This window comes from Bradyrhizobium paxllaeri (genome assembly GCF_001693515.2).
GTDB classification, from domain to species: domain Bacteria; phylum Pseudomonadota; class Alphaproteobacteria; order Rhizobiales; family Xanthobacteraceae; genus Bradyrhizobium; species Bradyrhizobium paxllaeri.
The window spans coordinates 2325123-3240090 of sequence record NZ_CP042968.1 but is presented as its reverse complement, the minus strand read 5'-3'; the positions used below and the strand labels follow the sequence as shown (position 1 = coordinate 3240090).

Below are 914968 nucleotides of genomic sequence, written 5' to 3'. Positions count from 1 at the left end.
CGTCGCCGGCCCGCGGTGTTCTTCGCGGTCATGCTTGCCGTCACCGCTGCGTTCTACGTGCCCGGGCTGGTTCACTACGGACATAGCAGCTGGTTCGAGTTCGGACCGTTCTCGGTGCAGCATGGGCGCATCATGCTCTATGCGAGCTACTTCTTTTTCGGCGCCGGCATCGGCGTTGCGCAAATGGATCGCGGGCTGCTCGCTGCAGACGGCCGGATGGCGAAGGTCAGCTGGGACTGGATGGTGCTGGCGATCGTTCCGTATTGCTTGCTGTGGGTTCTGATCTTCATCAAGCGCGAAATACTGGGCAACCCGTCGCCGTTGCCGGACTGGTATGAAGCGCTCTATGCCATCTGCTTCACCGTTTTCAGCGTGGCGATCATGTTTCTGATCCTGGCCTTTTTCCAGCGATTCAGGCAATCAGGCTCGGCCAAGCTGCTCGATCCGATGCAGGCGGACGCCTACGGCATGTTCCTGGTGCACTACCCGATCGCGCTGTGGCTGCAGTACTGGCTGTTCGACTACGACCTGCCGGCGATCGTGAAGGCGACGGTCGGATTCGTGCTGACGGTCGCGTTCAGCTGGGCACTAACGCGCGCGTTGCGGCAGATTCCGGGGGCGACGAAGGTGCTGTAGCCCTGTAGCCCGCATGAGCGCAGCGATATGCGGGACGACGCTGGCCCCGCATGTCGCTGCGCTCATGCGGGCTACGAAGTTGCGGCGTCGCTACGCGGCCTTACCGCTCATAAAGGCCGGCAGCCAGTGCTCGAACGCCGACTTCAGCGCACTCACCGCAACCTGCCCCTCGCCTGCAACCGCTATCGCATCGCCGCCGGTGGTGCCGATCCTCGCACAGGGCACCCCTGCACCCTTCATCTTCGCCAGCACCAGGCCGGCGTCTGCTGCCGGCACCGTCACGATGTAGCGCGCCTGATCTTCGCCGAACCAGTAGGCGTGCGGCACAGTCGAGGCTGGCGCGGCCAAGAGCTGCGCGCCGATGCCACTGGCAATCGCCATCTCGGCCAGCGCAATCAACAGCCCGCCGTCGGAGACGTCATGCACTGCCGTGGCGGTGCCGGCGTGGATCATGCCGCGGACCACGTCGCCGTTGCGCTTTTCGGCCGCGAGATCGACCGGCGGCGGCGCGCCCTCCTCGCGGCCGCAGACGTCGCGCAGATACACGGACTGCCCGAGCCAGCCTTGCGTGTCGCCGATCAGCAGGATCGCTTCGCCCGCGGCCTTGAACGCCAGCGAGGCGGACTTGGTGAAATCGTCGAGCAGCCCGACGCCACCAATGGACGGCGTCGGCAGGATGCCGCGGCCGTTGGTCTCGTTGTAGAGCGAGACGTTGCCGGAGACGACCGGGAAGTCGAGCGCGCTGCAGGCTGCGGAAATCCCCTTCAGACAGCCGACGAACTGGCCCATGATCTCGGGCCTTTCAGGGTTGCCGAAGTTGAGATTGTCGGTGATCGCGAGCGGCCGGCCGCCGACCGCGGTAATGTTGCGCCAGGCTTCCGCCACCGCCTGCTTGCCGCCCTCGAACGGATCGGCCTCGCAATAACGCGGCGTGACGTCGACGGTGAGCGCGAGCCCCTTCGGCCCGTCCTCGACCCGCACCACGGCGGCATCGCCGCCGGGACGCTGCACGGTATTGCCCAGAATGACGTGGTCGTATTGCTCCCACACCCAGCGTTTCGAGCACAGCTCGGGCGTGGCGATCAGCTTCTCCAGCGCCGGCATAATTCCGATCGGCGTCTTGACCTCACGCGCCTGCACCACCGGCAGCGCCGTGGACGGGACATGCGGCCGGTCATAGACCGGCGCCTCGTCGCCGAGTTCCTTGATCGGCAGGTCGGCCATGACGTCGCCGCCATGCTTGACCACGAAGCGCTTGGTCGGCGTGGTGTAGCCGACGACGGCAAAGTCCAATCCCCACTTCGTGAAGATCGCCTCGGCCTCTTTCTCCTTCTCGGGTTTGAGCACCATGAGCATGCGCTCCTGGCTTTCCGAGAGCATCATCTCGTAGGCGCTCATGCCGGTTTCACGCGTCGGCACCGCGTTGAGATCGAGCTCGACGCCGAGGTCGCCCTTGGCGCCCATCTCGACCGCCGAGCAGGTCAGGCCCGCCGCGCCCATGTCCTGGATCGCGATCACGCAGCCCTTTTCCATGATCTCGAGGCAGGCCTCGAGCAGAAGCTTCTCGGCGAAGGGATCGCCGACCTGCACGGTCGGGCGCTTCTCCTCGGAATTGTCGTCGAACTCGGCCGACGCCATCGAGGCGCCGTGGATGCCGTCGCGCCCGGTCTTGGAGCCGAGATAGACGATCGGCATGTTCACGCCGGAGGCCGCCGCATAGAAAATCTTGTCGGTCTCGGCGAGGCCTACCGCCATCGCGTTGACCAGGATGTTGCCGTCATAGCGGGTGTGGAAACGCACCTGCCCGCCGACCGTCGGCACGCCGAAGGAGTTGCCGTAACCGCCGACGCCGGCGACCACGCCCGACACCAGATGCCGCGTCTTCGGGTGTTCCGGCGCGCCAAAGCTCAGCGCATTGAGGCAGGCGATCGGCCGCGCGCCCATGGTGAAGACGTCGCGCAGGATGCCGCCGACCCCCGTGGTCGCACCCTGATAGGGCTCGATGTAGCTCGGGTGGTTGTGGCTCTCCATCTTGAAGACGACCGCCTGGCCGTCGCCGATGTCGATGACGCCTGCGTTCTCGCCCGGGCCCTGGATCACCCATGGGGCCTTGGTCGGCAGGCCGCGCAGATGGATGCGGGAGGACTTGTACGAGCAGTGCTCGTTCCACATCGCCGAGAAGATCCCGAGCTCCGTGAACGTCGGCACCCGCCCGATCAGCTTGAGGATGCGCTCATACTCGTCGGGCTTCAAACCATGGCTGGCGACAAGTTCGGGGGTGATCTGGGGCTCGTTCATGGGTCTCTTATTAGGAAGATCAAGGGGGTGCGAAAAGGCCTTTTAGGGGGCATTTTTGCCCTGTCCAGAGCTTTGCGCAGGGTACCCTGCAGGATCGGCGTTTGCACTGCGGGGATGGATCGGATTTAAGGACCCAAACCGACAATTGAAGGCCAGATTTCGTGAACCAGCTCGCCAACACCGCATTCGACGTCCGCCCCGATCTCCATGTCGAAACCGAGGGCGAATTCAAGGGCTGGCGGACCTGGAAACGCGACCATTTCGAGACCCATGCCGGCCCGTTCTACCATCGGATGGACGAGAACGGCCGCATCACCTGTGCGTTCCGGGTCGCGAAAAAACACCTCAATGGCGGCGGCAACGTCCATGGCGGCTGCTTCATGACCTTTGCCGACTACTGCCTGTTCGCGCTCGCCGGCGCCGTACTGCAGAGCCCCGGGGTTACGGTGTCGTTTTCCTCAGAGTTCCTCGACGCCGCCCGCGAGGGCGAGCTGGTCGAATGTACCGGCGAGGTCACGCGCGCCGGCGGCTCGCTGATCTTCGTGCGGGGCATGCTGACGTCGGGCGAGCGGTCGCTGCTGACCTTTTCCGGCACGATCAAGCGGGTGAAATGGAAGAAGCCGACAGACGCCGTTGCCACCTGAAGCGTCACAGCCCCGTCGCGGCTGGCGCGACTATGCGTTGCTGCTCGCGCTGGCGTGCTGCTGGAGCTCGACCTATCCGCTGACCAAGATCGGCCTCGGCTCGATCCCGCCGATCACCTTCATCTCGGCGCGCTCCCTGATCGCGGCGGCCTTTCTGTTCGCGGTTCTGCGCGTGCGCGGCGTGCGGATGCCCGTGGACGCCAAGGCCTGGAAGCTGTTCGCGCAGCAACAGACCATCAATTCGACGCTGCCGTTTCTGCTGATCACCTGGGCGCAGCAATACGTGCCGGCATCGAATACCGTCGTGCTGGCCTCGACGACGCCGATCTTCGCGTTTCTCATCACCTGGGGCATCACGCGGCATGAGCCGGCGACGCTGCTGAAGCTGATCGGCGCCATTCTGGGGCTGGCCGGCACGGCCATGATCATCGGCCTCGACGCGCTCGCCACGCTCGATGCCAATATCCTGGCCGAAATCGTCATCCTGATCGCCACCATCTCGTTTGCATGCGCCACGATCTTCGGCTTGCGGCTGACCGACTACGACCCCATGGTCGTGGCCGCGGGCTCGCTCCTGTTCGGCGGCACGGTGCTGTTGCCGTTCGCGCTCATCATCGACCATCCCTGGACCTTGCGGCCGACGACCGAGGCGCTGGTCGCGACAACAGCGATGGGGATCGTTTCCAGCGCCTTCGGGCTGATGCTGTTCTACATGTGCCTGACGCGGCTCGGCACGCTGACCACCAACGCGCAGGGCTATTTGCGGATTCCGATCGGCGTCGGCCTGTCGGTGCTGCTGCTCGGCGAATCCGTGCCAGCCAATCTCGCGCTCGGCCTCGTGCTCGTGATGGCCGGCGTCGCCGCGATGACCATTCCACGCGGCCATTATCGCAAATGGATCGATCGCCTCCGCGGGAAGAAGGACGGATGAAGCCCGTCGGCGGGATCAGGCCGACAATTGCTTTTCGGCGATCGAAAGCCACTCCGCCTGCGCATCGCGCAGATATTTCGGCGCGCGCCGCATCGAGAGCAGCAATTCGTTGAACACGATCCTGGCCTCGGCGGTACGCCCCGCCATGCTCAGCAGCATGCCGTAGCGCACCTTGGCCTCGGCGCCCGGGAAATAGGCTGATAGCGCATGGTATTCGTCGAGCGCCTCGTCGATGCGTCCGACCTCGGCCAGCGCGCGGGCATAGAGCAGATGCCCCTCGGCCGATTCAAAATCGGGCCAGTGCTGTTTCAGATCATCCAGTGTCGCGAGCACATCCGCCGGACGGTTGAGGCCGAATTGCGCCTGCGCCTTGCCCAGCGCGTAGACCGGCTCTTTGCCCATCGGCAGCGTGAGGACGTGATCGTAGTGCCGCTCGGCTTCGTCGAACCGCCCGACCTTCAGACATTCGGCTGCAAGCACCTCGCGGTTCGCAATGGTGTCGCTGCCGGCGAGCCGGTCGCACAGCTCGCGATAGCGCTTCTCCGGATCGAGCCTGTCGGCCATCCGCTTGCGCGCCTGTTGCGCGCCGGGGCTGCCGAACCATTCCGGGATCAGTTCGACGACGATATAGGCGAGCGCGCCGACCAGCGGGATCATCAGGATGATGAAAGCCCAGGGCTGCAGGCGCCCGGTCTTCGATGCGTGCCAGATCAGGGTGATGTCGAGCAGCAAAACAACGATGGCAACGGGCATGTGGGGGCATTTCCAGTCAAACCGGGGACGGTTCTTAGTGGCCTTGATAGCGCGGCAAGTTCAATCGAACAATCTTCAGTTGTGAGTGGACACGAACATATCGTTTTGATTCCACACGTGTGGCCCTGCAGCCACTTTGAACGGAACAGCAACGATCTGTGATCGGCAGGAACGCGGTGCTGGCGGACCTCGTTTGCCCCCAACGCAGCAAAAAAGGAGCAATCATGAAACTCGCGACATTGGGATTTGCGACCGCGCTGGCATTCACGAGCACTGTCGCACTCGCGCAGTCCGGCAGCGGCTCCGCGAGCGGAAGTTCGGGCACGGGTGGCACGGCGACCAGCGGCACCGCGACCGGGCCGTCCACCAGCGGAACGACCACCGGCAGCACGACGGGTACTAACCCGAGCGCCGGTATGAGCAACGACGCCGGAAGTGCGGCTGCTGGGCGGAACAGCGGGCTGAACCCGTCGGGGAACACGCTCATTAACCCCTCGCCCAGCGGTTCGACAATCGCGCCGACAGGCCCCGGCTCGCCGACCGGTAGATAACAGGCAGACAACAAAAAGCCCCGCTTCAAGCGGGGCTTTTCATTTCAACTGTTGTCGAGTGCTACTTCTTCTCGGCCAGCAGCTTCCTGTATTTGTCGACGTCACGCGTCACCAACTGCCCGAGCACGTTGCTCGCATGCTCATTGGCATCGGGGGCGACGGTGGAGAGATCGTGAAAACGCTTCTTCACCGCCTCGCTCTCGACGGCGGCCTTCGCCGCGGCATTCAATTTCGCGATCACCGCAGGCGGCGTGCCCTTCGGCGCGAACAGGCCGTTCCAGCCCTGCGCTTCGAAATCGGGAAGTCCGGCTTCCGCTGACGTCGGCAGATCGGGCAAGGTCGCAAGCCGCACCGTCGATCCGACCACGAGGCCTCTGACGAGTTTGTCGTCGATCGCCTGCGACACCGAGGCTGCGGAATCGCAGACGCCGTCGATCTGGCCGCCGATTGCGTCCGTCAGCGCCGGTGCCGCACCGCGATAGCCGACAAGCTGGACCTCGATGCCGGCGGCCTGCGCAAAGCTCTTGCAAATCAGGAAATTCGAGGAGCCGACGCCGGCATGGCCGAGATTGACCTTGCCGGGATTCTTCTTCGCATAAACGATGAAATCCTGCAGGTTCTTCGCCGGGAAATCCTTGCGTATGGCGATGATGCCGAAGGTTTTCGCCACGACCGCGATCGGCACGAATGATTCCGGCGTGAACGGCAGTTTCGGATAGATCGTGTAGGTCGCGGCGCTGGTGCCGGCATTGCCGATCGCGATGGTGTAGCCATCGGCGTCCGCCCGTGCGGCGCGCGCCAGCGCGGTCGAGCCGCCGGCGCCTGCGACGTTCTCGATCACGATCGGCTGCCCGAGCGACTTGCTCATCTCCTCGGCCACCACGCGCGCGATCACGTCGGAGGTGCCGCCGGCCGCAAATGGCACGATCATGCTGACGGGACGTTTCGGATAGTCCTGCGCATGGGCCGGCACGGCGAATAGCAGCGCCGCAACGACGGCTGACAGGCGCACCGCGAACAACCTCACGCGGCTTTTTCCAGATGCGCGGCCAGCCCTGCGAACAGGCCGCGGCCGTCGGTGCAGCCCATGATGTCTTCGACGTGGTTTTCAGGATGCGGCATCATGCCGAGCACATTGCCGCGCTCGTTGACGATGCCGGCGATCGATTCCGCCGCACCGTTGATGTTGGACTCCTCGTCGACGATGCCTTCAGGGGAGCAGTAGCGATAGAGCACCCGCCCCTCGCCCTCGAGCCGCTTCACCGTCTCCTCGTCGGCCTCGTAATTGCCCTCGCCATGGGCGACCGGCACGCGGATGACCTGGCCGGCATTGTAGCCGCGCGTGAACGGCGAGTCTGACCGTTCGACCCGCAGGTGAACGTCCTTGCAGATGAACTTCAGCCGCGCATTGCGCATGAGCACGCCCGGCAACAGCCCCGCTTCGCAGAGGATCTGAAAACCGTTGCAGACGCCGAGCACCAGCCCGCCATCGGCCGCATGTTTACGAACGGCGTCCATGACAGGCGCCCGCGCCGCAATGGCGCCGCAGCGCAGGTAATCGCCATAGGAGAATCCGCCGGGCACCACCACGAGATCGGTGCCCTTGGGCAGCTCGGTCTCCGCATGCCAGACCATCGCGGCTTCGTTACCCGAAGCGAGCTTGAGGGCGCGCGCCATGTCGCGCTCGCGGTTGATTCCGGGAAAGACGAGAACGGCTGATTTCATGAATGCGCGCCTAGAGCAGTTCGACCCGATAATTCTCGATCACGGTGTTCGCCAACAGCTTGTCCGCGGCATCCTTCAATACCGCCTCGGCCTTGGCCTTGTCGGCGCCCGCCAATTCGATGTCGAACACCTTGCCCTGACGGACGCTGGCGACGCCATCGACGCCGAGCGATTTCAGCGCGCCCTCGATGGCCTTGCCCTGCGGATCAAGAATGCCGGATTTCAACGTAACGGTAACGCGTGCCTTCACGAGACTTGCCCCAATCAGCTCTTCACCAGCACCGGACCTGAACCGGCCGGACGCTCGTTCTCCATCAGAATGCCCAGGCGCTTCGCCACTTCGGTATAGGCCTCAAGCAGGCCTCCGAGGTCGCGGCGGAAACGGTCCTTGTCGAGCTTCTCGTTCGACTTGATATCCCACAGCCGGCATGAGTCGGGCGAGATTTCGTCGGCGACGATGATCCGCATCATCTCGTTCTCGAACAGGCGGCCGCATTCCATCTTGAAATCGACCAGACGGATGCCGATGCCGAGGAAGAGACCGGTGAGGAAGTCGTTGACGCGGATGGCCAGCGCCATGATGTCGTCGATTTCCTGCGGCGTCGCCCAGCCGAACGCAGTGATATGCTCTTCCGACACCATGGGGTCGTTGAGCTGGTCGTTCTTGTAATAGAACTCGATGATCGAGCGCGGCAGCTGGGTGCCCTCCTCGATGCCAAGGCGCTGCGACAGCGAGCCGGCCGCGACGTTCCGCACCACCACTTCCAGCGGCACGATCTCGACCTCGCGAATCAACTGCTCGCGCATGTTGAGGCGGCGGATGAAATGGGTCGGCACCCCGATGTCGTTGAGGTGCTGGAACAGGTACTCCGAAATCCGGTTGTTGAGGACGCCCTTGCCCTCGATCACCTGGTGTTTCTTGGCATTGAACGCGGTCGCGTCGTCCTTGAAGTGCTGGATCAGGGTTCCCGGCTCCGGGCCTTCATACAGGACCTTGGCCTTGCCCTCATAGATGCGGCGTCGACGGCTCATTGGGATGTACCGTGTTTTGTTGAAATCCATGAAATTGGGTGCTCCGGATGACAAGGGTTTGCGACCACGACGGAGCTGCCGTGAAGGCCAGATCCCGAACAATAACGACCGGAAACAGAACAAGAACCTCGCCTGATGGCAACCTATCCGATTGGCCCATCCAGTACAATCGACCCGGCCCGATTGGGCCCAACTTATCCCGATTGCCCTGCGGCCTAACGGCCCGTTGTTTTACCGATTCGCCCCCTCTATCTAGGTAGGCGATCGGGCCGCGACAACGCGGCCCCGTTTACCTTTTGGCCGGGATTGGAACCGAAGAAATGACCACTTTCGACAAGCGCGAGGAAGGTTTTGAGAAGAAATTCGCCCTCGACTCGGAGCAGAAGTTCAAGGCTGAGGCACGCCGCAACAAGCTGCTCGGTCTTTGGGCAGCGGAGAAGCTCGGACTGACCGGCGACGCCGCCACCGACTATTCCAAGGAAGTGGTCGCCGCCGATTTCGAGGAAGCCGGCGACACGGACGTCCAGAACAAGGTCGCGAAGGATTTTGCCGCCAAGGGCGTCGCCATTTCCGCCGCCGAGGTCCGCGTCAAGATGGATGAGCTGATGGCGGCAGCGGTCGCCCAGGTGAAGGCGGGAAGCTGACGCGCAGCGTCATTCCGGACGACGCGCAGCGGCGATCCGGAATCTCGAGATTCCGGGTCTGGTCCTTCGGACCATCCCGGAATGACGGTGCCATGACGTCTAGCGATATTCCTTCCGAACAATCTCCAGCAACCGGCGCGCCGCCGCGCTCAAGAAACCGCCGCGGCGCGTCACCGTCACCACATCATGGCTCGCCTTGAGATCGCCGACGCCGATGGTCGCGATCGTCTTGTGTCGCAGCTCTTCGGCGGCGTTGCTCTCGGACAGTAGCGCCACACCGAGCCCCGCTTCCACCAACCGTTTCTGCGCGGTCAGGCTGTCGACCGGCGTCCACTCGATTTCGCCCAGGCCATGGGTCTGAAACAGCGCAAAGACATGCGCCGCCGTAATCTCGCGCCTGCCCGGCACGATCGGAAATGCGATCCAGCGCTCGCCGCGCAGATCGGCGAGTTTTGCGACGCGGCGGCCGGCGCGCGGATGGTCCAGCGCGCATACGACCTGCAGCCGCTCGGCAAACAGCACTTCGCAATCGAGATCGCGCGAGCGGTCGCGGTCATAACGCAGGCCAATGGTCGCCTCCCCACGGCGGATCATGTCGCTGACTTCCGCGCTGGTCGCCGTGCGCAGGCTCAATTCGACCTCGGGATGCTCAGCGGCGAAGCGTTTTAGAATTGCCGACAGCCGTCCACCGGCGAGCGTGCCGACCACGGCAAGCGCGACCGGTCCTGAATTCGGCTGCGCCAGCGCGCGAACGGCATTCTCTGCATCCTGGGCGGCGGCAACCGCGCGCTCGGCATAGGGCACCAGCACCCTCCCCGCATCGCTCAGCATGGTTCGCCCTGCGATCCGCTCGAACAGCGGCACGCCGAGTTCCTGTTCCAGTAGCGCAAGACGCCGCGAGATCGCCGGCTGCGAGCGGTGGAGCGCCTTGGCCGCGCTCGAAATGCCGCCGCGGCGATGAATTGTCAGGAAGGTCAGGAGCGCATCGCTGTCCATGCCAGGCCCATGCAAAAAGCTGATGATACCAAGAGAAATAACAAATTTGGCTGATGGGCGACAGCCCGTTAGTTTCGCGGCCGTCAAAAGCGGTAACAAGCGGAGCTAATGATGCGAAGTCAGATGGAAAAAGCCGAAGCGTTTCGCGCGCTGCATGCGCGGCCCGGCGCGTTCATCATTCCCAATCCCTGGGATGCCGGCACCGCAAAACTGCTCGCCGCGATGGGTTTTGAGGCGTTGGCGACCACGAGCCTCGGTCTTGCCAACACGCTCGGCAGCAGGACCGTCAGCCTGGACGCCATCATCGAGAATTGCCGGGCGATTGCGGAAGCGACCGACCTCCCGGTCAGCGCTGACCTCGAAAATTGCGGCGCCGACGATCCGAACACCGCGGCAAAGGCGATGGCGCGCGCAGCCGAAGCCGGCGCCGTCGGCGGCTCGATCGAGGATTCGACCCGCGATCCGCGCAAGCCGATCTACGACTTTGCGCTCGCGGTCGAGCGGGTGCAGGCGGCAGTCGAGGCGGCGCGCAAACTGCCCTTCCCCTTCACGCTGACCGCACGCGCCGAAAATTTCCTGCACGACCGCAAGGATCTCGACGACACCATCAAGCGGCTGCAGGCGTTCGAGGCCGCCGGCGCGGATGTTTTGTACTCGCCCGGCCTGTACGACCTCGAGACGATCCGCACCGTGGTGTCGTCGGTCGGCAAGCCGTTCAACCTGGTGATGGGATTCGCCGATCCGACCCTGACCGTGCCGCAACTCTCTGACGCCGGCGTCAAGCGCATCAGCGTCGGCGGCGCGATGGAAAGGTACGCGCTGGCGGCGTTCTTAAAATGCGCCCGCGAGATGAAGGAGCGTGGTGCGTTTACATTTGTACGGGAGATGGCGCCGATCGGGGAAGTACGGGCGGCGTTCGGGTGATGCTTTCCGCCGGTCATTCCGGGGCGATGCGAAGCATCGAACCCGGAATCTCGAGATTCCGGATCGCCGCTTCGCGTCGTCCGGAATGACGTTACCGTCGCGACGCGACGCTAACGTCACTCCTCTTTAAACCCGTACTCCGGCACGTTGCCGCTGGCGCCGTAATATTTGTACGGCAGGAATTTGCCGGACATCGTGATCTTGACCCGGTCGCCCTTCGGATTGGCGACGCGGTCGATCGCCATGTCGAAATCGATCGCCGACATGATGCCATCGCCGAATTCCTCCTCGATCAGCGCCTTCCAGGCCGGGCCGTTGACCATCACCATTTCATAGAAGCGATAGATCAAGGGATCGGTCGGCGGCATCGGCGTGCCGGTGCCGCGCATCGGCACTTCGTTGAGCATCGCGATTTCGGATTTCGACAGCCCGAACAGCTCGCCCGCATTGGCGGCCTGCGGCTTTGTCAGTTTCATCTGGCCCATGATGGCGCCGACGATCAGCACTTCCGAATAGCCGCCGATCTTTTCGCAGATGTGTTTCCAGCTCCAGCCCTTCTCGCGCTTGATGTCGAGCAGCTTTTCGGTGAGGTCTTCGCGCTTCATGCTCTGTCTCCTTCTAACTCGTCATGTCCGGCCTTGTGCCGGGCATCCACGTCTTGTTGGCGGGGCCTAGGAAGACGTGGATGGCCGGGACACCGGCCATGACGCCTGCTCCGAAACTTCCTGACCCGAAGCAACCACCAGCTCCGGCTTCCCGATCCGCACCACCGGCACGTTGCGCGGGTCATGATCGGTGACGGTTGTCGCAAAGGTCTTGCTGCGGCTGACCAGGAAATCGACGATGTGGTTGCGCAGCGCATAGTACAGCGGATGGCGGTGCAGATCGATGCGGCCGCGATCCTTCGGCAGCGGGTTCTCGACGATCTCGGCCAGCACGGCGCCCGGACCGTTGGTCATCAGAAAAATCTTGTCGGCGAGATAGATTGCTTCATCCACGTCATGGGTGATCATGAACGCGGTCTGTCCTGTCTCGAGGCAAATGCGTCGCACTTCGTCCTGCAGCGTGCCGCGCGTCAGTGCGTCCAGCGCCGAGAACGGCTCGTCCATCAGCATGATCTTTGGCGTGATCGAGAGCGGCGCGCAATACCGACGCGCTGTTTCATGCCGCCGGACAATTCCGACGGGCGTTTGTGCTCGGAGCCGGTCAGGCCGACCAGGTCGATGAATTTTTGCGCATGGGCCTTCACCTTGGCACGGTCCCAGTTGCGCCATTTCGAGGTCACGGCATAGGCGACGTTGCCAAGCACCGTCCGCCACGGCAGCAGCGCATGGCTCTGGAAGATCACGGCGCGGTCGAGGCTGGTGCCCTCGATCGCCTGACCGTCGACGATGACCGCGCCTTCGCTCGGCTCGTCGAGCCCGGCCAGGATGTTCAGCACCGTGGTCTTGCCGCAGCCGGAATGGCCGATCACGCAGCCGAATTCGCCGCGGTTCATCGAGAGCCAGAGATCTTCGAAGATCGTGGTCTCGCCGCCGCCTGCCGCCGGGTAACGCCGCGCGATGCCTTCGATGGAAATGAACTTGTCGGTCATCACAGCTATTCCGGGAAGGTGACCATGCGCGTGAACCGCGCCAGGATCTGGTCGAGCAGCATGCCGACGATGCCGATCATGAGGATGGCGATGATGACGTTGGTGATCGAGAGGTTGTTCCACTCGTTCCAGACGAAGTAGCCGATGCCGGTGCCGCCGACGAGCATCTCGGCCGCGACGATCACGAGCCAGGCGATGCCGATCGAGATCCGCATGCCCGTGAGGATCGTCGGCGCCGCGGCCGGCAGGATCACCGTGAACGCGCGCCTGACCGTGCCGACTTCCAGCGTGCGCGCGACGTTGATCCATTCCTTGCGCACGGAGGCCACGCCGAACGCCGTGTTGAGCAGCATCGGCCATACCGAGCAGATGAAGATGACGAAGATCGCCGAGATCGAGGAATCCTTGATGGTGTAGAGCGCGAGCGGCATCCAGGCCAGCGGCGAGATCGGTTTCAGCACCTGGATGAAGGGATCGAGCGCCTTGCTCATCAGGGGCGACATGCCGATCAAAAAGCCGAGCGGAATGGCGACGACCACTGCCAGCAGATAGCCGAGGCCGACGCGGGCGATGGAATAGCCGAGCTGGATGCCGAGCCCCTTGTCGTTCGGTCCGTTGTCGTAGAACGGCTGCCTGAGGTGCTCCCACAATTTGGCGCCGACATCGAGCGGTCCCGGCATCGCCGATTTGCCTTGCGTTGCCGTCAGCCCCATCAGCTTGGCGTATTCCGGCGACATGTTGGTGGCGGCCGCCGTCGGGCGCGTGGCGAGATGCCAGATGCCGAGGAACGCGGCCAGCAGCACGATCGAGACCACGGCCGCGCGGAAGCGAAGGGAAAAGGTCATCTCCCTCTCCCCGCTTGCGGGGAGAAGGAGAAACAAGCGAAGCACGGCATCACGACGCCTTCCTGATCTTGAAGCTGGCGAGATAGTCCTCCGGCTTCGCAGGATCGAAAGTCTTGCCCATCACCGAAAAACTCTTGGTCGTCGCCGTGGGCGGTGTCAGCCCCGCTTCCTTCATCAGCCTTGTGGCGTCGGTAGCGAGATAGACCTGCGCGGCGATGCCGGCATAGTCGATGTCGCCTTTGACCTGACCCCAGCGCTTCATCTGGGTCATGATCCACACCGCAAACGACTGCCAGGGGAACGGATCGAAATCGACGCGGTTCGGCTGCGTGACGATGTTGCCGAGACCGTCGGCGAAGGTGCCGGTCAGGATCTGCTCCAGTACGATCGGCGGCTGGTTCAGATAATTGGCCGGCGCGATCGCGTTCGCGATCTCCTTGCGGTTCTCCGCCTTGTGCGCATACGCGGTCGCCTGGATGATCGACTTGAGCAAGGCGCCATAGGTATTCGGCATCGTCGTGACGAATTCCTTCGAGGCCGCGAAGGCGCAGCACGGGTGCCCTTCCCAGATGTCCTTGGTCAGGATGTGGATGAAGCCTGCACCGTCGAACACGGCGCGCTGGTTCATCGGATCGGGCCCGAGGAAGCCGTCGATATTGTCGGCACGCAGATTGGCGACCATTTCCGGCGGCGGCACCGCGCGGATCTGCACGTCGGTATCGGGATCGAGGCCGTGCTCGGCGAGATAATAGCGCAAGAGGTAATTGTGCATCGAATAGTCGAAGGGCACGGCGAACTTGAAACCCTTCCAGTCCTTCGGATTGCGCTTGTCCTTGTGCTTGATCGACAGCGTGATCGCCTGGCCGTTGATGTTCTCGACCGCCGGCATGGTGAAGGGGATCGGATTGGAGCCGGCGCCCATGGTGATGGCGAGCGGCATCGGCGACAGCATGTGGGCTGCGTCGTATTCCTTGTTCAGCGTCTTGTCGCGAATGACAGCCCAGCCGGCGGTCTTGATGACTTCGACGTTGAGGCCGTTCTTGGCATAGAACCCCATTGGAGCTGCCATGATGATCGGCGTCGCGCAGGTGATCGGGATGAAGCCGACCTTGAGGTCCTTCTTCTCCAGCGGCCCGCCTTGCGCGAACGCTTCGGTCGCGGTCTTGAGCGGGAAGAATTGCGACAGCGCGGCCGCGGCGGTTGCCGCGCCCACCGATTTCAGGAATGCGCGCCGCGCGACGTCCTGCGGAAACATCGCCCGCATCACGGCAGAGGCGACGACACCCTCGTAGCGCTTCTGTTCGCTCTCGATGGCGGACTGGGCCTGCAGTTGCGCGGCCTGATGCTCGGCTTCGCTGACATGCCGGCCGCAAGAGCAGCCCCCGGCATGAAGATGGCGGTTCGGATCGAATGGGTTGTCGAAGGTAGACATCAGCCCTCCTGCGCGACGTTTGCCCCCTAATTAAGCAAGGCATATGCCAGCCCCGTTTTGCGGCGATGGCGCTGACAACACAGGGATTCCGCTGAGATTGGCGATTACGAAAATTCGTGATATACGAGATATCGTAGTTAGATTACGAGATTTCGGAGTACTGGATGGATCTCGCCGTCGGTTCAACCGCAGCGCCGCAGGATGTCGAACTCCGCGCCGCCGCGTTCGAGTTCGCGATCGAGCCGACGCTGCTGCTCGATCCCCATACCGACCAGATCCTCGACGCCAATCCGGCCGCCTGCACCCTGCTCGGCTACGATCGCGCCCTGCTGCGGCAAACCAAGGTCAGCGCGCTACACACAGGCCAATTGCCGGCGCTGATCGTTTTCACCCAGGCTGTGCTCGACAAAGGCGCGTACTGGACCAACGCACTGACACCACGCCACGCCACGGGGCAAAGCCTGCGCCTGGAATACGCCGGCTCGATCGTGCCGGGAGACGACCGCACGCTGGTGCTGCTCACCATGAGCGACCTCGATGCGCGCCGCCGCCGCTATGTCGATGCGGCGGCCGAGGATCATATGCGCGGCGGCATCGCGACCTGGCAGCGGGTCGAGCGCGTGTTCCAGGACATCGAACGGGAAAACCAGTTGATCCTGCGCGCCGCCGGCGAAGGCATCTACGGCGTCAACGCCGAAGGCAAGACCACCTTCGTCAATCCGGCCGCCGAGCGCATGCTGGGCTGGGGTGCGGAAGAACTGGTCGGCAAGGAAATCCACCCGATCGTGCATCACACCCATCACGACGGGCGGCACTATCCCGATCATGACTGCCCGATCTACGCGGCATTTCGCGACGGCGCCGTGCACCAGGTCGAGGGTGAGGTGTTCTGGCGCAAGGACGGCACGCCGGTCTGGGTTGAATACACCTCGACGCCGATCCGCGACCGCGGCGTGGTGGTCGGCGCCGTCATCGTGTTCCGCGATGTCAGCCAGCGGCGCGAGGCCGACGAGAAGCTGCATGCGGCGCTCGCCGAGGTCGACCGCCTGCGCGAGCGGCTGGAGCTCGAAAACGCCTATCTGCAGGAAGAAATCCGCATCGAGACCAATCCGCGCGGCATCATCGGCCAGAGCGAGGCGATCCAGAAGACGCTGCGACAGGTCAAGCTGGTGGCGCCGACGTCAGCGGCCGTGATGATCACGGGCGAATCCGGCACCGGCAAGGAATTGATCGCGCGCGCGATCCACGAGGCGTCTAGCCGCCGCGACCGGCCGCTGATCCGGGTCAATTGCGCGGCGATTCCGCGCGAACTCTTTGAAAGCGAGTTCTTCGGGCACGTCCGCGGCGCCTTCACCGGCGCGATGCGCGACCGTATCGGCCGGTTCGAACTCGCCGATGGCGGCACGCTGTTCCTCGACGAGATCGGCGAAATTCCGCTGGAGTTGCAGGGCAAGCTGTTGCGGGTGCTGCAGGAGGGCAATTTCGAACGCGTCGGCGAAGAGCGCACCCGCGCGGTCGACGTGCGTCTGATCGCCGCCACCAACCGCGACCTCAAACAGGAGGTGCAGCGCGGCCGGTTTCGCGAGGATCTCTATTTCCGGCTCAATGTCTTTCCGGTGGAATCGGTGCCGCTGCGCGAGCGCCGCGAAGACATCCCGCTTTTGGCGCAGCACTTCTTGACGCGCGAGAGCGCGGCGCTGAAATCCGACCTGCGTCTGTCGGAAGGCGATGCCCGCAGGCTCGCCCGCTATGACTGGCCGGGCAATGTCCGCGAACTCCAGAACGTCATCGAGCGCGCCGCGATCCTCGCGCAGAACGGCCGCTTGCGCATCGACCTGCCCGATGCATCCGGCGTTCCGCCCTCGCCCGGCACGGCTCGCGTGAAAGCAGATAGCCGCCCCGCAGTCATGACATCAGCGGAAATGCGCGCGCACGAACGCGCCAACATTCTCGCTGCGCTTCAGGCGTGCTCCGGCAAAGTGTTCGGCCCCGGCGGTGCCGCCGAATTGCTCGACATCAAGCCGACAACGCTGGCCTCACGCATCAAGGCGTTGGGGATTGCGAACGCACGCGGGATCGGCGGCTTGTGATCCACAGCGGACATTCAGGTTCCAACCTGTTTCATATCTGCCGCACCGCAGACCTATCGTTTGAACGTGTCCAACCTGCCGCACTGTAGACGCATTCGGATATTCATGTCCCGGCGCGCCTGAGGAAGCGCGGCTGGGACCGCCTTGTTTCTCCAACAAAGAGGACACAGTACTGTGAAGAAAATTGTGATTATCGCGGGTGCGACGCTTGCCCTGGTAACTGCCGCTGGCGCTGCCGATATCCCGCGCGCACAGCCCGTCTATCAGACGGCCCAGGTCGGCAAGATGCCGATTGGCAAGACCCCCATCGGGAAGACTCCGGTCGGCAAGACGCCCGTGGCGCCGCGGCCCTATACGCGGTACTGAGTCAGACCTCGTAGATTCTGACCTTCGTCGACAGCTGAAGGGCGAACTGTGGCAAATGGGCCGAAGAGATTAGCACAACGCTTGCTTGCGGGATTCGCACCCGCTGTCCTGCTCGCGTGCGCAATCCATCCAGCTTCCGCACGCGAGATTGACACTCGGGGCGGCCTGGAGCGTTTCATTTCCCACATACAGGAAGGTTACAAGCGCGTCGCCAACGCGAACGCGCTTGTTTCCAGCGATGAATCGAAACCGGCGTCACAGCCGACCCGCAAGCCGGGATCGGCAAAGGGCCCGTACTATGTGGACTTCAGAGCCAGAACGGCGGCGAGCTGGGGACACGCTTTCGTCTGGTACGGGAAGACAAGCGAGCGAGCCGTTGAAGTCGCGGGCCTTACCCCTGCGGGAGACAACGTACCTTATGTACTTGGTCATCTGATGTGGGTGCCGTCCGAGACCGGGGCAAGTTATGGCGATCTCGATCCGCAGTACTTGACCGCCAGTTACCGCGTCTACCTGAATGAGCCGGACGCAAAGAGGGTTTTCGCCTACATCAAGAAATTGCAGGCGAGTTCACCGGTCTGGAACGCCGAAACCACCAATTGCACGGCGTTTATCGGCAGCATCGCAGAATTCATGGGATTGAAAGCTCCTCACCGCTGGCAGCGTCCCGAGAACTATGTCAACAGCCTGAAGGCGATGAATGACGGGCGCCAGATGATCCGCCTGTCATCGGAGCAATAGCTCCGCGTAATTCCGCTTACTGTCGCGCAACGCCCTCTTCGCGCAACTTTGCTCGCCTTCTCCACACCTGCAGGTCAGTCATGACTTTTATGGCGGCCGCAAGGACCAGCGCGCAAAGCACCGCCTTCGAAATCGTCTCCATCGTCCCCTCGATCAATATGCCATGCACCACGCTGCCTGCGACGATAACGATCGCGAGCAGTGTATGGGCGATGCGCCACGTTCGCGGTCGCACTCCCAATCGCCGGCGGAGTGCCGCAAAAAGCGCGACGGCGAAGATTGCCCACATGGCGACCACACCCCAGGGGGAGAACGGCGTCGGCGATGCGAACAGAAGGGCGTCAATCATGTCGGGCGGACTGGTGATCCAAAGGCCGCCGACGTGGATCACCACCGCCACGACGAGCGCGCCTCCAGTCCAGAGATGTGTACGCCGGCCACGATAAGCCGACAGTCCCGGCAGGTATCCGGCGATCAGCAAAGGCTGAACGAGCATTAGCCCCAGCGCGACAATCCCTGCGAAGCAGGCCAGTATGTAGATCGGATCGCGCCACGCGAGCAGCGGGCTCATCGCGGCAGCAGCGATCGGCACGCCAACGGCTCCTGCAAGGGCGACCCAGATCAGGATCACCCGGGCCAATCTCCATCCCTTCGTTGGCAACTCGGTCAGACCGGCTGAAGGACGAAGTGCGCCTCCAGGCTGGTATCCTTGGCGCTCCGCATCACGGGACGTAGAAAGACGGTTTTGAATTCGCCGCTGTCATAGGCGAGGTGACCATGCGGTTGGCCGAAGATGGGAACGATCTGCGGCATCTCGAGACGAAACGCCCCGTTCTTGTCGGTGAGCGTGGCGCCATGACTCTGCGGCTCGTGCTCCCGCCCTTCGGTGGTGTGCGCCCAGATCTGGATGCGCTGCCCGGCAAGCGGAGCTCCGTCGCCTGCGCGGCGCACGGTGCCACTCATCCAGAAGCCACCCTTGCCGATTCGATCCACTGTCGGCGCGCCCGCGCGGTAGTTGTTGGACCCGCCCGGCATCGAAGGGGTCGGCGCGAGGCCTTGCGCGCGCGCTGGCGACAGGAGCCCGGAAACCCCGGTTGCGAGGATCGAGCCGCCTGCGGCGAGGAGGTTGCGGCGGTTGAGTACAACAGTAGTCATGCGACAACTCCTCCTGGCGACCGTGCAGTTGCTGCGGCGAGGATACAACAACAAGCGCGACACGCCCAGTTGAGGGAGGCGACGGCACTGTAGGCTCGCAATAACAGTGTTGTGAACGGTGTGCAGCGGCTCTCCACCAGCCTCGTTCACAAGGCATACTCGGGAGCGTCCGCGCGGCGTTGATCACACGGAGTGATAAAATGATACTCAATCCGGATCATGTTACGATCGCAGTGGCCGACGCCGGCCCGGCGATCGAGTTCTTCGCGCTCCTTGGCTTCAGAAAGGCTCATGTCGCAACGATCGATGGTGGCGTTCCCGCCCGGTACATGGGCATACCGCGCATGAAGGCGCAGCACATTACCCTCGCACTCGAAGGAGCCTATCATTTCGAGATCCAGCTGCTTCAGTTCGACCCGCCCCCCGGGACCGATCCGGGTGCACACCCGACGAACCTGCGAAAACGGGGCTTCAATCACCTCGCGTTCCGCGTCGACGACATTGAGGCGGCCACGGCGTACCTCGTGGCCAACGGCGTAACCGTGCTGAGCGACGAGATGGACTACATCAGCCGAAAGCTGCGGCTCTTCGAGGGGCCCGAGGGCATCACCGTCGAGTTGGTACAGCGCGACGACTGAGACTAGTAGCGGCGGTTACCGACGGAGAACGACGAGGCGCCGGGCAGCGAATTGATCTCGCTGTCGATCCGACCCGTCTGCTGGACGACGCCGACCCCGAGCGACAGGCTGAGATTTGACGTCGGCTGGAATTCGACGCCGGCATACGCGCTCGAGACGGGCAGCGTGCCGGACTTGGAGTCGAACGGCGCGAACGCGCTGCTGCCGATGCCGGCATTGTATTTCAGCGTGTCGAAACCGGCAAAGAAAGTGACAGGCAGGCCGCCGCCGTTCTTCAGGCTGTAGCCGAACTGCACGCCTTCGCTGTAGATCGAACCGAAACCGCCAAACGCACTTTGGCTCAGGCCGCTGAAGCCCATGCTGTTGCGCTGGCTGCCGACAAAAAAGCCGTTCGAAAAATTGTAGCGCGCGTAAGAAGAGCCGTTTCCGACGTCGCGGAAATCGAAGCTCGGAAAGCTGCCGTAAGCGTTCGGGCTCTCGCCCGCATCGCCGCTGAATCCCATCGGCCAGCCCGGGATCCAGTAATTCACCGGCGAGGCTTGGGCGTTAGCCGTGCGCCCGCCGAGGCACAGCATCGCCACGACCAAAGCGAAACCTAATCTGCGTGAGAACATCGACATCCGCGCGACCACCAACTGTGTCACGATTATACGCAGCGGAGATCGGGAACGCCAGAGCGACGCGATGGCGCGGTTCCATCAGTTCGCGCCATCGCTTCAAGAATCGCAGGCCGCCTTGTTGCGGTCCAATTCCCTGGGAGTCGGACTGCAAAATTGAGCGCGTCGTTACGCCGCCTTGGTCGTGAGCTTCGCCTCCATCGGCAGCCCCTCCTCGATCGGCAACGCAGGATCGCGCGACCATTCGTTCCAGGAGCCGAAATACATCCGCACATCCTTCACGCCGGCGTTCTTCAATGCGAGGAACGTGTTCGAGGCACGCGCGCCCTTGAAGCAGTAGAGATAGACCGGCGTACTCTCTGTGATGCCAACGGTGGCGCATTCCGCCAGGATTTCGTTCTTGGACTTGAAGCGCGGCCCCTCCGCGGTCGGCTTCATCATCCGATACCATTCCAGCCACACCGCGCCGGGGATGCGGCCCTTGCGCGGGCAGAAATCCTTGCCGTACGGCGACGAGCTTTCGCCGATCCACTCGTCGATGTCGCGGACGTCGAGCAGCGCGATGCCGGGCTTGCCGACGGCCGCCAGCATGGTCTTGGCGTCGATCAGGATGTCACCCGCCTCCGGCACGACCGTGAACGATGCCTTCACCGGCGACGGCACGTCCGTGGTCACCGGCAAGCCCGCCGCCGCCCAGGCGTCGTAACCGCCATGCAGCACCTTGACCTTGGGATAGCCGAGCATGGTGAGGAGATAGTAGCCGCGGCACGATTGGCCGAAGCCGGAATTCATCGACTGCTCGTAGATGACGGCGGTTTCCTTGCCGGACAAACCAGCGGCGCCGAACGCGTCGGCGAATTTGGTCTTCAGCTCGTGGATGCCTTCCGGCGTCGAGGTCGCCAGATACGTGAAGATCTCGTGGACATTGACGGCGCCGGGGAGATGCCCCGCGCCGTAGGCTTCGGGATTGCGGGTGTCGATGACGACACACGGCTCCTGCTTGAGGAATTCCGCGAGTTCGCCGGCAGTAATCAGAACGTCCGTCATGGCAGGCCTCTCCTGTTTGTGTGGCTGGTTGGGGTCGATCGAAAATCAGTGCTCGTCACCAGCCAGCATCTTGCGGAGCTGCTTGGTGGCGGGGGTGACGATCGCGACGAAATAGGCTTCGCGCAGCCTGCGCTGGGCGCGGTGGCTCTTGAGGTAGCCGCGCGCGCCGCAATGAAGCATCGCCGCATGCGCGGCCGCGACGCTGGCGTCGCCAAGCCGCAAGCGAAGCGCCACGACGCGGCGCCAGTAGCTGTCGTCGGCATTGTAGGGATCACTCGCCAGCGCCATGGCCTCCTTTTCGAACTCGGCATGCAGTTCGCGAAACTGTGTAGGCTGTTGCGGCAGATAGCGGTTGATATGCCTCAATGGCGCCTCGACCTCGTCCATGATCTCGATGCAATCCTTGATCAGGCCGAGCGCCATGCCGGTCTGCAGCAGAATGAAGCCGGCGCGGATCTTTTTTACGAAGGGCCCCGCAGACTCGGCGAGGATCAGTTCATCCGGCACGAACACGTCGCGGAACTGCACGCCATAGGTGCCGGTGCCGTCCATCGCGAGAAAAGGTTTGCATGGCTGCAGCGTGATCGCGGGATCGGAACAGTCGGCGAGAAACATCACGATGCCCGGCCCGCCTTTTGCGGTGCCGCCGCCCTCTTCACGCTCGAAGATGGTGCCGAAGAAATGATCGGGGCCGAGGTTCGACACCCAGGGCAGCGCGCCGCGCACGACATAGCCGCCCTCGACCTTGCGCCCCTTCAGTTTCAGCCGTTCGATGCCGAAAAAACTCTTCATCGGGTTGGAGAGCCCGGTGCCGCCGAGCACCCGTCCGCTCGAAAAACCGTCGCCGAAGCGCCGTGCAAGCTTCAGATTGGTGGAGTTCGCGGCATACCAGACCAGCGTGTTCTGGCACCAGGCCATGAACGCCGTGGCGCCGCAGATCTCCCCGATCGCGGCGATCGACTGGATGGCGCACCGCAGGTCGGCCGGTCCCTCCTGTGGGACATGGCTGCCCCACGCGCCGATCTCACCGAAACGGCGCAGCAGCGCGTCCGGATAGGCGGTGCCGGCATCGATCGCCGGCGCAAGCGGCGCCAGCTCACGGCGAGCGAGGCTCGCGACCTCGTCGACAATCGTGGGAGCGGGTTGATCTGCAACTTCGATCCGCGACAAAGCTAGTGATTCCATGATCTCCCGCTCCCCTCTTGCACGCGTCGCGTTACGTTAGATGCCGACCTCGAGATTGACGGGCCGCGTAAAGGTGTTGGCGACCGGCGACCACTTCTTGACGTGGGTGACCAGTGCGTCGATCTCGGCTTTCGAAATGCCCTCGCATTCCATGTCGACCTTGACGCGCACGTCCGTGAAGCCGACCGGCTTCTCGCTGACGTCGCCGGTACCCCAGACGGCGGTGATGTTGAGGTCGCCCTCGAGTTCGAGCTCGAGCTTGTTGACGATCCAGCCGCGGTGCACGGCGTTGGCGTGCAGGCCGACGGCGAGGCAGGAGCCGAGTGCGGCGAGCGAGGCTTCAGAGGGATTGGGCGCGGTGTCGTCGCCCAGAAGCCCCGGCGGCTCGTCGACGATATAGGGCGCGAGATTGCGGATGTAGTTGGCGTGGCGAAACTTGCCCTCCGCCACCGTCTTGCACTTCAAGGTCTTGATGACCTTCGGGTTGGCCTTGCCGTTGGCGATGAGCTGCTCGAGCCCGCCTTTATCGATCGGGGCCAGGCAGCCCGTGAGCACCGTTTTTTGAGCAACCGCAGTCATCTTTTTTCTCTCCCTTGGGTAGGATACCGAACGTTCTGTTTCCTGCATTAAGCGTGCCAGATGGAGCCGGAAACAAAAGACGAAGCGTTGGAGGGCCTTAGCGTTAGCTGCCTGCGGATTGATCAGCACCGCCCTGCACAAGGCCGATGCAATCGCTGCCTCGCCGCGATTATTTTGAGCGCATGGGAGATGCGACTTGATGATTTCGGCGCGCTCCGATTAACTGGCGCGCATGGGCAAATCAGTTTCCAAGCGGAAGGCTGTCGCGGCATCAGCCGCAGGGGATGAAGAATCCGCGCGCGGCCGCCTGCTCAGCGCCGCGACGCACCTGTTCTGCAAGAACGGCATCAACGCTACCGGCATCGATGCCATCATCGACGAGGCCGGCACCGCCAAGACCACGCTCTACAAGCTGTTCGGATCGAAGACCAACCTCGTCAACGCCGTGCTGGAGAGCGAAGGCAAGGCGTGGCGCGAATGGTTCATCGGCGCGATGGAGGATGGCGGCGGTGACGCACAGGCGAAGCTGAAGCGGATCTTTCCGGCGCTGAAGCGCTGGTTCGCCGAGGAACGCTTCTATGGCTGTCCCTTCATCAACGCGGTCGCCGAGCACGACAAACACCAAAAACAGTTCCGCAACATCGCGCTGCGCCACAAGAAGGTGGTGCTGGCGCATATTGAAAAACTCGCCGGTGAAATGGGCGCGGCCGAGCCGCAGGTGCTCGCGCATCAACTCGCGTTGCTGATCGACGGCGCCATCGTCGCCGCCATGGTCTCACGCGATCCCTCCGTCGCCGATACCGCAGGCCTCGCCGCGGGCAATCTGTTCGGGCCTTCCAGGATGAAGAAGCCGAAACGGGCCGGCAGTTCCGCCGAACTGGTCGCCGTCTGACGGCCGCTAGAGCGACGCGAAAACCGCGGGACCGAACACCAGAAACAGGCCGCCGGATGCGATCAGGGCGACGCCAGCGGCACGGCTCAGCCATTGGCTGCGCGGCAGCAGTTTCTCGATGGCGACATAGATCGCGACAGCGGCGACCCAGGCGAGGTTCATGACGCCGGCGACGAAAAGCAGCGCCATCAGAAACCAGCAGCAGCCGACGCAATAACCGCCGTGCCGAAAGCCCATGCGCAGCGCGCCCATCGCGCCCCGTTGCCAGTATCGCGCGAGGAACAATATCGGGCTCTGGCAGTAGCGCAGGCAGGCGCGCTTGATCGGCGTCAACTGATAGAGTCCGGCGGCAAGCAGGATGATCCCGGCGAGAAAATGGCTGGTGCTCGCCATCATGCCGGACAGCAACCCGGCCTGGTCGAGCCCCCATTGCACGGCAACTGCAACGAGGCTGAACCCTGCCCAGATCACGAGATAGCCGGCGAGGAACAACCAGCTTGAGATGACGGGGCTGTCCGTCGTTGCCTGCCTGCGCTTGATCGCCGTGAACAGCAGGATCGTCGGCGCAGCGCTCGGCACCATCATGGCAACCATCATCACCCACCACATCGCGAACATGAGCCCGGCCTGCGCCAGCGACCACGGCTCAGGGTCCATCGGCATGTCGGCCATGCTCATGTCGATGCCGGCGCCGGCCAACAGATAGCCCCAGGAGAACGCAACCACGGTGGCTATTCCGATCGCCACGATCAGGCGATCGTGCCGCAGGGTCTGCTCGAGCGTCCAGGTCCCCGTCATGAATCCGCTCCCGATGCCGGAACGGCAGAGTTGGATTCGGGTGCCGCGCTAGCTAGGCCGCGACGCCGTCCGGCGTCTGGATCACGTTGGCGAGCGAACTATGCGTGCCCTTGGTGTCGAACTTGATGGCGCCGGTCGAGCGGATGTTGGCCGAGGCGACCTCGGCAGCGCGGTGCTCGAATCCCTCCGGCATCACGACCTGGATGCGGTGAGGCTCTCCGGTCACCGGATTCTTGATCGGCTCGACCTCGGTCTCCAGCACACCCTTCGCCACGACGCGCGCAACGCGACCATTCTTGTCGAACGAGAACTCGAAGGGCACGAACAGTGGATCGTGAATCTTGGTGACGATCAGGCTGAGGATCTGGAACAGCGTGCCCTCGGCGGAGAACTTGCCCGACATGATGTTGAACAGCGCTTCGCGCTGCTCGGGCGTGGCGCGCTCGTCGACGATCGGCTGCAGCTGGCCATTGCCTTCATGCAGTGCGCCGGGAAAATCAACGGTGGCTGCGAAGACGAGGCCGTCGAGCTTGGTCCTCTCGAAATGTCCCTTGGTGATCCGCATGCCGACCATGCCCTTGCAATAGCCTTGGGTCGGCAGGGCATTGAAATCGCACGGACAGCCGAATGCGCAGGTGCAGTTCTTGATCCATTCGCCTTCGAGACGCCAGTCGGATGTAGCCATGGCAGACCTCCGCGTTGCGTTGTCGATTGGAAGGGCGAGCTTACTCCGTTTGTGCCGGCGGGGACAGCGATCGTAGCTACGGCTTCATTGCGGATCGCGCAGCATGGCTTCGAGCCGTCCGAGTTCCGTCGCCAGATCGCGCTCGACGTCGGCGACGTGCATCTCGATCACGCGATAGTCGCGCGCCTCCAGCCACGCCTTCCGCATGGCGCGGTCGGCGACGATCGCCTCCGACTCGTTCGGGTTGACCAGTTCGATCGCGAGCCGATGCACGAAGGAAACGAAATCGGGAATGTGGCGACCGACCGGCGTCTGGCGCTTGAACTGGCCAGCGAAACGACGGTCGCGCGTCAGCGCCTGCCACAGGATCCGTTCGGCATCGGTCGGGTTCCGGCGAAGCAGCCGGGCGAGCCCGCGCACAGTCGAGCTGTCACCGGGCGCCGCCGGCCCCTGCCCGTGCTCGGCCAGAAGCGCCCGCAGCCGTGTCGCCTGTTCGCCATCGAGCACGCCGCCCTTGGCCGGCCCCTTGCGCCCTTCGGCGATCGCCATCACCACACCGTGCAGCGTGTGCATGTCCTGCTTGGTCGGGTCCATGCGCGTAAAAATGTTGCGGAGGTTCACCAGCATGGTGTCCCGCTTCTCGCGCGGGCGGAGGAATTCGACCTTGTCGAGTTCCCGGACCAGATTGTCGAAGAAGGCCTGCATCTGGTGCTGCGAGGCCGGCTCGGAACGCTCCGGCATCGCGAACGGCAGCGCGCCGCCGGTCGAATGCTTGAACCACTCATAGCCGATCAGGAGCACCGCCTGCGCCAAATTGAGCGAGGCAAAGCCCGGATTGACCGGAAAGGTGATGATCCGGTTGGCGAGCGCCACCTCCTCGTTCTGCAGGCCATAGCGCTCGCGGCCAAAGAGAATGCCGGCCCCGCCGCCGGTTCCGATATGCGCCACGATCTCGCGGGCCGCCTCGGTCGGTTCGACCACCGGCTTGGCCTGGTCATGGGCGCGGGCGGTGGTGGCGAACAGGAGCGAGAGATCGGCGACCGCCTGCTCCACTGTGTCGAACAGCTCGGCCTGTTCCAGAATCTGGTCGGCGCCGGCCGCCGCCCGCTGCGCCGCGATGTTCGGCCAGCCGTCGCGCGGATTGACGATTCTGAGTCGCGACAGCGCGAAATTGCCCATCGCGCGCGCGGCCATGCCGATATTCTCGCCGAGCTGCGGCTCGACGAGGATCACAATTGGTCCGGCTAAATCCAAACCAGCCTTGGTTTTATCGGTGCCGGACATTTCTCGACTTCACCTTCTCATTCAACCTCCGAAGTTGATTCAACCTCTGAAGGTTTTGAATCACCGCGACAGATTCGTTTCGGATGGCGGCCCAATTCGCGAGCCCGTTGCGCGGCTTACTAACCTCTCTGCGCGCTCGCTCAAAGTCTCAAGGAGGCATGATCCCCGCGCGGCCGCTTGCGCGCATTAGACTTTCGGCTAGGCTAACAATCACAAACAAAGCGAAGCTGCAAACAATCCCGAGCGCCGGTTCAACGGCGAAGGGCATCAGGGGAGACGTCGATGCGCGGCAGGTGGTCGTTGGCGATTGTCGGCGTGGTCCTGATCCTGGCGGGCGGCCTGCTCGCCCATTTCACCCAGACTGCCGGCGGTATCCGGATCGAGGATGTCCGCTTCAAGGGCGCCAAGGGCAACACCATGAGTGGGTTGCTCTACATCCCGCCGAACGCCACGCCGCAGATCCCCGCTCCCGGCATCCTCGCCGTCCACGGCTATATCAATTCGCGCGAGACCCAGGATGGCTTTGCCATCGAGTTCGCCCGCCGTGGCTACGTTGTGCTCGCGCTCGACCAGACCGGCCACGGCTACAGCGACCCGCCCGCTTTCGCGAACGGCTTCGGCGGCCCCGATGGGCTCGCTTATCTGCGCAGCCTCGAAATCGTCGATAAGAACAATATCGGGCTCGAGGGCCACTCGATGGGCGGCTGGACCGTGCTGGCGGCGGCGACCGCGATGCCTGATGGCTACAAATCGATGGTGCTGGAGGGCTCCTCGACCGGCAAGCCGTTCGCCGCCGAGGGCACGACCACCTGGCCACGCAACGTGGCGCTGGTGTTCGCAAAGTATGAGGAATTTTCCACCCTGATGTGGGGCGTCGATCTTGCCCGCGACGTCACCCAGAGCCCGAAACTGTGGGCCCTGTTCGGCACCCAGGGGCCGGTCGAGCCGGGCAAGGTCTATGGCGACATCGCGCAAGGCACCGCCCGCGTACTGCATACCCCCGCCATCACCCATCCGGCCGAGCACATTTCGCACGAGGCCATCGGCTACAGCCTCGACTGGTTCGCGAAGACCCTGCAGGGCGGCACACACCGCCCGGTGGACGACCAGATCTGGTTCCGCAAGGAGATCGGAACGCTGATCGCACTGCTCGGCTTCGTGGCGCTCCTGATCGGCGCCTTCGATGGGCTATTGGAGGCGCCGATGTATTCCCGCCTGCGGCTGCCGGAGATTGCCGATGGCACAATGCCGGAACATGTCGCCGCGAGCGGCCGGCGCTGGACCGCCGCCTTCATCCTTTCAGCCTTCATTCCGGCGCTGACCTATTACCCGGCGTTTGCGCTGGGCGGGACGTTCGTAAAACCCTCCGCTTTGCTGCCGCAGGGCATCACCAATCAGATCCTGGTCTGGGCCGTCATCAACGGCCTGATCACGCTCGCCCTGATGCGGTTCGCGCCCAAGCGCGCCAGCCGGTCGGGCACTGTCCTGCCGTCGCTCGTGATCGCCATCGCCACGGTGGCGATCGGCTACGCGGCGCTGTGGCTTGCCGACCTCGCGTTCAAGATCGACTTCCGGTTCTGGATCGTCGCGGTGAAGCTGATGAGCGCGAAGCAGTTTTTGATCTTCCTGATCTATCTGGTCCCATTCACGGCGTTTTTCGTCATTGCGCTGCATGTCCTGCATCGCAATTTCTCGACCATGGCAGCTCCCCGCGGGGCGCTGTACCTGACCAATATCTTCGCAATGACTCTGGGCTTCATCGTCCTCGTCGGGCTGCAATACAGCCTCCTGTGGCTCGGCGGAAAGCTGTTCAACCCGCTGCCCGACCCCGGCTTCGTGCCGCTCTCGACCATCGTTGCCATCCAGTTCGTCCCGCTCCTGGCGATCTGCGCCGTGATCGCGACCTTCACCTGGCGGCGGACCGGCTCCAGCCTGCCCGGCGCCCTGATCTGCGGCATATTCGTGACCTGGTACGTGGTGGCGGGGACGGCGACCCAGGCGGCAATTTAAAGCGTTTTCAAGCGAAGCCTGCCCCGGACTTTGATCCGGGGTGGGACCCGGTTGGCGTCAAGAAAACGCGTCAAAACAAGAAGTCCTAAAGGATGGGCTGAAACTGCATAACAGCTTGGCTTCCGCCGGCCGGTTTGCGGTGCTATAGGCCCCCTATAATCACCCATCCCGCCCGAAACACGCGGTTTTCCGAGAAAAGGCCCCTTCCGTCATGGCAAAAATCAAGGTGTCCAACCCCGTCGTCGAACTCGATGGCGACGAGATGACCCGGATCATCTGGCAGTACATCAAGGACAAGCTGATCACCCCGTTCCTGGATGTCGAGCTGTTGTATTTTGACCTCGGAATGGAGTACCGCGACCAGACCAACGACCAGGTCACCATCGATGCCGCCAACGCCATCAAGAAGGTCGGCGTCGGCGTCAAATGCGCCACCATCACCCCGGACGAGGCCCGGGTGAAGGAATTCAACCTGAAGGAAATGTGGAAGTCGCCGAACGGCACCATCCGCAACATCCTCGGCGGCGTCATCTTCCGCGAGCCGATCATCTGCAAGAACGTGCCGCGCCTGGTTCCCGGCTGGACCAAGCCGATCATCATCGGCCGCCATGCCTATGGCGACCAGTACCGTGCCACCGACATCAAGTTCCCCGGCAAGGGCACGCTGACCCTGAAGTTCGTCGGCGAGGACGGCACCGTCATCGAGAAGGAAGTGTTCAAGACCCCGGGCTCCGGCGTCGCGATGCAGATGTACAACCTCGATGACTCCATCATCGACTTCGCCCGCGCCTCGTTCAATTACGGCCTGATGCGGAATTACCCGGTCTATCTTTCGACCAAGAACACCATCCTCAAGGTCTATGACGGCCGCTTCAAGGACATCTTCCAGGACATCTACGACCGCGAGTTCAAGAAGGAATTCGAGGCCAAGCGCCTCACCTACGAACACCGCCTGATCGACGACATGGTCGCCTCGGCGCTGAAGTGGTCGGGCGGCTATGTCTGGGCCTGCAAGAACTACGACGGCGACGTGCAGTCGGACACGGTCGCGCAGGGCTACGGCTCGCTCGGCCTGATGACCTCGGTGCTGCTGACGCCCGACGGCAAGACCGTGGAAGCCGAAGCCGCCCACGGCACGGTGACCCGTCACTACCGCGAGCACCAGAAGGGCAAGGAGACCTCGACCAACTCGATCGCGTCGATCTTCGCCTGGACCCGTGGCCTCGCCCACCGCGCCAAGCTCGACAACAACCCGCAGCTGGCAAAATTCGCCGACACGCTGGAAAAGGTCTGCGTCGCGACCGTCGAGGAAGGCTACATGACCAAGGACCTCGCGCTCCTGGTCGGCGCCGACCAGCGCTGGCTGTCGACGACCGGCTTCCTCGACAAGGTCGCCGCCAACCTCGAGAAGGCGATGGCGGCCTAAGCCGCCCTTCGCAACTCCCTCCCCATCATTTGCGAGGGGCAGTGCGACGAAGCAATCCATGTCTCCGCCCGGAGCACCATGGATTGCTCGGAGCCTGTCGTCGGGCGCGGATTCGCGCGGCCCGTTGGCTCGCAATGATCAAGAACCAACAACGGAGCATTATAACCGTGTCGTTTTCCAAGAGCGCCGTGCTGAGCGCCATCATGCTGACCGGGTCGCTTGTTACCGCGACCGCCCAGAAAGCGCTTCCCGAGGCCATCGCAGCGCCGGGCGAAACCGCTATTCTCACGCTGCATGCCGAAGGCGCGCAGGTCTACGAATGCAAGAGCGGCGGCGACGGCACACTCACCTGGGCGTTTCGCGAGCCGATCGCGACGCTTTTCCAGGATGGCAAGACGGTCGGCCGGCACTATGCCGGGCCGAACTGGGAACTCAGCGACGGCAGCGTGGTGGTCGCCCAGGTCGCCGGCACGGCCCCGGGCATGGTCGCGAACGACATTCCCTTGCTGAAGCTCACAGTGACTTCCCGGCGCGGCAACGGTGTTCTCAGTCCGGCGACGACGGTGCAGCGGATCAACACGGCGGGGGGAAGGCTCACCGGCGCCTGCTACAAGGCGGGCACCTATGAAAGCGTCCCCTACTCGGCCGATTACGTGTTCCTGCGCAAGGGCTGAACGCCTCTCCTCATGGCCGGGCAATGACCTATCAGCGTCATTGCGAGTCAACGGGTCGCGCGAATGCGCGCCCGATGACAGGCTCCGCGAAGCAATCCATTTCGCCGCAAGCGGCAGCATGGATTGCTTTGCGCTATCGCTAACCCATCGCCACCTTGCCGTCTCCGTGCTCGCGTCCGTCGAGCCAAAGCGTGCCGAGCGCGAACGCCAGCCAGCCAAAATTGTAGAGGAAACCAATGATCAGAACGACCCAGCCGGGAATCGGTCCGACCGCAGCGCGATCGACGAATTCCGCCAGGGTCGACGCAGGCGTCGGGTGGATCGCGATCTTGCCGTAATAGGCAATCACCTGAACGGCGAGAATCCAGACGTAGTTGCGACGCAGCCGCCGCCCGGCCGCGCGGATAAACGAAATGTGGTGGCGGGGCGCGGTATAGTCGCGCCCGAGCGTCACCTGCCAGCTATCGTCGCGGGCTTCGCCGGTGAATATCGGCGCGTAGAAATTCATCTCCATCCACCGGGCGCGGGCGCGCCAGACATTGAAGTAGCGATAGCGTCGCGCCTCCATGCCGAGAAACACGGCAATGAGCAGGCCGACGAGCAGGAGCGGCAGCGGCGAAGCCTCCGGGCTCGAAAAGGTCGTCGACAGCGCGATGCCCATGGTGACGATCGCCCAGTTGGTCGTGTTGTCGAGCCGCGTTCTCCAGATCGTCGAACGGTAGACCTCGCCCCGGTAAAGATGAGCGATGGCGCCCATTTCAGCAGAATCGAAGATGTGCTGGCGGTGTGTTTCGCTGGAAGCCGTGACAGACATGGCGGGACTCCGGTTGTCGAACCGGGGATCACCGGCATTGACCGCGAGAATCCACGTCATCAACGCCGATCAACCCATCCGGAATTGTGACGGCGCAACTATGCGCGCCCTGAGGCCGAATTGCCAGCAACAGATGGGGTCGCGCAACTCAAGCGTTGTTGAGGAAGCGGCCTGGTCAGGTCGCGCAGCGCAGTGAAATAGCGCGATGTGTCAACAGCGGTCCTTCCGCATGGCAGTTCACGACTTGAAACGTCCTCTTCGGCCGTCTGAAGGAGGGCGATATCGCACATGGTCGATCAGGGCGCGCAGCTTGGGCGAAAGATTTCGACGATCCGCGAAATAGAGGAAGAAGCCGCTGAAGGGCGGGCAGTACGCCTCCAGAAGCGGCACCAACTCCCCTCGCCCAATGTACGGCCTGAACGTCTCTTCCATGCCGAATGTCAGGCCGCCTCCGGCACACGCAGTCCTTACCATGACCCACATGTCATTCGTCGTGATCCTGGGATTTACCGCGACGTCAAATTCGCGGCCGTCTTCCTCAAACTCCCAGCGATAGGGAGCCGTCTCTGGAGCCGGACGCCAGCCAATGCAGCAGTGCTGCGAAAGCTCGGTCGGATGCGATGGCGTACCGAAACGCTCCAGATAAGACGGTGCGGCCACGACCATCTGGCGCTGATCGCCCGAGACTGGCACGGCAATCATGTCCTGCGCGATCACTTCGCCGAGGCGAACGCCGGCGTCGTACCCCTCGGCTACGATATCGAACTCCTCGTCGGTCACGGTGATATCGATCTGCACACCAGGATGAGCGTGCATAAAACTCGCAAGCAGCGGTCCGCAGATGAACCGCTCGGCGATCGAGGAAACGGCGAGCCGCAGCTGCCCGGTCGGCTTGGCATCCCGATCTTGTGCGGTATCGAGCGCGAGTTCGACTTCTGCAATGGCTGGTGCGACGCGCTGGTGCAGTTTCACGCCGGCCTCGGTGAGCCTGACGCTGCGCGTCGTCCGCTGGACGAGCGCCACGCCCATCCGATCTTCCATTCGGCGAATGGCCTGGCTCACCGCGGGCCGGGTTACGCCCAGTCGTTCAGCAGCGCCGCGAAAGCTCTTCGCTTCTGCGACTGCCAGGAAAACCGAAACAAGGTTCAGATCTACCGCCATTGGTTAGCCAAACTTACCAAGCCGGTCACGATTGGACAAATTGTTTCACATATGGCGCGATCGTATGTGTGCCCGACAGAAAGTTGGAGGCACCGACAATGACGTCTCTTGACCACTACCGTCTGCTCGGCCGGTCCGGCCTGCGGATATCTCCCATCGCGCTGGGCACGATGACCTTTGGTCAGGATTGGGGCTGGGGCGCCGATGCAGGCGAAGCGCGTCGGATCTTCGATCTCTACGTCGATCGCGGCGGCAACTTCGTCGATACGGCCGTGAACTACACCGACGGCGCCGCCGAGCGCCTCCTCGGCGAGTTCATCGCGGACAAGCGCGATCGTATCGTGCTCGCGACCAAATTCACCATGGCGCGCGAGCCGGGCAACCCGAACTCAGGCGGCAACCACCGGCTCAATATGCTGCGTTCGGTGGAGCAGAGCCTGCGGCAGCTCAACACCGACTGCATCGAGCTGTTCTATCTGCACGGTTGGGATATGACCACGCAATCCAACGAAGTAATGCGGGGGCTCGATGATCTCGTGCGTTCGGGCAAGATCCAATATGCCGGCATCTGCAATACGCCGGCCTGGCGTATCTCCCAGATGCAGACAATCGCCGATCTCCGCGGCTGGTCCCCGTTCGTGGCGCTGCAGATCGAGTACAGCCTGGTCGAGCGCACCGTTGAGCACGAGCTCATTCCGATGGCCGCCGCGCTCGGCATGGGCGTGCTGCCCTGGTCGCCGCTCGGCGGCGGCATATTGACCGGCAAGTACGCCCGGTCCGATGTCGCGGAGTCGCGCGACGCAAGCATCTCATCGACACGCAAGGGTGTCATTGCGTCGTCCGGCCATCTCAATGAGCGGTCGATCGGAATTGCGGATGTCGTGCGCGCCGTAGCCGAAGAGATCGGCGCGACCCCGTCCCAGGTGGCGATCGCCTGGACGCTCATGAATCCTGCAGTCACGTCGCCCATCATCGGTGCCCGCACATTTTCCCAAGCCGCCGACAATCTCGGCGCCCTCGGCGTCGCGCTTTCGCCTGAACATGTCGATCGGCTCAATCAGGCGAGCGCGCCCGATCCGATCTTTCCCGCGCGCTTCGTCGGCCGCCCCATGGTTCAGCAGCTCATCTTCGGCGGCGCATCCGTCGCCCTGCGGGATTGAACGTAAGCCAACTCAATGCATCGGCGACAGGCGTGCCGGCAATGCACGCATCACCTCTGCTGAAGAAGGAAGTAGATCAGAAAGGAGAAATTCATGAGAGCCATGACCAATCGCGCACTCGCATGGTGCATGTGCGCCGCAATGTTTACCGTTTCCAGCCTGACCACGGCTGCTACCTGCGGTCAGTCGAGCGCGTCCGAAGATAACAACAAGCAAATAATCACCGAAGCCTTTCATCGCTGGGCGGCGGGCGGAACGTCCTTCTTCAACGACGTGCTCGCCGAAAATGTCGCCTGGACGATCAAGGGATCGAGCCCAGGTGCCGGTGTGTTCCAGGGCCGCGAGACCTTCCTTGAGGCCATCCGTCCCTTCGCGACGAGATTATCCACGCCGGTCCGCCCGACAGCATTCCAGGTCTTTGCCGATGGCGACCATGTGGTCGCTCGCTGGGAAGGAAGCGGCGTCGCCCGCGACGGCAGGGATTACACAAACAGCTACGCCTGGATCTTCCGCATGCAAGGCGGAAAGGCAGCGGAGGTGACGGCCTTTCTCGATCTCGCCCCATACGAGGATGTCCTGCGCCGCGTTCCCGCGCCTCAATAGCACCCGCCCATCATTGGAGCATGACGAGATGAAGCGTCGACCCCTCACCGTACGTGCCCTGATGCTGGTATCGCTCCATGTCACCGGACTGTCGATTGCTTTCGCTTCAAGCGAAGTCTCAACAGGCAGCAAGACCGAAGAACGGTCCATGGGGAATGAAATGGCGCAACACGCCTACGTTGGCATGTGGGTGACCGATGACGGCCGCATTCGCCATGAGCTTCTTCCGAACGGTCGTTACGACGAAGCCCGCGGCAGCCGCGAGAGCGCCTATCAAGGCCGCTATGAGATCAAGGGCAACCACATCGACTATTGGGACGACACCGGATTTACCGCTGACGGCAGGTTCGTCGACGAGGATACGCTCCATCACGGCGGAATGATCTTCCGTCGCCGGTAAAGTCGGCTCCTGCCGGCACGATCTCGCTTCAAGCGCCGGCGATTGCCTGCTCGATCGCGGACAGCGCCGCATTGGCCTTGGCGCCATCAGGACCGCCCGCCTGCGCCATGTCGGGCCGGCCGCCGCCGCCCTTGCCGCCGAGCGCTTCGGAGCCCTTGCGCACCAGCTCAACCGCGTTGAAGCGCGTGGTGAGATCGGCGGTGACGCCGACGACGATGCCGGCCTTGCCGTCCTCGGTGACGCCGACGATCGCAACGACGCCGGAGCCGATCTGCTTCTTGCCGTCATCGACCAGACTCTTGAGATCCTTGGTCTCGACGCCCTCGACCGCGCGGGCCAGGAGCTTGACGCCGCCGGCTTCGCGCACGCCGCCGGCTGCGCCGCCGCCATTGGTCGCGCCGCCGCCCATCGCTAGCTTCTTGCGCGCATCCGACAGGTCACGCTCGAGCTTCTTGCGCTCTTCCATCAGTGCTGCGATGCGGGCCGGCATTTCGTCTACTGACGTACGCAGCTCGGACGCCGCATTCTTGGCGAGCGCCATCGTATCATTGGCATGCTTGCGCGCGTGACGCCCGGTCAGCGCCTCGATGCGGCGCACGCCGGAGGCCACCGCGCTTTCGCTGGTGACCGAGATCAGGCCGATGTCGCCGGTGCGGCGCACATGGGTGCCGCCGCACAGTTCGACCGACCAGCCGAGCGCATTCTGGCCCTGCTCGCGCGGGCCCTTGCCCATCGAGACCACGCGGACCTCGTCGCCGTATTTCTCGCCGAACAGCGCGCGCGCACCGGCCTCGCGGGCGTCATCCACCGCCATGATGCGGGTGGTGACCTCGTCGTTTTCGAGCACGACCTCGTTGGCGATGTCCTCGACGCGGGCGAGCTCTTCCGCCGTGATCGGCTTCGGATGCACGAAGTCGAAGCGCAGCCGGTCCGGCGCCACCAGCGAGCCGCGCTGGGCGATGTGATCGCCGAGCACCTGGCGCAGCGCCTCGTGCAAAAGATGCGTCGCCGAGTGATGGGCGCGGATCGACGAGCGCCGGCCGTGGTCCACTTCGAGCTGCAGCGGCGTGCCGACCTTCAGCGTGCCCTGCTCTACCGTGCCGATGTGCACGAACAGATCGCCGGCCTTCTTCTGCGTGTCCGTGACGCGGAACTTGACGCCCTCGCTTGTCAACAGGCCGATGTCGCCGACCTGACCGCCGGACTCCGCATAAAACGGCGTCTGGTTCAGCACGATTGCGCCGGTCTCGCCCGTCTTCAGGCCGTCGATCTCCTTGCCATCCTTCACCAGCGCCGTCACCACGCCCTCGGCACTCTCGGTGTCGTAGCCGAGGAATTCGGTCGCGCCGAGCTTTTCGCGCAACGGGAACCAGACCGATTCATCCGCGGCTTCGCCCGAGCCGGCCCACGACGCGCGTGCCTTGACGCGCTGCCGCTCCATCGCGTCCGAAAACGCCGCCTGATCCACGCTGATGCCGCGCGACTTCAGTGCGTCCTGCGTCAGGTCGAGCGGGAAGCCATAGGTGTCGTACAGCGTGAACGCGGTGTCGCCGTCGAACATGTCGCCCTTCTTCAGGCCACTGCTCTTCTCGTCGAGGATCGACAGGCCACGCTCCAGCGTCTTGCGGAAGCGGGTCTCTTCCAGCCGCAGCGTCTCCTCGATCAGCCGCTCGGCGCGCACCAGATCCGGGTAGGCCTGGCCCATCTCGCGGACCAGCGCCCAGACCAGGCGATGCATCAGCGGCTCCTTCGCGCCGAGCAACTGCGCATGACGCATCGCGCGCCGCATGATCCGGCGCAGCACATAGCCGCGGCCCTCGTTCGACGGCAGCACGCCGTCGGCAATCAGGAACGACGACGCCCGCAGATGGTCGGCAATGACGCGGAACGACGCGATGTTGTCCTTCCCGGGACCGTGCCCAAGCGCCGAGCCCGTCGCGTCGATCAGGTTGCGGAACAGGTCTGTCTCGAACACGCTTTCGACGCCCTGCAGGATGCAGGCCATGCGCTCCAGCCCCATGCCGGTGTCGATCGAGGGACGCGGCAGCGGCACCCGCTCCTCCTTCGTCACCTGGTCGAACTGCATGAACACCAGATTCCAGAATTCGAGGAAGCGGTCGCCGTCCTCCTCCGGGCTGCCGGGAGGTCCGCCCCAGATATGTTCGCCGCGATCGATGAAGATCTCGGAGCACGGACCGCACGGACCGGTATCGCCCGCCGCCCAGAAATTGTCCGAGGTCGCGATGCGGATGATGCGGTCGTCCGAGAAGCCGGCGATCTTCTTCCAGTAGCCCGCTGCCTCATCGTCGTCGTGGTAGATGGTGACGAGCAGCTTGTCCTTCTTCAGCCCGAAATCCTTGGTGACCAGGTTCCAGGCGAGCTCGATCGCACGCTCCTTGAAGTAGTCGCCGAAGGAGAAGTTGCCGAGCATCTCGAAGAAGGTGAGATGGCGCGCGGTATAGCCGACATTGTCGAGGTCGTTGTGCTTGCCGCCGGCGCGCACGCATTTCTGCGCGGTGGTGGCGCGCTGATAGGAACGCTTCTCGATCCCCGTGAAGACGTTCTTGAACTGCACCATGCCGGCCGCCGTGAACATCAGCGTCGGATCGTTGCGCGGCACCAGCGGCGACGAGGCCACGATCTCGTGGCCGTTCTCCTTGAAGAAGTTCAGAAAGGTCGACCTGATGTCGTTGACGCTGCTCATGTTCATCCAATCGGGCAAAGGGCCGGATCAGGCGGCAACCAGCCTTTTAACCTTCCGGCGGAACGCTTTTAGACAAGGCGGCCTGCGGTGTCCAGAAACTGTGCAGGCGGATCATAGGCTTGCCGCAGCACACAAGATGGACACGCACATCCCGTTGATAATGCTGCGGCTGCGTTGACAGGCTTGGCAGGCCTGTGTTTTCCTCTTATCTGTAAGGCGTCACGTCGGGAGAGATCGGCTTCAGCGCCGGCGCCGAAGGAGCAACCGCCCCGGAAACTCTCAGGCAAACGGACCGCGTGACGAAATAACATCTGGAAAGTGACGCCGGGCGGCATGCCCAGGGCGTCCGCCGACGGGATAATACTCTCAGGCACAGCGACAGATGGGGCTTTCTTGGGGTTTTCGGAGGCTGGTCTCCGGAACCCATGAGGGCCTAACGAATGCTGGCACGCGACGAATCTCCCCTCAAACGCACCCCGTTGCACGCGCTCCATGTGGCGCGCGGCGGCAAGATGGTTCCGTTCGCGGGCTATGAGATGCCGGTGCAATTCCCGGCCGGCGTGCTGAAGGAGCACCTTCACACGCGAAGTGCCGCCGGCCTGTTCGACGTCTCCCATATGGGCCAGCTCGCGCTGCGGGCGAAATCCGGCAAGGTCGAGGACGCGGCGCTGGCGCTGGAGCGGCTGGTGCCGCAGGACATCGTGGCGGTGCCGCCGGGACGGCAGCGCTACGCCCAGTTCACCAACGAAGACGGCGGCCTTCTCGACGATCTGATGGTGGCCAATTTCGGCGACCACCTGTTTCTGGTGGTCAATGCCGCCTGCAAGGCCGAGGACGAGGCGCACTTACGCGCCCATCTCTCCGAAGCTTGCGTCATCGATTCGCTGGCCGATCGCGCGCTGATCGCGCTGCAGGGGCCGAAGGCGGAAACGGCGCTGGCGAAACTTGGCACCGACGTCACCGCCATGCGGTTCATGGATGCCGGCCCGCGCCAGGTCGCCGGCCTCGACTGCTTCGTCTCCCGCTCCGGCTATACCGGCGAGGACGGTTTTGAGATTTCAGTGCCGGCCGCGCAGGCCGAGACGCTGGTGGCGGCGCTGCTGGAAAACGCCGACGTGCTGCCGATCGGACTCGGCGCCCGCGACAGCCTGCGGCTGGAAGCCGGGCTTTGTCTTTATGGCCACGACATCGACACCACGACGACGCCGGTCGAAGGCGCGCTGGAATGGTCGGTGCAGAAGAGCCGCCGCAACGGCGGCGCCCGCGCCGGCGGATTTCCGGGCGCGGACAAGATTCTCGCCCAGTTCGAAACCGGCGCACCGCGCCGCCGCGTCGGCTTGCTCGCGCAAGGCCGCGCGCCGGTGCGCGAGGGCGCGCTACTGTTCGCCGATAGTGCCGCGGGCGAGCCGATCGGCAAGGTTACCTCCGGCGGCTTCGGGCCGAGCCTGAATGCGCCGGTTGCGATGGGCTATCTGCCGACATCGCTCGCGGCAAACGGCACCCAGGTTTTTGCGGAAGTGCGCGGCCAGCGGCTGCCGCTGCAGGTCGCTGCCATGCCCTTCGTTCCCAACACTTACAAACGCTAGAGGAAGTTTCATGACCACGCTGTTCACCTCCGACCACGAATGGCTCCGCATCGAGGGCGATGTCGCCACCATCGGGGTCACCGACTACGCGCAGTCGCAGCTCGGCGACGTCGTGTTCGTCGAACTTCCGAAGGTCGGCCGCGCCCTGAAGAAGGCCGAAGCCGCCGCGGTGGTCGAATCCGTGAAAGCCGCCTCCGATGTCTACGCGCCGATCTCCGGCGAGGTGATCGAAGTCAACGAGGCGCTCGCCGCCGAGCCCGCACTGGTGAATTCCGACGCCGGCGGCAAGGCCTGGTTCTTCAAACTGAAGATCGCGGACAAAAGTGAACTCGGCGGCCTGATGGATGAAGCCGCCTACAAGGCCCATACGGCGTGAGGAAGATGAACCGCTCCGCCACCACACACTCACTGTCATCGCCCGGCTCGACCGGGCGACCCAGTACGCCGCGGCTTTTCGGCCTAATCGCTGATTTCCCGGCGTACTGGATCGTCCGCCTGCGCGGACGATGACACCGAATTTGCAGATTCCAGCGAGGCACCCATGAACGCGCCGCTCAAGACATCAGCCGCAGCCGCCACCGATTTCGTGCGCCGGCATATCGGCCCCTCGCCCCGCGACATCCAGTCCATGCTGGACAGCGTCGGCGCGAGCAGCCTTGCCGAGTTGATGAGTCAGACGTTGCCCGGCTCCATCAGGCAGAAGTCGCCGCTGGATCTGGGCCCGGCATTGAGCGAAACCGAGGCGCTGTCGCATATGCGCGAGCTGGCCGCGCAGAACGAGGTGTTCACCTCGCTGATCGGCCAAGGCTATTCCGGCACCATCCTGCCGGCGGTGATCCAGCGCAACATTCTGGAGAACCCGGCCTGGTACACGGCCTACACGCCGTATCAGCCCGAGATCAGCCAGGGCCGGCTGGAGGCGCTGTTCAACTTCCAGACCATGATCTGTGATCTCACCGGGCTCGACGTCGCCAACGCCTCGCTGCTCGACGAGGGCACCGCCGCGGCAGAAGCTATGGCGCTCGCCGAGCGCGCATCACAGGTCAAGACCAAGTCGTTCTTCGTCGATTCGGAAGTGCACCCGCAGACGCTCGCGGTGCTGCGCACCCGCGCCGCGCCGTTGGGCTGGACTCTCGTCGTCGGCGATCCCCTCGCCGATCTCGACAAGGCCGACGTGTTCGGCGGCCTGCTGCAGTACCCGGGTACATCAGGCGCGGTGCGCAACCTGCAGCCGGCGATCGCGGCGCTGCGCGCCAAGGGCGCGATCGCGGTCGTCGCCGCCGATCTCCTGGCGCTGACGCTGATCGCCTCGCCGGGCGAACTCGGCGCCGATATCGCCATCGGCTCGGCGCAGCGGTTCGGCGTGCCGATGGGTTACGGCGGCCCGCACGCGGCCTATATGGCGGTGCGCGACGCGCTGAAGCGCTCGCTGCCCGGCCGCATCGTCGGTCTGTCCGTGGATTCGCGCGGCGCGCCGGCCTATCGGCTCGCGCTGCAGACCCGCGAGCAGCACATCCGCCGCGAGAAAGCCACCTCCAACATCTGCACCGCGCAGGTGCTGCTGGCGGTGATCGCCTCGATGTACGCGGTCTATCACGGCCCCGAAGGGCTGACGCATATCGCGCGCACCGTGCACCGGCGCGCGGTGGTGCTGGCAGCGGGCCTGCGCAAGCTCGGCTTTGCATTGAAGAGCGAGGCGTTCTTCGACACCGTGACGGTGGATGTCGGGGCCAAGCAGGGCGAGATCGTCCTCCGGGCGCATGCCGAGAAAATCAATCTGCGCCTGGGCGACGGCACGCTCGGCATCGCGCTGGATGAGGCCACGACGCCTGATACCGTCGAGGCGGTGTGGCGCGCCTTCGGCGGCAAGCTGTCCTATGCCGAATTCGAGATGACCGCGCGCGAGGCATTGCCCGCCGCCCTGAAACGCGACAGTGCGTTTCTTACCCATCCCGTGTTCCACACGCACCGTTCCGAGACCGAGCTGCTCCGCTACATGCGCAAGCTCAGCGATCGCGACCTCGCGCTCGACCGCGCCATGATCCCGCTCGGCTCCTGCACGATGAAGTTGAACGCGACCACGGAAATGATCCCGCTGACGTGGCCGGAGTTCGGCTCGCTGCATCCGTTCGCGCCATCCGAGCAGGCCAAGGGTTATCACGTGCTGTTCAGGCGGCTCGAAAAAGCGCTGTGCGACATCACCGGTTATGACGCGATCTCGCTGCAGCCGAATTCGGGCGCGCAGGGCGAATATGCCGGGCTCTTGGCAATCCGCGCCTATCACGCGGCGCGCGGCGAGCCGCACCGCAAGGTGTGCCTGATCCCCTCCTCCGCGCACGGCACCAATCCGGCATCCGCCCATATGGTCGGCATGGAGGTGGTGGTGACCGCCTGCGACGCACGCGGCGACGTCGACGTCGACGACCTCCGCGCCAAGGCGGAGAAGCATTCGAAGAATCTCGCCGCCGTGATGATCACCTATCCCTCGACGCACGGCGTGTTCGAGGAGCACATCACCGAGATCTGCGACATCGTCCACAGCCATGGCGGCCAGGTCTATCTCGACGGCGCCAACATGAACGCGCAGGTCGGCCTGTCGCGACCCGGCGATTACGGCGCTGATGTCAGCCATCTCAATCTGCACAAGACGTTCTGCATCCCGCATGGCGGCGGCGGCCCGGGCATGGGCCCGATCGGCGTCAAGGCGCATCTGGCACCCTACCTGCCCGGCCATCCTGCCACGGATGGCACCGCGCCGGCCTCCGTCGGTCCGGTGTCGGCGGCGCCGTTCGGCTCGGCGTCGATCCTGACCATCTCCTACATCTACATTTTGATGATGTCAGGCGAAGGCCTCACGCGCGCCACCGAGATCGCGATCCTCAACGCCAACTACATCGCTGATAGACTCGATCCGCACTTCCCGGTGCTTTACAGGAACGCCAAGGGCCGCGTCGCGCATGAATGCATCGTCGATCCCCGCGCGTTGAAGACGACCAGCGGCGTCACCGTCGACGATATCGCAAAGCGGCTGATCGATTACGGCTTCCACGCGCCGACCATGAGCTTCCCGGTGGCGGGCACGCTGATGATCGAGCCGACCGAATCGGAATCGAAGGCCGAAATCGATCGCTTCTGCGATGCCATGATCGCGATTCGAAGCGAGATCACGGAGATCGAAATCGGCCGCTGGAAGGTTGAAGCCTCGCCGCTCCGCCACGCCCCACACACCGTGCACGACATTGTCGATGATGCATGGAATCGTCCCTATGGCCGCGCCACGGGTTGTTTCCCCGATGGCGTCTCGCGCACGGACAAATACTGGAGCCCGGTCGGGCGCGTCGACAACGTCTATGGCGACCGCAATCTGGTGTGCTCATGTCCGCCGGTGGCGGACTACGCGCAAGCGGCGGAGTGACGGGCGAAAGCCCGTCATTCCGGGGCGCGCCTTAGCGCGAACCCGGAATCTCGAGATTCCGGGTTCGCATCTCCGATGCGCCCCGGAATGACAGCGCAACAATACGACAGGATGGGTAGAGCGAGAGCGAAACCCATCACGGCTATCACCGCAGACGCGGCACAATGATGGCGCTACGGCGCGACCAGGACTTGATCCCATCGCCACAGATGATCGTTGGTGAGCCTGGTGCCGCCCCACCAGCGATCGATTCGGGTTGTGACGGGAAAAATCCTCCTTGTGGGCGACGATGGCTTTGCCGAACTCTGTCAGCGAAAGCTCGCTCCGCTTGTAGGCCTCGTCCCGGGCCCTGTAGTTATCTCGTCTGGTCGTGCGCAGTTCATCATCGAGGCCGGCCACGGCTGGCATCGGGCCGTGCGCAAGGCCCTCCAGCAAATTGCCGAGTTCAAACTCGCCGAATACATAGGTGTGACGAAGTTGCCGGAGATGGAAAAGCGCATTGGTAAGTGAATATCCCCTCGCGATCATCTCCAGCATCCGCATTTCGCTGGCGCCAAGCCCGGTCGATGCCGATGGCAGTTCTTCAAGCATATCCACCAACACTTGCTTTAGCAGCGGCAACGCGCTCAAATCAGTTCGCAGCAGATCGAAGCAGGCTAGCGGCGTGGGCGATCGCCAAGCCTGCCAGGCGGCGCTCGCTGTCGCCAATTCCTTTTCCGTGACGTCAACGGCCGGCGGGTCCCACCGGCCAAATTTTTCGAGCCCGATCATCTCCAGATCGACAAGACGCAGCTTCAACCTGCCAACGGTTTCCGGATAAGAGCGGAAATAATCGAGCAGCCAGATCAGTTTCAGTTGCGCTTTCGGCCGCACGTCAAACCATAGTTCGACGGTTTCGTATTGCTGGCAGAATTCAGCCAGGCTGAGATCACGGTACTTCCTGCTTTTGCTCTGTTTCCACTGACCACCGCCCCAGTCCGACCAGTGTGTGGCTCCCTCGTGGCTGTGGCTTGGAGTGCGGGGACCGAGGTGGGCTGCGAGTGCATCCGGCGAGGGTTGCGGTCCCCAGACGAAGTCGAAGAAAGCCAGATCCAGCGCGAGGTCAGCGAAGTCATCCCTTGTAAAGTCCGGCATCAGCCAGCCGGTCAGGATCAGAGGCTTCATTGCATTCTCCGACGATACACAAAAACAAAACGGGCGCTGAAGACGTCGGCAACTCAACGTCTACAGCACCCGTCCGTCACGTTTCAGGCCTTAACCCCTGAAGCGTTTCTGAAACTTATTCGTCGTCCGCCGGCTCCTCGCCGTCGGCGTCGCGCTCGGCGGGACCGGCGAGGATCTGCTCGGCGATCAGGCCGGAGTTCTGGCGGATCGCCAGCTCGATCTTGCCGGTCATGTCGGGATTGGCCTTGAGGAACGCCTTTGCGTTCTCGCGCCCCTGCCCGAGCCGTTGGCTGTCATAGGAGAACCAGGCGCCGGACTTTTCGACGATGCCGGCCTTGACGCCGAGGTCGAGGATTTCGCCCATCTTGGAGACGCCCTCACCATACATGATGTCGAACTCGACCTGCTTGAAGGGCGGCGCCAGCTTGTTCTTCACCACCTTGACGCGGGTAGTGTTGCCGACGACCTCGTCGCGCTCCTTGATCGCGCCGATGCGGCGGATGTCGAGGCGGACAGAGGCGTAAAATTTCAAGGCGTTGCCGCCGGTGGTGGTTTCCGGCGAGCCGTACATCACGCCGATCTTCATGCGGATCTGGTTGATGAAGATCACCATGGTGTTGGACTTGTTGATCGAGGCGGTGAGCTTGCGCAGCGCCTGGCTCATCAGCCGCGCCTGCAGGCCCGGCAGCGCATCGCCCATCTCGCCCTCGAGTTCGGCCTTCGGCACCAGGGCCGCCACCGAGTCGACCACCAGCACGTCGATCGCGCCCGAGCGCACCAGCGTGTCGCAGATTTCCAGCGCCTGCTCGCCGGTGTCGGGCTGCGAGATCAGGAGTTCGTCGATGTTGACGCCGAGCTTGCGGGCATAGACCGGATCGAGCGCGTGTTCGGCGTCGATGAAGGCGCAGATGCCGCCCTTGCGCTGTCCCTCGGCCACACAATGCAGCGCCAGCGTGGTCTTGCCGGAGGATTCCGGCCCGTAGATTTCCACCACCCGCCCCTTCGGCAGCCCGCCGACGCCGAGCGCGATGTCGAGCCCGAGCGAGCCCGTCGACACGGTCTCGATGTCCATCGAGCGGTCGTTCTTGCCCAGCTTCATCACCGAGCCCTTGCCGAACTGGCGCTCGATCTGGGAGAGCGCGGCGGACAGGGCCTTGGTCTTATCCATGGAGGATCCTTCAACGATACGCAGGGCAGTGGCGGACATATTACGTGCTCCTTATGGCGGGGATTCGCGAGCGGGACAAACGGCGGCGAGAGGCTTTTTTTGGTGCTATTTCGTCTAGGAATCTCGTACCACGTTTGTTCTATGTTCGCAATATGTTCTTTTCGCCCCTCGGGCGCCGTCCGTATTTAGACATCGCTATCCTAAGTTGAACTATTGCGGATTTGCTCTCCTTCCGGGAAAAACATCAAGCATGCCGCCCACTAGCGGTTTTCCCCCCGAAAGCCCGGACAAAAGCCCCCGGCACCATTTACCGGGGTCAGTTCGTTGGCCCGTCTTGAAAGACGGAGTGGCCGGTTTCGGCCAGCACCGCACCCGCACCAGCCCTTGGTCACGAAAACAGAAAGACCCCGATCAGCAAGCCTGCTGCAAATGCCCAGAGACCTAATGTGCAAGCTGAGACAATGCGGACGAGAATACGGAGGTCCTGTGGGATCTCGTGGGATCGATCCATCATGGCAGCCGTCTTCCCTGAGCCAGCAATTGCTGGGGTACGATCCCGGCCGCCCGGCCCCGCATTAGATCGCAATTCCGGTCCCGTCTGTCCGGCTTCCGACATTGTCGCTTTCGCTGACCTTGATTTGAACTGGGGAGTAGCCGGATTCGGCCAGCACCGACCCATGGCGGTCCGTATTTTAGCTTCACGATCCCGACCAGCCACTGCAACGTACCCTCTAACGCCGAGATCGAACTCATGGACAACAAAATCAATGAATGCGTCAGGCGGGGTGGTCCGGGACGACAAGCAAAAATCAGATCATGACGGACATCCGGAGGCCGCCTCAAATTGGCAGCCTCTTTCATTACGAGCCCTCTCCTCTGCGAGTAGTCCTGTGAGAGTTGGGGCGGCATATCCGGATAGAAGGACAGGGGCACCGTCCGTATTCCGAGGCCGTGTCCCAGTCTAAAGTTAACTCGCGCTGCGTACACAAGTGGACAGAACTGCACCCGCCTGTGATCCATTATGAATCATCACCGCACGGTGTTTGGCTTCTATCGGTGATGAGAACGCCTCATTGCGCTCCCGCCTTCCTCCCAGTGGAAAGGAACAGCGCATGCGAAAGCGTCGCCGTTTCACACAGACATCAACGCTAGAACAGCGACTGGCCGAAGATACGGCTCAGTTGCACGCGCAGGCTGAGACGCTCGAACCAGGCCTCGCCCGGGACAATGTCCTGCGCCGAATCCGGCAGAACGAAACCGCTATACACATCAGCGAATGGTTGGCTTCGCCCGGTCTGAAAGCCCCGATCTGAAGAAGGCCGCCTCAGGCAAGTACTGTGCGAGGACGGCGCCGGCGTGATCCGGCAGCCTCGCTTCGCAAGCCGTGGTCCGCCTGCACGCAAAAATGAAAGGGCCGCCTCGCAGGCGGCCCCCAGCCGGTACAAATTGGTTCGGGATGAAAAGCAGCCCCGGCAACAGCCACCATAGAACTTTTGAAGGGCACTGGGGATTCCGTAACACCACGGAGTTTTCATACCCGAAGCCTAGGGAGCATTCTGGTTGCATTTTGCCGCATGCTCGCCCCATGAGAACGACGCCTCCTTCCGGCCGCCCAGCCCCAACTACGCAAATATACGGAAGTGACCCGGCCCTGGAGGCCCGGCATATTTCTCGCCCATGGGCCGACACATCCTGTTCAAATGTCCGCGGCTGGGCACCAACGTTCAGCATTGGCTTCCGGCGACCGCCCCGGAGGACGGGCCCAATTCGTATGTGTCCGTCCTCTGCCTGGCCTGCACCCGGCTTCATTTCATCCACAAGGAAACCGGCAAGCTTCTGAGCGAGGGCTGACGGTCGGAACTGGCCGGACCGCCCCGTTCCATTGCCGCCACGGGCCCGAACGGGGCGATCGTGTGTGGCACGCCCGCCCTAAGTTCACTTTTGTACTTTTTCTCCGGAACGGATTCCGCCGCAGTGCGTAATCGCATCGGGTGCAGCGCGAAGAGTAGTAACGGGGAACCAGTATTGTGCCGGGAAAAAAATACCTGACGGAACAAGCGGCAACCTTTCTCAAGTTTGCAATGGCCACCACGGATCCGGATATCGCAGCGGGCTTTCTCGACAAGGCCGCCGACCTTTCGGCCAGAAGGGAAGAGGCGCCGGACGCCAGCCCCCGGGCGCCTGATGTAGAGCGGCCGAAAGGCTAGCTCTCCGATGAGGCCGCCACCGGGGCGGCCTCATCGTTTGTGGGCCAGGTCTGCAAGGGAGACGCGAGGTCGCTTACAATTTTAGATGTGCTTGCAGCTTTACCTGCACCGTCCGTCAAGGCGCGCGCGGTATGCATCGTACATGCAGATACAAATGACCGCCCTCGCCTACGAACCCTTCCTGCCAATGCTTCAACGCCATGGCGCCGCTCTCCTCACACGGCTCTTGAGTCTCAACCGCTCACCGGAGCCCGCGCGAGTGCCGCCGCCCGTCCGGCCGGGAGACGCACCGTCGCGAACCCACATTCCGTCGCGGCAACCTTATCCATCGCGTCAGGATTGAGAGCGGCAGCCCACCGGCGCTCTTCTCCCCTGCAAACGCGTCGTCTGCTCTACTGCGTCCCTGTCCGTAGTCGAGCATGCGTTCGGTCGGCTCAGCCAAATCCTCCCACATTGCCGAATCGTTAGACGACGTCTCTCGTCCGCCGTGGTTGTATGCCGCGCATAACAACATCGGGAAGGGAGAGCCGAATGAAGATCGCCGCTGTCATCCTGTCGCTTGCCGCATCTGGCCTTGTCCTGTCGTCCCCGCTTGCGCCCGCGTCTGCCTCTAAAATGAACGGCAAGTGTTGCCAGTCGTCCGATGGTGGCCGCGCGGCCGCTTACGTCAGGCAAATGAACCGCCGCGCGATCCCGCACACCTGCAGCGCCTACGCGGCTTCCTGTATTCGCGATTCCGCCGACCGATCCGACAGGGTTCAGATGTGCACGGCCGCCAAGACGGAGTGCATGAAGACCGGTGTTCATATCGGTCCCTATAGCGGCAGACACTACGACGGCATGGCCAGGATCTAACGCAGGATCCGAAGAGCTGGCCGTCGGCGCCAGCCCAACGACCCCACCGCATGGAGCTATGCAGCGAGGTCGCCGACGGCGGGGAAAATCTGGAGGACCACCCCGCCCTCGCGAGCAGATGCGCACCGCGCAAGCCGCCCGCTTCAGCGCGCCATTGCCAAGACGAAATTCGTCGCCCGGAAAATTCGCCTGAAGGCGTTGAACCTTTTTCGTCTCGCCCAGACAAATTTTTGCCTGGGCAATTGCATACTCGGGGAATAGGCCTGCGCCGCCAAGCGACGATATTCCGCTTGCGCGGCGCAGTGCTTTTTACGGGGCATAAAAACGGGACAGCCGGGAATTTTAACGCGTCCGCGGGGTTGAAACGCCTACAGCGGAGAAGGACTTCGCCGCGCACACCCCCGCGCGGCGACCGTTATTTATCGAACAGACGACCAACGCCGGTGCTATTTGCCGTGCGTCGCATTTGAAGAATGATCGCGAGCTGACGCAACGGCGCGCCATGCTAACGCCTTGGATTGGGGCCGCGCAGGTACCTCCAACCTCCCGCGCTCCCTTCGCCGCTGTTCAAGGGCGGCACGTGACGGACGCTCTGTCTAGCTGTACCGAATGCCAATTGCAATTTTAAGTACGGGGATTGAATTTTGAAGCGGTGGGGAGCCGCAGCGGGATTCTTATATGATTCACAAGGGCGTCGAGTATAGCGTAACCGCGATCGCTCCGGGCATCTGGAAATGGCAATTCCGAATCGGGGAGCGGGTGGTCGCAGGAAAGACCGAAGCCAAGCTCAATCTGCTTGCAATCCGGCGGGTCCAGCTCCGGATCGATCGGGAGCTAAAAAAAGCCGAACGGGAATAACCCGTCGATCGGCTGCTTCCGCGGGCCCTTCATGGAAGAGGTTTCTTAGCAATTACATCAGGTTAGGGTTGAGGGATAACCTGATTTATATGCCCGGCAACGTGCTTGGGCCCGTAAAAACCCGGTATTGATCTTTCGACACGCCAGGAATCCACTCCCGCAGCGCTTTTGGGGGAGCACGGGCCGGCAGCGGCCCATTTTGCATTTGGTCAGCTTGCCATGCCGGTCTTTTTCTTCCGCGTTCGACATGGCGAGGATGCATGCGTCAGCAATGACGGCGCGGAATTTGTCGACCATAACGCCGCCTGGAAGGAAATGACCGGCGTCTGCGGCGACATGATCGCGGATGTTTCCCGGAAGCTCTCTGAAAATGCCGAGTGGCAGATGGAATTGCTGGATGAATCCAAAAAGCCGGTGTTCCGGATTCGCCTGGTCGCGGAGACGCTGCAGGAGACGAATCAAGACGAACGCTAGTTAGCGGACGCCTTCCGTGAAGCGGCATCGCCTTCGCCAGGCGGCGCCATCTCACCCCGAAGTTCCTTCGCCGATACGAATCGGACGCCGACCAGTTCGCCCCTGCGCCAGATCAACGTGCAGACCCGCCGCACCTCGCCGCCTGCCGTCAGCGACAGGCCGAACATTTTCGGCACAGCGAGGTCGCCGACATCAAGACAGGCGCCGTTGTCTGATATGTCGAGGATGTAGCACTGGATCCATGGCGCATCCGGCGCCGGAATCAGGAACCCCTGCTTGTGCAGGTCGACCCGAACGAATTTGCGGGCCCCCAGGTCTTTGCGGTCTCTCGCCATGGTTTCTCCAGTACGTAGAAATACTAGGAGGAACACCTGAATACCGAGTTATCGGAATTCGGCAAAAATCGGGGTGTCGATGATAATTCCGTCGGAACCGAACGGAACCTTAAGCCTAATCGGCGCTGGCGAGCCGGCGCATCGTGAATTCGATCTCGCCGCCAGGCAGCTCGCGCCAGCTCTCGACCGAGCTCATATAGGCGGCCTTGGGATAGCGGGTGAGGAAATCGCGCGCCCGCGCCCTCGCTTGGTCGCGCGGCAGCGTAAACGTCTCGCGCAGATAGCCGTCGCCCGGCTTGCGCCGGCCGGCCATCCGACTCGCGAGATCGCGCGGACGAAAGACCATGTCGCAACTCCAGACACGATGACGACAGGTCAAATATAGGGGGCGCGACGAGCGAATCCTACTCGCCGTTGTCGCGAGGCATTACTGGCTGCTGGTGCCGGTCTTGCTCTTCGACTGCTTGGTGGGCGCGGCGGCCTTGGGCGTATCGGTGCTGCGCACGGTACCCCAGGGATCGGAAGAGGCCTTGGCATCGGGAATCTTCCTCAAGGATTCCTTGTAGGCCTTATCCTTGATCGCATCCGCCTCCTTCTCCTCCGGCGATTTGGACTGGAACTCAGGCATCAGGTTGATGTTGGGGGTCGACATCTGCGCGTAGGCCGGCATCGTCAACAACACCACCACCACGGCCGCGCTCAGCACTCTCATGACGCTCTCCTTTGGGACGCTTTCGGCGTTTCGGGAAAGATACCACCGGCGCAACCGCCTCGCCAAGCGCTCCCCACCTTTGGTTCGATGCCGGAAATCGCGCAATTTGCGGCGATGGCGCTCAATCGCTGCAAATGACACTGCACCTGCCGCCCGCCGCCGCTGTTCCCTTCGCCTCAATGACCACTACAATGCGCCGACAACAAGATCGAACGAGGAAGCGCACGTTCATGCAACAACAGCCACAGACGGCGGAATTCGGCATTGCGGAAGCCAGGCGGGTGCTTGGCGAGGTCTTTGCGCCATGGGTGATGGATCTCAATCTGTCGATCGAACACTTTGACGCTACCCCGCCCGCGGATGCCGCCGACTGGCAGCCGGGCGCGGTGCTGCGCCTGCCGTTCTCGGAGCGGCTGTGCCGCAATGGCGGCACGGTTTCGGGCCAGGCGCTGATGGCATTCGCCGACACCGCGATGGTGATCGCCAACCTCGCCGCCAACCGCGGCTACCGGCCGATGACGACGGTCGACCAGACCACGCATTTCATGCGCGCGGTCTCCGCCAGCGACGTGCTGGCGGATGCCCGCGTTGTCCGCCTCGGCCGCACCATGAGTTTTGGCCGCGTCACGCTGCTTTCCGCCGCCGACAACAAGCCGGTGGCGATGGTCTCGAGCGCATTCGCGATGCTTTAGCTACTGTGCATGGGGTTGTTTTCGTAGTTTTCGATTCCGCCGCCAGCGCCAGGCCAGCATCGCCATCAGCAGCACCACGACCGCAGCCGCGGCCGCACCGGCTGAGAATCTTCCGCCCGGCCGGTCGATGGTTCGCGACCACAGCGAAGGCGTTTCGCCCGGCCGCGCCAGGCGAAACGCCACCACGCTGTCGCCGATGGTCGTGCCCGACTCGGAATGACCGCCGGCGCCGATCGCGACATATTGCTCGCCCTTCCATAGATACGTCATGGGATTGGCAACGCCCGGCACCGGCAACCGGCCCTGCCACAGCTCCTGCCCCGATCGCGCGTCGAAGGCGCGCAGATACGCATCCATCGCGCCGCTGAAGACGAGGCCGCCGGCGGTGATCGCGACGCCGCTGACGAGCGGCGTGCCGAACGGAAGAGCGATGCCGAGCGGCGCGCGATCCTCCGTCGTGCCGACCCGCGCGCGCCAGAGAATCTTCCCGGCCTTCAGATCGACCGCGACCATCTCGCCCCAGGGCGGCTTGTTGCATAAGAGCCCGAGCGGCGACAACGCGACCGCGCGCGTCATCGCAAACGGCGTGCCCTGCTGTCGTCCGAAGTCGTGACCGGGCGGCGGGTTGAAGCCATCGGCGATCGTCGCGCGCGGCAGCAGCTTGACGATATGGATCGCCCGCGTCGTGTTGGCGTAAAGGATCTGATTGACCGGATCGAACGCCGCTCCGCCCCAGTTCACGCCGCCACCGGTCATCGGATGCACCACGGTGCCTTGCGTCGACGGCGGCGTGTAGAGACCGTCATTGCGCGCCGACGCGACCTGCGCGCGGCAGGCCTCGCCGTCCCAGAACGGAATAAGGCCGAACACGTCATCAGCCGAAATCCGCTGCGGCAGCAGCGCCGGCACATGGGTCGGGAACGGCTGCGTCGGCGAGAGCTGCTCGCCTTCGGCGCCGCCCTGCGGAACGCTGCGCTCCTCCACCGGCCATATCGGCTTGCCAGTGTCGCGGTCGAGCACGAACACAAAACCCTGCTTGGTCGGCTGGATCACGACGTCGCGCTGGTCCTCGGACGTATCGATGCGTGCCAATGTCGGCTGCGCCGGCAGATCGTAATCCCAGACGTCGTGATGCACGGTCTGATACGACCAGACCCGTTCGCCGGTCCCGGCGCGCAGCGCCACGACTGAATTGGCGTAGTCGTTGTTGCCGGGCCGCTTGCCGCCCCAGAAGTCCGGACTCGGCGACGACGTCGGCAGGAACACCAGGCCGCGCTCCTCGTCCACCGACATCGGCGCCCAAACATTGGCATGGCCGGCCGTGACGCCGTCATGCACCAGCGGGTCAAAACTCCAGCGCGATTGCCCGGTCCGCGCATCGAAGGCGCGCACCGTCCCGGCTGGCGCCTCGGCGCGGCGGTTGTCCGCGATTGCGGAGCCGACGATGACGGTGTCGCCGATAATGACGGGCGCCGACGTGATCTGGAATTCGCCGGGCCATTCCAGCGGCATGCCGATGTCGAGCCTGATCTCGCCATTGGCGCCGAACCCGGCGCAGGGAACGCCGATCCGCGCGTCGAGCGCGATCACGCGCGCGTCGTTGGTGCCCATGAAGATGCGCGCGCGGCAGGCGGCGGTCTCGGGCGCCTTGCCGTCGACCCAATAGGCGACGCCACGGCAATTGTAGCGGTTGGCCGGGCGTTGATTGGTCGGGATCTTCGGATCGTATCGCCACTTCTGCGCGCCGCTGCCGGGATCGAGCGCGATGACTTCGTTGAAGGGCGAGCAGAAGATCAGGCTGTCCTCGACAAGCAGCGGGGTCGCCTGAAACTTGGTCCGCTTCATCACCTCGGGCGCGCGGCGGTCGAGATCGCCGGTGCGAAACTCCCAGGCGCGAACGAGATTGCCGACATTGTCTGATGTGATCTGCTTCAGCGGCGAAAACCGCGATCCGCCGCGGTCGCCGCCCCAATGCTCCCAGGAGTTAGCAGGAAGCGAGATACCGAGGCAGAAAATGGCAACGAAGGAAATGAATAGACGAACCGGATTTCGCATGCTGCCCCCGCAAGCGCAACCTAAACGCTTGCGGGATCGATTACCCTATTGGCACGTCAGTATCTACCCCGGCCGCCATGATCGCCATAGTTGCCGCCGCGGCCGCCGCCAAACCCGCCGAGGCCAATTCCGATGCCGATGCTGACCGGCGGCGGCGGCGGCGCATCGTACACCACGCGCGGGGGCGGACGGCGAACGACCACGACATCGTCGTCCGGCTCGCGCACGCGCCGCGGCGGCTTGCGATCGACGCGCTTCGGCGGATCCCGTTCGATACGCCGGACCGGTGCATTGACCTTGATCGGCTGCTGCTGCGGCGGCTGCACGTTGCAGGGACACATCGGCGCGGCGAACGCAACGTTTTGCGGCAAAGCAGCGTTGGCGGCCGCAACGGCCGGCGTGAACTCGGGACGATTGCGCAGCCGCTCCTCCAGCTTGCGCGCGGTCGCACTGAGATCGCTGTCGGGGAATCGCGTCAGGAACGAGCGATAGCCGGATGCGGTGTTGACGAGTACGGCGTTATTCCACGCCACCATGCGGCGGTGCCGGACCAGCCAATCGCGCGCCAGCCGTCCGAGCGACGTCTGCGGATAGAGGCCGGCAAAGGCCTCATAGGCTTCGTCGGTGCCGTCGGCCACGATCAACTCGTTCGCCACCTCGACCGGCTTGCCGTTCAGGTCGCGCGTCCATTCGGCAACCGACTTCTTGGGCGCAGCTGCAGGCTTGGGACCGGCGATGGAGGCGCCGGAGAAGCGGAAATCCTCGGTGAGCGACGAGCTGTCCCACGGCGTCTGCCGTCCTTCGGTGACCTTGTTCACCGCCAGCCGCACCCGCTTGAAGGTCTCCTCGATCGGAATCCCCTGCTCCTTGCCGGCCGCGAGCAGCGCCGTCGTATAGGGGCTGTTGTTGCCGGCGCCGTCCTCTGCGACCGCGCCGGGCGAGGTCGAGAACGACAGGAAGGTGCCGGGCGCGCCGACCTTGGCATCGACCAGCGCCAGCCCGCTGCCGGCGGTCTTCAGCTCGGGAAACGGATTGTTGCGGCAGGCATCGAGCATCAGGATGCGCATCCTGCTCGGCACCGAGGCCAGCGTATTGAGGATGTCGTTGAGGCGCACCGCCTGGATCGGAATATCGGCTTCGCGCTTCGCATCGATGTCGACCGGAATGAGAAAATTCTCGCCGTCAACCTGCAAGCCGTGGCCGGCGTAAAACACCAGCGCCACGGTGTCGGCGCCCTTGGCCGCCACGCGGCCTGCGAATTCGCTCACCGCCTCCCGCATCTGGTTCTGCGAAAGATCGGCCGCGGTCGAAACCTCGAAGCCGGAATCGGTCAGCAATTTCGTGACCGCCTTGGCGTCATTGGCCGGATTGGGCAGCGCCGGCACCGAGCGATAGGCGGATTGGCCGATCACCAGCGCGAGGCGATTTTCGGCGAACGCAGACGGCGCGCCCAAAAGCAACGCCGCGGGAACCATCAACCTGAACAACGTGTGACGGAACATGATGCCACCTCCCGACAATGCAGGCTTCGGTTGGTCACGCCCTCGAAGCCAAAGGTTCAAGCCGGCCGCGCCATGCGAGGCGTGACGGCGGCCCGATTGGAAGGCGATGTTGTCGCAGGCGCAGAATCTCCTGCAGTGATCCAAATCACAGTCGCGAGATCATAATGTGTGCGGCAATCCCCTGTTCGGAATCGCGCCGCCGGGGTAAAACAACCTCCGATGCGGCGGATTGCGGTTCATATAGCACTGGTGGTGGGCGCAGCGCTGACGCTCGCGGGCTGCGGCTTCGCCGACGTCCGCGCGCCGGTGCCCGACTTCATGCGCGGCAAGGCGCCCGACCCGCCCACGCTGGGAACCCCGCCCGACGTCAAGATGCTGCTGCGGCAGAAGCTGGACTCGGTGTTTATGGCGGCTTCGCAACCGACCCATGTTCGCGTCTCCGAACCGCGCCCCAACCTCCGCGGCCCCGGCTGGACCGCCTGCGTCAAGGCCGAAGTGGTTTCGGTGACCGGCAAGCCCTTGGGCACGCAGACCTATCGGATCGAGATTGCCGACGGCCTGATCGCCGACCGGCAAAAGGTCGAAGCCGAGGATACCTGCATGAGCGAGAACTACGAGCCGGTCTAGCCCTACAGACAGGGGGTCCGCGCCCGAACGGAGCTTGAGAGCGCCCCACGGCTACCTGTCAGCCTAAACGCTTCGTTAACGCGACCGCTCAAATCCGACCCTCGCCACAACGCGATTTTCCACCTCTTTCCCCTAGCCTTGCCCCGTGAACGCGATGACCACGCTGCGCCCTCCAGGCGTCGCCGGCCAAATAAATCGCGAACGGGGATCGGGGAAGTGGCCGATATTGCAGATACATCGACGGTGCGCCGCGCATCGGGCAAGGACGCAGACGCACGTGCGCCGGGCTCCGGCGGGGCGCTAACGCCGCTCGCCAACGTTTCGGCGAACCAATGGCGTGCGCTTTCAACGCGCGCCGCGGAGCCGAACGGATACTACCTGCCCGAATGGGAATTGGCGGTGAACGCTTCGGCGCCAGGGCGTGGCAATGCCGCCGCGCTCGGCGCGTGGCGCGATGCGTCCACCCTGATCGGTCTCGTGCCGGTGGTTTCGATGTGGCGCGCCTACAAAATTCCACTGCCTGCTTTGGTCAGCGCCGACCCCTATGGAACGCTTTGCACGCCACTGCTCGACGACGATATGGCGGCGGAAGCGGTGACGGACATCCTGCAGCGGGCCCGGCGGGCCGGCGCGCATGCCCTGATACTCCGCGCCACCTCGCTGGATGGCGCGGCCATGAAGGCCTTTAGCGAGGTCCTGCATCGCGGCGGCATGCAGCCGCTGGTGCTGCAATCGCATGTCCGCGCCTGCCTCGACGCCACCGGTGACGCGGACGCGCTGCTGCGCGAAGCGCTTGGCGCGAAGAAACTGAAAGAGCTGCGCCGCCAGCGCAATCGACTCGCCGAACACGGCGCCGTGCATTTCGATGTGGCACGGACGCCTGCCGAGATCGCTGCCGCCATCGAAACATTCCTGGTGCTGGAAGCCAGCGGCTGGAAAGGCCAGCGCGGCACCGCGCTCGGTCAGGACGAGGGCGACGCCACCTTCGTCCGCCGTGCCACGTCAGCTCTGGCCGAGACCGGCCAGTGCGAGATCGTCACCTTGCGCGCCGGCGAGCGCCCGGTGGCGGCGGCGATCGTGCTGCGCCACCAGGACCGCGCCTTCTACTTCAAGCTCGGCGTCGACGAGCGCTTTGCGAAATTTTCGCCGGGCGTGCAACTGACGCTGGAGCTGACGCAGCATCTCTGCGCCGACCCGGCCATTGCCACGGTGGATTCCACCGCCAACCCCGACCATCCCATGATCAACCCGATCTGGCGGGGACGCCTTGCGATCGGCGACGTCCTGATCCCGCTGCGGCGGAACGATCCGGTCGTGTCGCTGATCCGCGCCGCCCTCGCATTGCGCGGCGCGATCCGCGAGCCGGCGCGCCGCCTCGTCCATTTTATCAGAGCACGGCAGGAGAAATCCTAGATGAATACGCTCACCGCCATCGCGCCGGTCATTACGGCCGACCACGACGCCCTTCGCCGCGATTTCCCGCTGAAACCGTTCGCGACCCGTCACAGGCTCGCCGGCCATCCGCTGCTGACGCTGCCGCGCATTGCGCAACTGGCCTCCGAACTGCCGCGCGACCTGATCGAATATAATTCCGGCAAGGTCGCGATCAGCCAGGACCCGGATGCGATTCCCAGCGTCGACCTCGACCCGGTCGAAGTCGTGAAAAGCATCGAGACCGCCGGCGCCTGGATGGTGCTCAAGCGCGTGGAGAACTCGCCGGAATACCGGGCGCTGCTGGAGGACACGCTGCTGTCAGTCGCCCGTGCCCGCGGCTTCAACAGCCTGCTCGATGCCGGCTTCGAGCAGGTCGAGGGATTCCTGTTCGTGTCCTCGCCGAACTCGACCACGCCGTTCCATCTCGACAGCGAAGACAATTTCTTCGTACACATCCACGGCGAAAAGTTCTTCACGATCTTCGACAACACCGACCGCTCGATCGTCTCCGACGACGAGATCGAGCGCTCGATGACCAAGCATCGCAACCTGAAATACGATGAGAGCCTCGCGCCGCGCGGCACCGAATTCCACCTGTTCGCAGGCGACGGATGCTACGTGCCCTATCAATGGCCGCACTGGGTGCGCACATCAGGCTCGTTCTCGATCTCGATGGCAATCACCTGGAAGACGCGCGAGGTGCGGCGGATGAACGACCTGCACTTCTTCAATTCGATGCTGCGCGGCATCGGCCTGCCGCAGCAGCCGCCCGGCAAACAGCCGGTGCTCGATGCGCTGAAACTCGCGTTCTATCGCACGGTGACGACGGCGATCAAACCGCTGCGCGCCTCGATGGCGATGCGCCGCGTGCTGCGGCGGATCGCGCTGGGGAAACGAGCGAACTATTATTTGAAGGATGCGTGAGCCGTAGCCCGGATGAGCGCAGCGACATCCGGGAACGCTGAGAGAGTAGTCCCGGATATCGCTTCGCTCATCCGGGCTACATACTTCGCAACTCACTTCAACGGCGAATGCGGCGCCGGCAGCATGATGGTCGAGTGCATCTCCTCGAGGAAGCCCGGCCCCTTGCCCAGGAACTCCTGCCACGCGGGATCCTTCATCGCATTGCCCCGGGCTTCGGCGCGCGCGTTGAGGCTCGGATAGGCCCAGATGTGGCAGGCTTCGTTCGGCTGCCCCGCTTCGGCGGTCCAGAGGCCGACAATCTTTGAATACTTCTCGCGCTCCGGCAGCACGCCGGTGAACGCATCCAGCCATTGCTTGAGGCCGCCCGCCGCCTTGGCGCGGTAATTGCGCAGTTCGTAGACATTACCCGTCGAGGCCGGCGCAACCGGCGGCCTCACCGCGTTCATCAGGCGGACCTCCTGACGGACCAGCAAGGGACGGATCAGCGGTACGTACTCGCCGGTCCAGCGCGGGTTCTTCGCGAGCTCCGCGCGCATCTTCATGCGTTCGTCGAAACTGTTGTAGCTCCACATGTGGAGGACCTGGTTGAGCGGCCCGATCTCGGTCGACCAGTAGCCTTCCAGCTTGCCGTAATCGTCCTTGCGGATCTCGCGCGATATCGTGCTCGCGGCCTTGATCATGTCGCCGAGCGTGCCAGGCTTTACGGTATAAGTTCGCAGTTCGTAGATCATGGTGCCTCCCCAGGCTTGTTGCTTGTTTTGTTCGGATGCCCAGCCCTAAAGATCTTCGTCCGAAAGTTCTGCGATCTTCGTCAAATGTCGCAGCAAGCCTCGTTTCAAAGGCTTGTTGCCATGGATCGGAATTGAGAGCCGCACCACGCTCCCGTCCTTGCCATAGATGTGATGACTGCCGCTGATGCGAAGCAGAACCCAACCGTGCCGCTCAACAATGCGAGCGAAGTCGCGGCCGGTTAGCGATTTCATGCAGGCAATTCCAGCATCCGTTCCGTACCGCCCGGCTCGGGTGGAGCGACTTCGATGGAAAGGCAGCCTTCGATCGCCTCATGAAGATTCTGCATGAGCTCTTCCATGCTATCGCCCTGCGTGGCACAGCCGGGAATAGCGGGGACCTCGGCCCAAAAGCCTCCCTCTTCGGCTTCATGTACGACAATCTTGATTTTCATCATCGATCTCCCGCTATCGATCTTGGCGTGGACCGACAACCAATTCAAGCCCCTCGCTTACTCCGCCGCCTGCGCGTTGATTTCGGCTGACACCTGACGGATGGCGCGGGCGAGCTGGTCGGCGGGCTGCGCGCCGGACACCGCGTATTTCTGTGCGAAGACGAAAGTGGGAACGCCGGAGATACCCTTGTCGGACGCTTCCTGCGCCTGGCCGGAGATCAGCGCGACGTCCTCGTCGGTGGCAAGGCGCTTGCGCACATCGTCCGCGTCGAGGCCGACGTCAGCCGCGGCCTGCACCAGCACGTTCACATCGGTGAGGTCGCCGCCGTCGCGAAAGTACAATTCCATCAAACGCTGCTTCATCTCGGCGGATTTGCCTTGCGCTTCCGCCCAATGGATCAGGCGGTGGCAATCGATGGTGTTGGGCTGGCGCTTCACGAGCTCAGGACGATAGGTCAGCCCCTCCTCGCCTGCGGCCGCCACGACGCGACCGGCGATACCCTTGTAGGCTTCGACCGAGCCGAATTTGGCGGTGAGATATTCGTCGCGGCTGATGCCCTCGCGCGGCACCCAGGAATTGAGGAAGAACGGTCGCCAGCGCACTTCGACCGGAACGTCCGGCACCAGCGCCAGCGCGTTCTCGATCCGGCGCTTGCCGATATAGCACCAGGGGCAGACCACGTCGGAGACGATGTCGATCTTCAGGGGTTTTAAGGTGCTCATCGGGACGTCCCTCGCAAAATGATGCCCGGAAGGTAATGAGATCGCCGAAGGAGACAAGGGTGCCGTCTGCATGTCTCGTATCACTTCACCTCCGCGGTTATTGTGGCCTGAGATCAGCCTTTCTAGAACTCCGTGCATCGATTTGGGCCGGAGCCCTGCAATGACCGCCATTTTCAGGCCGGAAGGCCCTCTGTTTCGCGCCACCGAACATGCTGGCGGACCGTGGTCGCCGGATATGCTGCAGGGCAGCGCGACCACCGCGCTGATGACCCGCGAGGTCGAGCGGCTGGCGCACGCTTCCGGCTTTGCGGTACGACGCCTTACCTTCGACCTCTGGCGGCCGGCCGGACTGCGCGCCTTCAGCCTTGCGACCGAGATGCTGCGCGACGGCCGCAAGGCCAAGACCATGCAGGTGCGCCTCCTGGACGGCGTTGTCGAGATCGGCCGCTGTACGGCGCTGCTGACGGTGCAAGGCGGTGAGTCCCCCGCCGATCCATTTTCGAAGGATGCCGGTGACGCGGCGCCGGAGACCGGAAAGCCGCCGCCGTCCTTTGCGCAGAAATGGAGCCGCTACTTTCAGAACGTCTCGGTGCGGCTGATCGAGGGCGCGCTGGAAAAGCCCGGCCCTGCTGCTGCCTGGATGCGGCTCGACGTGCCCATGGTCGAGGGCGAGACCAATACGCCGCTGTTGCAGGCAGTGCAGGCCGCGGATTTTGCCAGCGGCGTCGGCCAGATCGTCGATATGCGCGAATGGACCTTCATCAATCCCGAGATCAGCCTGTACTTCTTCCGCCCGCCGGAGGGCGAATGGATTTTGATCCGTTCGCGCACCCGCGCTGGTGCTCATGGCGCGGGGCTGACCATGGCGACACTGAGCGATCGCAAGGGCCCATTTGCGGAGGTGTTGCAGGCCATGACCTTCGAGCGGCGCGCGGCGCAGGCTCAGGCGTCCTGAGCGGCCAACGCGGTGAGAACAGCCTCGGAGGCGGCGTCCGCCGGCATGAACATTTCGACACGCAACTCCTGCAGCGTGACGTCCTGCGGCGTGCCCAGCGTCAGCACCGCGCCGATCAGGCCGATGCTGACGTCGCCCTTTTTCAGGCGTACCTCGCAGAGCGGACCCGGCGCGTCGGTTTCGTTGAGCTGGGGTGCGGCAACATCAGGCAGCTTCAATAATTCGCGCCAGGTCGATTGCAGCGCCAGGTCAAGCGGCGCGGCCATCGCCTCGTGACGGGCGCGCGCCAGGAGGGCCGCTGCGACATCGGGCCAATCCACGACAAAGGGCCGCAGCTCGTCGGGCGCCAGAAACATCCGCATGTGGTTGAGTGGACGCGTCATCCGCTCCTCGCCGAGCAGCATCGTCATCAGCCGCAACGCCGCGCGATTGGCCTGCATCACGTTCCAGCGCCGGTCGGTGACGATGGCCGGAAACGGCTCATGCCGCCGCAGCAGCAGATCGATGGCGCGCTTGGCGTCCGCGACTTCGGGCGCGGCAAGATCGCGCTCACCATATTGCCGGGCAAAACCGCCGGCCTCGAGCAGCGCGTTGCGATCGCGCAGGGAGAGGCCGAGCGCGGACGCCAGTTGCAGCAGGATGTCGCGGCTGCCGGCAGCCTTGCCGGTTTCGACGTAACTCAGATGCTTGATCGAGATACCAGCCTCGAAGGCGAGATCAGCCTGGCTCATGGCGCGGCGGTTGCGCCAGCCGCGCAGGAGATCGCCGACGGCGTTGATCGGCGATGGTGCATGTTGGCGAGAGTCCATGCGGCGATTATGCGAGCGGGACGCGGCGCTGTAAACGGCGCCTACGCATCACGGCAGTTTCGCCGCCACCTGCCGCATCCGCTCGGCGGTGAGATCGTCCGCTGGGAAGAAGGTTTCCAGCGCCAGCTCCTGCAGCGTGATGTCGACGGGCGTGCCGAACACCATGGTAGTGGAGATGAAGCTCAACACCTCGTTCCCGAGCCGCAGCTTGAACGGGATAGCGACATTGTCGGCCGAGATCGGGCCGGACCGCGCCGGCATCCGGTAGGCCTTGAGCTCCTGATACAGCTTGAGCAATTCAGGATCTGCCGTCGCTTCGCACTGGCGATGCAACCGCTCCAGCAGGTGCGCGCTCCATTCGGCGAGATTGACCGTGCGCGGCGCCAGCCCCTCGGGATGGAAGGCGAGCCTCAGAATATTGAAGGGCTGCTGCCCGAGCAGATGCGGCGGGATGCCTTCGAGCAGCGGCGCCACCATGCGGTTGGCCGTCACCAGATTCCAGTGCCGGTCATAGGCCAGCGCCGGATTGGGCTCATGCGCCCTGAGCACAAGATCGATCGCCTGGCGGGCGGACTTCAGCGCGGGATCGTCCAGCGAGCGCTGCGGAAAGGCCGGCGCGAAGCCGGCCGCGACCAGAAGCACGTTGCGTTCACGCAAGGGGACCTCCAATCGTTCGGCGAGCTTCAACACCATCTCGCGCGACGGCGCGGCGCGGCCGGTCTCGACAAAACTGAGATGACGCGCGGATATCTCGGCATCGCCGGCCAGATCGAGCTGGCTCAGATGTCGGCGCTGGCGCCATTCGCGCAGGTGATCGCCGATATGGACGGGTTGGATTCGTTCGGCTCGCGCCGTGGCTGCATGTGCGTTCATGGTGGAAAACCTACCATGCGAATTTCAGCCATTCCATTACGTGTGAGGTAATGGATTTTGGCGCTTAACCGCTTGAACTCGCAGGAATTTCTTTTTCGTTCTCCCGACCGATACCAACAAAAATACCAACATCCCGAACTCAAACACCGGCAATAAATATTGACGACCGATTATTGGCGAGCTTTGCGCCAAGTTTTATCCAGTCCTGAGTTCGAAAGTGATCCAGCACGTGCGCGAGAAGTTCGTCTGCCGAGTCTGCCAAGCTATCACGGAACCCGCCGGGCCCTCGCGCCCGATTGCACGTGGACGTGCGGGGCCGAAGCTGTTCGCCCATATGAGTGCTGAGGCCGGCGTGAAGGCGGTGCTGAGCAAGTCGCTGCCGACCAGGTAAAATGCCTTGCCGAAGCGTACCCTTCGCTTCGGACTTTCCCAGACAACGATGGAATGTGGCTTCTTGCCAGAAGTTCGATCATTCCCCGCTTGGCGCGGTAGGCACGTTTCTCGCGGCGCTTCCGTACAGATCAGGAGTGGGCCCGCGCGCATGGGCTTCTGCGCTGCAGCTGTCATCTACGTGGATCGGACCGCGGCACACCAATTTCGAACACAGTTCGATCTGCACCTCTCACCGGCCGACGGAGTATGGTTTGACGGCGGCAATCTCTGGACGCTGCTGGATCTCTACAGCGACTGGACGCTGCGACACCTGTGCCTTGACGTTTTTGGCCAAGGGCGGGAAGCAATATGCTCCTGTCGGCGCGGATGCTCTGATACAAGTCTACTACGCTGGATCGAGTGCAATAACGATGAGCTGTGCGGTCGCGGCTCGGAAACTCGGAAGACGCGGACTGTTGCAAGTCGTCGGACTTGCAATGGGATTTCAGGAAACTCCCGCCGATCTCCTGGACCAGGTGCCAGGCGATTTTTCGAATCGCAAGCCGCCTCTCTCCATCGTGGAGTTCGTCGAAGGCCGCGAATAAGGGGCGTCCATCTTCAGATCACGCATCCCTAAGTCCCGCCTGGCAACGCGACACCGTGGAAACCCAGACCTATGGCCGTTCGGAACACCTGTCTGGTGTTAGGAGCGCGGAATGCGGGACACGCATAGGATTCGTCCTGAGCAGGAGTCATGTGGATGCTGATATTTAAGCGGCTGGCCGCCCGGGGATCCGAACGCTGCAGGGCTGGGCGAACTCGGTGCTGCAAGAAGCCGGCGCAATCCGCGGCAGCGGCGCACGAACGGGAGGGCAAAAAATCGACTCCCGCTCAACGGCTTGGACAGTTCTTTCACGGATGACTAAGAAAAGTGCGAACCTGATTGGATTTGTCGAGGGTGTCGCTAGGATACCAGAAGCGCCTTGAAGTGGACCTGCTAAAGCATCCCGTCGTTCTGCGGGCTGGTCCGACGGCGGTTTGGCGCTTTGTTCAGTAGGCCGGCAAGCCGCAGACCTTCCAGGATGCCTTCCAGCCGCTGCACACGGATCATCGAAGCAACCATTGAAACGGCGTCCTGCTGTTGGATCGTGAAGTGCACATCCGGAAATTGCTCAGACATCGCCTCCAAGAATGTCTGCGGGTTGGTAACGTGATCTCGGACCGCATGCGCGGCTTCCTCCGCGAGGTAGGTCGCAAAATCGCCGTCGACGAACCCGACGAAATTGAAGTCATAGCGGGTACGGTCCTTGACCGACTGCCGGATCAGCTCGCTTTGGTGTTTTGCCTCAACGAACAGCATAAAGACCGCATCAGGCAGGTTGTCGCGCGGCACGTTCTTCAAATCAGCGATTCGGGCGTAGATGTGCTTCCCTGCCCCCTCGTTCCGCTCGAATCGGACTTGAACCTCCTGTGTCTCGTGCTTCCGCAGCATCCTCTTCTTTCCGAACATCGCACATCCTCCTAAACAAGGCCGCGAAGCGCCTCCAAAAGCGAAGGTGCTTTCGTTTCGGTGAACGCCTCTCGAGCGAGCATCGCCTCACTCTGCTGGCCATGGGGCGCATGACGGATCTCTCCCTAGGCTCTCTTTGGGACGAATCACCACTCAATGACTCTGCGTGATTCTTGAGGAGAATGGAGGTCACTGACCACAACGAGAGTTTTCTTTCGAGAGGTCATATCGACAAGATGCATCTTGATGTGAGCCCGCGCAGCGCTCGCGATAAATCCCGATCAGGGCAACCTACTTATAATACGCTCGCATCCACGCATACCAATGTGTAATCGAGCTAGCCCCGGGGATGATTGGCACAAAGCGCGGGCGCAATCATTATGGCCTTATATTGGCCAGACAATTCGAGGGGCTATGTACAGTCAAGTTTACTCCCTCTTTGGGGAAGAGCAGGAACGCACAGCTGAAGGTTGTGCACCTGCGCTATATTCCAGTTTGGTCGATGACCTGGGTCAGTTGAATTTCGCAGACGCGGATGACCGTCGAGCATTCCCTCCGACCTTACATAGCATATTAGCAAGGCATGGACTGTTCGGGCTCACTACACCAGCAGAGCACGGCGGATTAGCTCTTCCGTTGCAAAAGGCCATCGACCTCATCTCCGCCACTGCATCCTTCGATGTCTCGGCTGCCTCTACCCTCGTCATCCATAACTTCCTCGCCTTGCCCTGCATCGAAGCGGCACCGCACATCCCTGAACAAAGGCATGTCATGTGGGGTGCAACACGCGGCGACCTTTGCGCTTTCGCTTTGACGGAGCCGGGAGCTGGCTCTGCTCCGCGGCATATAAAGGCTTCGGCTTTCATGCACGAAGATAGAGTTCGCATCTCCGGCCGCAAAATTTGGATCGGCCTCGCTGACTGGGCTCGTTGGATCATTTGCTTTGCGCGAGCAACTGGTCCCGATGCGAAGGGTCGGTTCGTTGGTGTACTAGTTGATAGGCAGGCTCCGGGCCTAAAGGTCACGCACGAGCATCGCACACTCGGTCTACGTGGCATTATTCAAAATACTCTAGAGTTCCAGGATGTCGAGGTGCCGAGTGCCTACTTGCTCTCTCGCGATCAAGACGGCTGGGGAGCAGCAGCATCTAGTATGAATCGCGGGCGTATCGGTGTGGCTGCTATGGGTCTTGGAGCCCTTGAGCGCGCTATCCAGGTCGCAGCCTCGTATGCAAGCCATCGTCGACTAGGTAAGCTACGCATGATTGAGAACAGCTATATCGAGCAGTTATTTGAGCGGATGGTACTCCGGCGGGAAGTAGTGAAGGCAATGCTGGGCGCATCCTGCCGGCTTGTCTCAGCGCAGGGCGCGCCCAACGTCCACCTTGCGTCGGCAACAAAGGTTTTGTCGTCAGAGTGGTGCGGCCTCGTTGCTGATCAATGCGTCCAACTGTTAGGTGGCCGTGGTTACGATGAGAGAACGCCTGTAGCTAAAATCTATCGAGACGCTCGCATCCTTCGCATCTTCGAAGGTCCGACTGAGACGCTCCTATCGCATCTCGGCCGCTGCCTTCTCTCTAGAGCCACACGTGACGAAATAGCCAATCTTTTTCTGTCTCTTGGTGCGGCGCCAATCCATGCTGCTGCAATTGAGGAACTCTCTGGGCTCAATCAGACAGACGGTACCGTGCTAATCCATGCAGGTTGGCTCACCACACTAGGACTGGCACAAGCTGTCATGTCTGCTGGTTGCTTCTCCGCCTCAGATTGTGCCGCAGCCGCGGCTGACCTAGTCAGTTCCGAATTAGCAACTCTCCGTACTCGCGCGCCGGCAAGGCTATCTTTTGACCGCCGCATCCGCGCTGGTCGGACTCTGAATACCTTCCTTCAAGACGCAGCTTCTTCCATCCGCTCACCTATCCTCACAGACGATTACCTCAAATTGGTTCAGTATGTCTGACATCCTAAACGTTCTTATGTATGGGAGGGATGATAAGGGTGGGCAAGTGTAGCTTAAGCCTTGAAGCAGCGTAGGAATTGGTTGCCGATCCTGCTCCCCGTTCTAGGCCGCCACACCCGCCATGCCGGACTGTACAACCGCGACATTCCTGTTTCCAGCTGTTGGCCGCAAGAAGATCACCGCCGCTTTCGACCCGGGCGCTTGTCGTCCGACTGCGGCATCATGCTCCTCGCCCAAGCTGAGCGCCGCGATTGGCATGCCGAGCGCCTGGCGCGCTTCATTCCGGACCAGCGCGATGCGACCCGCGTCAAGCATGCCGTCGCCATGATCCGCGCCCGAACGGCATGGCGCCGCCGTCGGCGCAGCACGTCGATGCTGCGACCCGATTTGTTCACACTGGCGATCGGCTATTCGGTTCAATCCCGGCGAGACTCCCATCTCACCCCGTTGATTGACGTTCAAATGATGCGTGGCAGCGACGCCAGCCGGGTGAGTCAGGAGGCGATCATTGCCGGCGCATCAAAATATTCCGTCAGCCATTTTATTGACTGCGCGCCGATTGCTCGTAGGATGTGCATCGCTGATTGCCTCACGCAACGCGGTTATGGGTAATTGAAAGCTACCTTGCAGCAGGAGCAATTGTTGGTCATGACACGCCCGCCGTCCGTCTAGGCTCGCACAGCAGGGAATGGCGGTCGAAAGGCGACAGCGGACCGCTCTTGTCCTTCATGACCTGACTGAAGGCGATGCGGTACGTCGTAGCGGCCCCTGGCCATGCCCCCCCAGATTGCTCGGGCCAGTCCGATAGCTAGTAATGCGATGACCAACGCGATTGAATTTGCCGAGGTTTGTTGGTGTCGATGTGGATCAATTCGCCGGATGTTACCGCTCGCAGCGACGGCTCGGTTCGGCCGGATCCAGAGCGGCGAGCCTGTTCTAGTAAAACCGGTGAGGATGCGGCTAACGGTTGCCGCTGACACTCCGACACCGGCAGCGATCTGCTTGCCGGTGTGAGCTGCCGGCCTAACGCCTCGACTCCGGCGCACGTCAGGCGGAGTTTGGCTTGGCAATTGAACGGGCTTGAGGAGCGATCGCGCGATACATGCACTATTGCGGAACCCTACGATCCATTTGGCGACCGCCTTCGCTGTAGTAATCGAACTGCGGCCGCCTCCTTCGTCAGGCCACCTTGACCTCTCGACCTTTCCGCGCCTGTCGGCGTGATGATGCACAGCAGAGGCCACAAGAGAGCGGCATGTCAACTTGTCCATGCGCAGGCAGCGACATCGTTGCCTCAGAGGCCGATCGAATTCACCCCGATCGTTCGTAGACCGATAGTTAGCAGGTAGGTCTTATTCAGCACGGGCGGCGTGGTGCCGGCGGAGTAGCTATAGGAAATTACATAGTTGGCCGCCAGCACGAAGCAATCGTCCACATAACCGGCGCCGACCATATATTGGTTGATCTTGTTGGCCTCGAGATCCCAGCGCGCGGAACCCGTAATCAACCAGTTGGACGCGACCTTCAGCGAGCCGGTGGTCAAGATGCCCTCGCGCCGTGTCAGATAGCCGAGCTTGGGCTGCGGGGCATTGTTGCCGTAGATCATGCTGATCGACCAGCGATCGAAATTGGCGCGCCCTTCAGCCTCGAAGCGCTGGACGTTCCAGGTCTGCTCGTCCATCCGGCTGCGGACGCTAAACATATAGGTCCGGTTCGGGGAGTAGCTGCCGCTCGCGACATAGTCGGAGCGCGGCTTGTCGAGGCCGGAATCGAGACCGGTATTGATGGAATCCTGGACCGCGAAGGAGTTCATGCCGAGCAGCTGGTAGGATTGGCCAAATAGCACATTGACGCTGCCGCCGTGATCGAACTGCGTGGTCGCCTGCACGCCGACATTGGCGCGGCCGCCGCCCTCGACGCGGTCGTGGCCGGAAAACTTGTCGACGCTGAACAGATTCGAGGTGTCGAAAACAAAACTCTGCGCGTCTTCGTTAGGCTGCCAGTCGGCGAAAGTCTCGTTCGGACGAATGATAACCTGCGCAATCGGCTCAACGGTGGTCGTGCCCCATGGCTGAACGTTGATGAAGGGGTAGCGATATTCGAGGCCAACCGCCGGCATCAGCCGGACCGCCTGGGTGTCGCCGACGGGGAGGAAGTTCGAAACGCCGGGCTGGTTCGAGATCGAGGCGCTGACGGCGTTGGCGCGCATGATCGCAAACGGCGTCCAGATCTGGCCGATGGGATCGGTGTACGAGCGGCGCCACTGCGCTTCAGCCGTCAACCGCGTATACGTGCCGGGCATACCGCGCAGCAGGCACTGCGAGGGGATCCGGGCCAGCGGGTCGGCCGACGCGTTCAGGCACAGGCCGTTGGTGTTGGCCAACGTCGTGATCGGGTCGAAGGCCGCGGTCGTGCGCGACAGGCTGGTGAAGTTCGTCTTGTAGCTGACCTCACCGCCGAGGATCGGGTGGTTGATAACGTTGGAATAGTCGATCACCGGATGGATCACCGGCACCTTGTCCTGGCTGCCGGAGTAGGAGAGGTAATAGATCGTGCGCGCATCGAAGAAGCTGCGATTGCCGACGCCGGTCAGATAGAGCTGCGAGATCGCTTCCGTCGGCAGGCTCAGGAACGAGCCCAGCGGATCCTTGTACTGGGCGAGCCGGTAGTCCGAGAAGAAGTAGTAGTCGGACAGCAGGACGCCGTCCCAACCCCAGACCCATTTGTCGTTGAGCGCGAACTGGCCCTTGGTGTCGATGCCACCGCGGAACTGGCGGTCGCCGGGCTGGCCGGTGAACGCACTCTGGTCGAGCTGGTCGATGCCGTAGGCGCGGATCTGATACGAGCCGTTGATCAGGCGCTGGCGGAATTCGCCCTGGAACAGCACGCCTTGCCGCGTCGTGAAGCGCGGGTTGAAGGTCGCGTCATAGTCCGGCGCGATCGCCCAGTAGAACGGGGTTTCGACCGCGTAGCCATAGGTCGAGTTGTTGCTGTAGGCGGGCATCAGGAAGCCCGTCTTGCGCTTCTCCGTCGGATCGGGCGTCGAGAAATACGGCAGATACGCCATCGGCACGCCGAAGAACTCGAGCTGCGCGTTTTCGAAGTACAGCATCTTGTCGGTCTGGTCGTGGATGATACGCGCACCCTTGACCTGCCACAGCGGCGGCTTCTTCGGATTGTCCTTGCACGGCGCGCAGGCGGTATAGACGCCGTTTTCCAACACGGTGTAATTGCCGGCGGAGCGGTCGGCGCGCGTCGCCGCCATCCGCGTCGCGTCTGCGGTATCGACGCGCAGCGAATCGACGAACCCGTCACGGTAGTCGTCGCTCAGGTCCATGATGTTGGCGTAGGTGACTTTGCCTTCCGCGTCCGTCAGGCGGATGTTGCCTTCCGCATGCAGCCGCTTGGTCTTCTGGTCGTAGATGACCTTGTCGGCCTCCACGCTGGTGCCGTTGTAGAACATCTGCACGTTGCCGACCGCCGACACGCGCTGATTGTTGTAGTCGTAGTCCACCTCGACCGCTTGCACGAGCATCTGGTTGTGGTTAGCCACTTTCGGCCGCGTAGGTCGCGGTTGGCGCGGATTGTGGGTGAAGCTTTGCGCCGATACCTTCGCCGAGCCGATCAAGTCGCACGCAGGCGCGATAACAACGGCGATAGCAAGCAATATGCCGCGGCGACGAGCGATCACAGTCAATACCCCTCCCACGGAGGCAACGAGGTCTACAATCTGATACCGCCGCCAACCAACGGCCACGTCACAGCAATCGGACCGAACAGCCGCGCACGAGGGCACCCGAGCCAATGAACGTCGGACCTTCTCGTGCGGATTGGTGGAGTCGATCTGTACTATGTTGTCGGATCGCGTTCATCATTGTTCACAAGGAGACAACGACCCATAATGCCACTCGTTGCGCTGATGGCCCAATTGGCGGCAACCGATCGGTCGACATTTATGCTCGGCAGTCCTCTGCCGGGATCGGCAGCCTCTTGAACGAAGGCGTCAGCTAACGAGTTCCGGAATGCGGAGATTGTTTCAGTGTCCATGGGCGAAACCGCGCACACCGCCGCTTTATTGTTTTCGTCCATATACACCTGAGGACCAAAGGCAGTGCCGCTGGCGTTTGGGGCCATGATTAGCGTGTATGTAATTGTGGTGCCCCCGACGATGTAAAAGTACGGAATTTCGCAGAAACGGGCTTGAATATCAGGCCCAAATCGGATGGCCCATCCACATGGAGCTCCGGACGACCCTGTCTGAAAGCTTGCTCAGCAAACACGGCAACTCGTTCTGCCCTGTTGTCTGCTCTCTTTCGCAAAATGTCTTGGTTAATGCAATTTGGCTGCTCTTTGCTACTCCGCGCCCCCACGCGATACTGGAGACCCGAGAGAGCCAGAAACGTCGGCGCGGCCAGCTGAGCATTGGCCATTGCATCAGCGCCGGCCCGATTAACACAGAACAGGTCCGCAACCGCGGTCAGCACAGGACCACGTTTCGACTGTTCGGCACTCAAAATGTATCACGCATAGAACTTCAAAAAAACATCGGCACGAAAGTTATGAGAAGCAGTTAACATCCCGAAGTAATCAGGTGGATCGATCGTGTCGTCCGCCGTGGCTCCAGGGATGCTGACCACTGACACAAACAAGGTCGCGAGCAACACGAATCCTGCGGGATACAGGCGCCCCAAACATTCGGCTAGTGAACTCGATCGATGTGTCACCATGGAAATGGGCTCCACCACCCAAATGGGGAGAGGGATCGCCGACTAACTGATCACGCAGCTCGCCCTACCCCAGGATCACCGCCCCCTGAAAGCGTTCGATGATGATGCCGCGAACAAAGCAAGCGGCGTGCCGCATCAAGAATTCAGGTTGCAGGTGCGTTGTAGTATGTGCGAGACGATCAACAGATCGATACTTGTCTCAAAACCGACAATGGCCCTGCCAGTGTGGCGCAGCCGAGATCGGGCTGTTGTGCCTGATCGAGTAAGTTCTGGTGACATCAAAGCGCTGCAGATGCTGCAGAGTGGGACCCACCGCAAGGCTTGCGAATCCGGTTTGATGAAACCACAATTCGGCTTGGAAGGACCCGGTCCTCACTCGACGCCGAACAGCCGGAATTGCGCCGGCGCGCCGAAAAATACCATCGTAGAGCGACTCGGAAGCCCCGCTGCGTCTCAGTTTCGTAGTCGTCGATTAAGACGAGGCGCCGCGTCGCGCGTAATGGCCATCGTCCACCAAGATGTCCCAGACAAAGCCAGAAATGCCGGCATTGAGCGTTGGCGGAGGTTAAGCGACTCACACGAAGACGCTCCGCGTCGATTTGCCAATCGAGCTGGATGATGCGTATCTTCACTTACTCCTTGTCAACATCACGTTCGGCCAAACGTTGATCGAGCTCACCAATACGTTGGCTTGAGAAGCGCGCCTCAATTGTAAGACTCGCCAACAGATACGTCGGCCGCGGGCCGACGCCAGCTCCGTCGCTACATAATTGACTCGCTGCTGCGTACTCTCCAGTTCGTGCTGGGCCACGTCGTATGGGGCACGAGCTCGATCCAGGTTACGGCCTAAGCACACAGCGCGTACTTACTCCGTTTGCGCGCTGAATTCTGCGTCCGCCTGCCGCAAGCGCGCGGTCCGCAGTGTCTTGAGTCGCCTTCGTTTCGGCAATCCGCTCGCTCCTCGATCTGCACAATTCTTCCACGCTAAAAATTAATTGATTGCGCGCCGAAGCGAACCCTCGACGCCGACAAGCCCCCGCTCGCCAGCAAATGCGATTGAGCTCGATCTGCTGACTTTCGCGATCGCGCTTGAGCTCAAGCAGGCGAGTGTCGAATCGCTCGTCTTTGATCTCAGCGACAAGTTCGACAAGTTAACACGCGCGTCGATACTCTTGAGGCAAGGGCTATTCTATCTCGATCGGAACGCGAATGATGATAGCATGACCGTCGCATCCGCCGATGTTCCAGGGAAGTGCTCGCCGACCATAAGTTACAATCCCCGGCTAATAGCCAAACCGACGACTATAGTAAAAGCGCATAGGCAGCTTCCAAGCACATCTCAAAAGGAAAGGTGACGCCACTCAATGCAGAATTCATTGAATCGGTGAATATGCAGCATAACTCCTCCTTTTGCTTAAAAGTCATATGGCTGCTTGGCGCGTTTCTCGACAAGCGTCGATGTTGCCCGGCCGCCAAATGGTGCGGGCCTGCGACCACCTGATGTAGCCATTCCATTTGAAGCTAGGATAGCGTCCTGACCATTTGCGCGCCCGATCTTGCCCTGGGCACGCTTCAACATCGCACCAACGGTTCGGCCGCGCATGCAGTACAACAAACCTCGCGCTGGGTCGCGCTTCTGGTTTCATCAATCGACCTCGGATGAATGACTCACCCTTTCTCGTCTCATCTCGGCAGCTACCTCCTAAAGCGCAACAGCCAACGCGCCCACAACTCTGCAGCACGTGATCTAGCTTGCGTCGGACCGCGCGCGCCTCGCTACCTCTCGACTGCGAATGGAGCGACGTTTATCGTTTCGATTTTTTCGCAAAGTGATGCCGGACGTCCACACGAGAACGCCCCGCTTCTTTGACCACAGGATGGTTCAGATCCCAGTGCGCCGTAGCGGTCTCGACAGCGCTTGTAGCAAGCCAAGCGCGCTCACCTGTGAGTTCGCAGCGCAGCTGCACACGGTCACCAGCCCGCACGTCTAGCCAGACCCAGCGACGCCCTTCGGCGATGACACTCATGCCCGGCTTAAGTGTCGCAAATGCATCTCGACGGAAAATTTCAATCATGGTCTGCGCCCGACGTAGAAAGACGAACCAATTCGAATGCAAGTTGATGCGCTGATCAACTACTCCATCTGAGAGGTGGCCGTCACAAACCGGAGATCCCGGTTTCGTCCTGACACACACAGAGCGCGCGATCCGGAGTCGAGCACGCTGTGAGCTCGCTGCTGTTCTCGAAAATCGACTCGGCCATCGGAGGCTTCCCAGCGTCACCACCATAACGGATGGGAACTGCAGGACTTGTCCTCTTATTTACTCGCCACTTTTGTTTTCAATGCCTTTCCTGGGCGACACGCACTATCAAAGAGAGAGAGAGAGAGAGAGAGAGAGAGCATCAAGCCCCGGCGCCGCACTACAGAACTCGTTGCCATTGGGCCAGCTCTTTGGGGATGTTCATCTCCGTTGGGTCTCCAGCGGAGGGCCAGTGGCATGTGCCGTTCGATAGTTCTTCTGCGGCCTTCGTAGCGGTAGCGTATTTCCCTAAAACCTGACCGTCAAACACGAGGGCGCATCCATCCGGGAGGAGAATAATCTCAGCCGTTCCGGCGGGCGCCTCATACCTCCACTTCATGCGTCGCTGCTCAGGCCGTAGATCTTTTCCAGGCGTTGATCGGAGGTGACCCTCTTCGCCTGACACGCTCCGCTTCCCGTGTTGGGATAGAGCAAGTGGTGAAAATCCTCATAGACATCGAGCACTTCCAGCGGCGACCAGGGCGTGCCTGACGACACATAACAAGCGCTGCCGACAGCGTTGCAACGGTGCGCCTGTGCAGTTCTGATGATGACGGGATCAGCACTAGACATTTGATATCCTCCCTGCTTTGCACCAGCTGCTCGCCCTTGGCTCGGCTTGTTTTGGAGAGCGGGGAACGCTGCAGAGAATTAAGCCCCTCTCCTTGCTTTGGTATCATGCGCCGCCAACTTCCATTCATGAAGCGCCCCTCCTTCCGTGGCAGCCAAGGTGCACCGCATGCTATCCTCGAAAACCCCGTCAGGACAGCTACCTAAATTGGTTGAACGCCAAAGGCGCGCACCCACCGTGCTCATCGTACCTCGGCCACTGGAAGTCGCGCGAGCGCGCATCGGAGTTGTCCGCAGGGTACCGCCAAGTTATATGCCGTGAAGACCCGCAAGGCACCTACTAGGCTGGTTCGCTGTGCTCCGTCGAGCAAATCGCGATGCTAACGCCCGAGTCTTCCGCTTCAGGTCGCGCGCGAATTTTACCGTTACTACTGTTGCCCAGTCGATTCCCTAAGCGAGACGCGCGGCGTGGAAAGCCTCCGCAATGCGCTGAATGAGCCGCTGTGGGACGGGACGGAATAGATGCCCATCCTGTGCCTGAGTTTCTCCATGTATGGTAACCGGGAAGTCTGCTCCAGCGCGTCCATCTCTGCGCAAACCGACTCAAGCCCCAGTGAACCTCCTCCGAATGAGTGGACACCTGTAGTAGGCTCAGAGAGCCCGGACGTGTTGAAAGTCAGAACATCCACGTCGATCGTTCACGGAGGACTCAAGCGCCAGGCCGTAAACTGGCGATATCGACTAGTTGATCGATTGGGTCGGCCAAGGAGTTCGGGCTGCGCGATTCGGTGCTGCGACACTGGGTGGATGTCCGGCAGGAGCAGGCATCGGCGGCGCGGCGCCTCACCACGCAAGCGGCGCCGATGTCGGCGGACCAGCCTTCAGAGATCGCTAAGCTACGCCAGGAGAACGAGCGGCTGCGCATGGAGCGCGACATTTTGAAAAGTCGATCGCGATCTTTGCCGGAAACCCGCTTCATTGAGGACCACCGCGACAGCTATCCGGTACGGCTGATGTGTGCCGTACTCGAGGATTCGACAGCCAGTTATTACGCCTGGCGCGAGCCTCGAGCAAACTTCCAGTGCCGTGCTGCTGGCCGAGATCCGGCAGGTCCATCGCGAGAGTTGACAGCCGTATGGCTGTCCTCGGGTCCATCCTGTCCCACGGGCGCGGGGACGCGGCGCCAGCCATGGCCGGGTCGAACGGCTGATACGAAGGAATGGCACTCGCTCGATCATGGCGCCGCCACGTCGGGTCCGCACCACGGACAATTGCCACGATCTGCCGATCGCAAACGTGATCGCGCTTGACTTCACCACTGCAGACCCGAACCGGGTCTGGCTTCCCAATATCACGTACATCCCGACGTCGGAAGGCTCTGTATCTGGCAGGCATCATGGACCTCTTCAGCCGAAAGATCGACGGTTGGGCAGTGCAAGTTCCAACTGCCAATTGATCGGGTGTTGGATGCGCGGCGCGGATAAATCACGTCTAAATGAACGCATGGATTACGCATGAGATCTGGTTTTCATTCATCCCACACAACGTCCTGAGCCAACGCCCTTACGCGGGCAATCACGCGCAGCTCTTGTCCGATCTGAAATGCCTGAAATTTGACGCCTGTTGCTGGGGAGGTTCAAATCTGAACCGGCCGCAGCGGTGACCTAGATCGGCTACCGGCAGGTAGTAGGCGCTAGCCCGGCTGATGTTCAGAGCTTCCGCTGCCGGCTGATCGGCAGCTCGTGTGCACGGTCGATCATCGTTCTGCGCTCAGCAGGCCGGCTTTGCTGAGCCTTCCTTCTAAAAAATCGTTCTCCAGTATCAGCCCGCCGATCTGGCATGCAGCGACTTCACTTCAACGACGCGTGGCCCTGCCCCATGGTCTCAACGAGGGCCGAACAATCGGCGCCGCCACCTTCGAGCTTTCCACGACGTGATCTGATTGGGGTGGACGCTCAAATGCTCCGGCAGTTGAGCTAACGTCCGATCGCCATTGGTGGCGGCAAGTGCAACCTTGACCGCCGCTGAGTGGTTCCAACGAGCTCGCCTGCTCATTCTCTCTCCTGTTTCACGACGCACACCCTGCCCGCTGTCAGGCAGAAACTCCAGCTATCGCCTCGTCCAGATTCTCGAGACTGGCTCTTTTCAAGAAATCGCGTTCGAAGTAAGGAGCCGTGGAGGCTAATCGATCTACTGTCGCAGATCCTTTCTCGCATACGAGGGACGGGGTCTCGCCTGGTTTTGTCGACAGTAACTTGCGCCATGCGCCGTTAAGCGGCGTGCCGTGTTGCGCGCGCGGACCCTCATCAGCTCACTTGCGTGGGCTCTCTCATCTGGAGAATTGCCTGAAGACAGATTGATGCATGTAGAAGGGCCGCGAATCACAGGCGCTGAGAGGCGCACGAGCCCACTCGCACCATCTTGCCGAGTTGCTCGTGTGCGAACCATCGCCTCCTCTTCACGGTATTTCCAGCGTCACGCTGTGCGCCGACAGCGTGACTAGACACATGAGTGCCGCCAATATCGCAAATGCGCTCGGCAATCCAGCGAACTTGGCGAGGAAGCCAATGCCAGCAGGTCCGAGGAGGACGCCAGCATAGCCAGCCGTGTTGATCGCTCCAATCGCAAGGCTGGCGGGCATCGCTTTCTGCGTGCCAGCCCGGCGGAACAGGACCGGCACCAGGTTCGACGCCCCGAGGCCGATGAGCAGCAAGCCCGCCATGGCGAAGGCTGCGCCCACGGCGGTCAGCAGGACCGCGAAGCCCGCTACCGCCAGTAGACTGCCAAACACCAGCGTGGCGCGGTCGCCGACGCGCGCCACGATGGCATCGCCACGGAGACGACCGACCGTCATGGCAATAGAGAACAACATGTAGCCGAGACCACCCTGCGCCTCCGGGACGAGACCTCTGCCCACGAGCAGCAAAGCACTCCAATCGAGCATCGCGCCTTCCACGAGAAAAGTGATTGCCGCAAGCATTGCGAGCAGCAGCACCGTGTTGTGTGGCATGACCAACAAGGGCACCTGCTGGGCCTGCGCGGTTCGGAGCAATCGCGGGCAGGCTAGCAGCATAGCTATCGCCATAAGGGCCGAGCAGATCAAAGTTGATGCGAAGGCGCCAGCGCCGACCGAGAGCAAAGCGGTCATCCCCCCAGAACCGGCAACGCCGCCAATGCTGAATTGTGCATGAAAGCCGGACATCAGCGGCCGCTTCGCTGCACGTTCCACTTCGACCGCATGGATATTCACGGCCAGATCGAAAGAGCCAAGCAAGGCGCCGAAGGCAAACAACGCAGCCCCAAGCGCCAGAGGTGTACCGGCAAGCGCGAGCCACGGCAGGATGAGGGCAAGGCCGAACCCGCCAATCAGGATGATCGGCCTACTGCCGTAGCGCGCGCTCAACACACCGGTCACGATCATCGCGACGACGGAGCCGACTCCGAGGCAGAGCAGCAAAAAGCCGAGGACTCCCTCATCGACCGCCATCCGGTCTTTCGCGAACGGCACCAGGGGCGCCCAGCCCGCGATGCCAAAGCCGGCGACGAAAAATGCAAGGCGCGTCGCGAGCCGGGCGGCCGGGCGATCCACCGACATCATCGGGGAAAGCCGGAGAAAGATCTGCGCGAGCGCAGCGCGTAGGTGCGTTGCACTTCACAGAAACTATAAACATCGCAACTCCTGATGGCGCGTTGACGCAAAGAGCGCGATCGGGTCGCCTTTACTGCCATTTCAAACTCTGTCTGCCGTGATCAATCTGTAATGTAGAACGCCGGGGAATTTAAGTCGACCTGCCAAAACTGAGAGGAACAATAGTTAGTGCCCATTGTCAGTCAAACGTCCACAGATTCGCGAGTACACCCAAGTACGAAGCGACTGGAGATCTCCGATTTCCAAGCGGCACCCTCTTTCGCGGCCCCAATCGATGCCAAGTCTAAGGTGCTCAGTTTTGGACGGAAAGCGCAGGGGAATGGTTGATGCAATTGGAAGGTCCTTTTTTGGGGAGATGGCGATGGGTGCAGCCAATGCGGCGGACCTTGAGGCAGGAGTAAAGCTGCGATCCGCGGTGTGGAGCTGGTCCGTCCGTTGATCTCTTCTTTACCGGAACTCGAAGGCCGGCCATAGGCGGCAGCCGTCATTCCTCGCAGCGGAGCTGCGAAGCGACTATGTTGCCGAAGCCTGCTGTGAAGCGGCGCCTCGAACCTCAACGCCCTAGCCAATGCTTTATCTGCCTTGACACTTCCGGGGTCGAAATTCCGTATCTGTCATGAAGGGTCGGCAATGCACCGGCGGCGAGAAATTCGTCCGGCAATGCAATCTGACGGAACACCGGATGAACACCGGAACGCATCAATAAGCCGGCAACGGCTTCTCCGAGGCCCCCGATCACGGTATGGTTCTCAGCAACCACGACCAGTCGCCCGGGTTTGCGGGCTTCGCGCAGAATCGTCTCGGCATCGAGCGGCTTGATGGTGGGAACGTGCAGCACCGCGGCATCCACGCGGTCACCAGCCAACTCCTTCGCGGCCTCGAGCGCGCGCATCGTCATGATGCCGGTCGAGATGATCAGGACATCCCCGCCCTCCCGGATCAGGGCCGCCTTGCCAAGCTCGAACTTGTAGCCGTACTCGTCAAGCACCACCGGCACCTGGCCGCGCAGCAGCCGCACATAGGCCGGGCCTTGATGGGAGGCGATAGCAGGCACCAGTTGCTCGATCTCATGTGCGTCGCAGGGATCGATCACGGTCATGTTCGGCATCGCGCGGAATAGCGCGAGATCCTCGGCCGCCTGGTGGCTCGGGCCATAACCGGAGGTCAGACCGGGCAGCGCGCAGACGATCTTCACGTTGCGGTCCTCCTCCGCAATCGTCTGGTGGATGAAATCGTAGGCGCGACGAGAGGCAAACACCGCATACGTCGTGGCGAAGGGGGTAAAGCCTTCGGCAGCCAGCCCCGAGGCGGCCCCGAACAGCAGCTGCTCGGCCATGCCCATCTGGTAGTACCGATCCGGGAATGCCTTGGCGAAGATGTGCAGGTCAGTGTACTTGCCGAGATCGGCGGTCATCCCAATCACGTCGGTGCGGTTTCGCGCGAGTTCGACGAGCGCGTGCCCGAAGGGCGCAGACTTCGTCCTTTGTCCTTCGGCCGCGATCGAGGCGATCATGGCCGAGGTGATCAGGCGCGGCTTGCCGGGCGGCGTTGCTGATACAGTGGTATTCATGACTGCCTCCCCGCTTCAAGCGCGCCAAGCGCGAGTTGCCATTCGTGCGGCTCGACACGAATGAAGTGGTTCTTCTCCCGCTGCTCCAGGAACGGAACGCCTTTGCCCATCAGCGTGTCGGCAACGAGGATACGGGGCCTCGCCTCGGCGTGGGACTTGGCGGCATCGAATGCCGCCACCACTGCATCGAGGTCGTTACCATCCACGCGCTGCACGAACCAACCGAATGCGTTGAGCTTGTCCACCAGCGGCTCGAACGCCATCATTTCCGTCGAAGGACCGTCGGCCTGCTGGTTGTTGACGTCGACGATGGCGATCAGGTTGTCAAGCTTGTGGTGAGCTGCGGACATGATCGCTTCCCAGACGGAGCCTTCGTCGAGCTCGCCGTCGGAGAACACCGTGTAGACCCGCGCGCTGGAGCTCTTGCGCTTCAGCCCGAGTGCCATGCCGACGGCGATGCTTATACCCAGCCCGAGCGATCCGCCCGACATCTCCATGCCGGGCGTGTAGGAGGCCATGCCGGACATCGGCAGACGGCTTTCGTCGCTGCCATAGGTATCGAGCTCTGCTTCCGGCATGACGCCGGCCTCGATCAAGGCTGCATAGAGCGCGATGGCATAGTGACCGTTCGAGAGCAGGAAGCGATCCCGTCCCTCCCAGGACGGCTCCTCCGGCCGGTAATGCATGGCGTGGAAGTAAGCGACGGCAAGCACGTCGGCGATGTCAAGCGCCTGCGCTATATAACCTTGGCCCTGGATTTCGCCCATCCTCAGCGCGTTGCGGCGGACGTTGTGGGCACGCTTCGCCAGCGTCGGCGCGTTTGCAATCGTCGGAGCCATTTCCATGGCGATCTCCTCCTATCGTGCTCAGTGGATGAGCATGCCGCCGTTGACGTCGATCACCGCCCCCGTGACGTAGGCGGAGAGGTCGGAAGCAAGGAACGTGTAGATTCCCGCAACGTCCTTGGCTTGGCCGAGGCGGCCGAGCGGAATGCCCTCGAGTATCTTCGCCTTCATCTCGTCGGTGAGCTTGCCAGCCGTGATGTCGGTTCCGATCAGGCCGGGCGTGACGCAGTTGACGCGAATGCCGTCGAGTCCGAACTCGCGCGCCATCGCCTTGGCGAGGCCGAGCACGCCAGCCTTGGCCGCGGAATAATGCGGCCCGCCGAAAATGCCGCCGCCGCGCTGCGCCGAGACCGACGACATGCAGGCAATCGAGCCGGACCTGCGCCGGCGCATGTGCGGGATCACCGCCTGGGACAGAAAGAGCACGCCCTTGAGATTGACATCCTGGATGCGCGCCCAGTCCGCGGGCGTGATTTCGAGCAGCTTCGCCGGCTGCGTAATGCCGGCGTTATTGATCAGGATATCGATCTGGCCGAAAGCGCCGATCACAGCGTCGATCGCATTCATACAGGATTTCTGGTCGGCGACGTCGCAGCCGAGGCCGAGGTGGGATCCGCCCGAAACGACGTCCAGGCTCTTCGCGGCGGCTTGGGCCGCGGCGCCATCGATGTCGAGGATCGCGACCCGGGCACCTTCTGCCGCGAACCGCCGGGCGGTCGCCAAGCCTATGCCGCGCGGCGAGGCCGCGCCCGAGATAACCGCCGTCTTCCCGCGTAGCAGCATGTCTCCTCCCTGGCATTGATCCGAGACGCCGTCGACCCGCGCCTGTTTCTTTGACCGTACCTACTATTCCGGGGCCGGCAACGGCGACAAACGCACAGTTGTCGCCCATAGATGAATCTGGTTCACTTATGGGATGTTGCTGTCCAGCATCCCGATTTCCGCAATCCGCGCCTTCGAGGCAGCCGCGCGCACCGGCTCCTTTCGCGACGCTGCAAGCGAACTTCATTTGACGCCGAGCGCCGTCAGTCACGCGATCCGCAAACTGGAAAGCACGATGAGCACCACGCTGTTCGAGCGCAGCGCCCGATCGACCCGATTGACACCGGCCGGACAAAACCTGATGCGTCACGTCGGCTCCGCATTCGACAATCTGCGGCACGGAATCGAGGAAGTGGCCGGCCGCGGGCCGCAACTGCTTCGGGTGCATTGCGCGCCGAGCTTCGCAGCGCAGTGGCTGGCGCCGCGTCTCGACCAGTTCATTGCCGCCGAACCCAAGCTGGAAGTGCGGCTCGCCGCCAGCACCGAGTATGCCCGCTTTGGCAATGACGATTTCGATCTCGATATCGTCTATGGGCAGCCGAGGAGCGAGCTCTGGAAATCATTCCGCTCGGCGAGGAGACCGTTGCGCCCCTGTGTACGCCGGCGCTTGCAAAGAAGATCCGCAAACCGAAGGATTTGTTCGGCCAGGTGCTTATTCGTTCAGAGGTCAAGAAGGTTCAATGGCACCAATGGTTTGCCGCGAATGGGCTTGAGGCACCCGCCATTTATGGGATGCGTTTCGACCGCAGCTTCCTGGCGATTGCTATGGCTTCAAGCGGTCTCGGCGTCACCCTGGAATCCACGCGACTTGCCGAGCGCGAGATCGAGACGGGCAGATTGGTCGCCCCGCTCGCCGGCCGGTCCGTCGATATCCGCTATGTCGGCCACCATCTCGTCTTCCCTCGCGCCAACCGGCAGCGCCGCGCAGTGCGGGCATTCGCCGATTGGATCATGTCAGAGCTTGATCGGACTACCACGCGGCTGTAGTGGACCACACGCAGCCCGAGCCCTTCCGACGAGATCATCTTTTTGCCAGCGAGATCCGCCTTCTTGCGTTTGCTAATGATTGACTGCGTGGTAGCATGTGCAGAAGCATAGCAATTTGGATGACCGGCCCTAGCGGGTCTTTTGATTAAAGGCAAACGACTGCTAGAGACGAAGGGGGCCGATAATGAAGACATCGATCGCTCATTTCCAATGACATGTAAGCATCCGCAACTCCTCGGTCGGCTCGGTGCCCGCCATTAGCGTGACGTAGGGGTAAATGCCCTGGCCCTTGATATCGTGGGGATAGCCAACGACAGCGGCCTCCGACACCTCGGCATGCGCGACTAGCGAGTTTCGAGCTCGGCAGTGCCCTTGTGGTGACCCGAGACGTTGATCACATCGTCGACACGGCCGGTGATCCAGTAATAGCCGTCGGCATCGCGGCGGCAGCCGTCAGCCTGGAATGTCGCCCACTGCTCACTCCGATACACGGCTTCAGCGTGTGAGGCCGCCGCCGAGACCGCTATCGCAACAGCGGCAACAATGGCATTTTCATTTTGCAAGTACGGTTTGGAAACCAGCGCGCTCAGGTTGAAACAAGAATGATCGCTAGGTCATTACGGACAATACGCTTGTTCCCATATACGTTCTTCCGAGTTATGCGGGAGGGTTTCTCAGTGAGCGTATCGGTGGCTCGGCACTGCGCCCGCTTCACGATGCCCCCAAGCCCCGGGCCGGGCCGTGCTCAGCACGCAGACGCTGCCGAAGAATTGCTTGAGACGTTCGATGAAAGCCAAGGGTAATAAGCAGCAGTCCAGTCGCGACCTAAGATTTGTTAGTTCAATTTGATGTCAAGCCGTGTCACTTCCTTGGTTGGAAAATGGAGGCACGCTGGGGACGATGAAGGATTCAAACCCATCTGGAGAAGCTGCGCAAAGACGCGGCCGAATGTGCGCTCGTGCGAGACTTAGCTACTGACTAAGCGAAGCGCGAAATGTTCGATCGTTTTGCGCAGCATCTGGATGAACTAGCCGATGAGGTCGAGCGGGCCATGAATGCTCGAAAGACGGGCTAATGGTGGCGGTGCGAGTATGCGGGCAAAAACGCTACTCGTTATGCTGAGTGTCACGGCGTTAGGGGCTTACGCTATAAACCGCCACAGCAGTCCGGTGAACAACGCGGCGGTCGCGCAGCCGCAGGCTTCCGTGGCCAACCCCGTTGCCTCCACGTACCCTGTATCACCTCCTATTGCAGCAGCAGCAACCTCTAACAATTCGGCACCCGCCATCAAAAGCCACGCCGAGAAGTCCGCGACCGCCCATGCCCCCGAGAAACCTGCACCGCCTGAGATCAAGCGCAAGGCTGAGGTCCCACTGACGGCCGCGGCTATCGCTGCGATCCTATCAAAGCAAGTCGGGACCAATATCACGCAACCGGCAGACCGTGCGCCTGCCCGGATGACACCATGCTCAACGGCAGGGCGTGCTCTCGCAGCGCATATTCCGACCAGGCGGTGCCTCGCCGCTTTGCTATCCTACCGACGTGACGCCTGCGATGATCGAGGGTTATAGAAGGCAGGCGTCGCGATGATTAGGCGTCGCGTTGCAACAGGTGCCGATAACCTTACTCGGCCAGCTATCTGGCACGCGAGAGGCGGCTTTCGTATGCGAGCCGCGCGCGATTGGTCTCAATGTCTGGTCGATGCGCAGCACGATGCGAGAGACATCACGCCAGTCGGCGTCTCGTTGATCAGCATCAAGCACGCGCATGTCGGTTCAATGCAATATGATGTTGCTCGTCTGATCCAACCAAAACATCGAGAACAACCCCATGCAAAGTAGCACCCCAGTTGGGATCGTCGCCTATCTCATTTTTCCACCTGCATCGATCCACGGAAACCCTCTAAGTCATTGGCGCATGCGACGCCCAATCCCAGCACCCGTTCGCACTTGCTCCTGTCCCGCTGTACCCGCACGGCACCTGGAATGGACCAGCGTACGCAAGAAAACCGCAAGGCGGCTGCGTGGGAGGATGTTGTGGGACACCCAGTCTTCAATGTTGTTGGCTTTGATCGTCAGAAACGGCGGCACATGCCGTGGCATTGGCCGGCGCATCCTTTTGCTTGGCCTGCGCGGCATCGTATTCCGCCTGCATGTCGAGAAGCTCTTTGCGGGTGAATTTCTTGAATGCTTTCTCCAGCCGCGCTGCCATGTCAGCGGACAGCGCGGCGTTGCCGTTGAGCAGGTTCGATAAAGGTCGCGATTGCGCGCGCCTATGGCTCGCATTCGCTGCGACGTCCACGGCGTCTTTTGACCTACATCGAGGAGCAGAGGTTCATCGTTTGCCCGATTGACAGTGCCGGTCGGCGGATCGTGACGCTAGTCGAACTGGCCTGGACGACTGCACCGGGCGACTCCAATGCCGAGGAACTGCCGGTGGTGCAAGACTGCAGCAGTTCGGCTACCTGATGCAGCGGTCGAGCGCGCATTTCATCGGACACTTTACTCGGTGCGACTGAGGTCATGAATGACGGTCGAAGGCCGCTTGAAGGTTATCTCCAAAGTAGCAAGTGTGACGGGCAGCTTGAAACGACGTGGCCCTGCACTTCCAGGATTCAGATACAGCACATCATCAATCGTTGGATCCGCGGTCGATGCGACGTCAATCCGCAAACTGCTGGATCAATCTGCAGTTCCTGACGGTGCAAGACATAGAACGATCGCTCTCCGAGCTGTACCGCCTGAGTGTCAGGATAATGTTTCGCCCACTCGGCGGTATCGGTGTTCCTCTAATCGCAGTGAGGCGCAATCCGACGGAGTCTGACAATAATGTCCGCACGACCAATATCGCCAGCGTGGATGATATGCGCCATCCCGGCAAGCCTTGCTCAGCCTCGGGCCGCAGGAGCCCGTGGGTATCCGAGACGATTCCAGTCCGTAGCACTGCAGCATACATCGATGCGCCGAACGGCATGTCCGACTACCTCGATCCCACATACTACGCCCCCACTTCTGAGAGCCGGGTCACTTTGGCTGTCGCTGGATCTTTCTTGATCTCTCGGTGCACACGTCGTGCACATGCCGCCCTCTGACCGATTGAAAAACCTGAACTCTCGGTCCAATCCATCTCAGAGTTACAGAAAGGTAGAAGTCCCGCCATTGCAAGGATTTACGGGATCCTCTTAGCGGATTGAAACATCAGAACGGGTACTCCAAACTAGCCGAAATTGCACACGTTTGTATTCGCCTTGATCTTTCAGTGCACACGTCGCGCACACGAAATGAGAGGTGCAGACGGCCATGACTGCGCTCATCCAGTTGCCGTCCGGAAATTGTCGCGTCCTAGTCCGCGAGAACTCGCTAGGTGTCCGGAATCTTTCGTCGGCGCAACAGCGGCGAAGCGCGAGCGCTCGTCGGTGCTCTGTAGGAGCATATACGAGGTCGGCGCCGCCCCGACGCCTCAAGGCCGCATTGGAAGCGCTGAAGAAGTTCTAGAGAAACTGCGAAACTGTCCAAGCTAAGCCGATCAAGAGAAAATGATCGTTATCTTCTTCTTCGACTTCGCTAGCTCACGATGATGTTCGACTCTTTCGACTATCTCATAATACTCCAAGTTTTATCTACCTTCACTAGAGGGACTACTGAACGCCGTGGTTGAATAAATCAGCGCGGCGCTCCCCCGTACCTCTCCTCCTTCGATTTCGCGGCCACGAACGCAGAAGCTGACGCCAACGCGCTGTGGTCGTTACTCGGAATGATCGGTGTCGCGTGACGGAGAAGCGCGCAGCTTGAACGTTCACACGATAGGAGAAAGGTCATGCCGCGGCGCCCGACAAAGGTTACACAAGCAGACCTAGCTCGCGCGATCCGCGCCGCTAAGGAAGCCGGCGCGAGCGCGGTCAGCGTCGATGCAGACGGCGTTATTCGGATTGCACTTACGTCGAGCGGCGCGTCAACCAAGCCCACAACAGCTCTCGACGAAATATGGACCCCATCAGAGGCGTTGCAGCGATACCTGAAAAGCACCGAAAGCGGGTGAAACGCACCTTATACAATTGATGCGGAGTCACCGCGTCGTTAGACTCCAAGCATTGGTCCTCGGAGAAAACCAATGCTTGAAACCAAACGTCGGCCTCCTCGCGCGCCCGAAGACCACCGGATGAACCTATACCACGACACTTTTCGTGGGCGTTTGCGCTGGTATGTCAAGGTCAGCAAAACGGGTCGCCGCATCGATATTGCCGAAGAGTATAGCACGGATGGGCAAAGCGACTTCCACCAGGCGTGGGAGGCTGCGGTCCGTGCCTTGGGAGGAGTGCCACGCATGCGCCGCACCAGGCCCGATGAGGCGCCAGTCGCCACGCGACGCTACCTGATCAGTGATGTCTCCGACAAGGGGCAGCTGCGTTGGTACGTGCAGCTCCGCGACAAGCTGCCGAAGATCAGAATCTACGAGCCGTTTGGCAGCGACGAGTTTAATCGCGCGGTCGATGCCGCGATCGTCGACCAGATCGGCAAATACGGCGACGCCACCGACTGGATCCGCGCTGAGAAGCAGAGGCGAGAAAAGCGCGAGCCACTGCCGATTACCCCGCCCGCTCCAGGCAGCCTGCGTTGGTACTGGACACTCTACAGGCAGAGCGACCGCTGGCTTGGCAATCCGTCGATCGGTGAAGAAGGGCTGGCCGAAAGCACGCGAGACGCGCGGACCGGGCTGATAGAGCCCCTGCTCCTTGACAACGGCGAGCGACCGTTTGCCGCGCTGACGCGCAGGGTGTTGCGCGAAGAGCTGAAGGCGCGCACGCCGGTTCAGGCCGGCAATCTTTTGTCGGCGCTGCGCCACATGATCGGCTGGATGATCGACGAAGAGCACATCGAGCCGGATGACGATCCGACAATCGGGCTCAAAAGCGGCAAGGCGAAAGCCTCGCGCGAGAGCGGCGGTTGGGCGCCCTGGACAGATGAGGACATGGCGAAGTATCGCGCGCGCTGGCCGCTCGGCAGCGAGGCGCGGCTGATGTTCGACATCCTGCACTACACTCACCTGCGGCTCGGCGATGCCTCTCGCTTTGGATCTGCGCACCTGCAGCGGACGTTGAAGGTAATGATGGTCAAGGTCGCAACCGAAAAGAGCAAGGGCCGCACCACGGCGACTGTGCCGGTGCATCGTGACTTCGCGGTCTCTCTGGCGGCGGCGCGCAATGCCGGCATCTTGGGAACTGGCGAGGTCTTCACCGGCAAGCTGCTGAAGGGCGAGGTCATGCCGATGAACAAGAAGGCCTGGGCGGCGAAGTTCAAGAAGTTTGCGCGGCTGGCTGGCGTCAACGAGCCCAAAAAGAACTGCCATGGCGTTCGCAAGGCCCGCGCCGAAGTTGCGGCCTATTCTGAGTGCACGGAAGCGCAGATGATGGCGATGTTCGGCTGGCGCGATCACAAGATGCCCGCGCTCTACATCGCCAAAGCGAGCCGGGATAAGCTTGCGATCAGCGGCATGGAGAAGATCGAGGCCTATGATCAAATGGAGAACATCGCCGACCTGGCGATGCCGATCGACGAGAACAGAATAGTAACTTTTGAGAGTAACCGGCGGAAAAAACCCTGAGATTTCAACGCCAAATGTGGGGGTGGTGCGCTCGGAGGGACTCGAACCCCCACGATGTTACTCACTGCCACCTCAAGGCAGCGCGTCTACCAATTCCGCCACGAGCGCTTGGGATACCGGCTGGAGAGATGCAGCCCGCCGGATCAACGGCGCCGATGTAACAAATCAGGGATGCAGGGACAAGGAAGTTTTGTGCCCCGATAACTACCTGACATCAGGGGATTTCGGCAGCATTTGCTTGACTTCGACCGCGATACGGTTGCGGTCCACCAGCACCACGCCGGAAGCTACCGGCAGGTTGTTGGCGAGGATCTTGACCTCGTCCTGCTCGGTGGCGTCCAGTTCGATGATGGCGCCGCGGGAAAGCCGCATCACCTGGTGGATGGGCATGGTCGTGGTGCCCAGCACCACCATGAGATCGACGCTGACTTTATCGAGGGTGGCCACTTCTGAACTGCCAAAGGGGGACTAAATGGGTGTGGTTCCCACCTGACCACGTTATGGTTAGCCAATGGTTAATGACCGCCAAAGCCTTGATTTGACGACATTCGCGCACGCCCAGGGCGGCGGCGAGGTCGAATGGCGGATTTCCGAAGGGCCGGTGCCCTACCCCGATTCCGTGACCGAAATGGAGGCCCGCGCGGCCGATATCGCCGACGGCAAGGCAGCCGAACTGGTCTGGCTGCTGGAACATCCCCCGCTCTACACCTCGGGCACCAGCGGCAAGCAAGCCGACCTGCTCGACCCGCGATTCCCCCTGTTCGCCACCGGCCGCGGCGGGCAAGTCACCTATCACGGACCCGGCCAGCGGGTGGCCTATGTGATGCTCGACCTCAAGCGGCGGCGGCCGGACGTGCGGGCCTATGTCGCCGGCCTCGAAGAATGGATCATCCGCACGCTCGACGCCTTCAACGTCCGCGGCGAGCGCCGCGAGGATCGCGTCGGCGTCTGGGTCAGGCGGCCCGACAAGGGCGCAGGCTACGAGGACAAGATCGCGGCGATCGGCGTGCGGCTGCGGCGCTGGGTGTCGTTCCACGGCATCGCCATCAATGTCGAACCGAACCTGTCGCATTTTTCCGCAATCGTGCCCTGCGGCGTCGTCGATCCGCGTTACGGCGTCACCTCGCTGGTCGACCTCGGCCTGCCCGTGACGATGGAAGATGTCGACGTCGCGCTGCGGCGGGCGTTCGAGGACGTGTTCGGCGCGACCGGCGCACGCCTGCCCGAAGCGACGGTGTAATTTTTCCGGGCGCACCAACTCAAGCCTGATTCAGACCGGCGCTTTCCTGTTGGCACTCGGCCTCACCCGTTCTCCGCAAGCCGGGATTGCGCTATACTTGATTCCGGTGCCGCCCACGCCTCCCCCCTCCATCGGGAAAGTAAACGTCATGCCGGGCGAATAGACTGCTGGGCCGACTGTTCGAGCGCCAGGCATCAGGAGGGGTTGCGATCATAGCTCGCAATGGGAGGTTCTCTCGATGAAATTGTCTGCGCCAATCTATCATCTGAAGCGGAAGGCGAAGTCTCTTTCCCGTCAGCAAGGCATTCCCCTGCACGAAGCGCTCGACCGCATCGCCGCGGCGGAAGGCTTCAGCGCCTGGAGTTTGCTCGCCGCCAGGGCGGCTGCCGTGACGCCAGCCGGCAAACTGTTTCCCCAGCTCAGGCCTGGAGACTTGCTGCTGGTGGGAGCCCGTCCGGGTCATGGCAAAACCCTGATGAGCCTTCAGCTCGCCGTGGAAGCCATGAAGTCGGGCCAACGGGGCGCATTCTTCTCGCTGGAATACACCGAGAGGGATGTGCTCGACCGCTTCCGCGCAATCGGTGTCGAGCCGGCGCAATTCGATGGGTTATTCGAGTTCGATTGCTCCGACGCCATCAGCGCCGACTACATCGTGAAGCGGATGGCCGGTGCGCCGCGCGGGACGCTGGTGGTCGTCGACTATCTGCAGCTCCTCGATCAGCGGCGTGAAAACGCGGACCTGATGATTCAGGTTCGCGCGCTGAAATCATTTGCGCGCGACCAGGGCCTGATCGTCGTCTTTATCTCCCAGATCGATCGGTCATACGATCCGGCGGCGAGGTCGTGTCCCGATCTCAGGGATGTCCGGTTGCCGAACCCGCTGAATCTGAAGTTGTTCGACAAGACGTGCTTCCTGAACAACGGCGAAGTTCAATTCCAGGCAGCGGGCTGACGGTCGCTGACCCAGCGGACTCAGGTCGCGGGCGATGTTATTCGCCCGCGATTTGGACGTTGACGCACAGGCGCAAGGTCTTCCGCTACGGCGATCGGTGCCACATATCGAGAGGCAGGCGTGGTGTTTAGAGGAGGTCGCGATGACGTCGCATAGACTTCCCTTCGAGAACAAGTGGACCAACAACGCAAACGCCCTGCAATGGAATTCCGAACTGGACCATCTGGGCGTGGCGAACGTCCGGGCCATGTTCGTCGATCACGAAATGCGGCATCCCAACCGCCGCAATGTCGTGCAGGACGTTCCCGCCGGGTTCGTCCGGGATTGGCTGGCGTTCCAGGATCGGCGGGTGGCCCGCCAACAGATGGTTTGGCGGGCCACGGTAATCGCTCTTTCATTTGTTGCGGCCACTGCGGCGGTGTTGGGCCTGCTCAGGGCATGAGCTTCTGATGAGGTTTATACCGCCACCTTCCGCGGCGCGACCTCGAGCTTACCGGCGATATAGCGGCGCTCCTGGGTCAGCCCACCGAAGCCGTAGGCATCGCCCTTCACTTCGTCGACATGGGCGTAGCTCTCTTCATGCAGCGGCCCGAGCAATTCGCCCATGCGCTGGAACAGCGCGGCGAGATAGGCCGCCTTCTCGTCCTTGGTGTTGGTGCCCTCGCTGACGTGAACGTCGAGCCAGAAGCTGGCGAGGCTCTGCTCGGCGAGCGACTTTCCGCCCGCAAACCAGTCGGCGGCGTCGACCGACTTCACGATGACGGCGGTGACCCTCGGATCCTTGCGCAGGATTTTCGCGGTGAGATCGCTGACGGCGGAGGCAATCTCTGCCTTCAGCGACGGCGCCTTGCGAGTGCTGGAATAGGTGACGGTAATGAGCGGCATGGTCGTTCTCCTCTGAGCATTTGCGCGCGTCCACCGCGCCTGACCCAATAGCTAGACCAGCGGCCATCATTTTGGTATCTTATCTATATCCATATCAATGATAACAATTGTTGATGATGACATGAGCACGCTGGATATCGAAACGGTGCAGGCATTCCTGCTGGTCGCCGAACTGCAAGGTTTCACCCGCGCCGCCGAGGCACTTGGCACCACGCAGGCCGCGATCAGCATGAAGCTGCAACGGCTGGAGAGCGTGGTCGGCAAGCGGCTGGTCGAGCGCTCGCCGCGCGCGGTCGCGCTGACCGCCGAGGGAGCATCGTTCCTGCCCCACGCCCGCGCGCTGATCGAAGCGCATGACCGCGCGCTGTCCGGCGACAAGCCCGCGCGCCAGCAATTGTCGCTCGGGATATCCGATCACGCCGCGGGTCCGGAACTGGTGCCGCTGCTCGAGCGGCTGCATGCAATGTCGTCGCAACTGGCGCTTTCCGTGACGATCGGCTTTTCGCGCCAGATGCTGGACGCCTATGATGCCGGCGCACTCGACGCCGTGGTGGTCCGGCAGGAAGGCAGCCGCCGCGGCGGCGAGAAGCTGACCGAAGATGAGTTCGGCTGGTTCGCCGCCAAGCGACTCGCCTGGCGCCGCGGCGAGACGCTGCCTCTGGCAACCCTGGCCCCACCCTGCGGCGTGCGCGCGCTCACCATCCGCGCCCTCGACAAGGCCGGCATCGTCTGGAGCGAGAGCTTTGTCGGCGGCGGCGTTACCGCGGTGTCCGCGGCGGCGCTGGCCGGTCTTGCCGTCGCGCCGCTGGCGCGGCGGATCGCACCGCCGGGCCTGATCGACATCGGACCGGCCCAGGGCCTGCCGCGGCTTCCTTCCTCGAAGGTGATGCTGCATTCGAAGGTCAGCGATCCCGCCAAGCTCATGGCGTTGCGGACGCTGGCGGCGACGTTCAGAAGCGTGGTCACGGCGACGAACGTATCGTTTCGTTAAAAAGTCCGATTTTTCGGGAACCAATTGGGGTCTTGCGCGTTTGCGCCGATCAAACGGGCATTCGGATGTTCAAGAAAGATCAACAGCAGGAAAGGGATCTCTTCGAATCCGAACGTAATTTCCGACTCCTGGTTGAAGGCGTTGCCGACTACGCGCTTTACATGCTGGATCCGACCGGGGTGGTGACGAGCTGGAACATCGGCGGCCAGCGGATCAAGGGTTACACGCCCCAGGAAATCATCGGGCAGCATTTCTCCCGCTTCTACACCGACGTCGACCGCGCCAACGGCAGGCCGCAGCGCGCCTTGCGCATCGCACGCGAACAGGGCCGTTACGAGGAAGAGGGCTGGCGCGTGCGGAAAGATGGCACGTTCTTCTGGGCCAGCGTCATCATCGACCCGATCTACGAGGACGGCAGGCTGGTCGGCTTCGCCAAGATCATCCGCGACATTACCGAGCGCCGCGACGCCCAGCTCAAGCTGGATCAGATGCACCAGCAGCTTGCGGAAGCGCAGAAGCTCGATGCGCTCGGCCAATTGACCGGAGGCGTCGCTCACGATTTCAACAATCTGCTGATGATCATCGGCGGCAGTCTTCACACATTGAAGAAAGCCATCGGCAACGACCTCAAATCCCAGCGGGCGATATCCGCGATCGAAGGGGCTACCAAGCGCGGCGCCTCCCTCACCAGCCAGTTGCTGACATTCGCGCGGCGACAGAGCCTCAATCCGCAGGCCGTCGATGTCGCCGAACGGCTCGATGCGATGCGCGAAGTGCTCGATAGTGGCGTCGGCAGCGCGGTAAAGCTGCAATTCGACATCGCTCACGGCGTCTGGCCGGTCATGGTCGACATTGCGGAATTCGAGACGGCAATGGTCAATCTCGTCATCAACGCGCGCGACGCCATGACCGGCGGTGGCGCCATCACGATATCGGCGCACAATGAACGGTCCGGCGGCGAGACCGTGGACGGCGAGTACGTTGCGATCTCGGTGTCTGACACCGGCACCGGCATTGCGCCCGACGTGCTCGGCAAGATCTTCGATCCCTTCTTCACCACCAAGCCGATCGGCAAGGGCACCGGTCTCGGACTATCGCAGGTTCACGGTTTTGCGCATCAGGCCGGCGGAACGGTCAGGGTGGTGAGTGAGCTTAGCAAGGGCACCAGGATCACGATCCTGCTGCCGCGAAAGGAAGAGGTCGTCGCGGCCGAGGACGTCGATGCGGTCGAAGCCGGCGGAAGCGGCATCGTGCTGCTGGTGGAGGACAATCCTGACGTCGCCGCCGTCAGCACCGGCCTGCTCGAACAGCTCGGCTACACCGTTCGCAGAGTGGCGAATGCCGAAGCGGCATTGCGCGAAATCGAACTCGACGGAATAGACCTAGTGTTCTCCGACATCGTCATGCCCGGCAAAATGGACGGCCTCGGCCTCGCCCGCCATCTGAAGGCAACCAGGCCTCGCCTGCCGATCCTGCTGACCAGCGGCTATAGCGACGCCGCGCTGAACGTGCGCGGCGATTTTCCGATCCTGCGCAAGCCCTACGAAATTCACGAACTCAGCCAGGCGATCGCGAAGCTGCCGCGGTAATGGCCAGGTCGCGTTTTCGCCCTCCTCACAAGATCGCCTCGAACACGCTGCGCAGCGTTTCGTGCCGGAATACAAAACCGTTGCTGAGCGCCTTGTTCGGCAGCACGCGCTGGCCGCCCAGCAGCAACTCATTGGCGAAGTCGCCGCCGACCCGGCGCAGCAGCGCGTCGGGAATGCGGAACAGCGCGGGCCGGCGCAGCCGGCGGCCGAGTTCTTCGGTGAATTTCAAATTGGTGACCGGGATCGGCGCCGTCGCGTTGACTGGTCCTGCAATTTCCGGACGCGCGATCACATGCGCGATCAGGCGGATCAGATCGTCGCGCTCGATCCATGACATCCACTGCCGGCCCGAACCGAGCGGCCCGCCGAGGCCGAATTCGAACGGCGTCAGCATCCGCGTGATGAAGCCGCCGTCGGTGCCGATCACAAGGCCGATCCGCAAACAGACCACGCGTACGCCATGCGCCTCCGCCGGACGCGCCGCGTTTTCCCAGGCATCGCAGAGTTCATGGCTGAAGCAGGCGTGGGACTTCGCCGACTCCGTCAGCACCTGATCCTGCCACAGCCCGTACCAGCCGATCGCGGAGCCCGAGACCAGCACGGCCGGCTTGCGTTCAAGCCGCGCGATCAGGCGCACGACGTCGCCGGTCATGTTGATGCGGGAGTCCAGAATCCTGCGGCGCTTGGCTTCGGTCCACAGCCCGTTGCCGATCGGCTCGCCCGCGAGATTGACGATCGCATCGATACGGGTGTCATCGGGGAGCTGATCGAGGCTGGTGATCAGCGTGATCGGCGGCGGCAGCATTTCGGCCTTCGCCGGGTTGCGCACCAGCGCGATGACCTGATGCCCTGCCCCCGTCAGGCCTGCGATCAGGCGGCTGCCGATGAAGCCGGTGGCGCCGGTCACCAGCACGGTCTGCCGCGCGGGCCACTTTTCAACCAGGCTTGCCGCGGGCGCAGCCGTCATGCGAGAAAGGCGCTTCGATGCGGTGAAATCGCGCAGGCCGCACAGCGCGGCGCCAACGGCGGCCGCCGCCGCGATCAGGCTGAGCCAGCCCGCGTAAGCCGATTTGATTCCGGTCGGCTGCATTGCCCAGGAGATCAGGACCGGCAGCAGCAGCACCAGAATGGCGCCGTAATTGATCGCGAGCAGCGTGTGATTGATGCGTTCGCTGGCCGGCAATTTCCGGCTCATGTCCTCCTCGACGAAATCCATCAGTGTGATGACGATCTCGGCGACGAGCACCGCGATGATCAGCATGGCAAAAATGCCGTGCACCTCCAGCCAGCCGAGCACCAGGAACAAGAGCGCATAAAACATGTTGCGCACGGCATGGAGCTGCAGCTCGTAGCGCTGCGAGGGACGCCATGCCAGCCGCTCCGTCAGTTCGTGGTGATAGAACGTGTCGAACACGCCCATCACGACCTGAATGGCGATCAGGATCCAGAGCAACGACGTCATGATGCGGCCTCCATGAACACGGCGGACTGACGAATAAGCTTGCCGAAGCGCGGGTGAACGATGTCGAGCGTGAAGCGGAACGTGCCGCCGCCGAGATCGGAATGGGTCACGGTGAGATCGCCGGGCGTAAACCAGGGCGGCAGCGGCATCCTCAACGGCCCGATCTGCAGGGAGTAGCCGACGCTGCGAAACACCAGCGCTTCGTGCTCGACCGATATCAGCAGCGCCATGCTGACGCCGTAGCCGACATATTCTTCGAGCCCTGTCGGGCCTGCAAAGCGCTTCGCCGAGTGAATGACCTGCGGAAATCCATTGCTGCGCGCGCACATGCGGGTCCAGATCTGGCCGCCGCTCGCCGCATCCTCGGTCACTGCCACGACCATCGGGACGCCGGTCTCGGCGCCGGTCGGGAGCGGCCCGCCGATCACGCGCGCGAGCTGCGCCAGCCACCAGCCGGCGCGGCTGAAGCTCGCCTCATCCACCGTGCCGACATAGACGACGGTCTCGCCATCGGCAAAGCGCTTGGAAAAACGCCGCCAGATCGCCAGCGGCAGACGGCCCCATTCCTCGTCGGGCAACAGATTGTGGAAGCGGCGGTCGTCGAGCAGGATGGTGTTCGAGGCAGGCGTTGCGGGAAGCCTTGGTATTCTTGTGGACGCCATTGCACGCTCCTGCTCTTGCCCCTCTGCCCTACGCCCCTATTTGGATTTTCCCACCGGCAAGAAGCTGACGATCTTCTCGCCAAGCTTGATCAGCGCGACCAGCCGCGGCCGCGGCACATGCAGCATCTGCGTGTACCAGCGGTCGACCAGTTCGGTGAAAGCCAGCATTTCCTTCAGCCGCTTGCTTGCGACCGGGCTGATGGTGGGATCATCGGCGGCGTCGGAAACGCAGGCGCGCAACGCATCGATGGCGGGATCGATCTCGCGCTCCTTGCGGCCAGCGGCGATCCGCGCGGCCACTTCCCAGATGTCGGTTTCGGCCTCGAAATGATCGCGGCGGTCGCCGAGGATCGGCACCCGGCGGATCAGATTCCAGGCCAGCAATTCCTTGATCGAATTGGAGACATTGGACCGCGCCATGCCGAGCGTCTCGGCGATGTCTTCCGCGGTCATCGGCGCCTCGGCGAGATACAGCAGGCCATGGATCTGGCTGACGGAGCGGTTGACGCCCCATTCGTCCCCCATGTCACCCCAGTGCAGGATGAACCGTTCGACGACGGCGGGGAGTTTCGCTTTGTCTGTCTTTTCTGTCATGACAGAAATATCTGACGGAACTGTGCGGATGTCAAGGGCGCTCGCGCCTGACATTTGCGGTTTGGACTCCGTCCCGGGCTCGTTCCTCCCCCATCGCCAACTACTTGCCCGATCGGGTTCCCGCGATGGAACCTCATCGAAAATGTCGGGTTCCGTTATTTCCCAGGCCCCGCCCGTTAACCCCTTCGGTACCGGTCGCGCCTTAGATTCACCCTCGCGCGTCGCCGGCAACGAGATCTGGCGCGGTCATCAAGGCGAGGAATGCCCTATCGAAATCCCCCAGACCCCGGCGGGCCGCTGCGGCGGGTAACATCGACGGCCGTCGTCATCATCTTTGCGCTGGTCATGACCGCCTGCGTGCTGGGCGTCATGGCCTGGAAGGCGTTCGACGCCAAGAAGGCGGCGCTGGCGAGCGGCAGCTCCGACATTCAAAACCTCGCCCATTCGCTTTCGGAGCATGCCTCGCACACCATTCAGGCGGTCGATATCGCGATGGCGGGAATGGTGGACCTGCTGAAATACCGAGACCCCGAGGCTGGCAGGTTCAACCGGTACCTGGCCGAAACGGCGAAAACGCTACCCCAGTTGCGCGGGATCGGCGTCTCGGATGCCAAGGGCAACTGGACCTATTCGTCGTTGGCGGAGATGCCGCGCCATACCATCTCGGACCGCAACTATTTCGCCTACCATCGCGACACACCGGACAACACGCTTCGGATCAGCGAGCCGCTGCAGTCCCGTGTCGACGATCAATCCTCCATGATCGTTCTCTCGAAACGTATCACCAAGCTCGACGGAAGCTTCGGCGGAGTCGTCGCCGCGGCGATCGACAAGGATTATTTCAACGGCTTTTACCGGACATTCCAGCTCGGCCCGGACGGCGGCATCAGCCTGATCCGGAGTGATGGTACGCTCCTGATACGCTGGCCGCTGGCAGACAAGAGCACGAACCTTTCCAAGACCGACCTGTTTTCGAAGCATCTCAAGCTGAGCTCTGTCGGATACTACAAGATCATCTCGCCGTTCGACGGCGTCGTGAAGCACCTCGGCTATGAGGAGACGCCGAACTACCCGATGGTGGTCACCGTCGCCATGTCGGAAGACTGGCTGCTTTCGGAATGGTGGAAGACCTTGCGCACCGACGTCATCGTCGCCGGCGTACTGTTGTGCATGATCCTGATGCTGGCGGCGCTGCTGGCCCTGCAATTCCGCTTCCGCAGCAAGACCGAGCGCGCGCTGCGCGAACGCGAGGCGCACTATCGGCTGCTCGCCAACAACATCGCCGATATCATCATCCTGATCGATGCCCATAGCCTGCTGCGTTATGTCTCTCAGTCCGTCGAGCCGGTGCTCGGGCTGCGCGCGAAGGATCTGATCGGAAGATCATGCTTCGATCTGGTCCACGCCGAGGATCGGGAAAGCGTCATGCAGGCCACCACGCGGCTTGGCGATATCGGCAGCGTCAGCACGGTCGTGTTCCGGCACTATCGCGGCGACGGAACGCTGGCCTGGGTCGAAAGCAAATTCAAGCTGGCGACGGAGGCCAGCGACGCCACCGGCAAGGAATTCCTCTGCGTCATCCGCGACGTCACCGAACGCAAGCGGATGGAAGACGAGCTGACGCAGCTCAATCACCGCCTCACCCAGCTCGCCGCGACCGACGGATTGACCGGACTGACCAACCGCCGCACCCTCGACAGCTTCCTGCGGCGCGAATACGAAGCCTGCGAAGAAATTTCGGTGCTGCTGTTCGATATCGACAACTTCAAGGGCTATAACGACACCTATGGACATCAGGCCGGCGACCGTTGCCTGCAGGCGGTTGCGAAAGCCATCGGCAATGCGACCGCCAATACGTCGGGCCTGTCCGCACGCTATGGCGGCGAGGAATTCGCGGTCGTGCTGCCGAACACCTCGGAAGACGAGGCCTTGAAGGTTGCCGAATCCATCCGGCTGACGATCCGGGCGCTGGGCATCCCCAACACGGCCTCGAGCCGAGGATACGTCACCATCAGTGCAGGCGTCGCCGCCAGAACCCGCTCGACGCTCGACGAGGCGGCGCTGGTCGGAGAAGCCGACACCGCGCTCTACGAGGCCAAGCGCCTCGGCCGCAATCGCAGCATGGTGTATTCCTCGCTCGACCTGCAATATGTCGAAAGCGGCTCGATCCAGCACGACGGCGAGGTCGCGCCGCGCGAACGGACGCATTAGCAGAACTAGATCGTCGGCAGCACCGAAAACCGCTCTGCCGCCCGCCGCTGCTTCAGCATGTCCGGAGTGCCGGACTCGTCTTGCACCGCGTCCACGCGTGCGGAGTATGGGCCACGCCGACAGGCGGCGATCATGTCAGTGACGACATCCGCCGGCCCGGCGAACACAGCTTCCACGCTGCCGTCGCGGCGGTTGCGCACCCAGCCCTCGAGGCCGCGTGCGGTCGCCTCATCCTCCACCCATGCGCGATAGCCGACCCCCTGCACACGGCCTTTGACCGTGACGTGGCGGATCGGCCCGCTCATGACTTCTGCAGTCCCAGAAACGCGGCGCTACGTGCCTTGGTGTCGGCCTCGCGCATGGCACGGCCGGTGAGTTCTGCAGACGCGAGGCCCTTGAGATTCTTCGGCGAGGCTCCCTCGCGCAGCGCCTTCAGCGTCTCATAGACGGCTTGCGTGGCGGCGGCGAACGGTGCGTGCCCCTGCAGCGCGATCCGCACGCGTTGACTGGTGAGATAATCCAGCGCGGTCATATCTTCGGGCGCGCCGCCGAGCACGATCGGCAGCCGGGTTGCAGCGGAGATCGCTTCCAGTTCCTCACGGCTCTTGATGCCGGTGAAGAACAGTGCGTCGACGCCGGTGGCCTCATACGCTCTCGCGCGCGCGATGGCGTCGTCAAGGCCAGTGATGGACACGGCGCCGGTGCGTCCCATCACCACCAGCGAGGGGTCGCCGCGTCCGTCGAGCGCGGCTTTCATTTTGCCGACGCCCTCCTCGAGCGGAATCAATTGCATTGCGGCCTGCCCGAACGTCTGCGGCAACAGCGTATCCTCGATGGTCAGGCCCGCCGCGCCCGCCGCTTCGAGTTCCTGCACGGTGCGGCGAACATTGAGTGCGTTGCCATAACCGTGGTCGGCATCGACCAGCACCGGCAACGCCGCGGCACGCGACATCCGGCGCATCTGTTCGGCCAGTTCCGTCAACGTGATCAGGGCAATGTCGGGATCGCCAAGCACGGCCAGCGAGGCCACCGAGCCGCCGAACATGCCGAGTTCGAAGCCTAAATCTTCCGCAATACGGATCGAGGTCGCATCATAGACCGACCCCGGCCGGATGCAGGTGGGGCCGGTGAGGATGGAGCGTAGTTTTTCTCGGCGCTGACGAAAAGCCATTCCTATTCCCCACTCTCTGTCATTCCGGGGCGATGCGAAGCATCGAACCCGGAATCTCGAGATTCCGGGTCTGGTGCTGCCGCACCATCCCGGAATGACAGCTTACGCAAACTCCAGGATCAACGCATCCACCGCCAGCGTGGCGCCGGCCGCAGCGTGAATCTTCTTCACCGTGCCGTCGCGCTCGGCGCGCAGCACGTTCTGCATCTTCATCGCCTCGACCACGGCCAGCGTCTCGCCGGACTTGACCTCCTGCCCTTCGGAGACCGCAATCGACACCACGAGCCCGGGCATCGGGCACAACAGCTTCTTGCCGGTGTCGGCCGCCGACGTCACCGGCATCAGCCGTGCCGCCGCGGCCTCGCTTTCGGTGAACACCTGGACCGCAACCTCAAAACCCTGATGCGCCAGGCGGAAGCCGTTCGGAATCGGGCGCACCTGCATCGCCACGAAATGGCCGTCGATGGTGCCCTGCCAGACCGGCTCGCCCGGCGTCCAGGCCGACACCAGATTGTGCGGATTGCCGGGCAGATCGTCAGTGCCGATGAAGCGCACCGCGATGCCGTCGGCCTCGCGCGCCACATCGAGCGCGATTTCGTCGCGGTCGAGCCACACCGCGCGGCGGCGCTCGCGCTGCACCAGCCGGCCGGTCAACTGGCCGGAAATCCGCCGCTTGCGTTCGCCGAGCACGTGATCGATCGCAGCTCCCACGGCGGCGAGCCGCCGCGCAATCTCGCCTTCCGGCGGGCGCGCAGAAAAGCCCTTTGGAAATTCCTCCGCGATGAAGCCGGTGGAAAGCTTGCCCTCGCGCCAGCGTGGATGGTTCATCAGCGCCGAGAGGAACGGAATATTGTGCCTGATGCCATCGACGTAGAACGCGTCGAGCGCGGTGGCCTGCGCCTCGATGGCGGCGGCCCGCGACGGTGCGTGCGTCACGAGTTTTGCGATCATCGGATCGTAATGGATCGAGATTTCGCCGCCTTCCTGCACGCCGGTGTCGTTGCGGATGGTGACGCCATCCTGGCTCGCTTCCGCCGGCGGCCGGTATTTCACCAGACGGCCGATCGAGGGCAGGAAGTTGCGGAACGGATCCTCGGCATAGACGCGCGATTCCACCGCCCATCCGGTCAGCAGGACATCCTTCTGCGCGATCGAAAGCTTCTCGCCGGCGGCAACCCGGATCATCTGCTCGACGAGGTCGATGCCCGTGATCAACTCGGTGACGGGATGCTCGACCTGCAGGCGCGTGTTCATCTCCAGGAAGTAAAAACTCTTGTCCTGGCCGGCGACGAACTCGACGGTGCCCGCGGAGTCGTAATGCACGGCCTTCGCCAGCGCGACCGCCTGCTCGCCCATCTTGCGGCGGGTGGTCTCGTCGAGCAGCGGCGACGGCGCCTCCTCGATGACCTTCTGATTGCGGCGCTGGATCGAGCATTCGCGCTCGCCGAGATAGATCACGTTGCCATGCTTGTCGCCGAGCACCTGGATTTCGATATGGCGGGGATCGACGATGAACTTTTCGATGAAGACGCGATCGTCGCCGAATGAGGATTTCGCTTCGGCCTTGGCGAGGTTGAAACCTTCGGCGACTTCCGCCTTGGAATGCGCGATGCGCATGCCCTTGCCGCCGCCGCCGGCGGACGCCTTGATCATCACGGGATAGCCGATCTCGTCGGCGATCTTCACCGCGTGCTTGTCGTCCTCGATGACGCCGAGATGGCCGGGGACCGTGGAGACCTTGGCCTTGGCGGCAGCCTTCTTGGATTCGATCTTGTCGCCCATCGCGGCGATCGCGCCGGGATTGGGTCCGATGAAGACGATGCCGGCCTTTTCCAGCGCACGCGGAAACGCTTCGCGCTCGGACAGGAAGCCATAGCCGGGATGCACCGCCTGCGCGCCGGTCTTGCGGCAGGCCTCGACGATCCTGTCGATCAGCAGATAGCTCTCGGCTGCAGCCGGCGGGCCGATCAGTACGGCCTCATCGGCCATTTCGACGTGCAGCGCATCGCGGTCGGCCTCGGAATATACCGCGACCGTCTCGATCCCCATTCGGCGCGCAGTCTTGATGACCCGGCAGGCGATCTCGCCGCGATTTGCGATCAGAATTCTCTTGAACATGTTCTTCTTGCTTGAGCTTTAGGCAGGATCCTCCCCCGCATTGGGACATGCGGGACGCGGGTAACCCACCCGTCGTACAGCAAAAATCGTTGGAGGCAACGGTCTCGTATCGGATGGCGGCCCAGCGCGAGCGGCCACTCACCCGGAATAGGAATTGAAGCGGCCCCGCGCATAGGCATGGGATACCGCCTTCATGAGCTCGCCGACCTCGGACTCCAGATAATCATTGGCGACGATCAGTGCGCGGATCGCGGCCCGCATATCGCCACCGCAGGCCGAAATCGCCTGATCCACCGCCGATTCAAGTTCGTCGCTCTCTTCGGATTTCGGCTGTGAAGAGAACAACATGAGCGGTATTCCGTGTTGGGCGAGCGCGCATGTTCCTATTTTGTTCTAGCGAAGTCAACACGTCTTCTGCTGCCCATTAGTAGGAGCATCGATTTCAGGAGAGCGATCACATGGGCTTATCAGCAATGATCAAAAGAGCGATCGAGCTCGGCGAGCGGGAGGGGTTCATCACCTTCGACCAGATCAACGAACTCACTTTATTATTGGCCACGAGGATCGAGCCCGAAGATATCGAGTTTCTGCTGGCGGCCTTGAGCGACCATGGAATAGACGTCAGAGAGGCATAGGCCGCGACGCTTGGTCCCTTGATACTGACATGTGCTAGAAGACACCCGCAGGTGCGGAATTGATTTGAAATGAAACAGATGCGGTCTCGGTTTTTTCTCGTTGCAGTGCTGCTATCGATCGTGCTTCCGGCCAGCCAGAGTTCGGCTGCCACCGCCATCGTGCGGGACGGCAGCACAATTCAACTCGGCAACGTGACCTATCGGCTCGACGGCATCGATGTTCCGACCGTCGACCAATTCTGCATCGACGAACGCGCCGATAACTGGACCTGCGGTATCGAGGCGCGCGATCAATTGACCAAACTGATCGGCGGCAAGCAGATCCGCTGCGACGATCTGGGTCCCGATCCCACCTACAAGAAACGGCGCATCGGCGTGTGCAAGGTCGAGGGCGAGACGACAAGTCTCAGCCAGTTGCTGGTCCGCAACGGCTTTGCCTTGAATGTCGAGGCGTCCGCCAGCGGGCGCTTCAAGCCGGACGAAGCCCGTGCCAGGGACGACCGCCAAGGTCTCTGGAAAGGCTGCTTCGTCGCGCCGCGCGAGTTCCGCGCCGGGAAGAAGGACGGTCCCCTGCTCGGCGCCTCGTGCCGCGCCGACCGCGACCGCGAAATCCGAGATGTCCTGTTCCCTGAGGAACTCGTGATGCCGGCGGGCTGCAATATCAAGGGTAAGCACGCTGTTCGTGCGCGCATCACCGGGAACGAAGGCATCTACCACCTGCAGGGGTGCCGCTCGTATCCGGGATTGAAGCCGGATCGCTGGTTCTGTTCCGAGGAACAGGCGCAGGCTGATGGGTTCCGCCGGGCCTACAACTGCCGGTCACCATCGAAGGGCAAATGAAGCTGGAAAGTTTGCCGTCTCTTGTGTGAAAGTGCCGGCAGAGGTTGCCGGCCCGCATGAACCCTTCCGACACGACGAACGTCTGGCCTGAAGCTGCCGCCGCCGAACGCTTGCGGCAACATCTGCAGGAAATTGCCAGCGAGCGCGACAAGGCGCATCGCGCGCTGCAGGAGCGCGAGGCGGAGCTCGCGCGGATCCAGCGCATCGCCGGCGTTGGCGGTCTCGAAATCGATTTCCGTGACGGCGTCAAAAACCGCCGCTCTCCCGAATATCTCCTGGTTCACGGCCTGCCGCCGGAGGCGGCCAACGAAACCTATGAGGAATGGGTCAGCCGAATCCATCCCGAGGATCGCGAGCGCACGGTCCAGCATCTGTTCGGCATACTGAAGAGCGGGAGCGAGGACTATTCGGCCGAATACCGCATCGTCCGGCCGAACGACGGCGAGACCCGCTGGATCCGCGTCGTTGCCAAGATCGAGCGCGAGGCTGACGGCCGCGCGCTGCGGCTGGTCGGCGCCGATTGTGACGTCACCCCTCAAATGCTGGCTCAGGCCACCTTGCGCGAAAGCGAGGAGCGCTTCCGCCTGATCGCCGACAGCGCGCCGGTGCCGATCTGGGTCACCAAGCTCGACCGCACACGCTCCTTCGCCAACCAGGCCTATCTCGATTTCCTCGGCCTGCCGTTCGAGCAAGCCATCGTATTCGATTGGCGCAAGCGGCTGCATCCGGACGACCAGTCGCGCATCGTGCAGGAATCGGTCGCGGGCGAGGCCTCGCTGAAGCCGTTCGTGCTGGAGGCGCGCTATCAGCGCGCCGACGGCGAATGGCGGTGGCTGCGGTCGGAATCCCAACCGCGCTGGGATCCGACCGGCCAGCACAATGGCTTCATCGGCGTCGCTCATGACATCACCGCAGCCAAGCAGGCCGAGCACGATCTGCGCGGGCTGAACGAAATCCTCGAATTGCGGATCACCGAACGAACCGCGCAGCTCGAATCCAGCGAAGCCCAGATGCGGGCGATCTTCGAAACCAGCCATCAATATCAGGCGCTGCTCAACCAGCATGGCGACGTGCTCTATGCCAACCGGACGGCGCTCGCCGGAATCCGCACGGAAGCCAGCGCCGTGGTCGGCCAGCCGTTCTGGGACACGCCATGGTTTGCCGCGACCTCCGGCATGAGCGACGCCGTGCACCACGCCTTCCTTGCCGTGATGCGCGGCGAAGAGGTCAAGATCGAGATGTTGCTGCATTTGCCGGTCGGCGACCGCTATTTCGATTTCGCGATGCGTCCGCTGCATGACCGCCACGGCATCGTCATCGGCGCAGTACCGGAGGCCATCGACGTCACCGAGCGCCGCAAGGGCGAGGAAGCGCTGCGCCAGTCGCAGAAGATGGAAGCGGTCGGACAATTGACCGGCGGCGTTGCGCACGATTTCAACAACCTCCTGACCATCATCCGTTCTGCAACCGATTTCCTGCGCCGCCGCGAACTGCCGGAGGAGCGACGCCGCCGCTACATCGACGCCATCGGCGAGACGGTGGAGCGCGCCTCCAAGCTGACCGGACAATTGCTGGCGTTCGCCCGCCGGCAGCCATTGAAGCCGCAGGTGTTCAATGTCGGCACCCAGATCGAGTCCGTGGCGCAGTTGATCCGTCCCCTCGTCGGCGCCCGTATCAGGATCGACGTCGAGATCGCCGATCTCAACTGCTTCGCGATCGCCGATATCGCGCAGTTCGAGACGGCGCTGATGAACCTCGCCGTAAACAGCCGCGATGCCATGAACAGCGAGGGCCAGCTCGTCATCCGCGTCCGCAAGGTCGATGCCATTCCGCCGCTGCGCGCCCAGCCCGCCCGCAACGGCGACTTCGTCGCCATCACCGTGACCGACACCGGCTGCGGCATCGCACCCGAATTGCTCGAGACGATCTTCGAGCCGTTCTTCACCACCAAGGAAGTCGGCAAGGGCACCGGCCTCGGCCTCAGCCAGGCGTTCGGCTTTGCCAAGCAATCCGACGGCGACATCGCGGTCGCGAGTGAGCCCGGTCAGGGCTCGACGTTCACGATCTACCTGCCGCAGGCCGCGGTGCCGGCCGACGCCATCATCGCTGCCACAGCCGGCAGCGAGCCGGCGACCCGCGGCCGCGGCTACCGCGTGCTTGTGGTCGAGGACAATGACGACGTCGGACAATTTTCCACCGAGCTCCTGGAAGATCTCGGCTACACCGTCCGCCGCGTCGCCAGCGCGGATGCCGCACTCGCGATCCTCGCCGAGGACGAGTTCTCCGCCGATCTGGTGTTTTCCGACGTCATCATGCCCGGTATGAACGGCGTCGAGCTCGCCGGCATCATACGGGAGCGTTATCCCGGCCTGCCCGTGGTCCTGACCAGTGGCTACAGCAACGTGCTGGCGGAAAACGCCCACCGCGGCTTCGAACTGATCCAGAAACCCTATTCGGTGGAATTGCTGTCGCGGATTCTCCGGAAGGCGATTTCCGAGGCCCGACCGCAGCCGGCCTGAAGCAGCCTAAAGCATGATGAAATTAGATTTGATTGCGACCACGGAGAAAGGTGCGCTCCCTCTCCCGCAAAGCGGGGGAGGGTTGGGGTGGGGGTGTCTCCGCGGGCGATACTGCCCGAGTGGAGAGCCCCCACCCGGCGCTTCGCGCCGACCTCCCCCGCAAGCGGGAGAGGTGAAGCGCGCTGCGGCTAAACTCATCTAACCAAAAATCATCACGCTTTAGTCTCCCAGCCTTACGCCGCGACCTCGACCCCTGCCCTGCCCGACGCCAGCAGCGCGCGGATTTCCTGCGCCGGACGCGCCGCGCTGAACAGGTAACCCTGCATCTGGGTGCAACCGAGATTCTGCACGGTCTCGCGCTGCTGCAGCGTCTCGACGCCTTCGGCGGTCGTGATCATGTTGCGGTCGGCGGCGATGCTGACCACCGCGCGGATGATCGAGGCCGACGATGAATTGCGCGTCACTTCCTTGACGAAGGAGCGGTCGATCTTGATCTTGTCGAACGGAAAGCGCTGCAGATATTGCAGCGAGGAATAGCCGGTGCCGAAATCGTCGAGCGCGATGTGAATACCGAGCGCGCGGAGCTGGTTCAGCGTCACCAGCGCAGCGTCGTCGTCCGCGATCAGGACGGCTTCCGTGATCTCGAGCTCCAGCCGGCGCGGATCGAGCCCGCTTTCGTTGAGGACTGCGGCAACCTTCAGCGACAGCGTTTCGGAGCGGAACTGGATCGGCGAGACGTTGACGGCGACGCGGACATGCGACGGCCAGCTCGAAGCTTCCGCGCAAGCGGCGCGCAACACCCACTGCCCGATCTCCTCGATCAGTCCGGTTTCCTCGGCGACCGGCACGAAGTCGGCGGGCGAAACCATGCCGCGCACCGGATGCCGCCAGCGCAACAGCGCCTCGCAGCCGGTCACGACGTCACGGCGCAGGTCAACCTGCGGCTGGTAGTGCAGCTCGAAACCGCCCTCCGCCAGCGCCGCGCGCAAATCGGCCTCCAGCTCGCGGCGATGATTGGCCTGCTGCTCCATTTCGGGGTCGAAGAAGCGATAGGTTCGTCGGCCGGCCGCCTTTGCCGCATACATCGCGAGGTCGGCGTTCTTCAGGAGATAGAACAGGTCCGAGCCGTCGCGCGGGGCGATCGCGATGCCGATGCTGGCATCGCTGGAGAGCCGATGGCCGTGGCAATCGAAGGGGGTGCGCAGCGCCTGATAGATCCGCGCGACCAGCGCGTGAACGTCCTCGGCGCTCTCGATGCCGTCCTGCAGAATGGCGAATTCATCGCCGCCGAGACGGGCGATGAAATCTTCGGCCCCGACTGACTGGCGCAGCCGCTCCGCCACGCCCTTCAGGAATTCGTCTCCAATCAGATGTCCCAGCGTGTCGTTGATGCGCTTGAACTCGTCGATATCGATATAGAGGATCGCAAACTTGCGCCCCTCGGTTTCCAGCAGCAATCCTTCCGCATGGCGCTGGAACAACGTGCGGTTCGGCAGATTGGTCAACGCGTCGTAATGGGCGAGATGTTCGATCCTGGCCTGGACGCGCCGCCCTTCGGTGACGTCTTCCATCGTCGTGGCCCAGCCGCCGTCCGGCGAGCGCTTGAAGATCAGCCGGATCGTGCGCCCATCGGGCGTCGAAGTCACGGTGTCCTGTACGAGGCTGCCGTTGGGATCGAGAAAGCGGGCGCAATAAGCGTCGACGTCACCGACAAAGGAGCCGCGCTCCCAGCGGTGCTGGATCAGGTCGCGCAGATGACAGCCGGGTTTGACGATCTCCGGCGACAGCCCGAACATGTCGATATAGCGCCGGTTGCAGATCACCAGGCGGCCTGAGGAATCGAACAGCAGCAGGCCCTGCGTCATGTTGTTGATGGCGGTGTCGAGATGCTGGCTCTTTTCCGAAAGCTTGTGCTGCGCGGCGGCATGCTGGCGGCGAAGTTGGCGCACGATCAGGAAGACCATGCCGATCACGACGCACACGGCCAAAGCTGCGGCGAAGAACTGCAGCCGGGTCTGCGCCCGCCAGTCGGCAAGTGCCGTCTCCGTCCTGGTGGTCGCGACGATCAGGATCGGAAAGTGCTTCAGCGACTTGACGGCACCGACCTTGTCCTCGGTCAGCCTCTCGCTGATGAACCGTCCGGATATATTGCCATCCACCGCCAGCGCGCGCTGAAACGACGGCGTATTGGCGACGTTAAGGCCGATGAGCTTATCGTCCTTGGGATAGCGGGCGATGATGGTGCCGTCGCGGTGGATCATCGAAATCGCGGTGTCGGCGTCCAGCGCCAGCGAAGCGACGAAGTCCTCGAAATGGGACGGCTCGACACCGCGAACGGCAATGCCGATGATCTCGCCGTTGCGGCCTACGATCTTGCGCGCAAAGACCGTGGTCCAGATCTTGGTGACCTTGCTCACGACCGGCTCGACGATAACGTCGGGCGTCGGCCTTCCCGATATGAACTCCTTGAAGTAACCGCGCTCTGCAACGCTCGCATCCGGCACCGGCCACATCTCGGAAGAATTGACCAGCGCGCCCCTGGTGCTCCACAGGTTCAGCGCGCCGACATGCGGCAGCACCGCAAGCTTCGTGCGCAGCATCTCGTGCGCGCTCAGCGTCGACATCTTCCTTTCGAACTCGTCTGATGTATTGACCCCCTCGGCCCGCAGCTGCGCCACGATGTCCTGGTGCACATGCTGGAGATCGCTTAATTGCTGGTCGAAATGCCGCGAGAGCAACAGCGCGCTGTTGTTGAGTTCGCGCTCAGCGACTTCAAGCGCCCGCTCGCGATACTGCATGGCGAAATAGGCGGTGCCGAGCATGATCGCGATCACGAGGGCCGCCGCGCTCAGGATCAGCCACTGGATCGCGCCCAACCTGGCCCGCCACGGCATGGCACGACCTGACAGCGGCCGGCTCCCCGCGATGACGTCTTCCGATGAATTGCTCAGCATTCTCGCTGCCCCCACAGCCGCTTGTTGTAGGGAACACAACCCAAAAGGGCGTTAGCAAAATGAGTTATCGCAAGGTTAAGGCGGCCGCGGAATCAGGCGCTTTCCGCCATTTCAGCTTCCTTGAGGCTGCACTCGATCAGCGCCCCGTCGATCGAAAACTCCGAGAACGGCGACAATTCGGTCGCGGCCTGCAGCGGCGCGAAAAACTGCGCATCCCCAGGGCTCTTCAGGAAGAAGCGGATGTGGCTGGCGGTCATCGTATCGCGCGACAGCCACACGATGCCGGAGAACAGCGCCACCATCATCTGGGCGTATTGGCCGGCGTTGGCGATACCCAGTTCGTAGATCGGCGACACCACGATGAAGCGCGCGCGCAGGATCGGCCCCGGAAACTTGCTCATCATCAGGCGGCTGACCTGGCAGGCCGCATGAATCCGCTCGCCGTCGGAAAGACAATAGAGGTTGGGGTTGTCGCCGTCCTTGGTCAGGGCATCGTAGGCGGAGAAGCTTCCGGTCGAAAAAGTTGAAAAGTCCTCGCCGACGCTTTCGGCGTCCTTCTTCCACTGGCCCTTGATTGCTCGCCAGGACCTATCCGGCTCTTTCATCGGCAGCAGGCGCATGGCTTAACCAGGGGTTAATGCAGGAGCTGATGCTGGCATTTTACGGACGGCGACTAAACGTTTGCTTACGTTGGCGCCGCCTGCGCAAATATTTGCGAGAGCTCGCAAATTGGCTACTACGACGGGTATTTTTTTGCAGCGCTGCCTGCGCGATATTTGGCGCGATCCGGCGAAATGCTCACCGTTTCCGCAGTTTCCAGCGTGGTGTTGGCCGGCGGCGCCCCACATCCAAAGGCCAGAGCACCGCCGGCCGCTGCACCGCATTCAGGCGGCAGCTTCGTAATTGACGGCGGTTTCCGCAATCTTGGTCAGGGTCTCGTCGGTCTTCTTTTCTTCGGCGAGCGTCTGGTCGATCAGCTTCACGGCCTGCGGATTGTTGAGCTTGGTCGCCCAGGCTTTCAGCGTGCCGTAGCGGGAAATCTCGTAATGCTCGACCGCTTGCGCCGCGGCCAAGAGGCCGGCGTCCAGCGCCGGTGTGTCGGCGTACTCCTCCATGACCTCCTTGCCCTCGTCGATGATGCCCTCGATCGCATCGCACTTCTTGCCGCGGGCGGCCTTGCCGAGCAGTTCGAAGATCTTTTCCAGACGCTCGACCTGTCCCTCGGTCTCGTCCTGATGCTTTTCGAACGCAGCGCGCAGCTTGTCGGAATTGGCGGCCTTCGCCATTTTCGGCAGCGCCTTCAGGATCTGCTTTTCGGCGTAGTAGATGTCCTTGAGAGCATCCAGAAATAGATCGTTGAGGTCCTTCTCAGCCATGACGTCCTCCATTGATGGTGCGCTGACAACAGAGGGCCGCGTGAAATGGTTCCTAAAGCGACGCAGCGAATGCGTCAGCCGCCGCTCGCCGCAAGGTCGATCAGGGCAATCCCGAGATCGGCCCGCTTCCGGCGTCGAAGGGTCGCCGGCACCTCGGTCAGGACCACTTCGAGCGTAGGCCTTACCGTGCCCGCCAGGAGATGCCCGCCGCGCGTCGAACCATCGGCAAGCCCCAGCACGACATGGACATGGAGACTGGGCTGGCCGTCATCGCCGTCAGCAACGTCGCCGAGCGCGCTCAGGACCTCGCACTGCTCGCCGACTTCGATCTTGCGGTAGCTTTTCGAGGCGATGTCGAACCATCCGACCGTGGCCCGTTCAAAGGCGCCGATCGCCGTCAGCGACGCCGCCGAAACTCCCGCTTCCCTGACGAACCGGGTGAGCGCGGCAAAGGCCTCCTCGCCCGTGTCCAGAATGACGACGTGAACCTGCGCCTTGTCGTCGGCGGCGATACGCTTGCTTTTCATGGATGACCTCGCTCGGTTTGTCCCGATCAATCGGCATGGCCTGACATCGTTCCCCGGAGCCTCTGGCGCTCTCGCAGCTCCAAGCGACCACGATTGCGGAACATGTGGCGGAACTAAAACCTCACATCCGTTTGAAATGGAGCGATCACGATACCGGAACGGTCGCGGGTGCCGGTCGTTGGCCCGGCGTCACCATCACGGAGAAGACTGATGAACTTGAAGTTCCTGACAGCAGCCGCAGTTCTGACCACCGCGATCGCGGCGCCTGCGCTGGCGCAGGATCGTCATGGAAGATCGGATTCGATCCGTTCGCCGCAAACGCAGCAGCGGATGTATCATAATCCCAGCGGCTTCTGGCCCGGTGAAGTAGCCGCAGGCGTGGTGGGCGGCGCCATCGGCACGGCCGGCGCGCTTGCGACCGCGCCGTTCCGTAACGACGTCTACGCCTATAATGACGGCTCCTACGGGCAGCGTTACTACGGTGGCTACAACAATGGATTCATCTGTCAGCCTGGAACGGTATTCCGGGGCGAGGACGGCCGCCGCCATATCTGTCAGTAAGCAAACAACGGCGTATTATGACTGGAGGCGGCCCTCGGGCCGCCTCCTTTTCGTTTCCCGGCGGCAGATGCCCCGTCAGACCTTTTTCCCGGGTGGATCGCCGCCCCGGTCGACGCGGCTCACACGCTGGGCGCGTTCCTTGTCGCGGGGCTGTTCCTGTCCACGCTCATCGCGCACGATGCCCTGGTCCTTTCCCTTGTTCTTTCCCTTGGCAGGCGGTTCGGGCTCGGTCGCTTCGCGCTGCTGATCCTTGCCTTCCTGGACCAACAACTCATCGCCGAGCATTTGCCCGATGATCTGCTTTGTCTGAGCCTCGGCTCTCTCGTGAAATTTGCTCATGGCAGCCTCCTGCTCATGAAAACGGCGTCAGGCCGCAATGTTTCCGCCTGCCCGTTCGCAGGAACTGCAACCTTGCTACCTTGAGCCCGGTTCCATCAGATGTAACAATCCTGTTGCAGAGAAAAACTACACGAGCGCAACGGCCAAGCGCCGTGACTTGGGCCCGGACCTTGGAGAGAAACTGATGCGCCGCACAATCCTGTCGCTGTCCGCCGGCCTGATGACGCTGGCCGCAAGCGCCGCCTCGGCACAGAACGCCACGCCGCGTAACCTGATCCTGTTCGTGCCGGACGGCCTGCGCGGTCGCATCGTGACGCCGCAGACCGCGCCTGCAATGGCCGAGCTGCGCGACAAGGGCGTCAACTTCAAGAACTCGCATTCGCTGTTTCCGACCTTCACGATGGCGAACGGATCGGCAATGGCGAGCGGCCATTATCTCGGCGACACCGGCACCTTCAGCAACACGATCTATACCGCCCGGCCCGTTGCCCACTCCAACAACACCGTCACGCCGTTCCTCGAAGTCAATCCCGTCCTGCTCGAAGTCGACGAGCAATTCGGCGGCGACTATCTGAACGAAGAGACGCTTCTGAAAATGGCGCGCGAGAAGGGCTACAGCACCGCGGCCATCGGCAAGCACGGCCCGACCTTCATCTTCGACCATACCGACAAGGTCGGCACCGCCGGGCTGCATTCCATCATCATCGACGATGCCACCGGCGGCAAGAACGGCGTGCCGCTGTCGGATGAAATGAAGGAGGCGCTGACAAAGGCGGGCCTGCCGCTGGAGACGCCGCCGCGCGGCGAGAACAGCAAGGCCGGTGACGCCAAGACGCCGGGCACCACGAGCGCCAATGTCGCGCAACAGGCCTACATGGCCGACGTCGCATCCAGAGTCGTGCTCCCGATTTTCAAGGCGCGCAACAAGCCGTTCGTGCTGGTGTTCTGGTCGCGCGATCCCGACGGCAGCCAGCACAATACCGGCGACAGCCTCAACACCATCACGCCCGGCATCAACGGCCCAACCTCGATGGCCGGCATCAGGAACGCCGACAACAACCTCGCCCAGCTCCGCAAGACGCTGGACGAGCTCGGCCTCGCCGCGAACACCAACATCATCGTCTCCTCCGATCACGGCTTCTCCACGATCTCGAAGGAGAGCAAGACCAGCCCCGCGGCGAAAATCTCCTACGAGGACACGCCGAAGGATTTCTTGCCCATGGGCTTCGTCGCCATTGATCTGGCGAAAGCGCTGAACCTGCCGCTGTTCGATCCCAACGGCAAGAATGCGCGCGTCGGCGACAATGCCCATCCCCGGGCGGGCAATGGCTTGATCGGAAACGATCCTGCCAAACCGGATGTCGTGGTCGCGACCAATGGAGGATCGGACCTGATCTATATCCCGTCCAAAGAACGCAAGCTCGCGGACCGCGTGATCAAGGCGCTGCTGGAGCAGGACTACGTCAGCGGCATCTTTGTCGATGACGAGTTCGGGAATTTCTCGGGCACGCTGCCGATGTCGCAGCTCGGCCTCAAAGGCAAGGCGGTGGTGCCGCATCCGTCGATCGTGGTCAACTTCCGCTCGTGGTCGTCGGGATGCGACGAGCCGACCAACTGTTCGGTGCAGATTGCCGACACCGTGCTGCGCCAGGGCCAGGGCATGCATGGCAGCTTCAGCCGTGGCGACACCTTGAACTTCACGGCGGCGATCGGACCCGATTTCAAATCGGGCTATATCGATCCCCTCCCCGTCAGCAATGCCGACGTCGGCGCCACCGCCGCCAAGCTGCTGGGGCTCACGCAAAAGGCCAAGGGCAAACTGATCGGCCGCGTCATGACCGAGGCGATGCCGAACGGTGCAACGCCGAAAGCCTATGCCGGCACCGTGACGTCAAAACTGTCGGCCAACGGCCTGCGCACCGTGCTGAACTTCCAGCGCGTCGGCTCGCAGCGCTATTTCGATGCCGCGGGTTTTCCGGGCCGGACGCTGGGATTGGAAGTGAAAGGCGGAATGCAGAAGACGGCGGGGAAATAGTCGCAAGCCGTATCATGATTGCTTCTTGGGTTTGGTGCCGATCAAGCCCAGCAGCGTTGCGGACGCGATCATCGCCCCGATGCCGCCGAGACTGAGTGCAATCTGCATCGCAAGCCCGTTCGAGATCTCGAGCAATGCTATGTGGCTGGCGAACGCCAGCAGAACGCCGACGCAAAAGATTGGCAGCGAGTTCTGGCCACAGCGGATCGCGCCACGCATCAACGGTGTCTCTAGCCCCCGCCAATCACGAGGCATGAGCCATGCCGCCAAAACCGCTATGGCCAAGAAATGCAGCAGTCGCAATGGATCGAGATTCGATTTGTCCAGTGGATACCGCAATTGCGATAGCGCCTGCGGGATTAGCGCTTCCAGCGGCCTGATGTGCGAGCTTAATACGATGACCAGGCTGAGGAGCAAATACAGGACGGCAAGTGCACGCGCCGTACGTGACATCACCCACGGTCCGACTCTCCTGTCCTCGATCATCCACCACGCGCCAAGCACGACGAGCAGCTGCCATGCCAGCGGATTGAAGGCCCAATTACCGCTCGGCCACGCCGGGACGCTCCATCCGAAGAAGTGCACCAGTGCATAGAGCGCCAACGAAGCGCCAAGCGTCACGTTCGGCGCCCGCAGCAGCAACCACAACAGCGGCGCGAACAAGAGGTGAAGAAGCACGAAGGCTGGCAATACGTCGGTATTGACCGGACGGTACTGCAGTATCGCCGCGCGCGCGAGCATCTCGCCCGGATGGTCCAGCAGTACGCGCGTATTGCTCTCGTCGGCGAGACGGCCGCTTCCTGCGAGGTGAACCAGGATGGCGCAGGCGAGCGTGAGCAGCAGAAATGCGGCATAAATGTCCCAGCTTCGCCGCAGTGTCCGGCGGATCACACCGGTCCATCCCTCGAACCGTAATGCCTTACCGTAAGCCAGCGCACAGGTTACGCCCGAGACGAACATGAATATTTCCGCGGCATCACTGAAGCCGTAGTTCCGCAACGTCAGCCAGCTTCCGATGTTGTTTGGGACATGGTCGAGAAAGATGAACCACAGCGCAATGCCTCGGCAGGCATCTATTCGCAAGTCGCGGGCTTGGCCTTGCGGCTCCGGCAGCTTGCCGAACGTTACTTTGGGGATGGCGGTTCGATCGTGCATCTTGGTTACCCCAAGCTGGCAAGATGAGCCTGCAGCTGACTGCATTGGTGTGAGCTGGTTCACCTTCAAAAAATTATTCTTCGCGCTGTCACTCGAGATGAATCTGCGCGCCAGCGTTGCGCATGTTCAACGTCGTACATGGTTGGTTGAGCCGCGCGATTTCGATCATCACCGCAGTGATGATCTTGAGGCTCAAGCATGAGAGAAAAAGAGGGCGAGAGGAAATAGCCGGTGCGACAGAAGCAAGATCGTCAGATCGTGGAAAGATAGATGCTGGTGTCGAAATAGTCGGTGGCGTGCGAGGCATTGGTCACGCCCGCATCGGCCATGAAGAAGTCGCTGACCTGCTGCAGCCATTTGGTGACCGTGCCGTCGGAATAGAGCCGCTTCCACTCCCGCGACGAAAACATCTTTTGCGCCTTGAGCGCCTCGGTGATGTCGGCAGGCGTGGCGTTGGGATAGTGGCTCTTCTGCAGCGCCTCGGCAGCGGCGGCCTGATTGCGGACGATGTAATCATTGGCCTCGGCCCAGCCCTTGACAATGCTGGCCAGCACCTCCTTGTTGCCGGCGTAATACTCCGGCCGCGCCACCCAGCCACCGACCACCGCGGATTGCGGATAGAAGGCCGAGGCGTCGACCAGCTTGACAGCGCCCGGCAGTTTCTCGCGCACGGCGATGTTGAACGGCACCCACAATGCCACGGCCGGAACCTCGCCCGCGATGAAGGATGCCACCGCCGCCGACATGCTGCTGTTGCGAATCTCGACGTCGGCCAGCGCCAGGTTGTTGGCGCGCAGTGCGCGGTCGAGGAAGATATGCGCCGTGGTTCTGGTGGTAGTGGCGATCGGCTTGCCTTTCAGATCGGCGAACGTCCGAACACCCTTGTCGGGTCTGACCCAAAGCTGCGTGGTGGCGACCTCGATGTCGTTGATCAGGAAGCCGCGGCCATGCCCCAATGCGAGATAATTGGAGATCACGCCGCCGGCGGAGAGCACATCGATCTTGCCGGCCGCCATCGCTTCGAACACTTCCGGCCCGGTATTGCATTCGAGCAGGTCGAAGTCGATACCGTACTTGTCGAAACTGCCGCGGTCGAGGCCGGTCCAGATCTGGCCATCCACCGCAACGACATGCAAATAGCCGAGCCGGATCTTAGTGCGCGCCCGCGCGATCCGCGGCGATCCGATAGCTGTTCCGGCCATGGTACCCGCTACCATCGCCATCGCCTGCCGCCGGTTCACGGTTAGAAATCGCCTGCCGCCAGGATCACTCACGCGCACTCTCCTGTTTGAACGCGACACGCAACTGCCCGGCGTGATACTGCGCGACACCGTCGCCGGGATAATCGGTGAGAAAGGCGCGCAGCTTGACGGTGACCTGCTTGCTATCGCCGCGCTCGATCAAGACATAAATCTCCTCCCAGCGACGACAGAAGTTTCGTTCGGAGGCGCTGGCCATCTCGCGCTCGCCGCGCAATTCGCTGATCGGGACAGGCTCCGCAAATCCCTTCGGCCTGATGCGGTCGACGCTGCGGAACAAGAACACGTGCCCGGTTCGCTCGCGCACCGCCGAGCTGACCAGCACGCGCGTACCGTATCCCTTGTTGAGACCCTCCAGGCGCGACGCGAGATTGATGCTGGCGCCGAGCGCCGTGTAGTTCATGCGGTCAGCCGAGCCGATATTCCCGACCACGGCGTCGCCGGTATGAAGTCCGAATCGTGTGACATAGGACGGCCACCCCTCGCGCTCGAACGTTCGGTTGAGTTCGTCGTTTCGGTTCAGACACGCAAGTACGGCCCGGCAGGCATGAACCGCGTGATCGGGATCGTCGGCCGGCGCATTCCAGAATGCCATCACGGCATCGCCGATAAACTTGTCGACCGTGCCTTCGCTTTTCATGATTTCTTCGGAGAGCGCCGCAAAGTAGCGCGAGGTGTAGATCATCACCTGCGAAGGGTCGGCCTTTTCGGTCTTGGCGGTAAAGTCCGCGACATCGGTGAACAGCACCGTGACCTCGCGGCGTGATCCGCCGAGCTCCAGGGACGTCCCGGTTTCGATGAGTTGCCGGACGATCTGTCTTGGAATGAAGCTCGAGAAATTGCGCACCACCGTGCGCATCGTGAACACCGAACGCCCGAGATCCTCGATTTCGGCAACGACCGAATGAATGCGCGGATGGTCCGCCATCTGGAACCGCCGAATTTCGTCGGTTTCCCGGGCAAGCTTTCGCAAGGATCGCGCCATCAGCGAACCGAGCCAGAACGCAAAGGGCAACGTCGCCCCGACGAAGGCCAGCGCCAGCGCGAACAGCGTGCGCCGCTCCGCGATGATCCGCGCGAAGAACTCGTCCAGCGGCGCGATCACGGCAAGGCGGATATTGGCGTCGCCGGCGGTTTCGATGCGATGGAAGGCGACGACATAGGTCCGTCCCGCCTTGTCCTCGAAGAATTGCTGGGCCTCTCCCTCGCTACGCCAAGCTTTGATGGCAGACATAAGGCCCGCCAGCTTGACCGACCCGATACCGGGCAGCTCATCGCCGTGTTCGTGGTCGCTCATCAGTTCGCTCATCCTGGGATGCGCGACGATGCGATCGTCATCGTTGAACAGGAACGCCCTGCCGGATTCTCCGAGCCGCTGCTGGTTCAGCATGGCCTCCGACTGGTTGAGCAGGATATCACCGGCGACGACGCCACGGCGGCCTTCCTTCAGCGGAATGCGCAGCGTGTAACCCGGCTGCCGCGTGGCGAAGAAAATGTACGGGCCGGTCAGCAACGTTTGCTGGTTCTTGAAGGCGTCGGTGTACCATGGCCGCTGCCGCGGATCGTAGCCGGCGGGCCCCGCCGCCTCGCCGACCTGGATGAGATTTTCGGACAGATACAGCGTGCTTGAGGCAGCCGAGGCGCCCGTCTTCGTGATGACGACCAGGCGAAACAGCGCGTCCTCCGGAATACTGAGGCTCGCCCGGAAGCCGGGCTTGGCACGATCGATCATGTCCATTTCGAGGAACGAGCCGTCTTCATATCCGACGTAAAGATTGAAGAGCTGCCGGTTGTTGCGCAGCATCGAGGCCATCAGGCCGTAGAGCCTCGTGTTGTCGTTGATATCTGCCTCCTGGATCGACGGCAGTCCGCTCAGGATGACGAGGCCGTCGCGGACGTTCCTGAACTGGCTGTCGATGCGGTCGGCGCCGAGCTGGGCGACCTTGCCGATGAAGCCGGCCGCCGCCGTGCGCGTGATCTGCGAGACGCGCTCGAAGCTCAGATAGACCAGCGTCAGGCCGACGAACAGCACCACCGCGATGAACACCGTGATGATCGAGGTCCGAAAGCCGATGCGCAGCCGCATCAGGCCCGTGGGGCGCGTGTCCTTGATCGGGTCTGTCGTTGCCTTTGTCTCCTAGTACTTGCGGGTGATCGGCTTTGACGCGGCGTGCTCCGGCGGGGCCGGTGACACTGCGAAGGTAACCCATGCCGTCCAGCCTTCAGGCCGGTTCTCCGCCGCAAAATCCCTGAATCCCCGCAGGTTGAGGTAGCCCTGATAGCCCTCATTGAGCGGAAAGATGAAGCCGACTTGTGGCCCAATGCCGAGTACCCGCCCCTTGAAGTCGCCGAGCCTCGCCCCCGGTCCGCTGTCGCCCGTGAGTTGCTGGAAGTAATAGCCGCCGAGGCCGACGAGCATGTTCTTGCTCAGGAAATGCGATGCGGCCCAATCGACATGGAAGTCGATGCCGTTCTGGTACTGCAGCGCCGTGTTCTCGAAGCTGTAGGTCAGTCCTCCAACGATGGAAAACTCGTTCCCGGTCTTGGGATTCAGATAGGTGTAGCCGGCGCCGGCATCGACCGCGACGAAGCCGAAGCTCAAATTGGCGAGACGGTTGACGTCATACGTGCCACTCGGGATGTTTCCCGTGACATAGACCATCTCATTGTGGACACCCTGATTCCATTTGAGCGTTCCCTGATAGAACACGTCGGCAAACGTCCAGCGATTGTCGCTCCGGCTTCCCGAGATCGTGTTGCCCCGTGGGCCCGTGAGTGTCGCGTCGATACCGACATCGACATTTCCGGGCGCGCCGAGAATGCTGACCGCGGCCTGGGCTCCCAGGAAGGGCGTAGCAAAGGTGTAAGTGAATCCCTGAACGACGACATCCGCCCTCGCATTGAGGCCGGCGACGACATTGCCGCCCCTGATGAAATCCTTTTCTCCACCGGCCGAACTCTGCAGATGCAGGTAGATCGTGGCGGTTGACCATCCCGGCACCGCCGGCGCAGCAGCGAGACTGCCGAATATGCCAGGGAGCCAGAAGCTGAGTCCGCCAGCATCGGCCCAGGCAGCCTGCGGATGTGCAAACAGCAAGAGTGCTGGAACTGCCGCTAGGCCGGCCGTCACGCGAGATTTCACCTGTCCCATGGCTATCTCCTTCTTGTTGTTCGCCCTGACTTCTCCAGAGGCCTCGAATCATCCGCTTCGCCGAGATCATGCAATCCTAGGCTGCTTTGCACGGCGGAACCCGCCCGGCGCCGCGATTGCCTCGCGGTGTGGCTGCGTCGTCACATCGCTATGCCCGACACCGTGCATTTCAGTTCACCACCTGCGGCTCCGGGAATTCCCACTTGCCGCTCAAGATCTCCGCGCGCGGCCGATAGAGCCGCACGGTGTAGTTCCAGCCCGTCATGACCGGCAGGCAATTTGGTATCTTGCCGTCGCAGCCGCCGAACTGAACGGCAACCGAACCATCGGCGGACTTCTGCGCGGTGATGTTGTTGAGCGAATAGGCGTCGAAGTCGTTCTTCTGGAAATAGCCTTCGGCGTTGTAGAGGCTGATCGACCAGAACGCGTCCACCGGCACATCCCTGACAACGAGCTTGTGAATCGTCGTGCCGTCATTCTTGCCGGGAGTGACGTTCAGATAGGTGGCATCCCTGTCGGGATTGCCGCCCCACCCCGTGGCGGTGCCGATCAGATGCCTGACGGGATCGACCTGATCCTTTGCGCCGAACGCGCGCTTGAAATCGGGAGTCGTCGAGCCGAGAGCAATCAAGGCATCACGCACCTTCTTCTGGCTGACGGGATCCCAATTGGGCAGTTCGAGCTTGCCGCTGCCTTGCTGGTCGATCTTGATGGCATCCTGCAAGGCATGAACCTGCGTGATGTCGTCGGGATCGTTGGGGTCGACCAGCGTGCGGATTCCAACGAGCATGTAGCGCGTACCGACATTTCCCTTGTCGAACCTGTATTTGCCTGCCCCGTAACGCACGCCGCCCACCACATAGTGGTCCTCGTTGAACGCCTGCAGCGACATGAAGCGCTTGCCCGCGTCAGGCAGCGTCAAGGTCACCGGACCGGCCTCAAGATCGAACACGCCCGATGAATAGAGCGTGTCGCGGTTTGGCCGCACCACAGGCTGCTTCTCGACCGGCACGACATCGCGGCGATGCAGGAGCTTTCCCGTGCCGCCGGCGTCCTTGGCCGACGCCGCGAAATACATGTCGCTCTCGGCCCTGGCGAAATTGTCTGGCGTGACGGGAACAGCGTTTCCGCCCTGGGCGCGCGCAGCGCTAGCGGTCGCAGCCAGGAAGATGCAGACGATGATTGTCTTCATTGCCTTGCTCCACTTCCAACTGTTGCACCGACCTTCTCGATGTCAGGCAGACTCCACGTCTTCTCGAAAAACTCCTTCTTCGGCGCGTAGAAGCGCGCCATCAACTCGAACTTCCGCGCCGGGTCGGTGGGCACCCAGTTCGTGTCCTTACCCGCGGGCGCTGCGGGTCCGAAGTAGATATCGACGGAACCGTCGGCATTCTTCTGCAAGTCGGCAGCATTCGAGGCGCGGCTCGCGCGCGGCATGTTCTTGATCAGCGCGTGAGTCTCGCGGTCGTAGGCGGTCACCGACCAGTACTGGGCGACCGGAACGTCCGCCGGTACCCGCAGACGATAGGTCTTGCTGCCGTCAAAAGCTTGCCCCTCCTTGTCGCGGATCGAGATCAGATAGAATTGGCCGGCACCCAGCCGCTTGATCGCAATGTAGGCATAGGTGTACGCCACTCCCCGCGCGTCGATCGCGTATTTGTCGGGGTTGGCGTAGGTCGAGCTCTGGCCCTCGACGGCTTCGGATAATGCCGGCATGGTCCAGTGCGTCTCTGGATAGAAAACCGGGAAGCCCGCGTCATACCGCTGCTCCAGCAGCACCTTTGCCTCGCCAATAGCGGCGGTGAGCGTAGCCTGCGTCTTCGCATCCGGATTGAATGGCTTCCCCTTCCCGATACCGATGGTACGGAGTTGGTCGATCATCGCACGGTCGCGCTCAATCCACGGCTCGCTCTGCACCACGCGGTCGAGCGATTGATAGAAGCTCGCATCGTAACGGATGGTCGAGTCGAAGTTGACGTCCTTGACGTCGGTGAAGACAGTCTCGGGCGGATTGGCCGCAGCGGATAACGGATAAAATTTGACGCGCTTGGCATAAGCGACCGATGCCGCCACATCCGCATCACTGCGACTTCTGAGATTGGAACGGACAAGCGCATAGCCGCCGTAGGTATCCGAGCGCAAAATGCTGTAGCCGTCGGGGACCGCATCCTTGTGGCCCGGCGGGAGAATGACGAACTTGCCGCCCGCCCCGTGATCGACGCCAAGCAGGCCCACGTCCTCCAGCGAGGTCTGCCAGACCGTGACTATGTTACCGTTGAGCGACCCCTGATCGTCGCCAGGCGGTACTTCGATCACCATCGGACCGGCGACCTTCGTATCGTAGAACGCCATGAAATAGAGCGTGTCGGGATTGGGGGTGAGCGTCTGGTTCTTCCAGTCGAGCGGACGGCCCCAATAGATGAACTGATTCACCTTGCCCGGCGTCTTGGTCAGCATTTCCTGGCGCATCAGATCGGTGTTGACCGCCGACATGCCCCAGATCGCCGCCTCCAACGCGCGGCCCGCAATCAGCCGCCGGTTGATTTCCTCGGCGGAAGGATTTTGCGCTTGGGCAGGCAATGTGATCATCAGGATCGCAAATGATGCGAAGAGCGACTTCTTGTTCATGATGCTCACTCCCTCCCTCAAAACGGATTGACGTAGTCGAGGATCGCCACCTGCCGCAGCAGCACGCGGCGGATGATGTGACTGACCTTGACGTGTTCGGTGTAGATCGCGGCCGTGCCGGTGGCGCCGGCTGGCAGCTTCTTTGCAAAATCCTCGTCGTCGAGCTTGACGCGCACGACGAAGGGCACCGTCTGGATCTCCTTTGGTGCCACGGCCGTGCCGGAAATCTGCGCCTGCCCGGTTGCTACCGCCTGCAAAATGCTTTCGACCTTGCCGCCGAACACACGGCCGGGCACGAATTTGAAGGCGATCTCGGCCTCCTGCCCCGGTGCGATGTAGCGCGCATCGATCTGGTTGATCTCGACGACGACGCGGGTATCGGAGGTATCGATGAACGCCATCGCCGGCGACAGCGGCAGGTTCGCCACCCGCGCGCCCTTGCGCAGCGCGAGGTTGGTGACGTAGCCGTCGGCCGGCGCGCGCACCACGGTCTTGTCGAGATTCCACTGCGCGGCCTGCAGCTGGCCCGTGAGTTGATCCACTTCGGACTGCCGCTGCTCGACGTCGAAGCCGCGCCCGGCGTCGCGCTCGTAGAGCTGGGTCATCTGCGCAAGGCGCGTCGTCGAGAGCTTGAGCTGCGCCGTGATCGACTTCACCTGCGCGTCGTAGGGTGTGGCGTCGATCCTGAACAGAACGTCGCCCGCCTTCAGCGGCGTGTTCGCCACCACCGCCACCTCGGTCACCTCGCCCGCCACATCAGGCACGATCGACACCGCGTTGCGGAAGACCAGCGCCGGCCCCTGCGGCGCGCCCCAGCCCATCGGGATGAACAAAGCGAGGTTGAGGAACAGCAGCAGGATGAGCGGCGAGGATTTCCAGAATGTGTTGAAGCGGATGAGGCCGAACCACACCGCGCCAAACAGCAGTGCCAGATAGACCGACATGATGGCGATCATCATGGCTGCGCCCTCCGCGGCTCGCGTGGCGCGGGTACATCGACATAGGCCCAGATCAGAACGACCGGCCACAGCGCAAAACCCAGAACCAGAGTGACCCAGCCGGCCACCCTGACCGCATCCGCCCAGGGATGATTGCGAGATCGCGCGATGTGTCCCGGCAGCCAGCCAAACAGGCAGAACACGAAGACGAGCGTGGCTATCAGGATGATCAGTACGATCCAGGCGAAGATGTCGTAACCGGTCATGGTGATCTTCCGATGGTCGCCGGCGTCGGCGGAAACACTTCCTTCCAGTCCTTCTTCATATCGACGACGGTCCAGCCGCCGGCTGCCGCGGCGTCCAGCGCCTTGTCGAGCTTGCCGATCCTGGATTGCCGGTCGTAGGCGTACTCGCGCACCTCATCGGTGTGATGCACGATGCCGGCAAAGCGCGCGCCTGTTCCCGCCGTGGTCCATTGCAGCATCTGCAGGTCACCGTCGGAGTTGCCGAAGGCGAAGATCGGGCGGCGGCCGATGAAGCGGTTGATGCCTACCGGCTTGCCCGGACCGTCGTCGATGAATTCGACCTTCGCCTCTTTCATCAGCACGGGCTTGCCGTCCGCGCCCATCTGGAACTTGACCACGCCGGAAGAGCCGACGACCTGCTCAGGGGGAATGCCATAGGCCTTCTCCACCCACGGCCGCATGAATTCGATGCCGCCGCCCGAGACGATGAAGGTCTTGAAGCCATTGGCGCGCAGATAGGCGAGCAGCTCCAGCATCGGTTGATAGACGAGGCTGTTGTAGGGCCGGTTGAAGCGCGGATGCCTTGCGGTCTCAAGCCAGTCCAGCACGGATTTCGAGAACGAATCCGTGGTCATGCCGCTGTGGCTCACGGCGATGATCTGCAGCAGGCCCTTTTCGCCGCCGGCGGCGACCGCCTTCATGTCCTTTTCCAAAACTCCCTTGAACGGCTGTTGCGTCTTCCATTCCGGATGCCTTGTCGCCATCGCCTTGACCTGGTCGAGGGCAAAGGCGACCTGGAAGTAATACGGCTGCTCGCACCACAGCGTGCCGTCATTGTCGAAAGTGGCGATGCGCTCGGCAGGCGGCACGAAATCCGCGCCGCCTTGGGTCGTCACCTGCGAGACGAAATCGGTGATCGACTTCTTGACCGGGCCGTCATTCCACGACGGCAGCGGATCTTGCTGCGCGCGGGCACTGTCGCATGCCACGGCGCCGAGCGATATCGCGAGCAGCGCGAAGAAGTATCGGCGTGAGACTATCGGCACGCTACCGTGCTCCCGCCATTCCGTTCTTGATGGCGCCGACAATGGCGGTAACCAGAGCCCCGGCGACACCGCCACCGACGGCCTGTCCGGCCAGCGCCGCGACATCGACACCGCCGCCAGCGGCCCCCTGCAGCATCGGCAGCAGCGCGGTCAGCAGCGTGCCGCCGCCTGCGCCGCCGAGGGCACCGGCTATGGTATTGCCAAGCGTGCCGAGATCGAGATTCTTCATGGTGGCGCCCGCGGCATTCCCGCCGATCGCGCCGGCAATGAGCTGGATGATGAGGTTGATCAGGGTCTCTGACATGACGCTCTCCTTCCTTGGCCATGTTGACGTCAGTTAGATTGGGGACGCCGGCGTTGCCGTCGGTGTCCCCTCCGCGCCTTACTTCGGCGCAGTCTTGTCGAGCGACTTCATCAGTGAATCGACCATCTGGTCGATGCTGAAGCTCGCGGAGCGCTGGCTCGGCGGATATTCCTTGAAGGTCTGCAGGAATGGCGTCACTCGCCATACGCCGTACTGAATGAGATAGGCGTTCTTGGCGATCCAGTCGTAGTACTGGTCCGACACGACGTCGGCGCGCTCGAACGGATCCATCCGGAGATTGAACACCTTCGGAGCACGCAGGCAGGTGAATGGGTTGGCCCACACCTCAAAACCGCCGGGCCTGCGCTGCTCGCAGAACACGATCTTGAAGTTGTTGTAGCGATACGCCACCATTTCACCATCGTCGTTGAAATAGTAGAACGAGTCGCGCGCAGACTTTGGTTGTTGGCCGGTCAGGTACGGCAACTGGTTGTATCCATCGAGATGTACCTTGAAGGTGTTGCCGCCGATATTGGTACCCTTTGCGAGCTTATCCTTGATGTCGGCATCGCCCGCTGCAGCCAGAATCGTCGGGAACCAGTCGAGACCGGAAATCATTTCATTTGATATTTCGCCGGCCTTGATGCGGCCGGGCCAGCGGATCATCGCCGGGACGCGGAATGCGCCTTCCCAGTTGGTATCCTTCTCGCTGCGGAACGGCGTCGTCGCCGCATCCGGCCACGACCACTGGTTCGGTCCGTTGTCGGTGCTGTAGACGACGATCGTGTTGTTGGCGATGCCGAGATCGTCCAATGTCTTGAGAAGCTTGCCGACATGGCCATCATGCTCGACCATTCCATCGGCATATTCGTTGCCGGGCATTCCGCTCTGGCCGCGCATGGACTCGCGGACATGGGTGAACGCATGCATGCGGGTCGTGTTCATCCAGGTGAAGAACGGCCGGTTGGCCCTGGCTTGCCGTTGAATGAAATCGATCGCCGCCTCGGTCGTCTCGTCGTCCACGGTCTCCATCCGCTTGCGGTTGAGCGGGCCGGTGTCCTCGATCTTGCCGTCGGCTGACGCCTTCAGCACGCCGCGCGGCGAGTTCGACTTGACGAATGTCGTATCGTTCTTTGGATAATACGGGCGCTCCGGCTCCTCCTCGGCGTTCAGATGGTAGAGATTGCCGAAGAACTCGTCGAAGCCATGCCTGGTCGGCAGGTACTCGTCGCGATCGCCGAGGTGGTTTTTGCCGAACTGGCCGGTTGCATAGCCGAGCGGCTTGAGCGCCTGTGCGATCGTGATGTCGCGGTCCTGGAGACCGACCGCGGCGCCGGGAATGCCGACCTTGCAGAGGCCGGTGCGCAGGCAGACCTGGCCCGTGATGAAGGTCGAGCGGCCCGCCGTGCAGCTGTTCTCCGCATAGTAATCGGTGAACATCATGCCTTCCTTGGCGATACGGTCGATATTGGGCGTCTTGTAGCCGACAACGCCGTGCGTATAGGCGCTGATGTTAGACTGGCCGACATCGTCGCCGAAGATCACGAGGATGTTCGGCTTCGCCGCGCCTGGCTGCTGTGCCAGTGCCGGCGATTGCGCCAGTGGAGAAAGACATGTGGCGAGCAGTGCCGCGGCGAGTACTCTTCGGATAGCCATTTCGACTCCTCATACTTGAACAGAATCGGTTCATCTGACTGAGAAAGGCGTCATGCCAACGGTTCGTTGATGGCCCTTGGTTCTACCCGTTGCGCTCCTTTCATCTCGCCGGCAGCCGCCGGATCCGGCCTGGCAACGCGACGCCGCCCGCCGGATTGATTTCGGATGGTAACTGTCGCCTCGCACTGACAGCGACGGCCTGCCGGCGAAGATTGCGCCGCGCCAACTTGACCCGCCGCAGCAGCCGGCGCGGCGACCAATCGCCCGCCCCAGCTGGCGGTGCAAAGAGCTGACGCTCCATCGAGCGGAGTTCGGAATCGAGTTCAGCATCCTTTGCCGCTGCTTTCAGAGAATGGATCGTATGATCAGGCGCGGCCGGCTCGAACCGCTGCAGCCAGTCGAGCAGCGCGAAATACGTCGCCCGTGCGTCGCCGCCACGCGCAGCATGGCGCAACTGGTCGAAGGAAAACTCCTCGGATTGCAGATACGCCGCGCGCCGCCGCCGCCAATTCGCCGCAACGATGCGCGAGGCCCGGGGCGCGAACCAGGCGATGGCCGCGAGCACGATGAAGGCGAGCAAGGCAACCAGCCAGTGTTCGGCAACGAGATCGACGATCCCATTCACGCTCCAGCGCGTGCCCTGCCCGGTCGCACCGCCCGCCATCGGTTCGGCCGGATTAGCGGCGACCGCGAGCGGCACCTCGTCGAGATGGATGCGCTCGATCTTGCCGCTGTCCGTATTCCACCAGGCGATATCGATGGCGGGAAGGATGTAGTTGCCGGGCCGCTGCAGCATGTATGTTGCGGAATCGATCCGGGTTGACGTCATCGCGTCGGTCCGGCCATCCACATGATCCTGCAGCGACGGCTGCGCCGGATAGAGCGCCATCCCGTCGATCGCCACAAGGGTCTGTGGCGGCAGCAGCATGGCTGGCAGCCCCTCGGCCTTGATCGTCACCGTCCGCGTCACGGCATCGCCCGACTTGAGCTGTTCCGACGAGCGTTGCACCGTCTGCTCCGCGCTCAGTCTGCTCGCGGCGACGAATGGATGAAGCGCGGACGCCGCATCGGGAATGAAGGCTTCGAAGGCGACGGGGGGGACGGCAAGCACGGTCTCGCGCGTGGCCGGCGGCTCGGCAGCGTAGCGCACCGTGAGCTTCTGGTCCGAGATGGCGTAGGCCCCGGGCTCCTGCGGATAGATCGCGAACTCGAAGCGCACGCCGGCATAGCTGATGCCGTTACGTTCATCATTGGTGTTGACGTTCTGCAATTGCCGCGTCACGGCATTGCGAACCTGGAAGCCCGGCAGTTCCGGCGGCGAGGTCATGTAATTCGGCGCCATCACCTCGACCCGCAGCAGCGCCTTCTGGCCGACTACCACGCGTGCCGGATCGATGCTGACGTTAAGGATCGGCTCGGGTGCGGTTGCCTGCTGCGCAAAAACCCGTGGCGCCGCTGATGGCAGCAACAACAGGGCAATGGCGATGCGCAAATATCTCATCGCGGCGCTCCCGTTGCGTCCTGGATCGCAAACTTCAGCTTCAGGAAGTCCGCGGGCGAGGTCTGTACCTGGCGCATCCACGCTTCCGCGGCGCCAGCCGTGGTGAGGTCATCCGCCTTGACCTGGATTTTCTTGCCGCCTTTTTGGTCGGGATCGACCTTCATCTCGTCGGCCTTCAGGTCCGGCGGCGGCGCATCCTGATCCTCCTGCTTGCGGCGCTTGTCCTCCTTCGCCTTCAGCGCTGCGACAACGATGGCGCGGTTGGTCTTTGCCGCGGCATGATCGGGCTGCGCCTTCAGCACCTCGTCATAGGCCGCGATGGCCTTTTCATAGGCGTGGTTCTGTGCCTGCGCATTGCCGAACGCAAAACGTCCCTCGACGCTGTCGACATGCGAGAATTCCTGCGCGGCGGTGAGGAAGTCGAGCGCGCGATACGCCGCCATGCCGCGCCACATCGGATCGGCAAAGCGCTTCGCCGCGGTCGCATAGTCGCCGCGATCGAAGGCTCGTCGTCCCTGCTGGTCCGGCGTCAGCCACCAATCTGCAAGACGCGGCGCATCCTGTGCCTGCGCAGGCCACGCCTGCAGCATGAACAGCGCAAGCACCCAGGCCACCGTCGTCCCGCGCCGGAACCAGAGCAGGCCGAGCAGCGCGATCGGCAGCAACAGCCAGACGCCTTCGTCGCGCCATTGCGTGCCGAAGGCATCGCCCTGCGCCGACTGGAAGCGGGTCTCGATGCGGCGCTCCAATGCACGGATGTCGGCGTTATCTACGGTCACCCGCACCGCATCAAGCGGCGAGGTGCCGCCGTCCTGCGGCGGGCTCACGCCGAGCATCGCAAGACTGTTGCGTCCGGCAGCCTGCCGTAACGCGGCGCCTTCCGCGTTGCCGAGATCGTCGGCTACCACAAGGATCGTGCCGGCTACCGGCTCGCCCGCAAGCGATTGCGTAGCAAGCGCAAGCGCGCCGACCGCGTTCTTGCCGTCAGAGGGCATCAGTCCAGGCGCGAGCGCCGCCAGGAACGGCTCGATCACGCCGCGATCTTCCGTCAGCGGCATCACCAGATGCGCCGACCCGGCATAGGCGATCAGGCCGGCGCGGGCCCCGGCCCGCGCGGCAAGCAGGTCCCTGATTTTCTGCTTGGCGCGCTCGAGACGCGACGGCGCCACGTCGGTCCGGCCCATCGAGGATGATACGGCCAGCGCAATCATCAGCGGCGCCTCGTCCTCGACGAAAGGCGGCAGCTCGCGCCGCCAGGTGGGGCCCGACAGCGCGACGATGCCGAGCGCCATGGCGATCGCGACGAGATAGATCGGGCTGACGCCCCATGTATGGCGCGGCGTAACGATCAAATTCTTCAAAAGGTGCGGCGCGATGACGCCGCCCCAGCGCGCCGTAACGCTCTCGCGCCAGCGCACCAGCAGCACGACCGCAACGACCGGCACCAGCGCGATCAGCCACAGCGGTCGCAGCAGATGGAACGGGATGGTCGCCGCGTCAGGCATGGGTGGGAGACCTCCGTCCATGTTCACTGGCCGCAAGCAGGCCGAGCCACAGCAGCAGGCCAAGGACGACCGCTGCGCCAAGCGGCCACTGGAACAGCGGCAGTTTCGGGCGCCACGACAGCGTCTGCAGCTTCACCGGCGCCAGCGCATCGATCTCGGCATAGATCGCCTGCAACTGCGCGCCGTCCTCGGCGCGGAAGAACTTTCCTTTGGTGGTGTCGGCGACGCCCTGCAGCATCGCGAGATCGACGCGGTTCTCACCCGATGCCCCGGGGTCGCCGACTGCGATGGTGTAGATCACGAGACCGTTCTGCTGCGCGATGTCTGCGGCGTGCTCGGGCGGCACCCGGCTTGCCGTATCGTTGCCATCGGAGAGCAGGATCAGCACCTTCTGCTGCGCGGTGCTCTTCTCCAGCGTCTTGATTGCAAGTCCGATGGTGTCGCCGATCGCGGTCTGCTGCCCCGCCATGCCGACCTGGGTTTGCTCCAGCAATTGCGCGGCGGTTTGCAGATCCTGCGTAAAGGGTACCTGCACATACGCCTTGGTGCCGAACAGGATCAACGCGATGCGATCGCCGCGGCGGCGCGCAATGAAATCCTTGATGACGCGCTTGACGCCGTCGAGCCGGGTCAGCATTTGGCCATCCGCCGTGCGGAAATCGCGCTGGTCCATCGAGCCGGAAATATCGACGGCAAGGATGAGGTCACGTGCAGATACTTCGCGGGTCACGGCGTCGCCGACCCATTGCGGCCGGGCCAGCGCGGCGACAACGAGTATCCAGATCAGCGCCGCCACGATCATCTGTGTCGCACGCCGCTGCAGGACGACCGCCCCGCGCTGCGGAGTCTGCCCCGTCGCCGCAGCCATGCGCTCGAAGAACGGAATCTGCACCGAGGCCTGCCGCGCGCGGTACGGCGGCATCAGCCACCACACCAGCAAGGGCAGCGGCAGCAGCACGAACATCCATGGCCAAGCGAACTCAAGCATGATGCCCCCTGATCCATTGGCGAACGAGGGTGGCGAGTGCGCGAAGCTGATCCTTGTCCGGCGGCGTGCGCTGGTAGGGCGCGCTCGCCAGCAGCCGCCCCGCCCCTTCGGAAAATCCCTGCCCGCCATAGCTACGATCGAGAAAACCAAGCCACGCCGGCCCTGCCAGCGGCGCGACCGCCTCGCGCGAGAATGCCACCATCGCCGTGCGCCGCACGAGCATCGACAGCTCAGCGAGCCGCTCGCCGCCGGCTTCGCCGGCATCGAGCCGGCGCCCAATTCCCGCCAGCTCGGACAACGCCTCGCGGCGATACCGGTTGACGCGCCATGAATGAATGAGGTGCCAGAGCGCGGCGATCGCTGCCGCCAGCAGCAGCACGATCGCAATCCGTGACGTCCAGGTCTGCGGCCACAGGCTGACCTGTGGCGGCAGTGGAATGTCGATCAGGCCAGCCACCGGATCGGCTTGTGCGGGTTGCATCTCAGCCACGAGCGGCCCCCATTTCGCTATGACCGCGACCACGGCCGCGGCAAGGCTCCGAGCAGACGGCGCAACTGCTGCGACGTGTCCTCCGCGGCACTCAGCGGCAGCACGGGCACGCCGAACTCCTGCGTCCATGCCAGCACGCCTTTCAACCGCTCCTGCGTCGCCTCCGACAGGCGCTTGCGGACGCTCTCGCGGCCAACCTCGAGCTGGATCTGCAACTCGCCGTCGGTAACGGTCATGCTGGCCGAGGCCGGCAAATCGCTCTGCTGGGGATCGTGCACCAGCAACGCCACCACGTCGTTATGACGGTTCATGGCCCCGACCATCGATCGCGTCTCATCGTCGGCGCCGTCGAAATCGCTGATGATGATCACGGCTGCGTCATGCAGCGCGCGGCGCTGCGCCTGCTTCAAGGCCTCGTTGAGCATGGAAGGCACACTCGCGATGCCGCGGCCGACCCCGAGCGCGCGGTTCTTCGAGACGATCACGGTGAGGATCTGCAGCACCGTCGAACGGCTGCGCCGCGGGCGGAATTCGGCAAGGCTGCGGTCGTCGAACACAATGGCGCCGACACGGTCGCCGACGCCGAGGATGCGCCAGGCGGCGATCGCGGCCGCCTGAGCCGCGGTGACGGATTTCATGGCGAGCCTGCTGCCAAAGAACATCGACAGCCGCTGGTCGACGACCAGCAGCGACTGGCGGTCGCGCTCCTCGTTGAAGACGCGTACATGCGGCTTTTGCAGGCGCGCCGTCACCTTCCAGTCGATCGAGCGCACGTCGTCGCCCGGCCGGTAATCCCTGATCTCCTCGAAGTTCAGCCCGCGTCCGCGCATGCGCGAGGCAAAGCGGCCCGACAAGAGGCTGTGCACGGGTTGCCGCGGCAGGAACGACACTCTGCGACCGCGATGCTCGAGCGCAAGCAGGTCGTCGAGATCGATATAGACGCCTGGCATTTTTTCCGTGGCGTCGGTCATGGCACCCTCATGCGGCCGCAACCTGTTCGGCGATCTTGTCGATCACCTGGTCGGCGCTGACGCCCTGCGACAGCGCCTCGTAACTGAGGATCAGGCGGTGACGCAGGCAGTCGTGCATCACGCCCCGTACATGATCGGGAGTGACGAACGTCTCGCCATCGAGCCAGGCCCGCACCCGGGCGCAACGGTCGAGCGCAAGGCTACCGCGCGGACTCGCGCCAACCTGGATCCATTTTCCGAGCGGATCGCCATAGCGGCCGGGAAACCGGGTCGCATAGATCACGTCGACCATGTATTTCTGGGCGAGGTCGGAAACGAAGATGCCGTCAATCTCGCCACGCGCATCGAAGATCGCCTGCTGCGGCACTGGCGCGAGCTCCACGGTACGTTCCTTCGGCGCCTGTGCATTCTCCGCGCGATTGAGCTTGATGATCTCACCTTCCGTCGCCTCGTCGGGATAGGTGATGACGACATGCATCAGGAAGCGATCAAGCTGCGCTTCGGGCAGCGGATAGGTTCCTTCCTGCTCGATCGGGTTCTCCGTCGCCAGCACCATGAACAGGCCGGGCATCTTGTAGGTCTTGCCGGCGACGGTGACTTGCCGCTCTTCCATGGCTTCGAGCAGCGCCGACTGCACCTTGGCCGGCGCACGGTTGATCTCGTCGGCGAGCACGAGGTTCGCGAAGATCGGCCCCTTCTGGAACTGGAACTGGCCGCCCTTGTCGGTCTGCAGGTAGATTTCCGCGCCGGTGACATCTGAGGGCAACAGGTCTGGCGTGAACTGCACGCGCGAAAGATCCGCCGCCAGGTTCTTCGCCAGCGTCTTCACTGCCCGCGTCTTGGCAAGGCCGGGCAAGCTTTCGATCAGCATGTTGCCGTTGGCGAGCAGCCCGATCAGCATGCTCTCGACCAGATGATCCTGGCCCAGCACCGATTTGCCGATCCGCTGCTTCAGTTCCAGCACGGCGTCACGGGCCGGCGACGGCGTCGCAGTCGCCGGCCTGTCGGAAGCAAGCTTGGCAGCACTATCGGTCATGTGGAGACTTTCAACTTCGCACCACGCACTTGCGCTTGTGCCGATCGACCAGACCTCCCGACTATCGCGGCTTCATTCGTTCTATTTCGCCGAGACGCTTCATCGCTGCTTGCTGCTTTAGCAGTCCATAATTGATGCCGGCCGCATTCAGTGAGCTGCCTTCCTGATAAGGGAAGTGGTCGAAGTCGGAGAAGAACTCCTTCACTTTCCCTTGCACCGGCACGATGAGCCACATGTTCTGCGCGAGGAATTTTATCGCGCCGCCCCCTTCTTCCTGTCCGCGCTCGTAGGGGTCCATCCGCAAATTGGCAATCAGCGCCCAGGCCGTCACCTCCCGGGTTGCGGTCGCAATGTTCCCCTTTGATGAGGATGCAAAGCTCAGCTTCCAGTCGTTCCAGCGGATAGCGTTGAGATTGCCGCCTTGGTCAAAATAGTAGATCGCATCGCGCGGCGGCTCTTTGGTCTCGCCCTTGAAGAACGGCATGAAGTTGTAGCCATCGAGATGAACCCTGAAGCTCTTGCCGCCTGCGCCGGCAAATCCGGCTTTCATCTTTTCCTTGATGTCCGGAATTCCCGCGGCGGCACAGAGCGTCGGGAACCAGTCGATCAGCGAGATGATCTCGTTATATTGCGTGCCCGGCTTCACGACGCCCGGCCAGCGCACCATCATCGGAATGCGGAAGCCGCCTTCCCACGTCGTGCCCTTCTCGCCGTGGAATGGTGTCATCGCGCCATCGGGCCACAGCGCGAGCTCAGCGCCATTGTCGGTGGTGTAGACAACAATCGTGTTGTCAGCGATTCCGAGGTTATCGAGCTGCTGCAGAAGCTCCCCGACCATTCCATCGTGCTCGACCATGCCGTCGGCGTGTATTCCCTTGCCGGATTTACCCAATGACGATGGCTTCAAGTGGGTGAAGACGTGCATCCGGGTGGAATTGAACCAGCAGAAGAACGGGCGGTTGGCGCGGGCCTGTCGGCCGATGAAATCCTTGGCCGCGCCGAGGAATTCCTCATCCACCGTCGGCATACGCGCAATGTTCAGGGGCCCTGTATCCTCGATCTTGCCATCGGCGGATGACTTGATCACGCCGCGCGGTCCGAACTGCTTACGGAATGCCGGATCCTTCGGGTAGAAATAGCCTTCCGGCTCCTCTTCCGCGTTGAGATGGTAGAGGTTGCCGAAGAATTCGTCGAAGCCGTGTTTGGTCGGCAGATGCTCGTCGCGATCGCCGAGGTGGTTCTTGCCGAACTGTCCGGTAGCGTAGCCCTGGGTCTTCAAGGCATCAGCAATGGTCGGCATCCAGTCCTGAATGCCGTGGGGATCTCCCGGCATGCCAATGGTGAGAAGGCCGGTTCGGAAAGGCTCCTGGCCGAGGATGAACGATGCCCGACCGGCCGTGCAGCTTTGCTGGCCGTAGGCGTCGGTGAAGATTGCGCCTTCGCGAGCGATGCGGTCGATGTTCGGTGTCCGATATCCCATCATGCCCATCGTGTAGGCGCTGATCTGCGGGATGCCGATGTCGTCCCCGAAGATGACAAGGATGTTCGGCTTTCTGCCGGAGGCTGCGGCGGGCTGTGCTGTCGTGGGAGCGGCTGCCGGCGCGGCCTTCTGCGCTTGCGCCAATACTTCCGAGGTAAGGGTTGCGGCGGCAACGAGGGTGGAGGTACCGAGCAGAAGATTGCGGCGATCAATGGCCTGGCCGTTATCGGCCTTATTCACTTCATTACTCATTTTACGCTCCTGGGGGTGGGTTGGCACTTCTCCTTTACGGCTTCGCGGGTGGAACGGTTGAGCGCACCACGCAACGGAAGCCGACATGGCTCGTCGAAGTATCGACCGGTTCGGCGTGGCGTGCGGCTGGGCGGTACCGGCGGCAGTAGTTCGGCGCGCAGAGATGCGAGCCACCTTTCAATACTTTGCGCGGGATACGGATGTTGGGTTGACATGGATCAAGGCTTGCAACCTCCGGCCCGCCACGCGGGTTGTGCGGAACACAACACGCCTTCGGCGCGTCGGCCTCATGCTTGGTGGACCACCAGTCGGTGGTCCATTCCCAGACATTGCCGATCATGTCGTAGAGGTCGTAGCCGTTCGGCGGGAACGCGGTCACCGGCGAGGTGCGCTTAAAGCCGTCCTGGTTGAGATTTTCGATCGGAAAATTGCCCTGCCAAATGTTGGCCATGTGCTTGTCGCCGGGCGCGAGCGCTTCACCCCAGGCAAATTCAGCGCCGTCGAGCCCGCCGCGTGCGGCGAACTCCCACTCGGCTTCCGTCGGCAGATCCTTGCCGGCCCATTGCGCATAGGCCATCGCGTCGGCAAAGGAGACGTGCACGACCGGATGATTGTCTGAAACGTTGATGTTGCTCTTCGGCCCATAAGGATGCCGCCAATCGGCACCCTTCATGAAGGTCCACCACTGGCTCCAGTCGCGCAGATCGGTGACGCGACGCGGCGGTGAGAACACCAGCGAGCCTGCATAGATCATGTGCGGCAGCGCACCGGGATAGTCTTTGGGATCGGGCGGAATCTCCGCCGTGGTGACGTAGCCGGTCGCCTTGACGAATCGCTTGAACTCGCGGTTCGTCACCGGTGTGCGATCGATCCAAAAGCCATCGACGGAGACGCGACGAACCGGCGCTTCTTCCGGATAGTGATCGTTCGATCCCATCCGGAACGTGCTGCCCTTTATCCAGACCATGTCGCCGGTCTGGCGTGCATCCGCCTGCGTTGAGACCTCCGCCGGCTCCATGAATACTGCCTCGTCCCGCCGATCGTCCTTACTGGCAGTAATCCCAGAAGCCCTGGGTGCGGGATGGGTCGGTGTAGTACCAGCACATGCCTGGTGCTGGAGCAGCGCCCGCCCAGGCTGCTGCCGTCGCCGCCGTGACGACGCCGATCGCAGCGCCCGCCGCAATGGCTCCGCCGCGCGGCCAGCGGTACGTAGCGGGCCGCACCCAGCGGACACCGCCGCCGGCATATCCGGGCCGCACCACAGCCCCGCGAACGGCCGGCGTCCGCACCACGGTCCTGCCGGCGACCACACCACCGCGCGGTCCGACCGCCACGCCGCCACGGCGCACGGCGGCGCGAACCTCGATCAGGTCGTCGTTCGCTGCCGTGGCGTGCATTGCAAGCGCAACGCTTGGCGTCGGATTTAGCGCGGATGAAGATGTGGATGTTGTTGCGAGGCCACCGAGGCTCAGTGTGGCGGCGAGTGCGATTGAGCTAAGCGATTTCCGAAATTGACAAGGATGAATTCTTCTTATTGGCAGCATGTCAGCTCCCTTGGTTACTCAGCGCTGCAGCCCTTCCGGCAGCGTTACGTCAGCCCTCTTGTCTCTTGTTGATCGGTTCTCTTGTTGATCGGTGATTTCCGGCACCCAAGGCACCTCTATTTCCCGTTGAAATTCAACGATAAGCCAAATCTGCCGCTCTGTGATGTCCAGTTTGTGCCAAAAGTTTTTGGAGTCAGCGCTGTCTGGCTGTCATTTCCTCACTTTGAGGCAAATGCGCTGATATGCCTCTTCATACTCAGTCGTCATCGCCCGGCTTGAGCCGGGCGACCCAGTTTTCCAGAGACGTCAATGATTGAACCGATAAGCCGCGGCGTACTGGATCCCCGCATGCGCGGGGACGACAGTCGAGTGTTGCGTCGCTATCTCCCCGCGCCATTGCGGGCGGAGTGAAGCAATCCGTTGTCACCTCATGCTTGGAAAGATGGATTGCTTCGCTCCGCTCGCGCTGATGGGCCGCGACAGGGCGCCTAACAAGCCGAATGCGCGCAGCATGAGACTCAAAACAAAAAACGGCGGGCACTACCCCGCCGCCTTGAAACCGATCATCACGGAATGGACCTACAGCATCCCCATATCCAGCATGCCCGGCAATTGCGCAAGCGGCAGCGCGGCGACACCGACGAGCGTAGCAACCAGCGCTGCGAGGCGGCGGTTGCTGTGACGCTTGCCGCGCATCTGGCTGGCGATCCATTCCAGCACCTGGGTGTCGATATTGGCGGCCCTGGTCGGCGCCCAGCTCTCGATGTCGGTATCGGGTGAGAGCGCGACCGTGCGCGGCGGCACCGGCAGTCCGGACTCGGAGGCTGCATGGTGGGCAACCGCCTTGGCCAGGAGATCGTCGAAACGGCCGTCGTCAGTGCGCTCCGCAGCGGCGTCGCTGATTTCGAACAGCGCCTCGAGTTCAGCGCGGCTCACCGGCTGATCCTCGACCGCGCTGACGGTCAGGATGCGCGCGCACCAGGCGGCGTCATCGGCGTCGAGCGCACGGGAGAAATGGATACGGCCCTTCGTCGTTGGGCCCTCGCCGGTGATCACGCCGTCGCGCACGATGGTGAGCGCATGAGCGGCCGTCTTGCGGCAGGATGGTTCAAGGGATGGTTCAGCGGCTACAGCCGTCACGGCAGACATAGTTGCACTTCTCAATTTCAATTCCATACCAGCATTTCCATGCCGGGCATGAACGGGCGGTTAACGATTCGAAACTGGCATTTCGAGATTTTTACATGGTTGCCAATTGGTCGCTGTGAGGTCGGTCACGGTTCAGCGAAAGCACCCTCGGGTGCAAAGCGGCCCGGCGTGATGAGGGCGATAAACGGCAATATCGGGGCAGGCAAGGCGGAAAAGTGGATCAGCTTTGGAAACATCGCGGTCAAACAAACAAAATGGCGCGAAAATCTGACCGGGCCCGTTCAAATACGGGCGAGTTCTTGTCGTCGCAGAGGCGCGGACCACAAGAAGATGCTAGGAGTTCCACCCTTGCGGAGAAGGATCTCACCTTTTGCGCGAACCTGTTCACTTAACCCTTTCACAGTCCTATAATCTTCGTAAAGACAAATTCTCCTGTAAGTTGAATAACATGAGGTAAAACCATGGCACTCCAGATTGGCGCAACCGCCCCCGATTTCGAAGCCCAGACCACGGAAGGAAAAGTCAAATTCCACGACTGGATCGGCAATGACTGGGCGCTTTTGTTCTCGCACCCGAAGGACTTCACGCCGGTTTGCACCACCGAACTCGGCGCTCTCGCGAAGTTGAAGCCGGAATTCGACAAGCGCGGCGTCAAGCTGATGGGCTTGAGCGTCGATCCCGTCGACCGGCACGCGAAGTGGTCCGAGGACATCCAGGAGACGCAAGGCGCGGCGCCGAACTATCCGATGATCGGCGACATCGATTACAACGTCTCCAAGCTCTACGACATGCTGCCGGCCTCGACCTCGGGCGATCCGCTGACGCGCACGCCCGCCGACAACCAGACCGTCCGCAACGTCTTCATCATCGGGCCGGACAAGAAGATCAAGCTGGTGCTGGTCTATCCGATGACCACGGGCCGCAACTTCGCGGAAATCCTGCGCGTGATCGACTCCCTGCAGATGACCGCCAAGCATCGCGTCGCGACGCCGGCCGACTGGAAACAGGGCGAAGACGTCATCATCGCGGGCTCGGTATCCGACGACGAGGCCAAGACGATCTACCCGGCCGGCTGGAAGGCGCCGAAGCCGTACATCCGGATCGTGCCGCAGCCCAAATAACGAATTGAGATGTCGTAGGGTGGGCAAAGGCGCCCTTGCGCCGTGCCCACCATCAATAACGAAGCAAGTGGTGGTGGGCACGCTGCGCTTTGCCCACCCTACATTTTAGGCGCTACCCAGTCCGCCACGAGCAATCCGGCGGTCGATGCAACCGCCGTCACCAACGAACCCCACGCGACGTCGACGATTGCCACTGGCCAGCTCCAGTGCTTGAGCAGCGCCAGCGATGTCAGGTCGAAGGTCGCATAGCAGAAGAAGCCAAACAGCGCGCCGTAGAGCAGCGTCGATTGCCACGACGCCCCTGCCCCGGCGCTGACGAAGATCACGACCCCGGCGACGTAGACCAGATAGAACAGCACCGCCGGCACGAGCTTGATCTCGCCCAGCATGTTGCCGACCTGCGAGGTGAAGAAGTCCCTGGCGATCACGCCAAGGAACAGGAAATCAAGGGGCACGATGACGAACAGCGTCACCAGATAGAGCACCGCATATCGGTTCACGGGAAGCCTCCAGCCCGCCAGCGAGGGGCAATCATTCGCAGTATAGGCAAACTACGAATGCGGAGACTTCAGGTTTCAGCGGCGGCGTGATGCGCCGCTGCAGCGGCTCAGGCGGCGCGGACGCGGTCGAGGAATTTTTCGACCTCGGCCTTCAGGTGCAGGCTCTCGCTCGAAAGATTCTGCGCGGAGGCAAACATCCGGCTCGACGTCTCGCCGGTCTCGTCCGCACCTTGCGCGGCGTTGCGGATGTTGGCGGCGACGTCGGCCGTGCCGCTGGCGGCAGCACGAACGCTCTGCGCGATGTTCTGGGTCGCGCCGCGCTGCTGCTCGACCGCCGCCGAGATCGAGGTGGCGATATCGCTGATGCGCTCGATGGTCTGGCCGATCGCCTTGATCGCGCTGACCGACTCCTCGGTCGCCAGCTGCATACTGCCGATCTGGCTGGAGATCTCCTCGGTCGCCTTCGCGGTCTGGCCGGCGAGGCTCTTGACCTCCTGCGCCACCACGGCAAAGCCGCGACCGGCATCGCCCGCCCGCGCCGCCTCGATGGTGGCGTTGAGCGCCAGCAAATTGGTCTGCTCGGCAATCGAGGTAATCAGCTTCACGACGTCGCCGATCCGAGCGCCCGCTTCCGACAATTCGTTGATGCGCTGGTCCGTGGCGGCGGCCTGCTTGACGGCATCGGCTGCGATCCCGTTCGATTCCTGGACCCGGCGGGTGATCTCCGCGATCGAGCTGGAAAGCTCGTCGGAGGCCGCAGCCGCGGTGCGGACGTGCTCGGAGGCGGTCTCCGAAGCGCCGGCCGACTTGCCGGACAGGCTTGCGGTGGTCCGCGCGGTGTCGGTGAGCTGCCGCGCGACGCGCTCGAACTCGCCGGAGGAATTCAGCACCTTGTCGACTATGCCGCCGACGCTGGTCTGGAATTCCTCGACGAAGCCGCGCAGTTCGGCCTTGCGCTGCTCGGCCGAGGCCACCGCGGCGGCAGCCTGTTCGTCGCGCATGCGCCGGCGCTCGAGCGAGTTGCTCCTGAAGACCTCCAGGGTGCGCGCAATCTCGCCGATCTCATCCATCCGGTCGTCGCAGTCGATCTCGGCCTCGGCCTTGCCGTTGGCGATAGCCGTGAGCGACGCCGTGACCGAGGTCAGCGGCTTGGTGACCCGGCGCACCAGCACCATGGTCAGCAGCATCACGAGCAGCGCGGCGATGCCGGCGGCGATCGCCATGTTCTGAATGGCGTGCGACAGCATGGCCTCGTAATGCGCCATCGGAATACCGACGTACAGAAGCCCGATCACCTTTCCGGCCGCATTCATGATCGGGTAGTAGGCCGTCATGAAGGTCTTGCCGAACAGCGTCGCCGGACCCTTATAGGCCTCGCCGCGGCGAACCACCGCCTGTCCGGGATGATCGGGGGCGAGCTGGGTGCCGACGGCGCGATCGCCGTTCTCCTTCTTCACGTTGGTGGTGCGGCGGACGAACTGGTTGCTGGCGTCGTCATAGACGAACAGCGTCGCGTTGCCGCCGGTATAGCCGACCGCGCGATCGACGATCGCGTGGTCCTTGAATTCGGGCATCTTGGGAATTTCGGCGCGGACGACGGCCCCATCCCTGATGGTGATCTTGGCATCGCCGTAGGTCTCGGCAAACGCCAGCCCCAGCGTGCGCAGGTTGATCTCGATGTCGCGCAGCGCGCGGTCGCCGAACTCCGAGGTCAGCGACCAATGGGCTGCGCCCACCACCAACCCGGTATTGACCGCGATCAGAAGGATCGCGGAGATCACAGCCTTGGTGCCGAGGCGCAGCTTGAGCGCCGGCAAGAACTTTCCAATGGAACGCGTGGTCATAACGAGAAATCCCCCAAAATCGCGCCCAATCTGACCCGTTTTGCTTACGATCGCCTTAATGGAGCACAACTCAGGGAAACTACTGCGGTGGTTATTGAAATTTACGCGTGCACGCGGGCCGCGCGTTCTACTTCAAACTGAGCGCCGGTTGACCAGCAGCACCGCCGCGGCGCAGGCCACCATGCCGACAATCGAGACCGCGTCCAGCCGTTCGCCGAACAGCACATAGGCCATCAGGGCCGTGACGGCGGGGACCAGGTAGAACAGGCTCGCTACCGAGGTCGCCGCCGAGCGTCGGATCAGCCAGTACAATAGGCCGATCGATCCGATCGACAGCACCACCGCAAGCCAGGCCAGCGCCAGGATGAACTCGGTGGTCCAGTGCACCACATTGGTCTCGAACAGCCAGGCGCCGAGACCGAAGAAGATCGTCACCGCGACGTATTGCACGAGATTGCCGGACCGCCAGTCGATCGCGCTGCAATAGCGGCGCTGGTAGAGCGTGCCCAAGGTGATGCTGACCAGCGAGACGGCCGAGGCGAGCCATCCCCAGCCCGCCTCCCCGCTCATCTGCCGGTCGTGCAGGATCAGCACGACGCCGGCAAGCCCGAGCAGCAATCCGCCCCATTGCAGCGGCGTGACCCGTTCGCCGAGCCAGCGGCTTGCGAGCGTTGAGGTGAGGATCGGCTGCAGCCCCGGTATCAACGCCGACAGCCCCGCCGGGATCGAATGCGCGATCGCGATCGCCGTGCCGCCGAGATAGATGCCGTGCACCAGAATGCCGGCGACGGCGCTATGTGCGATGCCGATGCGATCCGGCCAGCGCGGGCGCGCGACGGCGACGATGATCGCCATCAGTCCGACCACGAACGCCATGCGGATCGCCAGATAGGTCAGCGGCTCGGCGCTGTTGAGCACATATTTGGTACCGATGAAGCCGGTGCTCCACAGCACGACGAAGATCACGGGCGCCGCACGGGCGGCAATTTTTTCGAAGTCGCCGGTCATTTGCCGACCCTGTTGCCCGATCATATGCTATGCGGCAAGCACCGATCGCGCAGGGTGACCTGCGCGATTTCACATATTGAAGCCTGTCAATTCGAAGATTTTGAACGAGGAATGCCATGGATGTTCGCGCCGCCGTCGCCGTTGCTGCTGGAAAGCCGCTGGAAGTAACGACTGTTCAGCTCGAGGGACCGCGCGAGGGCGAAGTGCTGGTCGAGATCAAGGCGACCGGCGTCTGTCACACCGATGAGTTCACGCTCTCCGGCGCCGATCCGGAAGGACTGTTTCCGGCAATCCTCGGCCATGAGGGTGCGGGCATCGTGGTCGATATCGGCAAGGGCGTCACCAGCGTCAAGAAAGGCGATCACGTCATTCCGCTGTATACGCCGGAATGCCGGCAGTGCCCGTCCTGCCTGTCGCGCAAGACCAATCTCTGCACCGCGATCCGCACAACGCAAGGCCAGGGCCTGATGCCCGACGGCACCTCGCGCTTCTCGATCGGCGGCAAACCTGTTCATCACTACATGGGCACGTCGACGTTTGCGAACTACACCGTGCTGCCGGAGATCGCGGTGGCAAAAATTCGCGAGGACGCGCCATTCGACAAGGTCTGCTACATCGGCTGCGGAGTCACGACAGGCATCGGCGCCGTCATCAACACCGCCAAGGTCGAGCAAGGCGCGAAAGCGATCGTGTTCGGCCTTGGCGGCATCGGGCTCAACGTGCTGCAGGGCCTGCGGCTCGCCGGCGCCGACATGATCATCGGCGTCGACATCAATAACGATCGCAAGGCGTGGGGCGAGCGCTTCGGCATGACCCATTTCGTCAACCCGAAAGACCTCGGCAAGGACCTGGTACCTCACCTCGTCGACATGACGAAGTCAGGCGCCGACCAGATCGGCGGCGCGGACTACACGTTCGACTGCACCGGCAATGTCACCGTGATGCGGCAGGCGCTGGAAGCCTGCCACCGCGGCTGGGGCCAGTCGATCGTCATCGGCGTGGCGCCCGCGGGCGCCGAGATTGCGACGCGGCCGTTCCAGCTCGTCACCGGCCGGGTATGGAAAGGCACCGCCTTCGGCGGCGCGCGGGGCCGCACCGACGTGCCGAAGATCGTCGACTGGTACATGCAGGGCAAGATCCAGATCGACCCGATGATCACCCATGTGATGCCGCTTGCCGAAATCAACAACGCGTTCGAGCTGATGAAGCGCGGCGAGTCGATCCGTGGCGTGGTGACGTTCTAGGACGAGGTCTCGTATCCCGGATGCAGCGCATCGCGACGCGCCTGACGTTGCGATGCGCTGACACGGATCATGTGGATGGGACCGGTTCTGCGGAGCAGCGCAAAAGCGCTGCATCGCGTCGGGCAAACGTGCGCCGATCGGCGCAGCTGGCAGCACCCACCTGTATTTGACGCTCAATCTGTCCCGGATATTGTTCGAGCATAGCTTTCCGGCGAGACCGATGCTCCATACCGGTCGACAAATCGCTCCTTAATGCGTCTCATCCAGCTTGTCTCAAGTTCGGAATTCATTCCCTCGGCTTGAAGAACAGCCCGTGCAAATTCGTTGGCGCTAAGCGGCGCTTCGTGCGCGAGGAGGTCTGCGGCGGTTAGACGATTACAAAAGCCCCACTCCCTACAGAGATCATCGAGCAGAAGATCAATATCTTTTGACAGGTCAGGTTTTCGTTTCATGTCCCTGGTCGCCCCCAAACGATCTTGCCCAGCGTGCGCCGGCACATGCAAAGCGTCTTCTGCCATTGAAGCGCTGCGGCGATCGCATTGCCTTAGAAGGCTGAAGCCATTCAGCGGACGCGTTACGCGAATTGTGTCCAGGCTCGACGGAGCAGCGCGCGAGTGCCGCACCGCATCCGGAGCGCGATCACCACTCTTCCGGGCAGGGATCGACGATCCTCCAGAGCTCGCGGCCGTTCTTGATCTTTTTCATCTCGGTGGTGAGCCCGCCATTCCTGCGGATCCAGTCCTTCACCGTTTCCGGATAATAGGACATCAGGTCCGACGTCCCCTCCGCACTGGTGACCTTGATGCCGAAAGTGAAGGCCTTGTCGTAATAGGCCTGGTGGAAACCCACGCTCGCCTTCGGCGTCACGCAGATCTTGTTCATCGGCACGATGCCGAACACCAGCGTGCACGCCGAATTGCAGATGCCATCGATGATGACACGCTCCTTGCGCTCGCGAATGCGCTTGTACTTGGTCTTGTACTCCTCGACATAACCGCCGTGATCGCGCGTAATGTGCAGGTCGGCGCGCGCCGGGCTCGCGACCAGGACCGAGAGGAATAACAGGGCAAGGGGCGTGATGCGCATGGATCGATCAGGAACCGGATAGCCTCTGTCAGACGCGGAAATAAGACAGCCCGTCAAGCAAGACCGGACAGAACTCTGGCCGGACTGTGTTGGGAAAGCGTTAAGCATCCCTTGAGGCCAAAAATAGGCGCGCCAGGATGGCTTTCCGCAGCTATTCTACCCGCCTCTGCTGGAACCAGAGGCCAGATGAGCCGGGATGGCAGGGGTGTCGGCCTCGACCGAATCAGAGCTCAAGCTTCTATCTTATTGTTTTGACACACTTTCTTCCGATGAACCGCTATCCGCTCAGCTCGAATCGCTACCGTTTCCAGTGAGACCTCCGGAGAATCGAAATGACCAAAGCGAAGTTTTTCGCGGCCGCCGCCCTCCTCGCTACCGCGGTCCTGGTCCCAAACCTGGCCGATGCCCGCCATAATCGGCATCACCATTTGTCCAATTGGGGCCTGCCCTACCCGATCAGCTTCCTCCACAATTACGGGCCCGGCCTGCAACCCGGCACCTTCGCCTATTACGACGGCCCCTCGACCGTCCTGTGCCGCCAGGGCGCCGCCGCCTATATCGGCCAGGACCGCCGCCGGCATCCCTGTTACTAAGCCGCGTCGCGGCTGGCTCTATCAGGCCAAGTCTGATACGAGCCAGCGCAGGCGCTCGTAGCTCAGCTGGATAGAGCATCGGATTTCGATTCCGAGGGTCGGGAGTTCGAATCTCTCCGAGCGCGCCACTGGGACAAGCCCGGAATGGCGGAGATGTGGACGACAGTGCCTGCGAGCGTACGACCGTTGTTCGTCGCGGCGGGATGGCGTCCGGGCCGGACGGTTGCTCTATCTCCGGCGCTCCGAGCCAACCATCCGGCAACAGCCATCTTGGCCGAATTCGGCGGGTTGACGGTAGGTCAAACAGGTGCCGGTGAAGAGTGCGCGAAAAGTGACGTAGCGTTTCGGGAGCTTTCGCCCGACGATTTAGTTCTCGGCGTATGGGACAAATTGCTACAAACGCAGTTGGTTGGTATAGCGGATGTTCATCATGCACATGCCGAGTTGTACGTAGACAGCTCCGGTCGTTGCTTCACGGCCAGTGTTGTGGATGACGGATTCTCCTTCGAAGGGGCGACGTTCGGCGAGGCGATCGAGCGCCTGCTTCTCGGTCGGCGTTCTCGACCGATGTTGCGTCCGGACCAGAACACGGTCCGGCACTACGGCGAGGAGATCAGAATCGACGATCCAAGAGTTTATCAGTACCGTTAGGAAAACGGCGATTGTGGTGATCGCCACAGCAGTCGCGGATTAGATTATCTACGCCTCGAATTGATCGTAGCACTAGCGGTTGATCGTGCGCACCTCAATGCGCCACGGCAAGCATAGTGCCCATCTTCGTCGGCCGTGGCGCGCCATTTCGATCTCCCACCGGAACATACCTTGATCCCTCGCGTAGACGTGCGGGGCGCTGCCAACACTTGTTCCACGGTGTACGGGGACGAAAATGCAGCTCGCCCAACTTCCGCCAGGACGTGATGGACGCGCTTTTTCGCGCAGCATTGGCCGAAGCATTGCCGCAGCAACAATCCGCCCCCCTCCGAGGTCATCGGAGTTGCAGCGCTTGCGTATCCCGACCTCGTTATCGAGATCGTAGCCGTTGCGGCCCTCCCCGATTAGCCTCCCCCACGCTCCGCCACGCCCGCTTCATAGGGACGCTGTTACGAGACAGGCAGCATGCCGATCAGGAACAAATCCAAATGATCGCAACCGCAATCGGAACTCCCAAACCAAGCGCCCCGAAAATCGCCGCAACGAACTCGGAAAGCAAATTTGCTTGGTGTCGTACGCCAGGTGACGACATGACGTTGCTCCTTGGAGCCCCGCGAGCTCCCGCCCGCCCCCAAGATGAACGATCAATCGCGCCTACGGGCTAACGTCCGTGGCGACTCCCATTGACGGCCATGCTGGGACGATATGGTTAACAAGACGTTAACCGACACGGAAAAGCTTGAGTGGCGCCTGTTTGGCGCCACTCCTTTTGGGCGTTCTTATGCCGATCAGAACGAACAGCCATAGGCTGTGAGCGAGGCCTTCGTCGCGTCCAGGGTTTGCTTGCAGGTCGCTTCCATGGTCGCCTTGGTCGACGGATTCTTGGCCATGTCGACCCACGCCTTGCGCGTCGTGTCGATCTGCGTCTTGTACATCGCGCGCTGTGCCTCGGGGACCTTGGAGACGATGCAGGCGTCGTACTTGGTCAGGAAGTCGTCGCAGGAAGCGATACCGGTGCTCTGCGCGTTGGCCGCCGCGACGCCTGCGAACAGGACGATGCCCGTGATGCCCGCGAGCGAGAACAGCTTTCGACGGCTGGCGTTCGAACCTGCCACGGCCTTCGATGTTGCTTGACGCATATTTCTTATCTCCCATGTAACAACTAAATGGTTAGTTCACGAGCAGGCCCCGGCTTCACCTCGTGTCTCCCGTTCGACGCGCACAGCATCGCGCACCGGCAATCGGCCGGTGTTGCGCACACGTCGAGCAGTTGGAGCGTTGAGTAGTTCGAGGCGAGACCGGGCACCATCGTACCCGCGACGAACAAATGTTCCGTCAATTTGGCGACATTATGGGTGACAACACGGTGACGTTGTGGTGGCCGCTTGTCGGCGATAGACGGGCGCCATCATGTTGGCCGCACGACGGGCGTTGCGCCGATCTGCTACGCACAATCGCCCCCGATGCGACAGCAGCCGGGATCACTCCTACCCGGCCGCAGCGACCAGCCGCCGCCGATCGCCGGGCAAGCCAAAGTCGGCGATGAAGGCCGCGACCTCGCCCTGCGGCATCGGCTTGGCAAAGAAATACCCCTGCATCGTCGAGCAGCCGAGCCGGCTGATGATCTCGACCTGCTCCGCCGTTTCCACCCCCTCCACCACGCAGTCGAGTTTCAGGTTGCGGCACAGGTCGATCACCGTCTTGACGATGTTGCGGGCATTCTCCTGCATCGCGATGTTGCGAACGAAGCCGCGGTCGATCTTGATCTTGTCCAGCGACAATTGATGGACATAGCTCAGGCTGGATTGCCCCGACCCGAAATCGTCGAGCGCCACCTTCAGCCCCATCGACCGCAAGATCCTCAGCGACTCCTGCACCCGTTCGTAGTCCTGCATCAGCGCCGTCTCGGTAACCTCGATGATGATACGGCGAGGATCGATGCCGCTGCTTTCGATGATCGCCACGATCTGCAGGATCGTGACTTGCGAGATCAGATCGCGCATCGACAGGTTGAAGGACAGGAACATATCCTCCGGCCACGAGCTGACGGCGGACAACGCCTTGCGCAACAGGACCTGCGTAATCGTTCCGATCAGTTCGGTGCGCTCCGCGACCGAAATGAAGACGCCGGGCGCGACGTCACCGAGTTCGGGATTGTGCCATCGCGCGAGCGCCTCGAAGCCGACCAGCCGCGACGTCCTGACATTGACGATCGGCTGAAAATGCACCGACAGTTCTGCGTCGAGATCGATCCTCCGCAAGGTGTGCTCAATGGTGCTGAGCTTGCGGATTTCGACCTCATGCTCCCTGGAGAAGATCACCGGCTGGCCACGGTATCTCGCTTTCGCATGGTAGAGCGCGTAGTCGGCGCGCTCGTAGAGCAGTTCCGCCGTCGTGCCGGCGTCCGGCGCGAGGGCAAATCCCACCGAGCCGCCGATCTTGGCGACGATTCCGGCGACCGAAAACGGCGCGTCGAAGACCGAGCAGATCCTGGCGCCGACCGCGAGCACGGCTTCGGAATCGAGGCCGGCGTCGACGATGATGCCGAACTCGTCGCCTCCGAGGCGCGCGATGAATTGCGTGTCGTCGGAAACCTTCAGGAGGCGCTGACCGGTTTCCTTCAGCACCCGATCACCGACGCCATGTCCATAGAGATCGTTGACGGCCTTGAAGCCGTCGAGATCGAGCACGCCGACCACGAATCTGCGGTTCGCCGTCGCCGCCTGCTCTGCGAGTATCGAGAGCCGGTGGAAGAACTGGCGTCGGTTGGGCAGATCGGTGAGGCTGTCGACATTGGCGAGACGGAAGTTCTCGTTGCTGAGACGCCTGGTCTCCATTTGCCCGTTGACCATGGCGGCAAACTGTCCGGAGCAGATGATCAGGATATAGATCATCGCGACCGTGACCAAGAACAGGTTCAAGCCGATGGCGATATGAACCACGTCGCCACTTGCGAGCAGAAAAACCACGAACGGCGCGATCACCGTGCCGGTCAGGATCAGCGCCGCCGGCCGCACATGCATCAGGCAGAAGATGCAACTGACCACCGTGATGCCGACGAAAAACAGGATGTGACCGTGGCGGGAGGTGTCGCCATACGGAAACAGGCTCAGCGCCCATGCCAGGAACGCAAAGCCCAGCGCGCCGCCCAGCACCACGGTCGCGCGCAAGGTGCGGGCGGCAGCCTTCGGCTCGACCACAAGGTTGCGGCGCTGCAGCCAGATCAGACAACGGATGGCGCAGGCCCCGACCAGAACACCGGGAAATACGACGGTCAGCAGTGAGGGTGCGATGCCGAGATGCGTGGACGCCAGCGCGATCGAATTCACGCTCAGGATAAAATAGAGCAACGGGACCTGCCGCGAAAACGCCGCGAGCTGTGCTCCCATCAATTCGTGATTATCGGCATCAATCCGAAATAGATTCAAAATACTGTTCATGCGGCAACCAATGAGGATCCGACCTCATCGACCGTGTCGCAAATACCTTAAGATCGATGCCGTACCGGTTCCCCCGCGCTGCTCGGCTGGTTAACAGCGCGCTAATTGCCGCGAAAATCGCTGCTAGAGCATGATCCGGAAAAGTGGGTACCGGTTTTCCGAAAAGATCATGCTCAAACAAGAAGATAAAGCGGGATGACGTTCGAAGAAAAGTCAGCGCGCTTTAAAGCCCGGAATCACGCCGTCGAAGCATCAATCGAGCGGCGTATCACCTTCCGCACCTCGGCATTGGACAGGAACAGATCGTGGTTGATGACGCCCCAGCCTGAAGAGGACGCATCGATGACGCGCACGCCAAGCTGCTCGATAGCGGCCTTCTCGGCGGCGCCGACCCGCGTCATGCCGCCGGCCAATCGTCCCGACAACGCGAGCGCACGGTCATTCGTCGCGGCGACCACGGTGATCTTGCGGCCGAGCGGGCCCATGCGGGTAACTGACGACGAGAATATGTCCATGTCGATATCAGGCGAGGCGAACACCACCGCTCCGATCTTGTCTGAAACGGTGTCGCCATTTCGTGCATAAAGCTGGCGCAGACTTTCGAGCGCGAGCATGGTGCCCATGCTGTGCGCGACGATGTGAACCCGTCCGGCGCTCGGGCTCGTGACGGCGGAATTGAGCACGCGCTCGAAACCGTCGCGGGACCACATCGCGCTGTCGCGATCATAGGCGTAGTCGAACAGCCCCGCCTTGGATGGCCACGAGAACACCATCGTCTGGCCGCGGAATTTGATGCCGTCAGCAAGATGCGCGGCATCGAGCGCCGCCGTCTCGAATGTCTGCTTGAAACCATGCACGTAGATCAGGACGTCGCCCTGTCCGAGAAGATCGCTGACCTCCCCCGGCACCGGCTCGACCGCATCGAGACGCCAATCGCCGATACCGGCTGCAGCGAGCGAGAAACGGCTCTCGTCAGGCGGCACCAGTTTCGCCCGGGCGACAGTCATCCTCGTCGCGCGCTCCGGCCCGAACCAGGGTTTCGCCCGCGCGCCGTTCGCCGGCTTGCGCGTGGTTGCAACAAGCAATGTCGGCTCGACCGAGAGCGACGAAGCGTCGTAACGCGCGCCCGTCGCGCCCAAGCTCGCGCATCCGCCAAGCGCCAGCACGCTGGTTGAAGACACAATCCCGCGCAGAAAAGCACGGCGGGATGTAACAGTCTCATTTTTCAGCAAATGTTGGACGATCACACTGGACCCTTGGGAACAACGCCCCTTCGCAGAACCCGCCCGGCGCAGGTCTCCCCAATCAGCATGGCGAGAAGAGGGCGGGCGGCTGCGATCGCAATTGTTCCGGTTCCGTCGCGATTCTGTGATCCCGAGCGGTCGCGACGAAACCGTTTTGCGCTGCCGCGAAGCGCTCCGGAAACAAAGCGCCGTTACGGTGCCGCTAATCAAGCACGGGGTTAGATCATGTTAGTAACGGTCCTGAACCTCTTCTACCGCGAGTTCCTCAAGCGCGCCCTTTCCGGCATGACCATGCAGGGAGGAAGGCTATGACCGAGGTCGTGACAGCATTCCTCATCTTCGTCAGCATCGGCATATTCCTGGCCCACGCATTTGATGCCTACCGGCTGCGCTAGGTCGCCGCTCCACACCTGACACGGTTGCTCCGCGAGAGCTGTCGGCATTTTCGTGCACGCTCCGCGGAGCCGTCTATCGGGTGCCATCCCTGCTGGCGATGAACACGTCCCGATCCGGGAATTTTCCGAACGCCTCCGCCGGCTGTCCGAAATTCGTGGCGAGCACGTCCTTGGGATTTGCCGCGATCCATTGCGACAGGTCGATGGTCTCGTAGGTGCCGGCATTGAATCCGATCAGGATGCGTGCAGCGCCGCTGCCGACATTCTCGATCGAATGCCCATAGCCTTGCGGGATGTAGCCGACATCGCCCTTCTGCAATCGTTCGGTCCGGTAGCGGCCGTGAGAGCCGAACAAGGTGACGCTCACCTCGCCTTCGATGACGTATTGCCACTCGTCCGCGTTCGGATGCCAGTGCAGCGTCCGCAGCGCGCCGGGATCAAGATCGAGCACGACGCCGGTGATCGTCTTCGCAATCGGAAAGCGGCTGGAATCGACGCGCCACTCGCGGCCGCCCCGATAGGTCGCGTGCGGCGGCTGCGCCAGCAGGCGGTATTTGTGGGTCTCCGGCGGCAGCTTCCAACCCTGCAAAGGCACCGAGGGCTCGGCCGGCGGCGGTTTACCGCGTGCGAAATACACTTCCTCTTTTGGAAACGTCGCGAATGTAGCTTCCGGCAGGCCGAAATTCTTCGCCAGCAGCGCCGGCGGCGTATGCCCGATCCAGTCGGTGATGCTGAAGGTGCCGAACTCGGAGAAATAGCCGTTGTCGAAGATCAGGATGAAGTGGCACGGCTTGTCGCCCAGGCACTGCAGCATGTGCCCATGACCGCGCGGAAAGTACCAGACGTCGCCCGGGTCGAAATCGTTGGTCTCGGCAAGGCCGCTAGGGTCGACGACGGTGGTGCGCACCCGCCCCTCGATGACGAACGCCCATTCGGCGGCGGTCGCGTGCCAATGCAGCTCGCGCATCGCGCCGGGCTCGAGCCGCATCGAGACCCCGGCAATGCCCTTGGAAATCGGCAGCTGCGCGACGGTGGCCTCCTTGCCATAGCTGTTGCCGATCACCTTGCCGTCCGACTTCTCCAGCGCGAATTTGAAGGTCGGCAGATCCTTGCCCGCGAGCGCTGGATCCGGAACGTTGTTCATGAAGCTCGGATCGCCGCCGGCGGCCGGCTGTGCCGCAGCCAGCGCTGCCAGCGAGGCGATGCCTGCGGCAGCCAGGAATTCCCGACGTAGTGGATCGGACATCATGCATTCCTCCGCGGCCATAATCCCTCGGGCGGCCGGCAAGAGAGCGCCCAGGTACACTCAATCAAGTGCACGCAATAGAGCACAGGTTTGATGCCGACGGATGCCCTGCCAACGGACAGCTGCCATACCACTGGAGGTCACACGATACCCCACCAACACCCTCCGGTCTTGGGGCCGCCTATTCGAATGGCTATTAAATCAACTAGTTAGACAGACGCTCTGGGATGGTGCTAGAGATCGCTGGCGCGCAGCGGGATTTAGCGATTCCGAAGGTCGGGAGCTCTGGTCTCTCCCGGGCGCGCTCGTCGCTCACGGCTATTCGGACATTTCAATATGAAAAAGATCATCCTCGCGCTGGCGGTGCTGTATCCGGCCGCGGCCTTTGCGCAAACGACCGCCCCAGCCCCCTCCGCCGCTCCCCCGACGGTCGGCGGCAAGCCCCTGGTTCAAGTCGGATCGAAGGGCAAGAAGGAAGCCCCGGCAAAGCCCCTGTCGCCCGCTCAAAAGCTGCAGGCCTGCCAGGACATCGATGACGCGACCAAGGAACGGCTGAATTGCTACGACGCCATTTATGCGCCGCAGCCCAAGGCGAAGGCGCCGGCGGCGAAGAGCGTCAGCGAGTGCCGTTTCGTCAAGGAGGAAGACGAGCGGCTGACCTGCTTCAACGGGTTTGCGGACAAGATTCCGAAGCTGCCGCGCTAAATCAGGCGAGCCGGCCTACCAGGTCCAGGTTGAACGCGCGCTCGGACCGCCAAAGAAGCCGAACTGCGACTGCTGCGCCACCCGCATTTGCGGCGGCTGGCCAAACTGCATCGGCGGCGCCTGACGGGTCCTGGCGACCTTGCGCTTGCGCTGAGCCTGCGGCTCGGACTTCTTCGCCTCGCCCGGGACGAACTGGGCAAACGTCTCCCGCACCCGGGCCTGGGCGTTCGCGTCGGCCGAGACAGGGGTCGCTGCGGCGGGCGGCGGAACCGCCTGGGCGATCGCGGCCGGCGGTGGAACGATGGTCGGAAGGCTGGTGTCATAGACCACCCGCTCCGGCAGCTTTTGGTCGGAACGAATGCGCACGACGGTCTTGTCAACCGACGGAGCAGCCTGGCTGGCCACGACGGCCTGTTGGGGAACAAGTGCATCGATCGCCAACAACAGCGCGAGGAGCACTCCGCCGACAAACAGGAAATAACGCGCTATGGGCATTGGACTCGCTCCCCCCGCGCGCACCGCGCGGTTCAATCGCTCAACGGGCGATATACCGATTAGTTCCTGGCCGACCGGCAAGGTTCAAACGCGCAGCTCACATTTCCGGGACGAAAGGCGTGTTCACGCCGCGTGGGGTTAAAGCAGCGCAGGGTTAAATGCGGCTGGCGGTCACCAGTGAACATTTCGCCTTACTGGCGTTGACGTTGACGAACCCCACGAGCATGCCGGCATAGCGCTTCCGGCTCTTCATATTCACGGTATCGGGGATGATGCGCCGGCGGTCGGTCAGATGGCTGCCGTCCCGGCGGACGAAGCGACAGGCAATCTCGATATCCTTCACCGCATAGTCATTGGTATTGCGAAGCGTGAAGGTCACCAGCGCCTTCGAGCCGAGCCCGCCCCTTCGCCATGACTGGGAGACAATGCTCAGGCCGTCGAGCGGCGACCCGGCGGGGGCCACCATTTCGGGCGGCGCGATATCGGGAGGCGCCGCGGCGGCGGGGTTAGCATCTGAAGGTGCCTGGTTCGACAGGGTCGCCTGAGTCGAGGCCGTCTCGTCCGTGCGGGATGCATCTTGCGTGACACGGGTGGCTTGACGAGGCGTCGCCGCGGAATGGCTCTCGGCGTCGCTCACTTGCGGTAGCATCAGCCATATGGTGCATCCGGCAATGGCGATGGCCGGCAGCGCAGCAAACCGCGCTTCTGACCTTCCGAACGACCACCCGGCGATCCTCATAGCCGTGCCCTCACCCGGCAGCCTCGGCGATTGCCGTGCCGCACATGAAAAAAGCCCTACGGGCGTTTTCCCGTACGGCTTTTCTCACGACCGCCGCTGTACGGATCCCGCCGCGCATCAACAATCACTCAGGGCAGAAATGGTTTCATACCACCTCGACAATATTGCGGCGGTAGCGCAAGGCTTGCAGGATGGAATCGTAGATGCCGGCGGCTAGATTGCCGCACCACAACGTCGGCTTTGGAGCCGCAACAACAACAATGGGGAAGACCGAGATGCCTACCGTTACCTGGGACCATGTCCATTTGCGCAGCCCCGATCCCGAAGCGACTGCAGCCTGGCTGCAGGACGTTCTGGGCGGCGAAATCGTCCGCGGCCCAGGCCGGATCGACGTCAAGCTCGGCGGCGCCAATGTGTTCATCGCGCCGGTCACCGCCGGCGACGGCGTGCACACGCCGCCGGTGACGCCCTATCAGGGCCTCGACCATTTCGGCCTGACGGTGAAGGACATCGACGCGGTCGCTGCCGAGATCAAGGCCAAGGGCGTCGAGTTCACGAAGGAGCCGACCACCATCCGACCCGGCGTGCGCATCTGCTTCATCCGCGGGCCGCAGGGCATTTCGATCGAGCTGCTCGAGCGCGACAAGAAATATGCGTAACGCGCCGACGAACTGCATTGCTTCAGGTGGTCATCATCCGCGAAAGCGGTGATCAAGTATTCCCGAGGCATCAGACAAAACCAGGAGGCCGCAGCGTACTGGATACTCCGCTTTCGCGGAGTATGACAGTTATGGGTCGGGCCAGCGCTCGCGCGTTATGCCATCGAGTCATCCCCGTGTCACGCCGGAGTGGTATGCTTCAGGTTTGCTTCCTGTACGGGAACAGGCAGCCAACCTGACGCGTTGACGGTGCAGCCCACGCTTTGGCATAACCCCTTGACCGGCCTCGGTGGGCGCTGCGGTCGGCATCTGGGACGTCATGAAAAACGGGCTCTATTCGATCCACGTCACCCTGCTGGACGGACGCACCGGCAAGGGCAGCGGCGTCATTTTATTCCGGGATGGCCAGATTCTCGGCGGGGACGCCTATCTGTTTTATACCGGCAGCTACACGGTCAAGGGCGACACGTTCAAGGGCGAAGTCCTGGTGCAGCGTCACACCACCCCGCGCGACAATGACAATCCGCTGTTCGGCGGCCCCAACCCGGTCGGCATCGGCGTATCAGGCACCTTCACCGACACCCGCGGCAGCATGAATGGAACCGCGTTGGTCGGCAAAGCCAGCCAGATCTTCGGCGCCACGCTGCACAAGCTCGCAGATATCAACTAACGGCCGCGACGCACGCCTACTCGGCCGCCTGCTCCAGCGGCGCCGTGCGCGGCAGGATGATCTGGATGCGCGTGCCGCCCCCCGGCTCGGAATCGAGGTCGAGCCGGCCACCAAGACGAGTCGTCACGATGCTGTAGACGATGTGCAGGCCCAGGCCGGTGCCGCCCTGATCGCGCCGCGTGGTGAAGAACGGATCGAACGCGCGGCGGCGGACATCGAGGCTCATGCCGCAGCCATTGTCGGAGAAAATGATCTCGACATTGTCCTTGCCGGACTCCCGCACCTGGATATCGACCGTGCCGGGCTTGCCGTCCGGAAACGCATGCGCCACCGAATTGAGGAACAGGTTGGTGAGCACCTGTCCGTAGGGCCCCGGATAGCTGTTCATAATCAGGTTGGGCTGGCACTCGACATTGAGCGTCAGATTGTGTTTGCGCAGGCCAGGCCGCAGGCTCATCACCACCTGCTCGGTCAGATCGCCGAGCTCGAACGAGCGCTGGTCCGAATAATTGCGATCGGCGGCGACCTGCTTGAACGACTGGATCAGCTCGGCGGCGCGGTTGAGGTTGGCGACGAGCTGCGACGACGCATCGCGGCTGGTGCCGAGAAAATCGTTCAGGCTGGAGCGCCGTAGTTCGCCGCGGGCGACCTCGGCCGCAAAGTTCGACGTTTTGCGCTCCAGGGCGGACGCGACCGTCAGGCTGATGCCGACGGGATTGTTGACCTCGTGCGCGACGCCGGCCACCAGCCGTCCCAACGCGGCGAGCTTTTCCGCCTCGATCAGCGAATTCTGCGTCTCACGCAGGTTCCGCAGTGCGCCCTCCGCCGCATCCTTGGCCTTGCGCATCTCCAACTCGACGCGCTTGCGCTCGGCGATGTCGAGCGCGACGGTGACGATGGTTTCGATCTCGCCGGCCGCATCCAGAATCGGCAGCTTGTTGACCAGCCACTGCCGCATGTTGCCGGACGCATCCTTGTATTCTTCCTCGTAGAAGCCGAGTTCCTTGCCGGCCGCCAACACCCGCTTGTCGTGCTCGTCGGTCTTTTCCGCGCCGTAGCGCGACATCAGCTCGGCGGTGGTGCGGCCGATCGCATCCCCCGGCTCGACCCCGAAAATGCCGGCCATGTAGCGGTTCATCAGGACGTAGCGGAGCTGCCTGTCCTTGACGTTGATAACCGCAGGCACGGTGTCGATCACCATCTGCAGCAGGCGGCGGCCTTCGGCGATCGCATCCTCGGCGCGCTTCTGGTCGGTGATGTCGCGCACCGTTCCCTCGTAGCGGACGATGATGCCGGCCTCGTTGTGCACGGCGCTGGCGCTGTCGGACAGCCACAGCACCGAGCCGGTGCGGGTGCGCACCTGATATTCATATTCGCGAACCATGCCGTCGCGCTGCATCAGCCGCCCGTATTCCGTCCGCGCCTCGGGATGGACATAGACGCCTTCGGCGATGTCGCCGATGCCGTTGATCAGATCCTGCGGCGTGGCATAGCCCATCATCCGCGCCAATGCCGGGTTGGCGTTCAACAGCGCGCCGCCGGGCGTCGTGACGTAAATTCCGTCGACCGAGGACTCGAACAGCTTGCGGTAACTTTCCTCGGCAAGCCGCTGTTCGGCCAGCGCGCGCACGGCCGCTTCGCGCGCGGTGTCGGCATCGACCAGCGTCTGCCGGAATACTTCGGCGGCGCGGGCAATGTCGCCGATCTCGTTGTCGACGTCGGTCGCCGGGATCGAGGCGCTCTTCTCGCCGCCGGCCACCGCGCGGATCGAGGATGCGATCGCGGCAAGCGGACGGACGGTCCGACGAACCACCAGCAGCGAGGCAAACAGCCCGATCAGCACGCCGGCAGTGCCGAGGACGATGCTCTGCCACTTGGCTTCCGCCAGCGTGCGGGCGAAATCGCGGGAAAGGATGCGCCCTCGCCGCTCGCTGACGTCGCGCAGCAATTCCGTGACGCGCTGGATCAGGCGGCCCTCCGCACCCAGCACCTCCTTGTCGATGTCGGAGATCTGCCGTTCGCGGATCGAGATGCCGATGATGGCTTCGGCATAGGCATTGACGGCGGCCCGCAGCTTCGGGTCCTCGATCGTCATCGCGCGCATGCTTTGCGCCGCCTGTTCGGCCGCGGACGGGTTGTGCGCCAGCAAGGCCGAGGCGATCCGGCTCTGGGTCTGTGACAGGCTCAACGCAATCTGGGCATCGGACGCCTCGGCGATTGCGGCATCGAACTTTTCGCGCAACGGCGGCAACGCCACGATCATTTCGGCACGACGGTTGATCAGCGCGGAAATCCGCTCGATGCCGCTGCGATAGGTCGCCAGCCGCTCGGTGACGCCGTCGATCATGTCCTGCTGTTCGGGCGCGAGCTCCAGCCGCGTCTTCTTCAGGACCTCGCCGAGCGCGCTGGCGGCGTCGCCAACCTGGAGCGACTGGTTGCCGGGGTCGGTGACGAAATCCCGCGCCGCAAGCCGCAACTCGTTCATGCGGCGGTCGATGTCCTCGGCAAGGTCGCCGACGCTCTGCAGCCGCTGCAGCTCGGCAAATGTCGAATCGATATGCCGGATGGCGATGACGCTGGCGGTCGAGGTGATGATGATCACCGCCAGCACCAGCATGAAACTGCCGAATGTCAGTTGGCCGATCGAAAGCGAGAACGATCGCGGCGGCAGCGAATTCGGCGGCGTTTCGGCGGTCATGTGGGTCGGGGCAGGCTCCAATCGGGTGCAATATACGATGACTCCCGGGGCGTGGGGAACATGCCGGCGGTGGTTAATGACGGTATGTGACCGGGATTCCACGGGGGCCGAACGGATCGCCGCCCAGTCACACCTGGGCCGCCCCCGGCCTCAGGGCCTTCGCCAGGTCCGAGGGCATCATGCCGAACATGTCGCGAAATGCGCTCGAGAAATGCGCCGAACTCGCGAAGCCGGCCGAATGGGCAGCCTCCGTCAGGGATGCCCCCTCGCCGCTGGCGCGGACCGCCGCACCCATCCGGTTCCAGATGCGGTAACGGCGCAGCGGCACACCGGTCTCGGCCTTGAACAAATGCAGGAAGCGTGACGGCGACAGGCCGGCGCGGGCCGCAAGGCTCGTCAGCCGGTGCGCACGGTGCGGCTCGTCCCGCATGTGCCGCAGCGCCGCGGCAATACGGGCGTTGGGACTGGCCTGCCCGCCGATACCCAACAGCCCGCCGAGGGATGCGCGCCCCTCCGCTGCCGCGATGCGGTTTTCGGCCAGCCCCGTCAGGATATCGATCACTGCGGGCTCTTCCCGCAGATCGAAGCCTGCGCGCGGCGTCGTGGTCGTCATCCGCGGGATCAGCGCTCTCAGATCGCGTCCGAACGGATCGACGTAGAGGAAGGCCATCCAGCCCCGTTCGATGCGCAGATGATGCAGGCTGTTGGGCAGGATCAGCACGCTGCGGGCCGTGCGATACTGCGTCATGCGATCCGCCGGATCGTCAGCGACTTCCAGCGGCCCGTCGAGGCCGACGGCAAGGACGGCGGTCGCGTTCCGGTGCGGGGTCAGCCCGAAGGCCGGGCCCAGATACAGCACGCGGGCGCCCCACCCGATCAATTTGGCTGCCGTTGTCTCGCCCATAGCCAGTTCTTGAAAGCCCCGAGGGTTCGGCCGGTCCAATCATTGCGGATGACAACGACCCGCGAGATGGACAACGATGACAAATAGCCGTTCTGAAATCGAGACCCAAGCCGCACTCGAGCGCAACCGGCAGGCCCTCGGCCGCTATGCGAGCGCGTGGCTCGCTGGCGATCGTGCAGCGCTTGCCGCCTGCTATCATGACGACTTTACGCTGCATTATTTCGGCCGTAACCCGCTCGCCGGCGATCACAGCGGCAAGGCCGCCGCGCTCGGCATCCTGGCCGAGGTCACCAGGCGCACCAATCGCAAGCTGTTCGCCATCGTCGATATCATGGCCGGACCCGAACGCGGCGCGCTGCTGGTCCGCGAGCGCTTTGAGCGCGACGGAAAGACGGCCGAGGTCGAGCGCTTGCTGGTGTACACCGTGCGCGACGGCCTGCTTTCCGAATGCTGGGTCTACGACCAGGATCAGGCGATGGTCGACGCATTCCTTTCGTGAACCCCCGGGCTTGCGCTAGCCGACCGAGCCGACCTCAAACACGTCGCCGTCGTAGCCGGCTTCGAGGGGAATGCGGAGTTGGCGGCCGCCATTGTTCCTGGTCATGATCGGCGTCACGGTGACGACCGATTTGCCTCTGGAGTCGTCGAGCGCGGCCTGCACGCTGGCCTGCTTGCCGAGCTTGATCAGGTTGCGCGTGGTCGGGAACGGCAGCTTGAAGCGGCCGGTCTCGCCGCCCTCCAGCGCCTCGCGCGGCGAGACCCAGATCGAGTCGGTGGATTCCTTGCCGTCATGAGCGCCGACCTGCTCGGGCGGCGCGGCGGCGAGGAAGAACCAGGTGTCGAAGCGTTTTGGCATGCCCTCCGGCGTGATCCAGTGCGCGTACGGCATCAATTCGTCGAGCGCCAGCACCATGCCGTTGTCGCTGAGCACCTTCAGGAAGCTGATCTTGCTGTCGCAGAGGTCGGCGCGATTGATGGCTTCGATCTCGCTCGCGCGTTTGGCATCGACCAGCGCTTTCGACCCTTTCGGCCGCGCCAGCAGGATGCCGCTTTCTTCAAAAGTTTCGCGGATCGCGGCGATACGGAAGCTGAGCGTCGCCTCGTCGAGCCCCTCGCCGCCCGAATAGAGTTCGGGCCGCGCGATGATCTCCTTGTCGCCCTTGTCGACGCTGCCGCCGGGAAACACCAGCGCGCCGGAATTGAAGTCGATCTCATAATGGCGGACCATCATGAAGACCTCGATCTCCCTGGCGTCAGGGCTGTCACGCAGCAGCAGGATGGTGGATGCAGGACGCGGGGCGACGGTTTCTGCCATTGGACTAGCCCGCCGCGCTGGATTGCGGTTGCAGATTGGCGCGGCGATCGACGCGCGCCACCCGCGACAACAGATAATCGACCTCGGCCTTTGCGGTGGCCGTGATCGTCGCACCCGGCTTGCGCTGGGCGCTGGACGAAATGATGCCGCGCTTCTGCAGCACATATTTGCGCACCGACAGGCCGGCGCCGGGCTGCTGCTCGTAGCGGATCAGCGGCAGATGCGCGTCGAACAGGTCGTGCGCAGCATCGCGCTTGCCGGCCTTCGACAGTTTGACCACATCGATCAGCAATTCCGGGAAAGCGTAGCCGGTCATCGCACCATCGGCGCCGCGCTCCATTTCGAAATCGAGGAACAGCCCGCCATTGCCGACCAGAATGGACATCGGTTTCAGCGAGCCATCCTTCTGGAAGCCGCGCAGCGTGGTGATCTTTTCCAGACCCGGCCAGTCCTCATGCTTGAGCATGACGCAGGATGGCGAATCCATCACGATCTTGCGGATCACGGCCGGCGTGAAGATGACGTTGAGCGTCAGCGGGTAATCCTGCAGCACCCAGGGAATATCGTCGCCGATGGCTTCCTGCGCCTGCTTGAAATAGCCAGTGATCTGGTCATCGGTACGCAGGTTCGGCGGCGGCGCGATCATGACGCCGGCGGCGCCAGCATCCATCGACGCTTTCGCAAGAGAGCGCATCGAGGCAAAACCCGGCGCCGAGACGCCGACGATGATCTGCATGGTCTTGGCACGTTTGACGAAGCGAACCGCTACCTGCTCCGCCTCGGCCGCATCGAGCTTCGGCGCCTCGCCCAGAATGCCGAGCACGGTAACGCCTTCGCAGCCGACTTCAGCGTAGAAATCAGTCAGCCGGTCGATGGATTTCTCGTCGATGCGACCGTCGTCGTGGAACGGCGTCGGCGCAATGGCGAAGGTGCCGGCGGCCTGGGCGGTGAGCTTTGTCATGTGTGCGTCTATCCTGTTGTCCGTCATTCCGGGGCGCGAAGCGAACCCGGAATCTCGAGGTTCCGGGTTCGATGCTATCGCATCGCCCCGGAACGACGTTACTTAAATCGCCGCGCGGACTTCTTGATATCCTCCTCGGAGAAGAAGATGTCCTTGGCGTGGGTCACGATATCCTCGGCCTTCCAACCGGTAAACGGCGGTGTCCAGCCTTCCATTTCCATCATCCGCATCTCGCGAACCCCGCGCGGGCCGGAGACGCCGAGCACCTTGCCGGTCTGGTCGCCCGACAAGTCGCTGACCATGTATAGCACGGCCGGCGCGATGCCATCAGGGCCGAGCGCGGCGCCCGGGTTTTCCTTGTAGCGCGGCAGGTCGGCGGTCATGCGGGTCAGCGCGCCCGGGGCCAGCGTCCAGATCCTGATGTTGTACTTGCGGCCTTCGATGGCCAGCACGTTCGACAGTCCCCAGATACCGCCCTTGGCCGCGCCGTAGTTGGTCTGGCCGAAATTGCCGATCAGGCCCGAGGTCGAGGACGTGTTGACGATGACGCCGCCGCCGTTCTCGCGCATCCATTTGAACACCGGCTGGGTGCAGCAGAAGGTGCCCTTGAGGTGCACCTTCATCACCTTGTCCCAGTTGGCCTCTTTGGCCTTGGCAAAGGTCTCGTCGAGCAGGATGCCGGCGTTGTTCACCAGGATATCGGCGCGGCCGAAATTCTTGATGGCGTCGTCGAACACTGACTGCCCGCCGGCCATGGTCGAGATGTCGGAACCGTTGGCAACCGCGCGGCCACCCTCGGCCTTGATCGCGTCGACCACCTGCTGCGCCATCGACTTGTCCGAGCCGGAACCGTCGCGGGGACCGCCGAGGTCATTCACCACGACCGCCGCGCCCTCACGCGCGAACAGCTTTGCATAGGCTTCACCGAGCCCGCCGCCCGCGCCGGTGATGATGGCGACCTTGCCGTCGAGTAGTCCCATGTGTTCTCTCCCTTATTGATTTCGTCATTCCGGGGCAGCCCGCAGGGCTGAACCCGGAATCTGGAGATTGTGGAGCGAGATTCCGGGTTCGCGCTGCGCGCGCCCCGGAATGACAGCGTGCGTCACGCCAGCACCGTCTTGCCGCTCTTGATGACGGTGACGCCCCTCGCCTTCACTTTCGCCTCGAACGAGACGACGTTGCCGTCCTTCCAAAGCTCCATCGTCACGGTTTCGCCGGGATAGACCGGCGAGGAAAATCGCGCTGCGTGCTGCTTGAAGGCGGACGGATCGTAATCGGCATAGGTCTGCAGCACGCCGCGGCAGGTGATGCCGTAGGTGCACATGCCGTGCAGGATCGGCCGCGGAAAGCCGGCCTTCTTGGCGAACTCGGGATCGGAGTGCAGCGGGTTGCGGTCGCCGCAGAGGCGGTACACCAGCGCCTGGTCCGGCCGCGTCGTGATGTCGACGATCTGGTCGGGCGCGCGGTTCGGCACCTGGTGCGGCTCGGGCTGGCCTTCAGACGGCCCACCGAAGCCACCGTCGCCGCGGGCGAAGCGCGACGCCACCAGCGTCGCCAGCTTCTCGCCGTTCTCGTCCTTCAGCACGGTCTGGTGGCGGATCACCGCGCCCTTGTCCTTGCCCTTGTCGAAGACGTCGAGCACGGTCGAGTCGGCCGTGATCCTGGCGGCGCTCGGCAGCGGCTTGTGGAAGGTGATGTCGCGCTCGCCGTCGACCACCATCACGCGGTTGAGGTTCATCTCGCCGGGGTTCGAGCCCCAGGCGGCCACCGAGGCGAAGGTCGGCACGACCTTCAGGGGACGCGGGGTGAAGGTGCCTTCGTTGACATAGGCGAGCTCCTTCTCGTCCATGGGGTCGGCGCCCATCCCGATGCCATAGGCGTAGAGCATCACCTCGCGATCAGTATAGGCGTATTTCTGGCCGAGGTTTTTCAGGGCCATGAGCTGTTCGTAGTTGATCGGCATTTCGTTTCTCTCCCGAAATCTTCTCGCCGGCGCTCGTTGCTGCGCCCTCTCCCCTTGTGGGAGAGGGCTGCACCGGCAGACGCAACAAACTCGCTTGGGTGAGGGGTTGGCTCCGCAAGCACATCGCTCGCGGAGAGAACCCCTCATCCGGCGCTTCGCGCCACCTTCTCCCACAAGGGGAGAAGGTACTTTCTAAGCCGCGGTGAAGAACGGCAATGGCGCGCCGTCGGTCGGTTTCCATACCAGCTTGACCTTCTGGCCGATCTTGATCTTCTCCAGATCGCAATCGACGATGTTGGTCTGCAGCGACGGGCCTTCCTTCAGCGTGACATAGGCGATCGCATAGGGACCGCTCGGCGATTTGCGCATCAGGCTGTAGGTGTAGACCGTGGCCTCGCCCGAAGCTTCCTCCCACTCCGTCTTGTCGGAGAAGCAGAACGGACAGATCGAGCGCGGGAAATAATGCCGCTCGCCGCAGGCGGTGCAGCGCTTGATCAGGAACTTGCCGGCCTTGGCCGCTTCCCAGAATGGCGCGGTCTCGGGGTTGGTTACAGGTGTCGGATATTTCTTGGCTTCAGCCATCACACGCGCTCCAGAATGCAGGTTGAGGCGGCGTGACGCACGCCGAGGAGACCGCCGGTGCCATGGGCGATCGCGAGGTCGCAGTTCGGCACCTGCACCTTCGGATGGGCTTCGCCGCGCAATTGGCGGACAGCTTCGAGGATCTTCGTCATGCCGCCGCGGTTGACCGGGTGGTTGCTGCAGAGACCGCCGCCGTCGGTATTGAACGGCAGCTTGCCGACGCCGGAAATCAGGTTGCCGTCGGCGACGAACTTGCCGCCCTCGCCCTTCTTGCAGAAGCCGAGGTCTTCGAGCTGCATCAGCACGGTGATGGTGAAGCTGTCATAGATCGAGGCGTATTTGATGTCCTTCGGCGTCACGCCCGCTTCCTCGAACGCGCGCGGGCCGGACCAGACGCCGGCGGAATAAGTCAGGTCGAGATCCTTGCCGCCGCGCGGGCCCTTCATGGCTTCGCCATGGCCGATCAGCCGCACCAGCGGCTTCTTCAGGCTCTTGGCGATTTCCGGCGTGGTCACGATCATCGCGCCGCCGCCATCGGTGACGACGCAGCAATCCATCCGGTGCAAGGGATCGGAGATCATCGGCGAGTTGATGACGTCTTCGACTGTGACGACGTCCTTCAGCATCGCGTGCGGGTTGTACTGGGCATGATGCGAGGCCGCGACCTTGATCCAGGCGAGCTGCTCGCTTGTCGTCCCGTAGTCGTGCATATGGCGCATGGCACACATGCCGTAGGCATTGTGGGTGGTGGCCCCGTACGCCGCCTCGAAATCGGCTTCCGCGCCGGCGGCGCGCGCCGGCATCGGGCCGGTGCGCGGCTTGCCGGCGAGCGTGACCAGCGCGATCGAGCATTTGCCCGCCGCGATCGCTTCAGCGGCGTGGCCGAGATGGATCAAGTAGGAACAGCCGCCGGTCTCCGTGGAATCGACGTGGCGCACCTTCAATCCGAGGTAATCGACCATCGGCCAAAGGCCACCGGGGGCATCGCCGGCGCAGAAATAGCCGTCAATATCAGCCTTGGTCAGTCCGGCATCCTCGATCGCGCCCTTGGCGACCTCGGCATGCAACTGCGCCGTTGATTTGTCAGGTGCGTGCCGGGTGGGATGCTCGTAGATCCCGGCAATGTAGGCTTTGCCTTTGATGGTCAAATCGTTCTCCGTTGGCGTTTCTTCTTCCTGAAGTTTTTCTGGCCTGTCGGACCGACCTTGGCAAGCGCGGAAATATTCCGCCGGGCGAGAGCGTAGCGACTGGACTCAAGTCGGGATGATTATTTGCCAAAATCGTATCAGGTCGGCACGGGGCGGATATGCCAGCGCGTTCTCGCGGCGCGACGCGCCCGAGTTGTACCTGCTCGCTTGCCCCTCCGTTGAGAGGGCGCAGGGAAGACCGGGTGCGCGCTGCACCCGCGGTCTCGTGTGCAATATGCGTGAAGGAATGCGCACACGAGCATACAGGTCCAGCGGAGAGCATCCGGCCTTCCCTGCGCAATGGCTTGACGGCTTATGGCGCGCTCTTCCCGGAGCCGAATTCCTTTGGCCTCCGTCGCTGCCGGATTGACGGCCGGTCGAACCCGGTTGGATTCGAACAACCTCCGCCAGCTTGACACCAGCCACGGGTGCCAGAACCACACGCTTTTGCCGTACGCGAATGCGCCGCCCGTCCTGCGCTGAGATCGATCGCTCACAGCCTTGAAGGCCGCCCTGCAATGCCTCGCGCGCGCGAGCGCCCTCGCGTCCACCGCTCCCCGCACTCCACGTATCGTGACGACGCGTACGCCCCTCTTCGATGAGGCGGGATGGCGCGAACATGGAGCTGATTTGGGGGAAATGAGAAGCGATATATTTTCGCCGCGCGATCTGGACGACCCAAATCACGTTGAATCGTCTGATGAAATTGGCTTATTCGCGCAGCGGGCTTTGCGGAGGTTTGGGAGCGCACCGCACGATCGGCGCGCATTGCCTGCCGACAGGCAAATCAGCGTGAGCCTGTATTCCTGACCGCATCAACCAGCATGGCGTAAAGCTGGCGCTTGGTGAACTCCTTCGGCTCCACTGGTGCCGGCCTGGTTGCTGCCGGCTTGCGCCGAGACACCACCTTGTCCGACGGGCGGGCACAGGCGGCTGATGGCGCCACCTTGCGCTTCGGCACCGACACGATCCTGGGATTCGCGGTTGGCGGCTTATGACCGCGCTTCTGGCCCATGCGCTTCAGCTTCGCGCTCACGGCGTTGCGGCTAAGGCCAAGTCGAATTGCGATCTGACCGGCGCTGTGGCCGGCAGTCCAGAGCTCTTTGAGCCGTGCTACGTCGTTCGCATCCCAACCCATGAAGATGATTATACATCGACTGCGAGCAACAGGCTAGTCGTTGTGTCTGTTGTTCGATCGAGCAGATGATCTTGTCGTTAACGACGCGCCGTTGGGAGTCGTAGGGCGGGCAAAGCGCAGCGTGCCCACCATCGCGAGCGGAGTGTGAGATGGTGGCGTTGTGCGTCTTAGCCCACCCTGCGCAGCTAGTGATGCTTTTCCAAAACAATGACCGGCGTGCGCGACGCGCATTCCCACATTGCCGCGACATAGCAGTAGCTGCCGGGATAGTCTTCGAGATGGAAACCATCCGCATCTGGAGCTATCAGCCGACACTTCACCTCGGCCTTCCAGAAGGCAAAGCGATCGCTCTCGGATATCCATCGCAGGGGCTGCCCTACCTCGGCAACCACGAAGTTCGAACCGCCCTGCAGAAGCCGCTGAATATCTGCCTCTCCCAGATCCTTAGCCCGACGCGCATCCAGCAAGCCGTCGTTGTTCCAGAGTTCGGTGAGCGGCGTCCGTGTGACGATCCTCTGGACCATATCCATGCTACCTTCCTCGCCCTATCGATCGCGCAGGCCGGACCAATTGCCGGCAGTCAAATCAGGCTGAGCCTCCCGGAAATCCGCTGACGATCCTGGCGTCCACGGAAACTCTCCGTCTCGATTCGGGAATACCAGCTGGAGCATTCGAAACTGTCATTTCCATAAAACCACCTGCTCCACCCGAGGTGAGATTGGTACTGCTCAGGCGATACAGAAAGCAGGACGGCCGCGGCATTTTCAAAGATCTCTCGGGCTGGCTTCCCAACGGGAAACCGTCGCCCTGCCTCGCGTTCGCGATAGATGTGCCAGAACGTGCCCTGAGCGTTCGCTTTCGGCATCGAGAACAGTATCATCTCCGGAAACCCGAACTTCAGCCAGAAGCCGGTTGTGTAGGTGAAGCCGGGTCCTTCGGCGTCTGCCATGACATGCGTGCCGAACCAGCCATGTTCGCGGATTCGCTGAACGAAGTTTTGTTCGTGTTGGTCCAGTCGTTCGGGATCGGCATCAAGGGCGGTGAACATGAATGCACATCGGGTCGCGACGAGTGAGCGGGCGTAACCCAACATGCCACGGAGCCAGACTGGAAGCGAGATGGTGGGCACGCTTCGCTTTGCCCACCCTACAAGACTGCCCCCTACTCCGCCGCGATCTGCCTCGGCGCGGGTGGCGGGCTCGCAAGGTCGGCGGTGAGTTGGGCGTGGCGCACCTTCGCATCCGCGACGGCCTTCTCTTTCACCGGGCCGTAGCCGCGGATGCGGTCGGGCAAGGACAGGAGTTCGACGGCGGTGTCGTGCGTCACCGGCGACAGCAGGCCGAGCACGGTTTCCACGTCCTTCTCATAGGCCGCGATCAGCTCGCGTTCGAGCTTGCGGTCGGGGCTGTAGCCGAAGACGTCGAGCGGCGTGCCGCGCAGGAAGCGCGCCTTTGCCATCGTCCGGAACACGGGCAACATCCATGCGCCGAAGGCGCGCTTCTTCGGCCGTCCCAGCGCATCCTTAGCCCCGCCGAGGATCGGGGGCGCGAGATTGAAGTTGAACTTGAAGTCGCCTTCGAACTGGTCGCGGAGCTGCTGTTCGAACTTGCCATCCGTGAACAGCCGCGCCACTTCGTACTCATCCTTGTAGGCAAGCAGCTTTGCGTAGTTGACCGCCACCGCGCGCGGCAGCGCATCCCCGTAGCCGCCCCTGGTCGCGGCATCGCGCACCCGATCGACCAGTTTGCGGTAACGCTTGGCGAGCCGCGCGCTCTGGTAATCGGTCAGCATGCCCATGCGATGGGTGACGATCTCGTCGAACGTCATTGCATCCAGCGTCTTTGCGGGAGCGACCGCATCATGATCCTTCATCATCTCTTTGAACCGCGCCGGGTCGGCCGCAGCGAGCCGGCCAAGCTGGAAGGCCTGCGTGTTCATCTTGATGGAGACGCCGTTGACCTCAATCGCCTGCTCGATCGCTTTCGCCGAGAGTGGCAGCAAGCCGCGCTGATAGGCGTAGCCGAGCATCATGACGTTGGTGGCGATGGAATCGCCGAGCAGCGCTTCTGCCGGCGTGGTGAAATCGAAGAACGAAGAGTCCTTGCGAAGCTCCGTCTCCAGCACTGAATTGAGCTTGCGGCTCTGGAAGTTGAAGTCGCGGTTGAGGATGAAGTCCGCGGTCGGAATGACGTGGCTGTTGATGACTCCGACGGTGCGAGTGGATTCGCACAGCGTAACCATGTCCTTCGACACCGCCACCACCTCGTCGGCGGCCATCACGAGATCGGCAGTGCCGGTGACGATGCGCGAACAGGTGACGTCGGCGGTGTGTTCGGAGAGCCGCACATGGCTGAGCACCGCGCCGCCCTTTTGCGCGAGGCCCGACATGTCGAGGATCATGCTGGCCTTGCCCTCGATGTGCGCGGCCATGCCGAGCAGCGCGCCGATGGTCAGGACGCCGGTGCCGCCGACGCCGCCGACGGCGATGTTGTAAGGCCGCTCCAGCGACGGGAATGAGGCCGGCTCCGGCAGATCGCCGATGTCACCGAGGCTGGCCGGCGCGCGACGGCGCGGCTTGCCGCCGTCGATGGTGACGAAGGACGGGCAGAAGCCCTTGAGGCAGGAATAGTCCTTGTTGCAGGTTGACTGGTTGATGGTGCGCTTGCGGCCCATCTCGGTTTCCAGGGGCTCGACCGAAATGCAGTTCGACTGCACCGAGCAGTCGCCGCAGCCTTCGCAGACGGCCGGATTGATCATGACGCGGCGCGCCGGGTCTTCCATCAGCCCGCGCTTGCGGCGTCGGCGCTTTTCGGCGGCGCAGGTCTGCACGAAGACGATAGCCGAAGTGCCCTTCAGCGTGCGGCAGGTCTTCATGACGTCCTGCAGCTCGTCGCGATGCGCGGTCTTGACGCCGGGCGCGATCTCGGACGTCGGATAGGCGCCGGGGTTTTCCGAGACCAGATAGATGTTGCGGATGCCTTCGGCGTGAAGCTGGAAGGTGATCTGCTGCGGCGACAATTCGCCGTCGACATGCTGGCCGCCGGTCATCGCGGTCGCGTCGTTATAGAGGATCTTGTAGGTGATATTGGCGCCGGAAGCGATCGCCTGGCGGATCGCAAGGCTGCCGGAGTGGAAGTAGGTGCCGTCGCCGAGATTGGCGAAGACGTGCTCTTCCTTGGTGAAGGGTGCGACGCCGACCCACGGCACGCCCTCGCCTCCCATGTGGGTGTAGGTCTCGGTGTTGCGGTCCATCCACAGCGCCATGAAATGACAGCCGATGCCGGCAAAGGCGCGGCTGCCTTCCGGCACCTTGGTCGAGGTGTTGTGCGGACAGCCCGAGCAGAAATACGGCGTCCGGGTGACGGGCGCCACCGCCTGCATCTGGGTCGCCTGTCGGCCGTTGAACCAGTCGGCCTTGGCGCGCAGCATCGCGGCGATTTCGGGGTTGAGGTTAAGTCGAAGAAGTCGCTCGGTCAGCGAGCTCGCCAGCGAGGCGACGGAAAGCTCGGCGGCGAAGGTGAGAAACCGCTTGTCGTGATCGTCCATCTTGCCGACGATGCGCGGACGAACGTCGTCGCGCCAGTTGAACAGCTCCTGCTTGACCTGGTTCTCGACGATCTCGCGGCGTTCCTCGATGATGAAGATTTCCTCGAGGCCGACGGCAAAATTGCGGACGCCTTCCGGCTCCAGCGGCCAGGGCATGCCGATTTTGTAAAGCCGCAAGCCGATCTTGGCGGCGACCTCCTCGGTGATCCCCAACTCGCGCAGCGCCTGGCGGATGTCCTCGTAGCTCTTGCCTGACGCCATGATGCCGTAACGGGCATTCGGCGAATCCATGGTGATGCGGTTGATCTTGTTGGCGCGTGCAAAGGCGATCGCGGCATAGCCCTTGTAGTCCTGCAGGCGCAGGTCCTGCAGATAGCGATCGTCCGGCCAGCGCAAATTGAGGCCGCCGGGCGGCATCTCGAAATCGGTCGGGATCGCGAACGGCGTCATCTCGTCGGTGAGGTCGATCTCGGCGGTGGTTTCCACCGTCTCGGTGATCACCTTCATGCCGACCCAGCAGCCCGAGTAGCGCGACATCGCGATACCCAGAAGGCCCATCTCGATCATTTCATGGATGCTGGAGGGATAGAGATACGGCATCAGCGCGGAGATGAAGGCGTGGTCGGACTGATGCGGGACGGTGGAGGACTTTGCGCCATGGTCATCGCCGGCAAGGACGAGCACGCCGCCGTTTTTGGCGGAGCCCGCGGTATTGCCATGCCGGAATACGTCGCCGCAGCGGTCGACGCCGGGGCCCTTGCCGTACCAGATGCCGACAACGCCATCATATTTGGCGCCGGGCGACAGGTTGAGCTGCTGCGAGCCCCAGATCGCGGTGGCCGCGAGGTCCTCGTTCACGCCGGGCTGGAACTTGATGTTGTACTGGTCGAGATGTTTTCGGGCGGCGAAGAGCTGCTGGTCGTAGCCGCCGAGCGGCGAGCCGCGATAGCCGGAAATGAAGCCTGCGGTGTTGAGGCCCGCGGCGCGGTCGCGGCGGATCTGCGCCATCGGCAGACGGACCAGCGCCTGGATGCCGGTCAGGAAAATATGGCCGGTGCCTTGCGTATATTTCTGGTCGAGACTGATCGGACCTTGGTTGATTCCCATTGCAGCCCTCTTTGCCAGCCGGTGGAGCTTTGTTCGGAACGACTGTTTTTAGCTAGTCATCTGAACTCATTAGAACCAGTCTATGTCGGATTTTTCCGCCCGCGCAGCACAAATCTTGCGCTCAAAGCCGCGCTTTGAAAGATCGCAATTTCGTGCCGGGAATAACGGCGCGGCATTTCGGTTTGTGTCGTCTGGAAGCCCCGGCGCGAAATGGCGTGACGTCCCTCCTCCCTACGCTTTCGCGCTATAACGCTCCGAAAGGCCAAATGGTGCAGGGATCCATGCGGACGATTCTCGCCGGCATACTTTTGTGCACTGCGCTCGCGGGCGGCGACGTCCATGCCCAGTCAAGGGTCGAGCCGACCACCGAGGACATCGCGCGCGGCAAGGCGCTGACGGAGGCCGGCGACTGCGCCAGCTGCCACACCGCCGATCCCGCAAAACCGTTCGCCGGGGGAAAACGGATCGATACCCCATTCGGCGGCATCTATTCGCCGAACCTGACGCCGGATCGCGAGACCGGATTGGGGGCGTGGAGCGATGACGATTTCTACCGCGCGTTACGGTTCGGCGTGGCGCGTGACGGCTCGCGCTACTACCCGGCGTTCCCCTATCCGAATTTCACGAAACTCACGCGCCAGGATATTTTTGCAATCCGCGCCTATCTGGCGACGCTGACGCCGCTACGCAGCGAGCCGCGCGTGCCGGAGCTGCGCTTTCCGTTCAACTACCGCTTCGTGATGCGCGGCTGGAACTGGCTGTTCTTCAAGCCCGGCATCCTGATGCCGGACCAGCAGAAGAGCGCGGAATGGAATCGCGGACGCTATCTGGTGGAGGGCATCGCGCATTGCGGCGCGTGCCATACGCCGAAGAACATGTTTGGCGCGGACAGGCGCGGCCAGGTCTATGGCGGCGGGCGCGTCGCGGGCATGTTCGCACCGCGGCTCGATGCTGCCGAGCGCAGCGGCCTGAAATCATGGAGCGTGGAAGATATCACCGAATATCTGCAGAGCGGCCGTAACGCCAAAAGCCATGCGGGCGAACTGATGTCGGAAGTCGTGGTCAACTCGACCTCGAAGATGAGCGATGCGGATGTGCGCGCCATCGCGGTCTACCTGAAGGATCTGCCGGCTGGCGCGCCGGAGCCGAAGGTCACGCCGCCCTCGCCTGCGCAAATGGCCGCGGGCGAAAAGCTCTACAACGGCGCCTGCATCGCCTGCCACGAAGAAGACGGATCGAGCGCACCGCGGATCTATCCACCGCTGCCCGGCAACGCCAACCTGCAATCGGCCGATGCCTTGAGCACGCTGCGCATCATCCTCGACGGCGCCGAGACCGTGACGACGCCGCGCGCGCCCAACAAGGGATCGATGCCGGGTTACGCCGCGAAAATGACCGACCAGCAGATTGCCGACGTGACCAACTACATCCGCAATGCCTGGGGCAATGCGGCGCCGCTGGTGACGGCAGATGAAGTGGCGAAAGCGCGGCGGGCGAAGTAGCCCTCACCGCTGCTCGCCATTAAAGACGAATTTCGGCATTTCCCATTTGTAGCGGATGGCGAGCAGGCGCAGCGTCAGGCCGAGCACGAAGGTCAGCACCGTCCAGAGCTGGGCATCGAGGTTGAGCCCGAAGGCGGTGGCGTAGAACAGGCCGGTCACGATGGAGACGCTGGCGTAGAGCTCGGCGCGAAACAACAGTGGTACGTCGTTGCAGAGAATGTCGCGCAACACGCCGCCGGCACACCCTGTGATCATGCCCGACACGATCACGATCGGCAGCGAGGCGTTCATCTGCCAGGCGACATCGCAGCCGGCCATGGTGAAGACCACAAGCCCGATCGCATCCAGCACCAAGAACGCCGCGTTGAGCCGGTGCACCTGCCGCGCGATCAGGATGGTGACGAAGGCCGCGATCCCGGTCAGCGCCAAATAAGACGGGTTCTGCACCCACACGAGCGGATAGTGCCCGAGCAGCACGTCGCGGATGGTGCCGCCGCCGAGCGCGGTAATGCAGCCGAGCATGCATACGCCGGCCCAGTCCATGCTGCGCCTACCCGCCGCGAGGGCCGCGGTCATCGCCTGCGCGGTGAGCGCCACATAGGTCAAGAGTTGAAGGACGGTATCGCCGGGCGGCAGGCTCCACATGGCAAACCTCACTTCGGAACCGGAGGGAATCAGCGGTTCCAACATTACAGGATTGCAACTTTGGCGCGGAACATCCGGTCGTGCCAGCCATTGTCTTTCCGCTTAGCTGGGATGCTAACGGAGGAACCCATGCAACCCAACCCAAACGATCCCTACCGCACCGGTCTGAGCGATGAAGAAATCCGCCGTCAGGCGCGCTTCAACAGTCTCGACAACGAGTTGCAGCCCGACCCCGCGCTGGCCGAGGGTTCGCCCAGCGGCGCCAAGGTCGCGATGTTTGCGGTCGCGATCGCCGTCGTGCTCGGCGCGCTGTTCTATGGACTGAACAACACCACCGTGAACCAGGCCGGTACCACGCCGCCCAATCAGACCGCGCAAACAACCCCGGCCAATCCCGCAGCGCCTACGGGCATGCGTGACGTAACGCCGAAGGCCAACACCGAACCCGGAACGACCACGGGCGCCGCGACCAATCGTCCGACGCCGCCGGCGCCGAACCCGACCGGCACCGAGGTCGATCGCGCCAAGCAGTAACGGCTGATGATTTGAACAACGAGCAGCGGGCCATCAGGCCCGCTGCTTTTTTCGGCTCCAGGCGCGGACTCATTAGTACGTTGCAAAATTCGCATCGAGGCTCGGCTTCGGCCGCTTTCGAGAAATATCGTGCTCTAGCGTGGGGCTTCCGGCTTCTTGCGGCGTCCGAGCGCGAATTGACCGACCGGGCCCTCTACATGGAACTCGAGTCCCGTCATTCTTGCAAACAGATCGATATTACCAGTGCCGATCGCGCAGCCACCGAGGCCCATATCGGTCGCCGCCAGGTAGAACGTCTGGATCATGCTGCCGACATCCTTCAGGATCAGCGAGTACGCGATTGAGCTGTATTTCCAGGAGATCCGCCCAAAACGCGCTGATATCGTGATCAGGACCTGCGGCGGACCTGACGCGTCCATGGCAAATTCGGCTGCCGCCGAAAGCGCCTGGAGTTGCTGTGCGGAGACCCCGATCGCTACCAGCGCGTGGCCGCCCGCGTCGTAGTGGTAAAGTCCGCGTGCAAGCCCTTCGCAATTCGAGACTGACAGATACAATTCCAGTTCATACGCGCTGCCGGCCGACGGATAGGGCCTTGTGCTGTAGGTGATTTCAGGACTGCCTTCGAAATTCGCGTCGCTCTTCCATTCCGACAGGACGCGGGCTGTGGTGTCGAGAAAGCGCGCAAGTTCGGCGAGCGTGACCGGGTTCTCGTCATCGAAATCCCGGACTGAATGGCGATCGCGCAACAGCTTTGCGAACGGCGAGGCCGGATCCGAGTTGGAGAATTTGTGCAGGTCGATCTTCTTGCCGGGCCAGGGCGGGCGCACCGCAGGCGGCGGTGAAACGACGCTTGCATAGGCGAAGGTGCTGCCAACCGGATTGGCGTGTCGGCCCTCCGTGCTCCGCGTGTGAAACACGAGATCATGGAAATCCCAGAGAACGAGATTGCCGTCGCCTTCATTCACCCGAAGGCCGTCGCCGCTTTTCACATTGAGCTTGAGTAGGAACCGGCTATCCAGCAGCAGTTCGAGCAGATCGAGGTTGAAGGCGGCCGCGTCGCGGCGAAGCCTGCTGATCTTGTGAGGCCGCGACAGCGCCGCGAGGGTGGCCGCAATGGCGGGATCGCCAATTCGAAACAGTGCGCCGGCGCGCGGCGATTCGAGCACCATCTCGTTGCCGCGCCGGCGCAAATAGGTAAAGCGCGACAGAACGATGGTGTCACTCTCGCCGAGCTTTGCGCGTTGCGGCCAGTATTCGGGGACCTGGGGTTCGATGACCACGAGGTCCCCCTCGTCGCGCGGAAAGGACAGGCGGTATTCGACAAGCCCGTGCCGCGCCAGTCGATGCGCCAGGACATCAACTTCCCTCGCGACGACGCTCTTGCCAGCAAAGGACGCGAGCGGCAGGCCGTCAGTCAGACTCCGCGCACGGTCCATCGCGGCCGGGCTGAGATGTCCCAGATTGACAAAATAGCCATCCACGGAGGCGGCGATGCTTCCGTCCGCCTGCATCTGAAAGGAGAAATGACCGTTCAATCTGATGGTGATGACGGGCGCGATCTTCCTGGTCGGCTTTTTCCCGGGAGCGCGCACGAAAGACCCTTTCAGGTGTGCGGCAGGAACGGAGTGAGTTCGCTTTCCGGCCGCGGGTGATCCAATAATCCAAGCTTCAGCGGAACATCGTAAAGCCGGCCCGGTGCGAAGCGGCGATAGAAATGCCGCAGGCCTGGAACGAGCACCCGAACGACCGGGACCTCAACGTCGGGCCGCGTCTGGTCGAGCACGAGGAAATCGTAACCTGCCTGGGTCGCGATTTCGACACAGGCGTTCACCTGATCGCGCGTGTTGTCGTGAACCTTGAGATCGGGAGCCGGCGGAACGACCGGATTGTCGCTTGGAATCAGGAACGGATAATCTTCCAGGCGCAGCGGCTTGATACCGTCAAGCGTCGGCTTCTCACCGCTGCCGCCGCCCATCATGCCAATCGACATGAATTGGGTCAGCTCGGTAAGGGAGCGCAGCAGGGCTATGCGGCGATCGAAATGCGCGCCGGATCCGAACTCGATATTTTCGTGGCCGTTCTGCATCCAGTGCATGATCGCCACGTAAGTGGGAATGCCGAGATCGCTGGTGACGTCGAGCACCCACAGGCGGCGCCCGGCATCGGCGAACTGGGTTTGAAGATCCCGGACATAGGAATCGTCGAATTGCTTGAGGTCGACCTCGGCACGCTGCACCCGGTTGTACCACCAGATGGCGTAGGCATCGCGCTCGACCAGTTCGAGGAAGCCCTGAACGATGGCTTCCTCGCGGGTGTTGCCGGCCGCGCAACCGTTGGAATCCGTATGGAAGCCACCATAAAAGAAGTAGAGCAGACCGGTCGGAAGATATTTGAATCGCTTGTCGCGCAACGACCAGACCGGCGACCACTCGGTCCTCATCGAGGGATCGAGCGGCTCAGGAACCGGATGTGAATCGTCCGGCTGCTGGTCATATCTGCTTTGAAACTGCGTTTCGCTGAAAAGCTGGACGTCATTCGGGTGAATGGCGTCGCCGGGCGCGAAATCGGTAAAGCGGCGCGCCGTCCTGATCTCGTCGCCCTGGAAAATGCCCGAATAGCGTTCGATCGCCTCCATCAGCGCGCTGGCCTCGCCCTGCTCGGCCGTGGAGCCTTTGCCGAAGCTGCCGCCGCTCAATCCGGACCTGAGCTGATCGACGCTCTGGGCCGGCCCGGAGAAATTGTGATAGGCGAAAAAATTGGTGTTCATCGGCAGATCGACCTCGATCCGCTCGAGCCGCGTCACCACGCCGGTCAGTGGGCTTACATGCTTGCGGAAGCGCGCCACGGTCGCCCGAGACGTCATGGTGCGATACCCACCGCTGGTCATGATGAGCTTGCTGCCTTCGGCGATCTCGATCGGCGTCGCCGCCCGGCGTGGACTTTGCAGCTTCTTGCTCCCGCAGGTGTGACATTGCGGGCGCCGCGCGACAAAGTGCTTGGCGATCACCGCGCCGGTCAGGTCGAGGCTCGCAATGTGATCGCGCAGATCGGTGCGAAAGCCTGAGGCAATCGCTTTCGTGATTTCGACGGCAGCGAAGTGAAAAGCGGTGTGTCCAACACTGTCGTTGACCAGCGGCGATACGGCGACCGCCTTCGCCGGTCCACGGTCGAGGAACCCCTTGATCTCGCGATTGCGGATCATGCGATCAAACAGACAGTTCCAGCAGGCGCCCTCGCCCGGTTTGAACACGGGGCCCACCAGCGGAAACACGCCGGACGGCTGGACCAGCAGCCACGCCGTCTTGCCGGCGACGCTATTCTGGTTCATCTCGGCCAGCCGCCGGTCGAGATAGTCGTTCACGAGCGTGATCGTGAGTTTGGGCGAACGCTTGGCGATCTGAACGCCGAGTTTGCTCAAGGCCGCGGCAAGTTCTTTGGCGCCTTTGACGTCGATCGATTCCACCTGCACAGGACAATTGCGGAGATTCTGCTCCGCGACCTCGGGAGGCAGGCCGAGGCTCGCCCAATATCCAGCGACGGCGCCATCGAATGCATACGACGTTCCTTTAACGACGTACCGGCGCTCAAGCAGCCGCTTGATCGCTTCCTCAATCTTGTCGGCCGGAAAACTCTTCGAAAGCTGGCGAACAATCTCGGGCGCAGCCTTTCCATTTTTTCCGATCGCCGTGGCCACCGCACAATAGAGATCGCCGTGCAGGAAGAACTTGCGATCCTCGGAATAGAGGCAGACCACATCGGGAGGAAGCAAATAGGCGGTGAAGTTTGGCGCGAATCGCAAAATGTCCTTGCGGGTCTTGCTCGCAACGCGGCTCTTGCGATTGACTGTCATCACACTCGCTTGTCACCGGCAGGCTGCCCGCGCTGGCAGGCGAGCGTCACAACGAAAACAAGATACTGGCCGGGTCAATCGAACCCGGCCAATGAAATCGTGGCGTGTCGGCACAAGATCAGGAAGCGCCGCCGCCTAGCACCAGCGGCAGCGGCCCCAGGATGCGCAGCAACCTGCGCATCCTATGCCTATGCCGATGCCTGGCACGCCCACCCCTATCCAACCAACGCCGCAGCCACCACAGCCGCCACAGCCGACGCCGCATCGGCAGGCTCTGCATCCACAGCCTCTGCAGCCGCGACAACCACCGCATCCGTGGAATCCGCCGCATCCCCGGAAGCCACCACATCCGCGGCAGCCACCGCATCTGCCGCAGCCGCGCTGGGCTAGCTGCACGCCGCTTAGGTCGTTGTCGAAGAGTTCGTCGTCGAAGAGACGGAAGGTGGCGAGGCTGACGTCGGCAAGTTCCTCTTCGTCGAGCGTGATCATCGTGCCAGGAGCGAAATTCTGCCCCTGCTGAACGTCACCGGTCGGTATGGCCGATGCCGATGCACCTCCTGCTAGCGAAAAAGTTAATCCGGCGGCTCCCAGCGCCGGTATTGCGGTTCTGGTTACTCGCTTCTTTTTCGAAGCTTGCTTCACCCGCGGCATGGTCGCATCCTCCAATGTTGCAAGAAGGATCCCCGTAGGCGTGATCCTACGCTTACCAAATAAGGCAGGCAAGATTCATGCACACACGAAAATGTAATGACGCTCGTTCAGGTAGCATTCATGTTCATGAACGATGTCGCCGCGTTTTCGCCCGTTGCATCGACGGTCCGCACCATTGCGCGGATTACAACGCGTGCGCGACGTGGTGCAGTGCGTAATCGTCTCCAAGCTTGAACGGAGAAATTCGTTTGGTCAATCAACTCGGACGCTTCGCCTGGTATGAGCTCCTGACCACGGACGTCGCGGCAGCAGGCGCCTTTTATGGGGCGGTCGTCGGCTGGGGTACGAAGGACGCGTCAACTCCGGAACTGGCCTACACGGTGCTTACTGCCGGCGAAGTTCCGGTAAGTGGGCTTATGGATATCCCGGAAGAGGGGCGGCGATTGGGGGCAACTCCGAGATGGGTCGGCTACGTCGCAGTCGGTGACATGGATGCGACAGCCACACAGATCAGGCGTCGCGGAGGCGCTGTCATGCTGCCGCCAACGGATAGCAATATCGGCCGGGTTTCAGTGGTCGCCGATCCGCAAAAGGCAACTTTTGCGCTGGTCAGCGGACTGACCTATGGCCAAGGGCATTCCATCGGACTGGACGAACTGGGACGCGTGGGCTGGCACGAGTTGCTGGCTGAAGACCGGAACAAGATCTTTGATTTTTACGGCGAGCTTTTTGGCTGGCAGAAGGCCGACGGTGAAACCGATCGGGCAGACTTCTATCAATTGTTTTCGGCGGCCGGGCAGACGATCGGTGGCATGCTCACCAAGCTGCCGAGCGTGCCACAGCCGTGTTGGCTCTATTACTTCAATGTCGACGACATCGGCGCGGCCGCCAGGCGCGTCAATGATGGCGGAGGCCGGGTCCTCCAGGGTCCGACTGAATTGCCTGATGGTTGCTGGATCGCGCGATGTGCCGATCCTCAAGGCGCACTATTTGCGCTGCAGGGTGCTCGAGGTCCGCAAGACACCGAGCAACCCTCCGCCTCGGAGGTCACTTGGTCCGCCAAGTGGGGTGGTATTGCCTCACAGGGCAGGATGGTGCTGCCAAAGCCGAAGCGCTAAGCCAGAGGGCTCGCAAGTGGAAATGCTTTAGCTGAACATCTTGTTGAGTTCGCCGCCGGAATGGCCGTTGGCGAATTCGCCGAACGTGCCCTTCTCCGCCATCTCCTTTGACGCCTTCATGAAGCCGGCCCATGCCATCCGCGCCAGCGAAGCGCCGATGCTGATGCGGCGCACGCCGAGAGCGGAAGCCTCCTGCAGCGAGGGACCGGTGCCGACCAGGAGATTGACGGGTTTCGGGTGCACCGCCTTTACCACAGTCGAAATCTCTTCCGCCGTCGCGATGCCCGGCGCATAAAGGCAATCGGCGCCGGCTTCGGCATAGGCGGTCAGCCGGTCGATCACGAGGCTCAAATCCTTCTGCCCGCGCAAGAACGCCTCGCAACGGCCGGTGAGCAGGACGCCGCTGTTGTCGGCATCGATCGCCTGCCGCGCCGCCTTGATGCGGTCGACGGCCAGCGCGCGGTCGAACAGCGGTTTTGCGCTATCGCCGGTGTAATCCTCGATCGACAGGCCCGCGACGCCGGTCTTTACCGCGCGCGCGACATTGACGGCGACCTTGTCCGGTTCGTGCGCAAAGCCGTCCTCGAAATCGGCATTGACCGGAATATCGACCGCGGCGCAGATCGCCGTGAGATGATCACAGACGTCGTCGACGGTAACGTGGTTGTCGGCCTTGCCAAGCGTCCAGGCGAACCCGGCGCTGGTGGAGGCCAGCGCCTTGAAGCCGAGATGCTGCAGCGCCTTTGCGCTGCCGACGTCAAAGGGATTGGGGATGATGAAGCATCCGCTCTCGTGCAATTTCTTGAATGCGGCGCGTTTGTCAGCAGATGTCAGCATGGTCGCTCCCCTCAATATTTGTTGGCGCCGCGTAGATAGGGACGCGACGCCCATTCCGCCAGACGTCTCATGCCACGACCTTGCGCAGGAATGTCCGCTCCTCCGCGAGGATGAACCGGTTCTCCTCGGCGAAATTGAAATTGGCCATGCCCTCGCTGTCGGCCCGCAGCCGCGCCCGGTAGCTCTCATAGGCCGCCAGACTCTCGAACGAGATCAGCGCGAAGGCGATGTTGTTGGTGCCCTCGTGCGGCATCCAGTAGCCGAGGAGATCGCCGCCGCATTTCGGGATGATGGTGAGCCAGTTTTTCGAGTACTGCTCGAACAAGGCGCGCTTGAAGGGATCGAGCTGGTAGCGGATGAAGACGGTGACGGTCATGGTGTTCTCCAATTTTTCCCCCGTCATTGCGAGCTTCGCGCGCAATGACGGAGCCTGTTGCTTCGACCGAACAATACCCACTTGCCCAACACCGATGCTTCGTCTATCATCGAACTATGAAAGCAGGTCCCGACATCGCCATGGTCGCCTCTCTCGTCGGCGATCCCGCGCGCGCCAACATGCTGACCGCGCTGATGGACGGCCGTGCGCTGACCGCGAGCGAACTGGCGCACCAGGCCGGCATCACGCCGCAGACCGCGAGCTCGCATCTCTCCAAGCTCGAGGCCGGCGGGCTGATCGAGCCGGAGAAACAGGGCCGTCACCGCTATTACCGCCTCACCGGGTCTGACGTCGCGCACGTGCTCGAAGGCCTTGCAGGCCTCGCCGAGCGCGCCGGCCACACCCGTGTTCGCACGGGACCGAAAGAGCCGGCGCTGCGGCGGGCACGGATCTGCTACGATCATCTCGCCGGCGATCTCGGCGTGCAGATGCTCGACAGCCTGCGCAAGCAAAGGCTGGTCCGGCAAACCAAGCAGGCCATCGAACTCACCGGCGAAGGCAAGCGCTTCATGGCGGAGGCGCTGCAGATCGATACCGAAGCGCTGGCGCATCCGCGCCGCCCGGTGTGCAAGGCCTGTCTCGACTGGAGCGAGCGCCGCCATCACCTCGCCGGCACGCTGGGGGCTGCGGTAATGAACCGCTTCACCGAATTGAATTGGGCGGCGCGTGACGCGACGCCGGGCAGCCGCGTCGTCAATTTCACCCGCACCGGTGAAAAGCGCTTTGCCGCATTGTTCGGAAGCGAACAGGCTTAGCCAGCGCGCTTGAACTTTTCCGACGGAAACGCCGACCAAGCGTTACCCAGCGTTTCCGACGAGATTTTCATGAACCGTTTAGTTCGAACCATTGCCGCCGCGACGCTGCTCGCGTGCTACGCCCTGCCCATACAGGCAGAAGAGCTGCCCAGATTCAGCGATCACAAGGTGAAGGTCTACACCGGCAAGCGCGCCAAGCCGCGGCTCGACCATGAGTTCTGGCGCGATCAGAGCCACACCTATCGCGGTGCGATGCGAGACGACAAGGTGAATGCCGGCGGGCGCTTCATCGTCGTCATCCTGCCCTGCGGCACCGAATGCCAGGCGCCGACATTCCTCGACGTCCGCACCGGGCGGATTACCCAGTTCTTCACCGTCTCGAATTGGGGTGATGTGCCCGATGAGTTCGAGCCCGTGATCAGCCGGGCCGACAGCCGCCTGATCGTGTTCCGCGGCAAGCGCAACGAAAAGGGCATCAACGGCAACCACTATTATTCGATCGACGACCGCGGCGAGCTCAAGCACCTGTACTCGACGGACACCGGCGGTGATTTCAGCGCGGCGCTGAAGGCCGAGTGAGGCGGATCCGGCCTTATCGTGATTTCGGATATTGCTGGCCGGATGGGGCCGATCTAGAGTCGTGTCATGAAGGACACGGTTACGGAAGACACGATTACAGAAGCGGTCAGGCAGCAGTGTCGATCGCAAAGGCGCTTCGAATGCGCGAGGCTGGTCTCGGAGAGGTCGATACCGAGGACAGTGCAGTCCGGGTTATTGAGAGCGGCCTCGCCAACGTTGAACTTCGGCGAATGAGCCTGCTTGATGTCGGCGAGTTGAAGCGCTCTTTTGACCTGATCATTTGCACCGGCGTTCTTCATCACCTTCCCGATCCAGACGCCGGACTGAAGGCGCTCGCAGATGTACTCGATCCATCCGGCAGCATGGCCATCATGCTTTACGGGAAGGCGGGGCGCGCCGGCGTGTATCTGGTCCAGGATATATTGCGGCGACTTGGAGCCGGCCGGAATGCCGAGGGCGTCAGGATTGCCCGTGAACTTCTAAAGGTTGTCCCATCGAAACATTATCTGATCTCGCCGACCGGCAAACTGCCCCATGATCTTGCCGACGATGCGGGCATCGTGGACATGCTGCTTCACCCGCAAGACCGAGCCTACGCGGTGCCGGAGATCATGGAATTCGTCGAAGCGGCCGGGCTGGTTTTCTTCGGCTGGAACGATAGTGCCCTCTACTGCGCCGATCGGTTTCTGGGCGGAGAGATGCTGGAACACGTTTTGGCGCTCCCGGCGCCGGAGCAATGGGCCGTCATCGATAATCTCACCGCGCTGAATGACAGGCACGATTTTTTCGTCAGGAAGCCGCAAAGCATGCGCTTCCTCACGCGCTTCGATACGGATGATTATCTGGCATACGTCCCGCACATTCGAGCCGGCGTCCGATTGGCGGGTGACGTCAACGCATTGGTCTTGACCCGTCCTGCGCCTCAAGGGGAAGTCGTTATCCCGATATCGAGAGCGGAAGCGCTCATGCTGGAGCAGGTAGACGGAAAAAAGCGGATATCGGATATTCTGTCACACGCCATCTTCACAGGGTCCGAGCCCGAACAACGGACGAATTTCGCGCGCACCGTTTGCGAGCGGATGTGGCGATCGGGGCATGTCCTGTTTGGCCGATCCGGCTCTTAAGCTCCACTTCAGCTCTTACCGAGATAGGCGACTGTTTCGATCTCCACCAAGACTTCCGGTTTCGCAAGAGATCGCACTTCTACAAGCGTGGAAGCAGGAAAGTCTCCGGTGAAGAACTCGCGGCGTGCTCGCCAGACCTCGGTGTTTTTCTGGATATCGACGACGTAGATCGTCATCTTTACCAGGTCGTCCATCGTTCCCCCGGCCGCTTTGATGATGCGATCAATACGTGAAAATATTTGCTTGGCTTGTTCGTACTCATCTTTTCCAACTATTTCGGTGCCGCCCTCGAAGGGCCGTGCGACTTGGCCGGAGATGTACAGCATGTCGCCGGCGCGTACGGCGTTTGACCAGAGACCGGGGCCGACCTCAGCTACGTCGGGGACTGACAGCTTTGTCCTTTGGCATTGCATTCTCCCTATGAATTGTCTCGGATGCGTTTTGCTATTGATCTATCACAAATACAGGCACCCGGCTCATGCTCTCGCCAAAACGTGAAACGGAAAGCCTTTACATCGCGTGAGGTCAGCAGCAATACGCCGCTGTCTTACGGGAGTCTTTGAGATGCGAAGGATGTACGTCAGCGCGGCAGCAGCCGCCTTGGCCGTGATTGCGTTATTGCCAGCGGCCTCGGCACAAACCGAACGCCCCGCCGCGCGCGAACCCTACGGCATCGCGCTTGAAGGCTTTGCCTATCCCTACCCCGTCCATTTGCTGCCGCTGGTCAACGACGGCGAGCAGGTACGGATGGCCTATATGGATGTCGCGCCGACGCAGCCGAACGGACGCAGCGTGGTGCTGCTGCATGGCCGCAACTTTCCATCGAGTTACTGGGCGCCGGTCATCAAGACCCTGAGCGATGCCGGCTATCGCGTGATCATTCCCGACCAGATCGGTTTTGGAAAGTCGTCGAAGCCGCAAGGCGATCTGCATTTCGATACACTGGCGCGCAACACGGTGGCGCTGCTCGATCATCTCGCAATCACCAAGACGGACATCGTCGCCCATTCGCTCGGCGGCATGCTCGGCGTGCGGATCGCGCGCGCCTATCCCGACAGGATCGTGCACCTGGTGCTGACCGCGCCGATCGGGCTGGAAGACTATCGGCTCTACGTGCCGCCGACGCCGACGGAGAAGATTCTGGAGAACGAAGACAAGTTGACCGCCGACGGCTATCGCAAGCAGCTCGAGACCAATTACGCGCTGAAACTGCCGCCCGAACAGGTCACGCCGTTCATCGATGCGCGCTTCAACATCAAGGGCAGCGCCGAATACCAGCGATGGCTGCGCGCCTTTGTCAGCTCGGCGCAGATGATCTACCGCGAGCCTGTCGTGCACGAGATTCCCCTGATCACGCAGCCGACGCTGTTCGTGATGGGCGCCGATGATCACAACGCGCCGGGCCGAGCCAATGCGCCGGAGTCGTTGCGCGCGAAAATGGGCCAGAACGCCGAGCTGGCCAAGGCGCTCGCCGCCCGGATGGGCCGCGGCCGGGCCGAGGTGATTCCGAACACGGGACATCTGGTCTTTCTGGAGGCGCCGGGCAAATATAACGAGCTGATGCTCGGATTCCTGGCGGCCCCCTAGCATCGGGGAACATTCATGTTCCATTCAGGTCTCGGGACTAAGTTCCGTTCCGTGCCGCCTTGCGGCCGAAAACGGGAGAAAACATGAAATACCTCTTCGCAGCAGTTTTGGCCCTGGGCACCGTTGCCAGCTTCAGCGCGGCGGAAGCCGCGGGCGGATGCGGCCCCGGCTGGCATCGTGGCCCCTATGGCGGCTGCCAACCCAATCGCCGGGCCGTTGTAGTTCGTCCTGCTCCGGTCGTCGTGGTGCGGCCTGCAGCTCCGGCCGTCGTCGTGCGGCCCGGCCGCGTGTGTCCTTACGGCACCGTGTGGCGCTACGGCCGCTGCCGCGCTTATTGATATTTTCAACGCACAACAACAAAAGCCCCGCTCGCGCGGGGCTTTTTTCTATTGCTCATCAAAAACGATCGCTGGCGGCTGCTTACCAGTAGTAACGACGCCGGCGCCAGTAGCGGCGACGCCAACGACGGCGGCGGCGATGCCAGCCCCAGTATCTGCGGCGCCATCGACGCCGACGCCAGCCCCAGTGACGGCGGCGCCAGCCCCAACGCCTTCGGCCCCAACCGCGTCCACGGCCGCGGCCCCAGCGCACTTCTTCCGGCGAGAGGCGATCGACCTCCTCGCCTGACGTGACGGCGGGTTGCGCATCCCTGTTGTCGGGCAGCTTGTTGGCATCGTCGGCAAGCGGCGCCGGCATCAGCGGCGCGGCCTGCGCGCTCGCTGCGAGCGCGACGCCGCCCGCGGCAAATCCAAAGGCGAGTTTCAGAAAGTGGCGGCGCTCCATTACATCTCCTCCTCCGTTTGTTCTTTGCGAGAAAGAGAGTTTCGATGCGCCGAGATGAACGCGCGGTGAATTGCGCGTTCAGCTCTGTCGTAATCGCAGTCGGCCCCAGTTTATTTTCACGCGCGGTTGTGCGCGGCGGAACCTTTGTCGTTGCTGCGGCATTTTCGTGTCACGCGCGCGTGTGATGGTCCGCCTTTCGCGGCGACCAACGTCGCCGTCTCACGCCATCAGCTCTTCCGCCAGCACCAGCACCTCGCGTGTCCGCGTCACGTCGGGCCAGTCGCGATTGAAATCGGCGACCAGCCGCTTCATTTCCGATCCCTCGATCGCGCGTTCGAGCGCGGCCTTATCCGGAAATTGATACATTGCGTGATGCAGCGCCGGATCGGTGGCACTCCAGTAGCGCCACGCCTTGACGGCGCCGAACGATTTCATGGCATCCGGCAGATGCTCGCGCGAATACCAGGCGTCGAAGGCCTGGCGCTTGGCGGGATCGGCGACGGTGGCGCGGACGACGAAAAAGGCTGCGGGCATTTCATTCTCCCTGGAATTGTTTTTGTACGTTCTTGTAGGGTGGGCAAAGCGCAGCGTGCCCACCATCGATCCACAATGGTGCAAGAATGGTGGGCACGGCGCTTGCGCGCCTTTGCCCACCCTACGGCGCCATTCAACATGCAACTGTCACATGCTCCGTGATATCAAGGCTGCGCGCAACGCGTTATCCGAGGTGCCACCTATGCCTGCCCGCCATCGCTCCGCCCTGCTCGCCGCGCTCTGGCTCCTGACCTCAGCCCTGCCGGCGGCGGCCGACGACATCATGCTGCCGCGCGAGCCCCAGATCGGGCCGCGGCCGTTCTATCTCGTCGACAAGATGAAGGACGGGCCGCTGAAGCAACAACTCAGCCAGTGCACTGGACCGTTTCGCAAGACCGATTTTTCCATCGGCCACCGCGGCGCGGCGCTGGAATTTCCCGAACATACCCGCGAGTCCTACATCGCCGCCGCCCGGATGGGCGCCGGCATCATCGAATGCGACGTGACGTTCACGAAAGACCGCGAACTCGTTTGCCGCCATTCGCAATGCGACCTGCACACCACCACCAACATCCTGACCGTGCCGGCGCTTGCCGCCAAATGCACGCAAGCTTTCAGCCCGGCCGATCCCGCGACAGGCAAGAAAGCCTCCGCCAAATGCTGCACCAGCGACATCACGCTCGCCGAATTCCGGATGCTGAGCGCGAAGATGGACGGCTTCAATCCGGATGCCAAGACACCCGAGGAATATCAGAACGGTACGCCGCGCTGGCGCACCGACCTCTATGCCAATTCCGGCACGCTGATGACGCATGACGAGAGCATCGCGCTGATCAAGAGTCTCGGCGCCAAATTCACGCCGGAGTTGAAGGCGCCCGAAGTGCCGATGCCGTTCGACGGCGACTACACCCAGGAGAAATATGCCAGCCAGATGCTGGAGGCCTACAGGAAGGCCGGCATTCCGCCGAGCAACGTGTTTGCGCAAAGCTTCAACCTCGCCGACGTGCTCCATTGGGTGAAGACCGAGCCGGAGTTCGGCAAACAGGCGGTCTATCTCGAAGAGCGCTACGAGAAGCAGGGCCTCGATCCCAATAAGCCCGAGACCTGGAAGCCCTCGATGGCGGAATTGAAGGCGCAAGGCGTTGCCATTCTCGGCCCGCCGATCTGGACCATGCTGACGCTGAACGACAACAAGGAAATCGTCGCTTCCGAATACGCCAAGGCGGCCAAGGCTGCCGGCCTCGACCTGATCGGCTGGTCGCTGGAACGCGACGGCCCGCTGCACAAGGGCGGCGGTTTCTATCACCGCTCGATCAAATCGGCCGTCGACCGCGACGGCGACACGCTGACGGTGCTGGACGTATTGGCCAAGCAGGTCGGCATTCGCGGCATGTTCTCGGACTGGCCGGCGACGACGACGTTCTATGCGAGCTGCACGGGGATGAAGTAAGCGTCGCAGCTTCGTAGCGTAGGTTGGTGCCCGGCGAAGCATCCGGTTACGGCGGACACCGCGGATTTGACTTCCGGCACCGCCGACATCGTGTCGTTCTCTTGATCAGCATCAGGGATCGATGAGTACTCCAGGATTGAGCATGCCTTGCGGATCGAGCTCTCTTTTTGCTGCCCGAAGCGCGGCCGCGAAAAGCTCCGGGCGCTGACGATCGTACCAGGGCCGATGATCACGGCCAACAGCGTGATGATGCGTGATGGTACCGCCCGCCTCCATCAGCGCATCGCTGGCCGCATTCTTGATCGCTCGCCACTGTTCCAGAAGGGCACCGTGGCGACCGAGTGCGTGAAAGGAAAAATACGGTGCGGGCCCGTCCGGATAGACATGGGTGAAGCGGCATGTGACCTCGCCTTTTACGCCAGTCGCCTCAAGGATCGCTTGCTCCGTCGCCGCCTTCACCTTGTCGTGGAAGCTTTCGAACCGATCCCAGGTGATGGCGGTCTCAAAGGTGTCGTTGATGAGGCCGGCCGGCGTCAGAAACTCGCGCGCATAGGGCATACGAATGAATGCGTTGCGCCAGATTCCTGCCGCGCCTTCGAGATGTGCGTCGCCGGCCTTCGCGGCCTCTTGTGTCCCGCCATGGTCGGCGCAGCATTCGAGCGCGCGTGCCATCCAGGCATCCGGCGAATGGTCGCCGGATTCAAAACCGAGCACCATTATCGCGACACTGCCGTCGGCCGCCCCGGTGTTGAATGCCTCTTGCGCGTCAAGGATGCGGCAGTTCGATGGGTAGAGCCCAGCCTGTGCGATGGCGCGCAGCGCGCGGGCCGCACCGAAGAACGAATCAAAACGGAGCGATGCACCGGCACGGAATTTCGGACGCGGCTGCAATCGCATCCAGGCGCGCGAAATCACGCCGAGCGTTCCTTCGGAACCTATGAACATGCGGTCGGGGCTCGGTCCGGCGCCCGATCCTGGCAAGCGACGTGTCTCCATTATGCCGCGCGGCGTCACAACGCGCAGGCTTTCAACGAAATCGTCTATGTGCGTGTAGAGACTGGCGAAGTGACCGCCCGACCGCGTCGCAATCCAGCCGCCAAGGGTTGAGTACTCGAAACTCTGCGGAAAATGCCGCAACGTGACGCCATGCGGCTTGAGCTGGCTCTCCAGAGATGGACCAAAGGCACCCCCATCGATCAGTGCGGCACGCGATGTCTGATCCACCTCGACGACGTTGCCGAGGTTGCGCAAGTCGAGTGTGACGGCCGCCTTGTAGCGGATACCGTCAACTCGCGGCTCGACACCGCCGCAGACGCTCGACCCGCCCCCGAACGGCGTAAGCGACGCGCTGACAGCACCGGCCCAGTCCATCACGGCGGAAATCTCTGCTTCGCTACGTGGATAGGCGACCACGTCGGGTGCGTTGCCGTATTCGCCGAGCATGGCTCGCACGTAGTCCGGATAGGATTTGCCGTAGGCATGCGCGACGCGATCGTATCGTTCGCTCGTGCAAAAAGCGGCAAGTGAGGCTGGTGGCACCACGCGCGGCGCACGCAATGCCAGGTCCTCGAGACGCGGGACGGGTCTTGTCTCAAATGCATCGCGCGCAAATTTTGCGCGATAACGGCCGAGCACAAAGGCCTGCTCCTCGCCAGTCATGCCTTCGTCTTCGCGGCCCCAGCCGTAATGCTTTAGTCTTGCACCGCTCATCGCCTTCTCCCTGTCTTTTCTATCTGAGCCGCCATACCGGCTCTTAATTTTTCGAACGCGTGAAGGGCACGAAGCGCACGAGGGCGACGGCGCGTGCCGTCGTCTTGTCGAGGGCGGTTTTCTCGACGACCGTGAGTTGCTGAATGGAGTAAGCGGCGCCCACCGGCATGACGAGCCGGCCGCCCACCTTGAGCTGCTCGATCAGCGGCGGCGGCACCTCGCCAAGCGCGGCAGTCACGATGATGGCGTCAAAAGGACCGCATTCAGGCCAACCGGCAAAGCCGTCGCCGAGGCGGACGCTGACATTGTCATACGCAAGGTTCCGTAGTGTTTTGGTGGCGACCTCGGCCAATGGCGGAAGGATCTCGATGGTGCAGACCTTCCGCGCGAGGTGCGCAAGGATGGCGGCCTGATAGCCCGAACCGGTGCCGATTTCGAGCACGACATGATCGGGCGCGACCTCGGCCAATTCCGTCATCAAGGCCACGATATACGGCTGCGATATGGTCTGGCCGTGACCGATCGGCACCGGCATGTCTGCATATGCAATGGAGCAGGACCGTTCAGGAATGAACAGATGGCGTTTGGTTTGCCGCATGGCCTCGAGGACTCTCTCCGAGAGGCCCTGCCGTCCCAGACCACGGGCGTCGGAACGGCCGTAGGCACGGACGGTTTCGACCATGTCCGCGCGTTCGCGGGCGCATTCGCCGTCCTGCCCGGTCGCTTCCCGCGCGAAAGTGACCATGGAAAGCACGAGTGGCAACAGGATCTTCATGATCGTGCGCTCGGCCATGCAACAATCGAAAGCATAGCGCCGTCGCGAAAGGACGCAAATGATGCTGTCGCGCCCTAACGGACGCCCGAGCAGAGCGAGATGCCCTGCCCGACTTCCTGCCGCCGTGCCTTTCAGCAAGAAATCGGACACCGCCTTCGGCGGGCGGCGGCGCCGATGAAAACTACTGCTGTGCGGACGGCAACCGTACTGGCGGCCGCGCCTGCGCTCTCGCTTCCCTTGCCGGAAGCGTCGACATCGGCTTCGGCTTGCGCGCGGGGTTGGCAACCGGCACCGGCGGTGCAGCCGACGTAGTAGCCGATGTCCTGGGCCGCAGGCTTTGCTCGGAGACGTTGGCGATCTTGCGCGCCATTTCCTCCTGGTTCGCCTTGAGTTGCTCGGCGGTCTTGGCACTTTCGCGGGCCAGCTCCGCCTGGCTGGCCTTGAGCTGCTCGATCTCCTGCTGCACGCTTGCGAGATCGCGCGACATCGTCTGGAGCAACTGTGCCTGCTCGGCCGCGATCGAGGCGGCTGCCGCATCTTGGGGTGCGGCTTGCGGTGCGGCCTGGGCCGGAGCCGGCAATTGCGAAACTGCGGCATCCGCCGCAGCCAACTTGATGGCAGGCGGGCTCTGCTGGTCGGCAGGAGCAGGCGCTTCCGACGGTGACGACGAAGCCGCGGCCAGTTGCGGTGCCCACCGGGCAACCATCGGCCTCACCGTCTCGCCATAGGACTGCCAGGCGAAAGCAGCGGAACAGATGCCCACTGTCAGCAACAGGCCGATCAAGCCGCGTAGCGCCGGCCTGCCGCGCGATGGCTGACGAGCCTTTTTCGCCTTCTCCAGCCTGGAAATCTGCTCATTGAAACGCGCGAGCTCCTCATCCGCGCGCGCAATCTGCGCATAGGCGTGCGCGAGCCGTTCATCGGCGCGCGCGACCAGTTCTTTCTCTTGCGTGGATAGTGCCGGACTAACGTTGCCTGGATCGGTTTGCTTGGTGTCCCCCGAGGATTCCATGGGCGCCTCCTGCCAGTTTTGCCGTCAACTGAACGGGCGATCGTCGGATTGTAGACACTCCCTACCGCTGTTTTGACCAAAGCATGGCTGGAGGATGGAAAGTCTGGGGCGATTTGGGCAACCGCCTTTCAGGCATTGAGAATGCCTTGAAGGAGGATCTTTCCAAATCGCGGCGCATCGATCCTTTGGTTGCTACGACGGCTCAGTTCGCCTTGCGGCCCAGGAAGGCCGGAATGTCCATAACCTTTTCCTCGATCGGGTTAAGCACGGGACCCGTGCGGCCGTATGGATCGAGGCGCTGCGGAGCCGCGGCATGCCGCGCGTGTTCGGCGACCGCCGGTCGTGCTTCGGGACGGCGGAGCGGCGGCGGGCTGGCGAATTGCGGCGGCGCGCCGCGCTGATCGGCGATGCGGCGCCGGTCGTTGGAAAGCCGGCCGGCGAGATCCGTGAGCAGATTTTCCGCGACCTGGGTCTGGCCGCCCGTCGCCTCGACATTGTCGATGCCCGTCGCCACCACCGAGACTCGGACAATGCCTTCCAGGCTGGCATCGAAGGTGGCGCCGACGATGATGTTGGCGTCCTGGTCGGCCTCGTCGCGGATGCGGGTCGCCGCTTCGTCGACCTCGAACAGCGTCAGATCCCGGCCGCCGGTGATGGAGACGATGAGGCCGCTGGCGCGCTTGATCGAGGGGTTCTCGATCAGCGGGTTGGAAATCGCGGCCACCGCGGCGTTGAGCACGCGCTTGGGGCCGGAGGCTTCGCCCCTGCCCATCATCGCCTTGCCCTTCTCGCGCATGACCGAGAGCACGTCGGCGAAATCGAGGTTGATCAGGCCTTCCTTGACGATGAGATCGCTGATGCAGGCGACGCCCGAATAGAGCACCTGGTCGGCCATCGCAAAAGCGTCCGCAAAGGTGGTCTTCTCGTTGGCCACCCGGAACAGGTTCTGGTTCGGGATGATCAGGAGGGTGTCCACCGCTTTCAGAAGTTCCGCAATGCCGGCTTCGGCATAGCGCATGCGGCGCCCGCCCTCGAACTGGAACGGCTTGGTGACGACGCCGATGGTGAGAATGCCGAGTTCGCGCGCGATCCTGGCGATGATCGGGGCGGCCCCGGTGCCGGTGCCCCCACCCATGCCGGCGGTGATGAACACCATGTGCGCGCCGGTCAGATGGTCGCGGATCTCGTCGGTGGTCTCTTCCGCCGCGGCGCGCCCCACATCGGGCTGGGCGCCGGCGCCAAGGCCCCCGGTCACCTGTGAGCCCATCTGGATGACACGCCTGGCCTTTGAACTGGTGAGCGCCTGGGCATCCGTATTGGCGACGATGAATTCGACGCCTTCAAGCCCGGCGTCGATCATGTTGTTGACGGCATTGCCGCCGGCGCCGCCGACCCCGAACACGATAATGCGCGCCCTCAGTTCGCGAATGTCGGTGCCAGTCATTGTTGCCCCACGGTTGCTCCGCTCAACCGCGGAATGAGAGAAAAGGGATCGCTATCCACGAGAAGCCCTGCGGTCTGCGTCGACCAGGCTCGCCGCCAGATGCCCGACCCGGCGCGCCGAATTTCCGTGATTCTCGTCCGAACTGCCAGTTCGGACAGCGGCCCGCAGGGCTGTCACCTCGCCCTCAAGCCGCGCCGTCGCCTCCCTGGCGGCGGCGGCCTCGGCAGTCGCCTGCGAGAGCTCAGCCATCAGGCGATCGGCGCGTGCGCGTTCGTGCTCGAAATCCCAGCGATTGCCCGCTGCCCTGGCCTCGAGTTGCGCGATCTCCGCCTGCTGCGTTACGATGAGCGCCCTCAACTGAGCGGCCTCGCCCGCCCGGTGACCGCCCGGTGGGTGTGGCGTATGCCTGACTTCAGCGAGATCAACGCTCACCAGGGCCTTCCCGTCATCGGAAAGCGAGCGCGGCAAGTGGAGCCGCCTGGCAAGCGAACGGGCGGCCGCTGCCGAGATGTTCAGGCGGGCACCCAGGGCTGCGTAGGTCAGAATCTCAACGGACATCAGCTGTTCTCCCCGAACGAACCGCGCTGGAATCGTTTGATGATGACCGGATAGTGCCCAAGAGGCTAAGGGCAATATGGTTAACGGATAGTTAACCGGCCGGTCGCGCCGTAACGATTTAGCCACCCCACGGCCGCCCCACCCGGCTGGGGGCCGGCCGGCGAAGCCCGGCGGGATCGGGAACCCTGTAGCAAGCTGGCGCGGGATCGACAGGTCGCGGTATAATTCGGCCATCGCGGCTGAGGCGCGATAGAGATGGACGACGAAGAACTCGCTGACCTGCACCGATTCCTGGCCGAATACCACCGCCGGCTCGCCAAAGAAGCCGTCCTCGACGTCGTGCAGCAATATCACGCCGACCTTGCCCAGCGGCTCGCCGACGAGGCCGCGCTGATCCCGAGACGGACCGCGATCGCGCAGCGGTTGCGCGAGGGCGAGCAGCAGAAGCGGAACGAGATGGAGTGAACGGCCGTATCGTAGGGCGCTCCACGCGATGAATCCAAAAGGAAGCCGTCATGAGCCAGCCACAGCCAGTCAAGGACGCCAGCCATCTCTACGAAGTCGAGCGTCGCGCCGAGCACGCCACCCGCCCCGGCTTCCGCATTGTGGAGCTGCAGCTCTCCGCAACCCAGAAAGTGCCGTGGCACACCCACAGCAATATCTCCGATACTTTTTACGTACTGGAAGGCCAGATGCGCCTGTTCCTGCAGGATCCGAAAGAGGAAGTGAATTTGAAGCCCGGCGAAGTCTACGCCGTCAGGCCGACACGACCGCATCTGGTGACCAATGGCGGCACGACGTCGCTCACCTTCCTGGTTCTGCAAGGCGTCGGCGAATATGATTTTGTTCCGCTCCTGAAGGGTTAGGTTCCTGGGGAACCTGGCAGCAGTACACATTGACGCGACCACCGGTGCGCGGACCGCAGCCGCCACACTATGTTCAAACACCGGATCGAAAATCGTGGACAAATAGAAAGGGGCTGGGCCGTCCTGCATGGATCAAATCCATCAAACCCAAGGAGACAGCCATGGCAACCAAGGTAAAGCCGGTTCCCGAAGGATTTCACACCGTCACGCCCTATCTCGTCGTCGACGGGGCGGACAAGGTCATCCACTTCATGAAAGAAGCCTTCGGCGCCCAACCGGTATTCGAGCCGATGATGCGGCCCGACGGCAAGGTCATGCATGCGGAGTACAAGATCGGAAATTCCATCGTGATGATTTCCGACTCCTCGGAGCGTGCGCAAGCAACCTCCGCCATGCTGTATCTCTACGTCCCCAACGTCGATGCCGTCTATCAGAAGGCGCTCAAGGCCGGCGCGACATCGCTGATGGAGCCCACGGATCAATTTTACGGCGACCGCAGCGGCGGCGTGAAGGACGCGGCCGGCAACCACTGGCACATCGGCACGCATATCGAGGACGTATCGCCGGCTGACCTCAAGAAGCGCGCGGCTGAGGTCATGAAGCAGCAGCACAAGGCGGCGTAGGCGTCCGTGTGAGCTTCGTGGGTTGGGTCAGCGAAGCATAACCCACGTAGGTTCGATTTGCGGCCGGCTCAGCCGACGGATTGCGTGAAGGAGGTGTGGCGGGTGGATTCTATTCAGGTAGTTTTCCACCCGCGGCCTGATAAAAGCCTGCCAGCTGCTTGGCAAGCAGCCCAGCCAAGAGAGTTTCCATCTTCGACACATCAATTTTCCCGCGGCGATATGCGGAGTCGGCAGCATCTAGAGCCTCGAAGTAGGGATTCCGATTGTCCACAATTTGATCGGGAATGGTCGGTGTGCCCGGAAGCACTGCCCCGGCGCGAATGGAAAGCACGACGTAAGATATGATTCTCGACGTTCGTCCGTTACCGTCCGCAAATGGATGGATCCAGTTCAGGCGCCACATTAGGTACGCTGCTAGATGCAGCGGCGTACTATCATTCCAATGATCATTAACGTAGTCGCACATCTCCTCAATCAACTCGGGAACGAGGTGCGCTCCTACGGGTTCGTGCTGGCTGCCTTCAAATCGCAACACCGCCCGGCCGGTAGTTACCAGCATATGAGCTGATGCCAGCCAAAGCTTCCCGTTGAAGACTTAAAATGAGCGACGGCCGAGCTTGAATGAGCCGCGATCGAGCGCGGTATGGATTGCTCCGATTGCCGCATCATACTGCCGAAAGCCGTTTCGCGCTTCAGCAGCGGCCTTCTCCTGAAGATCGGTAAATCAATTCAGGCTCGAGCGCGCGGCTATCCCGCCGTTCGCGCTCATCACCAGTCATTTCTCGCCCTTGGCCAGCTTTTCAGCTTCTCGATCAACCATTTCGCGCGTGATCAACTCATTCTCGAAATGAGTGTTCCCATAGACGAAACTTCGCCGCTGCTGCTCCCGGTGTTCGGGCGTCGGCTTGGCGGTTTTGGCGGCTTCAAGAAGCTTTTTGAGGTCGTCAGTCATGGGCAAAATATAAGCGACTCGGATGGCCGACGCCATGGCGATTTTACGGAAATGCTTATTGGATCTCCGTCCGCCTCACAACGGCAAGTTATCGTGCTTCTTCGCCGGCATTTCCACCTTCTTATCCCTGAGCATCGCCAGCGCGCGGGCGATCCGCCGCCGGGTCGAATGCGGCATGATCACATCGTCGATGTAGCCGCGCTCCGCCGCGATGAACGGGGACAGGAAGCGGTCTTCGTATTCCTTGGTGCGTTTGGCGATCGCGTCGGGATCGTTCATGTCGGCGCGGAAGATGATTTCGACGGCGCCCTTGGCGCCCATCACCGCGATCTGGGCGGTCGGCCAGGCGTAGTTCATGTCGGCGCCGATTTCCTTTGAGGCCATGACGTCGAAGGCGCCGCCATAGGCCTTGCGGGTGATGACGGTGACGAGCGGCACCGTGCATTGCGAATAGGCGAACAGCAGTTTCGCGCCGTGCTTGATCAGGCCGCCATACTCCTGCGCGGTGCCCGGCAGGAAGCCCGGCACGTCCACGAACGTCACGATCGGGATGTTGAAGGCGTCGCAGAAGCGGACGAAGCGTGCGGCCTTCCTTGAAGCATCAGAGTCGAGCACGCCGGCCAGCACCATCGGCTGGTTGGCGACAAAGCCGACGGTGCGGCCGGCGATGCGGCCGAAACCGGTGACGATGTTCCGGGCAAAGGTCTCCGACAGTTCGAAGAAGTCGCCCTCGTCCACGACCTTCTGGATCAGCTCCTTCATGTCGTAGGGCTTGTTCGGATTGTCGGGGATCAGCGTATCGAGCGACATGTCCACGCGCTCGATGTCGTCGAAACTCGGCCATTCCGGCACGCCGTCGGTGTTGTTGGACGGCAGGAAGTCGATCAGCCGGCGCATCTGCAACAGCGTCTCGACGTCGTTCTCGAATGCACCATCGGCGATCGAAGAGCGCGTCGCATGCACCGAGGCGCCACCGAGCTCTTCGGCCGTCACCACCTCGTTGGTGACGGTCTTCACCACGTCGGGGCCGGTGACGAACATGTAGCTGGTGTTCTTCACCATGAAGATGAAGTCGGTCATGGCGGGCGAATAGACGTCGCCGCCGGCGCAGGGGCCCATGATGACCGAGATCTGCGGGATCACGCCTGAGGCAATGACGTTGCGGCGGAACACGTAGGAATAGCCCGCGAGCGCCGCGACGCCCTCCTGGATGCGCGCGCCGCCGGCGTCATAGAGGCCGATGATCGGCGCCCTCGCCTTCATCGCCATGTCCTGCAACTTGGTAATCTTAAGCGCGTGGGTTTCGGACAGCGAGCCGCCGAACACGGTAAAGTCCTTGGCGAAGACGAAGGTCTTGCGGCCGTTCACCGTGCCCCAGCCGGTGACGACGCCATCGCCCGGAATCTTGTTCTTCTCCATGCCGAATTCGATCGAGCGGTGCTCGACGAACATGTCGAATTCCTCGAACGAGCCCTTGTCGAGCAGCAATTCGATGCGCTCCCGCGCGGTCAATTTTCCGCGGGCGTGCTGCGCCTCGATGCGCTTCTCGCCGCCACCGAGCTTGGCGCCGGCGCGCCGTTCTTCGAGGGTGTCCAGGATGTCCTTCATGCTGCTTCCGCCCGCCTTTTTGGGTAACGATTTGAAGGCCTTCTAACACGGCCTTTTCGGAAGCGGAAACACCCTGTCCGGCATCTGGTACCGCCGCCTTGCAGCCCCTATATGCCGATCCTGACCATGGGGACCGGAATGACCGATATCGCTGGCGCCGACACCTCGGGCGCCGTCTCTGGGGGCGTGCGCGCGGTGCTCCGGCTGGAAGGATTAGCGTTATTTATCGGAATGACGCTGCTCTACTACATCTGGGACGGCGACTGGTGGATCTACGCCATCCTGTTCTTCGTGCCCGATCTCAGCTTTGCGGCCTATCTGAGCGGGCCACGGTTCGGCGCCATGATCTACAACGCCGCCCATAGCTACCTGGCGCCGATGGCGATCATGACGACCGGCTTTGCCACCGCCTCCCCGCTCATCCTCTCGATCGCGATGATCTGGCTGGCCCATATCGGCTTCGACCGGGCGCTGGGCTACGGGCTGAAATACGAGACCGGCTTCTCGTTCACGCATCTCGGGCGGATCGGGAAGTCCGCGAATTGACAGCCGATTTGTAGCTTGATGTAGTCTCTCCCAAAGCTGCCGCAGGACGACAGCGAAAAAATCGGGGGGATTAATGCTGACGGATTGGCGCGTCGCCGTTGCGGCTGCGATTCTTTGCACCGCTACGCTATTCACCTGCATCGAAACATCGGCGCAATCGATCCCGAAGGACGTCGCCGCGCGCACCGAAATCTACGCTATCCCGTCGCTGACGATTTCCGATCAGCAATTCCTGAACGGCGATGCCAACGGCAAGCAGGTCACGGTCGCCGGCGAATTCCGCATCGCGCAAGGCACCGGCAAACTTCCCGTCGTGGTGCTGATGCATGGATCGAGCGGCGTCGGCGCCGGCATGGATCCCTGGGTGCGCCACTTCAATGCGATGGGGATTTCGACCTTCGTGATCGACGGGTTCAGCGGCCGCGGGCTCACCGCGGTCGGCCCCAACCAGGCCCTGCTCGGCCGGCTCAATTTCATCGTCGATATCTATCGTTCGCTCGAAATCCTCGCCAAGCATCCGCGCGTCGATCCTGACCGGATCGTCCTGATGGGATTTTCGCGCGGCGGACAGGCGGCGCTCTACGCCAGCCTCGATCGCTTCCACAAGCTCTGGAACAGGTCCGGCGCGCAATTCGCCGCCTACATTCCGTTCTATCCGGATTGCTCCACGACCTACGCCACCGATACCGAGGTCGCGGCGCGTCCGATCCGGATCTTTCACGGCACGCCTGATGACTACAATCCCGTCGCCACCTGCAAGGCCTATCTCGCCCGGCTGCAGGAGGCCAAGCGTGACGCTGTGCTGACGGAATATCCGGATTCCGCACACGGCTTCGATGCCGGCCTGCTCGGCCTCAGCGCGGTCGTCGTGTCAGTCAATGCGCAGTCCGCCCGCAATTGCCGCCTCAAGGAGGGCGAAGGCGGCGTTCTCATGAACGACGACACCAAGGAGCCCTTCACCTACAAGGATGCCTGCATCGCGCTCAATCCGCATGTCGGCGGCAACCCGGCGACCGCGAAAGAAGCGCAGAAGGCGGTGAGTGATTTCCTGCAGGTGCTGTTGAAGCTGGGATAACGACTTGGTGAAACTCCGCCGAGCCGCGCACCAGTGGAACCGATGAACCCGTTTGCGGTTTTGGGCGTTGAATGCCCAAACCGAACGGAGACCATCAAGATGTCTGGATTCAATCTCACGCGAACGGCGTTGCTGTTCGCATCGCTATCGCTGGCCGGCAGCGCGGCGCTGGCCGCACCCGCCTCGCCCTTCGTCGCCATGGCCGGCACATGGTCCGGCGGAGGCGTGCTCAGCACCACCGATGGGCAGCAGGAGCAGTTGCGCTGCCGCGCGGCGTATGATGTCGCCGGTGCCGGCGAGCAGCTTCGGCTCAATCTGACCTGCGCCAGCGCTAGCTATAAATTCGATCTCGCCAGCGAGGTTGAATACCGCGGCGGCGCGATCAGGGGTTCATGGACAGAAGCAAGCCGCAACGCATCCGGGACGCTTTCCGGACGCGCGGCCGGCGATCACGTCGAGGCCGCAGCAAGAGGCGACACCTTCTCGGCCAACCTGTCGTTGACGACGCGTGGCGGCCGGCAGACCGTGTCCATCCAGCCTCAGGGCACCAACATCACGTCAGTTTCGCTCGCGCTGAACCGGCGTTAGCGCACTATCGGTTCTGATTGAATCAGAACCGATAGCTCCAGATTCCCTGGCTTGAAGATACCTGGCTTGACGCGCCTTCTCACGCGAACCGGCATCCATCCCGGATCACGTGTGCTCCGCACAACCCGCGCTGCGGAGCGGAGGTTGCGAGCCTTGATCCATGTCAACCCAACATCCGGATTCCGCGGAAAGTCTTGAAGGCCGGCTCGCATCTTTGCGCGCCGAAACCACAGCCGCCGCTAATCGCCCGGCCGCGCGACACGCCAAGCCGGTCGACACTTCGACCAGCCATGTCGGATTCCGCTGCTGAGACCAGCCGTTCCACCCGCGAAGCCTTGAAGGAGCAGTTCCAACACACTCTAGGGAGCGTCCAAAATGAGCGATGAAGCGAATAGGGCCGGCAACAGCCCATCAATCGATCGCCGCCGCATCCTGCTCGGCGGCACTACGCTTGCCGCTGTCTCTGCGCTGAGTACCGGCATGCCGGTCCGGATGGCGCAGGCTCAGCAACCGGTTCCGGCGCAACCGCCCGGACGCCTCCCCAATGTTTTGGCGATCATGGCCGACGATATCGGCGTGTTCAACATCGGAGCCTACCACCGTGGCATGATGGGAGGGGCCACACCCAATATCGACCGGATTGCCCGAGAAGGGGTATTGCTCACCGACGCCTACGGCCAGGCCAGTTGCACCGCTGGGCGCGCCGCCTTCATCACCGGGCAAATCCCGATGCGCACGGGCCTGACCGCCGTCGGACTGCCGGGGGCGCCGCAAGGCCTCATGTTCGAAGATCCCACCCTTGCCGATCTGCTCAAGCCGCTGGGCTACATGACGGCACAGATCGGCAAGAACCATCTGGGCGACCGCAACGAGTTCTTGCCTACGGTGCACGGCTTCGACGAGTTCTACGGCAACCTCTATCATCTCAACGCCGAGGAAGAGCCGGAACAAGTGGACTACCCGAAGGACCCGGCATTTCAACAGAAGTTCGGACCGCGCGGCGTGCTGGACTGCAAGGCCACGGAGAAGGACGATGCGACCGTGGACCAGCGCTTCGGCCGCGTGGGGAAACAAACCATCAGGGACAGCGGCCCCTTGACGCGCAAGCGGATGGAAACGGTCGAAAATGATCTGCTGCAACGCTCGATCGACTTCATGGGGCGGGCGCGAGACGCCAACAGGCCCTTCTTCCTGTGGCACAACACGACGCGCATGCACGTATGGACGCATCTATCGGATCGCTGGAAGGACAAGACCAAGTACGGCCTCTACACCGACGGGATGATGGAACTCGACTTCGTGGTCGGCGAACTCCTGAACAAGCTCGACGAGTTGGGAATCGCCGACAACACCATCGTCATCTTCACCACGGACAACGGCGCGGAGAAGTTCAGTTGGCCGGATGGAGGGACGAGCCCATTCCGGGGCGAGAAGGGGCTGGGCTGGGAGGGCGGATTCCGCGTGCCCTTCGTGATGCGCTGGCCCGGGCGGATTCCCGCGGGCCAGGTGCTGAACGGGATTTTCTCGCTTGAGGATGTGGTGCCAACAGTCATGGCCGCCGCAGGCGTTTCCGACGTTAAGGAGAAGCTGCTCACGGGTTACAAGGCCGGCGACAAGACCTTCAAAGTGCACCTCGACGGCTATAACCAGTTGCCCTACCTCTCCGGTCAGAGCAAGGCATCCGCCCGCCGCGAGTTCTTCTACTACGGCGAGTCGAATCTCTACGCGATTCGCGTCGACGACTGGAAAATCCACTTCCAGACGAAGGACAATTGGTTCGCAGGACAAACCGTCACGCCGACCGCGCCGAGGCCGGTGAATCTCCGGGCGGACCCGTTCGAGCAGCACATGGAGGCGCCAAGCTACCCGATCTTCGCGGGCGAAAAGCTATGGACGGTGGTACCGGCGCAGGCGTTCGTGCATCAGCACCTGGAGTCGTTCAAGGCGTTCCCGCAACGTCAAAATCCGGCCGGCTTCAATCTCGGCGACGCGGTGGGGCAAGCGCTGCGAGCCACTTCTGTCGGAGGACGATAGCGCAGGATCGGCTGCGCCCGTCCTCGCGGCAGCGGGCGCAGCTCAGTTCAAAGCCGATTTCCCTCCAAGAATGCCGAGCGCTCAATTTCCGCTATTAGCCCGTCGCGTCATTTTCCTACGGCTGCACACAAGCGGTCGTTAACGAGGCGAAGCGGACATGTCCGAAAATTTACGAGTACGCGCCCTAGATTGCCACGACATCGGCAAGGCATTGCTGCACAACCGTCATGCGGGCGGCGATGTGGTTCTGGTCCTTGCAGTCCATGTTCATGGCGAACACGGTCTGCTGGCTGCCCTTCTCGGCCCAGCCGACCATCCAGCCCAGTGACCCCTGTTCGGCGCCGAGCAGGCCGCTCTTGGCGCGGATGGTGGCGTCGCCGACCTTCGTCACCGGCAGGATGTCGCGCGTCAATTCCTGGCTGCGCTTTCCGACCGGCAGCACGCCGCGCCGCAAGCGGTCGACGAAATCGATCTGCTGGATCGGATCGATGCGTAGCTTCCCGCTCAGCCAGAACTGGTCGATGCCGCCCCCGATGTCATGGTTGCCGTACTCGAGCAGGTCGAGATATTTCTGCATGCGCTCGGCCCCGATGCGGCGCGCGATCTCCTGATAGACCGGCACCGCGGAGACCGCGATCGCCGAACGCAGCGTGTGGTCCTTGTTCCACGCCTCGATGCTGCGCGTCACGCCGTCCCACTTGAAGACGTCCTTGTCGGGATCCTCGACCACGCCGGTATCGAGCGCAATCAGCGAATTCGGAATCTTGAAGGTCGAAGCCGGCAGCCTGCCCTCGCCCGAACGCACCTTGTCGCTGGCGATGATCAGGTAGTCGTCGACCTTGTAGGCAACGAATGTGCCGACGGTGCCGAGATCGAAAAACCGCTTGGAGAGATCGTCGCGAAATTCGCTGCGCTGATAGGAGACGTTGGCGAGGCTGCGCCCGGGAAGCAGGCTTGTAGCGGCAAGGACGCCGAGCGCATGACGACGAGTGATCACGGGAACATCCGAATGGTGAAGGGCGCGGAAAACGATGCTGACCGCGCGTGGAGAAACTATGACAATAGCAGGAACCGATCCAGGGCGAGTACTCATAAATCAGGCGCCTAATTTTGGTCGCGCCTGATGTCGGCTCATCGCTCAACAGCAGCACAAAAGCGGACGTTGCCGGAGCTCGCCGAGGGGCCAAAACCGGAAATCAACAGGACGATGCCAAAGTCATGGCAGCTTGTCGGCGGCCATAGCCTGATGCACTTTTTCGCTTAGCGTTGATTGCGGCGCTTCAAACCCGATTCAATGTCCCGGCCATAGCGCCAATAACCGATCCGGTGAAAAAAGACACACTAAGCATCGTTAGACTGCCCGTCACGGAGAGAACAAGCTTGTCTTGAACAAAATGAAAAACCATCCACCGCAGCAGCATGCAGATTAGCCCGCAGCCTGCCGGCCAAAACGCACGCCGCCGAACTGCGAGCCGCTGGGCCGGGCCAAGCAGGTCAGAGTTCCGTGATAGATTCCAGGATCGGCGAAACGACACCTCGTAACCCAAGGCTACCACGAACAGACAGGCAGTGAGGAAGTAACCAGACATTACACTTGGTGCCGACGTTACCATCTTGAAGGACACAAGCCAGACAATAGCGTGAATTGATTGTCTCAATCTTAAGGAGATAGCGAACAAAAAGCTGTATCGGGAAACTATTCCGAACTCGTCAGCGAAATCCGCTCTGGGTCACCAGCAGTAGCGCTTTAGCCGGTCAGAAGATTTCCGCTCGCCCCTCAGAAGCCGACATCGCTTTGTGAGTACACGCTCTAGCGAATCCGACCCGACAGCCGCAGCACGAAGATCAGCACTTCGGCGACGGCCTTGTAGAGCTCCGGCGGAATCTCGTCGCCGATCTCGACGTGGGACAAGGCGCCCGCCAGCACCTCGTTTTCCTCGATCGGGATGTCGTGCTCCTTGGCGAGTTCGACGATCCTGGCGCCGATGGTGCCCTTGCCCTTGGCGACGACGCGCGGGGCGCCGGTCTTGTCGTAGTGCAGCGCGACCGCAAGCTTGTTCCTGGTGTCGACGCTCATAGCGCGCGGTCCAGGAAATGGCCGGCACGGGCGGCGGGCGCGGCCTGCGGCGGCGCGCCGTCGCGGATCACGATGTCGCCGGGCTGCAGTTCAGCCCGGCTGAGCGCCTCGCTCAGTTGCGGCATGCCGGCGCGCAGTTGCTCCGCGGTCGTCGGCCGCTCCGCCCAGATCCGCACCGAGGTCTTGTCGCCTGTGAGCGATATCAGCGCGTGAACCGGGCCGGCCGGCTCGACGTCGAGCGAAAACCGCGCGCGCCACACCCGCTTGGCCGCCTCGACGCCCTCGTTGGCGCCATCGCGGGAAACCTCAAACTGCGCCATCGCCGTGCCCTGCGGCGTCACGAAGGGAATTTCGAAATGCCAACGCGGCAGCGTCGTGTCGATCTTCGGCGCGGCGTTGTCGATCCGATCCGGCAGGGAGGCCACCTGCAGCAGCGTCTGCCGTGCAATCGCGGCATCGGTGTCGTCGAGCAGATGGTGCGCGGTCGCCTCGAGCGGCGCATGCGGCGCGATGGTGGGAGACGCAATGGGTTGCGCTGCCGGCGGCGCGCCGCGGATCGGCGGCGGCGGGGTGTTGGTTTGGAACGTGACGTCGCCGCCTCTGCCGTCTTTCGCCATGGCTGTGGCCGCGACCCGCGCGGGGACGCCGAGTTCCTGCAGCGCTTCCTGCAGCAGGTTCAGCGTTGCGCCGGCTGACGGCCCTGCACCAAGCTTCAGTGCCAGTGGAGTTTGGCCGGCCTGGACGGCCGGCGTGAAACTCTCGGCCGCCAATCGCGCCTGCGGCAGCAGGATTTTCTGCACATCGACATCGGGCAACGAGGCCGGCGCTGGGCTCGCGGTGGAAGCCGGTGACGGCGCGGCGGGTTGTTGTGGCGCGGCCGGTGGCGCCGGTGGCGTGGCTGCCGAATTGATCCCGAGCGCCGATTGCAGCGTCTGGCGCAGCACGATCAGCGCGGCCTTGAGATCGGGCACGCCGCCTTGCGGGAGCGAGCCCGACGCCAGCGATGCCTCGAGGAAGATTCCGGACTTCTGGAATGCGGTCTTGATGTCGGCGCCATCGAGATTCTGATCGAGGCTGGTCTGCTGCGCCAGCACCTGCGCGATCGCCTCGCGCAATTTCGGCGGCAGATTGCTGGAGGAAACCGCGGCACCCAGATTGGCAAATAACGGCGCCAGGCTGTCCTGTTCGGTCACCGCCGCCTGCGCCGCCGCGGAGACGGCTGCGCGCTCCACCGGCGTCAGCACGTTCGTCGATACGATGGCCGGGCGATTGACCGCGGCGTCGACGAGCGCGTCGGGCGATAAGGTGACGGCGTCGACGGCACCCTGCCCGACCATGGCCAGGCGAATACCGCCGTCCTTGCTCTGCGTGACCGCGAGCTGAAGGTTCTGCCCGTGCTGTAACGGAATTTCCGAGGCGACGTCGATCGAAAGACTGTCGATGGCAATCCGCACCAGATCGGCAGAGAGCACTTTCAGCACCTGGGCGTTGACCACGCTGCCCGGCTGCAGCACGAGTTCGGGCGCAATGCCGCCAGCCTCTTGGGCTGACAGCACCGGCAGAACGGGATTGATCGAAATCGCCATGGTTTGGGGTCTCGGCCGAGGGTGCTAAGGCTAACCCGGCGTCGTAAACCTCTGCTTAACCGATGGCAGACGCTCAGGCCTTCAGGGCGTCCAAAATGGTCACGGCGGCCCGGAAATCGATGAATCTGGCGGCGCGGCGGGCTGCGACCTCTTCGTCGACGCCCCATTTCTCGACGTTCCAGTCATCATCGACATGGGCGGCCGCCCAGACCTCGTCGGAATCCAGGGCCCCGCGCTGTAGCGCCAACGCCAGCAGCGCCGAGCCGGTCAACGTCGTCACCACATGCAGCGCCGCCACCGACCATGGATCGCTGGGAAAGACCGCGCGGGCCGCCCTGATCGCCTGCTCCGGCTGCGTCACATGCACGATGCCTTCGGACAGGATGAAATGCGCGCCGAGGTGATTGGCGGCCCAAGCCAGCACCGGGTCCCAATACGCCGCTTCGCGGGCGACCAGCGCCTCGGGATGGCCGGCGCGATAAAACAGCAAATCCGTGCCGAGATATTTTGCGACATCGTCGGCCACGGCATCGACGCGATCGGCGACCTCGCCAACCGAGTTGGCAAAGCGCGTCAGCGGCATGGTCATGGGATCGATGGTCTCGCCCTGCGCGTTCCATTCGGCGGCGATCTGCTCGGCGATGGCGCTAGTCGGCGCAACGACCTGGCGGCCGGAAGGCGTGCGGATCGGCTTGCCGTCGAGCGTGACAGCAAAGCCGCCATCGGTCTCGGCGATGCCGGCTTCCTTGTAGAACCGCTTGCGCTGAGGCGCGCGCGTGGCGCGACGCACCGACTCCTGCGGATCAAGCGGCGAATGTCCGGCGACGTCATCGAATAGTTCACGCATGTCGTGATTTCAGCTTGCCGAGATGGGGTAATAATTCAGCTCTGACAATACGATAACAGTGGATGCAAATAAAGCTGATGAGGCCGTTGCGGCAATCAATTGTGATGTTGGTTTACGTGCAGGCGCGGGCCGTTTTGGCCTGTAGGCCCGGTTCCCTTTGACCGAACCCTCGCGAAGGGTTGCCCCCGAGGGCGCGTCACGGCTTCTGATAGATCACCTTCCCCGCCCGGATCGTATAGGCGACCTTGGCGAGGTTGGCGACGTCAGCGATCGGATCGCCGTCAAGCACCACGAGGTCGGCGTCAAAACCCTTCTCGACCCGCCCCTTCTTCGCGGCCTTGAAGTAATGCGCAGGGTTGGTGGTCAGCGAGGCCAGGATCTGGCGTTCCGACAGCGCGCCGCGCATCAGCGCATATTCGAGCGTGGTGTCGTAATAGTTGGTGAAGCCGATATCGGTGCCGAACAGGACCGGACCGCCATTTTCCGAGAAGCTCTTGAGCTGGCCGACAATGTTGTCGACGATGCGCGCGGCGATCTCGGGCGGCACGGGCAGCTTCGCGAACAGGGCCAATGTCGGCGTTAGCGCGATCCCCTGCTGCTTGAAGCGCGCGAGTTGCTCCGGAGGATAGCCTGGCTGCCTGGCGACCGTGTGCGCCATCACGTCGACGCCTGCGGCGATCACGGCCTCGATGCCTGCTGTATTCTGGGGGTGCGCGAACACCGGCTTGCCTTGCACATGCGCGATATCGACTGCGGCCTTGGCAACGGCCGCGTCCATGTTCACGACAGGCTTGTCTTCCCCCTTGTAGGAGCCGGTAAACAGCTTGATGCCGTCCAGGCCGATCTGCAGATAGTACCGCGCCATCTCCGCCGCCCGCTCTGGCGTGGCGGCCTCAGGAATCTGCGCGTCGGGAAGATAGGCAGGACGGCCGTCTTTGGGGAAAATGCTGCCGACAAGGAAAATATTGGGACCCAGGATTTCGTCCGCGTAGACGCGGCGGCGCAGCGCCAGCGAGTCGCTGGGATTGGAGCCGAGACTCCAGACGGTGGTGAAGCCCCACCGCGTCAGCATCTCCTGCATATGCGCGGTCAACGGTGCCGCCGGCGCGGTGTCGGCATTCCTCCACACGGCTTCCGTGAAATGGACATGGCTGTTCCAGAAGCCGGCGACGATGGTCTTGCCCGAGCAATCGATCACGCGCGCATCAGGCGGAATCTGCACCTCACCGGCCCGTCCGACGGCCGTGATGACGCCTGCCGATGTCACGATGACGGAATCGGAAATCGACGTTGCGTCCGGCGAGGCGTAGACGCTGCCTCCCTTGAGAACGAGCGTCTGAGCCTGCGCGACGACGCCCGGCGGAACGGCGAGAACACAGGAGAGAAGCGCGGCGCCGAGCCAATGGCGGGTCATGAGCAAAGCCTTTTCCGAATAACTGCGTCCCACAAGCTACACGAACGATACGACGCTGCTTTGATCGATATTGCTGTGCGCCAGCCGGCGCGGCGTGCCCGCTATTCCTCCGGCGCGTTCTCGATCGGATCGAACCGGTCATGCTCCAATCCCAGCAAATTCCAGGATTGCAGCATGTGCGGCGGCAGCGGCGCGCTGACATCGATCACGCCGCCGCGTGGATGCGGGATCACGAGGCGCCGCGCGAGCAGATGCAGGCGGTTCTGCAGGCCGCCCGGCAGGTCCCAGTTCTCCTTGTTGAAATATTTGGGGTCGCCGACGATGGCATGGTCGATATGCGCCATATGGGCGCGCAATTGATGGGTTCGGCCAGTGACCGGCTTGAGCGACACCCAGGCCAGTTTCTGCGCCGAGGTCTCGACCACGGCATAATACGTCACCGCGTGGCTCGCGCCCTCGTCGCCGTGCTTGGCGACGCGCATGATGCTGTCCTCCTCGCTCTCCTCCTTGGCGAGATAGGTCGAGATGCGGCCCTGCTTCGGCTTCGGCACGCCCGCCACCAGCGCCCAGTAGATCTTGCGCGCGGAGCGGTGGCGGAACGAGCCGGTCAAGGCGGTGGCGGCGAAACGGGTCTTTGCGATCAACAGACAGCCCGACGTTTCCCGGTCCAGCCGGTGCACCAGCCGCGGCTTCTGCCCCTTGGCGTCGCGCATCACCTCCAGCATCTGGTCAACGTTGCGCGTGATGCCGGAGCCGCCCTGCACCGCCAGCCCCGCCGGCTTGTTGATCACGAGGACGTCGGCATCCTCGAAGATGGTCATCTCCTTGAGCGCCTGCAGCGTCTTGGTCGCGGCTTCCGAGAGCGGACCAGCCCCCTTCGGCGCGTCGAGCCGCAGCGGCGGAATGCGGACGCTCTGGCCTTCCTCGAGCCGGTCCTTGCTGTCCGCCCGCTTGCCGTTGACGCGCAGCTCACCCTTCCGGACGATGCGCTGGATATGGGAGAACGAAAGGCCGGGAAAGCGCGCTTCGAGGAAACGATCGACGCGCATGTTGTTTTCGTCGGCGGTGACGACGACGGTCTGCACTTTCGTGGGCAGCGGCGCTTCGGCGACGACCTTCTCGGGCTCCGCCACGAACGGCGCCGGCCTCTCCCTGCGAGATTCGGAAAAGCGCGCGGGCTTGCCGCCGGGCCGATTGCCTTGCGGCCTGTCACCGGGCTTCTTGCTGCGAAAGGGCGTGGCCCCCTTGGGGCGATCGCCCGGCGCGCGGGATTTTGCGAGGGGTCTTTTGACGCGGCGGCTCATGGGCAATCTAGCTCCGGACTTGTCGCGAGTTCGGTCGGCCGGCCCGACGCGGCAACGCTGCGATCTTCGCGCCAACTTCGTTTTCGGCGAGACGCAGTTCGTAGAGCTGCTGCAAATTCATCCAGAATTGCGGGCTGGTGCCAAACCAGTGCCCCAGCCGTAATGCCGTGTCGGCGGTGATGCCGCGCTGACCGTGAATGATGCCCGTAATCCGGTTTACCGGCACGTCGATCTGACGCGAAAGCTCCGCAGCAGTGATTCCGAGCTCCTGCAGTTCTTCAGCAAGATGCTCACCGGGATGAATGGGAGAGCGAGGCATTGCGTTCTTCCTTCAGTGATAGTCCACAATTTCCACCTCGATCGGGCCGGACGATCCTTCCGGCCAGGCGAAGCAAATTCGCCACTGATCGTTGATACGAATCGAAAACAGTCCGGCACAGTCACCCCTGAGTGCTTCCAGACGGTTGCCGGGCAGCGCCGCCAGATCAGCCAAGCTGGTCGCCGCATCCAGTCGATCGAGACGCGTCTCGGCCTGTCGCGCGAAGCCGGAGAATTCCTTGACGTGGCGTCCTGAGGCAAACCGCTCGGTGCGCTTGTCCCGATAACTGACGATCATCGTTCGGCCACGATAGCAGGATTTACGACTTACGTAAACTGTAAATCATGCCTGCCCGTCACAGCGAAATCACTGCAAGCCGGTCCCGAGATCGGCCATATTCGGCCGAATACGGAAGACTAGGAGCCTTGGATGACCTTTTCGAAGTTGGCGCTCTCAGTGGTCGCGGCCCTCCTCGCCAGCACGGCCTCCGCGCAGCAGAGCCCGATGTCGGAGGATCTGGCCTGGAAGCTGCTGGAACTCGGCCGCGTCATCGACCCACCGAAGACCGTCGAGCTCTACGCGCCGCTGCAGGAAAAAGAGCCCTATCAAGGTATCAAGGTCGAGCGGGACGTCAAATACGGTCCGGCCGACCGCAACCTGCTCGATATTTTCCTGCCGGAGACGGCTGCACCTCCCCGGCCGGTGCTGATCTTCGTCCATGGCGGCGCGTTCGTCGGCGGCAACAAGCGGACCACACCGACCAGTCCGTTCTACGACAACATCATGCTGTGGGCGGCAAAGAACGGCTTTGTCGGCGTCAACGTCACCTACCGACTCGCGCCACTAGCGCCCTGGCCGGCCGGCGCTGAGGATATGGCCACCGCGGTTCAGTGGGTCACCGACAAGATCGGCGAGCGCGGCGGCAATCCCGCGCGCATCTATCTGATGGGGCACTCCGCAGGCGCTGTTCACGTCGCAAACTATGTATCGCATCCTGAGTTTCACAAAGTGAAAGGCGGTGGGCTCGCTGGCGCAATCATGCTCTCGGGCATCTACGACCTGACCGCGGCACCGCTCGCCGATACCCAGCGCGCCTATTTCGGCGACGATCCCGCGCGCTACGCCGAACGATCCTCGCTGCCCGGTTTGGCAACCACCGGCATCCCGCTGATGATGACCGCCGCCGAACTGGACCCCGAGGGCTTTGTCCTGCAATTCGAGCGCGCTAAGCAAGCAAGTTGCAAACGCGCCAACGGATGCGCACGCACGCTCCTGCTGCCGCAGCACAGCCACATGTCGGAAGTGTATTCGATCAACACTGCCGATACTCGGCTGACCGATGAAATCCTTGATTTCGTTAAAGCGGGCAAATAGCCGATAGCTCTCGAACGCGTGTGAAGAGCGACGACACACGTTGACAGCGTTATAGGCACCGTGCATATTTTTATCGGGTGGATACGACCCGCTGCTTGCACCCTTTGGGTTTGGCGAACGTATCGAGCCGCTCCCGGCCTCCTTTGCCCGGCGAACGAGTCAGTAACGCAAGCATCTGACGCAATTCTCGTTCGCCTGAAGCAGAGGTTATCCCATGCGTGATTTCCGCGATGCCAAGGCCATGGCGCAAACGCTGCGCGAGGCGCTGAAACTCAAATCGATCTCCGTCAGCCACAGCGAAAGCCTCGAACTGGTCGCAAGGACCCTGGGCTTTCACGATTGGAACGTGCTGTCGGCGGCCATTCAGTCGAGCCAACCTGTTTCCGTTCAAGCCGCAAAATCGCAGGCCCGATCGCGCAGCGCCGGAACCGTGATTCCGGTAGCGCCGATGCGGGACGTCGTGTTCTTTCCGCAACTGATTACGCCGATCTTTGTCGGGCGCGAGAAGACGCGACGTGCGATCGAGAGCGCAGCCGCCAATGGCGGGCGGATTCTGGTCGTCACCCAGAAGCGGCCGGACAACGATGACCCGGACTTCGCCGCGCTTCATTCGGTCGGCGTCCTCGCCGAGATCATCCATCGCGCCGAGATGCCGCACGGAGACCTTCGCGTGAAGGTTTCCTGTTTCGAACGAACCGCCATCGTGCGGCCGGTCGACGGCGACTTTCTGGCGGCCGAAGTTGCGCCGATCAAAGAGACGCGCGGCCTGGACGCAGAAGCGTTCATGCTCACGCGCGAAATCTTTGAGGCGTATCAGGGCTTCACCAATACCGCGCCGCCGCAGTCGCTGTACCGTTACGCCGGCGAACCGGGCGCGCTCGCCGATGTCGTGGTTCAGCTGATGGAAGTCGGAATCGACAAGATGCAGCAGGTCCTGGAAACCGGAGATGTGGTCGCAAGGCTCCAGACCATCCTCGGCTGGATGCGCGAGAACTCACCGGCCAAAGCGAACTGATTGCTCAGAGCGGGGCGCGTAGCGCCCCGCTCGCATCACGAACACTATTTGCACTGCGCGGCGCTTCTCACCGCGACGAGATCATTGCCGGAATTGTTGGACGGACGCTTCTTGCCGGCTTCATCCGCCGCAGCGCAGGCCGCTGCCACGTCGCCATTCTGGAAGCGCGCCACCGCGAGATTGGTCCAGGCATCGCCGAGGTCCGGCGAGTCCTTGACCGCCTGCTCCAGCACGGGCTGCGCCTCCCGCGGGCGCTTGGCGATCAACAGGAGGCGGCCGTAGTCGGCCCGCAGCGCCCTCACCGGATTGGGCTGCTTGAGCGCAATCTTGAACAGCTCGTCCGCGGCATCGAGGTTGTTGAAGCGAAACTGAGCGACCACCGCAAGGCCGTGATAGACGGCGCTCTGCTCGGGTGAAATGAGGTACGCCTGGTTAAACCGCAGCGCGGCCTCGCGTATCTTGCCGGTGTTGACCGCCCGCCAGCCGCGCATGGTGATTTCCTCAAACGCCTTTTCGCGCGAGCCGGTCGCCCCGATGATGGCGCTGACGAATTTCTCATCAGAGGCTTTCTCTTCCGAGTTCTTGGCCGCGAATCCGAAGAACGGCTGCTCGTTGGTCGGCGCCGTATAGCTTCGCTTGGTGACCTGCACGCCGGGCGCCACCTCGACGGTCTCCGCGACCGCGGTATGCGGCAACGCCAGCATCATCACGCATGCGACGGCGCCGATCGTCCGCCTGAAGTACTTCTCGAACCCGTTCATTCGCGCCTGTCCCGCTCCCTACGCAACTTCGCCCAGTAATCCAGCCGCTTGCGGATCTCACGCTCGAAACCGCGATCGGGTGGATCGTAAAACGTCTGCCGTCCCAGCGCTTCCGGGAAATAGTCCTGCCCCGAAAACGCGTCCGGCGCGTCATGATCATATTCGTAGCCGGAGCCATAGCCTTCCGACTTCATCAGCTTGGTCGGCGAATTCAGAATGTGTTTTGGCGGCAGCAGCGAGCCGCCCTCCTTCGCCGTCCGCATCGCCGCGCCAAAGGCCTTGTAGGCGGCGTTCGATTTCGGCGCGGTGGCGAGATAGATCACGGCCTGCGCGATCGCGAGCTCGCCCTCGGGATGACCGAGGAAGTCGAAGGCATCCTTGGCGGCGTTGCAGATCACCAGCGCCTGCGGGTCGGCAAGCCCGATATCCTCGACCGCCATCCGCACGACGCGCCGCGCCAGAAACAGCGGATCCTCGCCGGCGTCCAGCATGCGCGCGAGGTAATATAGCGCCGCATCGGGATCGGAGCCGCGGACCGACTTATGCAGCGCCGAAATCAGGTTGTAATGGCCGTCGGCGGATTTGTCGTAGATCGGCGCGCGGCGCTGCAGGATTTCCTGCAACTGCGCGGCGTTGAAGATTTCGTCCTTGCGCGCGGCGCGCCAGACCTCTTCGACCAGCGTCAGCGAGGCGCGGCCATCGCCATCGGCCATCCGCACCAGCACAGCGCGCGCTTCCGCGTCGAGCGGCAGTTTTTTGCCCTCGACCTTCTCGGCATGCGCAAAGAGCTTTTCGATCGCGGCGGCGTCGAGCGAGTGAAACACCAGGACGCGCGCGCGCGAGAGTAACGCGGCGTTGAGCTCGAACGAGGGATTTTCCGTGGTGGCGCCGACCAGCACGACGGTGCCGTCTTCCATCACGGGCAGAAACGAATCCTGCTGCGCGCGATTGAATCTGTGCACCTCGTCGACGAACAGCAGCGTGCCCTTGCCCATCTCGCGCCGGGCGCGCGCTGCGTCGAACACTTTTTTCAGGTCGGCGACGCCGGAGAACACCGCTGAAATCTGCTCGAAATGCAGTTCGGTGGCATCGGCCAAGAGCCGCGCCACCGTGGTCTTGCCGGTGCCGGGCGGTCCCCAGAACACCAGCGAACCCAGCGTGCGCGTCTCCAGCATTCGCGTCAGCGCGCCGTCGGGACCGAGGATGTGATCCTGGCCGACGACATCGGCGAGCGAACGCGGCCGCAGCCGGTCGGGAAGCGGACGCGGCGCGTCCTCTTCCATCCCTGCCGCGGCAAAGAGATTGGCAGCCTCGCGGGGTTGCTTCGGGCTCATCCGCCCAGCGTCACGTTGATCTGCTGGCCGCCGCGCACCACGACGATGCGCCAGAGCCTGGACGACGCTTTTGACGCCTTGTCGAGATCGCTGGTCTTGGCGATCTTCTGGTTGTTGACCGCCAGGATGATGTCGCCCTTCTGGAAACCGACGCTGGCCGCGGTGCCGCCATCGGCGAGATCGATCACCACCACGCCCTCGGTCTGGGAATCCAGATGCAGTTCGTCGGCGACCGCCGGCGAAATGTTGGCGACCTTGGCGCCCTGGAACGGCGAGCGCCCGGTGAGCACGATTTCGTCGCGGTTGGTGTCGGGCGCGGTCTCCAGCGGCACCGTGACCTTGACGATCTTTCCGGCGCGTTGCACATCGATCTGCGCCGAGCCGCCGAGCTGCCGCGTGGCGAAGCGGTAGTCGAACGCGTTGGGATCGTCGATCGTCTGCCCCTCGATCGCGACGATCAGGTCCGACGGCTTCAGCCCGGCGCGCGCGGCCGGAGAGTTCGGCGCGACATTGGCGATCAAGGCGCCGTTCGGCAGTTTCAGTCCCAACGTGTCGGCGATTTCAGGCGTCACCGCCTGCAGCTTCGCCCCCAGCCACGGCCGCTTGACGGCCTTGCCGCCGCTCTTGGCGGACGCCACCACGACGCGCACCATGTTGGCAGGGATAGCAAAGCCGATACCCTGCGAGCCGCCGGAGCGCGAGAAGATCGCGGTGTTGATGCCGACCAGCTTGCCGGTCATGTCGACCAGCGCGCCGCCGGAATTGCCGGGGTTGATCGCAGCATCGGTCTGGATGAAGAACTGGTAGTCGGTGATGCCGACCTTGGTGCGGGCCAAGGCGGAGACGATGCCGTGGGTCACGGTCTGACCGACGCCGAAGGGATTGCCGATCGCGAGCACGACATCGCCGACCAGCAACTCATCGGAATTGGCAAAGTCCAATGTGGCGAATTTCTCCTTGCCGTCCTTGACGCGCAGCACAGCGAGATCGGTGCGGCTGTCCTTGAGCACGATCTCGGCCTCGAACTCGCGCTTGTCGGCGAGCGAGATTTTTACCTGATCGGCGCCCTCGATGACGTGGTTGTTGGTGACGACGAGGCCGGACGCATCGACCATCACGCCCGACCCCAGCGAGCGCTGCATCTGCTCGGGCTGCATGCCGGGGACGCCGAAGAAGCGGCGGAAGACTGGGTCGTCCAGCAGCGGGTTGCGGTTCTGCACGGTCTTGGCGGCATAGACGTTCACCACCGCCGGCTGCGCGCGCTGCACGATCGGCGCATAGGACAGCCGCAGCTCGGCGCCGGAGGACGGCACGCGCCTCTCCTGCGCCAGCGCAGGCGTTGCAACGACCACTGAAGCCAGCAGCAAGGCGAAAGAGCGGATCAAATTCATCTCGAAAATCCCGGAACTGAGCGCCACACATATAGATGCGGGGCGGCAACGAGAGAAGATAAAGCGGTACATATAACGGCAGCTACGCGGCGCGATCGGGCTCCTTGACGCTGTCGGATGCAGGCCCACAAGATAGTCGTTCCTGATGGCCCTCGCCCCATGCCCTGAGCGTCTCGATCACGGGACGCAGGCTCTCGCCGATCTCGGACAGCGTATATTCGACTCGCGGCGGCACCTCGGCATAGACCTTGCGGATCACGAGCTTGTCCTCCTCAAGCGCCCGAAGCTGCTTGGTCAGCATGCGCTGGGTAATCCCGGGCATCCGCCGCCGCAACTCCCCGAAGCGCTGGGTGCCGGCCAAGAGATGAAACAGGATCACGCCCTTCCACTTGCCGTCGATCAGGTCGAGCGTGGCTTCTACCGCGCAGCCCGGCCGCCGGGCAAAATTTCGCCGTTTCATGAGATTTTCCGGGAGTTTTCCCAATAGTATCCAAACAGGGACTAGTTCCCCGAATTTACAGTACTTGCCAATCCGATGCCAGCGCGACAGTTAGGCAGCCATCCCCACGCAAGGCAGGAGAAACGGACATGAAGGCCGTCGGATACAAAAAATCGCTCCCCATCGAGGACGCGCAATCGCTGTTCGACTTTGACGCCGCCAAGCCGGAACCGAAGGGCCGCGACATCAGGGTCGCGGTCAAGGCGATCTCCGCCAACCCGGTCGATTACAAGGTCCGCAAGCGCGCCGCCCCGCCCGAGGGCGAGACCAAAATCCTCGGCTATGACGCCGCCGGCATCGTCGATGCCGTCGGGCCGGATGTCTCCCTCTTCAAGCCGGGCGACGAAGTGTTCTACGCCGGCTCGATCCTGCGCCAGGGCACCAACGCGGAATTTCACCTGGTCGACGAGCGGATCGCCGGCAACAAGCCGAAATCGCTGTCGTTCGCGCAGGCCGCAGCACTGCCGCTGACTTCGATCACTGCGTGGGAATTGCTGTTCGATCGGCTTGGCGCCGTACCTGGCAAGAGCCTCGATGCGCGTACGCTCCTGATCACCGGCGGCGCCGGTGGCGTCGGCTCGATCCTGATCCAGCTCGCGCGCCGCCTCACCGGCCTTACGGTCGTCGCCACCGCCACGCGGCCGGAATCGCAAAAATGGTGCCTCGACCTCGGCGCGCATGCCGTGATCGATCATGGCAAGCCGATGAAGGAGCAGATCGAGAAGCTGAAACTGCCGCCGGTCGGCCTCGTCGCCAGCCTGACCTTCACCGACCAGCACTACAAGGCGATCGCGGACTTCATGGCGCCGCAGGGCAAGTTCGGCCTGATCGATGATCCCCCGGAATTCACGATGAGCACCTTCAAGGGCAAGGCGATCTCGGTGCACTGGGAATCGATGTTCACGCGCTCCTCGTTCCAGACTGCGGACATGATCGCGCAGCATTACCTGCTCAACGACGTGGCAGACCTGCTCGACAAGGGCGTGCTCCGGACCACGCTCGACCAGACCTTTGGCACCATCAACGCGGCTAACCTCAAGCGTGCGCATGCGCTTTTGGAAAGCGGCAAGTCCCGCGGCAAGATCGTGCTGGAGGGCTGGTAACGGCCTAACAAACAGGGTTGATCGGGACGTCGATTCAAGGGACGCTATTCCATCGATCCGGGACGGCTGTCGCCTAAAACCCCGGCGCGAATTGCCGGGGTTAAGGAAGACAGGAGGCCTGTTTCGAATGGTACGGATGTTTCTGGCGGCCGCGCTCGCGACGGCCGGTGTGGCGGGTTGCCCGTCGATATCGGCCGCACAAGGCAGCTACCCCGAAAAGCCGCTGCAGTTGATCGTGCCCTTCCCGGCGGGCGGCGCCTCCGATGTCGTCGGGCGCATCATTGCCGGCGAACTCGAGTCGCGCTTGGGCAAGCCGGTGATCGTGCTCAACCGCCCCGGTGGCGGCACCACGATCGCCGCCAAGGAAGCCGCCAGCGCGGCGCCCGACGGATACACCCTGTTCTCCAGCTCGAATTCGACCTTCACCCTGCAGAATGCGGTGAAGGAGAACGTGCCTTACGACAGCGCGAAGGACTTCGAGCCGATCGCCCAGACCGGCACATTGACCATGGTGCTGGTTACCCATCGCGACAATCCGATCAAGGACGTCGCGGCGCTGGTCGCCGCCGCCAAGGCCAATCCCGACAAGCTGTCGCTGGCCTCCTTCGGGGTCGCGACCATTTCGCATTTTGCCGGCGAGCTGTTCAAATCGAGCGCCGGCATCAAGATGGTGCATTTGCCCTACAAGGGCAGCGCGCCGGCGATGAACGACCTGATGGGCAAGCACATCGAGTATCACGTCGACACCGTGATCGCGATCAGGCCGCAGCTCGAAGCCGGCACGGTCCGGCCGCTCGCGGTGTTCTCCGCCAAGCGCTCGCCGTTTCTGCCCGAGGTTCCGACGCTTGCCGAACTCGGCTATCCCAAAATCGACCTCGTCTCCTGGGGCACCGTGGTGGCGCCCAAGGGAATTCCGCCGGCCGTTCGCGACCGGCTGGCCTCGGTGCTGGAAGAAGCGATCGCAAGTCCGTCGGTGATCGAGCGTTTCAAGAAGGTTGGCTACGAACCCGGCTTCAAGCGCTATCCGGACTGGCCGGGATTCATCGCCAAGGAAACGGCGGAGATGAAAGAACTGGCCCTCAAGGGCGGGATCAAGGAAGAGTAATCCTGACATGACCGAGCCGTGCGATCTGCCCGCGGTAACGGCGCGGGCGCTGATCGGCGAGCGCAAGCTTTCGCCGGTCGAACTGATGGACAGTTGCATCCGGCGGATCGAGGCGATCGATCCCGCCGTCAACGCGATCATCGCGCGCTCGTTCGATACGGCGCGCGCCGCGGCGCGGGAGAGCGAGGCCGCCGTGATGCGCGGCGATGCGCTCGGGCCGCTGCATGGGCTCCCGCTCGCCGTCAAGGACCTGATCGACGCCAAGGGCCTGCCGACGAGCTTTGGCAGCGTGCTGTTCGCCGACAACATCGCAGCCGAGGACGAAGCTGTTGTCGCGATGCTCAAGCGCGCCGGCGCCATCGTCGTCGGCAAGACCAACGTCCCCGAATGGGGCGCAGGCGGCAACACCCGCAACGCGCTTCATGGCGCCACCGGCAATCCGTTCGATCCCGAGCGCTCCGCCGCCGGCTCGTCCGGTGGATCAGCGGTCGCGCTTGCCACAGGCATGGTGCCGCTGGCGACCGGTTCGGACACCGGCGGCTCGGTCAGGAATCCCGCCGCCTTTTGCGGTGTCGTCGGATTCCGCCCCTCGCCCGGGCTGATCGCCAGCAACAGCCGCAACATGGCGTGGCTGCAGATCTCGCAGCTCGGGCCGATGGCGCGAAACGTATCCGACGCCTGCCTGATGCTTTCCTACATGCTGGATCGCGACGCGCGCGATCCGTTGTCGGCGATCCTTCATGCCGGCGGAACGCCTGTGAGCGAGGCCTATCGCCATCCGCCTGACATCGATCTCGCCACCTTGCGCATCGCGGCGACGACGGATTTCGGATTCGCGCCGACGGAGCGCGCTATCGCCGAGACGTTCAAGAACAAGCTAGCGACATTCGGATCGGCCTTCCGCAGCGTCGAATGGACTCATCCCGACTGCACCCATGCCGACGAAGTGTTCCGGGTCCTGCGCGCCGTCGCATTCCTCGGCCGTCACCGCGAGCTAGCGGAAAAATATCCTGACAAGGTCGGCCCCAATATCCGCGACAACGTCGCCGAGGGACTCGGCTACTCCGCTCTCGACGTCGCGCGTGCGCTGTCGTTGCAGACCGCGCTCTATCGAAGCTGGCAGCAATTCTTCGGCGAACACGATTTTGTCGTTGCGCCTGCGGTCACCATCAGCCCGCGGCCATGGTCGGAGCTCTACCCGGCCATGATCGACGGCACGCCGACGAAGAGCTATTTCCACTGGCTGGCGATGGCCTATGCCGCGACCAATGCCGGACATCCGGTGGTGGCGATACCGGCCGGCCGCGATGGCGCCGGATTGCCGTTCGGCATCCAGATCATCGGCCCGCGCGGCGGCGATGCCGCGACGCTTGCGGTTGCCCGCGGCATCGAGGCCCTGCTTGGCGCCAATCCGGAGACGGCCCGTCCCGTCCCCGATCTCGAATGGCTGCGCCGTCAGCCGCCGATCTCGTCCCGGCCGGGTTTTCTGGATTTCGACTGAGGTCACACTCATTCGCGGCGAGGGTAATTCGGCACCCGCAAGAAGCCCGGCCGCCGCGAAGCGATAGCCGCTTCGCGCGCCTGCCCGCGACGACAATGGTTCCCGATCGGAAGAAATGGCGCCACTCCGGCTACGACTTCCGTCGAAACGGCCTCCTGAACGCCCGTTCATCAAAATTAAATCCGGCGCGGAGCCGTTCGGAAGCTTGACCTAAAGCAACAAACTTCACTCGAAAGTGTTTAGCGAGTCTCCAGTTATGTGGAAAGTTTGCCTGGCTGGTTATGTAAGGAGGAGTCGATGAGAAAGGCACCAATGGTTCTGGCTGTCGCGGCAACCCTTGGCCTGACAGCGGTCGCGGCGCCGTCACCGGCGCATGCTTGGCGCGGAGGCGGCTGGGGCTGGGGCGGGGCCGTGGCTGGCGGATTGATTGCGGGCGCGGTGATCGGCGGACTGGCGTCGAACGCCTACGCCTATGGTCCGGGTTACGGATATTACGGCGGGTACCCCGGCTACTACGGCGGGTATGGTTATTACGGCGGTTATGCGCCGGCCTACTATGGCGGATATTACGGCGGCTACTATGGCGGTCCCTATGTTCGCCGCGTGTATCGTCCGGCATACGCCTACTATGGCGGTCCACGATTCTATGGTCCGCGATATTACCGCGGCGGTTACTGGCGCCGCTGGTGATCCTGCAATGAAAAGGGCCGCCTCATAGGCGGCCCTTTTTGCATGGAGCGACGTGAGCCACCTCAGTCGATCTCATGCACCACGGTGCGACTACCCGGATCGACCAGCATCACGCGGTTGCCGGAATAGACGTAGCGATACTTCGTCACGGACGGACCCCAATCGGAAGGCACCGCCGTAAGTTCGACGTCGGTCGGCACCTTGGCGCCAACCACAATCCTTTCCCGCGTCTCGACCGGACGGATCTTGTGCTCGGTGACGTAACTCTTGATCCGGGTGCGATACTCCGGCTCGATCTGAATCGTGGCGCCCGCAGCACCCGTGGTCGTTCCAGGAGTGACTACGGTGGTTTGCGCGGTGGCCATCGTCGCAACCAGCGACGCTGCCGCCGCAAGTATGAACAACTTCTTCATCTAGTTCCTCCTCAAACCGCATCAGCGCGGCTGCGGGAAAAACCGTTTCTGAAAGCTGTTGTTCCTTCTGCAAGGCTGCTTTCGCGCCGTTGCTGCTACATCGGCGCAACGCCTTCGACCAAGATCAGCCGCCGATCCAGCGCGTTCTCACGGACCTTCAGCGCTTCGGCGTATTCGGGCGAAGCGTACCATTCGCGCAAACGTTCCATCGTCGGAAACTCGACGATGATGATGGCTTTCGGCAGAGGACCGCCTTCGACAACACTTGCCGCGCCGCCGCGCACCAGATAGCGGCCGTCATATTTCGCAATCGTTTCGGCCGCGATGGTGCAATAGGACTCGAAGCCCGTCGCGTCACGCACATCGACTTCGGAAATGACATAGGCCGACATTGTCACCTCACGCGATGGTCTGAATCAGTCCGCCTTCTGCCCGCAGCGCGGCGCCGTTAGTCGCGGAAGCCTCTTTCGAACTGACGTAGATCACCATATTGGCGATCTCCTCGACGCTGGCAAAGCACTGGATCAGCGATCCGGGACGATGCTGCTTGATGAACTGCGCGGCTGCATCCTGCTCGGACTGGCCGTTCTGTCTGGCGAGATCGGCGACGAAAGTCTCAACGCCCTCGGACATGGTCGGCCCCGGCATCACTGAATTGACGGTAACAGCGGTACCCCGGGTCAATTCGGCAAGGCCGCGCGAAACGGCGAGTTGCGCCGTTTTGGTCATGCCGTAATGGATCATCTCCTTTGGAATCATCAGCGCCGACTCCGAGGCGATGAAAACGATACGGCCCCAATTGCGCTTCAGCATGCCCTGCATGTAGGCGCGCGACAAACGGATGCCGGACATCACGTTGACATCAAAAAAACGGCTCCAGTCCTCATCCGGAATATCGAAGAACGGCTTGGGCTCGAAGATACCGGTGTTATTGATGAGAATGTCCACATCAGGTAGCGCCGCAACCAAGGCCGTGCATCCCGCAGCCGTCGAGACATCAGCGGCAACACCGCGTACCTTGCCGCCGGCCTTATCGGCAGTCTTGCCGAGCGCGGCGGCCACGGCGTCGACCTTGGCTTGCGTTCGGCCATTGATCACCACGTCCGCGCCTGCAGCAACGAGGCCTTTGGCAATTGCGTGGCCGATACCGGAGGTAGAGCCAGTCACCAGCGCCGTCATGCCCGAAAGATCGATTTTCATCCGCCATCTCCATCGTTGATGACAGCGATATCGGAAGCGGCGGGTACGACCACAATTGCAGCCAGCGCGCGTCAGATGCGCAAATAAAAAGCGGCGCCCGGAGGGGCGCCGCTTTCTAACAACCAATCCGGAACAGCTTACGCCGCTTCGGCTTCCTTTTCCTGCACCGGGCCGGAGTCCTGGCCCTTGGCGTCGACGTCGCGGTCGACGAATTCGATCACGGCCATCGGGGCGTTGTCGCCGTAGCGGAAGCCGGCCTTGATGATGCGGGTGTAGCCGCCCTGGCGGTCCTTGTAGCGAGGCGCCAGCACATCGAACAGCTTCTTGACCTGGTCCTTGTCGCGCATCTCGGAGATCGCCTGGCGGCGCAGCGCCAGCCCGCCCTTCTTGCCGAGGGTGACGAGCTTCTCGACGATCGGACGCAATTCCTTGGCCTTCGGCAGCGTGGTGACGATCTGCTCGTGCTTGATCAGCGCGGCACACATGTTGGCGAACATCGCGCGGCGATGCTCGGCGGTGCGGTTGAGCTTGCGATGAACCTTGCCGTGACGCATTGAACTATTCCTTGTCTTGTCTTCGTCGCGACGGTTCGTCGGACTTGTTGCTCAGGTGGGCTGCCTGCGTTCGCCCCAGTCATTCCGGGGCGATGCGAAGCATCGAACCCGGAATCTCGAGATTCCGGATCGCCGCTTCGCGACGTCCGGAATGACGAATGCTCAGTAGTGATCCTCGAAGCGCTTGGCGAGCTCGTCGATGTTCTCCGGCGGCCAGCCCGGCACTTCCATGCCGAGATGCAGACCCATCTGGGCCAGCACTTCCTTGATCTCGTTCAGCGACTTGCGGCCGAAATTCGGGGTGCGGAGCATTTCCGCTTCGCTCTTCTGCACGAGGTCGCCGATGTAGACGATGTTGTCGTTCTTCAGACAGTTTGCCGAACGCACCGACAGCTCGAGCTCGTCGACCTTCTTGAGGAACGCCGGGTTGAACGCGAGATCGGGGATGATCTCCTGCGCCACTTCCTTGCGCGGCTCTTCGAAGTTCACGAACACGTTGAGCTGGTCCTGCAGGATGCGCGCGGCATAGGCCACCGCGTCCTCCGGCGAGATCGCGCCGTTGGTCTCGATCGTCATGGTCAGCTTGTCGTAGTCGAGGATCTGGCCCTCGCGGGTGTTCTCGACCTTGTAGGAGACCTTGCGCACGGGCGAGAACAGGCTGTCGACCGGGATCAGGCCGATCGGCGCATCCTCGGGCCGGTTGCGCTCGGCGGCGACGTAGCCCTTGCCGGCGGCAACAGTGAACTCCATGCGGATTTCAGCGCCCTCGTCCAGCGTGCAGAGCTGCAGCTCCGGATTGAGCACGACAATGTCGCCGACGGTCTGGATGTCGCCTGCGGTGACGACGCCCGGGCCCGACTTCTTCACGACCATGCGCTTGGGGCCTTCGCCCTGCATCTTGATCGAGATGTCCTTGATGTTGAGCACGATGTCGGTGACGTCCTCGCGAACGCCCGCGATCGAGGAGAACTCGTGCAGGACGCCGTCGATGTGCACCGACTGCACGGCGGCGCCCTGCAGCGACGACAGGAGGATGCGGCGCAGCGCGTTACCGAGCGTCTGGCCGAAACCGCGCTCGAGCGGCTCGGCGACGACGGTGGCAAACCGGGTCGCGTCGGAGCCCGGCGTTACCTGCAGCTTGTTCGGTCGAATAAGTTCTTGCCAATTTTTCTGGATCGTCACTTTGTCACCCCTTCGGGTCAATGGACCGGCCAGTCGATCCGCCTTCAGATCACTGGCGCTGGAGATCGCGGATCAGTCCGCGGAAAATTCCAAAAAACAATCGCGAGCGGCAAAACCGCCCGCGACCAGACATTAGACGCGCCGGCGCTTGCGCGGACGGCAACCATTGTGCGGGATCGTGGTCACGTCGCGGATCGACGTCACGGTGAAGCCCGCCGCCTGCAGCGCGCGAAGCGCCGATTCGCGGCCCGAACCGGGGCCGGCAACTTCCACTTCCAGCGTGCGCATGCCGTGTTCCTGCGCCTTCTTGGAAACGTCTTCGGCCGCGACCTGCGCGGCATAGGGGGTCGACTTGCGCGAGCCCTTGAACCCCATCGTGCCGGCCGACGACCAGGCGATGGTGTTGCCCTGTGCGTCGGTGATGGTGATGGTCGTGTTGTTGAACGACGAATTCACGTGCGCGATGCCGGAGGCGATGTTCTTGCGTTCGCGACGGCGTACGCGGGTGGCTTCCTTGCCCATTATCCTAAAACCTTCCTGTGATCTCAAACGCCGCCGTACTGCCAGCGGCTACACCTAAGAAGCGAAAGGTGAGCGGCGAATAGAAGCATTCGCTGCTCACCGTCCGCTATTCGCTAAATTACTTCTTCTTGCCGGCGATCGACTTGGCCGGGCCCTTGCGCGTGCGCGCATTGGTGTGGGTGCGCTGACCGCGCACCGGCAGGCCGCGGCGATGACGCAGGCCGCGATAGCAGCCGAGGTCCATCAGCCGCTTGATGTTGATGCCGGTCTCACGGCGAAGGTCGCCCTCGACGAGATAGTCGCGGTCGATCACTTCGCGGATCTGCAGGACTTCCTGGTCGCTCAACTGGCTGACGCGACGTTCGGTCGGGATCTTGACCTTCTCCATGATGTCGGCCGCGTTCTTCTGGCCGATGCCATGGATGTACTGGAGCGCGATCAGAACGCGCTTGTTGGTCGGGATATTCACGCCGGCAATACGGGCCACGGACTTCTCTCCTGTCGCCGATCCCCTATGGACCGGGCTATGTTCTTGCTAACTCGGGCAGGTGTCCGCAAACGCGAACACGACGCCCTCCCCTCAGCTTCTTTCGGGGCCCGGCATCGTCAAAAAACTATCCGACTTGGATGCGGGGCTTATTAAAGGATTCAACTCGGTTTCGTCAACCGCCTCTATCGCTTAGCTCGCTTTTTCGTGACCTTTTTGGCGGCTTTCCGGACGGTCGTTCTGGTCGCCTTCTTGGCCTTCCCGACAGCCCGCCGCTGGCTGGCCGGGGCTGCCTTCCCGGCCTTCCTAGAGGCCGCTTTCCTGCCCTTTGGGGCCGCTTTGGCGACCTTTTTGGCCGTTTTGGCAGCCTTTTTACCGGCCGGCCTGGCGGTCTTCCTGGCGGCCACAGCGGCCTTCCTGGCCGGCGTCGCCGCCTTGGCCGGCGCTGCCTTGGGTTCCACCGCCCCGATCGCGGACAGGATGCGGTTGATCTCCCGGGTGACGTGCTCGATGGTCATCATGCCATCGACAGTCAGAAGCTTCCGCCGCTCCGAGTAGTAGTGAATCAGGGGCTCGGTCAGGGTGCGGTACTGCGCCAGGCGCTTGGTCAGCACTTCCGGCGTATCGTCGACCCGAACCTCCTCGCCGCGCGCACGGGTTTCCTCGGCGCGCTTCTCGACGCGATCAAGCAACGCGCTCTCGTTGACGCGAAGTTCGACCACTGCGTCGAGCTTGAGATGCTTCTTCTTCAGGAGCTCATCGAGGGCTTCGGCCTGCGGCACCGTGCGCGGAAAGCCATCAAGGATGAAGCCCTTTTTCGCGTCCGGCTGTTCGATTCGGTCGGAGATGATTCCCACCACGACTTCGTCCGGGACGAGGCCGCCATTGGCCATGATGTCCTTGGCCTGCAGGCCGATCGGCGTTTCGGCGGCTACCGCGGCGCGGAGCATCTCGCCGGTCGAGAGCTGCACGATGCCGTGCTTGGAAACCAGCCGCAGGGCCTGAGTCCCCTTGCCCGAGCCCGGCGGCCCCAAAAGGATCAATCTCATGACTATTCGCCCCCCGGCTTGGTGAGCGAAACCCGCACACCCCGTTATTGGATTTCAGACCACCCCGCCGATCAGCGGCGACGGCCCCTCAGCTTGGACTTCCGGATCAGCCCCTCATACTGATGGGCCAACAGATAACCCTGCACCTGCGCCACCGTATCCATGGTCACGCTGACGACGATCAGAAGCGAGGTTCCGCCGAAGTAGAACGGCACCGAGGCATAGGAAATCAAGATCTCGGGAATCAGACACACGATCGCCAGATAGATCGCGCCCAGCACGGTGATACGCGACAGCACGTAGTCGATATATTCGGCGGTGCGCTCGCCCGGACGGATGCCGGGGATGAAGCCGCCATGCTTCTTCAGATTGTCCGCCGTCTCGGTCGGGTTGAACACGATCGCGGTGTAGAAGAAGGCGAAGAACACGATCAGCGCCAGATAGAGGAACAGGAACAGCGGACGGCCGTGGCTGAGCTGGGTGTTCAGCCACTGGAACCATTCCGGCCCCTTGCCGGCGTTGAAGTTCGCGACCGTGGCCGGCAGCAAGAGCAGCGACGAGGCGAAGATCGGCGGGATCACGCCCGAGGTGTTGAGCTTGAGCGGCAGATGCGAGGACTGGCCCTCGAACATCTTGTTGCCGACCTGGCGCTTCGGATACTGGATCAGAAGCCGGCGCTGCGCGCGCTCCATGAACACGATGAAGGCGATCACGGCGACCGCCATCACGATGACGATCAGGATCAGGCCGGTCGACAGCGCGCCCTGCCGTCCCAGTTCCAGCATATTGGCCAAGGCAGAAGGCAGCTCAGCGACGATGCCGGCCAGAATGATCAGCGAAATGCCGTTGCCGATGCCGCGCGAGGTGATCTGCTCGCCGAGCCACATCAGGAACATGGTGCCGCCGGTCAGCGTGATCGTGGTCGAAAGCAGGAAGAACATGCCGGGGTCGCTGACGACATTGCCGGCGCCCTGCAGTCCGATCGCGATGCCGTAGGCCTGGAACGTCGCCAGGATCACCGTGAGGTAGCGGGTATACTGGTTCAGCGTCTTGCGGCCGGCCTCGCCTTCCTTCTTCAAGGCTTCGAGCTTCGGCGATACCGTCGTCAGGAGCTGGATGATGATCGATGCCGAGATATACGGCATGATGTTCAGCGCGAAGATCGCCATGCGGTTGATGCCGCCGCCGGCGAACATGTTGAACATGCCGAGAATGCCGCCGGCCTGCGACTTGAACACCTGCTCCCAGGCCGCAGGATCGATGCCGGGCAGCGGAATGTAGGTGCCGAGCCGATAAACAAGCAGCGCACCCAGTGTAAACCAGATGCGCTTCTTCAGTTCGTCGGCCTTCGCCAAAGCGCCGAAATTGAGGTTTGCCGCAAGTTGTTCTGCTGCTGAGACCATGTTCAGGCTTTCTCCCGCCGTCCCCCGAGGCCGACGCCCCGTCCCGGGGGCTATCGGCAGACGCCGGACATTATTTGGTGCGCGGCTTCGATAAGTCCATTGGTCTATGCCCGCGACCGGGCGGGCATGACGCAGATGTTACGCCGCCTCGCCTTCTTCCTTCTTGGCCGGGGCCAGGATCTTCACCGTGCCGCCGGCCTTCTCGACCGCAGCAACCGCGGATTTCGAGGCGCCATGCACCTCGATCGCGAGCTTGGCCTTGAGTTCGCCACGGCCGAGCAGCCGCAGGCCGTCCTTGGCGCGGCGCAGCATGCCGGCCTTGACCAGCGATTCAACCGTCACCGTCTCCTTGACGTCGACCTGCTTGGCGTCGATCGCCTGCTGCAGCCGGTCAAGGTTGATCTCGGCGAAGTCGAGCCGGAAGATGTTGTTGAAGCCGCGCTTCGGCAGGCGACGATGCAGCGGCATCTGGCCGCCCTCGAAGCCCTTGATGCGCACGCCCGAACGCGCGGTCTGGCCCTTGCCGCCGCGGCCCGAAGTCTTGCCCTTGCCCGAACCGATGCCACGGCCGACGCGCATGCGCTTCTTGCGCGAGCCGGCGTTGTCGGCGATATCGCTGAGCTTCATCGTTAGCGTCCTTATTCTCTTGCTTACTCGCCGACGACGCGGACGAGATGCTGGACCTTGTTGATCATGCCGCGAACTTCAGGGGTATCCTGAAGCTCGGCAACCCGGCCGATCTTGTTGAGCTTGAGGCCGATCAGCGTCGAACGCTGCGAGTGGTGGCGGCGGATTGCGCTGCCGATCTGCTCGACCTTGATCGTCTTTGCGGCCTTGGCCATCGTCTTAACTCCAAAAAGCGCTGAAATCGCGCCGGTTATTCAGCCACCGCTTCGGCGTCGCCGCCGACGCGGCGCGACTGCAGCGTGGACACCTTGATGTTGCGGCGGGCCGCCACCGAACGCGGCGAATCCTGATGCTTCAGCGCGTCGAAGGTGGCGCGAACCATGTTGTAGGGGTTCGACGAGCCGATCGACTTAGCCACCACGTCCTGGATGCCGAGCGTCTCGAACACCGCGCGCATCGGGCCGCCGGCGATGATGCCGGTACCGGCCGGAGCGGCACGCAGGTAGACGCGGCCGGCGCCGTGACGGCCGGCGATGTCATGATGCAGCGTGCGACCTTCGCGCAGCGCGACGCGCGTCAGGTTGCGCTTGGCCGACTCGGTCGCCTTGCGGATCGCCTCGGGAACTTCGCGCGCCTTGCCGTGGCCGAAACCGACCCGACCCTTCTGGTCGCCGATCACGACCAGCGCCGCAAAGCCGAAGCGCTTGCCGCCCTTGACGACCTTCGCCACGCGATTGATGTGGACGAGCTTGTCGACGAACTCGCTGTCGCGCTCCTCGCGATCCCTGCTCCGTTCGCGTCCGCCGCGTTCGCGTTCACCTGCCATGGTGTTTTCCAATCTTTAGGGGAGATAAGCCCCTGTCCTCGTAAATGTTCAAAACGGTTGGTTAGAAGCTCAGTCCGCTTTCGCGGGCCGCATCGGCGAGCGCCTTGACGCGCCCGTGATAGAGATACTGACCGCGATCGAACACCACTTCCTTGACGCCCTTCTGCACGGCGCGTTCCGCCAGCAGCTTGCCGACGGCCTTGGCCGCATCGATGTTGGCGCCCGTGTTGCCGGCCTCGCGCATGGTCTTTTCCAGCGACGAGGCGGAAGCGAGCGTCTCGCCCTTCAGGTCGTCGATGACCTGGGCGTAGATGTGCTTCGACGAACGGAACACCGACAGACGCGGGCGTCCATTGGCCGACCGGCGCAGCGCGTTGCGCACGCGCTGCTTGCGCCGGGCATTCGTGACCTTGAGTGACATGACCGGCTCCGTTACTTCTTCTTGCCTTCCTTGCGGAAGATGAATTCGTTGGCGTACTTCACGCCCTTGCCCTTGTAGGGCTCCGGCGGACGGTAGGCGCGAATCTCGGCGGCGACCTGCCCGACCCGCTGGGAATCGGTGCCGGTGATCGTGATCTCGGTCGGCTTCGGCACCGCGATGGTGATGCCTTCCGGGATCGCGTAGACCACGTCGTGGCTGTAGCCGAGCGCGAGCTGCAGGTTCTTGCCCTGCATCGCGGCGCGGTAACCGACGCCGGTGATCTCGAGCTTCTTCTCGAAGCCCTTGGTGACGCCCTCGACCAGGTTCGCGACCTGCGCGCGCGCGGTGCCGTACATGGCCTGCGCGCGGTTGGTCTTGAACTTCGGCGCGACCTTGACCGCGCCGCTATCGAGCTTCACCTCGACGTCGTCGTGGACGACGAACTGAAGCTGGCCCTTCGGCCCCTTCACCTTGACGGTCTGTCCCTCGACGGTCGCCGTCACACCGGACGGGATCGCCACAGGCCGTTTGCCAACACGTGACATGGCTAAAAATCCTTCTCCTTAGCGTTTTCCGGCGAAGTGTGCAGCGGTTCGCCGTAGAAAACGCGTCAAACTAAAAGTTGGTGCGCATTCTTGTCGCAAAACCGGTTCCCACTTTTGCGGAATGCGCACTAGAGCACCGTGAAGAGAACTTCGCCGCCCACATTCGCGTCGCGCGCTTGGTGGTCAGCCATGATTCCCTTCGGCGTCGACAACACCGAAATGCCGAGACCGTTGTTCACGCGCGGCAGGTTCTTCACCGAAGCGTAAACCCGGCGACCGGGCTTCGAGACCCGCTCGATCTCGCGAATGACGGGCTCGCCGTCGAAATATTTCAACTCGATCTCGAGCTCGCTGCGGCCCGAAGCATGTTCGACGCTGGCGTAGCCGCGGATGTAGCCCTCGGACTTCAGCACTTCGAGCACGCTGGCGCGCATCTTCGAGCCCGGGGTCGAGACCTTGGACTTCGAACGCATCTGCGCGTTGCGGATGCGGGTGATGAGATCGCTGATCGGATCGTGCGTAGACATCTTTCCGACCCTCCTTACCAGCTCGACTTCACGAGCCCGGGAACCAGGCCCTTGGAGCCGAGTTCACGCAGCGCGATGCGCGAGAGCTTGTTCTTGCGGTAGTTCGAGCGCGGACGGCCGGTCAGTTCGCAACGGTTGCGGATGCGCGTCGTCGACGAGTTGCGCGGCAACTGGGCGAGCTTGAGCGTCGCCGCAAACCGCTCTTCCATCGGCTTGGTCTTGTCGGCGATGATCGCCTTCAGCTTGGCGCGCGCCGGTGCGGCGTTCTTGGCCATCCGCTTGCGCCGGTTGTTCTTCTCGATCGAACTCTTCTTTGCCATGCTTGGCTCCTGGGTTTCCGCGTTTGAGAGGCTTTAGCTGCGTCTCACTGCCGGAACGGGAAATTGAAAGCGGTCAACAAGGCCCTCGCCTCGTCGTCGGTCTTCGCCGTGGTGCAGACGGTGATGTCCATGCCGCGGGCTTCCGAAACCTTGTCGAAATCGATTTCGGGGAAAATGATGTGCTCCTTGATGCCGAGCGAATAGTTGCCGCGGCCGTCGAAGCTCTTCGGGTTCAGGCCACGGAAGTCGCGCACGCGCGGCAGCGCCACGTTCACCAGGCGATCGATGAACTCGTACATCCGCGCCTTGCGCAGCGTGACCTTGCAGCCGATCGGCTGGTTCTCGCGCAGCTTGAAGGTCGCGATCGCAATCCGCGAATAGGTCACGATCGCCTTCTGGCCGGCGATCTGGGTCAGCTCGGCAGCCGCGGTCTCGGCCTTCTTGCGGTCGTTGACGGAATCGCCGACGCCCATGTTGAGCACGACCTTGTCCAGCCGCGGCACCTGCATGACGTTGGCGTAGCCGAACTTTTCAGTCAGCTGGCTCCGAATGCTCTTGTCATACTCCGCACGAAGACGCGGCGTGTAAGCGGTATCAGCCATCGATCTCTGCTCCCGAGCTCTTGGCAACGCGTACCTTCTTGCCATCGGCCTGAATCTTGAACCCAATGCGGGTCGGCTTTCCGTCCTTGCCGACATAGGCGACGTTGGACAGATGGATCGGCGACTCCTTGGAGATGATGCCGCCTTCCTGGTTCTGGGTCTGCTTCTGGTGACGCTTCACCAGGTTGACGCCGCGCACCAGCGCCGTGTTGTCGGCGGGGCGGACCTCGAATACTTCGCCGGTACGGCCCTTGTCGCGGCCGTTCAGCACGATGACCTTGTCACCCTTGCGGATCTTGGCAGCCATCACAGCACCTCCGGCGCAAGCGAGATGATCTTCATGTGGTTCTTGGCACGCAGCTCGCGCGGCACGGGCCCGAAGATACGGGTGCCGACGGGCTCCGACTGGTTGTTGATCAGGACGGCGGCGTTGCGGTCGAAACGGATGACCGAACCGTCGGCGCGGCGGATGTCCTTGCGAACGCGCACCACGACGGCCTTCATCACGTCGCCCTTCTTCACCTTGCCGCGCGGAATCGCTTCCTTGATCGACACGACGATAACGTCGCCCACGGTGGCATAGCGGCGCTTGGAGCCCCCCAGCACCTTGATGCACATGACACGGCGTGCGCCTGAATTGTCGGCCACGTCGAGGTTGGTCTGCATCTGAATCATTGATGCACCTCGTCCTCTTTCTGCGCTTTAGCGCGCTCAAAATTTCCCTGAATTACTTCGACCAGGCCGAAGTTATCAGGCGGTTTTCTTCTGTTCGCCCCGGACCACGGTCCAGCGCTTCAACTTCGAGATCGGCTTGCTCTCCTCGATCCAAACCATGTCGCCCGGCTTGAACTCGTTGTTCTCGTCGTGCGCGTGGTAGTTCTTGGAGCGGCGGATCGTCTTCTTGTAGATCGGATGGGTGAAGCGGCGATCGACGCGCACCACCACCGTCTTGGCTTGCTTGTCGCTCACGACCACGCCCTGAAGCGTACGTTTCGGCATGTCCGGCCCCTTACTTCTTCTTCGCGCGGGCTTGCGCGGCGATGGTCTTGATGCGGGCGATATCGCGGCGGGCTTCACGCAGCCGCGAGGTGTTCTCCAGCTGCCCGGTGGCGCGCTGGAAACGCAGGTTGAAACGCTCCTTCTTCAGATTGAGGACAGCGTCCTCCCTCTGGTCGTCGCTCATCGCGCGGATATCTTCAACTTTCATCGGGGCCATGAATGTTACTCCGCAATGCGCGCGACGAAGCGCGTCTTGATCGGCAGCTTGGCGGCAGCGAGCGTCAGCGCTTCCTTCGCGGTCTGCACGTTGACGCCGTCGATCTCGAAAATCACGCGGCCCGGCTTGACCCGCGCCACCCACAATTCCGGCGTACCCTTGCCCGAGCCCATGCGGACTTCGGCGGGCTTCTTCGAAACCGGCAGGTCGGGAAACACGCGGATCCAGACGCGGCCGGCGCGCTTCATGTGACGGGTCAGCGCGCGGCGCGCGGCTTCGATCTGGCGGGCGGTGATGCGCTCGGGCGCCATCGCCTTCAGGCCGAACTGGCCGAACGACAACGTCGCACCCGAAGTCGCAACGCCGTGGATACGGCCCTTATGCGCCTTCCGGAACTTCGTTTTCTTTGGTTGCATCATGGCTTTAAGCCCTCAAACCTTCTCTAATGTCTCACGCAGCAGCGGCGTCGCGGCGGGGACGCGCAGTGTCGCCCTCGGCCATCTTCTTGTCCTGGGCCATCGGATCGTGCTCGAGGATCTCGCCCTTGAAGATCCAGACCTTGACGCCGCAGGTGCCGAACGTCGTGAACGCGGTCGCCACGCCATAATCGACGTCGGCGCGCAGTGTGTGCAGCGGCACGCGGCCTTCGCGGTACCACTCCATGCGCGCGATTTCCGCACCACCCAGACGGCCCGAGCAGTTGATACGAATGCCCTCGGCGCCGAGGCGCATCGCCGACTGCACCGCCCGCTTCATGGCGCGGCGGAACGCAACGCGGCGCTCGAGCTGCTGCGCGATCGATTCGGCGACCAGGGTGGCGTCGAGCTCGGGCTTGCGGATTTCGACGATGTTGATGACGACGTCGGAAGCCGTGATGTCGGCAACCCGCTTGCGCAGCTTGTCGATGTCGGCGCCCTTCTTGCCGATCACGACGCCCGGACGCGCCGAGTGTATCGTCACGCGGCACTTCTTGTGCGGACGCTCGATCACGATGCGGGCGACGGCGGCCTGCTTGAGCTCCTTGTGCAGGATCTCGCGGATCTTGACGTCTTCATGCAGCAGCTTGCCGTATTCGCTCTTGCCGGCGAACCATCGCGAATCCCAGGTGCGGTTGATGCCGAGACGCAGCCCGATTGGATTGATCTTTTGACCCATCGTATTCTCCTGCGCCGCTTTAAGCGCTTGCCTCGGCCTCGACCTGACGAACCACGATGGTCAGGTGCGAGAACGGTTTATAGATACGGCCCGAGCGGCCACGGCCGCGCGGTGCAAAACGCTTCATGACGATGCCGTTGCCGACATGCGCCTCGGCGACGACGAGATCGTCGACTTCGAGGTCATGGTTGTTCTCGGCGTTGGCGATCGCCGATTCCAGGCACTTCTTGACGTCGACCGCGATCCGCTTGCGCGAGAACTGCAGGTCGGCGAGCGCAGCCGAAGCCTTCCGGCCGCGGATCAGCTGAGCGACCAGGTTGAGCTTCTGCGGGCTGACGCGCAGCATCCGGGCAACCGCCTTGGCCTCGTTGTCCGCGAGGCTACGTTCGCGCTTTGGTTTGCTCATCGTCTATTCCTCAAGCCTTCTTGGCTTTCTTGTCGCCCGAGTGGCCATGGAAGGTACGGGTCGGCGAGAACTCGCCGAACTTGTGACCGACCATTTCCTCGTTGACCGAGACCGGCACATGCTTCTGGCCGTTGTAGACGCCGAACGTCAGGCCGACGAACTGCGGCAGGATGGTCGAGCGGCGGCTCCAGATCTTGATGACGTCGTGACGGCCGGACGCACGCGCCGCATCTGCCTTCTTGAGCAGCGACGCCTCGACAAACGGGCCTTTCCAGACTGAACGAACCATGTCCGGCGTTCCTTACTTCTTCCGCTTGTGGCGGCTTAGGAGGATGAATCGGTTGGTCGACTTGTTCGACCGGGTCTTCTTGCCCTTGGTCGGCTTGCCCCACGGGGTAACCGGGTGGCGGCCGCCCGAGGTGCGGCCTTCGCCGCCGCCATGCGGGTGATCGATCGGGTTCATGACGACGCCGCGGTTATGCGGGCGCCAGCCCAGCCAGCGGGTGCGGCCGGCCTTGCCGATCGAGATGTTCATGTGGTCAGGGTTCGACACCGCACCGATGGTGCCGCGGCAGCGGCCGTGCACCAGGCGCTGCTCGCCCGAGTTCAGGCGCAGAATGACGTAGTCCTGGTCGCGGCCGACGATCTGGGCGTAGGTGCCGGCCGAACGCGCGATCTGGCCGCCCTTCCCGATCTTCATCTCGATGTTGTGGACGATGGTGCCGACCGGCATGTTGCCGAGCGGCATGACATTGCCCGGCTTCACGTCGACATGGCTGCCGGCGACGACGGTGTCGCCCACGGCCAGACGCTGCGGCGCCAGGATGTAGGCCTGCTCGCCGTCCTGATACTTGATCAGCGCGATGAACGCGGTGCGGTTCGGATCGTATTCCAGCCGCTCGACGACCGCGGGAACGTCAACCTTGTTCCGCTTGAAGTCGACGATACGGTAGGCCTTCTTGTGGCCGCCGCCGCGGAAGCGCACGGTGATGCGGCCGGTGTTGTTGCGGCCGCCATTGCCGAGCTTGCCCTCGGTCAGCGCCTTCACCGGCTTGCCCTTGTAGAGCGCCGAACGGTCGACCATCACCAGCTGGCGCTGGCCCGGCGTCGTCGGATTATATGTTTTCAATGCCATCGCTGTGTCGCCTTATAGTCCGGTGGTGACGTCGATGCGGTGGCCCTCTTCGAGGGTCACGACCGCCCGCTTCACGTCCGACTGCGAGCCGAAATTGCCGCGGAACACCTTGGTCTTGCCCTTGCGGACCAGCGTGTTCACGCTCTTCACCTTGACGTCGAACAGCTTTTCGACGGCTTCCTTGATTTGCGGCTTGGTCGCCTTGTTGGCGACCTTGAACACGACCTTGTTGTGCTCGGACGCAACCGTCGCCTTTTCGGTGACGACGGGCGCTACGATCACGTCGTAATGGCGCGGATCGATATTCTTCATTTGAAGCGCGCCTCCAGCGCATCCACTGCCGCCTTCGTCAGCACGAGCTTCTGACGGCGCAGAATGTCGTAGACGTTGATGCCCTGAATCGGCAGCACGTCGATATTCGGAATGTTGCGCGCAGCGGTCGCGAATCCGGTGTTGAGCTCGGCGCCGTCGATGATCAGCGCGTTGGTGAGCCCAAGGCCGGAGAAGTGGCCGACCAGCGCCTTGGTCTTGGCATCCTTGACCTGCGTATTGTCGATCACGATCAGGCCGCCGTCCTTGGCCTTCGCCGACAGAGCATGCTTGAGCGCGAGCGCCCGCACCTTCTTCGGCAGGTCGGTCGCGTGCGAGCGGACCACCGGACCGAACGCACGGCCACCGCCGCGGAACTGCGGCACGCGGGCCGAGCCGTGACGGGCGCCGCCGGTGCCCTTCTGCTTGTACATCTTCTTGCCGGTGCGCCAGACGTCGGCGCGGCCCTGCGTCTTGTGCGTTCCGGCCTGGCGCTTGTTGAGCTGCCATTGCACGCAACGCTGGATAATATCGACGCGCGGCTCCAGACCGAAGATCGCGTCCGAGAGCTGGACCGATCCGGCTTCCTTACCTTCGAGGGTCGTGACTTTCAGTTCCATCTCACGCGCCCTCCTGCTCGGCCGGAGCAGCCTGCTCGCCGCCGGCGACCTTGAACTTGCCGGGCTTCGGAGCTTCCTTCGGCAACGGCTTCTTCACGGCGTCGCGCACCGAGATCCAGCCGCCCTTGGAGCCGGGAACGGCGCCCTCGACGAGGATCAGGCCGCGCTCGACGTCGGTCTGCACCACACGCAGGTTAAGCGTGGTGATGCGATCGACACCCATGTGACCGGGCATCTTCTTGTTCTTGAAGGTCTTGCCGGGATCCTGACGTCCGCCGGTCGAACCGATCGAACGGTGGGAGATCGACACGCCGTGGGTGGCGCGCAGACCGCCGAAATTCCAGCGCTTCATGCCGCCGGCAAATCCCTTACCGACCGAGGTGCCGGTGACGTCGACGAACTGGCCGACCACGAAGTGGTCTGCCTGGATCTCGGCGCCGACCGGGATCAGCGCGTCTTCCGACACGCGAAACTCGGTGACCTTCCGCTTCGGCTCGACCTTGGCGACCGCGAACTGGCCGCGCTCTGCCTTCGGCAGATAGACGGTCTTGCGGGCGCCGGCGCCGAGCTGCAGCGCGACGTAGCCGTTCTTTTCGGTGGTGCGATGGCCAAGCACCTGGCAGTTGCCCAGCTTGAGCACGGTCACGGGGATATGTTCGCCGGTCTCCGTAAAGACCCGCGTCATCCCGACCTTTTGTGCGATCACTCCGGAGCGCATCGGCGTGCTTCCTGTTCTTTCTGTCCGCTAACGTCGGACGATCCTGAAAATCTTAGAGCTTGATCTCGACGTCGACACCGGCGGCCAGGTCGAGCTTCATCAAAGCATCGACGGTCTGCGGGGTCGGGTCGACAATGTCGAGAAGGCGCTTGTGGGTGCGCATCTCGAATTGCTCGCGGCTCTTCTTGTCGACGTGCGGCGAACGGTTGACGGTGAACTTCTCGATGCGGGTGGGCAGCGGAATGGGTCCGCGAACCTGGGCACCGGTACGTTTCGCCGTGTTCACGATCTCACGGGTCGACGTATCGAGGATTCGATGGTCGAACGCCTTGAGACGGATGCGAATATTTTGGCCGTTCATTGCCGTTGTCTTTCTTTGTCGCTTAATACGAGTAGTGAGCAGCGAATAGCGAATGAAACCATTCGCTATTCGCCTTTCCTGTTCTCTTTACTCGATGATGGCGGCGACGACGCCGGCGCCGACGGTGCGGCCGCCTTCGCGGATCGCGAAGCGCAGCTTTTCTTCCATTGCGATCGGCACGATCAGGTGCACTTCCATCGCGATGTTGTCGCCCGGCATCACCATTTCGGTGCCTTCGGGCAGGTGCACGACGCCGGTCACGTCGGTGGTGCGGAAGTAGAACTGGGGCCGGTAGTTGGTGAAGAACGGGGTGTGACGACCGCCCTCTTCCTTGGTCAGGATGTAGGCCTCAGCCTTGAACTTGGTGTGCGGCTTGACCGAACCCGGCTTCGCCAGCACCTGGCCGCGCTCGACTTCCTCGCGCTTGGTGCCGCGGAGCAGCGCGCCGATGTTGTCGCCGGCCTGGCCCTGATCGAGCAGCTTGCGGAACATTTCGACGCCCGTGACGATGGTCTTCTGGGTGTCGCGCAGGCCGACGATTTCGATTTCCTCGCCGACCTTGATGATGCCGCGCTCGACACGGCCGGTGACGACGGTGCCGCGGCCCGAGATCGAGAATACGTCTTCCACCGGCATCAGGAACGGCTGGTCAACCGGACGCTCCGGCTGCGGAATGTACTCGTCGACATTGCGCATCAGCTCGAGGATGGCGTCGTGGCCGAGCTTCTTGTCCTTGTCTTCGAGGGCGGCGAGCGCCGAGCCCTTGATGATCGGGATCTTGTCGCCCGGGAATTCGTACTTCGAGAGCAGCTCGCGGACTTCGAGCTCGACGAGCTCGAGCAGTTCCGGATCGTCGACCATGTCGCACTTGTTCAGGAATACGACGAGCGCGGGAACGCCGACCTGACGGGCGAGCAGGATGTGCTCGCGGGTCTGCGGCATCGGGCCGTCGGCAGCCGACACGACCAGGATCGCACCGTCCATCTGGGCGGCGCCGGTGATCATGTTCTTCACGTAGTCGGCGTGGCCGGGGCAGTCGACGTGGGCGTAGTGACGATTGGTCGTCTCATACTCGACGTGAGCGGTCGAGATGGTGATGCCGCGCGCCTTCTCTTCCGGCGCCTTGTCGATCTGGTCGTACGCCGTGAACGTCGCACCGCCGGTTTCAGCCAGCACCTTGGTGATCGCTGCGGTCAGCGAGGTCTTGCCATGGTCGACGTGACCGATGGTTCCGATGTTGCAGTGCGGTTTAGTACGTTCAAACTTTGCTTTGGCCATTTGACTCTCCGTTCAGTCGTTAGTTGCAACCAACGACAATCAGGCAAACTTCTTCTGGACTTCTGCCGACACGTTCGCCGGCGCTTCAGCGTAGTGATCGAATTGCATCGTAAAGGTTGCGCGCCCCTGGCTCATCGAGCGCAGGTTATTCACGTACCCGAACATGTTCATCAGCGGCACCATGGCGTTGATGACGTTGGCGTTGCCGCGCATGTCCTGGCCCTGGATCTGGCCGCGCCGGGAATTCAGGTCGCCGATGACCGAACCGGTGTAGTCTTCCGGGGTCACCACTTCGACCTTCATGATCGGCTCGAGCAGAACGGACTTGCCCATCTGCAGCGCCTCGCGGAAGCAGGCGCGCGTGGCGATTTCGAAGGCCAGCGCCGACGAGTCGACGTCGTGGAACTTACCGTCGATGAGCTGCACCTTGACGTCGACCACCGGGAAGCCGGCGACCACGCCCGAGGACAGCACGCTCTCGAGACCCTTTTCGACGCCGGGGATGTATTCCTTCGGCACCGCGCCGCCGACGATCTTGGACTCGAACTCGTAGCCCTTACCCGCCTCGTTCGGCTCGACGATGATGGTCACGGCCGCGAACTGGCCGGTACCGCCGGTCTGCTTCTTGTGGGTGTAGCTGTGCTCGACGCGCTTGGTGACACGCTCACGGAACGCCACCTGCGGCGCGCCGATATTGGCGTCGACCTTGTAGGTGCGCTTGAGGATGTCGACCTTGATGTCGAGATGGAGTTCGCCCATGCCCTTCAAGATGGTCTGGCCGGACTCGTGGTCGGTCGACACGCGGAAGGACGGATCCTCCGCGGCGAGCTTGGCCAGCGCCACGCCCAGCTTTTCTTGGTCGGCCTTCGACTTCGGCTCGATCGCGATCTCGATCACCGGCTCCGGGAATTCCATCTTTTCGAGGATGACCTGGTTGTTGGGGTCGCACAGCGTGTCACCGGTGCGCGCTTCCTTCAGACCGGCCAGCGCGACGATGTCGCCGGCATAGGCTTCCTTGATGTCTTCGCGGTTGTTCGCATGCATCAGCAGCATGCGGCCGATACGTTCCTTCTTCTCGCGGGTCGAGTTCACGACGCCGGTGCCCGACTGCAGGATGCCGGAGTAGATGCGGCAGAAGGTGATGGTGCCGACGAAGGGGTCGTCCATGATCTTGAACGCGAGCAGCGACAGCGGCTCCTTGTCGTCCGCTTTGCGCACGACTTCGTTGCCCTTGTCGTCGGTGCCCTTGATCGCGGGCACGTCGAGCGGCGACGGCAGATAGTCGACGACGGCGTCGAGCAGCGGCTGCACGCCTTTGTTCTTGAACGCCGAGCCGCAGAGCACGGGATAGAACGCGCCGGTCAGCACGGCCTTGCGGAGCAAGCGCTTCAACGTCGCCTCATCCGGCTCCTTGCCGTCGAGATAGGCGGCCATGGCGTCGTCGTCGAGCTCGACGGCGGCTTCCACCATCTTCTCGCGGTATTCCTTGGCCTGGTCGACGAGGTCGGCCGGGATATCGACGTAATCGAACTTCGCGCCGAGCGATTCATCATTCCAGATGATGCCCTGCATCTTCACGAGGTCGACGAGACCCTTGAAGTTGTTCTCAGCGCCGATCGGCAGCTGGATCGCGATCGGCTTGGCACCGAGGCGGTCGACGATGTCGGCGAGACACTTGAAGAAGTCGGCGCCGGTCTTGTCCATCTTGTTGGCGAAGACGATGCGCGGAACCTTGTACTTGTCGCCCTGGCGCCAGACGGTTTCGGTCTGCGGCTCGACGCCCTGGTTGGAGTCGAGCACGCACACGGCGCCGTCGAGCACGCGCAGCGAACGCTCGACTTCGATGGTGAAGTCGACGTGGCCGGGGGTGTCGATGATGTTCAGGCGCTTGCCGTTCCAGAACGCGGTGGTGGCAGCCGAGGTGATCGTGATGCCACGCTCCTGCTCCTGCTCCATCCAGTCCATCGTCGCGGCACCTTCGTGCACTTCGCCGATCTTGTGGCTCTTGCCGGTATAATAAAGGATGCGCTCGGTGGTCGTGGTCTTGCCGGCGTCGATATGCGCCATGATACCGAAGTTACGGTAGTCCTCGATGGCATGTTGGCGGGGCATGGGCTGTTCCTTAAATCCGTTCTTCGCCGTTACCAGCGATAATGCGAGAAGGCACGGTTGGCTTCCGCCATCCGATGCACGTCTTCACGCTTCTTGACAGCGTTCCCCCGGTTGTTCGACGCGTCGAGCAGCTCGGCCGAGAGCCGCTCCGTCATCGTCTTTTCGTTACGCTCGCGCGCCGCGGTGATCAGCCAGCGAATGCCCAGCGCCTGACGGCGGACCGAGCGGACTTCGACCGGCACCTGGTAGGTGGCGCCACCGACGCGGCGCGACCGCACTTCGATGGTCGGCATGACGTTTTCCAGCGCCTGCTCGAACACCGTGAGCGGCCCCTGCTTGGTCTTGGCCTCGATCATGGCAAGCGCGCCGTAGACAATGTTTTCGGCGGCGGACTTCTTGCCGTCGTACATGATCGAATTCATGAACTTCGTAATGATGACGTTCCCGAACTTCGGATCCGGGTTGACTTCACGCTTTTCGGCAGAATGGCGACGAGACATCGTATCTGTTCCCGCTTACTTCGGACGCTTCGCGCCGTACTTCGAACGACGCTGCTTACGGTTCTTGACGCCCTGGGTATCGAGGACGCCGCGGAGGATGTGGTAGCGAACGCCGGGCAAGTCCTTGACGCGGCCGCCGCGGATCATGACCACCGAGTGCTCCTGAAGGTTATGGCCTTCACCCGGGATGTAGCCGATCACCTCGAAGCCGTTGGTCAGGCGCACCTTGGCGACCTTACGAAGCGCCGAGTTCGGCTTCTTCGGGGTCGTGGTGTAGACGCGCGTGCAAACGCCGCGCTTCTGCGGCGACTGCTGCAGCGCCGGCACCTTCTTGCGCGACTTCTGTACCGTACGCGGATTTGCGATCAGCTGGTTGATCGTCGGCATGTAGCCTTCACCCTTTAGTTCACGCGAAACCTTGAATGGCTTTCGCAAATTCTTCTCGGAACTAGCCGTTCCGTTCGGCCCGCCCTGCGCAGAAAAAAAACATCCACGCAAAACGAAATCGCGCCAACCACTCATCGCTGAGCGGAAAGCGCTTCGACGCCACAGAGGACCGCGATTGAAGGCCGATCAGCGGTCGCTGTCCGGCCTGCTTCCGAGGTCATGCATCCGAGTTCACTCTCAAGAGGACGTGCTCAAGAGAACTAAAATCGTCCTGGCATTGCCTAGCAATATATCGACAGCGTTTGAGCGGCATTCGTCGAGGTTGGTGCCCGTCTCTAGTCCAGAAGGATTTGAAAGGGTGTTCCGTTCCGACGCTGGCGTTGCTCACCGCCTGTCGTTAAGTGGCCGTCTTCTATAAGCGGTGGATAGCTAAGTCAAGCGAAACGAGAACACTGGAAATGCCTATGGGGGCAGCGGATTCAGCGCTTCGCCTGAATTCGGGAAGTCCGAAATAGGCGACATCCCGCCCTGCCCTGTGCCGATCGAGTCGCCAATTTTACCCGGGCAAATATATCCAGAAACATTATTCTGGTCGCTTTCAGTAGAAAACCGGAGTTCCGACTAAGCTTTCGTTTGCCTTTCGGGGTGCAAAAATGTCGCACCCCGGCCGAGATTCCCTATGAAATACACCGACATTGCGATCATCGGGGGCGGCCTAGCCGGCTCGACCGCAGCCGCCATGCTCGGACGCTCGGGAATTCCGACGGTCCTGATCGATCCGCATCAGGTCTATCCGTTCGACTTCCGCGTCGAAAAAATCAGCGGCGACGAACAGCTCGACCGCTTCTACCAGACCGGAATCGCCGATTCGGTGCTGCGCTCGGCCACCCATGACGGGGAAAACTGGATCGCGCGATTCGGCTATCTCCTCGACAAGAAGCCGAGCCGCCAATACGGCATCATGTATGACGCGCTGGTTGGCGCGGTCCGCGCCGAAATCCAGCCTCCGGCCGAACTCGTCTACGCCAAGGTGACGGACGTGGCGACCAGCGCGGAGCGGCAGACGCTGACGCTGTCCGACGGCGAAACCATCTCGGCGCGGCTGGTGGTGCTGGCCAATGGACTGAGCGTCGGGCTGCGCCGAAATCTCGGCATCGAGCGCCAGGTCATCAGCGCCAGCCATTCGATCTCGATCGGGTTCGACCTCGTGCCGGTCGGCCGCCCGGCCTTCGAATTCCCGGCTTTGACCTATTTTTCGGAACGGACGAAGGAGCGCGTTGCCTATGTGACGCTGTTCCCGATCGAAAAGCGGATGCGGGCCAACCTTTTCGTCTACCGCGAGGTCGACGACCCCTGGCTGCGCGAGATGCGGCACAGGCCGGTCGAGACCATAAACGCCGTGCTGCCGCGGCTACGCCGGATCACCGGCGAATACGCCGTTGCCGGCGACGTCAAGATCCGCCCGGCCGATGTCTATGTCTCGACCGGCTATCGCCAACCCGGCGTCGTTCTGGTCGGCGACGCCTTTGCCGCCACCTGCCCGGTCACCGGCACCGGCACCGACAAGGTGTTCACCGACGTGGCGCAGCTTTGCAACGTTCACATCCCCGCCTGGCTTGCCACCGAGGGCATGAGCGAAGCCAAGATCGCTTCCTTCTACGACGATCCGGTCAAGCAGGCCTGCGACGCCTGGTCGATGGGGAAAGCGATCAGTTTCCGCAAGGTCACGATCGAGAACGGGCCGTACTGGCGGGCACAGCGCTGGGCGCGCTTCCTGGCGTGGTTCGGCGAAGGCGCGTTGCGGCGGATGCGCAACGCCATCAGTGCGGACTCAAACCGCCCTGCTCACTCCTCGTCGTCATCCTCATCGTCGTCATCGTCTTCATTGTCGTCGTCGGCCTGAGACGTGGCGTTGTGCGGCGTGCGGCCCTGGTCGTCCCAGAGCTTGCGATAGACGCCGTTGGCTGCGAGCAATTGCGCATGCGAGCCGCGCTCGATGGCACGGCCGCCTGAAATCACGATGATCTCGTCCATCTCGACCACCGATGTCAGGCGGTGGGTCGACCAGATCATGGTGCGTCCCTCGGCCACGTTGAGCAGCGTGCGGTTGATCGCCGCTTCCGTGGTCTGGTCGAGCGCCGAGGTCGCTTCATCGAGCAGCAGCAGCGACGGATTGCGGATGATGGCGCGTGCGATCGCGATGCGCTGGCGCTGGCCACCCGACAGCGTATCGCCGCGTTCGCCGACCGCCGTGTCGTATTTCTGCGGCAGGCTCATGATGTAGCTGTGGATCTCGGCCTTGCGCGCGGCTTCCTCGACCTCCGCGTCGCTGGCGCCTTCCTTGCCGAGCCGGATGTTCTCGCGGATCGTCATGTTGAACAGCATGTTCTCCTGGAACACGATGGCCATACCGCTGCGCAGGGATTCGCGGGTCACGCGGCGGATATCGACGCCATCGATCGCCACCCGCCCCTCGTCCGGCGTGTAGAGCCGCAGGATCAGGTTGAGCAACGTGCTCTTGCCCGAGCCGCTGGGGCCGACGATCGCAATGCGCTTGCCGACATTGAGCTTGAGGCTGAAATTGTCGAGCACAGGCGTCTCGCTGCCTTCATAGGCGAAGGTGACGCGCTCGAAGCTGATGTCGTTGGTGATGCGCGGCAGATCGGGCGCGCCCGCACGGTCGGCCCCGCGCGTCGGCTCATCCAGCAATTCCTGGATATGCCGCACCGCCGCCGCCGACTGGATCGACACCGGAATGAAATGCATCAGATGAGCGATGTTGTAGGACACCTCCCAGAACGCGCTCTCGAAGGTGACGAAGGTGCCGATGGTGATCTGGCCCTTGGTGGCGAGATAGGCGCCGATCGCCAGCACGACGAGGTGCAGCAACAGCACCGAAATGGTGACGGTGCGCTCCACCATGGTGGAGAGGAAGACCGCGGACGCGGTCTTGATGCGCACATCCTGGTTGCGCAAGGTGAACCAGCCGAGCGTGCGGCGCTGCAGGCTGAACGCCTTGATCACCGCCTGCGCCGCCACGTTTTCCTGCACCGTGCCGAGCAGCGCCGATTCGTTGAGCTTCTGCTCGTAATTCGCCTGCACCGCCTTCGGCGTCAGGATCCTCGGCCCGATCAGCGTAATCGGGAATATCAGCAAGGCGACCGCCGCAAGCTGCCAGTTCAAAAACAGCATCAGGATGATGCCGGCGATCAGTTCCAGGAACGGCAGCGCCGCGCTGTTGGCGAAGGTTTTGACCGAGCTTTCATAGGCCGCGAGGTCAATCGAGAAGCGCGAGAGAATCTCGCCGCGCTTGGTCCGGGCGAAATATGACGCCGGCAGGTTCTGGACGTGCTCGAACAGCCGCGTCCGCACGTCAGCGATGACGCCAGCAGCCAGCCGTGCGTCCCATTTCTCGTACCAGACCGCAATGATCGACGTGACGATGCCGGCGACGGCGAGCACACCGAGGATCTTGTAGAGTGCCTGGAAGTCCTCCTCGCCGAGCGCATCGTCGATCAGGAATTTCAGGCTCAACGGCATGATGACGTTGAACAGCGTCTCGACCAGGACGCCGAAGGTCACGAAGACCAGCAGGTTCCTGTAATTGCCGAGATACGGCTTGGTGAAGCCGTAGATCGTCGCCATCGCGCCGGCGGCTTCCTTGGCGGTGAAGACGACGAGATCCTCGTCATCATCATCGTCGTCGAGGTCCAGCTCGGCGTTCTTGTCGGCTTTGTCGGCGTCATCGGCAGGTGCAGCCTTGCCACCGGTGAGCGGCGCGACAGCCTCCAGCACAAGCTTCTTCGTGAGCTCCGGATCGTCAGCCGGAACGGGATTCCGATCATCCGAAGAAGGAGGCTTGGACGCCATGAAACCAACCGATGCTGCACGGCCGGCATGACCGCAAATCGAACGCGGCAGCAGAAAATGCTACCGCGGCGATCCTATGCGATCGGGATGAATTCGGCAAAACAATTGGAGCGGCCGGCCCTGATCAGAACCGGCCGGGGGCCAATAGCGTTTTCAAGCGAAGTGGACACCGGTTCGCATGAAGAAAACGCGTCAAAACAAGAATCTGGAGCTTCGGCTCTGATTCAATCAGAACCGAAGCTCTAGTCTTCCGATTCGACCTTGTCGAAGAACGAATAGCGCAGGCTGTCGGCGTCGGCGTACCACTGCCCCGGGCCCTTGTTGGCCGCCAGCGTCGCCGCCCACACCGCATCGGTGCAATCGCGCCGGTGCATCGAAAGGTCGAAGCCGTTGCCGAAGAACAATTCGGACCATTCCCACCAGGTGCCGAGCTTCTTCACGCCGCGCAACAGGTCGTAGCGGTCGATCAGCGCAGGCGCCATGTCAGATGTCACCGACCCGAACACCAACCCGGTCTTGACGACGCGGTTGAGCTCGCGCACTGCGCGCGGGACCTGTTTTTCGGAGACGTGACACAGGCTGGTCTCGAACACGAAATCGAATTCGTCGTCCTTGAACGGCATGTCGACGATGGAGCCGAGCTTGTTGAACTTGCGCAGCGCCTTCGGCGTCTTGGCGTGGACCGCCTTGTTGTTTTCGATGCCCCAGGCATCGATGCCGCGTTCGCGCAACGCGCCGACCAGTTCGCCGCTGGCAGAGCCCGCCACGAGCAGCTTGTAGCCCTTGGCCCTGTTCCAGACGATCCTGATCAGGTCGATCAGATAAGCCGGGTCGGTGAACCGGCTCCAGACTTCGCTGTAAGGACCCAGCCCACGATAATTATCGAAATAGCTGCGATCGATCTTGTCGGACGTTGCTTCGCCCGCTTGCGTGCGGGCGCGGCGCAGCCGCATCATCTCGGTCAAAATGATGTCGGTCGCAGCATCCGAGGAATCGAGCAGGCCGTTCAGTGTCGAATCGAACAGATAGTCGCCGACCACGACGATGCCCGGATGCTCTTTCGGTTCTGGGCGATGGTTGGTCATGACGTCACGCACCGGCAGGCCGCCCGGCAGCGCGTTCACCGACGACAACCAGCGATGGATCTTGCCTTCCATGAAATGATCGCGGGCATTGCCGAGAGGCGGCGGCAACGACTTCAGCGCGGCGTCGATCAGCTCCTGGTCGCTGAGATTGGCAAACGCCAGCGCATCCGAGCCGGCGATCAGCCAGTTGAGCACGCCGTGCCTGCCGACGTCGTGGCGGGCGCCCTCATTGTAGACGCAGCAGCCGCCGAACGCTTCCGACATGAACCAGGCGCCGGGGATTTTCTCGCCCCAGAACGGTTCGTCGAACAGGATCGACACGCGCAAATAATGCGCCGGTCGATCGAAATAGGCGACGTGCTTGACCATCGACTTGCGCAGGTCTTCGCCATCCCAGCGCATGGTGGCGAGCCAGGAATGCGGCAGGCACATCAGCACGAGATCGAAATCTCGCGTCTCCGGCCCCTTCCCGTTCATCATGTTGAGCTGGTAGCGGCCGGCGGCGGTCTTTCCGACCTTCAGCACGCGATGATTGAGCTGGATTTCGGCATCGACTTCCGAGCGCAGGCACTCGATCAACTGCTCATTGCCGTTCTGGATCGAATACAGGCCGATATAGCCGTCGATATCCATCACGAAGTTCTTCAGCGCGTTCAGGCCGTTGGTATTGTGGCTCTCGGTCGCGATATCGGAACGCGCCATCACCTTGAGGAAGCGCTTGGCGGTGGGATCGTCGACTTCCTTGTCGAGCACTTCCTCGCAGGTCATGTAGGCCCAGGGGTGCTCGTTGTCGTGGGCGCCGACGCCCTCGTAATATTCGATCGGCGACACCAGGTCGGAGCAGCGCTTGCGGAAGGCTTCAATCGCAGCGGCGGTTTTCGCGCCGTATTTGCGACGCATGCCGGGAACATCCGCGAGCAGTTCGCCGTCGAGTTGCACCTGCTCGGCATCCATCGGGATGGTCTGCAGGCCGAAATGCTGGATCAGTTCCCGCAGGGGATCCGGGCCGGTCATCGAATAATCGTAGATTTCCGCGACGCCCGCCTCATACATCGCCGGCGCGGAATCGAATTTACGCGAGACGACCTTGCCCCCGACGCGGTCGGACGCCTCGTAGATGGTGACGCGGCAAAGATCGCCGAGCTTTTTCTTCAGATACCAGGCGCTCATCAGCCCGCCCGGGCCGCCGCCTACGATTGCAAGATCCAACATGTCGTTTCCGTCGCCCTCCGGCCCCCTGCCTATTGGAAAGCAGCCGGTCTAAACCGCAAGCAAAAGCGCTTTTCACCCTGAAGGGAAGATGAACAAAGCAGGTCCTCGCAACGCAGCAATGAAAGAAAGCAGCAAAAAGGCCGGCTTGCGCCAGCCATTTGTCTTCGCACCGTATTCTTGCGGATGTCCTATTCGGCCAGCGGATGGGCCGGCCAGTGTGCTCTAGCCGCCACGGAATGCCTTGCCGGCAAGCAGGCTGACAAGCTCCTGCTGGCGCGAGAGGCCGGTCTTCGAGAGCACGGCCTTGAGCTGGCTGCGCACCGTTTCCCGGTTGACGCCGGTCGCGTCGGCCAGTGCGTCGACCGTTTCAGCCCGGCCGATGCCCCGCGCCACCCGCGCTTCCGCCGGCGTCAGGTCGAACAGGCCTTGCAAGACCTCCGCGGTCGGCACCACGGCGCGATCGACCGGGGTCACCACCAACAGCGCGGTAGCCTGCGTGAAGATATCGCGTGCATCGCCGCGCACGGGGATGACATGCAGCACCATCGGCACGCGGGTTGCCGTCGCAGCGACCGGTATTGACTTCACGGTCCGGCCATCGGCAAGAGACTTCGGGCCGAGCGCTTCGGCAAGCAGCGCGTCCGCCGTGACAGCCGTCATCGTTACGCGCTCGATCCGATCCTGAAACAGCGAAGGGACCAGCGCTTCGAACAGGCCGTTGGCGGCGAATACCCGGCCGCGCCCGCGCAGCACCGCGCCCGGCAGGCCCAGCACCTGCAAGGCTTCAGCCTGCGCATGCGCGCGCTCGAAGCCAAGGCGATTTGCTGCCAGGGAGGCCCGGGCCAGATGCGGCCGCAGCCCATCCAGCAAGGTGACGACTTCTCGCGGCACCGGACCGAGATCCTGATGCCGCGGCACGACAATCGCTATCGAATCGCCGCTCGGCATCGGGATGATCGTTCCGGCCCGGTAGCCGATGCCGTGCTTGCGGTAAAAATTGCAATAGACGTCGTTGGTCGCAATCTCCTCCTCCGAGAGGAGATCGAAGTCGGTAACGAAGCCTGCGTGATTGAGTGCGATGGCACGCGGCAGATTGGGATCGCGTTCGCTCCATCCCTCTCCCAGGAAAACCGGCATCAGCTTGTCATATTCGACGGAATTGACCGCGCTTGTGTAGCCGTCCCGCACGCCGAACAGAAAGCCGCCATTGCCGCCGACCGCGGCACTGAGTTCGCCAAGCAGGGCCGGCCACTGGGAAGGAACGAGCCCCGCCTCGTAAATACGATCGATCAAGGGTTCAAGATGAGCCATCTCGCTCATGAGCAACTATTACCGTTGTGGCAGGACGCCCCTCGCCGACTTGATAGCAGGCATCCCCCATCTGGGTGAAGCGCCAGATCGCTTTCCTCCGCACAAAGAAAAAGCCGGCTTCGCAGCCGGCTTTCTTGTCGATCTGGAACCTGACGGAACCCTTACTCCGCCGGCGGCAGCGCCAGCGGTTCGGCTTCGGGAGCGGTCGGCACGATCGTCGACTGCTTCTCGCGCTCGTCGAGGATCAGCTTGTCGCGCTTGACCGCGACTTCGCGGATCTTGGCCATCGAGGCGCCGGTGCCCGCCGGGATCAGCCGGCCGACAATGACGTTCTCCTTGAGGCCTTCCAGCGGATCCACCTTGCCGTTGACGGCGGCTTCGGTGAGCACGCGGGTGGTCTCCTGGAACGAGGCCGCCGAGAAGAACGAGCGGGTCTGCAGGCTCGCCTTGGTGATGCCGAGCAGAACCGGCGTTCCCGTAGCGGGCTTCTTGCCCTCTTCCTTGGCCTTCAGGTTGAGCGCGTCGAACTCGATCTTGTCGACCTGCTCGCCCGAGATCATGTCGGTGTCGCCCTGGTCGGTGACCTCGACCTTCTGCAGCATCTGACGGACAATCACTTCGATGTGCTTGTCGTTGATGAGCACGCCCTGCAGCCGGTAGACCTCCTGGATTTCGTTGACCAGATAGGCAGCGAGTTCCTCGATGCCCTTGATCGCCAGGATGTCGTGCGGCGCCGGATTGCCTTCGACGATGAAATCGCCCTTTTCGACGATGTCGCCGTCCTGCAGATGGATGTGCTTGCCCTTCGGGATCAGGTACTCGCGCGGCTCCTCGGTCTTGTCCATCGGCTCGATCGAGATGCGGCGCTTGTTCTTGTAGTCGCGGCCGAAGCGGATCGTGCCGGCGATTTCCGCGATGATGGCCGCGTCCTTTGGCTTGCGGGCCTCGAACAGTTCGGCCACCCGCGGCAGACCGCCGGTGATGTCGCGGGTCTTGGCGCTTTCGGTCGAGATACGCGCCAGGATGTCACCGGCCTTGACCTTTGCGCCGGTGTCCACCGACAGAATGGCGTCGACCGACAGCATGTAGCGGGCATCGCCACCACGCGCGAGCTTGAGCACCTTGCCGTCCTTGCCCTTGACCACGATGGCCGGGCGCAGGTCGGCGCCGCCACGCGACGCGCGCCAGTCGATGACGACGCGCTTGGCGATACCGGTGGATTCGTCGAGCGTTTCCGAGATCGACTGCCCTTCCACCAGGTCCTCGAACCCGATGGTGCCTTCGACCTCGGTGAGAACCGGACGGGTGTACGGATCCCATTCCGCGATGCGCTGGCCGCGCTTGACCATGTCGCCTTCGTCGACGTGCATGCGCGCGCCGTACTGAATGCGGTGGGTCGCACGCTCGGTGCCGTCGGCATCGACGATGGCAACGACCATGTTACGGACCATCGCGATCAAGTGACCTTCGCTGTTACGGGCGATGGACTTGTTCTTGATGGTGACCTTGCCCTCGAAGTTCGATTCGACGAACGACTGCTCGTTGATCTGCGCCGCGCCGCCGATGTGGAACGTGCGCATCGTCAGCTGCGTGCCGGGTTCACCGATCGACTGGGCGGCAATGACGCCGACCGCCTCGCCGTGGTTGACCGGCGTGCCGCGGGCCAGATCGCGGCCGTAGCACTTGCCGCAGATGCCGTTGACCAGTTCGCAGGTCAGTGCCGAGCGGATCTTCACTTCCTGGATGCCGGCCTGCTGGATGGCGTCGACATGCGCCTCTTCCATCAGCGTGCCGCGCTTGACCACGACCTTATTGGAGGCGGGATCGCGCAGATCCTCGCCCGCGACACGGCCGAGAATACGCGAAGCCAGCGAAGCGACGACGGTACCGGCGTCGACGATGGCGCGCATCTTGATGCCGAGTTTGGTGCCGCAATCGTCCTGCGTGATGATGCAGTCCTGCGCCACGTCGACCAGACGGCGGGTCAGATAACCGGAGTTCGCGGTCTTCAACGCGGTGTCCGCGAGGCCCTTGCGGGCGCCGTGGGTCGAGTTGAAGTATTCGAGCACCGACAGACCTTCCTTGAAGTTGGAAATGATCGGCGTCTCGATGATTTCACCCGACGGCTTCGCCATCAGGCCGCGCATACCGGCGAGCTGACGCATCTGCGCCGGCGAACCGCGCGCGCCCGAATGCGCCATCATGTAGATCGAGTTGATGTCGGCGTCGGCGCCCTTCGGCGTCTTCTTGGTCGAGGAGATTTCCTTCATCATCTCCTTGGCGATTTCTTCGGTAGCCTTCGACCAGGCGTCGACCACCTTGTTGTACTTCTCGCCATGGGTGATCAGACCGTCATTGTACTGCTGCTCGAAATCCTTCGCCAGCGTACGGGTGGTGTCGACGATCTTCCACTTCGAGTGCGGAACGACCATGTCGTCCTTGCCGAACGAGATGCCGGCCTTGAACGCGTTGTAGAAGCCGAGCGCCATGATGCGGTCGCAGAAGATCACCGTCTCCTTTTGGCCGCAGTGGCGATAGACTTGGTCGATCACGCCGGAGATTTCGCGCTTGGTCATCAGCTTGTTGATGATGTCGTACGAAATCTTCGAGTTCTTCGGCAGCACGTTGCCGAGCATGACGCGGCCCGCGGTGGTTTCGATCCAGCGCTTGGCCTGCTTGCCGTTCTCGTCAACGCCTTCCCACCGGTACTTGATCTTGGTGTGGAGGTGGATGACCTTCGAATGCAGGGCGTGCTCGAGCTCGGCCATGTCGCCGAAGATCTTGCCCTCGCCGGGCAGGCCTTCACGCATGATCGAGAGATAATAGAGGCCGAGCACGATGTCCTGCGACGGCACGATGATCGGCTGGCCGTTCGCGGGATGCAGGATGTTGTTGGTCGACATCATCAGGACGCGCGCTTCGAGCTGCGCTTCCAGCGACAGCGGAACGTGCACGGCCATCTGGTCGCCGTCGAAGTCGGCGTTGAACGCGGCGCAGACCAGCGGGTGAAGCTGGATCGCCTTGCCCTCGATCAGCACCGGCTCGAACGCCTGAATGCCGAGGCGATGCAGCGTCGGGGCGCGGTTGAGCAGCACCGGATGCTCGCGGATCACCTCGTCGAGGATATCCCAGACCTCGGGACGCTCCTTCTCGACCAGCTTCTTCGCCTGCTTGACGGTGGTGGACAGGCCCTTGGCGTCGAGCCGCGAATAGATGAATGGCTTGAACAGTTCGAGCGCCATCTTCTTCGGCAGGCCGCACTGATGCAGACGCAGTTCGGGACCGACCACGATCACCGAACGGCCCGAATAGTCGACGCGCTTGCCAAGCAGGTTCTGACGGAAGCGGCCCTGCTTGCCCTTGAGCATGTCGGCCAGCGACTTCAAAGGCCTCTTGTTGGCGCCGGTGATGACGCGGCCACGGCGGCCGTTGTCGAACAGTGCGTCGACGGCCTCCTGCAGCATGCGCTTTTCGTTGCGGATGATGATGTCCGGCGCGCGCAGCTCCATCAGCCGCTTCAAGCGGTTGTTGCGGTTGATGACGCGGCGGTAGAGGTCGTTGAGATCCGAGGTCGCGAAGCGGCCGCCGTCGAGCGGCACCAGCGGACGCAGGTCCGGCGGAATCACCGGCACCACGGTCAGGATCATCCACTCCGGCTTGTTGCCGGAATAGCGGAAGGCTTCGACGATCTTCAGGCGCTTGGCGAGCTTCTTGTGCTTGATGTCGGACTCGGTCTCCTGCATCTCGGCGCGCAGGGACTGCTCGAGCTTTTCGAGCTCAAGACCCTTCAACAGCTCGCGGATCGCTTCGGCGCCGATCATGGCGGTGAACGAATCCTGGCCGTATTCGTCCTGCGCCTTCAGGTACTCGTCTTCCGACAGCAGCTGACGGTCCTTGAGCGCGGTCAGGCCCGGCTCCAGCACGACGTAATATTCGAAGTACAGGATCCGCTCGAGATCCTTCAGCGTCATGTCGAGCAGCAGGCCGATGCGGGACGGCAGCGACTTCAGGAACCAGATGTGGGCAACGGGCGCGGCCAGCTCGATATGGCCCATGCGCTCGCGACGGACGCGCGACAGCGTCACTTCGACCGAGCACTTTTCGCAGATGATGCCCTTGTACTTCATGCGCTTGTACTTGCCGCACAAGCACTCGTAATCCTTGATCGGCCCGAAGATGCGGGCGCAGAACAGGCCGTCGCGCTCCGGCTTGAAGGTCCGGTAGTTGATGGTCTCCGGCTTCTTGATCTCGCCGTAGGACCAGGACAGAATCTTCTCCGGGGACGCAATCGAGATCCGGATCTGGTCGAAGACCTGAGCCGGAGTCGTCGGATTGAAGAGATTCATAATTTCTTGGTTCATCGTCTTCTCCTCGCGTGCCGGTCGTCACCGGCAGCAAATTCGAAACTCTTTTAGTGCGCGCCCCGCTCAACGTCCGAGCCGAGCGCGAATGCCCGGCGGTTCGCCGGGCATGAAATCGTATGCGTTACTCAGCCGCCTCGGACGTCGGCGCCGGTCCCATCTTGGAATTGTGCAGGTCGACGTTGAGGCCGAGCGAGCGCATTTCCTTGACCAGCACGTTGAACGATTCCGGAATACCCGCCTCGAACGTGTCGTCGCCGCGCACGATCGCCTCGTACACCTTGGTACGGCCGGCGACGTCGTCCGACTTCACGGTCAGCATTTCCTGCAGCGTGTAGGCCGCGCCGTAAGCTTCCAGCGCCCACACCTCCATTTCGCCGAAGCGCTGTCCGCCGAACTGCGCCTTGCCGCCCAGCGGCTGCTGGGTGACGAGCGAGTACGGACCGATCGAACGCGCATGGATCTTGTCGTCGACCAGATGGTGCAGCTTGAGCATGTAGATGTAGCCCACCGTCACCTTGCGATCGAAGGCGTCGCCGGTGCGGCCGTCATAGACGGTCGACTGGCCGGAGGCGTCGAAGCCCGCGAGCTTCAGCATCTCCTCGATGTCGGCTTCCTTCGCGCCGTCGAACACCGGGGTTGCGATCGGCACGCCGTGGCTCAGGTTCTTGCCAAGCTCCATCAGCTCGCTGTCGTTCAGCGTCTTGATGGTTTCATCGTCGCCATAGATCTTCTTCAGGGTCTCGCGCAGCGGCTTGAGATCCTGCTTCTGATAATAGCCGTCGATGGTCTGGCCGATGCGCTTGCCGAGGCCTGCGCAGGCCCAGCCGAGATGCGTCTCCAGAATCTGGCCGACGTTCATACGCGAGGGCACACCGAGCGGATTGAGCACGATGTCCGCGTGCGTACCGTCCTCGAGGAACGGCATGTCCTCGATCGGAACGATCTTGGACACCACGCCCTTGTTGCCGTGACGGCCGGCCATCTTGTCGCCGGGCTGGATCTTGCGCTTCACCGCGACGAAGACCTTGACCATCTTCATCACGCCGGGCGGCAGTTCGTCGCCACGCTGCAGCTTTTCGACCTTGTCGAGGAAGCGCTGTTCAAGGCCCTTCTTCGATTCGTCGTACTGCTTCCGCATCGCCTCGATTTCGGCCATCAGCTTGTCGTTGGGGGATGCAAACATCCACCACTGCGACTTCGGATACTCATCGAGCACGGCGCGCGTGATCTTGGTGTCCTTCTTGAAGCCCTTCGGACCCGCGATGCCCTGGCGGTTTTCCAGCAGCTCCGCGAGGCGGCCGTAGACGTTGCGGTCGAGGATCGCCTGTTCGTCGTCGCGGTCCTTGGCCAGACGCTCGATCTCTTCCCGCTCGATCGCCAGCGCACGCTCGTCCTTGTCGACGCCGTGGCGGTTGAACACGCGCACTTCCACGATGGTGCCCTGCACGCCCGGGGGCACGCGGAGCGAGGTATCGCGGACGTCGGAGGCCTTTTCGCCGAAGATGGCGCGCAGGAGCTTTTCTTCCGGCGTCATCGGGCTTTCGCCCTTCGGCGTGATCTTGCCGACCAGGATGTCACCGGCGCGGACTTCGGCGCCGATATAGACGATGCCGGCTTCGTCGAGGTTCTTCAGCGCTTCTTCCGAAACGTTCGGAATGTCGCGGGTGATTTCCTCAGGTCCGAGCTTGGTGTCACGGGCCATCACCTCGAACTCCTCGATGTGGATCGAGGTGAAGACGTCGTCCTTCACGATCCGCTCGGAGAGCAGGATCGAGTCTTCGAAGTTGTAGCCGTTCCACGGCATGAACGCGACCAGCACGTTGCGGCCGAGCGCGAGCTCGCCGAGATCGGTCGAGGGACCGTCGGCGATGATGTCGCCCTTCTTGACGATGTCGCCGACCTTCACCAGCGGACGCTGGTTGATGCAGGTCGACTGGTTGGAGCGCTGGTACTTCATCAGCCGGTAGATATCGACGCCCGACTTGGTGGGATCGAGATCTTCGGTGGCGCGGATCACGACGCGGGTGGCGTCGATCTGGTCGATCACGCCCGAGCGGCGGGCGGCGATCGCAGCGCCGGAGTCACGGGCCACCACGCCTTCCATGCCGGTGCCGACGAACGGCGCCTCGGCGCGAACCAGCGGCACCGCCTGGCGCTGCATGTTCGAGCCCATCAGCGCGCGGTTGGCGTCGTCGTTCTCGAGGAACGGGATCAGCGCCGCGGCCACCGAAACGAGCTGCTTCGGCGACACGTCCATATAGTCGACCTTGTCAGGCGTGATCGGCAGCACTTCGCCGGCGTGACGGCAGACGATCAGGTCTTCGGTGAAACGGCCCTTGGCATCGAGCGGCACGTTGGCCTGCGCGACGCGATAACGGCCCTCCTCCATCGCCGAGAGATACACGACCTCGTCGGTGACACGGCCGTCCTTCACCTTGCGGTAAGGCGTTTCGACGAAACCGTACTTGTTGACGCGCGCGAACGTCGCCAGCGAGTTGATCAGGCCGATGTTCGGACCTTCCGGCGTTTCGATCGGGCAGATACGGCCGTAATGGGTCGGATGCACGTCGCGGACTTCGAAGCCGGCGCGCTCACGGGTCAGACCGCCCGGGCCAAGCGCCGAGAGACGGCGCTTGTGGGTGATCTCCGACAGCGGGTTGGTCTGGTCCATGAACTGCGAGAGCTGCGAGGAGCCGAAGAACTCGCGCACGGCGGCAGCCGCCGGCTTGGCGTTGATCAGGTCCTGCGGCATCACGGTGTCGATATCGACACTCGACATGCGCTCCTTGATCGCGCGCTCCATGCGGAGCAGACCGATGCGGTACTGGTTCTCCATCAGTTCGCCGACCGAACGCACACGGCGGTTGCCGAGATGGTCGATGTCGTCGATCTCGCCCTTGCCGTCGCGCAGATCGACCAGCGTCTTGATGACGGCCAGGATGTCTTCCTTGCGCAGCGTGCGATGGGTGTCGGGCGCGTCGAGCTCGAGGCGCATGTTCATCTTGACGCGGCCGACCGCGGACAGGTCGTAACGCTCGGCGTCGAAGAACAGCGACTGGAACATGGTCTGGGCCGAATCGATCGTCGGCGGCTCGCCCGGACGCATCACGCGGTAGATGTCGAACAGCGCGTCTTCACGCGTCATGTTCTTGTCGGCGTTGAGCGTGTTGCGGATGTAGGCGCCGACATTGACGTGGTCGATGTCGAGCAGCGGCAGTTCCTTGTAGCCCTGCTCGTTGAGCGCCTTCAGCGACTTCTCGGTCAGCTCCTCGCCGGCTTCGGCGTAGATTTCACCGGTCTTCGGATTGACGAGATCCTCGGCGAGATAATTGCCGACCAGCTCTTCATCCGACAGGCGGAGCGCCTTCAGGCCCTTTTCCTGCAACTGGCGCGCCGCGCGCACGGTCAGCTTCTTGCCGGCCTCGAGCACGACCTTGCCGGTGTCGGCGTCGATCAGGTCGTTGATGGTCGAGTAGCCGCGGAAACGCGAGGCGTCGAACGGCACGCGCCAGCCTTCCTTGGCGCGCTTGTAGTTGATCTTCTTGTAGAAGGTCGACAGGATCGTCTCGCCGTCGAGACCCAGCGCATACATCAGCGAGGTCACGGGAATCTTGCGGCGGCGGTCGATGCGCGCGAACACGATGTCCTTGGCGTCGAACTCGATGTCGAGCCAGGAACCGCGATACGGAATCACGCGCGCGGCAAACAACAGCTTGCCGGACGAATGGGTCTTGCCCTTGTCGTGGTCGAAGAACACGCCGGGCGAACGGTGCATCTGCGAGACGATGACGCGCTCGGTGCCGTTGACGACGAAGGTGCCGTTCATGGTCATGAGCGGAATATCGCCCATGTAGACGTCCTGCTCCTTGATGTCCTTGACCGACTTGGCGCCGGTTTCCTCATCGATATCGAACACGATCAGGCGCAGCGTCACCTTGAGCGGCGCAGCATAGGTCATGCCGCGCTGGCGGCACTCGTCGACGTCATATTTCGGCGGCTCGAATTCGTAGCGGACGAATTCCAGCATCGAGGTGCCCGAGAAATCCGAGATCGGGAATACCGACCGGAACACCGCCTGCAGACCCTCGTCCAGCCGGCCGCCCTGGGGTTCGTCGACCATCAGGAACTGGTCGTACGACGCCTTCTGAACCTCGATGAGGTTCGGCATCTCGGCGACTTCCTTGATGTGTCCGAAGAACTTGCGAACGCGTTTGCGACCGGTGAATGTCTGCTGCGCCATCGTGGCCTCTCATTTTCGTCGCCCTTGTGGGCGAACCTTCCGAAGCGCGACTGCCATCGCCCCCGGGTTGAATGTCGAATCGCTCGAAAGAACAAAGCCCACTTTCAGGAATTAAGTCCTGAACCCGCACCTTAGACCTTCAAAACGCAAAACGACGCGCGGGGCGCATAACGCACCCGCCCGTCACAACTGATCACTTCACGGACTGAGAAAGCCCGAAATCTGACTGTCTCCCAACGGCTTACGCCGGGAACCCTGCTGCCCCCGCCGCCTACCGCCTTTTCCTGCTGCCGCTCCGATATGGGGCGGAAACGTGGAGATTCGAGGAGCTAACCCCGCGAATCCCCACACTTTTTTGTGTACACCGTGTTCCGGGTTACCCCATCGCACGAACTTTGCACAGATCCCGCCATCTTCGTCATGGCCGGGCTTGTCCCGGCCATCCACGTCTTTGGCAGATCCCCGGATCGCGCTCGGCTTACACCTCGCTTGTCCGGGGATGGAATTGAAGCAAGCTTCGCTTACTTCAATTCCACCTTCGCGCCAGCCTTTTCGAGCTGGGCCTTGATCTTGTCGGCTTCTTCCTTGTTCACGCCTTCCTTCAGCGGCTTCGGAGCGCCTTCGACGAGGTCCTTGGCTTCCTTGAGGCCCAGGCCGGTGATGGCGCGGACTTCCTTGATGACCTCGATCTTCTTGTCGCCGGCAGCGGCGAGAACGACCGTGAAGTCGGTCTTTTCTTCAGCCGGAGCGGCGGCAGCGCCGCCAGCGGCGGGGCCGGCAACCGCGACGGCGGCAGCGGCGGAAACGCCCCACTTTTCTTCGAGGAGCTTGGCGAGTTCGGCGGCTTCGAGCACGGTGAGGCTCGAGAGGTCGTCGACGATTTTCTGCAAGTCAGCCATTGATCTATTTCCTTAAACGTTTGGTTTCGAACCAGGTTTGAGATTAGCGAAGGGTCAGGCCGCTTCGCCCTTTGAGGCATGAGCCTGAATGACGCGCGCGAGCTTGGCCGCGGGCGCAGTGGAGAGCTGAGCGATCTTGGTTGCCGGCGCCACCAGGAGGCCGACAAGCTTGCCGCGCAGTTCGTCCAGCGACGGCAGCGAGGCAAGCGCCTTCACGCCGTTCACATCCAGGACGGTTTTACCCATCGAACCGCCGAGAATGACGAACTTTTCGTTCGCCTTGGCGAATTCCATGGCAACCTTCGGCGCCGCTACCGGATCGTTAGAAGTGGCGATCACGGTCGGTCCCTTCAGCAGGGAGCCGATGGCAACGACGTCAGTGCCTTCAAGAGCAATTTTGGCGAGACGGTTTTTCGAGACCTTCACCGACGCACCCGCCTGCTTCATCTGCATACGCAGCTTCTGCATCTGGGCCACGGTGAGGCCGGAATAGTGGGCGACGACTGCGACGCTGGTAGTCTTGAAGACCCCGTTTAGCGCCTCAACCGCGTCCTTTTTTGCCGCTCTTTCCACAGCAAGCTCTCTCCGGTTGGCGGCCTTCGCAAGAGCAAGACCGCCGGGTTGCACCCATCGTCTCACCCAAAACCTGACCTCTAGACACCAGTCTCTAGGACACGCCGGGCAGACGACATTTGAAAAGCCTGCCCTCCCGAACCAGATGGCGCGGGGTGTCGAGGTTCGAACCAAATCAGCCTTTGCGCCGCGAGAGGCGGCGTTAAAGCAAAATCCGGTCTTCACCCGTCTATGCAGGCCGTAAGATTAAGCCGTTGAAGAACTTGCGTTTCTTCGCGGGCGCCTGCAGTCTCGGACAGGATCGGGGCCATTCGGCGAGCCGAATGGACCCTGCTGCATTCCACGAAACGATGAGGTTCCTTCCTTTCGAGCAATCCATGCGGACGTCCTGAAAGGAATGATCTCCTACCGTGTCGGGTTTTCGGAATGCGCGCACGGACGTGCCAGCAATGGCCAGCACGCCCGGAAGCCATTGTTTACCGGGTCTCGGCCTTTTTGCCAAGAGCAAAATTCACACCAGTTTGCCGGCCAACCGGAGAAAAACTTCTCGAAAATTTTTGACCAGTTCCGTCACACCGGGGTCGGCTGGCTCGTCTTGGCCGCAGGAGGTTCCCATGCGGCGTCAGTTGGCAGCCATTCTTGCAATACCGACGGTCCTGAATGGGCTGGTCATGCTCGTGGCCGGGCCATTCTGGTATGAAACCGTGCCGGGGGTGCGGGATACCGGCCCCTTCAACCCACATTTCGTTCAGGACATCGGCGCCGCCTTCCTCGTCGCCGGTCTTGCCTTGGCCGCGCGGGCATGGCGGCCACGGTACTGGCCGGCGGCCGTTGCGGGCGCCGGCTTCCTCGCCGTTCACGCCCTGCTCCACGTGGCGATCCTGGTGGGCGGCCACACCCATTACCCCGCCTTCGACCTTCTCGCGATCGTTCTGCCCGCCGCAGCCGCGCTCTATTCCGCCTTCCCCAACCAAGGAGAACAACATGCGTAGTTGGATCGCGCGCCGCAACTTGCGCGCATTTGCCAAACGGTATGGATACGACGTCAGCTATCTCGAAATGATGCTGAACGAATCCCCTGCCGCCCTCTTCAAGTTCGCGCCGCTGATGAAGGCCGCCGCCCACCGCGAGGTGGTCCCGCCCGATGCCAGCTTCGCCGCCAAGATCGTCGGCGCGCTGGCGGAGGATTGCGGCCCTTGCACCCAACTCGTCGTCGACATGGCGCTGGAAGCCGGCATGCCCAAGGACCAGATCGAGGCGGTGCTTCGCCGCGATCCACGCGCGATGAATGACGCGACCATGCTCGGGTTCCGCTTCGCCGACGCGGTGGTGCGCCGCTCGGCCGATGACGATGAATTTCGCGACGCTGTCACGGCCCAATGGGGCCCGAAAGGCGTGATAGACCTGACGATGGCGCTGCAGCTCGGCCGCATGTTCCCGATGGTGAAGGCCGGGCTCGGTTATGCCAAGGAGTGCCGCCGCGTTTCGGTGAACGGGCACAATGTCGATGTCGTCAAACAGGCCGCATGACAGCGACCCGCTGGCGCCCCATCGCGGGCGCCTGCTCGGGCTCGCCTATCGCATGCTCGGCAGCCGCAGCGACGCCGAAGACGTCGTGCAGGACGCCTATCTGCGATTCTCCGGCGCACAGGATGTCCACAACGCCGAGGCCTTTCTCGTCACCGTGGTGACGCGGCTTTGTCTCGATCGCCTGAAAAGCGCGAAGGCGCAGCGGGAGATCTATGTCGGGCCGTGGCTTCCCGAGCCGGTGTTCGATGTGGAGGGCCTCTCGGCCGACGCCGCCACCGAATTGGCCGACGACCTGTCGTTCGCATTGCTGCTGACGCTGGACCGGCTGTCGCCAATGGAACGTGCCGCCTTCCTGCTTCACGATGTCTTCGATACGCCGTTTCCCGAAATCGCCGCCATGCTCGACCGCACCGAGGCGTCCTGCCGGCAACTGGCCTCGCGAGCCCGCCGCGCGGTGCGCGACGACCGCCCGGCGCCTGCGGCAACGCCTGACAGTCACGCGCGCCTCCTGCAGGCTTTCAGCGATGCGGTTGCCAGCGGTGACGTCAGGCAGCTGGCCGAATTGCTGCGGGAGGATGCCGTTGCCATCACCGATGGCGGTGGCCGTAAATTCGCAGCGCTCAATCCGATCTTCGGCGCTGACAAGGTCGCGCGATTCTTTGTCGGCCTCGCCGGCAAAATCGCCGGCCAGGATGTCCGTATCGCGCCTGCCGTCATCAATGGTGCCGTGGGCGCCCTGCTCTATCTGGACGGCGAACTCGATCTCACCCTGAGCATGGCGATCTCAGGCGAGAAAATTGCGGCTATCTATGTCGTCCGCAATCCCGACAAGCTGCGGCACCTGCCGGCTACCGGGATGCACTGAAGCCTCAGCCTGGAGGCACCTCATAAGGCAACGGCTTGCCGGCGAAGAACGCGTCAAGGTTGGCCAGCACGCAATCCTGCATCGCCACATGCGACTCCAGCGTATGGCCGCCGATATGCGGGGACAGCACCACATTGGGCAGCGCCGTCAGCGCATCTGGCGCATGCGGCTCCTTCGCGTACACGTCCAGGCCGGCGCCGGCGATGGTCTGGTCGGACAGCGCCGCGACCAGCGCAGGCTGGTCGATCACCGAGCCGCGCGAGATGTTGACGACATAACCGTCCTTGCCGAGCTTCTTCAGGATATTGGCATCGACCGCGTGATTGGTATCCGCCCCCGCCCGCACCGCGATCATCAGCACGCTGCACCATTCCGCCAGCGCTTCGAGCGTTGGAAAATACTGATACGGCACGTCGTGCTTGCTGCGGCTGAAATAGCCCACCTCGGTCTCGAACGCGGCCACCCGCGCCGCGATCTTGCGGCCGATCTCACCCATGCCGTAGACGCCGATTTTTCGGCCGAGCATCCCAGCCTGCGGGCGCATCATCGGCGACGGCTTTGCCGCCGCCCAGCTCCCGCCGCGCACATAGTCATCCGCCACGAGCAGCCGCCGCGTGGCTGCCAGCATCAGCGTAACCGCGATGTCGGCGACGGAGGCCGCATTGGCGCCCGGGCTGTGACCGACGGCGATCTTGCGCTTCGCCGCCGCCGCCAGATCGACGCCGTCATAGCCGGTGCCGTAGCAGACGATCGCGCTTAATTTCGGCATCATGTCCATCGCATCGCCGCGAAGCGCTGTGCCGCCCGCGGTGATCAGCGCGCGAATGTCGGCAAGCTGATCAGCCGAAAACACCTCATTGGGCGCCTTGCCGGCGGCGTTCAGCAATTCATAGCGCTGGCCGAAGCGCTCCATCTGAGCTTTGGGAAAACGCGAATAGATCAGGACTTTCTCGGGCATTTTTCTATCGATCCGTCATGGCCGAACTTGTCCCGGCCATCCACGCCTTTTGTCCGGCACCGTCAAGAAAGACGTGGATGCCCGGCACAAGGCCGGGCATGACGAAAACGAATAGCACTCGCAAAACGCAAAGGGCGGAATCGGTCGCCCGATTCCGCCCTTTATTATTCACGTCAACGGCAAAGCCTTAGCCGAGCAGCGTGCCCGGCTCGACTTTGACGCCCGGGCCCATGGTGGAGGAAACCGCCACGCGCTGGATGTAGGTGCCCTTGGCACCGGCGGGCTTGGCCTTCGACACCGCGTCCGCGAGTGCCTTCACGTTCTGCACCAGCTTTTCCTCGGAGAACGACGCCTTGCCGACGCCGGCCTGCACGATGCCGGCCTTCTCGACGCGGAATTCGACCGAGCCGCCCTTGGCGCCCTTCACGGCAGAGGCGACGTCCATGGTCACGGTGCCGATCTTCGGGTTCGGCATCATGCCGCGCGGACCGAGCACCTTACCGAGGCGGCCGACCAGCGGCATCATGTCAGGGGTGGCGATACAGCGATCGAAATCGATGTTGCCGCCCTGCACCTTTTCGACCAGGTCCTCGGCGCCGACGACGTCAGCACCCGCAGCCTTGGCTTCTTCCGCCTTGGCGCCACGGGCGAACACGCCGACGCGCAGCGTGCGGCCGGTGCCGTTCGGCAGGTTGACGACGCCGCGAACCATCTGGTCGGCGTGGCGCGGATCGACGCCGAGATTGATCGCGATCTCAATCGTCTCGTCGAACTTCGAGGTGGCGCGTTCCTTGACCATCTTGATGGCATCCGCGAGCGGATAAAGCTTCTCGCGGTCGATGCCCTCACGGACCTTCTTCAAACGTTTTCCGATTGCCATGGTCCGTTACCCCGCAACTTCCAGACCCATCGAACGGGCGGAGCCCTCGACCATCTTCATGGCCGATTCGATGGAATCGCAATTGAGATCCTTCATCTTCTTCTCGGCGATCTCGCGCACCTGCGCGCGTGTCACCTTGCCGGCCTTGTCGCGGCCCGGAGCTTTCGAACCGGACTGGATCTTGGCGGCCTGCTTGAGGAAGTGGGACATCGGCGGCGTCTTCATCTCGAAGGTGAAGGAACGGTCCGCATAGATGGTGATGATCACCGGGATCGGGGTGTTCTTTTCTTCCTTCTGCGTCTGCGCGTTGAACGCCTTGCAGAATTCCATGATGTTGAGACCGCGCTGACCAAGCGCGGGACCGATCGGGGGCGAAGGATTCGCCGCACCGGCCGGGACCTGAAGCTTCAGGTATCCGGTCACTTTCTTTGCCATGTATCACTCCTGTTGCGCCGGCAGGTCGCCGGCTGGTTCAGGTTCCGTGGTTCGGTTCAAGAGCGGTTGGCGACCGCCCTCTCCCTCCCACGGCCTCATTCACGCGAAGACCAGGCCTCGCGTGTTCCGATCAGACCTTTTCGACCTGACCAAATTCCAGTTCGACGGGCGTGGCGCGACCGAAGATCGACACCGCGACCTTCACGCGCGAACGCGCCTCGTCAATTTCTTCAACCACGCCGGAGAACGACGCGAACGGACCATCGGCCACGCGGACGTTCTCGCCGATTTCGAACGACACCGACGCCTTCGGGCGTTCGACGCCTTCCTGCACCTGATGCAGGATCCGCATCGCCTCGGATTCGGAGATCGGCATCGGCTTGTTTTCGGCGCCCAGGAAGCCGGTCACCTTGGGCGTGTTCTTGATCAGATGAAACGCCTCGTCAGTCAGCTTCATCTTCACCAGCACGTAGCCCGGGAAGAACTTGCGCTCGGCATCGATCTTGCGGCCGCGGCGCACTTCGGTGACCTTTTCAGTCGGCACCAGCACCTGGTCGAACAGTTCTTCGAGTCCGCGCTGCTTCGCCTGCTCGCGGATCGATTCCGCGACCTTCTTCTCAAAGTTCGAATAGGCGTGAACAATATACCAGCGCTTGTCCATCGTAAGGGTTCCGGTGCTCATCAGTGAACGCCCAGCAGGAAAGTGACGACGTAGCGGATGATCAAATCCGACAGGAAGAAAAAGATCGAAGCCAATGCAACCATCACGAACACCATGATCGTGGTGATCGTTGTCTCCTTGCGTGTCGGCCAAGTGACCTTGGCGGTCTCCGAGCGCACTTCCTGCAGGAATTTGAACGGGCTGAAAGCCATCGTTGGTTACCGCGTCCTTCGTGAGACGATTGCGATTTAAAGCGAATCCGAACAGCCTTCTTATGCCCAGCCCTCTCTCGAAGGATGAGCCGCCAAGCGGGCTCGATTGTTCGGGGGAATTCAAAGCCGCGCCGGATATCCGCGTCTAGCGGGCCGGCAGCAGGTGGCGGGTATCTACTGCCGGCCGGGCAAAAGGTCAAGGTACGGGGTGCCGCGGGGTGTCAGCCGGTCGGGAAAACAGACCGAATGCCGTTGGTTAACCCCCGGTGCCGCCTTTGCCTCAAATGCTCGTTGGGCCGCGATCCGGATTTTAAAAGCTCTCGGCTAGTCTGGATGCTCCACAGGGGCGAGATAACCATGGCATTGTTAGGCCAAGACCTGGAAAGGCCCGCGGGCGAGACGGCCTGGACCGTTCTCGACGCGGCAAACGACCTCGGCGATACCTTCACGGTGGATGCGTGCCGGCGGGTGATCGATGCCGATCTGCGAGGGGAAGCTCCGGCGCGATCGGACCTCGCGGTCCTCACCGCATTCTTCAGCTAGTTCCGGGGTTGCCGCCGGGGCTTCGGTCAAGTCTTTGATTTGGCTGGATTTAGCTGGCAGGAGTGGCAGGGCTCGAACCTGCGACCCCCGGTTTTGGAGACCGGTGCTCTACCAATTGAGCTACACTCCTGCAGGGAACCGGCGCGTGCGTCGGTTCGCGCTGTTTCAAGCATAGGGCATGCCCCGAATGCAAGGGCGAAGCGGCTTTCCGCCCTACCCAAAGCACGCCTTCTGCTTCAGACTTGGTCTCTTACAAACAACAAGCGCAACGGGAGAGACCATGAACGCGCAGACCGCCACCGCCCGGCAGACCCCCGCCCTCCAGACCCCCTCTCTTCCCGATGCCAAGCCGGAAACGATCGGGCTGTCGACGGCGCGGTTGCAGCGGATGTCGGATGCCTTCAAGCGCGAGGTCGACAAGGGCACTCTGCCCGGCGCCACGGTCATGGTGGCGCGGCGCGGCCAGGTCGGCTGGTTCGACGCGATCGGGCGGCAGAGCCCGACGGCCAGTACGCCGATGGCCCATGACAGCATCTTCCGCATCTTCTCGATGACCAAGCCGATCGTCTCGGTCGGCATCATGATGCTGGTCGAGGACGGCCACTTCATCCTCGGTGATCCCGTCGCCAAGTTCATTCCGGAGTTTGCAGGACAGAAGGTCGGCGTCGAGAACAACGGCAAGCTCGACCTCGTGCCGGTGAAGCGGCAGATGACGGTACAGGACCTGCTGCGGCACACTTCAGGCCTGACCTACGACCACACCGGCAACGGCCTGGTGCAGCAGCTCTACCAGCAATCGCGGCTGCGCAGCCGCAAGATCACCAATGCCGAGCACGCGACCATGATCGCCGGCATGCCGCTGATCTGCCAGCCGGGCGCGGAATGGAATTACAGCCGCTCGACCGACGTGCTCGGCCGCATCATCGAAGTCGTCTCCGGCAAGTCGCTCGGCGCGTTTCTCACCGAACGCATTCTGGCGCCACTGCAGATGGCGGAGACCGCGTTCCATACGCCGGAAGCGAATGCCGGCCGCCTCGCCGAGCCGTTTGCGACCGATCCCTGGAGCGGTGACAAGGTGCAGCTCTTCAACATGCTGGAGAAGCCGGCGATGGAATCCGGCGGCGGCGGACTGGTCTCGACCACGATGGATTATGCGCGGTTCTGCCAGATGCTGCTCAATGGCGGCTCGCTCGATGGCAACAGGATCATCGGCCGCAAGACGCTGGAGCTGATGGCGTCGGATCACCTCACCGCCGGCGTGAAGGTCGACTCGCCCCTGATGCCGCCCGGCCATGGTTTCGGCCTCGGCTTCGCGGTCCGTACGCACCGGGGCATTGCGCCGTTCCCGGGCTCGCTCGGCCAGTTCTTCTGGAGCGGCATGGCCGGCACGTTCTTCTTCATCGACCCTGCGGAAGACCTGTTCACGGTGTTCATGATGCAGGGCCCCGGCCAGCGCGAATATATCCGCAACCTGCTACGGGATCTGGTTTACGCGGCGGTGGATTAAGCCCCACCCACACCTGTCATCCCCGCGAAGGCGGGGATCCAGTACTCCCGGAATTCTCGATCATTCACAGTCGCCGCGGGTGATGACACCAGTGGGAGTCCGCAGATCTAGCTCCGATCAACTGATCGTAGCCCCGCCGTCGATCACGATGGTCTGCCCGGTCATGAAGTCGCCGGCCTTCGATCCCATCAGCACCGCGGCGCCCGCGATTTCGTCGGGCACGCCGATGCGCAACAGCGGCGAGCGCGCGGTGGAGGCCTTCAGCGTCTCCGGATTGTCCCACAGCGCTTTCGCAAAATCGGTCTTGATCAAACCAGGCGCGATGCAGTTCACGCGGATATTGTGCTTGCCGTATTCACAGGCGAGATTGCGCGCGAGCTGCATGTCGGCGGCTTTCGAGATCGCGTAGGCGCCGAGCACGGTCGAGCCCTTGAGGCCGCCGATCGAGGACACGATCACGATCGAGCCGTCCTTGCGCTCGATCATCTGCGGCACCACCATGTTGATCAGCCAGTTATTGGCGACGATGTTATTGTCGAGGATTTTTCGGAACTGATCGTCGGAAATGCCGCCAAGCGGGCCGTAATAGGGATTGGACGCGGCGTTGCAGACCAGGACGTCGATCTTGCCGAAGGCGCGGTTGGACTCGTCGACGAGGTTCTGCAAATTTTCCTTGTTCGAGATGTTCGCGGCAATCGCGACCGCGGTCCCCTTGCCGAACTTCTCGTTGACCTCCTTGGCGACCTGGTCGCAGACGTCCTGCTTGCGCGAGGAGATCACGACCTTGGCGCCGTGCTCCGCCATTCGCTCGGCGATGGCACGGCCGATGCCGCGCGTGGAGCCGGTGATGACGGCGACTTTCCCGGTCATATCGAACAAGCTCATGTCTCTCTCCCGAATGTTGATCCGGCGCGATGCCGGCTTCATCTTGAATTCGAACTAAGCAGCGTTTGCAGTTTTCGACAACCGAGCATCAGGCGAGTTTCGTCACCGGCGGCTCGATCTCCGGCCCGGCCGGCTGATGCATCGCGTTATGCGAAGCGTCCGCGATCCAGGGCTGCTGGTTGACCATCGGCAGCCGCCAGCCGGTGTAATTGGCGCCTGAGAGATGGTCGAGCCGCGTCACCGAGCAATTGTCGATATCGAAGGCGAGACCTTTCTCCGGCTGACCGCCAAGCGCAAACCCGACCGCGGCCCTGATCGTGCCGCCATGCGCGACGACGACGATGTCCCTGCCCGCCTGTTCGGCATTGATGCGTTCGATCGCGCCGCAGGCACGGTCATAGAGGTTCATAAAACTCTCGCCGCCGGGTGGAACCTCGTCGATGTCCGCGAACCAGTTACGGCCGACAGCGCGGCTGGCGAGGAACGCCTTACGATTGAGGCCCTGCCATTCACCGAGATGCTGTTCGGCGAACGCATTGACGTGCGGCATTTGCAAAGGCCTCGGAAAGCCCGCGGCCCAGATCGCATCGGCAGTCTGGTGCGTACGCTTCAGATTGCTTGCATACCAGACCGCGTTGCGTGGCAGGATTTTTCCGACCGCCTCGAACACGACGCGGTCGCTGGTGTCGCAGCCGAGATCCTTCTGTCCGTAAATGCAGCCGTTATCTTCGCGAACCGGCGCGTGGCGAATCCACCACCATCGCGTCGTGACTATCAGTGGTTTGTCTGCATTGGACATCGCAACGCCCCTTCAATACTGTTCGTTGTCGCTGTACGTCAGAGGACGCATCGTCTCAAGTGACTTTGGCAGTCAAAGATTCTTGGGCGTTTGAAATCTTGTTTGAATTCCGCAAGGCGGCAGACGCCTAAGCGCATAGCTATCAGGGAGAGACTCATGGGCCGCCTCGAAGGTAAATCCGTCATCATCACCGGCGCAGGCAGCGGCATCGGGCGCGCAGCATCGATGCTGTTCTCCCGCGAAGGCGCGAAGCTCATCATCGTCGACAAGACCGAAGGTGTGAAGGAGACCGCCAAGCTGGTCAGCGATGCCGGCGGCACGGTCGAAGCCGTGATGGCCGATGCCGGCTCAGAGGCCGACGTGAAGGCGTTCATCGACAAGGCGGTCGCCAAATATGGCAGGCTCGATGCGATCTGGGCCAACGCTGGCGTCAGCGGCGGGCTGGTGCCGCTGGCCGATCAGACCGTCGAACACTGGCAGGAAGTGTTGCGCGTCAATCTGATCGGGCCATTCCTCGCAATCAAGCATTCGATGCCGCACATGATCAAGCAGAAGTCCGGCTCGATCGTCTGCACGGCATCGGTTGCGGGCCTGAAGGCCGGCGCCAGCGGTCACCCTTACGGCGCCAGCAAGGCCGGCGTCATCAGCCTGGTGCAGACCACCGCCTACTCGCTGTCCGGCACCGGCGTGCGCATCAACGCGATCTGTCCGGGCCTGATCGAGACCGGCATGACCAAGCCGACGTTCGATCGTGCCAAGGAGCGCGGCACCCAAGACAAGATCGGCCAGCTAAATCCGCTGAAGCGCGCCGGTCAGCCGCATGAACTCGCGGCGATGGGGCTGTTCCTCGCCAGCGACGAAGCGTCCTACGTCAACGGCCAGGCGATCCCGGTCGACGGCGGCCTCACCGCGTCGATGCCGTATACCGGCAGGCCGATTTAGTTCGTCATTGCAATGACGATCACAACCCATCGGGCGGCAGGCCGGATGATTCCGCCGCCAGCGCGCGGTGGCGGATGCGCTCGCGGTAGAAGGCGTAGAGGCCGGAGGCCACGATGATCGCGGCCCCCGTCACCATCATCGCGTCGGGCACGTCGCCGAATACGAGATAGCCGAGCAACATCGCCCATAGCAGCGCGGAGTAGCGGAACGGCGCCACCGCCGAGATGTCGCCCGAGCGCAGCGCCGAGATGATGCATTGATAGCCGATCAGCAGCAGCACGGCCGCCAACGCTTGCAGGCCGAGCGCGCCGGCGGATGGCGGCGTCCAGCCACCGAGCGGAACAAGGATGACGCCGCCGGCGGTCGTCACCGTCACGGTGGTCAGCAAGGTAATGAACAGCGACGGGATCTTGGCGGGAATCTTCCTGGTCGCGAGATCGCGCAGCGCGCAGAACGCGACCGACACCAGCGCGAACAGCGAGTACTGGCTGAAGCCGGCCAGTCCCGGCCGCACGATAATGAGCACGCCGATGAAGCCTGCGGCGATTGCCGACCAGCGCCGCCAGCCGACCGGCTCGCGGAAGATCACGGCAGCACCGAGCGTGATCGCGAGCGGCAGCGCCTGGAAGATTGCCGAGGTGTTGGCAAGCGGCAGATGCGCGAGCGCCGCCATGAACGTGATCGTGCCGCCGATCTCGCCGAACACCCTGAGCGCCACCGGCTTCACCATCAGCGTGCGCAGCGGACGCAGCGCGCCCTGCTGCCAGGCGAATACCGCGACCAGCACAATCGCAAACAGCCCACGCACCAGGATCACCTGGCCGAAGTTCATCTCTGACGACACCACCTTGGTGATGGAGTCGTTCGTGGTGAACGCCGCCATGGATACCGCCATGAGCAGGCTGCCGCGAATATTCGGGGAGAGTGCCAAGGAAGCTAACGGCTAAACTGGAGCATGATCCGGAAAAGTGTGTAGCGGTTTTCCGAAAAGATCATGCTCAAATAAAAAGATAACGCGGGATGACGATTCGAAGAAAAGTCATCCCGCTTTAACGGCGCGAATTAGGTCGCGCCGGCCTTCTGAGCGTATTCCCAGGATGATTTCGACAGCGGCACGGTGCGCGCTGCCGACTCCAGCGCCTTGGCATTGGCCGCAGTGCCGTCGCGGATACGTCCGGCGATACCCTGCGTAATGCCCGCGAGGCGGAACATGTTGTAGGCGAAGTACCAGTTCAGATCTGGCACTTCCATGCCGGTGACATCGCAGTAGATCTGCGCCGCCTCCTCCACGCTCGGAATGTTCAATGCCCTTAGATCGGCGTTGGCCAGCCCAGGCATGGTCCACTGCATCAACAGATAGGTGAAGTCGGCCATGGGATCGCCGAGCGTCGACAGCTCCCAGTCCAGCACCGCCTGCACCCGCGGTTCCGTCGCATGGAAAATCATGTTGTCGAGACGATAGTCGCCATGGACGATCGAGACGCGCTTCTGCTCCGGCACGGTGCGCGGCAGCCATTCGGCTACCTTCTCGAATTCCGGAATGTGCTGCGTCTCGGACGCCCGGTATTGCTTGGTCCAGCGATCGATCTGGCGCGCGAAATAATTGCCGGGCTTGCCGAAATCGCCGAGCCCGATCGTTTCCGGATTGAAGACGTGGAGTTTTGCCAGCGTCTCGATCTTGCTGGTGAAGATTTTTCGCCGCGCATCCGGCGTCTGGCTCGGCAGCGTCGGATCCCAGAAAACCCGGCCCTCTTCCATCGACATGATGTAGAAGGCGGCGCCGATCACGGCATCATCGGTGCACAGCGCATAGGCCTTGGCGACCGGAAAGCCCTGCTTGCCCAGCGCCGCGATGACGCGGAACTCGCGATCGACTGCATGGGCCGACGGCAGCAACTTGCCGAACGGCTTGCGGCGCATGACGTAGGATCGTCCGGGCGTCTCCAACTTGTAGGTCGGGTTGGACTGGCCGCCCTTGAACTGCAGGACTTTCAGCGGTCCCTGATAACCCTCGACATGCTCGCGCATCCACGCATCGAGGCTCGCCTCGTTGATGCGATGGCGCTCCTCGACTTCCTTGGTGCCCGAGAACTCTTCGTCTTTCCTGACGCCGTCCGCCACGATGACGCTCCCCTAAGTTTCTTAATCCGTCGTTCCGGGATGGTCCGAAGGACCAGACCCGGAACCTCGAGATTCCGGGTTCGCGCTTCGCGCGCCCCGGAATGACGGTTGAGAGAGCGCTGCGATCGCTCTCCCTTTTTTGATTAGTGCGTAGCGTTTGCATACTTCCGAAGTTCAAGTCTGGCAATGGCGCGGTTATGCACCTCGTCCGGACCATCCGCCAGGCGCATGGTGCGCATGGAAGCATAGTCCCGCGCAAGCCCTGCATCGTCGGAAACGCCGGCGCCACCATAGGCCTGAATCGCATTGTCGATAATCTTCAGCGCCATGTTCGGCGCCGACACCTTGATCATGGCAATTTCGAGCTGCGCGGTCTTGTTGCCGACCTTGTCCATCATGTCGGCGGCCTTGAGGCACAGCAGGCGGTTCATCTCGATATCGGTGCGGGCTTCGGCAATGCGCTGTTCCCAGACCGAATGCTCGATGATCTTCTTGCCGAAGGCGGTGCGCGAGGACAACCGCTTCACCATCTTCGACAGCGCCTCCTCGGCCTTGCCGATCGTGCGCATGCAGTGATGGATGCGGCCCGGACCGAGACGGCCCTGCGCAATTTCAAAGCCCCGGCCCTCGCCGAGCAGGATGTTCGCCTTGGGAACGCGGACGTTCTCCAAGAGCACCTGGGCATGGCCGTGCGGCGCATCGTCGAAACCGAACACCGGCAGCATCTTTTCGACCTTGATGCCGGGCGTGTCGAGCGGAACCAGAATCTGCGACTGCTGCTGGTGTTTTGCGGCCTTCGGATCGGTCTTGCCCATCAGGATCGCGATCTTGCAGCGGGGATCGCCGACGCCGGACGACCACCATTTGCGGCCGTTGATGACGTAATGATCGCCGTCGCTTTCGATGCGCGTTTCGATATTGGTCGCATCCGAAGATGCAACCGCCGGCTCCGTCATCAGGAAGGCGGAGCGGATTTCTCCGTCCATCAGCGGACGCAGCCATTTGCGCTTCTGCTCCTTGGTACCGTAGCGCATGAACACTTCCATGTTGCCGGTATCGGGTGCGGAACAATTGAACACCTCCGAAGCCCAGCCGATGTGGCCCATCTCTTCGGCGAGCAGCGCGTATTCCAGATTGGTCAATCCCGCGCCGCGGAATTCGTCATCCTCATGCGCGTTCGGCGGCATGAACATGTTCCAGAGGCCTTCGGCGCGCGCCTTCTTCTTCAGGTCTTCCAGGATCGGGATCACCTTCCAGCGCGGCCCCTCCTCGTCCTGCTGCCTGTAAATCGGCACCGCGGGGCGGACATGCGCGTCCATGAACGCGCGAACGCGGTTCAGCCATTCCTTTTGCTTTTCGGACATATCGAAGTTCATGGGACGCTCCTCACCTTCAGCTTTTGAAACCGTTGGGCCGCACTGTCTGCCCGCTACCCATGGCCCGCAAGCCATTTTGCGAATCTGACAGCCCGGCTGACCGGAGATGCGACACGTTCGCAGACGGTTGACATTTCCGGCTCTTCAAACGATAGTTTCATACAAGTGTTTGAATTGCAACTCCGCAAACGGGGGCCAGATATGTCGAGCGATCGGACCCGGTCTGCCATCCTTGCCGCCGCGGAGAAGCTTTACGCCGATCGCGGCTTCGGCGACGTCACGCTGCGCGACATCGTCGCGGAAGCGAACGTCAATCTCGCCGCCGTGAACTATCATTTCGGCTCCAAGGACGAGTTGATCGCGGAACTGTTCGTCACCCGCAGCCTCGCCACCAACCGTGAGCGGCTCAACGAGTTGAAGGCGGCGGAGGAAAAAGGCGGCGGCCGCGCCCCGATCGACGCCATTTTGCACGCGCTGGTGGGCCCTACCCTGCGCGGCTGTCTCGGCCCCGACCGTGAAGGCTCGACCGCGGCGCGCTTCATGATCCGCGCCTCCATTGAATCGGTGCCGCCGATCCGCCGCATCAAGAACCGCGAGGTCGATCATTTGCGGAAATTCATCGCCGCGATGCGCCGCGCGATGCCCGGCCGCGACGACGCCGATCTCTATTGGGGGCTGCATTTTGCGCTCGCGATGTCGCACCACACCATCCGGGAAAAGGAGCGGCTGGCCAGATTGTCCGAAGGGCGATGCGACCTCAACGACGTGGATGCCATCATCGACCGCGTGGTTTCGGTCTCGGTGATGGCGCTGACGGGTGGCGAGACGCCGAAGAAGGCGACCGGCAAAGTGGCGGCGTCACACGGCAGGTTGACCAGGCAAGACCTCTGAGCCGATTGCGGCCAGAGATCCTCAAGGCTGTAGGGTGGGCAAAGCGCTGGCGTGCCCACCATCGCAAAGCGCGCTCGATGCAAGATGGTGGGCACGGCGCTGACGCGCCTTTGCCTACCCTACAGCCGATCACACCTGCTACACGCGTCTGAACGCAATCGCGCGGGCGAGCGAACGGGCGCGCGTGCGCACCGCGCCGCCGTCGTTGCCGCTGTGAACGATCCATTGGCCGTCGGGCGTCTGTCCGGTGATGATTCCGACGTGATGCCGCCAAACCACCACGACGCCAATGCCGGGGCCGCCGGCGTTCATGCCTTCATTCGCCCAGGAACGCGCCAGCGCAAGGCGTCGATCCGATTTGCCGAGATATTTGCTGAGATAGCTGCCGCACCAGGCCCGATGGCCGTGATGGCGGTGGTGAGGACGCGCATTTGCCTGGGCGGAAAACACGAGCAGGATAACAGAGGCCGCTGCGAAAGGCTTTAGCATCGATTACTCCGCGAACGCTGGGGGTTGGAGAGAGGGTAAAAACCCGCCGCCAACCGCGTTCCGCCCCGATGGTTCCCGCATGACTGCCATTCTTTCCTGAACGTGAACGCGCGCAACGGGCGAAGGAGGCACTTCGCGCCTGCACCTGCAGGCAGGAGCGCATGTCGGTCATGTGCGTCACGGATGTCGCGTCTTCGCATCAACGACTGCGGATCGCGTGAACCGTCATCACAACCGTCAAGACGTCCTTGAAACCAGTTCATGTCTGCCGAATTAGCCTCCCGATGAGGTGAGAGGCCGCACATGGCGGGAATTCGCGACGCTACGCATCTGTGCATCGACATGCAAAACATCTTCGCCAAGGGCGGCGTGTGGGAAACGCCGTGGATGGAGCGGGTGTTGCCGGTCATCTCGGAGATCTGCGCGCGCTACCGGGAGCGGACGGTGTTCACGCGCTTCATCACGCCGGAACAGCCGGAAGACCGGCGCGGCCAATGGCGGGCCTATTTCACGAAATGGCAGCGCGCGACGCGCGGCAAGCTCGCGCCCGGCGCGCTCGAGATCGTGCCAGAGCTGGCGCGCTATTCGCCGCCGGCGCTTGTTGTCGACAAGCCCGCTTACTCGGCATTCTTCGGCTCCCGGCTCGGTCATCTCCTGGTCGAGCGGCACGTCGACACCGTGGTGGTGTCGGGCGCGGAGACCGACGTCTGTGTCCTTTCCACCGTGCTCGGCGCGGTCGATCTCGGCTTCCGCGTCGTCATCGTACAGGACGCGCTGTGCAGTTCGTCCGACGCCGGCCACGATGCGCTGATGACCATGTACCGGATGCGCTTCAACGAACAGATCGATCTGATCACGTCAGCGGAGCTGTTCGACATGTGGCGTCCGGACTAGCAGTCCGCCTCCACTCTGGAACCAGCGCTCCGGCTGCAACGTTGAGATGTCAGCAATGATCGCGAAAGGATCGATCCATGGCGGCGCCGGACGTACGCAAGGGAATGCCGCCCGTCAAATTGCCTCGCGAGGAATTCGAGACGCGCTATCGCCGCCGCTTCGTCGATCCGGCCTTTCAGCCGCTGCAGCACGAGCTCGACGCCATCGTCGCGGCCGCCTGGGACGCCTACAGCCATTCGCGTAAAGCGCCACTAACGCGCAAGGCCGGCGCGGGCTTTGCCGATCCTGACTACGAAATTTCGGTGGACTGGCTCGCAGCGCGTGAAGCCATTCTCGCGGCGCAACGGCGCCACGACGATGCGGCCGCGCAGCCGCTAATCCTGATCATCAACGGCTCGGCACGCAGCGAGCACACCTGTCCCGGCGAGATGTCGAAGACGTGGCGGCTGGTCAAGCTCGCCGAGCCGCTGCTGGCCGGGATGGGATTTGCGGTGGACATCCTCGATCTGTCGCGGCTGGCGTCGGAGTATGGCCGGCAGATTCATCCCTGCAAATCCTGCGTCGCCACCGCGATGCCGCTGTGTCACTGGCCCTGCAGTTGCTATCCGAACTACGCGCTCAGCCAGACCGACGACTGGATGAACGAGATCTATCCGTTGTGGGTGGCAGCGCACGGCATTCTGATCGTGACGCCGGTGAACTGGTATCACGCGCCGACGCCGCTGAAGGCGATGATGGACCGGCTGGTCTGCGCCGACGGCGGCAATCCCGATCCAACATCCACCCATGGCAAGCATGCCGACCAGGCCAAGGCGCTCGAACTGAAGGGATGGCCCTACCCGCGGCATCTGGCCGGACGTCACTTCGGGCTCGTCGTGCACGGCGACAGCGCCGGCGCCGAGATGCTGCGCCGCTCGCTGGCGGACTGGCTGACCGACATGTCGCTGATCTCGGCCGGCCGCACCGCGGAAGCCGAGGGCTATGTCGGCTACATGGAGCCCTACGCCACCTCGCATCAGGCGCTGGACGCGGACCGTGCATTCCAGGAGGAGGCGCGCAACGCCGCGCGTGCTCTCGGGAACGCGGTGAAGTTGGCGCGGGCGGGGAAGTTCGAGAATCCCGGAAAGGGACTCGTCGATCCCAATCCGAAGTAGCGCTCTATTGACCCCGTTTAATGGCCCCTGCACGATCGGGGCATGCGTTTCGAGATTCTCGGTGAAATCTCCGACATCGAAACTTTCGCCAGCGGATCCGGCATCCGGGAGATCGCGCGATTGCGACGAAATCTATGGGCGAGGCCGCTGGCGCAAACGCAAAGGCCTTGCCCGCGTGCGATTATCCGATGGCTCAATCCATCTCGCTGAGCTACGTTGGTATGAAGCTGCCGGCATCGGACGCAAGGAATTCAAGATCAAGCACCTGCTTTGAGCATGACAAAGACACAGCCAAAACAACTAGTCGTCTGCGTGGACAATGATGGCTATCCGGCCTCGCTCGAGAAACGCAAAATCTACATCGCGTTACGCGACGCTGCGGCCGAGAAGCATGGCATGCTGCGGATTGTGGACGAATCGGGTGAGGATTACCTCTATCCGAAGACCCTATTCCGTTCGATCGCGCTGCCGCAGGCAGTGAGACGGGCAGTGCTGGCAGCGTAGCTTCGTAAGGTGGATTAGGCAAAGAAGCCGCAACCCACCGCCTTGCTTTTGCGCGGACAGGAAATGGCGGGTTACGCTGCGCCAACCCACCCTACTCAGCTTTGTTCACTTCCCGTAACTATAAAACCCCTGCCCGGTCTTGCGGCCGAGATGGCCGGCAGCGACCATTTCCTTCAGCAGCGGCGCGGGGCGGTATTTCGGGTCGTTGAAGCCTTCGTAGAACACCTCCATCACCGACAGCATGGTGTCGAGGCCGATCATGTCGGCGAGCGCCAGCGGGCCGATCGGGTGATTGCAGCCGAGCTTCATGCCGGCATCGAGGTCTTCGGCTGTGGCAATACCTTCCTGAAGCGCAAAGATCGCCTCGTTGATCATCGGGCACAGGATGCGGTTGACCGCGAAGCCCGGGCTGTTCTTCGCCGTGATCGCGACCTTGCCGACCCGTTTTGCAAAGGCTTCCGCCTTGGCGTGGGTGTCATCCGACGTCTGCAGGCCGCGGATCAGTTCCAGCAGCGCCATTAGCGGCACCGGATTGAAGAAGTGCATGCCGATGAAGCGGTCCGGCCGGTCGGTCGCAGCGGCAAGCTTGGTGATCGAGATCGAGGAGGTGTTGGTGGCGAGCAGCGCCTGCGGCCGGATCTTCGTGCAGAGATCCTTCAGGATCTTGACCTTCAGCTCTTCGTTCTCGGTCGCCGCCTCGATCACGAGATCGCAGGTGGAAAACTTCGTATTGTCAGTGGTCGTCGTGATCCGCGCCAGCGCGGCCTGCCGGTCGGCGTCGGTCATCTTCTGCTTGTTGACGAGGCGCTCCAGGCTGTTCGTGACCACCGACATGCCCCGCGTCAGCGCGGCGTCGGAGATGTCGGTCATGACAACGGGAAGACCGGCTGCGGCGCACACCTGGGCGATGCCGTTACCCATGGTGCCCGCGCCTACGATACCGATTTGTTCGATCATGATGGGTAACTCCGTTTTTTAAATGCTGGCTTGTACCGTTAGCAGAGGGCCAAGCCAATCGGTAGTCGACAGCCGTAGCCCGCATGAGCGCAAGCGATATGCGGGGAGAAAGTCCCGGATGTCGCTCCGCTCATCCGGGCTACGGGTTCTCGCCGTGATACCTACTCCGCCGCCTGCCGCACATACCGCGCCGTCGGCGTGCGCATCGTCACCAGCTCTTCCGCCGCCGTCGGATGCAGCGCGATGGTCGCGTCGAAATCGGCTTTCGTTGCCTTCATCTTCACGGCGATCGCAACCGCCTGCACGATCTCGGCCGCCGTGTCGCCGACGATGTGACAGCCGAGCACGCGGTCGGTAGTGCCGTCGACCACGAGCTTCATCAGCACGCGGGTGTCGCGGCCGGACATCGTCGCCTTGATCGGGCGGAAATCGGCCTTGTAGATATCGACATGGTTCACCTGCGCACGCGCCTGCGCTTCGGTCAGGCCGACGGTGCCGACTTCGGGCTGCGAGAATACCGCCGTCGGGATGGTTGCGTGATCGACCGCTACCGGGCGCTTGCCGAACACGGTGTCGGCGAAGGCGTGGCCCTCGCGGATCGCGACCGGCGTCAGGTTGAGGCGATGGGTGACGTCGCCGATCGCATAGATGTTGTCGACCGAGGTCTTCGACCACTCGTCGACGGCGATGCCGCCATTCGCCGGATTGATGGCGACGCCGGCCTTTTCCAACCCGAGATTGGCGACGTTCGGATGGCGGCCGATCGCGAACATCACCTTCTCTGATGCGATGCTCGAACCATCAGACAAATGCGTCGTGTATTCGTTGCCGTGCTTGTCCACTTTATCGATGGTGCAGCCGGTGATGATGGTGATGCCCTGCTTCTCCATCTCGGCGCGGACATGCTTGCGAACGTCCTCGTCAAAACCGCGCAAGATGTTGTCGCCGCGATAGACCACCGTGACGTCGGAGCCGAAGCCGGCAAAGATGCCGGCGAATTCCAGCGCGATATAGCCGCCGCCCTGGATGACGATGCGTTTCGGCAGCTCGGCGAGGTGAAACGCCTCGTTGGAGGAAATCACGTGCTCGATGCCGGGGATCTCGCGACCATGATTCGGCGCGCCGCCGGTCGCGATCAGGACGTATTTCGCGGTGACCGTTTCGCCGGTCATCAGCCGCAGCGTGTGGGCGTCTTCCAGCACCGCGCGGGTCTTCGCGATGCGGGCGCCGCTTTTCTCGACATTGGCGGCGTAGATGCCTTCGAGCCGCGCGATCTCCTTGTCCTTGTTGGCGACAAGAGTGGACCAGTTGAAGGAAAATTCGGGGATGGTCCAGCCGAAACCAGCGGCGTCCTCGATTTCGTGGCGAACGTGCGAGCCGAGCACGAACAGTTTTTTCGGCACGCAACCGCGGATCACGCAGGTGCCGCCCATCCGGTATTCTTCGGCGACCATGACTTTTGCGCCATGGCCGGCCGCGATGCGGGCGGCGCGCACGCCGCCCGAACCACCACCGATGACAAACAGATCGACGTCGAACTCAGCCATCTCAACCCCGCCCGAAGTCGCTTCCGATTTGGATCAGATATCCTTTGAAATCAGATATCCTTGCCGCGCTTCTTCATCTCGGCGCGGAACTGGCCGTTGATCGTTTCGGCAAAGGCCTGCGCCCACTGGTTCATGTAGGACATGCTGAACTGGATCGCACGGGGTTCGCTCGCGAGCAGCTTCTGTCCGAGCGGCGACTTGTAGAAGGTGACGAGGTCCTTCAGTTCCTGCTCGGTGAACTCGTTGGCGTAGACCTGTGCCATGCCATCGCCGATCTCCTTCTCGCGGCCGGCGAGATTCTTGGCCACGATCACGGCGACTTCGTTGAGATCCTTCTGATAGTTCAGATTGCTCTGCAACAGCACGTTCTTGGTCTGCTCGACGAGATTGGGAACGGCGTTGGCGTACATCGCGCTCGCGTTCTTCATCGCCAGGATTTCCTTGGCGGCGGCGATCGCCCCCGGCGAACCGGGTTTCAGTTGTTGCGCGGGAGCCGGCGCGTTTTTCTGCTGCGCGTCGGCCGGGACGGCGGTCAGGGCCAGTCCCACTGCAAGGCCGGCCGCCGACAAAATCCGTGAAAGGCTCTTCATTCCAATTCTCCTCGATTTCCGGCGTTACCGCCGCTCAACTACGCGAATTCCCTGGGCACCTGCCAGGACGGCGGTGCTGGCCAGGCCAATGAACAACCCATGTTCGACGACACCCGGGATCAGGCTCAACAGGCCCGCCAGACGCGGCGCATCGGCAATGCGCCCGAGATGGGCATCGACAATCCAGTGGCCGCCATCGGTGACAAAAACGTGGCCGTCCTTGCCCTTGCGGAGCCCCATTTGCCCGGAAACGCCGCTTTGGGCAAATGCATCCGCCATGGCCCGCTGGGTTGCGGCCAGCCCGAACGGGATCACCTCGACAGGTAAAGGGAAACGGCCGAGGACATCGACCCATTTGGTATCGTCGGCAATCACGATCATGCGATCCGAGGCCGCCGCCACGATCTTCTCCCGCAGCAGCGCGCCACCGCCGCCCTTGATCAGGTTGAGCGCACCATCGATCTCGTCAGCGCCGTCGATGGTGAGATCGAGCCGGTCAACTTCATCGAGCGTGGTCAGGGGAATCTTGCAGGCCTCGGCCTGGGCGCGGGTCGCTTCCGAAGTCGGCACGCCGACCACGCGCAACCCACCGGCCACGCGCTGACCGAGCAGATCGACAAAATGCCTGGCGGTCGAGCCGGTGCCGAGTCCGAGCTTCATGCCGTCCTGTACCTGCTCCAGCGCCTGTGCCGCCGCCTGCCGCTTAAGTCCGTCCATATCCACGCTGACGATGCTCCCAGGAATCCGCCGATCCGCGGGCGCATGTCTAGCGTCGTTTTACCTGCAGGAACAGCGCCCAAAAGCCTCGCGGAAGAAGGATTATGGGGGTGAAACCCGATCCATTGCGGCCAAAATGGCGGCGAAACGCGGCTCAACCTCCGCCCGCATGCCTGGATGGGTAAAAATATAGAGTTCATCGTCGCGGATCGCGGCGAGCACCCGCGCGGCGACCGCGTCGGGCTCAAGTCCGGCGTCGATATTCCGGGCAAGCTCGGCGACCAAGGCCGCGGCAGGGCTGGCGGGATCGAGCGGCTGCGTCGGGCCGTAGCGCTCGGGCCGGTTGCGCCCGCTCTCGCCGATACGCGTGCGCACATAGCTTGGACACAATACGCTGACGCCGATGCCGTGCGGCTTGAGCCGAAGGCTCAGCCCTTCCGACATACTCACCACGGCGAATTTGCTCGCCCCATAGGGGCTGAATCCCAAGTCGCTCTGCATCCCCGCCATCGACGCGGTGTTGACGATATGGCCGCCCTCGCCATGCGCGCGGATGTGCGGCAGAAAGCTCTTGATGCCGTGAAGCACGCCCATCAGGTTGACGTCGATCACCCAGCGCCAATTGTCGAGCGAGATCTGGTCGATGCCGCCGCCTGCGGCAACGCCGGCATTGTTGCAGACCACGTGCACCTTGCCGAAGGCGTCGAATGTGGCCTGGGCGGCGCGTTCCACGCTCGCAGCATCGGCGACGTCGCAGATGGTGCCGCTGACATCGGGCGAGATTTCCCGCAGGCCTGTGACGGCGGCCTGCAGCGCTTCCGTCTCGATATCGGCCAGCATCACCTTCATGCGGGCTCGCGCAAAGGCGCGGCCGAGCGCCAAACCGATTCCACCAGCCCCGCCGGTCACAAAGGCGGTCTTGCCCACAAGCTCGCGCATGGTTGTCCTCCCGGATTTCGAGTTCCCTACTTGCATGACGCGACGCCTGCAGCTAGCGAATTCCCATGACTCGCACCGTTGTCTTCGACCTCGACGGCACCCTCGTCGACACCGCCCCCGACCTGATTGCCGCGCTCAATTTCGTGCTGGCGCGCGAAGGCCTGGCGCCCGTACCCGTGAAAACGGCGCGCAACATGATCGGTGCGGGCGCCCGCAAACTGATCGAGCGCGGGCTCGAAGCGGAAGGCCGCGTCACGAGCGTCGAGGACGTCAACCGGCTGACCAAGAATTTCATCGACTATTACGCGGACCATATCGCGGACGCCTCGCGTCCCTTCGAAGGGCTGGAAGCCGCGCTGGACGATCTGGCGGCGCAGGGGTGCCGCTTTGCGGTGTGCACCAACAAGCTGGAATGGCTGTCGAAGCGGCTGCTCGACAAATTGGGCCTGAGCGGACGGTTTGCGGCGATCTGCGGCGCCGACACGTTCGGCGTCTCCAAGCCGGACCCCATCATCCTGCAGCAGACGGTGGCGCGGGCCGGCGGAGATATCGGCGCGACCATCATGGTGGGCGATGCCGGACCTGACGTCGGTGTCGCCAGGCGGGCCGGCGTTCCCGTGATCGGGGTCGAATTCGGCTACACCGATGTGCCGATCGCCGAGCTCAAGCCCGACCGGCTGATCGGCCATATGCGTGAGCTGCCGGCTGCGGTGGACGGGCTGAGAAAGGCCGTGTCTCAGGCCTAGCTGACTGATTTTACTGCATTTATTGCCGCGACCTCGCTCGAACCTGCCGCGGCGCCGGCAGCGGAATCGCCCTTCCCGAATCCAGCCGCTGTCCCGGCGCAACCCGCACGCTGAGGCGCATTGTCGGCGCCTTACAAGCTGCCTAGATTATGCTAGCGAAGCAGCAGGCCAAGGCTTCCTTGAGAGGCTCCTTTACAAGGCATTTTGAATGAACGGATCCCTGTCACCCGATCAGCTGATACGCCCGATGGTCGATCCCTTCGGCCGGACCATCCGCTATCTGCGCGTGTCGGTGACGGATCGCTGCGACCTGCGCTGCTTCTACTGCATGTCCGAGGACATGACGTTCCTGCCGAAGAAGGATCTGCTGACGCTGGAGGAACTCGACCGGCTGTGCTCGGCCTTCATTGCCAAGGGCGTGCGAAAGATCCGCCTCACCGGCGGCGAGCCGCTGGTCCGGCGCAATGTCATGACGCTGGTGCGCTCGCTGTCGCGGCACCTTGGTTCCGGCGCGCTCGACGAACTGACGCTGACCACCAACGGCTCGCAACTGGCGCGTTTCGCCAGCGAGTTGCGCGATTGCGGCATCCGCCGCGTCAACGTCTCGCTCGACACGCTCGATGCGCAGAAGTTCCGCGCCATCACCCGCTGGGGCGATCTCGACAAGGTTCTGGCCGGCATCGAGGCCGCACGGAACGCGGGCCTTGCGGTCAAGATCAATGCGGTGGCGCTGAAGAACATGAACGAGGAGGAAATCCCCTCGCTGATGGAATGGGCGCACGGCAAGGGCATGGCGCTGACGCTGATCGAAGTCATGCCGATGGGCGAGATCGGCGAAGGCCGCATCGACCAATATGTACCGCTGTCGTTGTTGCGCGCGCGGCTGGCCCAGCACTACACGCTCACCGACCTCGACGAAAATACCGGCGGCCCCGCCCGCTATGTCCGCGTTACCGAGACCGGCGGCAAGCTCGGCTTCATCACGCCGATGACCCATAATTTCTGTGAGTCCTGCAATCGGGTACGGATCACCTGCACCGGCACGCTGCACACCTGCCTCGGCCACGAGGATGCCTCCGATTTGCGCAAGCCGCTGCGGGCCTCCGCCGAGGACGCACTGCTGTCGGCGGCCATCGATCGCGCCATCGGGCTGAAGCCGAAGGGCCACGACTTCATCATCGACCGCCGGCATAACCGCCCGAGTGTCTCGCGCCACATGAGCGTGACCGGCGGCTAAGTCCGCCAGCTACCTTATCGCCCGTAAAAATGCGGATTTATCAGGCCAACCAACGAATTGGCCGCCGCGTCAATTTGTCCATTTTCCGATTGACGCCGCCGCAGCGCGCTGAAATGGTGCGGCTGCTTTCACGCCAGCACGGCCGGAACAAGGCCGCTGCATCCTTTTGGTTGCAGTCAAGACGGCGGTAGCGCGAGACGGGGGAGGACTTATCGTTGCAATCGCATCTGCGAATGAGCTGCGGGCTCGCGCGTTTTTCGCGCGGGAATGACTCTGCGCGCCGGTGGCGCGGCGGCAGCTCCAGTCGTCCGGCGCGAGATGGCAGCGCAATATCAATGAAGACATCCGGCACGCGTCGATGACGTGTCCGAGGAGAGCGTAATGCGCCCATTGTTGGCACTGAGTAACTCGATCGATTGGCTCAATGAAAAACTAGGCGGCATCTGTAACTGGCTCGTGCTCGCAGCCTGCGTGGTGAGTGCCGCCAATGCGATGATCCGCTACGCGTTCGGCTACTCTTCCAACGCCTGGCTCGAATTGCAGTGGTACATGTTCGCCGTCTTCGTGATGTTCGGTGCCTCCTATACGTTCAAGAAGAACGAGCATGTCCGGGTTGAAATCCTGTACCTGATGCTGTCCGAACGCGGTCAGCTCAAACTCGACCTGATCGGCACGCTGTTCTTCCTGATCCCGTCCTGCCTGCTGCTCAGCTACCTGTCCTGGCCGTTCTTCATGCAGGCCTACGCCGTCGGCGAGACTTCGAGCAATGCCGGCGGCCTGCTGCGCTGGCCGATCAAGCTCGTCGTTCCCGTGGGCTTCGTTTTCCTGGCGCTGCAAGGCGTCTCCGAGGTGATCAAGCGCATCGCGGCCCTGCAGGGCTATGTCGTGATCGATGCGAAGTACGAGAGGCCGACCCAATGATCACGCTGGAGATGATGCCGCCGCTGATGTTCGGCGGCTTGATTCTGGCCATGCTGATTGGCTTCCCGGTGGCCTTCACACTGGCAGCCCTCGGGCTGTCGTTCGGCTTCCTGTCGATCCATCTCGGCTTTTTCGACCTCAACTTCCTGCAGGCAATTCCGGGCCGCATCTTCGGCGGCGTGCTATCCAACGAATTGCTGCTGGCAATTCCCTTCTTCACCTTCATGGGCTCCGTGCTCGAGCGCTGCGGCCTCGCCGAGGACATGCTTGATTCGATGGGCCAGTTGTTCGGCCCGGTTCGCGGCGGCCTCGGCTATTCCGTCATCATCGTCGGCTTCATCCTCGGCGCGATCACCGGCACGGTGGCGGCGCAGGTCATCGCCATGGCGCTGATCTCGATGCCGGTGATGCTGCGCTACGGCTACAATGTCCGCTACATCACCGGCGTGCTCGCCGCATCCGGCACCATCACCCAGCTCGTGCCGCCCTCGCTGGTCCTGATCGTGATGGCCGACCAGCTCGGCAAGTCGGTCGGCGACATGTATCTCGGCGCCTGGGGCCCCTCGATCCTGCAGATCGTCCTGTTCGCCGGCTACACGTTCTTCCTGGCGCTGTTTTTCCCCCATCACGTGCCGGCAGTGCCGAAGGAAGCGCGGACGCTGACGGGCTGGCCGCTCTGGCGCAAATGCCTGATGGGCATCATTCCCTCGGCCGTGCTGATCTTCGTGGTGCTGGGCACGATGATGATGGGCCTGGCCACGCCCACGGAAGCCGGCGCGATGGGCGCCATCGGCGCCATCGTTCTCGCCGCGGTCCACCACAAGGATCTGAGCAGCAAGGGGCACAAGATGCTCCTGATCGGTATCGCCGCCACCGGCGTCGCCGTCATCCTCGAGATTCTTGTCGGCGAAAGCAAAATGTTGAAGCTGACGTTCGCGGTGCTTTATCTCGCCGTCGTCTGGCTCTGCCTCGAAGCTGTCCGCATTCCGGACCTGCGCGACCTGATCAAGCAGGGCTACCAGTCGACCATGCGCCTCTCCTGCATGGTGGTGTTCATCCTGATCGGCTCGACCTGTTTCTCGGTGGTGTTCCTCGGCATCAACGGCGGCGTCTGGCTCGAGCATCATCTGACCTCGATTCCCGGCGGCGTTTGGGGATTCCTGATCTTCATCAACCTTTTCATCTTCTTCCTGGCGTTCTTCCTCGACTTTTTCGAGATCGCCTTCATCATCCTGCCGATGGTGGCGCCGATTGCACAGAAGGTGCTGGCGCCGGTGGTTGGCCCCGATGCCGCGCTGATCTGGTTCGGCGTCATGCTCTGCGTCAACATGCAGACCTCGTTCCTGCATCCGCCGTTCGGCTTTGCGCTGTTCTATCTGCGCGGCGTCGCGCCCAGGGAGGTCAAGAGCTCCGACATCTATTGGGGCGCCCTGCCCTGGATCGGCCTGCAGGCGATCATGGTAGCGATCGTGATCGCTTTCCCGGTCGTGGTGACGGCGCTGCTCGACAAGCCGCTCGACGTCGATCTCAGCAAGGTCAAGATCGAGGTGCCGCAGATCGAACTGCCGCCGCTCGATTTCGGCGGGCCGAAGCAGTAGCCCCGCACTTTGCCAGCAAGACAAAAAAGACCCCGGAGCCTTCGCTCCGGGGTTTTCATTTGTCGAAGTATGCGCGACGCGATCAGCCTTGCGGATTGCGCGCCATGAAGCTGTCGTAGCCGAGCTCGGCGACCTGGAACCACTGGTATCCGTTGGTCGTGAACGAGTTCATGGACTCCAGCACCTTCTTGAAATTGGGATTGGACGCCGCGGTCTCGGCGTACAGCTCCTTGGTCGCCTTCAGGCAGGCCTGCATGATCGGCGGCGAGAAGCTGTGCAGCTTGGTGCCGCCTGCCAGCAGCTTCTTCAGCGCCGGCGGGTTGCCCTGGTCGTACTTGGCCATCATCCAGCTATTGGCGGCCTGGCCGGCCTGCTCCAGAGCGCTCTGATAGTATTTCGGCAGCGAATTCCACTTGTCCAGGTTGACGATGCCGAGCAGCATCGGTCCGCCTTCCCACCAGCCGGGATAGTAATAATGCGGCGCGACCTTGTTGAAGCCGAGCTTCTCGTCGTCATACGGCCCGACCCATTCCGCCGCATCGATCGTGCCCTTTTCGAGCGCGGGATAAATGTCGCCACCGGCGAGCTGCTGCGGCACGACGCCGAGCTTCTGCATCACGCGGCCGGCAAAGCCGCCGATGCGCATCTTCAAGCCCTTAAGATCGTCGACGGTGTTGATCTCCTTGCGGAACCAGCCGCCCATTTGGCAGCCTGTATTGCCGGCCAGAAACGACGTGACGTTGTAGCTCTTGTAGAACTGGTTGAGCAGGTCCCTGCCGCCGCCCAGCATGTACCAGGCCTGGTTAAGGCGCTGGTTGGGGCCGAACGGCACCGCGGTGCCGAAAGCGAAGGTCGGGTCCTTGCCGAAGTAATAATAAGACGCGGTATGGCCCATCTCGACGGTGCCGTTCTGGACGGCATCGAGTACCTGCAGGCCAGGAACGATTTCGCCGCCGGCGAAGGCCTGGATCTGGAACTTGTTGTCGGTGGCTTCGCCAACGAGCTTGGCCATCAGCTCCACCCCACCCCACAGGGTGTCGAGCGACTTCGGCCAGCTTGCCGTCAGGCGCCATTTGAGCTCCGGCATCGACTGCGCGATCGCGGGGGCCGCCAAGGTCGCGGCGCCGGCCGCGCCAATACCGGTGACCTTGAGAAAATCTCTTCTTTTCATTGAATCCTTCCCTGTTGGTGATGCGTGCCGTGGCCTTCTTGGCGAGGCCTTCCTAGCCACCATGGAACAACCGGTTCCGGATTTCCATCCCGAACTATACGGGCAAACGAAAAAGCCCGGCCTTCCCTGGAAGGAAGGCCGGGCTGCTTTCTACGACTTAAGACGTAATCAGCCGCGGGTGCGCGAGCGGATCATGAAGCTGTCATAGGTGTATTCGGCAACCTGCCACCACAGATACTGGTCGGAGCGGTAGGCCTGCATCGCGTCGATCGACTTCTTGAAGTCGGCATTCTTGCCGGAGATCTCGGCCCACAGTTCGTTGGTCGCCTTCAGGCAGGCTTCCAGCACTTCATTGGTGAAGGGACGCAGTTGCGTACCGCCGGCGACCAGCCGCTTCAGGGCGGCCGGGTTCTGCATGTCGTAACGCGCATTCATCCAGCTGTTGGCGTGGGCGCACGCATTGGTCAGGATCGCCTGGTAGTTCTTCGGCAGCGAATTCCACTTCTCCAGGTTGGCGAAGGCGTGGACCATCGGACCGCCTTCCCAGAAACCCGGGTAATAGTAGAACTTCGCGACCTTCTGGAAGCCGAGCTTTTCGTCGTCATACGGACCGACCCACTCGGCCGCATCGATGGTGCCCTTTTCCAGCGCTGGGTAGATGTCGCCGCCGGCGAGCTGCTGCGGCACCACGCCGACCTTCTGCAAGACCTGTCCGGCGATGCCGCCGATGCGCATCTTGAGGCCCGAGAGATCGGCAACGGTCTTGATCTCCTTGCGGAACCAGCCGCCCATCTGCGTGCCGGTGTTGCCCGTGGCGAAGCCGACCACGCCGAACTTCTTGAAGAACTCGTTGCCGAGTGCCTCGCCGCCGCCCTGCGACCACCAGGAATTCTGCTGGCGCGCATTGAGGCCGAACGGGACCGACGCGTAGATCGCAAAGGTCGGGTCCTTGCCGACATAATAATACGAGACGGTGTGGCACATCTCGACGGTGTTGTTCGACGTCGCATCCAGCGCCTGCAGACCCGGGACGATTTCGCCGGCCGCGAACACCTGAATCTGAAACTTGTTGTCGGTCATCTCGGCGACGTACTTCGCCACCTGCTCGGCACCGCCATAGATGGTATCGAGCGATTTCGGGAAGCTCGACGTCAGGCGCCATTTGATCTCAGGCGATGATTGCGCGATCGCCGGCGAGGCAACGGCTGTCGCGGCAGCACCGGCCGCTGAAACCTTCAAAAAATCACGACGCTTCATTCAAGTCTCCTTAAGACGGGACGTTTCCATATTTCCTGGAGCATGCCATCCGGCGGGGCGAATTCCGCCTCATCCGGGGCGCTCTGGCGGGGCGGCTTTAACACGGAAGTTGGCTAGCGAAAACGCGACAAAGGCATGACTGCACTGATTAAAACCAAAGTCTTATGGGAGGTGATAAGGGAAGCTTACGCCGCCGCAATGGCGCCCTGAAGCTGGTCGCGAACCCTGGTTCCGATCGCCCGGTAGATCGCGGCATGCGGGCCATCAGGCTCGCTCACCACCACCGGATTACCTTCATCCGAGGTGGTCCGGATCGACATGTGCAAGGGGATCTCGCCCAGGAATGGAACACTCAGCCGCTCCGCTTCATGCCGCGCGCCGCCATGGCCGAAAATGTCCGAGCGCGTGCCGCACTCCGGGCACTGGAAATAGCTCATGTTCTCGACGATGCCGAGCACCGGCACGTTAACCTTTTTGAACATCGCGAGCCCCCTGCGGGCGTCGATCAGCGAGAGGTCCTGCGGGGTCGAGATGATCACCGCCCCCTTCAGCGGCACGTTCTGCGCCAGCGTCAGTTGCGCATCGCCAGTTCCGGGCGGCATGTCGACGACGAGAATATCGAGCGTGCCCCACGCCACATCGCGCAGCATCTGGGTGATCGCCGACATCACCATCGGCCCGCGCCAGATCATCGCGGTGTCTTCCTCGACCAGAAAACCGATCGACATGATCGACAGCCCGAAGCGCTTGATCGGAATCATCTTCCTGTTGTCGTCGAGCTGCGGCTTCTCGCTGATGCCGGTCAGCCGCGGCACGGACGGGCCGTAGATGTCGGCGTCGAGCAGGCCGACGCGCAGGCCGAGGTCGCGCAGGCCGAGTGCCAAATTGAGCGCGGTGGTCGATTTGCCGACACCGCCCTTGCCCGAGGCCACCGCGATGACGGCGGCAACGCCGGGGATTTCCGCCTGCTTGGACATCGGCGAAGCCCCCGCGCCTTGCGGCGGGCGGTGGGCGGAAGCGGGTTGCACGCCGTGGGAATGCCGGTGCGCTGCGGGCGCCGCCTGCGGCGATCCCGGCTTGCGCTCGGCGGTCAGGGCGATCATCGCTGTCGCAACACCGGGAATTGCGCGCACGGCGGCTTCGGCCTGCGCGCGCACGCTTTCCCAGGCTCTGGCCTCGGCGGCGTCGACATTGATGGAGAAGAACACCTTGCCGTCGGTGACCGAAATCGCCGACAGCACGTTGGCATTGGTCAGGGGCACGCCACGGGGCGACGCTACCTGCTTGAGGGAATCGAGAACCTGTTGCTGCGTCACGCTCACTCGCGCATCTCCTGAAGCCCTTGTGGCTCCCGTTGAGAACCGGGCCCTACCCGCTTGTATCGACGCGCTTTCCTGACGCGGCCCATCCGCCCCCGGAAGCAAATCCGCGAGCGGCGCCACGTTGCAAAACGCTATGCCAGTCCGATGCGACCCATAGAGCGGATCAGCGCAAAAGGCTACCTCGCTCCCACATCGTCCCGCCGCTCGGCGGGGGCCGCAGCGGTCCCTTCCTTGGCGGCCTCGTAGTTCAGTTCAATCATCACGCCGTTGGGGTCGTTGACGAAGATCTGCCAGAGGTCGCCGCCCGGAACCTGCCGGGAATCGTAGGCCATGCCCTTCTGTTCCAGCCGCCGCTTCATGCCGTCAAAGCCGTAGCTTGCGAACGCGACATGATGGACGACGCCGGAATCCGGCTTCTGCGGTTCCTCGGTCTTGGAGATATCGACGAGGTGCACCACCGCCTTGCCCTCGCTGTACATCCAGGCTCCGGGGAAGGCAAAGTTTGGCCGGGCGCCCTTTTCCAGACCCAGAACGTCTTCATAGAACCGGACCGTATCGGCAAGGTTGCGGGTCCGGATGTTGAAATGGTCGAGCACGCCGACACTGACGCCCATGCGATGTCACTCCCTTTTTTGTGAGGTTCTTGAGGGACCTATCCTAGCACGAATCCGGCTCCGGCCCACCAACGAAGGCGTTGCCCTCCCCTGCGCAGCTTGTATGGTGCGGCTCCTCCAAAACACCCTCCGGCCGGCCCAACGTCGCCGGCGAAAACTCCAAGGTATCACACATGGCTAAAGTCGCTTTTCTCGGTCTCGGCGTAATGGGTTTCCCCATGGCAGGACATCTGGTGAAAAAAGGCGGCCATGAGGTCACCGTGTACAACCGGACCGGAGCCAAGGCGAAGGAGTGGGCGGACAAGTTCGGCGGACGTGCCGCGCCGACGCCGAAGGCCGCCGCCGAAGGCCAGGACTTCGTGATGTGCTGCGTCGGCAATGACAATGACCTGCGCGCGGTCACGATCGGTGCCGAAGGCGCGTTCGCCGGAATGAAGAAAGGCGCCATCTTCGTCGACCACACCACCGCCTCCGCCGAGGTCGCCCGCGAACTCGATGCCGCCGCCGTCAAGGCGGGCTTCAAGTTCATCGACGCGCCGGTGTCGGGCGGTCAGGCGGGTGCGGAAAACGGCGTGCTGACGGTGATGTGCGGTGGCGAGGAAGACGCCTATGCCGCTGCCGAGCCGATCATTTCCGGCGCTTACGCCAGGATGTGCAAACTACTCGGGCCCGCCGGGGCCGGCCAGCTCACCAAAATGGTCAACCAGATCTGCATCGCCGGTCTTGTCCAGGGCCTGTCCGAGGGCATTCATTTCGCCAAGAAGTCGGGGCTGGACGTTCCGACCGTGATCGAGACCATCTCCAAGGGCGCGGCGCAATCCTGGCAGATGGAGAACCGCTACAAGACCATGAATGACGACAAGTTCGACTTCGGCTTTGCGGTGGAATGGATGCGCAAGGATCTCTCGATCTGCATCGCGGAGGCTCGCCGCAACGGCGCCAACCTGCCGGTGACCGCACTCGTCGACCAGTTCTACGCCGAAGTCGAGAAGATGGGCGGCAAGCGCTGGGATACGTCGAGCCTTTTGGCCCGGCTAGAGCGCTGAGTTAAAGAATCAGGTTAAGGCGACGAGCCAAGCCCTCGCTTCTTGCCCTGTCGGAAGCGGGGGTTCCCTCCACTCGACTGGTTAATTTTAACTTCCCGTTAACGAGAATTTTTAGCTCTTTAAGTCATCGCTTAATGATTTCACGGCACAGATAGACAATGCAAAAGCCCGCGCGGTTCGCGGGCAGGATTTGTGTTGTTCGATGAGTAACGCCGCAGAAAAGCCTGAGGTTGTCCAGCTTCCGGCGGAAGCGCAGGTCGCACCACCGGTGAATACGCGGCGCGTGGCAGCACAACGGGTGCGCGAGGCGCGCGATCGGTTAACGTCGACCAGCGGCACGCGCCCCGCCTTCGACACCGAACTGCTCCGGCAATACGCCCAGACCCGGGTCTCGGCTTCCTTCGTCGTCATGCTGCTGGTGGTTGCGACCGGCGTACTGTTCGGCCTCTGGAAGTATATCGTGCCGGCCGCGGTGTGGACCTTCGGCATGCTCTGCATCCATGCCGCCATCATCCGCAACTGCAAGCGTTTCCTGCGCGAGCAGCCCACGCTCGCCGAAACGCGCAAATGGCAGACGCGGTTCGTGCTGCTCGACCTGCTCTACGGCCTGTGCTGGACCGCGATCCTGCTGCATCCGGCCGGCCTCGACACCGTCTCGAACACGATGATGATGTTCCTGATGCTGCTGGTGATCGCGGTGTCGAGCATGCTGGCGGCGACACTGCCGATCGCGGCGGTGGCGGCAACCGCGCCGGTGACGGCCGCGATCGCACTCAACTTCGTGATGGGCGGCACGTTCGACAATTACGCCCTCGCGCTGCTGGCGGTCGCCGCCGAATGCTATTTTGCCCTGCTGGCCCATCAGCTTCATTCGACGACGCTGCAGACCCTGGAAGCGCGCGCCGAAAAGGACGCGCTGATCGGCGAGCTCGAACAGGCCAAGGCGATCTCGGACGAAGCGCGGCACCGCGCCGAATCCGCCAACGTCGCCAAATCGCGCTTTCTGGCGCAGATGAGCCATGAGCTGCGCACGCCGCTGAACGCGATCCTCGGTTTCTCCGAGGTGATGAAGAGCGAGATTTTCGGCGCGCACGCGGTAACGGTCTACAAGGAATATTCCGCCGACATCCATCATTCGGGCGTCCACCTGCTCAATCTCATCAATGAGATTCTCGATCTGTCGCGGATCGAGGCCGGCCGCTACGAACTCAACGAGGAAGCCGTGGCGCTCGTACACGTGGTCGCCGACTGCCATCATCTCTTGAAGCTGCGCGCCAGCAGCCGCGGCATCACCATCCACGAAGTATTCGAGCACGGCATGCCCCGGATCTGGGGCGACGAGCGTGCCACGCGCCAGGTCGTGCTCAATCTCATATCCAACTCGATCAAGTTCACCCCGCAGGGCGGCGATATCTGGCTCAAGGTCGGCTGGACCGCGTCCGGCGGGCAATATCTCAGCGTCAAGGACACCGGCTCCGGCATTGCCGAGGATGAAATTCCGGTCGTGCTGGCCTCGTTCGGCCAGGGCTCCAACTCGATCAAATCAGCCGAACAGGGCGCGGGCCTGGGCCTGCCGATCGCCAAGAGCCTGATCGACATGCATGGCGGCACCTTCACGCTGAAATCGAAACTCAGAATTGGCACCGAAGTCATCGTCACCTTCCCGCCGGAGCGCGTGATGAGCGCGCTGGCGCCGATGGCCGAGGAAGCCCCGCCGCTGCAGCCGGAACCCGCCGTCTCAGCGGCCGACGACAAGCGGCGGGCGCGTCACAAACCGATCATGAGTGCCGGCACGGGACTGTAACCACAAGCGCTTGCGCAAGGGATGCAAACCACTTCACTATCCACGAATGAGCAAAGAAACGCCGTGTATCGCAGTCTGCATGATGGATCCCAAAACCAAACTCTGCTTCGGCTGCGGACGAACGTTGCCGGAGATCGCGCGCTGGCACCGCATGGAAACGGCGGAACGACTGGCCGTGATGGAAGGGCTTGCGGCGCGCATGGCGGATGCCGGTCTGGTGCCGATACCGCCGCGCGCCGAGCGCGGCTGATCGCCGGGCCAAACTGCGGAGGCGCCAGGTGATCCGCGTCATGCTCGTTCTGGCGATGCTCGCCGCCACCGCCGGCGCCGTCGTCGCCTATGGCGATCCCGACCAGATCGCGCGCGCCGGCAACTCGGTATCGAAAATGCTGCGGCAACGTAGCCTGCAGCCGGCGCCCGCCGTGGAGATCGCACGCGGCAGAGCCGGCGAATTCGCACTCCATGCCAAGATCAACGGCGTCAAGGCGCCGATGGTGATTGACACCGGCGCAACCTCGGTGGTGTTGACCTGGGAGACGGCGAAGGCGATCGGCCTGCCGATCGAGATGCTCGAATATAATGTCGACGTCGAAACCGCCGGCGGCCACACCAAGGCGGCGCGGCTGACACTCGATCGTCTTGCGGTCGGTGGCCTCGTCGAGAAATCGATTCCGGCGCTGGTGGTGCCGCGCGGGCAGATGAAGACCAACCTGCTCGGCATGAGTTTTCTGGACCGGCTGGAAAGCTGGGGCGTGCAGGCCGACAAGGTGAGGCTGCACGGCTATCCCGACGTCGCAGGCCGCAACAAGCGCCGCGCGGCGGCGAACTAGGGCGAGTACTGCAGCGAAAAGCGGCCGCTTCACAAGCGAAGCAGATGCGCTGGACGGTGCACTCAGATTTGAATCGCCTCCCAACAGTTCGTCGTCTAGGGTCCGTTTATGTCGCGCCTCGTATTTCTTTTGATTGCTATCGTCCTCTCGCTGCTGCCGGTCGTCACGTCGGCTGCGCCGGCTCACAAGCGGCCAGCGCCACGCTGGCACGGCTACGGTTTCCTGCCGGGCTATCAACAGCCACCGAACAACAGCCTTCCGGCTTACAAGCAGAGAGCTGCGGTTTCGCGCACGGCGCGGAACAACCGGCGTCCCTGGTATATCGATCCAGTCCCGAGCTATTACGGCTACGACGGCGACTGGCACTATTTCGGCCGGCCCGGCTTTTACGGCGGCCGCTACAATGGCGGCAGCTTCGGCCCTTGCTGGACGCGGACGCCGATCGGGCCGATCTGGAATTGCGGCTGATCAAGCCATTCCTTGAGACTGCGTGCGTGTGCATCCGTATGCCGGCAACGGCGGCTCATGACGCAAGGCGGATACTGGATACATCCGGGATGTCGGCAAAGGGCCATTCGCGTCCTTTGTACTGTGCAGCGATTACATCGGGTCTGCCCAGGTAATCGAGAGCGACTTTATCGAGCCACTTCCGTTTAAAGGCCATGGCTACCCCGCCGGTACCTCCCTATTTTGGCTGAGGAGAGCGAGCACTCCTCCTTTGCCATGGAGATCGGCAATGAACATGAGAACCTTCTGCACGCTTGCCGCCGCCATCTTTGCCCTCATCGCGCTTCTGCAATTGATCCGGATCGTGATGGGATGGTCCGTCGCCTTGAATGGCGTCGATGTGCCGTTCTGGCCGAGCTGGATTGCCGTCGTCGTGGCGGCTGCGTTGAGCCTTGTCGGCTTCCGCGCCACGCGCAGCTAAAGCTTGGCAGGGGCCGCAGCGATTGCACGCGGAAACGTCAGCCTTTCGACTTTGCCGCCTTGCGCGCCTTGTTGGCTTCCTCGATCTCGGGCTCGAGCGATTTCAGGCTCTCGTAGATCTCGGCCAGGACGGTCTTCAGGTCTGAAATGTTCTTCGACGGGAAATCACGAACCGCAACCTCCTCGAAATGGATGGCGATCGGGATCAACTCCTCGACCAGTGTCCGCCCCTTCGGCGTGAGGTTGATCGCAACGGTGCGGCCGTTGTCCTTCAGCCGCGCGCGCGTGACGAGACCGCGCCGTTTCATCTCGCCAACGAGGCGCGACAATGTCGATATCTCGATCGTCGTCATCGCAGCGAGATCGCCGAGCCGCTGATCGCCGGTTTCCCAGAGCGCGGCCATCACGCGGTACATCGGCAGGGTCACGCCGTAGCCGGCAATGCGCCTGGAAAACAGCTCACCCATCTGCACGCCGACGCGGTTAAGCAGATAGGGAAAGGAATTCGTCAGCCTGTACAAGGTCTTGCAATCCGTGCTGTCGCAATTGTTGCGAGCCTTCAATAGCCGCAGGCCGATCGCTTTTCAAGGCAATTGTTGCATTTGAAAGTTTCTTCTTGACTGACATTTGCAAACGCAACTATTGTTTTCGAAAGTTAAGCCGCCGAACCAAGAGCGGATCGTTCAGTGGAGGAAACCATGTCGCTGGATTCGGCATCCGACGAATTGCGTGAAACGTTCAAGCGCGCGCTGCGGCGATTTCCCGCCGCCGTGTCGGTCATCACATCGTCAGACCAGAACCGCCGTCACGGCATGACGGCCACCGCGGTGACATCGCTGTCGCTCGACCCGCCCTCCCTGATCGTCTGCGTCAACCAGCAGACGTTGCTGCACGACATTATGCTTTTGGCGCGCCGGTTCTGCGTCAACGTGCTGCGCCGCGACCAGATCTCCCTGTCATCCGCGTTCAGCGGCGCGGTGCCGCCGGAGGAGCGGTTCGGGCTCGGCCAGTGGATGACGTCTGCCGAGGGCGTCACGTATCTCGCCGACGCGCAGATCAACATCTTCTGCAAAAAGGCCGCCGCAGTGCCCTACGGCACGCACACGATTTTCATCGGCGAAGCCGAGACCGTGAACGTCCGCGATCCGATCGAGCCGCTGATCTATCAGGATGCGACCTACTGCTTCTCGGTGCCCCATGACAGCCAGGCTGCGTGATCGCGCCGATCCCCTCACATTTCAGACAATCGAAGATACGGAGCAAGCCCATGGTATCAGTCGCCCAGTTGAAGGACGTGCCGGCACAGGCGGCCCCTCGCCCCGACCTTGCCGAGTTGCGCAGCCGCGTGGCGCAGATCGCGCCGCAGATCAAGGCGCGCGCCCACAATACCGAAAAGGCCGGACGCGTTCCGGAAGAGAACATCACGGCGCTGCGCCACATCGGCTATTTCGATATCGTCAAGCCCGCGATGTTCGGCGGCTATGAGCATGATTTCGACGTGCTGGTCGATCTGAACATCGAGCTCGCGAAGAGCTGCGCCTCGACGGCGTGGGTCGGCGGCCTGCTCGCGGCCCATCAATGGCTGATCGCGGGATTTCCGGAAAGTGCGCAGCGCGACGTCTGGGATTCAAATCCCGATGCGGTGGCCTGCGGCTCCTACGCGCCGGCCGCCAAGGCGATCGAGGTCGAGGGCGGCTATCGCCTCTCCGGCCGCTGGTCGTTCGCCAGCGGTTGCGACAACGCGCAATGGTCACTGTGCGCGGCGCTGTTGCCATCGAAGACCGACAGCGGCGCGCTTGCGCCGGCCTTCCTGCTCGTGCCCGCATCCGACTACGTCATCGACGATACCTGGAATGTCGTCGGCCTCAGCGGCACCGGCAGCAAGACGCTGGTGCTCGCGGACGTATTCGTGCCGGCGCACCGCCTGTTGTCGTTCGCCGACACCACATCCGGCAAGACGCCGGGCGCGGCGCTCTATGCCGCCAATCCCGCCTTCTCGATTCCGATGCTGTCGAACATTCCCTCCTGCCTCGCCTCCGCCGCGGTCGGCGCCGCGGCCGGCGCGCTGGAGGACTATCTTGCCGTTACCGCGCGGCGCATCACCCGCGGCGCGGTCGCCGGACACAACAACCGCATGGCAGAATTTCCAACCATCCAGTTGCGGGTGGCGGAAGCCACCGCCTCCGTCGATGCCGCGCGCGAAGTGCTGCTGCGCGACCTAAGGGATCGTGCGGCGACCATCCGTGCCGGCGGCGCGGTCTCAGTCGAGGACCGCATCGTCAGCCGCCGCGGCCAGGCGTTTTCGGTCGCGCTTGCGATCCGCGCCAGCGAGGCATTGAACGCCTCGACCGGCGGGCTCGGCCTCGATCTTTCCAATCCGGTGCAGCGCGCCTGGCGCGATGCCAATGCGGTCGGCCGCCACATCAGCATGAACTGGGACGCGGTCGGCACCATGTACGGCCAGCTCGCGCTCGGGCTGACGCCGCAGGGACAGTACTAGTCAACATCAGAAATCAGCGAGGACGACATGCAGGGCAAGATCGCATTAGAGGAACATTTCGCTATTCCCGACACGCTGATGGATTCAGCGGGCTTCGTCCCGGAATCCTATTGGCCGGAGCTGAAGGATCGCCTGCTTGACATCCAGGACAAGCGGCTGGCGCAGATGGACCAGCACGGCATCGAGATGATGATCCTGTCCTTGAACGCGCCGGCGGTTCAGGCGATTCCCGATGTCGCGCACGCCAACGAGATTGCGATCCGCGCCAACGACTTCCTCGCCGAGCAGGTGGCAAAGCGGCCGTCGCGGTTTCAGGCCTTTGCCGCGCTGCCGATGCAGGATCCGGATCTCGCGATCAAGGAGCTCGAGCGGTGCATCAAGACGCTCGGCTTCCGCGGCGCGCTGGTCAACGGCTTCTCGCAAATCGGCGACGGCAAGCGGCCGGTCTATTACGATCTGCCGCAATACTGGCCGTTCTGGGCCAAGGTCGAAGAGACCGGCCTGCCCTTCTACCTGCACCCACGCAATCCCTTGCCGGAAGACTGCGCGATCTATGAAGGACATCCCTGGCTGATGGGCCCGACCTGGGCGTTCGGACAGGAGACCGCGGTGCATGCACTGCGGCTGATGGGATCGGGCCTGTTCGATGCCTATCCGAAACTGAAGATCATCCTCGGCCACATGGGCGAAGGCCTGCCCTACAGCATGTGGCGCGTCGATCATCGCAACGGCTGGGTCAAGGCGCCGCCGAAGCACAAGGCCAAGAAGAAGATCTGCGATTACTTCAACGCCAACTTCTTCCTGACCACCTCAGGCAATTTCCGCACGCAAACCCTGATCGATTCAATTCTGGAGATCGGAGCCGACCGCATCCTGTTCTCGGTCGACTGGCCGTTCGAAAATGTCGATCACGCCTCCGACTGGTTCAACAGCGCCAGCATCAGCGAAAATGACCGCCTGAAGATCGGCCGGCGCAATGCCATCGACCTGTTCAAGCTCGATCTCGGCGAAACCACGGTCGCCGGGCACGGCATCCATCAAGCCGCGGAATAAGCGGCATCACAACGACACATACCATCTTGGGAGGGAAAACGGCCATGGCCGCGCAGGCAATCGATCTTCACGAAGAACTCGCCGAAGCAAAGGTCGGAAAATTTCACTGGCGCCTCGGCGCCATCATGGGACTGCTGACGCTGTTCGACGGCTATGACACGTTCAATCCGGCCTACGTCATTCATTACGTCGCAAAGCCATGGGGCCTGCAGGCCGGCCAGGCGGGCCTGTTGATCTCCAGCGGGCTGGTCGGGTTTCTGATCGGGGCGGCGATCCACGGCATCATTGCCGACCGGTTCGGCCGCCGCGGCACCTTGCTCGGAGGCCTGTGGATCACTAGCATCTTCACGCTGCTGACTGCGACCTCGGCAGACTCGTTCCTGTCGTTCTGCATTCTGCGGATCCTCACCGGCATCGGCCTTGGCGTGCTGCTGCCGCTGGCGACCACCTACATCAACGAGCTGGCGCCGCGGCGCGTGGCGAACACGTTTGCGCTGTGGGGCGTAGCCCTCGGCTGGGCGCTGGGCGGAACGCTCGCCGGTGTCGCCGGCGTGTTTGCAACCCCGGTGTTCGGCTGGACATCGCTCTACTGGATCGGCTCGCTGTCGTTCCTGCTCTTGCCCTTCATGCACCTGATGCTGCCGGAATCGCCAAAGTTTCTGGCGTTGCAGGGCCGCGTCGACGAAATCCGCGGCATGCTGACCAGGCTGCGGCCCGAGCGCGCCAATCTCTACAAGTCGGCTGAGATTGCCGTGGGAGAGTCCGAGAAGCCGGCCAATTCGGTCGCGACGTTGCTGCAGGCCAAGTATCGCCGGACCACGCTCGCGATCTGGGCGTCGGCATTCCTCAGCCTGTTCTGCATCTTCGGCCTGTCGGGCTGGATTCCGACCGTGATGATGCAGCGTGGCGAAACCTTTGCGGCAAGCTTCGGCTTCGGCGCGCTGATGCAGATCATGTCGTTCGTCGGCGGGCTCGTGCTCGGCCATCTCGTCGACCGGTCCGGCTATAGCCGCGGGCTGATCGCGACCTGGTGGGCGTTCGGCGGCCTCGCCGTGCTGTCGCTGGCGGTGATGAACGTCCACATCGTCAACATCACCTCGGTCGCAGCCGCCGGCTTCTTCATCATCGGCGCGCAGTTCGTGCTGAACAACTTTACCGCGGCGTCCTACGAGACCGGCGTGCGCGCCACCGCGGTCGGCATGGAACTCGGGGTCGCCCGGGTCGGCGCCATTCTCGGTCCATTCGTCGCCGGCGCGCTGCAGCAATACTACCAGAGCCCGACACCGATGTTCCTGTCGATCGGCATCTCCGCGATCGCCGCCGGCGCGATCATCCTGCTGGCGAAGCGGCCGGCGGCGGTCGCTTCCAACAGCCTTGAAGAGACGGCCGGCTTGCGCAAGGTTGCACAGCCCGCCTCCTGAGATGAGGTCTTGATGCGGAACGTGCGGCTCCGGGGCGAACTGTCCCGGAGCCGGATTTTAGTTTTGACACGTTTTCTTCATGCGAACCGAAAACGCGACGTTTACGCCGCGACCGGCTCCGATACGCGATCTTCGACCAGCGCGACCGCATCGCGCAGCACATTGACGCCGGCACCCGGCTTGACGCCCTTCTCCGCGAGATGACGGCGGAAGGCGCGCGCCCCCGGCACGCCGTGAAATGCGCCGACGAAGTGCCGCGTCATCGAATGCAGCTTTGCGCCTTGGGACAACTGGTCTTCGATGTAGGGCAACATCGCTTCGAAGACGTCCTTCATGGTGGCGTGCGGCGCCGCCTCGCCGAACAATTCCGGATCGACATCGAGCAGGCGCCACGGCTCCTGATAGGCCGCCCGCCCCAGCATCACGCCGTCGACATGCTCCAGATGCCGCTTCGCTTCGGCAATGCTGCCGATACCGCCATTGATGATAATGAGCACATCCGGCATCGCGGCCTTCAGCCGGTAAACCCTGTCGTAATCGAGCGGCGGGATGTCGCGATTTTCCTTCGGCGACAATCCGTTGAGCCAGGCTTTTCGGGCATGCACGACCAGCGCATCCGCGCCGGCCGCGACCACGCCGCGCGCCAGCACATCGAGCGCCACTTCCGGATCCTGGTCATCGATGCCGATCCGGCATTTGACCGTGACGGGAATCCTGACCGCACGCTTCATCGCAGCCACGCCGTCGGCGACCAGCGCCGGCTCCGCCATCAGGCAGGCGCCGAAGCGGCCGTCCTTCACCCGGTCGGACGGACAGCCGACATTGAGATTGATTTCGTCGTAGCCAAAGTCTTCGCCGATCTTCGCAGCGGTAGCGAGATCATCCGGAACCGAACCGCCGAGCTGCAACGCCACCGGATGCTCGCTTGTATCGAACCCGAGCAGCCGCCTGCGATCGCCATGAATAATGGCGCCGGTCGTCAGCATTTCCGTATAGAGCCGCGCACGCCGGCTCATTAGACGGTGGAAGACGCGGCAATGCCGATCGGTCCAGTCCATCATCGGGGCGACGGAGAATTTCCATTCCATCTCAATTGCTTAATCGCAACACTGGTTCAATGCAACAAGACGTTTTCGAAACCCTGCCTGTCCGCGGAGCATGTCCGATCCAACTAAAATATCGAAAACAACCCCATGCAAAGTAGCATCGCAGCGGCTTCACGGCGCCTGGTCGGTGCGGCCGCCGAGATAGGCACTGATGACTGCGGGGTTGTGGCGGAGATTGTCGGCGCTGTCTTCGCCCGTGATGGCGCCATTCTCGATCAGATAGCCGCGATCCGCTATCTTCAGGCTCAGCCTGGCATTCTGCTCGACAAGCAGGATGCCAAAGCCGCTCGCAGCTATCTTCCTCAGCGACTTGAACAGGTCCTTTGACAGTAACGGGGATAAGCCGAGCGAGGGCTCGTCCAGCATCAGAATGTCGGGCGCAGACATGAGAGCGCGGCCGATCGCGACCATCTGTTGCTCGCCACCCGACATCGTGCGCACCTGTTGCCGCTTGCGTTCGGTGAGGCGCGGGAAGAGATCGTAGACAAGCCTGAGCGTCGACTGTTCGCTGGCGCGCGCGCGTTTTGCAAAGGCACCAAGTGCGAGGTTCTCTTCGACGCTAAGCTCGCCGAATACGCCGCGCCCTTCGGGCACCAACGCGATGCCGTGTTCCACGATTCGATGCGCGGCCATTCCCGCGATCGCCTGGCCGTTCATGCGGATCTCGGTTCCAGGCTCGGTCCTGATCATGCCGGCGACCGCCTTCAGAAGGCTCGACTTGCCGGCACCGTTGGTCCCGAGCATGACGGAGATTTCGGCTTTCTTGACGTGCAGCGACACCCCGTGCAACGCGGTGTGGTGGCCATAACGAACGCCGAGATTGCTTACCTCAAGCATCGTCATCTCCGAGATAGGCACGAATGACATCGGGATCGGCGAGCACCGCCGCCGCAGCCCCGTCAGCAATCTTGACGCCGGAATTCATCACGACGCAGCGACCACAGAGGGTCCGGATCGCATCCATCACATGTTCGACCATGATGATCGTCCGCCCCTCGCGGTTGATGTCGCGCACGAGGTTGATGCCGATGAGAAGCTCCGATGGGTTAAGTCCGGCGAGCCATTCGTCCAGAAGCAGGAGCTGGGGATCGGCGGCCAGCGCACGCGCCAGTTCGACCCGCTTCTGGTCAATGTAGGTCATTGCCGAAACCGGGGAGTTCTCGCGACCCGTCAGGCCCACCCGGCCCAGGAGATCACCGGCAAAATCGTGGGCGCGCGCACCCCACAGTCGGTTCCGTGCGAACACCGCGCCTGCCATGACATTCTCGATCGCGGTCATCGACGGAAGCACGCGAACGAGTTGGAACGTGCGGGCGATGCCCGCCCGCGCAACCATCTCCGTCGGTAGCCCTGAAATGCGGCAGCCTGCAAGCTTGATCTCTCCGGATGTCGGACGGAGCGCTCCCGAGATCAGGTTGAGCATCGTCGTTTTGCCCGAACCATTGGGCCCGATCAGCCCGATGAGTTCGCCTTCGCGAACCTCGAAGCTCACCTCGTTGACGGCGATCAGCCCCCCGAACGCCTTGCGCGCCTGTGAGACGCTGAGCAAGGTAGCGCTCATGCCGCCTTCTCCCCGATTTCGTTCCGAGTTGCGTTGCAGACACCAGGCTCGGCCCGGCGCAGGATTCGATCGCGCAGGCGTTCCAACAGGCCCGTCACCCCGTCGGGCAAGAGATAGACAATCGCCAGGAACGCGACACCGACAACGACCGAGCTGTGGTTCGGGAAACGCGAGGTGATGAACTCCATCAGGATGATGAAGGGGACAACGCCGACCAGGGGACCCCATAGCCGCCGGGTGCCGCCGAGCAGCGCGATGATCACGACCTGGAAGGAGATCATCGGGTTGAAGGCGGCTTGTGGCTCTATATAGGCGTAACGCGGGGCGCTGATCGCGCCGGCGACACCGATGAACGCGCCGGATATCATGAAGAGAATAATCTTGGTGCGGGCGGTCGCGATCCCGACATGCCGGGCCACCGTCTCGTCGTCGCCGATAATGCGCAGGGCTAAACCCAGGCGCGATCGGTTGATCAACCAGCCGACGACAAAGACCAGTGACGTGAGCGCAAGCAGCATCCAGTAGAGATCGCGCTCGGTGAGATCGGTAAAGACGTAGAGTCCCATCTTGTGCGCGAAACGCGACTGCGACCAGGCGACGATCTGCCGGATGAGCTCGGCGAGTCCAAGACTGAAGATGACAAAATAGACGCCGGACAATCTTAGTGTTGCGGCCCCCACCAGCCCGGCAAGCGCCGCCGAGCCCAACGCTGCAACGAGGAGGAGCGTACCAAATGGCAGAGAATCCAGTCCCAAGGCGACCGAATAGGTCCCAACTCCGAAAAATGCGGCACTTGCAAGCGATACAAGGCGAGTCGGCCCCGAGAACAGCGCCCATGCCGTGCACATGGCGGCATAGAGCATCAGGTTGACTCCAAGTGACAGAGCGAACCCTTCGCTGACCAGCGGAAGGAGCGAGAGCAACGCGGCTGCGGCAAGGCTGGCGCCGGCAACCACCATTTCGTTGCGACGGAGGCCCGTCATGCCGAGGCCCTCCCTAGTATGCCCTGCGGCCGAAACAGCAGCACCAGAATGAACAGCGCATAGTTGGTCGCAAGCGTCAGGCCGGGGTCGATCAGGCTGGCAACGGTGGTCTCGGCCACGCCGAGGATCAACGCTGCAATCGTCGCCCCCCGAACATCGCCCACACCGCCCATGATCACGATGATCAGCGCCTTCATGGTGAAGATGACACCCATCGAGGCGTTGAACGTATAGAACGTGGAGAGCAACGTTCCGCCGCAAGCGGTCAGCGCGCCACCGAGGGCAAAGGCAAACCCGGCCATCCTGGGAACGTCGATGGCCACGAGCTGGGCCGATGTGGGATCGACGGCAACCGCGCGAATGGCCGTGCCGTACCTGGTGCAATAAAGGAAGAGATAAAGCAGAGCCGCGACGCTTGCAGCCGCGATGAAAGCCACGACGCGATTCAGCCCGTATGAATCGCCCAGGATCAGGAACGGTTCGGCCAGAAACTTGTAGCTGAAATAGCCTCCACCGAAACCGAGCAACATCAGGCCCTGGAACAGGAACAAGAGGCCGAAGGTTGCCAGGATCGTATCGACTTCGAGCATGCCCCGGTTCTTTGCGCGGCGCACCAGCGGCTGCATGAGGCCGGCATAGATCAGCCAGTTCAGCGCAAGGGCGATTGGAGCAATCGCAAGCATGCCGATGAGAGGATTCACCTCCACGACCGTGAACAACCAGAACGCAACGAAGCATGCGGCTACGAGTGTCTCGCCGTTGGCCAGATTCATGATGCGTGCGACGCCGTATTGCAGCGTGAGCCCCAGCGCGATCAGCGCATAGGTTCCGCCGAGCAGAAGGCCCGTGACGAGGATTTGCATGTGAACCGTCCCAAAACATCAGCGACGCATCCGGCGCGATCATTTCGCGCCGGATCGCATCTTCGGATCAGTTCCAGGCTGGCTTTTTGACCGGCGCGTTGGCACCGTCCACGCCAAGGCCGTTAACGCCCTGGAGTACGCCATTACTCCACTGCCCTACGGTCCAGACCCGGCCGAGAATGTTGTTGTTGAAAGAGACCTTGCCGATGACGGTGTCGAATGTCCCGGTCGAGATCGCCTTGGTGACCGCGGCGCGATCCTTACTGCCGACCTTCTCGATCGCCTGCTCAAGCATCTGGAGCGATGCATAGACCACCGGGCTGGCCCAATAGTCCGGCTCCTGTCCGGTCACTTGCTTGTGGCGTTCACGATAATCTTTGTATGCGCGATCGGCGGGATTGATGCCGCCCATCGCAAGCACGCCCTCAGCCTGTTTGGCGAAACGCTTGGCGTAGCCGCTCAAGGCCCCACCTACGCCGACATAGAAAGCATCGACATTCAGGCCCTGGATCTGCGCCTGCTCGGTGAGCGCGAACGTGTCCGGCGGATATGAGAAAGCGACGAACGCATCCGCCTTGGCCGCCTTGGCGCCGCTGATAATCGGCGCCAGATCCTGGGTGCCGATCGGGTATGATGTCTCGTAGACGACGTCGAAGCCAGCGGTCTTGAACGCAGGCCTGGCCGATTGAATCATCTCCAGGCCGAATGCTTCGCCCACATGCGCCAGCGCCACCTTGTTGCCGATCTGGCCCTTGTCTCGCAGGGTTTTCAATGTCCCGACGATGCCGCTGGACAAATCCGACGCCTTGCCGAGCAGCCAGAACGAGTTGGGCCAACGCTTGACGAACGTTTCCAACTCGTTGGCGTTTCCGGTGGCAATGAGTTGCGGATAACCATAGCGCGCGATCAGCGGCGCGGCCGCCAGGTTGATGCCGGTGGTATAGGGCGCGACGATGAAGTCGACCTTGTCAACCGTCGCCAACCGCTGGATGTTCTTGACGGCTTCTTCGGGGCCGCTCTTGTCGTCGTATTCGACAAGTTCGACTTTCAGGCGTTTTTCGCCGATCTTGATGCCGCCCTTCTGATTCACGTCGTGAACCCAGAGCTGCATATTCGGCCAGTAGACGGCGGTTGCGCCCGCCGTCAGCGGTCCCGTCTTGGACGCGCTGACTCCGATTTTCAGCGTTTCCTCGGCCATCGCTGCTCCAGCGCCAAGGCTGAACAGCGCGACCGAAACCATCAACGAATTGAACGTCCGTCTGAGCATTAAATCCTCCCCTGCTTTCATCGGCTGGACGCCGTGATCGACTGTCCGCCGCCTCCAATTTCGGAATGTTTTTATATTTTCGATATTATTATTTATTTCGAAAACAATGGCAAGTCGCATTGTGTTGGGAGCGACAACGCGCCGCGCGGGGAGCCGGCTGGTTCGATTCAGCGATCGCAGGGCGCAGCATCGCGCATTCGGCGTTGTCGAATATTGAGATCAGATCCGCGGGATCTTGGCCCGCTCCACCACGTCAGACCATTTTGCGATCTCGGCCGCGACAAGTGCCTTCATTTCCTCCGGCGAGCTGCCGCGCACCTCGCCGCCGACCGCCGTTTCAAGCTGCTTCCTGACGTTCGGATCGCTCAGCACCTCCAGCGTGGCCGCATTCAATCTGGCGATGAGCACCGGCGGCGTTCCCTTCGGCACCAACAAGCCGGCCCAGGTACGAACGTCATATCCCTTCACACCGGCTTCCTCGGCCAACGGCACATTCGGGAGCAGAGGAATCCGCGTCGAAGAGGTCACTGCCAGGCCACGAACGGCGCCGCTCTGGATCTGCGGCGCCAGCAGCACGGGCGTGCCGATGATGACCGGCACGTCCCCGCCGAGCAAAGCCGTCGTGGACTGGGAATCGCCGCGATAGGGCACGTGAAGCAGATCGATACCAGCCCGCGCATTCAGAAGTTCGCCCGCGAGATGATGGGTGCTTCCAAAGCCGACCGAGCCGAAGCTGAGCCCGCCAGGCTTCTGCCTTGCCATCGCGATCAGGTCGGCCATCGACTTCGCGGGATGGTCGTCTCGCACCGCGATGACCAGCCCGTAATAGGCGAGCGTCGAGATCATCCCAAAGCTCTCGACCGGTTGAAAGCTCAGGCTCTTGTAGATTGCCGCGGAGATCGCGTGCGCACCGGTGACCAGACCGATCGTGTAACCGTCAGGCGTCGCCTTGGCGATCGCATCAGCGGCAATGTTTCCGCCCGCGCCCGGCTTGGCTTCGACGATGACGGGTTGTCCCAATTTCCTGGCAAGGCCCTCCGCCACGATGCGGGACATCGTGTCGGCCGCCCCGCCGGCGGCAAAGCCATGGAGGAGACGGATCGGCCTGGAAGGGTAATCGTCCGCCAAAATTGTCGTCGCCGTCAGGATGCATGCTGCGGCCATCGTGACGGCTCCCGCAAACCGCTTCATCCATTTCATCAATGCACCCTCCCCGTTTTATTTGATTGACCACCGAGATCGGTGGGTTATGAGCGGCGTTTCATTCATCGACGACGTGATTGCGCAGCACGCCGATCTCTTCGATCTCCACCTCGACGACGTCACCGGCCTTGAGGAATATCTGAGGCTTGCGCGCGAAGCCGACGCCGGCCGGTGTTCCCGTGGCGATGACATCGCCCGGAACGAGGTCGAAGATCGTGGAGCAGTATTCGATCAGCCGCGGGATCGGAAAGATCAGCATCGACGTATCGGACGACTGCATCACCGCCCCATTAACCCGTGTCTCGATCCTGAGCTTTGCCGGATCGCCGATGTCGTCCGGCGTCACCAGCCACGGCCCAAACGGGCCGGTGCCGACAAAATTCTTGCCGGATGCAATCTGCTGGGCATGTCGTTGCCAGTCGCGTACGCTGACATCATTGAAGATCGAGTAGCCCGCGACATGACCCCACGCGTCGGCCTGACTGATATGACGGCCCGCCTTCCCGATCACGACCGCCATCTCGCCTTCCCAGTCGAGATGGTCCGAGACCTTCGGCCGGATGATCGGCTCATTGTGGCCGACCTGGGAACGCCAGACGCGCAGGAAGATCGGTGGATATTCCGTGATCTCCCGCTTCAGACCAGAGGCCAATGCCTCGTTATGATGGTCGAGATAGTTGCGGACGACGCAGATGATCTTCTCCGGTCGCGGAATGACCGGCAGGAAGCTGACCTCCGAGAGCTTCGGGCCCGACTTTACGGCGCTGACGATCTCATCGCGCCTGATGTAATCGGCACTGGCGATGAAGTCGGCGAGCGTCGGATAGTGCGGGAGGACCTTGCCGAGATCGACGACGATCTCTCCGGCGACCGCACCCCAGCTTTCGCGCCCTTCGGAAAACGACAACAGTTTCATGCGTCGATCCTGTCCCTGATGGTTGAGTGGAGGTGCCCGTCAAGCAGATCGCTCATCGCGTTCAGGTCGGGCAGTTGCCTCGCGACCGCAAAGACATAGTGATCGGGGCGCACCAGGGCGGCCACCAAGCCGTGGTCGGACAACCAGGCCTTCAAGATCCCGCCGGTTTCCACGATCGACCATTCGCCTGCTCCGAGCGACTGAGAAAACCCGGCGTCCGCCAATGACAAGACGGCGCCGCCCAGCGCAATGACTGCTCGCCGCAACGCCTCGGGAATATCGCGGCGAGCGATGTCGGAAGACACGACCAGGCGGAACGAGGCGCCGACCATATCGTCCAGCAGGCATGCGCCTGCTTCGCGCGCGATTTCCGGCTGCGGAAAGCGCAGGCCTACGGGCGCGCCCTGATCGGAGCAGAGCGTCCCTTCGTCAAGCCCGGGGATGAGGTTCTGACGATATTGCGTCACCGGCGGATCGCCCATCTCGCGGAGCAAGCGCGCGTCCCTTTCGATTGCCTTTGCCATATCGAGCTCGCAGATGACGCGTCCCAGCGATTTCGCGGTTTCGGTGGTCGCCTTCACATGCGCGCGGCGTTCGCGCTGATAGCTATCGAGCAAGTCCGGCGCTGACTGCCCCCTGATCACCAGCGCGAGCTTCCAGGCGAGGTTGGCCGCATCCCGTACGCCCTGGCACATGCCCTGCGCCATGAAGGGCGGCGTCATGTGGGCGGCATCGCCGGCCAGCAGGACCCGACCACGACGCCATTCGTTGGCGACGAGCGCGTGGAACACATAAGTAGTCGCCCGCCAGATCTCTCCGTCCTCTGGCGTCAACCAGCGTCCGAGCAGCCGCCAGATCGCGGCCTCCTGGTTCATCTCCTCCGCCGTTTCTCCGGGCAGCAACATGAACTCCCAGCGGCGATGGTTACCGGATCCCACGACATAGGTTGTCGGACGCTTGGGGTCGCAATACTGCACGATGTTCTGCGGCAGCTTGCCCAGGCCGTTGTCGTTGACGAGAACGTCCGTGACGAGCCATGGCTCGTCGAAGTCGAGCGTCTCCAACCCGATGCCCATCAGCTTTCGCACCAGGCTTGTTCCGCCGTCGCATCCGACGACATAGCGGGCGTGCAGTTTTTCGGCGCCGCCCGAGCCGCTCATGATGTCCAGTTGGACATGATCGTCTTCTTGCCTTAGGCCCGTCAGCGCGGTGCCAAGGCGGACGTCCAGCGTCGGCAGATCCGCCAGGGATCGGCGAATCGCCCGTTCGAATGGCGGCTGCTTGAACATGAAACTCGGCTGCCAGCCTTGCGGATACGGCGGCGGCAGAGATTCATACCGCGCGATGAGCCTGCCGTCGGCGCCGCGATATTCGGTCGGAGGATACGGCACGACATATGGCTGTATCGCATCGGCAAGGCCGAGATTCTGAATGACGCGCATGACCTCGTGATCGAAGCTGACCGCGCGCGGCAACGGAAAGATGTCGTCCGACTTGTCGATGACGACGGTATTGATGCCGCTGCGGCCCAACAAGGCCGAGAGGATGGCGCCGGTCGGGCCCAGACCGATGACCGCCACATCAACAATTCCAGACATCTCGCTGTCTCCACGCAAATGGCGGCGAACGCGCCAAATGCGACGCTAATTCTCGATGATCTGTGCCGTACCGCGTCAGCGCTGGCGACTAAGCGAGGCCTTGCGGTACCGCGACGTTCAGTTTTTTCGCAAGCGCAAGCAATCTGGACCGCGTCCCCTGCACCAGCGGCACGCCGGTGCTCGAACGTCTCTCCATCTCGTCGAAGCCGCGTTCGCCGGGCAGATAGACCCCGGAGGACCCGGCGGCCGGCGGCAGGTCCTTGATGGCCGAGCGCAGGCGATCGACTTCAAGCGTGAAGTCGTTCCCGAATGCCGACGGGTCGAGCGCGGCAACAAGGCCGTTGCCACCGGGATCACGCCCTTCTGTCAAGGCAACGCTGATGAGAGGGTTCGCCACCATGAGGCTGGCGAGCACCTCGATCATCAAGGAAAGACCGGAGCCCTTGGCGCCTGCCATCGGCAACACAGCCTTGACCTTGCGCGGGTCGGATGTCTCCTCGCCCTTCTCATCGACGCCCCAGCCCGATGGAATCGGCTTTCCGGCATCCCTTGCGGCCATGATCTTGCCGATCGCGACCGACGCGGTCGACATGTCCAGCAGCAAGGGACGATCGGGATCGATCGTCGGTGCGGCAATCGCGATCGGGTTTGTCGACACCCCCTCGGCCCGGGAGCCATGATAGATCATCAACGGCTTTGAGGCCGTCATGGCGATCGCGACGTGGCCCGTGCGGGCGGCCTGCTGCGCGTAATATCCGATCGCGCCGGCATGGGTGATCGCGCGAACCGCGCACCAGCCGATGCCATGCAGATCCGAAAGCTGCGCTGCAGTTCGTGCGGCAAGATTCATCGCTACCGCGCCCGGCGCGCGCTGCGCATCGATCACCGCCACCGCGCCCTTTCCCGAAACCTGGCCCGGCTCGGCCTTGGGGTTGATCAGCCCAAGCTCGACCATTTCGACGTAGCGCGGAATCCGCAGCACGCCGTGCGAGTCCGCGCCGCGCAGATTGGCCCAGACCAGCACATCCGCCGTCTGCTCGGCCTGGTCGGCCGAAAACCCGCCGGCCCCGAGAAGGTCGGCCGCGAAGGTCCGGAGGCTATCGGCGTCGATCGCGACCATGTCCGAAACTTCCGCCATGCTCAGGCTCCGAGCGGCGAAGGAAAGAACTTGTCGAGCCAGCCCTTGATGATCGCCTTGGTGCGCGGCGCATCCTGCGGCGCGAGCGGAAAGTGCGACGTGCCGGATATCAGGACGAGTTCGGCCGGCTGGCCGGCCTTTTCGAACATGCGGATCGACTGCTCGGTCGGCGTGATGGTGTCATTGGCGGTATGCAGAAACAGGATCGGACGCGGCGCGATGTTGCCTACGACATCGTCGGCGCGAAAATTATACATGCTCCATGCCGTCTCGACCGGAATCTCCATGATCGCCTTCGGCGAGAGATTCTTGCGGAGATGTTCGGGAATCGGCACGGCGTCGAAACGGGAAATCCACATGCTCTCGCCCGTTTCCTGCTTCTGCCGGCGCCCCTTTTCCAGAAGGCCGGTGAACTTCGCCCAGGCCTCGGGCGTCGGATGCTGGCCGCGGAATTTTCGTTCGCCATCGCCCCAGCCGCAGGAGGAGATCACACAGGCGAAGCGGTCGTCGATGCCGGCCGAATAAACCGAGACAGCCGCTCCAAAACTGTGGCCGACCACGCCGATGCGCTTGGGATCGACCTCTTCCCGCTCGGCGAGGAACGACAGCGCGTTCTTGGCGTCAGCCACCTGATCGAAGCAGCGCACCTGCGCGCGCTCGCCCTCGCTCTCGCCGCAGCAGCGAAAATCGAAGCGGAGCGCCACATAGCCCATCTCCTCCAGCATCCGCGCCTGGATTTCAGCGTGGGACTCGTCCTTCGAACCGACGAAGCCGTGCAGGACAATGAAGGCGGGCAGCCGCTGCCCGGGCTTTCTCGTATCAGGCACGTGCAGAACGGCAGAAAGCTTGAGCCCGTCGGAACGGAAAGAGAGTTTTTCTTGCATCGGCATGGTCCTCGTAATTCTTTGCCGGCTCCGGCGGGCGCGGGCGCCGTCACTTGATGGCGGTGAAGGGGAAATGATGCTGGCGCCATTCGAGCGGCGCGGGCGTGCCCCAGACATTCATGCAGCGCACATTGCCGGGACGTTCGAGGCTGGTGATGACGTTTGGAACGAAGTCCGCATCGTCGGCGATCAGCGCCATCGAGCCGGAGCACTCGACCATCGCGCCGCTTGCATCGGTGTAATAGGCATAGGTGTTGTCACCCGGCCGGTGGCGGCCCGGACCCCACATCATCTGTTTATCAAAACGGTCGAGGAGATCGCCGAGCTTCAGGTAATCGTTGAACTCCCTGAACTCGAAGGAGTAGTGGTGCAGCCCGACCTTGCCGCGGACGACACCCACGATGTGATGCTGGCGGTTGCCGCCATACATCCAGCTCAGGCTGTCGTCGACCATGCGTTCCGACAGGCGAAGGCCGCAGATCTGTTCAAGCTGGCGGCGCGTCGCTGCCGGATCGGGCGACGTCAGATTGAGGTGATCCATGCGGTTCGGTCCGACGCCGTGGGTCGGATACCTTCGCCCATAAATTTGATCGCGCGTCGGTGTGTGGATTTCGAAGCGAAGGCCTTCCGGCGTTGCGAAGGTCACGCCCGCGGCCATGCATTTGAGGCTCGGTTCGCGCGAGAGGATGCGGCAGCCTGCGCCTTCGACCCGGGATGCCACCTCCGCCACGGCTTCGACGGTGAGCGCCTCCAGCCCGATCGTGTGCGTCGCGTTCTCATCCGAACGGAGCAACACCAGCTCAGCAGCGCGACCGTTGGAGCTCAGCCATGTCTGACGCTCGTCGGAATACGTCACATGCAAGCCGAGGATCTCGGTCGCATCCCGCACGACCGCCTCGGGGACGGTCGTATTGATTTTCACATGCCCGATCGCGTGCACCAGATGCTGCATCATTACCTCCCGGCCTCTTCGGCGTTTGATGTCCTGCTACCGCATCGCGAGGCATGAGGCAAGGTAATTTCGAACAAAATTGATTATTTCGAAAATTTGTGCAAAGTGCCCAGCTGGCAAGCCGGCGGGGTGACCGCGGGGTCGGGTTCCAAGCATTGGAGAGAGTCATGGCAAGTGCAGGAGGTAGCGGTCCGTTCGTGTGGGACGATCCATTCCTGATCGAGGAGCAGCTCGGCGAAGACGAGCGAATGATTCGGGATACGGCGCGCGCCTATGTGCAGGAGCGCCTCAGCCCCCGGGTCCGGCAGGCATTCCGCGATGAGCGCACCGATCCGGCGATCTTCCGCGAGATGGGAGAGCTTGGACTGCTGGGCGTGACCGTGCCCGAAACGTATGGCGGCATCGGCGCCTCCTACGTTGCCTACGGCCTGATCGCGCGCGAGGTCGAGCGCGTCGACAGCGGCTACCGCTCGATGATGTCGGTTCAATCGTCGCTGGTGATGTATCCGATCCATGCCTATGGCTCGGAAGCACAGCGCCGCAAATATCTTCCAAAGCTCGCCACGGGTGAGTGGATCGGCTGCTTCGGCCTGACCGAGCCGGATGCAGGCTCCGATCCCGGCGGCATGAAAACACGCGCGACAAAAATCGATCGCGGCTATCGGCTGAACGGCGCAAAGATCTGGATCACCAATGCCCCGATTGCCGATGTCTTCGTGATATGGGCGAAGTCCGACGCGCATGGCGGGAAGATCCGCGGCTTTGTTCTGGAGAAAGGAATGGCGGGCCTTTCAGCGCCGAAGATCGAGGGAAAACTCTCGTTGCGCGCTTCAGTGACGGGCGAGATCGTGCTCGACGGCGTCGAGGTGAACGAAGACGCGCTGCTGCCGGACGCGGAAGGCCTGTCCGGCCCGTTTGGCTGTCTCAATCGCGCGCGCTATGGCATCGCATGGGGCGCGATGGGCGCGGCCGAAGCCTGCTGGCATGCGGCGCGTCAATACGGGCTCGACCGCAAGCAGTTCGGACGGCCGCTGGCCCACACGCAGCTCTACCAGAAGAAGCTAGCCGACATGCAGACCGAAATCACGCTCGGGCTTCAGGCGGCGCTGCGCGTCGGGCGGCTGTTCGATGAGGGTCGCATGGCGCCGGAGATGATCAGCCTGATCAAGCGCAACAATTGCGGCAAGGCGCTGGAGATCGCGCGGCTCGCGCGCGACATGCATGGCGGCAACGGCATTTCCGATGAGTTCAATGTCATGCGCCACATGCTGAACCTGGAGACGGTTAACACGTATGAGGGCGCACACGACGTGCACGCGCTGATCCTCGGCCGCGCCCAGACCGGGCTCCAGGCTTTTGGCTGACGGGCAAAGGGCCGCGCCGCGGCGCCCGAACCGGACGCACAGGTGTCCCGGGAGGGGTGGGTCACAGGGATCCCTCCTCCGTTCCGGCCACAGCCGGGCACGGGTGGTTTGATTTTTTCGAAAATCAGCCTATCTTGGAGTGAACACCGACCAGGAAGGCAATTGATGCGCGAGAAGCTCAAACCGGCAGGCGAAACACGCGCGGCGGACGTGCTGCACCGGATGCGCGCGGACATCATCAGCTGCGCGCTCAAGCCGGGCGCAAAACTCCGGTTTGAGGGGCTGCGCGAGATGTATGCCGTCAGCTTCTCGACCCTGCGCGAGGCGCTGTCGCGCCTGGTCGCGGAAGGACTGGTGATCGCCGAAGACCAGCGCGGTTTTGTCGTTGCGCCGGTCTCGATCGACGACCTCAATGACTTGACCTATGTTCGCGTGCTCGTCGAACGAGAATGCCTCGCGCTCGCCATCAAGAACGGCGACGACGGCTGGGAGGCGGACATCATCGGCGCGTTCCACCGGATGGACCGGCTGCAGACTCGGCTGGGCTCCAATTACTATTTGTCGGAAGAATGGGGCAAACTGCACGGCGATTTTCACTTTTCGCTCGTTGCCGCCTGCGCCTCCCCCAACCTTTTGGAAATCCGCCAAAAGCTTTTCGAACGCGCCCACCGCTACCGACGGATGTCGTCGCAGTTCAGGACCAAGTGGCGCGCCAAGGATGTCGAGCACAAGATGATCATGGACTCGGTTGTCGCGCGCGATACGGCAACGGCGCAGGAACTGATCGAACGCCACATTCGCGAGACGACCGAGAACGTCATCAAGCACGCCGGACATCTGTTTGTGGCGCACGAAGAGGCCCGTCAGGTACGGCCCGATCACGTCGCGGCTGAATAGACAGCACTCGTAAGCTCCCCCTTCTGTTCGCTCGACCGGCCATGGCCCGGAGACGCTTACGCGCGCCCGCTCGAACCAATTACGAAAACATATTGCAATTTCGAAAATATGATGCCACGGTAGATCCCAGAATGCAGCCGGGCCTTCGCGCCGGTCTGTCCAAAATCAAAAATGGGAGGAAGCCGATGGCCGTATCTGAAACGATGACCGCTGCCCGGATGCACAAGGTGGGCGGCGAGTTGAAGCTGGAAAAACTGCCGACACCAAGGCCGGGCGACATGGATGTCCTGGTTCGCGTGAAGGCCTGCGGGATCGTGCCGAACCTCGGCAACATCCTCGCCAACTGGCCGACCTGGTTTCCGCATATGCCGCAGCCGCCGCTTCCCGCCGTGTTCGGGCTCGACCCGGCCGGCGAAATCGCCGCGGTGGGCCGGCAGGTACACGGGCTGAAACCGGGCGACCGCGTCTACATCAATCCTGGACGCTCATGCGGTACTTGCCGTCATTGCAGGCGCGGCGATTCCATCTCCTGCAAGCACTATGCGTTCCAGGGCTATTTCGGCTTCAGCGAAGATGCGCTGCAGACCTTTGCCGATTACCCGATCGGAGGTTTGAGCGAATACACCGTCGCTCCCTCCTCCGCGATCGTGAAGATCCCCGACAACATGGCTTACGAGCAGGCGGCGCGGCTGGGCTATCTCGGCACGGTCTATTCGGCGCTGAAAAAGGCCAATGCCGGTCCGGGCGACACGATCCTCGTCAACGGAATCAGCGGCACGCTCGGGATCGCCGCGGCGATCTTTGGTCCGGCCATGGGCGTCAGGAAGATCCTCGGCACCGGCCGCGACCGCAAGCTGCTGCAGGAAGTCAAGGCACTTGCGCCCTCGCGGATCGAAGTCTTCTCGATCGACGACGGCAGCGTCACCGATTTTGCCATGAAGCATACGGACGGTGAAGGCGTAGACGCCTTCCTGGATTGTCTTGGGCCGGGCGCCTTGCACGAGACATTCCTGCAAGGCCTTCGCGGCCTGCGCCGTGGCGGCATCGCGGTCGATATCGGAGCGGTCATGGGACCGGTCGCGATCGACGTCCATTGGCTGATGGACCACAACCAGCGCCTCTATGGCTCCGCCTGGTTCACCACGCAGGAAGGACAGGAAATGGCCGACCTCGTAGCCGCAGGCGCGGTGGACCTGTCGATGCTCGAGACGCAGGGACGTCGCCTCTCCGAAGTGAACGAGGCCATTTCCGGCATCGCGCAGCGGCACGGCGGGTTCTCGAACTTCGTCATCTATCCCTGAGCAAGCGGCAGCCGTCCGCGCCTCGGCTGCCCTGCCCTGACAACGACATTCAAGGAGAGGAAACATGAGTTTCAGACGCGTCGTCACCGGCAAGAACGCCGCAGGAAAATCCGTCGTGGTAAGCGACGGCACCTCGCCGCGTGAAATGGCTCTCAAGCACACGCCGGGATTCGTCTCTGCGCCGATCTGGATGGCCGCCGGCACGCCATCGCTGGCGGCGAATGGCAAGGACCCGATGTCCGTTGCCGGCGCCAGCCTGTTGCCTGCGCCAGGCGGCTCGGCTTTCCTTGTCGTCACCTTCCCGCCTGATAGCGTGATGATGTCACCGGATTTCGATCCGGCGAAGGCCGGACCCGAGCATGTGACGGCAGCGCCCGGCATCGCCGAGACGTTCGAGCTGGAGAATCCCGGCATGCACACCACGCCGACTGTTGACTACGGCGTCGTGCTCGACGGCGAGATCTGGCTCGAGCTCGACGATGGTGAGACGGTTCACCTCAGGCAGCACGATACCTTCGTGCAGCAAGGTGCGCGGCACGGCTGGCGCAACAAGGGCAACCGCCCCGCAACCCTCGCCTTCGTGCTCATGGGCGCTAAAGCCGCGTAGATTTTAGTGCGACAGGCAGCCGTGGCGCATCGCCATGGCTGCTTTCTATGCCCGTGTGGGCATCGGCGTCCGGCCGGTCATATGCTTCCTTGCAACGTCTGCTACTGAGCGGATGGCACACGCACGGTCATGCCTTCCATTGCAGCGACGATGCGCACCTGGCAGCTCAGACGGCTGTCGGCCGTTCGCTCGGATGCCGTAAAGTCCAGCATCTCATTCTCATGTTCGCCGGCTTCGCCGATACAGTCGACATAGGCGCGATCGAAGTAGCAGTGACATGTGGCGCAGGCAGCCGCGCCATTGCACTCGGCGACGATGCCGGGCACACCGGCACCAAGGGCCACCTCCATGACGGACTGGTCTGCAACGGCGGTGACCTCGTGCGTCGTACCGTCAGCTGCGACGAAAATGATTGTGGGCATTTGTCTCCCCTCAGGCATCCCAACGAACAGGCAGCGACACCGGGCCGCGGAACACCCAGCCACGAATGACGGGCGGGGCATCCTCGCGAAGCCGAAGATTGGCGAGGCGCTCGAACAACATCGGCACCACGATCCTGCCGACGGTCTGCCGCGAGACCCAGGTGCCCGCGCAGAAATGCGCGCCGGCGCCGAAGGCGAGATGCGATTGCTTGGGCCGGAAGACGTCAAACCTGTCCGGTTCGATGAAACGGCGATCGTCCCGATTCGCGGCTCCGACGCAGAGGCCGATCTGAACGCCTTCCGGCAATGCGACACCGGCGAGATCCGCAGGCCGGGTGACGCGGCGCGGGTACATGCCAATCGGCGAAATCCAGCGTATCGCCTCCTCGAATGCGGTCGGCCACAGCTCCGGCTTGGCGAGAACGCTCTCCTTCTGCGCGTGATTTTCGAGCAGGCCGAGGGTGAGCGTGAGGATCGCATCGCGCGGTTCGTTCAATCCGCCACCAATGATTACCTTGATGTTCGCGCGCATCTCCTCGATCGGCATCGGCGGGTCGGCATGCACCATGGACGACAAAATCGAGGGATTGGGATTGGCCCGATGGTGATCGAGCATCGCCTCGATCGCGGCATCGATGCCGGCGCCAGCCTCCATCGCCTTTCGCTCGATTTCTGCATCGCGCGAATAATTGCCGGCACCGTCGATCAACGATTGGGACCATTCGGCAAGCGTTTCCCACGGCATCGCCTTGAAGCCGATCATCTCCATCAGGCTGAGCGACGCCATTGGTGCGGCGAGCGCCGAGAAGAGATCGGCCTCGCCCGCTTCCCGGAGCGACCCGATCAGCCGTTCGCAGATCCCGGTGAATTTCGGCGCCCAGTGCTCCTTGATGGTGCCGGGGCGGAAAGACGGCTCAATCGCCTTGCGGCCTGCGGCATGCGCGGCGCCGTCCTTGCGCATGAAGGTCGGCCCCATCACTTTGTTCACAAGGGACGCGGGGTTGTCGGATGAATAGGTCGCGGGGTCGCGCTCGATGCTCATGATATCGTCGAAGCGCGTCACCAGCGTCAGATTTGCAGCTGCGACGAAGACGGCCGGGGCCGTGTCGCGAACGCGCTTGAAGATCGGATAAGGATCCTCGAGCAGATCCGTGTACGAGATGTCCGTGATGACAGGTGCGGCGCTTGCCATGTGTCTCCTCCCCGGATTTTGTTTTGAGGAAGGCTAGCGGGCTAGACACGACCGCTCAATTCGATGGGCTGAATGGAGCTTATCGAAATATTGCATGACCTGTGCTAGGCTCGGCCGGGAAGCATGCTGGAGGTGGCCGTGACGATCAGTTCCTCCCTCGATGCGATCGACATCGGGGCCTTGCGCACCCTCGTGCTGGTGTACGACCTGCGATCGTTCTCCGCCGCGGCAGAGCGGCTCGACGTCAACCAGTCCACGATCAGCTACACCGTCGAGCGATTGCGCGGCGCCTTTCACGACCCGCTCTTCGTCCGCCAGGGCAATGGCGTTGCGGCCACCGAGCGCTGCGCGGCTCTGGTGCAGTGGGCGCGCGGGACGATCGGCGAGATCGAAGGGCTTGCTTCACTCGCGGAATTCGATCCCGCCGTCGCGAAAGGCACCGTTACGATCTCCTGCAATCACCATGAACGCCAGACGCTGATCCCACAGTTCAGCGCGCGATTACGCGCCACAGCACCACAGGTGAAGCTCGTCCTGCTTGACGCCGCCGGACACGGCAATCTCCATCTCAAGCAAAACCAGTGCGACATCGTGATCGGCCCGGTCGGCATCGTTGGCGAGAATTTCTATCGACGGCACATCCTCACCGATCATTATGTCTGCGTGATGGACCGGAGCAATCCGCTCGCGCGCGGCCGGATGACGCTTTCGGCCTATTGCAAGGCGCAACACGTCTTCATAACCCACAATGGCGAATGGCAACCGCTCTATCTCGACGTCCTGAAGGCGAAGGGAATTGTGCTCGAGCCGGTGGTCACGCTGCCAAGCCACGATAGCCTCGAGCGCATCCTTCCCGGCACCCATCTGATCGCCTCGATCCCGCATCAGCTCGCGCGCGCGTCAGGCACCCGCCTGCACATCACGCCGATGCCGTTCCGCGTACCGATCAGCATCGATATGTATTGGAGCGCGAGAACGGCCAGATCAGGCCTTCACAAATGGGCGCGCGGCCTGCTTGCCGAAGTGGCCAAGGAGACTGCCGCCTGAGCGAACATTTTCAGCCCATCCTGAAGCGACGGCCGGAGCAAGTCACTCGATCTGAATGCCGGCTTTGGCGACGATCCGGCCCCAATTGTCGGAGTCCTGCTTCAGGAACGCGACAAATTCTTCCGGGGTGCCGCCGCGCGGAATCTGCAAGAACTCCTTCACCTTCTTCCGGAAGTCGTCTCGGCTCGCAATCGTTTGGAGCGCTGACGACAAACGGTTGGTCACCTCTGGCGGCGTACCGGCACGGGCAAAGATGCCATTCCAGGAATAGAGCGGCACGCCCAATCGTGCCTCCTCGAACGTCGGGACGTCGGGCAGCTCTTCGAGACGTTGACGGGTCGACACGACCAGCGGGCGCAAGGCACCGGAGGTAATATGAGGAATGGTCGTGGCCGTCACGTCCAGCGAGCAGTCGATGCGTCCGCCCAGGAGATCGTTCAGGCCACCGTCCTTGTAGGGAACGTGGATCATTTTTGCGTCGGTGACCTGAAGCATTTGCAGCATGGCCACATGATTGGCAGAGCCGAGGCCGTACGACGGGTAGGTGAGCTTGTCCGGATTCGCCTTGGCCGCCTGCATGAGTTCCTGAACGGTGCGATAAGGCGAGTCGGCGCGCACGACGAGCACGAAGGGCACGTCCAGCAAGTGGATGATCGGCGTGAAGTCCGATGGCTTGAAGGATAACGTCTTGAAGAGGTGCGGATTGAGGATCACCGAGAGGAGACCGTAGAGCAGTGTATAACCATCGGCCGGCGCGGTGGCCGCCGCCTGGTAGCCGATGTTGGAGCTCGCCCCCGGGCGATTGTCGACCCACACCGCCTGCCCCAGTTCGGCATGGAGTTTCTCGGCAATGAAGCGCGCCATGGTATCGGCGGAGGTGCCGGCCGGCAGCGTCATGACAAGACGGATCGGACGCTCGGGATAGCCGGCCTTCGCCAGGCTTCTTCCGCCACTCAGGATCAAGGGAGCCGCAAGAAGCGAACGAAGAACGGCGCGACGCGAGTGTCCGCGATGAATCGATTTCACGGGTTTTCCTCCTATTGAGCCGGGGTGGCGTTGTTCTGTTCATTGTTGTGGTCAAGGAACGGGTAGTCGGTGTAGCCGCGGTGATCGGGCGAATAGAGTTCGTCCTGGTTCAGAGGGTTCATGCGGGCGCCGATCTTCAGCCGGCGCGGCAGATCGGGATTGGCGATGAAGAGCCTTCCGAAGGAGATCAGATCGGCATGGCTCGCGAGCGCCCGTTCAGCCTGCGCGCGGCTGGTAAAGCCGTTGTTGGCCACGTAGACGCCACTAAAACTGCCTCGCAGCGCCGGATAGTCGAGATCGTGGGTTGCCGGCTCTGCCGTGGTGGAGCCTTCCACCACATCCACATAAGCGATGCGCAGTTCGCTCAACATCTCAAGCGCGGTGGCGAGCAGCCGCGCCGGATCGGAGTCGCGCAAATGATAGATTGTCGGATTGGTGGGTGAGAATCGCACACCGACGCGCTCCGGACTCCAGATCTCGCAGACCGCCTTCGCCACTTCGATGAGGAACCGGCAGCGGTTTCGTTCCGAGCCGCCATAGGCATCGGTGCGTCGGTTGGCCGAGTCGCGCAGGAATTGGTCGAGCAGGAAGCCGTTGCCCGCGTGCAGTTGTACGCCGTCGAAGCCGGCGGCGAGAGCGTTCCGCGCAGCCGTGCGATATTCCTCGACAATGCCGGCGATCTCAGCGGCTGACAGTTCGTGCGGCACCAGAAGCGGCTTGCGGCCCTCGGCTGTGCGAATGGTGCCTGGCGGCAGAATGGCCGACGGCCCTACCGGCAGGACGCCGCCCGGTTGCGTCAGCGGATGCGAGTTGCGCCCGCAATGCCAGAGCTGAGAGAAGATACGTCCACCCGCGCGATGCACGGCATCGGTGACCGTCCGCCAGCCCGCGACCTGGGCCTCGGTATAGATGCCGGGCGTGTTCGGCCAGCCCACGCCGCGCGCCGAAATCGCAGTTGATTCCGTAACAACGAGTCCGGCCGTTGCGCGCTGCGCGTAGTAAGTGGCGTTGAGAGCCGTCGGCGCCCCGCCGGGCGAACGATCGCGCGACATCGATGACATGACGATGCGGCTGGGGAGCCGCAGAGCGCCCACCGACGCGGGATCGAACAGGCTTCTTGCCATGATGTCTGCCCTGAGAGGCCGCACGCTCCGGCCAACAGGCAGAATCCCTGCCTCGACCGTGCCGCACTCTACGACCGACATCAGACGCTTGCAATTATTTTCGAAATAAATTATCAATTACGTAATTTATGGAATGGCCCTTTTCCCGGCGCCGCGGGCAGGAAACAGGCCGTCGAGCAAGGCGGCCTCGCGCGCGATTTCACTCCTCTCGCGGGACGTCAGTGAAAGCTGGCTGCGAGAGCCGAGACGTTATTCGGCAGCGCCTTCGAGCGTCGGCAGTTCGGCCTTCTGCGGGGGCTCCGGCACTTGGCATCCGGTTGCGCAGCAGCGACCGGGCTGCTTCGAGACCCGGCGTCCCTCGTCGAGGATGCCGCGGTCGAGAAGGCCTTCGACCAGCTCGATCTTCTCTATGACCGGATAATTGCGCCAGATCTCGCGCTTCATCGCTTCCGGCGAGCCGCCGCCGTGCAGCGAGATCACCGAGTACCAGCCAGCTTCGTGCGAAACCGTCAGATCCTCGATGAAGCGGGCGACCTCGGCGCGCTTGTCGGCCGGGATATCCGGCCGGCCGCCCATGACTGCGGCGAGCGATGCCTTGGTCTCCGGATTGTGGTCCTCCTCCGGACCCGGCAATGCGACGATCAAACCGCCGGAAACGTAGTGCGCCACGCGGTGCATGTCGTAGATCTTGGTGGCAAGCAGCAGCTTGCCGATGTTGGAGAACACCGCGTCGGGCATCACCGATCCGGCCGGGTCCTTCGTGCAGTAGACCGACGAGGCGACGCCGCAGGCGTAGAAGCCTTCCGTGATGGTGATGAGTTCGACCATCGCCTCGCGGATATGCGCGTGGCGCTCGACGTCGAGCCCGTTGGCCTCGATCATCAGCGCGCCCGCGCCGATCAGGAGATCGCCGAATCCGGCGCGGGCACCGATGCAGGAATGCCGGTGGTGCGTGGCATAGGAAGTCGTGAGGAAACCGCCCTCCTCGGTCTCGCCGGCCAGGAAGACGCGGTCGTGCGGAACGAAGACGTCATCGAAAATCACGACACCGACCGACTGGCCGTACTTGGCCGAGAACTTGGCGGAGGCCTCGCCGGGGCGCCCGGCCGGACGGGCGACGATGGTCACGCCGGGCGCGTCGCACGGGACGGCGCAGCATACCGCAAAATCCTTGTCCTCCGGATTGTGGGTCCGGCAGGGCATGACGAGGAATTCGTGCATGTAGGGCGCGCCGGTCACGATCGCCTTCGTGCCACGAATAACGATGCCGTCCGGACGGCGCTCCTTGATGCGAACGTAGACGTCGGGATTGACCTGCGCGCGGGGCCGCTTCGAGCGGTCGCCCTTGGCATCGGTCATCGCGACACCGAGCGTGAGGTCCCTGTCCTGGACATCGTGGAGGTAAGCGAGAAAGCGCTGGCTGTAGTCCGTGCCGTGACGGTCGTCCGTCAGCTTGGTCGACTGAAAGATGCCGTTCAGCGCATCATGGGCCAGGTAGCGCTGCGCGCATCCGACCGTCTTGCAGACCAAGCGTACGGCCTCGAGCTTGAACAGCAGGTCCTGCGACGTCTCGTTGATGTGCAGCATCCGGTTCACGGTCTTGCCTGAGATGCCCTGTCGCGCCGTCATGATCGGCACGTGCTCCTGCCTTAGCGCGAAGTCGTAGGTGACGCCGACGCCGGCGACGCCGGGCGCGAGCAGTGGCTCGTCGGCGACGCTTTCCACGGCGTTTCCATTCACGAAGACCCGCGGCTTGTAGACACGGAGGGATTCCCGGTAGTCGGCACCCGACATCAGCATGGCGTAACTCCCTCTTGTTCGAATATTTGAACGATGTTAGAATATTTAACACCGTTAGGATTTAGTCAAGATGGAATCCGAAGGGGCAGATGGTCGAAAAGCGGCAAAACCGGCGCGAAGCGGTCAGCGGACACAAACGGGAACTCATTCTCGACGCCGCGAAGCAGATCTTCGCAGAAGAAGGCCTGGAGGGCGCGAGCCTCCGGGCTATCGCCTTGCGCGCCGGTTACACGCCCGCCGCGCTCTATTTCCACTTCGAATCCAAGGAGGCGATCTACGCCGAGGTGCTGAAGTCCTCCCTCGCCTCCCTAGGAGCTACGGTCGACCAGGCGGTCACGCAGGCGAAGTCGCCGGCGCAGCGGCTGAAGGCGGCCGCCATGTCGTTCTTCTGGTTCTACGCGGATAATCCGCGCGACCTGGATCTCGGCTTCTACCTGTTTCGCGGCGGCATGAAGCCGGCGGGTCTCGGACACGAACGCGACGAGACGTTGAACGCCGCTCTTGAGGCCGCGCTGCGTCCGGTCGCCAACGCAGCCGTTGAGCTCGGCGCTTCGCGGCAGAAGGCCAATCTCCTCATGGTCGACTGCTTCGCACATGCCACCGGACTGCTGCTTCTGCTGCACACCGGCCGCATCCGGATGTTCGGGGCTTCTGCGCCCGATCTCATGGAACGATATGTCAAGGATCGGATCGCCCATCTGACGGAGGAGTGACGCTCATGCTCACCATCGACCCGAAGCGCTCGCTTCTCCTCGTCGTCGACTTTCAGTCACGACTGATGCCGGCCATCCACGACGGTGAGACCGCCGTCCGCAACGCCAACCGGCTCATCGAGGCGGCGAAGCTCATCGGCATCCCGCGTCTGTTCACCGAGCAGAACGCCAAGGGCCTCGGACCGACCGTCGCAGACATACCCGTCGAGCTGGATCGCCTCGTCCACAAGCAGTTCTTCGACGCCTGCCGGGAAGATGGCTTCCTCGACCGCGTCCCCGCCGATGCTCACGTCGTCGTCGCGGGTTGCGAGTCGCACGTCTGTGTGCAGCAGACAGTGCTCGGGCTGCTGCAAGCTTCCCGGAAAACGTACATCGCGCGCGACGCCCTCGGCTCGCGGCATCCGGAGGACAAAGAGACTGCGATCCGACGTATGGAGCGTCATGGGGCGGAGATCATCACGACGGAGATGGTCGTGTTCGAATGGCTGCAGACGGCGGACAACCCGCACTTCCGGCAGACCATCTCAATAATCAAATAGAAGGCCGTCGCGCCCCGCTTACGGCTTCTGTTTGAGTGCGATGGGCTCGGCGGTCGCGGCGACACGCCGCTCGGCCTGAAATCGACCGGGTTTCGCGACGGCGGCGAGGCAGAGATCGGCGATGGAATCCGCGAACTCGTCCGCACCGAACTATCCGGACCCCATTGACTTATTGTTCTCTCTTTGTTCTCATGGATACAGATGCGCGAGTTTTCGCAGCGAGCGGTTCGGGATGGACACAACAGCCACCATCCTTCATGCAGACCTTGATGCGTTCTATGCATCGGTCGAGCAACTGCTCGACCCGACCCTGCGCGGTAAACCGATCGCGGTCGGTGGCGGTGTCGTGCTCGCCGCGTCATACGAAGCCAGGGCCTTCGGCATCAGCGGCGGCATGCCAGGATGGCGGGCGCGCGAGCTTTGCCCGTGTCTGATCTTCGTCGACGGCCATTTCAAGGAGTACCAGCGGCTGGGTAATGCTGCGATCCGTGTGCTCAATGATTTCACTCCCCTGGTCGAGCGGATTTCGATCGACGAGGCCTTCGCCGACGTCGCCGGTTGCACGCATCTGTTTGGCCCGCCGGCCGAGATCGCCAGTGCGGTACGATGCCGCGTGCGGACAGAGCTCGGCCTGCCGATCTCGGTCGGCGTAGCGCGCACCAAGCACTTGGCCAAGATCGCCTCGCAAGTAGCCAAGCCCGATGGGCTGGTGGTTGTCGATCCCGACACCGAGCTCGCTTTCCTGCACGACCTGCCCGTCGGGCTGATGTGGGGCGTCGGCCCGGTTACCGAGGCGCGGCTGGCCGAAATCGATGTCCATACCATCGGGCAGCTGGCGCAGATGCCGGGCCGGTCACTCGAGCAGTTGCTCGGTCACGCGGCCAGCGACAAGCTGACGGCATTGGCATGGAATCGCGATCGACGGGAAATCAAGACACGACGCCGGGCGCAGTCGGCCGGAGCCCAGTCGGCGCTCGGCAAGAAGCCGGCCGAGGAACAAGTATTCCGACCCGCGCTGCGTCACCTTGCCGACCGTGTCGCCACCCGGCTGCGTGCAAGCTTTCGGCCCGGACGGACCGTGACGGTCCGCGTGCGTTTCGCCGAGCTCCGCTCGGTCACCCGCTCCGTCACACTCGATGCACCGATCTCGGCGACGACAATACTGGCCGAGGTTGCCGAAGAGCTCGTACGCAGGGTGCTTGCGGATCACCCGGACGAAAAGACAATCTCACTGCTGGCGATCTCCGTGTCGCACCTCGAGACCTGCTGGGACATTCAGCTTGAGCTCCCACTCGGGCTGAGGGATGAAAAGCGCCGGCCTGGCACCAAGCGAGGGATGGCGCGCTGGTCGGCCGACCGCGCCATGGATCTGATCCGCGATCGCTTCGGGCGCAACGCAGTCGGATATGGGTCTGTCGCCCTCGGCCCTTCCCGCTCCGTCCCCGACGCGTTTCGCGAACTCGCGGAGAAGGACCTTTAGCCGTTGCCGCAGGCGCCAGCGGCGAACGACAACTAAGGCTTCATACCACCGCACGATGCAACGTGCTGCAAACCTGCGAGGGGAGCGCCAAGGCAACGAGAAGAAGTTGGCACCGGCTGACTGAATCGAACAGTCGACATCGGGTTTTGGAGGCCCGCGTTCTGCCACTGAACTAAACCGGTATCTGGTCCTGACTGGGAGAATCGAACTCCGCATCTCCCGGTCCACAACCGAGCGTCCTGCCATTGAACGAAATCAGGAAAGATTAGTCGGAAATGGTCGCGGGTACGGGGGTCGAACCCGCCACTCCAGCCTTATGAGAGCCGGCCCCTTCCCAGCCGAGGCCCCGCGAGGAATTGGCAAGCGCGGCAGGACTCGAACCTGCGATAGCCGGAATCAAAATCCGGCGCCCTAAAGCGTTTTCCAGCGAAGTGGATACCAGTTCGCGTCAAGAAAACGCGTCAACAAGAATCTAGAGCCCAGCTTGGCGACGCGCCCAAGAATCTGGGCATGAATCTGCTCATGAATCTGGTCCTGCCAACGGGAGTTCAACCCGTGAAGTCCAGCGTTGAAAGCGCTGTACCCCTGGCACCAGGCGATGGCAGGTTGGCGCGGGCGGTCGGAATCGAACCGAACACCTCCTGTTTGGAAGACAGGCACGCAGCCCACTACGCCACGCCCGCAGCAATGGAGTCGCCGCAATGAACGAGGAAGCCGCGGCAACGTTCGGCCGGCGCTATCTGTCCTGCAAGATCCGATCGATCGCGATGGGCTCGCGTGATGGCGGAGAGTACAGGGATCGAACCTGTGCGTCCCGAAGGACTCGACGCGTTAGCACCGCGTTGCCTTACCGCTCGGCCAACTCTCCAATTCAAATGATGGCGCGCTCGACTGGACTCGAACCAGCATAGGGCCGTTTAGAAGACGGCTGGCCATCCAGTTGGTCCACGAGCGCATGCTGGAAGCCCCGGCCGGTGCTGCCCCGGCTCATGGCGGTTTTGCAGACCGCCGCGTTCCTGTTTCGCCACGGCGCCCAATTGGCTGCGCGCACAGGAGTCGAACCTGTCTGAGCGGATTCAGAGTCCGCTGCCTAACTAAAGCGTGATGACGTTTCTTCGAATCGTCATCCCGCTTTATCTTTTTGTTTGAGCATGATCTTTTCGGAAAACCGCTACACACTTTTCCGGATCATGCTCTCGCCGATCGTCCAGCGCGCGATGATGGTCTGGGTAGCGTGCTCCGACCACGCGCCTCCGCGGCCCAAACGCGGTGCTCTTCCACACGAGCTTTACCCAGAGAGATTGGCCTTCCCGGCAGGACTCGAACCTGCATACCTTCGCGTTCGTAGCGCGCTGCTCATCCAGTTGAGCTACGGGAAGATGAATATGGCACTGCCAGCGGGACTCGAACCCGCGTCGACCGGCTGAGAACCGGGCATCCTTTGCCGCTAGACGATGGCAGCATGTGCGTTTTTTCGACCACGATGGAGGTCGCTTTCGTTTCGGCGGCTTAAGCTGGCCCGAGATCGGAAGTGGTGGATTGGCTCCCCGCCGCACGATTCGAACGTGCCTTCCTCCGTTAACAGCGGAGCGCCTTCACCGAGATGGCTCGACGGGAATGAGATGGTGGAGCAACGGAGAGTCGAACTCCGGACGCCGATCTTGCAAGGATCAACTGCAGCCCGCTGCCTGCCCCGAAATGGTGCCCAGCGCCAGATTTGAACTGGCCTCCTGCGCTCTTCAGGCGCGTGCAATCACCAGATTTGCTAACTGGGCTAGATGGCGCGGACGTTGGTAATCGAAACCGATTCTCCTGAGTGGCACTCAGGTGCTCGACCTTCCAGCTACGTCCGCAATGACGATGGTGGGTAACCCTGGAATCGAACCAGGCAGGCACAAAGGCGCAGGCTTTACAGGCCCGCTCAGTCCCCAGACTTGACGTTACCCAGATTGGTTGCGGGAGCGCTGATCAAACATCATCCCGCGAAATGGTGCCGAGGTTGCAAACTCATCAGCGGCGCCGGCGTACGTCCGGCCTGGCGCGATCGTTTATGGCGGAGAGCCGAGGACCTGAGCCTCACACCTTGCGGTGCCATCGGTGTTCGAAGCCGTGCCGGCGCGCCTGTCCGGTTGACTCTCCAAGATGGCGGACAGCGGAGGGCCTGATCCCCAGCGCCGAAGCGCCCACTCGATTTCCAATCGAGGCCGGCGTCGCGCCGGTTCACTGTCCCAATGGCGGAGTGACGACGGGCTTGCACCGCAGCGCCTCGCGGCGTCCATCTGTTTTCAAGACAGCGCCGGCACGCTTGTCCGGTTCGTCATCCATCAAATTTGGCCACCACGATAGGACTCGAACCTACATCCTCGACCTTCGGAGGGTCGTGCTCATCCAGTTGAGCTACGTGGTGATGGACGCCGGCGGCAGAAACGCGCCGCCGGCGTCACTTCTCGAGTTCGACGTCCCAGTACAGATAGTCGCGCCAGGTCTCGTGCAGAAAGTTCGGCGGGAACAGACGCTGGGCTGCCATCAAGTCGTACTGCGTCGGCTCGAACGGCTCCCGCAGCGGCTTCAGGTAGAAGCGGCCCTTGCGCGCGTTGCAGGGACTGCAGGCCGCCACGATGTTGGTCCACGACGTCTGGCCGCCGTCCACGCGCGAGACAACGTGGTCGAACGTCAGTTCGCCGCGAAGATACTGGTCGCCGCAATACTGGCAACGGAAGCGATCGCGGAGGAAGACATTGAAGCGGGTGAAGGCTACTCGCGCCGGCGGCCGCACATAGTCGCGCAGCGCGATGACCGACGGCAGCCGCATCACCGTCGACGGGCTGCGAACAACCTGATCGTACTCTGCGACGACGACATGCGATCCCTTCACGACTGCCTTGACGGTGTCCTCCCAGTTGAACAACGACAGCGGGAAATAGCTGAGCGGCTGGAAGTCCGCGTTGAGGACAAGAGCTGGATTTGCTGCGAACATTGCCCTCTCCTCTCGCTGGTGGTGGGCGCCACCGGACTTGAACCGATACTTGGACTGTCGATACTTGGACTGTTATGAGCAGCCAGCTCTATTGTTGAGCTAGACGCCCCCGAATTGGTCGGATGGCAGGATTTGAACCTGCGGTCTCACGCGCCCGAGGCGTGCGCTTTAGCCGGGCTAAGCTACATCCTGGAATTGGCGCCCATGACGAGAATCGAACTCGCCTTTCCGGATCGACAGTCCGGTCCCTTCGCCAGATGGGGACATGGGCAATTGGTTGGGCAATTGGTGCGCTCGGCCGGGATCGAACCGGCATGGTCTCCCACCGCCCTCTCAAGACGGCGCGTCTACCAGTTTCGCCACGAGCGCGGAAATTCAGTTGGAGGACCTGGTCGGACTCGAACCGACGATGCTTTCGCGACGGATTAAGAATCCGCTCCCTTGGCCGCTGGGGGCACAGGTCCGTGATGGAGGATCCGGGTGGTTTCGAACCATTTGCGCACGGGTTAAAAGCCCGCTCCATCTCCATTCAGGTTTAACGCTCCGGATCCATCGTCTTGATGGTGGCGGCGGCCAGCCGCCCCGGTTTCGCGTGGCGCGCCATGATGGCACAGCCCCTCGCCTTTGCTTGCGCAAGCGCAAGCTGGCTCTCGCGGAGAGACGATGCACGCCGGCGGGCAAGCTCTCGGTCATGGTGATCTCCTGTGCTGTTTGGTCCTCCCGTGATGAATCGAACATCCGTCGATCGCTTATCAAGCGATTGCTCTGCCACTGAGCTACGAGAGGAAATTGATGGTGCGTCCGGCAGGCTCTGCCCCTGCCACCTCCGCCGTGTCACAGCGGCGCTCTCCTGAATGAGCTACGGACGCGAGTTGGTGCACGCTGACCGGATCGAACGGCCGACATCCTGTATGTAAGATAGGCGCTCTACCACTGAGCTAAGCGCGCGTTGCAATGGAATTGCAATGTTGGTGCTCCACGACGGATTCGAACCGCCATCGCACGGAATCTAAGTCCGTCGCCTCTACCGATTGGGCTAGTGGAGCAAAATGGGGCCGGCGGAGAGGATCGAACTCCCGACCTTGGCTTTACGAAAACCCTGCACTTCCGCAGTGCTATGCCGGCGTGAAAATCTACAAACGGCCGGGGAAAGTCCGGCCAAAACATAATCGCTGCCTGAAACCACCGTTTGCCGCTCCACTCAAGGAGACCGGTACCGGTCAGCGGATCGCCTTATGTCCTTGCAGGGGCGATCATCCTGTATTCGGCATCACGTCACGTCATCACGCGGCGGCCGCGGTGAGCCGCCGACCACGATCGGTTGATGTAGTCGAGATAAATCTGGCGGGCTTCGGCCTCGGAGATCCCTCGGCGCGCCACGACGGTGCGCACGAAGGCGAGCGCGACCGGCGAGGAGAGAATCCTCTCGCGGGTACGCTTCTCGAGTCCTGTCCTGGTGGTGCTGTTGCGGGCCATGTTGCCCTCCGCCTGTTTGGCAGAGGGGGGATTCCCGCTGCCTGTTACGCTCTGCCTGCTATCCTGCTGGTCCCGAGATAATCGGGCTTCGTCAGATAGCGTGGACCGTGTTCCGTCACGGACATGCGCGACCAATCGCACGGCCGATTAAACGGCAGCGCGGAGGCGGCTTTCGCGACGATATGTGAGCGCAATCGCAACACGGTTTCGGTCCTTAAAGAGCGCCGGCGAATTCGACGGCGTTTTGTGGGGCAGCGGTATGCACCGAGATTTCCGAATCCGTCAAGAGCAATCGCCAAACTATTTTGCAACGGGCGCGCCGCCGCCGGCAGCGTTAACGAAAGTTATTCGCGGCTAATGCGTTCCAATGACACAGCTATTCAGTCGATCGGCCGCCGTCGGCGGCGCGAAGATCGGGGCCAATAATTTTTTGAGGCAATCTTCGTCCTGACTCACGAAGGATAGCCGTTTGCCGAGCGGTTCGAGCTGAAGTTTCCTGCTCGATGGCCTGGCTCGTCGCGATCCGTCGAGCTATCAGGCGCGCATAGCGTATGAACCGAGCCCACGCAGAACCTTGTCTCTGGACTCCGGCGAGATCACCAATACGGGCCCTGCCCGACCGGCTCTGGCATCGGCAAATGCCTGCCGAAAGCGGAATCGGCAGATCACACTATCGAGGCTCTCTTCGTTGCGACGAAGGCGTCGGCCATGAAGCCTCATCCATTTCTCGATCCGCTGGACGCCCAAGCGTCCCAGACCCGGCTGGCTGAGGAGTTCATTTCTGGTATGAAGCGACGCAATCTCGAGCAGGTAGTCGATGCGCGTGGCAGGCTCCTTGCTGATGAGGCCTGCATGCTGGCTGCTGACCAGGATGGTTGCAATCCGCTCCGGCAGATAGCTGTCCATAGGCTGCTCGACAGAAGCGGATTTTGTCATGGTCGGTTCCACGTATAAGTCTGCAGGTCGCGCCGATGTGCTTGAGAATGAATCTATCCGCACAACTCGGGTCTGTTGCAACCACACATGGTGCCTGACGGCGCTCAGTTAGACGGATTCTAAGTCAGATCGTTTCGACTTGTGCATCAATACACCCGCGAGTTGCATATGGTTGTGCAGGGCACTGAGCCAATGACATGACGAATTTGCGAAAGGTGACACACGAGCCGTTTGTCGCATCGCTTTCGATCGATCAGACAAACGACTCCCTCGCTTGGTCGCTCGCTGTCAAATGCACGACACAGCGGGAACAACTGCGCTTGCGATGCCTGCATGATGCAGGCTTCACACGCCCGATCGAACAGCTGAAGTCGGAAGAGATCGTTCTCTGGCTGGCCAAGGTAACTCCGCCCGGCCATGTCGCCGTCGGCGAACCCGATACGCTCGGGATCGAGCACGCCACGCAAGTGCTCGCTGCCGAAGAGACCGAGCGTCTGGCACGATTCCTCCACATTGAGGATCGCATGAGCTATCTCGCGGCGCATGCTGGCGCGCGTCTCCTGCTTGGCAGCCTCGTGGACCAGCCCGCCTCAGCCCTTCGGTTTGAGTCCTCGGCACACGGCAAGCCGATCCTCGTTGGCGGGCCTGCGAATCTCGACTTCAGCCTGAGCCACGCGCGAGGCGCCGTAGCGGTTGCAGCGGCCTGCATGCCTGTTGGTGTCGATATCGAACCGCTGCGCGAAATCGTCGATATGGATTCCATCAGCGAAATCGCGCTGGCAGCCGAAGAACGGAAGGTCCTGTGGAGCGCACCAGCGGCGCTGCGGTCCCGGCTGTTTCTTCGCTATTGGACTCTCAAGGAGGCGGTGCTCAAAGCCGCCGGTCTCGGATTCACGATACCTCCGAATACCGTGGTCATCGATCCAGGCCCCTCTCCTGCGGTGCTATCGCTGCCGGATGCGCTTGGACCCACCGAAGAATGGCGGCTGATCGCTCCCGCCATCTAGCCGCTCACGCGATCAGCTCGCGACGCGAAATCGTCGAAAGCAGCGACTCGGCAATCTCCTGCGAACGCGTAGCCAGCACGGAGAGCAGCGTATCGCTCAACCCGTGAGAAGCTTCCGAATATCCCTGCAGATGGATTTGCGGCCGGAATGCCGGGCTGGTGACGAGCCTGTAGTTGCGATCCAGCACGGCGTCGCGAACATAGCGCTGGATCGGCTCAAGGAATGCGTGCGGGGTTTCCCTGTCGTATCCGGTTGCCAGTACGACGGTATCATAGGTCGATCGGCGACTTCCGCCCCCGAACTTGTCGGCCAGGCTGATCTCGATCCCTTCCGATCCCGCATCCACGCCCGTTATCTCGCTGCGCGGGTGCAACGCGACCCTCGTCTCGCCGCCGACGCGCTGCTGGTAGAGCAGGCGATACAATTGATCGAGCAGATCCGAATCGACCACGGCATAGTTCGTGTTCCGGAAGTTGCGAACGATGGCGTCCCGCCGCTCCGAAGACTGCGCGTAGATGAAGTCGGTGTAATCGGGGTTGAAGATCTCGTTGACGAACGGGCTGCTGTCGGACGGCTTCAAGGCATGGCCGCGAAAGATCAGATCGATGCGCGCGTCCGGAAAGCGGCTGTGGAGGTCGACCGTCACTTCGGTTGCGCTCTGTCCTCCGCCGATCACGGCAACGCGCGCTGCCCTGCCGCCGAAGCCGGCACGCTCGACCGTATCGAGATAGCGGCTGGAGTGGAATAATCTGGAATCACCGGCGATGTTCGCAAACACCTGCGGGATATAAGGCTGCCCTCCCGCCGCGACCACCAGATTTCGTGCAAGCCGCACGGTCTCTCCGCCGGTGAGCGTGCGCGAATGAACCCGCAAGGACGTCACGGTTTGCCCGGCCGTCACCGGCTCGACCGCGATAATGGTTTCGCCGTAGACGGCCTGAGGCTTGAACTGGTCGGCAACCCACCGGAGATAGTCGTTGAACTCTATCCTGCTCGGATAGAACGTCCGGCAGTTGACGAAATCCAGCAGACGGCCGCGCTTGTGCAGATAGTTCACGAAGGTGAACGGACTGGTCGGATCGCGCAGCGAAACGAGATCCTTGAGAAACGAGATCTGCATGTCGCTGCCCGGCAGCAGCATGCCGCCGTGCCAGGTGAAATGCGGCTGCCTTTCCACGAACAGCGGCGCGCATTTCAGGCGTGACCTTCTGGCGGATTCGTCCAATGCGATCGCGAGCGCAAGATTGGAAGGCCCGAATCCGACGCCGATGACGTCGTGCTCGATCGCAAGCTGGTGAGACATGAAGCTGCGCTCCGTTCGGGCGTTAGGACCTGGTCGCCGGCGCTGTGGCTGCCGGCAGCCACAGCCGGTCGCCGAAGAAGCGCTCGCGCAGCAGCGTAACGAGGGTGGCCCGCTTGTGCGGAAAATCGAAGTTCTTGATTTTGGCAAATCCCGAAACTTCCAGATTACGGATCTGCTGCGAATGCGCTGCCGCCGGCTCGCCGACGATTTGCTGCGTCCGGCAATCGTCCAGGAACATGTAGTGCATCAGCGACGGCAGCCAGGCGCTGATATAGCGGCGCCCGCGATAGGCATCCTCGCCGACGACGACGTGCCAGCCGCGATCGTAATCATCGGCATCGTAGAACGGCGCAATGCGATTTTCCTTGGCCCAATAGAGCTCGAAATAGCCGAACGGCTCGTCATCGAAACAGCCGATCAGCGGCAGCATATGCGGGTCCGACAGAATACCCGACAGATAGCGCCGATGCTTTTCGAGATCGCCCGCCTCGTTCCAGAACGCGTCGACGCGGGGATCGTTCATCCACCGGTGCAGCAGGTGCAGATCCTTGTCGAGGTCGGCGACGCGAAAGGAGATCACCTCGGCGAGCCAGGGTATGAAGCGGGCATACACCTTTCCCGCAGGCTTGGGCGGGCGCCGCGGATGGCGTTTCCCGTCCGTCATCACATGGAGTTGCGGCATTGGCGGCTGTCCGGCATTGACCAGCCAATTATCCGGCCGCTGCATCAGCAATTCCGGAAGCAACACAAGCTCCGTTCCCGCCATGACAACGAGGCCATGGTTCATCAGCTCGCGCGCAAGCGATTCTCCGGCGGCCAGATCCAGCACAAGCCGGTCAAGGGTCGGCCGCCATCCGAACACGGCTTCTGCCGCCGCCGCAACCGCAGATATCGCGAGGTGCAGATCGTCGGGCGTATCCGATAGTTTCAGGCGATCCAGCGGCTCCTCGAGCCGCAGCCGCATCACGGTCGTGGCGCCCACAGCAACCCGTAGGTCTCCGCCGCCATCCTGAACGACTGTCATCGCAGAATGCGGTCCGATCGGAAATGCGCGGGGCCCGATCGCGGAGCTCGAAGCTTTATTCATCCGGCCCTCGCATCGCCAACGTGATTGCTGAAAACAGAACGCGATCATCACTCGCGCTCGCGATCTAAAGCACTCCCGCGCAGGATGACAAGGAATGCCACCACACGTAGTTTAGATTCCTTACAAATCCGACAAGACGGCGGCGTAGAGGGCATCCGACGCTCTCAACGGCCATACTTTTCCAAAGAGCCTGAACTTCGACTCAAATTTTCTCGGAGAATAAAATAGCTCTAAAGAGACGCATTAGTTGGAACCGATGACGACTTGATGATTTCATGCGCCACCGCTTCGCCGGCAATGACTTTGCCGTGACGAAGTCGCACGAGATGATCCGCCACGCCGAAATAGCGGTCATCGTGCGAAATCACGATGATCGTCTTGCCCATGCGCTTCAGGTCGGGCAGCAGCTCCGTGTAGAAGATGTGACGGAAGGCAGGATCCTGATCCGCGGCCCACTCGTCGAACACGAGGACCGGCCTCTCCTCGAGCCACGCATTCATCAGCGCCAGCCGCTTACGCTGGCCGGTCGAGAGGTCCGTCGTCGTAAACACGCCGTTCTCGACCGAGACCTTGTGCGCGACCTCCAATCGCTTCAGGTAGCGTTCTGCGTCCTCAGGCACCATCCCGGCCCCCTGCAGCAGATCCTCAAACAGGTAATAGTCGGAGAAGATGGTGGTGAAGAGCTGCCGGTAATCATCGCGCGTTTCCGTCTCGACCGGCCGGCCATCGCGCAGCACCGTACCGCTTTGCGGTGCGTAAAGGCCGAGCAGCAGCTTGATCAGCGTGGTCTTGCCGCTGCCGTTCTCGCCGACAATGAAGACGATGTCTCCCCGGCGGACATGCAGGTCGATCGGCCCGAGCACGAAAGGCTCGCTGCCCGGCACGGCACGGAAGCCATACGACACGCTGCGGAGCTCGATCGATTCGATCCTGGCTGATCCATCGGGCGCGGTGGACGGCGCGGCCAGCAAGTCCTGTTCGGGCGTCGAGAACTGCTCCGAAAGATCGGCAATCCGCCGCATCGCCACCTGCGCACGGCCCAGCGACGGCAGGATTCCGATGACCTGATCGATCGGCCCCCGCATATAGAGCAGCACCAGGACGAACCCGCTGGAGACCGCCGCCGGGCTGTCCGGCCAGAGGAACGGCCGTAACGTCAGCGCCACGCCGATCACGACGAAGAACAGCATCGCGCCCAGCGCCCGCGCCGTCACGAACAGATTGATCGACTTGACCTGCACCGTGCTGATCCGGTCGACCGTGCGCTGGAGCTGCTCGACATAGACGCGCTGGCGGCGCGCGCGGTTCAGCCGCAGTTCCTTCGCGCCCTCGGCGATCGCGCGATAGTGCTTCTGCAGTTCGTCTTCCGAATCGCGGGCGGCGTTGAACCCGCGAACGCCCCGCGTTCGCGCAAATGCATGCGCAAGCGAGCCGAGGACGATGACCAGTCCGGTAATCAGAAACAGCGGCCACGACAGCACCGCCAGATAGACCATGCAGCCGATCGTGATGATGAGCGAGACGAAGAAGGAAGAAAAGAAGAACGCGAAATCGCTGATCGTATCGACATCCTGCGTGAGCACCGGGATAAGGCGATGCGTCCGATAGATTTCGAGCTGATCGATCGGGGCCGCCAGAATCTTGGCGGCGAGCGACTTGCGGAGCTCGGCAATGATCCGCTGTCCGACATAGTTGGCGCTGATATCGGCGCCGATGGAACCAATCAGGATCAACAGGCACAAGCCTGCAAATGCGGAAAGCAGCGTTGCGACATCTCCCTGCGTGGCATAGAGCCCGCGATTGACGACCGCAAGCAACCCCGCAACGCTGGCGCCGCCGACAACGCCGAGCACGATCCCGCCGAGCACGATCGGCCAATATGGCCGCAAAAGATGCAGGATCTGGGCCGTGAGGCCGCTTCGTGGATTCATCATGAGTGCCGCGCGCTGGAGTAGAGCTGAAGCGAACCTACACGGCCCGTCCTGATACGAACAGCCTTGCCGGTGGGATGCGAATACATGATGGCAGCATCACTCTTCCAGAGCTTATTTTTCGGCCTTTTCGATTGATTCTAATTTGTGATCGACGGCGCGTTTAATAAAATGTGAGTGGTACCGCCTTTGCATCGCAGCCGACGAGCGAGTAGGACATGATCCAGCCGCTATGTCGGGCCGCGATTTCCAGACATTGAAGCGCTTGCAGGCCAGCATCGGCCAGGCCGACTGGAGGACGACTTGGATTCGCTTGTTTCGGAGACCCGCATCGCGCTCGCCGATGCCGCCGGCCTCGCCGCCCGGATGATCGATCATCTGGCTGAGCATGACATCGCCTTCGAGGACCAGGGCGGCCTGATGGTGGCGAAGCTGCCGTTTGGAACCAGTTCGCTCGCCGTCGAGGCCGAGGCGCTCAAGATCCGCGTCGAGGCCAAAGACAAGGGCCATCTCGAAATGCTGCGCTCGGTCGTGGCGTCACACGTGATCGAGTTCGCCGGCGACGAAGCACCGACCATCGTCTGGTCCGGCCATGAGTCCGATGGCGGCACGCTGGCGAACTTCCGCGAAGTGCGGCTGAAGGCAGCGACCGACCTGACGCCGCGGATGCGCCGCCTGACCTTCACTGGAGACGACATCGCGCGCTTCGTGAACGACGATGACCTGCATGTCCGCCTCTATTTCCCCCCGGCGGGCCTCGCCAAGCCTGAATGGCCGTGGCCCGCGCCGGACGGACGAATCCTCTGGCCGGAACCGGACCGCAGGCCCGTCACCCGCTACTACACCATCCGCCGCATCGATCTGGAGAAGCGCGAAATCGATATCGATTTCGTCGTCCATGACCATGCCGGACCGGGTTCGGCATTCGCAGTCAACGCGCAAGCCGGCGCCATTTGCGGCATGGCCGGCCCGCTCGGGCGAGGCATTCGCCCGGCGCGCTGGGTGATGATGGCAGGCGACGAGACCGCCCTGCCCGCCATGGCGCGAATTCTCGAGACGCTGCCGGCAACGGCAACGGGCGAAGTCTTCATCGAAGTCGCCGACCGACTCGAAGAGGTTCCGCTGGTCGCGCCCACCGGCGTAACGGTCCGCTGGCTGCATCGCGGCGACCGTCCGGCCGGGACGACGCAGCTATTGGTCGATGCCGTCAAGGCCGTGCAATGGCCCGACCATCGCGACGTCTTTGCGTGGGTCGCGTGCGAGGCGCAGGCGCTGAAGGCGCTGCGAAATCATCTGCGCGAAGACCGAAAACTCTCCCGCGATCAGCATCTGGCGGTCGCGTATTGGAGCCAGCGCCAGCCATGATGTCCCGACACACACAGATCGGCGGGACGGCGGGCGCCTCGCACCGTATCGCAGGCACATTCTCATGCAGGTAGTTCGGCCAATCGAAATCGCGCAAGCCTCGTCCGATGCGCCCGCCCCGTTGTTCGAGCTCGACCGGGTCGGCTTCGCAGTCGCAGAGCGCGCGCTGCTCGAACCGCTCACCCTCTCCCTTCCCGCGCGCAGCGTCGTGGGCCTGATCGGACACAATGGCTCCGGCAAATCGACCCTGCTGAAATTGCTGGCGCGGCAGCAGCCGAGCTCTTCCGGCACGATCCGCTTCGAGGGGCGCGCGTTGCGCGAATGGAGCGATCGGGAGTACGCCCGCAAGGTCGCCTATCTGCCACAGCAGACGCCGCCTGCCGCCGGTATGCTGGTGAAGGAGCTGGTTGCGCTCGGCCGCTATCCCTGGCACGGCGCGCTCGGCCGGTTTGGCGATACCGACCGCGACAAGGTCGCGGAAGCGATGGCGCTGACTCACATCGAGCCGTTTGCTGACCGGCTGGTCGATACTTTGTCAGGCGGCGAGCGCCAGCGGGTATGGATAGCGATGCTGGTTGCGCAGGATGCCGAATGCCTGCTGCTCGACGAGCCCACCTCGGCGCTCGACATCGCCCACCAGATCGAGGTTCTGTCGCTCGTCAAGCAGCTCGCCCGCGAGCGCAATCTCGGTGTGGTCGTCGTGCTCCATGACGTCAACATGGCGGCGCGTTTCTGCGACGAGATCATCGCCTTGCATTCAGGCAAGCTGATTGCCCGCGGCACCCCGGACAAGATCATGACCCCGGCCGAGCTCGAAACCATCTACGGCATCGCGATGGGGGTGATGCCGTCGCCGGATCACGGCCATCTCATCAGTTTCGCGCGGTGACGATCCACGTTCACCGCGCCTCTCATCCGCGCCGCGGGCGCAACAGCCAGATGAGATAAGGCCCGGCAAGCATCATCGCGAAAATGCCGGCTGGCATCTGGAATGGAAATATCACCATTCGCCCGGCCCAATCCGCAAACACCATCAGGATGGCCCCGATCATCGCAGCGAGCGCTGCCTGATGAAGGGCGCGCTGCGCGCCCATCATCCGCGCCATGTGCGGGGCGATGAAGCCGACCAGGCTCAATAGCCCCACCATCAGCGTCGCCGTCGCCGTCAGCAAAGCCGTCAGCAGCATGATGATGATGCGGCTTCTGCCCAGTGAGATGCCGACCGAACGCGATGCCGCCGCTCCCAGCGGCAGGATGTCGAGCCAGCGGGACAGCATCGGCACCATGACCAGCAGAATCAGCGCGGCGGCAGCAAGCACCAGGGCCTCCGCCGGGCCGATCTGATACAGCGACCCCGTCAGCAACGACAGAAGCATGCCGATGCGCGGATCGCCGGTCGCCAGCGCCATGGCAATGATCGCGCCGAACGCCGCGCTCATGGCGACGCCTGCAAGCAGCACCCGCTCCGGACTGAATTCGGACCGCCGGCTGAACAGCAACACCAGTGCCAGCACGAGGAAGGCGCCGATCCCGCCCGCTGCAATCTGCGCCAGCCGCGTGTGAGCGGGAAAGAGATAGAGAAGAACGATGACGCCCATCGCAGCGCCGTAGCTGATGCCCATCACCTCCGGCGCAGCCATCGGATTTCCGGTCATGCGCTGCAGCAGCGTGCCGGCCACGGCCAGCGTCGCGCCCGCCGCCAGCGCCGACACCACGCGCGGCCAGCGCCATGGCCAAAATTCCTGGATGCCGGCGAGGCCGCTCCAGCGCCAGCCCTCGGAGCCAACGCCCACGGCAAGCGCGATCCAGACCACGAACAGCAGCAAGGCGAGCGCGAACAGGATCATCCGCCAGGGATGATCGAGACGTGGCGGAACGGATGGCGTGAGGTTTCCCACCAGCACGGTGGAGCGTAGCCGCGGCAGCAACACCAGCAACATCGGCGCGCCGATCAGGGCTGTCACGGCGCCCGCCGGCATTTCGCGGTAACCGGGCGGGATCAGCAGCACAAGCTCGTCCGTGAGCCACAGCAGCATGGCGCCGCAAAGCGGGGCCCAGATCAGCCGGTCGCGAAACCGGCGCGCGCCTGACAGCATGACGATGGCCGGCGCGGCAAGGCCCACAAAGCCCATCACGCCGACCACGCTTACGACCGAGGCGCTGAGCGCGATCGCAATCGCCAGCGCGCAGACCCGCGCTCTTGTCAGTCCGAGGCCGAGATTGCGCGCGGTCTCGTCGTCGAATCCGAGCAAGGTCAGCGGGCGAACCATCGCCGCGATCAGCACGAAGGAAATCAGCAATCGCGGCGCCAGGAACGTCACGTTGTTCCAGTCCTGCTGATTGAGGAAGCCGGCGCCCCAGATGAACAGGCCGATCAGATATTCGTGGTTGAGCAGCACCAGCGCCTGGGTCGTCACGGCGCAATAATAGGCAACGATCAGCCCGGCCAGCACCAGCACGACCGGCGACAGCGCACGTTTCCAGGTTAGTCCGAACACACACAGGAAGGCCGCGAACCCACCGGCCAGCGCAATCCACTCGCGGCCGAAGGCGAGCAGCGACGGCGCCCACAGCGTCGTGAGAGCCAGCGCCAGATAGGCGCCATTCAGGACACCGAGGGTGCTCGGTTCAGCCAGCGGATTGCGCAGCACCTGCTGACAGACGGTGCCGGCGAGACCAAGGGCCGCGCCGGCCAGCAGCGCCACGGCGATGCGCGGAAACACGGTATAGTGCACGAGCATCTGCTGCGGGTCGTTGATCTCGGGCCGCCACAGCACCGATAGCCACGCGCCGGCCGGCAGATGTCCCGACAGATCCCGCCACGTCAGCGCAAAGGCCGCCGCAAACAGCAGGCCGATCAGCGCGGCCGGATGCATCTCGATCCCGGACCGGGCGGGCAGCGCGTCAACCTTGCTCATTGTTGTCCTGCGGCAGACGTTCGGCGAGCAGACGTGCGAAGCGCTCCGCCGCCGGCACACCGCCATAGAAGAATTGATTGCCTAGCACCGTCAGCCGTCCCGACCGAAGGAACGGCAGCGTCTGCAGTACTGGACTCGACTTGAGCAGGGCCTCGATATCGGCAACGCGCGAGCTCAACAGCACCAATCGCGCGTCGGGGACCGCGGCGAGAACTTCGAGGCCGACGCTGGTGTGCCCCCACGGGCCGCTCTGCCCGGTCCAGGCATTCTTCAACCCGAACTGATTGAGCACCTCCTGATAGAGGCTGTTCGGACCGAATACGAGCGCACGGTTGCGCGCGATCTCGCTGACGAGATAGAGCGGCTTGCCACCGCGGCCCCGAACCTGTTCGCGATAGCCTGTCATGGCGACGTCGAACCGCGCCAGGTAGGCTTCGCACGCAGCCTGCACGCCGAGACGCTGCGCAAGCTCCATCGTCGAACGGCGCGCGGTTTCCAGGGGATGCCCGCCGGGCTTGAAGATCGTGAACACCTCGACCGGGGCGACCAGCTTGAGCCGGGGCATGGCGGCCATGATGCTGGGATCGATGATGATGATGTCGGGCGCCAAACTCTGCAGCAGTTCGAGATTCGGCTCCGAACGCAGGCCGATTTCCTGAACGCTCGACGGGACAGCCGGTTCGACGACGAGCCTGCCGTAGCGCTCGATCTCCGGAACGACCAGCGGCACCATGCCGAGCGCCAGTATCGTCTGCGCACAGGCCCAGCCAAGCGCGGCAACGCGGGGGCCGGATGGCGATCCCCCGCCTTGTGCAAATGCCATCGGCAAGCCACCGGCAAGCGCCGCGCCGCCGATGCCCGCGCCCGCTCTTAGAAGCGCGCGGCGGGACAGCCTGTAGTCGGGGACAAACGTGCTCATGGAATCCGGCTCAGGAAAGCCTTGCGGCGAGGTCGCGGAGGGTACCGCCATGACATACCCTCATTCCCGCTGCATTTCCACATCAGGCCGCCCTTTCGCCGGCAGCATGGAAAGCGCTGGCCAGCGCCTGCCCGATCGCGGCCCGCGCCCGCAGGGCATCGGCCACGACATTTCCCATGCGCAGAAATTCATGGATCATGCCCGGATAGATCTGCAGATCGACGGTAACGCCTGCGGCGCGGAGCCTTGCTGCGTAGTCGCGCCCCTCATCCACAAGGGGATCAAATTCGGCCAGCACGATGAGCGCCGGGGGCAGCCCTGAGAGATCTTTTGCAGCGAGCGGCGCAAAGCGCCAGTCATCGCGGTCGGCATCGTCGCGGAGATATTGCCGGAAGAACCAGTCGACGGTGTTGCGTTCCAGGAGATAGCCGGAACCGTACCGCGCGTAGGAATCCGACGTTTGCCGGGGGCTCAGGCCGGGATAGGCGAGAACCTGGAGCACGAGTTGCGGCAGGCTTCTGTTCGCTTTGGCTTCGATGGCGAGCGCTGCGGCAAGCGTCCCGCCGGCGCTGTCGCCGCCGACGGCGACGCGGCCGGCATCCAGTCCCGCCGCGAGGCCCTCGCGACCGATCCAGGCCAGCGCATCGACGACATCCTCGAAGGCGGTCGGAAACTTGTGCTCGGGCGCAAGCCGGTAGCCGACCGACAGCACGGCCGCGCCACTGTCTTCGGCAAGGCCGCGGCACAAGGGCTGATGCGAATCGAGGCTTCCGACGACAAAGCCGCCACCGTGCATATAGAGAAGAACCGGCACCGGATTGCGGTTGCTCGGCTTCTCCTTTGCATAGAGCCGCGTCTCGATCACCACACCATCGCGCATCGGCAGCGAGAGTTGCCGCTCGTAGCCAAGCGCCGGCGGATCGACATCGAGCAGCGGCGACGATGCATCGAAATCGGCCCGCGCCTGAACGGCCGTCAGTTGCGGAAATGGAATGCGGGCGCCGCTTTCGGTGCCCGCCTGCACCATATCGAGCAGTGCTGCGATGTCTGGATCAAGATTCATGGGATTGCTCATTCTGCCGGCTCCGGAACCGTGTCCTGCGACGCTGTCGATGCGGCCTCCTCCGGCACCAGCAGACAGGAGATCTCGTCGAGCAGGCGCGCATCCCTGAGGATTGTGAAATGGTTGTCGCCGACGACGCCGCGATCGACGGCGTCGGGCAATTGCGCCTCCAGCCGGTCGCGCTGTGCCAGTCGGCTTGACGTCCACCAGCACAATGGCCTTGCCGCAAGACGGCGCGGTGGCGTTGCGCTCTGCGTCAGGACCTTGAGATGTCGCCCGACGGCAAAAGCGCCGGCGATGTCGTCGACGCCGAGTGAGCCATCGTCCGTCGATACGCCCTCCCCCGATATCTCTGCGACCAGACGCCGGACGTTCTCCGACGTCTCCGGCAGCCCTGCGGCTTTCGCCTCCTCCACATGTGGAGCGATGCGCGGGGCTGCAGATCGCGGAAGAACCGCCGACAGCAATCCCGCGAGATCATCGATCCAGTGGACCGCCGCTTCCTGCCGGTTTGATCCGCTTTGCTGGCGCAGCACAAAACTGTCGACCATGACAAGACACTCCACTCGCTCTCCGGAACGTTCGAGCTCGGCAGCAACGAGGCTGGCTAGAAGGCCGCCGAGCGACCAGCCGACCAGACTATATGGCCCATGCGGCTGCACCTGCCTGATCTCGTTCGCATAGTCTGCGGCCATCGCATCAAGCGAGCGGTCGCTCCACGAACTGTCGACCAGCATTCTCGACTGCAGCCCGATCACCTGCCGGCGCCCTTCGAGGCGGCGCGCCAGCGGCCCATAATCGAACACGGTGCCGAAGCCGCCATGCACAGAGAATACCGGCTGCGCACCACGAACCGCAGCGTTCAGCGGCAGCAGCGCCGATGGCGCCGTCGCAGCGGCGGAAACGGCGCCGCTATCGGCAAGCAGTGCGCGGATCGTGGGCTTCTGCAGGAGATCGCGCAGCTTGATCTCGATGCCGAACGTCTTGTCCTGCCGGAGCCGGGCCACGACCTTGAGGCTGAGAATCGAATTGCCGCCGAGTTCGAAGAAATTATCGGTGACACCGACCTGCGGCACCTTGAGGATATCGGCCCACAACCGCGCCATCGCGGTTTCGACGGGCCCTTGCGGCGCGACGAAGCTTCGCGCTGTTGCGTCAGGGGCCGGCAGCGCACGCCGGTCGATCTTGCCGCTCGACAAGACCGGCAGCCGCTCCAGCACCATGATCCGCGCCGGCACCATGTAGACCGGCAAGGCCTGCTTCAGGAACGAGGTCAATCGCTCAGCCAGCGCGTCGGCGGCATCTGCCGACGCGTCCCTTGCCGCCTTCGGCGCGACATAGGCAATGAGCTGATTACCCGTCGCACCCGGCAGCGCCACCACGGCCGCCTGCTCGATCTCCTCATGGCGAAGCAGCGTGGTCTGGATTTCTCCAAGCTCGATCCGGAAGCCGTTGACCTTGACCTGGTCATCGCTGCGGCCGAGATACTCGACAGTGCCGTCCTCGCGCCATCGCGCGAGGTCACCGGTACGGTACAGCCGCGCCCCTGGCACCGCCGAGAATGGATCGGGCACGAACCGCTCGGCGGTCATGCCCGCCCTGCCATGATAGCCGCGGGCAACGCCGAAGCCGCCCAGATAAAGCTCGCCGGCGACGCCTGCGGGAATGATGTTGAGGGCGCCATCGAGAATATAAGCGCGGCGGTCGCCGACCGGCACGCCTATCGGCGCGTACGGCGTCTCGCATTCGCCCGCGCCATCGACTTTCCACACCAGCGGCGTGACGACGGTTTCCGTCGGACCGTAGCCATTGATCAGGATGCGTGGCTTCAGGACACGCCTGACCTTGTCAAAGCCCGCCTTCGGCATCGCCTCGCCGCCGAATGAATAGAGCTTGACCGGCGGCGGATTGCCCGCCTGCTCGACCGCTTCCGCGACCTGCTGCAGATAGGCCGGCGGCAAGCCGATATGGCTGACGCGGTGCGCGTGCAGGTTCTCGACCGTCTGCTCCGGCGTCCACAATTCGGCGTCGCGCATCAACAGCCGCGCGCCATGCGACAGAACCGTCAGCCAGCGCTCATGGGCGCCGTCGAAGGCCAGCGACAGGAAATGCAGCTCGCACGAGTTCTCGTCGATCTCGTAAATTCTGCCCGTGACGTGGCAATGCATGGCGAGCGGCCCGTGGGCGACGGCGACGCCCTTGGGCGTTCCCGTCGAACCGGACGTATAGATCAGGTAAGCGAGATTATCGGCATGCAACGCCGCTTGCGGCGCATGGTCCGGCCCCGCATCGAAGTCGAACGTGGAAAGCGGGATTGTTTTAAGACGATCCACGCCGCCTTCGACGTCCACCTGCTCCGCCAGCAGGAACGTGATGCCGGCATCGCGCATGACGAACGTGCGACGCTCGGCTGGAAGCTCCGGATCGAGCGGAACGTACGCTCCACCCGCCTTCAACACGGCCAGCAGCGCAATCATCGTCGCTTCGGTACGTTCGACCACGACACCGACGCGCTGCTCAGGCTTGAGCCCGCGGGCGATCAGATGATGGGCAAGACGGTTGGCCCTGGCATCGAGCGCGCCGAATGAGAGCACCTTGCCGCCGATGGTCAGCGCTGTCCGTTCGGGATGGCGCCTCGCATGGTTGCTGATCGCCTCATGCACCAGCGGCAACGGCGCTGATGGCGTCGCGTGGCGATTGCAATTTTCGGCAAGCGCGGCGTCGATTGCCGTCACCGGATCGATGCTGCCGAGCATGGCCGTTGAGTCGTGCGTCAGCGCAACAAGCAGATGTTCGAACTGCGTCTTGATCTGCGCCGCCTGTGCCGTCGTGAAATGGCTCGGCATATAGGTGTACTCGATCTGCAGCGTGTCCTCGACGAGCACTGACAGGTCCATCGGATAGTTCGTTACGTCGACATTCTTCAGGCCGCTGAACTGCAGCGAGCCGTCGCCCTGGTGCATGCTGCGTTCGATCGGGTAATTCTCGAACACGATGATGCTGTCGAACATCGTCTGCCCGGCGCGGCCGGCCCAGCTCTGGATGTCGTAAAGCGGCGTATGCTCGTAGTCGCGGATCGCCGAATTGCGGTCCTGCAGCGCGCGCAGCCATTCTCCGACCGTGCTGGCCAACGAGGGCGTTTCGATCACGGGCAGCGTGTTGATGAAGAGCCCGAGCATCTGCTGCGATCCGTCGAGATTGGCCGGACGGCCGGCGACGGTAACGCCGAACGTCACAGTCTGCTGGCCGGTGTAGCGTTGCAGCAGCAGCGCCCAGACGCCCTGAACGATGGTGTTGAGCGTGATCCGCTCCCGGCGCGCGAACGCCTTCAACTCCGCGGTCGCGGCCTCTCCAAGCCGCGTATAGCAGCGCTCATGGCCGGATGCCTGGTGGCGGCGCGAACCGAAGGCGTCGGCCAGCTGCGTCGGCTCATCGAAGTCCCTGAGCTGGTCGCGCCAGAACTTTTCGGCCGCCTTGGCGTCCTGCGCCAGCAGCCAGGCGATGTAATCGCGGTAACGCGTCGGGTTCGCCGCGGGCGCGCCGCCGTAATAGCATTGCAGGACTTCGCCGACGAACCTTGCCGAGCTCCAGCCGTCCATCAGGATGTGATGATAGGTCCAGATCAGCCGGTAAAGATCGTCCTCGAGGCGCAACAGCCGCACGCGCTGCAGCGGCGGCATCGAGAGATCGAACTCGGCGGCGCGTTCGCCGGCAAGTGCCGCCGCAATCCGTTCGTCGCTGATCGCCTGCCCGCGCCAGTCTTCCTGTTCGAACGGTGCGACGCCGTCGCGATAGACGGCTTGCAGGGGCGAGCCGGAAAGCTCGCGCCACAGGAATCCGGTCCGAAGCATCTGATGGCGCGCGGTCGCCGCGTGCCATGCCCGGCCCAGGCGTTCGGGGTCGAGGCCGCGTATCTCGACGCTGACCTGATTGACGTAGACGCCGCTGCCGGCGTCGCGCAGACTGTGGAACAGCATGCCCTGCTGCATCGGCGACAACGGGTAGACGTCCTCGATCCGATTCCAGTCCAGACCGAGACGTTGGAGCTGCGCGCTGGATAGGCCCGCGAGCGAGCCGCGTTCCGATGCCGGTGTGTCCTCGGCCGGGCCGACGTCGCGGGACAACGCGGCCAGCGCCTCGATCGTCTGATGCCGGAACACATCGCGCGGCTCGATCGATACGCCTTCGCGGCGCGCACGGCTCACCATCTGAAGCGAGATGATGGAGTCCCCACCAAGCTCGAAGAAATTGTCGGTGACGCCGATGTCGGGCTGGCGCAGCAGGTCGGCCCAGATCGCAGCGAGCTTCGCCTCGGCCGGCGTGCGTGGCGCGACATGCTCGGCCGACGCAAGCTGATCCGGCGCCGGCAGCGCCTTGCGGTCGATCTTGCCGTTCGGCGTCAGCGGCAGCCGGTCCAGCACCACGATCCGCGCCGGCACCATGTAGTCCGGCAGTGCCACCGACAGCGCGGCCTTGAGCGCCGTCGCATCCAGCGATGCCTCGCCGCTGACATAGCCGACGAGCTGGCGCCCCACCCCGGCCTCTCGCGCCACCACCACCGCCGAGCGCACGCCATCCTCTGCCAGGAGCCGCGCCTCGATCTCGCCAAGCTCGATCCGGAAGCCGCGGATCTTCACCTGGTGGTCGGCGCGGCCGATATATTCGAGCACGCCATCCGACCGCCACCGCGCCACGTCGCCGGTGCGGTAGAGCCGCGCGCCCGGCGAGCCAAACGGATCGGGGATGAAGCGCTCCGCCGTCAGCGCGCCGCGCCGCCAATAGCCGCGCGCTAATCCTGCCCTGCCGATGTATAGTTCGCCCGCGACCCCGACCGGTGCGAGATTGAGGTCGTTATCCAGAATGTGCAGCGTGGTGTTGCCGATCGGACCGCCTAGGAAAGGACGGTCGTCGGTAGCATCGAGGCGATGGCGGGCCGACCACACCGTGGTCTCGGTCGGTCCGTACAGGTTCCAGACCTCCCCCGCCTGCGCCACCAGCCGCCGCGCCAAATCCGGCGGCAGCGCCTCGCCGCCGCATAGTACGCGGCAGTTCACCGGCAGCGACGAGCCGTCATGGTCGAGCAGCATCCGCCAGGTCGACGGTGTCGCCTGGATCATGGTCACGCCCTGCCTGGCGACAATGGCCTTGAGCCGGGCCGGATCATGTGCGGCCGCGCGATCCGCCAGCACCACGCAAGCCCCTGTCGTCAGCGGCAGCCACAGCTCCAGCACCGCGATGTCAAAGGACAGCGAGGTCAGGCCGAGCACGCAGTCGCCGGCCGTCATGCCCGGCTGTTCCGCCATGGTCGCCAGAAAATTCGTCACGGCGTCGTGGCGGACCATCACGCCTTTGGGGACGCCGGTCGAGCCCGAGGTGTAGATCACATAGGCGAGGCTCTCGGGATGCACGACGACATCAAGATTGCCTTCATCGCCACCCTCGCCTTCGTCCGCGTCGAGCAGCCAGGCCTCGGCGCCGGTCTCCTTCAGCACGGGGGCGAACTGATCGAGCAGCGTCCGTTGCGTCAGCACCAGCGCCGCGCCGCTGTCGCGCAGCATGTGCGCCAGCCGTTCCGCCGGATAATCCGGATCGAGCGGCAAATAGGCGCCGCCCGCCTTCAGCACCGCCAGCAGCGCCACCATCATCTCGACGCCGCGGTCGAGCGCCAGCCCGACCACGGCGTCGGTTCCGATCCGACGCTTTCGCAGCTTCCGCGCTAGCCGGTTGGCGCGCGCATTCAACGCGCTGTAGCTCAGCTCCGCATCGCCAAACACCAGCGCAATCGCTTCGGGCGATTGGCGGACCTGCGATTCGAACTGGGCGATAATTCCCCGGCGCGGCTCATCGCGGCGCGTGCTGTTGGCCCGGACGAGCAGCGCATCATCTGCGGGATCGCCGGCTACGACCGTGCCGACCGGCCGATCGGCATCGATACTCAACGCCTCCATCAGCCGCACAAAGGCCTGTTGCAGCCGCGCGATCTGCGCCTCATCGAAATGCCGGCGCTGATAGTTGAAGACCAGCCGCAGCCGCTCATCGAGACCGACGCTTGCGAATAGCGGATAGTTGCTGGTTTCGACAATCCTGGTCTCGCCGACGCGAATCTGCCGATTCTTCCCCATCAGCGCGTGATCGACCGGATAGTTCTCGAACACCAGAATGCTGTCGAATAGCGGCCGTCCGGGACGCCCCGCGAGACGCTGAATTTCATAGAGCGGCGTCCAGCCATGCTCCCGCAGCACCAGATTGCGATCCTGCAATTCATGCAGCCACGAGCCAACCCTCTGCTGCGGACTGACGTCGTCGACGACCGGCAACGTGTTGATGAACAGGCCAACCATATCTTCTCCGCCGGCGAGTTCCGGCGGCCGGCCCGACACGGTGACGCCGAAGCAGACCGTGCTCTGCCCGGTATATTGCCGCAGCAACTGCGCCCACGCGGCCTGCACCAGCGTGTTCATCGTGACGCGCTCGCGCGCCGCAAATTGTTGCAACCGCCCGGTCAGCGCGGCATCCAGCTCCAGCGCGCGCATGCCGTGGCCGGACGATTCCGCGTCCACATGCTCCGCCAGGAAGCTCGGCTCATCGAGCCTCGCCATCGCATTGCGCCAGAACGCCGCCGAAGCATCGCTGTCCCGGCTCTGCAGCCACGCAATGTAATCGCGATAACGGTGCTGCAATGCCGGCAGCCGTCCTTCGCCACTATGCTGCATTATCTCGGCAATCAGCCGCGCCGAGCTCCATCCGTCGAGCAGGATGTGATGGTGCGTCCAGATCAGCCAATGACGATCGTCGCCAAGCCGGACTAGCCGCACCCGCTGCAAAGGCGGCCGCGACAGGTCAAACCCCGCCGCCTGCTCCTGCCGCGACATATCGGCCAGCGCGACGTCCAACTCGCGCCGGCCCCACCCGGCAGCCCGCGCGCGCCAGTCCTCTTCGACAAACGGTACTTCCGCACGGCGATAGACAATCTGTTGCGGCGAGCCGGACAGGTCGCGCCAAACAAAGCCGGTTCTCAGCACCGCATGGCGGTCGCTGACCGCCTGCCAGGCGCGACGCAGCCTTGCGGCATCGAGGCCGTGCATTTCCGCAGCAACCTGGTTGACGTAAAGTCCGCGCTCGCCGTCGTGCATCGCATGGAACAGCATGCCCTGCTGCATCGGCGACAAGGGATAGATGTCCTCGACCTCACGCCAATCGAGCCCGAGATGATCGATCTCAGCCTGGCCAAGGCACGACAATGCCACATCCGACGGGGTCAGGCCGCAGGCGCCACTGGTGCAGTGATCGACCAGCTCGCGCAGTGCCGCTTCATACAAGGCCGCCAACCGCGCGATCGTCTCGCGCCGATAGCGCTTGCGACCGAAGCCGAACGAGAGCCGCAACCGGCCGTCGCGCACCGTGCCGTTCACGCTGAGCCAGCGCCGCAACGGGCTGGATGCGTCGCGCGAGGGGCCCGCACTTTCCGCTGCCATGGCAAACAATGCCGCCTCGTCGCTGCCGCCATCGATCTGGCCGAGATAGTTGAAGGCAATTTTGGGCTCGGCACCGCGAGACAGCGCCGCGCGCTGTTCTTCGGAGCCGAGATAGCGCAATACGCCGTAGCCGAGCCCGCGACCGGGAATGCCGCGCAGTTCCTCCTTCACGCTCTTGATCAAAGCGGGCAGCTCTTGCGCGCCGCCGGCCAGCCGCACGGGAAACGCGGTGGTGAACCAGCCGACCGTGCGCGAGATGTCGACATCGCCGAACAGGTCTTCGCGGCCATGACCTTCCAGCTCGACCAAGACCTCATCCTGCCCGCTCCAGCGCCAGACGGCGCGCGTAAGCCCGGCGAGAAGCAGATCATTGATCTGCGTGCGATAGGCGGATGGCGCGTCCGTCAGCAGGCGCTGCGTCCATTCCCGCTCGAATGAGAGCAGCACTTCGTCGGCATCGCCGACACGATCGATGCCGCCATGGTCGTCGTCGCAGGGAATATCCGCGCCTGTGCGGCGATCGACCCAATAGGACAGCTCGGCAGCCAGCGCGGGCGATGTTGCATAGGTCTGCAGCCGCTCACCCCACAAGGCATAGGCATGGCTCTTGGACGGAAGCGCTACCATCGCGTCTTGCTTAAGCTCCGTGTATGCGGCGGCGACATCTTCCAGCAGAATCCGCCATGACACGCCGTCGACAACCAGATGATGGATCGCGATCAGGAAGCGCTGGCTGCCATCGGCGACATCGATGCCGACCGCACGCAGCAGCGGCCCTTCGGATATGGACAGGCCGGCCTGCGCCGACGACGCCAGCGCCGTCACACCCCCGCCATCGACCGCACTTCGGACCCAAAGCAGGTCAGCGGCATCCGGCGCAACGCCGTGCTCCGCGCGCCAGCCTCCCTCACCTTCTTCGAAACGAAGCCGCAGCGCATCATGATGATCGACCACGGCGGCGATCGCGCGTCGCATGACTTCCCAATCGACGCGGTCCTTCGGCCTTAGCAGTACTGCCTGATTCCAGTGATCGCGCCTGCCTGCGTCCTCGGCAAAGAAGCGGGCCTGGATCGGCAGCAGTGAATGCGGGCCAGTGACCTGCCCCTGATCGGCGACCACCTCGCTGCGCTGCTCGGCACGCGCCGCAAGCGCCAGGGCTTCCAGCGTCTGATGCTGAAACACGTCGCGCGGTTCGATCAGGTAACCGGCGCGGCGAGCCCGGCTCACCATCTGCAGCGAGATGATCGAATCGCCACCGAGTTCGAAGAAATTGTCGGCGAGGCCAACGGCGGGCCGACCGAGCAATTCGGCCCAGATCGCTGCGAGCGCCACTTCGGCGGGTGTGCGTGGCGTCTGGTACTCCGCACCAGCGCACGCCATGTCAGGCGCCGGCAGCGCGTGACGATCGATCTTGCCGTTCGGCGCCAGCGGCAGCCGTTCCAGCACCGCGATCCGCGACGGCACCATGTAATCGGGCAGAACGGACGACAACACCGTTCGCAGCGACGCTTCCTCAAGTTCGCCCGCGCCGCTGACGTAACCGACGAGCTGGCGGCCGGCCCCGACCTCGCGCGCCACAACCACCGCGGAGCGGACACCGGGCTGCTCCAGCAGCCGTGCCTCGATCTCGCCAAGCTCGATTCGGAAACCCCGGATCTTGATCTGGTGATCGGAACGCCCGACATATTCAATCGCGCCGTCGACGCGCCACCGCGCCAGATCTCCCGACCGATACAGCCGCTCGCCGGGCCCGCCGAAGGGATCGGGAATGAAACGCTCCGCCGTCAGCTTCTCGCGCCGCCAGTAGCCGCGCGCCAGCCCTTCCCCGCCGATGAACAACTCACCCGTCACGCCGGCCGGGACCATGTTCAGATCGGCATCGAGGATGCGAATGACCGTGCCCGGAATCGGCCGTCCGATCGGCACACGCGCCGCGCCATCGTTGCGGCAGTTCCAGAACGTCGCGTTGATCAACGCTTCGGTCGGACCATAGCGATTATCGAAGCGCACATTTGGGAACGCTGCGAGCACGCGCGCCTTTAGTTCCGCCGACAGGGCTTCGCCGCCGGCAAACAGGCGCTTGAGCGAGACGCAGCGCTCGGCCTGGGGCTCGGCAACAAAATGTTCGAGCATCTGCGGCACGAAATGCAGCGTCGTCACGTCGTGCGCGATAATGGCGTCCGCCAGAAGTCGCGGCTCGCGATGCGCGCCGGGCGCGGCAATCGCAAGTCGTGCGCCGGTCGCGAGCGGCCACAGGATCTCCCAGACCGAGACGTCGAAGCTGAACGGCGTCTTCTGCAGCAAGGTCTCGCCCGCATCGAGGCGATATTCCGTCTGCATCCAGCCGAGCCGCGCAGCAAGGGCACGATGCGAGCAGGCCACGCCCTTGGGCATGCCCGTCGACCCCGACGTGTACATGACATAGGCCAAGCTGTCCGGATGCAGCGCCACCGCGAGATTGCGATCCGACGTTTCCACGCGGACCTTTTCGTCGATGGTCCAGGCCTCAGCATCCGCTCCAGCCATCACCGGCGCCAGGCGCTCCAGTAGCCCGCCTTGAGTCAGTATCAGCGTCGTTCCGCTGTCACGCACCATGTGCAGAAGGCGATCCGACGGATAATCCGGATCGAGCGGCAGATAGGCGCCTCCCGCCTTCAGCACGGCAAGGACACCGACGATCAGCTCGACGCTGCGCTCCAGCGCAAGGCCAACCAGCCGATCACGACCGATGCCATGGTCGCGCAGACGCCGCGCCAAACCATTGGCACGCGCGTTCAGATCGCCATAGCTGACGGCCCGGTCGCTAAACACCAGCGCGATCGCGGATGGCGCGGCAGCCGCGCGTGCCTCAATCTGTGCAACGATGCTGCTGAAATTCGAAGACTTCGCAAGGCCGCCGCTCCAGCCGAGCACTTTTCGCGTCTCATCGGCATTGAGGCCACTGAGTTCACCGAGCGGTCGCGAGGCATCGGCCGCGATCTCGGCCAGGAGGCGCGAGAGAGACGCCTGCAGGTATCTGACCTGGTCGTCATCGAACCGGCCGCGGTCATAGCGGAAGCCCAGATTGATGCCATCGCTCTTGGCGAACACGGCCACCGTCAGCGCATAGTTGGTAATCGAGACCTGCTCGACTTTTCCAAAGCGGCGGCCGCTTTCGTTCTCGCCGCGCAGCGCCTGATCGATCGGATAGTTCTCGAAGACGAGGATATTGTCGAACAGCGCCCGTCCGGATCGGCCCGCGAGACGCTGGATCTCGTAGAGCGGCATCCAGCCGTGATCACGCAGATCGATGTTGCGCTCCTGCAGGTCGCGAAGCCACGCCCCCACATTGGTTTGCGGGTTTGCCCGATCCACGACCGGCAGCGTATTGATGAACAGGCCCACCATATCCTCGGACCCGCGGATCTCTGCCGGCCGGCCCGACACCGTCGCGCCGAAACAGTCCACGCGCTGGCCGGTGTGACGGCGCAACAATTGCGCCCACGCGCCCTGCAGCAGCGTATTCAGCGTGACGCGCTCACGTTTGGCGAACGCCTGAAGTCTTGCCGCCAGATCCGCAGAAAGAAGCAGGTCCAGCGAGCCATGACCTGATCCGTCCGTCGCCGGTCCTCCCAGCGTGTCCGCGAGGAAACCGGGCTCGTCGAGCTCCGCCAATGCCGAGCGCCAGAATGACGTCGACGCATCGCGGTTCTGCTTTTGCAGCCACTCAATGTAGTCGCGGTAGCGCCCCTGCACCGGGGGCAAGCGGCCGCCGCGTTCGTGCTGCAATATCTCGGCCATCAGTCGCGCCGAGCTCCAGCCGTCGAGCAGGATATGGTGGTGCGTCCAGATCAGCCAGTGGCGGTTTTCGTCGAGCCGGATCAGCCGGACGCGCTGCAACGGCGCCTGCGCCAGGTCGAATCCCCGGGCGCGCTCGACCTGCGCAGCACGGGCCAGTGCGGCCTCGCATGCGCTGCGGTCCATGGCGGCGGCCTGTTCGCGCCAATCTTCTTCCAGGAATGGCAGCGTCACATGGCGATAGACCACCTGCTGCGCCGCGCCTGATAGTTCGCGCCAGGCAAAGCCGGTTCGCAGCACCGCATGGCGCGCGCTGACCTCATGCCAGGCGGCGCGCAGCCGGCCGGGATCGAGGCCACGGACTTCGAGGCCGACCTGGTTGACATAATTGCCGCTTTCGCCATCGCGCAGCGCATGGAACAGCATGCCCTGCTGCATCGGCGACAGCGGATAGATGTCCTCGATTTCACGACAATCGATTGCTGCGCCCAATGTGTCGAGATCGGCCTGACTCAATCCCGACAGGGCAAAGTCCGAAGGCGTCATGCCATGGGCGCCGCCCGTGCAGTGGTCGACGAGTTCGCGCAATGCCGCCGCATAGTGCTCGACAAAGCGTTCGATCGTCGCGCGCCGGTAACGCCTGCGGCCGTAGCTGAACGACAACCGCAACTGCCCTTCCCGCACCTGGCCGTTGATGCTGAGCCAGCGGCCAAGCGGCGCGCTGTCGCTGCGTGCCGGCCCGGCGCTTTCGGGCGCAAGGCGGAACGGCGCGCTCTCACCAACGCTGGCATCGAACTGGCCGAGATAGTTGAAGACGATGCGCGGCTCGGCGAGCGTGGCAAGCGCGTTGCGCTGCGCCTCTGTGCCGAGATAGCGCAATATGCCGTAGCCCAGCCCGCGGGCCGGAATCGCCCGGAGCTCTTCCTTGATGGACTTGATCAGCGAAGCGTCGTCACCGGAGCCATCAGGCAGACGTACGGGGAAAGCGGTGGTGAACCAGCCAACGGTGCGGGAAATATCGAGGCCTGCGAAAACATCCTCACGGCCGTGCCCCTCGAGCTCGACAACGACATCCTCAGTTTCAGCCCAGCGAGATACCGCCCGCGCCAGTGCCGCCAGCAAGAGATCATTGACCTGGGTCCGGTACGCCGACGGCGCTTCCTTCAAGAGCCGCGTCGTCAAATCAGCGTCGAACGCCAGCGAAATTTCCTCGCCCTCGGCAACCCGATCGACGCCGCCGTGATCATCGTCGCAGGGCAGATCGGCGCGCGCCCCCCGTTCGAGCCAATAGGACAACTCGGCCGCCAACGCTTCGGTGCCACCATAGGCTCGCAGCCGCGCGGCCCAGGATGTGTAGGACTGGCTCATCGCCAACGCGATCGACGACGCGCTTTGCTGAATCTGTCCGTACGCTGCGGCAAAATCCTCGAGCAGCACGCGCCACGACACGCCATCGATGACGAGATGATGGACGACGACGAGGAGCCGCTGGCTGCCATCGGCAAGGTCCATGCCGACCACGCGCAACAGCGGCCCTGCCAGCGACAGGCTGGCCTGGGCCGCAGCAGCGATTGCCGTCACTTCGGCGGCATCGCGGATACCGCTTCGAATCCACAACAGTTCCGAGATCGCCGGCGCGGCACCATAGGTCGCCCGCCAGGCGCCATCGATCTCCTCGAAGCGAAGACGCAAGGCTGCGTGATGCGCCACGATCGCGGCGACCGTGCGTTCCATGATTGACCAATCGAGCCGTGACTTCGGCATCAGCAGGACGGCCTGGTTCCAGTGATGACGTTCGCCGGCGTCCTCGCTGAAGAACCGCGCCTGGATCGGCAACAGCGGATGCTCGCTGCCCTCAAAATCCTTTTCGGGAGCGACGTCCTTCTCCGGCCGTTCGATGCGCGCTATCAGTGCCAGCTCCTGCAACGTCTGGTGCCGGAAAACGTCACGCGGTTCGATTACGAGGCCCACTTGGCGGGCGCGGCCGACCAGTTGCAGCGAGATGATGGAATCGCCGCCAAGCTCGAAGAAATTGTCGTCGACGCCGATGACAGGCTGGCCAAGCAGCTCGGCCCAGATCGCCGCCAGCGTCGTCTCGACCGCGGTTCGCGGCGCGATATGCGCGGCCGTTGCAACTGATATATCGGGCGCCGGCAGGGCTTCGCGGTCCACCTTGCCGTGGGCCGTGAGCGGCAGCCGCTCGAGCTTCATGATGCGGACCGGCACCATGTAGTCGGGCAGCTCGTCCGAAAGTGCAGCGCGCATCGCCGCTTCATCGAACGCACCGTCACCTGAGACATAGCCGACCAGTTGGCGGCTGGCGCCGGCCTCGCGGGCAACGACGACGGCCGCCTGCACGCCGGCCTGCCGCATCAGCCACGCCTCGATTTCGCCGAGCTCGATCCGGAATCCGCGGATCTTCACCTGATGATCGGAACGGCCGACATATTCGACCACACCATCGGCATGCCATCGCGCCAGATCGCCGGTGCGGTAGAGCCGCCCGCCGGGCTCACCGAAGGGATCGGGAATGAACCGCGCTGCCGTCAGTTCGGCGCGCCGCCAATAGCCGCGCGCCAGTCCTTCGCCGCCGATGAACAATTCGCCGGTTACGCCGACCGGCACGATGTTGAGATCACTGTCCAGAATGTAGGCCGAGCGGCGTCCGACCGGACGGCCGATCGGCGCGTAGTTGCCGTCGATTTCTTCGCTGGCGTCGACCTTCCAGACCAGCGGCGTCACCACCGTTTCGGTCGGGCCGTAGCCGTTGATCAATGTCCGAGGCTTGAGCGCGCGCTTGACCTTGTCGAAGCCGGCCTTCGGCATGGCCTCGCCGCCGAAGGAATACAGCTCGACCGGCGGCGGATCGCCGCGCCAGGCCGCAAAGTCGGCAAGCTGCTGCAGATAGGCCGGCGGGAAGCCGGCGTTGGTGACGCGCTGCCGGCGCAGTACGTCGAGCGTCTGCTCGGCCGACCACAGGTCAGCATCGCGCATCACGAGCGCGGCGCCGCAAGTCAGAGCCGTCCAGAGCCGCTCATGGGCGCCGTCGAAAGTAAAGGACAGGAAGTGCAGTTCGCGCGAGTGCCGGTCCATATCGTAGAGACCGGCGGTCACCTCGCAATGCATCGCGAACGGCCCGTGCTCGACCGCGACACCCTTCGGAATACCGGTGGAGCCCGAGGTATAGATCACATAGGCAAGGCTTGTTGGAGCCACCGCGATATCAGGATCGCTCTCGGCCTCACGATCAAGATCGGTCGCATCGAGTGGAATAACGTCGATCCCGGGCGACGGCGACGTCAGCGCTGAACCTTCTGCATCGACCAGCACGAATCGCGCGCCGGCGTCGCGCATGGTGCTGAGCTGCCGCTTCGCCGGATGCTCGGGATCGAGCGGCAGATAGGCTGCGCCCGTCTTCAAGATGGCAAGCAAGGCTATAACGAGCGACGGCGAACGCCGTGCCGAAATGCCGACGAGGTCGGAGCGACCAACGCCCAAGCGGATCAGACGGTGCGCGAGCCTGTTGGCGCGACGATCAAGCTCGGTATAGGAGATTACCTCGTCGCCGAAGATCAGCGCCGGCGCATCGGGCGTTTCACGGGCAGACCGGGCAACCGTTTGATGCACCGGCGCGAACGGCGTGGCCGTCCCGGCATCCACCCCGTTCCACTGGCGAAGCCTGGTCCATTCCTGTTCGGAAAGCAGCGCAAGGCCCGCGATCGGCTGCGCGCCGTCCTCAACCATTGCCTTCAGGATCGTGATCCAGTGCGACGCAAGGCGCTCGATCGTTGCCGTCTCGAACAACGCGGTTGCGTAAGTGAAGATCGCACGGATTTCGCCTGACGGCCCCTCCTCGCTGTCGAGCGCGAGGTCGAACTTGACCGTTTCGATCTCCGGCTCGACCTTTTCGATCCGAAGCCCGGTCCGGTCAGGCGGACTACGCGATCCGCGCTGGCGCTGGTGGTTATAGAGAACCTGGAAGAGCGGATTCTGGCTCAGGCTGCGCTTGGGCTGCAGGATCTCGAGCAATCGCTCAAGCGGAAGGTCCTGGTTCTCCTGCGCTTCGACCGTGGCCGAATGGACCGATGCAATGAAGTCCGCAATCGACGCGCGCCCGTCGATCTCAGTGCGAAGCACCTGGGTGTTGACGAACAGCCCGATCACGCCGCGCGTTTCATCGCGGTGGCGATTGGCGACGGGCACGCCGACGCTAATGTCGGACTGGCCGGTGTAACGATAAAGCAGCAGCTTGAAGCTCGCCAGCAGGACGGTAAACAATGTCGTCTGATGCTTGCGCGCCAGCGCGCGCAAACCATCGGCCAGCACCGGATCGAGCGTCATGCGAAGCGCGGCTCCAGCGAGGTCAGGAACCGCCGGCCGCGCCCGGTCGATCGGAAGCTGCAGCACGGCCGGGTCCTTGAGACGGCTGGTCCAATACTTGACCTGCCGCTCGCCATCGACGGCGTTCATCCAGAGCCGCTGCCAGTCGGCATAGTCGGCGTATTCGATCTCAGGTTCCTGCACCGCTGGCGTCTCGGCACACGCAGCCGCCGCGTACAGTTTCCAGAACTCGTCGACCAGCACGCCCATCGACCAGCCATCGGCCACGATGTGGTGCAGGCTGACGACGAGAAAATGGTCGTCCTCGGCCAGTGTCAGCAGTGCTACGCGCATCAGCGGGCCGGCTTCGAGATCGAAAGGCCGCGCGGCTTCCTGCCGCGCCAGCAGGCGCGCCTGCCCTTCACGGTCATCGCCATCAAGCATCACCTGCCGCAACGCGACCGGTTGCGGATCGAGCACGATCTGCTCGGCTTCCCTGCCCTCTTGCCGAAACACCGTACGAAGCGCGCTGTGGCGGGCAATCAGCGTATCGAACGCCTGCTGCAGCGCCTGTAGTTGAAGCTTGCCGCGCACCCGCGCGGTCGCCGAGATGTTATAGGCGGCGCTATCCGGATCCATCCGCCACAGGAACCAGAGGCGCGATTGTGCAAAGGACAGCGGCGCCCGTGTCCGCTCCTGGCGCGCAATCGGCAGCATCGCGAGATTGACGCCCTTCGCCGCGAGCTGCGTCAGGAACGCATGCTGCTTGTTGGCATCGAGGCGCATCAAGCGCTGGGAGATGTCGCGGAGTTGCTGCTTCTGCGTGGCGGCGGTATCACTCATCGGCAAGTTCGACTTCCTTCAACATGTCGAGCATCGCGGCGATGTCGTCGCTGCGCTTGTCGGCCTCGATCTCGGGCGCGAGCGCAGCCGCCATGGTTTCGACGGTCGTCATTTCAAACAGCCGGTTCAGCGGCAGGTCATGGCCGAGATCGCGCTTGATGCGGCTGACGAGCTGGACGGCAATGAGAGAGTCGCCACCGAGCTCGAAGAAATTGTCGGTGACGCCGATGTCTGTCTGGCGCAGCAGATCGGCCCAGATCGCAGCGAGCTTCGCCTCGGCTGGCGTGCGCGGCGCGACATGCTCGGCCGACGCAAGCTGATCCGGCGCCGGCAGCGCCTTGCGGTCGATCTTGCCGTTCGGCGTCAGCGGCAGCCGGTCCAGCACCACGATCCGCGCCGGCACCATGTAATCCGGCAACGCCGACGACAGCGCGGTCTTCAAGGTTGATCCATCGAGCGACGCTTCGCCGCTGACATAGCCGACGAGCTGACGCCCCACTCCGGCCTCGCGGGCGATGACCACCGCCGAGCGCACGCCATCCTGTGCCATTAGCCGGGCCTCGATCTCGCCAAGCTCGATCCGGAAGCCGCGGATCTTCACCTGGTGGTCGGCCCGGCCGATATATTCGAGCACGCCATCCGACCGCCACCGCGCCACGTCGCCGGTGCGATAGAGCCGCGCTCCGGGCGAGCCAAACAGATCGGGGATGAAGCGCTCCGCCGTCAGCGCGCCGCACCGCCAGTAGCCGCGCGCCAGGCCCAAGCCGCCGATATAGAGCTCGCCGGCGACGCCGACCGGCGCGAGGTTGAGATCGTTATCCAGAATGTGCAGCGTGGTGTTGCCGATCGGGCCGCCCAGCACGGGACGATCATCCTGCGCATCGAGGCGATGGCGGGCCGACCACACCGTGGTCTCGGTCGGTCCGTACAGGTTCCAGACTTCGCCGGCCTGCGCCACCAGCCGCCGCGCCAGATCCGGCGGCAGCGCCTCGCCGCCGGCGAGCACCCGGCAGTTCGCCGGCAGCGATGAGCCGTCATGATCGAGCAGCATCCGCCAGGTCGACGGTGTCGCCTGGATCATGGTCACGCCCTGCCTCGCGACAATGGCCTTGAGCCGGGCCGGATCATGTGCGGCCGCGCGATCCGCCAGCACCACGCAGGCCCCGAGCGTCAACGGCAGCCACAGCTCCAGCACCGCAATATCAAAGGACAGCGAGGTCAGGCCGAGCACGCAGTCGTCGGCCGTCATGCCCGGCTGCTCCGCCATGCTCGCCAAAAAGTTCGTCACGGCGTCGTGGCGGACCATCACGCCTTTGGGGACGCCGGTCGAGCCCGAGGTGTAGATCACATAGGCGAGGCTTTCGGGATGCACGACGACATCAAGATTGCCTTCATCGCCACCCTCGCCTTCGTCCTCATCGAGCAGCCAGGCCTCGGCGCCGGTCTCCTTCAGCACGGGGGCGAACTGATCGAGCAGCGTCCGTTGCGTCAGCACCAGCGCCGCGCCGCTGTCGCGCAGCATGTGCGCCAGCCGTTCCACCGGATAATCCGGATCGAGCGGCAAATAGGCGCCGCCGGCCTTCAGCACCGCCAGGAGCGCCACCATCATCTCGACGCCGCGGTCGAGCGCCAGCCCGACCACGGCGTCGGTTCCGATCCGACGCCTTCGCAGCTTCCGCGCTAGCCGGTTGGCGCGCGCATTCAACGCGCTGTAGCTCAGCTCCGCATCGCCAAACACCAGTGCAATCGCTTCGGGCGATTGGTGGACCTGCGATTCGAACTGTTCGACGAATGAGCGATCTCGCGGATAGTGAGCGTTCGTTTGATTCCACGTCTCCAGCAAAAATCGGCGCTCTTCGTTCGGTAGAACATCCAGTTGCCGGACCGGAGAGCGTGGCGCCTGCTCCAGCGTCCCAGCCAGTTGATCCAGCGCCTGCTGCATCAAGGCGCAGATGCGATCGGCCGAGAGCGGATGGACGACCTGAGCGGTCAGGCCGAGCGCCTCACCATAATCCTCGACTGCCATCATCAGGGGATAGTTGGTACGCTCCTCGCCGCCGAGCCACTCGATGCCGTGCAGGCCCGCGCCATTCTGATCCGCGGACGACGCCTCCGGCTTCGCATTGTGCCGGTAGTTCAGGATCGAGCTGAACAGGGGCGCCGGCGCGGCGACGCCGCTGCACCGTTGCGCGAGCGCCAGCGAGGCATGCTCATGCGCCATCAGTTCAGCCAGCCGGGCATGCGCCCCGCGAATGCTGTCCTCGACCGTCGTGCCGTCGAGATCGAGCCGCAGCGGCAATGTGTTGATGAACAGGCCCATGGTGCGATCGCCACCAGCGCCCGCGTGCATGCGGCCGAACAGGACGGTGCCGAACACGACGTGCTCGCGGTCGCTGCTTCGCGCCACCACCTGACCCCAGGCAAGATGGCAAAGGCTGGCAAGGCTCACGCCCATCCGCCGCGCCAGCGCGCGAAGCCTTGCGCTGAGCTGATCCGGCAGCATTCGCCGCGCTTCGGTTATTCCGCCACCGTCACCATGCACCCGGTCGAGGCCAAACGGAGTGGTCGGCTCGTCGATATCGGCCAGCATGCCTCGGAAGAAGCGTTCGTGCTCCGCGGCAGCCGCCGATCCGCGCGATTGTGCCACCAGATTTCGGAACGGATATGGGGCCGAAAGCTCGTGACCGCGCCCGGACAATATCTTCCGGACTTCGTCGTGCATCCCCTCCAGCGTCGAATGATCGCCGACTAGATGATGCAGCAACACCAAGAGCAGCCAGCGCTTGTTGTCAGGATCGCGTGCGATGGCAAATCGCAGCAGCGGCGCCTGACCAAGATCGATTCGATGGCGGCGCGGGTCGAAGCGCCGCGCAAGCTCTTCATGCGCGGGACTTTCGCCGTCCAGCACCACCTCGCTGACATCAACGGAAGCCTTTCGCCAGACCACCTGCGCCGGCGCGGACAACCCGTCCCACGCAATGGACGTGCGCAGAATGTCGTGGCGGTCGATGACCTGCTGAACGGCGGCGAGATAGCGGTCGAGCAAGTCGCGGCTTGCAAACGCCATCTGGCCGACCAGCAAGTATGGATCGCCTTCCTTCGAGAGCAGATGGTGAAACAGGATGCCATCCTGCAGTGACGACAGCCCGTAAATGTCCTGGATGTTGGCAACGCCGCCGGGCACTTTGGCCGCGATGCTCTCGATGTCGGACTGTGTCAGCGCGATCAGCGGCAACATCTCAGGCGTAATCGCCGTCGTCCGCGGCGTGATCAGGTTGGCCGGAATGTCGGCTTCTCCACCGTCGTCGAGACCGGCGGCGAAATCGGCCAGCAGCGGTTTTGCAAACAGCATGCGCACATCGGCGCGGAGCGAATGACGCTGCAGCCGTTCCAGCATGCGGATCGCGAGCAGCGAGTGACCACCCAGTTCAAAGAAGTGATCGTTGCGCCCGATCCGCTCGACGCCCAACAGCTCGGCCCAGGTCCCGGCAACGACCTCCTCGATCTCGCCTTGCGGTGGCTCGAAGCTGCGCCTTGCAAACGCATCATCCTCCGGCGCCGGCAGCGCCTTGCGATCGACCTTGCCGTTCGGCGTCAGCGGCAGCGCATCCAGCCGGACGAAGGCCGATGGCACCATGTATTCCGGCAGGCACGCACGAAGATGGCTGCGCATCGCGGCCGCGAATTCACCGGCATCGATCGTTGCGTCATCGCGCCGACGCGCGGCTAGATAGGCGACCAGCCGCGGGTCGCCGGTGTGATCGTGACGCACCAGCACCACCGAATCGGACACACCGGGATGCTCGTTGAGACGAAACGCGATCTCGCCGAGTTCGATGCGAAAGCCGCGGATCTTGACCTGGTGATCGTTGCGACCAAGGAATTCGATATTGCCATCCGGCAGATAACGGCCGAGATCGCCGGTGCGATACATGCGCGCGGTCGCATCGCCCGCAAAGGGATCGCGCACGAAGCGCTCCGCCGTCAGATCGGCGCGATTGAGATAGCCGCGAGCGACCCCTGCCCCGCCGATATAGATCTCACCGATCGCCCCGAGCGGAACTGGCGCGCCAAACCTGTCCAGCAGATAGATCCGCGTATTCGGAAGCGGGCGGCCGATCGGAACGACGTCGTCACCAAAGCCCGCCGGCCGCCGCCAGGTGGTGGCGCAGACCGTTGCTTCCGTCGGCCCATAGCCGTTGAAGACGGCAACCCCTGAAGGCAGTCCCTTGACGAGTTCAGCCTTGGGCAATTCGCCGGCGAGAACGAGCACTCGCAGCGACGCCAGCCTGTCGAGATCGTTGCGCCCTTGCAGCATCGCCGGCGGCAAAGTCGCATGCGTGATCGCGTTATCCGCGAGGTAGCCGAGCAGTACCGAGGCGTTTTGATGCTCGCGCGGTCCGACGAGAAACAGCGAAGCCTCCGAGCACAGCGCCATGACAATTTCCCAGGTGCTGGCGTCGAAACTGAGGGAGGCAAACTGCACAACACGGCTGCGTGGAGAAACCTCGAACAGCGCGCGCTGCGTCAGCGCCAGGTTTACTAGGCCGCGATGTTCGACCATCACCCCCTTTGGCCTTCCGGTCGAACCGGACGTGTAAATGATGTAGGCGAGATGCCGCGATGTAAGCCCTGTAATAGCCGGAGCGGATGACGCCAGGCCGGCGATGGCCGAAGCGCTCGCCTCCAGATCCAAAACCTCGCACGCCGCATTCGCGAATATCGCGCGTCCGATATGATCCACGACCAGCAGTTTCGGCTTGGCGTCCCCGACGATCTGCCGCAGCCGCTCCGCCGGATAGGTCGGATCGAGCGGCAGATAGGCACCGCCCGCCTTGAGTACGGCCAGCAGGCTGACCACCATAGAGATGCCGCGCTGCAGGCAGATTGCGACCGATTGGTCCGGACCGACGCCCAAGGCGATCAAATGTCGCGCGAGCTGATTGGCCCTTGCATCCAGTTCGCCATAGCTCAGGCGAACGTCCTCGTGAACCAGCGCAACGGCTTCGGGCGCCCTCCGAACCTGCTCGGTAAACAGCTCGTGGATACAGCGCTCGGACGGGAACAGCGCAGCGGTCTCGTTCCATGTGTCCAGAATGAGTCTGCGCTCCTCGGCGCCGACGATATCGATGCGATCGACGATCTGATCCGCATCGGCAACCACCGCGCGCAGCACGGCCAGCAAGTAATCCCGGTGACGCCTGATCGTCGCTTCGTCAAACAGCGCCGTTGCATAGTTCAGGGTGCCGGCGATGCGCCCATCCACCTCGCCCAGATTGAGCTCGAGGTCGAACTTGACCTGCTGCAGCGGGATATCGGCGATCTCGGCCGTGAGACCGGGCAGCTCGAGGACTGCCGCTTCGTTATTCTGCCAGGCGAACACGACCTGGAAGACTGGCGGATGCTCCAGCCGCCGCGGCGGCTGAATGATCTCGACGAGCTGCTCGAACGGTAGGTCCTGATGATCCTGGGCCGCAAGCGCCGCAGTGCGGACGCGGCCGAGCAGTCCCGCCACGCTCGGCTCCGCCGTCAGGTCCACACGGAGCGCCAGCATGTTGACGAAGAAGCCGGCCAGGCCCTCGATCTCACGCCGGTTGCGGCCGGCCGTCGGCGTACCGATCACGAGGTCGGTCTGCCCGGAAAGCTTTGACAACACCGCCGCCCATGCCGCCAATACCGTCATGAATGCCGTCGTGCGGTGCGTTTGGCTGAGCCGCCTGATGCCGAGCGCCAGATCGGCATCGATCTCGATCGGCAGCGAGGCGCCGGCGAGCGACCTCTCCGGCGATCGCGGCCGGTCGGTCGGCAATTCCAGCACGGCGGGCGCATCCGCCAGCGCCTGACGCCAATAATCGACCTGCCGCTGCAACCGTTCACCCCCAAGCCACTGCCGCTGCCAGGCAGCGTAGTCCGGATACTGAATCGCCAGTGGCGGCAGCGGGTCGTCCTGGCCGGCCGCGAATGCCCGGTAAAGCGTGCCGAGCTCGCGCACGAGCACCGCCATCGACCAGCCGTCGGATATGATGTGATGCTGCGTGAGCAGGAAGAGATACTTGCTCTCCGCGGTCCGGATCAAGCGACCGCGGATCAATGGCCCGTTGGCGAGATCGAACGGCGCACCGGCTTCCTCGCGGCACAGGCGCGCAAGTTCCTGTTCGATATCGTCGTGACCGCGCAGATCATGTTCGAGTACCGGAAGATGTTCGTGGGCCGGCAACAGTTCCACCCGCGGCTGCCCGTCAACCACGCGAAAGACACTGCGTAGCGCCTCGTGACGCGCAAACAACCGGTCGAGGCTCCGGCGCCATGCCCCGGCGTCGAGATCTCCCGAAAGGCGCAGTGCGCCGCGAATATGATAATTGGAATTGGCGCCATCGAGCTGCGCCAGCAGCCAAAGCCGCTGCTGCGCAAAGGACAGTTCCAGTGGACCATCGCGTGGTACCGTCGGAATCGAACTGGCACCACTCCTGTTGGCATTCTTGCCGCGGTCTCTCGCCAGTGACAGGAGCTTCCTTACCTGGGCGGAATCCAGATCGCGTAGATTCGGCTTTGCTGCATCAGCCATATTCACTGCCCCGCTGCGATCAGTTCCTGGAGCTCTTCGGCATCGAACTCCTGCTCGATCAGCCTGATCGACACGACCCGCGCGAACGACGCCAGATCAGGGTGAACGAACAGATCCGAGACCGCGATCGACACGCCGAGCTCCTGCGACACCCGGCTGAGCACCCGCACGGCAAGCAAGGAATGCCCGCCGAGTTCGAAGAAGTGGTCATAGCGTCCGACCCTGTCGACGCCGAGCAGTTCGGCCCAGATCTTCGCCAGCACAATCTCGATGTCATCCTCGGGCGCCTCAAAGTTGCGGCGGACCAGCGCATCCTCATCCGGTGCCGGCAACGCCCGCCGGTCGATCTTGCCGTTGGGGGTCAACGGCAATTGCTCGAGCACGACGATCGTAGCCGGCACCATGTAATCAGGCAGAATCGCCGACAGCGCATCGCGCAAGGCGCGGCCGTTGAGCGCGGGCTCCCCACTTGCATAGGCGATCAACTGGCGTCCGGTCCTGCTCTCGTGCGCCACCACGGCCGCCGCGCGCACGCCACGCTGCTCGAGCAGGCGCGCCTCGATCTCGCCGAGTTCGATCCGGAAACCGCGGATCTTCACCTGCTGGTCGGCACGGCCGACATACTCGATCACGCCATCCGCCCGCCAGCGCGCGAGGTCGCCGGTGCGATAGAGACGCGCGCCGTTATCGCCGAATGGATCCGGGATAAACCGTTCCGCCGTCATCGCGCCTCGGTTCAGGTAGCCGCGCGCCAATCCGATACCGCCGATGAACAGCTCGCCGGTGACACCGACCGGCACGATGTTGAGGTCGGCATCAAGGATGTAAGTGGACCTGTTACCAACGGGACGTCCGATCGGCGCGGCCTGACCTGACGTCAGCGCGGCGTCGTCGACGGGCCACGCCGTCGATGCGATCACCGTCTCGGTCGGGCCATAGGCGTTGACGAGAAGGTCGACATCGGCGGCCTCGCGGAACGCCTTGATGCCGGTATCCGACCAGGCTTCGCCGCCCACGATGCACGCCCTGATCGCGAGCCTGCGCCCGCCCTGCCGCAACGCCGCGCTCAACTGATCCGCATAGGCCGGCGGCAGAAAGATCGTCGAGACCGCGTGTCTTTCAATCTCGCTGACGAGGTCGTCGATCAGCAGGCCTGGCCTGGACGGCAGGACCAGCGACCCGCCCGTCATCAGCGGCACCAGCCATCGCTCGTGGGCGATGTCGAAATTGATCGACGCCGTCTGGAATTCCCGATCGCGCGACGTCATGCGATACAGCCGGCCGATCGCTTCGCAATGCATGGCGAGCGGCCCGTGCGTAACAGCTACGCCCTTCGGCATGCCGGTCGATCCCGACGTGTAGATCACATAGGCAAGGCTGTCCGAATGGATTTCAACGTTGAGATTGCCAGTGTCGTCTCCGGCGAGCGGCGACGGCTCATCGATACAGCAGACCTCGACGCCGGTCTCGTGCAGCACCGGCGCGAGCGGTTCGAGCAGCGCGCTTTGCGTCAATACCAGCCTCGCCCCGCTGTCGCGCAGCATGTGGGCGAGCCGCTCGGCCGGATAGTCCGGATCGAGCGGCAGATAGCCGCCGCCTGCCTTCAGAACCGCGAGCAGCGCGATCGTCATTACCGGGCTGCGCGGCAAAGCGATGCCGACAAGGCGATCCGGGCCGACGTTCCAGCGGCGAAGCCGCCGCGCAAGCTGGTTTGCGCGGGCGTTCAACTCGCCATAACTGACGCGCTGGTCGCCCCACACCATCGCGACGGCAGATGGCGCCTGCTCCGCTTGCGCCTCGATATGCGCGACGACGCCGATATGGGAAGCAGGCGATGCCAAATGCGTCGCGCGGCTCCAGTTCAGGACCCTTCGGGCCTCGTCACCGGCTGCCGACCCGAGTTGGCCGAGCGGACGGTCCGCATCGGCCGCGATTCGCTCCAGCAATCCGTGCAAGGTGTCGCGAAGACGCCGGATGGCCGCCTCGTCGAACCTGTTACGGTCGTAGTTGAACTCGAGATTGAGCCGGTCGCTTCCGGCGAACACGGCAACCGCCAGCGCATAGTTGGTGGGCGTGACATGGTCCACCCGCCCGAGGCGCGGGCCGCTCTCTCCGGTCCGCCGCAGGCCCTCATCGATCGGATAGTTTTCGAACACCAGGATACTGTCGAACAGTGTCTGCCCGGCATGGCCGGCAAGGCGCTGGATCTCGTAGAGCGGCGTCCAGCCGTGCTCGCGCAACGCAAGATTCTGCTCCTGCAACTGACGCAGCCAGTCGCCGACGCCGGCTTGAGGGCTTGGCGCATCGACGATCGGCAGTGTGTTGATGAAGAGACCCACCATCTCCTCGGAGCCCGGCAGTTCCGCCGGACGGCCCGATACCGTCACGCCGAAACTGACCGCGCTCTGTCCCGAATGCCGCCGCAGCAACTGCGCCCACGCGCCCTGAATGAGCGTATTGAGCGTCACGCGCTCTTGCTTCGCAAATGCCTTCAGCCGCTCGGTCAACTCCGCATTCACCGCAAGCGCAATGCTGCCGTGTCCTTCGGCTTCCGATGTCCTGTTCGTAGCCAGCGTGTTCGCCAGCAGGGTCGGCGTTTCCAACCCGGCCAATGCATCGCGCCAGAACTTTTCGGCGCCTGCGTGATCGCGGCCCTGCAGCCACGCGATGTAGTCACGATAGCTGCCCTGCACGGCCGGCAGCGAACTGCCGTTCACATGCTGCAGCACCTCCGCAACCAGCCGGGCCGAACTCCAGCCGTCGACGAAGATGTGGTGATGGGTCCAGATCAGCCAGTGGCGCTTGTCGTCGAGGCGGATCAGGCGCACCCGCTGCAGCGGCGGCTGTGCGACGTCAAAACCTTGCTCGCGTTCACAGTGGGATACCTCCGCAAGCGCGGCATCCAGCCCTGCACGCTCGCCGCTGCGTTCAAGCGCCGCCGCTCGCTGGCGCCAATCCTCTTCGACGAACGGCACCGCCACATGGCGGTAAACCACCTGTTGCGCAGCGCCCGAAAGATTCTGCCACACAAAGCCGGTCCGCAGCGCGGCGTGCCGGTCGCTCACCGCCTGCCACGCCGCTCGAAGCTTGTCGGCATCGAACCCGAACAGTTCGAGCCCGACCTGGTTCACATAGGCATCGTTATCGCCATCGCGAAGGGCGTGGAACAACATGCCTTGCTGCATCGGCGAGAGCGGATAGATGTCCTCGATGCCACGAAGATCCAGCGCCGCGCCCAGCCGGTCGAGATCGGCCTGACCAAGCCCGGACAGCGCAAAATCGGACGGCGTGAGGCCAGACGCGCCGCTGCAGCAATGCGCCACCAGTTCGCGCAAGGCCGTCTCGTACAGAGCCGCCAGCCGCTCGACCGTCTCGCGCCGGTAGCGCTTGCGTCCATAGCCGAAGGACAGGTGCAGCCGGCCGTCACGCACCAGACCGGTGATGTTCAGCCAGCCGCGCATGGGAGCCGCAGGGCTCCGAGACGGACCAGCGCTCTCGGACGCAAACGCGAAGTGCGAGGATGCGCCTATGCTGCCATCGAACCGGCCGAGATAGTTGAAGACGACCTGCGGCTCCGCCAACTGCGCCAGGCCATGGCGCTGGGCTTCGGAGCCGAGATAGCGCAACACGCCATAGCCGAGTCCACGGTTCGGTATCGCACGAAGCTTTTCCTTGACCGCCTTGATCAGGCAAGCGTCGTCGCTATAGCCACCCTGCAGCCGCACCGGAAATGCGGTCGTGAACCACCCGACCGTGCGGGAAACATCGGCGCCGGGGAACATGTCCTCGCGGCCGTGGCCTTCAAGCTCGACCGCGAGATCATCACGCCTGCTCCAGCGCGAGACGGCGCGCGCCAGGCTCGCCAGCAACAGATCGTTGACCTGCGTCCGATAGGCGGAGGGGGCCTCCTCAAGCAGCCTCGATGTCATCTCGGCATCGAAGATGAGCGATACTTCCTCGCTGTCCCCGACGAGATCGACGCCGCCATGGTCGTCGTCGCATGGCAGGCTCTCGCCCGCCCCGCAATCGAGCCAGAACGGCAGTTCATCGGCCAGCTCCGCGGTCGCCGCGTAGGCGTGCAGCCGCTCGGCCCAGGACGCAAAGGAGTCGCTCTTCGGCGCCAACGTGACCGCGCCGCCTTGCTTCAACTGATCATAGGCCGAGGCCAGGTCTTCCAGCAGGATGCGCCAGGATACGCCATCGACAACCAGATGATGGATGGCGAGCAGCAGCCGCTGGCTGTCATCGGCAAGATCCATCCCGACCGCGCGCAGCAGGGGACCCGACGACAGCGACAGGCTCTCCTGCGCGGCAGAAGCTAGGGCAGTGACCTGTGCCGCATCAGCGACGTCAGCATGAATCCATAATAGCTCCGACGGCGCCGGAACAACGCCCTGCTCCGCCTGCCATGCGCCGTTCGCCTGCTTGAACCGAAGGCGCAACGCATCGTGCTGGTCCACGATTAACGCGAGCGCACGTCGCAGCGTCTCCCAGTCGATCCGCGCCTGCGGGATCAGCAGCACCGCCTGGTTCCAGTGATTCCGGTTGCCGATATCGTCAGCAAAGAAGCGCGTCTGGATCGGCAGGAGATGACGCATGCCGGGTGCCGGCTCGCTGCCAATCACCGTCCACGTGTCCGGCTTCTCTTTTTTGGCGGCAGGTGCTGCCGCAACGGCTGCGACGGTTGCCAAGGCAGCAATCGTTTGCTGGCCAAAAATCTGCTTCGGCGTCAGGCGGATGCCGCGCCTGCGCAGGCGGGCGATGATCTGCAGGCTGAGGATGGAATCGCCACCGAGCTCGAAGAAATTGTCGTTGCGGCCGATGCGATCGCGACCGAGCACCTCACACCAGACTGCCGCGATCGCCTCCTCCGTGTCCCCCACGGGTGCGGCATGGCTTGGCGCGGCGGTCGCTTCTGTCGGCTCCGGCAGTCCTTTGCGGTCGACCTTGCCATTGGGCGTGAGAGGGAGCCGCTGCATTATAATAATGTGTGAGGGCACCATGTATTCCGGTACCGCCGCTGAGAGCTGCTGCTTGATCGCCTCCGGCAGCAGGGTCACGCCGGTGGCGGGCATACAGTAAGCCACGAGTTCCTGCCGCTCGGCGTTCGCGCCGATGGCGCGGGCGATCGCCACGGCGTCATCGACTCCCTGCAACGCCTTGATAGCGCGGCCGACTTCACCAAGCTCGATGCGGTAACCGCGCAGCTTGATCTGATCGTCGGTGCGCCCGAGGAAGATCAGCCGGCCCGCCTGGTCACAGCGAACGCGATCGCCGGTTCGATAGAGCCGCTCTCCGGCCGATCCAAATGGATCCGGCACAAAGCGTTCGGCAGTGAGACCCGCCGCGCCACGATAGCCCCGCGCGACACCGGCGCCGCCGATATAGAGTTCACCCGTGACGCCGATCGGGACCTCATTGAGCGCATCGTCCAACACATAGGCGCGCAAATTGGCGAGCGGCAAGCCGATCGGTATCGGCCCGTTCTCGTGCGTGGTCTCGCATTCATGGGTCACCACACCCACGGTCGTTTCCGTCGGCCCGTAGTGATTGAGAATCCGGCATTGCGGCCGCAACTGCCTGATATCATCGAGCAGCGCTGCGTCGCAGGCCTCTCCACCCAGGATGAGCGCATCGCGTGGCAGAACGTCGGCCGAGCGCTGTGCCTGCAGCAGACCGCGCAGATGGCTGGGCACGATCTTGAGAATGCCGACGTCGCCGTCGCGCATGGCTTGCGCAAACGCATCCGCATCGAACACGGCTTCGGGAGACAGGAGGTGCAACGTCACGCCGGAGGAGAGCGCGCCGAACAGGACGGTGTGACCGAGATCGGCCGCCACGGTCGAGACCATCGCCATGGTTGCCGATGGCTGCGGCTGCAGGCGTTGCAGGAAGGCTTGCACGTAATTGGCCAAAGCACCGTGCGAGACGACCACCCCCTTGGGTGTTCCCGTCGATCCAGAGGTGTAGATGACATACGCCGTCTGCGCGGGGTGGATCACCGTATCAGGCGGTACACCTGGTGTTTCCTTGCGTACCGCCTCAGCGTCCGCGTCGAGTACAAGGCAATCGAGCGCACGCGCTTCGGTCAGCTTCTCGCCCGCAGCCAGTACGATTTCGATGCCCCCATCCTTCAGGATGCGCCTGACGCGCTCCAGCGGCCATTTCGGATCGAGCGGCACATAGGCGCCGCCCGCCTTCAGCACGCCAAGTAGCGCAACGACAAAGGCCGGCGAACGCTCGATCCACAACGCAACCGGCGCCTCACGCGTCACGCCCTTGCCGGCAAGAATATGCGCGATGCGGTTCGATCTTTGCTCGAGATCTGCAAACGTCAGCGTGTCGCTGCCGCATCGGAGGGCAACCGCTGCCTGCCTGTCGGCCGTCGAAGCGCGATGAAGACGGATCACATCGGTGAATCCAAACGCGGAGGTTTGGCTACTCGCGGTCTGCCGGTTCGCGTCCTCAATGACGAAGTCCGCTACCCGTCGCTCTGCATTGTCAGCGATCTGGCGCAGCATCGAACCGAACTGCGCCGCCAGACGCGTGATCGTCGCGGAATCGAAAAGATCGGTCGCGTAGTTGAAGGTCGCCTTCATGCCACCAGCGCCGTCGACGATATCAAGCGCAAGATCGAAATGCGAGCCCGCGAGATCCATGATGTCGATCTCGGCGGTGAGCCCGTCGACGCCATCGAAGCCGCGCGGCGCCGTCATGTAGTTGAACTTCGCCTGGAACAGCGGATTGTGGCTGCCGCTACGTTCAGGGCGCAGGCCGTCGACCAGCATTTCAAAAGGCAAGTCCTGATGCGAGAGCGCTTCGATCACCGCTTCCTTGACCTGCTGCAGCAGGCTCGGAAACGTCGCGTCATCGGCAATCTCGGCGCGCAGCACCAGCGTGTTGACGAAACATCCGATCAGCCGTTCGAGCTGCGCATGCCGGCGCCCTGCGACCGGCACGCCGACGCGCAGATCGTTCTGCCCGGTATAGCGATAGAGCAGCGCCTGATACGCCCCGAGCAGCAGCATGAACACGCTGACGCGATGCTTGGCGGCAATCTCCCGAAGCCGCGCGGCCAGCGCGCCGTCGATTGCAAGGCCAATCGTATCTCCGGCATGGCTTTGCGTTGCCGTTCGCGGCCTGTCGTGAGGCAAGGCCAGAACCGGATGCACATCGCCCAGCTTCGCGCGCCAACAAGCGAATTGCCGGTCGCCCTCGCCTGCCGCGAGCCAGTTTCGTTGCCAGGCGGCGAAATCGGCATATTGAATCGTCTGCAGCGGCGGCGCGCCCGTGTCCTGCCCGATGGCGCCGCGGTAGAGCCCGGCCAGTTCCTCGAGCATGACGTCGAGCGACCAGCCGTCGGCGACGATGTGATGGGCCAGCAGCAGCAGTTCATGCACGTCATCGGTGAGTTGAAGCAGCGCCGCCCGTAGCAGCGGCCCGTGCACGAGGTCGAACGGCTTGCCGAGTTCGGACCGCCTGAGCTCCGCGGCACGATCGTCGCGGTCACGCGCTGGGTACGCACGGAGATCCTCGTGTCTGATATCGACGCTCATGGCGTCGTGGATGACCTGCCTTGCGCGGCCATCTTCGGCGACAAATGTCGTGCGCAGCACCTCGTGGCGCCGGACGACCTCGCCGATCGCGCACGACAGAGCGGCATGATCGAGCTGTCCCTTCAGGCGGATCGTGCTGGCAACGGTATAGGCCGTCCCGGTGGGATCCATATTCCAGAGAAACCATAGCCGCTCCTGCGCGTGCGACAACGTCGCCCGATCGGCGGCCGCGGCCCGCGGGATCGGCGGCAGCGCCCGCCCTGCGCCGGTGTTTGGCAGGCCGTCGATATGGCCCGCGAAGGCTGCGAGCGTCGGCGTGTCGAAGAAACTGCGCAGCTCCAATTCCACGCTGAAACGCTCGCGAATCGCGGCCGCGACCTGGCCGGCCGCGATCGAGTTTCCGCCCAGCACGAAGAAATCATCCTCGCGATGCACGGCCCTTACGGCGAGCGCATCGCACCAGATCGAGGCTACGGCACGCTCGGTATCGGTCGCCGGCGCCGTCAGCGGGGCACCGTCGCGGCGGCGTCCCCTCTCGAACACCATAAAGCTGTCGAGCGTATTGTCGGCCAGGCGCGCCGCGCAGGCCGAACGCTGCAGCTTGCCGCTGGTCGTCAACGGCATCGCTTGCGGATTCAGCAGGACGATCACCGCCGGATATTCCTGCGCCTGCCGCAGCACCGCCTCGCCCACCGCCTGCGCGAGCACCTCGGGATCGCTGCGCTTGAGGACGGTACGGCTGAATTCCGCCGCGACCCCAATGCCTTCCCGCCCGTCGATTTCGACCGCAAAGGCAGCAACCCTTCCGCTACGGACTGATGCCACATCGGCTTCGACCGCCTGTTCGACATCCGTCGGATAGACGTTCTGCCCGCGAACGATCAGGAGATCCTTGAGCCGGCCGGTCACGACCAGCGCACCGTCCCTGATGAAGCCGACATCACCGGTGCGCAGCCAGCGGACGCCATCGCGCTCGACGAAGGCGTGCTCCGTCGCCTCCGGATTATTCCAGTATCCAGCCGCGACGCTGGGACCGGCGACCCAGATCTCGCCCACTTCGTCCGCCTCGGCTGCGGCCGATCCATCGACGCGCATGATGCGCGTGGCATGATCAGCGACCGTTTGGCCGCATTCCACGAGGTCGGTACCCGCATCGGCGTTCGCAACGCGGCCAGCAGCAAGCGCCATCGTGTCGAGCGTATGACTGACGGTCTCGGTGCCAAGTTTACCTGCGCTCACCAGCAGCGTCGCCTCGGCCAGGCCGTAGCAGGCGGTCAGCGCACGCCGGTCGAACCCGGACCGTTCAAATCTGTCTCCGAATCGCCTGAGCGTGTTTTTGCGGACGAATTCCGAGCCGGAGAATGCGAACCGCCAGCGGCTGAGGTCGAGCCGGCCGATCGTTTCATCGGAAATGCGATCGGCGCACAGCGCGTAGGCAAAATCGGGCCCGCCGCTGATCGTGCCGCCATGACGGTCGATCGCCTCCAGCCAGCGCCGCGGTCGCTCCAGAAAATTGCGCGGCGACATCAGGACGGCGGTAAAGCCCGTGAACAGCGGATTCAGTAGCCCGCCGATCAATCCCATGTCGTGATAGAGCGGCAGCCAGCTTACGAAGATATCGTCGAGCATTCCGCCGGCCGCGGCCTGGATCGCCTTCTCATTGGCCGTCAGGTTTTCATGCGAGACGCAAACGCCTTTCGGCTGCGATGTCGATCCCGAGGTGTATTGGAGGAAGGCGATGGTATCAGCCGCAGGCTGCGTCTCGCGCCATTCCGCCGCTGTTTCCAGTGGGATCGCATCCACCGCAATGATCTGGACGTTGGCCAGTTCGGGCAACGCTGTTTCCACGGCGGAACGCAGAGCGGTTTCCACCAGGATGAAGCGAGGCGCCGCATCGCGCAGAATGCCGTTGAGACGTCCCGCATACCGCTCGGGCCCGCCCTCCGGCGGATACGCCGGGACCGCGATCACGCCCGCATACAGACAGGCGTAGAAGGCCAGGGCATAGTTGATCCCACTCGGCAGCAGAATCACCGCCCGCTCGCCCGCGCCGTTCAACGCCTGCAACCGGGCTGCGACGGATCTTATCTGCACATCGAGCGCGGCAAAGGTCAGCTCGTCGGCGACATCGTCGCCTTCCAGGAAACGCAACGCCACTTTGTCCGGGCGTACCGCGGCGTGTTCGCGCAATCGTTCGACAAGGTTGTCTTTGTGCATCTTCCGAAAATCCTGTCCGAACGCGAACCGAGTATCCCTGACCATCGGGCTGATGGATGCCTTCAGATCAGCTCCGCCGATGGGCTTCCGCCATCGCGACGATTACCTTGCGCGGTCCCCTGAACGGTGCGCGGGCATGCGCGGTAAGCATGTTGTCGAGCATCACCACGTCGCCGGCCTGCCACGGAAAACTGAGCTTGTGTTTCTCGAGGACGCTGCGGACGGTAAACAGCGTTTCATCGTCGATCGGCGATCCGTCGCCGTAGAAGACATTGCGCGGCAGCTCGACCTCGTCACCGACCACGTCGAGCAAACTCTCGCGCACCTCCGGCTCGAGGTTAGAGACGTGGAACAGGTGCGCCTGATTGAACCAGACCCATTCCCCCGTCACCGGATGGCGCGCCGTGCCCTGGCAGATCTGGCGCGTGCGAAGCTCGCCATCTTCCTTCCACTCGCATTCGATGTCATGCCCGGCGCAGTAAGCCTCGACTTCTGATCTGGAGTCGGTGCCGAATACCTGCTGCCAATCGACATCGAGGCCGTTGCCGTAGTTGCGCACATACATCACGCCCTTGTCGGCGAAGCGCTCCCGGATCGCCGGCGGCATATCGCGATAGATGGCGCGGCTGTCGGCGATCGGTGTCTCGCCGCCCTCCAGCGCCGGCTGCATGCAGTAGAACCAGATCTTCATCGGCCAATCGCGCGTATAGGCCTGCTCGTTATGCAGCGGGATATGCTGGTGCGGCGGATATTCCGTGGACGTATAGACTCCGGAGGTGACCTGCGAACGCGGTGTCGATCCAAACTCATAGGTCAATAGCGGATGACCGAAATCGGCCGCGAAGGCCCGAAACGCATCGGGACCGTCGAGCGAGAAGTCGCGAAACACGATGCCGCCGCAATCGGTCAGATGCCGGTCGATAGTCTCGCGCAGCATCGGCAGCGCTTCGCCTAGCGGCTGCCCGACCGAGTCGGCCTTGAGCAGCAACGGAAGACTTCTGCCCTCAATGAGTGGCTGGACGGAGAACGCGTTCATGATCCTCGCTCCGATGCAAACCAATCGATCGCCCCGATTGCCGGGCCAGCGCCGTGCCGATCAGGTCGATCAGTTCAGCCTGCTGCGTGTGAATGAAGAAGTGATGCCCCGGCAGCATATGAAGCGTGAATGACGCCGAGGTCTCGCGGCCCCAGCCCTGCAGCGCTTCGCGGCTGGTTTCGTCGTCGACGCCGCCGAAGACATGCACGGGGCACGGCAACGGTGGCCGCGGCCGGTAGACATAGGCGCCGCACATCAGGAAATCGGCGCGAAGCACCGGCAGGGCCGATCGCATCAGCTCCGGGTTCGACAGCACCTCCTCCGGCGTGCCTCGCAGGCTGCGCAATTCCCGCAGCAACGCCTCGTCGCTCAGCGGCTCGCGCCATTTGCTGCCGTCCCGAACGGCCGGCGCCTCCGCGCCCGAGGCAAAGAGAATGGCTGGCGCCGGTGCGCCGCGATCGAGCAGGCTGTGCGCGAGCTCGAACGCAATCACGGCACCAAGGCTGTGCCCGAATAATGCGTAAGGCGCGTCAAGCTGCGCGCCAAGTTCGCGGGCGAGTTGCGAGGCCAACGCGCACGGATCGGTCGCCGGCGGCTCGTCCATGCGCGCGCCGCGCCCGGGCCACTCCACCGGCCGAACATCGATCCACGATGGCAGCAGCCTGCGCCACCGCGCATAGATCATGGCGCTGCCGCCGGAGTAAGGCAGACAAAGAAGCCGCATCGGAAGATCAAGACTCCGCTGGCTCAAGCCGACTGCTGTGGCGCCGTTTCGTCCATGAATTTGCGCAAGGTCAGCGGGCGCATGTCGGTCCATACCTGCTCGATGTGATCGAGACACTCCTTCTTGCTGCCCGTCTTGCCCACCGCTTTCCAGCCGTTCGGAATTTCCTTGAACGTCGGCCAGATGGAGTATTGCTCTTCGTGATTGATGACGACGGTGAAGGTGACGTCGTCTCTGTCGAACACCATCATTGGTTCGGCCCCTCTTCAGAAAACGAATGGAATGACGTTTGACTAGGTCAGAAGCAAATGACGGTCAAAACAATATCGGCGCCGAAGTTTTTAATAGCTCCAAGTTGGCGACCGCATGACATGATGCAACCTCCGCGCTTGCGCGCGAGACGGGTGACAAGTCACTGATTTGCAAAACGATCCGCAGTTTCTTGCAATTCTAGTTTTTTGAGTCGGAACAATTTTCGAGATTCGAAATCGCACATCAGCGTTCGGAGAATCTTTTCATCGCATTGTCATCAATTTCGATGAGTGAACTTTTGTCGACAATGCAGATCAAATAAAACCGCCGCGGACGGGATCCGCGGCGGCGCGTATTGGAAACGGATGAGAAGGGTGCAGCGTTCAGAAATTGAACGTCGTCGACAGGAGATAGGTGCGCGGGGCAGCGAGCGTGATCACACCACTGTAGGCCGATGCCCAGTAGGCTTCGTTGAAAACGTTCTCGATATTGGCGCGCACCACGATCGGCTTGCCGTTCCAGGGCGACGTAAACGTGTATCGCGCCCCGATATCGACCCTCGTCCATTCCGGAAGCGTGAGGGTGTTGGTTACGTTGACATACTGCGAACTGGTATAAACGATCCTTCCCGTGAGCGTCAGGTCACGCATAAACGGCGTATCCCACTCAGCACCGATGTTGGCGGTGACCGCTGGAACGCCGACCGCAGTCCTGCCGTCTGTCGCGCCATTGTTGGCCGTCTTGACCTGTTTGCCATCGATCAAGGCCAGGCCACCGAGCAACCGGATTGCAGGCGTGATCTCGCCGAACACGTTGAGTTCGACACCGCGATTGCGCTGCTGGCCATTAAGAACCTGGACGTTGCCTACCGCGATAATGCTTGGCTGCGTAATATCGAACACACTCATGGTCGTCGTCAGGCGGCCCGTATCGATCTTCACACCCGCTTCGGCCTGCTTGGTCTGACCGGGCGGAAACACGGTCCCGATATTGGCGAACCCGCTACCCACGACATGCGGCGTTTGCAGTCCTTCGATATAGTTTGCGTACAGCGAGATGTTCTCGACCGGCTTCACCACCAAGGCATAGGCCGGGGTCCATACGGAAGAATCCGTTTCCGGCCTGCTTAGAGCGGGCGTGAGATAATTCGTTACCTCACTTCCGGCCGTCTGACGACGAACGCCGACCGTCAGCTGAACACGCTTGTTGAACATCGACATGGTGTCGGAAACGCCCACGCTTGAGATATTCACATTGGTCAACTGGCTCGCGGACAATGTCGTGAAGTTGGGCTTGGGAATGTTGGTCGGCTCGGTGTAGAGGTTCCAGAAAATAATGTCGGTTAGAGCATTGTTCGAACGCGTCCAGACCTTCTGGTTATAGGTTCGGTCGTTGATGGAGTAGTTCACATTGACCGCGTGATTGACGGGACCGGTGTCCACGTTTGCGCGAATGCCGGTCTCACCCGCGAGCGTCTCGAAAGTCTCCTTGCCGGCAAACGGACGCGACCACAGGCCTCCCAACTGGAACACCCCCGGAGGGGACGTCAGTGCGCCCGGCGCGACATTGGAGATGTTGGGCGAAGGATAGGCATAGTTGATGTTGCTGTCGTGATAACCAAACGACGCATAGGCGGTTACCCAGTCGTTGACATCGACCTCGCCTTTTACGGTCGAGAAGAAGTCCGTCGGCGCGTAATAGGCCCACGGAACCTGGAAATTCGTTCCAGCCTTCGGTGGCGGCGGAATGAGCGTTGTTGTCGTAGGTATATTAAAGAAACGCATGGGCGGATTCAGATTGTCGGCCTGGTAGCCGAGATCGACCGCCACGCGCGCGTTCTCGCCCCGATAGTCAAGGCCGAGAACAACGTTGCCGAATTCGTCGGTCTGACGGTTCCACGGCGTACTGCCGTTCGAGTAGGTGCTGTTCAGCCGGACCCCCCACTCCTTGTGTTCGCCATAGCGCCGGCTGACGTCGATATTCCCGCCGAACTGCGACCTGGAAACATAGGTGCTCGTCAGCTGCGTAATGTCGACGTCAGGAGCATGCTTGGTGATGAGATTAACGCTGCCGCCGACGGCACCACCGCTCGCAACACCGGTACCGCCAGTGGTCATGCCGTTGAGCACAGCGCTCGGTCCTTTCAGGACTTCGACGCGCTCGATGAAATTCGCCCCGATAGAGTAATACGGCGCGATTCCGTACAGGCCGTTCAGCCCGTAATCGCCGCTGTCGAGATAAAAACCGCGAACAAACAGACTATCGGCGCCGCCACCCGCCGCCTGGATGACGCGAACTGAAGGATCGTTCATCAGGACGTCGCGGATCGTCCGCGCCTGCTGGTTCTGTATCAATTGCGCGGTATAGTTGGTCTGATTGAAGGGCGTATCCATGACGCTGCGATTGCCCAGGAGTCCGAGGCTCCCTCCCGTCGCGACCTGCCCTCCTGCATACGGAGCCGGTGGCGAACCAAGCGTTCCGGTCGAAGGCGTCACATATGGCACCGGCTCCACCCGGCGAGGCGCAGGCGCAGCGACGCGCCGCTGCACGCGTGATGTGGACGTTTGCGATCTCTGAGTCGTCTGCCGCGCTCTGGGCTTGTCGGGAGCATCCACCGTCACAGGCGGCAAAGTCTGCGCGAACGCCTGCTGGCCGGTCGAAACATTCAATGAAAGCGCGAGATAGCTTACCGCTCCCAGCGAAACAGCGCGCACAACATTTCTGGCAGCGACTTCATACGTCATACTTCCACCCCAAAAGCCCACAAGCAGGTCCCTGCTCGTTCTAGCTACCGAAGTGGAAACAGCGAGTAGAAGCTATCTAAGGTGATGCTGCGCACGCACAGCGGCTTGCATCAGTGGCGATAGAGCAACACCGCACTTTCTAATAGTTCTAAATTCCCGCGCGAATGTTTTCGAACCCACGCTCCAATGAACGAATTTCGTTCGTACGATTCGACGCGCGCCATCCTGTTTTGAATCTTTCTAATTTTGATCAGTTCTAATTTCTGACACGACCATCAAACGCGACACCGGATGGCATCATCATTGCCGCCTTGCATGCGCTCAAACCTTTTCAATCCAACAGGTTGCGCAGAGTCCGCATGAAGACCCTCGCACCAGTTTCAATGAGCTGATCGGGAAAATCATAGTTCGGCTCGTGCAGGCTAGGATGCTGCTCCCCTGCGCCAAGGAAGAACATCGCGGCCCTCGACCGCGAGTTGAATCGTCCGAAGTCCTCGGATCCCCGCATCGGAAGGCCTTGCGTGGAATGACGCACGCCTTCTGCATCGAGCGCGCTTCTGAGATGCGCAACGGCCTCCGCATTGTTCAGGCAGTGACTGAAAACGTCGCGATAGGTGATTCTGACCTGCAGCCCCTCGCGCGCCGCCACGCGCTGCACCAGATCTTCCGCCTGCTGACGTATCAGCTCCATCGTCGAATCGGTCAGCGTCCTCAGCGTCACCCAGAGTTCGGCCTGACCGGGCGAGATGCCGAATGCCGGCTCGCCCAGCCTCGCATGGGTGACCGTCACCATCGAGAACGCTTCATCCAGCGCGCCACCCCGCCCCAACGCGGTGATTTCGCTCAATAGCGTTGCGATGGCCCGTTGCGGCGAAACGCCGAACTCGGGGCTGGAGGCGTGTGCGGTTCGCCCGGTCAGAACGATCTGCATTCCGCGCGAGGCGCAATTGACCAGACCTTCGGCAATCGAAACCTGCCCAACCGGCAGACCCGGAAGATTATGCAGCGAGAAAACAAAATCGGGCCGCACTTCATCGAACTTCGCATCGGCAAGGACCGCCGCGGCGCCAGAGCCGTCCTCTTCAGCCGGCTGGAACAGCAGCATGGCCCGCCCCCGCTTCGGCCGTTGCCGGCCCAGGCACCGCGCGACCGCCGCCAGAATGGTCATGTGTCCGTCATGGCCGCAGAGATGCGCCTTGCCCGGCACCAATGACCGATACGCCAGCTCCGAGGTCTCCTGAATCGGCAATCCATCGAGCTCGGCTCGAAGCATGATGGTCGGGCCGGGCACGTCCCCTTCATAGATTCCGAGCACGCCATGGCCGCCGAGCCCTGCAACTACCTTGTCGGCGCCGGCTGCATGGAGCAGCGCTTGCACGGTCGCCGCGGTCTTTTCTTCCTGTCCCGATAATTCAGGCTTACGGTGAAGTTCCCGGCGCCATGCCATCAGTTCGGTCAGATCGTGTTCAGTCAGGAACATGGACAGCTCTTGATATTGTGTTTGGCGAAACAGACCAGACTTGCGCATCGATGATTACATGATCGGGGAGGCAACATACATTCAGATGTTTCCTTGAGCTGGCGCAGCGTCGGGGATCAAGGATCGCCTCCTGCAAGGCGGTTGAAGCCATTCGTGAAGACGGACTGCCCGTATGAAAAAGATCGGATTTCTCTCCTTTGGTCATTGGACCGGTTCTCCGCAATCGCAGACGCGCACGGCCGCGGACACGCTCCTGCAGTCGATCGACCTGGCCGTTGCGGCCGAGCAGTTGGGCGCGGACGGCGCCTATTTTCGCGTCCATCACTTTGCCCGCCAGCTCGCCTCCCCCTTCCCCCTATTGGCTGCGGTCGGCGCGAAGACCAGCCGAATCGAGATTGGCACCGCCGTGATCGACATGCGCTATGAGAACCCGCTCTACATGGCGGAAGATGCCGGCGCGGCCGATCTCATCTCGGGCCAACGTCTGCAGCTCGGCATCAGCAGAGGATCGCCCGAGCAGGTGATCGATGGCTGGCGGTATTTCGGCTTTCAGCCGACCGATGGCGAAAGCGATGCCGACATGGGGCGGCGCCACGCAGAAGTCTTCCTCGACCTCTTGCGCGGCCGGGGTTTCGCGCAACCCAATCCCCGGCCCATGTTTCCCAACCCGCCCGGGCTGCTGCGCCTCGAGCCGCATTCCGAAGGCCTTCGCGAGCGGATCTGGTGGGGCGCCGGCTCGAATGCCACGGCAATTTGGGCGGCAAAGCTCGGCATGAATTTGCAGAGTTCGACACTCAAGAGCGACGAGACCGGAGAAGCCTTCCACATCCAGCAGGCCGCTCAGATTCGGGCCTACCGTGCGGCCTGGAAAGAGGCCGGCCATGCACGGGAGCCGCGGATCTCGGTCAGCCGCAGCATCATCGCGCTCGTGAACGACCGCGATCGCGCGTATTTCGGTCGCGGCGGCGAAGGTGAAGACCAAGTCGGTTTCATCGACGAAAGGACGCGGGCCATTTTCGGGCGCAGTTACGCTGCCGAGCCGGATGCGCTGATCGAGCAACTAAAAACGGACGAGGCGATTGCCGAAGCCGATACCCTCCTCCTGACCGTTCCCAATCAACTCGGGGTCGCGTACAACGCCCATGTCATCGAGGCAATTCTCACTCACGTCGCACCCGCCTTGGGATGGCGTTGAGCCGCTCTCTTATAGAGTAAGCGCCACGCGGATTTTGCAGCCGTGGGGAGGCGCGCGATTGACAGCCCTTTCCAGATGAAATTATGGTGATTGCGACGGTTCTCCTTCGGGAGATCAAAAGGGAATACGGTGCGGGGTCTCCCCAACGCCGTGGCTGCCCCCGCAACTGTAAGCGGTGAGCCTTCGCCAAATGCCACTGGGCCTGCAGGCCTGGGAAGGCGGCGATGGGTAACGACCCGCGAGCCAGGAGACCTGCCGTTAGTCGTGGTCACACGCGAGCACATTGGGCGGGGTGTTCTGGTGGGTGTTGAGCCGTCGTCTCCTCGAGGCAGCGGCCAAACTGGTTCGCGGTGACGTGCCACGTTATCGCGAGCCATACTGATGAATTCCCATGCTATCTTCGCGCCGCGGCACCGCCGCGCGCTTCTCGGTTCGATTACATTCTCCTGCCTGCTTTTTCCCGCCGATGGCTGGGCCCAATCCGGAAGGCCGACCCAAACGCTCGACCCCGTGGTCGTGCAGCCCTCGGCAACGCCGCCGAATGCCCGCAGCGTCCGACGCGGCAATGCCAACCACGCCGCGCGTCTTCGCCAGCAACGCAGCGTGGCCGCCAACACCGGTACACCGGTCGCCACACCGACAGGTCCGGCCTTCGCCGCACCGACGCTCAACCTCACCGGCACCAGCACGGCTGGCAGCCGGCTCGGCCTGACGCGGCTGCAGACACCAGCCAGCGTGGAGGTGATCTCGTCCGAAACCATCGCCGAGCGCGGCCAGCAGAATATCCTCGACGCGGTGACGCAAAACGCCACCGGTTTCACCGCGAGCCCGGCGCCCGGCAATGGCGGCGTCTCGTTCAATACCCGCGGCTTCACCGGCCTCGGGTCTGTGATGACGCTGTATGACGGCACCCAGCTTTATATCGGCGCCGGCACGGTGACGTTTCCGTTCGACACCTGGTCGACCGAACGCATCGAGGTGCTGCGCGGCCCTGCGTCGGTGATGTATGGCGCAGGCGCGGTCGGCGGCGCCATCAATGTGGTTTCGAAACTGCCATTGTGGGTCCCTCGCAACCAGGCCGAGGTCTCGCTGGACAGCAACCTGACGCGGCGAATTGCCGTGGATAGCGGCGGTCCGGTCAGCAAGGACGTCGCCTATCGGATCACCGCCTCCGGCAACATGTCGGACGGCTGGGTCGATCGTGACAACACCTCGAATGTCGCACTTCACGCCGTGGTCCAGATCAAGCAGAACGAAGACGTCACCTGGACGCTGTCTACCGACTATGGTGATCGCAATCCGTCGCGTTACTTCAGCACGCCCCTGATCAACGGCAAGCTCGATGAGCAGCTACGTTTCAAGAATTACAACGTCAGCGACAGCCACATCCGCTACCAGGATAGCTGGAACCAGGTGAAGACCGAATGGCAGGTCGCTGATGGCATCTCGATCCAGAACACACTCTACTATCTGAACTCCAAGCGACACTGGAAGGACGTCGAAAGTTACGCCTACAATCCCGCCACCGGCCTGATCAATCGAAGCAGTTACATCGAGATTTTTCACGATCAGCAGCAGGTCGGCAATCGCATGGATGCGAAATTCCGCGGACATGTCCTTGGCATGGTCAATGAGTTCCTTGCAGGCTTTGACGTCAACAGCATCAATTTTACCCATACCAACAATTCGCCTTATGGCGGCGCGTCATCCGTCAACCCGCACAACTTCGTTCCAGGCGTATTCAACAGCCCGAACCCCACGGTTCCCGGCTTTGGCAGCGTGACCAACCAGTATGCGCTGTTTGCCGAGAACAGGCTGTCGGTCACCGAACAACTATCCCTGATTGCCGGCATCCGCCAGGATGAGCCGACAGTCACGCGCATCGACTATGTCGTACCTGCCAACAGCTTCGAAAAGTCGTTCTCCTCGACGACCTGGCGCGCGGGTGCGGTCTATACGCCCGTCAAGGATCTCGCTTTTTATGGCCAATATTCCACCGCGGTCGATCCGGTCGGAGGGATCATCTCGCTGTCCGCCGCAAACAGGAATTTCAACCTGGCCACCGGCAAGCAGATCGAGGTCGGCGTCAAGCAATCGTTCTGGGGCGGCCGGGGCGAATGGACTCTGGCCGGCTATGAGATCGTGAAGAACAATTTGCTCGCGCGCGATCCCAACAACCCAACGGTGACCGTCCAGGTCGGCCAGCAATCGTCGCGCGGTGTCGAAGCATCGGTCGGCTTCGCGCTCGACCATGGCTGGCGAATCGATGCCAACACGGCCTTCCTGCGCGCGAGGTATGACGACTTCGTGCAGTCGGTCGGCGGCCTAGCCGTGAACTATGCCGGCAACGTGCCGGTCAATGTGCCGCAGAACGTTTCCAATATCTGGGCGACCTGGGCCTTTGCACCGAACTGGTCGGCCTATGCCGGCGTGCAGATCGTCGGCAAGACCTTTGCAGACAATGCGAACACGATGACGCGCCCGGCCTACAACATCGTCAACGCCGGTGTGCAGTGGAAGCCGGATCTCAACACCACCGTGTCGTTCCGCGTCTACAACCTTTTCGATGAGGTCTACACGACGTCGGGCGGCACCACGCAATGGCTGCTCGGAATGCCCCGCACGGCCCAGCTCGCCGTCAACGTGAAGTTCTGAGCGTGTCACGCACCCTGAAACGCACACTCCGGCGGTGGCTCTATATCGGCCACCGCTGGGTCGGCATCGTCACCTGCCTGTTCTTCGCCATGTGGTTCATTTCCGGCGTGGTGATGATGTATGTCGCGTTTCCCGGCCTTTCCGACAAGGAAAGGCTGGCAGCGCTTCCTGATATCCAATGGAAGAAGGTGGCGCTGTCGCCGGACGAGGCCATGAAGAAGGCTGGCGCCACCCGCTATCCGCGCGATCTCCGGCTTTCGATGCTGGCCGACGAGCCCGTATATCGAATGACTGCCTGGGACGGCACACGGCAAGTGATCTCTGCAGTCGATGGCCGCGCCATCACCAGCGTCTCCGAGGGACAGGCGCTGGCGGTCGCGCAATATCACCCCGCGAGCAAAACACCGCTGCTGGAAGAGATCGTCGATCGCGACCAATGGAGCGTGACGGCCCGTTACGATCCGCTGCGACCGCTTTATCTGATTGCGCTCGGCGACGATGCCGGCACCAAGCTCTATGTCTCCTCGCGGTCCGGCGAGATCGCGCTCGACACCAGCCGCACCGAACGCGTCTGGAACTGGCTCGGTTCGATCCCGCACTGGATCTATCCGACCGTGCTGCGCAAGGACGGGTCGCTGTGGCGGCTGGTGGTGCTGTGGATCTCCGGCATCTGCCTGATCGTCGGCGTCACCGGCATCTGGATCGGCATCCTGCGCGTGCGCTTGAAGCAACGGTATTCGAGCGACAGGATCACGCCATATCGCGGCTGGATGGCATGGCACCACATCACCGGCCTGATTGCCGGCATCTTCATGCTGACCTGGATGTTCTCCGGCTGGCTTTCGCTTAATCCCGGCGAATATTTTGCCGGGCGCAACACGGCGCGCGAGATGCTGCAACGCTATGCCGGCCATGATGCACCGACCATTGCGGCGAAGCTGCCAACGCCGCGGCTCCACACGGTTGAAGCGCGCTTCGTCTGGCTCGATGGCAGTCCAATGATGATCGTCGCATCGCGTGATGGCACGCAGACGCCACTGGACGTGACGTCGGGCGAACTTGCAAGACTTCCGCAGGATCGCCTCTGGGCTGCCGCAGAAAAACTGCTGCCGCACGCCCGCATCTCGGAGCGATTGATCCTGAAGGAATACGACGCTTATTGGTATTCACATCATAACCACCGCGAATTGCCGGTGTTGCGTGCGGTGTTTGATGATGACGCAAGGACATGGTTTCACATCAGCCCGGTCACCGGCGATATTATCGGCCGCGTGGACAGCAACCGGCGCACATATCGCTGGCTGTTCAACGCACTGCACAGCTTCGATTTTCAACTGTTGCTGACGTTTCACCCGGCTTGGGACATTGTAGTGTGGCTGCTGTCGATCCTCGGCACTATCGTCTCGGTGAGCGGCGTCGTTATCGGTTGGCGCTATCTGCGCGCTTGAAGTTACCCCGCTCCGCTGGGCGAAACTCCGGAGTTACCGTTTGCATCAAAGCGACAATGCAGTTTGCTGGCGAGATGATATCGACGCTTTGGCGTTCGAGCCGGACAACCATCGCGGCTTCTGCATGGTGCATCGGCTCGCCTTTCGAACGCTGCTGCAGTTTTTTCCGGAGCCTGACGATTGTCTGGCCTTCTTTCGCGACCAGGAACGTGCCTTCCGTGCCGCGGCGAGAGCCAAAATTGCGCGAAGTGCAATTGCGCACGAGGCCAATTTTCACCTGACCAGCCGCGACATCATCGAACAAATGGGCAATTAGGGGTCGCGGAAGACATTCGCTTCAGCTAGAAACGCCTATTACCTGGGAGAACCGACATGCAACAGACTCGTACCGCCGCCAGCTTGCCGATCCCCAGTCATGACCTGAGCGTGGTCTACCAGGCTGCTCTTGCCATGGCTCTCGGTCTCTTCATCGTCGGCTTCGTCGGTTTTTCCCATATCGATGCCGTCCACAACGCCGCGCATGACGTCCGTCATTCGAATGCGTTTCCCTGCCACTGATCTGCGATGTCGGTTTTTCGTTCGATTGTCTTTTCCGCGGTCTTGAGCGGACTGATCGGCGGTGCCGCGGTCACGGTCCTGCAATACTTCAGCACCGTCCCGCTGATCCTCAAAGCCGAAACCTACGAACACCAGGCGCCGGAAGCCGGTGCCAAGCCGACGGACGAATCGGCCAAGGGGCACGCGCCCCACGACCACGCTTCTCACGAACATGAGCCGACCGCCTGGAAACCAGCGGAAGGATTGCAGCGCAACAGCCTGACCGCTGCCGCCAATATTCTCACGGCAATTGGATTTTCGCTTCTACTGGCGGGCTTCTATGCTTTGCGCGGCGGCGTAGACCGGCACGAAGCATTGCTGTGGGGCCTGAGCGGCTTTGTGGTCTTCACCGCCGCGCCGGGGCTTGGATTGCCGCCCGAACTCCCGGGCGCACCGGTCGCCGCGCTCGGCGCACGTCAGCTTTGGTGGACCATGACCGCGCTGGCAACCGCAGCCGGCATGGGTCTCATTTTCCTGCATCGCGCCGCCTGGGCCACCGTACTGGGATTTGGCCTGGTCGTCCTGCCGCACCTCGTCGGCGCGCCACAGCACCCCGGCGCGCATAGCGACGTTCCCGATGAACTCTCGCACCAGTTCGTGGTTGCCGTGACCATGACGAGCCTGCTGTTCTGGGCGTTGCTTGGTTGCCTCACCGGTGTTTTTTTTCAGAGGTTCTCCGCACGATCATCCGGAGCCTTGTCGTAAGCGACGCCAATACTTGCGTCGGATATCGCCCTGTGCTTCGTTCCATCTGTCATCGGTGCCTTCGCGTAGAAGGTGAAACGGGAATGCGGTGCGGGGAAACGCCCCCAATGCCGCAGCTGCCCCCGCAACTGTAAGCGGCCATTCTCGGTCCAACATGCCACTGAACCTGCATTGGTTCGGGAAGGCGGACCGGGAGACGACCGCGAGCCAGGAGACCGGCCGATGACCAAGCTCAACTCGTTCGACGGTGGGTCGAAGGAAAGGTGGTCATGTGGTTTTCTAGGTTTGCCGCGGGCTTCGCGGCGTTATTTGGCCTGTTTGGCCTTCCCGTAGAGGCGATCGCCCAGTCGGGTCCGCAGAAACTTCCAGAGGTCGTTGTCGAACCCAAGCCGTCGGCCAGGCCGACCAGGCCCGCTCGCCGAACGGACAATGCCGCGCGCACGAGACAGGCGGTGCCGGCAAGGCCCGATTCCGCGCCCCCGCAGCCGTCCGAATTGGTGATCACGCCAGACCGAACGCCGGAGCCGCTCAGCCGCACAGGAAGCGCCGTTAGCGTCGTCAACAAGGAGACGATCGCAACTGCCAATCCGGGGTCCCTGGTCGACGCCTTGCGAACTGTTCCGGGCCTCGACATCACCGAAAGCGGCGGCCCCGGCGCGACGACGAACATCCGGATGCGCGGCGCCAACACCGGTCAGACTCTGGTGATGATAGATGGCATTCGGGTCAACGATCCAACCGCGGCCAGCGGCGATTTCGACTTCGCGATGCTGACGCCGAGCTCGATCGAGCGAATCGAGGTGTTGAAGGGGCCGCAAAGCGCGCTCTACGGCTCGGACGCGATCGGCGGTGTCGTCAACATCATCACCAGGAAAGGCGGCGGCCCCGCCCAATTCAACGTCCGCACCGAGGGCGGAAGCTATGGCACCGCCGCCAGCAGCGGATCGGTGACCGGCTCCGCCGGTCCGTGGTCATACGCTGTTGCCGGAGGCGGACAACACAGCAACGGCTTCTCGCGTTTTGGTTATCGCATCCCCTCACTCGAAGCCAAGTATGGCCCGCTCGAGCGCGACGGATTCGATCGCGTCGGCGGTTCAGCGCGCATCGGCTATGATGCCGGAGAAGGTGTGCGGCTGGAATCCGGAATTCTCTCCTCGTTCACGCGATCGGCCTATGACGCGGCGACCGGCGCATTTCCGGATACGCCTTCGAGTGCCACTCGTCTGCTCCAGCAGGTCTGGGGACGCGCCTCGTTCGATACGCTCGACGGAATCCTGACCCATAGCTTCAACGTGTTCGAGACCCACATCGACCGCTCCTTCAACGAGGTGAGCTACAAGATCAACAAACTGCCGCAGAACACGACATCGACCATTTCCGATTACATCGGCAACAGCGTGGGCGCCGAATACCAGGGCAATTTGAAAATGGGGCCGCTGGGATCGCTTATTTTTGGCCCCAGAACACAACACGAAACCGCAAACACCTATGCTACCAAGCTGCTTCCGATTCCAGGGCCGCAGACGCCGCAGCTCAAGGAAACGCAAGATACCCATTCGGTGTTTGCGCTGTGGCAATTGCCGATCGGCGAGCGGCTGAACATCAGCCTTGGCGGACGGGTCGACGACGTCATCGACGTCGCCCGTTTCGAGACCTGGCGCGCGACCGCGGCCTACACGATTGCCGAAACCGGCACCAAGCTTCGTGCCAGCGCCGGCACCGGCGCCAAAGCCCCCACCCTGTATCAGCTCTACGCGCCAATTTACGGCAACAGTTCACTCAGCCCCGAGCAGAGCTTCGGATATGACGCCGGAATAGACCAAACCCTGTTCAACGGCAGACTGACACTGTCGGTCACAGCGTTCGCCAACAAATTTTCCAACCTGATCGAATTTTCGATCGATGCCGCCAATCCCCTTGGGCACTATGTCAACGTCACCCGCGCCGAGACCTCCGGCATCGAATTCGGGTCGGATCTCGTTATCCTGCCCGGATATCTGAAGCTGAAGACCGCCTACACCCATCTGCGTGCCGTCGATCTCAGGACCAATCTCACATTGCAACGCCGTCCATCCGACGTGGCCCGGTTTGCACTGGCCATTACGCCCACGGACAAATGGCTCATTGAGCCGCGCGTGCTCACGGTCTCCAAACGCTACAGCGGCGCCAACGAAACCAACCTGCTCGATCCCTATACCCGGGTCGATCTCTATACCGAATACAGGATCGATCCCGTCTGGAAGGTTTTCGCGCGGGGCGAAAATATCCTGAACGAGCATTACCAGGAGGTGTTCAACTTCGGCACCACGGGGCCTGCGGTCTATGCCGGAGTTAACGCGACATGGTGAGCCAATCCGCAACGAAGCCGTCATACGCCGCCACGGTCGGTCTTGTCGTACTGGTCGTGCTGCTGGCGCTGGTCTCGCTTGGAACGGGGCCTGTCAGGCTTTCGCCGTCCACCGTCATCGATGCCTTGTTCGGCGGAGGCACTGGCGCGCAGGAGACAATCATTCGGGAAATTCGCCTGCCGCGCGCCATCCTCGCATCGGCGATCGGCGCCGTGCTCGGATTGTCCGGTGCGGCGCTGCAAGGCCTGCTGCGTAATCCATTGGCGTCGCCGTCGCTGTTCGGTGCGCCACAATCGGCGGCTTTCGGAGCGGTTCTGATGATCGCGCTGGGATGGGCGGACGTGCGTTCCTATGCGCTGCCGGTGGCCGGCATTACCATGGCGTTTGTGTCGGTGTTCGTCCTGCTCAGCATCGCCGGCCGTAACGCCGGATTGCTGCTGCTGATTTTGGCGGGGTTAGCGATCTCCAGCCTCGCGGGAGCGGCAACCTCTTTAGTCATGAACCTGTCACCCAACCCGTTCGCCAGCCTGGAAATTGCGTTCTGGCTGCTTGGCTCCCTGGAGGATCGCAGTTTTCGCCACGTTATGCTGGCTTTGCCGTTCATTGCGGCTGGCGCCATCCTGCTGTGGAGTCAACGCAGCGCCTTTCGCGCGCTCAGCCTTGGAGAGGAGACCGCGCAGAGCCTTGGCATCGATGTGACACGGGTGCGGCTCCTGGTCATCACCGGCGTCGCGCTGGGCGTCGGCGGCGCGGTCGCCGTCTCCGGTACCATCGGCTTCATCGGCCTTGTCGCACCACACTTGATGCGGCCGGTGGTCGGCTATGACCCGGCGCGATTGCTGCTGCCGAGCGCACTGACCGGCGCCGCACTCCTGACCGCGGCCGACATTGCCGTGCGGATCATTCCCTCGAACACCGATATCAAGGTTGGCGTTCTCACCTCTATCATCGGCGTGCCGTTCTTTCTCTATCTGATCGTGCGTGAGCGTCGGGCGTTAGCCGGAGGGGTTGCATGAACCGCGCACCTCTCAGGGTTGACAGCCTTGGCGTGACCCTGTCCGGCCGCGCCGTGCTGAAGGACGTCTCGCTGTCATTTTCAAGCCGGCACCTCGTGGCGCTGGTTGGTCCGAACGGGGCCGGCAAGACCACGCTGTTGCGGGCGCTCGCTGGATTGGTGCAGTCGACGGGCATCGTCGAGGTCGGCGGCGACCTGTTGTCGTCGCTGCCGTTGCGCGAGCGCGCCAGGCGTTTTGGTTATCTTCCGCAGGGGCATGTCGTGCACTGGCCCCTGCAGGTAAGAGATATCGTCGCGCTCGGGCGTTACCCACGTGGTGCCACCGATCCGGCACGCCTTTCACCTGATGATGAAATTGCCATAACGCGCGCGATGCAGGCGACCGACATCATGACGCTCGCAGCGCGTCGCGTCACCGAGCTCTCGGGAGGCGAACGTGGCCGCGTCGCGCTTGCCAGGGTGCTGGCGGGCGAGACGCCCATCCTGCTCGCAGATGAGCCGACGGCTTCCCTCGATCCGCGTTTCCAGATCGACGTGATGAAGAACCTTCGCAGCACGGCCGACCGCGGCGTTCTGGTGATCGTGGTCACCCACGACCTCGCGCTCGCTGCCCGGTTCGCCGACACCATTCTTGTGCTGTCGAACGGCCGCCTCGTCGCGCAAGGCACGCCGGAGCAGGCGTTATCCGAAGCCGTCATGGCCGATGTGTTCAAGGTGACGGCCTATCGCGCCAACTACCAACGCGAACAGGTGATCGTGCCATGGGCTGGTGTATGAGCGATGGATTGGCTACTCGCCCCCGGCGAAGGCAGCGGACAGGCGATCGAGACCAGCCTCATCGGGTGGGAGGCCAAATCGAAGCAGGTCCTCATGTCGTTCAAAGCAGCGGCACCAGATATGTTGCCGGGCCAACCTAGCATGCCTTTTCAGAGCATCCCGATGACGCGCAAGACGGAACAGCGACGTACTGCCCGCGACTTCGAATCCGGCCTTCACCAGGACATCATCGAGTCTGTCCGCCTGGCGCTTCAACCTGTCGCGCGTGCCCTCGGCCCATTGCCGATCGGCAAGCGCAAGCGCTCCGATATGCAATGCCGGACCGGAGCAAGACCACGGGCCCAGCGCGGCGACGATGCGTTGCACGATGTCGGGCGCACCAATGGCGAAGCCGAGCCGCAATCCGGCAAGGCCGTAGAACTTGCCGAACGAGCGCAGGATCACAATCGGCGGTCCTTTGCAAACTGCGACGGCGCTGACGCTAGGTTCAACGTCGGCGAACGCCTCGTCCAGAACGAGCCAGCCGCCACGATCGCCCAACCGGGCAGCGAGCCGGACAATCGCGTCGGGGCTGACGACACGTCCATCGGGATTGTTCGGATTCACGATCACGGCGTGGCGCACGCCTTCGGGCAGCTTGCCGGGATCATCCCATGCGACGACCTCGTGCCCCGCGGACTGCCACGTCAACGCATGCTCGCCATAGGTCGGTCCCATGATCGCGACCGGTCCAGGGGCAGCCAGCCTTGGCATCCATTGGATCAGCGCCTGCGTTCCCGGGGCGATTGCGATCTCGACACCGCCGGGCACCCGATAGGCTGCGCGCGCGGCCGCGATGAGGTGGTCCTGGTCGGCCCGCGAGGGCAAGCGCTGCCAAACAGCGGATGGCAGCTCGGGCGGTATCGGCCATGGCCAAGGGTTGATCCCCGTCGACAGATCGAGCCATTGCTGCGGCGTGCCGCCATGGCGCGCCATCGCCTCCGTGAGATCGCCTCCATGTACTATCGACAACAAATGCCAATGCCTCGATCAACGCGCGCAACGATTTGCAACATGCTCCTCGCGGTGACGATGTTTATGGCAATCGGCCCACAAAATAAAGCTTCCGCCGCCGAACTTCCGCGCATCGCGTCGATCAATCTCTGTACCGATCAATTGCTGGTGGCGCTTGCCGATCCTGCGCAAATTCTCGGTCTCAGCCCCTATGCGCGTGATCCCGTTCGCTCCTGGGATGCCGCCAAGGCCGCGCAATTTCCTCCATTGTCTGGAGGTGCCGAGGATGTGCTGATCTTGAATCCGGATGTCGTGGTGTCCGGCCGCTTCACCAAGCGCGCCACGCGCGAATTATTGAAGGAGAAGGGCATTCGCGTCGTCGAATTCGATGTTGCCCGGTCCCTTGACGATGTGAAGAAGCATATCCGACAGATGGGAGAGCTGGTGCAACATCCGGATCGGGCGGCGCGCGAGATCAGCAAGCTTGATGCGGCGGTCGCCCATGTCCGGGAGGTCGCATCGCGCAAATCCTACCGGGTGCTGGCGGTATCGAGACGCGGTTGGGTCGCCGGCAGCGATAGCTTGACAACATCGCTGCTCAGGACCGTCGGCCTGAATAACGCCGCGGGCGAGCTCGGCAACAAAACGGGAGGCCTCGCCTCGCTGGAGGCTATCGTCAGTCTGAAGCCGGACTTTCTTCTGGTTTCCAGCAACAGCGATTTTGCCCGGGACGAAGGCGGGGCGTTCCTGCTCCATCCCGCGCTCGAGCGTTTCTATCCCGCGACGAAACGTATCGTGATCCCGGAAAAGCTGACCGTTTGCGGCGGGCTTACATTGATCGATGCGCTGGAGCGCCTCGCCTCCGAACTCGAACGCGTGACGCGCTGATGTTGATCTGGGGTGACACGCTCTTCGTCGTCATCGCAGCCCTGGCGTTCGACGCCATCATCGGCGATCCCGATTGGCTGTGGCGGCGGTTGCCGCATCCGGTAACCTGGTTCGGGTCCCTGATCGCCCTGCTGGACCGCCTGTTCAATCGCGACGCATCGCCGCCATTGCTGCGCAAGATTTCCGGCATTGCCACCGTCGCCGTGCTGGTCGCAATTGCCGGGGTTGCCGGTTTCTTTCTCACCGAGATGATGAGGTTCGTCACGGGCGGCAATGTGATACTTGCCCTCGTCGCATCGATCTTCATCGCGCAGCGCAGCCTCTACCAGCACGTCAGTCGGGTACGCTTGGCTTTCGTATCCGACGGGCTCACTGGCGCCCGCATCGCGGTTTCGATGATTGTGGGACGAGATCCCGATCAACTCGATGAAGCCGCAGTAAGCCGCGCGGCGATAGAATCAACCGCGGAGAACTTTTCGGACGGCATCGTCGCGCCGGTATTCTGGCTGGCGCTGTTGGGACTGCCCGGACTCCTCGCCTACAAGGCCATCAACACGGCGGATTCGATGATCGGCCACCGCTCGGAACGCTATCGGTGGTTCGGCTGGGCCGCAGCGCGGCTCGATGACTTCGTCAATCTGGTTCCGGCCAGGTTGTCCGGACCGTTGATCGCCGTCGTTGCCCCGGTAGCGAACGGATCGGCTGCGACGTCATTCCGGGTGATGGTCCGGGATGCGGCCCATCACCGGTCGCCGAATGCCGGCTGGCCGGAAAGCGCGATGGCCGGCGCGCTCGGGATCGCGCTCGCCGGGCCGCGCCGCTACGCCGAAGGTCTCGTCAACGACCCCTTTCTCAACGCCGGTGCGCGCGAGGCGGCGATGCCTGACGATATTGGGCGCGCGCTGAAATTGTTCGTCGCAGCCTGCCTGCTGCAGGCGGCGATCTATACCGCGCTCGCGCTGCTGCTCTGACGGCTATGGGCAATCTTCAGGATCTGATCGATGTCCAGATGCATTTCCAGATGATCGGCCTGCGCGTCAAGCGCCGCTTCGACCTGCGCCTCATAGGCGAGACTTGACGCGATCCCCAGATTCGCCAGCCACTTCTTGCGAAAGGTATCGCCGGTGAACAGGCCGTGGACATAGGTCCCCTCCACGCGCCTGTCAGGGGACATCGCGCCATCCGGTCGGCCGTTGATCATGATCAGCGGTCGCTCGCAATCACGGCCCTCGCTGCGGCCGAGATGGATTTCGTAGCCCTCGACATTGGCGCTGCTGGTGCAATGGGTGCCCCGGACAAGCGTGGTCGATTTGTCGGCACTCATCACGGTCGCGATATCGAGCAAACCAAGGCCCTCGACAATGCCGGGCGCGCCGTCGACGCCTTCGGGATCGGCGATCGTCTTGCCGAGCATCTGATAGCCGCCGCACAGTCCGAGCACGCGACCGCCACGACGGACATGCGCCTTGATGTCGATGTCCCACCCCTGCGCGCGCAGAAACGCGAGGTCACCTATCGTTGACTTGCTGCCGGGCAGGATGATCACGTCGGCATTGCCGGGGATCGCTTCGCCCGGCCGGACGAAGATCAGCTTCACGCCGGGCTCCATGCCCAGGGGATCAAGGTCGTCAAAATTGGCAATTCTGGCGAGTACCGGCACCGCGATAACACGCGTGGATGACGATGCGTTGATACGGTCGAGATCAACAGCATCTTCGGCCGGCAGCCAGGCCGCCTGCGGCAACCATGGTACGACGCCGAGCGACGGCCAGCCGGTCAGGCGCGTCACCGCAACGCGACCCTGATCGAACAGATTTACATTGCCGCGAAACTTGTTGATGATGAAACCCCTGATACGCGCCCGCTCCTCGGGCTCGAGCACAAGATGCGTTCCGGCGAGACTCGCGATCACCCCACCACGATCGATATCGCCGACGAGCACCACGGGAACGTTGGCTGCCGACGCGAATCCCATATTGGCGATGTCGCCGGCTCGCAGGTTGATCTCCGCGGGGCTGCCGGCGCCTTCCACCAGAACAAGGTCGGCGTGATCGGCGAGAAGCGAGAAGCTCTCCAGCACCGCGGGAAGCAATGCCGCCTTTTTATCGAGAAAGCTCCTCGCACGAAGCGTACCCCAGCGTTTGCCTTGAACGATGATTTGGGCACCGGTATCGGTCTCCGGCTTCAGAAGCACCGGGTTCATATGCACGCGCGGCGGCATCCGCGCGGCGCGGGCCTGCACCGCCTGCGCCCGCCCGATCTCGCCACCATCCACCGCGACGGCAGCATTGTTTGACATGTTCTGCGGCTTGAACGGCGCCACCTTCAGGCCACGCCGTACCAGCGCCCGCGCCAGACCGGCCACAATCGTCGACTTTCCGGCATTGGAGCCGGTTGCCTGGATCATCAACGCGGGTGTGCGCGTGTTCATCAGAACTCGATACCTTTCTGGCCCTTGATCCCGGCGCGAAATGGATGCTTGACCAGCGTCATTTCGGTGACGAGGTCGGCCATCTCGATCAGCGCCGGCTTGGCGTTGCGGCCGGTAATGACGACGTGCTTGTCCGCCGGCTTTTCGTCGCGGAGGAATTTCAGGACTGCTTCGAGATCGAGATAGTCATAACGCAGCACAATGTTGAGCTCGTCCAGCAGCACCAGCCGATGGCGGTCGTCGCGGATCATCTCCTTGGCGCGCTCCCAGCCCGCGGAGGCGGCCGCGATGTCCCGCTCGCGATCCTGTGTGAGCCAGGTGAAGCCCTCTCCCATGATGTGGAGCGTCACCAGATCCGGGAACGTTCTCAGAAGCTGCGCTTCGCCGGTGTTCCACTCCGGCGATTTGGTGAACTGTACGATACCCACGGGAAGGCCGTGGCCGATATGGCGAAAGACCATGCCCAGCGCCGCTGAGGTTTTTCCCTTTCCAGCGCCGGTATGGACGATCAGCAAGCCTTTTTCGTCGGTCTTGGTCGCCATGATCTTGTCGCGCGCCGCCTTGTGCTTTTGCGCCTTTTCCTTGTGACGGGCGTTTTCAGCATCATGATCGTGCAGTTCATTTGAAGGATCGTTCATGCAATTTCCCGTTGCTGGTTCGGCAGAAGTTCGGCGATCAGATCACGAGCGCGATTGGAACGCGGCGTCCACAACCCGCGGCGGATCGCCTCGGCAAAGCGCGCGGCGGTTTCACGCAAAGCTGCAGGATTGGAATCGCGCATGAACTCACGGACGCCCTCGTCCTCGAGGTAGGATACGAACAGTTGATCAAAATGATGATTGGCGACGGCATTGGTCGAGGCGGCGAAGCCAAACAGATAATCCACGGTAGCGGCGATTTCGAACGCGCCCTTGTAGCCGTGGCGCATCACACCGCGAATCCATTTCGGGTTTGCGGCGCGGCCACGCACCACGCGGGAGATTTCGTGGGACAACGGCCGCGCCAGCGGCGCCTCGGGTCGAGACGTATCGATATGGGCGATGCGCGGTGCGGTGCCGCGCAGGGTCTGCACGGTGGCCGCGAGGCCACCCATGAACTGGTAATAGTCGTCGGAGTCGAGAATGTCGTGTTCGCGATTATCTTGCGCTTGCGCGATGAGGTCGGTGTCCTTGAGCCTGTCAGCGAAATCGTTGCGCGCGGCTTCACCCTCGGTCCCACTGCCGTAGGCGTAGCCACCCCACGAGAGATAAACGTTGGCGATGTCGGATCGCGTGTCCCAACCGCCCTCGTCCATCAGCGCCTGCAAACCTGCGCCATAGGCGCCGGGCTTTGAGCCGAAGACGCGGTAGCCCGCTTGCCGCTCGGCGGCGGCACCGTCGAGGCCGGCGGCTTCGAGCGCAAGCTTTTTTGCGCGAACATTCGCGGCAATTGGATTTGCCTCGGCCGGCTCGTCCAACAGCGAAATCGCCCGGATGGCCGACCCAATGATGTCCATCTGGGTCGGAAACGCGTCCCGGAACAGGCCCGATACGCGGAAGGTGACATCGACGCGCGGACGCTGCAGCTCGGATAGCGGCGTGATCGCAAAGCCGGTCACCCGGCCGGAGGTCTCCTCCCATAGCGGGCGCGCGCCGATCAGCGCCAGCACCTGGGCGACGTCATCGCCGCCGGTGCGCATATTCGAGGTACCCCAGGCCGATAATGCGATCGAACGCGGCCACTCGCCGGCTTCCTGCCAATGGGCTTCGACCAGCCGCTCGGCTGAAAGCCGGCCGATGCGCCATGCCGACGGCGTCGGCACCGCACGAACATCGACAGCAAAGAAATTTCGACCGGTCGGCAACACATCGGGCCGCCCACGCGTCGGAGCGCCGGAAGGACCGGGCCGAATGAAACGGCCATCGAGCCCCGCAAGGAGTGCCGCCATCTCGGCATCCCCGCAGCGGTCGATGGCCGGGCACAAGACAGTATCGATCCAGTTCAACACTGCACCCGTGGTCGTCCATGCCGGATCGATATCGCGCTTGCCGGCAACCAGGGCCAACGCCAGCGCTTCGATGCGCTCCACCGTGTCGCCGACCGTGCGCCATAAACCATTTCCAAGCCCGGCGAGTACATTCGGACGCGCGCCGGCATAATCATCAGCCAGATTTCGCATCAGCGGATCGAAATCGCCGAGGCCGAGATCGGTCGCCAGCGCGCGGTGCAGCGAGGCATCCTGCATTTTCAAATCCGAGCGCGGCAGCCGGGCAATCGAAACCAGCAGGTCGTTACGTTGCGATCTTGAGGGCGCGCGACCGAACACATGCAGGCCATCGCGGATCTGCATCTCCTTGAGGTCGCACAAATGCGCATCGAGCGCACGCAGCGCCTCCGCCGTCGGGGTGTCCCTGTTGACATTGACGTCGGCATCCAGCCGTTGGGCCCGTGCCAGCGACAGGATGTCCTCGGCAATGGCATTGGCACGCTTGGGATCGAGATCGGCGGCAAGCGTGAATTCATCGACCAGCGTCTCCAGCCGCGCCAGATCATCGTGCAGCTCGGCGCGCGTCATCGGCGGCGTCAGGTGATCGACGATCACGGCGCCGGCACGGCGCTTGGCCTGGATACCTTCGCCGGGGTCGTTGACGATGAACGGATAGAGATGTGGCAACCGACCCAGCACGGCTTCCGGCAGGCAATCCTGCGACAGGCCGGTGCTCTTGCCCGGAAGCCATTCGAGATTGCCATGCTTGCCGAGATGAACGACCGCGTGCGCGTCGAATGCCTGCCTGATCCATAAATAGAACGCGAGATAGTGATGCGGCGGCGCCAGATCCGGATCGTGATAGCTGCTTTTCGGATCGATATTGTAACCGCGCGCGGGCTGAACACCGACTATGATATTGCCGAACCGATGCAGGCCAAGGCGAAACGCGCCATCGACGACATGCGGATCCCGTTCGGCGCGGCCCCATCGCCCCTCAACCGCGCGCCTGACAGTGTCCGGCAACGCCGCCGAGGCCGCGTAGTAGTCCGCCAGCGACCATGTCACGCCGAGTGCGCGCGTGGCGCGCTCCTCCAGCGCATTGGTAGGCCCCTGCTGCAGCAGTTGCATCATGGTTTCAGCGTCGACAGGCGCTTCCGCGGTATCGTACCCTGCCCTTTCCAAAGCCCTGAGAACGTCGATCAGGCTTTGCGGCGTATCCAGGCCGACGCCGTTGGCCAGCCGGCCATCGCGGTTCGGATAGTTGGCCAGAATCAGCGCTACCCGGCGTTCGGCTGCCACTTCACGGCGCAGCCGCACCCAGGCCAGCGCCAGATCGGCGGTCGCATCCATCCGATCCGGGACCGGACGAAACGCTGTCGGCGCAAATTCGCCTATGCTGTCACTGCGTTCCTTGAAAGCGATGACGTTCGCGAAGATGCGGCCATCGACTTCGGGCAACACGACATGCATGGCGAGATCTCGTGGCGCCAGGCCCCGCGTCGAAGCCTCCCAGGCGGCCCGGGATATGCCGGCCTGCGCCACCTGCAGGACCGGGCAACCTGACGCCGCCAGCACGCCGGCATCGTCGTTCGCGGTCGCCGTCGCAAACGCCGTTGCATTGATGATGATGTCGGGCGGATAGGCGGCCATCGCAGTCTGCAAAAATGCTGCCGACCGTCCGTCTTTCAGGCTGGTGACGAACAGGCAGACCGTATTGAGCCCGCGCGCATTGAGCGCCTCGCGCAGCATGTCGATGCCGGCGGTGTCGCCACCGGCCACCAGCGCGCGATAGAACACGACGATTGCATTGGGGCGATCGGAACGCGGCGGCTCACCGCCCCAAAATCCCGCTGGAGGCATCGGCCGCGCCTGCGGCGGCGCCTCACCTCTGCCGATCAGGTGCGCCGCGAAGCGAAGCGCGAGTTGGGCATTTTCGACGCCGCCTTCAGTGCAATAACGCCATAACGCGTAGGTGCTATCGCGATCCAGCGTCCCGCGCGCGGCCAGCGACGCATTCCAATCCAGCTCGCCGGGAATACAGGCGAACAGCGAACCTCGACGCAAGGCGTCGCTCCGCAGGCTTTCGACGCCGTGCGGCCAGTAGCTTTCGCCCCCCAGCATGCGCAGCACGACGATTTTTGCCTCGCTCAGCGTACGCTCGACAAAGGCATCCACAGACGCGGGATGACCCAGCGCCAACAGGTTGGTCAGCCGCACCGTCGGAAAGCCGTCCGGCATCGCTGCATGGGCGATGCCAAATGCGGCGAGATCGCTGTCCGCCGCAGACAGCACGACGATGTCGGCGGTAGCTTGTCCGAGATCGCGCGCGACATCGCCATCGTCGATGCCGCCTGAGGTGTCGAGCTTGAGGTGCATCTGGCTCTCGCGAACTACTCCACCAACGCCCGCCGTACGGCGGTCCCGTCAAATCCCTTGAGCCCGATCACGACGAGCCGCTCGGCTTGCTTCGCGTCCGGCCGGCCGAACACCAGATCGACGCGGCTCCCGACCGCCTGCACCACCACGGGCGCGACCTTGTCCGAGACCCGCGCATGGCCCTTGACGCGCAACACACCCTCGAGACCGAGCGCGTCGCTGATCCGAGCCCGCATCTCGTCGACGCTGAGCGCGATCGACGGCTTGACGACGATGCTGTCGAAATCGTCGTGATCGTGTTCTTCTTCCTCGCCGTGATGACCGGCGCGGGCCGCCATGTCTTCCTCGGCGCCGGCGTTCATTCCGATCAACACCGCGGGCGCCAATGTGCCCGTCGAACGCACGATATTGACTCCCGGGCGGAGCGCAGCCTTCAACCGTGTTTCAATATCGGCAAGCGCCACGGATGACACCAGGTCGCTCTTCGAGAGCACGACAAGGTCGGCACAGGCCAGTTGATCTTCAAACACCTCCTCGATCGGGTCGTCATGATCGATCGAGTCGTCCGCGGCACGCTGGTCTGCGACCGCGTCCTCATCGAGCGTAACCCAACCTTCCGAAAGCGCCAGCGCATCGACGACGGTAACGACACCGTCAACCGTGGCGCGCGTTTTCACCGCCGGCCATGCGAATGCCTTCAGCAGGGGTTGCGGCAACGCCAGGCCTGAAGTCTCGATGACAATGGCATCGAGCGGCTTGTCGCGCCCCAACAGCAGTTCCATTGTCGGAATGAAGTCATCCGCCACCGTGCAGCAGATGCAGCCATTGGTAAGTTCGATGACGTCACCCGGCGCGCAGGCGTTCGCTGCGCATTCTTCCACGAGGCCGCCGTCGAAACCAGCGTCACCGAATTCATTGACGACGACGGCGATGCGGCGTCCATCCGCCTGGGTCAGCAGCGAGCGCAGCAAGGTGGTCTTACCAGCGCCAAGAAACCCAGTCAGCACGGTAACCGGAACACGCAACATATTTTCACTCTCCTTGAGATTAGCGCTTGAGCCAGAGCGGAAGTCCGGCTGCCATGAACACAACTTGCGGAACGGCTGCGGCGACGGCCTGGTTCAGTCGCCCCTGCGCATCGCGAAACGCCCGGCCGAGCGGCGTTTCCGGCACCAGCCCAAGACCGACTTCGTTCGAGACAAAAATGACGGGATGCTTTGCGACGTCGAGAAATTGCGTCAAACGGCGGGCTTCGACCTCTAGATCGCGCCCGGCGAACATCAGGTTTGACAGCCACAGAGTGAGACAGTCTACCAGCACGACGCGATTGCGCGTCGCCTCGCGCATCAACGCGTCGACCAGCGCCAGCGGCTCTTCAATGGTGATCCAGCCCTCGCCGCGGCGGGCGCGATGCAACGCAATCCGGCTCTTCATCTCCTCGTCGCCGGCGGTAGCCGTCGCGACATAGACCTTCGCCAGCGTGCTGGCGCTTACGAGCGATTCGGCAAACGCGGATTTGCCGGAGCGGGCGCCACCCAGCACCAAGGTAGTAGCCAGACCCGTCATTTCGGTGCGCGTCCGTCGTCCGGTGACCAACGGATGGGAGGCACCCGTGCCACCATGCCCTTTCGCAGCACCTCGGCGCGTTCCCGCCAGGGGACCAGACCGAAATCGGCTTTTTGGTAGGATTGCACGAAAGATACCAGCGCCGCCGTGCCGCTTTCGGTCTGCAGATCGCCAAACAGGAATGTGTATCCGTCGGGACTCGTGACCGCTACCGTCGCCGGGCGCTTGCAAACGCTGAGGCATTGCACCGCGCGGACGGCAACGTTGGCGTCGTCCTTCCCGATCGCGGCTTGCACCGCGGCGTACATCTCCGGGCCGACCACAGCACCGCCATCCGCAGTCTTGCAGGTGATGCAAACACTCACGACGACGGGCCCGTCAGGCAGGTTGGCCTGCGGCTGTTCGATCAAGGCTTGACCAGCGGGTTGAGTAGCGCTGTCGCGATCCATCATCTGCTCGTATCATGGCCTTGCGGCCGCGAGCTTTGTTGGGTCGCGCGCGACGGCAAACGGCGCCATCGGGCTCGCTCCCGTCCGGTGCACCCCGCCCAGACGCCTCCAAAGCACAGTTCGTGATGGCAGGTCTCCTGGCTCGCGAGTCACTGCCCGTAGCCGCCTTCCCGGGATTTCCCAGTGGCACCGGCGCGGGCTCGTCGCTTACAGTTGCGGGGGCAGCGCCGGCGTTGAGGTTTCTCGCACCGGCTTCCCTTTTCACCTTCCTGGCGGAAGGACCATCGCCGATGACGCTAACCGCCGAAGATGCTCCGGTCAACGGCGGTTGACCCGTCCGCAGAGTTGCGTCAGGTACCGCATTGACAAGAAAGAACCTGATGTCCAACGCCGCCGCCGAAACTTTCCAAAGTATAATCAAATACTTGCGGATGTGCCTTGCGCACGGATCGACCGCAGGGCGAAGCCGCCGCGATCGCAGGCATATTCGTCCGTCGCAAGCGGCGCTCGGTGATCGGCGCGTAGAATGATAGCTGCCCCTCCTCCGCGCGGTCTCATGATAGCTGCTCCTCGATCCGGCAGCGGCAAGACTACTTTGACGATCGGACTTCTCCGGGCTTTCCGAAGACGTGGAGTTCGCGTGGCCGGCGCAAAATGCGGACCGGACTATATCGACGCGGCCTTTCATGGTGCAGCTTGCGGCCAGCCTGGCGTCAGTCTCGATAGCTGGGCGATGAAACCTGGCCTTATCGCACAGCTTGCAACCGAAGCTGCGAAGGACAGCGATCTGCTGATCTGTGAAGCGTCCATGGGCTTGTTCGATGGCGTTCCCGTTCAACCCGGTCGAAGCGGCTCATCCGCGGATGTGGCTGCTGCGCTCGACCTTCCCGTGGTGCTCGTGCTCGATGTCAGCGCGCAATCGCAATCTGCGGGCGCAATCGCAAAGGGGTTTATGACCTTTGATGAACGGGTGAAGATCGCGGGCATCGTTCTGAACCGCGTTGCCAGTGAAAGGCATCTTCGCCTGGTAAGTGATGGAATTTCCAGACTTGCGATTCCCATCCTGGGCAGCCTGCCAAAATCCGACGGCATGGCGTTGCCGGAGCGCCATTTGGGATTGGTACAGGCCGGCGAAACTCCGGAGCTGGAAAGCAAACTGGACGCGATGGCGGAGTTCGTGGCCCAACACGTGCAGATGGACGAGCTCTTCGGATGCGCGGAAGAATTTCTTCCCTCGCAGACCGGCACATACGCGGCAGCGCTGCAGCCGCCGGGACAGCGCATCGCGATCGCTCACGACGAGGCGTTTTCTTTTACATATCGTCACATCCTGGATGGATGGCGTAACAGCGGCGCGGAAATACAAACATTCTCGCCGCTCGCTGATGAGCTTCCGCCAGCTGACTGCGATATTTGCTGGCTGCCGGGGGGATATCCGGAGCTTCACGCCGCGCAAATTGCATCGGCGAGCCGTTTTCTTGAGGGGCTGCGACACTTCGCGGCCACCAAGCCCGTTCACGGCGAATGCGGCGGCTACATGATCCTGGGCGAAACCCTGACCGACGCGGCGGGAACAACCTATCCAATGGCGGGACTTCTCGGCGTTCAAACGAGCTTGTCCAAACCGAAAATGCATCTCGGCTACAGGGAAGCGCGCCTTGCAGCCTCCGGGTGTCTCGGGCCCGCGGGAACGAAGCTGAAGGGACATGAATTCCATTATGCTGAGGTCACTGCTCATGGCGCGGACGAGCCGTTCGCCTTTGTCGCCGACGCTTACGGCAGCGATTTCGCGCCCACGGGAAGCCGCCGTGGCCAGGTGACCGGCAGCTTCTTTCACATCATCGCGGAATCCTGATGCCCCACCCTGACCAGCAAAGCACAGCAAGCCGCGAGCCACTCGCCGGTGCAAACCTTTCGACGTCGATTCCGCCGGTTTTCGATGAACTATTTCAGGCGCAATTTGCGCAGCTTGTCGCGTGGCGCCGTGACGTGAGACGCTTCCGCGCTGACACGGTCAAGGCAGAGACGATCGATGCCTTGCTGGACCTCATGCAACTTGCTCCCTCTGTCGGCAACAGCCAACCCTGGAGATGGGTGAACGTCGAAAGCAAAGACGCAAGAGACAAAATCCGGGAGGACTTCGCGCGTTGCAACGCGGAGGCGCTTGCCTCTTATGAAGCGGACCATGCAATCGCTTACGCACGGCTTAAACTGGAAGGGCTGCAGGTCGCGCCCGTGCAGTTTGCCGTGTTTTGCGATCAGAGCACGGATCAAGGGGCTAATCTCGGGCGCCGCACCATGCCGCTGACGCTCGAATATTCGGTCGCTGCAATGCTCGCGACGTTCTGGCTTGCGGCCCGGTCTGTTGGGCTTGGAGTCGGCTGGGTTTCAATCCTTGACCCGGCGCATGTTGCAAAAGCCTTGCAAGTTCCCGAGGACTGGAAATTCATGGCCTATCTGTGTGTCGGGTGGCCGGAAGAAGAACACATCGATCCAGAACTCGTCAGGCATGGCTGGCAGGATCGCACAGCCGCGGGACGGACTGTCATTACGCGATGAAGGGGTAAATGCCTGCCGCAGTCTGCTCCAACTGCGGCAAAATGCGTCGGCAATCGCGAATCTTGACGTTGCATGATATGCTCGATTCCACGACGGCGAGATTGCTGAACGCCGCCGGAGGCCGGACTCAGCCGTTTCGCGGATGGCGAGGGCTAGCATGCACTTCAAGTTGGCGATCCTGACGGTGCTGGCTCAACGCCCCGACGGGCGTGCGACACTTGAGGAAGTCACGCGCGAGGTTGCAGTCCTTGTCGCGAACGAAGATCAGGCCCAGGCGACGGAAGAGTTCTCACCACTTGGCGATATCGACATCGTTCAGTCCGGTCTGGTGATCCTGGAAAGTCACGAACTACAGATCACTGATGCCGGCCGCTCGCTATTGAGCACGCTGGAAGCCGGTAACGCGCCTTGCATTCCCGATCGCGCCGCGGATGCGCCTGCTTTCCTGACGCGGAGTGCTCGCTTCGGGTTGCAACCGCCCACGCGAGACGCTCCACGCCGCCTCCTCAAGGCAATCGCCGCAAGGCTCGAGCGGCTGAGCGGCATCTGGCGCGGTCATCTGGTGCGGGATGCACCGAATACAACGGCTCCGCGCAGAACTGCGGGAATTGGCGTCGGAGCCTTTGCGCTCCTGACCCTGCTCGTCATTGTAATCTGCGCCGGCGCGGTGGTGGCATTCACTCAAATCAAATCCCTGAAAACTGAAATTGCCTCGCTCCAAAAGGAACTGCTTTCCTCAAGGGAACGGCTGGCGAGATTTGATCTGGCAGAGAAAACCAGGGAGGCGGAGATCAAGGCTGCCGCCGAAAAGAGCAAGGCCCTGGCGCAAAATCTGTCCCAGCAGCCGTCGCTCGCGTTTTCGCGCGAAGAAGTTCAGTTGATCCGTGAATACATCAAGCCGGCGCCGTTTACGGGCCCGGCGGCAGCAGCCGTTAACGTCGGCGATCCCGTTACGGGAGGGACAATCCCGCTGCCGTCATCGCTAACGGAGAAGGTGCCCAAATTGGTCGGCGCACGATTCGCCATCCGAAACGGGGCGATCATCATCGTTAAGCGAGACAGTCAAAAGGCCGACGCGGTGTTGCCGCCCTACTAGATCGTCTAAATTCTTAAAAGTGACCGGCAAGGTCTATGGCTGATTATTCGGCGGCCTTTCAATGAATCGCCGGCTGCCGTTGAGAAGCTCAAGGTTATTGGCAATCACCGGGTTGGTCGGATCGAGCGAATAAGCCTTCTCGAACTTTCGCCGCGCCGCATTCAGATTACCGCGCAGCATGTACGAATATCCCTGATCATTGAGGACTTGAACGGTTTCGCCGCCCAGCCGGATCGCTTGCGCATACGCCTGATCGGCGAGATCAAAGCGACGTATCCGATCATAGCTCGCCGCGAGCCCAATCCAGGCCGTCACGTCCTTCGGCGATTTCTCGACAGCATCCCTGAAATAGCGATTGGCGATTCCGTAGCTGCCGCGGTTGAAATGCTCCAGCCCCAGTCGCACCGGCTCATCCGAAGGATAATATTTGACGTCGGTCGGCTCCTGTACGGGGTCTCCGCCTGGCGGATCCACGGGCGCCACGATCGCGGCCTCCCTGACCGTGTAGTCACACCCGCCAAGGACTATCCCCGACCAGCAGCAGGCCAGCACTAAAATCAGACGCCGCATAAACCTTCGTCCCCCGCGCGGCCCAGCAGACTCACTGCACCGTTCGTAAAAAATCACCGCTAACTTTACTTACCAAAACCAGTTACCTATTCGCCGCGCCACCAACCGGCACTGATACGCCAGCAGTCGATCCAGCCCCCAATCCTTCTATGTTGACGTTCTGGGTTGGGGCAGTCCGCACGCCCATTTGTTTCGTCGCATCGCCAATGTCGGGAAGCTGATCCACCGGCTGTTTCGTGTTGCCATAGCGTGTCACGGCGGCGCCCACGCGCCGGGCGTCGTACGCGATCCTGCGATCGCCGACATTTCGCGGCCACGGATGGATAGTATGGGTGACGGCGTTGACCTGCTTGGCATCGCCGGCTGTCATCGTGACGGTGTCGGAACGCTGGAAGTAGCGGTCCACTTCGTCATGACCGTACAGTCCGTAACATCCCCCGAGCAGGATGGGCGCGAACAGAGCCAGATACCTGATGGTCATCTCTCGCTTCCTCCTCAGTTGAGCGTCTTCACGACCGGCTGGTTTGCAACGGGGGCCGGTACCGGAATCGTCGCGGTGACCTCGGGCGCGATGATGTGACCATAAGGTCCCTTAACCTCGCCACCTGAATTGACGTAGTCGTTGTAGCGCTTGCGCACTTCCATCTGGCCATTGAGGAAGAAGTCGACATCGTTGGCCGGCAGCCGCGAGTCGAGCGGCGACGCCAGTGCCTGGCCGGGGGCCGCCGGCGCGACCAGTCGCGGCGTCACGATAATGACGAGGTCCGTTTCCTGCTGCTGGTAAGACGAGCTGCGGAACAGCGTTCCGAGCACCGGCACCGAGCCAATCCAGGGCAGTTGAGAAACATCCTGCCGGTTGCGGGTCTGCAGCAAGCCGGCGATGGCAAAACTCTGGCCGTCGCGCAACTCGACCGTGGTGCGTGCATCACGCCGCGATAGTGCCGGGATGGTCGTTCCCGCGATCGTCACAGCATTCTGGAAATCAAGTTCGCTGACCGTTGGCTCAACCCGAAGGTTGATCACGCCGCGAGAGAGAACGGTGGGCACGAAGGCCAATTCGACACCGAACTTCTTGAATTCGATAGTAACAGTCGGCAATGCGCCCGCGATCGCCGTGGAGGCGACTGGCACTGGAAATTCACCGCCGGCCAGGAAGCGCGCGGCATCGCCCGATAGCGCCATTAAGTTGGGCTCCGCCAACCGGCGCAAGAGGCCCTTGGTTTCCAGTGCAGACACCAGCAGGTCGACCGAGGCGCCGCTGCTCGTTCTCAGTACGCTGGTGAGTAGGTTACCAAACGGCACAGCTCCACTGGCCAGCGTACCTACGGTTCCAAGCAAGGGTAAGGTCCCTGCAGGTGGCCCCACATTTGGTTGTGGTACGCGACCACTGCCGGGGACTATTGCGCCATTGACGGTACTTCTACTGCCGAGACCGGAATTTGCGAGGTTCGAGCCACTCGCATTGCCCGCATAAAGGTTCATGCCGAGGTCGCGGCCCGCCTCGCGATTGACCTCGAGAAACCGCACCTCCAGCATCACCTGTTGCGGCGCCGCGACGCTCATCGCGTTGACGACGACGCCCCCTTTCGCAACGGTGCTGGTGGCGATCGCCATCGCTCGCTCCGCCGTAACCGCGTCGGTCGCGGTTCCACTTAGCACCACCTGCCCCTCGGAGGCCGAGACGCGAATTCCCCGCATGCCGGTGCTGGTCCGGATGTTCTGCTGAAGATTTCCGGTATCGATCGCGACCTCGACATCGAGGATGCCAATCTGCCTCATCGACGAATCGAACAGGATGACGTTGGTGGTGCCGGTCTGCTTGCCCTGAATGTAGATCAGGTGATCGCTCAAGGACTTCACGTCGACGATGTCGGGCGAGCCCGCGACAATCGTTGAAAAAGGCGTATCGACCCTGAAGGTGCGCGACTTGTTGACGGTGACCTTGACGCGCTGGACGTCGCTCATTTCGCTGACGAAGACGCCGCCGCCGGAACTCCGCCGCTCTGCAGCCCCCGCCTGGTCAGCGGAATCAAACAAGGCAAGCGCAGCGCCAAGAACTATTGCGCTCGAGGCGAAAAGCCTCCCTCGCGCGCCACCAAAAACGCGACCGCCCCTCATTCGATCCCCCTCGCCGCAATCCACTTCCGTTCCCGTAAATTTACGGCATCGGCGTCCCAAAACTCTCCCGGCACACCAGGTCGTAGAGCTTACAAGCTGTTCCAATATAAATCGTTACGCCCGAATTCCTTGTCCTTGTGCACACCGGCCTCACGCCACAAACTCAGCGCCGCCTCACAGAGGCCAAGTCTTCGCCGCGAATGCGGCACTAAAATCATCATCCCCTCATCTGCATCGTTGGCAAGGAGAGACCTCTATCGGCCTGTGCAACAACGGAGAAAACTTTTGAATGTTGCCAAGGCACCACTGCTATGCCCGCTTGCGTGCATTGCGGTTCCCCTAACTCCCTACCTCTCTGCTCTCGACAGCTAGCCTTGCCAAAGGTTCCCCGACCGATGCGGGCACATCGTTCCAGACAGTCGTGCCAAACTCCGCCAACGCTTACCGCACGCACTCCAGAACGATGCCGATTAGAAGGGGATGGTTGTGGAAGCGCTCGGCGCATTGAGTGCTGTGCCCCATATCGGCATCAGCATCGCGAAGCCGGCTTGAGAAGCTGTAACCGTCAAATTGTTGCCGCTGGACGCCACGTTCAGCGTCGGCGTGAGACCGCCGAAGTACAGGAACGGCGCCGCGTTTTGCTTGTCGGTAGTGGGCATGGGATCGCCGGTGCAGCCGGACGGCGACTGAGGCGGGCTCTGGAGCAAGGCAGGCGTGTAGCAGTTGATCATGACCGCCCGCGCGCCGGCACTCGCGAGCTTCCGCAAGGACTGCATCGTGATGGCGTAGCGTCCGAGATCGAAGATGGCGAAGATCAATGTGAAAAGCGACACGAAGACAAGGATGAATTCGAAGGCCGCGACACCGCGATTGTCGAGCTTTCTCATCATTGCACCAAAGCGACGACTTGGGTGTAAGCGACGGTGGTCGAAGCACATCCATCCGTGCTCAGGTACGAGCCACCGCTGAGGTTGAGTGTCTTGGCGATCACAGTCGAGCAGGTCGTATTGGCAGGTTGAGTGTTCCCACCAAACGACACATCTGCTTTGGGAAAGTACATCGCGCCCGCAAGCTTAATCACGCCGTTGCCGCCAATGTTGACACTAGCGGTTGTTTGATCGTCAATCAGAACCCCACTCAGCGCAGGGTATGTCGGGTTGCTGGTAAGAGCGGAGAGAGTGACCGTCCCGCCATTGATCGTGAGGCTCGAATTTCCGAGCAACACAATGTTTACAGCTGTTCCCGTGACGGTTGCGCCCGTCATATTTATTGATGCATTATAGAAAAAATAGGTTCCTGACCCAGTAAACGTTACATAGTCCTGGGTGCCCCAGTTAAAGTTCCCAGTATACGCGCCGCTGCTGTCGTTGGGCGGGAGGTTATAACACTTGCTGCCGTTGGGATATGGTAGTCTAGTGACGGGGTTGACGGCGGGGCACGTCACCTTTGTACTATTGGCTGAGGTATCGCCGGTCCTCGTGTTGAACGACGCACTCTGCAGCCCCTGAAGTGGGTCCAGCGCAGGAGGCATAAAGTAGTTGTGCGTTACGCCGGGACTGGCGCAGGTGCTGTTTGGACTACAGCCAGTTGCACCCAAGACAGCCCATCCTGAACCGCTGAAAGAGGGAGTGCTGGCAAACTGGACACTCGCATCCGACATGATCGGGCAACCCGTTCCGTTGCTGCTGGTGTTACCAGCAATTTTAAGCGCCCCGTTCCCTGCGTTCGGATCAGGTCCAAGTGCCAAGGCACACACCTTGCTCGGCAGCTTGACCAGAGCAATGGCTTGGGCGGGAATGTTGACGGTGGTTAAACCCAGCACTGCCGCCAAGTAGGCAGGCTGTTGCTGGCTGGTCCTGGCGCGAACGGCGTTGCCGGTGCCCGCAGCCGGCGTTGAGAACGTGCCCGCACTGTAATCGCCGATATCGATCTGCACGGCCCGCGAGATTCCGCTCGGAAGGCTCGGCGCACAATTGGTGCCCGGATAGGCGGTGTCGCCGGAGTTGCAGAACGCATTCTGTGCCGCGAATTCCTTGCCACGATAATCCACCGATTGTGCCTCGCAGGCCGCGCCAGCGATCGTGCATGCCAGCCGCAAGGCGCCCGAGTAGGCGGCCGAGTCGGCGGCGTTTTGCGCGTGCTGCTTGGTGACGTACCACGATCCGGCCTCGGCCCCGAGTGCGACCGCGCCGATGAGCGGAACGAGGGCGATGACTGTTGCGAATGCGGCCGAGCCTCGTCGGGAACGGAGCAGCTTACGCATGGAAACACCTACTGGAAGCGTTCAGAGTAAGGCAACGTGTACGTACAACTGTTGGGGCACAGCACACCCGTCAACACAATCGGCGTCAAAGTGATGGTCGTCGAAAATGTAATGTACTTGGGAGAAGAAATATTGCCTGGCGAGCAGGTAGCGCCTGCGTCTCCGCATATAACCTGGATGCTGCCGATCGTATGACCAGCGACTGTTGTCTGTAGTCCTGGCCTCCAGGTCACCGTGCCGTCAGGGCCGAGCGGATTATAATACTGTACATATTGCCCGAAGGAACGCAGCGCCGTCCACGCGGAGATAAAGCGGAAGCCTGCAGCGGCTACGTCGGCGAGCGGCATCAGCAAGAACGCCACCAAGAATATGTAAACGAACACTGTCTCAAACGCGACGGCGCCGCGCTGATCCGCGGTGAAGGACTTCCGACAGCACGCCCGCCTGCCTCGACCGATACCTACCACTTCCGATCGCGGAGTCCGAGCAGTAGCGATTTGAACCATGTCCATGACAATTCGGCCACGCATGGCCGCTCACCAAACATAAGGGACCACTCGCCAACGCGATGCTTCGTAGCTGGAATACTCAGGGCAATTGCGCCGAAGCAGGTCTTCCTCGTAAAGAATTCGGCATACCTGGATGCCCACATGCAGGATCAATACGATCACCGTAACCGGTGTCAGGTATTGCAGCACGACGCCCAGGACCACGATTTCTTCTGCGAGGTAAAGCGGGTGCTTGATCCATCGATACGGACCGGTCTGCACCACCGAACGCGCCTGTGGCACCAAGCTGAACGACCGACCGAGATGTCGGATAGTGACAAGCATCATGATCGTGCCGACCAGCACGCAAGCTGTCGATGCCAGGTTTGGCAGCGTTTCGTCGGTTTTGCCCAGAAAGCTGATCGTCCATGGCAGATAGCTGCCGACGAACGCAGCTATTCTCGGAAGCAGGCCATCTGCATGCGCCTTTGCCGGAGAGCGCGTCATGATCAACAGCGCCAGGAGCATGTAGAAAATGCCGAGACAAAAGCCCGACAGGAGCGATGGCCAGGAATCGGTAGGCGATGCCCCAATTTTGATGGCCACGCAAAGCGCCAGCAAAAAGAACCACATGCTGCCAAACAGCCGCATGATCCGATCGTAAGAACAGTTTTTCGACAGGGCGATCGTGCTCATGGCTACTTACCGAAGCTGGCGAACGAACGAACAAGATGCAGAACGGGACTTCCACCCATAATGATGAACATCGCTGGAAGCAGGAACAGCACCATCGGAATGGTCAGCTTGGCGCCCAACTTGTGTGCTCTCTCTTCGAGCTTGGTAATACGTTCTCGCCGCAGGTCGACAGCGATACTGCGTAGCGCCTGGCTCAACGGCGTCCCGTATTGCAGGCTCTGGCTGATCATGGTTCCGAACCGGCGAAGCCCATCCGAGGTTGATGCCAAATTCTCGAATGCGTCGATGCGATTTGGCAAAATCCGGAGATCATCAAGAAGTCGATGCAACACCCAGGCCATAGCTGGATTGGTCTGCTTCATTTCTTCCGCCACACGTGCCAGCCCGCTCTCCATGCCCATTCCCGCTTCGCTGCACACAACCAGCAGATCGATCATATTCGGCGTACCTAGCCGAATAGCCGCATCAAAACGCCGTTTCAGCACCGACAGAATCAATCGCGGTCCCATAATTCCGATCACCACGCCAATGAGCCCGAAGACCAGCACGTCGGCAGGCCCCCTTCCCGAAAGCTGCGCAAGGAGTAGCGCAATGACCGGGAACAGGAATGTGCTGACGACTTTGATACCGATCCAGATCGGCAAGGTTCGATGATGATTGAAACCTGATGAGTGAAGGATCGTTCGTAGCTGTTCCAGGTTCTCCTCGGCGTAGAAGCGCCGATACCGCATGCCGAGCCACGAAAACCAACTGGTCATGTCCTGGAACGGCGCTGACCGGTAAGGGATGCCCATCACGGCGTTTGATACCCGTGTATCCAATGCACGGACATGAATTTCTCGGATGATCAACAAGCAGGTCGCAGTTCCGGCTGCTACTGCGAGGGCCACCAGACTGAGACCAAAAGTCATAGTTCTGTTTCCCGTCTGACCATCCAACTGATCACCAGGTGCCCGATAAGCACCGAGGCTACCGCGTAGGCCAGGAGCTTGTTCCCAGTCGGATCAGAGAACAATAAATCAACATTTTTCGGATTGGCCGCGTATAGCAACGCGCCCGCAATCAAGGGTGAGATCGTAAGTGCTCGTGAGGAAAAGATCACTTCTCCCGCCAGCGCCTTGGCGCGAGCAGCCAGCGCAACACGCTGACTCACAGTGTCTCCCAGTGTCTGCAAGGTTTCGGCCAAGCTGCCGCCTGACTTCAACTGAACAGCAAGCGTCACCGCAAACATTGCATATTCTGCCACTTGCGTTCGCCGATAGACGGCTTCGACGGCTTCCTCCGGAGGTCTTCCCAGATTCACTTCGTTGCATACGATAGCAAACTGGCCAGCAGTTGGTTGCGGCATCTCGCGCGCGATCGTGCGAAATGCCTCGTGCACGGGCAGACCAGACCGAACCGTACTTGTCACCAGTTGGATCGCGTCAGGCAGCTGTCGAAAAAGTTGACTGGCGAAGCGACGTTGTTGCCATCCAAACAGAACTCGCACGACCACTATGGCGGCAATGGCAGCCGCGACAGACACGTAGAGGGTGGAAAATCCCAGAAAGCGATTGGCAAAGAAGATTGCCACCACCGTGATCGCGGCGGCAACTAGCACATATGCCGGATGCCAGGCGTGAACCATCTCCGGCCTGTAATTGGCCAGACGATGGAGAAACAGAGCCCGGGACCCGGTCTCCGCCCGCCGAATGGATGGCAGATTGACCGGATGTGAGGCTGGTAGAGCTACCGTCAGCTGGCGCTGTATGCGTCGCTCTCGACCGTCGAGCCACAACGAATTGACTGCTGCGCACATCGCAAGCGCTAGAACAGTGACGATCACGAACTCCGGTATCATATTTGCCTCATGGCTTCGGCCCAGGCACGATCAAGCCCAAAATAGACAAGACGGCTCTTGAACTTCGGGAGGGCGTTCGTGGAACTGTAGGTGCCGGATATCCGCCCATGCACATCGTCCTCCTGGTACTCGAAGGCTGCGATGTCATTTGTGGTGATCACATCCCCTTCCAGCCCCATCACCTCGCTGATTTGGACAATGCGGCGCTGCCCATCCCGCATGCGCTCGACTTGCACGATGAGATCCAGCGCAGCGACGATCTGAGCTCGAATGGCCCGCGACGGCAGATTGACCTGTCCCATCTGCACCATGTTCTCGATGCGGGTCAGGGCATCGCGGGCGCTATTGGCATGGACTGTGGAGATCGAACCATCATGGCCGGTGTTCATTGCTTGCAGCATGTCAAATGCTTCAGCGCCGCGCACCTCACCCACGACGATCCGGTCAGGACGCATGCGCAGGGCATTCCATAGGAGATCGCGTTGCGTCACCTGCCCTGTGCCTTCGAGGCTGGGCGGCCGGGTCTCCAGGCTGATCACGTGAGGCTGCTGAAGCTGCAGCTCTGCGGCATCCTCGATGGTGACGATGCGCTCGCTGTGATCGATGAATTGACTCATGGCGTTCAGCAGCGTCGTCTTGCCGGACCCGGTGCCGCCAGAAACCAGAACATTGAGCCGAGACCGGGCGGCAATCTCCAGCAATTGTCCGACGGCTGCGGTCATTGACCCGTTTTCGATCATGCCTGCGATATCCAAACGGCGGCTTGGAAATTTTCGGATCGAAATGCAGGGGCTATGGATCGCTAGCGGTGGAAAAATGATGTTGACCCGGCTGCCATCCGGCAAGCGGCAATCCACCATCGGACTGGATTCATCGACACGCCGCCCAACTTGCGCAGCGATTTTCTGCGCCACCGATGCGATGTGATCATTGTCGCGGAATCGCACCGCGATCCGCTCCAGCTTGCCGCCTCGTTCGATATAGATGTTACTCGGTCCGTTGATCATGATGTCGTTGATCGATTGATCGAGTAGAAGCGGACGCAGAGGCCCGTAGCCGGTCATGTCGTCCGCAATCTCATCCGCTAGCTGAAGCTGCTCGCGACCCGACAGTTCGAGCCGTTCCTCGTTGGCGATTCCATGGATGATCTCCTCAATCTGCCGCCGAAGGACATCGCGCGAAACAGTCGCGGCCACCGATGGCTCAATCAGTTCGATGACCCGCTCGCGGAGCGGCGCTGATATCAGGGGCCGCTGGGGCGAAAGTTCGTGCCTGGGTGCAGATGCAGGCACGCTCTGCGTCGACGCCGGCAATGGCGTCAATGCAGGCAAACGAGCTGGCGTGTCGTCGTCGCGCCTACCAAAGGTCTTCATAATCCGAGCAGCCTCCTCAGCCGTCCCTTCCGCTCGGCGCCGAGCCCCGTGATCTCCCGTACGATCGGGGCAAGGTGACGTCGCAGACCCGATACGTGCTTGAGCGCTGGAATTCCGAGATTGACCGCCTGGGTCATCCCCTTCCCGAGATCGGGCACCACCATGTCCGGTTCTGCCCCCAAGGCCTTGACAACCGCGGCCCTGGGCAGGCCGCCGGGGCGATTGGCACGGTTGAGCAAAGTAAAGACCCGATCCTTGCCGGCAATGTTGGTGACGGCGGTGCGCAGTGCATGGGCATTGCGAAGTCCGGTCACCTCGGCTTCCAGCAGCACCAGCACATGACGAGAAAGAGTGATCACCGGATGGATCGATGGTGGAAACGGCACCGGTACGTCGACAACGATGTAATTGAACCGTTGGCGGAGCAGACCCAGCACGTGCCTCACGCCCGCCTCGGTGATGTCGAGCTGCGCATCCAGTTCTTCATCGGCGGAGATCAGGCAAACCCGCTCGTTGACTTCAATTGCGGCGCGCTCCAGGAATAACGTGTCCGCCCGCATCGGATTTTCCAGCGCGATACGCAGACCTGGCCCGGGTTGAACACCCAACATGACAGCTGTTTCGCCGCCCTGCAGATGAAGGTCGAGCAGCGCGACCTTGGCCTTGGTGGTCTCGGCCAGTTGCAGCGCGAGATTGATGGCGATACTCGTTGCACCGGCACCGCCCTGCGCGCCACAGATCGAGATCACATGCCCGCCACGGTCGGTCGGACCCGGCGCTACGTCGCCAAGCAGCTTCGGGCGCAGCTGGTCCAGCACCATGTCACGCGTGATCGGCCTCGGCAGGTACTCGGTCAAGCCGAGTTCCATAAGCTGGCGATAGAAGGTGATCTCCCTGCTCTCACCGATTAGAGCTACCCGGACGTCGGGTGGGCAGACGCCGGCCAGCCTTTCCAGTTCGGCAAATGGATCATCGATTCCACTGATGTCCGTCACCAACGCAAGCAATTCGGTGTCGGTTTCGAGCATCCGTATGGCATTACGAATCGTGCCACGTCTGATCGATATGTTGCTGCCTTCGAGGCCCTTGCGCAGAGCCGCCGCACTGAGCTCGTCATTTACAAAACAGACGACCCGGTTGCGCGCTACAACAGACGTAGCTTCCTCAGGCGAACTGACGACTGCAATGTTAACGCTCATCAACGTTTCTCCAACAACTTTCCTGCCTGAACCACCATCGTCGTACCCCGGCGAGAAACTTCCGACCCATCGCAGTTGACCATAGTGTCGTTGTCGCCTGTGTCCTGTTTCCTGACTGAGTATTGCTTGATCTGACCGCCAGAATGAACGACGACCGCTGCAGTCCGGCCGGCAATTGCATTCTGGCGAGCAATTTCCGGCGACACATCGCAGCTGGAGATGGCGCCAGCGTCCGCTGTATCCCAACCATCGACTGCTGCCCGTACGACCAGGGAGAGCGTTCCGATCTGCCTTGCCACTGTGATCTTCTTGACTTGCTCTGGCGCAAGCTCCAACGACACAGTTTGCGCTTGCTTGCCGGCCATCGAGCTAACGCCTCGCCCGCCTTGCACAATCTCCTGGTCAATCGCAATGACTCGAACGTTGCCCAGAACGGTTTCGCTCAAGGCCCGACGCGCGGGATCTGCCTTCTCGAAGACTTGGGTCAATAAGACATCAACATGATCACCTGGCCTGATCAGGCCCGAGACGCCAGACTCCTCGTCCACCTTGATGCTGATTGCGCGGCTATCGGGTGCCAGGACGCTGGCCAGGAAACCGCGATCTCGCGGTCGCAATACGTCCTGTAAAGTGATCGGACTGCCAGCGTCGACGAACTTGCGAACCAGGGAGCCGGGAAGTCCGACCTTCGAGTCGGGTGTTTCAAGAATCGCTCCTGCTGGAAGACGTTCAGGCGGCACCGAGCGAACTGCGAAATCTTCTTCGCGGGCCAATGTACCTTTCGACAGCGGACGTGCCGCTACAAAATACCCTACAGTCGAAGAAGGCGTCGGCCCCTGCTCCTTGACCTCTGCTACCGGGACTACCGGGACCTGTTTCGGCAGGTTCATGTTATAGGCAATAAGCCCGAACGCAGTGGTTGCGAGCAACAGCACCAGGATGATCGAGAGGCGCAACGCGGACGACATGTCAAAATCCTTTGCTGAAGATGGTCCAGATACCGCCGCACGCGATGGCAACCCCGTAAGGTAGCGGCGCGCGTCGCAAATGGCGCCAGCGCTCTATCGCGTAGACGCGGCGCGCGATTGACGATCCCGCTGGCGCCAGGTTGGGATATGGTAGATGGCGCATCATGAGATGCACCAGGGCAAGGACGCCGCCGGCCAGCCCGGTGATGGTCAACAACTCGATCACGCCCGTCAGCGGAAAACCGATCGCCAGGGCAGTCAGCAACTTGACGTCGCCGCCGCCAATTCCTCCGCGCGCATATAGGACAAACAGAAGGAGAAAGAGGATCGCGGCTGCTATCAGCGACTCCGCAACTTGCATCGGGCTGGCCAATTGACCAGCGATCCCGAGGAGCGCCAGCGCCAGACAAATTTCATTTCGGATCAATCGCGTCGCGACATCGATCGTTGCGACATATAGCAACAACAGGATTTCCAGAATCGAGGCCGTGGAAGCAATCCAGTTCATGAAATGTACGCCTCAAAAAAGAAGGCACACGAAAAGTGGGGGACACTTTCAAGAGGGGGGCACCTTGGATTGCCCCCCTCGGGCGTCAGTTGGAGGTATCAAACCGCCGCAGTGAAAGCGTTGGTGATAGCGGTGATCCCGGCAGTCAGCGACTGCCCGATCGCACCACCAGCTCCAACACCGAACACCGCTGACACTGCGCCAATGATACAAACCGCGACAATAATGTACTCGAACGACACCACACCGTCCTGGTCCGTGCGCAGACGCTTCAGGGCTTCCGTGGTCTTGACGTAGTATTTCAACATAGGAGAAATCCTTCTTTCACGATGTATTTGCAAAACCGTTGGCAGAAAATTGCCGGGGCGTTGGCGGATAAAAGTCATTGCCAACTTTTCCCAATCTAGTGTCGAGCCAAAAATCTGTCACTTGCTGTGGCAGCGCTTTTCCGTAGTTACACGGAGCGAGCGCGTGGAAATTCCGAGGTAATCCGCCATTACGTTAACGATGTTGGCGACTGCGTTGTCATCGAGGCTTTGGGTCAGATCGAGCCGCGCGACACTCATCTCTTCGTCGCAGCAGTCAGCGGAAAAATACTGCGCGAAAGAGAATCGACGCTGTTCAGCTGAACTCAGCAGGAAATTAGCCTGTAACAGGCGCAAGAATCGCCGGCACAATTAAGCTCGGCGGGCTTCCGACCTGTATTGGCCCGGATGAAGAGACGAGGATCAGCTGCCTCTCATGCCGCCGCGATCACTCGTCCAGAACGTCGAGGAAGCCTTCGACCTTTCCAAGCGGCCTCTCGCGATCCTTGCTGATGTAGACGACCCGATCACCGTCGCGTTGCAGGGATCGCGCCCGGGACCTGCCAAGTTTTCCCGGCAAGAAGGTCGCGGCCACGGCGTCCGCTCCGACATCGAGCCTTACGATTCCTCTTCGTCTGCAGTCGATCCTGAGCCTTGCTGCGGCAAAGAAATCGCCTGCCGCCGGAGGCAATTTGCCGAAGCGACGGGAAGTCTCCTCCTCGAGGTCGTCCAGTTCGTCTTCGCTTGGGCACCTGGCGGCACGGGCGTAGATTTCCAGCCGAACCGCCTCCGATTGCACGTAGCCTGGCGGCAACATGTCCGGGATCGGCAGGTTGAGGTCGGGCACCCAGAGGTCGGCGGCCCTGTCGTCTGCTTTCTCCGAGGCCAATTTCAGAAGGTGGCTATAGAGCACCGGCCCGAATACCTGGACATGGCCCGACTGCCGCTCGGAAAGCAGGTCCCCCGCTCCTCTGAGATCCAGATCCCGCGCACTGATGGCAAAACCCGCCCCTGGTCGGTTGAACTCCTCCAAAACGGCCAGCCGCTTCTCGGATCGCTCCGAGTCGGAATCGGTCAGCAAATACGCAAACGCGCGTATTCCGCCGCGTCCCACCCTGCCTCTGAGCTGGTGGAGCTGAGCAAGACCGAACCTTTCGGGCCAACAGACTACGATGGTGTTGGCCCGGGGAATATCGAGACCGCTCTCCACGATGTTGGTCGCCAGCAGAACGTCCGCCCTGCCTTCGACGAAGCTCATCATTCGATCGTCTATTTCGTCGGCGGGCAACTTGCCATGGAGACAGACGATGCGGAGATCCGGGGCCATCGATTGAACTCGCGCCAGCATCGGATCGAGATCCTGAATACGCGGACAGATCAGAAAGCTTTGTCCATGGCGTCTTTGTTCGCGCAGCAATGCCGCGGCGATGGCGGCGTCCGAAAGCGGAGCGACCTTCGTGACGACCGGAAGTCGATGTACGGGCGGAGAGGCAATGACGCTGAGATCCCTGAAACCGGCGAGACCTGCCGCAAGCGTCCGCGGGATCGGCGTGGCGCTCATCCAAAGGGCATGAATGCTCTTGGCCAGCCCGGAAAGTTTCGCCTTCTCTGCCGCGCCAAAATGCTGCTCCTCGTCGATGATGACCAGGCCGAGGTCGGCGAACTTCACGTCCTTCGAGGCGAGAGCCTGCGTTCCAACCACGACCTTCAATTTTCCGCTCTTCAGTCCCTCCTTCACCTCTCTTGTCTGCGCGCCGGAATCGGTCCGCGACAGACTTCCCACTTCGATACCGAACGGAGCAAAACGTTTGCGGAAAGTCGCGACATGCTGTCTTGCAAGGACCGTGGTCGGTACCGCGATCGCGACCTGCTTTCCTGACAACACCACCGCAGCCGTGGCTCGCAACGCCACCTCGGTTTTGCCGAACCCGACATCGCCGCAAATGACCCTGTCCATGGGATGGCCCGACGCGAGATCATCTAGAACGTCCCGAATGGCCTTCGCCTGGTCGACCGTCGTGAAATAGGGAAAACGCGCGACGAACTTCTCATAAACGGGCCCTCGAGGTACAAGTTTCTGAGCTCGCCGGCGGCGCCGCTGGCTGATGTGTTTGGCGAGCTGCTTGCCGGCGATCTGGATTTCGTTCTCCGCCTCGGTACGCCGGGCCCACCACGTACTTCCATCCGCCTTGTCGAGGGTCAGCTCGCCGAGCTCCGACGCGTATGGCCAGATTATCGTCAGGTCAGCGGGCGGAACGAGAACGGCATCGTCCCCCGCAAATACGAGCCGGATCATTTCGCGCGACGACCCACCCCCCGTCGCCACGGTCTGCAAGCCGTCGAGCAAGGCCAGTCCTCGCTGCAGATGAACGACCACCGTACCCTGCTCCGGCACATCTGCGTGGTCGAAAGCCGCACTCCAGCTCCTGGCCAGGGGCTGCGGATGATGCGCCCTGCTGCCCAGCACATCGGAAGCCGTCACGACGACAAGAGGTTTCCGGCCGGGCACGACAAAACCTCTGTCGAAGTCAGCCAAAAGCGCCGCTTCACGATTGCGTCCGGCCGTCGCCTCGTCCCAGTTCGCAAAGCGCTCCGGCTTGACCCCGCTCATCCGCTCCATCACGCGCAGGTCGTCCGCCAGCGCTGCGACGAAAACCAATCGCGAGCCGGCGCGTTGCGTCTCGTCGACGAATGCGCGGAGCGCCTTCCTGGGTGATGCGACCTGCGAAAAGTCCGGCGTGGGGGCGAAAGGCGCCTTTTGCGACAGCACGCTCATACGTCTGGTCGCCTTCTTCCATTCGCGCCCCCCGAGGTATTCGCGCTCTTGATCCGTGCGACCTGCCGCCTCCTCGATCGTGCCAAGCCAGCTATCGGCGTGCGCCGAAACCCCTGCATCGGCGATCCACTTGGCTCGACCGCAATAGTCGAACAGGGTTGAGCGCTTTCCGCGCACATTCCCTAACGCCAGCCGCTCCGACATCGGGTCGACGAGAAGCTCCTTCGTCTCGAAAACGATGTCATGTTCTATTGGGTTGAACGCCACGATCCGGCGTATCACCCCGCCGGAATGCTCCACTCTGAACGGTCCCAGTGCGCCGGCGGGAAAAATCTCGAATGTCTTCCCGTGAAACAGCGCGCCGCCGGGATAGTCCGCCTCGTCATCGAGATCGTATCCGAGCGCCTCAAGCCGCGCCCGAAGATCTCGTTCGGAAAACGCGGCGCCCACCTTCAAACGGAGGATGACGCGGGACCAACTCGCTGGCGCAGGCAGCCGCTCCATCACGGCTTCTGCGGTGGACACAAGCAGGATCGGCTTCTCGGGCTTGGCAAGGCGCCTCAAGACCGAGCTTCGTCTACCCGCGATTTCGTGCGACGGCTCCAGCTGATCGAACGGCAGCGTATTCAGTCTCGGAAAGACCAGCACATCACACGAGGGGGCCAGGGCATGAATGACTGCACCCAGTCGCTCTGCCCTGTTCTCGCTTTCGGCGAGAAAGACGATGCCTTTGCGACCCGACTTCCTCCACTGCGCGAGCAGATGGAGGGCCATCATGCCGAGCGGCGATGAAGAAGAGATCGCGGTCCGCGGTAGAGAAGTCTTTCGCTTCGTTGCCTTGCTGGCAACGCGCGCTTTGCTGGAACGACCCACGTTGAATCCGTCATTGATTCGCGACCAGCAGACGCTGATGGCGAGTATTACTTTGAACAGGCCTGCTCTGATATGGGAGCTATGCCTCGGGCAGCGTACATATGCGAATTTGGTTGCAGACGCACGCTTCCAATCTAATCGTCCCATAAAACTCGCCGGGGTGCGGAGCTACCGAGAATTTCGGAGTTTGCGTAGCTTCTTTGGCGACATCATGGGCCTCCGCATGGATAAGATGTCAGGCCCGGGATCGTTCACCGCGCGACGCATGCTTTTAGGCGCAATTCCACGACGCCGGGCGCCAGGCCGCCCAGGCTTCTACGGACGTCGCACCACGACTACAACGCCAACTTGCGAAAGTCGACCGCCTGTTCGTCCTTCGGACGATGCCACTTGGGCTAGACGGAAATGTGATAACCGCCGTCCACAGCGATGTGCTGGCCGGTGATGTAAGACGCGGCATCCGAAAGCAGAAAACACACCGGCTTGACCGCCTCCTCCGGCGCGGCCCAGCGCCCCATCGGAATCCGCGCCAGGATGCCGTCGCGAAACTTATCGCCCCTGATCGTTTCGGTCATCGGCGTCTCAACGACGCCGAAGCACACTGAATTCGTCCGAACGCCGAACTTCGACCATTCCTTGGCGGTCGACATCGTCATGCCCAGCAGGCCGCTCTTGGCCGCGGCATAGTTTATCTGCCCGATGGAACCGGCTCTTCCGGCATCCGAGGAAATATTCACGATCGATCCCGGATTTTCGCGGCCGGCCTTTCCTTGCGCAAGCATGATTCGACCCACGGCCTGGGTCCACAGGAATGCGCCGGTCAGATGCACAGAGATGACCTCGCTCCATTGCTGCAAGGTCATCTTTTCGATCATGGCGGGCCGCGTGATGCCGGCATTGTTGACAAGGCCGTCAATGACGCCAACGCGGGCTTTGAGGTCGCTCACCGTCGCTTCAGTGAACTCCGGATCAGCCACGCTGCCGACGTAGGGCAGTAGCTGGCCATTCGTCGTCGCGGCAAATGCGTGAAGCTTGTCACCGTTAAGATCGACACCAACGACTCGCGCTCCCAGGGAAATCGCCAATTTCGCGATCGCCTGCCCGATCCCCTGGGCCGCCCCGGTAACGATGATCGTCTTCCTATCCAATGACATCACATCTTGCATGGATCACTCTCTCCGGCATTCCTGATTGGGTACAACCAGCATCCTATAAACTGTCGATGGAATCCAGATCTGCCATCGCCGTCGTTATGCGTTCGATCATGGTCAGCGTGGTCTCCTCCGGCTGCATGTTCGGCAGCAACGGCGAATGACACAGCGTAATCGTCCACATCAGGAGCGCGTGTACCATTTGCTCCCTGTAGTGCCGGAAGCTCTCGTCGAAATCCGGTTTGGAGCCCGTGAGCTCGGCAAATCGTTCGAGATAGCGAACCAGAAGATCCCTCTCCCACTTGCGGCGATCATCCGGCGTCAGCGCCGCTGTCACCGCGTAGGCGAAGTCCCGGGACCAATGGCCGCGTGAAAGACACTGCCAGTCGCACAGCCCCATCTTTCCTGCGGCCGTCCGGTACCAGTTCCCGATATGCACGTCAGAATGGATCAGGCCCTGCCCCTCGCCTTCGTGGACGGCGAGCGCATGCATGGCCGCCGGCCACACCTTGTCGCGCTGCGCCATCACCGTTTTGGGAATGACGTGCGACGCGGCATCGAATGCCTTCCGGGTGTAATGCTCCAGGTCCATCTTCTCGGCGCCGATCGTGAACCATCTCGGATAGCCGGCAACCCAGCGATATCGCGTTGCTAGCTCGCGGTCGCCGTGAAAGCGCGCATGCAGCGCGGCCAGCACATCAACCATGTCATCCGCCATCTCGCGGGTGACGTAGGTCCGGTGATTGCAAAACGTCGCAGACTTCGTTGCCACGAGATCTTCCAGCAGCAGGATCGACGCAAAAGTCCTGCGGTCGAAGGCGGCATGGTAACCCACAGGCGCCTCGATCTGCAGCAAGGGCCGCAGCTGGACGAAGAACTGACCTTCGACCCGCGCCGTGCCGTTGAAACCGCCGATCATGCGCGTGACGACGCTCGGCAGCGACTTCGTGAAGATCGAGCCCGGCAAGCCGGCCCGGCGGCCGGCTTCGTTATAGGTGAGCAGCAGCCGGTGCCGTTCGTGCGTTCCGGCACTGGCCGGCTTGATCTCGACCTGCGTCACCATGGCGCCAGGATGCTTTTCGCAAAGGACTGCCGTCAGCCATTCGGGCGTGATCGCGCGCGGCGCGCAAGGCACGTCGTCACGCTGCCACGCCTTCGGCCTGACGAGGCGCTCGAACGCAACTCGCCCTCCGATTCTCAGCGCAGCCAAAGCTGTCGCGCCCGATGCACCCATGTTTCCCTCCTCAGCGGACGACAATAGCGCATCGCTCCGGCAAACTCGTGACCGAGGGCCGGACGTCAGTCGCCGCATTTTAGTACACTATCGTACGATATGTAGCACAGCCGGATCAGCAAGCAAGATAAAAGCTGTTTGCTGCTATTGCCTGCCCTGCGCTCTTGCACCGCAGCAACAAGGTCCAAAGAAATCTTGCAGCACGCCATTTCAGTTTTATAGTATATGGTATATGTGTGTACTGATTGGCGCCAAGCGTCGACCAAAGTTCACACGCTCACAAAACAACAAGGGGGAAGCATGAAGATACCGGCACTGGTCGTCATTTCGACCTTGTTCCTCGGCGGCTCCACCGCTTTGGTTGGCGCGGCTGAAAAGAAGTATGGCCCTGGTGTCACCGACACCGAAATCAAGATAGGCCAGACCGTGCCCTACAGCGGACCGGCCTCGGCCTTTTCGAGCTATGGCCGCGTCATGACCGGCTATTTCCAGATGCTCAACGAGAAAGGCGGCATCAACGGCCGGAAAGTGAATTTGATCTCGCTCGACAATGGGTTCAGTCCGCCGAAAGCCATCGAACAGACCCGCAAGCTGGTCGAAAGCGATGAAGTCCTCGCCGAGGTCGGCACCGTCGGCACGGTTCCCAACATCGCCGTCCAGAAGTACCTCAACCAGAACAAGGTCCCCCACATCTTCATCTCGGCGGGCGGCCGGAGGTTCAACGATCCGCAGAATTTCCCCTGGACCGTGCCGTTCTATCCGCCGTTCGAGATGGAGGGCGCCACCTTTGGGCAATTCATCGCCAAGAAGCTGCCGAACGCAAAGATTGCGGTCCTCTATCAGAACGACGATTACGGCAAGGATTATCTCACGGGCTTCAAGCGAGGGCTGGGAACCGGCACCGCCAAGATCGTAGCCGAGGCAACCTACGAGATCAGCTATCCCACCGTCGATTCCGAGGTGATCCAGCTCAAGACCTCCGGCGCTGACACGCTGGTCTATTTCACGACACCGAAGTTCGCCGCCCAGGCGATCAAGAAGGCAAACGAGCTGAACTGGAAGCCGGCCCAGTTTCTCGCCAGTCCGGTCAATTCCGTACAAGGCGTGCTAACCCCCGCCGGACTGGACAATGTCCAGGGCGCCTATACGACGCAGTTCACGAAGCAGGCCGGCGATCCGGCCTGGGCGCAGGATCCGGAAGTCGTCGACTATATCGCCTTCATGAAGAAGTGGGCGCCGAATGACAGCCCGAACGATTTCATCGCGCTCTCAGGTTACGTCAACGCACAGGCCATCGCGCTGGGGCTGAAGCGCTGTGGCGACAATCTGACACGCGAAAACCTGCTGACCCAGGCGACGACGTTCAACAACGAACGCGTCGGCATGCTGCTTCCGGGAATCGAGCTCACCAACTCCAAGGAAAACTACGCGCCCTACCGCGCGCTGCGCATGGCCGTCTTCGAGAAGACGTCATGGAAGCTGCTTGAGGAGTGATTGGAAACAGCGGGGCGGGACACGAAGCGTCTCGCCCCCGATCGACCGGCGACCACCCGCTCAACCTATCACGTCTTCGCGGCGCAATTCGTCGATGGCTGCCGGCGACAGACCTGCCTCCCGCAGGATCTCGTCGGTATGTTGCCCCGGCATCGGCGGCGGCAGGCCGGCGCTGCGTTCCTCCCCGACGAATGTCACGGGGTGACCTACGCAGTTGAGCCGGCCGGCCGCGGCGTGATCGTACGGCATGATCATCGGATTGGCCCTGGTGTGCGGATGCGCGAGCAGTTGGGCGATCGTATTGATCGGCGAACAGGGAATGCCGACCTCGTTGAGCGCGGTGTTCCACTGTTCGACCGTTCGCGACGCGATCGCCAGTTGTACATGGCCGAGTGTTTCGGCGCGATGGGCGACCCGGTCCGCATTGGTGCGAAACCTGGGATCGTCGACGATCGCATCGAGGCCGGCGACCGCGCAGAACTTGCGCCAGAGATTATCGTTGGCCACCCCGATCATGATCGGTCCGTCGGACGCCTCGAACGCCTGGTAGGGACAGAGTGATTCATGGCTGGAGCCGCATTTGGCGGGCTGCATGCCGCGCTCCCAGAAGGTCTGCAGATTGTAACTCAAAAGCCCGAGCGCGGTGTCGAACAGCGACACCTGTATGGACGCGCCCTTGCCGGACTTTTCCCGAGCGAGAAGACACGCCAAAATGCCGCTAAAGGCATGCACGCCGGTCATCTGGTCGATCGGCGAAATCGGGCTGCGGATGTAACCGCCGCCCTCATCCCCCGTCATCGACATGATGCCGCTGAACGCCTGCAGGATCACGTCGTAGCCCGGTGAATTCTTCAGGGGCCCCGACCGGCCGAACCCGGAGATGCTGCAATGAATCAGACGATCGTTCAGCGCACGCAGGCTGTCGGCGTCGATCGCCAGCCGTTCGGCGACGCCCGTGCCAAAACTCTCGATCGCAACGTCGGCCGATCGTGCTAGCTTGTGCACCAGCTCGCGTCCCTTCTCCGACTTCATGTTGATCGCAATGCTGCGCTTGTTGCGGTTGGCGCTCAGGAATACCGTGCCCAGCCCCGGCGCGGGAAAGGGCGGCCATCCGCGCGTCTCATCGCCCTGCCCCACCGCCTCGACCTTAATCACTTCGGCGCCGAGATCGCCGAGATACTGGGCGCAGAGCGGACCGGCGAGAACTTTTGAAAGATCAAGAACCCTGACACCATCGAGCGGCTTTGCCACGATTTGTCTCCCTTCGGCTGCGCGCTTCGCCTAACCAACTCCGGCGGCGAACAGGCCGCCGAGGTAAGCGGGAAAGCCTTCTCTTGTTACGAGCAAATAGTCGGCGGCCCGTCGCTCGGCCTCGTCAAGCTGGGACCGCCAGCCTGCCGCCACGGCTTCCGCTTCGGCGAGGCGAGCTCGCAGCAGCTCCTTTCCCCATGTCTTCGGCTCGTCGTCAAACCAATAGCTCGCACCGGAGATCCGACCATCGAAGACGGTATTCTGCGCCTGATCGATGCGAAATCCCGCCCGTGCGAAGGATTGAGAAAGCTCTTCGCCTCTCTCCGATTGGACCGCAAGTACGCGCGAGATCGCAGCAACAGCATCGACGACCTTGGGATTCATCCCGTTCTTTCTCAGCCGCTCGTAGTCGAGTCTTCCAAGGAACAATGTCCGGATCATGTTGCGGGGCTCGCGTCGCTGGATCAGCTCCGCAAAGATGTTCATCTCGGTCCGGATCGCGTCGTCGAAACGTTGCGGAAATCCGTGTTCGACGCAGTCGAGAATGGCGAGCGGCGCCGGATAGTGCCCCAACGTGTCGGCCAGAACGCTGGCGCGCTGCTGTCCGATCTGCGCCGCGAAGCGTTCCGCATCCTTTGCGCGCCAGCCGGGCCGGTCCCATGGCTGCGCGGCCGGAGGGCGCGACAATACCCAGCGCTCCGCGGCCGCCACCTCCTCGCCCGGCGCCACCAATGCGTCGGCGAGACCGGCCGCGATCGCCGCCGCTCCGCCGATCCTGGCACCGTCGAGCAGAACCGGCAGTGCCGCCTCGACGCCGATCAGACGCGGAAGACGCTGGGTTCCTCCCCCTCCCGGCAACAATCCCACCAGCGACTCGGGCAGGCCAAACGTGCTCTGCGGCTGATCGGTGATGACCCTGTAATGCGCCGCAAGCGCGAATTCGGCGCCGCCGCCCAGCGCCAGTCCCGAAATCGCTACCGCGACGGGCTTGCCCGCGGTTTCGAGCTTGCGCAATCCCTGGCTCAGCCGGAAGAAGTGATCGAATGCAACGTGGTCGCGCTCAACCGCGGGCGCCGCCATGATCATATCGTAGGCGGTCTCCAGCTCGGCCAGATCGGCGCCGGCGCAGAACGCGGAAGCCTTGCCGGAGCGGATGACGACACCCGCCACGTCGCTTTGCGGCAGCCAGTCGGCAAACCGGCCGAGTTCCTCGATCGCCGCGTTCGAGAAGACGTTCATCGAGCGGCCGGGCATGTCGAACACCAAGTGAAGGACCCCGCTCGGCGATCGTTCGGTCCGAAATTGCTTCAGCTCCGGCGCTTCCGGCATCGTTTCCTCGTCGCTTGAGTTACCGTTCGTTGGTGTACTATCGTGCTTGCGCAGCGCAAGTCTTGCATTGTATACCGATCTCGATAATGGTACACTAGCAAACTAAATCAGACAGGACGCGTTTTGACAATGATCGAGCGCACGATCTTTCGCGAGGAACATGAAATTTTCCGGGAAACGGTCCGGCGCTTCGTCGATCGCGAGATCGTGCCCTTCCACGCCAAATGGGAAGAGGACGGCATCGTTCCGCGCGAGCTGTGGCTCAAGGCCGGCGCGGCCGGACTGCTCTGCTGCACGGTGCCCGAGGAATATGGCGGGATGGGACTGGATTACCTCTTTGACGTCGTCGTATTCGAGGAGTTGTGGCGGTCCGGCGCCAGCGGGCCCGGCTTTCTGATCCATACCGATCTCGTCGCGACATATCTTCTGTCCTTCGGTACCGAGGCACAAAAGCGCAAATGGCTGCCCAAGATGGTGTCGGGCGAAGCGATCGGATCGCTCGGCATGACCGAACCTCATGCCGGCAGCGATCTCAAGGCAATCCGGACCCGCGCTGTGCGTGACGGCGACGATTTTGTCATCAACGGCCAGAAGGTGTTCATTTCCAACGGCCAGCTTTGCGACTTCGTCGTGCTGGCGACCAAGACCGACAGCCATGCCGGAGCAAAAGGCGTTACGCTGTTTATCGTCGAGAGCGACCGGCCCGGTTTCAAGCGCGGCCGGAATCTGGAGAAGCTCGGCATGAAGGCGCAGGATACGTCGGAGCTGTTCTTCGACAATGTCCGCATTCCCGCAAGCAACCTGCTTGGCAAGGAGGGCAAAGGATTTGCCCAGATGATGACCAAGCTGTCGCAGGAGCGGCTCGCCCAGGCAATCCGTTCGGCAACGGTCACGGAAACGGTGATCGACTGGACGTTGCGATATACCGCCGAGCGCAGCGCGTTCGGCCAGAAGATTGCCGATTTCCAGAACACCCAGTTCAAGCTGGCCGATCTCAGGACCAAGGCGGCCGTCGCCCGTGTCTTCACCGACAAATGCATCTCGCTGTTCATGGAAGGCAAGCTCGATCCCGTGGACGCCGCGATGGCAAAGATGTTCACCTCCGAGCTTCACTGCGAAACGGTGGATGAGTGCCTGCAGCTATTCGGCGGCTGGGGATACATGTGGGAATACCCGATTGCGCGGGCCTATGCGGACGCAAGGATCGTAAAAATCGCCGGAGGTTCGATCGAGATCATGAAGACAATCATCGCGCGGCAGATGTATTCGCAGCACGGATTTGCGCTGCAGAAGAACGGCGCGGTCTCGTGAGCTGAACGCCGCGTGCGCGCTGCACCGGCAGCATCATATTCCGGCTTGATCGGGCCGCGCGCGCCAACAACAATGACAAGCGACAAGGGAGGTTTGCGTTGAAGGGCCTATCTGGAAAAGTAGCCGTCGTCACCGGCGGCGGACAGGGAATCGGCCGTGGGCTGACGCTGCGCCTCGCCGAGGAAGGTTGCAAGGTCGCGGTGTTCGACATCAACCCGCAAGCCGGCGAAGAAACCGCCAAGCTCGCGCCGCAGGCGGTCATCAAGACCTATGCGGTGGATGTCGGAGATGCCGCCTCCGTCGGCGAAGCCGTGGCCAAGGTGGAAGCCGAGCTCGGCCCGATCTGGCTACTGGTCAACAATGCCGGCTGGGACCGGCCGATGCCGTTCCTGAAGACCGACAAGGAGCTCTGGGACAAGATCATCCGCATCAATCTCTATGGTCCGCTCAACACCCACAAGGCGGTTGCGCCCCTGATGGCCGAACGCGGCGGCGGAAGGATCGTCAACATCGCTTCCGATGCGGCACGGGTCGGAACCAGCGACGAAGCTGTCTACTCCGCCTGCAAGGGCGGGCTGATCTCCTTCACGAAATCACTCGCCCGCGAACTGGCGCGCAAGAACGTCCTGCTCAACGCCATCTGCCCAGGCCCAACCAACACGCCGATGATGGCCACCGTCCTTGGCGAAGGCGAGCAAGCCGTCAAATGGAAGGACGCGATGGTCAGGGGAATCCCGCTGCGGCGGATGGGCGAGCCGGAAGACTATGGCGGGATCGTTGCCATGCTCGCCTCTGACGATGGAAAATACATCACCGGACAGACCATTTCGGTGTCCGGCGGAATGAACATGATCTAACCCGCGCGAGGAAATGCCATGACCGATCCAAAGCAATTTACCGACGTCATCTATGAAGTTCGCGACCGCGCGGCGTGGATCATCATCAACCGTCCAAAAGTCTACAACGCGTTCCGCGGACAGACATTGGAGGAACTGATCCAGGCCTTCCATCTCGCCGCCAACGATCGGCAGGTCGCCAGCATCGTCCTGACCGGCGCCGGCGAGAAGGCGTTCTGTACCGGCGGCGATCAATCGGCGCATGAGGGCCAGTATGATGGCCGCGGCGTGGTGGGACTGCCGATCGATGAACTGCAGGGCCTAATCCGCGATGTGCCGAAGCCGGTGATCGCCCGCGTCAATGGCTTTGCCATCGGCGGCGGCAATGTGCTTGCCACGCTCTGCGACCTCACCATTGCGGCCGACACCGCCCAGTTCGGACAGGTCGGTCCGAAAGTCGGATCGGTCGACGCCGGCTGGGGTACGGCCTTTCTTGCCCGCCATGTCGGTGACAAGAAGGCCCGCGAGATCTGGTTCATCAACGATCGCTACACCGCCGAGCAGGCCCGCGAGATGGGCCTGGTCAACAAGGTCGTCCCCGCAGCGCAGCTCGACGCCGCCGTCAAGGACTGGACCGACAAGCTGGCGCAACGATCGCCGACCGCCATCGCGCTGGCGAAGCGTTCCTTCAACGCCGATTCAGACAACATCCGCGGCATCAGCAACTTTGCCCTTCACGCGGTGAAAATGTTCTATGACACTGCTGAATCAAAGGAAGGTGTCTCCGCCTTCAACGAAAAGCGCGAACCGGACTTCCACAAGTTCGTGTCCTGACGGTCGCTGACGTCGGAATCGCAAGTTGAGAGAGGGATCATGGCATCGCACAAGGTCATCATTTCCTGCGCGGTTACCGGATCGATCCACACGCCCTCGATGTCGCCGCATTTGCCGGTGACGCCTGCCGAGATCGCCGAGTCCGCGCTCGGCGCGGCGGCGGCGGGGGCCGCGATCGTTCATCTCCATGCGCGCAATCCGGTCGATGGGCGGCCGGATCAATCGCCGGAGGCGTTCGAACCGTTCCTGCGCGTCATCAAGCAGAGTTCGAACGTCGTCGTGAATCTGACGACCGGCGGATCGCCCTACATGACCGTCGAGGAGCGCGTGCGGCCGGCCGCCACCTGGAAGCCGGAAGTCGCGAGCCTCAACATGGGCTCGATGAATTTCGGCCTATTCCCGATGCTGAAACGCTACAAGTCGTTCAAGCACGACTGGGAGCCGCAGATGCTGGAGGGCTCCCACGATCTCGTATTCCGAAACTCGTTTAGGGATATCCGCTATGCGCTGGAGACGCTGAACGGCTCGGGCGCGCGCTACGAGTTCGAATGCTACGACACCAGCCACCTCTATAACCTGCACTATTTCTGGACCGAAGGCCTCGTCAAGGCGCCGCTGTTCATCCAGACCTGCTTCGGGCTCCTTGGCGGCATCGGCTCGCACGCGGATGACGTGATGCACATGAAGCGGACGGCCGACCGCCTGTTCGGCGACAACTACCGCTGGTCGGTTCTCGGCGCCGGCCGCGCCCAGATGCAGGTCGCTGCGATGGCGGCCTCGATGGGCGGGAACGTCCGGGTCGGGCTTGAAGACAGCCTATGGATTGGCGCGGGCCGCCTCGCCCAGACCAATGCCGAACAGGTGACTCAAGTCCGCAAGATCATCGAAGGCCTTGGACTGGAGATCGCCACTCCGGACGAGGCGCGCGAAATCCTTCAGCTCAAGGGCGGCGACAAGGTCGCCTTCTAGCTTCAACCTACGGCACGACGGACATGCTGCAAAACCGCCCGGTATTCGACGAAGAGCACGCCCTGTTGCGCGAAAGCGTTCGCCGCTTTGCCGCAGCCAGGATACAGCCGCACTTTCAGGAATGGGAAAAAGCCGGAATCATCGACCGCGCCCTGTGGCCGGCCGCCGGCCAGGCCGGCCTGCTCTGCCCCCAGGTGCCGGAACAATATGGCGGGATCGGCGGTGATTTCCGTCACAACGCCGTCGTCATCGAAGAGCTCGCCTATTCCGGCTTTGCAGGCCCGGCGACCGACTTTTCAGTGCACAGCGACGTCTGCTGCGGTTATGTGCTGCATTACGGCACCGAGGAGCAGAAGAAGAAATGGCTGCCGCGCATGGTCGCCGGAGAGACCGTCTGCGCCATCGCGATGACCGAGCCCGGCACCGGCAGCGACCTGCAGGGCATTCGCACCCGCGCCGTTCGGGAAGGCGATGAATACGCCATCTCCGGCCAGAAGACCTTCATCTCGAATGGCCAGATGTGTGATCTCGTCATCGTGGTTGTCAGAACTAACCCGGACGGCGGATCGCGTGGCATGAGCCTCGTGCTGGTCGAGACCGATCGCGCCGGCTTCCGGCACGGCCGCAACCTCGACAAGCTCGGCCATCTCTCCTCCGATACCTCAGAACTGTTCTTCGACCAGGTCCGCGTTCCCATCGAAAACCTGCTCGGCTCGGAAGGCGGCGCCATGGCCGCGCTGATGAGCGAGCTGCCGCAGGAGCGGTTGACGATCGCGCTGCATTCGATCGCCGCCGCGCAGAAGGCGTTCGACATCACCAAGAATTATGTCGGAGAGCGCAAGGCGTTCGGACAGCCGATCGGAACGTTTCAGAACACGCGGTTCAGGCTGGCCGATCTGAAGGCCGATCTTGCGGTCGGATGGGCCTATGTCGACCAGTGCCTGCGCGACCACGTTCGCGGCGAGCTCACGACCTATGCGGCTTCGACCGCAAAGCTTTGGACCACCGAGATGCATGGCCGCCTGGTCGATCAGTGCCTGCAGTTCTTCGGCGGTTACGGCTTCATGCGCGAATACGAGATCTGCCGTCTGTTTGCCGATGCGCGCGTGCTGCGCATCTATGGCGGGACGTCGGAGATCATGCGCGAGCTGATTTCGCGCAACCTCTGACGGGGACGCCGCCGATCAATAGCTTTTCGGCAAGTCGAGCACCTTCTCGGCGATGAAGCTCAGGATCAGTTGCTCCGTGATCGGCGCAAGGCGGGTAATCGAGACTTCGCGAAACAGCCGCTCGACATGATACTCCTTGGCGTAGCCGAAACCGCCATGGGTCATGATGGCCTGCCAGGCCGCATCGTGACCGGCGCGAGCGCCGAGAAACTTCGCGCTGTTGGCTTCGGCCCCGCACGGCCTGCCGTTGTCGTAGAGCCAGGCGGCGCGCGTCGCCATCTGCCATGCCGCCTCTAGATACATCCAGCGTTCCGCCAGCGGGTGCTGTATGCCCTGGTTCTGACCGATCGGACGATCGAACACGATGCGCTCCCGCGCGTAACGCGCCGCCCGGCGCAGCGCGTCCTGCCCGATCCCGATCGCCTCGACCGCGATCAGGATCCGCTCGGGATTGAGGCTGTGAAGGATGTAGGAGAAACCCTTGCCCTCCTCGCCGATCCGGTCCGCTTCCGGAATGAACAGTCCGTCGATGAAAATGGCATTGGAATCCACCGCCTTGCGGCCCATCTTTGGAATGCGGCGGACTTCGATCTTGGAGCGATCGAGATCGGTGTAGAAGATGGTGATGCCGTCGGTCGGCCGCTTGCAGTCCTCGAACTTGGTGGTCCGCGTCAGCAGCATGATCTTGTTGGCCACCTGCGCCGTCGAGGTCCAGACCTTCTGTCCATGGACGCGATATCCGCCGGGCACTTTTTCGGCAAAGGTCTTGATGCGTGTGGTGTTCAGCCCGGCATCCGGTTCGGTGAAGCCGAAGCAGCATTGGTCTTCACCCGAAACCAACCGCGGAACCCAGCGCCGCTTCTGCTCATCCGTTCCCTTCACGACGATCGGATGCGGGCCAAACAAATTTATATGCACGGCGGACGACGACGTCATGCCGCCGCCATGGCTTGCCACCTCATGCATCATGATGGCGGCCTCGGTCACGCCAAGGCCCGACCCGCCATATTCCTCCGGCATGGTGATGCCGAGCCAGCCGGCATCCGCCATCGCGCGGTGGAATTCGCGCGGAAACTCGCCGTCCTCGTCGCGCGCCAGCCAGTATTCGTCATCGAAGCGGGTGACGACGGCGCGAACGCCGTCACGAATGGCGGCATGATCTTCCGGGACGTCGCGCTGATTGGAGAACGATTTATCCATTGAAACCTCCCTCCCCGACGGACGCCAGCGTTCGACGCGCGGCGGTCAGATGCGGCATGTCGTACATCTTGCCGTCGATCCCGACCGTTCCGATCTCGGGATTGGCGGCGAATGCGGCGACGACACGGCGCGCATGTTCGAGATCAGCGTCCGACGGCGTGAAGCAGGTATTGATGGTGGCGACCTGATCGGGATGGATTGCGATCCGGCCGACAAATCCGTCACGGCGCGCGATCCTGCAGCTTTCCGCAAGTCCGTCCTGATCCCTGAAGTCCGCATACAGCGTTTCGAGCGCGGCCGCGTCCGCGGCTCCGGCCGCGAACAAACATTGTGCCCGCGCCACCTGGTAAGGAAACGTCCAGCTCCCGTCCGCTTCCTTGTTGGTGAGAGCGCCCAGTGCGGCGCCCAGATCTTCCGCGCCCCAGGTCATCGCCACCAGACGCTTGTTCTTGCGCGCATAGCCGTTGAAACCGATCATGGCGGCAGGCGTTTCGGTGGCGACGACCAACAGCTTGACGTGGCCGGGCGTCATGCCCGTGGCCACCTCCAGCACGTCGGCATAATGCGAGACGAGATCGACATCCTCGATGCCGTTGACCTTGGGAATGAGAATGCCGTCGAGACCCGGACGCACCACCGCCGCCAGATCTTCCAGCGTCAGGCCGGTGCCGAACGGGTTGATCCGAACCAGGAACGACCAGTCCCTTCTTTCGCCGGTCCCCAGCAGCGCCTTGACGGCATCACGAGCAAACGCCTTTCGGCCCGGCGCAACCGAGTCCTCCAGGTCAAGGATCAGCGCGTCGGCGCCAACGCCGGTGGCCTTGGCGTATTTCCGTTCGCTGTCGGCCGGCACGAACAGAAGCGAGCGCAGTCTCATTTGGGTTGCCTCATCATCAGAGCGTTCCGGCGGCAGTAGACCACTTCCTCATCGCGCTGATTGAATCCGCGATGCTCGAACGTCACGATGCCCTGCGTCGGACGGGACTTGCTTTCGCGCAATGATACGACCTTGGTTTCTGCGCGCAGCGTATCGCCGCCGAATACCGGGCGCGGAAACTTGGTGTCCTCCATTCCCAGATTGCCGACGGTCGTTCCCAGCGTCGTATCCTGAACCGACAACCCGATGACCAGGCCGAGCGTGAAGATCGAATTCATCAGCGGCTTTCCGAACTCGGTGCCCTTGGCGTATTCGTGGTCGATATGCACGGCCGCCGGATTGTAGGTCAGCGACGAGAACAGGATGTTGTCCATATCGGTCACGGTACGCCGGATTTCATGGGAGAATGTCTGTCCGACGGAAAATTGTTCGAAGAAGAGCCCCGCCATTTGTTGCCTCTTGCTGGATCTCGGGGTGAATAAGACGGCCTGCGCCGCAACGCTTTCTTGTCTTCGACCGGTTTTCTATCGTATTACGATATCGTACACAAGTGTACGAATTGGGAGGATTGACCATGGGCGCTATCGTGAACCGACAGGTGCGGCTGGTTTCGCGGCCGCGGGGAATACCACAAGCCGAGCATTTTGCGCTGGCGACGGAACCGATGCCCGCGCCCGGCAAGAGCGAGATCCTGGTCAGGAACCGCTACCTCTCAGTCGATCCGGCCCAACGCGGATGGGCCAATGATGAAGGGAACTACAGCGCGCCGGTGCCGCTCAACTCGCCCATGCGCGCGCTCGCCGTCGGCGAAATTCTCGAGAGCAATGCCGCCGAATTTCACGCGGGCGAGTTCGTCTATGGCTGGTTCGGCTGGCAGACGTATTGTGTCGCCACGCCACAGGCCGTGCTGCGCCGCGTAACACCCTCGGCATTGCCGCTGAGCGCCAATCTGGGCCTGCTCGGCATCAACGGTCTCACCGCCTATCTGGCGCTGCACCGGCTTGGCGATCCCAAGCCCGGCGAACATGTGCTGGTCTCGACCGCGGCCGGCAGCGTCGGAAGTTTTGTCGGACAACTCGCACGGATAGCCGGTTGCCATGCCGTCGGGCTGACCAGTTCGGCCGAAAAGGCTGCACTGGCCCAAGCGCGCTACGGCTATCGGCGCATGATCAACTATCGCGACACCGCCGATCTTGCCGGCGCGATCCGCGAGGCATGCCCAGATGGCAACGACGTCTTCTTCGACAATACCGGCGGGCCAATCGCCGATGCGGCGATCCGCTCCATGCGGCTGCGCGGAAGGATCATCCAGTGCGGCACGGCCGCGAACGCCTCCTGGACGCCTGTTCCCACAGGGCCCCGTCCCGAACGGGAAGTTCTCACCCGTCGCCTGCGATGGTCGGGCTTCATTATCTTTGACCACATCGCCGAGTTCGAGGAAGCGGCAACGCACCTGACGCAATTCGCGCTCGACGGCAAGATCGTCCACGACGAGGAAATCCTGCCGGGGCTCGAACATGCGCCTGGCGCCATTGCCCGGCTTTACCGCGGAGAAAATCACGGCAAGCTGATCATTGCCGTCGACTAGGCGACGGTCACCTTAGCCGCTGGCTTTCCGCTTCATCACCTCGGGCAATGTGGCGCGATGAAAGCCTTCGAACGGCACGCTGCGGCTGTGCGGCTCCAGCTTCCAGGTGGTTCGTGCATTCGGCGTGCCGCCGTCGACGCGAAGGCAGGAGCCGGTGACATAGGCGCCCGCCGGCGAAAGCAGGAAGATGATAGCGGCGGATATTTCCGCTTCCGTTCCGAAACGCTGCAGCGGCACACGCTCGGTGAAGTCGTGCAGCTTCGCCTGCATTTCCGGCGTGTAGGTATCGAAGCCGCTCGACACAATCCCGCCGGGCGCCACCGCATTGACGCGCACGCCCGATCCCGACCACTCGCAGGCGGCCGTTTCAGTCAGCGTCAGCATGCCGCCACGGGCGGCCGCCGAGTGGCCGAACTCGGGCCAGCCGTGCCAGATGTCGGCGATGATGTTCACGATCGCGCCGCCATTGGCTTCCATCCAACGGTTATAGACCTCGCGCATGAAAATGAAGCCGCCGGTCAGGTTGTTGCGCACGACCGCCTCGAATCCCTTGGTGGAGATCGCCTTCAACGGCGCGCGAAACTGGCCGCCGGCATTGTTGACGAGGCCGTCGATGCGCCCATATTTCGCAAGCACCGCTTCGATGGCGGCCACGACCATCGCGTCATCGCGGATGTCGCAGGCGTGGCTCATCACCTGCCCGCCATCCTCCTCGATTTCCCGCTGCACCTCGTTGAGCTTTTCCACCGTTCGGCCGAGGATCGCCACGTTTGCGCCGAGGGCCGCGAGCTCATGCGCCGTGCAGCGCCCGATCCCGCTGCCGCCACCGGTCACGATGATCGTCTGACCCTTGAACAGGTCCGGCCTGAACACGGACTGATATGGCATGGTCTCGTCTCCCTGACGTCTTGTCGCTATCCTGCGGCCTGTGCCAGCGCCGCCGGCGCCCGGCGAGCATTGCGCCCGATTATGGTACACTATATTACTATCTGACGTAAGACAATGACGATGGGAGCTCAGCCGTGACGCAACCGAACACGATTACCCTGGAAACCCGCGGCGCGATCGAGATCCTGACCCTGACCCGCCCCGACCAGCTCAACGCCGTCTCGCCGGAAATGATTGCGGATCTGACCGGCTATTTCTCCGGTCTCCACGACCGGCCGACGACGCGCGTCGTGATCCTGCGCGGCAACGGACCGCAATTTTCGGCAGGCGCCGAACTCGGCTCGGATGCGTTCGCCGCACCCGGCAAAGGACGGCCACAGCGCCAGCTCAGGATGCAGCAAAACTATTCCGGCGTGATCCGCTTGATGCGATCCTGCCCGCAGCCGATCATCGGGCTTGTCCATGGCGCCGCGTGCGGCGCCGGCTTTTCTTTTCTGCTGGCCTGCGACGTTCGCTTCGCCACACCGGATGCACGGATGAATGCCGCTTATATCCGCATCGGCGTCGGCGGTTGCGACATGGGTTCGGGCTACCTCCTGCCTCGGCTGGTAGGCCTTTCCGTCACCTCCGAATTGTTGCTCACGGGCCGCTTCCTCAAGGCCGAGCGCGCCAAGGCGATCGGGCTGGTCAGTGATATCGTTCCCGCCGACGAATTGCTGGCCAAGGGATTGGAATTCGCCTCCGAAATGCTGCGCGTCTCGCCGATGGGACTGCGGCTGACAAAGCAGGCGCTCAACGTCCTCATCGACGCCCCGAGTCTGGATGCCGCACTCATGATGGAAGACCGCCAGCAGGTGATCCTGCTGGAGACGAATGACCACGCGGAAGCGGTCGCGGCGTTTCGCGAGCGGCGGAATCCGACCTACTCCGATCAATAACCAGGACGGATGCCGCCTTTGCGCTACTTCGTTTCGGCAAACGCCGCAGCGATCTCCTTCAGCTTGAACTTCTGGATCTTGCCGCTGGCGGTGCGCGGAAGGTCAGCGACCGCCTCGACGCGCTCCGGCCAGAACTGCTTCGCCATCTTGCAGTCGCCCAAATAGGCCTGCACCGTCGCCAGATCGATCGTGCTGCCCTGTCGTGGAACGATGAACGCGCAACCCCGCTCGCCGAGCCGCGCATCCGGAAAACCAACGACGGCGACCGCGGCCACGGCAGGATGCTTGTAGAGCAGGTTCTCGACCTCGACGACCGGCACGTTCTCCCCGCCCCTGATCAGGATGTCCTTCACCCGGCCCGAAATGCGGATGTAGCCATCCTCGTCCATGTAGGCGAGATCACCAGAATCGAACCACCCCTCGCCGTCAAATGTCTGAAGCTCCGGCCGCTTGTAGTAGCCCTTGAACATCTGGGCACCACGAACGAGCAGCCGCCCCGATTGACCGGCAGGCGCCGGCTTGCCGTCGAGATCGACAATCCGGACTTCCATCCCGTCCTGCGCCCGGCCATCCGTGGTCGCCGACTTTTCCCCTGCCCGCGAAGGTTCGGTGAGCGTGCCCGACAGAATCTCGGTCATGCCCCAGAGCGAACAGACTTTTAGACCGAGTTCGTTGGCTGCCCGCTCGATCAGCACGGAAGGAATCGGCGCGCCGCCGCACAGGAACGAGCGCAGGTCTTTCGGATGGGGAGCGCCCGCCTTCACGGCCTCACAGATGTCGCTCAGGAACGGCGTGGAGGCGGCGGTATAGGTGACGCCTTCGCTCGCCATCAGGCTGACGCCGTGCTTGGCCTCCCATACGTCCTGAAGGACCATCGTGCCGCCAAGGTAGACCGAGAGCAGAACGATTGCGGCATATCCCGTCATGTGGCCGACCGGCGAGGCCACCAGCAGGACATCGCTGGAATCGAGACCGAACCTGCCCGTCAGCGCCTTGCAGCAGGCAACGAGCGAGTTCGACGTGTGCATGACGCCCTTCGGCTCGCCCGTGGTGCCCGAGGTGAACATCAGCACAGCCATGTCATCCGGAGCCAGCCCTGAGGGAAGTTTTGCGGGATCGGACGCCAGCAGCACGGAATCGAAACTGTCAGGCCCGTCGCCATCGACGACGATCAGGTGCTGGAGATCGGGCAGATCGCCGCGCATCCCCTGTGCCATCGCGGCGTAATCGAATCCGCGATAGGCCTTCGGAACGATGAAAACCTTGGCCTTGCAGAAATTCAGGATGTAGACGAGTTCGCGCTCCCGCAGGATCGGCATCACCGGATTCATCACGGCGCCGATCTTGCTGCAGGCGAAAGCAGTGACGACGAATTCCCACCAGTTCGGGAGTTGCACCGTGACAATGTCGCCGCGCCCGACGCCGAGCTGCAGCAGCGAGGTGGCGGCGCAATTTGCGCGCCTTTCGAGCTCCTTGTAGGTCAGACGAAGAGCCTGCCCGCGATCTGCCCGATCGGCGACGATCGACACCTTGTCGGGTGTCCTGGCCACCGCCTCGGTAAGAAGCTGATCGACGGTCTTGTCGAGCCAGTATCCGGCCTCTCGGAAACTGGCGGGAGAAATATCTCGCTTGGCAGCGGCTGCGGTCATCTTTCCCTCCTACGGCGGATTTTTCCGAATTCTATGTTCGGATTGATTTAGTTCACTAGTGTACCTTATTCTGGATTACGATAGCTTGCAACTGGGCAAGATTGTCGCGTCCAGATCCTGGCGCCGGTTTCACCGCCCGGTGAATACCGGCTTTCGCTTTTCGACGAATGACTTGACGCCTTCGCGCGCGTCGGCCGTTCGCGCGATGGCGGCAAGCGTCTGCGCCTCCTCCTCCAGCTGGCTTTCCAGCGACCGGTCCAGCGTCTGCGAAAACAGGCGCTTGATCGCGCCATAGGCCTCGGTCGGACCCGTCGCCACTTCCCGCGCTATTCGTTCCGCCTCGCGCTGCACGTCGCCATCGGGAACGACGAAGTCGACGAGGCCGAGCGACAGGGCTGTCCTGGCATCCAGCGTCTCAGCGAGCAGGAAGAATCGTCTCGCGCGCGCCACGCCGATCCGGCGCGTGACCGTGGTGGTAGAGCCGCTGTCCGGACTGAACCCGATCTTTGCGAAGGCCGACGAGATGCGCGCCGATTCCGCGATGACGACCAGATCCGCAGCCGCCATCAGCGACACGCTTCCGCCGGCAACATTGCCATGCACGGCGGCGACGACAGGCGCCCGCATGCGAACCATTCGCGCGATCGCGGCATGAAGATCGGCCGTCCAGGCCTTGATCGTTCGGGGAAGCGCGTCCCCCTGCTTCACCAGCGAGGTCAGGTCGCCGCCGACGCTGAACAGACGGCCGCGCGCCGACAGCAGGACCGACCGCACATCGGCCCGCTCGCTGAGTTCGGCAACGCACAGGCTGAACTCACGACAAAACTCCCCATCAATCGGATTGCCGCGGTCTGCCTGATTGAGAACGATGTGGGCGAGGCCAGCGTCGATGGTGCAATCAAAGCTCTTGGTCGACATCGCAAGATCCATCGGCGCCTCTCCCTCTCCGTGCCGCAACCAGTTTCACCGCCCGCGCGTCAGATCGACCGCGTTTGCTTTTCCTTCCGCACCGACGCCTGAATGGCCTCGCGGGCGCGCTGCCAGTCGGCCGGCGACACTTTCGCCAGGCCCGCGAAAGTACTGGGCGCCGCCAGATGATGGCCGCCGTCGATGCTGATCGTATCGCCGGTGATGTAGCTGCAGCCGTCCGACATCAGGAAGATCAGGAGGTTGCGCAACTCGTCCATCTTGCCGAAGCGGCGTAGCGGAACCTCGTCCGCCTGCGTCGCGCCGACACCGGTTTCCGCCAACGGATTGAGCTTGTCCCACGCGCCTTCGGTCGGAAACGGCCCCGGCGCAATCGCATTGACGCGAATGCCCTTGGGGCCCCACTCGACCGCCAGCGACATGGTCATGGCGTGCACCGCCGCTTTCGCCATGGCCGCCGGCACCACATAGGCCGATCCGGTCCAGACCCAGGTGACGAGATTGCTAATGATGACGCCGGGAAAACCTTCGGCAATCCACCGCCTGCCGCAGGCAACGGAAGCGTAAAAGGAACCGTCCATCACCGTCGACCGGATCGCCTCATAGCCGCGCGGCGACAGGCTTTCGGTCGGCGCCAGGAAATTGGCACCTGCGTTGTTGACGAGGCCGGTGAGCGGGCCGTCCGCCCATATCGCCGACATCATCGCCTCGATGCTATCAGGGTCGCGGACATTGGCGATCAAGGCGTCGGCTTGCCCGCGCGAGCGCTCACGGATCTCGGCCACGGCGAGATCCAGCACCTCCTTGCGCCGCCCGCATATGTAGACATGCGCGCCGTGGGCGGCGAACCCCACCGCCATTTCCTTGCCAAGCCCGGTGCCCCCGCCCGTGACCAGGATCCGCTTGCCTTGAAGCAGGGCGGCGTCGAACATGGTGTCTTCCTTCCCTGCGGCGCGATTTTGATCGCGCTTCGCTAGTCCCCAGCCAAAACCGGCACCGCAATTCATACACTAGCGTACTTCTTTTGTAAACTAGTTAACGGCTGGCTACTGCAGCGCCCATTTTGCGCCCAAAATCGCGATATGCCCTTTAAAATACGCTGGTGTATGGTATTAGTTGAAGGCCTGCCCCGACTCGCTTCAAGGGAAACATCGATGGTTGATCAGCCCGATTGGGATCTCCGGCTTGGATATCTCATCCATGACGTGTCGCGGCTCAGGAGGATGATGTTCGACCGCGCCCTGGCGCCGCTCGGAATCACCCGCTCGCAATGGTGGGTACTTGCGTTCATTTCGCGCAAGGACGGCCTGCCCCAGACCCAGCTCGCCAACGAGCTCGATGTCGGAAAGGTCGCCGTGGGGGCGCTGATCGATCGCTTGGAGTCTTCCGGCTTCGTGATACGGCAGGCCGATCCCGTCGACCGGCGCGTCAAGCGCGTCTACGTCACCAAGCAGGCCCGCGGTTTCCTCGAGAAGCTCCGCAAGGAAACCGACAAGTTCAACGCCATGATCGTCAACGGGATCGACCGCAAGCAGCTGGAAGGCGCATCGGATGCGCTGCTGGCCATGAAGCACAACCTGCTCGCCATGTCCGATGGCACGCTGCCGGAGGGCCAGAAAGAGAGCGAGGAGACGGAAGCGCCACGCGCCAAGGCCCGCAAGCGACGACGGGCGGCCTGAGCCACGTAACGTTTCGATACGCCGACATCGATGGCCGGCGGATCATTTCTTCTCGATTTTCGCAATCGCAACGATCTCTGCCCAGCGCTTGGTATCCGCCGCCTGAAATGTCCCCAACTCCTCGGGGGTCGCGGGGAACGGCTTGGCGCCGACCGATTCCAGATATGCCTTGGTGTCCTCCCGCGTGACGAATGCGGTCGTGAGCTCATTAAGCCTGGCAATGACATCGGCCGGCGTGCCGGCCCGCACATAGACGCCGACCCAGGCGGTCATATCTGATCCGGTTACCCCGGCTTCCGCTACCGTCGGAACGTTCGGCATCGACGCCAGCCGCTCGCCACTGGTCACCGCCAATACCCGCAACCGCCCATCCTGTACCAACCCTTGCGCGCTGGACGGATCGGCGAACACGCAATCGATCTCGCCGGAAAGAACGTCGGTCAGGGCCTGGGGCATTCCGCGATAGGGAACGTGCTGCATCGCAATTCCAGCACGAGACCGGAAGAGTTCGGCCGCACCCCGGCTCGACGTGTTGCCGCTGCCGAACGAGAGTGGCTTCTCGCGCGCCTTTGCCAATGCGACGAATTCGCCGACGTTGCGCGCGGGAAACTCTGCCCTGACCGTCAGCATCATCGGAATAGTCATGATCCCGGCAACCGGCGCAAAATCGCGGGCGGGATCATAGGGCATCGAATTGAAAAGATTGACGTTGGCGGCTTGCGTCGAGTTGGTGGTCACGAACACCGTGTATCCGTCGGCCTCGGCCTTCAGAACCGACAACGCCGCCAGATTGCCGTCGGCACCCGGCTTGTTCTCGACCACCACGGCTGCATTTGTGGCAGCCGCAACGCTCTCGGCCAGACGCCGGGTCACCGCATCGGTCGCGCTGCCCGCCGGGAACGGCACGACGAGGTTGATCCGCCGCGACGGATAGGATGCGGCATCCGCTACGTCCATCCCGAGCAGGACAACGAACAGGCTGAACGCGATCGTCAGGCACGCGCGCATGACTTGTTCCCCAACATCAACAGGTTGCCGCCATTGGCGGGGAGACGGTCCTCGATTTGTTCTTATTGTACGCTGGTTTACTATCCATGAGAACATTTTGTTACAAGCAGTCCATCCGGTTTATTGATGTGGACATCGCAACATCGACCAATGCTGATGCGTCACCCTACCCACAAGGTTCCGATTCACCGGTCGTCCCGACCAGTTCAATTCGGTCAATCCTGGCGAAGAGATTATCCGCCATGGCCAGATCCGTTGCGAAATGCATGGGATCGGCGTGACCGCAGATCACGTCGGGGAAATGCCAGTCCACCGTTGCCAGCACCACGTCTTTTGCCAGGATCGCCACTTTCAACGGATGCCGCCTGCCGATGCCGCGCACGCTCTGATAGCCGTCGGCAATGCAATAGAGCTCCAACCTCACCTTGCCATCGGCAACATGCTGAACTGACACCTCGATATTGCAAAAGCCGAACGCAGCATCGTCACTCGAGCCTTCCATGTAGAAATAGAAAGCGCCTATCGTGCCATGCGTACATGGGCCAAGCGCGCTGTCGCGCGGTACTTGCGGGTCCGGGCGGGCCGGCGTGCGCGGCGGCAGCGGCCCCAGCGAACAGAATTGGGGATAGGAATAGCACGTACCCAGGACAACCTCCCTCTCAACGAGCGCAGCGCACCGTCGACCTCGCTTCAAGGCCGAGCAGGCTTCGCGCATTATCAGCGAGCGTTTCACGCGCAATACCAAGCGCCGCTTCTGCGAATTCCGCCGGACGGTCCTGCTTGATGGTAAAGGGATAATCCGACCCCACCACCAACCGCTCCCTGCCGACTTTTGTAACGAGATAGTCCAGCGCCGCGCGATCATAGAGGATGGTATCGTAATAAAATGCCTTCGCGATCTCACCGGGATCGCACGAAAACAGGCTATCCAGGGGCGGTCCGATCGTTCTCGCATGCCGCAAGCGCGGCAATATCCAGGGCAGCGCGCCGCCGCCATGGCTGAGCAAAAACCGCAATTTCGGAAACGCCTCGACAGTGCCATTCGTCATCAGGGACACCGCCGCGAAGGCGGTCTCCAGCGGGAATGCAGCAACGGCGGCAAGTTCGGACCGTCCGCCCATGCGGTCGAGGCCGAGCGGATGCAGCGGGTGGACCATCACCATCAGGCCGGCCTGTTCGGCCGCGGCATAGACCTCGCGCAGCCGCGCATCGCCGAGCGGGATACCATTGATGTGGGTACCGATCTCGATGCCACGCAGGCCGAGCGAACTCACTTCCTCCAGCCGCTTGGCCGCAAGCGCCGTATCCTGCATCGGCACCATGCCGATGCCGACGAAATGCCGGGGATACGCGCGGCACAGTTCCGCGATCCCTTCATTGACTTGACGGCAGAGCGCGTCCGCGTCCCCGGCTGGAAACCAGTGCGACAACAACTCCGGCATCGGTGAAACGACCTGCACGTCGACGTCATCAGCCGCCATGTCGCCGATCCGGCGTTCTGCATCCCAGCTTCTGGAATCGATGACGCGAAATACCTTGCCGCCGACGATGACCGCGGCAGCGTCGCTCCCTCTGGTCTCGATCGACGGCCAGAGCGGATTGCGTTCCGTTTCCAACGGGATGCTGCGCGGAACGAAATGGGTATGGGTGTCGATGGCCTCGGCCAAAACGCTTCCTCGTTCTCGTTATGCACCGAAACGTGCCGTGCCAAAGATTCCGCTGGCGCTGCCGCGATCTCACTTTACAAGCAGGTTGGACTGTTTTTATTATGCTTGCAATCAAAGAATAAATGTCGGCTGCGTCAATCGCGGCCTGGGAGCGGACGAGGCCCGAAATTGTCGGTGCAGATCGAAAACATCGTGATTGCAGGTGCAGGCCAGGCCGGCGGCCGGGCCGCCGAAGCCCTGCGCGCGAAGGGGTTTCAGGGCGCGATCACGATGCTCGGCGAAGAACTGCATCCGCCCTATGAACGGCCGCAGCTCTCCAAGGAAATGCTTCACGCGCCGGACACGCCTGTCACCTATATCAAGCAGGCCGGTGACTGGCGCGACAAGTTGAGAGTCCGACTCGAGACCGGTGCGGCCGTAACCGATTGCGATGCCGATCGCCGGACCGTATCGACCGCGGACGGCCGCTCATTCGCTTTCGACCGCCTGCTGATCGCGACCGGAACGCGCCCTCGCCGCTTCGCTGCGCTCGATGACTGCGGGCTTGAGATTCAATACCTCCGCAGCGTCGAGGATGCACTGCGCTTCCGCAAGTCGATCCAGAACAAGTCGCGAATCGTGATCGTCGGTGGCGGCGTGATCGGCCTGGAAGCGGCCTGCGCGGCGGCGACGATGGGATGCACGGTCACCGTGATCGAAAGCGAACAGCGCCTGCTGGCGCGCGCGTTTCCTTCCATCGTCAGCGATCTCGTCGCGGCAAAGCACCGGAGCCACGGCGTCGGCTTCATCTTCGGCACGACGGTAAGCGGCGCCGCCGCGGACGGCGTGATGCTCTGCGACGGCCGCAAGCTCGCTGCCGATCTTGTGCTGGTCGGCATTGGTGTCGAATCGGTGCCGACAGTCGCGGACAAGCTTGGGCTGCCATCGGTCGCCGGGATCGCAGTCGACGCCAAAGGACGCACCGCGGCGCCCGGCGTGTTCTGCGCCGGAGACGCGGCGCTGCAATGGAGCCGCTGCCACGGCCGTGCCATCCGGGTCGAAACCTGGGCCAATGCGCAGAATCAGGCGATATCGGTCGCCGCCAACATGATCGGTGAGGCAAGCGAATATAACGACCCGCCCTGGTTCTGGACCGATCAATACGACCTGAACATTCAGGTCGCCGGCGACATGCTCGACAGCGATCACATCGTTCGTGGCGATACGCGTTCGGGAAAGTTCTCGGTGATCGCGATGCGCGGCTCGGATGTGGTCGGCGCGCTGTCGGTCAATGCCGCCAAGGAGATGGCCATGCTGCGGCGCGTGATCGCGGCAAATAAGCACCCTGCCCGCGCCGATCTGGAGTCACCTGCCTACGATCTGCGGACCGCCTTGAAATGAAAACAAGCAAAGAACCTTTTGGGGAGAGACAGCAATGAACGCGTTCCAGCGGATGAACACCGCGCTCATGGTCGACGAATCCAAAAAGATCTTCAAGGTTTCGCGCCAGGCCTTTGTCGATCCCGAGATTCTGGAAGCCGAACGGACAAGGATATTCGACAAATGCTGGCTTTATCTCGGCCATAGTTCCGAACTCGCCAAGCCCGGCGATTTCGTCACCCGTCAGGTGGGCGGCCGGAATATCCTGTTCGCACGCGACGGCAAAGGCAATCTCAAGGCGATGCTGAACACCTGCCCGCATCGCGGGGCGCAAGTCTGCCGCGAGAAGCACGGCAGCGCCAAATCCTTCCAGTGCTTCTATCACGGCTGGGTGTTCGGGCTCGACGGAAAGCTGCGCAGCCAGCCGGGGGAGACGTCTTACGCCGAGGATTTCAAGGAGCGCTCGACCTCCAACATGCAGCAGGTTCCACGCTTCGAGAGTTACCGCGACTTCAACTTCATCTGTTTCGACAAGGGCGTCGAAGACCTCTCGGACTATCTCGGCCCGGTCAAGGAATATCTCGACGTGATCTGCGACCAGGCCGAAACCGGGATGACGATCGTCGGCGGCACGCAGGAATATTCGATGCGCGCCAACTGGAAGCTTCTGACCGAAAACAGCATCGACGGCTATCATGCGCTGACGACGCACGCGACCTATCTGGACTATCTGAAGTCGGCAACGGGGGCGCTGGCCCAGGTCGCGTTCGAGGGATCGGCCCGCGATCTCGGCAAAGGCCATGCCGTGCTCGAGTACAAGGCGCCCTGGGGCCGCCCCGTGGCGCAGTGGATTCCCTCCTGGGGCGAGGAAGGCAAGCGCGAACTCTCACGCCTCTATGACGGCCTGCTCGCGCGGTTCGGGAAGGAACGCGCCGACCGCATTGCTACCTTCAATCGCAACCTGTTCATCTTCCCGAACCTCGTGATCAACGACATCATGGCGGTGACAGTGCGGACCTATTATCCCGCCGCACCCGATTTCATGAATATCAGCGCCTGGGCGCTCGCCCCCAGGGAGGAAACCGAATGGGCGCGGAAGTACCGGCTGTTCAACTTCCTCGAGTTTCTCGGCCCCGGTGGTTTTGCGACGCCCGACGACGTCGAGGCGCTCGAACAGTGTCAGCGCGGTTTTCGCAACTCCGCCGAGGCGCAGTGGAACGACATTTCAAAGGGCATGGGCAAGGCAAACCCGTCCTATGACGACGAGTTGCAGATGCGCGCGTTCTGGTCGAACTGGAATGAACACGTTTTCAGGGTGCCGGCATGAACGACGGAGCAACAGTCATGCAAGCCATAGCTCGCACGGAAGTCGAGGATTTCCTGTTTGCTGAAGCTGAACTGCTTGACGAATGGCGCCTGCCGGAATGGCTGGAACTGTTCACGGACGATGCGATCTACTACGTCCCGGCAACCGATCTCGCCGTCGATGCTTCGCCCGATAACAACCTGTTCTATGTCGCCGATGACCGCTTCCGGCTCAGCGAGCGGGTCAAGCGCCTGATGAAACGAACCGCGCACGCCGAGTTTCCGCATTCGAGGACTCGTCACCTCGTCAGCAACGTGCGAATCCGAAAACAGATCGGCGACGAACTGGAGGTCAGTTCGGCATTCATCACCTATCGGACCAAGGACGGCGTGACCGATACCTATTTCGGCAGCAATCGCTATCGCCTGCTGCCCGGCAACGGCACGTTCCGGATCAAGGAAAAGCGCTGCCTTCTGGACAGCGAGGGTCTGCGCGGCCAGGGCCGCGTCAGCATCATTCTCTGAAGAAATGACGGACATGGACAAAAAGCTCAGAGATAACGTTGCCATCGTCACCGGTGCGGCGAAAGGCATCGGTCTTGCAATCGCCGAGCGGCTGGCAAGGGACGGCGCCAGGCTGGTGCTTGCCGATCTCGACGAGAGCAGGCTGCAGCGGGCCGCCGCGCATCTCGCCAGGGAGTTCGGCGCGGAGATCGCAAGCCATGCCGGTGACCTCGCCAATCAGGATACAGCGGAAAAGACCGTCAATCTGGCGAGCGAACGGTTCGGCCGGCTCGACATTCTCGTCAACAATGCCGGCGGCGGCATCATCAAGGCCTTTGCGGAACATTCGCCGGAAACGCTGAAGACCACGATCGACCGCAACCTGTGGACCGCCCTGTGGTGCTCCTGGTACGCGGTCCCCAGGATGCGCGCGCAGGCGTACGGCCGCATCATCAATCTTGGCGCCGACTCCGTCCGCAATGGCTTGTGGGATCACGCCGCCTATAACGCCGCCAAGGGCGGCGTTCACGGTCTCACCACCGGCATGGCGCGCGAATTCGCCAAAGACGGCATAACCGTGAACACGGTCGCCCCCTGCGCGGTGAATACACCGCAGATGATGGCGATCACGAAGAGCAATCCTCAGCTTGCCGCCAAGTTCGTCAGCGTCATCCCCATGGGCCGTCCGGCCGAAATGGAGGAAGTCGCCTCCATGGTCTCTTATCTCGCTTCCGCCGAAGCGTCGTTCGTGACCGGCCAGGTCATCAGCGTCAACGGCGGCAGCACCATGCTCTAGGGTTCATGCGATGGCCGAAACAGTAATTCTTTGCGCCGCCGACGAGGTGGTCGAAGGCGAAATCAAGCAGGCTCCCCTGCCCGATGGCTCCAATGTCGCGCTCTATCGGGTCGATGGCTCAATCTACGCCACCGCCGACATGTGCACCCATGGCGAAGCTTCGCTTGCGGAGGAAGGCATCATCAGCGGGAAGATCGTGGAGTGCACTTTTCATTTTGGCACTTTCGACGTCACCACCGGCGAGCCGACCGGAATGCCCTGCGAGGTCGCGTTGAAAACATATCCCGTCACCATCGTTGACGGGCAGGTTCAGATTGAGGTGTGAAAATGCCGAACCGTCCCGACCGTGTCCCCGCCCCGCAAAGAACCGCGCGCCGATCGCGTGGCACCGCCCGGCGACGAACCCAGGCGGAACGCACGGAGGAGACGCGAACGCGAATCCTGAAAGCTGCGTCCGAGCTGATACGCCGGCGCGGTTACGCCCGTTTTCGAACCGCCGATGTCGCCGCCGAGGCGGGCTTGTCACGGGGCGCGCAACTTCACCATTTCCCGACGAAGGATTCGCTCGTCGTGGCGACGCTGGAGTATGTTTTTGAACAGGCCCAGATCCAGAGCCGCCGCCGCGCCGCCGCCATCAACCGGCCGCGCGACCTGATCGAAGCCGTCATCGAAGACGCCCGCGAATTCTTCTTCAGCGAGCACTTCATGGTGGCGATCGACATCGTGCTGTCGACCTCGACCGACCATGCCGTTCGCAAGCAAATCCTCGACATCTCCCGCAAGGCCCGCCGGCCGGTCGAGACAGCCTGGACCGAGGCGCTGGCGGCGAGCGGCGTGCCGGCCTCGGTAGCTGCCGACATCGTCGCACTGACTCTCAGCGTCGTCCGCGGCATGGCGCTGCGCACGCTCTGGGACAACGATCCAAAATGGTTCGATGAGCTGTTCGCGGTCTGGCGGCGGATGATCAAGATTTTCCTCGAGCACCAGCACCCGAAGGCGCGGACACGATGAACAATGGCCGCGCCATACCGCTGATCAGTTCGGTCTGCTACGTCCGGCTCGCCGTCAGCGAGCCCGGCGCCAGCGCACGCTTTGTCTCCGACATCTTTGGCCTGCAGCGCGTCGCCGATCAGGATGGCGAGATTGCCTTTCGTTCGGACGACCGCTTTCGCACGGTAAGCCTCGGCCATCAGGCCCCGGACGGTGCAAGCGTTGGCATAGAAGTCTGGGACGATGACGCCCTGAAGGAGATCGGCCGGCGGCTAAGCACGGCCGGCTTTACAGCCAGGGAGGCCACCGCCGGCGAGTGCCGGCGCCGCTACGTGCAATCAGCGCTGCTGGCCGAGGATGCATCGGGCAACCGGATCGATCTGGTGGTCCGGCCCACCCGAAGCGGACGGCGCTATTTTCCGGCGCGCGACGCCGGCATCGTCGCTTTTCACGGCGTTGGCCTCCGCACGACCGATCACGTCCGCGACCTCGCGTTCTGGCGTGCGCTTGGCGCCGAGGTGAGCGACTGGGTCGGTGATATCGCCTATGTGAGGATCGACGGACTGCATCATCGCGTTGCGCTCTATCCATCAAAACGCAACGGAATTCTCTACACGGCATTCGAAGTCGAAGCGCTCGATCATATCATGCAGAACAGCTATTTCATGCAGGAAAGCCAGCTCAGGGTCGTTCAGGGCCCAGGCCGCGAACCAGCTTCGCGCCAGATGTTCCTGCATGTCGAGGGACCCGACGGCCTGATCTTCTCTTATGTGAATGGCATGGCCACGCTCGATGGAAAGCCGCGGCTGGCGCGGCAGTTTCCGCTCGCCACGACCTCGCTCTGCGACTGGGGGAGCGAAAGCAAAGATGTACCGGAACTGGGCGCAGCGGTGTAGATGCACGGGAGAGCAGCATGATTCAGCTAAAGGACGTGAGCTACGTTCGCCTTGGTTCGCCCGACCTGGAGTCTGCCGAGATTTTCGCCACGACCTGCCTCGGACTGCAGATTGCCGAACGCGGCAAGAAGGATCTCTATCTCCGTTCCGACGCCCGCGCGCATACGCTGTGCTATTCCGAGGGCAATCCCAATGATCAGACCGTCGGCTTCGAGGTCGAGGACGAGGCCAGCCTGCAGGAAGCGGCTTCGACGCTTGAGTCGCTCGGCCATGCCGTCCACGCCGGCTCCCCGCATGAAGCCGAGCAACGCAAGGTAAGAGCCTTCATCGGCTTTCGCGATCCGACCGGTAACCACATTGAACTCGTGGTGCGGCCCGAACGAAGCGGGCGCCGCTATTTTGCCAGCCGCGACGCCGGGATTACCGGCTTCAGCCATATCGGACTGAATTCCAGCGATCCCGCCCGCGACGAACGGTTCTGGACCCAGGTGTGCAACGCCCGCGTCAGTGACCGCATCGGCGACATCCCGTTGATGCGCGTCAACGCGATCCATCACACGATCGCGCTTGTGCGCGCCCCGAAGGCCGGCATCCAGCACATCAATCATCAGGTGGAGAGCAGCGACGATGTGCTGCGCTCCTATTATTTCCTCAGTGAGCGCCGCGTGCCAATCGTGTTCGGCCCGGGCCGACATCCGACGTCGGGCGCACGCTTCCTGTACTTCGAGGGCCCCGACGGCATGATCTTCGAATATTCGGTCGGCGTCGACGAGATCGAGGACGAGACCACGCACCGGCCGCGGCAATTCGGCTTCGAGCCGGCGAGTTTCTGCATGTGGGGCTCAAAGCCCGCCGGCATGACCTTGCCGAACAACTGAACGCGCGCTTTTTGGGGGCGGAGAAAGTTCCTGACAGGGCCGCCTCGTCAAGCCTCCCCATGGCGGGTGCAAGATACTATGTTAAGGCCATGAAGAATCACGGCCAGCCCCAAGCCATTGGTTCAATAGCCACGCCGGAGCCCTTCCCGCGGCAAAGCTTCGACGACGCACGGGAGGCGGTCGCAGCCTTGCGATCGCTTTATGCGCGAAACACTTCGTTCCTGCGCGATTCCTTCGCCGCGCTCGCGGCCGGTGGCGACAGCAACCGGCGCTACCGCGCCTTCTATCCGGAAGTCAGCGTCACCACGAACTCATATACGCAGATCGATTCCCGCCAGGCCTATGGCCATATGCCGACGCCTGGGCACTTCTCGACCACGATCACCCAGCCCGACCTGTTCGAAACCTATCTCATCGAGCAGCTTGATCTGATCATGCACAATCATGGCGTTCCGGTCGTCGTATCGGAATCGGATACGCCGATCCCGCTGCATTTTGCTTTTCTTGAAGGCACCTATGTTGACGGCAGCGCGGCCAAGCACATCAAGCGACCGCTCCGGGACCTGTTCGACGTTCCCGACCTTGATGGAACCGACGATCAGATCGCCAACGGCACATATGAAGCGCCGGTCGGCCGGCCGCGGCCGCTGGCGCAATTCACCGCGCAGCGCGTCGACTATTCGCTGCACCGCCTGACGCACTACACGGCCACCAGCCCGCAGCACTTCCAGAATTTCGTACTTTTCACCAACTACCAATTCTACATCGATGAATTCTGTGCGCGCGCCAGAGAGCTGATGGCGAAAGGCGGCGGCGGCTATACCGAATTCGTCGAGCCGGGCAACGTCATCACCTACCCCGGCGAACAGCGGCTGGATGCCGGCGCGCCGGCACTACGCCTGCCGCAGATGCCGGCGTATCATTTGAAGAAACCGGACTATGGCGGCATCACCATGGTCAACATCGGCGTCGGGCCGGCGAACGCCAAGACGATCACCGACCATATTGCCGTGCTGAGACCGCATGCGTGGCTGATGCTCGGGCACTGCGCCGGATTGCGCGACACCCAGGCGCTGGGCGACTATGTGCTGGCCCACGCTTACGTGCGCGAGGACCATGTTCTCGACGACGATCTCCCGTTATGGGTCCCTATTCCCGCGCTCGCCGAAATTCAGGTCGCGCTCGAGGAAGCCGTGGCGGAAGTCACGGGGTTTTCCGGATACGACCTGAAGCGCATCATGCGCACCGGCACCGTTGCCTCCATAGACAACCGCAACTGGGAGCTACGCGACCGGCGTGGTCCGGTGCAACGGCTGTCGCAGTCGCGGGCGATCGCGCTCGACATGGAATCGGCGACCATCGCAGCCAACGGATTTCGCTTTCGCGTGCCCTACGGAACCTTGCTGTGCGTGTCCGACAAGCCTTTGCACGGCGAGCTGAAGCTGCCCGGCATGGCCACCGAATTCTACAAGCGGCAGGTCGGCCAGCATTTGACGATCGGCATCAGGGCGCTGGAGAAGCTGGCGGATATGCCGCTGGAGCGGCTGCACTCGCGCAAGCTCCGAAATTTTTCGGAAACGGCTTTCCAGTAAGCAGCCAGCTATCGCGTCCCGTATGCGCGATCCCCGGCATCGCCGAGGCCGGGCAGGATAAAGGCGTTCGCATCCAGCCCCTCGTCGATCCCGGCCGTCCACAACCGCACGTCGGGATGCAAGCCGCGAAAGCGCTCCACCCCTTCCGGCGCAGCAAGCAGGCACACCAACCGGATGTCCTTCGCGCCGCGTTCCTTCAGCCGGTCCACCGCCGCCACCGCCGTGTTCGCAGTTGCAAGAACCGGCGACACCACGATCGCCAACCGCTCGCGAAGATCGGACGGCGATTTGAAGAAATATTCGACCGCCACGAATGACTGCGGTTCGCGATAGAGCCCGATATGCGCGACGCGGGCGGTCGGAACGAGGTCCAGCATTCCGTCGACAAAGGTCACCCCTGCCCGCAATACCGGCACGAAGACCAGCTTCTTTCCCGCGATCTTGGCGGAGTGCATGCGTGCAAGCGGCGTCTCCACCTCCACATCGGTCAGCGGCAGATCGCGCGTCACCTCGTAACAGAGCAGCATCCCGATCTCCTTGAGGAGCTCGCGAAATGACTTGGTCGAAATTGTCTTGTCCCGGATCAGCGTAAGCTTGTGCTGGACCAGTGGGTGATCCACGATCGTAACGCCTTCCATGCTCTTGCCCTCTTGCGAATAGTCGCTCAAAAAACCGTACCATCGCTGACGACCTTGACCGGCGGAGAGCCGTCGGGCCGGCGTTCGAACGCCATCGCCCTGCCCGCCGCCCAGGTGCCACCTTCCAGAATCTTCGCCAGTGGAAGCGAGACGGGATCGAGGCCAACGCGCTGCCGCAGCAGATCCGCCAGCCGGTCCAGTAGCGCAACGGTCAGCGCCCTCCACTCGACCACGAGCGGAGACGCGACATCGTGCTCGCGTTGCGCGTCCACGGGGTCGCGAAACTCAAGGACCCCGGCGTCGACGAACAACCCGCCGTTGCGATATTCCGCCAGGCCCGTCAGGCCGTCGATATCGGTCACCTGCAGCCCGGCCCGCTGCATCGGCTCGATCAGCGAATACGACAGCCACTGCGACAGCTTGTGCAGCGGCACCAGTTCGCTGGTCGCGTCCTCGGTCTTGAGCGCGGGATGACGCCAGCAATCTCCCAGCGGAATTCCGCCGAGCGTGATGCGCGACGGCCAGATCGGCCCGAACTGGCGCAAAAGCTCCGACAAGATCGTCGGGGCCTCGATCACGCCCTGCTCGGCCGCCCCCGTGAGGTGATCAAACAATCCGCCGGGTCGGGCCGTGTCGCCGCGAGCGAAAACCTGCGGCGCCGCCGATACCTGTTCACCCAGCCGGCGAAGAAGGCTGACACGGCCTTCGAGGCCAACCAGCGGATTGTCGTCCGCAACCTGAAAGCCAGTCCGCAGATCGGCAACGGTCAGTCGCTGAAGTACAGCGGCATCGGCCCGCAGCGGCTCATCAGCCTTCGCGGAGAAAACGCCGCGCGCAAACATGTCCAGGCTGGCAAGCGCCAGCCCCTCCGAACGGCCAATGCTTGTGCCCGTCAGGGGATCTCGATAGCGCCACGACGGACCTGCGCCGGCGTCGAGAAACACGCTGATGATGGCGAGATCAAATTCGGCGCGGGCGCGCTCCTTGCCGTCGCGCCAGCCCCTCGCGCCGGCAAGTGCCGCCCAACGATCGACGCCACCGACGACGAAATGGCGCCAGCGCGAATGAAACGGCACGTCGAATGTCGGATAGGCCTTGCGCGTTGTCGCAAGCACGAGATCAACCGCCGCCTCGAGCCGGCCAAGGTCCACCCGGAAATGCCGAAGCTGGTCGCTCAGGCCGATGTTCAGCATCCGGTGGGCGCGAGCGCGCACCGCTTGCGCACTCAAAAGAGAAAGGGCGTCTGCGCTCGTGTCTTCGGTCACGATCAAAGGTCCGGCCCGCGCTAATATTTTTCGAGCGGCCGGCCGGAGGCGATCAGGTCCTCGGGCTTCTGGTCCGGCGAAAAATATCCTGCAGCCTTCTTGGCGGCGATTTCCACATGGGCGTCGGCCGGAATCATGTCATCGGGAATAGCGACGCGCTCGACAATTTCGATACCCTGCCCCGTCAGCGCATCATACTTCATGTCGCTCATCGAAATGAAGCGGTCGATGCGTTTCAATCCCAGCCAGTGAATGACGTCAGGCATCAATTGCTGGAAGCGCGCATCCTGAACCCCGGCAACGCATTCCGTTCGTTCGAAATAGGCGGCCGCATCGTCGCCCGCTTCCTGGCGCTTGCGCGCATTGTAGACCAGAAACTTCGTGACCTCGCCGAGCGCCCTTCCTTCCTTGCGGTTGTAGACGATGACGCCCAGGCCGCCGGCCTGTCCGGCGCGCGCGCATTCCTCGATGCCGTGGATGAGATAAGGACGGCAGGTGCAGATATCGGAGCCGAAGACATCCGAGCCGTTGCACTCGTCATGGACGCGGCAGGTGATCTTGGTCCGATGGTCCGGAAGCTTCGTGACGTCGCCGAACAGATAGACGGTCGTTCCGCCGATCGGCGGAAGAAAGACCTGCAGATCCGGGCGCGTGACAAGCTCGGGAAACATGCCGGCCGTCTGTTCGAACAGTGCACGCCGCAGGTTGGTCACGCTGGTGCCGAAGCGCTGCGCGATCCCCGGCAGATACCAGACAGGATCGATCGCGATCTTGACGACGGAGACGGAGCCGCTGGCGTGAACGAACTCGCCATCGGCCTCCAGCCGCTTGGCCGCCAGAGCCGCCTGAATTTCCGGCAGATCGAGACGGGCGCGCGTGATCGCGATGCTCGGCCTGATATCGATGCCCTCAGCGATTTCGGCGCGGTAGTTCTCCGCCACGAGATGTCCCCACGGATCGAGCGCAACAATGCGCTCAGGATCCATCCATTGCGAGAACGGCCCGACGGTCGCGGCTGGGTGTGTGTTGGTCAGATCGGGGCGACGGATCGGGTCCAGCGCCCCCGAAGATACGGCAAGCGCGCGATAGACCGCATAGGAGCCGCCGTGAGTGCCAATCACATTACGATCCTGCGGACGCGATACGGTCCCGATGATCGGACCACGTTCACGCGCGGTCGGCGCACCCCACCGGATCGGGAATTCATGCGTCGCACCGGGCACCGGGTGCGATGTCAGGCGGATATGGTCGGTACGATTGGACTGGCTCATCTTTCGGTAGTCCCAAAACGGCAACGGCCCGCCTGAATGACGGGCCTGACCGGAAAACCAATTGAATTTGCAGGGGTCACTGACCCATGCAGCATTATATAAGCAAGTTGCGCGCATACACAACCATCAAGAGGGGTAATCCGCCCTTCGGTCGAGCGCCATCGGTTGACCAGGACCCATGGCCGGACGCCCAAGGGTAAATCACGTGTATCAACGTTCGATCACTTTTTAAGGTAACCAACGACGCCGGCGAAGCGCGGGCCGATCCGGTGCGCTACAACGTCAGGCTCGGCAGATCGAGCCCGTTGGCGCGGGCACATGCGGCAGCACTTTCATAGCCGGCGTCGGCATGGCGCATGACGCCTGTCGCTGGATCGTTCCACAGCACACGTTCGAGACGACGCGCAGCCTCCGGCGTTCCGTCGGCGACAATGACCATGCCGGCGTGCTGCGAATAGCCGATCCCGACGCCCCCGCCATGATGCAGCGAGACCCATGTGGCCCCGCTGGCGCAATTGAGCAGCGCATTGAGCAGCGGCCAGTCGGACACCGCATCCGAGCCGTCGCGCATCGCTTCGGTTTCGCGGTTCGGACTCGCGACCGAGCCGCTGTCGAGATGATCGCGGCCGATGACAATCGGCGCCTTCAACTCGCCACGCGCCACCATTTCATTGAACGCCATGCCGAGCCGATGGCGATCGCCGAGGCCGACCCAGCAGATCCGCGCCGGCAGACCCTGAAACTTGATCCGCGCTTTGGCCATGTCGAGCCAGTTGTGCAGATGCTTGTCGTCAGGCATCAACTCCTTCACCTTGGCATCGGTGCGGAAGATGTCTTCGGGATCCCCTGATAGTGCCGCCCAGCGGAACGGGCCGATACCGCGGCAGAACAGCGGACGGATATAGGCCGGAACGAAGCCGGGGAAATCGAACGCGTTCTTCAGTCCCATGTCCTTCGCCATCTGGCGAATGTTGTTGCCGTAGTCGAGCGTGGGAATGCCTTGCGCGTGGAAATCCAGCATGGCCTGAACGTGGCCGACCATGGAGGTCTTCGCCGCGACTTCAACCGCTTTCGGATCGTCGCTGCGTTTCGACTCCCACTCGGCAAGCGTCCATCCCTTCGGCAAATAGCCGTTGATCGGATCGTGCGCGCTGGTCTGATCGGTGACGATGTCAGGCCTGACGCCGCGGCGCACCAGTTCAGGAAAGATATCGGCAGCATTGCCGAGCAGGCCGACCGAAATTGCCTTCTTGCTCTGCGCCGCCTCCGCCATGATCGCAAGCGCCTCGTCAAGCGAGCTTGCCTGCCGGTCGAGGTAGCCTGTGCGCAGACGCATCTCAATGCGGCTCGGCTGGCATTCGATCGCGAGCATCGACGCGCCGGCCATGGTCGCGGCAAGCGGCTGGGCGCCGCCCATGCCGCCGAGACCCGCCGTCAGTATCCACTTGCCCGCGAGATTGCCGCCGTAGTGACGCCGCCCGACCTCGACAAAGGTTTCGTACGTCCCCTGCACGATGCCCTGGCTGCCGATGTAGATCCACGAGCCTGCCGTCATCTGGCCGAACATCATCAGCCCGGCCTTGTCGAGTTCATTGAAGTGATCGAGCGTCGCCCAGTGCGGCACCAGATTCGAGTTCGCGATCAGCACGCGCGGCGCATCGGCATGGGTGCGGAAAATTCCGACCGGCTTGCCCGACTGGACCACCAGCGTCTGGTCGCCCTCAAGCTTGCGCAGCGAGGCAACGATCCGATCGAAACTTTCCCAGTCGCGGGCAGCGCGGCCGATACCACCGTAGACGACGAGCTCGCTCGGCCGTTCGGCAACATCGGGATCGAGATTGTTCATCAGCATCCGGAGCGGTGCTTCTGTCAGCCAGCTCTTGGCGCTGATCTCTGAGCCGTGGGGCGCTCGGATCGTGCGGTCGTTGTCCAGTCGGCGGTTCATGACAAGGAGTCTCTCTCGGCAAGGATTGGAAACGGGTTCTGTTCGAGCACCGACATCGCGGCGGCCGGCAATGCGCCAGCTTCGACCAGCGCCGCAGCCTTCTTCAGATCGTCGGCCATATATCGATCGTGACCGAGCGCCGGCACCTGCTCACGCAACACTGCAATGACCGCGGCAAGCGCAGGGCTGGTCGTATGCGGGGCACGCAGGCCGATGCCTTGCGCCGCAACCAGGAGCTCGATGCCTAGTATAGTGGCAAGATTGTCCGCCATGTCAGACAAACGGCGTGCGGCATGCGCGGCCATCGACACATGATCTTCCTGGTTGGCGCTGGTCGGCGTCGAATCGATCGAGCAGGCCGCGGCGCGTTGCTTGTTCTCGGCATAGAGCGCAGCCGCCGTCACCTCGGCAATCATGAAGCCGGAGTTGAGGCCGGGATCGGGCGTGAGGAACGGCGGCAGGCCGAAGTTCAGCGCGGGATCGACGAGGGTCGCGATGCGCCGCTCGCTGATCGCGCCGATCTCGGACAGCGCCAGCGCAATCTGGTCGGCGGCAAACGCGACCGGCTCCGCGTGAAAATTGCCGCCCGAGACGATCTCTCCCGTATCAACCAGCACCAGCGGGTTGTCGGTGACGGCGTTGGCCTCGATCGTCAACGTGCGGGCGGCTTGTATCAAAATGTCGAGCGCGGCGCCGGCCACCTGCGGCTGGCAGCGCAGGCAATAGGGATCCTGCACGCGCTCGTCGCCTTCGAGATGCGACATGCGGATATCGCTGCCCTCAAGCAATGCCGTCAGGGCGGCGGCTGCAGCGACTTGTCCGGCATGCGCCCGCAGTTGCTGGATCTCCGGACGAAACGGCGCCGTCGAAGCCATGGCCGCATCGACCGACAAGGCGCCTGTCACGAGCGCGGCGCAAGCCAGGCGGTGGGCGCGCAGCAATCCGGAAATGGCATAGGCGGTGGAAAACTGCGTGCCATTGATCAGCGCAAGGCCTTCCTTCGGCCCGAGCGTGATCGGCGTGAGATCAGCGGCGGCCAGCGCATCGCGGGGCGGCACAATGCTTCCATCGACCAGCGCCTGCCCCTCACCGATCATGACGGCGGTCATATGCGCCAACGGCGCCAGATCGCCGGACGCTCCGACCGATCCCTGCTGCGGCACCAGCGGGTAAATGCCTCGTGCCAGCATGGCCTGAAGCTGTTCGATGATTTCGCGGCGCACGCCCGATGCGCCTCGCCCGAGCGAGACGATCTTCAGCGCCATCATCAGGCGAACGATCGGTTCCGGCGTCGGTGACCCGACCCCGCAGCAATGCGACACAATGAGATTGTGCTGCAGCACGGCCGTCTGGTCGGCAGCGATTCGTTTCGATGCCAGTTTTCCGAAACCGGTATTGATGCCGTAGACGGGAGCTTCCGCACGCGCAGCCGCTGCAACAATCGAAGATGCAGCTTCAACGCGCGGCCAGAAGGATGGATCGAGCACGACCGGCGCACCGGCAAGGACCTGCGCCAGATCGTCGAGGCTGACCCTTCCAGGCGAAACCACAATGGAGGCGTCGGGGCCGCTCACTGTCCCCTCCACACCCGGTTATGCAATGGGTTGAAACCGATGCGGTAAACGAGCTCGGCCGGCCGCTCGACATCCCAGATCGCGAGATCGCAATATTTGCCGGCCTGGAGCGTACCGGTCTCGCCGAGAATGCCGAGCGCGCGGGCCCCTTCGCGCGTTACGCCGGCGAGGCATTCGGCAACGGTCATCCGAAACAGCGTTGCCCCCATGTTCAAGGCCAGCAGAAGCGACGTCAGCGGCGAGCTGCCGGGGTTGCAATCGGTGGCCAGCGCCATGTTCACGCCATGTGTGCGGAACAGTTCGACCGGCGGCTTCTTCGTCTCGCGAATGAAATAGAACGCGCCCGGCAGCAGCACGGCCACCGTCCCTGCCCGCGCCATGGCGGCAACGCCGGCCTCGTCCGTGTGCTCCAGATGATCGGCGGACAAAGCGGAAAATTCCGCGGCAAGCGCGGCGCCGCCGAGATTCGACAGTTGATCCGCGTGCAGCTTGACCGGCAATCCAAGCGCTTTTGCCGCGCGGAACACCCGCGCCGTTTGCTCTCCCGAGAACGCGATGCCCTCCATGAAGCCGTCGACGGCGTCCGCCGATCCGGCCTGCGCCACCGCCGGCAACATCTCGCGGCAGACAAGATCGATGTATCGATCCTTGTCGCCATCGGCTTCCGGCGGCAGCGCGTGCGCGCCAAGAAACGACGTCTTGATGGCGACCGTCCGGGTGCGGCCCAGCGTACGCGCCGCCGATAGCTGGCGCATCTCGGTTTCCGTATTGAGCCCGTAGCCGGATTTGATCTCCAGCGTCGTCACGCCCTCGCCGATCAAGGCGTCGAGCCTTGGCAGCGCGCCGGCCACAAGCTCGGCCTCGCTCGACGCCCGCGTTGCCGCAACCGTCGAGACAATACCGCCGCCTGCACGCGCAATCTCTTCATAGCTTGCGCCCTGCAGCCGCAGCTCGAATTCATGTGCACGGTTGCCGCCAAACACCAGATGGGTGTGACAGTCCACCAGTCCCGGCGTGATCCAGCGCCCGGCGCAATCGATCCGCTCGGCAGCATCGGTATCCGATGGAAAATCGGCCCGGCTGCCGGCGAAGGCGATGCGGCCGCCGCGCGCGGCAACCAGGCCATCCTCGATCACACCGAGCCCGGGCATATCCTCCCGAACCGTAGCGAGCCGGGCATTGAGCCAGATTCGATCGAAGCGCTCGGCCATGCAGTCCTCCGCGGCAGGAGCTTGACGTATCGATATGTCTATACATAAAATCGTGTGGTCGTTCTGTCCAGCCGGTTTCGAAACATGTCGACACTGCATTTCGCATCAGCGCTGCTCCCCTCGGGGTGGGCCGATGACGTGCAAATGGAGGTGACGGATCAGACCATCACGAAGGTTACGGCCGGCGTTCCGCCGGGCCCGCACGACGAACGCTACAGGCTCGCCATTCCCGGCATCGCGAGCCTGCACAGCCACGCATTTCAGCGCGGCATGGCGGGGCTCGCCGAAACGCGCGGCGCTTCCGCGGATACGTTCTGGACATGGCGCGAGACAATGTATCGCTTCGCGCGCGAAATGACGCCGGAAGACACCGAAGCCGTTGCGACGCTGCTCTATGTCGAGATGCTCGAGCAAGGTTTTACGCGCGTCGGCGAGTTCCACTATCTCCACCACGACCACGATGGCGCGCCATACGCCAACCTCGCCGAGATGGCGACGCGAATTGCGCGGGCCGCCGAAATCGCCGGTATCGGGCTGACGCTGCTGCCGAGTTTCTACGCGCATGGCTCGTTTGGTGGCGCGGCCCCGCATGCCGGCCAGCGCCGGTTCATCTGCTCGGTCGACCAGTTCGCCAGGCTGATTGACGCGACACGGTCAGCCGTCCGCGCGTTGCCCGGAGTCAATATCGGCATCGCGCCACACAGCCTGCGCGCCGTGACGCCTGACGAATTGGCAGCCATCGCGCCGCTGGCCGAAGGCGGACCGGTGCATATCCATGCCGCCGAACAGACAAAAGAGGTCGAGGACTGCATCGCCTGGTCGGGCCGACGGCCAGTTGAGTGGCTGCTTGAGCATGCCCCCGTCGATCGGCGCTGGTGCCTCATCCATGCGACCCATATGACAGAGGCGGAAACCGCCGCGCTTGCTAGAAGCGGCGTGGTCGCCGGGCTCTGCCCGGTCACCGAAGCGAGCCTTGGCGACGGTATTTTTCCAGCCCGCGAATTCCTTGACGCCGGCGGACGGTTCGGTATCGGCACGGACTCCAACGTGCTGGTCGGCGTGACCGACGAACTGCGTCGGCTCGAATATGGCCAGCGCCTGAAACACCGCGAGCGCAATGTGCTGTCAGGCGGTCCCGGCCTGTCGACCGGCCGCGCGCTGTTCGAAGCCGCGCGCTCCGGCGGAGCCCAGGCGCTCGCACAGCCAACCGCCGGACTTCAGGCAGGTGCGCGCGCCGACATCGTGACCCTCGACACCACCCATCCCTCGCTCGCTGGACGCCGCGGCGACGCCGCCCTCGACGGCTGGATTTTTGCGACGAGCGCAGGCGCCGTCGACACGGTCTGGGCCGGCGGCGCCAAAGTCGTCGAGAATGGACGGCATATGCTGCGTCAGAAGGCGCGGGACACGTTCAATGCAGCGGTGCGGAGGCTTGTGGCATGAGCCTCGCCACCGATCGCGGCAAACCCCAGTCGGCCGACAAGCCGACGCTGTACAAGCAGATCCGGATCGACATCGAGCGCCGCATCCTGACCGGAGAATGGCCGCCCGGTCATCGCATCCCGTTCGAGCACGAACTGATGTCGCTCTATGGCTGCTCGCGCATGACGGTGAGCAAGGCGCTGTCGGAGCTGGCGCAGGCCGATCTTATCGAGCGGCGGCGCAAGGCGGGCAGCTTTGTCCGCCGTCCCACATTTCTGTCGGCGGTGCTCAAGATCGCCGACATTCGCGCGGAGATCGGCGCGCTCGGCCGCAGTTACGGCTATGAGCTGATCCAGTGCTCGCGGCGCGCCGCAAACGCCGCCGACCGCGACCGCCTTGGGGCAAGGAAAACCGGCAAGGTGATCGCGATTGCGTGCCGTCACAGCGCAGACGACGTGCCGTTCGCCATCGAGGACAGGCTGATCGATCTCGACGCAGTGCCCGAAGCGGCCACGGCGGATTTTGCGACCGAGCCACCCGGCACATGGCTGCTTCACCATGTGCCATGGACGGAAGCCGAGCATTCGATCAGCGCCATCGTGGCTGACGAACAGGCCGCGGCGGCGCTCGATATCGCCATCGGGGCGCCCTGCCTCGTGATCGACCGGCACACCTGGCGCAGCTCCCGGCCGCTAACGGCCGTGCGCCTGCTCTATCCGGGCGAGTCTCATAAACTGGTTGCCCGCTTCAAAGGCGGCTGAGGGATAACAATGCGCGCAAGATCTGGCACAAGCTATGCAACAGTTTCGATGAACGTGAACTGACCAAGACACAATCCATGAACCAGCAAAAGGGATACAGCCATGCGTAGTTTTGGATTTTTGGCGGCAGCCGCCGCTCTCTTAGTAACCGCACCGGCCGCCGCTCAGGACGTAAAGGTCGGCATCGGCATTTCCGGATGGACCGGGTTTGCGCCACTCACGCTCGCAAACCAGGCCGGCATCTTCAAGAAGAACGGCCTCGATGTGACGATCAAGAAGATCCCGCAGAAGGACCGCCATCTCGCCATCGCTTCAGGCGACATCCAGTGCGCGGCGACCACGGTCGAGACCTGGATTTCCTGGAATGCCAATGGCGTTGCGACCAAGCAGATCTTCCAGCTCGACAAGAGCTACGGCGCCGACGGCATGGTAACGCGGAACGATGTCGCGGCGATCAAGGATCTGAAAGGCAAGACGGTCGCCGCGTCCGCGCCCGGCACCGCTCCCTACTTCACCCTGGCCTGGATGCTCAAGAAGAACGGCCTTACGGTCAAGGACGTCACGGTGGTAAATCTGGAGCCAGCCGCAGCGGCGCAGGCATTCGTGTCCGGCCAGAACGATGCAGCCATGACCTATGAGCCTTATTTGTCGACGGTGCGCGCCGCGCCCGACAAGGGCAAGATCATCGCGACCACGCTCGACTACCCGATGATCATGGACACATTCGGCTGCACGCCGAAATTTCTGACCGAGAATCCGAAAGCCGCGAAGGCGCTGGCCGACAGCTATTTCGAGGCTGTCGCCATGATCGAGAAGGACCAGGCCAAGTCTTACGAAATCATGGGCTCCGATGTGAAGCAGTCCGGCGAACAGTTCGGCAACTCGGCAAAGTATCTGCGCTGGCAGGACAAGGCTGCGAACCAGAAATTCTTCGCAGGCGAGTGGCAGGCCTTTACCAAGGAGGCCGCGGACCTGTTACTGGAGATCGGCATCATCAAATCGATTCCGAAAATCGACGATCTCGTTGATACGAGCTTCATCAAGTAGTTTTGGTTTGCGCCGGTCCCGCCTTCGGTCACGGGAGCGGGACCAGCGATATCAGCACACCGTTTTTAGGATATCCTGTGATACGTCCCCTGGATCCCGTGACATCGAGGCAGCGCGCGACCTATGGCCTTGCGTTCTTCGTGCTTTTCGTCGCCGTGTGGGCGTGGGCAACCTTCGGCGGCTACGTCTCCAAGACCTTCCTCGCCAACCCGCTGACCATGTTGCAGGAGGGTTGGGAGCTACTGACAAAGCACGGCTTCCTGTTCGACATCGGCATGACCATCTGGCGGGTCGTCGGCGGCTTCGTGCTGGCGGCCATCATCGCCGTGCCACTCGGCGTGTTGATGGGTGCCTACAAGCCGATCGAAGCCTTTCTGGAGCCGTTCGTCTCGTTTGCCCGCTATTTGCCCGCCTCGGCCTTCATCCCGCTGCTGATCCTGTGGGCGGGCATCGGCGAACTGCAGAAGCTGCTGGTCATATTCATCGGCTCGGTGTTCCAGATCATCCTGATGGTCACCGTCACGGTCGGAAACACCAGGCGCGACCTTGTCGAAGCCGCCTACACGCTCGGCGCCAGCGACCGCGGCATCATCAACCGGGTGCTGTTGCCTTCCTCCGCCCCCGAAGTCGCGGAAATCCTTCGGCTCGTTCTCGGCTGGGCGTGGACCTATGTCATCGTCGCCGAGCTGATCGGATCATCCTCGGGCATCGGCCACATGATCACCGACAGCCAGGCCCTGCTCAACACCGGCCAGATCATTTTCGGCATCATCGTCATCGGGCTGATCGGCCTGGTATCGGACTTTCTGTTCAAGGCTTTCAACGCCTGGCTATTCCCGTGGAAGCTGGCATGACCGAGCTCAAAATCGATCAAGTCGCCCGCACCTTCCCCGCACGCCAGGGCCATGCACCGACGCGCGCCCTGGAACCGATCGACCTCAACGTCGGCAACAATGACTTCGTTACCATCCTCGGCCCGTCGGGCTGCGGAAAATCAACGCTGCTGCGCATCATCGCCGGGCTCGACCGGCCGACCAGCGGCCGCGTCATTCTGGACGGGCAAGAGGTCACGGGCCCCGGCGCGGATCGCGGCATGGTGTTTCAGTCCTACACGCTGTTTCCATGGCTGACCGTGCGAGAGAACATCGCGTTCGGCCTGCGCGAGCGCGGGGTTTCGGAAGCGGACCGCGAAAAAATCGCCGACGGTTTCATCCAGCGCGTCGGCCTGTCGGGCTTCGAAAATCATTGGCCGAAGCAACTCTCCGGCGGCATGCAGCAACGCACGGCGATCGCACGAGCTCTGGCCAACGATCCCAAAATCCTGTTGCTCGACGAACCGTTCGGCGCGCTGGATAATCAAACCCGCGTGCTGATGCAGGAAATGCTGCTCGGCATCTGGGAACGCGACCAGAAGACCGTGCTGTTCGTCACGCATGATATCGAGGAAGCGATCTTCCTCGGCAGCCGCGTCATCGTCATGAGCGCCCGCCCCGGCCGCATCAAGGCCGAGATCGCGGTCGATCTGCCGCACCCGCGATCCTACAAGATCAAAACCGCGCCTGAGTTCGTCAGACTGAAGGAACGGCTCGTCGAAGAGATCCGCGCCGAGGCCTTGAAGGTTGCGGCTCACGCCTGACCATCGCGCGCTGTGAAATACGCCCCCGGACGCGGTGAAATCAGTCCCGGATTTTGCTACGCTGATCCCTGCTTGCACTGGACTCGTTGGATGCCGTCGCATCCAACACTCCTGACCGCCTCGCCATTGCGAACCTCCAACGCAGTGCGACGCTCCGCATCCCGACAGGGAGACAGCCATGGTGAAACCGTTTCCGTCGAAAACCCACATCGGCAACCACATGCTGCATCCGGAAACGCTGATGCTGAATTACGGCTACGACCCGCAACTCTCGGAAGGCGCCGTCAAGCCACCGGTCTTCCTGACCTCGACCTTCGTCTTCAGGACCGCCGAAGACGGACAGGATTTCTTCGATTTCGTCTCGGGCCGGCGCGAGCCTCCGGAGGGAATGGGTGCGGGTCTGGTTTACTCGCGCTTTAATCACCCCAACAGCGAGATCGTCGAGGACAGGCTCGCTGTCTACGAACGCGCGGAAAATTGCGCGCTGTTCTCTTCGGGCATGGCCGCGATTTCGACCACCATCCTCGCATTCGTCCGGCCCGGTGACGTCATTCTGCATTCTCAGCCGCTGTATGGCGGAACAGAGACCCTGTTTGCGAAGACGCTTGCAAACCTCTCGATCGGCGCCGTGGGCTTTGCCGACGGCCTCGACGAAACTGCGGTCAGAGCGGCGGCGGAGGACACCATGCAGAAAGGCCGGGTTGCGATGATTTTCATCGAAACGCCGGCAAACCCCACCAATGGACTGGTCGATATCGCGATGATCCGCCGCGTCGCCGACATGATCGGGCAGACCCAACGGCACACGCCGATCATCGCGTGCGACAATACGCTGCTCGGGCCGGTGTTTCAGCGGCCGATCGAACACGGCGCTGATCTTTCGGTGTACTCGCTGACCAAATATGTCGGCGGCCATTCCGACCTGATCGCGGGCGCGGCGATCGGCTCAAAAGCCATCATGAAGGATATCAAGGCACTGCGAAGCGCGATCGGCACCCAGCTCGATCCGCACTCCTGCTGGATGATCGGCCGATCGCTCGAGACGCTGAGCCTGCGCATGGAGAAAGCAGACCGAAACGCGCAGCTCGTGGCCGATTACCTGCGCGACCACAACAAGGTGGCGAAGGTTCATTACCTTGCTCATCACGAGCCGGACTCCGTGGCCGGCCGCCTGTTCGCGCGCCAATGCAGCGGCGCAGGCTCCACATTCTCGTTCGACATCGTCGGCGGCCAGGCCGCCGCTTCAAAGTTCCTCAACGCGTTGCAGATATTCAAGCTCGCGGTGAGCCTGGGCGGCACTGAATCGCTTGCCAGCCTGCCCGCAAGCATGACCCACTCCGGTGTTCCCGCCGACATCCGCCAGAAAATCGGCGTTCTCGACTGCACGATCCGGCTGTCGATCGGCATCGAGCACCCGTCCGACCTGATCGCGGACCTCGCTCAGGCCTTGAACGAGGCATAACCGTACGCCACGCGTGAGAGAGCTGGATCGCGCCAGCGCCTCGCCACTGCCGCCGCAGCAGCCAGACGTCCGACGCGACCGCTCGCCGTCACTTCTTAACGGCGAACACCCAGACGACGCCGCCTTGCGGCACGTTGTTCTCCAGGCCGGGAACCTTGCCCACCAATGCGTCCTGGATGCGCTGCGCGTCGACGCCCCAGCCCGACTGGACAGCGATATACTGCGTGCCGTCCACCTCATAGGCGATCGGCATGCCCACGATCCCGGAATTGGTCTTTTGCTCCCAAAGCAACTCACCGGTCTTGGCATGGAAGGCACGGAACATCCGGTCATTGGTGCCGCCGACAAAGATGAGGTCGCCTGCGGTAGCGGTCACCGAACCGAACAGTTGTGACTTCGGAAAATTATGCGACCAGACCTTCTTGCCCGTGGCCGGATCCCACGCCTGCAGTTCGCCAAAGTGGGTAGCGCCCGGACGGGGCGTCAAGCCGATATCTTCGGGCTTGGTCCCGAGCCAAAGCTTGCCGGCAACGAGCGGCACTTTCTCGCCGGTAAAGCCGCCGCAGAAATTCTCGTTGGCGGGAACGTAGACCAATCCGGTTTTCTGACTATAGGCCGCCGACGGCCAATCCTTGCCGCCCCACAATGATGGACAGAATTCAACGCGCTTGCCGATTCCCGGCTTGTGGGCCGGATCGGCAATCGGCTTGCCGTTGGGATCGATGCTCTTCCAGACGTTGGTATAAACGAAAGGCCAGCCGGCGACGTATTTGATGCCCTCCGGCTTGCGCTCGAGCACCCAGAAGATCGCGTTGCGGCCGGGATGAACCAGGCTTTTGATGGTGCGGCCGTCCCTTTGCAGGTCGATCAGCATGGGGGCGTCCACCTCGTCCCAGTCCCAGGAATCGTTTTGATGGTACTGGAAATATGATTTCATCTTGCCGCTGTCGGGATCGAGCGCGAGCACCGATGTCGAGTAGAGATTGTCGCCGGGATGGGTCTCGCCCGGCCACGGAGCGGCATTGCCGGTGCCCCAATAGACCGTTCTGGTATCCACGTCGTAGGTGCCTGTCATCCAGGCAGGCGCACCTCCGGTTTTCCAGTCGTCGCCGCTCCACGTGTCATGGCCGGGCTCGCCCGGGCCGGGAATGGTGAAGGTTCGCCACAGTTCCTTGCCCGTGTTGGCATCGTAGGCAACGATATAACCGCGGATACCGAATTCGCCGCCGGAACCGCCGACAATCACCTTGCCGTCCACGACCAGCGGCATCAGGGTCAAATACTGCCCCTTTTTGTAGTCCTGAACCTTGGTGTCCCAGACCACTTTGCCGGTCTTGGCATCGAGCGCGACCAGATGGTCGTCCGTCGTGGCGAGATAAAGCTTGTCCTCCCACAGCCCGACGCCGCGGTTGGTGGGATGCAACTGGAAGAGATCTTCGGGTAGCTGGCGCTTGTATCGCCAGTACTCATCGCCGGTCTTGGCGTTGAGCGCGATCACCTGCCCCTCGGGCGTTGAGACGAACATCACGCCATTGTTGATGATCGGCGGCGCCTGGTGTCCTTCGACTACACCGGTCGAGAACGTCCACACCGGCACCAGGTTTTTCACGTTCGAGGTGTTGATCTGGTCGAGTGTACTGTAACCCTGCCCGTCATAGGTCCGACGGTAATGCATCCAGTTGCCGGGCTCGGGATTCTTGAGTCGTTCAGTGGTTACCGGGCTGTAGTTCTCGATCGGGCCGGCGGCAGCGACCGAAACGAGGCATGTAGACGCGAGCAAACCGGACAAAAGCCATTGCTTCAAGGCCATAGCGCAACCTCCCCTTTGTTTCCATCTCACGAATTCTGTTTTTCTCGTCGTGAATCGAGACGGCCGCCCACCGTCACCTGGCCTGCTGCGCGCCTACCTTTCCAATGAATGCCGCAGCCACCGTCAGCGAACCGTCGTCCGTCGCCAACGGAAGCGCCGGCAGGCGCCGCGGCGCCGGTCCAAACACGACCTGCGCGCTCTGCCTGGGGTCATATTCCGAATTATGGCAAACGCATTTGAACACGTCCTTGTCGCCGCCTGCCGCCTTCACCCATGCAGTGATCGGACAACCGGTGTGGACGCAGATAGCCGAATACGCCACGACACCGCCGGCGGCGCGTGAGCGCGTTTCTTCATCCAGCTCAGCCGGTTCCAGTTTTACGACGAGTATCTCGTTGAGGCGCGAGCCCTTGCGCACTACCGATGTCTTGGGATCTTTTGGCCAGGCCCGCACCGGCGGTCCGCCAGCCTGCAGATCCTGCGGCTTGATTACCTCGCCCGCACGATCCCCTTCGGCGAAAACCAGAACGTCGCCCTTCTGAGGCCGCTCGCTGCTTCCAGGCAAATCCTCTTCAGCAATGGAAGGCCTTGCCGACGCCAGGCAGGCACCCGTGGCAAGGGCTGTCAGGATGAGCGCTCGCCGCGTTGGATCCTGACACATCGCCGTCGCGAGCTCCGTGTCAGTGCTTGTGATCGACGTTGCCTGATCGGATTTGCACATCACTCAACCTGAAGGAGAGAGTCGGTCAAAAAAATGGCGACGGAAAAATTGTGTCTTGAGCAATCTTTTCGTTCGTGGAGCGTCAACGATTGCAACAAGTGCCCGTAACAGTAAGCGTCCTCGCATTTTCTTGAACGTCGTCATTGCAGCTCGACGTCTCATGCATATTTCGCAGAACAGCCCAGCCTTTGGTGATGTGCAGTGCGTTACGGGCACGCGAGCGGCGCCACGCCGGTGTCCGGTGCGCACGCGATACAAGTCCATGCTACTGCACGACCCTTGAAGAGACGATCTTCCATTTTGTCCCGACGGAAACGTTCAAGTTTGACGCGAATTGCGCGTGCCCGCTCTCACTGCGTCAGCGTCGCTTACCAAATTCAATTCTTTTGGCAACGCCCCGCTTTCGCCAAACATGCGGAAGCAAAATGTAGACGCCTTGTGGTAGTGATCGAAAAGCGCGGCCTACTGAACAACAGCCAATAATAACGATCAGGAGGATGGCTCACAGAAATCCCAGCCAGACAGCAAGGAATTTCGAAGCAGCGGCGTCGAGCGGTCAGCAGGTGTGTTGTCGTTCACGCCGGAGCAACCATCAGCAGCTTACGAAGAGCGAGGATCGATCATGATTACGTTGAAGATTAACGGCCAGCAAAAGAACTGGGATGGCGATCCCGATCTTCCGCTGCTCTGGTTCCTCCGCGATGAAATCGGACTGACGGGTACGAAATATGGCTGCGGCCAAGCGCTTTGCGGCGCCTGTACCGTGATCGTCGACAAGCAGGCAGTACGCTCCTGCATCACGTCGGTCTCCGACGTGGTCGACCGGGAGGTCACGACGATCGAAGGCCTTCATCCGACTGGCGATCACGCGGTTCAGAAGGCCTGGCGCCAGCTCAATGTTCCGCAATGCGGCTTCTGCCAGGTCGGCCAGATCATGCAGGCGGCCGCGCTGCTGATGGAAAATCCAAAGCCCAATCCCGAGCAGATACGCGAAGCGATGGCAGGCAATATCTGCCGCTGCGGCACTTATCAACGCATCGCGAAGGCCGTGCATCTCGCATCGACGGGGGTGTGACCATGAATATCCTTACCAATCCCAACAAGCTCCGTGGCTTCGAACGGCACATCAAGGTCGACAACGTTTCACGCCGCAGTATCTTGAAAGGCCTCGGGCTGGCCGGCGGTTTTGTGCTTGCCGCTCCCGTGATGTCACGCCCCGGCTTTGCAGCGTACCAGACCGGCGCGGACAAGATGCCGCACGGTACCGTGGTGAACCCGCGCGTTTTCGTTTCTATCGCATCCGACGGAACAGTGACGATCGTCGCGCACCGCGCCGAGATGGGAACGGGTGTCCGCACCAGCCTGCCACTGATCGTCGCCGAAGAGATGGAGGCCGACTGGTCGCGCGTTCGCGTCCAGCAGGCGCCTGGCGACGAGGTCAAGTTTGGCAACCAGGATACCGACGGATCGCGCAGCACGCGGCACTATCTGATGCCGATGCGCCAGATCGGCGCTTCGGCCCGCACGATGCTCGAGGCCGCAGCGGCGAAACGTTGGGGCGTGCCAGCGACCGAAGTGAAGGCGATCAATCACGAGGTCGTTCACAATGCAAGCGGACGCCGCATCGGCTTCGGCGAGCTGGCAGCAGATGCCGCCAGGGAGTCGGTGCCGAGTGTCGAAGGCTTGAGGCTCAAGGACCCGAAGGACTTCCGTTATCTCGGCAAGGGCACGATCGGCATCGTCGACGGTCGCGATATCACGGTGGGCGCCGCGCGCTACGGCGCCGACGTCCGCCTGCCCGGCATGAAATATGCCGTCATTGCCCGGCCGCCGGTCACCGGCGGCAAGGTCGCGTCGTTCGATGGGGCGGAAGCGATGAAGGTTTCCGGCGTCGAGAAGGTTATGGAAGTCAAGGGCTGGCCGTGGCCTTCAAAATTCCAGCCGCTCGGCGGGATCGCTGTGATCGCGCGCAACACCGGCGCGGCCATCAAGGGCCGCAACGCGTTGAAGGTCGTCTGGGACGATGGCGCCAACGGCAAATACGAGTCGGTCGCCTACCGCGCCGAACTGGAGCAAGCCGCACGGAAACCCGGCCTTGTGGTACGCAAGGAGGGCGACGTGGATGCCGCCTTGAAGGGCGCCGACAAGGTGATCGTTGGTGAGTACTACGTGCCGCATCATGCCCATGCCAGTATGGAACCGCCGGTCGCGGTCGCGGACGTCAAGGGCGACAAGGCGGAGATCTGGGCACCGGTGCAAAGCGCGGGCGGAACGCGCGAAGACGTAGCCAAAACGCTGGGCATTCCCCAGGAGAACGTCACCGTCAACGTCACCCTGCTCGGCGGCGGGTTCGGGCGCAAGTCGAAGTGCGATTTCGCCCTCGAGGCGGCACTGCTTTCAAAGGAGCTCGGCGCTCCTGTAAAGGTGCAATGGACGCGAGAAGACGACATTCGCAACTGCTTCCTGCACACCGTCTCGGTGGAGCGCATCGAGGCCGGCCTCGACAAAAGCGGGAAGGTGACGGCATGGCGGCATCGCAGCGTCGCGCCGACCATTGCCTCGACCTTTGCGGCCAATGCGGTGCATCAGGCGCCGTTTGAGCTTGGCATGGGGCTTGTCGACATGCCCTTCGAGATCGCCAACATCCAGTGCGAGAATCCGGAAGCGGCCGCGCGGACCCGCATCGGCTGGTTCCGCTCGGTGTCGAATATCCCGCGCGCGTTTGCGGTGCAATCGATGGTAGGCGAACTCGCTCATGCCACCAACCGCGATCAAAAGACCATGCTGCTGGAGCTGATCGGCTCTCCCCGGATCCTCAAGCTAGATTCCGTGAAGGACCTCTGGAACTATGGTGAACCCTATGACAGCTATCCAATCGATACCGCGCGCCTTCGCAAGGTCGTCGAGCTGGTCGCGGACAAGGGCGGTTGGGGACGGTCCGTGCCCAAGGGCCACGGGCTCGGCATTGCCGCGCACCGGAGCTTCGTCAGCTACATCGCGACCATTGTCGAGGTAGCTTTCGACGACAAGGGCAAGCTTACCGTACCCCGGGTGGATACCGCGATCGATTGCGGAACCCACGTCAATCCGGAGCGAATCCAGGCGCAGATGGAAGGCGCTGTAATCATGGGTATGAGCTTCGCCAAGTATGGCGAGATCACTTTCAAGGACGGCAAGGTGCAACAGGGCAATTTCGACGATTTCCCCGTGATCCGGATGGACGAAGCCCCTGCTGTGACCAACGTCTATATCGCGCCTGCCGGTCCCGACACGCCGCCCAGCGGCGTTGGCGAGCCAGGGCTGCCGCCCGTTGCACCGGCGCTGATCAACGCGATCTTCGCCGCGACCGGCAAGCGCATCCGCGCGCTGCCGATCGGCAAGCAATTGGAGGCGTGAGAGGAACGTTAGATCGAACGGGCCGTTTTCCTTGGTCTGAGAGGAGTTCAGGCCGATGAAACCCAACTCAACGGCGCTCGCGGTATCGCTACTGTCGGGCGCGCTTCTATTGAATGCTCAGGCGGCGACCGCTCAAACAACGTCGCCGCCGAGCGCGACCGCCACGCGGCCCGCGACGACATCGCCGGGGCAGAGCTCGCTGCCAAACGAAAGCCCGCCGGCCACGACGACGCAGACCACCGGCGAAGCCAGCCGCGATCCCGTGGTGAAGAAAATGAACGAGGACGAAAAGCACAAGGTCGATACCAAGGGCAAGTAGCGCAGTTCCGGCTCGGCCTGTTAGATGTGGTCGTCCCTCTCGCAACGTCTGTCATCGCCGACACTGAATCGTCAGGTCATCCGACAAGCCCGATTTAAGAAGCTGCCACCGGCCTCAGGGCTCGGAGGTCCATATGCCGGTTCACGTCCTTGTAGAGCAGGTAACGGAACCATCCGGGCCCACCGGCGTAACACGCCTGCGGGCAAAAGGCGCGGAGCCACATATAGTCCCCGGCCTCGACCTCGACCCAGTCCTGATTGAGCCGGTAGACGGCCTTGCCCTCAAGAACATAAAGACCGTGCTCCATGACATGGGTCTCCGCGAACGGAATCGACGCACCCGGCTCGAAAGTGACGATGGTGATGTGCATGTCGTGCCGGATGTCCGATGGATCGACGAAGCGTGTCGTGGCCCACCTTCCATCCGTATGAGGCATTGGTGTTGGCGTGATGGAATCTTCGTTTGTCACAATGGGTTCCGGCGTCGCGATCCCAGACACGCGCTGATACAGCTTCCGGATCCAATGAAACTGCACCGCTTCGGGACTTCGGTTCTGCACGCTCCAGCGGCACCCAGGCGGAAGATACGCAAAGCCGCCGGACCGCAACAAATGTTCCGTCCCGTTGAGCCTCAAGGCCAACTTGCCGCCAACCACGAACAGCACCCCCTGCGCTTCCGTATCGGGCTCCGGCGATTCGCTTCCGCCGCCCGGCGCCACGTCGACAAGGTAATGGGAAAACGTTTCGGCGAAACCGGATAGCGGTCGGGCCAGCACCCAAACGCGCGCATCGTTCCAGTGCGGAAGATAGCTTGTAACAATGTCACGTATGACGCCCTTGGGTATCACCGCATAGGCGTCCGTAAAAACCGCGCGGCCGGTCAGAAGCTCCGTCTGGGCTGGATGCCCGCCGGTTGGGACGTGATAGGTTCGAGAAGGCATTTCCTGGCCTCTTAAAGACGGTTCTTGCGGATGTTCGTCGAATGACTAGCCCGGCTGTGCCGTGATGTCCGGATGCGTTGCAGCAGCACCATCGAACGCGATCTGTAGCCAGTTTGGTTCTTCAAGCCACTTTTCTTCGAGGTTGCTGCCCGCGCCCTTTCGATCGACCACAACGAACGGACCAGCATCTGCAGTTACAAGCAGCGGATGATGCCAGCAGTTTTTCGCATAGTTCACGCCCTGCCGTCCCGACGCAGCAAACGCCCGGTAGCTCGCCGGGATATCCGGATCTACGCAAACGACCACCAGCCAGGGCATTTCGTTCAGCGGGACGAAAAGCTGGCTTCCGAGCGGATGGCGCTCCATCATCTTGATGACAATCGGCGCCGGTCTCACCGTGCCGATGAACAGACTGACATTGACCTCTCCGCCTGCCGAGGCGACGTCAATCTTCGCCAGGTCGTCATAGCGTCTGGCAAATCCTTCGTTGATCAGTTTCGGCGTCACATCTTCCGTCTCGACGACCTCGCCGAAAGGCGCGAACCCCGCCTTTGTCAAAGGTGCAACCGAAAGCACCAGCATCGTTCAAACTCCGATCAAATTTTAGCATGGCAAGATGTCCAGATCGGCCGCGTCTAGCCAATACCGGACGCCTAGCGCCTGATATCAGATCGCCTGAGGCTGCGCTCCCGTTGTGTCCAGCTCCGCCGGATCGATCTCTGCTTCCACACTCACGGGATCAACCTGCCCGTTCAGGACCCGATGCGCCTTCTCCCGATCGATATCGCCTTCCCAAGAGGCCACGGCGACCGTGGCGACGCAGTTCCCGATATAGTTGCCCAGCGCGCGCGCAATGCCAATGAACCAGTCCACCGACAGGATCAACACCAATCCGATGGCCGGAATGGTCGGGATGGCCGCGAGGGTGGCCGCAAGCACGACGATGGCCGAGCCGGGAACGCCGTGAGCACCCTTCGAAGTCAGGAGGGCAACGCCGAGAATTGCCAGAAGATCACCCGTGGCCAGCGGCGTATTGGTCGCCTGGGCAATGAACACCGCGGCCAGCGTCAGGTAGATCGAGAAGGCATCCAGATTGAATGAATAGCCCGTTGGGATTACCAGTCCGACGGTCGACGGCTTGATGCCGAGAAGCTCGAGCTTGCGCATGGTCTGCGGCAGCACGCTGTCTCCGGCCGCCGTGCCGAGGACGATCGTCAGTTCCTCGCGCAAGTAACGGAGCAACTTGAACAGGCTGAAGCCGGAAACGCGCATGACCGCGCCCAGCACGACGACGACAAAAACGACCACGGCCACATAGAACAGGGCGACGAGCCCGCCGAGTTGCTTGAGCGAACCGATGCCGTACTTGCCGACCGTAAACGCGATCGCCCCGAACACACCGAGCGGCGCCAACCTGACGACGAAATTCATCATCTTGAAGACGATGTCACTCACGCGTCCGATGAAATCCGCCACCGGCTTGGCCCGCTCGCCGCACAGTGAGGCAGCACAGCCGAACATGATCGAGACGATCAGCACCTGCAGGATGTCGCCGGTCGTGAAGGCCCCGACCACCGTCGAGGGAATGAGCTTCATGAGGAATTCCGAGACACCGCCGCCGGCGACCTGGGCCGCCGTCTGGCTGAAGCCGCTCAACGCTTTTGCGTCCAGCGTCCTCGGATCGATATTCATTCCGGCACCGGGCTGGAAGTAATAGGCGAGCGCAATGCCGAGCACCAACGCAATCGTCGTGATGACCTCGAAGTAAATCAGCGCGCGCACCCCGACTCGCCCAACCTTCGACAGGTCCCCTGCGGCGGCGATCCCGTGCACGACAACGCAAAACACGATCACCGGAACCAGCATCTTGATGAGCTTGATGAAGCCGTCGCCCAGCGGTTTCATCTGAAGAGCGGCATCCGGGTGAGACACGCCAAGCGCAATACCCAGCGCCAGCGCCACGATGACCTGGAAGAAGAGTGACTTGAATAACCTTGGCACGGCGTTCCCTCGCTCGGTCGGTGTTTCCATTTGATATGGCTTCGTCGACCTGCGGCCGGGCGCCACTTTTGCTCTTGGCAGCGACGCTGACGTCGCTTCGAAACAAATGATTGCCCGCCGGACTTCCGTCCCGGCCGCGCACCAAGGCATTCGTTGACCATGCCGCACAGGGTGTCCAATATATAGAACGACACGATCAAGAGGAAAACCCTATGGATCTCCGCCAGCTCCGGTACTTCATCGCGGTGGCCGAGGAACGCAGCTTCACTGCCGCGGCGCGACGATTGAATCTTTCGCAGCCGCCCCTCAGCCAGCACATCCAGTCGCTCGAAGCGGCGTTGGGGACGCAGCTCCTCTACCGAACCAGTCGCAGGGTCGAACTGACCCAGGCGGGAGAAGCGCTCCTGGCGCGGGCGCGCGCCATTCAACAGCAGATCAAACTGGCCGAGGACGAGGTCCATTCAATCGGCGCCGGCCTGGTTGGGACTCTCGACATCGGAGCAACCGGCTCCATCCTGCGCGGACGCCTGGCCGACCTGCTCGCGGCGTATCGAAAGGATGCGCCTGCGGTAAGGATGACAGTGCATGAACAAGCGCCGGCCCTGCAGATTGCGGCTCTCCTCAATCGCACGACAAACATCAGCCTGAATCGCAGCATCCCGACCGAGCATCAACTCCACAGCGAGCTTGCGTGGTCGGAAGAGGTCGTGGTTGCGATGCAGAAGGCGCATCCGCTGGCGCGACGCAAGCGCATCGCCCTCGGCGACCTTGCGTCGGAGGATCAGATTGTCCTGCAGCCCGAAAGCTCTCAGTTTGCGCGCTACATCCAGAAATGCTGTGTCGACGCCGGCTTCCTGCCGCGGGTTTCCCAGCAAGTCATCGATGCACAGTCGGTCCCCAGTTTGATCGCCGCAGGCTTCGGCGTAGCCCTCGTCCCACAATCAATTGCCCGCTTCACGACCGACGAAATCGTATTCCGGCCGATCAGGCCTTCACCGCCCTCCGCCGATGTCTTTCTCGTGTTCAGAAAAGACGAGACGTCGATGGTCGTCCACAACTTCATCAAGCTGGCCCGTCGTTTTCTTGGCCAGAAACGGAATTCCGGCCACCCGGCCAGAAGCTGATGGTCGGCCCGGCGGGAGACCTCGCCTGTCAGCCGGCGGGCTTCACGCCGCGAGAATTTTCTCGGGCGCCGCCGCGGGTAAATTCTGGCTGTCGGCGACCGCACGGTTGGCGATCTGCCCGCGATGCACGTTGAGCCCGGCGCGCAGATGCGGATCCTCGATCAGCGCGCGGATGCCCTTCCCGGCCAGCGCAAGGCCGAACGGCAGCGTGGCATTGTTGAGCGCGTGGCTCGACGTGACAGGCACGGCGCCGGGCATGTTGGCGACGCAATAATGCACGATCTCGTCGACCAGATAGGTCGGCGCCTGATGGGTCGTCGGCCGCGACGTCTCGAAGCAGCCCCCTTGGTCGATCGCGACATCGACCAGCACGGCGCGGCGCTTCATGCGGGCGAGATGCGCACGGGAGACGAGTTTCGGCGCGCTGGCGCCCGGCACCAGTACCGCGCCAATGACGACGTCGGCGCCGATGGCCTCCTCCTCGATCGCATCCTGCGTCGCATAGCGCGTGCGAACGCGACCGAGGAACATCTCGTCAAGGACGCGAAGCCGCGGCAGCGAGCGGTCAAGGATGACGATATCGGCACCGAGACCTGCGGCCATCCGCGCGGCATGCGTACCGACCACGCCGCCGCCGATCACCGCGATCCTGCTCGGTGCGACGCCGGGCACGCCGCCGATCAGCTTGCCCATCCCATCAGCCGATTTTCGCAAGGCGGCGCCGGCCGCCTCGATCGCCAGCCGTCCCGCCACCTCGCTCATCGGCGCCAGCAACGGGAGCCCGCCATTTGCGTCCGTTACCGTCTCGTAGGCGATCGCGGTGCAGCCGGACGCGAGAAGCCCCTTGGTCTGCGCGGTATCAGGCGCAAGGTGCAGATAGGTGAAGAGGATCTGGTTCTCGCGAAGCTGGCGCCATTCCGTCGGCTGCGGTTCCTTGACCTTGACCACCATGTCGGTGGTCGCGAATATCTCGGCTGCCGTGTCCACGATCGCAGCACCGGCCGAACGGTAAATATCGTCGCCGGCGCCAATGCCGAGCCCGGCACCCTGCTCGACGATCACGTCGTGTCCTTGCGCCACATATTCCCGGACCGACGCCGGCGTCAGACCGACACGATATTCCTCAACCTTGATTTCCCTGGGCACACCGACCCGCATCGCCTTGCTCCTGCATTGGAAGCTGCTGTCCGATACAAGAAAACTACCTCTGAAGGGACAACGGTTCTCTGCGAATAGCGGCTTGCCGCGAACGATCTACGCAGATATTCTGCGCCTAGATAATAACTTTTAGAGAATAGCGGCGTGAGCGAGCTGGATCGTATTGATCTTCGGATTCTGGCTGAGTTGCTCTCCGACGCACGGGCCAGCCAGATCGAGCTCGCCGAAAAGGTCGGACTGTCACCGACCGCCTGTGCGCGTCGCATTCGTCAGCTCGAGGAAACCGGCATCATTCGCGGCTATCGAGCCGACCTCGAACCGACTGCGCTTGGCCTTGTCACGACGGTTGTCGTCACCATCACACTGGAAAAACAAAGCGAGGAATATCTCGCCGCGTTCGAAGCAGCGATTGCCCGCTGTCCCGACGTGGTGTCCTGCCACCTGATGTCGGGCAGCGATGACTATCATCTGCAGGTGATCGCGCGCGACATCGCGGACTTCGAGCGGATCCACAAGCAGCATCTCTCGCGGATGCCCGGCGTCGCACGCATCCACTCGAGCTTTGCGATGCGCGAAGTGGTTCGCAGGGCGATCCCTGAAACGGCATTACAGCGCTAATTCGCTTCGGCGGATTTTCCTCCCTTCCCGAACACCCGGCTCGCCAGCACGTCCGAAGCCTCAATCGACCTGATATCGTCTACCGTCAGGACATGGTCGAGATCGGCGATGAGACGATTGGCCTGGCGCAGCCGCAGACGATCCAGCGCGTTGCGGATCGAGCGCGCGTTGGAAAACAGCGGCTGGTTCTTGCGCAACGCAATGTAGCGAACGAACTCCGCCCGCGCCTCCGGCGTGAACTTGTAGTTCATCTCCCGCAGCATCAATTCCGCGATGTCGATCAGCTCATCGTCGGAATAATCGGGAAAATCGATGTGGTGCGCGATGCGTGACCGGAAGCCGGGATTGCTCGCGAAGAACTTGTCCATCCGGTCGCCGTAGCCGGCGAGGATCACCACCAGATCGTCACGCTGCGATTCCATCACCTGCAGCAGGATCTCGATCGCCTCCTGGCCGTAGTCGCGCTCGTTGTCCGGCCGGTACAGATAATAGGCTTCGTCGATGAACAGCACGCCGCCCATCGCCTTCTTCAGTATCTCCTTGGTCTTCGGCGCGGTGTGGCCGATATATTGCCCGACCAGCTCGTCGCGCGTCACCGACACCACCTGGCCACGGCGGACATAGCCGAGCCGGTGCAGGATATCGGCGATCCGCAGCGCCACCGTGGTCTTTCCGGTGCCGGGATTTCCCGTAAACGACATGTGCAGCGTCGGTGCTTCCGACGTCAGTCCCATGCGCTTGCGGATGCGCTCGATCAGCAATAGCGACGCAATCTCGCGGATTCGCGTCTTGACCGGCTTCAGGCCGATCAGCTCGCGATCGAGCTGCGTCAGGATTTCCTCGATGCCGACGGCCTCGAGTTCTTCCCGAAGGCTTACCCTGTCCGTGGTTGCTGGCACATCCATATCCATCTGCCGAACCTCAGCGCGCCTTGCGCGTATTCGGGGAAAACAAAAAAACTCCGTCGCCGCTTGCCCAGCGACGGAGCAGTGAACCCGGCGAACGCAGCAACGATCAGGGAGAACTCGTTCGCCGGCCCGAGGAGTCGTTTACCCGTAGCGCCGGCCCTCCGGGCGGTCGGCGGCATAGGATGTCGTGGTGTAGCGGATGTTGCGGCCGGCCACTTCGTGACGTTCGAGACGGAAGCCGGGCTCATCCTTGGGCCGGTTGACGATGAACGACAGCCGCAGCGACTCCCAGCCATGGCTGGAATCGTACGCCGACATCCGGATGTAGCGGTCGCCATAGACCTCGCGGCATTCATTGAGCTCCATCAGCACGCCCGCGGCATCCGGCAGGTCGAACATCGGCAGGCCCCACATCTCCCAGAAATTGTTGCGCGGATGCGGGTCGTCGGTGAATTCGATGTTCACCGCCCACCCCTTGCCGAGGCAATACTGCACCTGCCGCGTGATCTGCTCGTCGGTAAGATCAGGCAGAAATGAAAAACATCCTTGAGTGATACGCATGATCTTTGCTCCTTACATCGCGACGCTGGCGGTCGGCACATAGTCCGGCATGTCTGTCGATTCGTAGTTGAAGGTGACGTCCTTCCAGACTTCGAGCGCGGCCTTCAGCGGCGTACAGGTCGCTGCCGCCTTGGCAAGAATCTCAGGCCCCTCGTGCACGTAGTCTCGGCCCTCATTGCGCGCGAGGATCATCGCTTCCAGCGCCACCCGGTTGGCGGTAGCGCCCGCCTGGATGCCCATCGGGTGGCCGATGGTGCCGCCGCCGAACTGCAACACCACGTCCTCGCCGAGATGGTCGAGCAACTGGTGCATCTGGCCGGCATGAATGCCGCCCGAGGCCACCGGCATCATCTTGTTGAGGCTTGCCCAATGCTGGTCGAAGAACACGCCATGTTCGAGCCGCGTCGGGTTATAGTCCTCGCGGCAGATATCGTAATAGCCGCGCGTGGTTGCGGGATCGCCTTCCAGCTTGCCGACCACCGTGCCGGCATGGATGTGATCGACACCGGCGAGCCGCATCCATTTCGCGATGACACGGAACGAGACGCCGTGGCTGCGCTGCCGCGTATAGGTGGAATGCCCTGCCCGGTGCAGATGCAGGATCATGTCATTGCGGCGCGCCCACTTGGCCATCGACTGGATCGCGGTGTAGCCGATCACCAGGTCGATCATGATGATGACAGAGCCGAGCTCCTTGGCGAACTCGGCGCGCTCGTACATGTCCTCCATGGTGCCGGCGGTGACGTTGAGATAGGTGCCCTTGATCTCGCCGGACGCGGCCTGCGCCTTGTTGACGGCCTCCATGCAGTAGAGAAACCGCTCACGCCAATGCATGAAGGGCTGCGAGTTGATATTCTCGTCGTCCTTGGTGAAGTCGAGACCACCCTTCAGCGCCTCGTAGACCACGCGCCCGTAGTTGCGGCCGGACAAGCCGAGTTTCGGCTTCACCGTGGCACCCAGCAGCGGACGGCCGAACTTGTCCATGCGCTCGCGCTCGACGACGATGCCGGTCGCCGGTCCCTGGAATGTCTTGACGTAGGCCACCGGCAGCCGCATGTCCTCCAACCGCAGCGCCTTCAGCGGCTTGAAGCCGAACACGTTGCCGATGATCGAGGCCGACAGATTGGCAATCGAGCCGGGCTCGAACAGGTCGAGGTCGTAAGCGATGTAGGCAAAGTACTGTCCCGGTGCATTCGGTACGGGATCGACGCGGTAGCATTTTGCGCGATATTTTTCCGCCGCCGTCAGACGGTCGGTCCACACCACCGTCCAGGTCGCGGTCGAGGATTCGCCGGCGACCGCTGCCGATGCCTCGATCGGATCGACCCCGTCCTGCGGCGTGACACGGAACAGCGCGATGATGTCGGTGTCCTTGGGCTCGTAGTCGGGCTCCCAATAGCCCATCTTCTTGTATTCGAGGACGCCTGATTTGTAGCGATCCTTGCCGCGGACTGTCATCGAGTGCATGTTCATATCGGCCTCCTTGGCTGGTGTGCGGCGACTGGTCGGCATCGAACGCGTCGTCAGGTCATTCTGCGGCATCGGCTATCCCTCCCATCCGTGGGTCGAGCGCGCCGGAGCGATAGCGCCGGGCCATCTCTGCCAGCGGAATGACCTTGATTTGCGAGGCGTGGCCCGCCGTGCCGAATTGCTCGAACCGATCACGGCAAAGGTCGCGCAGCGCATCCATCGCCGGTTTGAGGAATTTTCGCGGATCGAATTCGTTTCTGTTTTGTGTTGCGACCTTGCGGAACGCCGCCGTCATCGCCAGCCTGCAGTCGGTATCGATATTGACCTTGCGCACGCCGTGCTTGATGCCGCGGACGATTTCCTCGACCGGCACGCCCCAGGTCTGCGGCATCTCGCCGCCGAACTGGTTGAATGCGTCCTGCAGCGGCTGTGGCACCGACGACGAGCCGTGCATCACCAGATGCGTGTTGGGCAGCCGGCGATGGATCTCCTCCACCACCCGCATGGCAAGAATGTCGCCATCCGGCTTGCGCGAGAATTTATAGGCGCCGTGCGAGGTGCCCATCGCGATCGCCAGCGCATCGACCTTGGTGGCGCGAACGAAATCGACGGCCTGATCCGGATCGGTCAGCAGTTGATCGTGGCTGACCTCGCCTTCGACGCCGTGACCGTCCTCCTGTTCGCCGCCGCCATGTTCGAGCGAGCCGAGCACGCCGAGTTCGCCCTCTACTGAGGCTCCGATCCAATGCGCCAGTTCGACGACGCGGCGGGTGATGTCGACGTTGTAGTCGTAATCCGCCGCGGTCTTGGCGTCCGCTTTCAGCGAACCGTCCATCATCACGGAGGTGAAGCCGTGCTGAAGCGCGGTGGCGCAGGTCGATTCCTCGTTGCCGTGGTCTTGGTGCAGGCAGATCGGAATCTGAGGATGCATCTCCTCCAGCGCGTCGATCATCTTCGACAGCATGATGTCATTGGCGTAGGAGCGCGCGCCCCGCGAGGCCTGGATGATCACGGGCGCATCGGCAGCCGCCGCCGCTTCCATGATCGCGAGCCCCTGCTCCATATTGTTGATATTGAATGCCGGCACGCCGTAGCCATGCTCGGCGGCATGATCCAGCAATTGCCTCAACGTGATTCTGGCCATCGGCGGCTCCTTCTCGGGTTCGGCGTTACGTTCAGCGTCATGCGTAGGTCGCCGTCATTCTGGTGCGGGCCAAGCAACGCATGGCGGCGGTCGCAACGGCCTCCGGCGTGATGCCGAACTCGCGGTAGAGCGTCTCGGCCGGCGCGGATGCTCCAAAGCCGGTCATGCCGACGAATTCGCCGCCATCGCCAAGCCAGCGCGCCCAGTCGCCTTCGACCGCGGCCTCGAGACCGACCCGGGGAACGCGCCCCAGAACGGCGGTCCGGTATTCGCGGGATTGCTGGCGGAACAGGTCGAAGCATGGCGCCGAGACCACCGCGGCGCGGACGTTGTCTTTCTCGAGCAATATTGCCGCCTCGAGCGCGATCGATACTTCGGAGCCCGTTGCGATCAGAGTTACATCGCGGCCGGCCTCCGGTTCAACGACGACGTAGGCGCCGAACGCGACCAGATTGGTTTCGTCAACCACTTCGCGGAACGTCGGGACCGCTTGCCGCGATAGGCACAGCACCGACGGAGCTCCCTGCGAGCGTAACGCGCAGTCCCACGCCTCCGCGGTCTCGACGGCATCACCGGGCCGAAATACCAGCAAGTTCGGAATCGCCCGCAGCGACGCCAGATGCTCGACCGGCTGATGCGTCGGACCGTCCTCGCCCAGGCCGATCGAGTCATGCGTCATGACGTGGATGACGCGGACGCCCATCAACGCCGCCAGCCTGATCGCCGGCCGGCTGTAGTCGGCGAAGCTGAGAAACGTGCCGCCATAGGGAATAAAGCCGCCGTGCAGCGCGATCCCGTTCATCGCGGCCGCCATCGCATGCTCGCGGATGCCATAATGGATATAGCTGCCCTCGAGCGCATCGGCCCGCACCGGCTGCTGCGTCTTGGCGCGCGTCAGGTTCGAATGGGTAAGATCAGCCGAGCCGCCGAGGAGATTCGGCAACGCTTCGGCGATCACGTCGATTACCAGTTGCGAGGCTTGCCGGGTGGCGATGTCAGGCCGTTCGCTGCCGAACTGTTCCCGTAACTGCGCCATGAGCCCGGCATATCCGCAGGGCAAATTCCGGTTCAGCGCATCGTGAAACGGCGAGCGTCCCGCCGAATTGACCCGACGGCTCCGCTCGACCCAGGCGCGCCGGGAGGCATGTCCCTGCGCACCGATTTCGCGCCAGGCATCGAGGACGGCTTCCGGAACCTCAAATGGCGCGTGCGGCCAGTTCAACGCGCCGCGCGTTTTCTCGATTTCATCGGCTCCGAGCGGCGCGCCATGCGCCTTTTCGGTCCCCTGCCGGTTCGGCGCGCCGAAAGCGATCACCGTGCGGCAGGCAATCAGGGATGGCCGGTCGCTCTGCCGGGCGCGGCGGATGGCTGCCGCAATCGCCTCGGGGTCATGGCCATCGATCCGGACCGCCGACCAGCCGGACGCCTTGAAGCGCGCAAGCTGGTCATCCGAGCATGACAGCGACGTGGAGCCGTCGATCGAAATCTCGTTGTCGTCGTAGAGCACGATCAAGCGGCTGAGCCTGAGGTGCCCCGCCAGCGAAATCGCTTCGTGGCTGAGGCCCTCCATCAGACAGCCGTCGCCGGCGATCACGTAAGTATAGTGATCGACGAGATCATCGCCGAAGCGTGCATTCATCAGACGCTCCGCCAGCGCCATGCCGACCGCCGTGGCAATCCCCTGCCCCAGCGGGCCCGTGGTCGTTTCGACGCCCGGCGTATGTCCGTACTCGGGATGGCCGGGGGTTTTCGATCCCCACTGCCGGAACGCCCGCAGCTCGTCCGCTGTCACACCCTCGTAGCCGGTCAGATGCAGCAGCGCATACAGGAGCATCGAGCCGTGACCGGCCGAGAGCACGAACCGGTCGCGATCCGGCCATGCCGGATCGGTGGCATCGAACTTGAGGAAACGCGAGAACAGCACGGTGGCGACATCCGCCATGCCCATCGGCATGCCGGGATGACCGGACTTCGCCTTCTCGACGGCGTCGATGGCCAGGAAGCGGATCGCGTTCGCCATTTCAGCATGCGAAACAGCCGAATCGTTGGCAACGCGGGATAGAGCTAGATCGGTCATATCATGCGCCTCTTACGTTCCATCAGTTGCAGGATCAGCGGGGTGAGAATGAGCTGCATGGCGAGATCGAGTTTTGAGCCATGGATCACGATCGAGTTGGCGCGCGACATGAAGCTGTTCGGGATCATCGACAGCAGATAGGGAAAATCGATGCCGCGCGGATTCTTCAGCCGGATCACCACCATCGATTCATCCGGCGTCGGTATCCAGCGCGCGATGAAGGGATTCGACGTATCGACGGTCGGCACCCGCTGGAAGTTGATGTCGGTCTCGGTGAACTGCGGACAGATGTAGTTCACGTAATCAGGCATCCGCCGCAGGATGGTGTCCGTCACCGCTTCCGCGGTGTAGCCGCGGTCGCGGCGGTCGCGATGCAGCTTCTGGATCCATTCCAGATTGATGACGGGAACGACGCCGATCTTGAGGTCGGCATGTTGCGCGATATTGACCTTGTCGGTCACGACAGCGCCATGCAGGCCTTCATAGAACAGCAGATCGGAGTTTTCCGGCAGCGGCGTCCATTCGGTGAACGTGCCCGGTTTTGCGCCGTACAGTCTTGCTTCCTCATCGTCATGGACGTAGTGCCGCGTGGTGCCCGTCCCGGACTCGCCGTAGTCTCGGAACAGCTTTTCCAGTTCCTCGAACAGATTGGTTTCCGGGCTGAAATGGCTGAAATGCTTGTTGCCGCGCTCGGCTTCCTCGGCCATTTTCGTGCGCATCTCAAAGCGGTTGTAGCGATGGAAGGCGTCGCCCTCGACATAGGCGGCGGCGACGTTCTCGCGGCGGAAGATGTTTTCGAACGTCTTCTTCACCGACGTCGTGCCGGCGCCGGATGAGCCCGTGATCGATATGATGGGGTAGCTGCGCGACATCTGCTCTTCCCGGTCAGCGAAACAGGCCGCGCCGCGCGAATAGCGGCGCGTCGCTGTTGTCGAACATCGGCTGAGTGCCTTCATGAATGGCGGTGATGTCGCGAACGCCACGCATCGATCCCATGATCAGCGGCACCCGCTGGTGCGGCGTTTTCGCCGAAACCTCAAGGATGCGCCGGCGGCCGGTGGTCGCGGCACCGCCCGCCCACTCCATCACCAGCGCCATCGGATGCGCCTCGTAAAGCAGGCGAAGACGTCCCTCGCGATAGGCTGGCCGCGCATCCGCCGGGTACAGGAACACGCCGCCGCGAACGAGAATGCGAAGCGACTCCGCGACCAGTGAGCCGATCCACCGCATGTTGAAATCGGCCGCGCAGCCGCCATTGATGCCGGCCAGGCACTCGTCGATATAGGTGCGCACCGGTCCGTGCCAGTGCCGGCGGTTCGAGGCGTTGATGGCGAATTCAGGCGTGTCGGGCGCGATCCTGACGCGGCGCGCGATCAGCAGGAACTCCCTCGCACGCCGGTCCAGAATGAAGATGTCGACGCGCTCGTCGAATGCCAGCACCAGCGTCGTTTGCGGGCCGTAGACCACGAAACCTGCCGCGCACTGCGCGGTGCCGGGTTCGAAGAAAGTGGAGACAATGTCGTTGCCGCGCGATCTGATCGAAAAGATGGTTCCGACGGAAATGTTGTTTTCGAGGTTGGCAGACCCGTCGAGCGGATCGATCGCGACGCAGAGCGACGCCTTGGCATCGAACACTTCCGGCAGTTCCGATTCCTCTGACAGGACGGCGGCGACTGGCGACCTGCGTAACGCTGCGCGCATCATCCCGTCGGCGGCGAGATCGATATCCCGCTGATAGTCGCCGTCGGAGTTGACGCCATCGGTTTTTCCGGTAATGCCCGCCAGCGGTCCGTCGGCAATGAGATCGGCAAGGCCGATCGCAGCAGTAGCGATCGCTTCAATCACGGTGGACACGGCCGGTCCGGCCGGTGTCTCCGATCCCGTCTGATCAAGATGCGAGCACAAGGTCACGCGTGCGCCCATGGCCGTTCCCCGTTTGGCGCCCGCTTTCGGGGCGATTGCAAAGCGTCGCGCGCCCATCCGCACTCCGCGCCTAACAACAATCCAGTTTGCAAAATTAGTGAAATTTTCTTATCTTTGGCTTTGCCAAAGTTTTTCTTATATGGACAGGCCCATGGCAAACAGGTTTCGGCGGGAATTGACCATTCGCCAGTTGCGCGCGCTGGCAGCCGTTCACGACGATCGATCGGTCACGGCGGCGGCCAAGCGGCTTCACCTGACGCAGCCGGCCGTCACGCTGCAGATTCGCAATCTGCAGGAGATTGCAGGCGTGCCCCTGATCCAGCGCACCAATGACGGCATGCTGCTGACCGACGCCGGGCGCGAGGTGCTGACGCTCGCCGAGCGCATCGATGCGGCGATTGCGGATTGCGAAACTTCGCTCGAGATGATCGCGGGAAAGACCGCGGGACGTATCTCGATCGGTGCCGTCAGCACCGCGAAATATTTCGTGCCGTTCATGATCTCGGGATTCTCGAAACTGCATCCGAACATCGATGTCACGCTCTCGATCGGAAACCGCCAGGAGATCGGTACGGCGCTACGCGGTTACGATCTCGACTTCGCGATCATGGGCCGCCCGCCGGCCGACATCGACATGGATGTCTATCCGATCGGAGATCATCCGCATGTCATCATCGCGCCGACCAGCCACCGCCTGGCACGAAAATCCCGCATCGCGGCGAGCGACCTCGCCAACGAGACGTTCCTGACGCGCGAGCCTGGCTCGGGGACGCGCGGCCTGATGGAGCAATTGTTCGAGACGGCGGGAATACGCCCGAACATCGGCATGGCGATGAGCAGCAATGAAACGATCAAGCAAGCGGTGATCGCCGGGCTCGGCATTGCGTTTATTTCGGCGCATACGGTCGCCACCGAACTCGACGAGCGGCGGCTGGTCACGCTGGATGTGGTCGGCCTTCCTATTGTCCGGCAATGGTTCGCCCTGTCGCGAAAGGACAAGATCCTGCTGCCGCCGGCGCGCGCCATGCTGGAATTCCTCAGCGCCCGCGGCGCGCAATTCCTGCCGCGTACCCACGGCCGGATCAGGCTCACCCGGACGTCGGCCCGCGGCAAGCGGCGGTGACGATGGTGCGATGCATTCCGAATGATGCGACGAAAGTCTGAGCGCCATCATTCCGGCACGCCACCGGGCCAATCGCCGACAGGTTGACATCCTGCCCTCTTCTCCAAATACTTGGCCAAAAAGCGCGGGCAAGCAGTCCCGACGACAGATAAAAAAGGGAGGAAACGATGCCGACTTCACGCAGAACACTGCTGAAGACTTCCGCGGCCGCCGCCGCTGCATTCACCTTCGATTGGACCCGCGCGCAGGCGCAAGCCGAAACAGTCCGCATCGGCCTGATCTACGATCTGACCGGTCCCTTTGCCGCAGGCGGCTCGGTCGCCTCCTCGATCGGCGCGCAGATCGCCATCGACCTCGTCAACGAAAAAGGCGGCATCGGCGGCAAGTACAAGGTTGCCGCTATCGCCGCGGATTCCCAAAGCAAGCCCGATGTCGCGATCAATGAGGCCAATCGCCTGATCGACCAGGAGAAGATCGACATCATCAACGGCGTGTACGCGAGTTCGCACGCGGTCCCGCTCGCGGCCAAGGTCGAGCAGCAGAAGAAGATCCTCTGGATCACGACTGCGGTTTCGACCGCCGTGTTCAAGGACAAGAACCTGCAATACGTCTTCCGCGCGCAAATTCATTCCGACCAGTATGGCCAGGCCTTTGCGAGCTTCATCACCGAGCATGCCAAGGCCAAGCTCGGCATGGAGCCCAAGGACGTCAGGATCGCGCTGATCCACGAGGATGGTCCCTATGGGGTCGGCGTCGCCGCTGCCGATGAGGCCTATTGCAAGGAGGCGGGCCTCCAGGTTGTGCTCAAGGAAGGTTATTCGGCATCCGCACCAGATCTCTCGGTACTCGTCACCAAGCTCAAACGCGCCAGGGCAGACGTGATCTCGCACGCCGGTTACAATCCCGACATCACCCTGTTCCTCCGGCAGGCACGCGAGAATGGCCTTCGGTTCAAGATGCTGTTTGGCAACGGAGCGGGCTATAGCCAGCTTGACAAGCTGCGCGCGGCGTTTGCTGCGGATATCGATAATTTCTGCAATATCGATCCGGTGCCGGCGCAATTGCTCGATGCCTCGAAGCTCGCGCCCGGAATCGGCGATCTCACGAAAATCATGGTCGCGCGCTACAAGGAGAAGACCAACGCAACCGATGTTCCGCCGCACTGCTCGATGGGCTTCAATCAGACCTGGATCCTGCTCAACAGCGTGCTGCCCGAGGCCAAGGAGAAGTATGGCGGCTTCGATCCCGAAGCCATTCGCAAGGCGGCGCTCGATGTCGACATCCCGGCGGGCGGCACCATCCAGGGCTATGGCGTGAAATTCTATCGGCCCGGCACGCCGCTCTCCGGCCAGAATGAGCGCTCGACGCCGGTGGTGATGCAGAATGCCGGCGAGCACATCTCGGTGGTCTGGCCGACCAATATCAGAACGCAGGACCCCGTATTCCCGCTGCCGAAATCATCGGTGTATTCGAGCTAATCGCGATAGAATGTCGAATAGCAGCCGCGTCAAGGCTGCGCCACCTCGCCCCGCTCTTGCGGGGCGAGGTAAGGACGCCGCCGCCACAGCGCCTCACAGCGTAACTCGCCGCCCCTCCTCCGCTGCCCAATAGCCGGCGTAGTTGACCTTGATGGTCTCGAAAGCCAGCGCCAGATCCGAGAGCGGCTGGCGGCCGGTGGCGACGCATTCCATGAAATCCTGGATTTCCTGCGTATAGCCTCGCGTCCACTCTTCCTCGAGGCAGATGTATTGCCAGCCGGTCTTCCGGTCGACCTTCTCGGTAATGTAGACGTTGGCGAGCTTCTCCTCGCTGGTCTGATAGCTCATCATGTGCGTGTTCGGCGTGATGTTGGCGAACAGCGAGCCGCTGCTGGTGTAGGTTTCGATCAGGTTGCGGACGCCGCCGAGGATCATGTCGCCGGAAAACACCGTGGCCTTGGTGCCGTCCGAGAACGTGGCCGTGAGCACGCCCCAATCCTCGACATCGACGGGATTGGCCTTGAGCACGGAACGTTCGTCGGGGCGCAGGCATGCCGTGACATTGCCGACGTCACACGTCACGCTGGCCACACCGATCGTCTCGCCGCGCGCCTTCGCCTCCACCTGCTTGAGATAGAGCACCGCCGACAGCGGATGGCATCCCATCCGGATCAACGAGCCGCCGCCGGTCATCGCCCATTGGGCGGCATGCGCGGCATGCGAGCCGGAATGGCTCTCTTCCCCCTTCATGAACAGGATCTTGTCTTTGCTGGCTTTCAGGATCTCCACGGTCTTGGTCACCGCCGGCGCGTAGATCCAGTCCTCGGCATACATGAAGAGCCTGCCGGTCTGTTCGATCGCTGCGCGGGTATTCTCCATCTCCTCCAGCACGCGCTCATACATCAATGCCTTCGGCACATGCTTGCCGATCGGTGTCTTGTCGTCATCCCGGCCAAAATAGCCGGCGAACGGTTTTTCGCAGATGACGTGTTTGCCGGCCTGCATCGCATCCACGATCATCGAGGTGTGCAGATTGGGCGGCGTGCAGATGTCGATGACGTCGAGATCAGCGTCGGCGATCAGGTCGCGGAAGCTGCGATAGACCGTCGGGATCTGGTGGCGGCGGGCAAACTCGACGACATGATCGCCTCTCGCCGCAACGGCCCGGACTTCGACATTCACGCCGTAAACGCGGCGATAGGCATGCATATGCAGCTCGGACACAAAGCCGCAGCCGGCCAGGCCGATTCTGATTTTCGCCATCTGCGGAATGTCTCCGGGTTGTCAGCCAAGACCCTGTTGCTGCGCGGCTCGCAGCTAGTTGCTGCTTCGGCCAGCCTTCCGGCGCATCAATGCGGCGAAGAGATCGGTCAGGCCGAACTGCCATCGCTCGCAATCGCCACTGTGGCGCATCCGGTTGGTCAGCCGGCCGAGCTTCGGCGTCGCAACCGTCACGAGATCCCCGACCACGTGGGTGAACCCCTGCCCCTTCGCAAAGCGGTCCTGGATCGGCGCGAACATCGTGCCGAGGAAGAGCACGAAGCCGTCGGGATATTGATGGTTCTCGTTGATCGTCTGACCGACGATGTCGGCCGGGTCGCGGCTGATCTTCGTCAGCGAGGATGCGCCGTGCAGGACAAAACCTTCCGGCCCCTTCACCTCCAGCGAGATATCCATCCTCCTGACATCGTCGAGCGTGAAGCCTGCGTCGAAGAAGCGCACGAACGGACCGATGGCGCAGGACGCGTTGTTGTCCTTGGCCTTGGACAACAGCAGCGCCGAGCGTCCCTCGAAGTCGCGCAGATTGACATCGTTGCCGAGCGTGGCGCCGACGATCCGGCCATCGCTGGCTACCACCAGCACGACCTCGGGCTCCGGATTATTCCAGGTCGATTTCGGATGCAGGCCCGCATCCACGCAGGTGCCGACCGCCGACAGCACGGGCGCCTTGGTGAACACCTCGGCGTCCGGGCCGATGCCGACTTCGAGATACTGGCTCCAGGCATTTTGCGAAACCAGCACGTCCTTCACGTGCTGCGCTTCGGCTGAGCCCGGTTTCAATTGCGACAGGTCGGTGCCGACGATCCGCGTCACCTCGGCCCGGATCGCCTCCGCCGAGTCGGGATTGCCGCGCGCCCGCTCCTCAATCACCCGCTCCAGCATCGAGACGGCGAAGGTGACGCCGGCGGCCTTGATCACCTGCAGGTCGATCGGGGCCAGCAACCATGGCTTGGTCGAATCGCGCGTATCGGGCGGCGTATTGTTCAGGAGATCCTGCAGCGCGCTAACCCGCTCGCCACGCGCGGCGCGCAGCGCCCCGGCCGGATCGGCAACGGCGGCAAGTTGGCTGGCGGTAGGAAATTCGTCGGTGATGTCGAATACGCCATCCTGACGAATCGCGACCACCGACGGCGCGGCAAGGTCAGGACGCCAGATCCGCCCCATCAGTGCAGCGCCGGCGAAATCGTCGGGCAGAATAAAAGCGGCGTCAGTAGAGATTGGCATCGTGGAAATCCTCGCAAAGGGGCGGTCCGGTCAGGGCAGCATCGTCCATAAAAAGGGAACTGCTCTACGGGTCAACACCTTCGGGGAAGCTCTGCCTTTCGCCGCGGCCGCCCCGACAAGGCTCATCGCGCCGCAGCATGCAAAATCAGACAATTGGCCAAGTACAACCGCCTGCACGCGCGGCAACCCGCCGTGGAAGGCGATTGTGCAAAAGCTTCGATGGGCCTTCGATGTCAGGGCGTTCGATGCGGCACAGGTCGTGCCGAACTACAACCCGCGGGCTTGTAGGCTTCACCTACTGGCCACCGCGACGGAATGGCACAACGTCGTGATCCTCTCGCAGTCCGGTTGCGCTGATGGCGATCGCCATCAGCGCAAGTTCGGGTACCGCGCAAGATCGGGCTGCCTCAAGTCGCCTTGCCTAGGCCGCCTTGGCCTTGGACTTTGCCACATGGCTCGCGATCGCATCCATCAAAGGCGGCGACAGGCAATCATAAGGCTCCAGTCCGAGCTCCTTCAGCCGGGCCCTGATTCCAGCCATCTCGCCCGGCTGGACGCCGGACTCCAGAACGGACGACACGAACGCCGCGAACCCCGGAGCCGCCGATCCGCTTTCCTGGAACAGCTCAGGATGAATGAAGTCGAGGCCGTAGAACGGATGCCCCGTATTCTCGATTCGGCCGTACATATGCGCGCCGCAGGCCTTGCAGGCGTAGCGCTGGATCACCGCTGCGGAGTCGACAATCGCCAGCTTGTCGCCATTCTCGGTCACCTTCACATTGTCGCGCGGAACGACGGCCACGACGGAGAAGATCGCGCCCTCGGGCTTCCAGCATTTGGTGCAGCCGCAGGCATGGTTGTGGGCGACGTCACCCTTGATGGTGACCTTGACCGGCCTGTCCGAGCATTTGCAGACCAGGGTGCCGCCGGCGAAATTACCCGTCCCTTGTTTTACGCCGCTATCAACCGATGGGTGGATATGAACAGTCATGGGCCTATCCTCCTTGTGTTTGAAGTTCCGCTATTCAGAACACGACAACCGAACGGATCGACTTGCCCTGGTGCATGAGATCGAATCCCTGGTTGATCTCCTCCAGCTTGAGTACGTGCGTGATCATCGGATCGATCTCGATCTTTCCGTTCATGTACCAGTCGACAATCTTCGGCACGTCCGTGCGGCCACGCGCGCCACCGAATGCCGTTCCCTTCCAGACGCGGCCGGTCACGAGCTGGAACGGCCGGGTCGCGATTTCCTTGCCGGATTCCGCAACGCCGATAACGACCGAGACGCCCCAGCCGCGGTGGCACGCTTCGAGCGCCTGCCGCATCACGTTGGTGTTGCCGGTGCAGTCGAAGGTGTAGTCCGCGCCGCCATCGGTGAGCCCGACCAGATGCTGGACGATGTCGCTAACCTTGGTCGGATTGACGAAATGCGTCATGCCGAAGCGGCGGCCCCAATCCTCCTTGGCATCGTTGATGTCGACGCCGACGATCTTGTCCGCGCCCACCATCTTCGCGCCCTGGATGACGTTGAGCCCGATGCCGCCGAGACCGAAAACAACGACGTTGGCGCCCGGCGTCACCTTGGCGGTATTCACCACGGCGCCAACGCCCGTCGTCACCCCGCAACCGATGTAGCAGCTCTTGTCGAAGGGCGCGTCCTCGCGGATCTTTGCCACCGCGATTTCCGGCAGCACGGTAAAGTTCGAGAACGTCGAGCAGCCCATATAGTGGAAGATCGGCTTGCCCTTATGGCTGAAGCGCGAGGTGCCGTCCGGCATCAGCCCCTTGCCCTGGGTGGCGCGGATGGCGGTGCAAAGATTGGTCTTGCCGCTCAGACAGCTTTTGCACTGGCGGCATTCCGGCGTGTAGAGCGGAATCACGTGATCGCCGGCCTTGACCGACATCACGCCCGCGCCGACTTCGCGGACAATACCTGCGCCCTCATGACCGAGAATCGAAGGAAAGATTCCTTCGCTATCGAATCCATCGAGCGTGTAGGCATCGGTGTGGCATATTCCGGTCGCCTTGATCTCGACGAGAACCTCACCGGCCTTCGGGCCTTCGAGATCGACCTCGACGATTTCAAGCGGCTTCTTGGCTTCGAATGCGACAGCAGCGCGGGTCTTCATCCTAAACTCCACATTTGTTCTTCAAGTCGCTGCACAGTGCCAGGACATATGCCTCGTATGTTCGGCATGATCACTTGCCTCCCATGCAGGACTTTTCCGTCTCGGTGTACGCCTCAGGCTTGTCTTCCTTCTTGGCGGGCCGGACGCGCCCGATGGCGTCATGAGCGCGGGCACGCAGATACACATAGAGGTCGTCCATGTAGCAGGCGACATTCGGATTATCGCCGAGCGCCGGCATGACGGAGTTGCCGTTCTTGCGGCCACTCGCGACGACGCTGACGAAGTCGCCGTAGTTCATCGTCTTCAGCGAATCCTGTAGCGCCGGCGCATAGGTCGATCCCATTCCGTCGGGGCCATGACAGACATGGCATTCGGAATGATAACGACGGTATCCGGAGTAGGTGTACCAATCGACCGTACCGTCGGCGCCGACTTTGTAGGTCGGGTTTCCATCCTTGTCGTAGTACTTACCGTCCTCAGACTTGACCGCGGTAGCGTCGTCCGCAGCGAAGGCACTCGTTCCCTGCGCCACCAGCATGACAGTGGCCGCAATCAACCAGATTTTACGCAAGAGCTCATCCTCGATATCAGATGCAGACCAGCCGGCGCGTGGAGCGAGCCACGCGCCGGAGGAAGTGGTTCTGCTTTACTGCGGCAGCGCGAACACCGTGAGCGTGCCGCCGAGTGCGGTGTAGTTGCTCAGCGCGGCATAGCCACCGACCGCACCGAGGCCCGCAGTCGGATCGGTCAGACCTGCGGCAAGGCCGATACCCGCCCAGCCGCCGACGCCGGACAGCACGGCCACAAACTGCCTGCCGCCCTGCTCATAGGTGTTGATGTTCCCGATGATGCCGGACGGGGTCTTGAACTTGTACAGCTCCTTGCCGGTCTTGGCATCGACTGCCTTCAGATAGCCTTCGAGCGTTCCGTAGAACACCACGCCGCCGGCCGTCGCGAGCGCACCCGACCACACCGAGAACTGCTCCTTGTTCGACCAGACGATCTTCCCGGTCTTGTTGTCCCAGGCGATGAAGTTGCCCATATGGCTTTCGCCCTGGGGCGGATACATCGAGAGCGTCGCGCCGACATAGGGCTGACCCGCGGTGTAGCTCACCTTGAACGGCTCATAGTCCATGCAGACGTGGTTGGTCGGGACATAGAACAGCTGCGTGTCGGGTGAATAGGCTGCCGGCTGCTGGTCCTTGGTGCCGAGCGCTGCCGGGCAGATACCCTTGGTGTTCTTGTCCTCGCCGCCCTTCTCCGTCGAATACTGATCGACAACCTTGGGACGACCATAAGTCGGCGAGCTCTTGTTCATGTCGACGCCGGTGGTCCAGTTCACCTTGGGATCGTACTTTTCGGCGACAAGCAGTTCGCCGGTTGCACGGTCCATGGTGTAGGCCAAGCCGTTGCGGTCGAAATGTGTCAGCAGCTTGCGATCCTGGCCGTTGACCTGCTGGTCGCTGAGGATCATTTCGTTGACGCCGTCATAGTCCCACTCGTCATGGGGCGTCATCTGATAGACCCAGCGCGCCATGCCGGTATCTGCGTTGCGGGCGAAGACGGTCATCGACCACTTGTTGTCGCCTGGACGCTGTTTGGGATTCCAGGTCGAGGGATTGCCCGAGCCGTAATAGACGAGGTTCAGACTGGGATCATAGGACAGCCAGCCCCACGTGCAGCCGCCGCCGATCTTCCATTGATCGCCCTGCCAGGTCTTGATGCTCGAATCCTTGCCGACCGGCTTTCCAAGTTCGGTCGTTTTCTCGGGATCGACCATGATCTGATCATCCGGTCCTTCCGAGAAGGCGCGCCATACTTGCTTGCCGCTCTTGAGGTCGTAGGCCGTGACGTGACATTGCACGCCGAACTCGCCGCCGGAAATGCCGATCAGAACCTTGTCCTTGACGACCAGCGGCGAGGACGTGCCGGTGGCGCCCTTGCCGGGATCGCCATTCTTCACGCTCCACGCGACCTGCCCGGTCTTGGCATCGAGCGCGACCAGCGTGGTGTCGGCCTGGTGCAGGAAGATCTTGCCGTCGCCATAGGCCACGCCGCGATTGACGGTGTCGCAGCACATCACCGGAATGACGTTCGGATCCTGCTTCGGCTCGTACTTCCAGACGATCTTGTTGTCCTGCGATAGGTCAAGAGCATAGACCTTGTTCGGGAACGGCGTGTGGACGTACATGATATTGCCGATGATGAGCGGTCCACCTTCATGGCCACGCAGCACGCCGGTCGAGAAGGTCCAGGCGACCTGAAGTTTGCCGACGTTGGATGCGTTGATCTGGTTGAGCTTCGAGTAGCGTGTATTGGCGTAGTCGCCGGCCGGCTGCACCCAGTCCTTTGGGTTCTGCGACATCTTGATCAATTCATCATTGGCGTAAGCGCCGCCGACGGCGAATGCCGCCATGGCGCCAAGACAAGTCGCGGATAGCACCTTGCGCATAGTGGATTCCTCCCAGATACGAGTTTTTTGGGTTCCGCCGAAACGGCCCATTTCTTCCATCTTGGTCCCTATTCGTATCCCGTCCTGAAATAGGAAACTTGCCCAAGAGCGAAGCGCGTTTGCTCAATAGCGAAAACTCAAAAAACTTTTTAATTTAGGCCGACGCGATGTTTCGGCTCTGTCAAAAATGCTGCGAAGCATCATTACGTGGGCGTGTTCCCACGGTCGCCCTGCGCCACTCCGCGCCGATGTTTTCCTTGACGCCGCCAAAACTAAGTTGGAGGATTGTCAAAGGGATATTGGGAAGAATCTGCGCGCCTTCCCTGAACGACTGCAACGACTGCCTAAATTGGGTCCAAATGTTACGACCGTGTTGCCAAGGCTTTGGCCGAGGTTGCGGCCTGTTCTCAAATCGGTGGCTGGGCCATGTCTGATACAGTTCGTTCACTCAGCACTTCCGGGTTGGCGCCGAAAAGGCAGATCCAAACTTGGTCAGATGCGCTGACGGATCTATGCGGTCAATTCGATGTCGATCCGCTGGAAGGTTCCTCGCTGGAAGGGCGGATCAACTACACGACCGTCTCGCAGCTGAAGCTGTGCCAGATAGAGGCAAGCCAGCATCGTATCGCGCACACGGTCTCAGGCACCAAGCTGAGCGAACATCCCTACGTCAAGATTCTGTTCCAGACCTACGGCATCTCGCATTTCGAACAGGCCGGCCGGCGCATGGACATCATGCCCGGCGATTGCCTCGCCTATGACGTCTCCTGCCCGCACACGATCGTCAGCCCCTCGCTGACCCGGCACGAGGTCGTGATCGTGCCGAAGGAATTGCTTCACGAACGCGGCTTCCGCACGGCGAAGATGTTGCCGTGCAAGCTTTCCGCGCGTAACGGCACCGGCCGTATTGCCTACGACTTCGTACACACCGCGTTCGATGAAGCGAACAGGCTGTCGCCCTACAACGCCATCGGCGTTGCCGATTCGCTGATCGATTTGCTGCTGTTGCCGCTGCGCGAGGCCGACACGATGTTCGATCGCGTCGGTCCCGAGGCAATGTACATCCGCGCGCAAGCCTTCATCCGCGAACATTTGCGCGACCCGGAGCTTTGCATCGACCAGATCTCCGCGGCACTGGGCTGCACCAAGCGCTATCTGCACATGCTGTTCAGCGACAAGGGCATGACCGTCAGCGATTACATCTGGCGGGCGCGGCTGCTGCACTGCCGGCAGGAGTTGGAGACCCAGCACGGAAAGACGATCACGGACGTAGCGTTTTCGTGGGGCTTTTCCAGCTCGTCGCATTTCAGCCGCGTGTTCCGGAAGCATTTCGGGTTCGTCCCCTCCGCCATCCATAAGACCGCGCACAGCGCTCCTGTCTCGGACGCCTCCTGAAGGCGAAGCGTCAGGCACCGAAATCTCCAAGCTCTCGCTGCGCCGGCGACGATACAAACCGGCGCTTCCGCAGCGATCAGAAGGTTGCCTTCAGCCCCGCGTAGAAGGCACGCGGCCGCGCCGGACTGACAGAGCGGGCATCCGTGAACTCCGCCCCGCCATTGGTGAAGTTGGGGATGTCATCTCTTTCGAAGAACGTCCCGTAAACCGAATAGCGATTGTCGAAGACATTGTCGACGCGGCCGTAGATCTGGAACGTCTTGTTGATCTGATACGAGGTGTGCAGGTTGAAAACCGAATACCCGGGCAGTCTCGCTGCCTGGTTCGATTCATCGCCGACAAAATATTGGCTGCCGACGAACAGCGCATCACCGCCGACCTTGAAGGCGTCGGTGATCGAATAGTCGACGCCGACCTTGAACCGGTTGCGGGGGATTGCCGGGATTCGGTTACCCGGCAGGACCTGAATTTTGCCGTCGGCGTCAGCGAACGGACTGTTGGAGTCGAGCGTCAGGGGATCGAGGAAGCGCGCGTCGACCAGGGCATAGCTGGCGTAGAGCTGCAGCGTCTTCGACGTCAGATTGACCTGGGCCTCGATGCCCTGCCGCCTTGTCCGGCCTACGTTCTGGAAATAGCCAAATCCCTGCAACTCCGGGCTCGGAATCGCCAGGATGTCATCGGCATTGGTCGCGCGGAACGCGCCGACTTTCCACCCGAGCGTGCCGATATTCAACTCCCTGGTGCCGCGGAAGCCGGCCTCGATGGTACGGGACACGACCTGCTTCAGCGGCGGGTCGGCGATGAGGAACGCCGCGGCGATACAGGGGCGCGCAGGATCGGCGCAGGCGAGCTCCAGCGGGGTCGGCGCGCGATTGGCTTCGGAATAGCCAGCATAGGCCGTCAGTTCGGGCGTGATCTTGTAGGTGCCGCCGATCATCGGATTGAAGCGGCTGAAGGTGTGATTGCCGTTGAGGTCGGTGCCGATCAGGTCCTGAAGGACGATGTTCGCATGGTTGAACCGGCCACCTCCCGAGATCGAGAACGCGTCCGTCACGTCGAACGTGTCGAGCGCATAGATTCCAGTGTAGCGGTTGGTGGCGCGAAGCGACACCGGACCGATCGAAATCGGACTGCCTGATGGCCCGAGGAATATGCCGCTGCCGTTGACGACGTAGTTCGAGCCGATCGTGCCCAGTTCCGCGCTGGCCCCGAAGCGGGTGACGCCGGAGTCGAAACTGGTGCCAACCATGAACTGGTTGTTGTGGCCGAATAGCTGGTCGGTGTTGGTGGCCTGCAGGGTCGCCCCTGTCGTGGTCGAACGGGTCGATGTCCGGTCGATCTGTCCCAGCACGGCGTCGGCTGGGAAGGGGTTTGCAAGTTGGACCCCGTTGAGGCCATTTGCCGGGCTGGTATCGTCATTGAAGCAGAGCAGAGCCGGATCGGCACCGCATGGCTCCGTCTCGGTCGGGTTGCCATCGACCGTCTTCTGCCGGAACGCACGGACTCGCGCCGAGCCTTCGAGCGTCCAGGTCGGCGTCACCTCGACCTTTCCGGTCAGATTGGCGTAGGCCACGCGGTTGTCCGTGGTCTGCGGCGTCGTATAGGTTGCACCCCAATATTTCTGCAGCAGTTCGACCGGCACCGCCGCTGCCGCGCCGAAATTGTTCTTGGCAACACCGACGTTGAGGTGGAACTCACTGCTGTCGGTCCGGTAGCCCACATCGCCGTAAAACCGGCGAATCGCCGACTCCGAAAAATTGCGATAGCCGTTGTCGCGCACGCCTTCGAGCGCGCCATAGACGGACCAGTTGCCGAACTGCTGACCATATTGCGCCGAACTCTGGATGCGTCCGAATGAGCCTCCCATCGTGTTGATTTCGGCGCCTTTGTAGTTGAAGCCGTCCTTCATCAGCACGTTGACGGCGCCGCCGAGCGCGTTGAGGCCAAACGCGGGATTATTGGTCACGATGGTGACCGATCGGATCGCCGCAGTCGGGATCAAGTCCCAGTGGACGGTATCGCCGAACGCTTCGTTGATGCGCATGCCGTTCTGGTACACTGCGAGCCCCTGAGGCGTACCGGAGACCGGAGATGCAACAAAACCGCGAAACTGGACGTCCGGCATAAATGGATTGCCGGTCGTATCACTGAGGACGACACCGGGAATCTGTTGCTGCAGTGCGACGGCAACGTTTAGCGAATCCGTGCGCGCGATCTGAGCGGCACCAACGGCATTGATCGCTGCCGGCACCTTGTCGACATCCATGCCGGAACGGGCCGTCGGGGTAGGCGCGGTCGGGTAGACAAGGACCCTGCGCACATTTTGCGTAGCTCGAGGTGCGGTACTACCGCGGGCTGGTCTGGCGGCAGGTCTGGTTGATGTGGTTGGGGGCGCCACGACCTCGATGGCCGGCAACACCTCGCTGCCGCCGGATGCGGTTTGCGCCTGAGCACAGTCCAGCGCGGGAACGAGGCAGATAGAGATCGTCCCGATCGACAGTACGCGCACGCCCATATGCCACCCCATACATACCGGCTTGTCCCCAGCCGGTTTGATGTGAGCAATACTAGTGACAAGGCAACGATACGCGCTAGCTGCAAAAGGTCGGCTTCCTCACCTTGCATTCCTCCCGAAGGAGACCGGGACAAATTCCCGAACAGCAGCTCGCAAATCGATCACGGATTCGAGCCGTGGGGGACGACCGCCTCGACCGTTACGCCCCCATTGTCGGAGATGACATTCAGCGTCCCGCCCAACGCCAGAATTCTCTCGCGCATCCCAACCAGGCCGAAGCCGGACTTGTGATCCGGCGCCAGACCGCGGCCGTTGTCGCTAACGCGCACCAGAGCGCAGCCGCGACTTCCATGGATGCCTTCGGCCTGTTCGACCGTGACGCTGACGGTCGTCGCGTCGGCGTGGCGGAAAGCGTTCGTCAAGGCTTCCTGGACGGTGCGGTAGATCGTCAGATCTGCGACTTCTCCGCGCTCACCCGGCGCGCATGCAATGTTGGCCTCAATCGCGACATCGGGTCGGGACTCGCGCCACAAGCGCAGCAGCACGCCGAGCGCTTCGGATAGTCCAAGCTCCGCGAGCCCGACAGGCCGCAGCTTTTCCAATATCCGGCGATTGAATTTCTGAAGCGCATTGAGCTGTTCCATGATGGCGGTGGCATGCTTGCGCAACGCATCGGCGCTCAGCGCACGCCCATCCTCGGACAGCCGCGTCAGCGCGCCGGCGTGGGCGCGCAGCGTAAAGAGATGCGGCCCGAACTCGTCATGCAGCTCGCGCGCAATCTCCTTGCGCTCCATATCCTGCAGCGAGACCGTGCGTTCGGCAAGCCGGCGCTTGTCCTCGACGGCCTCGCCGAGGGCGCCCGCAAGATGGTTCAGCTTGGCACAGATTCCCGCCAGTTCGGGCGGGCCGCCGGGCTCGACGCGTGAATCATATTGCCCGGCCTCGATGTTCGCCATGGTTTGCGACAACGCCTGTAGCGGCGCCAGCGCGCGGCCAACCACCGTCATCGTAACCAGAAAGAGCGCGAGAGCGAGGCCGGTACCGACCGCAAGCTGGGTCACGATTCCGTCCCAGATCTCGGCCACTTCGTCGTTCGGATGCGAGGTGATCAGCAGCGATTGCGGCTTGCCGTGGATCGTGATCGGTACGCTCACGGTGGTGGTTTCCGGATGAACGAGCGCAATAAACCACGCCGGCGGCGACCGCTCCCCCTCGCCATTGCCGGAGCGTTCGTTCGTGCCAACATCGCCCTGCCGCGTGATGCTGACATGACGGAGCCGGCTGAGGTCAGACGCGATCTGGTTCAACCGCGCGTCCGGGTCCGGAGCCTCGTTCAGGCTTGGCACGATCGTCTCGACGAACTCCCGCGCCAGACGGATGACGCTCTGATCTTCGGCGCGAACGCGGGGCGCCGCCTCTACCACCAGCCGCGCGATGTTGATCGCTAAACCTAGCGTGAGCCCCAGCGCCAGCAGCAAATTGATCCGGGAACGCAACGATAGTTTCTGCCACATGACGTTTGCCCCAATCGCGTCTCAATCAGTTCCCCGACGAGAGGACCGTTGACAGTCGAAAAACCGACGATCAGATTGAAGCGTACAGCAATCGCGTCGGCGTTGCATGATCGGCCTCGCGCCGACGTCGGCGTAACGTGATGCGATGCAACAACGCGATCGAAGCAACTCGGGGATCAATGTAATGCGTGTACTGATCGTCGATGACCATCCCATCGTCGCTTCGGGCTGCCGCACAGTGTTTGCCGACGATCCGGAGGTCGTGCTGCTGGAGGCAGCCGACGCGGAGAGCGGCGAACGCGTGTTCATCGCCGAACGCCCCGACATCTGCGTGATCGATATCAACCTGCCGACGGTGTCGGGGTTCGAGCTGGCGCGGCGCATTCTTGCGCGCGCGGCTTCCGCACGAATCATCATGTTCAGCATGAACGACGATCCGGTCTTCGCCGCGCGCGCCATCGACATCGGCGCCAAGGGCTATGTCGCGAAAACGGGCGATCCGCAGGATCTGGTCGAGGCGATCCGTGAAGTCGGCAAGGGCGGCGTCTATCTGCCGTCTGCGATCGCGCGAAGCATCGCCTTCGCCGGACCTGCATTCGCCCGCAGCCCGCTTTCCAAACTCACCTCGCGGGAAATGGAAATCCTCCGCCTGCTCAGCGCAGGCAAGAGCCTTTCCGAGATCGCGTGGCTGGTTCATTCCTCGTACAAGACCGTTGCCAACACATCGTCGATCATGCGCCAGAAACTCGGCGTGCGAACTTCCGCTGAACTGGTGCGGTTGGCGATCGAAAGCGGCATCGGCGTAACCGTGCCGCACGGCGCCGGAGTAGCAAGACAATGACCATGCAGACCGTTTCGCTCAACACGTCATATGGCGGAACGCAAGGCGTGTATCGACATGCCAGCGGCGAAACCCACACCGACATGACCTTCTCGGTCTATATCCCTCCGCACGCCGCCGGCGCCAGGCTGCCGGTGGTCTGGTATCTCTCCGGCCTGACCTGCACCCATGCCAACGTGACGGAGAAGGGCGAATTCCGCAGCGCCTGCGCCGAACTTGGACTGATCTTCGTTGCACCCGACACCAGCCCGCGCGGTGAAGGCGTGCCCGGCGATCCAGCCAATGCCTATGATTTCGGGCTTGGCGCCGGCTTCTATGTCGATGCGACGCAAGCGCCGTTCGCCCGCAATTACCGCATGTGGAGCTATGTGACGGAAGAACTGCCGAAGCTGGTCGCCGACAAGTTTCCGGTCGATCCCGATCGGCAATCCATTTTTGGTCACTCCATGGGCGGCCACGGTGCACTAACGGTCGCGTTGCGCCATCCGGGTCGTTACCGCGCGGCCAGCGCATTTGCGCCGATCGTCGCTCCCTCGCAGGTGCCATGGGGCATCAAGGCGCTCGGCGGCTATCTCGGCAACGACCGGCAAGCATGGCGCAAGCACGATGCGGTAGCCCTGATCGAGGACGGCGCCAGGTTACCAGATCTATTGGTCGACTACGGCGATGCCGATCAGTTCCTGACAGAACAGCTCCGTCCCGAACTGCTGCAAAGCGCGTGCGAGAGGGCCAAGATCCCCCTCACCTTGCGCCGGCAGCCCGGCTACGACCACAGCTACTACTTCATCTCCACATTCATGGGCGATCATCTGCGTTGGCACGCCGCACGCCTGAAGGGCTGAAACGACGCAGTTCCTGCACGACAGAATTGAGTTGCAAGCCCAGACAATTCGGTCATGGTTCAAGCTAAGGGTCTTCCATAGCGCGAAGTCGAGAAGACCTTTTAGGGAGAAGCCATGATCCGATGGTTGGTCGCTGTGATCGGCTTGAGCATCGCGACTACCCCTGTGCTCGCGGCCGACCCCATCGAGATCGGCATCGGCTATCTCGGCCGTGCCGGCGTCAAGGCGAAATTGTCACTCGTCGAACTGCCGGCCGAAAACGATGGCGTCGCCGGCGCACGGCTGGCCGTCGAGGACAACAACACCACGGGCAAATTCCTCAACCAGCGCTTCACGCTCGAAGAGGTCCGGCTCAAGGACAATGAGGACGTCGCGAAAGCCGCGGCAACGCTTGCCGAGCGTACCGGCTTCATCATTACCGACCTGCCGGCGGATGATCTGCTGAAGGCCGCAGACACGCTTCGCGATCGCGGGACGCTGCTGTTGAACGCCGGCGCGATCGACGACCGGTTGCGCGAGCAGGATTGCCGCGCCAACGTCATCCATGTCGCGCCGACGCGCTCGATGCTGGCGGATGCGCTCGCCCAATATCTGGTGTGGAAGCAGTGGAAGCGTTGGCTGTTCGTCGTCGGCTCGCATGATCGGGACAAGCTCTACGCCGACGCCTTGCGCCGCGCCGCCACGCGCTTCAGCGCCAAGATCGTTCAGGAGCGAACGTTTGACGATACCGGTGGGGCCCGCCGCACCGACAGCGGCGTCACCCTGATCCAGCGGCAAATGCCAACTTTCACCCAGCAGGCGCCGGCCTATGACGTACTCGTCGCGGCCGACGAGAGCGAGGTGTTCGCGTCCTACCTGCCCTACCGCACCTGGGACCCGCGGCCCGTCGCCGGCTCGGCCGGACTGGTTCCGACCAGTTGGCACGCCGCACAGGATCAGTGGGGCGCGATCCAGATCCAGAACCGGTTTGTGAAGTTGAACTCGCGACAGATGACCGCATTGGACATGCAGGCGTGGACGGCCGCGCGCATGATCGGCGAAGCGACGTCGCGCACGAAATCCGGCGATCCCAAGGCGATATCGGACTTCCTCAAGGGACCGGACTTTTCGGTTGCGGCTTTCAAGGGCCGGCGGTTGACATTGCGGGACTGGAACCTGCAGCTTCGCCAGCCGATCCTGCTGGTCGATGGACGCATGGTGGTCTCGGTTTCGCCGCAGGAGGGATTCCTGCACCAGGTGTCGGAACTCGATACGCTTGGCGCCGATCGGCCGGAGACGAAATGCAAATTGCGTTAAGGAGAACGAAATTGCGCATGTGGCGTCACTGCCTGATTTCCGGAATGGTCCTTTGGCTCGCGGCGGCGAGCCCCGCATCGGCGTTCATCGCCTATGTCTCCAACGAGAAGAGCAACACCGTAACGGTGATCGATACGAACAACTGGTCCGTCATCAAGACCATCAAGGTCGGCCAACGGCCGCGCGGCATCGAGTTCACCAGGGACGGCAAATTCGTGTTCGTCGCCGTCGGGGACGACGACAGCATTCAAGTCATCGACGTAGCGAAACAGGAGGTCGTCGATACCCTGCCCTCCGGCCCGGACCCCGAACTATTCGCCCTCGATGCCGAAGGAAAGATTCTCTACGTCGCCAACGAGAACGACAACACGGTAACCATCATTGACGTCGAAAAGCGTACCCGTCTCGGTGATATCCAGGTCGGCGTCGAGCCGGAAGGCATGGCCATCAGTCCGGACGGCAAGATCCTGATCAATACGTCCGAGACCACCAACATGGCCCACTTCATCGACACCACGACGCGCCAGATCGTCGCCAACGTGCTGGTCGATGCACGCCCGCGCTACGCCGAGTTCAAGCGTGACAACTCCGAAGTATGGGTATCGTCGGAGATCGGCGGCACCGTTTCGGTGATTGATCCGGTCAAGCGGGAGGTGACAAAGAAGATTGCATTCGAGATTCCGGGCTTGCGGAGCGAGGCCATTCAGCCGGTCGGCATCAGCATGACCAAGGACGGCAAGACCGCATTCGTCGCGCTCGGCCCCGCCAACCGCATCGCGGTGGTCGATGTCGCCAGCCACAAGGTCACGAAGTATCTGCTGGTGGGACAGCGGGTCTGGCACGTGGCATTCACCCCGGACGAGAAATATCTGCTCACCACCAACGGCGTATCGAACGACGTCTCGGTGATCGATGTCGCCGCGCAGAAGGTCATCAAGACGATCCAGGTTGGCGAACTACCCTGGGGGATCACGATTGCACAGCCATGACGGCCAGTGACGCATATTCTTCCAGTCAGGGTACGCGGGACATCCCTTCGCGGCCTGACGCCGTGGCGATGCCTGCACTATCGATCGATGGCGTCAGCCATTCCTATGGTAGCAGGCGCGCGCTGATCGACATCGGCTTTTCCGTCGCACCGTCAAGCTTCACCGCATTGCTCGGCCTGAACGGCGCCGGCAAGAGCACCCTGTTCTCCCTGATCACGCGGCTGTTCGGAATCCAGCACGGACGTATTGGAATTTTCGGCCATGACGTCGCGCGTACCCCCGGCGAAGCACTGCGGCTGCTCGGCGTGGTGTTTCAGCCCCGCACCCTCGATCTCGACCTCTCGGTGACGCAGAACCTGTTGTATCACGCCGCCCTGCACGGCATCGGCCGACGCGATGCCCGCGCGCGCAGCCAGGAGGTACTGGCGCGCATCGGCCTTGCGGACCGCGCCGGCAGCAAGGTGCGCGACCTCTCCGGCGGCCAGATGCGGCGATTGGAGATCGCGCGGGCGCTGTTGCACCAGCCGCGCCTGCTCCTACTCGACGAGGCAACTGTCGGCCTCGACGTCAAGGCGCGCGCCGACATTCTCACCCACGTCCGCCAGCTCGTTGCCGAACAGGGAATAAGCGTACTGTGGGCGACGCATCTGTTTGACGAGATCAGCGCAAGCGATGATCTCGTCGTCCTGCATCAGGGCCGGGTATTGGCCAAGGGCAAGGCACCGCACGTGATCGCCGATGCCGGCGGCAGCGACATCAACACGGCGTTCATGCGATTGACCGGCTCCGCCGAACCGAGCGGAGGCGCGACGCCATGACCTCGACAACCGTGGCGCCAATCCGGAGCGGCTTCTCGCTCGCCGAATACCTCACCTGCCTGAACGGCATCGTGTGGCGCGAGGCGCTTCGCTTCCTGCATCAGCGCGAGCGCTTCATCTCGGCGCTGGTGCGGCCGCTGGTCTGGCTGTTCATCTTCGCCGCCGGCTTCCGTCAGGTGCTCGGCCTCTCCATCATCCCGCCCTACGAAACCTACATCCTGTATGAGGTCTACATCGCGCCCGGCTTGATGGCGATGATCCAGCTATTCAACGGCATGCAGTCCTCGCTCTCCATGGTCTACGACCGCGAGATGGGTAATATGCGGACGTTGCTGGTAAGCCCGCTGCCGCGTTGGTTTCTGTTGTCCTGCAAGCTTCTGGCGGGAACCGCGGTCTCGCTGCTTCAGGTCTATGCCTTCCTGCTGATTGCCTGGTTCTGGGATATCGCGCCGCCGCCGGCCGGCTATCTCACGGTGCTGCCGGCGCTGGTCTTGTCCGGCCTGATGCTCGGCGCACTGGGCATGCTGATCTCCTCCGGCATCAAGCAGCTCGAGAACTTTGCAGGCGTGATGAACTTTGTCATCTTTCCGATGTTCTTCGCTTCGTCAGCGCTCTATCCGTTGTGGCGCATCCTGGAGAGCAGCCCGATGCTCTACTATGTCTGCCTGTTCAATCCGTTCACGCATGCCGTGGAGCTGATCCGTTTTGCGCTGTATGGACAAATCAACTGGATCGCACTCGCGGTCGTCGGAGGCTGCACGATCGTCTTCATGGTCGGTGCGATCCTGGCGTACGATCCCTCGCGCGGCCTGATCCGCCGCGGGCCGGCCGGAGGCGAGACATGAAATATCGAATCGCGATCGCGGCAACGCTCGCCATGACGGCCATGAGCGGATACGGCCATGCCGCCGATCCCCGCTATCCGGATTGGCCATGCGTTCAGGCCAAGGTGCCCGAGATTTCGCTGGCCGCGGTGTGGGCGGGCCCGCCGCTCGATGATGTCGCCGGCAAATGGAAGGACAATCCCAACGTCAGCACACTGGTCGCGCGGCTCGCAGCAAGGCGAACCCCGCTCGAGGAAGCGCAAAAGGCGATCACCGAATATCTGCACAGTGCAGCCGACAAAACTGCCAGCGGAAAACTGCTGTTTGCCGGCCTGTTCGAATCCCTCAATGCCCAACGCTCCCAGGTGATGAACGGGCTGGAGCGCGTCACCCGCAAGCAACGCGAGGCGGCGGACAAGATCCGCGCCGACACACTGGCCCTGCAGGCGCTGCAGGGTGAAACGCCGCCCAACCAGACCAAGGTCGACGAGCTCGGCAATCAGCTCGTCTGGCAGACGCGCATCTTCGAAGACCGGCGGAATGTCATCAAATTCGTCTGCGAGGTGCCGACGGCGATCGATCAGCGACTGTTCGCGCTTGGACGAACGATTCAGCAGGAGATCGAATAGCCGTCTTTGTTTGAGCATGATCTTCTCGGAAAGCCGCTGCACACTTTTCCGGATCATGCTCTAACGCGGCGATGCGATCTCCTCATCTGCCCGCGGCTCCGGCTGCGATTCAGCCAGCGGCAAGCCGGCCCGCTCCCAACTGTCGGTTCCTTCCGAATACCAGGCCACGTTCGAATAGCCATACGACAGAATTCGCTTCGCCGCGTTCCAGGACATCCAGCAATCGGCCTGGCAGTAAACCACGATCAGCGCCGCCGTATTGCCAGCCGTCGCGCGAACCAGCCCGCGCCGCAGATAATCTTCCGTCACGGCCGCGAGTTTCCCATAGCCGGTGTCCGGCAGCCACATGCTGCCGGGAATATTGAGCCGTGGCTTGTCACGCCAGATCGTACCTTGCGGAAGATTTGGCGGTTTAGGCGCGCGGGGCATGACGTCAATGAACACGCCCGTCTTCGCTCGCCAGATCGATTCCGCCTCCGCGGTAACAAGAACGCGTGCGCCGGCAAGCGTTGCAGGAACCGGCGCACGGTAATCCTCCATGCGGTAATCGTCGGGCTCGGGAGGTCTTTCCTGCGCAAGAGGCGAGACGATGAATGAGAATGCCGCAAGGATCAGGCCTGCGAGCGTAGCCCTCATGGCGCTTTCGTTGCCGTCTCCGCACCGATCGGACGATCATTCTCGTCGAGCAGGGGAACGCCGAAGTCGAGCAGTATCTTGTTGATGGCGGGCTGGTTCTCCTGGATCAGGCGGTTGAGCTGTCGCTTCCAGTTCTGGTCGGCCGCCCGCACCCCCATGCCGATACGAAACGTCAATCGCGGACCTGTCTTTTCTTTCACGAGCGGCGTGACCTGAAGCGGCGGGTTCGCTTTCTTCGCATAGAAGCCGGCCATCGGTCCCCAGAGAATGCCGGCGTCGATCTTGCCGGACGTCAGGTCGGCTATCATGGATTCCGCTGACGAATCCAAACGGGTGTCGACCATCAAGTGATATGGCTTGGCATTCGCCATCAGGCCGTTGACCGCCATATTCGTGGCGGGCGGTGTTCCGGCCACGATGCCGACATGCTTGCCTTTGAGACGCTCGTCTTCCAGCGTCGTCACGTCCTCGAGGCCGCTGCCCTTCTTGACGACTAGCGCATAGGCGGTGCGGTAATAGGGATTACTGCCCTGAACCAGGTCGTCTCCCTGCGGGAAGCCCATGATGACGTCGCAACGATGGGCCCCGAGCGTCATCCGGACGAAGCCCGTCGCCTGCGGGAAGTACATGTAGTCCAGTTTCTTGTTCAGCTTCTCGGCGAACAGCTCAGCGAGCTTGTTCTCGAATCCCTCACCCTTGTCGTTGGAAAATGGCAAATTGTGCGGGTCGGCGCAGACGCGCAGCACCTTGGGATCGACGAGTTCAATCGACAGATCGCCGCCTTCCTTGATCTGCGCGTGCGCGATATCACGCCCGAGGAGCACGGCGAAGATCGCCGCTATGGTAATCACCAGCCAGCGCTTTTGTCCGGCATATGTCATCGAAAGCTGCTGCACTTCCGGCCCGCCATGGTTGCCAACTTCAGAAAAAATATCGGCAACCTCGACGAAGAAAGTTCCGTTGAAGCCGCAGACGAGCAAAATGCTATGCTTGTCAATTGGGGCCTGCAACAGGAATAATCTTCGTGACGGACTCGCTGCCCGTGCTGCGACGCAAACATTTGCCGCGATGTCGCAATCGAAGTGCCGCAGCGCTTCGTGGTGAGACGGAGGCCGAAATATGGCTCGCCCCGCATTGATCCTTGCCGTGCTCGCGATGCTCGCTTCGGCCAGCGCCTCGCTTGCGCAGCAACGGGAGTTGACCGTCAACTCCATTGCGGATGGCGTCTTCGCGCACACCGGCCAGACAGCACAGATGACGCGAGAGAACCACGGCGCGATCGCCAATGTCGGATTCGTCGTTGGCGAGGATGCGGTTGCGGTGATCGATTCAGGCGGCAGCCTCCACGAAGGACAGCAATTGCTGGCGGCCATTCGTGCCCGGACCGACAAGCCGATCCGATACGTCATCAATACCCACGGCCACCCCGATCACGTTTTCGGCAACGGCGCTTTCGTGCAGGACGGAACGACGTTCGTCGGCCATGCGAACCTGCCGCGCGCGCTGGCCGCGCGCGGACAATTCTATCTCGACGCCTTTCGCCGCACGATGGGCGATCAACTGATCGACGAGGTCCGCATCGTACCGCCGACGCTGCTCGTCGACGGTACCCTCAATCTCGATCTCGGCGGACGAACACTCGTCTTGCGGGCGTGGCCCGCCGCGCATAGCGATTGCGACCTCACCGTGCTCGATGACAAGACCGCAACCCTGTTTGCGGGCGACCTTGTGTTTCTTTCCCACACGCCCGTGCTGGACGGCAGCCTTCGCGGCTGGCTACGCGCGATCGGCGAGCTTGGCGCCCTGCCCGCGCAGCGCGTGGTTCCCGGTCACGGCCCCGTGAGCGAATGGCCTGCCGCCCTCGCCGATGAGCGCCGTTACCTCGAGACGTTAGCTTCAGATGTGCGCCGGCTGGTCGCCCGCGGCGAGCCGATCGCGGCGGCGGGCTCGGCCGCAGGCACCGAGAGATCGCGATGGCAGTTGTTCGACGACTTCAACGCCCGCAACGCAACCGCAGCATTCTCGGAAATTGAATGGGAATAGGATTCGCATTGCCCTATATTGCGCCCGTTGCTTCCATCCGCGTGAAGGTGGTGACCATGTTTGGATATCTCTTCCGCCTGTTCGGCGTCGCTGGCCTGCTGCTGTTCGGCGCGCCGCTGGTGCTCGCGGCCGAGACGAACAACCCCTGGCCCGGCCTGGTCCAGGATATCTTCAGCAATCGCCTGATGAACGACGGCAGCGACGTGATCGGCATCGAGATGCCCGCGCGCGCCGAGGATGCGGCAATCGTCCCGGTGACCTTGCGAACCAAGCTTTCGCCTGAGGATAGCCGTCAGGTAGTGAGCATTACGCTGGTCATCGACCAAAACCCTGCGCCGATGGCGGCGAAATTCCAGCTCGGCCCCGACGCCAAGGTGTCGGAAATCTCCACCCGCGTCCGCGTCAACAATTACACCGACGTTCATGCGGTGGCCGAACTCAGCGACGGCAAGCTCTACATGGCCAAAACCTATGTGAAGGCGTCCGGCGGCTGTTCAGCGCCGGCCGCCAAGAATGCCGAGGAGGCCAAGGGCAGGCTCGGCCAGATGCGCTACCGGCAGTTCGCAAAGGCCGGCGAAGGTCCGGCCAGCGGCGTCCGCGAGGCCCAGATCATGATCGGGCATCCCAACAATTCCGGCCTGCAGATGGACCAGGTCACGCACCTCTATGTCCCGGCTTACTTCGTCAATGAACTGCGGCTTTGGCAGGACGACAGCCTGGTGTTGACCATGGAAGGCGGCATCTCGATTTCGGAGGATCCCAATATCAGGTTCACCTACGTGTCGAATGGCGCCAAACGCTTCCGCGCCGAGGCAAAGGATACCGAGGGACGCGTCTTCCAGCGCGAGTGGAAGGTCGACGATTCCGGAATGTGATCAGGCGGCGTATGCGCTCAGAAGCAGCGCACTTCCGCTTCGGCCTGGGCGCGCCTCAGTTCGTTGAGCGCGCTTGACGCCTGCTCGGAGGTGCGGAACGGGCTCCCCATATCGCCGCGGACCTGCGACATGCTGAGCACGGTCTCCGCCGTGATATAGCGTTCGTAAGGCAGGAGCGAAGCCACGACATCGATCGAACAGGAGCATTGCTCGATCGCCTGCCGCGTCTCGCCATTCGCCTTCAGGCAACCGAAAACGTACTCGACGCGCGCTGACGTCGGGTAATCGTTGAAACCCTGGGCGCACGCAACCACGACTGTCGTCATCAGCGCCATCAACGCGGCGACAATACGTCGTAGCGATCCGATAGGCGTCATCGTCTTCCTCCCGCTGCTAACGGTGCAAGCTATGCTATGACTGGTTCGCTGAAAAGCCGACGTTCGAGGAAATCGCGCAGAGCACCATGACACATTTTGTTCGCCTGCTGTTTGCTACGATTGTTTTGTTCTCGCTCGGTACGTGCTGCAGCGCCGAGGCTTTGCGCATTGCGGTGCAGAAGACCGGAACACTCGCCTGGGAACTTGCAGTGATCCGTGCGCACGGCCTCGACAAGCAGGCCAACCTTTCCGTCAAGGTGGTTGAACTGGCGACCCCCGAGGCGGGCAAGATTGCGCTTCGCGCCGGGAATGCCGACATCGTGGTCACCGACTGGCTTTGGGTTTCGCGCGAACGCGGCCTTGGCGCCAAACTGGCATTCTATCCCTATTCGAGCGCGCTCGGCGCAGTGATGGTCCCTGCCGCATCGCCGATCCAGACCTTGGCCGATCTCAAGGGCCGCAAGCTCGCCATCGCCGGCGGGCCGATCGACAAGAGCTGGCTGTTGTTGCAGGCATGGTTGAAGCAGGGCGGCATCGACCTGAAGTCGGATGCGACAATTGCCTACGGTGCGCCGCCGCTGCTGGCTGCGAAGACGCTCAGCGGCGAAATGGATGCAACCTTGAACTACTGGAACTTCTGCGCGGTTCTGGAAGCGAAGGGCTTTCGCCGCGTCGCCGGCATCGAGGATCTGCTGCCGAAACTGGGCGCCAAGGGCCGGACCGCGATGATCGGCTACGTCTTCGACGAAAAATGGGCGAATGCAAACCAGGACAAGATTGCCCGCTTCATCGCCATGACCCGCGCGGCGAAGGAGATCCTGGCGTCTTCGGACGCGGAGTGGGAGAAAATTGCACCGCTGACCGGCGCTCCGGACGCCGCAACATTGCGCGCCTATCGCGATCGCTATCGCGAGGGAATTCCGCGCCGCCCGATCGCCGATGAAGAAGCCGACGCGCGCATTCTCTATCGCGTGCTGGCCGGAATCGGCGGTCACGAACTTGTCGGGCCAGCGCCTGAACTGGCTGCCGGAACGTTCTATCACGCGATCCCGGGAGATTGACGTGCCGCGCCTGCTGTCATTCGCCATGTTCTTCGCAATCTGGTGGATTGCCGCACTGTTTGCCGGTGATGCGAAACTGCCGCCTCCCCCCACCGTGCTCGCGGCCATGATTGCGGAAGCACGGTCAGGCGACTTGTTCTTCCACCTCGGCGCGACATTGGCGCGCGTGACGCTCGCCTTCACGCTGGCGATGGCGCTGGGCGCCGCCATCGGGTACCTGATGGGCCGGGTACGGCTCGCGGATCGGCTTGGCGACCCCTGGCTGATCCTGCTGCTCAATCTGCCGGCGCTCGTGGTCATCGTGCTCGCCTATATCTGGGCCGGATTGACTGAAGTCGCCGCCATTGCGGCCATCGCCATCAACAAGCTCCCGACCGCTGTCGTTACGCTGCGCGAGGGCGCGCGTGCCCTGGACGCGGCGCTTGACGAAATGGCGACGGTGTTTGCGTTGCCGCGATGGAGCAAGTACCGGCACGTCATCTTGCCGCAACTATCGCCCTATATCGCAGCCGCCGCCCGATCGGGATTATCCCTGGTCTGGAAGATCGTTCTGGTTGCGGAATTGCTCGGCCGCCCGAACGGCGTTGGTTTCGAGATCGGCGTGGCGTTCCAGCTATTCGACATTCCGCTATTGCTTGCCTATTCGCTGAGCTTCGCGGCGATCGTGCTCGTCATTGAAACCTTGTTGGTACAGCCGTTTGAGGCCCGGCTAACCCGGTGGCGTCCCCGTGCGGCTTGAAGTCGATATCACGAGCAAGATCTTCAAGAACGCAGCGGGCGAACGGCACGACGTCATCAATGGCGTGGCCTTCGCACTTGATGCAGGAGAGGTCGGCGTATTGGTCGGTCCATCCGGCTGCGGCAAGAGTACGATGCTACGGATTCTCGCCGGTCTCGACCACGACTTTCAGGGACGCGTCTCGCGTCCCGCTGGGGCGCGGATCGGATTCGTATTCCAGGAGCCGCGGCTGTTGCCGTGGCGCTCGGTCGAGGAAAATGTGCGGCTTGCCGCGCCTCACGCCGACGACAAGAAGCTTTCATCCCTGTTCGAAATTCTCGAGCTGGAGGCACATCGCAACCATTTTCCGGGCGAGCTATCGCTCGGCCTCGCGCGGCGCGTTGCGCTCGCTCGCGCGTTCGCCGTCGAGCCGGAATTGCTCATTCTCGACGAACCGCTGGCCTCGCTGGATATCGCCCTCGCCGCCCGTCTGCGCGATCAGATCGCCATGTTGATGGACGGCCGCTCCGTGATAACGCTGCTGGTCACCCATGATGTGGACGACGCAGTTCGTCTCGGCGATCGCTTGATCCTGCTGTCGCCGCGGCCGGCCCGCCTTCTCGCGGACCTGCCCATCCGCACCCCGCGAAGCGCACGCGGCGAAGGCGAGATTGCCGCCATCAGGTCGGAAATCATGCGGTGGATCAATGGCGGTCCGCCCAAGGAGAGCGCCTCATAGGCAGCGCAAGCGGCCGGTGCTAGGATCAAACGACCGGCTGGAGTTGACGATGAAGCGCGCGATTGGAATGACGGCGCTCGGTCTTGCTCTTGTGGCTATGACGGCAACGGCGCAGGACATGATGCGTCATGTCGACCTGGCGTCGCCCGACATGGTCACGGCCGAATTGACCCGCGCGGAGGTCGAGGCCACCCTTGCTGCGGCGACCGCTGCCGCGCCCGCCGATTTCACAGGAAAGAGATTATCCGGCCTCGATCTGTCGGGGCTCAACCTGTCCGGCGCCATTTTCCGCGCGGCCAAGCTCAACAAGACGAAGCTCGCCGGCGCCAAATTAGACCGCGCCGTCCTCGATCAGGCTTGGCTGCTCGAGGCCGACCTGACCGGCGCGAGCTTGCGGGGCGCAAACCTGTTCGCTTCGCAGATGGCGCGCGCCCGCCTCGACGGCGCCGATCTTTCTGGCGCGCGCGTCGCTGCCGATCTCACCGGCGCAAGCCTCGTGGGGGCCTCGATCGCGGAGGCAAATCTGGGCGCGGACATGCGCAACCAGTCCATGGGTCTGATGCGTGCGGTGCTTAGATCCGCCAATCTCGAGCGGTTGAACGCGCGCGGCGCCGACCTGTCGCGCGTCGATCTCGAATTTGCCGTGCTGAGGGGCGGCGACCTCACGGGCGCGTCGCTGAAGGGAGCCCAGCTTGGAGGCGCCGACTTGACCGGTGTCACCGTCATCGATACCGATTTCGATAGTGCCGATCTCGCGTCAGCCCGGTTGATCACTCCCATTGGCCTCGACCGGGCAAGAAATTTCGACAAGGCCAGGAATCGCGACCGTCTGACAAGGCAATGACAGCTCTACCCGTTCCGCAATGAAAGGACTGCCCATGCGATGGATACTGGCTTTGGCGGCACTGTTGTCAGCGGGCGCCAATGAAGCGGCCGCGCAGGGAAAGGGAAAAGGCATCCGATTGTGGAATCTGACGACCGCGACCATTTCGGAGTTTCAGCTTTCACCGGTCGGCAAGAACGACTGGGGACCCAACCTGACCTTGAACGACAAGGATAAGGAAGTCGACCACGACGAGCGCCTGCGCATCATGGGCGTGGAGCCGGGGCGCTATGACGCGAAGGTCGGCTATCGCGGCGCGAAGCACTGCTTCGTTCGTGACATCGAAATCAAGGCTGACGCCGTGTTTTCAGTCGCGGACAAGGATCTCAAGGATTGCAACAAGTAGCCGCCGCTGCAGACGATATCAGCCGACGGACCACACCGCCTCGCCGGAAGCCTTGCGGTTGGTGCCGGGATATTCGCAGCGCCATTTGACGGCCGTCCATTTTGGATGCTCATTCACCCATTGCGCGATGTAGGGCTGCGCCGCCATGGTGCATTGCCGCAGCGACGCGTTCGAAGAAAAGACCAAATGGGTTTCCTCGCAGGTGGTCGGCGAGAGCACCGCACAAACGGTCACGATCAAATCTATCGGAGTCATGCCTGATATCCCTTGAATAGTTCCCGGATGATAACGCAAAGAGATACGACAATGGGTGAAGCAAGGTTTCACACCACCGTGAAAGCCGGAACCGAGCCGGGCGCACCCCCCGCACTAAAAGTTAACGCCGAATACCAGTCGCGCCTGATGGCGGTCGAAATTGACGAGATCAAGGCTGGCAGTCGCCCCCGCCGGACGTCCCCATGCCTGGACGCTCCAGCTCGCGGTCAGCCGCGAGCGCTTCGACAACTGGAAATACGCTGTCGGACCAACGTACAACGCCTGCCCGGCAAGCTCCTCCAGGCCGATCCCCTCATACTTCCGCAAGTACCGCGCCTCGCCGCCCAGCAGAAAGCCCGGCCGCACCTGCGCCAGCACCCCGAGCGCCGCGCCTGCCGTGGAGTCGCGCTCCATGACGCGACTGCCGATCACGCGCGTCCACTCCGGTTCGTAGATCAGGTTGAACGCCGCAATGACGCGATCCGGCACGAGCTCCCGATCGAACGCCAGCCTGAATTCCGTCCCGAAACTCCTGACCGATTCAGCCGTCGTTTCATCGACACGATGCGTGTGCATTTCTGTCGCGAAGGTGAGCCCGAACGGCGCCGTCTCTCGATCGAGAAAACGGTAGCGAAAATCGATCGACGCGCCCTGCCACGATAGCCGGCGCTGGTCGTCAAGACCCGGCACGCCGCTGATCAGATGCGATGCAAAGGCGCTGCCGACCTCGACTCGAAAATTCCTGACCGGTACGAACTCCAGCTCAAACTCCTGGCCGAGCGCCCGATAGGTGCCCCCGCTCCTGCCGAAACGCCCGGTCGTCTCGGTTTGAAATTCCCGTTCGCCGACACTGCCGACATCGGCTCCAATCATGAAGCCGAAAATATGCTCGGTATCGATGCCTTCGGCCTGGGCACACGCCGGCAGCAGCGTAGCAAGAGACACGACCGCCGCCTGGAAGGTCTTTGTGCGCATCAACGTTCGCATTTCAGCGGGTCATTGGGTTGAGGGGACAAAAATCCACCGTTGGCCGAGGACATACCCTAGCATGACGCAGGGATCGTCGGCGAGCCATGGGAATAAGCAGAATTGGGAAAAGCAGGAAATCCAGACACGATGGCGTGTGATCCGACGGCCTTCCACCCGCTGCTTACAGCGACTACCGTTCGGTTGGGCAGGATTCGGACCTGCAGCAAAGCAGGGAAAAACTAACCAGAGGTCCTGCAGCTTGTGGGAGAACAGTTCACCCGGCCCACAGCAACAGGTGTTGCCGGAGCCGGGCAGACCGTTTCGACGCGTTTTTATTTACGCGCCGCGCAGGCGTACATGTTGATTTCCATGCCCACCGGCACTTCCACAATCTTCGGAGTCTTCCAACTCATCAGGGTCCTCCCAAGCAGTGTTGGCACGACCTCGTGCCGTCATCGAAACTAGGTTGCCCTTGAACGCAGCGCAAGCTCGGAAGAGCGAACGTCGATGAATCCGCACACGCCGGACGCCGAACATTTCGCTCTTGGACAAGGCTACTTCGCTCTTGGACAAGGCAGGCGGCGGATCGACGCAGCGCCGCATCGGTCAGTACGCCCGTTCGCATATCTGCCGCCGGGCGAAGAACCCATTGAAGCGGCGACGTCTGTCACCGCGTCAGCTCAGCGCCTCAGCAATCCTTGTCTGCGGCTTGCTTGTCAGCCTTCTTGTCACCCTTGGCGCCTTCGGCCTGCTGTGCAGCCGTCGGTTCGCCTTGCATCTGGCGCTGCGTATCCTGCGACGATGCAGCAACGTCTCCGGCCGATCGATTCATCGTACCGGTCGGTGGATGTTGACCGGTGTTGGCGGCCATACCTGTCGTCTGGCTGTCGCCCGTCTGGGCAGGACCGGAGCCCGCGTCCTTCAGGTTGGCGGCGCGGCCCGTATCACAGGGGCCTGCCAGCGCTGCGCCGGTGCTCAAGACCAGCACGGAGCAACCGGCAAGAATGAGATGTTTCATTTTCATCTGTCTCTCCTCTTATCGTGAAGCGTGCACGATGTTGATGAGAGGCAACCGACCCATTGTCTGCAGGTTCCGGGTGGCGACGCGAATATCGGCAGGTTTAATCTGATGTTTCCAGTCTCGATGAGGATATCCGATGGAACCGATTCACCCACGGCTGGTCAGTTTTCTTCTCGTACTCTTCCTCGCATCAGGGGCGTTGGCGCAGGACAGCAAGCCTGACCAAACCGCACCGAATGCCGGCTCGGATCAGCCCGCTATTGGGTCGCTGACCGGAAAAGAGCGCATGGGAAAAAAGTGGATGGACGAGCAGCGGATCGACAATTGCAACGTGCCGGCCGACAAGCGCGGCAGCAAGCCGCGGCCAGGCAATTGCCTGCACTCTCCGTCGGGATGATCGGCCACGACGGTCGCGTCATACCCGCCGCGGCTATTCCCAGGACCAGGCGGAGAAGTCGTTCTCGAACTGCGGGACTTCCTTCCACACGCCCTTCAGCTTCTTGTTCGCAACGGTGATCCATTGCGGCTGGAACAGGAAACCCGCAACCGCGTCGGTCGCCAGCATGCGCTGCGCGTCGCCGAGCAGCTTGGCGCGCTCGGCCTCGGCCGGTGTTGCCCTGATCTGATTGTAGAGCGCGTTGAAGGCTTCGTTGTTGTAGCCGAGATAGTAGTCGGGCTCGGTAATCTTCACGAGATCGAACGGCTCGACATGCGAGACGATGGTGAGATCGAAATTGTGCGGACCGTTGCCGGCAAACACCTGCGACAGCCACTGCGCCCATTCGACGTTCTCGATCTTGGCGATGATGCCGACCTTGGCGAGCTGGGCCGCGAGGACTTCGCCGCCCTGCCGCGCGTAAGGCGGCGGCGGCAGCTTGAGGCTGAGCTCAAGCGGCGTCTTCACGCCGGCTTCCGCCAGCAGCTTCTTGGCCTTTTCGGGGTCGTAGGGATTGATGCCTGTCGTGTCGACATAGCCCAGCGATCCCGGCGTATAGAAGCTGCCGATCGGCGTCCCGAAACCGTCGACGGCGCCGTCGATCATCGCCTTGCGATCGATGGCGGCGAGGATGGCGCGACGAACCCGCACATCGTCGAGCGGCTTCCGCCGTTCGTTGATGCCGACAATAGTCTTGGCCCTGGAGCCGCCGATCAGCACATTGAAGCGAGGGTCGGCCTTGAACTGCGCCACGCTGCGCTGAACCGGGGCGCGCGGAATAGCGTCGACGTCCCCTGACAGCAGCGCGGCCACCTGCGCGGCGGGATCGGGGATGAAGCGGATGGTGACCTTGGAAAGCTTGATTGCGGCGGCGTTGCGATAGCCGGGCCATTTGTTCAAGGTGATCGACGACCCCTTGGCCCAGGCGCCGAGCGTATAGGGTCCGGTGCCGACCGGCTGCGTCGCATTGGTCGGTGCGCTCTTCGGCTCGACGATCGAGCCGCCCGCCTGCCCCAGCAGGAACGGCAGGTTCGGTTCGGAATATTTCACAACGACGACGATCGTTTCCGCATCGGGTGCGGTGACCGACTCAAAAGCCTGATACAGGCTCTTGTCCTTGTTGGTAGAGGTCGGCGCCGCGTTGCGGTCGTAGGAGAACTTCACCGCCGCGGAATCGAACGGCTCGCCATTGTGGAATTTGACACCCTTGCGGAGCTTGAACGTATAGGTCTTCAGGTCGGCCGATGCCTGCCAGCTCTCGGCGAGCAGCGGCGATACCGAGCCGTCCTCATTGATCTTGGTCAGCGTCTCATAGAGGTTATAGAGCGTGACCTCGGCGATCGCCGCAGCCGCTGCGTTGGTGGGATCGAGCCCCGGCGGCTCCAGCGTCATCGCCATGACGACGCTGTCCTTCTTGCTTTGCGCCAGACTCGGCAGCGGCATTGCGGCGAACGCTGCGGCCACCGCGAAAATGGTCAGTTTTTTCAGCATATCTGCTCCCCCCGGACCTATTCAGACAACCTAGTGCAGTCTCGCTCAAAAGGCTAACCCCCCGCCGCCGGCGGCAAAGTCATCACGGCCTCGGCGTGGTGGCAGGCGGCAAGGTGCGCCGTGCCGACGCTGCGTAGCGCCGGCGCGGTGTCACGGCAATGCTGATCGGCGAGCGGACAGCGCGACGCATAGGCGCATCCTGTCGCGCCGATCGACTGGGACGCGATCGATTGCGCGCCGCGACGGCGACGTACTCCGCCCGCATTTGCGCGCGGCACGGCCTCGAGCAACACCCGCGTATATGGGTGCGCGCAATGCGCGAACAGATCCTCTGGGCTCCCCTGCTCGACGATCCGGCCGAGATACATCACCGCGATCTCATCGCAGAGATAATCGACTACCGCCAGATCGTGGCTGATCAGGATGTAGCTCAGGCCAAACTGATCCTGCAGGTCTTGCAGCAGATTGAGCACCTGCGCCTGCACGGAGACGTCGAGTGCGCTGACGGGCTCGTCAGCAACAATCAGTTTCGGCTGCGTGATCAGCGCACGCGCAATCGCGATGCGCTGCCGCTGGCCGCCGGAGAATTCATGCGGAAACTTGTCCATGTCCGCGTCGCGCAGCCCTACCTGCCGCAGCACGCCGGCAACACGCTCGCGCAGCGTGGCGCGGTCCATGCGTCCGAGCGCGGTCAAAGGCTCCGCAACGATGCGCGCGATGGTCTGCCGCGGATCCAGCGAGCCATAGGGATCCTGAAACACCATCTGGAAATCGCGGCGGGCGCGGCGCAATTCGTCAGCCGGCATCCGGTTGAGGTCCCGGCCCATCAGCGACACCGATCCCGACGAAGGCTGCTCGAGTGCCATCACCAGCCGCGCAAAGGTCGACTTGCCCGATCCGGATTCGCCGACCACGCCGAGACTCCGGCCGGCCACCACCTGCGCGGTGACGCCGTTGAGCGCATGCACCTGCCCGGCCGGCTTGAACATGCTTTCACGCGGCAGCGTGTAGCGCTGCACCAGATCCTTGACATCGAGCAGCGGCAGTTCGGCGGGTGACGGCGTCTGCTCCAGCATGGTCATGCACCCACCGCTCCGACCGTCTCGGCCATTGAAACATCCGTCCTGACGCAGCGCACGCCGTGGCCGGCGCTGACATCAACCACGGCCGGCAGCGCCGTACGACAGCGATCCTCGACGATGGTACAACGATCGGCAAAGGTGCACCCCGAGGGCAGATCGGCAAGTTCGGGAACCGTGCCGGCGATCGTCTTCAGCCGGGTGCCCTTGCGCGCGCCAAGGCGCGGACGCGCGCGGAACAAACCCTGCGTATAGGGATGCCCCATCCGCGTGAATACGGCATTCGTCACACCGCTTTCGACGACGGTGCCGCCATACATCACCATCATGCGCTGCACGTTCTCGGCGATCACACCGAGATCGTGCGAGATCAGGATCATCGACATGCCGCGCTCGGCAACGAGGTCCGCGATCAGGTCGAGGATCTGCCCCTGGATGGTGACGTCGAGCGCCGTGGTCGGCTCATCGGCGATCAGCACGTCCGGTTGGCAGGCCAGCGCCATAGCAATGGTGACGCGCTGCCGTTGGCCGCCGGAGAACTGGTGCGGATAGGCATCGACGCGCTTCGCCGCATCGGGAAGTCCGACGCGATCGAGCAAGGCGATAGCCTCCTTGCGCGCCTCTGCCGCCGAGCAATTGGTGTGGCGCCGCAATGGTTCGGCCACCTGACGCCCGATCGTGTGCATCGGATTGAGCGCGGTCATCGGCTCCTGGAAGATCATGCTGATCCGATTGCCGCGCAGCTTGCAGTAATCCGCATCCGACAGGCCGACCAGCTCGCTGCCATCGAGGCGGATGCTGCCGCTGATGACGGCGCTGTCGGGCAAGAGGCCCATCAGCGCAAGCGCGGTGACGGATTTGCCGCATCCGGACTCGCCGACGAGTCCCAAGGTCTCGCCGCGTTTCAGCGAGAAACTGACGCCGCGAACAGCCTGCGCAGGCCCACGGCTGGTATTGAGCCCGACACCGAGATCCCTAACCTCGATCAGGGGTGTATTTGCTGATACGCTCATGATCAGCGCTCCCGCGCCAGCCGGGGATCGAGCAGATCGCGCAACCCGTCGCCGAGAAGATTGAGGCCGAGCACGGCAACCGCGATCGCAGCGCCCGGATAGACCGCGAGCATCGGCGACTGGAATAGCAGCGTCTGCGCGTCGTTCAGCATGCGTCCCCAGGATGGTTGCGGCGGCTGCGTGCCGAGCCCGAGATAGGACAGCGCCGCCTCGGCCAGGATCGCGAGCGCGAACTGGATCGTCGCCTGCACGATCAGGATCGGCAGAACGTTCGGCAGGACGTGCTCGATGGTGATGCGGAAACCGCCCTTGCCGGAGGCGCGCGCGGCCAGCACGAACTCCCGCGCCCAGATCGCATTGGCCGATCCACGGGTCACCCGCACCAGCGTTGGAATCTGGAAGATGCCGATGGCGGTGATCGAGGTCACCATGCCCGGGCCTGCGACGGCCGCCAGTATGATGGCCGAGAGCACGGCGGGAAATGCGAAGGTGAAATCGCTCATGCGCATGATGAGCTCTTCGGTCCATCCCTTTCGTGCGGCGGCAATCAGTCCAAGGGTCACCCCGAAGGTGATGCCGATCCCGACGGCGATGATGCCGACCATGATGGTGGAACGGGCACCGACCAGCAGTAAAGAGACGATATCGCGGCCGAGCACATCGGTGCCGAGCCAGTGCGCAGCCGATGGTGGGCGCAGCTTGGAGGCCACGTCGATTTCATAGGCCGACCACGGCGTCCACACCAGCGACAGCAGGGCAGCACCAAGCACCATCAGGCTGAGCGTGCCGCCGATGACAAAGCTGCGATGGCGCAGCGCGCGGCGCCAGAAGCCGGTCGAGACTTGCGGCCGCGCGGTGGCGGCCCCAACTTCAACCGAAGCGCTCATCGGCGTACTCATAGGTTGTGCACCTTGATGCGCGGATCGATGAAGGCATAGAGCACATCGACCACGAAGTTGACGATGACGACCACTCCCGCCAGCAGCATCACGCAGTTGCGCACCACGATCAGGTCGCGATTGGCGATCGACTGGAAGATCAGCCGGCCGAGACCCGGCAGATAGAACACGTTCTCGATCACGATCGTGCCCGCCAGCAGATTGGCGAACTGAAGACCCATGATGGTCATGACAGGGATCATCGCATTGCGCAGCACATGCCGCCACAAGACGTCGCGCTTGCTCAAGCCCTTGGCGCGCGCGGTGCGCACGAAATCCTCGCGCAGCACCTCGAGCACGGCGGAACGTGTGACCCGCGCCAGGATCGCCGCCTGCACCACCGATAGCGAGATCGCGGGCAGCAACAGCGACTTGATCCCGGCCAGTATGCTTTCGTTCCACCCCGCAAATCCGCCGGCCGAAAGCCATTGCAGCTTCACCGAGAACAACAGGATGAGCAGGATGGCGAACCAGAAATTGGGAAGCGCGATCCCGAACTGCGTCAGCGACATCACGCCGACATCGCCGAGCTTGTTGTGATTGGCCGCCGTATAGATGCCGGCAGAAAGCGCCAGCACGACCGTCATGGACATGGACATGATCGCCAGTGGAATGGTGAGCGTGAGGCGCTCCGCAATCAATCCTGCAACAGGCGTGCCATAGACATAGCTGTTGCCGAGATCGCCCGTCAGCAACCCCATGACCCAGTGGACGTATCGATAGTAGAGCGGTTGATCCAGCCCGAGCTTGATCGTGAGCGCCCGTACCGCATCGGGCGAGGCATCCGCGCCCATGAGCATTTGCGCGGCGTTGCCGGGCAAGGCATCCAGAACAAGAAAGATAATCAGCGACGCGCCGAGCAGCGTCGCGATCAGCGTCAGAAAGCGGCGGAAAATGAAGACGCTCAAGCCCCTATTCCCCTGTTAGCGGCCAAATGTGGTGGTAGTGGCCGCATTGTCACTTATCCTGCCAGGCTCGGCCACCGGCCGAGCAGATCCTGCGAAGCCTCGAACAGCGCGCTGACGCGCAGCAATTCGATGTCTCCACGGAATTGTCCAACCAACTGAATGCCGATCGGCAAGCCGTCCGCATCGAAGCCACAGGGCAGACTGACGGCGGGATGCCCGGTCATGTTGAACGGCATGGTCCAGGGAAACCAGCTCGGCCGCACGTCGCTGAATACCCGCCTGTCGATTTCGATCGTGCCGAACAGATCCTGGTCGATCGGAAGCGCGGTGCGGGTGATGGTCGGCATCGCGAGTATGTCGGCCCGTTGCATCACGGTCTGGATCCGCCGGAACAGCGCCGTACGGTCAAACATCGCCCGCTGATAGTCAACACCGCTGACCTTCGTGGCCAGCGCCAGTTGCTTCATGAAGGTCTCGCTCAGCACCTCGCCATGATCGGCCGCGAGCTTCTCGAATCGCGCGCGCCAGGCGGTGTGATTGATGGCACGCCAGATCGGCTCCACTTCAAACCCCTCCCCGGGCATTTCCTCCACCTCAGCCCCGAGCGCCTCGAGCCTCGCCAACGCGACCTTGAAAGCCGCGGCGACAGCGGCCGCAACCGGCCGGCCGAGCGGCGCGAGGCAGAACGCAATCTTGCGCCCGCGCAGATCGCCGTTTGGCGCCGCTCCCTCGACAAAATTCCACTGCGGAAATCCGATCGACCAGGGATCGGACGCGTCCTCTCCCGACATCGCCTGCATCATCAAGGCGGTGTCCGCGACGGTGCGCGTCGTCGGCGTCACATAGGTCTGGTTGCCGAACGCGTCCTGTACCTGGCTGTGGGGAATAACGCCGTTGCTTTGCTTCAGCCCGACAACGCCGTTGCAGGCTGCCGGAATCCGCGTCGAGCCGCCGCCGTCTGTCGCAATCGCAAGAGGCGCGATGCCGCTGGCAACAGCAACCGCCGCGCCCCCGCTTGAACCACCGCTCGAGCGCGCGCCACTCCAGGCATTGCGCGTGCGGCCGAACAGCGGCGAGTCCGTCAGGCACTTGGTGCCGAACTCCGGCGTCGTGGTCTTGCCTATGAGGATGGCACCTTCTGCCCGCATTCGCGCCACCGCGACCGCATCATGGTCAGGAATGTTGTCCTTGTAGGGCACCGCGCCGAAGGTCGTTCGCACGCCCTTGGTGTTGACGAGATCTTTCGCGGTGTAGGGAATGCCGTGAAGAAGGCCCAGCGGCTCCCCGGCCATGACTTTGCGCTCCGCCTTGCGCGCGTCGGCCATGGCCTCATCGCCGCACAGCGTGATGAAGCAGTTCAATTCAGGCTGTAGCTGCTCGGCGCGCGCCAGCACGGCACGCGTAATCTCGACCGGTGAAAGATCCCTGGCCGCGATCCGCGCGCGCAGGTCAGTCGCGGACAGGAAGCACAGTTCGTCACTCATCGCGCCAAAGTCCTCAAGGGTCGAATGACGTAAAGATGACATTCGGATTGACTTTCCGTCCAATACCATCGCACAACTGACCCATACGATTTCGGTATAGCAAAAATGGACCTCCGGCGTCTCCGCTATTTCGTTGCCGTAGCCGAAGAACGCAGCGTCGGCCGGGCGGCCGTGCGTTTGCGCATGGCGCAGCCGCCGCTATCGGTGCAGATCCGCAAACTGGAATCGGAAGTGGGAACGCCGCTGTTTCGCCGGGGCGCGCGGGGAATGGAGCCGACGGCGGCCGGCCGCGCCTTGCTGTCGCGGGCGCGTGAAGCGCTGGCCCTGACGGCTGAGGGCTTCGAGGCAGCCCGCGCGGTGGCGGCGGGGCGCCGCGGAAGATTGTCGGTCGGTTACATGTTCGCGCTTGCCCACGCCGTATTGCCGAAGCTCATTCCGGAACTGCGAAGGTCGCTTCCGAAAGTCGACCTGGAGTTCATCGAACTAAGCGCCTCGACACGTGAGGCGCGGCTGCTGGACCACAGCGTGACAGTCGCACTGTGCATGCCTGCGATTCGCCACAACGAGATCGAGGCCTCCACCATCGGAACGCAGCGATTGATGCTTGCATTGCCTGCCAGCTCGTCGCTGGCGCGCGCCACGGCAGTGCCGGTGAAGAGACTACAGGGGCGTCCACTGATCAGCCTGCCCTGGCCGGCCGAAGATCCCGCAACATCTGTCGTGGCATCGCTCCTGCGGCGGCATCAGGTCAGCATGCCCGTCGCAAACCGGGTCGAGACGGTGCACTCGGCGCTCAGCCTCGTGCTGGCCGGCGAAGGCATGGCGATCCTTCCCGCCTGCGCCCAGCTCGGATGCCCGACCGGCGTCGTGTTCAGGCCGTTCCTCGACGCCGACGACGCCATGGACGTCGCGGTGTGCTGGCGCAGGGATTCTCTCAATCCGCTGGTGCGGAATTTTCTCAAATGCGCGGAAAAGGTGATCCGCCAGGCCTGATCGGCGTCAGGAGTCGATCACCACATGGTCTGCCGCGCGCGCTCCGGCCATTCGCGGTCGTATTTCTCGCCGCCGATGGAGTTGTCGCTCATCTCGGCCAAGATCTGGCCGGGTGTGGGAAGGCTCTTCGGATCAACGCGCTTGTCGGGATTCCAGAGATCGGAGCGCACGATGGCGCGGGCGCACTGGAAATAAACCTCCTCCACCGCCATGACGATGACGGTGCGCGGCGCCTTGCCCTCCATCTTGAACGAGGCGAGCAGATCCGGATCGGCTGAGACATGCGCGCGACCATTGATGCGTAGCGTGCTGCCGGAGCCAGGGATCAGAAACAGAAGCGCCACCCGGGGATCGCGCACGATGTTGCGCAAGGAATCGCAACGGTTGTTGCCGCGGCGGTCCGGCATCATCAGCGTCTTCTCGTCATGAATGCGAACGAAGCCCGGCAAGTCCCCGCGCGGCGAGCAATCCAGCCCCTCCGGCCCGCTGGTCGCCAGCGCTGCGAATGGCGATTTGTCCATCAAGGCGCGATAGGCCGGCGTGACACGGTCGGCGACCTTGACCGTCGAGGCATCGCCAGGAAAGCCGTAGATGGCCTCGAGTTGCTCGATGGTCGCGACAACGGTCATTTCTGCTTTCCTCTCAGTTGTCCCATTTCTCGCCCTTGATGGCGCGAACAAGTTGGCGGGCATGATATTCGGCACCGCCGGTGTTGACGATGGTGACATCGGGCGCGGCCGCTTCATCCTCCACCGTGCGACCCAGGCGGGCCTCGAGCTTGCCGTCGCTGCTTCGCCGGCGCATCGCAATCCGTTCGGCCAGAACGTCCGGCGGCGCCGTGATCGAAACCACCGCCACATTCGCATAGGCGCGGCGCATGGCGCCGATCACGGTGCGCGATACGTTGGCAACGATCGTTCGTCCGGCACGGATTTCGTCGTCGATCGCGCGCGACAGGGCATAGCAGTGGCCGTGGGCCTCCCAATGCATGGCATATTCGCCGCGCGCCATTGCCTCCTGAAACGTGCCGACGCTGACTTCTTCGTTGTCCTCCGATACTGAGGCTTCACGCGTAATCACGCGGCGGGGGAACACGACATTGCGATCATCGGCACAGGCTGCCTTGGCAAGGCCGAGCAGGGTATCCTTGCCCGCGCCGCTTGGGCCGACCACGAGCACCAGCCGGCCCGGCCCGATCGCAACGGCCTGATCTGTCGTTATAGGCGTCAGCGTCTCCGTCATGCGACCCGCCGCCCTTCCCGCCAGACGCTCCGCACCACCGGAATGTCGCGAGCGACATGGACCCGGATCAGATCGGCGCGCTTGCCGGGCGCGATCTCGCCACGGTCCGCAAGACCAACGGCTTCGGCCGGCGTTTTCGTCACCGTACGAATAGCGGAGGCCAGATCGATCGCGGGCACGTGCTTCGGCAATTGCAGTGCGGCCATCAACAGGCTCGACGGGATGTAGTCGGACGACAGGATATCCAACAGTCCCTCGCGGGCGAGATCGACGGCGGCGATGTTGCCGGAATGCGAACCGCCGCGCACCACGTTCGGCGCCCCCATCAGGATGCCGATGCCCGCCTGATGCAGCCCGCGCGCCGCCTCCATCGTGGTCGGAAACTCCGCCACCGAAACCCGATCATTGATCGCGTCGGCGACGTTCTCCTCGGTGGTGTCGTCATGGCTGGCCAGCGGAATTTCATGTTGATGCGCAAGCGCCACGATCTCGCGCATGTTGGTCGCGGCATAGGCCTTCTGATAGGCGAAACGCTTCTCGAACAGCGCATCGAGCTCGGCGTCGGTCTTGCCGCCGCCCTTGCCGCGATAATAGTCGCGCAGCTTGACCTCGTCGCGGAACTGGCGCTGCCCCGGCGTGTGATCCATCAGCGACATCAGCCGCACGTCCGGCCGGCCGACCAGTTCCCTGGCTTCCTCGACGACGCTCGGCATCGGGATTTCGCAGCGCAGATGCAGGAAGTGATCGGCACGAAGCAGATTTGCCTCGCGTGCCGACGTAATCGCCTCCGCGAGCACGCCTGCCCTGCCGTCAACCTCTTCGGCGCCGTCCTCGCGCCAGACCCGCAGCGAGTCCAGAACGGTAGTGATGCCGGAGGTGGCCAACTGCCCGTCGTAGGAGACTACCGCCGCGATCGGATCCCAGAATACTTTCGGCCGCGGCACATAGTGCATTTCGAGGTGGTCGGTGTGCAGCTCGATCAGGCCGGGCATGATCAGGTCGCCGCCGGCGTCCTCGCTGCCGGCCGGCGCATTGCCTTCACCGAATTCGGCGATGCGGCCGTCGGCGAGAGCGACCCAGCCGTGCTCGACCACGCGGTCGGCCAACACGATGCGGGCGTTGCCGAGGATGGTTTCGTGCTTCGAAGTCATCTCACTTCTTCCTTCATGCCGCGGCGGCAAATGACGTCACGTCAACGATCCGGTCGGCGATCAGATGGCGGATTTCATCGCCATGGACGATCGCCACCATCGCGACACCTTGTCGTTTCTTCTCTTCAATCAATTCAACGACGACGGCGCGATTGGCCGCATCGAGCGATGCGGTGGGTTCATCGAGCAGCAGGATCGGCAGGTCCGAAATGAACCCGCGCGCGATGTTGACCCGCTGCTGCTCGCCGCCGGAGAATGTCGACGGCGGCAGCGCCCACAGCCGCTCGGGGATGTTGAGACGGCGCAGCAGTGCACCGGCCTTGTCGCGAGCTCCCGCGCGTGCCGTTCCGTTCGCAATCAGGGGCTCGGCTACCACGTCGATCGTGGCGACCCGCGGCACCGCGCGCAGGAACTGGCTGACATATCCGATGGTCGAACGGCGCACGCTGAGCACCTGCCGCGGCTCGGCCGTGGCGAGATCGATCACCGTACCTTGGTGCCGGATGCCGATCCGGCCGCCGTCGCAGCGATAGTTGCCAAAGATCATTTTCAGGATCGAGGATTTGCCGGCGCCTGAAGGCCCCGACAGCACCATGCATTCGCCCGGCTCGACGTGGAACGAGACGCCGCGCACCACGGGCAGTTCGACGCCGCCCTGCAGATGCATGGTGAAGGTCTTTTCGGCGTTGCTGATGTCGATCATCGCTGTCATTGCGCGCTCATGCCGGTAGGATCGAGGAAACGAGCAGTTGGGTGTAGGGCTCGCGCGGGTCATCGAGCACCTGGTCGGTCAACCCGGTTTCGATGACGCGGCCGCCCTTCATCACCATCACGCGGTGCGACAACAGCCGCGCCACAGCGAGGTCATGGGTTACGACTATCGCGGCAAGACCGAGCTCGCTGACGAGATTGCGCATCAGGTCCAGCAGCCGCGCCTGCACCGACACGTCGAGCCCGCCAGTCGGCTCGTCCATGAACACCAACCGCGGCTCGGTGACGAGGTTGCGCGCGATCTGCAGCCGCTGGCGCATGCCGCCGGAATAGGTCCGCGGCGCGTCGTCGATGCGCGCGGTATCGATCTCGACACGCTCCAGCCAGGATGACGCGGTATCGCGGATGCGGCCATAGTGATTCCACCCCACGGCCATCAGCCGCTCGCCGACATTGGCACCGGCGGAGACCGCCATCCGCAGGCCCTGCGCGGGGTCCTGGTGCACATAGCCCCAGTCGGTCCGGAACAGAAATCGCCGCTCGGCCTCACCTAACGCGGCGAGATCGCGCAACACCCCGTCCCGCATCCGGTATGACACCCGCCCGGCGCTCGGCGCGAGTTGTGCCGACAACAGTTGCAGCAGCGTCGACTTACCCGACCCGGACTCGCCGACGATGGCCAGCACCTCGCCGGGATAGAGCGCAAACGATACGTCGCGGCAGGCGGTGAGCCGACCGTAGTTCTTGCCGAGATGTTCAGCCACCAGCAACGGCTGGTCGTCCGTCGTGACATCTTGCGGCTCAGCCATGCGCCCTCTCCTTGTGCGGCACCGCGCTCTCGCTGCCGCGATGACCGGCCGACTGCCGAGATTCGCAATAATCAGTGTCAGAGCAGACGAACATCCGCCCGCCCTTGTCGTCAGTGACGATCTCGTCGAGATAGGAATCCCCTGCCCCACACAGCGCGCACGGCGCGTCGAACCGGTAGCGCGTGAACGGGTGATCCTCGAAGTCGAGCGATACCACGTCGGTATGCGGCGGGATCGCGTAGATGCGCTTCTCGCGGCCGGCGCCGAACAGTTGCAGCGCCGGGCAATTATCCATCTTCGGATTGTCGAATTTCGGCGTCGGCGACGGGTCCATCACATAGCGCGCGTTCACCTTTACCGGATAGGCGTAGGAGGTCGCGATGTGGCCGAAGCGCGCGATGTCCTCGTACAGCTTGACGTGCATCAGGCCGTATTCGCCGAGCGCATGCATGCGCCGCGTCTCGGTCTCACGCGGCTCCAGAAAGCGCAGCGGCTCGGGTATCGGCACCTGATAGACCAGTACCTGCCCCGCATGCAGCGGCGCTTCGGGGATCCGGTGCCGGGTCTGGATCACGGTCGCATCCGCCGTGGATGTGGTGGTCGCGACACCGGCCGTTTTACCGAAGAATTTCCGGATCGAGATCGCGTTGGTGGTGTCGTCGGAGCCCTGGTCGATCACCTTCAGCACGTCATCGGGCCCGAGGATCGCCGCCGTCACCTGCACGCCGCCGGTACCCCAGCCATACGGCATCGGCATTTCGCGGCTCGCAAACGGCACCTGATAGCCGGGGATCGCGATCGCCTTAAGGATCGCGCGGCGGATCATCCGCTTGGTCTGCTCGTCGAGATAGGCGAAATTGTAAGCTGGCGCGTTCATTCCGCGGCCTCCTGCATTTGCGGCGCCTCGTTCGCCTCGGCAAACTCCTGGCGCAATTTGCGCAAGAGGCCGAGTTCGGACTGGAAGTCGACGTAATGCGGCAGCTTGAGATGCTCGACGAAGCCGGTCGCCTGCACATTGTCCGAGTGCGACATCACGAATTCCTCGTCCTGGCCCGGCGCGATCACTTCCTCGCCAAGCTCGCGGGCGCGCAGGCTGCGATCGACCAGCGCCATCGACATGGTCTTGCGCTCGCTCTGTCCGAAGGCCAGGCCATAGCCGCGCGTAAAACACGGCGCTTCCGTCGCCGATCCCTTGAACTGGTTGACCATCTGGCATTCGGTCAGGGCGATCGAACCGAGCGGAATAGCAAAGCCGGCATCCTCGGCCATGAACTCGACCTCCACCTCGCCGAAGCGAATCTCGCCGGCAAACGGATGGTTGCGACCATAGCCGCGCTGCGAGGAATAGCCGAGCGCCAGCAGAAAACCCTCGTCGGCACGCGCCAGATTTTGCAGGCGCAGATCACGATCGGCCGGGAAATTCAGCGGTTCGCGCGTCAAGTCTCCGACCGGAGCATCAGCGTCGGCAGCCGGTGACGGCTCAATCAGCCCGTCGCGGCCGAGAATGTCGGTGACGCGCGTGGTCGCCGCGGCGGACGCTTCGCCGGCGGCGGGCGCTTCGGGCGAAAAACCGTCCGCAAGCTGCGGATCCAGCAAACGGTGGGTGTAATCGAAAGTGGGCCCGAGAATCTGCCCGCCCGGAATATCCTTGAACGTCGAGGAAATCCGGCGACGCACTTGCATCGCGCCGGTATCGACCGGCTCCGTCGCACCGAACCGCGGCAGCGTGGCGCGGAACGCGCGCACCAGGAAGATCGCCTCGATCAGGTCGCCCCGCGCCTGCTTGATGGCCAGCGCCGCCAGTTCGCGGTCGTACAGCGACCCTTCCGTCATGACGCGGTCGACGCCGAGCGAAAGCTGCTCGGAGATCTGGGCCAGCGACAGTTCGGGAACATCGCGATCGCCGCGCCGCTCATGCGCCAGCAGGCGATGGGCGTTCTCGATGGCGCGCTCGCCTCCCTTGACGGCAACATACATCGTCAGCCTCCCCTCACCAGCCGCGTCGTGCGCGGTATCGCAACAATGGCATCGTCATGGACCAGCACGACATCGATGCCGCGCGGAAACAGCGTGGCGTTCACGGCCAGCCGCTCGAACAGATCCTGCGGCTCGATTGAAGCGCGCAGCGTCGCCGCTCCATCGATGCCGGGGCCGCGCAACTCCACCACAGGGCCATCGGTCAGGCTTTCGACCTGAAGGATCAGCGTCGTCGAACGATCCGGATATTCATTGCTACCGAACGCAAAGCGATCGAGCGGCGGCAGGTTTACGGGGTCGCCCACCAATGCGAAACCGGCGATCGATGAATCCGCAACGATCGGCGCGCTCGTATGAAACTTGAGCCATCTGGCGACATCAGCCGTCGCCGACATCCAGCTATCGAGCCACACAGGCGTATCGTGATCAAACAGCGTCAGCGCTATGGCGGCCGTGCCGCGCATCATCGCATCAGGCGTACCGGCCACCGACGCAATGCGCTGAATGCTGCCGGGACGCGCCATGGCGTCCATCACGGAGCGGAAGGTCGATTGCGCCGACAACACCTTGTCGGCAAATCCTGCGGGCAATTCGGCAACGGTCGTCATGTCAGCCCTCACCCCGCACCAGCGTGTAGAAATCGACCCGCGTGGCCGCCGCTTCCGCGGCCTTGCGGTTGCGTTTTTCGATCACTGCCTCGCGCAGCGGCGCAATCACCTCGGCTTCAACCGCGACCGCGAACTCGTCCGACTGCACCATGGCATCACACAGCGCGATCAGCTTCGCCTTGTGACGATCGCGGCCGAGCGTGTAGCCAAAACCGACTTCTCCGGTCGAAAGCCGCACTGCCGCGCGAGAAACCGTGGCCTCCCCGAGATTAAAGGGCGCACCATCGCCACCGATCCGGCCGCGCACCATGACCAGGCCGTTCTCTGATACGCGCAGGTCTTCATGCGCCGGCAACGCAATCGCCTCGAGATGACAGGCAATGTCGACGACATCGGAGTGCGCCAGCACCGCCATTGCAGCCTTGCGTTGCGCCTGTCCACTGTCTTCGTCTGCCAGACTTTCGTCGCCCGCCATCATATCGACCTTGCCTGAATCAAGTTGTCTATGATACTAGACAACTTGATAACGAAGCGCCATGACAGTTTCGTGACTATGAGGTAATTTTTCTCCGATGCCCGGTTTCGTTCCATGAGCATCCAGGACACGCCCTCTGGCGTCGCGCTGTGGCGGCAGGTCGCCGACGGCATCGAGCGCGGCATTGCCGATGGCCGCTTTGCCGCGGGCGAAAAGCTGCCGGGCGAGATGGAGATCGCCGAAACCTATCGCGTCAACCGCCACACCGTACGCCGCGCGCTCGCGACGCTGGCCGAACGCGGCCTGGTGCGCGCCGAGCGCGGCAGCGGTACCTATGTCGAGACGGGACGCATCGCCTATCCCCTGCGCTCCCGAACGCGCTTTTCCGAAATCGTCGGCGCCGGCGGCCGAGAGCCGCGCGGCCAGTTTATCGACGTGTCAGAGGAAGAAGCCACGCGCGAGCTGGCGCGAGAGCTCGGACTAAAGACCGGTGCGCCGCTGGTCCGAATCGAATCGGTGCGGCTCGCCGACCGCGTACCGATCTGCGTCAGCACCACCTGGCTTTCGGCCGAGCGCTTCCCCGATGCCGGGAAGGTGTTCGCCAATGTCCGTTCGATGACCAAGCTGGTTGCGCATTACGGCATCCGGGACTTTCGCCGCTCGTCCACCCGGATCACCGCTAGTATCGTCGACGCAACCGACGCGGCGCGGCTGGATCTCGCGCTCGGCCGTCCCGTGCTCGTGGTGGACAGCACCGACGTCGATACCGCAGGCCAGCCGGTCACGACCAAGCGCTCGCGCTTCGCGGCCGAGCGCGTCGAGTTCGTGATCGAGAGTGGCTAGTCTAGCAGCGAGACATCATGAGATTGCTCGCTTGCCGATGATCGCGAAACGGAGCTTGCCGGACATCCAGTCGATTGCCGATACCGTTATCAGGATAAGCAAAATCAGAAACGATACCTTTTGCCATTCCAGCACCCGGATTTGCTCGGCAAGTTGAAGTCCAATTCCGCCTGCCCCGACGATTCCGATAATCGTCGCCGACCGCGTATTCGACTCGAAGTAGTAGAGCACCTGACTTAACAAGATCGGAAAGACCTGCGGCAGCAATCCGAACCGGACGCTATGGAGATGGTTGCCGCCCAATGATCGAACCCCCTCAGCGGGGTTCTTGTCGGCCGCCTCGATCGCTTCCGAGAATAACTTCCCAAAAGTCCCAAAATCGCTGCAGATGACTGCCAAGATAACTGCGAACGGGCCCAACCCCACGACGCCAACCCAGATGAGGGCCCAGATCAAGGTATCGACGCCACGAATGGTATCGAGGCTGCGGCGTGTCAAAAGGTGGACGATCCAGTTTGCAACCACATTGCGCGCCGCCAGCAGGGATACCGGCAACGCGAGCAGTGCCCCGCCCAGCGTGCCGAGAAACGCGATCGAAACCGTCTCTCCGAGAGCATGCAGATATTTCAATACTTCCGCCCAGGAACCAGGATTAGGCGGCAACATGAGCCGAACGAATTCACCCAGCTTGACCATTCCCTCGGAGAGCCGGTGAAAGGGAATGTCGAGCTGAACGATCCCGAACAGAAAAAGCGCAACCGCCCCGCCGACGCCTATTGCGATTTTTCCCCGATGCCACCAATCCGGCCGGAAAACGTCCGGGTGACGTTCGACGATGCCAGCCCGGTTTTCAAAACTGAAAGAATTCATGCAGCGGAACCCTCCAGCCCGAGGAGGCCGTGGCGCACGCGCTCCGTGATAAGGTCGATCAACATGACGGTGACGATAATGAGCAAAAGGATGGCACTGACATCGGTGTAATAGAACTTGCGAACGGCCTCGATCAAATCCTGGCCGATCCCGCCGGCGCCGACAAAGCCCATCACGGCCGCGCCGCGGACGTTAATCTCGAATCTCAGCAGGGCATAGCTTACGAAGTTCGAGAGAACCTGAGGCACCGCGCCAAACCGAACAATCTGAAGCCAGCTGCCTCCGCTTGCCGCCACCCCCTCGATCGGTTTGCTATCGATATTCTCGACAACCTCGGCGAACTGCTTGCCCAGCGCACCGGTGGTATGGATTGCGATGGCGAGAACGCCCGGCAGTGGCCCCAGACCAAATGCCAGCACAAAAATCAGGGCAAAGACGATCTCCGGCACGGTCCTGCAAAATTCGAGAACGCGTCGCGTGACAAAAACGGTCGTACGGGACTTCACGAGATTGGCCGATGCGAAGAAACAGAGAGCGAATCCGCATATCGCTCCCGTGAGCGTTCCCATATACGCGATCAGCAACGTGTCTCCGAGAAGTCGCGTCCAGCGAGGCAGTCCCCAAAGCCACTCGGTGAGATCAACCCACGCAGTCGAGAGCGAAAACTTAGGAGCGATGCTGGCAAAATAGGCCGGGAAGCGCCAGAAATTCTCGACGAAATTCCCAAAATTGACATCGCCCATCCAGCCAGCAGCAATCGCCGCGGCGATCAGGACCGCCGACCCCAGCCATACGCGCCGCCGCTTGGCGGCAACCGCAGCCGCATAGCGATCAGCGAGCTCTCGCAGCCTGGCTTCCGGGAATTCGGGGACTGCTGTTCGCATGGGATGTTCAGGAGAAAGAATGGGCGGATTTCGCGATCTGCCCGATCCATCTGGCCCCTTCGTTCCCCTCAGGATTTCTGCTTGCGAATGCTGTCGACAAACTTGGTGAGATCGATCACAGCCTCATAGGCCTTGTGATCAACCTCGACGAAGGGCAACTGCTTCCCCTCGTAGATCTTGTCGAAAGCGGCCTTGTCCTTCACCGCAATTTCCAGCACCGCCTTCTTGATCGCCGCCTTGAGGTCAGCAGGCAGGCTGCTGAGATAAGCCATCGGCGAATTCACAATCTGTTCGGACTTCATGATGATCTTGAAATCGGCGGCCTTCGCCATACCCTTCCGTTCCATCCGGAGCAGGTTCGACTCCTTCTCATCATTCCACCAATTGAACGCCGCGTCGCAGGTACCCTGCGCAAGCCCGATCACCGCGTTCTCATGGCTTCCCGAATAGACCACCTTAGAGAAGAACTTTTCCGGGTCGATACCCATCTTGTCCATCGCGAAACGCGGGACGTTGTTGCCTGACGTTGAATTGGGATCGACAAGGCACAGATTCTTGCCCTTCAGGTCCTTGATGTCCTTGTAGCTCGAATCGCTTTTGACATAGAGGACCGAATAATAGCCTTTGGTTCCGTCGCCATTCACTTCGATCGCGAACGGCTCGACCTTCGCACCGATGATGTAGGCGCGCGCGTAGGACGCCGGGCCATACATCGCTATGTGGATGTTCCCTGCCCGCTGGCCTTCGATAACAGCGGCATAATCGTTGGCGATCCGAAGCGTGACCTTAGTGCCGAGCTCGCGGGACAGATACTCTGCCAAAGGCGTCCATCGGTTGGTTGTGCCCGAGGCATTCTCATCGGGAACCTTTGCGAATACCAATTCAGGATACTTTGCCTTCCAGTCCTGAGCCGTGGCAGCCGAGGCCGAGAACGCCAATGCCGCTGCAGCGGCGAAAATCATACGACTGTTTATCATGACGTCTCCTGTTTCGCAGTGATGAAGCTGGCGGATTTAGACGCCGCACAGCTCCTGATTTGCAGACGCAAGGCTCAGGCTGCGGCGACCGTACCGAGCGCGGGAATCGGAGCACGGACCGGCACATGCTCTCGCGCCGCATCCATTATCTCATCCGCCTCGAGATCGTAGAGCTCGCGCGCGATATGATCGGTCAGCATCGCCGGCGCACCGTCGAACACAATGCGGCCAGCCGACATGCCGATCAGGCGGTCGCAGTAGCTGCGCGCCAGATCCAGCGAGTGCAGATTACAGACCACCGTGATGCCGAAATGCTTGTTGATGCGCAGCAGCGCGTCCATCACGATCCGGGTGTTGCGAGGATCGAGTGAGGCGATCGGCTCGTCAGCAAGGATGATGTCGGGCTGCTGAACCAGCGCACGCGCAATCGCGACGCGCTGCTGCTGGCCACCCGAGAGCTGGTCGGCGCGCTGCGCCGCAATCGAGGCCATATCGAACTGCTCAAGCGCCGACATCGCAATTGCTTTGTCCTCTTCGGGCCAGAGCTGCGCCAGCGACCGCCATGTCGGCACTGTTGAAAGCCGTCCCATCAACACGTTGGTCAGAACGTCGAGGCGGCCGACCAGATTGAACTGCTGAAAGATCATCGCCGAGCGCACGCCACTGCCGCAATTCCTTGCCGCGCAGCGCGGTGACGTCGACGCCTTCGAACAGGATCCGGCCTTCGGAAGGTTCGGCGAGGCGGTTGATCATCCGAAGCAGCGTAGACTTTCCGGCGCCGGATCTGCCGATTACCCCGACGAAGCTGCCGGGCTGAATCGAAAACGACGCATTGTCCACCGCAGCCTTGGTGCCGAACCGGCACGTCAAACCTTCCACAACCAGCATGCAATGCTCCAGAGTTCCTGTCGTGGAGCATCGCTAGCGGCTCGATCTTACAGTTGTGTGACACGACTGCTGCGGTGCGGCGTTCGTCCACAGCAGCAGCCCGCGTCACGTATCCGTCATGATCTTGTCATCAAGCGCATCGAAGACGAGCGCACCCGCCCCTGCCCCGATTGCTGATGGATTCTACCGATGGCCGGCAAGATGCTCTCCACTGAACCGATGATCGATCCCACTGCGTCGGTGCGCGACTGCCAGCTTGGCGCCTATACCGAGGTCGGCGCCCGAACCATCCTGCTCGAAGTCACGATGGCCGGCTATTCCTATGTCGTGAACGACTCCCAGATCACCTACACCACGATCGGGAAATTCTGTTCGATCGCGGCCATGACGCGGATCAATCCGGGCAACCATCCGATGCACCGGGCCTCACAGGCGCATTTCACCTACCGCGCCAGCAGCTACTTTCCGGGCGAGAGCGACGATGCCGAGTTCTTTGCATGGCGGCGCGAGCATCACGTCCATATCGGCCACGACGTCTGGATCGGCCATGGCGCGGTGATTCTGCCCGGCCGCTCGATCGGCACCGGCGCGGTGGTCGCGGCCGGCGCCATCGTCACCAAGGACGTGCCTGCCTACACCATCGTTGCGGGTAATCCGGCCCGCCCGGTCAGGCGGAGGTTTGCGGAATCGATAGCCAAGCGGCTCACGGAGCTCGCATGGTGGGACTGGGACCACGAGACACTTCGCCGCGCCCTGCCCGATTTCCGCAAGCTCGATGTCGAAGGCTTTCTCGAAAAATACCAACCCGCCGGAGCGTCCGGCCGTCCGCAATTCAATCAGAGTGCCGCATCGTGACCGAACTGTTCATCGAAGGTGGCCGAGCGCTGCTCGGCAATGAAATCGTCGAAACCGGCTTGCGGATCGCCGGCCGCGAGATCGCCGCCGTGGGTGCGGACGACAGCCACGGCGCAACGGGCATCAACGCCAGCCGGCTGCTGGTGCTGCCGGGCATTGTCGATCTGCATGGCGATGCCTTTGAGCGGCAGATGATGCCGCGCCCCGGAGTCGATTTTCCGATCGATGTGGCGCTTGTCGATAGCGACCGGCAGGCGGTCAGCAACGGGATTACGACCGTCTATCATGCCACGACGTGGTCGTGGGAGCCCGGCCTGCGCAGCGCGGACAATGCGCGGAAATTGCTGGAGGCGATCGAGCAGATGCGGCCACAACTCGCCGCCGACACCCGCTTCCATTTGCGCCACGAGACCTACAATCTCGACGCGGAAAGCGAAATCATCGACTGGCTGGGGCAAGGCCGCGTCGACCTGTTCGCGTTCAACGATCATATGGACTCGACCGTCGCCAGCCTCGCCAAGCCACAGAAGCGCAGCCGGATGGTCGAGCGCACGGGGCTCAGCAATGAGGCGTTCGATCGCCTGGTGGAAAGCGTGGTCTGCCGCGGCCACGACGTTCCGGCGTCGATCGCCCGCCTGGCGCAGGCGGCGTGTGCGGCTGATGTCCGGATGCTCTCGCATGACGATGAGAGCCCGGCGATGCGGCAGACCTTTCGTGCGCGGGGTGTCGCCATTGCCGAATTTCCGGTCAACGAGGAAACTGCCCGCGATGCTGCCGAAGCCGGCGACTTCATCGTGTTCGGCGCGCCCAATGTCGTGCGCGGCGGCAGCCACACCGGCTGGACCAGGGCATCCGACATGATCGCCAAGGGCCTGTGCTCGGTGCTGGCGTCAGACTATTACTATCCCGCGCCGCTGCTGGCGGCTTTCCGGCTTGCGGCTGACGGCGTCGTGCCGCTGGCCGCGGCCTGGCAATTGATCTCATCGGCGCCGGCGCGCGCCGCCGGCCTCGCCGATCGCGGCACGCTTGCCGCGGGACAGCGCGCCGACATCATTCTCATCGATGACACGGTGCCGTTGCGGCCGCGGGTAGTCGCCGTCATTGCCGCGGGACGACTGGTGCATCTGACGGAGGCGAACCGTCTCGTTCGTTCATCTGCCATTCCACGCAAGGCGGTTGCAGCCGCGTAAGGCGGCTCTATTCTGGCGCAATGGCAAACTTTCCCCGTTACGCAATCTATTACACCTCGGCACCCGACAGTGCGCTCGACCGGTTCGGCGCGTCGCTGCTCGGCTACGACACCCACAGCGGCGAAGACCTTCCCTTTCCGGATGGTCTCCCACCGGACTGGCGCGACCTGACGCAGGATCCGCGCAAATACGGCTTTCACGCCACGCTGAAGGCGCCGATCACGTTGGCCGACGGCAAGGCCGAGGCGCGGCTTGCCGCGGCATGCGAATTGTTTGCCGATCTCGCCCGGCCGGTGCCGGTGATCCGGCCGATCGTCGATTCGATCAGCGGTTTCATCGCGGTCATTCCCGCCGAACCGTCGGCAGATCTCGACCTGCTTGCCGCCGAGGCGACCAAGGCATTTGATCCGTTCCGCGCTCCCCTCAATGGGGAAGATCGCGCGCGGCGCAATCCGGCGGCGTTGACGCCACGGCAACGCGATTATCTCGACCGCTGGGGTTATCCTTACGTCTTCGAAGAATTTCGCTTCCACATGACACTGACGGGGCGGTTGCCCGCGGAACGGCGCGGGCCGGTCGTGGCGATGCTGCGCGAGCGGTTTGCGGCAACCGGCATGGAGACGCTCGCGATCGACGCCATCGCGCTATGCCGTCAGGACGATGCGACTTCGCGGTTTCGGGTCATCGGCCGCTGGCAATTGCACGATTGACGCTGCCGGCATTCACTCCGCCAGCGCTTCCTTGCGCGTCTTCAATATTGCCGGCGACAGCAACGCCACCAGCAGAATGGCGACGACGCCGAGGATGACCGCGCTGATCGGCCGCGACAGAAAGACGGTGAAATCGCCGTCCGCGATCAGCATCGCGCGCCGGAAATTTTCCTCAAGCTGCGGACCGAGCACGAGGCCGAGCAGAAGCGGCGCCGGCTCGACGCCGATCTTGATGAAGAAATAGCCGAGCAACGCGCAACCCGTCATCAACCAAACGTTGAACAGACTGTTGGCGATGCCATAGGTGCCGATGCAGCAGAACAGAACGATGGCGGGAAACAGCAATCTATAGGGAATCTTCAGCATCGAGACCCACAGGCCGATCAACGGGAGGTTGATCACCAGTAGCATCAGATTTCCCACCCACATGCTGGCGATGACGCCCCAGACGAGCTTGGGCTGCTCGGTCATGATCTGCGGGCCGGGCTGGATGCCCTGCATCATCAGCGCCCCGATCATCAGCGCCATCAGCGCATTGGCGGGAATGCCAAGCGTCAAAAGCGGAATGAAACTGGTCTGCGCGCCGGCATTGTTGGCGGCCTCCGGACCGGCAACGCCCTCGATCGCGCCCTTGCCGAACCGCGAGGGATCACGCGCGAGTTTCTTCTCCAGCGCATAGGAGGAGAACGGCGGAAGCGCAGCGCCGCCACCTGGCAGCACGCCCAGCACGGAGCCAAGCGTCGTGCCCCGCACCATGGCCGGAAACGCTGCCCGCAAATCCTCCCGGCTCGGGATCAGGCTGCGGATCGACTGGCTGACGACGCGGCGCTCGGCGGGCCGCTCCAGATTGGCGATGATTTCGCCGAGCCCGAACAGGCCCATCGCGATCGGCACGAAATCAAGCCCGTCCGACAGCGCGGCGATGCCGAAAGTCATGCGCGCGACGCCCGAGGAGACGTCGATCCCGACGAGGCCGAGCAGCAGCCCCAGCAGCACCATCGCCAGCGATTTGGCGACCGAACCATGCGCGAGAACGACTGCTGCAATCAGGCCGAGCACGAGCAGACTGAAATATTCGACCGCGGTGAATTTGAGCGCCAGCACCGACAACGGCACGCTAAGCACGGCGATCACGATCGTCGCCATCGTGCCGGCAAAGAACGAAGCGATGGCGGCAATCGCGAGCGCGGTTCCTGCCTTGCCCTGCTTGGCCATCTCGTGACCGTCGATACAGGTCACGACCGACGACGTCTCACCCGGCACATTGACCAGGATGGCGGTGGTCGAGCCGCCATATTGCGCGCCGTAGAAGATGCCTGCGAGCATGATCATGGCGCTGGCGGGCGACAGGCCGAAGGTAAAGGGCAACAGCAACGCCACCGTCGGAATCGGACCGATGCCGGGCAGCACGCCGATCGCGGTGCCGATCACCACGCCAATCAGGCAGAACAAGAGGTTGTTGAGTTCGAGGGCCGTCGAAAGGCCCATCAGCAGGTTGTTGAAGAGGTCCATATTTTTTCTGCCTGCAAAGCGCGCTGCTAGCGCGGCCAGATCGGGATCGGCAGGCCCAGCAACTTGACGAACAGAAGCACCGCCGCACCCGAGAGCAGGATGGCAAACGCTATCGTTTCGACGATCCGCCCTTCTCGCGTGGCGAGGCTGGCGAGGATCACGGTGACGACGGAAGCAATGGCGAGGCCGAGGCGCTCGGCCGTCAGCGCGAAAACGCCGACAGACGCCACGATCGCCAGCAACGGCCGCAACTGAACCGGCGCGATGCCGACGCGCACGCGCCAGAGCCCGCGCCCGGTGAAGAACAGACCGAAGCCCATCAGCGCGAAGGCGACGACACGGGGCATGTAGCCCGGCCCCATGTCGGCGGCGTGACCCACCGTCAGGTTGCGCGTGGCAACGAGCGTACCCGTCGCCACCGCCACCAGAAACAGGCCGAACAGCAGGTCCTGCAGGTCGATCCGGAAACGCGTCATCGGCCCGCCTCAGCTACCCTTGATGCCGGCCTCACGGATGATGGTGCCCCAGCGACCCGTCGCGTCCTTCAGCCAGTTGCGGAATTCGTCCGGCGATTGGGCGCGCACCACGCCACCCTGCTCGGCGACCTTCTGCTGAATCTCCGGCATCTCCAGGATCTTGCGGATTTCGGCGTTCAACCGCGCGACCATGGCGGGCGGCGTTCCGCCCGTCGTCAGGATGCCCTGCCAGGTCCCGGCGTCGCCCCCGGGCAGGCCCGCCTCCTTGAAGATCGGCAGATCGGGAGCCGACGCCAGCCGCTGCTCCCCGGTGACCGCAAGTCCGGTGAGCTGCTTGTTCAGCACGAACGGCATGGTTGCGATAGCGCCATTGATGATCACGCCGCTCTCTCCGGATACGACGGCGCGCGAGGCGGCTGCGCCGCCCTTGTAGGGAACGTTCTTCCACTGAATCCCGAGTTGCTTCGCCATCGCCACCGCCGTGATGTGGGTGGCGCCACCGACGCCCGAATTGGCGATGGTGAGCTTGTTCGGGTTGGCCTTGGCGTATTCGATCAGTTCCTTAACCGACTTCGCCGGCACCGATTCATGGACGGCCAGAACGTAGGGACCGAACATCACCATGGAAATGGGCGCGAGATCCTTCTCGACGTCGAAGGTGAGATCGGAGAACAGGCTGGGCGCGGTCGCCAGCGATCCGACATCCATCAGCAACAGGGTGTGGCCATCGGGCTGCGCCTTGGCGACGGCGTCGGCTCCAAGATTGCCTGCGGCACCAGGCTTGTTCTCGACCACCACCGACTGCCCGATCGCAGCTGATAGCTTCGGGCCAATCAGGCGGGCCAGGATGTCCGAGGTGCCGCCGGGAGCAAACGGCACGATCAGGCGCACCGGCCGCTCGAAATTCTGAGCCACGGCCCCGCTTGGTGCCAGGGCACATATCGACACCGAAAGGACGGCGGCGGCGAACGCCCGGGCGAGAGATGGCATCAACATTGTTCTTCCTCCGTTTCAAAGCGCAGTTCCGCGCGATCCCGCCGTTTCACCGGCCGGCTGCAGGCCTTTCGAGGCTGGGTTACGCGAAATGATAGGTCATGGGCCAGGTCGCCCATGAATTAGACTGCGGATAGGTCGATACCTTTTTTGGATGGATCGGCCGTGCGCGAGCCGATAGAAGACATCATCCGGCAGGTCCGCTGCCCCTCGTTTCAGGTCGAAGATACGGATTTCATGTTTGAGTTGAGCCAGTTGCGTTGCTTCGTTGCAGTTGCAGAAGAACTGCATTTCGGGCGTGCGGCGCTGCGGCTGAACATGACGCAGCCACCGCTCAGCCGCCAGATCCAGATTCTCGAACGCGTCCTCGACGTGAAGCTCCTGGAACGCAGCAACCGGGCCGTTCGGCTGACGCCCGCCGGGCAGCGTTTTCTGGCGGACGCGCGACATCTGCTCAAACTGGCGGAAAGCGCCGCCGCGCTGGCCCGGCGGGTAGCAAGCGGCAAGGCCGGATCGATCAATATCGGCTTCACGGCGACATCGGCCTACAGCTACGTTCCGGCGCTGGTCGCGGCCTGCCGGCGTGAACTGCCCGATATCGAGATCTCGCTGAAGGAAATGGTCTCCAGCGACCAGCTCAAGCGGCTTGATTCCGGCGAAGTCGATATCGGCCTGCTTCGGCCGCCGATTCCGCGTGGCGGCCTCGGCGCCTTCCGCGTCACGGCAGAGCCGCTGGTCGCGGCGTTGCCGGGCGGCCACCCGCTGGCAAAGGTAGACCAACCGCGCCTGGAGGATCTCGCGAGCGAGCCCTTCATCATGTACGAGCCCTATGAAGCCCGCTATTTCCACGATCTCCTGGTCGAGCTGTTCTCACGCGCAAGCCTGGTGCCGAATTACGTGCAGCATCTTGCCCAGATCCATTCGATCCTTGCCATGGTGCATTCCGGTGTCGGCGTGGCGCTGGTCCCCGAGGCTGCGTCGAATCTGCGTTTCAGCGGCGTAGCGCTGCGGCCCGTCCTGATGCAGTGGCAACGGCCGGCCGAGTTGTTCTTTGTCTGGCGCAGTGACAATGACAATCCGCTTCTACCCGCCATTGCCGGCATCGCCCGAGACCTCGCCGCTCAAGCGGGCTCGATCCAATCAATGGATCGATCGATACAGTGATTGGTCTCCATCTGTGACCATCTTGCATTAGTCCTTCAGCGTAAGCCGCTGAAGGATCAAGGCATGAGCAAGATGACTCCCAAGGAGATGGCGAAGCAGATCGGCAATGGCCTGCTGTCGTTCCCCGTCACACCGTTTCGGCCCGACAACGCGTTCGACGAAACCCGCTACCGCTCAAATCTGGAGTGGCTGTGCGGCCATGAGGTCGCGGGTCTCTTCGCCGCCGGCGGCACCGGCGAATTCTTCTCGCTGAGCCCGGACGAGGTCCTGAAGGTGGTGGCGACGGCGGTGGACGAGACAAGGGGACGCGTGCCGGTGCTCGCCGGGATCGGTTACGGTACGGCGATGGCGACACAACTTGCCATTGGGGCCGAGGCGGCCGGCGCCGACGGCTTGCTGCTGCTGCCACCCTATCTGGTCTTCTCCGAACAGGACGGCCTGGCGGCCCATGTCGAGGCGGTGTGTAACACTACCAAGCTCGGCGTCATCGTCTACAATCGCGATAATGCGATCCTGAACGAGGATACGCTCGAGAAGCTGTGCCAGCGCTGCCCCAATTTGGTCGGCTACAAGGACGGCATTGGCGACATCGAGCTCATGACCCGCATCCATCTGCGCATGGGTGACCGGCTGACCTATATCGGCGGGCTGCCGACCGCCGAAACCTTTGCGCTGCCCTATCTGGAAATGGGCGTCACCACCTATTCCTCGGCGGTATTCAATTTCGTCCCGGAGTTCTCGACCAAGTTCTATGCGGCCGTGCGGCGCCGCGACCGCGAGACGGTGCAGGCGGGGCTGCGCGACTTCATCCTTCCTTTGATCGCAATCCGCAACCGCAAACGCGGCTATGCCGTATCGATCATCAAGGCGGGCATGAAGGTGATCGGCCGCGACAGCGGCCATGTCCGCTCGCCCCTGACGGACCTGACGCCGGCCGAGACCGAGGAGCTGACAGCACTCGTCGCGCGGCTCGAGACCAGCGAGTTCGCTAGGCGGGAGCTGGCGGCCGCCTAGGGTCTGTTGAGATTCAGGATTCACAGATTGGAGTGCCCGTGATTCAAGCTCCGAAAGGAGTTTGGAATGCACCGATTCGTTTTGACGGACGCTCAATGGGCGAAGATGGAGCCGCTTTGTTTGGGCAAGGCCACGGACCCCGGCCGCACAGGGGGTGACAACCGTTTGTTTCTCGAAGCAGTGCTGTGGATCGCGCGCACGGGCAGCCCATGGAGAGACCTTCCGCCGACGTTCGGCAACTGGAATACGGTGTTCAAGCGCTATCGCGATTGGGTGAAGGCCGGCGTTTTCAAGCGGATTTTCGATGCCGTATCGGATGATCCGGATATGGAGTTCGCCATGGTCGACGCGACAATCGTCAAAGTTCACCGCCACGCGCAGGGAGCAAAAGGGGGACAAAAAATCAGGCCATCGGCAAGTCGAAGGGCGGCTGGACCACGAAAATCCTCGCGCTGACCGACGCACTTGGGAACCTGGTGCGGTTCATCCTGCTCCCCGGCCATCGCTTTGACACCGTCGGCGTCGCGCCCCTGATCAAGGACCTCGAATTCGGCGGCTTGATCGCTGATAAGGCTTTTGATTCCAACTGGATCATCGAAGACATGAATGAGCGCAAGGCGAAGGTCGTAATCTCGCAGCATCAAAGGCGCGCCAAGCCTCTCGACATCGACAAGGACATCTACAAATGGCGCCACCTGATCGAGAACTTCTTCGGCAAGCTGAAGGAATTCAAGCGCGTGGCAATGCGATGCGACAAGACAGACAGCAGTTTCGAGGCGATGATCTACCTCGCTACCGCCGTCATCCATTCCAGGTGAATCTCAACAGACCCTAGAGCGAGATGGGTTGGAGTCGAATCGAGATGCCGTTAGTGCGAAGCACTAACGATCTCGTGTCCCGGACGCAGTGCAAAGACCCTTCGGCGGCACACCGCAGGGCCCAGACACAAAATCGCGAAAACAACCCCATGCAAAGTAGAATGGGCCCGGCTCGCAGCACTCACGCCGCTTGCGTCCGGTACACGAGATGATCCATCGTCACGGCCCAACCTAATCTCATTCTGCTCCAGCCCGCCCCTATCGTCGCTGGTTATAGACATCGAGGCAGACGGCGCCGAGCAGCACCAGGCCCTTGATCACCTGCTGGTAGTCGATGCCGATGCCGAGGATGGACATGCCGTTGTTCATGACGCCCATGATCATGGCGCCGATCACGGCCCCGCCCACCTTGCCGACACCGCCATAGGCGGATGCGCCGCCGATGAAGCAGGCCGCGATGACGTCGAGCTCGAAGCCGGCGCCGGCCTTCGGCGTCGCCGTATTGAGCCGCGCGGCGAAGACGAGACCGGCGAGCGCCGCCAGCACCCCCATGTTGACGAAGGTCAGGAACGTCAGCCGCTCGGTCTTGATGCCGGAGAGGCTAGCCGCCCTGGCGTTGCCGCCGATGGCGTAGATGTGACGGCCAATGACGGTGCGGGTGGTGACGAATCCATAGAGCGCGATCAGCGCCGTCATGATGACGAGTACGTTGGGCAGGCCGCGATGCGAGGCGATCAGGCCGGCGAAGAACACGATCACCGCGAACAGCACCGCGCTCTTGGCGACGAAGAACCCAAAGGGCTCGACCTCGATGCCATGCGAGGCCTGCCGCGCCCGGCTCTTGGCGCTGGTATAGACCAGGGCCACCGCCAGCACGGCCCCGATCAACAGCGACGTGGGATAAAGCGTGCCGGCGCCGGGAAACAGTTCCGGAATGAAGCCCGACGACAATTTCTGGAAGGTCGGCGGAAACGGCCCGACCGATTGACCCGCTAGGATCGCAAGCGCAAGGCCCTTGAACACCAGCATGCCGGCCAGCGTCACGATGAAGGACGGGATCTTGAAATAGGCAACCCAATAGCCCTGTGCGGCGCCGATCAGCGCGCCGACCAAAAGGCAGGCGATGAAGGCCAGCGGATAGGCCACGTGGTAGCGCACCATCAGCACGGCAGCGACGGCGCCGACGAACCCCGCGACCGAGCCGACCGAGAGATCAATGTGACCGGTGACGATGATCAGGAGCATGCCGAGCGCCATGATCACGATGTAACTGTTCTGCAGCACCAGATTAGTCAAATTGAGCGGCTGCAGCAGCGTGCCGTCGGTCATGACCTGGAAGAACAGCATGATCGCAAACAGCGACAGCAGCATGCCGTAATTGCGCAGATTGTTCTTGATGAAGCCAGCGTGCCCGGGCAGCGCAACCGCCTTGTCGGTCATGGTTGCAATTCTCCCTGAAGTACCTTCTTGTCCATTTCCTTGTTGCGCATGATGGCGCGCATGATCCTTTCCTGGGTGGCCTCGGCGACGGCGAATTCACCGACGAACGCGCCATCATTCATCACCAGGATGCGGTCGCAGACGCCAAGCAGTTCCGGCATTTCCGACGAGATCATCACCACCCCCTTGCCCGCCTCGGCAAGCTCATTGATGATACAATAGATTTCGTATTTTGCCCCGACATCGATGCCGCGCGTCGGCTCGTCGAGGAATAATACTTTCGGATCGGTCATCAGCCATTTCGACAGCACCACCTTCTGCTGATTGCCGCCGGAGAGCTGGCCGGTCTCCTGATAGACATCGGAACAGCGAATTCGCATCCGGTTGCGATAGTCGTTGGCAACGCGCAGTTCGGACATGTCGTCGATCACGCCCTGCCGCGCCACCCGGCCAAGGCTCGCCAGCGTGATGTTCTTGCGGACATCCGCGTCCAGGATCAGGCCGAGCTCCTTGCGATCCTCGGTAACGTAAGCAAGGCCGGCATCGATCGCGGCCGCCACGCTTGATAGATTCACTTCCCTTCCGTCGAGCCAGACACGCCCGCTGATCCGCTCGCCCCAGGCGCGGCCGAACAGGCTCATCGCAAATTCGGTACGGCCGGCGCCCATCAGCCCGGCGATCCCGACGACCTCGCCGCGGCGGACCTCGAAATCCACGCCCTTGATCACACGGCGATCCCTGTGCAACGGGTGATGCACCGTCCAGTCCTTGACGGTAAAGACCGGTGCACCGATCGTGGCCGTGCGTTGCGGAAAGCGATGGGCCAGATCGCGATTGACCATGCTGCGGATGATCCGGTCCTCTTCCACCGTCTCGGCCCGGCAATCGATGCTGTCGACGGTGCGGCCGTCGCGCAGCACCGTGATCCGGTCAGCGACGCGCGCGACCTCCGACAATTTGTGCGAGATCAGGATCGAGGCGATGCCCTGGGCGCGGAAGGCCAGCAGGCGATCCAACAGCGCCGCGCTGTCGTTCTCGTTGAGGCTGGCGGTCGGCTCGTCGAGAATGAGCAGTCGCACCTGCTTGGACAAGGCTTTGGCGATTTCGACCAATTGCTGCTTGCCGACGCCGAGATCCGTCACCAGCGTATCCGGCATCTCGGTGAGGCCGACCTGAGCGAGCAATTCCTTGGTCCGGCGGTAGACCATGTCGCGGTCGATCACGCCGAGACTCGACGGCGGATGCGACAGAAAAATGTTCTCCGCGATCGACATCAGCGGAATCAGCGCCAGTTCCTGGTGGATGATGATGATGCCCAGCGTCTCGGAATCATTGATGTCGCGAAAACGCCGCTCCTCGCCGTCGAAGATGATGCTGCCTTCGTAGTCGCCATGGGGATAGACGCCGCTCAGGACCTTCATCAGGGTCGACTTGCCGGCGCCATTCTCGCCGACCAGCGCGTGGATCTGCCCCGCCTCCACCGTGAAATTGACGTCGCGCAACGCCTGCACGCCGGCAAAGCTCTTGCTTACGCCGCGCATTTCGAGAATTGCGGTCATCGCGTCATCACGTCCTTTTTCTCTCCACCGCAGCCACCTGTTGCGGACAGGTGGCGGCGCCAGCCATCGCCGGCGCCGCCGTTCCGATTAGTCGATCTGCGACTTCTTGTAGTAGCCGCCCTCAATCAGCACCTTCTCCCAATTGCTCTTGTCGACGACGACGGGCTTCAGGAGATAGGACGGTACCACCTTGACGCCGTTGTTGTAGGTCTTGGTGTCGTTGACGGTCACTTCCTTGCCGCTGAGCGCTGCGTCCACCATGTCGGCGGTCACCTTGGCGAGATCGCGGGTATCCTTGAAGATGGTCGAGTATTGCTCGCCGCGCAGCATCGACTTGATCGACGGCACCTCGGCATCCTGGCCGCTCACAACGGGCATCGTCATGTTGCCGCTGCCATAGCCGACGCCCTTCAACGACGAGAGGATGCCGATGGAGAGGCCGTCATAGGGCGAGAGCACCGCATCGACCCGCTTGCGGCCATAGAACGCGCTCAGGAGGTTATCCATGCGGGCTTGGGCGGTGGCGCCGTCCCAGCGGAGCGTCGAGACCTTGTCCATGCCCTTCTGGCCGCTGCCGATCACCAGCTTGCCGCTGTCAATATAGGGCTGCAGCACCGACATCGAGCCGTTATAGAAGAAGTAGGCGTTGTTGTCGTCCGGCGAGCCGCCGAACAATTCGATATTGAAGGGGCCCTTGCCGTCCTTCAACCCCAACGCCCGCTCGATCGACTGGGCCTGCAGCACGCCGACCTGGAAATTGTCGAAGGTGGCGTAGTAATCGACATTGGGCGTGTCGCGGATCAGACGGTCATAGGCGATCACGATGATCCCCTTGGCCTTGGCCTGCTTCAGCACGTCCGACAGCGTGGTGCCATCGATTGCCGCAATCACCAGCACCTTGGCGCCCTTGGTCACCATGTTCTCGACCTGCGAGAGCTGGTTTGGAATATCGTCCTCGGCATATTGCAGGTCGGTGCCGTAGCCGCGCTCCTTCAGAATCTTGACGATGTTGTTGCCGTCGTCGATCCAGCGCGCCGAGGATTTGGTCGGCATGGCGATGCCGACGGTTCCCTTGCTCTGGGCGAAAGCGCCGGTCACCGCCGTTGCGGCCATGGTTGCTGCCAGCGCCAGGGCCGACAATGTGGTCTTCAGACTAGTCATGCTTCACTCCCTTGATATCAGAGGATCTGTTCCCTGGATTGTCGGACCGCTGAATGCGGTTCTTGAAACTCGCTCGCTCTTTCGCGTTTGTGCCGCTCCTCGTCTCCTCCATCAACCCGTCGCAAGTTTGACGTCTGGTTCAGGCCGGCCGCGCACCGCGACGTCGAGCACGAAGGTGCGGCCATGGTCGGGATCGGCGCGCTTGGCGTCGTCTGCCATTCCCTGCCAGGCCGACGTCACCAGCAGGCGCGAAAAATCCTGGCCGATAAAAGCGGGGCAACTCGATTGCCGCGCCGGGACGCGGATCGTGCGCAGGTGCACGCCTTCCGGGCTGTAGACGTCAATGCAGCCACCGCCCCAGCGCGCGTTCCAGATCAGCCCGTCGGCATCGACCACGGCACCGTCAATCCCGCCGCCGTTCCGTCGTGTGACCAGCGCGGCGGGCTCACCGCGCGGCAGGCCGGTCGCTGCATCGAGGTCGACGCGGAACAACACGTTCTTCCCGGTGTCGGCGAAGTAGCCGATGGTCCCATCCGGCGAGAAGCAGATCGCGTTCGGGATAGTGATGTTGTCGTAGAGCCGCGACAGCTCGCCGCGATGCAGTGCATAGATGGCGCCGAGCCCCCGCTCGGCGTGGCGGCCCATGGTGCCGATCCAGAAGGTGCCGGACGGATGCACCCGGGCGTCGTTCGAACGCGTGGCGGCATTGTCGGCTTCGAGCGGACGGTACAGCGTCATCGCTCCATTCGCGGGCTCACGGATATAGAGCCCGTCATCGGCGACGAGAAGCTGGCGATGCGCGTCGATCCGCCCAAGCGCGCTGCCCATCACGGCGAGGGAATGGATGGTGATCTGTCCGGTGCCGAGCCGCACCTCGAACAGGCGGCGCCCGAGGATATCGAACCACCAGGCCGTATCGGTTGTCGCGTCGTAGGTCGGTCCCTCGCCAAGATAGCAGCGCTCGTTGCAGAGAACGGTCGTCGGCACCTCTTCCATCCTGTGACCACCGATCATCGCCCGCTCCTGGGTAACTCTACCTTGGATTGTATCCCGATAGCGCCCTGGATCGCGTGCGTAAAGCGGTACGATGTGGTGTGACGATAGACCTCGCCCGGCGCAAGCCGTGCGCTCGGAAAGTCCGGCCGATTGGGCGTATCGGGCCAGGCGTGCGGTTCGAGGCAGATGGCGTCGGATTGGCGATACAGGCGGCCACCCTTTCCGCCGGTGGTGCCGTCGAGAAAGTTTCCGGAATAGACCTGCAGGCCGGGCTGGTTGGTGAACAGTTCGAGCACGCGGCCGGAGGTTGGCTCGGCCAGCCGCCCGGCGAAGCGAGGCTCGCCAGTTGCCGGCGCAAGACAGAAATTGTGATCGTAGCCGCGGCCCACGCGCAATTGCGGATGGTCGTTACGGATCCGCGCGCCGACCTCGAAGCCTTCGCGGAAGTCGAACGGCGTGCCGGCGACCTCGCTGGGCGGCTGCGGCAGCGGGATCGCGCCGGCATCGATGGCGAGGAAATGATCCGCCGCCACGGTGAGATGATGGTCGAGAATTTGCCGGCCCGAACGTGCGCCGGACAGATTGAAAAAGCTGTGGTTGGTGAGATTGACCACGGTGGGGCGATCGGTCCGCGCCGTCATGTCGAGCGAGAGTTCCATCGGCCCGGTGAGACGCCAGGTCACCTCCACCTCCAGCGTGCCGGGATACCCCTCCTCGCCATCGGCGCTCGTATACGCAAGCGTCACGGCCGGACGATCGCCATCCTCGATCCGGACAATCCGCCAGTTACGGCGATCGAAACCTTCCAATCCGCCATGCAGCGCATTGGCCCCGTTATTGACTGCGAGTTGCACGTCTTTGCCATCGAGCACAAAGCGTCCGCCGGCGATGCGGTTCGCATAGCGGCCGACGGTTGCGCCGAAAAACTGCCGCCGGGCGAGATATCCCTCGAACGCGTCGTGACCGAGCACGATATCGTCGCGACGTCCGACGATGTCAGGCACCAGCAACGCCTGCAGGCTCGCGCCATACGTGATGATCGATGCTTCGATCCCGCCATCCCATTGCAGGACAATGCGCTCGACTTCGCTGCCATCAGGCAGGACGCCGAAGCGGGAACGCGCGACGCGAGAGACGGACGGCGCGTTCATGTCGCGTCCTCGAATGGCTCGACCGTGCGGCGTCGTCCCAGCAGGAACGCGTCGGCGACGAGTTGCAGCGGCGCGAGATCGACGTCGCTCTCGCCGGTTGCCGTGAGTTTGCGGAAGCGGCGGTAGAGCCCGGCATATTCAGCGTCCGCGGCATCGACGAGTTGCGCGCCCCCTGCCCTCAGCCTTGCCCCGCCCATGGACAGCGTGACCGGGCCGGCATCGGTTTCGAGATCGATGTCCCAGCTCTGCGGGCCGGTCTGGAGGAAGTCGAATTCGGCCGCGATCTTCAGCCCCTCTGCATCGCCGAGCACAAGGTTGGCCGCGATCGGCGCGTCGCGGTTGGCGGGAAACGCGAGATCGGCCGAGGTTACGAATAACGGCTGCGGCAGAATTCGCGTCAGGATCGAAAGTGCGTTGATGCCAGGATCGAACACGCCGAGCCCGCCCGCCTCGAAGATCCAGGCCTGTCCCGGGTGCCAAACCCGGACGTCTTCCTTCCACGTGATTTTCACTGAAATGACCTTCCGTCCAGCCAGCAATTGCCGCGCCGGCTCCACCGCCGAGGCGAACCGCGAGTGCCAGGTAGCAAACAGCGTGCCTTGCGCGGCCCTCGCCGCGGCTACCAACGGAGTGATTTCGGCGACCGTGGCTCCCGGCGGCTTTTCCAGCATCACATGTTTGCCGGCGGCAAGCGCCATCGCCGCCTGCGCGTGGCGAACCTGCGGCGGGGTGCACAGCGCCACCGCGTCGATCGGCGGACCGTCGCGCAGGAGTTCATCGAGCGTCGCCGCATGCGGCACGCCGGGTAGCGAGGCGTTGCGGCTGGCGATGGCGACCAGTTCCACGCCGTCGGTCGCGGCAATCGCCGGCACGTGCTGGTCGCGCGCGATCTTGCCGAAGCCGACGATGGCGACGCGAAGCGGGCTCATGATGGCTCTCCAGGCTCGGCTGCAGTGGGGATCGCAGGCGCGGGACCTGATGATGCCGGCGTCCCCTCATGGCGCCGCAGCCCATTGTAGATCACCTCGGCCATGGCCGCCGTCGCCGCCTCGGCATCCCCGCCGGCGATCGCATCGACAATGCGCTGGTGCCACAGCAGCACCGTCTCGCGGTCCTGCGTCTCGACCGGCGCGCTGAGCAGGAAAGAGGCGCGCAACGCCGCCTCGATGACGTTGCCGATTGAGCGCATGAACAGATTGCCGGAGGCGTTGGCGACGGCCAGATGCAGGGCTAGATCGCCATCGGCAAAGCCAACGGAGTCGGAGGCCTCGCGCCGCATCCGCTCCATACTGCGATTGAGTTCGGCGATGTCGGCCTCCGAGCGGCGGGAAGCCGCGAGCGCAGCGGCGCGTGGTTCGACCGCCAGGCGAATCTCGGCGAGATCGTTGAGAAAGCGCCGGTCGATGCCGGCATCGAGATGCCAGGCCAGCACGTCGGCGTCGAACATATTCCAGGCGCCGCGTTCGCGCACCACGGTACCGACCCGCGCCTTGGTGGTGAGCAGGCCCTTGGCCACCAGCGTCTTCACACTCTCGCGCAGAACCGGCCGCGACACGCCGAACATCGCCGTGAGCTCGGCATCGCCCGGCAGGCGGCTGCCTTCAGCGTAACGGCCGGCAATGATGTCGACGCCGATGCTGCGGGCAACCTCGGCGTGATTGGAGTGCGCACGCCGCGTCGGGATGACGACAAGCCGGGAGGTCATGATTTGAGGACTCCTGCCTTGCGGGGGCCGGCGCGGCGGGCGATGCCGAGCATGGCCTGCTGCAAGGCGATGAAAGCGAAAAGCAGGATACCGGTCACGATCTTGGTCCACCAGCTTGACAGGGTTCCATCAAAATTGATGTAGGTCTGGATCAGGCCCTGAATCAGCACACCGAGCAACGTGCCGACCACCGAGCCCTGGCCGCCGGTCAGCAGGGTGCCACCGATCACCACGGCCGCGATGGAATCGAGCTCGACGCCGACGGCGGACAGCGAATAGCCGGCTGCGGTGTAGAAGGAGAACACGATGCCGGCGAGCCCGGCAAGCACGCTCGACAGCATATAGATGCGCACCGTCATCGACCCGACCGGTATGCCCATCAGCGCCGTGGTCGCGCGGCTGCCGCCGAGCGCATAGACATTGGCCCCGAAGCGGGTGAAATGCAGCAGCACCGCGCCCGCTGCGACCACCGCAAGCATGATCAGCGCAATGGCAGTAAGCCGGCCTCCTCCGGGCAGCCGCAGCGCGAAATCCGACACCGTCGAATAGAGCGGCGCCGTGATCGGCGTCGACTCCGTCGACATCAGGAAGCTGGCGCCACGGGCAAGGAACATGCCCGCCAGCGTGACGATGAAAGGCGGCATGTCGAAGACATGAATGATGGCGCCCATCGCCGCGCCGAAGGCAGCGCACAGCAGCAGGATTGCGGCAAACGCAACCAGCGGCGGCATACCAAGCCGCTCGATCGCCAGCGCGACGAACACCGTCGTGAACCCGATCACCGAGCCAACCGACAGGTCGATGCCGCCGGAAATGATCACGAACGTCATGCCGACGGCGACGATGCCGAGAAAGGCATTGTCGGTCAGCAGATTGGCGGCCACGCGAGTAGAGGCAAAATTGGGGAATTGCATCGTGCAGAGCGCAAATCCGACGACGAAGACGATGGCCGTAATCGCAACCGGCGGCAGCCCCCTCATTGGCGTGCCCTCCCCAGCACGGCCCCGGCGCTGGCGAAGCGTGGCGACTGCAGCAGCAAGACGACCAGCACGACGGCCGCCTTCACGAGGAGATTGAACTCCGGCGGATAGCCCGAGAGCAGGATGCCGGTGTTCATCGCCTGGATGATCAGCGCACCGACCATCGCCAGCACCAGGCTGAAGCGCCCACCGAACAGCGAGGTGCCGCCGATCACGACGGCCAGAATGGCATCGAGCTCGAGCCAAAGCCCGGCATTGTTGGCGTCCGCGCCCATGATATCGGCGGCGGCGATGACGCCGGCCAGCGCCGCGCACAGGCCGCACCACACATAGACCGCAAGGATCATGGCGCGCGTGCCAATTCCGGCCAGTTCGCTCGCCCTCGCATTGCCGCCGGTCGCCTCGATCAACAGGCCGAGCGCCGAGCCACGGACTACCGCCCCGGTGATGACCAGCATGCCGATGACGACCACGACCGGCGTCGGCACGCCGAGCACGGCGCCATTGCCGAGCCAGACCAGATCAGGCGCGGTAAAGGTAACGATGCGGCCTTCGGTAATGAGCTGCGCGACGCCGCGGCCCGCTACCATCAGGATTAATGTAGCGACAATCGGCTGGATACCCAGCACCGCAACAAGGAAGCCATTCCAGAGCCCGCACAACAGCCCGGCGCCGAGCGCGGCGGCGAACGCGAGCGGCAGGCCGTATGCGTCGGCGAGACTCGCGGCAATGGCGCCTGATATCGCCATCACCGCGCCAACCGACAGGTCGATGCCGCGCGTGGCGATAACCAGCACCATGCCCAAGCTAAGCAGCGCGACCGGCGCGCCGCGGTTCAGGACATCGATCAGGCTGCCGAACAGCCGCCCGTCCTGCATCCGCAAATCGAAGAATTGCGGCGAGACCGCGCGATCGATCGCGAGGATCGCCAGCAAGGCGATGATCTGGGCAAGGCCTCGGGTTTGCAGCAGTCGTTGCATCGTACTTGGCATCATGCTTGCCCGGCTTCAGCACCGGCGGTGCCGGCGGCAATCGCCGCCAGAATATTGGAGACGTCGATGGCTTCCCCTTCCAGCTCGTCGACATGGGCGCGGTCGCGCAGCACGATCACCCGGTCGGAATAGGTCACGATCTCGTCGAGCTCGGAAGAGATTACGAGCAACGCCAAGCCGTTGTCGCAGAGTTCGCGGATCAGCCGGATGATCTCGGCGTGGGCTCCGACATCGATCCCGCGGGTCGGCTCGTCCAGCACCAGAACGCGCGGCGCGGTGGCGAGCCAGCGGGCGAGCAGCACCTTCTGCTGGTTGCCGCCGGACAACAATCCGATCGGCCGCTCCGGCTCCGGCGGACGAATGTCGAGCATCCGGATGAAACGCATGGCGATCTCGTCCTGCTCGGCGCGCGACAGCGGTTTTGCCAAACCACGCTTAGCCTGCAGCGCCAGCACGATGTTTTCGCGCACGGTGAGATCGGCAATGATGCCATCGGTCTTGCGCTCCTCGGGGCAATAGCCGAAGCCATGGGAGACGGCGTCACGCGGCGATTGCAGCCGGACCGGCCTGCCTTCGACCGCAGCACTGCCGCTGTCGGCGCGCTCGGCGCCGAATACCAGGCGCGCGGTCTCGGTGCGCCCCGACCCGAGCAGGCCCGCCAGCCCAACCACTTCGCCGCGGCGAAGCGCCAGATTGAACGGTGCGACATAGCCGGCCTTGCCGTAGTCCTCGAAACGCGCGCAGATCTCCCCCACCTGTCGCGCCTGCGCTGCCGCACGCTCGCTCGTCGTCTCGGCGAGTTCGCGGCCGAGCATCATGCGGATCAATTCGATCCGCGGCAGCTCGGCAGTGGTGCGCTCGCCGATCAGCCGGCCGTTGCGCAGGACCGTGATACGGTCGCAGATCTCGTAGACCTGATCGAGGAAATGCGTGACGAAGATGACGCCGATCCCGCGCGCGGCGAGCTTGCGCATCACGGCGAAGAGGATCTCCACCTCATGGCGATCCAGACTCGCGGTCGGCTCGTCGAGGATCAGCACGCGCGCGGACTGGTCAACGGCGCGGGCAATTGCCGCGATATGCTGTACCGCGACTGAATAGTTGCCGAGCGGCTCGGCGACATCGATATGCAGATCGAACTCCGCAAGCAGCGCGGTGGCGCGACGGCGCATCTCGGCCTCGCGCACCAGGCCGAACCGCGTCGGCTGCCTGCCGAGATAGAGGTTCTGTGCCACCGACAGGTTTTGCAGCAGATTGACCTCCTGATAGACGGTCGCAATCCCCGCATCGACCGCAGCCTTGGCCGAGCGCGGCGCGACCTCGGCGCCGCCGAGCCTGACAATGCCGGCATCGCGCGGGAAGACACCGGTCACCGCCTTGATCAGGGTGGACTTGCCAGCGCCGTTCTCGCCGAGCAGCGCGTGAACTTCGCCGGCCCGCAAGGTGAAATCCACCTCCTGCAGGGCGCGCAGCGTGCCAAAGCTCTTGCTCAGGCCCCGCACTTCCAGCAGAGCCGGGCCAGGGTCAGAAGCTGCATTCATGCCGGCATCACTCCCACCGACATTCGCATCGCACGCGAACGCCTGGCATGTTCGCCTTGTGAGGCGGATTCGTCGAGAAGGCCTTTGCCGCCGGGCCCCGGGGCTGGCTTGAGACCCGGCGGCGTAGCGTCGGCCGATCAGTAGCCGAGGCCTTTCTTGCTGTCGTAGATCTTCTGCGGATCGTCGGCCGCCGTGTAGAGCTTCGATTCCGTCTGGATCCACTTCGGCGGCACCGTTCCCTTCGCCTTGTAGGCCATGATGGCGTCGAGCGCCGGTCCCGCCATGTTCGGCGTCAACTCGACGGTCGCATTGGCCTCGCCGGCCGCGATCGCCTTGAAGATGTCGGGCACCGCATCGATCGACACCGTCAGGATGTCCTTGCCCGGCTTGAGTCCGGCCTCCTTCATCGCCTGGATCGCACCGACCATCATGTCGTCGTTGTGGGCATAGACTGCGCAGATATTCTTGCCGCCGCCTTCGGCCTTGATGAAGCTTTCCATCACCTCCTTGCCCTTGGCGCGGGTGAAGTCGCCGGTCTGGCTGCGCACCACCTTGAGATTGGCGTTCTTGGCAACGACGCCGTCAAAACCCTTCTTGCGGTTGGTGGCGACGCTCGCGCCGACCGTGCCCTGCAGCTCGACGACATTGCAGGCCTTGCCCGCCACGGCCTTCGCCAGCCATTCGCCGGCGACCGCGCCTTCGTGCACGCTGTCCGAGGTGACGGCGGTGAGATAGAGCTCCTTGCCGGACGGATCGATGTCGCGGTCGAGCAGCACGACCGGGATCTTGGCTTCCTTGGCCTCCTTCAACACCGCATCCCAGCCGCTCGAAACAACAGGCGCGAGGAAGATGGCGTCGACGCCCTGGGCGATGAAGGAGCGGATCGCCTTGATCTGGTTCTCTTGCTTCTGCTGGGCGTCGGCGATCTTGAGCGTGACCTTGCGCTTGGTGGCCTCCGATTTGGAAACCGAGGTTTCCGCCGCCCGCCATCCGGATTCGGATCCGATCTGGGAAAAGCCGACGGTGAGTTCGGCGGCGGTTGCCGGAAGAGCGAGGGTGAGAGCGACCAGCGCGGTGGCCGCAAGAAGGGCTTTGGAGGTCATGAGGCGCATTCTCCCAAATGTTGTTCAGGGTGCCTGCATCCCCAAAATTCGGTATCAAGGCACCTTTTTTGCTGTCCGTTGGCGGCAGCGCAGGGAATATTCCACGGAAGATGGGCGCTGACTAGTCATATTATTTGACTATTTGGTTCCAACCGTCACTCGCTCGTGAGCCCGGTTCTAGCGCCGGTGGGCCGAGCGCCAGCGACCGTTTTCGCTGGATTGCGGGTCCCAACGGCTTGCTTGATCACACCAGCGGTTTGACCTTGATTGCCCCACGCACACGGCGCAGTTACGCGTTGTCTGACGCCGCCAGTACTTGAGGATTTCGACATGCAGTCCGCCGCCGCGAAACCGCTCTACATCCGCATGCACGCGGACGATAACGTCGCGATTGTCGCGAACCGCGGCGGTCTGCAGCCGGGTGCCGAATTTGCCTGCGGCTTGCGGCTGATCGAACAGATTCCGCAGGGCCACAAGGTTGCCCTCGCCGACATCGGCAAGGACGAAGCCATTCTCCGTTACGGCGAGGTCATCGGCCACGCCGCAGCGCCGATCGCCAAGGGGAGTTGGGTCAAGGAATCGCTGGTGCAGATGCCCGATGCGCCCTCCTTCGACAATCTGCCGCAGCCGAACGGCGGCGCGATCGTCCTGCCGCCGCTGGAAGGCTACACATTCGAAGGCTATCGGAACCCCGACGGCTCGGTCGGAACCCGCAACATCCTCGCGATCTCAACCAGCGTTCAATGCGTCGCCGGCACCGTCGAGTTCGCGCTGGAGCGGATCCGCAAGGAGCTCTTGCCAAAATATCCCAACGTCGACGACGTGGTGGCGGTCACCCATGCCTATGGCTGCGGGGTTGCGATCAACGCGCCGGGCGCCGCGGTGCCGATCCGCACGCTGCAGAACCTCGCGCGCAATCCCAATTTCGGCGGCGAGGTGATGATCGTCGGCCTCGGCTGCGAGAAGCTGCAGCCCGAACTGCTGCTGCCCGAAGGCATGAGCGGCGACGACGAAATCATGCGGATGCAGGATGAAGGCCTTACCGGCTTCGGCGAGATCGTCGAGCGTTCTCGGGGGTAACAGCCAATCCGGCGCTCGGCTTCGCCGCAGATCTTCTGGTCCGCGTCGGCGCCACCGTGATGTTTTCAGAAGTCACGGAAGTGCGCGATGCGATCCATCTGCTGACGCCGCGCGCGGCGAACCAGGAGGTTGCGGATGCGCTGGTGCGCGAGATGGCCTGGTATGACCGTTATCTCGCCGGCGGCGAAGCCGACCGCAGCGCCAACACCACGCCGGGCAACAAGAAAGGCGGCCTCTCCAACATCGTCGAGAAGGCGATGGGCTCGGTGATCAAGTCCGGCACCGGCCCGATCGCGGGCGTGCTGGCGCCGGGCGAACGTGTCCGTGAAAAAGGGCTGATTTTTGCAGCGACGCCGGCCAGCGATTTCGTCTGCGGTACCCTACAGCTCGCGTCGGGCATGACGCTGCACGTCTTCACCACCGGCCGCGGCACGCCGTATGGTCTTGCCGCCGTCCCCGTCATCAAGGTCTCGACGCGCAGCGAACTCAAGCAGCGCTGGCACGATCTGATCGACGTCGATGCCGGCAGCATTGCGACCGGCGACGCCACGATCGAGGACGTCGGCTGGGAGATCTTCCGTCTCATGCTCGACGTGGCAAGCGGCCGCGAGACCTGGGCCGAGCACTGGAAGCTGACCAACGCGCTCGCGCTGTTCAATCCCGGCCCGGTGACCTGACACAATGCACGGGTAAACCGTGGTGGCTTGACGGCGGTTAAGCCGCCATCAGCCGTTCGATCTCGGGTATCGGGTGAGAGGTCAGCTCCTTCGGAACCTCAGCGACAATGCGCTCCGCCACTTCGGCATGAAAAGCCTGCCTGAGATTGCCCAGCACTTTCGCGGGTGCAACGACAACGAGCTTGTCGAAGCGATTGCCGTGAGCCAGGCGATAGAGCGCTTCGGCAATGGTCGCGGCGAACCGCTCTTCCGCGATGTAATGCCAGTCGGCCTGCTCCATTGCGCTTCGGGCGGCGCCGACGCTCTGGATGGAACGGCCGGGACGATCTGTCCCCTGTTCGCGCGTTGCCGGATTTTCCTGCTCGAGAACCTGCTCGACTTCCAGATTGAGCCGCTGGGGGGTACCTTTGTTGCGGAGAAAAAGCGCCTTTCGTCCATCGCCGATAAGCATGAGGGTGTTGTGGGAAATCTGCGGTTTTTGTCCAGCCATCATCGTCCTTGCTCCATGCCGGCCTAACGCATGAAGTGCCGGGTTGGTTGCCTGCCGGGAGGATACCTCGGGCCGCTTCCAGCCTCGACATATTTAGACGTATTTACATGTCAGTCGCCGATTTCCTCGATGATCCCCGTTCGCCGGGCTCGATAATGCAGGTGCGATCGTCTCGCTCGCTATAGCGATACTCCCGCAGCCGTGGCGATGCGCGATGATCACGATATCCTCGCGGACCACGATCAAGTTGTAGCCGCTGCGGCATCACCTCGACCACTTCGGCCGGCCGATCGATGTGCTCGCGCAGGTACGCTGGCTCTCCGTCAGATTGGCGGAGAGGTTGACGTTCGTCCGCGACTGCGGTCGATGGCTGCGTGCGTGTCGACGGGTGTTGGTCGACGGTTCGCGTCCGATCTGCCGCTGCGTGTATTTTGTGCGGTCGAAGGTGGAGGGCGCCGGCTTGGAACTTGCTGATCGTTCCGTATCCACCGTCGGAACCAAAGCGGGAGCGATGCTTTGAGCCTCGTAGGGCAGCGTTCGAATGAGGAGGAACTTATGAGGAAGATTGCAATCGGTCTGCTGGCCGGCGCAGGCGCGCTCCTGGCCGGCAGCGCAAATGCGACTGACGTCTACACCGAGACCGAATACTCGAGCTCCGACCTGATACAGCAGGTCCGCATGGTCTGTGACGAAGACGGACGCTGCTATCGTACCCGCGGCGGCAGCCGCGTGATCGTGCGCGATTCCTATGCCTATACGCCGCGCGAGCGCTATATCGAACGTCGACGCTATCGCGACTGGGATGAACCGCGATCTGGCGTCGGCGTTCGTGCACCGGGCGTCAGCGTGGGCGTCGGGATCGACAGCAACCGCTGGTAGGACAATCCGGGAGAGACTTCGGGTGGTCCGAAGTCTCTCCTGCACTGCCTGAATATTTCAGCTGCTTAATATTTTCATGTGCGCAAGGGAACAGCGACCTGCGGTCGCCTATTAGCGGGCGAAGCAACCGGCAAACGGAGCGACTTCCATGAAAGTGTCCGACGTGATGACGTCAGAAGTCCAACTCTGCACTCCCGACGACACCCTGAAGGACGCCGCGCAGGCGATGGCAGCGCTTGGTGTCGGGTTGTTGCCCGTGACCGACAACGACCGCCTGGTCGGCATGATTTCCGACCGCGACATCGCGATCCGCGGCATGGGCATGGGCCGGGGCCCCGAGGGACGGGTCGGCGACGTGATGACGGCCGACGTCAAATATTGCTACGAGGATCAGGATCTCGACCAGGTGAGCGCGATCATGGGCGACATTCAGGTTCGTCGCCTGCCGGTGCTCAACCGCAACAAGCGGCTTGTCGGCATCATTGCGCTGGGCGACATCGCGCTGGTGCAATGCGGCAATGGCACGGGCGCGGCTTTGAGCAGGATTTCTCGGCCCGGCGGACAGCATGCACAGCTTTGATCCGCGCAGCCCGGCCGGCTGCGGTTCTGATATCGCCGTGGATGACGGCGTTTCTGCCTCCATTGGGCCGCCGCCGCTGGCGTAGCCGTTTTTCATGAGATCGTAGGAACCTCGGTCAGCCATTAGCCGTTCTAATGCCCATCATATGCGTGGGGGAACGCCGGCGGAGCGGCGAAGACCGATGACACCCACACCCAAATCAACATTCCCTCGAAACCGCAAAATCTCGCCGCGAAATCACGAGCGCTATCGCATTCGAGCACTCGATGACTTCGGCGAATTGCTTGACGACTGGATGGTGGCCTATCCCGCCGCCGATCTGGCGCGGTCGGATTGACCCGTTCAGGACTTCTTCGCGCGCTTCTTCGAGCGTTTCTTCGAACCCTTCCTGGGTACCTTGGCGCCCTTCTTTCGCGCTTCCGACAGGCCGATCGCGATTGCCTGTTTCCTGCTCTTCACCTTCTTGCCGGACCGGCCGCTCTTCAGCGTGCCGGACTTCCGCTTCTTCATGGCGCGACCGACCTTCTTCGCCGCCCCTTTTGAATATCTGCGCTTCTTTGCTTTCTTCGCCATCTTGTTCATCCTCACCGTTCAATTAGTTCGCACAGTCCCAGCGTTGAATTAACTCCGGTCTTCTCTCCGATCGACTGGGCCATGGCAGGCGTCGCCAGGAGAACGAGGGCAAGGCACGGGGCAAGGTATTTCATTTTCAAATTCCTCCGCCGCCGGATTTGGTCCGGCATCTGCTCAATCAGCAATCCTCCCCTATCGTTCCCTTTGCACGCCGGCCGCTGCGAGCCTGTCGCGACGTCCGGTCAGGCTTTGCGCCGCGGCATGCCCCGTTTCGAGCCATGTTTCTCGAGACTGTGTGTCAGGGATCGGACAGACGAGAACGCGCTTGCAGGTTATTTTGACGCAAGCATCTGCCTACCTTGCCGGCTGATCGGACTATGAGTGTAGCGCGACAAAAACCTGTATTGCGCGTCAGGGACACTGAACCGTTCACCGGAGAACGTCAGGCCGCTGGCATGAACCTGACTGTCATTCGGATTGCGATGCAGATCGCGATGCCCTGCGCACTCATTGCCGTCGGCGCCGCCGGTCTCTTCATTGTGGTCAGACATATGACGTGGATCGGATGATGTTGCTGCCCGGGATTTTCACCCTGGATATCGACGGAAGACCTACGCTTGCTTTCGAAGCCAAGAACTTGCGCGAGTCCCAGCAACTTTGTCACGAGCATTGGCTGCTTCAGGACATCACCTGCCTGACGTCGAACGGCGCGCCTCTGTGGGATGGCAAGGCGCGGCTCCGGGCCCGGCGTTCGACCGAGAACGAAATTGTCGCCTATCGGGAAGCTACGCGGGATTCCAAGCAGATAGACGGAGATCTGCTGCTCGCCTTCCTTGTCGAGCTGGACGATCTCCACTAGCCCCCTGACCACCGCAAAAGCCGAACCAGACCCCATCGGCAACACAGGCCGCGCTTGCCGTTCCTCGCTCTCCTGGCGAGGATGCAGGAACAACCGATCGTCGCCGATCGTTTCATCCTCGACTGATCAGGAGGATTTCGATGAAGGCGCTGACGTGGTACGGCAAGGCCCGCATTCGGTGCGGTAGCGTTCGCGATCCGAAGGTGGAAGACGGCACCCGGGTCGTCCTGAAGCCGTGATGTCATGCCGCGCGTCCTGATCGGCACCTCGGGCTGGCACTACGATTCCTGGCGCGGACCGTTCTTTCCCAGGGGATTACCGCTCAAGGAGCAATTGCCGTACTACGCTGGCCAATTCCCGACGACAGAACTGAACGGGGTGTTTTACCGGACGCCGACGCCGGAAGCGGTGAAGGGCTGGCGCGCGCAGACCGGAAGCGATTTCGTGTTTGCCTGGAAGGCATCGAAATTCATCACGCATTGGAAGCGGCTCTCGGAGAACTCGGTCAACAGCCTCGAACTGCTCGAAAGCCGTCTGTCCCTGCTCGGGAAGAAGGCGGGGCCGATCCTGTTTCAGCTACCGCCCAACTTCCACGCTAACGCCGACCGCCTGGCCTCCTTCTTCAAACTGCTTTCGAAGAAGCGCCGCTACACCTTCGAATTCAGGCATCCGAGCTGGTACGAGCACAAGATTATCCGGCTGCTGCGCGAGCAAAACATCTCGCTTTGTATCTCCGACCATCACGACGCCCCGGCGCCGTGGAAACGCACTGCCGATTTCGTCTATGTCCGCGGGCATGGGCCCGGAGGCCGCTATAAGGATCACTATGGTGAGGCCGCCCTTGTCGATTGGGCCCGCCGCATCAGGTCCTGGAGGAAGCAGGGCTGCGATGTATTCGTCTATTTCGATAATGACCAGAAGAGCGCCGCGCCGTCCGATGCAAGGCGCCTGATCGAGCTATTGTGACAGGCCTGATCTGCGGTCGATCGCATCGAAGAGGTGCAGGACAGGGAATCCATCGATTGCGATTTTCGTCGCCTCGACGGCTATCTCTTTCAAGCCCTCCATACTGACTCGAAAATCATCGAAGATGAGCTGGATGCGGTCCGCAAGGTGGGCGCGCCTGTCCATCGGATGGTCGGCGTCCCCTTTGCCCACTGCGAGCAACAGCACGTGTTGCGCTATCCGCGCCAGGGCACATCCCCTCAAATATCTCAAGGGTCTTGCCGCGATTGTCGAAGCGAAGGCCGGGAAGCTCTACGCCGGTACGATCATCGAATCCATCGAGGAGCGTGACGACGGCACGGTGGTCGTCTCAACCGCGGGCGGCAAGGTCGTCGCCCGCGCGGTGGTCGTGGCGACGAACTCGCCGATCGTCGACCGATTTGTCCTGCACACCAAGATGGCTCCGTATCGCTCCTATGCGATGGCATTCTCCCTTAGGAAGGGCGCGATCCGGATGCCCTGTACTGGGACACGCTGGATCCCTATCACTATGTGCGGCTGCAGCCGGGCGTGGATCGATGGCACACCGCTCAACGCTCCCGCAGTAAGTCCGCTGGTCAAGCACGACATCGAGGATAAGCCGTAAGTCGCACCGCAGCGCTGCGCGCAACAGGAACGAAGGCCGCGGCCGAACATTGACGCGGGACCAGGCCCACCTGGAAAACCTCCACCGTCTCACTTGAGCCGCGACACGAACGCCGCGTCGCCGCGCCGTCTTTTTAGGGAGAGATACAATGCTGCACTACCCGCGCCCGCCCTTTCCCAGCCAGCACCAGTCGATGCCGGGCACGACCGGCGCCATGAACCCGCTGCCCGACCATGGCGAAACATCCTACAAAGGCAGCGGCCGGCTCAATGGCAAGAAAGCGATCATCACGGGCGGCGACAGTGGCATCGGTCGCGCGGTCGCCATTGCCTTCGCCAGGGAAGGAGCCGATGTCCTGATCTCCTATCTCGAAGAGCACGACGATGCGCGGGAGACAGAACAACTGGTGACGGAGGCCGGCAGAAAAGCCGTTCTTGTTTCAGGTGACATCCAGCATCCCGATCATTGCCGGGCGGTGATCGCCAAGGCTGTATCGGAGCTCGGCGGCATCGACATCCTCGTCAACAACGCCGCACATCAGGCCAGCTTCAAGTCGATCGAAGATATCAGCGATGAGGAATGGGACTTGACCTTCAAGGTCAACATCCACGCGATGTTCTATCTGACCAAGGCCGCCGTCGCTCATATGAAGGCCGGAAGCTGCATCATCAACACCGCCTCGATCAATTCGGATGTGCCCAACCCCACTTTGCTGGCCTATGCGACCACCAAGGGCGCAATCCACAATTTCACAGCGGGGCTGGCGCAGATGCTGGCCGAGAAGGGCATTCGCGCCAATGCGGTCGCCCCGGGGCCGATCTGGACCCCGCTGATTCCCTCGACCCTGCCTGAGGACTCCGTGAAGAGCTTCGGCAAGCAGGTCCCGATGAAGCGTCCGGGCCAGCCCGTCGAGCTGGCCACCGCCTATGTCATGCTGGCCGATCCGCTTTCCAGCTACGTCTCCGGCGCGACGATTGCGGTCACCGGCGGAAAGCCGTTCCTGTAGCGTAGGCCGACGCGGATCACCTCGACGCCGCTCCAGTCTAGCTGCGCAGCGCCGCCTGCATGCGATCGCTCAGATATTGAACGAGGATGACGGTTTTGGCGTCGATGATTTCGCCGGCTGCGATCATCGCGACAGCTTCCTCCAACGTGGCCTCGACCACCTCGATGTCCTCTCCCTCCTCCTTGAGTCCGCCACCATCCGACACCTTGTTTTGCGGCGAATACGTGCAGGTGAAGAAGACGATCTTCTCCATGATCGCGGCCGGACTGACATAGAGCTCGAACAATCGTTGTAGGTTCATGATCTTGTAACCGAGCTCCTCCTGCATCTCCTTCACGATGCGCCGTTCGGCGCTTTCGCCATCGAGCTTGCCGGCGCATGCCTCTACGGTTCGCTCGATGCCATCCTGCAGAAATATCGGCACCCGCAATTGCCGCGTCAGGAGCACGGTCTTGCGGGAGGGATCGTAGGGAAGAATAACGGCCGAGTTGCCGTTGTCGTAAATCTCGCGCTCGCGCCGCTGTTGCTCACCGTCGCGTCTCTGTTGATCGTAAGTCACGCGGATCAGCCTTCCTTTGCGCTGGGCAAGGGTCTCGACGTCGCGGATGTGTACGGTCTCACCGTCCATTGTCGTTGGCGTGCGAACAGCACGAATGCCGCTGCCTTGCAAGCAACGGCATTCGTGAGGGTTTAGCGGCCGCCGGGTTGCGGACCCGTATTGTTGTTGGTCCCCGGTCCCACATTACCCGAACCGGACGGGGCGCTGCTGGTCGAGCTTCCGGCCTTCATCTTGCCAGTGCCGGTGGTCATGCCCTTTTCCATTTTCGTGCTTTTAGCCTTCGTGCCTTTGCCCGCGCCGGGGCCGACGTCACCATGGGCTGCGCCGCCCGGCGCTGGCTGCATTTGTGCGAGCACGCCGCCGGTCGACAGCAACAGGGCGCATGCGCAGGCCAGGATCGTTTTCTTCATGGGAAACTCCGTTGGTTGAAGCGACTCTTCAACCTCAGCTCGTATCTCGTATGAAGGGTTCCTGCATGAACACGAAACTGTCATCAGGCCGATGCGAGCACCGGAGTCATGGACTGCTTTCGTAAGAATTGCTGATAGGCCGTGATGGCCTTGTTGGCGAGCATCAACCGCCGCCGTTCGCCACGGCGCACCATCAGCTCGATCGTGTCGCTGAGGAAGCGGCCGGCCACCATCGCATCGCCCAACTCTCCCGTACGCTCGAGATAATCCCAAGCAATTGCGATCGAACTCTCGATCAGCAGTGGCAGTGGTTCCGTCATGTTGCGTTCAATCCCTTTGTGGGAAAACGTCCGGTGACCCGCTCCGTTCCTGACACAGCCGGCTCGCGGCAGCCCGTTACGGCCCCCCTGCAACCGCACCCGCAATCACCATCACCAGATCGTCGAGATCGATCCTGCCCTTGACGATGAGACCATCGGAGCTCTCGATGCTGAGCGAATTCGGATCATTCGCGGCTTGCCTTTTCAGCTCCGCAACAATCGACTCCTTCAGTTTCTCTTCGAGCATTCGCAAGGCTCCATCCGCGTGCAGCGCCCGGCTTGTTGCCCGTTCTTGCGCCGGGGCGCGTTTTGAAGATCCGAAGGTGGAAGCGGCAAGCTCACGATTTGGTTCCTTGGGGATTACCCCTTCGGCCTCCGGTTCCAAGGTACGGAACCGTACAGACAGGCGAAGGGCCCGCACCTACTGTTTTCGGATGGACAAAAGGAAAGACGACGCCCGGCCCCAACACGAGTTGCAAATCGAAGCGCTAGCGGCCCTGGAGCAAGCGCGTGCGATGCCCCATGGTGCTGCCCGAAGCGAGGCGCTGAAACGCGCAGGTCTGCTCCAGAAGGCCGCTGACATGCAGGGGCTTCTGTTCGCGAAACGCGGGCGCCCACCCAAAACCTGATCCTCCTTCGTCAAGATACGCCGTCGATGCGGCGAGCCGCACGCATGAATGCACCGGCGTGACACGTATCGGAACGGTGAACGAGCTTCCACGTTGCCCTTGCGAACAGCAAGGAGGCTTCGATGGGATTGGCCGAATACATGATCATTTCCAAGCCGGACGGCTGGACCGTTCTCCACGACGGCAGTGCGCCGCACAGCTACGACACCAAGGAAGCAGCGTTCGAAGCCGCCGTTGCGGCTGCCTCACTCGCGATCCGGCAGGGTCACGAGGTTCATGTCAGCGTCCCCGGTCGCGACGCCGGCAACAAGACCGCGCTCGGCGCCAAGGACTCCCAAGGCGTGCCGTGAAGCAGGATCTGTCGACCCGGATGAGCGCAGCAATATCCGGAATAGTCTCGGCGTCAGCCCTCATTCCGTCGATAGCGCTCCCGCACGATTTCCTCGCCCGCCTCCGTTGCCGCCCTGTTGCGATAACGGTAGCTCAGCGTCCCGTAGATCAGCGCGGTAAGAAGCACGAACGCTCCGATGAAAAACACGGCTTCGAGTCCCATCACATTCTCCCAAATTCCCGTTGGTTGTCCGATTACGCCTTGTTGCTCGTCTGCCGCGCCATCTCGCGGTTGCCTGCAATCAATTAAGCGCCGGAGCCACGGTTCCATTTGACGCTTCAATTTGGCGCGCTTCTCGTGGGCACGATGGAACACCGCTCACCAGCTCGCGTTTGCGAGCATGCAGATCGCTAATCGCTCAGGGAGGGTTTCATGGGTGACTTCAGGGACATTCAGCACGGCGTCAACGATCCCGTTGACGGCGTCGACGTGAAGCGACGATTCAACGACAACCAGACCCCGCACGAGCGGGCCCAGTCCGCGGCGGACGTCCGCTCCAGCGCTGTGCCCGATAGAGACGAGGAGTTTCTGCCGGAAGCATTGCGGCGGCGGCCGACGGGTCCGCTCAATCCGCGCACCGGCCGTCGTCCTGCGCCGTAGACAAATTCGATTCACGCGTGCATTTCGCCACAGCGCTGCGGTGACAAACGACGATCCATCAACTAGCGGTGGCGATTCAGAATCTGTTTCCGCGCGAGAGAACCGATTCAATTGTCAAAAACAAGATCGTGATAGGTGACGCAGAGCACATTCACGGGTGACCGTTGGCCGTATTGCGGTGGTGCAAGCCACAATGCATTTCGTACCAACGGAGTTTTCCATGAAGCGTCTGTTGTTTTCCGGATTCGTGGCAGTCGCGCTGCTCGCTGTCGCAACCACCATGCGCTCGTACTCAATTTCCCATGAACGCTCGACCGTAACCACCGGCGCGGCGTTGTCGAAGAAATCTCCGGCCGCCGCGGGCGTAACCAGGCTTCCGATCGAGGAATACGAGGACATGTCGCTGGTCTTCTCGGCACCGCCCGCGAAACATTGACGAAGCCGAAATAGTAGCCGCGCCGCTCGATATTATTGCTTTGTCGCCCGCTGGAGGAATTGCACCAGCGCGGCGCGGTCCTGCTCCGAACCGATGCGCTGCTCCGGCATCTTGGTGCCGGGCGTGTAGGCCTGCGGCCCGACCTCGAACAGTTTGGAAACCGTCTCCGGCGTCCAGACGATATCGAGCTGCTTGAGCGCCTCGGAAAAATTATAGCCCGGCGCGGTCGCGATGCGCCGGCCGAAAATTCCGGCGAGCGTCGGGCCTGCGCGGTTGGCCTGATCGGCGCCGAGCGTGTGGCAGGCGACACAGGCGCGAAATACCTCCGCGCCGCGATCGCCGGCATAGGCCGCGAGCGGATCGCCCGCCGTCTCCATGAGAATCGGATCGACCGGCTCGCCCGTCGCCGCGTTCCAGCGCCGGATGATGTTATCGGCGCCGCCGGTCAGCAGCATGCGGCTGTCCGGCGAGAAGACCACCGACCAGACCGGCAGCCCCGGCCCGACCAGCGTGCGCGCCAGCGTGCGCGTCTTGCGATCGATCACCGCGACCGTACCACCGATACCCGCGGCGGCCACAACCGCGCCGTCGGGCGAAATCGCAATCGAGATCACCGGCCTTGGCCCTGCCGCAACCTCGCCGGCACGCGCGCCGCTTGCGGTCAGGAAATAGACTTTGCCATCGGCTCCCCCCACCGCGATTTCGCCATCGGTGCCGGCGGCCACGGCGTTGAGCGGAGTCGGCATTGCAACGACAGTCGGCGGCTGCGCGCCGGACAGCGGCCAGATGCGAACGCTGAGGTCGTAGCTGACGCTGACCAGGGCGCGGCCATCGGGCGTAAACGCCACGCCGTTGACGTTCTGCGTATGCTCATCGAGCACACGCGGCGCCCCGCCCGCGAGCGGCCAGAGCCGCACCGTGCGATCCCACGAGGCCGATGCCAGCGTTGCGCCATCGGGCGACACCGCCAGCGCGACGATCGGCGCCGTGTGCCCCTCGAACACCGCGTCGGGCTCGGGCTTGCCAAACGTCCAGATCGCAATGCGCCCATCGGCGCCGGCGGTTGCCGCGCGTTTATCCCCGAGCAGCGCAACTGCATTCACGGCGTCGGAATGGAAACGAAGCACCTGCTCGGCCGCATTGCGCGTCAGCGACCAGCGGATCGCGGTCGAATCGAAGCTGCCGGAGATCGCGCTTTGCCCGTCGGCCGAGATCGCCAGCGCCCGCACCGGCCCGCCATGACCGCGCATCTGCGCCAGAGCGGCCGTTGTACAGACCGGCAGCGCGATCAATCCGGCCATAAGCGCCAAAAGCGCCGACCGGCCTCTGTTGCTATGGGAAGCTTTCGCCGAATCCCTGGCTGCCATTCCCGCCGGCCCTCAGCGTACGCCCGGCCTGTCGCGGTCGAGCCCCTTGGCCTTGAGGTCGTCGAGATAATCCTGAAAGCGCCGTTCGGCATTGACGCCGAGATCGCGCAGGAACGCCCAGGAGTAGATGCCGGTCGAGTGCATGTCGTCGAACCCTATCCTGACGGCATAATTACCGACCGGATCGACCGAAATAATGGCGACGTTGCGCTTGCCGCCGACCGTCTTGCGCTCGGCCTCGGAATGCCCCTGCACCTCCGCGGACGGGCTGGTCACCCGGAGCAATTCGGCGGGAAGGTCGAAGGTGCGGCTATCGTCAAAGGCGATGCGCAAGGAACGGCGATCCTTCGGCAGCCGGATTTCGACCGGCCACGCCAGCGTGACGTCGGACGCGCCCACCGCCGGCGTCAGCTCGGGCCGATCAGATTATGGCCGGGATCACCGACCCGGGCGCCGGTGGTCGTGAAGGCGACGGAACTCGATTCCTGAAAGGAGTTGAGTACCATCGCGACGCCGACGGCGGCAACGACGGCAAACGCCAGAGCCGCAACAAAGGATTTCATGTCACTTCCTCACGTTTCACTTGAGCCAAACCGACTATTCGGCCGGCACGGCTCGCGGCGTGCTGTCCGAAGGCGCGCGGCCCTTTGCCTGCTCTTCTTCGACCCAGAGCGCGTGATGCTCCTTGGCCCAGTTGACGTCGACCTCGCCGGTCCCCATGGCATCGAACGCGCCTTCCATCCCGACCGAGCCGATATAGATGTGCGCCAGCATCGCGGCGATGAAGAGCATCGCAATGATGGCATGGATCACCGTCCAGAACTGGAGCGCGGTGACGTTGCCAGGCAGATACGGGAATAGCAGGAACCAGCCGGACACCGACATCAGCGCGCCGCCGATGATCACGATCCAGAAGATGCCTTTCTGGCCGGCGTTGAAACGCTTGGCCGGCGGATGCTTGCCGTTGGACAGCAGCCCCCCGCCCTGCTTGATCCACTCCAGATCGAGCTTGCCCGGGATGTTATTCTTGATCCAGATCAGGAACATGATCAGGACACCCAGCATGAACGGGAACGCCAGATAATTATGCGCAAGCTTGGCCCAGGCCGACATGGCGGCAAAAGCGTCCGGACCGAACAAGGGCAGGACCAGGGTGCGGCCGAAGCTGACGTTCAAACCTGAGAGCGCCAGGATGACGAAGCAGCTTGCCGTAAGCCAGTGGACGAAGCGTTCGAAGCTGTTGAAGCGCAGGATCGTCCTCCCCGAGAACCCCTGCTGCACGCGAATTCGTCCGCGCACCATCAGGAAAATCGCCAGCACGGCAAGCATGCCCAGAATGGCAATGCCGCCGATCCACGGCAGCTTGCTGCGCTGGAAGTCGCGCCAGTCGCGCCCGGCGGGCTGGATCAGATTGGCCGCATTTCCGTCCGGAATCGATACGCGCCCGGAGATCTTGTCGCCTTCCTTCAGCGCGTTCAGGAGCTTGTCTTCCTGAACGGCTTCGGCGGTCGGCTTGAAGGAGATCTGCGCGGCCGCCGGATGCGCGAGCATGAACAGCAGGGCGAACGCGGCGAACAGCGGTTTGAAGGCCGCGAACCTGAGAATTGAAAGTGAGCCTGGCATTTGCACAACGCCTTTCGATTATCGGAATTACGCTTGTGCCGCCGCGCCGGAGCGCGGCAGCCGTTGCATCAGCCGGTCGGTGAGTCGCTGTAGGCCGTCTTCCAGCCCCACATGCCTGAGCCGTAACCGCGCTTCATCACCCGCTCTTTGTAGATTTCGGCGATGATCGCGCCGTCTCCGGCCAGCAGCGACTTGGTCGAGCACATCTCGGCGCAGATCGGCAGCTTGCCTTCGGCCAGACGGTTGGCGCCGTATTTGGCGTATTCGGCCGGTGTCGAGTCGGCTTCCGGCCCGCCCGCGCAATAGGTGCACTTGTCCATCTTGCCGCGCGATCCAAAGTTGCCAACCTTCGGATATTGCGGCGCGCCGAACGGACAGGCGTAGAAGCAGTAGCCGCAGCCGATGCACAGGTCCTTGGAGTGCAGCACCACGCCATCGGCGGTGGTGTAGAAGCACGACACCGGGCACACCGCGGCGCACGGCGCATCCGTGCAGTGCATGCAAGCCATCGAGACCGAACGTTCGCCGGGCTTGCCGTCATTGATGGTGACGACGCGGCGGCGATTGATGCCCCACGGCACTTCATGTTCGTTCTTGCAGGCCGTCACGCAGGCGTTGCACTCGATGCAACGGTCGGCATCACAAAGAAATTTGACGCGAGCCATGATCTATTCTCCTCTCACGCCGCTTGAATCTGGCACAGGGTCACCTTGCCCTCGTGCATGCCGGTGACCGGGTCATAGCCGTAGGACGTGATCGTGTTGACGCTTTCGCCGAGCACGATCGGGTCGGCACCCTTCGGATATTTGCCGCGCTGGTCGACGCCCTGGAACCAGCCGGAGAAGTGGAACGGCATGAACGCCACCCCCTTGCCGACACGGTCGGTAACGAGCGCCTTGACGCGGGCCTTCGAGCTGTTTTCCGGGCCGTAGACCCAGACCCAGCCGCCGTCCTTGATGCCGCGCTCGGCGGCGTCAGAGGTGTTGACCTCGACGAACATGTCCTGCTGCAATTCGGCGAGCCATTTGTTCGACCGGGTTTCTTCGCCGCCGCCTTCGTACTCGACGAGGCGTCCCGAGGTCAGGATGATCGGGAATTGCTTGGCCAGTCCCTTCTCCACCGCGGCCTTCTGGATCGAGAAGCCGAGATTGGCCATGCGGAACTGACGCCCGTCCGGACGCGTCGGATATTTCGCGACCAGATCAGGCCGCGCCGTGTAGATCGGCTCGCGATGAACAGGCACGGGGTCGGGCAGATTCCACGCCACTGCGCGGGCCTTGCCGTTGCCATAGGCCATCACGCCATGCTCCAGCGTGACGCGGATGATGCCGCCGGACAGATCGACCGCCCAGCCGACGCCATCCGGGTTGTTGCCGCCGATCTTTTGGATGGTGGCAAGCTCGTCCGCGGTGAGGTCCTTGTCCCAACCGAGCTTCTTGAGCACGCCGTAGGTGAACTCGGGGTAGCCATCGGTCAGTTCGGAGCCCTTGCTGTAGGAGCCTTCCGACAGCATGTTGACGTTCTTCACCGAACCGTCCGGCTGCTTCTCTTCATAGACCACGCCGAAGCGCGCGCGGAACGTGCCGCCGCCATCCTTGGCATGAAGGTTGGTGTTGTAGAGCGTATGCGTGCCCGGATGCCGGATCTTCGGCGTACCCCAGCACGGCCACGGCAGGCCGTAATAGTCGCCGCCGATTTCGGGCTCGTCCGCCTTGGCGCGCAAGGTCACCAGGTCGAACTTGCCCTGGTTCTTCATGTGCGCCTTCAGCCGCTCCGGCGACTGGCCGGAATAGCCGGTCGACAAGCCGCCGAGGTTGATTTCGCGCAGCAGGTCCTCCGGCGATGGCCGCTTGTTCTCGACCTTGATGTTCTTGAACATCTTGTCGGCGAAGCCAAGCTTTTCCGACAGCCGGTAGATGATCTCGTAATCGTCCTTCGATTCGAAGATCGGCTTGACGATCTGCTCGCCCCACTGCAGCGAGCGGTTGGACGCGGTGCGCGAACCCGAGGTCTCGAACTGGGTGCAGGCCGGCAGCAGATAAGTGCCGTTCTTGCGGTCGGAGATCGCGGCAAAGGTGGTCGGATGCGGATCGGCGACCACGAGCAGTTCGAGCTTTTCGAGGCCCTTCACCATCTCGGTCATGCGCGGCACGGTGTTGCCGCCATGGCCCATGATGACCACGCCCTTCACGGCGTCGCGCTGGTCGACGTCGTCAGGATTAGAGAGCGTCGCATCGAACCAGCGGGTCCACGGGATGCCCGGCAGCTCCATGTTCTGCTTGCGGGTGCGTGCCGGACGGCCGCCCTTCGCCGGGACTTCGTCGAAGCGCGATTGCAGGTAGTCGTATTCGACCTCCCAGACGCGCGCCCAGTGCTTCCAGGCACCTTCAACGAGGCCGTAGTAAAGCGGCAGCGTCACGATATCGAGGCCGATATCGGTCGCGCCCTGCACGTTGCAGTGGCCGCGGAAGATGTTGGCGCCGCTGCCAAAACCGCCGACATTGCCGGTCGCCAGCAGCAAGTTGCAATAGGCACGCACGTTGGCGGTGCCGACCGTGTGCTGGGTGCCGCCCATGCACCAGACAAAGGCCGATGGCTTCTGCTTGGCAAAGGTCTCGGCAACCTTCTTCAACTGCTCGCCGGGAATGCCGGTGACACGCTCGACCTCTTCCGGCGTCCACTTCGCGACTTCGGCGCGGATCTGGTCCATGCCGTAGACGCGCTGCTTGATGAATTCCTTGTCTTCCCAGCCATTGTTGAAGATGTGGTGCAGCATGCCCCAGATCACGGCGATATCGGTGCCGCCGCGGAAGCGGACATATTCGGTGGCGTGGGCCGCGGTGCGGGTAAAGCGCGGATCGAGCACGAACACGTTGGCGCGGTTGAGCTCCTTGCCGGAGAGGATGTGCTGCAGCGACACCGGATGGGCTTCGGCCGCATTCGATCCCATGAAGACGATCGTCTTCGAGTTGCGCATGTCGTTGTAGGAATTCGTCATCGCGCCGTAGCCCCAGGTATTGGCGACGCCGGCGACGGTGGTCGAATGACAGATGCGGGCCTGGTGATCGATCGAATTGGTGCCCCAGAACGCCGCGAACTTGCGGAACAGGTAGCCGCCCTCGTTGGAGAATTTCGCGGAGCCGAGCAGATAGACGGAATCGGCGCCCGACTTGCCGCGGATTTCCATCATCTTGTCGCCGATCTCGTTGATGGCCACGTCCCACGAGACCCGCTGCCACTCGCCGTTGACCAGCTTCATCGGATATTTCAGGCGGCGGTCGCCATGGACGAGCTCGCGCACGGCAGCGCCCTTGGCGCAATGGGAGCCGCGGTTGATCGGGCTGTCCCACGCCGGCTCCTGGCCGACCCAGACGCCGTTCTGCACTTCGGCGATCACGGTGCAGCCGACCGAGCAATGCGTGCAGATGTTCTTTCTGATTTCGGTCGGCGCGCCGACCTTCTCAGGCCCCGCCTGCGCCTTGCGCACCGAGCCGAGCGGCATCAGGCCGATCGCAGCGCCTGCACCGGCCGCCAGACCAGACCGCCGCAGAAACGTACGGCGGTCGAGAACTCCCGACGCGAGGCCGGCAGCGATTCCCTGCAAACGCGCCCTGCCCGCGGATCCATCTTTTCGCTTCATCAACATGTGCGTGGTCCCATCAATAGCGGTTGACGCGATAGAAGTTCTTGACGTGATCGGTTTCCTTGTAGCGCGCCTTGACGCGCTCGGATTGCGACTCGTCCGCCGCCGCCTCAGTGCCGGCCAACGGCACAACGGCTGCTGCAGCGACTGCCGAACCGCCCATCAGAAACAGGCTGCGCCGATCCACCCCGGTGGCCCGTGACTTACTGTCGGATGGCTTGCTCATTGCGCTCTCCCATTTTCACGTTGCCTCATCGCCATCACTCGGACAGCGTGAAGGCTTCGGATTCCAATTCCATGAAGACACGGCCGGCACGGCCGACGGCGCGGTAGAAGCGCGCCGATTGCGACATCTCCAGATCGGCGAACATCCGCGCCGCCCATGGCTTGAGATGTCGCTCGAAGAAACTTGCCTGTTCGGCGAATTCGGCCTCGAAGTCGCCGCGTGCGAGACCAGCCATGACCTCGAGCAGGATTGCGATGTGATCTTCCGGCTCCCGCGAGGTGCCCGCGCGCTCGATCCCGAGTGCGCGCAGATCCTCGCGCACCCGCGCCAGCGGACGCTCGTGGAGAAAGCCGGTCAGATAATAGGAGGCATAGGGCAGCAGTTCGCCGCGCCCGAGCCCGATGAAGAGATCGAAGAATTCCTTGCTGACCGCGCGATCGTCCGTCGCCGCCGCCGCGGATGCAAGTTCGACATGCGCCATGCCGAGATCGGAGCCGTCGCCCTTCAGCGTGGCAACCCGCTTCAGCGTGTCCGCGTCGGGCGCCTTGCCAAGCAAGAACGACAGCAGGCCGTATTCCGCGGCGCGCAGTTGGTCGATCTCGTCGATGTCGGATTTCGGGGTCACTTTAGCTTCGGATGATCCATAGAGATCGGGCCGCAGGACGAAACGGTTCACCTGCGTCAGGGCCTCGACCGCAAGAACCCGCTCGGCGGGAATGCGCGCCCACGCCGACACCGACGGCTGCGCAATGCCCAGCCCGCGCGCCAGCGACCCGACGCCACCTGCTGCCTTGATTGCTAATTCCAGCCCGGCATCACGCATGGTGCTACCGATTTCTCCCCGCCCACTCGCGCCCGCGCCCGCGTCCCTCGGGCATGCAAACTTAGAATTGGAATTATTCCAAGTGGGGAATCTGTAACATAGGCTGAGCCTATGTCCTCAAAAACTTTTGTCTAAACAATCGGTTTCGCGGTGCCATGACGTCGCACTGGTTGCTGCGGCGCAACAGTCCTTGGCGGCTCGGACGCACCGGCCGGGGCGGGTTCCACGGCATCATCTTCGGCTTTTGAAGCAATTGCCGTTTCTTCCGTCGATTCGTTGGACCGCCTGAGGGTCTCCACCGGAAAAGCTTCCTGGGGTTTTGCCGAAAGGCCGAGCTCGGATGGCTCTGCCGGAGTGCTTGCCGCCTCAGCCGAGGAATTTGGATCGGAACCGATCGTTTCGGCCGCAGGTCCGCCCATGATCTGCGAGACCAGCCGCGCCACATCGACGCCGGGGCCCAGTTCGCCGCCGCCGGGCACCCCGCCCGGCGCGTTCCAGTCATAGGCATATTCGAGTGCAGGGTTGACGTAATTGCGGATCGCAGGATCGAGCGCCCAGGATTTTCGCAAGGCCGCATTCCGCAAATGTTCGGGAACGCCCTTGCGAAGGAAGGCGGTGATATCGGTGGTCTCCGTCAGCTCCTCGAGCTTTGGCAAAGTCGAAAGATCGAACTCCGGCTCGGCGTCTTCGGGTTTTGCTGCCGGCGGATCTGACGCCTCGACGCTTTCGGCGACCGGCACGTCCGGCTTCGGCTCGGGCTGTTTTGCCTCCTGCTTGCGCTGCGACCATCGCGCCAGAAAGCCCTTGTCCCGGTCGGCCTCGTCTGGACCACTCATTTGCGACCCGTCCTCTCATCCGGCCCGCCGCCGGGCACACGCGGCCGATCGCCGCTGGCGCGATCCCGCTTGCGCTTGTGGAACACGCGCTCGACATGGAATTGATCGACGAAGGCGGCAATCCATGCGGCGATTTCCGGCGGCATCGGCACGGTGCCGATCACGTCGCAGCCGCTTTCGAACATCGCCTCCCCTTCGGTCGGGTCGGCGGTGACCTTCGTCAGCTCAAGTTCAGCGCCCCCGTCCTGGCGCCGCAACGCCACCCAGATGCGCGGCGCGCCATCGGCGAGGTTGTCGCGATAATTCGCCGTCTCCGCACTGAACAGATCGATGCTGGCCGCGCCGGCGTAATAGGTCGTCGCATCGGCCTCGGTGGACAGCGCGGTCCACGGCGCGGTCGCGGGCACCTCGTCCAGAATCATCGCCGGCGACCACAACTGGTCGACCCAGGGATTGTCGATCGAACGGCGTCGCACCACGACGCCGACCTCCCGGGATGCTTCGGTCATGTCAGATCCTCCCTTCGGCGGATCATGTGGCGTTCGCGGTCGCCGCAAGCGGCAAGCCCGCGACCAGATTTTGCGGCTTCAGCCGCACCACCTTGTCCGCCCCCATGGCGAGGATGAGATAGACCGGCTTGTCGCCGACCCGCTCATCCACCAGCCGCGCATCTTCGAAACTCAGCCGCATCAGGGCCACGATGCGCTCGGCAACGTCACCCTCCAGCCGCTCGCCGCGCCACAGTGCGTTGCCGATCCGCGTCGCCTCGCTGTCGAGGCCGATGAACCAGCGCCAGTCGCGATCCTCGATCGAGGCAATCGTTTCGACGTTGACGGCAATCCCAAGCAAATGACCGATCCAGCGCTCGATGACCCGGCACAGGGCGGCGCGCGCTTTCTTGTTGCCGCCGAGATTCATCACCATCGCATGCGCGTCCGACCGCGACCAATAGGTCCAGGCGTTTTCGTCGTCCATGACATCCATCTCGCCAAAGGACTTGGGCTGCTGCAGCATGGCCGTCAGCGGCGACGAATGCAGGTCGTGCTGGGCATGCTGCTCCGCCTCAATGACCTCGGCATCGGCCAGCAGCAGCGTGCCTTCGTGAATGGCCGCGAGCTGGCTGCGATAGAACAATTCGGCCGCCCGCAAGACATAGGGATCGTCGCAGCCTTCGAGCGCGTTGCGCAGGATCAGGTGGCACAATTGCGACAGGAAGATCGGCGGCAGATCGCCGGCTCCCTTGCGGGCCAGTGCGACATAAACTGCCTCGAGCGACGGCGCCGCCATCAGCCGGTCGCGGAAATTCATCATGAAGGACCAGTTTTCGCGCGCATCCGCATCGGCGAGCGCGGCGATGTCGGCACCCGACACAGGACGCAACGGATCGGCCATCAGGCTCTCATGCAGGCGAAGCTCGGCCTCGCAGGCGTCGGCCGGCGGCATCAATTCGGGCCGCGCCAGATAGGCCATGATGAGCTCTGGCGTCGCCACCAGCCCGCCGTGATCGGCGCGGCGCGTGAGGTGATGACCCGAAGCGACCCAGAATTCTCTCATGTACGATCCGTCGTCTTACCGTCGGTCCTGATCAGCCCGCGAAGATCGACCTCATCAGCAGGTTCATCATCGCCTTCGACTTCATGGAAGGTAAAGGCGCTGGCATGGGCGTGCAACCGGTCGGCACCTGCGACGCCTAAGCGCGGCTTCAGCGTCCGAAAGCGTTCGCGGATTTCGCCGTTCTCGACGCTACGCTGCACGGCCAGCAGGGTCTGCGGCGGATGATCGCACAGTGAGCCTGCGAACGCGATCTCCTCCTCGGCCGCAAGACGCGCGGCATTCGCATCAGGCGCGCCGAATTTGTCCATCAAATGCCCGGCGAGCCGCTCGATCATCGCCTGCCGTTCCGCTTCGCTCGCTTCGGTGACGACGGCAAGGGTCGACCATCCGAGACTGTCGATCCCGAGAAAGCCCGAACGCAGCGCCACGCGCTGCTTCTGACCAAGCGTCGCCGGATCCCGGTTCCAGAACACAAACGCGGCGGAAACCGCCCATTCGCCGGGTTCCGCCGCCCGCTCGAAAACAAAGGTATCTGACGGGTCCAGCCTGATGGTTCGCGGAAACTTCAACATGTCCGCCTCATTCGAATTTCGGACCCCGCGCCTGCGGATCATACCAACTGGCCCTCGCCAGCGCATCCACGAGGCTGCTCCGCTCCGGCCCTGCGTTGCCGGCAGCTAGCCTCACCAGAAGATCGCCATTGACGTCGATGCCCCGGCGCTCGCCGGCCTTGCGCTGGGGCAGCCGCTCCAGATAATCCCGCGCGATGGCCTCGAAGCCGCGCTCCTTCCAGCGGTCGAACGCGGTCATTAAATGGCGGCTGAAGCTTTCGATGATCGCATCGGTCTCGACCATCTCGAAACCTTCGCTTAGCAGGGACACGCCCGAGGCCGCCTGCACCTCCGGGATATGCGCCATCGCGGCCGCGCGCAGGATCACGCCGAACACGAGCCACCCCGGCACCGCGTCTTCGGCGCAATCCGTGGGCCAGGCCAATCGTCCGCCGCCGAGCAATCCGGCGTCGAACCTGACGGCGTCGGGCCAGTCGAATGCGACCTCGCGCTCCGGCGGACAATGGGCGGCGATCGCGTCCGCCAGCGCATTCATGCCGGCAAAGAACGCCCGGCGCGCCGAGGCGAGCGGCTCGTCCGGTTCAAGCACCACCGCGAACTCGACCAGATCGTAGCGGCGAACCCATACCAGCGTCCCGGCCCCCGCCTCCGCCGCGATCTCGCGTGCATGGGCGAACGCATCGCCGAGCTCGCGCAACGCGACCAAAGTATAACCGGGCGGCAGATCGAGCGTCTGTTCCGTATCCCCGAGACGAGCGATCACGAAGAACTATTCCCTCATGGCTTCAAAGGCCGATTGTGTATGCTACCCCGCACTAGCTGGCAGCGCGAGCGGCCTTATATCTTGCAGATATCCGCCCGAGCGGTTACCGCAGAACCACGGGGTGAAGCAACCGCCCGGCTTGGCGGATCAGGTTCAAGGTAATTCAATATGAGTGCGGCGATGTCTCGACTCCTGATTTGCAGTTGCGAGAAGACCATGCCGCTCGATGCGGAAGCGATCGGCCGTGGCTGCACGGGCAAGATCACGCAGGCGAACCAGCTTTGCGGCCTCGATCTCGACCGCTTCAAGGAGGCGCTCGCCGCAGGCACGCCAATCACGGTTGCCTGCACCCAGGAAGCGCCATTGTTTCGGGAAGTAGCGGAAAATTCTCCGCAAGCCGAGCTTACCTTCGTCAATATCCGCGAGACCGGCGGCTGGTCGAAGGATGCCGCTTCCGCCGGCCCGAAAGCCGCCGCGCTGATTGCCGCCGCCGGCGAAGAAATGCCGCCGCTACAACTGGTGACGCTGGAGAGCAGCGGCGTTGCGCTGATCTATGGCCGGGATGAAATCGCAATCGAGGCGGCGCAGCGTCTCGCCGACCGGCTCGACATCACCGTGCTTCTGACCAAACCCGGCGACGTGACCCCGCGGCGCACCAACGAATTTCCCGTGCTCAAGGGCACGATCCGCAATGCCCGCGGACATCTCGGGCAGTTCGAGCTCGCGATCGACGATTATGCGCTGCCGTCGCCCTCCTCGCGCGCAAAGCTCGTGTTCGGGTCGTCGCGCGACGGTGCGACATCGACCTGCGACCTGATCCTCGATCTCTCCGGCGGCACGCCGCTGTTTCCCGCTCATGAATTGCGCCCCGGCCATTTGCGCGCCGATCCGCGCGACAAGGCTGCCGTCGAGCGCGCGATTGCAGATGCCGGTAACATGGTCGGCACTTTCGACAAGCCGCGCTTTGTCAATTTCGAGCCGTCGCTCTGCGCGCATTCGCGCTCGTCCATCACCGGATGCACGCGGTGTCTGGATTTGTGTCCGACCGGCGCGATCACCCCGAATGGCAACGCGGTGGCGATCGACGCCAATGTCTGCGCCGGCTGCGGCTCCTGCGCCTCCGTTTGTCCAACGGGTGCCGCGTCCTACGCATTGCCGACCGCGGACGCCTTGATGCGGCGGCTGCGGACACTGCTGCAGACCTATCGCAAGGCCGGCGGCAGCGAGGCCGTGGTGTTGCTTCACGACGGCGAGCACGGCGAGGACATCATCGATGCGCTGGCGCGGTTCGGCGAGGGCTTGCCGGCCAACGTCCTGCCGCTCCGCGTCAACGAAGTGACCCAGATCGGGCCGGAAATCATCGCCTCCGTCTTCGCCTATGGCGGCAGCGGCGCCGCGCTGCTGACGCGCGGAAAACCGCGCCACGACATCACGGCCCTTCGCCGCGCGGTCGAAACATCAGACACCATCATCTCGGCACTCGGCTTCGGCACAGGCTTGGTTCGGATCATCGAGACCGACGATCCTGACCAACTGCGCGCCGCGCTGGATGCCGCCCCTCGCGGGATCGCAACGCAAAAGCCGGCCAGCTTCATGCCGCGGGGCGCGAAGCGCGGCGTGCTGGAGACGACCTTTCGCGAGCTGCACCTCGCCGCTCCCACGCCTGTCGATGTCGTGCCGCTGGCGCCCGGCGCTCCGTTCGGCACCGTGAACCTGAATGTCGATGGCTGCACGCTGTGCCATGCCTGCGTCACAGCCTGCCCGACCGGCGCGCTATCTGACAATCCCGACCGCGCGATGCTGCGCTTCACCGAAAGCCTCTGCGTGCAGTGCGGGCTGTGCCAATCCACCTGCCCCGAGAAGGTCATCACCATCGAGCCACGTCTGGACTTCCAGGCCTGGAACACACCGCAGCGCGTGCTGAAGGAGGAAGAGCCGTTCAACTGCATCGCGTGCGGAAAACCCTTCGGCACCAAGAGCTCGATTGATCGCGTGCTGGCCAAACTCGGCAGCGAGCGGCACTGGATGTTCCAGGGCGCCAATGCGAAGCGGCTCGACGTCATCAAGATGTGCGCGGATTGCCGCGTCGAAGCCGTAGTGAACGAAAGTTTCGACCCGCATGCGGTGCCGCAGCGCCCGCCGGTCATGTCGACCGAGGATTATTTGCGCGCGCGCGAAGCAAAGAAGGACGATCCGCTTGGATCGTGAGCAGCCAGTGTCCGCCACCCCGCCAGATCTCAAGGCCCGCGCGACGTCGAAAGCCGCAGGCATTCCCGGCGTCAAGCACGTCATTGCGGTCGCCTCCGGCAAGGGCGGCGTCGGCAAATCCACCACCTCCTGCAACCTCGGGCTCGGCTTCGCCGCGCTGGGGCTGAAGACCGGCATTCTCGACGCCGACATCTATGGTCCGTCGCAACAAAAACTGTTCGGACTGCGCGGCAAGCCGCGCCAGCTCGGCCCGCGCATGCTGGAGCCGTTGGAACGGTTCGGCGTCAAGGTGATGTCGATCGGCTTCCTGGTCGAGGAAGACAACGCCATGATCTGGCGCGGGCCGATGGTGATCTCGGCGATCACCCAGTTGCTGCGCGAAGTCGCATGGGGTGATCTCGATATTCTCGTGGTCGACCTGCCGCCCGGCACCGGCGACGCGCAGCTCACCATGGCGCAGCAGGCGCCGCTCGCCGGCGCGGTTATCGTCTCGACACCGCAGGACCTCGCGCTGATCGACGCGCGGCGCGGCATCGCGATGTTTCAGAAGGTGAGCATCCCGATCCTGGGCGTCATCGAAAACATGTCGAGCTTCTGCTGCCCGACCTGCAACCACGTCACGCCGATCTTCGGCCATGGCGGTGCGCGGACGGAAGCTGAAAGCCGCGGCATTCCCTATCTCGGCGAGATCCCGCTCGATATGCAGATCCGCCAGACCTCCGACGAGGGACGCCCGATCGTCGCGGTCGAGCCCGACGGCGTTCATGCCAAGCATTACATCGCCATCGCCCGAGAGATTTGGACTTCGATTGTCACCGGCGCAGCGCACCGGCCGCCGCCACGCATCGTCATCGAATAGGCACGCATCGGCAATTCTAGGGACTCATGAGGGCCGGATTGGTCCGCTCTACGCCACCAGCAAGACCGAGCGCACGCAATTCGTCGCGATGCAGGTCGATCATGAGAATCGACAGCAGCAGGAAAAGCGCGGCGGCGACGTAGATCAGAAGTGGCGATGCCGAACCGTCGGCCGCATCGCGCTGCGCAGCCGCCGACTCCCGGGAATGGCTCCAGAACGGAGTCAGCAGAGCCCGCAAAGCACTAAGCATTCGGACCGTTCTTCGCCGCATCGTGACCCGAGCCTAGATCGGCCCTCGGCCAAAGTCGAGATTTGGCGATCAGGACATCGTGCCACACCTGCAAGCAGGCGTGGCAGGAGTCGATGGGTGAGCTAACGGGCCTCCTCGAAACCGCCGAGCGCAGCGGTGAGATTGGCGCCGAGGATATCGGAGAGATAACCGCCCTCCTGAACGAAAACCGTCGGCAAGCCGAGCCGCGCGATCGCAGCGCCGATGCGCCGGAAGCCGGCCGTGGTCACCGCTAGCCCGGCAAGCGGATCGGCTCCGAGGCATCGAGCCCGAGCGCCACCACCAGCGCGCCGGGCGCAAACGCACGGATGGTTTTTTCCGCTTCTCCGATCGCCTTGATGTAGTCGTCGTCCCCGGTGCCCTTCGGCAGCGGAATATTCAGATTGGCGCCGAGACCCGGACCGGCGCCGCGTTCATGCGCATATCCCCACACGAACGGATAGAAGAAGACCGGATCGGCGTGGATCGACACGGTGAGCACGTCTGGCCGCTCGTAGAAGATGCCCTGCGTACCGTTGCCGTGATGCACGTCGACATCGAGGATTGCGACGCGTTCATGCTTGAGCCGAAGCTGCGCCGCTGCTACCGCGCTGTTGTTGAAGAAACAGAAGCCGCCTGACATGTCGGCATAGGCATGATGGCCCGGTGGCCGGCATAGCGCATACACGGCGTCTTCGCCGTCCATGACGAGTTGCGCCGCCGTCGTGGCGACATCGGTGGCGGCGCAGGCGGCGGCGTAAGTACCCTTGCCGATCGGCGCCGCCGTGTCTGCCGCGTGCCAGCCGAGGCGGCCGACGATATGGGTTGGATACGTCGCGCCATAGCGAACCGGGTGGATGTTGGCGATCATCTCCGCACCGGAATCGCCGAGCGCAACCCAGGCGTCCCAGGCCTCCTCCATGAAACGCAGGTATTCCGCGCTGTGGACCCGTGCGCGCGGGCCCTGGCCGAACACCGTCGGCTCGACGAGCGTGTGTTTGCCGGCCTTCAGCCCCGCAAGCAACCGGTCGGCGCGTTCGGGCTGCTCGGTGGTGCGCTTGATCACGCCGCGCACCAGGAAGAATTGCGGATCGTGGCTGCGATGCAGTTCGGTATAGACGGCCTTCACACGGTTACTCCGTTGGTTGGAATGAGAATCCCGCTCGGCGGTTCAGCGGCATCGCCGGCCGGCAGCGCAAGCTCGCGCGCCAGTTTTCCGACTTCGCGCCAGGCGTGACCGATATGGTGGTCGACATGCGCGGTGATGCGCTCGGGATGACCGGTCTCAATAGCCGCGAGTAACGGCTCGTGCGTCCGCGCGATCTCGTGCGGATCGTCGTAGAGACGGCCGATCAGGCCGATGACCATGCGCAGTTCCGCCGCGAGATCATCGAACAGCCGCAGCAGGCGGCGGTTATCAGCGATCTCGAAGATCAACCGGTGAAAGCGATAGTCCTCTTCCACCTGCCGCGCCGGATCGTCGAGATCGGCGGTCTTGTGCAGAACGTCGATTTGCCGCCGCAACGCGTCGCGCGATTCCGTCGTCAGGTTGCGCGCCGCCAGCACGCAGGCATGCCGTTCGATGCAGAGCCGCAAATCGTAGATCTCGTCGATGTTCCTGATTTCGAGCTTGCGCACGAAAAAGCCGCGGCGCGGCTTCGCCACCAACAGGCCCTGTTTTTCCAGAAGCCGTGCCGCCTCGCGTACCGGCGCGCGGCTGACGCCTAATTCCCGGGCAATCCCCGCTTCCACCACTTTGGAGCCGGGTGGCAGGCGGCCTTGAACGATCGCCTGGGTCAGGATGCGCGCGACCTGGCCGACCAGATCGCTGTCCGCAACAGCCGGCAATCCAACAGGAAGAGACATAGGTCGCATCGGCTAAACCCGCGTCAGTCTGTGTATATTTTTAATCGTCGATTGTCGACAGTTTAGTCTTGCCCTAATGTCATGCCCCACGCAAGCTGAAAACGTTCGAACGTGGACAAAGGCGGAAATGACAAGCGCAGCGCAAAACACCGCAAAGGCATGGCCTGCGGCGGTGGACGACAAGACCCTCCAAATCCGGATCGACCTCGCGGCGGCCTACCGGCTCATTCACCGGCTCGGTCTCGACGACAGCATCTACACCCACATCTCGGTGCGGCTGCCGGGCCGGAACGACCGCTTCCTGATCAATCCCTACGGCCTGCGTTTCGAGGAAGTCACGGCTTCCAACCTGGTGACGGTCGACCTCGACGGAAACGTCATCGACGATCCCATGGGGCTCGGCATCAACCCGGCCGGCTTCACGATCCACAGCGCGATCCATGCCGCACGGCATGACGCCATTTGCGTCCTGCACACACATACGGTGGCCGGCATCGCCGTCGCCTGCCAGAAGCAGGGGTTATTGCCGCTCAATCAATGGTCGCTGCAGTTCACCGGTTGCCTCGCCTATCACGACTACGAAGGCATTGCGCTCGATCTCGATGAGCGTGAACGCCTCGTCGCCGATCTCGGCGACAAGTTCGTCATGGTCTTGCGTAACCACGGCATGTTGACCTGCGGACGCTCCGTCGCCGAGGCTTTCAAGCTGATGCACAATCTGGAGCGCTCCTGCCGCGCCCAGCTCGCCGTGCAGTCGTCAGGCGCCGAGTTCATCCCGCTTTCCGACGCCGTCGCCCACAAGACAGCCGGCCAATACGCAACCTTTTACGACGCGATCGAGCTCAACGGCGTGCCCGACAGCGAATGGGCCGCCTTCAAGCGGATGCTCGAACGGACCGATCCCGACTTTGCGAACTGACAAAACGCGCCCTCGACGATCTGAGAACGCGAAGCCCTTTTCTTTAAACGAGGTATGGAATGTCCAAGCGTAAGATCTTGATAAGCCTTGCCACGATGTGCGTGCTGAACACCGCGGCAATGGCCCAGGGGCCGAAAGCAGGTGGCGTCGTCAACGCCGTGATCCAGCCGGAGCCGCCGAGCCTGATGATCGGTCTGGTGCAGAACGGTCCGACGCAGATGGTCGCCGGCAACATCTATGAAGGCCTGCTGCGCTACAGCCCCAAGCTCGATCCCCTCCCCGGCCTCGCCGAAAGCTGGTCAGTCAGCGAGGATGGCAAGGTCTACACGTTCAAGCTCGTGAAGGGCGTCACCTGGCATGACGGCAAGCCGTTTACGTCGGCCGACGTGCTGTTCACGATCGAGTTCCTGAAGCAGACGCATGCACGCGCCCGCGGCAATCTCGTGCAGCTCGACAAGGTGGAAGCGCCGGATGAATCGACCGTCGTCTTCACGCTGAAGCAGCCGTTCGGCCCCTTCATCGGCATCTTCGAAGTCGGCTCGCTGCCGATGATCCCGAAGCACATCTATGAAGGCACCGACTTCAAGACCAACCCGGCCAACAACACGCCTGTCGGCACCGGCCCCTTCATGTTCAAGGAATGGCAGAAGGGCTCATTCATCCGCCTGGTCAAGAATCCGAACTACCACGTCAAGGGCAAGCCGAACATCGACGAGATCTACTGGCACGTGATTCCGGATGCCGCGGCGCGCTCGGTCGCCTACGAGACCGGCAAGGTCGATGTGCTGCCAGGCGGCTCGGTGGAAAACTTCGACGTGCCGCGGCTGAGCAAACTGAAGAACACCTGCGTCACCGGCGCGGGCTGGGAATTCTTCAGCCCGCATTCCTGGCTCTGGCTCAACAACCGCTCGGGTCCCACCGCGAACAAGAAATTCCGCCAGGCGCTGATGTTTGCGATCGATCGCAACATGGCCAAGGACGTGGTCTGGAACGGCCTCGGCAAGGTCGCGACCGGCCCGTCCGGCTCGGCGATCAAGTACTACACGGGCGCCGTGCCGAAATACGATTACGATCCGGCCAAGGCGAAGGCGTTGCTCAAGGAAGCCGGGTACAACGGCGAGAAGGTCCGCATGCTGCCCCTGCCCTATGGCGAGACATGGCAGCGCTGGGCCGAGATGGTTCGCCAGAACCTGCAGGACGTCGGCGTCAACGTCGAGATGATCGCGACCGACGTGCCCGGCTGGAACCAGAAGGTTTCGGAATGGGACTACGACATCGCCTTCACCTATCTCTATCAGTACGGCGATCCCGCGCTCGGCGTCGGCCGCAACTATGTCTCCAGCCAGATCGCCAAGGGCTCGCCGTTCAACAACGTCGAAGGTTACTCGAATCCCGAGATCGACAAGCTGTTCGCCGACGGCGCGGTCGCCTTCCCCGATGCGGCGCGTGAGGAGATCTACGCCAAGGCGCAGAAGATCCTGGTCGAGGACGTACCGGTCGCGTGGATGCTCGAACTGCAGTTCCCGACGATCACCCGCTGCAGCGTCAAGAACCTGATCACGACCGGCATCGGCGTGAACGACGGCTTCCGTGACGCCTGGATCGAGAAGTAATCCCCCACTCATCGGGCGTCAGCTCTCAGCGCTGACGCCCTGCCATCGCGCCTCCAACGCCATCGACAGCTCATGATTTCCTTCATCGCCCAGCGGATTGCGAAGGCCGTCATCGTCCTTCTCGCCCTCGTCGTGCTCAACTTCTTCCTGATCCGGATGGCGCCGGGCGATCCCGCGGTGGTGATGGCGGGCGAAGCCGGCGCGGGCGACCAGCTCTTCATCGCACAACTGCGCGAGAAGTTCGGGCTCGACCAGCCGCTTCCGGTGCAACTGTTCCTCTACGTCAAAGGCATTCTCAGCCTCGATCTCGGATTCTCGTTTCGCCAGCAGATGCCGGTCTCGAAGCTGATCCTCGATCGCCTGCCGGCGACGCTGTTGCTGACGGGGACTGCGTTTGCGATTTCGCTCGCCTTCGGCATCCTGTTCGGAGCATTGGCGGCGCGCTTTGCCGGCACCTGGGCCGACACAGCGATCACGATCGCCGCGCTGATCTTCTATGCCACGCCACTGTTCTGGGTCGCGCTGATGGCGATCCTGCTGTTTTCGGTCACGATGGATTGGCTGCCGAGTTTTGGTTACGAGACGGTCGGCGCAGGCTACACCGGGCTCGCCCATGTGCTCGACGTTGCCGCCCATCTGGTCCTGCCGGCCACCACCATCGGCCTGTTCTTCATGGCGACCTACGCCCGCATGACCCGCGCCTCGATGCTCGAAGTCAACCGCCTCGACTTCGTCAAGACGGCGCGCGCCAAGGGCCTGTCGGATGCCGTGATCCAGCGCCGCCACGTGCTGCGCAACGCGCTGTTGCCGGTGGTCACGCTCGCGGGCCTGCAGGCCGGCACGCTGGTCGGCGGCGCGGTGCTGACCGAGACGGTGTTCGCCTGGCCCGGCATCGGCCGCCTGATGTACGAGGCGCTGCTCCAGCGCGACTACAATTTGCTGCTCGGCGTCTTCGTCGTGTGTTCGGCGATGGTGCTGGCCTTCAACCTGATCACGGACCTCGTCTATCGTTCCGTCGATCCTCGCATCGAGTTCGCGTCATGAAACAGGCCTCGCGCGTGCTGTTGCGCAACCCCGGCGGCATGATCGGCATCACGATCCTCGTCATCGCGGTCGCCGTCGCCCTGTTCGGTCCCCTGCTGTTTCCGACCTCCCCCTGGCGCATGGTGCAGCGGCCGTTCCTGCCGCCGTTCACGCTATCAGGCTTTCCGCTCGGCACCGACGCGCTCGGCCGCGACGTCATGGCCGGCATTATTTACGGCGCCCGCGTCTCGCTGCTGGTCGGCCTGATTTCGACACTGGCTTCGCTCGCCGTCGGCATCCCGCTCGGCGCGACAGCCGGATATTTCGGCGGCAAGGTCGACGATGCCCTGATGCGCTTCACCGAGTTCTTCCAGACCGTCCCGAGCTTTGCGCTGGCGATCGTCCTCGTCGCCATCATGCAGCCGTCCATCGTCTCGATCGTGGCCGCCATTGCCATCGTGAGCTGGCCGCCGGTGGCGCGGCTGGTGCGTGGCGAGGTGCTGTCGTTGCGCACCCGCGAATATGTCCAGGCGGCGGTCGTGACCGGCCAGACCAACTGGTGGATCATCTGGCGCGAGATCCTGCCGAACGCGTTGTCGCCCGTCATCGTGTTGGCCTCGCTGATGGTCGCGACCGCGATCCTGCTGGAATCCTCGCTCTCCTTCCTCGGCCTCGGCGATCCCAATTTGATGTCGTGGGGCTACATGGTCGGCGCCGGCCGCACCGTCATCCGCCAGGCCTGGTGGATCACCGTGTTTCCCGGCATCGCCATCCTCATCTCGGTTCTGGCGCTGAACCTGATCGGCGAAGGCCTCAACGACGCGCTCAACCCTCGCCTCGCCAAGGGAGGGCGCTGAGCATGACCGTCGTCGTCAAGAACCTGAAGCTCGCGCTGCCGCCCGGCGGCGACCGCACCTATGCCGTGGACGATGTTTCGTTCGAGCTGTCAGCCGGGAAAATTCTCTGCGTGGTCGGCGAATCCGGCTCCGGCAAGTCGATGTGCGCCCATGCGCTGATGGGGCTGCTGCCGGAAGCGGTGACGGCCGAATCCGGCGAGATCCTCTTCGAGGGAAATAATCTGGTGTCGCTCAGCCGTGCGGAATGGCTGGCGCTGCGCGGCCGCGGCATCGCGATGGTGTTCCAGGAGCCGATGACCGCGCTTAACCCCTTGATGCGGATCGGCGAGCAGATCGCCGAGATGTTCGAGGCGCACGGCCTGCTGACGCCGAAAGAGCGGCAGCAGAAGGCCCTCGCTTTGATCCGCGAGGTCGGCCTGCCCGATCCCGAACGCGCGGTGCGTGCCTATCCCCATCAACTATCCGGCGGCCAGCGCCAGCGCGCCATGATCGCTATGGCGCTGGCGCTCGAACCCGCCGTGCTGGTGGCGGACGAACCGACCACGGCGCTCGATGTCACGACGCAGGCGCAAATCCTGAAACTGATTCGCGACCTGCAGCGCCGCCGCAACATGGCCGTGATGTTCATCACCCATGATTTCGGAGTCGTCGCGGAGATCGCCGATCGCGTCGTCGTGCTCCAGCACGGCAAGGTGGTCGAACAGGGCACCGCCGATGAAGTGCTGCAACGGGCCCATCATCCCTACACCCGCGCATTGCTTGCCGCCGTCCCGACCCTGCAGCCGCCGCAGCGGACCTCCCTGCTCGACCGCGACAAGGCGGTGGAAGTGATCGGCCTCGGCAAGACCTATATCAGCGGCGGCGGCTGGTTCCGCAGCGAGCGCCGCGTGCAGGCAGCAAAGGACGTCAGCTTCGACATTTTTCGTGGCGAGACGCTCGGTCTGGTCGGCGAATCCGGTTCCGGAAAATCTTCCGTCGCGCGGCTCGTGATGCGCCTGATCGAGCCCGATGCCGGCACCGTCCGCATCGGCGACATCGATCTCACCCGGATTGGCGGCAAGGCGCTGCGCGAACAGCGCCGCCGCATCCAGATGGTGTTCCAGGATCCGTTCGCTTCCCTCAACCCGCGCCGGAAGGTCGGCAGCATCATCAGCGACGGGCCGATCGCGCATGGCGTCGATCCGGCGGCGGCGCGGAAGCGTGCCGGCGAACTGCTCAGCCTCGTCGGCCTCAATGCGGGCGCGATGGAGCGGTTTCCGCACGAATTCTCCGGCGGACAGCGGCAGCGCATCGGCATTGCGCGGGCGCTGGCGCTCGATCCCGAAATCCTGGTCGCCGATGAAGCTGTCTCCGCGCTCGACGTATCCGTTCAGGCGCAGGTGCTGGACCTGCTGGAAGATTTGAAGGCCCGCCTCGGCCTGTCGATGCTGTTCATCACCCACGATTTGCGCGTGGCCGCGCAGATCTGCGACCGCATCGCGGTGATGCAGCATGGCGCAATCGTCGAACTCAAGTCGGCGGCCCTGCTGTTTGCCGCGCCTGAGCACGCCTACACCCGCGAGCTTCTCTCCGCCGTGCCGGGCCAGACGTCATCGTCGAAGGCCGCATGAACGGGGCCGCCTGAACGATGCGTTGTGTCCTCGTCAGCAAGAGCCTCGATCTCCGCGGATATCTCGGCGCGCAATTCCTGCGTGCCGCCGATCGCATCGAAATCGTCAATCATCCGCACCATGGGTCCGCCACGGACATCCGCCTCGCAGTGGCCTGGCACCCGCCGGACGATGCATTCGATCACTATCCCAATCTGCAGGCGGTCTGCTCGATCGGCGCCGGCGTCGACAATATTCTGGCCTGCCCCAGCCTGCGCCCCGATGTCGAGGTGATCCGCGTCGTCGATCCCGCACAGGCGCAGATGATGTCGGGTTTTGTGGCCTGGCACGTCATCGGCCATCAACGAAGATTTGCGACCTATCAGGCCCAGCAGCGCGAGGAACGCTGGCAGCGTTTCGCCCTGCGCCGGGCACAGGACGTTCCGGTCGGCATTTTGGGATTTGGCGAAATCGGCCGCACGGTAGCCACTGATCTCGCGCAACTCGGTTTCCCGGTCATGGCGTGGAGCCGGACTGCAAAGCCTGCGCCGCAGGGCATCCGCAGCTTCGACGGCGCGGCGGGTCTCGATGCCATGCTCGGCCAGACCGAGGTTCTTGTGAATCTCCTGCCGCTGACGCCGGAGACCAGGGGCATCCTCAACCGCACGACATTCGCCCGGATGTATCGCGGCGGCTACCTGATCCAGGTCGGCCGCGGTGAACATCTGGTCGAAGCCGACCTGCTCGCGGCGCTGGAGAGCGGCCAGTTGGCTGGCGCCGCGCTCGATGTCTTCGCGACCGAACCCCTGGCGCCGCGCCATCCGTTCTGGCGGCATCCCCGCATTGTCGTCACCCCGCACGACGCCTGCGAAGTCAGCGTCGAAGCGATCGGGGCGACGTTTCGCGCGACCGCGGAAGCAATACGCGCCGGCCGGCGTCCGCCGCATTCCATCGACCGCGAACGCGGCTATTGAGCGACAGAAGATGAATATTCTCGTGCCGGGCTCGTCTCCCGCGACGCTTGCCACCCATCCGATCGATACGCTGCGCGCCGCATCCGCCATCCCGGAAGCGCAGGCGCAGCGGCTGGCGGCCGAGCATTACGGCCTGATCGCCGCCGTGCACCGGCTCGACAGCGAGCGCGACCAGAATTTCCGGCTGCGCTCGCTGAGCGGCCGCGAATATGTCCTGAAGATCGCCAACCCGGCGGAAGACCGCGCGGTGACCAACCTGCAGACGGAGGCCCTGCTTCACCTCGCTGCGGCAGATCCCGACTTGCCGGTGCCGCGGATCTTTCCGGCGCGGAACGGCATGACCGAACTGGATATCGCGTTCGACGACGGCTCCACGCGAGTCGTGCGTCTGTTGTCGTATCTTCCGGGAACGCCGATGCATGCAGTGGCAGGATCGGCTGCCCTGCGCCGCGATCTCGGCCGCTGTGCCGCGCGGCTGGCGCGAGGCCTTTCCGATTTCAGCCATCACGGCGCCAATCATAAATTGCTGTGGGACCTGCAGCACGCTGCTGAAGTATATCCGCTGGTCGACGCCGTTCCGGCCGAGCGGCGCGCCCTGATCGAGGAGGTTCTCGGCGGTTTCGAGGCCCATGCCATGCCAGCTCTTGCGCAGTTGCCCAGCCAGCCCGCCCACAATGACCTCAACCCGCACAACGTTGTCGTCGATCCCGAAACCTGCACCGGCGTTGCCGGGATCATCGATTTCGGCGACCTCACCTGCACGGCGCGGGTCAACGACCTCGCGATCACGGCTGCCTATCAGGTTGCCGACAACGACGATCCGCTGGCTCCGGCCTGCGAGATGATCGCGGCCTATCATGCCGTGCTGCCGCTCGAGCCGGCCGAACTCGACGTGCTATTCGACCTGATCGCCACGCGCATGGCCATGACGGTCGTCATCAGCAGTTGGCGCGCCGCCCGTTATCCTGCTAACCGGAACTACATTCTGCGCAACAATGCCGCGGCCTGGGCGCGGCTACAGCGCATGGTGAAACTCTCGCGGGACCACGCGAGAGTTCAGATCCAGCGCGCCTGCCATCTGGAGTAACGAGATGTCCGCCGCCGACGAGGCCACACAAGACCTGATTGCGCGCCGCAACCGCCTGCTCGGTCCGGCATACCGTCTCTTCTACGAACAACCCGCGCAATTCGTCCGCGGCGAAGGCGTCTGGCTATACGACACGGCAGGACATCGCTATCTCGACGCCTACAACAACGTTGCCTCCGTCGGGCATTGCCACCCGCACGTCGTGCAGGCGATTGCGCGACAGGCCGCCGTACTCAACACGCATACGCGCTATTTGCACGAGACCGTGCTCGACTTCGCGGAACGGCTGCTGGCGACGTTTCCGCACCAGGTCAGCCACGTCATGTTCACCTGCACCGGCAGCGAGGCCAACGACCTCGCGCTTCGGGTGGCGCGAACCTGCACCGGCGGCACCGGCTTCATCGTCACGGCAAACGCCTATCACGGCGTCACCAGCGCGCTTACCGAATTGTCGCCCTCGCTCGGCCTAGCGCTTCCGCAAGGAAGCCACGCGCGGCTGATACCGGCGCCGGGCTCAGGCAAAAACGCCGCTGAAATCTTTGCCGGGCACGTCAGCGCCGCCCTGGAGGATATGAAGCAGAGCGGCATCCGCCCCGCGGCACTGCTGGTCGATACGATCTTTTCCAGCGACGGCGTATTCGCCGATCCGCCCGGCTTTCTGCGCCCCGCGGTCGAGGCCGCACGCGCAGCCGGCGCGCTGTTCATCGCCGATGAAGTGCAACCCGGCTTCGGCCGCTGCGGCGAAGGGATGTGGGGCTTTGCGCGCCACGGCCTCATTCCCGATCTCGTCACCATGGGCAAGCCGATGGGCAATGGCCATCCCGTCGCCGGCATGGCGGCGCGTCCGGAACTGCTGGCGGAGTTCGGCCGCAGGTCGCGCTACTTCAACACTTTTGGCGGCAACCCGGTTTCGGCGGCTGCCGGCATTGCGGTTCTCGACGTGATCGCTGCAGAGGGATTGGTCGCGAACGCGCGAGACACCGGCGCCTATCTGATCAAGCGGCTCACCGAGCTGCAGGCGCGGCACGCGTTGATCGCCGAAGTCCGCGGCGCCGGCCTGTTCGTCGGCGTCGAGTTGCAACGCGGTGGGCCGAGCGGCACACCTGCCACGGCGGAAGCCACGCGCATCGTAAACCTGCTGCGCGAACGGCGTGTGCTGATCAGCTCGGCCGGCCGGCACGGCAACGTGCTCAAGATCAGGCCGCCTCTGGTGTTCGGCCCGGAGCATGCAGATGTGCTCGTCCAGCGTCTCGATGAGGCGCTGGCCGAACTGGTCGTGATGTCAGAGCAATAAGGACGCGCGGCTTAAGCGCCGGCGGACGGCAGGCTGGCGGCCGCGATGGCCACGATCTGGGACAGCCGGCGGCCGATCCGGGAGGACGCGCTGCTCAGCAATGAACGAACCTGTCGCATCTCTTCGTCTTCCATATGCGCCGGGGGGCAAGGCGCATGGGGAAAATGGTCTCTCGCGGCTAAGTAGTCGAGATGTCAGGGAAAATAGCAACGTGCGCCTCGTCGGAGTGCCGTTTGGCAGTGGAATTATTGCCGTGAACGCTCCGCGGGCGGAGCAAATTTTCTCGTCCGTTTCGGACCTATAATCCGGTGATGCCGCTGTCGACCGCCAGCGTCTGGGCGTTAACGTAGACACTCTCATCCGAAATGAAGAACAGCGCCGCATAGGCGATTTCCCACCCTGTCGCCATCCGCCCGAACGGCGCGCCCGCCGCGCTTCGCGATGGCCGGCCGGCGCTGGTGTGGCGGCCGAGCGGCGTGTCAACCAGCCCGGGGCAAATGGTGTTGGCGCGGATGCCGCGCCGGGCACCTTCCTTGGCGACATTGCGCATCAGGCCGCCAAGCGCGGCCTTCGACGTGTCATAGGCGATCAATTGCGAGCCGGAACGAAGTGCTGCGATCGAGGAGATGAACACAATCGGGGAGCCGTCGGCGAGGTGCTTGAGCGCCTTGCGGCAGCAGAGCATTGGCCCGGTCAGGTTGACCGCAAACGTATCGTTCCATTCCTTGAGATCGACCCCTTCGAGGCCGAGCGCCCCAACCCCGATGCCGACGTTGAGCACCATGCCGTCGAACCCGCCGAGTCCCTCGCGCGCCTCGTCGATCATCCGATTCACGGAGTCTTCGCGCGAAATGTCGGCCTCGATCGAAAAGGCCTTGCCACCGTCGGCAACGATGCGCTGGACGGTATCGTCGGCGCTGGCCCGGTTCACGTCGGCGACCGCAACATGGGCCCCTTCCCGCGCAAACAGCAGCGACATCGCCCGGCCGTTGCCGACGGGATCGGTGGCCGCGTCGAACGTCCGCTGCCCGCCGCCGACGATGAGAATCTTGCGGCCCTGAAGGCGTCCGCGGCCCGGCGCCTCGCCCATAGATTCCGCGCTGAGCTGCCGCACATAACGAATTTTGTCTGTCATGGTCTCTTATCCCACGTTTTGCGCGGCCTGCGGCGTACCCAGAAGTTTGCGCAGCGAAACCAACACTTCTTCCAGCCTGTCGTGGTGAAGCCAGTGCCCGGCCCCTGCGATCTTCACCAGTTCGGCCTGCTTGAAATGCGCGAGCAGGCCTTCGGGGTCCGGCAGAAAGCTTTCGTCGCCCCACATCAGCAGGGTCGGACAGGTGATCCGCGACCACAAGGCGACATATTCGTCCGATGACAGCCGATACGGCGCCCTCGCCCGCTGATAATGGTCGAACTTCCAGCGATAGAGGCCATCAGCACCTTTCCGGACGCCATGGCTGGCAAGGTGAAGCGCCAGTGCCGGCGTCAGCCGCTTGTTGCGGGTTGAAAGCCGCTGCGCGGCTTCCTCGATGTTGCGGAACGTACTCTCCTGATGCTCCGCAATGCGGTCGAGCTGGCCGATCCAGCGCGTCATCTGTTCGTGGATCGGCACCGGCTGCGAGCCCGACACGAACGCGCCGTCGAGTACGCCGAGACGCGAAACCTGCTCCGGATAGGTCCCGGCATAGGCCAGCGCGACCATGCCGCCCATCGAATGGCCGACAATCGCTGCATCCCGCAACTCCGCGAAACGTATCAGCCGGGTAAGGTCATAGACATGGTCGGTCAGGCTGTAGCTGCTGCCCTTCGCCCATTCGGAATCGCCATGCCCGCGTAGATCGGGCGCCACGACATGAAAATGCGGCTGCAATTCTCGCGCAATCGCATCCCAGTTGCGGCAGTGGTCGAGGCCGCCATGGACCAGGATCAATGGCGGTGCTGATACATTGCCCCAGTCGACATAGTGCAGCCGCAGCCCCTGCGACTCATAAAAGCGATCTGCCGGTTCGGCCATCGTATCTCTCGCGCAGGCCTATTTAGGCGCAAATCCGAACGTCCGCTCGAAGCGCTTGGCGTAGTCGGGCCACACTTCGGGATTGACGATGCGCGGCGGCCGCTTGCCGTCGAGCGCATCGAGAATCTGCTCGGCGGCGATCTTGCCCATGTTGATGCGCGCTTCCCTGGTCACACCCGCCGTGTGCGGGCTCGCCAGCACGTTGTCGAACTGCAGCAGCGGATGCTCCGGCGGCGGCGGCTCCTTGTCCCAGACATCGAGGCCGGCGCCGGCGATGCGCTTGTCGCGCAACACCTCGTACAGCGCTTCCTCATCGTGAATGAAGCCCCGCGCCGTAGTGACGAAGAATGCGTGCGGCTGCATCAGCGCAAACTCACGGGCGCCGATCATGCGGTGGTTGTCTTTGGTCAGGGGGCATGAGATCGAAACGAAATCCGAACGCCGCATCAAATCGTGCAGCTCCACCTTCTCGCCGCCGCGGGCGGCGATTTCTTCCGCGGTCAGATAGGGATCATAGGCTATCACCTTCATATGCAAGAGGCCCTTGCACAGCTCGGCGATGCGGCGGCCGACATTGCCGATGCCGACGATGCCGACAGTCTTGCCCTGCACCTCATTGCCGATCAGCGAATTGCGATTGACGTTGGCCTGGCGTCGCAGCGCACGGTCGGATTCGAGGATGCGCTTGGACAGCGTCAGCATCATGCCGAGCGCATGCTCTGCGACCGAATTGGCGTTGCCGCCGGTTTGATTGACGACGAGCACACCGGCCGCCGTGCAGGCATCGACATCCACGGGATCGAATCCCGCACCGTTCGAGGAGACGATCAGGAGGTTCGGCGCCCGCCGCAACAGATCCTGATCGACGTGAAAGTGCCTCGCGATCTCGTCGCGCGCCGCTCCAACCTGATAGGCATGCGCCGCCGACAGGATCGGCGCTGCGATCGTATCGGGGCTGTCGTTCTCCAGCCGGTCGAGCCGCACATCGGCGCGCGCCTTCAAGATATCGACATAGATCTCGTGGGCGAGATATTTGACATAGAACACGCGCTTGTTGTTGACGGTCATTTTCCTTGGCCACTTTCAGTTCGGAATAACGTGGAGCTTGTGGTTTGACGGGTGGCCGCTCGCGCGGCAGATCAGGGTGCAGGTCTTGGCGGAAGTATGGGCGAAGTGGTTACGGCCGCCAGCGCCGACGCATTGGCAGCAATCCGGACACATCCAGCCATGGCACCTCCCCGATTTCTTTCTTGTTTATCTCACATGGTCGTATGCTGGCTGAAGCGGCGCGAGGCGCAGAGCAGGATACGATCGGAACATGTTGACAATCTCGCCGAGGGCGTCAAGTTCGCCGCTCCAAGGACGAACGCCAATCAAAAGAGCGCGGGCGAAGGGAGACAAAAATGGCGGTTGCAGAGGAAAAAACCTCGCCCGAAGCCTCCGACAAGAGCTGGCACGGCATCGTGCTGCAGACCCTCAAGCGCAACGATGTCCGCCTCGTCCCCTACGTGCCCGACCGCGTCCTGACGCCGCTGATCAAGAACCTGCATGCCGACCCGTTTTTTACGACCTTCGCCACCGCGCGCGAGGAGGAAGCGGTCGGCATCGTCTCGGGCGCCTGGATGGGCGGCATGCGGAGCGCGGTGCTGATGCAGACATCCGGATTTGCCACGCTCGCGAACGTCCTGGCCTCGCTGGCGATCCCCTATCAGATCCCGCTGATCATGTTCGTCTCCGAGCGCGGCACGCTCGGCGAATTCAATTACGGCCAGTCGCTGGTGTGCCGCACGATGCGCCCGGTGCTGGATTCGCTGGCGATGGAGCACCATACCATCACCCGACTGGATGAACTCGAATTCATCGCCGACCGCTCCATCAAGCAGGCCGTCACCACGCAGGCGCCGGTGGCGCTGATCCTCTCGCCGCTGCTGACCGGCGGCAAGGTCTTCGACAAGTGAGCGATGTCATGAACAACGATAATCCTGCCCGCAATACCAAGGTCATGAACCGCTTCGATCTCACCTCGCGGCTGATCGCGAAGTTGAAGAACGAGGAAGCCGTGATCGGCGGCATCGGCAACACCAATTTCGACCTGTGGGCCGCCGGCCACCGGCCGCAGAATTTCTACATGCTCGGCAGCATGGGTCTCGCCTTCCCGATCGCGCTCGGCGTCGCGCTGGCGCAACCCGATCGCCGGGTGTTCGCGCTCGAAGGCGACGGCTCGCTCTTGATGCAGCTTGGATCGCTCTCGACGATCGCGACGCTGGCGCCGAAAAACCTCACCATGGTAGTGATGGACAATGGCATCTACCAGATCACCGGCGCGCAACCGACGCCGGGTGCAGCCGTCGCCGACCTCGTCGCCATCGCGGTCGCGAGCGGGCTCACCAACAGCAGCTGGGCGGCGGACGAGGACGATTTCGAGCGCCTTATCGAGGAGTCCCTGTCGGCCGCAGGCCCGACCCTGATCGGCGTGCGCATCGACGACAAGCCGGGCACAGGCACCACCCGTCGCGATCCCGTGCAAATTCGGGAGCGCTTCATGCACGGTATGGGCGTGAGGGAGCCGCTCTGACGGATTAACCACACATTGCCTCGATCGTGCGTATGGACTTACCGCACGGAATGTGTGCTATGCCGTCCCGATGACGATCATCCCTCGACTTATCGCCTGGGGCCTTGCCGCGGCCATTGCCTTCGCAACCCTCGGACCGGCCGAACGGCGACCGCACTTGAATCTCGGACAGAACGGCGAGCACGCGCTTGCCTTCATGCTGCTGGGGCTCGCCTTCGGGCTGGCGCACACGCGCAATCGTTCGCTGACGGCGACCCTCGTCATTGCCTTCACCGGCCTGATCGAAATCCTGCAGTTCTGGGCGCCCGGCCGGCATGCGCGGATGTCAGATTTCGTGGTCGACGCATTGGCCGCGTCTCTCGGCCTCCTGGTTGCCGCGGCGCTCGACTGGAAGCTCAGGCGAACGCAGCGATCGCTGCCGTGACCACAAAAAAATTCCTCGCAGGCGTCGCCCGCGAGGAATGTCAGCCAACAGCTTAGGCCCGTCAGTCGAGGATTCTCACGACCCTTCGCGTACGCGGCTCCACGATCACCCGGCGATCATTGACCACGGCATAACGGTATTCGGTATGCTGCGGCACCGTGCGCAGTTCAACGGCTGGCGGCAGCGGCTCGCCCACCACTACGCGCTCACGCACCACCACGGAGCGATCGCGCGGAACCGAATTGATCACCGCGTTCGGAATTTCCACGGCCGCGCCGACCGCAGCACCGACGGTACCGCCGACGATGGCGCCGACCGGACCAGCGGCTTCACCACCCCTCGCGGCGCCTTCCGCCGCGCCTTGCGCAGTGGTCGACTGGGCAAACGCCGCGCCCGGCATCAGCAGTGAAGCGGCAATCAGTGAAACAGCCAAACGATTATTCATTGCATCCTCCAGTAAATCGATGATGCATTTCAATCATTGGCGGCACGGGAAGTTCCAGTTCCAATGCGACAGCAAAAAGAGCCGCGTCGAAATTTCGACGCGGTTCCAGTCACAGGGAGAAACAAGAAATCAGGCTTTGGCGACCTCGTGGCTTGCCATCATTTCGAGCGCGCGCACCATTCCCGAATGGTCCCAGGCCTTGCCGCCATGGGCGGTGCAGGACGAGAACAATTGCTGCGCGACCGCCGTGCTCGGCAAGGAAATGCCGAGCGCCCGCGCGCCCTCCAGCGCCAGATTGAGATCCTTCTGGTGCAGCTCGATACGGAAGCCCGGCTCGAAGTTGCGCTTCACCATGCGCTCGCCATGCACTTCCAGAATGCGCGACGAGGCAAAGCCGCCCATCAGCGCCTGCCGCACCAGCGCGGGATCCGCGCCGGCTTTCGATGCGAACAACAGCGCCTCGCCGACCGCCTCGATCGTCAGCGCGACGATGATCTGGTTGGCGACCTTTGTCGTCTGCCCGTCGCCGTTGGCGCCGACGAGGGTGACGTTCTTGCCCATCTTGTCGAAGATCGGCTTCACGGCGTTGAACGCGCGCTCCGGCCCGCCGACCATGATGGTGAGGCTTGCCGCCTTGGCGCCGACTTCACCGCCGGAAACCGGTGCATCGAGATAGTCGGCGCCGAGCGCCTCCACCTTCTTGCCAAACTCCTTGGTGGCGAGCGGCGAGATCGAGCTCATGTCGACGACGATCTTGCCCTTCAAGGGTCCCTTCGCAACGCCATCAGGCCCGAACAGCACGGCTTCCACGTGCGGCGTATCCGGCACCATGATGATGACGATTTCAGCCTGCTCGGCGACGTCCTTGGCCGACTTGCAGACCACGCCGCCGGCGGCAACCAGCTCCGGTGCGACAGGCACGACATCATGCAGGAACAGGCGGTGGCCGGCAGCCTGGAGATGGCCCGCCATCGGGCGCCCCATGGTGCCGAGACCGATAAAGCCGATATTGGTCATTTCAACTCCCCTTTGTCGTTTCTTGTTCAAGTATCGGCCGTCAACGCGGCGTGCCAACCGAGACCTTCGACCGTCGTCGTCCTCGGTTTGTATTCGCAGCCGATCCAGCCTCGATAACCAATAGCGTCGAGATGGCGGAACAGGAAGGGATAGTTGATCTCGCCCGTCCCCGGCTCGTTGCGGCCGGGATTGTCGGCAAGCTGGACATGGGCGATGCGCGGCAGATGTTTTTGCAGGGTTCGCGCAAGGTCACCCTCCATCACCTGCATGTGATAGATGTCGTACTGCACGAACAGATTGCTCGAGCGCACGTCGGCGATGAGCTGAAGCGCCTGCGCCGTCCTGTTCAGGAAGAAGCCCGGAATATCGATCGTGTTGATCGGCTCGATCAGGAGCCTGATCTGCTCCTTCGCGAGTGCATCCGCCGCAAAGCGCAGATTACCGATCAATGTCTCGTTGAGATCGACAGCATCCGCGCCGTCGGGCGCGATGCCGACGAGGCAGTTGAGCTGGCGGCAATCGAGCGCCTTGGCATAGTCGATGGCGCGCGCGACACCGTCGCGAAACTCGTCGACCCTGTCCGGCAGGATGGCGATGCCGCGCTCGCCGGCGCCCCAATTGCCCGCCGGTAGATTGTGCAGCACTTGGGTCAGGCCGTGCTGGTGCAACTGCTCGCGCAGATCGGCCTTGTCGAAATCATAGGGGAATAGATATTCGACTCCGTTGAATCCCGCGGCCTTGGCGGCGGCGAAGCGCTCGATAAACGGCTGTTCGCCGAACAGCATGGTGAGGTTGGCGGCAAATTTCGGCACGGTTGAATCTCCCGTTATGCCGGCAGCAGCTTGCCGGATTGCGGCGCACTCGATTTGGCCGGCGTGTCGTCCAGCGGCAGGTCGAGCACCTCCTCGAATTCGATGATGTTGTCGATCTCGGTGCCCATCGAGATGTTGGTGACGCGTTCGAGAATGAACTCGACGACGACAGGCACCTGGAATTCGGCCATCCATTCGCGCGCGGTCTCAAACGCCGCCTGCGCGTGGTTCGGATCGGTGACGCGGATCGCCTTGCAGCCGAGCCCTTCGGCGACCGCGACGTGGTCGACGCCATAGACGCCGATCTCCGGCGCATTGATATTCTCGAAGGAAAGCTGGACATGGTAGTCCATGTCGAAGCCGCGCTGCGCCTGCCGGATCAGCCCGAGATAGGAGTTGTTCACAACGACATGGATGTAGGGCAGCTTGAACTGGGCGCCGACCGCGAGCTCCTCGATCAGGAACTGGAAATCGTAGTCGCCCGAGAGCGCGACGATGTCGCGGGTCGGATCGGCGGCGCGCACGCCAAGCGCTGCGGGAAGCGTCCAGCCGAGCGGACCGGCCTGCCCCGCATTGATCCAGTTGCGCGGGCCGTAGACGCCGAGGAATTGCGCGCCGGCGATCTGCGACAGCCCGATCACACTCACATAACAGGTGTCGCGGCCGAATGCCTTGCTCATCTCCTCATAGACGCGCTGCGGCTTGATCGGCATGTCGTCGAAATGGCTCTTGCGCAGCATCGTGCGTTTGCGATCCTGGCACGCCGCCGGCCACGCCTGCCGCTCCCGCAGCTTGCCGGCCTTGCGCCACTCTTTGGCAACGGTGACGAACAATTCCAGCGCCGCCTTGGCGTCCGACACAATGCCGAAATCGGGATTGAACACGCGTCCGATCTGCGTCGGCTCGATGTCGACATGCACGAATTTGCGACCCTTGGTGTAGGTCTCGATCGAACCGGTGTGGCGGTTGGCCCAGCGGTTGCCGATCCCGAGCACGAAGTCGGATTGCAGCATGGTGGCGTTGCCGTAGCGGTGGCTGGTCTGCAAGCCCACCATGCCGGCCATCAGCACGTGATCGTCGGGGATGGCGCCCCACCCCATCAGCGTTGGCACCACAGGCACGTTGACCGCCTCGGCGAACTGCACCAGCAGGTCGGACGCATCGGCATTGATGACGCCGCCGCCCGCCACGATCAGCGGCCGCTCCGCCGCGTTGAGCATTTCCAGCGCCTTTTCGATCTGCTTGCGCGTCGCCGCGGGCTTGTAGACCGGCAGCGGCTCATAGGTCTCGTCGTCGAACTCGATTTCCGCAAGCTGCACGTCGAGCGGCAGGTCGATCAGCACCGGGCCCGGACGGCCCGAACGCATGATGTGGAACGCCTGGCTGAACACGCGCGGCACCAGCGCCGGCTCGCGCACCGTGACCGCCCATTTGGTCACGGGCTTTGCAATGGATTCGATATCGATGGCCTGAAAGTCTTCCTTGTAGAGCCGCGCCCGCGGCGCCTGCCCGGTGATGCACAGGATCGGGATCGAATCCGCAATCGCCGAATAGAGCCCGGTGATCATGTCGGTGCCAGCCGGCCCCGAGGTGCCGATGCAGACGCCGATATTGCCCGCCTTTGCGCGGGTATAGCCCTCGGCCATGTGGGAAGCACCCTCGACATGCCGCGCCAGAATGTGCCCGATCGAGCCGCGCTTCTTCAGCGCGGAGTAAAGCGGATTGATCGCGGCCCCCGGCACGCCGAAGGCGATCGTTACCCCCTCCTTCTCCAGGATCCGCACAGCCGCATCGATCGCCCGCATCTTCGCCATGTCGCGCCTCGCTCACCAGTGTTGGCTCTGACGGCGATTTTCGCGGTGGCGCGGTGCGATCTCAACGCGGCTGATTTTATTTCCCGCGGAGTGGGAGGAAACTCGGAAACGCCCAACAAATCAGACGCTTGGTTCATGAACATGATGGAAATCGATAGCACCGTCATCGCGAGGAGAGAAGCGACGACTTGTCCGCCGTAGCTCGGAGAGCGAAAGCGGAAGCAATCCATCCATCCGTTATGCGGCGCTATGGACTGCTTCGCGCAGCCTGTCATCGGGCGTGCATTCGCGCGACCCGTAGGCTCGCATGACGTCCTGTGTGCCTCGCAGCTTAGTCCAGATTCTTCCGCTTCAACTTCATCTGCATATCGAACTTGAGGTCGTACTTCTTGCCGTCCGCGCAGACGGCGTCATCGACCTCGAACTGCTGGTCGTCTTCATCCATTTCGAACTTGCCGCCCGAGCATCCCTCTGCCTGAACCGCGGCGACAAGCTTTGCGCGCTCGTCTTCAGTGACCGCGCGATCCGCGAACGCGGGAAGCACCGATAGGACGAGGATTGCAGTTGATACAGTCAATCGCATGATCGAATTCCTCCTGTAGGAGCTGCCTCGAGCCAACCCGTTCGCCTCAGGGCGGAGCAGAAGAAGGGCCCCGGCGTATCGGCCGAGGCCTTCACATGCCGTCTGTCGGCGAACCGAACCGTGCGTGAGTTGAATGCCTGCGGCTGGAAATGGTTCCGCACTGCAACCAATCGCCGGCTCATCGCCCCAATCGCCGGGAGGATCATTGCACAGCGCCTTCAACTACCGATAGACTGATCTGGCGTCACCGGATTGAAAGAGGACGTGCGATGACCGATATCCCCGCCAACGTCGCCCCCCAATCAAGCAGCGCTGAGCCGAGCCTTCATCGGGTCATGGGCCCCTGGCTGCTCCTGCTGTTCATTGTCGGCGACATTCTCGGCACGGGGATTTACGCACTTACAGGGCAGGTGGCGAAACAGGTCGGCGGCGTCGTGTGGCTGCCTTTCCTGGTTGCCTTTGTGGTCGCCCTAATGACCGCGTTCAGCTATCTCGAACTGGTCACGAAATATCCAAAAGCGGCAGGCGCGGCTCTCTATACGCACAAGGCCTTTGGCATCCATTTTATTACATTCATCGTCGCATTTGCGGTGATGTGCTCGGGTATCACCTCGGCATCAACAGCTTCCCGGGCTTTCGCCGCAAACATGTCGCACGCCATGGGGCTGAACCTGACGGGCTTTGGCATTACGATGACCGGTCTCGCTTTCATGGCGATCGTTGCCGCAGTCAATTTCCGCGGGGTCGGTGAGAGCGTGAAGGCCAACGTCGTTCTCACCTGCGTGGAGCTGACGGGGCTACTGATCATCATCGCGATCGGCCTTTGGGCGATCGGGTTGGGCCAGGGTGACGTCTCGCGCGTCGTTCAGTTTCGCTCGACGCCGGACGGCGGCATGTTCTGGCCGGTGATTGCCGCGACCACGCTGGCATTCTTTGCCATGGTGGGGTTTGAGGATTCGGTCAACATGGCCGAGGAATGCAAGGATCCGACCCGTCACTTTCCAAAGGTGCTGCTTGCGGGCCTGGTGATTACCGGCCTCATCTATGTTCTGGTCTCGATCTCGTCCATCACGCTGGTGGCGCCGGAGCAACTGGGCGAAGGCGAAACACCGCTGTTGAAAGTCGTCCAGCAGGGCGCGCCGAACTTCCCGATCTGGATCTTTGGATTCATCACCATGTTTGCCGTGGCCAATAGCGCGCTCATCAATATGCTGATGGCCAGCCGCCTCGTCTATGGCATGAGCCGCGAACATGTGCTTCCGCCATCCCTCGGGAAAGTCCACAAGACGCGGCGGACGCCCTATGTCGCCATCGGCTTCACCACCCTGCTGGCCTTTGCCCTGATCACGTTTGTCGGCGAAGTGCCGGCACTCGGCGGCACCACCGCGCTTCTCCTGCTATGCGTCTTCACGGTGGTGAATGTCGCGGTCCTGGTGCTTCGGCGCGATGCTGTAAATCATCAGCATTTCCGCACGCCCACCATTCTGCCGATCCTGGGCGCTGTGTTCTGCGCCTTCCTCGCGGGTCCCTGGACCGGTCGCGACCCTGTTCAGTACCGGGTCGCCGGGGTCCTGATCGGGATCGGCATCGTTCTCTGGCTCGTAACCATCATGGTCAACCGGCGGACCGGGGTGAAGAGAATGGAGCCCGATATGGAAGGTTTGGGTCGCGGGGGGCCTGTGAACTAGCGAAGCACCGGACGAAGAGAAGCAACGGTCGGCGCGATGGCCTGCTTCATCGCCACTGCTGCTGTCCGCAACCTAACGCCTCTCCGGTCCGTTATCGTCCAGCCGAAGCTTCGCGCCTAAGTACGCTGATCCGTCCGTCGCCTTCGAGCTTTGCGAGCCTTACTTGAGCAATGTCCTCCACTTGCTGCTGCCTCAACAGAGATGCGAGTTCGTCCATCGACAGCATTTCCTTGCGCATTGCCTCCTCGACAATCCGCCCGTCTCTTACCAGCGTCAGAGACGGAGGTCTGAGGACAGGCCTTAGGGCCGGAAACCGGTAAGATAGCCAGTCGATAACGTATTCCCAGGCAACGATGGTCAGGACCAGCACGAGGCCTTCGGTCACGGACTGATATTCCTTGCCAAGTCCGTTCTGCGCCGCGTCCGCGATCAGCACGATCACCAGGAGATCCGCCGGTCCAAGATGCCCCGCCTGCCGACGCGCCATGAAGCGCAGGATCACGAAAAGGCCGAGATACATGAGCGTGCCCCGGACGACGATCTCGGCGATGCCGAGACTGGGAAAGAAGACGCTGTTCCAATCTATCTGCATGACAAGAGCCCTCGCGTTTCCGTGCCAACGCGGCATGAAAAAGCGAAGTTCCTAGCCGAACCACAAACAGCGTCCCGACTAACTCGCCGCGAGCGTGCAGACAGGCACCAAGGCAACAGCGAGCGCGTTCCAAATCACGCCAATAGCGGACAAGAAGGCGAGCAGCCTTGTCGTGTTATGCAGGAATATCGCACCCCTGTGCTGGCTCGGCGGACCGTCCGCGCGTGGCGCTGGAACTGCGGCCAGAAATACAAGAATTCCGAGCGCCGTTACGGTCGCCGCAATACCAAGCCACATCATCACGCGCCCCGAGCCGACGGAAGGCGTACAAATCAGAGCCTCCGCGCCGTACAGCAGAGCTAGATGCAAGAACCAGACGACCGGCCCGACGAACAGGCGCAGCAGATCGGCAAGAGCCCGAGTGCGGGGCGCGCTCATACTACCCTCGGAAAGCCGTGCACGAGCAGAAGGCCGAGCAAGCCTTGCGCGACCGTATAGTGCCAGAGCAGCGCGAGATTGTCGAAAACGACGCGGCGCCGGCGACTCAGCATGCCGGCAAGGCAACGCGCGACGGCAAAGCCCGCCATGACGACAAGCACCAGCACAAGCTGAGCCTGAAGAAACGACGCCATGTACGCAAGTGCACCATGCGCGTCGACATCAGGGCGAAAGCCCGCCCGCCAGTGGGACAGGACTTCGACGCCAAGGCTTCCGCAAAGCGATACGACCGCCAAGCCGATCGCACCGACGAAGGCGCTACCGTTGCGCGACCGAGCTGGAAGAACGCGGCCGGCGAGCATGGTCAACCCGCTGCTGGCTGCGAGCAAGATCGCCGAAATGACGGACCACAACGACGGCGGCATCTGCTCGGGTTTCGGCCAGACCTGCGGCGAGACCGTCCAAAGGAAGAGATAGGAGAACACAAAAGAGAGGTAGAGCGAGCCTGCGACAAGGATTAGCACGACCATCGCCCACCAGGAATGCGCGAGCGGACCGTTGACATAGGTGGGTACCCTGATGCCATGGCCGATCCCGGCACGAGGCAATGGCCCTGGATCGCTGCCCCATATCCAGATCAGGATCATCATGAGCGCGAGCGCACCCGAGATGAATGCGAGCGTCACATACTTTACGGTGAGCAGCATGAACAAGCCGGCTGTGAACACCGCGCCGAGCAGTGGTGTCCAGCCATCGCCGGGCAGACGCTGTAGTGCCTGCGGCGTTGCCTCGATTGGCGAAGTGATGATCGTTTCGCGCTGCCCCGTCACCGTGCCGGGCAGATAGTGACGCCCCTCTTTCGATTCCTGCGAAAGTCCCGGCTGATCCCAGAGCGGATCGCGGCTCGTCACCAGCGGCACGCTGCGCGGCCCGTAGACATGGTTGTGCAGCCACTCGAGCGAGGCGCCCTTCCACACGTCCCCGACTGGTTCGGACACGGTTGGACGCAGGTTGCGAACGAGGTCGACGAGGAAAACCAGCACGCCGGCCGCAAACAGGAATGCTCCGATGGTCGAGATCATGTTCAGCACGTTCCACTCGGCAATGGCGGGATAAGTGTAGACGCGGCGCGGCATGCCCATGAGGCCCGTGATGTGCATGGGAAAAAACGCGACGTTGAAGCCGATGAACATCAGGGAGAATGTCGTCTTGCCTGATCGCTCCGACAGCAGGCGGCGGCTGAAGGCGGGCGCCCAGTAATAGAAGGCACCGAACAGCGGAAATACCATGCCTCCCACCAGCACATAGTGAAAATGCGCGACCACAAAATAAGTGTCGTGCACCTGCCAGTCGAACGGCACCATCGCGACCATCACGCCCGTCAGCCCGCCCAACGTAAATATGAACAGGAAGCCGAGCACGAACAGCGATGCGGTCGTTAACTGCAGCCGTCCGGCCGCGATCGTGGCGATCCAGGCAAAAACCTGAATGCCGCTTGGGAGCGCAACCGCCATGCTGGCAGCCGAGAAGAAACTCAGGGAAAGCGCCGGGATACCGGTGGTGAACATGTGATGCACCCACAGGCCAAACGAGAAGAAACCAGTCGCGATCAACGCGACGACAATCAGCCGGTAACCGACGAGCGGCGTGCGGGACATCGTGGGCACGATCATCGACACCATGCCGGCGGCCGGCAGGAAGATGATGTAGACCTCCGGGTGACCGAAGAACCAGAACAGATGCTGCCATAGCAGCGCGTCACCGCCCTTCTGCGGAATGAAGAACGGCCAGCCGAAGGCACGCTCGAGCTCAAGCAGCAGCGTTGCCACGATGACGGCCGGAAAGGCGAACACAATCATCCCGGCGAAGATCAGCATCGTCCAAGCGAACATCGGCATGCGATCGAGCGACATGCCGGGTGCGCGCGTGCGCAGCACGCCGACAATCAGCTCGATCGCGCCCGCGATTGCCGAGATTTCGATGAAGCCGATGCCGAGCAGCCAGAAATCCGCGCCGAGCCCGGGCGAATACTGCGCCCCGGTGAGCGGCGGATACATGAACCACCCGCCTGACGGCGCGAGATCGTAGAACAGTGTGCCGAAGAAAATGATCCCTCCGACGAAATAGGCCCAGAATGCGAAGGCGCCGAGGCGAGGAAACGGAAGGTCGCGCGCTCCCAGCATCTGCGGCAGAAGGAGAATGCCCATCGCTTCGACCACCGGCACGGCGAACAGGAACATCATCATGGTGCCGTGCATCGTGAAGATCTGGTTGTAGGTCTCCGGCGACAGGAAGGTGTTGCTCGGCACTGCGAGCTGGAGGCGCATCAGCAGGGCGAGGATTCCCGCGAGCAGGAAGAACAGCACTGCGGCCGCCACGTAGAAGTAGCCAACGACCGTGTTATTGACCGCGGTGACGATCCGCCATCCCTTCGGCAACTCCCAGGCCCCCTCAAGCGCTTGCAACTCGCCCTTGGGACGCGGCAGCTTGTTGGGATGGCCGGCGAGGTGCGCTGGTAGGAGCTCGCTCATCGCAGGCTCATGAGATAGCTGACGAGCGCAGTCTGCTCGGCCGCTGAGAAGATGCGAAATTCGGGCATGCGGTTACCCGGCTTGATGTGTTGCCCGTCGCGGATGAAGCGGTCGAGATTCTCGGCCGTCAGCGGCAACGTGTCGATTCCAACAGAACCGCGCGCCGCGAGGTGTGTCAGATCCGGACCGATTGTCCCTGCCGCACCGGTGCCACGCACGGCATGGCAAGTGCCGCAGCCAGCCGCCATGAAGAGAGATCGGCCGCGCCGCTCGATGTCAGTCGAGCGAGCGGCCGAGGGAGCTGCCATCCGCGCAAGCCATGCGTCGTATTCGTCGGGGGGCATGGCGATGACCTTGAGGGCCATCAGCGCGTGCGGGCCGCCGCAATATTCCGCGCACTGCCCGCGATAGACGCCCGCGCGTTCGGCGGCAAGCCGCAGGCGCGTGATACGGCCGGGGATCATGTCGACCTTGCCGCCGAGGCTCGGGACCCAGAAGCTGTGGATCACATCGGCCGCCTTGAGTGTGAAGTCGACCGGCTGCCCGACGGGAATTCGGATCTCGTTCGCGCTCACGACCGGCGTCGGAGCTTCATAAGCGATACGCCACCACCACTGCTCGCCGGTCACCTCGATGCGCAGGGAATCGCCCGCATGCCCCGTCTGGGCGCGCGTGAGCCATAAGCCACAGCCGAGCAGGATCGTGAGCGTGACGACCGGCAACGCGAGGCCAAGCACCATGATGGCGTGCTCGCGGGCGAGCAATTCGCGTATGCGCGGCGAGCCTCGCATCGCGAGCCAGGTCGCGGCCACGACCAACCCGAGGATGACCGAACCGAATGCGAACAGCGCCCAGGCCAGCGTAGCGATCTGTCCAGCCTGCGGGCCGTGCGCCGCAAGCACGGACTGAAGGATGCCGTTCATCGCGAGGCACCGGCAGAAGGATCGCCCGAAGCGTAATAAGCCACAACATCTTCGATCTGTCGCTCACTCAGCGCACGCGCGATCGGCGCCATAATGGTTTCGGTCTCCGTCCCCGGCGCGAGGCCGTTCTTCCAGAGGCGCAGCCGATTGAGCATGTACGAGAGATTTTGTCCGGCAAGGCGAGGATAGATCTTCAAAGCCTCTTCGCCATGGCAGCCCGCGCAGGCCGGGACTCTCGCCGTCGGATCGCCATTTTGCGCGACATTGCGTCCACGCTCGATCGCGGATGTATCGGTTGGCCCCTCTGGGGCATGCGGCGCTCGAAGCGCCGCATAGTAGTCGGCCACCCGTCTGAAATCGTCGCCGGTCAGTGCCCGCGCGACGGGCTGCATGATCCCGCTGGCGCGCTGCGCGCTCGCGAACGCCTCAAGCGACGCAACGATGAATTCCGTCGGCTGACCGTGCAAGATCGGAACGAGAGAGCTTGCGGGCCTCGCATCGTCTGCGCCGTGGCAGCGGGCGCAGGCGCCGGCCGCGATGGCCGTCGTCTCGCTTGTCGCCAGGCTCTCGCCGCTCTGCGGCGGCACCCGTAGGCCTCCGAGCGCGAGGTCACGGTACTGCGCCACGTCGAGGCTCGGCAGACGGCGCAGGAACGCCGCGAGTGCCCATACCTCGTCGTCGCGCTGCTGTGCCGACCACGCCGGCATGCCGGTGTATTTGATGCCGTGCTTGATGATCCAGAACAGTTCGCGGTCGCGCCATGGCCGCATGCTGGTCGCAAGATCGGGCGGCGGGGGCAGCATGGCCCGCGCGATCGGGCTGATCGGGATACCCGGAGCGCCATGACAATACGCGCAGCCGCTCTGGAAATGCGCGGCTCCAAGCGTCACGAGATCGGCATTGTCGAGCGGCGGGGCGTCGATGCCGAACGCGTGCGTCTTGACCGAATTGCGCATGGCGAATGTCAGCAACCATTCGGTCACTGGCCAGTGCCCACGACTGGCCGCGACGGTGTAGACGCCTGACCACATGAACAGGAAGCCAAGAAGCAGCACAGCCAGCCCGGCCAACACGATGAAGCGCATGCGCGCGGGCGGGTGGATGCGCATGAGCTAGCTGGCGGTTCGGTGGATCGGCGGCACCGGCCGCGGCGGCTCGCCCGCGCCGATCAAATGAACCGTCATGAAGACGGCCGCAACGAGGTAGCTCAGCGGGCAAGCCGCGAGCATCAACAAACCCGCCAGATGCTGATCGCCGAGCCCGTGCGCGGCATGGTCCGCGGACCCGTAAAGCGCTCGCGGTGCGAAGACAAGGAGAGCCGCGAGCAGGCAGACCAGCTTTCCGGTGAGCAGAAGGGCCGGAATAGCCTGCCAGCGCGAGGAGCCGGTGAGGCAGAGCAGCGATGTCCAGAACGCTGTGGCCGCCATCAATAGCGCTGCGTGTGCCATGATCATTGCACTGGGCGCATGCAGGATGAGATTCTGCGCCATCGGGGCGTGCCAGACCCAAAGCACGGCGATTTGGACGAAAGTTGCGAACCAAAGCAGGAATGCGCTCCCCGTAGCCCTCTTCCACCATGCAAGCACGATTGCAAGCACGGGAGCAGCAACATTCATCGCGAGGATATGAGCGGCCATGTGCCGGGTATGGGGGCCGAATTCCAGGAAGCTTGCGAGAAGCGTGCCAATCGCGAGAACGCAAGTGCCGCTCGCGACGAGAGCAAGGACCTGCGGTGGTCGAGATTGCATGGTCCCTCTTGCCTGGAAGTCGCTGAAGCGAATGCGAGACGACTAGTTCAACGTCTCAGGCACGATTTGGTTCGCGACAGATTGACGCTGCCCCCCTCATGCGACAACGATTTGGCTGGCGATACCGCGAGGAGACAGCCGCTGTGAGTCACAGACGGGTATCGAATGCTGTTCGGATCTGTATCGACTCGCCCCCGCGGAAGCCGACATCGCTGCCCCCGTCCCCCGGGCACCAAAGAAACTGACGTTGCTCCCTGCCTAAGAGGTTTGAAATGACCGGGCAGCGTGCAAAAATCCTCATTGAGAATACAACCGCCTGCGAGAGATCATGAGCTTCTTCGACCGATTGAAACATGCGGCATCCGCCGAATGGCGGGCTTATACCGAACATCCCTTCACGGAAGGGTTGGCGGACGCTTCGCTCACTGAGGCGGCATTTCGGCACTATCTCGTTCAGGATTACCTGTTTCTCATCGAGTTTGCGCGCGCCTACGCGCTCGCCGTCTACAAGTCGCCCACCCTTGCCGACATGCGCGAAGCGGCCGGCGGTCTCTCCGCCATTCTCGATGTCGAGATGAACCTGCATGTAAAACTATGCGCCGGCTGGGGCCTGTCCGCCACCGATCTTGAACAGGCGCCTCCGGCGGTCGAGATGCTGGCCTATACGCGTTACGTGCTCGACGCCGGAATGCGCGGCGATCTGCTCGCGCTCAAGGTGGCGCTTGCCCCTTGTGTGATCGGCTACGCCGAGATCGCGACAAGGCTCGCTGCGCGCCCCGATGCGCTCGCGGCGACGAACCCCTATCGCGTCTGGATCGCCGAGTATGCCGGGGCTCCCTATCAGGAGGTGGCGGCGAATGCGCGGGAGCACCTGGAGCGTCTCGCCGATCGCTACGCGACACCGGCCCGCGAGGCAGAGCTGATCGCGATCTTCAAGGAAGCCACCCGGCTCGAAGCCGACTTCTGGGAAATGGGGTGGCGAGCCGGTACGCGGTGAGTGGCGACTAACCGCGTACCGGATCTCGCCAGTGGCGCGACGGCTCAGTTCAGCCGCAACTCCGTGATGTGCCGTGGATCCGGGCTCAGCTCTCCCCGCTCCACCCGCTTGACGATATCCGTCAGCGCGGCGTTTGCGGCGCAGGATAGCCCGAGCTTCTCGCCCTCGCGCACCACAAAACCGTTGAGGAATTCGATCTCGGTGCGCCGGCCCTTCTGCATGTCCTGGCCCATGGAGGGGCGCTGCGCTGCGGAGGTGCGCTTGCTGTCCTTGGAACGCTGCTCGTCGCAGGCGCGCATCGCGGCTTCGTCGCCCTCCCCGGCACGCGCGATCGTGTCCGGCGGCAGGTGCAAAATCTCCTCCAGTTGATAGCCGTGCGCCTGTCCGACGCGGATCGCCTCGCTGCCGAGCCGGGTGGAAAACCGTCGCAGCGGCTCGCTCTGCAGGATTTCGCCGCCCGGCAGGCCGGTGCAGGCGGATAGCCCGTTGCCCATCACGTTGGCGACCAGTTTTGACCAGCGCTCGCCCCAGAGATTCTCCGTCACCTTGGCGCTGTCGGAATAGCCGACCAGGCGGCAGACCTCCTCCGCCCGCGGCGTGATGCGCCCATGCACCTCGCCGGCGCGGAACACCGTGTGCGCCGCCCCGCCCTTCCCCGCGCCGCGATGGATGTGACCGGGCTCCGGCAGGTTCACGGTGATGCTGCTGGCGATGCAGCCCAGCGTCTTGCCCCAGCCGACCACGCCGGCAATCGTCTCCTCGTTCATGCAGTTCTGCAGCGACACCACATAGCCATCCGCCGCCAGATATTGCTGGATCAGCATGGTGGCCCAGGCCGTGTCATAGGATTTCATGCAGACAAAGGCGATGTCGACCGGCTTCTCCTTGGAAAGAAGCTGCGCGTCCGTGACGTGAAGCGCACGCACCGGCACCGAAAATTCCGCAACGTCCATCGCATGGGTGACGCGCAGCCCATGCTTGCGCATATGCTCGACATGCTCGGGCCAGGGATCGATGAAGGTAACATCCTCGCCCGCCTGCACCATATGCGCCCCGACATACCCGCCGACGGCGCCCGCTCCGACGATCGCGATCTTCCGACCCATGTTCTCTCCCCGAATTTTTCTTGCAGCAGACGACCACCGCGCCGCTCATTCGCGCCGCTCATTCGTTGGAGGCAGTCTAACGGATCGTGAGTTTTCGCCAACGGCCGCTTTGCGAAGAGCTGCCCTGCCCGAGCCGCACCATGAACCCGTGCGGGGCGCAACTTTATTCACGAGCAACACGGTTGCGGGTCACACCCTTTGGCAGGTTGGCAAGCTGCGCCCTGAGACGTGGTACCGCGAAATCGAGAAACGTGCGCAACTTGGCCGGCATAAAGCGGTTCGGCGAATACACAAAGCTGACGGGTTGCGGCGGCGGCTGAAAATCCTGCAGCAGCGGAACCAGCTCCCTGGATTTGATCGGTTCGGCGACGAGATAAGAGAACGCCACGGTGATCCCGAGGCCTGCGCGTGCAGCGTCGCAGGCCGACTCGAGATTGCTCGCAATGAAACGCGACCGAACCGGCACCACATACTCCGTCTGGTCTCGCCTGAATCTCCATGTGCCTGGTGACTGCATCGGAGGATAGCTGATGCAGTCATGCGCCGAGAGATCATCGGGCGATTTGGGCGTTCCGCGAGATTTCAGATAGGCCGGGCTGGCGCAAGCCACGCGGTGGATTTCGCCGACGCGCACCGCGATCAGGCTGCTATCGGCGAGATCGCCGACCCGCAGCGCGACGTCGATGTGCTCTTCCAGGAGATCGACGGTCCGATCCTGCAGATTGAGGTGAACGTCCACCTCCGGGAACGTCGCCAGAAACTCTGCCAGGATCGGCTGCAGACATAAGCGGCCGAGCGCAACAAGGGTTGAGACACTCAAGTCTCCACGTGGCGTCGTGTATTCGCCGGAAGCGGCGCGCTCGGCTTCGGCAATATCGGCAAGGATTCGCTTTGCGGCGGCGATATAGGAGAGCCCTGCGTCCGTCGGGACGAGTGCGCGGCTCGACCGGTTGAACAGCTTGGTGCGCAGGTGCGCTTCGAGCTCGGACACCTTTCGGCTGACGGTCGCCAGCGGCAGTTTCTGTCGACGAGCCGCGGCCGACAGGCTTCCGGCCTCCGCGACCGCCAACACGATCGACATGCCTTCGAGACGGTCCATTGGATGCTTCCATTTTTTGGAAGGATGCATCTCGATTTTGCCAGATACCCATCAATTTCGGAAGGGCATATCCATCCCTGCGAGGCAACAAACCCAACCCAAGGAGATGGAAATGACCCAGTCCAAAGGCACTGCCCTTATTACCGGCGCATCCACCGGCATCGGCGCGATCTATGCCGATCGTCTGGCAAAGCGCGGCCACGACCTCATTCTTGTTGCGCGCAACAAGCAGCGGCTTGCGTCGCTGGCGCGGCGGCTCAGCAACGAGACCGGCCGGAAAGTGGAGACGGTCGAGGCCGACCTTACGTCACCAGCAGACCTGCAACGCGTCGAAGACATCCTCCGGTCCAATGCCGGCATCTCGGTGCTGGTCAACAACGCCGGCGTCGGCGCTTCAGCCCCGCTGGTCGCCTCCGACGTCGACAAGATGGAGGACATGATCCGCCTGAACGTCACGGCGCTGACGCGGCTGACCTATGCGGCTGTCCCGGGATTTGTCGCCCGCGGCAACGGCACGATCATCAACATCTCGTCGATCGTCGCGGTCGCGCCGGAGGTGCTGAACGGCGTCTACGGCGGCAGCAAAGCGTTCGTACTCGCATTCAGCCATTCGCTCGTCCACGAACTCGCCGGCAAGGGCATCCGCGTGCAGGCAGTGCTGCCGGGCGCCACCGCCACCGAATTCTGGGACGTTGCCGGCACGCCGGTTCATCAGCTTCCGGCGCAGATCGTGATGTCGGCTGACGACATGGTCGATGCGGCGCTTGCCGGTCTCGACCTTGGCGAGACCGTGACCATCCCGGCGCTGGCGGACAAGGCCGAGTGGGATCGTCATGAGGCTGCGCGCCTTGCCATGACGGACAAGCTCTCGAGCGTCATCCCGGCCCCTCGCTACAACCTGCGCCAGCGCGCGAATGCGTGAGCACCCTGTCAATCAAGCAGACATCTCATCAAAACGGAGGTTACCATGTCACACATCATCATCCAGCACGCGGCGCCGGTCCTCGCACCGGGCTCCATCGTCCGGTGGCGCGATCATGCCGAACGCGTGATCGCTTACGCGGAGCCGGTCAGCCGCGTCGGCCTCTACGCGTCGCTCGCGATCATCTACGCCTGGTTCGGCGGCATGAAGTTTACCGAATACGAAGCCAACGGACTGGTGCCGCTGGTGGAGAACAGCCCGCTGCTGAGCTGGTTCTACGCTCTGTTTTCGGTCCGCGGCTTCTCAACGTTCCTCGGCTTCCTCGAACTCAGCATCGGACTATTGATCGCCCTCAGACTGGCGAGCCCGATCTTTTCCGCGGCCGGCGGCCTTCTCTCGGCTGGACTCTTCGTCACGACCGTCAGCTTCATGGTCTCGACGCCGGGCGTCATCGTGCCCGAGCTCGGGGCGCCCGCGATCACGGTCGCGCCGGGTCAGTTCCTCCTGAAGGACATCGGCCTGTTCGCCGCGTCGTTCTGGGTATTCGTCGACTCGCTGAAAACCGTGGTTCGCCGCTGAGCACCGATAACCTTCACACCTCATGCAAGCAAAGGAGAACACCACCATGAAAATGCGATCCATCCTCAGTGCAGCCTATGCTGCTATTGCCATCGCCATGGCGACGCCTGCCGCCGCCCACGGCACCGGCGAAACGGTCACGCCGCACTTCTCGCAGACGATACCCAACATCCCCGGCAAATCGCTGGTCGCCCTGGTGGTCGACTATACGCCGGGCGGCGCATCGCCTTCGCACATCCACGCCAAGTCGGCTTTCATCTTCGGTTACGTCCTCTCGGGCGAAATCGAGTCCCAGGTGAATGACGAACCGAGGCGGGTCTATCGCGCGGGTGAAAGTTTCCACGAGACGCCGGGCTCGCGTCATCCCGTCAGTCGCAATGCCAGCGCGACCAAACCTGCAAAGCTGCTCGCCGTGTTCGTCGTCGACACCGGCGAGAAGGAACTGACCACTTCCGTTGAGCAGAACTCGTCATCAAGGAGCAAAAAATGAGCAAGCGTCTCGACTACAACCAGATCGCGCCGGCAGGCGTGAAAGCGCTGGGCGGCCTCTACGGCTACGTCATCCAGAGTGGCCTTTCCCCTACGCTGGTCGAGCTGGTCTATCTGCGAATTTCGCAAATCAACAACTGCGCCTACTGCCTCGACATGCATACGCGCGACCTGCTCAGGAAAGGACTGAAGATCGAAAAGCTGGCGCTGGTGCAGGCGTGGAAGGAAGCCGGCAACCTCTTCGACGAACGTGAGCGCGCCGCCCTTGCATGGGCCGAAACGGTCACGCGCGTTGCAGAAACCAACGTGCCGGATGAGGCGTACCAGGCAGCCCGCACCGTGTTCGACGAGCGCGAGCTCGTAGATCTCACGATCGCGATCGGCTTGATGAACGCCTACAATCGCCTGGCAATCAGCTTTCGGAACACGCCGCAGGCCGCGCTCGAGAAATAGGCGCAGGCCGATCAACGGATCATCGCGCTTCCGCGGTGAAGCAAACCGGCAGGAGAAGGCCATGAAAATATTGAATACGCACCCGAGCCTCGAGGTCATCGACCTTGGCCGCCGCCGGCTCTTGAGCGCGGCAGCCAGCGGCATCGTCGGCATGGGCGCCGCGAGCCTGCTGCCGTCGCCGTTGATGGCTGCCTCCTCGGGTGACGTCATTCGCCCCTTCCGCATCGACGTTCCGGAAGAGCAGCTTGTCGACCTCCGCAAGCGCATCCTTGCCGCGCGCTGGCCGGATCAGGAGACCGTGAATGACCGGTCGCAGGGCGTCCAACTCGCGAAATTCCAGGAAACGATGCGCTACTGGGCCACCGACTATGATTGGCGAAAGCTGGAGGCGCGGCTTAACGCTTTGCCGCAGTTCATCACCGAGATCGATGGGGTCGACATCCACTTCATCCACGAGCGCTCCAGCCATGCAGATGCGCTGCCGCTTATCGTCACGCACGGTTGGCCCGGTTCGATTGTCGAACAACTCAAGATCATCGATCCGCTCACCAATCCTACGGCGCATGGCGGAAAAGCATCGGATGCCTTCCATCTCGTGATCCCGTCGATGCCGGGTTACGGCTTCTCCGGCAAGCCGAAGGCCACCGGCTGGAATCCGGATCGCATCGCCCGCGCCTGGGCGGAGTTGATGAAGCGTCTCGGATATACCAGCTACGTAGCCCAGGGCGGCGACTGGGGGTCGCCGGTCTCCAGCGCCATGGCGCGTCAAGCGTCGGCTGGATTGCTCGGCATCCACATCAACCTGCCGGCGACGGTTCCGCCCGACGTGGCCATGGCGCTTGCCGGCGGGCAACCCGCGCCGGCGGCGCTTTCCGAAAAGGAACGCGCGGCGTTCGACTCACTCGACACGTTCTTCAGGAAGTACCGGGCCTATGGCGTCATCATGGGCACGCGCCCGCAGACGATTGGCTACGCTCTGGCAGACTCTCCTGTGGGTCTTGCGGCCTGGATCTACGACTATAACAACGGCGAGCCCGAGCGCCTGCTCGGCAGGGACGACGTGCTCGACGACATCACGCTGTATTGGCTGACCAACACAGCGACATCGGCCGCACGCCTGTACTGGGAAACCGCCGGCCAAAGCGTTATTCTCTCGGCCGCGCAGAAGACCGCCGACATCTCGCTTCCGGTCGCCATCACCGTCTTCCCCGGCGAAGTTTATCGAGCTCCCGAAACGTGGGCCCGGCGCGCCTATCGCAACCTCATCTACTTCAATGAGGCCGACAAGGGCGGCCATTTCGCTGCGTGGGAAGAGCCGGAACTCTTTGCCGCCGAACTCCGTGCCGCCTTCAAATCGCTTCGCCCGGCACGCTGACCGGAGAACAGACGAAAGGACACCTGTCATGTCACAGCGGATCAACGATGACGCGATCGGTTTCTTCGAGATCGACAAGGACATCACGCTCAGAAGGATGGCGCTGCGCAACCCGAAGCCGAAGGGGACCGTGCTCTTCCTGCACGGGTTTCCGCTGTCCGCCTGGACGGATATTTCCCTGGCTCTGGCCGATGACTATGAAGTTCACGCTTTCGACTGGCCGGGCTACGGTCTTTCATCCAGGCCGACTGTCGACAGGTTCTCCTATGCACCCAAAGACTACGCGCGCATTCTCCATCAATACATCGCGAAGGCAGGCATCGACACACCGAGGCTGACGATCTACGCAACCGATATCGGAGCTTTGCCGGCGCTGCTGCTGGCCGTGGAAAAACCTGACATCGCAAGGACCATCATCGTCGGCGACTTCGCCCCGTTCAACAGGCCGCAATACATGTATGAGAGCCTGCAGAGCCTGAAGGCGGGACCTGCGATGGATGAGGTCCGCGCCAGCCTGAACAGGAATCGCGACGAGATCCTCGCGAACACCTTCACAAGAGGCCTACCCGAGGAAGCCCGGTTCGAAATTTCCAGGGAATTCAGGGACGACATGGCCAGAGGATGGAGCCAGGGCGCGATGACGACGGCAGACGCGTTCTCCCACTACTACTCGCATTTTACGCGGGACCAGGACCATTTCGAATCGCAACTATCCCGGCTCCAAACGCCAGTGAAGGTGATTTGGGGCGAGAAAGACCTCTACATCAAGAAGGAGATGGGAGCAGAGCTTGCCGAAAGAATCCACGCGGAATTCGCGCTTCTTCCCGGCATCGGTCACTTCCCTCACCTGCAGAACCCGAAACTGACCATCGATGAGGTTCGTGCCTCATTCGAATGAGTGCGCAAAAGTGAGGCTCAACCGGCCTTCGCCGCCGGCATCACGCCGCCCAACGCCACCGTCAGTTCTTCCGCCACTTCCCGCACGGTCTGGCCGAGTTGCGGCAACCGCTCGTCGGTCAGTCGGCTCGCCATGCCCGAGACGGAAATCGCAGCCAGCGGCTCGGCGCAGTCGTTGTAGACCACGGCGGCGATGCAGCGCAGGCCCATGCAGGCCTCCTCGTCGTCGATGGCAAAACCCTGGCGGCGGATTTTTTCGAGTTCCTTGAACAGATCGCTCGGCCGCACGATCGACTTTTCGGTCAGCCGCGGCATGCCGTGATGATGGATGATGGCGCTGACATCCTCATTGGAATAAGTCGCGAGCACCGCCTTGCCGACGCCGGAGGCGACCATGGCGACGCGGCCGCCGACCTTGGTCAGCGATCGCATGATCTCGCGGCTTTCCATGCGCGTCAGTACGATGATGAATTCGTCGTCGACGACGGCGAGATTGGCGGTCTCGCGCGTCAAATCGCGCAGCTTGCGCAAATATGGCACAGCCTGCGCCGAGAAATTGCGGCGACGGGCAAACGTCGCGCCCACCGTGAAGCAGCGCGCGCCGACATGCCATTTCGATTCGGTGCGGTCGAACTGCACGAAGCGGCGGTTTTCCAGCGTCGCCAGCAGCCGATGCACGGTCGAGGTCGACAACCCCGTGCGGATCGCGAGATCGCTCAGGCGATAGCCCTCATCGTCCTCAGCCAGCGTCTCGATGATCGAGAGCGCACGATCGACGGACTGGACGCCGCCGTCGCGCGCATTCTCGTCCTGGTCTGCACTGGATTTCGGCTCAATGGCCTTGCGCCGGATCACGTCTTTTTTCATCGCGACCTGTCGCTTTTGCGTCCGTCATTCCGGGATGGTCCGAAGGACCAGACCTCAGATGCGCAATTGCGCATCGGGGAATCTCGAGATCCCCGGGTTCGATGCTTCGCATCGCCCCGGGATGACCTAGAGAAATCCCGCTTCGGATCGTTGTCCGAAGCGGCATTTGTTGTTGATAAGATCAGAGCAGGCCCGCGCCGCGCGCCCACTTGTACTTCGCGCCGAGCACCTCGACCGGCAGTTCGGTCGAATAGGCATAGGCCGGGATGCCGTTCTCGTAGAGATATTCGGCCGCCTGCTCGACCTCGACGTCGCCGGCAAGCGAAGCAACGATCGGCTTGACGAAGCCCTTCGCCTCCATCTCCTTCTTCACCTCGACCATGTTGCGGGCGAACACCATCGGCGGCGTGACGATGGTGTGCCAGTAGCCGAGGATCAGCGAATGGATGCGCTCATCCGACAAGCCGAGCTTCACGGTGTTGATGTAGGTGATCGGCGGCTCGCCACCGGTGATGTCAACAGGATTTCCGGCCGCGCCAAACGGCGGGATGAACTTGCGGAACGCCGCGTCGAGATCCGGCGGCATCGACATCAGCGACAGGCCGTTGTCGACACAGGAGTCTGACAGCAGCACGCCCGAACCGCCGGCGCCGGTGATGATCAGCACGTTCTCGCCCTTCGGCGTCGGCAGCACCGGCATGCCGCGCGCGAATTCGAGCAATTGCCGCAACGACCGGGCGCGGATCACGCCCGACTGCTTGAACACGTCCTCGTAGATCTTGTCGTTGCCGGCGAGCGCGCCGGTATGCGACGAGGCCGCCTTGGCGCCGGCCGAGGTACGGCCCGCCTTCAGCACCACCACCGGCTTCTTCTTGGAGACGCGCTTGGCGGCCTCCGCAAACGCACGGCCGTCCTTGAGGTCTTCGCAGTGCTGCGCGATCAAATTGGTGTTGGGGTCCTGCTCGAAGAACGCGAGCAGATCGTCCTCGTCGATGTCGGACTTGTTGCCGAGACCGACGATCGCGGAGACGCCCATTTTCGCCGAGCGCGAGAAGCCGATGATCGCCATGCCGATGCCGCCGGATTGCGACGACAACGCCGCATGGCCCTTGACGTCATAGGCGGTGCAGAACGTGGCGCAGAGGTTCGACCAGGTATAGTAGAAGCCGTAGATGTTCGGCCCCATCAGGCGGACATTGTATTTCTTGCCGACCTCGACGATCTCGGCCTGCAATTCAGGCGCGCCCGCTTCGGCAAAGCCCGAGGGAATCAGCACGGCGCCGGGAATTTTCTTCTCGCCGCATTCGGCCAAGGCACCGGCGACGAACTTCGCGGGGATCGCGAACACCGCGGTATCGATCACGCCGGGAACGTCCTTGACGCTCTTGTAGGCCTTGTAGCCCAGGATATCGGGCGCCTTCGGGTGGATCGGATAGATGTCGCCCTTGTAGCCGCCGTTGATGAGATTCTTCATCACGGAGTTGCCGATCTTGCCGTCCTCGGCGGAGGCGCCGATCACGGCCACCGCCTTCGGCTGCATGATGCGGTTCATGGCCGCCACGATTTCCTCGGTCGGGCGCGGCGCCGGACGCGGCTTGTAGTCGAAGTCGACGACGATGCGCACGTCGGCGGCAATCGCGTCCTTCTTGGTGGCAAACACCGGGTTGAGATCGAGTTCGACGATTTCGGGGAAGTCGCTGACGAGCTGCGACACTTTGACAATGACATCGGCCAGCGCATCACGGCTGACCGGATCGCCGCCGCGCACGCCCTTCAGCATGTCGTGGGCCTGGATGCCGTCGAGCATCGACAGGGCATCGTCCTTGGTGGCGGGCGCGAGACGGAAGGTGATGTCCTTCAGCACCTCGACCAGCACGCCGCCGAGGCCGAACGCCACCAGCTTGCCGAACGAGCCGTCGGTGATCGAGCCGACGATGACCTCGGTGCCGCCGGCCAGCATCTGCTGAACCTGGATGCCTTCGATCTTGGCGTCGGCCTTATATTTCTTGGCGTTGGCGAGAATGGTCTCGTAGGTCTTCTCTGCGTCGGCAGCGGTCTTGACGCCGACCACGACGCCGCCGGCTTCGGTCTTGTGGAGAATGTCCGGCGAGACGATCTTCATCACGACAGGGAAACCCATGCCCGTTGCGAGCTTGGATGCTTCAGCGGCGGATTTCGCTACGCCCTCTTTCGGAACCGGGATGCCATAGGCATCGCACACCAGCTTGCCTTCCGGCGCGGTAAGGCTGGTGCGCTTTTCGGCCTTGACCGTATCGAGCACCCGGCGGACAGCCTCGTGGGCGCCGGGCTCGGCGATCTTGCGGGCCGCATCTGCAGAATTTGACATTGGCTTCCTCCTGGGGCTAGTTTTATGGCATTTGGTATGCCAGAGATTAGATTGTCAAGACAAACTATCGCGCAGAAACAGCGAAAACACGGGCACCTTGACATTCTGGTATTTGGTATGCCAAAAATATTCGAGTGTTTCTTCTGCTAAGAAGACGTCTCCAAAACAGGGAGGAGACGAGTCGTGCCCGCACGTAAAGAAACCAAGGCGCCGCCTGTCATGGCTGATGCAGATATCGCAATCGTCCGGATCGCTCCTGAGACGAGCTTCAAGAACAAGGCCTATGAAGCCTTGAAGGAAGCCATTCTCAAGATGGACATTTATGCGACGCCCGAGCAGGTGATGCTCGACGAGCGCGCGCTGTCCGAGCGCCTCGGCGTCAGCCGCACCCCAATCCGCGAAGCCATCGCGATGCTTGAGCAGGATGGCTTCGTCAAAACCGTGCCGCGCCGCGGCATCGTCGTGGTCCGCCGCACCAAGACCGAGATCGTCGACATGATCCGCGCCTGGGCCGCGCTCGAGAGCATGGCCGCACGCCTGATCACGACCACCGCGCGCAAGAAAGACATCACCGCGCTGCGCGATTTCTTCAAGGATTTTAGCAAGGACCGGCTGCCGCAGGATCATGTCGAGGAATACTCCAAGGCTAACATCGCGTTCCATCAGGCGCTGATCTCGCTGTCGGAATCGCCGGTGCTGGTCGATTTGACCAACGATCTCCTGCTGCATGTGCGCGGCTACCGCCAACTGACCATCGGGCGGAAAGATCGTACCGCGACTTCGCTGCCGGAGCACCTTGCCATTATCGAAGCGCTCGAAGCGCGCGACACGGAACTCGCCGAGAAGCGCGCACGCGATCACACGCTGGGCCTTGCCGCCTACGTCGAAGCGCACGGGCAGGAACTCTTTAGCTAGACGTAACTTCGCACCAGAAGACGACCAAAAATCGTCCGAACCAAAACGATCAGGGAGATGAAGCCCATGCTGAATACCGCTACCAAGTCCGAAGCACCGGGCACCGAGCAAGAGCTGACGGATGGCTTTCATCTCGTCATCGATGCGCTCAAGCTGAACGGCATCAACACGATTTACAATGTGCCGGGCATCCCGATCACGGATTTGGGCCGCATGTCGCAGGCCGCCGGTATTCGCGTTATCTCCTTCCGCCACGAACAGAACGCCGGTTATGCTGCTGGCATCGCCGGTTTCCTTACCAAGAAGCCCGGCGTCTGCCTCACCGTGTCGGCGCCCGGCTTTTTGAACGGCCTCACCGCACTCGCCCACGCCACCACCAACTGCTACCCGATGATCCTGATTTCGGGCTCGTCCGAGCGCGAGATCGTCGACCTGCAGCAGGGCGACTATGAAGAAATGGATCAGCTCGCGATCGCAAAACCGCTGTGCAAGGCGGCCTATCGCGTTCTGCACGCCCAGGACATCGGCATCGGTCTGGCCCGCGCCATCCGCGCCGCCGTCTCGGGCCGTCCCGGCGGCGTCTATCTCGACCTGCCGGCAAAACTGTTCGGCCAGGTGATGAATGCCGATGCCGGCGCGAAGTCGCTGGTAAAGGTGATCGACGCGGCACCCGCGCAAATCCCCTCGCCCGCCTCCGTCAAGCGCGCGCTCGACGTGCTCAAGAGTGCGAAGCGTCCCCTCATCATCCTCGGCAAGGGCGCGGCCTACGCGCAGGCCGACGAAGAGATCAAGAGCTTCGTCGAGAAGAGCGGCGTGCCCTTCCTGCCGATGAGCATGGCCAAGGGCCTGCTGCCCGACACGCATCCGCAATGCGCCGGTGCGGCCCGCTCCACCGTGCTGAAGGAATCCGATGTCGTGATGCTGATCGGCGCGCGGCTCAACTGGCTGCTCTCGCACGGCAAGGGCAAGACCTGGGGTGAAGCGCCCAAGAAGTTCATCCAGGTCGACATCGAGCCGAAGGAAATGGATTCCAACGTCGAGATCGTGGCCCCCGTCGTCGGCGACATCGGCTCGGCCGTCTCCGCCTTCATTCAGGCGATGGGCGCTGGCTGGACCGCGCCGCCGGCCGACTGGACCAGGGCCGTTCAGTCCAAGCGCGAAGACAACGTCGCCAAGATGGCGCCGAAGCTGATGAACAACAAGTCGCCGATGGACTATCACGGCGCGCTCGGCGTGCTGAAGAACGTCATCAAGGAGCGTCCTGACGCCATCCTCGTCAACGAAGGCGCCAACACGCTCGACCTCGCCCGCGGCGTCATCGACATGTACAAGCCGCGCAAGCGCCTCGACGTCGGCACCTGGGGCGTGATGGGCATCGGCATGGGCCAGGCGATCGCGGCCGCGCTCGAGACCGGCCACCCCGTCCTCGCGGTGGAAGGCGACTCGGCGTTCGGCTTCTCCGGCATGGAGGTCGAGACCATCTGCCGCTACAATTTGCCGATCTGCGTCGTCATCTTCAACAATGACGGCATCTATCGCGGCACCGACGTCAACAACGCCAACTCCGATCCCGCGACCACCGTGTTCGTCAAGGGCGCGCGCTACGACAAGATGATGGAAGCCTTCGGCGGCGTCGGCATCAACGCCACCTCGCCGGACGAATTGAAGCGCGCCGTCAACGAAGCGATGGATTCCGGTAAGCCGACGCTGATCAACGCGGTGATCGATCCGGCGGCCGGCTCTGAGAGCGGCCGCATCGGCAACCTCAACCCGCAGAGCGTCCTGAAAAAGAAATAGCCCCTTCAACCCCATTTCACCCTGCAAGGCGCAGGGCCAACAGACACAGTACGGAGCAAAGACGATGACAAAGGCGCTCACGGGCGTTCGTATTCTCGATTTCACCCACGTTCAGTCGGGTCCGACCTGCACGCAATTGCTGGCCTGGTTCGGCGCCGACGTGATCAAGGTCGAGCGCCCCGGCGTCGGCGACATCACGCGCGGTCAGTTGCAGGACATCCCCAATGTGGACAGCCTGTATTTCACCATGCTGAACCACAACAAGCGCTCGATCACGCTCGACACCAAGAACCCGAAGGGCAAGGAAGTCCTCACAGCCCTGATCAAGAGCTGCGACGTGCTGGTGGAAAACTTCGGCCCGGGCGTGCTCGACCGCATGGGCTTCCCCTGGGAGAAGATCCACGCCATCAACCCGAAGATGATCGTGGCCTCGATCAAGGGCTTTGGCCCGGGCCCCTACGAAGACTGCAAGGTGTATGAGAACGTCGCCCAGTGCACCGGTGGTGCGGCCTCGACCACCGGCTTCCGCGACGGCCTGCCGCTCGTCACCGGCGCGCAGATCGGCGACAGCGGCACCGGTCTGCATCTGGCGCTCGGCATCGTCACCGCGCTCTACCAGCGCACCATGACCGGCCAGGGCCAGAAAGTCACCGCCGCGATGCAGGACGGCGTGTTGAATCTCGCGCGCGTAAAACTGCGCGACCAGCAGCGCCTCGCCCACGGACCCCTGAAGGAATACAGCCAGTTCGGCGAAGGCATTCCGTTCGGCGATGCCGTGCCGCGCGCCGGCAACGATTCCGGCGGCGGTCAGCCGGGCCGCATCGTCAAGTGCAAGGGCTGGGAGACCGATCCCAACGCCTACCTCTATTTCATCACCCAAGCGCCGGTCTGGGAGAAGATCTGCGACGTGATCGGCGAACCCGGCTGGAAGACCCATCCTGACTACGCCAAGCCGCCGGCCCGGCTGTCGCGCCTCAACGAGATATTCGCCCGCATCGAACAGTGGACGATGACCAAGACCAAGTTCGAGGCGATGGAAATCCTCAACAAGGACGACATCCCCTGCGGCCCGATCCTTTCGATGAAGGAGATCATGGAGGACCGGTCGCTGCACGCCACCGGCACCTTGGTCGAGGTCGATCACCCGACCCGCGGCAAGTACGTCTCGGTCGGCAACCCGATCAAGCTGTCGGACTCGCCGAGCGAGGTCACCCGTTCCCCGCTGCTCGGCGAGCACACCGACGAGATCCTGCGCCAGGTGCTCGGCTTCAGCGATCACCAGGTGGCCGAAATCCACGATTCGGGCGCACTCGACCCGCCGCGGAAGCAGGCGGCGGAATAAGTTCCGTTGTACCTGGAATGCAAAGGCCGCCGGTTTCCGGCGGCCTTTTTCCGTCTGGAATGCCACTTGCGTTAATCTTGCTGCAATGCAGCGCACCAATTGCTGCTATGCAAACAAGCCTGTTGTGGCTGGCATCTGGTATACATAACCTGTTCCCGGATCACGAAGCGGAATGGTTCCGCAACCAAGAAAAGGGGACGATATGTCCAAAACTGCACCGATCAGCCTCCTGCCCTCCTCCACCCTGTTCGCGCGCGTGATGGCTTCGATCGACCGCCTGTTGACCGCCAGCAGCCGCATCGCCGTTCGCAACGGCGACCTGCCCCGATTCGGTCTCTAAGCCTGAAAATACAGGCTTTCCGTACACGCGAGCGATCGGACAAACGATCGAACCGTCGATGATCTGAATGAATGGCCCCGGCTTTCGGGGCCATTTTTCTTGTTTGGCCGCCGCCGCCCCCTTTACCAACATCTGCGACAAATTGGCCGAGGTGACGATCCGAAGCATTATACAGTTGCTTCCTGGCATATCGCATACAAGAATGCTTCTATAGTGCTCGACAAAACAGAGCGCTTCGGGAGGTAGGCCGTGCAGTCCAAAAGGACAGTCAGGGCGATGGGGCGACAGGCGCGAACGATTTCGCGCGCCGCTATCGGCTTTCCGCAATTCCACCATTGGCCGAAAGGAGCGTATGCCGCTCCGGGCGGCTCCTCCTACAATTCGAGCTTGCAATCAGCGCATCAATGGAACCGTTGCAGTGTGACGGTCTTGAGTGCGACAACGCCCGCATGGGCATTCGAAATAAATGACCAAAGCCGGCACTAGACCGGCCTAACGATAATTGGATGGGAGTGAAACAAATGAAACATGCTGCACATACTGCGTTGGGGGCACTTGCTACGTTATGCACGGTCGGGATGTCGGCTCCAGCAATCGCCGCATGGGAGCCGGTGCGCCCCGTCGAATTCATCGTTCCTGCCGGCACCGGCGGCGGCGCCGATCAGATGGCGCGAACGATCCAGGGCATCGTCACCAAGCACAACCTGATGAAACAGCCTCTGGTTGTCATCAACAAATCAGGCGGCGCCGGCGGCGAAGGCTTCCTCGACGTCAAGGGATCCGGCGGAAACCCGCACAAGATCATCATCACGCTCTCCAACCTCTTCACCACCCCGCTCGCCACAGGCATTCCGTTCAACTGGAAGGATCTGACCCCGGTCACGATGCTGGCGCTGGACGAGTTCGTGCTGTGGGTGAATGCGGAGAAGCCTTACAAGACGGCGAAAGAATATATCGACGCCGTGAAGGCTGCGCCCGCGGGCTCCATGAAAATGGGCGGCACCGGCTCGAAGCAGGAAGACCAGATCATCACCGTCGCGGTCGAGAAGGCCACCGGCAGCAAGTTCACCTACATTCCCTACAAGGGCGGCGGCGAAGTCGCCGTTCAGCTCGTCGGCAACCACCTCGATTCGACCGTCAACAATCCGATCGAGGCGGTCGCGCAATGGCGCGGTGGCAAGCTGCGTCCGCTCTGTGTGTTCGACGCGAAGCCGATGGGCTATGACGAGCAGGTCGCGGACGGCAAGAGCTGGAAGGACATTCCGACCTGCAAGTCGCAGGGTCTCGACATGGAATACCTGATGCTGCGCGGCATCTTCATGTCGCCCAGGGCGACCAAGGATCAGATCGAATATTACGTCGAGCTGTTCAAGAAGGTTCGCGCCACGCCCGAGTGGCAGGACTTCATGAAGAGCGGCGCGTTCAACACGACATCGCTGACCGGGGCAGAGTATGCCAAGTGGGTCGAAGTCGAAGAGAAACGTCACGAGACGCTGATGAAGGACGCTGGTTTCCTCGCGGCCGCAGGAAACTGACGAACCACTGACCCACGACGGAAGGTAACCCTGACGCCGGGCCCTCAGGCCACGGGCCCGGTTTCGCACGGAGTTTTGATGACTACAGGCAGCTCAAGCAACACCGGCCCCACCCACAAATTGGTGGAGGCAGGAATCACGCTTCTGATCGCCCTCTTCGGCGTGATCGTTATCGCCGGCAGCCTGAAGGCTGGCATCAACTGGGGTGCGGAAGGCCCCCGCGCCGGCTTCTTTCCGTTCTACATCGGAATCTTCATCGTGGCTTCCAGCGCGATAAATCTGTGGAACGGGTTGCGCGAAGACAATGACGGGTTGTTCGCGGAATGGGGACAGCTTCGCCAGGTCCTGAGCGTGGTCATTCCCACCGCGATCTATGTCGGGTCCATGCCGTTCACCGGGCTGTACCTCGCCTCGATCATCTTCATCGCATGGTTCATGCGATGGCTGGGCAAATATCCGTGGCTCACCGTGCTGGCGATCTCGCTCGGCATGCCCATCGTCACCTACTTCATTTTCGAGCGCTGGTTCATGGTCCCGCTTCCAAAGGGGCCGGTTGAAGAGTGGCTTGGTCTGTAATTACTCTCACCGGCAGGGATCACGGCGATGGAAGAGCTCGTCAATCTTTTTCACGGCTTTGCAGTAGCGCTGCAGCCCTTCAATATCATGGTGATGATCGTCGGCATCGTGCTCGGCGTCCTGATCGGCGTTCTTCCGGGATTGGGCGGCGCCAATGGCGTGGCGATCCTGTTGCCGCTGACATTCAGCATGTCGCCGACGTCAGCCATCATCATGCTCTCATGTATCTATTGGGGCGCATTATTTGGCGGCGCGATCACCTCAATTCTGTTCAACATACCGGGCGAGCCATGGTCGGTCGCGACGACGTTCGACGGCTATCCGATGGCGCAGAAGGGCAAGGCCGGCGAAGCGCTGACCGCGGCCTTCACCTCATCGTTCGTGGGCGCCCTGTTCGCCGTGGTCATGATCACGCTGGTCGCGCCGCTGGTTGCAAGCTTTGCGCTGCAATTCGGGCCTGCCGAAAAATTCGCCGTCTATTTTCTGGCGTTCTGCAGTTTCGTAGGTCTCAGCAAGGAGCCGCCGTTCAAGACCATTGCGGCGATGATGATCGGGTTCGCGCTTGCCGCCGTCGGCCTCGATTCCATTACTGGACAGCTACGGCTGACGTTCGGCGTCACCCACCTGCTGAACGGCTTCGATTTCCTCATCGCCGTCATCGGTCTGTTCGGCATAGGCGAGATCCTGCTCACGATGGAGGAAGGGCTCGCCTTCCGCGGCGGCAACGCCAAGATCAACCTGCGGGTGGTGCTGCAGACCTGGAAGGAGCTGCCGGCCTACTGGATCACCTCGCTGCGCTCCTGCCTGATCGGTTGCTGGATGGGCATCACGCCGGCTGGTGCGACGCCCGCATCCTTCATGAGCTACGGCATCGCCAAGCGCGTGGCCAAGAAGGGTAACAATTTCGGCAAGGGCGAAATCGAAGGCGTGGTCGCGCCGGAGACCGCAGCGCATGCTGCAGGCACCGCGGCGCTGCTGCCGATGCTTTCGCTCGGCGTGCCGGGTTCGCCGACGGCTGCGGTGTTGCTCGGTGGCCTCCTGATCTGGGGCCTGCAGCCGGGGCCGATGCTGTTTGTCGAGCAGAAGGAATTTGTCTGGGGTCTGATCGCCTCGATGTATCTCGGCAATCTCGTCGGCCTGATCGTCGTGTTGACCTGCGTGCCTGTCTTCGCGGCGATCCTGCGCGTCCCCTTCAGCATCATCGCGCCGCTCATCCTGGTGCTCTGCGCGATCGGCGCCTATTCGGTCCACAGTTCTACGTTCGACGTGGTGCTGATGCTGGTGTTCGGCGTGATCGGTTATCTCTTGAAGAAGTGCAACTATCCGCTCGCCCCACTGGTGCTCGCCATCGTGCTCGGTGACAAGGCGGAAGAGGCCTTCCGGCAGTCATTGCTGGGATCCCAGGGCTCGCTGGGCATCTTCTTCTCCAACACGCTGGTCAGCTCGATCATGATCCTCGGATTGATTGCGCTGTTCTGGTCGGTGATCCAGCAGGGCTACACGCGCATTCGCGGCGGCGCAGCGACCGCTTGAAGGGGAGCAAAGCGCGGGAGCAAAAAGAGCCTTAAAGCCTGACGATAACGAGCATCGTCAGGCGCTTCCTAACCACCTTGAACGGATGTGTTGATGGCCGGGCCGCATTGTCCCGGCCATCATTTTTTTGCTCTGGGATATCAGGCCAAGAAAAAGAAAGCTCTCGCAGTGAGCGCGCCGCCATCACAGCCCATCCGACAATCTCTTTTTATTTCAGCCTTTTAACGCGCGGCTTGATTTGCTGCTGTGCTATGATGGCTTTGCGACGGCCACAGGAAATGCGACAATCTGGCAAGATTCCTCTTGTCTACTGGCATAACATATACCAAACTCCTTCCCAGGAGCTGTCGGGTGATAGAACAGCCTATGGAGGGAAGATGACGGACACAGTGCACGGAGCAGCCCCCGTCGAGGCAGCTCGAGTCAGCGATGCCTATCGCTGGACCCAATTAGCCATCGGCGTTCTCGCGATGGTGATGATCGCCAATTACCAATACGGTTGGACTTTCTTCGTCCCGGACATCCAGCAAAAATTTGGATGGGATCGCGCCTCGATCCAGTGGGCCTTTACGCTGTTCGTGCTGTTCGAGACCTGGCTGGTGCCGGTCGAAGGATGGTTCGTCGATAAATACGGCCCGCGTATCGTCGTTCTCGTCGGCGGCATCCTCTGCGCCATCGGCTGGGCGATCAACGCGCAGGCGACTTCGCTCAACGGCTACTATCTCGGCATGATCATCGCAGGCATCGGCGCCGGTGGCGTCTACGGCACCTGCGTCGGCAACGCGCTGAAATGGTTTCCCGACAAGCGCGGCCTCGCCGCCGGCATCACCGCCGCCGGTTTCGGCGCGGGCTCGGCGCTGACGGTCGCGCCGATCCAGGCGATGATCAAGGACTCGGGCTTCCAGGCCACCTTCCTCTATTTCGGTCTCGGCCAAGGCATCATCATCGTCATCCTCGCCTTCCTGATGTTCGCGCCGAAGGCGGGACAAGTGCCTGCGGTGACGCAGAACGCCAACATCATCCAGAGCCGGCGCAACTATCAGCCGACCGAGGTGATCCGTCAGCCGATCTTCTGGTTGATGTATTTCATGTTCGTGATCGTCGGCGCCGGCGGATTGATGGTTACCGCCAACCTCAAGCCGATCGCCGTCGACTGGAAGGTCGACAGCGTGCCGGTCACGCTGATGGCGGTGACGATGACGGCGGTGACGTTCGCGGCCACTATCGATCGCGTCCTCAACGGCCTCACCCGTCCCTTCTTCGGCTGGATCTCGGACATGATCGGCCGCGAGAACACCATGTTCATCGCATTCGGCATGGAAGGCATCGGCATCTGGGGCCTCTACATGCTGGGCCACGATCCCGTGTGGTTCGTGCTGCTGTCGGGCTTCGTGTTCTTCGCCTGGGGCGAGATCTACTCCCTCTTCCCGTCGACCTGCACCGATACCTTCGGCGCCAAGTTCGCGACCACCAATGCCGGCCTGCTCTACACGGCAAAGGGCACCGCGGCACTGCTGGTGCCGGTAGCGAACTACATGCAGCAGTCGTCGGGCACGTGGGACACCGTGTTCATCGTTGCGGCTGGCGCCAATATCCTGGCCTCGCTGCTGGCGATCGCGGTGCTCAAGCCGTGGCGCAAGGTCGTGGTCGCCAAGTCGCAGATTGCCGCCTGATCCAAACCGGACTGGTTGCTAAGAGAAACGCGCTCATCCCACGGGATGGGCGCGTTTTTCTTTGGGCGCCGGCAGTTCTGGTATACCTGAACGGTTTCTTGTCTCTGTCCGGGCGCTGTCACCAACCTCTGGCCGCAATAAGCTCTGCCAAAAATGTCAGCAATACTGCCTATTTATCGCAGTCGCGGCGAAAGATTTTCGCCGCGAGCTGTGTTGACAATTGGCATTATGTATACCAGACTTGCGCCTAATAGTTCAGCCAAGGAGGGTGCCATGCTAGTCGGAGATATTCTGCGCAAGAAGACCGCCCGTGTCGCAACAGTTCGCATGAACGAAACCGTCGCCGTTGCCGCGCAACTGATGCGCGCGAGCAATATCAGCGCGCTGGTGGTCAAGGATGTCGTCCGCACCGAAGGCAACACGGCTGTCGGTATGTTCACCGAGCGCGACGTGGTTCGCGCCATCGCCGCACACGGCACCGCCGGCGTGAACATGCGCGTCTCGCAATTCATTTCGGTGCAGCAGCTCGTCTCCTGCACCTCGACGGATACGCTCGAGCATGTCCGTCACCTCATGAGCAAGCATCACATCCGCCACGTGCCGGTGATCGACAATTACAGCCTGATCGGCGTCATCAGCATTCGCGACATCACGACCGCGTTCGACGACGAAGCAACCCCCTTCACGCTGGCCGCGTCGGCCTGACCGGTCACTTCGAACTCCGCCGGCATTCCCCGGAAGCTGCACTCCCGGGGAAAGCGGCATCGCACCGCAAGTTCAGCTTAACTCCTGTCGCAAAGCAGGCGCTCGCAAATCTGCGCCGGAGTAGTGGCGCGCCGGAAATCATCTGTGGGAGGGCGCATGGCGCGCAACATTCTGATCCTTGGAGCCTCGTACGGCTCATTGCTGGCGACAAAGCTTTTGATGGCGGGTCACAACGTGACCCTGGTTTGCCGAAAGCAGACCGCAGAACTCATCAATCGCGACGGCACCGAAGTTCGCATCAAGCTGCGGGACGAGGCGACTCACCGGTCGATCTTCTCGCGCGACCTGCCCGGGAATTTGGACGCGGCCGAGCCTGCCGGCGTCGATCTCTCCCGCTATGATCTGGTTGGTCTTGCGATGCAGGAGCCACAATACGTCGACCATGCGATCCAGCTTCTGATGATCAAGATTGCGGAAGCGAAGCTGCCTTGCCTTTCGATCATGAACATGCCGCCCCTGCCCTATCTCAGACGGATTCCGGCGTTGGCGAACATGGAGCTGGACCAGGCCTATACCAATGCCGCGGTATGGGAACGGTTCGAGCCGGGTCTGGTGTCGCTCTGCTCGCCTGATCCGCAGGCTTTCCGTCCACCGGAAGAGGCGGCGAATGTTCTTCATGTCGGCCTGCCGACAAATTTCAAGGCAGCATCATTTGCGGATGAGAAACACAACGCGCTGCTTCGGGAGCTGGAAGCCGACATCGATGCTGTGAAGCTGGACGGCCAGGACGTTCCGGTGAAGCTCAAGGTGTTTGATTCGATGTTCGTCCCTTTGGCCAAATGGTCGATGCTGTTGACGGGGAATTACCGCTGCATCACACAGCATGAGCCGCAGTCGATCCGCGACGCGGTGCATGGCGATATCAATCTCTCGCAGTCCATCTATGACCATGTCGATGCCATCGCCCAGCGTCTGGGCGCTGATCCCACCGATCAGGTGCCTTTCGAGAAGTACGCCAAGGCGGCGGAAAGCCTGCTCAAGCCCTCGTCGGCGGCTCGGGCGGTCGCCGGCGGAGCACCCTGCATCGAGCGCGTCGACCTCCTGGTGAAGCTGATTTCGCATCAGCTTGGCGTACCCAATGCCGAGATCGACCGTACCGTCCAGATCGTCAATCAGAAACTGAATGAGAGCAACGTGGCGGAGGACGCGCCGCGAGACGCTCCAGTCCCAGCGAAGTAGCGCCTTACCGGTTCTGATTGAACTAGAAGGGGCTAGGATCTCTTGTTTCGATCGCGCTTTCTTGGGCGAACCGGTGTCCGTTTCGCTCGAAGACGCGATCGATCATTCACCGCTGACATCGGCGAGCTGACCAATGAGTTCAGGCAGTAAGCCGCGTCACCTGAAGCCCATGGCGTGAACCTACTGATCAGATTGGTCGGCCGAAAACGGCCACGGACGTTTGTTAATGTTATCGAAGATCAGCACCGCACGTGTGGCGGCTCGCCCGATCGTCAAACGTCATTCCTCAAATCCCAGGGCAATCACCTTGCGAACAAGATCGGCGAGGTTCTTTGCGGCCATTTTTTCCATCATCCACGCCCGATAGTTTTCGACAGTGCGGGGACTAAGATCGAGCTTGTGCGCAATTTCCTTGTTCGAAAAGCCATCGGCCACCAGTCGCATCACCTCGATCTGACGCGGCGAAAGCTCGGCGGCGCGGGCTCTGAGCAGCGCTCGCTCGCTCTGCTCGACACGCCGGCGATGGCCGCTCTTGATTGCCTGTGAAATGCTTTCAATCAGCCGCTCGTCGTCAAACGGCTTTTCTATGAAGTCAAAGGCACCCTGCTTGATCGCCTGCACGGCCATTGCGATATCGCCGTGACCTGTGATCAGAATGACCGGTACGGCAGAGCCGCATTTCTCTAGTTCCTGCTGCAGCTCCATGCCAGACATTCCCGGCATTCGGATGTCGGAAACGACGCATTGCGGCGACGGTTCAACCCTCGCTGCCAAAAAGCTCTCAGCCGAGGCATAAGGGCTTACAGGGATGCCGCGACCTTCCAGCAGCATACTCAGGGAATGCAAAATGGCCGCATCGTCCTCGATCAGCGCGATCGTCATGACCTGGCGCTCCGCTTTTGATCAATTGGTAACGTAAAAGACGCGCAGACACCACTCGATGTATCTTCAATGTGCAAGTATCCGCCGTGCGCTTCGATGATCGAACGTGAAAGCGACAGCCCCAATCCCAAACCGTCGCGCTTCGTCGTCGCAAACGCCGTGATCGGCTGCATCGCAAGATCGGGATCTAATCCCGGGCCATTGTCGGTCACGCTAATTGTGATCATTTGCCGGGACCTTATCGCAGCTTCAACGACAATCCTGCCGTCATTGCGGCCCGCATTCGTCAGGGCCTCCGCCGCATTACGAACGAGATTCAAGATCACCTGTTCGACCTGTAATGCGTCAGCCAGCACCGGAGGAAGATCCCGCTCAAGCTGCGTCGCATAAGCGATACCGCGGCGATCCAATTCGGGCCGGAAGATAGACAACGCTTCATCGATAAGCGTGCCAACGGCTGCCGATTGTGCTTCGACCCGTCCAATGCTTATGAAGTCCCTCAAACGGTTGACAACCTCACCTGCGCGTTCGACCTGGGCAATTGCCTCCCCACTGGCCTTTGCTGCTGCTTCCAGGTCAGGCGGGCTACGTTCGGCCGCCAGCTTGGCGAGTCGCGCATAGTTGCTAATGGCGGTCAGCGGCTGGTTAATCTCGTGAGCAACGGTGGCCGCGAACTCCCCCATTGTCGCAACGCGCGATGCGCGGTGAAGCGCATCCTGGTGCAGGCGAAGTTGATTCTGTGTCCGCTGTTGCTCGGTGACGAGGACTCCGACTGCGAGGCCGGTCATGGCCAAAATCACCATCAGTGCCTGGTAAGCGACAACGTCGCCAGTACTTTGGTCCGTCAGCTCAATCGACGCGATAAGGCCGATCTGCGTGATGACCAGCCCTGCGGTTGCGCCTGGAAGACCGAACCGCACTGCGATCCAGACGATTGGCAGGAACAATACGTAGAAAAGCTGAAACCGAAAGGGCTGATCCAGGCTCAAAATGCCCCAGAGGACAGCGAGGGTGATCAGCATGAGCGCGCCCATTTCCCAGGACAGCGCTGGAAACTGCCTGCGAGTAAACCCAATCAATAGAAACGGGGTGAATACCATCACGCCGATCAGGTCGCCGACGAATGCGCGAATGAAGACTTGGCCCAGATCAGCCCCCGCAACAATGCCATGAAGCAGGAGTACCAGGACATAGCCACCCGAAACGAGCGCGATACTGGCTACAGCTACACCTGTGAGCCATAGCATGGCACTGCGGGACGACAGGGTGAGATCGAACTTCAGACCGGACGATGTTAGCAACAGCGCGGCGGAGCCGTAACCGAGCCCGGTAATGAGCACGACGGGAAGCTCGGCGGTGAGAGGAAGTGGCAGACGGCGCACCATCAGATCTGCCAGCAGTTGCGCAGCGAATAGCCACGGCAGATATTGACGGCCAAACAACAGAATTAGCGCGAAGCTCAATCCAGTCTGCGGGTTCCAGGGTGTAATGCCAAATACCGCAAACGGATGAATATAGCTCAGCTTGTCCAGCACCACGTAGCTGGCGATATAGGCAAGGCCGACCGCAAGGTGTGAGCGCGACATTCGATGCACCAGTTGCGTCCCGGAGCCAACCTCCTCCAGCCGCGGTAGCTGCATCTCCTCATACTCCTTCTGGTAACCGTCCCGGCATCCGTAGTTCTACTCTAGGAAGGACCCCTTCGGGGAGTACCGAGAGGTTTTGCTCTGAATTGCCTGCCGACGTGACGCCCGACAATCTTACCCCAGATGTAACGTGGGGAAGCGATCCGTGTCGAACATCGCACCTGATGGGGTCGCTGTGGCTGCCGCAGCAATCTTTGCGCTTGCGGTGGTTCATACCTTCTCGACACGTTCCATAGAGCGGCTGGCCCAAGTACAACCTCGTCACGCCGGGGTCTGGCATCTGCTCGCGGAAGTCGAAGTCGTATTCGGTTTCTGGGCGGCAGTTCTCGTCGGCTTCATGGCAATGAACATCGGCACGAGTGGTGCGCTTACCTACTTGGAAAGCCGCAACTTCACTGAGCCGGCGTTTGTTTTTGTCATCATGGTCATTGCTGCGAGCCGGCCCGTGATCGAGACGGCAGCCACGCTGCTGCGATTTGTATCGTTACTCATTCCAGTGCCCGCGCCGTCTGCGTATTACTTTACACTCCTTTCAATTGGGCCATTGTTGGGTTCATTCATTACCGAGCCAGCGGCAATGACGCTGACTGCCTTGCTTCTTAAGGAACGTTATTTCGGCGGGAAGGCACCAAGCAACTTCCAGTACGCGACTATCGGTGTCCTGTTCGTGAACGTCTCGATAGGCGGAACATTGACGCCATACGCCGCGCCGCCGGTCCTGATGGTGGCCGAACGCTGGAACTTTGACCTTCTATTCATGCTGCAGACGTTCGGATGGAAGGCTGCGCTTGCAGTCGTCATCAACGCTGCTGGCGTCACCCTGCTGTTCCGCCGTTTTCTGCGCACCGTTTCGAACGAGCCTGCATCGCCCGCAGTGCTGGGTGTTCCTGCCTGGATTGCCGGAGTGCACATAGCATTCTTGGCGGCAGTGGTCGCCTTTAGTCACCACCCGATCGTGTTCCTGGCGCTGTTCATGTTCTTCTTGGGCTTTGCCGAAGCTTACAAGTGCTTTCAGTCACCGCTCATTCTTCGCGAAGGTCTCCTGGTCGCGTTCTTTCTCGCGGGACTCGTTGTAATTGGCGGTCAGCAGAAGTGGTGGCTCGAACCGCTTCTGAGCGACTTGGGACCGACAACCCTGTTTACGGGTGCAACTCTGCTCACGGCGATCACCGACAACGCTGCCCTGACTTATCTCGGCTCTCTGCTCGATGGCGTTTCTGATGAGTTCAAATACTCCCTCGTTGCGGGAGCAGTGACGGGAGGTGGCTTGACCGTTATCGCCAACGCGCCGAACCCGGCGGGCTACGCGATTCTCAAAGGCAGTTTTGAAGACGGCACAATAAGCGCGGCTGGCCTTGCCGTGGCCGCGCTCATTCCAACCCTCGTCGCTGCTGCAGCCTTCCAGCTGCTGCCGTGAGTCTGGAGGATAGGAACCATGACAGAGCTTAGCCAAGAAACACCGACATTCAGCAATTCTTCGCCTGTTGCCCGCATACGCGGAGCGAAGTGCTTGCGTCTTCTCGCGGTCGTTGACAGCACTGAGTCAACGAACCGTATCGTGGATTTCATTACCGCATTCAGCGAAGGCCGGGCCGCAACGGAGGCTGTAGTCCTCAATGTGCAAAGTAAGCGGCTCGATGCACGATTGCGTGGTTACCAGAATTTCAAGAAGGATGAGATCGATGAGCGGCTAATCAACGAATTTGCCTTTCCGATCTTGAACAGTGTCACTGGTAGACTTGAGAAAGCCGGCATTCTTTGTTCGTCTAAGGCTGAAATAGGCGATCCGGTTACGACGATACTGCGCTGCGCGGCTGAGAATGCTTGTAATGTAATCTTGGTTGGCGCGCAGCCTTCGAAGGGTTTCGATAGCTGGCTGCCCAACACGATGCGCGTTTGGCTACGCTCGGACCTGGCCTTGCGCCTGATCGCGCTCGCGCCTGCCTCTATCGTGGTGGTGAAGTAAAGTCAGGACGGCTTCGAGTCGAACTCGCCTCACCATTGTCGATCGCTTTCCGCTCGCCGCCGCTGGTGCTACCCCGGTAGCACACCGACTTATGTACTGGAGTAGTGTTATGTCGATACTGCTGTGCAGATCTCTACGTAGTGCAGCTTAGCACTACTGAGTCAAGCGGTCGCAGTCCTTGAGGCCGTGAATCAAGTATTTGATGGGATTCGATCTTTGGCACGCGGGAGGGCCCGGATGGATCTTGATCAAAGCGAAGCACGGTTCGCGTCTTACATTGCGGGACTTGGAAGCGTGATCGGTCACGCGGAGCGGACGCGGCCGCTGCGCGACTATTGTACGGGACTGATGTTGCCCGGTGACCGCAAGAGCGTTGAGCCGATGGCAGCGCGGACGGCTCCGGCGAGGACAGCGGCACAGCACCAGTCGCTGCTGCACTTTGTCGCCAACGCCGATTGGTCGGACGAGACCGTGCTGGCCAAGGTACGCGAGATGGTGCTGCCGGCGATCGAGAAGAGTGGACCGATCGAGGCGTGGATCATCGACGACACCTCGTTCCCTAAGCAGGGCAAGCATTCGGTCGGCGTGCACCACCAATATTGCGGTCAGCTCGGCAAGCAGGCCAACTGCCAGGTGGCGGTGTCGCTGTCGATCGCCAATCATGCCGCCAGCCTGCCGGTGGCCTATCGCTTGTACTTGCCGGAAGCCTGGTCAAAGGATCGTGCACGGCGGAAGAAGGCAGGCGTTCCCAAGCAACTCAAGTTCAGGACCAAGCTACAGATCGCGTTGGAGCAAATCGGCTGGGCCTGCGAAAGCGGCCTGCCACGCGGCGTTGCGTTGATGGATGCAGCATACGGCAGGGACACGCGGCTGCGCGCAGGCATGACGGAACTTGGCGTGCCTTACGTGGTCGGCATCGTGCCGACCATCCTGATGTGGGCCCCTGGCAGCGCCCCACGGCGGATGGACAAGCCGATGAACAACACCGGCCGTCGTGACGAGCCCGCACTGATCTCGGCCCAAAAAGTGGCGCTCGGTCTACCGAAGCGGGCGTGGCGCACGGTGACGTGGCGCGAAGGCTCGGCCGAGCAATTGTCCTCGCGCTTCGCGCGTGTACCTGTCCGCGTCAGCTACAACAAGCTGATCCCCGAGACGCTATCACCTGAGTGGCTGTTGATCGAATGGCCGGAGGGCGAGGCAGAGCCGACCAAATACTGGCTCTCCACGCTGCCGGAGGACGTCAGCTTCACGCAACTCGTCGATCTGGCCAAGCTGCGCTGGCGCATCGAGCGCGACTACCAGGAACTCAAGCAGGAGGTCGGGCTCGGCCACTACGAAGGGCGCGGCTGGCGTGGCTTCCACCATCACGCAACGCTGTGCATCGCAGCCTACGGCTTCCTTCTCGCCGAGCAGGCGATGATTCCCCCCTCAGGACCTCGTTCCACCGCGCCAGTCGAAGTCCCTCCGTTACCCGACAATTATCGACCCAGAGGCTCCGCCCGCGCGGCCTGAACGCCATGTCCCGAACTCGATCGCAACTATGCGCGTGCGATTGACCCGCGCACTTATAAAAAACTTGCTGAGATGTCCGTGCTGTGGCGGCCACGCAGCTTCGATAAGTCGCGGACGCCTATGACGTAGTAAGATTAGTTAGTCAGTGGGCGCGCCTGCAGCGCAAATGGTGGTTAGAAATGGCATTCAAGAGCCCACACGTATCCTTTGTTTCATTCGCGATCGAAGTCACGCCGACGGACACCACGGATGTCATGGTGATCGAAACCGACTTGCACCTGAACTCAAGGCATCCGGCTTACAATGATCGTGCCTTGCACCAGTTGATCGCGGCTGCACAACACTATCTGGCCGCCAATGCCGGCCGCGCTACGCATATCCGTGTGATCTCCAATCGCAGTGGCGAAATCTGACCGTGCGCCGCGGTCCTTCCCGCGTCATCTGGACGCTTCGACCCTGACCCCAGCTCCCGGAGCGCTCAGGAGGTTGGTTCCCCGGCCGGGGATATGCGTGCGCTTTGCTCGATTGTTGACAGCGGACACGCCAGTTCGAGGCTATCCCCCGCATTGCCGCATGGGCTCATCGCCCCTGCCCGGTAGACTTTTGCCAGGCCGCACTCGTCATCGCACTGCCCGATCACCGCGAAATCGTGTTGCTCTGGAGTAACGATGTTGGGGCTCTCCGCGGCGAAGGATGGGCGTTTACAAGCAGTTAAGACTTTTGCGCAAATGATAGACAACCAGCGCAACATTTCAGATCGCCGCAAGAACTGCGAGCGGACCTCAGGCCCCTTATCGAGGGATTAGCATGAGAACGCTTCTCATTGGTGCTCTGGCTGCGACCCTGGTTGGCTGTAGCTGCCTTTTACCGCCGCAAGCAAGTATGGAAGCATGCACGGACGCGAGTGGGTCCGGCTGTCTCAACGGGATGGCGGCCGGTCGGCCGGTTGAACCGGGGCCAGCGTCATCCAAGACCCATTCCGCGGCAACAAAAGTCAAATCCACAATCGCAACGAAGACGCAAGAGCCGTCGATTGTCCACATTCGCAACGGGCCTCAACTCGCCGAGAAAAAGGCGAAGCCCGCCATGATCGAAGCGAAGGTCGACGCTCCGGCATCTGGTCGGCCCGCTGAGACGTCCGATCCGGTCATGATCAAGGCGAAGACCACGATTGCAGCGAAGTTGGAGGACCCGGCGTCCGCCGAGTTCGGTGAGATGAAACGGGCCATCCGCAAAAATACGCTCGGGCAGTCCGTCGACACCATTTGCGGCCGAGTCAAAGGAAAAACGACGTCGGGCGAAGACACCGGAGATAGGCCGTTTCTATATCTTGTGACGGAAGATGAAGCATACGTCGTCGATGGCCCCGCCAAGTCGGCTGCGGCGAGCGCGTACCGTAATATTTGCAGCTAGCCTGGAAAAATAGGGCCGCTGCCAAGGTCTATTGCGACGGACCAGAAGGTCCGTGACGACGTTGCGAGCGAACGCGAGGCTGGGAAGCAACGTCGCGATCAGCAGCAATTTTCGCTGCACAGTGTGTGGAGCAGGTTTGCTCCATGGAAAATGGAAATCAAAACTTGTGGGGTGACAGCTAATTTCTGAATTCGGGGACATCATGGACGATTTTTCTAATCCCGCGGAACTAGCCTTGATATCGCAAAACTCGCCGGTGCTCGTGATCATCGAGCAACATGTGCTGGCGCGTACATGCATGCTCAATATTCTCAAAAGAGAGCTCACTGGATTCGAGATCGTCGAGATGGCAACGACTGGTAGCCTGAACTGGCTATCCGGCAGAGACATCCGCTTGATTGCGCTGAATATCGGGCACCAGCAAATCACTGATCCTTCGGTCGAGGAGAGCCTCGCCTTCCTTGCAGAAACCTGCCCGAATGCGTCCGTTGCCGTGCTGTCAAATCGCGACGACGATGCGACGGCTTCGGCTGCGATGCAACGCGGCGTGCGCGGCTTCTTTCCGACATCGATCCCGGTCGAAGTCGCTATTGCCGGATTACGCCTGGTCCTTGCCGGTGGGGTCTACCGGCCGCTACCGATCGTTGGGCAAAGTGGAGCATCGAACCACAAGACGATATCGGGATGCCCCGAAGCGCCCGAGCTATTCGGAACTGACGAGGCTAACGGCGCCACCAGGATTGTGCCGGAGAAGGCGATGGTCGATCTTACGCCGCGCGAGCAACATGTGCTCGAGGCGCTGCAGCTTGGCCTTCCTAACAAGTTGATTGCCGTCAGGCTGAACCTTTCGGAAAACACCGTAAAGATGCATATTCAACGTATCATGCGAAAATGCTCCGCACATAACCGCACCGAGGCGGTCGTTCGCTGGAGCCGGCGAGCCAACGGTCATGCCTAAAGCGTGATGACTTTTCTTCGAATCGTCATCCCGCTTTAGCTTTTTGTTTGAGCATGATCTCTTCGGAAAACCGCTACACACTTTTCCGGATCATGCCTGGCTCGCACGCGTGCGATCATCTTGAGAGCTGCCCGAGTTCGCCGTTCGGGTCGCAGCTTAATCCTCGCGGAACGCGCTGTGGAAGCTATCGAGCAGAGGGCTGAGGGCATACAGCGCCACTGTGCCGCGGCCCGTCTTGATGAACACCTGGGCCGGCATTCCCGGAACAATCTGGACACCATCGATCCCGGTGCTTGCCGGATCCTGCACGCGAATCTTCGTTGCGTAGTAGGGCTGATCGGTGCGCTTGTCGACCAGACGGTCGGCAGAAACGTGCGTCACAGTCCCATGGAGGCGCGGCACACGGCGCTGATTGTAGGGCAACAGATTCACGTCGGCGCTCAATCCGGGACGGACCACATCGATATCCTCGGGCCTGACGCGCGCAATCACGATGAGCCGATCTTGCCGGGGAACCAGGTCCATGAGAGCTGCTCCGGCGCCAATGACGCCACCCGGGGTGTGGACCCTCAGGTCGGTTACAACGCCGTCCTCGGGTGCCTTGACCGCCGTTCGCGAGAGTTGGTCACCGGCCGCCTGCAGTCGTTCCCATACCTGAAAGATCTGGTTCTGTACCTCGCGCAGCGACTGAGCGATCTCGTTTTGACGGTCATGCTCCAGTTTGAGGAGAATTGCCTCGGATTCGCTGATGACCTGCCCGGCGCGCGATATCTGCGCGACAATCTCCCCCCGCCGTCCCTCGATGTCAGCGATCTCCCGCTCGAGGTTCAGAAGGCGCGGACGCCGCTCCAGCCCCTTGCTGACGAGCGTGGCGACGGTTGCCGCTTCCTCGCGGACGATGTCGATGCGCCTTGCGGCCGCGCTTTCCTGCGCCCTGAGGCCCTCGATCTCCTTTTCCACCTGCGATCTCTTCTCCCGGTTTACGGCCGCTTGCGATTGAAAGACCTGCCGGCGCGTTTCGAAGATGGCTTGCTGACCCGCAAGGACATCCGCGACTGAGGGACTCGCCATCTGCGCCATCTCCAGCCTGGCCGGAAACGACACCCGCTCCTCTCCGCGCTGTTCCGCCTGCAGCCGTGCTTCACGTGCCGTCGCCTCCCACAGCTGGCCTTGCAGGCTCTGGGCCTCGGCACGGGCCTTGGTGTCCTCCAGCGAGATCAGCGTTTGTCCAGCGCGGACAACGTCACCGTCCGCGATCAGAATTTCCCTGATGATGCCACCCTCGAGGTGCTGAATCGTCTTGCGGCTCGACTCGGATTCGACGGTGCCAATCGCAATCGCGGCGCTCTCGAGCGGGGCATAGGTCGACCAGATACCGAGACCGACGACAAAGCCGAACACAAGCAGGTTTCCTGTCCAGGTGACCCCGCGAAGCCGTTCGCGAAGTGCCGGCGGCGCCGATCTCAGCCACCGTGGGGCTTCCCAACTCTCAGCGTGAGCAAATGCAATTTTCAGACGATCCCATCCCCTTCGGGCAAAGAGGTCAAAATGCTTGATGTGGATCCAGGTGATACGGAGCAGCCGATCGCAGAATGCTGGCGTCACCGATCTCAACCGCCGTGAGACCTCTCGAATCCCGATATGAGCGAAAGAAGTTTTCATGAGATCCGGTTTCCTTCGGGCAAAGCGTTAAGAAGGTGTGCCGCGTGTCATGGCAAAATCGGTTGCGGTGAGGCGCCAATGCTGCTTTCGCCGTTCTGGTTCGAACCACCTCGCATTGGCTCACGCGAAGCAACTTGCGGGCGCGTCAAACACCTCTCGAAAACTTCCCTGCTCTCGCCGAAGGCGGTAACCGCGCCGTCCTGCATGATGGCAATCTTGTCCGTTACACCCAGAATTCCGATCCGGTGGGTGATGATGATGACCGTGGTATTGGCCGCCTTCATCCATTCAATGGCGTCGAACAGCATGCGCTCGCCAAGCGAGTCGAGGCTGGAATTCGGCTCGTCGAGAACCACGAGGTGCGGGTCGCCGAAGAACGCCCGTGCAAGGCCGAGGCGCTGGCGAAACCCGCGTGGAAGATTGGCGCCTCCGCCAACGAGGACCGTATCGTATGCCTGCGGCAGCCGAATGATGGTCTCGTGAAGGCCGGCCAGCTTTGCCGCGTCAATGACCTTCTGCAAATCGGCGTCGTCCAGCCGGGCAATGATGTCCTTTACCGTTTCTCCGAAGAGATCGATATCCTGCGGCAGATATCCGAGGCGCCGGCCGCCGCCCAGATCGCGCACGACCGAAATGTCGATGCCATCGAGCAGGACCGAGCCTGCCGTCGGAGCGGAGATTCCCGTGACGATCTTGCCAAGCGTGGATTTGCCGGAGCCGGACGGACCAATGATGCCAAGGCATTCACCAGGCGCCAGACAGAACGAAACGCCGTTCAGGAACAAGTGGCTCGTTCCTGGCAGGACGGCGGCGACATTGTTCACGATGAGATCTCCCTTCGGCCCGTCCGGGATGGCCTTGACGCTCGCCACCGGCGTGACAGCGGACATCATGCCGTTGAGCCGGCGGTAGGCGGCCTGGGCCGTCGCGAACGCCTTCCAGCCCGCAATCGCCCCTTCGATCGGCGGGAGCGCGCGTCCGAACAGCATGCTCGCAGCAAAGATTATGGCCGGGCTCCTGCCCTGTTCCAGGACGAGCCAAGCGGCAGCGCCCATGATCAGCACCTGCGTCAGCGCCCGCACGGGTTTGGAGATCAGCATGATGGTCTCGTTGCGGCGCTGGACCACCTCTTGCTCGCACCTCGCATCCTGCGCAGCCTGGCGGATCAGGCGCGCGGCACCATCGAGCATTCCCATGGCCCTGATCACGTGGAGGTTTCCGACCGCCATACCGAACCACCCCTGACTCCTCGTCTGTGCGGCGGCCGACCGCGCCAGCGGGCCCTCGGTGAGCCGATCGCCGAGAAGCCCGAGACCAAGCAGGAGAAGCGCGCTCAGTGTGCCGATCACGCCCAGCAACGGATGCACGAGGAAGAGAACGCCGAGGAAGAGCGGCGTCCAGAGCACGTCAAACAGGGTCGAGCAAGCTCCGGACTGCGCGAACTGACGCAGGGTTGCAAGATCGCGATAAGCTTCCGATGCCCGCGACCGATCGGCTTCATAGGCGTATTTGAAGCACATGGCGAGCGTCGCCGGATGGAGTTCCTCTTCAAGCCACTCGCCCATCCGGCCCAATGCAGCGCGGCGCAGTGCATCAAGCACGCCGCCAATTACGACGGTAAACGCAACGATTAGCGTCAGCATCAGGAGCGTAGCGCCGCTGCGGCTCGACAGGACGCGGTCATAGATCTGAAGCAGATAAATCGAAGGTGCGAGGAGAAGAAGATTATAGCTGCAGCTATATGCGAAAACGAGCCCGAGCGATCCCGCGCAAGCCCGCAAGGCTGCCTTCAACGGGGTTCGCGCTGGTGACATCGTTTGCAGCCGGTGCGGTGACATCAGCATTGCGTTCCCGCCAGATATCTGAAGTCCGGGCCTTCCCGCCCCGTCTTTCGCCACTTCGCTGGTGAAGTGAGAACCGGCAGCCCCCCGCTGCCGGTTCTCTGCCCCTCGGAAACGTCGATCAGCCGTGCCCCTCGTCGATATAGTAGGTCTCGTGACTGTTGAGCGAGTCGTTCAGGATATTGACGTCGACGTCACCACCTTTCGCGGTGTTGTGGTCTCCGCCATTGCCGCCGAGGCCGGCCCACACGTTCTGACTCATGTCCACCTTGAGGTAATTCTTCTGATAGGCCGACGTATCGGCGTCCACGTCGGACTTGTTGTGGCCGCTGTCCGACTTCTGGTCGCCATTCGATACGGCTTTTCCGCCCTCTGCCTTCGAATGCTTCTCCGCCTTCGCATTCGCGCCCCCGGCGTCCCAATAGGCCTTCTGATAAACGTGGTCGCCGGTCTTGACGTCGACGTCGGCGCCATCGGCCTTGTTGTACGGATTGAATTCGATACTGGGCTTGCTGGTGATGTCACCCTTGTTGATGCCGTCTCCGCCGTTGCCTGCGTTGTTGCCGCCGGTCGAAGCCTTGATCACGATCGTGTCGGAAGGAAACGATGCCTTTGCCATGTCAGTCTCCCTGAGCTGGTTTGCACACTGTGCGTCCCAATGTGGACAGCAACGATCTTGGATTTGGATGCCGGATCGATCTAGCTGCCAAAGCTGATGCCACCCGAAGCGACGGTGTACGCCCGAAATGCTAACCTCTCGCCGCCGAAATCCGGACAGCTCCAATGCCGCCAGAGCGTCTTCAAACGAAAGCCCACCCCGGGCTTGCTCCGGGGGTGGGCTCGCGTCAAGAAAACACGTCAAAACTCCAGAGCCACGTTTCGATTCTATCGAAACGGAATCAACTCTAGGCGTGATCCAGCAAGTGGAGGTCCGATAACAGGTCCAAGGCGAAATCGCCGCCAAGCGCAGTGTTGCCGTGGCCGCCGTCACCACCGATTCCGGCAATCTGGATCGTGCTCTGATCGAACTCTACGTTGTTGCTCTGATAAGCTTCGGCCGTTGAATTGTAGCCGGCGACAGCAATGTTGATCGGGGCGTAGATCGCCACGTTGACGTCGACCACGCTTCCCGAAAAATGGCCGTTGCCGCCGTTGCCGGCGCTGTTGTTGCCGGTCGCGATGACATCGGAGCCAATCAATTCGAAGATAGAAGAGAAAATGTCCGAACTTCCGCCAATCGCGGTGTTGCCGCTCCCGCCATCACCCCCGACGCCGGCCATTTGAACCGCGGATTGATCGAACACCACATTGTTTGTCTGATCGGCGTTGGCGGTGGAGTTGTATCCCGCCACTGCGATGTTGATCGGATAGTAGAACGCAAAGGTCGCGTGGACGAGCCCCCCGTAAAAGTATCCGTCTCCGCCGTTGCCCGCGTGATTATCCCCGCTCGCGATCACATTGGAGCCCATCATCCCGCCGTGGTTCGAGGCGAGGCCTGATCCGCCGATGGATTGGTGGGGCCCGTGGTCATTTCCGGAGGCCGACACGTCTCCGCCAATCGCGGCATTACCGTTCCCGCCATCGCCCCCGACGCCGGCCATCTGAAGCGCGGATTGGTCGAATACCACATGGTTCGTCTGATCAGCGTGAGCGCTGGAATTGTTTCCCGCCACCGCGATGTTGATCGGACTATAGACCGCGACGGGTGCATGAACCATTGCTCCGGAGAAGTAGCCATCGCCACCATTGCCGGCGCCGTTGTCACCCGTTGCAATCACGCCATGGCCGACAGGCCCGAACACGCCGACGCTTCCGCCCGATGCGGCATTCCAATTGCCGCCATCACCGCCAACTCCCGCGATCTGGGTCGCAGACTGATCAAAATAGGCGATGTTCGTCTGAAGGGCGGAGGCCGTCGCATGGACACCCGGCCACGCCACGTTGAGCGGCTCGAAACCGGCGTAGCTGCTATTGATCAGGCTCCCGGCAAAGTAACCTTTGCCGCCGTTCCCGGCGCTGTTATCTCCCGTGTGGGCCAGGAGGCGCGGCGATGAATCCGCGGAAAGCCACCACGAGTCCGGCAGATCGTGCCCGAGCATACCCTTGCGACCGACGGGAACCCCGTGAACAGGGTCCGGTACACTCCGATGATACATGACTGTTGCCCTACCGAAATTGCTTCGCGCCGACCGGACGGACGCATCCCGCACTCACGAGAGAATGTCACCTCGGCAAGCCAAAAGCCGAGTCGTCAATTCGGACAGCAAACGTTCGGGCGATAGACACGATCAGCTACACCCGTTCGGGTGTGGGCGGTCCTTGCGTGAAGCCATGACCATTACGGTGATCATGATCCGGCTACCGGAATGAGCCCGAGCTTTTCTAGGAGGTCATTCGCGGAACCTAAAGGAACTTCGGACGTTCTGTTTCGCGAATGAGCAGCGCCGTAGCCCCGGCGCAGCAAGCGCAGACGCCGAGGCGCCGCGCTGCGCTGGTCGGAGGAAACGCTCATGAGACTCACCCTTTCGGTCATCAAGGCTGACATAGGCTCCGTCGGCGGGCACACAAAGCCGTCCACACGCATGATGGCGGCCGTCGAAGGCGAGGTTGCGAAGGCGATCTGCGATGGTCTGCTGATCGACAGTTTCGTCTGCCACACCGGCGACGACATCGCGATCATCATGACGCACACACGGGGCGAAGGAAGCTCCGAGGTGCATCAACTTGCCTGGAAGGCGTTCCTCGCCGCCACCTCGGTCGCGAAAACCTCCGGGCTATATGGCGCCGGCCAGGATCTTCTCGTCGACGCACCATCCGGAAACGTTCGCGGCGCCGGCCCGGGCGTCGCCGAGCTCAGCTTCGACCACAGCCTCTCGGGCACGAGGGCCGCGGAGTCCTTCATGGTGTTCGCCGCCGACAAATGCGGCCCCGGCGCCTACAACCTGCCGCTCTACCTTGCCTTCGCCGATCCCATGTATTGCGCCGGGCTGATGCTCCCCCCGATGATCAAGGGTTTCCGTTTCCATGTCATCGACATGGACCATACGGCCGGCGACAGCGTGATCGAACTCGACGCGCCCGCGGATGGCTACCAGATTGCCGCGCTGCTCCGCGACAACGAGCGCTTTGGCATCGATCGCATCGTTTCCCGGACCCATGGCGAGGTCGCCGCCGCCGTTTCGGCGCAGCGCCTTCACGCGATCGCAGGCAAGTACACCGGCAAGGATGATCCGGTCGCGATCGTCAGGAATCAGGGGATTTTCCCGGCGCCGGAAGAGATCACCTCGCCATTTGCCAAGGCGCACTTCGTGGGCGGCGATGCGCGCGGCTCGCACGTGATGCCGCTGATGCCCGTGCCGCTCAACACAGCGGTGACGGGAATGTACTGCCTGCCGATCGTTTCCTGCGCCGGCTTCTCGATCGACAAGGACGGCCGCTTCGCGGAGTCCTATACCGATTTCTTCGACAACCCGGCGTGGGACGAGGTCCGCCGGCTCGCCCAGCGCAAGGCGATCGAGATGCGCAGCCAGGGCTGGTCTGGTGCCGCGATGCTGCCCTACTCCGAACTAGAGTATGGTGGCTTCCGCGACACCGTGTCCTCACTGCTGAAGCGCTTTCAGGTGCGCGAGGAGCGCAAGCCGGAAGCCGCCGAATAAGGGATCGCCTGCGAGGTGGGTATGGCAAAAAGGCGTATCGGCATTCTCACGGGCGGCGGCGATGTTCCCGGTCTCAACGCCGTTATCAAGAGCGTGACCTATCGCGGCAGCGAGAACGACATCGAGGTCGTCGGCCTCCGCCGTGGTTGGGAGGCCCTCACGCATGTGAACCTCGAGGACCCGGCCTCTAGGTCCCACTACATCATCCCGCTGACCCGTGACAACACGCGCACCATAGACCGGAGCGGCGGCACCGTGCTGCACTCGAGTCGTACCAACCCGTCCAAGATGAAGAAGCTGCCGGATCATCTCGCAGGCCAGAACTTTCCAGCCTCGCTCAGCACCAAGGGCGGCATCGCAACCAGGACGTGGGACGTTTCGGGCCAGGTGCTGGCTAACCTCTCGGGGCTCGGCATCGAGCACCTGATCGCCATCGGCGGCGACGACACGCTCAGTTACGCAGCCAGACTGAACGAACTCGGCGTCAAGATCATCGCCATTCCGAAGACCATGGACAATGACGTCCGCAACACCGAGTACTGCATCGGCTTCTCGACCGCGATCACCCGCGCCAGCGACGCGATCCAGCGGCAGCGCACCACTGTCGGTTCGCACGAGCGTATAGGCATCTTCCGCGTCTTTGGCCGCGATGCCGGATTTACGGCGCTCTACACCGCCTACGCCACCTCGATACGGTGCGTCATACCGGAGTACAAGGTCGATCTCGACAAGCTGATCCGGTTGCTCCTTGAGGAGAAGCGCGCCAACCCAAGCAACTACGCGCTGGTCGTGCTCAGCGAGGGCGCCGCGTGGGAGGGCTACGAGGTGCAGGAATACGGCGAGCCCGATGCCTACGGCCATCGCAAAAAGGCGAGCGTGGCGGAATCGTTCGCCGACGAGATCAAGCGGCGCGTCGGCGAGGAGACGATCACGTCCGACCTCACCTACGACCTGCGATCCGGCAATCCGGACTTCATGGACAAGCTCGTGGCCCTGACGTTCGGCAACATGGCCTATGATGCCATCCTGGAAGGCAAGACCGGCCTCATGTCGGCGCTGGTGGAGGGGCGCTACGACCTCGTGCCTATCCCTGAGGCCAAGCTCGGGCCGCGCAAGCTGGACGTCGCCAGCACGTACAACACGGAACGCTACCGCCCCATCTACGGCAACAAGCGAGGGCTGCCGATCTTTCTCAACCGCGCGTCATAGGGCGACGGCTTCTTCGGCTTTGGCGAGGCCGCCGGCGCCTGTGCGTTGGCATCGAGCGACGTTGATGCCACCGGCGTCTCACCCTTGGTCCCTTCTCCTATTTCGCGTCGCGGCCAGGCAAAATCGTCGGCACGACCGGCGGGTGCCGGCAACGGCTCGCCTTTGATCAAGAACCGCGCCGCCTGCGCATCGATTGCCACCGACCGCGACCCGGGAGCACCGAGCAATTGATCCGTCCCGACAGAAGAGGCCCTCAGGGGAATGATCGGCCCGGCCAGCGGACGCGGCGCCGGCTGATCCGGCCGCGCGCTGGCGTCGGGAGTTGCCGGTTCGGTGGGCAGCACGATCGGGCCGGAACGCGCGGCCAACAGCCGGTTGATTTCGCGCTCGGCATAATGCGCGAGCTTGAGCGCGCCGGCCTTGGTGAAATACACGCCATCGGAGGAACGCAGCCGGCGGATCTGGCCTTCGAAATCGGGGCCTTGCTGTGAAAAGCGCCCGGCTTCATCGACAAAGCCGTCCCAGACATCGACATAGGTGATGCCCGCCTTGCCGGCCGCATCGCGATAGAGCGTATCGAGAAAGGCCGTGTCGGCGGTCGCCTTGGTGCCACGTACCGCAGGCAGACCCACCCACAACACCGGCACCCCCTTGGCCTTGAGTACGCCGATCATCTCGTCGATCTTTTCTCTGTAGAGTTCGACCCAGCGCTTCTCGCGAAACTCATGGAGGCCGCTCGGCGAGCCCGCGCCCTTCTCTCCTGTGACCGGCCGCGCATCATTGCTGTCGGCAGCATCGTCTGGCGGCAATTCGGGATCCGCCGCCTTGGATGTGCCATCCGGCTTCGCCGCAGGTTTTTCGCCCGAAGGCTTGCCGTCGGGCCTGGCCTTGGCTTCCTTCTTGTCCCCTGGCTTGGGGTCGGATCTATCGGCGGCCGACTCACGGATTGCGACGCGGTCGTCAAGTCCGAGCATGACGACAATGGCGTCCGCTTTTTCGGTGGCGAGAATGCCTTTGGCGGCGGCGGCCCAATCGGCCGGACTGCCTTTCGGCTGATACTTGATCAGGCCGGAGGCTGCCTTGTGTTTGCGGATCACACCCATCTCGGGCTGATCGGCATAGACGTCCTCGAGCCCATAGGCGAGCCAGTCCGCCATGGAGTCGCCGAGCACAAGAATGTGGCGCTCGGGAACGGTGTTGCGCTTCTCGGGCGCCGGCGCCCTTGAAAAATCCTCGCGCGCCGCCTGGGGCGCTTGCCGCGAACGAGGTGGCGGCGCGTATTGCTGCTGGTATGGCGTATACGTGTCGTTGCCAAACCACCCGCCACCACGTTGACCGTTACCGAACCAGCCGCCACCGCGTTGTTCGTTGCCAAACCAGCCCCCGCGTTGCGGTTGCGGCCGCTGCTGATATCCGCCGAAATTAAAAAATTGTGCCGAGGTAGGTCCGGCCATACCCAGCACCAATCCCGCCGCAACGGCCAGCGCAACCATCCGACCGCGCCCGGTAAAGATGCCCAGCTTTTTTGGATCCTTTGGCATGCGCCTGGACCCCACATACGCAGAACTTGTCTTGGGAGCCTAGCACAACCGCCGGGTAGCGATTCTCAGTTTACCGTGAAGTCCTCAGCACGGATAAGCAAGGAACAGCCCATATAAGGCGTCATGTGCGGACGTGCATAGCGTTGCATTTCGTATCGAAGTTATTTGCCGGCCACGAAATAAAAGTCCTGCCTTCCGGAAATCGAGCCGTAGCTGAAAGGCTTTTGCCTGCGACCGGTCGCTTCCATGACGTCGTCGCGAACGAAATCGAAGAGCCTGCGGACTTCGAGGCCGGGCGTGGGGAGATTTTTGACGAAGGCAGACGCGAACGGACTGTTGGTTCCGTCGCCGTCGAGCGCGGTCTCGCCATCCTTGGCGGCATAGACCACCAACGTTCCCGCCTCCGGCTCGACAGCGGCCAGACCTCGCGATACCGAACGGGACGCAACGGTTAGCGTACGCTTCATCTGGTTGGCGAAGGGGTTGTCGCGGCAGGCATCGAGAATGACGAGGCGCAGTTTCCTGGCGCGCTCCGCTGCATTCAGAACCTGTTCGAGCGGTACGGCTTCAAATCCGATATCGCGATCCGCGGCAATTCTGGCGTCGGTCGGAACGAGATAATTGATTCCGCCAACTTCCATGCCATGTCCGGCATAATATACGACTGCCCAGTCCGCCGTTTCTGCACGGGCTGCGAAATCGCGCAGGGCGCTGACCAGTGCGTCTTTTCGGAGATCGGTCAGCAGAATAACCGTTTCAAAGCCGGTGCGTTTCAAGACGTCGGCGACAAGGTTTGCGTCGCGCACCGGATTCGGCAATGCGGCCGCGTTCTCATAAGCAGAATTACCAATGACAAGGGCGATGCGACGATCATTGGTCGACACCGGTGCAGTGGCCGTAACAATGGCTGTCGCGACGTTGCTTTTCTCGGGCGACGCCGCTGCAGGTCGCGGTGAAGGCAGGATGGCAAGCCGCCCTCGCGCCCTGTCCTGCGCCCATTTTGAGGCCTGTGCCAATCCGAGCGTCGTATTGAAGTCAAACCGCGCATTGGCGAAGTCTGCGAGCTTCTCATAGGCCAATCCACGATTGAGGTACGCGTTAGCATACGTGGGATCCAGGCGTATCACCTCAGTGTAGTCGGCAATGGCACGGTCCGTGTCACCCTTGTTGCCGTAGGCGTTCCCCCGGTTGAAGTACGCGTTCAGATATTTGGGATCCAGTCGTATCGCCTCGGTATAGTCGGCTATGGCGCGATCCGTATCGCCTTTGTTGCTGTAGGCGTTCCCGCGGTTGTAGTACGCGTTCGCATACGTGGGCGCCAACCGTATCGCCGCGGTATAGTCGGCAATGGCACGGCCTGTATCGCCTTTGTTGCTGTAGGCGTTCCCCCGGTTGTAGTGCGCGTCCGCATACGTGGGATCCAGCCGTATCGCCGCGGTGTAGTCGGCAATGGCACGGTCCGTGTCGCCCTTGTCGCTGTAAGCATTCCCCCGGTTGTAGTACGCTTGCGCATATTTGGGATCGCGCCGTATCGCCTCGGTGTAGTCGGCAACGGCGCGGTTGGTGTCGCCCTTGTCGCGGTAGGCAATGCCGCGATGGGTGTAATTTACCGATGGTCGCCCCGCGCTGGAGTTGATCGCACGCGTGCACGCAGCGATGGCGACTTCGCCGGTTTCGCGGGAGCAGCGCGTCGCGTCATCTGCGGCTGCGGGGGCGGCGATGGCAAGGATTGCAAGGCAAAACAGTAGTTTGCGAAGCATGCGAAAATCCCTATTACCGTGCCCTGGTCGGAACCAGCATTAAAGCAATGCAAACTATCGAGGCAATTTGCCAGGCCTTGTGATCTAAATCACAAAGTTTAGCTCCGAGGACTGCGGACGCGCCAATCCGAAAGTCATTACAGGGCGCACGAACCACCGGAGGGTCCGCCGGGGATGACCAGAGGCCGCGCTGGGCAGACGTCCGAGAAGCGTTACCGGCGGACCTTCGGCAGCAGCCATGACGATGTTGCCCTGTTGGCAATTCGATCGCCACCATCATGAATCCATCGGCATTGCTGGCGGTCTCCGATGTGCAATCGCTGGCTCCAGCAGAACGAGATTTCGGCGCGCCTTTCGCGTATCAAGCGCGACAATAGCGCGGCCTTGAGCAGTGAACGCCAGGCCTTCCGGCTTTCCTTCCAGATCGCCCAGTCGCCAACAATCAAGCAACGCAGCGGTGCCGCCGCCCGCCGGAAGATCATCGAGCCGCGCAACTGTAGAGGATTTGTCACTGAGCAGGTAAACGCCGCCGTCCGGACCTATTTCGAGGTCACTGAAGTCGGCGCAAGTTTTTTCCAACTTCCTGTCTGGAAGCCATACTGCGAGAGCGACGAACCGGTGATGCCCCTTTCTGACCGGCCACGACCGACCTTCGGCCAATGCTCCGCCGCGAACCAAGCCCCTCGACCGCGAATGTGGCGGGCCAAACTCAATGAAAGCCGCCGGCTTCTTTTCCTTGACGACAAGCAAATTCCCGCCGGGCAAGAACACTACTCCTTCACTGCGCGATCCCTTCGGGTCGGACCACGTTCGTGCAATCTTGCTACGCCCTTCCACGACGAGATCAAATGACGCAACGACCTTCGATGCCTTGGGGTCGACGAGTTCCGCACGCGGAGGCGTTTCTTGAAGCAGCAGAATGCGCCCGAGGCCGTCAGCGCAGACAGCTTCGATCTGGGCATCATGTTTGGGAAGCATCGAATCTCGAAGGTTTGCGATGCTCCGCTTGCGCCAACGGATTGGGCGGCTATCGTCACGCGACAAGGCAAACCACGCGACCTTCGAGACGCTGTCGCCAACCGCAACCAGAGATCTTCGACCGTTCCGGCTGCGAAGGACACAAATACCGGAAGTCTCCCGAAGGGGCACGTCTACGACGCGGCACACTTCAAGTCGGTTCTTGTGCGACTTACCGTTTCTTGCCATCGGCCTGAAATCTCTGTCGACATGAAAGATCGTATCACCTTCTGAGAGAGACGATACGCAAGAAGTCGCTGCATCGGCTTCGGGTCATTCGCGTCATTTCGAGTATGCGCCGACCATTTCCGATCGACGCCGGTAAGCAGACATTTTCAGCCTCCGTCGGCATCATCCAGACCGGCGGAATGTTTCGCCCTGCGGAAACAAGTCTCCGCTTTTGCATGCTGGCGTTGCCCTGGCCAGCGCCCCTCCCCGTAGACTTTTGCGGGGCGTAGCGGCATCCTGCCCATCGAAATCTCACAACACGACTGGCGCGGGCCTTCGCGGCCGTTCCGAGGAAACAGAGGGCAGACATGATCAAGACGCGATTCACCGAGCTCGTCGGCGTCGAGCATCCGATCGTTCAGGGCGGCATGCAATGGGTCGGACGCGCCGAACTGGTCGCGGCCGTCGCCAATGCCGGCGCGTTGGGGCTGATCACCGCGCTGACGCAGCCGACGCCGGAAGACCTGACGAAGGAAATCGCGCGCTGCCGCGACCTGACCGACAAGCCCTTCGGCGTCAACCTCACCATCCTTCCCGCGATCAAGCCGCCGCCTTACGCGGAATATCGCCAGGCCATCATCGAGGCCGGCATCAAGATCGTGGAAACCGCCGGCAACAAGCCGCAGGACCATGTCGACGAATTCAAGAAACACGGCATCAAGGTCATCCATAAATGCACCAGCGTCCGTCACGCGCTGTCGGCAGAGCGGATGGGCGTCGACGCCATCTCGATCGACGGTTTTGAATGCGCCGGCCATCCGGGCGAGGACGACACCCCCGGCCTGATCCTGATCCCGGCCGCCGCCGACAGGGTCAAGATCCCGATGATCGCCTCCGGCGGCTTCGGCGATGGTCGCGGCCTGGTCGCCGCGCTCGCGCTCGGCGCCGAGGGCATCAACATGGGCACGCGCTTCATGTGCACCAAGGAAAGCCCGATCCATCAGCTCGTGAAGGAGCGCATCGTCGCCAATGACGAGCGCGAGACCGAATTGATTTTCCGCACCATGCGCAACACCTCCCGCGTCGCCAAAAACGCGATATCGACCAAGGTGGTGGCGATGGAGAAGGAAGGCGCGAAGTTCGAGGACGTCCGCGAGCTCGTCGCCGGCGCCCGCGGCAAGATGGTCTACGCGACCGGCGATGCCGACGAGGGCATCTGGTCGGCCGGACAGGTCCAGGGCCTGATCCACGACATCCCGACTTGCGCCGAACTGGTGTCGCGCATCATGCGCGATGCGGAAGCCATCATTAGCAGCCGGTTCGAAGGCATGCTGTCGGGCGCACAGCGCCAAGCCGCCGAATAGGCGGCGTTTGCGAGAAGAGAGACCGCCGAACAGGCAGTCTGTTCGCTCAACAACAGAGAAGAGCCCATGAAAGCCTATGTCTATGGCGCCAACGGCGCCGAAATCACCGAGGTTGCAAAACCCACGCCGAAGGGCACGCAGGTGCTGGTCAAGGTCCATGCCTGCGCCCTCAACCGCGCCGACCTCGGCATGACCAAGGGTCATGTGCATGGCGCGGCCGGCGGCATCGGCACCGTGCTCGGCATGGAATGGGCGGGCGAAGTCGCCGACCTCGGGCCCGATGCAAAAGGCGTCAAGGTCGGCGACAAGATCATGGGCTCCGGCGGTGCTGCGTTCGCCGAATACACGCTAGCCGACCACGGCCGGCTGTTCCGCGCGCCCTCGAACATGAATTTCGAGGAGGCTGCCACCCTCCCCGTCGCGCTCGCCACCATGCACAACGCGGTCGTCACCAACGGCGCGCTGCAGCCGGGTCAGAGCGTGCTGATCCAGGGCGCCAGCTCCGGCGTCGGCCTGATGGCGATGCAGATCGCAAAGTTCAAGGGCGCCAAACTCGTGATCGGCTCGTCGACAGATGCGATGCGCCGCGGTCGCCTGAAGGAGTTCGGCGCCGATCTTGCAATCGATTCCAGCGATCCCGGCTGGGTTGATCAGGTGCTGAAAGCGACCAATGGCGAGGGCGTCGACCTGATCGTCGACCAGGTTTCCGGCAAGGTCGCCAACCAGAACCTCGCGGCCACCAAGGTCAAGGGCCGCATCGTCAATGTCGGCCGGCTCGGCGGCACCCATGCCGATTTCAATTTCGATCTCCACGCCGCCCGCCGCATCAACTATATCGGCGTCACCTTCCGCACCCGCACCATCGAGGAAGTCCGCGAAATCTTCGACGAGGTCCGCAAGGACATCTGGGCCGCGGTGGAATCGCGAAAGCTGCAACTGCCGATCGACAAGGTCTATCCGTTCGCCGAGATCGGAAAAGCGTTCGAGCACATGGAAGCCAACAAGCACCTCGGCAAGATCGTGGTGACGTTGTAGCATGACGCTGCGCTGCCTGCTCGACGGCGGCCGTTACTACGAAGGGCCGCGCTGGCATCAAGGCCGGCTCTGGTTCGTCGACTGCATGGAGCGGACGCTGCTCAGCCTCTCGCAGTCAGGCGAATGCGAGCAGCATGCGAAATTCGACGACGACACACCGTGCGGCCTCGGCGTACTGCCGGATGGCACGGTGATCGTGCTGACGATGTTCCGCAAGCGGCTGCTGGCCTACCGCGACGGCGCGCTGTCGCTTTACGCGGACCTCTCCAAAATTGCGACCGGCACCATCGACGACATGATCGTCGATGGCCTGGGGCGCGCTTATGTCGGCGATCTCGGCTTCGATCTGCCGCCGCCGCCCGATCGCGGCGCTCCCGGCCGCATCCTTCTGGTGATGCCCGACGGCACGACGCGCGTCGTCGCCGAAGGCTTGCGGTTCCCCAACGGCATCGCGGTCTCGGCCGATCACAGCCGGCTCGTCGTGGCCGAGATGGATGGCGGCTGCCTCGCCGATTACGACATCGCAGCCGACGGCGACCTGAAGCTGCGCGCCCGCTTCGGCAGCATGAAATCCCCCGACGGAATCTGCCTCGATGGCGACGGCGCCGTCTGGGTCGCAGCCTTCGAAGAAGACGCCTTCATCCGCCTCGACCCTACGGGACGCGAATTGCAGCGCATCGAAGTCCCCGGCCGCCGGGCACTTGCCTGCGCGCTCGGCGGCCCTGAGCGGAAGACGCTGTTCTGCCTGAGTGCTGCAACGTCGTACGAAGAACTCCGGCAACGCAAATCGTCCGCACGGATCGACGTGGTCGATGTGGAGATTGCCGGCGCCGGTTATCCCTGACGGCCGCTTCATCCGGCCTTCATAGGGCGACGGATCGCATGCTGCGTCCAACGCTAGGCATCCGAATGTTCGCGCTCGCGGGCTGGATGCTGAATGGCAAGGATGACGATTTCTTCGGCCCTGTCGTCAGCAGTGTAATAGACCAGATAGGAATACGCCGCGTCACCAGCTTGCGCACACCCTCGACCTTCTGTTGCCGCCCGACAAGCGGAAAAGAACCAAACTCTGCAGCGATTCAAGAATGGCGGCCCGCACGCGAAGCGCTGCCTGCGGGCTGTGTTCGCGGACGTAATCGGCGATTTCGGCTAGATCTTGAGTTGCACGCGGCGTGAAGCGGGGCTTCATTGTTCGAAGCGACGGAACGCGGCTTCGACCTCGGCATCGGTTGCGAACTGGCGGCGCTTGGCTTGCGCGAGCCCCTCCAGCACGGCGGGAAGGTGCGCCGGATCGATTTCCTCCGGCTCCCCCTCGTGGCCGCTCAGGGTCAGCATGGCGAGTGCGATTTCATCCTGGTCTTCGGGAGGCAGGCGCCGCACGGCTTCCAAGGCTTTTCGAGTAGCTTTGTCATGAGTGAAAGATACGGTCGAACCGCCTAAAATGGAAGGGCCCGCGTCCGCCCCATCATCGTGCCTCGCCAGCGAACGCCTGCCTCAGCTCGGCCAGCCGATCGAGCGCCGCTTGCGGCAGCGGGCCTTTTTCGGCTGCCGCGAGCGCGTCCTCGAATTGTTGTGGCGTCGCCATGCCGACGAGGATCGTGCCCATCGCGGGGTGCGACAGCGCAAAGCGCGTCGCGGCCTCGGTCAGGCTGGAAACAAATCCATCCTCAACCAGCGGCATCAGGCGGCGTGCGCGATCGATATCGACATCGTAGCTCAGCGCCGAACCGATCGGTTCCGGCGCGGCGCCCGCGATCGGGTGACGCTCGGCCGAACCTGACAGCGCGCCGCCGGCCAGCACGCGGATGCCCACGACGCCGACGCCGGCCGCCTCTGTGTGGTCGAACAGCCGTCCATAATCCTGCGCTGGATAGTTTTGCGGCAGTTCGTCCGCCGCCGATGGATTGAGCATGTTGTAGACGACCTGTGCGCTGTCGAACGCGCGTGCGTCGATTACCTGATACAGCGCTGCGGTATCGCCGAGCGCCGTCATGCCGAGGAAACGGATCTTGCCCTGCTGACGCAGCCGCTCGAACGCGGGCACGACGTCGTCGAGCACCTGCCGCACGCTCAGCGCCGGTCCGCCGCCCTGCCCGGTAATCGGATTGTGCAGATGAAGGATGTCGACCCGCTCGAGCCGCAGCCGCGAAAGGCTACCTTCGAGCGATGTCCGCACCGCCTCATCGATGCGGCCATGATCGCTGGGCGGCAAGCGGACCTTGGTGCCGACGGCAACGTTGGCCGGCTTCAGCTTCTGCAAAATGCGGCCGAGATTCTTTTCGGATTCGCCATCGCCATATAGCACCGCAGTGTCGAAGTAATTGACGCCGGCGGCAATCGCCCGCGCAACGGTCCGCTCCTGATCGGCTGCGTCGCCGCGCACCATCAATCCGCCCACCGCGCCGCAGCCGAAACCCAGCACCGAGAGCTGCATCCCCGTCCGCCCAAAGGTCCGTAACTGCATTGCTGTTTCCTCCGGCTGAATGGGAGATTATGCAGGGACGAGCGGCCATTGCTCAACCCCGGATGTGACGCCGATTAACGAAAGCGAATCCGCCCCACGCTTCAGGTGCTGGGCCCGTGCCCACTCTCCCATCGAAAGCGGACAACGCGATGGGCACATGCCATGATCATCACGCGAGCAACGCACGGTCCAGAGAATGCGAGACTCGATCAACCACAAATGCTAGCGTCCCGCACCGACAGGGATGCGGCGCCCCATCCCTGTCGCCGTCATTGCGTTGCGCCGGCGTCGAACAAGAAAAATCAGCCTCGGGAGAGCTGCACGGGTGAGACCCGGGCTTAAGCGCAACAAGGAGGCTTTTATGAATCGAAAGGCCGTTGGAATGATCTTGAGCATTGGCGCTGCGGCGTTGAACGGCGCGGCGAGCGCGCAGAATTCGGCCGGGAGCGCGGCCCTCGACGCCGGCCTGCGCGCCGCGGTGGAGCGCAAGGACGTGCCGGGCGTGGTGGCGCTGATCACCGATCGCGAGCGCGTGCTTTATCGTAGCGCCTTCGGCGTCGCCGACGTCGCGACCGGGCGCCCGCTCGCGGCAGACGCGCTGTTTCGTATCGCCTCGATGACCAAGCCGGTGACGTCGGTCGCCCTGATGCAGCTCGTCGAGCAGGGCCGCCTCGGCCTCGATGACCCGGCCGAAAAGTACCTGCCGGAGCTTGCGGGACTGAAAGTCTTTACATCCTTCGACGCCGCGACCGGCGCCTATCAGCTGCGCCCGGCGTCGAAACCGCCGACCGTGCGGCAGTTCCTGACGCACACGTCTGGCCTCGCCTATCCCTTCACCAGCACGATCTGGCGCGATTTCAAGCCGCGCGCCGGCGAAACCTATCCGTTCGGCGGACCGCTGCTGTTCGATCCAGGCGAGCGCTGGCACTACAGCACCTCTACCGATGTCGTCGGCAAGCTGGTCGAGGTGGTATCCGGCCAGAAACTCGAAAACTATTTCCGTCAGCACATCTTCGCCCCGCTGAAGATGGAGGACACCTCCTACAACGTGCCGGAGGCCAAGAGACTGCGCCTCGTCGCGCAACAGCAGCGCGCCGGCGCACGCATGGACGGTGCCATCGAACTGCAGAACCCGCAGCTCGGGCTCACCATTGCTTCCCCGATCGGCGGCGGCGGCCTCGCCTCGACCGCCGACGATTACGGACGCTTCGTGCGCATGCTGCTCAATGGCGGCGAGCTTGACGGGGCGCGCGTGCTCAAGGCCGAGACGGTCGCGCTGATGGGTCAGAACCACATCGGCGCGGTCTCCGTCCCCGCGCTGAAATCCGCACTGCCGCGCAGCGCCGACTTCACCTTCATCGCCGACGGCCGCGACAAATGGGGGCTCGGATTCCTCATCACATCAGATCAGGTGCAGGGCAAGCGTTCCCCCGGCAGCCTGAGCTGGGGCGGCATCAACAATACCTTCTTCTGGATCGATCCCGCACGCGGCATCGCCGGCGTGATCATGATGCAGTATCTGCCGTTCGCCGACGCCAAGGCGTTGGCCACCTACGACGCGTTCGAGCGCGGCGCCTATCAACTCGTCAACGCTGAGCGGTAGAAGTCTTGCCATGTCTGGCCGGCGTCATGCCGGCCAGACACAGGCGGGCAAGGCTGGCGCAGAGCGTCAACGTGCCGCGCTCCATCACGGTTTCCAGCAAGCGGGCGTCCGCCGATGCGTGTGCGACTATGCTAGACTGCTGCAAAGCCCGTGTAGGCCGGGAATGCTCCACACGCGCGCTGGGCAGGCCGACAGCCGATGGTGCGATGCATCAATTGCGGTGTCGGCAATGCCGCTGTCAGCATCAACGTCGCCCACAAAGGGAACATGATCGTGTCGCATAGTTGTTCAGGATGCGGCTGCTGAGATGCGAGCCCACCGCGGCCGGGAAATGGTTAGCTTGCGCGCGGGACGGAGCCCGAGCGGCGATGGAGCGTCTCACAAAAACGAAATCGGAATGATCCCGCGCGCGGCAGGACAACGATCGCAGCGGCAAGTGATCGGGCACGGCGCCCGACTATAGAAGGTGAAGGTAATGTAGCAAGACGAACGGGAGGAAGTACCCATGAAGAAACGGTCAAGTTATCTTGTTGAATTTGTTGCGCTTGCCATCGGTGCGACACTCGGCGCATCTTCAGTCCATGCTCAAACGGTTGATACCGCGCGGATCGAGGCAGCCGGCCAGAATGACTGGCTGACCTATCACGGGTCGTACAAGTCGCATCACTACAGCCCGCTCGCTCAAATCAACACCAGCAATGTCGGAAACTTGGGTGTCGCCTGGATGCATATTCCGGGAAAATCCACCCGCGGCGTGCAGTCGATGCCGCTCGTGGCCGATGGCGTGCTTTACTACACCGGCTCCTACAGCCGAACCTTCGCGCTGAACGGCGCCACCGGCGAGGTGATCTGGCACTATTTCCCGGAACTGGACGAAGTGTTGGTCGCGCGGCAGACGCACTCGCCTTACAATCGCGGTGTCGCCCTTGGAGAAGGCAAAGTCTACGTCGGCACAGTGGACGGTCGGCTCATCGCGCTGGACGCGAAGACCGGCAAGGTCGCCTGGGACACCAAGCTTATCGATTCCCAAAAGCTGACGGTCGGCTTCACCGGTGCGCCCCTCTATGCCAAGGGCCTGGTGATCATCGGCGCGCAGGGCGGTGAGTGGCCCGGCCGCGGCCCGATCTTCGGCGTCGATGCCGCCACGGGCAAGAAGAAATGGGAATTCCTGACGGTGGCCGGCACCGACGAAGCAATGAAGACCTGGGGCGGTGACTCCTGGCGCACCGGCGGAGGCGGCGGATGGATGCCCGGCACCTACGATTCCGAGACCAACACGATTCTGTGGGGCACTGCCAATCCGGCGCCGCTCTACGATTGGTCGGGCCCGGATTTCAAGACGCAAGGCGCGCGTCCCGGCGACAATCTCTACACGAGCTCAGTGATCGGTCTCGATATCGATACCGGCAAGCTGAAGTTCTACCATCAGGAGCTGCCGCACGACGCCTGGGACTTTGACAGTTCCGTCGGCGAGTTCGTGATGCTCGAACGCGACGGCCAGAAGCTCGTGGTCCATCCGAACAAGGGCGGCTTCATCTTTGTTTACGACCGCAATCTCGGTGTGAAGAACGTCTGGCGGCTCGTTCAGAACATCAACTTCGTCAAGGACATCGATCCCAAGACGGGTGCGCTGATCGGACGTCGCGACTTCGCTGCGGGGAAGGTCACCGACCCGCCGCTGTGCCCATTCATTGGTGGCGGCATCAGCTGGAACGCCGGGTCGTACAGTCCGAAAACGGGCCTCTACTACAAGATCGGCCAGGAATGGTGCATGACGCTCGACATCCAGAAGACGACACCGGTGACGACTCCACAGGCCCAGCTTAACATCGGCGCCGATTTCAAGATGGCGCCTCCTCCGGGTGGCGAGATCTATGGTCATCTCGACGCGCGCGATCCCGTGACCGGGGCGAAGAAATGGGAGATTCGCTACCCCGAGCCGCCGCTTGGGAGTGTGCTATCGACCGCGGGCAATCTTGTGTTCGTGCCCGATTCGCGCGGCATCATTCACGCCTACGATGCTGAAACAGGAACCGAACTGTGGAATCACAACAACGGCACCGGCCATCAGGGTGGCATCGTCAGCTACTCCGTCGGCGGCAAGCAATACATTGCCGTGACCGCGGGCTTCGGTGGCATGTTGGCGGACGAATATGCACCAAACTTCGGCGGCGTCTACAAGAGCATGCCGCGCGACGACGGCGCGCTCATCGTCTTCAGCCTCAAATAGGCTATCGCAAACGATCTGCCGGGGAGCGGGCGCAAGCCTGCTCCCCGTGCAGCGAGTGTTCTTGTGGAAAATGGAGCGGCACGTCTTGAAATTGCAGTCCAACAAGATCGCCGGACGAGTGTCTACGGTGGTGGGCACATGGCTACTGTGCGCCATGGCGGTTCACGCGCAGCCTGCTACCCCTGCGCCCGACAACGGGACGCTCGACGTCGAGCAGGTGTTCGCGGGGACTTGCGGCTTTTGCCACTCCGACGGCGGTCGGGCTGCCGGCAAGGGGCCGCAGTTGATGAATTCGCCGCGCGACGACGACTATATTCGCAACCGCATCAAGCATGGCAAGCAAGGCGCGATGCCGGCATTCGATGGCGCCTTCACCGACGCGCAGATCGACCAGATGGTCAAATTCATCCGGGCCTTGAAACCGCGCGAGGGCTGAGCCGCCGAGACCCGACCAACCACACGGGGACACGGAATGAAAACCATTCTCCCGCTCTCGGTCGTTGCAGCCATCGCGTTGATCAGTCCGGCATTGATCGGTCCGGCGCAGGCACGATCGCTCGACATGATCCGCTCCACCGGCGTGATCGGACTTTGCGCTCACCCCAACTCGCTTCCATTCGCAAGCAAAGCCGGCGATCCTCCCGGCTTTCAGGTTGAATTGGGACAGGCGCTGGCACGCGAGCTCGGCGTCTCACTGAAGCTCGACTGGATTATCACCCGGTACCAGATGCGCAGCGCCGGCTGCGACATTCTTCTGGATGTCATTGCCGATCGCGAGGCGCAAAGCGAAACTAATTTGAGGATCTCAAAACCCTATTATCGCACGGGCGTTGCTCTGGCTGTGCCGTCGGCCAGCACGTTGACGTCGTTCAAGAGCCTGAACGAACACACGAAGGTTGGGGTTCAGGTCGGATCCATGGCGGCGATGGTCATCGGCCAGCGGCGTGTGCCGACGTCGACCTTCGGGTTTGAGATCGACAGCCTCGAGGCCCTGGCAAACCATGAGATCGACGCGGCGGCGGTAACGCCGACGGTGGCGGGCTATTTCAATCTGACGCATCCGGACAAGGCGCTCCGCATATTGGATCGCGACGAGAGCGAGGCGAACCTTAATTGGAATGTCGCTGTTGGCATAGTCCGCCCGGATGACAGCCTGCGCGATGCGATTGATGCGGCTCTTGAGCGGCTACGCGGCGACGGCACGGTCGAGCGGATCTACCGGCGCTACGGTGTCATCCTGCAATCGCCGAAATAGCTGCGCCGGCGCGCGGCGGAGGGTCGGACTAGCGAAGCGTACCGGCGTGGGCGGCCCACCCGCCCACGCGCCAATGCGACTACGTCAAGTGATCGCGATCGGGCAGCCGTTGCTTCCCGTGGCGCCCTTGATGGGAGCCGGCGTGAAGCAATAGACGAACTGGTACTTCCTGTCGGCGATCAGCTCGTCGAAGATCAGGTTCTCGTGGTTGTGTATGCCGTGCTTGGTCTGCAGCTCGGCATGGACTGCAAAGGCGAGCGACTTGTCGGGATTGGGCACCACTTCAACCGCCCAGTTGTCCGCCGCGGTCAGCGCGAGGTCCTTTTCGATCACCCATTTGGCGGCGTCGAGGCCGATGCCCGGCTCTCCGCTGTTGAAGCGGTCATTGTTCTTCATCCACAGCGAGCCCCAGCCGGTATGGAACATGATGGCGTCGCCCGGCTTGATGTCGCTCTCGGGAATGTTCTGCTTCTGCAGCGCCGCCTTGATATCGGCCGAGGTGATCTCCTGGCCGGCGTCCATCATGCCGCCCTTGAGCGCGACCATGTCGATCAGATGAGCGCGGGTGAAAAGCGGCTTGAGCTTCTCGGCGCCGAGCTTCTTGAGACCGTACGAGTCGCTGATCTCTTCGGCGGTGAAGCCGTTGTAGAACCGCATCTCGCTCCTGTCGCCGGCCTTGCCCATCTGGATGCCGATGTGGCCGAGGCCATCGAACTGCGTGCCGGTCTGGCTGATCTCGGTGGCGAGAAAATCGTCATGATACATCAGCTTGTTGTCGCCGAACGGGCCGCCGGTCGGCCCTCCCGGAATGCGCAGCGCGAACACACGCGCGCCGAACAGCGGCATGCCCTGCTCGTAGACACGACCGATCTTGTAGATTTTGCCGTCCTTGATCCATTTCGCTGCATCGAGGACCTTCGCTGGCGTGATGTGGTTGGATGCGCCGGCCTCGTCGTCCTTGCCCCATTTCGAGGGCCACCATGGCTTGTCGACTCCCTTGGGCATGGAGGTGGCCGTCTGCGCCTGCGCTGCGGTGATCGGTGCGAGCGAGAACTTGCCATGCATCGCGCCCGCGAGCGCCGCCCCCGCAGCGCCGGCCAGGCCGGCGGTGCGGAGCAAGGTGCGGCGATCGGTTTCCGCCATTCCGCCTTTCTGCTCCTGTTGCTCCTCTTGGCCCCTGACGTCATCGTCCATCGTTGCCTCCCAGGTTGTGCCCAGAAGCTGGGCTTAAAAATTCATTTTCGGCATGCTCCTCCTCCGCTAGGCTGCTGTCCAGCGACAAAAATAAGACGGTTGAAGTGAGGGCGCCGATGAGCCTGTTCGAGAACGACAAGTCAGCCGAGCGCATGCCGGTATCGCTGATCACCGGCTTTCTCGGCAGCGGCAAGACCACACTGCTCAATCGCTTGCTGCGCCACGATGCCATGAGGGACAGCGCCGTCGTCATCAACGAATACGGGGAAGTCAGTCTCGACCATCTCCTCGTCGAGCGCGTCGATGGCGAGGTGGCCGTGCTCGCGAGCGGTTGTATTTGCTGCACAATCCGCAGCGACCTCGAGGAGACACTGCGCACGCTTCTGGTGAAACGCGATCGCGGCGAGGTGCCGCCATTTCGCCGTATTCTCGTAGAGACAACGGGTCTGGCAGATCCTGCCCCGATCGTGCAGCTCCTGCTGAACAATCCATTGGTCTCGCACTTCCTGCGGCTCGATACCGTTTTGACGACGGTGGATGCCGCCAATGCGGTTCATCAGCTCGATCATCAGTATGAAGCGGTGAAGCAGGTGGCGCTTGCCGACCGGCTGCTAATCACCAAGTGTGATTTGGTCAGCAACACTGCCGCATTGTATCAGCGTCTCCGTCGGCTCAATCCCGGCGCCAGGATCGAACGCGTGATGCATGGCGAGATCGATCCGGCCGGGCTATTCGGTGCTGCCCTGGTCGATCCCGAGAAGAAAGCGGTCGACGTTGGGCGCTGGCTCAACGAGGAGGCGTTCGCAGGATCCAGCGAACCGGCGCACGAGCACCACGATCACGCCCATCACAGCCACGATACATCGATCACCAGCTTCATGCTCGCGTTCGACGAACCGCTCGACTGGATGGCCGTTTCGCACTGGCTCGCATATCTTCGCAGCGTACGCGGCGAGGACCTGCTGCGAGTCAAAGGCATTCTCAATCTCCGCGGGGAACAGACGCCGGTCGTGATCCACGGCGTCCACCATGTCTTCCATCCACCGGTGGCCCTCCCCGAATGGCCCGACGCCGACCGCCGCTCGCGCATCGTGTTCATTACCCGCGGCATCACGCGCGAAGAGGTGCTCGCGCTGTGGCAGGCAGGCCGCGAGGCAGCTTGATTGCATGGCCGTCCCAGCTCTCGCGTTGACGCTGCACAAGGTTTGGTCCGATCGCCGCCAACGAGGATCTTGCGCTCGACATGCTGCGGGTGGTCAACTCGCTGATCGGAATACGCGTGTACTGTTGGGGAGAACATGATGTTCAGGAAGATTGCGATCGTGGCTGGTTTGGGACTGGCACTCTCCGTCGCGGCGGAAGCCCAGACGCCGCGCAAGGGCGGCACCATTCGCATGACGGCGCCCTATGGCTCGAGTTTCACAAGCATGGACATTCATACGACACCGCGCGCCCAGGACGAGATTGTAGCCAAAGGCTTGCATCGGTCGCTCTACATTTGGGACTCTGCCGAGGGCAAGCCGGTTCCGGAGCTCGCCAGGGAGGTCACGGTCTCGGGCGGAGGTCTTGTTCATACCTTCAAGCTGCGCGACGACGCTTATTTCCACCATGGTCGCAAGATGACGGCTGACGACGTCATCTGGAGCTTCAATCGAATCATGGACGGCACCAAGGCCTATCCCGGCGCGCGGTTTGTCCGCATGATCGCGGGCGCGGCCGAGGTCGAGAAGGGCCAGGCCAAGGAAATCTCCGGCCTGAAGAAGATCGACGACTTCACGCTCGAAATGAAGCTGAGCGAGAAAGTCGATCCGGCTTTCTACTTCTTCACCGCGCTGACTTCGATCTATCCCGCCGACGAGGCCGCCAAGGAGGGCTTCATCCAGAAGCCGATCGGCCTTGGGCCATTCAAGTTTGTCGAGCACGTGCCGGGATCGCGCGTCGTCCTGGAACGGTGGGACCGGTTCTACAAGCCCGGCAAGCCCTATGCCGACAAGCTCATCTTCTCGATCATGGGCGAAGCCGCGGCGCGCGATGTCGCCTTCCGCAACAAGGAAATCGACACCTCGGTGCTGGGACCTGCGCAATATGTCGCCTATCAGGCCGACCCCAACCTCAAGGGCACCATCGCTGAAGTCGCCGAGGTCTTTACGCGTCACATGGGGATGAACCCGGCATTCAAGCCGTTCGCCGACAAGCGGGTCCGGCAGGCGATCAACCACGCGATCGATACTGACCTGATCATCAGCAAGCTGGTCAAGGGCAAGGCCTATCGCGCCACGAGCTGGCTGCCTCTGACCTTGCCGATCTACGACAAGACGATGAAGCCCTACGCCTTCGATCCCGCGAAAGCAAAGCAGTTGCTTGCGGACGCCGGTTATCCCACGGGCTTTGAATTCGAATGGACGACCAGCCAGAATGAAAGCTGGGGCCTGCCGATCGTCGAGGCCATTATCCCGATGCTGGACCGGGTGGGCATCAAGGTGAAGGTCAAGCAGGTCGAGACCGCGGTGCTGGCGGAGGTGCTTCGCAAGGGTGAATTTCAGGCCTATGTCTATTCCGTAGCGACGGGCCCGGATCCCCAGGCGGCGCTGAAATGCTTCCACTCATCGACACCGCAATCGGCCTGCAACTACACGACCTTCAAGAACGCGGACTTCGACAAGATGATCGATGAGGCCGGGCAGACCGACGACACAGCCAAACGTAACCAGCTGCTGCAAAAAGCCAATGCCCTGCTCTATGACGAAGCGCCGGTCTGGTTCTTCAACTACAACAAGGCGGTCATGGCGGTGCAGCCGTGGCTCAAGGGTATTCAGTTGAACGCGACGGAACTGACCCATCAAAACGTCGAAGAGCTCTGGGTCGATGAAACCTCGCCCGCGAAGTGACGCGCGCGCTCACCCTCCCTCCGTCGCAAGAAACGATGGCGGGAGGGAGGAACAGTTCCCATGCTCGTCTTCCTGATCCGTCGAACCCTGCAAACCATTCCGACCGTACTGGCCGTCGTGCTGGTGATCTTTGTGCTGTTCAGCGTCGTTCCGGGCAGCATCGTATCGAGCATGAGCGATGACGGCCGGGGCCCGGCAGATCCGCAGGTCGTGGAGCGCATGAAAAAGCAGCTCGGGCTCGACGATCCCGTCTACGTCCGCTTCGGCGCCTACATTGCCAAGCTCGCGACCGGCGATCTGGGGACGTCATTCAGGACGCGCGAGCCGGTCACGACCATGCTCGCCAAACGGATGGGGCCGACGCTGCAATTGATATTCGCCGCCATGACGTTTGCGATTGTGATCGGTGTACCGCTCGGCTTCATCGCGGCGCTGAAACCTGGCAGCATCGTCGACACGATCTCGATGGTCCTGGCGGTGTCTGGCCTTTCGATGGCCAAGTTCTGGCTGGGGCTGCTGCTGATGTACCTGTTTGCGTTGAAACTCGGCTGGCTGCCGAGTTTTGGCTATGGCGATGGCGGGCTCAGATATTTGATCCTGCCTGCCGTGACACTCGGTGTCTCGCCGATGGCGCTGCTGGCACGAACGACGCGCGCCGCGGTTCTCGAGATCATGACCGCGGATTTCGTTCGGACGGCGCGCTCGAAGGGCATGAGCGAGACCCGGGTCGTGAAGTGGCATGTGATGCGCAACGCCCTCGTCATCATTCTCACGACGATTGGCCTGCAATTCGGCGCGTTGATGGGTCAGGCGGTCGTGGTCGAGAAATTGTTCTCCTGGCCGGGCATCTGTTCGCTGCTCGTCGACAGTGTGCTGCAGCGCGATATTCCTGCCGTCCAGGGCTCCATTTTCGTCGTGGTACTGTTCTTTCTCGCGACCAATATGTTGATTGACGTGCTGTATGGCGTGATCGATCCCAGGATCAGATACGCATGAGCGGTGGTCGGCCGGCAGGGCAATCGCATATGTTGTTCGGGCGGTCTGTCCACGGGCTCGCTTCGCCTCTCCCGCTTGCGGGGGAGGCCGGATCGCATCGCAGATGCGATCCGGGTGGGGGCTATTTCCGCAATATGACTCGTGGAGAGACCCCCACCCCAGCCCTCCCCCGCAAGCGGGAGAGGGAGCGTAGTGCCTATGCCATTGCACCTTCCATCTCATATGCGATTGCCCTGCCCGCGGCGGGGCGGCCGCGATGAAGCTCGGCGCCAGTCTCATCATCGGCGGAGCGTTGTTCGCCCTTGCGATCTTCGTCGGCCTGTTCGCGCCCTGGCTGGCGCATACGGATCCTGTCATGGATGCCAATCTCATGAATGCGGAAGAGCCGCCGAGCTGGACCTGGTGGTTCGGCACCGACGCGCAGGGCCGCGACATTTACTCCCGCGTCGTGCACGGCGCGCGCATCTCGCTAACGGTCGGCATCGTCTCGCAGTTGGTCAACAGCGTCATCGGCGTGACGCTGGGCCTGACCGCGGGCTATTGGGGCGGCTGGTGGGACGACTTCGTCAATGGGCTGACCAACCTCATGCTGGCGATCCCCTCGCTGATCTTCGCGCTTGCCATCATGGCGGTGCTTGGACCCGGCCTGACCAGCCTGCTGATCGCGCTCGGGCTGACCAACTGGTCCTTTACTTGCCGGATCGCACGGGCCTCGACGCTCTCGCTCAAGAGCCAGGGCTATGTGCAGGCGGCACGCGTGCTCGGCTACGGCGATTTGCGCATCATGATCACGCAGCTGCTGCCGAACATGCTTGGGCCCATCATTGTGATCGGCACGCTGGGCATGGGTGGGGCGGTATTGGCCGAAGCCGCGTTGTCGTTCCTTGGCCTCGGAATCCGCCCGCCCTATCCAAGCTGGGGCAGCATGCTGTCGGAGGCCCGCGACCAGATCACAACGGCGCCGTGGCTCTCGATTTTCCCGGGCCTCGCCATATTCCTGACGGTGCTCGGCCTCAATCTGCTCGGCGATGGCTTGCGCGACATTCTCGATCCACAGTCCCGGAGCCGGCGCACATGACGGGCCCTCCCCTGATCGAAGTCGAAGATCTGCGCATCGATCTCACTGTCGGACCGAGCCGCGTTGCGGCGGTCGAGGATGTTTCGTTCCGCATCGATCGTGGCGAGACACTCGGCCTTGTCGGTGAATCCGGCAGCGGCAAGAGCATTACGGCGCTCGCGCTGATCGGCCTGTTGCGCCGGCCGCTTTCGATCGGCGCCGGCGCCATACGATTTGAGGGCCGGGAGATCCAGGGGCTGCCGGCGGCCGAGCAACGCGCGCTGCGCGGCAATCGCATCGCCATGATCTTCCAGGAGCCGATGACGGCGCTTAATCCGGTCTCGCCCGTCGGCCGGCAGATCGCCGAGATGTTCGTGCTGCACAAGGGCAAGAACTGGCGGGAAGCAAACCGGCTGGCCGTCGAGGCGCTCGCGAGCGTCCGCGTCCCCGCACCCGAGCGACGGGTGAACGATTACCCGCACCAGCTTTCGGGCGGCATGCGTCAACGCGTGATGATCGCCATCGCGCTCGCATGCGGGCCGGATCTTCTGATCGCCGACGAGCCGACAACCGCGCTCGACGTGACCGTGCAGGCAGAGATCATCGAGCTGATGCGGAATTTATGCGCCGAAAGAGGTACGGCTATCTTGATGATCAGCCACGATCTGGGCCTGGTCGCCAACGTCTGCCGCCGCGTCGCCGTCATGTATGCCGGCCGCATTGTCGAGGAGCGCGGCTCGGCCGATATCTTCCGCGCATGCGCGCATCCCTATACGCAAGGCCTTGTCGACTCGCTGCCCCGGCTGGGCAGTCGCGCAGCACTCGGCCGAACGCGGCTCAGGGAAATCGCGGGCGTCGTGCCGGCGATCTCGGATTTCCCTGATGGTTGCCGATTCAATCCGCGTTGCGCGCGGGCGACCGACATTTGCCGGGCCACCGTGCCGGAAACGACGCCGCTCGGTGCAGGCGGGCTAGTCAGGTGCCATCACCATGCATGAGCCTGCTCGGAGACCTCGTGACGATGTCATCCTCAGCGTCGAGGATCTCGCGGTCCATTTTCCGGTTGGCGGCGGCTTGCTGGGCGGCGGCCGGCGGCTGTTGCGTGCGGTCGATGGCATCGATCTCGAACTGAAGCGCGGTGAATGCCTCGGTCTCGTCGGCGAATCCGGTTGCGGCAAGTCGACTGTCGCGCTTTCGATACTCGGCCTGCAGATGCCGACGCGAGGCCGCATCGTGCTCGACGGGCAGGTCGTGACGGGCGGGCAATCGCTCGATCGCAAGGCGTTGGCCCGTATCGTGCAAATCGTGTTTCAGGATCCCTACGCCTCGCTCAATCCGCGCCAGACCGTCCGTCGCACACTGGAAGCCCCCCTGCGCCTGCATGGTGTGACGGCCCAAAGCGAGATCGAGGAACGCGTTGCGACGATGCTCAGGCATGTGGGCCTCCGGCCCGAACAGGCCGGCCGCTACCCGCATGAATTCTCGGGCGGCCAGCGCCAGCGCATCGGCATCGCCCGCGCGCTGATCCTCAATCCCAAAATCGTCATCTGTGACGAACCCGTATCGGCGCTGGATGTCTCCATCCGCGCCCAGATCATTAACCTGCTGCTGGAATTGAAGGAAACGCTCGGCCTCTCCTACATCATGATCAGCCACGACTTAGGCGTAGTCGAGCACATGAGCGACAGGGTCGCCGTCATGTATCTCGGCCGCATTGTCGAGACCGGCGACTGGCGCGAAATCTTCGAACGGCCGGCGCACCCGTATACGCGGACCCTTATCGCCGCCATTCCCGATCCGCTGCGCCGCGAACCGCTCGCGACGACAAAGGGCGAGCTTCCCAATCCGCTAAATCCGCCGGAGGGATGCGCGTTCAGTCCGCGCTGTCGTTACGCCGAAGCCGTGTGCCATCGTGAGCCTGTGCCGCCGCTTGAAACGCGCCCTGACGGACACGCGGTCCGCTGCTGGCGAGCCGACGAGATTGCCGGTCAGCCGGCATTGTCCTCACACTAACCTTTCGTCGGCGACCAGCCATAAGTCTTGGCGCAGGCTCCGCCCATCAGCATGGCCCGCTCGGAGTCATTCAACCGACTGGTCTTGAGGAAAGGCTCGACGGCCTGCTCGTAATTGACCACGGCGAACGCGCGCGTCCAGTCCGTGCCCCACAGGCAGCGATCGAATCCCCAGGCATCAAACACGCGCGCAAGCGGGTCCCAGATATCGGGATAAGGATACGGCTCGCGCGACAGCGTGCAGGCGCCGCTGACCTTGATCACGGCGTTCGGCCGCCTGGCGAGCTCCAGCACCTTCGGAAGATCGGCCCAGGGTTCAGGCGGCGCCGGCGGCACGCGCGGCTGCAAAATGCCGAGATGGTCGATGATGAAGCGCGTGTCGGGATGGCGATCGATCAGCGCCCTGCCCGCGTCCAGATTGTCCCAGCACAGGACGTTGACCGGAAAATCGTAACGAACCGCTGCGCGCGCGATACGGTCGAGGCCTGGGTCGTCAGGCGCGCGCGCCGCCTCCTTCCGCAGCATGATGCGGATTCCGACCGCGCCCGGCGTCTTCTTCCATTCGGCGACGACGTCGGCCACGCCGGCATCATCAGGATCGACCGGCTTGACGATCGCGAGACGGCCGGGATGGGCCCGCTGCACTTCCACGGCATAGCTCGCGTCGTAGCGGTACAGCGAAAACGCCGAGATGAAGATCGCGCCGTCGACGCCCACCTTGTCCATCGCCGCCACCATCTCGTCCCCCGTGACGTGCTCGGGCCAGTTCGGCACGGTGTGCCAGGGCCGCTTCGAAGTGTTCGCCTCATAGGCATGAACCTGGGAATCGATAATCGGCATCGGCGCCTCCGCTGTTTAGCCGGCGATCTTGGACAATGCGGCCCGCCCATGTCCAGATGCCAGGGACGCGGCACAGCAATGCGCCGGGCGGCGCGCAGGCGTGGACCAGCGATGGAAGGCGGAAACGCCGTCCGCCTTCCTGTTTGACGCGCGCTGGCAGGCTACGAGAGCGCCGGTCATCGGGCCGCGCACTGTGCTGACCCGTTAGCGCGCGCTTGCGTCGGAAACAGGCTTGCTTCTGCTCAAGGCATCAATGCGCTTGGCTTCGGCCACGTCGGAGAATGCACCCTTTTGATCGCCCATACGGTGCAGGACAATCCCGCGATCAACATAGCAGTCCGAACAAGCAGGATCCTGCTGGATCGCCAGATCGAAATTGGCGAGGGCGATGTACAGATCCCCGCTGCGATATGCCGAGCTGCCCCGTTCTCGATAATATTTGACGTCTTTGCGCCTCGGCTCGGTGGTCGGGACAACATCTCTTGCAGCAGGAGCAATGCCTGTCGTCACCGAAGGTGAAACGCTGGCCAACCTGGTCGTCTCTTTGAGGTCCTGCGGTTTCAGGGTTCGCTCCTGTGAAGACAGTTCGGTCGATCTGCCGGCAACCGTCTGCACTGGTTCGCGCCTGGATATCTCAGTCACCTCTGCGGAAGCGAGCGGCAGCCTGCCCACTGGGTTGAGCAGCAGGTAGCCTCCGATAAACACCGCCGCCGCAACCGCACTCGCCATCGCGTCAACGCCGAGCCGGCGGATGGCGGCGGAGAACGCACTGCGGTTTGGCTTCTGCTGCTGCCGGCGCGCGGCCTCGAGCAGCCGATCATAGGCCTCTCGTTGCCGTTGATCGCTCAGAATGGCATTGGCGCGAACGATCCGCCTGAACGTGTGTGCAGCTTCCGGACTACCGGGATTGAGGTCAGGATGGTTCGCCTTAACGGCCTTGCGAAATGCAACTCGCAAATCTTCCGCGTCGTCATCCGGAAGTGCGCCAACAATATCGTAAAGAGTTTTCATCGTTACTCTCTAAAAAATTAATACTCCTCAACTCCTCCCCAGCCAAAGCACAGTAAAAATCGAATCCCACCAGCGAAAACGTGAAACGGCGGCATGGCAAAAGAACGACGAAATTAAGGGCGGATGCCCTGCCATTGTCATCTGGAGGACACAGGGCTTACCGCGCCGACGGTGGATGCTGAACACAATTTAGAGGTGCGCGCTGCGCTTGTGCACGGATGATGCGAACGCAGAAACAAGCGAGCCGCTGGCTGTCTCGAATCTGCTACCGGACTGGCGTTCGCTGTCGAGCCGGCTCGATTTCGCACGTAGCGGACGCCTGCAGCAAGATCAGGCGGTCGCGCGCAGCCTTCTCTGCATCCTGATAGCACTGCCGCTCGTACTCGACCTTCAAGCGGGCCCACTGATCCGGATCCACGGTCTTCAGGTCGGATCTCTTGAACTCGCAATCGGGCGCAGGTTGCGGGGAAAGCAGCGCCGGGTCCGGCCGCCGAATTCTTGGCTCCGAATATCGGCGCGGTTCGGGGGATCGGCGGGCGCGTACAACCGCACGGGTGGGAGGCGCTTTGGCTTCGCGCGGGGCTGAATTGAATTCACGCTGCGCGGGATTACGTGCGCAACCGGCAACCGAGATCGAGAACAGGACCGCGCAGGCGGCCAACAATTTTGGGGCGTGCGATTTCAAGCTGGCGGCATGCAGCCGCCCGGTTACAAGCCCGCAAAAATCCTGAGCACGAAACGCTGCACCAGCGATCGCCATGACAATGCTTCCGTAGCAACGCGAGCCGTGTTGGAGCTGCCGATCAAAAATGAAATGCCGCGAGAAACGCGGCGATCATGAACGGAAAATTTGAATTGAACTCTAATAATTACTATGAATGAAACCTAAATCATCCGCGCCGGCGACCGGCTCGCTGATGATCGAAGGCACCTTCAACTGATCTCGGCGAGCAGGGCCCTGGCCTTTCGCAGATCGCTCGTGTCAAAGCCTTCGGTGAACCAGTCGTAGACGGGCGCGAGAAGGTCACGCGCCATTTTCCGTTTGCCCTGACAGTTCAAGAGCCGCGCCGAACTGGTAGCCGCGCGCAATTCCCACGACTTTGCATGCTGCGCGCGCGCAGTGGTCAAGGCATGCTCGAAATACGCCTGCGCCTTCGCCTCGTCCCGCTGCGGCCACCTCAGCGCGATTTCACCGGCAACGCGATGAGCCTCCGCCTCGCACCATCTTTCCCTGGTTTCCCGCATCGCCGTCATGGCCTTGCCGATGCAGCGCCAGGCATCATCGAACTGACCCGAATCCGCATGCGCAATTGCCAGCATGAACTCCTGCTCCGGTGTAAAGATCGTCGATCCGGCCGACCGCCATAGATCGATACCCGCCGTGACGGTCTCGACCGCTTTCACCGCTCCCGTAAGCGTCAGGATATAGCCCCGCCGCAACACGCCTTCCGCTTTCCGGAACGGGGCGCTTTTCTCCTCGGCCAGCGCGACAAGCTCTTTCAGATGCGTATTCGCCGCGTGGTAGTTCCCGCAATAGGTATTAACGAGGATCGGGAAATTCAGCGTAAACATCAACGTGGCGGCATGCTCAATCTGGCGCGCTTCCGTCAGCGCGCAGTCTGCATCGTTCAGCGCAGCCTCGGGATAACCGAGCAGCCATGAGGCCATCGAACGGAACGCCAGGCACGTTACCCGGAGGTCCTGGCCAAATCGCGTCATCAATCGGCGGTGCTCGGCGGGACGATAGAGTGCGAGCGCTTCGTTGTAGTGCGCCCTGGCCTCAACGAGATCCCCCCGCAGCGCGAGCGTACTCGCCATGGTGCGGTGTCCGATCATGCGCGGCACCGCCGCCCCCTCGTTCTCGCCGAGCGCCAGAAAGCGGCTTGCAAGCTCGCGCGCAACGTCACCATTGAAGTTTATGAAATTGACGATCCACTGGCCAAAGAGGGTTGAGAGCAGCAGCGAAGGATCATCGGGAGACTCTCCGAGCTGTGCCGCCCGCTCGATAAACGCCCTCGCCTGCGCCACCGCAGTCTTGGTTTCGGGAGCGCCATATCCCTTGACATGCATCAGCGTGTTCGAGAGCGCGACTTGCAGGACGATCTGCTCGCGCCGCAGGTCGGGCGTGCTGGGCAAGGTTGCGATTTGCGCCAGGGCCTGATCGAGCTGTTCGGCTGCTTCGATCAGCGCCGAGCGCTCCTGTGACCTTAGTCCCGCCTTGCCCCACAGGCGCGCTGACTTCTCGATCAGGTCGGCCTTTGTGTAGTGACGCGCGAGCAGTTCGGGCTGACCATCGGCCATTTCCGGGAACTGGCATTCAAGGATTTCGGCGATGCGCGCATGCAGCGCGCGCCTCGGCTCGCGCAGCAGCGTACCGTAGGCCGCGTCCTGTACCAGCGCGTGCTTGAACAGATAGCTCGCGTGCGGCGGCGTGCCCTGTCGAAACAACAAACCCGCCGCAATGAGCCGGTTGAGGTCGGCATCCAGTTCCGCTTCCGGCTTTCGCGCGACCGCGGCAAGCAGCATATGAGGAAATTCCCGGCCGATCGCAGCGCCGACCTGCGCGGTGTCTTTCGCCGGGCCGAGCCGGTCGAGCCGCGACATCAGCGAAGCCTGCAGGCTTGCCGGAACCGCAACGACAGGCGTAGGCGCCCCTGCGACGGTCCGCTGCACCTCACTCTCGCCCTCAGCATCCAGCACCGCCTTGGTCATTTCCTCGGCGAACAGCGGAATGCCGTCGGTGCGCTCGATGATGTCCTGGCGGATGCCCGCTGGCAGCGACCGGTCGCCGACGACCCCCTCGATGAGGGAATCGATGTCGCGCGGCGCCAGCCGGTTGAGAGTCAGCTCAGTCACGTGCGGCCGTCCGATCCAGGGCGGGCCGAATTCCGGCCTGAAAGTCACAAGCATCAAGAGCCGGTGGCTCACGGCCAGGTCCACGGCCCGGGTGAAGAATTCGAGGCTGGTTGGATCGGTCCAGTGCGCATCTTCGAAAATCATCAGCACGGGATGGATCCGCGCCAGCGCCTCGATGTGCGAAACAAGAGCTTTCAGCGTTTTCTGACGGCGGAGCTGCGGCTCAACTTCAACTGGAGGGTAGCGTCCATCGCCGGGTAGCGACAGCATTTCGGCAAACAGCGCCGCATCCTCCGAAGACGTCGCGCTTTGCACCAGCAGCGCGTCGAGCTTGTCCGCTTTCGCTTGCTGGCTGTCATCGTGAGCGAAGCCGGCGGCGCGCCACATCTCGCCGATCACCGGATAGAGCGTGCTGTCGGTATGCTGCGGCGAGCAGAAGTACTGCAGACGAATCTGCGGTTCGCGCGCAAGCTGTTCCAGAAGCGCGACGGTGAGCCGTGATTTGCCGATGCCCGCTTCGCCGGAGAGCAGCACCACCTGACCTTCGCCGCTCCTGGCCCGCTTCCATCGGCTCAGAATTAGCTCCATTTCTTCATCACGACCGATCAACGGCAGCACATCGCAGCTTTGGAGAGCGTGCGACCGGCTGCTCACCATTGTCCTGCCGGCGACCTGCCAGGCCGCAACTGGTTTTGCTAACCCCTTGATCTCGACCTTGCCGAGATCAAGATACGCGAACTGCGGTCCCGCGATCGTCTTTGTGCGGCCCGATATGACAACGCTGCCGGGCTCTGCGAGCGACTGCAATCGGGCGGCAAGATTCGGGGCGTCACCGAGGATGCCATGCTCCTCGGAGATCGCGCTATCAGACATGTCGCCCACAATCGCAACGCCCGTTGCAACGCCAACGCGCGCGCTCAACTTCTCTTTAGCCGGCAAGGCGGCGATCGCCTGCACCAATGCGAGGCTGGCCTGAACCGCGCGCTCCGCGTCGTCCTCGTGCGCGTGAGGATAGCCAAAACATACGACGGCGCCGTCCCCATGATGTCGCGCGACAAAGCCGTCGAAGCGGGCAATTGTTTCAACAATGCAGCGCCGGTAGCCGGCAATGATTGCGCTGAAGTCTTCGGGATCGAGCCCCGCGGAGAGTTCAGTCGATCCGACAAGGTCGCAAAACAGGACGGTGAGCTGCCGGCGCTCGATCGGCCGCGAGTCCCGCGCCGTCGTTGTCACCGCGTGCGACTCCACGTGCAATCTGGTCCCGCAGTCGCCGCAAAACTTGTTCAGTGCCGGATTCGCCACGCCGCAGGCCGGACAGCGTCGCACGACCGCTGCTCCGCACTGGCTACAGAATTTTCTTTGCTCCGGGACTTGGGCTGCGCAATTCGTGCAGTGCATCCGGACCTCAAGGGATATCAATAGCGGCGGCACAATGCCCCGGAAGTCGAGGGAGCAATATGATCTCCGTCACAACTCCAGGCGCCCGCCCCAGGGTTCCATAGTGATTCTAAAGCGCTGACGTTTGGGGTTGATCATGTCGGTCACGCCTCTGAATCGTGGGTGGTACCACGAGATCGCAGCGCGTTTTTCGTAGGATGGGTGGAGCGAAGCGATACCCATCAATGCGTCCGTTCACACCGGCGATGGGTTTCGCGGAGTATGTCATCGGGCGCGCGTTCGCGCGACCCGTTGGCTCTACCCATCCTGCGAACCGCAACCGAACGATCCGTAAGTGTCTTATCGCATTCTGTGCACACGGTGGCGCGGTCGCGGTACCGAAACGCAACAGGCGACTACAATCAGATCTCAAGATCAGAGTTGTAATGAAGGAACCAACCAGACTCAGGTTAGATTCACTGCGATTGAAACTTGGCTGGGGGCTGCAATGCCATACTTCAATTTTGATCTCGTCATCGGCGCGGAGTTCAAATGCCAGGGCGGCATGATCCTCGAAAATATGGAAAACGCGATCGATAAGGCCGATAGTCTCGCGAGCGAGCTTCGCATCGTTCGCCCCGAGCTGTGTTCCTCCGGATGCGCCGTACGCGTCACCGACGATGAAAGTAACGAGCTCTACCGTACTCCGGTCGAGCTTCGCGGGCGCAGATGAAATCTGCTCCGTCGCGTGAGCCGTAAGCGCACGAGACGAGTTGGTCCGTAGATTTACGGCTCTGTAGATTACGGCAACGGCGCTAGTTGAGTTGGCGGCGATTTCTTGCCCAGGGGGCAGCCCGTTGGTCCCTTGCGGGCCTGCATCCGGGCTGGAGACTCGCTGGAATGGTTCGGATCAGATGCCGATGACTCGGTCGCGCTCATGAACTCGGCAACGGCAATTTTCGATGACCATTCCACGTAACTAACTGCCGCCAACGCAAGTGCGAGCAGGATGATAAGCTCGACTACCACGGTAGTGCTTATTCCCCGCCACTGGATTTGGCCATTGAACAACGGCATCGCGCACCTCCCGAAACCGGGCATGCGACGGCCTTAAATCATCGCGCGATTTCCAGATGTGAACTGCCTCACGTTTCACGCGCACTTGATGCCGCGGCGGAACATTCGAACGCCTTTCCGCCTGGGTCCATCGCGCAGTATCATGGCAGGGCGGAGAAGTTCAGGAGCTGCCGGTAAAAATACGGGGCCGCGTGTGCGGTAGAACACCAACAGGAAAACAACAGTCGTGCTTAAATGAGAAAAGTCGCTCGGAAATGCGATTCCATTTTCCTCTGAATGTGGCCTGATGGGTTGCCGGAGAGCTCGTGTGATTCGCGTTTGGTGACAGTCCACAATGGAGGCTGCCATGAAAGCGTTCGGTCGCGTACTGACGGCATTCGGTCTTCTTGTCTTGTTTTCCTTTCAGGCTGACGCGCACGATCCGTCGATGCCAAACCACGAATGGTTCAACAAGCAGGAAATGAACGCCGCCGCCCGGAAGCGTCTCGGTGTTCCCTGGAAATCCTGTTGCGACAATGGCGATGTGTTCAAGACCCGCTTCAGGGTCGGCGAAGATCGCTCGGACCAGTGGCAATACCTGAAAGACGGCGAGTGGAGAACCATCCCGCCCGACATCATCAAGGAAGAAGACACGCCTGATCGGCTTCCCGTGCTGTTTATCAACCGGCACACGGGCGTCGAGCTTTGCTTCTTCCTGCCGCGAGGAGGTCTTTGATCTGCGCATCTGAAAAGGTGCGCAGATGCCGTAACCTGTGGGACGGATTGGCGAAGGGCTAATCCGTCCCATGCACGTGTGTTGATTTCCGTCACGCCGGCACATGGCGGCGCTTGCGCTCTTTGTGCTCCACGATATGAGCGAGGCCGTAGAGCGGCGCCGCGCGCAGCCCGACGAAGAGGACTGAAGCAAGGGTAATTCGATTGGTGAACTGCCGCGTCATGGTCGGAGCATGCGCGGCTGACTGATTTCAAGCCTGGGTGTCGGCTTTGGTCAAAGGCCGACATCCGGGCTCAGCGGCGGGTTACGCCGGAGCCTGTCATCACTGCGCGAACGCAATTGCGCTCGTCGCGGGCCGCGCCTTACGCGGACCCGTTGGGCTAACTGCCCTACGCGCTATTCTGTATTGCAATTGCACCCTGGCGAGAACACAATTCGCAGGACGGATCAGCAACACCTTCCCCATTCAGAGGCAGCGGCGAATTACGCCTGCGGCTATCGCTCGACCGGAAGAGACGCCAATCCGCGCAGAATGGAAGGATGTCATGGAGCTCTCATCCCAGCAGTTGGCCTTGAAGGAAAAAGCCGCCGCTCTTTCAAACGGTTTGCTGCGCAAACGCGGCGTCGAGATTGATCAATCGCGTGAGTATCCCTGGGATGTCGTAGACGCGCTGAAAGCCGAGCGCTTCATGGGAATGACCATTCCAAAGGAATACGGCGGCCAGGGTCGGAGTTTCCTCGATACGGTGTTGGTCATCGAGGAAATGGCACGCTCGTGTACGGTCTCGGCACGTATCGTCGTCGAGGCCAACATGGGAGCGATCTCGACCGTTATGGCGTACGGCACCGATGCACAGCGCAAGCGCGCTGCCGATCTCGTGCTGGCAGGCGACAAACCGGCGATCTGCATCACAGAGCCTGACGCGGGCAGTGACGCGAGCGGCATGAAGACGCGGGCTGACAAGCGCGGTAACCGCTACGTGCTCAATGGCAAGAAGCATTGGATCACCGGCGCTGGCGTGTCGCGTCTGCACCTGATTTTCGCACGCGTGTTCGATGAGCGCGGTGAGGAACTGGGCACCGGCGGTTTCCTGGCCGTGCGCGGGGAGGTCGAGGGGCTGCGCATGAGCAAGCGCGAAACGACGATGGGACTCTGCGGCATGCCCGAGGGCGAGCTGGTGTTCGAAGATCTCGAGATTACGCCAGACATGGTGCTGCTACCCCCTTCGGGCTTCAGGCGCGGCTTCGCCGACCTTATCAATGCCTACAACAGCCAGCGCGTCGGCGCGGGCACGGTCGCTATGGGGATCGCGGCGGGCGCGCTGGAGCATGCCGTTGAGTGGGCCAAGACGCGCGAGCAGTTCGGGCGGCCGATCGGCGAGTTCCAGGGTCTGCAATGGATGCTCGCCGATATGCAGACACAGCTCACCGCATCCCGCCTGATGCTGTATGCGGCAGCATCCTCGCGCGGTCCCGGCGGCAGCTCATTTCCAGATCCGGCCCTCGCTGCGCAGGCGAAGATCTTCGCGTCGGAAGCTGCGATGAAGATCGTCAACGATGCCCTGCAGGTGTTCGGGGCGCGCGGTTACTCGCGTGACTTCCCGCTTGAGCGCATGGCGCGCGATGTTCGCATGTTCACGATCGGCGGCGGCACGGCACAGGTGCTGCGCACGCTCGTCGCGAGCAAGGTTCTCGGCTGGAAGTTGCCGCAGACGCGCGACGGCTACGTGATGTCGAGAACCAAAGTAGATCGGGACTAACGCTGCCGATGTGGGCAGCGAACATCCAAAGCTCAGGATCATTTTCTTCGCAGAATTTTGTCCATTGCTTTTCCGCGCGCCAGCTCATCGATCAGTTTATCCAGGTAGCGAATTTCCCGCATGGTTGGTTCCTTGATATCTTCCACCCGGACACCGCAAACCACGCCTTTAATCAAGGTTCGCGAAGGATTGATTTCAGGGGCTCCGGCAAAGAACGATTCAAAGTCAGTCTGTTTTTCCAGTTGAGCTTCCAGCTCCTTCTGACCATAGCCCGTCAACCAAGAGATGATCTGATCGACCTCTGTTTTTGTGCGTCCTTTTTTCTCTGCTTTCGCGACGTAAAGCGGGTAAACGCTTGCGAAGCTCGTTGTATAGATCCGATGCTTTGCCATGAGTGCTCCAGGAGAATCTAGTAAAGCATGTAACGCCTGAGATCATCCGGGTGCCCGGCCGCCCCCAGGGCAAAATCTGGCATTTGCCAGAGTTCAAGATATGTCTGAGTTTATTCGCGCGCACGGCGTGTGAAGATGGGCACACTATTGCATCACCGTGGCTCCATGTCGTCGCAGCCCCATATCGGGTTCCAACTACCGGATGACTATCGTCAATTCTTGCTGGCCTGCGCCGGAGGCGATTGTCGCGGTTCGGCCGAGTTCAATTGGCCGCAGGGTGATTGGGGAGTGGACTCTTGCTGAGGCGATATCGGACAGCTGGGGCTACGTGTTGCCGTTGGCTCCCTCGTTCGGTGAATTTGTCGCCGGCCTGTACGAGGAAGACGAAACGGCTTGAGTGCGCCAGGTGCGATAGCGTCAACCCGATGCGCGCGGCGGTGCAAAAATCGATTTTTCTGCAATAATCTATTTTCCCCAGCAACTTCAACGTGATTTGCCCCGTCCAGTCGTCGCATCAAAAATATTCCGCTTCGCCGCAGACCCAAATCACCCTTACAAATCCCGCCATCCCGTCCCGACAAGAGGGGCGTTGGCCATCGTCACGAACGTGGGGCGGGATGCGGTGGACGCAGCAGCGTCGGCGCGAAGCTTGTTCGCAGGGCGGCTTTGGCCGTGAGCGGACACTGGCCGCGCAGGACGTACGGCGCTGAAGCGTACGGCAAAACCGTGTGGTTCTGACACCCGTGGCTGGTGCCAAGCTGCCGGTGGCGAGGTTGATCCGACCGGATCGACCTGGCCATCAAGCCGGCAGCGATGGAGGCAAGAGGAATTCGTCTCCAGGGAGAGCTCGGCATAAGCCGTCAAACCATCGCGCAGGGAATGCCGGAGTGCTCCGGCTGTACCTGTATGCTCGTGTGCGTATTCCCTTGCGCTATTTGCACACGAGACCGCGGGTGCAGCAAGCACCCGGCATTCCCTGCGCCCTCTTATTCAGGGGCGAATGAATTTGCAGAAACTCGGGCGTCGTGCCGCGAGAACGCCGACGCACATTCACTTGTCATCGCCCGGCCTTGTGCGCAATTGCGCACTGGGATCAGGCGACCCAGTATCCAAGAGGCAGCAGTGATTGAACCGATAAGCCACGGCGTACTGGATCCCCCGCATGCGCGGGGGATGACGATCCGTTGTGTAGGGATGGATTGCTTCGCTTGCAATGACGGCTGCTCTCTTAACTCAGAACAACTTGCAACAAATGCTCCTGCAAACGAGTTGCGACAGCGCCTCAAACCCCCGCCTTTCATGTTAACTGCCCCCCTGCTAAACCGCCGATCATGACCAGTTCCCCTACCCTCAAGACCAATGTCGCGGCGATCTCGATCTTCGCCAGCGCCGGCATGGCGGCGGCGAAATTTGCGGTCGGCATTGCGATCGGTTCGCTGGCGCTGATCTCGGAGGCGCTGCACTCTTCCGTCGACGTGATCGCGACCGTCATCACCTGGCTGGTGGTGCGGGTGTCCGACCAGCCGGCCGACGCTGAACATCATTACGGCCACGGCAAGTTCGAGAGCCTGTCGGCACTCTTTGTCATCGCGCTGCTCTATGTGCTGGCCGGCGGCATCCTGGTCGAGTCCTGGAGCCGGCTGAGCGAGGGGGCGCCGCCGCCGACACTCTCGGCGATCCCATTCGTGGTGCTGGTGATCGATATCGCCGTCAATTTCTGGCGCGCGCGGGCGCTGCATCGCGCGGCGCGGGAGACGCGGAGCCAAGCGCTGGCGGCCGATGCGCTGCATTTTGCCTCCGACGTGCTCGGCTCCGCCGCCGTCATCGTCGGCCTCGTGCTGACTGGCATAGGCTTTGCCTGGGGCGACTCGGTCGCCGCGATCGCGGTCGCCGTGATGATCTCGATCATCGGCCTGCGGCTGGGACGTTCGACCATCGAAACCCTGCTCGACCGCGCGCCGGAGGGCGCGTCCGAAAAGGCGACCGCCGCGATCCGCGCAGTACCGGGCGTGGTCGGCGTCGAGCGCGTGCGCGTGCGCATGGTCGGGCCCACGCATTTCATCGACGCCATCGCCAAGGTGCCGCGCACCTATCCGATCGACCGCGTCGAGGCGATCAAGAAATCCGCGCAAGCGGCCGTCAGCAAGGCGCTCGGCGACGCCGACCTCACCTTCACAGCGGTACCGGTCGCGCGCGACAATGAGAGCGTACGCGAGCGCGTCATGGTGATCGCCCGCAATTCCGGCCTCGCCGTCCACCACGTCACCGTGCACGACCTCGGCGAAAAGCTGATCGTCAGCCTCGACCTCGAAGTCGACGGCGACATGGAACTTTTGGCCGCGCACGAGATCGCCCACGATCTCGAGCACAGCATCCGCGAAGATTTCGGCGAGGACGTCGAGGTCGACACCCACATCGAACCGCTCGAGCCGGAACTTCCGCACGGCACCGATGCTGCGCCCGAGCGCGTCGAAGTGATCAGGGCGGCGCTGATGCGCTTTGCCGGCAATGGCGCGATCCACGACATTCATAATGTGCGCGTGCGCGACACCGACGCAGGCGAAATCGTTAACTTCCATTGCCGCGCCGCGCCGTCGCTGAGCGTCATCAAGGTACATGAGAAAGTCGACGAGATCGAACGCGCGCTGCGCCTCGCGTTCCCTTCGATCAAGCGCGTGATCAGCCATGCCGAACCGCCGCGCGCGTAGTTTTGCGGCGCGTTCCCGTTTCGGACTCGCCTCGGCGATGCCTTAATTTGCGTTGGACAAGATTTATTTCGAATTAACGAATCGTTGACTCTCGACAGCCCCAAAAAAGTGGATTCAAATCGCTTTGATTCGGAAGGTGTGCGGGGCGCTTCCGGTCAGTGTGCAAATGGGCTTTCGGCGGGGGTCTACGGCATGGCGCGAGCGCACGCGGCGAACGCGTACGTTCAATCCGATTCGATTAAAGGATTGGCGCAATCGATCGCGAAACCTGCCTATCACCGGCTGCTGACGGCAGAGCCGGCGCTTCGTCGCGCCGTGCCGACGCTCATCATCGCTTTTCTCATCACCATCTGCCTCGGCGCCTTTGTGCAGGTGATCGACCAGAGCCGGCAGAAGCGCGCCGCCATGAAGCGCGACCTCTCAGCGCTCACCGATCTCCTGGCCGATCGTCTTGATCGTGTTGCCTCGGTCCGGCAGGACCGCGCCCTCAATCTCGAGCGGCTGCAGAGCCTGCTGCCTGACCTCATTCCGGCCTGGGGCGTTGCCTCTGGCCGCCATGTCATCATCACCGGCGCCGATCACCGCATCATGGCCCGCGTCCCGGTCGAGGGCGCCCTCGGCGGCAGCGACCGCGTCCTCGACGTCATCAGCACCGCGCAACTGCTCGCCACGCCCGGCCAGCAGGGCGTCATCAACGACATGACGCTGCCGAACGGCAACGGCGCCATGGCGATCTCGAAGCTGATCAAGTCGTTGCCGGGCCAGGTCATCGTCATCCAGGAAAAGAACGAGCCGCTGTGGGGTTCGGATGCCGCGCTATCGGTAACGCTGTCGGCCACCACCGGCTTCGTCGTGCTGATCCTCGGCTTCGCCTTCCACTGGCAGTCGACCCGCGCCCGCGAGGGCGATCTCATCAACGACGCGGTGCGCGGCCGGATCGATACCGCGCTCAACCGCGGCCGCTGCGGCCTGTGGGACTGGGACCTGTCGCGCGGCCGGATCTTCTGGTCGGCATCGATGTTCACGATGCTCGGCCTCGATTCCCGCAACGACCTTCTCACCTTCGGCGAAGTCAACGCGCTGGTGAAGTCCGACGACATCGACCTGTTCGAGATTGCCGACCAGATGATCGCCGGCAAGCTCGACCATATCGACCAGACCTTCCGCATGCAGCATACCGGCGGCCACTGGATCTGGCTGCGGGTGCGCTGCGAACTCAGCCAGACCCAGGCCGACGGCGGGCTGCACCTGATCGGCATCGCAGTCGACATCACCGAGCAGAAGAGCCTCGCCGAGAAGACCGTGGAAGCCGATTTGCGGCTGCGCGACGCGATCGAGACCATCCCGGAGGCCTTCGTGCTGTGGGACGCCGAGGACCGTCTCGTTCTCTGCAACTCGCACTTCCAGCGCCTGCACAAATTGCCCGATACGGCGGTGACCCCCGGCACGTCGTATGAGACCGTGATCGAGGTTGGCAGCATGCCGGAAGTGCGCACCAGGCTGCAGGAGACCGGCGCGCAAGCACCGGGAGCGCGCACGTTCGAGGCGCAACTTGACGATGGAAGCTGGCTGCACATCTCCGAGCGCCGCACCAAGGACGGCGGCTACGTCTCGGTCGGCACCGACATCACCCGCATCAAGGAGCACGAGCAGAAGCTGATCGAGAACGACGCTCGCCTCCGCGCCAACGTCATCGATCTGAAGCGCTCGCAGGCGGAGCTGGCCGACCTCGCCGAAAAATATTCGCGGGAGAAGAACCGCGCCGAGGAAGCCAACCAGGCCAAGTCGAAATTCCTAGCCAACATGAGCCACGAGCTGCGCACGCCGCTCAACGCCATCATCGGCTTCTCCGAGATCATGGGCAGCGGCATGTTCGGCGTGCTCGGCTCCGACAAGTATCAGGAGTACTGCCACGACATCCTGACGTCGGGCAAATACCTGCTCGAAGTCATCAACGACATCCTCGACATGTCGAAGATCGAGGCCGGCCGCATGAAGCTCGACATGGAGCCGCTCGACCTGTCGAAGATCCTGGCGGAGTCGCTGCGCGTGGTCTCGGGCCGCGCCGAGGACAAGAACCTGACACTGGACGCCGATATCGAACGCACCATCTCCGTCGTGGCCGATCGCCGCGCGGTCAAGCAGATCTTCGTCAACCTGCTCTCCAATGCCGTCAAGTTCACCCCCGACGACGGCAAGGTCACCGTGCGCAGCCACGTACTGCCCAACTCGATCGTGCTGATGATTGCCGATACCGGCATCGGCATCGCGCCGGCCTCGCTGCAGCGGCTGGGCAAGCCGTTCGAGCAGGTCGAGAGCCAGCTCACCAAGACCTACCAGGGTTCGGGTCTTGGGCTCGCCATCGCCCGCTCGCTGACCAGCCTGCATGGCGGAACGATGCGGCTGCGCTCCAAGCTCGGCACCGGCACCGTGGTCCGCATCGTGCTGCCACGCGAACCCGAGCAGCCAAAGGCAAGCGCAAAGATCGAGGTCGCCGCCTGACGGCTCACGCGCCCTTCTTCGATCGGCTGGTTGCAATCAGCACCAGGATGAACGACACCGCGGTCATCAGCGTGCTGATGGCCGCAATCGTCGGGTCGATCTCGTCACGGAGCGCGGTGAACATCCGCTTGGTCAGCGGCTGATACTGACCGCCGGAAATGAACAGGGCGACGATGGTCTCGTCCATCGCGGAGATGAAGGCGAAAATGCCGCCTGCGATGACGCTGGCCTTGATCTGCGGCAGCGTCACCACGAAGAAGCTGCGCAGCCTGTTCATGCCGAGGCTGCGCGCCACCATCTCCTGCGTCGCATCGAAGCTCTGCAATCCCGCCGCGACCGAGATGACGACATAGGGCAAGCCGAGCATGACGTTGGCGAGCACGAGGCCGGTCATGGTCGCGACCAGTCCGACCTTGGCGAAGACAAAGAAGATGCCGACCGCGGTGATGATGATCGGCACCACCAGCGGCAGCAGCAGGGTCATGTGGATCAGCCGCATGATCCGCCATTTCGACTGGCTGATCGCATACGCCGCGGCCACGCCGAGCGGGGTTGCGATGATCACGGTGAGCACCGCCACCGTCAGCGTCACGCGGGTCGCCTGCATCCAGGCCGGATTGCCGACATACTCCTGATACCAGCGCAGCGACAGCGACGGCGGCGGGAAGGTCAGGAAACGCGCGGCCGAGAACGACATTGGCGCGATGATCAGGATCGGCAGGATGAGATAAAGCAGCACCAGCGCGCAGATGACGATCAGGGCGATGCGGTATGGGCGGGACATCGTCATTTTTGCCCCAACACGCGATCGAGCGGAATGAAGCGGCTGACGGCGAAGAAGATCAGCCCGACCGCGACCAACAGCACCACGCCGACGGCGCTGGCGGCGCCCCACTGATCGTACAGCTCGACATTGCGGCTCACCAGCATCGATATCATGATGGTGCGGCCGCCTCCGAGCAATTCGGGCGTGATGTAGAAACCGAGGGTGAGCACGAAGACGAGTGTGCTGCCCGCCAGCACCCCGGGCAGCGAGAGCGGCAGAAATATCCGCCAGAAGGCCAGCATGGGACCGGCGCCGAGACTGGCGCCGGCCTGCATCAGATCGCGCGGGATCTGCTGCATGGTGGCGTAGAGTGGCAGCACCATGAATGGCAGCAGAATGTGCAGGGTCGCCACGACGGTGCCAAAGGTGTTGTGGACAAGCGCCAGCGGCTCGTCGATCACGCCGAGCTGGCGCAGCACCTGGTTGATGACGCCGGTCCGTTGCAACAGCGCGAGCCAGGCATAGGCGCGGACCAGCACGCTGGTCCAGAACGGCAGCACCACCAGCGCCAGGATGACGATGCCCCAGCGTTTTGGCGCGACACTCGCTGCATAGGCAATGGGATAGCCGAGCAGCAGCGCCAGCAGCGTCACCAGCAGGCTGATCTGGAACGTCAAAGCGAAGCTGCGCCAGTAGATGTCCTCGCTCCAGATCCGCCGGTAATTCTCGAGCGTAAAGCCGTCGTGATAGACCGACTGCCAGGCGAGCCAGCCGACCGGCAGCACGATCAGCAGCAGGATCACGAGCAGTGCGGGCAGCGCCAGCGCCAGCATCAGGCGCTGCTCGCGACGCTGGTGCCGGAGCGAGATGTCTGGCGCTGGGCTGTGCACGGCCATGGTCCCCGCTGTGACGCTATTTCTGCATGAACGAGACCCAGCGCTTTTCTGCCGCCTCGCCGGCGGGCGACGACCACCAGGCATACGACATCAGAGCCTGCTTCGATGCATTGTCGGGCGCGCTCGGCAGTTGCGCGACGCGTTCCGGCTTGATCACGCCGGTGTCGAACGCCTTGGGATTGGCCGGGCCGTAGTCGATATGCAGCGGCAGGTTGGCCTGGTGGACGGGATCGACAGCTTCGTTCACGAAGCGCTCCGCGGTGGCAAGATTGGGCGCCCCCTTCAGGATGCAGAGCGACGTGCTCTGCAGGATACCCTGGTTGAAGGTGAACCCGACCTTGGCGCCCTCGCCCATCAGCGCGCTGACGCGGCCGTTCCAGGCCATCACCATGTCGACCTCGCCGTCGTTAAGGAGCTGCGCCGACTGCGCACCTGAGGTCCACCACACCGTGATGTTGGGCTTGATCTCCTCGAGCTTCCTGAACGCGCGATCGACGTCGAGCGGATATAGCTTGTCGGGTGCTACACCATCGGCCATCAGCGCTGCCTCCAGCGTCGCGAACGGATGGTTGCGCAGGGCGCGGCGACCCGGGAATTTCTTCACGTCCCAGAAATCGGCCCAGCTCGACGGCGCGGCATCGGGGAATTTCTTCCGGCTAAAGGCGAGCACGCTCGAATAGAATTCGTAGGTCACCGAATAGGCAGAACGATAGGCCTCCGGCATCGCCGCCGCGTTCGGCAGTTTGGCGAAATCCAGCTTCTCGACGACACCCTGCTCGCCGCCGCGCAGACAGTTGCCGGTCGGCATGTCGACGACGTCCCAGGTCGGCTTGCCGCTCGCCACTTGCGATTTCACTGCCGGCCAGGCGTCGGGGATGCTGTCCTGGTTGATAGTGATGCCAAGCTTCTTGGCCGAGGGATCGAGGATGGCGACGGTCTGCGCCTTCTGGTAGGCGCCGCCCTGTGAGACGAAGGTGATCTGGTCCGCGCTGGCCGGCAGACTCGATAAAGTAGCTAGGGCGCTAAGAGAGACTCCAAGCAGTGCACGTCGACACAGAGATGCAATCATCATGTTCAACCTCTCTTGTTATGATCGGGCGCAGCTAACGCCCGACCGCATCCAAAAACTGGTACCAGCCGGCCACCACGCGGACGGCCGGTTCACGCAGCGAATAGAATGGAATGGTCCTGATGCGGCGCGCATCGAGCAGGCCAAGGTCGACTGCCTCTCCGCGCACAAGCGACGCCAGATAGCGGCCCATCAGGCTCGACATGGCGACGCCGGCGCCATTGTAGCCGACTGAATAGAGGGTACGGTCATCGATGCGGCCGACATGCGGTACGGAATCGAGCGTCATGCCGACAAGTCCGGACCAACGAAACTCCAACGGAACACCCGCAAGCTCCGGGAAGATACCGGTCATGGCGCGGCGTAGCGCCTCAAACGCGCTTTCCAAATCCTGCTTGCCGAAGGCGCCGCGACCACCGAAGATGACACGGTCGTCGACCTTGCGGAACCAACGCATCATCCGCTTGGTCTCTGTGTAAGTTCGCCCCGTCGGCATCAGGCTGCCGGCCAGGTTCGGTGACAGCTTTTCGGTAGCGATGAGAGCACTGCGGAACGGCACCAATGTACGCTGCAGCCGCACCGTTGCCGATGTCAGATCGGAATAGGAGTTGGTGGCGATGATCGCCTGACGCGCGCGCACGCTGCCGCCGGGCGTCTCAGCGATGACACCATCGCCATCGCGACGGAGCGCCAACACAGGGCTCTCCTGGAATATCGGCACGCCGCGCTGTGCGACGCCCTTCGCAAGGCCGCGCAGGTAATTCAGCGGATGGATGCCGCCGGACCCCGGATTGAGCACGCCGCCGACAAAGCCTCGCGATCCCGTCTCTTCGCGCACCTGATGGGCATCGAGGATACGAACCTCGGTATCGCCCATCTGTCGCTTCATCCATTCGGCTTCGTCGATCGCCGCCTTGAGCGTTGCCTGATTGTGCGCGGCCTTGACTTGCCCGTTACGCGTCAGCCGCGCACTCTCGATGCCGAATTCGGACACCAGCTCATCGACCATCTCGACGGACTCGTGCGCGATCTCGTACATGCGCCTGGCCGTGGCACGGCCATGGCCAGCATCGATATCGCGGAACGAGAGGCGAAATTTGGCGGTGATGACGCCGCCATTGCGGCCGCTCGCACCCCAGCCCGGATGATTGGCTTCGAGCACAATCGGAGCAAGGCCGCTCTTTGCGATGTGATGCGCCGCAGACAAACCCGTATAGCCCGCGCCGATGACGACGACATCGGCCTTCACCTCGCCGGCAAGCTTCGGAAAGGCAGGCAATGGCTCCGCCGTACTCGCCCAGAGCGAAGCGGCCGGTGCCATTGGGGTCCAGACCTCTGCCATCTCTGCCGCCCTGCCCTTTCAGTTTCCAAGTGCCGCGTCGGCGAACGCCTTCATCGTGGCAAAATGGAAATCGGGCTTTGTGAGCTCCGGCACCTCGGGCGTACCGCCAAAACCTTTCATGCCCTGGCGCCGCTCGATCCAGCAGACCTTGTAGCCAAGCTTGCGGGCGATACCGATGTCGTGATGCTGGCTCTGCGCCACATGCAGGATTTCGGACTGCTTGTAGCCGAACGCGGACTGCCGCCCCTTGTTGTAGGCGAAGAACTCCGGATCGGGTTTGGCAACCCCGGTGTCGTCCGCGCAGACGGTGTCGTGGAAGGGATTATCGAGCGCGTGGGAATAGCACGACAGCGCGACGCGATCCGCATTGGTCATCGCGACCAACCGGAACCTGGTGCGCAGGCGCTTCAGCGCTTCGACCGAATCCGAAAACGGCTGCCAGCGCAGCACCGCCAGTTGGAAGGCGTCGCAGGCGGCATCGTCGGCCGGTAGTCCCAGCTCCTTGGCGAGGTGCCGGTAGACATGGAACATCACTTCGCTCGACCGCTCCGGATGAGCATCACGGCCGCGCTTGTAGGACGCGAAGATCTGATCGTCGCTGAGCTCGGCCGCTTTTCGGCCGGAGATCCGGCGCACGGCATCGAGCACACCGGCCTCGAAATCGATCAAGGTGCCGACGACATCGAAAGTGAGAACCTTGAAGCTATCGTAGGACATTTTCATCTCTTGTTCTGGTTGGTCTGTGGTTGCACTTGCGTTTGACGATCGGCACTCATTGTCGCGCTTTCTCCTGCGCCTTGGGCACGACGATGGTGTCTTCGGGATGGAGAGTGACGGTGAGTTCGCCGCCTATCGGAGGTAACAGGCGCGAGGCCTGGTAATGGCTGGGCTGGCGCAGGCTCAGACAGGTGCCGTCGGGCAGTTGCAGGAATACGCGAAGGCTTTCGCCCTGATAGACGATGTCGGTGACCTTGCCGGCAAGGCGGTTGAGGGCGGAATCCGCCACGCCATCCGCGATCAAGAGCTTCTCGCTGTGCACCGCGAGCATCAGCTCCTCGCCGTCCGGAATTGCGCGCGCGCTTTTCAGCACGGCCGATCCGAGCGCCACGCTAGAGGCGTCGATGCGCCGGACCGGCAGCAGGCTCGCCTCGCCGATGAAACTCGCCACGAAAGAGTCCGCCGGATAATCGTGCAGCCGCTCGGGGCGATCGATCTGGACCAGCCGCCCGTCCTTGAGGATCGCAACGCGGTCACTCATTGTCAGCGCCTCGCGCTGGTCGTGGGTGACATAGATGATGGTGGCGCCGATCCGCCTGTGCAGCTCGCGCAATTCGATCTGCATCGCTTCCCGCAACTGCTTGTCGAGCGCCGACAGCGGCTCGTCCATCAGGATCAGGCGCGGCTCGAAGATCATGGCGCGTGCGAGCGCCACGCGCTGTCGCTGGCCGCCGGAGAGTTGGGCGATGCCGCGCGCCTCGTAGCCCGACAGCCCGACCATGGCCAGCGCGGCGCGCACCCGCGCGGCCCAATCCGCCTTTGGAATCCGTCGGGCGCGCAGCGGAAAGGCGACATTCTCGCCAACGCTCATGTGCGGAAACAGCGCGTAGTTCTGGAACACCACGCCGACGTCGCGCTTGTGCGGCGGCAGGAACGTCACGTCGCGACCGCCGAAATGGATCGAGCCGGACGAAGGCTGAACGAAGCCACCGAGAATACCGAGCAGCGTGGTCTTGCCGGATCCGGACGGCCCGAGCAGGGAGACGAACTCGCGCGGCGCGACGTTCAGGGTGACGTCATCCAGCGCCAGGACCGCGCCATAGCTCTTGCTCGCAGCCTTGATATCGACGCTCTCTCCGCCCTGGCCCAATGATCGACCCCGTTGCGTTGCCGAGGGCGTGCACCGATGCGCGCCATCGACGTCACCTGCGGTGACGCAAGCGACGGTTGAAACCGGCATGATCTCGTCTTATAGACCGGGCACTTCAGGGTGGCTCCCGAGACCGTCCCCGCCGCGCCGGATTTTCAATCTTGCCCGAGCTGGCGGGCTATCACGCAAGCCAACCAGAGTTGGCCGTGAGGGGCAATTGCCAAATTCTCACCGTCGGCATAACATCAGGTTATGCCCGACCTCCGGCGGAAGCTACCCTCGAGCCACGCGCTGTTCGTCTTCGACGCGGCAGCGCGCAACGGCAGCTTCACGGCAGCGGCGGCCGAACTGAACGTCACCCAGCCCGCGGTAAGCCGAATGCTCGGACAGTTCGAGGATTATCTCGGCGTTCGACTGTTCGACCGTAGCAATGGCCGCGCGGCCCTGACGGAAGAAGGTGAGATTCTCTATCGTCACGTGTCGGATGGGTTCCGCAGCATCGAAGGTGGCCTGATCGAGATCGACCGCCGCCGCAAGGGCACCGAAACCGTCACGCTCTCGGTCTCCTCGGCGTTCACCACCCACTGGCTGATGCCCCGCATCGACAAGCTGCAGCGCCAGTTTCCGACCGTCGATCTCCGCTTCCAGCTTATTTCCGGTCCGCTGCGCGGGCCGGTCGACAATGTCGATCTCGGCATGCGCTTTCGCGATCGATACGATCCCGAGCGGAACGGCGCGCTGGTCATGAAGGAAGTCATGCTGCCGATCTGCAGTCCCGCCTATCGCGACGCTGATAGCGCGGACGGGCCGATCGAGGCCAACACCATCATCCGCCTCGCCGATACGCCGGGCGATTGGGCTGCGGAATATCCGACCTTTCTCACCAGACGATCGGGGCCCGCCAAGTCGCTGAGTTTTTCCGACTATGCGGTGGTGGTGCAGGCAGCGTTGCTCGGCCAGGGCATTGCGCTCGGCTGGCTTACCGTCGCGGCGCACTGGCTGCTCACCGGCGCGCTGGTGCCGGCCTCGGAAACGCTCGCACGACACGGCGGCTTTGCGAACTGGTGCACCCGCACGACCGATCGATCCGGCCGGTCGTCAGCGAGATCTGCGACTGGATCATCGAGCAGATGCACACCGACATAGCCGCCATCGACCGACTCTACCCGCGTCTTGGGCTGATGGCGGCGAGTTATTAGGGCGTGTCATGAAAGCGCTGCCCGCGACGAGCTCGCCCAACTCGCCTAAATGGTGATGGGAGAGCAACAGGTGCTGGTGCGCGGTCCACCGAGGTGATGCGCAGTGGGTGTCACGTCGACGCTCGTGTCGCAGGCGTGCGTGCCAGCCAGGCAGATGCGGGCCTGGGGTTGCCGGCTAATCGGCTGACCTCGCTCAGCGCGCGTGTGCGCGGTCTAACGGAAGGTCCAATCTGCGGATGATCGATCAGTCCAATTCAGACGATTGATCGGCGTGCGACGGGCGACGCACAGGCCCGGCGGCGCCGCCGGCTGCGTCATTTCCAGAACGGTTTTGATGCTTCGGCCATGGCCTCTTGCCGCGTCTTGCCGATGTCCTTGAGAAAGTGGTCATCCAGTTCCGACAGGGCTTGTCGCTGCCGCGACCGTTCTGAACACTCGACACACCAGTGCAGGAATCGTAGTCCCCATCCAAGTCGACGATGGGTGGATGCCGCAGCTTCCGTCCAACTGGTGAGCGCATTGACAACAACGGACATGATGCTTCCTCCTGATAACGAGCCTTGGTGGGCGGTCAGGGTGTACTTGCTGACTCCCGGTCTGCGATTGGCGCGCAGCCGCGCACGATCATCTCGGCTCCGCCTCGGCGGGCGCCGATCGACTGAGAGGTCGTGCGCGCGTCAGTCAGGCTGCAAGGGAAAGGACCGCGATCTGAGCTCTTGCAGATCAAGCTGCGGGAACGCACCCGCCGTGCATCGGTCCGTCAACCTTTCAGCGACCCGACACTAGAAAGCGAAGCGGTATGATGGAAGGTCCAATTTACGTGGGATCAATCAGTCCAATGCCGTTGCCTCTGGCGACATTGCTCACGCCGCTTTCGGGCGTCGAAACACGCGTTCATCAAAGCATCTGCACAGCCGCCGCAGTCCTTCGGCAATCCGCGCCGTCTCGATCGCTCCATATCCCAGCATGATGCCGGCCTGAGGCTTTCCCTCCAGCGGGAAGGATTGAATGGCAACGCCGAGGTCAAAGGCTCGCGATGCAATCGCATCGATGTCATCGAACGACGCCGTCCGCGCGTAGGCAGCGATATGCAGCCCGGTGCTCGATGGAATAAGATGGAGGTAATCGCCGAAGTTGCTCCTGATCCCCGCGGTCAGCATCTCATGCCGTTCGCTATAGATGCGGGTCACTCTGCGAATGTGGCGGGCAAACGCACCCTCGTCGATGAACCGCGCCAGCGCGTTCTGCACGATGGTCGGCGTATGCCAATCGGTGACAAATTTCGCCTTGTACGCCGCTTCTCGCAGCGATGGCGGCACGACCATGAAGCCCAGCCGGAGAGCCGGCAGCAACGTTTTTGAAAACGTACCGACATACACAACGCGACCGGTCGTATCGAGGGTCTGAAGTGGTTCAAGCGGGCGTCCGCCGAAGCGAAACTCGCTGTCATAATCGTCCTCGACGACAACCGCGTTGTAGCGCTCGGCCCAGGCAAGCAGGGCACGTCGGCGCGACAGGCTCATGGCCATGCCGAGGGGAAACTGGTGCGAGGGCGTCACGTAGACCATCCTGGCATCGGCAGGCAACGCCGCCACGACCAGACCTTCGCTGTCGACCGGCACGCCGACCACGCGCGCGCCCAGCGCCTTGAACAGGTGTTTTGGAGGCGAATAGCCCGGCTTCTCTACCGCAACGACATCGCCTGGGTCGAGAAGCACGCGAGCGATGATGTCGAGCGCCTGTTGGGTGCCATTCGTCACGATGATGTCGTCGGGCGATCCGGAAACGCTGCGTGAGATGCCGATGTGGCGGGCGATCGCCGCGCGCAGGTCCCGATTGCCCGCGGGATTCTCGTAGCGGCCAGCCGTCATCTCGCGCGAGCGCAGCGCGTGGGCGACGACCCGCCGCCAGATTCGGTGTGGAAACAGCGAGGCGTCCGGAAGCCCCGCTCTGAAGTCGTAGCGCGCCGCGCGAAGGAAAAAAGGCGGTAACGATATCGTCTCCCAAACTTCACGCACCCGAATTGCGCGGGATGTCGAGCGCCTTGTCTTCGATGCAGGACGTTTTGCCTCAAGCTGATGACTGACGAACGTCCCAGCGCCCGTACGCGATGTTGCAAATCCTTCCGCAACAAGGGTTTCATAAGCGATTGCTACCGTCGATCGCGCAACTGCCAGCGCGGCGGCCAGTTCCCGCGTGGCCGATAGCCGCTCGCCGGGTCGAAGGCGCCCGTCCAGAATGGCCTGCCGGATCTGCCGGTATATCTCGCCGCTAAGGTCATCTCGACCAACAAGACTGACATGAAAAGCCACAGTCCCGGAACTCGCGTTGTTTCGGATTGGACTGGCAACCTTGCGCAAAGGCCAATGTTCCATCCTGCCGCCTGGCTAGAATTGGACTGGCCGAGAATCCATGAATTGGCACTTCAACGAGATCCTCTCCCCCTTACGATCGGCCGTGACTCGTTCTGAAAGGGAGATGACCATGGCCAGTCAGCCTTCGCGAACAGCGCCTCCGGCCAGGCATGTGAACCTCCAGCCGATTTCCGCCACGCCGGAGCTTCCTTCCGCCATCCCGCTGATGGCGCTTTCGACTGGTTTCTGGGCCTTCAAGACTCTGGCCGCCGCGCACGAACTGGACCTCTTCAGCCGCCTGGCTGGCGGCGCCGGCATCACGGTTGCCGGGCTGGCGGAAACGCTCGGTCTGCATCCGCGGCCGGCTGAGATGCTGTTGACTGGCTGCGCCGCACTCGGGCTGCTGGAGAAAACGGATGGCCGTTATCGCAATACGCCGCTGAGCGAGGCCTATCTCGTGCGCGGGAAGCCGTATTACTTCGGCGGCTTCGTGCAAATGGCCGACAAGCGGCTCTACGCGGGCTGGGGTAAACTTGCCGAAGCGCTGCGCACGAACCGGCCAACCACATGGGATCCGGACGCGCAATCCTCGATGTTCGACGGCGAGGATCCAATGGTGCTGGCGCTGTTCTGGGAGGCGATGCATTCGGTTTCGGCGATGACCGCGCGCAAGCTCGGCGAAGCGGTGGACTTCCGGCGTTTCCGCCACCTCCTGGACATCGGCGGCGGATCGGGCGCCTACGACATCGAGCTTTGCAAGCAGTACGGGACACTGCGCGCGACCGTGTTCGACTTGCCGCATGTAACCGCGATCGCTGCGGGAAAGATTGCCGAGGCCGGCTTGACCGACCGGATCGAGACTGTCGGCGGCAGCTTCTTCGAGCGGCTTCCCGGGGATCACGACATGCATCTGTTATCGATGATCCTGCACGATTGGGACGAGGCGAAGAACCGTGCGCTGCTGCGCCGGTCCTTCGAGGCCTTGCCGAGCGGCGGCGCCGTCGTCATCAGCGAGCTTCTCGTCAACGACGAAAAGACCGGTCCGGCGCCCGCCGCGCTGATGAGCCTCAACATGCTGATCGAGACGGAAGGACGAAACTACACGCCGGCTGAATACGCGGCATGGCTGGAGGAGGCCGGCTTCCGGCACATCGAGACCGTCTGGTTCGAGGCACCCGCCGCGAACGGCGCGGTAATCGGCCGCAAACCATAAGGCGTAACCAAATCGAAGCGAGGCAAATCATGTCGCGGATTTCAGTTCGCCTTGCATGCGTGGTCGCGTCGATTATCGCGCTTTCCGCGTTCGCGGCCATGGCCGACGATTCACAGATCGCGCGCGGCAAATATCTCGTCACGATCGGCGGCTGCAACGACTGCCACACGCCGGGATACTTCCTTGGGAAGCCCGACATGTCGCGCTTTCTCGGCGGCTCGGATGTGGGATTCGAGATTCCGGGTCAAGGTGTCTATGTGGGCTCAAACATCACACCCGACAAGAAGACCGGCATCGGTAGTTGGACCCGAGAGCAGATCGTGAAGGCGATACAGGCCGGTGAACGGCCGGACGGCCGCATCCTGGCGCCGATCATGCCTTGGCACGCTTTTGCGACACTCACTGCGGATGACGCCATGGCGATCGCTACTTTTCTCCAAAGTTTGAACCCGGTCAGCAACCAGATTCCCGGTCCGTTCAAACCCGGGGAAAAGGTTTCGACCTTCATGTTCCGGATTGTGCCACCGGGCGAAACCGCAGCGGCTGCGGCCAAGTAGTCTGGGTCCGATCCAAACAACACTTTATCGCGCGGATCGAGATCTTAGAGCAAACCGCCCCTGCCCCAAAGCGGACACACTGGGCGATTTACGAGTACACGCCCTTGCCACGGCCCTATCTACGCCAGCGTCGGCGCCACCTCGCGGGCGACCTGCACCAGCGCCGCGATCAAGGGCGTCATCGGATCGCGCTGCGGGACCACGAGACCGATGCTGTAGTCGACGACGGGGTCGACGATCGGAATGCTGCGCACGGAATCCGACAGCCCCAGCGTCTCCGCGAGCTTGGCCGGCATCACGCTCGCCCAGCGCCCGGTCTTCACATGCGTATACAGCACGAGCAGCGAGTTCGACGTCAGCGTCGGCGTCGCCTCGGCGCCGGTGGAGGCCAGCGCGCGGTCGATGATGCGGCGGTTCTGCATGTCCGGCGTCAGCAGACACAGCGGCACCTGCCCGACCTCCTGCCATGTCACCCGCTCGCGATCCCCGAACATGGCATCGGGCGCGGTCAGCAGGCGATAGCTCTCGTTGTAGAGCGGAATGGTGCGAACCTTGCCGATCGGCTCGTTCTCGATATAGGTCAGCCCGGCATCGACCTCGAGATTTTCCAACAGGCCCAGCACATCGGCCGAGGTGCAGGACTGGATGCGAAAGCGCACGTCGGGATAGCGCGCGCGGTATGGCGTCGTGAGCTGCGCCACCATGCCGAGCACGGTCGGGATCGCGGCGATCCGGATCTCGCCGGCGAGCTTGTCCTTGAGGCTGTTGATCTCCTGCCGCATCGCCCGGGCATCGCCAACAATGCGCCGCGCCCAGTCGAGCGTGCGCTCGCCTTCCGGCGTGAAGCCCTGGAAGCGCGAGCCGCGCTGCACCAGCATGACGCCGAGGATCTCCTCGAGCTGCTTGAGGCTGGTCGACATGGTCGGCTGGGTGACGCCGCAGGCTTCCGCAGCCCGTCCGAAATGCCGCTCCTTGGCGAGCGCGAGCAGAAGTTCAAGCTTATCGATCAAGGCGTCATTCCCAGGAAGTTAACGGTCGATCCGGTGGCGAGTGCCCCTGCCCGGCTGCCACAAATAGCACGGGCAGCCGGACGCCAATACTTCAAAAGCGGCGTCGGATGAGCATGTTGCGGGATCAATTGGATTGTCAAATTGGCCGATTTTTCGCCGTTATCGGATATGCCAGGCGCGCAGGATGGGTGGAGCCAACGGGTCGCGCGAACGCGCGCCCGATGACAGGCTCCGCGATACCCATCGCCATGCCGGCCGGCGTTGAAGCCGTTAGCTAACCAGATCCAACTCGGCCGGCGTGTGACGCCGCATGAGCGTACCGGCGCGGGCCACGGCGAAAACCTCGAGAGCATGATCGTAGCCCTTGATGGTCCGCTTTCCGATGGATGCAAGCGCGATGCTGCCCTTGACATGACCGGTAACGACCGGATCCACCAGGATCTGCGTGTCCTCCGCCAGACCGCAAAGCCGCGACGCCAGATTGACCACGCTTCCGATCGCCGTGTAGTCGAGGCGTCCGTGCCAGCCGAGGGTTCCGACGGTCGCGGGTCCCATCGCGATACCGACGCCGAAACCAATGGCGCAGCCGCGGGCGTTCCAGGAATCGGCGAGCGATTGCACCGCAGCCTGCATGTCGATCGCGAGCCGCACGCCGCGCTCTGCAGGATCATCGCAGGCGACCGGTGCGTTGACGAGGACCATCACGCCGTCACCGGCGAAGCGGATCAGGGTCGCCGAGTGGCGCTCCGTCACGGCGCCAATCGCTTCATAATACTCCCGCAGCACCGCGATAATGACATCGGGCTCGGCGCGCGCGGAAAACGCGGTGAAGCCGCGCAGATCGCCGAAGATCGCAACCACTTCCCGGCGATGTCCGTCCAGCAGCCGCTGGTCGGAATGTTCGACCAGTTCGGCCACTTGCGGCGCCAAAAACTGCTTCAGGCGATTGATGCGCTCGGACTTGTGCTGCGAGACCGCGAGTTCCTCCGCCATCTGGTTGAACCGGACCGCCAGTTGCTCCAGTTCGTCGCGGCTCTGGATCGTGATGCGGTGGTCGAGTTGTCCCATCCCGATCCGTTCGACGCCGGCCTCCAGTTGCCGGATCGGTCCCCACATGCGGCACGCCCGCCAATAGGCCAGGACAAATGCGAAGACGATTCCGAGGCCGATGAGGATCATGGAACGCCACAGCGCGGCGCGGATGGATTCGAACGCCTCCAGGGCCGGCTGCTGGGCGATCACCGTCCAGCCCACGTTGGGCGCGCGCACCGAGAGTGCAACGACGGGCTTGCCGTCCTCGCCAGTCGTGGTGACCGCCGATCCATCCGCAGCGCTGACTTCTGACTTCAGCCGGTTGAAGTCGCCTGCCCCGACACCACTACGCAGCACCAGGCTGATGTCGGGATGGGCGATCAGCCGTCCGGAATCGTCGACGACAAGGGCGTGGCCGGTGTCGCCGATCTTGATTGACGCGATGATGTCCCAGATCAGTTTCAGGTTGATGTCGGCAACGACGATGCCGGCGGCCGCACGGTTTCCCGCCACCGCGATCCGCATGTAGGGCTCAGAATCGCGCTGGTAATGCACCGGGCCGTACCAGACCCGGTTGGCGCGCGCGCCGATCACCGCAGGATCCTCCGACATATCAGCGCCGGCGCCGGTCCTGTTCATGCTGACGCGGGATACGAAAACGCGTTCGGTGCCGGTCGGGTCGACCAGCGAGAGCGAAACGATCGCCGGTACCTGCTGCAACAGACGCAGCCCGTCGATCCTGCGCCGGTCGTCCTCGCCCTGGGTCCAGGGAAACTGCACGACCCAGCCGAGCTGATCGCGTATCCCGTCGGTGAACGCCTGTATCCGGTCGGCCGCCGAACGGGCCTCGACCCGGAGAAGTTCATCCAGATCAAACCGGTTGTCGCGAAAGGCGAACCAGGCCTCGGTCGCCGAGCCAAGCAGCAGCGGCACCACCACTGCGACAAACAGCGTGGTGAAGTACTTGACGAACAGGGAGCGGCGCGGACGGATCACTGAAAGAACATCCAAACAAAAGGGATTCAAACCAATATGAGATACGCCTAATTCATTCGATCACCCTGTTGGCGCGAAACAGGATGGACGATTTGTCGAGGTCGATGCCGAGTTGTTCGGCTGTCCTGAGATTGACGACCAGTTCGAACTTCGTGGGTTGCATGACGGGAAGATTGGCTGGCTTCTCGCCGCGCAAGATCCGATCGGCGTAGGTCGCGAGCCAGAAATAGGTCGCGCGTTGATTGGCCCCGTAGCTCATTAATCCGCCAGCCTCGCAATATTCGCTCCAGCCGAACATCGACGGCAGCCGGTGCGCGGTCGCGAATTGGGCAATCTTGTTCCGGTGCACCATCGTGAGGACGTCCGGGAGCACCAGCAAGGCGTCCGCGCGGGCCTCACCCGCCGCGGCAAGACCGCTGTCCAATTCGTTCGGGCCGGCGAACGGAACATAGATCGGTTCAATGCCTAGCTTGGTCGCGGCTTCCCCGGTCGCGCGCCACTCCGATTGTTCTCCCGGATGGTTGCTGTTCGAAAACACGGCCAGCCTGCGCAGGGTCGGCACCACCTCCTTGAGCAGCTCAACCCTCTTCCCCGCCAGTTCAAGCGACAGGAACGTCGAGCCGGTGAAGTTGCCGCCGGGTTGCCCGAGACTGTTGACGAGGCCCAACGCCACCGGGTCTCCGCTGAGGGCAAACAACACGGGAACGTCCTTGACCTCCGTCAGCGCCCGCGTCGCAGGCCCGCTTGATACGGCAAGATCGATATTGCCGCGCCGCAGTTCGGCGACCACCTCGCGCAGCGCATGAGGATTGCCGAAGTGAAGTTCGAGGGCGAGGTTCTTGCCCTCGATGTAACCGCGCGCCCGCAATCCCTCCCTGAAGCCGTCCAGAAACGGGTCGGGCTGGGATTGGATGGAAACCCAGAAAATACGATAGGCTTTTGCCGAATCCTGCGCGAATGCGGCGACCGGCCAAGCCATCGCAGCACCCGCAAGCGCAATGAATTCTCGTCGTTTCATGCCGGCAATATGGCCTGCATTGGTACGTCGCGCTTGGAGCCCGTATTTAGATAATCTGAAGATAATCTTGATTTTGGCTTGGCGGGGTGTCGCCAGCGCCCGTCGGCCGGAAATGCGTCACGGCAACTGACCCACCGTTATCAAACCGGCCCGGACTCCCTGCGGGGCGGCATGAATCGGGTGATATCCGGCACACCCAAACAACGTGCTATGGTGCTGGTGCTGCACCGATACGCGAATATTGCGTCTACACCGCACAATCGAGATGGGTGTTCAGATGATCACAATCCCGGAACTGGTAGCGCAAGCCCTCGGCACATTTCTGACCGCGGAAACCAAGAGCCGGTTTGGCTCCTCCCAAGCCCGACTGGCGGAGTTCCTGCCCTATGCCGCCCGGCTCACATTGGAATGCATCGGCAACAGCGACGCGCTCTATCACAACGTCGAGCATTCCCTGCTCGTCACTCTGGCCGGCCACGACATCCTGATGGGACGGGCGGTGCTGCGGCCGACGACGCCTGACGACTATGCCAACTTCATCCTGGCGTGCCTGACCCACGACATCGGATATGTCAGAGGAACCGTTCAGGGCGATGACGGCGAGTCCTATGTCGCCGACCTCAGCGGCCGCACCATTCGCCTGCCGAGAGGGTCGTCCGATGCGTCGCTGGCGCCCTATCATGTGGACCGCTCAAAACTGTTCGTCTTCGAACGCCTCGACACAACGGACGAAGTCGACGCCAGCCGGATCGCCAGAGCGATCGAATATACCCGCTTTCCCTATCCGGAAGCATCGGGCGACGATCTGATCGAAGAGGAAGGATTGTTGCTGCGCGCGGCCGACCTCATCGGGCAGCTCGGCGACCCCAATTACCTGAAAAAGTCGAATGCCCTGTTCTATGAATTTCAGGAGATCGGCCTGACCAAGCAGCTTGGCTACGAGACGCCGGCTGATGTCGTCTACAAATATCCGCAGTTCTATTGGAACAACGTGGCCCCGCAGATCCAGACAGCGATACGCTATCTCAACGTCACCTCAAGGGGGCGTCAGTGGATCGCAAACCTTTACAGCAATGTGTTCCGCGCCGAGCGCGAAATGAACCTGTCCGGTCCACAGCCGTGATCGCACCAAACTAGGCGCGCGCGATACCGGCGACACGCAGTCCTTCGACGAAGCGATCGATGAAACCGCGATCATTGCAGAAGAACAGCTCCTGTCGCGCCGTCTCGAGGCTGTAGTTCGGCTTGCGCTGGAGCAGCTCGGCGGCCGCCGCTTTTGCCTGCGCCTGCTCACCGAAAAGACCAAGCGACGCCGCGAGGGATGCAAAGGCCTGATAGGTGACATTGGGCTGCCGTGTTGCCCTTCGGGCGAACTCGGCCGCTATGTCGTATTCGCCCAAGGAGAAGTGCGTCCAGGAGCGGACGTGGTGGAAACTCCACAAATGGCTGTCGCGCGGACTAAGCATGGTCGCCTGATCGAGCAGCGTTTCTGCCTCGATCTCCCGCCCGTACCAGAGCAGGTTGAACCCTTGCGCGAAATAGGCTTGCGCAAAGCTTGGATTGAGCTCCAGGGCTACGTCGAGCGCTGCCAGTGCTTCGTCATTCTGATGGGTCAAACAAAGCGCTCGTCCGAGGACGCAGTGGCAAAAACAATCGAGGTCATCGAGCGCCACGGCATCACGCGCCTGGCGCAACGCCGTTTCCAGTCGCGCCGGGCGATCTTTCGGCTCGTCAACAAAAGCGCGTTGCAAGTTGACGTAGCTGAGAGCGCCATGGCCGCGGGCGAAATTCGGATCTGCTGAAATCGCCCGCTGAAAATAGGCTTCGGCCGAATCGAACCCAGGCGTGGTGAAGCGCCAGAAATTCCACAGGCCGCGCTGGTAGCAATCCCAGGCATCCAGACTTTCCGGCGCCTTGCGGGCGGCGAGTTGCTGCTCGACCTTGGACAGCTCAGGCTCGATCGTTGCGGCGATCTGGCGCGCCATCTCCTCCTGAATATCGAAGATATACTCCAGCTTCAGATCGTATTTGTCGGCCCATAATTGCTTTCGATCGGCCGCCCGGACCAGTTCCGCCGTTATCCGCACCGCGTCGCGACTCTTGCGAACGCTGCCGACCAGCACGTACCTGACACCGAGCTGCTCGCCAATTTCGCGTGCGTCCACCGTGCGTCCCTGGAACGCCACGGTCGAGTGCCGCGAGATGACCGAAAGCCATCGGTTTCGGGCAAGGAGACGAATGATGTCCTCGGTCAATCCGTAACTGAAGTAGTCGTTCTCGGGATCATCAGACATGTTTCCAAACGGCATCACGGCGATCGACGATCGCGTGACGGCCTCCGCCTTGATGGACTCCGAAACGACATCCTCAAGGCGCGGCACTTCGGCAGAAACCGAGACGCGGCCTGAGGGATCGTCCGGCGTAACGGCATCGTCAGGAACAAGCGGAGCCGTCTCTACGTCGGCTTTCGGCGCATCGATGGCGTGAACATCTCCGACAAACCGGAATCCCCGCTTGTGCAACGTCCGAATAAAGAGCTGGTCGTTTCCGTTGTCACCAAGCGCGCGCCGGGCGCCATTGATGCGGCTGGAGAGCGCGGCTTCGGAAATGATCCGGCCATTCCAGACCGTCTCGATCAGTTCGTCCTTGCTGACGATACGGTCATGGTTGCGCACGAGGTGAACGATGAGATCGAATACCTGGGGCTCGATATGCACGGCTTCGCCCAGCCGGCGCAGCTCATGCTGACCGAGATCGATTTCATATTCGGCGAATCGGTACTGCAATACCACCTCTGTTGTTCCGATGCGAGGCAGGTCCGGCCACTATCAGGCGGTTCACGGATACAAACTAAGTAAAAACAGCCACTTCCGGAGGAAAAACAAAGGTCTTCTCAAGGACTCCGCCAAGCGGGAACAGGAATCCCAATCTACAGACGGGCCAATCATCGTTCAATCGGAGATGACCATGATTGGCCTGTTGCTCAATCCCGCCAAGGGGAATGTTTCACCAGAACGCTTGTTGCCGCACGACGGCACGGTCCGGCCCTACGCACCGATCCAGGCAAGCGCCGCCATCAGCCCCCTCGCCCTGCCCGCGCGGCTGCGTGGCTTTCTCGACAGCTGGATGGCCGCCGCCATCGCCTACCGCGATCGGCAATCCGCCTGGCTCGCGGCGCACCAGGCCGGAGATCGCGACCTGAAAAGCAAGCGCATCTACCGCAGCCCGATCGACCCCGCCCTCGAAAGAGCTGCACGGCGCCGCAAGCAGAGGCGCCTCGAACTGTCCTGAACAAAGCATTTGCCCGACGTCACATTTCCAAACCCAAGGAGATTTCGAATGTCGATTACGATGCAAAATGGCCCCAATGCGGCGCGTCCCGCCGTCCCCTCCCTTGCAACGAGGCTGCTTACCCTCTGCTACGGCGGCCTCGCCTACCTGATCTTCTTCGGCACGTTTCTCTACGCGGTCGGCTTCGTCTCGGGATTTGTCGTACCGAAGACCGTCGATACCGGTCGTACATCCTCGCTGACGACCGCTCTGCTGGTCAATCTGGTGCTGATGTCGATCTTCGCCGTGCAGCACAGCGGCATGGCGCGGCAGGGCTTCAAGAAGCTGTTCGCACGCTTCGCCTCGCCTGCGATCGAACGCTCGACTTATGTGTTGCTGGCGAGCCTCTCGCTGATCCTGCTGTTCTGGCAATGGCAGCCGATGCCGATGGTGGTCTGGAGCATCGAGAATCCCACGCTCGCCGGCATCGTGACCGCGGGCGGCTTTGTGGGCTGGCTCATCGTGCTCTACAGCACCTTCCTGATCAGCCATTTCGAGCTGTTCGGGTTGACGCAAGTGGTCTCGCATTTCGCCGGACGCGTGGTTGAGCCCATGAAGTTCAAGACGCCCGGCCTTTACAACCTGATCCGGCACCCGATCTATCTCGGCTTCATCATTGCCTTCTGGTGCACGCCTGTGATGACACTCGGCCATCTGCTGTTCGCTGCGGTAACGACAGCCTACATTTTCGTCGGCATCTATCTCGAAGAGCGCGATCTGGTGTCGATGTTCGGCGATCAGTATCGGCGCTATCGCGAGAAGGTGGCGATGCTGGTGCCGGGCGTTTTCTGAAAACGACGATCAAACTTGCAAACGCGCCCGTCACGGCAGCCTGACGGGCGCGTTCCATTGCGCAATGTGACGATAATCTGGCGTTAACCCCAACGCACCCCGCTATTGCCTCATAGGCATTGCCTATACCCTTGTTTTGATTGCGATTTGAAATCGCAACATGGGACAGCTTTATTGATATTCCCCGCGATTCCCCTACTCATCAGAGGCTCCACAACCTCTGATGAGAACGCGGATGACATCGGCATACGAACCCTGGAATGAGGCGCGCGGCGCCGAGATCATCGCCGAACACGACAAGCTCGAAGGCGCGACGCTGGTGATCCTGCACGCGATGCAGGAAGCGTTCGGCTACGTGCCGGAGCCCGCCATTCCGATGATCGCCTCCGCACTCAGCCTGTCGCGCGCCGAGGTGCATGGCGTGTTCACGTTCTATCACGACTTCCGTCACGAACCCGCCGGCCGCCATGTGCTGAAAATCTGCCGCGCCGAGGCGTGTCAGGCTGCGGGCGGCGATGCGCTCGCCGCGCGCGTGGAAGCCAAGCTCGGTATCGCTATTGGAAGCACCACGCCTGATGCGCGCGTCACGCTGGAGCCGATCTACTGCCTTGGGCTCTGCGCCACCGCGCCGTCGGCGATGCTGGATGGCCGCGTCGTCGGGCGGCTGGATGAACAGCGTCTCGACGCGCTGGTCGCGGAGGCACAGCGATGAAAATGCGTATCTTCGTTCCGCGCGATGCCGGCGCGATTGCCGTCGGTGCCGATGATGTCGTTGCCGCGCTCGAGCAGGCCGCAGAGAAGCGCGGACTCCCGATCGAGATCATCAGGAACGGATCGCGCGGGCTTTATTGGCTGGAGCCAATGGTCGAGGTAGCGACAGTGAAAGGCCGCGTCGCGTATGGCCCGGTGTCTCCTGCGGACGTCCCCTCCCTGTTCGATGCGATGGCAAGCAATGGCCCGCACGCCCTGCGGCTCGGCCTCACCGAGGAAATCCCCTGGCTGAAGCGGCAGACCCGTCTGACCTTTGCTCGCTGTGGCGTGATCGATCCGCGTTCGGTCGGAGATTATCGCGCGCATGACGGCTACAAGGGTTTGGAGCGCGCCCTGACGCTCACTTCCGACGAGATTCTCGCCGACGTCACCGCATCCGGACTGCGCGGACGCGGCGGCGCCGGCTTCCCGACCGGAATCAAGTGGAAGACCGTCGCGCAGGCCAGCGCTGACCGCAAATACATCGTCTGCAATGCCGACGAAGGCGACAGCGGCACGTTTGCCGACCGCATGATCATGGAAGGCGATCCCTTCGTCGTGATCGAGGGCATGACGATCGCCGGCATCGCGGTCGGCGCCACCAAGGGCTACATCTACATCCGCTCGGAATATCCGCATGCGGTGGCGGCGATGAACGCGGCAATTGCGGTGGCCCGGCGCACCGGTTATCTCGGCGAGCGCATCGTCGGCTCCACCCACACTTTCGACCTCGAAGTCCGGGTCGGCGCCGGCGCCTATGTCTGCGGCGAGGAAACCTCGCTGCTGGAAAGCCTGGAAGGCCGCCGCGGCATCGTCCGCGCCAAGCCGCCGCTGCCGGCGCACAAGGGCCTGTTCGGCCGGCCGACCGTGATCAACAACGTGCTGTCGTTTGCGGCAATCCCCTTCATTCTCGACAACGGCGCGAAAGCCTATGCGGATTTCGGCATGGGGCGCTCGCGCGGCACGATGCCGATCCAGCTTGCCGGCAACATCAGGCATGGCGGCCTGTTCGAAACCGCCTTCGGCGTCACGCTCGGCGAACTCGTCGACGATATCGGCGGCGGCACGTTTACCGGCCGCCCGGTTCGCGCCGTACAGGTCGGCGGTCCGCTCGGCGCCTACTTCCCCCGCGAATTGTTCGATACGCCGTTCGATTATGAAGCCTTCGCCGCACGCGACGGGCTGATCGGCCATGGCGGCATCGTCGTATTCGACGACAGCGTCGACATGGCGAAGCAGGCGCGGTTCGCGATGGAATTCTGCGCGGTCGAATCCTGCGGCAAGTGCACGCCGTGCCGGATCGGCTCGACCCGCGGCGTCGAGACCATCGACAAGATCATCCGCGGCGAGCGCACATCCGAAAACCTCGCCGTGGTCGAAGACCTCTGCAACACCATGAAATTCGGCTCGCTCTGCGCGCTCGGCGGCTTCACGCCCTACCCCGTGCTCAGCGCATTGAAACATTTCCGGGAAGATTTTGGCCCGGCACCGGCCACGCTGCAGGCCGCGGAATAGGAGACTGACAATGTCCTTGATCGAAGAGATCGACTTCGGCACGCCCCGCTCGAAATCTGAGGCGATGGTGACGCTCACCATCGACGGCAACAGCGTCACGGTGCCCGAGGGCACCTCCATCATGCGCGCGGCCATGGAAGCCGGCACGCAGATTCCGAAACTATGCGCGACCGACATGGTCGACGCGTTCGGCTCCTGCCGTCTCTGCCTGATCGAGATCGAGGGCCGCGCCGGAACGCCGGCGTCCTGCACCACGCCGGTCATGCCCGGCCTTGTCGTTCACACCCAGACCGAGCGGCTGAAGAAGCTGCGCAAGGGCGTGATGGAGTTGTACATCTCCGATCATCCGCTGGACTGCCTGACCTGCGCCGCCAATGGCGACTGCGAATTGCAGGACATGGCGGGCGCGGTCGGCCTGCGCGACGTGCGCTATGGCTATGAGGGCGAGAACCATGTGTTCGCCAAGTCCGACGGCTGCACCAACGACAACTGGATGCCGAAGGACGAATCCAACCCCTACTTCACCTACGATCCTTCGAAGTGCATCGTCTGCTCGCGCTGTGTCCGCGCTTGCGAGGAAGTTCAGGGCACCTTTGCGCTGACGATTTCCGGCCGCGGTTTTGACAGCCGGGTATCGCCCGGCATGAGCGAAAGTTTCCTCGGCTCCGAATGCGTGTCCTGCGGCGCCTGCGTGCAGGCCTGCCCGACCGCGACGCTGACCGAAAAATCCGTCATCGAGATCGGCCAGCCCGAGCATTCCGTGGTCACCACCTGCGCCTATTGCGGCGTCGGCTGCGCCTTCAAGGCTGAAATGCGCGGCGAGGAAGTGGTGCGCATGGTGCCGTGGAAGGACGGCAAGGCCAATCGCGGCCATTCCTGCGTCAAGGGCCGCTTCGCCTGGGGCTACACCACCCACAAGGAGCGCATCCTCAAGCCAATGATCCGCGAAGATATCGCCGATCCCTGGCGCGAGGTATCGTGGGATGAGGCGTTCAGCTTTGCCGCCGCCAAGTTCAAGGGCATCCAGCAGAAGCATGGCCGCGACGCGGTCGGCGGCATCACCTCCTCCCGCTGCACCAATGAAGAAACCTATCTGGTGCAGAAGCTGATCCGCGGCGGTTTTGGCAACAACAACGTCGATACCTGCGCCCGTGTCTGCCATTCGCCGACCGGCTACGGCCTGTCGACCACCTTCGGCACCTCGGCCGGCACGCAGGATTTCGACTCGGTCGAACATACCGACGTCGTGATGGTGATCGGCGCCAATCCCGCCTCCGCGCATCCGGTGTTCGCCTCGCGGCTGAAGAAACGGCTGCGCCAGGGTGCCAAGCTGATCGTGGTCGATCCCCGCCGCACCGAGATGGTGGAAGGCCCGCATATGTCGGCGCTGCATCTGCCCTTGATGCCCGGCACCAACGTTGCCGTGCTCACGGCTCTCGCACACGTCATCGTCACCGAAGGTCTCGTGGATGAGGCCTTCGTGCGCGAGCGCTGCGACTGGAGCGAGTTCGAGGAATGGGCTGCCTTCGTGGCGCAGCCGAACAACAGCCCGGAATCGACCGCCATCATGACCGGCGTCGATCCCAAGGTGTTGCGCGAAGCGGCGCGGCAGTTCGCCACCGGCGGCAACGGCGCGATCTATTACGGCCTGGGCGTCACTGAGCACAGCCAGGGCTCGACCACGGTGATCGCGATCGCCAACCTCGCGATGGCGACCGGCAATATCGGCCGCCCCGGCGTCGGCGTAAACCCGCTGCGCGGCCAGAACAACGTTCAGGGCTCCTGCGACATGGGCTCGTTCCCGCACGAACTGCCCGGCTATCGCCATATCTCGGGCGATGCGGTGCGCGACCAGTTCGAGGCGATGTGGAACGTCAAGCTCAATCCCGAGCCGGGCCTGCGCATTCCAAACATGTTCGATGCCGCGATCGAGGGCACGTTCATGGGCATCTATGTGCAGGGCGAGGACATCCTGCAATCCGACCCCAACACCAAGCATGTGGTGGCGGCGCTGTCGTCGATGGAATGCGTCATCGTGCATGACCTCTTCCTCAACGAGACCGCAAACTACGCCCACGTCTTCCTGCCGGGATCGACCTTCCTGGAGAAGGACGGCACCTTCACCAATGCCGAACGCCGCATCCAGCGCGTCCGCAAGGTGATGACGCCGCGCAACGGCCTTGCCGACTGGGAAGTCACCATCGGCCTTGCCAAGGCGATGGGCTACGACATGCACTACAATCATCCGTCGGAGATCATGGATGAGATCGCGGCGCTGACGCCGACCTTCACCGGCGTTTCCTACGCCAAGCTCGACGAGCTCGGCTCGGTGCAGTGGCCCTGCAACGAGAAGGCGCCGGAAGGCACGCCGGTGATGCATATCGGCGGCTTCGTGCGCGGCAAGGGCAAGTTCGTCATAACCGAATATGTCGCAACCGATGAACGCACCGGCCCGCGCTATCCGCTGCTGCTAACGACGGGACGCATCCTCAGCCAATACAATGTCGGCGCACAGACCCGCCGCACCGATAACGTCGTCTGGCACAGCGAGGACCGGCTCGAAATCCATCCGCACGACGCCGAACAGCGCGGCGTCCGCGATGGTGATTGGGTGCGGCTGGCGAGCCGCGCCGGCGAGACCACGCTGCGCGCGGAGATCACCGACCGCGTGGCGCCGGGCGTGGTCTACACCACCTTCCACCACCCGGACACGCAGGCCAACGTCATCACCACCGACTTCTCGGACTGGGCCACCAACTGTCCGGAATACAAGGTCACGGCGGTGCAGATCTCGCCGTCGAACGGACCGTCCGACTGGCAGAAGGCCTATGACGAGCAGGCCCGCCACTCCCGCCGCATCGCGCCGGCGGAAGCCGCGGAGTAAGGCATGCCCGATCCGGTCACCACCGCCGATCGGCAGATCTGGCGCAACGGCCAGCTCGGCGAAGGCGCGCGCCTGATCCCGGAGGAGACGGCCATCGCGCTGACCTACAATGGCGGCACCTATGCCGTCATGATGGGTACGCCGCAGGACCTGCAGGACTTTGCCATCGGCTTCAGCCTCAACGAAGGCATCGTGCAGTCGCCCGGCGAGATCGAGACGCTCGACGTCGTGGAACTCGATGATGGCATCGAACTCAGGATGTGGCTGAAACCTTCCAGCGCCGAGCTGGTCAATGAGCGGCGGCGGCATATCGCGGGCCCGACCGGTTGCGGGATTTGCGGCGTGGAGTCGATTGCGGAAGCCATCCGCCCTGCCGCGATCGTGCCGAAGGGGCGCACCTTCTCGCCGTCGGAGATCATGACCGCGATGGCGAGCATGACCCTGTTGCAGCAGATCAACATCCAGACCCGCGCGGTGCATGCGGCGGCGTTCTGGACGCCGGCGCACGGTCTCGTGGCGTTGCGGGAGGACGTCGGCCGCCACAACGCGCTCGACAAGCTCGCCGGCGCGCTGGCGCAGGCCGCCAGTCCCGCCACTGAGGGCATGGTGCTGCTGACCAGCCGCGTCTCGGTCGAGATGGTGCAGAAAACCGCGGCGATCGGCGCCCCGCTGATGGTCGCGGTGTCGGCGCCGACGGCGCTCGCCGTGCGCACGGCGGAGGCCGCCGGCATCACGCTGGCGGCGATTGCCCGATCCGACGGCTTTGAAATCTTTGCGCATCCCGAGCGGATTGCGATTCCACAAAACGCCGGCGTTGCGGAGGCTACCCATGTCGCCTGATCGATTGATCTACATGGCCAACCAGATCGGAAAATTCTTCCAGAGCCAGGGCCATGACAGGGCCGTGCCTGGCATCGCCGAACACATCAGGAAGTTCTGGGACCCGCGGATGCGCAAGGCGATCTTCGCCCATCTCGACAATGGCGGCACGGGGCTGGACCCCAATGTCCGCGACGCGCTCGAAACGCTGAAGAAGGCGTAGGCTTCAGGGCTGAACCCGAACTCGCAGCAAGGTTCTGCCGGTCGCGCAAGCAACCGGCAGAATTCGGACGTCCGGAGATTGCAGCGGTCGGCTACATTCCCATGACGGCAATGTCCTTCACCGTGCCGTTGATGCCGGCGATCTTGGCGGCCTCGGTCGCCTTTCCGGTAGCGAGGTCTACGCTGTAGAGCGTGCCGCCCGCCAATAGCCACGCTTCGTTCTTGCCGGCGCCGTCGGACCAGATGTCGAACGCGACGCTATCCGCCTTGACCCCAAGCTTGCCGATCGCGCCGAGCACGCCGTCATTCGGCGGCGCCTGCTTGATCAATCCGCTGATGGTACCGTCGATGTTGAACAACGCCGTCTCCTTTGCGCCCTTGACCGAATTGGTATAGGCGCCGGCGACGATGTTCGGCTTCTCGCCCTTGTGCATGTCGCCCTCGGCAAATTTGTGGTCGCCGTCCTTGGTCACCTTGCCGTCATCGACATTGGCGCGCAGGTTCATCCCGTCCGCGCCCATCACGCGCAGGCGGTCCGCCACCGGATTGAAATCGACCGTCGCGGTCACGCCCTTGGCCAGCATGGTGTCGAGCTTCGATTTCGTCGTGGCCTTGCCGTCCTGCGCGATGGTCACAATGGTGCCATCGTCGACCAATCCATAGAGCAAGCCGTCGGCCGGACGTACGTCGATGCCGACCAGCGCGCCGGAAATGCCGGTGACCTTGACGGACCCGGTCGCCTTCTTCTGCGCGGTGTCAACCATCGCAATGGTGTCGCCGCCGATCAGGGCGGCGACCTGCGCGGCATTGGCGGCTGCGGATGACAGCAACAGTGTGACTGAGGCGGCGAAAATTGAGCGAAAATTCATCGTAAAGCTCCCTGTGTTCGAGTGATCCTCTCGGGACCAACACAGCGGGTACCGGCGGCGCGGCGAAACGGATGCAGCACACCGAAAATAATTTTCGGCACATGCATCCAAATGCCGCATCTCAAGGTAGAACAACTATGCAAGGGCATAGACATGACCGGAAATGGCACCATCACCGCCAGCCTGCAGGCCCCCGACCTGCGCGATCAGGAGCGCGAGGCGCAGTTGGCCGCGGCCCTGGCGCGTTGCGCGGCGGGCGACCGCACGGCATTGCGCGTGATCTACGACAGCGAGGCGCCGCGCATGGTCGGCATCGCACGCCGCATCCTGTTTCGCCAGGACCTTGCGGAAGAGGCGGTACACGACGCCTTTATCCGGATCTGGCGCGGTGCGGCCGGCTTCGATCCGCGCCGCGGCAGCGCGCGCGGCTGGCTCTATGCGGTGGTGCGCAACCGGGCGCTGAGCATTCATCGCGATGAGCACCGCTATGAAGCATCAGATGAAAGCGCCGGGGATGTCGACTGCGAGGCCACCCTGTCGCGGATGCCGGAGACCAGCGCGCTGCGCCGGTGTCTCGAACAGATCGACCGCCCCCGCCGCGACGTAGTGGTGCTGGCCTATGTTCACGGCATGAGCCACGGCGAATTGGCGGGACGGCTCAAGGTTCCGCTCGGCACGGTCAAAAGCTGGGTACGGCGCAGCCTCTTTGCGTTGCAGGAGTGCATGGGATGAACCCGCACGACGCAGATAACGCCATGGCCGCCGATTACGTGATGGGCCTCCTTGACAGTGCGGAGCACGCCGACGCCGAACGGCGCATCGCAACCGACCAATCGTTTGCTCAGGCTGTCAGCGCGTGGCGGGAGCGGCTTGCGGACCTCGATCTCACGGCCGAGGAAACCCCACCGAGCCCGGCGCTTTGGCAGCGCATCGCGGATGCAACCAAAATCGCGCCGATCGACGCCCTGCCCTCCGCACGCGCCGCGCTACGCGGCACCACCCTTTGGGACAACATCCGGTTCTGGCGCGGCCTTGGTATCGGCGGCGCCTTTGCTGCAGCACTTTTTGCAATGATCATGATCGGTGCGCTGGCGACGTCGCGCCAGCTTCGTCACGACATGCTCGCGCTCGCCCAGCGCAAGCCCATTTATGTCGCCGTGCTGGTGAACGACACCACGAAAGAGGCCGGCGCCATCGTCAACGCGTTTGCGAACGGCCGGGTCGAGTTGATACCGTTGCGGCCGATCGAGGTTCCCGCCGGCCGCACGCTGCAGGTTTGGACCTTGTGGGATCGCGCGATCGGCCCGAAATCGATCGCCATCACCGGCCAGTCCCGCACGCTGCAGCTCGATCTGGAGGCGCTGCCGGAAACCGTGCAGGATCAGCTGTTCGAGATCACGCTGGAGCCTGAAGGCGGCTCACCGATCGGACGACCGACCGGCCCAATCCTGTTCAAGGGCAATGCCGCGCGGGCGTTGTAGTCGCCCCGGGGCATGCTCAAACAAAAAGACAAAGCGGGATGACGATTCGAAGAAAATCATCCCGCTTTAGAGGGAAAGTCGCCAGCCTTCCAGTTTCAGCACCAGCCCTTTTTCCAGTGGCCGGGCGGGCATCCACGGCCGCGCCAGCCGACTTTCCGGCCGCGGCTCCAACCAAATGGACGATAGCCATGCCCTCGGCCCCAGCCATGCCCGCGGCCCCAGCCGTGCCCTCCCTTTACTTGGATCAGATCGCCGTTGACCAGCGAGTCCTGGACCAACGGATAGCCTCGGGGCATTGCCGTCGCCGGGGGCACAAAGGCGATGGGTAGGGCGAGTGCGATTCCAAATAACAGTTTGCGCATGGGCGATCCGCTTGAGGGTTGAAGGTTCGATCTCAAGCAGGAAAAAGTGGCAATAGTTCCACGCGATTGGGGCGGGCCGCCGAAAGGCGTCATTGCGGCCCGTTCCCATCAATCGCAGGCGAAGCCTTTTCTTCACCCGAACCCAAAAGTTTCGGAACGATGCCCCTGGTCCGGCGTTACAGATGTGAGCAGGTAGATCAGGAAGGAGAAATCCAACCGGAAATATCAGCTCAAAGCCCCGTCAGTTATTTTAGATAGCTGGCGGGGTTTTGATTGGAGGGGTTCATGCCTTACGCGCTTTTCGATGGCGACAGGCAGATCGGCCCCGGCCTTCCGACCGAGGCGGAGGCCTGGAAGCAAGCGCTTCAGGCCGGCCTGATTTTCGATATTCCCGTTGCTGACCAAGCAGGCGGACAGGTTCTGCCGGCCGGCTATCGCGTCAAGGAAACCAGGGAGCAAGGCTGCGCGCCGGATCCAGCCTGGAAGCTTCCGGACGAAATTTCCTGACGCCGTTTTGCCGGCGCTACTCAGGCCTCGCCCGAGGCCCATCACCCCTGCTTGACGAAGGTCAGGCCGCTCACGGTCAGCCGCTCCTCGCTGGTCTCCCCTTCGGCCACCAGCCCTTCCAGATGGGTTTGGAGTTCCGGCAGCTTGCGGTCGAAATCGGCGCCCAGGCCCATCAGCTCGCAGGTCTTCCTAATGCGTTCCATGGGTTTTTCGAAGATATTGATCACGGTATGCATCCCAGCCTCCTGATACCGCCAACAATTCCGGTCGCCCGCAGGAGTTCCTCCGTAAGAAACCGGGCATTACCCTCCGTCCACAGCGACTGAAACACCCGTCTCACCTCGGCCTGGAAGCGCAGTGAGACTCAAAAGGACGACCAAGCTGCGATCCGGTGCGTCTATTCGAAAGCGAACACGCGCTTCCAGTCCTTCTTCATGTCGACCACGGTCCACCTGTTCACCGCTGCGGCGTCCAGCGCCACGTCGAGCTTCCCGAAATGCGACTGACGGTCGTAGGCGTATTCGCGTTCCGCATCGGTGTGGTGCACGATCAAGCCGAACCGCGCGCCACTGGCGCCGAGCGTCGCCCATTGCAGCATTTCGAGATCGCCGTCGGAATTACCGAACGCCGCAATCGGACGTCGCCCGATATGCTCGTTGATGCCGATCGGCTTTCCTACCTTGTCGTCGATGAAGTTGATGTCAGGCAGCCGGAAAAGCGTCGGCGCGCCATCCTTCATCTCAAATCGGGTCTTGATCGACGACCCGATGACCTGCTCCGGCGGCACGCCGTAGATCCGCTCGGTCCACGGCCGCATGAACTCGATGCCGCCGCCTGACGCGATAAAGGTCTTGAAGCCATTGGCCCGGAGGTAAGCAAGAAGTTCGAGCATCGGCTGGTAGACCAGTTCGGTATAAGGCCGCTTGAAGCGGTGATCACGCGCGGTCGACAGCCAATCCGTGACGATCTTCTCAAACTCCGCCGTGGTCATGCCGGCATGCGTCACCGCAACCAGTTCGACCAATCCCTTTTCACCGGACGCGGCCAGCGCCTTCAGGTCGCCGTCCAGCACTGCAGCGAAGGGCTGCTTGGTTTTCCATTCCGGATGCATGGGCGCCATGGCCTTCACGCGGTCGAGCACGAAGGCCAGTTGCACGTACATCGGCTGTTCGACCCAAAGGGTACCGTCGTTGTCGAAAGTCGCGATGCGCTGATCGACCCGAACGAAGAAAGGCCCGCCTTGCGTTGTGACCCGCGCGACAAAATCGAGGATCGAGGCCTTGGTCGCCCCCTCGTTCCAGGACGGTAGTGGATCGCGTGCCTGTGCCAGCACGGATATTGGACGCAGCGACCCGATCAGAGCCGGAAGCAAAGCCAGGGACGAGAGCAGGATACGGCGGTTGACACCGAAGGAAGTTGACATAGTTGGCTCCTTTCATCGACGAAGGCATCGATTGTGGAAGCCGTAAAAGCGGGAGCCCCACACGGAGCGCCCGCCGACCGCACATTCTACCTGCCAGTGCGCGACTGGATTGCCTTCTCGATCTGATTTCTCATCGATGCTCATGACGCGCCTCTCCCGTTCTGATGCAATTGCCTCTGTTCGCTTGATGCATCGGAAGCCGACACGGCTTGCGGAGGTGCCGACCGGTCCGGCGCTTCCTCCTTGATCACTTTGCTCGCTATTCCATTGGCGGGCGCCCTTGCTGGGCGCCCGCTTCGTCGGATCGCGCTCGTCGCGCGCAGCTAGTCGCTGCGACCGGCAGTTTTGGCCTGCTTGATCTGCTGTATTACCTGCTCGAGGTTGTAGCTCGCCGGGTCCTGCAGCGGCGGGTATGCAGTATAAGTCTCGAGTTCCTTCAGCCAGAGCGCCTGGCCGATCGGCAGCATGTTCCAGTCATAGACGTAGGCTGTAGAGGGCGAGCCGATTGAGCCACCCTGGCCCATGAGGGTCTTTATTTGCGTGCCCACTGAGGTCTCAAACGGGTCGCGCTTGATGTTGACGACCTGCGCCCAGTGATAAGGAAGGGCTCCAGCTATAAAGCCCGCCGGGTTGTCGGACACCATCGTGAAATAGATCTTCCAGTTCTTGTAGCGGACCGCCGATGGATCCTTGCCCGAATAGTAGAAGAAGGTATCGCGCGCAGACTTTTCCGAACGCCCCGAAAGGTATTCGGTCTGATCGACGCCATCGAGCGTCGTCTTGACGATGCCGGGATATTGGCCGGCCTCGATGCGCTTCTTCAGTTGGTCGCCCTTGGCGCCGCCGCCGATGTTGACAAACGTCGACAGCCAGTCGAGGGCTGCGAACATTTCGTTCTTGACGGTACCGGGCTTGATGACGCCCGGCCAGCGAACGACCGCCGGCGCGCGCATGCCGCCTTCCCAGGTGCTCAACTTGCCGCCCTTGAACGGAGTGGTGCCACCGTCCGGAAAGGTGATGGTCTCGGCACCGTTGTCGGTCGTGAATACGACGATCGTGTTGTCGGACTGTCCCATGTCCTGCAGCTTCTTCAGCACATAGCCGATGTTGTCATCCATCTGCTTCATGCCGGCCTCGTTGAGACCCCAATCCTTGCCGCCGGGCTCGCCGACCATGGCCGCGTACTTGTCGTTCAGCACGGTCGTGATGTGCATGCGCGCAGGATTGTAGTAGACGAAGAAAGGCTTGCCCGTCGTCTTCGGGTCGTTGCGATCGAGGAAGTCGATGACCTTGGCCGAGATTTCCTCGTCGACACTCTTCGATCGGTCGAGCGTCAGCGGGCCCTGATCGACGCACGTCTGGTTCCTGCCCGTGCCGTCCGATGACTTGCACGACAGGATGTTGCGCGGGGGCGTGAGGCAAACCGTCGTTTTCGGATCGACCGCGCCCGGCACCTCCGGGATGCCGGGGATCGGCGTGTTCTTGCATGGCGGGGCGACCGCCTGCTGGGTGGGGCTCTTGTTGATGTCCGGGAAGCTCACGCCCTGCATCGCGTCGAGGTGATACAGGTAGCCCCAATATTCCTGGAAGCCATGCGCGGTCGGCAACGAGTCGGTGTGATCGCCGAGATGGTTCTTGCCGAACTCGCCGGTGTTGTAGCCGAGATCGAGCAGGAACTTTGCGATCGCTGGCGTGCCGGGCCGCAGGTAGGACGGGCTGCCGGGAAGCTGCGGAGGAATCATGCCGGTGCGCAGCGGATGCATGCCGGTGAAGAAGGCGTTCCGGCCGGCGGTGCAGCTCTGCTCGGCGTAGTAATGTGTGAAGATCGCGCCTTCATTGCCGATGCGATCGATATTGGGCGTCTCGCCGACCATCAGGCCGCGATGGTAGATGCTCGGCTGGTAGAGGCCGATGTCGTCACCCATGATGAAGAGGATATTTGGCTTCTGTGCCGGCTGTGCGGTTGCCGGCGTGCTAGCCGGCCCGCACAGTGAAATTGACATCAGTGTCGTCGCACCGAGCAACGCCGCGCAGGAACGTTTATGCCAACCTGCGGCCCTCTTTCGCAGCACTTTTCCGGTAGCTGATGGTTTTTCACTTGGTACAAAGCCAACCATAGCGTCACTCTCCTCTTTGTTAAGCATCAGATGCTTTTCGCCTGATGCATCGAAAGCCAAGATGACTCGTGGATGTATCAACCGGCTCCGCGTGTCGCGCTGCCGGCCGGTAGCGTCGGCAGTAGTTCGGCGCGCACAAATGCGAGCCGCCTTTGATAACCTTTCGTGGAATCTTGACGTTGGTCGTTCGGGGGTCGTAGCTGGCATCCTCGCGCCCGCCGCGTGGGTTCTGCGGGATGCAGCAGGCCTTCGGCGCATCCGCTTCGTGTCTCGGCGAATACCAGTCGGCGGTCCACTCCCAGACGTTGCCGATCATGTCGTAAAGTCCGTAACCGTTCGGCGGGAACGCGGTGACCGGCGAGGTACGCTCGAAACCGTCTGCATTGGTGTTCTGGCGCGGGAAGTCGCCCTGCCAGGTATTGGCCATGTGACGGCCGTGAGGTGTGAACTCGTCGCCCCACGCGAACTCGGCGCCGTCAAGCCCGCCGCGCGCTGCGAACTCCCATTCCGCTTCAGTTGGCAAATCCTTGCCAGCCCAGTGCGCGTAGGCGAGCGCATCGGCGAATGCCACATGTACGACGGGATAATTGTCGAGCGCGTTGATGTTACTCTTGGGTCCGTAGGGATGCCGCCAGTCCGCACCCCTGACGAAAGACCACCACTGGCTGAAGTCGCGCAGATCGACCATGTGTTTCGGGGGAGTGAACATCAGCGAACCCGCATAGATCATGTGCGGCAGCATGCCGGGATAGTCCTTCGGATCCGGCGTAACCTCGGCGACGGTGACGTGGCCGGTTGCTTTTACGAATTCCTTGAACTGCCGGTTCGTCACCGGCGTGCGGTCGATCAGGAATTCATCGACGGTAACGCGATGAGCGGGCGCCTCCTCGGGATAGTGCTTATCTGATCCCATGCGGAACGTGCCGCCGGGTATCCAGGTCATTTTATCGATATCGGAAGGACCATCATTAATGGCGATATCGACCGTTAGCTCAGGCTTCGCTTCCAATGCGTCACCTCCGGCCGATGCGCTGGGTCATATTGGACCGTGGTCCAATATCGGTATTCATGTGGTCCAATGTTTTTGAGCGACGCGGTGCGGCACAGGCTTTCCTGAGGCGCAACCGGAAGTAACTGTCGTTCGGCTAGAGACGATCTTGATCTAAATCAATGCTGCTAAGCGGACATCACAATGCGTCAGCCCCCATGTCCAACTTTGAGGAAGCACCCCTGGATGCAAATCTTACAATCGACCACGTCGAGAAGATTCCATGCCGGGTCAAATGCAGAAGTGCGAAAATTCGTTGTTTGTCTGCCTGGCGTTCCTCAAAACGATGGACCGCCCTAACCTCCAGCCACCAACGCTCCGAACACCCGTCTCACCTCGCCCTGCGTCTCGCGCAGGCGCGCCTCCAGCGTCGAGAAGTCGGGCGTGTCGCCGGCCCGCGCCATCACCCGCAACAAATTCTCACCCGAGGTTTCCGGGGTGAACTTGCCGATGACGCAAAGCCGAAGGATCTGCGTCAGATCGTGATAGAGCCGCGCGGCTGAGCGCAGCGTCTCGGTGTCGGAGTGGGCCAGAACTCCGAGGCGCGCGGCATTGTCGAGCACCTGCAACGTGGAGACGCTCAAGATCTCGGGTTTTTCCGCGGCATGAACAAGCTGCAGATACTGCGCGATGAAGTCGATGTCGACGAGGCCGCCGGCGGCGAGCTTCAAGTTCCAGATGTCGTCCTCGCCCTTTTCCGCCGCGATCGCCCGGCGCATGTCGGCGACGTCGCCGGCGGTAGAGGCAGCATCCCGCGGCCGCGTCAGCACGCTGCGGACAACGCCTTCGATCTTCTCGCGAAACGCCGGCGTGGCCGAAATCACCCGCGCCCGCGTCAGCGCCATGTGCTCCCAGGTCCAGGCCTCGCGTTCCTGGTAGTCGGCGAAGGAATCGATCCGCGACGCCAGCGGCCCGGCGCGGCCCGACGGACGCAGCCGCATGTCGACTTCATAGAGCACGCCGTAATTGGTCCGCGTCGTGAACGCCGAAATCAGCCGCTGGGTCAGCCGCGCAAAATATTGCGCGCCGTGCAGCGAGCGCTCGCCGTCGGAGTCGGGATTGTCGGTGTCGAAATCGTACAGCAGGATCAGATCGAGGTCGGAGGATGCCGTCATCTCGCGACTGCCGAGCCGGCCCATCGCAACGATTGCGGTCTCCTGCCCCTTGATGCGGCCGTACTGGCTGGCGAACTGGTCGGTGACGAGGCCGTGCACGGTGTGCACGATGCCCTCGGCGACGTCGGCAAAGGCGACGCTGGCCTGTTGTGCCGACACCGTGCCGGAGAGGATGCGCGTGCCGATCAGGAACAGGCTCTCCTGGCCGAACAGCCGCAGGCGGTCGAGAAAGTCCTCGTAGGAATCCGCGTCCTTCAGCGTCGTCGCCAGCCGCGCCGACAACTCCTTCTGGTCCGGCATCGCGCCGAAGAAACGCGGGTCGATCAGGCCGTCCATGATCTGCGGTTGGCGCGCCAGCATGTCGCCGAGCCGCGGCGCCGCGCCGAGGATCAAGGCCACCAGCGCAACCAGATCGCGGTTCTGGCTCAGCAGGGAAATCAGCCGGCCGCCGCGCTGCAACGCGCCGAGAAAACGATCGAACGCGATCACGGCATCGTCAGGGTCTTCGGCATTCGCGAGGCCGTCGAGCAGGCCGGGCACGAACTCGATGAAGGCGGCCTTTGTCGCCTCGTTGCGAAGCGCGCGGTAATTGCCTTCCATCCAGAGCTGCAGCGTGCCGGCCACCGCGATCGGCTTCTTGAAGCCGAGCGTCGTCAGATGGTCGAGCAGGCGCGCATCCTCAGGCCCGGCGGCGTAATTGAGCTGCGGCAGCTTCACCGAGCCGGCCGGATCGCCCTCGAACAGCTTGCCGTAATGCCCCTGCACGATGTTGAGATGGCCGAGCAGATCCTTGGCAAAGGCGGCGCGGCTCTCGTAGCCGAAGAAGTTTGCAAAGCGCTCGATCGCCTCGGCATCTTCAGGCAGCGCGTGAGTCTGCTCATCCGCGATCATCTGCAGCCGATGCTCGACGCAGCGCAGGAATTCATAAGCCGTCGTCAATTCGTCGCAGGCCTGAAAGGTGATCCAGTTGCTGGTCGCCAGCACCTGCAGGGCGTGCAGCGTGGGGCGTACCCGCAATTCCGGATGGCGGCCGCCGGCGATGAGCTGCTGCGTCTGCGCGAAGAACTCGATCTCGCGGATGCCGCCGCGGCCGACCTTGACGTTGTGGCCTTCGACGGCGATCTCGCTCTGGCCGCGATAGGTCTGCATCTGCCGCTTCATGTCATGGACATCGGCGAGCGCGGCAAAATCCAGATGCTTGCGCCAGACGAACGGCGACAATTCCGCGATCAGCGCCTCGCCCGCTTTGGCGTCGCCGGCGCAGACGCGCGCCTTGATCATCGCGGCGCGTTCCCAGGTCCGCCCTTCCCGCTCGTAATAATGCAGCGCCGCCTCGGTCGAAATCGCGACCTGCGTCGAAGCCGGATCCGGCCGCAGGCGCAGGTCGACGCGGAACACATAGCCCTCGCCGGAGCGTTGCTGCAGCAGGCGGGCCAGCGCCTGTGTCACGCGCACGAAGAACGGCGCTGGCTCGATGTCACCTGCCAGCGAGGTTGCGGCCGGATCGAAGAACACGATCAGGTCGATGTCGCTGGAATAGTTCAGTTCGGCCGCGCCCATCTTGCCCATCGCGAGCACGATCAGCCCAGAGCCCTCCTCCGGCCGGTCATGATTGAGGGCGGTCATGCGGCCACGCGCGATTTCCTGGCGCAGCAGGAAACGCAGCGCCGTCTGCACGGAGACGGTTGCAAGCTCGGTCAGAGCCGCCGTCACCCGCATCACCGGCCAGACCCCGCCGATGTCGCACAGTGCGATCATCAGCGCGGCTTCCGACTTCATGCGGCGGAGCAGATGCATGACGTCAGCCTCGCCCTCGGCGGCGAGCACGTTGCGCGTGGTTCCCTCGATCAGCGTGACGAGGTGCTGTTCCGGGGCGCATGCCAGGAGGCGAATCAGCCGCGCGGCATCAGCGCGGACCAGGTCGAACAGATAGGGTGAGAACTCGACAATGCCGAACAGGATGGCTCTGGCGAATGGGCGATCCAGCCACGCCTTGATCTCAGCCGACTGCGCCGGCTCCAGTTCGGCGAGCCAGTCTCCCAGGCGTTGTTCGGCGTTGCTGGTGGCCGGGATATGCGGCCCGCACACGAACCGCGCGGCCAAGGCGGAGGAATTCATGCCACCTTCTGTGGCACATCCGGCGTTTGGGCCGCAAGCCTGTCACCCGCGGCAGATAGCGCCGGGATGACCAGCGTCGCGGTCAGGCCGGGATGGGCATCCCCCAGCCTGAGTTCGCCACCATGCAAGGTCGCCACCGCGGACGCCAAACTCAAGCCAAGCCCGGAACCCGGCAGCGTCCGGCTCGCCTCGAGCCGCACGAACCGCTCCACCGCGTGCTTGCGGTCGGCTTCGGGAATGCCGGGCCCGTGGTCGGTGACGCTGAGCAGCACATGGTTACCCTCGCGCCGCGCCTCGATCAGGATCTCCCGCGTGCGCGCCGCGATGATGGGGTCCATCGGCTGCACCACCGGCGATGGCTTGCCGTATTTGATCGCATTCTCGACCAGATTGGCGAGCGCCTGCCCGATCAGCTCGCGATTGCCGTGCAGCGGCGCATTGGTAGTCTTGACGCGCAGCGTCATGCCGTCGTCTTCGGCCAGCGGCTCGTACAATTCGTGGATACCCCTGGCGACGTCAGCCGCGTCGAAATCATCCATGTTGCCGCGCGCCTGACCTGACTCGGCGCGCGCGATCATCAACAGCGCGTTGAATGTGCGGATCAGCCCGTCGGATTCCTCGATGGTCCGTTCCAGCGCCGCGCGGTATTCAGCCTCACTCCCGGAACTCGCCAGCGCCTCCTCGGCGCGGTTGCGCAGCCGCGTCAGCGGCGTCTTCAGATCATGCGCGATGTTGTCGGAGACTTCCTTCAGCCCCATCATCAGCGCCTCGATACGTTCCAGCATGGCGTTGAGGTTTTCGGCGAGGCGATCGAGCTCGTCGCCGGAGCGCCCGACCGGCAGGCGCCCGGAAAGGTCGCCCGCCATGATGCGCCTGGTGGTGCCGGTCATGGCGTCGATCCGCTGCAGCACCCGCCGCGCCACGAAGATGCCGCCGCCGATGCCGAGCACGATGACGACCAGCAGCGACCATTGCGCAGCGTTGGCGACGATGCCGAACAGCCGCCTTCGTTCCTCGAGATCGCGACCGACCAGCAGGCGGAATCCGTTGTCGAGTTGGGTGACGCGCACCAGCGCGTAGTGATTGGCGGTATCCCGCTCGTCGAGCCGGCGGTACGCCGTCTCAGACCAACCTGTCGAGGCCATCACGCCCGGGGACAGCGATTCGACATTGCCGCCGAACGCCCTGCCCTCCGGCGTGGTGACGAGATAGAGGTTGGCGCCGGGCCGCAGCGCCCGGTAGCCGAGCGTGGTGGCAAGGCCTTGCAGCCCGCGGCGTGCGTAGATGATCTGGATCTCGGCGATTTCCGCGTTGACGGTGGTGGTGATCTGCTCGTTGATCAACCGCCGCGTATTCCAGGCGAAATAGCCGAGCAGCGACGCGGCGAACAGCGCAAACAAAAACAGATAGACCAGCGTCAGCCGGAACGCCGTGGTGCGGATCAGCTTACCGAAGGCCGTCACGGATCATGTATCCGGCGCCACGGATCGTGTGCAGCAGGGGCCGCTCGAAGCCCTTGTCGATCTTGGAGCGCAGCCTGGAAATATGCACATCGATGACGTTGGTCTGCGGATCGAAATGATAATCCCAGACGTTTTCCAGAAGCATGGTGCGGGTCACCACCTGGCCCGCATGCTTCATCAGATATTCAAGCAGGCGAAACTCGCGCGGCTGCAGCGTCAGTTCGTCCTTGCCGCGGGCGACGCGATGCGAAAGACGATCGAGCTCGAGATCGCCGACGCGATAGGTGGTCTCTTCGGCCGGGCCGACATTGCGGCGCGACAGCACTTCGACGCGCGCCTGCAATTCGGCGAATGAATAGGGCTTCGGCAGATAATCGTCGCCGCCGGCACGCAGGCCCTTGATGCGGTCGTCGACCTGGCCGAGCGCGGAGAGGATCAGCACCGGCGTGCGATTGCCCTTCTCGCGCAGGCTCCCGATCACGGACAGGCCGTCGCGCTTGGGCAGCATGCGGTCGACCACGAGCACGTCGTAATCGCCGCCTTCGGCCATCGACAGGCCCTCCTCGCCATCACTGGCGAGATCGGCGACATGGCCGACTTCACGGAACGCCTTGACCAGATAGTCGGCGGACTCGCGGTCGTCTTCGATGATCAACAGGCGCATTTGAGGGGCGGTTGCGGTCACGGGAATGGCTTTCTCTCACCATGGCGCGGCCGCCCTGCACATGCAAGGCGGCCGCGGATGCTCTCGATCAAGTGAAAAAAGCGGGCGGTGAAGCTGGGGGACCTCACCGCCCCTAGGCCTTCCGACGGAGGGGGGCGTAATTCCGCTGGAAGGTTGCCAGAGGGAGCGAGTTTTGGACCCGCTCCCCGGAAGGAGACGTCGGCGGGGGCGACGAATGCCGGCGAAACCCTCCATCTGGTATCTAGTCCTCGTTTAGCCTTTCGCCAGCGGCACCGCGACGAAACGCGACGAACCGCCGCTCTTCACGCGCATGAGAACGCTGTTCTTGTTCTCGGTGCGCGCAGTATCCAGCGCCTCGCGGACTTCGCCCGCAGTGCCGACGCTCTTGCCGGCGACTTCGAGGATGACGTCGCCTTCCTTGAAGCCGCGCTCAGCCGCCGCGCTCTTCGGATCGACTTCGGTCACGACGACGCCTTCCTTGCCGGCGCCGGCCACGCTGTTGGCGGGGGCAACCGTCAGGCCGAGCTTCGGCACGTCGGTTCCCTTGCTCTGGCTGCCCTTGTCTTCCTTGTCGGTCGAAGCCTTGGCCTCGATCGTGTTAGGCAACTGGCCAAGCGTCAGGTTGATGACCTTGTCCTGGCCCTTCTGCAGCACGTTGAGCTTCACAGCACTGCCGGGCGCGAGGCCGCCGATGGTGCGGGCGAGTTCCTTGGCATCCTTGACCGGCTCGCCATTGACGCCGGTAATGACGTCGCCCGACTGGATACCGGCCTTGGAAGCCGGACCGTTCGCCTGCGGTTCCGCCACCAGCGCGCCTTCGGCCTTCTTCATGCCGAGGCTGTCGGCAATGTCGGAGGTCACCGGCTGGATCTGGACGCCGATCCAGCCGCGGCTGACCGAGCCCTTGTCCTTGAGCTGGGCGATCACGTTCTTCACCGTCGAAGCGGGGATCGAGAACGCGATGCCGACGCTGCCGCCGGACGGCGAATAGATCGCGGTGTTGACGCCCATCACTTCGCCATTGGTGTCGAACGCCGGACCGCCGGAATTGCCCTTGTTCACGGGCGCGTCGATCTGGATGAAATCGTCATACGGGCCGTTGCCGATGTCGCGGCCGGAGGCCGAGACGATGCCGGCAGTCACGGTGCCGCCGAGGCCGAACGGATTACCGACCGCGAGCACCCAGTCGCCGATCCGCGGCTTGCTGTCCGACAGCTTGGCGAACGGGAAATCCTTGCGGCCCTCGACCTTGATCAGCGCCAGATCCGTGCGCGGATCGGTGCCGATCACGTTTGCGGTGTAGGTCTTGCCGTCGTCCATGGTGACTTCGACCTTCTCGGCGCCGTCAACCACGTGGTTGTTGGTCACGGCATAGCCGTCAGCCGAGATGAAGAAGCCGGAACCCTGACCCGTCACCGGACCACGGCCGCCACGCGGGCCGCCGCGCAGGCCGGGCGGCAGACCATCCGGACCGCCGAAGCGACGGAAGAAGCGTTCCATCGGCGAGCCCGGCTGGAACGGCGAGTCGTCGTCCTTGTTGGCGCTGTCGTCGCCCTTCGACGTCTTGGCGGCGATGTTGATCTTGACCGAAATCACCGACGGCTTCACGCGCTCGACAATGTCGGCAAAGCCGATCGGCCGCTCGACCTTGCGGACCTCGTTGTTGACCTGCGCGTGCGCCGCGCTGGTGAAGACCGGGCCCTGCTGCGGCGAGAAGCCATAGACGGCGGCGCCGAGGCCGGCGACGACGGAAGCCATCAGCGCGAACTTGCGCGCCGAGAACAGCGAACGGCGCGGCGCGCCGTTGGACGGTAGCGAGGAAAGATCGACGGGACGTTCGGTCATGTTTCTAAGATCTCCAGAGCCTGAATTCTTCATTGGTTCTACGGTGCGGGGGCTGGGCACCTGACAGGGCCTGAACATGGTGTTTGCCGCCTTACCGCGCGCTGGCTAGGGAATTAAACTTTTGTAATGCGGCGGCTTATGGATGCGGCAGAATAGCGCAGGCAAATCAGCCGTTTAGCTCTGCGGCTTTTCCGTGAAATTCTGCCTCAGCCAGCCGCGGAAGGCGATCAGGCCAGGGTCGATTTCGCGAAACGGACGGTACACGAGATACCAGGCCCTGCCCTTCGGCACCGACAGCGAAAACGGCGCGACCAGACGTCCCATGGCGATATCGTCCTCGACATAGGGGCGCAGGCCAATGGCCACCCCAACACCGTCGAGCGCCGCCTGTAGCGCCATTCCATAGTTGGCAAAGCTCGGCCCCAAAGCGGCACGACGCCGCTTCACGCCTGCTGCGGAAAGCCATAACGGCCAATCCTCCGGCGAGTGAGCCACCTGCAGCAAGCTCTCCTGCATCAGGTCCGACGGCTTGCCGAGCCGTCGGGCAATGGAAGCTGCGCATACGGGAAAGAGGTCGGCCGAAAACAATGGCTCGGCCGCCAGTTCCGGCCAATCGCCGCCGCCGAGGAGAATGCCGCAGGTCCAGTCGTCCCTGAACGGATTGATCGCGCCGCCCGTCGCCAGCCGCACCTCGATCTCGGGATGTGCGCGATAAAAGCTGGCAAGTCGCGGAATCATCCAGCGTGTCGCAAAAGACGGGCCGACACCGATCGTCAAAACCGGCGTGGTGCGCATCGCCGAGACCTGCGCGACGCTCGATGCAATCGAGTCAAATGCCGCCGTGAGATTTGGCTGCAGCGCCCTCGCCTGCGCGGTCAGCACGAGGCCATTGGGAAGCCGCTCGAACAGTGGAAATCCGAGACGCGCTTCGAGCAGCCGCACCATGCGGCTGATCGCGGCCTGCGTGACGTTGAGCTCCTGGCCTGCGGCCACGAAGCTGCCATGGCGCGCCGCGGCCTCGAAGGCACGCAAACCGTTCAGCGAAGGCAGGCGGCGCATGAGGATAGCCCTCCTAGACCAACTTTTCCTTGGCCTATGGCTGAACTAAACGCGTTTGCGGAGCGCCTGTCAAACGCGCATGGAACGGCATCGGATTCAACCGGACGACGCCCATGCTCAGCCTCCCGATCGCAGCCGGATTCGCCGCCGCCATTGTGTCGACCTCCTTCATCTCCGGCATCTTCGGGATGGCCGGAGGTATGATCCTGATGGGAATCTTGCTGGCTTTCATGCCTTTGGCGCCGGCCATGGTTCTGCACGGCCTGGTGCAGATGGCCGCGAACGGCTGGCGGGCCTGGCAGTGGCGCTCGCATATCGATTGGCGGATCGTTACCCATTACGTTGGCGGAGCGGTGGTCGCAGCGGCTGTGGTCGGCGCCATGGCGCTCGCGGTAAGCAAGGCGGTAGCCCTAATTATCGTTGGTGTAAGCCCTCTTTTGGGGCTGCTGCTTCCCGGCCAGCTCGCGCCCGATATTGGAAAGCCGAGCCACGGACATGCCTGCGGCGCCCTGTGCACGCTGCTGCAACTCCTGGCCGGCGTCTCCGGGCCCATCCTCGACGTGTTCTTCGTGCGCTCGCAGCTCGACAACCGGCAACAGATCGCCACAAAGGCTGCCGTGCAACTGCTCGGGCACTTCCTGAAGGCCGTCTATTTCGGTCACCTGCTCGGCGGCGGCGAGACCGTATCGCTGCTCGCGGTCCTCTCGGCGATTCCCCTTGCGATCGCCGGAACGTTCCTTTCGCGGTTCGTGCTCGAGAGCATCAGCGAAACGCAATTCCGCACCTGGTCGCGGTACGTGATCGGCGCGGTGTCCACGGTCTATCTGATTCAAGGCGTGGTGCTGCTGTGACCGGCGCCGCACCCGTCGAGAGCGTCTCAGCTCTTGTTCATCTTCATCCGGCCCATGAAATCCCGCTTGCCGAGCGGCACGCCGTTGGTGCGCAGGATGTCGTAGGCGGTAGTGGCATGGAAGTAGAAATTGGGCAGCGAGAACGACATCAGAAAGCCCTCCGCCGTAAAGGGCAGCTTGTGTTCGCCGAGATGAAAGACGACGTCGCGGCCGCCGAGCGCATTGACCGCCTCGGGCGTCCAGCCCTCCAGCGCCTCGCGGGTCTGCGCGACCAGCCCTTGCAATCCGGCGTAGTCGTAGGGCGTCTTGGATGCCGGCGGCCGGAATTCTCCGCTCTGCACGCCCTCGATGGCGCCCCGCGAATGCTGCGCGATGGAAATGATCTGGAAGCGCAATGGCAGCATGTCCGCCGCAAGGCGCGCCTCGACGATTGTTTCCGGATCGATATTGTTGTCTCGAAAATGCCTGAGACCGCGGTCGAGGAAGCCGCCGACCGCACCCAGGGTCTGCAGATAGTTCGCCACGGTGGCGTCGTAGAGCGTGAGAGCCATGTCCATTTCCTCCTGCGGAATTTTTTTCCGACCAATGTCATAGCCGAAACTTGCCGGGAAACTTGCCCGCTTGCAATCGTCGACCGCCGGCGGGTCGTAGCCCCATCCATGCTCAGCAATTCTTCGCAACGGAGTTGATCATGACCATCGCTATCCGACACGCAATCCTGCGCGCCAACGCGGCATTCCTCCTCGCGGCGTCGACGGGCGGTTTCACGAGCGACGTCCGCGGAATCTTCTTTGGCCTTGGTCCCGTCGCCCGCGTTGTGGCCGAGGCGCCCCATGCCGGAATCGGCTTCATCGAGGCCCATGGACTTGCCTTCATCCTGGGTATTCTGATGTGGCAAGCCGAGCCGTCACGCGGCTGGCATCTCACCGCTGTGGCAATTCACGTGTTGCTTGGCACCGCCAATGTGATCTTCTGGCAGCTCTTCATCGCATCCGACATGTTGACGGTGGGCTACGTGACGACCGCACTGCATGGCCTTTTCGTCGTGCTGCAGATGTCCGCAGCCGTCACGGCAGGCCGCCTGACGGCGATCCCAATTCGATTTCCCTGAGACAGCGATAGTGGAGACGGATCATGACCCCTGACCAGAAAACCGTTGCAATCGGCGCCGGCATTGGCGTGCTGACGATGATCGCCGCAATGGTCGGCATCTCGCAAGTCTGGGCTGACACTTCGATGCCGACCGATATCGCCGGCCGGCTTGCCTATACGCTGAAGGCGAACGCGCTTGCGGCGATACCGCTCCTCGTCGGCACCATCACCGTCGGAAACAACCGCTTTCTCAGCGAAGCAATCGACCCGATGCTTCAGAAGGAGGACCAGGCGACACTTATCAACGGGCGTGTGCTCGACAATACGCTGCAGCAATATGTGCTGTTCGTGGTCGGGACATTGGCCCTGAGCGTCAGCCTGACGCCGGCCAATATGCCGGTCATCGCGGCGGCAACCATCGTCTTCATCGTCGCCCGCTTTGCATTCTGGATCGGCTATCGAATCCACCCGCTCTATCGGGCGTTCGGGATGGCGGCGACGATGTATCTGAACATCGGAATTCTCGCCTGGGCAGGCTGGAAGATCGTCGTGGCGTGACGCCTAGCTCGGCTTTTTCGGCGTCGATTCAGCCGCGAGCAGGCGCTCCAGTCTCTCCTCTTCTTCTTCCGACAACTTCAGTTGCGCGGGATCGGTCGCGCTGCCAGCGCTCGAGCGGCGGCGGCTGTAGAACCACAGCGCCAGCCCGCCGCCGGCCAAGGCCAGCGGCGGCAACAGCCACAGCAGCAGCGTATGCGGTGTGAAGCGCGGCTTCAGCAGCACGAACTCGCCGTAGCGAGCCACCAGAAAATCGATCACCTGGCTGTCGTTGTCGCCGCCCGCGATCCGCTCGCGCACCAGAAGCCGCAGATCGCGTGCCAGCGGCGCATCGGAATCGTCGATCGACTGGTTTTGACACACCATGCAGCGCAACTCGCGCGACAGGTTGCGCGCACGCGCTTCCTTCGCAGGGTCCGCCATGACTTCGTCGGGCTGCACGGCGTAGGCGGCCGGCGCGGCTGACATCACCGCTGCAACGAATACGTATGTGAGGAGGCGCTTCACCGCCCTACTCCGCCGGGGCCAGCGCACGCGCGGCCTTGGCCGGCTTCGGCGCGCCGACGCGCAGGCGGCGATCCGACAGCGACAGCAGGCCGCCGAACGCCATCAGGACGGGCCCCCACCAGATCAGCAGCACCAGCGGCTTGTGATAGATGCGCACCGCAATGGCGCCATCGGCATTGGTATCGCCGAGCGAAACATAGAGCTGGCTGGCGCCGCGGGTCAGCAGCGCGGCCTCGGTGGTCGAGGAGCCGCGCGTGGTGAAGTTACGCTTCGACGGCGTCATCACCTGGAGCGTTTCGCCGTCGCTCGAGACCGTGAACTGCGCGATCATCTCGCGGAAATTCGGTCCCTGCCGCTGCGTGATATCGTCGAGCTTCAACTGATAGCCGGCGACGGTCGCGACATCGCGCGGCTTCATCGTGCCGATATACTCGCTGTTCCAGGTGGTCTCGCAGACGATGCCGATCAGGGCAATCCCCGCGCCGGCATGCGCGAACGCCGTGCCCCAGGTCGAGCGCGGCAATCCCCTCGCGCGAGCCATCGCCACGCCCAAGGAAACGCGGAACAGCGCCGTGCGTTCAGCGAGATCGCTGAGTGCGCCGCCGATGACGAATACCGCAAGCCCGATAGCGAGCGGCGCGAATGTGCTGCCACCATACGTCCACGCATACAGCACCGCGATCGCAATCAGCGCCGCAATGCCGGCCGCCATCAGCCGCTGCGCCGCGCCGAGCAAATCGCCCCGCTTCCAGGCCAGCATCGGCCCGAACGGCACCGCGATCATCAACAGCACGAACAACGGCCCGAAAGTCAGGTTGAAGAACGGCGCGCCGACCGAAAGCTTGATGCCGGTCAGGACTTCCAGCGCCAGCGGATACAGCGTTCCGAACAGCACGGTCCCGCAGGCGACGGTGAGAAGCAAATTGTTGAGCACCAGCGCCCCTTCACGGGAGATCGGCGCGAACAATCCGCCCTGCTTCAGCGCCGCCGCCCGCCCGGCGAACAGCGAAAGACTGCCGCCGATGAACAGGCAGAGGATCAGCAGGATGAACACGCCGCGCGCCGGATCGGTCGCGAACGCATGTACCGATGTCAGGACGCCCGAACGCACCAGGAAGGTGCCGAGCAATGACAGCGAGAAGGTCAGGATCGACAGCAGGATGGTCCAGACCTTCAGCGCATTGCGCTTTTCCATCACGACCGCGGAATGCAATAGCGCCGTGCCGGCGAGCCACGGCATCAGGGAAGCGTTCTCCACCGGATCCCAGAACCACCAGCCGCCCCAGCCGAGTTCGTAATAGGCCCAGTACGAGCCCATCGCGATGCCGAGCGTGAGGAAGATCCACGCCACCAGCGTCCACGGCCGCACCCAGCGCGCCCAGGCCGCGTCGATGCGGCCTTCGATCAGCGCGGCCACCGCGAAGGAGAACGAGATCGAGAAGCCGACATAGCCGAGATAGAGCATCGGCGGGTGCACCGCGAGGCCGATGTCCTGCAGCACCGGATTGAGATCGCGGCCCTCGATCGGAGGGCTGGCGATGCGCAGGAACGGATTCGAGGTGGCCAGGATGAATAGATAGAACGCCGCGGCGATCCAGCCCTGCACGGCCAGCACGTGCGCCCGCAGCGACAGCGGCAGATTGTTGCCGAAGGCGGCAACCAGGCCGCCGAACAGCGCCAGGATCAACACCCACAGCAGCATCGATCCTTCGTGATTGCCCCACACGCCGGTGATCTTGTAGAGCAGCGGCTTCATCGAGTGCGAATTCTCGAACACGTTGACGACGGAGAAATCCGAGACGACGTGCAGCATCGTCAGCGCCGCAAACGACGCGCCCACGAACAGCAATTGCGCGAGCGCAGTGGAGCGCGCGACATTCATCAAGGCATGATCGCCCCAGCGCGCGCCCAGGATCGGCACCGTGGACTGGATCAGCGCCAGTCCCAGCGCCAGCACCAGCGCATAGTGCCCGGCTTCCGCGATCACTTCGAGGCCCCTTGCATCGGCGCAGATGCGGCCGTGGCGCCGGGCTTGGCGCCGTAATCGTCCTTCCAGTGCCCCTGCTTCTTCAGGGCGTCGGCGACATCCTTGGGCATGTAGGTCTCGTCATGTTTTGCCAGCACGGTATCGGCCTTGAACACGCCTGACGCATCGAGCGCGCCTTCGGCGACAACGCCCTGCCCCTCACGGAACAGGTCCGGCAAGATGCCCTTGTAGGCGACCGGCAGCGTCGCGGCGCCGTCGGCGACGGAGAAGTTCACGGCCAGATTGTCCCCCTTCACCAGCGAGCCCGGCTGCACCAGGCCGCCAAGGCGGAACCGTTTGCCCGGCGGGATCTGCTTCTCCGCTGCCATCGTCGGCGTGGAGAAGAACACGATGGAATCGCGCATGGCGTTCAGCACCAGCGCCGCCGCAATCGCGAGCACCGCGAGCGAACCGCCGATCATGGTCAAACGCCGTTGCTTGCGCGTCATTGCCGTTCCCTGTCTTCCCTTGCGCGTGCTGTCACCCTGCTCACCCATCAAGCCCGAGACTCTTCAGGCCGGCATTGAGCTGGCGCAAGCGTTCCGCATCGCTCGCGACCGCCTGCCGCGCCTCAACGACCGCGCTCGCCGCCTTGTCGCGTTCGCCCATCACCTGATAGGCCCGCACCAGCCGCAACCATCCTTCGACATCGTCGCCGTTCTGCTTCAGCCGCGTCGCAAGCCGATCCACCATGCCACGGATCATCGCGCCGCGGTCATCCTCATTCATGTCCTTGGCGGCGGCCATCGCATCGTTGGAGAGCACCGGCGCGACAGATCCGCCGACCCGGACCAGCGCCGCCTCGATCAGCGGGCGCCATGGCGCGTCGGCGGGCGACTTGGCGAGCATGCCCTGCCAGATCGCGGCGGCATCGGCCCGGCGACCATCCTGTTCGGCGGCGAGTCCGAGGAAATAATTGGCCTTCGGGTCGTCGGCGCTTTGCGCCACCGCGCGTTCGAATTCCGCCTTGGCCTCGGCCGTAACGACGCCGCCCGCCGCGCCCGCAAGCGCCTCGCCGAGATCGGAGCGGCGCTCGGCGCTGTCCCCGGCATGAGTGATCGAATTGCGGTAGGCGCGGACCGCGTCATCGTAACGGCCGAGCCGCGCCAGCACCGGCGCCAGCACGGTCCAACCACGGCCGTCGGTCGGATTTTTCTCCAGATGCGCTTCGACCTGCGCCACCATGTTTTCGAGAGGCTGGCTGGGGTCCGCGGTGCGGGTGCGCTCGGCGAGCGGAAAATCGCCGAGACGCGGCGATCCGACCGCGAGGTAGAACGTCACCGCCGCGACCGGCAACCCCACCAGCGCCAGGACGGCCGAACCGCGGCGCAGGCCGAGGCTGGCGCGCGCCGGCAGGTCTTGCTCGCCGTCCGCCGCGGCGAGCAGGCGACGGCCGATTTCGACACGGGCGGCCTCGGCCTCGGACGCGCCGATCATCCCTGCGGCGACATCGCGGTCGATTTCGGCGAGTTGATCCCTGTAGACCGCCGCCTCGCTGCCCCCAGCCTGCGCAGACGGCCCGCGACTCAACGGCCAGAGCACGGCGAAGATCGCCGCGACCGTCATCAGGGCGAACACAAACCACAGTGTCATCAAACGGTTCCCGGAGGACGGAACGGCATTCTTAGAATTCGACTAAGCGCCGCTTTACACCACCGGCGGCAAGCCCGGCAATTGACAATTGCGGCAGAAAATCCGGGGGAACAGGCATCGTCGGTCGGGCCCGCATCGCCGCAGGTCACGACGGGCGAACGCCGGCTCGCTTAGATTGTCCTTAAACGATCACGCAATTAAAGGGAGCGCATCCGGTTAGTATTTACACCAAGACGTAGGCAATGCTACAAAATGAGGTAAAGGCATTAATTCCCCCTCAGAGGTAACCGATGCGAGCCTGGAATGCATTTCGACGCGACCTTCGTCGCGGCGCTCCGCTTCTCTCATTTCCGCTGTTGCTGCTGTGCTTTCCGGCCGCGGCCGACCACGCGACGGAACGGACCGCGGTCGCAGCCGCAGTGCTCCCCCGGGATCTCAGCCCCTGGGGCATGTTCATGCAGGCCGACATCGTCGTCAAAGCGGTGATGGTCGGCCTGCTGTTCGCGACGGCGGTGACATGGACGGTGTGGCTCTCGAAGACCATCGAACTGATCAGGGCGCGGCGACAGACCCGCGTCGCCCTGCGCGCCCTCGCCAACGCCCGCAGCGTCGATGACGCCGTGCGGCAGATCCCCGAAGGCACGGTTGCCCAGTTGATCGAGGGCGCGGTGACCGAGCTCAGGCTGAGCACCGATCGAATGGACAAGGAAGGCATCAAGGTGAGGATCGCCTCCCGGCTGCAACAGATCGAAGCGGCGGCAAGCCGGCGGGTCGCCCTCGGCACCGGCGTGCTTGCGACCATCGGATCGACCGGCCCGTTCGTCGGGCTGTTCGGAACGGTCTGGGGAATCATGAACAGCTTTATCGGGATCTCGAAATCGCAAACCACCAACCTCGCCGTGGTCGCGCCGGGAATCGCCGAGGCGCTGCTGGCGACGGCGCTCGGGCTGGTGGCGGCGATCCCTGCGGTCGTGATCTACAACCTGTTCGCGCGCCAGATCACCTCATACCGTGCGCTGCTCGGCGACGGATCGGCGGAAATCACCCGGCTGGTCGGACGCGACCTCGACAGCGGCGCCCTGCTCGTGCGGCGGCATCTCGCGGCCGCGGAGTAGCAGCCATGGCCGCCAGTCTGAACCAGGGCAATGGCGACCTCTCCGAGGTCCATGAAATCAACGTGACGCCGTTCATCGACGTTATCCTCGTTCTGCTCATCATCTTCATGGTCGCAGCACCGCTCGCGACCGTCGATATCGCCGTCGACCTTCCAGCCTCGAACGCGCAGCCGCAGCCTCGGCCGGACAAGCCGGTCTATCTGACCGTGAAGCCGGACCTCTCGCTTTCCGTCGGCAACGAAACCGTCGGCCGTGGCGCCCTGCCCGGCGTGCTCGATGCGAGCACCAGCGGCCAGAAGGATACCCGTATTTTCCTGCGCGCCGACAAGCTCGTTCCCTATGGCGAGGTGATGCAGGTCATGAATCTGCTGCGCGCCGCCGGCTATCTGAAGGTCGCGCTGGTCGGCATGGAGCAAGCTTCCCCGCTATGATGCAGCTTGCGGCCGAAGATCGTTCAGACCTGCGACGATGGATGTTCAGCAGCCTCGCGGTGCTGTCCGTCTACGCCGGATTGACCGCCACCCTCGCCACCTGGCGCTACGCGGACGATACCGTGGCCGCCGAACCTTCGGGGGCGATCGTGGTCGATCTGGCGCCGCTGGCCGCAGCTCCGGCGACCACGCCGAGCGACATTGCGCCCGGTCCGGAACAGGTGATGTCGGAGGCGCAGCCGGTGGCGAAGCCTGCGGAAACGCCGCCCGACGAAACACCCGAATTGCCGCCCGCTCCCAATCCGGACGCCGCCGTGGCGCTGCAGACCAAGCCGCAGCCGGACGTGACGCCGCAGCAGCAAGCCGCGGCCGCCACGACATCGGCACCGCCGGCGATCAACGAGCGGATCGCCCCGGTCGCCGTGGCGCCGACCCAGGGCGTGCCGAACGACAAGAATTCCGAGGCCGTGGTGACCTGGCGCACCCAGGTCCTCGCGCTGGTCGAAAAGAACAAGCGATATCCGGAGGCCGCGCGGTCGCGACGCGAACAGGGAACGGCGCAAGTGTCGTTCACGCTTGATCGCAAGGGAATGGTCGTCAGCGCGCGCGTAACCCAAAGTTCGGGATCGGGCGCCCTTGACGAGGAAGCCCTCGCGCTTCTCAAGCGCGCGCAACCCTTCCCGGCGCCGCCCGCAGCGTTCCCCGGCGAACTCGTCGTCGTGAGGCAGCCGATCCGTTTCACCGTCAAATAGACGGCTGGCGAGCCGGACCGGACTGATCGTCTGCCAGAGCATGATCCGGAAAAGAGTGTAGCCTCGCGACAACCGCGAACGCGTTTGCGCGGAGATCATGCTCAAATAAAGAGCTCAAGCGGGATGACGATTCGAAGAAAAGTCATCACGCTTTAGCGGGCTTCGCTGCGACGATCAGTCCGTGACGATCGTTCCGCCGAATTTGTAGTTCACCCCGACCCTGACGGCATCGCTGGTCACGCGGGTGTTGGCGTCGAACGCCACCGTGGCATTGGCTAGTACCGGCGGCGTCGAACGCACCGAACCGAAATCCATGTGCAGATATTCGAGCTTTGCGGTCCAGTTCCCCGTCAACCGTCTCTCGACGCCGCCGCCCACGGTCCAGCCCACCCGATACAGGTGCCGATCCAGGGACGCCGTCGTCGCGACACCCGCGTTATCGAAGCCTGCGACGGAAGTCGACGTCGTGATCCTGCCGAATGGAACACCTGCGGTGGCGTAGGCGAGCAGGTCCGGCGTCACGAGCGTTCCGACCCGGCCTCGAACCGATGCGACCCATCCCAAACGATAGTCCAGATCTGCCCTCACGGTTGCGTCGAGCGGAGCCAGTGCCGCGTTGCAGATGTTGCCGGGGCATGTGGCAGCGCTACTTCCGTGCTGATTGCGATACTCGAAATCTCCCTCGATGCCGGCCAGAATCCGGCCCGATGTCCAGTTGTAGCCGGACTGGAAGCCAAAGCTCGCGGTGTTCTGCGTGGACGACAGGCGGGCTCCGGCAAGCGAAAGACCTGTGGCGGCGTCGTTGAAGGCCGCGTTGGTGACGCCCTCGCCCCTCAGATATCCGACATTGCTGCCGGCATAGATGCCCGCCCAATTCCAGCCGGCATCAAGCGCAGGGCTCTTGTAGAAGCCGTTGCCGGCCGTCCGTTTTGCCGTCCCGATCCAGGTGCCCGGAGGTCCACTCGGCCGGTCGACGCCGTATTTGACATTGAGGAACAGCTTGAAGCCCCGCCCGGGCTGCAGGATCTCATCCTTGTGGAATTGAACGGAGTTACGAATGTTGGCGTTGAGCAGATTGTCACCGATCAGCCCGGTCGTGACCTCGACGGCGCCCCACGGCGAGTCCTTCCAGAACTTCCGATGTTCGATCTGCAGCTTGACCAAATCATATCCGGGAGTCGTCGTGTCGAACTGTGGAATGTCGTTCTGCGCAAATGCGTGCAGCCAGCCTGCGCGTACAAACCAGTTGTCGTTGCGCCAGTAGACGCCGCCGCCGAGCCGCATCGGGGGAATGCGCGGTACGTTGCTGCCGTCGGCGAACGTCGCCCGCACCACGTCATATTGGCCGTCAACACCGAACGTGCCGTTGGCGAGTTGCGCCGCGTCCCATTGCCAGGCCAGTTCGCCGCCACGGAAAGTGGCGTCGCGCTGATCGTAATTGACCTGGATGTAATCGGTGCCGGTTCCGCATGACGCAAAGGTTTCCTGGCAAAGGATGCCGGTGGCGCGCGAGAAAATGAACTTGTCATACGACGTGTAGTAGGCATTTGCGGCGAACCTGAAATCGCCGTCGACGCGCTTCAGTCCGATCTCCGCCGTGTTCGCTGTCTCAATTCCGAGGTTCGCGTTGCCAATTTTGAACGTCTTCTCCGAACCGTCGGGGCCTTGCGCGAACAGTTCGAGGGCGCGCGGCGCACGCTCGATCCGCTGCAGCGTCAGACTGCCGACCAGTGAGGATGGAAGGTCCTTGATGATGCCGAAACTGATGCTCTTCGGCATGAAGTCGAGCTTGGCAGCAGCCCTGCCCGGCTCATTCGGCGGCGGGAGAAAGTTCGGCGGGAAGGTGAACGCCGTTCCCGCGACATCGACTCCCTCGATGCGGCCCGCCAACTGCGTGCGAAGCGTATCGGTGTGCCTGACTTCATTGAGGAAGTACGCAGCTGCCGTCCTCGTTTGGGCCGGAAGCAGGATCGCCTGGCCCGCCGTATCCAGTTGCTGATAGGCGCCCTGCGCGCCGACAATGCTGGTCAGCGCGCCTAGCGGCGTGGCGAACGGCGCGAGTTCGAACTCGAGCTTGCCCTCGGTCTGCTTGTTCTTGAAGGTGGCGGTGATCTCCTGGAATCCGGTCGTGGCGAGTACCGTCTCGTCGTGCCGGTATTCCGAATATCCGGTCCAGTACCTGACGGCCGCCAGCGCGCTCGCGTCAGGACGGTACTCGCCCTTGGAGCTGATCTTGGTTTGCTCGAGGTCGTTGTGCTGGCGCGCGTCCGCGGTCGCGATACCGGGAACGTAGTAGTCGCTGGTGAAGCGCGAGACCGCAATGCCGGCATAGCCGCCGTCGAAAAGCCAGGACCCGCCGACGGCCGCACCAGCGCTCTTCGAGGCCGAATTCGGCTGCTTGCCGTTGAAGGCGGGCGCAGGGACCGGCGGAACGAGATAGGGATAGCTCGGGATGCTGTAATCGCTGGAGGATCGTCCGTAGATATCGGCATGCACGGCGGCGTTGCGGCCGCCGGCATCCAGCAAGAGCCCGCTCTCCCACCCCCGGTTGACGCTGGTCACGCCGGACCTCAGTTCGGCGGCCACTCCCCCGAGCGGTGCAGCGGTCGGAATCCGGTTGTTGTTGACATCGACGACGCCGCCGACGGCCTGCGAGCCGAAGCGGAGCGCACCCGGTCCGCGAACGACGTCGACCTTCTGGATGGCGAGAGGGTCGATCGGCACCGCGTGGTCCTGAGCGATGTCGGACACGTCGACCGCACCGACGCCGTTTTCCTGGATGCGAACCTTCGCGTCCGTCAGGCCGCGCAGAACGGGGCGCGACGATTCCGTGGCAAGGCCCGCAGACGTCGCGCCGGGCATGTTGGTGAACAGGCTGCCGAACCCGCCATTGCTGGTCCCGGTCTGGATCTGGTTGCTCCCGAGCGTCGACAGCGGGGCAAATGGCGGATTGAAGGGTGACGTCTGCGCGGCAGCTGGCGGAGGGCCTGGCGGTGGCGCCGCGACGGTTCTTGAAGCCCGGCCGGGCTCGCTGCGCGCGGCCCGACGTGCCGGCTTGGGCTGACGCCCCTCCACCGTCACTTGCGGCATGTCGACTTCCGTCGGGGCATTCGACGTCGTTGGTGGAGCGGCCGCCGTGGCCGGCGCAGGCGGGGTTTGCGGCGGCGGCGATTCCGCAGCCGGCGCGGATGGTTCGGCTGCCGGCGCAACCTGCGGTGCCGGCGGCGCGGGCGCTGCCGTTTGCGGCAGCGCCGCGCTGTCGCTCAAACAAACTACGGCCAGTGCCGATGTGCCCAAAAGGGCCATTCGCGTCGCGCGCATATCCATCCCCAACCGATCGCGCTTCAGCAAACAGCCTCAAATAATGCCGCGACGTAAAAACGTAGGTTAGGCTACATATTAATGCTGAGGCATTAACTGTCAAGATGCTGCGAACGACTCGCAAATACCAGCGACGGGCTGTTGCAGATCGGCGACAAGCCGCCAACTTGCAATGTGGTCGGCACCACGCCATGGTCGCGCCTCGTCTGGATGGATTCGCCTGGAAGGTGTGCAGTGGTGCGCAAGCCCTCGACAGATCGGGCCAAACCGATGCAGCCACTGCCCGCGGAGCAGACGCAGGCGCGCCGCTTTGGCAAGGCGCGATCGGCGCGGTCGACGGCGGTTCTGGAAGATTACGTCGAGCTGATCTCCGACCTGCTCGGAACGACCGGCGAGGCGCGTCCAACCGACATCGCCCGCAGGCTGGGCGTCTCGCATCCGACGGCGATCGACACCATTGCGCGATTGAAGCGCGAAGATCTGGTGACGGCGCGCCCCTATCGCGGGGTATTCCTGACCGAAAAGGGCGAGGCGCTCGCCAAGCGAGTCCGCACGCGTCACCGTCTGGTGGTTGATGTCCTGTTGGCGCTCGGGGTTCCCCAGGAAGCCGCCGAAGGCGATGCCGAGGGCATCGAACATCATGTTTCCGATGTGACCCTCAAGGCCTTCGCCGAATTTCTTCGCGACGCCAAGGATCGACGCAAGGCGTGAGGCGATAGGATCGAAACGGCGAGCGAGAAACCCTCTACCCGGCCTTGCTCGCCTTGCGCTCGCCGGTCATGGCATTTTCGGCCGCCCGGTTCATCAGCGACGCATAGTCATGGCCGAACAGGATTTCGCAGAAGCGGATCGCTGCCTTGGTCTGCATGTGCCGGTAAGCGCGCGCCTTGGTATCGCCGCCGCGCAGCGTCTGCACCAGGCTCTCGGTGGAATGCTCGACATAATGCTGCAGGTCGGAATAGGTCCGCAACGTGACCTCGTTGATGGCGAGTTCGCTCGCATAGGTGCGGCACACCGCCACGAAGTCGATCAGGGCGGCGATCTCCTCGACCTCCGAGGCGTCGATCTTCGGCGCCGAGGCGATATCCTTGTCGGCGCGCTGCCGCAGGATGCGGCGGACCCGGCCGGGCACGCTCTCGATCTCCGACTGCAGCGAATTGGAAATTTCGGCGCGGATCGACGTAAGCTGGCGGCCCCACGCGGAATCGTTGCGCAAATCGAGTTCGGTGCGCAGGCCCCGCACGCCATCATGCAGGACTTTCAGTTGCTCGCCGACATTGTCGAATTGGCTGCGCCTGATGTCGGTGCGCAGGCAGGCCGTGAGGAACGATAGATCGTGCAGCGCGATCGTGACGGCGATGCCGTAGGGCGTGGCAGCCACCCGAATCTCGTCATCGGAGGCCGCCATTTTGATCGCGAGACGGATGATCTGCCACGGTGCCGCCAGCCGCTGCATGATCAGCGACAGCGCGAACGGCAGCAATGACGGCGTCTGCAGCGAGGGGACGTTGAGCGCCGCCGTCACCATCTCGAGTTGGGAGGGCGTCAGTGCCCGAATCTGGCCGGGAAGCCGGCTGCCGAGCGTATCGATCGCCTCACGGGCGCGCAGCACCGCACCGATCGACAGCAGATCCTCGACGACGTTCGGCGGACCGATCCGGGAAAGCGCGCGCTGCCGGTCGTCGCCCTGCACCGGGGTTGCGACCTGGACAATCGCTTCGGCCGCGGCGAGTTGAAACTTGCGGGTGGCAGCTTCCAGACCGGCGGTCGAGCCGCTCTGCCTGATCGCGGCGAGCGCAGCCTCGAAGGCCGATGCGGCCTCGGGCGCGCCATCGCGGCCGAGCCACTGCCAGACCGGGGTCAGCGAAGTGCGCCGAATCTGCCCGGCGCGCATCGGAAAGTTGCTCTCGACCAGAAACGGCTCAAGCGGACGGAACAACAGCCGTGCCGGGTCGTCGGTCCGCGGCCGCGCCTCGTCGTCGTCATCGTTCTCGGTTCCACGGACGACCTTGCGCAATTGCTCGAGCACGAAGTTGGCGACAGCGACGTCCTCACCGCGTTCGATGGCGCGCTCGAACTCGCGCATTAGCAGCGCCTGCGCCTGGGGCGGGAGCTGGGCAAGATATTCCCTCAGCCGCTCGGTGGATGTCTGGCTCATGCGCCTGGTGTGAATATGCGTGTGTCATACGGACGGCAAAGCGCGTCCGCCCTGATCTTAGAAGTGTGCGCGTTAAGAAGGCGTTTAGGAATAACGAAATCTCCCTCGGGGCGTTGCCGGGTACCACCCTCAACCCAAGGTCACCGCCGGACACTCAAATCCCCGGCAGCACCAATTCCGCCCGAAGTCCGCCGATCGGGGCGTCACCCAAAACAAGGCTGCCACCATAAAGGCCGGCGAGATCGATCACGATCGAAAGCCCGAGCCCGGAACCCGGCTTGGATTCGTCCAGCCGCTGGCCGCGCCGGGAGACTTGAGCGCGCTCAGCGGCGGACAATCCGCGGCCATCGTCATCGACGATGAGCCGCAGCCGCGGCCCCGTCCCGGCCGCCGCCTCCGCCCGCACCTCGATGAAGACCTGCGAGGCTGCCCATTTGCAGGCATTGTCGACCAGGTTGCCGGCCATCTCCTCAAGATCCTGGCGTTCGCCACGGAACTTCGCATGCGGGTCGGCCCTGACCGAGATGGTGATGCCGCGATCGCGATGGATCTTTTCCATGGTCCGTCGCAGCGCCTCGATGGCGGGCGCGACCTCGGTAACGGTGCCGACGATGGTGACGCGCGCGGCGATACGTGCGCGCTCGAGATGATGGGCGACCTGATCCCGCATCACATCGGCCTGCTCCAACACCTTGCTGGCAAAGGGATCTACCGCATGGGCTGCGGCCTCGTTGACGATGACGGAGAGCGGCGTCTTGATGGCGTGGGCGAGATTGCCGACATGGGTGCGCGCGCGTTCGACGATCTCGCGGTTGGCATCGATCAGTGCGTTGGTCTCGCGCGCCAGCGGCGCGATCTCGACGGGAAACTCGCCTTCCAGCCGTTCGGCGCGGCCGGAACGGATGTCGGCGATCGATTCCGAAATCCGCTTGAGCGGCGCCAGACCGAAACGGACCTGGAAGATCGTGGTGAGCAGCAGCACGATGCCGAGCGCTGCGAAGGTGCCGCCGAGGTAATAGTCGAAGGCGCGGATCTCGTCGAAAATCTCGGAGGCGTCGCCCGCCACGCTGACCAGATATTTGCCGTCGGCGCCGAGATCGACCGGCCGCTCGACGACCCGCAGACTCTGGCCCTCGGGCCCGTCGATATAGCCGAGACGGATCCCGGCGGGGGTGAGATCCGCGCCGATGTCCTCGAGCTTCGGCAGCTTCTTGTCCCACAGCGAACGCGACGCTTTCGTCTCGGCCTTCTCGTCGGTGCGGACGATCTGCCAGTACCAGCCGGACAGCGGCAGCTCGAACAGCGGCTCGCCGAGCGACTGGAACTGGTGGTCCGGCGGCTCGTCCGGGGTCGCGACTTCGGCGATCAGGGTGCGGAGATAGAGGTTGATACGGCGGTCGAAGGCCCGCTCCGTCGCGTTGCGATAGACCGACGACAGGATCACGCCGGTTATGACCAGAATCACGACCACCCACGCGGTCGCCGACAGGAACAACCGCGTGGCGAGCGAGCTTCCGCGCATCAGATCAAGATCCCGAAGAGCATATCCTAAGGCTCCGATCCGGCGGATCGGGGCCTGCTTTCGGATAAGATCATGCTCGAATAAAAGAGCAAGGCTCATCAGGCGCCGGGTGATGGCGGCGTCAGGAGATAGCCGAGCCCGCGCACGGTCTGGATGATGTCGACATCGAGCTTCTTGCGGATGCGGCCGACGAACACCTCGATGGTGTTGGAGTCACGGTCGAAGTCCTGGTCGTAGAGATGCTCGACCAGTTCGGTGCGCGACACTACGCGCCCAGTGTGATGCATCAGGTAGGCCAGCAGCCGGTACTCATGCGAGGTCATCTTGATCGGGTTGCCGGAGACGCTGACGCGGCCGGTGCGCGTATCCAGTGACACCGGACCGCAGGTCAGTTCCGACTGCGCATGCCCGGTGGAGCGGCGCAGCAGCGCGCGAATGCGCGCCAGCACTTCCTCGAGGTGGAACGGTTTTGCGACGTAATCGTCGGCGCCGGCGTCGAAGCCCTGCACCTTGTCGCTCCAGCGGTCGCGGGCGGTAAGGATCAACACCGGCATCCCGCGGCCGTTGCGGCGCCACGCCTCCAGCACCGAGATGCCGTCCATCTTGGGCAGGCCGATGTCGAGCACCACGGCGTCGTAGGGCTCGCTGTCGCCGAGATAGTGCCCCTCCTCGCCGTCGAACGCGCGGTCGACCACATAACCGGCATCCGTCAAAGCCGTCGTAAGCTGACGGTTGAGATCCGGATCGTCCTCAACAACAAGCAGGCGCAAGTTGCCCTCCAAAAATGAGCCCTACGATATCAGACCTCAAGATGAGGCTAACCGGCGTGAACGGGCCATGAACGGGGGCACCGGGCAATGTTACTTTTTCGTTATACGACCTTCGCAGCCGGGAGCGCGCCCGCAAAACCGCAGGCCGAACGCCTAACATACCCAATCGAATGCCCCAAGCGCCCGGCAGACTGCTCGCGCCGACATCTCGCAAAAAGGCGAGGCAGTTTCAGCCCTTACGTGCGGAAGAATACGAACCAGACGATGCCCAGGATGAGAATCGCGAGCCCGGTCGAAACGGACAGCAGCGCGAGCACCGACGGTCCGGGTTCGGCCTGGCGCGCCTCGGTCGGGGTTTCGATGATCTGGCCATGTCGTTGCGTTGCCATGGTGACCTCTTCGAGTAAGTGCCTGTAACTGCCAGCGAATGCTTCGACACCGGCCGTTAAAACAACGCTTGATCGGAGATGATGTTCCGGACCTCGCCGTGCCCGATGGCAGCGTGCAAAAGGCAGGCCGGCGGCAGAACAGGCGGTCCAACGGTTAACGCCGTTCCGCGATTCCCCGCTCCGGCATATTTGAGACGAGATGATCCGATGGTATCCTCGGCGGTTGTCTGTTGCGTTTTTCGGAGTAGCCCATGGCCCCCCGCGCCAATTGGAAGGGTTTTCTGCGCCTCTCGCTCGTGACCTGCCCGGTCGCCCTCTATCCGGCGACGTCGGATACCGAGAAGGTTTCGTTCAACCAGATCAACCGCAAGACCGGCCATCGCATCAAATACGCCAAGGTCGACGCCGAGACCGGCGAGGAAGTCGCCAACGACGACATCATGAAGGGCTACAAGGTCGACACCGACACCTATATCGAGGTGTCGAAGGACGAGCTCGACGACATCGCATTGGAATCGACCCGCACCATCGAGATCGACGAGTTCGTGCCGCGGACCGATATCGACAGCCGCTATGTTATCCGTCCCTATTATCTCGTGCCGGACGGCAAGGTCGGCCACGATGCATTTGCGGTGATCCGCGAAACCATCCGCAGCATGGACAAGGTCGCGATCGGCCGCGTGGTGCTGACCAATCGCGAGCACATCATCGCGCTGGAGCCGCTCGACAAGGGCTTGATGGGAACGCTGCTGCGCTACCCCTATGAGGTCCGCGGCGAGAAGGAATATTTCGAGGATATCCAGGACGTGAAGATCACCAAGGATATGCTTGATCTGGCGAAGCATATCGTCGAGCAGAAATCGGCCTCATTCGAGCCCGAGCAGTTCGAGGACCGCTACGAGCAAGCGCTGATCGACCTGATCAACCAGAAGCGCAACGGCCTGAGCACCAAGGCCAAGGCGGCGCCGAAGACCACCGGCAACGTCATCAACCTGATGGACGCGCTCAAGCGCAGCCTCGCCAGCGAAAAGCAGGCGTCCCCTGCCCCCGCCAAGAGCAAGGGCAAGAAGCCGAAGAAGGCGGCTGCCGGCCAGCGCGAGATGCTGTTGCCGATCAGCGGCGGCGGCAAGCGTGCCGCCAGGGAGACGGCCAAGGAAACGGTCAAGGAAGCGCCGAAGAAGGCGGAGAAGCCGGTACGTACCGCCGCCCGTACCAAGAAGGCCGGATGACCGAAGGAGCGCAATAGCATCACCTAGCGCGCGATGCCGTGGTCGACCCCATTCGATGATCCGATATCGCTTCGCGGCGGAGGCAGGCTGGCGACGCTGCAGCAGGCCGCCGACTACGTCATGTCATTGCCGGAAAAAGTGCAGCACGAGACGCATTGGCAAGTCGCGGTGGAAAACCTGATCAACGCGGCCGAGACCGGCGGCGGCTGGCTGATGTTCGCGCGGATCGCGATGATGCGCGCGCTCAATGCGGACGGGAAAGAAGGCTAGCCGCGGGATTCCATCGCGGCCATGGGGCCCGCGCCGCCTACTTGATCGAGGTGCCGACGTCGGTGAATTTCGTGCTGAGCGCGCTGCCGACGCCGTTGACAGCGGTGACGATCACGATGCTGACACCGGCCGCAATGAGACAATACTCGATGGCGGTAGCACCCCGCTCATCATCGACAAATCGTGCAAGTAATCGACGCATAAAAAACTCCTGTCGACGCTCCCCGGAGGCCTCCCGCGCCATACTGGTTAAACTGTAGATCGGAACCGTTGAAGAGGCCTTGAGGAACAGAATGAACGATTGATTAGGGCAGACGAGGAAATCCGTGCCCCCGGAATCGTACGGTACGGAAAATTTACCATCGATTGTCCGTCGCCCGTCCATGGTCGCCCGATCGGCGTCCGGCGGAGTGAACGCACATGGCGGCGCAGAAGCGCGAAACGGGAAAGAATTACATCGGGCTCCTGCATGAGGAGACCGAGGAACAGCGCGTCGCCGAACTATCCCCGGCCGCGACGTACCCCATCCTGGACCAGATACTCGGCCTGGTGGCTGCAATGCTCAACCGCCGCAGCGCAGCGAGGTAACTACCCCACCCTGCCGCGGCGCTGAACAAACGGACCGGGCAATGGCCCGGTCCGCAAGGTCGTTCTTAGAAGTTACGCTGGGCGCGGAGCTGGAGCAGGACGGTGTCCTGATTCTTGAACTCGTAGAGCGCGTTCGGCTTCGGAGCGGTCGCCGTGAACACCGACGAACCCGACATCTTCTGGTCGAGATGGAACCACTGCACTTCGCCCGAGAACGTCAGGTTCTTGACCGGGGTCCAGCGGGTGACGATGCCAAGCTGCGACACATTGAAGTCGGGGTTGCAGGTGTAGTTGCCCGCATTGTTTCCGTTCAGCGCCTGTCCCGAATGGCTGGCAGCGAAGGCGGCGCAATAAGCCCCCTTGGCCGTCGTGGTGCCGGCGCCGAGCAGATTGTCATTGGTGCCGCCGTCATAGCGGACCGCGGAGTAGCTGCCGAACAGGCTGGTCGACCAGTAGGGGCTCCAGTTGTGATTGAACGCGCCGCGGACGCCCCAGGCCGTCGTCAGGACGATTCCGCCGGTACCGCCTGCGCCCGGCATATAGACGCCGTCGGTGGTCGCGCCGAAACCGACGCTCTGGTAGCCGAAGCCGCTGCTGCCGAACATCGCAAAATTCGGTGAGGTGCCACTGGTGGCGATTACGTTCTTGGTCGTGCCCTTGGCATAGGATACGTCGAACTTGATATCGTCGCCGGCGCCGGTCGGCAGGTTCTTGATCTGCAACGCCGCCATCACCGAGCCGCCCCACTTGCTCTCGGGGTGGCCGCTGATCTCGGAAAGGTTGTTCGGGACGCCGCCGGCGGCCAGCGTGTTGTAGGTTCCGCTAACCTCGTGGGCCGCGGCCGACAACTGGAACAGACCCCAAGCCTGGTCGACCCGGATGTTGCCGACGATGTCGGGCGAATGCATGCCGGCATAGACGTTCGAACCGGTGCCGTTGGCGCCGATCGCAGACGGGATGCCGAGGTTGTAGACGGCGGTGCGGTTCCACACGGTGGGATCGTCGAGACCGATCGAGGCCGAAACGCCGTTGCCGAACTGGGCGGTGTACTGGATGTTGTTGACGCCGGTGTCGGTGTTGTTGCCGCCCAACAGGCTCGAGTTGATGTTGCCCGGGAAACCGTTCCAGGGCGTCGAATAGGCCGACGAGGACTTACCGAAGGTGAAGCCGGCGAACTGGATGAAGAGGTACTCGACCGCCACATAGCCGCCGCCCGCCGTGGAAAGCAGAGCGCTGTTGAGGCTCGTGCCGGTGGTGGCGAAACTTCCGGGGTTGGTCGATCCGAAGTTCTGGAACTGGAAGTCACCCTGGCCGAAGGTGCGGACCACGCCGTATTCGGTCGCGGTGCGGGTATCGACCGTCAGCGCCATGCGGGAGCGGCCCAGGAAATAGTCGCGGTAGCGATTTTGCTGACCGAGATCGCCATTCCAGGCCGGCGCGCCGTGGGCGCCACCGTTGAATGTGACGTCCGCGCGCAGATAACCGCCGATCTTGATGCAGGTGTCGGTGCCGGGGATGAAGAAGAAGCCGGCGCCGTAAAGCGAGCAGATCCGCACATATTCGACCGCCTTGGCCTTGACCGGAAGGTCGGCCGCCTGTGCGCTGCTCAGGGCCATCAGACCCGCCGCCGAGCCGAGAATGAGTGAACGCGCCGTAATCATTTAAATTCTCCTGTCCTGCGATTCATGCAGTTGCATGCGGCACAGGTAATCCAAAAATCCTTACCGGGAATGACAAGGACGTGATGCCGTCTCACTTGGCCGGCGGCTGTGATGTTTTCGCAACGCGGCAGGTCGAGCGACGTGTCAGGCGAAACTTTTCATTCAGACAGCCCGCGCTCACGGAAACAATATTCTCACCCCGTGGACGGCCGGTCGTGGCACCAAGTTACAAAACGCATATCAGCACTTCCGCGCGCACGCGCCGCCATCGCTTTACCGGGCTGGAAAATCCTGTTCCTACTGTTGCAAAGCGGCCGGACAAACCGGCCTGCCAATCAAGGGGGGAGACCGTCATGAAGCTCGGCGCCGCCATCGCAGAAATCATGAAGCGGGAGGGAATCGAGATCCTCTGCGGCTATCCGGTCAATCACCTCATCGAATATGCCGCCAATGCCGACATCCGCCCGGTGATGGTGCGCCAGGAACGCATCGGCGTGCACATGGCGGACGCGATCTCCCGCGTCACCTCAGGGCAATCGATCGGCGCATTCTGCATGCAGCACGGCCCCGGCGCCGAGAACGCGATGGGCGGCGTGGCGCAATGCTACGGCGAATCCGTTCCCGTGCTGGTGCTGCCGATGGGCTATGCGCGCCGGCTTGCCAATATCGACCCGAATTTCAACTCCAGCCAGGCGATGAAGGCGTTCTCGAAATCGTCCGAGCCGATCAACATCGCGGCGGAAGTCTGCAACATCTTTCGCAGGGCATTCACCAAACTGAAGAACGGCCGCGGCGGGCCGGTGATCGTCGAAATCCCCGCCGACATGTGGAACGAGGACGTACCGGAACCCCTGAACTACACGCCGGTGCTGCGCACCCGCTACGGCGCCGACCCGGTCCATGTGAAGGAAGCGGCGGCCCTCCTCGTCGCGGCGAAGCGGCCGGTGATCTATGCCGGCCAGGGCGTGCACTACGCCAAGGCGTGGCCGCAACTCAAACGGCTGGCCGAGCGCCTCGCGATTCCCGTCACGACCAGCCTTGGCGGCAAGTCGTCATTTCCGGAAACGCATCCATTGTCGCTGGGATCAGGCGGCCTCGCCGTGCCGCGCGCGGTGCCGAAATTTTTGGGCGACGCCGACGTGATCTTCGGCATCGGCTGCTCGTTCACCGAGACGTCTTTCGGCATCGCCATGCCGAAGGGCAAGACCATCATTCATTCCACGCTTGATCCCAACCATCTCAACAAGGATGTCGAGGCCAAGGTCGGGCTGGTCGGCGACGCCGGCCTCGTTCTCGATGCCTTGCTGGAAGAGATCGGCAAGACCGTCACATCGGATCGCGATGCGACGGCGGTCGCCGCCGAGATTGCCGCTTCCCACAAGGAGTGGCTAGCGAAATGGATGCCGAAGCTGACCCATAACGACGCGCCGCTGAACCCCTACCGCGTGCTATGGGACCTGCAGCATACCGTCGACATCCACAACACCATCATCACCCACGATGCCGGCAGTCCGCGCGACCAGTTGTCCCCGTTCTGGAAATCAGTCGAGCCGCTCTCCTATATCGGCTGGGGCAAGACCACGCAGCTTGGCTACGGCCTTGGCCTTGCCATGGGCGCCAAGCTCGCAAAACCCGACAAGCTCTGCATCAATGTCTGGGGCGACGCCGCCATCGGCTTCACCGGCATGGATTTCGAGACCGCGGTGCGCGAACGCATCCCGATCATGTCGATCCTGTTGAACAATTTCTCGATGGCGATCGAGTTGAAGGTGATGCCGATCTCGACCGAGAAATACCGCTCCACCGACATTTCCGGCGATTACGCCGCGATGGCGCGCGCCTTCGGCGGCTATGGCGAGCGGGTGACGAAACCCGAAGACATCATCCCTGCCATCAAACGCGGGATTGCAAAGACGCAGGAAGGCGTTCCGGTGCTGCTGGAATTCATCACCAGCAAGGAGACCGAGGTGTCGAGGCCGGGGACCTGAACAGACGAACACACCGAATGCCGCGTGTCACCATCATCGAAACCGGGCTCGTCAGCCCCAAAAATCGCGAGCTCCACGGATCGTATCCGCAGATGTTCGAGCAGATGATCGGTGCTGCCGACGCCACCGTCACGTTCGATACCGTCGGCATTACTGCCGGCGAGCCGTTGCCGGATGTCGAAGGGCTGGAAGCGATCCTCATCACCGGCTCCCCGGTGGGCGTCTACGATCCCTTTGACTGGATCGCGCCGCTCGAGGATTTCGTGCGCACCGCCCACGACAGGCAGGTGCCGATGGTCGGCGTCTGCTTCGGCCATCAACTGATCGCGCAGGCGCTGGGCGGCACGGTGCGCAAATCGGACAAAGGCTGGGGCCTCGGGCGGCACGTCTACGACGTCGTGCCTGCTAATGGCCTGATCGACGGCACGCGCATCGCGCTCGCCGCCTCGCACCAGGATCAGGTCATCACGCTACCGGCCGGCGCCAGGACCATCCTGTCCTCGGATTTCACGCCGCATGCAGGCCTGCTCTACGCCGGCGGCGGCACACTCTCGGTGCAGCCACACCCGGAATTCTCCGTTGGCTACGCGCTGGCCTGCTGCGAGATGGCGCATGCCAAAGGCCATGCACCTGACAGCCTCGTCGCAGCCGCAAAGGCCTCGCTTGCCGAGCCGCTGGAAAACGCCAGACTCGGAAGCGCGATCACGCGCTTCCTGACGCGATCGAGGTGACGTGAGACGAGCGACCGCGCGACAAAAGGCTGCTCCAGGACCCCCATGAGCGCTGGCTCTGACGCTTCCGGGATGAAATAATCCGACTGGAACCGCGGCGAGACGGCCCAATTGGCCCTGCCCGCGCCTGAACGCAATGGATCGTTGGAATGGCGACGCTTCCCGAGGACATGTCGGTCGCGATCGATGAGCTGGGATCAGCCATCACCGAGATGGAGTCGCACCTCGAATCCGCTCGCGCCGAGCGCGACGGGGCGAAGGCGCTCCAGGCTGAGCTCGAAATCGAGAATGCGAATCTGCGACGCGAATTGGGCCTGGCGCACGAGCGCCAGAGTGCGACCTCCAATATTCTGAAGGTCATCGCCAGCTCACCGTCGGACGTGCAGCCGGTGTTCGAAGCGATCGTCAGCAGCGCGGCCAAGCTGTTTGAGCCATGCTCTGCAACGATTACGACCCTGAAAGACGATAGGCTGCACTGGAGTGCAACGGCTGCTTCGGTCACTGGCTTTGACGTCGAGCGCACACGCGCCATCTATCCGATTCCATTCGATCCGGATCGTGTACCTTCCGCCCGCGCGATTCTTGAACGTCACATCATCGAAATTCCCGATGTGGCTGCCCCCGACACGCCGGAGTTCACGCGCAAAGCCGCAGCCGCGAGCGGCTTTCGATCCATCATCTACGTGCCGCTGATCGATCAGGAGCAAGGCATCGGCACGATCATCTTCAGCCATCCGCAATCCGGTTTCCGGTTTTCGGAGGGGCAGCTCGCGATCGTCCAGACATTCGCTGATCAGGCTGTGATCGCGATCCAGAATGCTCGGCTGTTCAACGAAACCCGCGAGGCGCTGGAACGGCAGACCGCGACCGCCGAGATCCTGAAGGTCATTGCCGGTTCGCCTTCGGACGTACAGCCCGTGTTCGAGGCGATCGCAGCGAGCGCCAAGGCGTTACTCGGCGCCTTCTCGACCACAGTGCTGCGTTTCATCGGCGACGAGCTGCATCTTGTGGCCTACACGCCGACTGATCCCAAAGCCGACGAAGTGCTGCAATCGTCATTTCCGCGGCCGCTGGCCGAATTCCCCACATTTGCGCTGGTCCGCAACGGGGAAACGATCCAGTTCCCGGACACCGAGGCCGATCACGTGCCCACCGCCAACAAGGAGTTGGCGCGGCTGCGCGGCTTTCGCAGCGTGCTGTTCACGCCGCTGATGAACCAGGGTGCGCCGGTTGGCATCATCAGCGTCACCCGCGCCGAGCCCGGCGCGTTCGCGCCGCATCACGTCCAGTTGCTGCAGACCTTCGCCGACCAGGCCGTGATCGCGATCGAGAACGTCCGCCTGTTCAACGAGACGAAGGAAGCGCTGGAACGACAGACCGCCACTGCCGACATCCTGAAAGTCATCGCCTCCTCGCCCTCCGACGTGCAGCCGGTGTTCGACGCCATTGCCGACAGCGCCAACCGCCTGGTCGGCGGCTTTTCAGCCGCTGTGTTCCGCTACACCGATGGCAAGATTCATCTGGCCGCCTTCACACCGACCGACACGGCCGGCGATTCCGCATTGCAATCTGCCTTCCCGATCCCGCTGGAGAAGTTTCCGCCCTACCAACTGACGCGGAAGGGCGCGCCGGCAGAACTAACTGATACCGAACTCGAGCTGGCGGCGCGCGACATTGCGCGGGCCCGCGGCTATCGCAGCATGCTGTTCGCGCCGCTGATGAATGACGGTGAGGCCGTCGGCATCATCACCGTCACCCGCGTCGCGCCCGGCCCGTTCGGCGAACAACACACCCGCTTGCTGCAGATGTTCGCCGACCAGGCCGTGATCGCGATCAAGAATGTCCGCCTGTTCGACGAGGTGCAGGCCAAGACCCGCGACCTCTCCGAAGCCCTCACCTACCAGACCGGCAGTGCCAACATCCTGAAGGTGATCGCCTCCTCACCGACGGACCTCGATCCGGTTCTGCAGTCTATCGTCGAAAGCGCCTGCGAGCTGTGCGCGGCCAGCGATGCGGTCGTGCAGCTCAGAGACGGCGACGATCTGCGCTTCAGGGCGCATCACGGCCCGATCGAGATCAATGTCGAGAAATGGCCGGTTGGCCGCGACTGGGCGGCCGGCCGGGCTTTCCTGGATCAGGCCACAGTCCACGTGACTGACGTCTTTTCGGAACAAGCGAACGACTTCGCCGGCAGCCGGGAACTGTCGCATCACACCGGCGGGGACGGCGTCCGCACCGTCCTGAGCGTCCCCCTGCTGCGTGAGGGCGAAAGCCTGGGAGCGCTCACGCTTCGCCGCCAGGAGGTAGAGCCATTCAGCGATAAGCAGATCGCCTTGCTGCAAACCTTTGCCGATCAGGCGGTGATCGCCATCGGCAATGTCCACCTGTTCGAGGAGGTGCAGGCCAGAACGCATGAGCTGTCAAAATCGCTTGAAGACCTCCGCGCCGCGCAGGACCGCCTGGTGCAGACCGAAAAACTGGCTTCGCTTGGTCAGCTCACCGCGGGCATCGCCCATGAGATCAAGAACCCACTCAACTTCGTCAACAATTTCGCCGCTCTTTCAGCCGAATTGACCGAGGAGTTGAACGACGTCCTCAAGCCCACCGAACTCGCCGACAAGATCCGCTCAGAAGTCGACGAACTGACAGGGCTCTTGAGAGGCAACCTTGAGAAAGTCGTGCAGCACGGCAAGCGCGCTGATTCCATCATCAAGAACATGCTCCTGCATTCGCGCGAGGGTGGCGGCGAGCACCGGCTGTCCGATATCAACGCACTGGTGGATGAGAGCCTCAATCTTGCCTATCACGGCGCCCGCGCCGAGAAGCCTGGCTTCAACGTCACGCTGGAGCGCGATTTCGATCCGGCCGCAGGCGAGCTCGACCTGTTCCCGCAGGAGATCACCCGCGTGATCCTTAATCTGGTCTCGAATGGTTTTTACGCGATAACCAAGCGCAACAAGGAAGGCCGCGAGGCCGGCTTCGAGCCGACGCTGCGGGCGAGCACGAAAGACCTCGGCGAAAGCGTCGAAATCCGCATCCGCGACAACGGCACCGGCATTCCGCCCGAGGTAAAGGAAAAGATGTTCAACCCCTTCTTCACCAGCAAGCCGGCCGGCGAAGGGACCGGGTTGGGCCTATCGATGAGCCACGACATCATCGTGAAACAGCATGGCGGCACAATTGACGTGGATACCCAGCCGGGCCATTTCACCGAATTCCGCATCGTGTTGCCGCGAACAAGCAATTTTGCAGAAAGATCGAAAGAATAGCCGTGAGTGTTCTGGTCCTGGTTGTCGATGACGAGCCCGACGTGGAAGCGTTGTTCCGCCAGCAATTCCGCCGCGACCTGCGCGCGCAGCGTTTCGTCATGGACTTCGCCCGTTCCGCGTCGGACGCGCTGGCGCGCGTCGGCTCGCCCACCGAGCATTCACTGATCCTGATCCTGTCCGACATCAACATGCCCGGCATGACAGGGCTGGAAATGCTGCCGAAGGTCAAGGAAATGCGGCCCGAGGTGCCGGTCATCATGATCACGGCCTATGGCGATGCCGACACCAAGCGCAAGGCGCTCGAGAACGGCGCAACCGACCTTCTGACCAAACCGATCGACTTCGCAACGCTGCGCCAGGAGATCGATGCCAGGCTCGAGCAAGCCGCATGACTGCAACCATCCTTGTGGTCGATGACGAGCCGGATCTGGAAGCGCTGATCCTTCAGAAATTCCGGCGGCAGGTTCGCGAGGGTCTGGTCAGCTTCATGTTTGCGCGTGACGGGCTCGAGGCGTTGCAGTCGCTCGAAGCGCATCCGCACGTCGACCTGGTGGTTTCCGACATCAACATGCCGCGAATGGACGGCTTGTCGCTGCTCGCCAAACTGCAGGAATTCGAGGACAAGAAATCGACTATTATCGTGTCGGCTTACGGCGACATGAGCAACATCCGCACTGCGATGAATCGCGGTGCATTCGACTTCGTGACCAAGCCGATCGATTTCGTCGATCTCGAAGCGACGATCGAAAAGACCCTGCGGCATATCGAGATGCTGCGCGAGACACGTCGCCGTCAGGCGGAAGCCGAGCGCGCCCATGCCTCGCTCTCCCGCTATTTCTCTCCCGAGCTCGCCAAGCGGCTTGCGTCGAGCGTCGGCGACAGCACGGAGGTGACCTGGCGCGAGGTTGCGGTCATCTTCACCGACATTACCGGCTTCACCTCGCTCGTGGAGACTGCCGCGCCCGAACTCCTTGGCGAACTGCTCAACGAATACGTGGCCGGAATGACCGACGTCGTCTTCGCGCATGAGGGGACCGTGGCAAAGGTGATCGGCGATGCGATCGAGGTACTGTTCAATGCACCCAGCGACCAGCCCGATTATGCGACGCGCGCAGTCGCCTGCGCGGCGGAACTCGACGCATGGGCGGAGGCGTTTCGCGAACGATGGAGGGCGAGAGGCGTGAATTTCGGCGCCACCCGCATCGGCGTTCACGCCGGTCCTGCGCTGGTCGGCAATTTCGGAGGCGGCCGCTTCTTTGACTACACTGCTTATGGCGACGCCATCAACACGGCGGCGAGGCTTGAAGCGGCGAACAAGGCGCTCGGCACCCGGATCTGCGTCAGCGCGACAATTGCAAACGCGGCGGAGAATTTCACGGGACGACCGGTCGGCGATCTCGTGCTGCGTGGGCGCAGCGAGCCGTTGCGCGCCTACGAGCCGTTATCGGCGGCGAGTTTTGGTGCGCCGGCGACATCGCAGTACGGCGAAGCTTTCGCCAAGCTTGAGGCCGGTGATGGCAATGCAATGCCGGCCTTCGCGGCTCTTGTCGGCGCGCATGCCGAAGATCCTCTGGCCAACTTTCACCTGAAGCGGCTGCTCAACGGCGCGAAGGGTGTCCGTATGCAGCTTGAATAGCTGGGCAACCCTACTCCGCCATCTCCGCCGGCGTCGAGGGGCCGGCCAGCGGCCGTTCCTCCATCGCGAGGATGCAAACCGCGGCACACGCGAGCAGCGCGGTGGCGGCACCGAAGACATAGCGGAACGCGGTGATCATGTCGGCGACGGGAATCGCATTCGCCGGTCCGCGATGCTCGCCGATCGAGATGCCCGCACCCAGCGACATCAACAGGATCGCGCTAAAGGCAGCGACCGCGAACGACGACATCAGCGCACGGAAAAAATTCATCGCACCGGTGACGGTGCCGATTTGCGGGCGTGCCACCGAGTTCTGCAGCGAGACCACGCTGACCGGGAAAGTCGTGCCGAGCCCGAGCGCGAACAGCGACAGGACGATCAGCAAGCCCCACAGCGGCAGCGTCGTCACGGTCAGCACGACGCCGAAGGTGGTCGACACCAACGTTCCGGCGATGGCGACCCGCTTGTAGTGCCTGGCGCGCGCCATGGTCCGTCCGGCGATCGCCGCGCCACAGGTGGAGATCGCGGCGAGCGGGATCAGCGCCAGTCCCGCCTCGCTGGCCGTGAGATGGTAGACCACCTCGTAATATAGCGGCAGATGCACGGTCAGCCCGGTGATGGCGCCCAGCGCGCAGGCGCCGGCCACGATGGCATAAGGCACCACCGTTCCGCCCAGCAGCGACAGCGGCAGGAACGGCTCCTCGGCGTTGCGCGCATGCCAGACAAAGGCGAACGCCAGTGCGACCGATGCACCGATCATCGCCATGATCGCAGGCGACAGCCAGGCGTAACGGTTGCCGCCCCAGGTCAGCACCAGCATGACCACGACGGCGGCGGCCATCAGCAGCAGTCCGCCGAGCCAGTCGACCTTGCGGCGGCGGTGGTACACCGGGATCTTGCCCATCTTGGGCAGCAGCAGGAACAGCGCGCCAACCGCGAGCGGCACGTTGATCCAGAAGATCATCGACCAGTGCAGATGCTCGGCGAACACGCCGCCGAGCACAGGGCCCAACAGCCCCGCCGTCATCCAGACGCCGCTGAAATAGGCCTGGTATTTGCCGCGCTCGCGCGGTGAGACCACGTCGGAAATCACGGTCTGCACGACCGGCATGATGCCGCCGCCGCCGAGCCCCTGCAGGCCGCGCGCGACGATCAAGACCGCCATGTTCGGCGCCACCGCGCAGAGGATCGAGCCGGCGGTGAACAAGACAAGCGAAACCGTGATCATGACGCGGCGACCATAGATGTCGCTCAGCGTGCCGAACACGGGGGCTACCGCGGTCGAGGCCAAAAGATAGGCCGTGATCACCCAGGACAGGTTGCTGACGTCGTTGAACTGGCGGCCGATGGTCGGCAGCGCCGTCGCCACGATGGTCTGGTCCAGGGCGGCCAGGAACATCGTCAGCAACAGGCTCATCAGGATGGTGCGGACCTCGTCCTGGCTCAGCGGCGCGGGCGGCACGATCGGCGGCGCATCGCTGACATCCATGACCTCGGTCGTGATGTGCGAAAGCTCGCGGCCAATATCATCAGGCAATGTCGTCTGGTCGGCGGGCTCGCGGCCCAGCCGCTGGTGCTGGTTCATGTCGGACGTAATATTCTTCTGCGCGGCCAAGCCCGCCGGGATGGAATCGCCATATGCGAGGCACCTTAGAGGGCAAACTTCCCTCGCGGCAGACATGTGCGCGCATGGGAGCATCCCGCGCAGGGACCATCGCGTTTCCGTGAAAGGTTCAGGGATTTACTCTCAGGCTTTCGGCCGCTTCTTCAGCCGCGCCCGCTTCGGCAACAGTGCCGGCCATTGCACGATGTGATCCTCGAGCTCCTCGTCGGGGATCTCGTTCTCGGTGCCCTGCACCCTCCCGCGCACGGAAACGCCGGCTTCATGCACGGTATTGGGATCACCCGAAATCAGCGGGTGCCACCAGTAAAGGTCGCGGCCCTCGGCGACCAGCTTGTAGCCGCAGCTCGGCGGCAGCCAGTTCAGGGTGCGGACGTTCTCGGGTGTCAGGCGGACGCAATCCGGAACCTTGTCGGAACGGTTCGGGTAGTCCTTGCAGGCGCACAGGCCGGAATCGAGCAGTTTGCAGGAAACATGGGTGAAGTAGATTTTCCCGGTGTCCTCGTCCTCGAGCTTCTCCAGGCAGCAGCGCGCGCAGCCGTCGCACAGGCTTTCCCATTCGGCGTTGGACATCTCCTCCAACGTCTTGGTTTTCCAGAAGAATCCCTCTTGGGCCGAGGGTCGCTTGGGCGGCGCGGTCATGAAGTCGATAGGTTTCCGGGTTGGTGTCGGCTGTGGCACATCTAGTGGGTCCGGAGACCGGCGCGCAAGCGGGCCGGCAACAAGGGCAAAAAAGCTGGAACGGCGTTAGGCCTGACCACCAAAATGGTGAGCGGCAGCATTGGTTTATGGCCCCTGCTCGGATAGAACAAATATGAGTCCCCCAGGGTCGCGAGAGCGAGCCGTAAAAGCGCCTTGGGTTTGCCGCAACATGAAAGCAAGACGTCTCGACAGCGCCCGGGCGGGTGCGAGAGCGCCTAGAACAGACCAAGGGTCCCGGTGCGCCAGATCCTACCTCCTGATGTGAAGCAGAAGATCCGGAACTTCTTTCTGGATCTGGACGCGCGTATCGACTCGACGCTGTTCTCGTCGGGCAAGGGCCTGCGCGAGCTCTACGAGCGCTACTCCACCTTCATGGACCGCTTCTATGTCGGCCGCTGGAAGCGCTGGGTCTTCATCGAGCCGTTTTCGGAGGCCGCCACCATCGGCCTCGGCGGGCTGATCCTGATGCTGGCGCTGGCGATCCCGGCGTTTCGCGAAACCTCCGATGACGACTGGCTGAAGAAATCCGATCTCGCGGTGTCGTTTCTCGACCGTTACGGCAACCCGATCGGCAGCCGCGGCATCAAGCACAACGACTCGATCCCGCTGGAAGATTTTCCGGACAATCTGATCAAGGCGACGCTCGCCACCGAAGACCGCCGCTTCTACGACCATTTCGGCATCGACATCCCCGGCACCGCGCGCGCGCTCGTCACCAACGCGCAGGCCGGCGGCGTGCGCCAGGGCGGTTCGTCGATCACGCAGCAATTGGCGAAGAACCTGTTCCTCAGCAACGAGCGCACCATCGAACGCAAGGTGAAGGAAGCGTTCCTGGCGATCTGGCTGGAGACACGGCTGACCAAGAACGAGATCCTGAAACTGTATCTCGACCGCGCCTATATGGGCGGCGGCACCTTCGGCGTCGACGGCGCGGCCCATTTCTACTTCAACAAGTCAGCGCGCGATGTCACTCTGGCGGAATCGGCCATGCTCGCCGGCCTGTTCAAGGCGCCGACCAAATACGCCCCGCACATCAACCTGCCCGCCGCCCGCGCCCGCGCCAACGTCGTGCTCGACAACCTCGTCGATGCCGGCTTCATGACCGAGGGCCAGGTGTTCGGCGCCCGGCGCAATCCGGCCGTCGCCGTCGACCGGCGCGACGAGAATTCGCCGAACTATTATCTCGACTACGCCTTCGACGAGATGCGCAAGCTGGTCGACACCTTCCCGAAATCCTACACCGAGCGCGTATTCGTGGTCCGCGCCGCGATCGACATGACCGTGCAACGCGCCGCCGAGGAAACGGTCGAAAACCAGCTCCGCCAGTTCGGCCGCGACTACCACGCGACCCAGGCTTCCGTCGTGGTCGCCGATCTCGACGGCGGCGTGCGTGCCATGGTTGGCGGCCGCGACTACGGCGCAAGCCAGTTCAACCGCGCGACCGACGCCTACCGGCAGCCCGGTTCGTCGTTCAAGCCCTATGTCTATGCCACCGCTCTGATGAACGGTTACACTCCGAACTCGAAAGTGGTCGACGGGCCAGTCTGCATCGGCAACTGGTGCCCTCAGAATTATGGCCACAACTATTCCGGCTCGGTGACGCTGACCCAGGCAATCACTCGCTCGATCAACGTCGTGCCGGTAAAGCTCTCGATTGCGCTCGGCGGCAAGACGCCCAACCCAGCCAAAGCCGGCCGTGCCAAGATCACCGAAGTGGCGAGAAAGTTTGGCCTCACCGCACCGCTGCCGGATACGCCGTCGATGCCGATCGGCTCGGACGAAGTCACCGTGCTCGAACACGCGGTCGCCTATGCGACCTTCCCGAACAGGGGCAAGGCGGCCAAACCTCACGCGGTGCTGGAAGTGCGCACCGGTACCGGCGACCTGGTCTGGCGCTTCGACCGCGACGGCAAGAAGCCAACGCAGGCCATCCCGGCCTCCGTCGCCTCCGACATGGCGGAGATGATGAGCCATGTCGTCAGCGAAGGCACCGCCCGCCGCGCCGCGATCGACGGCATTCCGACCGCGGGCAAGACCGGCACCACCAACGCCTACCGTGACGCCTGGTTCGTCGGCTACACCGGCAACTTCACCTGCGCGGTCTGGTACGGCAATGACGACTATTCGCCGACCAACCGCATGACCGGCGGTTCACTGCCGGCGCAAACCTGGCACGACATCATGGTCGTCGCGCATCAGGGCGTCGAGGTGAAGGAAATCCCCGGCATCGGCATGGGCCCGAAGCTGCCGCAGCCCGCCCAGTCCGCCAGCGCCGCGGCCAACGGCGCGGCACGGGTGCTGGATACCAAGCCGGGGCCGCCGCCGGTATTGACCAAGCGCGGCGCCGATATTCTGGTGCGTGTCGAAAAGCTGCTCGACGAGGCCGGCAAGGCCGCGGGCAAGACCTCCTCCAACGACCAGAAGCAGCCCGCCAAGCCGATCAATTCCGGTGCGCTGGCGTTTCCGGAGAATTATATCGCAGCCGCCGGCGACCAGCCTGCACCGGCGCAGCGGAAGAATTAATAAGCATGATCCGGCAGAATCTTAACCGGCTTTCCTCGGAACAGGTGCGAAGCGCCTGTGCCGGCATGCCCAAGCAAAAAGATGCGCTTCGCCTTTCGGATGAAGCCGGTTCAAGCGGAATCTGATGCCGTGAGATTTCGGAGCACTGGCCCGTGCGGCTGATCTTCATCACCTTGCTGGCGTTGGCGCTTGCCACGGCCGTCGGCCTCGGCTCGACCTATATGACGGCGACGCGCGGCACCGATCTCGGCACGCTCACGATCGGCGCCTGGACCGCGCGGCCCAAGAGCGGCAGTTCCGACATCGACCCCTATTCGCGCGCCTCGATTGCCCGCAGCGGCGAATTGCCTGTCGGCACCGGCGACGGCATCGCCTTTACGGCCACCACCGATGACAACAAGAAGCCGCTCGACGGGCGCTGCGATGTCGTCGTCAGCGGGGTGACGCCGGCGGCCCGGTTCTGGACGCTGACGCTGTTCGACCGCAAGGGGCACCTGGTCGCCAATTCGCTGCAGCGTTACGGCTTCACCAGCCAGGAAATCGTCCGCGGCTCCGATGGCGGGTTCGAGATCCGGGTCGCCGCACGCTCGCGCGCCGGCAACTGGCTGCCGACCGGCGGCATCGAGCGTTATGCGCTGATGCTGCGGCTGTATGATACGCCGGTCGGCGTTGCGACGCGGACGCAGCGCGACGCGCCGATGCCCTCGATATCCACGGTGAACTGCCCATGATCCGGCTGATGTTCACCATCATTGCGGGCGTGCTGCTGGGCGGCGTGGTGCATCTCGTCAGCGTGCTGGCGCTGCCGCGGATTGCCACCCAGGACGCCTATTCGCGGCTGACGCCGATGACCAAGGAGAACGCCGTCACGGCGCTGCCGCTGGCCGAGCCCAACAACGCGCCGATGCCGTTCATGGACCCGGCCTTTGCGGTGGCGATCTGCCGCTACGACCTCAAGGATGGTCCGCTGAAACTCACGGTACCGGTCAGCCAGGCCTATACCTCGGTGTCGTTCTACACGCGCAACGAGGTCGCCTATTACGCCATCAACGACCGCTCCGCCGGCCGCAAGGTGATCGAGCTCGATTTGATGACGGAAGCGCAGCATTCCGAATTGCCGGAGGATGAGGAAGTCACCGCCGCCGACCGGCTGATCATCGACTCGCCGACCGTCACCGGGCTGATCGTGCTGAAGGCGCTGGCGCCGGAGCCCGGCCTGATGCCGCAGGCACAGGCCTCGCTCGCGGCATCGCGTTGCACGATCGAGACCGAGCCGCCACCGGCCAAGCAACCCGAATCGGCCGCGCCCCCGCCGCCCGCCGCCCCCGCGCCGCGCTCCAAGCGCTGATCAGGAGTTACTGACCAGCGACGGCTCAGCCACAAGGGCGCCCGGCCGCGCTCTCGCCTGCAGGCGCGACACCGCCTCGGCCAGCGGAACGGCGGCCTGCGAGCCGTCGCGCTCGCGCAAGGTCACCCGGCCTTCCCTCATCTCGCGCCCGCCGACAATAGCCATCACCGGCACCGCCATTTCATGCGCCGCCACGATGCGTCGCGAAAGGGTATCGGCGCCGTCATAGGCAACGGCTCTGATCCCGGCATCCTCGAACGCTGCCAGAACGTCCGCGCCGTATCCGGCCTGGTCTTTCGAGATCGGCGCAACCGCAACCTGGTCCGGTGACAGCCAGAACGGAAGCGCGCCGCCATGGTGCTCGAGCAGGATCGCCAGCATGCGGCCGAGCGATCCGAAGATGGCGTGATGGATCATCAAGGGCCTGGCGCGGCTGCCGTCGGGAGCGATGTAGGACGCCTCGAGCCGCTGCGGCAGGACGCCGTCGAGTTGCACCGTGCCGCACTGCCAGGATCGTCCCAGCCGGTCGCGCAACGCGAATTCCAGCTTCGGTCCGTAGAACGCGCCTTCGCCGGGATTGATTTGAGGCACGAGACCGCATTGCCGCGCAGCATCGCCGAGCTTCGCCTCCGACCAGTCCCACGTCGCGTCGTCGCCGGCGCGCACCGCCGGCCGCGTCGCCAGCGCCACCTCGTAGTCAGGAAAACCGAGGTCGCGGTAGACCTCGCCCAGCAGGGCAATGAAGCGCGCGACTTCGCCCTCCACGTCCTCCTCCCGGCAGAACACATGCGCATCGTCCTGCTCGAAGGCGCGCGTCCGCATGATGCCGTGGAGCGAACCGGAAGGCTCATTGCGGTGACAGGAGCCGAACTCGGCATAGCGGATCGGAAGCTCCCGCCACGAGCGCAGCCCCTTGTTGAAGATCTGCACATGGCACGGGCACGACATCGGCTTCAGCGCCATCGCCAGCTCGCCGTCGTCGACCCGGAACATGTGCTCGCGGAATTTGTCCCAGTGGCCGCTGCGGCCCCAGAACTCCTTTGGCAGCAGCTGCGGCGTCCGGACCTCGGCATAGCCGGCTTGGCGCATCTTGCGTCGGAGATAGTCCTCCAGCACCCGGTAGACGGCATAGCCGCGCGGATGCCAGAACACCATGCCCGGCGCATCTTCTTGAAGGTGCCAGAGTTTGAGTTGTACGCCGAGATTTCTGTGGTCGAGATCGTCCATGGCTCAAGTTCCTTGTGATGGGAAAAGCGCGGACGGGGACCATCAAAAACCAGAAAAGGCCCCGTCCGTCGCCGGCGGGGCCTTTTCTGGGTGAAGTACGCTTGTCTCTAGCGCGCGCAACCAGCAGGCGATCCGCCGTAAGCGGTCGCGGTGGTGGTCAATGCGGCTGAGCGAAGCTTATTCATGCGCTGTATATGGCGGCAAAACGCTCAAGCGTCAACGCCGGCCGCTTGGCGTCGCGGAATATGGATGATGCGCAGGGACATCAACACCCTGTGGCGGATGGTCCGGCCTGGTGCTGACCACAACGGCAGTTGTCGTAGTCCACGGGATCATGGCTGTTGAAGATGGTCACGGCGTCACCGTGATTGGCCTTGAGCGCCCGCAAGCGCTCCTGGTTTTCGATGCGCATAGTGCTCCAGCAAACCCAGCCAGTCGCAATGGCGCGTTGGGACAGTGTGACTGTCGGATAACTTGCTTGCGCCAATGGAAGTTTGAGCATTGAATTCGGCGCTGATGCCGCCACTACCGCAAGTAGCTTTGCAAAGTGCGTCCGTACTCTCGCAACACGAAATGATGAAGAGACTCGCCTGGGCAATGAGGCGCGTGTGATGGCCTCATGCGCAGCCGAACGAGAGGGTACGGCTATTTCGTCCATCTAACTGATCGGCAGTGGCCAAACGCGGGCCTCATGCGCGCACCGACCAGCATCGTCGATGGCGCCCAAGGATGGAGAAGAACAATGAGCACCTGGCTTAGTGAGCGAGAGCAACGTCTTGTCGCAGGCGCGGAGGCAGCATCGGCGCCAATGCCTATTCCCACTCAGATTGTTTCCAACGGCGAGTATCTGCCGCCCCCGCAGAGCGCGGTGCAAAAAAAGGTCGAGGCACGGATCAACGAGCTCGCCGACGCTAACGGCAAGCACCTCGGCTTGAGCCGCAGGCAGTTCCTGCACACGAGTTGCGGAATGGCGGCGGCATTCCTCGCCATGAACGACGTCTATGGCAATGTTTTCCAGGTCGCGGCCGCGGAGGCGCGAGAGCCTGAATTGATGCTGGCGCGGGCGCAGGGACTCTCAAGCCAGTTCATTTTCGACGTTCAGACCCATTTCGTGCGCGACGACTTCGATCACAAGGAGCTTCTGGGGCTGGCCGACTTTGCAAGCCAGCACTGGAATCCGAAGATGAAGGAAGAGGGCGTCTCCTCGCTCGGCCGCTACAAGTTCCAGAATTATGTGAAAGAGATCTACTACGACAGCGACACCAACGTGGCGCTCCTGAGCGGAGCGCCGTTCGACGATCCGAGCTGGTGGCTCCTTTCCAACGAGCAGATCGTCAAGGCACGCGAACTCATCAACGACTTCGCCGGTTCGCGCCGTCTGCTGGCGCACAGCGTCATCACCCCAAAGCAGCCCGGCTGGATGGAGGAGGTCGACAAGGCGATCGAGGTCTACAAGCCGGATTCCTGGAAGTCCTACACGATCGGCGATCCGCTGGCGCCCTCCAAGTTCCCCTGGCGGCTCGACGACGAGCAGGTGATGTATCCGTTCTACGAAAAAGCCGTGAAGGCCGGCATCAACACGCTGTGCATCCACAAGGGGCTGCTGCCGCCCGATTACGAGAAGTCGTTCGCCGGCGTGTGGGAATACGCAACCGCGTGGGACATCGGAAAGGCGGCGAAGGACTGGCCGCAGATGAATTTCGTGATCTATCACTCGGCGCTGCGGGCGTTCCTCGAACTGCCGGACAAGGCGTGGGCGGAGTTCGAGCAGACCGGCCGCATCCAGTGGGCCACGGACCTCGCGGAAATCCCGCAGAAGTTCGGCGTCACCAATGTCTATGCCGAGCTCGGCACGTCCTTTGCCAACTCGGCGGTGGCGCATCCGAAGTTCTGCGCCGCGCTGGTCGGCACGTTGATCAAGGGCATGGGGGTTGATCACGTCATGTGGGGTACTGACTCGGTCTGGTACGGCTCACCGCAGTGGCAGATCGAGGCGCTGCGCCGCCTCGAAATTCCCGAGGACATGCAGAAGAAATACGGCTTTGCGCCGCTCGGCGACGCCAATAGCGCCACCAAGCAGCAGATCTTCTCGGGCAATGCACTCAGGTTTTACAAGATCAAGCTCAAGGCGGCCGAAAACACGAGGATGCCAACCTATTCCGAGGACCGCCTCGCGGCGCTCAAGAACGAGTACGCTCAAGCGGCGACGCAGCCCTCGAACCTCCGCTACGGCTACGTTCGCGCGGCCTGAGTGCGGCAGGGCGACACCAAACCGCCCTAGCCTTTCACGGTCACCGCGCGTCCGATCACGGGCTGGGCTGCGACCGGCGGATTGGCGGTCTGCGCCGCGAGTTCGCCGATCAGGCGGTCGGCGTCGGCGGCGATGCCGTCGGGCGCGTGGATCACCAGCCGCTCCAGCGCCCACCGGTATGAAGAGATGCGCCGCTCCAGGCATTGCTGGACCCATTGCACGATCAGCGTGTTCTCTTCCATGCGGGCGATCGCATCGGCCTGCTCGGCCGGCGACAGTTCCGACACCATCTTCAGGCTGGCGCTGCGCTTGCGGTCGAGTTCGATGACGCGCACGGCGGAGGCAAAGAACGGTTCGAACCGCGTAATGTCGTTGCGAACATCCTCGATGATCTGCTGATAGCGCGAGGTATGCGAACGGTGCGGCTCGTCGATCAAGGCGCGCCCGTAGGTCGTGCGGTCGAACACGACCTTCTGCCGCCATGGCGAGGGTAGCGGCTGGTAATCGCCGAACACGCTCTTCCATGCCGGCCGCGAATGCGGCGGCTCGATCAGGGGATAGGCGAGATCGCGAAGCTGGCGCTCGTTTTCGGTGAGCTGGAAGTGTGAAGGCTTGAGGCCGACGCTTGCGGTGGCCTCGGCGCCGATCCAGCGGTGCATGTCGTCGTTGCGCATGTCGGCGCGGGTGCGGCCGAAATCGCCGCCGCTGCAGCCGCCGAGCGCCACTCCGAGAACAAGCAGCATGAGAGCCGGGAGTGACCGAAGCCCGGCGGTCCGGATCGGGAGGCACTTCTCCGGCATTTCAAAATTCCGTCGTTCAGGGGCGCCGACGGCGACGGCGACCGGGCGCAGTGCCCTCTTCCGGTCCGCGCCCATCGCCGGTCTCGCCGGCTCTACGCTCGATACGGACAACAGGAAGAATCAGCACGGTTCCCAGACCATCGCGTGGAGCGCCATCCATGGTTGAGCCCGGCCGTCGCGAAGCCGCATCCGCCGGAAATTCAATGATGGTGCCCATGTTCCGTTCTCTCTGGTTGCCGCGCGGACACGATTTGACCGGCGACATGCCATTATTCAGAACAGAACGTGGTTAACGGCATCTTAATTTGTGCAGACGGTACAGCTACGGGCTCCGGCGCTCCCACCAGCGCACCGAAAGCTCAAATTTTATCGGATTTTTTCAAGGGCTGTTTTCCTTAACCAACTCTTAAAGCGCCCTGCGTAGGCTGCCGCGAAGGGAATTACCGAAGTCGCGTACAACCTCACATGACGGCAGCTCCATTGTTTCCGGGATTCGACGGGCTGATGACGCTCTCGCGCCGCGAGGGCGTCGATATCCGCCCGACCTTGCTGCGCGTGCTGACCGACCTCTATGTCCAGGCCAGCGCCCACTCCGCCGACGAGGAACGGCAGTTCGTCGAACTCGCCTCCCGCCTGATCGACCAGGTCGACGACGCCACCCGCGCCGCGGTGCGGGCACGGCTTGCGATCTATCCGGCGACACCGGCCGCGATCATGGTCAAGCTCGGCCTGCGGCGCTCGCAACCCAGCGAAGCCCCGCCGCTTGCGGCTGCGATTGCCGCCGCTCCTGCCGATGCGCCGACGGTGAAGCCACTGAGCGAAGCACAGTTGCGAATGGCATCCAACCTGTCGATGCGGCCCAATGATGCCGCCGAAATCACCGACATGTTCTTCTCGGCCGGCCCGAGCGAGCGCGCGCAGATCCTGCACAATCTCTCCGACACGCCGCTGAAGGCTGCGCCGCGAATTTCCGCAGCGCGCGCCGCCCGCGCGCTCCATATCCTGGAGATGGCCGCCTTCGCCGAGGACATCGAAAACTTCACACTCGAACTCGGCGACGCCCTGATCCTGCCATCGCGGATCGCGGCGCAGGTCGTCAACGACCCCGGCGGCGAGCCACTGGCCTGTGCGGCACGCGCGCTTGACATGCCGAGCGCGGCGTTCCAGCGCGTGCTGCTGTTCCTCAATCCCGAGTTCGGCTCGTCCGTGCACAATGTCTATCGCTTGTCACGGCTTTACGACCGTTTGAGCGAACGATCCGCGCTGGTCATGCTGGCCGCGTGGCGTGGCTCGACCATGGCAGTCAGCCGCGCCAAATATCGCGCCGCGCTGTACGATGACGAACGCCATCGCGCCCGCGTGCCGAATTCGCAAACGCGGCCGGCCGTGCAGCCCGGAACTGCGCCGGCGGTTCGCACCGGCACCGACGGTTCGAAACGCTAGAGCATGATCCGGAAAAGTGTGTAGCGGTTTTCCCTCGCGACAAACGCGGAACGCGTTTGCGCGGAGATCATGCTCAAACAAATAGCTAAAGCGGGATGACGATTCGAAGAAACGTCATCTCGCTTTAGGCTTTCGCCAGCTCCAGAAAATGCCGCCCTGCCCGGTCCTCGGTCTCGACGATCCAGGCGTCGGGATCGAAACGCAGCTCCTTGGCAAGGCGTTCTTCCACCGATTGCTCCGGCACCGGCTGCGGCGAAGCCGGCGCGAACAGCCGCTCGGCCGGCCGGCTCTCGTCATAGACGGTCTGCGGCGCGGGCGCATACAGCATGGCGTTGCCGTCAAGCAACGCCACCTTGATAAACACCGCCCCCGCCTCTTCCGCACCGCGCTTGCGCACGGCGCCAAATATTCCCTCATTCTGGCAGCGGCGCAGGTAAGCGGCCACCCAGATGGATGATTTCAATCGCATGGAATCGACGATAGGCCAGCGACCGGGCGGACGCTAGTACCACCAGCCTCACGTCCGTGACGCTTCACGACAGATATCCTTCGCACGATCGAGTGTCTCACAAAGCGGCCTGCAGGTCGGCCAGAGTCACCATCAGCGTTTGGGGGTCTGCGGGTGAGGATTCCACGCCGACAGCGCGATAAAAACTTGCGGCTTCCTCGGAGATTGCGTGCACCAGAAGTCCGCGTATGCCGATGGCGTCGGCGGCACCAAGTATGCGTAGCGCTGCGTCACGGAACAGGGCCCGTCCCAAACCTCGTTTCTGGTATCCATTGTCGATGGCAAGGCGGGCAAGGATAGCTACCGGAATTGGGTCAGGCATGTTGCGCCTGAATCTTCCCGTCGCCTCCGCGCAGGCGAGTGCGCCTGCCGCCAGCGCATAATAGGCAACGACACGACTTCCCTCGCAAACAACGAAAGTTCGCGATGCACCACTCTTGTGATTGGCTAACGCGCGACGCCTGAGCCAATCATCAAGAGCTGGATGACCGCACGAAAACGCCGACACATCGTGACCATCCTCGATCGACGACGGAGGACCGAGCTTCATTCCCAGGGAGCCTTACCCTGCATGGTGCGCTTGAGTCGTTTGTTCGGCGATGGTGGCGCCTCGAGCCGTGCAATAAAGTCCGCGTAAGCCTTGGCACTTACCTGGATGACGGCGCGATCGAGCAGCGCCTCTTCGGCAGCGCGTCGGGCGGCCTCAAGAATGAAGTCGGTGCGTGTCTTGCCTTGAACCTTGGCGGCCCAATCGAACAGAGTCCGATCCTCGGGCTTGATGCGCATGTTCAGGGTGTCACGGGCAGTCGCTGACATGGTCCATTTCTCCTCGTCGGGGAACCATATCAGATATGCAATGACATTGTCATTACAAACGAGAGCTTTCCGCCTAGTCGATCGGGTGCCCAATCATGGCCGTGAGCTCCTTCACCAGCCGATCGGACATTTGTCCGGTCACCGGGAGCTTGCGGTCGCGCTCGAATTTCGAGATCGCGGCCTGCGTGTCCGAACCGACCGCCCCGGTCGGCTTCAACTGGCCATAGCCATATTGCGTGAGCGCGCGCTGCACCGCCGCCACGCGGCGCGCGCCGGCGCTTTGCGTAGTGGCCGGAATCGGCGCCGGCGGCCGCGCTACATTGGCAGGCGCCGTAGTAGGCGCGCCGGTCGACTTGACCACCAGATTGGCCATGGGATCGGCATTCTTGGGTTCGGCGTTCCTGGAATCGGAACTCCTGAAATCAGAACTCCTGGAATCAGAGGTCTTGGGTTCCGCGCTCCTCACCTCGACCGGCCGGATTTCCGGCGGATCTGAATCGCCTGGCCTTCCGGTCAATTCGACCGGGCGCGGGCGCGGCAACGGGTTCGACACGGCAGCCTGCGGCGCCGGCAGCGTCACGACCGAGCCGAACATCGGCGAGGGATGGCGGCCAGCCTGCAGAAACAATGCATTGGCGACGATGGCGCAGATCGCGGCAGCCGCAAGCAGGCCCGCGATCACGTCCTTCGGACTGTGCAGGAAGATGCGCGTCAGGAGACCGCGACGCTCTTCCTCCGCTTCGATCGCAACCGCCTTCGCGCCACGGCGGCGGCGGCGCGGCATCTCGTCTTCGTCGTCGTCAATACGCCTAGGCACGCTTCTTCACCTGCTGGGCTTCGTCCTGAGATTCGGGTCGCTGCGCCGGTTTCAGCGTCGCGATGTTGTTTGAAGGCGCCAGCGACGGCGCAAAGTCAAGCGGCAAGGTAACGGTCACCGTGGTGCCCTCGCCGACGCTGCTCTGCACGTTCATCTCGCCATTATGCAATGCGACCAGTCCCTTCACGATCGACAGGCCGAGGCCGGTGCCTTCGTGCTTGCGCTGATAGGTCTTGCCGGCCTGGAAGAACGGATCGCCGATCCGCGCGAGGTCCTCGGCCGCGATACCGACCCCGGTGTCGGTGACACCCAGCATCAGCCGCGATCCCTCGACGGCGGCGGAAACCGTCACGCTGCCGCCGCGCTCGGTGAACTTGATGGCATTGGTGATGAGGTTCAGCGCGATCTGCTTGAACGCACGGGGATCGCCATTCATGACGGGCAAGTCTTCCGCCGCGCGGGTGATCAGATCGACGCCGTTGTCGCGCGCCTTCAGCGCCAGCAGATTGCAGCAGTGCAGCAGCGCCGCGCGCGGCGCGAACGGCTCCGGCGAAATTTCGAAATTGCCGGTTTCCATCTTGGACATGTCGAGGATGCCGTTGACGACCGACAACAGATGCTGACCGGAATCGTTGATCAGCTGCGCATATTCCCTGCGGCGCGCGGTATCGAGCATCATCGCCTCTTCATGCACGATCATCTCGGAGAAACCGATGATGGCGTTGAGCGGCGTGCGCAGTTCGTGGCTCATGGTGGCGAGGAAGCGCGTCTTGGAGGCATCGGCCTGCTCGGCGGCGGCGCGCGCCGTTTCGAGGGCCTGCTCCTGCATCTTGCGGTCGGTGATGTCGCGCATCACGGCGACGACCTCGGCCTCGGGCGAAGCCTGCTCGAGCAGCCGGCAGCGCATCTCGACCCAGATGAAATCGGCTGATGTGTTCTGGCCGCGCACCGCATCGCGGCGCAGGCGGAATTCGACGCTGCGCTGCTCGCTGCCGCCCGCGGCATCCGATAGCGCCGTAAGATAGGCCGGCCGATCGGCGACATGGACGCGGTCGAACAGGCCGTGGCCGGTAAGTCGGGCGCCGGGCGTGCCGAGCATGGCTTCCGCCGCCGGTGAAATGAACCCCACGGCGCCGTTGCGACTGTGACGCGAAATCACGTCGCTCATGTTCCGCGCCAGCAGGCGGTAACGATCCTCTTCGAGATAGAGCAACGACACAGACGTGCGCGCCAGCGATTCGGCGCTGACGGCGAGTCCCGCCGCGTAGAGCGTCGCCGAAGCGACGCCCGCCCCCATCAGGACGCCGCGCAGGGCCGCGTTCGGCTCCGCCACCGGCAGGAGATGAAAATGTCCAAGCGCGATCAACATGGCGGCGCATGACAGCGCCAGCGCGGAAGCGAACGCGACCACGCGGCGCGAGGCCGATAGCGCAGCTTCCAGCGGAACGACGATGAGCCAGACCGCGGCGAAGGATTCGATGCCGCCGGTGGTCACGGCAACCATCATGACAAGGCCGGCCAGCGCCAGCGCGGAAAGGATATGCGCGCCTTCGTAGCGGCCGGTGCGCGACAGGAACCAGGACAACAGAATGGGAGCGATCAGCCAGGCGAAGGCCGCAACCTCGAGCGCCGTGGGCGCTCCGCGCATCGCCAGATAGATCGGAAAAGCGGCAAGCGCCACCAGGCTGCCGAGCAGCCGCGGCGCCATGAACGCGCGATGACGCGCACGCGTCAGCGCATCATATCGTGCCGAGGGATGCAGCAACGCATCGAGACAATCGCGGATGATACTCAAAACAATCACGGCTCTCGCGCTTCGGCTCGTTCGTCAGACAGACGCGCCGGAACGCCCCCATTATCCTTGACGCCACCGTGTCAGAGCGAGCTTAAGCGAACGCTAAGGCGATGCGGATTGGCGCCGGGCACCGCGTCTTCGCAGGGATTTCGCGCCTTGCGCGAGCTCCATTCGACGCGGATGGTGAACGATAGGTTTCCAGCACTGAGGTTCTATGGTTTCGAAATGGTGGACGCGCTGCCGACGCAGCCTTTGCGCGTATTCATCGCCATCAATCGAAAATTTACGTCGAATCGCATCTTTCAAATTTTCTGCGAGTTTTCGCCGAATTTACTTCAATGCAAACACTTAGGATTTATCGACGACTGTTAGTCAGAAACGAAGCTGCGGGTTAACCGCGGCACAACCAAAAGACGACCGGGATCGCGAGATGTTTTTTATGCTTCGCATGGCGTTCTGGCTCGGGCTCGTGCTCGTGCTGCTGCCCAGGGAAAAGACGCCCGAATCGGACAAGACGCCGCAGATCAGCGCGTCCGAGGCTGTATCGGCTGCCACCGCCGCCGCCTCCGACATGAGCCAGTTCTGCAAGCGCCAGCCGGCGGCTTGCGAGGTCGGCGGCCAGGCCGCAACGGCGATCGGCCAGCGCGCCCAGGATGGCGCCCGCCAGTTGTACAAGATCATCACCGACGACAAGAAGTCCGAGCAACCCAGGGTCCCCGACAAGAAGCCCGACCATACCAGTTCGATCGGCACCGACGCCGAGGCCGTTGCCGCGAACACGTCGCCCACCGACGCGCTGACGGACGACGACATGGCGATCGAATGGCGGATGCCGCGGACGCCGTTGGCTGCAAAATAGGCGGCGGAACCGGTTCCATTTCCGTCGCTTTCGTCCAATCCGCGTCCTATATAAGACTTCAAGGAAACGGATGCGGACCAGGATGACGATCGACGAAATCAGGGACAATTTCGAACTGCTGGACGAGTGGGACGACCGCTACCGGTATGTCATCGAACTCGGCCGCATGCTCGATCCGATGCCGGAGGCCGAGCATTCCGCCGAGAACAAGGTCAATGGCTGCGTCAGCCAGGTCTGGCTTTCCAGGCAGATCGACCGCAGCGGCAATGGCGAGCCGCGGCTGAAGTATCTGGGTGACAGCGACGCTCACATCGTGCGCGGCCTGATCGCAATCCTGCTCACGCTGTATTCCGGCCGCACGCCACAACAGATTCTTTCGACCGATGCGCTCGCCGTGTTCGACGAGTTTGGATTCCGCGAGCATCTGACGCCGCAGCGTTCCAACGGCCTGCGCTCCATGGTCGAGCGCATCCGCTCCGACGCGCGCGAGTCGCTGGCCGCGGCTTCCTGACGTTTCGCGCAGTTACTTCCGCTTCCGCGCCTGCTGACCGAGGCCCATCTTCTTGGCGAGCTGCGAACGCGCCACCGCGTAGTTCGGCGCCACCATCGGGTAATCCGGCGGCAGGCCCCATTTGTCGCGGTACTGTTCCGGCGTCATGTTGTACTGCGTGCGCAGATGGCGCTTGAGCGACTTGAAGCGCTTGCCGTCTTCCAGACACACCAGATATTCCGGGGTTATCGACTTCTTCATCGACACTGCCGGCTTGGCCGGCTCGAGCGGCGTCTCGGGGCGGCCGCTCGACACCCGCATCAGCGCGGCGTGGACCTGGCTGATCAGGTTCGGGATTTCAGAGGCCTGGGTCGGATTGTTGCTGAGATAGGCCGAAACGATATTGGCGGTCAGTTCGACGGGCGTTTTGCCGGCGGGATCAGTCATGGCTCAACCTTCTGGGTCACCAACGCATCTGTCGGCCACACGGTTCGGACAGTATCCGACCGCGCCTATACATCAACGAAAGCTCGTACAACTTGGCGTATATGACCGAAGTGCCGGGAAACTGACAAGAACGGCGGCGTTTTATTTTCGATAGCCTGCTTCGCAGCAAGTATTGGCCGGCACTAAAGCGTTTTCCAGCGAAGCATGCCCTCGGACTTGATCCGTGGGTGGGCACCGGTTCGCGTCAAGAAAACGCGTCAAATCAAAAATCTGGAGCCCCGTTCCGATTCCATCGGAACGGAAAAAGGGCTCTAGGGCCGCTGATCGAGATGCGCGCGCAGTTCGTCGATGGAGGCGAAGCGCATCATCCCCTCCGGCATCTGGGCCTCGATCGAACCATCGGAATAGAGCGAATAGGCCATGCCATCGACAATGCCGGACTTCAGCACCGTCACCGCCGGCTGATCCTCCGTGCGCCCCGGTCCAGCATTGGCTTCCGCGAGCGTCGGAGACATGCGGCCACCGCGCCGCGGCGGCAGCGGCGGTAGCGGGGCTTCAGCAGTCTTGCGATCCGTTCTCGGCCAGGCGTCATCGAACGCCCCCCGTGGCGGTTCGGCCGGTTCGACCGGCGGCACGGCGGGCGGATTGGAGCGAAAGTCGGATGACAACAGATCCGGCGGCAGCGGTTCGCCGCCCCGCGATTGCGCACGCTCGCGTTCCTTTCGTGATGTCGAGGAAAACAGCAGATTGCGCTTCGGTTTCGGCGTCGACGGCGGCGGTTCGGGGTGGGTCGGTTCCGGGATCGGGTGATCGCGCAAGACAGTCTCGTTCTGCCACGGCGGCGGTGCCACTGGCGAGAATGGTCCGGGACCGCTCGCCTGTTCCGCGGCCGGGAAACTGGGGACGACCGGAGCGGTATCCCGCGCCGCAGCGACAGGAAGCGGCGGCAGCGCCGCGGCCTCACCGCGCGCTTCGGGCAGGCCGGCGCCGAGCCGGCGTGCGATGTTCTTCAACTCCCGGACCGCTACCCACAGCGCAAACATGATCGCGCCGGTGCAAATGCCGGTTACGCCGGCGATAATCAGCGTGTTACCGGTGCTGAATTCCTTGATCGGTATCCCGAAGCCGATCGCCAGCAGGCCTGCCAAAGCGAGGCCGATCGCCGCGACCAACACCACAAACATCATTGAACTAACCCCTCAGCCGCGCCCTTAACGCTCGCCAGCCGCCCCAGGCCACGATACCGTCATCTTGTGCGCACCGCCAACCGCCAATTGCGTCCCCGGTTCCATAACGGCGCTCGTTCGTTTGCCGGATCCGATCTCGGCGGCCATTCAGGTATCGTTCAGCCCGCCGGCCGTAGTTTTACCATCTACTAAATACCGCCCTTTTGTTGCATTGCATCAGGGCTTTAGGCCACAATTCCCAATTACTTGGAAATGGAACTAGGCTATATGGGTACCCGGGGAATGCGGCTCAACAATATCCTTCGTGGGCCATAGGGGACGCTGGGTTACCAATCGCCATGTCATCCATCACGACTTCTGCCCTCGATACGCCCGCGCGGCGCTCGGTGGAGCGGACCTGTGACGACCTTGCCATCTTCGTGCTGGCCGTGGTCGCCCTGGTCGCGGGCCTGACTTTCCGCGACTACGGGCTGGGCTGGGACGACTACACGCACGCTGAATATGCCGACCTGCTGTTGCGGATGTACGGTTCCGGCTTCAAGGACACCGGCGCGCTGTCGTTCGCCAATCTCTACATGTATGGCGGCGGCTTCGACATGGCGGCGGCGCTGCTGCACAAGGTCATCCCGCTCGAATTGTTTGAAACGCGCCGCCTGCTCGGTGCCATCGTCGGCCTGATCGGCCTTGGCGTGACCTGGCGGCTGGCGCGGCGGGTCGGCGGTCCGCTTGCCGGGCTCGCAACGCTGCTGCTGCTGGTGCTGTGCCCGACCTTCTATGGCCACATGTTCATGAACCCGAAGGATGCGCCGTTTGCCGTCTCGATGGTGATCCTGATCCTGGGTTTGGTGCGTCTCGCCGAGGAATACCCCGCGCCCTCGCCGCGAACCATTTTGATCGTCGGCATCGGCGCCGGCCTCTCCATCGGCTGCCGGATTCTCGGCGGGATGGCGCTGGTCTATGCGATGGTGGGCTTCGTCCCGCTGCTTATCGAGGAAGTTCGCAACCAGGGCGCGCGCGAAGCCGGCCGTCGCTTCGCCCATGTCGTGTACGTGCTGCTGCCCGGCCTCGTGCTCGGTTACCTGATCATGGGCCTGGTGTGGCCGTGGTCGATCATGGAAGCGGACCATCCCTTCAAGGCGCTGACCTATTTCTCGCACTTCTTCGAGAAGCCCTGGAAGGAAATGTTCGACGGCGCGCTGGTGTCGGTGCCTGATATGCCGTGGTCCTACCTGCCGACCCTGTTCGCGCTGCAGCTTCCCGAGGTCATGCTCGCGCTTCTGTTCGCCGGCATCGTCGGCACCTTCATGTCGCTATCGCGCAAAGACGTGAAGGCCCGCCGCAAGACCATATACCTGATGCTGACGCTGGCGGCGACCTTGCCGCTGGTGATCGCGATGGTGAAGCGGCCGGCGCTCTACAACGGCATCCGGCATTTCGTTTTCGTCATCCCGCCTATGGCGGTGCTCGCCGGCGTATCGTTCGCCTGGGGCATGAACTGGCTCAAGGACAATCACCGCCGCTGGCAGCCTGCCGCGCTGGCGGTGTTCACGTTCGGCCTGCTGCTGCCGCTCAGCGAAATGATCCGCCTGCACCCTTACGAATACACCCACTTCAATCACATCGCCGGCACGGTGCGGACCGCCGACAATTACTTCATGCTGGACTATTGGGGTCTGGCGCTGAAGCAGGCTTCCGACGGTCTGCGCGAAGAGCTGGTAGAGCGCCAGGAAGTGGCTCCGGCGGGTCGCAAGTGGAAGGTCGCGGTGTGTGGTCCGCAGCGGCCGGCGCAGGTCGCGCTCGGCCCTGACTTCACGATCGGCTGGGACAGCCAGTCCGCCGACTTCGCGATGACGCTGGGCGAGTTCTACTGCAAGGGCCTCACCGCGCCCGTCATGGTGGAGATCAAGCGCGATGATGTCGTGTTCGCGCGCGTCTACGATATTCGCGGCCGCGCCATCTCGACACTTCTCGCCATTCCGGCGCCGTAACGACCCGGTGCCTGCGATGGCATGACTGCCACGCAGGATGGCTGCCTTGCTGGCCGTCCGGCACACGGCTAGGCTTGCTCTTCAAATCGATCATTTTCGGGAGACCGCGCCATGTCGCCAGCAGAAGCTCGCCTGAAGCGGGTTCCCGGCATGACGGACGCTGAGTGGAACCAGCGGATCAACCTCGCCGCCTGCTATCGCCTCGTCGCTCTCTATGGCTGGGACGATCTGGTCGACACCCACATCTCGGCGCGCGTGCCCGGCCCCGACCATCATTTCCTGATCAACCCGTACGGGCTGATGTTCGAGGAGATCACGGCGTCGAGCCTGGTGAAGGTCGATCTCCACGGCAACCAACTCAGCGAAAGCGAATACAGCATCAACCCCGCAGGCTTCACCATCCATTCGGCGATCCACGAGGTGCGCGAGGATGCCGGCTGCGTGCTTCATCTGCATACGCCGGACGGAACGGCGGTCGCGAGTTGCATGGAAGGCCTGTTGCCGATGAACCAGACCGCGCAATTCGTCACCCACGACCTCGCCTATCACGACTATGAAGGCGTGGCGCTGGACCATGACGAGCGCCCGCGGCTGCAGAAGGACCTTGGCAACAAGAACCACATGCTGCTGCGCAACCACGGCACGCTGACGGTTGGCCGTTCGGTCGCCTCCGCCTTCGAGCGCATGTATCACCTGGAGCGCGCCTGCACGATGCAGGTGCGCACCCGCATGCTGGGCCCGACCGCCTACCCGATCGAGCAGGCTGTGGTCGACAAGAACGAACAACTGTTCAGCAATGCCGATTTCGCCGAGCGGCGCTCGACGCAATTGGTGTGGCCGCCGCTGTTGCGAAAACTCGATCGCATCGATCCGAGCTACAAGACCTGAACCTGGCGAACGTGAAAAAGGTTGTAGCGCGTGACGGTACTGGTGACCGGCAGTTCCGGCCATTTGGGCGAGGCGTTGATCCGTACGCTGCAGGCGCAGCGGCGCGAGGCCATCGGCATCGACATTCTGCCCGGCGCGTTCACGCATCACACAGGCTCGATCGCTGACCGGGCGTTCGTGCGCCGTTGCATGAGAGGCGCCGCGACGGTGCTGCACGCCGCAACGCTGCACAAGCCGCATGTGGCAACGCATAGCCGCCAGGACTTCGTCGACGTCAACATCACGGGCACGCTCAACCTGCTCGAAGAAGCCGCGGCAGCGGGTGTCTCGGCATTCGTCTACACCAGCACGACAAGCGTCTTCGGTGATGCGCTGGTGCCGCCGCCGGGCGAGCCGGCCGCCTGGATCACCGAAGACGTCACGGCGGTGCCGAAAAATATCTATGGCGTCACCAAGGCGGCAGCGGAGGATCTGTGCCAGCTATTCGCGCGCAATCATTCGCTTTGCGCCATCGTGCTGCGCACCTCGCGTTTCTTTCCCGAGGAAGACGACAATCGCGCGACACGCGAGGCGTTTAGCGACGCCAACGCCAAGACCAACGAGTTCCTGTATCGTCGTGTCGACATCGAGGACGTGGTCAGCGCGCATCTCCTGGCGGCACAGCACGCGCCATCGGCCGGCTTCGCAAAATACATCATCAGCGCCACTACGCCGTTCGCGCGCCACGACGCGGCGGAATTGCGCACCAACGCGCCGGCCGTGATCCGCCGCTGCGTGCCGGACTATGAGGCCGAATATGCAGGCCGTGGCTGGACGATGCTTCCGGGCATCGATCGCGTCTATATCAACGACCGCGCCCGCGCCGAACTCGGCTGGCGGCCGCGCCATGATTTCCGCGCGCTGATGGCGCGGCTGCGGACCGACGAGGACATCCGCAGCCCCCTCGCGCGCGAGATCGGCAGCAAGGGTTATCACGATCGCGTTTTCAGCGAGGGGCCTTACCCCGTGGAGTGAGGCTGCCGAAGATATCGATTGGACGAGTCGCGCCGATGCGCTAAACTGCCGGCCACACACCCTCTACGCGTTTGGCATCAAAACGCCGCCCAATCCCGGGCGGCGTTTTTGTTTGGAGCGGCGGCTGCATAACGCTCACGTCCTGTCCGGCATCTGTCTTGGGAGTATGATCCTTACGTCAGTCCCCTTCCCGGGTTCGCTGCTCAAGCGGAGCTGGCCGCCCAGGCGATCCGTCACCACGCTGTAGACGATATGCAGGCCGAGGCCCGTGCCGCCCTGGTGGCGGCGGGTGGTAAAGAACGGATCGAACGCCTGCCGCCTGACGTCCGGGCTCATGCCGCAGCCGTCATCGCTAAAGATGATTTCGACGTCATCGGCGCCGCATGCGCTCACCTTGATGGCAATGTTCCCCCGCCGGCCGTCCGGAAACGCATGCGCGATCGCGTTGAGGAAAAGGTTGGTCAGCACCTGCCCGTAGGAGCCGGGATAGCTGCTGACCGAAAGCCCCTGCTCGCACTCGACGTTCAGCATCACGCCGTGCTTTGGCAGAGCCGGCCGCAAGCCCGTGGCGACCTGCTCGGTGAGATCGCCGAGATCGAACGACCGAAGATCCGAAGTGTTGCGGTCGGACGCCACCTGCTTGAACGACTGGATCAATTCGGCCGCACGGTTCAGGCTCTCCTGAAGCTGGGCGGAGCCGTCGCGCACGGCCTTCACAAACTCGTTAAGGCTCGACCGCTTGAGCGTTCCCAGCGTCGTTTCCGCGGCAAACTGCCGGCTTTTGCGCTCCAGCGATGACGCGACCGTCAGACTGGTGCCGAGCGGATTGTTGATTTCGTGCGCGACACCCGCAACCAGCCGACCGAGCGCTGCTAGCTTTTCCGCCTCGATCAGCGAGTTCTGGGTTTCGCGCAGATTTTGCAACGCCGCTTCGGCCGCATCCCTTGCCCTGCGCACTTCCCGCTCGCTGCGCTTGCGTTCGCTGATGTCGATATGGGTGCCGATCCAGCCATAGACCACGCCCTGGGGATCGCGCAGCGGAACGACACGCGTCAGGAACGGGCGATACTCGCCATCCTTGCCGAGCAGCGACAGCTCCGACTCCATGGCGGTGCCGGTTGCCAATGCTTCGGTCCAGCGATTGCCAAGCACCGTATGCCAGGCATGCGGATCGATCTCGCCCGCAGGCCTGCCCGTGTATTCGTACCAGTGACTGTTGAGCCAGTAGATCGCGCCATCGGCGTGCGTCATCCACACCAGCTGCGGAATCGAATCCGCCAGCGTGTGGAACTGGCGTTCGCTGGCCCTCAGCGCGGCCTCGGCGCGCTTGCGCTCGGTGATCTCCTCGGCGGCGACATTGACGCCAACGATCTCACCGTCGGCGTTGCGATGCGGATGCCAGTAGGTGACCCAGAAGCGCTCATCGGTTTGGTCGGCGCGCTGGCCGGCCACCTCGACGCCGGTGACGGGATCGCCGGTGCGCAGGATTGACTGCACAATGCCTTCGACCGCGTCCGCCAGCGCCGGTACGCAATCCCGCACATAGCGGCCAAGATGGTCCTCTACGGAAATGCCGCAGATATCGGTCAGGCGCTGGTTGATCTGCAGGTAGCGGCAGTCAGGCGACAGGAACGCAAGGCCGACCGGCGCGGTGTCGTAGATCAGTTGCAGCGTCGGCTGCCGCGGATCGAACACCTCGTCTGAAAATCGCGGCGGTACGCCGGTCGCGATCGAGGGTTGATACGGAGTCATCGGCTGCTATTGGCTTCCATCGCCAATCCTCCCGGGCGCAACGCAACTAAACCCGATACGTTTGTAGAGGTAGTGATCGCTTCGGCATGCGTACCGCCAGGGATCCGGATCATGTCGCCGACCGTCTCGTCTGCCCACGGCAGATCGAACCGGTCCGTCCCGGGCGACGAGACGGCATCTGCGGGATTGAACGCCTCAATGGGGTGGCGCGCAATAGGTCCCGGGAAGCCCGGACCTGCGCGGAATCGACCTGGAACCAGCCCATGTTCCATCGGACGGAAATATATGCACAGGCGGGTCGTATCGCCGCGGGAAACGCGGAGGGGATACACACCCGCTGTTTGAGGACAACTATCCGCGCTGCGCCTCCGCGAACGCACCCAGGATCCGCGCCCAGGAGCGGATGCCCTTGTGGTAGCTCTTCAGATCATACTTCTCGTTCGGCGAATGGATGTTGTCGTCGTCGAGACCGAAGCCGATCAGCAGGCTGTCGAGGCCGAGCGTGCGCTTGAAATCCGCGACGATCGGGATCGAGGCGCCGGAGCCGACCAAGAGCGCCTCCTGGCCCCATTCCTCGGTCAATGCGCGCTTGGCAGCCGCCAGCGGCTTCATGTTCCAGTCGAGCGCGATGGCCGCGCCACTGGAGTGCTCGGTGAAGACGGCCTTGCAGTCGCCCGGAAGCCGCGCGGTGACATAGTCGCGGAAGGCCTTCTTGATCTTCTGCGGGTCCTGGCCTTCGACCAGACGGAAGGAGATCTTTGCGGAAGCTTCCGCCGGGATCACGGTTTTCGAGCCCTCGCCGGTATAGCCGCCGAAAATGCCGTTGATGTCGCAGGTCGGACGCGAGGATATTTGCTCGATCAGCAGGCGATCCTTTTCGCCGGCGGGGATCGAGAGGCCGATCGGCTTAAGGAACGACTCCGGCGTGAGGTTCAGGTTCTTCCACTGCGCCAGGATATCCGGCGGCAGATCCTTCACGCCGTCGTAGAAGCCGGGAATGGTGATGCGGCCGTTGTCATCAAACAGGCCGCCGAGGATGCTGGTCAGCACGCGGATCGGGTTGCGCGCGCCGCCGCCGAACACACCGGAATGCAGATCGCGGTTGGCGGCCTTGATGGTGACCTCGTCATACATCAAGCCGCGCAGCGAGGTTGTGATGGCGGGCGTGTTCGGGTCCCACATGCTGGTGTCGCAGACCAGCGCGAAGTCTGCCTTCAACTCATCCTTGATCGCCTCCATGAACGGCACGAAATTCTTCGAACCGACTTCTTCTTCGCCTTCGATCAGGATCGTGACGTCGATCGGCAGCGATCCCGTGACCTTCTTCCAGGCGCGGCAGGCCTCGATGAAAGTCATCAACTGGCCCTTGTCGTCCTCCGCGCCGCGCGCCACGATGATCTTGCGGCCGTCGGCGTGATCGGTGACGACAGGCTCGAACGGCGGACGGTGCCACAGATTGAGCGGATCGACCGGCTGCACATCATAATGCCCATAGAACAGCACGTGCGGGCGGCCGTCGGTGCTGCCGTTCGCTTTGGCGACGATCGCGGGATGCCCCGCCGTCGGCCTCACCTCCGCCTTGAAGCCGAGCGTCGCAATATCCTTCGCCAGATGATCGGCCGCCGCCTTGCAATCGCCGGCGAAGGCCGGATCGGCCGAGATCGACTTGATCCGCAACAGCGCAAACAGCCGCTCGAGGCTGTTGTTGAAATCGGCGTCGATATGATCGAGGACCGGCTGGATCTTGGCATTGGGCATGGTTGATTATTCCTGGCTGCGAGCCTTGTTATTTGACGTCAAGTTGTAGCTTGCCGCGGCCTTACCGCCGCAGCAATCCGCCCAGCGCGCCGCGCACCAGCGCGCGTCCGACCGAACTGCCGAGCGATCCGCCGACCGATTTGCCGAGATCGGCGACGACGCCGCCGATCACCTTGTTGGTGACAGAGCGCGTGACATCGCGCGCGATAACCTGGCCGGTCGACAGCCGGCCGCGCTTGACGTTGGTGCCGAAGATCGTGCCGACGATCGAACCGATCTGTCCGAGAACGCCGCCGCCGCTACCGTCGCCCTGGCCATCCGCCGGCGCCGCCGTGTCGGCCACGCGCTTCTGCAGCATTTCATAGGCGGATTCGGCGTCGATCGCGGTGTCGTATTTGCCCTTGAACGGGCTCTTGCTCATGATCGCCTTGCGCTCTTCCGGCGTGATCGGCCCGATCCGCGCGGTCGGCGGCCGGATCATCACGCGCTCGACCATGGTCGGCGTACCGCCGCCTTCAAGGAACGACACCAGCGCTTCGCCCTTGCCGAGTTCCATGATGACGCGGGCGGTATCGAGCTTCGGATTCGGCCGAAAGGTCTGCGCCGCCGCTTTCACCGCTTTCTGATCGCGCGGCGTAAAGGCGCGCAACGCGTGCTGCACGCGGCCGCCCAGCTGGGCCAGCACCTTGTCCGGCACGTCGATCGGATTCTGCGTGACGAAGTAGACGCCGACGCCCTTGGAACGGATCAGGCGCACCACCTGCTCGATCTTGTCCATCAGCGCATCCGGCGCATCGTCGAACAACAGATGCGCCTCGTCGAAGAAGAACACCAGTTTCGGCTTCGCCAGGTCACCGGCTTCCGGCAGTTCCTCGAACAGCTCCGACAGCATCCACAGCAGGAAGGTAGCGTATAGCCTCGGGCTCTGCATCAGCTTGTCGGCGACCAGGATGTTGACCACGCCGCGGCCGTCGCTGTCGGTCTTCATGAAGTCCTTCAGCGTCAGCGCCGGCTCGCCGAAGAATTTCGATGCGCCCTGGTTTTCCAGCACCAGGAGCTGACGCTGAATGGTTCCGACCGTTGCCTTGCTGACATTGCCGTAGCTCTGCGCGGCCTTTCGAAGCGCGGCCTTGAGTTCCTCGTTGTCGTCAGGATCATCGTCCGCGGCGGCTGCCTTCTTGGCGACCGGCGCGATCGCATCCAGCAGCGCTCGCAGATCCTTCATGTCGATCAGCGTCAGCCCGTTTTCATCCGCCACACGGAATGCGACGTTGAGAACGCCCTCCTGCACGTCGTTCAGCTCGAGCATCCGCGACAGCAAGAGCGGCCCCATTTCCGTGACCGTGGCGCGGACGGGATGGCCCTGCTCGCCGAACACATCCCAGAACACGGTCGAGAACTGGTCGGGCTGGAAATTGAGCCCCATCTCTCCGGCGCGCTTGAGGATGAAGTCCTTGGCTTCGCCGACCTCGGAAATTCCGGACAGGTCGCCCTTGATATCGGCCGCGAACACGGGAACGCCGGCACGCGCAAAGCCCTCCGCCATTATCTGGAGCGACACGGTCTTGCCGGTACCGGTCGCGCCGGTGACAAGGCCATGCCGATTGGCAAGCGCGAGCGTCAGCCACGCCGTCTGTTCGCCTTTTCCGATGAAAATTTTCTCATCGGTATCGGCGGTCTTGTTGTCGGAGGTCACCATCGCATCGCCTCTTCACGCATCGGAAAGATTTGGTATGGCAATCATATCGCATCCTGCCCCCCGATTGAAACCGTCGGCCGCCGCATACATTGCGCGTTCGCCTGCCTCATCGCTCGCGCCTTTCATACTTTTTTCCTGTCTCCGGCGGAGAAAACGAGAACGCAGCGCAACAAGTTCGCGTGAATCCAGCCTTCACTCTTGCATTGCTGCAACACTCGGCGAATCAAAATCATCTCGATGGGCGCGGTTGCTTGTATTTCAGATCGCAGGCGCTCAAGATCAATAGACGAGCAGCGACACGGCAAAAGCCGGTTGCTGGGGACGGGGCAAATTATGGACGAACTGATTGGGCGGCTGGCCTCAAAGGCCGGCATCGATAGCGCTGTCGCTGAAAAAACCATCGGCATCGTTCTGGGTTTTCTCCGTAACGAGGGGCCCTCCGACAAGGTTCAGGCTCTGATCGACCAAATTCCGGGTGCCGAAGCTGCAATTGCCGCTTCCAGCAGCAATAGCGGGTTCGCGAGGCTGATGAGTGGAGGCCTGATGGCGGTTGGCACCAGGCTGATGGCGCTGGGCCTGGGCATGAACGAGATTCAGAACGTGGCACGTGAACTTTTCAGGTTCGGTCGCGACAAAATCGGAGCGGATCAAATGAGCGAAATCATTTCAGGGACGCCGGGCCTCAGCCAGTTCGCATAGTCAGCAGCGGTTACGCATATTCAGCCCGGACACAGTTTTTTTCATCTGGTATCATGACTTACTCCCTTTCCGAGATCGACGGCTTGACCGCCTACTCTGCCTCGAAACTGAAATCGGTGGGCATTCGCACCACCGACGCGCTGCTGGAAGCCGCCCGCACGGTGAAAGGGCGCAAGGCGCTTGCGGCAAAGACCGGCATCAGCGAACAGCAACTGCTCGAATGGGCCAATTTTTCCGACTACATGCGCATTCCCGGAATGGGCAAGGCCAAGGTGGGTCTGGTCCGCGCGGCCGGCGTCACCACCGTGCGTGAACTCGCCCACCGCAATCCGGCACGCCTGGCCCAGAACATGAAAGACGTGAACACAAAGCGTAAACTCGTCCGGGTTCTGCCTTCCGAACGATCGGTCGAGCAACTGATCGAGCAGGCGCGCAAGCTCCAGCCGAAGATCAGCTACTGAGCCCGGACAGGCCGGCCCGCGGGCACGCTCTCACACCTTGACTCCCCGGCGCGGACCGCGCAAAGCGACCGCATGATCGCAGCCAAGTCCAGACCAACCGCCGCAACCGGTCCGGCCGGTCAGCCGGTGCTGCCTGCGCTGCTGTCCAGGCCCTATCCGGCGGTGATGGGCGTACTGAACGTAACGCCGGATTCATTCTCGGACGGCGGGCAATTTACGGCCCCCGAACAGGCGCTGGCCCAGGCCCGGCGGATGATCGCCGAAGGCGCGGACATCATCGACATCGGCGCGGAATCCACCCGCCCCTACGGGTCGGAACCGATCCCGGCGGAAGAAGAATTGAAGCGCCTGCAGCCGGTGCTATCAGACGTCGTGGCACTCGGCATTCCCGTGTCGATCGACAGCATGAAATCGGCCGTCGTCGCCTGGGCGCTGGATCAGGGCGCCGCCATCGCCAACGATGTCTGGGGGCTGCAGCGCGATTCCGGCATGGCGGGCCTCGTCGCCGAGCGCGGCGTACCCGTCATCATCATGCACAATCGCGACAGCGCCGATCCCGCCATCGACATCATGCAGGATATCGCTGATTTCTTCGGCCGTTCGCTCGACATCGCCGCCAAACGCGGCATTTCGCCCGACGGAATCGTGCTCGATCCCGGCATCGGCTTCGGCAAGACACCCGAACAGAGCATGACCGCGCTGGCGCGGCTCGGCGAGTTGCAGTCGTTCGGATTGCCGCTCCTGGTCGGCGCCTCGCGCAAGCGTTTCATCAGCATGGTGACGCCGTCGGAGCCGCATCAGCGCCTCGGCGGCTCGATTGCCGCGCATCTCTTGGCGGCGCAGAACGGCGCCCGGATCATCCGGGCGCATGACGTGGCCGAAACCGTACAGGCTTTGCGTGTAACCACGGCAATCAGGGAGCGGGAATGAGCGATACGATCTTCATCACCGGCCTCGTTACCCATGCCCGCCACGGCGTGATGGAGCACGAGACCAAAGTCGGGCAACGGTTCGTAATCGATCTCGAACTCTCCATCGACCTGTCGGAATCCTCGCACTCCGATCGGCTGTCCGACACCGTTTCTTATGCCAGCGTGGTCGAGACTGCGACCGCTGCGTTCACGAACACCCATTACAAGCTTTTGGAGCGTGCGGCCGGCGCCGTCTCGGACGCGATCTTCGCGGCGTTCCCACGCGTCCATGCGGTCAAGGTCACGGTCCACAAGCCGCATGCGCCGATCGCCGAGATCTTCGAGGATGTCGGCGTGGTGCTGGTGCGCAAGCGGCCATCACCCTGACATGGCGGATGTGCTGATCGCGCTCGGCGGCAATGTCGGCGACGTCCGCACGACATTCAAGAAAGCCATTGCCAACATTTGCGGCATGACACAGGCCGCCCTGCTCGCGCGCTCCTCCGATTACACCACCCCGCCCTGGGGCGAGGAAGACCAGGCGCCCTTCACCAACGCCGTCATCGAGATCGAGACCGGCCTCGATCCCCATGCGTTGCTGTTCACGCTGCACAAGATCGAGAAGAAGTTCGGCCGCGATCGCGCGCACGAGACGCGCTGGGGTCCGCGCACCCTCGACCTCGATTTGATCGCCTATGACGATGTCAGGCTCGACAAGCCGGAACTGACACTGCCGCATCCGCGGGCGTTCGAGCGCGCCTTCGTGCTCGTGCCGCTCGCCGAAATCGCGCCCGACCGTGTCATCGCGGGACGCCGCGTCGCCGACGCGCTGGCAGAGCTTTCAACCGAGGGTATCCGGCGGCTGCCCGACCTCGATTGACCCAAAACATCGTTTGGCTTGGCGGCCGCCCCGTGGCAATTTCCGGCCAAACAGAAGAGACGACCGAGGAACAATAGTCCGGATGACCACGAAAACTGACGAACTGACCCTGGCCGCGGAATTTGTCCCGGCGACCTACGAGGACTGGCGCAAGCTGGTCGATGGGGTGCTGAAAGGCGCGCCGTTCGAGAAACTGGTCAGCAAGACATCCGATGGGTTGAAGATCGATCCGATCTATCGCCGTGCGCAGGGCGCCGCGCCGGTCGCCGGCCGTGCCGCCGCCGCGCCGTGGCAGGTCATGCAGCGGATCGACCATCCCGACGCGAAAGCGGCCAATGCGCAGGCGCTGCATGACCTCGAAAACGGCGCCACCGGGCTGACGCTGGTATTCGCGGGCGCCAATGGCGCTCATGGTTTCGGGCTCGATCCCTCGCCGGAGGCCGTCGCGCAGGTTCTCGACGGCATTTTTCTCGATGCCGGGATCGGCATCGAACTGCAGATCGGCCCACAGTCGCGCATGGCGGCCATTCACGTCGCCGAATACATCAAGCGCAGGGGTATTGATCTCGCAGCCTGCGACATCCGTTTCGGCCTCGACCCGCTGGGAGCCGGCGCGGTGTGGGGCTCCAGTCCCTATAGCTGGGAGGAGATCGTGCCCGCTGTCACGGGCGCGATCAAAGGCCTCGCCGCGATGGGCTTCAAGGGTCCGCTCGCCGCTGCCGATGGACGGGTGATACACGATGCCGGCGGATCGGAAGTCCAGGAATTGGCATTCGTGCTGGCGTGCGGCGTCGCCTATCTGCGCGCGATCGAGCAGGCCGGGGTTTCGCTCGAGGACGCCCAAGGCATGGTCTATGCGCGGCTTGCCGCAGACGCCGACCAGTTCCTGACGCTGGCGAAATTCCGTGCGTTGCGGCTGCTCTGGGCAAGGATCGAACAGGCCTGCGGCCTCACGCCCAAACCGCTGTTCATCGCGGCCGATACAGCATGGCGCATGCTGACGCAGCGCGATGCCTATGTGAACATGCTGCGCGCGACGATGGCGACGTTCTCCGCTGGCCTCGGCGGCGCCAATGCCATCACCGTCTTGCCGCACACGCTGGCGCTGGGATTGCCTGATCCGTTCGCGCGGCGTGTCGCGCGCAACACGCAACTGGTGCTGCTGGAGGAATCCAATCTCGCGAAAGTTTCCGATCCCGCGGCCGGCTCCGGCGGCATCGAAACATTGACGAAGCAGCTTTGCGAAGCCGCATGGTCGTTGTTTCAGGAGATCGAAAAAACCGGCGGCATCTTTGCTGCGCTCGAACAGAACCTGATCCAGAAGAAGGTCGCCGCGACGCGGGCCGCACGCGAAGCCAATATCGCCAAGCGCCGAGACGTGCTGACCGGCGCAAGCGAATTCCCGAACCTGCATGAGGCTGAGATCGAAGTGCTCGACGTCACGCCGATCGTGCTGCCGTCCTATGGCGAGGCCAAATTCAAGTTCGACCCACTGCCGCCGATCCGCCTCGCCGCGCCGTTCGAGGCGCTGCGCGACAAATCGGACGAACAGCTCAAGACGTCAGGCGCGCGGCCAAAAATCTTCCTCGCCAATTTGGGCACGCCCGCCGCCTTCACCGCACGCGCCACCTTTGCCAAGAGCTTTTTCGAGACCGGCGGCATCGAGGCGATCGACACGCAAGGCTTTGCTGATCCGGCGGCACTCGCCGCTGCGTTCAAAGCATCGGGTGCAGCGACCGCCTGCCTATGCTCGTCCGACAAGGTTTATGCGGAACACGCGGCCGCGGGCGCAAAGGCCCTTCAAGCGGCCGGCGCCAAGCATATCTATCTGGCAGGGCGGCCCGGCGAGCAGGAGACCGCGCTGCGCTCGGCCGGCGTCGGCGATTTCATCTTTGCCGGCGGCGACGCGCTGGCCGTGCTGCAGGAAGCCTGGCGGCGGATGGAGTGAGCATGACGGAGAACAACCACAAGACGGTCCTGACCGGCGGCTGCCAATGCGGCGCCGTCCGCTTTGCGGTGTCGAAAGTGCCGCCCAAGGTCAGCATCTGCCATTGCCGGATGTGCCAGAAGGCATCCGGCGCGCCGTTTGCCTCCCTCGCCGACATCGAGCACGAGCATTTCACCTGGACCCGCGGCAAGCCGGCGACGTTTCAGTCCTCCTCCATCGCCGAGCGCGATTTCTGTGCGGCCTGCGGCACACCGCTGACCTACCGGCTGATCGGCGGCCCCCGGATCGAGATCATGACCGGCACCTTCGACCGCCCCGACCGGGTGGTGCCGACGCGGCAATATGGAACCGAGTCGCGGCTCGGCTGGGTGGTCGGCATCGCCAACCTGCCGAGCCAGACCACCATGCAGAATTACGGACCGGAGAAGATGGCGACCATCACCAGCCACCAGCATCCGGATCATGATTAGGGGTGACCTGCCTCGACTTCACATATGCTATGATGGGTACCATGAGCCGCATCCCGAATTTCGCTGATATCGCCTTTGAAGCCGTCGCGCCTGCTGCCCCCGCTGGCAGCGCCGAGCCGTGGCTGACGCCGGAAGGCATTCCGGTCAAGCCGGCCTACAGCGAGGCCGATCTCGAAGGCATCGATTTCCTCGATACGTGGCCGGGCGTCGCGCCCTATCTGCGCGGCCCCTACCCGACCATGTATGTCAACCAGCCCTGGACCATCCGGCAATATGCCGGCTTCTCCACGGCGGAAGATTCCAACGCGTTCTATCGCCGCAATCTCGCCGCCGGTCAGAAGGGCCTGTCGGTCGCGTTCGACCTCGCCACCCACCGCGGCTACGATTCCGATCATCCGCGCGTCTCGGGCGACGTCGGCATGGCGGGCGTCGCGATCGACTCCATCTACGACATGCGCACGCTGTTTGCGGGCATTCCGCTCGACCAGATGAGCGTGTCGATGACCATGAACGGCGCGGTGCTGCCGATCCTCGCGCTGTTCGTCGCGGCCGCCGAGGAACAGGGCGTTCCGCCGGAGAAACTGTCGGGCACCATTCAGAACGACATTCTGAAAGAGTTCATGGTGCGCAATACCTATATCTATCCCCCCGCGCCCTCGATGCGGATCATTTCCGACATCTTTGCGTACACCTCGCAACGGATGCCGAAGTATAATTCGATCTCGATCTCCGGCTATCACATGCAGGAAGCTGGAGCTACGCAAGACCTCGAGCTCGCCTACACGCTGGCCGACGGCGTCGAATACTTACGCGCCGGCCTTTCCGCCGGCCTCGATGTCGACCGCTTCGCACCGCGGCTGTCGTTCTTCTGGGCGATCGGCATGAACTTCTTCATGGAAGTTGCCAAGATGCGCGCCGCGCGGCTGCTCTGGGCAAAACTCTTGAAGCAGTTCAACCCGAAGGACCCGCGCTCGCTCTCGCTGCGCACGCATTGCCAGACCTCCGGCTGGTCGCTGACCGCGCAGGACGTCTTCAACAATGTGATGCGCACCACCATCGAGGCGATGGCGGCGACGCAGGGCCATACGCAATCGCTGCACACAAACGCGCTCGACGAGGCGCTGGCGCTGCCGACGGATTTCTCGGCCCGGATCGCGCGCAATACGCAGCTATTCCTGCAGCAGGAAAGCGGCACCAACCGCATCATCGATCCCTGGGGCGGCTCCTATTACGTCGAGCGGCTGACCCGCGACCTTGCGGAGAAAGCCTGGGGGCATATCCAGGAAGTCGAGGCGCTCGGCGGCATGGCCAAGGCGATCGAGGCCGGCGTGCCGAAACTGCGGATCGAGGAAGCTTCCGCCAAGACGCAAGCGCGGATCGATGCCGGCCGGCAGGCGGTGATCGGCGTCAACAAGTACAAGCCGGTCAACGAGGCCGCGATCGACGTGCTGAAGGTGGAGAATTCCACCGTGCGGCGGCTGCAGATCGACAAGCTGAAGCGGCTCCGCACCGAGCGCGACCAGAAGGAAGTCGAGCAGGCGCTGGCGGCGCTGACGCGCAGCGCCGGCGAAGGCAACGGCAATCTCCTGGCGCTCGCGATCGACGCGGCGCGCGCCAAGGCAACTGTCGGCGAAATTTCGGACGCGATGGAGAAGGTTTTCGGGCGTCACCGCGCCGAGATCAAATCCATCACCGGCGTCTACAAGCGGGAGGCGTCCGCCATGTCCAACCGGGTCGAGAAGGTGCAGGAACTGATCGATGCGTTCGAGAATGCGGAAGGCCGCCGCCCCCGCATCCTCGTCGCCAAGATCGGCCAGGACGGTCACGACCGCGGCCAGAAGGTGATCGCATCCGCCTTCGCCGATGTCGGCTTCGACGTCGATATCGGGCCGCTGTTTGCGACGGCCGACGAGGCGGCGCGGCAGGCGGTCGAGAACGACGTGCATATTCTCGGCGTCTCGTCGCTGGCGGCCGCCCACCTCACCGCGGTGCCGGAACTGAAGGCCGCGCTGAAGAAGCACGGCCGCGAGGACATCATGATCATCATCGGCGGCGTGGTGCCGCCGCAGGATTATGACGCGCTCTATGCAGCCGGCGCCGAAGCGATCTTCCCGCCCGGCACCGTGATCTCGGACGCCGCCGAAGAGCTGATCCGCAAGCTCAACGCCCGGCTCGGCCACAGCAGCGAGGCGGCGGAGTGAGCGGACAACGGATTCATGCAACAGCGAATCCTGAATTCTTCCACTCGTTCGTTTCGCGATATCCGGACAAGCAATATCAGACCTGGCTAGGCCGTCACTGGATAAAGGTTGGAGTAGATTACGACTACGACGAACAACTAAAGACAAAGATTGCGGCAGCGATCGTCAGCCATTTCAGCGACGTTTCCTTTGCAAGTGCGCTGAAGACTATGAACGAGAGAAGCGGACCAAAGGCTCCAGCCGGCATTCCTCGATTTGAGAACATTGTTGATTTTGCCGAGACACGATTTCACTCTACTAGCCTACATTTTCTCCAGCAAACGAGACCGAATGGTATCGTCAAAGAAGAGTATTCTGGCGTCATTCACGCGGAGTTGTTCCTGCTGCGACTATTGACGTCGTTCGAAGCGGCGCGACGCCTGATCAACTGGGGTTTCTTCGCCGAACCTTTGACAATTCTTCGAAGTAGTCTGGAGCAATTGTCGTGGGCTTATGCCGTTGGTGTGAAATTTGATCGCAAGGGCTCTTCAAAGAGCGATTTGCCGCCGCGGGGCTACTTTACGGCGCATTGTCGCGGTTTTCCCACATGGAATTTGAGGCACAAAAGCATTTTGTTATTCGCGAGACGCCGGGCACTGCGGTGGTGCAGCAGTCGATCGAATTCAAGTTCTTTGGGCTACTTTTCCATTTGTTTTTGTTGATCGCATATCAATACGTGTGTCGCGATCTTAGACGCTTCTATTCGCAAGAATGCGGCATCGAGCTGGCCTTAAGCAATGTTGTTGTTCTATGCCGTCACTTAATCGCACACGCGCTAATGCGACCGGAATTAGATAGCGACGAAATTGCATCGACATTGTCGTTGATCTATTTCGAGATCTTTCCTTGAAGAGCGCAGTATGCAGACCGTCAAAGTCGCCCTCATCTGGCTTGGATTCATAAGTTCTGCGTTCGCCGCCGACCCCAAGCCGGACTTTTCCATCAAGACCAAATGGGTCGAAGCCAGCGTCATCCTCGACGCCAGGATCAAGGCCGAACCGGCGCTGGCGGCGAACTGCCTGGCCGAGGGCAAGGCGTGGGCCACGAAGAACAAGGCCGATGCCGACAAGGAGCGCAAGCAGGATCCGGACCTGTTCCACAATGCGTGGTCGTATGAGCGGAAATACGAGACGCGATCGGTGATCGACGGCCGCTATATCAGCATCATCAGGGCGGACTACGAATACACTGGAGGCGCGCACCCCAACAGCACTTCTGACACCATCCTGTGGGACAAGTCGGCGAACAAGCGCATCAGCATCCGTCCGTTCTTCACCGAAACCGCCGACAACGGCCCGACGCTGAAAGCGATGCGGCTAGGCGTCATTGCTTCGCTCGCGGCCGAGAAGAAGAAGCGCGGCGCTGATGGCACCGACGCCAGCGCCATCGAAGGCATCGAGCCGAAGCTTCTCAAGATCGGCCCGGTCGCGCTGGCGCCGTCGACCGAGCCAGGCAAGAGCTCCGGCCTGAACTTCTACTACGCGCCTTACGCGGTCGGCTCCTATGCCGAAGGCGAGTATGTCGCCTTCGTGCCGTGGGAAACGTTGAAGCCGTATCTGACGCCGGAGGGCGCCAGAATTTTCGGCGGTTCGCGACCGAAGGACGACGAAAACCGACCGCAATAACGCCCGCCTCAGGCGGCAAGGCGGCCGAGCGACCGTTCGAGCGAATGCGTCCAATCCGGAATCCATGACTGGAACAGCTCATGCCAGCGATCTTCATCCTGCGGCGCGGTGTCGAGCTTCACCGACCATTCGATGAAGGTTCGGTTGCCTTCGACGATCGGCAGCAGATGCATCGTTCCCTCGTAGCGCGTCGGAGCCGGAACGTCCGACGGCGACTCGAACGGAAATGGAAACGGATCCATGCCCGCATAGGTGAGCGAATGCGCCTCGTCGGAATGGCCGGCGAGCCGCTGGCGGACCCAGTTGCCGAGATAGCAGAAGCGCCTGACTGCGCCGACCTCATCGCCGCCTCTGTCATCCTCGATCACGCTTTCGCTGACCCCGTCGATATAGGCCGGGTAGTTGTTGAAATCGCGGATCAGGGCCCACACGGTTTCGAGGGGATGGTCCAGCACGGTGCTGTAATAGGCTGTCGTCATGGTTCTCTCCGCAATTCAATCGCGGCTCGATCACCGGGCCGCACACGGATACCTATTTCGCGCAGCCCTGTTGCGGCCACCCGATTTCCGGATGTGGCGAGATGCCCACCGGCGATAAAACTGCTTTCACGACCAATGCCTTGCGAGCAGAGCCTAAAGCCGCCTAGAATGCCGGCATTACAAGAGCGCCTGACCTCACGGCGCCGCAGGGAGGATCACCATGTCCAAAAAGATTACCCGCCGCGCCTTTGCGGCTTCGTCTGCTGCTGCGGCGGCTGTCGCGGGCCTTGGTTTCAAGCCGGCCTTGGCGCAAGCCTATCCGGCGCGGCCGGTGACCGTGATCGTGCCCTGGGGCGCCGGCGGCGGCACCGACGCGACCGCGCGCATCGTTGCGGCGCTTTTGGAAAAAGATCTCGGCCAGCCCTTCAACGTGGTCAACCGCACCGGCGGCTCTGGCGTGGTCGGCCATACCGCGATCGCGACCGCACCGGCGGACGGCTACACCATCGGCATGCTGACGGTGGAAATCTCGATGATGCACTGGCAGGGGCTCACCGAACTCGGACCGAAGAGCTACACGCCGCTGGCGCTGATGAACGAAGATCCGCCCGGCATCCAGGTCAGTTCCACCTCGCCCTACAAGATCGTGAAGGAACTCGCCGACGCCATCAAGGCCGCGCCCGCCGGCAAGTTCAAGGCCTCGGGCACCGGCCAGGGCGGCATCTGGCATCTGGCGCTGGTCGGCTGGATGCAGGCGATGGGACTTGCCCCCAATCATGTTGCGTGGGTGCCATCGAACGGTGCCGCGCCGGCAATGCAGGATCTCGCGGCGGGCGGGCTCGACCTCACCACCTGCTCGGTGCCGGAAGCCCGCGCGATCATCGAGGCCGGCAAGGCGCGCAGCCTCGCCGTCATGGCCAAGGCGCGCAACCCGGCATTCCCCGATGTGCCGACGCTGAAGGAAGCGATGGGCATCGACTATTCGACCGGCGCGTGGCGCGGCATTGCCGGCCCCAAGGGCCTGCCTGCCGACGTCGCCACCAAGCTGACCGCGGCACTCAAGAAGGTTTACGACTCCAAGGAGTTCAAGGAGTTCATGAGCAATCGCGGCTTCGGAACGGTGTGGGGCGATGCGACCGAATTCGCTGCCTTCATGGACAAGGGCGACGCCCAGATGGGCGTGGCGATGAAGGCCGCCGGCCTGTCGAAGGCCTGATCCGTCCTCGCCGGCTGACATCGTTCGAAATCCGCGGAGTTGGTCCATGCGTCTACCCGATCGCGTCACGGGTCTGTTTCTCGTTGGCCTCGGCGCGGCTGCCGCCTATGGCGGGTGGCAACTGCCGCCGGTGCCCGGCCAGCCGGTCGGACCCAACGTCTTCCCGCTGGTGATCGGAACGGGTCTGGCGCTGTGCGGGCTTGCGATTGCACTCGGGATTGGCCGCAGCTTCGAAGAAGAAGAACACCTTATTCCGGTCGAGGGCGGCCAACCGGAGCCGCCGACCAGCAAGCTCTATGGTCTGCGCGCCCTGCTCCCGCCGGCGTTGCTGCTGCTTTACGTCGCGATAGCCGAGCGGCTCGGCTTCATCCTCACGGCGGCAATGATCGTCTACGTGACCTCGACCGCGCTCGGCGCCCGCTGGAAGGTTGCGTTGCCGCTCGCGCTGCTGGCGCCGATCGGCATCCACCTGATTTTCTCAAAGTTGCTGCGCGTGCCGCTGCCGCCCGGCGTTTTGCCGATGCCCTGGTGATCGATGCTCAATACCCTCAGCCAAGCCTTCGCGCTCATCACCACCTGGGAAGTCATCGTCGCGATGTTCGCGGCATCGGTCTATGGTCTCGTTATCGGATCACTGCCCGGGCTATCAGCGACCATGGCGACCGCCCTCCTGGTCCCCGTTACCTTCTATCTGTCGCCGATCGCCGCGATCGCCACCATCGTGGCGGCATCCACGATGGCAATCTTCGCGGGTGACATTCCAGGCGCGCTGCTGCGCATTCCCGGCACCCCTGCCTCGGCGGCCTATGCCGACGAAGCCTATGCCATGACCCGCAAGGGCGAGGCTGAACTGGCGCTCGGCGCCGGCGTCTGGTTCTCCGCCGTCGGCGGCATTGCGGGCACGCTGTCGCTGATGATCCTGGCGCCCCCGCTTGCCGAAATCGCGTTGTCGTTCTCGACCTTCGAATATTTCTGGCTCGCATTCCTCGGCCTGATGTGTGCCACGCTGGTCGCGCGCTCCTCCCCGGTGAAGGCGATCGCCAGCATGTTTATCGGCCTGCTGGTCGCATGCATCGGCATCGAGAACCCCGGCGGCGTGCCGCGCTTCACCTTCGGCATCACCAATTTGTTCGGCGGCATCGAGCCGATCCCGGCGCTGGTTGGCGTGTTCGCCGTGGCGCAGGTGATGCGCGCGATGCTGACGCCGGAGCCGCCGCCGATCCCGAAGCGCAAGTTCGGGAGCATCATGGCGGGCCAGTGGCGGCTGACCAAAAAATACAATTGGCAGATGACCCGCGGGAACATCATCGGGATCATCATCGGCGTGTTGCCGGGCGCCGGCGCCGACATGGCCGCCTGGGTCAGCTACGCCATGTCGAAACGGTTTTCGAAAGAACCCGAGAAGTTCGGAACCGGCCATGTCGAAGGCCTGGTCGAAGCCGGCGCCAGCAACAATGCCAGCATCGCCTCGGGCTGGGTGCCGTCGCTGCTGTTCGGCATTCCCGGCGACACCATCGCGGCGATTGCGATCGGCGTGCTCTACATGAAGGGGCTGAACCCCGGCCCGACGCTGTTCACCGAGAAGGCGTCGAGCATGTATGCGATCTACCTGATGTTCATCATCGCCAACATCATCATGATCCCGCTCGGCATCGTCATGATCCGGCTCGCGAGCCACGTGTTGCGCGCGCCGCGCTCCACCGTGATGCCCGTCATCATGCTGTGCTGCGCGGTCGGCTCCTTCGCCATCGGCAACAACATGTTCGGCGTCGTGACCGTCGCGACCTTCGGGATCATCGGCTATGTCATGGAAGAAAACGGCTATCCGGTCGCCGCGATGGTGCTCGGCATCGTCATGGGCACCATGATCGAGCAGAGCTTCGTCACCTCGCTGATCAAGTCCGACGGCAGCGTGTTGCCGTTCTTCGAGCGGCCGATCGCCGCCATCCTCGCCGCCATGGCGATCGGCGCACTGATCTGGCCGGTGCTGGTCTGGGTGTGGCGGAAGCTCAGGCGTGAGCCTGCCGCCGCGACGGCGTCGCGCTGATCCGCGCAGGCCCCCTCGCCTGCACGGCGTGGGCGTTGTAAACCATGGCATGACCCTGCCGAAGACTGTTTCCCCCGATTTCAAGAAGCTTGCCAAGGACCTCCGCGCGGGCCACCGCGCGGCGCTGGCGCGCGCGATTACCTTGATCGAGAGCCGCCGTGCCGATCACCAGGCCGCCGCACGCGAGCTGGTGCAGGCGCTGCTGCCCGACACCGGGAAAGCCGTCCGTGTCGGCATCACCGGCTCACCGGGGGTCGGCAAATCCACCACCATCGACGCGCTCGGCATGTTCCTGATCGAGCGCGGCCACAAGGTCGCGGTTCTCGCGGTGGACCCCTCCTCGGCCCGCACCGGTGGTTCGATCCTCGGCGACAAGACGCGGATGGCGCGGCTGGCGAATTCCGAAGCCGCGTTCATCCGCCCCTCGCCCTCGTCAGGCACGCTCGGCGGCGTCGCCGCAAAGACCCGCGAGGCGATGCTGCTCTGCGAAGCCGCCGGCTTCGACGTGGTGCTGGTGGAAACCGTCGGCATCGGCCAGTCCGAAACTGCAGTGTGCGACATGACCGATTTCTTTCTCGCCCTGATGCTGCCCGGCGCCGGCGACGAATTGCAGGGCATCAAGAAAGGCCTGGTCGAGCTCGCCGACATGATCGCGATCAACAAGGCCGACGGCGACAACATCAAGCGCGCCAATCTGGCCGCCGCCGAATATCGCGGCGCGCTGCACATCCTGAGCCCGCGCTCGGAGCACTGGCACCCGCCGGTCGTGACCTATTCGGCGCTGACCGGCACCGGCATGGACACGCTGTGGCAGAAGATTCTGGATCACCGCACCGCCATGAATGCCTCGGGCGAGTTCGCCGCGCGGCGGCGCGAGCAGCAGGTGAAATGGATGTGGTCGATGCTGGAGCAGCGCATGATGGCCCGTCTGCGCTCTGACGCCGCCATCCGCGCCAAGGTGAAGAAGACCGAGGCCGAAGTCGCCGACGGCCGCATCACGCCGGCAGTCGCCGCCGAACAGATCGCGGAGTGGCTGCGGTGAGCGAAAACCTTCGCATTCTCGTCACCGGCTTCGGTCCATTCCCGGGCGCGCCTTATAATCCGACGCAGCCGCTGGTGGCGCGGCTAACGCGGCTGCGCCGGCCGGCCTTCACCGATGTTCAACTCTCCAGCCACATCTTCCCCGTCACCTACACAGCAGTCGACCGCGAATTGCCGCTGGCGCTCGCGAAATACAAGCCGCACGCACTGTTGATGTTCGGGCTTGCCGGCCGCACCGACTATCTCCGGATCGAAACCCGCGCACGCAACGCCGTCACCATGCTGTGGCCCGACGCCGCGCAAACCCGCGCGCGCAAGGGCTCGATCGCCGACGGCGCCGACGCGCAACGGTTCGGCCCGCACACCGCGAAGCTGCTGCGTGCAGCTAGCGGCACCGGCCTCGACGCCCGCGCCTCGCGCGATGCCGGCAGCTATCTCTGCAACTACTTGAGCTGGCGCGCGATCGAATCCGTCGATGCGGATAACGGCCCTCGCCTCGCCGCCTTCATCCACATCCCGCCGCTGGCGCGCGGCGGCGCGGTCAGGCGCAAGGGTTTTCCGCGCATCACGCTGGAGGAACTGGTCGATGCCGGCGAAGCGATGCTGCTGGAAATGGTGCGGCTGGCGCGGAGAGCTGCGTAGGGTGGGCAAAGCGTAGCGTGCCCACCATTGCGTTCACCGGATTAGAACGGTGGGCACGCTACGCTTTGCCCACCCTACGGATTCCGGCGCACCCAACATTAACCCTACCCTCAACTATCGCCGCCTCTCTTCCCGGTCTTCACCATGCCCGGTCGCATTTTCGCGATACCTATGAGGCCTGCGAATGCCGCGACCTGCATTGCGCGAGGGCCATTCACCATGGACATGAACCGCCGCCATCTCATTGGTGCTTCCGCCGCCGGCGTTGCCGGCGCGCTGGCGATGTCGCCTGACGCCGCGCGCGCCGCGCCCCTCACCTCCACGCTCGGCCGCGATGTCACGCAATTCGGTGTCCGCCCCGGCAGTCCGGACGATCAGACGGCGAAACTGCAGCGCGCGATCGATGAAGCCGCGCGCGCGCAGGTGCCGCTGGCGCTGCCGCCGGGCGTCTACCGCACCGGCATGCTGCGGCTTGCAAACGGTACCCAACTGATCGGGATCCGCGGCGCGACCAAGCTCGTGTTCACCGGCGGCGCCTCGATCCTGCAAAGCGAAGGCGCCAACAATATCGGCCTGACCGGCATCACCTTCGATGGCGGCCGCATCCCGCTGCCGACGCGGCGCGGCCTCGTCCATTGCCTCGGCGGCCGCGACGTCCGCATCGCCGACTGCGAAATCACCGGCAGCGGCGGCAACGGCATCTGGCTCGAGCAGGTCTCGGGCGATATTTCCAACAACATCTTCACCAAGATCGAGACCACCGCGGTCGTATCCTTTGACGCGCTCGGCCTGATCGTCTCGCGCAACACCGTCACCGATACCAACGACAACGGCATCGAGATCTTGCGCACGTCGATCGGCGACGACGGCACCCTGGTGCTCGACAACCGCATCGAGGACATCAAGGCCGGCCCCGGCGGCTCCGGGCAGTATGGCAACGCCATCAACGCCTTCCGCGCCGGCAACGTGATCGTGCGCGGCAACCGCATCAGAAATTGCGACTACTCGGCGGTGCGCGGCAATTCAGCGTCGAATATTCACATCACCGACAACAGCGTCAGCAATGTCCGCGAGGTCGCGCTCTATTCGGAATTCGCGTTCGAAGGCGCCGTGATCGCCAACAACACCGTCGACGGCGCCGCCGTCGGCGTCTCCGTGTGCAATTTCAACGAAGGCGGCCGCATCGCCGTCGTGCAGGGCAACGTCATCCGCAACCTGCTGCCAAAGCGGCCGATCGGCACCGCGCCCGACGATGACGCCGGGATCGGCATCTATGTCGAGGCGGACTCGACGGTCACCGGCAATGTGGTGGAGAACGCCCCTTCCTTCGGCATCATCGCCGGGTGGGGCAAATATCTCCGCGATGTCGCCATCACCGGCAACGTGATCCGCAAGGCCTTCGTCGGCGTCGGCGTATCGGTGCTGCCGGGCGCGGGAACGGCGCTGGTCAACAACAACATGATCTCGGAAACCCCGCGCGGCGCCGTGGTCGGGCTCGACCACGCCCGCACGATTACGACCGATCTGTCAGCCGAAGGCACCCAGCGTTACGCGCAGGTGGTGGTCGGCGGCAACGCGGTCAGGCGGTAGCCTGCCCTCGCCCGCCTACAGCGCGTTGCGCAGCAGCGGGTAGCGCTCTTTCATCGCATCGAGATCGAGTGCCGGGAACGATATCTCGTCCAGCGCCAGCGGATCGGCCACGGACGGCGCGGCGTCCACCACAGCGAGCTGGCTTTCCAGCGCGACCAGAACGTCGGCGGGAACATCGCGCGGCGGCGTGGGCGCAATCGGCGCCGGTTGCGGCTGAAGCTGCACCACCGGCTGCGGCTGAAGATGCACGACCGGCTGACGGTACCCCTCATCGCGCGGCAGCGGCGTCAGCGGCAGCGGCAGCGTTCGACGCCGGCCGAGCCAGGCCAAATCGATTTGCGTGTTGTCGAGCGCGGCCTCACGGCTCAGCAGGTCGCGCCAGGTTGCAACCGCAGCCTTGGCTTCCCGGATGTTTTCGAGAAATTCGCGTTCGGTGTGAAAGCGGCGCCAGCGCCCGGTCTCGAACAATTCAGTAAGGTATTCCAGCCGTTGCTCGGCAAGGTTGCACCAGCGCGCAACGATGTTGCGGCCACGTGCCACGTCTGCAGGATGTGCCATAAATCAGCCCGTAAGAGAGAGACGGACGCAGACGCAACCAGAGACGAATCAGTTTGGAGATGACAGGGATATTCTGTGGAAAACTTTTTGGTTGTCCAGTACGTGCAGCTACGGATTGCGCCAGCAAACAAAGAAACCCGCCACAAATACGGAGTTGTCACCTCAATCCACCGTCCGGCCGCACAGCAGCATGGGCGCGTTGTGAAGCACACGCCGACAGTTGCGCGTGAGAAGACGCACGGGAAAATTGCACATCGCACCGGCAAACGAGAAACTTGTACCCGGCAAGCAGGCGCACCGCCGCATGCGACGCAACTTCTTTGAAAGCTTGTGCCGAAAATGAAAGACCCGTCCGGGGGGACAACCGGACGGGTCAAGCCATATGGGCGCTTGGGGTGGATGGGCGCTCGCGCCGAATACAGCCACTGGGAGGGATAACCGCTCCCACATAGATAAGTCGCGGCACCCTCACCGGACGTTCAAAACGCCGGGAGATTTTTTTAACGTTCTCTTCAGGGGACGATTGCCGAAAATCACCACGTAACGGGCTTATTTCGCGGCGTTTGCGGCCGATTTGTCCGCTGCCATCGACGGCGGGGGGTCATTCAGGGCCCGGCTCACGGAAGCGTTATCGGCGGATGGGTCCAGCGCCGGCGCTTTTTCTCCCGGCTTGCCCGAGGCCGAGGCGAGTGGAACCGCCGGCGCGGCGGCTGCGGCGGTCACGGCCGCAAAGGCGTCGGCTTCGCCCGCTCCGAACTGATCGTCGCGGCCGGGGATACCGAGATCGCGAGCGGTGTTCGTGAGGATCGCGCGCACATCGCCAGGCTTCAGTGCCGGGTTGCGCTCCATGATCAGCGCTGCAACGCCGCTGATATAGGCCGCGGAGAACGAGGTGCCCGACGTGATCTGATATTTTTCATCGGGCGCCGGCAGGAAGATATCCGCGCCAGGCGCGGCAACCGCGATGTGGTTGCCGCGGTTCGATGCCGTAAACAGCCTTTCCTGCGCGTCGGTGCCGCTGACCGCGATGACGTTGGGATTGGCGGCCGGATAGAGCGGCAGCGATTTCGCACCGGCATTGCCGGCCGCGGCGACCATCAGGATGCCGCGGGCCGCCGTCGCGGCGATGCCGCGCTCGATCAGCGGATCCTTCGGACCGGCAAAGCTCATGTTGATGATCTGCGCGCCGTGCTCGGCCGCATAGTCCAATCCGCGAAGGATCACGTAGGACGTGCTCTCCGCGCCCTTCGATCCCGCGCCAAATGCGCGGATCGCAATCAACCTCGCTTCCGGCGCGCTGCCCATCAGCCGGGCATGCGCGACGATCGCGCCGGCAATCCCGGTGCCGTGGGTATGCGGGCCTTCCTTGCTGCCGAGCGCGTCAAAACTATCGGCGACCGAGTTGGCGAGTTCGGGATGCCTGGCGTCGACGCCTGAATCGATCACCGCAATGGTGACGTTCATGCCGCGGACAAGCTTGTGCGCCTGCGGCAGCCGAAGCTGGGTGACGGCGTATTGCGCGGCGTCGCCCTCGGTCGAGGCCTTCTTCTGGTCCTGCAGGAAGTACCGGAAATTGAGCTGCACCGAACGCACGCTGCCGTCGGCCGCGAACTCGCGGCGTACGGTTTCCACCGACCGGTTATCGACGATGCGGAACAGGCCGATGGTGCCGCCGAGCAACGGGAAACTCTGCGAGGAGATGCGCTCCAGGCCGTGACGCCGCGCCAGTTCATCGGCCTCGGCGGTCGATAACGCGCCGTCGATTTCGGCGACGAGTTCATTCTTGACCGCGCGCAGATTGACCGCCGCCTGCGCGTTGTTGTTGCCCGATCCGCCCTTGCCCTTCTTGGCCGAGGCGCCATTGCCGCCGCCGGCCGACATGACCGGGCGGTCGAAGCATTCGCCGTCGGGACCGCGCATCGCATATTGGCAGGCCGGATAGAGGTTGGGCGAAAACCGCGCGTAAGGCAGCGTCGACTGCACGCCGGCGCCCGGACGTACCCGCAGGGTCGAACTCATGGTCCCGATCCGGGTCGGCGGCGTCCGCGCCACCCGATCGGCGCTCACGCTCGGGCGGGCAGCGACAGTCGGGCGCGCAGCGATGGTGGGATTTATGCGCGGCGTTACCGTCGGATTGATGGTGGGCGTCCGCACCCCGACATTGAGATTGGGCGTGCGCATGATGCTTTGCGCATGAACCGGCGAAGCTGCCGCCGCGATCAAAGGCAAAAGCGCCGCCGGCAAAATCAATGCCGCGCGGCGCGTCTTCATCAGCCAATTCGGGCCATCGTGAACCATGGGACCTCGGCTTTCCCGGGGCGCGCCGGAGCCTCTACGGCGTTGCGACCGCCAGGCTGACGATCTTCTCACGCTGCAGCCTGCTCAACAGGCTTGCGGCCTCGTCCTTGCTCATCGCCTTGCCGAACTGAAGGCGGAACATACCGCCCTTGGCGCCATCGACGATCGAAGCCTCGTAATTGTCGAGCAGCGCGGTGATGTCGGCAATGCGGGCTTCGGGTGTAAACCGCACCAGCGCACGCGTCGGCGTGATGCTGCTGCCGAGATCGCGCGTAAGCGGCGCGGCCGGCTTCTCGTTCAGGCTCAGCGACGCGGTCTGGAATGAAGCGGTCTGGTTCTTCATCAGCACCGTGCCGATGACGCCGGCCTGCAACACCAGCAATACGGCGCCGAGGCTCGCCGACCAGGCCAGCGTACGCGGCGACAGACTTGCAAAGAATCCCGATAACCGCGCCGACAGGCTGACCGAACGCGCCGGTTCGCGCGCCGGCTCCGCGTCGATCGCCGCGAACAGCTTTTGCATGGCGCGCGCAGACGGCGCACCCAGGCTCTCGTTGAGGCTGATCGTCTCGGCGTATTCTTCACGGATGACGGCGTACTGCCGGGCCAGTTCGGGATCGCTCGCGAGCGCTTCCTCGACGCGGCGCGCATCGCGCGCGTTCAGGGTACCGGCCGCGTGGAAGGGCAACAGCGTCTCGACTTCGCTGGGCTCGTGATCCAGCATTTTTTTGCTCGCTGCCATCATGGCCAACCTCGCTCTATGCCTGCTGCCTTGAGCAACTCGGCCAATTTCTTGCGCGCATAAAACAGGCGCGTCTTGACGGTGTTCTCCGGAATACCGACGATTTCGGCCACCTCTTCCACGGATTTCTCGTGGTAGTAGACGAGATCGACGATCTCCCGATGCTCTGGCGAAAGGCCCGTCAGGCACTTCCGCAACGCTTCACCCGTATCCTTCTTCTGAACCACCACTTCCGGATCGTCGGACGTGTCCTCGATCGCGTTCGCGGTTTCGTCGTCCAGTCCAACGTCCTTGCGGCGCCGAAGTGCCGAAAGGGCCTTGAAACGCGTAATCGCCAGGAGCCAGGTGGTAACGGCGGATCGGCCTTCGAACTTACCGGCCTGACGCCACACATCGAGAAAAACCTCGCTGATGAGATCTTCCGCAATCTGTTCGTCCCTTACGAGCCGAAGCCCGAAACGGAACACCCTGACATGGTGCCTTCCGTAAAGCACCTGCATGGCGAGCCGGTCGCCTTGAGCGATCCGAGCGATCAGAATTTCGTCTGAAGCCGCCTGTGTCGCGCTCAATGGCCGTCTCGCAAGGTTGGTCGGACGGGAGTGGCCGGCGGTTCGATGGGAAGAGTGAGATTCTTCACATTACGGCAATGCCGGAATTGCATGTGTGACCTACCCCACAGACGGACATGGTCCGGCCATTTTCCCGGCCGAAGCAAGTTGAGCCCCATTATTGGTACCATATTACGGAAACACTTTCCTAAAGACGCGCCACCCGCGACCTTATCAAGGCTTCGCCGGCAGGACAGCATCTGCGTGAGGTCGGCCGCCCCCTGGAGGCGGGTTCCACCCTATCGGAATTCGGCAGATTTCTGCTGCGAAAACAGTGCAATGGCAGGGTTTTAACGGACCCGATTCGACGTCAAAAGATACCAAACCTAAAGGCTTTATTCCCTAAAGTTTCGTCCGACGCACACCAACAGCGACGGACATGAGCAGCGCGGCTTCATTGCTTCAGGGGCAAGCCTCCCACAGTGCGACCGCATATCCGGTCCGCCTGCCCTCGGAAGTATTGAAGCGCCGGGTCGGCCAGCGCCGCCATATGCTCGCGGTCCAGGGCGTCAGCTATTCGCTCATCACCTCGGTCCTGCTGGTCTACTGCTACGCCGGCACGGTCCCGATCATCATCCCGTCAGCCTATTTCCTTTCCGGCATCGGTTTGCTCTCGATCTTCGTCGTGCTGTCGGAAGCCCACTTCAACGACCGGTTCGAGGACCACTATCTCACGATCTTCCAGGTCGCCGGCCACGTCGTGATCCAGCTCGGCTTTCTGCTGGCGGCGCCCGAAATCGGATTTGCCTTCCTGAGCGTCGTATTCCTGATCTTCGGGTTCGGCGCGCTGCGAATGACGTCCCGGCAGGCAATCATCACCTGGACGCTCACCATGATCGGCCTGGCGCCGATCTTCCTCTTTACCAACACGCCGATCGGCCTGCCGATCACCACGCAGGCCGAACGCGTCGCGGCCATGCTTTCCTTTGTCTTCACGATCGGGCAATGCGCCTTCGTGGGACTGTATGGCTCCACCATGCGCAAGATGCTCTACGACCGCAGCTTCGAACTGAAGGCGGCGTACAAGCGAATCGAAGAGCTTGCGGAGCTCGACGAACTGACCGGCTCGTCCAACCGCCGCAGCATCATGCGGATGCTGGAGGAGGAGACTGACCGCGCAGCCCGCGGCGGATCGCCCTGCTCCATCGCACTGATCGACCTCGACTGGTTCAAGCGCATCAACGACGCCTACGGCCATCCGACGGGCGACGAAGTGCTGCGGACATTCTCGATCACCACCTTCGCCAACATCCGCAGCGTCGACCGGTTCGGCCGATATGGCGGCGAGGAATTTTTGCTGGTGCTGCCCGGCATGGACACCGGCCAGGCCATGCGGGCGCTCGACCGCCTGCGCGTTATCATCGCCGAGCTCGATTGGAGCGCATTCTCGCCGGGCATGAAGGTGACGATGTCGGCAGGCGTTGCAATGCTGAACCCGAACGAGACCTCAGACACATTCCTCGCGCGCGCCGACAGCGCGCTTTATGCAGCCAAGGCGCAGGGACGCAACCGTATTACCAGCGCCTGATCCGACATTTTCAGCTCCCTCCGGCAGTGAAGAATCCGCCGCCGGCTTTTGCTCCAGGACAGAGTCATGATTTCGAAGACCGCCACTTCTCTCTCGCCCGGAAGTCTGCTCGACGAGTTGCAGTCCACGCTCGCGCACGGAACCGTCGCGCGCCGGGTAGAAACCCTGCGCCGGGTGACCGACCTCTTCATCAACGGCGCGGTGGATTATTCGGACGAGCAGATCGGGCTGTTCGACGACGTCTTCCAGTGCCTGATAGATCACATCGAAACCTCGGCCAAGATGCTGCTGGCCAACCGTCTCGCTCCGATCGACACGGCGCCGCCGCTCACGATCCGCGCACTCGCATTCGATGACGTCATCGAGGTGGCGGGTCCCGTGCTGTCGCAGTCGATGCGGCTCGACGACAAGACCCTGATCGAGAATGCGCGCAGCAAGAGCCAGGCGCATTTGATGGCGATCTCGACCCGCAAGACCCTGAGCGGCGCGGTCACCGACGTGCTGGTCCAGCGCGGCAACGACCAGGTGGTCGCCTCGACCGTGAACAATCCCGGCGCGGAATTCACCGAGCGCGGCTTTACCCGCCTCGTCAACCGCGCCGATGGCGACGACGATCTCACGGCCTCGATCGGCATGCGCCCGTCCGTACCGCGGCATCTCTATCTGAAACTGCTCGCCAAGGCCTCCGACACGGTGCGGCAACGACTGGAGGCCGCCAATCCGCAGCAGGCGGCCGAGGTGCCGACCGTGGTCAAGGAGGCAACGCGACGCGCGCGCTCGGCGACTTCGACGATCACCAAAGACACTGCGATTGCGCACGCGCTGGTCAAGTCACTGTACGAGGACGGCCGGCTCGACGAATCGGAGGTGGCGTCGTTTGCCAAGGCCGGGAAATTCGACGAGGCCAACGCCTCGATCGCGGCGCTTGCCAACGTACCGGTTGCGATCGCCGAGAACATGATGATTGAAAGCCGGGCCGAAGGGGTGATGATCCTGGCGAAGGTCGCCGGGCTGTCATGGTCGACGGTCCGGACCATCATCAAGATGCGCGACGAACTGTCCGGCGCGGAGCCGACCGACCTTTTCGCCAGCCAGGACACCTATGAGCGATTGCGGCCGTCGACGGCGCAGCAGGTGCTGCGCTTCCACCGCATGCAGCAGAACGTGCCGGCGTGAGCAGCTAGTTCATGTAGCCCGGATGGAGCGCAGCGCAATCCGGGATTCCTACCACGGGCGAAAGAGTCCCGGATTTCGCTTCGCTCCATCCGGGCTACTGGACCTTCAAAACCTCAGCAGCTTTGCCCCGGCGAGCGCGCCGATCGCCGTCACCAGCGCGGTCGCGATCGTGTACCAGGCCGCCACGAACAGCGGCGAATCATCCGTGCAATGCGATGCGTAGAGCGTCGCCGCCAATCCCGCCGACAACAGTCCGGCGATGGCGCCGGCAACTGCGGGGCGCGACGGCGCGCCGTGACGCAATCCGAACAGCGCGCCGGCAAGGAGCGGCAGCGACATCAGCGGGATCGCTACCAGGCAGGTCGATGAATTCTTGCCGACCAGCCGCGTCATCATCGGCAATCGCTGCGGCATCATCATCTCGCCGCCGATCGCTGCGGCCAGGATCCCGACGGGGGCCAGCAGCAACCAGCCAAATCCGCGCAGCGAGGCCTCGGGCCGCGACAGATGCAGGCTGACGGCGATCGCCGCGATCGCCAGCGCCAGCGTCACCGCAAATTTCAGGTTGAAGAACGGATTGTGCATCGCGACCATCACGTCGGGCCTGACGCCGAGCTCCGTGAAGAACATCAACAGCGAGACCGGCGCGGCGGCCAGGAGCGCGAGCATCAGCGCGAAACCAACGGGGCGCGCCCGGTGCGCATTGTCGGCAGCCAACGTTCGAATGAGCCGATCGGTATCCATTCTCATCGTTCCCGTAGCTTGGCCATCAGGCTGGTCAGCCCCCGGTGCAACGCCACCCGCACCGCACCCTCGCTCATCGAAAATTTCGCCGCCGTATCCTTGATCGAGGCGGCATCGACCGCGATCGCCTGCAGCACGTCGCGCTGCCGCGCCGGCAGCGTCTGAAGCTGGGCGGCGACCTCGCTTGGCGAGGCGGTCTCGGCCGGCGTTTCGCCCGGCAGCGTCTCGGCGAAATCGTCGATATCGACGAAAATGCGCCGGCCGCGGCGGCGCAGCGCATCGATCAGCTTGTTGCGGGCGATCGCGAACAACCATGGGGCAAACGGGGCGCTGACGTCCCAGGTGTGCCGCTTCAGATGAACCGCCAGCAAAATGTCCTGCACGATGTCCTCGGACTGATCGACCGGTTGCCCTGCCCGCGCCAAGCCACGGCGCGCCGCGGCCCGGAGCACCGGCGTGACGGCCTTGAGCAGGCGATGATACGCCGCACCGTCGCCTGCGATGGCCGACCGCATCAGGCCGGTCCATTCGTCATCCCGCTCGCGCACCCGCGCTCCTACCCTGCAATTCGGTCGATCTTTCAATTTGTTACGTCAGGACGCTCCGATCACGAAGTCGTGATCGAATATCCCGGCCGCACTTGGACTGGCCGCTGTCCGAAACATCCGACCGGCCCACTTGCACGACGGCAGGCTCATAACATCGATTGCGCGGGCTCGCATCCGGTCGGCTGCAACACGATTGCCCAGCTTTCGCCGGGTGTTGCCCGAAGATTCCCTTTTTTTGCCGCGCTGTGGACATCCGTAGGGTCTCATTTCGCCGCTGGGCGGCGGCCAATGGGGAGATTCGATAATGACAATCAAAGCCAGCGCGGCCTTGATTATTGCGGCAGGGTTCTTGGCAGGTTTCGCAGTACCGCTACCGGCGATGGCCGCGGGCGCCGATGCAGATGCCGCCGCCGTCTCGAAATCGGAGAGCGCGACGTCTGACAAGTCCGTCAGGCAAGGTTCGCGTTCCCTGAAGAAGCGCGACGCCCATCGTAAAACCACGCGCGCGGCTGAAAAATCCAACGAGACCAACGAGAGCAAGAAGCCTGAGGAGAAGCAGGTCGCCGATGCCAGTGGCGGCACACCGCCCGCGATCCCCGAATGGCTCGCCAACGCCAATGCCCAGATGACCGCCGCCGATGCGCCGGCCGACAGCGCCAAGGGGATGTCGGCCGCAATGTCCGAGAAGGCTAACACGGTCCTGCAGGCGGCGGAAAAGCCTGCAGACGCCGAGACGTCGCCGGCTGAAACAGCCGTGGTTGCCTCCGACCAGCTCAACGATGTCGACCGGGCGCTGCAGGTGGGCTCGCCCGAGACCCCCTCCACGCAGACGGTCGCGATGGCTTCGGCGGCCAAACCGGCATCGGAAGCGGCCGCTCAGGCTGCCAACAACGACAGCTCCACCCTGGACAAGACTTCACTGATCGGAAAGATCTTCATCGCCTTCGGCGCCCTGCTGACGATGGCCTCGGCCGCGCGCATGTTCATGGCGTAGCGGCCCTTCCGTTCCGGGCGCGGCAAGACGCGTCCGGAACCAGAACCGCCCACTTGAAGCCCATCCCGGCAGCGGGCACATTGCCCGCAAATCAGCTACCCGGGGTGGATCATGGCGACGTTCGAACACATCATTGTCGAGAGCAAGGGCGCGGTTGGCATCATTACGCTGAACCGTCCGAAAATGCTCAATGCACTTTCGTTCGGCGTATTCCGCGAAATCGCGGCGGCCGTCGATGATCTCGAGGCCGACGACAAGATCGGCTGCATCCTGCTCACCGGCAGCGAAAAGGCGTTCGCCGCCGGCGCCGACATCAAGGAGATGCAGCCGAAAAGCTTCATCGACATGTTCTCCAGCGACTTCACCGCCATCGGCGGCGACCGTGTCGCCACCTGCCGGAAACCGACGATTGCAGCCGTCAGCGGCTATGCGCTGGGCGGCGGCTGCGAGCTCGCCATGATGTGCGACATCATCATCGCTTCCGACACTGCAAAATTCGGCCAGCCCGAAATCACGCTCGGCACCATCCCCGGCATCGGCGGCACCCAGCGGCTGACACGCGCGATCGGCAAGTCGAAGGCGATGGATCTCTGCCTCACCGGCCGCATGATGGATGCCGCGGAAGCCGAGCGTTCCGGTCTGGTCAGCCGCGTCGTGCCGGCGGACAAGTTGATGGAAGAGGCGCTGTCGGCTGCCGAAAAGATCGCCTCGATGTCGCGTCCTGCCGCGGCCATGGCCAAGGAAGCCATCAACCGCGCATTCGAGACACCGCTGTCGGAAGGCATGAATGTCGAGCGCAACCTGTTCCACTCGACCTTCGCACTGGAAGACCGCTCCGAAGGCATGGCGGCGTTCATCGAGAAGCGCAAGCCGGTGAACAAGAACAGGTAGTCCGAGATCTCTCCGCGTGTCGTCCCTGCGAACGCAGGGACCCATACGCCGCGGCCATCGTGTTGAAGTACCGACGGCAGACATCTTCTTTAAGCAACTACGTGCTGTGGTTATGGGTCCCTGCGTTCGCAGGGACGACGCTGGATTACTGCTTGCGGCTCCTCGCCAGCGCCGCATTCACCAGCGCGCGGTAGCCGCGCTCGGCAAACGTCGTGGGGCGATCGAGGCCGAGCCGCTTCAGGCATTCGCGCTTCGCAGCATCCGGCGGCTGCGTCATTCCCTGCCACAGCAATCCCGGCAGAAGCAGCGGCGTCCGCTGCGCTTCCCGCAACAGCTGCAGCGCCGGGATCAGCCGCTGCTCGACCTCGGTAAAATCGCTGCCGAACGGGAATGACGGCAGCAGCCCGGCCTCGCGCGCAGGTCTCAGGGCCTCCGCGATCCGTTCCGGAAAGTTCTCGCGATGGGCGCGCGGAATTTCGAACGCCTTCGGCAGCTTGCCGGCATCCTTGGCGATCCCAGCCAGTTCATCCTGGAAACGCGAATCCGTGACCGCCAGCATCGCCGCGATGGTCTCGACATCCGATTTGCCCCGGACATCGGCTGCGCCATATTCGGTGACGAACACGTCGCGCAGATGCCGCGGGATGGTCTGGTGACCGTAATTCCAGCGGATGTTGGAGACCGTCTTGCGACCGGCCTGCCGGGTCGATTCCAGTGCGAGAAGCGATCGCGCGCCCTCTAGCGCGAACGCCTGCGCGACGAAATTGTACTGGCCGCCGACACCGCTGACGACCTGGCCGTCCTCGAGGCCGTCGGAGACCGCCGCTCCCATCAGCGTCGCCATCATCGCGGTATTGATGAAGCGCGCATCGATCCGCGCGCGACGCTTGGCCTCCTCGTCGCCATAGAGCTGGTTGGTGAACGACACCGGCATCATCTGGATGCGCGCGAGCTGATCGGGAGCCATCTCGCGCAACGCGCGATAGAACGATTTCGGCCCGAGAAAAAATGCCCCATGCAGCACGGCGTCGTCGACCTCGCGCTTGAGAATGCCCGCATCGATCAGGCCGAGGAACGCATCGATCAACATTTCGCTGACGCCATAGAGTCCTTTCTCGAACGGACCCGCCTGCGCAGGCTCGCTGCCCGGCGCGAGCCGCTTCATGATGGCGCGAAACTGCGCATTGTCGCGGTGACGGACAATCAGCCCTTGCGCCAGCGCATCGCCGACCTGCCCTATGCCAATCTGCAGCGTGCCGCCATCGGGCACGAGGCCCGCCGCGTGAAGCCCGATCGCATATTTGGTGTCGCTAACCGGCTCGGCCGGCGGCGCGAACAGCGGGAAATCCGTCGCAGGGCTATCGAGCACCGCAGAGAATTCATCGCCCGGCAGGTCGCCGGCGCCCGGCATGAACGGCAGCTCGGAGTTGACCTGCCCGATCAGCTTGAACGATGCCCGCCCTTCGTTGCGGGCGCGCAGGATGTCGAGCGTGGTGTCGGTGTTGCAGCTCAGGCTATAGCGCGTCGCGCCACCGACGACGCGTTTCGCGACCAGTTGGGTGACGACGTTCAGCCCGCGCGTCAGCAGATAGGACGAGGCATGGGTGTAGTTCGCAGAGATGTAGTGCTGCTGCGCGTACGGAACGCGCAGCCACTTGCCGGCCAGGAAGAAGAACTCGATCACCTCAATGTTCGGCGGCAGTTCGCCGACATGCAGCGCATCGGCATAGGCGAGGTCCGGATAGCCGCCGAACAGGCGATCGATCACCGGGCCGATGAAGCGCCGTTCGAGCAGGCTTGAGGGTCGCGGCTTCTCCAGCGTCAGCGCCGAAAACAGCGTGAGCTTGATCGAACGATCGGCCGAGGCGCGCGCGTACAGCGCGTTGACGACATGATTCGCTTTACCAAGCCCGAGCGGCAAGCCGACCACGAGGTCGGTTCCGACATCGCGGATGATATCCTCCGCGATCGCTTCGGGATCGGAAAACAGCTTTGGCATCGGTTGCGGACCCGGGCATAGCTTGGAAGCCAACCGCCCTGAGTCGGACGCCAGCCGACAGACCATAGCGCATTTGCTGTCGAACTTCGTCTGTGACGAACCGGCAACAGCCAAGCACGGATTTCATCGAATTAATGTACTGATGTCGCGCGGCAGTTTGCCTGTGGCCACGGCGCCCCCTAAACAGGTAGAGGAGCCGGGGCTGTCGGCGGGGGCGGACAAGCAACGCATGATCCGGGAATGACGGATAACCGGCATTCCCTGAAGATCATGCCAAACAGGAAGATAGAGCGGGATGACTCAAAACAGAGTCATCACGTTCTCGTGTTGACTACGGGATCAAATGGCAAGGCGCGCCGCAGGGGTTGGCCACGTTATACGACGGTTGCTTCGATCGGGCATTTGCCTTGCGGCAGGTTGCTTCGTGTTGGCTGCGCCGGCCGCGCATGGCGAAAGCCTGCCCGACGCGCTGGCCAAGGCCTATCAGACCAACCCCGCCCTCAATGCCGAACGCGCCCGCCAGCGCGCGACGGATGAAAACGTGCCGCAAGCGCTCTCGGGTTATCGGCCGCAGATCCTCGCCACGCTCTCCGCCGGCTTTCAGGCGGTGCGCAACCTGCTGCCCGACAACACCATCCAATCCGCGAATCTGAAGCCCTGGACCATCGGGGTGACCGTGTCCCAGACGTTGTTCAACGGCTTCAAGACCGCCAATAGCGTCCGCGTGGCGGAGTTGCAGGTGCAGTCCGGCCGCGAAGCGCTGCGCAATGTCGGCCAGGGCGTGCTGCTCGATGCCGTCACGGTCTATACCAACGTGCTCGCCAACCAGTCGCTGGTGGAAGCGCAGCGCGCCAACGTCGCGTTCCTGCAGGAGACGCTCGGCATCACCCAGAAGCGACTCAATGCCGGCGACGTCACGCCCACCGATACCGCGCAGGCCGAGGCACGCCTGAGCCGGGGGCGCGCCGATCTGAATGCCGCCGAGGTCAATCTTGCCGTCAGCCAGGCGACTTATCTTCAGGTCATCGGCAACGCACCCAACCAGCTCCGAACTGCCGATGCCATCGACCGCCTGCTGCCACGCAGCCGCGACGATGCCACCGGTCTTGCCTTCCGGGAGCATCCGGCGGTGATGGCGGCAAGCTTCGACTTCGACGTCGCCTCCACCTCGATCCGCGTCGCCGAGAGCAGCCTGATGCCGACCATCACGCTGCAGGGCAGCGCCAGCCGCAGCAAGCAGTCGGACCCTACGCTCGGCACTTTCGGGACCGACCAGGCTTCCATAACCGGCCAGCTCACCCAGCCGATCTATGATGGCGGCATGGCCGCCTCCCAGACCCGGCAGGCCAAGGAAATCGCAGCTCAAAGCCGGCAGGTGCTGGACCAGGTCCGCAACCAGGCCCGCACCGCCGCGGTGGGCGCCTGGGTCGCCAACGAGGGCGCCAAGATTGCGGTCTCTGCCTCCGAAGCCGAAGTTCGCGCCGCCACCGTCGCGTTGCAGGGCGTGCAGCGGGAAGCAGCCGGCGGCCAGCGCACCACGGTCGACGTGCTGAACGCGCAGCAGGACCTGATCCTGGCCAAGGCGCGGCTGATCGGCGCGCAGCGCGACCGCGTGATCGCCTCCTATACGCTGCTCAGCGCCATCGGCCGGCTCGACGTCAAGACCCTCAACCTCAACACGCCGGATTATCTGCCTGAAGTGCACTATCATCAGGTGCGCGACGCCTGGCACGGCCTGCGAACGCCATCCGGACAGTAGGTTGTATTTTCTCCCGGTGTTAACCGGACGCTGATCATGTCGGGTATTTTCAGTCGCCAGTAACCGGCGTTGTCTTAAAACTTTGGAGTTCCCGCCCCCGTTTTATTTCGATCGATTTTGCGAGGCCTCGTGGTTTCAAACATCCTGCGCTGGTCGGCCAACGGCCTGTTGGTCCTCGTCCTGTCGATCATCCTTCTGATCACCTCGTTTCGCATGGCGGCGTCGATACGCGAGACCGGCATGCGTACCCAACTGGCGCCAAAAACGGGCCATCTGGTGCCGACGCGTTCGGGCGGCGTCTTCGTGCAGGAGAAGGGCCCCGCGAACGGCATTCCCGTGGTCCTGTTTCACGGCACGGCGGCGTGGAGCGAGCTATGGCGGCAGACCAGCGACGCGCTGGCATCCGCCGGCTTTCATGTGATCGCCCTTGATCTCCCGCCGTTCGGGTTCTCGGATCGTCCCGGCAACTATACGCGGCAGGACCAGGCTGCCCGAATCAACGACGTGCTCGATACGCTGGAGGCCCCGCCCGCCATCATCGTCGGTCACTCCTTCGGCGCCGGTGCTGCGACTGAACTGGTGATGCGATATCCGGATCGGGCGCGCGCATTGGTGCTGATCGATGCAGCCCTCGGATTGACGGCCACGCCATCGGCCGCGCCCTGGGTGATCCAGCCGCAATGGATTCGCGAAATCCTGGTGTCGCTGACCATCACCAACCCGATCGCGACGCAAACGCTGCTGCAATCGATGATCGCGAAGAAGGAGCGCGCGCTGCCCGAATATGTCGCGATCCTGCAACGACCGCTGGCCCAGCGCGACAGCACGAGCGACATCGCCGACTGGCTCTACTACTTCCTCGGCACCGACACGAATGCGGCAAGTGCGGACCGCGCGGCCTATGCGAAGCTGGAAGTCCCGGTCGCGATCCTCTGGGGCGACAAGGACACGATAACGCCGGTCGAACAGGCCCGCGATCTCCAATCGCTGCTGCCGCCTGATACGGACCTGACCTTGCTGCCCGGGCTCGGCCACATTCCGCAGATCGAGGACCCCGGCATGTTCAACGATGCCCTGCTCAAGACGCTCGCAAAACTCTAGACTGGACAGAGATTCGACAAGTCTTACAGATCGCCGCCGGAGACATCATGGACATCATCAGACTGTGCGCCTGGGGCTATGCCGCCCTGCTCGGCTTCGTGATCCTCACCGGCTACATCCCGGCCTTCATCGACGCCAATGATATGATCTTCGGCCTGTTCCGCCGCACCTGGTATGCCGACGGCCTGCATCTCGTCTCGGCGCTGTGGGCGGCCGCCGCGGCAATGACCTCGCGCCGTGCCTCCGAATTATTCTTCCAGCTGTTCGGCGTGTTCTATTTCGCCGACGGCATGCTCGGCCTGCTCACCGGCAGCGGCTATCTCGACTTCGGCATCCTGATCAACGGTGTCCTCAACCTGCCGCTCTCGACGCGGTTCTTCGCCAACGCCCCGCATCTCGGCCTCGGCGGCGTGGCGATCATGATCGGATACCTGCTGGCGCCGCGGACGCGGACCGTCGTTCATGCTTAAATGGCTGCGGCGCATCCTCGCTGTCGTCGCAATCCTGATTGCGCTGACGGTGCTTTTGCCGCTGGCCTATATCGAGGGCACGTGCCGGCCGTCGTCCGGCGCCGCGGCAGCGAGCGCCCCGGCCGTCACTCTGCCCGCGATCGACGAGGCGGGCTACCGGCGCAAGCTGAACAACACGTTCTTCACCTTCCCCGAATGGTACATCGTCTATTCCTTCGAGGATTTCGGCCGTTTCCTCGACCGCTCCAGTGAAAGCCATTTTGGCTATCTCGGTCACATCTTCGGATTCTGGCGGAGCTTTTGTACCATCAACCGTGCGGTACCTGCGACGGGCGAGTCGCTGACTGAAGTGAAGACGATGATTTACGTCATCGGCATCAGCTATTCCGTCGAATACGCCATCAAGGGATTCTACGAGAACACCATCGGCCGCGTGTTCGAATGGATCAGGGGCGAGAAGCGCACGCCGCAGGATGAGTTCGGCCGCGCGGTGCTGCAGGACTATGCAGCCTTCCTCTACACCATCCCCTGGTACAAATATCCGTTCCGCGAAAAGCTCGATGGGTTAATGGCGATCTCGGCGCCGACGCCAAGTTCATTGCGGACATGGGAACGCGACTTCGCGCTCGGCGCCGAATATTTCGTCAAGATCGGCTACGCCTCGCTGATCCAGAAGGCGCTCGACGCCGGTGGCGACAACGAGCCGCGCGACATCATGTTTGCGGTCGCGACATTGCCGCCGGAGGTGCTGGCGAAGGAGCCGCGCATCAAACCGATCCGCGCGCTGACCCCGCAATGGCAGCTCGTGCAGACCCCGCGCTACAAGGACTTTACCGACATCCTCAAGAGCCTGCTGGATCAGGGTTATGGGGTTGCGGAGATCGCAGGCAATCACGACATCCTCATCACCGTCATTGCCCCCGATGTCGCCAAACTCGACATCAAGGGCACGACGGAGCTGTTTTCGCTGGAACTGGATGCGCGGCCCGGCTTCCGCCGGGCGGGCCTGAAAGCAAGGGTCGACCGACTTGTCGATATCGACCGCGAGCTCAAGGCGAGGGGTGCAAGCATTGAGCACTTCTATGATTACTGACGGGCGGCAGCGTAGATCCGGGCGATGGTGTCGGATCGTCGGCGCGATCGCCCTCGTCATCTGCGGCTGGCTCGCCGTGGTCGTTGCGCTGACCTTCGGTTCGGCCCCGGGCAAGTCGATGGCCGTCATCGGTCCGCCATCGCGGGCACTGACGGCCATCGCAAAGGCAAACGGGCGTATCCTCGCCTCGAGTGATTACGTCACCATCGCGCGTTCCGACGATGCTGGCTTTGTCGCTCGCCTCTATGCCGCCGGCGCCCTGCTGGTGCTGGATGCCGAACAAGCCGGCGGCTGCAGCGGCCTGCCGCCATCTCGCGCCACATCGTCATTGCGAGCGAAGCGAAGCAATCCATCGTTGAGCTAAGCAAGGTCTGGATTGCTTCGTCGCTTCGCTCCTCGCAATGACGCAGGCAGATATCTACGACGCGTACTTCTGATAAAACGTATTCGTGAACAGCTCGCTCGGATCATATTTCCGCTTCGCCGCGAAGAAGTCGTTGATCTGAGGATAGGAGCGCTGCAACTGATCCTTCGAATAATAGAGCTGGTACGGCAGGAAGAACCGCCCCTTGTGGGCGATGGTGAGGTCGATCAGCTCTTCGGTCGCCTTCTTCATCCGCCGGTTGCCCTCATCGTCCGTGGTCTGGTTGATGTAGAGCACCAGCGAGAATGCCGGCTCCGGAGAATAGGTCAGGAAATTGTTCTCCTGATGCACGACGCGCACCGACGCGTTGAGGAGATTGGTCTTGTTGTCGGTCAGCACCTTGCGCATCCCGTCGACAAACGAGACGAACTGGCTGCGCGGGATGAAGTATTCGTGCAGGATGTCGGTATCGTCAGGCAATGAGTTGCGCAAGTAAGGCACGGAATCGTGCATCGGGTCGTTGCGGTTGACGAGACAGGCCTCCGCCGAACCGATCGCCTGCGCCCGCGTCACCGTGCAGTTTTCCATGCGATGCTCGATGTGCTTCTCCGACAGCCATTTCATTTCCTGAAACAGCGCGCCCTGCTTGGACAGGTTGATGGTGAGCCGCCGCAATTTGGTGCCTGAGACCTCGCCGAGCGGCTGGCGCTTGAAATCGGTACCGTCGACCTTGGTGTAGGTGTACAGCAGCAGCTCCTTCAGAAACGAACTTGGTGCGGTCGAGAGGTGGCCATACATCAGGCCGATATTGCCGTCCTTCTCGATCGCCTTGGCGAACAGCGCCGGGAATTCCTTGTAGTCCATCATGCGGCGGCCGGTCTGGTAGACCAGGTTATCGGCAATATCCAGTTCGGCCTCGACAATGACGCCGAACAGGCCGTAGCCGCCAACCACGAGGTTGAACAGGTCCACGTTCTCGGTCGCCGACACCGTCTGCAGCGAACCATCGGCCAGCATCACCTTCATCGACTTGATCGACTTCGCAAGCGCGCCGGCCTGATGATCCATGCCGTGGGCGTTGACCGAGATCGAGCCGCCGACGGTGAAGATGTCGGTCGACTGCATGGCGCGAACCGCAAAGCGCGGATGCAGCACGTTCTGGATGTCGTGCCAGGTTGCGCCCGGCTGTACCGTGACCGATCGCGAACTCTCATTGAGCACGATCTTGTTGAAGCCGCGCATGTCGAGCACGATGCCGCCCTTGCGGAAGGCCTGCCCGCCCATGCTGTGGCGGACTCCGGCAGTGGTAACGGAAAGCTTGTTGTCGCGCGCAAAGGCCAGCGTCTTGGCGATATCGTCAACGCTGCGGACGTCGACCACGCCGTAGATCTCGGTTTTGCTGAGACAGCTCGCATCATTGATGCTGCCGCCGAGCTGCGACCATTTCACGTCCTTGAGCGGCGCAATCGCCTTGATCCGCTCCAGATCGATTTTCGCCTGCTCGCCGCCGCCGACCGCCGGGCCGCAGTCTTTTTCCCCGGTGGGATCGGCCGCCAGCGCGGCAAGCTTGCGATAGCTGTAAACGCCGAGCAGCACGACGACCACGGCAACGACCGACGCGCCGGTTTTGAACTTTTGTGAAAATTTTCGCATGAAGTGATTCCAGAGGGGAGCGAGATATTCCGGGCGGGCGGATGATTAGTCAAATTTGGCGGCTTCCGGTTCGATACGCCGGCCACGTTACCGGACCGATAACTCTGCGTAGCCATGCGGCGGGCGCCCTTCCCGCGCCTCACTTCTCTCGATAATCTCCTGGCCATACCACGGGCGAAGCAACGCCCGGCGCCGGAGGGAGAACGCTGGAGTTAGCGGGCACGACGCCCTGTCCAGACGCCAACAATCAACAACAATATCCAGGGAGAACACCAATGCTGACGCGACGCAGTATGATGCTTGCCTCCATCGCAGCCGGAGTAATGATGAACGACAGAACCGCCTCTGCCAAAGCGGCGCAGCCCGCCACGCCGGTGAATTTCGACGTTCCCGCGGGCGCCTGCGACTGCCATACCCACATTCACCCCGATCCCGAAAAATTCCCGTTCTTCTCCGGCCGCGTCTATACGCCCGAACTGGCCTCGCCCGAGGAAATGACGGCGCTGCACAAGGCGCTGCGCATGGAGCGCGTGGTGATCGTCACGCCCTCGATCTACGGCACCGACAATTCGGCGACGCTGTTCGGCATGGCGGCGCGGGGACCGACCGCGCGCGGGGTTGCCGTGATCGACGACAAGACGTCCGAGAGCGATCTCGATCTCATGGGCAAGGCCGGCATTCGCGGCGTCCGCCTCAACCTCGCAACCGGCGGCGTCAACGATCCGAACGTCGCGCGGCCACGGTTTACGACCGCCGTCGAGCGCATGAGGGCGCGCGGCTGGCATGTGCAGATCTATACCAACCCGGCGATGATATCAGCAGTCAAGGATCTCGTCATGGCTTCGCCGGTGCCTGTCGTATTTGACCATTTCGGCGGCGCCCAGGCGGCGCTTGGCGTCGAACAACCCGGGTTTGCCGATCTCGTGGAGCTCGTCAAATCGGGCAAGGCCTATGTGAAGATTTCCGGCGCCTATCGCTCCTCGAAACTCGGCCCCGACTACACCGACTGCATCCCGCTCGCCAAGGCGTTGATCGGAGCCAATCCCGACCGCATCGTCTGGGGCACCGACTGGCCGCATCCGGATTCGGTTACGCCGGCCGGCAAGAAGGTCACCGACGTCACGCCGCTGTTCCAGATCGACGACGGAAAGCTGTTGAACCAGCTTCCGGTGTGGGCGCCGGACGCGGCGATCCGCAAGAAGATCCTGGTCGACAACCCGGCGCGGCTCTACGGGTTCTGAAGCCCGGCGTGTGAGACCGCGGCCCGCTCCACATGCTGGCGCGGGCCGTGTTCGGTGTCGCGCAACCACGCGCCGGCCTTGCGCAGGCCGCCGAACGGGAATAGATGAAATCCTGCGATTGGTGCAGTTGCTTGCGCCGGTGCCAATCGCAATCCCTTGACGACGTCGTCCGGCCCCGTGTCCGTCAACAGGCGGCCGAACCGGCCGATCTGGGCCCGCAGCGCGCGCATGGAATTGCCTATGCCGCAGCGGAGCGCGAATTTTGTCAGCGTCGCCGGTGTCGCCGGCCCGGCCAGGCCGATAATGATCGGAAGATCGATGCCGGCGCGATCGAGGGCACCGATCCATTGCAGGATTGGCGTGCTCTCGAAGCAGAACTGCGTGACGATATCGACCCGCGCTCCCGTTCGCTGCCCCCAATCCCACCACGCTTTGAGGGCGTTCAGCGCTTCCGGCAGTTCGAGATAGGGATGGCCCTCGGGATGACCGGCGAGGCTGACGGATGCAATGCCGTGCGCCTCGAGCAAGCCGCTGCTGCAGACGTCACGCGTCGACTTGAACGGGCCCTTGGCCGCCGCGACATCGCCCGCAATGAGGACGACCCGGGACACCGCAGCGTCGCCACGTGCCCGCGCCAGAAAATCGTCGAGTGCCTCCCGCGAGGCCATTTCGCGCGCGGCGACATGTGGCACCGGGTTGTAGCCGGCGCGGCGCAGCGCGGCCGCCGTTTCGACGTTATGGTGGTAATTGTCGCCGGGCAGGAACGTGATCGTGACGTCGACCCCTGCAGCGAAATGGTCGCGCAGTTCCGCAATCTGATGCCCGCGCGAGGAAATTTCGACGGAGGCCGACGGCAGCAGCGCGGCCAGTCTGTGGGATAGCTCGTCGGAGACGGTCACGGACGCCTCCCACGCTCAGGCCGGCGCGCGGCGGCGCGAGATCACATAGGTTTCGTCGTTGAACCACAGGCCGCCATGCTTCTTCAGAACGCGGTCGGTGGCTTCGAGATAGCGGCCATCGCGGACCACTTCCGAAAGCCTGTTATCCTCGATCTGCGCCACGTAGATCGCGGCGTTCCAGGCGGCGAACAACGTCGAGGTGCCGATCGGCCCGCTGACCTCGTCCGGCAGCGTGTGCATGTGATAGCGGAAGATCGAGCGTGCATCCGAGGACGCATTGAAATTGTAGTGCCGCGCCGCCGCGCCAAGCTCGTGCTTGACCTGACGCAGGATGGCGTAGCGATCGGTCTTGAAGGGATCGTCGCCCGGCCAGATCTGGTCGATGATCTCGCTGCCGGGATCCCTTCCATGCGAGTGGATGCCGATCAGCCGTCCGCCCGGCCGCAGCGACTTGACCAGCGGGGTCACCACTTTCGAGGCCTTGAACTCTACGCTCGCCCGCGCCCGGTAGGGCTGCGAGGCGATCACGAGGTCATAATCGGCCATCACCCGTCCGGGCCGCGGCATGATCGGGTCGAGCAGGAACGAATGATCCTCACGCCGCAGCGTCAGGATCACCGGACGCTGATAGACCGGATTGCCTGTGGTCGGGCTGATGCCGGCGCGCCAGTTCTCGGCGAGGAAGCCTTCGAGCTCGCCGATCTGCTCGGCGAAGCCGTGCGCGGTGTTGCCGGTCAGCGTGACATCCTTCCAGATCAGGCCTTGCGCTGAGGTCACCGAGCGCGGCGTCAACCACGGCGCCTCGGCGTAATAGAGGTTGGTGACGACCAGCACAGTGGCGGGATGCTCGAACAGGCGGTCGGCCATCTTCTCCAGCATCAGGCGGACGTCCTCGTAACTGATCTCCTTTGCCACGACATAGAGCGGCATGGTGGGGAAGCGCGCATGTACCGCGCGCATCACCCGCGACAGCACGGTGCCGTCGCCGACGCCGGCGTCGAAGATGCGCAGCGCCGGCGGCGCCGGCTGCAGATTGCCGAGCTCGAGCGAGATGCGGTTACCGACCTCGGATTTCTCGCTGCAGGTCGAGACGAACAGCAGATACTTTTGCCGGTTGTCGAAGAATCGAAAGCCTGGATGCGCAACCGCGCTGGCGGTGGCTTCGCCGTTCAGCGGCTTGGCCGGTGAACTGGTTGGCGCGTCGGCCGATGTAGGCCAGTGCTCGGCAAGGTAGGCGCGGACCTTGTCGAGCGTGCCTGTGGTAATCCTGGCGCCGTCGCGCAAGCGCGAGACCAGCTTGCCGTCATTGACCACCAGCCGTCCGAAGGTCGATTCGGCCGTGCGCGTCTGGCGGCAATAGTCGCGGATCTCTCCGAGTATCTGCTCGGCCGTCGGCGCGGTCTTCGCAGGCGGCGCATGGCCGTTAGTTGGGCCTGCAGAGATTTGGCTAGTGCCCTGGCTTTCCTCGATCCGCATGGCTTGCTCCTGCGGTTGTCCCTGCCGGTATCAAGGAACGGCCGCAGGTTTGCGTCAACCACAAACCGAGTGGGCAGGAAACATGGGCACGTGCCCACACGGCTCTAGCGCGCCCGGCGCGAGAATACCGAGATGAGGACCGGCAACGTCACCAGGATCACCACCGGCGCCAGCATCATGCCGGTGACGACCACGACCGCGAGCGGCTTTTGCACCTGCGAGCCGATCCCCTCCGAGAGCGCCGCCGGCAGCAGTCCGACGCCCGCCACCACGCAGGTCATCAGGACGGGGCGCAGTTGCAGTTCGCCGGTGCGGATCACCGCGCGCATCCGCTCATAGCCTTCGTCGATGAGCTGATTGTACTGCGACAGGATGATGATGCCGTCCATCACGGCGATGCCGAACAGCGCGATGAAGCCGATCGCCGCCGAGACGCTGAACGGAATCCCCGAGATCAGCAATCCGAGCACGCCGCCGAAGATCGCCATCGGGATCACGCTCATGGCAAGCAAGGTGTCGCCCATCGAACCGAAATTGAAGAACAGCAGCACGCCGATCAGCGCGAGGCTGATCGGCACCACGATCGACAGCCGGCGGATGGCGTCCTTCAGGTTGCCGAACTCACCGACCCATTCGATCCGCGAGCCCGGCGGAAGCTGGACCTGCTCGGCGACCTTCTCCTGCGCTTCATGGATCGCGCTGCCGAGGTCGCGGTTACGGACCGAGAACTTGATCGGCAGATAGCGTTCCTGCCCTTCGCGGTAGATGTAAGCGGCGCCCGAGATCAGGTTGATCGAGGCCACCTCGCTGAGCGGGATCTGGGTAATGCCGCCCTGCCCGGCCACGCCGATCCGCAAATTGTGGATCGCCTCCGCGCTCTTGCGGTACTCCGGCGCGAGGCGAACGATGATCGGGAAGTGGCGATCGCTGCCGGGCTCATAGATATCGCCGGCGCTGTCGCCGCCGACCGCGACCTTGATGGTGGCGTTGATATCGCCGGGCGACAGGCCGTAGCGCGCGGCGCGGGCGCGGTCGATGTCGATCTGGATCGTCGGCTGGCCGAGCGAGGTGAATACCGCAAGGTCGGTGACGCCCTGCACGGTACCGAGCACGGATTTGATCTTGTTGGCGGTATCGGTCAGCGCCTGCAGGTCGTTGCCATAGAGCTTGATCGAGTTCTCGCCCTTGACGCCCGAGACGGCCTCCGAAACGTTGTCCTGCAGATATTGCGAGAAGTTGAATTCGACGCCCGGGAATTTGTCCTGCAATTGCCCGAGCAGTTGCGCCGTCAGCTCGTCCTTGTCGCGGGTGCCGGGCCATTCGCTGTTGGGTTTGAGCGGCGCGAAGAATTCGGCGTTGAACAGGCCGGCGGCGTCGGTACCGTCGTCCGGGCGTCCATGCTGCGACACCACCGATTCCACTTCGGGACGTGCGCGGATCATCCTGCGCATCTCGTTGACGTAGGTATTGCCCTCTTGCAGCGAGATGGTCGGCGGCAGCGTGGCGCGAATCCACAAATTGCCTTCTTCGAGCTTGGGCAGGAATTCCAGCCCGAGCAGCCGCGCGAATGCAATCGTCATCAAGAAGAGCGCGGCAGCGCCGGCCAGTACGATCCTGCGGTTCGCAATCGCCCATCTCAGCACCGGCATGTAGAGCCAATGCAGGAACGCCATGAAGCGGGTCTCGGTTTCCTGCATGTGCGCCGGCAGGATGATCGCGCTGAGCGCAGGCGTCACGGTGAAAGTCGCGAGCAGTCCGCCGGCCAGCGCATAGGCATAGGTCCGCGCCATCGGCCCGAAGATATTGCCCTCGACGCCGCTCAGCGTGAACAGCGGCAGGAAGGCGGCGATGATGATGGCGGCGGCGAAGAAGATCGAGCGCGACACGTCGGCGGACGCCGACAGAATGGCGTGGCTCTTCATTCCCATCGTGGTTTCGAAGGAGATGTGGCTCTGCTCAGCCTCAGACAGCGCGGTCGTCTGCGTCAGCCGCCGGAAGATCGCCTCCACCATGATCACGGTGCCGTCGACGATCAGGCCGAAATCGATCGCGCCGACCGACAGCAGGTTGGCGGATTCGCCGCGCAGCACCAGGATGATGACGGCGAAAAACAGCGCGAACGGAATCGTCGCGCCGACGATCAGCGCGCTGCGGAGATCGCCGAGGAACATCCACTGCAGCAGCACGATCAGGATGATCCCGACCACCATGTTGTGCAGCACCGTATGCGTGGTGATGTCGATCAGGTCCTTGCGGTCGTAGATCCGCTCGATCCTGACCCCGGGCGGCAGGACGCTGGAGTTGTTGATGTCGCGAACGAGCTGTTCGACCCGGGCGATGGTCGGCGAGCTCTGCTCGCCGCGCCGCATCAACACAATGCCCTGCACGATGTCGTCGTCCTGGTCGAGGCCGGCGATGCCAAGCCGCGGCTTCTCTCCGATCGTGACATGGGCGATATCGCGGACCAGCACCGGATTGCCGCCGGACTGCGACACCATGGTGTTGTTGAGATCGTCGATCGAGCGGATCAGGCCGACGCCGCGCACCACGGCGGATTGCGCGCCGATGTTGACGGTGTTGCCGCCGACATTGATGTTGGCGTTGCTGACGGCCTGCAGCACCTGCGGCAGCGTCAGCCCGTTGGCGACCAGCTTGTTGAAATCGACCTGCAACTCGTAGGTTTTGGTCTTGCCGCCCCACCCCGTGACGTCGATGACGCCGGGCACCGCGCGGAAGCGGCGCTGCAACACCCAGTCCTGCAGCGTCTTGAGGTCGAGCACGCTGTAGTTCGGCGGGCCCTTCAGGCGGTAACGAAAAATCTCGCCGATCGGGCTGAGCGGCGAGATGGTCGGCTGCGCGCCACCTGGAAGCGGCGGCAATTGCGCCAGGCGGTTCAACACCTGCTGCAGCGCCTCTTCATAGGTATAGTCGAAGGAGAACTGCAGTTTGACGTCGGACAGGCCATACAGCGAGATGGTTCTGATCGTGCGCAGGTTCTTGATGCCGGCGACCTGGGTCTCGATCGGGATCGTGATGTAGCGCTCGATCTCTTCCGACGACAGGCCCGGGCTCTGTGTCACGATATCGACCATCGGCGGGGTCGGGTCGGGATAGGCCTCGATGTTGAGCTGCCTGAACGCGATCAGGCCGCCGACCAGCACGGCGACGAACATACCGACCATCAAATAGCGGCGGCTGACTGCTAGGGCGACCAGGCGATCCATTCAGATCGAAGCTTTCAGTGAGGGATCAGCTGCCGGACGCGGCGCGATCGATGAAGAGTGCGCCCTTGGTGACGATCTGCTCGCCGGGCCTCAAATTGCCGACCACCTCGACGAGATCGCCATTGGTGAGGCCGGGCTTGATCTGACGCAGTTCAATGGTCTTGTCCGGATGCGCGACCCAGATCCGGACCTGCTCGCCTTCATAGATCAGCGCCTGTTTCGGCACGCCGACCGCGGGACGGTCGCCCGCCGAATAGATCGTGACGTTGGCGAACATCTCCGGCTTCAGCGTGCCGTTCTTGTTGTCGATGGTGGCGCGCACAAGCAGCCGCCGCGTCGCCGGATCGATCGCGGTAGCGACATAGTTGATTCGTGCCGACAGCGTACGTCCGGGCAGCGCCAGCACGCTGAAACTCACCTCCTGCCCGATCGCAACGTTGGCGCAATCCGACTCGCGCACGAACGCCGTCATCCAGACGGTGGAGAGATCGCCGATCACATAGACGGGGTCGCTGGCGCCCGCGTTGACATATTGGCCCGGGCCGATCTTGCGCTGGACCACGGTGCCGCCGAGCGGTGCGAAGATGGTGATCTCGGGATTGATGCGGCCCTTCTCCTGGAAGGTCGCGATGTCGTCATCGGTGAGGCCGAGAAGACGCAGCTTGTTGCGAGCCGCCTGCACCGCCGTTTCCGACGAGCGCATGTCGTTCTGCGCCTGGATCAGCGTCGCCTGGCTCTGCTGATAATCCTTCAGCGGGACGGCCTTGCCTTCGAACAGATCCTTGGCGCGTGCTCCCTGCAACTGCGCTAGATCGAGCGCGGACTTCGCCTTGTTCATGGCGGTCATCGCCGCGATGAAATCATTTTGCGCCTGAACGTTGTCGGCCGCCTCGATCACGAACAGCGGCTGGCCCTTGACGACGCTGTCGCCCGGCTTGGCCAGCAGCCTGGTGACGCGGCCCGCATAGGGCGAGAACACCGGCGTCGAGCGATCTTCATCGATCGCGATCTTGCCTTCGGTGACGTTCTCGGCGCGGAAGCCGCGTTCGGTGACGGGCTGAATGGTCAGGCTGGCCCATTCGGCGGGACTCGGCGTGTAGCGCTGCAGGCCCTTGCGCGACTGGCTCGAGATTTCCGAATGCCCGCGCTTTGCGCCGCCGATCTGGGCGTAGCCATAGGCGCCCGCACCGACGAGGACCAACAGGCCGATGGCCACGGTCAGCCGCTGCCGGGTAACGATCTGCAATCGCTTGGTAAACACCTTGAGCATCCGACCCGGAACCATTCAGCGACGTTTTGTCTCACCCTGCGCTAATAGGGCCCATTTGGCGCTTTAGACAACCTAAAAATCGAAAATCAGCCCTGGCGGGGAGGTTAAAGTTTGGAGAACTGGGGCTGGCCGCCCGATGGCTGCCTCATTCGCGTGCCGGCCATTGCGGTGGATGGGTACCGAGCGGCATCGCCGGACGGGCCCAAAACGCTGGGGTTTTCGACAGAGTCGCGGAATGCCGGACCGACCGCAGTGCACCAAAACCTGAGTCGACCTCCTCGATAAACGGCATCACCGCCTCCCCCGTAAGATCCCGGGTATCCAACCCGCCGGCGACCCGCCCGAGATTCCACAGCCACCGCCCGGTCTGCGCCAGCGACACCTGGACGTGCCAACTGCCGCCTTCACGCGCCTGGCGCGCTTTCGCCATCATGGCGCCGAACGCCATGACGTAGCCGGTGGCGTGGTCGAGCATCTGCGCCGGCAATTCCTTCGGACCATCGATACCGGCCGCCTGCCCCTCGGCATGGTTGAATCCGGTCGCGGTCTGCACCAGCGAGTCGAAGCCGCGCCGCTCCGCCCATGGCCCGGCCGCACCATAGGCGGACAACGTGACATAAATGATACCGGGATTGATGCGCGCCGTTTCCTCCGGCGAGAAGCCGAGGCCGGCCAGCGCGCGCGGCCGATAACCTTGCGAGAAGATATCGGCCCGCGCCAGCAACTCCCGCAACACGGCCCGCCCCTGCTCCGTCATGAGCTCGACAAAACTCGTCAGCTTGCCGCGGCCGGTATCGATCGTGAGCCAGGGAATCGCCGGCAGATCCGGCCCCGAGATCAGCAGCACATCGGCGCCGTGGGCGGCGAGCGTCCGTCCCGCCACGGGACCTGCGATGACGCGCGACAGATCGAGCGCGCGAACACCGGCGAGTGGCCGGTTGCCCGCTGGCCACGGCTTTGGTGCGGCCTCGCCGATTTCCGTGATCGAGACCAGCGGCAATGCCGCGAGCGCCCTGGCATGCGGCGTCGCCGACCATTCGTCATGCGAACGCATGAAGGCAACGACGCCGCCGTTCGCATAGGCCGCGGTCTCGAACGCCTCGCCGTTCCATTGCATCAGCGCGGCCTGCACGGCGTCGCGCTCCGGCTTGCAGTTCAGCACGCTGCAGACGGCGTCGCGATGGTGCGGAAAATTGGTGTGCAGCCGCACGAAGCCATCGCTGACCTTGTAGACACCGGCGATCGCGTCCCAGGCCGGTGGTGGCGGCTTGTCATCGACGCGCAAATATCGCTCGCTCCGGCATTCGACCACGGCATGGCGCATGTCGACCGAAACGCCCTGCGCCTCCCCGCTGCGCATTTTCCAGACCTCGGCAGCCGCGAGCGCGCTCGCGGCGACGCTGACCTGCGCTGCGGCAGCGACGCGAAACGATGACGGCAATTGCGGCTCGTCGCCGGTCAATGTGAGCGTGTTAAGTGCAGAGGCTTCGCCGCCGACAGAGGTCCAGATATCGGCAAGGATTTCGCTGGGGCTTTGCATGAACGCGTCTCTTCCCTAACGTTCGTCTCGAACATTCCAGTCAACGTAGCCCGGATGGAGCGCCAGCGAAATCCGGGAACGATCTTGCCACGCGGATCGCTCTTACCCGGATTGCGCTTCGCTTCATCCGGGCTACGCGTCCTCAACCCGGAAGGAGTTGCAATGGCGGCCATCGACCCTCTGACGGCGGGAGCCGTTTTCCTTGCGACCGCAGGGACCGACGCGGTCTATGTGATGTTCACTTCAGCCGTGGTGCACCGCAAGCGCGTGCCGGCGGCGACCTGGAGCAGCATCTGGTACGTGCTCTCGTCCTACGCCGTGATCAGCTACACCGACAATTGGGTCTATGTCGTGTTCGCCGCTATCGGCTCATGGGTCGGCGCCTATGCGACGATCACCTTTTTGCACCGACCGCCCGGCGGCCCGCCCGTTGGGGCGGCGCCGGAGTAGGATGTGCATGCCAGCCTGTAGGACCTCCTAGCCTTGGTCAAGAGGTAAGCGTCCTTGGCGGCGAGCGTAGCGCCGTGCTCGACGCTGTCGAGGACGCTTCGCGCCGGCTACGCCGGTGCCGATGGCATCCTTGACAGCGCCTGCGCGCGGCGCTGTTGCGTTCGGCAGGTCGGGACGAAGGAATGGTCACCGGCGGCCGAACAAAGGAATGAGGATTACCGTTTCGCGGCGACGATCTGCGAGCTCCTGTGGTCTGCGTCATAGACGGTCTGGCGCTTGAGCGTCGTACACAAAGCGGACAGCAAGCGGTCGCCCACGCCGCGCAAGGCGCGCGCATGACCGTGGCCGCGCTGCCGCAAGGCATCATAGCGTTGCCGAGCGGCAGTATCGCGCTGGATGGCGACGCGCGACCAGTGATGGACGGCGGTCTGCAGCCGTTTGTTGCAGGCCAGGCGGCGGATCACGAAGCGGTGCTTGCCGCTTTGTCGCGTCACCGGAGCAACCCCTGCCAAGGCGCGCAAGGCGTGATAGTCTCGGGCCTGCAGCGGTTGTGCTGCCTCGGTGAGCAGCGTGGCGAGAATAATCCTGCCGATTCCCGGCCAGGAGCGAAGGATTGTCACGTCATGCTGCTCACGGCGCTGCCCCGACGAGTTCTCCTCGTCCTGCGCTCCAAGCCTGGCGCAAAGGCCGTCCAGGGCGTCGTGGGCTTCCTTGGTCTGCTGATTGACCAGACGCATCCGTGCCGCAAGGCTGCGGATATGCGCGCAAGCAGCCTCCGTCGTGCCCGGTGCGACGAACAAGGCGCTCTTGCGCAAGATCTGCAGCACGGTGGCGGCATCGAGGCGCCGGATGCGATGGTCCTTGAGGATACGCGCGATCGTCTTCTCCGAGGCCTTCGCGGCGGCGGCAGGGGTTGGTACCTTGTGCCACAGCGCCAGGAACCAGTCGTCGCCAACATCGTCGGTCAGTTCGGCCGCCTGCGGATAATAGCGCCACAGTTGCTGGCGAAGGCGGTTGGCCAAGCGCGTCCGCTCCTGCTGCAGTTCGTCGGCAATACGCGACCACTCGCGCAGTTCGATCACCACCGGATTGTCGGGTGCAAGCCGACGGAAGGCCTTCCGGTCGGTGCGCAGCGAGTCTCCAAGGACATGCGCGTCACGACTGTCATCTTTGGCGCCGGCGACCGTGAAGCGATCGCGGAAACGATCGAGTTGCTTTGGATTGATGGCAAAGACTACAAGACCGTGCTCGAGCAGCATCTCCACCACAGGGCCGTGCGGCATCTCGATCGCCACAGCGATCTGCCCCGGGACGCCCCCGGTCTTCTCCAGCAACCAATCTCGCAGCTCCGTCAATCCGGCTCCGCCATGGGCGAACTCCCGCTCGCCTACGCGTCTTCCTTTGGCATCAAGCAGGCAAACGCGATGGCTCTGCGTTGCCCAGTCGATCCCGACGAACCAATGCACGTCCTCGACCATTTGCTGACCTCCTCGTTCTCACAGCGGGCCACTGCGATCCCGATCGGTTCCTGTACTGGCACTCTCGGCGCATACCTCCTATTGGATCTCGATCGCAGCCGCTCCACCGAGGCGCGGGTCCTACGTGGGCGCTCGTAGCGCTGATGGGTCACGCAGCTCCCGGCAGATCGGCCCGTGCCACCACTCTACACCAGTAGACTGGTGCCGAACGCCGGAACGGTACAGGATGGGTCGAGCGCAGCGATACCCATCAATGCTGGTTGCAGAACGATGGGTATCGCTGCGCTCCACCCATCCTACAATTCTGCGCTCATCCGAATTGCTACGAACTGCGGCCTAACCGCGTCTTTGAAGAGAGCGGCGCACCACACGCACTTTGAGCTTTCTCCCGCGCTACCTTCATCGCTACAATGCTCTGCGGATCAATCAAGGAAAAAACAAAATGGACTTGGGTTTGACGGGCAGAAACGCCGTCGTGCTCGGCGGCACGCGCGGCATCGGGCGGGCGATTGCCGACACGCTGGCGGGCGAAGGCGCGGGCGTCGCGGTGTGCGCGCGCAATGTGGATCAGGTCGCGGCGACCATCACCGAGCTGAAGGCGCATGGCGGGCGCGCGACCGGCGCCTCTGTGGACGTCACCGACGCGGCCGCGTTGAAATCATGGATATCTGATACGGCCAACGAGCTCGGCAGCATCGACATGCTGTTTTCCAACGCTGGTGCAATGGCGCAAGGCGGCGATCCCGCGTCCTGGGAGCAGAATTTTCGGCTCGACGTGCTCGGCGCCGTCAACGCCTTCGAGGCGGCGCGGCCGTTTCTCGAGGACAGCGGCGGGAAAACCGGCGACGCGGCCTTCGTCATCATCTCGTCGGTCTCAGCCGCGCAGGCCGACGCCGCCAGCTCCTACGGCCCGATCAAGGCGGCGCTGATCCACATGGCCAAGGGACTGGCGCGGCAATACGCGGGCAAGAAAATCCGCGTCAACGTGGTGTCGCCGGGCACGGTCTATTTCAAGGGCGGTATCTGGAACATGGTCGAGCAGAACATGCCGAAACGCTACCAGGACGCACTGGCGCGCAACCCGACTGGCCGCATGGCGACGCCGCAGGAAATCGCCAACGCGGCAGTGTTCCTGGCAAGCCCTGTCTCCTCGTTCACGACCGGCTCGAACCTCGTCGTCGACGGCGCGATCTCGAACCGGGTGAATTTCTGAGGGGCACGTTGCGTAGGGTGGGCAAAGGCGCATCGCGCCGTGCCCACCATCCATCGACAGCGCAGCAGAATGGTGGGCACGCTTACCCACCCTACGATTTTCCGCAACGGTTGCGAGAGCCGGACTTACAACTCGCGAAGCAAACCAGGTCAATTTGAATCGATTAGCTAAGGGAACTTTACGAACTTGCATTCACTGTGGCCAGTGCTTCGAAGACCCAGCCGACTGGGTCCAATGACGGATGGCCACGATGATTGTCGACGAGCAAAGGACAAAAGTGCAGCGCGAGCCGCGACGCCAGCTGCGCAAACGGCCGACATGGGTGACGACCGACAACGGGGTGACGAAGATCGAATGCATTGTTCTGGACGTCTCCCCGGGCGGCGCCAAGATCGCGACCGATGCTCCGTTCGATGTCAGGGACAGCTTTGAACTGGCGCTGGTGCCCGAACATACGACGCGCCAGTCGTGCGAAGTGGTGTGGCGCCGGGGCAAGACCTACGGCGTGAAGTTTCTGGCTTGAGGTAGGCGAAGAAGCAGCCACCGTTCTTCAGGCATCTCTGTCGGCCTGCATTCGATTCTCTCTCCGTCATGGCCGGGCTTGTCCAGGCTTGTCCCGGCCATCCACGTCTGTTGTTACCGAAGCAAAGACGTGGATGCCCGGCACCCGGCTACGCCAAAGGCTTCGCCGCGGCTCTTCGTTCTGGCGCGCCGGAGCTTTAGCGGAGGCGGCAAGGCCGGGCATGACGAGCCCATGAGAGGCTTGCAGGCCCGACTGTCACAATCGCGGCCCTCCTCGCGACCGGAGCGCTGTCCCTGCACTTTGCCCCCGCCGACATACTCTCGTCGTGATTGGCCTCGACGTATGACTGTATTATTACAGTCAGATGTCAGTTCGATTACAGCGGAGCGGCGAATGAGCTTGGAATGGCGGGCGCGGTCAGTTTCCCTGGCCTGGTCAAATCCCGTGTCCTGGTGGTGGGGCCTCTTGACGCTGGTGAGCGGCGTCAACATCGCCGTCTGGTTCGTGCTGTATCGCGAGCTTCCGAGTCCGCCGGCCGGCGCCGTCGGCAGCCTATCCGGCACCGGCGCCATGCTGCTGTTCTGCGCGGCCTATGTGTTCGGCTGCGCCTTCCGGTCGTTCCTGCCGCGCGCCGACGTGCAGCGGATCTGCCTGTTCGACACCTGGCTGTCGAGTGTCATGGTCGGACGTTCGGTGGCAACCGTCGCCGAGGTATGCTTCGTGGCGCAATGGGCCATCATCCTGCACCAGCTCGGCACCATGACCGGCGCGGAAACCGTGACCAATGTCGCGTGGGTGATCGTGCCGCTGATCCTGATCGCGGAATGCCTGTCATGGTATGCGGTGCTGACGAGGAATTATCTCGGCAACGCCATCGAGAATTCGCTGTGGGCGGTGGCCTTCTTCGCCATTGGCGTCGCGCTTTGTCGTCTGCTGCCGGAATTCAACGGTGCGGTTCGCGTGATTCTCGTCGCCGCCACCGCCGGCATCGCATGCTTTCTGGCGTTTCTCATGACGATCGACGTCCCGATGTACCTGAAGCGCTGGCGGACCGGCGATGCCGATGGCGACAAGCGCCTGACGCCGCGCGAGGGCCTGCGCGACGTCAGCACGCGCTGGGTGGTGACGCACGACCTTGCGGAGTGGAAGGACGAGATTGCCTGGATGTCGCTTTACTTCAGCCTGGCGGTCTGGTCGAGCCTTGCGCTGTGCGTGTTCTATTCGCTGGAAAATCATCTGCCGCAGTACCGGACCACGGCAGCAATCACGAGCGTAGCGCCGGGTGCGACCGTCGTCGGCAGTCCCAGGTGAGGCAGAAGCCGCCGCGCTGAAACTTTGCGCCGCATTGCCGCGTTACATGCCTGTATCGCGGTTAGCGGGGCTTTGTTTCAGAAGGGCGTGTTTTGGACCGGTTTCAGATAGGTGTTCATTTTCTGACGCTGGCGGCGGCTTTCGCGCTAGCCATCCCGATCGGCTGGGACCGTGAAAAGCGGGCGCGGAGCGCTGGGCTGCGCACCTTTCCGCTGGTCGCCCTGGCAAGCTGCGGATTCGTGCAGGCCAGCGAACAGCTGATGGTGAGTTCTCCCGATGGCATGTCGAAGGTGATCGAAGGCGTGATCACCGGCATCGGCTTCATCGGCGGCGGCGCCATCCTCAAGCAGGGCACCACCGTGCAGGGCACGGCGACCGCCGCGAGCCTGTGGGCGACCGGCGCAATCGGCGTTTCCGTCGGGCTCGGCAGCTACGACGTCGCGGTGACGGTGGCGGTGTTCACATTCCTGACGCTGAGGCTGCTGACGCTGGTGAAGGAAGAAGACGACCTCGAGGACGGCGGGAAGAGCGAGCGCAAGGGCGAGACCAAGGCGGATTGAGCCAAGGTTCGATTTTACCTTGACTGCTCGCAGGGAGATCAAGCCGCAGGCGCAACCAGAGGCGTATGATGCACAATAGTCACCGCGCCGTGAGGGTATTTCGTCGCCGTGGACAGCATGAAGTATTCCGCGCCTTGCGCGAAGCCATTTTCTCGGCCGAGGAAGAAATCTTGAAACGGTGACGTCGTAAAGTGATCCCGTGATCAGACAGGAGTCGATCATGTGGACTCTCATCAACATGCTCTACCGGGAATATTGCCTTGCCCGGCTGCAGGAGATGCGCAGGATCACCCTCGCTCACTGAAGCTTGATGAAGCGCGAGCAATCTGTCGCATCCGGTATTTGCCGGCTTGCGGTGAACCGCAATCAGGAATTGTCGGACCGGGATCGAAGGAGAAGGTCATGCAGCCATCGACAGACGATCTGCTGATACGCCAAATCAGTGCGCTGATATCCGCGACCGCCGATGCGGCGTCCACCAGCAGGGAACATGCCCCCTTCATCGAGGCACGGCTATACCAGACCCTCGCTGCACACTGCGCCGAGAAGCAAAGGATCGCAGCCATGCTTGCGAGAAGCGGGATCGGCAGGACGCGAACGGGGTTGATCTACTGGTAGATCGGAGCCCCGCGAATCTGCGGATCGTCGGCGAAGCCGTCACCGGGACGCTTTCTTGTTTCCCTCACGCCGCGTCCGAGGGAATGCGCGCGCCTCCAACCGGACCCGCCCGGGGGCGCGATCTTTTCAATTGGCCGCTGAATTGGCCTTTGAATTGTCCCCTGAATTGTCCCCTGAATTGTCCTGGCGGAATACCGAATTCGCGCTTGAACGCCCGGTTGAACGCCGCCTCCGAGTCATAGCCGACCTCCGACGCCACCTGTATCACCGGCTCCCGCGTGGTTTGCAGCATCCGGGCGGCGAGTTGCAGCCGCCAGCGGGCGAGATAGGTCAGCGGCGGCTCGCCGAGAAACCGGGAGAACCTCTCGGCCAGGACCGAGCGTGAGACCGCTGCAGCGGTGGCCAGTTCCTCCACGGTCCAGTGATGGCAGGGCTTTCGATGCAGCAGCGCCAGTGCACCGCCGACAACCGGATCCCGCGCCCCCGCGAGCCAGCCGGTCTGCTCGGCCGGTAGCGCCTCCATGTAGCGGCGAATGGTTTCGATGAAGAGCGCTTCCGCCATCTTGGAAAGCAGCACTGCTTGTCCCGGTCGTCGGGAATCAGCCTCGGAGACAAGATGGCGAACCGAGCTCTCCAGCCATTCGCCGGCCGGGTCGCCGCGCAGGTTGATCTTGATCATCTGCGGCAGGCCGGCCAGGAACAGCCGCTCGGCATGACGCTCGCAGCCGAAATAGCCGCAGACAAATTGGGTCAGTTCGCCGCCGCCTCCCAATCGCATGGTCGTCAGATCGCCCGCGAGATAGCTACCGAGCGAGGCCCCGCTGTCCATGAAGGCCGATGGCGAGCCGTTCGAAACGGTATGTGCATCGCCGTGCGGGATGATCAGGATATCCCCCGCCGTGATGGGGATGTCCGCCTCGCCCGGAAAGCACACGACCGCCTTGCCGTGGGTGACCAGGTGATAGCTGACCAGCCGCTCGGTTCCGGGAGCGAGCACGTGGCCAACGTCTCGCAGATGCGGCACCCGGAACCCCCAGGGCGCGGTGCACTCCGCATGGTAGAAGATGGCGCCGGTCATGCGCACGGACGCCAACGCCTCCGATAGAGCATCCATTTCCGTGCTCCGTCGACTGTGACCTGAACCCGCTGCAAAGAACCACGGAGTTTCGGCAAAGTTGCGGCTTCGGCCTCTCACTACACTCGAATGCATGGGCCGCGACCGGTCAGCCTGGCTGCCATGAACCGGCACGGAAGAACGTTGCAAGGAGGTTCCGATGGGCAAGGCATTCGACGTGATCGTCATGGGCGCGCGCTGCGCCGGCTCGCCGACCGCGATGCTCTTGGCGCGAAAGGGATACCGGGTGCTGGCGGTCGATCGCGCGTCATTCCCGAGCGACACCGTCTCAACCCATCTTGTGCATCCCCGCGCCGTGAACGCGCTGGCGCGATGGGGGCTGCTCGACCACTTGGTGGCGACCGGATGCCCGCCGATCCACACCTATGCCTTCGACTTCGGCGCCTTCACGATTGCCGGCGCCCCAGGGATGGACAAGGACGCCGTTGCCTACTGCCCGCGGCGGACAATCCTCGACAAGCTGCTGGTCGACGCCGTCGCCGAAGCCGGTGCGGAGGTCCGTCAGGGTTTTGTCGTCGAGGAGATCATGATCGAGGGAGATCGCGTCATCGGCATCAAGGGGCGATCGAAGCACGGCGGAACGGTTACGGAATATGCCGATATTGTCGTGGGAGCCGATGGGCGGCACTCGATGCTGAGCGAGGCGGTGCATCCCGAGCACTACCGCGAGAAGCCGCCGCTATGCGCGGGTTACTACAGCTATTGGAGAGGCCTGCCCACCGACGGCCGCTTTGAGGTTTATATCCGCGACAGGCGCGCTTTTGCGGCCATGCCGACCCACGACGACCTGACGCTCGTCATCGCCGGATGGCCTTATGCAGAGTTTGCGGAAAACAAACGGGATATCGAGAGCCATTATCTGAAAGCAATCGAGCAGGCGCCGGACTTTGCCGCGCGGTTGCGGCGTGCAACGCGCGAAGCGCCGTTCGCCGGCGCCGCGGTGCCGAACTATTTCCGCAAGCCTTACGGGCCCGGCTGGGCGCTCGCAGGCGACGCCGGCTATAACAGGGACTTCATCACGGCACAGGGAATTCTCGACGCCTTCCGCGACGCCGAACTCTGCGCTGGCGCAATCGACCAATCATTGTCGGGCGCGCGGCCGTTCGAGGAAGCCATGGCTGAGTACCAGCGCATCCGCGACGTCGACGTCGGGACGATGTTTGATTTCACCTGCGACCTCGCCACGCTCGAGCCGCCGCCACCCGAGCTGCAACGGATCCTCGGCGCGGTTCACGGCAACCAGGCGGCCATGGACGATTTTGCACGCCTGAACGCCGGGACGATATCGCCGACGGAATTTTTTGCGCCTGAGAACGTCGAAGCGATCTTTGCTAGCGCGGCTTCGAGAGCTCAAAAGGTGAGTGCTCAGACGGGTGGTTTGTAGTGCGGCCCGCCTATCACCGGCTCCGCCATATGCAGGAATTCGTCGAACGCGACGGCGCCTTCCGCAACGGTGTGACAGGCGCGACTGTCGATAAAGAGTTGCTCGTCATGGTCAAAGATATCGACGATGAAAAGCGGCTGCCTCGCGGCAGCAGTCGGCGGGGCTGCGTGCATACGAATTTCATAGTCCCCGATCCACGCCAGAGAAATCGCCGTCGCGTCACCCTCAGGGCGGGACAGCAGGCTGACATATGCTCGGGAAATTCTCAGCGTTGTTAGATTGTATTCCAACGCACGGCCCACAAACAAAACCTCGCGCTTTGATGGTCGACCGCATGATTGCCAACTCCGCCATTACGGGACGCTGGCGGAGAAATTAACATTTCGAAAGACGGCGCACAGCTTCGGGTGCAAATGGCGCACGACCGCGCGGATTATGGTTCCAAGACGGTTGCGGTTGACCGTCACGTCTGCTTATGTGAAGGGTTTCGGATGCCGGCCGCTTGAGGGACGGCGCCGCGTGCTCGGCGGCCGGCGTCCGAAAGCCTCCAAGGGAGGAAACCGCGCTTAAGGGAACGTACGGCGGTGCGGCAGGCGCTATGGGAATTTGAGTGCCGCGGGCGCGCTGGCTGATTGGGATCGAGCCGAAGCAACGCGTTGTGCGACGGTGAAGCGGCTGACGAACGAGCGGCGGATGACGCTGAACTGCATAAGCTGTCCGACGATTTGCGACGGTGGGCAGAGAGCTGGGCGCGCTCTGCCGTGGCTGGCGGAGGGGCAGCGGGCGCGACGCGCAGATTTGCGGGATTGTAACGCGGTCATGAGGTGTCGATCCTGATGACGGTCGCTGGAGCTGTCGGCCGATGCCGTGGCGTTGCGCCGCGTTCGAAGACCTCAATGATGATCATACGACCGCCGCAGCATGGACAGCTCGGCTTTTTGGGATCGACGGCGGCAGCGGTAGGCTGGTCGTCAGGTTTTGCAACGGCGAGCAGTTCACGGGCGCGGGCGATGTTGTCGGCACAAGCGCCTTTGGCGAACAGGCCGTAGTGGCGGATGCGGTGCAAGCCTTTGGGCAGGACGTGGATGAGGAAGCGACGGATGAACTCGTCGGTGGTGAGCGTCATGTGCTTGTATCGATCGCGGCCCTCGCTGCGGTAGTCCTTCCACTTGAAGGTGACGCCGCGATCGTCGAAGGCAATCAAGCGGCTGTTGGCGATGGCAACGCGGTGGGTGTAGCGCGACAGATAGGCCAGCACCGCCTCGGGTCCGCCGAACGGGCGCTTGGCGTAGACGATCCACTCGGCCTTGCGCAGCGGGGCGAGATAGGCCGCGAAGGATCGCGCATCGGCCAGATGGATGTTCTCGCCGAAGAAGCTGAGGCGGCCGGTCTGGTGGGCGGCGATGAGCTTCTCCAGGAACAATCGGCGGAACAGGCGGGAGAGCACGCGCACCGGGAGGAAGAAGCCCGGCCGGCAGGACACCCAGCGCTGGCCGTCGGGCGAGATGCCGCCACCCGGGACGATCATGTGCACATGCGGGTGATGGGTGAGCGCCGAGCCCCAGGTATGCAGCACGGAGGTGATGCCGATCTTGGCGCCCAGATGCTTCGGATCAGCGGCGATCGTCAGCATGGTCTCGGCCGAGACCTTGAACAGCAGGTCGTAGATCACGGCCTTGTTCTGGTAGGCGATGTCGGCGATGGCCGCCGGCAGCGTGAACACCACGTGATAGTACGGCACCGGCAACAGCTCGGTCTCGCGGTCGGCAAGCCAGTCTTTCGCGGCGGCGCCTTGGCACTTCGGGCAATGCCGGTTGCGGCAGGAGTTGTAGGCGATCGTCGTATAGGCGCAGTCCGCGCAGCGCGCGACATGGCCGCCCAGCGCCGCCGTGCGACAGCGCTCGATCGCCGACATCACCTTCAACTGATCGAGGCTGACATGGCCGGCATGGGCTTGACGCCATGCCGGGCCATGGTTGCGGAAGATATCCGCAACCTCCAAGGCCGGGCGCGACACGAGCGGCCTGCGCGTCAGCTGGGCGGTCGGCTCTCCTTGAGCTTGAGCGCGATATGCTCCAGCGGGCTCATGACCTCGCTGATCGTCTTGGTGGCGACGCGGGTATAGAGCGCCGTGGTGTCGAGCTTGGCGTGACCGAGCAGCACCTGGATGACGCGGACATCGATGTTCTGCTCGAGCAGGTGGGTGGCGAAGCTGTGCCGCAAGGTGTGCAGCGAGACGCGCTTGCTGATCTCCGCCATCTGCGCGGCGGCATGACAGGCACGATTGAGCTGGCGCGTGGTCATCGGCTGCGCCGGATCGCGGCCCGGGAACAGCCAGCCCTGTGGGCGCGCCGCCTTCCACCAGGTCCGCAGCAGGTCGAGCAAGCTCGGCGACAGCATGACATTACGGTCCTTGCCGCCTTTGCCCTGCTCGACGCGGATGATCATGCGCTTGCTGTCGATGTCGGAGACCTTGAGCGAGACCACCTCGGTGGCGCGCAGACCGGCGCCGTAGGCCACGCTCAGTGCCGCCTTGCATTTGAGCCCCGGTGCAGCATCGAGTAGCCGCGCCACCTCCTCGACGCTAAGCACCACAGGGAGCTTGCGCGGCTCGTGAATGATATGGGTATGTTCGACGATCTCGTGCCGCTTCAGCGTGACCCGGAACAAGAACCGCAAGGTCGAGACGGTCTGGTTGATCGTCGGCACGCCAACACCGCTCGCCGTCAGGTGAAGTTGGTAGCGGCGGACATCCTCGAAGCTCGCCGTATCGGGTGATCGCCCGAGAAACGCAGCGAAGTTCTTGATTCTTTGCACGTAGTCATGTTGGGTCTTCGGCGCGAACTTGCGGATCGTCATGTCTTCGATCATGCGCCGGCGCAACGGGCTCACTGCCTCGTCGGTCATGGGGATGCTCCTGTCTTGAGTGAGGTTGTCGAACCCCTCGATCTCAAGGCAGGACGCCCCGTTGCGCTATCCTCTTGGCTCCGTCGCCAGCCGCGGCGCCCTACCGCGCGAGCGGTTTAGTCCTGTGGCCTTTTTCGGACCTCATGCGATGTTCGACTCGAGTCCGGAGTGCGCACCAAAGCGCATGCCACCGACTACTCATGGGTTCACTCGCTGGACCAGTTCAATGAAAATCCCGCGACGGCGGCAGGATGCGGACGTCGCGCGGGTGGCGGATTTTTTGCGCTGGGGTATCAGCGTGGTCGCGGCGGTCGTCGTTGAGCGGTTCGACCAGCGCAGGGCCCGCGGGCACTGGATGCTTTCGGTTTAGCGCATCATTGGCGAGGCCGATCAGATCGTGGGAACGGTCGAACATCCGCTGCGCCACCAGATGCGTCACCTCCTCCGGGCTGCTCTGGATGTAGCCCTCGACCAGGATCAGGCGCGCGCCCATCACCTCCTTGCGGTACTGCTCCATCACCTTGGGCCACACCACGATATTGGCGATGCCGGTCTCGTCCTCCAGCGTCATGAAGACGACGCCCTTGGCGCTGCCCGGGCGCTGGCGCACCAGCACCACGCCGGCGCAACTGACGCGGCGCCTGTCGTTCCTGTGGTTGACGTCCTTGCAGGGAACGACGCGCTCTCTGGTGAACATCTCGCGCAGGAATTCCATCGGGTGGCCCTTCAGCGACAACCGCACCGTCTGGTAATCGGCGACCACCTGCTCCGGCAGCGGCATCAGCGGCAATGGCCTGGCGTTCTCGTCGGGCTGCTCGCGGGCAATCGCGGCCTGGAACAACGGCAGCGGCACGTCATCTGGCAGCCGCCGCACCGCCCACAGTGCCGCGCGGCGGTCGAGCCCGAGGGAGCGGAAGGCATCGGCGTCGGCAAGCAGGATCAGCGCGCGTTTTGGTAAGCCCGTGTCACGGGCGAATTCTTCCAGCGAGGTGAAGGGGCGGCGCTTGCGGGCGGCGACGATGCGGTCGGCCCAGTCCTGCTCTTTCTTGACATTGTCATTCCGGGGCCCGCGAAGCGTGAACCCGGAATCTCGAGGTTCCGGGTCTGGTGCTAACGCACCATCCCGGAACGACGACTGCATTTGCTTCAGCCGCTCCTCATCCTCATCGAGCCAGTGGAAGCCGTCGATCTGGCGGAAGCCGAGACGAACGGCACAATATTTCCCACTGCCCTCCTCCAGCGTGTTCTGGGCAAAGCTGTAGGACACGTCGATCTCGCGGACCTCGACGCCGTTCTTGCGGGCGTCGCCGACGATCTGGGCGGGGGCGTAAAAGCCCATCGGCTGCGAGTTGAGCAGGCCGCAGCAGAAGGCGTCGGGGTGATAATGCTTCAGCCATGACGAGACATAGACGAGCTGGGCGAAGCTTGCGGCGTGGCTTTCCGGAAAGCCGTAGGAACCAAAACCCTTGATCTGGTCAAAGCAGCTTTTGGCGAATTCGGGATCGTAGCCGCGCGCGATCATGTTGCCGATCATCTTGTCTTCGAACTTGCCGATGGTGCCGACATTGCGGAAGGTCGCCATCGCGCGGCGCAGGCCGTTAGCTTCCTCGGAGGTGAATTTGGCAGCCTCGATCGCGATCCGCATCGCCTGCTCCTGGAACAGGGGCACGCCGAGCGTCTTGTGCAGCACGCGATACAACTCATCCGCCTTGCCGTGGTGGGACGATGGCGACGGATAGCTCACTTTTTCCTTGCCGTTCCGCCGCCGCAAGTAAGGATGCACCATGTCGCCCTGGATCGGACCGGGGCGAACGATCGCGACCTCGATGACGAGATCATAGAAGGTGCGCGGCTTCAGCCGCGGCAGCATGTTCATCTGCGCGCGGCTTTCGACCTGGAATACGCCGAGCGACTCGCCCCGCTGCAGCATCTGGTAAACTTCGTCGTCGTCCTCCGATTTGATATCGGCCAATTCATACCGCTCGCCCTTGTGGTCGGCGATCAGATCAAAGCACTTGCGGATGCAGGTCAGCATACCCAGCGCCAGCACGTCGACCTTCATCATGCTCAGCGCGTCGACGTCGTCCTTGTCCCATTCGATGAAGGTGCGGTCGTCCATCGCCGCGTTGCCGATCGGCACATAGGTGTCGAGCCTGTCCTGCGTCAGCACATAACCGCCGACATGCTGCGACAGATGGCGGGGAAATTCGATCAGCTCGGTGGCGAGTTCGACGGCGAGTTCGACCATCGCGTTCGCAGGGTCCAGACCAGCCTGGCGGACCTGCATTTCGTTGAGGCCCTTGCCCCAGCTTCCCCACACGGTGTCGGCCAGCGCCGCGGTGACGTCCTCGGTCAGCCCCAGCGCCTTGCCGACGTCGCGGATGGCGCTGCGCGGACGATAATGGATGACGGTCGCGATGATCGCGGCGCGGTGGCGGCCGTAGCGGCGATAGACATATTGCATCACCTCCTCGCGCCGCGAATGTTCGAAATCGACGTCGATATCGGGCGGCTCCAGCCGCTCCTTGGAGATGAAACGCTCGAACAGCAGGTCGACCTTGGTCGGATCGACTGAGGTGACGCCGAGCACGTAGCAGACGGCGGAGTTCGCCGCCGAGCCCCGGCCCTGGCACAGGATATTCTGGCTGCGCGCGTATTGCACGATGTCGTGCACGGTGAGGAAATAATGCGCGTATTTCAATTCGGCGATCAGATCGAGTTCTTTCCGCAAGGTGGCGCGCAGCGTATCGTCGATCACCCCGCCGAAATACTTGTCGACGCCGGCCCAGGTCAGGTCTTCCAGATGCTGCTGCGCGGTCTTGCCCGGCGGCACCGGCTCGTCCGGATACTGGTATTTGAGCTGGTCGAGCGAGAAGCTGATACGGGATGCGAAGTGCATGGTCTCCGTGATCGCCTCCGGCAGATCGCGAAACAGCCGCGCCATTTCATGCGCCGGCTTGAGGTAACGCTCGGCATTGGCCTCGAGCCGCCTGCCGATGGCGTCGATGGTGGTTTTCTCGCGAATACACGTCAGCACATCCTGCAGCCGCCGGCGGGCGGGATGGTGGTAGAGCACCTCGTTGGTCGCCAGCAGCGGCACTTTGGCGGCGCGCGCAATGCGATGCAGCCCCGCCAGCCGGCGCTTGTCGTCGCCGCGGTAGAGCAGGCTCGCGGCAAGCCAGACGCCGTCGGCGCGGCTCGCTTTCAGGCGCTGCAAAATTTCTTGCGTCGTCGTTGCATCGAAGCGATGCGCCAGCGCCAGCACCAGAAGCTGGCCTTCAGCGAAGTCAAGGAGGTCGTCGAGTCTCAGATGGCATTCGCCCTTCTCGATCCGCGTGATGTCGTCGCCCCGCTTGCCGCGGGTGAGCAACTGGCAGAGCCGGCCGTAAGCGGCGCGATCGCGCGGGTAGACCAGAATATCCGGCGTACCGTCGACGAAGACGATCCGCGCGCCGATCAGCAATTTGGGTTTGTTCAGAACCTCGGGATTGTCGAGCTCCTTATGCGCGCGGACCACGCCGGCCAGCGTATTGTGGTCGGCGATGCCGATGGCGGGGATACCGAGCTCGCTCGCCTGATGCACATAGGCGCGCGGGTCCGAGCCGCCGCGCAGGAAGGAGAAATTGGTGGTGATGCCGATCTCGGCATAACTGGCGAGAGGGTGTTTCATGCGAACAACCCGTGCACGAACCATCTGACTGAACCGGGCTCGACTTCCGCATCCGCCGCTTCGCTTTCATAGAGCCCGTCGCGAAAGATCCAGAAACGCAGGCCCGCCTCATCCTCGATGCGGAAATAATCCCGCGTCGGGCCGTCGCCGTTCTGCTTCCACCATTCCATCGCGATGCGTTCGGGCCCCTCCACCCGCACCACCGCATGCGTCACGCGCCGCCAGGTGAATTGATGCGGCGGGCCGTCAGGCACGGTCGCAAACGGCACGTTGATGGGCTCCGGCCTGTCGAACAGGCGCAAGGGGCGCAGCGGCGGCTCGCTTTCGATCCGCTCCGGCCAGGCGGCCTGGGCGGCGGCCGCCAGATGATGCTGCGCTGCTACAGCCAGCACCGCGCGCTCGGGGATGTGGGTATCCTCGGGCAGATGCACGACGACGCGTTTTCCTCCGATGCGCGCGGCGATGCGATCGATCAGCGCGGACAGTTCGTCATTGTCATGGACGGTGGCGTCGAGGTCGCGCTGCTGCTGTACCACGATTTCGGTGCGGCTGGCGGAAAGGCGGATGAGATCGAAGCCGAAGCCGGGATCAAGGGGATCGTTGAGCGCATCGAGCCGCTCGCGAAACAGACGGTCGATCACCTCCGGCTTCGTCACGGGACGTCCGGTATCGACGGAGATCGTGCGCACCGCGCCGTCAGTGCGGAAAAAGCTCGCGTCCAGCCGCCGCGCGCCCTTGCCCTGCCTGTCCATCGCCGTGACCAGCATGGCGGCGAGTGCAGACAAATTCATCGCGATCACGGTGTCGGTGGTAACAGGATCGGGAAAGCGCTTTTCGACGATGTAATCCGGCAGCGGTTTTCGCGAACTGATCGGCGCATCGCCCTGCCCCAGCGCATGCGCCAGCAGCGTCGTGAAGGACGCGCCGAACCGCGCGGTGATTTCGTGGGGCGCGCGCAAGGCGACATCGCCGATGGTCTTCAGGCCGGCGCGGCGCAGGCCGGCGGTGATGGCGTCACCCGCGCCGAGTGCGGATATCGGCAGCGGAGCGACGGCCTCGGCCTCTTCGCCATCGGCCACGATCTTTCCCGACGCGTGGCGCGTCAGCGTGCGGGCGCAGATCGAGGTGGAGGCGATCGCGGCGCTGACGGCAAAACCGCGGCGGCTCAGCGCGCCGATCACGATCTGCAGCAGCGCGCGCTCGCCGCCGAACAGATGGGCGCAGCCGGTGATGTCGAGGAACAGTCCGTAGGGCGGATCGAGTGCCACCAGCGGGGTGAAGCGGTCGCACCAGTCGGCGATGTCGTTCAGCGTTTTGGTGTCGGCGATCTCGTCGGCGTCGAACACCGTCATTTCGGGACAGATGGCGCGGGCATTGGCGAGCGGCAGACCGATCGAGAGGCCGGCGCGGACGGCGGCCTCGTCGAGCGAATGGATCAGGATGGCGTTGTGCTGCTTGGCGACGACGACGGAGGGGAAGGTTGCGATCTGCGTGGGGGAAGCTCTCTCCACACGAACAGTGTCACTCGCGGAAGCACCCCTACCCTCCCCCGCAAGCGGGAGAGGGGGCGCACCGACCGCGTCGTTAGAGTTTTGTTCACGCGCTGCGCTTGAAGACGCTTTGCATCGCCGCTGGATGCGGTCGATGGGCAGGCGGGGCAGCCAGAGGCTGAGGATACGCCGACGGTTCTCTGAAAAGGCACTCATCACAATTCCATTCCATGATCCAGCGGCCGACCGGGCCATGACGGTTACGAACCAGTTGCGCGTCGAACACCGGCGCGCCCCAGGCGCTCCACGGTGATCCCGGCGGCGAGTGCGCCGCGCGCACGATCCATCTGGTCTCCGCCGTCGAGGGGCGCGGCTCGGCCGCCATCCGCAGCAGCAATGCAGTGACGCCGGAGGCTGCCGCGGCCAAAGTGAGTTTTCGGCTGGCGACGAGATCGAGCTGGCGCGCCTGCCCCCACACTTCCAGCACCACGGCGCCGAGCGCATCGCAGGCCAGCGCGTCGGCGGCAGTCCGTAGCGCGGCGTCGGTATCGGGCGCGCGCACGGTCACGAGCAGCCGCGGGTCGAGACCCAATTCGCAGAGCCCGCTCATCGACAGCGCACCCGATTCAATTTCCGAAAAATCCTGCCGCACCCAGACCAGCGGCCGGCGTGGCGACACCCGTCCCGCCAGCCCCGCGATGAAGCCCGTTGCCGTCGCGCTCTGGTGGCCCTCGGCGAACACTTCATGCACCGCTGATACCGCCAGCCCGCCGCACAACGTCGCGTCCGCAGCCTTGTGGCCAAGCGTAATCCTGGCGTGGTCATGCGCATCGCCATGCGCCTCCAGGCGCTCGATGCTTCCGCGCAAACTTGCAAGCGTGCTGGTGCGTGCGGTGCTCATGCGCCGCTCCTTCGGAAATTGGGCCTTACCGCTTCTTCCCGTGTGAACCCGCGGCTGGCTCATTTGTTCATGATATGTTCTAATATAAAGCTAACAGGCCCGGCAGAGTCAATCGGGATCGACACCCGGGCGATTCATCAGCGGAATCAAAGGGATTCGACGATGGACCTGCAACGTAAGCTGGAAATCCTGGCGGATGCCGCGAAATACGATGCTTCCTGCGCTTCCTCGGGTACCGAGAAGCGGGATTCCAGCGACGGCAAGGGCCTCGGCTCGACCGCGCCGGGCATGGGCATCTGCCATTCCTACGCGCCGGACGGGCGCTGCATCTCGCTGTTGAAGGTGCTGCTCACCAACGCCTGCAATTACGATTGCCTCTATTGCGTGAACCGCACCTCCTCGAACGTACCGCGTGCCCGCTTCACGGTCGACGAGGTGGTGAAGCTGACGATCGACTTCTACCGGCGCAATTACATCGAGGGCCTGTTTCTCTCCTCCGGCATCATCCGCAGCGCGGATTACACCATGGAGCAGGTGGTGAGCGTCGCGCGCAAGCTGCGCGAGGAGCATCATTTTCGCGGCTACATCCATCTCAAGACCATTCCCGAAGCGGACGACGCGCTGATCGCGGAGGCCGGCAAATATGCCGACCGTCTGTCCATCAACATCGAGATGCCGCTGGAAAACAGTCTTGCGAAATTCGCGCCGGAAAAGAACGTGCGCGCGATCCGCCGCACCATGGGCCGGCTGCGGCTGAGGCTCAACGAGGCCAGGGAGAACGGCAACGCCGCGAAGAAGGCAAAGCCGCCGCGCTTTGCGCCCGCCGGCCAGAGCACGCAGATGATCATCGGCGCCGATGCCGCCGATGACAAAACCATTCTCGACACCAGCGCCAATCTCTATAGCTCCTACCGCCTCAAGCGCGTCTACTACTCGGCCTTCAGCCCGATCCCGGATGCGAGCCGCGCGCTGCCGCTTGTCGCGCCGCCGCTGGTCCGCGAACACCGGCTCTACCAGGCCGACTGGCTGATGCGGTTTTACGGCTTTGACGCCGGTGAGATCGTCGACGAGGCCAAGGGCATGCTGCCGCTCGACATCGATCCGAAACTCGCTTGGGCGCTGCGCCATCGCGACCGCTTCCCGCTCGATGTCGTCACCGCCAGCCGCGAGGACCTGTTGCGGGTGCCGGGCTTCGGCACCAGGGCGGTCGACCGCATCATCGCCACGCGCCGCCTGACCTCGATCCGTCTGGCCGATCTGGCGCGGCTGCACATCCCGCGGAAGAAGGCGCTACCGTTCATCGTGCTAAGTGACTACCGCCCCTCACCGCATCTGCTCGACGGCGCGGGGCTGAAGGAGAGGTTCAAGCCGAAGGCGACGCAATTGGGATTTGGGTTTTAACCACCGGCGTCATTGCGAGGAGCGAAGCGACGAAGCAATCCATCTTTCCCCGTGCGAGGCATGGATTGCTTCGCTTCGCTCGCAATGACGAAAGGAGAGAGAAATGCACCACATCATCCTCGATAGCGAAACCGATTTCGACGGCTGGCGCAAGGCAGCGCGTGCACTGGCGCTGAATGATGTGAAACCGTCCGATGTAAACTGGCGCATCACCGGCGATGCGCCCGAACTGTTCGAACCGACGACACCGCCGCTCGAGCCGCCTCAGGGCACGTTCAACGTACCGGCAAAATTCGTCGAACTGGCTGAAATCGCGATCCTGCATCGCAACCCCGAGCGGTTCGCCCTGCTCTATCGCCTGCTGTGGCGGCTGCGCGGCAATCACGACCTGCTCGAGATCGCGACCGATCCCGACGTGGCCGAAATCACCGCGATGGCAAAAGCCGTGCGCCGCGACGAGCACAAGATGCATGCCTTTGTCCGCTTCCGCGAAATCGGCCGCGAGCAGAAATCGCATTTCGTCGCCTGGTTCGAGTCGGAGCACCATATCGTCGAACTGGCCGCGCCGTTCTTTGCACGCCGCTTTGCCGACATGCCCTGGTCGATCCTGACCCCCGACGTCTGCGCGCATTGGGACGGCCACGCCGTCTCGATTACGCCGGGCGTTGCCAAAAGCGAGGCCCCGGCCGCTGACAGGCTGGAGGAAACCTGGCGCAGCTACTACGCCAGCATCTTCAATCCCGCCCGGCTGAAGGTGCAGGCGATGAGTAAGGAGATGCCCCGGAAGTACTGGAGGAACCTGCCGGAGGCCTCGTTGATTAAACCCCTGATCGAAGATGCCGGGCGCACCGCCAGCGCCATGATCGCGAAAGCGGCAAGCGAACCGCACAAGCCGCAGAAACGGCTGGAACCATCCAAGGCAAACGACAAGACAAGCGACAAGGCAGACGACATGCCCCGCAAACATGCCGACGATATCGAGACGCTGCGCGAGGAAGCCGCCGATTGCCGCGCCTGTCCTCTCTACCAGAATGCCACCCAGACGGTGTTCGGCGAAGGGGCGCAAACGGCGCGGATCATGCTGGTCGGCGAACAGCCCGGCGACAAGGAAGACCTCGCCGGCAAGCCGTTCGTCGGGCCCGCCGGCCAGATGCTCGACCGCGCGCTGGACGAGGCCGGCATCGATCGCCGCAAGGTCTACGTCACCAATGCGGTGAAGCACTTCAAATTCGTGCCGCGCGGAAAAATCCGTCTGCACCAGAAGCCGAACACGCCGGAAATCAGGGCATGCCGGCAATGGTACGAACGCGAGCTGGCCGCAATCAAACCCGAACTGGTTGTCGCGATGGGCGCCACCGCGGCGCAAAGCGTGTTCGGCAAGATCACGCCGATCAACAAGAACCGCGGCCGCCCGATCGATCTCGACGACGGCACCAAAGTCTTGGTGACGGTGCACCCGTCCTATCTGCTGCGGTTGCCGGACGCCGAAGCCAGGGCGAGCGAATACCGGCGCTTCGTTCAGGACCTCAAAATTGCCGCCGGCGTGCTGCGAAAATCAGCACATGCGGCCTGAATTCTGCCAAGCCGGCAGCCGCAATATCTGGTGAAAAATAACGGGAAAAATTGACAATCCTATCTGCAACCATTAATTGATGGACGACACAATCGCATTCTCAAGGGAATGTGGGACGTTCTGGTTCACGCCATAATGCTCCTACATGGTCGACGCGCTGCGCGGTCCTCCTCCAGCCCCGGCGCCGTGCAGCGCTCGACCCTCTTTTTCCAGCGGCGGCGCCGCCGCATGGACCACCCTCGCGGCTCCATCGGCCGGAGCCGAACAAACTCCGCTCCTCGCAGCGCGCGAGGCATTTAGCCCCTCGCCGCGGCCTCCAGTTCTGCAATGTCGAACTTGACCATCTTCAGCATGGCCTCCGCCACGCGCCTGGCTTTCGCCGGGTCGGGGTCGTTCATCAACTCGCCGAGCCGCCGGGGTGCAATCTGCCAGGACAGGCCCCAGCGGTCCTGCAGCCAGCCGCATTGCTCGATCCTGCCGCCCTCTTTCAAGGCGTCCCACAAGCGGTCGATCTCGGCCTGTGTGTCGCATTCGACCATGATGGAGAAGCTGTGGTTGAACGGATCGAGCGGACCCGCCTCGATCGCCATGTAGCGCTGGTCGCCGAGGGTAAAGGCGGCAATCTTGACGCTGCCGGCGGGACCGCTCGGGCTCTCGGCCGGCAGGGCCGAAACCCACTGCACCGACGAACCGCGGATGTGCGAGGTGTAGAAGCCGATCGCGGCCTCCATATCCTTTGCGAACCAGAGATGCTGTGTGACCTTCATCGGGGCTCCTTCCGTCAAATGGCCGGCCGGCGTGGCTTTCGTTCGAAGGACGGATGAAGGGAACGTTAGCCGACACGGTCGACGAGATTTTTCTCGTCCGGACAGACTGATCCGGTGAATCGATAATGCAATTCGGGAGCGCTTTGTTGGATCCGTGTTCCGGACGCGTTGCAGCCCGGGCGACGCGAAGCATCACCCGGTAACGCTGCAATGCAGAGCCGGGACCCCACCTACCCGCGCCTGGATCCCGGATCCGCCGCGCGCGTCGCTTGAGATCCCGCGTCAACGGAAAATAAGGAAGGCCCGCACTGGAGATACGGGCCTTCCTTGATGTGCGATCAAACGTTGGCTGCGATCGAGATTGAAGAACCTCTACGCCGCTGCCAGCTTGTTTTCGACCAGCTTGATCCAGTACGACGTCCCGTACACGATCGCCTCGTCGTTGAAATCATAGGCGGGGTGATGGAGCCCCGCGCTGTCGCCGTTGCCGCAGAAGATGAACGCGCCGGGGCGCGCTTCCAGCATGTAGGAAAAGTCTTCCGCGCCCATCAGCGGCGGCATGTCGTGGACGTTCTGGGCGCCGGCCACTTCCTTGGCCACCTGCGTCGCGAACTCGGTCTGCTCGGCGTGGTTGTTGGTGACGGGATAGCCGCGCTCATAAACCAGGTCGATCCTGGCGCCGGTCATTTTGGCCACGCCCTCGCACACCTCGCGGACGCGCTTCTCGACCGTCTCCCGCACTTCCGCCGTCAGCGTCCGCACGGTACCGCGGAGTTCGGCGGTGTGCGGAATGACGTTGCGCGCGTTACCGGCATGGAACTCGCAGATCGAGATCACCGCCGACTCCAGGGGATCGATGGTCCGCGACACGATCGACTGCAGCGCGGTAATGAGCTGCGAGCCGACCAGCACGGAATCGATGCATTTGTTCGGGCGCGCGGCATGGCCGCCGAGGCCCTCGATCTTGATGTCGATCGAGTCGGTCGCCGCCATCACAGGGCCGGGCCGGATGGCGAAGGAACCGACCGGAATCCCAGGTCCGTTATGCATGCCGTAGACCTGCTCGATGCCGAACCGGTCCATCAGCCCGTCCTCGATCATGGCGGCGGCGCCCGCCCCGCCCTCCTCGGCCGGCTGGAAGATCACGACCGCATCGCCGGCGAAATTTCGGGTCTCGGCGAGATACCGGGCTGCGCCCAAAAGCATCGCGGTGTGGCCGTCATGGCCGCAGGCGTGCATCTTGCCCGGCGTTTTGGAGGCATGGGGAAGGTTGGTTGCCTCCTCGATCGGCAGTGCGTCCATGTCGGCGCGGAGCCCAATCACGTTGATCTCGCCCTTGCCGGACTGCTTGCCCTTGATGACGCCGACGACGCCGGTGCGGCCGAGGCCGGTCGCCACCTCGTCGCAGCCGAATTCGCGCAGGCGATCCGCCACGAATGCTGCGGTGCGGTGGACGTCGTACAGCAATTCGGGATTTTCATGGATATCGCGGCGCCAGGCCTGAATATCGGGTTGCAGATCGGCGACGCGGTTGACGATGGGCATGGGATTTCTCGAACCTCAGTTTGGAACGCGTAAGGCTTTTGTAGCATGCAAGCCGCGGTCCACCCAACACTCTGCCGCAGAGCCCCCATCCCCAGCGGAAGCAGGGCTGGAAAAGCGGGTCACGCCGCCAGCGTGTTTTCGACCAGCTTGATCCAGTAAGACGTGCCGAACACGATCGCCTCGTCGTTGAAATTATAGGCGGGGTGGTGGAGCCCTGCGCTGTCGCCATTGCCGCAGAAGATCAGCGCACCCGGCCGCTGCTCCAGCATGAAGGCGAAATCTTCGCCAGCCATCAGCGGTGGCATCTCCTGCACATTGGCATCGCCGGCGATTTCCCGGGCTGCCCGAGTCGCGACATCCGTCTGCCTGACATGGTTGATCGTTACCGGATAGCCGCGATCGTAGGTCAGATCGATCCTGGCGCCGGTGATCTGCGCCACGCCGGCGACGACCTCGCGGATCCGCCTTTCCACCAGATCCCGCACGTCGCCGTTCAGGGTACGGACGGTGCCTTTCAGCTCCGCGGTGTGCGGAATCACGTTGCGGGCGTGGCCGGCGTGAAATTCGCACATCGAAATCACAGCCGATTCCAGCGGATCGACGCTGCGCGACACGATCGACTGCAGCGCCGTGATCAACTGCGCACCGACAAGCACGGAATCGATGCTTTGGTGCGGCTGCGCGGCATGCCCGCCGCGCCCCTCGATCCTGATGAGGACGGCATCGCCTCCGGCCATGATCGGACCGGGCCGCAGTGCGAACGAGCCTATCGGAATGCCCGGACCGTTATGCATGCCGTAGACCTGCTCGATGCCGAAACGGTCCATCAGCCCGTCCTTGATCATCGCAACCGCGCCCGCACCGCCCTCTTCGGCCGGCTGGAAGATCACGACCGCATCGCCTGCAAAATTGCGGGTCTCGGCGAGATAGCGCGCGGCACCCAAAAGCATGGCGGTGTGGCCGTCATGGCCGCAGGCGTGCATCAGGCCCTTCGTTTTGGAAGCGTAGGGCAGATTGGTCGCCTCCTCGATCGGCAGCGCGTCCATATCCGCCCGCAGCCCGATGACCTTCACGTCGCCATTGCCGGCGGGCTTGCCGCCCTTGATGACGCCGACGACGCCGGTGCGGCCGATACCGGTAACGACCTCGTCGCAGCCGAATTCCCGCAACCGGTCCGCCACCAATGCCGCAGTGCGGTGGACGTCGTAGAGCAATTCCGGGTGTTCATGAATATCCCGGCGCCAGGCCTGGATCTCGGGTTGAAACTCGGCGACGCGGTTGACGATGGGCATGGAGATAACGCGCTTTTCAAGTTGAACGTTCTGCCCCTGTAGCATGCAAGCGGCGGTCCAACCAACGATATGGGCACAGGGACTCCATCCCGTCATGGCCGGGCTTGTCCCGGCCATCCACGTCTGACTAATAGGCGAAAAAGACGTGGATGCCCGGAACAAGTCCGGGCATGACGGCGTCGACGACGGGTGGAAACTGAGAGATGCCGAAACGGCTCGAAGGCGATTTCGATTATATCGTGGTGGGCGCCGGCACCGCCGGCTGCATCATGGCCAACCGGCTGTCGGCCGATCCGAAAAACCGCGTGCTGATCCTGGAGGCTGGCGGCAACGACAACTGGATCTGGTTTCACATCCCGGTCGGCTATCTCTTCGCGATCGGCAATCCCCGCTCCGACTGGATGTTCCGGACCGAGGCCGAGCCCGGCCTCAACGGCCGCTCGCTTGCCTACCCCAGAGGCAAGGTGATCGGCGGCTGCTCCGCCATCAACGCCATGATCTCGATGCGCGGCCAATCCGCCGATTACGACCACTGGCGGCAGCTCGGCCTGACCGGCTGGGGCTATGACGACGTGCTGCCGCTGTTCAAGCGGCTGGAGGACCATTTCCTCGGAGAAAGCGAACATCACGGCGCCGGCGGCGGCTGGCGCATCGAGGCGCCGCGGCTGTCCTGGGACGTTCTCGACGCGGTCGGCGAGGCCGCCGAGGAAATGGGCATCAGACGCATTGCCGATTTCAATACCGGCGACAATGAAGGCGTCAGCTACTTCCACGTCAACCAGAAGCGCGGCCGGCGCTGGTCGTCTGCGCGCGGCTTCCTCAAGCCGGTGCTGAACCGAAGCAATCTGCGGCTGGAAAAGCACGTGCTGGTCGACCGGCTGATCGTCGAGAACGGCCGCGCGGTTGGCGTGCGCTTCATGCAAGGCAATGAGGTGATCGAGGCCCGCACCAAGGGCGAAGTGGTGTTGTGCGCGGGATCGATCGGCTCGACGCAGGTGCTGCATCGCTCCGGCATCGGCCCCGCCGACTGGCTGTCGCCGCTCGGCATCGACGTGACGCTCGACAGACCGGGCGTCGGGCGCAATCTGCAGGACCACCTGCAGCAGCGCGCGATCTACAAGGTCGAGGGCGTGCGCACGCTGAACGAGACCTATTACAATCTGATCCGGCGCGGGATGATGGGGCTCGACTATGCCTTCCGCCGCCGCGGCCCGCTGACCATGGCGCCCTCGCAGCTCGGCATCTTCACCCGCTCCGACGCGACCCGTGCGCGCGCAAATATCCAGTTTCACGTGCAGCCGCTGTCGCTCGACAAGTTCGGTGATCCCCTGCACCGCTTCCCCGCCATCACGGTGAGCGCCTGCAATCTGCGGCCGACCTCGCGCGGCACCGTGCGCATCCGCTCCGCAAAGATCGACGAAGCGCCATCGATCGCACCAAACTATCTCTCGACCGACGACGACCGCCAGGTGGCGGCGGACGCCATCCGCACCACGCGGCGGCTGATGAAGCAGAAGCGGCTCGAACGCTACCGGCCGCAAGAGTATCTGCCCGGCCCCAGCGTCGGCGACGACGATGCGTCACTGGCAAAGGCCGCCGGCGATATCGGCACCACGATCTTTCACCCCGTGGGGACTGCGAAGATGGGCACGGCGAACGACCCGATGGCGGTGGTGGATGAACGGCTGCGGTTTTACGGCATCAGCGGCCTGCGCGTGGTGGACGCATCGGTGATGCCGACGATCACGTCGGGGAATACCAATACGCCGACGGCGATGATTGCGGAGAAAGGGGCGGCGATGATTCTGGAGGATGGGCGCTAGAGCTGCGTGACGGAAATGGACGCGCGGAAACGCGATTATTGAGATTATTTCGCGTTGTAGTAGAGTGACTCCATGCGCTTTTCTCTTCTGTCACTTCTCCTCGTCGCGATTGTGTCGTGCGCGTCGATAGTAGCCACCCCCGCACAGGACCGCTCGGAAGGCGACGTCCAGCAAGGGGCGCGCCAGAGATACGACAACATCTCGTTTGCTGGAGGAGACTTTGAAATTTCGGACCCAGCCTTGGTGCCGAGACAGCTCGTGCTTGCCGTCGAACAGTCAGGCTGCCAGTACAAGACCGACATCAAAGAGTTGCCGATCCAATTCAACCGCGCTGAGAACCGCCGATTTGCATTGGTGTATTGTTCCGCCATCGTTGGATCGCATCACGTATTCGACTTTGCCGACCTGCGAAGGCCAAGGCTGCTGGAGCTTCCGTTCATTGCACAGAAGAACGGTTTTGGCACGACAATCAAACCGGGTCTGATCACCTGGAAAAAAGATGCCGGCGTGTTTGAAGCCGAAACCGGATCGGATATGTGCCCCAATTCAGAGCTCCGGCACACCTATCGGCTGGGCACGAGCGGGGGCTTGGTCAGCCGCACCGCAAGTTTCGTGGTCGTCCGCGTTGAAGTCAGGGAAAAGCCCTGTGGTCGCAATAACAGCGAATGGACCACGGTATGGGAAGCGCCACCATGGCCTAACTCTATCATTATTCGCTAAACCTGTTTTCCTTCATCGAGGCCACGCAGCGAACTATCCCGGACGGCAACGGCGCGCGCATTCGCGCGAGCCGTCGGTTCGTCCAGTTACGCTTGACTCTACTGCGCCCGGCGATAGTGCCGCGTCGACCTCTGCCGCACCCGCGGTTCGGGCGCGATCACGCCCTCGCCGTAATAGGCATTCGAATTGTAATATGCATTCGATTGATCGAACGACCTATACGCCGGCCTGCCGCCGAGCACGTCGGCGTTGGGATGATAGAACGAATAGGCGCCGGGCTCCTGGATCGCGGCTTGCGCGAATACGGGCGTTGCGATCGCGGTCATCAGAAACGCCGCGGCGAGGGTTGGGATCGACTTGGTCATCGGTGGGATCCTCATTGTATGAAGTCACCCCACCCAATTGGGTGTCGCAGCGCAAAAGCGGAGGGCTGCGCGAGGGCTCTCACCGCGATGTGAAAAGCCGTGCGCGGAAATCCCGATGGCGTGAAGGCGGGGCTGCCGCCACGTGCTGCCAAATGCGCAGAATATTCGCCTACAAATGAAGCGATCGACGCAACGCTTTCGCTTTTGCGCAGCGCTGTGCGGCGGATTGGCGATGCGCCAATCCGCCGCAACGAATTCTGCATGCTACGCCTGCGGAGGATAGCGCTCGAAGGTCGGCAGTTCGTGCGCGTTCTCCATCCAGTGCAGCCGCTCTGCGGTCTGGATGTGGATCATCGCCGGGACGGCGTTGGGATCGTCATACGTCCCGCTCTGAATGTCGACGATGCCGGGCAGGATGGTCGCGTTGGTGTAGAACAGACCCGTGCCGCAGTCGGCGCAGAATTGCCGCCGGCCGTGTTCGGAAGACTCGTAGAGCTTCGGTGCTCCCTTCGTCACCTTGAGCGCATTCTCCGGATACATGGTCCAGCCGACCACCGGCGCGCCGGCATGACGCCTGCAGTCGGTGCAGTGGCACAGCGCATGAACGATGAGTTCGCCCGCGATCTCGTAACGGATGGCGCCACAATGACAGCCGCCGGTGATGGTGGTCATGCTTCTCTCCCTGTCGACACGGCGATTGCCGGTTGCATCGGAGATAGGGTCGGAGATTGACGGTTCAACGACGCAATCGCCTTGCGATTGCGTCCTGATGTCGCGCGACTACGCCGACTTCCTGACCGCGTTGTCTACCAGCGTCTTGCCGAGCGACCAGATCGCGCCGGGCACCTTGTGGCTGGCGGCGATGACGTCGTCGAACGCCTTCTCGATCCAGGCGCAGTCTTCTTCCGTGATCACGAGCGGCGGCAGCAGCTTGATGGTGTGGCTGCCGTGGCCGGAGACCTGCGTCAGGATCTTGTGCTCCTTGAACAGCGGCACGGTGATGAGCTGGCAGAACAGGCCCTTGTTGGCGGTCTCCAGCAGATTCCACGACGCCTTCAGCTTCAGCGATTTCGGCGGACCGAACTCGATGCCGATCATCAATCCCTTGCCGCGCACTTCCTTCAGCAGTTCATAGCCCGGCACCATGCGCGTCAGCGCAAGGCGGAGCTCGGCGCCGCGCTTGGCGGCCTGTTCGACCAGCTTTTCCTGCTTGATCACATCAAGCATCGCGATGCCGGCGGCCATCGCCATATCGTTCTTCGAAAACGTCGAGCCGTGCACAACGGCGCGGTCCATCTGGCTGAAGATCTTGTCGAAGATGGATTTGCGCGTGAGTAGCGCTCCGACCGGCACGTGGCCGCCCGACAGCGCCTTCGAGAGCAGCACCATGTCTGGCTCGACATTCCAGTGCTCGACCGCGAGGAATTTTCCGGTGCGGCCGATTCCGGTCTGGATTTCGTCGGCGATGAAGATGGTGCCGTATTTCTTGCAGAGCGCGAGCGCACCGGGAAGGAATTCATCGGTAGGCAGGTTGACGCCCTTGCCCTGGATCGGCTCGACGATGAAAGCCGCGACCTGGCGCGAGGACAACGCCCGCTCCAGCGCCTCAAGGTCGTTGAAGGGAATCTGCGTGCACCCGGGCAACAGCGGCTCGAATCCGCTGCGGAAGTTCGCATCGTCCATCAGCGACAGCGCGCCGTAGGTCAATCCGTGGTACGAGTGGGAACAGGACACGATGCCGGGGCGGCCGGTGGCGCCGCGCGCAAACTTGATCGCGGCCTCGACGGTTTCGGCGCCGGAATTGGCAAAGAACACCTTGTCCAGATATGGCACATGTTCCAGCAGGCGTTCCGCGAGCACGCCGGCGAGCGTGGACACGTCAAGTTGCACCAGATTGGGAAAATCGGCATCGAGCACGCTTTTCAGCGCGTGACGCAATGCCGGATGATTCCGGCCGATCGCAAAAACGCCAAATCCGCTCAGTAGATCGAGATAGCGGGCCCCGTCACGATCGAACAGGTATTGACCTTGACCCTTCTGAAAGCCCACATCGTAGCCGATGGTCTTCAGCACCCGGACGAGTTGCTCGTTGAGATGACGCGCATGCATGGAACTGCGCTGCGCCTGCCGCTCTACAAACAGCTCGGAAACGTCTAGATATGAATCTGGCATCGGCTACATACGTCGGTTGATGGCTGTTTCGTCAACTGAAAACGCCCAATGCGGCGTTTTGACCCCCGCTTTGGATCACCCATCTACTTAAACATAGGTTTGGACCATGTTGCACTGCCCAAGAAGCGTCGCGCGTACAATAGTTTATTCGGGAATCTTTTTGGCCACAGGTGTTAATACGGCGTTGGCCGCCGATCCTACCGGTGACTGGAAAGTAGCCGATGGCGTAGCCAACATTCGCGTCGCTCAATGCAGCGGCAACATGTGGGGTGTCGTGGCCTGGGAGAAGCAGCCGGGCGGCAAGGACAAGAACAATCCGGATACCGCCAAGCAGAGCCGGCCGACCCTGGGTATGCCGATCCTGATCGAGATGAAGAAGAAGCCCGGCGTCGATGCCTGGGAAGGCCAAGTCTACAACGCCAAGGACGGACAGCTCTACAGCTCGACGATCAAGCCTGTCGGCACCGACCAGCTCGAGATTCAGGGCTGCGTGCTCGGCTTCCTCTGCGGCGGCGAGACCTGGACGCGCGTCGGACCGCCGATTCCCTCGAGCCCCGCCAACAGCATGGCCAAGGGTGCCCCGAAGGGAGTGCCCGGCGCAGCATCCAAGAGCGCTGCATCCGGCGCGGCGCCGGCTCCTGCGCCCGCAGCGCCAAAGACCACCGGCACGGCAAACCCGGCGCCCGCGCCGAAGGCCGCACCCGGTCAAAAGCAGGCGGCCGCACAGCCCGCCGATATCGGCGATATCTGCCTACTCCCCGACATCGCGCGGTTTGCCCATTAGCGCCGGCTGGAACAGCAGCACCGCGGCGAGCGTGATGACGAACGACAACGCCAGCAATTTACCCATGCTGGCGGTGCCGGGATGACTGGATAGCCACAGGCTTCCGAACGCGGTCGCGGTCGTCAGCGCGGAAAAGAAGATCGCGCGCGTCAGGCTCGACTGCAGCAGGTTGGTCCTGCCCTCGCGCCACGCCGTGACGTAATAGATCTTGAAGGCGACGCCGACGCCGAGCAACAGCGGCAGAGCTACGATATTGGCGAAGTTGAGCGGCAGCTCGATCAGCACGCAGAGCTCCAGCGTCACCGCACCCGCCACCAGCAAGGGCACCATCGTCATCAGCACGTCGGTGATCCGGCGCAGCGCCAGCCACAGCAGCAGGCTGATCACCAGCAATGCCCAGATACCGGCGTGAATGAACGCCTTCACGATGGTGTCGCCGGATTTGAGGATCGAGACCGGCCCGCCGATCGCGTTCGGCTCCGCGGCCAGAACCGCATCGGCAAAGCGGCGGAGATTGTCGTTGTCGTTGGGATCGCCCTTCGGCAGCGCTTCGACGCGGATCAAGCCGTCCTTCGATTTCCAGCTATTGAGCAATTCCGGCGGCAGCGTCTTCAATGTCACCGGCCCGGCCTGCATCGTGTTGCGGAGCTGGTCGAACACGATCTTGAGCGGCGCGACGAAGACGTTCTGCGCCTTGTCGCGCGTCGCCTGGTCGCTGCCGGCAAGCTTCGACAGCGCATCCGCCAATCTCCGTGAGGCAACGGCGCCCGGGCCCTTGCCGTCGCCGGCGGTCTTGCGCAAGGCATCGGCCGAGCTCTTCAGCGCTTCCACATTTTCTTCATCCGTTGGCGCCGCATCGACCGAATCGGGATTGAGCGCAGGGCCCACCACCCTCGCCGCCTTGCCGATCAACTGCAGCTTCGCCGGCTGATCCTCGGGCACGAAACTGTCGATCGACATCACGCGAAGAACTTCCGGCAGCTTTTCCAGCCGCGCCGCGATTTTTTTCGCTTCCTCATCCGAGTTGGTCAGCACGTTGATGGCGTTCGCGCCGGTGTTGGGATCCTTGCGCAGGTCAAGGAAGGTCGCGATCGATTCAGCGTGCGGATTGCGCAGGTTGATCGGGTTGAAGTCAAACTTCATGAAATAGAGCAGCGGCAGGCCGGCCACGACCAGAAGCAGCGTGCCGGCGACGATGATGACACGGTGCCGTTCAAGGAATTCGTCCACGGGCGCCAGAAACGCGTAGCCGACCGGCTCGCTTTCGCCGGGCGGGTGCAACAGCTTCAGCATCGCCGGCAGCACCGTGATGCTCGAAAGGAATGCGATCAGCATGCCGGCGCCGGCGATCCTGCCGAGCTCGGAAATGCCCTTGTAGTCGGTCGGCAGGAAACACAGGAAGCCGGCGGCGGTCGCCATCGCGGCGAGCGAGAGCGGGACCGCCGAACGCCTGGCCGCGCTTTCCAGCGCCAGCGCTATATCGTCATTCTTGAAGCGCTCCGAACGGTAGCGGACGCTGAACTGAATGCCGAAATCGACGCCGAGGCCGACGAACAGCACGGCAAAGGCGATCGACAACAGGTTCAGCGATCCCACCATCATCAGGCCGACGGCGGTGGTGACAGCAAGTCCGATGAACAGGTTCACGAACACCGCCAAGATGATCTTGCCCGAGTGCAGCGCCATCCAGAGAATCACGAGCACGATGAGGACGGTGGCGACGCCGTTGAGGATCGCGCCGTCCTGCACCGTCGAATATTCCTCATTCGCGATCGGCACCGGGCCCGTCAGCCGCACGCGGGCGCTGTACTGGCCCGCAAAATTGAGATCGATCGCAGCCTGCCGGATCGCGTCGGTGGCATCCTTGCCGGGTTCGAGCTCGCTGTAGTCGAGCTTCGGCTTGAACTCGATGAAGGCGCGGCGGTCGGCATCGGTCAGAGGCTTGTCGCTGACGAGCTCGCGCCAGGAGAACGTCGCTGGCTTCTTGTTGAGAATATCCTCGACCGTCTGGCCGATCAGGTTGAAGGGACGTTCGGCATTGTCGAGCTTGACCTGCCCGCGCTTGACGCCGGCAAGGCCCGTTTCCAGCGCGCCGGTCAGGCCGCGGATCGAGGGATCGCCGGCCATGATCTCGATCAGGGGGGCTGCGGCTTCGAGCTGGCCGGCGACCTTGCCGACTTCCTCGACGGGGAGGAACAACAGTCCGTTCTTTTCGAAGAACTCGCCGGAACCCAGCGGCTGCACCGATTCGAAATGCTTGGTGTCGCCGGAAAGCTTTGTGAAGAGCGCGTTGCTCGCGGCACTGGCGAGTTCGGGCGTCGGCGCCTCGACCACGGCAAGAATCAGTTTTTCGCGGTCGAACGCGCGCTCGAACTGATTGTCGCGCTTGCGCCAGTCGAGGTCGGGCGAAATCAGTGTGTTGATGTCGGTGTTGATGGCGAAATGCCGGGCAGCATAGTAGCTCGCTCCGACCGCCAGAAGCAGCGAGACGATGACGACGAGAGTGGCAAACCGCGTACAGGTTCTGACAATCGAGACAACAATGCTGGTCAGCACTTCGTTTCTTTCTAAATCTCAAGGAGAGAGCTGGGCGAAAACGCCCGCTGTCTAGCGGAGTTCCCGGAGCCGATCTAATGTTGTTTTGGTTACCCGCCTGAGGGTTCAAGCCGAGCCGCCAAAACAGACCGGAACAGGCGTTCAGGGCGCCGGTATAGCCATTTCCGATGGGCGATAAAGTGACGAACCGGTGAGAAATCGCACTTCACGAAGTGCCTTTATTGGTATTTAGTTACCAGATATTAGTAACCATTGCGCGATCCACCCTTTTCTATGTGCACGATTTTTGACACATAGTCCTGCGCTTCCATCTACTTGGGTGGGGATGAACCTACGGTTCCGGTCCTGGTGCGGATATTGCAAATCCGAATGTGACCGGCTGCACGGAGACCTTGGGGTGAATTTGCGAATTCAGTGACCTGGTGCAACTTGTATAATGGACATCCCATGGAAGTGTATCTAGCGCAGCCCCGCGGATTTTGTGCGGGCGTCGTGCGTGCCATCGAAATCGTTGAGCGTGCGCTCGAGAAGTACGGTCCGCCGGTCTATGTCCGGCACGAGATCGTGCACAACAAGTACGTGGTCGAAAGCCTGAAGGCCAAGGGCGCGATTTTCGTCGAGGACCTGTCTGAGGTTCCGCCGCGCGCGGTAACCGTCTTCAGCGCCCACGGCGTCGCGCGGACGGTCGAGGAAGAGGCGGCCGCCCGCGGCCTGCCCGTTCTCAACGCCACCTGCCCCCTGGTCACCAAGGTCCATAATCAGGGTAAACGGTATATGTCCAAGGGCCGGACCCTGGTCCTGATCGGGCATGCCGGCCACCCCGAGGTCGAGGGAACCATGGGCCAGGTTCCGGGCCCGGTTCTCCTGGTCCAGAACGTCGACGAGGTGGCGGCGCTGACCCTGCCGACCGACGCCCCGGTGGCCTATATTACCCAGACCACCCTCAGCGTGGACGACACAAAGGACATAATCGCCGCCCTTCAGGCCAAATTTACAGATATTCAAGGCCCCGACATCCGGGATATCTGCTATGCGACACAGAACCGCCAATCTGCGGTAAGGGACCTGAGCAAGCTGGTGGACGTCATCTTGGTGGTGGGGGCCGCCAATAGTTCCAACTCAAACAGGCTTCGCGAGATCGGCACCGAGGTCGGGGTCGCGAGTTATCTCATTGCCGACGGGAGCGAGTTGAACCCCGATTGGCTGAAGGATGCAAAAGCGGTCGGCATTACGGCGGGCGCATCGGCGCCCGAAGTTTTGGTAGACGACGTGATCGAGGCTTTGAGACGTATCGGACCCGTCAAGGTATCGGTGCTTCCCGGCCGGGAGGAGAACATCGAATTCCGGCTTCCAGCCGAACTGACTGCGGGCTGATCCACTTCAAAAGTTCCAGGTCTGGGCCCCAGCCCAGACTGCAAGTTCAGAAAGAAATCTCCGAAATGGCAATACCGTTCTTCAAGGAAATGCGTATCGGCGGCTATCTGATGAAACAGAAGCTGCTTGGCCGGAAACGTTATCCGCTCGTGCTGATGCTGGAGCCGCTGTTCCGCTGCAACCTCGCCTGTGTCGGCTGCGGCAAGATCGACTATCCCGATGCGATCCTCAACCGTCGCATGACCGCGCAGGAATGCTGGGACGCCGCCGACGAGTGCGGCGCGCCGATGGTGGCGATCCCCGGCGGCGAGCCGTTGATCCACAAGGAGATCGGCGAGATCGTGCGCGGTCTGGTCGAGCGCAAGAAGTTCGTCTCGCTGTGCACCAACGCGCTGCTTCTGGAAAAGAAGCTCGATCTGTTCGAGCCCTCGCCGTACCTGTTCTTCTCCGTGCATCTCGACGGCCTGAAGGACCACCACGACAAGGCGGTGTCGCAGAAGGGCGTGTTCGACCGCGCGGTTTCCGCGATCAAGGCCGCGAAAGCGCGCGGCTTCACCGTCAACGTCAACGCCACGATCTTCGACGGTCACCCGGCGGAAGAGATCGCCAAGTTCCTCGACCTCACCACCGAACTCGGTGTCGGCGTCTCGATGTCGCCGGGCTATGCCTATGAGCGTGCCCCCGACCAGGAGCACTTCCTCAACCGCACCAAGACCAAGAAGCTGTTCCGCGACGTCTTTGCGCTCGGCAAGGGCAAGAAGTGGAACTTCATGCATTCCGGCCTGTTCCTCGACTTCCTCGCCGGCAACCAGTCCTATGAATGCACCCCCTGGGGCATGCCGGCGCGCAACATCTTCGGCTGGCAGAAGCCGTGCTACCTGCTCGGCGAAGGCTATACCAAGACCTTCAAGGAGCTGATGGAGACCACGGACTGGGATTCCTACGGCACCGGCCGTTACGAGAAGTGCGCCGACTGCATGGCGCATTGCGGTTACGAGCCGACGGCTGCCACCGCGGCGCTGAACAACCCGCTGAAGGCGATGTGGGTGGCGCTCAAGGGCGTGCGCACCACAGGTCCGATGGCGCCCGAGATCGACCTCTCCAAGCAGCGCCCGGCCCAGTACATCTTCTCCGAACAGGTGCAGAAGAAGCTTTCGGAAATCCGGCGCGACGAAGCGGCTGCAGCCGCAGCCAAGCAGCAGGAAAAGGCTTCGAGCGCCGCCTGAGCGGGATGAACGAAAAGATTAGGGCCTCGGTTCCTGAGCGAACCGAGGCCCTTTCTTTTTTGTTTGACGCCGTTCGAAACCCTGGAGCTGGATGCCGCCTGCGGATCAGGCCTCCGCCATGGCGAGGCTCTCGCCATGCAGGAAGCCACGGCAGCCGCGGAGCGAACGCAGCGCGCGGTTGAAATCAAGGCCAGTCGAGACCAATGCGCGGAGCGACTTCGGATTGCGCGCCACGCCGCGCAGCACCTTGCCGAGGTCGATATCGCCATTCGGCTTGATCGCGTTCTTGGCAATCGCCGGAAGCGCCCGGCTGGCGGGATCGGAAATGACGCGCAGCGCTGCGAACGGCAAGCCGGCCTCGGCCGCATAGGCTGCTGCAATATGGCTCTCCATATCGACGGCCGCCGCGCCGGTCTCCGAGTGCAGCGCGGCCTTGCAGGCGGTCGCTGCGATCACCTGTTCCACGCCCGAAAGAACGCCGCGGACCACGCGACGGCGACGAAGTGCCGCACGCGTGATCATCTCCTCGTTCAGCGCCAGGCCAGCCAGAAAACGGGTATCGCCGGCCAGAACCTCGGTCGCCACCACCACGTCGCCGGACTTCAGCGACGGGTCCAGCCCGCCGGCGACGCCGAACGAGATGACACCTCTGAAAGTGGTAGAATCCAGCGTTGCCAGCAGTGCGCGCAATTGCTGCGGATCGCTGGAGCTGCAGATAACGATCATGCCGGGCCCGGCCGCTATGCGGGCTTCCTGCACCAATCCTGTAACAATCAAAACCGGCCGCGGATCGATCGCATTGCGATCAACTATCCCCTCCGCGGCGGCGGCGCCCGCCCCCCAAGTCACATCCCGACCCCTACCACCCTGCTGTTGGTGCTTCTCAAATTCCGGTACCGCGCCATCGCCCAGAGCGGAAAGAATTTCGAGTAGCCATGATACCGCAAATAAAACACCCGCGGAAAGCCCGTAGCCGTGTAACGCGCCTCGTCCCAAAGCCCTTTCTCCGTCTGTGTGGCTTTTAGGTACTCCACACCTCGGACGACCGCCGGGTTCTCCACCTCCCCAGCCGCCATCAGTCCAAGCAAGGCCCATGCCGTTTGCGAGGAGGTCGACGGCGCACCCTCGAATCCCTTGTAGTCCAGGCGATAGCTGACGGCATCTTCACCCCAACCGCCATCCTTGTTCTGGATCGAAAGCAACCAGTCCACAGCCTTGCGCATCATCGGATCCTGGTGGTCGACACCTGCGGCATTTAGCGCACAGAGCACGGACCAGGTTCCGTAGATGTAGTTGAGGCCCCAGCGGCCGTACCACGACCCTTCCGCGAGCTGGGTGCGGCGCAAATAGGCGATTCCGTCCGCGACCGCCTTGCTGGTCTCGGCGGTCTCGCCAAGCTGCGCCAGCATCGAGATGCAGCGCGCGGTGACGTCCTCGGTCGGCGGATCGAGCAGCGCGCCGTGATCGGAGAACGGGATGTTGTTGAGGTAGTATTCGAGATTGTTGACGTCGAAGGCGGCCCAGCCGCCATCGCGGCTCTGCAGGCCCTCGATCCACTCGCGGCCGCGCGCAATTGCCGTATCATATTCCTTGCTGCCGGACTGCCGGCGCACGCGGTCCATCGCCATCACGACCACGGCCGTGTCGTCGAGGTCGGGATAATGGTCGTTGTTATACTGGAACGCCCAGCCGCCGGGACGGACGTCGGGCGCCTTCACCGCCCAGTCGCCCTTGAGATCGAGCACCTGCCGCGGCTTCAGCCAGTCGAGGCCATCTTTCATCTTCTTGAGCGTGTCCTCGCCGCCGGCCTCCGCCAGCGCGTGGCAGGTCAGCGCGGTGTCCCACACCGGCGAGACGCAGGGTTGGCAATAGGCTTCGTGCTCGCCGATCACCAGCAGCTTGTCGATGCCCTTGCGGGTGATCGCGCGCGGCGGAAAATCCTCACCCTTGCCGAGCGCGTCATACATCATCACGATGTTGGCCATCGGCGGATAGATCGCGCCCATGCCGTCTTCGCCGTTCAACCGCTCCTGGGTGAACGCGAGCGCGGCGTCGATCGCGCGCTGGCGCAGCTTCTTCGGAAACAGCGGCTCGACGACACGCAGGATCTTGTCGAGCGTGCTGAACAGCGCGTACCAACCCCAGCTCTGATGCGGCGCCTTCTTGTTCATGCCGACCGATTTGGGATCCTGCAGGAACAGTTCGTCGATGCCGACGCCCTTCGGATTCCTCGCCACCGGCTTCAGCGCCGCCAGCACCATCAGCGGCACGATCGTGGTGCGCGCCCAGTAGGAAATTTTGTTCAAGTGGAACGGCGACCACATCGGCAGCAGCATGATCTCGATCGGCAGCACCGGCACCGCGCGCCAGCTCAGCACGCCGTAGAAGGCGAGCAGGAAGCGCGTGAAGACGTTGCTGCCCGCGGCGCCGCCGCGGCTGCGGATCGCTTCGCGCGCGCGCACCATGTGCGGGGCATCGACGGAATCGCCGATCATCTTCAGCGCGAAATAGGATTTGACGCTGGCGCTCATGTCGAACGGGCCGTCCTGCACCAGCGCCCAGCCGCCATGATTGCCTTGCGTGCGGCGCAGATAGTTGGCGATCTTGGCTTCGAGCTCGCTGTCGACGGGCTCGGCGAGATAGTGGCGCAGCAGGACATATTCAGAAGGGATGGTGCTGTCGGCTTCGAGTTCGAACACCCAGTGCCCGTCGGATTGCCGGTAGCCGAGCAGCGCCTCGGTCGCGGAAGAAATGCTCTTCTCAAGCGCGACGGGATCGACTGGCGCGACGGGGTCGGCGGCGATGGTTTTGTCGATGGCAAGCATTTCGCTATACATCCCTATATTCGCGACGGGCTCTGTGAAGCCGGTCACGCAACGTCCTGGGGCTTATCGCCTTGCCAGGACCAGATCGGCGGCGCGGTCGCCCGACCGCACCGATCCTTCGATAGTTGCCGGCAGGCCGGTATCGGTCCAGTCGCCGGCGAGAAACAGGTTTTTGAATGAAGTTACCGCCCCCGGCCGCAGCGCATTCTGCTCCGGCGTCGCCTCGAACGTAGCACGTCGCTCACGCACGATCTGCCAAGGCGGCAACGGCAATTCGGCCGGCAGGCCGGCGGCCTTGCAGACGTCGCGCCAGATCGCCAGCGCGAGCTCTTCGCGCGGCATGTCGACCAGCCGGTCGCCATTGCTGATGGTGACCGACAGCCGCTGCGGGAACGCGAACAGCCATTCAACGAGGCCACCGACGACGCCGAGGATCGGCGCGGCATCCTTCGGTGGATCGTAGCGGAAATGCGCATTGACGATGGCGCGGAATTTTGTCGGCGTCTTCAGGCCCGGCAGCAGCGATGCTGCGGAGCGCGGCGGCACCGCGAGCACCACGACATCGTCGGGGCCGAGCGCAACCGTGTCGCTGCCGAATTTCAGTTCGCCGACGGCGTTGCCCGACATCGTGAGTTCACGCAACTCATGGCCGAGCTGGACCGAGGCGCCCTTGTCCTGCAACAGCTTGATCGCGGGTTCGACCAGCACCGCGCTGAGGCCATCGCGGGCGATCAGCGGCCGGCAGGCCTGCCCGCCCGCCAGCAGTGTTTCCCGCACGATCGCGCCGGCCAGGCCCGCCGAGCCCTCGGGCGGATCGACATTGAGCGCGGCCAGCAGCAGCGGCTGCACCAGCCGGTCGTACAGCGTGCCCTTGCAAGGGATGGTGTCGCCGACCAGCTTGCCGGTGCCCGCCCAGATCAGCGGCATCAAGGCGAGATAGTCGCGCAGCCCGGTATCGGGGACGCGGCGCGCCTCGTCGAACACCCACAGCGGCAGTTTGCCCTCGCCGAGATCAAGCAGCCAGCGCTGGCCTGTCGAGATGTCGGCAAAGGGAAACTGCGCCAGCTTCGGCCCGACCAGGCCCGCCTCGGTGCCGATCGATCTGGCATAGGCCCGGGCATGGCTATTGCCTGACAACAACAGATGGTTGCCATTGTCGATGGTGAGATTGGTAGCCGCGTCGAAATAGGAACGGCAGCGGCCGCCGGTCTGTTGCGTGGCCTCGTGGACATGCACGCGGTAATTGGCGTTGGCGAGCCGCACGGCCGCCGAAAGGCCGGAAATGCCGGCGCCGATGATATGAGCGTTTTTCTGCATCAGATGATCGCGTAACGGAGAAGGATGGCAATCTTCGCCCATTTGTGGACGCGGACCGGCTCGCGCGGGGCGGCAAAGCCCCTCGCCAGCAACAGATCCAGAATCACGCGGTAATATTTCGACATGATCCGCGGCGCGCGCACGACGCGCCGCGAATTACGCTTCATGATTTCGTCTGCTTTCTCGAAATGCTTCTTCGCGCGCTCGGCCAGCGCCAGGCAAACTTTCGGCAATGCGCGATCGACGGTCACGCGCTGCGGATCGTCGGTGGTGATGCCGGCAAGCAGCAGGCTTTCGCGCGGCAAATACAGACGGCCGAGGCCGGCGTCTTCATCGATGTCGCGCAGGATGTTGGTCAGTTGCAGCGCGCGGCCGAGATGGTGGGCGAGCAGGATGCCGTCTTCCTCGGGCAGGCCGAACACGCGTACCGACAGGCGGCCGACGGCGCTGGCGACACGGTCGCAATAGAGATCGAGGGTGGCAAGGTCTGGCGCGCGGATGTCCTGCGGCACGTCCATTTCCATGCCGTCGACGATGGCGAGAAAATCCTCGCGCTTGAGGCCGAAGGTTTTGACGGATGCGGCGTAATCCTGCAGGCGCGGCGGCGGATGGCCCTGATAGAGGGCATCAACGTCGTTGCGCCATTGCTGAAGCGCGGCCAGCCGCTCGGGCCGCGGCTCATGGGAGTCGGCGATGTCATCGACCTGCCGGCAGAAGCTGTAGATCTGGAACATTGCCTCGCGCTGGTCGCGCGGCAGGATGCGCATCGCGGCATAGAACGAGCTGCCGGACGCGGTGGTGCCGTAATCTGCGTTGGCCGCCGCCGTCTGCACCGTCATGCGCCGGCCGCCGGTTTTGACAGCGGGCGGCGCCACACCGTGCGGCTGATGATCTCGCTCGTGATGCCGCCGATGGTATGGCCGAGCAGCTCCAACTTGCTCAGATGAACGCGCTCGCTGAGCGGATCGCGCACCTTCAGCATGCCGACGATCTGGTCGGCAAATGCCTGGATCACGGAAATATCCAGCCCGAGCCGGAAATCCTTTACTTCAGCACTCAACGATTTGCTTTCATTCAGCAGGGTTTCGGTGCGCACTGCGAGCGCATGGAGACATTGCAGCAGCGCCGGCTGCGACTTCGCCTCCCCCAGCATCTCGACGGTGGCGCCGCTTGCGGCCAGTGCATCGCGCGGCAGGTAGACGCGGTTGAGGTTCCTGTAGTCCTTGCCGCAGTCCTGCAAATGGTTGTTGATCTGCAGGCCCGCGCATAGCGCGTCGGATGCGGCCCAGGTCGAGGTGCTCTCGCCGTGAACGTCGAGCATGAAGCGGCCGACCGGCATGGCCGAATAGCGGCAATAGTGAGTGACGTCGTCCCAGTTCTCGTAGCGGAGCTTGGTGACGTCCATCCGGAACGCCACCAGCACGTCGAGCGCGTGCCGCGGCGCCATTGAGCGCTCGGCAAGAGCCTGGCGCAGGATGACCGCTTCCTTCTGCGTATCGCCCTTGCCCAGCAGCTCGGCCTCGAACAGGTCGAGATAACGCAGCTTCTCGTCCGCGCTCAGTTCCGCGTGATCGGCGATATCGTCCGCCGTCCGGACGAAATTATAGAATGCGAGAATCAGCGCCCGGTGACGCGGATGAATAATCCACGACGCGACCGGAAAATTCTCGTCGCGGTCGGTCTTTCCGGATCGCAGGTCGCTCGCGGTGGTCATCAGGAACTGGCTACATCAATCGGGATTGGCGGCATGCGCCGATGCTTCGGCGCATGCGGGGTGATCGCGGGCCCCATATAGGGGAATCCGCAGCCAAAACCAATGCTATATGGGCTGATTAGCCCCGCCCGTGACGCGCGTCATAGAGCCGAAAAATGGCTTTGCCGCGAGGGTTAACGGACGCTGAAGCGTCTTATTGGCCGTTGTTCTTGAGAACCTGGTTGCAGGCCTGGCTGATCTTGGACCGGTTTTCCTTGAGGCAGGCCAGGATCGTCAGATCGCCCTGATCGATGACCGGACGGCAGAACTTCTGCACGTCGCGCGTACAGGCCTTCTGCTCCTCCGCCGTTCCGCTGCGCTGCTGGGCGAAGGTGGCGGTCGACGAGACCGAGATCGACAACAAGGTGAGGGCCAGGAGAGATTTGCGCATCGTATTCCTTCATTTCGGCAGCATGAAACCCTGTTCCCGATTTGCGTTTCGGCCTTGCCGGGACGGATTTGTTTGGATGACAGGCGCCGCGTAACGCAGCAGCGTGCAAAGGACAAGCATGCCAAATGCGGCCAAATTTGCGGCGACATCGACGACGACTTCAGCACGTTAAATAACCAACTGATATTTAACGTGTATTTTTGCAACAACTGTCCAGCAATTGGATATTGCAGACGACGCGGCGCAAAGCTAGATCCTGCAGCGACGGGGCCGATGTGAACGATCGATTCCAGCCGGCCGCTTGTGCCCATTTCCCGCCGCGACCGGCGGAAACTGCACTCCGTCATTTGAACCTAAGGTACTGCGGGAACACTAAATCTTCGATGCGGCGAGACGTATCTTTGCAAAGAGCGTCTATTTTGATGGGAAAGCTACAATGAAACTGTTTGGTTCCAGCTTGTTCGGTCAGGCTCTCGCAGTGGTCGGCGTCGGCGCCGCGCTCATGTTGTCGGCCACCGCAGGCCATGCCCAGGCGGGGGGCCCGTTTGCCGGCTTCGACGGAAACTGGAGCGGCACCGGCACGGTCGCCCTCTCCAACGGCACCACCGAGAACATCCGCTGCAAGGCCGACTACAAGGTCAACGCCAACGGGCTCGGCCTGAAGCAGAACCTGCACTGCGCCAGCGACAGCTACAAATTCGATCTGTCGAGCGACGTCACCAGCCAGGGTGAGCGCATCTCCGGCAACTGGAGCGAAAAGAGCCGCAACATCTTCGGCAACCTGCAGGGCACCGCCGGCGGCGGCCAGATCGACGTGTTCGTCGAGGCTTCCGGATTTGCAGCCAACCTGAATTTGCGCACCACCGGCAACAAACAGAGCGTGCAGATCGACTCCAAGGGCGAGATCCGCGGCGTCAAGATCACGATGACCAAGACCTGATAGGCTCTTCAAGCGACGCGTCAATGGCGGCCTCCCCCGGAGCGCCGCCATTTTCATTTTGGCGACCGCCTAGCGGAATTGCCACGCCCAATGCACGTCGCCTCGGTCGCGGCGTTCGGTGACGTCGACGCGCATGAAACGGTCATGCGCCAGTGCGGCGCCCACCCACAATTCGTTCCACGCATCGAACACGGCGGGCGACAGCGCTTCGCGCTCCGCCATCAGCCGCCACGATGTCTGGCGCACGGTCGCATGCGCGCCATCCAGCCTCAGTTCGGCATCGTCATCCTGCGCGCGCGACAGCCGGGCGAAGGCCGCTGCAAAACCGGCCGCGCCCGCTTCGACCCCGCCCAGCATCGCGGCGACGTCGTCGAAAGTGTGCATCCCGACCAGCCGCGCGGCGGCGCCGGCGAGATGGCCGCCCTCCTCCGGACCGAGCACGACGATGGTTTCAGGCACGATCGAGGTGACGTATTCCATCGCATAATTGCGCAGCACCTTTTGCAGCCGTTCCTCGGGCCACGTGTTCTCGGGCAGGCGCGGCGCCAGATCGGCGCGGAACGGAGGGCAGCGCTCGCCGGGCGAAAACTGCAGCCGCTCCTCCGGCGCCAGATCGCAATCCCACTCCTTGTAGTAACCTTCCAGCCCCGGCTGGCCGTCAACGGTCTGGCCGGTGCAGACAAAGCCGAGCCTGGGATTGCCGAGCACCACGCCGTTGTTGGCGTGCCATCCGCGCAGCATCGCCCGCGACACTTCGGACGGAATGCCGCAGATGGCGGTGCCCGACCAGATCCAGCGCGGCGGCGGATAACGCACCCAGGCCTTGGTGTCGCTCTCGTAGACATATTCGACCTTCACGCCGCCGACCTGGTTCGAGAGATAGTGATATTGCGCGCAGGCCACCGCATGCGGGAGCTTGTCGAGACCGAGCTTCTTCAATCCGGGCAGGAAGCGCGCCAGTTGCTGGCGGCGAAAGGTGCGGAACACCACCTCGGCCGCGCGCGGCGCGCCCGCCCGCGAGGCCAGCATGAGGATCAGCCCGGTGAGATAGGAATGGTAGATGTGCTCGACCGCGCGGTAGGCGGCAGCGTCGGCCGCAGGGCGAGCGGCTAATCCTGCAGACGTCATTTCCTCGGCCTCTCTTCGGCTGCCGTTGATCGGTAGCCCTTGTTATGCTCGAGCCGTATCCGGCTCTCGCTTTTTTGTTTGACGCGTCTTCTTTACGCGAACCAGGATCCACCCTCGGATCAAGTCCGAGGGCCTGCTTCGCTCGAAAACGTAGTTATCCGGCAGGCTTGTTCTCCGCCGGCTTGGTGTGGTCGATCCCGCGAATCTTCTCCGACAGATTGATCAGGAACATCGAGGTCGGCCGCAGGATGAAGAGGTCAGCTACCAGTGCTGCGATCATCGAGAACGCGCTGAGCCAGCCGAACAGCCGCAGCGACGGTAGGTCGGAGAACACGGTGACGACGAGACCGCAGGCCAGCACCACCGTGGTCAGGATCAGCGCGGGGCCGACCAGCACGGTGGCGCGCTCCACCGCCAGTTCCGGCGTCACGCCCGGCTTGCTCTCCAGCCGCAGGCGATTGAGGAAGTGGATGGTGGCGGACAGGCCGAGTCCGAACGATACCGTCAGCGCGACGACACTGGCAAATTGCAGGCCCTCGCCCAGTATCCACAGCACCGTGCCCGATGCCACCACCGGGAAAATGCCGGGCAGGATGCAGGAGAACATCACGACGACCGAGCGGAATGCGAGGCCGATGAAGACCGCAACTATGAGAAATTCGATCGTCAGGCCGTGATTGAGCTTGTCGATCATGTTGGCGCTGTTGCGCGCGGCAATCGCTGACAGGCCGGTGACTGCGATTTCAAAGCCGGGATGCTCGGCCCGCACCTTGTCTAGCGCCTTGTCGAGCTTGTCGACCACGGGGAGGATCGCGCTCGAATCGAGATCGGGAACGCGTCCCGAAACCACCACCGCATCCTGATTGGCCGAGATGAAGCGGCGAACCAGATGCTCCGGGATCACGCTGACATATTGCTTCAACGTTTCGACGTCGCTGCTGCCGGCTTTCTCGGCGAGCCAGCGGCGCAAGGTTTCGAGCGACCAGACGTTGCCGACGCCGGCCGACTTCTCGACCATCGCGTGAACCTCGGCGATCGTCTTCAACGTCTCCGGCGCATAGAGCGAGGCACCCTTGGGGAATTCGATCAGCACGTCAATCGGATTGGCTCCGGTCAGCTTGGCGTCAAGACGGCTCGATGCCGCCACCGCCTGCCGCTTGTCCGGCACCTGGTCGGCGAGGCGATAACGCGGCTCCAGCGTAGCGTAGATGAAGCCGAGGCCCGCGACGAGCAGCAACGCGAGCAGGCTGAACAGCCCGGGACGGCCGACCATGCGCACCGCGATCCAGTAGCAGAAATTGCGCAGCGCCTGAACGCCGGCGTCGGCGCTCTGGAATTTGACGGCAAAGATCTTCTCGTTGCGGACGAACAGCACGCCGAACACCGGCACCAGCGACAGAACCGCAATTAAGGCGATGATGGTGGCGGCAAGGCCAGCCTCGCCGAATTTTCGGATCAGCTCGGAATCGGAGAACTGCAGGGCGATGAACGAGATGCCGGCGGTGCCGTGAGTGAGCACACAGGCGGGGCCCACCACCAGCACGGCGTTGGTGAACGCGGTCAGCTTGTCCTGGCCCGCGATCAGGCGGTCGCGCGCCGCGAACGTCAGCTGCATCGAGTCCGAGAAGCTGATCACCATGATGAGCGGCGTCATCACGTTCAGGAACATGTTGAGATTGAAACCGGCCCAGCCGAGGCCGCCGAGCGCGAGCAGGATTGCGATGATCGGCGGAAAGGCCGCGACCACCATGAACGATATCTTTCGGAAGAAGATGATCGCGATGATGCAGCCAGCCAGGATGCCGAGGATGTTGTAGGTCAGCCCGTCGCGCTTGACCGCGTTGCGGATCTCGAGCTGCATGACGGGAACGCCGGAGAGTTGGGCGTTAAGACCGCTGCCCGACAAATCGTCGGCCATGATCTTCCGCATTTCGCCGACCACCTTGCCGAGCTCGTTTGAGGAAACGACGTTCGGCTCCAGCGACAGCACGATCAGCGCGAGCGTGCCGTCCTCCGACAACAGCTTGCCGCGAATGATCTCGTTGGATTTGACGGTCTCGACGAACTTGTCGTAGGCGGCGCCTTGCGGCAGTTCGGGCGGGAACAGCGCGGCCGGCAGTTTGCCGGGCTCCGGCGCCTGGCGCGCCGAAAACAGCGAGACCAGACCGCGCACGCCCTCGACCAGTTGCAGGTCCGTGACCATCTCGCGGATCTTTTCGAGGTTCTCGCGCGCCATCAGCGTCTTGCCCTCGACCACGACGAGCACGTCGAATTCGGTCGCCGGGAAGCGCTTGGTCACGGCCTCGTATTGCTTGTAGTCCTTGGAGTCGGAGCGGAACAACTGGCTCAGGGAGTCGTCGATCTTGATCCGCTGGATACCGAACAGCGCGGCCACGACCAGCGCGGCGAGAATGATCATGGACAGGATCGGCGCCTTGACCGCGATCAGGCCCATGCGCTCGAGCCCGAAGGCGATGCTCTTGCCTGGCGGCGGCGGCTCCTCGATGGCTTCGACGTGGACGCGACTTTCGGAGTTCTTGTCGAGCATACCCTGTCCAGTTCTCACGTCGGCCTGTTCGTGCAGCTTGGCTTATGCAGTTGGTGGCGCGAAAGCGGCTTTGACAACCATCATCCGATCGGCGCTAACCATTGAAATCACGCGGTAAATTAACCGGCGCCGTTTTACAGGGCGGAGCCCCGTCCGGCAAGCATGCGGGAGAGGGCAAATCGGCATGAAGATGACGAAAATCCACGTTAAGTCTCTGATTTGCCACACCCACCAGCAGGGTCCTGACGGATTATGCCAACCCCGGGCGTGCCGGCGCGGTGCGACTACTTCCGGTCAATTTTTCGAGAAACGGCACGCGCGAGGCGAGCTGCACGCCGCTCAGTCTTTTTTCTTCTCCGCTTCCGTCCCGGCGCGGAGCGCGGCCTTGAACGCGGCGTCGAACAGGCCGGCATACTGGCTCGCATTGACGTTGGAAATGTGCGCGGTGTCGCGGAAATTGGCCTGTCCGTTCCGGACCAGGTAGCAATATCCGTGCTCGCAGACGACGGACATCGGGTCCACCGTCACGAAATGCGGATTATCCCGGTGCCGGTCGAGGGCGTGCGCAATCTCATTCCGGAAGACACTCATCGTCAGGTCGGGGTCGGCATCGACCTTCCATTCCTCGATCGCCTTGCCCGCGCGGATCTGGTTTTCGATCCATCGCTGCGGCACGTCGAAGCCGATATGCAGTAACGGCATGATGAAGACGACGGTCTTGCCTGCCGAGAGCAGCCGGTCCACCAGAACAGAAACCTCAGCCGCGGTGCCCCATATGCTGCCAAGCACGACGATGCTCGGCTCCGTCTGCGCCAACACGAAATCAAGCGTGCTGCGGTTGAATTGCCGGCATGGCGGCTGATAGCCATGGCCTGCCACATCGTCGACGAAGGCCCTGCACCCGCTCTGTGTCGCGATCAGCCCGTGAATGCCGTTGGCCAGCGCGGCCGACGAAATCGGGTCGAGATACTGGTTGGCAAAGGAATCTCCCCACAGGATCGCCGATGATCTGCCCGCGGCTGGCGCACTGCCGAAACTGCAATAGACCTCGGTCGCCTTCCTCATGGAGTTTGCGTTCCGGAAACACTCGTCGCGTGGCGTGTTGGTTCTTCGCGCGAGCTCAGCCGGCAGCAGATAGTCCGGCAGCCTGCCCGGAAAACCTTGGTTGAGGAACGCCAGCGACGCGAAGCCGGCGAATACGGCGAACGAGACGAGCGAACCAGTCAGCAAGACGCGCGGCGTCCAGAAAGCGCGCTGCGTTCGGACCGGTTGTTCGACATAGCGATACGAAAGCGCGCCGAGCGCCAGCGAGGCGAGCACCATCGCTATCTTTTGCGCGGCTCCGATCTCATAATCGCGTACCGCAAGCCAGCTCAAGGCGAATACCCAGATCGGCCAGTGCCACAAATAGATCGAGTAGGACCAGTCGCCGATGCGCTGGACCGGAGATAGCGCGAGCAGACTTCCCTCGCCTGCTCCCTGCCGCGCCGCGACGATCATGGAAGCGCCGAGGATCGGCAGGATGGTGAGCACGCCCGGCCATTGCGCTTCGGGCATGGGGTAGACGGTGCAACCCGCGACCAGCGCCCAGCCGGCAAGCGCGATGACGGGCGATTCCAGCCATGACGTTTTCACGCCTTCCGAGCGGCGCCGGATCTCTGCGGCGGCAATCAATCCGCCCGCCAGCGGCTCCCAGGCACGCGCCCGCAGGGAGAAAAACGATGATCCCGTCGCATCGTGCTGGCTCGCCCATAAACACCACACCAGCGACAGCGCGGCGAAGATGTGCAGCGCAATCGTCACGGCGCTGAATGATGATTTGGCGCGGGAAGCCAGCCGCCAGACCAGCCACGCAATTGATGACATCCAGATGTAGAACTGCCATTCCAGCGACAGCGACCAGGTGTGCAGCAAAGGCTTGGTCTGCGCGGCCATGGCGAAATAGCCATTGTCGCTGCTGAAAGCAAAGTGGGAGAAGAAGGCCAGCGCGGAGAGCGCCTGCAGCAGGTGCTTGAGATATTCCGCCGGCAAGGTCACGAACCAGCCGATGACGACGGATACCGCGACCGCTACCGCCAGTGCCGGATAGATCCGGCGCATCCGCATCATGACGAAGGCCCACAGCGAAAAGCGGCCGAACCGCAGGTCGTTCAGCACCTTCGTCGTCATGAGATAGCCGGTGATGACAAGGAAGACATCGACGCCGACGAATCCACCGGCGAATCCCGGGATCTGGAAGTGAAAGCCGACGACGGCGATCACCGAAAGCGCCCGCAGTGCGTTGATGTCGAGCCGGAACCCGTCCTGGCTCGCATGCATAGCCGCCGCGCTTCGCGTCCCCGCTGTCTCCATCGCCTGTCCTGCCCGCTCCTTGGTCGTTTATATCAGGCGCAGGTTGGCTCACCGTGGCGGAGCGGCCACATGTCGATTCGTTTTCAGGCTCAGTCGGCGGGTTTAGCGGCGATCAGCGCGGTTCCGCTTTCATCCTTCAGCGCCACGCCTGTGACCTCTCGCGCGATGGCTTCGCGCACCAGCCACGCGATCTTGAAGGCGGCCTCATCGTAGCTTAGGCCCGCGCCGTGGATGTTGGAGACGCAATTGCGCTTCTCGTCGGTGAGGCCGATGCGCGGCGCAAAGGTCAGATAAGCGCCGAGACTGTCGGGTGCCGACAGGCCGGGCCGCTCGCCGATCAGCATCACTACCAGCCGCGCGCCAAACACGGCGCCGATCTCGTCGCCGAGCGCCACGCGCGCGCCGGATGCGATCACGATATGGCCGCAGCGGATTCCCGCTTCGGTCAGGCGCGGCGCGAGATGGCGAACCAGTTCGACCGCGTGGATATTGACGGCGGCCGGCGACAGCCCGTCGCCGATCACGATCACGACCTCGCTGGCGCTGCCGCTGCGCTCTTCCAGTGCGCGCCGCGAATCCGACTCTAACATGCGTCCGAGATCGGGACGGCGCAGGTAGTCGCTGCGGTCGCGCGCCTGACTGGAAACCTCGCTGACATCAAGGCCGAGGCCGGCCAATCCGGCAACCAGATGCGGCGCATCGAAGGCGGCATGAACGGCGTCGCGCGCGCGTGCGTGATCGAGCGTGAAGGCAAGCAGCGCCTCGGTCGGCATGCTCGCGCCGGAACGGCCGAGGCCGACGCGCGCCGGCGTCAGCTCCCGCAGGGCTTCGAGAGGGCGGGACGGCGGCGCCGGCGTTTTCATCGGCTCTTTACTCGGCAGGAACCGAGGCCTCGCGCAGCCGGATCGAATAGTTCGACGCGTTCTGCTGGCCACCGGAGGCCGCGCGCGCGAACTTGATCAGATGATGCGCGATGGTGGCCGATCCGATGAACCCCTCGATATCGCCGCGCCGGAGCCGCCCTATCGCGAACTTCCAGAACACGCGCCTGTAGTCGCCGCGCACGCCGACCTGCCAGAAGATATTGCGCAGCATGATCAGCGCGCGGCGAATGTTGCGCCAGCTCTTCATTTCGGGCGCGACCGGCACCTTGATGCGGTTGGCATAGGTGTAGTCGCACTGATACTGGTAGCGCGCGAACAGCTTTTCGGGCTCGTAGGCGATCTCCATGCATCGCTTCCAGGAGCTGACGACATCCTCATAGGGCATCAGGAATTCGACATTGGAATCGCGGCTGTCGTCCTCGACCAGGCGCCCCTCGCGCTCCAGCCTGTCCCACAGCGGCGTCTTCGGCAGCGCCTGCAGCAGGTTGATGGTGAGCAGCGGAATCCGCGATTCATCGACGAAGTTGAGCAGCGCATCCGCGGTGCCCGGCTTGTCGGTATCGAGCCCCATGATGATGCCGGAGACGACCTCCATGCCGTAGGAATTGATGGTCTCGATGCCCTCGAGGATCGGGACCATCATGTTGTGGTCCTTGTGCATGGCGTGCAGCGCATCGGGATCCGGCGTCTCGATGCCGCAGAACACCGTGACGAACTGCGCCTCCCGCATCTTCTCGAGAATTTCCGGCCGCTTGGCGATGTTCAGCGTCGCCTCGCAGGCCAGCCGCACGACATATCCTGTCCGCTTCTGCCATTCGATCAGATGCGGCAGCAAATCCAGCGCGGCCTTGCGATTGCCGATGAAATTGTCATCGACGAAATAGATCGTGTCGGTCATGCCGCATTCGCGTAAGCGGTCCAGTTCGGCAACGATCTGCTCCGGCGTCTTCAGGCGCGGGTTGCGGCCATAGAGGCCGGGGATGTCGCAGAACTCGCACTGATAGGGACAGCCGCTGGAAAACTGGATGCTGCCGAGCAGATATTTTTTCACTTCCGCCAGCTCGTAGGCCGGAATCGGAAACTCGGTCATCGACAGCCGGTCCTTGGTCGTCAGCACCACCTGCTGCGCAGGGCGAGACGGGTCCTGCGCCAACCGCGCAAGCAGCTCGTTGGTGGCGTCGCCGAGCTCGCCGACATGGAGATAGTCGAACGAAGGATAGTAATCCGGGCACGCGCTCACCGAGGGGCCGCCGATCGCCACCGGGAGCTCGAAGCCATGGGCGCGGCGGCAGATGTCGTTCATCTGCTGGCGCTGGATGTGCATGCCGCTGACGAACACCGCCTCCGCCCATTCGAAATCCTCCCTGGAAGCGGGACGGATGTTCTCGTCGACGAAACGGACCGGCCAGTCCGCCGGAAGATAGGCCGCGATCAGGAGAAGGCCCTGCGGCGGCATGAATGCCTGGACGCCGTCGGTCAGGGGATAAGCGTGCTCGAACGTACCGAAAGAAGACGTATAGCGCGGGAAGACGCACAGAATACGCCGTACCGTTCCGATGCCTTCAGCTCTCATCAAATTTCCTCAAGGCTGACACGAATTTAACCACGACATTGAAAGCTGGGCCAGAAATTCTTCAACATTGTGACAGTTGCTTCTAACTCGTTGTGGGTTCAAATGGTTTCAAGAAAATCTGCAGGGCCTCGGGGTTTGCCTGTTGATCGGCGCTCAGGCGATCAGCCGCGAGGCAAATTCGGGCAGCAGACCCGCGTTGCCCGCAAGCCGGAAGTCGGCTCCCGCAAGGCCTGACCGAACCAGCCAGTCGTCGAACTCCGGCGCCCGCTTCAATCCGAAGAGATCGCGGACATAGAGCGCGTCGTGAAACGAGGTCGACTGATAGTTCAGCATGACGTCATCGGCGCCCGGCACGCCCATGATGAAGGTGACGCCCGCGGCGGCCAATAGCGTCAGCAGATTGTCCATGTCGTCCTGATCGGCCTCGGCATGGTTGGTGTAGCAGACGTCGACGCCGAGCGGCAGGCCGAGCAGCTTGCCGCAGAAATGATCCTCCAGCCCGGCGCGGATGATTTCCTTGCCGTCATAGAGATATTCCGGACCAATGAATCCGACCACGCTGTTGACCAGCAGCGGATCGAAGGCGCGCGCCACCGCATAGGCCCGCGCCTCGCAGGTCTGCTGGTCGACATGGTGATTGGCGTTGGCCGACAGCGCCGAGCCCTGCCCGGTCTCGAAATACATCACATTCTCGCCGACCGTGCCGCGGCGAAGCGACAATCCGGCGGCGCGCGCCTCGCGCAACAGCGCGAGATCGACGCCAAAACTGCGGTTGGCAGCCTCGGTTCCGGCGATCGACTGAAACACCAGATCGACCGGCGCGCCCTGCCCGATCAATCCGAGCGTCGTGGTCACGTGGGTGAGCACGCAGCCCTGCGTCGGGATCTGCAGCCGTGTGATGATGCCGTCGAGCAGCCGCAGCAGTTCCCCGATCACAGCCGGGTCGTCGCTGGCCGGATTGATGCCGATGCAGGCATCGCCCGATCCCAGGAGAATGCCGTCGAGGATCGAGGCGGTAATGCCCTTGGCGTCATCGAAGGGATGATTGGGCTGCAGCCGCACGCTCATCCGTCCCCTCAGGCCGATGGTGTTGCGAAACGCCGTGGTCACGGCGCATTTTTTCCCAACCAGGATCAGGTCCTGGTTGCGCATCAGTTTCGAGACACCGGCTGCCATTTCCGGCGTGATCCCGCGCGAAACCTTCGCCAAGGTCTCGGGTGTCGCCTCATCGGAGAGCAGCCAGTCGCGGAAACCGCCGACGGTCAGCGACGAGATGGCCGCGAAGCCCGCGGCATCGTGGCTGTCGATAATCAGCCGCGTGATCTCGTCGTCCTCATAGGGAATGACGGCCTCGTTGAGGAATTGCTTGAGCGGCACGTCGGCGAGCGCCATCCGCGCCGCGATCATCGCTTCCGCGCTTTCGGCCGCGACGCCGGCAAGACGATCGCCCGACCGCGGCGGCGTCGCCTTGGCGAGCAATTCGCGCAAATCGCCGAACACGTAGGCGGTGGCACCGACGACCTGGCGATAGACCATGCTGACCTTCCTGCGCCCTGCCCGCTCCGCTGCCGACCATCCTAGCACCACACGCGCGATGGTGCGGAACAGGAATTTGAGCGACTTCCAGAGTGCGGTGCGGCGTGCCGCCTCCGGCTAGTTCAGCGTGCCGTAGTGGCGGACGAAGAAACTTATCTCGTAGAGGATCGCGCCGATCACGAACAGCAGATGGAATCTCAAATTCCGCGTTGTGGCGGCTATGCCGCACATCAGCACGAATGCAACGACCGCCAGCAGATACTCAACCCCGAGCGATTGCAGATGCGCCTCGCCCTTGATCCAGCTATCGACCACATCGAGCGCTTCGGTCAGCGCCGCAAACCCGAAGAACCAGCGCCGGCGGGAGAGAAAGTAGTCCTGATAGCCCTTATATTCCTCGAGATCCTGCGGGAACAGCAGCGCGCCGAGGAAGAAATACATCGATGCATAGACGCATACGAAGAAGTAGAGGACGAACGTCCAGTGCGGGATGAGGCTCAGGCGAAATTCCCACCACCAGAACGTCACCACATTCACCAGCGCCCAGGCGACCCAGCCGAGATGAACAGGCCATATCTGATAGCGCTTGGGATGCTGGACCAGTGCCGCAATGCCGCTGACCAGACGCGTGACGCTGAGCCCGAGGATGATTCCGATCAGCACACGGACGTGAAGGTAGAGATCGGCATTGCCCGGCAGGGCGGCACTTTGAGTCATGAGTCCCAGTTCTCACGCATAAGCAGCGCGCCGACTGCAGCAGGCGCCACATGACGAATTGAAGCGATGGTTTGAGGATTGCGCACTTGCCGCCGGGCAAGACGAGTTCAACCAGGTACCGCCGCCTTGCTCGCTGTCTAACTTGATTCGCGGCAGAGATGCCTGCCGAAGCGGATTGCCAGCATGGCAGAATCGGGCGGGTTGCGCCGTGATGGCCGCCGCGCTGGTCCAGCCGGCCGGTCACCGCACCGACGACGTCTTCCGGCTACGGCCACCTCCAATTGCGCCGGTCAAGCCGAGCCCGTTCGGGTCGCACGGAGCTGCCGAATCTTCCTGGCGATGCAAACCACTCCGAGTGGTAATTACCTGAAATTACTCGGCAATTAGTATTAGTTGCAGGATCGACGACTTCGCGCGTTAAGACATTTTCCATCAAAATTCGGCACACTTTGCCTAAGTAAGCGGCAGTTGCTGGATTCCGTTCCGGCGTGCCGATACGGCTGAATTTGCAAATTCCATATTCGTTTTGGTGGGGCACCATGGCATCCCGGTTTTCGCTCGCAGCCAAGCTGTATTCGATCTTCGCGCTGTTCGCGCTGCTAGTCGCCGCCATCACGGCGCTGTCCGACTACAACACTCGCCAGAACGCTGCCCTCACCGAAGCGGTCTCGATTGCGAGCCGCGCCGCGCTCAATGTCGAGCGCATCAATTCGCTGGTCTATGCGGTCGTGATGGAATCCCGCGGCATCTACATGTCGACGGAACCGCCGGTGGTGAAGAAGTATGGTGACGGGCTGCTCAAGTTCAACGAGCGCATCCTCGATGTCGTGAAGAACTGGGAGGCGCTGGTTCAGGCTGATGACGCCCAGCAGTTCGCCACCTTCAAGAAGCGCATCCAGCAATTCGTCGACTTCCGCAAGGAACTGGTCCGTCGCGGCGTCGAGATCAACGCGGCGGCGGGGCGCGAATGGGGCGACAACGACGCCAACCGTGAAGTCCGCACCGCGCTGAACAAGGATCTCGAGGCGCTGTCCAAGGTCTACGCCGAACGCAGCCGCAAGCTGGCGCAACAGACCGACACCAACCACATGATGGCCTTTGTTTTGACCGCCCTTGGCGTCATGGCGCTGGCGGTGGTGGTCATCGGCATCCTGATCATCGCGCGCTCGATCGCCCGCCCGCTGTCGGTCATCACTGACACCATCAAGCAGGTTGCCGACGGCACCGAGGGCGTCGAGGTTCCGCATACCGGCCGCACCGACGAGATCGGCGCGCTGGCCCGCGCCATCAAGATCTTCCAGGAGGCGATGGATCGCAACCGCAACCTCAATTCGCAGGTGCTGGGAGATTCCAAGGCGCGCGACGAGCGTTCCCGCCACATCGAGGCCTCCGTCGATGCCTTCCGGGAAGCGATCGGCGGCGTGCTGCGGGCGGTCAAGGACAATGCGACCTCGATGCGCGGCACCGCCGAGACCATCGCCAACGTCTCATCGGAAGCGAGCGGACGCGCAGTGGCGGCCAACAGCGCGACCGAGCAGGCTTCCAGCAACGTCTCTGCCGTCGCCAGCGCCGCGGAAGAGCTGTCTGCGTCCGTCGAGGAAATCGGCCGCCAGGTGCGGCAATCGGCCAGCGCCGTCGAGCAGGCGGGCCAACGCACCGAGAAATCGGTCGCCGAAATCGAGGGCCTTGCGGCCGCGACCCAGCGCATCGACGGCGTGCTGAGCCTGATCCAGGCGATCGCCGAGCAGACCAATCTGCTGGCGCTCAACGCGACGATCGAGGCCGCGCGTGCCGGCGACGCCGGCCGCGGCTTTGCCGTGGTCGCGCACGAGGTCAAGGCGCTGGCCGAGCAGACGGCGAAAGCGACCGCCGAAATCGGCCAGAACGTCGGCCTGATCCAGACCTCAACCAAAACCTCCGTCGAAGCGGTTCGCGAGATCGGCAACGCCGTGCGCGAGATCAACGAGGTGACGTCCATCATCGCCAGCGCGATCGAGCAGCAGGATGCGGCCACCCGCGAGATCTCGTCGAATGCGCAACTGGCGGCGCAGGGCAACGGAACGCTGGTGGTCAATATCTCTTCGCTCAGCGATGCCATCGGCACGACCAGCACGGCCGCGGCCTCCGTGCTCACCGGCTCCAGCGAACTGACGGCCACCGCCGATACGCTGTCCCGCGAGGTCGAAAAATTCTTCCGCAACCTGCGCGCGGATTCGTCCGAGCAGGTGCGGAAGACAGGGACCTGACTTCTGATTTAGGGCGTGAACTCATAAATCCAGGACGCCAATGAATTTGGCGTTGTCGCTTGACAATCCGTAAGCGGACAACCAAGGCTGAGCTTCAGCAGTCTGCTTTGGGCCCTGGCTGGCGAAGATGAAGGTGTTGTGTCCCGGGACACGGCGCGCACCCTCCCCTGGAGGGTTTTGACAGGGTTAGCGGACACAGACCTCTATGCTGCCAGAAACGGAATCTCGACCGCCAGCGTATAGCCGTTGACCATCAGCAGGCCACCCGCGGCACCGACGATGCCGCCGAGGATCGCAAGCCAGGGCAGCGTCGCGACGATCGAGACCGAGATCAGCACGATGGCGATCTGCAGAAGAGCTTCGGCATAGTCGAAGTAGGGATCCTGCTTCAGCGCATGGTCGCGCTTGCTCTCGTAGTCCTTGGCCCGCACCATCAATTCCTTCTTGCCCTCCTGCGTCTCGGGCTCGGACTCGTAGCGTGCCGCCGTCTTGCGATAGGCCTCCGCTTTTGCCTTCAGGGCCGCCCTTGCCTCGGCGTTGAGGCTTCCGTCCTGCAGGAACGCCAGTTCGATCGCGTCGGCCGCGAGGTTGTAGTCGGTCTGGCGGATGTTCTTGGCCTGGTAGAAGGCATATTGGTTCGCGGCATAGATGTTGTTGTTGGTCGCCTCCTTGCCGGCGTTGGCGCCGCCAAGCCCGGTGATGGCCAGCAGCATCGCCAGAATGGCGATGCCGACCGCCGCGCGCTGCTTGAAGCGGTCGTTCTGCTTCTCCTGATCCATCATGTCGGCAGCATCTTCGGCTTTCATCGATCGTCTCCTCCTCGCTCCTAAAGGGCGGGTACGATAAACAACGGCGTTATGTCACCATCGCGACGCACGAGCACGTAGATTTGTTCCGCAGAATGCGACAGGCGCGATCGGTCATAGGAAGGCCTCACTCCACCAGCACCACGTCCACGGCCACGCCAAGCTTCTGCTTCCGCGATCCGACGATGATGCCGTCGACCGGGGAAACGTCGGAAAAGTCCCTGCCGATCGACAGGATGATATGGTCGTTCTCGACCAGGAGATCGTTGGTCGGGTCGAAGCCGATCCAGCCGAGCTCGGGGCCGCACCAGACCGACACCCAGGCATGGCTGGCGTCGGCGCCCTGCAGGCGCGGCTGGCCGGCGGGCGGAATGGTGCGGAGATAGCCGCTGACGTAGGCCGCCGGCAGGCCGAGCCCGCGCAGGCCCGCAATCATCACATGGGCAAAGTCCTGGCAGACGCCGTGGCGCTTTTCGAGCACCTCCTTGAGCGGCGTCGAAATCACGGTGGCCTTGGGGTCGTACCGGAAATCACGGCGGATCCGGGACATCAGGTCGACGGCGCCCGCGAGGATACCGCCATCAGGCGGGAAGCTTGGCGCGGCATAGGCGGTGAGCGGCGCCAGCACCGGCACCAGCGAACTCGCAAAGACGTATCCGACCGGTGACGCGGGGCCGAGGCTGGTCGCCTCGAATGCGACGTCGCGGATACGCTCCCAGGACGGGCTGGACGCCGCGCGAGCAGGCGCCTGGCGCGAAACTGAAACCCGCGAGCGGGAATCGATCCGCAGATTGCGATGCGCGGTCTCGATCAGCACGCTCTCGGTATGGGTTCCGAAAAAGTCGCGCCGTACCGTGCGCTCGGCCGGCCGCGGCCGGATCTCGACCGAGTGCGAGATCAATTGCTGCCCGTCGCTGCTGCGCGGCTCCAGCCGCAGCGAGCAGCGCGCAAAGCTCACCGCGCTCTCGTAAGCATAGGTCGTGACGTGACGGATGTCGTAGATCACGCGAGGCCCGTCAGCTTCTCCGGCCGGCTCGCATGCGGTCCGTGCGGGAAATAATGCTGACCGATCGCGTCGGCGAGGTTGAGCAAAGACTGTTCGAGCGCGAACAGGGTCGTGACGTCGAGCGTTGCGGCCTCGGCCGTCGTCAGCGTCGCCTGCAAGGCCACGGCCAACCGTTGCGGCCGCTCGATCAGACCGTATTCCTTCAGGCTCGGCAGGGCTGCGATATGATCATTCAGCGTCGCCACCTGAAACGCGACCGATCGCGGATTATAGGGATCGAGAACCGCGAGATCCCGCACCGGCGCCAGCGCGGGGCCGACCAGATAACGCGAGCGGTAGGTGATCTGGCAATCCACCAGCGTCAGCAGTGCGTCGAGGTCATCCTCGCCCGCCTCGTCATAGGCAAACTGCCGCGCAAACCGCACCGTGTTGATGGCGCGCTCGGCGCGGCGGCCCATGTCGAGGAAGCGCCAGCCGGCGGCGCGGTTCATGTTCTCCTGTGCGAGGCCGGCAAGGCTCGCCAGCTCCTGCAGCGTCAGTTCGGCGGCGCTGACGACGCTGTCGTCGTCGTCGACCTGCAGCGCAAGGCGCTCCACCATCTCGGTGATGATCTGCCAGGCGTCGGGCGAGAGCCGCTCGCGCAACGAGCTCGCGGTGCGTTGTACCGATCGCACCAGGGACAACGCCGAGCCGAACTTCTCCTCGCTCTGCAGCGCCTCGGCGATGACCCGCGCCGGGTTGGTCCGCGTCGCCTGGGAGGTCGCGCCCCACGTGACCAAAATGCGCTGGATGCGCTCGACCGAATGCAGCGCGGTTGGCGCGCCGTTGGCCGGATCGCGCGTCGAGGTGCCGAGCGCACGGATCAACCGCAGCGTCGCCTCGGCGCGTTCGAGATAGCGGCCGAGCCAGAACAGATTGTCCGCGGCGCGGCTCGGCACCACGCCGGCGATCCGCCTGATTCGCACGGTTTCGGCGGCGGGCAGCAGCGTCGACGTCGAGACCGCCTTGTCGGAAACCACCCAGACATCAGCCGCGCGCGCGCCGTCCCCCATCGACACCGCGCGGGCATCGGGTTGGTCGGCGATCCGGCAGAAGCCGCCGGGCAATATGGTCCAGCCTTGCGGCGTGGCCGCGGCAAATACCCGGAGCACGAACGGGCGCGGCGTGATCCGCCCCTGCTCCCACACCGGCGTCGTCGACAGCCGCACCAGCTCCTGGCCGACGTAGTCGATGCCGCGGTCGGTGATCGCCTGCCGGAGCCGGTCGCGCTCGGATGGTGACAATTCGCCGGCAAGCACGGGCCCATGGCTGGAAAAGCCCGGAACAGCCCGGCCATAGGCGCCCTCGATCGCGAAATCCTCGAGCCGCGACAGCACCTCCTCGCGCGCGGATTTCTGGCCGCACCACCAGGTCGCGACGTGCGGCATGATCAAGGTCTCGCCGAGCAGACGCCGGCACAGGCTGGGCAGGAAGCCGAGCAGCGCCCTCGCCTCCAGCACGCCCGATCCCGGCATGTTGGCGACCACCACGCCGCTCTTGCGCACGACGTCGATCAGGCCCGGCACGCCGAGCTGCGAGGAGGCATCGAGTTCGAGCGGATCGAGGAAATTGGAATCGACCCGCCGCAGCAGCACGTCGAGCCGCTTCAGCCCCGCGACGGTGCGGATATGGATGCGGTCGCCGCTGACGGCGAGATCGTCGCCCTCGACCAGCAGGAATCCGAGATAGCGCGCCAGCGTCGCGTGCTCGAAATAGGTTTCGCTGAAGGCGCCCGGCGTCAGCAGGCCGATGCGCGGCTCGTCGCGGTCGGCGCTGGCGCGAAGCGAGTCGCGGAACGCCTCGAAGAACGGGGCGACACGCTCGACGTTCATCGACTTGTAGAGATTGGAAAAGACGCGCGAGAGCACCAGACGGTTTTCCAGTGCGTAGCCCGCGCCCGACGGCGCCTGCGTGCGGTCGTTCAACACCCACCAGCGGCCATCGGGGCCGCGGCCGACATCGGCGGCATAGAAATGGAGATGACGTCCGCCGGGCGGTTTGACGCCGCAGACGGCGCGCAGATATTCGTTGCTGCCGGCAATCGCGGCCGCCGGCACCGCCCCCTCGGTGACCAGCCGGCCCTCGCCATAGAGATCGCGCAGGATCATTTCGAACAACTGCGCGCGCTGTGCGATGCCCGTGGTCAGTTGCTGCCAGTCGGCCTCGTCGATGATCAGCGGCAGATGGCTGAGCGGCCACAGCCGGTCGGCGGTCTCACCGGGCGCGCGGTAGGTGACGCCGGCCTCGCGCAGATGCCGGTCGGCGGAGGCGAAACGCCGCTCGATATCGACGGGCGAAAGCGCCGCAAAGGCATCGAAGAAGCGGGCCCAGGCCGCGCGGGGCGCGCCATCTGGCCCGATATATTCGTCAGGGATTCCGGGCAGGCGCGCATAGTCGCGCGTCCACTGCGCCATCCGGCGCTGGCCCGGACGGGCCTTGCTGTCCTGGTTGTTGCCCTGGCCTGACATTCCGATTCCCCGAGACTGCCGATTAGATCAGGAGCGGCGTCCTCAAGTCGAGTGTCAAAGGGAATTCAATGGTGCGTTCCTCGGGCGGCGGCTCGATTTTGCCCGGGGTGTGGCCGTGATCCTGAAACCGGGCTAGCCGCCGCGCCTCCGCCTCGTAGGAATTAACCGGCTTGGTGTCGTAGTTGCGGCCGCCGGGATGGGCGACGTGGTAGACGCAGCCACCGAGCGAGCGGCCGTTCCAGCTATCAATCAAGTCAAATGTCAGCGGTGCGTGCACCGGAATGGTCGGGTGCAGCCCCGAGGCCGGCTGCCAGGCCTTGAAGCGGACGGCAGCAACCGCCTCGCTGGCGCGGCCGGTTGGCGTCATCGGCATCCGCCGGCCGTTGCAGGTCACGACATGGCGGCCCTCGACAAATCCTGTCGCCTTGACCTGCAGGCGTTCCACCGAGGAATCGACATAGCGCACCGTGCCGCCGGCCGAGCCCTCCTCACCCAGCACATGCCATGGCTCCAGCGCCTGCCGCAATTCCAGCGCGACGCCGCCATGATGGACGCGGCCGAACACCGGAAACCGAAATTCGAGCTGGGCCGAATACCATTCCGGCGAAAACTCGTAGCCTGACAGCCTGAGCTCATCGAGCACGCCGAGAAAATCCTCCCAGAGGAAATGCGGCAGCATGAAGCGATCATGCAGCGCGGTGCCCCAACGCACGAACTTGCCTTGTTGGGGTTCGCGCCAGAGCTTTGCGATCAGCGCGCGGATCAGAAGCTGCTGCGCCAGCGACATCCGCGGGTCCGGCGGCATTTCGAGCGCGCGGAATTCGACCAGCCCGAGGCGGCCGGTCGAGCCATCGGGCGAATAGAGTTTGTCGATGCAGATTTCGGCGCGGTGGGTATTGCCGGTGATGTCGACGAGGATATGCCGGAACAGGCGATCGACCAGCCATAGCGGGGCCTCCACATCCGGCGGCGGCACATGCGAGAGCGCGATCTCCAGCTCATAGAGCCCATCATGCCGAGCCTCGTCGATGCGCGGCGCCTGGCTGGTCGGGCCGATGAACATGCCGGAGAACAGGTAGGACAGCGACGGATGGCGCTGCCAGTACAAGACGAGGCTTTTCAGCAAATCCGGGCGGCGCAGGAACGGCGAGGCTTCCGGCGTGCTGCCGCCGACCACGACATGGTTGCCGCCGCCGGTGCCGGTGTGGCGGCCGTCGACCAGAAAGCGGTTGGCGCCGAGGCGCACCTTTGCGGCGTCTTCGTACAGGCCGAAGGTGATATCGACCGCCTCGCGCCAGCTCTGTGCCGGTTGGACGTTGATCTCGATCACGCCGGGATCGGGCGTCACCTTGATGACCTCGATGCGCGGATCGTAAGGCGGCCCATAGCCCTCGACATGAACCGGGATCTGCATCTCCTCGGCGGTCGCCTCCACCGCTGCGATCAGTTCGAGATAGTCCTCCACTCTCTCGACCGGCGGCATGAAGACGCACAATACGCCGTCGCGGATTTCGACTGATGTTGCCGTGCGCACCGGCTTGGGCTGCTTCGGCTTCTGCGCCAGCCGCGAGGGCACGCCATCCGCCACCGCGTCCTCCTCGGCCGCAAGTTCGAGCCGGGGCTCCATCGGATCCTGCTCGACGATGTAGGGATATTCTTCCGGCTCGACATGCGGCAGCGACGCCATCGGCAGCCGTAGCCCGAGCGGAGAGTCGCCCGGGATCAGGAACAGATGGCTGCGCCGAAGCTGCCAGCACTCGCTCATCCAGCCTGAACCGTCGGTGTCCGCGTGCTGAATCGGCAGCACGAACCCTCTGGCCTTGTTGAGCCCTTCATCGAACACCCGCGCCATGCGGGATCGTTCCTCGGGATCGCTGAGTTTAGGGTCGGCGGGATCGACATTTACCGGAAGCGCGGCTTCCTTCTGCAGCCAGTGCACAGGATCTTCATAGGCCGGCATCACGTACGCAATATCGACGCCGAGACGCTTCGCGGTGCGCTCCATGAATTGTTGAGCGTCTTCGATTACTGCCTTGCGCGGGCTGTCGATAGCAGCAATGAGGTCGCCATTCTTCCAGATCGGCACGCCGTCCTTGCGCCAATAGAGGCCGAACGCCCAGCGCGGCAGGCTTTCGCCCGGGTACCATTTGCCCTGCCCGTAATGCAGCAATCCGCCCGGCGCAAAACGTGCGCGCAATTTGCGGATCAGTTCGTCCGCCAGCGCCTGCTTGGTCGGGCCGATGGCGGCGATATTCCATTCCGGCGATTCCAGGTCGTCGATGGAAACGAAGGTCGGCTCGCCGCCCATGGTCAGGCGCACGTCGTCAGCTCTGAGATCGGCATCGACCTGCTCGCCCAGCGCATCGAGACGCGCCCAGGATTCATCCGAGAACGGCCGCGTGATCCGCGGTGCCTCGCGGATGCGCTTGACGCTCATCTCGAAACCGAAATCGACCTCGGCAAAACCAGCGCTGCCCGAGACCGGCGCGGCGGAACGATAATGCGGCGTGGCGGCGACGGGGATATGCCCCTCGCCCGTCAGCATGCCCGAGGTGACGTCGAACCCGATCCAGCCCGCACCGGGCAGATAGGCCTCGGCCCAAGCGTGCAGATCGGTGAAATCGCTTTCGACCTCGCGCGGCCCCTCGACCGGATCGATGTCAGGACGCAACTGCATGAGATAGCCGGAGACAAAACGTGCGGCGAGGCCGAGATGCCGCAAGGCCTGGATCAGCAGCCACGCCGAGTCGCGGCACGATCCGGAGCCGCGCGCCAGCGTCTCCTCCGGCGTCTGAATCCCCGGCTCCATCCGGATGAGATACTTGATCTTCTTCGCAAGCTGCGCGTTGAGTTCGACCAGAAAATTGACAGAACTGTCGGCCTCGCGCGGAATCTCCTTCAAGTAAGCTGCGAACAGCGGCCCCTGCTCTGACGTGGCGAGATACGGCGCAAGCTCGGTCTTGAGATCGTTGGGGTATTGGAACGGGAAGGCGTTGGCGTAAGGCTCGACGAAGAAGTCGAAGGGATTGACCACCGTCATCTGCGCGGTGAAGTCGACTTCGATTTTCAACTCGGACGCCTTCTCCGGAAACACGAAGCGCGCCAGCCAGTTGCCCTGCGGATCCTGCTGCCAGTTCACGAAATGATTGGATGGCGTGACCTTGAGCGAATAGCTCAGGATCGGCGTGCGCGTATGCGGCGCCGGGCGCAGGCGAACGGTTTGCGGGCCGAGATCGATCGGTCGGTCGTATTTGTAGTGCGTGACGTGATGAAGTGCGACGAAGATCGACACGGACCGGAAACTCCAGCGGCTTTTTTAAGCAGAACACCGGTTCCGGGTGGGATCAAGCATTAACAACGGGCACGGGGTGCCTATGGGGAGTGCGGCCTCGCTGTCGTCCCTGCGAACGCAGGGACCCATACCGCGTGATCTATCGACGAGGCAGTTCGGTAGACGCCTTCCGCAACAACGAAGGCCGGTGGCTATGGGTCCCTGCGTTCGCAGGGACGACGCCAGAGTATTGCAGACTCACATCGTCGCCCCGATCACCCACGGCGCGAACTCGGCGCTGCCAAAGTCAAAGCTCTCGCTCTTGGTCGGCTGTCCCGATGCCGTTTTCAGCATCAGCTCGAAGATGCGCTGGCCGCATTGCTGCACGGTTTCCTCGCCGTCGAGGATGGTGCCGCAATTGACGTCCATGTCGTCTTCCATGCGCTTGTACATCGGCGTGTTGGTGGCGAGCTTGATCGAGGGCGCGGGCTTGCAGCCGAACACGCTGCCGCGTCCGGTGGTGAAGCAGACCATGTTGGCGCCGCCGGCTACCTGCCCGGTCGCCGCGACCGGGTCGTAGCCGGGCGTATCCATGAAGACAAAGCCCTTCTTGGTGATGGGCTCGGCGTAATTGAGCACGTCGACCAGGTTGGTGCTGCCGGCCTTGGCCATCGCGCCCAGTGACTTCTCCAAGATAGTGGTGAGGCCGCCGGCCTTGTTGCCGGGGCTCGGATTGGCGTTCATCTCGGCGCCTTCGCGCTGGGTGTATTCCTCCCACCAGCGCATCAGGCCGACGAGCTTTTCGCCGACCTCGCGGCTGACCGCGCGGCGCGTCAGGAGGTGCTCGGCGCCGTAGGTTTCAGGCGTCTCCGAGAGGATCACGGTGCCGCCGTGGGCAACCAGCAGATCGCTCGCCGCGCCCAGTGCTGGATTGGCGGAGACGCCGGAATAGCCGTCGGAGCCGCCGCATTGCAGGGCGACCGTCAATTCGCTCGCCGGTACGGGCTCGCGCTTCACCTTGTTTGCGTCCGTTAATGCCTCCTTCACGAAGGCGACGCCGGCTTCCACCGTCTTGCGGGTGCCGCCGACTTCCTGGATGTCCATCGCGCGCAGGCGTCCGGCGAGCTTCTGCTCCTCCATCAGCCCGCCGATCTGGTTGACCTCGCAGCCAAGCCCGAGCACGACCACATGGGAGAAATTCGCGTGCCGCGCATAACCGCCGAGCGTGCGGCGAAGCAGCGCCAGCGGCTCGTTCTGCGTCATGCCGCAGCCGGTCTTGTGGGTCAGCGCCACCACGCCGTCGACGTTCGGATAGTCGGCCAGCGGATTATCGCCGGTAAAGGGATTCTTCTTGAACATGTCGGCGACGATGCCGGCGACATGGGCGCTGCAGTTCACCGAGGTCAGGATGCCGATATAATTGCGCGTCGCCACGCGGCCGTCGGCGCGGCGGATGCCGTCGAAGGTCGCGGGCAGATCGAAGTTCGGCATCGGCTTGACGTCGACGCCATAGGCATAGTCCTTGGAAAAATCCCCCATGCCGCAGTTTTGCGTGTGCACGTGCTGGCCCGGCGCGATCGGCGCGGTGGCAAAGCCGATGATCTGGCCGTAGCGACGCACCGGCTCGCCCACGGCGATCGGCCGGATGGCGACCTTGTGGCCCGCCGGAATCCGCTCGACCGTGGTGACGCCGTCCGCGACCACCATGCCCGGCGGCAGGCTCGCGCGCGCGATCAGCACGCCATCGTCAGGGTGCAGGCGGATCACGGGTGCCGGGATCATTTGGGTACCTCCTCAGGGTTGTGAGCAGCGAGTAGCGGATTGATCCCCTACTCGCCGCTCCCTATTCGTGTCTTCAGGTCTTACGCCTTGCCGGCGGAGTCCTTGCGGGTCTGGTTCACCTGCATCTTGGCGTAGGTCGACATCAGGCCGACCTCGTTCGACAGCGTCACCAGCTTGAAGCCCATGTTGATGGCGCGCACGGCGCCCTCGGCGCCCGAGCAGTGGATGCCCGGATTGAGGCCGCGCTTGCCGCACTCCTTGATGATCTTCTCGTAGATCTTCAGGATCTCCGGCTCATCGCGGTCGAGCTTCGGCACCAGGCCGTAGGAGAAGCCGAGATCGGACGGGCCGATATAGACGCCGTCGATGCCCTCGACATCGAGGATCGCTTCCATGTTCTCGACCGCGGTCTTGGTCTCCATCATCGGCAGCAGCACGATCTCGTCGTTCGCGGTCTGCTGGTAGGAGCCAGCCGAGCCATACATGCCGGCGCGGATCGGGCCGTTCGAGCGCGTGCCCTTCGGCGGATACTTGGCGAACTGAACGAGATCCTTGGCTTCCTGCGGGGTGTTGATCATCGGGCAGATCACGCCATAGGCGCCGCCGTCGAGCACCTTGCCGATGATGCCAGGCTCGTTCCAGGGCACGCGCACCATCGGCGTCACCGGGTGGCCGTTCATCGCCTGGAAGCATTGAACCATCGAGAGGTAATCCTGCACGCCGTGCTGCATGTCGACAGTGACGCTGTCGAAGCCGCATTGCGCGATCACTTCGGCGGAGAAGCCGGAGGGGATCGCGAGCCACGCGTTCACCACGGCCTTGCCCGAGGCCCATACTTTCTTGACGTTGTTGGTTGCCATTGATCGCTTTCCCTTTGTGATCGTTACGATTGTTAGAGTTTGTGAGGTGAATTAGCTGGTCGCGCGCTGAATGCTGGCCTCGCTGACGCCGACCTCGCGGGCGGTGTTGACGATCGCAGCCCAGGTATCATCAGGCAGCGGCACGCCGTTCTTCGTTCGCTCGGCGCGCGTCTTCCGTTCCGGGTCGCCCGGGACCAGGACGGACTCGACGCCGGCGATCGGCTTGGTCTCGCGGATGAAGTCGGTATAGCGCGAGATTTCGCCGTCGAAGAAGTTGGCGGTGTCGACCACCTTGGGATCGACATAGAAGGAGAGCATGCCGTTGGCGAATTGCCGGCCACCCGAGGTGGCACCGGTGCCGGTGAGCGCACCGCCGAGCAGTTCGCAGATGAACGCTAGGCCCGAACCCTTGTGCTCGCCGAAGGCGCGGATCGCGCCGGTCCCCTTGGTGTGGTCGCGCGGCCCGTCCGGAGTGTAGGGCCCATAGAGCACGGACGGCTCCTCGCTCAGCGTGCCGTCGGCATCGACCAGTGCGCCGGTGGGAAGCTTCTTGCCGCCGCGGCTGGCGACCAGCACCTTGCCCTCGGCGACGATGGAAGTTGCGAAATCGAGCACGATCGGGTCCTGCCCCGTGCGCGGAATGCCGACGCAATAAGGCGCGGTCGACAGCCGCTTCTGGACGCCGCCGAACGGCGCGACCAAAAGCGAGCCGGCGGCGTTGACGAAGTGCACCGATACCAGCCCTTCGGCGGCGGCCATCTCGGCCCAGTCGCCGACGCGGCCGATATGCCCGGCATTGCGCAGCGCGATGGCCGACAGCCCCGCCTTCTTGCACTTTTCGATGCCGGTCCGCACCGCGAACGGCGTCACGGTCTGGCCATAGCCGAACTTGCCGTCGACCACGGCGAGCGACGGCGTATCGACGACGATCTCGGGGGTCTGGTTGGGAATGACGTTACCGGTCTTCTTCCACCTGATGTACACGGGAACCCGGATCACGCCGTGGCTGTCATGGCCGGTGAGATTGGCGGTCGTGAGGTAGGTGGCGATGCGCCTTGCTTCCTCGGGCGAGGATTCCGAATGGGAAAATACCTCTGCGACGAAATCGATCAGATTGTTGACTTTGATGGTGACCATGTCCGGATTTCAGCCCTGTCCTTGCACGGCGGAAGCCTGCGCTTGAGCAGCCAGGCCCGCGACTCCCGCGCCGGTTTTCATGACCGGCTTGGCCGGCACTTTGAGCGAAAAACCGCGTGCATGTCTACTCGCCTCGATCGCATTTAGCCAAATGATTGCAATCATTTGCCCGGCCGCTATGCACCGGCTCGGTAGCTTCATGCAAATTTGTGATTACTCGTCCGCTTCGGCGTCCCCCTCACCTGCAACCTCCATCGCCGCAAGGCTGCGCTCCAGTTCGCCCAGCATGTCCTGCAGCTCAGCAAGTTTGCGCGCGCCGTAGCGCTGGGTGATCTCGGCGTAGATCGCTTCCGAGGTCGGCGCCACCGCTTCGATCAGCTTCAAGCCCTTGGAAGAGATCGACACCTCGCCGCGGCGCAAATCCGTCTTGGCGGCACGGCGCTCGATCAGGTCGCGCGCTTCGAGGTCGCGCAGGATGCGCGACAGGCTCGGCCCCAGCAGAAACGCAACGCGCGCGAGCTCCGTCACCTCGATGGTATCCACCGCCGTCAGCGCGCGCAGGATCCGCCATTGCTGCTCGGTCAGGCCGTGGTTGCGCAAGGACGGACGGAACTGGCGCATCACGGCCTCGCGCGCGCGTAAGAGCGACATCGGCAGCGAACGCGAGAATTCGCGCATCGGCCCGCGCCGCGCTTCCGGTGTTCCCTCCTGGTCCGAACGCGATCCGTTCGGCGACTTCTTGCCTGTCATCTCCAGTGATCCGCCAATGGGGAATCCTCGATCTCGCGAAGGATAAAGTTTTGCGGCGCAACAAGCATCAAATCAGTTTGCGCCGGATAACTTAACATGTTAAACAAATTTCAGCACCCGCTTTTTTGCCGAAACAGCCGGACGCTCATGGCCCTTTCAACCGACGACATCCGCAGCGCCGCCGCACGGCTCGATCAGGCCGAGAAGACGCGCAAGCAGATCCGCCAGCTTTCGCTCGAACATCCCACCATAACGATCGAGGATGCCTACGCTATTCAGAAAGCCTGGGTCGAGATGAAGGTCGCCCAGGGCCGCGTCGTGAAGGGCCACAAAATCGGCCTGACCTCGAAGGCGATGCAGAGCGCGCTCAATATCGACGAGCCTGACTCCGGCATCCTGCTCGACGACATGTTCTTTGCCGATGGCGGGCTGGTGCCGTCGGACCGCTTCATCGGCACCCGCGTCGAGGCCGAGCTCGCCTTTGTCATGAAATCGCGACTGGCGGGGCCGGATTGCACCATGTTCGACGTGCTCAATGCCACCGACTTCGTGGTGCCTGCGCTCGAAATCCTCGACACCAGGGTCGAGCGGGTCGATCCGCAGACCAAGGCGACGCGGAAGATTTTCGATACCATCGCCGACAACGCAGCGAATGCCGGCATCGTGCTCGGCGGCCGACCGATCCGGCCGATGGACGCCGACCTGCGCTGGATCGGCGCGCTCTGTTTCCGCAACGGCCAGCTCGAGGAAACCGGGCTTGCGGCCGGCGTTCTCAATCATCCCGCGACATCGGTAGCCTGGCTTGCCAACAAGATCGCGCCGAACGGGTTGGCGCTTGAAGCGGGACAGGTGGTGCTGGCGGGATCGTTCATTCGCCCGATCGAGACCCGGAAGGGTGACACGATCCAGGCGGACTATGGCCCTTACGGTTCAGTGAGCTGCTACTTCGCCTGAAGGACGACAGGAGCCATCGCAACATGCCGCACTTCACGATTGAATATTCGAGCAATCTCGATGGGCGCGTCGACATGGGCGCGGTCGTTGAACTGGTTCGCAAGGCCGCGGTCGAAACCGGCATCTTCCCGCTCGGTGGTATCAGAGTCCGCGCCATCAGATGCGAGCACTATGCGATTGCCGACGGCCGCCAGAACTACAGCTTTCTCGACATGGTGCTGCGGCTCGGCGAGGGCCGCGACCTCGCCACCCGCAAGAAGGCCGGCGAACATATTTTCAAGGCCCTGTCGGCCTATCTCGATCCGGTGTTTGCGCGCGAGAAGTTCGCGCTGTCGTTCGACATGCAGATCAACGACAAGGAAACAAGCTGGAAACGCAACAACATCCACGAAGCTCTGAAGGTGGAAACTATCAATGGATAAAGCGACACCCAAGGACATGTTTCAGGCCAATCGCGACCGCGCAGCCCCCCTGCTCGCCAAGCTGAAGAGCGAAGGCATCGGGCACATGATCGACGGCAAGACCGTGCCGTCGTTCTCAGGCCAGACCTTTGAGACGAAGTCGCCGGTTGACGGCGCGGTGCTGGCGTCCGTCGCCCGCGGCAAGCCTGATGATATCGACCGCGCCGCGACCGCAGCCGCAACGGCCTTCAAGTCCTGGCGCGACATGCCGGCGGCGGCGCGGAAGAAGTTGCTGCATCGCGTCGCCGACGCGATCGAGGACAACGCCGACGACATCGCCGTGCTCGAATGCATCGACACCGGGCAAGCCCACCGCTTCATGGCCAAGGCCGCGATCCGGGCGGCCGAAAATTTCCACTTCTTCGCCGACAAATGCGGCGAGGCCCGCGACGGCCTCAACACGCCCTCCGAGGAGCATTGGAACATCTCGACCCGGGTGCCGATCGGCCCGGTCGGCGTGATCACGCCCTGGAACACGCCGTTCATGCTCTCGACCTGGAAGATCGCGCCGGCGCTCGCCGCCGGCTGCACCGTCGTGCACAAGCCGGCGGAATGGTCGCCGGTCACGGCGGACCTGCTGGCAAAACTTGCAAAACAGGCCGGGCTGCCCGACGGCGTGCTCAACACCGTCCACGGCATGGGCGAGGAAGCCGGCAAGGCGCTGACCGAGCACCCCGCCATCAAGGCGATCGGCTTCGTCGGCGAAAGCGCGACCGGCTCCGCGATCATGGCCCAGGGCGCTCCTACCCTGAAGCGCGTGCATTTCGAGCTCGGCGGCAAGAACCCGGTGATCGTGTTCGACGACGCCGACCTCGACCGCGCGCTGGATGCCGTCGTCTTCATGATCTACTCGCTGAACGGCGAGCGTTGCACCTCCTCCAGCCGACTGCTGGTGCAGGAGAACATCGCCGATAAATTCATCGAGAAGCTGACGGCGCGGGTGAAGGCGCTGAAGGTCGGACATCCCCTCGACCCGGCCACCGAAATCGGGCCGCTGATCCATGAGCGGCATCTGGCCAAGGTCTGCAGCTATTTCGAGGTTGCCAAGAAGGACGGCGCCAACATTGCGGTCGGCGGCAAACCGCATGACGGCCCCGGCGGCGGACACTACGTGCAGCCGACGCTGGTCACCGGCGCGCATTCAAAGATGCGGGTGGCGCAGGAGGAAGTGTTCGGCCCGTTCCTGACCGTGATCCCGTTCAGGGACGAGAAGGACGCCATCGAGATCGCCAACGGCGTGCAGTATGGCCTGACCGGCTATGTCTGGACCGGCGACATGGGCCGCGCACTGCGCGTCGCGGATGCGCTGGAGGCCGGCATGATCTGGCTGAACTCCGAAAACGTCCGCCATCTGCCGACGCCGTTCGGCGGCATGAAGGCCTCAGGCATCGGCCGCGACGGCGGTGACTATTCGTTCGACTTCTACATGGAGACCAAGCACGTCTCGCTCGCGCGCGGGACGCACAAGATTCAGCGACTGGGAGTGTAACAGCCACCGTCGTTCCGGGATGGTCCGAAGGACCAGACCCGGAACCTCGAGATTCCGGGTTCGATGCTGCGCATCGCCCCGGAATGACCGAACCAACCCAAGGGAACGCCCATGCCGGTGCCGACACACGTATTCGACCCGCCCTTCAACATCATCCGCTGCAGCCACGCGGTGCTCGACGTCGTCGATCTCGGCAAGAGCCGCGCCTTCTACGAAAACACCGTCGGCCTCCATGTCGAGGACGCCGACGACAAGGCGGTGTACCTGCGCGGTAGCGAGGAGCACCAGCATCACTCGCTGGTGTTGCGGAAGGCATCAGCCGCGGCCTGCAGCCGGCTCGGTTTCAAGGTCGGCAATGACGGCGACCTCGACAAGGCCGCCAGCTTCTTCTCCGAGAACGGCATCGCCTACGCCTTCGTCGACCAGCCGTTCCAGGGCCGCACGCTGCAATTCACCGACCCTGCCGGCTTCCAGCTCGAACTTTATGCGACGATGGAGAAGCGCCCGCATCTGCTGCGGCGCTACGACCTATATAAAGGCTGCCATCCGCAGCGGCTCGACCACTTCAACGTCTTTGCGCCCGAGGTGCAGAACACCGTCGATTTCTACGCAAGGCTAGGTTTCCGCCTGACCGAATATGGCGAGGAAGACGGGCCGAACGGGCGCATCGCGGCCGCCTGGATGCATCGCAAGGGCAACGTCCATGACTTTGCCATCACCAATGGCCGCGGCCCTCGCCTGCACCACTTCGCCTATTGGACGCCGACGGCCATGAACATCCTGCACCTCTGCGACGTCATGGCTTCCAGCGGCTATCTGAAGAACATCGAGCGCGGCCCCGGGCGGCACGGCATCTCGAACGCGTTCTTTCTCTATGTCCGCGACCCGGACGGCCATCGCCTCGAACTCTACACCAGCGACTATTTCACCGGCGATCACGACCATGAGCCGCTGCGCTGGTCGCTGAAGGATCCGCGCCGACAGACGCTGTGGGGCGCGCCCGCGCCGCGCTCCTGGTTCGAGGAGGGCTCGCCCTTCACCGGACAAAAGGTGCGCGAACCGGCGTTCGTCGCCGACGTCACCATCGCGGACTAACGAAGATGCCCCCTCCCCGCCTCGCCACCTACACCATCAACGGCGCGCAGAAATACGGCGCCGTGACCGATGCCGGCATCGTCGATCTCTCCGCTCGTTTCGCCAAGGATTATCCGACGCTGCGCGAGGTCATCGCCGCCGGAGCGCTGAAGAAGCTCGCCGACGAAGCTGCACGGCACCAGCCGGACCACGCGCTCGATGCGATCACGTGGCAGCCGCCGATCCCCGCGCCGGAAAAGATCATCTGCATCGGCGTCAACTACCCGGACCGCAACGCCGAATACAAGGACGGCCAGGACGCGCCGAAATATCCCAGCATGTTCATGCGCACGCCGCGCTCCTTTGTCGGCCACAACACGCCGCTGGTGCGCCCGCGCGCCTCGGCGCAGCTCGATTATGAGGGCGAGCTGGTGCTGGTCATCGGCAAGGCCGGGCGGCACATCAAGGAGAGCGACGCGCTGAATCACATCGCCGCCGTCACGCTCTGCAACGAGGGCACGCTCCGCGACTGGGTGCGCCACGCCAAGTTCAACGTCACGCAAGGCAAGAATTTCGATTCCACCGGCAGCCTCGGCCCCTGGATCGTGCCCTACACGCAAGAAAGCCAGATCGCGGACATCCGCCTGACCACCAAGGTCAACGGCGAGACGCGGCAGGATGACCGCACCGGCCGGTTGATCTTTGGCTTCCGTTACCTCATCAACTATCTCTCGACCTTCACCACGCTGGTGCCGGGCGACGTTATCGTGACGGGAACGCCGACTGGCGCCGGCGCGCGGTTCGATCCGCCGCGCTATCTGAAGCCCGGTGATATCATCGAGATCGAAGCTGAGGGTATCGGCGTGCTGAAGAACGGCGTGATCGACGAAGTCTGACCAATCCTGCAAGCGAGTGGATCGTACGATGAAAGCAACTTCCGGCGGCGAAGCAATCGTCAATGGCCTCGTCGCCCACGGCGTCGATACCGTGTTCGGCCTGCCCGGCGCGCAGATCTACGGCCTGTTCGACGCTTTCCACCAGGCGCAGTTGAAGGTGATCGGCGCGCGGCACGAGCAGGCCTGCGGCTACATGGCCTTCGGCTACGCGCGCTCGTCGGGCAAGCCCGGCGTGTTCAGCGTGGTGCCCGGGCCCGGCGTGCTCAATGCCAGCGCGGCGCTGCTCACCGCCTTCGGCTGCAACGAGCCGGTGCTGTGCCTGACCGGCCAGGTGCCGACGGCGTTCCTCGGCAAGGGCCGCGGCCATCTGCACGAGATGCCGGACCAGTTGGCGACGCTGCGCACCTTCGTGAAATGGGCCGAGCGGATCGAATATCCGGACGCGGCCCCATCCGTGGTGTCGCGCGCGTTTCAGGAGATGATGTCGGGCCGCCGCGGTCCGGTGTCGGTGGAAATGCCATGGGACGTGTTCACCCAGCGCGCGCAGGTCGGCCGTTCGACGGTGCTCGATGCCCTGCCCGCGCCGCAGCCCGACCCTGACAGGATCAAGGCGGCGGCGGCGCTTATCAAGGGTGCGAAGCGGCCGATGATCTTCGTCGGCAGCGGCGCGATCCATGCCGCCGAGGAAATCCTCGAACTGGCCGAGATGATCGACGCGCCCGTGGTAGCCTTCCGCAGCGGCCGCGGCATCGTCTCCAACGCGCATGAGCTGGGTCTGACCATGGCGGCAGGCTACAAGCTGTGGCCGACCACCGATCTGATGATCGCGATCGGCACCCGCGCCGAGCTGCCGACGTCGGGCTTCCGCTGGCCCTATCAGCCTAAGGGGCTGAAATCCGTTCGTATCGATATCGATCCGGCCGAGATGCGGCGGCTGGTGTCCGACGCCGCGATCGTCGCCGACGCCAAGGCCGGTACGGCCGATCTCGTGGCGGCCGTGAAGAAGGCCGGTTACAGCAAGACCAGCGGCCGGCGCACCGAAATCCGCGACGCGACGGCGGCGGCGCTGGAGGAGATTCAAAAAGTTCAGCCGCAGATGGCCTACCTGAACATCCTGCGCGAGGTGCTGCCGGCGAACGCCATCGTCACCGACGAGCTGTCGCAGGTCGGCTTCGCCTCCTGGTACGGCTTTCCGATCTACGAGCCGCGCACCTTCATCACGTCAGGCTATCAGGGCACGCTCGGCTCCGGCTTCCCGACCGCGCTCGGCGCCAAGGTCGCCAACCCTGACAAGCCTGTGGTTGCGATCACCGGCGACGGCGGCTTCATGTTCGGCGTGCAGGAATTGTCGACCGCCGTGCAGTTCAAGATCGGCGTGGTGACGCTGGTGTTCAACAACAACGCCTACGGCAATGTGCGCCGCGACCAGCGCCAGCATTTTGACGGACGCGTCGTGGCCTCCGATCTGGTCAATCCGGATTTCGTCAAACTCGCCGAATCCTTCGGTGCGGGTGCGGCGCGCGTGACCGCGCCGGATCAGTTCAAGCCTGCGCTGGAAAAGGCGCTGGCCGATGGCGGGCCTTACGTGATCTCGGTGGAGGTGCCGACGGATTCGGAAGTGAGCCCGTGGGCGTTCATCCACCCGCCGAAGAACGCCTAGATCTGCTTTGCCACCACACCGCGCCGCATCCGCGAGGCTGCGATTACCAGCAGCCCCGCACCGGCCACCGACCAGCACGCCACCGGCGCCCAGTGCAACAGCGGCGCATATTCCGGCAGCTTCTGCAGGCCGCCGGCAACCGCGGCCATGCGCGCAAAGGTCGCGAGCGCCAGAGCCGAGAAGACGAGCCCCACCACCTTTCCTTCCGCGCCGGTCTCCCCGATCGCCAGCGCCGCTGAAACCGCGGCCATCAGCATGCAGCCCCACGCCGCGCCGGCCAGGAACTGCGCCGCAATCAGGATATTGAGATTGCCGGCCATTTCCGCAGCCAGCACCGCCAGCGCGCCGAGCAAGCCGGCCGCGCCCATCACGATCAGCCCGCCGCGGTGCTTGACCACGACGCTTGCCGGAAACATCGCGATGTTGAAGCCGATCCAGAACACCGGCATCAGCCATTGCAATTCGTCCGGCTTGGCAAAGCGCAGGAAGAACGGCGTGCTGTTGATGGAGAAATGCAACTGATAGCCGAGGGAGAGGATGACCATCGAGGCGATGAAAGACATCGGCACCGCGCCCAGCGATTTTGCCGGCGCGGCCGGCTGTTTCGCGGCCGGCGGCGCCTGCGCCAGATCGCGCTCGACCCTGGACAAGGCCAGCGTGGTGAGCAGCAGCACGGCGCCCGAGATCACGAAGGGCAGCCGCGGATCGTGGCTGCGCAGCACCACGCCGAGATAGGGCGAGACCGCGCCTGCCAGACCGTAGCCGAGCATGGTCAGCGCCGCGAGAAACGGGATGGCCGGCCGCGCGGCGTATTTGCCGAGCAGCGTCAGCGGTGGCGCGCGCAAGGCGGATGACGTCACCACCCAGATCAGGATCAGTCCGATAAACCAGACCTGCGCGGCGGGCCCGGTACCCGCCACGAACGGCAGCGCGACAAAGGCCGCGCACGAGATCGCGGTCAATGCGCCGACGAATACGCCAAGCTTGCCGACAAACGGCGCGATCCTGTCGGCGGCAATACCCATCGCGGTGTCGGTGATGGTGAAGATCGCCTGATCCAGCATCAGGATCAGGATCACGGCCGATGGCGCGATGCCGACTTCAGCGCACAGCTTTGGCAGGTAGATGACGTAGGTGGTCCAGCCCAGCGTGAAGACCAGTTGCAGCACGGCGAGATAGACGCCGGTGCGGTTGGCGGCGGCGGTGCTATCGGACGTCGCCTCTGATGATGTAGTCATGTTGCCCCCCTGGCGGAGGGAGCATAGACGATGAAAACGATGGATGGAACGTCTCTTCCCCTTCTCCCCTTGTGGGAGAAGGTGGATCGCTGACGCGAAGCGGCAGCGAGACGGATGCGGGGTCTGTCTCCGCGGAGAGAACCCCTCATCCGGCGCCATAACCGGTGCGAAGCACCGGCGTTCTAAGAGACGGCGGCCATAGGCCGCCTATGCCACCTTCTCCCACAAGGGGAGAAGGAAAATCAGCGCACTTTGCGAAAAGTCAGATTGATCCGCTGGCGGCCCATGACGGGATGCTCGCCGTCAGCGAGCGGCGCAACACCGTGAAAGAACAGGCGCGACGGGCCGCCCCAGACCACGACGTCGCCGTGCTCGAGCCGGTAGCGGTTTGGCCTGTCGGCGCGCTTCGGGCCGCCGAACAGGAAGATTGCGGGCAGCCCGAGCGAGACCGAGACGATGGGCGCACCAAGATCGAGTTCGTCCCTGTCCTGATGCAGTGACAGCTTCGCGCCTGATACATAGCGGTTGATCAGGCAGGCCTCCGGCCCGAAGCCGCCGAAACCGGCGTCTGCAGCAGCATCGGCCGCGAGTCTGCGCAGCACAGGCGGCATCGCCGGCCACTTCTGTCCGGACTCGGGGTCGATGGCGTCATAGCGGTAACCGGTGGGGTCCGACACCCAGCCGACACTGCCGCAATTGGTCATCGCGACCGACATGCGGTGCCCGCCCGGCGTGATCAGATGCCGGAACGGCGCCTGTTTGACGATCGCACGCAGTGCCGGAAGCAGCTCGGCCTCGAACGGTCGCGCAAAGCCGCGCAGCAATACTGCGCCCTCCGCCATCACCTCGCGCGATGGGCGCGTGTCGCCAACACTCTCGAACAAATCCGCAGTCAATTCAGTCCGCACTCATTTGGCATCGTGAAAGATCACACCGACGGTGTGGCGATGGCCGGATCTGATACGGCTGACGCCATGACGCAGGTTAACCCGATACGGCCCGCGCGTCCCCTGCACCGGGCGATGGTGCACAGCAAAGGCAACCGCATCGCCCTGTTTGAGCGGCACCACCTCGGGCCGCGACTGCATCCGCGGCCGCTGCTCCGTCAGCACGAACTCGCCGCCCTCGAAATCGCGCCCCGGTTCCGACAGCAGGATCGCAACCTGCAGCGGAAACACATGCTCGCCATAGAGGTCCTGATGCAGGCAGTTGTAGTCACCCTCGCCATATTGCAGCAGCAGCGGCGTCGGCCGTGTCTGTCCCGCGTCATGGCAGCGTTTCAGGAATGCGGCATGCTTGTCGGGATAGCGGATATCTATCCCCATCGTCTCGTTCCAGCGATTGGCAACGCTGCAAAGCTGCGCGTAGAGCAAAGGCCGCAACTCTGCGATCAGGTCCGGCAGCGGATAGGAAAAATACTTGTACTCACCGCGGCCGAAGCCATGGCGTCCCATCACGATGCGGCTGCGGAAATTTGTGTCGTCCGGATAGAGCGCAGCCAGCGCAGCGCATTCGTCCGGCGACAGCAATCCCTTGAGGACGGCGCAGCCTTCTGCGTCGAGATCGGCGGTGACCTGCGTCCAGTCGATGGCGTCAACGCGGGCGGCGATGTCGAGGGTTGGTTGATGGAGCTTTTTTGCGGTTGCTTTCATGGAGGGCAGTCTCGCAAATGGCGCCGGATCAAACCACCCGATTTCTGACGAGTTCCATCCCCGTCATTGCGAGCGAAGCGAAGCAATCCATGTCCTCGCTTGCTGAGAGATGGATTGCTTCGTCGCTATCGCTCCTCGCAATGACGGCGGTTGGAGCTGCGGCCTTATCCCAACACCGGCATCGTGATCACGTCATAGCCGTGGCTGATCTTCCGCTTCAACACGGGATCCTCCAGCTCGAACTCGAAGCGATCGGCCGGGCGGATGCCGCCCTTGGCCGCAAACGTGCCGCCGAACATGGCGCAGCCGTCGGGCAGGCCCTTGCCGGCAAAACCGCGGTCGATGAGATCCTTCACCGGCAGCATCGCATCCAACGTGCCCTCCTGGTACAGCACGCGCGCTCCGCCGATCGTGGCGTATGAACGCAGGATCATCCTGTCCCAGTGGCCGATGACCTCCTCCAGCTCCCACAGCACGGAGGCCATCGGCTTGTCGCACATCTGCTTGGAGACGGTGACGCTGTAGCTCTCCACCTTGCGGTCGGTATGGTCGGAGCCGCAGCCGACGAAGATGCGGCCCTGCCAGCCGATCAGCACGAACTCGACCTCGCCGCTGGAGTTTTCGCCTGACACCTCGATGCGGTCGGCTTGGGTAATGCGTCGCGCCGAACAGCGGTAGTAGATCGGCGTCGTCGCGGGCCGCGCGATGCCGATCGCCTCGAGTTCGGCGATATGCTTGTCGCGCGCCACCGGATCACGCCCGGTCCAGCCGGCGATGACGGCCTGATCGATCGCCAGCGTCAGCGGCGTCAGCATGCCCTTGTCGTCGACGTTGAAGGTCAGATCAAACACGGATGACATCCTCCATTCCGGCGGCGAGTTCGAAGATGCGACGGTCGGATCCGCCTGATGCCGCAAGCATCAGCCCGACTGGCGTTTCGCCTTCGCGATGCGCCGGCAGCGAGATCGCGCAGCCGTCGAGCATGTTGATCAGCGTGCAGTTGCGCAAGGACCGCAGATTTTCCGTAGCGAACAGCTTGTCGTCGGCGACGAGGTCGGCGATTCTGGGCGGCGCGTTCGCCGTGGTCGGCAGTACCAGCGCGTCATAGGGCGCGATGCGCTGCTCGGTGCGCGTGATGAACGAGCGGCGCGCGTTGAGGATGTCGATATAATCAGCCGCGCTGATGGCTTCGCCGCGCAGGATGCGGACGCGGACGCGGGGATCGTAGACGTCACCTTTGCTGGTGAGCAAATAGCGGTGCCAAGCGTAGCTTTCCGCGGCGGCAAAACCGCCCTTGCTGTTCATGACGCCGACATCGTGGAATTCCGGCACCTCGATCCGCTCGATCAACGCGCCCTGGCGCAAGAGCGTTTCCAGCGCGCGCTCGAAGGTCTTTGCGACCTCCTCGTCGAGATCGTCGAGCGCGATCGTGGTCGGCACCGCGAGCCGTATACCCTTGATCGGGCGCGGCTGCAGCGGCTGCACGGCTTCATCCGCGAGCACGGCGTCGAGCACCGCGCAGCAGCCAACCGAGCGCGCCAGCGGGCCAAAGCTGTCGAGTGAGGACGACAGCGGCACGCCGCCGTCGAGCGGCACGCGCGCCTGCGTCGGCTTGTACCCGACGATGCCGTTATAGGCCGCCGGAATCCGGCAGGAGCCGCCGGTATCGGTGCCGAGCGCGCCATAGGCCATGCCGTCCGCGATCGAGACCGCAGCCCCCGAAGATGAGCCGCCGGGCACGTGACCGACGCTGCGATTGAACACGCTCTTCGGCGTGCCGTAATGCGGATTGATGCCGATGCCGGAATAGGCGAATTCGGTCATGTTGGTGCGGCCGATCACGATGAAGCCGGCGCGCCGCAGCCGCGCCACGACAGGCGCATCGGCTTCAGCCGGCGCAGAATCTTCCAGCGCGCGGGAGCCAGCGCGGGTCACCTGCCCCTTGATGTCGTAGAGATCCTTGATCGAGACGGGAATACCCGCATAGGGGGACGGTGCGGCGTGCGCTTTGCGCAAATGATCCATCGCATCCGCCGCCGATATTGCGGCGTGCTTGTCGACATGAATAAAGGCGCGCGGGCCTTCGCCGGCAGGATCGGCAATTCTGGCCAGACACTCCTCGACCAGTTTGCGTGCGGTGGTGCGTCCGGCGGCGAGATCGGCGGCAAGGGAGGCGAGTGTCGGATTAGCGGGCATGATCGTCGGTCTCTTTATTGTTTGCCATTACTTGCCGTCCGGCGCGAGCACGATATCGAGATCGAGCAGCGCCGAACTCAGCGATTTGCCGTGTGCATCGAGGGCCAGCGAGCGGGTAACGCCCCCTCCCAGCGCGTGGTCCATCACGAAATTCAGCGCAGACAGGTTGGGCAGTTCATAACGAACCACCTCGCCTTGAACAACACCGGCGAAATGAGCCTTGACCCGCACAGCGGTAACTTGTTCGAGCAACAGCGGATAGTGCTTCGCATCATAGGCGATGACGGAGATGTTGGAGATGTTGCCCTTGTCGCCGGTGCGGGAATGAGCGATCTCGCGCAGCTTCACCTTAAGCCCCCACAAACCGAATTTGCGGCTTTGCCAGCTCGCGCGGCAGCAACACGGACGCGACCGCTACCACGTCGCGCGCCGATTTCCAGGCGCCGCCACCCGCGGCCGGGCCGTTGGTATAGAGTGTCTCGACCTCGTTGCCGATTCTGATCGCCTCACGCAGGTTCTCGGTGCGCCCGGCGACCCGCACGCGCACCTCATAAGGTTCGCCGGCGCGCGCGGACACTTCCGGTCCGTGCAAGGAATCGACGCCGACCAGTTCGAACCGCAATTCGCTCGCGGCGACATTGGTCAGCTTCAGCCGCTCGCGGACAATTTCCAGCGCCAGCCGTCCCCGCGCCAGTGCGCCGGGACCGGCATAAGAGATCTGTCCCTCGCCGATGTAGCTGTCGACATAACCGACCGAGACCTTCAGCGTATCGGTTCGCTTTTTGCCACGCCCGCCGCTGACACGGACGCGATCGGGTCCGATTTCCTCGATCCTTACCTGCGAGAAATCCGCGACCACATCCGGCTGGAAATATTTCGTGGGGTCGTGGACCTCGTACAGCAACTGCTCCTTGCAGGTTTGCGCCGTCACCGCGCCGCCCGACCTCGCAACCTTGGTGACGACAAGGCTGCCATCCTCGCCGACCTCTCCAATCGGAAATCCAAGCCGCGCCAGATCAGCCACATCCTTGTAGCCGGGATCGGCAAAGTAGCCGCCGGTGATCTGCCCGGCGCACTCCAGCAAGTGTCCGGCAACTGTCCCCTGCCCAAGCAGATTCCAGTCGTCCATTGCCCAGCCGAAGGCATGGATCATCGGCGCCAGGAACAGCGCCGGATCGGATGCTCTGCCGGTGATGACGACATCGGCGCCCGCAGCCAGCGCCTGCGCCATCGGCTCGGCGCCGAGATAGGCATTCGCCGACAACAGCCGGTTGCCGAGTTGCTTGATCGTGCCATCGAATTCCATGATCGGCAAATCGCCCGCCTTGCAGGCGTCGAGTACGTCGTCACCGACGATAGCTGCCACTTTCAGAGACGGCAGTCCGAGCGATTTTGCGATCTCGGCGGTCTTCCGCGCGGCGGCTTCCGGATTGGCCGCGCCCATGTTGGTCACGATCTTGATGCCCTTGGCGGCGCAGACCGGCAGAACCGCGCGCATGCGCTCCTCGAGCAATGGATCGAAGCCGCCGTCGGGATTTTTCATGCGCGCCTGCTGCGCGAGCGCCACCGTACGTTCGCCGAGGCATTCGAACACGAGATACTGGATATCGCCCTTTTCGGCGAGTTCGATCGCAGGCTCGATGCGATCGCCCGAATAGCCGGCACCGGACCCTATTCGTATCGTCCGCACATCGTCTCCTTGTCGCTGCAAGCACCACGCGGCTCGCAACGGACAAATACCCTAGCGCGGAAAATTACTGGCATACAAGCGTTGTGGCCTGCCGGAATGCGGCCATGCGGCAGGGCCACTGCTCGGACCGTTGACGGGGAACAGTCTATGTCGCATCA

Annotated in this window: 827 protein-coding genes, 29 tRNA genes, 17 pseudogenes and 5 riboswitches (1 of these 878 running past the window's edge); of the genes and pseudogenes, 340 read left to right on the top strand and 533 right to left on the bottom strand. The window is 62.9% G+C overall.

Annotation, left to right across the window (positions count from 1 at the left end; all coding sequences use genetic code 11):
- A protein-coding gene (locus LMTR21_RS15300) for an acyltransferase family protein (protein ID WP_065750294.1) crosses the window boundary here: on the top strand, positions 1-636 show its 3' portion. It extends 549 nt beyond the left edge of the window; 636 of the gene's 1185 nt are visible here — the last part of the coding sequence; its start codon lies beyond the left edge, outside the window; it ends in the stop codon at positions 634-636.
- Between the two features lie 90 nt (positions 637-726).
- On the opposite strand, the gene purL is transcribed toward LMTR21_RS15300, so the two are convergent.
- Complete coding sequence (gene purL / locus LMTR21_RS15295; RefSeq protein ID WP_065750293.1) at positions 727-2934, bottom strand: phosphoribosylformylglycinamidine synthase subunit PurL; 2208 nt, start codon at positions 2932-2934, stop codon at positions 727-729.
- Between the two features lie 161 nt (positions 2935-3095).
- On the opposite strand from purL, the gene LMTR21_RS15290 reads away from it, so the two are divergent.
- Both LMTR21_RS15290 and LMTR21_RS15285 read left to right on the top strand, forming a co-directional pair.
- Positions 3096-3578: a PaaI family thioesterase gene (locus tag LMTR21_RS15290; RefSeq protein WP_065750292.1), complete on the top strand. Its 483-nt coding sequence runs from the start codon at positions 3096-3098 to the stop codon at positions 3576-3578.
- Complete coding sequence (locus tag LMTR21_RS15285) at positions 3568-4509, top strand: DMT family transporter (RefSeq protein WP_065750291.1); 942 nt, start codon at positions 3568-3570, stop codon at positions 4507-4509. The genes LMTR21_RS15290 and LMTR21_RS15285 overlap by 11 nt, the downstream gene beginning before the upstream one ends.
- 15 nt (positions 4510-4524) lie before the next feature.
- Here the strand turns inward: LMTR21_RS15285 and LMTR21_RS15280 are convergent, their stop codons facing one another.
- Genes LMTR21_RS15280 through purC form a run of 6 tightly spaced genes read right to left on the bottom strand, consistent with a single transcriptional unit; the run spans position 4525 to position 8570 of the window.
- On the bottom strand, positions 4525-5262 hold the full coding sequence (locus LMTR21_RS15280) for a tetratricopeptide repeat protein (RefSeq protein WP_065750290.1): 738 nt from the start codon (positions 5260-5262) through the stop codon (positions 4525-4527).
- 34 nt (positions 5263-5296) lie between these two features.
- A complete protein-coding gene (locus tag LMTR21_RS40015; RefSeq protein WP_065750289.1) occupies positions 5297-5842 on the bottom strand; it encodes a hypothetical protein in 546 nt (181 codons plus the stop codon).
- Between the two features lie 32 nt (positions 5843-5874).
- Positions 5875-6840, bottom strand: coding sequence for a tripartite tricarboxylate transporter substrate-binding protein (locus LMTR21_RS15270; protein WP_065750288.1), 966 nt, complete (start codon positions 6838-6840; stop codon positions 5875-5877).
- The gene (gene purQ, locus LMTR21_RS15265; RefSeq protein ID WP_065750287.1) at positions 6837-7538 is read right to left on the bottom strand and encodes a phosphoribosylformylglycinamidine synthase subunit PurQ; all 702 of its coding nucleotides are present in this window, start codon (positions 7536-7538) and stop codon (positions 6837-6839) included. The genes LMTR21_RS15270 and purQ overlap by 4 nt, the downstream gene beginning before the upstream one ends.
- Before the next feature lie 10 nt (positions 7539-7548).
- Positions 7549-7788: a phosphoribosylformylglycinamidine synthase subunit PurS gene (gene purS, locus LMTR21_RS15260; protein ID WP_065750286.1), complete on the bottom strand. Its 240-nt coding sequence runs from the start codon at positions 7786-7788 to the stop codon at positions 7549-7551.
- A 14-nt stretch (positions 7789-7802) separates the two neighbouring features.
- On the bottom strand, positions 7803-8570 hold the full coding sequence (purC, locus tag LMTR21_RS15255) for a phosphoribosylaminoimidazolesuccinocarboxamide synthase (protein ID WP_008974302.1): 768 nt from the start codon (positions 8568-8570) through the stop codon (positions 7803-7805).
- A 320-nt stretch (positions 8571-8890) separates the two neighbouring features.
- On the opposite strand from purC, the gene LMTR21_RS15250 reads away from it, so the two are divergent.
- The gene (locus LMTR21_RS15250; protein WP_065750285.1) at positions 8891-9214 is read left to right on the top strand and encodes a DUF1476 domain-containing protein; all 324 of its coding nucleotides are present in this window, start codon (positions 8891-8893) and stop codon (positions 9212-9214) included.
- Between the two features lie 99 nt (positions 9215-9313).
- On the opposite strand, the gene LMTR21_RS15245 is transcribed toward LMTR21_RS15250, so the two are convergent.
- Complete coding sequence (locus tag LMTR21_RS15245; protein WP_065750284.1) at positions 9314-10210, bottom strand: LysR family transcriptional regulator; 897 nt, start codon at positions 10208-10210, stop codon at positions 9314-9316.
- A 111-nt stretch (positions 10211-10321) separates the two neighbouring features.
- Here LMTR21_RS15245 and LMTR21_RS15240 point away from each other — a divergent pair, with 111 nt between their 5' ends.
- On the top strand, positions 10322-11134 hold the full coding sequence (locus tag LMTR21_RS15240; RefSeq protein ID WP_065750398.1) for an isocitrate lyase/PEP mutase family protein: 813 nt from the start codon (positions 10322-10324) through the stop codon (positions 11132-11134).
- 116 nt (positions 11135-11250) lie between these two features.
- Here LMTR21_RS15240 and cynS read toward each other — a convergent pair whose 3' ends face one another.
- The 4 genes and pseudogenes from cynS to LMTR21_RS15220 all read right to left on the bottom strand — a co-directional run bounded on the left by cynS (position 11251) and on the right by LMTR21_RS15220 (position 15005).
- Positions 11251-11739: a cyanase gene (gene cynS, locus LMTR21_RS15235; protein WP_057860114.1), complete on the bottom strand. Its 489-nt coding sequence runs from the start codon at positions 11737-11739 to the stop codon at positions 11251-11253.
- 66 nt (positions 11740-11805) lie between these two features.
- Positions 11806-12728, bottom strand: a pseudogene (locus LMTR21_RS15230) (ABC transporter ATP-binding protein).
- Between the two features lie 5 nt (positions 12729-12733).
- A complete protein-coding gene (gene ntrB, locus LMTR21_RS15225) occupies positions 12734-13573 on the bottom strand; it encodes a nitrate ABC transporter permease (RefSeq protein ID WP_065750283.1) in 840 nt (279 codons plus the stop codon).
- Between the two features lie 49 nt (positions 13574-13622).
- The gene (locus LMTR21_RS15220; protein WP_065750282.1) at positions 13623-15005 is read right to left on the bottom strand and encodes a CmpA/NrtA family ABC transporter substrate-binding protein; all 1383 of its coding nucleotides are present in this window, start codon (positions 15003-15005) and stop codon (positions 13623-13625) included.
- A gap of 164 nt (positions 15006-15169) precedes the next feature.
- On the opposite strand from LMTR21_RS15220, the gene LMTR21_RS15215 reads away from it, so the two are divergent.
- The 3 genes from LMTR21_RS15215 (at position 15170) to LMTR21_RS15205 (ending at position 18202) form a co-directional block, all read left to right on the top strand.
- Positions 15170-17095, top strand: coding sequence for a sigma 54-interacting transcriptional regulator (locus tag LMTR21_RS15215; RefSeq protein WP_065750281.1), 1926 nt, complete (start codon positions 15170-15172; stop codon positions 17093-17095).
- Between the two features lie 174 nt (positions 17096-17269).
- Positions 17270-17461 (top strand): hypothetical protein, encoded by a 192-nt coding sequence (locus tag LMTR21_RS15210; protein ID WP_065750280.1) that lies wholly within the window; start codon positions 17270-17272, stop codon positions 17459-17461.
- A 48-nt stretch (positions 17462-17509) separates the two neighbouring features.
- Positions 17510-18202 (top strand): hypothetical protein, encoded by a 693-nt coding sequence (locus LMTR21_RS15205; RefSeq protein WP_065750279.1) that lies wholly within the window; start codon positions 17510-17512, stop codon positions 18200-18202.
- Between the two features lie 16 nt (positions 18203-18218).
- On the opposite strand, the gene LMTR21_RS15200 is transcribed toward LMTR21_RS15205, so the two are convergent.
- Both LMTR21_RS15200 and LMTR21_RS15195 read right to left on the bottom strand, forming a co-directional pair.
- Positions 18219-18833, bottom strand: a complete 615-nt coding sequence (locus LMTR21_RS15200; protein WP_065750278.1) for a ferric reductase-like transmembrane domain-containing protein — start codon at positions 18831-18833, stop codon at positions 18219-18221.
- A gap of 35 nt (positions 18834-18868) precedes the next feature.
- A complete protein-coding gene (locus LMTR21_RS15195) occupies positions 18869-19357 on the bottom strand; it encodes a peptidase associated/transthyretin-like domain-containing protein (RefSeq protein ID WP_065750277.1) in 489 nt (162 codons plus the stop codon).
- 200 nt (positions 19358-19557) lie between these two features.
- Here LMTR21_RS15195 and LMTR21_RS15190 point away from each other — a divergent pair, with 200 nt between their 5' ends.
- A complete protein-coding gene (locus LMTR21_RS15190) occupies positions 19558-19995 on the top strand; it encodes a VOC family protein (protein WP_065750276.1) in 438 nt (145 codons plus the stop codon).
- Positions 19996-19997: 2 nt separating this feature from the next.
- On the opposite strand, the gene LMTR21_RS15185 is transcribed toward LMTR21_RS15190, so the two are convergent.
- From LMTR21_RS15185 to LMTR21_RS15170, 4 genes are all read right to left on the bottom strand, one after another.
- Positions 19998-20615: a hypothetical protein gene (locus LMTR21_RS15185; protein ID WP_065750397.1), complete on the bottom strand. Its 618-nt coding sequence runs from the start codon at positions 20613-20615 to the stop codon at positions 19998-20000.
- A gap of 165 nt (positions 20616-20780) precedes the next feature.
- Positions 20781-21659, bottom strand: a complete 879-nt coding sequence (locus tag LMTR21_RS15180) for a sulfurtransferase (protein WP_065750275.1) — start codon at positions 21657-21659, stop codon at positions 20781-20783.
- A gap of 45 nt (positions 21660-21704) precedes the next feature.
- Positions 21705-22844 (bottom strand): acyl-CoA dehydrogenase family protein, encoded by a 1140-nt coding sequence (locus LMTR21_RS15175; protein WP_065750274.1) that lies wholly within the window; start codon positions 22842-22844, stop codon positions 21705-21707.
- A gap of 36 nt (positions 22845-22880) precedes the next feature.
- Positions 22881-23423, bottom strand: coding sequence for an OsmC family protein (locus LMTR21_RS15170; RefSeq protein WP_057860096.1), 543 nt, complete (start codon positions 23421-23423; stop codon positions 22881-22883).
- A gap of 232 nt (positions 23424-23655) precedes the next feature.
- Here LMTR21_RS15170 and LMTR21_RS15165 point away from each other — a divergent pair, with 232 nt between their 5' ends.
- Positions 23656-24315 carry a TetR/AcrR family transcriptional regulator gene (locus tag LMTR21_RS15165; RefSeq protein ID WP_065750273.1) on the top strand — a complete coding sequence of 220 codons (660 nt, stop codon included), beginning with the start codon at positions 23656-23658 and terminating at the stop codon, positions 24313-24315.
- 6 nt (positions 24316-24321) lie between these two features.
- Here the strand turns inward: LMTR21_RS15165 and LMTR21_RS15160 are convergent, their stop codons facing one another.
- The 3 genes from LMTR21_RS15160 to LMTR21_RS15150 all read right to left on the bottom strand — a co-directional run bounded on the left by LMTR21_RS15160 (position 24322) and on the right by LMTR21_RS15150 (position 27082).
- On the bottom strand, positions 24322-25113 hold the full coding sequence (locus LMTR21_RS15160) for a DUF2182 domain-containing protein (RefSeq protein ID WP_065750272.1): 792 nt from the start codon (positions 25111-25113) through the stop codon (positions 24322-24324).
- Between the two features lie 52 nt (positions 25114-25165).
- Positions 25166-25798 carry a DUF1326 domain-containing protein gene (locus tag LMTR21_RS15155; RefSeq protein WP_065750271.1) on the bottom strand — a complete coding sequence of 211 codons (633 nt, stop codon included), beginning with the start codon at positions 25796-25798 and terminating at the stop codon, positions 25166-25168.
- 84 nt (positions 25799-25882) lie between these two features.
- Positions 25883-27082 carry a TrmJ/YjtD family RNA methyltransferase gene (locus LMTR21_RS15150; protein WP_065750270.1) on the bottom strand — a complete coding sequence of 400 codons (1200 nt, stop codon included), beginning with the start codon at positions 27080-27082 and terminating at the stop codon, positions 25883-25885.
- 282 nt (positions 27083-27364) lie between these two features.
- Between LMTR21_RS15150 and LMTR21_RS15145 the strand changes: the two genes are divergently transcribed.
- From LMTR21_RS15145 to LMTR21_RS15135, 3 genes are all read left to right on the top strand, one after another.
- Positions 27365-29092 carry an alpha/beta hydrolase family protein gene (locus tag LMTR21_RS15145; protein ID WP_065750269.1) on the top strand — a complete coding sequence of 576 codons (1728 nt, stop codon included), beginning with the start codon at positions 27365-27367 and terminating at the stop codon, positions 29090-29092.
- 211 nt (positions 29093-29303) lie between these two features.
- Entirely contained in the window at positions 29304-30518 is a 1215-nt protein-coding gene (locus LMTR21_RS15140; protein ID WP_065750268.1) for an NADP-dependent isocitrate dehydrogenase, read from the top strand.
- 203 nt (positions 30519-30721) lie between these two features.
- On the top strand, positions 30722-31192 hold the full coding sequence (locus LMTR21_RS15135) for a DUF3455 domain-containing protein (RefSeq protein WP_141688056.1): 471 nt from the start codon (positions 30722-30724) through the stop codon (positions 31190-31192).
- A gap of 139 nt (positions 31193-31331) precedes the next feature.
- On the opposite strand, the gene LMTR21_RS15130 is transcribed toward LMTR21_RS15135, so the two are convergent.
- Positions 31332-32006 (bottom strand): DUF2270 domain-containing protein, encoded by a 675-nt coding sequence (locus LMTR21_RS15130; RefSeq protein ID WP_065750396.1) that lies wholly within the window; start codon positions 32004-32006, stop codon positions 31332-31334.
- A 237-nt stretch (positions 32007-32243) separates the two neighbouring features.
- Positions 32244-33167, bottom strand: a complete 924-nt coding sequence (locus LMTR21_RS15125; RefSeq protein WP_065750266.1) for a LysR family transcriptional regulator — start codon at positions 33165-33167, stop codon at positions 32244-32246.
- Between the two features lie 98 nt (positions 33168-33265).
- Here LMTR21_RS15125 and LMTR21_RS15120 point away from each other — a divergent pair, with 98 nt between their 5' ends.
- The 3 genes from LMTR21_RS15120 (at position 33266) to LMTR21_RS40560 (ending at position 35330) form a co-directional block, all read left to right on the top strand.
- Positions 33266-34327 (top strand): aldo/keto reductase, encoded by a 1062-nt coding sequence (locus LMTR21_RS15120; protein ID WP_065750265.1) that lies wholly within the window; start codon positions 33266-33268, stop codon positions 34325-34327.
- Positions 34328-34420: 93 nt separating this feature from the next.
- A complete protein-coding gene (locus tag LMTR21_RS15115; protein ID WP_065750264.1) occupies positions 34421-34930 on the top strand; it encodes a nuclear transport factor 2 family protein in 510 nt (169 codons plus the stop codon).
- Positions 34931-34991: 61 nt separating this feature from the next.
- Positions 34992-35330 (top strand): Atu4866 domain-containing protein, encoded by a 339-nt coding sequence (locus LMTR21_RS40560; RefSeq protein ID WP_246175534.1) that lies wholly within the window; start codon positions 34992-34994, stop codon positions 35328-35330.
- A 28-nt stretch (positions 35331-35358) separates the two neighbouring features.
- Here the strand turns inward: LMTR21_RS40560 and alaS are convergent, their stop codons facing one another.
- A complete protein-coding gene (gene alaS / locus LMTR21_RS15105; protein ID WP_065750394.1) occupies positions 35359-38034 on the bottom strand; it encodes an alanine--tRNA ligase in 2676 nt (891 codons plus the stop codon).
- Positions 38035-38248: 214 nt separating this feature from the next.
- A riboswitch (glycine riboswitch) is annotated at positions 38249-38339 on the top strand.
- Positions 38340-38426: riboswitch (glycine riboswitch) on the top strand. It begins immediately after the preceding riboswitch.
- A gap of 48 nt (positions 38427-38474) precedes the next feature.
- Between alaS and gcvT the strand changes: the two genes are divergently transcribed.
- The 3 genes from gcvT (at position 38475) to gcvP (ending at position 43035) form a co-directional block, all read left to right on the top strand.
- Complete coding sequence (gene gcvT / locus LMTR21_RS15100) at positions 38475-39620, top strand: glycine cleavage system aminomethyltransferase GcvT (protein WP_065750263.1); 1146 nt, start codon at positions 38475-38477, stop codon at positions 39618-39620.
- Positions 39621-39630: 10 nt separating this feature from the next.
- Positions 39631-39996: a glycine cleavage system protein GcvH gene (gene gcvH / locus LMTR21_RS15095; RefSeq protein ID WP_065728594.1), complete on the top strand. Its 366-nt coding sequence runs from the start codon at positions 39631-39633 to the stop codon at positions 39994-39996.
- A 165-nt stretch (positions 39997-40161) separates the two neighbouring features.
- A complete protein-coding gene (gene gcvP, locus LMTR21_RS15090; protein ID WP_065750262.1) occupies positions 40162-43035 on the top strand; it encodes an aminomethyl-transferring glycine dehydrogenase in 2874 nt (957 codons plus the stop codon).
- On the opposite strand, the gene LMTR21_RS15085 is transcribed toward gcvP, so the two are convergent.
- Both LMTR21_RS15085 and recA read right to left on the bottom strand, forming a co-directional pair.
- Positions 42994-44199 (bottom strand): hypothetical protein, encoded by a 1206-nt coding sequence (locus tag LMTR21_RS15085; RefSeq protein WP_246175521.1) that lies wholly within the window; start codon positions 44197-44199, stop codon positions 42994-42996. The genes gcvP and LMTR21_RS15085 overlap by 42 nt on opposite strands.
- A gap of 115 nt (positions 44200-44314) precedes the next feature.
- Positions 44315-45406: a recombinase RecA gene (recA, locus tag LMTR21_RS15080; RefSeq protein WP_065750261.1), complete on the bottom strand. Its 1092-nt coding sequence runs from the start codon at positions 45404-45406 to the stop codon at positions 44315-44317.
- 1073 nt (positions 45407-46479) lie between these two features.
- Here recA and LMTR21_RS15075 point away from each other — a divergent pair.
- From LMTR21_RS15075 to LMTR21_RS15055, 5 genes are all read left to right on the top strand, one after another.
- Complete coding sequence (locus LMTR21_RS15075; protein ID WP_084030361.1) at positions 46480-46680, top strand: hypothetical protein; 201 nt, start codon at positions 46480-46482, stop codon at positions 46678-46680.
- Positions 46681-47394: 714 nt separating this feature from the next.
- Positions 47395-47574 (top strand): hypothetical protein, encoded by a 180-nt coding sequence (locus LMTR21_RS15070; protein ID WP_065750260.1) that lies wholly within the window; start codon positions 47395-47397, stop codon positions 47572-47574.
- Between the two features lie 531 nt (positions 47575-48105).
- Positions 48106-48429: a hypothetical protein gene (locus LMTR21_RS15065; RefSeq protein ID WP_065750259.1), complete on the top strand. Its 324-nt coding sequence runs from the start codon at positions 48106-48108 to the stop codon at positions 48427-48429.
- A gap of 678 nt (positions 48430-49107) precedes the next feature.
- Positions 49108-49287: a hypothetical protein gene (locus tag LMTR21_RS40855; RefSeq protein WP_065750258.1), complete on the top strand. Its 180-nt coding sequence runs from the start codon at positions 49108-49110 to the stop codon at positions 49285-49287.
- Between the two features lie 219 nt (positions 49288-49506).
- On the top strand, positions 49507-49761 hold the full coding sequence (locus tag LMTR21_RS15055) for a DUF6894 family protein (protein ID WP_065750257.1): 255 nt from the start codon (positions 49507-49509) through the stop codon (positions 49759-49761).
- Here LMTR21_RS15055 and LMTR21_RS15050 read toward each other — a convergent pair.
- From LMTR21_RS15050 to LMTR21_RS15040, 3 genes are all read right to left on the bottom strand, one after another.
- Complete coding sequence (locus tag LMTR21_RS15050; RefSeq protein WP_065750256.1) at positions 49758-50096, bottom strand: PilZ domain-containing protein; 339 nt, start codon at positions 50094-50096, stop codon at positions 49758-49760. The two genes, LMTR21_RS15055 and LMTR21_RS15050, sit on opposite strands and share 4 nt — an antisense overlap.
- A gap of 115 nt (positions 50097-50211) precedes the next feature.
- On the bottom strand, positions 50212-50442 hold the full coding sequence (locus tag LMTR21_RS15045; RefSeq protein ID WP_057860077.1) for a hypothetical protein: 231 nt from the start codon (positions 50440-50442) through the stop codon (positions 50212-50214).
- A gap of 81 nt (positions 50443-50523) precedes the next feature.
- Positions 50524-50808 (bottom strand): hypothetical protein, encoded by a 285-nt coding sequence (locus tag LMTR21_RS15040; RefSeq protein ID WP_065750255.1) that lies wholly within the window; start codon positions 50806-50808, stop codon positions 50524-50526.
- 230 nt (positions 50809-51038) lie between these two features.
- On the opposite strand from LMTR21_RS15040, the gene LMTR21_RS15035 reads away from it, so the two are divergent.
- Entirely contained in the window at positions 51039-51500 is a 462-nt protein-coding gene (locus tag LMTR21_RS15035) for a PaaI family thioesterase (RefSeq protein WP_148635969.1), read from the top strand.
- Here LMTR21_RS15035 and LMTR21_RS15030 read toward each other — a convergent pair whose 3' ends face one another.
- Together LMTR21_RS15030 and LMTR21_RS15025 are read right to left on the bottom strand one after the other, a co-directional pair.
- Positions 51501-53555: a pyrroloquinoline quinone-dependent dehydrogenase gene (locus LMTR21_RS15030; protein WP_065750253.1), complete on the bottom strand. Its 2055-nt coding sequence runs from the start codon at positions 53553-53555 to the stop codon at positions 51501-51503. It abuts the gene before it with no gap.
- A gap of 56 nt (positions 53556-53611) precedes the next feature.
- The gene (locus LMTR21_RS15025) at positions 53612-55057 is read right to left on the bottom strand and encodes a caspase family protein (protein ID WP_065750252.1); all 1446 of its coding nucleotides are present in this window, start codon (positions 55055-55057) and stop codon (positions 53612-53614) included.
- Positions 55058-55276: 219 nt separating this feature from the next.
- On the opposite strand from LMTR21_RS15025, the gene LMTR21_RS15020 reads away from it, so the two are divergent.
- The 3 genes from LMTR21_RS15020 (at position 55277) to LMTR21_RS15010 (ending at position 58042) form a co-directional block, all read left to right on the top strand.
- On the top strand, positions 55277-55684 hold the full coding sequence (locus tag LMTR21_RS15020; protein WP_065750251.1) for an LPS-assembly lipoprotein LptE: 408 nt from the start codon (positions 55277-55279) through the stop codon (positions 55682-55684).
- A gap of 216 nt (positions 55685-55900) precedes the next feature.
- Positions 55901-57097 carry a GNAT family N-acetyltransferase gene (locus LMTR21_RS15015; protein WP_065750250.1) on the top strand — a complete coding sequence of 399 codons (1197 nt, stop codon included), beginning with the start codon at positions 55901-55903 and terminating at the stop codon, positions 57095-57097.
- Positions 57098-58042, top strand: a complete 945-nt coding sequence (locus LMTR21_RS15010) for a cupin-like domain-containing protein (RefSeq protein WP_065750249.1) — start codon at positions 57098-57100, stop codon at positions 58040-58042. It begins immediately after the preceding gene.
- A gap of 92 nt (positions 58043-58134) precedes the next feature.
- Here LMTR21_RS15010 and LMTR21_RS15005 read toward each other — a convergent pair whose 3' ends face one another.
- Genes LMTR21_RS15005 through LMTR21_RS14990 form a run of 4 tightly spaced genes read right to left on the bottom strand, consistent with a single transcriptional unit; the run spans position 58135 to position 59948 of the window.
- A complete protein-coding gene (locus tag LMTR21_RS15005; RefSeq protein WP_065750248.1) occupies positions 58135-58773 on the bottom strand; it encodes an NIPSNAP family protein in 639 nt (212 codons plus the stop codon).
- A gap of 45 nt (positions 58774-58818) precedes the next feature.
- Entirely contained in the window at positions 58819-59025 is a 207-nt protein-coding gene (locus LMTR21_RS15000) for a type II toxin-antitoxin system HicA family toxin (RefSeq protein ID WP_065750247.1), read from the bottom strand.
- Positions 59022-59225 carry a type II toxin-antitoxin system HicB family antitoxin gene (locus LMTR21_RS14995; RefSeq protein WP_065750393.1) on the bottom strand — a complete coding sequence of 68 codons (204 nt, stop codon included), beginning with the start codon at positions 59223-59225 and terminating at the stop codon, positions 59022-59024. Before LMTR21_RS14995 ends, LMTR21_RS15000 begins: the two co-directional genes overlap by 4 nt.
- 57 nt (positions 59226-59282) lie before the next feature.
- Positions 59283-59948 (bottom strand): DsbA family oxidoreductase, encoded by a 666-nt coding sequence (locus LMTR21_RS14990; protein ID WP_065750246.1) that lies wholly within the window; start codon positions 59946-59948, stop codon positions 59283-59285.
- A 160-nt stretch (positions 59949-60108) separates the two neighbouring features.
- Between LMTR21_RS14990 and LMTR21_RS14985 the strand changes: the two genes are divergently transcribed.
- Positions 60109-60903, top strand: coding sequence for a thioesterase family protein (locus LMTR21_RS14985; RefSeq protein WP_065750245.1), 795 nt, complete (start codon positions 60109-60111; stop codon positions 60901-60903).
- Here LMTR21_RS14985 and LMTR21_RS14980 read toward each other — a convergent pair.
- The 3 genes from LMTR21_RS14980 to LMTR21_RS14970 form a co-directional block, all read right to left on the bottom strand.
- On the bottom strand, positions 60891-61712 hold the full coding sequence (locus LMTR21_RS14980; RefSeq protein ID WP_065750244.1) for a helix-turn-helix domain-containing protein: 822 nt from the start codon (positions 61710-61712) through the stop codon (positions 60891-60893). The two genes, LMTR21_RS14985 and LMTR21_RS14980, sit on opposite strands and share 13 nt — an antisense overlap.
- A 48-nt stretch (positions 61713-61760) precedes the next feature.
- A complete protein-coding gene (locus LMTR21_RS14975) occupies positions 61761-62585 on the bottom strand; it encodes a helix-turn-helix domain-containing protein (protein WP_065750243.1) in 825 nt (274 codons plus the stop codon).
- 1369 nt (positions 62586-63954) lie between these two features.
- Positions 63955-64467: a hypothetical protein gene (locus LMTR21_RS14970; protein WP_065750242.1), complete on the bottom strand. Its 513-nt coding sequence runs from the start codon at positions 64465-64467 to the stop codon at positions 63955-63957.
- A gap of 324 nt (positions 64468-64791) precedes the next feature.
- Between LMTR21_RS14970 and LMTR21_RS14965 the strand changes: the two genes are divergently transcribed.
- Positions 64792-66426, top strand: a complete 1635-nt coding sequence (locus tag LMTR21_RS14965; protein ID WP_084030360.1) for an acyl-CoA dehydrogenase family protein — start codon at positions 64792-64794, stop codon at positions 66424-66426.
- A 121-nt stretch (positions 66427-66547) separates the two neighbouring features.
- Positions 66548-66765 (top strand): annotated as a pseudogene (locus tag LMTR21_RS40850) (transposase); the annotation flags it as partial.
- A 955-nt stretch (positions 66766-67720) separates the two neighbouring features.
- Here LMTR21_RS40850 and LMTR21_RS14960 read toward each other — a convergent pair.
- From LMTR21_RS14960 to LMTR21_RS14930, 9 genes and pseudogenes are all read right to left on the bottom strand, one after another.
- Positions 67721-70093, bottom strand: coding sequence for an LPS-assembly protein LptD (locus tag LMTR21_RS14960; protein WP_246175704.1), 2373 nt, complete (start codon positions 70091-70093; stop codon positions 67721-67723).
- Positions 70094-72958: 2865 nt separating this feature from the next.
- Entirely contained in the window at positions 72959-73228 is a 270-nt protein-coding gene (locus LMTR21_RS14955) for a hypothetical protein (protein ID WP_141688043.1), read from the bottom strand.
- Between the two features lie 561 nt (positions 73229-73789).
- Entirely contained in the window at positions 73790-74026 is a 237-nt protein-coding gene (locus LMTR21_RS14950; RefSeq protein ID WP_141688042.1) for a hypothetical protein, read from the bottom strand.
- Between the two features lie 1674 nt (positions 74027-75700).
- Positions 75701-75883: pseudogene (locus tag LMTR21_RS41815) on the bottom strand (IS3 family transposase); the annotation flags it as partial.
- Positions 75884-75945: 62 nt separating this feature from the next.
- Positions 75946-76078: pseudogene (locus LMTR21_RS41810) on the bottom strand (transposase); the annotation flags it as partial.
- A 403-nt stretch (positions 76079-76481) separates the two neighbouring features.
- The gene (locus LMTR21_RS14945; protein WP_141688041.1) at positions 76482-77621 is read right to left on the bottom strand and encodes an MFS transporter; all 1140 of its coding nucleotides are present in this window, start codon (positions 77619-77621) and stop codon (positions 76482-76484) included.
- 604 nt (positions 77622-78225) lie between these two features.
- Positions 78226-79242: a transketolase family protein gene (locus LMTR21_RS14940; RefSeq protein ID WP_065750236.1), complete on the bottom strand. Its 1017-nt coding sequence runs from the start codon at positions 79240-79242 to the stop codon at positions 78226-78228.
- Complete coding sequence (locus LMTR21_RS14935; RefSeq protein WP_065750235.1) at positions 79239-80087, bottom strand: transketolase; 849 nt, start codon at positions 80085-80087, stop codon at positions 79239-79241. The genes LMTR21_RS14940 and LMTR21_RS14935 overlap by 4 nt, the downstream gene beginning before the upstream one ends.
- Positions 80088-80108: 21 nt before the next feature.
- Positions 80109-80870, bottom strand: coding sequence for an SDR family NAD(P)-dependent oxidoreductase (locus tag LMTR21_RS14930; protein WP_065750234.1), 762 nt, complete (start codon positions 80868-80870; stop codon positions 80109-80111).
- Positions 80871-81003: 133 nt separating this feature from the next.
- Between LMTR21_RS14930 and LMTR21_RS41805 the strand changes: the two are divergent.
- Together LMTR21_RS41805 and LMTR21_RS41800 are read left to right on the top strand one after the other, a co-directional pair.
- Positions 81004-81465, top strand: a pseudogene (locus tag LMTR21_RS41805) (LysR family transcriptional regulator); the annotation flags it as partial.
- Between the two features lie 80 nt (positions 81466-81545).
- Positions 81546-81896 carry a LysR substrate-binding domain-containing protein gene (locus LMTR21_RS41800; RefSeq protein WP_430642549.1) on the top strand — a complete coding sequence of 117 codons (351 nt, stop codon included), beginning with the start codon at positions 81546-81548 and terminating at the stop codon, positions 81894-81896.
- 207 nt (positions 81897-82103) lie between these two features.
- Here the strand turns inward: LMTR21_RS41800 and LMTR21_RS14920 are convergent.
- Positions 82104-82360, bottom strand: a pseudogene (locus LMTR21_RS14920) (AMP-binding enzyme); the annotation flags it as partial.
- A 1588-nt stretch (positions 82361-83948) separates the two neighbouring features.
- Positions 83949-84197 (bottom strand): helix-turn-helix transcriptional regulator, encoded by a 249-nt coding sequence (locus tag LMTR21_RS14910; RefSeq protein ID WP_065750231.1) that lies wholly within the window; start codon positions 84195-84197, stop codon positions 83949-83951.
- On the opposite strand from LMTR21_RS14910, the pseudogene LMTR21_RS40845 reads away from it, so the two are divergent.
- A pseudogene (locus tag LMTR21_RS40845) lies at positions 84155-84364 on the top strand (ATP-binding protein); the annotation flags it as partial. The gene LMTR21_RS14910 and the pseudogene LMTR21_RS40845 sit on opposite strands and share 43 nt — an antisense overlap.
- Before the next feature lie 33 nt (positions 84365-84397).
- Here the strand turns inward: LMTR21_RS40845 and LMTR21_RS40840 are convergent.
- A pseudogene (locus LMTR21_RS40840) lies at positions 84398-84851 on the bottom strand (metallophosphoesterase family protein).
- Between the two features lie 1368 nt (positions 84852-86219).
- Between LMTR21_RS40840 and LMTR21_RS14895 the strand changes: the two are divergent.
- Positions 86220-87497, top strand: coding sequence for a tyrosine-type recombinase/integrase (locus LMTR21_RS14895; RefSeq protein WP_065750230.1), 1278 nt, complete (start codon positions 86220-86222; stop codon positions 87495-87497).
- A gap of 23 nt (positions 87498-87520) precedes the next feature.
- On the opposite strand, the gene LMTR21_RS14890 is transcribed toward LMTR21_RS14895, so the two are convergent.
- Positions 87521-87605: transfer RNA gene (locus tag LMTR21_RS14890), tRNA-Leu, on the bottom strand.
- Between the two features lie 96 nt (positions 87606-87701).
- Positions 87702-87944, bottom strand: a complete 243-nt coding sequence (locus tag LMTR21_RS14885; protein WP_057835618.1) for a FliM/FliN family flagellar motor switch protein — start codon at positions 87942-87944, stop codon at positions 87702-87704.
- 64 nt (positions 87945-88008) lie between these two features.
- On the opposite strand from LMTR21_RS14885, the gene lipB reads away from it, so the two are divergent.
- The 3 genes from lipB (at position 88009) to LMTR21_RS14870 (ending at position 90131) form a co-directional block, all read left to right on the top strand.
- Positions 88009-88737, top strand: a complete 729-nt coding sequence (gene lipB, locus LMTR21_RS14880; RefSeq protein WP_065750229.1) for a lipoyl(octanoyl) transferase LipB — start codon at positions 88009-88011, stop codon at positions 88735-88737.
- 238 nt (positions 88738-88975) lie between these two features.
- Positions 88976-89689: a DNA helicase gene (locus tag LMTR21_RS14875; protein ID WP_065750228.1), complete on the top strand. Its 714-nt coding sequence runs from the start codon at positions 88976-88978 to the stop codon at positions 89687-89689.
- Between the two features lie 34 nt (positions 89690-89723).
- Complete coding sequence (locus LMTR21_RS14870; protein ID WP_246175495.1) at positions 89724-90131, top strand: hypothetical protein; 408 nt, start codon at positions 89724-89726, stop codon at positions 90129-90131.
- 14 nt (positions 90132-90145) lie between these two features.
- On the opposite strand, the gene LMTR21_RS14865 is transcribed toward LMTR21_RS14870, so the two are convergent.
- On the bottom strand, positions 90146-90574 hold the full coding sequence (locus tag LMTR21_RS14865) for a tautomerase family protein (RefSeq protein ID WP_065750227.1): 429 nt from the start codon (positions 90572-90574) through the stop codon (positions 90146-90148).
- Positions 90575-90695: 121 nt separating this feature from the next.
- Between LMTR21_RS14865 and LMTR21_RS14860 the strand changes: the two genes are divergently transcribed.
- Positions 90696-91565 (top strand): LysR family transcriptional regulator, encoded by an 870-nt coding sequence (locus LMTR21_RS14860; RefSeq protein ID WP_065750226.1) that lies wholly within the window; start codon positions 90696-90698, stop codon positions 91563-91565.
- A 65-nt stretch (positions 91566-91630) separates the two neighbouring features.
- On the top strand, positions 91631-93154 hold the full coding sequence (locus LMTR21_RS14855; RefSeq protein WP_065750225.1) for a PAS domain-containing sensor histidine kinase: 1524 nt from the start codon (positions 91631-91633) through the stop codon (positions 93152-93154).
- Between the two features lie 25 nt (positions 93155-93179).
- Here LMTR21_RS14855 and LMTR21_RS14850 read toward each other — a convergent pair whose 3' ends face one another.
- From LMTR21_RS14850 to LMTR21_RS14840, 3 genes are read right to left on the bottom strand one after another with little or no spacing between them, the layout of a single operon-like run.
- A complete protein-coding gene (locus LMTR21_RS14850; protein ID WP_065750224.1) occupies positions 93180-94616 on the bottom strand; it encodes a TIGR01777 family oxidoreductase in 1437 nt (478 codons plus the stop codon).
- Positions 94613-95278 (bottom strand): DUF4166 domain-containing protein, encoded by a 666-nt coding sequence (locus LMTR21_RS14845; RefSeq protein ID WP_065750223.1) that lies wholly within the window; start codon positions 95276-95278, stop codon positions 94613-94615. Before LMTR21_RS14845 ends, LMTR21_RS14850 begins: the two co-directional genes overlap by 4 nt.
- A gap of 36 nt (positions 95279-95314) precedes the next feature.
- The gene (locus LMTR21_RS14840) at positions 95315-95872 is read right to left on the bottom strand and encodes a GbsR/MarR family transcriptional regulator (RefSeq protein WP_065750222.1); all 558 of its coding nucleotides are present in this window, start codon (positions 95870-95872) and stop codon (positions 95315-95317) included.
- A gap of 261 nt (positions 95873-96133) precedes the next feature.
- Between LMTR21_RS14840 and LMTR21_RS14835 the strand changes: the two genes are divergently transcribed.
- Entirely contained in the window at positions 96134-98083 is a 1950-nt protein-coding gene (locus LMTR21_RS14835) for a diguanylate cyclase (RefSeq protein WP_065750221.1), read from the top strand.
- Between the two features lie 5 nt (positions 98084-98088).
- On the opposite strand, the gene LMTR21_RS14830 is transcribed toward LMTR21_RS14835, so the two are convergent.
- The 4 genes from LMTR21_RS14830 to LMTR21_RS14815 all read right to left on the bottom strand — a co-directional run bounded on the left by LMTR21_RS14830 (position 98089) and on the right by LMTR21_RS14815 (position 101720).
- On the bottom strand, positions 98089-98388 hold the full coding sequence (locus tag LMTR21_RS14830) for an acylphosphatase (protein ID WP_065750220.1): 300 nt from the start codon (positions 98386-98388) through the stop codon (positions 98089-98091).
- On the bottom strand, positions 98385-99254 hold the full coding sequence (locus tag LMTR21_RS14825) for an isocitrate lyase/PEP mutase family protein (RefSeq protein WP_065750219.1): 870 nt from the start codon (positions 99252-99254) through the stop codon (positions 98385-98387). Before LMTR21_RS14825 ends, LMTR21_RS14830 begins: the two co-directional genes overlap by 4 nt.
- Before the next feature lie 102 nt (positions 99255-99356).
- Positions 99357-101372 carry an acetyl-CoA carboxylase biotin carboxylase subunit gene (locus tag LMTR21_RS14820; RefSeq protein ID WP_065750218.1) on the bottom strand — a complete coding sequence of 672 codons (2016 nt, stop codon included), beginning with the start codon at positions 101370-101372 and terminating at the stop codon, positions 99357-99359.
- A gap of 138 nt (positions 101373-101510) precedes the next feature.
- On the bottom strand, positions 101511-101720 hold the full coding sequence (locus tag LMTR21_RS14815) for a hypothetical protein (RefSeq protein ID WP_084030358.1): 210 nt from the start codon (positions 101718-101720) through the stop codon (positions 101511-101513).
- Between the two features lie 110 nt (positions 101721-101830).
- Here LMTR21_RS14815 and LMTR21_RS14810 point away from each other — a divergent pair, with 110 nt between their 5' ends.
- From LMTR21_RS14810 to LMTR21_RS14800, 3 genes are all read left to right on the top strand, one after another.
- The gene (locus LMTR21_RS14810; protein WP_084030357.1) at positions 101831-102007 is read left to right on the top strand and encodes an RNA polymerase sigma factor region1.1 domain-containing protein; all 177 of its coding nucleotides are present in this window, start codon (positions 101831-101833) and stop codon (positions 102005-102007) included.
- A gap of 78 nt (positions 102008-102085) precedes the next feature.
- On the top strand, positions 102086-102847 hold the full coding sequence (locus LMTR21_RS14805) for a thermonuclease family protein (protein WP_065750389.1): 762 nt from the start codon (positions 102086-102088) through the stop codon (positions 102845-102847).
- Between the two features lie 56 nt (positions 102848-102903).
- Positions 102904-105366 (top strand): hybrid sensor histidine kinase/response regulator, encoded by a 2463-nt coding sequence (locus LMTR21_RS14800; RefSeq protein ID WP_065750217.1) that lies wholly within the window; start codon positions 102904-102906, stop codon positions 105364-105366.
- A 233-nt stretch (positions 105367-105599) separates the two neighbouring features.
- Here the strand turns inward: LMTR21_RS14800 and LMTR21_RS14795 are convergent, their stop codons facing one another.
- The 4 genes from LMTR21_RS14795 to LMTR21_RS14780 all read right to left on the bottom strand — a co-directional run bounded on the left by LMTR21_RS14795 (position 105600) and on the right by LMTR21_RS14780 (position 110223).
- On the bottom strand, positions 105600-108260 hold the full coding sequence (locus tag LMTR21_RS14795; RefSeq protein WP_065750388.1) for a bifunctional diguanylate cyclase/phosphodiesterase: 2661 nt from the start codon (positions 108258-108260) through the stop codon (positions 105600-105602).
- 152 nt (positions 108261-108412) lie between these two features.
- A complete protein-coding gene (locus tag LMTR21_RS14790) occupies positions 108413-108940 on the bottom strand; it encodes a hypothetical protein (RefSeq protein WP_065750216.1) in 528 nt (175 codons plus the stop codon).
- Positions 108941-109204: 264 nt separating this feature from the next.
- Positions 109205-109696 carry a YciE/YciF ferroxidase family protein gene (locus LMTR21_RS14785; RefSeq protein WP_084030373.1) on the bottom strand — a complete coding sequence of 164 codons (492 nt, stop codon included), beginning with the start codon at positions 109694-109696 and terminating at the stop codon, positions 109205-109207.
- Between the two features lie 74 nt (positions 109697-109770).
- Positions 109771-110223 (bottom strand): PPC domain-containing DNA-binding protein, encoded by a 453-nt coding sequence (locus LMTR21_RS14780; RefSeq protein WP_065750214.1) that lies wholly within the window; start codon positions 110221-110223, stop codon positions 109771-109773.
- 210 nt (positions 110224-110433) lie between these two features.
- On the opposite strand from LMTR21_RS14780, the gene LMTR21_RS14775 reads away from it, so the two are divergent.
- A complete protein-coding gene (locus LMTR21_RS14775) occupies positions 110434-110784 on the top strand; it encodes a hypothetical protein (RefSeq protein ID WP_065750213.1) in 351 nt (116 codons plus the stop codon).
- 75 nt (positions 110785-110859) lie between these two features.
- On the opposite strand, the gene LMTR21_RS14770 is transcribed toward LMTR21_RS14775, so the two are convergent.
- A complete protein-coding gene (locus tag LMTR21_RS14770; RefSeq protein ID WP_065750212.1) occupies positions 110860-111123 on the bottom strand; it encodes a hypothetical protein in 264 nt (87 codons plus the stop codon).
- A 184-nt stretch (positions 111124-111307) separates the two neighbouring features.
- Between LMTR21_RS14770 and LMTR21_RS14765 the strand changes: the two genes are divergently transcribed.
- A complete protein-coding gene (locus tag LMTR21_RS14765) occupies positions 111308-113158 on the top strand; it encodes an alkaline phosphatase family protein (protein ID WP_065750211.1) in 1851 nt (616 codons plus the stop codon).
- A 12-nt stretch (positions 113159-113170) separates the two neighbouring features.
- On the opposite strand, the gene LMTR21_RS14760 is transcribed toward LMTR21_RS14765, so the two are convergent.
- Positions 113171-114313 carry an OpgC domain-containing protein gene (locus tag LMTR21_RS14760; protein WP_065750210.1) on the bottom strand — a complete coding sequence of 381 codons (1143 nt, stop codon included), beginning with the start codon at positions 114311-114313 and terminating at the stop codon, positions 113171-113173.
- A gap of 1 nt (position 114314) precedes the next feature.
- Between LMTR21_RS14760 and LMTR21_RS14755 the strand changes: the two genes are divergently transcribed.
- Positions 114315-114515 (top strand): hypothetical protein, encoded by a 201-nt coding sequence (locus LMTR21_RS14755; protein ID WP_141688038.1) that lies wholly within the window; start codon positions 114315-114317, stop codon positions 114513-114515.
- Between the two features lie 49 nt (positions 114516-114564).
- Here the strand turns inward: LMTR21_RS14755 and LMTR21_RS14750 are convergent, their stop codons facing one another.
- The 20 genes from LMTR21_RS14750 to LMTR21_RS14655 form a co-directional block, all read right to left on the bottom strand.
- A complete protein-coding gene (locus tag LMTR21_RS14750) occupies positions 114565-115554 on the bottom strand; it encodes an ABC transporter substrate-binding protein (protein ID WP_084030355.1) in 990 nt (329 codons plus the stop codon).
- Positions 115555-115579: 25 nt separating this feature from the next.
- Entirely contained in the window at positions 115580-117658 is a 2079-nt protein-coding gene (locus tag LMTR21_RS14745) for an adenylate/guanylate cyclase domain-containing protein (RefSeq protein ID WP_065750208.1), read from the bottom strand.
- Positions 117659-117709: 51 nt separating this feature from the next.
- Positions 117710-118723 (bottom strand): SphA family protein, encoded by a 1014-nt coding sequence (locus tag LMTR21_RS14740; protein WP_065750207.1) that lies wholly within the window; start codon positions 118721-118723, stop codon positions 117710-117712.
- A gap of 169 nt (positions 118724-118892) precedes the next feature.
- On the bottom strand, positions 118893-119915 hold the full coding sequence (locus LMTR21_RS14735) for a DUF1254 domain-containing protein (RefSeq protein ID WP_065750206.1): 1023 nt from the start codon (positions 119913-119915) through the stop codon (positions 118893-118895).
- Positions 119912-121351 (bottom strand): DUF1254 domain-containing protein, encoded by a 1440-nt coding sequence (locus LMTR21_RS14730; RefSeq protein WP_065750387.1) that lies wholly within the window; start codon positions 121349-121351, stop codon positions 119912-119914. Before LMTR21_RS14730 ends, LMTR21_RS14735 begins: the two co-directional genes overlap by 4 nt.
- 17 nt (positions 121352-121368) lie before the next feature.
- Entirely contained in the window at positions 121369-122310 is a 942-nt protein-coding gene (locus LMTR21_RS14725) for an HlyD family secretion protein (protein ID WP_065750205.1), read from the bottom strand.
- Positions 122307-122555: a DUF3302 domain-containing protein gene (locus tag LMTR21_RS14720; protein ID WP_065750204.1), complete on the bottom strand. Its 249-nt coding sequence runs from the start codon at positions 122553-122555 to the stop codon at positions 122307-122309. Before LMTR21_RS14720 ends, LMTR21_RS14725 begins: the two co-directional genes overlap by 4 nt.
- On the bottom strand, positions 122552-123547 hold the full coding sequence (locus LMTR21_RS14715; RefSeq protein ID WP_065750386.1) for an HAD family hydrolase: 996 nt from the start codon (positions 123545-123547) through the stop codon (positions 122552-122554). Before LMTR21_RS14715 ends, LMTR21_RS14720 begins: the two co-directional genes overlap by 4 nt.
- Before the next feature lie 34 nt (positions 123548-123581).
- Positions 123582-123884 carry a hypothetical protein gene (locus tag LMTR21_RS14710; RefSeq protein WP_065750203.1) on the bottom strand — a complete coding sequence of 101 codons (303 nt, stop codon included), beginning with the start codon at positions 123882-123884 and terminating at the stop codon, positions 123582-123584.
- A 78-nt stretch (positions 123885-123962) separates the two neighbouring features.
- A complete protein-coding gene (locus LMTR21_RS14705) occupies positions 123963-125540 on the bottom strand; it encodes an arylsulfatase (RefSeq protein WP_065750202.1) in 1578 nt (525 codons plus the stop codon).
- Between the two features lie 100 nt (positions 125541-125640).
- Positions 125641-127041 carry a BatD family protein gene (locus tag LMTR21_RS14700; RefSeq protein WP_065750201.1) on the bottom strand — a complete coding sequence of 467 codons (1401 nt, stop codon included), beginning with the start codon at positions 127039-127041 and terminating at the stop codon, positions 125641-125643.
- Positions 127038-128546, bottom strand: a complete 1509-nt coding sequence (locus LMTR21_RS14695; protein ID WP_065750200.1) for a VWA domain-containing protein — start codon at positions 128544-128546, stop codon at positions 127038-127040. The genes LMTR21_RS14700 and LMTR21_RS14695 overlap by 4 nt, the downstream gene beginning before the upstream one ends.
- The gene (locus tag LMTR21_RS14690; protein WP_065750199.1) at positions 128539-129534 is read right to left on the bottom strand and encodes a VWA domain-containing protein; all 996 of its coding nucleotides are present in this window, start codon (positions 129532-129534) and stop codon (positions 128539-128541) included. The genes LMTR21_RS14695 and LMTR21_RS14690 overlap by 8 nt, the downstream gene beginning before the upstream one ends.
- On the bottom strand, positions 129527-130015 hold the full coding sequence (locus LMTR21_RS14685) for a DUF4381 domain-containing protein (protein WP_065750198.1): 489 nt from the start codon (positions 130013-130015) through the stop codon (positions 129527-129529). The genes LMTR21_RS14690 and LMTR21_RS14685 overlap by 8 nt, the downstream gene beginning before the upstream one ends.
- Before the next feature lie 26 nt (positions 130016-130041).
- Complete coding sequence (locus tag LMTR21_RS14680) at positions 130042-130995, bottom strand: DUF58 domain-containing protein (protein ID WP_065750197.1); 954 nt, start codon at positions 130993-130995, stop codon at positions 130042-130044.
- A gap of 7 nt (positions 130996-131002) precedes the next feature.
- A complete protein-coding gene (locus tag LMTR21_RS14675; RefSeq protein WP_065750196.1) occupies positions 131003-132031 on the bottom strand; it encodes an AAA family ATPase in 1029 nt (342 codons plus the stop codon).
- A 61-nt stretch (positions 132032-132092) separates the two neighbouring features.
- Entirely contained in the window at positions 132093-133763 is a 1671-nt protein-coding gene (locus LMTR21_RS14670; RefSeq protein WP_065750195.1) for an arylsulfatase, read from the bottom strand.
- Positions 133764-133797: 34 nt separating this feature from the next.
- Entirely contained in the window at positions 133798-134781 is a 984-nt protein-coding gene (locus LMTR21_RS14665) for a formylglycine-generating enzyme family protein (protein WP_065750194.1), read from the bottom strand.
- Positions 134782-134809: 28 nt separating this feature from the next.
- A complete protein-coding gene (locus LMTR21_RS40835) occupies positions 134810-135160 on the bottom strand; it encodes a hypothetical protein (RefSeq protein WP_065750193.1) in 351 nt (116 codons plus the stop codon).
- 726 nt (positions 135161-135886) lie between these two features.
- Positions 135887-136456, bottom strand: coding sequence for a hypothetical protein (locus LMTR21_RS14655; protein WP_065750192.1), 570 nt, complete (start codon positions 136454-136456; stop codon positions 135887-135889).
- A 461-nt stretch (positions 136457-136917) separates the two neighbouring features.
- On the opposite strand from LMTR21_RS14655, the gene LMTR21_RS14650 reads away from it, so the two are divergent.
- Positions 136918-137577: a peroxiredoxin gene (locus LMTR21_RS14650; protein WP_065750191.1), complete on the top strand. Its 660-nt coding sequence runs from the start codon at positions 136918-136920 to the stop codon at positions 137575-137577.
- Between the two features lie 98 nt (positions 137578-137675).
- On the opposite strand, the gene LMTR21_RS14640 is transcribed toward LMTR21_RS14650, so the two are convergent.
- The 3 genes from LMTR21_RS14640 to LMTR21_RS14630 all read right to left on the bottom strand — a co-directional run bounded on the left by LMTR21_RS14640 (position 137676) and on the right by LMTR21_RS14630 (position 140929).
- A complete protein-coding gene (locus tag LMTR21_RS14640; RefSeq protein WP_065750190.1) occupies positions 137676-138077 on the bottom strand; it encodes a DUF2177 family protein in 402 nt (133 codons plus the stop codon).
- A 107-nt stretch (positions 138078-138184) separates the two neighbouring features.
- Positions 138185-139921, bottom strand: a complete 1737-nt coding sequence (locus LMTR21_RS14635; RefSeq protein ID WP_065750189.1) for a methyl-accepting chemotaxis protein — start codon at positions 139919-139921, stop codon at positions 138185-138187.
- Positions 139922-140053: 132 nt separating this feature from the next.
- Positions 140054-140929, bottom strand: coding sequence for a DMT family transporter (locus tag LMTR21_RS14630; protein ID WP_065750385.1), 876 nt, complete (start codon positions 140927-140929; stop codon positions 140054-140056).
- Between the two features lie 116 nt (positions 140930-141045).
- Between LMTR21_RS14630 and LMTR21_RS14625 the strand changes: the two genes are divergently transcribed.
- Positions 141046-142173 carry an S-(hydroxymethyl)glutathione dehydrogenase/class III alcohol dehydrogenase gene (locus LMTR21_RS14625; RefSeq protein ID WP_065750188.1) on the top strand — a complete coding sequence of 376 codons (1128 nt, stop codon included), beginning with the start codon at positions 141046-141048 and terminating at the stop codon, positions 142171-142173.
- 173 nt (positions 142174-142346) lie between these two features.
- On the opposite strand, the gene LMTR21_RS14620 is transcribed toward LMTR21_RS14625, so the two are convergent.
- Together LMTR21_RS14620 and LMTR21_RS14615 are read right to left on the bottom strand one after the other, a co-directional pair.
- Positions 142347-142625 (bottom strand): hypothetical protein, encoded by a 279-nt coding sequence (locus LMTR21_RS14620; RefSeq protein WP_141688036.1) that lies wholly within the window; start codon positions 142623-142625, stop codon positions 142347-142349.
- Positions 142626-142812: 187 nt separating this feature from the next.
- Positions 142813-143259, bottom strand: coding sequence for a hypothetical protein (locus LMTR21_RS14615; RefSeq protein ID WP_065750186.1), 447 nt, complete (start codon positions 143257-143259; stop codon positions 142813-142815).
- Positions 143260-143591: 332 nt separating this feature from the next.
- On the opposite strand from LMTR21_RS14615, the gene LMTR21_RS14610 reads away from it, so the two are divergent.
- From LMTR21_RS14610 to LMTR21_RS14600, 3 genes are all read left to right on the top strand, one after another.
- Complete coding sequence (locus tag LMTR21_RS14610; RefSeq protein WP_065750185.1) at positions 143592-143852, top strand: hypothetical protein; 261 nt, start codon at positions 143592-143594, stop codon at positions 143850-143852.
- Positions 143853-143903: 51 nt separating this feature from the next.
- Positions 143904-143980, top strand: a tRNA-Arg gene (locus tag LMTR21_RS14605).
- A gap of 16 nt (positions 143981-143996) precedes the next feature.
- Positions 143997-144503: an SUKH-3 domain-containing protein gene (locus LMTR21_RS14600; RefSeq protein ID WP_084030352.1), complete on the top strand. Its 507-nt coding sequence runs from the start codon at positions 143997-143999 to the stop codon at positions 144501-144503.
- Between the two features lie 788 nt (positions 144504-145291).
- On the opposite strand, the gene LMTR21_RS14590 is transcribed toward LMTR21_RS14600, so the two are convergent.
- From LMTR21_RS14590 to LMTR21_RS14575, 4 genes are all read right to left on the bottom strand, one after another.
- Entirely contained in the window at positions 145292-145642 is a 351-nt protein-coding gene (locus LMTR21_RS14590; protein WP_065750184.1) for a hypothetical protein, read from the bottom strand.
- Positions 145643-145990: 348 nt separating this feature from the next.
- Positions 145991-147943, bottom strand: a complete 1953-nt coding sequence (locus LMTR21_RS14585) for a putative bifunctional diguanylate cyclase/phosphodiesterase (protein WP_065750183.1) — start codon at positions 147941-147943, stop codon at positions 145991-145993.
- 236 nt (positions 147944-148179) lie between these two features.
- Positions 148180-149190 (bottom strand): alpha/beta hydrolase, encoded by a 1011-nt coding sequence (locus tag LMTR21_RS14580; protein WP_141688035.1) that lies wholly within the window; start codon positions 149188-149190, stop codon positions 148180-148182.
- A gap of 465 nt (positions 149191-149655) precedes the next feature.
- A complete protein-coding gene (locus LMTR21_RS14575) occupies positions 149656-150828 on the bottom strand; it encodes a cupin domain-containing protein (RefSeq protein ID WP_065750383.1) in 1173 nt (390 codons plus the stop codon).
- A gap of 336 nt (positions 150829-151164) precedes the next feature.
- Between LMTR21_RS14575 and LMTR21_RS14570 the strand changes: the two genes are divergently transcribed.
- Entirely contained in the window at positions 151165-151533 is a 369-nt protein-coding gene (locus LMTR21_RS14570; RefSeq protein WP_065750181.1) for a hypothetical protein, read from the top strand.
- 15 nt (positions 151534-151548) lie between these two features.
- Here LMTR21_RS14570 and LMTR21_RS14565 read toward each other — a convergent pair whose 3' ends face one another.
- Positions 151549-152028: a hypothetical protein gene (locus tag LMTR21_RS14565; protein ID WP_065750180.1), complete on the bottom strand. Its 480-nt coding sequence runs from the start codon at positions 152026-152028 to the stop codon at positions 151549-151551.
- A gap of 154 nt (positions 152029-152182) precedes the next feature.
- Positions 152183-152767, bottom strand: coding sequence for a hypothetical protein (locus LMTR21_RS40830; protein ID WP_065750179.1), 585 nt, complete (start codon positions 152765-152767; stop codon positions 152183-152185).
- A 275-nt stretch (positions 152768-153042) separates the two neighbouring features.
- On the opposite strand from LMTR21_RS40830, the gene LMTR21_RS14555 reads away from it, so the two are divergent.
- Together LMTR21_RS14555 and LMTR21_RS14550 are read left to right on the top strand one after the other, a co-directional pair.
- Positions 153043-153426, top strand: coding sequence for a VOC family protein (locus LMTR21_RS14555; protein WP_065750382.1), 384 nt, complete (start codon positions 153043-153045; stop codon positions 153424-153426).
- Between the two features lie 319 nt (positions 153427-153745).
- The gene (locus LMTR21_RS14550; RefSeq protein WP_057838711.1) at positions 153746-154096 is read left to right on the top strand and encodes a GrlR family regulatory protein; all 351 of its coding nucleotides are present in this window, start codon (positions 153746-153748) and stop codon (positions 154094-154096) included.
- A 16-nt stretch (positions 154097-154112) separates the two neighbouring features.
- Here the strand turns inward: LMTR21_RS14550 and LMTR21_RS14545 are convergent, their stop codons facing one another.
- Positions 154113-156794, bottom strand: coding sequence for a PAS domain S-box protein (locus LMTR21_RS14545; protein ID WP_065750178.1), 2682 nt, complete (start codon positions 156792-156794; stop codon positions 154113-154115).
- A gap of 127 nt (positions 156795-156921) precedes the next feature.
- Positions 156922-157698: a helix-turn-helix domain-containing protein gene (locus LMTR21_RS14540; protein ID WP_065750177.1), complete on the bottom strand. Its 777-nt coding sequence runs from the start codon at positions 157696-157698 to the stop codon at positions 156922-156924.
- A gap of 76 nt (positions 157699-157774) precedes the next feature.
- On the opposite strand from LMTR21_RS14540, the gene LMTR21_RS14535 reads away from it, so the two are divergent.
- On the top strand, positions 157775-158197 hold the full coding sequence (locus tag LMTR21_RS14535; RefSeq protein ID WP_065750176.1) for a nuclear transport factor 2 family protein: 423 nt from the start codon (positions 157775-157777) through the stop codon (positions 158195-158197).
- Positions 158198-158212: 15 nt separating this feature from the next.
- Here the strand turns inward: LMTR21_RS14535 and LMTR21_RS14530 are convergent, their stop codons facing one another.
- The 10 genes from LMTR21_RS14530 to LMTR21_RS14485 form a co-directional block, all read right to left on the bottom strand.
- Positions 158213-159013, bottom strand: coding sequence for an NUDIX hydrolase (locus LMTR21_RS14530; RefSeq protein WP_065750175.1), 801 nt, complete (start codon positions 159011-159013; stop codon positions 158213-158215).
- Between the two features lie 4 nt (positions 159014-159017).
- The gene (locus LMTR21_RS14525) at positions 159018-159974 is read right to left on the bottom strand and encodes a dihydrodipicolinate synthase family protein (protein WP_065750174.1); all 957 of its coding nucleotides are present in this window, start codon (positions 159972-159974) and stop codon (positions 159018-159020) included.
- Positions 159975-160072: 98 nt separating this feature from the next.
- Positions 160073-160954, bottom strand: coding sequence for an SDR family oxidoreductase (locus LMTR21_RS14520; RefSeq protein ID WP_065750173.1), 882 nt, complete (start codon positions 160952-160954; stop codon positions 160073-160075).
- 122 nt (positions 160955-161076) lie between these two features.
- Positions 161077-161937 (bottom strand): MaoC/PaaZ C-terminal domain-containing protein, encoded by an 861-nt coding sequence (locus LMTR21_RS14515; protein WP_065750172.1) that lies wholly within the window; start codon positions 161935-161937, stop codon positions 161077-161079.
- Between the two features lie 192 nt (positions 161938-162129).
- Positions 162130-162519: a Zn-ribbon domain-containing OB-fold protein gene (locus LMTR21_RS14510; protein WP_057838689.1), complete on the bottom strand. Its 390-nt coding sequence runs from the start codon at positions 162517-162519 to the stop codon at positions 162130-162132.
- The gene (locus LMTR21_RS14505) at positions 162519-163667 is read right to left on the bottom strand and encodes a thiolase domain-containing protein (protein ID WP_065750171.1); all 1149 of its coding nucleotides are present in this window, start codon (positions 163665-163667) and stop codon (positions 162519-162521) included. Before LMTR21_RS14505 ends, LMTR21_RS14510 begins: the two co-directional genes overlap by 1 nt.
- 826 nt (positions 163668-164493) lie before the next feature.
- Positions 164494-164844 (bottom strand): GcrA family cell cycle regulator, encoded by a 351-nt coding sequence (locus LMTR21_RS14500; protein ID WP_065750170.1) that lies wholly within the window; start codon positions 164842-164844, stop codon positions 164494-164496.
- 185 nt (positions 164845-165029) lie between these two features.
- The gene (locus LMTR21_RS14495; protein ID WP_065750169.1) at positions 165030-165374 is read right to left on the bottom strand and encodes a hypothetical protein; all 345 of its coding nucleotides are present in this window, start codon (positions 165372-165374) and stop codon (positions 165030-165032) included.
- Positions 165375-165424: 50 nt separating this feature from the next.
- Entirely contained in the window at positions 165425-165892 is a 468-nt protein-coding gene (locus LMTR21_RS14490) for a DUF4262 domain-containing protein (protein ID WP_246175490.1), read from the bottom strand.
- A gap of 113 nt (positions 165893-166005) precedes the next feature.
- Entirely contained in the window at positions 166006-169497 is a 3492-nt protein-coding gene (locus LMTR21_RS14485) for an indolepyruvate ferredoxin oxidoreductase family protein (RefSeq protein ID WP_065750168.1), read from the bottom strand.
- A gap of 281 nt (positions 169498-169778) precedes the next feature.
- On the opposite strand from LMTR21_RS14485, the gene LMTR21_RS14480 reads away from it, so the two are divergent.
- Complete coding sequence (locus LMTR21_RS14480) at positions 169779-170999, top strand: cytochrome c (RefSeq protein WP_065750167.1); 1221 nt, start codon at positions 169779-169781, stop codon at positions 170997-170999.
- Positions 171000-171002: 3 nt separating this feature from the next.
- On the opposite strand, the gene LMTR21_RS14475 is transcribed toward LMTR21_RS14480, so the two are convergent.
- Positions 171003-171644, bottom strand: coding sequence for a trimeric intracellular cation channel family protein (locus LMTR21_RS14475; RefSeq protein ID WP_065750381.1), 642 nt, complete (start codon positions 171642-171644; stop codon positions 171003-171005).
- A 129-nt stretch (positions 171645-171773) separates the two neighbouring features.
- Here LMTR21_RS14475 and LMTR21_RS14470 point away from each other — a divergent pair, with 129 nt between their 5' ends.
- Positions 171774-172178, top strand: coding sequence for a superantigen-like protein SSL4 (locus LMTR21_RS14470; protein ID WP_065750166.1), 405 nt, complete (start codon positions 171774-171776; stop codon positions 172176-172178).
- A 134-nt stretch (positions 172179-172312) separates the two neighbouring features.
- On the opposite strand, the gene LMTR21_RS14465 is transcribed toward LMTR21_RS14470, so the two are convergent.
- Both LMTR21_RS14465 and LMTR21_RS14460 read right to left on the bottom strand, forming a co-directional pair.
- Positions 172313-173689 carry a SagB/ThcOx family dehydrogenase gene (locus LMTR21_RS14465; RefSeq protein ID WP_065750380.1) on the bottom strand — a complete coding sequence of 459 codons (1377 nt, stop codon included), beginning with the start codon at positions 173687-173689 and terminating at the stop codon, positions 172313-172315.
- A 92-nt stretch (positions 173690-173781) separates the two neighbouring features.
- A complete protein-coding gene (locus LMTR21_RS14460) occupies positions 173782-176028 on the bottom strand; it encodes a TOMM precursor leader peptide-binding protein (protein WP_065750165.1) in 2247 nt (748 codons plus the stop codon).
- An 899-nt stretch (positions 176029-176927) separates the two neighbouring features.
- On the opposite strand from LMTR21_RS14460, the gene LMTR21_RS14450 reads away from it, so the two are divergent.
- Positions 176928-177797: a VOC family protein gene (locus LMTR21_RS14450; protein WP_246175484.1), complete on the top strand. Its 870-nt coding sequence runs from the start codon at positions 176928-176930 to the stop codon at positions 177795-177797.
- Positions 177798-177824: 27 nt separating this feature from the next.
- On the opposite strand, the gene LMTR21_RS14445 is transcribed toward LMTR21_RS14450, so the two are convergent.
- Together LMTR21_RS14445 and LMTR21_RS14440 are read right to left on the bottom strand one after the other, a co-directional pair.
- The gene (locus tag LMTR21_RS14445; RefSeq protein WP_065750163.1) at positions 177825-178634 is read right to left on the bottom strand and encodes an isocitrate lyase/PEP mutase family protein; all 810 of its coding nucleotides are present in this window, start codon (positions 178632-178634) and stop codon (positions 177825-177827) included.
- Positions 178635-178701: 67 nt separating this feature from the next.
- The gene (locus LMTR21_RS14440; RefSeq protein WP_065750162.1) at positions 178702-179010 is read right to left on the bottom strand and encodes an NIPSNAP family protein; all 309 of its coding nucleotides are present in this window, start codon (positions 179008-179010) and stop codon (positions 178702-178704) included.
- A 116-nt stretch (positions 179011-179126) separates the two neighbouring features.
- Between LMTR21_RS14440 and LMTR21_RS14435 the strand changes: the two genes are divergently transcribed.
- From LMTR21_RS14435 to LMTR21_RS14425, 3 genes are all read left to right on the top strand, one after another.
- On the top strand, positions 179127-179825 hold the full coding sequence (locus LMTR21_RS14435; protein ID WP_065750161.1) for an ArsR/SmtB family transcription factor: 699 nt from the start codon (positions 179127-179129) through the stop codon (positions 179823-179825).
- A 69-nt stretch (positions 179826-179894) separates the two neighbouring features.
- Positions 179895-180404: a hypothetical protein gene (locus LMTR21_RS14430; protein WP_065750160.1), complete on the top strand. Its 510-nt coding sequence runs from the start codon at positions 179895-179897 to the stop codon at positions 180402-180404.
- Positions 180405-180544: 140 nt separating this feature from the next.
- Positions 180545-181528, top strand: coding sequence for a class I SAM-dependent methyltransferase (locus LMTR21_RS14425; protein ID WP_065750159.1), 984 nt, complete (start codon positions 180545-180547; stop codon positions 181526-181528).
- A gap of 8 nt (positions 181529-181536) precedes the next feature.
- On the opposite strand, the gene LMTR21_RS14420 is transcribed toward LMTR21_RS14425, so the two are convergent.
- Positions 181537-181941: a RidA family protein gene (locus LMTR21_RS14420; RefSeq protein ID WP_065750158.1), complete on the bottom strand. Its 405-nt coding sequence runs from the start codon at positions 181939-181941 to the stop codon at positions 181537-181539.
- 160 nt (positions 181942-182101) lie between these two features.
- Here LMTR21_RS14420 and LMTR21_RS14415 point away from each other — a divergent pair, with 160 nt between their 5' ends.
- Together LMTR21_RS14415 and LMTR21_RS14410 are read left to right on the top strand one after the other, a co-directional pair.
- A complete protein-coding gene (locus LMTR21_RS14415; protein ID WP_065750157.1) occupies positions 182102-183115 on the top strand; it encodes an alpha/beta fold hydrolase in 1014 nt (337 codons plus the stop codon).
- Between the two features lie 83 nt (positions 183116-183198).
- Positions 183199-183453, top strand: a complete 255-nt coding sequence (locus LMTR21_RS14410; protein WP_084030351.1) for a GCG_CRPN prefix-to-repeats domain-containing protein — start codon at positions 183199-183201, stop codon at positions 183451-183453.
- Between the two features lie 82 nt (positions 183454-183535).
- Here the strand turns inward: LMTR21_RS14410 and LMTR21_RS14405 are convergent, their stop codons facing one another.
- Both LMTR21_RS14405 and LMTR21_RS14400 read right to left on the bottom strand, forming a co-directional pair.
- Positions 183536-183898, bottom strand: coding sequence for a twin-arginine translocation signal domain-containing protein (locus LMTR21_RS14405; RefSeq protein ID WP_065750156.1), 363 nt, complete (start codon positions 183896-183898; stop codon positions 183536-183538).
- Between the two features lie 219 nt (positions 183899-184117).
- The gene (locus tag LMTR21_RS14400; protein ID WP_065750155.1) at positions 184118-184432 is read right to left on the bottom strand and encodes a hypothetical protein; all 315 of its coding nucleotides are present in this window, start codon (positions 184430-184432) and stop codon (positions 184118-184120) included.
- Positions 184433-184634: 202 nt separating this feature from the next.
- Between LMTR21_RS14400 and LMTR21_RS14395 the strand changes: the two genes are divergently transcribed.
- Positions 184635-185882: a glycerophosphodiester phosphodiesterase family protein gene (locus tag LMTR21_RS14395; protein ID WP_065750379.1), complete on the top strand. Its 1248-nt coding sequence runs from the start codon at positions 184635-184637 to the stop codon at positions 185880-185882.
- 111 nt (positions 185883-185993) lie between these two features.
- Here the strand turns inward: LMTR21_RS14395 and LMTR21_RS14390 are convergent, their stop codons facing one another.
- The 5 genes from LMTR21_RS14390 to LMTR21_RS14370 form a co-directional block, all read right to left on the bottom strand.
- A complete protein-coding gene (locus LMTR21_RS14390; protein ID WP_065750154.1) occupies positions 185994-187592 on the bottom strand; it encodes an FAD-binding oxidoreductase in 1599 nt (532 codons plus the stop codon).
- Between the two features lie 43 nt (positions 187593-187635).
- Positions 187636-188385, bottom strand: coding sequence for a protein-L-isoaspartate(D-aspartate) O-methyltransferase (locus LMTR21_RS14385; RefSeq protein ID WP_065750153.1), 750 nt, complete (start codon positions 188383-188385; stop codon positions 187636-187638).
- A gap of 163 nt (positions 188386-188548) precedes the next feature.
- Complete coding sequence (locus LMTR21_RS14380; RefSeq protein ID WP_065750152.1) at positions 188549-189379, bottom strand: hypothetical protein; 831 nt, start codon at positions 189377-189379, stop codon at positions 188549-188551.
- A 202-nt stretch (positions 189380-189581) separates the two neighbouring features.
- Positions 189582-190823, bottom strand: a complete 1242-nt coding sequence (gene ftsZ / locus LMTR21_RS14375) for a cell division protein FtsZ (protein ID WP_065750151.1) — start codon at positions 190821-190823, stop codon at positions 189582-189584.
- 51 nt (positions 190824-190874) lie between these two features.
- Positions 190875-191381, bottom strand: a complete 507-nt coding sequence (locus LMTR21_RS14370; RefSeq protein ID WP_065750150.1) for a hypothetical protein — start codon at positions 191379-191381, stop codon at positions 190875-190877.
- A 255-nt stretch (positions 191382-191636) separates the two neighbouring features.
- On the opposite strand from LMTR21_RS14370, the gene LMTR21_RS14365 reads away from it, so the two are divergent.
- The 3 genes from LMTR21_RS14365 (at position 191637) to LMTR21_RS14355 (ending at position 192870) form a co-directional block, all read left to right on the top strand.
- Entirely contained in the window at positions 191637-191846 is a 210-nt protein-coding gene (locus LMTR21_RS14365; protein WP_057858046.1) for a hypothetical protein, read from the top strand.
- Between the two features lie 50 nt (positions 191847-191896).
- Complete coding sequence (locus tag LMTR21_RS14360; protein ID WP_065750149.1) at positions 191897-192247, top strand: cupin domain-containing protein; 351 nt, start codon at positions 191897-191899, stop codon at positions 192245-192247.
- A 161-nt stretch (positions 192248-192408) separates the two neighbouring features.
- Positions 192409-192870 carry a VOC family protein gene (locus tag LMTR21_RS14355; protein WP_065750148.1) on the top strand — a complete coding sequence of 154 codons (462 nt, stop codon included), beginning with the start codon at positions 192409-192411 and terminating at the stop codon, positions 192868-192870.
- A 109-nt stretch (positions 192871-192979) separates the two neighbouring features.
- Here LMTR21_RS14355 and LMTR21_RS14350 read toward each other — a convergent pair whose 3' ends face one another.
- The 3 genes from LMTR21_RS14350 to LMTR21_RS14340 all read right to left on the bottom strand — a co-directional run bounded on the left by LMTR21_RS14350 (position 192980) and on the right by LMTR21_RS14340 (position 195430).
- A complete protein-coding gene (locus LMTR21_RS14350) occupies positions 192980-193429 on the bottom strand; it encodes a Fic family protein (protein ID WP_246175460.1) in 450 nt (149 codons plus the stop codon).
- 216 nt (positions 193430-193645) lie between these two features.
- The gene (locus tag LMTR21_RS14345; RefSeq protein WP_065750147.1) at positions 193646-193858 is read right to left on the bottom strand and encodes a hypothetical protein; all 213 of its coding nucleotides are present in this window, start codon (positions 193856-193858) and stop codon (positions 193646-193648) included.
- Positions 193859-193897: 39 nt separating this feature from the next.
- On the bottom strand, positions 193898-195430 hold the full coding sequence (locus tag LMTR21_RS14340; protein ID WP_065750146.1) for an acyl-CoA carboxylase subunit beta: 1533 nt from the start codon (positions 195428-195430) through the stop codon (positions 193898-193900).
- 138 nt (positions 195431-195568) lie between these two features.
- Here LMTR21_RS14340 and LMTR21_RS14335 point away from each other — a divergent pair, with 138 nt between their 5' ends.
- The 5 genes and pseudogenes from LMTR21_RS14335 to LMTR21_RS14315 all read left to right on the top strand — a co-directional run bounded on the left by LMTR21_RS14335 (position 195569) and on the right by LMTR21_RS14315 (position 199673).
- Positions 195569-195976, top strand: coding sequence for a DUF4260 domain-containing protein (locus LMTR21_RS14335; protein ID WP_065750378.1), 408 nt, complete (start codon positions 195569-195571; stop codon positions 195974-195976).
- A 73-nt stretch (positions 195977-196049) separates the two neighbouring features.
- Complete coding sequence (locus LMTR21_RS14330; RefSeq protein WP_065750145.1) at positions 196050-197051, top strand: dienelactone hydrolase family protein; 1002 nt, start codon at positions 196050-196052, stop codon at positions 197049-197051.
- A 99-nt stretch (positions 197052-197150) separates the two neighbouring features.
- Complete coding sequence (locus tag LMTR21_RS14325) at positions 197151-197639, top strand: hypothetical protein (protein WP_065750377.1); 489 nt, start codon at positions 197151-197153, stop codon at positions 197637-197639.
- A gap of 47 nt (positions 197640-197686) precedes the next feature.
- Positions 197687-197949, top strand: a pseudogene (locus LMTR21_RS40825) (formylglycine-generating enzyme family protein); the annotation flags it as partial.
- Positions 197950-198014: 65 nt separating this feature from the next.
- A complete protein-coding gene (locus LMTR21_RS14315; protein WP_065750144.1) occupies positions 198015-199673 on the top strand; it encodes an arylsulfatase in 1659 nt (552 codons plus the stop codon).
- A 184-nt stretch (positions 199674-199857) separates the two neighbouring features.
- On the opposite strand, the gene blaOXA is transcribed toward LMTR21_RS14315, so the two are convergent.
- The 8 genes from blaOXA to LMTR21_RS14270 all read right to left on the bottom strand — a co-directional run bounded on the left by blaOXA (position 199858) and on the right by LMTR21_RS14270 (position 207517).
- Positions 199858-200670: a class D beta-lactamase gene (gene blaOXA / locus LMTR21_RS14310; RefSeq protein ID WP_065750143.1), complete on the bottom strand. Its 813-nt coding sequence runs from the start codon at positions 200668-200670 to the stop codon at positions 199858-199860.
- 813 nt (positions 200671-201483) lie between these two features.
- A complete protein-coding gene (locus LMTR21_RS14300; protein ID WP_057834275.1) occupies positions 201484-201750 on the bottom strand; it encodes an EscU/YscU/HrcU family type III secretion system export apparatus switch protein in 267 nt (88 codons plus the stop codon).
- Positions 201747-203336 (bottom strand): flagellar hook-length control protein FliK, encoded by a 1590-nt coding sequence (gene fliK, locus LMTR21_RS14295; RefSeq protein ID WP_065750142.1) that lies wholly within the window; start codon positions 203334-203336, stop codon positions 201747-201749. Before fliK ends, LMTR21_RS14300 begins: the two co-directional genes overlap by 4 nt.
- A gap of 73 nt (positions 203337-203409) precedes the next feature.
- Positions 203410-204183 carry an ATP12 family chaperone protein gene (locus LMTR21_RS14290; protein WP_065750141.1) on the bottom strand — a complete coding sequence of 258 codons (774 nt, stop codon included), beginning with the start codon at positions 204181-204183 and terminating at the stop codon, positions 203410-203412.
- Positions 204184-204379: 196 nt separating this feature from the next.
- Complete coding sequence (locus LMTR21_RS14285; RefSeq protein WP_141688032.1) at positions 204380-205597, bottom strand: amidohydrolase family protein; 1218 nt, start codon at positions 205595-205597, stop codon at positions 204380-204382.
- A 101-nt stretch (positions 205598-205698) separates the two neighbouring features.
- Positions 205699-206901, bottom strand: a complete 1203-nt coding sequence (locus LMTR21_RS14280) for an RluA family pseudouridine synthase (RefSeq protein WP_065750140.1) — start codon at positions 206899-206901, stop codon at positions 205699-205701.
- A gap of 7 nt (positions 206902-206908) precedes the next feature.
- Positions 206909-207220 (bottom strand): HigA family addiction module antitoxin, encoded by a 312-nt coding sequence (locus tag LMTR21_RS14275; protein ID WP_065750139.1) that lies wholly within the window; start codon positions 207218-207220, stop codon positions 206909-206911.
- Between the two features lie 12 nt (positions 207221-207232).
- Positions 207233-207517, bottom strand: coding sequence for a type II toxin-antitoxin system RelE/ParE family toxin (locus LMTR21_RS14270; protein ID WP_065750138.1), 285 nt, complete (start codon positions 207515-207517; stop codon positions 207233-207235).
- 132 nt (positions 207518-207649) lie between these two features.
- Between LMTR21_RS14270 and LMTR21_RS14265 the strand changes: the two genes are divergently transcribed.
- Together LMTR21_RS14265 and LMTR21_RS14260 are read left to right on the top strand one after the other, a co-directional pair.
- Positions 207650-208594, top strand: a complete 945-nt coding sequence (locus LMTR21_RS14265) for an alpha/beta hydrolase (RefSeq protein ID WP_065750137.1) — start codon at positions 207650-207652, stop codon at positions 208592-208594.
- A gap of 214 nt (positions 208595-208808) precedes the next feature.
- Positions 208809-209609, top strand: a complete 801-nt coding sequence (locus LMTR21_RS14260; RefSeq protein ID WP_065750136.1) for an LON peptidase substrate-binding domain-containing protein — start codon at positions 208809-208811, stop codon at positions 209607-209609.
- Positions 209610-209653: 44 nt separating this feature from the next.
- Here the strand turns inward: LMTR21_RS14260 and LMTR21_RS14255 are convergent, their stop codons facing one another.
- The 4 genes from LMTR21_RS14255 to LMTR21_RS14240 all read right to left on the bottom strand — a co-directional run bounded on the left by LMTR21_RS14255 (position 209654) and on the right by LMTR21_RS14240 (position 213555).
- The gene (locus LMTR21_RS14255; RefSeq protein ID WP_065750135.1) at positions 209654-210370 is read right to left on the bottom strand and encodes a tetratricopeptide repeat protein; all 717 of its coding nucleotides are present in this window, start codon (positions 210368-210370) and stop codon (positions 209654-209656) included.
- Complete coding sequence (locus LMTR21_RS14250) at positions 210367-211704, bottom strand: replication-associated recombination protein A (RefSeq protein ID WP_065750134.1); 1338 nt, start codon at positions 211702-211704, stop codon at positions 210367-210369. The genes LMTR21_RS14255 and LMTR21_RS14250 overlap by 4 nt, the downstream gene beginning before the upstream one ends.
- A complete protein-coding gene (locus LMTR21_RS14245; protein ID WP_065750133.1) occupies positions 211701-213095 on the bottom strand; it encodes a DegQ family serine endoprotease in 1395 nt (464 codons plus the stop codon). The genes LMTR21_RS14250 and LMTR21_RS14245 overlap by 4 nt, the downstream gene beginning before the upstream one ends.
- Before the next feature lie 82 nt (positions 213096-213177).
- Entirely contained in the window at positions 213178-213555 is a 378-nt protein-coding gene (locus LMTR21_RS14240; RefSeq protein ID WP_065750132.1) for a winged helix-turn-helix transcriptional regulator, read from the bottom strand.
- A gap of 128 nt (positions 213556-213683) precedes the next feature.
- Between LMTR21_RS14240 and LMTR21_RS14235 the strand changes: the two genes are divergently transcribed.
- The 4 genes from LMTR21_RS14235 to LMTR21_RS14220 all read left to right on the top strand — a co-directional run bounded on the left by LMTR21_RS14235 (position 213684) and on the right by LMTR21_RS14220 (position 217993).
- The gene (locus LMTR21_RS14235) at positions 213684-214697 is read left to right on the top strand and encodes a zinc-binding alcohol dehydrogenase family protein (RefSeq protein ID WP_065750131.1); all 1014 of its coding nucleotides are present in this window, start codon (positions 213684-213686) and stop codon (positions 214695-214697) included.
- 127 nt (positions 214698-214824) lie between these two features.
- Complete coding sequence (locus LMTR21_RS14230; RefSeq protein ID WP_065750130.1) at positions 214825-215802, top strand: Bug family tripartite tricarboxylate transporter substrate binding protein; 978 nt, start codon at positions 214825-214827, stop codon at positions 215800-215802.
- Between the two features lie 7 nt (positions 215803-215809).
- A complete protein-coding gene (locus LMTR21_RS14225; RefSeq protein WP_065750129.1) occupies positions 215810-217303 on the top strand; it encodes an amidase in 1494 nt (497 codons plus the stop codon).
- A gap of 297 nt (positions 217304-217600) precedes the next feature.
- On the top strand, positions 217601-217993 hold the full coding sequence (locus LMTR21_RS14220) for a hypothetical protein (RefSeq protein WP_084030348.1): 393 nt from the start codon (positions 217601-217603) through the stop codon (positions 217991-217993).
- Positions 217994-218055: 62 nt separating this feature from the next.
- Here the strand turns inward: LMTR21_RS14220 and LMTR21_RS14215 are convergent, their stop codons facing one another.
- The 34 genes from LMTR21_RS14215 to rpsL all read right to left on the bottom strand — a co-directional run bounded on the left by LMTR21_RS14215 (position 218056) and on the right by rpsL (position 238868).
- Positions 218056-218406, bottom strand: coding sequence for a DUF1236 domain-containing protein (locus LMTR21_RS14215; protein ID WP_065750127.1), 351 nt, complete (start codon positions 218404-218406; stop codon positions 218056-218058).
- Positions 218407-218501: 95 nt separating this feature from the next.
- Positions 218502-218798 carry a DUF1330 domain-containing protein gene (locus LMTR21_RS14210; RefSeq protein WP_065750126.1) on the bottom strand — a complete coding sequence of 99 codons (297 nt, stop codon included), beginning with the start codon at positions 218796-218798 and terminating at the stop codon, positions 218502-218504.
- A gap of 7 nt (positions 218799-218805) precedes the next feature.
- Positions 218806-219606, bottom strand: a complete 801-nt coding sequence (locus LMTR21_RS14205; RefSeq protein WP_065750125.1) for an SDR family NAD(P)-dependent oxidoreductase — start codon at positions 219604-219606, stop codon at positions 218806-218808.
- Between the two features lie 137 nt (positions 219607-219743).
- Complete coding sequence (gene rplQ, locus LMTR21_RS14200; RefSeq protein ID WP_057834261.1) at positions 219744-220160, bottom strand: 50S ribosomal protein L17; 417 nt, start codon at positions 220158-220160, stop codon at positions 219744-219746.
- A 162-nt stretch (positions 220161-220322) separates the two neighbouring features.
- Positions 220323-221363: a DNA-directed RNA polymerase subunit alpha gene (locus LMTR21_RS14195; RefSeq protein WP_187399354.1), complete on the bottom strand. Its 1041-nt coding sequence runs from the start codon at positions 221361-221363 to the stop codon at positions 220323-220325.
- A 111-nt stretch (positions 221364-221474) separates the two neighbouring features.
- A complete protein-coding gene (gene rpsK / locus LMTR21_RS14190; protein ID WP_006021048.1) occupies positions 221475-221864 on the bottom strand; it encodes a 30S ribosomal protein S11 in 390 nt (129 codons plus the stop codon).
- Positions 221865-221982: 118 nt separating this feature from the next.
- Entirely contained in the window at positions 221983-222351 is a 369-nt protein-coding gene (gene rpsM / locus LMTR21_RS14185; RefSeq protein WP_065750124.1) for a 30S ribosomal protein S13, read from the bottom strand.
- A gap of 185 nt (positions 222352-222536) precedes the next feature.
- Positions 222537-223400: an adenylate kinase gene (locus LMTR21_RS14180; protein WP_065750123.1), complete on the bottom strand. Its 864-nt coding sequence runs from the start codon at positions 223398-223400 to the stop codon at positions 222537-222539.
- Between the two features lie 71 nt (positions 223401-223471).
- Positions 223472-224803, bottom strand: a complete 1332-nt coding sequence (gene secY / locus LMTR21_RS14175; protein ID WP_057834257.1) for a preprotein translocase subunit SecY — start codon at positions 224801-224803, stop codon at positions 223472-223474.
- A gap of 138 nt (positions 224804-224941) precedes the next feature.
- The gene (rplO, locus tag LMTR21_RS14170) at positions 224942-225430 is read right to left on the bottom strand and encodes a 50S ribosomal protein L15 (RefSeq protein WP_065750122.1); all 489 of its coding nucleotides are present in this window, start codon (positions 225428-225430) and stop codon (positions 224942-224944) included.
- Between the two features lie 23 nt (positions 225431-225453).
- A complete protein-coding gene (gene rpmD, locus LMTR21_RS14165) occupies positions 225454-225645 on the bottom strand; it encodes a 50S ribosomal protein L30 (RefSeq protein WP_057834255.1) in 192 nt (63 codons plus the stop codon).
- A gap of 35 nt (positions 225646-225680) precedes the next feature.
- A complete protein-coding gene (gene rpsE, locus LMTR21_RS14160; RefSeq protein ID WP_029081759.1) occupies positions 225681-226256 on the bottom strand; it encodes a 30S ribosomal protein S5 in 576 nt (191 codons plus the stop codon).
- A gap of 61 nt (positions 226257-226317) precedes the next feature.
- Positions 226318-226677, bottom strand: coding sequence for a 50S ribosomal protein L18 (gene rplR, locus LMTR21_RS14155; RefSeq protein ID WP_065750121.1), 360 nt, complete (start codon positions 226675-226677; stop codon positions 226318-226320).
- An 11-nt stretch (positions 226678-226688) separates the two neighbouring features.
- Complete coding sequence (rplF, locus tag LMTR21_RS14150; protein WP_065750120.1) at positions 226689-227222, bottom strand: 50S ribosomal protein L6; 534 nt, start codon at positions 227220-227222, stop codon at positions 226689-226691.
- 128 nt (positions 227223-227350) lie between these two features.
- Positions 227351-227749, bottom strand: coding sequence for a 30S ribosomal protein S8 (gene rpsH / locus LMTR21_RS14145; RefSeq protein ID WP_065750119.1), 399 nt, complete (start codon positions 227747-227749; stop codon positions 227351-227353).
- Between the two features lie 14 nt (positions 227750-227763).
- Positions 227764-228069, bottom strand: coding sequence for a 30S ribosomal protein S14 (rpsN, locus tag LMTR21_RS14140; RefSeq protein WP_065750118.1), 306 nt, complete (start codon positions 228067-228069; stop codon positions 227764-227766).
- A 44-nt stretch (positions 228070-228113) separates the two neighbouring features.
- Positions 228114-228671, bottom strand: coding sequence for a 50S ribosomal protein L5 (rplE, locus tag LMTR21_RS14135; protein WP_057834251.1), 558 nt, complete (start codon positions 228669-228671; stop codon positions 228114-228116).
- The gene (rplX, locus tag LMTR21_RS14130) at positions 228664-228978 is read right to left on the bottom strand and encodes a 50S ribosomal protein L24 (RefSeq protein ID WP_065750117.1); all 315 of its coding nucleotides are present in this window, start codon (positions 228976-228978) and stop codon (positions 228664-228666) included. Before rplX ends, rplE begins: the two co-directional genes overlap by 8 nt.
- A complete protein-coding gene (gene rplN / locus LMTR21_RS14125) occupies positions 228978-229346 on the bottom strand; it encodes a 50S ribosomal protein L14 (RefSeq protein ID WP_011473865.1) in 369 nt (122 codons plus the stop codon). The genes rplX and rplN overlap by 1 nt, the downstream gene beginning before the upstream one ends.
- 75 nt (positions 229347-229421) lie before the next feature.
- Complete coding sequence (gene rpsQ / locus LMTR21_RS14120; RefSeq protein ID WP_009797129.1) at positions 229422-229670, bottom strand: 30S ribosomal protein S17; 249 nt, start codon at positions 229668-229670, stop codon at positions 229422-229424.
- Between the two features lie 10 nt (positions 229671-229680).
- Positions 229681-229887, bottom strand: a complete 207-nt coding sequence (gene rpmC / locus LMTR21_RS14115) for a 50S ribosomal protein L29 (protein WP_057834249.1) — start codon at positions 229885-229887, stop codon at positions 229681-229683.
- 5 nt (positions 229888-229892) lie between these two features.
- Positions 229893-230306, bottom strand: a complete 414-nt coding sequence (rplP, locus tag LMTR21_RS14110; protein ID WP_057849123.1) for a 50S ribosomal protein L16 — start codon at positions 230304-230306, stop codon at positions 229893-229895.
- A 31-nt stretch (positions 230307-230337) separates the two neighbouring features.
- Complete coding sequence (rpsC, locus tag LMTR21_RS14105; RefSeq protein WP_028349053.1) at positions 230338-231042, bottom strand: 30S ribosomal protein S3; 705 nt, start codon at positions 231040-231042, stop codon at positions 230338-230340.
- Between the two features lie 19 nt (positions 231043-231061).
- Positions 231062-231448 carry a 50S ribosomal protein L22 gene (gene rplV, locus LMTR21_RS14100; RefSeq protein ID WP_057834247.1) on the bottom strand — a complete coding sequence of 129 codons (387 nt, stop codon included), beginning with the start codon at positions 231446-231448 and terminating at the stop codon, positions 231062-231064.
- A gap of 10 nt (positions 231449-231458) precedes the next feature.
- Positions 231459-231737, bottom strand: coding sequence for a 30S ribosomal protein S19 (gene rpsS / locus LMTR21_RS14095; protein WP_024509042.1), 279 nt, complete (start codon positions 231735-231737; stop codon positions 231459-231461).
- A 12-nt stretch (positions 231738-231749) separates the two neighbouring features.
- Entirely contained in the window at positions 231750-232583 is an 834-nt protein-coding gene (gene rplB, locus LMTR21_RS14090; RefSeq protein ID WP_057834246.1) for a 50S ribosomal protein L2, read from the bottom strand.
- Positions 232584-232595: 12 nt separating this feature from the next.
- Positions 232596-232895: a 50S ribosomal protein L23 gene (locus LMTR21_RS14085; RefSeq protein ID WP_057834245.1), complete on the bottom strand. Its 300-nt coding sequence runs from the start codon at positions 232893-232895 to the stop codon at positions 232596-232598.
- Entirely contained in the window at positions 232892-233512 is a 621-nt protein-coding gene (gene rplD, locus LMTR21_RS14080) for a 50S ribosomal protein L4 (protein ID WP_065750116.1), read from the bottom strand. The genes LMTR21_RS14085 and rplD overlap by 4 nt, the downstream gene beginning before the upstream one ends.
- Position 233513: 1 nt before the next feature.
- On the bottom strand, positions 233514-234230 hold the full coding sequence (rplC, locus tag LMTR21_RS14075; protein WP_065750115.1) for a 50S ribosomal protein L3: 717 nt from the start codon (positions 234228-234230) through the stop codon (positions 233514-233516).
- A 52-nt stretch (positions 234231-234282) separates the two neighbouring features.
- On the bottom strand, positions 234283-234591 hold the full coding sequence (rpsJ, locus tag LMTR21_RS14070; protein WP_002712302.1) for a 30S ribosomal protein S10: 309 nt from the start codon (positions 234589-234591) through the stop codon (positions 234283-234285).
- Between the two features lie 87 nt (positions 234592-234678).
- Positions 234679-235869, bottom strand: a complete 1191-nt coding sequence (gene tuf / locus LMTR21_RS14065; RefSeq protein WP_065748163.1) for an elongation factor Tu — start codon at positions 235867-235869, stop codon at positions 234679-234681.
- Between the two features lie 39 nt (positions 235870-235908).
- Positions 235909-237981 (bottom strand): elongation factor G, encoded by a 2073-nt coding sequence (gene fusA, locus LMTR21_RS14060; RefSeq protein WP_065750114.1) that lies wholly within the window; start codon positions 237979-237981, stop codon positions 235909-235911.
- Between the two features lie 29 nt (positions 237982-238010).
- On the bottom strand, positions 238011-238481 hold the full coding sequence (rpsG, locus tag LMTR21_RS14055) for a 30S ribosomal protein S7 (protein WP_065728814.1): 471 nt from the start codon (positions 238479-238481) through the stop codon (positions 238011-238013).
- A gap of 15 nt (positions 238482-238496) precedes the next feature.
- Positions 238497-238868 carry a 30S ribosomal protein S12 gene (gene rpsL, locus LMTR21_RS14050; RefSeq protein ID WP_027536823.1) on the bottom strand — a complete coding sequence of 124 codons (372 nt, stop codon included), beginning with the start codon at positions 238866-238868 and terminating at the stop codon, positions 238497-238499.
- Between the two features lie 679 nt (positions 238869-239547).
- On the opposite strand from rpsL, the gene LMTR21_RS14045 reads away from it, so the two are divergent.
- On the top strand, positions 239548-240771 hold the full coding sequence (locus LMTR21_RS14045; protein ID WP_065750113.1) for an FAD-dependent oxidoreductase: 1224 nt from the start codon (positions 239548-239550) through the stop codon (positions 240769-240771).
- Here the strand turns inward: LMTR21_RS14045 and LMTR21_RS14040 are convergent.
- The 7 genes from LMTR21_RS14040 to rplJ all read right to left on the bottom strand — a co-directional run bounded on the left by LMTR21_RS14040 (position 240714) and on the right by rplJ (position 256422).
- Positions 240714-242738, bottom strand: a complete 2025-nt coding sequence (locus LMTR21_RS14040) for an ABC transporter ATP-binding protein (RefSeq protein WP_065750112.1) — start codon at positions 242736-242738, stop codon at positions 240714-240716. The genes LMTR21_RS14045 and LMTR21_RS14040 overlap by 58 nt on opposite strands.
- A 242-nt stretch (positions 242739-242980) precedes the next feature.
- Positions 242981-245035 (bottom strand): FAD-dependent oxidoreductase, encoded by a 2055-nt coding sequence (locus tag LMTR21_RS14035; RefSeq protein ID WP_065750111.1) that lies wholly within the window; start codon positions 245033-245035, stop codon positions 242981-242983.
- Between the two features lie 222 nt (positions 245036-245257).
- Positions 245258-246355: a helix-turn-helix transcriptional regulator gene (locus LMTR21_RS14030; RefSeq protein ID WP_084030347.1), complete on the bottom strand. Its 1098-nt coding sequence runs from the start codon at positions 246353-246355 to the stop codon at positions 245258-245260.
- A gap of 152 nt (positions 246356-246507) precedes the next feature.
- Positions 246508-250707, bottom strand: coding sequence for a DNA-directed RNA polymerase subunit beta' (gene rpoC / locus LMTR21_RS14025; RefSeq protein WP_065750110.1), 4200 nt, complete (start codon positions 250705-250707; stop codon positions 246508-246510).
- A 124-nt stretch (positions 250708-250831) separates the two neighbouring features.
- Positions 250832-254950 carry a DNA-directed RNA polymerase subunit beta gene (rpoB, locus tag LMTR21_RS14020; protein ID WP_065750109.1) on the bottom strand — a complete coding sequence of 1373 codons (4119 nt, stop codon included), beginning with the start codon at positions 254948-254950 and terminating at the stop codon, positions 250832-250834.
- 521 nt (positions 254951-255471) lie between these two features.
- On the bottom strand, positions 255472-255849 hold the full coding sequence (gene rplL / locus LMTR21_RS14015; protein WP_016847588.1) for a 50S ribosomal protein L7/L12: 378 nt from the start codon (positions 255847-255849) through the stop codon (positions 255472-255474).
- 54 nt (positions 255850-255903) lie between these two features.
- A complete protein-coding gene (gene rplJ, locus LMTR21_RS14010) occupies positions 255904-256422 on the bottom strand; it encodes a 50S ribosomal protein L10 (RefSeq protein WP_057834234.1) in 519 nt (172 codons plus the stop codon).
- A gap of 614 nt (positions 256423-257036) precedes the next feature.
- On the opposite strand from rplJ, the gene LMTR21_RS14005 reads away from it, so the two are divergent.
- From LMTR21_RS14005 to sigJ, 3 genes are read left to right on the top strand one after another with little or no spacing between them, the layout of a single operon-like run.
- Positions 257037-257414 (top strand): hypothetical protein, encoded by a 378-nt coding sequence (locus LMTR21_RS14005; protein ID WP_065750108.1) that lies wholly within the window; start codon positions 257037-257039, stop codon positions 257412-257414.
- A complete protein-coding gene (locus tag LMTR21_RS14000; protein ID WP_065750107.1) occupies positions 257407-257952 on the top strand; it encodes a carboxymuconolactone decarboxylase family protein in 546 nt (181 codons plus the stop codon). The genes LMTR21_RS14005 and LMTR21_RS14000 overlap by 8 nt, the downstream gene beginning before the upstream one ends.
- Entirely contained in the window at positions 257930-258817 is an 888-nt protein-coding gene (gene sigJ / locus LMTR21_RS13995) for an RNA polymerase sigma factor SigJ (protein ID WP_187399353.1), read from the top strand. The genes LMTR21_RS14000 and sigJ overlap by 23 nt, the downstream gene beginning before the upstream one ends.
- Positions 258818-258821: 4 nt before the next feature.
- On the opposite strand, the gene LMTR21_RS13990 is transcribed toward sigJ, so the two are convergent.
- The 5 genes from LMTR21_RS13990 to secE all read right to left on the bottom strand — a co-directional run bounded on the left by LMTR21_RS13990 (position 258822) and on the right by secE (position 261963).
- Positions 258822-259775 carry a 2-hydroxyacid dehydrogenase gene (locus tag LMTR21_RS13990; RefSeq protein WP_065750105.1) on the bottom strand — a complete coding sequence of 318 codons (954 nt, stop codon included), beginning with the start codon at positions 259773-259775 and terminating at the stop codon, positions 258822-258824.
- Between the two features lie 187 nt (positions 259776-259962).
- Positions 259963-260655, bottom strand: coding sequence for a 50S ribosomal protein L1 (gene rplA, locus LMTR21_RS13985; protein ID WP_057834229.1), 693 nt, complete (start codon positions 260653-260655; stop codon positions 259963-259965).
- A gap of 6 nt (positions 260656-260661) precedes the next feature.
- Positions 260662-261090 carry a 50S ribosomal protein L11 gene (gene rplK, locus LMTR21_RS13980; protein WP_065750104.1) on the bottom strand — a complete coding sequence of 143 codons (429 nt, stop codon included), beginning with the start codon at positions 261088-261090 and terminating at the stop codon, positions 260662-260664.
- A 130-nt stretch (positions 261091-261220) separates the two neighbouring features.
- Positions 261221-261751, bottom strand: a complete 531-nt coding sequence (gene nusG, locus LMTR21_RS13975) for a transcription termination/antitermination protein NusG (protein ID WP_057849226.1) — start codon at positions 261749-261751, stop codon at positions 261221-261223.
- Positions 261752-261771: 20 nt separating this feature from the next.
- Positions 261772-261963 (bottom strand): preprotein translocase subunit SecE, encoded by a 192-nt coding sequence (secE, locus tag LMTR21_RS13970; protein WP_065750103.1) that lies wholly within the window; start codon positions 261961-261963, stop codon positions 261772-261774.
- A gap of 357 nt (positions 261964-262320) precedes the next feature.
- Between secE and LMTR21_RS13965 the strand changes: the two genes are divergently transcribed.
- On the top strand, positions 262321-262506 hold the full coding sequence (locus tag LMTR21_RS13965; protein WP_065750375.1) for a hypothetical protein: 186 nt from the start codon (positions 262321-262323) through the stop codon (positions 262504-262506).
- Between the two features lie 54 nt (positions 262507-262560).
- On the opposite strand, the gene LMTR21_RS13960 is transcribed toward LMTR21_RS13965, so the two are convergent.
- A tRNA-Trp gene (locus LMTR21_RS13960) sits at positions 262561-262636 on the bottom strand.
- A 150-nt stretch (positions 262637-262786) separates the two neighbouring features.
- On the opposite strand from LMTR21_RS13960, the gene LMTR21_RS13955 reads away from it, so the two are divergent.
- The gene (locus LMTR21_RS13955) at positions 262787-264013 is read left to right on the top strand and encodes a serine hydrolase domain-containing protein (RefSeq protein WP_065750102.1); all 1227 of its coding nucleotides are present in this window, start codon (positions 262787-262789) and stop codon (positions 264011-264013) included.
- A gap of 117 nt (positions 264014-264130) precedes the next feature.
- On the opposite strand, the gene LMTR21_RS13950 is transcribed toward LMTR21_RS13955, so the two are convergent.
- Positions 264131-264898 (bottom strand): SDR family NAD(P)-dependent oxidoreductase, encoded by a 768-nt coding sequence (locus LMTR21_RS13950; protein WP_065750374.1) that lies wholly within the window; start codon positions 264896-264898, stop codon positions 264131-264133.
- Between the two features lie 88 nt (positions 264899-264986).
- Positions 264987-265697, bottom strand: coding sequence for a histidine phosphatase family protein (locus tag LMTR21_RS13945; RefSeq protein ID WP_065750101.1), 711 nt, complete (start codon positions 265695-265697; stop codon positions 264987-264989).
- A gap of 156 nt (positions 265698-265853) precedes the next feature.
- Here LMTR21_RS13945 and LMTR21_RS13940 point away from each other — a divergent pair, with 156 nt between their 5' ends.
- Entirely contained in the window at positions 265854-266639 is a 786-nt protein-coding gene (locus LMTR21_RS13940; protein ID WP_065750100.1) for an SDR family NAD(P)-dependent oxidoreductase, read from the top strand.
- Positions 266640-266658: 19 nt separating this feature from the next.
- Here LMTR21_RS13940 and LMTR21_RS13935 read toward each other — a convergent pair whose 3' ends face one another.
- The 3 genes from LMTR21_RS13935 to LMTR21_RS13925 all read right to left on the bottom strand — a co-directional run bounded on the left by LMTR21_RS13935 (position 266659) and on the right by LMTR21_RS13925 (position 270136).
- Entirely contained in the window at positions 266659-267570 is a 912-nt protein-coding gene (locus LMTR21_RS13935) for a DMT family transporter (protein ID WP_065750099.1), read from the bottom strand.
- 131 nt (positions 267571-267701) lie between these two features.
- On the bottom strand, positions 267702-268760 hold the full coding sequence (locus LMTR21_RS13930; protein ID WP_065750098.1) for a phosphotransferase family protein: 1059 nt from the start codon (positions 268758-268760) through the stop codon (positions 267702-267704).
- A gap of 143 nt (positions 268761-268903) precedes the next feature.
- Complete coding sequence (locus LMTR21_RS13925) at positions 268904-270136, bottom strand: acyl-CoA dehydrogenase family protein (RefSeq protein WP_065750097.1); 1233 nt, start codon at positions 270134-270136, stop codon at positions 268904-268906.
- Positions 270137-270337: 201 nt separating this feature from the next.
- Between LMTR21_RS13925 and LMTR21_RS13920 the strand changes: the two genes are divergently transcribed.
- Positions 270338-271027, top strand: coding sequence for a TetR/AcrR family transcriptional regulator (locus LMTR21_RS13920; RefSeq protein ID WP_065750096.1), 690 nt, complete (start codon positions 270338-270340; stop codon positions 271025-271027).
- Positions 271028-271165: 138 nt separating this feature from the next.
- On the opposite strand, the gene LMTR21_RS40820 is transcribed toward LMTR21_RS13920, so the two are convergent.
- A complete protein-coding gene (locus LMTR21_RS40820) occupies positions 271166-271516 on the bottom strand; it encodes a C40 family peptidase (protein WP_246175454.1) in 351 nt (116 codons plus the stop codon).
- Between the two features lie 303 nt (positions 271517-271819).
- Between LMTR21_RS40820 and LMTR21_RS13910 the strand changes: the two genes are divergently transcribed.
- The 3 genes from LMTR21_RS13910 to LMTR21_RS13895 all read left to right on the top strand — a co-directional run bounded on the left by LMTR21_RS13910 (position 271820) and on the right by LMTR21_RS13895 (position 274068).
- Complete coding sequence (locus LMTR21_RS13910) at positions 271820-272410, top strand: cysteine hydrolase family protein (protein ID WP_065750095.1); 591 nt, start codon at positions 271820-271822, stop codon at positions 272408-272410.
- Between the two features lie 77 nt (positions 272411-272487).
- Positions 272488-273564 (top strand): flavodoxin family protein, encoded by a 1077-nt coding sequence (locus tag LMTR21_RS13905; protein WP_065750094.1) that lies wholly within the window; start codon positions 272488-272490, stop codon positions 273562-273564.
- 276 nt (positions 273565-273840) lie between these two features.
- Positions 273841-274068 (top strand): hypothetical protein, encoded by a 228-nt coding sequence (locus LMTR21_RS13895; protein WP_065750093.1) that lies wholly within the window; start codon positions 273841-273843, stop codon positions 274066-274068.
- Between the two features lie 105 nt (positions 274069-274173).
- Here the strand turns inward: LMTR21_RS13895 and LMTR21_RS13890 are convergent, their stop codons facing one another.
- From LMTR21_RS13890 to LMTR21_RS13870, 5 genes are all read right to left on the bottom strand, one after another.
- Positions 274174-275025, bottom strand: coding sequence for a 3-hydroxybutyryl-CoA dehydrogenase (locus tag LMTR21_RS13890; RefSeq protein WP_065750092.1), 852 nt, complete (start codon positions 275023-275025; stop codon positions 274174-274176).
- A gap of 161 nt (positions 275026-275186) precedes the next feature.
- The gene (gene gor, locus LMTR21_RS13885; protein ID WP_065750091.1) at positions 275187-276572 is read right to left on the bottom strand and encodes a glutathione-disulfide reductase; all 1386 of its coding nucleotides are present in this window, start codon (positions 276570-276572) and stop codon (positions 275187-275189) included.
- A 50-nt stretch (positions 276573-276622) separates the two neighbouring features.
- Positions 276623-277162, bottom strand: a complete 540-nt coding sequence (locus LMTR21_RS13880; protein ID WP_065750090.1) for a DUF2059 domain-containing protein — start codon at positions 277160-277162, stop codon at positions 276623-276625.
- 24 nt (positions 277163-277186) lie between these two features.
- Positions 277187-277879, bottom strand: a complete 693-nt coding sequence (gene rpiA / locus LMTR21_RS13875) for a ribose-5-phosphate isomerase RpiA (protein ID WP_065750089.1) — start codon at positions 277877-277879, stop codon at positions 277187-277189.
- A 102-nt stretch (positions 277880-277981) separates the two neighbouring features.
- Positions 277982-278818, bottom strand: a complete 837-nt coding sequence (locus tag LMTR21_RS13870; RefSeq protein WP_065750088.1) for an SDR family NAD(P)-dependent oxidoreductase — start codon at positions 278816-278818, stop codon at positions 277982-277984.
- A 65-nt stretch (positions 278819-278883) separates the two neighbouring features.
- On the opposite strand from LMTR21_RS13870, the gene gph reads away from it, so the two are divergent.
- From gph to LMTR21_RS13850, 4 genes are all read left to right on the top strand, one after another.
- Entirely contained in the window at positions 278884-279564 is a 681-nt protein-coding gene (gene gph, locus LMTR21_RS13865) for a phosphoglycolate phosphatase (RefSeq protein ID WP_065750087.1), read from the top strand.
- Positions 279565-279772: 208 nt separating this feature from the next.
- Complete coding sequence (gene moaA / locus LMTR21_RS13860) at positions 279773-280801, top strand: GTP 3',8-cyclase MoaA (protein WP_065750086.1); 1029 nt, start codon at positions 279773-279775, stop codon at positions 280799-280801.
- 381 nt (positions 280802-281182) lie between these two features.
- Positions 281183-281722 (top strand): TRAP transporter small permease subunit, encoded by a 540-nt coding sequence (locus tag LMTR21_RS13855; protein ID WP_065750085.1) that lies wholly within the window; start codon positions 281183-281185, stop codon positions 281720-281722.
- Positions 281719-283320 (top strand): TRAP transporter large permease, encoded by a 1602-nt coding sequence (locus LMTR21_RS13850; RefSeq protein ID WP_065750084.1) that lies wholly within the window; start codon positions 281719-281721, stop codon positions 283318-283320. Before LMTR21_RS13855 ends, LMTR21_RS13850 begins: the two co-directional genes overlap by 4 nt.
- Positions 283321-283402: 82 nt before the next feature.
- Here the strand turns inward: LMTR21_RS13850 and LMTR21_RS13845 are convergent, their stop codons facing one another.
- From LMTR21_RS13845 to LMTR21_RS13830, 4 genes are all read right to left on the bottom strand, one after another.
- Positions 283403-284491: a TRAP transporter substrate-binding protein gene (locus LMTR21_RS13845; RefSeq protein ID WP_065750083.1), complete on the bottom strand. Its 1089-nt coding sequence runs from the start codon at positions 284489-284491 to the stop codon at positions 283403-283405.
- A 168-nt stretch (positions 284492-284659) separates the two neighbouring features.
- Positions 284660-285748, bottom strand: a complete 1089-nt coding sequence (locus LMTR21_RS13840; protein WP_065750082.1) for a TRAP transporter substrate-binding protein — start codon at positions 285746-285748, stop codon at positions 284660-284662.
- 185 nt (positions 285749-285933) lie between these two features.
- Positions 285934-287070 carry an iron-sulfur cluster carrier protein ApbC gene (gene apbC, locus LMTR21_RS13835; protein WP_148635968.1) on the bottom strand — a complete coding sequence of 379 codons (1137 nt, stop codon included), beginning with the start codon at positions 287068-287070 and terminating at the stop codon, positions 285934-285936.
- A 176-nt stretch (positions 287071-287246) separates the two neighbouring features.
- Positions 287247-287684 carry a VOC family protein gene (locus tag LMTR21_RS13830; protein ID WP_065750080.1) on the bottom strand — a complete coding sequence of 146 codons (438 nt, stop codon included), beginning with the start codon at positions 287682-287684 and terminating at the stop codon, positions 287247-287249.
- A 173-nt stretch (positions 287685-287857) separates the two neighbouring features.
- Between LMTR21_RS13830 and LMTR21_RS13825 the strand changes: the two genes are divergently transcribed.
- The 6 genes from LMTR21_RS13825 (at position 287858) to LMTR21_RS13800 (ending at position 292292) form a co-directional block, all read left to right on the top strand.
- Entirely contained in the window at positions 287858-288730 is an 873-nt protein-coding gene (locus tag LMTR21_RS13825; RefSeq protein ID WP_065750079.1) for an NAD(P)-dependent oxidoreductase, read from the top strand.
- Positions 288731-288932: 202 nt separating this feature from the next.
- Positions 288933-290534, top strand: coding sequence for a sensor histidine kinase (locus LMTR21_RS13820; RefSeq protein ID WP_065750078.1), 1602 nt, complete (start codon positions 288933-288935; stop codon positions 290532-290534).
- 46 nt (positions 290535-290580) lie between these two features.
- Positions 290581-290784, top strand: coding sequence for a DUF1289 domain-containing protein (locus LMTR21_RS13815; RefSeq protein WP_065750077.1), 204 nt, complete (start codon positions 290581-290583; stop codon positions 290782-290784).
- Positions 290785-290812: 28 nt separating this feature from the next.
- On the top strand, positions 290813-291364 hold the full coding sequence (locus tag LMTR21_RS13810) for a TIGR02281 family clan AA aspartic protease (RefSeq protein ID WP_065750076.1): 552 nt from the start codon (positions 290813-290815) through the stop codon (positions 291362-291364).
- Positions 291365-291472: 108 nt separating this feature from the next.
- Positions 291473-291832 (top strand): hypothetical protein, encoded by a 360-nt coding sequence (locus tag LMTR21_RS13805; RefSeq protein WP_065750075.1) that lies wholly within the window; start codon positions 291473-291475, stop codon positions 291830-291832.
- A gap of 268 nt (positions 291833-292100) precedes the next feature.
- The gene (locus tag LMTR21_RS13800) at positions 292101-292292 is read left to right on the top strand and encodes a hypothetical protein (protein WP_065750074.1); all 192 of its coding nucleotides are present in this window, start codon (positions 292101-292103) and stop codon (positions 292290-292292) included.
- A 37-nt stretch (positions 292293-292329) separates the two neighbouring features.
- On the opposite strand, the gene LMTR21_RS13795 is transcribed toward LMTR21_RS13800, so the two are convergent.
- Entirely contained in the window at positions 292330-292812 is a 483-nt protein-coding gene (locus LMTR21_RS13795) for a MarR family winged helix-turn-helix transcriptional regulator (protein ID WP_065750373.1), read from the bottom strand.
- A gap of 177 nt (positions 292813-292989) precedes the next feature.
- Here LMTR21_RS13795 and LMTR21_RS13790 point away from each other — a divergent pair, with 177 nt between their 5' ends.
- The 4 genes from LMTR21_RS13790 to LMTR21_RS13775 are packed head-to-tail and all read left to right on the top strand — an operon-like array spanning position 292990 to position 297265.
- Positions 292990-293508, top strand: coding sequence for a flavin reductase family protein (locus LMTR21_RS13790; protein ID WP_057857962.1), 519 nt, complete (start codon positions 292990-292992; stop codon positions 293506-293508).
- 50 nt (positions 293509-293558) lie between these two features.
- Positions 293559-294791 carry an acyl-CoA dehydrogenase family protein gene (locus LMTR21_RS13785; protein ID WP_065750073.1) on the top strand — a complete coding sequence of 411 codons (1233 nt, stop codon included), beginning with the start codon at positions 293559-293561 and terminating at the stop codon, positions 294789-294791.
- Between the two features lie 27 nt (positions 294792-294818).
- Positions 294819-295844, top strand: coding sequence for an amidohydrolase family protein (locus LMTR21_RS13780; RefSeq protein ID WP_065750072.1), 1026 nt, complete (start codon positions 294819-294821; stop codon positions 295842-295844).
- A gap of 44 nt (positions 295845-295888) precedes the next feature.
- Entirely contained in the window at positions 295889-297265 is a 1377-nt protein-coding gene (locus tag LMTR21_RS13775; RefSeq protein ID WP_065750071.1) for an MFS transporter, read from the top strand.
- 101 nt (positions 297266-297366) lie between these two features.
- On the opposite strand, the gene dusA is transcribed toward LMTR21_RS13775, so the two are convergent.
- From dusA to LMTR21_RS13715, 12 genes are all read right to left on the bottom strand, one after another.
- Complete coding sequence (gene dusA, locus LMTR21_RS13770; protein WP_065750070.1) at positions 297367-298353, bottom strand: tRNA dihydrouridine(20/20a) synthase DusA; 987 nt, start codon at positions 298351-298353, stop codon at positions 297367-297369.
- Positions 298354-298482: 129 nt separating this feature from the next.
- Complete coding sequence (locus LMTR21_RS13765; RefSeq protein ID WP_065750372.1) at positions 298483-299208, bottom strand: ABC transporter ATP-binding protein; 726 nt, start codon at positions 299206-299208, stop codon at positions 298483-298485.
- A complete protein-coding gene (locus LMTR21_RS13760) occupies positions 299201-299932 on the bottom strand; it encodes an ABC transporter ATP-binding protein (protein WP_065750069.1) in 732 nt (243 codons plus the stop codon). The genes LMTR21_RS13765 and LMTR21_RS13760 overlap by 8 nt, the downstream gene beginning before the upstream one ends.
- Positions 299929-300915, bottom strand: a complete 987-nt coding sequence (locus LMTR21_RS13755; protein WP_065750068.1) for a branched-chain amino acid ABC transporter permease — start codon at positions 300913-300915, stop codon at positions 299929-299931. The genes LMTR21_RS13760 and LMTR21_RS13755 overlap by 4 nt, the downstream gene beginning before the upstream one ends.
- Positions 300912-301778: a branched-chain amino acid ABC transporter permease gene (locus tag LMTR21_RS13750; protein ID WP_065750067.1), complete on the bottom strand. Its 867-nt coding sequence runs from the start codon at positions 301776-301778 to the stop codon at positions 300912-300914. Before LMTR21_RS13750 ends, LMTR21_RS13755 begins: the two co-directional genes overlap by 4 nt.
- A 67-nt stretch (positions 301779-301845) precedes the next feature.
- Positions 301846-303165, bottom strand: coding sequence for an amino acid ABC transporter substrate-binding protein (locus LMTR21_RS13745; protein WP_246175452.1), 1320 nt, complete (start codon positions 303163-303165; stop codon positions 301846-301848).
- Positions 303166-303264: 99 nt separating this feature from the next.
- Positions 303265-304245: a tripartite tricarboxylate transporter substrate binding protein gene (locus tag LMTR21_RS13740; protein WP_065750065.1), complete on the bottom strand. Its 981-nt coding sequence runs from the start codon at positions 304243-304245 to the stop codon at positions 303265-303267.
- A gap of 61 nt (positions 304246-304306) precedes the next feature.
- Positions 304307-305164: a fumarylacetoacetate hydrolase family protein gene (locus tag LMTR21_RS13735; RefSeq protein WP_065750064.1), complete on the bottom strand. Its 858-nt coding sequence runs from the start codon at positions 305162-305164 to the stop codon at positions 304307-304309.
- A complete protein-coding gene (gene mhpA / locus LMTR21_RS13730) occupies positions 305161-306762 on the bottom strand; it encodes a bifunctional 3-(3-hydroxy-phenyl)propionate/3-hydroxycinnamic acid hydroxylase MhpA (RefSeq protein ID WP_065750063.1) in 1602 nt (533 codons plus the stop codon). Before mhpA ends, LMTR21_RS13735 begins: the two co-directional genes overlap by 4 nt.
- An 88-nt stretch (positions 306763-306850) precedes the next feature.
- Positions 306851-307900 (bottom strand): Ldh family oxidoreductase, encoded by a 1050-nt coding sequence (locus LMTR21_RS13725; RefSeq protein ID WP_065750062.1) that lies wholly within the window; start codon positions 307898-307900, stop codon positions 306851-306853.
- Between the two features lie 2 nt (positions 307901-307902).
- Positions 307903-308784, bottom strand: a complete 882-nt coding sequence (locus LMTR21_RS13720; RefSeq protein ID WP_065750371.1) for an alpha/beta hydrolase — start codon at positions 308782-308784, stop codon at positions 307903-307905.
- 49 nt (positions 308785-308833) lie between these two features.
- Positions 308834-309736, bottom strand: a complete 903-nt coding sequence (locus LMTR21_RS13715; protein WP_065750370.1) for a VOC family protein — start codon at positions 309734-309736, stop codon at positions 308834-308836.
- Between the two features lie 167 nt (positions 309737-309903).
- Here LMTR21_RS13715 and LMTR21_RS13710 point away from each other — a divergent pair, with 167 nt between their 5' ends.
- From LMTR21_RS13710 to LMTR21_RS13695, 4 genes are all read left to right on the top strand, one after another.
- Positions 309904-311100 (top strand): acyl-CoA dehydrogenase, encoded by a 1197-nt coding sequence (locus tag LMTR21_RS13710; protein ID WP_065750061.1) that lies wholly within the window; start codon positions 309904-309906, stop codon positions 311098-311100.
- Between the two features lie 165 nt (positions 311101-311265).
- The gene (locus LMTR21_RS13705; protein ID WP_065750060.1) at positions 311266-311997 is read left to right on the top strand and encodes a GntR family transcriptional regulator; all 732 of its coding nucleotides are present in this window, start codon (positions 311266-311268) and stop codon (positions 311995-311997) included.
- A gap of 185 nt (positions 311998-312182) precedes the next feature.
- On the top strand, positions 312183-313298 hold the full coding sequence (locus tag LMTR21_RS13700) for an alcohol dehydrogenase catalytic domain-containing protein (RefSeq protein ID WP_065750369.1): 1116 nt from the start codon (positions 312183-312185) through the stop codon (positions 313296-313298).
- A 64-nt stretch (positions 313299-313362) separates the two neighbouring features.
- Complete coding sequence (locus LMTR21_RS13695; protein WP_065750059.1) at positions 313363-313905, top strand: cupin domain-containing protein; 543 nt, start codon at positions 313363-313365, stop codon at positions 313903-313905.
- 101 nt (positions 313906-314006) lie between these two features.
- Here LMTR21_RS13695 and LMTR21_RS13690 read toward each other — a convergent pair whose 3' ends face one another.
- Together LMTR21_RS13690 and LMTR21_RS13685 are read right to left on the bottom strand one after the other, a co-directional pair.
- Positions 314007-314327, bottom strand: a complete 321-nt coding sequence (locus LMTR21_RS13690) for a 2Fe-2S iron-sulfur cluster-binding protein (RefSeq protein WP_065750058.1) — start codon at positions 314325-314327, stop codon at positions 314007-314009.
- Between the two features lie 10 nt (positions 314328-314337).
- On the bottom strand, positions 314338-315519 hold the full coding sequence (locus LMTR21_RS13685; protein ID WP_065750057.1) for a cytochrome P450: 1182 nt from the start codon (positions 315517-315519) through the stop codon (positions 314338-314340).
- Between the two features lie 138 nt (positions 315520-315657).
- On the opposite strand from LMTR21_RS13685, the gene LMTR21_RS13680 reads away from it, so the two are divergent.
- Positions 315658-316566, top strand: coding sequence for a LysR family transcriptional regulator (locus LMTR21_RS13680; RefSeq protein WP_141688030.1), 909 nt, complete (start codon positions 315658-315660; stop codon positions 316564-316566).
- Positions 316567-316608: 42 nt separating this feature from the next.
- Here LMTR21_RS13680 and LMTR21_RS13675 read toward each other — a convergent pair whose 3' ends face one another.
- The 3 genes from LMTR21_RS13675 to LMTR21_RS13665 form a co-directional block, all read right to left on the bottom strand.
- The gene (locus tag LMTR21_RS13675) at positions 316609-317529 is read right to left on the bottom strand and encodes a Bug family tripartite tricarboxylate transporter substrate binding protein (protein ID WP_141688029.1); all 921 of its coding nucleotides are present in this window, start codon (positions 317527-317529) and stop codon (positions 316609-316611) included.
- A gap of 74 nt (positions 317530-317603) precedes the next feature.
- On the bottom strand, positions 317604-318716 hold the full coding sequence (locus tag LMTR21_RS13670; RefSeq protein ID WP_065750055.1) for an alkene reductase: 1113 nt from the start codon (positions 318714-318716) through the stop codon (positions 317604-317606).
- Between the two features lie 249 nt (positions 318717-318965).
- Positions 318966-320516: a 4-hydroxyphenylacetate 3-hydroxylase family protein gene (locus tag LMTR21_RS13665; protein ID WP_065750054.1), complete on the bottom strand. Its 1551-nt coding sequence runs from the start codon at positions 320514-320516 to the stop codon at positions 318966-318968.
- An 89-nt stretch (positions 320517-320605) separates the two neighbouring features.
- Between LMTR21_RS13665 and LMTR21_RS13660 the strand changes: the two genes are divergently transcribed.
- The 3 genes from LMTR21_RS13660 to dinB all read left to right on the top strand — a co-directional run bounded on the left by LMTR21_RS13660 (position 320606) and on the right by dinB (position 323248).
- Positions 320606-321229: a TetR/AcrR family transcriptional regulator gene (locus LMTR21_RS13660; protein WP_065750053.1), complete on the top strand. Its 624-nt coding sequence runs from the start codon at positions 320606-320608 to the stop codon at positions 321227-321229.
- A gap of 5 nt (positions 321230-321234) precedes the next feature.
- Positions 321235-321768: an isochorismatase family protein gene (locus tag LMTR21_RS13655; protein WP_065750367.1), complete on the top strand. Its 534-nt coding sequence runs from the start codon at positions 321235-321237 to the stop codon at positions 321766-321768.
- 232 nt (positions 321769-322000) lie between these two features.
- Positions 322001-323248, top strand: coding sequence for a DNA polymerase IV (gene dinB, locus LMTR21_RS13650; protein ID WP_065750052.1), 1248 nt, complete (start codon positions 322001-322003; stop codon positions 323246-323248).
- Positions 323249-323355: 107 nt separating this feature from the next.
- Here the strand turns inward: dinB and LMTR21_RS13645 are convergent.
- From LMTR21_RS13645 to LMTR21_RS13500, 30 genes and pseudogenes are all read right to left on the bottom strand, one after another.
- Positions 323356-323430, bottom strand: a tRNA-Trp gene (locus tag LMTR21_RS13645).
- Between the two features lie 3 nt (positions 323431-323433).
- Positions 323434-323508 (bottom strand) — tRNA-His (locus LMTR21_RS13640).
- A 16-nt stretch (positions 323509-323524) separates the two neighbouring features.
- Positions 323525-323599, bottom strand: a tRNA-Met gene (locus LMTR21_RS13635).
- Between the two features lie 6 nt (positions 323600-323605).
- A tRNA-Gln gene (locus LMTR21_RS13630) sits at positions 323606-323746 on the bottom strand.
- 31 nt (positions 323747-323777) lie between these two features.
- Positions 323778-323854, bottom strand: a tRNA-Glu gene (locus LMTR21_RS13625).
- Position 323855: 1 nt separating this feature from the next.
- Positions 323856-323931 (bottom strand) — tRNA-Gly (locus LMTR21_RS13620).
- Positions 323932-324029: 98 nt separating this feature from the next.
- Positions 324030-324116: transfer RNA gene (locus LMTR21_RS13615), tRNA-Ser, on the bottom strand.
- 11 nt (positions 324117-324127) lie between these two features.
- Positions 324128-324203 (bottom strand) — tRNA-Arg (locus tag LMTR21_RS13610).
- A 4-nt stretch (positions 324204-324207) separates the two neighbouring features.
- Positions 324208-324282: transfer RNA gene (locus tag LMTR21_RS13605), tRNA-Cys, on the bottom strand.
- 268 nt (positions 324283-324550) lie between these two features.
- Positions 324551-324627 (bottom strand) — tRNA-Arg (locus LMTR21_RS13600).
- A gap of 7 nt (positions 324628-324634) precedes the next feature.
- A tRNA-Glu gene (locus LMTR21_RS13595) sits at positions 324635-324710 on the bottom strand.
- An 82-nt stretch (positions 324711-324792) separates the two neighbouring features.
- Positions 324793-324865: transfer RNA gene (locus LMTR21_RS13590), tRNA-Asn, on the bottom strand.
- 6 nt (positions 324866-324871) lie between these two features.
- Positions 324872-324943 (bottom strand) — tRNA-OTHER (locus LMTR21_RS13585).
- Between the two features lie 4 nt (positions 324944-324947).
- Positions 324948-325023, bottom strand: a tRNA-Phe gene (locus LMTR21_RS13580).
- A 4-nt stretch (positions 325024-325027) separates the two neighbouring features.
- Positions 325028-325101 (bottom strand) — tRNA-Gly (locus LMTR21_RS13575).
- Positions 325102-325109: 8 nt separating this feature from the next.
- Positions 325110-325194 (bottom strand) — tRNA-Tyr (locus LMTR21_RS13570).
- A gap of 385 nt (positions 325195-325579) precedes the next feature.
- Positions 325580-325655, bottom strand: a tRNA-Arg gene (locus LMTR21_RS13565).
- A gap of 33 nt (positions 325656-325688) precedes the next feature.
- Positions 325689-326225, bottom strand: a complete 537-nt coding sequence (locus tag LMTR21_RS13560; protein WP_065750051.1) for an HNH endonuclease — start codon at positions 326223-326225, stop codon at positions 325689-325691.
- A gap of 19 nt (positions 326226-326244) precedes the next feature.
- Positions 326245-326334 (bottom strand): annotated as a pseudogene (locus tag LMTR21_RS13555).
- Between the two features lie 6 nt (positions 326335-326340).
- Positions 326341-326417: transfer RNA gene (locus tag LMTR21_RS13550), tRNA-Pro, on the bottom strand.
- A gap of 4 nt (positions 326418-326421) precedes the next feature.
- Positions 326422-326496 (bottom strand) — tRNA-Asp (locus LMTR21_RS13545).
- Between the two features lie 15 nt (positions 326497-326511).
- Positions 326512-326594, bottom strand: a tRNA-Leu gene (locus LMTR21_RS13540).
- An 11-nt stretch (positions 326595-326605) separates the two neighbouring features.
- Positions 326606-326689 (bottom strand) — tRNA-Lys (locus tag LMTR21_RS13535).
- A 248-nt stretch (positions 326690-326937) separates the two neighbouring features.
- Positions 326938-327011 (bottom strand) — tRNA-Ile (locus tag LMTR21_RS13530).
- A 7-nt stretch (positions 327012-327018) separates the two neighbouring features.
- Positions 327019-327094 (bottom strand) — tRNA-Val (locus LMTR21_RS13525).
- Between the two features lie 4 nt (positions 327095-327098).
- Positions 327099-327173 (bottom strand) — tRNA-Val (locus LMTR21_RS13520).
- 21 nt (positions 327174-327194) lie between these two features.
- Positions 327195-327271 (bottom strand) — tRNA-Leu (locus LMTR21_RS13515).
- Between the two features lie 4 nt (positions 327272-327275).
- Positions 327276-327350 (bottom strand) — tRNA-Thr (locus LMTR21_RS13510).
- Positions 327351-327500: 150 nt separating this feature from the next.
- On the bottom strand, positions 327501-327701 hold the full coding sequence (locus tag LMTR21_RS13505; RefSeq protein WP_065750050.1) for a hypothetical protein: 201 nt from the start codon (positions 327699-327701) through the stop codon (positions 327501-327503).
- Between the two features lie 534 nt (positions 327702-328235).
- Positions 328236-328637: a hypothetical protein gene (locus LMTR21_RS13500; protein WP_141688028.1), complete on the bottom strand. Its 402-nt coding sequence runs from the start codon at positions 328635-328637 to the stop codon at positions 328236-328238.
- Positions 328638-328957: 320 nt separating this feature from the next.
- On the opposite strand from LMTR21_RS13500, the gene LMTR21_RS13495 reads away from it, so the two are divergent.
- Positions 328958-329644, top strand: coding sequence for a 4'-phosphopantetheinyl transferase family protein (locus LMTR21_RS13495; protein WP_187399352.1), 687 nt, complete (start codon positions 328958-328960; stop codon positions 329642-329644).
- A 4-nt stretch (positions 329645-329648) separates the two neighbouring features.
- Here the strand turns inward: LMTR21_RS13495 and LMTR21_RS13490 are convergent, their stop codons facing one another.
- From LMTR21_RS13490 to LMTR21_RS13480, 3 genes are all read right to left on the bottom strand, one after another.
- The gene (locus tag LMTR21_RS13490; protein WP_065750047.1) at positions 329649-330947 is read right to left on the bottom strand and encodes a lysine N(6)-hydroxylase/L-ornithine N(5)-oxygenase family protein; all 1299 of its coding nucleotides are present in this window, start codon (positions 330945-330947) and stop codon (positions 329649-329651) included.
- Between the two features lie 22 nt (positions 330948-330969).
- The gene (locus LMTR21_RS13485) at positions 330970-331971 is read right to left on the bottom strand and encodes a GNAT family N-acetyltransferase (protein ID WP_141688027.1); all 1002 of its coding nucleotides are present in this window, start codon (positions 331969-331971) and stop codon (positions 330970-330972) included.
- A 293-nt stretch (positions 331972-332264) separates the two neighbouring features.
- Entirely contained in the window at positions 332265-333968 is a 1704-nt protein-coding gene (locus LMTR21_RS13480; protein WP_084030345.1) for a cyclic peptide export ABC transporter, read from the bottom strand.
- 300 nt (positions 333969-334268) lie between these two features.
- Between LMTR21_RS13480 and LMTR21_RS13475 the strand changes: the two genes are divergently transcribed.
- Positions 334269-335330: a siderophore-interacting protein gene (locus LMTR21_RS13475; RefSeq protein WP_065750045.1), complete on the top strand. Its 1062-nt coding sequence runs from the start codon at positions 334269-334271 to the stop codon at positions 335328-335330.
- Positions 335331-335394: 64 nt separating this feature from the next.
- On the top strand, positions 335395-336219 hold the full coding sequence (locus LMTR21_RS13470) for an ATP-binding cassette domain-containing protein (RefSeq protein ID WP_065750044.1): 825 nt from the start codon (positions 335395-335397) through the stop codon (positions 336217-336219).
- A gap of 22 nt (positions 336220-336241) precedes the next feature.
- Here the strand turns inward: LMTR21_RS13470 and fhuB are convergent, their stop codons facing one another.
- The 11 genes from fhuB to LMTR21_RS13415 form a co-directional block, all read right to left on the bottom strand.
- Positions 336242-338248 (bottom strand): Fe(3+)-hydroxamate ABC transporter permease FhuB, encoded by a 2007-nt coding sequence (gene fhuB, locus LMTR21_RS13465; RefSeq protein ID WP_141688026.1) that lies wholly within the window; start codon positions 338246-338248, stop codon positions 336242-336244.
- Positions 338235-339218 carry an ABC transporter substrate-binding protein gene (locus LMTR21_RS13460; RefSeq protein WP_084030344.1) on the bottom strand — a complete coding sequence of 328 codons (984 nt, stop codon included), beginning with the start codon at positions 339216-339218 and terminating at the stop codon, positions 338235-338237. Before LMTR21_RS13460 ends, fhuB begins: the two co-directional genes overlap by 14 nt.
- A gap of 31 nt (positions 339219-339249) precedes the next feature.
- Positions 339250-340242 carry an alpha/beta hydrolase gene (locus tag LMTR21_RS13455; RefSeq protein WP_246175451.1) on the bottom strand — a complete coding sequence of 331 codons (993 nt, stop codon included), beginning with the start codon at positions 340240-340242 and terminating at the stop codon, positions 339250-339252.
- Positions 340239-356645: a non-ribosomal peptide synthase/polyketide synthase gene (locus tag LMTR21_RS13450; protein WP_148635967.1), complete on the bottom strand. Its 16407-nt coding sequence runs from the start codon at positions 356643-356645 to the stop codon at positions 340239-340241. The genes LMTR21_RS13455 and LMTR21_RS13450 overlap by 4 nt, the downstream gene beginning before the upstream one ends.
- Positions 356638-363210 (bottom strand): non-ribosomal peptide synthetase, encoded by a 6573-nt coding sequence (locus LMTR21_RS13445; protein WP_148635966.1) that lies wholly within the window; start codon positions 363208-363210, stop codon positions 356638-356640. Before LMTR21_RS13445 ends, LMTR21_RS13450 begins: the two co-directional genes overlap by 8 nt.
- A gap of 2 nt (positions 363211-363212) precedes the next feature.
- Positions 363213-372983, bottom strand: a complete 9771-nt coding sequence (locus tag LMTR21_RS13440; RefSeq protein WP_065750363.1) for a non-ribosomal peptide synthetase — start codon at positions 372981-372983, stop codon at positions 363213-363215.
- 67 nt (positions 372984-373050) lie between these two features.
- Positions 373051-374019, bottom strand: a complete 969-nt coding sequence (locus LMTR21_RS13435; protein ID WP_065750040.1) for a TauD/TfdA family dioxygenase — start codon at positions 374017-374019, stop codon at positions 373051-373053.
- Complete coding sequence (locus LMTR21_RS13430; RefSeq protein WP_084030369.1) at positions 373988-374743, bottom strand: thioesterase II family protein; 756 nt, start codon at positions 374741-374743, stop codon at positions 373988-373990. The genes LMTR21_RS13435 and LMTR21_RS13430 overlap by 32 nt, the downstream gene beginning before the upstream one ends.
- A 23-nt stretch (positions 374744-374766) precedes the next feature.
- The gene (locus tag LMTR21_RS13425) at positions 374767-374994 is read right to left on the bottom strand and encodes an MbtH family protein (protein WP_057900773.1); all 228 of its coding nucleotides are present in this window, start codon (positions 374992-374994) and stop codon (positions 374767-374769) included.
- A gap of 384 nt (positions 374995-375378) precedes the next feature.
- Positions 375379-377739 carry a TonB-dependent receptor gene (locus LMTR21_RS13420; RefSeq protein ID WP_065750038.1) on the bottom strand — a complete coding sequence of 787 codons (2361 nt, stop codon included), beginning with the start codon at positions 377737-377739 and terminating at the stop codon, positions 375379-375381.
- Between the two features lie 331 nt (positions 377740-378070).
- On the bottom strand, positions 378071-379219 hold the full coding sequence (locus LMTR21_RS13415; RefSeq protein ID WP_065750037.1) for an amidohydrolase: 1149 nt from the start codon (positions 379217-379219) through the stop codon (positions 378071-378073).
- A gap of 172 nt (positions 379220-379391) precedes the next feature.
- On the opposite strand from LMTR21_RS13415, the gene LMTR21_RS13410 reads away from it, so the two are divergent.
- The 9 genes from LMTR21_RS13410 to LMTR21_RS13370 all read left to right on the top strand — a co-directional run bounded on the left by LMTR21_RS13410 (position 379392) and on the right by LMTR21_RS13370 (position 389959).
- Positions 379392-380414, top strand: coding sequence for an LLM class flavin-dependent oxidoreductase (locus LMTR21_RS13410; protein WP_065750036.1), 1023 nt, complete (start codon positions 379392-379394; stop codon positions 380412-380414).
- A 79-nt stretch (positions 380415-380493) separates the two neighbouring features.
- Positions 380494-380688: riboswitch (cobalamin riboswitch) on the top strand.
- A 107-nt stretch (positions 380689-380795) separates the two neighbouring features.
- On the top strand, positions 380796-383069 hold the full coding sequence (locus LMTR21_RS13405; protein ID WP_065750035.1) for a TonB-dependent receptor: 2274 nt from the start codon (positions 380796-380798) through the stop codon (positions 383067-383069).
- 2 nt (positions 383070-383071) lie between these two features.
- Positions 383072-384517 (top strand): PepSY domain-containing protein, encoded by a 1446-nt coding sequence (locus tag LMTR21_RS13400; protein ID WP_065750034.1) that lies wholly within the window; start codon positions 383072-383074, stop codon positions 384515-384517.
- A 40-nt stretch (positions 384518-384557) separates the two neighbouring features.
- Positions 384558-384833: a hypothetical protein gene (locus LMTR21_RS13395; protein WP_065750033.1), complete on the top strand. Its 276-nt coding sequence runs from the start codon at positions 384558-384560 to the stop codon at positions 384831-384833.
- Between the two features lie 56 nt (positions 384834-384889).
- The gene (locus LMTR21_RS13390; protein WP_084030342.1) at positions 384890-385075 is read left to right on the top strand and encodes a CbtB domain-containing protein; all 186 of its coding nucleotides are present in this window, start codon (positions 384890-384892) and stop codon (positions 385073-385075) included.
- 6 nt (positions 385076-385081) lie between these two features.
- Entirely contained in the window at positions 385082-385819 is a 738-nt protein-coding gene (locus LMTR21_RS13385; RefSeq protein ID WP_065750031.1) for a CbtA family protein, read from the top strand.
- A 36-nt stretch (positions 385820-385855) separates the two neighbouring features.
- Positions 385856-386057, top strand: a riboswitch (cobalamin riboswitch).
- A 31-nt stretch (positions 386058-386088) separates the two neighbouring features.
- Positions 386089-388167 (top strand): TonB-dependent receptor plug domain-containing protein, encoded by a 2079-nt coding sequence (locus LMTR21_RS13380; protein WP_065750030.1) that lies wholly within the window; start codon positions 386089-386091, stop codon positions 388165-388167.
- Positions 388161-389183, top strand: coding sequence for a FecCD family ABC transporter permease (locus LMTR21_RS13375; protein ID WP_065750029.1), 1023 nt, complete (start codon positions 388161-388163; stop codon positions 389181-389183). Before LMTR21_RS13380 ends, LMTR21_RS13375 begins: the two co-directional genes overlap by 7 nt.
- Positions 389180-389959 (top strand): ABC transporter ATP-binding protein, encoded by a 780-nt coding sequence (locus LMTR21_RS13370; RefSeq protein ID WP_065750028.1) that lies wholly within the window; start codon positions 389180-389182, stop codon positions 389957-389959. The genes LMTR21_RS13375 and LMTR21_RS13370 overlap by 4 nt, the downstream gene beginning before the upstream one ends.
- Positions 389960-389971: 12 nt before the next feature.
- Here LMTR21_RS13370 and cobD read toward each other — a convergent pair whose 3' ends face one another.
- On the bottom strand, positions 389972-390934 hold the full coding sequence (cobD, locus tag LMTR21_RS13365; protein WP_347339174.1) for a threonine-phosphate decarboxylase CobD: 963 nt from the start codon (positions 390932-390934) through the stop codon (positions 389972-389974).
- Between cobD and LMTR21_RS13360 the strand changes: the two genes are divergently transcribed.
- Complete coding sequence (locus tag LMTR21_RS13360) at positions 390923-391840, top strand: ABC transporter substrate-binding protein (protein ID WP_347339173.1); 918 nt, start codon at positions 390923-390925, stop codon at positions 391838-391840. The genes cobD and LMTR21_RS13360 overlap by 12 nt on opposite strands.
- Positions 391840-392811 (top strand): adenosylcobinamide-phosphate synthase CbiB, encoded by a 972-nt coding sequence (gene cbiB / locus LMTR21_RS13355; protein ID WP_065750027.1) that lies wholly within the window; start codon positions 391840-391842, stop codon positions 392809-392811. The genes LMTR21_RS13360 and cbiB overlap by 1 nt, the downstream gene beginning before the upstream one ends.
- Here cbiB and LMTR21_RS13350 read toward each other — a convergent pair.
- The 6 genes from LMTR21_RS13350 to LMTR21_RS13325 are packed head-to-tail and all read right to left on the bottom strand — an operon-like array spanning position 392784 to position 400631.
- The gene (locus LMTR21_RS13350; RefSeq protein WP_065750026.1) at positions 392784-394271 is read right to left on the bottom strand and encodes a cobyric acid synthase; all 1488 of its coding nucleotides are present in this window, start codon (positions 394269-394271) and stop codon (positions 392784-392786) included. The genes cbiB and LMTR21_RS13350 overlap by 28 nt on opposite strands.
- Positions 394271-394909: a cob(I)yrinic acid a,c-diamide adenosyltransferase gene (gene cobO / locus LMTR21_RS13345; RefSeq protein ID WP_065750025.1), complete on the bottom strand. Its 639-nt coding sequence runs from the start codon at positions 394907-394909 to the stop codon at positions 394271-394273. Before cobO ends, LMTR21_RS13350 begins: the two co-directional genes overlap by 1 nt.
- On the bottom strand, positions 394906-398616 hold the full coding sequence (cobN, locus tag LMTR21_RS13340) for a cobaltochelatase subunit CobN (protein ID WP_065750024.1): 3711 nt from the start codon (positions 398614-398616) through the stop codon (positions 394906-394908). Before cobN ends, cobO begins: the two co-directional genes overlap by 4 nt.
- Positions 398617-398630: 14 nt before the next feature.
- A complete protein-coding gene (cobW, locus tag LMTR21_RS13335) occupies positions 398631-399644 on the bottom strand; it encodes a cobalamin biosynthesis protein CobW (RefSeq protein WP_065750023.1) in 1014 nt (337 codons plus the stop codon).
- A 19-nt stretch (positions 399645-399663) separates the two neighbouring features.
- Complete coding sequence (gene cobU / locus LMTR21_RS13330) at positions 399664-400182, bottom strand: bifunctional adenosylcobinamide kinase/adenosylcobinamide-phosphate guanylyltransferase (protein WP_065750022.1); 519 nt, start codon at positions 400180-400182, stop codon at positions 399664-399666.
- A complete protein-coding gene (locus LMTR21_RS13325) occupies positions 400179-400631 on the bottom strand; it encodes a DUF1636 domain-containing protein (RefSeq protein WP_065750360.1) in 453 nt (150 codons plus the stop codon). The genes cobU and LMTR21_RS13325 overlap by 4 nt, the downstream gene beginning before the upstream one ends.
- 110 nt (positions 400632-400741) lie before the next feature.
- Positions 400742-400932: riboswitch (cobalamin riboswitch) on the bottom strand.
- Positions 400933-401157: 225 nt separating this feature from the next.
- Between LMTR21_RS13325 and LMTR21_RS13320 the strand changes: the two genes are divergently transcribed.
- The 3 genes from LMTR21_RS13320 to LMTR21_RS13310 all read left to right on the top strand — a co-directional run bounded on the left by LMTR21_RS13320 (position 401158) and on the right by LMTR21_RS13310 (position 404286).
- The gene (locus LMTR21_RS13320) at positions 401158-402486 is read left to right on the top strand and encodes a cobyrinic acid a,c-diamide synthase CobB (protein WP_065750021.1); all 1329 of its coding nucleotides are present in this window, start codon (positions 401158-401160) and stop codon (positions 402484-402486) included.
- Positions 402486-403190, top strand: coding sequence for a 5,6-dimethylbenzimidazole synthase (gene bluB / locus LMTR21_RS13315; RefSeq protein ID WP_084030341.1), 705 nt, complete (start codon positions 402486-402488; stop codon positions 403188-403190). The genes LMTR21_RS13320 and bluB overlap by 1 nt, the downstream gene beginning before the upstream one ends.
- 157 nt (positions 403191-403347) lie before the next feature.
- Positions 403348-404286, top strand: coding sequence for a hypothetical protein (locus LMTR21_RS13310; RefSeq protein WP_141688024.1), 939 nt, complete (start codon positions 403348-403350; stop codon positions 404284-404286).
- A gap of 33 nt (positions 404287-404319) precedes the next feature.
- Here LMTR21_RS13310 and LMTR21_RS13305 read toward each other — a convergent pair whose 3' ends face one another.
- From LMTR21_RS13305 to LMTR21_RS13220, 17 genes are all read right to left on the bottom strand, one after another.
- Positions 404320-404856, bottom strand: coding sequence for a tetratricopeptide repeat protein (locus LMTR21_RS13305; RefSeq protein ID WP_065750020.1), 537 nt, complete (start codon positions 404854-404856; stop codon positions 404320-404322).
- 82 nt (positions 404857-404938) lie between these two features.
- On the bottom strand, positions 404939-405337 hold the full coding sequence (locus tag LMTR21_RS13300; RefSeq protein WP_065750019.1) for a hypothetical protein: 399 nt from the start codon (positions 405335-405337) through the stop codon (positions 404939-404941).
- 14 nt (positions 405338-405351) lie between these two features.
- Positions 405352-406974 (bottom strand): type II and III secretion system protein family protein, encoded by a 1623-nt coding sequence (locus tag LMTR21_RS13295; RefSeq protein ID WP_065750018.1) that lies wholly within the window; start codon positions 406972-406974, stop codon positions 405352-405354.
- A gap of 470 nt (positions 406975-407444) precedes the next feature.
- Positions 407445-407912: a TadE family protein gene (locus LMTR21_RS13290; RefSeq protein WP_246175450.1), complete on the bottom strand. Its 468-nt coding sequence runs from the start codon at positions 407910-407912 to the stop codon at positions 407445-407447.
- A complete protein-coding gene (locus tag LMTR21_RS13285; protein ID WP_065750016.1) occupies positions 407861-409237 on the bottom strand; it encodes a pilus assembly protein TadG-related protein in 1377 nt (458 codons plus the stop codon). Before LMTR21_RS13285 ends, LMTR21_RS13290 begins: the two co-directional genes overlap by 52 nt.
- Before the next feature lie 536 nt (positions 409238-409773).
- Entirely contained in the window at positions 409774-410421 is a 648-nt protein-coding gene (locus tag LMTR21_RS13275) for a methyltransferase family protein (RefSeq protein WP_065750015.1), read from the bottom strand.
- A 2-nt stretch (positions 410422-410423) separates the two neighbouring features.
- Complete coding sequence (locus LMTR21_RS13270; protein ID WP_065750014.1) at positions 410424-411332, bottom strand: type II secretion system F family protein; 909 nt, start codon at positions 411330-411332, stop codon at positions 410424-410426.
- Entirely contained in the window at positions 411329-412261 is a 933-nt protein-coding gene (locus LMTR21_RS13265) for a type II secretion system F family protein (RefSeq protein WP_065750013.1), read from the bottom strand. The genes LMTR21_RS13270 and LMTR21_RS13265 overlap by 4 nt, the downstream gene beginning before the upstream one ends.
- Positions 412258-413634 (bottom strand): TadA family conjugal transfer-associated ATPase, encoded by a 1377-nt coding sequence (locus LMTR21_RS13260; protein ID WP_065750012.1) that lies wholly within the window; start codon positions 413632-413634, stop codon positions 412258-412260. Before LMTR21_RS13260 ends, LMTR21_RS13265 begins: the two co-directional genes overlap by 4 nt.
- Positions 413631-414833: a CpaE/TadZ family protein gene (locus tag LMTR21_RS13255; protein WP_065750011.1), complete on the bottom strand. Its 1203-nt coding sequence runs from the start codon at positions 414831-414833 to the stop codon at positions 413631-413633. Before LMTR21_RS13255 ends, LMTR21_RS13260 begins: the two co-directional genes overlap by 4 nt.
- Entirely contained in the window at positions 414833-415801 is a 969-nt protein-coding gene (gene cpaB, locus LMTR21_RS13250) for a Flp pilus assembly protein CpaB (protein ID WP_065750010.1), read from the bottom strand. Before cpaB ends, LMTR21_RS13255 begins: the two co-directional genes overlap by 1 nt.
- A gap of 1 nt (position 415802) precedes the next feature.
- The gene (locus LMTR21_RS13245) at positions 415803-416309 is read right to left on the bottom strand and encodes an A24 family peptidase (RefSeq protein WP_065750009.1); all 507 of its coding nucleotides are present in this window, start codon (positions 416307-416309) and stop codon (positions 415803-415805) included.
- Positions 416310-416407: 98 nt separating this feature from the next.
- Positions 416408-416695 (bottom strand): Flp family type IVb pilin, encoded by a 288-nt coding sequence (locus tag LMTR21_RS13240; protein ID WP_347339172.1) that lies wholly within the window; start codon positions 416693-416695, stop codon positions 416408-416410.
- Between the two features lie 39 nt (positions 416696-416734).
- Entirely contained in the window at positions 416735-416971 is a 237-nt protein-coding gene (locus LMTR21_RS13235) for a hypothetical protein (RefSeq protein WP_065750007.1), read from the bottom strand.
- 91 nt (positions 416972-417062) lie between these two features.
- Entirely contained in the window at positions 417063-420167 is a 3105-nt protein-coding gene (locus LMTR21_RS13230) for a DEAD/DEAH box helicase (RefSeq protein ID WP_065750006.1), read from the bottom strand.
- 491 nt (positions 420168-420658) lie between these two features.
- Entirely contained in the window at positions 420659-421417 is a 759-nt protein-coding gene (locus LMTR21_RS13225; protein WP_246175449.1) for an SDR family NAD(P)-dependent oxidoreductase, read from the bottom strand.
- Between the two features lie 55 nt (positions 421418-421472).
- Positions 421473-422648, bottom strand: a complete 1176-nt coding sequence (locus tag LMTR21_RS13220; RefSeq protein WP_187399351.1) for a phosphotransferase — start codon at positions 422646-422648, stop codon at positions 421473-421475.
- Between the two features lie 300 nt (positions 422649-422948).
- Between LMTR21_RS13220 and LMTR21_RS13215 the strand changes: the two genes are divergently transcribed.
- Positions 422949-424142 carry an ABC transporter substrate-binding protein gene (locus tag LMTR21_RS13215; protein WP_065750004.1) on the top strand — a complete coding sequence of 398 codons (1194 nt, stop codon included), beginning with the start codon at positions 422949-422951 and terminating at the stop codon, positions 424140-424142.
- A gap of 60 nt (positions 424143-424202) precedes the next feature.
- Here LMTR21_RS13215 and LMTR21_RS13210 read toward each other — a convergent pair whose 3' ends face one another.
- Together LMTR21_RS13210 and LMTR21_RS13205 are read right to left on the bottom strand one after the other, a co-directional pair.
- Positions 424203-425393, bottom strand: a complete 1191-nt coding sequence (locus tag LMTR21_RS13210) for a CaiB/BaiF CoA transferase family protein (RefSeq protein WP_141688023.1) — start codon at positions 425391-425393, stop codon at positions 424203-424205.
- 30 nt (positions 425394-425423) lie between these two features.
- Positions 425424-426722, bottom strand: a complete 1299-nt coding sequence (locus tag LMTR21_RS13205; protein ID WP_065750002.1) for an enoyl-CoA hydratase-related protein — start codon at positions 426720-426722, stop codon at positions 425424-425426.
- A 129-nt stretch (positions 426723-426851) separates the two neighbouring features.
- Here LMTR21_RS13205 and LMTR21_RS13200 point away from each other — a divergent pair, with 129 nt between their 5' ends.
- The 5 genes from LMTR21_RS13200 to LMTR21_RS13180 all read left to right on the top strand — a co-directional run bounded on the left by LMTR21_RS13200 (position 426852) and on the right by LMTR21_RS13180 (position 431841).
- Positions 426852-428033 (top strand): acyl-CoA dehydrogenase family protein, encoded by a 1182-nt coding sequence (locus LMTR21_RS13200; RefSeq protein WP_065750001.1) that lies wholly within the window; start codon positions 426852-426854, stop codon positions 428031-428033.
- A 98-nt stretch (positions 428034-428131) separates the two neighbouring features.
- The gene (locus LMTR21_RS13195) at positions 428132-428890 is read left to right on the top strand and encodes an SDR family oxidoreductase (RefSeq protein ID WP_065750000.1); all 759 of its coding nucleotides are present in this window, start codon (positions 428132-428134) and stop codon (positions 428888-428890) included.
- Between the two features lie 18 nt (positions 428891-428908).
- Positions 428909-429703 carry an enoyl-CoA hydratase-related protein gene (locus LMTR21_RS13190; RefSeq protein ID WP_065749999.1) on the top strand — a complete coding sequence of 265 codons (795 nt, stop codon included), beginning with the start codon at positions 428909-428911 and terminating at the stop codon, positions 429701-429703.
- 39 nt (positions 429704-429742) lie between these two features.
- A complete protein-coding gene (gene kce, locus LMTR21_RS13185; protein ID WP_065749998.1) occupies positions 429743-430672 on the top strand; it encodes a 3,5-dioxohexanoate:acetyl-CoA acetone transferase in 930 nt (309 codons plus the stop codon).
- A gap of 23 nt (positions 430673-430695) precedes the next feature.
- A complete protein-coding gene (locus LMTR21_RS13180; RefSeq protein ID WP_065749997.1) occupies positions 430696-431841 on the top strand; it encodes an acyl-CoA dehydrogenase family protein in 1146 nt (381 codons plus the stop codon).
- 15 nt (positions 431842-431856) lie between these two features.
- Here the strand turns inward: LMTR21_RS13180 and LMTR21_RS13175 are convergent, their stop codons facing one another.
- Genes LMTR21_RS13175 through LMTR21_RS13165 form a run of 3 tightly spaced genes read right to left on the bottom strand, consistent with a single transcriptional unit; the run spans position 431857 to position 434367 of the window.
- Positions 431857-433041: an acyl-CoA dehydrogenase family protein gene (locus tag LMTR21_RS13175; protein ID WP_065749996.1), complete on the bottom strand. Its 1185-nt coding sequence runs from the start codon at positions 433039-433041 to the stop codon at positions 431857-431859.
- The gene (locus LMTR21_RS13170) at positions 433034-433918 is read right to left on the bottom strand and encodes an HpcH/HpaI aldolase/citrate lyase family protein (protein WP_065749995.1); all 885 of its coding nucleotides are present in this window, start codon (positions 433916-433918) and stop codon (positions 433034-433036) included. The genes LMTR21_RS13175 and LMTR21_RS13170 overlap by 8 nt, the downstream gene beginning before the upstream one ends.
- Entirely contained in the window at positions 433915-434367 is a 453-nt protein-coding gene (locus LMTR21_RS13165) for a MaoC family dehydratase (RefSeq protein ID WP_065749994.1), read from the bottom strand. The genes LMTR21_RS13170 and LMTR21_RS13165 overlap by 4 nt, the downstream gene beginning before the upstream one ends.
- 125 nt (positions 434368-434492) lie before the next feature.
- On the opposite strand from LMTR21_RS13165, the gene LMTR21_RS13160 reads away from it, so the two are divergent.
- Entirely contained in the window at positions 434493-435506 is a 1014-nt protein-coding gene (locus LMTR21_RS13160; RefSeq protein WP_065749993.1) for an NADP-dependent oxidoreductase, read from the top strand.
- 12 nt (positions 435507-435518) lie between these two features.
- On the opposite strand, the gene LMTR21_RS13155 is transcribed toward LMTR21_RS13160, so the two are convergent.
- A complete protein-coding gene (locus tag LMTR21_RS13155) occupies positions 435519-436394 on the bottom strand; it encodes an SDR family oxidoreductase (RefSeq protein ID WP_065749992.1) in 876 nt (291 codons plus the stop codon).
- A 134-nt stretch (positions 436395-436528) separates the two neighbouring features.
- On the opposite strand from LMTR21_RS13155, the gene LMTR21_RS13150 reads away from it, so the two are divergent.
- On the top strand, positions 436529-437332 hold the full coding sequence (locus LMTR21_RS13150; protein WP_065749991.1) for an enoyl-CoA hydratase/isomerase family protein: 804 nt from the start codon (positions 436529-436531) through the stop codon (positions 437330-437332).
- A 23-nt stretch (positions 437333-437355) separates the two neighbouring features.
- On the opposite strand, the gene LMTR21_RS13145 is transcribed toward LMTR21_RS13150, so the two are convergent.
- From LMTR21_RS13145 to LMTR21_RS13135, 3 genes are all read right to left on the bottom strand, one after another.
- The gene (locus LMTR21_RS13145) at positions 437356-438981 is read right to left on the bottom strand and encodes an AMP-binding protein (protein ID WP_065749990.1); all 1626 of its coding nucleotides are present in this window, start codon (positions 438979-438981) and stop codon (positions 437356-437358) included.
- Between the two features lie 129 nt (positions 438982-439110).
- Entirely contained in the window at positions 439111-439911 is an 801-nt protein-coding gene (locus LMTR21_RS13140; protein ID WP_065749989.1) for an enoyl-CoA hydratase/isomerase family protein, read from the bottom strand.
- Positions 439912-439958: 47 nt separating this feature from the next.
- Complete coding sequence (locus tag LMTR21_RS13135; protein ID WP_065749988.1) at positions 439959-440840, bottom strand: SDR family oxidoreductase; 882 nt, start codon at positions 440838-440840, stop codon at positions 439959-439961.
- A 222-nt stretch (positions 440841-441062) separates the two neighbouring features.
- Between LMTR21_RS13135 and LMTR21_RS13130 the strand changes: the two genes are divergently transcribed.
- Complete coding sequence (locus LMTR21_RS13130; protein ID WP_065749987.1) at positions 441063-441587, top strand: MarR family winged helix-turn-helix transcriptional regulator; 525 nt, start codon at positions 441063-441065, stop codon at positions 441585-441587.
- A gap of 42 nt (positions 441588-441629) precedes the next feature.
- On the opposite strand, the gene LMTR21_RS13125 is transcribed toward LMTR21_RS13130, so the two are convergent.
- From LMTR21_RS13125 to LMTR21_RS13115, 3 genes are all read right to left on the bottom strand, one after another.
- Positions 441630-442595, bottom strand: coding sequence for a Bug family tripartite tricarboxylate transporter substrate binding protein (locus tag LMTR21_RS13125; protein WP_065749986.1), 966 nt, complete (start codon positions 442593-442595; stop codon positions 441630-441632).
- A gap of 166 nt (positions 442596-442761) precedes the next feature.
- On the bottom strand, positions 442762-443097 hold the full coding sequence (locus tag LMTR21_RS13120) for a hypothetical protein (protein ID WP_065749985.1): 336 nt from the start codon (positions 443095-443097) through the stop codon (positions 442762-442764).
- A 157-nt stretch (positions 443098-443254) separates the two neighbouring features.
- Positions 443255-444262, bottom strand: coding sequence for an amidohydrolase family protein (locus LMTR21_RS13115; protein WP_065749984.1), 1008 nt, complete (start codon positions 444260-444262; stop codon positions 443255-443257).
- A 174-nt stretch (positions 444263-444436) separates the two neighbouring features.
- Between LMTR21_RS13115 and LMTR21_RS13110 the strand changes: the two genes are divergently transcribed.
- The 9 genes from LMTR21_RS13110 to LMTR21_RS13070 all read left to right on the top strand — a co-directional run bounded on the left by LMTR21_RS13110 (position 444437) and on the right by LMTR21_RS13070 (position 452582).
- Positions 444437-445642 carry an NAD(P)/FAD-dependent oxidoreductase gene (locus tag LMTR21_RS13110; protein ID WP_246175701.1) on the top strand — a complete coding sequence of 402 codons (1206 nt, stop codon included), beginning with the start codon at positions 444437-444439 and terminating at the stop codon, positions 445640-445642.
- A 34-nt stretch (positions 445643-445676) separates the two neighbouring features.
- Positions 445677-446948, top strand: coding sequence for an aromatic ring-hydroxylating oxygenase subunit alpha (locus tag LMTR21_RS13105; RefSeq protein ID WP_210250574.1), 1272 nt, complete (start codon positions 445677-445679; stop codon positions 446946-446948).
- A 17-nt stretch (positions 446949-446965) separates the two neighbouring features.
- On the top strand, positions 446966-447451 hold the full coding sequence (locus LMTR21_RS13100; RefSeq protein ID WP_210250573.1) for an aromatic-ring-hydroxylating dioxygenase subunit beta: 486 nt from the start codon (positions 446966-446968) through the stop codon (positions 447449-447451).
- A gap of 13 nt (positions 447452-447464) precedes the next feature.
- Positions 447465-448226, top strand: coding sequence for an SDR family oxidoreductase (locus tag LMTR21_RS13095; protein WP_141688022.1), 762 nt, complete (start codon positions 447465-447467; stop codon positions 448224-448226).
- A 10-nt stretch (positions 448227-448236) separates the two neighbouring features.
- Complete coding sequence (locus LMTR21_RS13090; protein ID WP_065749980.1) at positions 448237-448551, top strand: non-heme iron oxygenase ferredoxin subunit; 315 nt, start codon at positions 448237-448239, stop codon at positions 448549-448551.
- Between the two features lie 2 nt (positions 448552-448553).
- A complete protein-coding gene (locus tag LMTR21_RS13085) occupies positions 448554-449237 on the top strand; it encodes a TetR/AcrR family transcriptional regulator (protein ID WP_065749979.1) in 684 nt (227 codons plus the stop codon).
- Complete coding sequence (locus LMTR21_RS13080; RefSeq protein WP_065749978.1) at positions 449234-450112, top strand: VOC family protein; 879 nt, start codon at positions 449234-449236, stop codon at positions 450110-450112. Before LMTR21_RS13085 ends, LMTR21_RS13080 begins: the two co-directional genes overlap by 4 nt.
- A gap of 17 nt (positions 450113-450129) precedes the next feature.
- A complete protein-coding gene (locus LMTR21_RS13075; protein ID WP_065749977.1) occupies positions 450130-450990 on the top strand; it encodes a VOC family protein in 861 nt (286 codons plus the stop codon).
- Positions 450991-451079: 89 nt separating this feature from the next.
- Positions 451080-452582, top strand: coding sequence for an AMP nucleosidase (locus tag LMTR21_RS13070; RefSeq protein ID WP_148635965.1), 1503 nt, complete (start codon positions 451080-451082; stop codon positions 452580-452582).
- A gap of 8 nt (positions 452583-452590) precedes the next feature.
- Here LMTR21_RS13070 and upp read toward each other — a convergent pair whose 3' ends face one another.
- The 6 genes from upp to hutI all read right to left on the bottom strand — a co-directional run bounded on the left by upp (position 452591) and on the right by hutI (position 460486).
- Entirely contained in the window at positions 452591-453220 is a 630-nt protein-coding gene (gene upp, locus LMTR21_RS13065; protein WP_065750354.1) for a uracil phosphoribosyltransferase, read from the bottom strand.
- Positions 453221-453246: 26 nt separating this feature from the next.
- Entirely contained in the window at positions 453247-454485 is a 1239-nt protein-coding gene (locus tag LMTR21_RS13060) for a URC4/urg3 family protein (protein ID WP_084030367.1), read from the bottom strand.
- Positions 454486-454505: 20 nt separating this feature from the next.
- Positions 454506-455756: a GTP cyclohydrolase II gene (locus LMTR21_RS13055; RefSeq protein ID WP_065749974.1), complete on the bottom strand. Its 1251-nt coding sequence runs from the start codon at positions 455754-455756 to the stop codon at positions 454506-454508.
- A 274-nt stretch (positions 455757-456030) separates the two neighbouring features.
- On the bottom strand, positions 456031-457701 hold the full coding sequence (hutU, locus tag LMTR21_RS13050; protein WP_065749973.1) for a urocanate hydratase: 1671 nt from the start codon (positions 457699-457701) through the stop codon (positions 456031-456033).
- Entirely contained in the window at positions 457698-459275 is a 1578-nt protein-coding gene (hutH, locus tag LMTR21_RS13045; protein WP_065749972.1) for a histidine ammonia-lyase, read from the bottom strand. The genes hutU and hutH overlap by 4 nt, the downstream gene beginning before the upstream one ends.
- Entirely contained in the window at positions 459272-460486 is a 1215-nt protein-coding gene (hutI, locus tag LMTR21_RS13040) for an imidazolonepropionase (protein WP_065749971.1), read from the bottom strand. Before hutI ends, hutH begins: the two co-directional genes overlap by 4 nt.
- A gap of 84 nt (positions 460487-460570) precedes the next feature.
- On the opposite strand from hutI, the gene LMTR21_RS13035 reads away from it, so the two are divergent.
- The 6 genes from LMTR21_RS13035 (at position 460571) to LMTR21_RS13010 (ending at position 466814) form a co-directional block, all read left to right on the top strand.
- Complete coding sequence (locus LMTR21_RS13035; RefSeq protein ID WP_065749970.1) at positions 460571-461929, top strand: formimidoylglutamate deiminase; 1359 nt, start codon at positions 460571-460573, stop codon at positions 461927-461929.
- Positions 461926-462669, top strand: a complete 744-nt coding sequence (gene hutC, locus LMTR21_RS13030; RefSeq protein ID WP_065749969.1) for a histidine utilization transcriptional repressor HutC — start codon at positions 461926-461928, stop codon at positions 462667-462669. Before LMTR21_RS13035 ends, hutC begins: the two co-directional genes overlap by 4 nt.
- Before the next feature lie 102 nt (positions 462670-462771).
- Positions 462772-463716: an ABC transporter substrate-binding protein gene (locus tag LMTR21_RS13025; protein WP_065749968.1), complete on the top strand. Its 945-nt coding sequence runs from the start codon at positions 462772-462774 to the stop codon at positions 463714-463716.
- 80 nt (positions 463717-463796) lie between these two features.
- Complete coding sequence (locus LMTR21_RS13020; RefSeq protein WP_141688053.1) at positions 463797-464570, top strand: ABC transporter permease; 774 nt, start codon at positions 463797-463799, stop codon at positions 464568-464570.
- The gene (locus LMTR21_RS13015) at positions 464567-465352 is read left to right on the top strand and encodes an ABC transporter ATP-binding protein (protein WP_065749966.1); all 786 of its coding nucleotides are present in this window, start codon (positions 464567-464569) and stop codon (positions 465350-465352) included. Before LMTR21_RS13020 ends, LMTR21_RS13015 begins: the two co-directional genes overlap by 4 nt.
- A gap of 178 nt (positions 465353-465530) precedes the next feature.
- Entirely contained in the window at positions 465531-466814 is a 1284-nt protein-coding gene (locus tag LMTR21_RS13010) for a cystathionine gamma-synthase family protein (protein ID WP_065749965.1), read from the top strand.
- An 88-nt stretch (positions 466815-466902) separates the two neighbouring features.
- Here the strand turns inward: LMTR21_RS13010 and LMTR21_RS13005 are convergent, their stop codons facing one another.
- Together LMTR21_RS13005 and LMTR21_RS13000 are read right to left on the bottom strand one after the other, a co-directional pair.
- Complete coding sequence (locus LMTR21_RS13005; protein WP_065749964.1) at positions 466903-468624, bottom strand: methanol/ethanol family PQQ-dependent dehydrogenase; 1722 nt, start codon at positions 468622-468624, stop codon at positions 466903-466905.
- A gap of 73 nt (positions 468625-468697) precedes the next feature.
- Positions 468698-469285: a QcrA and Rieske domain-containing protein gene (locus LMTR21_RS13000; protein ID WP_187399350.1), complete on the bottom strand. Its 588-nt coding sequence runs from the start codon at positions 469283-469285 to the stop codon at positions 468698-468700.
- A gap of 682 nt (positions 469286-469967) precedes the next feature.
- Between LMTR21_RS13000 and LMTR21_RS12995 the strand changes: the two genes are divergently transcribed.
- From LMTR21_RS12995 to LMTR21_RS12985, 3 genes are read left to right on the top strand one after another with little or no spacing between them, the layout of a single operon-like run.
- Positions 469968-470420, top strand: a complete 453-nt coding sequence (locus LMTR21_RS12995) for a (2Fe-2S)-binding protein (RefSeq protein WP_065749963.1) — start codon at positions 469968-469970, stop codon at positions 470418-470420.
- 2 nt (positions 470421-470422) lie between these two features.
- Positions 470423-472741, top strand: coding sequence for a xanthine dehydrogenase family protein molybdopterin-binding subunit (locus tag LMTR21_RS12990; protein ID WP_065749962.1), 2319 nt, complete (start codon positions 470423-470425; stop codon positions 472739-472741).
- A 55-nt stretch (positions 472742-472796) separates the two neighbouring features.
- Positions 472797-473060, top strand: a complete 264-nt coding sequence (locus tag LMTR21_RS12985) for a hypothetical protein (RefSeq protein ID WP_065749961.1) — start codon at positions 472797-472799, stop codon at positions 473058-473060.
- A gap of 94 nt (positions 473061-473154) precedes the next feature.
- Here the strand turns inward: LMTR21_RS12985 and LMTR21_RS12980 are convergent, their stop codons facing one another.
- The 3 genes from LMTR21_RS12980 to dctA all read right to left on the bottom strand — a co-directional run bounded on the left by LMTR21_RS12980 (position 473155) and on the right by dctA (position 476001).
- Complete coding sequence (locus tag LMTR21_RS12980; RefSeq protein ID WP_065749960.1) at positions 473155-474000, bottom strand: bifunctional allantoicase/(S)-ureidoglycine aminohydrolase; 846 nt, start codon at positions 473998-474000, stop codon at positions 473155-473157.
- Between the two features lie 45 nt (positions 474001-474045).
- On the bottom strand, positions 474046-474582 hold the full coding sequence (locus LMTR21_RS12975) for an ureidoglycolate lyase (protein WP_065749959.1): 537 nt from the start codon (positions 474580-474582) through the stop codon (positions 474046-474048).
- A gap of 84 nt (positions 474583-474666) precedes the next feature.
- Positions 474667-476001: a C4-dicarboxylate transporter DctA gene (dctA, locus tag LMTR21_RS12970; protein ID WP_065750352.1), complete on the bottom strand. Its 1335-nt coding sequence runs from the start codon at positions 475999-476001 to the stop codon at positions 474667-474669.
- A gap of 212 nt (positions 476002-476213) precedes the next feature.
- Here dctA and LMTR21_RS12965 point away from each other — a divergent pair, with 212 nt between their 5' ends.
- Entirely contained in the window at positions 476214-477125 is a 912-nt protein-coding gene (locus LMTR21_RS12965; RefSeq protein WP_065749958.1) for a LysR substrate-binding domain-containing protein, read from the top strand.
- Between the two features lie 42 nt (positions 477126-477167).
- Here LMTR21_RS12965 and ald read toward each other — a convergent pair whose 3' ends face one another.
- The gene (ald, locus tag LMTR21_RS12960; RefSeq protein WP_065749957.1) at positions 477168-478283 is read right to left on the bottom strand and encodes an alanine dehydrogenase; all 1116 of its coding nucleotides are present in this window, start codon (positions 478281-478283) and stop codon (positions 477168-477170) included.
- Positions 478284-478427: 144 nt separating this feature from the next.
- On the opposite strand from ald, the gene LMTR21_RS12955 reads away from it, so the two are divergent.
- Positions 478428-478901 (top strand): Lrp/AsnC family transcriptional regulator, encoded by a 474-nt coding sequence (locus LMTR21_RS12955; protein WP_057857635.1) that lies wholly within the window; start codon positions 478428-478430, stop codon positions 478899-478901.
- Here LMTR21_RS12955 and cbbX read toward each other — a convergent pair.
- From cbbX to LMTR21_RS12920, 7 genes are all read right to left on the bottom strand, one after another.
- Positions 478898-479806, bottom strand: coding sequence for a CbbX protein (cbbX, locus tag LMTR21_RS12950; RefSeq protein WP_065750351.1), 909 nt, complete (start codon positions 479804-479806; stop codon positions 478898-478900). The two genes, LMTR21_RS12955 and cbbX, sit on opposite strands and share 4 nt — an antisense overlap.
- A 144-nt stretch (positions 479807-479950) precedes the next feature.
- Positions 479951-480370: a ribulose bisphosphate carboxylase small subunit gene (locus LMTR21_RS12945; protein WP_065749956.1), complete on the bottom strand. Its 420-nt coding sequence runs from the start codon at positions 480368-480370 to the stop codon at positions 479951-479953.
- A gap of 12 nt (positions 480371-480382) precedes the next feature.
- On the bottom strand, positions 480383-481843 hold the full coding sequence (locus LMTR21_RS12940; RefSeq protein WP_057857680.1) for a form I ribulose bisphosphate carboxylase large subunit: 1461 nt from the start codon (positions 481841-481843) through the stop codon (positions 480383-480385).
- A 55-nt stretch (positions 481844-481898) separates the two neighbouring features.
- Positions 481899-482984 (bottom strand): class II fructose-bisphosphate aldolase, encoded by a 1086-nt coding sequence (gene fba, locus LMTR21_RS12935; RefSeq protein WP_065749955.1) that lies wholly within the window; start codon positions 482982-482984, stop codon positions 481899-481901.
- 37 nt (positions 482985-483021) lie between these two features.
- Positions 483022-485061, bottom strand: coding sequence for a transketolase (gene tkt / locus LMTR21_RS12930; protein ID WP_065749954.1), 2040 nt, complete (start codon positions 485059-485061; stop codon positions 483022-483024).
- Positions 485058-485933 carry a phosphoribulokinase gene (locus LMTR21_RS12925; protein WP_065749953.1) on the bottom strand — a complete coding sequence of 292 codons (876 nt, stop codon included), beginning with the start codon at positions 485931-485933 and terminating at the stop codon, positions 485058-485060. The genes tkt and LMTR21_RS12925 overlap by 4 nt, the downstream gene beginning before the upstream one ends.
- A 13-nt stretch (positions 485934-485946) precedes the next feature.
- Positions 485947-486984 carry a class 1 fructose-bisphosphatase gene (locus LMTR21_RS12920; protein WP_065749952.1) on the bottom strand — a complete coding sequence of 346 codons (1038 nt, stop codon included), beginning with the start codon at positions 486982-486984 and terminating at the stop codon, positions 485947-485949.
- A gap of 151 nt (positions 486985-487135) precedes the next feature.
- Here LMTR21_RS12920 and LMTR21_RS12915 point away from each other — a divergent pair, with 151 nt between their 5' ends.
- Positions 487136-488107: a LysR family transcriptional regulator gene (locus tag LMTR21_RS12915; protein WP_065750350.1), complete on the top strand. Its 972-nt coding sequence runs from the start codon at positions 487136-487138 to the stop codon at positions 488105-488107.
- Between the two features lie 167 nt (positions 488108-488274).
- Positions 488275-489585: an ABC transporter substrate-binding protein gene (locus tag LMTR21_RS12910; RefSeq protein WP_065749951.1), complete on the top strand. Its 1311-nt coding sequence runs from the start codon at positions 488275-488277 to the stop codon at positions 489583-489585.
- Positions 489586-489678: 93 nt separating this feature from the next.
- Here LMTR21_RS12910 and LMTR21_RS12905 read toward each other — a convergent pair whose 3' ends face one another.
- The 6 genes from LMTR21_RS12905 to xoxF5 all read right to left on the bottom strand — a co-directional run bounded on the left by LMTR21_RS12905 (position 489679) and on the right by xoxF5 (position 496674).
- Positions 489679-490848, bottom strand: a complete 1170-nt coding sequence (locus LMTR21_RS12905; RefSeq protein WP_065749950.1) for a Gfo/Idh/MocA family protein — start codon at positions 490846-490848, stop codon at positions 489679-489681.
- A gap of 54 nt (positions 490849-490902) precedes the next feature.
- Positions 490903-492090: a fumarylacetoacetate hydrolase family protein gene (locus LMTR21_RS12900; RefSeq protein WP_084030334.1), complete on the bottom strand. Its 1188-nt coding sequence runs from the start codon at positions 492088-492090 to the stop codon at positions 490903-490905.
- 421 nt (positions 492091-492511) lie between these two features.
- Positions 492512-493081, bottom strand: coding sequence for an S-(hydroxymethyl)glutathione synthase (gene gfa, locus LMTR21_RS12895; protein ID WP_065749948.1), 570 nt, complete (start codon positions 493079-493081; stop codon positions 492512-492514).
- 34 nt (positions 493082-493115) lie between these two features.
- Positions 493116-494222, bottom strand: a complete 1107-nt coding sequence (locus tag LMTR21_RS12890) for an S-(hydroxymethyl)glutathione dehydrogenase/class III alcohol dehydrogenase (protein WP_065749947.1) — start codon at positions 494220-494222, stop codon at positions 493116-493118.
- A 70-nt stretch (positions 494223-494292) separates the two neighbouring features.
- Complete coding sequence (locus tag LMTR21_RS12885; RefSeq protein WP_065749946.1) at positions 494293-494760, bottom strand: c-type cytochrome, methanol metabolism-related; 468 nt, start codon at positions 494758-494760, stop codon at positions 494293-494295.
- 108 nt (positions 494761-494868) lie between these two features.
- Positions 494869-496674, bottom strand: a complete 1806-nt coding sequence (gene xoxF5, locus LMTR21_RS12880) for a lanthanide-dependent methanol dehydrogenase XoxF5 (protein ID WP_065749945.1) — start codon at positions 496672-496674, stop codon at positions 494869-494871.
- 426 nt (positions 496675-497100) lie between these two features.
- On the opposite strand from xoxF5, the gene LMTR21_RS12875 reads away from it, so the two are divergent.
- Positions 497101-498069, top strand: coding sequence for a helix-turn-helix domain-containing protein (locus tag LMTR21_RS12875; RefSeq protein ID WP_065749944.1), 969 nt, complete (start codon positions 497101-497103; stop codon positions 498067-498069).
- A 76-nt stretch (positions 498070-498145) separates the two neighbouring features.
- Here the strand turns inward: LMTR21_RS12875 and LMTR21_RS12870 are convergent, their stop codons facing one another.
- Positions 498146-500596: a TonB-dependent receptor gene (locus LMTR21_RS12870; protein WP_084030333.1), complete on the bottom strand. Its 2451-nt coding sequence runs from the start codon at positions 500594-500596 to the stop codon at positions 498146-498148.
- 149 nt (positions 500597-500745) lie between these two features.
- Entirely contained in the window at positions 500746-502098 is a 1353-nt protein-coding gene (locus LMTR21_RS12865; protein ID WP_065749943.1) for an ATP-binding protein, read from the bottom strand.
- A 184-nt stretch (positions 502099-502282) separates the two neighbouring features.
- On the opposite strand from LMTR21_RS12865, the gene LMTR21_RS12860 reads away from it, so the two are divergent.
- From LMTR21_RS12860 to LMTR21_RS12830, 7 genes are all read left to right on the top strand, one after another.
- Complete coding sequence (locus LMTR21_RS12860) at positions 502283-502939, top strand: response regulator transcription factor (RefSeq protein ID WP_065749942.1); 657 nt, start codon at positions 502283-502285, stop codon at positions 502937-502939.
- A complete protein-coding gene (fghA, locus tag LMTR21_RS12855) occupies positions 502936-503781 on the top strand; it encodes an S-formylglutathione hydrolase (RefSeq protein WP_065749941.1) in 846 nt (281 codons plus the stop codon). The genes LMTR21_RS12860 and fghA overlap by 4 nt, the downstream gene beginning before the upstream one ends.
- A 114-nt stretch (positions 503782-503895) precedes the next feature.
- Positions 503896-505077 (top strand): ABC transporter substrate-binding protein, encoded by a 1182-nt coding sequence (locus LMTR21_RS12850; RefSeq protein ID WP_065749940.1) that lies wholly within the window; start codon positions 503896-503898, stop codon positions 505075-505077.
- A gap of 17 nt (positions 505078-505094) precedes the next feature.
- Positions 505095-506066 carry a YVTN family beta-propeller repeat protein gene (locus LMTR21_RS12845; RefSeq protein WP_246175700.1) on the top strand — a complete coding sequence of 324 codons (972 nt, stop codon included), beginning with the start codon at positions 505095-505097 and terminating at the stop codon, positions 506064-506066.
- A 68-nt stretch (positions 506067-506134) separates the two neighbouring features.
- Positions 506135-506884 carry an ABC transporter ATP-binding protein gene (locus LMTR21_RS12840; protein ID WP_141688052.1) on the top strand — a complete coding sequence of 250 codons (750 nt, stop codon included), beginning with the start codon at positions 506135-506137 and terminating at the stop codon, positions 506882-506884.
- Positions 506881-507729 (top strand): ABC transporter permease, encoded by an 849-nt coding sequence (locus LMTR21_RS12835; protein WP_065749937.1) that lies wholly within the window; start codon positions 506881-506883, stop codon positions 507727-507729. Before LMTR21_RS12840 ends, LMTR21_RS12835 begins: the two co-directional genes overlap by 4 nt.
- Positions 507726-508337 carry a hypothetical protein gene (locus tag LMTR21_RS12830; RefSeq protein WP_065749936.1) on the top strand — a complete coding sequence of 204 codons (612 nt, stop codon included), beginning with the start codon at positions 507726-507728 and terminating at the stop codon, positions 508335-508337. Before LMTR21_RS12835 ends, LMTR21_RS12830 begins: the two co-directional genes overlap by 4 nt.
- Before the next feature lie 60 nt (positions 508338-508397).
- On the opposite strand, the gene LMTR21_RS12825 is transcribed toward LMTR21_RS12830, so the two are convergent.
- Both LMTR21_RS12825 and LMTR21_RS12820 read right to left on the bottom strand, forming a co-directional pair.
- Positions 508398-508973: a PQQ-dependent catabolism-associated CXXCW motif protein gene (locus LMTR21_RS12825; RefSeq protein ID WP_065749935.1), complete on the bottom strand. Its 576-nt coding sequence runs from the start codon at positions 508971-508973 to the stop codon at positions 508398-508400.
- A complete protein-coding gene (locus LMTR21_RS12820; protein ID WP_065750348.1) occupies positions 508970-509854 on the bottom strand; it encodes a substrate-binding domain-containing protein in 885 nt (294 codons plus the stop codon). Before LMTR21_RS12820 ends, LMTR21_RS12825 begins: the two co-directional genes overlap by 4 nt.
- A 238-nt stretch (positions 509855-510092) precedes the next feature.
- On the opposite strand from LMTR21_RS12820, the gene LMTR21_RS12815 reads away from it, so the two are divergent.
- Together LMTR21_RS12815 and LMTR21_RS12810 are read left to right on the top strand one after the other, a co-directional pair.
- Entirely contained in the window at positions 510093-511016 is a 924-nt protein-coding gene (locus tag LMTR21_RS12815; RefSeq protein ID WP_148635964.1) for a quinoprotein relay system zinc metallohydrolase 2, read from the top strand.
- A gap of 56 nt (positions 511017-511072) precedes the next feature.
- Positions 511073-511891 (top strand): quinoprotein dehydrogenase-associated SoxYZ-like carrier, encoded by an 819-nt coding sequence (locus tag LMTR21_RS12810; RefSeq protein ID WP_065750347.1) that lies wholly within the window; start codon positions 511073-511075, stop codon positions 511889-511891.
- A gap of 17 nt (positions 511892-511908) precedes the next feature.
- On the opposite strand, the gene LMTR21_RS12805 is transcribed toward LMTR21_RS12810, so the two are convergent.
- Positions 511909-512268 (bottom strand): hypothetical protein, encoded by a 360-nt coding sequence (locus LMTR21_RS12805; protein WP_065749933.1) that lies wholly within the window; start codon positions 512266-512268, stop codon positions 511909-511911.
- 86 nt (positions 512269-512354) lie between these two features.
- On the opposite strand from LMTR21_RS12805, the gene LMTR21_RS12800 reads away from it, so the two are divergent.
- Genes LMTR21_RS12800 through LMTR21_RS12780 form a run of 5 tightly spaced genes read left to right on the top strand, consistent with a single transcriptional unit; the run spans position 512355 to position 516015 of the window.
- Positions 512355-513329 (top strand): ABC transporter substrate-binding protein, encoded by a 975-nt coding sequence (locus tag LMTR21_RS12800; RefSeq protein WP_065749932.1) that lies wholly within the window; start codon positions 512355-512357, stop codon positions 513327-513329.
- A 1-nt stretch (position 513330) separates the two neighbouring features.
- On the top strand, positions 513331-514068 hold the full coding sequence (locus LMTR21_RS12795) for an ABC transporter permease (RefSeq protein ID WP_065749931.1): 738 nt from the start codon (positions 513331-513333) through the stop codon (positions 514066-514068).
- Positions 514058-514786: an ABC transporter ATP-binding protein gene (locus LMTR21_RS12790; RefSeq protein ID WP_065749930.1), complete on the top strand. Its 729-nt coding sequence runs from the start codon at positions 514058-514060 to the stop codon at positions 514784-514786. The genes LMTR21_RS12795 and LMTR21_RS12790 overlap by 11 nt, the downstream gene beginning before the upstream one ends.
- Before the next feature lie 49 nt (positions 514787-514835).
- Positions 514836-515630, top strand: a complete 795-nt coding sequence (locus tag LMTR21_RS12785) for a pentapeptide repeat-containing protein (RefSeq protein ID WP_084030332.1) — start codon at positions 514836-514838, stop codon at positions 515628-515630.
- A gap of 34 nt (positions 515631-515664) precedes the next feature.
- Positions 515665-516015 carry a hypothetical protein gene (locus LMTR21_RS12780; RefSeq protein WP_065750346.1) on the top strand — a complete coding sequence of 117 codons (351 nt, stop codon included), beginning with the start codon at positions 515665-515667 and terminating at the stop codon, positions 516013-516015.
- Between the two features lie 18 nt (positions 516016-516033).
- Here LMTR21_RS12780 and LMTR21_RS12775 read toward each other — a convergent pair whose 3' ends face one another.
- From LMTR21_RS12775 to LMTR21_RS12760, 4 genes are all read right to left on the bottom strand, one after another.
- Positions 516034-516270 carry a hypothetical protein gene (locus tag LMTR21_RS12775; RefSeq protein ID WP_057836988.1) on the bottom strand — a complete coding sequence of 79 codons (237 nt, stop codon included), beginning with the start codon at positions 516268-516270 and terminating at the stop codon, positions 516034-516036.
- A 114-nt stretch (positions 516271-516384) separates the two neighbouring features.
- Positions 516385-517245: a DUF6662 family protein gene (locus tag LMTR21_RS12770; protein ID WP_141688018.1), complete on the bottom strand. Its 861-nt coding sequence runs from the start codon at positions 517243-517245 to the stop codon at positions 516385-516387.
- A 326-nt stretch (positions 517246-517571) separates the two neighbouring features.
- The gene (gene pqqA / locus LMTR21_RS12765; protein WP_072824652.1) at positions 517572-517652 is read right to left on the bottom strand and encodes a pyrroloquinoline quinone precursor peptide PqqA; all 81 of its coding nucleotides are present in this window, start codon (positions 517650-517652) and stop codon (positions 517572-517574) included.
- A 275-nt stretch (positions 517653-517927) separates the two neighbouring features.
- Positions 517928-518263, bottom strand: a complete 336-nt coding sequence (locus tag LMTR21_RS12760; RefSeq protein WP_065749927.1) for a hypothetical protein — start codon at positions 518261-518263, stop codon at positions 517928-517930.
- A gap of 133 nt (positions 518264-518396) precedes the next feature.
- On the opposite strand from LMTR21_RS12760, the gene LMTR21_RS12755 reads away from it, so the two are divergent.
- Positions 518397-518657, top strand: coding sequence for a hypothetical protein (locus tag LMTR21_RS12755; protein WP_065749926.1), 261 nt, complete (start codon positions 518397-518399; stop codon positions 518655-518657).
- Positions 518658-518690: 33 nt separating this feature from the next.
- On the opposite strand, the gene LMTR21_RS12750 is transcribed toward LMTR21_RS12755, so the two are convergent.
- The 6 genes from LMTR21_RS12750 to LMTR21_RS12725 are packed head-to-tail and all read right to left on the bottom strand — an operon-like array spanning position 518691 to position 525609.
- Complete coding sequence (locus LMTR21_RS12750; RefSeq protein WP_065749925.1) at positions 518691-520187, bottom strand: ABC transporter substrate-binding protein; 1497 nt, start codon at positions 520185-520187, stop codon at positions 518691-518693.
- Positions 520188-520240: 53 nt separating this feature from the next.
- Positions 520241-521263, bottom strand: a complete 1023-nt coding sequence (locus tag LMTR21_RS12745) for an ABC transporter ATP-binding protein (RefSeq protein ID WP_065750345.1) — start codon at positions 521261-521263, stop codon at positions 520241-520243.
- 2 nt (positions 521264-521265) lie between these two features.
- Positions 521266-522279 carry an ABC transporter ATP-binding protein gene (locus tag LMTR21_RS12740; protein WP_065749924.1) on the bottom strand — a complete coding sequence of 338 codons (1014 nt, stop codon included), beginning with the start codon at positions 522277-522279 and terminating at the stop codon, positions 521266-521268.
- A 2-nt stretch (positions 522280-522281) separates the two neighbouring features.
- A complete protein-coding gene (locus LMTR21_RS12735) occupies positions 522282-523178 on the bottom strand; it encodes an ABC transporter permease (RefSeq protein ID WP_065749923.1) in 897 nt (298 codons plus the stop codon).
- A complete protein-coding gene (locus tag LMTR21_RS12730; RefSeq protein ID WP_065749922.1) occupies positions 523175-524125 on the bottom strand; it encodes an ABC transporter permease in 951 nt (316 codons plus the stop codon). The genes LMTR21_RS12735 and LMTR21_RS12730 overlap by 4 nt, the downstream gene beginning before the upstream one ends.
- A gap of 53 nt (positions 524126-524178) precedes the next feature.
- A complete protein-coding gene (locus tag LMTR21_RS12725) occupies positions 524179-525609 on the bottom strand; it encodes an amidase (protein ID WP_065749921.1) in 1431 nt (476 codons plus the stop codon).
- A gap of 105 nt (positions 525610-525714) precedes the next feature.
- Here LMTR21_RS12725 and LMTR21_RS12720 point away from each other — a divergent pair, with 105 nt between their 5' ends.
- Positions 525715-526602 carry a LysR family transcriptional regulator gene (locus tag LMTR21_RS12720; protein ID WP_065749920.1) on the top strand — a complete coding sequence of 296 codons (888 nt, stop codon included), beginning with the start codon at positions 525715-525717 and terminating at the stop codon, positions 526600-526602.
- 17 nt (positions 526603-526619) lie between these two features.
- Here the strand turns inward: LMTR21_RS12720 and LMTR21_RS12715 are convergent, their stop codons facing one another.
- The 9 genes from LMTR21_RS12715 to phnG are packed head-to-tail and all read right to left on the bottom strand — an operon-like array spanning position 526620 to position 533575.
- Positions 526620-527231 (bottom strand): pyridoxamine 5'-phosphate oxidase family protein, encoded by a 612-nt coding sequence (locus LMTR21_RS12715; RefSeq protein ID WP_065749919.1) that lies wholly within the window; start codon positions 527229-527231, stop codon positions 526620-526622.
- A 13-nt stretch (positions 527232-527244) separates the two neighbouring features.
- Complete coding sequence (gene phnN, locus LMTR21_RS12710; protein ID WP_065749918.1) at positions 527245-527844, bottom strand: phosphonate metabolism protein/1,5-bisphosphokinase (PRPP-forming) PhnN; 600 nt, start codon at positions 527842-527844, stop codon at positions 527245-527247.
- A complete protein-coding gene (locus tag LMTR21_RS12705) occupies positions 527841-528995 on the bottom strand; it encodes an alpha-D-ribose 1-methylphosphonate 5-triphosphate diphosphatase (protein ID WP_065749917.1) in 1155 nt (384 codons plus the stop codon). Before LMTR21_RS12705 ends, phnN begins: the two co-directional genes overlap by 4 nt.
- Before the next feature lie 13 nt (positions 528996-529008).
- Positions 529009-529707, bottom strand: a complete 699-nt coding sequence (gene phnL, locus LMTR21_RS12700) for a phosphonate C-P lyase system protein PhnL (RefSeq protein ID WP_065749916.1) — start codon at positions 529705-529707, stop codon at positions 529009-529011.
- A gap of 7 nt (positions 529708-529714) precedes the next feature.
- Entirely contained in the window at positions 529715-530515 is an 801-nt protein-coding gene (gene phnK, locus LMTR21_RS12695; protein ID WP_065749915.1) for a phosphonate C-P lyase system protein PhnK, read from the bottom strand.
- Complete coding sequence (locus LMTR21_RS12690; RefSeq protein WP_065749914.1) at positions 530508-531392, bottom strand: alpha-D-ribose 1-methylphosphonate 5-phosphate C-P-lyase PhnJ; 885 nt, start codon at positions 531390-531392, stop codon at positions 530508-530510. The genes phnK and LMTR21_RS12690 overlap by 8 nt, the downstream gene beginning before the upstream one ends.
- Positions 531389-532492, bottom strand: a complete 1104-nt coding sequence (locus LMTR21_RS12685) for a carbon-phosphorus lyase complex subunit (protein ID WP_065749913.1) — start codon at positions 532490-532492, stop codon at positions 531389-531391. The genes LMTR21_RS12690 and LMTR21_RS12685 overlap by 4 nt, the downstream gene beginning before the upstream one ends.
- A gap of 2 nt (positions 532493-532494) precedes the next feature.
- The gene (gene phnH, locus LMTR21_RS12680) at positions 532495-533100 is read right to left on the bottom strand and encodes a phosphonate C-P lyase system protein PhnH (RefSeq protein WP_065749912.1); all 606 of its coding nucleotides are present in this window, start codon (positions 533098-533100) and stop codon (positions 532495-532497) included.
- Between the two features lies 1 nt (position 533101).
- Positions 533102-533575 carry a phosphonate C-P lyase system protein PhnG gene (gene phnG / locus LMTR21_RS12675; RefSeq protein ID WP_065750344.1) on the bottom strand — a complete coding sequence of 158 codons (474 nt, stop codon included), beginning with the start codon at positions 533573-533575 and terminating at the stop codon, positions 533102-533104.
- Between the two features lie 114 nt (positions 533576-533689).
- Between phnG and phnF the strand changes: the two genes are divergently transcribed.
- The gene (gene phnF, locus LMTR21_RS12670) at positions 533690-534418 is read left to right on the top strand and encodes a phosphonate metabolism transcriptional regulator PhnF (protein WP_065749911.1); all 729 of its coding nucleotides are present in this window, start codon (positions 533690-533692) and stop codon (positions 534416-534418) included.
- A gap of 15 nt (positions 534419-534433) precedes the next feature.
- On the opposite strand, the gene phnE (LMTR21_RS12665) is transcribed toward phnF, so the two are convergent.
- The 4 genes and pseudogenes from phnE (LMTR21_RS12665) to phnC all read right to left on the bottom strand — a co-directional run bounded on the left by phnE (LMTR21_RS12665) (position 534434) and on the right by phnC (position 538037).
- Positions 534434-535288, bottom strand: a complete 855-nt coding sequence (gene phnE, locus LMTR21_RS12665) for a phosphonate ABC transporter, permease protein PhnE (protein WP_065749910.1) — start codon at positions 535286-535288, stop codon at positions 534434-534436.
- Positions 535285-536172, bottom strand: a complete 888-nt coding sequence (gene phnE / locus LMTR21_RS12660; protein WP_065749909.1) for a phosphonate ABC transporter, permease protein PhnE — start codon at positions 536170-536172, stop codon at positions 535285-535287. Before phnE (LMTR21_RS12660) ends, phnE (LMTR21_RS12665) begins: the two co-directional genes overlap by 4 nt.
- A 68-nt stretch (positions 536173-536240) precedes the next feature.
- On the bottom strand, positions 536241-537149 hold the full coding sequence (phnD, locus tag LMTR21_RS12655) for a phosphonate ABC transporter substrate-binding protein (protein WP_065749908.1): 909 nt from the start codon (positions 537147-537149) through the stop codon (positions 536241-536243).
- 74 nt (positions 537150-537223) lie between these two features.
- A pseudogene (phnC, locus tag LMTR21_RS12650) lies at positions 537224-538037 on the bottom strand (phosphonate ABC transporter ATP-binding protein).
- Between the two features lie 189 nt (positions 538038-538226).
- On the opposite strand from phnC, the gene LMTR21_RS12645 reads away from it, so the two are divergent.
- From LMTR21_RS12645 to LMTR21_RS12635, 3 genes are read left to right on the top strand one after another with little or no spacing between them, the layout of a single operon-like run.
- The gene (locus LMTR21_RS12645) at positions 538227-538892 is read left to right on the top strand and encodes a transferase hexapeptide repeat family protein (RefSeq protein ID WP_065749907.1); all 666 of its coding nucleotides are present in this window, start codon (positions 538227-538229) and stop codon (positions 538890-538892) included.
- Positions 538889-540082, top strand: a complete 1194-nt coding sequence (locus tag LMTR21_RS12640; RefSeq protein ID WP_148635963.1) for an alpha-D-ribose 1-methylphosphonate 5-triphosphate diphosphatase — start codon at positions 538889-538891, stop codon at positions 540080-540082. The genes LMTR21_RS12645 and LMTR21_RS12640 overlap by 4 nt, the downstream gene beginning before the upstream one ends.
- A 20-nt stretch (positions 540083-540102) precedes the next feature.
- On the top strand, positions 540103-540792 hold the full coding sequence (locus LMTR21_RS12635; protein WP_065749905.1) for a DUF1045 domain-containing protein: 690 nt from the start codon (positions 540103-540105) through the stop codon (positions 540790-540792).
- Positions 540793-540804: 12 nt separating this feature from the next.
- On the opposite strand, the gene LMTR21_RS12630 is transcribed toward LMTR21_RS12635, so the two are convergent.
- From LMTR21_RS12630 to LMTR21_RS12620, 3 genes are read right to left on the bottom strand one after another with little or no spacing between them, the layout of a single operon-like run.
- Positions 540805-542304 (bottom strand): tripartite tricarboxylate transporter permease, encoded by a 1500-nt coding sequence (locus LMTR21_RS12630; RefSeq protein WP_065749904.1) that lies wholly within the window; start codon positions 542302-542304, stop codon positions 540805-540807.
- Positions 542305-542330: 26 nt separating this feature from the next.
- Positions 542331-542780: a tripartite tricarboxylate transporter TctB family protein gene (locus tag LMTR21_RS12625; protein WP_065749903.1), complete on the bottom strand. Its 450-nt coding sequence runs from the start codon at positions 542778-542780 to the stop codon at positions 542331-542333.
- A gap of 9 nt (positions 542781-542789) precedes the next feature.
- On the bottom strand, positions 542790-543776 hold the full coding sequence (locus LMTR21_RS12620) for a Bug family tripartite tricarboxylate transporter substrate binding protein (RefSeq protein WP_065749902.1): 987 nt from the start codon (positions 543774-543776) through the stop codon (positions 542790-542792).
- Between the two features lie 234 nt (positions 543777-544010).
- Here LMTR21_RS12620 and LMTR21_RS12615 point away from each other — a divergent pair, with 234 nt between their 5' ends.
- From LMTR21_RS12615 to LMTR21_RS12605, 3 genes and pseudogenes are all read left to right on the top strand, one after another.
- Positions 544011-544937 carry a LysR substrate-binding domain-containing protein gene (locus LMTR21_RS12615; RefSeq protein ID WP_065750343.1) on the top strand — a complete coding sequence of 309 codons (927 nt, stop codon included), beginning with the start codon at positions 544011-544013 and terminating at the stop codon, positions 544935-544937.
- A gap of 63 nt (positions 544938-545000) precedes the next feature.
- Positions 545001-545951, top strand: coding sequence for a 5-dehydro-4-deoxyglucarate dehydratase (kdgD, locus tag LMTR21_RS12610; RefSeq protein WP_065749901.1), 951 nt, complete (start codon positions 545001-545003; stop codon positions 545949-545951).
- 66 nt (positions 545952-546017) lie between these two features.
- A pseudogene (locus LMTR21_RS12605) lies at positions 546018-546769 on the top strand (IS5 family transposase).
- A 258-nt stretch (positions 546770-547027) separates the two neighbouring features.
- Here the strand turns inward: LMTR21_RS12605 and mmsB are convergent.
- The 11 genes from mmsB to ytfQ form a co-directional block, all read right to left on the bottom strand.
- Positions 547028-548209: a multiple monosaccharide ABC transporter permease gene (mmsB, locus tag LMTR21_RS12600; RefSeq protein WP_057837014.1), complete on the bottom strand. Its 1182-nt coding sequence runs from the start codon at positions 548207-548209 to the stop codon at positions 547028-547030.
- Complete coding sequence (gene mmsA, locus LMTR21_RS12595) at positions 548206-549768, bottom strand: multiple monosaccharide ABC transporter ATP-binding protein (protein ID WP_065753191.1); 1563 nt, start codon at positions 549766-549768, stop codon at positions 548206-548208. Before mmsA ends, mmsB begins: the two co-directional genes overlap by 4 nt.
- Positions 549769-549855: 87 nt before the next feature.
- The gene (chvE, locus tag LMTR21_RS12590) at positions 549856-550929 is read right to left on the bottom strand and encodes a multiple monosaccharide ABC transporter substrate-binding protein (protein WP_065753190.1); all 1074 of its coding nucleotides are present in this window, start codon (positions 550927-550929) and stop codon (positions 549856-549858) included.
- A gap of 111 nt (positions 550930-551040) precedes the next feature.
- Positions 551041-551925, bottom strand: coding sequence for an SMP-30/gluconolactonase/LRE family protein (locus LMTR21_RS12585; RefSeq protein ID WP_065753203.1), 885 nt, complete (start codon positions 551923-551925; stop codon positions 551041-551043).
- 14 nt (positions 551926-551939) lie between these two features.
- Positions 551940-553076 carry an aldose epimerase family protein gene (locus LMTR21_RS12580; RefSeq protein WP_065753189.1) on the bottom strand — a complete coding sequence of 379 codons (1137 nt, stop codon included), beginning with the start codon at positions 553074-553076 and terminating at the stop codon, positions 551940-551942.
- Entirely contained in the window at positions 553073-554005 is a 933-nt protein-coding gene (locus LMTR21_RS12575; protein ID WP_065753188.1) for a Gfo/Idh/MocA family protein, read from the bottom strand. Before LMTR21_RS12575 ends, LMTR21_RS12580 begins: the two co-directional genes overlap by 4 nt.
- Complete coding sequence (locus tag LMTR21_RS12570; RefSeq protein WP_065753187.1) at positions 554002-554781, bottom strand: FadR/GntR family transcriptional regulator; 780 nt, start codon at positions 554779-554781, stop codon at positions 554002-554004. Before LMTR21_RS12570 ends, LMTR21_RS12575 begins: the two co-directional genes overlap by 4 nt.
- A complete protein-coding gene (gene yjfF, locus LMTR21_RS12565) occupies positions 554778-555761 on the bottom strand; it encodes a galactofuranose ABC transporter, permease protein YjfF (protein ID WP_065753186.1) in 984 nt (327 codons plus the stop codon). Before yjfF ends, LMTR21_RS12570 begins: the two co-directional genes overlap by 4 nt.
- A complete protein-coding gene (locus tag LMTR21_RS12560; protein WP_065753185.1) occupies positions 555758-556741 on the bottom strand; it encodes an ABC transporter permease in 984 nt (327 codons plus the stop codon). The genes yjfF and LMTR21_RS12560 overlap by 4 nt, the downstream gene beginning before the upstream one ends.
- An 11-nt stretch (positions 556742-556752) precedes the next feature.
- On the bottom strand, positions 556753-558294 hold the full coding sequence (locus LMTR21_RS12555) for a sugar ABC transporter ATP-binding protein (protein WP_065753184.1): 1542 nt from the start codon (positions 558292-558294) through the stop codon (positions 556753-556755).
- Between the two features lie 137 nt (positions 558295-558431).
- Positions 558432-559397 carry a galactofuranose ABC transporter, galactofuranose-binding protein YtfQ gene (gene ytfQ / locus LMTR21_RS12550; RefSeq protein WP_065753202.1) on the bottom strand — a complete coding sequence of 322 codons (966 nt, stop codon included), beginning with the start codon at positions 559395-559397 and terminating at the stop codon, positions 558432-558434.
- A gap of 330 nt (positions 559398-559727) precedes the next feature.
- Here ytfQ and LMTR21_RS12545 point away from each other — a divergent pair.
- Positions 559728-561154 (top strand): annotated as a pseudogene (locus LMTR21_RS12545) (UxaA family hydrolase).
- Between the two features lie 37 nt (positions 561155-561191).
- On the opposite strand, the gene LMTR21_RS12540 reads toward LMTR21_RS12545, so the two are convergent.
- Positions 561192-561647 carry a host attachment family protein gene (locus tag LMTR21_RS12540; RefSeq protein WP_347339171.1) on the bottom strand — a complete coding sequence of 152 codons (456 nt, stop codon included), beginning with the start codon at positions 561645-561647 and terminating at the stop codon, positions 561192-561194.
- A gap of 552 nt (positions 561648-562199) precedes the next feature.
- Here LMTR21_RS12540 and LMTR21_RS12535 point away from each other — a divergent pair.
- Together LMTR21_RS12535 and LMTR21_RS12530 are read left to right on the top strand one after the other, a co-directional pair.
- Complete coding sequence (locus LMTR21_RS12535) at positions 562200-562523, top strand: hypothetical protein (protein ID WP_065753183.1); 324 nt, start codon at positions 562200-562202, stop codon at positions 562521-562523.
- A gap of 148 nt (positions 562524-562671) precedes the next feature.
- The gene (locus tag LMTR21_RS12530; RefSeq protein ID WP_065753182.1) at positions 562672-563103 is read left to right on the top strand and encodes a CBS domain-containing protein; all 432 of its coding nucleotides are present in this window, start codon (positions 562672-562674) and stop codon (positions 563101-563103) included.
- A gap of 342 nt (positions 563104-563445) precedes the next feature.
- Here LMTR21_RS12530 and LMTR21_RS12525 read toward each other — a convergent pair whose 3' ends face one another.
- The gene (locus LMTR21_RS12525) at positions 563446-563676 is read right to left on the bottom strand and encodes a DUF6496 domain-containing protein (RefSeq protein WP_065753200.1); all 231 of its coding nucleotides are present in this window, start codon (positions 563674-563676) and stop codon (positions 563446-563448) included.
- Positions 563677-564244: 568 nt separating this feature from the next.
- Here LMTR21_RS12525 and LMTR21_RS12515 point away from each other — a divergent pair.
- Positions 564245-564535, top strand: a complete 291-nt coding sequence (locus tag LMTR21_RS12515; protein ID WP_246175448.1) for a hypothetical protein — start codon at positions 564245-564247, stop codon at positions 564533-564535.
- Positions 564536-564778: 243 nt separating this feature from the next.
- Positions 564779-565501 (top strand): DUF72 domain-containing protein, encoded by a 723-nt coding sequence (locus LMTR21_RS12505; protein WP_065753180.1) that lies wholly within the window; start codon positions 564779-564781, stop codon positions 565499-565501.
- Here LMTR21_RS12505 and LMTR21_RS40805 read toward each other — a convergent pair.
- The gene (locus tag LMTR21_RS40805) at positions 565493-565708 is read right to left on the bottom strand and encodes a hypothetical protein (protein ID WP_246175447.1); all 216 of its coding nucleotides are present in this window, start codon (positions 565706-565708) and stop codon (positions 565493-565495) included. The genes LMTR21_RS12505 and LMTR21_RS40805 overlap by 9 nt on opposite strands.
- Between LMTR21_RS40805 and LMTR21_RS12500 the strand changes: the two genes are divergently transcribed.
- Entirely contained in the window at positions 565686-566126 is a 441-nt protein-coding gene (locus LMTR21_RS12500) for an FAD-dependent oxidoreductase (protein ID WP_065753179.1), read from the top strand. The two genes, LMTR21_RS40805 and LMTR21_RS12500, sit on opposite strands and share 23 nt — an antisense overlap.
- Positions 566127-566274: 148 nt before the next feature.
- Positions 566275-567132 carry an SDR family oxidoreductase gene (locus LMTR21_RS12495; protein WP_065753178.1) on the top strand — a complete coding sequence of 286 codons (858 nt, stop codon included), beginning with the start codon at positions 566275-566277 and terminating at the stop codon, positions 567130-567132.
- Between the two features lie 37 nt (positions 567133-567169).
- On the opposite strand, the gene LMTR21_RS12490 is transcribed toward LMTR21_RS12495, so the two are convergent.
- The 4 genes from LMTR21_RS12490 to LMTR21_RS12475 all read right to left on the bottom strand — a co-directional run bounded on the left by LMTR21_RS12490 (position 567170) and on the right by LMTR21_RS12475 (position 568806).
- Positions 567170-567760, bottom strand: a complete 591-nt coding sequence (locus LMTR21_RS12490) for an NUDIX domain-containing protein (protein ID WP_065753177.1) — start codon at positions 567758-567760, stop codon at positions 567170-567172.
- A 62-nt stretch (positions 567761-567822) separates the two neighbouring features.
- Positions 567823-568101: a hypothetical protein gene (locus tag LMTR21_RS12485; RefSeq protein ID WP_065753176.1), complete on the bottom strand. Its 279-nt coding sequence runs from the start codon at positions 568099-568101 to the stop codon at positions 567823-567825.
- Positions 568102-568184: 83 nt separating this feature from the next.
- Entirely contained in the window at positions 568185-568421 is a 237-nt protein-coding gene (locus LMTR21_RS12480) for a hypothetical protein (protein WP_065753175.1), read from the bottom strand.
- Between the two features lie 76 nt (positions 568422-568497).
- Positions 568498-568806 (bottom strand): hypothetical protein, encoded by a 309-nt coding sequence (locus LMTR21_RS12475; RefSeq protein WP_141688321.1) that lies wholly within the window; start codon positions 568804-568806, stop codon positions 568498-568500.
- 366 nt (positions 568807-569172) lie between these two features.
- Between LMTR21_RS12475 and LMTR21_RS12470 the strand changes: the two genes are divergently transcribed.
- Positions 569173-569400 carry a hypothetical protein gene (locus tag LMTR21_RS12470; RefSeq protein ID WP_065753173.1) on the top strand — a complete coding sequence of 76 codons (228 nt, stop codon included), beginning with the start codon at positions 569173-569175 and terminating at the stop codon, positions 569398-569400.
- Positions 569401-569453: 53 nt separating this feature from the next.
- Here LMTR21_RS12470 and LMTR21_RS40005 read toward each other — a convergent pair whose 3' ends face one another.
- Positions 569454-569603: a hypothetical protein gene (locus tag LMTR21_RS40005; protein WP_187399349.1), complete on the bottom strand. Its 150-nt coding sequence runs from the start codon at positions 569601-569603 to the stop codon at positions 569454-569456.
- 210 nt (positions 569604-569813) lie between these two features.
- Between LMTR21_RS40005 and LMTR21_RS12465 the strand changes: the two genes are divergently transcribed.
- Both LMTR21_RS12465 and LMTR21_RS12460 read left to right on the top strand, forming a co-directional pair.
- Entirely contained in the window at positions 569814-570041 is a 228-nt protein-coding gene (locus tag LMTR21_RS12465; RefSeq protein WP_065753172.1) for a hypothetical protein, read from the top strand.
- Positions 570042-570261: 220 nt separating this feature from the next.
- A complete protein-coding gene (locus LMTR21_RS12460) occupies positions 570262-570477 on the top strand; it encodes a hypothetical protein (RefSeq protein ID WP_065753171.1) in 216 nt (71 codons plus the stop codon).
- A gap of 32 nt (positions 570478-570509) precedes the next feature.
- Here the strand turns inward: LMTR21_RS12460 and LMTR21_RS12455 are convergent, their stop codons facing one another.
- From LMTR21_RS12455 to LMTR21_RS12400, 13 genes are all read right to left on the bottom strand, one after another.
- Positions 570510-571778 carry a c-type cytochrome gene (locus LMTR21_RS12455; protein WP_065753170.1) on the bottom strand — a complete coding sequence of 423 codons (1269 nt, stop codon included), beginning with the start codon at positions 571776-571778 and terminating at the stop codon, positions 570510-570512.
- Positions 571779-571856: 78 nt separating this feature from the next.
- Positions 571857-572243 (bottom strand): gamma-butyrobetaine hydroxylase family protein, encoded by a 387-nt coding sequence (locus LMTR21_RS12450; protein WP_065753169.1) that lies wholly within the window; start codon positions 572241-572243, stop codon positions 571857-571859.
- Between the two features lie 8 nt (positions 572244-572251).
- Entirely contained in the window at positions 572252-572407 is a 156-nt protein-coding gene (locus LMTR21_RS40000; protein WP_187399348.1) for a hypothetical protein, read from the bottom strand.
- A gap of 34 nt (positions 572408-572441) precedes the next feature.
- Positions 572442-573467, bottom strand: coding sequence for a formate dehydrogenase subunit gamma (locus tag LMTR21_RS12445; RefSeq protein WP_065753168.1), 1026 nt, complete (start codon positions 573465-573467; stop codon positions 572442-572444).
- A 68-nt stretch (positions 573468-573535) separates the two neighbouring features.
- Positions 573536-574132, bottom strand: coding sequence for a formate dehydrogenase FDH3 subunit beta (fdh3B, locus tag LMTR21_RS12440; RefSeq protein ID WP_028348819.1), 597 nt, complete (start codon positions 574130-574132; stop codon positions 573536-573538).
- Between the two features lie 14 nt (positions 574133-574146).
- Positions 574147-577113 carry a formate dehydrogenase subunit alpha gene (locus tag LMTR21_RS12435; protein WP_065753167.1) on the bottom strand — a complete coding sequence of 989 codons (2967 nt, stop codon included), beginning with the start codon at positions 577111-577113 and terminating at the stop codon, positions 574147-574149.
- Positions 577114-577126: 13 nt separating this feature from the next.
- A complete protein-coding gene (locus tag LMTR21_RS12430) occupies positions 577127-577336 on the bottom strand; it encodes a hypothetical protein (protein WP_065753166.1) in 210 nt (69 codons plus the stop codon).
- Between the two features lie 34 nt (positions 577337-577370).
- Positions 577371-578159: a molecular chaperone TorD family protein gene (locus tag LMTR21_RS12425; RefSeq protein WP_065753165.1), complete on the bottom strand. Its 789-nt coding sequence runs from the start codon at positions 578157-578159 to the stop codon at positions 577371-577373.
- A gap of 131 nt (positions 578160-578290) precedes the next feature.
- Positions 578291-578995: a DUF3306 domain-containing protein gene (locus tag LMTR21_RS12420; RefSeq protein WP_065753164.1), complete on the bottom strand. Its 705-nt coding sequence runs from the start codon at positions 578993-578995 to the stop codon at positions 578291-578293.
- A complete protein-coding gene (locus tag LMTR21_RS12415) occupies positions 578992-579504 on the bottom strand; it encodes a DUF3305 domain-containing protein (RefSeq protein WP_065753163.1) in 513 nt (170 codons plus the stop codon). Before LMTR21_RS12415 ends, LMTR21_RS12420 begins: the two co-directional genes overlap by 4 nt.
- A gap of 22 nt (positions 579505-579526) precedes the next feature.
- Positions 579527-580549, bottom strand: a complete 1023-nt coding sequence (locus LMTR21_RS12410) for a DUF6352 family protein (RefSeq protein ID WP_065753162.1) — start codon at positions 580547-580549, stop codon at positions 579527-579529.
- Positions 580546-581121 carry a DUF6505 family protein gene (locus LMTR21_RS12405; protein ID WP_065753161.1) on the bottom strand — a complete coding sequence of 192 codons (576 nt, stop codon included), beginning with the start codon at positions 581119-581121 and terminating at the stop codon, positions 580546-580548. The genes LMTR21_RS12410 and LMTR21_RS12405 overlap by 4 nt, the downstream gene beginning before the upstream one ends.
- A gap of 7 nt (positions 581122-581128) precedes the next feature.
- A complete protein-coding gene (locus LMTR21_RS12400; protein ID WP_065753160.1) occupies positions 581129-581884 on the bottom strand; it encodes a biotin/lipoate--protein ligase family protein in 756 nt (251 codons plus the stop codon).
- A 168-nt stretch (positions 581885-582052) separates the two neighbouring features.
- Between LMTR21_RS12400 and LMTR21_RS12395 the strand changes: the two genes are divergently transcribed.
- Complete coding sequence (locus tag LMTR21_RS12395) at positions 582053-584092, top strand: 4Fe-4S binding protein (RefSeq protein WP_065753159.1); 2040 nt, start codon at positions 582053-582055, stop codon at positions 584090-584092.
- Between the two features lie 7 nt (positions 584093-584099).
- Positions 584100-584951, top strand: coding sequence for an Mrp/NBP35 family ATP-binding protein (locus tag LMTR21_RS12390; protein ID WP_065753158.1), 852 nt, complete (start codon positions 584100-584102; stop codon positions 584949-584951).
- A gap of 16 nt (positions 584952-584967) precedes the next feature.
- Here the strand turns inward: LMTR21_RS12390 and LMTR21_RS12385 are convergent, their stop codons facing one another.
- The 3 genes and pseudogenes from LMTR21_RS12385 to LMTR21_RS12375 form a co-directional block, all read right to left on the bottom strand.
- Positions 584968-585189, bottom strand: coding sequence for a hypothetical protein (locus LMTR21_RS12385; protein WP_065753157.1), 222 nt, complete (start codon positions 585187-585189; stop codon positions 584968-584970).
- Between the two features lie 134 nt (positions 585190-585323).
- Positions 585324-586348, bottom strand: a pseudogene (locus LMTR21_RS12380) (histone deacetylase family protein).
- Positions 586345-587085 (bottom strand): GntR family transcriptional regulator, encoded by a 741-nt coding sequence (locus LMTR21_RS12375; RefSeq protein WP_246175446.1) that lies wholly within the window; start codon positions 587083-587085, stop codon positions 586345-586347. The pseudogene LMTR21_RS12380 and the gene LMTR21_RS12375 overlap by 4 nt, the downstream one beginning before the upstream one ends.
- Before the next feature lie 127 nt (positions 587086-587212).
- Between LMTR21_RS12375 and LMTR21_RS12370 the strand changes: the two genes are divergently transcribed.
- From LMTR21_RS12370 to LMTR21_RS12335, 8 genes are all read left to right on the top strand, one after another.
- Entirely contained in the window at positions 587213-588004 is a 792-nt protein-coding gene (locus LMTR21_RS12370) for a class II aldolase/adducin family protein (RefSeq protein ID WP_084030618.1), read from the top strand.
- Between the two features lie 59 nt (positions 588005-588063).
- The gene (locus LMTR21_RS12365; RefSeq protein WP_065753155.1) at positions 588064-589617 is read left to right on the top strand and encodes an ABC transporter substrate-binding protein; all 1554 of its coding nucleotides are present in this window, start codon (positions 588064-588066) and stop codon (positions 589615-589617) included.
- Between the two features lie 72 nt (positions 589618-589689).
- Positions 589690-590661 carry an ABC transporter permease gene (locus LMTR21_RS12360; RefSeq protein ID WP_065753154.1) on the top strand — a complete coding sequence of 324 codons (972 nt, stop codon included), beginning with the start codon at positions 589690-589692 and terminating at the stop codon, positions 590659-590661.
- The gene (locus tag LMTR21_RS12355) at positions 590658-591497 is read left to right on the top strand and encodes an ABC transporter permease (RefSeq protein ID WP_065753153.1); all 840 of its coding nucleotides are present in this window, start codon (positions 590658-590660) and stop codon (positions 591495-591497) included. Before LMTR21_RS12360 ends, LMTR21_RS12355 begins: the two co-directional genes overlap by 4 nt.
- Positions 591498-591499: 2 nt before the next feature.
- Complete coding sequence (locus LMTR21_RS12350; RefSeq protein ID WP_065753152.1) at positions 591500-593107, top strand: ABC transporter ATP-binding protein; 1608 nt, start codon at positions 591500-591502, stop codon at positions 593105-593107.
- 17 nt (positions 593108-593124) lie between these two features.
- The gene (locus tag LMTR21_RS12345) at positions 593125-594060 is read left to right on the top strand and encodes a 2-hydroxyacid dehydrogenase (RefSeq protein WP_065753151.1); all 936 of its coding nucleotides are present in this window, start codon (positions 593125-593127) and stop codon (positions 594058-594060) included.
- Between the two features lie 10 nt (positions 594061-594070).
- Positions 594071-595147 (top strand): phosphotransferase, encoded by a 1077-nt coding sequence (locus LMTR21_RS12340; RefSeq protein WP_084030617.1) that lies wholly within the window; start codon positions 594071-594073, stop codon positions 595145-595147.
- A 4-nt stretch (positions 595148-595151) separates the two neighbouring features.
- Entirely contained in the window at positions 595152-596441 is a 1290-nt protein-coding gene (locus LMTR21_RS12335; RefSeq protein WP_065753150.1) for an aspartate aminotransferase family protein, read from the top strand.
- Positions 596442-596739: 298 nt separating this feature from the next.
- Here LMTR21_RS12335 and LMTR21_RS12330 read toward each other — a convergent pair whose 3' ends face one another.
- The 3 genes from LMTR21_RS12330 to LMTR21_RS12320 are packed head-to-tail and all read right to left on the bottom strand — an operon-like array spanning position 596740 to position 599523.
- Entirely contained in the window at positions 596740-597576 is an 837-nt protein-coding gene (locus tag LMTR21_RS12330; protein WP_065753149.1) for an SDR family NAD(P)-dependent oxidoreductase, read from the bottom strand.
- A gap of 6 nt (positions 597577-597582) precedes the next feature.
- Positions 597583-598455 (bottom strand): alpha/beta fold hydrolase, encoded by an 873-nt coding sequence (locus LMTR21_RS12325; RefSeq protein ID WP_065753148.1) that lies wholly within the window; start codon positions 598453-598455, stop codon positions 597583-597585.
- 18 nt (positions 598456-598473) lie between these two features.
- Complete coding sequence (locus LMTR21_RS12320) at positions 598474-599523, bottom strand: hydroxyacid dehydrogenase (RefSeq protein ID WP_065753147.1); 1050 nt, start codon at positions 599521-599523, stop codon at positions 598474-598476.
- Positions 599524-599858: 335 nt separating this feature from the next.
- Between LMTR21_RS12320 and LMTR21_RS12315 the strand changes: the two genes are divergently transcribed.
- The 3 genes from LMTR21_RS12315 to LMTR21_RS12305 all read left to right on the top strand — a co-directional run bounded on the left by LMTR21_RS12315 (position 599859) and on the right by LMTR21_RS12305 (position 601454).
- Positions 599859-600413 (top strand): thiamine pyrophosphate-binding protein, encoded by a 555-nt coding sequence (locus tag LMTR21_RS12315; protein ID WP_065753146.1) that lies wholly within the window; start codon positions 599859-599861, stop codon positions 600411-600413.
- Positions 600414-600421: 8 nt separating this feature from the next.
- A complete protein-coding gene (locus LMTR21_RS12310; RefSeq protein WP_065753145.1) occupies positions 600422-601030 on the top strand; it encodes a thiamine pyrophosphate-dependent enzyme in 609 nt (202 codons plus the stop codon).
- A gap of 70 nt (positions 601031-601100) precedes the next feature.
- On the top strand, positions 601101-601454 hold the full coding sequence (locus LMTR21_RS12305; RefSeq protein WP_065753144.1) for a VanZ family protein: 354 nt from the start codon (positions 601101-601103) through the stop codon (positions 601452-601454).
- 61 nt (positions 601455-601515) lie between these two features.
- On the opposite strand, the gene LMTR21_RS12300 is transcribed toward LMTR21_RS12305, so the two are convergent.
- From LMTR21_RS12300 to LMTR21_RS12280, 5 genes are all read right to left on the bottom strand, one after another.
- On the bottom strand, positions 601516-601899 hold the full coding sequence (locus tag LMTR21_RS12300) for a DUF1236 domain-containing protein (RefSeq protein WP_065753143.1): 384 nt from the start codon (positions 601897-601899) through the stop codon (positions 601516-601518).
- 129 nt (positions 601900-602028) lie between these two features.
- A complete protein-coding gene (locus tag LMTR21_RS12295) occupies positions 602029-602916 on the bottom strand; it encodes a 2-hydroxy-3-oxopropionate reductase (protein WP_065753142.1) in 888 nt (295 codons plus the stop codon).
- A gap of 26 nt (positions 602917-602942) precedes the next feature.
- Positions 602943-603728: a hydroxypyruvate isomerase gene (hyi, locus tag LMTR21_RS12290; RefSeq protein ID WP_065753141.1), complete on the bottom strand. Its 786-nt coding sequence runs from the start codon at positions 603726-603728 to the stop codon at positions 602943-602945.
- Positions 603729-603742: 14 nt separating this feature from the next.
- Positions 603743-605542: a glyoxylate carboligase gene (gene gcl / locus LMTR21_RS12285; RefSeq protein WP_065753140.1), complete on the bottom strand. Its 1800-nt coding sequence runs from the start codon at positions 605540-605542 to the stop codon at positions 603743-603745.
- A gap of 331 nt (positions 605543-605873) precedes the next feature.
- Positions 605874-606125: a PepSY domain-containing protein gene (locus tag LMTR21_RS12280; protein ID WP_065753139.1), complete on the bottom strand. Its 252-nt coding sequence runs from the start codon at positions 606123-606125 to the stop codon at positions 605874-605876.
- 269 nt (positions 606126-606394) lie between these two features.
- Between LMTR21_RS12280 and LMTR21_RS12275 the strand changes: the two genes are divergently transcribed.
- A complete protein-coding gene (locus LMTR21_RS12275) occupies positions 606395-607813 on the top strand; it encodes an APC family permease (RefSeq protein WP_065753138.1) in 1419 nt (472 codons plus the stop codon).
- A gap of 91 nt (positions 607814-607904) precedes the next feature.
- Here LMTR21_RS12275 and LMTR21_RS12270 read toward each other — a convergent pair whose 3' ends face one another.
- From LMTR21_RS12270 to LMTR21_RS41580, 6 genes are all read right to left on the bottom strand, one after another.
- On the bottom strand, positions 607905-608405 hold the full coding sequence (locus LMTR21_RS12270; protein ID WP_065753137.1) for a DUF421 domain-containing protein: 501 nt from the start codon (positions 608403-608405) through the stop codon (positions 607905-607907).
- Positions 608406-608483: 78 nt separating this feature from the next.
- On the bottom strand, positions 608484-608843 hold the full coding sequence (locus tag LMTR21_RS12265; RefSeq protein WP_065753136.1) for a hypothetical protein: 360 nt from the start codon (positions 608841-608843) through the stop codon (positions 608484-608486).
- Positions 608840-611374, bottom strand: coding sequence for a cytochrome c oxidase subunit I (gene ctaD / locus LMTR21_RS12260; protein WP_065753135.1), 2535 nt, complete (start codon positions 611372-611374; stop codon positions 608840-608842). Before ctaD ends, LMTR21_RS12265 begins: the two co-directional genes overlap by 4 nt.
- Positions 611371-612297 carry a cytochrome c oxidase subunit II gene (coxB, locus tag LMTR21_RS12255; RefSeq protein ID WP_065753134.1) on the bottom strand — a complete coding sequence of 309 codons (927 nt, stop codon included), beginning with the start codon at positions 612295-612297 and terminating at the stop codon, positions 611371-611373. The genes ctaD and coxB overlap by 4 nt, the downstream gene beginning before the upstream one ends.
- Positions 612294-613406, bottom strand: coding sequence for a c-type cytochrome (locus LMTR21_RS12250; RefSeq protein ID WP_065753133.1), 1113 nt, complete (start codon positions 613404-613406; stop codon positions 612294-612296). Before LMTR21_RS12250 ends, coxB begins: the two co-directional genes overlap by 4 nt.
- 3 nt (positions 613407-613409) lie before the next feature.
- Positions 613410-613787 carry a hypothetical protein gene (locus tag LMTR21_RS41580; RefSeq protein ID WP_347339170.1) on the bottom strand — a complete coding sequence of 126 codons (378 nt, stop codon included), beginning with the start codon at positions 613785-613787 and terminating at the stop codon, positions 613410-613412.
- A gap of 586 nt (positions 613788-614373) precedes the next feature.
- On the opposite strand from LMTR21_RS41580, the gene tenA reads away from it, so the two are divergent.
- Complete coding sequence (gene tenA / locus LMTR21_RS12240) at positions 614374-615042, top strand: thiaminase II (protein ID WP_065753131.1); 669 nt, start codon at positions 614374-614376, stop codon at positions 615040-615042.
- Positions 615043-615086: 44 nt separating this feature from the next.
- Here tenA and LMTR21_RS12235 read toward each other — a convergent pair whose 3' ends face one another.
- Both LMTR21_RS12235 and LMTR21_RS12230 read right to left on the bottom strand, forming a co-directional pair.
- A complete protein-coding gene (locus LMTR21_RS12235; protein WP_065753130.1) occupies positions 615087-616148 on the bottom strand; it encodes a ketopantoate reductase family protein in 1062 nt (353 codons plus the stop codon).
- A 163-nt stretch (positions 616149-616311) separates the two neighbouring features.
- Positions 616312-617247, bottom strand: coding sequence for a LysR family transcriptional regulator (locus tag LMTR21_RS12230; RefSeq protein ID WP_065753197.1), 936 nt, complete (start codon positions 617245-617247; stop codon positions 616312-616314).
- A 112-nt stretch (positions 617248-617359) separates the two neighbouring features.
- Between LMTR21_RS12230 and LMTR21_RS12225 the strand changes: the two genes are divergently transcribed.
- From LMTR21_RS12225 to LMTR21_RS12200, 6 genes are all read left to right on the top strand, one after another.
- Positions 617360-618169, top strand: coding sequence for an SDR family NAD(P)-dependent oxidoreductase (locus LMTR21_RS12225; RefSeq protein WP_065753196.1), 810 nt, complete (start codon positions 617360-617362; stop codon positions 618167-618169).
- 45 nt (positions 618170-618214) lie between these two features.
- Positions 618215-618748 (top strand): YkgB family protein, encoded by a 534-nt coding sequence (locus tag LMTR21_RS12220; RefSeq protein WP_084030615.1) that lies wholly within the window; start codon positions 618215-618217, stop codon positions 618746-618748.
- Between the two features lie 46 nt (positions 618749-618794).
- Entirely contained in the window at positions 618795-619238 is a 444-nt protein-coding gene (locus tag LMTR21_RS12215) for a cupin domain-containing protein (protein ID WP_065753194.1), read from the top strand.
- Positions 619235-619690, top strand: coding sequence for a carboxymuconolactone decarboxylase family protein (locus tag LMTR21_RS12210; RefSeq protein ID WP_065753129.1), 456 nt, complete (start codon positions 619235-619237; stop codon positions 619688-619690). The genes LMTR21_RS12215 and LMTR21_RS12210 overlap by 4 nt, the downstream gene beginning before the upstream one ends.
- Before the next feature lie 61 nt (positions 619691-619751).
- The gene (locus tag LMTR21_RS12205) at positions 619752-621065 is read left to right on the top strand and encodes an epoxide hydrolase family protein (RefSeq protein WP_065753128.1); all 1314 of its coding nucleotides are present in this window, start codon (positions 619752-619754) and stop codon (positions 621063-621065) included.
- Positions 621066-621093: 28 nt separating this feature from the next.
- The gene (locus LMTR21_RS12200) at positions 621094-621963 is read left to right on the top strand and encodes an alpha/beta fold hydrolase (RefSeq protein ID WP_065753127.1); all 870 of its coding nucleotides are present in this window, start codon (positions 621094-621096) and stop codon (positions 621961-621963) included.
- Positions 621964-621980: 17 nt separating this feature from the next.
- On the opposite strand, the gene LMTR21_RS12195 is transcribed toward LMTR21_RS12200, so the two are convergent.
- Both LMTR21_RS12195 and LMTR21_RS12190 read right to left on the bottom strand, forming a co-directional pair.
- A complete protein-coding gene (locus LMTR21_RS12195) occupies positions 621981-622829 on the bottom strand; it encodes an IclR family transcriptional regulator (protein WP_065753126.1) in 849 nt (282 codons plus the stop codon).
- A 181-nt stretch (positions 622830-623010) separates the two neighbouring features.
- Complete coding sequence (locus LMTR21_RS12190; protein WP_065753125.1) at positions 623011-625176, bottom strand: acetate--CoA ligase family protein; 2166 nt, start codon at positions 625174-625176, stop codon at positions 623011-623013.
- A gap of 219 nt (positions 625177-625395) precedes the next feature.
- Between LMTR21_RS12190 and LMTR21_RS12185 the strand changes: the two genes are divergently transcribed.
- From LMTR21_RS12185 to LMTR21_RS12145, 10 genes are all read left to right on the top strand, one after another.
- Positions 625396-626091 carry a GntR family transcriptional regulator gene (locus LMTR21_RS12185; RefSeq protein ID WP_065753124.1) on the top strand — a complete coding sequence of 232 codons (696 nt, stop codon included), beginning with the start codon at positions 625396-625398 and terminating at the stop codon, positions 626089-626091.
- A gap of 66 nt (positions 626092-626157) precedes the next feature.
- Complete coding sequence (oxc, locus tag LMTR21_RS12180; protein ID WP_065753193.1) at positions 626158-627888, top strand: oxalyl-CoA decarboxylase; 1731 nt, start codon at positions 626158-626160, stop codon at positions 627886-627888.
- A 64-nt stretch (positions 627889-627952) separates the two neighbouring features.
- Positions 627953-629230: a formyl-CoA transferase gene (gene frc / locus LMTR21_RS12175; RefSeq protein ID WP_065753123.1), complete on the top strand. Its 1278-nt coding sequence runs from the start codon at positions 627953-627955 to the stop codon at positions 629228-629230.
- Positions 629231-629432: 202 nt separating this feature from the next.
- Positions 629433-629570 (top strand): hypothetical protein, encoded by a 138-nt coding sequence (locus LMTR21_RS39995; RefSeq protein ID WP_187399347.1) that lies wholly within the window; start codon positions 629433-629435, stop codon positions 629568-629570.
- 521 nt (positions 629571-630091) lie between these two features.
- A complete protein-coding gene (locus tag LMTR21_RS12170) occupies positions 630092-631105 on the top strand; it encodes a Bug family tripartite tricarboxylate transporter substrate binding protein (RefSeq protein ID WP_065753122.1) in 1014 nt (337 codons plus the stop codon).
- 78 nt (positions 631106-631183) lie between these two features.
- Positions 631184-631681, top strand: coding sequence for a tripartite tricarboxylate transporter TctB family protein (locus LMTR21_RS12165; protein WP_065753121.1), 498 nt, complete (start codon positions 631184-631186; stop codon positions 631679-631681).
- 27 nt (positions 631682-631708) lie between these two features.
- Positions 631709-633214 carry a tripartite tricarboxylate transporter permease gene (locus tag LMTR21_RS12160; RefSeq protein WP_065753120.1) on the top strand — a complete coding sequence of 502 codons (1506 nt, stop codon included), beginning with the start codon at positions 631709-631711 and terminating at the stop codon, positions 633212-633214.
- A gap of 377 nt (positions 633215-633591) precedes the next feature.
- On the top strand, positions 633592-634887 hold the full coding sequence (gene oxlT / locus LMTR21_RS12155) for an oxalate/formate MFS antiporter (RefSeq protein ID WP_065753119.1): 1296 nt from the start codon (positions 633592-633594) through the stop codon (positions 634885-634887).
- A 273-nt stretch (positions 634888-635160) separates the two neighbouring features.
- The gene (locus LMTR21_RS12150; RefSeq protein ID WP_065753118.1) at positions 635161-635592 is read left to right on the top strand and encodes a CBS domain-containing protein; all 432 of its coding nucleotides are present in this window, start codon (positions 635161-635163) and stop codon (positions 635590-635592) included.
- 156 nt (positions 635593-635748) lie between these two features.
- Positions 635749-636831: a ketopantoate reductase family protein gene (locus LMTR21_RS12145; protein ID WP_065753117.1), complete on the top strand. Its 1083-nt coding sequence runs from the start codon at positions 635749-635751 to the stop codon at positions 636829-636831.
- 279 nt (positions 636832-637110) lie between these two features.
- On the opposite strand, the gene LMTR21_RS12140 is transcribed toward LMTR21_RS12145, so the two are convergent.
- The gene (locus LMTR21_RS12140; RefSeq protein WP_065753116.1) at positions 637111-637713 is read right to left on the bottom strand and encodes a response regulator transcription factor; all 603 of its coding nucleotides are present in this window, start codon (positions 637711-637713) and stop codon (positions 637111-637113) included.
- Positions 637710-639353 carry an MASE1 domain-containing protein gene (locus tag LMTR21_RS12135; protein WP_065753115.1) on the bottom strand — a complete coding sequence of 548 codons (1644 nt, stop codon included), beginning with the start codon at positions 639351-639353 and terminating at the stop codon, positions 637710-637712. The genes LMTR21_RS12140 and LMTR21_RS12135 overlap by 4 nt, the downstream gene beginning before the upstream one ends.
- Positions 639354-639504: 151 nt before the next feature.
- Between LMTR21_RS12135 and LMTR21_RS12130 the strand changes: the two genes are divergently transcribed.
- From LMTR21_RS12130 to LMTR21_RS12105, 6 genes are all read left to right on the top strand, one after another.
- Positions 639505-640776: a putative Na+/H+ antiporter gene (locus LMTR21_RS12130; protein ID WP_210250572.1), complete on the top strand. Its 1272-nt coding sequence runs from the start codon at positions 639505-639507 to the stop codon at positions 640774-640776.
- An 18-nt stretch (positions 640777-640794) separates the two neighbouring features.
- Positions 640795-641325 carry a universal stress protein gene (locus LMTR21_RS12125; protein WP_141688318.1) on the top strand — a complete coding sequence of 177 codons (531 nt, stop codon included), beginning with the start codon at positions 640795-640797 and terminating at the stop codon, positions 641323-641325.
- Between the two features lie 237 nt (positions 641326-641562).
- Positions 641563-642837, top strand: coding sequence for an IS701 family transposase (locus tag LMTR21_RS12120; RefSeq protein WP_148635962.1), 1275 nt, complete (start codon positions 641563-641565; stop codon positions 642835-642837).
- 179 nt (positions 642838-643016) lie between these two features.
- The gene (locus LMTR21_RS12115; protein ID WP_065756942.1) at positions 643017-643250 is read left to right on the top strand and encodes a hypothetical protein; all 234 of its coding nucleotides are present in this window, start codon (positions 643017-643019) and stop codon (positions 643248-643250) included.
- Positions 643251-643923: 673 nt separating this feature from the next.
- A complete protein-coding gene (locus tag LMTR21_RS12110) occupies positions 643924-644250 on the top strand; it encodes a hypothetical protein (protein WP_246175444.1) in 327 nt (108 codons plus the stop codon).
- 202 nt (positions 644251-644452) lie between these two features.
- A complete protein-coding gene (locus LMTR21_RS12105) occupies positions 644453-645208 on the top strand; it encodes a response regulator transcription factor (RefSeq protein ID WP_065756941.1) in 756 nt (251 codons plus the stop codon).
- 156 nt (positions 645209-645364) lie between these two features.
- Here LMTR21_RS12105 and LMTR21_RS12100 read toward each other — a convergent pair whose 3' ends face one another.
- The 4 genes from LMTR21_RS12100 to LMTR21_RS12085 form a co-directional block, all read right to left on the bottom strand.
- Positions 645365-646870 (bottom strand): HlyD family type I secretion periplasmic adaptor subunit, encoded by a 1506-nt coding sequence (locus tag LMTR21_RS12100; RefSeq protein ID WP_084031066.1) that lies wholly within the window; start codon positions 646868-646870, stop codon positions 645365-645367.
- Positions 646871-646917: 47 nt separating this feature from the next.
- Positions 646918-648684, bottom strand: coding sequence for a type I secretion system permease/ATPase (locus tag LMTR21_RS12095; protein ID WP_347339181.1), 1767 nt, complete (start codon positions 648682-648684; stop codon positions 646918-646920).
- 148 nt (positions 648685-648832) lie between these two features.
- Positions 648833-649330 (bottom strand): hypothetical protein, encoded by a 498-nt coding sequence (locus LMTR21_RS12090; protein WP_065756939.1) that lies wholly within the window; start codon positions 649328-649330, stop codon positions 648833-648835.
- A 286-nt stretch (positions 649331-649616) separates the two neighbouring features.
- Entirely contained in the window at positions 649617-650810 is a 1194-nt protein-coding gene (locus tag LMTR21_RS12085; RefSeq protein WP_065756938.1) for a hypothetical protein, read from the bottom strand.
- A gap of 411 nt (positions 650811-651221) precedes the next feature.
- On the opposite strand from LMTR21_RS12085, the gene LMTR21_RS12080 reads away from it, so the two are divergent.
- Both LMTR21_RS12080 and LMTR21_RS12075 read left to right on the top strand, forming a co-directional pair.
- Positions 651222-652367: a fructose-1,6-bisphosphatase gene (locus LMTR21_RS12080; RefSeq protein WP_065756937.1), complete on the top strand. Its 1146-nt coding sequence runs from the start codon at positions 651222-651224 to the stop codon at positions 652365-652367.
- A 21-nt stretch (positions 652368-652388) separates the two neighbouring features.
- Positions 652389-653576, top strand: coding sequence for a 6-phosphofructokinase (locus LMTR21_RS12075; protein WP_065756936.1), 1188 nt, complete (start codon positions 652389-652391; stop codon positions 653574-653576).
- Here LMTR21_RS12075 and LMTR21_RS12070 read toward each other — a convergent pair.
- The gene (locus tag LMTR21_RS12070) at positions 653528-655117 is read right to left on the bottom strand and encodes an SGNH/GDSL hydrolase family protein (protein WP_065756935.1); all 1590 of its coding nucleotides are present in this window, start codon (positions 655115-655117) and stop codon (positions 653528-653530) included. The two genes, LMTR21_RS12075 and LMTR21_RS12070, sit on opposite strands and share 49 nt — an antisense overlap.
- Positions 655118-655278: 161 nt before the next feature.
- Positions 655279-656877 (bottom strand): tetratricopeptide repeat protein, encoded by a 1599-nt coding sequence (locus LMTR21_RS12065; RefSeq protein ID WP_065756934.1) that lies wholly within the window; start codon positions 656875-656877, stop codon positions 655279-655281.
- 309 nt (positions 656878-657186) lie between these two features.
- On the opposite strand from LMTR21_RS12065, the gene LMTR21_RS12060 reads away from it, so the two are divergent.
- The 5 genes from LMTR21_RS12060 (at position 657187) to LMTR21_RS12040 (ending at position 661305) form a co-directional block, all read left to right on the top strand.
- On the top strand, positions 657187-657729 hold the full coding sequence (locus LMTR21_RS12060) for a hypothetical protein (protein ID WP_141688690.1): 543 nt from the start codon (positions 657187-657189) through the stop codon (positions 657727-657729).
- Positions 657730-657783: 54 nt separating this feature from the next.
- Positions 657784-658128: a hypothetical protein gene (locus tag LMTR21_RS12055; protein WP_065756932.1), complete on the top strand. Its 345-nt coding sequence runs from the start codon at positions 657784-657786 to the stop codon at positions 658126-658128.
- A 302-nt stretch (positions 658129-658430) separates the two neighbouring features.
- The gene (locus LMTR21_RS12050) at positions 658431-659426 is read left to right on the top strand and encodes an NAD(P)H-dependent flavin oxidoreductase (protein ID WP_065756931.1); all 996 of its coding nucleotides are present in this window, start codon (positions 658431-658433) and stop codon (positions 659424-659426) included.
- A 66-nt stretch (positions 659427-659492) separates the two neighbouring features.
- Positions 659493-660461: a zinc-binding dehydrogenase gene (locus LMTR21_RS12045; RefSeq protein ID WP_065756930.1), complete on the top strand. Its 969-nt coding sequence runs from the start codon at positions 659493-659495 to the stop codon at positions 660459-660461.
- Position 660462: 1 nt separating this feature from the next.
- A complete protein-coding gene (locus LMTR21_RS12040) occupies positions 660463-661305 on the top strand; it encodes an SMP-30/gluconolactonase/LRE family protein (protein WP_065756929.1) in 843 nt (280 codons plus the stop codon).
- A gap of 162 nt (positions 661306-661467) precedes the next feature.
- On the opposite strand, the gene LMTR21_RS40800 is transcribed toward LMTR21_RS12040, so the two are convergent.
- From LMTR21_RS40800 to LMTR21_RS12025, 3 genes are all read right to left on the bottom strand, one after another.
- Complete coding sequence (locus LMTR21_RS40800) at positions 661468-661650, bottom strand: type II toxin-antitoxin system RelE/ParE family toxin (protein ID WP_246175443.1); 183 nt, start codon at positions 661648-661650, stop codon at positions 661468-661470.
- Positions 661647-661850, bottom strand: coding sequence for a hypothetical protein (locus LMTR21_RS12030; RefSeq protein ID WP_187399346.1), 204 nt, complete (start codon positions 661848-661850; stop codon positions 661647-661649). Before LMTR21_RS12030 ends, LMTR21_RS40800 begins: the two co-directional genes overlap by 4 nt.
- 76 nt (positions 661851-661926) lie before the next feature.
- The gene (locus LMTR21_RS12025) at positions 661927-662925 is read right to left on the bottom strand and encodes an aldo/keto reductase (protein ID WP_084031062.1); all 999 of its coding nucleotides are present in this window, start codon (positions 662923-662925) and stop codon (positions 661927-661929) included.
- 361 nt (positions 662926-663286) lie between these two features.
- Between LMTR21_RS12025 and LMTR21_RS12020 the strand changes: the two genes are divergently transcribed.
- From LMTR21_RS12020 to LMTR21_RS12005, 4 genes are all read left to right on the top strand, one after another.
- Positions 663287-664528, top strand: a complete 1242-nt coding sequence (locus LMTR21_RS12020) for a serine hydrolase domain-containing protein (RefSeq protein ID WP_187399345.1) — start codon at positions 663287-663289, stop codon at positions 664526-664528.
- 505 nt (positions 664529-665033) lie between these two features.
- Positions 665034-666758 (top strand): pyrroloquinoline quinone-dependent dehydrogenase, encoded by a 1725-nt coding sequence (locus LMTR21_RS12015; protein ID WP_065756926.1) that lies wholly within the window; start codon positions 665034-665036, stop codon positions 666756-666758.
- Positions 666759-666843: 85 nt separating this feature from the next.
- Positions 666844-667194, top strand: coding sequence for a c-type cytochrome (locus LMTR21_RS12010; protein ID WP_246175442.1), 351 nt, complete (start codon positions 666844-666846; stop codon positions 667192-667194).
- Positions 667195-667230: 36 nt separating this feature from the next.
- The gene (locus LMTR21_RS12005) at positions 667231-668013 is read left to right on the top strand and encodes a substrate-binding periplasmic protein (protein ID WP_065756925.1); all 783 of its coding nucleotides are present in this window, start codon (positions 667231-667233) and stop codon (positions 668011-668013) included.
- A gap of 84 nt (positions 668014-668097) precedes the next feature.
- Here the strand turns inward: LMTR21_RS12005 and LMTR21_RS12000 are convergent, their stop codons facing one another.
- Positions 668098-669207, bottom strand: coding sequence for a cyclase family protein (locus tag LMTR21_RS12000; protein ID WP_065756924.1), 1110 nt, complete (start codon positions 669205-669207; stop codon positions 668098-668100).
- 116 nt (positions 669208-669323) lie between these two features.
- Between LMTR21_RS12000 and LMTR21_RS11995 the strand changes: the two genes are divergently transcribed.
- From LMTR21_RS11995 to LMTR21_RS11965, 6 genes are all read left to right on the top strand, one after another.
- Positions 669324-670370: a CobW family GTP-binding protein gene (locus LMTR21_RS11995; RefSeq protein ID WP_065756923.1), complete on the top strand. Its 1047-nt coding sequence runs from the start codon at positions 669324-669326 to the stop codon at positions 670368-670370.
- Between the two features lie 135 nt (positions 670371-670505).
- Positions 670506-672095: an ABC transporter substrate-binding protein gene (locus tag LMTR21_RS11990; RefSeq protein ID WP_141688689.1), complete on the top strand. Its 1590-nt coding sequence runs from the start codon at positions 670506-670508 to the stop codon at positions 672093-672095.
- 60 nt (positions 672096-672155) lie between these two features.
- Complete coding sequence (locus tag LMTR21_RS11985; protein WP_065756922.1) at positions 672156-673091, top strand: ABC transporter permease; 936 nt, start codon at positions 672156-672158, stop codon at positions 673089-673091.
- A gap of 256 nt (positions 673092-673347) precedes the next feature.
- Positions 673348-674169, top strand: a complete 822-nt coding sequence (locus tag LMTR21_RS11975; protein ID WP_065756921.1) for an ABC transporter permease — start codon at positions 673348-673350, stop codon at positions 674167-674169.
- Positions 674166-675146 (top strand): ABC transporter ATP-binding protein, encoded by a 981-nt coding sequence (locus LMTR21_RS11970; protein ID WP_065756920.1) that lies wholly within the window; start codon positions 674166-674168, stop codon positions 675144-675146. The genes LMTR21_RS11975 and LMTR21_RS11970 overlap by 4 nt, the downstream gene beginning before the upstream one ends.
- Positions 675139-676161 carry an ABC transporter ATP-binding protein gene (locus tag LMTR21_RS11965; protein WP_065756919.1) on the top strand — a complete coding sequence of 341 codons (1023 nt, stop codon included), beginning with the start codon at positions 675139-675141 and terminating at the stop codon, positions 676159-676161. The genes LMTR21_RS11970 and LMTR21_RS11965 overlap by 8 nt, the downstream gene beginning before the upstream one ends.
- Here the strand turns inward: LMTR21_RS11965 and LMTR21_RS11960 are convergent.
- From LMTR21_RS11960 to LMTR21_RS41795, 5 genes and pseudogenes are all read right to left on the bottom strand, one after another.
- Entirely contained in the window at positions 676158-677000 is an 843-nt protein-coding gene (locus LMTR21_RS11960) for an amidohydrolase family protein (RefSeq protein WP_065756918.1), read from the bottom strand. The two genes, LMTR21_RS11965 and LMTR21_RS11960, sit on opposite strands and share 4 nt — an antisense overlap.
- Positions 677001-677204: 204 nt before the next feature.
- Positions 677205-678011 (bottom strand): J domain-containing protein, encoded by an 807-nt coding sequence (locus LMTR21_RS11955; protein WP_065756917.1) that lies wholly within the window; start codon positions 678009-678011, stop codon positions 677205-677207.
- A gap of 265 nt (positions 678012-678276) precedes the next feature.
- The gene (locus LMTR21_RS11950) at positions 678277-678771 is read right to left on the bottom strand and encodes a hypothetical protein (protein WP_141688687.1); all 495 of its coding nucleotides are present in this window, start codon (positions 678769-678771) and stop codon (positions 678277-678279) included.
- A 173-nt stretch (positions 678772-678944) separates the two neighbouring features.
- The gene (locus tag LMTR21_RS11945; protein ID WP_246175441.1) at positions 678945-682100 is read right to left on the bottom strand and encodes an AAA family ATPase; all 3156 of its coding nucleotides are present in this window, start codon (positions 682098-682100) and stop codon (positions 678945-678947) included.
- Between the two features lie 87 nt (positions 682101-682187).
- Positions 682188-682265, bottom strand: a pseudogene (locus LMTR21_RS41795) (zinc-ribbon domain-containing protein); the annotation flags it as partial.
- Between the two features lie 334 nt (positions 682266-682599).
- Between LMTR21_RS41795 and LMTR21_RS40795 the strand changes: the two are divergent.
- Positions 682600-682977: a hypothetical protein gene (locus LMTR21_RS40795; RefSeq protein WP_246175440.1), complete on the top strand. Its 378-nt coding sequence runs from the start codon at positions 682600-682602 to the stop codon at positions 682975-682977.
- Between the two features lie 68 nt (positions 682978-683045).
- Here LMTR21_RS40795 and LMTR21_RS11935 read toward each other — a convergent pair whose 3' ends face one another.
- On the bottom strand, positions 683046-683321 hold the full coding sequence (locus tag LMTR21_RS11935; protein ID WP_141688686.1) for a hypothetical protein: 276 nt from the start codon (positions 683319-683321) through the stop codon (positions 683046-683048).
- Positions 683322-683667: 346 nt separating this feature from the next.
- On the opposite strand from LMTR21_RS11935, the gene LMTR21_RS11930 reads away from it, so the two are divergent.
- On the top strand, positions 683668-684036 hold the full coding sequence (locus LMTR21_RS11930; protein WP_141688685.1) for a hypothetical protein: 369 nt from the start codon (positions 683668-683670) through the stop codon (positions 684034-684036).
- A 91-nt stretch (positions 684037-684127) separates the two neighbouring features.
- On the opposite strand, the gene LMTR21_RS41450 is transcribed toward LMTR21_RS11930, so the two are convergent.
- Positions 684128-684259 carry a hypothetical protein gene (locus tag LMTR21_RS41450; protein WP_283813551.1) on the bottom strand — a complete coding sequence of 44 codons (132 nt, stop codon included), beginning with the start codon at positions 684257-684259 and terminating at the stop codon, positions 684128-684130.
- A 322-nt stretch (positions 684260-684581) separates the two neighbouring features.
- Between LMTR21_RS41450 and acdA the strand changes: the two genes are divergently transcribed.
- Positions 684582-685796 (top strand): 3-sulfinopropanoyl-CoA desulfinase, encoded by a 1215-nt coding sequence (gene acdA / locus LMTR21_RS11925; RefSeq protein ID WP_065756911.1) that lies wholly within the window; start codon positions 684582-684584, stop codon positions 685794-685796.
- Between the two features lie 38 nt (positions 685797-685834).
- Here acdA and LMTR21_RS11920 read toward each other — a convergent pair whose 3' ends face one another.
- Positions 685835-686188, bottom strand: coding sequence for a DUF2200 domain-containing protein (locus tag LMTR21_RS11920; protein WP_065756910.1), 354 nt, complete (start codon positions 686186-686188; stop codon positions 685835-685837).
- A 1331-nt stretch (positions 686189-687519) separates the two neighbouring features.
- Between LMTR21_RS11920 and LMTR21_RS11910 the strand changes: the two genes are divergently transcribed.
- Together LMTR21_RS11910 and LMTR21_RS11905 are read left to right on the top strand one after the other, a co-directional pair.
- The gene (locus LMTR21_RS11910) at positions 687520-688896 is read left to right on the top strand and encodes a cation-efflux pump (protein ID WP_065756909.1); all 1377 of its coding nucleotides are present in this window, start codon (positions 687520-687522) and stop codon (positions 688894-688896) included.
- Between the two features lie 192 nt (positions 688897-689088).
- A complete protein-coding gene (locus LMTR21_RS11905; protein ID WP_065756908.1) occupies positions 689089-691398 on the top strand; it encodes a PAS domain-containing sensor histidine kinase in 2310 nt (769 codons plus the stop codon).
- Positions 691399-691402: 4 nt separating this feature from the next.
- On the opposite strand, the gene LMTR21_RS11900 is transcribed toward LMTR21_RS11905, so the two are convergent.
- The 6 genes from LMTR21_RS11900 to LMTR21_RS11875 all read right to left on the bottom strand — a co-directional run bounded on the left by LMTR21_RS11900 (position 691403) and on the right by LMTR21_RS11875 (position 697428).
- Positions 691403-692188: an ABC transporter permease gene (locus LMTR21_RS11900; protein ID WP_065756907.1), complete on the bottom strand. Its 786-nt coding sequence runs from the start codon at positions 692186-692188 to the stop codon at positions 691403-691405.
- Positions 692185-692997: an ABC transporter permease gene (locus LMTR21_RS11895; protein ID WP_065756959.1), complete on the bottom strand. Its 813-nt coding sequence runs from the start codon at positions 692995-692997 to the stop codon at positions 692185-692187. Before LMTR21_RS11895 ends, LMTR21_RS11900 begins: the two co-directional genes overlap by 4 nt.
- A 79-nt stretch (positions 692998-693076) precedes the next feature.
- Positions 693077-694132, bottom strand: coding sequence for an ABC transporter substrate-binding protein (locus LMTR21_RS11890; RefSeq protein ID WP_141688684.1), 1056 nt, complete (start codon positions 694130-694132; stop codon positions 693077-693079).
- A 31-nt stretch (positions 694133-694163) separates the two neighbouring features.
- Entirely contained in the window at positions 694164-695471 is a 1308-nt protein-coding gene (locus LMTR21_RS11885; RefSeq protein ID WP_065756906.1) for an NAD(P)/FAD-dependent oxidoreductase, read from the bottom strand.
- A gap of 18 nt (positions 695472-695489) precedes the next feature.
- Entirely contained in the window at positions 695490-696188 is a 699-nt protein-coding gene (locus LMTR21_RS11880) for an HAD family hydrolase (protein WP_065756957.1), read from the bottom strand.
- Positions 696189-696243: 55 nt separating this feature from the next.
- The gene (locus LMTR21_RS11875; protein WP_141688682.1) at positions 696244-697428 is read right to left on the bottom strand and encodes an ABC transporter ATP-binding protein; all 1185 of its coding nucleotides are present in this window, start codon (positions 697426-697428) and stop codon (positions 696244-696246) included.
- A 162-nt stretch (positions 697429-697590) separates the two neighbouring features.
- On the opposite strand from LMTR21_RS11875, the pseudogene LMTR21_RS11870 reads away from it, so the two are divergent.
- Positions 697591-698537 (top strand): annotated as a pseudogene (locus tag LMTR21_RS11870) (LysR family transcriptional regulator).
- 314 nt (positions 698538-698851) lie between these two features.
- On the opposite strand, the gene LMTR21_RS11865 reads toward LMTR21_RS11870, so the two are convergent.
- Positions 698852-699073 carry a DUF1127 domain-containing protein gene (locus LMTR21_RS11865; protein WP_084031055.1) on the bottom strand — a complete coding sequence of 74 codons (222 nt, stop codon included), beginning with the start codon at positions 699071-699073 and terminating at the stop codon, positions 698852-698854.
- A 327-nt stretch (positions 699074-699400) separates the two neighbouring features.
- Positions 699401-700849 carry a MocR-like pyridoxine biosynthesis transcription factor PdxR gene (gene pdxR / locus LMTR21_RS11860; RefSeq protein ID WP_065756904.1) on the bottom strand — a complete coding sequence of 483 codons (1449 nt, stop codon included), beginning with the start codon at positions 700847-700849 and terminating at the stop codon, positions 699401-699403.
- 172 nt (positions 700850-701021) lie between these two features.
- On the opposite strand from pdxR, the gene LMTR21_RS11855 reads away from it, so the two are divergent.
- Together LMTR21_RS11855 and LMTR21_RS11850 are read left to right on the top strand one after the other, a co-directional pair.
- Positions 701022-702104: a methyltransferase gene (locus LMTR21_RS11855; RefSeq protein ID WP_246175439.1), complete on the top strand. Its 1083-nt coding sequence runs from the start codon at positions 701022-701024 to the stop codon at positions 702102-702104.
- A gap of 98 nt (positions 702105-702202) precedes the next feature.
- Positions 702203-702661 (top strand): cytochrome c, encoded by a 459-nt coding sequence (locus tag LMTR21_RS11850; protein ID WP_246175697.1) that lies wholly within the window; start codon positions 702203-702205, stop codon positions 702659-702661.
- A 119-nt stretch (positions 702662-702780) separates the two neighbouring features.
- Here LMTR21_RS11850 and LMTR21_RS11845 read toward each other — a convergent pair whose 3' ends face one another.
- The 3 genes from LMTR21_RS11845 to LMTR21_RS11835 all read right to left on the bottom strand — a co-directional run bounded on the left by LMTR21_RS11845 (position 702781) and on the right by LMTR21_RS11835 (position 706717).
- A complete protein-coding gene (locus LMTR21_RS11845) occupies positions 702781-703671 on the bottom strand; it encodes a LysR family transcriptional regulator (RefSeq protein ID WP_065756902.1) in 891 nt (296 codons plus the stop codon).
- Positions 703672-703941: 270 nt separating this feature from the next.
- The gene (locus LMTR21_RS11840) at positions 703942-705699 is read right to left on the bottom strand and encodes a cache domain-containing protein (RefSeq protein WP_065756901.1); all 1758 of its coding nucleotides are present in this window, start codon (positions 705697-705699) and stop codon (positions 703942-703944) included.
- Between the two features lie 52 nt (positions 705700-705751).
- Positions 705752-706717 (bottom strand): ABC transporter substrate-binding protein, encoded by a 966-nt coding sequence (locus tag LMTR21_RS11835; RefSeq protein ID WP_065756900.1) that lies wholly within the window; start codon positions 706715-706717, stop codon positions 705752-705754.
- A gap of 277 nt (positions 706718-706994) precedes the next feature.
- On the opposite strand from LMTR21_RS11835, the gene LMTR21_RS11830 reads away from it, so the two are divergent.
- Positions 706995-707840, top strand: coding sequence for an HD domain-containing protein (locus LMTR21_RS11830; protein ID WP_065756955.1), 846 nt, complete (start codon positions 706995-706997; stop codon positions 707838-707840).
- A 10-nt stretch (positions 707841-707850) separates the two neighbouring features.
- Here LMTR21_RS11830 and LMTR21_RS42170 read toward each other — a convergent pair whose 3' ends face one another.
- Positions 707851-709392, bottom strand: a complete 1542-nt coding sequence (locus tag LMTR21_RS42170) for a winged helix-turn-helix domain-containing tetratricopeptide repeat protein (protein ID WP_488225955.1) — start codon at positions 709390-709392, stop codon at positions 707851-707853.
- Between the two features lie 292 nt (positions 709393-709684).
- On the opposite strand from LMTR21_RS42170, the gene LMTR21_RS11820 reads away from it, so the two are divergent.
- The 7 genes from LMTR21_RS11820 (at position 709685) to LMTR21_RS11790 (ending at position 717030) form a co-directional block, all read left to right on the top strand.
- Positions 709685-710008 (top strand): hypothetical protein, encoded by a 324-nt coding sequence (locus LMTR21_RS11820; RefSeq protein ID WP_141688681.1) that lies wholly within the window; start codon positions 709685-709687, stop codon positions 710006-710008.
- Positions 710009-710068: 60 nt separating this feature from the next.
- On the top strand, positions 710069-710839 hold the full coding sequence (gene mddA / locus LMTR21_RS11815; RefSeq protein WP_065756954.1) for a methanethiol S-methyltransferase: 771 nt from the start codon (positions 710069-710071) through the stop codon (positions 710837-710839).
- A gap of 235 nt (positions 710840-711074) precedes the next feature.
- Positions 711075-711551 carry a formate dehydrogenase subunit gamma gene (locus LMTR21_RS11810; protein ID WP_065756897.1) on the top strand — a complete coding sequence of 159 codons (477 nt, stop codon included), beginning with the start codon at positions 711075-711077 and terminating at the stop codon, positions 711549-711551.
- The gene (locus LMTR21_RS11805) at positions 711548-713104 is read left to right on the top strand and encodes a formate dehydrogenase beta subunit (RefSeq protein ID WP_065756896.1); all 1557 of its coding nucleotides are present in this window, start codon (positions 711548-711550) and stop codon (positions 713102-713104) included. Before LMTR21_RS11810 ends, LMTR21_RS11805 begins: the two co-directional genes overlap by 4 nt.
- Positions 713105-713114: 10 nt before the next feature.
- Positions 713115-715988 (top strand): formate dehydrogenase subunit alpha, encoded by a 2874-nt coding sequence (gene fdhF, locus LMTR21_RS11800; protein WP_065756895.1) that lies wholly within the window; start codon positions 713115-713117, stop codon positions 715986-715988.
- Between the two features lie 3 nt (positions 715989-715991).
- Complete coding sequence (fdhD, locus tag LMTR21_RS11795; RefSeq protein ID WP_065756894.1) at positions 715992-716828, top strand: formate dehydrogenase accessory sulfurtransferase FdhD; 837 nt, start codon at positions 715992-715994, stop codon at positions 716826-716828.
- Complete coding sequence (locus tag LMTR21_RS11790) at positions 716818-717030, top strand: formate dehydrogenase subunit delta (protein WP_065756893.1); 213 nt, start codon at positions 716818-716820, stop codon at positions 717028-717030. Before fdhD ends, LMTR21_RS11790 begins: the two co-directional genes overlap by 11 nt.
- A 91-nt stretch (positions 717031-717121) precedes the next feature.
- On the opposite strand, the gene LMTR21_RS11785 is transcribed toward LMTR21_RS11790, so the two are convergent.
- Entirely contained in the window at positions 717122-717898 is a 777-nt protein-coding gene (locus LMTR21_RS11785; protein ID WP_065756892.1) for a DUF4394 domain-containing protein, read from the bottom strand.
- 153 nt (positions 717899-718051) lie between these two features.
- Between LMTR21_RS11785 and LMTR21_RS11780 the strand changes: the two genes are divergently transcribed.
- The 3 genes from LMTR21_RS11780 to LMTR21_RS11765 all read left to right on the top strand — a co-directional run bounded on the left by LMTR21_RS11780 (position 718052) and on the right by LMTR21_RS11765 (position 720248).
- Entirely contained in the window at positions 718052-718630 is a 579-nt protein-coding gene (locus LMTR21_RS11780; RefSeq protein WP_084031072.1) for a sigma-70 family RNA polymerase sigma factor, read from the top strand.
- Complete coding sequence (locus tag LMTR21_RS11775; protein ID WP_065756891.1) at positions 718627-719379, top strand: anti-sigma factor; 753 nt, start codon at positions 718627-718629, stop codon at positions 719377-719379. The genes LMTR21_RS11780 and LMTR21_RS11775 overlap by 4 nt, the downstream gene beginning before the upstream one ends.
- A gap of 647 nt (positions 719380-720026) precedes the next feature.
- Positions 720027-720248, top strand: a complete 222-nt coding sequence (locus tag LMTR21_RS11765) for a hypothetical protein (RefSeq protein WP_065756890.1) — start codon at positions 720027-720029, stop codon at positions 720246-720248.
- A 41-nt stretch (positions 720249-720289) separates the two neighbouring features.
- On the opposite strand, the gene LMTR21_RS11760 is transcribed toward LMTR21_RS11765, so the two are convergent.
- The 9 genes from LMTR21_RS11760 to LMTR21_RS11720 form a co-directional block, all read right to left on the bottom strand.
- The gene (locus LMTR21_RS11760; RefSeq protein ID WP_065756889.1) at positions 720290-720484 is read right to left on the bottom strand and encodes a hypothetical protein; all 195 of its coding nucleotides are present in this window, start codon (positions 720482-720484) and stop codon (positions 720290-720292) included.
- 161 nt (positions 720485-720645) lie between these two features.
- Entirely contained in the window at positions 720646-721671 is a 1026-nt protein-coding gene (locus LMTR21_RS11755; protein ID WP_065756888.1) for an HAD family hydrolase, read from the bottom strand.
- Positions 721672-721994: 323 nt separating this feature from the next.
- Positions 721995-723674 (bottom strand): arylsulfatase, encoded by a 1680-nt coding sequence (locus tag LMTR21_RS11750; RefSeq protein ID WP_065756887.1) that lies wholly within the window; start codon positions 723672-723674, stop codon positions 721995-721997.
- A 133-nt stretch (positions 723675-723807) separates the two neighbouring features.
- The gene (locus LMTR21_RS11745) at positions 723808-724731 is read right to left on the bottom strand and encodes a formylglycine-generating enzyme family protein (RefSeq protein WP_065756886.1); all 924 of its coding nucleotides are present in this window, start codon (positions 724729-724731) and stop codon (positions 723808-723810) included.
- A gap of 401 nt (positions 724732-725132) precedes the next feature.
- Positions 725133-728069, bottom strand: a complete 2937-nt coding sequence (locus LMTR21_RS11740) for a bifunctional [glutamine synthetase] adenylyltransferase/[glutamine synthetase]-adenylyl-L-tyrosine phosphorylase (RefSeq protein WP_065756885.1) — start codon at positions 728067-728069, stop codon at positions 725133-725135.
- Positions 728066-729532 carry a sensor histidine kinase gene (locus LMTR21_RS11735; protein ID WP_065756884.1) on the bottom strand — a complete coding sequence of 489 codons (1467 nt, stop codon included), beginning with the start codon at positions 729530-729532 and terminating at the stop codon, positions 728066-728068. Before LMTR21_RS11735 ends, LMTR21_RS11740 begins: the two co-directional genes overlap by 4 nt.
- Positions 729516-730196 (bottom strand): response regulator transcription factor, encoded by a 681-nt coding sequence (locus tag LMTR21_RS11730; protein ID WP_057840551.1) that lies wholly within the window; start codon positions 730194-730196, stop codon positions 729516-729518. The genes LMTR21_RS11735 and LMTR21_RS11730 overlap by 17 nt, the downstream gene beginning before the upstream one ends.
- A 273-nt stretch (positions 730197-730469) precedes the next feature.
- A complete protein-coding gene (locus tag LMTR21_RS11725) occupies positions 730470-732062 on the bottom strand; it encodes a Do family serine endopeptidase (RefSeq protein ID WP_065756883.1) in 1593 nt (530 codons plus the stop codon).
- Positions 732063-732236: 174 nt separating this feature from the next.
- The gene (locus LMTR21_RS11720; protein WP_065756882.1) at positions 732237-733121 is read right to left on the bottom strand and encodes a LysR substrate-binding domain-containing protein; all 885 of its coding nucleotides are present in this window, start codon (positions 733119-733121) and stop codon (positions 732237-732239) included.
- A gap of 113 nt (positions 733122-733234) precedes the next feature.
- On the opposite strand from LMTR21_RS11720, the gene LMTR21_RS11715 reads away from it, so the two are divergent.
- Positions 733235-733972 (top strand): TSUP family transporter, encoded by a 738-nt coding sequence (locus tag LMTR21_RS11715; RefSeq protein ID WP_065756881.1) that lies wholly within the window; start codon positions 733235-733237, stop codon positions 733970-733972.
- Positions 733973-733998: 26 nt separating this feature from the next.
- Here the strand turns inward: LMTR21_RS11715 and LMTR21_RS11710 are convergent, their stop codons facing one another.
- On the bottom strand, positions 733999-734523 hold the full coding sequence (locus LMTR21_RS11710; RefSeq protein WP_065756952.1) for a DUF1993 domain-containing protein: 525 nt from the start codon (positions 734521-734523) through the stop codon (positions 733999-734001).
- Between the two features lie 134 nt (positions 734524-734657).
- On the opposite strand from LMTR21_RS11710, the gene LMTR21_RS11705 reads away from it, so the two are divergent.
- Both LMTR21_RS11705 and LMTR21_RS11700 read left to right on the top strand, forming a co-directional pair.
- Positions 734658-735083, top strand: a complete 426-nt coding sequence (locus tag LMTR21_RS11705; protein WP_210250571.1) for a hypothetical protein — start codon at positions 734658-734660, stop codon at positions 735081-735083.
- A gap of 23 nt (positions 735084-735106) precedes the next feature.
- Positions 735107-735622 carry an MAPEG family protein gene (locus LMTR21_RS11700; RefSeq protein WP_065756879.1) on the top strand — a complete coding sequence of 172 codons (516 nt, stop codon included), beginning with the start codon at positions 735107-735109 and terminating at the stop codon, positions 735620-735622.
- 3 nt (positions 735623-735625) lie between these two features.
- On the opposite strand, the gene LMTR21_RS11695 is transcribed toward LMTR21_RS11700, so the two are convergent.
- The 4 genes from LMTR21_RS11695 to ccmI are packed head-to-tail and all read right to left on the bottom strand — an operon-like array spanning position 735626 to position 739745.
- Positions 735626-736126: a cytochrome c-type biogenesis protein gene (locus tag LMTR21_RS11695; RefSeq protein WP_065756878.1), complete on the bottom strand. Its 501-nt coding sequence runs from the start codon at positions 736124-736126 to the stop codon at positions 735626-735628.
- Positions 736127-736130: 4 nt separating this feature from the next.
- Positions 736131-738113, bottom strand: coding sequence for a heme lyase CcmF/NrfE family subunit (locus LMTR21_RS11690; protein ID WP_065756877.1), 1983 nt, complete (start codon positions 738111-738113; stop codon positions 736131-736133).
- Positions 738110-738601, bottom strand: coding sequence for a cytochrome c maturation protein CcmE (ccmE, locus tag LMTR21_RS11685; RefSeq protein ID WP_065756876.1), 492 nt, complete (start codon positions 738599-738601; stop codon positions 738110-738112). The genes LMTR21_RS11690 and ccmE overlap by 4 nt, the downstream gene beginning before the upstream one ends.
- A 40-nt stretch (positions 738602-738641) precedes the next feature.
- Entirely contained in the window at positions 738642-739745 is a 1104-nt protein-coding gene (gene ccmI, locus LMTR21_RS11680; RefSeq protein ID WP_148635961.1) for a c-type cytochrome biogenesis protein CcmI, read from the bottom strand.
- A gap of 290 nt (positions 739746-740035) precedes the next feature.
- Here ccmI and exbB point away from each other — a divergent pair, with 290 nt between their 5' ends.
- From exbB to LMTR21_RS11665, 3 genes are read left to right on the top strand one after another with little or no spacing between them, the layout of a single operon-like run.
- Entirely contained in the window at positions 740036-740860 is an 825-nt protein-coding gene (exbB, locus tag LMTR21_RS11675) for a tonB-system energizer ExbB (RefSeq protein WP_084031049.1), read from the top strand.
- 5 nt (positions 740861-740865) lie between these two features.
- Positions 740866-741291: a TonB system transport protein ExbD gene (exbD, locus tag LMTR21_RS11670; protein WP_065756874.1), complete on the top strand. Its 426-nt coding sequence runs from the start codon at positions 740866-740868 to the stop codon at positions 741289-741291.
- Between the two features lie 41 nt (positions 741292-741332).
- Positions 741333-742043 (top strand): energy transducer TonB, encoded by a 711-nt coding sequence (locus tag LMTR21_RS11665; protein ID WP_187399342.1) that lies wholly within the window; start codon positions 741333-741335, stop codon positions 742041-742043.
- A gap of 174 nt (positions 742044-742217) precedes the next feature.
- On the opposite strand, the gene LMTR21_RS11660 is transcribed toward LMTR21_RS11665, so the two are convergent.
- Positions 742218-745364 (bottom strand): TonB-dependent receptor domain-containing protein, encoded by a 3147-nt coding sequence (locus tag LMTR21_RS11660; protein ID WP_148635960.1) that lies wholly within the window; start codon positions 745362-745364, stop codon positions 742218-742220.
- A gap of 270 nt (positions 745365-745634) precedes the next feature.
- On the opposite strand from LMTR21_RS11660, the gene mntR reads away from it, so the two are divergent.
- Positions 745635-746075 (top strand): manganese-binding transcriptional regulator MntR, encoded by a 441-nt coding sequence (gene mntR / locus LMTR21_RS11655; RefSeq protein WP_065756950.1) that lies wholly within the window; start codon positions 745635-745637, stop codon positions 746073-746075.
- 34 nt (positions 746076-746109) lie between these two features.
- Here the strand turns inward: mntR and LMTR21_RS11650 are convergent, their stop codons facing one another.
- The 4 genes from LMTR21_RS11650 to LMTR21_RS39990 form a co-directional block, all read right to left on the bottom strand.
- On the bottom strand, positions 746110-747522 hold the full coding sequence (locus tag LMTR21_RS11650) for a hypothetical protein (RefSeq protein ID WP_065756871.1): 1413 nt from the start codon (positions 747520-747522) through the stop codon (positions 746110-746112).
- 154 nt (positions 747523-747676) lie between these two features.
- Entirely contained in the window at positions 747677-749044 is a 1368-nt protein-coding gene (locus LMTR21_RS11645; protein ID WP_065756870.1) for a sensor histidine kinase, read from the bottom strand.
- 98 nt (positions 749045-749142) lie between these two features.
- The gene (locus LMTR21_RS11640; protein ID WP_057835187.1) at positions 749143-749814 is read right to left on the bottom strand and encodes a response regulator transcription factor; all 672 of its coding nucleotides are present in this window, start codon (positions 749812-749814) and stop codon (positions 749143-749145) included.
- A 236-nt stretch (positions 749815-750050) separates the two neighbouring features.
- On the bottom strand, positions 750051-750203 hold the full coding sequence (locus LMTR21_RS39990) for a hypothetical protein (protein WP_187399341.1): 153 nt from the start codon (positions 750201-750203) through the stop codon (positions 750051-750053).
- Between the two features lie 251 nt (positions 750204-750454).
- Between LMTR21_RS39990 and ku the strand changes: the two genes are divergently transcribed.
- Together ku and LMTR21_RS11630 are read left to right on the top strand one after the other, a co-directional pair.
- Positions 750455-751432: a non-homologous end joining protein Ku gene (gene ku / locus LMTR21_RS11635; RefSeq protein WP_065756869.1), complete on the top strand. Its 978-nt coding sequence runs from the start codon at positions 750455-750457 to the stop codon at positions 751430-751432.
- 33 nt (positions 751433-751465) lie between these two features.
- Positions 751466-751702, top strand: a complete 237-nt coding sequence (locus LMTR21_RS11630) for a hypothetical protein (protein WP_065756868.1) — start codon at positions 751466-751468, stop codon at positions 751700-751702.
- A gap of 37 nt (positions 751703-751739) precedes the next feature.
- Here the strand turns inward: LMTR21_RS11630 and LMTR21_RS11625 are convergent, their stop codons facing one another.
- On the bottom strand, positions 751740-751904 hold the full coding sequence (locus LMTR21_RS11625; protein WP_065756949.1) for a Flp family type IVb pilin: 165 nt from the start codon (positions 751902-751904) through the stop codon (positions 751740-751742).
- 218 nt (positions 751905-752122) lie between these two features.
- On the opposite strand from LMTR21_RS11625, the gene LMTR21_RS39985 reads away from it, so the two are divergent.
- Complete coding sequence (locus tag LMTR21_RS39985) at positions 752123-752290, top strand: hypothetical protein (RefSeq protein WP_187399340.1); 168 nt, start codon at positions 752123-752125, stop codon at positions 752288-752290.
- 65 nt (positions 752291-752355) lie between these two features.
- Here the strand turns inward: LMTR21_RS39985 and LMTR21_RS11620 are convergent, their stop codons facing one another.
- On the bottom strand, positions 752356-753951 hold the full coding sequence (locus LMTR21_RS11620; RefSeq protein WP_065756867.1) for a porin: 1596 nt from the start codon (positions 753949-753951) through the stop codon (positions 752356-752358).
- A 353-nt stretch (positions 753952-754304) separates the two neighbouring features.
- On the opposite strand from LMTR21_RS11620, the gene LMTR21_RS11615 reads away from it, so the two are divergent.
- The 5 genes from LMTR21_RS11615 to LMTR21_RS11595 all read left to right on the top strand — a co-directional run bounded on the left by LMTR21_RS11615 (position 754305) and on the right by LMTR21_RS11595 (position 761575).
- Positions 754305-755939 (top strand): thiamine pyrophosphate-requiring protein, encoded by a 1635-nt coding sequence (locus LMTR21_RS11615; protein WP_065756866.1) that lies wholly within the window; start codon positions 754305-754307, stop codon positions 755937-755939.
- Positions 755940-755956: 17 nt separating this feature from the next.
- Entirely contained in the window at positions 755957-756670 is a 714-nt protein-coding gene (locus tag LMTR21_RS11610) for a type 1 glutamine amidotransferase (protein ID WP_065756865.1), read from the top strand.
- A gap of 149 nt (positions 756671-756819) precedes the next feature.
- Positions 756820-759939 carry a GAF domain-containing sensor histidine kinase gene (locus LMTR21_RS11605; RefSeq protein WP_246175436.1) on the top strand — a complete coding sequence of 1040 codons (3120 nt, stop codon included), beginning with the start codon at positions 756820-756822 and terminating at the stop codon, positions 759937-759939.
- A gap of 2 nt (positions 759940-759941) precedes the next feature.
- Positions 759942-760331, top strand: a complete 390-nt coding sequence (locus LMTR21_RS11600) for a response regulator (RefSeq protein ID WP_065756864.1) — start codon at positions 759942-759944, stop codon at positions 760329-760331.
- The gene (locus LMTR21_RS11595) at positions 760328-761575 is read left to right on the top strand and encodes an adenylate/guanylate cyclase domain-containing protein (RefSeq protein ID WP_065756863.1); all 1248 of its coding nucleotides are present in this window, start codon (positions 760328-760330) and stop codon (positions 761573-761575) included. Before LMTR21_RS11600 ends, LMTR21_RS11595 begins: the two co-directional genes overlap by 4 nt.
- 10 nt (positions 761576-761585) lie before the next feature.
- Here the strand turns inward: LMTR21_RS11595 and LMTR21_RS11590 are convergent, their stop codons facing one another.
- Positions 761586-763160: an MDR family MFS transporter gene (locus LMTR21_RS11590; RefSeq protein ID WP_065756947.1), complete on the bottom strand. Its 1575-nt coding sequence runs from the start codon at positions 763158-763160 to the stop codon at positions 761586-761588.
- Between the two features lie 162 nt (positions 763161-763322).
- Complete coding sequence (locus tag LMTR21_RS11585) at positions 763323-763838, bottom strand: YcgN family cysteine cluster protein (RefSeq protein WP_065756862.1); 516 nt, start codon at positions 763836-763838, stop codon at positions 763323-763325.
- A gap of 297 nt (positions 763839-764135) precedes the next feature.
- Here LMTR21_RS11585 and LMTR21_RS11580 point away from each other — a divergent pair, with 297 nt between their 5' ends.
- The 3 genes from LMTR21_RS11580 to LMTR21_RS11570 all read left to right on the top strand — a co-directional run bounded on the left by LMTR21_RS11580 (position 764136) and on the right by LMTR21_RS11570 (position 767769).
- Positions 764136-766421: a transglycosylase domain-containing protein gene (locus tag LMTR21_RS11580; protein ID WP_065756861.1), complete on the top strand. Its 2286-nt coding sequence runs from the start codon at positions 764136-764138 to the stop codon at positions 766419-766421.
- 152 nt (positions 766422-766573) lie between these two features.
- On the top strand, positions 766574-767152 hold the full coding sequence (locus tag LMTR21_RS11575; protein WP_065756860.1) for a DUF1214 domain-containing protein: 579 nt from the start codon (positions 766574-766576) through the stop codon (positions 767150-767152).
- Positions 767149-767769 carry a DUF1254 domain-containing protein gene (locus tag LMTR21_RS11570; RefSeq protein ID WP_065756859.1) on the top strand — a complete coding sequence of 207 codons (621 nt, stop codon included), beginning with the start codon at positions 767149-767151 and terminating at the stop codon, positions 767767-767769. Before LMTR21_RS11575 ends, LMTR21_RS11570 begins: the two co-directional genes overlap by 4 nt.
- On the opposite strand, the gene thrS is transcribed toward LMTR21_RS11570, so the two are convergent.
- Entirely contained in the window at positions 767770-768996 is a 1227-nt protein-coding gene (thrS, locus tag LMTR21_RS11565; protein ID WP_065756858.1) for a threonine--tRNA ligase, read from the bottom strand. It abuts the gene before it with no gap.
- A gap of 808 nt (positions 768997-769804) precedes the next feature.
- Here thrS and LMTR21_RS11555 point away from each other — a divergent pair.
- Positions 769805-771247 carry an amidohydrolase family protein gene (locus LMTR21_RS11555; RefSeq protein ID WP_246175435.1) on the top strand — a complete coding sequence of 481 codons (1443 nt, stop codon included), beginning with the start codon at positions 769805-769807 and terminating at the stop codon, positions 771245-771247.
- A 26-nt stretch (positions 771248-771273) separates the two neighbouring features.
- Here LMTR21_RS11555 and LMTR21_RS11550 read toward each other — a convergent pair whose 3' ends face one another.
- A complete protein-coding gene (locus LMTR21_RS11550; protein WP_065756856.1) occupies positions 771274-772047 on the bottom strand; it encodes a hypothetical protein in 774 nt (257 codons plus the stop codon).
- Between the two features lie 16 nt (positions 772048-772063).
- A complete protein-coding gene (locus LMTR21_RS40780) occupies positions 772064-772264 on the bottom strand; it encodes a hypothetical protein (protein ID WP_084031068.1) in 201 nt (66 codons plus the stop codon).
- A 248-nt stretch (positions 772265-772512) separates the two neighbouring features.
- Here LMTR21_RS40780 and LMTR21_RS11540 point away from each other — a divergent pair, with 248 nt between their 5' ends.
- Positions 772513-773490: a DUF2336 domain-containing protein gene (locus LMTR21_RS11540; protein ID WP_065756855.1), complete on the top strand. Its 978-nt coding sequence runs from the start codon at positions 772513-772515 to the stop codon at positions 773488-773490.
- Between the two features lie 124 nt (positions 773491-773614).
- Here LMTR21_RS11540 and LMTR21_RS11535 read toward each other — a convergent pair whose 3' ends face one another.
- From LMTR21_RS11535 to LMTR21_RS11515, 5 genes are all read right to left on the bottom strand, one after another.
- On the bottom strand, positions 773615-773959 hold the full coding sequence (locus tag LMTR21_RS11535) for a DUF1491 family protein (RefSeq protein ID WP_057863228.1): 345 nt from the start codon (positions 773957-773959) through the stop codon (positions 773615-773617).
- A gap of 97 nt (positions 773960-774056) precedes the next feature.
- Positions 774057-774548, bottom strand: a complete 492-nt coding sequence (locus tag LMTR21_RS11530; RefSeq protein WP_065756854.1) for a GNAT family N-acetyltransferase — start codon at positions 774546-774548, stop codon at positions 774057-774059.
- Entirely contained in the window at positions 774545-774814 is a 270-nt protein-coding gene (locus LMTR21_RS11525) for a type II toxin-antitoxin system TacA family antitoxin (protein WP_065756853.1), read from the bottom strand. The genes LMTR21_RS11530 and LMTR21_RS11525 overlap by 4 nt, the downstream gene beginning before the upstream one ends.
- 73 nt (positions 774815-774887) lie before the next feature.
- Positions 774888-775631, bottom strand: a complete 744-nt coding sequence (locus tag LMTR21_RS11520; RefSeq protein WP_246175434.1) for a peptidoglycan-binding domain-containing protein — start codon at positions 775629-775631, stop codon at positions 774888-774890.
- Positions 775624-777426: an ATP-binding protein gene (locus LMTR21_RS11515; protein ID WP_430642583.1), complete on the bottom strand. Its 1803-nt coding sequence runs from the start codon at positions 777424-777426 to the stop codon at positions 775624-775626. Before LMTR21_RS11515 ends, LMTR21_RS11520 begins: the two co-directional genes overlap by 8 nt.
- 430 nt (positions 777427-777856) lie before the next feature.
- Here LMTR21_RS11515 and LMTR21_RS11510 point away from each other — a divergent pair, with 430 nt between their 5' ends.
- Together LMTR21_RS11510 and LMTR21_RS11505 are read left to right on the top strand one after the other, a co-directional pair.
- Entirely contained in the window at positions 777857-778285 is a 429-nt protein-coding gene (locus LMTR21_RS11510; protein WP_065756849.1) for a DUF5330 domain-containing protein, read from the top strand.
- Between the two features lie 82 nt (positions 778286-778367).
- Entirely contained in the window at positions 778368-778796 is a 429-nt protein-coding gene (locus LMTR21_RS11505; RefSeq protein WP_065756848.1) for a SufE family protein, read from the top strand.
- Between the two features lie 12 nt (positions 778797-778808).
- On the opposite strand, the gene LMTR21_RS11500 is transcribed toward LMTR21_RS11505, so the two are convergent.
- Positions 778809-779222 (bottom strand): Ros/MucR family transcriptional regulator, encoded by a 414-nt coding sequence (locus tag LMTR21_RS11500; protein ID WP_065756847.1) that lies wholly within the window; start codon positions 779220-779222, stop codon positions 778809-778811.
- Positions 779223-779533: 311 nt separating this feature from the next.
- Entirely contained in the window at positions 779534-780409 is an 876-nt protein-coding gene (locus LMTR21_RS11495) for a hypothetical protein (protein WP_065756846.1), read from the bottom strand.
- A 338-nt stretch (positions 780410-780747) separates the two neighbouring features.
- Between LMTR21_RS11495 and LMTR21_RS11490 the strand changes: the two genes are divergently transcribed.
- The 3 genes from LMTR21_RS11490 to LMTR21_RS11480 all read left to right on the top strand — a co-directional run bounded on the left by LMTR21_RS11490 (position 780748) and on the right by LMTR21_RS11480 (position 784299).
- Positions 780748-782397 (top strand): glycosyltransferase family 39 protein, encoded by a 1650-nt coding sequence (locus tag LMTR21_RS11490; protein WP_148635959.1) that lies wholly within the window; start codon positions 780748-780750, stop codon positions 782395-782397.
- Positions 782398-782508: 111 nt separating this feature from the next.
- Positions 782509-783285 carry a class II aldolase/adducin family protein gene (locus LMTR21_RS11485; RefSeq protein WP_065756844.1) on the top strand — a complete coding sequence of 259 codons (777 nt, stop codon included), beginning with the start codon at positions 782509-782511 and terminating at the stop codon, positions 783283-783285.
- Positions 783286-783315: 30 nt separating this feature from the next.
- On the top strand, positions 783316-784299 hold the full coding sequence (locus LMTR21_RS11480; RefSeq protein ID WP_065756843.1) for an NAD-dependent epimerase/dehydratase family protein: 984 nt from the start codon (positions 783316-783318) through the stop codon (positions 784297-784299).
- Positions 784300-784434: 135 nt separating this feature from the next.
- Here LMTR21_RS11480 and LMTR21_RS11475 read toward each other — a convergent pair whose 3' ends face one another.
- From LMTR21_RS11475 to LMTR21_RS11465, 4 genes and pseudogenes are all read right to left on the bottom strand, one after another.
- Positions 784435-785610: a sensor histidine kinase gene (locus tag LMTR21_RS11475; protein ID WP_283813561.1), complete on the bottom strand. Its 1176-nt coding sequence runs from the start codon at positions 785608-785610 to the stop codon at positions 784435-784437.
- Positions 785611-785619: 9 nt separating this feature from the next.
- A pseudogene (locus LMTR21_RS40775) lies at positions 785620-786051 on the bottom strand (PAS domain-containing protein); the annotation flags it as partial.
- Positions 786052-786402: 351 nt separating this feature from the next.
- Positions 786403-787809 carry a M20/M25/M40 family metallo-hydrolase gene (locus LMTR21_RS11470; RefSeq protein ID WP_065756841.1) on the bottom strand — a complete coding sequence of 469 codons (1407 nt, stop codon included), beginning with the start codon at positions 787807-787809 and terminating at the stop codon, positions 786403-786405.
- A 61-nt stretch (positions 787810-787870) separates the two neighbouring features.
- The gene (locus tag LMTR21_RS11465) at positions 787871-789508 is read right to left on the bottom strand and encodes a helicase HerA-like domain-containing protein (protein ID WP_065756840.1); all 1638 of its coding nucleotides are present in this window, start codon (positions 789506-789508) and stop codon (positions 787871-787873) included.
- A 333-nt stretch (positions 789509-789841) separates the two neighbouring features.
- Here LMTR21_RS11465 and LMTR21_RS11460 point away from each other — a divergent pair, with 333 nt between their 5' ends.
- The 10 genes from LMTR21_RS11460 to LMTR21_RS11415 all read left to right on the top strand — a co-directional run bounded on the left by LMTR21_RS11460 (position 789842) and on the right by LMTR21_RS11415 (position 798742).
- Positions 789842-790207, top strand: a complete 366-nt coding sequence (locus LMTR21_RS11460) for a hypothetical protein (RefSeq protein WP_065756839.1) — start codon at positions 789842-789844, stop codon at positions 790205-790207.
- Between the two features lie 53 nt (positions 790208-790260).
- On the top strand, positions 790261-790668 hold the full coding sequence (locus tag LMTR21_RS11455) for a DUF4332 domain-containing protein (protein WP_065756838.1): 408 nt from the start codon (positions 790261-790263) through the stop codon (positions 790666-790668).
- 72 nt (positions 790669-790740) lie between these two features.
- The gene (gene folP / locus LMTR21_RS11450; protein ID WP_065756837.1) at positions 790741-791598 is read left to right on the top strand and encodes a dihydropteroate synthase; all 858 of its coding nucleotides are present in this window, start codon (positions 790741-790743) and stop codon (positions 791596-791598) included.
- Entirely contained in the window at positions 791595-791966 is a 372-nt protein-coding gene (gene folB, locus LMTR21_RS11445; protein WP_057863243.1) for a dihydroneopterin aldolase, read from the top strand. Before folP ends, folB begins: the two co-directional genes overlap by 4 nt.
- A gap of 1 nt (position 791967) precedes the next feature.
- Positions 791968-792459, top strand: coding sequence for a 2-amino-4-hydroxy-6-hydroxymethyldihydropteridine diphosphokinase (gene folK, locus LMTR21_RS11440; protein WP_065756836.1), 492 nt, complete (start codon positions 791968-791970; stop codon positions 792457-792459).
- A gap of 82 nt (positions 792460-792541) precedes the next feature.
- Positions 792542-794407, top strand: coding sequence for a methylmalonyl-CoA mutase subunit beta (locus tag LMTR21_RS11435; RefSeq protein ID WP_065756835.1), 1866 nt, complete (start codon positions 792542-792544; stop codon positions 794405-794407).
- 2 nt (positions 794408-794409) lie between these two features.
- Positions 794410-794877 carry a GFA family protein gene (locus LMTR21_RS11430; RefSeq protein ID WP_148635958.1) on the top strand — a complete coding sequence of 156 codons (468 nt, stop codon included), beginning with the start codon at positions 794410-794412 and terminating at the stop codon, positions 794875-794877.
- Positions 794878-794918: 41 nt separating this feature from the next.
- The gene (scpA, locus tag LMTR21_RS11425) at positions 794919-797078 is read left to right on the top strand and encodes a methylmalonyl-CoA mutase (RefSeq protein WP_065756833.1); all 2160 of its coding nucleotides are present in this window, start codon (positions 794919-794921) and stop codon (positions 797076-797078) included.
- Positions 797075-797779: a hypothetical protein gene (locus LMTR21_RS11420; RefSeq protein ID WP_141688678.1), complete on the top strand. Its 705-nt coding sequence runs from the start codon at positions 797075-797077 to the stop codon at positions 797777-797779. Before scpA ends, LMTR21_RS11420 begins: the two co-directional genes overlap by 4 nt.
- Before the next feature lie 198 nt (positions 797780-797977).
- Positions 797978-798742, top strand: a complete 765-nt coding sequence (locus LMTR21_RS11415; RefSeq protein WP_065756831.1) for a DUF3298 and DUF4163 domain-containing protein — start codon at positions 797978-797980, stop codon at positions 798740-798742.
- 8 nt (positions 798743-798750) lie between these two features.
- Here the strand turns inward: LMTR21_RS11415 and LMTR21_RS11410 are convergent, their stop codons facing one another.
- Positions 798751-799221, bottom strand: coding sequence for an SRPBCC family protein (locus LMTR21_RS11410; RefSeq protein ID WP_065756830.1), 471 nt, complete (start codon positions 799219-799221; stop codon positions 798751-798753).
- Positions 799222-799441: 220 nt separating this feature from the next.
- Between LMTR21_RS11410 and LMTR21_RS11405 the strand changes: the two genes are divergently transcribed.
- The 6 genes from LMTR21_RS11405 (at position 799442) to LMTR21_RS11380 (ending at position 805757) form a co-directional block, all read left to right on the top strand.
- Positions 799442-800437, top strand: coding sequence for a tripartite tricarboxylate transporter substrate binding protein (locus LMTR21_RS11405; protein WP_065756829.1), 996 nt, complete (start codon positions 799442-799444; stop codon positions 800435-800437).
- A 46-nt stretch (positions 800438-800483) separates the two neighbouring features.
- On the top strand, positions 800484-800969 hold the full coding sequence (locus tag LMTR21_RS11400) for a tripartite tricarboxylate transporter TctB family protein (RefSeq protein WP_065756828.1): 486 nt from the start codon (positions 800484-800486) through the stop codon (positions 800967-800969).
- Between the two features lie 3 nt (positions 800970-800972).
- Entirely contained in the window at positions 800973-802484 is a 1512-nt protein-coding gene (locus LMTR21_RS11395) for a tripartite tricarboxylate transporter permease (protein WP_065756827.1), read from the top strand.
- Positions 802485-802533: 49 nt separating this feature from the next.
- Complete coding sequence (gene meaB, locus LMTR21_RS11390; RefSeq protein WP_065756826.1) at positions 802534-803526, top strand: methylmalonyl Co-A mutase-associated GTPase MeaB; 993 nt, start codon at positions 802534-802536, stop codon at positions 803524-803526.
- On the top strand, positions 803523-804167 hold the full coding sequence (locus tag LMTR21_RS11385; protein WP_148635957.1) for a pyroglutamyl-peptidase I: 645 nt from the start codon (positions 803523-803525) through the stop codon (positions 804165-804167). The genes meaB and LMTR21_RS11385 overlap by 4 nt, the downstream gene beginning before the upstream one ends.
- A 219-nt stretch (positions 804168-804386) precedes the next feature.
- Positions 804387-805757, top strand: coding sequence for a TIGR03808 family TAT-translocated repetitive protein (locus tag LMTR21_RS11380; RefSeq protein ID WP_065756825.1), 1371 nt, complete (start codon positions 804387-804389; stop codon positions 805755-805757).
- Positions 805758-805772: 15 nt separating this feature from the next.
- Here LMTR21_RS11380 and LMTR21_RS11375 read toward each other — a convergent pair whose 3' ends face one another.
- The 4 genes from LMTR21_RS11375 to LMTR21_RS11360 all read right to left on the bottom strand — a co-directional run bounded on the left by LMTR21_RS11375 (position 805773) and on the right by LMTR21_RS11360 (position 809924).
- Complete coding sequence (locus LMTR21_RS11375) at positions 805773-806315, bottom strand: TIGR03809 family protein (RefSeq protein ID WP_065756824.1); 543 nt, start codon at positions 806313-806315, stop codon at positions 805773-805775.
- A gap of 549 nt (positions 806316-806864) precedes the next feature.
- Entirely contained in the window at positions 806865-808586 is a 1722-nt protein-coding gene (locus LMTR21_RS11370; protein WP_430642539.1) for a S8 family serine peptidase, read from the bottom strand.
- A gap of 61 nt (positions 808587-808647) precedes the next feature.
- On the bottom strand, positions 808648-809358 hold the full coding sequence (locus LMTR21_RS11365) for a hypothetical protein (RefSeq protein WP_065756822.1): 711 nt from the start codon (positions 809356-809358) through the stop codon (positions 808648-808650).
- Complete coding sequence (locus LMTR21_RS11360; protein ID WP_065756821.1) at positions 809355-809924, bottom strand: sigma-70 family RNA polymerase sigma factor; 570 nt, start codon at positions 809922-809924, stop codon at positions 809355-809357. Before LMTR21_RS11360 ends, LMTR21_RS11365 begins: the two co-directional genes overlap by 4 nt.
- Before the next feature lie 418 nt (positions 809925-810342).
- Here LMTR21_RS11360 and LMTR21_RS11355 point away from each other — a divergent pair, with 418 nt between their 5' ends.
- Together LMTR21_RS11355 and LMTR21_RS11350 are read left to right on the top strand one after the other, a co-directional pair.
- Complete coding sequence (locus tag LMTR21_RS11355; RefSeq protein WP_065756820.1) at positions 810343-811491, top strand: GGDEF domain-containing protein; 1149 nt, start codon at positions 810343-810345, stop codon at positions 811489-811491.
- 66 nt (positions 811492-811557) lie between these two features.
- Positions 811558-812667: a DUF2336 domain-containing protein gene (locus LMTR21_RS11350; protein ID WP_065756819.1), complete on the top strand. Its 1110-nt coding sequence runs from the start codon at positions 811558-811560 to the stop codon at positions 812665-812667.
- A 105-nt stretch (positions 812668-812772) separates the two neighbouring features.
- Here LMTR21_RS11350 and LMTR21_RS11345 read toward each other — a convergent pair whose 3' ends face one another.
- Both LMTR21_RS11345 and LMTR21_RS11340 read right to left on the bottom strand, forming a co-directional pair.
- Entirely contained in the window at positions 812773-813411 is a 639-nt protein-coding gene (locus LMTR21_RS11345) for an NrsF family protein (RefSeq protein ID WP_065756818.1), read from the bottom strand.
- Positions 813412-813413: 2 nt separating this feature from the next.
- Positions 813414-813959 (bottom strand): sigma-70 family RNA polymerase sigma factor, encoded by a 546-nt coding sequence (locus LMTR21_RS11340; RefSeq protein WP_065756817.1) that lies wholly within the window; start codon positions 813957-813959, stop codon positions 813414-813416.
- Positions 813960-814263: 304 nt separating this feature from the next.
- Between LMTR21_RS11340 and LMTR21_RS11335 the strand changes: the two genes are divergently transcribed.
- Both LMTR21_RS11335 and LMTR21_RS11330 read left to right on the top strand, forming a co-directional pair.
- On the top strand, positions 814264-814953 hold the full coding sequence (locus LMTR21_RS11335) for a hypothetical protein (RefSeq protein WP_065756816.1): 690 nt from the start codon (positions 814264-814266) through the stop codon (positions 814951-814953).
- Positions 814954-815064: 111 nt separating this feature from the next.
- Positions 815065-815844, top strand: coding sequence for an enoyl-CoA hydratase (locus LMTR21_RS11330; RefSeq protein ID WP_065756815.1), 780 nt, complete (start codon positions 815065-815067; stop codon positions 815842-815844).
- A 145-nt stretch (positions 815845-815989) separates the two neighbouring features.
- Here the strand turns inward: LMTR21_RS11330 and LMTR21_RS11325 are convergent, their stop codons facing one another.
- Complete coding sequence (locus tag LMTR21_RS11325) at positions 815990-817843, bottom strand: acetyl-CoA hydrolase/transferase C-terminal domain-containing protein (RefSeq protein ID WP_065756814.1); 1854 nt, start codon at positions 817841-817843, stop codon at positions 815990-815992.
- 343 nt (positions 817844-818186) lie between these two features.
- Between LMTR21_RS11325 and LMTR21_RS11320 the strand changes: the two genes are divergently transcribed.
- From LMTR21_RS11320 to LMTR21_RS11300, 5 genes are all read left to right on the top strand, one after another.
- Positions 818187-819602 (top strand): TolC family outer membrane protein, encoded by a 1416-nt coding sequence (locus LMTR21_RS11320; protein ID WP_065756813.1) that lies wholly within the window; start codon positions 818187-818189, stop codon positions 819600-819602.
- 129 nt (positions 819603-819731) lie between these two features.
- Positions 819732-820703, top strand: coding sequence for an alpha/beta fold hydrolase (locus tag LMTR21_RS11315; protein WP_084031045.1), 972 nt, complete (start codon positions 819732-819734; stop codon positions 820701-820703).
- Positions 820704-820750: 47 nt separating this feature from the next.
- Entirely contained in the window at positions 820751-821173 is a 423-nt protein-coding gene (locus LMTR21_RS11310) for a hypothetical protein (protein ID WP_065756812.1), read from the top strand.
- Positions 821166-822266, top strand: coding sequence for a hypothetical protein (locus LMTR21_RS11305; protein WP_065756811.1), 1101 nt, complete (start codon positions 821166-821168; stop codon positions 822264-822266). The genes LMTR21_RS11310 and LMTR21_RS11305 overlap by 8 nt, the downstream gene beginning before the upstream one ends.
- Positions 822256-822630, top strand: a complete 375-nt coding sequence (locus LMTR21_RS11300) for a hypothetical protein (protein WP_141688677.1) — start codon at positions 822256-822258, stop codon at positions 822628-822630. Before LMTR21_RS11305 ends, LMTR21_RS11300 begins: the two co-directional genes overlap by 11 nt.
- 54 nt (positions 822631-822684) lie before the next feature.
- On the opposite strand, the gene LMTR21_RS11295 is transcribed toward LMTR21_RS11300, so the two are convergent.
- The gene (locus LMTR21_RS11295; protein ID WP_065756809.1) at positions 822685-824283 is read right to left on the bottom strand and encodes an FAD-binding oxidoreductase; all 1599 of its coding nucleotides are present in this window, start codon (positions 824281-824283) and stop codon (positions 822685-822687) included.
- A 275-nt stretch (positions 824284-824558) separates the two neighbouring features.
- Here LMTR21_RS11295 and LMTR21_RS11290 point away from each other — a divergent pair, with 275 nt between their 5' ends.
- The gene (locus tag LMTR21_RS11290) at positions 824559-825524 is read left to right on the top strand and encodes an amidohydrolase family protein (RefSeq protein ID WP_065756808.1); all 966 of its coding nucleotides are present in this window, start codon (positions 824559-824561) and stop codon (positions 825522-825524) included.
- Here the strand turns inward: LMTR21_RS11290 and LMTR21_RS11285 are convergent.
- From LMTR21_RS11285 to LMTR21_RS11265, 5 genes are all read right to left on the bottom strand, one after another.
- Entirely contained in the window at positions 825512-826423 is a 912-nt protein-coding gene (locus LMTR21_RS11285; RefSeq protein WP_065756807.1) for a methylenetetrahydrofolate reductase, read from the bottom strand. The genes LMTR21_RS11290 and LMTR21_RS11285 overlap by 13 nt on opposite strands.
- A gap of 15 nt (positions 826424-826438) precedes the next feature.
- Positions 826439-827899 carry a hypothetical protein gene (locus LMTR21_RS11280; RefSeq protein ID WP_246175433.1) on the bottom strand — a complete coding sequence of 487 codons (1461 nt, stop codon included), beginning with the start codon at positions 827897-827899 and terminating at the stop codon, positions 826439-826441.
- A 104-nt stretch (positions 827900-828003) separates the two neighbouring features.
- Complete coding sequence (locus LMTR21_RS11275; RefSeq protein ID WP_065756806.1) at positions 828004-831123, bottom strand: efflux RND transporter permease subunit; 3120 nt, start codon at positions 831121-831123, stop codon at positions 828004-828006.
- Between the two features lie 25 nt (positions 831124-831148).
- Positions 831149-832393 (bottom strand): efflux RND transporter periplasmic adaptor subunit, encoded by a 1245-nt coding sequence (locus LMTR21_RS11270; RefSeq protein ID WP_065756805.1) that lies wholly within the window; start codon positions 832391-832393, stop codon positions 831149-831151.
- A gap of 145 nt (positions 832394-832538) precedes the next feature.
- Positions 832539-833933 carry a CoA transferase gene (locus LMTR21_RS11265; RefSeq protein WP_065756804.1) on the bottom strand — a complete coding sequence of 465 codons (1395 nt, stop codon included), beginning with the start codon at positions 833931-833933 and terminating at the stop codon, positions 832539-832541.
- A gap of 162 nt (positions 833934-834095) precedes the next feature.
- Here LMTR21_RS11265 and LMTR21_RS11260 point away from each other — a divergent pair, with 162 nt between their 5' ends.
- A complete protein-coding gene (locus LMTR21_RS11260; protein ID WP_057838409.1) occupies positions 834096-834383 on the top strand; it encodes a hypothetical protein in 288 nt (95 codons plus the stop codon).
- A 215-nt stretch (positions 834384-834598) separates the two neighbouring features.
- On the opposite strand, the gene LMTR21_RS11255 is transcribed toward LMTR21_RS11260, so the two are convergent.
- On the bottom strand, positions 834599-835861 hold the full coding sequence (locus LMTR21_RS11255) for an IS110 family RNA-guided transposase (protein ID WP_065756803.1): 1263 nt from the start codon (positions 835859-835861) through the stop codon (positions 834599-834601).
- Positions 835862-836303: 442 nt separating this feature from the next.
- On the opposite strand from LMTR21_RS11255, the gene LMTR21_RS11250 reads away from it, so the two are divergent.
- The 5 genes from LMTR21_RS11250 (at position 836304) to LMTR21_RS11230 (ending at position 840086) form a co-directional block, all read left to right on the top strand.
- The gene (locus LMTR21_RS11250) at positions 836304-837074 is read left to right on the top strand and encodes an SDR family NAD(P)-dependent oxidoreductase (protein WP_065756802.1); all 771 of its coding nucleotides are present in this window, start codon (positions 836304-836306) and stop codon (positions 837072-837074) included.
- A 250-nt stretch (positions 837075-837324) separates the two neighbouring features.
- Positions 837325-837597 (top strand): PilZ domain-containing protein, encoded by a 273-nt coding sequence (locus LMTR21_RS11245; RefSeq protein WP_065756943.1) that lies wholly within the window; start codon positions 837325-837327, stop codon positions 837595-837597.
- Between the two features lie 393 nt (positions 837598-837990).
- Entirely contained in the window at positions 837991-838908 is a 918-nt protein-coding gene (locus LMTR21_RS11240) for a hypothetical protein (RefSeq protein WP_065756801.1), read from the top strand.
- Between the two features lie 92 nt (positions 838909-839000).
- Entirely contained in the window at positions 839001-839468 is a 468-nt protein-coding gene (locus tag LMTR21_RS11235; RefSeq protein WP_065756800.1) for an MgtC/SapB family protein, read from the top strand.
- Positions 839469-839870: 402 nt separating this feature from the next.
- Positions 839871-840086, top strand: a complete 216-nt coding sequence (locus LMTR21_RS11230; RefSeq protein WP_065756799.1) for a hypothetical protein — start codon at positions 839871-839873, stop codon at positions 840084-840086.
- Between the two features lie 64 nt (positions 840087-840150).
- On the opposite strand, the gene LMTR21_RS11225 is transcribed toward LMTR21_RS11230, so the two are convergent.
- Complete coding sequence (locus LMTR21_RS11225; RefSeq protein ID WP_084031041.1) at positions 840151-841200, bottom strand: AraC family transcriptional regulator; 1050 nt, start codon at positions 841198-841200, stop codon at positions 840151-840153.
- Between the two features lie 160 nt (positions 841201-841360).
- Here LMTR21_RS11225 and LMTR21_RS11220 point away from each other — a divergent pair, with 160 nt between their 5' ends.
- A complete protein-coding gene (locus LMTR21_RS11220; RefSeq protein ID WP_065756797.1) occupies positions 841361-842605 on the top strand; it encodes an NAD(P)/FAD-dependent oxidoreductase in 1245 nt (414 codons plus the stop codon).
- Here LMTR21_RS11220 and LMTR21_RS11215 read toward each other — a convergent pair.
- From LMTR21_RS11215 to LMTR21_RS11190, 6 genes are all read right to left on the bottom strand, one after another.
- On the bottom strand, positions 842587-842895 hold the full coding sequence (locus LMTR21_RS11215) for a hypothetical protein (RefSeq protein WP_210250570.1): 309 nt from the start codon (positions 842893-842895) through the stop codon (positions 842587-842589). The two genes, LMTR21_RS11220 and LMTR21_RS11215, sit on opposite strands and share 19 nt — an antisense overlap.
- A 527-nt stretch (positions 842896-843422) precedes the next feature.
- Positions 843423-844622 (bottom strand): IS91 family transposase, encoded by a 1200-nt coding sequence (locus LMTR21_RS11210; protein ID WP_065756975.1) that lies wholly within the window; start codon positions 844620-844622, stop codon positions 843423-843425.
- A 14-nt stretch (positions 844623-844636) separates the two neighbouring features.
- Complete coding sequence (locus LMTR21_RS11205) at positions 844637-845512, bottom strand: tyrosine-type recombinase/integrase (RefSeq protein WP_187399165.1); 876 nt, start codon at positions 845510-845512, stop codon at positions 844637-844639.
- A gap of 223 nt (positions 845513-845735) precedes the next feature.
- A complete protein-coding gene (locus LMTR21_RS11200) occupies positions 845736-849182 on the bottom strand; it encodes an error-prone DNA polymerase (protein WP_148635956.1) in 3447 nt (1148 codons plus the stop codon).
- Entirely contained in the window at positions 849179-850888 is a 1710-nt protein-coding gene (locus LMTR21_RS11195; RefSeq protein WP_430642538.1) for a Y-family DNA polymerase, read from the bottom strand. Before LMTR21_RS11195 ends, LMTR21_RS11200 begins: the two co-directional genes overlap by 4 nt.
- Positions 850779-851573: an ImuA family protein gene (locus LMTR21_RS11190; protein ID WP_148635955.1), complete on the bottom strand. Its 795-nt coding sequence runs from the start codon at positions 851571-851573 to the stop codon at positions 850779-850781. The genes LMTR21_RS11195 and LMTR21_RS11190 overlap by 110 nt, the downstream gene beginning before the upstream one ends.
- A gap of 162 nt (positions 851574-851735) precedes the next feature.
- Here LMTR21_RS11190 and LMTR21_RS11185 point away from each other — a divergent pair, with 162 nt between their 5' ends.
- Entirely contained in the window at positions 851736-852974 is a 1239-nt protein-coding gene (locus tag LMTR21_RS11185) for a putative DNA modification/repair radical SAM protein (protein WP_065753694.1), read from the top strand.
- 103 nt (positions 852975-853077) lie between these two features.
- Complete coding sequence (locus LMTR21_RS11180; protein ID WP_065753695.1) at positions 853078-854547, top strand: UdgX family uracil-DNA binding protein; 1470 nt, start codon at positions 853078-853080, stop codon at positions 854545-854547.
- Between the two features lie 296 nt (positions 854548-854843).
- Here LMTR21_RS11180 and LMTR21_RS11175 read toward each other — a convergent pair whose 3' ends face one another.
- The 3 genes from LMTR21_RS11175 to LMTR21_RS11165 form a co-directional block, all read right to left on the bottom strand.
- Positions 854844-855314, bottom strand: coding sequence for a VOC family protein (locus LMTR21_RS11175; protein WP_065753696.1), 471 nt, complete (start codon positions 855312-855314; stop codon positions 854844-854846).
- A 372-nt stretch (positions 855315-855686) separates the two neighbouring features.
- Positions 855687-856859, bottom strand: coding sequence for a M20 aminoacylase family protein (locus tag LMTR21_RS11170; RefSeq protein ID WP_065753697.1), 1173 nt, complete (start codon positions 856857-856859; stop codon positions 855687-855689).
- 119 nt (positions 856860-856978) lie between these two features.
- Complete coding sequence (locus LMTR21_RS11165; RefSeq protein WP_065753698.1) at positions 856979-858151, bottom strand: M20 aminoacylase family protein; 1173 nt, start codon at positions 858149-858151, stop codon at positions 856979-856981.
- 203 nt (positions 858152-858354) lie between these two features.
- On the opposite strand from LMTR21_RS11165, the gene LMTR21_RS11160 reads away from it, so the two are divergent.
- On the top strand, positions 858355-859974 hold the full coding sequence (locus LMTR21_RS11160; RefSeq protein WP_065753699.1) for a GMC family oxidoreductase: 1620 nt from the start codon (positions 858355-858357) through the stop codon (positions 859972-859974).
- Positions 859975-860046: 72 nt separating this feature from the next.
- Positions 860047-860694: a hypothetical protein gene (locus LMTR21_RS11155; RefSeq protein WP_065753700.1), complete on the top strand. Its 648-nt coding sequence runs from the start codon at positions 860047-860049 to the stop codon at positions 860692-860694.
- 98 nt (positions 860695-860792) lie between these two features.
- On the opposite strand, the gene LMTR21_RS11150 is transcribed toward LMTR21_RS11155, so the two are convergent.
- The 3 genes from LMTR21_RS11150 to hpnO all read right to left on the bottom strand — a co-directional run bounded on the left by LMTR21_RS11150 (position 860793) and on the right by hpnO (position 863231).
- Positions 860793-861059 carry a hypothetical protein gene (locus LMTR21_RS11150; RefSeq protein WP_065753701.1) on the bottom strand — a complete coding sequence of 89 codons (267 nt, stop codon included), beginning with the start codon at positions 861057-861059 and terminating at the stop codon, positions 860793-860795.
- A 264-nt stretch (positions 861060-861323) separates the two neighbouring features.
- Positions 861324-861731 (bottom strand): GFA family protein, encoded by a 408-nt coding sequence (locus LMTR21_RS11145; RefSeq protein WP_065753702.1) that lies wholly within the window; start codon positions 861729-861731, stop codon positions 861324-861326.
- A gap of 108 nt (positions 861732-861839) precedes the next feature.
- Complete coding sequence (gene hpnO, locus LMTR21_RS11140) at positions 861840-863231, bottom strand: aminobacteriohopanetriol synthase HpnO (protein ID WP_065753703.1); 1392 nt, start codon at positions 863229-863231, stop codon at positions 861840-861842.
- Between the two features lie 106 nt (positions 863232-863337).
- Here hpnO and LMTR21_RS11135 point away from each other — a divergent pair, with 106 nt between their 5' ends.
- Entirely contained in the window at positions 863338-864015 is a 678-nt protein-coding gene (locus LMTR21_RS11135; RefSeq protein ID WP_065753704.1) for a DUF2147 domain-containing protein, read from the top strand.
- On the opposite strand, the gene hpnN is transcribed toward LMTR21_RS11135, so the two are convergent.
- Positions 863983-866571 (bottom strand): hopanoid transporter HpnN, encoded by a 2589-nt coding sequence (hpnN, locus tag LMTR21_RS11130; RefSeq protein ID WP_065753705.1) that lies wholly within the window; start codon positions 866569-866571, stop codon positions 863983-863985. The genes LMTR21_RS11135 and hpnN overlap by 33 nt on opposite strands.
- Before the next feature lie 447 nt (positions 866572-867018).
- On the opposite strand from hpnN, the gene ispH reads away from it, so the two are divergent.
- Both ispH and hpnH read left to right on the top strand, forming a co-directional pair.
- Complete coding sequence (gene ispH, locus LMTR21_RS11125) at positions 867019-867945, top strand: 4-hydroxy-3-methylbut-2-enyl diphosphate reductase (RefSeq protein ID WP_057838384.1); 927 nt, start codon at positions 867019-867021, stop codon at positions 867943-867945.
- 65 nt (positions 867946-868010) lie between these two features.
- Positions 868011-869171 (top strand): adenosyl-hopene transferase HpnH, encoded by a 1161-nt coding sequence (gene hpnH / locus LMTR21_RS11120; protein WP_065753706.1) that lies wholly within the window; start codon positions 868011-868013, stop codon positions 869169-869171.
- A 105-nt stretch (positions 869172-869276) separates the two neighbouring features.
- Here hpnH and LMTR21_RS11115 read toward each other — a convergent pair whose 3' ends face one another.
- The 6 genes from LMTR21_RS11115 to LMTR21_RS11090 form a co-directional block, all read right to left on the bottom strand.
- On the bottom strand, positions 869277-870020 hold the full coding sequence (locus LMTR21_RS11115; RefSeq protein WP_430642537.1) for a phosphorylase: 744 nt from the start codon (positions 870018-870020) through the stop codon (positions 869277-869279).
- The gene (gene shc / locus LMTR21_RS11110) at positions 870017-871996 is read right to left on the bottom strand and encodes a squalene--hopene cyclase (RefSeq protein WP_065753747.1); all 1980 of its coding nucleotides are present in this window, start codon (positions 871994-871996) and stop codon (positions 870017-870019) included. The genes LMTR21_RS11115 and shc overlap by 4 nt, the downstream gene beginning before the upstream one ends.
- A 63-nt stretch (positions 871997-872059) precedes the next feature.
- Entirely contained in the window at positions 872060-873313 is a 1254-nt protein-coding gene (gene hpnE / locus LMTR21_RS11105) for a hydroxysqualene dehydroxylase HpnE (RefSeq protein WP_148635954.1), read from the bottom strand.
- Entirely contained in the window at positions 873313-874152 is an 840-nt protein-coding gene (gene hpnD / locus LMTR21_RS11100) for a presqualene diphosphate synthase HpnD (RefSeq protein ID WP_065753748.1), read from the bottom strand. Before hpnD ends, hpnE begins: the two co-directional genes overlap by 1 nt.
- Entirely contained in the window at positions 874149-875027 is an 879-nt protein-coding gene (gene hpnC, locus LMTR21_RS11095) for a squalene synthase HpnC (protein WP_065753708.1), read from the bottom strand. Before hpnC ends, hpnD begins: the two co-directional genes overlap by 4 nt.
- A gap of 193 nt (positions 875028-875220) precedes the next feature.
- Positions 875221-875457 carry a hypothetical protein gene (locus LMTR21_RS11090; protein ID WP_065753709.1) on the bottom strand — a complete coding sequence of 79 codons (237 nt, stop codon included), beginning with the start codon at positions 875455-875457 and terminating at the stop codon, positions 875221-875223.
- Between the two features lie 436 nt (positions 875458-875893).
- Between LMTR21_RS11090 and LMTR21_RS11085 the strand changes: the two genes are divergently transcribed.
- Positions 875894-876397, top strand: a complete 504-nt coding sequence (locus LMTR21_RS11085) for a hypothetical protein (protein ID WP_065753710.1) — start codon at positions 875894-875896, stop codon at positions 876395-876397.
- Positions 876398-876466: 69 nt separating this feature from the next.
- On the opposite strand, the gene LMTR21_RS11080 is transcribed toward LMTR21_RS11085, so the two are convergent.
- The 7 genes from LMTR21_RS11080 to LMTR21_RS11050 all read right to left on the bottom strand — a co-directional run bounded on the left by LMTR21_RS11080 (position 876467) and on the right by LMTR21_RS11050 (position 887135).
- Entirely contained in the window at positions 876467-877525 is a 1059-nt protein-coding gene (locus tag LMTR21_RS11080) for a hypothetical protein (protein ID WP_065753711.1), read from the bottom strand.
- A gap of 154 nt (positions 877526-877679) precedes the next feature.
- Positions 877680-880073 (bottom strand): efflux RND transporter permease subunit, encoded by a 2394-nt coding sequence (locus LMTR21_RS11075; RefSeq protein WP_065753712.1) that lies wholly within the window; start codon positions 880071-880073, stop codon positions 877680-877682.
- A 339-nt stretch (positions 880074-880412) separates the two neighbouring features.
- Positions 880413-882425 (bottom strand): acyltransferase family protein, encoded by a 2013-nt coding sequence (locus LMTR21_RS11070; protein WP_084030667.1) that lies wholly within the window; start codon positions 882423-882425, stop codon positions 880413-880415.
- 89 nt (positions 882426-882514) lie between these two features.
- The gene (gene eutC, locus LMTR21_RS11065) at positions 882515-883288 is read right to left on the bottom strand and encodes an ethanolamine ammonia-lyase subunit EutC (protein ID WP_065753714.1); all 774 of its coding nucleotides are present in this window, start codon (positions 883286-883288) and stop codon (positions 882515-882517) included.
- A gap of 7 nt (positions 883289-883295) precedes the next feature.
- On the bottom strand, positions 883296-884882 hold the full coding sequence (locus LMTR21_RS11060) for a B12-binding domain-containing radical SAM protein (RefSeq protein ID WP_065753715.1): 1587 nt from the start codon (positions 884880-884882) through the stop codon (positions 883296-883298).
- Between the two features lie 153 nt (positions 884883-885035).
- Positions 885036-886418, bottom strand: a complete 1383-nt coding sequence (locus LMTR21_RS11055; protein WP_065753716.1) for an ethanolamine ammonia-lyase subunit EutB — start codon at positions 886416-886418, stop codon at positions 885036-885038.
- Positions 886419-886535: 117 nt separating this feature from the next.
- Entirely contained in the window at positions 886536-887135 is a 600-nt protein-coding gene (locus tag LMTR21_RS11050; RefSeq protein WP_065753717.1) for a hypothetical protein, read from the bottom strand.
- Positions 887136-887674: 539 nt separating this feature from the next.
- Between LMTR21_RS11050 and LMTR21_RS11045 the strand changes: the two genes are divergently transcribed.
- Positions 887675-889381, top strand: coding sequence for a methyl-accepting chemotaxis protein (locus tag LMTR21_RS11045; protein ID WP_065753718.1), 1707 nt, complete (start codon positions 887675-887677; stop codon positions 889379-889381).
- 203 nt (positions 889382-889584) lie between these two features.
- Here LMTR21_RS11045 and LMTR21_RS11040 read toward each other — a convergent pair whose 3' ends face one another.
- The 8 genes from LMTR21_RS11040 to hpaR all read right to left on the bottom strand — a co-directional run bounded on the left by LMTR21_RS11040 (position 889585) and on the right by hpaR (position 901500).
- Positions 889585-890187: a DUF4337 domain-containing protein gene (locus tag LMTR21_RS11040; protein WP_065753719.1), complete on the bottom strand. Its 603-nt coding sequence runs from the start codon at positions 890185-890187 to the stop codon at positions 889585-889587.
- A 127-nt stretch (positions 890188-890314) separates the two neighbouring features.
- Positions 890315-891193: a transglutaminase family protein gene (locus LMTR21_RS11035; RefSeq protein ID WP_065753720.1), complete on the bottom strand. Its 879-nt coding sequence runs from the start codon at positions 891191-891193 to the stop codon at positions 890315-890317.
- Positions 891190-893700 (bottom strand): circularly permuted type 2 ATP-grasp protein, encoded by a 2511-nt coding sequence (locus LMTR21_RS11030; protein ID WP_065753721.1) that lies wholly within the window; start codon positions 893698-893700, stop codon positions 891190-891192. The genes LMTR21_RS11035 and LMTR21_RS11030 overlap by 4 nt, the downstream gene beginning before the upstream one ends.
- Before the next feature lie 22 nt (positions 893701-893722).
- Positions 893723-896992, bottom strand: coding sequence for a transglutaminase family protein (locus tag LMTR21_RS11025; RefSeq protein WP_065753722.1), 3270 nt, complete (start codon positions 896990-896992; stop codon positions 893723-893725).
- Between the two features lie 237 nt (positions 896993-897229).
- On the bottom strand, positions 897230-898753 hold the full coding sequence (locus tag LMTR21_RS11020; protein ID WP_065753723.1) for a UxaA family hydrolase: 1524 nt from the start codon (positions 898751-898753) through the stop codon (positions 897230-897232).
- Positions 898754-898833: 80 nt separating this feature from the next.
- Entirely contained in the window at positions 898834-899613 is a 780-nt protein-coding gene (locus LMTR21_RS11015) for an HpcH/HpaI aldolase family protein (protein WP_057838365.1), read from the bottom strand.
- A gap of 51 nt (positions 899614-899664) precedes the next feature.
- Positions 899665-900750, bottom strand: coding sequence for a malate/lactate/ureidoglycolate dehydrogenase (locus LMTR21_RS11010; RefSeq protein ID WP_065753724.1), 1086 nt, complete (start codon positions 900748-900750; stop codon positions 899665-899667).
- Positions 900751-900963: 213 nt separating this feature from the next.
- Positions 900964-901500: a homoprotocatechuate degradation operon regulator HpaR gene (gene hpaR, locus LMTR21_RS11005; protein WP_065753726.1), complete on the bottom strand. Its 537-nt coding sequence runs from the start codon at positions 901498-901500 to the stop codon at positions 900964-900966.
- A 147-nt stretch (positions 901501-901647) separates the two neighbouring features.
- Between hpaR and hpaH the strand changes: the two genes are divergently transcribed.
- From hpaH to LMTR21_RS10975, 6 genes are all read left to right on the top strand, one after another.
- The gene (gene hpaH / locus LMTR21_RS11000; RefSeq protein WP_065753727.1) at positions 901648-902454 is read left to right on the top strand and encodes a 2-oxo-hept-4-ene-1,7-dioate hydratase; all 807 of its coding nucleotides are present in this window, start codon (positions 901648-901650) and stop codon (positions 902452-902454) included.
- 23 nt (positions 902455-902477) lie between these two features.
- Positions 902478-902876, top strand: a complete 399-nt coding sequence (locus tag LMTR21_RS10995; protein ID WP_065753728.1) for a 5-carboxymethyl-2-hydroxymuconate Delta-isomerase — start codon at positions 902478-902480, stop codon at positions 902874-902876.
- On the top strand, positions 902869-904404 hold the full coding sequence (hpaE, locus tag LMTR21_RS10990) for a 5-carboxymethyl-2-hydroxymuconate semialdehyde dehydrogenase (protein ID WP_065753729.1): 1536 nt from the start codon (positions 902869-902871) through the stop codon (positions 904402-904404). Before LMTR21_RS10995 ends, hpaE begins: the two co-directional genes overlap by 8 nt.
- 111 nt (positions 904405-904515) lie before the next feature.
- Complete coding sequence (gene hpaD, locus LMTR21_RS10985; protein ID WP_065753730.1) at positions 904516-905499, top strand: 3,4-dihydroxyphenylacetate 2,3-dioxygenase; 984 nt, start codon at positions 904516-904518, stop codon at positions 905497-905499.
- Positions 905500-905504: 5 nt separating this feature from the next.
- Entirely contained in the window at positions 905505-906374 is an 870-nt protein-coding gene (locus LMTR21_RS10980) for a fumarylacetoacetate hydrolase family protein (RefSeq protein WP_065753731.1), read from the top strand.
- A 28-nt stretch (positions 906375-906402) separates the two neighbouring features.
- Positions 906403-908034 (top strand): thiamine pyrophosphate-dependent enzyme, encoded by a 1632-nt coding sequence (locus tag LMTR21_RS10975; protein ID WP_065753732.1) that lies wholly within the window; start codon positions 906403-906405, stop codon positions 908032-908034.
- On the opposite strand, the gene LMTR21_RS10970 is transcribed toward LMTR21_RS10975, so the two are convergent.
- The 7 genes from LMTR21_RS10970 to LMTR21_RS10940 all read right to left on the bottom strand — a co-directional run bounded on the left by LMTR21_RS10970 (position 908031) and on the right by LMTR21_RS10940 (position 914810).
- Positions 908031-909272 carry an MFS transporter gene (locus tag LMTR21_RS10970; RefSeq protein ID WP_065753733.1) on the bottom strand — a complete coding sequence of 414 codons (1242 nt, stop codon included), beginning with the start codon at positions 909270-909272 and terminating at the stop codon, positions 908031-908033. The genes LMTR21_RS10975 and LMTR21_RS10970 overlap by 4 nt on opposite strands.
- Positions 909273-909514: 242 nt before the next feature.
- On the bottom strand, positions 909515-910168 hold the full coding sequence (gene alkB, locus LMTR21_RS10965) for a DNA oxidative demethylase AlkB (protein ID WP_065753734.1): 654 nt from the start codon (positions 910166-910168) through the stop codon (positions 909515-909517).
- Positions 910169-910180: 12 nt separating this feature from the next.
- The gene (locus LMTR21_RS10960; RefSeq protein ID WP_065753735.1) at positions 910181-910924 is read right to left on the bottom strand and encodes a 2OG-Fe(II) oxygenase; all 744 of its coding nucleotides are present in this window, start codon (positions 910922-910924) and stop codon (positions 910181-910183) included.
- 164 nt (positions 910925-911088) lie between these two features.
- Complete coding sequence (locus tag LMTR21_RS10955; protein ID WP_065753749.1) at positions 911089-911775, bottom strand: DUF2848 domain-containing protein; 687 nt, start codon at positions 911773-911775, stop codon at positions 911089-911091.
- The gene (locus tag LMTR21_RS10950; protein WP_065753736.1) at positions 911768-913120 is read right to left on the bottom strand and encodes an amidase; all 1353 of its coding nucleotides are present in this window, start codon (positions 913118-913120) and stop codon (positions 911768-911770) included. Before LMTR21_RS10950 ends, LMTR21_RS10955 begins: the two co-directional genes overlap by 8 nt.
- 27 nt (positions 913121-913147) lie before the next feature.
- On the bottom strand, positions 913148-913468 hold the full coding sequence (locus LMTR21_RS10945; protein ID WP_065753737.1) for an AtuA-related protein: 321 nt from the start codon (positions 913466-913468) through the stop codon (positions 913148-913150).
- 1 nt (position 913469) lies between these two features.
- On the bottom strand, positions 913470-914810 hold the full coding sequence (locus LMTR21_RS10940; RefSeq protein ID WP_065753738.1) for an acyclic terpene utilization AtuA family protein: 1341 nt from the start codon (positions 914808-914810) through the stop codon (positions 913470-913472).
- Positions 914811-914968: the final 158 nt, after the last annotated feature.

Bases quoted from the DNA above. Each gene is read 5' to 3' on its own strand.
- purL (WP_065750293.1), bottom strand. From the start codon at position 2,934: ATGAACGAGCCCCAGATCACCCCCGAACTTGTCGCCAGCCATGGTTTG.
- LMTR21_RS15280 (WP_065750290.1), bottom strand. From the start codon at position 5,262: ATGCCCGTTGCCATCGTTGTTTTGCTGCTCGACATCACCCTGATCTGG.
- purQ (WP_065750287.1), bottom strand. From the start codon at position 7,538: ATGAAATCAGCCGTTCTCGTCTTTCCCGGAATCAACCGCGAGCGCGAC.
- purC (WP_008974302.1), bottom strand. From the start codon at position 8,570: ATGAGCCGTCGACGCCGCATCTATGAGGGCAAGGCCAAGGTCCTGTAT.
- LMTR21_RS15250 (WP_065750285.1), top strand. From the start codon at position 8,891: ATGACCACTTTCGACAAGCGCGAGGAAGGTTTTGAGAAGAAATTCGCC.
- LMTR21_RS15245 (WP_065750284.1), bottom strand. From the start codon at position 10,210: ATGGACAGCGATGCGCTCCTGACCTTCCTGACAATTCATCGCCGCGGC.
- LMTR21_RS15240 (WP_065750398.1), top strand. From the start codon at position 10,322: ATGCGAAGTCAGATGGAAAAAGCCGAAGCGTTTCGCGCGCTGCATGCG.
- cynS (WP_057860114.1), bottom strand. From the start codon at position 11,739: ATGAAGCGCGAAGACCTCACCGAAAAGCTGCTCGACATCAAGCGCGAG.
- ntrB (WP_065750283.1), bottom strand. From the start codon at position 13,573: ATGACCTTTTCCCTTCGCTTCCGCGCGGCCGTGGTCTCGATCGTGCTG.
- LMTR21_RS15220 (WP_065750282.1), bottom strand. From the start codon at position 15,005: ATGTCTACCTTCGACAACCCATTCGATCCGAACCGCCATCTTCATGCC.
- LMTR21_RS15215 (WP_065750281.1), top strand. From the start codon at position 15,170: ATGGATCTCGCCGTCGGTTCAACCGCAGCGCCGCAGGATGTCGAACTC.
- LMTR21_RS15195 (WP_065750277.1), bottom strand. From the start codon at position 19,357: ATGACTACTGTTGTACTCAACCGCCGCAACCTCCTCGCCGCAGGCGGC.
- LMTR21_RS15190 (WP_065750276.1), top strand. From the start codon at position 19,558: ATGATACTCAATCCGGATCATGTTACGATCGCAGTGGCCGACGCCGGC.
- LMTR21_RS15185 (WP_065750397.1), bottom strand. From the start codon at position 20,615: ATGTCGATGTTCTCACGCAGATTAGGTTTCGCTTTGGTCGTGGCGATG.
- LMTR21_RS15180 (WP_065750275.1), bottom strand. From the start codon at position 21,659: ATGACGGACGTTCTGATTACTGCCGGCGAACTCGCGGAATTCCTCAAG.
- LMTR21_RS15175 (WP_065750274.1), bottom strand. From the start codon at position 22,844: ATGGAATCACTAGCTTTGTCGCGGATCGAAGTTGCAGATCAACCCGCT.
- LMTR21_RS15170 (WP_057860096.1), bottom strand. From the start codon at position 23,423: ATGACTGCGGTTGCTCAAAAAACGGTGCTCACGGGCTGCCTGGCCCCG.
- LMTR21_RS15165 (WP_065750273.1), top strand. From the start codon at position 23,656: ATGGGCAAATCAGTTTCCAAGCGGAAGGCTGTCGCGGCATCAGCCGCA.
- LMTR21_RS15160 (WP_065750272.1), bottom strand. From the start codon at position 25,113: ATGACGGGGACCTGGACGCTCGAGCAGACCCTGCGGCACGATCGCCTG.
- LMTR21_RS15155 (WP_065750271.1), bottom strand. From the start codon at position 25,798: ATGGCTACATCCGACTGGCGTCTCGAAGGCGAATGGATCAAGAACTGC.
- LMTR21_RS15150 (WP_065750270.1), bottom strand. From the start codon at position 27,082: ATGTCCGGCACCGATAAAACCAAGGCTGGTTTGGATTTAGCCGGACCA.
- LMTR21_RS15145 (WP_065750269.1), top strand. From the start codon at position 27,365: ATGCGCGGCAGGTGGTCGTTGGCGATTGTCGGCGTGGTCCTGATCCTG.
- LMTR21_RS15140 (WP_065750268.1), top strand. From the start codon at position 29,304: ATGGCAAAAATCAAGGTGTCCAACCCCGTCGTCGAACTCGATGGCGAC.
- LMTR21_RS15135 (WP_141688056.1), top strand. From the start codon at position 30,722: ATGCTGACCGGGTCGCTTGTTACCGCGACCGCCCAGAAAGCGCTTCCC.
- LMTR21_RS15130 (WP_065750396.1), bottom strand. From the start codon at position 32,006: ATGTCTGTCACGGCTTCCAGCGAAACACACCGCCAGCACATCTTCGAT.
- LMTR21_RS15125 (WP_065750266.1), bottom strand. From the start codon at position 33,167: ATGGCGGTAGATCTGAACCTTGTTTCGGTTTTCCTGGCAGTCGCAGAA.
- LMTR21_RS15120 (WP_065750265.1), top strand. From the start codon at position 33,266: ATGACGTCTCTTGACCACTACCGTCTGCTCGGCCGGTCCGGCCTGCGG.
- LMTR21_RS15115 (WP_065750264.1), top strand. From the start codon at position 34,421: ATGAGAGCCATGACCAATCGCGCACTCGCATGGTGCATGTGCGCCGCA.
- LMTR21_RS40560 (WP_246175534.1), top strand. From the start codon at position 34,992: ATGCTGGTATCGCTCCATGTCACCGGACTGTCGATTGCTTTCGCTTCA.
- alaS (WP_065750394.1), bottom strand. From the start codon at position 38,034: ATGAGCAGCGTCAACGACATCAGGTCGACCTTTCTGAACTTCTTCAAG.
- gcvT (WP_065750263.1), top strand. From the start codon at position 38,475: ATGCTGGCACGCGACGAATCTCCCCTCAAACGCACCCCGTTGCACGCG.
- gcvH (WP_065728594.1), top strand. From the start codon at position 39,631: ATGACCACGCTGTTCACCTCCGACCACGAATGGCTCCGCATCGAGGGC.
- gcvP (WP_065750262.1), top strand. From the start codon at position 40,162: ATGAACGCGCCGCTCAAGACATCAGCCGCAGCCGCCACCGATTTCGTG.
- LMTR21_RS15085 (WP_246175521.1), bottom strand. From the start codon at position 44,199: ATGAAGCCTCTGATCCTGACCGGCTGGCTGATGCCGGACTTTACAAGG.
- recA (WP_065750261.1), bottom strand. From the start codon at position 45,406: ATGTCCGCCACTGCCCTGCGTATCGTTGAAGGATCCTCCATGGATAAG.
- LMTR21_RS15075 (WP_084030361.1), top strand. From the start codon at position 46,480: ATGCGAAAGCGTCGCCGTTTCACACAGACATCAACGCTAGAACAGCGA.
- LMTR21_RS15065 (WP_065750259.1), top strand. From the start codon at position 48,106: ATGAAGATCGCCGCTGTCATCCTGTCGCTTGCCGCATCTGGCCTTGTC.
- LMTR21_RS40855 (WP_065750258.1), top strand. From the start codon at position 49,108: ATGATTCACAAGGGCGTCGAGTATAGCGTAACCGCGATCGCTCCGGGC.
- LMTR21_RS15055 (WP_065750257.1), top strand. From the start codon at position 49,507: ATGCCGGTCTTTTTCTTCCGCGTTCGACATGGCGAGGATGCATGCGTC.
- LMTR21_RS15050 (WP_065750256.1), bottom strand. From the start codon at position 50,096: ATGGCGAGAGACCGCAAAGACCTGGGGGCCCGCAAATTCGTTCGGGTC.
- LMTR21_RS15045 (WP_057860077.1), bottom strand. From the start codon at position 50,442: ATGGTCTTTCGTCCGCGCGATCTCGCGAGTCGGATGGCCGGCCGGCGC.
- LMTR21_RS15040 (WP_065750255.1), bottom strand. From the start codon at position 50,808: ATGAGAGTGCTGAGCGCGGCCGTGGTGGTGGTGTTGTTGACGATGCCG.
- LMTR21_RS15035 (WP_148635969.1), top strand. From the start codon at position 51,039: ATGCAACAACAGCCACAGACGGCGGAATTCGGCATTGCGGAAGCCAGG.
- LMTR21_RS15030 (WP_065750253.1), bottom strand. From the start codon at position 53,555: ATGCGAAATCCGGTTCGTCTATTCATTTCCTTCGTTGCCATTTTCTGC.
- LMTR21_RS15025 (WP_065750252.1), bottom strand. From the start codon at position 55,057: ATGTTCCGTCACACGTTGTTCAGGTTGATGGTTCCCGCGGCGTTGCTT.
- LMTR21_RS15020 (WP_065750251.1), top strand. From the start codon at position 55,277: ATGCGGCGGATTGCGGTTCATATAGCACTGGTGGTGGGCGCAGCGCTG.
- LMTR21_RS15010 (WP_065750249.1), top strand. From the start codon at position 57,098: ATGAATACGCTCACCGCCATCGCGCCGGTCATTACGGCCGACCACGAC.
- LMTR21_RS15005 (WP_065750248.1), bottom strand. From the start codon at position 58,773: ATGATCTACGAACTGCGAACTTATACCGTAAAGCCTGGCACGCTCGGC.
- LMTR21_RS15000 (WP_065750247.1), bottom strand. From the start codon at position 59,025: ATGAAATCGCTAACCGGCCGCGACTTCGCTCGCATTGTTGAGCGGCAC.
- LMTR21_RS14995 (WP_065750393.1), bottom strand. From the start codon at position 59,225: ATGAAAATCAAGATTGTCGTACATGAAGCCGAAGAGGGAGGCTTTTGG.
- LMTR21_RS14990 (WP_065750246.1), bottom strand. From the start codon at position 59,948: ATGAGCACCTTAAAACCCCTGAAGATCGACATCGTCTCCGACGTGGTC.
- LMTR21_RS14985 (WP_065750245.1), top strand. From the start codon at position 60,109: ATGACCGCCATTTTCAGGCCGGAAGGCCCTCTGTTTCGCGCCACCGAA.
- LMTR21_RS14980 (WP_065750244.1), bottom strand. From the start codon at position 61,712: ATGGACTCTCGCCAACATGCACCATCGCCGATCAACGCCGTCGGCGAT.
- LMTR21_RS14975 (WP_065750243.1), bottom strand. From the start codon at position 62,585: ATGAACGCACATGCAGCCACGGCGCGAGCCGAACGAATCCAACCCGTC.
- LMTR21_RS14970 (WP_065750242.1), bottom strand. From the start codon at position 64,467: ATGTTCGGAAAGAAGAGGATGCTGCGGAAGCACGAGACACAGGAGGTT.
- LMTR21_RS14965 (WP_084030360.1), top strand. From the start codon at position 64,792: ATGTGTAATCGAGCTAGCCCCGGGGATGATTGGCACAAAGCGCGGGCG.
- LMTR21_RS14955 (WP_141688043.1), bottom strand. From the start codon at position 73,228: ATGATTGAAATTTTCCGTCGAGATGCATTTGCGACACTTAAGCCGGGC.
- LMTR21_RS14950 (WP_141688042.1), bottom strand. From the start codon at position 74,026: ATGTCTAGTGCTGATCCCGTCATCATCAGAACTGCACAGGCGCACCGT.
- LMTR21_RS14945 (WP_141688041.1), bottom strand. From the start codon at position 77,621: ATGATGTCGGTGGATCGCCCGGCCGCCCGGCTCGCGACGCGCCTTGCA.
- LMTR21_RS14940 (WP_065750236.1), bottom strand. From the start codon at position 79,242: ATGAATACCACTGTATCAGCAACGCCGCCCGGCAAGCCGCGCCTGATC.
- LMTR21_RS14935 (WP_065750235.1), bottom strand. From the start codon at position 80,087: ATGGAAATGGCTCCGACGATTGCAAACGCGCCGACGCTGGCGAAGCGT.
- LMTR21_RS14930 (WP_065750234.1), bottom strand. From the start codon at position 80,870: ATGCTGCTACGCGGGAAGACGGCGGTTATCTCGGGCGCGGCCTCGCCG.
- LMTR21_RS14895 (WP_065750230.1), top strand. From the start codon at position 86,220: ATGCGCCGCACCAGGCCCGATGAGGCGCCAGTCGCCACGCGACGCTAC.
- lipB (WP_065750229.1), top strand. From the start codon at position 88,009: ATGGTTAATGACCGCCAAAGCCTTGATTTGACGACATTCGCGCACGCC.
- LMTR21_RS14875 (WP_065750228.1), top strand. From the start codon at position 88,976: ATGAAATTGTCTGCGCCAATCTATCATCTGAAGCGGAAGGCGAAGTCT.
- LMTR21_RS14870 (WP_246175495.1), top strand. From the start codon at position 89,724: ATGTTATTCGCCCGCGATTTGGACGTTGACGCACAGGCGCAAGGTCTT.
- LMTR21_RS14865 (WP_065750227.1), bottom strand. From the start codon at position 90,574: ATGCCGCTCATTACCGTCACCTATTCCAGCACTCGCAAGGCGCCGTCG.
- LMTR21_RS14860 (WP_065750226.1), top strand. From the start codon at position 90,696: ATGAGCACGCTGGATATCGAAACGGTGCAGGCATTCCTGCTGGTCGCC.
- LMTR21_RS14855 (WP_065750225.1), top strand. From the start codon at position 91,631: ATGTTCAAGAAAGATCAACAGCAGGAAAGGGATCTCTTCGAATCCGAA.
- LMTR21_RS14850 (WP_065750224.1), bottom strand. From the start codon at position 94,616: ATGACGTCGTTGCTCTGGATCCTGATCGCCATTCAGGTCGTGATGGGC.
- LMTR21_RS14845 (WP_065750223.1), bottom strand. From the start codon at position 95,278: ATGGCGTCCACAAGAATACCAAGGCTTCCCGCAACGCCTGCCTCGAAC.
- LMTR21_RS14840 (WP_065750222.1), bottom strand. From the start codon at position 95,872: ATGACAGAAAAGACAGACAAAGCGAAACTCCCCGCCGTCGTCGAACGG.
- LMTR21_RS14835 (WP_065750221.1), top strand. From the start codon at position 96,134: ATGCCCTATCGAAATCCCCCAGACCCCGGCGGGCCGCTGCGGCGGGTA.
- LMTR21_RS14830 (WP_065750220.1), bottom strand. From the start codon at position 98,388: ATGAGCGGGCCGATCCGCCACGTCACGGTCAAAGGCCGTGTGCAGGGG.
- LMTR21_RS14825 (WP_065750219.1), bottom strand. From the start codon at position 99,254: ATGGCTTTTCGTCAGCGCCGAGAAAAACTACGCTCCATCCTCACCGGC.
- LMTR21_RS14820 (WP_065750218.1), bottom strand. From the start codon at position 101,372: ATGTTCAAGAGAATTCTGATCGCAAATCGCGGCGAGATCGCCTGCCGG.
- LMTR21_RS14815 (WP_084030358.1), bottom strand. From the start codon at position 101,720: ATGTTGTTCTCTTCACAGCCGAAATCCGAAGAGAGCGACGAACTTGAA.
- LMTR21_RS14810 (WP_084030357.1), top strand. From the start codon at position 101,831: ATGGGCTTATCAGCAATGATCAAAAGAGCGATCGAGCTCGGCGAGCGG.
- LMTR21_RS14805 (WP_065750389.1), top strand. From the start codon at position 102,086: ATGCGGTCTCGGTTTTTTCTCGTTGCAGTGCTGCTATCGATCGTGCTT.
- LMTR21_RS14800 (WP_065750217.1), top strand. From the start codon at position 102,904: ATGAACCCTTCCGACACGACGAACGTCTGGCCTGAAGCTGCCGCCGCC.
- LMTR21_RS14795 (WP_065750388.1), bottom strand. From the start codon at position 108,260: ATGCCGTGGCGGGCCAGGTTGGGCGCGATCCAGTGGCTGATCCTGAGC.
- LMTR21_RS14790 (WP_065750216.1), bottom strand. From the start codon at position 108,940: ATGCGCCTGCTGCCGATGAAAGAGCCGGATAGGTCCTGGCGAGCAATC.
- LMTR21_RS14785 (WP_084030373.1), bottom strand. From the start codon at position 109,696: ATGGCTGAGAAGGACCTCAACGATCTATTTCTGGATGCTCTCAAGGAC.
- LMTR21_RS14780 (WP_065750214.1), bottom strand. From the start codon at position 110,223: ATGAAAAGCAAGCGTATCGCCGCCGACGACAAGGCGCAGGTTCACGTC.
- LMTR21_RS14775 (WP_065750213.1), top strand. From the start codon at position 110,434: ATGAACTTGAAGTTCCTGACAGCAGCCGCAGTTCTGACCACCGCGATC.
- LMTR21_RS14770 (WP_065750212.1), bottom strand. From the start codon at position 111,123: ATGAGCAAATTTCACGAGAGAGCCGAGGCTCAGACAAAGCAGATCATC.
- LMTR21_RS14765 (WP_065750211.1), top strand. From the start codon at position 111,308: ATGCGCCGCACAATCCTGTCGCTGTCCGCCGGCCTGATGACGCTGGCC.
- LMTR21_RS14760 (WP_065750210.1), bottom strand. From the start codon at position 114,313: ATGCACGATCGAACCGCCATCCCCAAAGTAACGTTCGGCAAGCTGCCG.
- LMTR21_RS14745 (WP_065750208.1), bottom strand. From the start codon at position 117,658: ATGCGGCTGCGCATCGGCTTTCGGACCTCGATCATCACGGTGTTCATC.
- LMTR21_RS14740 (WP_065750207.1), bottom strand. From the start codon at position 118,723: ATGGGACAGGTGAAATCTCGCGTGACGGCCGGCCTAGCGGCAGTTCCA.
- LMTR21_RS14735 (WP_065750206.1), bottom strand. From the start codon at position 119,915: ATGAAGACAATCATCGTCTGCATCTTCCTGGCTGCGACCGCTAGCGCT.
- LMTR21_RS14730 (WP_065750387.1), bottom strand. From the start codon at position 121,351: ATGAACAAGAAGTCGCTCTTCGCATCATTTGCGATCCTGATGATCACA.
- LMTR21_RS14725 (WP_065750205.1), bottom strand. From the start codon at position 122,310: ATGATGATCGCCATCATGTCGGTCTATCTGGCACTGCTGTTTGGCGCG.
- LMTR21_RS14720 (WP_065750204.1), bottom strand. From the start codon at position 122,555: ATGACCGGTTACGACATCTTCGCCTGGATCGTACTGATCATCCTGATA.
- LMTR21_RS14710 (WP_065750203.1), bottom strand. From the start codon at position 123,884: ATGTCAGAGACCCTGATCAACCTCATCATCCAGCTCATTGCCGGCGCG.
- LMTR21_RS14705 (WP_065750202.1), bottom strand. From the start codon at position 125,540: ATGGCTATCCGAAGAGTACTCGCCGCGGCACTGCTCGCCACATGTCTT.
- LMTR21_RS14700 (WP_065750201.1), bottom strand. From the start codon at position 127,041: ATGAGATATTTGCGCATCGCCATTGCCCTGTTGTTGCTGCCATCAGCG.
- LMTR21_RS14695 (WP_065750200.1), bottom strand. From the start codon at position 128,546: ATGCCTGACGCGGCGACCATCCCGTTCCATCTGCTGCGACCGCTGTGG.
- LMTR21_RS14690 (WP_065750199.1), bottom strand. From the start codon at position 129,534: ATGCTTGAGTTCGCTTGGCCATGGATGTTCGTGCTGCTGCCGCTGCCC.
- LMTR21_RS14685 (WP_065750198.1), bottom strand. From the start codon at position 130,015: ATGCAACCCGCACAAGCCGATCCGGTGGCTGGCCTGATCGACATTCCA.
- LMTR21_RS14680 (WP_065750197.1), bottom strand. From the start codon at position 130,995: ATGACCGACGCCACGGAAAAAATGCCAGGCGTCTATATCGATCTCGAC.
- LMTR21_RS14675 (WP_065750196.1), bottom strand. From the start codon at position 132,031: ATGACCGATAGTGCTGCCAAGCTTGCTTCCGACAGGCCGGCGACTGCG.
- LMTR21_RS14670 (WP_065750195.1), bottom strand. From the start codon at position 133,763: ATGAGTAATGAAGTGAATAAGGCCGATAACGGCCAGGCCATTGATCGC.
- LMTR21_RS14665 (WP_065750194.1), bottom strand. From the start codon at position 134,781: ATGGAGCCGGCGGAGGTCTCAACGCAGGCGGATGCACGCCAGACCGGC.
- LMTR21_RS40835 (WP_065750193.1), bottom strand. From the start codon at position 135,160: ATGCACGCCACGGCAGCGAACGACGACCTGATCGAGGTTCGCGCCGCC.
- LMTR21_RS14655 (WP_065750192.1), bottom strand. From the start codon at position 136,456: ATGTCTGCCGTGACGGCTGTAGCCGCTGAACCATCCCTTGAACCATCC.
- LMTR21_RS14650 (WP_065750191.1), top strand. From the start codon at position 136,918: ATGGCACTCCAGATTGGCGCAACCGCCCCCGATTTCGAAGCCCAGACC.
- LMTR21_RS14635 (WP_065750189.1), bottom strand. From the start codon at position 139,921: ATGACCACGCGTTCCATTGGAAAGTTCTTGCCGGCGCTCAAGCTGCGC.
- LMTR21_RS14630 (WP_065750385.1), bottom strand. From the start codon at position 140,929: ATGACCGGCGACTTCGAAAAAATTGCCGCCCGTGCGGCGCCCGTGATC.
- LMTR21_RS14625 (WP_065750188.1), top strand. From the start codon at position 141,046: ATGGATGTTCGCGCCGCCGTCGCCGTTGCTGCTGGAAAGCCGCTGGAA.
- LMTR21_RS14620 (WP_141688036.1), bottom strand. From the start codon at position 142,625: ATGAAACGAAAACCTGACCTGTCAAAAGATATTGATCTTCTGCTCGAT.
- LMTR21_RS14615 (WP_065750186.1), bottom strand. From the start codon at position 143,259: ATGCGCATCACGCCCCTTGCCCTGTTATTCCTCTCGGTCCTGGTCGCG.
- LMTR21_RS14610 (WP_065750185.1), top strand. From the start codon at position 143,592: ATGACCAAAGCGAAGTTTTTCGCGGCCGCCGCCCTCCTCGCTACCGCG.
- LMTR21_RS14600 (WP_084030352.1), top strand. From the start codon at position 143,997: ATGGCGGAGATGTGGACGACAGTGCCTGCGAGCGTACGACCGTTGTTC.
- LMTR21_RS14590 (WP_065750184.1), bottom strand. From the start codon at position 145,642: ATGCGTCAAGCAACATCGAAGGCCGTGGCAGGTTCGAACGCCAGCCGT.
- LMTR21_RS14585 (WP_065750183.1), bottom strand. From the start codon at position 147,943: ATGAACAGTATTTTGAATCTATTTCGGATTGATGCCGATAATCACGAA.
- LMTR21_RS14575 (WP_065750383.1), bottom strand. From the start codon at position 150,828: ATGTCCGATCCACTACGTCGGGAATTCCTGGCTGCCGCAGGCATCGCC.
- LMTR21_RS14570 (WP_065750181.1), top strand. From the start codon at position 151,165: ATGAAAAAGATCATCCTCGCGCTGGCGGTGCTGTATCCGGCCGCGGCC.
- LMTR21_RS14565 (WP_065750180.1), bottom strand. From the start codon at position 152,028: ATGCCCATAGCGCGTTATTTCCTGTTTGTCGGCGGAGTGCTCCTCGCG.
- LMTR21_RS40830 (WP_065750179.1), bottom strand. From the start codon at position 152,767: ATGAGGATCGCCGGGTGGTCGTTCGGAAGGTCAGAAGCGCGGTTTGCT.
- LMTR21_RS14555 (WP_065750382.1), top strand. From the start codon at position 153,043: ATGCCTACCGTTACCTGGGACCATGTCCATTTGCGCAGCCCCGATCCC.
- LMTR21_RS14550 (WP_057838711.1), top strand. From the start codon at position 153,746: ATGAAAAACGGGCTCTATTCGATCCACGTCACCCTGCTGGACGGACGC.
- LMTR21_RS14545 (WP_065750178.1), bottom strand. From the start codon at position 156,794: ATGACCGCCGAAACGCCGCCGAATTCGCTGCCGCCGCGATCGTTCTCG.
- LMTR21_RS14540 (WP_065750177.1), bottom strand. From the start codon at position 157,698: ATGGGCGAGACAACGGCAGCCAAATTGATCGGGTGGGGCGCCCGCGTG.
- LMTR21_RS14535 (WP_065750176.1), top strand. From the start codon at position 157,775: ATGACAAATAGCCGTTCTGAAATCGAGACCCAAGCCGCACTCGAGCGC.
- LMTR21_RS14530 (WP_065750175.1), bottom strand. From the start codon at position 159,013: ATGGCAGAAACCGTCGCCCCGCGTCCTGCATCCACCATCCTGCTGCTG.
- LMTR21_RS14525 (WP_065750174.1), bottom strand. From the start codon at position 159,974: ATGACAAAGCTCACCGCCCAGGCCGCCGGCACCTTCGCCATTGCGCCG.
- LMTR21_RS14520 (WP_065750173.1), bottom strand. From the start codon at position 160,954: ATGGGACTACTCGACGGCAAGGTCGCCATCATCACCGGCGCGGGCGGC.
- LMTR21_RS14515 (WP_065750172.1), bottom strand. From the start codon at position 161,937: ATGCCGATCAACTACGAACAGCTCATGGCCCTGAAAAACCTCGGCCAG.
- LMTR21_RS14510 (WP_057838689.1), bottom strand. From the start codon at position 162,519: ATGGCTGAAGCCAAGAAATATCCGACACCTGTAACCAACCCCGAGACC.
- LMTR21_RS14500 (WP_065750170.1), bottom strand. From the start codon at position 164,844: ATGGGTTGGGATGCGAACGACGTAGCACGGCTCAAAGAGCTCTGGACT.
- LMTR21_RS14495 (WP_065750169.1), bottom strand. From the start codon at position 165,374: ATGGATATGGTCCAGAGGATCGTCACACGGACGCCGCTCACCGAACTC.
- LMTR21_RS14490 (WP_246175490.1), bottom strand. From the start codon at position 165,892: ATGTTCACCGCCCTTGATGCCGATCCCGAACGACTGGACCAACACGAA.
- LMTR21_RS14485 (WP_065750168.1), bottom strand. From the start codon at position 169,497: ATGGGAATCAACCAAGGTCCGATCAGTCTCGACCAGAAATATACGCAA.
- LMTR21_RS14480 (WP_065750167.1), top strand. From the start codon at position 169,779: ATGCGGACGATTCTCGCCGGCATACTTTTGTGCACTGCGCTCGCGGGC.
- LMTR21_RS14475 (WP_065750381.1), bottom strand. From the start codon at position 171,644: ATGTGGAGCCTGCCGCCCGGCGATACCGTCCTTCAACTCTTGACCTAT.
- LMTR21_RS14470 (WP_065750166.1), top strand. From the start codon at position 171,774: ATGCAACCCAACCCAAACGATCCCTACCGCACCGGTCTGAGCGATGAA.
- LMTR21_RS14465 (WP_065750380.1), bottom strand. From the start codon at position 173,689: ATGCAGGCGGACGGAAGCATCGCCGCCTCCGTGGATGGCTATTTTGTC.
- LMTR21_RS14460 (WP_065750165.1), bottom strand. From the start codon at position 176,028: ATGACAGTCAATCGCAAGAGCCGCGTTGCGAGCAAGACCCGCAAGGAC.
- LMTR21_RS14445 (WP_065750163.1), bottom strand. From the start codon at position 178,634: ATGCTGACATCTGCTGACAAACGCGCCGCATTCAAGAAATTGCACGAG.
- LMTR21_RS14440 (WP_065750162.1), bottom strand. From the start codon at position 179,010: ATGACCGTCACCGTCTTCATCCGCTACCAGCTCGATCCCTTCAAGCGC.
- LMTR21_RS14435 (WP_065750161.1), top strand. From the start codon at position 179,127: ATGAAAGCAGGTCCCGACATCGCCATGGTCGCCTCTCTCGTCGGCGAT.
- LMTR21_RS14430 (WP_065750160.1), top strand. From the start codon at position 179,895: ATGAACCGTTTAGTTCGAACCATTGCCGCCGCGACGCTGCTCGCGTGC.
- LMTR21_RS14425 (WP_065750159.1), top strand. From the start codon at position 180,545: ATGCGCGAGGCTGGTCTCGGAGAGGTCGATACCGAGGACAGTGCAGTC.
- LMTR21_RS14420 (WP_065750158.1), bottom strand. From the start codon at position 181,941: ATGCAATGCCAAAGGACAAAGCTGTCAGTCCCCGACGTAGCTGAGGTC.
- LMTR21_RS14415 (WP_065750157.1), top strand. From the start codon at position 182,102: ATGTACGTCAGCGCGGCAGCAGCCGCCTTGGCCGTGATTGCGTTATTG.
- LMTR21_RS14410 (WP_084030351.1), top strand. From the start codon at position 183,199: ATGAAATACCTCTTCGCAGCAGTTTTGGCCCTGGGCACCGTTGCCAGC.
- LMTR21_RS14405 (WP_065750156.1), bottom strand. From the start codon at position 183,898: ATGGAGCGCCGCCACTTTCTGAAACTCGCCTTTGGATTTGCCGCGGGC.
- LMTR21_RS14400 (WP_065750155.1), bottom strand. From the start codon at position 184,432: ATGCCCGCAGCCTTTTTCGTCGTCCGCGCCACCGTCGCCGATCCCGCC.
- LMTR21_RS14395 (WP_065750379.1), top strand. From the start codon at position 184,635: ATGCCTGCCCGCCATCGCTCCGCCCTGCTCGCCGCGCTCTGGCTCCTG.
- LMTR21_RS14390 (WP_065750154.1), bottom strand. From the start codon at position 187,592: ATGAGCGGTGCAAGACTAAAGCATTACGGCTGGGGCCGCGAAGACGAA.
- LMTR21_RS14385 (WP_065750153.1), bottom strand. From the start codon at position 188,385: ATGGCCGAGCGCACGATCATGAAGATCCTGTTGCCACTCGTGCTTTCC.
- LMTR21_RS14380 (WP_065750152.1), bottom strand. From the start codon at position 189,379: ATGGAATCCTCGGGGGACACCAAGCAAACCGATCCAGGCAACGTTAGT.
- ftsZ (WP_065750151.1), bottom strand. From the start codon at position 190,823: ATGACTGGCACCGACATTCGCGAACTGAGGGCGCGCATTATCGTGTTC.
- LMTR21_RS14370 (WP_065750150.1), bottom strand. From the start codon at position 191,381: ATGTCCGTTGAGATTCTGACCTACGCAGCCCTGGGTGCCCGCCTGAAC.
- LMTR21_RS14365 (WP_057858046.1), top strand. From the start codon at position 191,637: ATGGACGACGAAGAACTCGCTGACCTGCACCGATTCCTGGCCGAATAC.
- LMTR21_RS14360 (WP_065750149.1), top strand. From the start codon at position 191,897: ATGAGCCAGCCACAGCCAGTCAAGGACGCCAGCCATCTCTACGAAGTC.
- LMTR21_RS14355 (WP_065750148.1), top strand. From the start codon at position 192,409: ATGGCAACCAAGGTAAAGCCGGTTCCCGAAGGATTTCACACCGTCACG.
- LMTR21_RS14350 (WP_246175460.1), bottom strand. From the start codon at position 193,429: ATGCTGGTAACTACCGGCCGGGCGGTGTTGCGATTTGAAGGCAGCCAG.
- LMTR21_RS14345 (WP_065750147.1), bottom strand. From the start codon at position 193,858: ATGGCGTCGGCCATCCGAGTCGCTTATATTTTGCCCATGACTGACGAC.
- LMTR21_RS14340 (WP_065750146.1), bottom strand. From the start codon at position 195,430: ATGAAGGACATCCTGGACACCCTCGAAGAACGGCGCGCCGGCGCCAAG.
- LMTR21_RS14335 (WP_065750378.1), top strand. From the start codon at position 195,569: ATGACCGATATCGCTGGCGCCGACACCTCGGGCGCCGTCTCTGGGGGC.
- LMTR21_RS14330 (WP_065750145.1), top strand. From the start codon at position 196,050: ATGCTGACGGATTGGCGCGTCGCCGTTGCGGCTGCGATTCTTTGCACC.
- LMTR21_RS14325 (WP_065750377.1), top strand. From the start codon at position 197,151: ATGTCTGGATTCAATCTCACGCGAACGGCGTTGCTGTTCGCATCGCTA.
- LMTR21_RS14315 (WP_065750144.1), top strand. From the start codon at position 198,015: ATGAGCGATGAAGCGAATAGGGCCGGCAACAGCCCATCAATCGATCGC.
- LMTR21_RS14300 (WP_057834275.1), bottom strand. From the start codon at position 201,750: ATGAGCGTCGACACCAGGAACAAGCTTGCGGTCGCGCTGCACTACGAC.
- fliK (WP_065750142.1), bottom strand. From the start codon at position 203,336: ATGGCGATTTCGATCAATCCCGTTCTGCCGGTGCTGTCAGCCCAAGAG.
- LMTR21_RS14290 (WP_065750141.1), bottom strand. From the start codon at position 204,183: ATGCGTGAACTATTCGATGACGTCGCCGGACATTCGCCGCTTGATCCG.
- LMTR21_RS14285 (WP_141688032.1), bottom strand. From the start codon at position 205,597: ATGACCCGCCATTGGCTCGGCGCCGCGCTTCTCTCCTGTGTTCTCGCC.
- LMTR21_RS14280 (WP_065750140.1), bottom strand. From the start codon at position 206,901: ATGAGCCGCCGCGTCAAAAGACCCCTCGCAAAATCCCGCGCGCCGGGC.
- LMTR21_RS14275 (WP_065750139.1), bottom strand. From the start codon at position 207,220: ATGCCTCGCTCTCCCATTCATCCCGGTGAGCATCTTGCTGAAGAACTG.
- LMTR21_RS14270 (WP_065750138.1), bottom strand. From the start codon at position 207,517: ATGATCGTCAGTTATCGGGACAAGCGCACCGAGCGGTTTGCCTCAGGA.
- LMTR21_RS14265 (WP_065750137.1), top strand. From the start codon at position 207,650: ATGACCTTTTCGAAGTTGGCGCTCTCAGTGGTCGCGGCCCTCCTCGCC.
- LMTR21_RS14260 (WP_065750136.1), top strand. From the start codon at position 208,809: ATGCGTGATTTCCGCGATGCCAAGGCCATGGCGCAAACGCTGCGCGAG.
- LMTR21_RS14255 (WP_065750135.1), bottom strand. From the start codon at position 210,370: ATGAACGGGTTCGAGAAGTACTTCAGGCGGACGATCGGCGCCGTCGCA.
- LMTR21_RS14250 (WP_065750134.1), bottom strand. From the start codon at position 211,704: ATGAGCCCGAAGCAACCCCGCGAGGCTGCCAATCTCTTTGCCGCGGCA.
- LMTR21_RS14245 (WP_065750133.1), bottom strand. From the start codon at position 213,095: ATGAATTTGATCCGCTCTTTCGCCTTGCTGCTGGCTTCAGTGGTCGTT.
- LMTR21_RS14240 (WP_065750132.1), bottom strand. From the start codon at position 213,555: ATGAAACGGCGAAATTTTGCCCGGCGGCCGGGCTGCGCGGTAGAAGCC.
- LMTR21_RS14235 (WP_065750131.1), top strand. From the start codon at position 213,684: ATGAAGGCCGTCGGATACAAAAAATCGCTCCCCATCGAGGACGCGCAA.
- LMTR21_RS14230 (WP_065750130.1), top strand. From the start codon at position 214,825: ATGGTACGGATGTTTCTGGCGGCCGCGCTCGCGACGGCCGGTGTGGCG.
- LMTR21_RS14225 (WP_065750129.1), top strand. From the start codon at position 215,810: ATGACCGAGCCGTGCGATCTGCCCGCGGTAACGGCGCGGGCGCTGATC.
- LMTR21_RS14220 (WP_084030348.1), top strand. From the start codon at position 217,601: ATGAGAAAGGCACCAATGGTTCTGGCTGTCGCGGCAACCCTTGGCCTG.
- LMTR21_RS14215 (WP_065750127.1), bottom strand. From the start codon at position 218,406: ATGAAGAAGTTGTTCATACTTGCGGCGGCAGCGTCGCTGGTTGCGACG.
- LMTR21_RS14210 (WP_065750126.1), bottom strand. From the start codon at position 218,798: ATGTCGGCCTATGTCATTTCCGAAGTCGATGTGCGTGACGCGACGGGC.
- LMTR21_RS14205 (WP_065750125.1), bottom strand. From the start codon at position 219,606: ATGAAAATCGATCTTTCGGGCATGACGGCGCTGGTGACTGGCTCTACC.
- rplQ (WP_057834261.1), bottom strand. From the start codon at position 220,160: ATGCGTCACGGCAAGGTTCATCGCAAGCTCAACCGCACCGCCGAGCAT.
- rpsK (WP_006021048.1), bottom strand. From the start codon at position 221,864: ATGGGCAAGGAAGCCACCCGCGTACGCCGTCGCGAACGCAAGAACATC.
- LMTR21_RS14180 (WP_065750123.1), bottom strand. From the start codon at position 223,400: ATGAGATTGATCCTTTTGGGGCCGCCGGGCTCGGGCAAGGGGACTCAG.
- secY (WP_057834257.1), bottom strand. From the start codon at position 224,803: ATGGTCTCAGCAGCAGAACAACTTGCGGCAAACCTCAATTTCGGCGCT.
- rplO (WP_065750122.1), bottom strand. From the start codon at position 225,430: ATGAAGCTCAGCGATATCGCCGACAACGCCGGCTCGCGCAAGAAGCGC.
- rpmD (WP_057834255.1), bottom strand. From the start codon at position 225,645: ATGGCCAAGGCCGCAAAGACGATCAAGGTCGAGCAGATCGGCAGCGCA.
- rpsE (WP_029081759.1), bottom strand. From the start codon at position 226,256: ATGGCAGGTGAACGCGAACGCGGCGGACGCGAACGGAGCAGGGATCGC.
- rplR (WP_065750121.1), bottom strand. From the start codon at position 226,677: ATGTCACTCAAGGTCACGAATGCCCGGCGCAAGCAGCGCGTGCGCAAC.
- rplF (WP_065750120.1), bottom strand. From the start codon at position 227,222: ATGTCACGTGTTGGCAAACGGCCTGTGGCGATCCCGTCCGGTGTGACG.
- rpsH (WP_065750119.1), bottom strand. From the start codon at position 227,749: ATGTCTACGCACGATCCGATCAGCGATCTCATCACCCGCATCCGCAAC.
- rpsN (WP_065750118.1), bottom strand. From the start codon at position 228,069: ATGGCAAAGAAGAGTTCGATCGAGAAGAACAACCGGCGCAAGCGGATG.
- rplE (WP_057834251.1), bottom strand. From the start codon at position 228,671: ATGGCTGATACCGCTTACACGCCGCGTCTTCGTGCGGAGTATGACAAG.
- rplX (WP_065750117.1), bottom strand. From the start codon at position 228,978: ATGGCTGCCAAGATCCGCAAGGGTGACAAGGTCATCGTGCTGAACGGC.
- rplN (WP_011473865.1), bottom strand. From the start codon at position 229,346: ATGATTCAGATGCAGACCAACCTCGACGTGGCCGACAATTCAGGCGCA.
- rpsQ (WP_009797129.1), bottom strand. From the start codon at position 229,670: ATGCCGAAACGTACGCTTCAGGGCGTGGTCGTGAGCGACAAGCAAGCC.
- rpmC (WP_057834249.1), bottom strand. From the start codon at position 229,887: ATGGCCCCGATGAAAGTTGAAGATATCCGCGCGATGAGCGACGACCAG.
- rplP (WP_057849123.1), bottom strand. From the start codon at position 230,306: ATGATGCAACCAAAGAAAACGAAGTTCCGGAAGGCGCATAAGGGCCGT.
- rpsC (WP_028349053.1), bottom strand. From the start codon at position 231,042: ATGGGTCAAAAGATCAATCCAATCGGGCTGCGTCTCGGCATCAACCGC.
- rplV (WP_057834247.1), bottom strand. From the start codon at position 231,448: ATGAGCAAACCAAAGCGCGAACGTAGCCTCGCGGACAACGAGGCCAAG.
- rpsS (WP_024509042.1), bottom strand. From the start codon at position 231,737: ATGGTTCGTTCAGTCTGGAAAGGCCCGTTTGTCGAGGCGTCGCTGCTC.
- rplB (WP_057834246.1), bottom strand. From the start codon at position 232,583: ATGGCATTGAAAACATATAATCCGACGACGCCGGGCCAGCGCCAGCTG.
- LMTR21_RS14085 (WP_057834245.1), bottom strand. From the start codon at position 232,895: ATGAAGAATATCGATCCGCGCCATTACGACGTGATCGTAGCGCCCGTC.
- rplD (WP_065750116.1), bottom strand. From the start codon at position 233,512: ATGGAACTGAAAGTCACGACCCTCGAAGGTAAGGAAGCCGGATCGGTC.
- rplC (WP_065750115.1), bottom strand. From the start codon at position 234,230: ATGCGCTCCGGAGTGATCGCACAAAAGGTCGGGATGACGCGGGTCTTT.
- rpsJ (WP_002712302.1), bottom strand. From the start codon at position 234,591: ATGAACGGCCAAAATATTCGCATCCGTCTCAAGGCGTTCGACCATCGA.
- tuf (WP_065748163.1), bottom strand. From the start codon at position 235,869: ATGGCCAAAGCAAAGTTTGAACGTACTAAACCGCACTGCAACATCGGA.
- fusA (WP_065750114.1), bottom strand. From the start codon at position 237,981: ATGCCCCGCCAACATGCCATCGAGGACTACCGTAACTTCGGTATCATG.
- rpsG (WP_065728814.1), bottom strand. From the start codon at position 238,481: ATGTCTCGTCGCCATTCTGCCGAAAAGCGTGAAGTCAACCCGGATCCG.
- rpsL (WP_027536823.1), bottom strand. From the start codon at position 238,868: ATGCCGACGATCAACCAGCTGATCGCAAATCCGCGTACGGTACAGAAG.
- LMTR21_RS14045 (WP_065750113.1), top strand. From the start codon at position 239,548: ATGAAATACACCGACATTGCGATCATCGGGGGCGGCCTAGCCGGCTCG.
- LMTR21_RS14040 (WP_065750112.1), bottom strand. From the start codon at position 242,738: ATGGCGTCCAAGCCTCCTTCTTCGGATGATCGGAATCCCGTTCCGGCT.
- LMTR21_RS14035 (WP_065750111.1), bottom strand. From the start codon at position 245,035: ATGTTGGATCTTGCAATCGTAGGCGGCGGCCCGGGCGGGCTGATGAGC.
- LMTR21_RS14030 (WP_084030347.1), bottom strand. From the start codon at position 246,355: ATGAGCGAGATGGCTCATCTTGAACCCTTGATCGATCGTATTTACGAG.
- rpoC (WP_065750110.1), bottom strand. From the start codon at position 250,707: ATGAACCAAGAAATTATGAATCTCTTCAATCCGACGACTCCGGCTCAG.
- rpoB (WP_065750109.1), bottom strand. From the start codon at position 254,950: ATGGCGCAGCAGACATTCACCGGTCGCAAACGCGTTCGCAAGTTCTTC.
- rplL (WP_016847588.1), bottom strand. From the start codon at position 255,849: ATGGCTGACTTGCAGAAAATCGTCGACGACCTCTCGAGCCTCACCGTG.
- LMTR21_RS14005 (WP_065750108.1), top strand. From the start codon at position 257,037: ATGCGGCGTCAGTTGGCAGCCATTCTTGCAATACCGACGGTCCTGAAT.
- LMTR21_RS14000 (WP_065750107.1), top strand. From the start codon at position 257,407: ATGCGTAGTTGGATCGCGCGCCGCAACTTGCGCGCATTTGCCAAACGG.
- sigJ (WP_187399353.1), top strand. From the start codon at position 257,930: ATGTCGTCAAACAGGCCGCATGACAGCGACCCGCTGGCGCCCCATCGC.
- LMTR21_RS13990 (WP_065750105.1), bottom strand. From the start codon at position 259,775: ATGCCCGAGAAAGTCCTGATCTATTCGCGTTTTCCCAAAGCTCAGATG.
- rplA (WP_057834229.1), bottom strand. From the start codon at position 260,655: ATGGCAATCGGAAAACGTTTGAAGAAGGTCCGTGAGGGCATCGACCGC.
- rplK (WP_065750104.1), bottom strand. From the start codon at position 261,090: ATGGCAAAGAAAGTGACCGGATACCTGAAGCTTCAGGTCCCGGCCGGT.
- nusG (WP_057849226.1), bottom strand. From the start codon at position 261,751: ATGGACAAGCGCTGGTATATTGTTCACGCCTATTCGAACTTTGAGAAG.
- secE (WP_065750103.1), bottom strand. From the start codon at position 261,963: ATGGCTTTCAGCCCGTTCAAATTCCTGCAGGAAGTGCGCTCGGAGACC.
- LMTR21_RS13965 (WP_065750375.1), top strand. From the start codon at position 262,321: ATGGCATTGTTAGGCCAAGACCTGGAAAGGCCCGCGGGCGAGACGGCC.
- LMTR21_RS13955 (WP_065750102.1), top strand. From the start codon at position 262,787: ATGAACGCGCAGACCGCCACCGCCCGGCAGACCCCCGCCCTCCAGACC.
- LMTR21_RS13950 (WP_065750374.1), bottom strand. From the start codon at position 264,898: ATGAGCTTGTTCGATATGACCGGGAAAGTCGCCGTCATCACCGGCTCC.
- LMTR21_RS13945 (WP_065750101.1), bottom strand. From the start codon at position 265,697: ATGTCCAATGCAGACAAACCACTGATAGTCACGACGCGATGGTGGTGG.
- LMTR21_RS13940 (WP_065750100.1), top strand. From the start codon at position 265,854: ATGGGCCGCCTCGAAGGTAAATCCGTCATCATCACCGGCGCAGGCAGC.
- LMTR21_RS13925 (WP_065750097.1), bottom strand. From the start codon at position 270,136: ATGAACTTCGATATGTCCGAAAAGCAAAAGGAATGGCTGAACCGCGTT.
- LMTR21_RS13920 (WP_065750096.1), top strand. From the start codon at position 270,338: ATGTCGAGCGATCGGACCCGGTCTGCCATCCTTGCCGCCGCGGAGAAG.
- LMTR21_RS40820 (WP_246175454.1), bottom strand. From the start codon at position 271,516: ATGCTAAAGCCTTTCGCAGCGGCCTCTGTTATCCTGCTCGTGTTTTCC.
- LMTR21_RS13910 (WP_065750095.1), top strand. From the start codon at position 271,820: ATGGCGGGAATTCGCGACGCTACGCATCTGTGCATCGACATGCAAAAC.
- LMTR21_RS13905 (WP_065750094.1), top strand. From the start codon at position 272,488: ATGGCGGCGCCGGACGTACGCAAGGGAATGCCGCCCGTCAAATTGCCT.
- LMTR21_RS13895 (WP_065750093.1), top strand. From the start codon at position 273,841: ATGACAAAGACACAGCCAAAACAACTAGTCGTCTGCGTGGACAATGAT.
- LMTR21_RS13890 (WP_065750092.1), bottom strand. From the start codon at position 275,025: ATGATCGAACAAATCGGTATCGTAGGCGCGGGCACCATGGGTAACGGC.
- gor (WP_065750091.1), bottom strand. From the start codon at position 276,572: ATGGCTGAGTTCGACGTCGATCTGTTTGTCATCGGTGGTGGTTCGGGC.
- LMTR21_RS13880 (WP_065750090.1), bottom strand. From the start codon at position 277,162: ATGAAGAGCCTTTCACGGATTTTGTCGGCGGCCGGCCTTGCAGTGGGA.
- rpiA (WP_065750089.1), bottom strand. From the start codon at position 277,879: ATGGACGGACTTAAGCGGCAGGCGGCGGCACAGGCGCTGGAGCAGGTA.
- LMTR21_RS13870 (WP_065750088.1), bottom strand. From the start codon at position 278,818: ATGCGCGAGCTTGTGGGCAAGACCGCCTTTGTGACCGGCGGGGCTGGT.
- gph (WP_065750087.1), top strand. From the start codon at position 278,884: ATGACTCGCACCGTTGTCTTCGACCTCGACGGCACCCTCGTCGACACC.
- moaA (WP_065750086.1), top strand. From the start codon at position 279,773: ATGAACGGATCCCTGTCACCCGATCAGCTGATACGCCCGATGGTCGAT.
- LMTR21_RS13855 (WP_065750085.1), top strand. From the start codon at position 281,183: ATGCGCCCATTGTTGGCACTGAGTAACTCGATCGATTGGCTCAATGAA.
- LMTR21_RS13850 (WP_065750084.1), top strand. From the start codon at position 281,719: ATGATCACGCTGGAGATGATGCCGCCGCTGATGTTCGGCGGCTTGATT.
- LMTR21_RS13845 (WP_065750083.1), bottom strand. From the start codon at position 284,491: ATGAAAAGAAGAGATTTTCTCAAGGTCACCGGTATTGGCGCGGCCGGC.
- LMTR21_RS13840 (WP_065750082.1), bottom strand. From the start codon at position 285,748: ATGAAGCGTCGTGATTTTTTGAAGGTTTCAGCGGCCGGTGCTGCCGCG.
- LMTR21_RS13830 (WP_065750080.1), bottom strand. From the start codon at position 287,684: ATGGGCGTCAGTGTCGGCGTGCTCGACCATTTCAACATCCGGACCCGC.
- LMTR21_RS13825 (WP_065750079.1), top strand. From the start codon at position 287,858: ATGGCTAAAGTCGCTTTTCTCGGTCTCGGCGTAATGGGTTTCCCCATG.
- LMTR21_RS13820 (WP_065750078.1), top strand. From the start codon at position 288,933: ATGAGTAACGCCGCAGAAAAGCCTGAGGTTGTCCAGCTTCCGGCGGAA.
- LMTR21_RS13815 (WP_065750077.1), top strand. From the start codon at position 290,581: ATGAGCAAAGAAACGCCGTGTATCGCAGTCTGCATGATGGATCCCAAA.
- LMTR21_RS13805 (WP_065750075.1), top strand. From the start codon at position 291,473: ATGTCGCGCCTCGTATTTCTTTTGATTGCTATCGTCCTCTCGCTGCTG.
- LMTR21_RS13800 (WP_065750074.1), top strand. From the start codon at position 292,101: ATGAACATGAGAACCTTCTGCACGCTTGCCGCCGCCATCTTTGCCCTC.
- LMTR21_RS13790 (WP_057857962.1), top strand. From the start codon at position 292,990: ATGTCGCTGGATTCGGCATCCGACGAATTGCGTGAAACGTTCAAGCGC.
- LMTR21_RS13785 (WP_065750073.1), top strand. From the start codon at position 293,559: ATGGTATCAGTCGCCCAGTTGAAGGACGTGCCGGCACAGGCGGCCCCT.
- LMTR21_RS13780 (WP_065750072.1), top strand. From the start codon at position 294,819: ATGCAGGGCAAGATCGCATTAGAGGAACATTTCGCTATTCCCGACACG.
- LMTR21_RS13775 (WP_065750071.1), top strand. From the start codon at position 295,889: ATGGCCGCGCAGGCAATCGATCTTCACGAAGAACTCGCCGAAGCAAAG.
- dusA (WP_065750070.1), bottom strand. From the start codon at position 298,353: ATGGAATGGAAATTCTCCGTCGCCCCGATGATGGACTGGACCGATCGG.
- LMTR21_RS13765 (WP_065750372.1), bottom strand. From the start codon at position 299,208: ATGCTTGAGGTAAGCAATCTCGGCGTTCGTTATGGCCACCACACCGCG.
- LMTR21_RS13760 (WP_065750069.1), bottom strand. From the start codon at position 299,932: ATGAGCGCTACCTTGCTCAGCGTCTCACAGGCGCGCAAGGCGTTCGGG.
- LMTR21_RS13755 (WP_065750068.1), bottom strand. From the start codon at position 300,915: ATGACGGGCCTCCGTCGCAACGAAATGGTGGTTGCCGGCGCCAGCCTT.
- LMTR21_RS13750 (WP_065750067.1), bottom strand. From the start codon at position 301,778: ATGCAAATCCTCGTCACGGGCCTTCTGCTCGGCGGAACCTATGCGCTG.
- LMTR21_RS13745 (WP_246175452.1), bottom strand. From the start codon at position 303,165: ATGCGACTTGCCATTGTTTTCGAAATAAATAATAATATCGAAAATATA.
- LMTR21_RS13740 (WP_065750065.1), bottom strand. From the start codon at position 304,245: ATGAAATGGATGAAGCGGTTTGCGGGAGCCGTCACGATGGCCGCAGCA.
- LMTR21_RS13735 (WP_065750064.1), bottom strand. From the start codon at position 305,164: ATGAAACTGTTGTCGTTTTCCGAAGGGCGCGAAAGCTGGGGTGCGGTC.
- mhpA (WP_065750063.1), bottom strand. From the start codon at position 306,762: ATGTCTGGAATTGTTGATGTGGCGGTCATCGGTCTGGGCCCGACCGGC.
- LMTR21_RS13725 (WP_065750062.1), bottom strand. From the start codon at position 307,900: ATGGCGGAAGTTTCGGACATGGTCGCGATCGACGCCGATAGCCTCCGG.
- LMTR21_RS13720 (WP_065750371.1), bottom strand. From the start codon at position 308,784: ATGCAAGAAAAACTCTCTTTCCGTTCCGACGGGCTCAAGCTTTCTGCC.
- LMTR21_RS13715 (WP_065750370.1), bottom strand. From the start codon at position 309,736: ATGCAGCATCTGGTGCACGCGATCGGGCATGTGAAAATCAATACGACC.
- LMTR21_RS13710 (WP_065750061.1), top strand. From the start codon at position 309,904: ATGGCAAGTGCAGGAGGTAGCGGTCCGTTCGTGTGGGACGATCCATTC.
- LMTR21_RS13705 (WP_065750060.1), top strand. From the start codon at position 311,266: ATGCGCGAGAAGCTCAAACCGGCAGGCGAAACACGCGCGGCGGACGTG.
- LMTR21_RS13700 (WP_065750369.1), top strand. From the start codon at position 312,183: ATGGCCGTATCTGAAACGATGACCGCTGCCCGGATGCACAAGGTGGGC.
- LMTR21_RS13695 (WP_065750059.1), top strand. From the start codon at position 313,363: ATGAGTTTCAGACGCGTCGTCACCGGCAAGAACGCCGCAGGAAAATCC.
- LMTR21_RS13690 (WP_065750058.1), bottom strand. From the start codon at position 314,327: ATGCCCACAATCATTTTCGTCGCAGCTGACGGTACGACGCACGAGGTC.
- LMTR21_RS13685 (WP_065750057.1), bottom strand. From the start codon at position 315,519: ATGGCAAGCGCCGCACCTGTCATCACGGACATCTCGTACACGGATCTG.
- LMTR21_RS13670 (WP_065750055.1), bottom strand. From the start codon at position 318,716: ATGGCAAGAAGCCTGTTCGATCCCGCGTCGGTGGGCGCTCTGCGGCTC.
- LMTR21_RS13665 (WP_065750054.1), bottom strand. From the start codon at position 320,516: ATGCTGATGTCGGGTGCCGACTACCGGGAATCCCTCCGTGTCTACAAG.
- LMTR21_RS13660 (WP_065750053.1), top strand. From the start codon at position 320,606: ATGGTCGAAAAGCGGCAAAACCGGCGCGAAGCGGTCAGCGGACACAAA.
- LMTR21_RS13655 (WP_065750367.1), top strand. From the start codon at position 321,235: ATGCTCACCATCGACCCGAAGCGCTCGCTTCTCCTCGTCGTCGACTTT.
- dinB (WP_065750052.1), top strand. From the start codon at position 322,001: ATGGACACAACAGCCACCATCCTTCATGCAGACCTTGATGCGTTCTAT.
- LMTR21_RS13560 (WP_065750051.1), bottom strand. From the start codon at position 326,225: ATGTTCGCAGCAAATCCAGCTCTTGTCCTCAACGCGGACTTCCAGCCG.
- LMTR21_RS13505 (WP_065750050.1), bottom strand. From the start codon at position 327,701: ATGGCCCGCAACAGCACCACCAGGACAGGACTCGAGAAGCGTACCCGC.
- LMTR21_RS13500 (WP_141688028.1), bottom strand. From the start codon at position 328,637: ATGACAAAATCCGCTTCTGTCGAGCAGCCTATGGACAGCTATCTGCCG.
- LMTR21_RS13490 (WP_065750047.1), bottom strand. From the start codon at position 330,947: ATGTCTCACCAGCTTGCGATCGAGCACGACGTCATCGGCGTCGGATTC.
- LMTR21_RS13485 (WP_141688027.1), bottom strand. From the start codon at position 331,971: ATGACAGTCGTTCAGGATGGCGGCGGAGACCTACGGGTTGCTGTGGGC.
- LMTR21_RS13480 (WP_084030345.1), bottom strand. From the start codon at position 333,968: ATGATGAATCCACGAAGCGGCCTCACGGCCCAGATCCTGCATCTTTTG.
- LMTR21_RS13470 (WP_065750044.1), top strand. From the start codon at position 335,395: ATGCAGGTAGTTCGGCCAATCGAAATCGCGCAAGCCTCGTCCGATGCG.
- fhuB (WP_141688026.1), bottom strand. From the start codon at position 338,248: ATGAGCAAGGTTGACGCGCTGCCCGCCCGGTCCGGGATCGAGATGCAT.
- LMTR21_RS13460 (WP_084030344.1), bottom strand. From the start codon at position 339,218: ATGGCGGTACCCTCCGCGACCTCGCCGCAAGGCTTTCCTGAGCCGGAT.
- LMTR21_RS13455 (WP_246175451.1), bottom strand. From the start codon at position 340,242: ATGAGCAATCCCATGAATCTTGATCCAGACATCGCAGCACTGCTCGAT.
- LMTR21_RS13450 (WP_148635967.1), bottom strand. From the start codon at position 356,645: ATGAGTGATACCGCCGCCACGCAGAAGCAGCAACTCCGCGACATCTCC.
- LMTR21_RS13445 (WP_148635966.1), bottom strand. From the start codon at position 363,210: ATGGCTGATGCAGCAAAGCCGAATCTACGCGATCTGGATTCCGCCCAG.
- LMTR21_RS13440 (WP_065750363.1), bottom strand. From the start codon at position 372,983: ATGCACAAAGACAACCTTGTCGAACGATTGCGCGAACACGCCGCGGTA.
- LMTR21_RS13435 (WP_065750040.1), bottom strand. From the start codon at position 374,019: ATGAACGCGTTCTCCGTCCAGCCACTCATTGAGGGCAGAAGTCTTCCG.
- LMTR21_RS13430 (WP_084030369.1), bottom strand. From the start codon at position 374,743: ATGCGGCTTCTTTGTCTGCCTTACTCCGGCGGCAGCGCCATGATCTAT.
- LMTR21_RS13425 (WP_057900773.1), bottom strand. From the start codon at position 374,994: ATGATGGTGTTCGACAGAGACGACGTCACCTTCACCGTCGTCATCAAT.
- LMTR21_RS13420 (WP_065750038.1), bottom strand. From the start codon at position 377,739: ATGACGTATGAAGTCGCTGCCAGAAATGTTGTGCGCGCTGTTTCGCTG.
- LMTR21_RS13415 (WP_065750037.1), bottom strand. From the start codon at position 379,219: ATGTTCCTGACTGAACACGATCTGACCGAACTGATGGCATGGCGCCGG.
- LMTR21_RS13410 (WP_065750036.1), top strand. From the start codon at position 379,392: ATGAAAAAGATCGGATTTCTCTCCTTTGGTCATTGGACCGGTTCTCCG.
- LMTR21_RS13405 (WP_065750035.1), top strand. From the start codon at position 380,796: ATGAATTCCCATGCTATCTTCGCGCCGCGGCACCGCCGCGCGCTTCTC.
- LMTR21_RS13390 (WP_084030342.1), top strand. From the start codon at position 384,890: ATGCAACAGACTCGTACCGCCGCCAGCTTGCCGATCCCCAGTCATGAC.
- LMTR21_RS13385 (WP_065750031.1), top strand. From the start codon at position 385,082: ATGTCGGTTTTTCGTTCGATTGTCTTTTCCGCGGTCTTGAGCGGACTG.
- LMTR21_RS13380 (WP_065750030.1), top strand. From the start codon at position 386,089: ATGTGGTTTTCTAGGTTTGCCGCGGGCTTCGCGGCGTTATTTGGCCTG.
- LMTR21_RS13375 (WP_065750029.1), top strand. From the start codon at position 388,161: ATGGTGAGCCAATCCGCAACGAAGCCGTCATACGCCGCCACGGTCGGT.
- LMTR21_RS13370 (WP_065750028.1), top strand. From the start codon at position 389,180: ATGAACCGCGCACCTCTCAGGGTTGACAGCCTTGGCGTGACCCTGTCC.
- LMTR21_RS13360 (WP_347339173.1), top strand. From the start codon at position 390,923: ATGGCGCGCCATCGCCTCCGTGAGATCGCCTCCATGTACTATCGACAA.
- cobD (WP_347339174.1), bottom strand. From the start codon at position 390,934: ATGGCGCGCCATGGCGGCACGCCGCAGCAATGGCTCGATCTGTCGACG.
- cbiB (WP_065750027.1), top strand. From the start codon at position 391,840: ATGTTGATCTGGGGTGACACGCTCTTCGTCGTCATCGCAGCCCTGGCG.
- LMTR21_RS13350 (WP_065750026.1), bottom strand. From the start codon at position 394,271: ATGAACACGCGCACACCCGCGTTGATGATCCAGGCAACCGGCTCCAAT.
- cobO (WP_065750025.1), bottom strand. From the start codon at position 394,909: ATGAACGATCCTTCAAATGAACTGCACGATCATGATGCTGAAAACGCC.
- cobN (WP_065750024.1), bottom strand. From the start codon at position 398,616: ATGCACCTCAAGCTCGACACCTCAGGCGGCATCGACGATGGCGATGTC.
- cobW (WP_065750023.1), bottom strand. From the start codon at position 399,644: ATGTTGCGTGTTCCGGTTACCGTGCTGACTGGGTTTCTTGGCGCTGGT.
- cobU (WP_065750022.1), bottom strand. From the start codon at position 400,182: ATGACGGGTCTGGCTACTACCTTGGTGCTGGGTGGCGCCCGCTCCGGC.
- LMTR21_RS13325 (WP_065750360.1), bottom strand. From the start codon at position 400,631: ATGGATCGCGACAGCGCTACTCAACCCGCTGGTCAAGCCTTGATCGAA.
- LMTR21_RS13320 (WP_065750021.1), top strand. From the start codon at position 401,158: ATGATAGCTGCCCCTCCTCCGCGCGGTCTCATGATAGCTGCTCCTCGA.
- bluB (WP_084030341.1), top strand. From the start codon at position 402,486: ATGCCCCACCCTGACCAGCAAAGCACAGCAAGCCGCGAGCCACTCGCC.
- LMTR21_RS13310 (WP_141688024.1), top strand. From the start codon at position 403,348: ATGCACTTCAAGTTGGCGATCCTGACGGTGCTGGCTCAACGCCCCGAC.
- LMTR21_RS13305 (WP_065750020.1), bottom strand. From the start codon at position 404,856: ATGCGGCGTCTGATTTTAGTGCTGGCCTGCTGCTGGTCGGGGATAGTC.
- LMTR21_RS13300 (WP_065750019.1), bottom strand. From the start codon at position 405,337: ATGACCATCAGGTATCTGGCTCTGTTCGCGCCCATCCTGCTCGGGGGA.
- LMTR21_RS13295 (WP_065750018.1), bottom strand. From the start codon at position 406,974: ATGAGGGGCGGTCGCGTTTTTGGTGGCGCGCGAGGGAGGCTTTTCGCC.
- LMTR21_RS13290 (WP_246175450.1), bottom strand. From the start codon at position 407,912: ATGTGCTTCGACCACCGTCGCTTACACCCAAGTCGTCGCTTTGGTGCA.
- LMTR21_RS13285 (WP_065750016.1), bottom strand. From the start codon at position 409,237: ATGCGTAAGCTGCTCCGTTCCCGACGAGGCTCGGCCGCATTCGCAACA.
- LMTR21_RS13275 (WP_065750015.1), bottom strand. From the start codon at position 410,421: ATGAGCACGATCGCCCTGTCGAAAAACTGTTCTTACGATCGGATCATG.
- LMTR21_RS13270 (WP_065750014.1), bottom strand. From the start codon at position 411,332: ATGACTTTTGGTCTCAGTCTGGTGGCCCTCGCAGTAGCAGCCGGAACT.
- LMTR21_RS13265 (WP_065750013.1), bottom strand. From the start codon at position 412,261: ATGATACCGGAGTTCGTGATCGTCACTGTTCTAGCGCTTGCGATGTGC.
- LMTR21_RS13260 (WP_065750012.1), bottom strand. From the start codon at position 413,634: ATGAAGACCTTTGGTAGGCGCGACGACGACACGCCAGCTCGTTTGCCT.
- LMTR21_RS13255 (WP_065750011.1), bottom strand. From the start codon at position 414,833: ATGAGCGTTAACATTGCAGTCGTCAGTTCGCCTGAGGAAGCTACGTCT.
- cpaB (WP_065750010.1), bottom strand. From the start codon at position 415,801: ATGTCGTCCGCGTTGCGCCTCTCGATCATCCTGGTGCTGTTGCTCGCA.
- LMTR21_RS13245 (WP_065750009.1), bottom strand. From the start codon at position 416,309: ATGAACTGGATTGCTTCCACGGCCTCGATTCTGGAAATCCTGTTGTTG.
- LMTR21_RS13240 (WP_347339172.1), bottom strand. From the start codon at position 416,695: ATGACTTTTATCCGCCAACGCCCCGGCAATTTTCTGCCAACGGTTTTG.
- LMTR21_RS13230 (WP_065750006.1), bottom strand. From the start codon at position 420,167: ATGATGGCCCTCCATCTGCTCGCGCAGTGGAGGAAGTCGGGTCGCAAA.
- LMTR21_RS13225 (WP_246175449.1), bottom strand. From the start codon at position 421,417: ATGTCATTGGATAGGAAGACGATCATCGTTACCGGGGCGGCCCAGGGG.
- LMTR21_RS13220 (WP_187399351.1), bottom strand. From the start codon at position 422,648: ATGGGTGCATCGGGCGCGACAGCTTTGGCTGCGCTGAGAATCGGAGGG.
- LMTR21_RS13215 (WP_065750004.1), top strand. From the start codon at position 422,949: ATGAAGATACCGGCACTGGTCGTCATTTCGACCTTGTTCCTCGGCGGC.
- LMTR21_RS13205 (WP_065750002.1), bottom strand. From the start codon at position 426,722: ATGCCGGAAGCGCCGGAGCTGAAGCAATTTCGGACCGAACGATCGCCG.
- LMTR21_RS13200 (WP_065750001.1), top strand. From the start codon at position 426,852: ATGATCGAGCGCACGATCTTTCGCGAGGAACATGAAATTTTCCGGGAA.
- LMTR21_RS13190 (WP_065749999.1), top strand. From the start codon at position 428,909: ATGACCGATCCAAAGCAATTTACCGACGTCATCTATGAAGTTCGCGAC.
- kce (WP_065749998.1), top strand. From the start codon at position 429,743: ATGGCATCGCACAAGGTCATCATTTCCTGCGCGGTTACCGGATCGATC.
- LMTR21_RS13180 (WP_065749997.1), top strand. From the start codon at position 430,696: ATGCTGCAAAACCGCCCGGTATTCGACGAAGAGCACGCCCTGTTGCGC.
- LMTR21_RS13175 (WP_065749996.1), bottom strand. From the start codon at position 433,041: ATGGATAAATCGTTCTCCAATCAGCGCGACGTCCCGGAAGATCATGCC.
- LMTR21_RS13170 (WP_065749995.1), bottom strand. From the start codon at position 433,918: ATGAGACTGCGCTCGCTTCTGTTCGTGCCGGCCGACAGCGAACGGAAA.
- LMTR21_RS13165 (WP_065749994.1), bottom strand. From the start codon at position 434,367: ATGGCGGGGCTCTTCTTCGAACAATTTTCCGTCGGACAGACATTCTCC.
- LMTR21_RS13160 (WP_065749993.1), top strand. From the start codon at position 434,493: ATGGGCGCTATCGTGAACCGACAGGTGCGGCTGGTTTCGCGGCCGCGG.
- LMTR21_RS13155 (WP_065749992.1), bottom strand. From the start codon at position 436,394: ATGCCATATCAGTCCGTGTTCAGGCCGGACCTGTTCAAGGGTCAGACG.
- LMTR21_RS13145 (WP_065749990.1), bottom strand. From the start codon at position 438,981: ATGACCGCAGCCGCTGCCAAGCGAGATATTTCTCCCGCCAGTTTCCGA.
- LMTR21_RS13140 (WP_065749989.1), bottom strand. From the start codon at position 439,911: ATGGATCTTGCGATGTCGACCAAGAGCTTTGATTGCACCATCGACGCT.
- LMTR21_RS13135 (WP_065749988.1), bottom strand. From the start codon at position 440,840: ATGTTCGACGCCGCCCTGCTTCAAGGCAAGCGGATCCTGGTCACGGGC.
- LMTR21_RS13130 (WP_065749987.1), top strand. From the start codon at position 441,063: ATGGTTGATCAGCCCGATTGGGATCTCCGGCTTGGATATCTCATCCAT.
- LMTR21_RS13125 (WP_065749986.1), bottom strand. From the start codon at position 442,595: ATGCGCGCGTGCCTGACGATCGCGTTCAGCCTGTTCGTTGTCCTGCTC.
- LMTR21_RS13120 (WP_065749985.1), bottom strand. From the start codon at position 443,097: ATGGAAGGCTCGAGTGACGATGCTGCGTTCGGCTTTTGCAATATCGAG.
- LMTR21_RS13105 (WP_210250574.1), top strand. From the start codon at position 445,677: ATGAACGCGTTCCAGCGGATGAACACCGCGCTCATGGTCGACGAATCC.
- LMTR21_RS13100 (WP_210250573.1), top strand. From the start codon at position 446,966: ATGCAAGCCATAGCTCGCACGGAAGTCGAGGATTTCCTGTTTGCTGAA.
- LMTR21_RS13095 (WP_141688022.1), top strand. From the start codon at position 447,465: ATGGACAAAAAGCTCAGAGATAACGTTGCCATCGTCACCGGTGCGGCG.
- LMTR21_RS13090 (WP_065749980.1), top strand. From the start codon at position 448,237: ATGGCCGAAACAGTAATTCTTTGCGCCGCCGACGAGGTGGTCGAAGGC.
- LMTR21_RS13085 (WP_065749979.1), top strand. From the start codon at position 448,554: ATGCCGAACCGTCCCGACCGTGTCCCCGCCCCGCAAAGAACCGCGCGC.
- LMTR21_RS13080 (WP_065749978.1), top strand. From the start codon at position 449,234: ATGAACAATGGCCGCGCCATACCGCTGATCAGTTCGGTCTGCTACGTC.
- LMTR21_RS13075 (WP_065749977.1), top strand. From the start codon at position 450,130: ATGATTCAGCTAAAGGACGTGAGCTACGTTCGCCTTGGTTCGCCCGAC.
- LMTR21_RS13070 (WP_148635965.1), top strand. From the start codon at position 451,080: ATGAAGAATCACGGCCAGCCCCAAGCCATTGGTTCAATAGCCACGCCG.
- upp (WP_065750354.1), bottom strand. From the start codon at position 453,220: ATGGAAGGCGTTACGATCGTGGATCACCCACTGGTCCAGCACAAGCTT.
- LMTR21_RS13055 (WP_065749974.1), bottom strand. From the start codon at position 455,756: ATGAGCCAGTCCAATCGTACCGACCATATCCGCCTGACATCGCACCCG.
- hutU (WP_065749973.1), bottom strand. From the start codon at position 457,701: ATGAACCGCCGACTGGACAACGACCGCACGATCCGAGCGCCCCACGGC.
- hutI (WP_065749971.1), bottom strand. From the start codon at position 460,486: ATGGCCGAGCGCTTCGATCGAATCTGGCTCAATGCCCGGCTCGCTACG.
- LMTR21_RS13035 (WP_065749970.1), top strand. From the start codon at position 460,571: ATGTCGACACTGCATTTCGCATCAGCGCTGCTCCCCTCGGGGTGGGCC.
- hutC (WP_065749969.1), top strand. From the start codon at position 461,926: ATGAGCCTCGCCACCGATCGCGGCAAACCCCAGTCGGCCGACAAGCCG.
- LMTR21_RS13025 (WP_065749968.1), top strand. From the start codon at position 462,772: ATGCGTAGTTTTGGATTTTTGGCGGCAGCCGCCGCTCTCTTAGTAACC.
- LMTR21_RS13015 (WP_065749966.1), top strand. From the start codon at position 464,567: ATGACCGAGCTCAAAATCGATCAAGTCGCCCGCACCTTCCCCGCACGC.
- LMTR21_RS13010 (WP_065749965.1), top strand. From the start codon at position 465,531: ATGGTGAAACCGTTTCCGTCGAAAACCCACATCGGCAACCACATGCTG.
- LMTR21_RS13005 (WP_065749964.1), bottom strand. From the start codon at position 468,624: ATGGCCTTGAAGCAATGGCTTTTGTCCGGTTTGCTCGCGTCTACATGC.
- LMTR21_RS13000 (WP_187399350.1), bottom strand. From the start codon at position 469,285: ATGTGTCAGGATCCAACGCGGCGAGCGCTCATCCTGACAGCCCTTGCC.
- LMTR21_RS12995 (WP_065749963.1), top strand. From the start codon at position 469,968: ATGATTACGTTGAAGATTAACGGCCAGCAAAAGAACTGGGATGGCGAT.
- LMTR21_RS12990 (WP_065749962.1), top strand. From the start codon at position 470,423: ATGAATATCCTTACCAATCCCAACAAGCTCCGTGGCTTCGAACGGCAC.
- LMTR21_RS12985 (WP_065749961.1), top strand. From the start codon at position 472,797: ATGAAACCCAACTCAACGGCGCTCGCGGTATCGCTACTGTCGGGCGCG.
- LMTR21_RS12980 (WP_065749960.1), bottom strand. From the start codon at position 474,000: ATGCCTTCTCGAACCTATCACGTCCCAACCGGCGGGCATCCAGCCCAG.
- LMTR21_RS12975 (WP_065749959.1), bottom strand. From the start codon at position 474,582: ATGCTGGTGCTTTCGGTTGCACCTTTGACAAAGGCGGGGTTCGCGCCT.
- LMTR21_RS12965 (WP_065749958.1), top strand. From the start codon at position 476,214: ATGGATCTCCGCCAGCTCCGGTACTTCATCGCGGTGGCCGAGGAACGC.
- ald (WP_065749957.1), bottom strand. From the start codon at position 478,283: ATGCGGGTCGGTGTGCCCAGGGAAATCAAGGTTGAGGAATATCGTGTC.
- cbbX (WP_065750351.1), bottom strand. From the start codon at position 479,806: ATGGATGTGCCAGCAACCACGGACAGGGTAAGCCTTCGGGAAGAACTC.
- LMTR21_RS12945 (WP_065749956.1), bottom strand. From the start codon at position 480,370: ATGCGTATCACTCAAGGATGTTTTTCATTTCTGCCTGATCTTACCGAC.
- LMTR21_RS12940 (WP_057857680.1), bottom strand. From the start codon at position 481,843: ATGAACATGCACTCGATGACAGTCCGCGGCAAGGATCGCTACAAATCA.
- fba (WP_065749955.1), bottom strand. From the start codon at position 482,984: ATGGCCAGAATCACGTTGAGGCAATTGCTGGATCATGCCGCCGAGCAT.
- tkt (WP_065749954.1), bottom strand. From the start codon at position 485,061: ATGACCGATCTAGCTCTATCCCGCGTTGCCAACGATTCGGCTGTTTCG.
- LMTR21_RS12925 (WP_065749953.1), bottom strand. From the start codon at position 485,933: ATGTCGCGCAGCTACCCCATCATATCGATCACGGGCTCATCCGGCGCC.
- LMTR21_RS12920 (WP_065749952.1), bottom strand. From the start codon at position 486,984: ATGGGCGCACGCGTGACCTTGTGCTCGCATCTTGATCAGACGGGATCG.
- LMTR21_RS12915 (WP_065750350.1), top strand. From the start codon at position 487,136: ATGGCAAACAGGTTTCGGCGGGAATTGACCATTCGCCAGTTGCGCGCG.
- LMTR21_RS12910 (WP_065749951.1), top strand. From the start codon at position 488,275: ATGCCGACTTCACGCAGAACACTGCTGAAGACTTCCGCGGCCGCCGCC.
- LMTR21_RS12905 (WP_065749950.1), bottom strand. From the start codon at position 490,848: ATGGCGAAAATCAGAATCGGCCTGGCCGGCTGCGGCTTTGTGTCCGAG.
- LMTR21_RS12900 (WP_084030334.1), bottom strand. From the start codon at position 492,090: ATGCCAATCTCTACTGACGCCGCTTTTATTCTGCCCGACGATTTCGCC.
- gfa (WP_065749948.1), bottom strand. From the start codon at position 493,081: ATGACTGTTCATATCCACCCATCGGTTGATAGCGGCGTAAAACAAGGG.
- LMTR21_RS12890 (WP_065749947.1), bottom strand. From the start codon at position 494,222: ATGAAGACCCGCGCTGCTGTCGCATTCGAAGCCAAGAAGCCGCTTGAA.
- LMTR21_RS12885 (WP_065749946.1), bottom strand. From the start codon at position 494,760: ATGCTGGTGGCGCAGGGAACGAGTGCCTTCGCTGCGGACGACGCTACC.
- xoxF5 (WP_065749945.1), bottom strand. From the start codon at position 496,674: ATGCGCAAGGTGCTATCCGCGACTTGTCTTGGCGCCATGGCGGCATTC.
- LMTR21_RS12875 (WP_065749944.1), top strand. From the start codon at position 497,101: ATGTCTGATACAGTTCGTTCACTCAGCACTTCCGGGTTGGCGCCGAAA.
- LMTR21_RS12870 (WP_084030333.1), bottom strand. From the start codon at position 500,596: ATGGGGTGGCATATGGGCGTGCGCGTACTGTCGATCGGGACGATCTCT.
- LMTR21_RS12865 (WP_065749943.1), bottom strand. From the start codon at position 502,098: ATGTGGCAGAAACTATCGTTGCGTTCCCGGATCAATTTGCTGCTGGCG.
- LMTR21_RS12860 (WP_065749942.1), top strand. From the start codon at position 502,283: ATGCGTGTACTGATCGTCGATGACCATCCCATCGTCGCTTCGGGCTGC.
- fghA (WP_065749941.1), top strand. From the start codon at position 502,936: ATGACCATGCAGACCGTTTCGCTCAACACGTCATATGGCGGAACGCAA.
- LMTR21_RS12850 (WP_065749940.1), top strand. From the start codon at position 503,896: ATGATCCGATGGTTGGTCGCTGTGATCGGCTTGAGCATCGCGACTACC.
- LMTR21_RS12845 (WP_246175700.1), top strand. From the start codon at position 505,095: ATGTGGCGTCACTGCCTGATTTCCGGAATGGTCCTTTGGCTCGCGGCG.
- LMTR21_RS12840 (WP_141688052.1), top strand. From the start codon at position 506,135: ATGCCTGCACTATCGATCGATGGCGTCAGCCATTCCTATGGTAGCAGG.
- LMTR21_RS12835 (WP_065749937.1), top strand. From the start codon at position 506,881: ATGACCTCGACAACCGTGGCGCCAATCCGGAGCGGCTTCTCGCTCGCC.
- LMTR21_RS12830 (WP_065749936.1), top strand. From the start codon at position 507,726: ATGAAATATCGAATCGCGATCGCGGCAACGCTCGCCATGACGGCCATG.
- LMTR21_RS12825 (WP_065749935.1), bottom strand. From the start codon at position 508,973: ATGAGGGCTACGCTCGCAGGCCTGATCCTTGCGGCATTCTCATTCATC.
- LMTR21_RS12820 (WP_065750348.1), bottom strand. From the start codon at position 509,854: ATGACATATGCCGGACAAAAGCGCTGGCTGGTGATTACCATAGCGGCG.
- LMTR21_RS12815 (WP_148635964.1), top strand. From the start codon at position 510,093: ATGGCTCGCCCCGCATTGATCCTTGCCGTGCTCGCGATGCTCGCTTCG.
- LMTR21_RS12810 (WP_065750347.1), top strand. From the start codon at position 511,073: ATGTTTGGATATCTCTTCCGCCTGTTCGGCGTCGCTGGCCTGCTGCTG.
- LMTR21_RS12805 (WP_065749933.1), bottom strand. From the start codon at position 512,268: ATGACGCCTATCGGATCGCTACGACGTATTGTCGCCGCGTTGATGGCG.
- LMTR21_RS12800 (WP_065749932.1), top strand. From the start codon at position 512,355: ATGACACATTTTGTTCGCCTGCTGTTTGCTACGATTGTTTTGTTCTCG.
- LMTR21_RS12785 (WP_084030332.1), top strand. From the start codon at position 514,836: ATGAAGCGCGCGATTGGAATGACGGCGCTCGGTCTTGCTCTTGTGGCT.
- LMTR21_RS12780 (WP_065750346.1), top strand. From the start codon at position 515,665: ATGCGATGGATACTGGCTTTGGCGGCACTGTTGTCAGCGGGCGCCAAT.
- LMTR21_RS12775 (WP_057836988.1), bottom strand. From the start codon at position 516,270: ATGACTCCGATAGATTTGATCGTGACCGTTTGTGCGGTGCTCTCGCCG.
- LMTR21_RS12770 (WP_141688018.1), bottom strand. From the start codon at position 517,245: ATGCGCACAAAGACCTTCCAGGCGGCGGTCGTGTCTCTTGCTACGCTG.
- pqqA (WP_072824652.1), bottom strand. From the start codon at position 517,652: ATGAGTTGGAAGACTCCGAAGATTGTGGAAGTGCCGGTGGGCATGGAA.
- LMTR21_RS12760 (WP_065749927.1), bottom strand. From the start codon at position 518,263: ATGAAAATGAAACATCTCATTCTTGCCGGTTGCTCCGTGCTGGTCTTG.
- LMTR21_RS12755 (WP_065749926.1), top strand. From the start codon at position 518,397: ATGGAACCGATTCACCCACGGCTGGTCAGTTTTCTTCTCGTACTCTTC.
- LMTR21_RS12750 (WP_065749925.1), bottom strand. From the start codon at position 520,187: ATGCTGAAAAAACTGACCATTTTCGCGGTGGCCGCAGCGTTCGCCGCA.
- LMTR21_RS12745 (WP_065750345.1), bottom strand. From the start codon at position 521,263: ATGCTGGAGCAGACGCCGTCACCCGCCGAACTGCCGCTGCTCGATGTC.
- LMTR21_RS12740 (WP_065749924.1), bottom strand. From the start codon at position 522,279: ATGAGCGTATCAGCAAATACACCCCTGATCGAGGTTAGGGATCTCGGT.
- LMTR21_RS12735 (WP_065749923.1), bottom strand. From the start codon at position 523,178: ATGAGTACGCCGATGAGCGCTTCGGTTGAAGTTGGGGCCGCCACCGCG.
- LMTR21_RS12725 (WP_065749921.1), bottom strand. From the start codon at position 525,609: ATGAGTGACGAACTGTGCTTCCTGTCCGCGACTGACCTGCGCGCGCGG.
- LMTR21_RS12720 (WP_065749920.1), top strand. From the start codon at position 525,715: ATGGACCTCCGGCGTCTCCGCTATTTCGTTGCCGTAGCCGAAGAACGC.
- LMTR21_RS12715 (WP_065749919.1), bottom strand. From the start codon at position 527,231: ATGACCGTTGTCGCGACCATCGAGCAACTCGAGGCCATCTACGGCTTT.
- phnN (WP_065749918.1), bottom strand. From the start codon at position 527,844: ATGACGGAGACGCTGACGCCTATAACGACAGATCAGGCCGTTGCGATC.
- LMTR21_RS12705 (WP_065749917.1), bottom strand. From the start codon at position 528,995: ATGACTTCGAAGCACGAAACCATCCTCGGCAACGCCCGCATCGTGTTG.
- phnL (WP_065749916.1), bottom strand. From the start codon at position 529,707: ATGACAGCGATGATCGACATCAGCAACGCCGAAAAGACCTTCACCATG.
- phnK (WP_065749915.1), bottom strand. From the start codon at position 530,515: ATGGCTGAGCCGCAAGATGTCACGACGGACGACCAGCCGTTGCTGGTG.
- LMTR21_RS12690 (WP_065749914.1), bottom strand. From the start codon at position 531,392: ATGAACGCGCCAGCTTACAATTTCGCCTATCTCGACGAGCAGACCAAG.
- LMTR21_RS12685 (WP_065749913.1), bottom strand. From the start codon at position 532,492: ATGTATGTTGCCGTCAAGGGAGGCGAGCGCGCCATCGAGAACGCCCAT.
- phnH (WP_065749912.1), bottom strand. From the start codon at position 533,100: ATGACGACCGTTGCCGAATTGCCCGCAGGATTTGCCGACAAGGTGTTG.
- phnG (WP_065750344.1), bottom strand. From the start codon at position 533,575: ATGGCGGGCGACGAAAGTCTGGCAGACGAAGACAGTGGACAGGCGCAA.
- phnF (WP_065749911.1), top strand. From the start codon at position 533,690: ATGAGCATCCAGGACACGCCCTCTGGCGTCGCGCTGTGGCGGCAGGTC.
- phnE (WP_065749910.1), bottom strand. From the start codon at position 535,288: ATGAATTCTTTCAGTTTTGAAAACCGGGCTGGCATCGTCGAACGTCAC.
- phnE (WP_065749909.1), bottom strand. From the start codon at position 536,172: ATGCGAACAGCAGTCCCCGAATTCCCGGAAGCCAGGCTGCGAGAGCTC.
- phnD (WP_065749908.1), bottom strand. From the start codon at position 537,149: ATGATAAACAGTCGTATGATTTTCGCCGCTGCAGCGGCATTGGCGTTC.
- LMTR21_RS12645 (WP_065749907.1), top strand. From the start codon at position 538,227: ATGGCCGGCAAGATGCTCTCCACTGAACCGATGATCGATCCCACTGCG.
- LMTR21_RS12635 (WP_065749905.1), top strand. From the start codon at position 540,103: ATGGCAAACTTTCCCCGTTACGCAATCTATTACACCTCGGCACCCGAC.
- LMTR21_RS12630 (WP_065749904.1), bottom strand. From the start codon at position 542,304: ATGGACCTCTTCAACAACCTGCTGATGGGCCTTTCGACGGCCCTCGAA.
- LMTR21_RS12625 (WP_065749903.1), bottom strand. From the start codon at position 542,780: ATGACGCGTTTCCGGATCGACCTGCAGGACCTGCTGTTCGGCCTGTTT.
- LMTR21_RS12620 (WP_065749902.1), bottom strand. From the start codon at position 543,776: ATGTTGATGCCATCTCTCGCCCGGGCGTTCGCCGCCGCCGTCCTTTCG.
- LMTR21_RS12615 (WP_065750343.1), top strand. From the start codon at position 544,011: ATGTTTGAGTTGAGCCAGTTGCGTTGCTTCGTTGCAGTTGCAGAAGAA.
- kdgD (WP_065749901.1), top strand. From the start codon at position 545,001: ATGAGCAAGATGACTCCCAAGGAGATGGCGAAGCAGATCGGCAATGGC.
- mmsB (WP_057837014.1), bottom strand. From the start codon at position 548,209: ATGACCGACAAGGCGGTTGCGCTGCCCGGGCACGCTGGCTTCATCAAG.
- mmsA (WP_065753191.1), bottom strand. From the start codon at position 549,768: ATGACCGCAATTCTCGAAATGCGCGGCGTAAGCAAGAGCTTTGCCGGC.
- chvE (WP_065753190.1), bottom strand. From the start codon at position 550,929: ATGACTAGTCTGAAGACCACATTGTCGGCCCTGGCGCTGGCAGCAACC.
- LMTR21_RS12585 (WP_065753203.1), bottom strand. From the start codon at position 551,925: ATGGAAGAGGTGCCGACGACCGTTCTCTGCAACGAGCGCTGCTATCTT.
- LMTR21_RS12580 (WP_065753189.1), bottom strand. From the start codon at position 553,076: ATGAACGCGCCGTCCGTCTCTCGCGTCGCGCGTTCCCGCTTCGGCGTC.
- LMTR21_RS12575 (WP_065753188.1), bottom strand. From the start codon at position 554,005: ATGAGCCCGCTTCGCGTCGCCATCGTCGGCTTCGGCAAGATCGCGCGC.
- LMTR21_RS12570 (WP_065753187.1), bottom strand. From the start codon at position 554,781: ATGACCTCCCGGCTTGTCGTCATCCCGACGCGGCGTGCGCACTCCAAT.
- yjfF (WP_065753186.1), bottom strand. From the start codon at position 555,761: ATGAGGGGGCTGCCGCCGGTTGCGATTACGGCCATCGTCTTCGTCGTC.
- LMTR21_RS12560 (WP_065753185.1), bottom strand. From the start codon at position 556,741: ATGCAACGACTGCTGCAAACCCGAGGCCTTGCCCAGATCATCGCCTTG.
- LMTR21_RS12555 (WP_065753184.1), bottom strand. From the start codon at position 558,294: ATGAATGCAGCTTCTGACCCTGGCCCGGCTCTGCTGGAAGTGCGGGGC.
- ytfQ (WP_065753202.1), bottom strand. From the start codon at position 559,397: ATGACCTCCAAAGCCCTTCTTGCGGCCACCGCGCTGGTCGCTCTCACC.
- LMTR21_RS12540 (WP_347339171.1), bottom strand. From the start codon at position 561,647: ATGATGGCTGGACAAAAACCGCAGATTTCCCACAACACCCTCATGCTT.
- LMTR21_RS12535 (WP_065753183.1), top strand. From the start codon at position 562,200: ATGAGGAAGATTGCAATCGGTCTGCTGGCCGGCGCAGGCGCGCTCCTG.
- LMTR21_RS12530 (WP_065753182.1), top strand. From the start codon at position 562,672: ATGAAAGTGTCCGACGTGATGACGTCAGAAGTCCAACTCTGCACTCCC.
- LMTR21_RS12525 (WP_065753200.1), bottom strand. From the start codon at position 563,676: ATGGCGAAGAAAGCAAAGAAGCGCAGATATTCAAAAGGGGCGGCGAAG.
- LMTR21_RS12515 (WP_246175448.1), top strand. From the start codon at position 564,245: ATGTTGCTGCCCGGGATTTTCACCCTGGATATCGACGGAAGACCTACG.
- LMTR21_RS12505 (WP_065753180.1), top strand. From the start codon at position 564,779: ATGCCGCGCGTCCTGATCGGCACCTCGGGCTGGCACTACGATTCCTGG.
- LMTR21_RS12495 (WP_065753178.1), top strand. From the start codon at position 566,275: ATGCTGCACTACCCGCGCCCGCCCTTTCCCAGCCAGCACCAGTCGATG.
- LMTR21_RS12490 (WP_065753177.1), bottom strand. From the start codon at position 567,760: ATGGACGGTGAGACCGTACACATCCGCGACGTCGAGACCCTTGCCCAG.
- LMTR21_RS12485 (WP_065753176.1), bottom strand. From the start codon at position 568,101: ATGAAGAAAACGATCCTGGCCTGCGCATGCGCCCTGTTGCTGTCGACC.
- LMTR21_RS12480 (WP_065753175.1), bottom strand. From the start codon at position 568,421: ATGACGGAACCACTGCCACTGCTGATCGAGAGTTCGATCGCAATTGCT.
- LMTR21_RS12470 (WP_065753173.1), top strand. From the start codon at position 569,173: ATGGGATTGGCCGAATACATGATCATTTCCAAGCCGGACGGCTGGACC.
- LMTR21_RS40005 (WP_187399349.1), bottom strand. From the start codon at position 569,603: ATGGGACTCGAAGCCGTGTTTTTCATCGGAGCGTTCGTGCTTCTTACC.
- LMTR21_RS12465 (WP_065753172.1), top strand. From the start codon at position 569,814: ATGGGTGACTTCAGGGACATTCAGCACGGCGTCAACGATCCCGTTGAC.
- LMTR21_RS12460 (WP_065753171.1), top strand. From the start codon at position 570,262: ATGAAGCGTCTGTTGTTTTCCGGATTCGTGGCAGTCGCGCTGCTCGCT.
- LMTR21_RS12455 (WP_065753170.1), bottom strand. From the start codon at position 571,778: ATGGCCGGATTGATCGCGCTGCCGGTCTGTACAACGGCCGCTCTGGCG.
- LMTR21_RS40000 (WP_187399348.1), bottom strand. From the start codon at position 572,407: ATGAAATCCTTTGTTGCGGCTCTGGCGTTTGCCGTCGTTGCCGCCGTC.
- LMTR21_RS12445 (WP_065753168.1), bottom strand. From the start codon at position 573,467: ATGCCAGGCTCACTTTCAATTCTCAGGTTCGCGGCCTTCAAACCGCTG.
- fdh3B (WP_028348819.1), bottom strand. From the start codon at position 574,132: ATGGCTCGCGTCAAATTTCTTTGTGATGCCGACCGTTGCATCGAGTGC.
- LMTR21_RS12435 (WP_065753167.1), bottom strand. From the start codon at position 577,113: ATGTTGATGAAGCGAAAAGATGGATCCGCGGGCAGGGCGCGTTTGCAG.
- LMTR21_RS12430 (WP_065753166.1), bottom strand. From the start codon at position 577,336: ATGAGCAAGCCATCCGACAGTAAGTCACGGGCCACCGGGGTGGATCGG.
- LMTR21_RS12425 (WP_065753165.1), bottom strand. From the start codon at position 578,159: ATGCGTGATGCCGGGCTGGAATTAGCAATCAAGGCAGCAGGTGGCGTC.
- LMTR21_RS12420 (WP_065753164.1), bottom strand. From the start codon at position 578,995: ATGAGTGGTCCAGACGAGGCCGACCGGGACAAGGGCTTTCTGGCGCGA.
- LMTR21_RS12415 (WP_065753163.1), bottom strand. From the start codon at position 579,504: ATGACCGAAGCATCCCGGGAGGTCGGCGTCGTGGTGCGACGCCGTTCG.
- LMTR21_RS12410 (WP_065753162.1), bottom strand. From the start codon at position 580,549: ATGAGAGAATTCTGGGTCGCTTCGGGTCATCACCTCACGCGCCGCGCC.
- LMTR21_RS12405 (WP_065753161.1), bottom strand. From the start codon at position 581,121: ATGTTGAAGTTTCCGCGAACCATCAGGCTGGACCCGTCAGATACCTTT.
- LMTR21_RS12395 (WP_065753159.1), top strand. From the start codon at position 582,053: ATGAGTGCGGCGATGTCTCGACTCCTGATTTGCAGTTGCGAGAAGACC.
- LMTR21_RS12375 (WP_246175446.1), bottom strand. From the start codon at position 587,085: ATGTCTCTTCCTGTTGGATTGCCGGCTGTTGCGGACAGCGATCTGGTC.
- LMTR21_RS12370 (WP_084030618.1), top strand. From the start codon at position 587,213: ATGACAAGCGCAGCGCAAAACACCGCAAAGGCATGGCCTGCGGCGGTG.
- LMTR21_RS12365 (WP_065753155.1), top strand. From the start codon at position 588,064: ATGTCCAAGCGTAAGATCTTGATAAGCCTTGCCACGATGTGCGTGCTG.
- LMTR21_RS12360 (WP_065753154.1), top strand. From the start codon at position 589,690: ATGATTTCCTTCATCGCCCAGCGGATTGCGAAGGCCGTCATCGTCCTT.
- LMTR21_RS12355 (WP_065753153.1), top strand. From the start codon at position 590,658: ATGAAACAGGCCTCGCGCGTGCTGTTGCGCAACCCCGGCGGCATGATC.
- LMTR21_RS12350 (WP_065753152.1), top strand. From the start codon at position 591,500: ATGACCGTCGTCGTCAAGAACCTGAAGCTCGCGCTGCCGCCCGGCGGC.
- LMTR21_RS12345 (WP_065753151.1), top strand. From the start codon at position 593,125: ATGCGTTGTGTCCTCGTCAGCAAGAGCCTCGATCTCCGCGGATATCTC.
- LMTR21_RS12340 (WP_084030617.1), top strand. From the start codon at position 594,071: ATGAATATTCTCGTGCCGGGCTCGTCTCCCGCGACGCTTGCCACCCAT.
- LMTR21_RS12335 (WP_065753150.1), top strand. From the start codon at position 595,152: ATGTCCGCCGCCGACGAGGCCACACAAGACCTGATTGCGCGCCGCAAC.
- LMTR21_RS12330 (WP_065753149.1), bottom strand. From the start codon at position 597,576: ATGACAGACAAAATTCGTTATGTGCGGCAGCTCAGCGCGGAATCTATG.
- LMTR21_RS12325 (WP_065753148.1), bottom strand. From the start codon at position 598,455: ATGGCCGAACCGGCAGATCGCTTTTATGAGTCGCAGGGGCTGCGGCTG.
- LMTR21_RS12320 (WP_065753147.1), bottom strand. From the start codon at position 599,523: ATGACCGTCAACAACAAGCGCGTGTTCTATGTCAAATATCTCGCCCAC.
- LMTR21_RS12315 (WP_065753146.1), top strand. From the start codon at position 599,859: ATGGCGGTTGCAGAGGAAAAAACCTCGCCCGAAGCCTCCGACAAGAGC.
- LMTR21_RS12310 (WP_065753145.1), top strand. From the start codon at position 600,422: ATGAACAACGATAATCCTGCCCGCAATACCAAGGTCATGAACCGCTTC.
- LMTR21_RS12305 (WP_065753144.1), top strand. From the start codon at position 601,101: ATGACGATCATCCCTCGACTTATCGCCTGGGGCCTTGCCGCGGCCATT.
- LMTR21_RS12300 (WP_065753143.1), bottom strand. From the start codon at position 601,899: ATGAATAATCGTTTGGCTGTTTCACTGATTGCCGCTTCACTGCTGATG.
- LMTR21_RS12295 (WP_065753142.1), bottom strand. From the start codon at position 602,916: ATGACCAATATCGGCTTTATCGGTCTCGGCACCATGGGGCGCCCGATG.
- gcl (WP_065753140.1), bottom strand. From the start codon at position 605,542: ATGGCGAAGATGCGGGCGATCGATGCGGCTGTGCGGATCCTGGAGAAG.
- LMTR21_RS12280 (WP_065753139.1), bottom strand. From the start codon at position 606,125: ATGCGATTGACTGTATCAACTGCAATCCTCGTCCTATCGGTGCTTCCC.
- LMTR21_RS12275 (WP_065753138.1), top strand. From the start codon at position 606,395: ATGACCGATATCCCCGCCAACGTCGCCCCCCAATCAAGCAGCGCTGAG.
- LMTR21_RS12270 (WP_065753137.1), bottom strand. From the start codon at position 608,405: ATGCAGATAGATTGGAACAGCGTCTTCTTTCCCAGTCTCGGCATCGCC.
- LMTR21_RS12265 (WP_065753136.1), bottom strand. From the start codon at position 608,843: ATGAGCGCGCCCCGCACTCGGGCTCTTGCCGATCTGCTGCGCCTGTTC.
- ctaD (WP_065753135.1), bottom strand. From the start codon at position 611,374: ATGAGCGAGCTCCTACCAGCGCACCTCGCCGGCCATCCCAACAAGCTG.
- coxB (WP_065753134.1), bottom strand. From the start codon at position 612,297: ATGAACGGCATCCTTCAGTCCGTGCTTGCGGCGCACGGCCCGCAGGCT.
- LMTR21_RS12250 (WP_065753133.1), bottom strand. From the start codon at position 613,406: ATGCGCATCCACCCGCCCGCGCGCATGCGCTTCATCGTGTTGGCCGGG.
- LMTR21_RS41580 (WP_347339170.1), bottom strand. From the start codon at position 613,787: ATGGCGCAGAATCTCATCCTGCATGCGCCCAGTGCAATGATCATGGCA.
- tenA (WP_065753131.1), top strand. From the start codon at position 614,374: ATGAGCTTCTTCGACCGATTGAAACATGCGGCATCCGCCGAATGGCGG.
- LMTR21_RS12235 (WP_065753130.1), bottom strand. From the start codon at position 616,148: ATGGGTCGGAAGATCGCGATCGTCGGAGCGGGCGCCGTCGGCGGGTAT.
- LMTR21_RS12230 (WP_065753197.1), bottom strand. From the start codon at position 617,247: ATGGACCGTCTCGAAGGCATGTCGATCGTGTTGGCGGTCGCGGAGGCC.
- LMTR21_RS12225 (WP_065753196.1), top strand. From the start codon at position 617,360: ATGACCCAGTCCAAAGGCACTGCCCTTATTACCGGCGCATCCACCGGC.
- LMTR21_RS12220 (WP_084030615.1), top strand. From the start codon at position 618,215: ATGTCACACATCATCATCCAGCACGCGGCGCCGGTCCTCGCACCGGGC.
- LMTR21_RS12215 (WP_065753194.1), top strand. From the start codon at position 618,795: ATGAAAATGCGATCCATCCTCAGTGCAGCCTATGCTGCTATTGCCATC.
- LMTR21_RS12210 (WP_065753129.1), top strand. From the start codon at position 619,235: ATGAGCAAGCGTCTCGACTACAACCAGATCGCGCCGGCAGGCGTGAAA.
- LMTR21_RS12205 (WP_065753128.1), top strand. From the start codon at position 619,752: ATGAAAATATTGAATACGCACCCGAGCCTCGAGGTCATCGACCTTGGC.
- LMTR21_RS12200 (WP_065753127.1), top strand. From the start codon at position 621,094: ATGTCACAGCGGATCAACGATGACGCGATCGGTTTCTTCGAGATCGAC.
- LMTR21_RS12195 (WP_065753126.1), bottom strand. From the start codon at position 622,829: ATGAAAAAAGACGTGATCCGGCGCAAGGCCATTGAGCCGAAATCCAGT.
- LMTR21_RS12190 (WP_065753125.1), bottom strand. From the start codon at position 625,176: ATGTCAAATTCTGCAGATGCGGCCCGCAAGATCGCCGAGCCCGGCGCC.
- LMTR21_RS12185 (WP_065753124.1), top strand. From the start codon at position 625,396: ATGGCTGATGCAGATATCGCAATCGTCCGGATCGCTCCTGAGACGAGC.
- oxc (WP_065753193.1), top strand. From the start codon at position 626,158: ATGCTGAATACCGCTACCAAGTCCGAAGCACCGGGCACCGAGCAAGAG.
- frc (WP_065753123.1), top strand. From the start codon at position 627,953: ATGACAAAGGCGCTCACGGGCGTTCGTATTCTCGATTTCACCCACGTT.
- LMTR21_RS39995 (WP_187399347.1), top strand. From the start codon at position 629,433: ATGTCCAAAACTGCACCGATCAGCCTCCTGCCCTCCTCCACCCTGTTC.
- LMTR21_RS12170 (WP_065753122.1), top strand. From the start codon at position 630,092: ATGAAACATGCTGCACATACTGCGTTGGGGGCACTTGCTACGTTATGC.
- LMTR21_RS12165 (WP_065753121.1), top strand. From the start codon at position 631,184: ATGACTACAGGCAGCTCAAGCAACACCGGCCCCACCCACAAATTGGTG.
- LMTR21_RS12160 (WP_065753120.1), top strand. From the start codon at position 631,709: ATGGAAGAGCTCGTCAATCTTTTTCACGGCTTTGCAGTAGCGCTGCAG.
- oxlT (WP_065753119.1), top strand. From the start codon at position 633,592: ATGACGGACACAGTGCACGGAGCAGCCCCCGTCGAGGCAGCTCGAGTC.
- LMTR21_RS12150 (WP_065753118.1), top strand. From the start codon at position 635,161: ATGCTAGTCGGAGATATTCTGCGCAAGAAGACCGCCCGTGTCGCAACA.
- LMTR21_RS12145 (WP_065753117.1), top strand. From the start codon at position 635,749: ATGGCGCGCAACATTCTGATCCTTGGAGCCTCGTACGGCTCATTGCTG.
- LMTR21_RS12140 (WP_065753116.1), bottom strand. From the start codon at position 637,713: ATGACGATCGCGCTGATCGAGGACGATGCGGCCATTTTGCATTCCCTG.
- LMTR21_RS12135 (WP_065753115.1), bottom strand. From the start codon at position 639,353: ATGCAGCTACCGCGGCTGGAGGAGGTTGGCTCCGGGACGCAACTGGTG.
- LMTR21_RS12125 (WP_141688318.1), top strand. From the start codon at position 640,795: ATGACAGAGCTTAGCCAAGAAACACCGACATTCAGCAATTCTTCGCCT.
- LMTR21_RS12120 (WP_148635962.1), top strand. From the start codon at position 641,563: ATGGATCTTGATCAAAGCGAAGCACGGTTCGCGTCTTACATTGCGGGA.
- LMTR21_RS12115 (WP_065756942.1), top strand. From the start codon at position 643,017: ATGGCATTCAAGAGCCCACACGTATCCTTTGTTTCATTCGCGATCGAA.
- LMTR21_RS12110 (WP_246175444.1), top strand. From the start codon at position 643,924: ATGATCGAAGCGAAGGTCGACGCTCCGGCATCTGGTCGGCCCGCTGAG.
- LMTR21_RS12105 (WP_065756941.1), top strand. From the start codon at position 644,453: ATGGACGATTTTTCTAATCCCGCGGAACTAGCCTTGATATCGCAAAAC.
- LMTR21_RS12100 (WP_084031066.1), bottom strand. From the start codon at position 646,870: ATGAAAACTTCTTTCGCTCATATCGGGATTCGAGAGGTCTCACGGCGG.
- LMTR21_RS12095 (WP_347339181.1), bottom strand. From the start codon at position 648,684: ATGTCACCAGCGCGAACCCCGTTGAAGGCAGCCTTGCGGGCTTGCGCG.
- LMTR21_RS12090 (WP_065756939.1), bottom strand. From the start codon at position 649,330: ATGGCAAAGGCATCGTTTCCTTCCGACACGATCGTGATCAAGGCTTCG.
- LMTR21_RS12085 (WP_065756938.1), bottom strand. From the start codon at position 650,810: ATGCTCGGGCACGATCTGCCGGACTCGTGGTGGCTTTCCGCGGATTCA.
- LMTR21_RS12080 (WP_065756937.1), top strand. From the start codon at position 651,222: ATGAGACTCACCCTTTCGGTCATCAAGGCTGACATAGGCTCCGTCGGC.
- LMTR21_RS12075 (WP_065756936.1), top strand. From the start codon at position 652,389: ATGGCAAAAAGGCGTATCGGCATTCTCACGGGCGGCGGCGATGTTCCC.
- LMTR21_RS12070 (WP_065756935.1), bottom strand. From the start codon at position 655,117: ATGCCAAAGGATCCAAAAAAGCTGGGCATCTTTACCGGGCGCGGTCGG.
- LMTR21_RS12065 (WP_065756934.1), bottom strand. From the start codon at position 656,877: ATGCTTCGCAAACTACTGTTTTGCCTTGCAATCCTTGCCATCGCCGCC.
- LMTR21_RS12060 (WP_141688690.1), top strand. From the start codon at position 657,187: ATGTGCAATCGCTGGCTCCAGCAGAACGAGATTTCGGCGCGCCTTTCG.
- LMTR21_RS12050 (WP_065756931.1), top strand. From the start codon at position 658,431: ATGATCAAGACGCGATTCACCGAGCTCGTCGGCGTCGAGCATCCGATC.
- LMTR21_RS12045 (WP_065756930.1), top strand. From the start codon at position 659,493: ATGAAAGCCTATGTCTATGGCGCCAACGGCGCCGAAATCACCGAGGTT.
- LMTR21_RS12040 (WP_065756929.1), top strand. From the start codon at position 660,463: ATGACGCTGCGCTGCCTGCTCGACGGCGGCCGTTACTACGAAGGGCCG.
- LMTR21_RS40800 (WP_246175443.1), bottom strand. From the start codon at position 661,650: ATGAAGCCCCGCTTCACGCCGCGTGCAACTCAAGATCTAGCCGAAATC.
- LMTR21_RS12025 (WP_084031062.1), bottom strand. From the start codon at position 662,925: ATGCAGTTACGGACCTTTGGGCGGACGGGGATGCAGCTCTCGGTGCTG.
- LMTR21_RS12020 (WP_187399345.1), top strand. From the start codon at position 663,287: ATGAATCGAAAGGCCGTTGGAATGATCTTGAGCATTGGCGCTGCGGCG.
- LMTR21_RS12015 (WP_065756926.1), top strand. From the start codon at position 665,034: ATGAAGAAACGGTCAAGTTATCTTGTTGAATTTGTTGCGCTTGCCATC.
- LMTR21_RS12005 (WP_065756925.1), top strand. From the start codon at position 667,231: ATGAAAACCATTCTCCCGCTCTCGGTCGTTGCAGCCATCGCGTTGATC.
- LMTR21_RS12000 (WP_065756924.1), bottom strand. From the start codon at position 669,207: ATGGACGATGACGTCAGGGGCCAAGAGGAGCAACAGGAGCAGAAAGGC.
- LMTR21_RS11995 (WP_065756923.1), top strand. From the start codon at position 669,324: ATGAGCCTGTTCGAGAACGACAAGTCAGCCGAGCGCATGCCGGTATCG.
- LMTR21_RS11990 (WP_141688689.1), top strand. From the start codon at position 670,506: ATGATGTTCAGGAAGATTGCGATCGTGGCTGGTTTGGGACTGGCACTC.
- LMTR21_RS11985 (WP_065756922.1), top strand. From the start codon at position 672,156: ATGCTCGTCTTCCTGATCCGTCGAACCCTGCAAACCATTCCGACCGTA.
- LMTR21_RS11975 (WP_065756921.1), top strand. From the start codon at position 673,348: ATGAAGCTCGGCGCCAGTCTCATCATCGGCGGAGCGTTGTTCGCCCTT.
- LMTR21_RS11970 (WP_065756920.1), top strand. From the start codon at position 674,166: ATGACGGGCCCTCCCCTGATCGAAGTCGAAGATCTGCGCATCGATCTC.
- LMTR21_RS11965 (WP_065756919.1), top strand. From the start codon at position 675,139: ATGCATGAGCCTGCTCGGAGACCTCGTGACGATGTCATCCTCAGCGTC.
- LMTR21_RS11960 (WP_065756918.1), bottom strand. From the start codon at position 677,000: ATGCCGATTATCGATTCCCAGGTTCATGCCTATGAGGCGAACACTTCG.
- LMTR21_RS11955 (WP_065756917.1), bottom strand. From the start codon at position 678,011: ATGAAAACTCTTTACGATATTGTTGGCGCACTTCCGGATGACGACGCG.
- LMTR21_RS11950 (WP_141688687.1), bottom strand. From the start codon at position 678,771: ATGGCGATCGCTGGTGCAGCGTTTCGTGCTCAGGATTTTTGCGGGCTT.
- LMTR21_RS11935 (WP_141688686.1), bottom strand. From the start codon at position 683,321: ATGCCGTTGTTCAATGGCCAAATCCAGTGGCGGGGAATAAGCACTACC.
- LMTR21_RS11930 (WP_141688685.1), top strand. From the start codon at position 683,668: ATGAAAGCGTTCGGTCGCGTACTGACGGCATTCGGTCTTCTTGTCTTG.
- LMTR21_RS41450 (WP_283813551.1), bottom strand. From the start codon at position 684,259: ATGACGCGGCAGTTCACCAATCGAATTACCCTTGCTTCAGTCCTCTTC.
- acdA (WP_065756911.1), top strand. From the start codon at position 684,582: ATGGAGCTCTCATCCCAGCAGTTGGCCTTGAAGGAAAAAGCCGCCGCT.
- LMTR21_RS11920 (WP_065756910.1), bottom strand. From the start codon at position 686,188: ATGGCAAAGCATCGGATCTATACAACGAGCTTCGCAAGCGTTTACCCG.
- LMTR21_RS11910 (WP_065756909.1), top strand. From the start codon at position 687,520: ATGACCAGTTCCCCTACCCTCAAGACCAATGTCGCGGCGATCTCGATC.
- LMTR21_RS11905 (WP_065756908.1), top strand. From the start codon at position 689,089: ATGGCGCGAGCGCACGCGGCGAACGCGTACGTTCAATCCGATTCGATT.
- LMTR21_RS11900 (WP_065756907.1), bottom strand. From the start codon at position 692,188: ATGACGATGTCCCGCCCATACCGCATCGCCCTGATCGTCATCTGCGCG.
- LMTR21_RS11895 (WP_065756959.1), bottom strand. From the start codon at position 692,997: ATGCTGGCGCTGGCGCTGCCCGCACTGCTCGTGATCCTGCTGCTGATC.
- LMTR21_RS11890 (WP_141688684.1), bottom strand. From the start codon at position 694,132: ATGATGATTGCATCTCTGTGTCGACGTGCACTGCTTGGAGTCTCTCTT.
- LMTR21_RS11885 (WP_065756906.1), bottom strand. From the start codon at position 695,471: ATGGCAGAGGTCTGGACCCCAATGGCACCGGCCGCTTCGCTCTGGGCG.
- LMTR21_RS11880 (WP_065756957.1), bottom strand. From the start codon at position 696,188: ATGTCCTACGATAGCTTCAAGGTTCTCACTTTCGATGTCGTCGGCACC.
- LMTR21_RS11875 (WP_141688682.1), bottom strand. From the start codon at position 697,428: ATGCCGGTTTCAACCGTCGCTTGCGTCACCGCAGGTGACGTCGATGGC.
- LMTR21_RS11865 (WP_084031055.1), bottom strand. From the start codon at position 699,073: ATGTCCGTTGTTGTCAATGCGCTCACCAGTTGGACGGAAGCTGCGGCA.
- LMTR21_RS11855 (WP_246175439.1), top strand. From the start codon at position 701,022: ATGGCCAGTCAGCCTTCGCGAACAGCGCCTCCGGCCAGGCATGTGAAC.
- LMTR21_RS11850 (WP_246175697.1), top strand. From the start codon at position 702,203: ATGGCCGACGATTCACAGATCGCGCGCGGCAAATATCTCGTCACGATC.
- LMTR21_RS11835 (WP_065756900.1), bottom strand. From the start codon at position 706,717: ATGAAACGACGAGAATTCATTGCGCTTGCGGGTGCTGCGATGGCTTGG.
- LMTR21_RS11830 (WP_065756955.1), top strand. From the start codon at position 706,995: ATGATCACAATCCCGGAACTGGTAGCGCAAGCCCTCGGCACATTTCTG.
- LMTR21_RS11820 (WP_141688681.1), top strand. From the start codon at position 709,685: ATGATTGGCCTGTTGCTCAATCCCGCCAAGGGGAATGTTTCACCAGAA.
- mddA (WP_065756954.1), top strand. From the start codon at position 710,069: ATGCAAAATGGCCCCAATGCGGCGCGTCCCGCCGTCCCCTCCCTTGCA.
- LMTR21_RS11810 (WP_065756897.1), top strand. From the start codon at position 711,075: ATGACATCGGCATACGAACCCTGGAATGAGGCGCGCGGCGCCGAGATC.
- LMTR21_RS11805 (WP_065756896.1), top strand. From the start codon at position 711,548: ATGAAAATGCGTATCTTCGTTCCGCGCGATGCCGGCGCGATTGCCGTC.
- fdhF (WP_065756895.1), top strand. From the start codon at position 713,115: ATGTCCTTGATCGAAGAGATCGACTTCGGCACGCCCCGCTCGAAATCT.
- fdhD (WP_065756894.1), top strand. From the start codon at position 715,992: ATGCCCGATCCGGTCACCACCGCCGATCGGCAGATCTGGCGCAACGGC.
- LMTR21_RS11790 (WP_065756893.1), top strand. From the start codon at position 716,818: ATGTCGCCTGATCGATTGATCTACATGGCCAACCAGATCGGAAAATTC.
- LMTR21_RS11785 (WP_065756892.1), bottom strand. From the start codon at position 717,898: ATGAATTTTCGCTCAATTTTCGCCGCCTCAGTCACACTGTTGCTGTCA.
- LMTR21_RS11780 (WP_084031072.1), top strand. From the start codon at position 718,052: ATGACCGGAAATGGCACCATCACCGCCAGCCTGCAGGCCCCCGACCTG.
- LMTR21_RS11775 (WP_065756891.1), top strand. From the start codon at position 718,627: ATGAACCCGCACGACGCAGATAACGCCATGGCCGCCGATTACGTGATG.
- LMTR21_RS11765 (WP_065756890.1), top strand. From the start codon at position 720,027: ATGCCTTACGCGCTTTTCGATGGCGACAGGCAGATCGGCCCCGGCCTT.
- LMTR21_RS11760 (WP_065756889.1), bottom strand. From the start codon at position 720,484: ATGCATACCGTGATCAATATCTTCGAAAAACCCATGGAACGCATTAGG.
- LMTR21_RS11755 (WP_065756888.1), bottom strand. From the start codon at position 721,671: ATGTCAACTTCCTTCGGTGTCAACCGCCGTATCCTGCTCTCGTCCCTG.
- LMTR21_RS11750 (WP_065756887.1), bottom strand. From the start codon at position 723,674: ATGTCAATTTCACTGTGCGGGCCGGCTAGCACGCCGGCAACCGCACAG.
- LMTR21_RS11745 (WP_065756886.1), bottom strand. From the start codon at position 724,731: ATGACCTGGATACCCGGCGGCACGTTCCGCATGGGATCAGATAAGCAC.
- LMTR21_RS11740 (WP_065756885.1), bottom strand. From the start codon at position 728,069: ATGAATTCCTCCGCCTTGGCCGCGCGGTTCGTGTGCGGGCCGCATATC.
- LMTR21_RS11730 (WP_057840551.1), bottom strand. From the start codon at position 730,196: ATGCGCCTGTTGATCATCGAAGACGACCGCGAGTCCGCCGACTATCTG.
- LMTR21_RS11725 (WP_065756883.1), bottom strand. From the start codon at position 732,062: ATGACCGAACGTCCCGTCGATCTTTCCTCGCTACCGTCCAACGGCGCG.
- LMTR21_RS11720 (WP_065756882.1), bottom strand. From the start codon at position 733,121: ATGCGCCGCCTGCCTTCGCTGAACGGTTTGCGTGCCTTCGAGGCCGCG.
- LMTR21_RS11715 (WP_065756881.1), top strand. From the start codon at position 733,235: ATGCTCAGCCTCCCGATCGCAGCCGGATTCGCCGCCGCCATTGTGTCG.
- LMTR21_RS11710 (WP_065756952.1), bottom strand. From the start codon at position 734,523: ATGGCTCTCACGCTCTACGACGCCACCGTGGCGAACTATCTGCAGACC.
- LMTR21_RS11700 (WP_065756879.1), top strand. From the start codon at position 735,107: ATGACCCCTGACCAGAAAACCGTTGCAATCGGCGCCGGCATTGGCGTG.
- ccmE (WP_065756876.1), bottom strand. From the start codon at position 738,601: ATGACGCGCAAGCAACGGCGTTTGACCATGATCGGCGGTTCGCTCGCG.
- ccmI (WP_148635961.1), bottom strand. From the start codon at position 739,745: ATGACACTGTGGTTTGTGTTCGCCCTGATGACGGTCGCGGCGATCTTC.
- exbB (WP_084031049.1), top strand. From the start codon at position 740,036: ATGCGAGCCTGGAATGCATTTCGACGCGACCTTCGTCGCGGCGCTCCG.
- exbD (WP_065756874.1), top strand. From the start codon at position 740,866: ATGGCCGCCAGTCTGAACCAGGGCAATGGCGACCTCTCCGAGGTCCAT.
- LMTR21_RS11665 (WP_187399342.1), top strand. From the start codon at position 741,333: ATGTTCAGCAGCCTCGCGGTGCTGTCCGTCTACGCCGGATTGACCGCC.
- LMTR21_RS11660 (WP_148635960.1), bottom strand. From the start codon at position 745,364: ATGCGCGCGACGCGAATGGCCCTTTTGGGCACATCGGCACTGGCCGTA.
- mntR (WP_065756950.1), top strand. From the start codon at position 745,635: ATGCAGCCACTGCCCGCGGAGCAGACGCAGGCGCGCCGCTTTGGCAAG.
- LMTR21_RS11650 (WP_065756871.1), bottom strand. From the start codon at position 747,522: ATGAGCCAGACATCCACCGAGCGGCTGAGGGAATATCTTGCCCAGCTC.
- LMTR21_RS11645 (WP_065756870.1), bottom strand. From the start codon at position 749,044: ATGCGCGGAAGCTCGCTCGCCACGCGGTTGTTCCTGTCGGCGACCGCG.
- LMTR21_RS39990 (WP_187399341.1), bottom strand. From the start codon at position 750,203: ATGGCAACGCAACGACATGGCCAGATCATCGAAACCCCGACCGAGGCG.
- ku (WP_065756869.1), top strand. From the start codon at position 750,455: ATGGCCCCCCGCGCCAATTGGAAGGGTTTTCTGCGCCTCTCGCTCGTG.
- LMTR21_RS11630 (WP_065756868.1), top strand. From the start codon at position 751,466: ATGCCGTGGTCGACCCCATTCGATGATCCGATATCGCTTCGCGGCGGA.
- LMTR21_RS11625 (WP_065756949.1), bottom strand. From the start codon at position 751,904: ATGCGTCGATTACTTGCACGATTTGTCGATGATGAGCGGGGTGCTACC.
- LMTR21_RS39985 (WP_187399340.1), top strand. From the start codon at position 752,123: ATGGCGGCGCAGAAGCGCGAAACGGGAAAGAATTACATCGGGCTCCTG.
- LMTR21_RS11620 (WP_065756867.1), bottom strand. From the start codon at position 753,951: ATGATTACGGCGCGTTCACTCATTCTCGGCTCGGCGGCGGGTCTGATG.
- LMTR21_RS11615 (WP_065756866.1), top strand. From the start codon at position 754,305: ATGAAGCTCGGCGCCGCCATCGCAGAAATCATGAAGCGGGAGGGAATC.
- LMTR21_RS11610 (WP_065756865.1), top strand. From the start codon at position 755,957: ATGCCGCGTGTCACCATCATCGAAACCGGGCTCGTCAGCCCCAAAAAT.
- LMTR21_RS11605 (WP_246175436.1), top strand. From the start codon at position 756,820: ATGGCGACGCTTCCCGAGGACATGTCGGTCGCGATCGATGAGCTGGGA.
- LMTR21_RS11595 (WP_065756863.1), top strand. From the start codon at position 760,328: ATGACTGCAACCATCCTTGTGGTCGATGACGAGCCGGATCTGGAAGCG.
- LMTR21_RS11590 (WP_065756947.1), bottom strand. From the start codon at position 763,160: ATGAACCAGCACCAGCGGCTGGGCCGCGAGCCCGCCGACCAGACGACA.
- LMTR21_RS11585 (WP_065756862.1), bottom strand. From the start codon at position 763,838: ATGACCGCGCCGCCCAAGCGACCCTCGGCCCAAGAGGGATTCTTCTGG.
- LMTR21_RS11570 (WP_065756859.1), top strand. From the start codon at position 767,149: ATGATCCGGCTGATGTTCACCATCATTGCGGGCGTGCTGCTGGGCGGC.
- thrS (WP_065756858.1), bottom strand. From the start codon at position 768,996: ATGGACGATCTCGACCACAGAAATCTCGGCGTACAACTCAAACTCTGG.
- LMTR21_RS11555 (WP_246175435.1), top strand. From the start codon at position 769,805: ATGCCTATTCCCACTCAGATTGTTTCCAACGGCGAGTATCTGCCGCCC.
- LMTR21_RS11550 (WP_065756856.1), bottom strand. From the start codon at position 772,047: ATGCCGGAGAAGTGCCTCCCGATCCGGACCGCCGGGCTTCGGTCACTC.
- LMTR21_RS40780 (WP_084031068.1), bottom strand. From the start codon at position 772,264: ATGGGCACCATCATTGAATTTCCGGCGGATGCGGCTTCGCGACGGCCG.
- LMTR21_RS11540 (WP_065756855.1), top strand. From the start codon at position 772,513: ATGACGGCAGCTCCATTGTTTCCGGGATTCGACGGGCTGATGACGCTC.
- LMTR21_RS11535 (WP_057863228.1), bottom strand. From the start codon at position 773,959: ATGCGATTGAAATCATCCATCTGGGTGGCCGCTTACCTGCGCCGCTGC.
- LMTR21_RS11530 (WP_065756854.1), bottom strand. From the start codon at position 774,548: ATGAAGCTCGGTCCTCCGTCGTCGATCGAGGATGGTCACGATGTGTCG.
- LMTR21_RS11525 (WP_065756853.1), bottom strand. From the start codon at position 774,814: ATGTCAGCGACTGCCCGTGACACCCTGAACATGCGCATCAAGCCCGAG.
- LMTR21_RS11510 (WP_065756849.1), top strand. From the start codon at position 777,857: ATGTTTTTTATGCTTCGCATGGCGTTCTGGCTCGGGCTCGTGCTCGTG.
- LMTR21_RS11505 (WP_065756848.1), top strand. From the start codon at position 778,368: ATGACGATCGACGAAATCAGGGACAATTTCGAACTGCTGGACGAGTGG.
- LMTR21_RS11500 (WP_065756847.1), bottom strand. From the start codon at position 779,222: ATGACTGATCCCGCCGGCAAAACGCCCGTCGAACTGACCGCCAATATC.
- LMTR21_RS11495 (WP_065756846.1), bottom strand. From the start codon at position 780,409: ATGATGTTTGTGGTGTTGGTCGCGGCGATCGGCCTCGCTTTGGCAGGC.
- LMTR21_RS11490 (WP_148635959.1), top strand. From the start codon at position 780,748: ATGTCATCCATCACGACTTCTGCCCTCGATACGCCCGCGCGGCGCTCG.
- LMTR21_RS11485 (WP_065756844.1), top strand. From the start codon at position 782,509: ATGTCGCCAGCAGAAGCTCGCCTGAAGCGGGTTCCCGGCATGACGGAC.
- LMTR21_RS11470 (WP_065756841.1), bottom strand. From the start codon at position 787,809: ATGCCCAATGCCAAGATCCAGCCGGTCCTCGATCATATCGACGCCGAT.
- LMTR21_RS11465 (WP_065756840.1), bottom strand. From the start codon at position 789,508: ATGGTGACCTCCGACAACAAGACCGCCGATACCGATGAGAAAATTTTC.
- LMTR21_RS11460 (WP_065756839.1), top strand. From the start codon at position 789,842: ATGGACGAACTGATTGGGCGGCTGGCCTCAAAGGCCGGCATCGATAGC.
- LMTR21_RS11455 (WP_065756838.1), top strand. From the start codon at position 790,261: ATGACTTACTCCCTTTCCGAGATCGACGGCTTGACCGCCTACTCTGCC.
- folP (WP_065756837.1), top strand. From the start codon at position 790,741: ATGATCGCAGCCAAGTCCAGACCAACCGCCGCAACCGGTCCGGCCGGT.
- folB (WP_057863243.1), top strand. From the start codon at position 791,595: ATGAGCGATACGATCTTCATCACCGGCCTCGTTACCCATGCCCGCCAC.
- folK (WP_065756836.1), top strand. From the start codon at position 791,968: ATGGCGGATGTGCTGATCGCGCTCGGCGGCAATGTCGGCGACGTCCGC.
- LMTR21_RS11435 (WP_065756835.1), top strand. From the start codon at position 792,542: ATGACCACGAAAACTGACGAACTGACCCTGGCCGCGGAATTTGTCCCG.
- LMTR21_RS11430 (WP_148635958.1), top strand. From the start codon at position 794,410: ATGACGGAGAACAACCACAAGACGGTCCTGACCGGCGGCTGCCAATGC.
- scpA (WP_065756833.1), top strand. From the start codon at position 794,919: ATGAGCCGCATCCCGAATTTCGCTGATATCGCCTTTGAAGCCGTCGCG.
- LMTR21_RS11415 (WP_065756831.1), top strand. From the start codon at position 797,978: ATGCAGACCGTCAAAGTCGCCCTCATCTGGCTTGGATTCATAAGTTCT.
- LMTR21_RS11410 (WP_065756830.1), bottom strand. From the start codon at position 799,221: ATGACGACAGCCTATTACAGCACCGTGCTGGACCATCCCCTCGAAACC.
- LMTR21_RS11405 (WP_065756829.1), top strand. From the start codon at position 799,442: ATGTCCAAAAAGATTACCCGCCGCGCCTTTGCGGCTTCGTCTGCTGCT.
- LMTR21_RS11400 (WP_065756828.1), top strand. From the start codon at position 800,484: ATGCGTCTACCCGATCGCGTCACGGGTCTGTTTCTCGTTGGCCTCGGC.
- LMTR21_RS11395 (WP_065756827.1), top strand. From the start codon at position 800,973: ATGCTCAATACCCTCAGCCAAGCCTTCGCGCTCATCACCACCTGGGAA.
- meaB (WP_065756826.1), top strand. From the start codon at position 802,534: ATGACCCTGCCGAAGACTGTTTCCCCCGATTTCAAGAAGCTTGCCAAG.
- LMTR21_RS11380 (WP_065756825.1), top strand. From the start codon at position 804,387: ATGGACATGAACCGCCGCCATCTCATTGGTGCTTCCGCCGCCGGCGTT.
- LMTR21_RS11375 (WP_065756824.1), bottom strand. From the start codon at position 806,315: ATGGCACATCCTGCAGACGTGGCACGTGGCCGCAACATCGTTGCGCGC.
- LMTR21_RS11370 (WP_430642539.1), bottom strand. From the start codon at position 808,586: ATGAAGACGCGCCGCGCGGCATTGATTTTGCCGGCGGCGCTTTTGCCT.
- LMTR21_RS11365 (WP_065756822.1), bottom strand. From the start codon at position 809,358: ATGATGGCAGCGAGCAAAAAAATGCTGGATCACGAGCCCAGCGAAGTC.
- LMTR21_RS11355 (WP_065756820.1), top strand. From the start codon at position 810,343: ATGAGCAGCGCGGCTTCATTGCTTCAGGGGCAAGCCTCCCACAGTGCG.
- LMTR21_RS11350 (WP_065756819.1), top strand. From the start codon at position 811,558: ATGATTTCGAAGACCGCCACTTCTCTCTCGCCCGGAAGTCTGCTCGAC.
- LMTR21_RS11345 (WP_065756818.1), bottom strand. From the start codon at position 813,411: ATGGATACCGATCGGCTCATTCGAACGTTGGCTGCCGACAATGCGCAC.
- LMTR21_RS11335 (WP_065756816.1), top strand. From the start codon at position 814,264: ATGACAATCAAAGCCAGCGCGGCCTTGATTATTGCGGCAGGGTTCTTG.
- LMTR21_RS11330 (WP_065756815.1), top strand. From the start codon at position 815,065: ATGGCGACGTTCGAACACATCATTGTCGAGAGCAAGGGCGCGGTTGGC.
- LMTR21_RS11325 (WP_065756814.1), bottom strand. From the start codon at position 817,843: ATGCCAAAGCTGTTTTCCGATCCCGAAGCGATCGCGGAGGATATCATC.
- LMTR21_RS11320 (WP_065756813.1), top strand. From the start codon at position 818,187: ATGGCAAGGCGCGCCGCAGGGGTTGGCCACGTTATACGACGGTTGCTT.
- LMTR21_RS11310 (WP_065756812.1), top strand. From the start codon at position 820,751: ATGGACATCATCAGACTGTGCGCCTGGGGCTATGCCGCCCTGCTCGGC.
- LMTR21_RS11305 (WP_065756811.1), top strand. From the start codon at position 821,166: ATGCTTAAATGGCTGCGGCGCATCCTCGCTGTCGTCGCAATCCTGATT.
- LMTR21_RS11300 (WP_141688677.1), top strand. From the start codon at position 822,256: ATGATTACTGACGGGCGGCAGCGTAGATCCGGGCGATGGTGTCGGATC.
- LMTR21_RS11295 (WP_065756809.1), bottom strand. From the start codon at position 824,283: ATGCGAAAATTTTCACAAAAGTTCAAAACCGGCGCGTCGGTCGTTGCC.
- LMTR21_RS11290 (WP_065756808.1), top strand. From the start codon at position 824,559: ATGCTGACGCGACGCAGTATGATGCTTGCCTCCATCGCAGCCGGAGTA.
- LMTR21_RS11280 (WP_246175433.1), bottom strand. From the start codon at position 827,899: ATGCGGATCGAGGAAAGCCAGGGCACTAGCCAAATCTCTGCAGGCCCA.
- LMTR21_RS11275 (WP_065756806.1), bottom strand. From the start codon at position 831,123: ATGGATCGCCTGGTCGCCCTAGCAGTCAGCCGCCGCTATTTGATGGTC.
- LMTR21_RS11270 (WP_065756805.1), bottom strand. From the start codon at position 832,393: ATGCTCAAGGTGTTTACCAAGCGATTGCAGATCGTTACCCGGCAGCGG.
- LMTR21_RS11265 (WP_065756804.1), bottom strand. From the start codon at position 833,933: ATGCAAAGCCCCAGCGAAATCCTTGCCGATATCTGGACCTCTGTCGGC.
- LMTR21_RS11260 (WP_057838409.1), top strand. From the start codon at position 834,096: ATGGCGGCCATCGACCCTCTGACGGCGGGAGCCGTTTTCCTTGCGACC.
- LMTR21_RS11255 (WP_065756803.1), bottom strand. From the start codon at position 835,861: ATGGTCGAGGACGTGCATTGGTTCGTCGGGATCGACTGGGCAACGCAG.
- LMTR21_RS11250 (WP_065756802.1), top strand. From the start codon at position 836,304: ATGGACTTGGGTTTGACGGGCAGAAACGCCGTCGTGCTCGGCGGCACG.
- LMTR21_RS11245 (WP_065756943.1), top strand. From the start codon at position 837,325: ATGATTGTCGACGAGCAAAGGACAAAAGTGCAGCGCGAGCCGCGACGC.
- LMTR21_RS11240 (WP_065756801.1), top strand. From the start codon at position 837,991: ATGAGCTTGGAATGGCGGGCGCGGTCAGTTTCCCTGGCCTGGTCAAAT.
- LMTR21_RS11230 (WP_065756799.1), top strand. From the start codon at position 839,871: ATGCAGCCATCGACAGACGATCTGCTGATACGCCAAATCAGTGCGCTG.
- LMTR21_RS11225 (WP_084031041.1), bottom strand. From the start codon at position 841,200: ATGGATGCTCTATCGGAGGCGTTGGCGTCCGTGCGCATGACCGGCGCC.
- LMTR21_RS11220 (WP_065756797.1), top strand. From the start codon at position 841,361: ATGGGCAAGGCATTCGACGTGATCGTCATGGGCGCGCGCTGCGCCGGC.
- LMTR21_RS11205 (WP_187399165.1), bottom strand. From the start codon at position 845,512: ATGACCGACGAGGCAGTGAGCCCGTTGCGCCGGCGCATGATCGAAGAC.
- LMTR21_RS11200 (WP_148635956.1), bottom strand. From the start codon at position 849,182: ATGAAACACCCTCTCGCCAGTTATGCCGAGATCGGCATCACCACCAAT.
- LMTR21_RS11195 (WP_430642538.1), bottom strand. From the start codon at position 850,888: ATGAGTGCCTTTTCAGAGAACCGTCGGCGTATCCTCAGCCTCTGGCTG.
- LMTR21_RS11190 (WP_148635955.1), bottom strand. From the start codon at position 851,573: ATGAGCACCGCACGCACCAGCACGCTTGCAAGTTTGCGCGGAAGCATC.
- LMTR21_RS11185 (WP_065753694.1), top strand. From the start codon at position 851,736: ATGGACCTGCAACGTAAGCTGGAAATCCTGGCGGATGCCGCGAAATAC.
- LMTR21_RS11180 (WP_065753695.1), top strand. From the start codon at position 853,078: ATGCACCACATCATCCTCGATAGCGAAACCGATTTCGACGGCTGGCGC.
- LMTR21_RS11175 (WP_065753696.1), bottom strand. From the start codon at position 855,314: ATGAAGGTCACACAGCATCTCTGGTTCGCAAAGGATATGGAGGCCGCG.
- LMTR21_RS11170 (WP_065753697.1), bottom strand. From the start codon at position 856,859: ATGCCCATCGTCAACCGCGTCGCCGATCTGCAACCCGATATTCAGGCC.
- LMTR21_RS11165 (WP_065753698.1), bottom strand. From the start codon at position 858,151: ATGCCCATCGTCAACCGCGTCGCCGAGTTTCAACCCGAGATCCAGGCC.
- LMTR21_RS11160 (WP_065753699.1), top strand. From the start codon at position 858,355: ATGCCGAAACGGCTCGAAGGCGATTTCGATTATATCGTGGTGGGCGCC.
- LMTR21_RS11155 (WP_065753700.1), top strand. From the start codon at position 860,047: ATGCGCTTTTCTCTTCTGTCACTTCTCCTCGTCGCGATTGTGTCGTGC.
- LMTR21_RS11150 (WP_065753701.1), bottom strand. From the start codon at position 861,059: ATGACCAAGTCGATCCCAACCCTCGCCGCGGCGTTTCTGATGACCGCG.
- LMTR21_RS11145 (WP_065753702.1), bottom strand. From the start codon at position 861,731: ATGACCACCATCACCGGCGGCTGTCATTGTGGCGCCATCCGTTACGAG.
- hpnO (WP_065753703.1), bottom strand. From the start codon at position 863,231: ATGCCAGATTCATATCTAGACGTTTCCGAGCTGTTTGTAGAGCGGCAG.
- LMTR21_RS11135 (WP_065753704.1), top strand. From the start codon at position 863,338: ATGTTGCACTGCCCAAGAAGCGTCGCGCGTACAATAGTTTATTCGGGA.
- ispH (WP_057838384.1), top strand. From the start codon at position 867,019: ATGGAAGTGTATCTAGCGCAGCCCCGCGGATTTTGTGCGGGCGTCGTG.
- hpnH (WP_065753706.1), top strand. From the start codon at position 868,011: ATGGCAATACCGTTCTTCAAGGAAATGCGTATCGGCGGCTATCTGATG.
- shc (WP_065753747.1), bottom strand. From the start codon at position 871,996: ATGCTTGCCATCGACAAAACCATCGCCGCCGACCCCGTCGCGCCAGTC.
- hpnE (WP_148635954.1), bottom strand. From the start codon at position 873,313: ATGCAGAAAAACGCTCATATCATCGGCGCCGGCATTTCCGGCCTTTCG.
- hpnD (WP_065753748.1), bottom strand. From the start codon at position 874,152: ATGACGGTGCAGACGGCGGCGGCCAACGCAGATTACGGCACCACCGCG.
- hpnC (WP_065753708.1), bottom strand. From the start codon at position 875,027: ATGACCACCGCGAGCGACCTGCGATCCGGAAAGACCGACCGCGACGAG.
- LMTR21_RS11090 (WP_065753709.1), bottom strand. From the start codon at position 875,457: ATGCGCAAATCTCTCCTGGCCCTCACCTTGTTGTCGATCTCGGTCTCG.
- LMTR21_RS11085 (WP_065753710.1), top strand. From the start codon at position 875,894: ATGAAACTGTTTGGTTCCAGCTTGTTCGGTCAGGCTCTCGCAGTGGTC.
- LMTR21_RS11080 (WP_065753711.1), bottom strand. From the start codon at position 877,525: ATGACGTCTGCAGGATTAGCCGCTCGCCCTGCGGCCGACGCTGCCGCC.
- LMTR21_RS11075 (WP_065753712.1), bottom strand. From the start codon at position 880,073: ATGCTCGACAAGAACTCCGAAAGTCGCGTCCACGTCGAAGCCATCGAG.
- LMTR21_RS11070 (WP_084030667.1), bottom strand. From the start codon at position 882,425: ATGGAGACAGCGGGGACGCGAAGCGCGGCGGCTATGCATGCGAGCCAG.
- eutC (WP_065753714.1), bottom strand. From the start codon at position 883,288: ATGAAAACGCCGGCGCCGCCGTCCCGCCCTCTCGAAGCCCTGCGGGAG.
- LMTR21_RS11060 (WP_065753715.1), bottom strand. From the start codon at position 884,882: ATGAGAGCTGAAGGCATCGGAACGGTACGGCGTATTCTGTGCGTCTTC.
- LMTR21_RS11055 (WP_065753716.1), bottom strand. From the start codon at position 886,418: ATGGTCTATCGCCAGGTCGTCGGTGCCACCGCCTACGTGTTCGGCGAT.
- LMTR21_RS11050 (WP_065753717.1), bottom strand. From the start codon at position 887,135: ATGACTCAAAGTGCCGCCCTGCCGGGCAATGCCGATCTCTACCTTCAC.
- LMTR21_RS11045 (WP_065753718.1), top strand. From the start codon at position 887,675: ATGGCATCCCGGTTTTCGCTCGCAGCCAAGCTGTATTCGATCTTCGCG.
- LMTR21_RS11040 (WP_065753719.1), bottom strand. From the start codon at position 890,187: ATGAAAGCCGAAGATGCTGCCGACATGATGGATCAGGAGAAGCAGAAC.
- LMTR21_RS11030 (WP_065753721.1), bottom strand. From the start codon at position 893,700: ATGTCAGGCCAGGGCAACAACCAGGACAGCAAGGCCCGTCCGGGCCAG.
- LMTR21_RS11020 (WP_065753723.1), bottom strand. From the start codon at position 898,753: ATGATCCCGGCACCCGTGATCCGCCTGCACCCTGACGATGGCGTGCTG.
- LMTR21_RS11015 (WP_057838365.1), bottom strand. From the start codon at position 899,613: ATGGCAACCAACAACGTCAAGAAAGTATGGGCCTCGGGCAAGGCCGTG.
- LMTR21_RS11010 (WP_065753724.1), bottom strand. From the start codon at position 900,750: ATGGTCACCATCAAAGTCAACAATCTGATCGATTTCGTCGCAGAGGTA.
- hpaR (WP_065753726.1), bottom strand. From the start codon at position 901,500: ATGACAGGCAAGAAGTCGCCGAACGGATCGCGTTCGGACCAGGAGGGA.
- hpaH (WP_065753727.1), top strand. From the start codon at position 901,648: ATGGCCCTTTCAACCGACGACATCCGCAGCGCCGCCGCACGGCTCGAT.
- LMTR21_RS10995 (WP_065753728.1), top strand. From the start codon at position 902,478: ATGCCGCACTTCACGATTGAATATTCGAGCAATCTCGATGGGCGCGTC.
- hpaE (WP_065753729.1), top strand. From the start codon at position 902,869: ATGGATAAAGCGACACCCAAGGACATGTTTCAGGCCAATCGCGACCGC.
- hpaD (WP_065753730.1), top strand. From the start codon at position 904,516: ATGCCGGTGCCGACACACGTATTCGACCCGCCCTTCAACATCATCCGC.
- LMTR21_RS10980 (WP_065753731.1), top strand. From the start codon at position 905,505: ATGCCCCCTCCCCGCCTCGCCACCTACACCATCAACGGCGCGCAGAAA.
- LMTR21_RS10975 (WP_065753732.1), top strand. From the start codon at position 906,403: ATGAAAGCAACTTCCGGCGGCGAAGCAATCGTCAATGGCCTCGTCGCC.
- LMTR21_RS10970 (WP_065753733.1), bottom strand. From the start codon at position 909,272: ATGACTACATCATCAGAGGCGACGTCCGATAGCACCGCCGCCGCCAAC.
- LMTR21_RS10960 (WP_065753735.1), bottom strand. From the start codon at position 910,924: ATGAAAGCAACCGCAAAAAAGCTCCATCAACCAACCCTCGACATCGCC.
- LMTR21_RS10950 (WP_065753736.1), bottom strand. From the start codon at position 913,120: ATGCCCGCTAATCCGACACTCGCCTCCCTTGCCGCCGATCTCGCCGCC.